Genomic DNA, 922,746 nt, shown 5'->3' with positions numbered 1-922,746 from the left:
TGCTCGGGGCGTACGGGGCGGTGTCCTCCGTCCTGTACGGCACCGTGATGAACCTCCAGGGCTGGCCCTACATCGGCGGCCTCGCCACCGGCGTCTCCTTCGTCCCCGGCGATCCGGTCGGCGAGAACCTCGCCCGCTTCGTCGCGTACTGCCTGGCCACCTCACTCGGCTGGGACCTGCCCCGCGCCGTCGTCACGGTCGTCCTCAGCGTCACGCTCGGCCCGGCCGTCCTGAAGGCGCTGCGCCGGGCGACCCGGCGGGCCGCGTTCGAGACGCCGGTCACATTCGAGCCCTCGCAGCGGTGAACGGCCTTGCGCGTTCTGTGAGGAAACGGGTGGGTGGCGGGTGAGGCGGCCCACAGGACTTTGGTCCTCTACTACCGGGGCCCGTAGCCGCTCCCCCTTGTCGCGTACGCGCCAATCTCCGCGCTGACCTGCGGATTGAGACCCAGCTCACACGAGGGTCGTCCGGCACGGGTGCGAGTGCCACTAGTAAGAGGGGTCATTGCGGCGGCGTAACAGCCCTGCTTCTCTGGATGAGTCGCACGGCGCCGACGAGCCCACCCGGGCCTCGGCGCCGAGGCATTCCCCCCGCGGTCCGCGTGACCACGGCGTGCCGCGACCGCCCCTGTTCCCCACGGAAGGTCCCTCTGTGTCCGTCTCCATCCTCCGCCGCATCGCCTCCCCGAAGAAGGCCCTCGCCGCCGGCGCCGTCACGGCCGCCGCCACCGGCATGGTCTTCGCTGCGGCCCCCGCCCAGGCCGCCCCGGCGGCTGCGACCTCCGACTCGGCCAAGGCCGTGGCGCAGCGGATGATCGCGGACGACGCGCAGTTCCAGTGCTTCGACCGCATCGTCTCCCACGAGAGCGGCTGGGACGTCAACGCCAAGAACGCCTCGTCCGGCGCGTACGGCCTGGTCCAGGCCCTGCCCGGCTCGAAGATGGCCTCCGCGGGCGCCGACTGGCAGACCAACCCCGAGACCCAGATCAAGTGGGGTCACGCGTACATGAAGGACCGCTACGGCAGCCCGTGTGGGGCTTGGAGCCACTGGCAGGCGAACGGCTGGTACTGATCCTGGCCCCTGGGCCTCGACCAGCTCCGGCTGAGCGAAGAGGGCGGCACCCCGCGTGGGGTGCCGCCCTCTTCGCGCTCTCCCCCAGCCCCGCGAGGGGCACCCCCGAATCGGCGCTCCGCGCCTCGTCCTCACACGCCGGACAGGCTTTCTCCCACCCACCCGCCCCCACCATGCGTTCGGCCGGGCAGTCGGCACCTTCAGGCCCACCCCGGCTGCATTTCAGCCCGTCCGGCGATTGAGGACGAGGCGCGAAGCGCCGATTCGGGGGAGGACTGTCCCACCCGCCACGGGACGCCTGCCCCCTGGGGTCCAGGGGCGCAGCCCCGGTTAAGGGAAAGGGGCGGGACTGGGGCGTCCCACGCGGGCTACAGGCGCTGCAGGATCGTCGCAGTCGCCACCGCACCCCCCGCACACATGCACACCAGGGCGAACTCCTTGTCCGCCCGTTCCAGCTCATGGAGGGCGGTGGTCAGCAACCGCGCCCCGGTGGCTCCGACCGGATGCCCGAGAGCGATCGCTCCCCCGTTGACGTTCACCTTCTCCAGGTCCTGCCCGAAGACCTGCGCCCAGCTCAGCACGACGGAGGCGAACGCCTCGTTGATCTCGACCAGATCGATGTCCGCCAAGGACATCCCGGCCTTGCCGAGCACGGCCCGAGTGGCGTCGATCGGCCCGTCGAGGTGGAAGTGCGGATCGGCCCCGACCAGCGCCTGCGCGACGATCCGCGCCCGCGGCCGCAACCGCAGCGCCCGGGCCATCCGCTTGGAGGTCCACAGCAGCGCCGCCGCCCCGTCGGAGATCTGGGAGGAGTTGCCCGCGGTGTGCACGGCGGTGGGCATGACGGGCTTGAGCCGCCCGAGCGCGTCCATGGAGGTGTCCCGGGGCCCCTCGTCGCGGTCGACGAGCCGCCACATCCCCTGCCCCGCGGCCTGCTCGGCCTCGTCGGTGGGCACCTGCACGGCGAACGTCTCGCGCTTGAACCGCTCCTCGCCCCAGGCGACGGCCGCCCGCTCCTGCGAGATGAGCCCGAGGGAGTCGACGTTCTCCCGGCTGAGCCCCCGCTTGCGGGCGATCCGCTCGGCCGCCTCGAACTGGTTGGGCAGGTCGATGTTCCACTCGTCGGGGAACGGCTTGCCGGGCCCGTGCTTGGAGGCGGACCCGAGCGGCACCCGCGACATGGACTCGACGCCGCAGCTGATGCCGACGTCGATGACGCCGCCCGCGACCATGTTGGCGACCATGTGCGCGGCCTGCTGGGACGAGCCGCACTGGCAGTTGACCGTCGTCGCCCCGGTCTCGTACGGCAGGCCCATGGTGAGCCACGCGGTGCGCGCGGGGTTCGCGGACTGCTCGCCGGCCTGGGTGACCGCGCCGCCGACGATCTGCTCGACGCAGTCGGCGTGGATGCCGGTGCGGCCGAGGAGTTCGCGGTAGGTCTCGCCCAGGAGATAGGCGGGATGGAGGTTGGCGAGCGCGCCCCCGCGCTTGCCGATCGGCGTGCGTACGGCTTCGACGATGACAGGCTCAGCAACCACAGACTCGTCCTCTCCTCCACAGCCCGCGGGGCATCCCGGCATCCCGCACGCCATAACTAGTACGCGTTCTAGTTATCCCACCAGTCTGCTGAGCCCGACCCCACCCCCGCAAGGGTCGTGCACGCACCGCCCGCACAACAGGCGCCCAAAGCGATGCGTCAAGGGCCTTGCCACTTGTAGAACCCGTTACTACGTTGCGACGCATCTCCTGATGACCCGTCAGATCAACGTCTGGAGTTGCCGATGCCCTGTCCCGCGCTGCCCGACGGGTTCGACTTCACCGATCCCGATGTGCTGCAAGACCGCGTGCCCTTCCCGGAGTTCGCGCGGCTTCGGCAGTCGGAGCCGGTGCGCTGGATCGCCCAGCGGCCGGGCGTCGCCGGTTTCGGGGACGCGGGGTACTGGGCCGTGACCCGGCACGCCGACGTCAAGTACGTCTCCACGCACCCGGAGTTGTTCTCCTCGAACCTCAACACCGCCGTCATCCGCTTCAACGAGTCGATCAGCCGCGACCAGATCGAGGTCCAGAAGCTGATCATGCTCAACATGGACCCGCCCGAGCACACCCGGGTGCGCCAGATCGTGCAGCGCGGCTTCACCCCGCGCGCCATCCGCTCCCTGGAGGACGCCCTGCGCAGCCGCGCGCACCGGATCGTCGAAGCCGCCCTGGAGAACGCCGCCGCCGACGGCTCGTTCGACTTCGTCACCCAGGTCGCGGTCGAGCTGCCGCTGCAGGCCATCGCCGAGCTGATCGGCGTACCGCAGGAGGACCGCTCGAAGATCTTCGACTGGTCCAACAAGATGGCGGCGTACGACGATCCGGAGTACGCGATCACCGAGGAGGTCGGCGCCGAGGCCGCCATGGAGATCGTGTCGTACGCGATGAACCTGGCCGCCGCCCGCAAGGAGTGCCCGGCCAAGGACATCGTCAGCCAGCTGGTCGCGGCGGAGGACGAGGGGAACCTGTCCTCCGACGAGTTCGGGTTCTTCGTGATCCTGCTGGCCGTCGCGGGCAACGAGACCACCCGCAACGCCATCACCCACGGCATGCACGCCTTCCTCACCCACCCCGACCAGTGGGAGCTGTTCAAGCGCGAGCGCCCGGCGACGACCGCCGAGGAGATCGTGCGGTGGGGCACGCCCGTGGTGTCGTTCCAGCGCACCGCCACCCAGGACACCGAGGTGGGCGGGGCCCGGATCAAGAAGGGCGACCGCGTCGGGATCTTCTACTCCTCCGCCAATCACGATCCCGAGGTCTTCGAGGACCCGGACGTGTTCACCATCACGCGCGACCCGAACCCGCACCTCGGCTTCGGCGGCGGCGGCCCGCATTTCTGCCTCGGCAAGTCCCTCGCCGTGCTGGAGATCAACCTGATCTTCCAGGCCATCGCCGAGGCCATGCCCACGCTCCGCCTGGCCGGCGACCCCCGCAGGCTGCGCTCGGCCTGGCTCAACGGGGTCAAGGAACTCCAGGTCAGCACCCGCTGACCCGGCGGAAGGGAGGCAGGGGCACACCCCTACGCCCCGCCCCTGCCTCTCCGCCGCCCCACCGGTTCCCGCCCACGGAAACGGACCCAAGAAATCCGCCAAAAGTTCACTTGATCGGCAATCATCGCCAACGTTTTCGTCGAACACAGCGTCTTGGGAGGTGTACCTGAGCCCTCCGACCCTCCACGACGTCGAACGGAAACGGTGACCGTGGTCTCTGCCGACCTCTCGATCCTCCCGACCGGCAGCTCACCCACGGAACGGAAGAATCCCTTCCGCCGTGCCGTCCGCTCCTTCTGCCGACGCCACCGCATACCGGTCCTCGCCACCGCCCCCACCCTTCCCCTGTACGCGCTGTGGGCGGCGTTCCTCGCCACCGGCGGCGGCGACCTCGCCGCCCAGCAGGCCTGGGCCAGATTCGCCTCCGACCACGGCTCGGCGGCGTACAGCCTGTTCTGGTACGGCGGCATGCACACCGCCAACTACAGCCTGATATCCCCGTACTTGATGGCCGCGATCGGCGTGAAGACCGTCACGGTCCTGTCCGGCGTCGCGGGGGCCTGGCTGGTCGCCGTGCTCATCGAGCGCGCGGGCGTGCGCCGCCCGCTGTGGCCCGCGGTCCTCGCCTCCCTCGCCGTGTGGTGCAACGTCGCGTCGGGGCGCACCACGTTCGCCCTCGGCCTCGCCTTCGGGCTCGGCGCGGTCCTCGCGCTCCTGTGCGCGAAGCGCCTGACGGTCGCGGTGGTGTGCGCGGCGCTCGCCACCATGGCCTCCCCGGTGGCGGGCCTGTTCCTGCTCGTCGTGGGGTCGGGCTACTTCTTCGTACGGGAGTGGGGGCGCGCCGCCGCGCTGCTCGCGCCGCCGGTCGTGGTGGTCGGTGTGACGACCCTGCTCTTCCCCTTCAAGGGCGAGCACCTGATGTGGGCGGACCGGATCTTCCCGCCGGTGTTCTTCAGCCTCGTCCTGGTGGTGGCGGGGCCGCGGGAGTGGCGGGTGCTGCGGTGGGGGGCGGGGGTGTACGCGGTGGGGACCGTCCTGGTGTACCTCATCCCGTCACCGATCGGCACGAACGTCGAGCGCCTCGCCGAACTCGTCGCGCCCGCCCTGCTGCTCGCGGCCCTGCTGACCCCGGCGCTTCCGGTGATGCGACGGATGGCGCTGGTGACGGCCCTGGTCCTGTCGACGGCGTGGGTCGCGCAGAAGACGGCCGACGACCTGGAGGTGTCCACCGTCGTCCCGGCCTGGGCGACGGACACCCAGGCCGTCGTCCGGGAACTGAAGCGGCTCGGCGCCGACCGGGGCCGGGTCGAGGTGGTACCGGCCCGCAACCACCGCGAGGCCACCGCGCTCGCGCCGTACGTGAACATGGCGCGCGGCTGGAACCGCCAGCTCGACATCGAGCGCGGCCGCCTCTTCTACGACGGCTCGTTCTCCGCCACGACCTACCGCGCCTGGCTCGACAAGTGGGCGGTCGGCTTCGTCGTGCTGCCGTCCGGGCGGCCCGACGGGCCCGCGCTCGACGAGGCCGCGCTGGTCAGGAGCGGCCCGAAGTGGCTGGAGCCGGTGTGGAAGGACAAGCACTGGCGGATCTTCCGCGTGCGGAACGCGGTGCCGATGGCGTCGGCGCCCGCCTCCGTCGTCCGCTCCACCAGCACCGACGTGGTGGTGCGGGTGCCGGAGCGGGGCTCGGTGACCGTGCGGATCGTGTACTCGCCGTGGCTCCGGGCCGAGGGTGCGTGCCTGAAGCCGAACGGCGAGTTCACGGAGCTGACGGTGCAGACGCCCGGCACCTACCGGATCAGCTCGGGGTACGGTCGCCCTTCGCGTCCTTCGGCGTGCTGAGGGCGTCCTTCGGCGTGCTGAGGACCTTCTTCGGCTTGCCGTCCGGGTCGTCCGGCGCGCCGGGCGGGTCCGCGGGGAGCCCCGCCATCGCCGGCTTCAGCCCCGTCCCGACCTTGAGGACCTGCTTCACCCGCGGCCCCTGGAGCAGGTACGTCAGACCGAACCCGGCGCCGACGACGGCCGCGCCGCCCACCGCGTCCAGGATCCAGTGGTTGCCGGTGCCGACGATCGCGCAGACCGTGAAGAACGGGTGCAGCAGGCCGAGGGCCTTCATCCACCACTTGGGCGCGAGGATCGCGATGGTCAGACCGCACCACAGGGACCAGCCGAAGTGCAGCGAGGGCATCGCCGCGTACTGGTTGGTGAGCTTCGTCAGCGTGCCGTAGTCCGGCTGCGAGAAGTCCTGCACGCCGTGGATGGTGTCGATGAAGTTGAGGTCCTCCATCAGCCGCGGCGGCGCGAGCGGGTAGCCCCAGAAGCCGATGAGCGCGAGCAGCGTGGCGAAGCCGAGCGCGGAGCGCGCCCAGCGGTACTGGGCGGGGCGGCGCAGGTACAGGATCGCGAGGACGCTCAGCGGCACCACGAAGTGGAACGACGTGTAGTAGAAGTTGAAGAAGCTCTCCATCCAGGGCGTGCGCGCCGTCAGCTGGTTGAACCAGTGCTCGATGTCGATGTGCAGGAACTGCTCGATGGAGTGGATCTGCTCGCCGTGCGTCTCGGCCCGCTCCCGGCCGCCGGAGATGGTGCCGCCGGTCGCGGCGAGGCGGGTCTGCTGGTACGCGGAGTAGCCGACGCGGATGAGGAGAAGTTCCAGGAGCAGGTTCGGGCGGGTCAGGACGCGCCGCCAGAACGGGAACAGCGGCACCCACTTCCAGCGCGCCGGGACGGGATCGGCGTACGAGGTGGGGATCGGCCGCTGGTACTCGGGAGCCGTGCGGGACAGGAACGGCACGATCAGCGCGGAGGCGAGCGCGGCGAGCAGGACGACGTTGTCGCGCAGCGGGTCCAGGACCGACATGTTCGGCAGCATCATCTTCGACGGCAGCGTCATCACCAGCACGACGGCGATCGGCCACACGTACCGGTCCGACGCCCGCTTGCCGACCCGGCCGACGACGGCGAGCAGCAGCCACAGGAGCTGGTGCTGCCAGCTGGTCGGGGACACGGCGATGGCGACGCAGCCCGTGAGCGCGACGGCGAGGAGCAGTTGCCCGTCGCGGGCGTAGCGCACGGCCCGGCGCAGGCCGATGAAGGCGACGCCGGCGCCCAGGCCGAGGAAGAGCCCTATTTCGAGCGGTCCCTCCAGGCCGAGGCGGAGCAGGGCGCCGTGCAGCGACTGGTTGGCGTTGGCGTCCGGGTTGGCGCCGAGGCCGGCGCCCGCCAGGTGGTGGATCCAGTACGTCCACGAGTCGTGCGGCATGGCCGCCCAGGCGACGGCGGTGGCGGCGGCGAAGGTGGCGCCCGTGGACAGGGCGGCCTTCTTGCGTCCGGTGAACCACAGGAGCGGCGCGAACAGGAGCACGGTGGGCTGCAGGGCCGCGGCGAGGCCGATGAGGATGCCGCTGGCCCGCTCCCCGCGCACGGCGAAGCAGCCGAGGAGGACGAGCAGGACGGGGATGATGCTGGTCTGGCCCAGGTGCAGGGTGTTGCGCACCGGCAGGGACAGCATCAGCAGGGAGATCGCGAGGGGGGCCGCGAGCAGCGAGGTGCGGCGCGAGACCGGCTGCGGCAGCGCGCGGGCGGCGACCAGGCCGAGGACCACGACGAGGCCGAGGGTGCCGAACGTCCAGGCCCAGCCGAGGGCGTCCTCGGCGACCCGGGCGAACGGCTTGAGGACGAGTCCGGCGAAGGGGGTGCCGGTGAACTTGTCCGCGTCGTACAGCGAGCCGTTCACGTGCAGCACGCCGTTCGGCCCGACCCAGGTCTCCCAGTCGATCAGGCGCTCGCCCTTGGGGGTGCGCAGGACGACGGCCGCCTGGCGGACGGCGAGGACGGCGGCGATCAGCCAGAGGGCGACACGGACCGCTCCGATACGCCCCTCGGGTGTCCCGGATGCCCCCGCGCCCAAGGCATTCCCCGGTCCCCTGTGCTCAACATTCGCCACGCCCTGTCGGCCCTCCCGCCCCATCCGTCATCCTTGATCAAAGTGCCAGGAGATTACTGATCTCGCCCAAAGAGGCTCGCATGCCCCTGAGTGAGACGCGCGCAACCCCCAGTTCGCCTGGCAGCCACACCCGCTTTCTACCGGCTTTTGGGCGCCGGTGCCCAACCGCCCCGCTGCGACCGTGCTGCTCGGTGGCCGTTTCCGGGGCCGGCCCGGGGGCCGGTTCCCCCGGTTTCACGGGACTCATTCAGGCAAGGACGGCGGGAACCCCCCTGCCCGGTTCCCCCGCCCGGACGCGACATAGATCACATGGGGCCCATGCCGTCCCCGCCGGAAGTACCCCCGTTTGGCCTGAATACAGGGCGATTGCGAACACTGCGCGATCACTCCCGCACCCCCCGTAATGATGGTTACTGCACCTAAAGTCACCGGGTCCTTGTCGTCCACGAAAGGCAGGCGAGCGAGCCCTTGCCGACCGCGCAACACGTCGGACCCCGCACCCCCGCGGCCCCCTCCCCCACCGGGACGGACCCCGCGCCCGCAGCGACGCCGGCGGACCCCGCCGCGGCCGCCACCGTCACGGACCCCGCGCTGGTCAAGCGCGCCGTGAAGGCCGCCGCGCTCGGCAACGCCATGGAGTGGTTCGACTTCGGGGTCTACAGCTACATCGCGGTCACCCTCGGCAAGGTCTTCTTCCCCTCCGGCAACCCCACGGCCCAGCTGCTCTCGACGTTCGGCGCCTTCGCCGCGGCCTTCCTGATCCGTCCGCTCGGCGGCATGGTCTTCGGCCCGCTCGGCGACCGCGTGGGCCGCCAGAAGGTCCTCGCCCTCACCATGATCATGATGGCGGCGGGCACGTTCGCGATCGGCCTGATCCCGTCGTACGCCAGCATCGGCGTCTGGGCGCCGGTCCTGCTCCTGGCCGCCCGCCTGGTGCAGGGCTTCTCCACCGGCGGCGAGTACGCGGGCGCCGCCACGTTCATCGCCGAGTACGCGCCCGACAAGAAGCGGGGCTTCCTCGGGAGCTGGCTTGAATTCGGCACCCTCGCCGGATACATCGGCGGCGCGGGCCTCGTGACCCTGATGACGGCGCTGCTCTCCAGCGACGACCTGCAGTCCTGGGGCTGGCGCATCCCGTTCCTCATCGCCGGGCCCATGGGGCTCATCGGCCTCTACCTGCGCACACGCCTGGAGGAGACCCCGGCGTTCGCCGCGCAGCTTGCCAAGGCCCACGAGGACGAGCGGGCACGGCCCAAGGTGCGGATCCGGGACCTGGTGACCGGGCAGTGGCGGGCCCTGCTCCTGTGCGTCGGGCTCGTCCTGGTCTTCAACGTCACCGACTACATGCTCCTGTCGTACATGCCGAGCTATCTCACCGGTGAGCTGGAGTACGACGAGACGCACGGGCTGCTCGTCGTGCTGGTCGTCATGGCCCTGATGATGTGCGCCCAGCCGTTCGTGGGCGCGCTCACGGACCGGGTCGGCCGCCGCCCCGTCATCGCCGCGGGCTGCACCGGATTCCTTCTCCTCTCCGTCCCCGCCCTGCTCCTCATCCGCAACGGCTCCCTGTGGGCCATCGGGCTCGGCATGGCTGCCCTCGGTCTGCTCCTGGTCTGCTTCACCGCGTCCATGCCGGCGACCCTCCCCGCCCTCTTCCCCACCCCCGTCCGCTACGGCTCCCTCTCCATCGGCTTCAACGTGTCCGTCTCGATCTTCGGTGGTACGACGCCGCTGGTCGTGACCGCGCTGATCGGGGCCACGGGGGACGTGATGATGCCCGCGTACTACATGATGGCGGCGGCGGTGGTCGGCGGCGTCGCCGTCTGGTACCTCAAGGAATCGGCGGGCCGCCCCCTCCCCGGCTCACCCCCGTCCCTGGAACCGCGGGCCGACCACCCCTGACCCGACAGGATCGCGCTGCGCGCTCGTCCTCAAACGCCGGACGGGCTTTCTCCCACCCACCCGCCCGAACTCGCACCATCTGACCAACAGCCCGGCACATCCAAGCCCGTCCGGCGATTGAGGACGAGGCGCGGAGCGCCGATCGAGGGCGCCCCCGTCCCACGGCAACGGGACACCCACCCCCGGGGTCCAGGGGCGAAGCCCCGGTTTCGGGAAGGGGCGGGGTTGGGGAATGCTCAGCGCAGCGTCGCCCGACCCCAAGGAGCACCCCCGCATGAGCCCCGACACCACCCTCTGGAACACCGTCGACCACTACTTCACCGACCTCCTCACCCCCGCGGACGCGGCCCTCACCGCCACCCTCCAGGACAGCGAAGCGGCCGGCCTGCCGGCCATCGCCGTAGCCCCCAACCAGGGCAAACTCCTCCACCTCCTGGCCCAGCTCCAGGGCGCCCACCGCATCCTGGAGATCGGCACCCTGGGCGGCTACAGCACGATCTGGCTGGCCCGCGCCCTCCCCGCCGACGGCCACCTGATCACCCTGGAGTACAAGCCGGAACACGCCGAGGTGGCCCGCGCCAACCTCGCCCGAGCGGACCTCGACAAGATCACCGAGGTCCGCACGGGCCCGGCCCTGACCTCCCTGGCCGCCCTCCACGACGAGGACCCGGCCCCCTTCGACCTGGTCTTCATCGACGCGGACAAGGCCAACAACGCCCACTACCTGGAGTGGTCCCTGAAGCTGACCCGCCCGGGCAGCCTGATCATCATCGACAACGTCGTCCGCGGCGGCGCCGTCACCGACGCCACCAGCGACGACCCGAGCGTCCGCGGCACCCGCGCCGCCCTGGACCTGATCGCGACCCACCCGAAGCTGGACGGCACGGCGGTGCAGACGGTCGGCACGAAGGGCTACGACGGCTTCGCGCTGGCCCGCGTACTGGACTGAGCCCGGCGGTACCGCTCAATCCTCGTGGTAGAAGCCCACGTTGACGCTGCGCGGCCCCGACCTGTCCTGCACGACGACCTCACCGGAGCCGCCCCGGGGCAACGGCGTCGTCCCTCCGTACGCGAGGGGCACCGCCGTCCCCCCGGCCAGGATCCGCACCTCGGACGCCGGGTCGGGCTGGGAGCCGCGGACCCAGGTGACCGTCCACGCGCCGTCGACGCGACAGCGGAACTCCAGGTGCGTACGGGAGACGAACAGCCAGTCCTGCGGCGGCGCGAGCCGGCACACGGCGCGGTCCCGCCCCACGCGGAGCACCGCGCCGGGCTCGCTGGGCTCCTCCGCGAGCAGCATCCCCGCGGTCGCTCCCGCGTCCGCGTCCGACACCCCCGACACCATCGCCATGGTGAGTTCAAGCACCTGGGTACCCCCTGACCCGAAGTCCGGACAACCGGCCGCATCCTAGCCCCGCGGCGTCGTGGGCCCGTGGCTCCCGCCGCCGTGGGCCCTCTGCCACCATGGTCGTATGACTGAACGGAAGCCACCGGGAGTCAACTTCGAGTCCTGGGTCGACAAGCAGATCCGTGAGGCGGAGGAGCGGGGCGACTTCGCCGCCCTGCCCGGCCGCGGCAAGCCCCTGCCGGAGGATCCCGGCGCTGCGTACGACGAACTGTGGTGGGTCAAGCGGAAGCTGGCCCGTGAGGGCATGGGCGCGCTCTCCCCCACCCTGGCCCTCCGCAAGGAGGCCGAGGACGTCCTCGCCGCCGCCGCCGACGCCCCCTCGGAGTCCATGGCCCGCCGTCTGGTCACCGACCTCAACGACAAGATCCGCGAGGCCCTGCGCACCCCGCCTCCCGGGCCGCCGCTCGGGCTGCGCCCCTTCGACGTCGACGAGGTCGCCCGGGACTGGCGGGAGCGGCGCGAACGCTGAGCACCGCCCCGGCGACGCGCCCGCGCGGGCGTGCGCGACGATGGTGCCCATGAGCATCGTGAAGATCAACGTCCTGACCGTGCCCGCGGAGCAGCGCGAGGTCCTGGAGCGCAGGTTCGCCTCCCGCGCGGGAGCCGTCGAGGGCTCGGACGGCTTCGAGTGGTTCGAGCTGCTCCGTCCCGTCGAGGGCACCGACCAGTACCTGGTGTACACGCGCTGGCGTGACGAGGCGTCCTTCCAGGCGTGGATGGAGGGTCCCATGAAGGCGGCGCACCAGGGCGGGGGTGCCGCGGGTGCCGCCGGCGGGGAGGGCGCCGGGGAGCGGCCGAAGCCCGCGTCGTCGAGCGCCGCCGTCTGGACCTTCGAGGTGGTCCAGCAGGCGGCGCCGGTGACGCCCGCGGCCCCGGAAGAGCACTGACCCCATGCCTTCCACACCCGCTGCGTCCTCCGGGCCCTCCGGGTCCTCCTGGTCCGTGGCCCCCGAGCCGGTCGGCTCGGCGGCGGCCGCCGCGCTGTGGCGGGCGTACTACACCGAGGTCAGCGACCGCTGGTACGAGCTGAACGAGGGGCGGCGCACGGACCCCGCCGAGCTGGAGCGCGAGATCGCGGCGGACACCGGCGCGGGGCTCACGCCGCCCGGCGGTGTCCTGCTCCTCGCCCGCTACGACGGCGAGCCCGCGGGCACGGCCGGAGTACGCCTCCTCGACCCCGCCACCGCCGAACTCACCCGCGTCTTCGTCACCCCCGGCCTCCGCGGCAAGGGCGGCGGCCCGGTCCTCCTGACCGCCGCCGAGGAGGCCGCCCGCGGTCTGGGCGCCGCCCGGATCATCCTCGACACCCGCAACGACCTGGTCGAGGCCCGCGCCCTCTACGCGCGAAGCGGGTACGAGGAGGGGGCACCCCACAACTCCGGCCCCTACGCGGAGCACTGGTTCACCAAACCCCTCCACCCCCAGACCCCCTGACCGCCCCGCCGCTACGCGGCACCTCCCCACCCACCCACCCCAACGCTCACCCGGGGACCACCCCGGTGCCGGGCAAGGCGACGACAAGGGCGCCCCGACGGGGCCCACCCCGCGTCCAACAGCAAACGGGTGGGCGGGTGGGAGACCCGCCGCGGAGCGGCGGAGAAGGAGCACCCAACCGCCGGGCAAGGCGACGACAGGGGCGCAACCATGGGGCCCACCCCGCGTCCAAGGGCAAACGGGTGGGCGGGTGGGGAACCCGCCGCGGAGCGGCGGAGAGGGGTCACCCCGGCGCGGGGCGACGCAACGACCACCCCGAGGGGCCACCCCGTCGCCGGACGCGACAAGGCCGACAGGGGACGCAGGCCGAGCTACACCCGGGGCCGGCCGCGAGGCCGCTCCGCGTCGGAGCCGCACATCTCCGCCCCCAACTCCTCCACCAACTGCATGAGATCGGTGGGCCGCCCGGGCCCCCACCAGTCCCCGAGGAGCTCGGCCAGCTCGGCCTCCCGGGCCTTGGCCAGCTCGGTGGCGGCCACCCGCCCGGAGTCGGAGAGCCGCAGGCCGAGCCCTTCGCGCAGGGCGAGCCGCCGCTCCTCCAACTGCCGGGAGGCCTGGGTGACGACGGTCAGGGGAATCATGCTGCGCTCGGCCAGCGTGGCCGGCTCGACGTGCCCGTGCCGGGCGATCCGCAGGAGCATCCAGCCGGCGGCGGGCAGCAGGTCGTACCCGGCCCGCCGGGTGATGCGGACGTACACCTCGCGCCGCCCCTCCCGCGTCCCGAGCAGGGACAGCGCGCGCGCTACCTCGTCGTAGGAGGACCGTTCGACGGGGTTGCTGGCGAGCGTCTGGGTGGGGTCGGGCGCGGTGACGGCCCCGCGCAGCCGGTCCTCGCGCAGGAACCAGGCGAGGACGAAGGCGACGAGCGCGACCGGCGCCGCGTACAGGAAGACGTCGGTGATGGCGGAGGAGTAGGCGTGCAGCACGCCGGGCCGCAGCGCGGCGGGCAGTTCGGCGATGCCGCGCGGGTCGGCCTTGAGGGAGTCGGTGGTGACGCCGGCGGGCAGGTCCTGTCCGCGCAGGGCGTCGGTGAGCTTGTCGCCGAGCCTGCTGGTGAACACGGTGCCGAAGATGGCGACGCCGAACGAGGCGCCGATGGACCGGAAGAACGTGGCGCCGGAGGTGGCGACGCCGAGGTCTTCGTAGCCGACGGCGTTCTGCACGATGAGGACGAGGACCTGCATGACGAGCCCGAGGCCGAGGCCGAAGACGAAGAAGTAGGCGCTCATCTCGCCGGTGGGGCTGTTCTCGTTCAGCTGGTGCAGGAGCAGCAGGCCGAGGGTGGTGACGGCGGTGCCCGCGACGGGGAACACCTTCCAGCGCCCGGTGCGGCTGACGATCTGCCCGGACACGGTCGACGCGATCAGCAGCCCGGCGACCATGGGCAGCATGTGGACGCCGGACATGGTCGGTGAGACGCCCTGGACGACCTGGAGGAACGTCGGCAGGTAGGTCATGGCGCCGAACATCGCGAAGCCGACGACGAAGCTGATGACGGCGGACAGGGTGAAGGTGCGGATCCGGAACAGCTTCAGCGGGATGACGGGCTCCGCGGCCTTCCGCTCGACCGCGACGAAGCACACGGCGAGCACCGCGCCGAGCACGGCGAGCCCGATGATCTGCGGCGAGCCCCAGCCCCAGGTCGTACCGCCGAGGGAGGCGACGAGGACGAGGCAGGTGGCGACGGAGGCGATCAGGAAGGTGCCCAGGTAGTCGATGACGTGCCGGGCCCGGCTGGCCGGGATGTGCAGGGCGGCGGCGATGACGACGAGTGCGACGACGCCGATGGGCAGGTTGATGTAGAAGACCCAGCGCCAGCTGAGGTGCTCGGTGAAGAGCCCGCCGAGGAGCGGCCCGAGGACGCTGGTCGCGCCGAAGACGGCGCCGAACAGGCCCTGGTACTTGCCGCGTTCGCGGGGCGATACGAGGTCCCCGACGATCGCCATGGAGAGCACCATGAGGCCGCCGCCGCCGAGGCCCTGCAGCGCCCGGAACCCGATGAGCTGCGGCATGTTCTGGGCGACGCCGCACAGCGCCGAGCCGATCAGGAAGATCACGACGGCGGTCTGGAAGAGCTTCTTGCGGCCGTACTGGTCGCCGAGCTTGCCCCACAGCGGGGTGGCGGCGGTCGCGGCCAGCATGTACGCGGTGACGACCCACGACAGGTGGTCCAGGCCGCCGAGGTCGCTGACGATGGTCGGCAGCGCGGTGGAGACGATGGTCTGGTCGAGGGCGGCGAGGAGCATGCCGAGGAGCAGCGCCCCGATGGAGACCAGTACGCCGCCGCCCACGTGCTCCGGAGGTCCTTTGCCGGGTCGCGGCCCGGCCGGGCGGGTGCTCACGTCCTGCGTCATGGACACCTCCTGCGGGTCCTTTCCACCTTCCATCGTGGTCCGAGTCATCCGTTATGGCCTGTCGAGCCGAGTGGCTGCATACTCCTTCAGAGCTCTGCGGGGCCGGCGAGGGAGGGGAGCACGCGATGAGCGAGGCGAACGGACGGGCCGGACGACACTGGGAGCCCGGGGGTGCCCGGGAGCCCGAAGGGCCCGTGGACGCGGTGCACGCGGCGGAGGCGGGCGCCCTGGACGCAGCGGGCGCAGCAAGCACCGCGGGCACGGCGGCAGGCCCAGCAGGCCCAGCCGCCGCGGCCGGGCCCGTCTGCCCCGGCTGCGGCACCCCCCGCCCCCCGAGAGCCACCCCGTCCTGCGGCTGCGCGCGCGAGGCCGCGGACGCCGCCCTGGAGACCCGGTCCGCGGAGGCGGCCGCGGCGGAGGACTTCGATCCGATACGCATACGTCCGTACGTGACGCTGCCGGAGCCGTCGGCCCCCTTGCCCGCGCTGTCGTCGGCGCCGCTGCCCCCGCAGCTGCCCCCGGCCGCCGCGGCCACGCCCGCGGAGGCGGCCAGCCGGCAGGAGCGGTCCGCGCGGCGGGGGCGGGGGGCGCTGTTCGCCGGGGCGGGCCTCGTGGTCGCGGCGGCGGCGGTGTTCACGGGCGGGGTGATGTCCGGGGACGCCGGGGACGGGGCGGGCGGCGACGGGGGCGGCGGCAGGGACCGCGCGCTGCCGGACCTGGCGGACGACACCCCGCACCGGGCCTCCGAGGAACCCGCCCCGCGCAACGCCCCGAGGGCCGCACCGGCCCCCTCGACCCCCCGCAGCACGCCGACCCGCACCCCGTCGGCCACGGCCCCGCGCTCGGTACCGGTCCGCAAGTCCCCGGCGCCCACACCGTCACCCTCACGCACGACGGCCCGCGCCACGGGTTCGGTGGGCCCGCCCCCGTCCCGCACCCCGGCCGCCCCGCCGACCCTGCACAGCGGCGACCGAGGCGCCGAGGTGACCGAACTCCAGCAGCGATTACGCCAGTTGTACCTCTACATCGGCCCCATGGACGGCCACTACACGCCCCCGGTGACCGACGCCGTGTCCCGCTACCAATGGGCCCGAGGCATCAGAACAGACCCCCAGGGCACCTACGGCCCGGCAACAAGAAGGTCCCTGGAATCCGAGACGGACGCCCCCTAGCCGACGGCGCCCCCCTCGCCCCCCTGCGAGCACCTGGTCCGCCACCGCTGTGGACGACCGGGCCGCTACCCCCTGTGGGCAGCTGGGCCGCCCAGAGGGCGATGGGGGTCCCCCCTGCTCGAGCGAAGCCGAGAGCTTGGGGGAGGGTGGGCACAGCCCACGGCGACGGTGCCGTGACGTCGAGGGAGGGGTACCACTCCAGGCCGACAGCGAAGCCACGGCCAACAGCCTCCCGGCCCAGCGAGGGCCACCCCACCTCACCCGAACGTAAGCGTCAAAACCCCCGCGTCAGCGGAAACCCGCACCTGCGTGAGGTCGTCCACCCACACCGTGGGCCCGTACTCCCCGGCCCTCGGCCCGACCCCGACGACCCGCATCCCCGCGGCCCGCCCCGCCGCGATCCCGGCCCCCGAGTCCTCGAAGACCACACAGTCGGCCGGGTCGAACCCGAGCTCGGCGGCGCCCTTGAGGAACCCCTCGGGGTCGGGCTTGCTGGCCCCGACGTTCTCGGCGGTCACCCGCACCTCGGGCAGCGTGAGCCCGGCCGCGGCCATCCGCCCGGTGGAGAGCCCCACGTCGGCGGAGGTGACGAGGGCGTGCGGCAGCCCGGCGAGCGATGCCATGAACTCCGGCGCCCCCGGTATGGGCACGACGCCGTCCATGTCGGCGGTCTCGCGCGCCAGCATCTCGCGGTTCTCGGCGTGGTTCTCGGCCATGGGCCGCTCGGGCAGCAGCAGCGCCATGGAGGCGTACCCCTGCCGCCCGTGCACGACCTTCATCACCTCGTCGGCGTCGAGCCCGTGCTTGGCGGACCACTGCCGCCAGCAGCGTTCGACGACGGCGTCGGAGTTGACGAGGGTGCCGTCCATGTCCAGGAGGAGGGCTCGGGCGGTCAGTACGTTCGCAGCCGTCATCGGCGTACTCCAAGGGAAGGGCCCGCACACGGTAGGGGAAGACAAGGCGGCTCCGCCCGCCGGTCAGGGAGTACGGGCGAAGCCACTTTGTTCCCCCACGGTACAAAACAAGCCCCCCGAGCGCCAATACCGCAGGTCAGCAGGCCAAGGCGCACCCCCGGGCGCGCCTCCGAGCGCCCCCGTGGGCACACCCTTACGCGATCGCCTCGTACAGGCTCCACACACCGAGCGCCAGCATCAGCATCGCCGCGATCTTCGTGATGAGGGCCAGCGGCACCCGCTTCATCAGCGCCTTGCCGCCCACGATGCCGAGGCCCGCGACCGCCCACAGCGCGAGCACCGCGCCGAGGCCCACGGACAGCGGGTCGTCGTACCGGGCCGCCATGTTGGCCGTCATGATCTGGGTGAGGTCGCCGAACTCCGCGACCAGGATGAGCATGAAGCCCGCCCCAGAGACCCGCCAGAAGCTCTGGTCCTTGGGGGCCTTGACCTGCTCGTCGTCATCGTCCTTCTTCATCAGCAGCATCGCCGCGCCGCCGAGGAAGAGGACGCCGGTGAGGGCGTGCACCAGTTGCTGCGGCAGCAGGGTGAGCACGCTGCCCGCCGCCACGGCGAGCACCACGTGCACGGCGAAGGCGGCGGCGACGCCCACGAAGACGTACGAGGCGCGGTAACGGGTGCCGAGGACGAGCCCGGCCAGCGCTGTCTTGTCGGGCAGTTCGGCAAGGAAGACGACGCCGAAGACAAGCGCCGTCACGCTGATGCTGATCAAGGTTCCTCAATCGGTCGGGCCGCCCCACCGAGAGTTCCGCAGCCTTCGCGTACGACACCTCGGCACGGCAGCGCTCGGTGACGCACACGGAGGTGCACGTCTGGCACTGCTGGCCGAAGGTCTCGCTGGCCGCCCACCACGGTGGGCTGCCTCCGGGCGCCGGCTCAGACGAGCTGAGCAGTATGTCGACGGTCCGGCGAAGAGCTACTCCCCTTCTGCTCCGACCATCGTACGCGACCCGCGCACCGCCCCGGCCAGGGACTTTCGGCCCCGGCCCGCCGTGACCGGGACCACATCCGCCCCGGCGCCCGCCCCGGGCAATCCACCGCGAACCGGAGCACCCCCGCTCGGGCAATTCCCCCGAAGTGGCAACTTCCGCCCCGGCGCGCCTCCATGACGCGGCGCCAGAACCCTTGATGTTTACAGGTGATTGACGCGACCCTGTCACCCGATGCACACCTCGGGGCAACCCGAGCGCACCAGCATGGCCGCCCCACCGGTCAATGTCCCCCCACATCAAGGGAGTTCGCATGCCCACGATCTACGCGCGTCACCGCATCGCCGCCGTCGGCGCCGTCGCCGCCCTCGCCTCCGCCGCGACCCTGCTCTCCGGCTCCCCCGCCCAGGCCGCCCCGCCCACCCCGGTCAGCGCCGCCACCGCCCGCACCTACCTCGGCCAGCTCACCGTGGCCCCCGAGGGCTCGTCCGACGGCTACAGCCGCGACAAGTTCCCGCACTGGTCCACCCAGTCCGGCGCCTGCAACACCCGCGAGGTCGTCCTCAAGCGCGACGGCGAGAACGTCCAGCAGGACGGCAGCTGTGCCGCCGTCTCCGGCACCTGGAGGTCCCCCTACGACGGCGGCACCTGGACCGCCGCCTCCGACGTCGACATCGACCACGTGATCCCGCTCTCCGAGGCCTGGAAGTCCGGCGCGAGCGGCTGGACCACGGCCCGGCGCGAGAGCTTCGCCAACGACCTGGGCCAGCCCCAGCTCATCGCCGTGACCGACAACGTCAACCAGGCCAAGGGCGACAAGGACCCGGCGAAGTGGCTGCCGCCCACCACCTCGTACCACTGCTTCTACGCCCGGATGTGGGTGGACGTGAAGCAGCACTACGGCCTCACCGTCGACTCCGCCGAGAAGAGCGCGCTCAGCTCGATCCTGAACGGCTGCTGACCCGCCGGGCGGCCGCCGGTCCCGTCTGATCCCGCGCGAGCCGGGTCCGCTTGTGCGGAACCGTCCCGCCCGCCTCCGTCGTTCCGTACCGTACGGGGCGACGGAGGAAGGTGATCACTGTGGCGCGGCTGCGTCTGGGTCCACTGCTGAGGTACGTCGACGGCGCGCGGGCGACCGTCTGGGTCGAGGCCGACCGGCCCTGCACGGCCGAGGTGCGCTGCGCCGACGGCACGCGCGGGACGGCCAGGACCTTCCAGGTCGCCGGGCACCACTACGCCCTGGTGCCGGTCGAGGGGCTGCGCCCGGGGACCGACACGGCGTACGAGGTCACGCTCGACGACAGTCCGGTGTGGCCGCTGCCCGACTCGCCCTTCCCGGCGAGCACGATCCGCACGCCGGCCGGGGACGGCTCGGACGGCTCGGACGGCGGGGACGCAGCCGCCCTGCGCGTCACCTTCGGCTCCTGCCGGTGGGCCGCGCCGCCCGCCAAGACCTCCCACCTGCACGACCTGGGCCACCGGAGCGCCAAAGGCACCGGCGGGGACACCGGCAAGGAGCACGACCCCGTCGGCCCCGACGCCCTCGACACCCTCGCGGCCCGCATCGCCGCCGACCCCGACGCCCCGCGCCCCGACGTGCTGCTCCTCCTCGGCGACCAGGTGTACGCGGACGAGGTCTCCCAGGCCACCCGCCGCTGGCTCGCCGCGCGCCGCGACCTCTCCGAACCCCCGGGCGACCAGGTCGCGGACTATGAGGAGTACACCCACCTCTACTACGAGTCCTGGCTCGACCCCGAGGTGCGCTGGCTGCTCTCCACCGTCCCCAGCTGCATGATCTTCGACGACCACGACGTCATCGACGACTGGAACACCAGCGCCTCCTGGCTCGCCGAGATGCGCGCCACGCCCTGGTGGCGCGAGCGCATCCTCAGCGGCCTGATGTCGTACTGGGTCTATCAGCACCTGGGCAATCTGCCGCCCGACGAGCTGGAGCGCGACGCCGTGTTCGCGGCCGTGCGCGCCACGCCCGACGGCACCGACGCCCTGCGCGCCCACGCCGCCACCGCCGACGCCGACCCTACGGCGGCCCGGTGGAGCTACCGGCGTGACTTCGGCCGGGTGCGGCTGCTGATGGTCGACACCCGCGCGGCCCGCGTCCTGGACGAGGACAAGCGCGCCATGCTCGACCCCGGCGAGGCGGCCTGGCTGCGCGAGCAGGCCCTGGAGGGCGGCTGCGACCACCTCCTCATCGGGACGTCCCTGCCGTGGCTGCTCCCCCACCTCATCCACGACGCCGAGGGCTGGAACGCCGCCCTGTGCCGCGGCGAGCGCGGCGCCCGCTGGGCCCGCTTCGGCGAGGACCTGCGCAGACGCGCCGACCTCGAACACTGGGCCGCCTTCCCGACGTCCTTCGACGCCCTGGCCGCCCTGATAGCCGACGCGGGCTCCGTCCCGGACGCGCCCGCGACGGTGTGCGTCCTGTCCGGCGACGTCCACCACGCGTACGTCGCCGAGCCCACCTGGCCCGGGGGCGGCGGGCCCGACGCCCGCGTCCTGCAGCTCACCTGCTCGCCGGTGCACAACTCCATCCCCGCCTCGATACGGGTCGGCTTCCGCTTCGGCTGGAGCCGCGTCGGCCGCGCCCTCGGCCGCCGCTTCGCCCGGCACGGACGGCTCCCGCGCGCCGCCGTGAACTGGCGCAGGACGGGCGGCCCCTGGTTCGGCAACCACCTGATGACGCTGACGCTGCGCGGGCGTTCGGCGGAGCTGCGCCTGGACCGGGCGCGGGCGGAGAAGGGCGGCGGGGAGCGCCTGGAGACGGTGGAGCGGACGACGCTCACGCCGTGAGTGCGGCCTCTGGACGGCACTGGGCCCCGTGCGTCCCGTGTGCGCGGTTGCTGCGGGTACGGGTGTGACGGGGCGAACCTCCCACGGGTAGCGGCGATGTCCGCCTTGGCCGTGACTCAGGACACAACCGGATGGAGATCCTCCGAAGCGGGCTTCGGCAACGGTGTCTCCGGCGGCATGATGAGCCGGTCCTCGCCCCGTCCGTACCGGGAGTCACGCTCTTGTCTGCTGCTGCGACCGTCGACCACTCCATAGCCGTCGTCGGCGCGGGGCCGCGCGGCACCAGCGTCCTGGAGCGCCTGTGCGCCTCGGCCGCCGAGCTGCTGCCGCCGGGTGCGCGGCTGACGGTCCACATGGTCGATCCGGCGCCGCCGGGGCCCGGCCTCGTCTGGCGCACCGGCCAGTCGCGGGAGCTCCTGATGAACACCGTCGCCTCCCAGGTGACGCTGTTCACCGACGCGAGCGTCGACTGCGCGGGGCCGATCCGGCCGGGTCCGAGCCTGTACGAGTGGGCGGCGCGCGGGCACATACCGGGGCTCGGTCCGGACGACTACCCGACGCGCGCCGACTACGGCCGCTATCTGGAGTGGTTCTTCGCCGAGACGGTGCGCGCCGCCCCGGGTTCCGTCCGCGTCCGTACGCACGCGGCCCGCGCGGTCCGCCTCGACGAGGGTCGGGAAGTCCTGAACGGCACGGGCGGCACCGACGGCACGGGCGGCAGCCGTGACGGGGGCGCGCAGACCCTCGTCCTCGACGACTCCCGGGAGATAACCGGGCTCGCCGCCGTCGTCCTCGCACAGGGCCATCTGCCCGACACCGCCGACCGCGACCGGGCACGGCTCTCCGCGTACGCCGACCGGCACGGCCTGCGCCACATCCCGCCCGCCAACCCCGCCGACGTCGACCTCACCGCGGTCGCCCCGGGCGAGCCGGTCCTGCTGCGCGGGCTCGGCCTGAACTTCTTCGACCACATGGCGCTCCTGACGTCGGGGCGCGGCGGACGCTTCGTGCCCGGCGAGCGGGGCGGGCTGCGCTATCTCGCCTCCGGCAACGAGCCGCGCCTGTACGCCGGTTCGCGGCGCGGCGTGCCGTACCAGGCGCGCGGCGACAACGCCAAGGGCCCCTACGGGCGGCACCGGCCCGCCGTGCTCACCCCGGAGGCCGTCGCCCGCTTCCGCAAGCGCGCCGACAGCGGGGACGCGCCGGACTTCCTGACCGAGGTCTGGCCGCTGGTCGCCAAGGAGGTCGAGACCGTGCACTACGAGGCGCGGCTCGCGGCGGCCGGCGCGGCGGGGCGGGCCGCCGCCTTCCGCGACCGCTTCCTCGACACCGCGCACGGCAGCCCCGAGGAGTCCCTGGTCCTGGACGCGTTCGGGTTCGCCGCCGCCGACCGGTGGTCGTGGGAGCGCCTCGCGCACCCGCACGCGGGGCAGGTCTTCCGCTCCCCCGGGGGCTTCCGCGCCTGGCTGCTCGGGCACCTGCGCGAGGACGCCGCGCAGGCCGCACTCGGCAATGTCGCGGGCCCCCTCAAGGCCGCCCTCGACGTGCTCCGCGACCTGCGCAACGAACTGCGGCTCGTCGTCGACCACGGCGGCCTCGCGGGCGCCTCGCGCCGGGCCCATCTGGACGGCTGGTACACGCCGTTCAACGCCTTCCTGTCCATCGGCCCGCCCCGGCGGCGCATCGAGGAGCTGACGGCGCTGGTCGAGGCGGGGGTGGTGGAGGTCCTTGGGCCGCGGCTCGAAGTGCGGTGCGGGGGTGCCGGGGCGGACGGGGCGGACGGGGCAGACGGGGCAGACGGGGCAGACGGGGCAGACGGGGCGTTCTACGCGTACTCGCCGGACGTGCCCGGGTCCGGGGTGCGGGTGACCACCCTGATCGAGGCGCGCCTCCCCGAGCCCGATCTGCGGCGCACCGGGGACGCGCTGCTGGCGGGGCTGCTGCGGTCCGGCGGGTGCCGTCCGCACGCCGTCGACGGCCACGAGACGGGCGGCCTCGACGTCACGCCACGCCCCTACCGCCTGCTCGACCGCGAGGGCCGGGCACACGCGCGGCGGTTCGCGTTCGGGGTGCCGACGGAGGGGGTGCACTGGGTGACGGCGGCCGGGGCGAGGCCGGGCGTGGACTCGGTGACGCTGTCCGACGCGGACGCGGTGGCGCGGGCCGCGCTGCGGGCGGCGACGGGGGCCGGGGCCGCCGCGGCGGGGGCGACGACGGTTTTGGCCGAGGCGCCGAACGCCGGGGACACCTGCGACGGCTGGATACAGCCGATTCTCACGAAACACTCAGATGTTGAAGTTGCAAGTACTAATTAGGCGGACCTAATCTTGGGTCTTCGATCGGTTCCCGTCCCCAAACCGAGTCAAGACCGAAGGAGTCCCCCACCATGACTGGACGTCTCAACAGCGCCCAGCCCTATGCCCTCGGCCTGTTCCGCATCGTCGTCGGCCTGCTCTTCGCCTGCCACGGCGCCGCCTCGCTCTTCGGCGTCCTCGGCGGCACGGACGGCGGCGGCGGCACCGTCGACGCGGGCACCTGGCCCGGCTGGTACGCGGCCGTCATCCAGCTCGTCGGCGGCAGCCTGGTCCTGCTGGGCCTCGGCACCCGCGGCGCCGCACTGATCTCGTCAGGGTCGATGGCCTACGCGTACTTCAAGGTCCACCAGCCGGAGGCCCTGTGGCCGATACAGAACGGCGGCGAGGCCTCCGCGATGTTCTGCTGGGTCTTCCTGCTGCTCGTCTTCACGGGCTCCGGCGCGTTCAGCCTCGACCGCGTGATCGCGGCGGCCCGCGGCGAGCGGGAGACGAAGGCGACGGCGGACGCGGAGCGCACGCCCATCGCGGCCTGACCCACCGGGCCGTCCGAGCGGCGCCCCCTTCTCCGTACGTGGTTCCCGGTACGGAGGAGGGGGCGCCTTCGTGTGCGCCCCGCTTCAAGCGCGCCGCCCGTCCGCGCGCACGTTCCGTTTCTTCACGCGCGCGGCGCGAACGGCACCGTGAAGCAGGCCACCCGGTCCCCGGCGCCGCCCTGCTCCCGGTGGAGCACCACCGACGACGCCTGCCCGGGCCCGAACCCCCAGGAGTGGACGGCGGCCGCCGCCCCCGAGCCGTCCCGCCGTGCGGTGAAGTCCAGCCACACTTCGTTGGCCGGATTGACGTAGGCCGGGTCCTTCGAGGGCTGCACGGGGTCACGGCGGTGCTGGTAGTGGCCGCCCGCCGCGGCCGGGTCCGGGCCGCACGGCTTCTGGTGCACGTGCACGCCGTACGCGTGGCCGGGCTTGAGGCCCCGCACCCGCAGGGCGACCCGGGTGCCGGACCGTTCGTGGCGCTGTGTCACCTCGATCCGGGCGCCCGGAGGCACCAGCCCACGGTCGTAAGTCAGCGCGGGCGAGAGCGCCTTGGACGGCGCGAACCGTCCCTTCGCGCGCACGCAGTCGCCGGTGTCGCCCGGTACGCCGCCGCTCGCGGCGAGCACGGCGGCCGTCACGGCCGCGGTGAGTATCCCTGCCACCATTGTCGAGTTCTCCCTTTCTCCTACTTGTCGACTTGTCAGTGATTCAGCGCCCGTTGTGTGCGCTTCTGCTCCGTTCGTACGGGACTTCAGGGGTGCGCGCCGCGTCGGAGAGGGCAGCCGGGTGAACGTGATGTAGCGAACATCTGAGCCCCCAGTGGATCTACGGCCGGTGGTCCGGCGTACGCTGTACAGCTGTTGTCAGGCCGCCACCCGCCGCTCCCCGCGACATCGCGGCGACGAGTTGCCGACCGGGGAGTAACAACGGGGGAGTTTCGGTGTTGGAGAGTGTGGGGGCGCTGACCGGCAGCCCATGGATCTACGCGGTCGTGGCCCTCTCCGTGTTGTTCGACGTCTTTCTGCCGCTGCTGCCGAGCGGCGTGCTCGTCATCACCGCGGCCACGGCGGCGGCCGCCGCGGGTTCCGGCACCGGGCGGGTCCCGCACGACGTGCCGGACATCCTGCTGCTCATGCTCTGTGCCGCGACGGCGTCCGTGCTCGGCGACCTCGTCGCGTACCGCATCGCCTGGCGCGGCGGTGAACGTCTGGACCGGGCCATCGCCCGCTCCCGGCGCCTGACCAGCGCGCAGGAACGGCTCGGCACGGCGCTCGCGCGCGGCGGCGGCGTCCTGGTCGTCATCGCCCGCTTCGCGCCCGCGGGCCGCTCGATCGTCTCGCTCGGCGCGGGCGCGGCCCACCGCCGGGTGCGCGACTTCCTGCCCTGGTCGGTGCTCGCGGGCGTGGCCTGGGCGGGCTACAGCGTGGGCCTCGGCTACTTCGGCGGCCAGTGGCTGGGCGCGACCTGGCTCGCCACCGGCGTCTCGGTCCTCGCGCTGTTCCTCGCGGGGGCGGGGGCGGCGTTCCTGGTGCGGCGGCCGCGGGAGTCGACGGCGGGCTAGGGCCCGTCCGACGGCGCAGGTGCGCGGGGCCCCGCTCCCGGGGCCCCGCGCACTACGACGCCGCGCGCGCCCCGCGCACCTCCAGGTGGGCGAGCAGGTCCGCGGTGGCTTCGGCGACGGCGTCGACGGCGCGGTCGAACACCTCGCGGTTGTGGGCGGCCGGGGCGCGGAACCCGGAGACCTTGCGCACGTACTGGAGCGCGGCGGCCCGGATCTCGTCGTCGGTGGCCTTCTCGGGGAGGGCGGGCGGGCGGAGGGTCTTGATGCTGCGGCACATGCCTCCAGCTTCGCGCGTACGCGGCCCGGACGGGAACCGATCACGCAAAGCGCCACCGAAGTCCGCGGTCACGGCTGCGCCGTCGCCACCTTCACCCCGAACCCGACCAGGACGACCCCCGTGACCCGGTCGAGCGCCCTGCGCACGGCAGGCCGCTCGAAGAACGCGCGGGCCCTGGAAAGCAGCAGCACATAGCCGCCGAGCCAGACGAAGGTCAGGGCCGCGTGCACCAGGACGAGGAGCGCCATCCCGGCCTGCGGGGCGAGGCCGGACGGGGCGAGGGTGGGCAGCAGGCCTGTGTAGAAGACCGCGATCTTCGGGTTGAGCACATTGCTGACCAGTCCCATGCGCCAAGGGCTGCCCGTCGCGGCAGGCCCGGCCACCGGCAGGGCCCCCGAGCCGCCCCGGCGGCTCTGCCACAGCGCCTGGACGCCGAGAAAGACCAGGTAGGCCGCGCCGGCCAGCTTGACGACGGTGTAGGCGACGGCGGACGCGGCGAGGACGGCGGCGAGACCCGCGACCGTGAGCACGCCCCACACCAGCAGCCCCGCCGTGATGCCTCCGACCGTCCGCAGGCCGTCCTGCCGGCCGGAGGCGATGGCGCGCTTCGTCGTCACGGCCATGTCGGGTCCCGGCACGACGGTCAGTACGGCGAGCACACCGGCGGCGGCGAGGAACTGTACGAGCATGCGCGCCAGTCTGACACCCACCGGCCACCGCCCGCCCGACACACCCCCCGTACCACTCGCCTCATGAATTCGAACAGGAGTACCATTACGGCGTGCCCGCAACCCCCTCGTACGAGTTCCCGAGCGACCTCCTCGCAGGACAGGAGGAGCTGCACCAGGTCAGGTCGGAGTTGCACGCCCTGCTGCGGCGGCTGCCCTGGTCGGTGGAGCCCCTGGACGGCTTCAGCGACGACGGCGGCTGGCGCAAGGTCGAGCGCCCCGCCTCCCCCGGCTGGACGCCGGACCAACAGGCAGAGGTCGAGAAGCTGCGCGCACGGGAGCGTGAGCTCGCGGTGTTCGTGAGCTGCCACCGCTTCTGGGAGCAGGTTTCGGGCCCGGACGCGGTGGATACCCGGATGCTGCTCAAGCACGTGCACGAACACGCAGGGGAAGCCGCGCCCAGCACGTCCGCCGAGGAGCATTGACAGGCGGTGGCGGCGGGCGTTGACTCCCGGTACGAGGGCCGAACGAGCCCTCGTACGACCCCGTGACAGCGGGCCCGCGCTCCGGAGCCGCCCCCGCCCCGCGCCCGTGCGGTCCCTGTCTTCGATCACATCTGTCATCGATCACAGCTGACGCCATGCGACCCAGGCTGCCCGCGTCCAGCGTGCGGAGGTTCAGCCATGAACATGTTGATCGTCGCCGTACTAGTCGTCCTGATCGCCCTGGGCTTCCAGCAGCCTCTGTTGTGGGTGGCCGCCGCGGTGCTCGTCTACTTCCTCGTCCGCCATCACGACGCCGGCCACGCCCGGCCGGGACCCGCGGGCGGCGGGGCCGGCGCGAGCGGCGCGAGCAGCGCCGGGGGCGCGGGCGGCTCGGGCGGTGGCGGCGGGGGTGGCGGCATCCCGTCCTCGTACCGCGACTACCGCATCCGACGTGCCCGCCAGGAGCGCTGGGACCGCAGGTACCGGCGCACGCATCCGGCGTCGCAGCAGCGCCGCCGGTAGCGTCCGGGCCGGACGCACGGCCACGGGTGACGTCGGCGCGGCTGCCCAGCCACGGGTGACGTCCGGCGTGCCCGCCCAGCCACGGGCGGCATCCGGCGCGGCCGCTCGGCCACGGGTGACGTCCGGCGCGCCCGCCCAGCCACAGGCAGCACCGGCCCACCCGCCCAGCCACAGGCGACGTCCAGCCCGCCCACCCAGCCACGGGCGGCATCCGGCCCGCCCGCTCACCGGTCCGGGTGACAAGGTGCTTAGCCGGGCGGTCCGTGGGGAGGGTGCGCATGCACCGCGCACCGAACCAGCCCCAGGAGCCGCCCGCATGCGCCGAGAAGCAGCCCCCCGAGAGCCACGTGAGCCCCGTGAGCCACGAGAGGCCGGGGCGCGAGCCGGGCGGAGCGGTCCCGCGCGGGCCGGTCGCTCCCGGCAGGCCGAGGCGGGCCCGGGCGCGCGTCCGTCCGTACCGCGCCTGCGCGTGTCCGGACGGGGCCTGCGCCTGTCACTGCCCGGCCTGCGCCTATCCGGTCCGGGCCCACGCCTCACCCTGCCCGGCCTGCGCCTGTCCGGTCCGGGCCCACGCCTCACCCTGCCCGGCCTGCGCCTATTCGGACCGGGCCCACGCCTCACCCTGCCCGGCCTGCGCCTGTCCGGTCCGGGCCCACGCCTCACCCTGCCCGGCCTGCGCCTATTCGGACCGGGCCCACGCCTGCCCCTCCCCGGCCTGCGCCTATCCGGACCGGGCCCACGCCTCACCCTGCCCGGCCTGCGCCTGTCCGGACCGGGCCCACGCCTCACCCTGCCTCTGCCCGGCCCGCGTGCATCCGGACCGGGCCCGCGCCCGTCCCGACCCAACCTGCGCGCGCTCGCGACCCTCCCCCTCCTGATGCTCACCGTCCTCGCCGTCGGCTGCGCGCCGAGCGGCGAGGACGCGCCCGGCCTCACGCCCGGAGACACGATCAAGGCGGCACAGCAGCAGCTCACCGACACCTGTCTGACCCGCAAGGGCCTGACCCCGCCGCGCCCCGGCGACCGGCCCCCGTCCGCCGCCGAGCGACAGCGGGTGGCGCGGGCCCTGTTCGGCACCGGCCGCACGGAGCTGGCCCTGACCCTGCCCACCGGCCACGCGGTGCGCGCCCACACCGACGGCTGCCTCGCCTCGGCCCAGCGCACCCTCTACGGCGACCAGCGCCGCTGGTTCCGCGTGTCCACAGTCGTCAACAACCTCAAGCCGGAGGCCGCCTTCCGCGAGGAGCCGCTGACCGAGATCCGCGACCGCCACCGCAGCGACCTCGCCGAGTGGCGCCGCCTGCGCACCCGGGCCCTGATCAACGCCAAGGCCCACCTTCAGTCGGAGTCGCGCCGGGCCGCCGCCCGGTAGTCCCGGGGCGTGCGGCCGGTCGCGTCGCGGAAGTGCCTGCGGAAACCCGCCGACGAGCCGAACCCGACGCGCGTGGCGATCTGTTCGATCGTCGCGTCGTCGTGCTCCAGGAGGTGCCGGGCCCGGTCGAGGCGCACGCGGAGCAGGTACTTGAGCGGGCTGAGGCCGGTGTGCGCGCGGAACCTGCGGTCGAGCGTGCGGGGGCTGAGGCGGGCGTGCGCGGCGATGTCGGCGAGGGTGAGGGGCCGGTCCGCGGACGCCTCCAGCCACCGGACGGTCGGCTCCAGACCGCCGGACTCGGCGAGGGCACGGGCCAGCTCGGCGCGCGCGGCCCCGGCGTCGTCGTACACGGGCAGGACGAGGTGCCGGGCGGTCGCGGCGGCCACCTCGTCGCCGTGGTCCTCGGCGACGAGCCGCAGGCACAGGTCGAGCCCGCCGAGGAACCCGGCCGACGTGCGGAACGGCCCGTCCACGACGAGGGTCCCCGCCGGGTCGACGGCCACCCGCGGGTGGCGTGCGGCCAGTTCGGGGACGTGGCTCCACTCGGTCGTGGCCCGGCGGCCGTCGAGCACCCCGGCGGCGGCGAGCGTGAACGCGCCGGTGCCCACGGCGAGCACCCGGCTCCCCCGGCCGACCGCCGCGCGCAGGGCATCGGCCACCCCCGGCGGCGGTTCCGCCCGGAACCCGTCGTGCCCGGCCACCAGCACGGTCCCGGCCCCGTCGAGCCCGTCGAGCCCCCGGTCCGCGGTGACGGTCAGCGGGGCGGGACGTGCGGTGGTGACGGTGCGCGGGACCGCGCAGACCCGCAGCTCGTACGCGGCCCCGGGGGCGCTGCGGGCGACGGCGTCCAGGACCAGGCCGGGGGTGGTGAGCTGGTGGGCGGGGACGCCGTCGAGGACGAGCAGCGCGATGACTGACATGCCCGGCATTATCCGCATCCGCCGGAAGTCACCCGGGAGTCACCCATGGCTCCGGCCGCTCAGCGCCGCGAGGCGATCGTCTTCTCGATCCACTTCTTGTACGCGGGTACGGAGGTGTAGATCCCGGGGCCGCCCGCGCAGCGCCGGTCGACGGCCGCGTCACCGTCGCCGGAGGTGGCGCCGACGAGCTGCCAGCGCCCGCCGACGCGCTGGACCTGCGGCCCGCCGGAGTCGCCGTTGCAGGCCATGGCATCGCGGACCAGGCTCTGCGTGCACAGCTCGGTCCTGCCCTTGATGTCGAGGCACTTGTCGGCCGCGGCCCTGCGGGTGTCGAGCTCCTGGAGGCGCTCGGAGAACTTCCACTCCTCCAGGTCGGTGCTGTCGACCGTCGTGCCGAAGCCCAGGATCCGGGTGTGCGCGCCGACCTTCGGGGCGCGGTCGGCGACGGGGATCGGGGCGTACCGGGTGACGGGCCGGTCGAGGCGGAGCAGGGCTATGTCGTCGTGGGAGCGCTTGTCGCCGCCGATGTCGTACGCGGGGTTGACGACCTTCTCGACGATGGTGCGGACCGTACCGCCGGAGCTGAGCCGGTCGCTGCCGACGCGGACCTTCCCGGTCGGCTTGGCCACGAAGTCGTCCTGGGCGCAGTGGGCGGCGGTGACGACCCACTCGGGGTCGATCAGGGTCCCGCCGCACACGCCCTTCAGCTTGGTGCCGTCCTCCTTCTCCAGGGTCATCGGGATCGACACCATGAACGGGTACTTCTTGGTGGCGTCCTTGCCGCCGACGATGGCCTGGGCGCTGCCGGTGAGGCCGGTGGCGCACAGGGCGGTGGCGGCGCCGAGCGCGCCGAGACCGCCGAGGACGCGGCGGGCGGTGCGGGACGGGCGGGAGGCGGGAGTAGACATGGAGGTGCCCTTCACCTGGTACGAGAAATGCGGAATGCGACATGTGCGGGCGGTCGGACCGGGCATCGCCGTGGTCCCCGCCGCGTGTTCCTCCATGCTCCGTGGGCCCAGGGGCCGGTAAAAAGCGGGCTGCCGCCACCCTGGGCTAAATTCTGGCCATGACCGTGGTCGCGCTGCTCGCGCTCGACGGGGTGCCCGCGCCCCAGCTCAGCACTCCGGCGCTGCTGTTCGGCGCGGCCTCGCGCACGTTCTACCGCCGCCCGCCGTACGAGCTGCGGGTGTGCGCCGCGCGGGAGACGGTCACGACGGCCCCTCCCGGCCCGCTTCTCGTGACACCGGAGCGAGGCCTGGACGGACTGACGGACGCCGGGACGGTACTGGTCACGGGATACGGCGACTGCCCGGACCCGCCGCCCCCCGCCGTACTCGAAGCCCTGCGCGCCGCCGCCGACCGCGGCACCCGCATCGCCACGATCGGCACCGGCACCTTCGCTCTCGCGGCGACGGGCCTCCTGGACGGCCGCCGCGCCACGACGGCCTGGTCGCACGCGCCCGAACTGGCCCGCAGCCACCCCCGCATCGAGGTCGAACTCACGGACTGGCCGGTCGCCGACGGCCAGTTCCTCACGTCGGCGGGCGTGCTCGGCGGCAAGGACGTCTGCGTACGCGTCATCGAAGAGGACCACGGCAAGGAGGCGGCCCTGGAGGCCGACCGCCAACTCTTCCTGATGCTCCCGAACCCGTCGGACGCGCTGCGAGCGGCACCACGCACACCCCACGGCCCCCACGAACCCACTCCCCTCACCCCCACCACGACCTGGCTGGAGTCGAACCTCCACCATCCCCTGACGCTCACGGACATCGCGGCCCACGCACAGACCAGCGTCCGCAGCCTCAACCGCAGCTTCCGCGTCCACACGGGCCTGACCCCGCTCCAGTACCTCCTGCGCGCCCGGGTGCGCCACGCCCAATGGCTCCTGGAACACACCGACACCCCCGTGGAGAACATCCCGGCCCGCACCGGCCTGGGCACCCCCGCGAACCTCCGCCACCACTTCCAGCGCCTCAACGGCACGACCCCCACCGCGTACCGCACGGCGTTCCGCACCTTGGTGGCCCTGTTCGCCCCGGCGGACGAGCCGGACCGCCCCCCGAACTGACCGTCGAGGCGTACGCCTTGGGGCCGTTCCCGCCCGATCACACCGACCGCGCCGCTACGCTCCGGGCCCTCAACACCCGCCCCCGGGGGGACCCATGCGCCGCTCGACCATCTTCATCCCCACCTCCACCCTCACCATCGCCGCCGGCATCACCGGCCTCATCCTCTGGCTGAACCACTCCTCGTACGAGGACCGCGTCGAGGACTGCGGCCGGGCCCTGGAGCAGCAGTACGCGGAGGGCGGCAAGGGCCGACCGGGCAGCTGCGACGGGGTCAAGAAGGACGACTACACGGCACTCGTCGCGGACGCCGCACTCGACGACCTGGGGTGGACGGACGGGAAGAGGAACGGGGATACCGACGAGAGCAAGTTGAACGACGACGTCACCGGCCCGTAGCCACGACGCCGCCCATCCCGCCGGCTACCCGCACGGAGGATCTTCGGGCCGACTTTGAGCAATCGCTCGCAATCCTCCGGCACCGTTCCTCCTGCGCGACGCGTCCTTGAGCCCAACCGGCCTGAATGGAGAGCGACATGACGCTCAGGTTCATCGGCACGACATCGGACCACGGCGACTGTCCCACCCTGTACGAGGTCGTCGAGACAGGCGACATCCTCGTACAGGGCGAGCGGGAGACGGACCCCGAACACCTCGCCCAACTGCGGGACGTGAAACCGTCGGAGACCTTCGTGCGCCTCCCGCGCGAGTTGCTCACCCGCTTCGCTCCCCGCGATGCCGGATCGTCGGACGAGTCGCGGGACAAGGAGTAGTCGGAGTGCCGGACCTGATCCCGTTCGACGAGATCGCACACCTCTTCACCGACTTCGAGCACACGGCGTGGCGCCTGGAGACCCGGCGAGGCTACGCATCGGACCGCCAGAGTCCCAAGTGGGGACGGTGGCAGGCCGGAGAGGACATCGTCAGCGAACCGCCCGACTCCTGGCGTATCGGGGTCAGCAAGCAGAGCGAGCAAGGCAAGCGGTATGAACGCGTCCGCCTGGTCGACAACCCTCCTACCGAGGGGCAGCGGTTCCTCCTCGCCTCCGGCCTGGGCAACGTGGCCGCGGGCGAGGACATCCGCAACATGTGGCGGGCGGACGCCGTGCGGCTCGGTCTGCCGGACTACGACTTCTGGCTGTTCGATTCCCGCACGGTCGTGAAGTTCGTCATCGACGCCGACAACGTGACGCTCGGCGTTCATGTCCTGGAGGACCCCGAGAGCGTCGTACACGCGTGCCAGGTCCGAGACCTGGCTTGGCACCATGCGGTGCCTACCAGGGAGTTCCAGGCGCAGGTACCTTCTGATCTGTGACCACCCACCCCGACGCCGACCGGAGCGCCCTCGGTGCGCGGCTTCGCGAGCTGCGCACCGACGCGGGTCTCACCGGGAAGGACGTGGCTGCACGGCTGCGGTGGCAGCGGTCGCGAGTCAGCAGGCTGGAGACGGGAAAGCAGACGCCGACGCCCACTGATCTGGACCAGTGGGCCGCCGCGGCGGGCGAGCCCGACACCGCGGCCGGGCTGAAGAGCCGACTGCGTGGCATACGCTCGCAGCAGCGGGCTTGGCGTCGGCAACTCGCCTCCGGCCATCGCGGCGTACAGGAGAGGTACGTCGCCGAGTATCGGCGCACCTCGGCGCTGCGCGGTTATGAGGCCACCGTCGTGCCGGGCCTCTTTCAGACCCCGGACTACGCGCACCATCTGCTGCTCGCAAACGCCGATCTCATGGGCACGCCGCGCGACACCGAGGCCGCGGTGCGCGCCCGCGTGAAACGGCAGGAAGTCCTGTACGAGCCGGACAAGACCTTCCGCGTCCTCCTGTGGGAGGGAGCGCTGCACGCTCTTGTGTGTCCGCGCGAGGTGATGGCCGGTCAACTCGACCGTCTGATCAACCTGATCGGCATGCCGTCGGTCTCCTTCGGCGTCGTGCCGCTCGGCGCGCCGATGCGGATCACGCCCAGGCACGGCTTCTGGATCTTCGACGAGGAGCGGGTCGTCGTCGAGACCATCAACACGGAGCTGCGGTTGGAGTCGGCCGACGACCTCGCGTTGTACGGACGCGTGTGGGACCGGCTCAGCGAGTCCGCCTTGCACGGCGCTGCCGCCCGACGTCTTCTGGGCCGCACCCGCGCCGCACTCGGCTGATCCGCGCAACTCCGCACACCGTCCGTCATGGCCGGCGCAATCCCGCTCAATCGGCGAGCAGCGCACAGACGCCGTCCCTACGGTCCTGCCCATGGACGCATCGACGCGCTCCGCGCACCACACCGCGACGGGCGCCGTTGCCGCAGTCGCCAAGAACGGCACCTTCCTGGGCGGTTTCGCTGCCCCCTGGGCCAAGGACGTTCACGGCAACCCCATCCCCACCAGCTACCGCATCGACGGCAACACCCTCATTCAGTCGGTACAGACCACGGACTCCACAGCCTTTCCCGTCGTCGCCGACCCCAAGTGGGTGAGCGACGCCGCCAAGGGCACCGCCATGCGACTTACCAGCGGGTGCGTGGGTGGCGCCGTCGCCGGAGGAGGAGCCGGATGCATCCCCGGGGCTGTCGCAGGAGGTCCGGGCGGAGCCGTCGCCGGAGTTGTCGGCGGTCTGTTCGGCTGACAGGCGACGCCGTCGTCCTTCCAAGCCCCAACGGCACGGCTCGTGAGGAGCACTGCAATGACAGATGACGTGAAGGGTCCTCACACGGGCGCCGAGCGGACCGCCTCGCTTGCGGTGTTGGCCGCCATGGGAGTGTTCCTCGGCCTTACCGTGAGCGATCAGTCCTGGGCAGCTTGCATGGTGTGGGGGCTGGCCGGAGGGATCGCCGTAGTGCCCGTAGCCATAGGCGCCAAACGAGTCGCCCGATACGTGAGCAGGCGGCGAACACCCTGACGCCTTCGAGTCGGTCCACTCCTGACAACCATCAAGGCCGACACCAGGAGTGAACCGGCGCGAGGCCACCGATCCGCCAGACACGGTCGCAGGAATGTCGCACCTGCTCATGCACGTCGTCGGGCATCGCGGTCAGCACGCGGTCCGCTGGGCTGGCCAGGTCCACCCTGCGCATCGGACCCCCGTCGGATCGGCAGACCAGCACCGTACGGCCGCGCGCGAGGGAACGTGTGCCTGTGGGGACAACGGTCAGCGGACCCGCGTGACCGTCGCACCCCCCATGCCGCGCTGCGCCCGCACGGACGCGAGAGCCGCCCCACCTCGCTGGTGGAGCGGCTCTTCGGCGTGTGGTCAGCGGTCGTCGCGGTCGCGGAGGGAGTCGCGGACGCCGTGCGCCTTCTCGCGGGCCTCTTCTGCGGCGTCCCGCATCTTCGCCTTGGCCTGGTCGGTCTTGCCTTCGGCTTCCATGCGGTCGTTGCCGGTGACCTTGCCGACCATTTCCTTGGCTTTGCCCTTGGCCTTGTCCACGCCCATGATCACTCCTCTGGTGGGGTTGGGGGACTTTGTCACGCTATGGCTCCTGCCCGTGGTCCGCATCCCGGGACGCGGCCCCCCGTCACAGCGCCAGGTCGAGCCCGAGCCGACGGACCGTCCCCGCCGGGTGCCGGGTGCCGGGTGCCGCGGTGGTGCCGAGGTCGACGACGAGCCGTACGCAGGAAGTCCAGGGCGCGGTAGTCGGGGTACGGTCAGATTGCGCGAGTGGTGCGTCAGACTGCGTCTCATGCCGCAACAGCAAGGCCCCGCACCCCCGTTGAGCTGGGGATGCAGGGCCTTTCCGCTGATCAATCCGGTGGGCGCGGACGGTTTCGAACCGCCGACATCTGCCTTGTAAGGGCAGCGCTCTACCCCTGAGCTACGCGCCCGGAATGTTCCGACAGCCTACCTTGCCGGTGGGGCGGCCTCGCAAACACATGGTGGGGGGGGTGAGGGCGGAGGTCGTCGGGGGTGCGGGGGCTAGCCCCACCTCGGATTCGGTGGGCGGCCGGATCCCCTTGGTGGGCGCGGGTTCGTACGGTCGTCCTGTGCTTGCGGCAGGGGCTGTGGGCATTGGGCAAGGGGAGCAAGGGGAGAGTGTCATGGCCGTCCGCAGTCGTCGTCCGGGTCAGGGGCGGAGTCCGCGTGGGATGCGGGTGCTGGTCGCGGTGGGGACGACGAGTGCCGTCGTCGGGCTCGTCGCGGCGTGCGGGGCCGATGCCTCGGACGACTCCGATCCGGAGCGGCGGTCGTTCGCGCTGTCGGGGCGGACCCTCACGGTGGATTCCGATGACTCGGCTCTGGAGTTGGTGGTCGCGGGCGACGAGGGGGCGAAGGACGTGCGTGTGACGCGGTGGTTCGACGGGCGGACGGTGCTCGGGAAGAGCCCGAAGGTCACGTGGAAGATGGACGGGGACCGGCTCACGCTGCGCATGAAGTGCAGCGGCGTCATCACCAACTGCTCCGCCAAGCACCGCGTCGTCGTCCCCCGCGGCACCGCCGTGAACGTCGTGAACAAGGACGGCTCGGTGACGGCCACCGGGTTCCGGGAGCCCCTGAAGGTGCGCTCGGCGGACGGGTCCGTGCGGCTGCGCGACGTCAGCGGGCCGCTCGACCTGCGCAGCGTCGACGGGTCCGTGCGCGCCGTCGGCGTCACGTCGAAGCGTGTCAGCGCCACCTCCAAGGACGGCTCCGTGCGGCTCGACCTCGCCGCCGCCCCCGACCGGCTGCAGGCCCGCAGCCAGGACGGGTCCGTGGACATCGCGCTGCCGGTGAAGGGGAGCAAGGGGGGTGGTGGCCAGGGCGGGGCCACCTCGTACCGCGTCGACACCGAAACCGTCGACGGTGGCACCGACGTCACCGTTCCCCGCGACGACCGCAGCCCCCACCACGTGTCCGTGCGGAGCGCCGACGGCAACGTCACAGTGCGCAGCGCGAACTGACCGGCCCGTGTGTTCGTCCCTAACCGGTGGGAGAATGAACCGGGCAGGGCGAACAGCACGGGAGAGGGACAGTGACGGCGACACCTCCGCGGCCGTACACAGGGAACAGATGGGCGTCGTCGGCGGTGGCCGCCGCGGATGCCGTCGTCTCGCGCTGCGGCGCCGCGGTGGGCGGCCGGTCGCGGCGGCGGAAGCCGCGCCCACCCCTGCGGGCCGCCGCCCGCGACACCCTCGCCCTGGTCCTGCTCCCCCTGCCCCTGCTCGCCGCCGCCCTGCCCGCCTCCTTCGCCGGCGGCGGTACGCGACGCTGGTTCGGCGGACGCGGGGAGAGCGTGCGGGCCGAGGCGCAGGCCGCGAAGGACGCCGCCGCGGCCGCGTTCTACGAGCTGGACACCGCGCAGCGCGACCTGCGGATCTCCATCGAGACCATCGCGGCCGTGGACTCCTCCCCGGCCGCCCGCAAGGCCGCCGCCGACTTCGAGGCGTTCGGGCGGCGCATCGACGAGGTGAGCCACCAGTACATCACCGCGGTCGACGCGCACGACCTCGACCGCGACGACCTGGAGGCGTCGGCCGCCGCGCGGGCCCGCGCCGAGCTGACCGAGGCCAAGGACGCGCTCGGCAACGCCAAGAAGGACCTGGACCGGTTCACGCAGGGCCTGTCCCCGCTGCTCGACAAGGCCGAGACCCAACTGGCGCGCCTGGCCCCGGCCGTGGAGCGCGCCCGGCAGACGCTGCTCGCCGCGAGCAACGCCCTGGACGCGGTCCGGGCCGCAGGGCTGAAGGCCGACGACCTGGCGGGCCGCCTCGCCGCTCTCGCCCCCGAGCTGACCAAGCTGAACCAGGGTGCGGGACAGCACGGCGTCGCCGACACGCTGCAGCGCGCCGACCGTGTCGTACGGGACGGCGAAGCGGTCCGCGCCGAGGCCGAGCGGCTGCCGGAGCGGGCCCGTGAGATCGACCGGCGCCTGGTGTCGCTGCGTACCCGCGCGCAGGCGCTGACCACGCGCAGCGAGCAGGTGCAGCCGATCCTCAGCGAGCTGCGGCGCCGGTTCACCGCCGCCTGCTGGCAGGACCTCCAGCGGGTGCCGCTGCAGGCCGAGGAGAACGTGCGGCAGGCCGAGACCAAGCTGAAGGAGGCGCAGCGGGCCCGCGAGGACCAGCGCTGGCCGGACGCCACGGCCCTGCTGTCGACCGTACGGGCGCTGCTGAACTCCACCGACGAGGCCGTGTCCGCCGCCGGTGACCGGCTGCGCCGTCTGAACGCCGTGTCGAAGGACCCGCAGGCCGAGATCGAGCGCACCCGCTTCGCCGTCCGGGACGCCCAGCGCCTGGCCATGGCGGGCCGCCAGAAGCCCGATCCGCGGCACGCGGGCCCCCTCGACGACTCGGTGGCCCGCCTGGACCGGGCCGTCGCCGCCCTGGAGGGCCGCCACCCCGACTACTGGCACTTCCTGACCGAGACGGAGGGCGTGCGCACGACCGTCGCCCGGGTCGTCGCACAGATCAGGGAGGAGCGGGGGCAGGGGGCCTAGGTTCCGAGGAGCGGGGGCAGGGGGCCCAGGGGCCGAGGAGCGGGCGCAGGGGCCCAGGGCCCGTGGGAGCCTCGCCGCGAGATCCACGAACGTGCTGGTCAGCGACGCTCTTGTTGGCGGTCGACGGTCTCCGGGCGGATCCTGGAAGGACGAAGGACGGGCCTCCGCGCGCATCGAAGGATGCGGTGAAGCACTCAGGGAGGCGGACATGGCCACGCACGTACTTCATCCCGGCCCCCGGTCCAAGGACCGCAGGCGGCACGTCACCCTCGACGAGCACCTGCCCGTCGACCACCGGCTGAGCCGGATCTACCGCTTCGGCGCCGGCCTGATGGGCCTGGTCCTGCTCGCGTTCGGCATCCTCGGCCTGATCGACAAGATCGGGTTCTTCGACACCCGCGGCGACACCGTGGCGGGCCTGAACACCAACGGGGCGCTGAGCGTCCTGTCGATCTGCGTCGGTCTGCTGCTCTTCGCCGGGATGGTGATCGGCGGCAACTTCGCGTCGACGCTGAACATGGTCCTCGGCATCGCGTTCATCCTCAGCGGCTTCGTGAACCTCGCCCTTCTGGAGAGCAGCCTCAACTTCCTCGCATTCCGCATCCAGAACGTGCTCTTCAGCTTCGTGGTGGGCGTGCTGCTCATGTTCTTCGGGATGTACGGGCGCGTCAGCGCGACGCTGCCGCACGACAACCCGTACTGGAAGGCGCGGCACCCGGACAGCAGCTGACCTGGATTCTGCCCTGGGGGGCGCGGAGCTGTCCGGGGCGCTGTGCGAGCCTGGGCCCATGGTCGACTTCATGCAGGAGCTGCGGGCGCGGCGTCTCGTCGCCATCGTGCGCGGTACGGACGCTCAGGCGTCGTTCCGTACGGTCATGGCGCTCGTCGAGTGCGGTGTGCCGCTGGTCGAGGTGTCGCTGAGCGGCAGTGACGCGCTGGGGGTGCTGCGGCGGGCGCGGGCCGAGCTGGGCCCGGACGCGTGGCTCGGCGCGGGCACGGTCCTCACGGCGGACGACGCGGCGCGCGCGGCGGACGCGGGCGCGAACCTGGTGGTGACGCCGGGGCTCGGCCCGGGCGTCGACGCCGCCGTCGGCCGGGGCCTGCCCGTCCTCGCGGGGGTCCTCACACCGACCGACGTGATCGCGGCCCGGGCGGCGGGTGCGAGCGCCCTGAAGATCTTCCCGGCGTCGGCGGTGGGCGGCCCCGCGTATCTGAAGGCGTTGCGCGGGCCGTTCCCCGACCTGCCGTTCGTGCCGGTCGGCGGCGTGGACGCGGCCGCCGCGGCGGAGTACCTGGAGCTGGGCGCGGTCGCCGTCGGCGTGGGCTCGCCGCTGGTCGGTGACGCGGCGGACGGCGGGGGCGTGGGCGCGCTGCGGGCGCGGGCCGCGCGGTTCGTGGCGGTGTGCGGGTGAGCGCGGGCGCGGACGTCCTCACGTTCGGCGAGAGCATGGTCGCCCTGCGCGGCGACGGGCCGCTGAAGCTCGGCGGGTCGATGGCCGTGTCCGTCGCCGGGGCCGAGTCGAACGTCGCCATCGGCCTGTCCCGGCTCGGGCACGGCGTCCGCTGGACGGGGGCCGTCGGCGACGACGAGGCCGGGGAGCTGGTGCTGCGCACGCTGCGGGCCGAGGGCGTGGACGTCTCCGGCGCGGGCCGGGACGCGGGCGCGCCGACGGGGCTTCTGCTCTTCGAGCCCCGGCTGCCCGAGGTGACGCGGGTGCACTACTACCGTGCCGGGTCCGCCGGTTCGCGGCTCGGCCCCGACGCCGTGGAGCGGGCCTTCGCCGCGGCGCCGCCGCCCCGGGTGCTGCATCTGACGGGGATCACCCCGGCGCTCGGGGCGGGGCCGCGGGCCGCCTGTGAGCGGGCGCTGCGGCTCGCCCGGGAGCACTCCGTGCGGGTCTGCCTCGACGTCAACTTCCGGTCCCGGCTGTGGAGTCAGGAGGAGGCCGCGGCGGTGATCCGGGACTGGATCCCGTACGTCCACGTCCTCGTCGCCTCCGACGACGAGCTGCCCCTGTGCCTGCCCGTCGACGGCACTTCCGGTGAACCCGCCGAGCAGGCCGGGTTGTTGCTCGGGCTCGGCGTGCGTGAGGTCGTCGTCAAGCTCGGGTCCCGTGGAGCCACCGCGTACACGCGGGGCGGGGAACTCCACCGGCCCGCACGGGCCGTGCGGGCCGTGGACGCCGTCGGGGCCGGGGACGCCTTCGTCGCCGGGTATCTGTCCGCGCTGCTCGACGGGGCGGACGTGGCCGGGCGCGTGGAGCGGGCGGTCACCACGGGGGCGTTCGCCGTGGCCTCCCGGGGGGACTGGGAGGGGGCGCCCACTCGGGGGGAGTTGGGGATGTTGGAGGGCGGGGACGGGGCCGTGTGGCGCTAGGGCCGGGCCGCCCCGGCGCGGGGGCGTCAGCCCTGTACTGGCACAGCTGCGTCAGCCCCGTCCTGGCGCGGGTGCGTCAGCCCCGTCCTGCCTTCGCCTGTGCGTCAGCCGCAGCAGCCGCCACCGCAGCAGCCGCCTCCGCCACCGCCGGCGGCCGCGGGGGACGGGGCCTGGGCCGAGGCCGTGCCTGCCACCGCGACGGTCGAGAGGAGCTTGACCGTGTCCTCGTGGCCGGAGGGGCAGGTGGCCGGGGCGGCGGATTCCGCCATGGGGCGGGTCAGCTCGAAGGTGGCGCCGCAGGGGCGGCAGCGGTACTCGTATCGGGGCATGGGGACAGGGTACGGGGGCGGGGGCGGGGGCGGCCCGAGGGCGCGGTGGGCGTGGGGGTGGGGGTGGGGCGCCGCAGGGGGAGCAGTGCCCGGCACCGGGGGCCGCCCCTGTGCCCACCCGTTCCGCCCTCCGGGCGGCCCAGCTGCCCACAGGGGCGGCGGACCGAGAAGGTCACGCTGGCCCCGGGTCCCCCAAGAACTCACGCAGGATGCGTTCGCCCGCCGCGATCCCCCGTTCCGGGAGCACCGTCAGGCCCTTCGTCGTCCAGCCCGTGTCGGCGAGTTCGCCGTGGGAGGGGCGCCAGGAGCGGGTGGCGGCTTCGAGGAGGTCGGCGTCGAGGAGGGAGTCGCCGGCGGCGAGGACCTCGGGGGCGTCCGTGCGGCGGGCGACCTCGCGCATGGCCGCGCTCTTGGTGAGCGGCCGCGGCACGGCGTAGATCTTGCGGCCCTGGAGGGAGACGGTCCAGCCGCGCCCCGCGGCCCACTCCCCCAGCTCCTTGACCCAGCCGGACGGCAGCAGCGCGCGGTCCACGACGAGGTAGGCGAACAGGTCCTCGGCGACGCGTTCCTTCAGGAGCCAGGACGGGTCGGCGGTGCGCAGGAGGTGGGCGCGGACCTCGGCGAGGGGCGCGCACTCGGCGGCGAGGCGGCGGCCTGTGGCGGCGCGCCACTCCGGGTCGGACTCGCCGTCGACGAGCAGGTGCCCGCCGTTGGCGCAGATCGCGAACCGCGGTACGGGGCCGGGGAGATGGATGCGGTGGTACTGCTCGCGGGTCCGGGTCGTCGTGGGCACGAAGACGGTGCGCTCGGCCAGCTCCACGAGGAGCGCGGCGGCGGCCTCCGTGACGTACGACAGGGGCTTGCCCTCGTACACCTCGACGCAGAGCAGCCGCGGCGCGTCGGCGTCGGGCATGCGCAGGTCGAGCGCGGCGGCGGAGTAGATGAGGGTGCGGTCGAGGTCGCTCGCGACGAGCGGGCGGGGGGCGGCGCCAGCGACGGCGGAGCCGGGGGCGGGAGCGGGGTGCGGGGTGCTCATGCGCTCGCCACCGCCTTGCCGTCGGCGCCGGTCGCGCCGCGCGTGTACTTGGGGTGGATCAACCCGACGCAGGTGTACGGGAGTTCGGCCACCTCCTCGACGGGTACGCCGCGCTGCTCGGCGAGCAGCCGGACGTGGTCGAGGTCGGCGCCCGCGCCCTCGCGGGCGAGGATCTTCCACGGGACGCGGCGCAGCAGCACCCGGGTGGTCTCGCCGACGCCGGGCTTGACGAGGTTCACGTCGTGGATGCCGTACTCCTCGCTGATGCGCTCGACGGCGGCCCAGCCCTCCCAGGTGGGCTCCCTGTCCGCGGCCAGGAGCTCCTTGACCTGGACGTCCACGGCTCCCGCCACCTCGTCGAAGCGGGCGGCGATCGCGGCCACGAAGTCACCGGAGACGTCGGATTCCGCGAGGTCGCGGTAGAACTTCGCGCCGTGGAAGTCGTCGGGGCCGACCAGGTCGGCGCGGAGCACCGTGCGCGATATCAGCCCGGACACCGTGGAGTTGAGGCACGCGGACGGGATGAGGAAGTCCTCGCGGGTGCCGTAGGTGCGCACGCAGGAGCCGGGGTCGGCGAGCACCGCCACCGCGGGGTCGAAGCCGCGGGCGCCACCCGCCGCCTCGAACTCCTCGATCGCGGCGGCCAGTTCACGGGTGATGGCGCCCTTGCCGGTCCAGCCGTCGACGAAGACGACGTCGGCCGGGTCGTGGTGCGCGGCGAGCCAGCGCAGCGCGTTCGCGTCGATGCCGCGGCCACGCACGATGGACACGGCGTAGTGCGGCAGGTCGAGGCCGCGCCGGTGCTGCGCCCAGCGGCGCATCAGGACGCCGACGGGGGTGCCCGCGCGGGCCAGCGAGACCAGGACGGGGCGGGCGGTGCCGGTGCCGTCGGGGCGGGGGGCCCGCTCGGCGAGGACGGTCTCGGTGACCGTGCCGACGGCCTGCGCGATGCGGGCCGCGGAGGTGTCGAGCGCGGCCCGGAACAGCTCCTGGTAGCGCGGGCTCGGCTGGTACTCCACCGGCAGCGACTCGGCGTAGTGCGCGCCGCCGCTCTGGATGGCCTCCTCGCGCTCCTCGGTGGGCGCCTCCAGCGTGACGTCCGACAGGTCCTGGAGCAGCCAGCCGACGTCCTCGGGCGCGTAGGAGGAGAAGTCGGGGCCGCGGAGGGGGTCGGGCAGCATGCGGGATTCCTGATCCTGGGGGGCGTGCGGGGAAGGGTGCGGGGCGGCGGTCGGGGAAGAGCGCGGGGACGGGCTGTACGAGGGGACCACGGCGAGCAGGACGTGTCCGGTGTGCGCGGACAGCTCGGCCAGGAGGCCGTCGGGCGCGTGCAGCGCCGCCGTGTCCGCGACCGAGTCCACGACCGCGACGACCGCGTCGAAGCCGCCGCCCGCCACGTTGTACGCGTAGCGCGGGCCCGGCCCGTCCGCCGGGTCGTCGTGCGCGGGGAAGACGAGGCGGGTGCGGATGGCGTAGCCGGGGTCGTCGACGGCGAGGACGGGCGAGCGGGTGGTCGTGGAGTAGCGGACCTCCACGCCCGCACCGCCACCGGCGCCACCGGTCGCTCCGCCGCCGACACCAGCCACCCCCTCACTGACCCCGGCCACACCCTCACCGGCGCCCGGGACACCCCTGCCCAGCCTCCGCTCCAGAGCCACGCCCAGCGCCAGCGGCGCGTACATCAGCTCCTCGAAGCCGAGCACGAGCACCCGGCGGGCCTCCCGCGGCAGCGCGGCCGCGACCCGCTCCGCCATGTCCGGCAGGGCCGCGTCCAGGCGGGCCCGGTGCGCGGCGGTGAAGCCGTGCCTGCCGCCGTCGGGCACCCCGGCCGGCCAGCCCAGGTCGACGCGGGTGACGGGTGCCCGCTCCGCGCCGGGCACGGACACCGGGGCCGCCGTCTCGTACCGGGCGACCAGCTCCTGCCCCTTGTCCAGGACGTCGGCGGGCAGCCGCACCGTGCCGGAGGCGAGGGCGATGAGGTCGACGCGGGCGCCGATCTCGCGGGCGAAGGCGTCGAGGCGGGCGCGGTCCTCGGGGGCGCGCATGTCGACCAGGGCGACGATGACGTACCGCTCGCGCGGGAAGCTCTCGTGCAGGCCGCGGATGGTGTTGAGGACGGTGTTGCCGGTGGAGAACTCGTCGTCGACGAGGACGAGCGCGCCGTCGCCCGCGAGCAGCCGGGGGTCCTCGGGGAGCAGCAGGTGGGAGGTGGCGTGCGAGTGGGACTCCTCGAAGCCGCCCGCGCGCTCCACGCCGGGCACGGGGCGGCGGGTGGAGTGCAGGTAGGGGGCGAGGGCGAGGCCGTCGGCGACGCTGTGGCCGAGGCCGGTCGCGGTCTCCGCGTAGCCGAGGACGACGGCGCGGGCGGCCTCGTCCGGGCCGAGCAGCTCGCGGACGCGCACGCCGAGGTCGTACCCGGAGCGCCAGATCACCGACGGGTGCTGCGGCACGTGCTTGCCGAGGACGTTCGACACGAGCAGATGCGCCCGCTTGGGGTTGCGGCGCAGGGCGAGCCCGAGCAGCTCCCGCAGCGGCCCCGGCCCGGCGGCGCCGTCCGCACCCGCTCCTGGCGCCCCGCTCTCGACCAGCTCGACCCCGAGCCGCTCGGCGACCCACGTACCCGACCACACCACGTCCACTGAATTCCTTGCCTCGCTGATGGGGATCCCCTCGGCACCGTCGCCGACACCGCTCACTGGGGCAACCCCGCGCTGAGCAGCTCCACGAAGCCGACGTCCTCGCGCGCGACGCCGAAGACCTCGGCGCGCCGCAGGGTCCGCTCGGCCCAGGCGCGGTGCGGCTTCACCTCGTTCATCTTGTTCGTGTACGCGGACCGCATGACGCCGCCGCCGTCCCGCTCCGGGCGCAGGATGTCCTGGGCGTCGCTGAACTCCTCGTGGCTGACGACCGACAGGGCGTGCACGGGCAGGACGTGCGAGGGGTGGATGCAGGTCTTGCCGAGCAGGCCGTTGGCCCGGTCCAGCTCGATCTCGCGCAGCAGGCCGTCCAGGTCGTGCTCGATCAGGGCCTGGCGCAGCTCCTCGGCGCGGACCTGGAGGAAGGGGCTCTGGCGCAGCTGCGGCTTGAACATCCGCTCCTGGACGCGGAAGTACTCCCAGACGGGCCCGGTGACGGTGAAGCCGGTGCCGTCGGCGCGGCCGAGGTGGTTGACCACGTCGGCGATCACGGACGCGACGATCTGGACGTCGTAGGCCGTCATGTGCGGGGGTCTGCGCAGGGCGTACGCGGAGCAGAAGTCGGTGACGCCGAGGCGCAGCGCGAGCACCCGCTCGCGGTACTTGTCGACGGTGCGGGCGATGCCCGCGAGGACCTCGGCGCGGCTCTCCAGATAGAGGAGCTGGGGCGATTCGAGGACCGGCATCGCGAAGAGGCGCCGCCCGGTGGCGGCCTCGGCGGCGGCGAGGGACTCCAGGAACGGGACGCCGCGCTCCTCGGTGAATTTCGGCAGTACGAATCCGGACAGCAGGCGGATCGCGGGGCCGAGCCTGCGCGCCAGGTCAGGAATCTGCCCGGGGGTGCGGACCCGGATGAAGAGCAGCGGCGGCTCGACGTCCGGCCGTCCGGCGAGGTCCACGAAATGCCGGATCAGATTCTCCTCGGCGGTGACGACGTCCGCGTCGCCGATGGAGTCCTCCAGGCAGATGACCATCGAGATCACGCCACGGCTGGCTTGCTTGAGGATGTCGTCCGCGAGCCGCGGCCGGGTGGCCGGGCTGTACAGCGTGGCGCCGAGGGCCACCGCGAGCAGCTGCGGCGGGGAGTCCGCGGTGAAGGCACACGGCTCCCGATGGAAGAGGCGCTCTCGCACCTCTGGGGCTATGTGCCCGAAATGACGCATGGGGTTCCCCTGGAATTCTCCTGATATCGCCCGTATCGCCGACGCGACCCGACGTATCGTCGACGCGATCCGAAGTGATGTGGCCGGTAATAGTACGTAGGGGCGGGTGTCGGAGGTTCCCTCCGGGCATGAAATTCAGGTAACCCGGCCATGTCGCACACGAGTGCCCCACACCGGCACAGGCAGGTGTCATAGGCCACAAGACGGGCAGGACACGGGCAGGGCGGTGCCGGGACGGGCATCTGTCCGAAAGCGTATGCCCGGGCGCGGGGCCGGGCAGCCGGGCGGGAACGCGGCGGTCCCGGGCCCGGGACCCGCGTTGTCCGGCGCCGGACGAGGAAGGCAGGATGACCGCATGACGCACGCGATGTTGAAGGGGTCGAACGTCCCGCTCGAAGCCGCCGCCGTCCGCGCCGTGCTGCGCTGGACGCCGCGCCAGGGCGCCCCCGACGTCGACGCGTCGGCGCTGCTGCTCGGCACCGACGGACGGGTGCGCTCGGACGAGGACTTCGTCTTCTACAACCAGCCGCGCCACCCCTCCGGCAAGGTCTGGCGCCTGGGCAAGAAGCGGGTCGCCGAGGGCCTGACGGACACCGTCCAGACCGATCTGGCGGGCCTCGACCCGGCGGTCGGCCGGGTGCTGCTCGTCGCGTCCGCCGACGACGTGCCCTTCGAGCACGTCCGCGCGCTGCGGATCCTGCTGTACGACGCCGCCCCGGCCGCGGCCGACGCCGAGCCCCTCGCGTACTTCGACATCACCCCGGAGACGGGCGCCGAGACCGCGCTGATCTGCGGGGAGCTGTACCGCCGCGGCGAGGGCTGGAAGTTCCGCGCCCTCGGCGAGGGCTACTCCAACGGCCTGGTGGGCCTCGCCACCGACTTCGGCATCTCCGTGGACGAGTCGGAGGCCGTGCCCGAGCCGACGCCCGACGCGTCCGTGCTGCAGACGCAGCGCCTGGGCACGACGGGCCCCGCCCCGATGGCCCCGGCGCACACCCTGCCGCCCGTGCAGCCCGCGCAGCCGTCGGTGCCGTACCCGGCCACCGCGCCGCCCGCGCCTCCCGCACCCCAGCCCGCGTACGGCTACCCGCCCCAGCCGCCGCGCTACCCCGCGCCCCAGCCCTCCTACGGCTATCCGCAGCCCGCGCCGACCCAGCCCCCCGTGCCGGCGTACGGCTATCCGCATCCGGTGGCGCCCGCGCCGGTGCCGGACCCGAACTTCCGGCTGCCTCCGCAGGGGCCGCAGTTCCTGCCGCGCTGAGGGGTCCCGCGCCCGCCCCGCGGGGCCGCTGCCGCGGGGCGGCTCAGGTGCCGCCCACCTTGGTCTTGTAGCCGCGGCCCCACTGCAGCCCCCAGCCGTACAGCCGGTCCAGCTCGGCCTGGAAGCCGTACACGTAGCGGACCTCGCGGCGCACGATCAGCTCGTCCTTGATGTTCTCGACCGTGAGCACCGCGCAGGAGCGGGCCTGCGGGGCGCGCTCCTCCAGGTCGATCTCGACGCGCGGGCCGTTGCTGGGGTAGAGCGTCACCTTGGCGTGGGTGCGGTCGAAGGCGGGCGTCTGGTCGTAGATGTAGACGAACACGAGCAGGCGCTTGATCGACTCGCGGTGGTCGAGGTTGACGTAGAGCGTCTCGCCGGAGCCGGAGCCGAACCGGTCGTCGCCGCTGCCCTTCACGTACGGCGGGGAGTTGAGGCTCCCGAAGAAGTTGCCGAGGGGCTGTACGACGCCCTTGCTGCCGTCGGTCAGCTCGTACAGGCAGCCCAGGTCGAGGTCCACGTTGACCATGCTCTGGGTGTGCGCCTGCACCGGCTCGGGCTGGAACATCTTCAGCGGGTGCCGCAGCAGGCTGCCGCCCCCGCGCTTCTTGCCGATGAGGTCGGACGTGCGCATCTGCCACGTCAGCGTGACGCGCAGATTGCCCGTGGCGGCGCCCTGTTTGGTCAGCGAGACCGTCGGATGCCGTTTGGTCAGCTCGATGGAGTTGGTCGCGGCGCTGCCCGATGCGAAGTCCATCGAACGCCCCGGCCGCAGACCGTCCCAGAAGGACATGCCACCCCCAGAAGAAATGCCCCGCGTCTGTTGTCGTCACGTCTCGGGGCGGCCGCGGGTCACGCCCCAACCACCGCCCCGCACAGAAGCGTTCCTCGCCGAAGCGGGCCCCACACGTCCGGATCGGGAAGTCGGCCCACCGTACGTCACCCCGGGTACGCCGACGGCGGCGCCCCCGGGTCGGGGACGCCGCCGTCGCGGTGTTCGAGCGGAGTGGCGTCAGACGCCGGACGGGACCTCTGCCTTGTCGTCCGAGCCTGAGCCCTCCTCGGCCGCCAGCCGCTTGTTGCGGCGGACGGACGACCAGAACGAGGCGCCGATCAGGAGCACACCGATGGAGCCGGTGATCAGCTCGTGGATCTCGTACTGGATCGTGATGAGCAGGACCGCGGCGAGGGCGCCGATGGCGTAGTGCGCGCCGTGCTCCAGGTAGACGTAGTCGTCGAGGGTGCCCTGGCGGACCAGGTAGACGGTGAGCGACCGGACGTACATCGCGCCGATGCCGAGGCCGAGCGCCATCAGGACGATGTCGTTGGTGACCGCGAAGGCGCCGATGACGCCGTCGAAGGAGAACGACGCGTCCAGGACCTCCAGGTAGAGGAACATGAAGAACGCGGCCTTGCCGGAGAGCTGGATCAGGGAGACCTGCTTGCCCTTGGCCTTGGCCTCCTCCTCGGCCTCGTGCTCGCGCTCCTCCTCTTCCTCCAGCTTGTTCTCGAAGTAGCTGGAGAGTCCGCCCACGATGAGGTACGTGATCAGACCGCCCACACCGGAGATGAGGACGGTCTCGGCCTTGTCGGCGTGGGTGCCGCCGTGCTGGTGCGCGCTCTTGGCGAAGGTCATCGCGGAGACGAGCAGGACGATGAGCGCGATGCACACCGACAGCATGTCGATCTTGCCGAGCTTGGCCAGCGGGCGCTCGAGCCAGCCGAGCCACTTGATGTCCCGGTCCTCGAAGACGAAGTCGAGGAAGATCATCAGCAGGAACATGCCACCGAACGCCGCGATCGACGGGTGCGCGTCGGTGACCAGCTGCTGGTACTGGTCCTTGTCGTTGAGCGCGAGCTTGACCGCTTCGATCGGCCCCATGCTCGCACTGACGGCGACGATCACGACCGGGAAGACGAGGCGCATGCCGAAGACGGCGATGAGGATGCCGATGGTGAGGAAGATCTTCTGCCAGAAGGCATTCATCTTCTTCAGGATTCCGGCGTTGACCACCGCGTTGTCGAAGGACAGCGAGATCTCGAGGATGGACAGGATCGCCACGATCCCGAACGCCGTCCACCCCCCAAAGAGCACCGCTGCGACCAGGCCGAGCGCAGTAACTGCGAACGACCAGCCGAAGGTTTTCAGAACCACTGGCTACCCAATCGTGTGTGTACGGGTCTCCCCCGCGCCGTCCCCGGCTCCGGCTTCGCGAAGCCTTCGCCAGGGGGTGCCCCCGGACTCCTCAGTCGGCTGACGGGCGGACCGTCAGCCGTTTGGGGATCCCGGGGAGAGTCCTTTAGGAAACATTGACTCCGAAGTCTAGAGCGATGCCCCGCAGGCCGGACGCGTACCCCTGCCCGACGGCGCGGAACTTCCACTCGCCGCCGTACCGATAGACCTCGCCGAAGATCATCGCGGTCTCCGTGGAGGCGTCCTCACTGAGGTCGTAGCGGGCGAGCTCCTGGCCGTCGGCCTGGTTCACCACGCGGATGAAGGCGTTGCTGACCTGACCGAATGTCTGCCCCCGGTTGTCCGCGTCGTGGATGGAGACCGGGAAGACGATCTTGTCGCAGTGCGCGGGGACCTTGGTCAGGTCGAGGATCAGCGACTCGTCGTCGCCGTCGCCCTCACCGGTGAGGTTGTCGCCGGTGTGCTCGACGGAGCCGTCGGGGCTCGTCAGGTTGTTGTAGAACACGAACCACTCGTCGCCGAGGACCCGGCCCGACTGGCACAGCAGCGCGCTGGCGTCCAGGTCGAACGGGGCTCCGGTGGTGGAGCGAGCGTCCCAGCCGAGGCCGACCATCACCTTCGTGAGATCGGGTGCGGCCTTGGACAGGGAGACATTGCCTCCCTTGGCGAGCGTGACGCCCATGATGCTGGTCCTCCCCGAGGTGTTGCGTTTGGCTGCCGCGTGCCCCGGCACCGGGGCCGGGGCACGGTGGCCGTGCGATGCCTAGCGCGTCCGGCGCCGCACCTGTCGTGTGCGGCGCCGGACGGCTCTGCTGGATGCTGCTCGGCTCAGACGTTGACGCCGAAGTCCTGCGCGATGCCGCGCAGACCCGAGGCATACCCCTGACCGACGGCGCGGAACTTCCACTCCGCGCCGTGGCGGTACAGCTCGCCGAAGACCATGGCCGTCTCCGTGGAGGCGTCCTCGGAGAGGTCGTAGCGGGCGAGCTCCGCCTCGCCGGCCTGGTTCACCACGCGGATGAAGGCGTTGCGGACCTGGCCGAAGGACTGCTGGCGGTTCTCGGCGTCGTAGATCGAGACCGGGAAGACGATCTTCTCGATGTCCGCCGGGACGGCCGCGAGGTTGACCTTGATCTGCTCGTCGTCGCCCTCGCCCTCACCGGTGATGTTGTCGCCGGTGTGCTCCACGGAGCCGTCGGGGCTCTTCAGGTTGTTGAAGAACACGAAGTTGGCGTCACTGCTGACCTTGCCCTCCGCGTTCGTCAGGATGGCGCTGGCGTCCAGGTCGAAGTCCTGACCGGTGGTGGTACGGACATCCCAGCCGAGGCCGACCGTGACGGCGGTCAGGCCGGGCGCCTCCTTGCTCAGAGATACGTTGCCGCCCTTGCTGAGGCTGACTCCCACGAGTCCTCCCAAATAGTGTCCAGGGGCGGGGAGCCCCAGTCGTGCTTGCCATCGGATCAACGTGTGGATCCTAGTGACCGGTTCCCGGTGGCCACAGGCTTCCACACGGGTGTTCTCAGAGGTTCTGAAGCGCCTTCACGTACTCGTTCAGGTCCCGGGCGTCGGGCAGGCCGTTCACCACGGTCCAGCGCACGACGCCGTCCTTGTCGATGATGAAGGTGCCGCGCACCGCGCAGCCCTTGTCCTCGTCGAAGACGCCGTACGCCCGCGAGGTCTCGCCGTGCGGCCAGAAGTCCGACAGGAGCGGGTACTCCAGGCCCTCCTGCTCGGCGAAGACGCGCAGGGTGTGGATGGAGTCGTTGGAGACGGCGAGGAGCTGGGTGTCGTCGTTCACGAACTTCGGCAGTTCGTCGCGCAGGGCGCAGAGCTCGCCCGTGCACACGCCGGTGAACGCGAACGGGTAGAAGAGCAGCACCACGTTCTTCTGTCCCCGGAAGTCCGCGAGCCGCACCGTGCGCCCGTGGTTGTCCTTGAGCTCGAATTCCGGAGCCTTGACGCCGACCTCGATCACCACGAGCAGCCACTTCCCTTCGCCTGGGCCATTGGGGTGCCCCCAGCGTACGGGTGGGCCTCGTCCCCTCGCGGGGCGCCCCTGGACCCCGGAGGTGGGTGTCCCGTGCGGGTGGGGACGGTCCGCGCCCGATCGGCCTGCGGCCTCGTCCGCAAACTCCCCCAAGCTCTTAAGGAGCAGGGGGGACCCCCACGACGGGCTGAGAACTTCCCCGGGGCGGGCTGGAAGTGTGCGGGTGAGCCTCAGGCCTTGTGGCGGGTAATTCTCAGCCCCTCCGGCGTTTGAGGAGCGGGGTCTGGGGCGGAGCCCCAGGAAGGGCGGGCGGGTGGGAGAAAGCCCGTCCGGCGATCGAGGACGAGCGCGCAGCGCGATCGGGGGCGCGCCCCCCGACACACGTGAGGCCCCCGACGGACGAACCGTCGGAGGCCTCACGGGGGGCTGCAAAGGGCCTACGGCCAGCTAGCGCTTCTTGGCGGCTGCCTTCGGCGTGAGCAACCGCGAGCCGTTCCAGTCCTTGCCCGCGTTGATGCTCTTGGTCTGGGACAGACCCGCGGTGGTGGCGGCCTCACCGATGTCACTGGGCTCGACGTACCCCTCCCGCCCAGTCTTGGGTGTGAGGAGGAGGATCGAACCACCTTCCTCCATGTACGCGATGGCATCCACCAGCGCATCGGTCAGGTCCCCGTCGTCCTCACGGAACCAGAGCACCACGGCATCAGCCACGTCGTCGTAATCCTCGTCGACGAGCTCCGTGCCGGTGGTCTGCTCGATGGCCTCGCGGAGCTCCTGGTCGACGTCGTCGTCGTAGCCGATCTCCTGGACCACCATGTCGGGCTGGAAACCCAGCCTTACGGCAAGGTTCGTCTCCGCGTGGTCCGCGGTCGCGCTCACGGATTGCCTCCTGATCTTGTTCTTGGGAATGCCTTCGGCCCCGCGCGTGCGAGGGGCATTGGCCGTAGTCCACACGGGCGGGACGGATCGCGCAAGTACCCAGCCGTCAAGACCGCCGAAACAGTGACGTTCCCGACCGTGTCACCGCAACTGTGGCCGCATCCGGAAGGGGCCGGACGACTCCACGGAGCCGTTGGGCGGGATGGGCGTATCGTTGCGATTTGGCCGAGCCTACCCCAGGGACGGCGGCCGTCGTCCCGGTTACCTGGAGGTAGAGATGACGTGGAGCGCACCGGGGTAGACGATGGTGAGCGTCGTACGCACGAGCCCAGAGAGTCCAGAGCAGAGCCCCGGTCAGGGCCGGAGCAGAGATCAAGCCCGAGCACGAACCGCATCGCGCGCACCGCGCGACCACACAGCGAAGGAACAGCGTGGCTTCCGGATCCGATCGCAACCCGATCATCATTGGCGGCCTTCCCAGCCAGGTCCCGGATTTCGATCCAGAAGAGACCCAGGAATGGCTCGACTCCCTCGACGCCGCCGTCGACGAGCGCGGCCGTGAGCGGGCCCGCTATCTGATGCTCCGCCTGATCGAGCGCGCCCGCGAGAAGCGCGTCGCCGTGCCCGAGATGCGCAGCACGGACTACGTCAACACGATCGCCACCAAGGACGAGCCGTTCTTCCCCGGCAACGAGGAGATCGAGCGCAAGGTCCTGAACGCGACCCGCTGGAACGCGGCCGTGATGGTGTCCCGCGCGCAGCGCCCCGGCATCGGGGTCGGCGGTCACATCGCCACCTTCGCCTCCTCGGCGTCGCTGTACGACGTGGGGTTCAACCACTTCTTCCGCGGCAAGGACGAGGGCGACGGCGGCGACCAGATCTTCTTCCAGGGGCACGCGTCCCCCGGCATCTACGCCCGCGCCTTCCTCCTCGACCGGCTCTCCGAGCAGCAGCTCGACGCGTTCCGGCAGGAGAAGTCCAAGGCGCCGCACGGCCTTTCGTCGTATCCGCACCCGCGTCTCATGCCGGACTTCTGGGAGTTCCCGACGGTCTCCATGGGCCTCGGCCCGCTCGGCGCGATCTTCCAGGCGCGGATGAACCGCTACATGGCGGCGCGCGACATCGCCGACACCTCCAAGTCGCATGTCTGGGCCTTCCTCGGCGACGGCGAGATGGACGAGCCGGAGTCGCTCGGGCAGTTGTCCATCGCCGCGCGCGAGGGGCTCGACAACCTCACCTTCGTCGTCAACTGCAATCTGCAGCGCCTGGACGGCCCGGTGCGCGGCAACGGCAAGATCATCCAGGAGCTGGAGTCGCAGTTCCGCGGCGCCGGATGGAACGTCATCAAGCTGGTGTGGGACCGCAGTTGGGACCCGCTGCTCGCGCAGGACCGGGACGGCATCCTGGTCAACAGGCTGAACACCACGCCCGACGGCCAGTTCCAGACGTACGCCACCGAGACCGGTGCCTACATCCGCGACCACTTCTTCGGCGACGACCAGCGGCTGCGCGCCATGGTCGAGAACATGACCGACGACCAGATCCTGCACCTGGGCCGCGGCGGTCACGACCACAAGAAGATCTTCGCGGCGTTCGCCGCGGCCAAGGCCCACAAGGGCCAGCCGACGGTGATCCTGGCCCAGACCGTCAAGGGCTGGACGCTCGGCCCGAACTTCGAGGGCCGCAACGCGACCCACCAGATGAAGAAGCTGACGGTCGACGACCTCAAGGGCTTCCGCGACCGGCTGCACCTGCCGATCACGGACAAGCAGCTGGAGGACGGCGCGCCGCCGTACTACCACCCGGGCCGGAACTCGGAAGAGATCCAGTACATGCACGACCGCCGCAAGGGCCTCGGCGGCTACGTCCCGACCCGTGTGGTGCGCTCCGAGCCGCTGCACCTGCCCGAGGACAAGACGTATGCAGCTGTGAAGAAGGGCTCCGGGCAGCAGTCCATCGCCACCACCATGGCGTTTGTGCGGCTCCTGAAGGACCTCATGCGGGACAAGGAGATCGGCAAGCGCTTCGTGCTGATCGCGCCCGATGAGTACCGCACCTTCGGCATGGACTCGTTCTTCCCGAGTGCGAAGATCTACAACCCCCTTGGCCAGCAGTACGAGGCCGTGGACCGGGATCTGCTGCTCGCCTACAAGGAGTCCCCGACCGGGCAGATGCTGCACGACGGCATCTCCGAGGCGGGCTGCACGGCGTCCCTGATCGCCGCGGGCTCGGCCTACGCCACCCACGGCGAACCGCTGATCCCCGTGTACGTCTTCTACTCGATGTTCGGTTTCCAGCGCACCGGCGACCAGTTCTGGCAGATGGCCGACCAGCTCGCGCGCGGATTCGTCCTGGGCGCGACCGCCGGACGCACGACCCTGACCGGTGAGGGCCTGCAGCACGCCGACGGGCACTCGCAGCTGCTCGCCTCGACCAACCCGGGCTGCGTCGCCTACGACCCGGCCTTCGGCTTCGAGATCGCGCACATCGTCCAGGACGGCCTGCGCCGGATGTACGGCTCGTCGGCGGACCACCCGCACGGCGAGGACGTCTTCTACTACCTGACGGTCTACAACGAGCCGATCCAGCACCCGGCCGAGCCCGAGAACGTGGACGTCGAGGGCATCCTCAAGGGCATCCACCGCTTCAAGGCGGGCGAGCAGGGCGCGATCCCGGCGCAGATCCTCGCCTCCGGCGTCGCGGTGCCGTGGGCCGTCGAGGCCCAGCAGATCCTCGCCGCCGAGTGGAACGTCAAGGCGGACGTCTGGTCGGCGACCTCCTGGAACGAGCTGCGCCGCGAGGCCGTCGACGTGGAGCGGCACAATCTGCTGCACCCCGAGGAGGAGCAGCGCGTCCCCTATGTGACGCGGAAGCTCACCGGCGCCGAGGGGCCGTTCGTGGCCGTCTCCGACTGGATGCGGTCCGTGCCCGACCAGATCTCCCGCTGGGTGCCGGGCACCTACCAGTCGCTCGGCGCGGACGGCTTCGGCTTCGCGGACACGCGGGGTGCCGCCCGCCGCTTCTTCCACATCGACGCCCAGTCGATCGTGGTCGGCGTGCTCACCGAGCTGGCCCGCGAGGGCAAGATCGACCGCTCCGTCCTGAAGCAGGCGATCGACCGCTATCAGCTCCTGGACGTCGCGGCGGCCGACCCGGGCGCCGCCGGGGGCGACGCCTGACGGCCGGAACAACCGGCACGACTGGCACATAAACACCTCATCAGTGCGACGGGCGGCGGGCCGTGGGGCCTCCGCCCGTCGGGCTTTCTACGATGCGGGCATGAAGGAACAGTCGGCACAGGTCCGTTGGGAGCGCCGGACGCAGCGTCCGCTGCTCGCGCTCGCCGTGGCCTTCGCGGTCGCCTACGCCGTGCCCATAGTGCGGCCCGAGGCGGGTGAGTCCGTGACGCGTGCCTGCACCGCCGTGGAGTGGTCCGTCTGGGGCGCCTTCGCCGTGGACTATCTGGTGCGGCTCGCGCTGGCCGAGCGCCGCGCCCGGTTCGTGCGCACGCACTGGCTCGACCTGTGCGCCGTGATCCTGCCGATGATCCAGCCGCTGCGGCTGCTGCGGCTGGTCTCCACCCTCCTCCTGGTCGGACGGCGGGCCCGGATGGCGTCGCAGATCAAGCTGACGACGTATGTCGTGGGCGCCGTGGTCGGTCTGTTGATGTTCGGCTCGCTGGCCGTGCTCTCGGTGGAGCGGGAGTCGCCGGACGGCAACATCAAGACGCTGGGCGACGCGGTGTGGTGGTCCTTCACCACGATGACCACCGTGGGCTACGGCGATCACGCGCCGACGACCGGGCTCGGTCGGGTGCTCGCGGTCGGCCTGATGCTGTCGGGCATCGCGCTGCTCGGTGTCGTCACCGCCAACATCGCGGCGTGGTTCATCGCCCGCTTCGAGAAGGACGACGCCGAGGAGCGCCGCCAGACCGCCGCGATCGAGTCCCTCACCGCGGAGATCATCGCCCTGCGCGCGCAGGTCAGCGCCCTGTCCGGGGCGTCGGCGCCGCCCGCCGTGCCCCGCCAGGCCACGGCAGGGGACGCCGTCGGTGAGGCGGGGCCGCCGCTCAGCTCTCCCAGATCTTGAACGCCCGCACCTTGTAGGGCGACTCCGGGGCCCAGGTGCCGGTGCCCGGATACGTGTTGAACTCCCCTGTCTCGGCGCACTCCGCCGACTGGTACGTCGTGACGGGCCGGCCGGTGCGGTTGGCGATGGCCTGCGCGCTGCCCCCCTCCGGCAGCGCGACACAGCTCTCGATGTCCGTACCGGCCAGCTCGTACGTGTGGCGTTGGCCCTTGAAGCCGGCCTTCTGCCAGAGGCAGAGCTCCCCGGGGCCGCAGCCGCCGAGCCGTGGTGGTCCCGCGGCTCCGGCGTGTGCGGGCGTCAGGACCACGGCGGCCAGGGCGGCCGTGGTCAGCGCGAGGACGGCCGTGGCTCCGGCCGTGGCGGCGGGCAAGGTGGATCGCGTGGTCGTACGCATGTGCTTCAACCCCCGTGTCGTATCGCTCACTTGTCGCCACTCTCGACCGTGGGACACGGGGCCGGAAAGGGGTTCTCGTACCGCTCACCCTGATAGGCGAAAGCCCCCCGAGCGGACCCGGAGGGCTTTCCCTGAGACGGCTTCTCCCGGCTACGGGGTTTCCCCTAGAGGCGCACGCCCTAGAGGCGCACCCCCTCGATGTGCACAGCCCTAGATGTGCGCGGCCCCGGCACCCGCCTCCGCGTTCGCCCCGCGCTTCGTCAGCGTCGCCACCACCGCCGCGATCACGCCGACGACCCCGGCGACCGTGAAGGCCACGCCCATGCCCGACATGAACGTGTCGTGCACGACGTCCGTGATGGTGCCGAGGACACCCTCGTCGACGCTGGGGGCCCGGCCGACCTGCTCCGGCACGGACCCGGTCGCGGCGGCCTTGTCGAGGCCGGGCGGCGGGGTGCCGGGCAGCCCGGCGTCCTGCCAGTTGCCCTGGAGGTCGGAGTCGACGGTATTGGACATCACCGCGCCGAGGACCGCCGTGCCGAGGCTGCCGCCGACCTGCATGCCGGCCTGCTGGAGGCCGCCCGCGACGCCGGAGAGCTCCAACGGGGCGTTGCCCACGATGACTTCGGTGGCGCCGACCATGACGGGGGCGAGGCCGAGGCCGAGGAGGGCGAACCAGACGGACATCGGCAGGGTGCCGGTGCCCGTCGTCATGGTGGTCATGCCGAACATCGCGACCGCGGTGCACACCATGCCGCCCACCAGCGGCACCCGTGGGCCGAACCGGGTGATCAGGGCTCCGGCGAGCGGTGAGGAGACGATCATCATGGCCGTCAGCGGCAGCAGGTGCAGACCGCTGTCGACAGGGCTCATGCCGTGCACGTTCTGCAGGTAGAAGGTGACGAAGAACAGGCCGCCCATGAAGGCGAAGGCCATCAGGACCATCAGGGCGGTGCCCGCGGACAGCGGCACCGAGCGGAACAGGCCGAGCGGGATCAGCGGCTCCGCGACCCGGTTCTCCCACCAGGCGAACAGCACGAAGCACAGGACGGACGCGGCGAGGAACGCCCAGGTCTTGCCGCTGCCCCAGCCCCAGGGGTCGCCCGCCTTGATGAGCGCCCAGATCAGGGCGAACATCGCGGCCGAGAGCAGCACGATGCCGGGGATGTCGAAGGAGCGCGGCGCGTTCTTCGCCCGGTGGTCCTTGAGGATCAGCACGCCGAGCACCAGCGCGAGGACGCCGACCGGCACGTTGATGAAGAACACGGACTGCCAGTTGACGTGCTCGACGAGGACGCCACCGAGGATGGGGCCGCCCGCGGTGGAGGCGCCGATGACCATGCCCCAGATGCCGATGGCCATGTTGAGCTGCGCGGCCGGGAACGTGGCCCGCAGGAGGCCGAGCGCGGCCGGCATCAGGAGTGCGCCGAACAGCCCCTGGAGCACGCGGAAGGCGATCACCAGGGAGACGCTGCCGGACAGGCCGATGGCCCCGGAGGCGAGGGCGAAGCCGACCACGCCGATGAGGAAGGTCTGGCGGTGGCCGAAGCGGTCGCCGAGCTTCCCGGCGGTGATGAGGGCGACGGCGAGCGCGAGGAGATAGCCGTTGGTGATCCATTGGACGTCCGCGAGGGAGGCGCCGAGGTCCTTGGTGATGGCGGGGTTGGCGACGGCGACGATCGTGCCGTCGAGGGCGACCATCATCACGCCGATCGCGACGGAGAACAGCGTGAGCCACGGGTGGCCGCGCAGGCCGCGCGGGCCGCCGAGTTCGCCGGCCGGAGCGGTGGTCGGGGCGGGCTCCGGTGCCTCGTCCGCCTTGTCGACGGTGGTCTGACTCGTCATGCGCCGAGGCTAATGTCAGTCGCTGACAGTTGACAGTGCATGGCATAAGTCGGTCGCTGTCATTTAGCTCACAGCCGCGACCTCGCGGGTATGGTGAGCTGGCCAAACGGGCTGGAGCAGCGGAAGAGACGGGGTGCGGGCGTGACCGGGCCGGGCTTGCGCGAACGCAAGAAGCAGCGCACGCGTGACGCCCTGTTGCGTGCGGCGCTCGAACTGTTCACCACCAAGGGGTACGAGGAGACGACGGTCGACGAGATCGTCGAGGCCGTCGACGTCTCCCAGCGCACGTTCTTCCGGCACTTCGCGGGCAAGCAGGAGGCCGCCTTCGCCATGCAGGAGATGGTGGAGGCACGGTTCCTGAAGGCGCTGCGCGAACGCCCCGCCGACGAGGCCCCGTTCGCGGCGCTGCGCGGGGCGGTGCTCGGCTCCTGGGACGCGGTGGGCGAGTCCATCGAGGCCGTCGTGCCGGTCGAACTCCACATGCGCACCTACCGGATGATCGAGTCCACCCCCGCGCTCCTCGCCGTCCACCTGCGCCGTTCCATCGAGATCGAGGAGCAGGTCGCACAGCTGATCGCCGAGCGCGAGGGCATCGACCTCGCCGTCGATCCACGCCCGCGGGTGGCGGTCGCCGCGTTCAGCGGCGTCATGCGGGTCACCGGGCGGCTGTGGGGCGCGGGCGAGGACATCAGCGTCGACTCGATCCGCGCGATCACGGAGTCCTATCTGGACCACCTGGGCCCGGCGCTCTCCGCGGACTGGCACGCGGGCTGACCGGGCCGATTTCCCCACCGGCGCACCCACGTCGAGTGACTGCGGCGCACTCCGCGTGACCGCGCGCCGCACACGCGCCTCGTACGCACCCTACGCACAGAGCGTGACGAACGCGCAAGGGAAGTGTCCACTTCACCACAATTACCCCTCCAGAAACGTGATCTGCCTCACCCCGTGCACGGGAGGCTTCGCGCTTCTCCTAGGGTGTCCCGCAGTGACTTCCTTCGACTCATCCCCCCAACTCGGCGTCTGGCGCGCACTGCTCGCGCTCACCGTGGTGTTCGTCATGCTCGCGACCACCGGCTGGACCGCGGTGCGCCAGCACAACGGCGCAGGATCGCCGCTCGAAGCCACCCTGGCCGCCTGGGACCGCGGACGCATCGACGGGCGTGACCTGCCCGACTCCGGCGCACCCGCGGTCAGGATCGCCCGGTTCTTCGCCTCGCTCACCGCTCAGCAGCGCACGCGCCTCGCCGCCCGGTACCCCCTCGCCGTCGGCAACATGAACGGCGCCCCCGTACAACTGCGGTACCGCGCGAACCGGGTCGCCCTGCAACAGGCGCGCGCGATCGAGAAGGAGCGCGTCCACGACGACCGCCTCTCGCCCGTGGGCAAGCAGGAGGCGGAGCGCAGGATGAAGCGGTTCGGCGTGATGATGCGCCCGGACCGCCAGGTCCTCGCCTTCGACCCGATGGGGTCGGGGCGCATGGCCGAGGTCTACGGAGACCTCGACCGGGCCGCACGGGTGTCGGTCGTGGTGCCCGGAGTCGACACGAACGTCCTCACCTTCGAGCGCACCCAGCGCAAGTACGCGGCGCCCGTCGGCATGGCGCAGTCGCTGTACCGCGCGGAGCGCGCGGTCGACCCCCGCGCGCGCACCGCCGTGATCGCCTGGGCCGACTACACCGCGCCCGTCGGCCTCGGCGTGGACGCGGCCACCTCGATGCGCGCCGACGACGGGGCCGTCCGCCTCGACTCACTGGTGAGCGCGCTGCCCGGCCGGGCCGCGGTGGCGCTGTACTGCCACAGCTACGGCTCCGTGGTGTGCGGAGTCGCGGCCCACCGGCTGCCGTCGCGGGTCACCGACATCGCGGTCGCGGGCAGCCCCGGCATGCGCGCCGACAACGCCACGGGCCTCGGCAGCCGCGCGCGGATCTGGGCCGCACGGGACAGCGACGACTGGATCCAGGATGTGCCGCACATGGAAGTCGGCGGGCTCGGCCACGGCGCCGACCCCGTCTCCGCGGGCTTCGGCGCGCGCGTGGTGTCCGCCGACCGCGCCCGGGGCCACACGGGTTACTTCGAGCCGGGCACGGACAGCCTGCGCAACTTCGCCCAGATCGGCGTCGGCGCGTACGACAAGGTGCGCTGCGCCGTTCAGTCCGTGGCCTGCCGGGAAGGTATGTCCGGTACGACAGCGGCCTGACGCGCGTAGAAATCGACGAAACAGCGGCCCGCCGCAGGAGAGACGGAGAAGCGCGTGCCGCATACGATGAGCCGCATGGGTGATGTACTGGCCGGATTTCACGCCGCCTGGGAGTTCGAGTCCGACTCCGTGCTCATCCGCTTCGAACGGGGGATCCGTACGCCGAAGCTGTTCCAGGCTCTCGGTGAGCGCCGCATCCCCCATGAGGCGATCGCGGGGGTCACGCTCACACCGGGCAAACGCGGGACGACCGTCCTGCACGCCGTCCCGAGACCGGGCGCCGATCCGCTCATGGAGGCGGCGGCGGGACAGCTCAAGGACGGCTCCGATCCCTACCGCCTGGTGCTCCCGGCAGAGCGCGAGACGCTCGCCGAGTACTACGCGGACGAGCTGCGCGCCGCCCTCCCCTCGGACGACCCGGGCCCGGCGGAGCGCCATCTGGTGGCCGCGCCCGAGGCGCCGCTGCAGTTCAAGGCGTACGACGGGAAGGCGTCCTTCGACGGCAAGACGGTGGCGTTCCGCTGGTTCTGGACGGGGGCCTCGTCGGCGAAGTGGAAGGCCGGTGACCAGAGTTTCCTGGTCACCGACCTGAGCGGGGTCGAGTGGCGCTCGCCGGAGGTCTTCGAGGGCCATCTGCGGCTGCTGCGCCGCGAGGCACAGCCCGCGCAGCCCGCGCAGGCGGACCAGGATCCGGCGGCCGTCGTGTTCGGCCTCGGCTACGGCCCCGTGCACGAGTCGTTGCCGTTCGCCGCGGCTGTCCTCGCGGCCGTGCGGGCGTCGGGGCCCACGCCCGCCGTGATTCCCGCGGCCGCGCCGGCTGTTCGGCGTGACCCCGCGGACATCGCCGAGCGGATCCGGCATCTCGGCGAGCTGCATCAGGCCGGGCTGCTCACCGACGACGAGTTCACGGCGAAGAAGGCGGAACTGCTCGCTGAGCTTTAGCTGGCCCCTGGGCCCTGGGGGACTGCGCCGCAGAGGGCTCGTGCATGTGTCGTTCGGCGGCCGCGGGTGGCTTGTGGCTGGGCGCGCAGTTCCCCGCGCCCCTTATGGGGCACCACCGCGCGCCCCCTTACTCCCTGCCCGCCGACGTGAACGTCATGTCCGCGTACCTGTCTCCCGACACCCGGGCCGCGATCGGGTCCAGGAGGGCCAGTTCGGTGGGGGTCAGGGTGATGCGTGTGGACGCCGTGTTCTCCTCCAGGCGGGTGCGCTTGCGGGTGCCGGGGATGGGGACCACGGGGAGGTCGTGGGCCTCGGCGCGCTGTTGCACCCAGGCCAGGGCGACTTGGGCCGGGGTCGCGTCGTGCGCGGCGGCGACCGTGCGGAGCGGGTCGAGGAGGGCCGCGTTCGCCTCGGCGTTGGCGCCGGTGAAGCGGGGCTGCTGGCGGCGGAAGTCGCCCTCGGTCAGGTCCTTGTCGGCGCTCACGAAAGAGCCGGTCAGGAAGCCGCGGCCGAGCGGGGAGTACGGGACGAGGGTCACGCCGAGCTCGGCGGCGGCCGGGACGACGGCGCGCTCGATGTCGCGGCTGAACAGCGACCACTCCGACTGCAGGGCCGCGATCGGGTGCACGGCGTGCGCGGCGCGCAGCTCGTCGCCGGTGACCTCGCTGAGCCCGAGGTGCTTGACCTTGCCCGCGGCGACCAGCTCGGCCATCACGCCGACCGTCTCCTCGATCGGCACCCTCGGGTCGCGGCGGTGCATGTAGTAGAGGTCGATGGCGTCCACGCCGAGGCGGCTCAGGCTGGCGTCGACGCAGGCGCGTATGTACTCCGGCGCGTTGTTGATGATCCGCTTCGTCGGGTCGGCCGGGTCGATGGCCAGGGCGAACTTCGTGGCGATGACGACCTCGTCGCGGTGCGCCGCGAAGAAGGGGGCGAGGAACTTCTCGTTCTCGCCGCTCGCGTACGCGTCGGCGGTGTCGTAGAGCGTGACGCCCAGGTCGAGCGCCCGCTCCAGGGTGGCCCTCGCCTCGTCGGCGTCCGTCGGGCCGTACGCGAAGCTCATGCCCATGCAGCCGAGGCCCTGGACGCCGACCTCGGGGCCTGTCGTGCCGAGCCGGGCGGTGTTGATCTTCACTTGGTCGTGCCTCCGCTGGGATTCAGGGTGGTGGGGGTGGTGGGGGTGGTGGAGCGGCCGGGGCTCAGGAGTAGATGTCGATCTTGTGGTCCAGGACGGCGAGCGTGCCCTGGAGTTCCGCGATCCGGGCCCGGACGTCCCTGCGGGTGCGCTCCAGGAGTTCCCGGCGCTGCGCGAAGGTGTGCTCGCCCTCGCGCACCAGCTCCGCGTAGCGCACCATGTCGGCGACCGGCATCCCGGTCAGGCGCAGCTTGCCGACGAGGGTCAGCCAGTCCAGGTCACGGTTGCGGTAGCGGCGCTGGCCCGTGTGGGAGCGGTCGATGTGCGGCATCAGGCCGATCCGCTCGTACCAGCGCAGGGTGTGCGCGGTCAGACCGGTCACCGCGACGACCTCGCTGATCGTGTAGTGGTCCTGCCCGTCCGGGCGCGGATGGGCGGGCGGGGGCGGGCAGATCTCGGGCGCGGCCGGGTCGCGGGTGGGGGCGGGTGCGGGGGTGGTCTCCATCACCGTCATGGCCCCCACGCTAGAACCTTGGAGCGCACTCCAAGCAAGGGCAATTCGAAAGATCGCCGGACCCGGCCGTAATCCACGGGACGGCGCCGGGGCGCGGTGGCTAGCGTGCGGCCCATGAATCCTGTACGACGCGCCGCGGTGGCGGACGCCGAAGAAGTCATACGCCTGCGCCAGGTCATGATCGACTCCGTGCACACCCTGGACGGCACCCTGCCCACCGCCTCCGTCACCGACTGGCACGCCGAGTCCATCCCCACCGTGCGCGAGCGCCTCGCCGACCCCGAAGGGAACTTCGCCGCGTTCGTCGTCGACCACCCCGAGCGGCCCGGCGCCCTCGCCGCGCTCGCCGTGGGCACCCTGGAGTACCGCATCGGGCGCGCGGGCAATCCGCACGGCGTCGCCGGCTATCTCTTCAGCGTCGCCACCGACCCCGGCATGCGCCGCCGAGGCTTCTCGCGCGCCTGCGTGGAGGCGCTCATCGACTGGTTCCGGGAGCGCGGCGCCGGGCAGGTCGACCTCACCGCGTCGCCCGACGCCGAGCCGCTGTACGCCTCGCTCGGGTTCGTCCGCAAGCCCGACCCCTACATGCAGCTGAAACTCAACGACGCTTAGGCTCGTACGCATGCAGAGCCTGGCGTTGATCGAGAACTGGCCGGTCCCGACCGCTGCCGCCGCCGTCGTCCGCGCGGACGGCACCGTCGCGGGGACGCGCGGGCCCACCGGGCAGCGGTTCGCCCTCGCCTCCGTCACCAAGCCCCTCGCGGCGTACGCGGCGCTCATCGCGTACGAGGAGGGGGCGATCGAGCTGGACGAGCCCGCCGGTCCTGACGGGGCCACCGTGCGGCATCTGCTCGCGCACACCAGTGGGCTCGCCTTCGACGAGCACCAGGTGGCGGCGGCGCCGGGGACGCGGCGGCTGTACTCCAACGCCGGGTTCGAGGTGCTGGGCGAGCACATCGCCAAGGCCACCGAGATCCCCTTCGCGGACTATCTGAGCCAGGCCGTCCTGGAGCCGCTCGGGATGTCCTCGACGTTCCTCGACGGCGGGGCCTCGCCCGCGAAGGACGGGGTGTCGACCGTGGACGATCTCGTGCGGTTCGCCGCCGAGGTGCAGCAGCCTCGGCTGCTCGACGCCCGGACCGTCGCCGAGGCCATGTCCGTGGCCTACCCCGGGCTCAAGGGCGTGCTTCCCGGGTACGGGCACCAGAATCCCAACGACTGGGGGCTCGGGTTCGAGATCCGGGACGGGAAGTCGCCGCACTGGACGGGGAGTTCCTCTTCGCCGCGGGCCTTCGGGCACTTCGGGCAGGCGGGAACGTTTCTCTGGGTGGACCCCGACGCGGGGGCCGCCTGCGTGGCCCTGACGGACCGGGCGTTCGGGCCGTGGGCCGTGGAGGTCTGGCCGACGTTCACGGACGCGGTGCTGGCCGAGCTGTAGGCGCGGGGGCGCCGGGGCTGAGGTACCGAGAGTGCGTTGCCCGGCGCCGCGGGGTCCGCCTGTGCCCACCCTCCCCCGAGCTCTCGGCTCCGCTCGAGCAGGGGGGACCCCCATCGCCCTCTGGGCGGACCAGCTGCCCACAGTCTCACCTACCCCATCTCCCACACCAGCAGCTCCGCCCGCCCGTCGTACGACACCACGTCGAGCCCCTCCTCCCCCGTCAGTCGGGCCGAGTCGCCCGGGCCCAGTTCCTCGTCCGCCAGAGCCACCACGCCGTCGACCACGTGGACGTAGACCGTGGGGGCGTCGGGGAGGGCCGTGCGTTCGCCGGGGGCCAGGCGGCGGACGTGGAGGAGGGCGGAGGCGGCGGGGACGGCGTAGGGGGTGGAGTCGGCGATGCCGCGGACGACGGCGTAGGACGGGGGGCCGCCGGGGTCCCGGGGGGCCAGCCACATCTGAAGGAACGTCAGCGGCTCGGGGCCCGCGTTGCGCTCGACGTGCCGGACCCCCGCGCCCGCGCTGAGGTGCTGGACGTCGCCGCGGCGGACGACGGACTCGTGGCCCGCGGAGTCCCGGTGGGTCAGCTCGCCCGCGACGACCCAGGTGACGATCTCGGTGTGGCTGTGCGGATGCTCGTCGAACCCGGCGCCGGGTGCGAGGTGCTCCTCGTTGCAGGCGAGCAGCGCGCCGAAGCGGAGGTTGTCGGGCTCGTAGTAGGGCCCGAAGGAGAAGGCGTGGAAGGAGTCGATCCCCGCCATGGGGTCGCCCCCGGGATACCGCTCACCGGAGCGCCGTACTTCAATCACGCCCCCCACCGTAGACCCGGCCCCGCACGCCGCCGTCCCGATAAGGCAGTCTTGTCCCCGTGCCCGTACCTGAAGCGAACTCAGCCCACCAGGACGCCGGAGCCGACGCCCGGCGCGGCGGCCGCGCCCACGCGCACGCCGCGACCCTGAAGCGCCTGGAGAAGTCGTCCGGCAGCCTCGCGGCGCAGGCGATCGCGCGCATGGACGAGACGCTGTCCTGGTACCGGGCGATGCCACCGGAGAACCGCTCCTGGATCGGCCTGGTCGCGCAGGCGGGCATCGCCGCGTTCACCGAGTGGTTCCGGCACCCCGACGCCCCCCAGGCGATCTCGACGGACGTCTTCGGCACGGCGCCCCGCGAGCTGACCCGGGCGATCACGCTGCGCCAGACCGTGGAGATGGTGCGGACCACCATCGAGGTCATGGAGTCGGCGATCGACGAGGTCGCCGCGCCCGGCGACGAGTCGGTCCTGCGCGAGGCGCTGCTCGTCTACGCCCGCGAGATCGCCTTCGCCACCGCGCAGGTGTACGCACAGGCCGCCGAGGCACGCGGTGCCTGGGACGCGCGCCTGGAGTCGCTCGTCGTGAACGCCGTGCTCTCCGGGGAGGCCGATGAGGGTGCCGTCTCCCGTGCCGCCGCCCTTGGCTGGAACTCGCCGGACCATGTGTGCGTGGTGCTCGGTACCGCACCCGACGGGGACAGCGAGCTCACCGTGGAAGCCATCCGGCGGGCCGCCCGGCACGCCAAGCTCCAGGTCCTCACCGGCGTGCTCGGCACCCGGCTCGTCGTGATCGCGGGCGGCAACGACAACCCGCTGGCCGTGGCGAAGGCTCTGATCGGGCCGTACGCGGCCGGGCCCGTGGTGGCCGGGCCCATCGTGCCCGACCTGCTCGCGGCCACCCGCTCCGCGCAGGCGGCCGCCGCGGGCCTGAAGGCGTGCGGTGCCTGGCAGGACGCGCCGCGCCCCGTCCTCGCGGACGATCTGCTGCCGGAGCGGGCGATCGCGGGCGATCCGGCGGCGCGCGAACAACTGGTGGAGGAGATCTACAGACCGCTGGAGGAGGCCGGTTCGGCGCTCCTGGAAACCCTCAGCGTCTACCTGGAACAGGCGAGCAGCCTGGAGGGCGCCGCACGGATGCTCTTTGTGCATCCCAACACCGTGCGCTACCGGCTTCGACGTGTGACTGACGTCACCGGCTGGTCCCCTTCGGATGTGCGCTCGGCGTTCACTCTGCGCATCGCGCTGATCCTGGGACGTCTCGCCGACGGTGATCCCCAGGCTTAAGTCTTTGTCGGGGCTCTACAATTCCCTCAGCGGTTCTTCGTCCCTGTCCCCACGGGCGGTTCGTACTGTCCACAAGAGAGAGTGTGAGAGTGCTCGTACTCGTCGCTCCCGGCCAAGGCGCTCAGACGCCCGGCTTCCTGACCCCCTGGCTCGACCTCCCCGGTGCCGCCGACCGGCTCGCCGCCTGGTCGGACGCCATCGGGCTCGACCTCGCCCACTACGGAACGCAGGCGGACGAGGACGCGATCCGTGACACCGCGGTGGCCCAGCCGCTCCTTGTGGCCGCAGGCCTGCTCTCCGCCGCGGCACTGGGTGACATCACGCCCGGCGCCGTCGCCGGGCACAGCGTCGGCGAGATCACGGCCGCCGCGTACGCCGGTGTGCTGACCGAGGACGACGCCCTGCGGTTCGTGCGCAAGCGCGGCCTCGCCATGGCCGACGCCGCCTCGGTGACGGAGACCGGCATGGCGGCGCTGCTCGGCGGCGACCCCGAGGTCACCCTGCCGCACCTGGAGAAGCTGGGCCTGACCCCGGCGAACGTGAACGGCGCGGGCCAGATCGTGGCCGCGGGCACCCTGGAGCAGCTCGCCGCCCTCGCGGAGGACAAGCCCGAGGGCGTGCGCAAGGTGGTGGCCCTCAAGGTCGCCGGCGCGTTCCACACGGAGCACATGGCACCCGCGGTGGCGAGGCTGGAGGAGGCCGCGGCCGGTCTCACCGTCGCCGACCCGCGGCTCACGTACCTCTCCAACCGCGACGGCAAGGCGGTCTCCGCCGGCGCCGACGTGGTCTCCCGGCTGGTCGGCCAGGTCGCCAACCCGGTCCGCTGGGACCTGTGCATGGAGACCTTCAAGGAGCTCGGTGTGACGGCGCTGATCGAGGTGTGCCCCGGCGGCACCCTGACCGGTCTCGCCAAGCGCGCGCTCAAGGGTGTCAAGACACTCGCGGTGAAGACCCCCGATGACCTCGACGCGGCCCGCACGCTCGTCGCCGAGCATTCCTGAGCGAGACAAGGAGCCGTAGCGCATGTCGAAGATCAAGCCCAGCCAGGGCGCCCCGTACGCACGGATCATGGGCGTCGGCGGCTACCGCCCCACGCGGGTCGTGCCGAACGAGGTCATCCTCGAGACGATCGACTCGTCCGACGAGTGGATCCGCTCCCGCTCCGGGATCCAGACCCGGCACTGGGCCTCCGAAGAGGAGACCGTCGCCGCGATGTCCGTCGAGGCGTCCGGCAAGGCCATCGCGGACGCGGGCATCACGCCCGAGCAGATCGGCGCCGTGATCGTCTCCACCGTCTCGCACTTCAAGCAGACCCCGGCCATCGCCACCGAGATCGCCGACAAGCTCGGCACGGGCAGGCCCGCCGCGTTCGACATCTCCGCGGGCTGCGCGGGCTTCGGGTACGGCCTCACCCTCGCCAAGGGCATGGTCGTCGAGGGCTCCGCCGAGTACGTCCTCGTCATCGGCGTGGAGCGGCTCAGCGACCTCACCGACCTGCACGACCGGGCCACGGCGTTCCTGTTCGGCGACGGTGCCGGCGCGGTGATCGTGGGCCCGTCCAAGGAGCCGCGGATCGGTCCGACGGTCTGGGGCTCGGAGGGCGACAAGTCCGACACGATCAAGCAGACCGAGTCGTGGGAGGCGTACCGCAACGGCGCCCCCGACAAGTTCCCTGCGATCACGCAGGAGGGCCAGGCGGTGTTCCGCTGGGCCGTGTTCGAGATGGCGAAGGTCGCCCAGCAGGCGCTGGACGCGGCCGGAATCACCGCGGACGACTTGGACGTCTTCATTCCGCATCAGGCCAACGAGCGGATCATCGACTCGATGGTGAAGACTCTGAAACTGCCGGAGCACGTCACGGTCGCCCGTGACGTGCGCACCACCGGCAACACCTCGGCCGCCTCGATCCCGCTCGCCATGGAGCGGCTTCTGGCGACCGGTGAGGCGAAGAGCGGCGACACCGCGCTCGTCATCGGCTTCGGGGCGGGTCTCGTGTACGCCGCCACGGTCGTTACCCTCCCCTAGGCACCCACTGCGGATCTTCGGATCCACGCGGTTGCCGCCACACCCTCTGGATACATACGAAGGAGCGCCAACATGGCCGCCACTGAGAAGGAGATCGTCGACGGTCTCGCCGAGATCGTCAACGAGATCGCCGGCATCCCGGTCGAGGACGTCCAGCTGGACAAGTCCTTCACGGACGACCTGGACGTCGACTCGCTGTCCATGGTCGAGGTCGTCGTCGCCGCCGAAGAGCGCTTCGACGTCAAGATCCCGGACGACGACGTCAAGAACCTGAAGACCGTCGGCGACGCGACGAAGTACATCCTCGAGCACCAGGCCTGACACCAGGTCCGAGCCTGACGACCGCAGGCTCGTGCCGGCCGGGGCTCTTGCCAGCCGCCACCCGGCGGTGGCGCCGCCGCATCCGCATCTGAACCAAATCGTGGAGAGAGAAATCCAGTGAACTCGACCAATCGCACCGTGGTCGTCACCGGTATCGGCGCAACCACACCGCTGGGTGGCGACGCGGCATCGACCTGGGAGGGTCTGCTCGCAGGCCGTTCCGGGATCAGCCTCATCGAGGAGGACTGGGCGGCCGAGCTGCCCGTCCGCATCGCCGGCCGCATCGCCGTCGAGCCGACGGAGACCATCCCGCGCCCGCAGGCCCGCAAGCTCGACCGCTCGGCGCAGTTCGCGCTCGTCGCGGCCGACGAGGCCTGGAAGGACGCGGGCTTCACCGCGAAGGCCGGTGAGGACACCGCCGTCGACCCCGACCGGCTCGGCGCGGTCATCGCCTCCGGCATCGGCGGTGTGACGACCCTCCTCGACCAGTACGACGTGCTGAAGGAGAAGGGCGTACGCCGCGTCTCCCCGCACACGGTCCCCATGCTGATGCCCAACTCGCCCGCGGCGAACGTCGGCATCACCCTGAACGCCCGCGCCGGGGTGCACACCCCGGTCTCGGCCTGCGCGTCCGGCGCGGAGGCCATCGGCTACGCGATCGAGATGATCCGCACCGGCCGTGCCGACGTCGTCGTCGCCGGTGGCACGGAGGCGGCCATCCACCCGCTGCCGATCGCCGCGTTCGGCAACATGATGGCGATGTCGAAGAACAACGACGACCCGCAGGGCGCCTCCCGCCCCTACGACCGCGACCGCAACGGCTTCGTGCTCGGCGAGGGCGCGGGCGTGATCGTCCTGGAGTCCGAGGAGCACGCCAGGGCCCGCGGCGCGCGGATCTACGCGGAGGCCGTCGGCCAGGGCATCTCGGCCGACGCGCACCACATCACGCAGCCCGAGCCGTCCGGCAACGGCATCGCCGCCGCGCTGCAGAACCTGGTCGACAACACCGGTCTGAAGCCCGCCGAGATCGTGCACATCAACGCGCACGCCACCTCGACCCCGCAGGGCGACGTCGGTGAGATCAAGGCGCTGCGCCAGGCGTTCGGCGACGACGTCGACCACATGGCGATCGCCTCGACGAAGTCGATGACCGGTCACCTCCTGGGCGGCGCCGGTGGCGTGGAGACCGTCGCGACGGTCCTCGCCCTGTACCACCGGGTGGCCCCGCCGACGATCAACATCGACAACCTCGACCCCGAGGTCGAGGCGGACATCATCCGCGGCGAGCCCCGCCCGCTGCCCGAGGGCACGATCGCGGCGCTGAACGACTCGTTCGGCTTCGGCGGCCACAACGTGGTCCTGGCCTTCCGCACGGTGTAACCACCGTCGGCAGCAGTCACGTCGAAGGCCCACCCGGTCGAACCGGGTGGGCCTTCGACGTGTCCGCTCCTTGAACCGCTCCTAGACGACCTGGTGCAGCCAGCGCACCGGCGCGCCCTCGCCCGCGTACCGGAACGGCTCCAGTTCGTCGTCCCAGGGCTTGCCGAGCAGTTTGGCCAGCTCGGCGGCCAGGTCGCTCTCGCCGCTCTGGGAGCGGGCGAGGGCGGCGCGCAGCCGGTCCTCGGGGATCAGGATGTCGCCGTGGATGCCGGTGACGGCGTGGAAGATGCCGAGCCGGGGGGTGGCGCTGTAGCGCTCGCCCTCGGCCGACGCGCTGGGCTCGGCCGTGACCTCGAAGCGCAGCAGGTCCCAGCCGCGCAGCGCGGAGGCGAGCTTGGAGGCGGTGCCCGCCGAGCCCTGCCAGGAGAACTCGGATCTCCATGTGCCGGGCGCCGCGGGCTGTCGAATCCAGTCGAGGCTGACGCGTGCGCCGAGCACGCCCGCGACGGCCCACTCGACGTGCGGGCACAGCGCGCGCGGTGCGGAGTGCACGTACAGAACTCCACGTGTCGTCACCGGGACCTCCAGTGTGGGACGAGGTACGCCTTCCCCAGCGGCCTCGCGCCCGTGCCGAGCGATATTCCCCAAAAGCGGGGAAAGTCAAAAAAGGGGACAGATGTGACGTGATGTAATTTAGCGGAACCGAGAAAATCGAGTGCCACTGGGTGGCGAGGCTACCGTGCGGCGAGGCAAGGAGTGTGACGTACCGTCGGTCCGCATGCCGGGAATCCCCCGGGTTTCACTCGCTGGGAGGCCCGGAAACCCCCGGTTGGGTGTCCCGAGGTCCCGCACGGGACATATCAGCACTCGGCGGGACGCAACCCGAACGGCCCGCGCGACGTCACGTTGGACGACAGAGGGGACGAGGATGCGGAATTCAAGGCACCGCGCACGGGCCGCCGTCGCCCTCGCGACGGCGGCTCTCACCGGTTTCGCCACGCTCACCGCGTGTGACGCGTCGGGCGGCGACTCCGCGGCTCCGGGCGGGTCGTCGGCGCAGGACAGAGCGGCCCCGAAGCGGGCCCCCGCCTGGGACACCAGCCCCCGTTCCCTCGCCGCCGTCGGCGACTCCATCACGCGCGGCTTCGACGCCTGCTCGGTGCTCTCCGACTGCCCGGAGGCGTCCTGGGCGACCGGCAGCGACGACGAGGTGCGCAGCCTCGCGCGGCGGCTGCTCGGCAAGCAGCGCGCGGCGACGCACAGTTGGAACTACGCCAAGACCGGCGCGCGGATGGCCGACCTGCCGGGGCAGATGCAGCGGGCGGCGGCGCGCGATCCGGAGCTGGTGACGGTGATGGCGGGCGCCAACGACGCCTGCCGCTCGTCGGCCGACGAGATGACGTCCGTCTCGGAGTTCCGCGCCGACTTCCAGGACGCCCTGCGCACGCTGCGCCGCACCCAGCCGAAGACGCAGGTGTACGTGGCGAGCGTGCCGGACCTGAAGCGGCTCTGGTCCACGGGCCGCACCAACCAGCTCGGCAAGCAGGTGTGGAAGCTCGGCATCTGCAAGTCGATGCTGGCCGACGCGGACAACATGGACCGGGCCGCCACCGACCGGCGGCAGTCGGTGCAGGACCGCGTGGTGGCGTACAACAAGGTGCTCAAGGACGTGTGCGCGCGGGATCAGCGCTGCCGGTACGACGGCGGGGCCGTCTTCGACTTCCACTTCGACGGGGACCAGTTGAGCCACTGGGACTGGTTCCACCCCAGCAAGGACGGGCAGTCGCGCCTCGCCGAGATGGCCCACAAGGGCGTCACGGCCGCCCGGCCCGGCAGATAGCGACCACCTCCACCTCGATCAGGGCCTCCTTCTTGAACAGCCGCGGGACCGACACCGTGGTGCTCGTGGGCGGTGTCCCGGTGAGGTAGGTGCGGCGCACGGCGGCGTAGCCGGGCAGGTCGTCCATGTCCGTCAGGAACGTACGGATGTTGATGATGTCGGCGAGCGTCGCGCCGTGCGCCTCCAGGAGCGCGGTGAGGGTCGCGAAGACGCCGTGGCTCTGCTCGGCGATGTCCGCGCCCTCGGCGATCTGCCCGGAGAGGTACAACAGGGCGCCGCCGTCGGCGAGTTGGACGCGGGCGACCTGGGAGTAGGGGCCGAGGGGCTGGGGCGCGGTGGTGGGGTTGTCGAGGGTGACGGTCATGTGGTCGGTCATGCGGTCGGTCATGTACGGGGTCTCCTGAAGGTGCGTTCCGGGGTGAGGGAAGGAAAGAGGGCGGGCGGGGTCGGCCGGTGCGGCGTCAGGCGCGGGGCTCGCGGGCGCGGCGGATGCGGGTGACGGCCGCGGCGATGTCCTCGTCCGCCACGTCCGGGTCCGCCGCCGCTGCCTCGTAGTGGCCGAGGACCGCCTCCATCGCGGGCAGCCACGTCGTGCTCGTGGCGAGCGCCACGTCCTTCGCGGCGAGGCCGTTGCCGAAGTGCACGTCGGTGGCGAAGGCGCGGGCGACGGCGCCCCCGAGCGGCCCCTGGGCCAGGACGCCCCGCGCCACCTCCGCGTCCAGGCCGAGCGCGTCGGCGAGGGCCATCGACTCCGCGACCAGGGCGACCCCGCCGAGCACGGCGGTGTTCACGACGACCTTGAGCGCGGCGCCGGAGCCGAGGGGGCCGGTGCGGGTCACCGTGCCGAGGTGGGCGAGCAGGGGCTCGACGGCGCCTGCGTCGCCGCCCGCGAGGATGCCGAGCCGCCCCGCCGCGGCCTTGTCCGTGCTGCCCGCCACGGGCGCGTCGACCAGCGTGACGCCGTCCGGCACCCGCTCCCCCAGCTGCCGTACGGCGTCGGGTCCGACGGTCGACATCTCCACCCAGTGGACGCCGGCGCGCTCCCGCAGCACCGGCAGGATCTCGTCGGCGACGTGCCGCAGCGCGTCCGGTCCGGCGAGCATCGTGATGACGACGTCGGCGTCGCGGACTGCTTCCGCGGGCGTCGAGGCGGAGTGCGCGCCCGCCGCGACGAGCGGTTCCGCCTTCGCGGCGGTGCGGTTCCACACGGTCAGCGGGTGCCCGGCGGCCAGGACGCGGCCGGCCATGGGGGCGCCCATGTGCCCGAGCCCGAGGAAGGCGACGCGCTGCCGCGGGGCGGGGGCGGACAGTTCCGTGCCCTGTTCCGTGCCTTGTTCCACGCTCTGTTCCGTGTTCCGTTCGGTGTTCCGTTCCATGCGTACGACGCTAGGCCCGGGCAGGTGATGCCACAAGCGAATGCCTAGCATGGGAGCCATGCATGATCCGCATGCCTCACAGAGCACCGCGAGCGACGCGTCCGGCGTCGCCGCGGCCGACGTGTCGACCGCCTGGCTGCGCGCGTTCGTGACGGTGGCCCGGCACGGCTCCTTCACCGTGGCCGCGCGGCGCCTGGTCCTGACGCAGTCCGCCGTGTCCCGCCAGATCGCCTCCCTGGAGGGCGCGCTCGGCGGCGCGCCGCTGTTCGACCGGCTGCCGCGCGGGGTGCGGCCGACCGCGCACGGGCGGGCCGCGCTGCCGCACGCGGAGGCCGCTCTGCGCCAACTGGGGCTGCTGCGGCGGGAGTTGGCGGATCTGGACGACGTGGCGGGTGGGCTGCTCCGGTTCGGGGCGTTCGCCACGGCGGACGCGGCGCTGGTGCCGCGGGCCATCGCGCTGTTCCGGGCCCGCCACCCCGGCGTGGCCCTCGCGCGCGAGGAGGGCTTCACCGGGCCGCTGCTCGGGCGGCTCGTGGAGGGCGAGTTGGACCTGGCCGTCGTGTCGACGACGGGCGGCCCGCTCGACGACGACGCCTACGAACTGCACCACCTGCTCGACGAGGCGCTGTACGTGGCCGTGCCCGCGGACCACCCGCTGGCGGCCGAGCCGTGCGTCGGCCTGGACCGGCTCGCCGCCGACGACTGGATCTCCGGCAGCCCCGAACCGGCGGGCACCCTGCTCGACGCGGCGCTGCGGCACGGCTTCCGGCCCCGGATCGCGCACGTGGTCGGCGAGTGGACGGCCAAGCAGGGGTACGTCGCCGCGGGCCTCGGCGTGACCCTGGTCCCGGCGCTCGCGGCACAGGGGGCACGGCCGGACATCGTCCTGGTGCCGGTGCGCGACGAGGGGGTCCCCGCGCGCGTGGTGTACGCGGCGACGGCGCGGGGCCGGACGCCGCCGCCCGCGGTGGCCCCCTTCCTCGTGGCGCTGCGGGAGGCGTGCGGGGACGCCGCGTAGCGGGCGCGGTGACGAAATCTCCCCGTGGGGCATGGCGCCGACCACTCCCGCCCCGCGATACTTCGGCCACCTCACCTGCAACGGAAGGACTCTCGTGGCTACGTCCCCCACCCCCGGGATATCAGGCCGAAGGATCGGCGTGTACGGCGTGTTCGGCGCCGTCCTCCTCGCCGGGACCTTCGTGCCACCCGCGTCGGCCGCCGACACCGTCCGGGCCGGCGCGCCCACCGTCGAGGAGCAGCGCCTGGACCGCGCGGCGCCCCAGGAGATCCTGCGGCGCGCCGGGTTCGACCGGATCGCGCCCGGCTTCGCGCGGGACCTCGGCCGGGTGCGCTCCTACGCGCAGGCGGAGCGGCTCGTCGTACGCGAGGGGCAGGCGCTGTGGCGGCGGGCCGTGGACCGGGCGCAGGGGCGCGGGCCGCTCGGCGGAGACTTGAGCCGGGACGACGACCGGCCGTTGTACTGGGCGCGGCTCGGGATGACGCGGGCGCTGCGCGGCTGGGAGCCGCGCGGGTTCGAGCTGGGGGACGACCGGCGGGAGCGGCTGCTCGGGAAGCTGGAGACGACGTCCCGGGGCCAGGACACGATCAGCTATCCCAAGGGCCACCGGATGAAGCGGGTCCTCGTGACCGGCTTCGACCCGTTCACGCTCGACCGCGACACCCGCATCAGCAACCCGTCCGGGGCCTCCGCGCTCGCCCTCGACGGCACCGTCGTGCGCACCGCCGCGGGCCCGGTGCGCATCGAGACGGCCGTGTTCCCGGTGCGCTGGACGGACTTCGCCGAGGGCGAGGTGGAGCGGGTCCTGCGGCGGCAGCTGCCGCGCGTCGACCTGTTCACGACGGTGAGCCAGGGCCGGGTGGGCAAGTTCGACATCGAGCGGACCAACGGGGCCTGGCGGGGCGGGTTCGGGGACAACGAGAACCTGTCGAGCACCGGCACCGTGCCGGTCACCGACCCGGCCTCGCAGCCGCAGTGGACGACGACCACCCTCCCGTACAAGGACATCGTGGCGGCCGACACCGGGCGCTTCCCCGTGTACGACAACACGGCCGTGACCGAGATCCCCGCGGGCGGCGGCACGCCGGTGCAGCGGCCTGACGGGCCGACCCCGGGGTCGACGGCGCGGCAGGGCGGCGGCGGGGACTACCTGTCCAACGAGATCGCCTACCGGGCGACGCTGCTGCGCGACCGGCTCGGGCTGCGCGACCGGCTGCCCGGCGGCCATGTGCACACGCCCGTCCTGCAGTTCGGCGCCGGGAACACCGACCCGGCGACCGGAAAGATCACGGACGCGGAGTTCGTCCGCAACCGGGTCGACATCATCGGGCAGGTGCGGCAGATCGTGGTGACGGCCGTGGAGGCTAAGGGGCGGTAGGCGCGCCCCGGCCGTCCGGCCGGGGAGTCCCGCTCGCGTCGCCGGAGTCGTCGGTGTCGTCGGGGTCGTCGTCGGCGCCCGCGTCCTCGCCCATGAGGTCCCGTGCCAGCAGCGTCGCCCCGGCGACCGCGCCCGGCATCAGGAACACGGCGACGAACGGCACCAGGAAGACGACCGCGAGCGGGGCGCCGAAGCCCCACGCCAGGGACTTGCGGGCCCGGAGCAGGGCCAGGCGGTCGCGCAGCCGCACCCCGCGGCGCTGCAGCGCGACCGCCGTCAGCTCCTCCACCAGGAAGAAGCCGGTGACGAAGAAGCCCATCACCGGGACCACGGTCTGGCCGACGACCGGCAGGAAGCCCAGGCCGAAGAGCAGCACGCCCCAGATCAGGGCCCGTACGACGATGCGGAGGCTGTCGCGGACGGAGATGAGCAGCTCGCGCCAGAGCGGCAGACCCGACTCGGGCGCGAAGCCCGCCACGGAGATGTCGACCTGCTCGGACAGCGACTCGTAGAACGGCTCGCCGATCACCAGCGTCACCGCGGTGAAGGTGATCACGGACAGGAGCAGGGCCAGGGCGAAGAGCAGGACCGTCAGGAAGCCGCGGAACAGACCCGGCCACGGGTCGGACCAGTCGTCGGCGAACGGCGTCGCCCAGGAGACGAGGTCCGTGCCCCACAGGGCGAGTGCGACGAGCGCGCCCGCGTACAGGACGAGGGTGATCAGTCCTGGCAGCAGCCCCCATCCGAACTGCTTGCCGTGCTGGGCGACCCAGCGCTGCCCCTTCACCAGATAGCCGAATCCACGACCCAGTTCACGCATGCGGCACACCTTATCCGGCCCGCCGCCGCGGCCCCGGGCCGGTGCGGGTGGGGTGGCTGTTTCGTGAATACCCCCTTGTTGCGCGCGATTTCACCCTGTAGACCTCCCCTACTGATCTCTCGACTGATCTCTCGGGTCGGCGAACGGCCCACGCTTCGGAGGTACGTATGGGGATATCCCGCCCGTCAAGACCCGTGCTCCTGACCGCATCCGCCGCCGCGGGCACGCTCCTGTTCACCGCGCTCACCCCGAGCGGCGCGAGCGCCGACCCCGCGCCCCGGCCCGTGATCCGCGACGAGGCCCCCCTCGACTCGCCCGACCGGGCCGCGAAGGCCCCCGAGAGCGCGGCGGACCGCGCGCTCGACGACAGCGCGGGCGCGGCCCGCACCGAAGCAGGACGCGGCTATCCGCGGGAGCGGAAGCTGGCCGCGGTGCCGAAGAACCCGGCCGACAAGTCCATCAAGCTGGGCCTGACCCCGTACCACGCCATCGCCCCCCGGCTGAACAAGATCCAGGGCATCGGCGACCGGGTCAGCGTGGAGATAGCCGGGCGGTCGGCCGGAGGGCACGACCTGTATCTGGTGACGGTCACCGCGCCCGAGTCGGCGCGCGAGGCCGCCCGGCAGGAGAAGATGCGCGACCGCATCGAGAACGCGCCCGCGGCCGCCGCCAAGGACAAGAAGCTCAAGTCCGCGTACAAGGCGCCGGTGTTCATCAACAACAACATCCACGGCAACGAGTGGGAGGGCACCGACGCGGCCCTGAAGCTCATCGAGAAGCTGGCGAAGGCCAAGGACGCCAAGACCCGCGACCTGCTCGCCCGGCACCGCCTCTACTTCAACGTCACGATGAACCCCGACGGGCGGATCGCCGGCACCCGCGAGAACGCAGGCGGCTTCGATCTGAACCGGGACTTCATCACCGGGACCCAGTCCGAGACGCGCGCGGTGCGGCAGATCGCCATCGACAAGCAGCCCACGATGATGATCGACCTGCACGGGTACGTGAACGGCACGCTCATCGAGCCGACCACCCCGCCGCACGGCGAGAACTACGAGTACGACCTGTTCCTGAAGAACAGCTACGCCAACGCCCTCGGCATGGAGAAGGCCGTCAACGGCCTCGGCTACACCGAGCAGAAGGACGGCGTGCTGCCCGCCGTCATCCCCTTCCGCGACCAGCAGGAGGGCTGGGACGACTGGCCGCCGATCTTCACGCCGCAGTACATGCCGTTCCACGGCGCGGTCGCGGCGCACACCATCGAGTTCCCGATGCAGGTGAACAACGAGGAGTACGACTCCCAGCCCGCCGCCGAGCTGCGCCGCCGCTCCGCCATCAACGTGGACATCGCGGGCGCGGCCATGAAGGCGACCCTCGACTACGCGCGCGGCCACCGCACGTCGCTGATCGCCGACCAGATCGAGGTGTTCCGGCGCGGCGCCGCGGGCGCGAAGTCGGTGGAGATCTCCGAGGAGACGGTGCCCGGCGTGCCCGGCATCGGCCCGGAGGACGTCTACACCACGAAGTTCCCGCGCGCGTACGTCATCCCGGCCGGCGAGCGCCAGCGCTCCGCCGCCGCCACGGCCCGCCTCGTGGACCATCTCCTCGCCAACGACGTGCGGGTGCGGCGCGCCACCCGGGACTTCCGGCTCGGCAACACCTCGTACGAGAAGGGCTCGTACGTCGTCGACATGCGCCAGCCCAAGCGGGGCATCGCGAACGTGATCCTCGCGGACGGGCGGGACATCAGCGACAAGGTGTCGGCGATGTACGACATCTCGGGCTGGAGCCTCGGCCGACTGTGGGGCGCGTCCGTGGTGTCCGCCCGCAAGGGCGACCCCGCCGCGGTGCCGTCGCGTTCCGTCCAGTCCGCCGCACGCGTCGGCTCTGTCGCCCCGCGCGGTGACCTGCGCCTTCGCCTGGACGACCCCCGCGAGGTGGCCGCGCTCAACTCCCTCACCGCTGACGGTGTTCCGGTGCGCCGGGCCGCCGACGGCGGCAGCGTCATCGTGCCGGGTTCGGCGCGGCGGGCCGCTCGGGACGCGGCGAAGAAGTACGACGTGGCGTTCACCGCGACCAAGGCGCGGGGCAAGGACGTGGTGCGGCGCACGCGGGTCGCCGCGGCCGTGACGCCCGGCGAACTCTTCGCGCTCCGGGAGATGAACTTCGACGTGCTCCCGGTGTCGACCGCCGTCCTCAACGACGGCTTCGACTGGCGCAAGGCCGACGTCCTGTTCGTGTCCTCCGGGCTCGACCGCGCCGAGCTGAAGCCCGCCGCGCGCAAGCGGCTCGACGCGTTCCTCGCCGGGGGCGGCGGGCTTGTCGGGCGGGGCGCCGGGGGTGCCGCCCTGAACGAGGCCGCCGGGCTCCTGCCCGTCACGGCCGTCCAGGGCAACGGCGACGCCAACGGTGTGGTCCGGGTGCGCAACGCCGGTGGCCCCGTGGCCGGTTCCGGCTCCGGGTACGGCTTCGTCTACGCGCCCATGTGGTTCACCGGCCTCGGTGACGGGGTCCGCGTCGAGCAGGCCTACGCGGGTGGCAAGCCGTTGGTCTCCGGGCACTGGCGCGCCGACTCCTCCGGCGCGGGCGGCCCGGCCGACGCGGCCGGGGAGGCGTCCGTCGTCAGCGGGACGAGTGGCTCTGCGCGGGTCGTCCTGTTCGGCACGGAGCCGTTGTTCCGGGGGCACCCGAAGGGGGTGTTCGCCCAGGTGGGGCGGGCGTTGTTCGGGGTGCGGTAGGGGCCCTGCCGGGGGCTCCCCACTGCGTCCATCAGCGCGCTCCGCGCGCGGGCACTCCTTCCCGTAACCGGGGCTCCGCCCCAGACCCCACTCCTCAAACGCCGGAGGGGCTGAAAGTTGCCGGCCCATTATCCAGCCCCTCCGGCGTAGGAAGGGGCGGTCGCGTGCCGTGACCGCCTCGGCCGGGGCGTGGACCGGAGGATGACGTCGAGGGCTTGCTGGGGGTCGGCGGTGTAGCTGCCGCTGGCCCAGGCCGCGTTGGCTTCGATTACTGCCCAGCGGCCTTCGGTCACACCTACAGGTGGAGCTTGCCGTGTTCCGCGTACTGGCTGCCGGTGTGCACCTTGCCGTTGCGGGTCGAGTTGCTCCGGGCCTGGCAGCCACACGGTCGGCGTCGTACAGGCCTCCTCGTACAGGTCCGTCGTGAGGAACCCCTCTTCCCAGGCAATGTCGATCACCTTGGCGAGTAGGGGTGGAGTGAGAAACGGGAACAGGTCGTCGGTCCAGCGTGGTGGTGTCGTCATGGAAGGCGAGTGGCGCAGCCACGCCGGACGGAACTGGGACGGGCGGTGGTCGGGGGACGGCAAGCGACAAAGACCAGCACCTGCAACTTCACCAGCGCCTCACCCTGTAACGAATCACTCACAGAGGGAGACCGACCCGGCTACTCTCGCCAGGGAACAAGCGATTCGGCCTCTGCCGCACGGGAGTTGACCATGGGAACGACCTACGGAGACTGGCTCAGGGCACAGCGCGAGGCGGCCGGGTTGACGCAGGAGCAGCTGGCCGAAGCGGCGATCATGACGCGCACGCACATCGCGCACATCGAGGCGGGCCGTCGCGTGCCGTCCCCTGAGGACGCGAGAAGGCTCGACATGACCCTGGGCACGAAGGATGCGCTGACCAACTTCCTCCCGAAGAAGGAGGCGGAGGTCGCCGACTACTTCGAGGCGGTAAGGGTCTTCGAGCAGCAGGCCGTGATGATCCGGGAGTTCGGCCTGTCGTATATCCCGGGCCTGCTCCAGACGGACAGGTACGCGCACGCCGTCCTGAGCCAGGCATTCCCTCCGGTGAGCGAGGAAACGCAAGCCAAGCGTCTCGCCACCCGCCTTGAACGCAGGAAGATCCTCGACGATCCGGTGACGCCCATCCTCTGGGCACTGCTGGACGAGGCAGTGCTACGGCGCCCCGTGGGCGGCGAAGACGTGATGGCGGAGCAGATCATGCACCTCGTCCGCCTCGCTGAGACCGGTCGCATCCGCGTGCATCTGCTGCCGTTCGCGGCGAGCCCGCATCCGCTGGCGCAGAGCATGCTCAAGCTGATGTGGTTCGAGGACCAACCCCCTCTGGCCTACTGCGAGGGCGTCTACGTGGGGATGGTTCATGACTCCCCGTCAGTAGTCCGGGAGTTGCAGACTAGTTACGATCTCGCCTTGAGCGACGCACTGCCGCTGAAGGCGTCACTGGCTCTGCTGAAGGCAACAGCGAAGGACTACGGGCATCATGACTGAGCACCTCATACCGGACGCAGCTCCGCTGAGCGGCTGGCGCAAGTCGTCGTACAGCGGCCCCAACGCCGACGACTGCCTCGAGGTCCTGGACGGCTACCCCACCGGCGTCCCCGTCCGTGACTCCAAGACCCCCCACGGCCCCGCGCCGGTCTTCCCAGTGGCCAGTTGGGCGGCATTCGTCTCGGCCGTCAAGGACGGGACGCTCGACACTGAAGCCGGGTGAATGATCAGTTCGTGCCGAGGTGCGTCGGCTCGAACATGCTGAGCAGCGCCGGCAGCACGACCATGCTCGGCCCCGGCTCGTCAAGGGCCTTCGCCAGGTCGTCGCGCAGCCGCTCCGGCGAGGTCCGCACGCTCGGCACGCCGAAGGACTCGGCGAGCGCGACGAAGTCGGGGCGGGCCGGCTCCGTGATCGAGTACACCGCGCGGCCGAGAAGCCGTAGCGGAGCGTGAGGCACGTCCCACACTGGGGACTTCGTGGTGACTCGCCGCCTTTCCATACGCCAAGGAACCAGTTTTCGTAAGCCTATTCCAAGGCATCACCGAGCGGAATAAATCCTGCCACCTGCCCCATCGCTCTTCCATCTCGAACGGGTCGACATTACGCGTTACATGCTTACACCTCAGAGACCCCCTACGGAGAGGTTGAGTCATGAAACGAAGTCGATTACTGCGAATTACTCTCGCCGTCGCCGCGTTCGCGACGGTCGGCACTTCAGCCTCGGCGCAGGCGGACGACCAGGAGCCAAACCGGGTCATCACCTACGAGAGGATCCCCACGAATCCGCCTCGCTACGACAAGCACGAGTACTGCATAAAGCCTGGACAGACAGCAATCAACATCCGCAGCATCAAGTATCCGGCCTGGCTTGTCGTGGGCGCCAAGCGCATTTTAGCCACTCCGTGGCACCAAGCAAAGAGATGCCACGGGGCTGGTGGAAAGCTCACAGGTCACCGATCTGCGGGTGAAACTCACTCTCCTGACACGTGACGGAAATTTCATCAGCACAACCACCATGGTTCCAGAGGTGACCGAGCCACACCGCCCCTGACCCCAGGGGCGGGCGGAGCGCAGGCAGGGGCGGGACCGGGGTGCCCCGGCCCCGCCCCTGCCTGTGCTCCGCAGTCCGCGCGTCAGGCGACCTTCACGTCCACCTTGATGTTGCCGCGGGTCGCGTTGGAGTAGGGGCAGACCTGGTGGGCCTGCTCCACCAGGGACTGGGCCGTCGCGGCGTCCACGTTCGGGATGGAGGCGGTGAGTTCGACCTCGAGGCCGAAGCCGCCGGCGCCGTTCGCGCCGATGCCGACCTTCGCGGTGACGGTGGAGCCGGAGATGTCGGCCTTCTCGCGGCGGGCGACCACGCCGAGGGCGCCCTGGAAGCAGGCGCTGTAGCCGGCGGCGAAGAGCTGCTCGGGGTTGGTGCCCGCGCCGCTGCCGCCCATCTCCTTCGGCGGGTTCACGACGACGTCGAGCTTGCCGTCGTCGCTGGCGACCCGACCGTCGCGGCCGTTCTCCGCGGTGGCCACGGCGGTGTACTTGACGTCGATGTTCTGGATGGACATAACTGCCGATCCCTCCTGGGGTGTGCCGTGTCGCGCGCCCGCCGACCCGGCGATTGTGGAATTAGGTTATCGGATTGCGGAATGGTGGGGAGGCTCAGGCGTCCAGGGAGACGATCATCTTTCCCGTGTTCTCGCCGCGCAGCATGCCCAGGAACGCCTCCGCGCCGCTCTCGATCCCGTGCGCGAACGTCTCGTTGTACTTGAGCTCGCCGGAGCGCACCCAGCCGCCGACCTCGCGTACGAACTGGCCCTGAAGGTCCTGGTGGTCCTGGACGAGCATGCCCTGGACCCGGAGGCGCTTACCGATGATCATGGCCATGTTGCGGGGGCCCGGCGTCGGCTCGGTGTCGTTGTAGCCGGCGATCATGCCGCAGATGGTGATCCGGCCGTGCACGTTCATGCGGCTGATGGCGGCCTCCAGGTGCTCGCCGCCGACGTTGTCGAAGTAGACGTCGACGCCGTCGGGGGCGGCCTCCTTCAGCTGCTCGACGACCGGGCGCTCGTCGCGGTAGTTGAACGCCGCGTCGAAGCCGTACTCCTCGGTGAGGAGCTTGACCTTCTCGTCCGAGCCCGCCGAGCCGATGACGCGCGCGGCGCCCTTGAGCCGGGCGATCTGGCCGACCTCACTGCCGACGGCACCCGCCGCGCCGGAGACGAAGACCGTGTCGCCCTCCTTGAAGGACGCCACCTCCAGCAGACCCGCGTACGCCGTCAGGCCCGTCATGCCGAGCACGCCGAGGTACGCCGACAGGGGCGCCGCCTCGGGGTCCACCTTCGTCGCGTACGACACCGGCACCGACGCGTACTCCCGCCAGCCCGCGAAGTGCAGCACGTGGTCGCCCACCGCGAAGCCGTCCGCGTTCGACGCCACGACGACGCCCACCGCGCCGCCGTCCATGGGCTGGTCCAGCTGGAACGGCGGGATGTAGGACTTCACGTCGTTCATGCGGCCGCGCATGTACGGGTCGACCGAGAAGTGCAGGTTCCGGACCAGGACGCGGCCCTCCGCGGGGGCCTCGACCGGGACCTCGCGGAGCGCGAAGTCCTCCGGGACCGGCCAGCCGTGCGGGCGACGCACGAGGTGCCAGGCACGGCCGGTGGCCGGGAGCTGCTCGGGGGCTGCGGACATGAGGGGTGTCCTCCTCAGGCTGGGGGGCGACGGGCGGGGCGGAGCGGTCGGCTCCGACCCCTAATGCTTCATGTTCTGAAATAAGCATGCGCTTCGATATTTCATGTTGTCAAGTAAATGGGTAACCTGGAGCCATGGCCACCCAGAATCCGGACACCCCCGCCCCGCGCGTCGACCCGCTGACCCTCGAGGTCGTGGAGCTGATCGGCTCCGTGGTCGCGCGCTACTACGAGGAGTACGAGGTCGCCGCGGGCAAGCACGCGCTGACCGGCGCGCAGGCGCGGGTGCTCGGGCTGCTCTCGTTGGAGCCCATGCCGATGCGGCGCATCGCGCAGAAGCTGAAGTGCGAGCCGTCGAACGTGACCGGCATCGTCGACCGCCTGGAGGCGCGCGGCCTGGTCGAGCGGCGGCCCGACCCCGCCGACCGGCGCGTGAAGCTGGCCGCGCCGACGGCCGACGGGCTCACGACCGCGCGCAGCCTGCGGGAGTCCCTCGACTTCGCCCGGGAGCCGCTGGCCGAGCTCTCCCGCGAGGAGCGGGAGTCGCTGCGGGAGCTGCTGCGGCGGATGCTGGGCGCCTGAGCCCTACGTGCACCACCACAGGAACCGGTCGCACGTCTCCGACGGGCTCGGGTCCGGGTCCGGGTCGCTCGGCGGCTTCGTGGCGGACGGCTTGGGGTCCGGGTCCTGCGGGCTCGTGGTGGGGTTGCCCGAGGTCGGGTCCGGGTCCGGGCCGCCGGAGGTGCCGGTGCCGCCGGTGGCCGTGCCGGTGCCGCCGTCGCCCGCGCCGCCGTCGGAGCCCTGAGCGTCACCGTCGGCGCCTTCGCCGTCGCCGGAGTCCCGGGTGCCCTTGCCGCCCTCGGCCGCCTTCTTGCCCTTGTCGTCGGCGTCGTCGGCCTTGTCCTTCCGCGCCGACTCGGACGCCGACGGCGAACCGTCCGTCGACTCCGCCACCGGCTCCGCCGACGCCCCCGACCCCTGTCCGCCGTCCGTCGCCCCGGCGCCCGCCGACTCCCCCGCCGGCTCGTCGCGGTCCCGCGCGGACGTCGCCCTGGAGTCGTCCGACGCGGACTCGGTGCCCAGCTCGGCCAGGCTCAGGCCGCCCGCGGCGAGCGCGACGCCCGCGGCGATCAGGATGACCTTGCGGCGCCTGCGGCGGTGCTGGGCGGCCCGGCGGCTCCGCTCCCTGCGGCGGCCGCGGCCCCGGACCCGGCCGCGCGGCGAGGGCTCCTCGTCCGTCTCGCCGAGGTCGTCGGGCTCGTCCTGGGCGGCGAGCGCCTCCGCGTACTCACGGCAGGCTTCGGCCGGGGTGCCGCACCCCGGGCAGGCGAGGGCGCCGTTGAGGTGCCGGTGGCACGCGTGGCAGTAGTCCATGAGGCATGGAGGCTAGGTCCCGGGCCGGTACGGAGGAAGCCGATGCTGTGAAGGTTGTGTGCGGAGTCGAACCTTCCGGCGTGTCCTCGCGTCAGGGCGCGCCCGGCACCGTACGGCAGGGCAGGCTTCGTCCGAATTGCCGCACGTGGCGGCCGCACTTCGGGGCAGACCCCACCTCGCCGTCGGCCCGACGGCACCTCACGCCCGCCCCAGCTCCCCCCGCAGCCTGCGCGCCCGCAGCACCAGCTCCAGCTCGAAGCGGCGGTCGGGGTCGTCGACCTCGTCGCCCCACAGCTCCCTGATCTGGCGCAGTCGATAGCGCACGGTTTGCGGGTGCACACCGAGTCGGGCGGCCACCTCGGGGGCGCCGCCGCGCGTTTCCAGCCAGGCGAGCAGGGTCTCGGCGAGGCGGCGGCCGTGCGCCGGGCCGCAGTGGTCCAGGGGTGCGAGGCAGCGCCGTGACAGATCCTCGATGAGTTCCTCGGGCTGGAGCAGGACCAGGGCCTCGGTGTGCTCGGTGCAGTACAGGACCTCACCGGACGGCAGCAGTCCGCGCCCCATCAGGGCGACGGCGGCCTCCGCCCAGCGCAGCGACTTGGCGGCGTCGGCGAGCGGCACGGGCGGGCCGATGGCGCCCGACCAGCCGGTCATGGCGCGGCGGAGCAGTTCGGGGCGGCCCGCGGCGTCCGGGTCGGGCACGACCATGCGGGGCTGCTCGGCCTCCATGTCGAGCAGCACGCCCTCGCCGACGGCCGGGGCCACGGCCTCGCGGGCGGGGCGCAGGAGCACGCCGACGGCGACCCGCTCGGGCAGCTGCCAGCCGACCCGGGCGGCGCGCTCGTCCAGGCCGTTCTCGGCGCCAAGAGCGGAGGCGGCGGAGGTGTCGGGGCGGCGCTCGGAAAGGAGCAGCTCCATGAGCTTGCGTTGCAGTCGCAGCCGCTCACCGGCCTGCCGGGCCGCCGCCTCCGCGTAGCCGCGCACCGACTGGTCGACCAGGCCGTCGAGGTACTCGAAGCCGGATTCGGCCAGCTCGTACATCGCCGGGGGCGGGATCTCGGTCTGCTGGCCGATCTCGGCCAGGCGGCGCCAGGCGAGCCGGACGCCGAGGCGGTAGATGGCCTGGAGCGAGTCGAGGCTGCGGCCGTGCAGGCCCTCGCCGCGGCCGAATTCCTGGAAGACCTCCGGGTGGTAGCGCGGCCGGCCCTCCCGGGTGGCGAGCTGCTGTACGAAGCCCTCCAGAGCGCGGCGGATCCCGATGAGCGCCATCGGCTCGCCGGAGTCGTCGAGAACGACCGGCAGGCCGGGGTACTCTGCCCGGATTTCGCGCAGGATGTCCTGAGCGAGGATGGGCACTTCCTCCAAGGCGAGCGCGGCGAACCGGCGCACCTGGAGGGGCGGGACATCGCGCCAGGCGGAGCCCTTGTACGCGGAGCCCGGGCTTCCGGGAGCGCCGTCCGCGATGTTCTCGGGGGCGCTCTCGGAAACGCTTTCGGAGATGGCGGCCACGTCGGTCACTGGTCCCGCTCGGGCGACTCGTAGTGCACGAGCGGCCGGTTCGGCTGGTCGGGCGTGGCGTTCAGGAGCGCCACGATGCCAAGGGCGGCGCCCACGGCGAGAGCCGCGGCAACCGCGACGGTCAGCGTGGCGGCGAGCAGTCGGTGCATACAGGGTCAGCCTCTCTGCTGGAGGTCGTCCCCACCCCGCTCCGCAGGAGGACAGTGTCGACAACGCATTGACACTGCGTCAAGGGTCCGCCTACGTTCGCGGCCCATACGGGTCAGTAACCCCGTGGAAACAGCGCCGCATCATTTCGGGCAATCCGGCGGCCGCAGCACCGCAGCAATCCCATAACTCGTCGGTAATCCAGCACAGTTGACCGACCGACCCCTGTTCGCCCTCACGGCAGGAGCGCCGGATGCGCCGTACAGCTTCGCCCTTGTCCCTGGTCCTGCTCGGCCTGGGCGCCTTTCTGCTCGTCCTGGCCCCGATGCTGGCCTGGTACGTCGAGCCGCGTGCGAAACGCACGCCCATTGATGTCGATCAGATAACGGTCTTCAAGGGGACCGGCAGCTATTTCGACACCGGAAAGATCAAAACCGTCACCGGCCAGAACCTGACGATCACCCGGCAGGTGCGCGGCGACGTCGCCGACAGCGACAAGTCGGGCCGGGCGATCTGGGACGTATCGACCTCGATCGACCCGGACAAGTCGCTGCCCGCGGCCGATCCGCACGACTCGCTCCAGTGGAGCCTGGAGCGCTGGGTGACCGACCGGAAGACGAACAAACCGGTGCATTGCTGCGGCGAGAAGCCGTACTTCGAGGGGGAGGCGTACCTGAAGTTCCCCTTCGACGTCGAGAAGCGCACCTACCTGTGGTGGGACAGCACGCTCGGCGCCACGGTGCCGCTGTCCTACCAGGGCAAGAAGAAGATCCAGGGCTACGAGGGCCTGCGCTTCACCGGCACCGTGAAGGCCGCCAAGACCGGCACCCGCCAGGTCCCCGGACGCCTCGTGGGCCAGCCCAGGCGCAGCCAGGTCATGGCCGAGGAGTGGTACGCCAACCACGGCATCGAGCTGGTCGCCGACCAGCGCACCGGCCGGATCATCTTCGCCGCCATCGGCCCCCGCAAGACCCTGCGCGCCCCCGGCGGCAAGAAGGACGTGACCGTCCTGCTCGACAGCCGGCGGATCGCGTTCAACAAGAAGACCCAGCAGTCCCAGGTGGACCTGGCGGACGACGACAGCTCCCGGCTGAAGCTGGTCGGCGAGACGTTGCCGCTGGTCACCGTGGTCCTCGGCGGGGCGCTCGCCATCCTCGGCGGGGTGCTCGTGGCGCGCGGCAGGGAGAACGACGCGAACGGCTCGGGGAGGGACGGTGAAGGACCGGATTCGATGGGTCCACATTCCGATACGTCCCCAAATTCCCTGCAACCCACCACGATGTGATGAGACGTCAGCGTCAAGAAGGGCCGAAATTGTCACCCCGGTGAGTAGCCGCACCGTTCGGTGCGGCGAAAACTGTCCACTCCACCCAGACACAGTCCCCGCACAGTCCCAGCACAACGACTGCGCAAACCACCCGGTGTTTTCCGTCCCCGGAGCACCGGAGTCCCGCCCCGCACCCCGGGACCGACCCCGGTCCCCGCAGCACCACTCGCACCACCCCGTAGCACCTCGCACCGCCCCGCACCACCGGATCCATTCGCGCCACCCGTACAACCGGGCCCCACCCCGGACCCACCCGAACTTCCCCACAGTTCCGCACCCCGAGACGAGTTGGAGCACCTATGCCCCAGCACGTGCCGTCGTCGCTGCGCCCGGTCGCATCACGGCCCGCGTGGCCCCTTCCGGCGCTCCCCCCACAGCCGCGCCGGATCGCCTTCCTCGCCCGCCGCGACCTGGGAAACCCGGCCGCAGGCGGCTCCGAACTCCTGGTCGACAAGCTGGCCGACGGACTGACCGCCGAGGGCCACCAGGTCACACTGCTGTGCGGCGGCCCCGCCGCCTACCGCGACTACCGCGTGGTGTCGGCGGGCGGCGACCTCGGCCACTACCTGCGTGCCCGGTCGGCGTTCACCCGCCAGATCGGCGACACCGACCTGCTGGTCGAGGTGTGCAACGGCATGCCGTACCTCGCCCCGCTGTGGCACCGGGGCCCCACCCTGTGCCTGGTCAACCACGTCCACACCGAGCTGTGGTCGATGCGCTTCCAGGGACCGCTCGCCCCGGCCGCGCGCCTCGGGCGGCGCCTGGAGCACTGGTCCCTCTCGGGCGCCCAGCGCGGCAACCTCCTGGTCGCCGTGTCGCCGTCCACCGCGACGGCCCTGCAGGACCTCGGCGTCGAGCCCGAGCGCATCCGCGTCGTGCACAACGGCGTGGAGGAGCCCGGGCCGCTGCACGAGCGCTCCGACGAGCCGATGTTCCTGGCCATGGGCCGGCTCGTGGAGTACAAGCGCGTCGATCTGCTGCTGCGCCTGTGGGAGCGGGTCCGCCCGGTCACCGGGGGCCGGCTCGTGATCGTCGGGGAGGGCCCCGAGCGGGCGCGCCTGGAGCGGATGGCCGGGCCCGGCGTGCAGTTCACCGGCCATGTCTCGGAGGCCGAGAAGCACCGGCTGCTCTGCGAGTCGTGGCTGCTCCTGCACCCCTCGGCCGTCGAGGGCTGGGGCCTGGTCGTCACCGAGGCCGCGGCGCGCGCGACGCCCGCGATCGGCTTCGACGTACCCGGAGTACGCGACTCCATAGAAGACGGCGTGACCGGGCTGCTCGCGCACGGCGAGAGCGCGTTCGCCGCCCACTGGTGCACGCTCGCGCTCAGTGCCGAGCGGCGCCGCGCCTTCGGCAAGGCCGCGGCGGAGCGCGCCGCGCACTTCCGCTGGTCGAACACGGTGCGCCAGTTCCGCGCGGTGGCCGCGGAGGCCGTCGCCGCGCACGAGCCGCCGGCGAAAGTGAAGGGATCTGCGTGAGGGACCCGTCGCTGCGCCGCTCCGTGACCCTGTTCCGGGCCTTCCTGCGCGAACAGCAGGAGCCGGAGAAGTGTTACGCGCTGCTCGCCCGTGACGCCGCCGACCAGGTCGAGCGGCACCTGCCCGTCAAGGACCGGGTGGTCGTCGACGTGGGCGGCGGCGGTGGCTACTTCACCGAGGAGTTCCAGCGGCGCGGCGCGCAGGCCTACCTCTTCGAGCCCGACCCGCACGAACTCGGCGCGAAGCCCCCCGAGGGCTCCGTGGTCGCCGACGGCTATCTGCTGCCGCTCGCCGACGGCGTCGCCGACGTCACGTTCTCCTCGAACGTCCTGGAGCACGTCGACGACCCCGGCACCTTCCTCAGCGAGATGGTGCGCGTCACCCGCCCCGGCGGACTCATCTACGTGGCGTTCACCAACTGGTACTCCCCCTGGGGCGGCCACGAGTGGGCGCCCCTGCACTACTTCGGCGCCGAGCGGGCCCGCGCCCGCTACGAGCGCCGCACCGGAAAACCCGCCAAGCACAAGCTCGGCGAGAACCTCTTCGCCCACCACGTCGGACCCACGCTCAGACAGGTGCGGGCCCGCGACGACGTCCAGGTCGTCTCGGCCCGCTCCCGCTACTGGCCGTTCTGGGCCGAAACGGTCGCGAAGGTCCCAGGTCTGCGCGAAGTCGCCACCTGGAACCTCCTCCTCATCCTCAGGCGGTGTCCATGACCACCACGGTCCAGTCCCCACCCCCGGCGGCCCTGAAGCCGACGGCGCCCGCGCCCGAACCCGGGCGCGGGCCGCGCTCACGGCGCTGGCTCGCCGGGTTCTGGGCCGTGGTGTTCGTGTGCTTCCTCGCCGTCAAACCGGGGCGGATGACGTTCGACACCAAGCTCGGTGTCGCCGTCGACCCCTGGCAGTTCCTCTCCGACCTCGGCCAGCTCTGGCACGACCGGGGCGGCTTCGGCGGCATCCAGGACCAGTACATCGGCTACGCCTTCCCGATGCTGCCGTACTACGCCCTCGCCGATCTCCTGCAGCTCCCGGTGTGGCTGGCCGAGCGGCTCTGGATGTCGCTGATCGTCGCCGTCGCCTTCTGGGGCGCGCTGCGGCTCGCCGAGCGCCTGAACATCGGCAGCAGCGGCTCGCGGCTGCTCGGCGCGGCCGTGTACGCGCTGTGGCCGACGTTCACCGTCGTGGTCGGCTCGACGTCGGCGGCGGCGCTGCCCGGCGCGTTCCTGCCGTGGGTCCTGATACCGCTCACCAACGACCGCGTGACCGCACGGATCGCTGCGTTCCGCTCGGCGCTCTTCATCCCGTTCATGGGCGGTGTGAACGCCGCGTCGACGCTGGCGTCACTGCTGCCCGTGGGCCTCTATCTGCTGTCGCGCCCGAACGGACCGCGCAAGCGCAAGCTGATCACCTGGTGGGTGCCCGGCGTCGTCCTCGCCACCGCCTGGTGGGTGGTGCCCCTGCTCCTGCTCGGCATCTACGGCGAGAACTTCCTGCCGTACGTGGAGAACTCGGCGACCACGACCGGCACCATGTCGGCCACCGAGACGCTGCGCGGCGCCGGTAACTGGGTGGCGTACCTGCACTTCGGTGACTCCTGGCTGCCCGCGGGATGGACCGTCGCGACCTCCGTGATCGCCATCGTCTGCTCGGCGTTCGCCGCGGCCCTCGGCCTCGCCGGGCTCGCCCGGCGCGATCTGCCGGAGCGGCGCTGGCTGGTGCTCACGGTCCTGTCCGTCGCGCTCGTCACCCTCGCCGGGTACGGCGGCGTGTTCGGCGCGCCCTTCCACGGCACCGTGCAGGACTGGCTGAACGGCGGGCTCGTCCCGTTCCGCAACATCTACAAGTTCCAGACCGGGCTCGCGCTCGCCCTGGCCTTCGGCCTGGCCCATCTGGTGGGCGTGGCGGCGCGGGCGCGCGGGGCACGGCCGGTGCGCGGGCGGCGGTACGCCCCGCTGGTGGCCGCCGTCCTCGTGATCCCGGGGCTCGCCTGGCCGTACCTCAACGGCTCGATCCTGCAGCCGGGTTCGTTCCAGAAGCTGCCCAACTACTGGGACACGACGGCCGACTGGCTGGACAAGTACTCCCCGGACTCGCGCGCCCTGGTCGTGCCCGCGACCGCGCACGGCATCTACACCTGGGGCTCCCCCATCGACCAGCCGCTCGACGTGCTCGCCGACTCCCGCTGGGCCCAGCGCGACTACGTGCCGTTCGGCACCAAGGGCAACCGGCGCGCCATGGACGCCGTCGAGCAGGCCCTCATGACCGGCGGCCAAGTGCCGGGCCTGCGCGACTACTTGACCCGCGCCGGGCTCTACTACGTCGTCGTGCGCAACGACCTCGACCCCGACCAGATCGGCTACGTCCCGACCGCGACCGTCAAGCGCACCCTGGAGGAGTCCGGGTTCAAGCGCGTCACCGGGTTCGGGCCGACCGAGACCGGCGGACGGATCGCCAATGACACGCCCGTGCAGGTCGAGGGCCTGTACCCGCGCCAGCGCGCGGTCGAGATCTACGCGCCCGGCGACGGCGCCCAGCGCCCCGGCCAGGCCGGCCTGAAGCCGGTGGCCAACACGGCCGTCGTCAGCGGCGGCCCCGAGGCGCTGCTCCCGCTGTCCGCCGACCCGGACATGAAGGACCGTCCGGCCGTCCTGACCGGCGACAACCACCCGGGCCTCGGCTCGCCGCCCGCCCTGCAGGCGGTCGGTGACGGGCTGCGCCGCACCGACACCCGCTTCGGCCTGGTCAACACCAACACCTCGTACCCGTACACCAAGGACGAGAAGAACGCGCCGGACGCCCTCCAGGACGGCGGCGAGAAGCCCCGGCAGATCCTGCCGACCAAGGGCGTCAAGCACCAGACCGTCGCGGAGCTGCGCGGCGCCAAGACCGTGACGGCGTCCAGCTACGGCAACTGGCTGTTCCACCTGCCGCAGTTCGACCCGGTGAACGCCTTCGACGGCAACCCGAACACGGCCTGGACGGAAGGCAACCCGGGCAACCCCGACAACGAGTGGATCAAGGCGGAGTTCACGGAGAAGACCGCCATCCCCTCGTCGATCAAGGTCACGCCGCTGCCGCAGCAGGGCGTGCGGTCCGCGCCGACGAAGGTCCGCGTGGAGACCGAGCAGGGCAAGGCGACCTCGTACCTGCGGCCCGACGGCCAGACGCAGCGGATCAAGGTCAAGCCGGGCGACTCCTCGTGGCTGAAGCTGACCATCCTCGACGCGCAGGTCGCCCACAAGGGCCTGACCGGCGCCGGGTTCTCGGAGATCAGCATCCCCAAGGTGCAGGTCACCAAGTTGCTGCGGATGCCCGCCGACACCGAGGGCACCGACGGCGCGGACGCCGACGCCACGACGTACTCCATGCACCGCTCGGCCGACCAGTCCGGTCTGTCGCCGGTGACCGCCGAGGCCGGGCTGCACCGCCGCTTCACCACCACGGGCGACGGCAGCTACAAGGTCAAGGCGAGCGCGGTCGCCGTCCCCGGCCAGAAGCTCGACGAGCTCCTCTACAAGGTGGCGCCCGACCAGCGCGAGCAGATCATCGCCAGCGCCGACTCGACGTCCGACCTCGGCGGCGGGCTCTCGCCCCGCAACCTGACCGACGGCGACCTGACGACCGCGTGGATCGCGGGCGACAAGCCGGTCATCCATCTGCGGTGGCCCGGCAAGGTCGCGGTCGACCAGATCGTGCTGCCGCCCGCGGGCGGACTCTCCACCCGTCCCGAGAAGATCGAGATCAGCTCTCCGGACGGCGCGGCCGTCGCGGGGGTCGACGAGAACGGCAACGCCCGCTTCGCGCCGATCACCACCGACCGCCTCGACATCACCATCACGAAGACGGCGCCGCTCACCCTGCACAACCCGGTGGCGGACGAGAAGCTGCAGCTGCCCGTCGGCCTCACCGAGGCCTACGTCCCCGCGCTCGACAAGTTCCGCACCAAGCAGCCCGACCCCGACCGCACCTTCGAACTCGCCTGCGGCGAGGGCCCGGCGGTGTCGGTCGACGGCAAGCTGTACGCGACGAGCGCCGAGGGCACCGTGCGGGACCTGGTGGACCGCAGGCCTCTCGACCTGACGCTGTGCGACGACAACAAGAAGCAGACCTCGGTGGACCTCGCCGCCGGGCAGCACCGCGTGGAGGCCGGTGACGAGGGCCCCCTCGCCGTCACCGACGTGTCCCTCACCCGCGGCACCCCGGGCGGCCTCGTCACCAAGGCCCGCGAGCTGAAGATCAAGGACTGGCTCGGCGACCGCCGCGAGGTGGCCGTCGGGGACGGCGCCGCCCAGTACCTGACGACCTACGAGAACGTCAACGACGGCTGGAAGGCCACCCTGAACGGCAAGGAGCTGCGTTCGGTACGGCTCGACGGCTGGCAGCAGGGCTGGCTCGTCCCGGCGGGCGAGGGCGGCACGGTCAAGCTCACCTACGAGCCGTCCACGGCGTACGAGGCCGGGCTCATCGGCGGTGGCGTGGGCGTCCTCGCCCTGGTGGCGCTGGTGTTCGTGCGGCGCCGCGAGCCGAACCCGGACGGGCCCGGCGTGACCCCGCCGGGACCGGGTCCGGTGCTCGGCACGGTGGTCCTCACGCTGGTGGCCGTGGTCGTCGCGGGCTGGTTCGCCGTGCTCGTGCCCGTCCTCGCGCTGCTCGCCTGGCGCCGGCACGCGCTGCTCGTCCCGATCGCGCTCGTGGCCATGGCCGGGGCCGGTATCGCCGCCGCGACCGGCGCGGGCGAGGCCGTCGCCGCCGACCAGGGGGCCTTCGGGCACACCGCTCAACTCCTCGCGTTCATCGCGCTGTTCGCGGCGCTGGTGAGCGTGCGGGAGGGGGCCGACGCACAGGGCGCGGCGGTCGCGGGTGCCGGTGCCGGTGGTCCTGGGGGTGCCGGGGATCCGTGGAGCACCGGTGGTCCTGTGGGGGCCGCGGGCTTCGGCGGTCCCGCCGTGCCCGCTGGTTCCGCAGGTCTCGCAGCTCCTGCTGGTCCCGCCGGGCCCGGGAGTTCGGGCGGAGCCACGCCCGTGCCGCCCCGGCCTCAGGGTTCCCCGGACGCCGTGACCATGCCGCTCGGGCCCGACCGGGACCTGGGCGGGCCGTCGGCGCCGCCGCTGCCGCACCGCAGGAGCGGGGATGCCATGGACGGAGGGGCCGACGGGGCTGGCGCGGCCGAGGCCGGTCCGCCCGGCGTGCCCGAGTCCGGCGCGGCCCCGGCCGTCCCCCCGTACAGCGCGGGCCCGACCCTGTCGGCCCGCGGCCCGGACCCGCTGCGCAAGGACACGCCCGAACCGGCCGACGAGGCTCCCACGGATGAGGGGACCCCCGGCCGGGGTACGCGCTCGGGTGAGGATCCGCGCCCGGGAGAGGACAACGCACCATGACCGCCCTGGAACACCCGGCCCGGCGTGCGGACGGCCCCGGCCGTCCGCCGCGCCGGGTGCCGTTCCCCGTCGTCGACGAGGTCGCCCGGCACTGCCTGCAGGAGGAGGAGCCGGAGACCGTCCACATCGAGGTGCACCTGCCGGGCACGCCGGACGCCGAGCGGCTGAAGGCTGCGTTCGGCGAGGCGCTGCGGCGCCACCCGCGCATCCTGGTGCGGGAGGCACGCGGCGCCTGGTACCGGCGGCGGTACGAGTGGGAGCTGACCGAGAGCCCCGACGTGGAGGTGGTCACGTTCCCGGCGCCGGTGCCGGACGCCCTGAAGCGGGCCAGGGAGCGCGCCCTGTGCGACGCGCCGCCGCTCACCGCGTCCCCGCCGATCCGCCTGGAGGTCGTCGCCGACGCGGACGCGGGCGGCACGTCCAGCGTGCTGTTCCTGACCATCAACCACACCGCGCTCGACGGCCCCGCCTGCCTGCGGGTGCTCGCCACCGCGGCCGAGCTGTACGGCGGCCGGGACAACGCGCCCGCCGCGCCCCCGACCCGTACGCCCGCGTCGGCGGACGGCGGGGGCGGCGCCGACGAGCCGCCGTCGGGCCTGCCTTCGCCGTGGGCCGCACCGGCCCGCGTCGCCCACGGCACGCCTGACCCCTCCCCCGGCAACGGCATGCTCGTCGCCGAGCTGCCGGTGCCGCGCCGCCCCAAGGGCGCGCCCTACACCGTCAACGACCAGCTGATGGTGGCGACCGCGCTGATGATCGCGCACTGGAACCGCGAACACGGCTCCAGGCCGCGTCCGTTGCGCATCACCATGCCCGTCGACGACCGGCCGCGCGACATGACGATGCCCATCGGCAACGGCACCCGGCTCGTCGAAGTGCCGTTCAGTGTGGGCGAGTTGGAGCCGGACGCGAGCACCGGCCGGTCGGGCCCGGGAGACCTGACTCCCGACGAGATCCACGCCCTGCTGCGCCGCACCTCCGACCGCACCCGCGCCCTCAAGGCCCTGTCGCGCCCGCAGCTCGGCCACGGCGCGACGCTGCTCACCGCGCCGGTCCTGCCGGTGACGATGCGCGCCGCCGTCACCCGCGGCCTGCGCAAAGCCGCCGGTCCGTGGACGTCGACGACCCTGCTCAGCAACATCGGGCGGGTGCCGTACGCCCTCGACTTCGGGGACGCGGGGGCGGCGACCGCCGTGTGGTTCTCCGCGCCCGCCCGGATGCCGCGCGGCCTGACCGTGACCACCGCGTCCACCGCCGGCCGCCTGCACCTGGCCCTGCGCTGGTCCCGGACCCTGCTCAGCCACGGCGACGGCGCCCACCTGCGAGACCTCTTCGAGCACTATCTGAACGCCACGCAGAACCTCCACCCGACCCCGGAGGGCAGCGGCTCATGACGACGACCAGCGCCACCCCGCGTACGGACCAGGGAGAACGCCCGCACGGACTGCGGGACTTCTACGAGAACCCGAACGTGCCGGTGGCCTCCGGCGACGCCCGCAGCCTGCGCCAGGCCCGGATGCTCGCCGCCGCCCTCGGCCCCGCGAGCGCGGGCGCCGGCGTGGTCCTCGACATCGGCTGCGGCGACGGCAGCGCGGCCCGCGTCGCCGCGCCGCTGCTCGCCGGGCACCGCGTGATCGGCGTCGACTGGTCCCAGGACGCGCTGCGCCGCGCGAGCGGCCACCTGCCGCACGTCGTGCGCGGCGAACTCACCGACGGCGGCCTGCCGTTCGCGGACGGATCGGCGGACGCCGTCCTGTTCAGCGAGGTCATCGAGCACCTCGTGGACCCCGACAGCGCCCTCGACGAGCTGCGCCGCGTCCTTCGCCCCGGCGGCCACCTGATGCTGTCCACGCCCAACCTCGCCGCCTGGTACAACCGCGGGCTGCTGCTCGCGGGCGTGCAGCCGGTGTTCTCCGAGGTGAGCCTGCGCGGCATCCACGGCCGCCCGGGGCGCGAGGTGGTGGGCCATCTGCGGCTCTACACCGCCCGCGCGCTCAGGGAGTTCGTGGCCGCGTCCGGCTTCGACGTCGTACGCCTCGCGGGCGCGCCCTTCCACGGCGTGCCGCGGCCGCTGCGCGCCCTGGACCGACTCGCCTGCTCCGTGCCGGGCGCCGCCTCCATCCTGCTGCTGCACGCGCGGAAAGCGTAGCCATGTGGTGGGGTGTGGCCGCGGCGCTGCTCGCGAACCTGCTCTACAGCACCGGCTTCGTCCTGGAGAAGCGGGCGCTCACCGCGATGCCGTCGGTCAGCGTCCGCAACCCGGCCCGGCTCCTTCGCCAGGTGATCTCCAGCCCGCTGTGGATCGGCGGTTCGCTGGCGCTCGCGGCGGGCTTCGGGGCGCAGCTGATCGTCTACCGGACGCTGCCGATCGCGGCGGCCCAGGGCATCTTCGTCTCCGGGCTCGTGCTGCTCCTGCTCCTGTCGGCGAAGCTGCTCGGCGAGCGCACGTCGGGGCGCGAGCGGTACGCGGTCGGCGCGATCCTCGTCGCGCTCCTGATGGTCGTGCTCTCCCTGAAGGAGGGCACGGACACGGTCGGCCGCGACGCGCCCGCCCCGCTCGTCCTCACGGTCTGCCTGCCGTCGCTCGCGGCCGGTCTGTGGCTGTACGCGTCCGCCGAGCGCCGCACCCGCAGCAAGCACCGCCAGCCGACGACGGGCGTGGAGTACGGCGTCGCGGTGGGCCTGCTCTACGGCGTCAGCTCGCTGGCCATCAAGGGCGTGTCCAGCCATCTGACGTCGGACGGCCTGGGTGGCGCCCTGCTCGACCTGCTGCGCTCCCCGTACCCCTATCTGCTGCTCTTCACCGGCGCGTTCGGCCTGATCATGTCGCAGGCGGCGCTCCAGAAGTGCAGGGCCTCACTGATCGTCCCGGTGTGCACGACGGTGACGTCGCTGTTCACCGCCGTGCTCGGGACGCTCGCGTTCGGCGAGGCGCTGCCCCACGACCCGGTGCGGCTCACGCTGCGGGTCGCGGGGACGGTGCTCGCGGTGGCGGTGCTCCTGGTGATGCCCAAGCACGACCCCGCACCCGCCGTTCCCGCCGAACCGAATCTGCCACCCAAGGAGCTGATGCCCTGATGAACCCCGACGACCCGCTGCTGAAGATCCTCGCCTGCCCCCTCGACAAGGGCCCGCTGGTCCTGCTCGCGCCGGAGGCGGACCTGCCCGCCGACCCGGCTCCGGAACCGGTGCCGCTGCCCGAACAGGCCCTCTACAACCCGCGGCTGCACCGCCGCTACCCGATCGTGGACGGCATCCCACAACTCCTGCCGTCCTCCGGTGAACAGGTCTCGGAGGACGAGCACGAGCGCCTGCTCAAGCTGATCTCGTCGTGACGCCCGCCCGCAAGACCCTCGCCGCCCGCGTCGCGCCCCGGCTCCCCACCCGCGCGGTGGCCGCCCTGGCCCGGCTCGTCTATCCGCGCTTCGAGCCCGAGCTGGCCCGCCTCGGCGAGCTGTGCCCGCCCGACTGCGGCACCGCCGTCGACGTCGGCGGCTGGTACGGGCCCTGGTCGCACCGGCTCGCCCGGCGGGCCCGGCGCGTGGTGACCGTGGAGCCGGTGCCGCATCTGGCGCGGCTGCTCGCGGCGGCCACGCCCGGCAACGTCCGGGTGATCCACGCGGCGGCGGGCGAGGAGCCCGGCACGGCCCGGCTCTGGCTGCCCGAGGACGACCGGGGCGACCGCGGGGTGTCCTCGCTGGTGCGCCGGGACGGCGTGCACGGCACCGCGCTCGACGTGCCGTGCCTGACGCTCGACGGCCTCGGCCTGCACGACGTGCACTTCATCAAGATCGACGTGGACGGCCACGAGCTGCCCGTCCTGCGCGGCGCCCGCGAACTCCTCGACCGGGACCGCCCGGCGCTCTTCGTCGAGCTGGAGGCCCGCATCCAGCCCATCGCCCCGGTCGTCGACCACCTCGCGGACGCGCACGGCTACCGCGGCTGGGTCCTGCCGGACGACGTCTGGCTGCCCCTGGACGCCTTCGACCTGGAGGCGCACCAGCGCGCCACGTCGTACGTCGTGACGCAGGGCCTGGTGCGGCGCGCGCTGACGCCGCGAAGGCCCCGGTACGTGAACTCGGTGCTCTTCCTGCCCGACGGGCGGCGTCCGGCCGGGCGGGCCGTGCGGGACCATGGGGTGCATGTCCGCTAGCTCCCCCGCCGGTTCCGGTCCGGGATCCCCGCGTCCGCCCGGCCCGTTCACGCCCCTCGACTTCCAGCTGGTCCTGCTGCGCCGCATGGCCGACCACAACCCGGACCTCGTCGAGGACGCCCGGCACGCGCTGGGCACCTCCGTCGCCGACATGCGCGAGGCCAACCGCCGCTGGCAGGCGATGCTGCACGCGCGCAAGGGGCGCGCGGCGGTCTCCCGGTACCGCTCGGTCCTCGGCGCGCCCGAGACGACGATCCCGCGGAAGATCGGCGATCTTCAGTGCGAGGCGCTGCTCTGGCCGGTGCCGCTCTGGCCCGACCTGCGCTTCGAGGTGCTGCTCGGGCCGAACGCCGCGGTGTGGAACATGGGGGCACCTCCCATGCTTTCAGAGCTATGGGGGAGGCTGATCCGCGCCCCCGGCGCGCCGGGCCCCGAGCTGCGCACCCTCGCCGACCTCACGCCCTGGTCGTGCACCGTCGACGAGGCCGCCCGCGCGTTCGCGCCCGCACGCCCGATGGAGGGCACGGCGCCGACGCGGTGGCGGCTGGCGTTCACCGCGCCGGAGGCGGGTCCGGGCGGGGAGCCGGGGGAACGGCGGCGCTGTGTCGCGGAGTTCACGTGGGGGCTGTTGCAGCGCCTTTCGTTCCCTGAGGGGTGAGGCGGGGCGCCGGGCGGGGTCCGGGACGGCGGGTCGGCGGGGCAGCGGGGTGCCGGATCGGCGCGGACCGCCGGGCTCCCGGCCTACTGGGCGGCGGCCTTGAGGATCAGTTCCGCGACCCGGGGCGGCGAGTCCGGGTGGAAGCGGAGGAAGAGGTTGGGCTCGACGAGTTCGAGCTCCATGACGCGCGGGTCGTCGCCGGGACCGCCCTCGCCCGTCGCGCCGTCCCCGTCCACGAGGTCCACGCGCGCGTACAGCAGCTCGGGCGAGCCGGGTATCGCCGCCAACGCCCGCTCCGCGACGTCGAGTTCGGCGTCGGTGGGGCGCCAGGGCCGCGGGTCGGGGTGGGACACCTTGTCGGCGTCGAACGCGGTGCCGGGCGCGAGCACCGCGCCCTTGCGTATGGCGTGCTGGAACTGGCCGCCGACGAAGACGAGGGCGCGCTCGCCGGTGACGTCGATGTGCCGCATGTAGGGCTGCACCATGGCGGTGAAGCCCTCCTCGTGCAGGCGGGCGACGTGCGCGCGGGCGGCGTCCCGCTCGTCCGCGCCGTACCTGGCCGCGTACCGCGCGCCCGCCCCGGAGGTGGGTTTGACGACGAACTCCCGGTCGGCGGGCGGGAGTTCGCCGTCCTCGCCGGGCGCGCGGTAGGCCGTGGGGACGGTGGGCACACCGGCCGCGGCCAGCTCGCCCAGGTACCGCTTGTCGGTGTTCCAGCGCACGACGTCCGCGGGGTTGGCGAGGCGGGTGAGCCGGGCGCACCGCTCGGCCCAGGCCACGTACTCCTCGGCGCGCCAGCTGTAGTCCCAGGTGGAGCGGATCATCGCGAGGTCGAATCCGGCCCAGTCGACGCCGGGGTCGTCCCAGCCGACGATCCGGACCTCGGCGCCCGCCTCGCCGAGGGCGCGTGCGAGGACCGGCAGGTCGTGGTCGTACTCGGGCTGCGGTCGGCGGGTGACGAGCGCGATGCGGGGGCCGGTCACGGGGACTCCTTCTTCGTACGCGAGCAGAGCCCCCGCAGGCTAACAACCCGGCCCCGTCCGCCTCAGAGGACGAAGACGCTCTGCGCGGTCTCCGTGCTGTACGTCTCGCCCGGGTGCACGAGCCACTCGACCGGGCCCGCGCAGTCCGGCCCCGAGTGCACCTCGGCGATGGCGTCGGTGTAGTTGCTGACCGAGGTCGGGAACCAGTCGACGGGGTAACAGCCGCTCGGGTTCTCATGAGCCTCACCGCTGATCACGAGCACCCCCTCCGCCGCGTACGCCGAACCCGGCACGGAGAGCGCCAGGGTCGCGGCGGCCGCGCACACCCCGAGCACCCTGGCCACCTTGGCCATGCGCCGTCGCCCCACGCGTGTCATACGTGTACCCCTCCCGCCACACGGGCCGCTCCGACGCGCCCCGACAGGACACTCACCGTAATGGATCAGGCACGCCTTGTGACGAGCGTGCGGGAGCGGCCGCGGCCCGGGGGCGTGCGCCGCGCACGGCCCAATCACGGGGCGGGGGAAGGGAGTTCGTATGATGCGCCCATGGCAAGCACGGGGGAACTGGTCGCCGGACGCTATCGCATCGAGGCGCGGCTCGGCCGCGGCGGCATGGGCACCGTGTGGCGCGCGCGGGACGAACTCCTCGGGCGGGCCGTCGCGGTCAAGGAACTGCACGTCGACGACGCGCTGACCCCCGAGGACGCGCAGCGCCAGCAGGAGCGGACGCTGCACGAGGCCCGGTCGGTGGCGCAGGTGAAGCACCCGGGCATCCTCGTCCTGCACGACGTCGTGCGGTACGAGGAGCGGCCCTGGCTGGTGATGGAGCTGATCGACGGCTGGTCGCTCGCCGACCGGATGGCGGCCGAGGGGCCGCTGCCGCCCGCGGAGGCGGGCCGGATCGCGCTCGCGCTCCTCGGCGCGCTGCGGGCCGCGCACACGGCCGGGGTGCTGCACCGCGACCTGAAGCCCGCGAACGTGCTCCTGGAGGCGGAGACAGGACGCGTCGTCCTGTCCGACTTCGGCATCGCGCAGGTCGCGGGACAGACGCGGCTCACGCAGACCGGGGCGTTCGTGGGCTCGCCCGAGTACACCGCGCCGGAGCGGATGTCGGGCGAGCGATCCGGCCCCGCGTCCGACCTCTGGTCGCTCGGGGTGCTGCTGTGCGCGGCCGTGGCGGGCGAATCCCCGTTCCACCGGGACTCGGTGGCCCAGGTTCTGCACGCCGTCGTCCTCGACGACATCACCCTGCCCACCGCCCTCGGCCCCCTCCTCCCGGCGGCCCAGGGCCTCCTGCACCGCGACCCGCACCGACGCCTCACCACCACCACGGCGGAACAGGCCCTCCGCGCGGCCTTGGGCGCCCCGCCGACCCACCCCGCCGGCAGCACGCCTGCCGCCTCCTCCTCCACGCCCGCCCAGCCCGTGGGCGGCTGGTCCGCCCAGGGGGCGATGGGGGTCCCCCCTGCTCGAGCGGAGCCGAGAGCTTGGGGGAGGGCGGGCACGGGCGGACCCCGCGGCGCCGGGCAACCCACCCTCCGTAACCCCGGCCCCGGCCGACGCTCCCGTACAGCCATAGCCTCAGCCACCGCAGCCGCGATCCTCGCCACAGGCGGCATAGCCACAGCGGCCTGGCTCCTGGCCTCGAACGGCGACGACTCCGGCGACCGCGCCGAACGCACAGCCGAGGCCGCGGACAAGAAGGACGTGCCACCGCCCAAGAACGACCCGGACACTCCGGACAACCCCCCGGCCGAGGATCCGGCGGACGACGCGGCCGAGTCCCCGACCGAGCCCTCCGCCGAAGCCGAGCCCAAGCCCGAGCCCCCCGCGGGCTACCGCACGGTGAACGACCCCGCCGGCTTCACGCTCACCGTCCCCGACGGCTTCACCCGCTCCCCCGAACCCCCTCGCGTCTACTACTACTCCGCCGCCAAGAGGTTCCGCATCGGCGTCCACCCCCAGCCCAAGGCCCCCGACGGCCCGTACACGGTGATGCGCAAGGCCCACCTCAAGGGCCCATCGAACTACCCCGGTTACCGCACCGGCTCCGTCACCCGCACCACCCACAAGGGCCGCCCCGCCGCCCTGTGGACCTTCACATGGAACGGCGCGACCGCCGACGGCGGCCCCCGCGTCACGTACGACCTGAGCTGGAACGAGAACGGCAGGATGCACGACGTGTGGGTCTCGGCGCCCGCGAAGAACCGCGCCCTGGGCAAGCAGTACTTCGACCGGGCGCTCGCCTCCTTCAAGCCGACCCACTGACGCCCCCGCCGCGCACCCCGCGGTGAACTCATGCGAACAGGAAAGCAGTTGTTCCCCGGGGAGGCGGCGCCGTCATGTTCAGCCCCGGTGCGCCCGGCCCCGCTCCGGATAGAACTCGCGCGGAGCGCCCCGCGCGTCCCGGGCCCGGCCGAGCAGGCCCGCCGGGTACTCGACGAGCCAGTAGCTGACCGCCCCCGCGGCCAGCGCCACGGCGAGCACGATCAGCGTCCCGGCCGCGAAGCCGAGCGGACCGCGCGGCAGCAGCCCCCACCCGTCCAGCTCCAGCATCACCGGCTCGTGCCAGATGTAGAGGCTGTAGCTGATCAGGCCGACGCCGGTCACCCAGCGCGCCCGCAGCGCCCCGCGCCACCACGTCCGGCGGCTGTCCCGCTCCCGGGTCCGCAGCGTCGCGTACAGCAGCACGGACCAGAGGAGCGCGGCCGACGGATGGTAGTAGGTGTACGCGATGTCGCCCGGGTCGGCCGCGTACGAGAGGCCGTACACGCCGCCGAAAGCCGCGAGCGCCACCGGCCCCGCGACCCGTGCGTCGAGCCGTCCGCGCTCCCCGAGCGCCACCAGGAGCACGGCGAGCGCCATGCCCGCCGCGAAGCCGCCGAAGCGGGCCTGCGGGCCGAAGTACACCGGCCAGTCGGTGTACGGCACGTCGAGGACGTGGTGCGCGACCGCGATCCACAGCACCGGCGCCACGAACAGCGTCCCGCAGCCCGTCAGGCACAGCGCCACCCGCGCCCGGCGCGTGGCCAGGCGGCGGCAGGCCCGGATCGCGAGCGGCCCGAGGGCCACCAGGGCCAGGTAGAAGGCGACTTCGAGAGAGAGCGACCAGGTCGGGCCGAGGGTGTAGAAGATGCGTTCGCGGTCGAGGACGTGGGTGAAGGTGAGGTGGCCGAGCAGATCGCGCCAGTCGCCGGGCAGGGCCGGGTTGCGGGTCGACCAGACGAGCAGGACCGCGAGGAAGTACACCGGCAGGATGCGGATCGCCCGCCGGAACAGGAAGTCCCGGCCCGAGCGCACCCCGCTCCCCTCGGACAGCGGCGCGTCCGGTCCGTCGATGGCCGCGCGGGCGTAGGACAGCGTCAGCAGGTACGCCGACATCACGAAGAACAGGTCGATGACTTCGAGGGAGAGCAGCGCGCCCAGGTACGGGTTCTCGACCGGTGGGTGCGCCCCGGCGGCGTCGTACGTGTAGTACTGCTGCCACACGTGGAAGACGACGGTGCTGAGGGCGGCGAGGCCGCGCAGGCCCTGGAGTTCGACGGCGCGGGCCCGGGCGGGTCCGCGGGTGCGGGGCGGGGCCGGGAGGGGCTCGGCCGGGAGGGGCGTCTCCTTCGTGAGCGTGGGCGCGGGCGTCCTCATGAGGCCTCCGCGTCCGCCGCGGCGGCGCGCGGCGTGACCCGCCACTGCCGCTCCCCCAGCGCCTCCTTCAGATGCGCCTGCCGGGCCACGAGGTTCTTGAAGTGGGTGTAGAAGACCGTGGTGACGAGGAGATAGCGCCAGAACCAGGCCTTCCTGCGGCGCAGTTCGGGCACCGCGAGCCGCCACGCGAAGGCGGCCTGCACCACCCCGGCGGACAGCGTGACCGCCGCCGCGAGCAGGCACACCGGCACCGCCCAGTCGAGCTTGTCCGCGCCGCCCGCGCGCCACGCGGCGTGCAGCAGCACCGGCAGGATCTGCAGGGTCAGCCAGGGCTGCACCTCACGCCACCCCAACAGGACCCACAGGCCGGTCTTCTGACGGAGTGTGAACCGATCCGACCGCAGCGCCGCGCGCAGGTGCCGCAGCGACACCTGGAGCCAGCCCTGCGCCCAGCGCGAGCGCTGGTTCCACAGCGGCCGCAGCGTCGTCGGGGCCAGCTCGCGCGAGATGAGGGTGCGGTCCATGGCGATGCGGGCACCCGCGCCGAGGGCCCGCATGGTGGAGTCGATGTCCTCGGTGAGCATGGAGCCGTGCATGCGGGTGCGGGCGAGGAGGTCGGTGCGCCAGAAGCCGTTGGAGCCGCCGAACACCCCGAATCCGTACAGGCGGGTGCGGCCCGGGTGGCTCACCGCGTAGATGGCCTCGAACTCGACGGCGACCGTGCGCGCGACCCACGAACTGTCGCCGTTGCGCACCACGCAGTGCCCCTGGACGACGTCGTAGCCGTGGGACAGCCAGTCCCAGGCGTGCCGGAACGCGTCCGGCGCCGGGTGGTGGTCGGCGTCGAAGACGCCCACGAACTCGCCGCGCACCCGTGTCACGGCCGCGTTCAGGTTCTGCGCCTTGGACGTGGAGCCCGCCACGGGCAGCAGCACGAGCCGGGGATCGCGGCGCGCCACCTCGCGCAGGGTGTCCTCGACGGGCAGCGGGTGCGGGGTGTTGTAGGCGAGGACGATCTCCAACTCGCCCGGGTACTCCAGGCGCAGGAACGACTCGACGGTGTCGACGATCGTGGCCGCCTCGTTCGGCAGGTACGCCGCGATGACCGCGCTCGCGGTCGGGTACGGCTGCGCGGCGGCGGCCGGACGCGCGGGGGCGTCCAGCGCGAACAGGCACTCCAGGACGATGAGCAGCGCCGACGCGACGAGCCCCGCGACGACGACCCAGTAGGCGTACGCGGCCACGTCCACGCCGAGACGGTCGTACGCCTGCTGGTAGAGCAGAAACGGTACGCCGACGCCGAGGAGCAGCATCAGGACGGGCGAGAGGAGCGGGGTGAGCGCGGCGCGCAGGGTGCCGAGGCCCGCGCGGGCGCGGGCGTGCCGGGGTCCGTCCTGCGGCTTCGCCCGCATCCACGGCTGCCAGCGCACCGGCCGCAGGTCGCGGTGGCGCAGGGCCTCGTCGGTGGCCTCGCGGGCGCTGCGGGCGGCCGCCTCGTGGCCGCCGGAGTCCTCGTACGCGGTGAGCGGGGTGAAGCCGATGGCCGGGGTGAGCCGGACGTTCTCGTCCGCGACGACGAAGCGGGTGCCCGCGACGGACGCCGCGAACGCCGCGAGGTCCTGCCGCGCGCTCTCCTCGTCGACGCCGGGCATGAGGACGAGCAGATGCCCGTCGTCGTCCCAGCCGAGCCGGTCGCAGACGTTCCCGAGGCCGCCTCCCGCGCGGGCGGGCGCTGTACCGGACACGACCTGCGCGAGCCGCTCGGCGACCTCCCGGTGCACGCGCGGCCCGAGCCGCTTCTCCAGGGCGGGCATCTCGGCGACCCCGACGACGGCGAGGACACCGCCGCGCCGCGCGGCCGCGGGCCTGCACAGCTCGCGGTCGAGCTCGTCCATGAAGTGCGGCCCTGAGTAGAGCCCGGTCCGCGGGTCGCGCAGCAGCTGCTCCACCGGTACGGGGACGCGGTGCAGCTTCGCCGCGATGCGCGCCGACAGTTCGACGGGCGCGCAGCCGCTCGGCAGGCAGTCGTCGGCGCCCCGCCGCAGCAGGTCGGCGACGGCGGCGGGTTCGCGCGCCGCCGCGCCCACCAGGACCAGCGGCAGCGCCTGCCCGGCCGGCTCCGACCGCACCTCCGTGACGACGTCGCCCCCGGGGCACCGCCCGCCGGGACCGTCGTCGAGCGCGACGATGGCGTCCGGCGGGGTCTGGCGTATGTGCGGGTGTATACGGCCGGGGACGGTGTGGTCGACCTCGTAGCCGCTCGACTCCAGGGTGCGGGTGAGCTGTTCGCGCCCCGGGCCCGGGGCGGCGACGGCGAGGATGCGGCCGGGGGCATGCGGGGACGGGGGCGTGGATAGGTTGGGGGTGCCCGAGGGCGTGGCCGGTGCGGGGGCGGTAGGGGTTGTTGTCGGAGTGGATCCGGATGAAGAGTACGAAGTGAGCAAAGTGGGTGGTCCCATCCTGTTGCGGATTGTGGGGGGAGGACCGGTTGAGTCGACCGGGGCACGGGCCGCGGGCTGTCGCGCCGCGGCTGCGGGCGCTGTTGACTTGTCGATCGCCGAACTGTCCCTCGGAGCAGGGGTGAACTGCCCGTCGGAACAGGGACGGACAGCGCCTCGGGCCAAGGGCGGACAGCGCCTCGGACCAGGAGCGGACAGCCCCTCGGACCAGGGACAGACAGCCCCTCGATCCGGAGACGGACAGCTCCCTCGGACCAGGAGCGGACAGCCCCTCGGACCAGGGGCAAACGGCCACTTCAGCCTCAACGATCACTGTGACACCGCACCTTCGGCGGCGTAACGCTCTCATTAAGTCGCCGTGCACACACCGAGGAGTACGACCCGTGGATTCCGAGCCCCTCTTCCCCGCCCTGGCCGCGCCGGGCCCCGCCCCCGCCCTGACCTTCGGCGACCGCACCCTGACCTACGCCGACCTGGCCGCCGCCACGGCCGCCCTCGCCGCCCGCCTCACCGCGGCGGGCGCGACCCGCGTCGCCGTCTGGGCCACCCCGACCCTGGAGACGGCGGTGGCCGTGGTGGCGGCGCTGCGGGCCGGGGTGCCCGCGGTGCCGCTGAACCCTAAGTCGGGGGCGGCGGAGCTGGGTCACATCGTGGCGGACAGCGAGCCGTCGCTGGTGCTCGCGGGGGCGGGGGACGAGTTGCCCGAGGCCCTGGCGGGGTTGGGGCGGGTGGATGTGCGGGCCGAGCTGGACGCCACGGACGCCTCCCCGTACACCACCACCCTGGACCCCTCCTCCCCCGCCCTCATCGTCTACACCTCAGGCACCACCGGCCCCCCGAAGGGCGCCGTCCTCTCCCGCCGGGCGATCTCCTCCACCCTGGACGCGCTGGAGGACGCCTGGCAGTGGACGGACGCCGACGTCCTCGTGCACGGCCTGCCCCTCTTCCACGTGCACGGCCTGATCCTCGGGATCCTCGGCCCGCTGCGGCGCGGCGGTTCGGTGCGGCACCTGGGCAGGTTCAGCACCGAGGGCGTGGCCCGGGAGCTGGCCACCGGCGGGACCATGCTGTTCGGGGTGCCGACGATGTACCACCGGATCGCCGAGGCGCTGCCCGACGAGCCCGAGCTGGTGAAGGCCCTGTCCGGGGCGCGGCTCCTGGTCTCGGGATCGGCGGCGCTGCCCGTCCACGACCACGAGCGGATCGCGTCGGCGACGGGGCGGCGGGTCGTCGAGCGGTACGGCATGACGGAGACGCTGATGAACACCAGCGTCCGCGCGGACGGCGAACCGCGCGCGGGCACCGTCGGCGTGCCGCTGCCCGGCGTCGAACTGCGCCTCGTCGACGAGGCGGAGGCCGAGATCCCGGGCGACGCCGGGCCCGAGGCGGTCGGCGAGATCCAGGTCCGCGGCCCGAACCTCTTCACGTCCTACCTCAACCGGCCCGACGCGACCGAGGCCGCCTTCGCCTCCGGCGGGTGGTTCCGCACCGGGGACATGGCCGTGCGGGACGCCGACGGGTACGTCCGTATCGTCGGGCGCAAGGCGACCGACCTCATCAAGAGCGGCGGCTACAAGATCGGCGCGGGTGAGATCGAGAACGCGCTCCTCGAACACCCCGGCGTCCGCGAGGCCGCCGTCACCGGCGAGCCGGACCCCGACCTCGGCGAACGCGTCGTCGCCTGGATCGCCCCCGCGGACCCGGCCCTGCCTCCGACCCTCGACGACCTGGCCGCCCACGTCGCCGCCCGCCTCGCCCCCCACAAGCGGCCCCGCGCCCTCCACCTCGTGGACGCGCTGCCGCGCAACGACATGGGGAAGATCCTGAAGCGGGCGCTGGGGAAGGGCTGAGGGGCGGGGCCCTGCCGGGGGCTCCCCGATCCCACCCCTTCCCGTAACTGGGGCTCCGCCCCAGACCCCGCTCCTCAAACGCCGGAGGGGCTATATATCTCGCCGGTGCGGGCCAGGTTCTGGCCCGCACCGGCGAAGTTCTAGCCCGTCCGGCGATTGAGGACGAGGCGCGAAGCGCCGATCAGCGGGGGTCCAGGGGCGCAGCGCCGGTTTCGGAGAAGGGGTGGGACTGGGGCCCCCGCGAGGGCTACCGCACCCCCACCCCCCGCAGGATCTCCTGGGAGACCGACCCGCCCCGGTCATCCCGTACGGACGCCCGGAACGAGATCGCCTCCGCGTCGCCGGGGACCTTCAGCTTGCCCGTCCAGGCGGGGGAACGGCCGTCCCGGGAGAGGTGGACTTCGCGCCAGGACTTGCCGTCGTCGTAGGAGACCGACAAGGCCGCGGCTCCGATGCGCCCCGTGGCGGTGGCGCCCCGGACGTACTCGGCGGAGATGCCGACCGGCACGGTGCGGCCGCCGCGGACGTCGCCGGAGAGGTCCGTGGGGACGTCGAAGGCGAGGTTGAGGAGGGGCAGGAAGGTCTTGCGGTCGGCGGGGGCGCGGGCGGAGCGGAAGGTCCACTCGGAGTGGGCCTTGGTGGCGAGGCGCCAGCGGGCGGGGTTCAGGGTGGTGTCGGTGACGAGTTTGTAGGGGCGTTCGTCGGGGGCCGCGCCGGTGACGTAGACGCCGGAGCTGGTGCGGCGGTCGACGAGTTGGCCGTCGGCGTAGACGGCGGTGGTCTGGGCCAGGGAATCGTCGTTCCAGACGTCGCCGAAGCCGGTGTGGTCGGGCCCGGAGTCGCCCCAGCCGGGCGCGTTGAAGTCGAGGTTGTCGCCGCTGCGCTGCTGGCCCCAGCCGAGCCCGGTGCCGAGCCAGGGGTGCCAGACCGGCTTGAACCAGTTCAGCGGGGTGCGCTTGCCGGGGCGGTAGTCGACGAGGCCGCTGCGCTGTTCGACGGCGTCGGGGCCGTAGTGCAGCGACTCGTGCCAGCGGCGGCCCTTCCCCGCGGCCACGTAGTCGGTGCGGGTGGCGGGGTAGGAGATCCGCTCCGGGAAGCCGAGGCCGACCTCGAAGGTGTCGGTGAGGGAGTAGCGGAACTCGCCGCCGGGTTCGGTGCGGCGGGTCGGGGCGTGGAACTTGGTGGGGATGACGGCGAGTTCGCGGGTGTGCGGGCGGTACGTCAGGTCGCGGGACGGGATCGCGCCCGCGTGGCCGTCCTCCAGGTCGTAGACGTAGGGCGGGTACGGGGTGGCCTCGGTCTCGACCGAGCGGCCGCGCCGGGCCGCGTCCCGCAGCTTCGCCCCGTCCGCCGCGTTCACCGTGGCGATCACCAGCGGCCGGTCCGCGTTGTCGTCCGTGCCGAACCAGGCGTTCAGGCGGCCCGGCACGCCGTCGGTCACGAACAGCGCCTTCGCGCCCGCGTCCTGCGCGGCCTGCGCGAGCCGGGGAGGGGAGGGTTGACCGGCCGCGCCCGTGCGCGTGACCACAACCGCCTTGCCCCGTACGTCCTTTCCTTCGTACGCGGCCGGTGAGCCGTCGCCCGCGTCCACGAGCTTCAGCCGGGAGCGGCCCTCGCCGAGGGTGGAACCGGGCTGCGCCACGGCCTCGCCGACGCCCTCGACGTCGAGGAGCGGCTTGCCGAGGCGCCACACCGTGCGGTACTCGAAGCGCCCTTCGGCCACCTTCGGCGTCGGCGCGGCGAACACGCTGTCGTACTTCACCGGCACCTGCACGGCCCCCTGGTAGGCGGAGCCGTTCGCCGTGCGGTCGTACTCCATGACGAGCTGGCGGGTCTCCGTGCTGCGCGGCACCCTGGCGGTGATCTCCCGCAACGCGCGGGCGTCCAGGGTCACTTCGCGGTCGCGGTCCAGGGTGATCTCGGGCGCCGCGAGGAAGCCGATGCCGAGGGAGTCCTTGCCGTGGGCGCCGCGCACGTCGAGGAACGAGGACAGGGCGTACGACCCGGGCTTCAGGCGGAGCTTCAGCTCGCCGGAGTCGCCCACCGCCGCCGGGTAGGGGTCGGCGTTCTCCGTCAGGGGCTGCACGACCAGGTCGGCGGGGGTCGCGGCGCCGTCGCGGTCCTTGACCTTGACGGTGAGCGTGTACCGCTCCTCCTCCTTGACCAGGCCGAACGCCGTCCGCGCGACCTCCTTGCCGCCCGCGCTCGCCACCACCGCGCCGCTGGTGGACCCGACGGGCGCCTTCGCCCCGTCGCCGGTCACGGTCGTCGAGGCGGTGCCGTGCGCGGGGACAGTCAGCTTGGCGTCGGCGAGGGTGGCCACGCCGTCGGCCGCTCCCCGCGCAGCAAGGGTCAACTCGACCGGTTCGGCCGAGGAGTTGGTGTACGTCAGCTTCCTCGTCACCGGCTTGTTCTCCGCGTACGGCCAGCGGTAGAAGCCGAAGTCGGCGCCGCCCGTCGCGGTGACCTTCGCGTCGATCGCCTGCGGCACGTCGACACGGCCCGCGCCCAGCTCGTACACGGACGCGTCGAGGCCGTGGGACGTGGACATCAGGGCGTCCTTGAGCTGCTGTCCGCTCCAGTCGGGGTGACGCTCGGCGAGCAGCGCGGCGACGCCCGCGATGTGCGGGGTCGCCATCGACGTACCGCTCATGGAGGTGTAGTAGCCCTGCCCGGACGTGAGTTGGGAGCGGGCGGCGAGGATGTCGACGCCGGGGGCGGACAGGTCGGGCTTGAGGGCGTTGTCGCCGGCGCGCGGGCCCTGGCTGGTGAAGTACGCGGCCTTGTCGGCGGAGTCGACGGCGCCGACGGTCAGCGCGGAGTCGGCCGCGCCGGGCGAGCCGATCGACGAGGGCGCGCCGGTGTTGCCCGCCGCGACGACGAAGAGCGCGCCGGTGTCCTTGGTGAGCGTGTTGACGGCGGTGGCCATCGGGTCGGTGCCGTCGCTGGGTTCCCGCGAACCGAGGCTCATGGACACGATCTTGGCGTCGATGTCCTTCGCGGCCCACTCCATGCCCGCGATGATCTCCGACTCGCTGCCGAAGCCCTCGTCGCTGAGCACCTTGCCGACGGCGAGGTCCGCGCCCGGCGCGACCCCCTTCTCCTTGCCGTCGGACGCGGCGCCGCTGCCGCCGACCGTGGACGTGACGTGGGTGCCGTGGCCGCCGCGGTCGGCGACCTCCTGGCCCGGGATGAAGCTCTTCGTCGCGCCGACGCGGCCCTTGAGGTCGGGGTGCGTGAGGTCGGCGCCGGTGTCGAGGACGGCGACCTGCACGCCCTTGCCGGTGAGCCCGGCCTCCCAGGCCTTGGGCGTGCCGATCTGGGCGTTGCTCTCGGCCAGGTCGGCCTCGACCCGGCCGTCGAGCCGGATCTGCGCGATGCCGCCGCCGAAGCGGCGCCCGCTCCCCCGTGCCGCGTCGCCGTCGGCCACGGTGACGGACCGCCAGAACGCGGTGCCCTTGGCCGTCTTGAGCGCGGTGGCGCGCGCACTCGGCAGCGAACGGACCTTGTCCGCGCCGCGCGGAGTGCGCGCGTCCACCGCGCCGCGGGACGTGTCGTACGTGACGATCAGCGGCGTCGTCGCCTTCGCACCGCCGCGGTCCCCGCCCTGCCGCAGCAGCTCCGTCACGTCGAAGAGGCGCTCGTCCAGGACGCCCGCGCGCAGATAGGGCCGCGCCTCGTCCGGTACGACGGTGACGTGGCCGTCGGTCACGGAGGTGCGGACGGCTCCGCTCGCGCCGCGCGGCCGCTCCACCGTGACGGTCTGCTTGCCGCCGCCGAGCGGGGTGACGGTGACCTCGTCGCCGGTGATGAGGGGGACGGTCCTGGGGGCCGTCGCGGGTGCGGACTTGCCTCCGCCGCGCGGCTGTTGGGCTTTGCCCGGGGCGCTCTCGGCGGCCGCCGGGGTGGCGGTCGCGGCCAGGGAGGCGGGGAGCAGGGCGAGGGCGAGAGCGGCGGGCAGGAATCGGAGCCGGGCCGCGCGGGCTCTTCGGCCGCCGGGGGCACTTCCTCTTCGTCGTCCTGGGGCGCTTCGGGGTCTCGGCATCAACGCGACCTCTCTTCGTCGGCTCCGGGTGGGGGGTGGCTCCCGGGTGCTGCGAAGAAGTGTCAGGCGCGTGATGTTGCGGGAGAGTTGCCGGGGACTGGCGGGAAGCTGCCAGGGCGGCTTTCCGCCAGGTCGACGGTTCGGCAAGAATGTCGGCGAGCGGGTGACACGGGTCTTCTACGGGGGCGGTCATGGACGGTCTGGTGCAGTTCACGACGGACGGCGGCGCGCATGTGGTGCTCGCCGACGTCGACGACGACGGGTCGGGCGCCCGCCTGGTGTCGCGCGGCGAAGGCCCCGCCCTGGCCGCCCGCACCTTCGAGGCCTCCCTCGGCCCGGTGCGCACCGCCGCCGAGTCGGCCCTGCGGGTGTTCCGCGACGGCGAACTCGCCCCGGACTCCGTGGAGATCGAGTTCGGCGTACGGATGACGGCGGAGGCCGGAGCGGTCATCGTGAAGGGCTCCGGGGAGGGGCATCTGCTGGTGCGGTTGTCGTGGTCGCCGGAGCGGGGTGGCGAGCGGGCCGGCGAAGCGGAAGCGGTCGCCGCAGCCCCGGGGGCGGGTGATCCCGGGAACGCGGGTGCCCCCGGCCGCTTGGGGCACGCGGCCTCGAACGGAGAGCCCACGCCCGCCTCATGAGCAGTACGACCTGGCACGCCCGGGTGGAGTGCGGACGCGAGACCGGCGCCGGGTTCCTCGTGTCGGAGCGGCACGTGCTGACCTGCGCGCACGTCGTGCGGGACAGCGGCGCCGCCGGGGTCACGGTCTCCTTCCCGCACCGCGGGGAACTCGGCGCGGTCCCCGCCGTCGTCGGGGCGCACGGCGGCTGGAGCGGCCACGACGACCACTCCGGCGACCTCGCCGTCCTCGAACTCGACCGGCCCGTGCCCATCCCGCCCGCCGGATTCGCCGTCCCCGACGACGCCTACCTGGAACCACGCCCGCGCCTGGTCGCGTACGGCTTCCCGCGCGGGTACGCCGAGGGCACCATCGCCGAGTACCGCGCCACCGCCGCCCAGCTGATCGCCGACGAGTGGGTCCAGCTGGAGGCCTGGAGCGCCCACGGCCAGCCCCTCGCGCCCGGCTTCAGCGGCGCCGCGGTGACCCTCGCCGACAGCGGGCTCGTCGTCGGCATGGTGTCGGCGGTGGCCGGCGCGGCCGGGGTGCGCAACGGGCGGATGCTGCCCGCGCCGGTCATGGCCCGCTACTGGCCCCGCCTCGCCGAGCTGATCCCGGTGCCAGGCCGGGGCCGCGCGGCACGGCACCGGCTGCGCACCCTGGTGGAGGACGCCGAGAAGGCGGGCCCGGCGGCGGGGCGTTCGGCCGCGTGGGCGCCGGAGCGGCTCTACCTCGACGCGGTCGGGCCGCTGGGTCCTCCGGTGCCGCCGGGCGGGTTCGCCTCGCTGTGGTCGGCGGCCTGGTACGTGCTCTCGGAGGTGGACGTGCCGGGGGCGGTGGAGCGGTTCGCGGACCGGCTCACGGAGCTCGCGGGGGTGCGGGGCGCGGGCGAGTTAGGGGCGGGGCCCGGCGCCGGGCAGGCAGGGGACGCACGGCGGGTGCGCGACGTGCGGGACGCTCCTTGGGTACGGGAGGGGTGGGGCGCTCCTGGGGGGTGGGAGGCCGGGGTGCAGGGAGCCGTGCGGTCGGCGGACGGGGTGCCGGGAGCGGTGACGTCGGCGGACGGAGCGCGGGGAGCCGTGACGTCGGCAGACGGAGCGCGGGGAGCCGTGACGTCGGCGCACGGGATGCCGGGAGCCATGTCCCCGGCGGCCGCTGCGGCGGAACCCGAGACGTCGGCGTCCGTGGCGCCGGGAGCCGCCGCCGTGCCGGGAGCCCCGGCCGCTCCGCGCGCCGCCGGGCGCACCGCCTCCCCCTGGTCCCCGATCCTCGTCGAACTCGCCCGCAGCGGCGCCGGGGACGACCAGGTCCTGGTCGAGGTGTCCGCGTGCCGCGACGGGCACCGGCACCCGGTGGGCTCGCGCACGCTGGCCAGGAGCCAGGTCCGGCCGTACGTCCAGGAGCGCATCGACGCGGCCTTCGGCCAACTCGCCCCCGACGCCGAGGAGCTGATCGCGTTCGTCCTGCCCCGGGAGTGGCTGAACGAGCCCGTGGCCCACTGGGAGCGCAGCGTCGACGACCCGACGCCGCTCGGCTGCTCCTACCCCCTGGTCGTCACCGACCGGGCACGCCGCGCGGGCGGCCTGCGCCACCAGCTGGCCCGCACCTGGGAGCGGCTCGACGGCAAGTCCACGACGGTCGTGCACCGCGTCGAGTGCGCCACCGGCGAGCAGCCGAACAAGCTCCGCTTCCGCCTGCGCAGCGGCGAGGCCGACCTCGCGGGTTTCGCGGCCCCGCCCCGGGCTCCCCGCCTGAAGCGGCACTTCGAGGTGTCCCTGAACGCGCCCGCGCCGGTGCTGCTGTGGGCGCGGGTGGGGTGTGAGCACGAGGGTGGGGGGAGCGGGGGTGCCGGAGGCGGCGGGAACGGGAGTGCGGGCGCCGTCGGCGGCACTGAGGGCACCGGAGGCGCTGGTGGAGCCGGAGGCCTCGGCCGGGAAGCCGAAGGCGCTGACCGCGCCGGAGCCGCCCAGGACACCGGCCGCACCACCATCGCCGGGCACACCGGCACGGCCAGGAACACCGGCAGCACCTGCCCCGCCGATGCGTGCGGCGGCTCCACCCCCGCAGACGCGCCAGGCACCCCGGCGATCACCACCGCCGAAAGCCACCGCCCCACCGCAGACCGCACCAGCACCAGCACCAGCACCAGCACCAGCACCGCAGCAAGCCCCGAAGAAACCGCGACCGCACCCCCCGCCCCCTGCCCCGGTTCCGCCTTCCTCGACCAGCTCGCCGCCCACCTGTCGCGGCTGCCGCCCGCCGAACTGCCGCGCCGCGTCTTGGCGTTGCGCGAGAGTGCTGACGCCGCCGACGAACCCGAGCGGCACTGGGCCCGGGACATCCAGCTCCTGTGGGACGACCCGCGCTGCTTCCCGGACGCGGCGGCGGCCCCGCTGCGCTCCCCCGTCATCTGACCCGCCCGCACCGACGAAAGAGTCCGCATGTCCCTGTGGCCCGTCTACACCGGCACGAACGAGCCGCACGACGGCATCACGCGGCTGCCCCCGCCGCCGCCGTGGCGCGCCTTCGACGGCGGCCCCGTCCTCGACGCTCCGCCCGCGGACCGTTCCGCGACCTCCCCGGACCGCGCGCACCGCGCCCGCACGTACCGCGCCACCGACGAGTGCGTCCACCTCGTCAACGCCGCCCTGTACCTGCGGCGTCCGCTGCTCGTCACCGGGCCGCCCGGCAGCGGCAAGTCGAGCCTCGCGTACGCGGTCGCGCGCGAGCTGGGCCTCGGCCCGGTGCTCCGCTGGAACATCACGAGCCGCAGCACGCTGCACGACGGCCTGTACCAGTACGACCCGCTGTCGCGCCTGTACGCGGCGGGCCGCGCCGCCGCCGAAGGCGCCCCGGCCGCCGGGCCCCGCGCGGGCGTCGACTCCGGTGCGGGCAACGGCACTTCGCGCGCCGACGCCCCGACGGACTCCGCCCCGCCCCAGGACCGCACCGGCATCGAGGACCACCTGCGCCTCGGCCCGCTCGGCACCGCCCTGCTCCCCTACGCCCACCCTCGTGCCCTGCTCATCGACGAGATCGACAAGAGCGACCTGGACCTGCCGAACGACCTCCTGAACGTCCTGGAGGAGGGCCAGTACGAGATCCCGGAGCTGGCGCGCGTCGCCCGGCACACGCCGACCGCCTCGCTGCCCGCCGACGGCTCGGACGAGCCGGTGCCGGTGGTGAAGGGCCGGGTGCGCTGCCGCGCGTTCCCGTTCGTGGTGCTCACCAGCAACGGCGAGCGCGAGTTCCCGCCCGCCTTCCTGCGCCGCTGCGTCACCCTGCGCCTGCGCCGCCCGCACGGCGAGCACCTGGAGGAGATCGTCCGCGCGCACCTCGGCGAACCGGACGCGCACGCAAGGGAGTTGATCGACCGGTTCGTGGCCCGTGGCAGCGGCGGCGAGCTGGCCACCGACCAGCTCCTCAACGCCATCTACCTCACCGCCGCGGCCGGTCTGGAGGCCTCCTCGCGGGACGAGCTCGCCCGGCTGCTCATGCCGTATCTGAGCGAGGGCGCGGAGCACGCCCCGGACCAGGGCTCCGATGCGGGCTTCTGAACCGGTTCCGGGCAAGGGCGGGGACGGGGGCGCCCCGGGAGCCGAGGGCACCCCCGCCCCCACCCATGCCTCCCCCCGCTCCCCCACCCGCGCCTCCGCCGTCGCCGCGCTCGCCGCCGCCCTCACCGGCGCGGCGGGCGGCGGCGAAGGCCCATCCGCCGCCGAGCTCGCCGAACTCCTCTGGCTGGCCCGGCACCTGCCGCCGCCCCCGGAGCCCGAGGACCCGCCCGGGGCGACGGGCGACCGCACGGCGTCACGGCCGTCGGCGCCCGGCGCCCCCGGCTCCGGCGACCCCCGCGCGACACCCCCCACCGACCCGACCCGGCCCTCCGCAGCGGACCCGGCCACCCCGCACGACCCAGCAGCCCGCGCCGACCCGACCGACCCCACCACCCCGGACGCCCCCGCGTCACCGCACCCCGGCCGCACTCCCCCGGCCACCGGCCCCGCCCCGCCCGCCGACTCCCGCGTCCCCCTGCACCTCCCCGCCGAAGACCACCGCCGGGACGCCACCAGGGACGCCCCGGCGGGACCGGAGGCGGGCCCGGCCCACCCCACCCGCACGGGAGTCGACGGCACCGTCCTCCACGTACCCGTGCCGCCGATGATCGCCCACCCGCTGGCGCTCCAGCGCGCCCTGCGTCCGCTCGGCCGCCGCGTGCCCGCGCCGGTCGGGCGGGTCCTCGACGAGGAGGCGACCGCGCACCGCATCGCCACGCTCGGCGCGCACCCGCGCGGCTGGCTGCCGGTGCTCCGCCCGGCCGAGGAGCGCTGGCTACGGCTGTGTCTGGTGTACGACGACGGGCCGACGATGCCGGTGTGGCGGCCGCTGGTGCGCGAACTGCACGCCGCGCTCGTGCAGTCGGGGCTCTTCCGCACCGTCGAGCTGCACCGGGCGGGGCCCGACGGGAGGGTCGCGGCGCGCGCGGCCGCCGCGCCCGCGGCGGGCCGTACCGTCGTCCTCCTGGTCAGCGACTGCATGGGCCCGCAGTGGCGCGCGGGCGGGGCCGGGCGGCGCTGGTACCGGACGCTGCGCCACTGGGCGTCGCGGCTGCCGCTCGCCGTGCTCCAGCCGCTGCCCGAGCGGCTCTGGTCCACGACCGCGCTGCCCGCGACGCCGGGCCTGTTCGCCGCGCCGCACGCCGCCGCCCCTACGGCGACGTACACGTTCGAGCCCTTCGACCCCGACGCCGAGCCGTCCGCCGCCCCTCCGGACGCCCTGCCCGTGCCCGTCCTCGACGCGTCCCCGCGGTGGCTCGCCAATTGGTCGTCGCTCGTCGCCGACGCGGGCGGGCGCCGACTGCCGGGCTCCGTCGGCCGGCTGGCGTCCCGCCCCGCCGCGGCGCTCGCCCGGGACGGCGTGGAGCGCGCGGACGTCACGCTGCTCTCGCCCCAGGACCTCGTCCTGCGGTTCCGCTCGACCGCGTCGCCGGAGGCGTTCCGGCTGGCCGGGCATCTGGCGGTGGGCGAGCCGCACCTGCCGGTCATGCGGCTCGTGCAGGCGGCGGTGGAGCGGCGCCCCCGCGCCCAGCACCTGGCGGAGATCATCCTCAGCGGCATGCTCACGGGCACGCCCGACGGGCCGCCGGGGTCGTACGCGTTCCGGGACGGGGTGCGCGAGGTGCTGCTCGGGACGGTGCCGAGGTCGGCGCGCGGGCGGACCCGGCAACTCCTGGCCCGGGTGGGGGCGTTGATCGACGAGCGGGCCGGCGTGGCGCCCGGGGAGCTGCGGGCCGTGGCGCACGGGGCGGGGCGGGGCGCCGGGGCCGCCCCGGCGGTGGTCGAGGGCGAGCCGTTCGCGACGGTGAGCCCGGAGAGCGTGCGGCAGCTGTCGGGGGCCGGGGCGGCGGAGCGGGACGAGGGCGAGGTGCCGGGGCTCATCGGGGGGCGGTACCGGGTGACGGGCCGCTTCGAGGGCGGGCCCGACCTGTTGGCGGCGGACACCTGGCAGGGCGACAGCACGGTGGTCGTGACGCGCTACCGCGACGCGCCGTCGGACCCGCGCTGGCGCTTCGAGCCGCTGCGCCGGGCCCTGAACGGCCTCCGCCACCCGAACGTGGCCGCCCTGCGGGACGACGGCATCCTGCGCGGCGTACCCCATCTGATCCTGGAGCACCACGCCGGGGAGACCCTGCACGCCGCGCTCGACCGACACCAGGACGGCCTTCCCGTCAATCAACCCGTCGACCTGGCCCGGCAGTTGGCGCAGGGCGTGCTCGCCCTGCACACGCACGGCATCGCCCACGGCGGCCTCTCGGCCCGCTGCGTCGTCCTCGCCGAACACGGCCCCGTCCTCTACGGATTCGGCAGGCTCGCCCTCGACGACACGAGCCGCGCCGCCGACCTCCGCGACCTCGGCCACCTCGTGCACCTCATGCGCACCGGCGACTGGCTGACGCGGCCGGAGCACCTCACGCTCCCCCTCGGCGCCGACCACGCGCTGCCGGAGCACCTGGAACTCGGGCTGCGGCAGGCCGTGGCCGAGCTGGTGTCGCCCGACCCCGCACTCCAGAGGCACGGCGCCCAGCGGCTCGAACAGCTCGACATGCAGGGGGAGCACCGGCGCCACTACCACCTGCTCGGCCCGCTGCGCGTCACCCGCGGCGGCTCCACGCTGGCCGTCGGCTCCCCCCAGGAACAGGCCATGCTGTGCATGCTGCTGCTCCGCGAGGGCGAGACCGTGCACGAGGACGAGCTGGTCGCGGGGCTGTGGAAGGCGCCCGCCCCCGCCCCCTCGGACGGCAGGGACCAGGTGCGGGCGCACGCGTCCCGCCTGCGCAACGCCCTCGGCCCCCGGTCCGTGACCCGACGAGGCGACGGGTACGCGCTCCTCGTCGCGCCCGGCGACATCGACGTGGTGCGCTGCCGGAGGCTGGCCGCCGAGGCCGAACAGGCGCGCGGCTCGGGGGACTTCGCCCGCGCCCGCACGCTCGTCGAGTCCGCGCTCCGGCTGTGGCGCGGCGAACCCCTGCCCGGCGTCCCGGGCCCCGCGGCGCGGACCACCCGCACCTGGCTGCGCCTCACCCGGATGGCGCTGCTCCGCAGCCGCGCCGAACTCGACCTGGAGACCGAGGACTTCGACCGCGCCGTCACCGGACTCCAGGCCGCGCTCGACGAGTTCCCCCACGACAAGGACCTGCTCCGCCTCCACCTCGTGGCGCTCAAGGGCCAGGGCCGCGTCGACGAGGCGATCACCGCGTACGAGGAGTACCGCACCCTGCGCCTCGCGGAACTCGGCACCGAACCGCCCGCCGTCCTGCGGGAACTCCGCCAGGAGCTGGGCGGTCTGCGCGCCGCCGAGTCGACGGCCCTGGCGCCCACCACGTTCTCCTTCTCCTTCACCACGAGCCCCGGCTGGCAGGCCGACACCCTGATGAAGCTCAGCCGGACCGTGGCCCGGCTGCTCACGCAGGGCGGCGCCACGGCGGAGCAGTTCGAGCTGCTGCCCCGCGAGCGCGGCTGGGACGCGGTGGTCTCCGCCGAGGTGCCGCGCGCCGCGCTCCTGGAGACGGTCCTGCACGAACTGCCGTTCATCGTGGGCGCGTACCAGGGCCTGGGGCTGCTCGTCACCGTCGAGGGCGGCCCGGGGGCTCCGCCCGGCCCCGGCGTCGCCGCCGGGGCCGGGGTCGACGAGGCGATCGTCGTGATCCCGGGTGACGTCCACGACGAGCTGTACCGGCAGGACCGGGCGGACCTGACGCGGTTCGTGCCGGTGCCGGGGTCGGCCGCCTGGATCTGCCGGGTCGGGGCCGTCGCGGCGCGCCCCGGCGGCGCGTTCCCCACGCTGCCCGACACCCTCGACCGGGCCGACACCGTCGTCCTCGGCTTCGACGGCACCCTCACCCGGCTCTACGCCCCCGGCAAGGCCCGCGAGGCCGCGCTGCGGCTGCTCGCCCTCGTCGTGGAGCGCCGCGACCCCGAGGCGGCGCTCGGGGGCGCGCCGGTGCCCCGCGCCGGAGGCGGCAGCGAGTACGTCCACCCGCTGGACGTCCTGCGCGCCTTCGCCACCGAAGGGCCCCTCGCCGCCGACCTCGCCGACCAGCTGGACCGCATCGAGCGGCAGGCCGTGTTCGGGGCGAAGCCCGTGCCGCAGGCCACCGCCCTCGTCCGGCTCCTGGCGGACGGCACCGGCTCCGGGCCCGGCCCCCGCCCGCGCACCCGGCCCCGCGCCGTGTGCCTGGTCACCGACACCGCGCCGCGCGCCGTGGCGACGTACGTGGCCACTCATGAGCTGACCATCCGGGCAGACCGCATCCACTGCCGCACCGGCGACCTCACCCGGCTCCTGCCCGACCCGGAGGGCCTGCGCCGCGTGCTCGCCCGGCCCGGCGTGAGCGCCGACCGCTGCCTGATGATCGGCGCCACCGTCGTGGAGGCGACCGCGGCCCGCGCCCTGGACGTCCCGTTCGTCGGGTACGCGCCCGACGACCGCACCCGGGAGCGCCTGCTCGCCGCCGGGGCCCGGCACACGGTGAGCACCCTCTCCCAGCTCGTCGACGCCGTCCGCAGGACCTGAGCCTGTCTTTGAGCCGCCGTCAGGCCTCCGGCGAGCGCGCGTCGTAGCGCAGGAAGGCCCGCCACCGCGCCGTGAGCAGGGCCACGGCGAGCACGCACGCGACGCCGCCCCCGACGATCGCCACCCGGGGCGAGACCGCCTGGCCGACCGCCCCCGCCAGGAAGTCGCCGAGCCGCGGGCCGCCCGCGACGACCACGATGAACACGCCCTGCAGCCGTCCGCGCATCGCGTCCGGCGTGGCCGCCTGGAGCATCGTGTTGCGGAACACCATGGAGATCATGTCCGAGCACCCGGCGACCGCGAGGAAGAAGACCCCGAGCCACAGGTTCCGGGTGAGGCCGAACACCGCGATCGCCGTGCCCCAGGCCGCCACCGACACCACGATCATGAGCCCGTGCCTGCGGATGCGGCCCTGCCAGCCCGAGAACACCCCGCCGAGCAGCGCGCCCACCGCGGGCGCCGCCGCGAGCAGGCCCGCCGTCTTCGCGTCGCCGCCGTACCAGACCACCGCGACCGCCGGGAACAGCGACCGCGGATGCGCGAGGACCATCGCGCACAGGTCGGTGAAGAAGGTCATGCGGAGGTTGGGGCGGGTGGCGAGGAAGCGCAGGCCGTCCAGGACGGAGGCACGCTGCCGCTTGCCGCCGCCCGCCTCGGCGCCGCCGTCGGCCCCGCCGCCCGCGTCGGCCCCCTTCGCCCCGTCGTCGCCCGGGCGCATCGCGGGCAGCCGCCACATCGCGTACAGCGCCGCCGTGAACGCCACCGCGTCGATGAGGTACGCCGACTGATAGCCCCACAGGCCCACGAGCAGCCCGCCGAGCATCGGGCCGACGGTGATGCCCGTCGTCATGGTGAGGGAGTTCAGGGCGTTCGCGGCCGGGAGCTGCTCGGCCGGGAGGAGGCGCGGGATCATCGACGCGCGGGCCGGGGCGTTCAGCGCGGCGCACACCGCCTGCAGCGCGACCACGGCGTACAGGAACCACACGTGCGCGTAGTCGAGCAGCGCCCCGCCCGCGAGCGCGACCGACAGGGCGCACAGGCCGACCGCCGAGTACAGGCCCACCTTGCGGCGGTCCACGGTGTCGGCGACCGCGCCCCCGTACAGACCGAACACCACCAGCGGCACGAGCGTGAAAAGACCCACCAGACCGACGGCGAAGCTGGAGCCGGTCATGTCGTACACCTGGAGCGACACGGCCAGCGACGTCATCGCCTGGCCGATCCAGGAGATGGTGTTGCCGAACCAGAGCCGCCGGTAGTCGACGGAGGTGCGCAGCGGGGTGAGGTCGGCGAAGAGGCGGCGCTTGGGGGTGGGGTCGGGAACATCGGGAGTGCCAGAGACATCAGGGACATCAGGCACATCAACAGCTACGGGGGACTCACCCCGCTCGGCTATCAGAGGGTCGTCCCGCTCGGACCGGTCGCCAGGTGCGTCTTCCCCAGATGCTCGTGTCACACGGGATGCTAACCGGCGCACGGGCCCCCGCCTCAAGCCGTTGTCGGTCCGGCGTCCGAACTCAGGGGAACGCCGCCGGTCCGAGGATCACCCGCCCGGCGGCGCCCCGCCCGGCGCACCCCAGCGCGCGGCCCGCCCCCGGGCGCCGCACGATGCGAGACAGGAACGCCGTCCGGCGGTCCACACGGTCTGCGCTCTCGGGAGGATCTGCCATGACCGTCAGCCTGGAACAGCTGCGTCGCTGCCATATCGCCGTCGACCTGGGGGCCGCGCGGACCCGCGTGTACGTGAAGGGCGCGGGCCTCGTCGTCGACGAGCCGAGTGCCGCCGCCGTCAACACCCGCACCGGCGCGCTGATCGCGGTGGGCCAGTTCGCGGAGCAGATGACGGGGCGCACGCCCGGCTACATCCGGGTGGTGCGGCCCGTGTCCGGCGGGACCGTCGTCGACATCGAGATGTGCCAGCGGATGCTGCGGCACCTGCTCGGCGAGAAGCTGCGGCGCACGCTGCGCCGCAAGCCGAGGCTGCGGGCCGCCGCGTGCACCCCGCACGACGCGGACCCGCTGGCGCAGCGGGCGGCGGTCGAGACGATGGTCGGGCTCGGCGCGCGCCGCGTGGAGCTGGTGGACACCCTGATCGCGGCCGCGGTCGGCTGCGGGCTGCCCGTGGAGCGGCCCGAGGCGTCGATGATCCTGGTGTGCGGGGCGGCGACCACGCAGGTGGCCGTGCTCTCCCTCGGCTCGATCGTGACGGCCGAGCGGATCCCCGTCGGCGGTGAGGCCATCGACCACGCGATCGTGCAGCACCTGCGCCACCAGCACGAGTTGATGCTGCCCTCGCAGTCGGTGCGCCCGCTCCAGCTCGCCCTCAGCGGCAACGGCCTGACCCCGCACGGCCCGGAGTCCACCGAGATCCACGGCCGGGACGTGGCGACCGGCCTCGCCCGCTCGGTGCAGGTCGAGACGGCCGCCGTCCGGGACGCCATCCACACGCCGCTGACCGCGGTCCTCGACGGCATCGGCAAGGTCCTGCGGGACTGCCCGCCCGACCTGGTGGCCGACCTCGCGGACCGCGGGATCATGATGGTCGGCGGCAGCGCGCTGCTCCCCGGCCTCGACCAGATGCTCGTCAACGCGACCGGCATGCCCGTACGCATCGCGGAACGGCCCGACGTGTGCGCGGTGCTCGGCCTGGGTGCGATGCTCGAAGGCAAGATCCAACCACTGGTCCTCGACCCGCTGGCCGGCTGACCACCACCGGGCGTGGCCTCGAACCGACGCGGAAGTACGCCGACGCCATGACCGACGACGTCACCACACCCCCCTTGCCCCTGCTCCTCGACGCCGTCCTCAGCGTCGGCACCGAACTCGAACTCCACGCCACGCTCCAACACATCGTGACCAGCGCGGTACGCCTGACCGAGGCGCGGTGGGGGGTGCTCGAGGTCGGTGCGGGGGAGGTGTTCACGGCGGGGGACGGGGGCGACTCCGCCGGGGTGGGCGGAGCCGCCGGGGCGGTGCGCCAGGCCGGCGGGGCGGGATCGTTGAGCGTTCCCATTCTTGTGCGGGACGAGGAGTTCGGGACCCTTCACCTCGCCGCCGGGTCCGCCGGGGCGTTCAGCGACTCCGATCGCGGGCTGCTGCGGATCCTCGCCGGGCAGGCCGGGATCGCCGTCGGCAACGCCCGTCTTTACGAGACCGCCCGCCAGCGCGAACGCTGGATCGAGGGCGCCGCGGCCGTCACCACCGCCCTGCTCACCGGCGAGGCCGCCGCCGACGCCCTCATGACGGTGGCTCAGCAGGCCCGGCTGCTCGCGGGCGCCGCGGCCGGTGTCGTCCTCCAGCCCACGCCCGCCGGCGGCATGACCATCGTCGCCGCCGCCACGGACGCCGCGGGCGGCGGGCTCCCGCCCGAGCGGCGCAGGCACCCCGCCGCTGCCGCCCAGAACGACCTGATCGGCACCACCATCGAACCCGGCAGCGCCGTCCTCGAACAACTCCTCGGCGGCGAACCCGTGTTCATCGAGGACTCCGCGACCGACCCGCGCATGACGACCCACGTACGGTCCCGCTTCGGGCCCAGCATGATGCTGCCCCTCCAGGCGGGCGGCCGCCTCATCGGCACCCTCGCGCTGCCGCGCCGCCGCGGCGACCACCCCTACACGGCCGTCGAACGGCTCCTCGCCACCCAGTTCGCCTCCCAGGCCGCGCTCGCCCTCGTCCTCGCCGACGCGCAGCAGTCCCGGCAGCGGCTCGCCGTCTTCGAGGACCGCGACCGGATCGCCCGCGACCTCCACGACCTCGTCGTCCAACGCCTCTTCGCCACCGGCATGATGCTGGAGTCGACGCGGCGCAGGGCCGGTTCGGCGCCGGTGGGGACGGCGCTCGACCAGGCCGTGGACGAGCTGGAGTCCACCATCCAGGAGGTGCGGACGGCCATCTTCGCCCTGCAGCAGCCGCCTGCCGACGCGCCGACGACGTTCCGGGGGAAGGTGCTCAAGGAGACGGCCGGGGCGGCCGCGGTGCTCGGCGTGCAGCCGTCCGTCCACTTCAGCGGGGCCGTCGACACGCGCGTCACCGAACCCGCCGCCGGGCGGCTCCTGCGGGCCCTGCGGCGGGCCCTCGCCGCGGCGTCCCGGCGCCTCGCCGTCACCCGGGTCGACGTCGTCGTCGACGCGGGGGTCGGGTTGCCCGACGGGCGGAGCGGGGTGCGGCTCACTGTGTACGACGACGGGGAGACGGATGGGGTGAGCGCGGGGACGACGGTGACGTGGCAGGCGCCGCTGTAGCCCCTGGACCCCGTAGGCAGGCGTCCCGTGGCGGGTGGGACAGTCCTCCCTCGAATCGGCGCTCCGCGCCTCGTCCTCAAACGCCGGACGGGCTGAAAACTACTGCCCCGGGGCGGGCCGGAGAGGCGCTGCGGGTTGAGCTGTTTCGGGGGCTGAGGGTGCCGCGCTTCTGGCCAGGCCGGTGCAAGTTCGGGCGGGTGGGTGGGAGAGAGCCCGTCCGGCGATCGAGGACCAGGCGCGGAGCGCCGTGTCGGGGGTGCGGTGGGTTACAGAGGGACGACGGAGACCTCGGTGGCCTTCACGCTCGTCCAGACGGCGGCCCCGTCCGCCAGGGCGAGCTCGGCCGCAGCGGCAGGCGTGATCTCGGCGACGAGGTCGGGCGCGTCCGGGGACGTGATGAGGACGCGGAGCCGGCTCCCGGCCGTGGTGATCTCGCGCACGGTCCCGGCCCACACATTGCGCGGACTCCCCGCAGGCTTCTCCCGGTGCACGGACACCGCCTCGGGCGCGATGACGGCAAGCGCCCGCGCCCCCGCGTCGAGCGGATCGGCCACGACGAGCCGCCCGCCCCCGGCGAGCGCGAGCGCACCGTCGGAGGCCACCGCGCCGGGCCACGCGTTGCGCCCGAGCATCCGCGCCACCCACGGCGACCGCGGGTGCCGCGTGACCTCGGCGGGCGGCGCGTCCTGCACGGCCCGCCCGTCGTCGAGCACAAGGACCCGGTCGGCGAGGGACACGGCCTCGACCGGGTCGTGCGTGACGATGAGGCAGACCCCTCCGAAGCCGTCGAGGTGCCCCCGCAGGGTGTGCCGCACATGCGCCCGCGTGGTCTGGTCGAGCGCGGCGAGCGGCTCGTCGAGGAGCAGCAGCCGGGGCCGCGCGGCGAGGGCCCGGGCGAGGGCGACCCGCCCGGCCTGCCCGCCGGACAGCTGCGCGGGCCTGCGGTGCGCGAGGTGCCCGACGCCGAGCCGGTCGAGCCACGCCTGCGCCGCCCGCCGGGCCTCCGCGCGCGGCACGCCCTGGGCCCGCAGCCCGTACGCGGTGTTGCCGAGGGCGGTCAGATGCGGGAAGAGGGCGCCGTCCTGGGGCACCCAGGCGACCCCCCGCCGGTGCGGCGCGAGCGCGCTGACGTCGGCGTCGCCGAGGCGCAGGGCGGCGTGGGCGCGGGGCGTCAGGCCGAGGAGGGCGCGCAGGAGGGTGGTCTTGCCGGCGCCGTTGGGCCCGACGACGGCGATGGTGGTGCCGGGTTCGGCGTCGAGGACGAGCCGGGTGAACCCGGTGACGTCCGCGTGCAACGCCCAACTCCCACCGGACTCGGGCACCTTGGCGAGGCCGTCGACGACCGGACGGTCCCGCACGGGGTCGGCGCCCTGCCCGCGCAGGGCATCGGCACGCGCCCCGCTCACGCCATCGGCACCCGGCTCCCGTACGGCGTCGGCGTCCGCCCCGCGCGGGGCATCGGCGCCCGTTCCGCTCACGGCGCCAGCGCCCACCGCACTCGCGGCACCGGCACGCGACCCTCGTACGGCATCGGCATCGGCATCGGCACCCGCCCCACGCACAGCCTCCGCCCCGCCACCATCGCCCGCCCCGCCGAAAGCCCCGCCCAGAGCCCCGTCAACGCCCCCGTCATCCACACCGCCCCCGACGGACCTCCGCCCCCGACCGCCCCCCGCGGCCCCACCACCCCCGGTCCACCGCCCCCGCAACGCCACAAGCACCGCCATCGCGATGGCGAGCAGCAGCAGCGACACCGAGGTGGCCGCCTCGGGCGAGTCCTGGAGCAGCAGGTACACCTGGAGCGGGAGCGTCTGGGTCGTCCCGGGCAGGTTCCCCGCGAACGTGATCGTCGCGCCGAACTCGCCCAGCGCCCGCGCCCAGGTGAGCGCGGCCCCGGCGGCGAGTCCGGGCGCGACCATGGGCAGCGTGACGGTGCGGAACACCCGCGCCGGGGACGCGCCGAGGGACGCGGCCGTCTCCTCGTAGCTGGGCCGCAGCCCGGCGATCGCGCCTTCCAGGCTGATGACGAGGAACGGCATGGAGACGAACGTCGCCGCGACGACGGCACCGGAGGTGTGGAAGGGCAGGACGACGCCGAAGGTGTCCTCAAGCCAGGGCCCGAGCAGCCCGCGCCGCCCGAAGCCGAGCAGGAGCGCGACCCCGCCGACGGTCGGCGGCAGCACCATCGGCAGCAGCACGAGGGACCGGACGAGCGCCTTCCCGGGGAACGGGACCCGCGCGAGCAGCCAGGCCAGCGGCACGCCGAGCAGCAAGGAGAGCCCGAGCGTCCAGAAGGACACGATGAGCGACAGCTTGAGGGCCTCGGTCACGCCGGGGCTGCTCAGGTGGTCGCCGAGCTGCCCCCACTCCGTACGGGCCAGGACCCCCACGAGGGGCATCAGCAGGAACGCGACGGCGAGCAGCGCCGGTACCGCGAGCACGAACGGCGCGCGGACACGGCCCCCGCCCGGCCGCGGCGGTCGGCTGCGGAAGCGGTTCATCGGAGGGTCCTGACGTACGGGGCGGATCTGGGGTTCAGAGGCTCACGGTTCGCGTCACGGCTTCTGGAAGCCCGCGTCCCGAAGGATCTTCTGTGCCTCCGGCGTGCCGAGCCACTTCACGAAGGCGTCCGCGGCCTCCTTGTGGCCGGACTCCTTGAGCGTGGCGGCCGGGTAGGACGCCACCGCGTTCTGCGCGTCGGGGATGGTGACGGCGTCGACCTTGTCGGGGGCGGTCGCGGCGTCCGTCTTGTAGACGATGCCCGCGTCGGCCTCGCCCAGCTCGACCTTGCTGAGCACCCCGCGCACGCTCGTCTCCTGCGAGACGGGCTCGACCTTGAGCTTCTGGGCGTCGAGCACCTGCTGGCTGTAACGCCCGACGGGCACCTCGGGGGCGGCGAGGACGACCTTCAGGCCGCTGTCGGTGAGGTCCTCGAGGCTCTTGATCTTCTTGGGGTTGCCGTCGCGCGTGGCGATGACGAGGCGGTTCTTGGCGATGATGTTCGGCGAGCCGACGTCGGACTTCAGGCCGTCCATGGTCTTGGTGTCGGCGGTGACCAGCGCGTCGGCGGGCGAGCCCTGCTTGACCTGCGCGGCCAGCTCCTGCGAACCGGCGAAGGAGAAGGTGAGCTTCGTGCCCGGGTGCTTCTTCTCGTACGTCGTCTCGATGGTCTTGAACACGTCGGTGAGCGACGCGGCGGCGAGCACGGTCAGGTCGGCCTCGGGCACGCCACCGCCCTTGCCTCCCTTGCCGCCCTTGTCCTTCTTGCTGCCGCCGTCGTCGTCACCGCCGCAGGCGGCGAGCGGCAGGAGCAGCGCGGCGGCGGCCACCGCGGCGGCGGCGCGGCGCCCGCCCCGCGCGGAGCGCGCGGCGCGGGACAGGGTCGAGGCAGGGGAAACGGGGGACATGCGCGGGACTCCTAGGGTGCGTTCGAGGGTTCAGACGCGATCGATGTGCACACTGGTGGACTTCACCCGGGCGGTGGCCTCCATGCCGACCTCCAGGCCGAGTTCCTCCACCGCCTCGCGGGTGAGCAGCGAGACCAGGCGGTGCGGGCCCGCCTGGATCTCGACCTGCGCGGCCACGTCGCCGAGCTTCACGGCCGTGACGATGCCGGGGAAGGCGTTCCGCGCGGACGTGTACGTGTCCTCGCCCTCGGTGGCGCCGCCCGCCTGGGCCAGCTCCACGGAGAACGCCGCCAGGTCGCGGCCGTCGATGACGCGGCGCCCGGCGTCGTCCCGCAGGGTGGCGACCCGCCCGGCGTCCGCCCAGCGGCGGGCGGTGTCGGGGCTGACGCCGAGGAGCCGGGCGGCCTGACCGATGGTGTAGGACTGCATGTGCAGCACGATAAGCCCGTTTGCCTGGCAGTTGTAAAAGTTCGGGCGAACCTACATCGCAGATGCGAGGTGCTGTTCCATCTGCTGGACGATGCGCCAAGGCGGCCGGGAAGCGTGGTCCGGGGGCGCGGTCCGGTGAGTCCGTCACCGCGCCTCCCCGTCCCGCCCGGGGCGGCCCGCTAGCGCGCCTCCGTGCTCCGTACCGTCAGGATCCGCACCGTCCGCTCCCCCGCGTGCCCGTCCCGTCCGTGCCAGCAGCGGTAGTTGTCGAGTACGAGGATGTCGCCCGCGTCGAGCCGGAAGCGCGGCAGCGCGTCCTCCAGGCCGTGCACGGCACGGGTGAAGCGCTCCAGCATCGCGGTGATGTGCTCGGCCTGCGGATCGCGGTGCAGGGGCATCGCGCCGTCGGTGCGCCGCACGATCCGGCGCCCGGTGCGCGTCCACTCCACGTGCCGTCCGACCTGCGGCGTCGCGGGCAGCCCGCGCAGGCCCGCCCACGCCCCGTACAGGTCCACGTCGCACCCCGTCAGGAAGTCCGCCAGCTCGGGGTCGGCCGTCGCGAGCCCGTCCACGAACCGGCCCGCGTCCACCGCGAAGGAGTGCCCGCCGGACGGCGCCGGGCGCTCGCAGCGCACGAAGACATGGTCCTCGTCGGGGTGGCGGCGTCTGCTGGGGACGCCGCCCACGTCCACCCGCACGTCGAAGCTGTCCGCGTGCAGGTGGACGGGGCCGCCGTCCCGCGAGGTCCGCAGCCGCTGCGGGTACAGCTCGCGCAGCCGGGCGCCGAGCACCCGCGCGGCGGCGAGGGCGAGAGGATCGCCGCCGCCCGCCTCGTACGCGGACAGCACGACGGCGCCGTGCTCGGCGAGCAGCGCGGGGGCGTCGTCGACGCGCTCGGGCGGGACGCGGGGCGGCACGACGCCGGGGCCGGGGCCGGGCACGGCGTCCGGCAGGCGCCCGTCGGCCGCCGGGTGATCCCCGTCCGACAGGCGCCCTCCGCCCGACCGGCGATCCCCGCCCGACATGCGATCCCCGCCCGGCCGAAGATCTCCGTCCAACCGGAGGTCACTCATCCCGTACGCCTCCCTCACGCTCGTCGCGCACCGCACGCTCTTCTTCCCGCTCCCGCCGCGCGAACCCCCGCGCGCTCGGCACCAGCGCCGCCGCCGCGGGCGCCGCGAAGCACAGCACCGCGCACACCGCGAGCACGGGCCGGGGCCCGAACTGCTCGATGGCCGGGGCGATCAGGGCGAGCCCGGCGGGCGCGAGGCCGTAGGACAGCATGAAGTCCAGGGACGACACCCGGGCCAGCTTGTCGGGGGCCACCTCGCGCTGCGTCGCCGTGAACCAGGGCACGTTGAACAGCTCGATGCCGATGCCCGCCACCGCGTACGCGGCCACGACGACCGCCCAGTGCACGGGAAGCAGCAGACTCAGCGGCGCGAAGCCGTACAGGCCGAGGCCCGCGAGCGCGGCCCAGCCCTGTGCGCGCGGGCGCCAGCGGGCGACGACGACGGCCCCGCCGAGCGCGCCCAGCGTGTACGCGGTCATGGCGGCGGCGAGGACGAAACCGGTGTCGTACTTGTCGCGGCTGACCAGCGGGAGCGCGACGCCGGTCGCCGAGTAGCCGGTGCTGATGACGACGGTGAGCGCGCCGAGCCCGGCGAGGAACCAGGGGTGGCGCCGCGCCTCCCGCAGCCCCTCGGCGAACTCCCCGAAGAACGAAGGCCGTCGGCGGGCACCGTCACGGCCCGCGCCGTCGTCGTCCACGCCGTCGGCGTCGGCGCCCTCGGCCGCGTCGGCCCCGGGCCGCCCCGCCCCCGGCCCCGGCATCAGCGCCGCCACCAGCCACAGCACCCCGATCCCGAGCAGCAGCGTCCAGGTGTCGAGGGCGACGGCGAGCAGCGCCGTCAGGGACGGTCCGGCGAGGGTGGTGGCCCGTACCGACAGGGTCATCGCGGCGTTCGCGGCCTGGCGGCGGTCCTCGTCGACGACTTCGGCGGTGAGCGCCTGGAAGGCGGGGCGGCAGGCGCCCTGGCCCGCGCCCGCGACCACGGCGGCGGCGAGCATCAGCGGCAGCGACCGCCCGAGGCCCAGGGCGAGGAGCGGGGTCGCGGCCGCGGCGGCGAGGCCCGCCCACAGGACGACGCCACGCCGCGAGTACCGGTCGGCGAGGACCCCGCCGACGGCGACGGCCACGAGGAAGCCCGCGGTCCGGGCGGCCAGCAGCAGGCCGAGCGTCGCCGCGCCGATGGTCCGGTCGAGGACGGCGAGCCCGAGCACGAAGGGCAGCGCCCAGGTCGCGAGCCCGGACGCGGTGGTCCCGCACCAGAGCCGCAGGAACGCCAGATCCCGCAGCACACCCGGCCCCCGACCCGCCCTCTCGGCCGCTTCAGGCTCACCGGCCCCTCCGGCCCCTCCGGCCCCTCCGGCCTTGTCGACCCCGTCGCCCTCGTCGGTCTCGTCCGGCTCCGTCCGTATCGGCGTAGTCGCCACGTGACGCACTCCTCTCAGAATCGTCCGCACGGGCCTCCCACGGCCCTCGTACGGATCTCGAAATCGTTATGCGGCCCGGCACCGGCACCCAACTGACCTGCGACAAGCGGCAGTTGAGGAGGGTCGGTGGCGCGCCGCCGACCGGCGGAGGCCACCCCGGGACCCATTAATGAAAATGATTGCCATTACAGTACCCTTATCGCGTCCCACCCGAGACCGGAGGTCCCATGCGCCACCGCCACCCCGCCCGCTTCGGCATAGCCGCCCTCACGCTCGCCCTCACCGCCGTCGGCTGCTCGTCCTCCGACGGCGGCGGCTCCGCGTCGGACGACAGGGCGGGCGGCAAGGAGACGACCGTCACGAGCTGCGGCCGGAAGCTGAGCTTCGACGGGCCGCCCGAGCGCACCGTCGCCCTCGACCAGTCCTCCACGGAGGTCCTGCTCGAACTCGGCCTCCAGGACCGCATGGCCGGTACGTCCAACCTGAAGACGAAGATCGCGCCCGAGTACAAGAAGGCGTACGACAAGGTCGACGTGCTCAGCCCGAAGATCCTGACCAGCGAGCAACTGCGCGCCGCGACCCCGGACTTCACCATCGGCGGCTTCACCGACTACTTCACCAAGGACCGTGTCGGCACCCGCGAGGAGCTCGCCGACCTCGACCTGCCGTCGTTCGTGAGCGCCGTGGACTGCCCGAAGCAGAACACCGCGGGGGCGGGCAAGAAGGCCAAGTCGCCCTTCGAGCTGCTCTTCCAGGACTACCGTGACCTCGGCCGGATCTTCGACGTCGAGAAGCGCGCCGCGAAGCTCGTCGAGGAGCAGCGCGGCACGCTCGCCGAGGCGGCGAAGACCAAGGACCGCGTCAAGGGCGAACCCACCGTGGTCTGGCTGTACTCGGTCTACGGCGACACCCCGTACGTAGCGGGCAGGAGCGCGATCCCCAGCGAGATGAGCAGGACCGTCGGCGCGAAGAACGCCTTCGACGACATCGACGAGGACTGGCCGACCGTCACCTGGGAGCAGATCGCCGAGCGCGACCCGGACTTCATCGTGATCGGCGACCTTTCGGAGCGCGGCAAGCCCGGCGACAGCGCGGCCGACAAGCTGAAGGCGATCCGCGCGAACCCGGTGACGGCGAAGCTCGACGCCGTCGAGAAGAAGCGGTTCATCGAGATCCCGGGCACGGAGATGGACCCGTCGGTCCGCACGGTCGGCGCGCTGCCGCGCCTCACGGCCGGGATGAAGGACCTCGGGTATGCCCGCTAGGCCGGGCGCCCCGGACCTGCTGCACCCCTCGGCCCGGGAGGCCGCGGCGCCACCGCCCCCGGCGGCCCCCGCCCCCGGGCGGACGGCACGCCGGGCGCTCCGGACCACGCCGTCCGCGGCGGCCCTCCACCTCCTCGCCGGCCTCGCCCTCGCCGTCTCCCTCGTCGCGTCCGTGCGGATCGGCACCACCGACGTGTCGTACGCCGACGTGGTGCGCACGGCCGGGTTCCATCTGGGCCTGGACGTCGAGCCGTTGCCGCGCCTGGTGGACTCGCTGATCTGGGAGCTGCGGGTGCCACGGGTGGTGATGGCGGCGCTGGTGGGTGCCTCGCTCGCGGTGTGCGGCGCGGCGCTCCAGGCGATCACGCGCAACGCGCTCGCCGACCCGTATCTGCTCGGCATCTCCTCGGGGGCGTCGACGGGCGCGGTCGCGGTGGTGGTGCTCGGGGTCGGGTCCGCCTCGCTCGGGGTGACCGGCGGCGCTTTCGTGGGCGCGATGGTGTCGTTCGGGCTGCTGATGCTGCTGCTCAGGAAGGGCGGCCTGGACTCGGTCCGGGTGGTCCTCACCGGTGTGGTCGTCTCGCAGCTCTTCACGGCGCTGACCTCGCTCGTCCTGATGGCGTCGGGCGACTCCGAGGCGATCCGGGCGATCACGCAGTGGCTGCTCGGCTCGATGGCCCCGGCGCGCTGGGACACCACGGCGGTGACGGCCGCGGTGACGGCGGTGGGCCTGCTCGTCCTGTGGCTCAACTCGGCCGCCCTGGACGGGTTCTCGTTCGGCACGGACACCGCGTCGTCGCTCGGCGTGGACGTCCGCACGACGCGCTGGGTGCTGCTGATCGTGACGTCGCTGATGACGGCGGTGGCGGTGGCGTCCGTGGGCGCCATCGGCTTCGTCGGCCTGATCGTGCCGCACGGCGTGCGGTTCCTGATCGGGCCGCGGCACCGGACGCTGCTTCCGCTGTCGGCGCTGGTGGGCGCGGTGTTCCTGGTGTGGACGGACGCGCTCGCGCGGGTCGCGTTCGCGCCGCAGGAGGTGCCCGTCGGCGTGTTCACGGCGCTGCTCGGCGTGCCCCTTTTCCTGCTGGTCCTGCGCAAGCGGGGGGAACTGTGAGGATCACCGCCGAAGGCCTCGGCTGGTCCGTGGCGGGCAGACGCGTCCTGGCCGGCGTCGACCTGGACATCGCGCCGGGCGAGACGGTCGGCCTGATCGGCCCCAACGGCTCCGGCAAGTCCACCCTGCTGCGCTGCCTCGCGGGGCTGCGCACCCCGACGTCCGGCTCGGTCGCGTACGACAAGGAGCCGATCCGGGCGTGGGGCGCGCGCCGGATAGCCCGCCATGTGGCGTTCGTGGAGCAGGCCGCCGACACCGACAGCGACCTGCGGGTCGAGGACGTGGTGACGCTCGGCCGCACGCCCTTCGGCGACCGGTGGCGGGGCTTCGGCGCGCACGACCGGGCCGTCGTCGCCGCGGCCCTCGCCCGCCTCGGCCTCACCGAGCTGCGCGAGCGCCCCTGGAAGGCGCTGTCCGGCGGCGAGCGCCAGCGCGCCCACATCGCGCGGGCCCTGGCCCAGCAGCCGTACACGATCCTGCTCGACGAGCCGACCAACCACCTCGACGTGAAGCACCAGTTGGAGCTGCTCGGCCTGCTCGCCGCCACCGACCAGACCGTCCTCGTCGCGCTGCACGACCTGTCCCTCGCCGCCCGCTACTGCGACCGGCTGCTCCTGCTGCACGGCGGCCGCCTCGTCGCCGAAGGGCCGCCGCGGGACGTCCTGACGCCACGGTTCCTCGCCGAGGTGTTCGAGGTGGACGCGGTGACCGGGCCCGACCCGCTGGGGCACCTCGCGGTCGCGTACCGGGGTGTCGCCGCGGCCCCCGCCCCCGAAGTACCCGACATCCCCGAACTCGTCGACTCCCCCACCCCGAAGGAGAACTGATGGACAGCACGGCCACCGGAGCCGCCCTGCTCGACCAGTTGCCGCCGCCGCTGCCCGCCGCGCGCGTCATCGCCCTCAACCAGCCGAAGGCGGACCTGCACACCCCCCGCTCGTACACCTGGAACGGCTGGTCCTTCGACGTGCCGCCCGGCGTGTTCATACCCGGCTGGACCAGCCGTCTCATCCACGAGCGGCTGCTCGACGGCCGCATCGAGACGCGCTTTCGCCGGTACGCGGCGATGGGCGCCGGGCTCGGCGTGGAGGCGGTCGCGGCGGGCGTGCGCGGGGCGCGGGAGATCTACGCGCTCGACGTGCACCCCGAGAGCGTCGCCACGGCGGCCCGGCACTACGCCCGCCTGGTCGGCGAGCGCCCCGGCACCCGCCTCGTCCCCGTCGTCGGCGACGTCTTCGAGGCACTGCCCGCAGGTGTCCAGGTCGACGTCGTGACGTTCAACCCGCCCGCGGTCAGCCAGCCGGTCAGCGAGGACCCCGACGTCGTACGCAACGTGTGCGTGGGCGCGCCGCTGCTCGCGCGGTTCTTCGCGCAGCTCGCCGAGCGTGACCTGCTCGCGCCGGGCGGCGAGGTGTACGTGATCGTGTCGAACACCGCCGATCTGCGCACCATCGTCGGGGACGCCCTGGACAGGGGCTTCACGGCGGAGATCGACCATCTGCACGACTGGCAGGACGGCGTCCTGACGTTCCTCCTCAAGTTCCAGCGTGCGCCGAAGTCCACGTCCCAGCTGATCCGCGGAGGCCTCGCGTGAAGACCGTCGACGAACTCCTCTCCGCCGTGCTCGCCGGTGAACTCGGCCCCGACCCTGCCGAGTTGACGGCCACCAGCGTGTTCTGGATCCACCACGGCACGCGCCTCGCGGGCGGCGACGTCACCTACCTCAACCAGTACGTCCTCGTGCGCGTCGGCGGCGCGTTCGGCGGCTGCGCCTTCGAGGCGGGCGAGATCGACCCGGCCATCTGCCGGGACGCGTCCGGCAGTTCACTGGCCACGCTGCTCACAGAGGCGCCGCGGGCGCTGCGCACGGCCGCGCTCGACGCCTACCTGGCCGCCGTCGCGCCGCACCGCGAGGCCCCCGGCGCCGAGCCCGTGACACTGCCCGCGGGTCCGCCGGAGGTCCGCGCGGTGGCGCGGGACACGGCCATCGCGGGCCTCCTCGACATCGAGCCCGGCGCCAAGGTCGCGCTGATCGGCGTCGTCAACCCGCTGGTCGCGGCCATCCGCGAGCGCGGCGGCGACCCGCTGCCCTGCGACCTCAACCTGCGCACGACCCAGTGGGGCGACCCCGTCAGCGACGACATGCACGAGGTCCTCGCCGCGGCCGACGCCGTCGTCGCCACCGGCATGACCCTCAGCAACGGCACCTTCGACACGATCCTCGCCCGCTGCCGCGAACGCGACGTGCCGCTGATCGTGTACGCCCAGTCGGGCAGCGCGGTGGCCCGGGCGTTCCTGGGCGCGGGGGTGACCGCGCTGTCCGCGGAGCCGTTCCCGTTCTCCCAGTTCAGCGCCGAGCCGACGGCCCTGTACCGGTACCGGGCGGAGCCGCGCGCGAAGGGCGGGTCGTGAGGGACGCGGCGCCGCAGGACGGGCCCGGCACGGGGACGCGCACGGACCCCCGCACCGCCACCGGCGCCGCCACGGCCACCGGCGCCGCCACCGGCACCGGGCACGCCGCCTGTCACCACGGCGAGATCCTCCAGGGCGTCTTCCTCGACGAGCGCGGGCGGCGCCGCGCGGGCCTGGTCACCCTCCCGATGCCGGCCCTCGGCACCCGCGCGGAGTTCGTACGCCGCCCGGGCGCCGAGGACGTGACGGTGGTGCCCGCCGACCGCACCAAGGCGCTGCGGGCCGCCACCTACGCGATGGCGGAGTGCGCGACGCGATGTCAGGAACCGTTGTGCGGCGGCGAGTTGCGCCTCGCCGGTGCCGTGCCCGTGGGCCTCGGCATGGGCTCGTCGAGCAGTGACGTGATCGCGGCGGTGCGCGCGGTCGCGGACGCGTTCGGGGTGCTCCTCGCGCCGGAGGCCATCGCGCGGCTCGCGGTGCGCGCCGAGCGGGCGTCGGACCCGCTGATGCTGGACGGCCGCCCGCTCCTGTTCGCGCAGCGGGAGGGCCGGGTCCTGGAGGAGCTCGGCGCCGCGCTGCCGCCCGCGGTCGTCGTCGGCTGCGCGCTCGGCGGCGGGCGGCCCGTGGACACCCTGGCGCTGCCGACGCGCGGGTACGACGACGAGGACGTGCGCGCGTACGAGCGGCTGCGCGCCCTGCTGCGGCGGGCCGTCGCCACCGCCGACCCGGTGCTGCTCGGGCACGTCGCGACCGAGAGCGCCCGGCGCGGCCAACGCATCCTCGCGCACGAGGAGTTCGGGGAGCTGACGGCCATCGCGGGCCGGGTCGGCGCGGTGGGCGTGCAGGTCGCGCACAGCGGCAACGTGGCGGGCCTGCTCTTCGACCCGGCGGCGCCGGACCTGCGGGGGCGGCTGCGCCGCTGCTCCCAGGCGCTCGCGGCGGCGGGCATCCCGGCCACGTACACCTTCACGACGACCTCGCAGGGCTCCACCCCGCACACCCCGCACACCTCTCACACTCCTCATATCCCGCACCACTCACCTCACCCACCCCATCCCCCCACCCCCCGCACCAGTTCACCCACCAGCGAGGAGCCCCCGCATGGCCGAGACGGACGAGAAGGACGAGAGGGCCGGGACGGGCGGGAGGGCCGGGACGGACGAGCACATCGCGGAGGCGATCGGCCGCCCCGACCTGATACGTGTCGACGAGGGACTCATCTGCCTGCGCTTTGAGACCATGAAGGTCGTGTCGGCGCTCGCGGCGGTCCGCCATCTGCTCGACACGGGCGCGGTACGCCGCGGCGACACCCTCCTCGACAGCTCCAGCGGCATCTACGCGTACGCCCTCGCCCTGGCCTGCCACCGCTACGGCATGCGCTGCCACATCATCGGCTCCACCACCGTCGACCACACCCTGCGCACCCAACTGGGCATCCTGGGCGCCCACTTGGAGCAGATGCCGCCCAGCTCCGACCTGAAGCTGGACCAGAAGCGGCGGGTCGCCCGCGTGCACGAGATCCTGCGCGCGCACCCCGAGTACCACTGGATGCGGCAGTACCACGACGACATCCACTATCTCGGCTACCGCGCGATCGCCGACCGCGTCCGCGCGGCGGCCCCCGCGGACGGCTCGCCGCTCACCCTGGTCGGCGGCGTCGGCTCGGGCGCGTCGACCGGCGCCCTGGCCCGCTATCTGCGCGCGGACGGCGCGGGCCCGGTGCGGCTCGCGGGCGTACAGCCCTTCGGCAGCGTCACGTTCGGCAGCGAGCACGTGGCCGACCCGGAGATCATCATCGCCGGGATCGGCAGCTCGATCCCGTTCGCCAACGTGTCGCACACGGCGTACGACACCGTCCACTGGCTGTCGTTCGACACCGCCCTCGCCGGGAGCGTCGACCTGCTGCGCCGCCACGCCGTCTTCGCGGGCCTGTCCACCGGCGCGAGCTATGCGGCGGCCCGCTGGGAACACGCCCAAGTCCCCGGCGGCACCACGGTGTTCATCGCGGCGGACACCGGCCACCGCTACGTCGACACGGTCTTCGCCCGCCACACCGAAGCCGCCGACCTCGACGGCCTCGCGCCCCGCACGGTGTCCTCCCTGGAGGAACTGGCCCTGCCCTGGTCCCGGATGGAGTGGGCCGGAGCCCGGGCACCCGCCCGGGCGGAGGCGACGGCCGGTCCGGCGCGCGGTCCGGCGCGCGGTCCGGCGCGCGGTCCGGCGCAGGCGGCCTTCCCGGACCCGGCCCGCGGTTTGACATGATCAAGGGAGGGCCTGGCGGGGGCCGGTGGGGTGGGGAGGCTGGGCGTGGGGGCGGACATCGGCGGGGGTGTGGACGCGGGTGCGGGCTTGGGCCCCTGCGCGGACTCGGCTCCCTGGGCGGGGGCGGAGCTGCGCGCGGGCGTGGGCCTGTGTGCGGGCGTGGACCTGGGCGCGGACGTGGGCGTGTGCACGGACCTGGGCTTGTGCACGGACCTGGGCCTGTGCGCGGACCTGGGCCTGTGCGCGGGTGCTGGTCCGCGCACGGGTGCGGACCTGTGCACGGGCATCGACCTGCGTGCGGGTGCGGACCTGCGTGCGGGCGCGGACCTGCGTGCGGGCGCGGACCTGCGTGCGGGTGCGGACCTGCGTGCGAGTGGGGGCCTGCGCGCGGGTGCGGACCTGCGTGTGGGTGGGGGCCTGCGTGTGGGCGTGGGCGTCCGTGACCGGCATGAGGGGCGGCGCGGCCGGCCCTCGCTCGGTGCCCTCCGTGCCGTCACCCAGCGGCTGATCGGCCTGGACTCCACCGGCGGCGGGGCCACCGCCGTCCCCCTCGCGCGGGCGGTCGCGCGCGAGGTGCCCGAGGTGACCGCGGCCCCCGCCGCCCTCGCGGGCGCGGGCAGCGACCGGCTCGCCGTGCTCGCGGAGCTGTGCGAGGTGATCGGGTGGATCCTCTTCGACGCGGGCCACCACGGGGCCGCCCACCGGATGAACGTCCGCGCGCTCGCCCTCGCCGAGCTGTGCGGCGACCGCTGGACGGCCCGCCTCACGCTGCTCAACGACAGCATGCTCCTGACCCACGCCGGGCACCCCCGGGCCGCCCTCGCCGCCGCGGCCCGGGCCCGGGGCCCCCGCCCGCTGCCGCCGCGCGTCGCGGCCCTCGTCCTGATCCGCGAGGCGCACGCGACGGCGATGCTGGGCGCCCGGCGCGAGCCGCTGGACCTCATGGCCCGCGCCGACAGCCTGTTCCTCGACGGCGGCTCGCGGCACGACCCGGCGTGGGCCTGGTGGCTCGACGAGCGGGAGCTGACCGGCCACCGGGGCTGGGTCGCCGCCCGCCTGCGGGACTTCGACCGCGCCGTCCCGCTGCTGCGCAGCGCGGCCACGGCACCCGGCGACCCGTCCTACCGCCACCTGTTCTCGGCCCACCTCCTGGCCGCCCTGACCGGCGCCGGGGCGTGGACCGACGCGGAACGACTCGTCGCGGACCTCGCCCCGCGCGCCGCGGGCCTCGGCTCGGCGCGCACCACCGAGAGCCTGCGGGGCACCGCGCGCCGCCTGCTGCACGGACCCGGTCGCGTCCCGTCGTCCGTGCGGGACGCGGCGGTGTTCCTCCTGGAGTCGCTGGCACCCGCCTCTAGTCGGCGCCCCTGACATCAGCCGTCCCGCATTCGCCCGTACTCGTCCCCGTTCCCGTCCCGCCGTCCTCCCCGTCGTCGTCCATCAGGCACAGGTCCGGCGGGACGAGGGTCGTCGACTCGACCAGGCCCCGCAGCAGGTTGTGCAGGAGGCTGTTGTCGGAGGGGCGGCCGACGGAGTTGTCGTGCAGGAGCGGGTGCGGGAAGCCGCTGTCGTGCAGCCTGCGCCGGACGGCCTCGACGCGGTACTCGATCCTGCGCTCGTTCCAGTTCCTGTCGGGCCGCAGGTAGGCGAGCTGCTGTGCGGCCCTGCTGTACGTCAGGGGGCGCGGCCCCTCCTCGTACAGCAGGTACTCCTGTCCGAGGACGACGAGCAGCAGCCGCTCGTCGTCGTCGAGCGACCAGCGCCTGGGCGGCAGGGTCTCCGCGCCGCGGCGCGCCACGAGACCGGGGTCGTCGGGGCCCGAGACGTACAGCTCGACCAGGTGCTCCCGGTAGCCGGAGCCGCGGACGAACAGCGGGGTGTAGCCGGTGGCGAGCGGCACCGGTTCGGTGCTCGCGTGCAGCATCCGGCCGCGCGGCAGCCGGACGAGTTGCTGCCCGGTGTTGCGCAGCCACCACTGGTGCCCGCGGTACGTCAGCTCCCCGTGCCGGCGGCTCACCATCAGGTCGTGCTCGCCGACGGCCAGGGCGACCTCCGGCAGCTCCCCGCGCCCGAACGCCACGGTCAGGCCGGGGCGCGGGGTCACCCTGACGGCGCCGGTCACCGAGCGCGCGTGCAGGGTGCCGGGGCGTGCGGGGGCGACTCCGCGCGCGAGGCTGGCCTGCGGTGCGAGGGGGGTGGGGGTGGGGGCGTGGCTGTTCGTGGCTCGGCTGCCGCCGGCCTGACTGTCCTTGACCCGGCTGTCCTTGGCCCTGTCGTCCCCGGCCCGGCCGCCCCCAGCTCGCCTGCCCCCGGCCTGACTGTCCCTGGCCCGGCCGTCCCCGGCCCGGCCGCCTCCGGCCTGGCTGTCCTTGCCCTTGTCGGTCATGGTCGGTCTCCCGTCGGCCGCGCGGTCGGTGCTCCGGGTGCGCGTCCCCCGCCTCCCCCGCGCCGCCCTCCCGCCAGTGTGCGGCGCCGGTCCGGGACCCCTCCCGAAGCGGCGCGGCGGGCGCCTTGAGCGGTGCGGCGGTACGCGGCCCGGCCCGTCGGTCGCGTCGACCTCACCGATGTCGTCGGATTCGTCGACCTCATCGGCCCCGTCGACCCCGTCGACTTCCTCGACTTCCTCGACTTCCTCGACTGCGTCGGCATCCTCGGCTGCGCCTCAGTCGGCGCGGAGTTCGGCCTCCACCTTGCCCGCGAAGGAGGTGGCGAGGCGGCGCAGCTTCTTGTCGGACGGGTCGCCGCCGACGGTGACGTTCACCGTCTCGACCGCGTCGTCGCCGCCCGGGTCCGTGTACGTGCGGTGGACGACGCGGACGAGGCAGGTCCGCGGGCCCTCCGCGTCCGGCTGGACGACGGCACGGCGGCCGCCGACGCGGGTGAGGACGCCGTCGTCGCCGGTCGGCGGCTGGCCGCGGTCGAAGCGGACCTCCAGCCACAGGCCGCCGGTGGTGCTCGCCCACTTGCAGTCCCAGCCGCCGAAGCTGACGTCGGGGTCCTTCGCGTCGACGCCGGGCACGGCTTCGAGGTCCTTGGGGCCGAGCAGCGCGCACGCGTCCTCGTGCACGAGGGAGGCGGCGGGCGCGGGCGAACGGCGGGCGATGCGGCCCTCGTTGAGCACGTCGACGGCCTTGGCCGCGGCGGCGTCGGCCATGGGGCAGAGCGGCGCGGTGCCCTCGTCCTGCTTCGCGACGACGGAGATGTTCACGTCCGGGTCCCCCGCGGGCAGCAGCGTGCGCACACAGGCGTCGCTGTCCGCGGCCTCCTTCACCACGCGGACGGTGCCCTCGGTGCGCTGCGGCGCGGGCAGGTCGGAGCCGCCGCCGGTGTCGAAGTGCACCTCGACGTCGACGGGTTCGTCGTCGCCGGTGTCCACGATGACGTCGCAGCGGTCGAAGTTGCCGTAGTCCCGGTCGAGGTCGGCCTCGCCGAACCGCTTGAGCACGGTGGGGTCGGCGAGGGCGCAGGGGTCGGCGGTGCGGTGGTCGCCGACGACGGACCGCCCGGCCCCGCCCGAAGCGGCGGTCCGGTCGCCCGCCTTGCCGTCCGGGTCCCCGCCGCCGTCGTCCGACGCGAGCCGGGGGACGAGGAGGGCGGCGGCGAGTACGAGGACGACGGCTCCCCCGACCACGCCCACGAGCCGGGCCCGGCCGCGCAGCACCTGCCCGAGCGGTCCGACTCCCGGGCGGCTTCGGGCTGCGCCCGGGCGGGGGTCCGGGAGGCCGTGGCCGTCTGCGTGTCCGTGGCGGCCTGAGCCTCCGTGGCCGTCCGCGTGCCCGCCCGCGTGCCCGTGGCGGTCCGCGCCTTGGTGGGGTCCGGCGCTGCTGTGGGCATCCGGGCTGCCGTGGACGGCGGGACTTCTGTGACCGCCCGAGCTTCCGTGTGCGTCCGGACTCCCATGACCGCCCGGGCTCCCCTGACCGCCCGAACTCCCGTGTGCGTCCGGGCTTTCGCGTACGTCCGGACCTCCATGGCCGACCGGACTCCCCTGGCCACCCGAACTCCCGTGACCGCCCGGGCTTTCGCGTACGTCCGGACCTCCATGGCCGACCGGACTCCCCTGGCCACCCGAACTCCCGTGACCGCCCGGGCTCCCGTGCCCGCCCGAACCCCCGTGTGCGTCCGGGCTTTCGCGTACGTCCGGACCTCCACGGCCGACCGGACTCCCCTGGCCACCCGAACTCCCGTGACCGCCCGGGCTCCCCTGGCCACCCGAACTCCCGTGACCGCCCGGGCTCCCCTGTCCGCCCGAACCCCCGTGAGCACCCGCACCGGCGTGAAGGTCACCTCCGCCGTCTACATCCCCTTGGCCACCCGGCCCCCTGCGGGCACCCCCACCGGCCCGCAGGCCCGCACCCCCGTCACCGTCCACACCTCCACGACCGCCCGCAGCACCCCCCTGGCCGCCGATCACCCCGCCCCCGGCCCCTGTTCCCGCGGCCTCATCCACCCCCAGGTCCGCGCCCGCGCCCGCCGCAGCCCCATCCACCCCGGGGCCCGCGCTCGCCCCACTCCCCTCCACGTCCCTCTCGGTCTCCGGTAACTCCCGCGTGGACGCGGCCAACTCCGCCGTGGCGGCGAGCTCCCCGTCCCCTTCCTCGACTCCCTCCCCTGCCTCCCTTGCCTCCCCTGCCTCCACACCGAACGCGAGTGCCCCCGCGCCCGACTCCCGGGCGGGAAGGGGCTCCTGGCGGCCCGCGTGCTCCTCCAGGAGGCGCACCGCCTCCGCCGCGTCCGGGCGGTCGGCCGGGTCCGGGGCGAGCATCGGCGGCAGGACGTCGGCGAGCGGGCCGATGTCGGCGTCGAGGACGACCTCGCCGCGGGCGGCCTGCCGTTCGGCGACGTAGGGGTCGATGCCGCGTCCGGCGTGCGGGCGGGGCGGGCGGCCGGTGACGATGTCGTACAGGAGGGCGGCGAGGGAGAAGACGTCGGAGGCCGGTTCGGGGTGGCCGCGGACGACCTCGGGGGCGGCGTAGTCCGGGGTGTAGCCGACCATGCCGGGCGGCGTGATGGTCTCCTGGCCGCCGTAGCGGTACGCGGCGCCGAAGTCCGCGAGCTTGGCGAGGCCTTCGGGGGTGACGACGACGTTGGCGGGCTTCACGTCGCCGTGCACGATGCCCCGGGCGTGCAGGGCGGCCAGGGCGTCGGCGATCTGGGCGCCGACGCGGGCGGCGCGCGCCGGACCGAGCGGCGGCCGCCGGTCGAGGCTGCCCCCGGAGACGTACTCCATGACGAGCCAGAACGCCGAAGAACCAGCCGCGGCGGCGGGACCGGCGGCCGGGACAGTGAGGACGTCGTGCAGCGTGACGACGTGCGGATGGCTGAAGCGGGCCAGCGCGCGGGCCTCCGACTCCAGGCGGCCGACGGCGGCGCCGGGCTCGTCGGCGGCGTGCATCCGCTTGAGGACGACATCGCGCGGCAACCGCAGATCGCGGGCCAGCCACACCTCGCCCATGCCCCCGCGCAGGGGACCCCTCAGTAACCGGTAGCGCCCTCCGACGGTAGTGCCCAGGCGCACTCCGACTCCCCCTCACCCGTGTCACCCATGGCCCGAACCCCGCTGCCTGCCGAGCGGGATCCGAACCTACTGGGTGCGCAGGGCGCCCCACACGTCCTTCACGGGATGTTCGCGCCCCGCCCGCCTCTCCTGCGAACGACTTCGGCCACGGCGACGACGGCGACGCAGACCACCCCCGGCACCACCATGATCATCACGGGGGACAGCAGGGCGGCCGCGGGCCCGTCGAGGTCGTCGAGGGCGCCGCCGAGCAGCAGCGCGAAGAAGCCGACGGCGGTGACGACCATCGCGGCCAGGCCGGCCGCGATGCCGCGCAGCCAGGCGGTGCCGCGGTCGGCGGAGCGCCGGGCCCGCGCGATCCGTGCGGCGACCTCGGGCCGGGCCCGCCAGTCGGCGCCGCGCCGCAGCTCCCACAGGGCGCGCAGTTCGCGTACGTCCTCGTGGAAGGCGAAGAGGTTGCGGCTGTTGAGGTGCGGCAGCAGGATCCGGTGGCCCTGGTGGTCGTAGAGGTGGACGAACTCCCGGACCACGCCGGCGTCGACGGTCGCGGTCGGGTTGCCCTCGACCTCGATGGCCTGCACGTCCCGCCAGGTGACGAAGCGCTTGCCGAACGGCCCCCGCGCCTCGACGCCTGCGGGCCCGGTGACGGTGGCACTGCGCCGGAACGCGACGTGGATCAGGGCGTACAGCACCACGAGCAGCACGGGCAGCCCGAGGAGCATCCACAGCGGCGCCCCGCTGCGCGCGAGCTGCGCGAGCCCCGCGGTGATCCCCACGAGCCCGAGCCCCGGCAGCCCGAGCCCCCGCGCGCCCATCCCGGCCCGGTACTCGGGATAGTGCACGTCCCCGCTCCCGCGTCCGTCATCCGCCACAGATCCCACGTGCCGACCTCGCCGTCGCCTCGAACCGCCCACCGGGGACGGCACGGTAGAGGGGGCGAGCCGGGACGGGTCCCGACGGCGGGGGCGCGGCGCCCGCGCAGGGGGCGGCGGGCGCCTACGGAGTGGTCGTGGCCGGAATCAGTGCGTCGGCCCCGGAGGGCGTACGGACGCGGAGGTCTTCCAGGACTGCGTCCTCACGTTCCCGGACCGGGCAGGCTGATGCAGACGGTGCGGCCGCCTTCGCGCAGCCGCCCGCGCGGCCCTGCGAGGCGTCGGCGGACCGGTCGGCGGCCCTCGGGCGCGGAGACAGGGCCTTTCAGGTGAAACGTGCGCTTAACGCCTTGTCGTAGCGGCCGAAGCCGCCCGCCACCGGCCCACAGTTGACGCGTCCTCAGGTCCCCTCGTGGTCGGAAGTGCCGTGGTCCCCATCGCCCACCGGTACCGTCGCGCGCTCGTCGCCGCGGTGGCCGTGCTCGTCGCCGCCCTCGCGGCGCTCGCCCTCGTGCCCCACGACAGCGAGGCCCGCGCCGACCCCCGGATGAGCGTCCGGCTCGACCCGGGCACGTCGCCGGTGCCCGCGGGCGACCACGTGACGTACAACGGGTTCATCCAGTGCTCGATCCCCGGCGACTGCCAGTCGGTGACCGTGACCTTCACACCCCCGCCCGGCGCCTCCGGCAAGGGCGTGGTGTCGCAGCCCTACCCGCCGGGCGTCACCGGCGTGACCGCCGACGACGACGGCACCGTGACCGTCACGTACAGCTCCATCGCCAGCGGGCAGAGCTCCCAGCTCACCGTCAGCTGGCCCACCGAGGACTACTGGACGCCGCCCGGCGACCAGAGGGCGGGGATGTCGGCGACCGCCACCAACGGTGACGGCACCCCGAGCGCCGACGACGCCGTCGTCGAGGTGACCGCCGAGCCGAACCCGGCGATCCGCAAGGAGGGCCCGTCCCGCGCCCGGCCAGGCGAGACGATCACGTACAAGGTCACCGCCACCAACGACCCCCGCAACGCCAACCGCCCGCGCGGCAACCTCGCCCTGGAGAACGCCGTCCTCACCGACGTGCTCCCCGAGGGCGTCGACCTCGTCGACGCCACCCCCGCGGGCTACACCTACGACGCGGCGACGCGCACGATCTCCTGGCCCGTCGACACCGAACCCGACCGGCCCGGCGACCAGTTGGCGCAGGTGGAGAGCTTTCCCTACGGCGTCGTGCACGAGATCCGCGTGAAGGTCCGCGACGGCGTCGCCGACGGCACCACCCTCACCGACACCGCGTCCGTCACCGGCGACCCGTTCGGGCCCGAGACCGAGAAGGTCACCAAATCCGACACGGCCGACACCGTCGTCGGCTCCGGCGGCGGCGAGGTGTCCGGCACCCTCGACAAGTCCGTCGACCCGCCGCTCGCCGCGAACGGCCAGCGCGTCTCGTACGTCCTGCGCTTCGCGAACACCGGCACCGACGCCGCCGACGCCCGCATCGGCGACACCCTGCCCGCCGGGTTCGACCCCCAGACCCTCCGCCTGTCCACCCCGTCCGGCGGGGCCCACGACGGCGACTGGTCGGTGGTCGTGACCCGGCGCGACGGCAGCACCGAGACCGTCAGACCGTCCGGGCAGACCGTCGACGTGAGCGGCCTCGGCGACCTCGTCTCCGTACGCGTAGACGTGCCGCGCCTGCCCGCGGGCACCAACCTCGTCGTGCAGATCTCCGGCCGCGCCGACGGCTCCGAGGTCCCCGGCGGCAGCGGCGACGTCGACAACTGCGCCCGCCTCGGCCTCACCGGCGGCAGCGGCACCGCCGAGGAGGAGTCCTGCGCCGGCTTCCACATCGAGCCGGAGGTCTCCCAGCCCGATCTTTCCAAGTCCACCGAGCCGGCGCCCGTCGGCCCCGGCGGCGGCCACACCTGGACCGTGACCCTCACCAACGACCGCTACCGCACCGGCTCCTCACCGCTGCGCCCCCGCTTCGTGGACCTCGTGCCCCGCCAGCTCGCCTATGTGAAGGGCTCCTGGACCCTCGCCGACGGCCAGCCCGCCTACTGCCCCGCGGGCGACCGCTTCACCGAGACGGTCACCGACGGACCCACGATCCCCGGCGGCCGCACCCGCGTCGAGCTGACCGCCGAGCCCGGCGCCGAGATCCCCGCCGACGACTCCGCCTGCGTCTACACCTTCCGTACGACCGTCGAGCCCGGCGTCGCCAGCGGCACCTACGGCGGCTCACCGGGCGAGGCCGACTACGCGGGCAACCGCGCCGGGCTCTACGACGCCGAGCGGCCGATCAACACCCGCACCACCGACCGGCACGACATCGACGGCGACGGCGACACCGGCGAGAACGTCGCCGAGGCCACCGACGACTTCGCCGTCGCCGAGTCCTCCGCGCTGTTCGTCACCAAGGAGGTCAAGGGCGACGAGGACGACGCGTTCAAGGGCTCGGCGGAGGTCCCCGGCAAGGAGGACGAGGTCGGCCGGTCGACGATCGGCGGCACCGTCGAGTACCGCACCGTGCTCGGCAACATGGGCAACACCGCCCTCACCAACGTCGTCGCCTACGACCTGCTGCCCGCCCCCGGCACCACCGGCGTCACCAGCGGCCGGTACGGGGACGACGTCACCAGCGAGTGGCGCCCACGGCTCACCGGCCCGATCGACACGGGCTCCGCCCCCGTGACCCTCACCTACTCGGACAAGGCCGACCCGTGCCGCCCCGAGATGGACAACACCCCGGACGACAGCGCCCCCTTCCAGTGCGAAGGACGCCCCGACCCGTCCTTCCTGCCCGCGGGCCAGGTCACCGACTGGAGCCGGATCCGCTCGGTCCGCTTCGACTTCGGCGACCATGTGTTCTCGGCCGGCGAGCGCTACACGCTGCGCTGGCTCATGGACGTGCCCGAGCGCGGCCCCGACGGGCCCTTCGAGGGCGGCGAGCGCACCTGGAACAAGATCGCCATCGCCGGCGACCGCCGCCGGCCCGACGGCTCGACGCGCCGCCTGCTCGCGACGGAGGCCCCGTGGGTGGTGGCCGAGCTAAGCCCCACCCCGTCCCCGTCCCCGTCCCCATCTCCGTCAGAGTCCCCGTCCCCGTCCCCTTCACCCTCGGACTCCCCTTCACCGTCCCCGTCGGACTCCCCGTCGCCGTCACCCTCACCGTCGGACTCCCCGTCACCCTCGCCGTCGGACTCCCCGTCCCCGTCGCCGTCGGACACCCCGTCCCCCTCACCGTCGGAGACGACCCCCACACCGCCGCTGCCGGACACCGGGTCCGGGGGCGTGTGGATGGCATCGGGGGTCGCCGCGGCGCTGCTCGCGGCGGGGACGTTGCTCGCGGCGATCGCGCACCGGCGGCGAGAGGCACGCGACGAGCTGTGAGGTGGGCTCTCCCGGGGCGGGCGGGCCCCGGGAGCCGGGGCGCGGGAAGCGCGTCCCGGACTTTCACACCAACGAGTCGATCACCGCGGAACGCCCGGCTGACGCCGGGTCCTGACAGCAGTCGACCCCGGCCGACAAGGTCGGTCCGGGGTCGGAGAAAGCCAGCTCAGATCGTTTCTGCACCTGTGCCGGGTGGTGGGGCGGGTGGGACTCGAACCCACGGCCGACGGATTATGAGTCCGCTGCTCTAACCGGCTGAGCTACCGCCCCTAACGGCGCGTCGCGCACATTTGTGCGCGCCGTCTGCCGCAGCATAGCCGCTCATACGATCTCCTGCTCCGGCTGGTCGGCTATGCACGACCATGAGGACCCCGCTGCGGCCCGCGCGGTTCCACCGGGGGCGAAACAAGCACGTACGAGGGATCGTTGAGGGTGGATCCGGGACGGGTACGGGACGGGTCCGGGACGGGTCCGGGCATGTGAGAAGGCCCCCGGCGCGTCGCGAACGAACGCTTCAGGGGCCCTCTCGAACAGCTCTCCCGACTGGACTCGAACCAGTAACCTGCCGGTTAACAGCCGGCTGCTCTGCCAATTGAGCTACAGGAGACCGCGCTCCCCCGACTGGACTCGAACCAGTAACCTGCCGGTTAACAGCCGGCTGCTCTGCCAATTGAGCTACAGGGGAATGACCCGTGGTGACGGAGTCACTGCAACAATGTCACCTACCTGGGGATTCCCGGGCGGCGTGCGCTCGCTGCGACACATACATTAGCGCAAGCAGGGGGGTGCTCCGCCAATCGGTATCCCCTGCGACCGACGTCGGGACAGTCGAGGCAAGGGAAGGGTGGCCGTCATGCGCTACCGGCTCACATTCGTGGCAGGTCTGGCACTCGGGTACGTGCTCGGGACCCGGGCCGGACGCGAGCGTTACGAGCAGCTGAAGAAATCGGTCCGCGAGATCTCCCAGAACCCCGCCGTCCGCAACACCGTGGAGTCCGCCGCCCAGCAGGGCAGGGACGTCGCGGGCAAGGCCTTCCACTCGGTGTCGGAGAAGGTCGGCGACCGGATGCCGGACTCCGTGGCCGACCGGGTGCGGTCGCTGCGCGAGCGCGGGCAGGGCGCGGAGGACGACTGGGGCACCAGCAATACATAGCCGGTGCGCTGCGTGCGCCGGGCGCGCCTTCGCCGCCCGGTCACCTGCGACGACGTGCCCCGTACGGACAGCCGTGCGGGGCATCGTCCGTTGTGCGGCAGAATCCTCGGCATGGGGATAGTCGCGGGGTTGGACAGTTCGCCCGAATTCACACGCATCGTGGTCTGTGACGCCGACACGGGTGCCGTACTCAGGCAGGGCTATGCCCCGCATCCGGTGGAGGCCCCGGAGGGCGGCGGGAAACCGACGGACGTCGACCCGCAGGCCTGGCTGCTCTCGCTCGGCGAGGCGGCCGGCGGCGGACTGCTCGAAGGCGTGCAGGCGATCGGCGTGTGCGCGCAGCAGCACGCCCTCGTCCCGCTCGACTCGCAGGGCAACACGGTCCGCCCCGCCCTCGTCGGCAACCACCCGCGCGCCCAGGTCGCCGCCGCCGACCTCGTCGACGGACTCGGCGGCCGCCAGGCGTGGGCCCAGGCGGTGGGCTGCGTACCGCAGGCCCCGATGCCCGTGACGAAGCTGCGCTGGCTGGCCCGGCACGAGCCGGAGGCCGCGCTGCGCACCCAGATGCTCATGCAGGCCCACGACTGGCTGGTGTGGCAGTTGCTCGGGCGGCCCGCGCGCCGCACCACCGACCGGGGCGGGGCCTCAGGCACCGGGTACTGGTCGGCGGCGACCGGTTCCTACCGCCCGGACCTGGTGGAGCTGGCCCTCGGGCATCAGGCGATGCTGCCGGAGGTCATCGGTCCGGCGGATGCCGCGGGTACGACGCCGGAGGGGCTGCTGATCTCGGCCGGCACCGGCGAGACCATGGCCGCCGCGTTCGGGCTCGGGGTGCAGCAGGGCGACGCCGTCGTCTCGCTCGGCGCCTCCGGGTCCGTGATGGCGGTGCACCACGAGGCGCTGGTCGACCCGAGCGGGACGATCACGTCGCTGGCCGACGCCACCGGCATGCACCTGCCGGTCGTGCACACCCTCAACGCCGTACGGGCGCTGCGCGGCACCGCCGAGATGCTGGGCCTGCCCGACCTCGAAGCGCTGTCCGACCTGGCCCTGAAGTCGACGCCCGGCGCCCACGGCCTCGTCCTGCTCCCCTATCTGGAGGGGGAGAAGACGCCGAGCCTGCCGCACGCGGCGGGCACCCTGACCGGCCTTCGGCGCGAGTCGATGAAGCCCGAGCACCTGGCGCGCGCCGCGTTCGAGGGCATGCTGTGCGGGCTCGGCGACGCCCTCGACGTGCTGCGCGGGCGGGGCGTCGAGGTGCGGCGCGTGTTCCTGCTCGGCCCCGCCGCCGATCTGCCCGCGGTGCGGGCGATGGCGCCGATGCTGTTCGGCACGCAGGTCGTGGTCGTACAGCCCGCGGACTACGCGGCGATCGGCGCGGCGCGGCAGGCCGCCTGGGCGCTGACCGGGCAGCTGCCGCTGTGGCAGGGCGCGGTGTCGCAGGTCTTCGAGCCCGGCGAGGAGCTGGCCGTGGGGCAGGCGGTGCGGCAGCAGTACGTGACGGTGCGGGAGCAGGCGCATCCGGGGGCGTTCTCGGGGACGCCGGTCGCCTGAGCCGCCTCTCCCCCCCTCCCGGTCATTGCCAGGGACCCGGTCGACAGCGTTCGGCCGGGTCGGTCGCTTTGCTGCGGAATTGGACATTCCGCAGCGCAGCGTGAGTGAGCCGAAGCGTTCAGTGTGCCCAGTTCTTGACCAAGGCTGATTTTTGACCGGGTCATGGGTTAATCGGTTGCACGGGGGCGGGTGCGGTGGCGCAGGATGGTGGGCGACTTCGTCGACGCCTCCCACCGTCCAAGACCCAGCCGAGAGACGAGCGTGCTCATACGACTCCTGCGGACCCATCTGGGTCCGTACCAGAAGCCCATCGCCTTGCTGGTGCTCCTGCAGTTCCTGCAGACCTGCGCCTCGCTCTATCTCCCCACTCTGAACGCCGACATCATCGACAACGGTGTCATCAAGGGGGACACCGGATACATCCTGTCGTTCGGTGCCCTGATGCTCGCCGTCACCGTGGGCCAGATGGTGTGCAACATCGGCGCCGTCCTGTACGGCGCCCGCACCGCGGCCGCCGTCGGCCGGGACGTCCGGGGCGCCGTGTTCGACCGGGTGCAGTCCTTCTCCGCGCGGGAGCTCGGCCAGTTCGGGGCGCCCACGCTGATCACGCGGACGACCAATGACGTCCAGCAGGTCCAGATGCTCGTCCTGATGGCGTTCACGCTGATGGTGTCGGCGCCGATCATGTGCGTCGGCGGCATCGTGATGGCGCTCGGCCTCGACGTGCCGCTGTCGTCGGTGCTGCTCGCCGTGGTGCCGGTGCTCGGCATCAGCGTCAGCCTGATCGTGCGCCGACTGCGGCCGCTGTTCCGCACCATGCAGGAGCGCCTGGACACGGTGAACCGGGTCCTGCGCGAGCAGATCACCGGCAATCGCGTCATCCGCGCCTTCGTCCGCGACTCCTACGAGAAGGAGCGCTTCCGGGGCGCCAACGCCGAGCTGACCGAGGTCTCGGTGAGCTCCGGCAAGCTGCTCGCGCTGATGTTCCCGATCGTCATGACGGTGGTGAACCTGTCGTCGATCGCCGTCGTCTGGTTCGGCGCGCACCGCATCGACGACGGCGACATGCAGATCGGCGCGCTCACCGCGTTCCTCGCCTATCTCATGCAGATCGTCATGTCCGTGATGATGGCCACCTTCATGTTCATGATGATCCCGCGGGCCGAGGTGTGCGCCGAGCGCATCCAGGAGGTCCTGGACACCGACACCAGCGTGGTGCCCCCGGCGGAGCCGGTGCGGGAGCTGCGCGGCCACGGCCATCTGGAGCTGCGCGGCGCCGGCTTCCGCTACCCGGGCGCCGAGGAGCCGGTGCTCAAGGCCATCGACCTGGTCGCGCGCCCCGGCGAGACGACCGCCGTGATCGGGTCGACGGGCAGCGGCAAGTCGACGCTCCTCGGCCTCGTGCCGCGGCTCATGGACGCCACCGAGGGCGAGGTCCTGGTGGGCGGCGTCGACGTGGCCGCCGTCGAGCCCGCGCTGCTCGCCCGCACCGTCGGACTCGTACCGCAGAAGCCGTATCTGTTCGCCGGGACCGTGGCGAGCAATCTGCGGTACGGCAATCCGGACGCGACGGACGAGGAGCTGTGGCACGCCCTGGAGGTGGCGCAGGCCAAGGAGTTCGTGACGGGGCTCGCGGAGGGGCTCGACGCGCCGATCGCGCAGGGCGGCTCCAATGTGTCCGGCGGTCAGCGGCAGCGCCTGTCCATCGCGCGGACGCTGGTGCAGCGGCCGGAGATCTACCTCTTCGACGACTCCTTCTCCGCGCTCGACTACGCCACCGACGCGGCCCTGCGGGCCGCGCTCACCGAGGAGACCCGGGAGGCGACCGTCGTGATCGTCGCCCAGCGGGTGTCCACCATCCGTGACGCCGACCGCATCGTGGTCCTCGACGAGGGCCGGGTCGTCGGCACGGGCCGCCATCACGAGCTGATGGACGACAACGAGACGTACCGGGAGATCGTCCTCTCCCAGCTGACGGAAGCGGAGGCCGCGTAATGCCGCCTGGTGGCATCGGTGGACCGATGATGGGGCCCGACTCCCGGTCCATGGACTTCAAGGGCTCCGGGAAGCGGCTGCTCGCGCAGTTCCGTCCTGAGCGGGTCACGATGTACGGGATGCTCGCGGCCGTCGTCATCAGCGTCGCGCTCTCCGTGCTCGGCCCGAAGATCCTCGGCCACGCGACCGACCTGGTCTTCGCGGGCATCGTCGGCCGTGACATGCCCGAGGGCGAGTCGAAGGCCGAGGCCATCGAGCGGCTGCGCGAGCACGGCGACGGCGGCATGGCCGACATGCTCTCCGGGCTCGACTTCACGCCGGGTGACGGCATCGACTTCGGCGCGGTCGGCTCGGTGCTGCTGCTCGCGACGGGCGCGTTCCTCGCGGCGGGCCTGATGATGCTGGTGGCCACGCGGCTCTCCAACCGGGCCATCAACCGGACCGTGTTCCGGCTGCGCGGCGACGTGCAGGCGAAGCTGTCGCGGCTGCCCCTGTCGTACTTCGACAAGCGGCAGCGCGGCGAGGTCCTGAGCCGGGCCACGAACGACATCGACAACATCAACCAGACGCTGCAGCAGTCGATGGGCCAGCTCATCAACTCGCTCCTGACGATCATCGGCGTGCTCGCGATGATGTTCTGGATCTCGCCGCTGCTCGCCCTGGTGGCGCTGGTGACCGTGCCGCTCTCGTTCGTCGTGGCGACGAAGGTCGGCAAGCGCTCGCAGCCGCAGTTCGTGCAGCAGTGGAAGTCCACGGGCGCGATGAACGCGCACGTCGAGGAGATGTACACCGGACACACCCTGGTGAAGGTCTTCGGCCGCCAGGAGGAGTCCGCGAAGGCCTTCGCGGAGCACAACGACGCGCTGTACGAGGCGTCGTTCAAGGCGCAGTTCAACAGCGGGATCATGCAGCCGCTGATGTTCTTCATGTCGAATCTGAACTATGTGCTGGTGGCTGTGGTGGGCGGCCTGCGGGTGGCTTCCGGGTCCCTCTCGATCGGTGACGTGCAGGCCTTCATCCAGTACTCCCGGCAGTTCTCGATGCCGCTGACGCAGGTCGCCTCCATGGCGAACCTGGTGCAGTCCGGTGTCGCGTCGGCCGAGCGGATCTTCGAGCTCCTCGACGCCGACGAGCAGGAGGCCGACCCGGTGCCGGGCGAGCGCCCCGTGGACCCGCGCGGACTCGTCGAGATGCAGCACGTGTCCTTCCGCTACGAGAAGGACAAGCCGCTGATCGAGGACCTGTCGCTGGTCGTGGAGCCGGGGCACACCGTCGCCATCGTCGGACCGACGGGCGCGGGCAAGACGACCCTCGTCAATCTGCTCATGCGGTTCTACGAGGTCACCGGCGGGCGCATCACCCTCGACGGGGTCGACGTGGCGAAGATGTCCCGCGACGAACTGCGCGGCGGCATCGGCATGGTGCTCCAGGACACCTGGCTGTTCGGCGGCACCATCGCGGAGAACATCGCGTACGGCGCCGCCAAGGACGTGTCGCGCGAGCAGGTCGAGGAGGCCGCGCGGGCCGCGCACGCCGACCGGTTCATCCGGACGCTGCCCGACGGGTACGACACCGTCATCGACGACGAGGGCACGGGGGTCAGCGCCGGTGAGAAGCAGCTCATCACCATCGCTCGGGCGTTCCTGTCCGACCCGGTGATCCTGGTCCTCGACGAGGCGACGAGTTCCGTGGACACGCGGACCGAGGTGCTCATCCAGAAGGCGATGGCGCGGCTCGCGCACGGGCGGACGTCGTTCGTCATCGCTCATCGTCTGTCGACGATTCGCGACGCCGACACGATTCTCGTGATGGAGGACGGGGCGATCGTGGAACAGGGCACGCATGACGCGCTGTTGGCGGCGGAGGGGGCGTACGCGCGGTTGTACGCGGCTCAGTTCGCGCAGGCCGTGGCTGAGGTCGACTAAGCGCCGTCGGGGCTTGGAGGAGCTGCGTGTTCCGGTCCGTTGTGGCTGGTCGCGCAGTTCCCCGCGCCCCTTACGGGGCGCTTTCAGTCGAGGTAGCCGCGAAGCTGATCGGCGAACGCGTGGTCCCGCAGCTTGTTGAGGGTCTTGGATTCGATCTGGCGGATGCGTTCGCGGGTCACGCCGAAGATTCTGCCGATCTCCTCCAGGGTGCGGGGGCGGCCGTCCGCCAGGCCGTAGCGGAGCTGGACGACCTTGCGTTCGCGTTCGCCGAGCGTGGAGAGGACCGCCTCCAGGTGTTCGCGCAGGAGGAGGAACGCCGCCGACTCCACGGGGCTCGCCGCGTCGCCGTCCTCGATGAGGTCGCCGAGCGCGACGTCGTCCTCCTCGCCCACGGGCGCGTGCAGCGACACGGGCTCCTGGGCGAGGCGCAGGACCTCGCTGACGCGTTCGTGCGGCAGGTCCAGGTGGGCGGCGACCTCTTCGGGCGTCGGTTCGTAGCCGCGCTCCTGGAGCATGCGGCGCTGGACGCGGACGACACGGTTGATGAGTTCGACGACGTGGACGGGCACGCGGATGGTGCGGGCCTGGTCGGCGAGGGCGCGGGACATGGCCTGGCGGATCCACCAGGTGGCGTACGTCGAGAACTTGTAGCCGCGGGCGTAGTCGAACTTCTCCACCGCCCTGATCAGGCCCAGGTTGCCCTCCTGGACCAGGTCGAGCATCGTCAGGCCGCGGCCCACGTACCGCTTGGCGACGGAGACGACCAGGCGCAGGTTGGCCTCGATGAGGCGGCGCTTGGCCATCCGGCCCATCACGACCAGCTTGTCCAGGTCGAGGGCGAGCTGGGAGTCCGGGTCGAGGGTGCCCGCCAGCTTCTCCTCGGCGAACAGGCCCGCCTCGACGCCGCGCGCGAGCTCGACCTCCTCGGCGGCGGTGAGCAGGGGGATGCGGCCGATCTCGCGCAGGTACTGGCGGAACAGGTCGGAGGAGGGGCCACCGGTGTCGGCGCGGCTGCGGGGGCTCGGCACCTCGACGACCTCGACGACCTCCTCGGACGCCTGCTCCGGGGCCTGCTCGGTGGCCTCCGGTAGTTCCGGGTGGAGCGGTGCGTGGCCCTGCGGCGGCACCACCGCTATGACGTCGGCGTCCACCGCGTCCACGGGCGCGGCGGTGTCGGTCTGGGTGAGGGTCTGGGTCTGCACGGGGGCGACCTCCAGGGTGATCGCTGCCGCGGGGGACGGCAGCGGTACAGCGGGACCGGCGTCGACGGCCTCGCCGCTGTCCGTCCCGAACACGATGTGTGGAACCGCGGGAATGTCGGACCCGCTGTCTGCTGCGGGCCGGCCGCGCTCCGAGGACTCAGGCACCGCACCCCAGTGTGGAGTACGACACACGGCCGCCACGAGGGGCGTGCGGGGACTTTTTGAGTCCGGTCCGTAACCGGCCGGTTACCCGGCGCGGGCCGGTTCACGCACCCGCCCGGGCCGCGCGCACAGGGGGCTGCGCCCCTCTCCCCCGCTTTTCGGCCCTTCGGGCCTCGTCCTCAAACGCCGGACGGGCCAAAACACCTACAGCGCCGCCGCGCCCCGCTCGCGCAACGCCCGCCCGTACTGCTGAAGGACCCACAACTCGTTCTGCACGGCGGAGAGTTGCTCGGGGTCGCCGTGGCTGCCCGCGAGGCGGGCGAAGGTGCCCTGGACGTCGCGGACGCGTCGGTCCACGGCGCGCAGCCGCACGGTGACCAGTTGCTCCCCCGCGTACGCCGCGTCGACGGTCCGCCGCATGATCGCCTCGACGGCCAGCTCGGTGACCATGGCGCGGACCCCGTCGTCGGGGGCCGCGTCGCGGACCCGGACCAGGTAGTCCTGCGGGTCCTGGGTGCCGTACTCCGCGCCGCCCGCGTCGAGGACCGCCTGGCGCACGGCGGCGTAGGGGGCGGCGGTGAACTCGTCGACGCCGTACGCGTCGAAGGCCGGGGAGACCAGGTCGGGGTGCTGGAGGGCGAGCTTGAGGAGCTCGCGCTCGGTGGCGTACACCGGGTTGCGCAGGTTCAGGGCGGGGCCCGCGTGGCCCTGGCGGGCGGCGGGGGCGGGGCCCTGCGGGGCGGCGCCGCGCTGCGGGGCCGGACCCTTGCTGCCGCGCTCGCGTGCCCAGCGGGCGAGCTGCGCCACGCGCTTGACGACGAACTGGGTGTCGAGGATGCCGAGCATGCCCGCGAGCTGCACGGCGACCTCGTGCTGCGCGCCGGTGTTCTTGATGCGGGCGACGACGGGCGCGGCCTCGTCGAGGGCGGCGGCGCGGCCCGCGGGGGTCTCCAGGTCGTACCGCGCGACGATCTGGCGGAGGGCGAACTCGAACAGCGGGGTGCGGGGTTGGACGAGGTCGGCGACCGCCTCGTCGCCCTTGGCGAGCCGCAGGTCGCAGGGGTCCATGCCGTCGGGCGCGATGGCGATGTACGTCTCGGCGGCGAACTTCTGGTCGTCCTCGAAGGCGCGCAGGGCCGCCTTCTGGCCGGCCGCGTCGCCGTCGAAGGTGAAGATCACCCGGGCGGAGCCGTTGTCCATGAGGAGGCGCCGCAGGATCTTGATGTGATCGCCGCCGAAGGCCGTGCCGCAGGTCGCGATGGCCGTGGTGACGCCCGCGAGGTGGCAGGCCATGACGTCGGTGTAGCCCTCGACGACGACGGCCCTGCTGGCCTTGGCGATGTCCTTCTTGGCGAGGTCGATGCCGTACAGGACCTGGGACTTCTTGTAGACCGGGGTCTCGGGCGTGTTCAGGTACTTCGGGCCGTTGTCGTCGTCGCGGAGCTTGCGGGCGCCGAAGCCGACGACCTCGCCGCCGATGTCGCGGATCGGCCACATCAGGCGGCCCCGGAAACGGTCGATGGGGCCGCGGCGGCCGTCCTGGGAGAGCCCGGAGAGGATCAGTTCCTTGTCCGTGAAGCCCTTGCCGCGCAGGAAGCGGGTGAGGTGGTCCCAGCCCGCCGGGCTGTAGCCCACGCCGAAGTGCGCGGCGGCGGCCTGGTCGAAGCCGCGCTCGGCGAGGAACTTGCGGCCGATCTCGGCCTCGGCGCTCTCCAGCTGGGCGATGTAGAAGTCGGTGGCCGCCTTGTGCGCCTCGATCAGGCGGATGCGTTCGCCGCGCTGGTGGGAGGGGTTGTACCCGCCCTCCTCGTAACGCAGTGTGATGCCCGCCTTGCCGGCGAGGCGCTCCACCGCCTCGGAGAAGGTGAGGTGGTCGACCTTCATCACGAAGGTGAGGGTGTCGCCGCCTTCCTGGCAGCCGAAGCAGTGGAACAGGCCCTTGCTGGGGCTGACCTGGAACGACGGCGACTTCTCGTCGTGGAAGGGGCAGAGGCCCTTGAGGTTTCCGCCGCCCGCGTTGCGCAGCTGGAGGTACTCGGACACGACGGCGTCGATCGGGACCGCGTCCCGAACCGCCTTCACGTCCTCGTCATTGATCCGTCCAGCCACGCGGGAATTCTACGGCCAGGCGCCGACACTCCAGGTGCCGCCGTGAGCCGCCGGTGGCCGGTGGCCCCGGCGGCGGGCGACGAAGTGGCCGAAACTCATCACTCCAGGAGGGCCGTGAGGGGCCGGGACGGGTCGGCGAGGGCCTCCGGGTCCGGGCGGACACCGCTGCGGATGAGCTTCTGGATCGCCTCCGTGACGTCCCACACATTCACGTTCATGCCCGCGAGGACCTGCCCGTCGCTCAGCCAGAACGCGATGAACTCGCGCTTGCCCGCGTCGCCGCGGATCACCACCTGGTCGTACGTGCCCGGGGGCGCCCACCCCGAGTACTCCAGGCCGACGTCGTACTGGTCGGAGAAGAAGTACGGCACGCGGTCGTACGTCACGTCCTTGCCGAGCATGGCGCGGGCGGCGGCCGGGCCGCCGTTGAGGGCGTTGGCCCAGTGCTCGACGCGCAGGCGGGTGCCGAAGAGCGGGTGCTGGACGGCGGCGACGTCCCCGGCGGCGTAGATGTCGGGGTCGGAGGTGCGCAGGGTGACGTCCACGGCGATGCCGCCGCCGTCCGCGCGGTCGACGAGGTCGAGGCCCGCGGACTCGGCGAGCGCGGTGCGCGGGGCGGCGCCGATCGCGGCGAGCACGTCGTGCGCCGGGTGCTCCTCGCCGTCGTCGGTGCGGGCGGCGAGGACCATGCCGTCCTGGCCCGCGATCTCGGTGAGGCGGGCGCCGAAGTGGAAGCGGACGCCGTGCTCGGCGTGCAGGTCGGCGAACATCTGGCCGACCTCGGGGCCGAGGACGGCGTGCAGCGGCGACGGCTCGGGCTCGACGACGGTGACCTCCGCGCCGTACTCCCGGGCGGCCGCGGCGACTTCCAGGCCGATCCAGCCCGCGCCCGCGATCACCAGATGGCCGTTGTCGCGGCCGAGGGCGGCGAGGACGTGCCGGAGGCGGTCGGCGTGCGCGAGGCGGCGCAGGTGGTGCACGCCCGCGAGGTCGGTGCCGGGGACGTCGAGACGGCGCGGCTCGGCGCCGGTGGCGAGGAGCAGCTTGTCGTAGCGGATGACGGTGCCGTCGCCGAGGCGGACGGTGTGCGCGGCGCGGTCTATGGCGACGACGGTCTGGCCGAGGTGCAGTTCGACGTCGGCCTGCGCGTACCACCCGGGTTCGTGCACGAAGACGCTGTCGCGGTCCTCCTTGCCCAGCAGATAGCCCTTGGACAGGGGTGGGCGTTCATAGGGGTGGTCGCGCTCGTCGCCGATGAGGATCACCCGCCCTGTGAAGCCCTCGGTCCGGAGCGTCTCGGCCGCTTTCGCGCCCGCGAGGCCCCCTCCGACGATGACGAACGTCTGATCCGCGTCGACCACTTGATGCCTCCTCGAAACCTTCAGCTCATGGGAGCGTCCCGCACGGAGCGTGAGGACGGAAGAGGGTACGCGCCCCTTCGGCCACTTTCCGTCACGCCCTCCGCGCCGGATCCGGCGCCGCTCTCGCGGTCGTGGTCACTCACCGTCTGGGTTGCCCAATTTATGGGGTGCGACGGTCATCGCCTATGAGGGTCCCCCGTGAGCCGTCGGTGCAGGGAGCGCGCCGCGGCGTCCGTGAGGGACGCGATCTGGTCGATGACGACGCGCTGGGCGGCGCGGTCGTCAGTGGCCGCGTCGTACAGCGCCCGGAACTGCGGGTCGAGGCCCTCGGGGGCGCGGGCGGTGAGGGCGGCGGCGAGTTCCGCGACGATGATCCGCTGGTCGGCGCGGAGCCGCTCCTGGGCGGGGCGCTGCATCACGTAACGGTCCGCGACGGCCTTGAGGACCGCGCACTCCAGGCGCGCCGCGCGGGGCACGACGAGCTCGGCGGCGTACCGGGTGAGCGGCCCCGTCCCGTACCGCTCCCGGGTCGCCGCCTCCGCCGCCAGACAGAAGCGGCCGATGAGCTGGCTGGTGGCGTCCTTGAGCCGGGCCTGGGCGACGGCGGACCCGTCGTACCCGTGCGGCCACCACTCCTGCTCCTGCAGCCGGTCGAGCGCCTCCCCCAGCTCGGCGGGATCGGTGTCCGCGCTCACGTACCGCCCGATGGCGACACGGAAGACGTCCTGCCGCTCGGGCTCGGCGTGCAGCAGGTTCGGGTCGATGTGCCCGGCGTGCAGGCCGTCCTCGATGTCGTGCACCGAGTACGCGACGTCGTCCGACCAGTCCATGATCTGCGCCTCGAAGCAGGTGCGGTGCCCGGAGCCGGGGTGGGCCGGTGCCTCCTTGCGCACCCAGTCGAACACCGGCCGGTCGTCGTCGTACACACCGAACTTCACGGAGGACGGGTCCGTCGGATGGGAGCCGCGCGGCCAGGGGTACTTGGTGGCGGCGTCGAGCGCGGCGCGCGTGAGGTTGAGCCCCACGCTGACCAGTTCGCCGTCCTTCCCGCCGCGGACGAACCGCTTGGGCTCGATGCGCGTAAGGAGGCGCAGCGACTGGGCGTTGCCCTCGAACCCGCCGCATCCCTGCGCGACTTCGTTGAGCGCCTGTTCGCCGTTGTGCCCGAACGGCGGGTGGCCGAGGTCGTGCGACAGGCACGCCGTCTCCACCAGGTCCGGATCGCACCCCAGCGCGGCGCCCAGCTCCCGGCCGACCTGAGCGCACTCCAGCGAGTGCGTCAGGCGCGTCCGCGCGCTGGCGTCCCACTCCTGGCTCTTGGTCCCCGGCGTCACCACCTGCGTCTTCCCCGCGAGCCGACGCAGGGCCGCCGAGTGCAGGACCCGCGCCCGGTCCCGCTGGAAGTCCGTGCGCCCCGGCCGTTTGTCGGGCTCGGGCGCCCAGCGCTCGACTGCTGCCTCGTCGTAGAGAACGGTGTGCGGGTGCGGTGCGGTGCCTTCCATGGACTGACAGTAGACGGGTCGGGGGGTGGGGTGCGCGGGGGGTGGGGGACGGGGGTGGCCGGCCGGGCCCGGTCGGCCAAGGGTCGGGGATCAGGCCGACGTCAGCTGTCGGTGGGGCACGGGGGCGGCCGACCTTGCCTGGTCGTAGCGGTGCAGCAGCAGGGCGGCGAGGGCCGGGTGCGCGCCGAGCGGGGCGGCGGCGAGCCACGGCACGGCGTCGGCGACCTGGGTGGCGAAGCGGCCGGGCGCGGTGAAGTACGAGGCGACGGCGGCGCGGCGGACGCCTCGGGCGGCGAGGGCGCGCAGGGCCGCGGGCACCGTCGTCGGGGTCTGCTCGGTCGGCGCGGCGTACGCGGGTACGACGGGGACGCCGAGGCGGCGGGCGAGGAGGCCGGCGGCGCGGCGGGTGTCGACGGCGGCGTCCGGGTCACGGGAGCCCGCGGCGGCGAGAACGACGCCGTGCCCCTCCGCCGTGGCCCCGGCGGGCCAGCCCGCTTCGGCGAGCCGGGTGTGCAGGGCCTCGACGAGGAGGGGGTGGGGGCCCAGGGGGGCGGCCAGGCGGAGGGGGCGGGACGCGCCCGAGCGAGGGGCCGCTGCGGCTGCGGCGGGGATGTCGTGCTTGACGTGGTGGCCGCGGCTGAGGAGCAGCGGTACGAGGACGGCGCCGGGGCCGTCGGCGGGCAGGCCGCGCAGCGCCTCGTCGAGCCCGGGCTCGTTCAGCTCGATGTGCCCGAGCCGCACGTCCAGGCCCGGACGCAGCGCACGGACGACGTCGAGCAGCGCGGTCACGGTGCGGCGGGCGCGGGGGTCGCGGCTGCCGTGGGCCACGAGGAGGAGGGCGGGGGCGGGGAGCGCGGGGGTGGGGAAGGCGGGGAAGGTGGGGACAGGGGTGCGGGTGGGAGTGCGGGTGGGGTCCGTTCTGGGGGACCCGTTGAGGGTGACGTGTCCGAGGCGGGTGCCCAGCTCGCTGGTGATGCGGGTGATGAGTTGGGCGGTGGTGTCCAAGGGGGTGGCCGGGTCCGGCGGGGAGACGGGGTCCGGCGGGGAGACGGGGTCCTGCGGGGAGACGGGATCCTGCGAGGCCGTGGGGTCCGGCAGGGCCGTGGGGTCCGGATGCGGGTTCGACGGCGTCATGGACCGAGGATGGCGGGGGCAGATTGCGGTCCCGTTGCGTCGCCGTGACGAGTGTTTTCGGGAGGCTCACGGGCGGGGTGCGGGGCTTGTCAGGGTGAGGGTGGTCCCGCTCCGCGTGCCCGGGCGGGAAATGCGGTGGCGGGTCGATAGGCTCCCGGCCCAGTTCACCCAGACACCGGACGAGGACCCCTCCCATGCCCCGTGCTTCCGCACTGCTGTCTGCCGCCGCCACCGCCGTGGCCCTGACCCTGCCGTTCGCGGCGCCCGTCGCCGCCGCCGAGCCCGGCGGGTCGCTGACGATCAACGGCACCACGTACAACGACCCGCGTCCGGGCTGCTACCCCAGCAAGGCGCCCAACGCCCTCGTCGTCAACAACACCGGGCGCGACGCCTACGTGTACGCCGATCCGCACTGCCGGGACCTGAAGGAACTCCAGGTCGTCGCTCCCGGGGCCACCGGCTATGTATCGGGTGGCCAGGGCGTGCACATCATCTGAGCTCCGCCCCGCCCTCACAGCCGGGCCCGAACCGGCCGGAGGTCGCCGTACCGCTCGCGTAACCCGGAGGCCCGTGGCGTGAAACACGCGCGTCGGAGGGTGGGGCCATGCACCCCACGGCCGCACCCGAACGGATTCCGACCGCGCACGCGCCCGGTCCCGCCACGACGGACCACGCCACGCCCACCCACTGCCCCTACTGCGCCCTCCAGTGCGGCATGGGCCTCGTCCGGGGTGCCGCGGGGGTGGACGTCGTCGAGCGGCCCGCGTTTCCCGTCAACGGGGGCGCGTTGTGCGGGAAGGGGCGCACGGCGCCCGCTCTGCTGTCCTCGCGGGTGCGGTTGACCGAGCCGCTGGTGCGGTCCGCCGTCAGCGGGGAGCTCGAGCCCGCCGGGTGGGACGAGGCGCTGGACCGGGTCGCCGACGGGCTTCAGCGGGTTCGGGGCGAGCACGGGGCCGACGCCTGTGGGGTGTTCGGCGGGGGTGGGCTCACCAATGAGAAGGCTTATGCGTTGGGGAAGTTCGCGAGGGTCGTGCTGGGGACCTCGCAGATCGATTACAACGGCCGTTTCTGCATGTCCTCCGCCGCTGCCGCCGGGACGCGGGCCTTCGGGCTCGACCGCGGGCTGCCCTTCCCGCTCGCCGACGTCGCCCGCACCGGGTGCGTGATCCTCGTCGGGTCCAATCTCGCCGAGACCATGCCGCCCGCCCTGCGGTACCTGACCGAGCTCAAGGAGAACGGGGGCACGTTGATCGTCGTCGACCCTCGGCGCACCCGCACCGCCGAGCACGCCGATCTCCACCTCTCCCCCCGCCCCGGCACCGACCTCGCCCTCGCCCTCGGGCTCCTGCACCTCGTGGTGGCCGAGGGACGCGTCGACGAGGCGTACATCCGGGAACGTACGACCGGATGGGAGGAGGCCCGCGCCGCCGCCATGGCGCACTGGCCCGAGCACGTGGAGCGCGTCACGGGGGTTCCCGTTCCCCAACTGCGGGACGTCGTACGGCGTTTCTGCGATGCCGAGAACGCCATGGTGCTCACCGCGCGCGGGCCCGAGCAGCAGTCCAAGGGCACCGACACCGTGGGCGCCTGGATCAACCTGTGTCTGGCCACCGGGCGGGCCGGGCGGCCGCTCTCCGGATACGGGTGTCTCACCGGGCAGGGCAACGGGCAGGGCGGGCGTGAACACGGGCAGAAGGCCGATCAGTTGCCCGGGTACCGGAAGCTGACCGACCCTGCGGCGCGGGCGCATGTCGCCGGGGTGTGGGGAGTTGACCCTGATTCCTTGCCCGGGCCCGGGCGGTCCGCCTATGAGCTTCTCGATGCGCTGGGGCGGGATGTGAAGTCTCTGCTTCTCATGGGGTCCAATCCTGTTGTCTCCGCTCCTCGCGCCGCCCATGTGGAGGAGCGGATACGGTCGTTGGACTTCTTGGTCGTCGCCGATGTGGTGCTTTCCGAGACCGCGCGGCTCGCCGATGTCGTCCTGCCCGTCACCCAGTGGGCCGAGGAGACCGGGACCGTCACCAACCTCGAAGGGCGGGTGCTGCTGCGGCGGCGCGCGGTCGATCCGCCCGGTGGTGTGCGCAGTGATCTGGAGGTGCTGCACGGGCTCGCCTCCCGGCTCGGGCACGGGGAGAGGTTTCCCGTCGTGGCCGAGGACGTGTTCGAGGAGTTGCGGCGGGCCAGTGCGGGTGGGGTCGCGGACTACTCGGGGATCTCGTACGGGCGGTTGCGGGAGGGGGACGGGGAAGGGGTCTTCTGGCCTTGCCCTCGGGGGGAGGGCGACGGGGAGGGGCGTCATGAGGGGACGCCTCGGCTCTTTCTCGACCGGTTCGCCACCGAGGACGGGCGGGCCCGGTTCGTCGCCGTCGCGCATCGGGAGGCCGCCGAGGAGACCGACGCGGAGTATCCCGTCGTGCTGACCACCGGGCGGGTGCTCTCGCAGTATCAGTCGGGTGCGCAGACCCGGCGTGTGGAGGAGTTGAACGCCGCCGCGCCCGGGGCGTTCGTGGAGGTGCATCCTCGGCTTGCCGCGCGGTTGCGGGTCTCCGAGGGGGACGTTGTCGCTGTGGTCTCGCGGCGGGGGCGGGTGGTGGTTCCTGTGCGGGTCACCTCGGGGATTCGGGCCGATACGGTGTTCATGCCGTTTCACTGGGCGGGGGACGGGCGGGCCAATACGCTCACCCATCCCGCGTTGGATCCTGTTTCGGGGATGCCGGAGTTCAAGGTGTGTGCGGTGCGGGTGGAACGGCTGTGAGGGTTCCCCCATCCCACCCCTTCCCGATCCCAGGGCTGCGCCCCTGGGCCCCAGGGGTGGGTGTCCCCTTCGGGTGGGACAGCCTCCGCCGAATCGGCGCTTCGCGCCTCGTCCTCAAACTCCCCCGAGCTCTCGGCTTCGCTCGAGCAGGGGGGACCCCCATGACGGGCTGGAATTGCCCGTCCGCGCAGTGCACCTCACGGGCCACTCGTTCGTAGAGCGTGCGCAGGGCGCCGGAGGGGTCACTTCGGGGTCACTTCGGGGTCCCCTCGGAGGGCTCCTCGGAGGTCTCCGCCGCCACCCAGGACAAGTAGGCCGCGCTGCCGCCGGTCACGGGGGTCGCGATGATCTCCGGGGTCTCGTAGTCGTGGGCCGCCAGGAGCCAGGACTCCAGGTCGGGGTAGCGGGACTCCGTCGTCTTCAGGAGCACCTGCCACTCACGGGCCGTCTCCACCGCACCCTCCCAGCGGTACACCGACGTCACCGGGCCGCTGATCTGCGCGCAGGCCGCGACCCGCGCCTCCACGGCACCGCGCGCCAGCGCGTCCGCCTTGTCCGGGGTGTCGGTCGTCGTCAGGACGGTCAGGACGGTGGGGGCGGTGGGCTTCGGGTGGTCGGTCACGGGGGTGCGCTTCCTCTCCTCGGGGCTCACGTACGGGGAGGCTACCGGCCGGGCCGAAGGTCCCGATATCAGACGTTCAGGAATTTTGGGCGCCGCTGTTACACAACCTCCCGGTTTCCGTGATGCGCCCTTCCTACCGTCGACAGCGGTGACCGGTCACCCCCACCCGCCCCCCACTCCCCGGCTCTCACATGAACCCGCGCTTCCGCATCCCGCCTGGCGTGCCCCTGGCCGCCCTGGCCGTCGCCGTGCTGTCCGCGTGCGGCGCCGGCAGCGGCCTCGGCGACAGCGATCCCGCGCCGCCGGTGTCGGTGCAGCCGCGCCCCGAGCCGCTGTGGTCCGCCTGGTCGGGTTCGTCGCCGTCGGCGCCCGGCGAGGACCCGACGTCGCGGCAGCCGCCGCCCGAGCCGCTGGACGGGCTCGGCCCGCTCGGGCCCGGCGGGCTCGCCGAGGCCGACGTGCGGGAGCTGCTGCGCGCGGACACCCGGCTGCGTACCCTCGCCGACCGGCCCGTGGTCAAGAAGCCGGGGCGGCCGGGCATCCGGCCGCCGGTGCTCACCGACCTCACCGGGGACGGCAGGCCCGAGATGGTGGTCGCCGTCGACGTGGAGAGCGGGCGCAGCGTGCTCGTCGTCTACTACGAGAAGCGCGGCAAGGTCTATCCGGTCCTGTTCACCGCCGGACGGCGCCTCGCCGTCGAGACCCTCGGCACCGATCTGCTGGTCCGCAGCCCCTGCGCGGAGGGCGGCGAGCAGGCCGTCCGCTTCCACTGGGACGGCACCCGGATGTCCACCGTCAGTGACGTCAGGAGTTACGGCAAGGACGGGAAGGGTGGGGAGGGCGGGGAGGGCGGGGAGGGCGGGAAGGGCAGCACGGGTGAGGAGGGGGGTTCGGGCGGCCGGCCCGGGCTCCCGGAATCCCCCGGGGCCCGCCCATGACGCTCCGCTTCCCGCCCGCCCGGCTCCTGCGCGCCGCATCCCGCCGTGCCCTGCGCGCCCTCGCCGCCGTCGGCCCGCGCTGGGCGACCCTCGGCCTGCGCTGGAAGATCGCCGCGCTGCTCGCCGGGGGCTGCGCGGTCGTCGCCCTCGCCATCGGGCTGCTCATCCACAACGCCCGCCTGGACCAGGTGTGCGAGGGCGCGCGGTCGGCGGCCACGGCGCAGCTCGTCCGCGTACGGCAGGTGTACGAGCTGACGGGGCAGGTCCCCCAGGACGACACGGACGCGGCGATCGACGCGCGCGGCCTTCCGGAGCCGCTGCGGGCCGCCGCGCTCGACGGGCAGCGCAGCACGTATCTGGACATGGACGCGGACGAGCCGTCGGTGTGGGCGGCGCGGCCGGTCGGCGACCACGTCCTGTCCGTACGCCTCCCGCTGCGCGAACAGGCCGACGAGATGGCCGAGTTCGACCAGCAGCTGATCGTGTCCGGCGCCGTCGTCGTGGCCCTGGCCGCGCTCGGCGGCGCCGGGCTCGCCAGCAGGCTCAGCCGCGATCTGCGCACCGCGGCCGCGACGGCGCGCCGCATCAGCCAGGGCGAGTTGGACGCCCGCATCGGGCATCCGCTGCCGCCGGGCTTCCGGCACGGCAGGAACGAGGTCGCCGACCTCGCCACCGCCGTCGACACCATGGCCGCGACGCTGCAGCGGCGCCTGGAGGCCGAGCAGCGGTTCACCGCGGACGTCGCCCACGAACTGCGCACGCCGCTGACCGGGCTGCACACCGCCGCCGAACTCCTGCCGCCGAGCCGCCCCACCGAGCTGGTGCGCGACCGCGTCGGGGCGCTGCGCGCCCTCACCGAGGACCTCCTGGAGGTCGCCCGGCTCGACGCCGACGTGGAGCGGCCCGACCTGGACGTGCGTCCGCTCGGCACGCTCGTCGCGGGCATGGTCCAACGGGCGGGCCGCACCGAGCGGTTCAGCGGGTGCGGGGTGCGGTTCAGCTCCGTCGACGAGCGGCTCGTACGGACCGACGCGCGCCGTCTGGAGCGGATCCTGACCAACCTCGTCAGCAACGCCCACCGACACGGCGGCGGCCCCGTCGACCTGAGCGTCGACGGCGCCGCCGTGACGGTCCGCGACCACGGCCCCGGCTTCCCGCCGCACCTGCTGCGCGAGGGCCCGCAGCGGTTCCAGACGGGCGCCCGCGAACGCGGCCAGGGCACCGGGCTCGGCCTGACCATCGCCCTCGGCCAGGCCGCCGTCATCGGCGCGCGGGTGGACCTCGCCAACGCGGACGACGGGGGCGCGGTGGCGGTGGTACGCCTGCCGGAGGCGTGAGGGGGCACCCACGTGCCGCTCAACTCCCGTACGAGCGCGTCTCCTTGGCCGACCGCAGCGCCCACGCCCACCAGTGCAGCTGGTCCAGCATCCCCTTCGCGGCGGCCTCCGCGACCGACGGGTCCCGGTGGGCGCCCTCGTCGTCGAAGAGCGCGCCCGCGTTGTGGAAGGAGACGGTGTCGCGGACGGTGACCATGTGCAGCTCGGCGAAGACCTGGCGCAGGTGCTCCACGGCGCGCAGGCCGCCGGAGATGCCGCCGTAGGAGACCAGGGCGACGGGCTTGGCCTGCCACTCGTCGCGGTGCCAGTCGATGACGTTCTTCAGGGACGCGGGGTAGGAGTGGTTGTACTCGGGCGTGAGGACGACGAACGCGTCGGCCTCCGCCAACTTCGGTGTGACCTTGTCGAGTTCGGCGATGACCTCGACGGACGGGCGGAAGGAGAGGGAGGTGGGCAGGTCGACGTCGGCCAGGTCGATGAGGTCCGCCTCGAAGCCCTCGTGGGCGCGCACCCGGGCGAGCAGCCACTCGGCGACGACCGGGCCGAAGCGGCCCTCGCGGTTGCTGCCGACGATGACGGCGACCTTCACCGGCGTACGGGCCGAGGACGCGAAGGCGGGGTCGGGGGACGGAGCAGGGGAGGAAGCAGCGGACGAGGTAGCAGGGGACGAGGAAGCTGACTGCGAAGCGGCCTTGGCCGTCGTGGTGTTCATGCGGAGAGCTTCTTAGTTAAACCTTGGTTCAGGTCAAGCCGCGCCCGCGACTAATCTGGCGGCATGACGACGCATCTCGCACCGGACGCCAAGGAAGCCACCGTCGGCGAACTCGCCGAGCGCAGCGGAGTCGCGCCCTCCGCCTTGCGCTTCTACGAGCGCGAAGGGCTCATCTCCAGCCGTCGCACCACCGGCAACCAGCGCCGCTACAGCCGTGACACGCTGCGCCGCGTCGCCTTCATCCGCACCTCGCAGCGGCTCGGCATCCCGCTGGCCACCATCCGCGAGGTCCTGAAGCTGCTCCCCGAGGACCGGACGCCCACCCGCGAGGACTGGGCCAAGATCTCCGAGTGCTGGCGCGCGGACCTGGACGAGCGCATCCGCACCCTGCAGCGCCTCCGCGACAACCTGAGCGACTGCATCGGCTGCGGCTGCCTCTCCCTGGACCGCTGCGCCCTGTCGAACCCGTGGGACGAGCTGGCCGCGCACGGCCCGGGCCCGCGCCGCCTGCTGGAGGACTGAGCCGCCCGCCCCGGGACCCCCGCAAGCACCGGACCGCCCGAGCCACCCGGCCCGGTGAACTCCGAACGTACGGTGGCCCCATGACCACACCACCGCCCCTCACCGCCACCACCGCCGACGTCACCCGACTGGAGATCGACGGCGCCCCCGGCACCGTCGAGACGCTGCGGGCGCGCGCCCTCGACAGCTTCGGACACTTCACCGCCATGCAGGTCAGGGGCGGCAGGGTGCGCGGACTCGGGCCGCACCTCGACCGCCTGGACGCCGCGACGCGGGAACTCTTCGACCAGGAGCTCGACGGCGAGCGGGTCCGCGAGCTGATCCGGCACGTGCTCGCCGGGGACGGCGGCGCCGACGGCCCGACGGGCGTCATCGCCGACGCCTCCGTCCGCGTGTACGTGCACGCCCCCGGCGGCACCCCGTCCCTGATGGTCACCGTGCGGCCGCCCACCGAGCTGCCCGCCGTGATGGCCGAGCGGGCGCAGGCCCTGAAGTCCGTGCCGTACGTACGGCCGGTCGCGCACATCAAGCACCTCGGCGGCTTCGGGCAGGCCTACCACGGCCGACAGGCGCGCCGCGCGGGCTACGACGAGGCGCTGCTCACCGGCCCCGACGGCCTGATCAGCGAGGGCGCGATCACCAATGTGGCCTTCTTCGACGGGCGCGACCTCGTGTGGCCAAACGCCCCGCACCTGACCGGCATCACCATGCGGCTGCTGCTCGACCGGCTCGCGGACGCGGGCCTGCCCACGCGGCTCGGGCCGGTACGGCTGCGGGACCTGCCCTCGTACCGGGCGGCCCTCGTCACGAACTCCTGGGGCGTCAGCCCGGTGCGCCGCGTCGACGACCTGGACCTGCCCGTCGACGACAAGCTGATGGCGGCCGTCTCGGAAGTGTACGAGGCGGTGCCCCGGGACGTGATCTGAGCCGGGCCCAGCTGTCGGCCCGGCCCCGGGTCACCCATTCACAGGCGCCGCGGCGCGGCTTCGGATCCTTTCCGCGACACGCGTGGTGACCTGCTGGAACGTTGTCGTCGATGCGTCAGGGGCCGGGTCCTCGCAGGGTTTCTGACAGGGCTTCAGCAGGCGTGCGTGGCCGAGTGCCACTTACCTCGGAGGTGCGTCCCGCACGAAGGCCTCGACAGGAGCAAGCCCCATGCGCACAGCCCGCCAGCTGACGACCGCCGCCGCACTCGCCGTCACCTCGGCGGGCCTGTGCGCCGCCCCCGCGTCCGCCGGACCCGCGGGCGGCCTCCAGGTGACCCCGGCCACCGTCACGCCCGGCACCACCGTCACGGTGAACACCACGGCGTGCGGCAGGGACGCCACCGCGACGGGCGACGCCAGCGCGGTCGGCGCGGGCACCTTCGCGCTGGCCTCGAAGGCGCGGGCCGAGGTGGCGTCCGGGCGGTTCAAGGTGCCGCCGTCGGCGCAGCCCGGGACGTACGAGATCGTGGCGCGCTGCGCGGGATCCGGCGGCCGCGAGGTGGCGGGCGACCTGTCGGTGACGCTCACGTCCACGGCGTCCGCCCGCGAGGAGCAGCCGGTGCCGGTGCCGGTGCATCCGAAGGGGCATGTGAAGACGGGGGTCGGTGGCGCGCTCGGCCCCGACCCCGTGAAGACCGCGGCGGGCGTGGCGGTACTCGCCCTCGCCGCCGCGGGCGGTACCTGGCTCCTGCATCGCCGGGCGAGAGGCGACAGGATCTGACGGGCCCCCTCCGCGGTCCGCGGGTACCGCCGCTCCCCCTCCCCCTGCCGGCCGCACGTCCCTCGTGTCCGGCGGGGGAGGCGGGAACGCCACCACCCGCACCGATACGTTTCCCTACCCTTCCCCGAGGGGGCGAGCCATGCGGCGGACACAGCGGCGAGGCAGGTTCGGCACCTGGGTCATAGCGGTGGCCACCGCGCTCGCCCTGTGCGGCGGCGCCTGGCTGGTGCGCGAGGGCACCGCGGGGCACCCGCCCCCGCAGCCGTCCGCCGCGCAGGCGGCCGCGCCGGGCACCACCCGCGCGGGCCCCGCGCCCGCCCCGCTGCCCCCGTCACCGCCCGACCGGATCCGGATCCCGGCGATCGACGTGGACGCCCCCCTGATGGGCCTCGGCCTCAACCGCCGGGGCAGCCTCGACGTACCGCCGCCCCGGCACAAGAACCTCGCGGGCTGGTACGAGGCGGGCACCACGCCGGGCGAGCGCGGCACGGCGGTGCTGGCCGGGCACGTCGACAACGCGGAGGGCCCGGCGGTCTTCTACCGCCTGGGCGGCCTCGCGAAGGGCCGGGTCATCGAGGTGGAGCGGCGGGACGGCGGGGTGGCGCTGTTCACGGTGTACGCCGTGGAGGTGTACGACGCGAAGGGCTTCCCCGACGAGAAGGTGTACGGCGCGGCGGGGCGGCCGGAGCTGCGGGTGATCACGTGTGGCGGGGCGTACTCGAAGAAGACGGGTTACCAGGGCAATGTGGTGGTGTTCGCGCACCTGACGGGCACGCGCTGAGATTCCTGGCCGGTGGCCTCAGCCGCACTCCCCTACGCCACCCACTGCTCGTACGCCATCTTCGCCACGAGCCCGACCACGGTCGTGAGCAGCACGATCCGCACGAACCCGCTGCCCTTCTTCAGGGCGGTGCGGGCGCCGAGGGTGCCGCCCGCGAGGTTGAAGACGGCGAGGACGGCGGCGAGCTGCCAGAGGACGGCGCCCTGCCAGGCGAACATGGCGAGGGCGCCCGCGTTGGTGCAGCAGTTGACGATCTTCGCGTTGGCGGAGGCGGTGACCAGGTCGAACCGGAGCACGGCGGTCAGGGCGAGCACGAGGAAGGTGCCCGTGCCGGGGCCGATGAGGCCGTCGTAGAAGCCGATGCCGACGCCTGCGAGGCCGATGGCGGCGAGGACCCGGCGGGGCGGCAGCGGGCCGGTCGCGGGGGCGGTGCCGAAGTCGGGGCGGAAGATGACGAACGCGCCGACGCCGACGAGGACGGCCATGATCACGGGCTTGAGCACCTCGGTGCTCATCCCGGCGGCGAAGAAGGCTCCGCCCATGGAACCGGCGAGTGCGGCGAGCCCGATCTTCACGGCGGTGCCGACGTCGATGGGGGCCTTGCGGACGTACGTCACGGCGGCGCCCGTGGTGCCGACGATCGCCACCGCCTTGTTCGTGCCGAGCGCGGTCGCCGCCGGGGTGGACCCCGGCAGGCCGAGCAGCAGCGCGGGCAGCAGCAGGAGCCCTCCGCCGCCCACCACGGCGTCGATCCAACCGGCCGCGAACGCGGCGAGGCACAGGACGACGACGGCGGTCGTCGGTATGTCGGGCATGATCGCGACCCTATGGAGGGGGTAGGTGGTGCGTCCACGGAAATCTGGGGGACTTGAGGGACTTCAGAGGTTGGCGCCATCGGGCGGCGTGAGGTGGTGCTGCAACCGTCCTCCGCCGCTGCGCGGCGGATTCCGTCCCACCCGCCCACCCGCACCGTGGTCCCAGGGTGACCGCAACGCCTCGGGGCCCGGCGCTGGACGACCGCGCGAGGCGGCACCACCGGACCCACGGGCCCGAGACGGCAATCCCGCTCCGCCACCGACTACCCCCGGGGGCCCACCCCACGTCCAACGGTGAACGGGTGGGCGGGCGGGAGAACCCGCCGCGACAGCGGCGGAACCCACCCACCGACCCGAGGACGGAGCCCCACCCGGCCACAGACCACCCCCGGGGGCCCACCCCACGTCCCAGGGCAAACGGGTGGGCGGGCGGGAGCAACCCGCCGCGGGAGCGGCGGGCACCACCCACCGGCCCGAGGAGGAAGCCCTCCTCCACCACAAACAACCCCCCGGGGCCCACCCCACGCCCCACAGCAAACGGGTGGGCGGGCGGGAGCAACCCGCCGCGCTAGCGGCGGGCACCACCCACCGACCCGAGGCCAGAAGACCACCCGGGCCCGGGGCCCACCCCGCGTCCAACGGTGAACGGGATGGGGGTCCCCCCTGCTCGAGCGAAGCCGAGAGCTTGGGGGAGGGTGGGACGAACCCGCCGCGGTAGCGGTGGGCACCCCCCACGGGCCCGAGGCCGGACTCGTCCTCACAGGCGGTCGGCGACTTCGCTGAGGCACCCGTTCCCCCGCCGAAACACCACGGCCCCCGCCGGGAAACCCCGGCCCAGCAGGCTGCGGGACATGACCACCAGAGACCCGCGGCAGCGCACCGTCGTCCTGGGGGCCGGGCTCGCCGGAGCCCGGCTCGCCGCCAGGCTCGGCGGCGCCGCGCTGCTGATCGGCGAGGAGGCGTACGCCCCGTACAACCGGGTGCTCCTCACCGAGGTGCTCGCGGGCCGGTACGGGCCGGAGGTGATCGCGCTGCCGGAGCCCGCGCCGGAGCGGTACCTGCGGACGCGGGCGGTCCGGATCGACCGGGCGGAGCGGGTGGTGCTGTGCGAGGACGGCTCCCGGGTGGCGTACGAGAACCTGGTGCTCGCCACCGGCGCGAACCCCGTGCTGCCCCCGCTGCGCGGACTGTTCGAGCCGGGGGCCCGCGACCTGCCGGGCGGCGTGCACGCGTTCCGGACGATGGCGGACTGCCTGGCCCTGTCGGAGGCGGCCCGCCCGGGCGCGCGGGCGGTCGTCGTCGGCGGCGGCCTGCTCGGCGTGTGCGCGGCACGGGCCCTCGCGGACCGGGGCGTGCGGGTGGTCCTGGCCCAGCAGGGCGACCGCCTGATGGAGCGGCAGCTCGACCCGGACGCGTCCGAGCTGGTGCGCCGCCACCTCACCGCGCTCGGCGTGGAGGTGCACACCGAGTGCCGGGTGCGCGGCGTACGGCAGTCGGACGGCGCCGTACGGTCGGTGGAACTGGCCGACGGCTACGTACTCGGCACCGATCTGACGGTCCTGGCCTGCGGGGTCCGCCCCCGCACCGGCCTGGCCCGGGCGGCGGGCCTGGACGTGCGGCGCGGCGTCGTCGTGGACGACTGCCTGCGCACCAGCGACCCGCACGTGTACGCCATCGGCGACTGCGCCGAGCACGCGGGCGCGGCCCCCTGTCTCGCGGCCCCCGCCCTCGACCAGGCCGACGCCCTCGCCGCCGCCCTGACCGCCCCGGAGTCGGCCCGCCCGTACGCAGGCACCCGTTCCCTGACCCGGCTGACCCTGCCGCACCACGAACACCCCCTGGACATCGCGGCGTTCGGCGACCCGGAGACCCGCCCGGACGACGACGTGGTGCGCCTGACGGACGCCACCCGGGGCACGTACCGCAAGGTCGTCGTGCGCGGCGACCGCCTCGTCGGCGGCGTGCTCCTCGGCGAGCTGACGGCCGTGGGCGCGCTCGCCCGGGCCTGGGAGGCCGACGAGGCCCTGCCCGACGACGGCAGCCCGCTGCTGCACCTGCTCACTCACGACGGAGGCCACTGAACCCATGGACGCGACCTCGACCCCGCGTGCGACCCCGCATCCGGCACCGCAGAAGAACCTTGTCCTGGTCGGGCACGGCATGGTCGGCCAGCGCTTCCTCGAAGCCCTCGCCGAGCACGGCCTGACCCGGACGCACCACGTCGTCGTCCTGTGCGAGGAGCCGCGCCCGGCCTACGACCGCGTCCAGCTCACCTCGTACTTCTCGGGCACGACACCGGACGAACTCTCCGTCACCGAGGCCGGGTTCATGGAGCGGCACGGCATCGAGCTGTGCCTCGGCGACCCGGCGGAGCGGATCGACCGCGCGGCGCGGACCGTCACCGCGCGCTCGGGCCGCGTCCTCGGCTACGACACCCTCGTCCTCGCCACCGGTTCGGTGCCGTTCGTGCCGCCGGTGCCGGGCAAGGACGCGGACGGCTGCTTCGTCTACCGCACCATCGAGGACGTCCTGGCCATCGAGGCGTACGCGAAGGCGGGCGCCACGACGGGCGCGGTGGTCGGCGGCGGGCTGCTCGGCCTGGAGGCGGCGGGCGCCCTGCAGGGGCTCGGACTCGCCACGCACATCGTGGAGTTCGCCCCGCGCCTGATGCCCGCGCAGGTCGACGACGGCGGCGGCGCGGCGCTCCTGCGCACGCTGACGGGCCGGGGGCTCGCCGTGCACACGGGCACGGGCACGCAGGAGATCGTGACCGACGAGGCGGGCGCGGTGCGCGCGATGCGCCTGTCGGACGGCTCCGAACTGGACGTCGGCCTGGTGGTGTTCTCGGCGGGCGTGCGCCCCCGCGACCAGCTGGCCCGCGACTGCGGCCTCGCGGTCGGCGAGCGCGGCGGGGTCACCGTGGACGAGCGGTGCCGCACGAGCGACCCGCACGTGTACGCGATCGGCGAGTGCGCGCAGGCCGTGGACGGCAGGGTGTACGGCCTGGTCGCGCCGGGCTACGAGATGGCGCAGACGGCCGCCGCCGCCCTCGCCTCCGAGAACTCCGAGAACTCCGAGGGCACGGACGCCTCGTTCACCGGCGCCGACATGTCCACGAAGCTGAAGCTGCTCGGCGTGGACGTGGCGTCGTTCGGCGACGCGCACGGCACGGCGGACGGCTGCCTGGACGTCGCGTACGCGGACTCGCGCGCGGGCACGTACAAGAAGCTCGTCGTCGGCGCGGACGGCACGCTCCTCGGCGGCGTCCTGGTCGGGGACACGGAGTCGTACGGGACGCTGCGCGCGCTGACCGGGTCGGTGCCGCCGGTGCCCGCCGAGCAGCTGGTGCTCCCCGCGGGCGCGGGCGCCGCCCCGGCCCTCGGCCCGGAGGCGCTGCCGGACGACGCCGTGGTGTGCAACTGCCACAACGTCACGAAGGCCGCCGTGCAGGCGTGCGCGACGCTGCCGGAGGTCAAGAAGTGCACCAAGGCCGGTACGGGCTGCGGGAGTTGCGTCAAGCTCATCGGCCAGCTCCTGCCGCAGTCCGGCGACCAGGGCCTGTGCGGGTGCTTCGCGCAGACCCGCCAGGAGCTGTACGAGATCGTCCGCACCCTGCGCGTCACCTCCTTCCGGGACCTGCTCGACCGGCACGGCCGCGAGTCGGCACGCGGCGGCGAGGGCTGCGAGACGTGCAAGCCCGCCGTCGCCTCGGTCATCGCCTCCCTCGCGCCCGCGATCGGCGCCGACGGCTACGTCCTGGACGGCGAACAGGCGGCCCTGCAGGACACCAACGACCACTTCCTCGCCAATCTCCAGAAGAACGGCTCCTATTCGGTGGTGCCGCGCATCCCGGGCGGCGAGATCACCCCGGACAAGCTCATCGTGATCGGCGAGGTGGCACGGGAGTTCGGCCTCTACACGAAGATCACCGGCGGTCAGCGCATCGACCTCTTCGGCGCCCGGGTCGAGCAGTTGCCGGTGATCTGGGCGCGGCTCGTCGACGCGGGCTTCGAGTCGGGGCACGCGTACGGCAAGGCGCTGCGCACGGTGAAGTCGTGCGTCGGGCAGACCTGGTGCCGGTACGGCGTGCAGGACTCGGTGCGCATGGCGATCGACCTGGAGCTGCGCTACCGGGGCCTGCGCGCGCCGCACAAGCTGAAGTCGGCGGTGTCGGGGTGCGCCCGCGAGTGCGCGGAGGCCCGTTCCAAGGACTTCGGCGTGATCGCCACGGCGAGCGGCTGGAACCTGTACGTCGGCGGCAACGGCGGCGCGACCCCGCGCCACGCGGACCTGCTCGCCCAGGACCTGGACGACGTCGGCCTGGTCCGGCTCATCGACCGGTTCCTGATGTTCTACATCCGCACCGCCGACCGCCTGGAGCGCACCTCGGCGTGGCTGGAGCGGATCGACGGGGGCCTGGAGCACGTACGGGACGTGGTGGTGGACGACTCGCTCGGCATCTGCGCCGAGTTGGAGGCCCTGATGGCGGACCACGTCACGCACTACCGCGACGAGTGGGCCGAGACGCTGGCCGACCCGGACCGCCTGGCCCGCTTCGTGTCGTTCGTGAACGCGCCCGAGGCGCCGGACCCGCTGGTGGCGTTCGTCCCCGAGCGCGACCAGATCAAGCCCGACCTGCCGCTGCTGACCCTGCGGCCCCTGGAAGGAAGCTCCGCGCGATGACCACGATGACCGAGACGGCGCCCGCCCCGACCGTCACCACCGCCGACGCAAGCGTCCAACTCCGCCTGGACGGGTCCTGGTTGACCGTGTGCGCGGCGGCCCGGCTCACCCCGGGCCGGGGCGTGGCCGTGCTGCTCCCCGACGGCCGGCGGCAGGCGGCCCTCTTCCTGGACCGGACCGGACGCCTGTACGCCATCGACAACCGCGACCCGTTCTCCGGCGCGGCCGTGCTCTCCCGGGGCCTGGTCGGCTCGGCGGACGGCCGCCCGTTCGTGGCCTCGCCACTCCTGAAGCAGCGCTTCGACCTGGAGACGGGGCGGTGTCTGGACGACGACGAGGCGGGGGTCGGGGTGTACGAGGCGCGGGTCTGCGCCTAGTATTGGATCGCCCAGTCCAATACTAGGCGGACCGGGCGCTCTCCCCCACCGAGGAGAGCCCCACGCCCGTACGCCGAGGAGCCCTCCCATGCCCACCGCCGCCCGCACCCGCTTCACCGGCCGCACCGCCCTCGTCACCGGCGGCGGCTCCGGCCTCGGCCGCGCCATCGCCCTGGCCCTCGCCGCCGAGGGCGCGAACGTCGTCGTCACGGGCCGCTCCGAGGCCCCCCTGAAGGAGACGGTGACGCTGATCGAGGAGGCGGGCGGCACGGCCCTCGCGCACCCCGCCGACGTGACGCGCGCCGCGGACGTCGAAGCCGCGGTGCGCGCCGCCGTCGACCGCTTCGGCTCCCTCGACGTGGCCGTGAACAACGCGGGCGTCTTCCGCGGCGGCGCCCCGATCGCCGACTTCCCCGAGGAGGACTGGCAGACCCTGCTCGACACCAACGTCACCGGCGTCTTCCTCGCCCTGCGCGCCGAGGCCCGCCAGATGCGCACCCAGGACGGCGGCGGCGCGATCGTGAACATCTCCTCCAACCTCGGCGCCCACAAACGCCGCCCCGGCATCGCCGGCTACGTCGCCGCGAAGGCCGCCGTCTCCGCCCTCACCCGCGCCGCCGCCCTCGACCACATCCAGGACGGCGTCCGCGTCAACGCGGTCAGCCCCGGCCCGTCGGCCACCACGATGTCCCTGCGCCCCGGCGAGACCCCCACCGACCGCACCACCCGCATGCGGTCCGAGTCCCCCCTCGGCCGCGTCTCGGACACCACGGAGATCGCGGCGGCCGTCCTCTACCTGGCGTCGGACGACGCGGCGTCGGTGGTGGGCGCGGACCTGGTGGTGGACGGGGGCGCGTCGGCCTGACCGGGCCCCCACCACGCCCCCGCACTCCTCACCACCCCCGCACAGTCACCCCCCTGACCAGCCGCCCATACAGGCGTACGCTCAGCGGCATGACGGGCAGTGGGCGTACGAGGAGTTGGGCCGCGCGGGACATTCCCGGCCAGGAAGGGCGTGTCGCCGTCGTCACGGGGGCCAACAGCGGGATCGGGTTCGTCACGGCGCGGGAGCTGGCCCGGCGGGGCGCGCGGGTGGTGCTCGCCTGCCGCAGCGCGGAGCGCGGTGGGGACGCCGTGCGGCTGCTCTCGGACGAAGTGCCGGACGCGGACGTCGCGTTCCGGCGTCTCGACCTCGGGGACCTGGCCTCCGTGCGGGAGTTCGCCGAAGGGTTCGAGCAGGATCTGGGCGGGCGGCTCGATCTGCTGGTCAACAATGCGGGTGTGATGGCGTTGCCGTACCGGCGCACCGCGGACGGCTTCGAGACGCAGTTCGGCGTGAACCACCTCGGGCACTTCGCGCTGACCGGGCTGCTCCTGCCGCAGCTGCTCGCGACGCCCGGCGCCCGCGTCGTCACGGTCTCCAGCATGGCCCACGCGCTCGCCAACATCGACATCGGCGACCTCAACAGCGAGCTGCGCTACCGCCGCTGGCCCGCCTACGCCCGCTCCAAGTCGGCCAACCTGCTGTTCGTCCACGAACTCGCCCGGCGCCTCGCCGAGTCCGGCGCCGACGTGATCGCGGCGGCCGCGCACCCCGGCTACGCCGCGACCAACCTCCAGGCGACCGGCCCCCGGATGGCGAACCGCCGGGGCGCGGAAGCCCTCATGGCGGTGCTCAACCGCCTCGTCGGCCAGTCCGCCGAGACCGGCGCCCTCCCCACGCTGTACGCGGCCACCGCACCCGACGTACGCCCCGACTCCTTCACGGGCCCCCGCTTCCTCGCCTGGCGCGGCGCCCCCGCCCGCTCCCCACGAGCCGCCTGGACCCGCAACGACGTGGCGGGCGAACGCCTTTGGGCGGCGTCGGAGGTGCTGACGGGGGTGACGTACGGGGCACTCAAGGGCTGAGCCCCTCAGGTCGATCGCACCCCCTAGCGAAGCCCCGACGCCTCGAACACCGCCCTGGCCTCCCGCCCGTCCAAGCGCGCGAGCAGCCGCGAAAGCTCCACCGACCCGGTCCGCAGCAGCCCCGACTCCCGGGAAGCCCGAGCCCCCGCGTCGAGGCGGTGCAGCAGCAGCGGATTCTCGGCGAGGACCTTCGGGTCGAACTCGACGCGGTTGCCGAGCGAGTCACACAGGACGAGCCGTGCGGCGACGGTCTCGCTCACCCGGACGCTGGTCAGCAACCCGACGCACACGTGCCGCCGCCGCACCGGCCCCCGCACGGCGAGCCACCCCGGACCCGCGCTGACCCGCACCGGATGCAGGATGACGTACAGCAGGACGGCGAGCCCCGCCCACCACCCGGTCCGCACCGCGCTCAGCGTCCCGCCCGCGAAGTCGACCAGCATGATCAGGGCGAACAGCGCGACCGAGCAGAAGACGGCGGCCCGCAGGTCGGACGCCCAGCGCCGGTCGGTCACCACGGCGTCCGCGTCCGGCGCGCGGGTCGCGTCCAGTGCGTGCGCCGTGTTCCTGCCCCGAGTCGTCCAGTCGTGTCCCATGTGCCGCACCGTAGGACGGCACCCCGGCCCCGTCCGTGGCGTTGACGCGGCGCATACACATGCATGGCACACCTTGATGCGACGCTGACGCCCCCCTCAACAAGTCGTCAAGAGGCACCCCGCTCCCGTCAAGGAGCCGCCAAGGAGTGCCGACGCCCGCCGCACCCGCGTTGACGCTGGGTTGACACGCCGGCTTGACCACACCGGCTGACCTGCGAAAGGCACCAGCATGACGACCGTTTCCGAGCGCCCCGGCGCCCCGGCCCTCGCGGAACCTCCCGATACCGGCGCGGCCGACCCGGGCGACCGTCATCGTCTGACCGCCCTCCAGGGCCTGGCCGCGCTCTCCCTCGACGCGATGGCCTCGGTCGCGTACGGGCCGGAGGCGATCGTGCTCGTCCTGGCCGCGGCCGGCGGCTACGGGCTCGGCTTCACGCTGCCGGTGACCCTCGCGATCGCCGCGCTGCTCGCCGTGCTCGTCGCCTCCTACCGGCAGGTCATCGCCGCCTTCCCCGACGGCGGCGGCAGCTACGCGGCGGCGAAGACGCACCTGGGCCGCCGCTCCGGCCTCGTCGCCGCCGCGTCCCTCGTCCTCGACTACGTCCTGAACGTCGCCGTCGCCGTGACGGCGGGCGTCGCGGCCCTCACCTCCGCCTTCCCCGAGCTGTACGGCGACCGCGTCGCCCTGTGCCTCGGCGTCCTCGTCGTCATCACGGCCGTCAACCTGCGCGGCATCGTCGACTCGGCGCGCGTGTTCATCGCCCCGACCGCGGTGTTCGTCGGCGCGATCCTCACGATGGTCGCCGTCGGCCTGTTCCGGGACGGCCCCGTCTCCACCGAGACCGCCCAGGGCCATGCCTCGGTCCTGTCGGACAACGCCACGACGGTCGGCGCCCTGCTTCTGCTGAAAGCTTTCGCCTCGGGCTGTTCCGCGCTCACCGGCGTGGAGGCCATCGCCAACGCCGTGCCGTCCTTCCGCACCCCGCGCGTCAAGCGCGCCCAGCACGCGGAGGTGGCGCTCGGCGCGCTGCTCGGCGTGATGCTGATCGGCCTGTCCGTCCTCATCTCCCGCTTCGGCCTTCAGCCGGTCGAGGGCGTCACCGTCCTCGCCCAGCTCACGGACGCGTCCCTCGGCCACAACTGGGCGTTCTACGTCGTCCAGTTCGCCACGATGATCCTGCTGGCCCTCTCCGCCAACACCTCCTTCGGCGGCCTGCCCGTCCTGATGAGCCTGCTCGCCCGGGACAACTACCTGCCGCACGTCTTCGCCCTCAAGGCCGACCGGCAGGTCCACCGGCACGGTGTGATCGCGCTCGCCGTCGCGGGCGCGGGCCTCCTTGTGTTCTCCGGCGGCGACACCAACACCCTCGTACCGCTGTTCGCGATCGGTGTCTTCGTCGGCTTCACGCTCTGCCAGACCGGCATGGTCATCCACTGGCGCAAGGCGGGCAAGCCCGCGAAGGCGCTGCTCAACGGCTTCGGCGCGGTCCTCACCGGCGTCTCCGCCGTCGTCGTGACGGCCACGAAGTTCACCGAGGGCGCCTGGCTGATCGTGCTCGCGCTGCCCGCGATCGTCGCCGTCTTCGAGGTCGTGCACCGGGCGTACGGTCGCATCGGTGCGGACCTCGGCCTCGGCCGCGTCCCCGAGCCGCCGCACCGCGACCACTCCCTGGTGATCGTCCCCGTGTCCGGCCTGTCCCGGCTGACCTGCGAGGCCCTGAACGCGGCGGTGTCGCTCGGCGACGAGGTGCGGGCCGTGACGGTCACGTACGACGACGTCGAGGACCGGGCCGCGGCGCGGTCCCTTCGCCGGGACTGGGAGCTGTGGGGGCCCGGGGTGGAGCTGGTCGAGCTGCCCTCGACGGCCCGGACCGTGGGGCGGCCCGTCGCCGAGTACGTGCGGAAGGTGTATCAGTACCACCCGGGCACCCGGGTCACCGTGCTGATCCCCGAGGTGGAGCCCGCTCATCTGTGGCAGCGGCTGCTTCAGAACCAGCGGGGGGCGGTGCTCGCGCACGCGGTGCGGCGGGACACCGATGCGGTGATCTGCCGACTGCGGTTCCGGCTCGCCGGGCGCCGCTGATGGGGCTGCGCCCCTCTCCCCCTCTCGGCCCTTCGGGCCTCGTCCTCAATCGCCGGACGGGCTGATTCCAGCCCGTCCTGGGGCGCCCCGCGAGGGCTACACGCGGCTGCAATACGTCTGTCGTAATCCCCCTGCATGGTTGATCGTTGGGCCCGGCATGTACCCGACGATCCAGGCTTCAGGGGGAGACGGCATGACCATCGACCGCAGGACAGTGCTCGCTTCCGGCGCCGCCCTCGGGCTGCTCACCGCGTGCGGTTCCAACACCGGCCGCGACGGCGGCGACTCGGACGGCAAGGGGCCGAAGCTGTCCCAGTGGTACCACCAGTACGGGGAGGCGGGGACCGAGAAGGCCGTGCGGCGGTACGCCGACGCGTACGACAAGGCCGACGTGTCCGTGCAGTGGCGCCCCGGCAACTACGACGAGCAGACCGCCGCCGCGCTCCTCACCAAGTCGGGCCCCGACGTCTTCGAGGTCAACGGCCCCACCCTGGACCAGATCCAGGGCGGCCAGGTCGTCGACCTCACCGACCTGTTCGACGGCGTGAAGGACGACTTCAACCCGGCGGTGCTCGCGCCGAAGACGTACGACGGCCAGATCTGGGCCGTCCCCCAGGTCGTCGACATGCAGCTCCTCTACTACCGCAAGAGCCTCCTCGCCGACGCGGGCCGCACCCCGCCCGGGTCGCTCGACGAACTCGTCGACACCGCACGCGAGTTGACGACGAAGAAGGTCAAGGGCCTGTTCCTCGGCAACGACGGCGGCGCGGGCGCCCTCGGCGGCACCCCCCTGTACGCGGCGGGCCTGAAGCTCGTCACCGACGACGGCGAGGTCGGCTTCGACGACCCCGCGGCCGCCCGCGCCCTGAGCAACCTGCGCGCGCTGTACGAGGACAAGTCGCTGCTTCTCGGCGCGCCCTCCGACTGGTCGGACCCGTCGGCGTTCGTCCAGGGGCTCACGGCCATGCAGTGGTCGGGCCTGTGGGCGCTGCCCGCGGTCGAGAAGGCGCTGGGCGACGACTTCGGCGTGGCCGCGTTCCCCGCCGCCGCGTCCGGAGCGGAGCCCGCGGTGCCGGTGGGGGCGTACGGCTCGGCGGTCAGCGCCCGCAGCGCGCACAAGCAGGCGGCCAAGGACTTCGTGAAGTGGCTGTGGATCGAACGCACCGACCACCAGCGGGACTTCGCCCTGTCCTACGGCTTCCACATCCCGGCGCGTCTGTCGCTCGCGAAGAAGGCCGACGTCCTCACGAAGGGCCCGGCGGCCGACGCGGTGCGCTTCGCCACCGACAACGGGTACGCGGAGCCGCTGCGCTGGACCCCGGCGAGCCGGGTCGCGTACCAGGACGCACTCAGCCGGATCATCAAGTCCGGGGCGAACCCGGAGAGCGAACTGCGGTCCGTGGTGCGGAAGGTGTCGGCGGAGCTGGACCGGGTGAAGAAGAAGTCGTCGTGAGCGCGGGCGCCGCGCGGCGCGAGCGGCTGTGGCGGCGCCTGGCGGGACCGCAGAACCGCAACCTCTGGTTCTGGGTGTTCGTCGGCCCCTTCGCGCTCGGCCTGATCGTCTTCACGTACGTACCACTGGGCTGGAGCGTCTACCTCAGCTTCTTCGACGCCCACAACACCGTCTCGCCGAGCGACTTCGTCGGCTTCGACAACTACACGTCGATGCTGAAGAACGACGCGTTCACCGACAGCCTGTGGACGTTCGTGGTCTTCACGGCCTTCATCGTGCCGACGACGTTCGCCCTTTCGCTCTCGCTCGCGCTGATGGTGAACCGGATGCGGCGCGCGCAGGCGTTCCTGCGGTCGGTGTTCTTCCTCCCGGCGGCGTGCAGCTATGTCGTGGCGGCCCTGATCTGGAAGATGTCGATCTTCAACGGAGTGCGGTTCGGCCTGGCGAACACCGTGCTCGGCTGGTTCGGCGCGGATCAGACGGCGTGGCTGTCGACGACGGATCCGCCCTGGTACTGGCTGGTCGTCGTCACCGTACGGCTCTGGCTGCAGGCGGGCTTCTACATGATCCTGTTCCTGGCGGGCCTGCAACGCATCTCGCCGACGCTCTACGAGGCGGCGGCCGTCGACGGCGCCCGCCCCGGCTGGCAGGTCCTGCGCCACATCACGCTCCCCCAGCTGCGCACGACGTCCGTGGCGGTGACCCTGCTCCTCGTCATCAACGCCTTCCAGGCCTTCGACGAGTTCTACAACCTGCTCTCGGACGCCCGCGGCTATCCCCCGTACGCCCGCCCACCCCTCGTCTACCTCTACTACACGGCCCTCGGACAGGGCCAGAACCTCGGCCTCGGCAGCGCGGGCGCCGTGCTGCTCGCCCTGATCATCGCCGTGGTGACGATCGGTCAGGCGCGCTGGTTCGGCCTCGGCAGGAAGGAGGACTGACGCATGGCGGGAACAACGAAACGAGGCGGATCGCCGCTGTACGACGCGTGGGTGCGGGTGGGCCGCGCCCTGCGGGTGGTCCTCCTGATCGCCCTGGCGCTCCTCTTCCTGATCCCCTTCTACCTGCTCGTACGCAACGGGCTCGCGTCCGAGCAGGACATCACGTCCCCCGACTGGACGTTCTTCCCGTCCACCCTGCACTGGTCGAACATCCGGGAGCTGTTCGAGGACTCGACCGTCCCGATGGCCCGCTCCCTGTACAACTCGGCCCTGATCGCGGTCCTCACGACCGCGGGGACCCTGCTCCTCGCCTCCCTCGCGGGCTACGGCCTGGCCCGCATCCCCTACCGCCACGCCGACCGCGTCTTCTACTTCGTCCTCGCCACGATGATGGTCCCGGCCGCCGTCACCTTCGTCCCCAGCTTCGTCCTGGTCTCCTCCCTCGGCTGGATCTCCACCCTGCGCGGCCTGATCGTCCCGACCCTCTTCTCCGCGTTCGCGTGCTTCATCTTCCGCCAGTACTTCCTCGGCTTCCCCCGCGAACTGGAGGACGCCGCACGGGTGGACGGCCTCGGCTACTGGCGTACGTACTGGCTCGTCGTCGTCCCCAACTCCCGCCCGGTCTTCGCGGCCGTCGGGGCCATCGTGTTCATCGGCGCCTGGAACTCCTTCCTGTGGCCCCTGGTGATCGGCCAGGACCGGGACGCGTGGACCGTCCAGGTGGCCCTGGCCTCCTTCACCACCTCTCAGGTCATCCGCCTGCACGAGCTGTTCATCGCGGCGGCCGTGTCGATCGTGCCGCTGCTCGTGGTGTTCCTGTTCTTCCAGCGGTGGATCGTGGCGGGGGTGGAGCGGTCGGGGATCGAGGACTGACGCCCGTGCGCGGGGCGTTCCGCGCACGGGCGCTTCGGACTAGCGCAGGCCGAAGGGTGAGGGCGCGGTCTCGGCGGACCCGGCGCGCCGCTGGCCGCCGGGGGTCGCCTTGCAGGTGAGGTCCTTCGCCGGGAGCTTGCCGGTGACCAGGTAGCCCATGGTGGCCTTCTCCGCGCAGGCGTTGCGGGAGTCGCCGAAGACGACGCCGTGGCCCTCGCCGCCGGAGACGGTCACCATGCGGGAGCCCTTCAGGGCGCGGTGCATGGCCTTGCCGGTGACCAGCGGGGTCTGCGAGTCCCACTCGTTCTGCACGACCAGCGACTTCACCTTGTTGTCGACCTTGGTGGCGGGCTCGGCGCCCTTGTCCCAGTAGGCGCAGGGGGTGATCGTGGAGGCGAAGTCGCCGTACAGCGGGTAGCGGGCGGCGTCGCGGATCGCGTCGCGGCGGTACGTCTCCGGGTCGCGCGGCCAGGAGGCGTCGGAGCACACCACGGCGAACTGGCTGGAGGTCATGTTGTCCATCGACTGCTCCTGCGCGCCGGGCAGTTCGCGCGCCTGCCGGCCCTCGGCCGCCTTCTTCAGCTCCACCACGGTCCTGGCTCCGCTGCGGACGCTGAAGAACTCGGCGCGCGTGATGTCCCGCACCTGGGAACCGTCGAGCTTCTGGCCGTCGATGACGATGGGGTCGACGTCGGCCCGCGCCACCAGCTTGCGGAAGGTCCGGGCGACCTTCGCCGGGGAGTCACCGAGGTGGTACGTGGCGTCGCGGGCGGCCGTCCACTTGGTCCACCGCTTGAAGGCCCGCTCGGCCTCCGGCGCCCAGACCTGGAACATGCCGCGCCACATCCGCCCCGGATCGACGGCGCTGTCCAGGACGAAGCGGTCGGCGCGCTGCGGGAACAGCTGCATGTAGACGGCGCCGAGCGCGGTGCCGTAGGAGACGCCGAAGTACGACAGCTTCTTCTCGCCGAGGGCGGCGCGCATGACGTCCATGTCGCGGGCGGTGTTGCGGGTGCTGATGTGGGGCAGCAGCTTCCCGTACTTGTCGCGGCACTTGTCCGCCACGGTCTTCGCCCACTTGTTGTTCGCGGCGGCCTCGGCGGCGCTGCGGGTGGGGCGCGGGTAGGCCTGCTCGGCGTCGGTGAGGCCGCATGCGACGGGCGTGCTCTCCCCGACCCCGCGCGGGTCGAACCCGACCATGTCGTACTGCTCGCGCACGTTCTTCGGCAGTCCCTCGGCGAACATCAGCGACAGGTCGAGCCCCGCGTCGCCGGGCCCACCCGGGTTGAACGTCAGCACCCCGCGCCGCTTGCCCGGCACGCTGGTCCTGACCCGGGATATCGCGACGTCGATCCGCTTCCCCTCGGGCTTGGTGTAGTCGAGCGGCACCTTCAGCGTGGCGCACTGGTACGTGGCGGGCTGGTCGGCGGCGCACCGCTTCCAGGTGAGCTTCTGCCGGGTGTACGGGGCGAGGCGCTCGGCGTCGACTGCGGCGGCGGCTCTTGCGCCCTTGAGGGACGCGGAGGTCGCGGTGGCCGCCGTGTCCGACGCGGCCTCCCGGTCCCCCGGGGCCGCCGACGCCGACCCGGCGACGAGCCCCGGCGCGAGCCCGGCCACCACTCCCAGCGCGAGCACCGGCACGAGGCGCCGCCGATATGCGGGATGTTGCACGTGACGCTCCTTCTGATCGGTTTTGGGTACCGACCAGTTGGACGCAGAAGAGGCCGTGTACGCCTCCACCGGATCGCCCTGTGCTCTGAACCGGGGCAGCCGGCCCTGACCGGGACGGAGGAAGGGGCGGCACCTCCGCACAAGGTGCCGCCCCAGGTGAATCCGGAACCGCCGCCGCATCGGTCTTGGTCGGGGACACGGCGGCGGTCCCGGGGTCTGTGCGGGCCGGTGGCCCGCCGCGGTCAGCGGTGGTCGCTGCCCGCCGAGGTGGAGGCCGCGCGGCCCGCTTCGAGGCGCGCGACGGGGATGCGGAACGGGGAGCAGGAGACGTAGTCCAGGCCGACCTCGTGGAAGAAGTGGACGGACTCCGGGTCGCCGCCGTGTTCGCCGCAGACGCCGAGCTTGAGGTCGGGGCGGGTCGCGCGGCCGGCCGCGGCGGCGTCGCGGACGAGCTTGCCGACGCCGTCCTTGTCGATCGTCTCGAACGGGGAGACGCCGAAGATGCCCTTCTCGAGGTAGGCGGTGAAGAAGGACGCCTCGACGTCGTCGCGGGAGAAGCCCCACACCGTCTGCGTGAGGTCGTTCGTGCCGAAGGAGAAGAACTCGGCGGCCTCCGCGATCTGTCCGGCGGTGAGGGCGGCGCGCGGCAGCTCGATCATCGTGCCGAGCGCCAGCTTCAGAGCCACGCCGGTGGTCCGCTCGACGTCGGCGATGACCTGCTCGGCCTCCTCGCGGACGATCTCCAGCTCCTGGACGGTGCCGACGAGCGGGATCATGATCTCCGCGCGCGGGTCGCCCTTGGCGTTCTTGCGCTCGGCGGCGGCTTCGGCGATCGCGCGGACCTGCATGGTGAACAGGCCGGGGATGACAAGGCCGAGGCGTACGCCGCGCAGGCCCAGCATCGGGTTCTGCTCGTGCAGGCGGTGCACGGCCTGGAGCAGGCGCAGGTCGTTCTCGTTGTGGTCCTTGCGGGACTCGGCGAGGGCGACGCGGACCGAGAGTTCCGTGATGTCGGGCAGGAACTCGTGCAGCGGCGGGTCGAGGAGACGCACCGTCACCGGCAGGCCGTCCATGGCCTCGAACAGCTCGATGAAGTCCCGCTTCTGGAGCGGAAGCAGCTCCTTCAGGGCGTTCTCGCGCTCCTCGTCGGTGTCCGCGAGGATCAGGTGCTCGACCATCTCGCGGCGCTCGCCGAGGAACATGTGCTCGGTGCGGCACAGGCCGATGCCCTGGGCGCCGAAGCGCCGGGCGCGCAGCGCGTCCTCGGCGTTGTCCGCGTTGGCGCGCACCCGCAGGCGGCGGACCCGGTCCGCGTACGCCATGATCCGGTGCACGGCCTTGACCAGCTCGTCCGCGTCGTCGGCGCCCGCGTGCATGCGGCCCTCGAAGTACTCCACGACCGGGGACGGGACCACGGGCACCTCGCCCAGGTAGACCTTGCCCGTCGAGCCGTCGATGGAGACGACGTCGCCCTCCTCGACCACGTGGCCGTTCACGGTCAGGCGGCGGCGCTTGGTGTCGACCTCCAGGTCCTCGGCGCCGCAGACACAGGTCTTGCCCATGCCGCGCGCCACGACGGCCGCGTGGGACGTCTTGCCGCCGCGCGAGGTCAGGATGCCCTCGGCGGCGATCATGCCGTCGAGGTCGTCGGGGTTGGTCTCGCGGCGGATCAGGATGACCTTCTCGCCGGACCGCGACCACTTGATGGCGGTGTACGAGTCGAAGACGGCCTTGCCGACGGCGGCACCCGGCGACGCGGCGATGCCACGGCCCAGCTGCTCGGCCCCCTTCCCGCCGTTGGCGTACTCGTCGTCGAAGCGCGGGAACATCAACTGCGCCAGCTGCGCGCCGTTGACGCGCTGCAGCGCCTCGGCCTCGTCGATCAGGCCCTGGTCGACGAGCTGGGTCGCGATGCGGAAGGCGGCACCGGCGGTGCGCTTGCCGACGCGGGTCTGGAGCATCCACAGCTGGCCGCGCTCGATGGTGAACTCGATGTCGCACAGGTCCTTGTAGTGCGTCTCGAGCGTTTCCATGATCTGCATGAGCTGGTCGTACGACTTCTTGTCGATCTGCTCCAGATCGGCGAGCGGAACCGTGTTGCGGATGCCCGCGACGACGTCCTCGCCCTGCGCGTTCTGCAGGTAGTCGCCGTACACGCCCTGCTGGCCCGAGGCCGGGTCGCGGGTGAAGGCGACGCCGGTGCCGGAGTCGGGGCCGAGGTTGCCGAAGACCATCGAGCAGACGTTGACGGCCGTGCCGAGGTCGCCGGGGATGCGCTCCTGGCGGCGGTAGAGCTTGGCGCGGTCGGTGTTCCAGGAGTCGAAGACCGCGTGGATGGCGAGGTCCATCTGCTCGCGCGCGTCCTGCGGGAAGTCGCGGCCCGCCTCGGACTTGACGATCTTCTTGAACTTGGTGACGAGCTTCTTCAGCTCGGCCGCGTCCAGGTCGGTGTCGACCGTGACCTTCTTGGCCTGCTTGGCCTTGTCCAGGGCGTCCTCGAAGAGTTCGCCGTCGACGCCGAGCACGGTCTTGCCGAACATCTGGATGAGGCGGCGGTAGGAGTCCCACGCGAAGCGGTCGTCGCCGGACTGCTTGGCGAGGCCCTGCACGGACTTGTCGGAGAGCCCGATGTTCAGGACGGTGTCCATCATGCCGGGCATGGAGAACTTGGCGCCGGAGCGGACGGAGACGAGGAGCGGGTCGTCGGCCTGGCCGAGCTTCTTGCCCATCGCCGCTTCGAGGGCGGAGAGGTGCGCACTCACCTCGTCACGCAGTGCCGCGGGCTCGTCGCCACTGTCGAGGTAGACCTTGCAGGCCTCGGTGGTGATCGTGAAGCCGGGCGGCACGGGAAGGCCCAGGTTGGTCATCTCGGCGAGGTTCGCACCCTTGCCGCCGAGGAGGTCCTTGAGCTCCTTGTTGCCCTCGGTGAAGTCGTAGACGAACTTCACGCCCTGAGTTCCCTGAGGTACGTGGGGATCTTTGTTTTCCGACACGGGTCTCGACTCCTCGAGGACGCGGTGGCTGCCCTGACGGCGAGGAACATACCCAGATCGAAGGCGTCTGGGTACGTCCACTTGTGGGTCGCCCGGGCGTAACCACCCGTCCGCCGCTAGATCGAAAGTGACTCGGGAGTAGCGCAGGTGGCGCAATTGAGTTCAAGAGTTGAACGCGCATCGCCCGAAGGTCCGCCATTTTGCTCAGATGAGCGGGCCTAACTCAGATGTGAGTTCAGGTCATAAATGATCGAGCGATGGCACTGAGTGCCACCCTTTGGAGAAGTGCAGCCACCTCTTATCCGCTCATCTGAGCGCAAGCCCCATCAAGGGTGGCGAGAATCACGCCGTTTGAAGCGGCCGGATCCGGGCCCGATCTCGGCATCCGGGCACCTCACCACCCACCCGCCGACCGCCCCTGCGGACCGCCTCACACCCCGAGCGCCGCGAGCCGCTCCTCCACCCGCTCCGGCGCGTACAGGTGCTCCACCACCAGCGCGCCCGCCCCGACGAGCCCCGCGCGGCCGCCGAGCCGCGAGGTGACGATCTCCAGGTGGGCCGTGGAGCGCGGCAGGGCCCGCTGGTAGAGCAGCTCGCGGACGCCGGTGAGGAAGGGGGTTCCGGCCAGATCTCCGGCGATCATGAGAACGCCGGGGTTGAGGAGCGTCACGACGGTGGCGAGGACCTCGCCGACCTGCCGTCCGGCCTCCCGCGCGAGCCCCACCGCCTCCGGGTGCCCCGCGGCGAGCAGCTCCCGCACGTCCGAGCCGGACGCGGCAGGCACCCCCGCCGCCGCGAGCCGGGCCGCCACCGCACGCCCGCTGGCCACGGCGGCCAGACAGCCGTACGAGCCGCACTTGCAGAGCGCGGCGGCGCTCCCCGGCACCCCGGGCACCCGGATGTGCCCGATGTCGCCCGCGCCGCCGTCGATGCCCCGGTACAGCGAGCCGTCCACGACGACGCCCGCGCCGATCCCGGTGGAGACCTTGACCAGCGCGAACGCCGAGCAGTCCGGGTAGTGGGCGCGCTGCTCCGCGTACGCCATGAGGTTCGCGTCGTTGTCGACGAGGACCGGGACCGGGGCGGCGCCCGCGTGCGCGAAGGGCCCGGCGTGCCCGGCGTGCTCCGTGAAGGCGCGGCGGAGTCTGCCTCTTATGTCGTAGCCGTCCCAGCCCGGCATGATCGGCGGCTGCACCACCCGGCCGGTGGCGGAGTCGACCGGCCCCGGCACGGCCAGGCCGATGCCGCACACCGCGGCCGCGTCCCTGCCGCTCTCGCGCAGCAGCTCGCCGAAGACCGCGCCGAGCCGGTCCAGGACCCGCTCCGGCCCTTCCTCCACGCGCAGCGCGCCGCCGCGCTCGGCGACGACCTCGCCGGTGAGGGTGAGCAGGGCCGTGCGGGCGTGCCGGGTCTCCAGGTCGGCGGCGAGGACCACGGCGTGCGCGTCGTCGAACTCCAGGCGCACCGAGGGGCGGCCGCCGAGCGGCGAGCTGACCGGGGTGCCCTCGCCCTCGCGCAGCCAGCCCGCGCGGAACAGCCGGTCCAGGCGCTGGCCGACGGTGGCCCTGGACAGGCCCGTGACCCGCTGCAGCGCGCCCCGCGTGGTCGCGCGGCCGCTGCGGACCAGGTGCAGCAGGTCGCCCGCGCTCGCCTGGGCGGCGGCCGGACGTGCCGGTGTCCCGTTCGTCATGCCCACTCCCTGCCCGCGCGCCCGGCCGGACAGCCTCTTGCGCTCGTCAACTCGGCGTTACATATTGAGTTTTGCGTGTTGCGCAGACGTAACTCTATGGTGGATGGATCCGAACTGACAGGCTGTCGGACGCGGCTCCGGTGCGCGGTCCCCCAGCCCCCGGGAGTGCCGCGTGGACCGTACGACCACGACGAGGGCCGCGATCCGGCCCCCTGCCGCCACCACCGCCGGGCCCTCGGCGCGGCGCGGCGCAGGCCCGGCGCCCCCACCGCACCCCCCTCGGGTCCCAGGCGCCCCACCGGCCACCCCCGCCGCGCTCCGCGAGCGCGCCGTCCGGGTCCTGCGCGCCAACTGGACCGGTGCCTCCACCGTCCCCTCCCGCGCGCTGTATCCCCACCAGTGGTCCTGGGACTCCGCGTTCATCGCCATCGGGTCACGTCATCTCTCGCCGCTGCGCGCCCAGTTGGAACTGGAGACGCTCCTGGCCGCGCAGTGGGCCGACGGCCGCGTGCCGCACATCGTGTTCAACCCCGCCGTCCCCCTCGACGCGTACTTCCCGAGCCCCGACTTCTGGCGCTCCACCACCGCCGGGCGCGCGGCGGGCGCGCCGCAGGCCGTGCAGACCTCTGGCATCGTGCAGCCCCCGGTGCACGCGCTGGCCGCCTGGCTGGTGCACCTGGCCGACCCCGGCCTCTCCCGGGCCCGCTCCTTCCTGCCCCGCCTGCACCCGCGCCTCGCCGCCTGGCACCGCCATCTGCTGCGCCACCGCGACCTCGGCGGCGCGGGCCTCGCGGCGGTCGTCCACCCCTGGGAGCAGGGCATGGACAACAGCCCCTGCTGGGACGGCCCCCTGAGCCGCGTCCCACCCGCGCGCCCGCACAGCTACCGCCGCGCCGACCTCGACCACGGCTCGCCCCAGGACCGGCCGACGGACCTCGACTACGGGCGGTATGTGCGGCTGGCCGCGGAGTACCGGGACGGGGGGTACGGGACCGGTGGGTACGGGACCGGTGGGTTCGGATTCGCCGTCGAGGACCCCGCGTTCAACGCCCTCCTCATCGCCTCCGAGCACGCACTCGCCCGCATCACCCGCGAGTTGGGCGCGCCCGCGACGGCCCGCCACGACCGCGCGGAGCGGCTGACGCGGGTGCTGGTGGAGCGGCTGTGGGACGGGGAGGGCGGGATCTTCCGGTGCCGGGATCTGCTGGCCGGGGGCCCTGAGCGGGGCGGTGCGGGGAGCGCGGGCGGTGGCGGCGCTCTCGTGGACGAGCGCGGGGTCACCGGACTGATCCCCCTCGTCGTGCCGGGGCTGCCCCGGGGCGTCGTCGACGACCTGGTGCGTACGGCCCGCGGGCCGCACTTCGAACTCGGCGGGCGGGTCCGCCTGGTGCCGAGCCACGATCTGCTCAGCCCCGCGTTCGACCCGCGGCGCTACTGGCGCGGGCCCGCCTGGTTCAACACCAACTGGCTCCTGGAGCGCGGGCTGCGGCTGCACGGCGCGCGGGAGCACGCGGACGCGCTGCGCGCCGCCCTCCTCGACACCGCGGTGGCGTCGGACTTCGCCGAGTACGTGGATCCGTACACCGGAGACGGCTGCGGCGCCCGCGGCTTCAGCTGGAGCGCGGCGCTCGCCCTCGACCTGGGCGTGGCCGCGGAGGGCGACCTGGACGTGGGCAGGGACATGGGCAGGGATGTGAGCGCGGGCGGGAGCGCGGGCGGGAGCGCGGGCGTGACCAAGAGCTGGAGCAAGACCGTGAGCAGGGATACGACAGCGGGGCCTGGTTCGGACGAAGGGGCTCGGAATGACTGACCGGGAGCATCGACTGCTTGTGCGGGGCGCGACGTTCGCCGCCGTCGGCGCGGGCGGCGACATCCGGGGCGTGCCCGGCGGCACCGCCCCCGACGGGCTGTTCGTGCGCGACGCCCGCCATCTGAGCCGCTGGCAGCTGACGGTGGACGGCGCCGTGCCGGAAGTGCTCACGCCCGCCACCTCGTACGGCCGGGCCGACGACGCCGACGCCGATGTGGCGCGCTGTGTGCTCGTGCCGCGCGGCGGACGCCAGGAGCCGCCCGCGTACACCCTCTTTCGCGAACAGGCCGTCGTGGACGGCTCGTTGGTGGAGGCCCTGCGGATCACCAGCAACCGGCCGGTGCCGACGACGCTGCTGCTCGGGCTGACCGTCGACGCGGACTTCACCGACCAGTTCGAGCTGCGCTCGGACCACCGTACGTACGCGAAGACGGGGGCCGTGCGGTCGCGGCGGGTCCTGACGGCGCCGGACGAAGGACCGGCGGGGGCCGATCGGCCTGCCGCCGCCCAACCCCCCGTTCTCGGCGTCGAGTTCGGGTACCGCCGGGGCGACTGGCTGTCCCGTACCACCGTCACCTCCGAGCCCGCCCCCGACGCCGTCGAGGAGACCGGCACCGGTGCGCGGCGCATGGTGTGGAGCCTGGAGCTGGCCGCGCACGGGTCGGCCGAGATGGCGCTGACCGTCGTGGCCGGGCCGCACGGCGGGCCGCCGCTGCCCGCGCCACCCCGCTCGCCCCGCGCCGCACTGCGCCAACTGACCGAGGCCCAGCGGGAGTTGACGTCCTCCGTGACGCTCCCCGGGAGCTGGCCCGAGCTGGCCGCGGCCTGTACGCGCGGTCTCGCCGACCTCGCCTCGCTCCAGGTGCCCGCGCGCGGGCCCGACGGCGAGGAGCTGAGCGTGCCCGCCGCCGGAGTGCCCTGGTTCCTCACCCTGCTCGGCCGGGACGCGCTCCTGACCTCCCTCTTCGCGCTCCCCTACCTGCCGCGTCTCGCCGCCGCGACGCTGCCCGCGCTCGCCGCCACCCAGGCCGGCGAGCACACCGAGGGGCGCGTCGCCCAGCCCGGCAAGATCGTGCACGAGGTGCGGCACGGGGAGCTGGCGCACTTCGGTCAGGTGCCCTTCCGGCGGTACTACGGCTCCGTCGACGCGACGCCGCTGTTCCTCGTGCTCCTCGGCGCGTACACCGAGCAGACCGGGGACACCGCGCTCGCCCGGCGTCTGGAGCCGCACGCGCGGGCCGCCGTCGGCTGGATGCTCGACCACGGCGGGCTCACCGGCCGCGGGTACCTGGTGTACCGCGCGGACGAGGGCGGGCTCGCCAACCAGAACTGGAAGGACTCCCCCGGCGCGATCTGCGACGCCGACGGGAACCGGACGCTCGGGCCCGTCATGGCCGCGGGGGCGCAGGGGTACGCCTACGACGCGCTGCGGCGCACGGCGTGGCTGGCGCGGGCCGTGTGGGACGACGCGGTGTACGCGGACCTGCTCGCGCAGGCCGCCGCCGATCTCCGTGACCGGTTCCAGCGGGACTTCTGGATGCCCTCGCGGTCCTTCCCCGCGCTGGCGTTGGACGGGGACGGGGGGCAGGTCGACGCGCTCGCCTCCGACGCGGGGCATCTGCTGTGGTCGGGGCTTCTCGACAAGGAGTACGGGGAGGCGGTCGGGCGGCGGCTGCTCGAACCGGACTTCTTCTCCGGCTGGGGCGTCCGCACGCTCGCCGCCGGGCAGGGCGCCTACCACCCGCTCTCCTACCACCGGGGGTCCGTCTGGCCCCACGACAACGCCCTCATCACCCTCGGCCTCGCCCGCTACGGCCTCCACGACGAGGCCCGCGCCGTCGCCCGCGCCCTCGTCGACGCCGCCACCACGGCCTCCGGCCGCCTCCCGGAAGTCCTCGCCGGCTACGAACGCACGGCGTACCCGGCGCCGGTCCCGTACCCCCACGCCTGCGTCCGCGAATCCCGCTCGGCGGCGGCCCCGCTGGCGCTGCTCACGGCGGTGGGCGGGGTGTAGCCCGACGTAGCGGCAGCAGCGAGCCTGGCGTGGGCAGGCCGGGGGTCAGCCGCCGGAGGTGTCCAGTTCTGCGTCCGGGGAGATGCCCGCGCAGTCGTAGGGGTCCTTCAGCCAGCCGTCCGGCAGGACCACGCGGTTGTTGCCGGACGTGCGGCCCCGGGGGCCGTCGGCGCCGACGGGCCACGGCTGGTCGAGGTCCAGCTCGCCGAGGCCGTCCTCGAGCTCGGCCAGCGAGGACGTGATCGCGAGGCGCTTGCGCATCTCGGAGCCGACCGCGAACCCCTTCAGGTACCAGGCGACATGCTTGCGGAAGTCGATGACACCCCGCGCCTCGTCCCCGATCCACTCCCCGAGGAGCGCGGCATGCCGCAGCATGACGGCGGAGACCTCCCGCAGGGAGGGAGCCGCAGGCGCGCCCGTGCCCTCGAACGCGGCCACCAGGTCCCCGAAGAGCCACGGCCGGCCAAGGCACCCACGCCCCACGACCACCCCGTCGCACCCGGTCTCCCGCATCATCCGCACCGCGTCGTCCGCCGACCAGATGTCCCCGTTCCCGAGCACGGGAATCTCCGGGACGTGCTCCTTGAGCCGGGCGATGGCGTCCCAGTCGGCGGTACCGCCGTAGTGCTGCGCGGCCGTCCGCCCGTGCAGGGCGATCGCCGTGACGCCCTCCTCGACGGCGATCCGCCCCGCGTCGAGGAACGTGATGTGGTCGTCGTCGATGCCCTTGCGCATCTTCATGGTGACGGGCAGGTCCCCGGCGCCGCTGACGGCCTCCTTGAGGATGGCCCGCAGCAGCGGCCGCTTGTACGGCAGCGCCGAGCCGCCGCCCTTGCGGGTCACCTTCGGCACCGGGCAGCCGAAGTTCAGGTCGATGTGGTCGGCCAGGTCCTCCTCCGCGATCATGCGGACGGCCTTGCCGACGGTCGCGGGGTCGACCCCGTACAGCTGGATCGAGCGCGGCGTCTCGCTCGCGTCGAAGTGGATCAGCTGCATGGTCTTCTCGTTGCGCTCGACCAGGGCGCGGGTGGTGATCATCTCGCTGACGAAGAGGCCCTTGCCCCCGCTGGCAGCACTCTCCGGGGGACGACCCCCGGACCCCCAGCCGACGCCTTCGGCGAACTCCCGGCACAGCGTGCGGAACGGCGCGTTCGTGATCCCGGCCATCGGCGCGAGCACGACGGGCGGCCGCACGGTGTGCGGGCCGATGGCGAGAGGCGTCGGCGTCGGTGACGTCGTCAGCGGCTGGGACATCGGGCGGCTCTCCGGGAACGTACGAGAAGGGGGCAAGCCTCCATTGTCCCTCACTGGCGGGGCAGCTCCGCCAGCCGTCCGAGCGCCCGCTCCGTCTCCTCGTCGGCGGGCACGTACGCGACGAGCCGGGGCGCCTGCGGCTTCGCCGCCATCCACAGGTTGCGGTGCTCCAGGCTGAGCAGCCCCACCTCGGGGTGCCGGTACCGCTTGACGTGCGGCGACATGGTCGCGACCTCGTGCCGCTCCCACAGCGCGCGGAACTCCGCCGACTCCGCGAGCAGCCCGTCGAGCCGCTCCTTCCACGCGGGCTCGGCCACGTGCTCGGCCATGCCGACCCGGAACTTGGCGATGAGGTCCCGCAGCATCTCGTCCCGGTCGAGGAACGTCTCCCGCCAGCGCCTGCTGGTGGTGAGCAGCCACAGGCAGTTGCGCTCGCGCGGCGGCAGCTCCGTCAGCTCGCCGAAGACCTGCGCGAAGGGGCGGTTGTGGGCGAGGACGTCGTAGCGGGCGTTCTGCAGGGTCGCCGGGTAGGGCGCGATGGTGTTCATCAGGCGCAGCGCGGTCGGCGAGAGGAGCGGGCAGTCGTAGTCGGAGCGCTCGTCGACGACGCCCGCGAGGACGAAGAGGTGGCCGCGCTCGGTCGGGTCCATGAGCAGCGCTCGGGCGATGGCGTCCAGGACCTGCGCGGAGACCCGGATGGCCCGGCCCTGCTCCAGCCACGTGTACCAGGTGACGCCGACCGCGGAGAGGTGCGCGACCTCCTCGCGGCGCAGCCCGGGCGTGCGGCGCCGGGCCCCGCGCACCAGGCCCACCTGCTCCGGCGAGATGCGCTCGCGGCGGCTGCGCAGGAAGGCGGCCAGCTCCTGGCGGCGGATGTCGGGGGCGGAGGCCGGGGCTCCCGCGGATGCTGCCAGGGCGACGGGCTCTGCGGTTACGGTCACTCCCCCAGGCTGCCGCACCCTTCACCCCGTTTCCAGGTGCGCCTGGTACCAGGATGAAGAGACTCTGGTACCCCCCTGGGCGCCCGCCCATCGTCGTATCCGTGACTCCCACGACCGACGGCACCCAGCCCCGTACAGCTACCGCTCCCCTCTCCCCGAACGCCCCCGCCCTCACCCCCCTCGGCCTCGTCACCGTCCTGCTCGGCGCCGCCCTGCCGATGATCGACTTCTTCGTCGTCAACGTCGCGCTGCCCGACATCGAGTCCGACCTGCGCGCCCCCGCCGCCACGCTGGAGATGGTCGTCGCGGGCTACGCCGTCGCGTACGCCGTCCTCCTCGTCCTCGGCGGGCGGCTCGGCGACACCTACGGGCGGCGCGGGCTCTTCCTGTGGGGTGCCGTCGCCTTCGGCATCACCTCGCTGGCGTGCGGGCTCGCGCCGACCGCCTGGTGGCTGGTGGCGGCGCGGGTGGCGCAGGGCGCGGCGTCGGCGCTGATGCTGCCGCAGGTCCTCGCCACGATCCACGCGACGACGAGCGGGGAGCGCAGGGCGCGTGCGGTGTCGCTGTACGGCTCCGTCGGCGGGGTCTCGATGGTGCTCGGGCAGATACTCGGCGGTGTCCTGGTGGCGGCCGACCTGTGGGGCACCGGCTGGCGCATGGTGTTCCTGATCAACGTGCCGGTGGCGGCGCTCGCCCTGGTGCTCGCGGTGCGCTCGGTGCCGGACAGTCGCGCGGAGCGCCCGGCGCGCGGGGACCTCGGCGGCACGGTCCTGCTCGCCTCGGCCCTGACCGCGTTCCTGCTGCCGCTCACCGAGGGCCGGGCCGCGGGCTGGCCGCTGTGGTCGGTCGTCACCCTGGTCGCGGCACCCTTCCTGATGTGGGCGTTCGCGGTCGTGGAGCGCCGCGCGGAGGACAGCGGGGGCAGCCCGCTCCTGCCGCCGTCGCTGATGCGCGAGCCGGGCGTCCGCCGGGGCCTGCTGATCGGCCTGCCGATCTTCATCGGGTTCAGCGGCTGGATGTTCGTGAGCGCGGTGACCCTCCAGGAGGGCCTCGGGTACGGCGCCCTCAAGGCGGGCCTGACCCTGATCCCCATGGGCGTCGCCCAGTTCACGGCGTCGCTGCTCGCGCCCCGCCTGGTGAACCGGCTCGGCAGCCGCGCCCTGACCCTGTGCGCGCTGGTCCACGGCACGGGCGTCACCGTCCTCGCCCTGACCGTCCTGTGGGCGCCGTGGTCCGCGCTCACGCCGCTCGCCCTCGCCCCGGGCCTGGCCCTGTGCGGCTTCGGCCAGGGCATCCAGCTGCCGCTGTACTTCCGGATCCTGCTGTCGGCCGTACCCGCGGCGCGGGCGGGCGCGGGCAGCGGGCTCGCGGCGACGGCGCAGCAGTCGTGCCTGGCCGTGGGGGTGGCGACGCTCGGGTCGCTGTTCCTGGCGCTGCACTCCGGGGTGGGCCTGCGCGAGGCCTTCGCGACGGTCCTCGCCGTCCAGCTCGCGGGGCTGCTCGGGCTCGCCGCGCTGAGCCTGCGGCTGCCGCGCGACCTCGGCTGACGCGGGGGCGCCCCGCGGCCCGGCCGAGGCGGGGCGCGCCACCTGGGGATACCGTCGGCCGTATGCCCGAGCTGACCCACCGGCGCCGGATGCTCGTGCTCGCGATCTGCTGCATGAGCCTGCTGATCGTGAGCCTCGACAACACCGTCCTGAACGTGGCGCTGCCCACCATGCGGCGCGAGTTCGACGCCGGGGTCTCGGGGATGCAGTGGACGATCGACGCCTACACCCTCGTCCTCGCCTCCCTCCTGATGCTCGCGGGCTCGACCGCCGACCGGATCGGCCGCCGCAAGGTGTTCCAGGCGGGCCTGCTCGTCTTCACGCTGGGCTCGGTCCTGTGCTCCCTCGCGCCCAACCTGGAGTGCCTGGTGGCGTTCCGGATGGTCCAGGCCGTCGGCGGCTCGATGCTCAACCCCGTCGCCATGTCGATCATCACGAACACGTTCACGGAGCCGCGTGAGCGGGCCCGCGCCATCGGGGTGTGGGGCGGGGTCGTCGGCATCTCCATGGCGGCGGGCCCGCTGGTCGGCGGCCTTCTCGTGGACTCGGTGGGGTGGCGGGCGATCTTCTGGGTCAATCTGCCGGTGGGCCTAGCGGCCCTCTTCCTCACCGCCCGCTACGTCCCCGAGTCCCGCGCCCCGAAGCCCCGCCGCCCCGACCCCGTCGGGCAGCTCCTGGTCGTCGGCGTGCTCGGCGCCCTGACGTACGCGATCATCGAGGCGCCCACGGCGGGCTGGACCTCGCCGCTGATCATGACGTTCGCCGCCGTCGCGGCGACCGCGTTCGCGGGTCTGCTCCTGTACGAGCCCCGCCGCGCCGAACCCCTCATCGACCTGCGCTTCTTCCGCTCGGCTCCGTTCAGCGGCGCCACCGTGATCGCCGTCGCGGCGTTCGCGGCCCTCGGCGGCTTCCTGTTCCTCTCCACCCTCTACCTCCAGGACGTACGCGGCCTCGACGCGCTGCACGCCGGCCTGTGGATGCTGCCGATGGCGGCCATGACGCTGGTGTGCGCGCCGCTGTCGGGGCGTCTGGTCGGCGCCCGGGGGCCGCGGCCCTCGCTCCTGATCGCGGGCGTGGCGATGACGGCGTCCGGGGTGCTCTTCGCGGCCTTCGAGGCGGAGCACGCGGTCCCGAGCCGGGTCCTCGCGTACGTCCTGTTCGGCCTCGGCTTCGGCTTCGTCAACGCGCCCATCACCAACACGGCGGTCGCGGGGATGCCCCGCGCCCAGGCGGGCGTCGCCGCCGCCGTCGCCTCCACCAGCCGCCAGATCGGCCAGACCCTCGGCATCGCGGTCATCGGCGCGGTCCTCGCGTCCGGGGTCGCGGTGGCACACACGGATTCGTACGCGGCCGACTTCGCGGAGGCGAGCCGCCCCGCGTGGTGGATCATCGCGGGCTGCGGCGCGGCGGTCCTGGCCGTCGGGGTCCTGACCAGCGGGGCGTGGGCGCGCGGGACGGCGCGGCGGACGGCGGAGCGGCTCACCGTGAGTGACAAGTTACAAATGACAGATAACAAAACTTGAAATCTGTCAGCACAGGGTGCATGGTGGAACCACGCCCCCGCCACGGAGGAGCGCACCCGCCACCCGGCGGGGCGTCCCGCGGCCGGGCACCCCTCCGACCAAGCAAAAGCCCTGGAGCCCCCATGCGCACCCTGAAGCTCGGCACCACAGGTCCCACCACCTCCGCCCTCGGCCTCGGCTGCATGGGCATGTCCGCGCTGTACGGCGAGGCCGACCGCGCGGAGTCCGTCGCGACGATCCACGCGGCCCTCGAAGCGGGCGTCACGCTCCTCGACACCGGCGACTTCTACGCGATGGGCCACAACGAACTCCTCATCGGCGAGGCCCTGCGCACCGCCCCCGCCGCCCACCGCGAACAGGCCCTGACCAGCGTCAAGTTCGGCGCCCTCCGCGACCCGGACGGCGGCTGGTCCGGCTACGACGGGCGCCCGGCGGCGGTGAAGAACTTCGCCGCGTACTCGCTGCAGCGCCTCGGCGTCGACCACATCGACGTCTACCGCATCGCCCGCCTCGACCCGGACGTCCCCGTCGAGGAGACCGTCGGCGCCATCGCCGATCTTGTCGAGAAGGGCCATGTGCGCCACATCGGCCTCTCCGAGGTCAGCGCGGAGTCCCTGCGCCGCGCGGCGGCCGTCGCCCCCATCTCCGACCTGCAGATCGAGTACTCCCTGATCTCCCGCGGCATCGAGGCCGAGATCCTGCCCACGGCCGCCGAACTCGGCATCGGCGTCACCGCGTACGGCGTGCTCTCGCGCGGCCTGATCTCCGGGCACTTCGAGCGCGACCGGCAGCTCGCCGCGAACGACTTCCGCGGCATGAGCCCCCGCTTCCAGGGCGACAACCTGCAGCGCAACCTCGACCTCGTCGACGCCCTGCGCAAGATCGCCGAGAGCAAGGGCGTGAGCGTCGCGCAGACCGCCATCGCCTGGGTCCTCGCGCAGGGCCCGAAGTCCGGCGCCGCGATCGTGCCGCTGGTCGGCGCCCGCCGCAGGGACCGGCTCACCGAGGCGCTCGGCGCCCTGGACGTCACGCTCGACGACGCCGACCTCGCCGCGATCGAGAGGGCCGTCCCCACCGACGCCGTCGCGGGCGCCCGCTACCCCGAGTCGCAGATGGCGCACCTCGACAGCGAGCACTGACATGCCCGGGCACCGGCACCGTCGGGGCTGTCACCGTCGTCAGCTCGGCCGGCCCCAGCGCCGTCAGCTCTGTCAGCTCTGTCAGTGCCGACAGGTACCTTCTTGACCATGGCTACGACCGAGACTCTGACCGCCGAGCGCATCCTCGCCGCGACCGAGGAGGTGCTGCGCCGGCACGGCGCCGCCAAGGCGACCGTGGTGGACGTGGCCCGTGTGCTCGGCGTCAGCCACGCCAGCGTGTACCGCCACTTCCGTACGAAGGCCGCGCTGCGCGAGGCGGTCACCAAGCGGTGGCTGGACCGGACGTCCGACGCCCTGTCCGGCGTGGTCGACGCGGACGGGCCCGCCGAGGACCGGCTGCGGCGCTGGCTCGCCGGTCTCTTCGAGGCCAAGCAGCACAAGGCGGGCGACGACCCCGAGCTGTTCGGGACGTACACGGTCCTGGTCGGCGAGGCCAGCGAGGTCGTCGACGAGCACATCGCGGACCTCACAGGACAGCTCGCCGCGATCGTCCGACAGGGCGTCGAGGGCGGCGCGTTCGCCCCCAGCGACCCCGACGTCACGGCCCGCGCCCTGTTCGAGGCCACCGCCCGGTACCACGACCCGGCGTACGCACCCGAGTGGTCCCGCCCGGACGCCGAGGACGCCTTCACGGCGCTGCTCGACCTGCTCGTCCGGGGCCTGCGCCCCTGACGGGCCGTTCGCGAGGGCGCCCGATTCCCCCGTTCCGCTGACTCGCCCCCGCCCCTCCTGGTTCCCTGAACCCCGGCACATCCGTGGGACATCAGGAGGCTGAAGTGGCGTCAGGGGCAAGTGAGTTGGCGGAGCCGGGGCGGATGGAAGCCGACTACGTCGTCGTCGGCGCCGGGTCGGCCGGCTGCGTCATCGCCGCGCGGCTCAGCGAGGACCGGGGCGCCGGGTCCGGTGCCCCCAGCGTGCTGCTGCTCGAAGCGGGTCCCGGCGAGACGAAGGCGGACCTCGCGACGCCCTCGGCGTGGCCGTCGCTGTTCGGCTCCGACGTGGACCACGGCTACGCGTCGGTGCCGCAGGCCGGGCTCGGTGGCCTCGCCCCGCCCTGTCCGCGCGGGCGCACCCTCGGCGGTTCCAGCGCCATCAACGCCATGGTGTTCCTGCGCGGCCACCGCGCGGACTACGACGCGTGGGCGGCGGCGGGCTGCACGGGCTGGGGGTTCGACGAGCTGCTGCCGTACTTCCGGCGGATGGAGTCCGTGCCCGGCGCGGGTGCGGGTGCGGGTGCCGGGTCCGGCCCGGGTGCGGGGTCCGGCGCAGGTGCCCGGTCCGGCGCGAGTGCCGGGCCCGGCCCGAACCGGGGCGCGGGCACCGGCTTTCGCGGTGGCTCCGGGCCCCTGCGCCCCTCCCCCGTACCCGCCGCCGACCTCAACCCGCTCTCGCGGACGTTCGTCGCCGCCGCGGCCGCCGCGGGCCACCCCCTCACCGACGACTTCAACGGCGACCGCCAAGAGGGCGCGGGCCTGCACGACTTGTCGGTCGTCGACGGCGTCCGGCAGAGCGCGGCCGACGCGTATCTGCGCCCGGTCGCCGCGGAGCGCCCGCACCTGACGGTCTCGACCGACTCCCGCGCGCGTCGGCTGCTCTTCGACGGTGACCGCTGCGTCGGGGTGGAGTTCACCCGCGAGGGCGAGACGGTGCGGGCGTACGCGCGCGCCGAAGTCGTCGTCAGCGCGGGCGCGGTCGACTCGCCCCGGCTCCTCATGCTGTCCGGCATCGGCCCCGCCGACGAGCTGCGCCGGGTGGGCGTGGACGTGCGCCTCGACCTGCCCGGGGTCGGCAGGAACCTCCAGGACCATCCGCTGTGCGGGCTCGTGTACGAGGCGGAGCGGCCGATACCGGCGGGCCGCGCCAACCTCTCGGAGGCGTCCCTGTCCTGGCGCAGCGACGCGGCCCTGCCCGGACCTGACATGCAGCTGATGTTCATCCACGTGCCGTACCACCCGCCGACGATGACGGCGCCGGAGAACGGCTTCACCCTCGGCGTGGCCACGGTCCCGCGCGCCCGGGGCTCGGTGCGGCTCGCCGACGCCGACCCGGACTCGGCGCCGCTGATCGACCCGGGGTATCTCGGCGACGAGTCGGACGTGCGGCGGATGCTGCGCGGCCTGGAGGTGGCGCGGGAGATCGTGGCCGCGGGCCCGTTCGCCGAGTGGGGGGCGCGTGAGGTGCTGCCGGGGGGCGGGGTGACGGACGCGGCGGGGCTGCGGGCGTTCCTCGCGGCGGCGACCGGCCCCTACTTCCACCTTGCGGGGAGCTGTGCGATGGGGACGGGGCCGGAGGCGGTGGTGGGTCCTGACCTCCGGGTGCGGGGGGTCAGGGGTCTCAGGGTCGCGGACGCGTCGGTGATGCCCACGATCGTGTCGGTGAACACGAACGCCGCCGCGCTGGTCATCGGGGAGAAGGCGGCCGACCTCGTCCGCGGCGCCGGGTAGGGTTCCCCGCGCCCCTACGGGGCCCGACCAGGGGCCCGCCCTAGCCGCCCGTTGACCCCGACGGATCCACCGTCGCCTGATGTTCCTGGGCCAGGTGTTCCTCCGCCTTGAGCCACGGCAGGAACTGCGCCTTGCGGGTCCAGCCGCAGGTGTCGCAGGTCAACTGCCGTTGTACGCCCGCTTTTTGCACGTGGACGACGTGTTCGCGCCCGTGCTGGTCCCATCTGCTGACCTTGCTCGTGGTCGTCGAAGACATGGCGCCCAGTGTGCAGCAAAGGCCCCCGGTTCCGTGGCCGGAACCGGGGGCCTTCGTGCCAAGAAAGAGTGAACGTCGCCGGACGTCAGCAGCCGACGAGGCGCGTCGCCAGGTAGCCCTCGATCTGGTCGAGGGACACCCGCTCCTGCTTCATGGTGTCGCGCTCGCGCACGGTCACCGCGTTGTCCTCGAGGGTGTCGAAGTCGACCGTCACGCAGTACGGCGTGCCGATCTCGTCCTGGCGGCGGTAGCGGCGGCCGATGGCGCCCGCGTCGTCGAACTCGATGTTCCAGTTCTGCCGGAGCGCCGCCGCGAGGCCCTTGGCCTTCGGGGACAGCTCCGGGTTGCGGGACAGCGGGAGCACGGCGACCTTCACCGGGGCGATGCGGTGGTCGAAGCGCATGACCGTGCGCTTCTCCAGCTTGCCCTTGGCGTTGGGGGCCTCGTCCTCGATGTAGGAGTCGAGCAGGAAGGCGAGCATCGTGCGGCCGACACCGGCGGCGGGCTCGATGACGTACGGAGTCCAGCGCTCGCCGGCCTCCTGGTCGAAGTAGGAGAGGTCCTGGCCGGAGGCCTTGGCGTGCGCCGACAGGTCGTAGTCGGTGCGGTTGGCGACGCCCTCCAGCTCACCCCACTCGGAGCCGCCGAACTGGAAGCGGTACTCGATGTCGGCGGTGCGCTTGGAGTAGTGGGAGAGCTTCTCCTTCGGGTGCTCGTACCACCGCATGTTCTCCTCGCGCAGGCCCAGGCCGGTGTACCAGTTCCAGCGCTGCTCCATCCAGTACTCCTGCCACTTCTCGTCCTCGCCCGGCTTGACGAAGAACTCCATCTCCATCTGCTCGAACTCGCGGGTGCGGAAGATGAAGTTGCCGGGCGTGATCTCGTTGCGGAAGGACTTGCCCATCTGGGCGATGCCGAACGGGGGCTTGCGCCGGGAGGTGGTCTGCACCTGGGCGAAGTTGGTGAAGATGCCCTGGGCGGTCTCGGGGCGCAGATAGGCGACGGAGCCGCTGTCCTGGGTCGGGCCGAGGTGGGTGGAGAGCAGGCCGGAGAACTGCTTGGGCTCGGTGAACTGGCCCTTGGTGCCGCAGTTGGGGCAGTTGATGTCGGCGAGGCTCTCCGGGGCGCGGCCCTTCTTCTCCTCGAAGGCCTCCTCCAGGTGGTCCGCGCGGAAGCGCTTGTGGCAGGAGGTGCACTCGGTGAGCGGGTCGGTGAAGGTGGCGACGTGGCCGGAGGCCTGCCAGACGTCGGTGGCCAGGATCACGGACGAGTCGATGCCGACGACGTCTTCCCGCGAGGTGACCATGTAGCGCCACCACTGGCGCTTGAGGTTCTCCTTCAGCTCGACGCCCAGGGGTCCGTAGTCCCAGGCGGCGCGCTGGCCGCCGTAGATCTCACTGCACGGAAAGACGAAGCCTCGGCGCTTGCTCAGGCTGACGATGGTGTCGATCTTGTCGGCGGCCACGGTGCTCTCTTCATTACGACGACGGCGAAGCCACGCTTCGGGGCTGACGAAGCGCATGCCTCAGGAGCGAATGCTTCAGATTACCGGCGGCCGTACCCCTCGGATCAAATCGGTTGTGCTCACGATGGGTTCCGGCCGTGCGGGGAGGGGGGTGGCGACGGTGGGTGGGTCGTACAGCCATCGCTCAGTGCGAGCGGTTGTGTACAGATCGACACTTTGTTGACAACCGTTTCCAATTTTGTTGAAAATGACTGTCATGAACGTACGACGCCTCATACCCACCGCCGCCCTCGCGACCGCCACGGTCCTGGGTGTGACCGCCCTGTCCGGCTGCTCCTCCGACGCGGCGGACAAGAACGCCGAGGGCAAGCTGGACGTGGTGGCGTCGTTCTACCCCATGGAGTTCCTGGCCAAGGAGATCGGCGGCGACGACGTCGAGGTCACGACGCTCACCGAGCCCGGCCAGGAGCCGCACGACCTGGAGATCAGCGCCAAGCAGACGGCGCAGCTGGAGAACGCGGACGCCGCGCTCTTCCTGAAGGGACTGCAGCCCTCCGTCGACGAGGCCATCGGCCAGTCCGGCATCAAGACCAAGATCGACGCCGCCTCGCTGACCAGCCTGGAGAAGCACGGCAACGAGGTGGGCGGGCACTCCGACGAGCACGACGAGCACGGCGAGGGCGACGAGCACGGCTCCGAGGAGGAGCACGGCGACGAGCACGGCCACGAGGGCCACACCCACGAGACCCCGGGCGGCAAGGACCCCCACATCTGGCTGGACCCGGTGCGCTACGCCGAGGTCGCCGAGGGCGTCGGCAAGGCCTTCGCCAAGGCCGACCCGGACCACAGGGCCACGTACGAGAAGAACACCGCCGCCCTGGTGAAGAAGCTCAAGGGCCTGGACACGGACTTCAAGAACGGCCTGAAGGACACCGCGTCCAAGGCGAAGGTCTTCATCACCACGCACGCCGCCTTCGGCTACCTCGCCGAGCGCTACGGCCTCACCGAGGAGGCCATCTCCGGCCTGGACCCGGAGAGCGAGCCCAGCGCGAACCGCGTCAAGGACCTCCAGGAGATGGCCAAGGCCGACGACGTCACGACCGTGTTCTACGAGACGCTGGTCAGCGACAAGACGGCGAAGACCCTCGCGAAGGACGCGAAGCTCAAGACGGACGTGCTCGACCCGATCGAGGGCATCACGAAGAAGTCCAGGGGCGACGACTACATCGAGGTGATGCGGTCCAATCTCGCCGCCCTCCAGAAGTCGCTCGGCGCCAAGTGACCTCCGCCACAAGCCCGTCACCGTCACGGAAGGCATCCGCCATGGCCGACGCCAAGAGTGAGCCCGTCATATCCCTGCGCGCGGTGACGGCGGAGCTGGGCGGCCGCCCGGTGCTCCGCGGCATCGACCTCACCGTGGCGCGCGGCGAGGTGGTCGCGCTGCTCGGCGCGAACGGCTCCGGCAAGTCCACGGCCGTGCGCACGGTCATCGGGCAGGTCCCGGTCACCGGCGGCGCGGTGGAGATCTTCGGCACGCCCCGGCGGCGCTTCCGGGACTGGGCGCGGGTCGGCTACGTCCCGCAGCGCACCACGGCCGCGGGCGGCGTCCCGGCGACGGTCACCGAGGTCGTCACGTCCGGGCGTCTTTCGCGGGCCCGCTTCGGCGTGCTTCGCCGGGCCGACCGGGAGGCCGTGGCGCACGCCCTGGAGCTGGTGGGCATGGCGGACCGCGCCAAGGACTCGGTGAGCGCCCTGTCCGGCGGCCAGCACCAGCGGGTCCTGATCGCCCGCGCCCTGGTCTCCGAGCCCGAACTGCTGATCATGGACGAGCCGATGGCGGGCGTCGACCTGGCCAGCCAGGAGGTCCTCGCGGCCACCCTGCGCCACCAGGTCGAGCAGGGCGCCTCGGTGCTGCTCGTGCTGCACGAGCTGGGCCCCCTGGAGCCGCTCATCGACCGCGCGGTGGTCCTGCGCGACGGCTGCGTGCTGCACGACGGCCCGCCGCCCAAGGCCGTCGGCCAGCACGCGCTGCCCGGCCACGACCACGTCCACCCGCACGACGCCGACGCGGCCCCGGTCCGCACCGGCCTGCTCACCTGAGGACCCGGCGATGGAATTCCTGAACTACGCGTTCATGCAGCGGGCGCTGCTCGCCGCCGCCCTCGTCGGCGTCACGGCGCCCGCGGTCGGCATCTATCTGGTGCAGCGCCGCCAGGCCCTCATGGGGGACGGAATCGGCCATGTCGCGATGACGGGTGTCGGCCTCGGCTTCCTGCTCTCCACGTCCCCGGTGTGGATGGCGACGGCGGTCGCGGTGGTCGGAGCTGTCGCGATGGAGCTGATCCGCTGGTACGGCAAGACGCGCGGCGACATCGCCCTCGCGATGCTGTTCTACGGCGGCATGGCGGGCGGCGTGATGCTGATCAACCTCGCGCCCGGCGGCTCGAACGCCAACCTGAGCTCCTACCTCTTCGGCTCGCTTTCGACGGTCTCGGAGGAGGACGTGACGGCGATCTGTCTGCTCGCCGCGTTCGTGGTCCTCGTCACGGTCGGTCTGCGCCGCCAGTTGTTCGCGGTGAGCCAGGACGAGGAGTTCGCTCGTGTGACGGGTCTGCCGGTGCGGGCCCTGAACCTCCTGACGGCCGTGACGGCGGCCGTCACGGTCACCGTCGCGATGCGGGTCGTGGGCCTGCTCCTGGTGTCGGCGCTCATGGTGGTGCCGGTGGCGGCGGCGCAGCAGTTGACCCGGAGCTTCGCGGCGACGTTCGCGATCGCGGTGGCCATCGGGATCAGCGTGACGCTGGGTGGCACGGTCACGTCGTACTACCAGGACGTGCCGCCCGGAGCGACGATCGTGCTCCTGACGATCGGCGTGTTCATCGTGCTCACGCTGCTCGCGACGCCTCTCGCCCGCAGACGGGCACGGGCCTTCGCGGCGCGCGACACGGCGTGCACGGCGGACGTGCCGGGCGCGCGGGGCACGTCGGACGAGGTCACTGTCTGAGATCACTCTGGTCACCGTCCGGCGGCGACCTGGCACAATGGCCGGGCGAGAGACGACGCACCACGCGAGTGCGGACGAGTGCTGACGAGTGCTGGGAGGCACCTGTGACGACCGCTGCGGGACCCCCCGTACGAGGCCGGTCCACCCGGCAGCGCGCCGCTGTGGCGGCCGCGCTCGACGAGGTGGACGAGTTCCGCAGTGCGCAGGAGCTCCACGACATGCTCAAGCACCGCGGTGACTCCGTGGGCCTGACGACGGTCTACCGCACGCTGCAGTCCCTGGCCGACGCCGGCGAGGTCGACGTGCTGCGCACCAACGAGGGCGAGTCGGTCTACCGCCGCTGTTCGACCGGCGAGCACCACCACCACCTGGTCTGCCGCGTCTGCGGCAAGGCCGTGGAGGTCGAGGGGCCCGCGGTGGAGAAGTGGGCGGAGACGATCGCCGCGGAGCACGGCTTCGTGAACGTGGCGCACACGGTCGAGGTCTTCGGTACATGCGCGGACTGCGCCAGCAAGAAGCAGTGACGTACGACTGACGTACGTACGAGGGGCCCGCACCGCCGGTCGGCGGTGCGGGCCCCTTCGCGTACGCCGACTAGCTGTTGGCGATCTGCTCCTCGTTCGGGATGGCGCCACCGAAGCGGCGGTCGCGCGAGGCGTACTCCAGGCAGGCGCGCCACAGGTCGCGGCGGTCGAAGTCGGGCCACAGGACGTCCTGGAAGACCATCTCGGCGTAGCTGGACTGCCAGATCAGGTAGTTGGACGTGCGCTGCTCACCGCTGGGCCGCAGGAAGAGGTCCACGTCCGGCATGTCCGGGTAGTACATGTACTTGGCGAAGGTCTTCTCGTTGACCTTGCCCGGATCGAGCCTGCCCGCCGCCACGTCCCGCGCGATGGCCTGCGCGGCGTCGGCGATCTCGGCGCGGCCGCCGTAGTTGACGCAGAAGTACAGCGTCATGGCGTCGTTCTTGACGGTCTGCTCCTGGGCGACCTGGAGCTCCTGGACGACGGACTTCCACATCTTGGGCATACGGCCCACCCAGCGGATCCGGATGCCCAGCTCGTCCATCTCGTCCCGGCGGCGCCGGATGACGTCACGGTTGAAGTTCATGAGGAAGCGGACCTCTTCGGGCGACCGCTTCCAGTTCTCGGTGGAGAAGGCGTACAGGGACAGGTTCTTGACGCCCATCTCCAGGCAGCCCTTGAGGACGTCGAGGACGACACCCTCGCCGACCTTGTGGCCCTCGGTGCGCGGCAGGCCGCGGTCCTTGGCCCACCGGCCGTTGCCGTCCATGACGACGGCGACGTGCTTGGGGACAAGCTCGCCGGGGATCTTCGGCGGCCGCGCGCCGGACGGGTGCGGCTCCGGCACCTTGTACTCGCGGCGGCTCCGTCCGAGGATTCCGCGTCGTGCGACTGCCATGAGGGACTCTCACTCCTAGCTGAGCTTGGTCAGTTCTTCTCTACGTACCGCAGCGAGCGCAGGCCGCGCTCCATGTGCCAGTGCAGATAGGCCGATACGAGCCCGCTGCCCTCGCGGGCGTGCCGGGCCTCGCAGGAGTCGGCCGTCGCCCAGTCCCCGGTGAGCAGCGCGCCGAGGTGCGTCAGCGTCTCCGCCGACGGCACGACGCTGCCCGGCACCCGGCAGTCGGCGCAAATCGAGCCGCCCGCGGCGACGGAGAAGAAGCGGTTGGGGCCGGGCAGGCCGCACTTCGCGCAGTCGTTGAACGTGGGCGCGTAGCCGTTCACGGCGAGGGAGCGCAGCAGGAACGCGTCGAGGACGAGGTGCGGCTCGTGCTCGCCGCGGGCGAGGGTGCGCAGCCCGCCCACCAGCAGCAGATACTGCTGCACGGCGGGCTCGCCCTCATGATCGGTGAACCGCTCCGCCGTCTCCAGCATGGCCGTCCCGGCCGTGTACCGGGCGTAGTCCGTCACGATCCCGCTACCGTACGGAGCGATCGTCTCACTCTGCGTGCACAACGGGAGCCCGCGGCCGACCAGTTCGCTGCCCCGCGCGAAGAACTGCACGTCCACGTGCGAGAAGGGCTCCAGGCGCGCCCCGAACTTGGACTTCGTCCGCCGCACCCCCCGGGCCACGGCCCGCACGCGTCCGTGCCCGCGCGTGAGCAGCGTGATGATGCGGTCCGCCTCACCCAGCTTCTGGGTGCGCAGCACCACACCGTCGTCACGGAACAGGCTCATGGGGCCATTCTCGCGTACGGCGGCAGGCCGACGGCCACGGGTGCAGTGCCGGGGGCCACGGTTCATCGCGGACCCCCGCCGATTTCCTCTGGTTCTCGCCAGCGGGCCGGTAGCGTACGGGGACACCCTTGTCCGCACCGGAAGCCCCGTGAGCGTGCAACCCGACGGCCCGTACGGCCCGCTAATCCCGATGCCCGAGCCGACGCCTGACGCACTACGCGCAGCTGTGGCCAAGATCGCGCCAAGCCGCGTCCCGGCGCTCACCCAGCACCTCTTCGAGGCGACCACGAACGCCCAGCAGACGCAGAGCCTCGCCCCCTTGCGGGCGTTCATCCACTCCTGGGCCGTATTCGTGGCGATCGAGCGGCATCCGCAGCGGGCGGCACGACTGCGGGCGCTGGAGCGCCTGATCGCCGACGGGCGCGAGCAGGACCCCATGGACGCAGTGACAGAAATCCGCCAGATCCAGGAGGCCGCGGAGGCCGAGGCCGGCCTTCGGTGAGCGACTGGACCTGGGACTACAAGCTTCCTCCCCGTCCCCCGCCACGAGTGCGTCTACGTCTGCAACATCACCTGGTACGGCTGACGCCCCCGCGGCACGTCAAGGCACCTCACCGCGGCTGCGGGCATTCGCGTACGCCGTCGCCGCGCGCAGCCGCTCCGCGCTCGTCGCCGTCCTGAGCACCTCGGGGGCGCAGTCCCACTCCCGGCCGCCCCCGTACGGCCGCAGCTGTACGTACGGCCCCTCGTGGCCCATCACCCGGCCCACCCGGCCCGACCTCGTGTCCACCGCGTACGTGCCGATCGGCAGCCTCATGACGACCGCACCGCCCCCCGGCCGCACCCCGCCGCTTTCGGCGAAGAAATTCCTGTCCGTTCCGGGGCGGCGCGCAATTCTTCCACTGTTTCCTCCACCTCTTGGAGCCCACCCGCAGAGTGCCGGTGGCCTGCGACGTTAATCGCCGTCACGTGGCTCCCCTTTGCCGTCGGATTTCACGCTTCGTGTCTCCACGATGACGCGGTCCGCCTACACTCGGCAGGAGTCTGTGCGCTACAAGTGCGCGGCTGAGGAGGGGAGTTCATCCATGGCCAAAGGTGCTCATGGATCCCGGCAGGCCGCGTGGGAGTTCTTCGGGGCGGAGCTGAAGCGGCGGCGCGAGGAGGCCGGGTTCACGCAGGTCGAGCTCGGTGCGCGGGTTTTCGTGTCGGGTGGCTACATCGGCCAGTTCGAACAGGCTATTCGTAAACCGCAGTTGGATGTGGCCCAGCGGATTGACACGGTTCTGCAAACCGAGGGCTTTTTCGAGCGCATGTGGCGCAAGCTGATCGATGACAAGCGGTATGCCGACTATTTCGCCGAGGTCGTCGAGCTGGAGCGGATGGCGACCAAGATCTGCCAGTTCGCCCCGTCGGTGATCCCAGGGTTGTTGCAGACCGCCCGCTACGCGCAGGCGATCACGCTCGCGGCCAATCCGTTCGTCACGGACGAGCACGTGAACGAGCGGGTATCCGCGCGGTTGGAGCGATCACACATCCTGAAGGACGCTACGAGGCCGGAGTATTGGGCGATCCTGCACGAGAACGTGCTGAGGGTGCCGGTGGGCGGACCCCCCGCCATGGCGGAGCAGTTGGAGCACATCGCTACGCTGGCGCGGGAACGCAAGGTGCTGCTGGCCGTGGTCCCACGCTCACACGGAGCGTGCGCGTCGATGGCTGCCATGCTCCAGCTGATGGAGTTCGACGACGCGCCGCCGACCGTCTATACAGAGACCTCGTTTTCGGGCGACTTGCTGGACGATCCGGCGGTGGTGAAGCGTGCACAGCGCGCATACGATCTGCTCAGGGGCGCCGCGCTGTCGCCGGAGGTGTCCCTCGCCATGGTCGAGTCGGCGGCTGAGGACTTCAGACGATGCACGAGTACGACCTGAGCAACGCGTGCTGGCGCAAGAGCAGCTACAGCAACGGCGAAGGCGGCGAGTGTGTCGAAGTCGCCGCCGGGCTCCCCGGAGTCGTCCCCGTCCGGGACAGCAAAGCCGACCCCGACGGCGGCCCCGTCGTCCTCATAGGCGCCCCCGCCTGGTCCGCGTTCCTCACCGGGCTGTGCGGCGCCGACGCCAGTACGCCCACGTGACCGCCCCCAACAAGGGCCCCCACAACAACAGCGGGGCATAGCTGACGTACAGCGCCGCGGCCTGCCACGCCCCCTGTCTGGTCGGGTAGTCGTCGGCGAGGGGCTCCCCCGTGATCGTGACCCCGGACGCCTCCGCCACGAACGCGCTCGTCCACAGTGCCGTGACGAGCACGGCGCCGATCGCCGCCGGGACGACCGCCGCCAGCGTCGGCACCGCGCGGCCCCGCAGGAACGGCACCCAGCGCGGGAACACCTCGCCCCACCGCGTGACGAGCCCCACCGCCGTGAAGGCGAACAGTTCGGAGACGAGGGACAGGAACAGCATGTAGGACCACCCCGGCACCCACACCGGGAGATCACCCCGCTTCGCGTGGCTGCTCTCGTCGAGGAACCAGCCCGCGATGCGCCAGACGCCGGACGGCAGCACGGTCAGCGGTACGGCGAGCGCGGCCAGCCAGGCCCACTGGGGGACGCCGTCGGCACGGGCGTGGGCGGCGGCCAAGCAGGCCCGCAACCGGCCGGACGGAGGCGGGAGTTCGGTACGGGTGTCCGTCGTCATGGGGCCAGCCTCGCGATCACGCCCCGCCGCCCGGATCGCCCACCGGGACGAAGCACCTCCGCCGCGCGGCGGACCCCGGGTCAGCCCAGGAGGTCGACGGTGTTGCCGAGGCCGCGCCGCTCCGCTTCCTGGTGGGCCAGCCACGACAAGGCGAGATCCTGCCACGGCAGACCCACGGGCGCGTACACGGACAAGGCGCTCGCGCCCACGCGCCCGGGGTGCTCGCCGCGCAGGACCTCGCCGAGGGTGGCGTCGGCGGCGGACGCCGGAAGGCCGACGGACGCCAACGCGCCCATGGAGGCGGCGAGTTCACGGTCGTCGACGACGAGGAGGGCGTCCCGCAGGAGGTCGGCGGCCAGCTCCCTCTTGCCGGGTTCGTCCACGCCGAGCGTGGTGAGGTGCTGGCCGGGGCGGGCGTCGGAGAAGCCGAGGAGGGGGGTGCGGGACCAGGTCGCGAGGAGGACCACGTCAGCGCGGGCGGCGACGTCGGCGGCGGACGCGGACACCTCGCCCTCGTGGCGGGCGGCGAACTCGGCGGCGCGGGCCGCGTCCGTGTCGTACACGGCAAGGCCGCTGAAGCGACGCAGGGCACGCAGTCCGCGCACCATCAGCTCAGCCTGCGCGCCCGCGCCGATCACGCCGAGGACCGCGGTCCCCGAGGGGTCGGGGGCGGCGAGGGCGTGCGTGCCGAGGGCGGCGGCCAGGCCCGTGCGCCAGGCGGTGACCGTGGCCGAGTCGAGGAGGGCGAGGAGTTCGCCGTCGGCGCCGCCGTGCAGGCAGATCACCCCGCGCAACGCGGGCCGCGCGCCCGGGAACTTGGCGTTGACCTTCACGGTGTACGCGTCCACACCGGGCAGAAGCCCGGGAATCAGTGCTGTCGCCGTCCCCGGGAACGGCAACTCCGTCCGCACGCGCTGCCCGGCGACCGACACCTCGTCCGCCGTGCGGAAGCCGTCCGCGAGCGCGTCGAGGCAGGCGGCGGGGTCGAGGAGGGCGGTGAGGTCGCTGTGGGTCAGCAGGCGCGTCATCCCTTGATCGTGCCACCGCGCCTCGACCGCGCCCCGTCCGACCTCTACGGGAAGGAGGCACCGCGCCCCGGACGACCCCAGCCCAGCACCTTCCCCACGTACTCCCCGAGCCGCCCCCGGATCTCCTCCCCCGACATCCCCTCCGCCGCCACCAGGTGCTCGACCAGGTCTGCCCGCACAGCGGCGAGCAGCACGTGGGAGGCGTAGTCGGCGTCGGGCACCGCCTCCGTCTCCGCGAGCGCGTCCCGCAGGGCGCCGTGCCACCAGCCGTAGTGCTCCGCCTCGTACGGGCTGCCGGCGCCCGACTCCTCCAGGGCGAGGGACAGATGGCGGTTGTCGAGCTTGAGGACGAGCAGGGCGTCCAGGAGCGCGGGCACGCGGTCGGGGGCGGGGGTGGCGGGGCCGAGCGGGGGCGGTCCCGACTCGACGGCGGCGCGCACCGCCTCGCTGCGGGCCGTGAAGACCGCGCGGATCAGGCCGGTGCGGTCGCCGAAGCGGCGGAACAAGGTGCCCTTGCCGACGCCCGCCGCGGCCGCGACCTGCTCCATGGACACGCCGCGCGGGCTGTCGCTGCGCGCGAACAGCTCGTCGGCGGCGGCGAGTACGGCCTCGCGGTTGCGCGCCGCGTCGGCGCGCGCCTTGCGTTCTGTCATGGGGGCACCTTTACAAAGCGGACCGGCGGTCCGTATCGTTAAGCGGACCGACAGTCCGAATCGTAGAGGACGGGACATCAGCATGCCCAGCACACCCGCCGCATCCCCCACGCCCTCCGACCTGTACCGCCAAGGCATCCGCCTCCTCCTCGCCGGCGACATGGCGGGCTGGATCGACCTGTTCGCCGAGGACGGCGTCGCCGAGTTCCCCTTCGCGCCGGAGGGCTGTCCGCGCCGCGTCGAGGGCAGGGACGCTCTCGGCGCGTACCTGCGCGGCCTCGGCGAGCACATCGCGTACGAGGACTTCCCGTACGTCGACATCCACGAGACGACCGCCCCGGAGACGATCGTGGTCGAGATGCGTGCGACGGGCCGCGTCACCGCGACGGACGCGCCCTTCGACATGACGTACATCGCCGTGGTCACCGTCAGGGACGGCCGCTTCACGCACTACCGCGACTACTGGAACCCGCTCGGCATCCCCGACACCCTCCAGGAGGCCGTCGGTGCCTGAGCGACACACCGTCCTGGTGACGGGCGCCACCGGCACCACCGGCAGCCGCGTCACCGCCCGCCTCCTCGCCCTCGGCCACACCGTGCGCGCCGCGAGCCGCTCGGGCCGCACCCCGCAGCCGGGGGCCGGCGCGGTCCGCTTCGACTGGTACGACGAGGCGACGCACGCGCCCGCCCTGCACGGGGCCGACCGCGTCTACCTGGTGGCGCCGGTCGGCGACCCCGACCCGGTCGCCGTCGTGCTGCCGTTCCTGCGCCGGGCCCGCGCGGCGGGCGTGACCCGGGTGGTCCTGCTGAGTTCGTCGGCCATCGAGGCGGGCGGCCCCGCCCTCGGGCAGATCCACCGACTCCTCGCCGAGGAGGGCCTGTTCGAGGAGTGGGCCGCGCTCAGGCCGTCCTGGTTCATGCAGAACTTCACCGCCGACCACCTGCACGCCGAGAGCGTCCGCACCGACGGCGTCCTGACGACCGCCACCGGCACCGGCCGGGTGTCCTTCGTCGACGCCGACGACATCGCGGCGGTGGCCGCGCACGCCCTCACCGCCACGCCCCCGCCCGGGCACGACCTGGTGATCACCGGCCCGGAGGCGCTGACGTACGACGAGGTGGCGGCGACGCTCACCGATGTCACGGGGCGGGCGGTGACCCACCGCGCCGTGTCGGCCGGCGAACTCACCGACCGGCTCACCGAACGCGGCCTGCCCGCCGGGTTCGCCCGTGTCCTGGCCGCCCTGGACGACGGCATCCGGGGCGGCGCCGAGGACCGCGTCACGGACACCGTGGCCCGCCTCACCGGCCGGGCGCCACGCTCCTTCGCGGACTACTGCCGGGACGCCTGGTCGCGCCCGACCGTCACCGACCCGTCGCGGTGATCGAGGCGCAGCCGCACCCTCTCCCCCGCCGCCGTCACCCGCGTCCGCACCTGCACGCCCTCCGGGAGCCCCGCCGCCACGGGCTCGACCCCGGCCTCCGCCCGCACCCGGTCGAGCAGTTCGCGCATCGCCTTGGGGTCGGGGCGCAGGCCCAGGTACCAGGCGGTGCCCCGGCCGTAGTCGTGCCGGGTCACGGCGGGGCCGCCCCCGTCGTACGCGAGGACCTGCTCGGCGCCCTCCAGGCGGATCTCCTCCGCCCAGCCGCCGTCGGGGCGCGGGTCGAACTCCTCGACGGTCAGGCCGAGCACCTCGCGCAGCGGTCCGGGGTGGCCGCCGAGGTGCACGCGGTCGTGCTCGTCGACGATGCCGGAGAAGTACGACACGACGAGCGTGCCGCCGTCGCGCACGTAGGCGGTGAGGCGGGCGGCCGTCTCCAGCGACATGGAGTACAGGTGCGGCACGAGCAGCAGCCGGTACGCGGCGAAGTCTCCGTCGACCGGCACCACGTCGCACGCCACCGACGCGTCGTACAGCGGCTTGTGGAGGGCGAGCGCGCCGTCCAGGTAGTCCACCTCGCTCGGGTGCGCGTCGGTCTCCAGGGCCCACCAGTTGGGCCAGTCCAGGAGCAGCGCCGCGTCCGCCCGCTCCGGCCGTGACCTCAACAGGTCGGGGTGCGCGGCGAGTTCGGCGCCCAGCTCGGTCACCTCGCGGAACGTGCGGGTCTCACGGCCCGCGTGGGGCACCATCGCCGAGTGGAACTTCTCGGCGCCGCCGCGCGACTGGCGCCACTGGAAGAACAGCACCGCGTCCGCGCCGTGCGCCACGGCCTGCCAGCTGTCCAGGCGCATCCGTCCGGGCGGCTTGCGGCCGTTGTGGGCGCGCCAGTTGACGGCCGAGGGTGCCTGTTCGAGGAGCAGCCAGGTCTGTCCCGCCTTCAGGCCGCGCATCACGTCGTAGCTGAAGGCGGTGCGCTGGGCGGCGTCCGGGTCGTGCGGGTCGGGATAGGAGTCGTACGAGACGACGTCCAGGTGCGGGGCCCAGCGGAACAGGTCGAGGGTCTTGGCGACGGGCACGAAGTTCGTGGTGACGGGGGTGTGCGGGGTGACGCGGGCGAGGACGTCCTTCTCGGCCAGGTAGCAGGCGAGGAGCTCGTCGGAGGAGAAGCGGAGGAAGTCGGCCTGCTGGGCGGGGTTGCGGAAGGAGGGGGCCGCGCGCGGGGTGTGGATCTCCTCCCAGGCGCTGTAGCGCTGCGACCAGAACGTCGTCGACCAGGCGTCGTTCAGGGCGTCGAGGGTCCCGTACCGCTCGCGCAGCCAGTCGCGGAACGCCGCCGTGGACACCTCGCAGTGGCAGTGGCGCGAGATGTGGCAGCCGTACTCGTTGCCGATGTGCCACAGGGCGAGCGCCGGATGGTCCGCGTACCGGGTCGCGAGGCGTTCCGTCAGGCGCACCGCGTGGCTGCGGAAGACCGGGCTCGAGGGGCACCAGTGCTGGCGGGAGCCGGGGTGCAGACGGGTGCCGTCCGCCATCACGGGCAGGGTCTCGGGGTGGAGGCGGGCCAGCCACGGGGGCGGGGACGCCGTCATCGTGGCCAGGCAGACGGCGACGCCCGCGGCGGCGAGGCGGTCCAGGTGGGTGTCCAGCCAGGTGAAGTCGTGGGCGCCGGGGGTCGGTTCGGTGGTGGCCCAGCCGAAGATGCCGAGCGTCACCAGGTTCACGCCCGCCGCGCGCATCAGCTCGACGTCCTCGGCGTGCACGTCGGGGCCCCACTGCTCGGGGTTGTAGTCGCCGCCGTACGCGAGGGACGTCAGCCTGTCGTAGAAGCGGTCCAGGTTGCCGCTGCTATCACTGCTCCCGCTGCTGCCGTCGGTGCCGCCAGTGCCGTCGGGGGTCATCCCACACCTCTCGATTCCTGTCCCGCCCGCGCCTCGATGCCGCGGAAGTGGTCCGCCATCGCCCGCTGCGCGGCACCCACGTCGCCCGCGCGCAGCGCCGCCACTATGTCGCGGTGCCTGCGCACGGTGACGTCGGGCGCCGGGTCGCTCGACCAGCCGCGGACGCCCGCGACCCGGTGGAAGACGTGCCAGAACGCGCCGAGCAGCTGGGTGACGAGCGTGTTGCCGAGCGGCCGGTACAGCGCCTCGTGGAACTCGCGGTCCAGGTCCGGGAAGGCGTCCCCGGCCGCCGCCGCTTCCTCCATCCGCCGCACCAGGTCCTCCAGGCCGCTCAGCTCGGCGTCGGTGAGCACCGCCGCCACCGCACGCACGAGACCCTCCTCCAGGACCGCCCTGACCTGCAGGATCTCGGCGAGCGCGGGGGTGTCGTCGGCGAGCTGGACCAGGGTGCGGAAGGTCAGGCCGTCGGCGAGGGGGGTCAGGGAGGCCTGGCCGACATAGGTGCCGTAGCCGTGCCGGATCTCCACGATGTCCAGGGCCTGCAGCGCCTTGAGGGCCTCGCGCACGGAGTTGCGGCTGACGCCCAGCTCCTCCATCAGCTCGGCCTCGGTGGGCAGCAGCGCGCCGGGGCGCAGCCGCCGGTCCAGGATCAGCTGGGTGACCTCGCGCTGGACCTGGCCGCTCACACGCCGTTCACCGGACCGCCTTGGGGCGGGCCCGGGCCGTTCACGGATGGGCTCCTGAGGCATGCGCCACATCGTAGGCACGGATGACATCCCACGTCCCACCTCCGGACGAACTTCTGCGTACGCGGCGGCCCGTCCGGGCCTGAGGGTTGCTCAATTCCGATCCGGGAACAGCGGGTTCTGATCCGTGCGCGTTCTCTTGACCGGCACTCGCGGCCCTCTTATGGTCGCCACGCCAGCACGACGTAGGACGTGGGATCTCCCACCGGAAGAACTACACCTCCCTCTCACCCGGCACTTGGGGAGCAGGCCTCCCCACTCCTTCATGGAGGCACTGTGAGCCACCTGATCCCCGTGACGCGCGACGGCGGGCACGGCCCCGACCGCCGGTCCTTCCTCAAGTACACCGGCGCCGTGGGCGCGGCGGCGGGTCTCACCGGCACGCTCGCGGCCTGCTCGGGACCGGAGTCGACGAACGACACCGGTGGCGGCGGCAAGGACGGCGGCACCCTGACGGCCGTCATCGGCTATGGCAACGACGGCAGTTGGGACCCGACGCAGACGGCGTCGGCGTTCGCGATGGCGGGCAACGAGCACATCTACGAGGCGCTGCTCGGCACCGACCCGATCAGCAGGGAGCCCTACGCCCAGCTCGCCACGGCGGTGCCCGCCGACCTGAAGGCGACGACCTGGAAGTTCGAGCTGCGCGCGGGCGCCACGTGGCACGACGGCAAGCCCGTCACCGCCGACGACGTGGTGTTCGTGTTCGACCGGATCCTGGACCCGAAGACGCAGACCCTCGCCAAGGGCTTCTTCGCGAGCTGGCTCAAGGAGGTCAGGAAGGTCGACGCGCGGAACGTCGAGCTGGTCCTGAAGTTCCCCTTCCCGGACGGCGCGGCCCGGCTCACCCTCGCCAAGATCATGCCGAAGCACGTCTACTCCAAGCCGGGCGCCTGGGACGACGCGACCAAGGGCAAGGCGATCGGCTCCGGCCCCTACCGGCAGACCGCCCACCAGCCGAAGTCGAACACGACCTTCGAGGCCTTCGCCGACTACAACGGCCCGCGCAAGGCCGCCTTCAAGAAGATGAACTGGCTGACGATCGTCGACGCGGCGCCGCGCGTCGCGAAGATCTCCGGCGCCAGCGCGGACGCCGAGATCTCCGACAACATCCCGTACGCCAACATCGAGCAGCTGAAGAAGGGCGGCATGACGGTCGAGGGCGGGGCCGGCATGAACAACCTCTTCCTGATGTTCAACACCGCGCACAAGCCGTTCGACGACGTGCGGGTGCGCCAGGCGCTGCACTACGCCATCGACCGCGAGAAGATGATCGAGGTCGCCCTGAAGGGGCACGGCAAGGCCGCCTCGTCCTTCCTGAACGAGGGCAACCCGAGCTACCGCCCGGCGAAGACCGTCTACGCGTACGACCCGAAGAAGGCCAAGGCGCTCCTGAAGGAGGCCGGGGTCGACAATCTGAAGATCGACATCATGGCGGTCAACGTCAGCTGGATCGTCGACTGCCTGCCCACCATCAAGGCGTCCTGGGACGCGATCGGCGTGCAGACCACGCTCGACCCGCAGGAGACCACGGCCGTCTTCACCAAGATGGACCAGAAGAAGGACTACCAGGTCGTCGCCGCCGCCTCGAACCCCAACCAGTTCGGCATCGAGGCCGACCTGATCATGCATTACAACTACGGGCCCGACAACCTGTGGATGGGTTACGCCCGCTGGGCGAAGAACGCCCGCGCCAAGGAGTTGTTCCGGCTCATGGACCGGGCGACACGCGAGCCGGACGCCACCCGGAAGAAGACGATGGTGCAGGACTACATCGACATCGTCGCCGAGGAGGCCGTGCTGTACCCCGTCGTGCACAACGAGCTGATGACGGCGTGGGACCCCAAGCAGCTCACCGGTGTCCGCGCCCAGCCCTACCCCGGGATCAACCTGCTGCAGGCCAAGTGGGCCTGAGCGACGTGCGGAATCCGAACGCCGGCGGCGACCCGAGGAGGCCGTACGCCGTGAGCGACCAGAGGAGCGTCAAGCAGTGACCGCGATCCTGCGCATCCTGGCCCGCCGCATCGCCCTGCTCGTGCCGCTCCTGCTCGGCATCGTGCTCTTCGTGTTCCTCGTGATGCGGTTCTCCGACATCGACCCGGCGTCGGCGTTCTACCAGGGCGCGAACCCCACCCAGGAGCAGCTGCACCAGTTCCGCGAGGACAACGGCCTGCTCGATCCGCTGCCGGTGCGCTACGTCGACTTCGTGGGCGACCTCATCGGCGGCGACATGGGCATCAGCGTCCTGACCCGGTCCCCCGTCATCGACCAGATCACCACCGCGCTGCCGCTGACGATGCAGCTGACCTTCCTCGGCCTCGGCGTCGCGGTGCTGCTCTCGCTGCCGCTCGGCGTGCTCGCCGCGATCTACCGCGACCGGCTCCCCGACCAGATCATCCGCGTCGTCTCCCTGACCGGCGTCGCGGCGCCCGGCTTCTGGCTGGCCCTCCTGATGATCCAGTACCTGGCGGTCGACCTGGGCTGGTTCCCGACCGGCGGCTACGTCAACCCGGCCGACTCCTTCACCGGCTGGCTGAAGACGATGACGCTGCCCGCCCTCGCCCTGTCCCTGCCGGTGGCCGCGCAGATGACCCGCATCGTGCGCACCGCCGTCGTGGAGGAGCTGGACAAGGACTACGTCCGCACGGCCGTCGGCAGCGGCCTGCCGCCGGTCGTGGTGGTCGGCCGCAACGTGCTGCGCAACGCCCTCATCAACCCGCTGACCGTGCTCGGCCTGCGCGTCGGCTATCTGCTCGGCGGCGCGGTCGTCATCGAGACGATCTTCTCGCTGCCCGGCATGGGCAAGCTCATGATCGACGCGGTGAAGAACGGTGACCCGGCCGTCGTGCAGGGCGTCGTCATCACCACGGCCGTCGGCTTCGTCGTGGTGAACCTGGTGATCGACATCCTCTATCTGCTGGTGAACCCGCGCCTGAGGGGAACCTCCTGATGCTCCAGTCGCGCAAGAAACTCACCGAGCGCCTTGCCGTGCCCGGCATCCGGCTGCGGGCCCTGGCGAAGCTGCCGGTCCTCTCCCGCATCTCCCTCGGCGTCGTCTCCCTCGTCGTCCTCGTCGCCCTGTTCGCCCCGCTCATCGCCCCGCACGACCCCCTCGACCAGCAGACCCTCGTCGACGGCACCGGCCGCCCCTCCGCCGACCACTGGATGGGCCAGGACAGCCTGGGCCGGGACATCCTCAGCCGGCTGATGTACGGGGCGCGCTGGTCGCTGGCCATCGGCCTGGGCGCGACGACGCTCGCGCTGATCGTCGGCGCGGTCATCGGCGCCGTCGCGGCGACCTCCCGCAAGGCCGTCGACGAGACCCTGATGCGCTGCCTCGACGTCGTCATGGCGTTCCCCGGCATCGCGCTCGCGGCGGTCCTCGTCGCCGTCTTCGGCGGCGGCATCACCGTCCTGATCTGCGCCATCGCGTTCCTGTTCACCCCGCCCATCGCCCGTGTCGTACGCGCCAACGTGCTCGACCAGTACGGCGAGGACTACGTGGTCGCCGAACGCGTCATCGGCGCCCGCACCCCGCACATCGTCATCAAGCACGTCGCCATCAACTGCGCCGCCCCGGTCCTGGTGTTCTGCACCGTCCAGGTCGCCGAGGCGATCGTGTTCGAGGCGTCCCTGTCGTTCATCGGCGCCGGTGTGCGGCCCCCGGACCCGTCCTGGGGCAGCGTCATCGCCGACGGCAAGAACATGGTCCTCATCGGCGGCTGGTGGGCGACGGTCTTCCCCGGCCTGCTCATGCTCCTGACCGTGCTCTCCCTGAACGTGCTCTCCGAGGGTGTCTCCGACGCCTGGGCCGCGCCGTCCGGGCGTGACGTCACCGGCGCCGGGCGCAGGGACGACCCGGTCGAGGCGCCCGAGCCGGGCAGCGGCGAGGTCCTGGAGCTGCCGGGCCTGACCGAGGCGGCGGCGCGGCTGCGCTCACGGGCGAGGCCCTTGCCCGAGGGCGCGCCCGTGCTCAGCGTGCGGGACCTCGCCATCGGCTTCGAGGAGCGCCACTCCGGCGTCGACATCGTCGACGGCATCAGCTTCGAGGTCAGGCCCGGCGAAGTCCTCGGCCTCGTCGGCGAGTCCGGCTGCGGCAAGTCCCTGACCGCGCTCACCGTCATGGGTCTGGAACCCAAGGGCGCCCGGGTGCGCGGGCACGTCACCTTCGCCGGGCAGGAGCTGATCGGCCTGCCCATGCGGGCCCGGCGGCGGCTGCTCGGCCACGACATGGCGATGATCTACCAGGACGCCCTGTCGTCCCTGAATCCGGCGATGACGGTACGCGCCCAGCTCAAGCAGGTCGTCCGGCGCGGCGGCCACCGCTCCCCCGCCGAACTCCTCTCCCTCGTCGGCCTCGACCCCGAGCGCACCCTGCGCAGCTATCCGCACGAGCTGTCCGGCGGCCAGCGCCAGCGCGTCCTCATCGCCATGGCCCTGTCCCGCGACCCCAAGCTGATCGTCGCCGACGAGCCCACCACCGCGCTCGACGTGACCGTGCAGGCCCAGGTCATCCAACTCCTGCTGCGGCTGCGGGCCGAGCTGGGCTTCGCGCTCATCCTCGTCTCGCACGACCTGGCACTCGTCGCCGACGTCACCGACCGGGTCGCGGTCATGTACGGCGGGCAGATCGTCGAGACCGGCGTGACCGCCGACCTCGTCGAGGCCCCCACCCACCACTACACGCGCGGCCTGCTCGGCTCCGTGCTCTCCCTAGAGTCCGCCGCCGAACGCCTCACCCAGATCAAGGGCGTCGTCCCGTCCCCGGCCGACTTCCCCGCGGGCTGCCGCTTCGCCGACCGGTGCCCGCTCGCCGACGCCCTGTGCCACACCACCGCCCCCGAACTCCTCGGCGAGAGCCGGCACCGGACGGCCTGTCACCATCCCGCACCCGTCGTCGAGAGCGCGGAGCCGCGGCTCCCAGGAAGCGAGGCGGCCCATGACCGTGGCTGAGGCTGTTCCCCCCGGCGACCTGCCCGGCGACCTGCCCGACGACGACCCGGCCGCCCTGGTCACGCTGCGCGACGCGCACGTCGTCCACAAGGCCCGCACCGGCGGCCTGTTCTCCCGCGACCGGGTGTACGCCCTCACCGGCGCCGACCTCACCATCGCCCCCGGCGAGACCGTCGGCGTCGTCGGCGAGTCCGGCTGCGGCAAGTCGACGCTCGCGAAGGTCCTCCTCGGCATCCAGCGGCCGACGTCCGGGCGCGTGTCGTTCCGCGGCCGGGACCTGTGGGAGATGGGGGCCGCCGAGCGCCGCACCACGATCGGCACCGGCACCGCCATGATCTTCCAGGACCCCTCGACGGCCCTCAACCGCCGCCTGCCGATCCGGCAGATCCTGCGCGACCCCCTCGACGTGCACCGCCGCGGCACCCCCGCCGAGCGCGCCGACCGGGTGCGTGAGCTGATGAGCCTCGTCGGCCTGCCCCCCGTCCTCGCCGACGCCCTGCCCGGGCAGCTCTCCGGCGGCCAGCGCCAGCGCGTCGCCATCGCCCGCGCGCTCGCCCTCGAACCCGAGCTCGTCGTCGCCGACGAGCCGACCAGCGCCCTCGACGTCTCCGTACGCGCCCAGATCCTCAATCTGCTCCTGGACCTGAAGGAACGCCTCGGCCTCTCCCTGGTGTTCGTCTCCCACGACATCCAGACCGTCCGCAGGATGAGCGACCGCGTCATCACCATGTACCTCGGCCGGATCGTCGAGGAGTCACCGGCCGCCGAGATCCTCGACGACGCCCGGCATCCGTACACCCGGGCGCTGTTCTCGGCCACACCCGGACTGCTCGACCCGATCGACCCGATTCCGCTCGTCGGCCCGGTACCGTCGGCCACGCGGCCGCCCAGCGGGTGCCCCTTCCGCACCCGGTGCTGGAAGGCCGACGAGGTGTGCGCGACGGCCATGCCGGACGTCGCTCACGCCGGTGCCGAGCATCGGTACCGGTGCCACCACCCCGTACTGGCGGGCGAGTCCACGCGGGACCTCGTCAGCCAGTCGTCCGCAGCGACAGCCGCCGCCACGGCCACGTCCAAGGAGACTTCGTGACCCTGCCGAACCTGCCCTCCCCGTTGACCGGTGTCGTCCCTCCCGTCTGCACCCCCCTGACGCCGGACAACGAGGTGGACGTGGCCTCGCTGGAACGCCTCGTCGACCATCTTCTCGACGGCGGCGTCGACGGCCTCTTCGTGCTCGGCTCGTCCTCCGAGGCCGCGTATCTGCCGGACGGGCACCGCAGGACCGTCGTGGACCGGGTCGTCCGGTACGTCGGCGGGCAGGTTCCCGTCCTCGCCGGGGCCATCGACATGACCGCCCTGCGCGTCCTCGACCACGTGCGGACCGTCGCCGACGCCGGGGCCGACGGGGTCGTCGTCACCGCGCCCTTCTACACCCGCACCCATCCCGCCGAGGTCGCCCGCCACTTCCGGCTCGTCGCCGACCGCGGGGCGCTGCCCGTCTTCGCCTACGACCTGCCCGTCTCCGTCCACACCAAGCTCGACGCCGACCTCGTGCTCGAACTCGCCGCGGAGGGGGTGCTCGCCGGGCTCAAGGACTCCAGCGGCGACGACGGCGGTCTCCGGCGGGTCGTCCTCGGCGCCCGTGCCCGCGCCCTTCCCTCCTTCGCCGTCCTCACCGGATCCGAGCTCACCGTCGACTCCGCGCTCGCCATGGGTGCCGGCGGGGTCGTCCCCGGTCTCGGGAACGTCGATCCGCACGGGTACGTGCGTCTCTACCGCTATGCCCTCGCGGGGGACTGGGAGCGGGCTCGGGCCGAGCAGGAACGGTTGTGCGCGCTGTATCGCATGGTGGGGGTCGGGGATCCCCTGCGCATGGGGGCCAGCTCCTCCGGGCTCGGGGCGTTCAAGGCGGCGCTGCACCTCCGCGGCGTCATCGACTGCCCCCTCACGGCGGCGCCGCAGGTGCCGCTGTCCGACGCGGAGACGGAACAGGTGGGCAAGCACCTGGCCGCCGCCGGTCTCCTGTAGGCCACCGCGCCCCCGAATCGGCGCTCCGCGCCTCGTCCTCAAACGCCGGACGGGCTCTCTCCCACCCACCCGCCCGAACTCGCACCGTCCTGCCCACCAGCCCGGCACCCCCAGCCCCGCCGGGGGCACCCCCGGTATCGGCGCTCCGCGCCTCGTCCTCAAGCGCCGGACGGGCTCTCTCCCACCCGCCCGCCCCCGCCAGTGCTTCGGCTGGGCAGGAGACCGGCACCCTCAGCCCCGAAACGGGCTCACGCCGCAGCGCCTCCCCGGCCCACCCCGCAGCACCTTTCCGGCCCACCCCGGGGATATTTCAGCCCGTCCGGCGATTGAGGACGAGGCGCGGAGCGCCGATTCGAGGGAGGACTGTCCCACCCGCCACGGGACGACCGCCCACGGGGTCCAGGGGCGCAGCCCCGGGATCGGAGAAGGGGCGGGACTGGGGAGCCCCCGGCAGGGCTACGCCGTCACGCGGCGCCAAGCGATCCGTTCGTACGTCCCGGCCACGCCGGTCTCGTACAGGACGCCGACCATCCCGGGCCCCACCTGCACCAGGTCCGAGTAACCGGCCCGGTCCTGGGACAGGGTGACGGCCTTCACGAAGGACCGCCCCCCGTCCCGGCTCCGCCAGAGCGCCATCGCCTGCCGGGCGGTGGGCACGGACGGCCCGGAGAAGAGCAACGGCTCGCCCCACCCCCGGAGCTGGAGGAGCCCACCCTGCACGACGGGCACGTCGTCGAGGGAGGGCTGAACGGCGTAGGGCCGGTCGAGGCTGCGCCCCCCGTCGCTGGAGTAGCTGTCGAGCCGGTTGCCCACGGCCACCCCGTGCTGATCCCGCGAGCTGAGGTACAACCGCCCGTCGGGCAGCTGCGCGACGGCGGACTCGTTGGAGTTGTGCTCGCCGTCGTAGGTGTCGTCGACGAACCCGATGCGCCAGCTGAGCCCGTGGTCGTCGCTGTAGAGGGCGTGCCCGCCGTAGTACTTGGGCTCCTGCCCGGTGTCGGCGGAGCCGGTCGCGGGCGCGGCGGAGTGGTTGGCGGGCACGACGAGCCGCCCGGCGTACGGCCCGCGGGTGAGCGCGACGGCGTGCCCGGGCCCGGTGGCGTACCACCGCCAGTCGGGCCGCTTCACGGCGGCGGTGATCTCGCGCGGCGAGGAGAACGTACGGCCGTCGTCCGCGCTGCTCTGCACGAAGGCCCGCCGGCTCTGCGCGGCCGTGACCTCGCCGCGCATGATCTGGCCCTCGGTGACGGCACCGCTGTTGTAGGAGGTGAGGAGTACGACGCGCCCGGTCACGGGGTCGACGACGGGCGCGGGGTTGCCGCGGGTGTCGCCCCGCCCCGCGGCGACGACGGCGAGGGGCCCCCAGGTGCAGCCGCCGTCGGTGGAGCGCCGCAGGACGACGTCGATGTTGCCGGTGTCGGAGGCGCTGGCGCGCCGCCCTTCGGCGAAGGCGAGCAGGGTGCCGCGGTCGGTGCGGACGACGGCGGGGATGCGGAAGGTGTCGTAGCCGCTGGTGTCGGCGGTGTACGGCACGGAGGTGGCGCAGCCGGGAAGGAGGGGGGCGGGGGCGGCGCCGGGGTGCGTGAAGGCGGTGAGCGCGAGGGTGGCGGAGAGGGCGAGGGCGACGGCGGTGAGGCGGCGGCTCCGGAGGCCCCGGAAGCCTGTGCGTCCCGCTCCGCTCCCCTCGGACCGACTGCTCCGGACGGGTGGACGTCGTCTCTGGATCACGCGGCTCGTACGGCTCATACGGCTCCTCACGACGGGACGTGGGACGTAGGACGTCGCGCGTGAAGCTAATGCGCCCCGGGCGGTACGACAATACCCCTGTGTGGCGACGGAGTTGACGCTGTGTTGACGCAGGAGAGTGACGGGGGTGGCGCGGGGCGGGTGTCCCCGGCCCGGGGAAGGGCGTGCGGCCGCAGGGGTCGCGGGCCCTGGGCGGGACGTCGGGCGCGGCATCGGGCCCGGAACGACGGGCCTGAGCCGAGGCGCGCGCCGGGGCGGCCCTGGGACAGCACGCCGCGCCCCCGCCCCCTCAGCCCGCCGCCCCCGGCGTGACAAGACCCGACTCGTACCCCACGATCACCAGCTGCGCCCGGTCCCGCGCCCCTAGCTTCCCCATGATCCGGCTGACGTGGGTCTTCGCGGTCAGCGGGCTGAGCCCGAGCGCCTCCGCCACCTCGGTGTTGTTCAGGCCGCGTGCGACCAGCGTCAGGACCTGCCGTTCGCGGTCGGAGAGCGCGCCGAGCGCGGCGGGCGCGGGCGCTTCGGCGTGCGGCGGCCCCGGCTGGCGGAGCACCCGGGCGATGAGGCGTCCGGTGGGGCCCGGGGACAGGAGCGACTCGCCCGCGGAGACCGTACGGATGGCGTCGAGCAGTTCGGCCGGCTTGGTGTCCTTGACCAGGAAGCCGGACGCCCCGGCGCGCAGCGCCTCCACCACGTGCTCGTCGGTGTCGTACGTGGTGAGCATCAGGACCTTCACGCCCGCGAGGTCCTCGTCGGCGGCGATCAGGCGGGTGGCCTCGATGCCGTCGAGGTCGGGCATGCGGACGTCCATGACGACGAGGTCGGCCCGCTCGGCCCGGGCCAGGTCGACGGCCTCGCGCCCGGACCCGGCCTGCGCCACGACCTCCATGTCCCGCGCGGACTCCACGAGCATGGCGAAGGCCGCCCGCACCAGCGCCTGGTCGTCGGCAAGCAGCACACGGATCACTCGGCTCATCTCTCCTCGCCCAACGGCAGCACCGCCACCACCTCGAACCCCCGGCCCGCGCCCGTCCGCGGCCCGGCCTCCAGCGTCCCGCCCACGCTCCGGGCCCGCTCCCGCATCCCGATGAGCCCGAACCCGGGCCCGTCCACGGGTCCGGTCCCGCTGCGCCCCGCAGCCCTGGGCCCGTCCGCAGGTCCGGCCCCGCCCCGGCCGGCAGCCCCGGACCCGCCCTGCCCCGGGTCGGCCTCCCCGTCCCGCGGCACGACACCCCACGTCGCGGGCGGCGGCCCCCCGTTCGCGCTCCCCCGCGCGCCCCGAGCCGAGGCCGCGTCCCCGCCCGCCCCCTCACCAGCGACCGAAGCAGCAGAACCAGGCGAGGCCGGAGAGGCCGGAGAAGCAGGGGAAGCCGGAGAAGCGGCAGCAGCAGCCCCCGTGGTCGAGGCGGTCGAACCCCCCGCCCGACCGGCCGCGCCCGCAGCAGCCCCGGAGCCCCCCGGCGCGCCCCGCCCCCCGGCGGCCCGGGCGGACCCGGCGCTCACCGCGTCCACGACCCCACCCGCACCCCCACCCCCGTCATCCCGCACCGTCACCCTCAGCCCCCCGCCCTCCTCGCGTATCCCCACCGCCACGCTCGGCCCGGGGCCGCCGTGGCGGACCGCGTTCGTCAGGGCCTCCTGGACGATGCGGTACGCCGCCGCGCCCACCGCCGGCGGCACCGGGGGGCCGGGGAGGCTGACCGCGAGGTCGACCTTCGCGCCCGCCGTGCGGGCCGCGTCCGCCAGGTCGATGAGGCTGTCGAGGCCGGGCAGGGGGCCGCGGGACTCGTCGGGGGCGTCGGCGGGTCCCGGGCCCGCGGTGCGCAGGACCTCCAGGGTGGCGCGGAGTTCGCCGCGGGCGGTGCGGCAGGTCTCGGCGATGTCGTCGAGGGCGCTCGCGATGGCGGCGCGGTCGAGGCGGTCGGGGTCGGCGGCGAGGACGTGCGCGGCGACCGAGGTCTGCACGCCGACCAGGGTGATGCTGTGCGCGAGCAGGTCGTGCAGGTCGCGGGCGACCCGAAGGCGCTCCTCGGCGACGCGCCGCCGCGCCTCCTCCTCGCGGGTGCGTTCGGCGCGTTCGGCGCGCTCGACGACGGAGGCGACGTACTGCCGGTGGACACGGACGTACGTACCGAAGATCAGCACGGCGACGATCCAGCCCGCGATCCGCACGACCTCCGTGGCCGGGTCCCTGCCGATGCCCGAGTTGACGACGAACATGATGGCGATGATGTGCACGCCGGTCAGGAGCGCGCGGCGGGGGCGCCCGGAGACGGCGACGGAGTAGAGGGCGACCATGCCGACGTGGGTCGCGGCGGCGTGCGTGTAGTCGAGGGCGTGGTAGGGCCCGACCAGCGCCATGGTGGCGAGCATCGCCGTCATCGGCCTGCTGCGGCGCCAGGTCAGGGGGACGTGGGCGCCCACGAGGAGCGCCCAGCCGAGTGCGTCCGGCGCCTTGCCGTCCTTGATCAGGTGGGCGAGCACGACGGCGAGGGCGGCGAGCGCCCCGGCGAGGAGGGCGTCCTCCCGCAGGGCGCGCCGGGTGCCCGGCACGGCTCCGGCGAACGGCCACCACGGGCGCGACGGTGACGGCGGGTACGGCACGTCGTCGGCTCCCCCTTCCGGTGCGCGGGTCGCGGGTGCGGCCATGCGTGGCCCTCATCTTCCTGTACGGCGGCGCCCCACCGGCAAGGGAGGGGCGCCGCGGATGGTGGATCAGGGCACGCGGGCCAGTTCCGGAGTGCTGGCCTCCGGCTCTGGCGGGCGTGCCTTGGAGAGCGGTCCGGGCCACCACACCTTCCGGCCGAGCGCGAGGCTCGCGGACGTCACCAGGTACGTCCGCACCAGGAAGGTGTCCAGGAGGACGCCGACCGCGATGACGAAGCCCAGTTCGACGAGCTGGACCAGCGGCATGTTGGTGAGGACGGCGAACGTCGCGGCGAGGACCAGGCCCGCGGAGGCGATCACGCCGCCCGTGGTGCGCAGTGCGGTGAGCGCGGCCGGTCCGGTCTCCGCCCCGGCCAGGCACTCCTCCCGCATGCGGTGCATGAGGAAGATGCCGTAGTCGACGCCGAGTGCGACGAGGAAGCAGAAGGACAGCAGGCCGAGGCCCGGGTCGGTGCCCTCGAAGCCGAAGACGGGGCCGAAGACGAGTCCCGCGATGCCGAGCGAGGCGCCCCACACGGCGACGACCGCGAGGAGGAGCAGGAGCGGGGCGATCAGGGCCCGCAGCAGGACGACGAGGATCAGCAGGACCGCGGCGAGGACGATCGGCACGACCACCCACATGTCACGCCGGTTGGTGTCCTTCAGGTCGATCTGTTCGGCGCTCGGCCCGCCGACGTGGGCGCCTGTCGGGTCCAGTTCGTCGCGGAGCCTCTCGATGGTCGCGGTCTCCGCCGCCGTCTGCGGCGGGGCCTTGGCGACGACGGAGATCTCCGTCCACTGCTTCGAGCTCCGGCCGCGCTCGACGCTGTCGACGCCCGGCACGCTCCGCGCGTCGGCGAGCACGCGGTCGGCGCGGTCGGTGGGCGCGATGACGCTGATGGGCTGGGTGCCGCGTTCGGGGTAGGCGGCGGCGAGGGTCTCCATCGCGGCGATGGAGTCGGGCTTGCTGGTGAAGGTGTCCTCCTGCTTGAGGTTGCCGGGCAGGGCGAACGCGCCGAGGGCCAGGGCTCCGAGCAGGACACCGCCGGACACGAGGACGGTGAGGGGGCGGCGCCCCGCGGACGAACCCATCGACTGGAACAGGGACTTCCGCTTCTTCGGCTCGCTGCCGAACGTGGGCACCAGCGGCCAGAACACCCGCCGCCCGAAGAGCACGAGCAGCGCGGGAAGCAGCGTCAGCATGGCGACGAGCGCGCACAGGACACCGACGGCGCCCAGCGGCCCCATGCCCCGGCTGCTGTTGAGGTCGGCGGCGAGCAGGCAGAGCAGGCCCGCGGCGACCGTGCCGGAGGAGGCGATGACGGCGGGCCCGCAGCCGCGCAGGGCGGCGCGCATGGCGTCGTACGGCCGCTCGATCCGGCGCAGTTCCTCGCGATAGCGGGAGACGATCAGCAGGGCGTAGTCGGTGCCCGCGCCGAAGACGAGGATCGTCATGATGCCCGAGCTCTGGCCGCTGACCGAGGTGTCGAAGGCCTGGTTGAGGCCGTAGGCGACGCCCATGGAGAGGTAGTTGGCGACTCCGGCGACGGCGAGCGGCACCAGCCACAGGAGCGGGCTGCGGTAGATCAGGATGAGCAGGATCGCGACGACGCCGACGGTGGTGTAGAGCAGCGGGCCGTCCAGGGAGCTGTAGACCTCGCTGGCGTCGGTGGCGAGCGCGCCGGACCCGCCGACGTCGACCTTCAGACCGTCCGCGTCGCTTGGCGCCTTGACCACGTCCCGCACATCGTTGACGAAGGCGTCCCGCTTCTCCTCGTCCGTGCCGGGAGCGGTGCTCGCGACCGGGTACATGAGTGTCGTGCCGTCCTTCGACGCCACCCCCGTGGGCGTCGCGACCAGCTTGAACTCACGCGCCACGGCGGCTACTTGGTCGGCCGCCGTCTCCCGGTCGGCCGCACTCAGGCCGCTGTCGCGGTGGTAGACGAGCACCAGCTCGGTGCTCTCACCGCCGGGCAGCTGCTCCTGGACCTCGGCGACCTGAGTGGAGTCGGCGCTCGCGGGCAGATAGTCCACGGCCCGGTCGCGCTGGACGTCGCCGAGCTTCCCCGCGAACGGACCGGCGAGCGCGAGCACGGCGACCCACAGGCCGAGCAGCACCCATGGCACGGCGCGTGGCCGTCGGCGCTTCGTCGTTGATGCGGCCCCCATCGGTGGGCCTCCCTCCATGGCGATGTCTGTGGCTTACGCCTTCCAGACTTCCGCCGTGAGGGGGTCGATTCATCGCGCCCGAGGGCGAGTTGGCGGTTACGCCCCGGGGTGGCGCCGGGCCTTCGTTACTCCCTGGGGAGTACGTCAGCGGGGCGTCCGCGTCGCCGCCACGAGGAGGCGGGCCACGTCGTCGGGGTCGATGGTCAGCGCGCAGCCCGCGGTGGCGAGGACATCGCGTTCGGCGGGCGTGTACGGCCCGTCGGCGAGCGCGATCCGCGCGCCCTGCAGGAGCAGCGCCTCGCGGCCCGCGGGGGCGAGGTGCGGGGCCAGCGGGCCGAGCGCCTCGTGGAGTTCGATGGCGAGGCCGGGCACGCAGTCGGGGTCGCCGATGCGGCCGGTGTCGGCGGCGAGCGCCTCGACGAGGGCGGCGAGGCGCTCCTCGGTGCAGTCGTCGAAGCCGGCACCGCGCAGGGTGGCGACGGCCGCGTCGAGGGCGGTGCGGGAGGTGCTGCCGCCGCTGGTGAGGACGGCGAGGACGACGGTGTGCACGGCGTCGCGGAGCATCGCGGAGAGCCGGACGGTCGTGGGGTGGTCGAGGGCGTCGACGCCGAAGTGGTCCTGGCAGGCGGCGCATTCGACGACGGGCCCGGCGTCGCCGCGAGACAGCAGCGGCACGCCGAGGAACACGAACCGGCGGCGTCCTGTGCGGCGCTGGTAGTTGCGGTCACCACCGCAGCCGGGGCAGAAGAACTCGCCGTCGCAGATCGTGGTCCAGGCGGTCCGGGTGCCGATCAGGCGGGGGCCGCGGCCGCGGTGCAGGAGGCGCGCGAAGGTCCCGGGCGCACGGGCGCCCGGGTCGCCAAGTGGTGTGGTTCTGCCGAAGATGCGGGATTCCCGGCCTTTTCGTCCCCGATCTGGCAGCACCACGCACCTCCATGACGCCGCGGCAGCCCTGCCGCGTTGGCGTGATGTTAGCCACATCCATGATGCCGCGTCAGTACCCCGTACGGGAGATGGCCGGTTGCTGGCCCGGACCAGCCGCCGGACACGCGGCGGCCCCGCCCGCCACGAGGGCGGACGGAGCCGAGAAAGCACCGGTCGAACGGGAGTCCGGCGGGATCAGCGGGCCGCGCGGTTGACGGCGGAGACGACCGCCTTCATGGAGGCACGTGTCGTATTCGCGTCGATCCCCACGCCCCACAGGACGCGGTCGCCGATGGCGCACTCGATGTAGGACGCGGCCTGCGCGGAGGCGCCCTCGCTCATCGTGTGCTCCTGGTAGTCGAGCAGGCGCAGGTCGATGCCGACGATGGACTGCAGGGCGTTGAAGAACGCGGAGATCGGGCCGTTGCCGGAGCCGGTCAGGGTGATGTCGGCGCCGTCGACGGTGGCCTCGACGGTGAGGGTGTCGGTGCCGTCGACGTCCGTGATCGTCTGGCCGTTCTTGACCTGGATGCGGCCCCAGGGCTTGTCGGGGTTCGGCAGGTACTCGTCCTGGAAGACGCTCCAGATCGCGTCCGGCGTGACCTCGCCGCCCTCGCTGTCGGTCTTCGTCTGGATGATCTTCGAGAACTCGATCTGCATGCGCCGCGGCAGGTCCAGCTTGTGGTCGTTCTTCAGGACGTACGCGACGCCGCCCTTGCCGGACTGGGAGTTCACGCGGATGACGGCCTCGTAGGAGCGGCCGACGTCCTTGGGGTCGATGGGCAGGTACGGCACGGCCCACTCGATGTCGTCGACGGTCTTGCCCACGGCGGTGGCCCGGGCCTCCATCGAGTCGAAGCCCTTCTTGATGGCGTCCTGATGGGAGCCGGAGAAGGCGGTGTAGACCAGGTCGCCCGCGTAGGGGTGGCGCGGGTGGACCTCCATGCGCGTGCAGTACTCGTACACGCGGCGGACCTCGTCGATGTCGGAGAAGTCGATCTGCGGGTCCACGCCCTGGCTGAACAGGTTCATGCCCAGCGCGACCAGGTCGACGTTGCCGGTGCGCTCGCCCTGGCCGAACAGGCAGCCCTCGACGCGGTCGCCGCCCGCCATCACGGCGAGTTCGGCGGCGGCGATGGCGGTGCCGCGGTCGTTGTGGGGGTGGATGGACAGGCAGACGTCACGGCGACGGGACAGATTCCGGGACATCCACTCGAAGCGGTCCGCGTGCGTGGAGGGCGTCGAACGCTCCACGGTGGCGGGCAGGTTGAGGATGATCTCGCGGTCGGCGTCGGGCTGCCAGACGTCCATGACGCCCTCGCAGACCTCCAGGGCGAAGTCCAGCTCGGTGTCGGTGAAGATCTCGGGGCTGTACTGGTAGCCGAACACGGTGTCCGGGTCGAGGATCTTCTCGGCGTACTCCATGACCAGGCGGGTGCCGTCGACGGCGATCTGCTTGACCTGGTCGCGGGAGCCGCGGAAGACGACCTCGCGCCAGACCGGCGCGGTGGCGTTGTACAGGTGGACGGTGGCGCGCTTGGCGCCCTTCAGGGACTCCACGGTGCGCTCGATCAGCTCTTCGCGCGCCTGCGTGAGCACGGAGATCGTCACGTCGTCGGGGATGGCGTCCGGGTCCTCGACGATGGAGCGCACGAAGTCGAAGTCGGTCTGTCCTGAGGACGGGAAGCCGACCTCGATCTCCTTGTAGCCCATGCGGACAAGCAGGTCGAACATGGCGCGCTTGCGGGTGGGCGACATCGGGTCGATGAGTGCCTGGTTGCCGTCGCGCAGGTCGGTGGACAGCCACCGGGGCGCGACGGTGATGCGCTGGTCGGGCCAGGTCCGGTCGGGGATGTCCACCTGCTCGTACTTGCCGTACTTGTGGATCGGCATGGAGCTGGGGCGTTGGAAGTTCGGCATGGTGTGCGGGGCTCCTCGGGAGGTCCGGAAGGACGGCCGACGGTCTAGCACAGCACCGAACTCCGCGGGGAGGGGGTCGGCCTCTGCTACAGGCCCTCGCCGCGGCAGCTAAGGAGAAGCAGCCCGAAACGCATGATGCGGGGCAGCCTAGCCGAGGTCCGCAGGATGCGCGGGCGCGTATCAGTATGCGGGACCGCAGGGACGTAACGGACAAAACGTGCCGTATATCACCTGGAGGGGACGGCGTAGGTCCGTATACGTCTATTTCACCAATCATGGTGGCAGCTAGTGACAGCGGCATGACCCAGTGCCACATTGCCGCACATGACCGCCAACCCAACGGGCTTCGAGCCTGTTTTCTGCACCATCGTGCCACCCGTAGTCCTGGACCAGCTCGCCCAGTCCTCGGACCCCGCGCTCGCCAAGGCCGCCCGCCGCACCCTCCAGCGCGACGCCTACGAACGCACCCAGCGGCGTCTGACCACGGTCATCGGCGCCCCCTCCGTCGCCGCGCCCAAGGGCGCCGAGGAGGGCAAGCCGCACCGCACCATCCACGACGCCAAGCACCGCACGGACCTGCCGGGACGCAAGGTGCGCGGCGAGGGCGACAAGCCCGGCAAGGACGCCACCGTCAACCGCGCCTACGCCGGCCTCGGCGCCACCTTCGAGGTGTTCTTCAAGCACTTCGAGCGCGACTCGATCGACGGCGGCGGCCTGCCCCTGAACGCGACCGTGCACTACGGCGAGGACTACGGGAACGCGTTCTGGAACGGCGAGCAGATGGTGTTCGGCGACGGTGACCGCGAGATCTTCCTCGACTTCACCATCCCCGTCGACGTCATCGGCCACGAGCTGACCCACGGCGTCGTGCAGTACACGGCGAACCTCACCTACTTCGGCCAGCCCGGCGCCCTCAACGAGTCCATGGCGGACGTCTTCGGCTCGCTGATCAAGCAGTACACGCTCGGCCAGACCGCCGACCAGGCCGACTGGCTGATCGGCGCGGGCCTGCTCGCCGAACGCGTCACCGGCAAGGCCCTGCGCTCCATGAAGGAGCCCGGCACGGCGTACGACGACGACGTCCTCGGCAAGGACCCGCAGCCCGCCGACATGGACCACTACGTCCGCACGGGCCGCGACAACGGCGGCGTGCACATCAACTCCGGCATCCCCAACCGCGCCTTCTACCTCGTCGCCGAGGCGCTCGGCGGGCACGCCTGGGAGCGGGCCGGACAGATCTGGTACGCCGTCCTCACCGGCGGCGAGCTGGCCCAGGACGCCTCCTTCACGGACTTCGCGAAGCTGACGGTGGCGGCGGCCCGCGCCAAGTACGGCGACGGCGACGAGCTCAAGGCCGTCCTGGACGCCTGGGCGCAGGTCAAGGTGCCCACCACCTGACCCGGCCGGTGGCCGGCGGCCCGTCTGGCGGGCCGCCGGTGCCTGGAGTAGACAGGACCCATGCGTATCCAGGTGAAGCGCACCGGAGGTTTCGCGGGCATCGACCGGCACGCGGAGGTGGACACCACCGCGCGCCCCGACGCCCAGGAGTGGCACGCCCTGGCCGAGCGGGCCGAGGCCGACGGCAGGGGCACGCCCCCCGTCGGGGTGCCCGACGGGTTCAGTTACCAGATCACCATCGACGGGCGGACCGTGTACTGCTCGGACCCCCGGCTCACGGAGGACCAGCGGACGCTGATCACCCGGGTGCTCAAGGAGGGCTCGTAGCTCCGGCGGGCACGGGGAACCGCTTGCCGCACGGGCGTTGACTTCCCGACCGGCCGGTACGGATGATCGCGCGCATGGCGACGACGCGCGCACCGCTGCCCCGCTTCCCCCGCGACTTCCTGTGGGGGGTGTCCACATCGGCCCACCAGATCGAGGGCGCCGCCGACGAGCGCGGCCCCTCCGTGTGGGACGCCTTCACCGCCCGGCCCGGCACCGTCAAGGACGGCACGACGGCCGCCGTGGCCTGCGACCACGTCCGCCGCTACCGCGAGGACGTCGCCCTGATCCGCGACCTCGGCGTGGGCGCGTACCGCTTCTCCGTCTCCTGGCCCCGGGTGCTTCCGCACGGCACCGGCGAGGTCAGCGAGCGGGGCCTGGACTTCTACGACCGGCTCGTGGACGAGCTGTGCGCCGCGGGCGTACGTCCGGTGCCGACGCTCTTCCACTGGGACACGCCGCTGGCCGTGGCGGAGGCGGGCGGCTGGCTCGTCCGGGACACCGCGCACCGGTTCGCGGAGTACGCCGCCGTGGTGGCCGCCCGTATCGGGGACCGCGTACCGAAGTGGATCACCCTGAACGAGCCCGCCGAGCACACCCTCCTCGGCCACGCCCTCGGGCAGCACGCCCCCGGCAAGCAGCTCCTCTTCGACGCCCTGCCCGCGGCCCACCACCAGCTCCTCGGGCACGGGCTCGCGGTGCGGGCGCTGCGGGCCGCCGGGGCCGGTGACATCGGCGTCGCGAACTCCCACGGGCCGACCTGGGCCGCCTCCGACGCCGCCGCGGACCGCGAGGCCGCCGACCTCTACGACGTGCTCCTGAACCGGCTGTTCTCCGACCCGCTGATCGTCGGGCGCTACCCGGAGGTGATCGCCGAGCTGCTCGGCGCCGAAGTCCCCGACCTCGACGCCGACTTGTCGATCATCGCCGAGCCGATCGACTGGTACGGCATCAACTTCTACCAGCCCACGAAGGTGGGCGCGCCCCTCGCCGAGGCCACCGCCACCGAGTTCGCCGGCCTCACCCTGCCCCCCGAACTCCCCTTCTCCCCCAGGCCGATCTCCGGCTACCCGACCACGGCCTTCGGCTGGCCCGTCGTCCCCGAAGCCCTCACCGAGCTCCTCCTCGCCCTCCGCGACCGCTACGCCGACGCGCTCCCGCCGCTCCTCATCACCGAGAACGGCTGCTCCTACGACGGCCTCGACGACCAGCAGCGCATCAGTTACCTCGACGGTCATCTGCGCGCCCTGCACCGCGCCCTGGAGGCCGGGGTCGACGTGCGCGGCTACTTCGTCTGGTCCCTCCTCGACAACTTCGAGTGGGCGGAAGGTTTCGCGCAGCGGTTCGGGCTCGTCCACGTGGACTACGCCACGCAGCGGCGCACGCCCAAGGCGTCGTACGAGTGGCTGCGGGAGGAGCTGCTCGCGCAGAACGCCCCAGTCCCGCCCCTTCCCGAAACTGGGGGCTCCGCCCCCAGACCCCCGCTCCTCAAACGCCGGAGGGGCTGATTTCAGCCCCGGTTTCGGTGAAGGGGCGGGGCTGGGGCGCCCCGCGAAGGCTAGAAGCCCAGCTTGCGGAGCTGGCGGGGGTCGCGCTGCCAGTCCTTGGCGACCTTGACGTGCAGGTCGAGGTAGACCGGCGTACCGAGCAGCGCCTCGATCTGCTTGCGGGACTTGATCCCGACGTCCTTGAGCCGCTTCCCCTTGGGACCGATGATGATCCCCTTCTGGCTGGGCCGCTCGATGTACACGAAGGCGTGGATGTCGAGGAGCGGCTTGTCGGCGGGCCGGTCCTCCCGGGGCAGCATCTCCTCGACGACCACGGCGATGGAGTGCGGCAGCTCGTCCCGCACCCCTTCGAGCGCCGCCTCCCGGATCAGCTCGGCCACCATGACCTGCTCGGGCTCGTCGGTGAGATCACCCTCGGGGTAGAGGGCGGGCCCCTCCGGCAGGAGGGGGACGAGGAGGTCCGCGAGCAGGTCGACCTGCTTCTCGCCGACCGCGGAGACGGGCACGATCTCGGCCCACTCGAAGCCGAGCTCCTTGCCGAGCTGGTCGATGGCGATGAGCTGCTCGGCGAGGGCCTTGCTGTCGACGAGGTCGGTCTTCGTGACGATGGCGATCTTCGGCGTCTTCTTGATCGACGCCAGCTCCTTGGCGATGAACCGGTCACCGGGCCCGAGCTTCTCGTTCGCGGGCAGGCAGAAGCCGATGACGTCGACCTCGGCCCAGGTGGCGCGGACCACGTCGTTGAGCCGCTCGCCGAGCAGGGTGCGCGGCTTGTGCAGGCCGGGGGTGTCGACCAGGATCAGCTGGGCCTCGGGGCGGTGCACGATGCCGCGCACGGTGTGCCGCGTCGTCTGCGGCCGGTTCGAGGTGATCGCCACCTTCTTGCCGACCAGAGCGTTCGTAAGGGTGGACTTGCCCGCGTTGGGGCGACCGACGAAGCAGGCGAAACCGGCGCGGTGGGCGGCCTGCTCGGACGGCTCGGGTGACTGGGTACGCACGCTCATGGCGCCCATTGTCCCTGATCTTTTCGGGCGGGGGCGCCTCGGGCGGTTCCCCGCCGTATGGGGCTGCGCCCCTCTCCCCCACCTTTCGGCGCTCCGCGCCTCGCCCTCAAACGCCGGGCGGGCTTTTCCCCCTCCGTCCACCCGGCCGGCCATTTCAGCCCGTCCGGCGCTTGAGGACGAGGCGCGGAGCGCCGATCAGGGGGTCCAGGGGGCGCAGCCCCCGGTTTCGGTGAAGGGGCGGGGCTGGGGCGCCCCGCGAGGGCTCAGCCCGCCACTGCCGTCTGCCGGACCACCCCGTCCGCCCCCGCCAGGAACACCGGCGTCCCGGCCCCGCCGAGGTCCCGTACCGCCGCCAGATCCTCCGCGGCCAGAGCGCCCTCGCCGGAGACGACCGCGGCTGCCTCCAGGGACTCCGCCCCGGACGCCACGGCCATGGCGACGGCCGTGCGCAGAGCGGACAGCTGGAGGGAGGCGAGGGACACCGTCCCGGCGACGTACGTACGCCCCGTCTCGTCCCGCACCGCGGCCCCCTCCGGCACCCCGTTGCGGGCACGGGCCGAACGGGCGAGGGTGACGATCTTCTGGTCCTCGGGGCCGAGGTCGGTGCGCTCAGTCATGGCACGAGCATAAGGAGCCGCAGCGGCGGCTCAGCCGGCCACCCGGTACATGGCCCCGCGCCGCGCCTCCGGGGACGCGAGCCAGGCGAGCTTCTCCGCGGTGTCGGCCATCGGCAGCGGCGTGTGCAGCACGATCGTGAGGTCGGGTCGCGCGGGCACCTTCAGGGCGGTGGACTCCACGTGCAGGATGCCGACGAGCGGATGGTCGAGCTCCTTGTGGACCTGGCCCGCGGGCCGGATGTCCTGGCGCTCCCACATCGCGGTGAACTCCTCGCCCGAGGCGTGCAGCCGCGCGAGCAGCTCCTGGAAGCCCTCGTCCTCGGGATGCTCGGAGCAGGCCGCGCGGAACTGCGCGACGAGCGTCACCGCGTTCTGCTCCCAACTCACGCTCCGCGAGCGGTACATGGGGTCGGTGAAGAAGTCGAGGATGCAGTTCTGGGTGGTCCCGGGGCGCATGCTGAGGACCGTCGCGGCGGCGTCGTTGTAGAGGACGCAGTTGTAGTAGCGGTCCATGATGTGCGCCGGGTAGGGCATCCAGGTGTCGATGAGCCGCCGCAGGCCCTCGCACATGTCCGCGGCGCCCTCCTCGGCCCGCGGCACGGGCGGGTTGAGGCCCGCGAGCACGTACAGGTGGCGGCGTTCGGTGCCGGACAGCTTCAGGACGCGGGCCACGGCGTCCAGGACCTGCGGGGACACCGAGATGTCGCGGCCCTGCTCCAGCCACTGGTACCAGGAGGCGCCGACGCCCGCGAGCACGGCGACCTCCTCGCGCCGAAGGCCCGGCGTGCGGCGGCGTCCGCCACCTTCGGGGAGGCCCGCCTCCGCCGGGGTCACCCGAGCCCGCCGGCTCATCAGGAAGTCCCGCAACGCGACCCGGCGACGCGCCCCCGCGCCCTCGGTCCGCTCCTCGGCCTGGCTGACCACCGCTCCCCCTGTCATCCGTACGCGGCTGCGCCTGGTGTTGGCACCACCAGCATAAGTTCCCGCTCCCCACGGCTATTCCGGCCGACGGACGCTGTTGACCATGGCGACAGACACTTCCGCTCCCTCCCTGGCAGACGCTTCCGCTCTCTCCCCGACCGCCGCAGTCACCTCGGCCACCATCGAGGCCCCGAGCACCGGCGCCCCGAAGGTCCCCGCCGCGCGGGCCGCCGCTCCCGCCGGGCCGCCGCCCCGGCTCTCCCGCCGCGACCGGCTCATCCTCTTCGTGCTGTGCGCCGCCCAGTTCATGGTCGCCCTCGACTTCTCCGTCCTGAACGTGGCCCTACCCGTCCTCGGCTCGGACCTCGGCATGAGCCATGCCGCTCTCCAGTGGGCCGTCACCGCCTTCGCGCTGCCGTCCGGCGGCTTCCTGCTGCTCTTCGGGCGCTTCGGCGACCTCTTCGGGCGGCGCAGGCTGTTCCTCGGCGGGCTCGCCCTGTTCGGCGCGGCCTCGCTGCTCGCCACGTTCGCGTGGGACCCGGCGTCGTTCCTCGCGGGCCGTGCGCTGCAGGGCGTGGGCGCGGCGGCGATCGTGCCGACCGGCATGTCGCTGCTCACCACGACGTTCCCGGAGGGCCCGCAGCGGGACCGCGCGCTCGGCATCTCCGGCACGCTGCTGTCCCTCGGCTTCACCGTCGGCATGGTCCTCGGCGGCGTCCTCACCGACACCCTCGGCTGGCGCTCCACGATGGGCCTGCTCACGCTGTTCGCCCTGATCGTGCTCCCGCTGGCCCCCGGTCTGCTCCCGGAGTCCCGGACCCCGGACCGGCCCCGCCTCGACATCCCCGGCGCCGTCACCGTCACCGGCGGGCTGCTCGCCCTCATCTACGCCCTGTCCACCGCCGCCGAGCGCGGCTTCGGCGGCACCGACGTCGTCGTCACGCTGATCGCGGGCGTGGGGCTGCTCGCCCTCTTCGGGTACGTCGAGTCGCGGGCCGCCGCGCCCCTGGTCTCGCTGCCGATGCTGCGGCGCCGCACCGTCGCCTGGGGCAACCTCGGCGGTCTCGTCACCTTCTCGATGATGTCGACGGTCGTCTTCGTCCTGACCCTCTACTTCCAGGACGTCCTCGACCTGTCCGCCTTCCAGACCGGCCTCGTCTTCGGCGTGCAGGGCGTCCTGTCGGTCGTCGCGGGCATGCTGGCGCCCAAGGTCATCGGGCGCTTCGGGCCGCGCCGCACGCTGGTCGGTTCGCTGCTCGGCCAGGGTCTGTTCGTGGCGGCGCTCATCGGGGTCGGCGAGCAGATGTGGTCCGTGTGGCTCGCGACCGCCGCGATCTCCGTGGCCAGCATGTTCCACCTGGGTGCGATCGTCTCGTACGGAGTGACGGTGACGTCGGGCGTGCCCGACACCGAGCAGGGGCTCGCCACCGGGCTCGTCACCTCCACCCAGCAGGTGGGCATCACCATCGGCATCCCGCTGCTCGGCGTCCTCGCCACGACCTCGTCGGACGTCCTCGCGGGCACCCGCACCGTCCTGACCCTCGACGCCCTGATCGTCCTGGCCACGGCGGCCCTGGTGGCCGTGGGCCTGCGCCGAGGCCGCGCCTGACCGCGCGCCCTGTGGGCGGCTACGCCCGGTCCAACCGGAGCCGCACCGCCCGGGGCAGCCCCGCCACCACCAGGTCGTACGAGTCCTCGACGAGTTCCCTGATCTGGCGGTCGGGGAGGTCCCCGGCCAGGGACACCGTGTTCCAGTGGCGCTTGTTCATGTGCCACCCCGGCACGATCTCGGGGTGCGCGGCCCGCAGCTGGAGGGCGATCTCCGGCTCGCACTTGAGGTTCACGGTCAGCGGCTCCGCGTCCAGCGAGGACAGCGCGAACATCTTCCCCGCGACCTTGAACACGGACGTCTCGGGCCGGAAGGGGAACTCCTCGACGACGTCGTTGAAGGACAGGCAGAACGCGCGGAGTTCGGCGGGGGTCATCGCGTGCCGCCTTCCCCGGAGCCGGTGCCCTTCGGGGCCACCGGCTCCACGAGGACCGTGATGATCTTGTTGCGCCGTCCTGCCGCCGCCTCGGCGGTGAGCTTCAGGGCCCGCCCGTCGGGGAGGTCCACGACGGCCGACGCCCCGGCGATCGGCACCCGCCCGAGGGCCTTGGCGAGCAGCCCGCCGACGGTCTCGACGTCCTCGTCGTCGTAGGCCTCCAGGCCGTACAGCTCGCCGAGGTCGCCGATGTCGAGGCGGGCGGTGACGCGGTAGCACTCGCCGTCCAGCTCCTCGACGGGCGGCAGTTCGCGGTCGTACTCGTCGGTGATCTCGCCGACGATCTCCTCCAGGATGTCCTCGATGGTGACGATCCCCGCGGTGCCGCCGTACTCGTCGATGACGACGGCGACGTGGTTGCGCTCCTGCTGCATCTCGCGCAGCAGGTCACCGGCGTTCTTCGTGTCGGGCACGAACGTCGCGGGCCGCATGGCGGTGGAGACGAGGTCGTTCTCCGCGTCGCGGTTGATGTGCGTCTTGCGGACGAGGTCCTTCAAGTACACGATCCCGACGACGTCGTCCTCGCTCTCGCCGGTCACCGGGATGCGGGAGAAGCCCGAGCGGAGCGCGAGCGTCAGCGCCTGGCGGACGGTCTTGTAGCGCTCGATGGAGATCAAGTCGGTGCGCGGCACCATGACTTCGCGCACCAGGGTGTCGCCGAGCTCGAAGACGGAGTGCACCATGCGGCGCTCGTCGTCCTCGATCAGCGACTCCTTCTCGGCGAGGTCGACCATGGCCCGCAGCTCCGCCTCGGAGGCGAACGGGCCGCGCCTGAAGCCCTTGCCGGGCGTGAGGGCGTTGCCGATGAGGATGAGCAGCGGCGGGATGGGGCCCATGACGCGGGCGAGCGGCAGCAGCACGTACGCCGCGGCCGTCGCCGTGTTCAGCGGGTGCTGGCGGCCGATGGTGCGCGGCGACACGCCGACGGCGACATAGCTGACGAGCACCATCACGCCGATGGCGATGGCGAGCGCCTCCCATGTGACGTCGACGGCCTGCAGACAGGCGTACGTGACGAGGGCGGCGGACGCCATCTCGCAGGTCACGCGCACCAGCAGGGCCACGTTCAGATAGCGGACGGGGTCGGCGGCGACCTGCGCGAGCTTCGCGCTGCCGCGCCGCCCGGACCGCACGGCCTCCTCGGCGCGGAAGCTGGAGACCCGGGCCAGGCCCGCCTCGGCACAGGCGGCGAGCCAGGCCACCACGACCAGGGCGACCGCGCCGGCGATCAGCTGGAAGGACATGGCGTCAGGAGACGGTGGGTGCGGGGGACGGGCCGGTCAGGCCCTGCTCCGCACGCCAGCCGTCGACGATGGCCGCCTGCAGGCCGAACATCTCGGCCTTCTCGTCGGGCTCCTCGTGGTCGTACCCGAGCAGGTGCAGCACCCCATGGACGGTCAGGAGCTGGAGCTCCTCGTTCATGGAGTGCTGCGTCGGCGCCTCCTGGCCCTGCTTGAGGGCGACCTCGGGGCAGAGCACGATGTCGCCGAGGAGGCCCTGCGGGGGCTCGTCGTCGTCCTTCATGGGCGGGCGCAGCTCGTCCATGGGGAAGGACATGACGTCCGTGGGCCCGGGCAGGTCCATCCACTGGATGTGCAGCTGCTCCATGGCGTCGGCGTCCACGACGATCACCGAGAGCTCGGAGAGCGGGTGGATGCGCATCCGCGCGAGGGCGTAGCGGGCGATGTCGAGGATCGCCTGCTCGTCGACCTCGGTTCCGGATTCGTTGTTGACGTCGATCGACATGGTGCTGGTTCTTCTACTTCCCTCTGGACCGGCCCTTGTGGGAGCCGCTCTCCGTGCCGTTCTCGCTGTCGTACTTCTCGTACGCGTCGACGATACGGCCGACGAGCTTGTGCCGTACGACATCGGAGGACGTGAGCCGTGAGAAGTGCACGTCGTCCACCCCGTCGAGGATGTCCTGGACCTGGCGCAGACCGGACTTCGTGCCGTTCGGCAGGTCGATCTGGGTCACGTCACCCGTGATCACGATCTTCGATTCGAAGCCGAGGCGGGTGAGGAACATCTTCATCTGCTCGGGGTTCGTGTTCTGCGCCTCGTCCAGGATGATGAACGCGTCGTTCAGCGTCCGGCCGCGCATGTACGCCAGCGGGGCGACCTCGATGGTGCCCGCGGCCATGAGGCGCGGGATCGAGTCCGGGTCCAGCATGTCGTGCAGCGCGTCGTACAGCGGGCGCAGATACGGGTCGATCTTCTCGTAGAGCGTGCCCGGCAGGAAGCCGAGGCGCTCGCCGGCCTCCACCGCGGGGCGGGTCAGGATGATCCTGCTGACCTGCTTGGACTGCAGGGCCTGGACCGCCTTGGCCATGGCCAGATAGGTCTTGCCGGTGCCCGCGGGGCCGATGCCGAACACGATCGTGTGCTTGTCGATCGCGTCGACGTACCGCTTCTGGTTGAGCGTCTTGGGGCGGATGGTGCGGCCGCGGGAGGAGAGGATGTTCTGCGTGAGGACCTCGGCCGGGGTCTCCTCGCCGTCCGCCTCGCCGCTGTCGTCCGCCCTCAGCATGGCGATCGAGCGTTCCACTGCGTCCTCCGTCATCGGCTGTCCGGTGCGGAGCACCAGCATCATCTCGTCGAACAGGCGCTGGATGAGGGCGACTTCGTGGGCGTCACCGACCGCGCTGATCTCGTTGCCCCGGACGTGGATGTCGGCCGCCGGGAAGGCCGTCTCGATCACTCGCAGCAGCGCGTCCCCGGAACCCAGGACCATCACCATCGGGTGCTTGGCCGGGACGGAGAAATGAGCCTTGCCGATGCCCTTGCCGACGCCCTTTCCGGGCGCCCGCTTCCGTGCCGTGTCCTGTTCCGCGTCCTGCGGCTGCGCAGGGGTCTGAGCTGTCGGTGTCTGCGTCATGGGCCGGCCGTCAAGGCCTGCACAACCCTCCTCGTCACGGGACTCGCCGCGAGGCGACGTCTGCACTGCCAAGCGTACGACGCGCCGCTGACAAGGCCTAAGGCGTTTTCCACGACGGGCGCGGGCGGGCGGGGACACGGGCGGCCTACAGGGAGCGGCCGAAGCCGATCGTCGGGACCGCGCGCCGCAGCGGCCAGGCCCGGCCGCCGCCCGCGGGCAGCAGGTCCTCCAGGAAGGCGTACCGCCGCAGGGCCACCGGGTCCTGCTCGTCGAACTCGCCGACGCGCCGCCACCACGCCGCCACCTCGGCCCACCCGGGCGCCGACAGGGACCCGCCGAACTCCTGCACCGAAAGCGCCGCCGTGAGCCCGGCGAAGGCCAGCCGGTCGGCGAGCGGCCACCCGGCCAGCGTGCCGGTGACGAAGCCCGCCACGAACACGTCGCCGGCCCCCGTGGGGTCGAGGGCCTCCACCTCGATGGCGGGCACGGACGCGGTCTCGCCGGTGCGCCCGTCGACCGCGTACGCCCCCTCGGCGCCGAGGGTGACCACGGCGAGCGGCACGTGCTCGGCGAGGGCGTGCGCGGCGGCGCGGGGGCAGGTGGTGCCCGTGTACCGCATGGCCTCCTGGGCGTTCGGCAGGAACGCCTCGCAGTGCGCGAGGTCGGGCAGCGCGGCCAGGTCCCAGGCGCCGGTGTCGTCCCAGCCGACGTCGGCGAAGATCCGGGTGCCGCGCCGGGCCGCGGCGGCGATCCAGGGCGCCCGCACCCCGGGCACCAGGGACGCGACGGCGGCCCGCGCCCGCGGCGGGCACTTCGGGGCGCCGCCGTCCGGCGACTCCGCGTCGGGCGGCGGCTCGTGGCCGTGGCTGACCATGGTCCGCTCGCCCTCGTACGCCATCGAGACCGTCACCGGCGAGTGCCAGCCGGGCACGGTCCGTGACGACGACAGGTCGATGCCCTCGCCGCGCTCCAGGGCGTCCCAGCAGTACTCCCCGTAGTGGTCGTCGCCGAAGGCGGCGGCCAGGGAGGTGCGCAGGCCGAGCCGGGCGAGGGCGCTCGCCATGTTGGCGACGCCGCCGGGGCTCGACCCCATGCCGCGCGCCCACGACTCGGTGCCGCGCACGGGCGCGGAGTCGAGACCGGTGAAGATGATGTCGAGGAACACGGTCCCCGTCAGGTACACGTCGCAGGGCGGATCGCCCGCCCTGCGCGCCGACTTGAGGGGATCGACGACGGTCTCCGCAGCCGCGGCGGGTGTCTTCTGCGAGACGCCAGGTGGTACAGCGGGTGGTACGGCCATGAGGGCAACGTAACCCAGGCCTGTGACAACGCGCCGTCGCACGCCGCCGGGACGGCCGGGTCGCCGTCAGTCGAACGTGTGGGCCTCGACCTCCGCGAGGTACCGCGCGCGCAGCGCCTCCTCCTCGGGGCCGCCGTCGAGGAAGGCGGCCTCGAAGGAGTTGCGGGCCAGCTCGCGCAGCCCCTCCTGGCCGATGCCCAGGGCCTCGTGGACGGCGTGGAAGGTGTCGTCCACGTAGCCGCCGAAGTAGGCGGGGTCGTCGGAGTTGACGGTGCACAGCAGCCCGGCCGCCATCATGCGCGGCAGCGGGTGCTCCTCCAGGATGTCGACGGCCCGCAGCCGCACGTTGGACAGCGGGCACAGCGTCAGCGGCACCCGCTCCCGCACCAGGCGCTCCACCAGGTCCGGGTCCTCCATGCAGCGAAGGCCGTGGTCGATGCGCTCCACGCCGAGCACGTCCAGGGCCTCGCGCACGTACGCGGCCGGGCCCTCCTCCCCCGCGTGCGCGACCTTGCGCAGGCCGAGCGCGCCCGCGGCCTCGTACACGGCGGCGAACTTGCTCGGCGGGTGGCCGACCTCGGCGGAGTCCAGGCCCACGCCGGTGATGCGGTGCAGATGGGGCTTGGCCTCCTCCAGGGTCGCGAGGGCCGAATCGGCGGACTGGTCGCGCAGGAAGCACATGATGAGGCGGGTGGTGACGCCGTGCCGCTCCTCGCTGCGGTCGAGCGCGCGGCCGAGGCCCTCGACGACCGTGGCGAAGGGGATGCCGCGCGCGGTGTGCGCCTGCGGGTCGAAGAAGATCTCGGCGTGCCGCACGCCCTGCCTGGCCGCCCGCGCGAGGTAGGCGTCCGCGAGTTCCTCGAAGTCGGCCTCGGTGCGCAGGACGGCCATCAGGCCGTAGTACAGGTCGAGGAAGGACTGGAGGTCGTCGAAGAGGTAGGCCTTGCGGAGCTCTTCGGTGTCGGCGTACGGCAGCGTGACGCCGTTGCGTTCGGCGAGCGCGAAGGCGAGTTCGGGTTCGAGGGTGCCCTCGATGTGCAGGTGCAGTTCGGCCTTGGGGAGGGGCATGGCGGTGCTTTTCTCTCGGGCGGTTCGGGTGACTCAGGTGGCTCAGGTGGCTCGGGGGGTCCGCGGGCGCGGGTCGCGGCTCAGGGGCTGCGCTTGGGCAGCGGCACCCGCATCAGGTCCCGCGCGACCGTCAGCTCGCCTTCGAACCCGGCGGCGCGCGCCTGCTGTTCGAAGAGCGCGGGGTCGGGGTAGCGCTGACTGAAGTGGGTGAGGACGAGGTGGCGGACCCCGGCGTCCCGGGCCACCCCGGCGGCCTGACCCGCGGTCAGATGGCCGTGGTCGGAGGCGAGCCGGTGGTCCTCGTCGAGGAACGTCGACTCGATGACGAGCATGTCGCAGCCGTCGGCGAGGGCGTGCACGCCCTCGCACAGCCGGGTGTCCATCACGAAGGCGAACCGCTGGCCGCGGCGCACCTCGCTGACCTCTTCGAGCGTCACACCGCGCAGACTGCCCTCGCGCTGCAGCACGCCGATGTCGGGGCCCTTGATGCCGCGTCCGGCGAGCAGCGCGGGCAGGATGCGGCGCCCGTCGGGCTCGACGATCCGGTAGCCGTACGCCTCCACGGGGTGGGAGAGCTTCGCGGTCTCCAGGCGGTACGAGGGGGTGGTCGCGACGACGCCGTCGGCGGCGACCGGCGCCTCGGTGAGCGCGACCGTCTCGCGGTACGCGGTCGAGTACCGAAGGCGGTCGAAGAAGTGCTGGCCGGACGCCGGGTAGTGGGCGGTCACGGGGTGCGGGACGCGGTCCAGGTTGATGCGCTGGATGACGCCCGCGAGGCCGAGGCTGTGGTCGCCGTGGAAGTGCGTGACGCAGAGGCGGTTCAGGTCGTGCGCGGCGACGGAGGCACGCAGCATCTGGCGCTGCGTGCCCTCGCCGGGGTCGAAGAGGATGCCCTCGCCGTCCCAGAGCAGGACGTAGCCGTTGTGATTGCGCTGGCGGGTCGGTACCTGGCTCGCGGTGCCGAGGACCACCAATTCACGTGCGGACAAAGGAGGGTGTCCCAGCTGTTCGGGGTGGGCGCGTGTTCAGGGGTGAGCGCGGAGGGCCGGGCTCGCGTCGGCTAGCCGGGCGGCCACTGCAGGCCGCGGCCGCCGAGGACGTGGGCGTGCGCGTGGAAGACCGTCTGCCCGGCGCCGGCGCCGGTGTTGAAGACGATGCGGTAGCTCTCGGACTTCTCGTCGGCGGCGACCTCACCGGCCTCGCGCAGCACGTCACCGGCGATGCGCGGCTCGGCGGCGGCGAGCGAGGCGGCGTCCGGGTAGTGCACCTTGGGGATGACCAGGACGTGCGTGGGGGCCTGCGGGTTGATGTCGCGGAAGGCGACGGTCGTCTCGGTCTCCCGTACGACGGTCGCCGGCACCTCACCCGCGACGATCTTGCAGAACAGGCAGTCGGCCTGCGGTTCTCCCGCCATGGGGACACCCTCCCGGGTCACTGGGTTCGCTTGGGTCGCATGGTATCGGGGTGGGGGGAGACGGGGTCGGGGTGAGGGGGGTTGGGGGGGTGGCCGCAGGGCGCCCGGAAGTCCGGGCGAGACGGGTGGGCGGGTGGGAAACCCCGGCAGGGGGCCCGGCCGGGAGTGCAGCCGGGGCCGGCCCAAGGGCACGAGGCCCCTGGGCCGCAGGGGCGACCGTCAGGCCGACGGCACCCCGGGCAAGGCGGGCGGCGCCTTGGCCGGGCTCTCGTCCAGTGCCGCCAGCGCGACGCGTACCGCCTCGTCGAGCTGCGGGTCCCGCCCGGCGGCGTAGTCCTCGGGCGTGACCACGACCTCGACGTCCGGGTCGACGCCGTAGTTCTCGACGCCCCACCCGTACCCCTCCAGCCAGAAGGCGTACTTGGGCTGCGTCACGAGCGTGCCGTCGACGAGGTGGTACCGGCTGTCTATGCCGACGACGCCGCCCCACGTGCGCGTACCGACGACGGGACCGATGCCGAGGGCCTTGATCGCGGCGTTCACGATGTCGCCGTCGGAGCCGGAGAACTCGTTGGCGACGGCGACGACGGGCCCGCGCGGCGCGTCCCCGGGGTAGCTGAGCGGCCCCGAGCCGCGCGGCAGGTCCCAGCCGACGATGCGGCGCGCCAGCTTCTCCACGACGAGCTGCGAGGTGTGCCCGCCGCGGTTCTCGCGCACGTCCACGACCAGGCCCTCGCGGGCAACCTCGATCCTGAGGTCCCGGTGGATCTGCGCCCAGCCGGGTGCCTGCATGTCGGGCACGTGCAGATAGCCGAGCCGGCCGCCGGAGCGCTCGTGGACGTAGGCCCGCCGGTCGGCGACCCACGCGTGGTAGCGCAGCGGCTCCTCGTCGTCGACGGGGACGACGACGGCGTGCCGGGGGTCGCCGCCGCCCGCGGGCGACACGGTCAGCTCGACGGCCTTGCCCGCGGTGCCGACGAGCAGCGGCCCCGGCCCGGTCACCGGGTCGACGGGCCGCCCCCCGACGGCGAGGATCGCGTCGCCCGCGCGCACCGCGACGCCGGGCGCGGCCAGCGGCGAGCGCGCGTGCGGGTCGGACGTCTCGGACGGAAGGACGCGGTCGACCCGCCACGCCCCGTCCTCGCCCCGCGACAGGTCGACGCCGAGCAGCCCCTGCCGGGCGCCGCCGCCCCAGCCGCCGCGCGGCGTGACGTAGGCGTGCGAGGTGCCCAGTTCGCCCTGCACCTCCCAGAGCAGGTCCACGAGGTCGTCGTGGGTGGCGACGCGGGCGAGGACGGGGCGGTAGCGCTCCAGGACGCCGTCCCAGTCGACGCCGCCCATGTCGGGCCGCCAGAAGTTGTCCCGCATGAGGCGCCCCGCCTCGTCGTACATCTGCCGCCACTCCGCGGCCGGGTCGATGTACTGGCGTACGCGGCCGAGGTCGACGGTGATGTTCGTGTCGCTGTCCTCGTCGCCGGACGCCCGCCGGTCGCTGGGCACGACCTTCAGCTTGCCGTCGGCCCACAGCAGCACCCGCTTGCCGTCGCCGGTGACCGCGAAGTGCTCGGCGACACCGGCGAGTTCCTCCACGCGGTGCTGGGCGAGGTCGTAGCGCTCAAGCTCGGAGCTGGGGTCGGGGTCGGTCGGCGTGGCGCGGGACGCCCCGAGCACGCCGTGCACGGGGTGGCGCAGCCACAGCAGGCCGTCCTTGGCGGCGCGCAGCGTGGAGTAGCGGGCGGCCTCCACGGGGAACGGCACGACGCGCTCGGCGAGCCCGTCGAGGTCGACGCGGGTCGCGGGCGTGCCCTCGCTGTCGGGCGTCTCGGCGCCCGGCGCGTCCGGGCTGTCGAAGGCCCGGCCGTGCCGCTGCGGTCCGAACGGCGAGGGCGTCGTGGCCGCGAGGGTGATCAGGTGCGGCCGGGCGCCGCCGACGAACGCGAGGTCGAAGACGTGGTCGTCGTAGACGGGGTCGAAGGACCGCGCGGACAGGAACGCGAGGTGCTTGCCGTCGAGGGTGAACGCCGGGCTGTAGTCCCGGAACCTGAGCTGGGTGGCCTCCGACACCGACAGGTCGGCGGTGTTGGCGAGTTTGAGCTGGCGCAGCGGCCGCGGCCCGGGGTGCGACCAGGCGAGCCACGCGGAGTCGGGCGAGAAGACGAGCCCGGTGGCCTCGCCGTGCTCGGCGCGGTCCACCTCGCGCACCTCGCCGCTCTCGCGCTCCACGAAAAGGACCCGGCCGTCGTGCGCGGCGACGGCCGCCCGGCTGCCGTCGGGCGCCATGGCGAGCGCGAGGACCCGGCCGAGCTGTCCGGCGGCGAGCCGCCGCGGCGTCGCCCCTGGTGTGAGGCCGGTGGCGGGCGCGAACTCCAGGGCGTCGTCGCCCTCGGCGTCCGTCACCCACACGACGTGCTCCTCGCCGTCGACGCGGAACGTGCGCGGCAGGCGTGCCCGCACCCCCGGTTCGGCGGCGAGCGCACGGGCGGGCCCCTCGCGGTGCGTGACCCAGTGCACGGCGCCGCGCACGGCGACCGCGCTGCCGCGCCCGGTGTGGTCGGGCGCGGCGGCCCCGAACCAGCGGGCGGCGCTCACCGGATGCGGCTGGAGGTCGGTGCGCTGCCCGCCGAGTACGACGTCGAGGCGGCGCGGTTCGGCGTCCGTGAGGTCGGAGAGGTCGTCGAGGAGCCAGAGTTCACCGGCGGCGGTGTACGTGACGCGGGTGCCGTCGGTCGCGGCGTGCCGGGCGTAGAAACTGTCGACGGGCGTGTGCCTGCGCAGGTCGGTGCCGTCGGGCAGCGACGAGTACAGGGCGCCGACGCCTTCGTGGTCGCTGAGGAAGGCGACGCGGTCGCCGACCCACAGCGGGTACTCGATGTTCCCGTCGAGGTCGGCGTGCAGCCGGGCGAAGCGGGGCTCGGGCCCGTCCTCGTCGGCGCTCCGCCGGATCCACAGCTTGCCCGCCGTGCCGCCCCGGTACCGCTTCCACCAGGCGGCCTCGCGCCCCATCGGCGCGGACAGCAGCAGCACTTGGCTCCCGGGGCCGTGCGCGACGTCCCCGACGAGGCCGTACGGCAACGTTTCGGCGGGCCCCCCGTCGAGCGGCACCGCGCGCGCCCGGGTGCGGCGCAGCGAGGCCTCGCCGTGCGTGCTGACGGCGAGGACCCGCCCGTCGGCGGTCCAGCCGCGCACGGACGTCTTCGCGCTGCCCCAGTACGTCAGGCGCCGGGTGGGGCCGCCGGCCACGGGCGCGACGTGCACCTCGGGGGCGCCGTCGCGGGTGGACGTCCACGCGACGGTGGTGCCGTCCGGGGAGATCCGTGGCTGGGTCACGGGTACGTTGTCGGCGCTGACCCGCCAGGCGCGGCCGCCGTCGAGGGGGGCGAGCCAGACGTCGTCCTCTGCGGTGAAGGCGATCAACTCGCCGCGCAGGTGCGGAAACCGGAGGTAGGCAGGCTGAGTCACACCGTCAGCCTAAGCAGGCGCCGCGCGGGGCGGGGGCGTTTTGGATCACTTGCCCGGTTCCTCGTCGGGCTGTTCGGTCACGGTGACGGTGGCGGTGGGCCCGGGATCGGGCTTCTCGTGCCCGGCGTTGTCGTCGTTGTTGTTCCCGTCGTTCCCGTTGTCGCCGTTGTTCCCGTCGTTCCCGTCGTTCCCGTCGTGACTGTTGCCGTTCCCGTTGCCGTTGTTGCTGTCGTCGTTGCCGCTGTCGTCGTTGTCGTCATCGTCGGGCGTGTGGTCGCAGTTGCCCAGGGCGTCGACGCGGAACCACTCCTCGCGGCCGACCTTCGCGGTCAGACGGCCGCGTACGCAGGCGCCGTTGCGGACCTCCGTCACCCGGCCCTTGATGGTGATGACCTTGTCGTCGTCGGACTGGCCCCGGCAGTCCACCTCGGCGTCCCGCTGCTTGTCGGAGTCCGACGCCTTCCTCGGCTTGCCGATGAAGGAGGCCGTGCAGGTCAGCCAGTCCACGTCGGCGTGCTGCCGCTCCAGCTCCCGCGTGCCCATCTTGTCGGTGGTGATCGCGACGGCGGACGTGCTCATGTTGCCCTCGACGGGGTCGCACGCGGCGACTCCCGCACCGGCGGCCACGGCGGCCGTCACGGCGACGAGGACGCGCCGTGGTCGCCGCGCCCACCGGGAACGCGGTAACGGTGATCGCGGTGTTCGCCTCAATGCCCCCATGAGCGGCAGGGTGCCACCGCGGACGGCACGGCGGTAGACCGCTTGCGGCCAACTGTCCAGTAACCGCCCCTGTCCACAAGCTACTTCGGGGCGGCCTCCGCGGCTTCCCGGCCCTTACGGGTCCGCTCAGGCGCGGTCCGTGCGCAGCAGCAGCCACTCCTGGAGCTCCACCAGGTTCCCCTCGGGATCCTTGAGATGGGCCACCCGCATCCGGTCCGTCATGGGCGCGGGCCCGTGCGTCAGCTCGGCGCCGCGCCCGGTGATCCGCTCGCAGTACGCGTCCAGGTCGTCGACGCGCAGCACCACCAGGGAGCGGTGCCCCGTCGCCGACTCGGCCAGCTCGCCGAGGAGTTCGGCCATCACCGTCCGGTCCTGCAGGGCGATGCCCGCGGAGCCCGTCGTGGGGCTGAACTTCTCGTACGGTCCGCTCGTGGCGCCCGACTGGGGCTTCAGGCCGAGCACATCGGCGTAGAAGCGGTAGCAGGCGGGGAAGTCGGTGACGAGCAGGCGTACCTGGGCGAGTTCCACGGGGCTGCCTTTCGGGCGGCGGTCAGGACCAGCGTCCGGTCCGGCCGAGGAGGAGGGCCGTCGCCGCGGTGCCCGCGGTCGACGTGCGCAACACGCTACGCCCGAGCCGGTAGGGCTTGGCACCCGCCTGCGCGAACGCCGCCAGCTCGTCCGGGGAGACGCCGCCCTCGGGGCCGACGACGAGCACGATGCGGCCGGTCGTGGGCAGGGCGGCGGTGGCCAGCGGTTCGCTGCCCTCCTCGTGCAGGACCGCGGCGAGGTCCGCGTCCGCGAGGAGCGCCGTGACCTGCTTGGTCGTGGCGAGCTCCGCGACCTCGGGGAAGCGCACGCGGCGCGACTGCTTGCCCGCCTCGCGTGCCGTCGCCCGCCACTTGCCGAGCGCCTTCTGGCCGCGCTCGCCCTTCCACTGCGTGATGCAGCGGGACGCGGCCCAGGGCACGACGGCGTCCACGCCGGTCTCCGTCATGGTCTCCACGGCCAGCTCGCCCCGGTCGCCCTTGGGCAGCGCCTGCACGACGGTGATCCGGGGCGTCTGCGCGGCCTCCTCGCGTACGCCGTCGGCGTCCAGGGACACCGTCAGGCGGTCCTTGCCCTCGGTGTCCGCGACGACGCCGTGCGCCCAGCGTCCGGCGCCGTCGGTGAGGACGACGTCCTCGCCCGCGTGCAGCCGCTTCACGGACACCGCGTGCCGCCCCTCGGGGCCTTCCAGGACGTACGCGCCGCCCGGGGCCGCGCCCCGGAAGTCCTCGACGACGAAGACCGGCGCCGTCACACCGCACCCCGCGCGGCGAACGTGGCCTTCGCCTCTTCGAGTTCGGCGACCAGGACCTCCATCAGCTCGGCCGCGGGCAGCGCCCGCGCCAGGCGGTGGCCCTGGCCCGCCCACAGCGCCATGGCCTGCGGGTCACCGGCCTTCGCCGCGGCCTTGCGGAGCCCGGCCGTCAGATAGTGCACCTGCGGGTACGCGGCCGGGGCGTACGGGCCGTGCTCGCGCATGAAGCGGTTGACCAGGCCGCGCGCGGGGCGGCCCGAGAACGCGCGGGTCAGCTCGGTGTGCCCGAACAGCGGGTTCGTCATGGCCTGCTTGTGCAGCGGCTGCGCGCCCGACTCGGGCGTCACCAGGAACGCCGTGCCGAGCTGGGCGAAGTCCGCGCCCGCGGCGAGGACCGCGGCGATCTGGCCGCCGCGCATCAGGCCGCCCGCGGCGATCACGGGCAGCTGCACCGTCTCCCTGACCTGCGCGATCAGGCTGAGCAGGCCGATGCCGGAGCCGTCCGCCTCCGGGTTGTCGCGGTGCGTGCCCTGGTGGCCGCCCGCCTCGATGCCCTGGACGCAGACGGCGTCGGCGGCCGCCCGCTGGGCCGCGCGGGCCTCCTCGGGCGTGGTGACGGTGACGACCGTGCGGGTGCCGACGCGGTCGAAGGCCTGGACGACCTCCCGGGTCGGGCAGCCGAACGTGAACGACACCAGCGGCACCGGGTCGTCGAGCAGGATCGCGAGCTTCGCGTCGTAGCCGTCGTCGCGCTTGCCGTCGGTGTCGCCGAGCTGCGTCTCGTACCAGGTGGCCTCGCCCGCGAGCTGATTGCGGTACACCTCGACGGCCGCGGGGTCGGAGTACTCCGGCTGCGGCATGAACAGGTTCACCCCGAACGGCCGCGCCGTCAGGCTCCTGACCTGCTTGATCTCCTGGTACATCCCGTCGGCGGTTTTGTACCCGGCGGCCAGGCAGCCGAGCCCCCCGGCCTCGGCGACAGCCGCCACCAGCTGCGGGGTCGAGCCACCGCCCGCCATCGGGGCCTGCACGATCGGATAGCGACAGAGATCGGTGAACGCGGAGGACATACCGGCATCGTGCCACGTCTGGCGGGGGCGCCTTGTCCGGGGTCCTTCGGCTTTCCCGCCGTGGGGGCTTTCCTGCCCCGCCGCTCCGCGGCGGACACCGCCCACCCACCCACCCGTGACTGGAACATCACCGCGCCGCCGCCATGGCCACCTGCACCACTCACGCTACGGCCGGCCGAGCCGCCCGGGCTCCCGCACCAGGGCCGGGGAAGGGCCCGGCCGGGAGCCGGGCAAGGCCAAGGACTGCCCCACCCCTGTGGGCAGCTGGGCCGCCCAGAGGGCGGAACGGGTGGGCACAGCCCAGGACGGCGGCGCCATGACGACAAGGGAAGGAAGTGGAACGGCCCCCGGCCGACGGGATGGCACGAACGGAGGTGCCCCGGCCGAGCCCCGGGCGCCGTCACCGCGCGGGTTGACCACGCAGAACGGCCCGGGGTGAGCGTAGATTCCACGCTCACCCCGGGCCGGTCAAGGCGCTAGCGCCCGTTGAACGCGTCCTTCAGGCGAGAGAACAGGCCCTGCTGCCCGGGCTGGAACTGCCCGGTGGGCCGCTCCTCGCCGCGCAGCTGCGCGAGCTCCCGCAGCAACCGCTCCTGCTCGGGGTCGAGCTTGGACGGCGTGAGGACCTCGACGTGCACGATGAGGTCGCCGCGCCCGCCGCCGCGCAGGTGGGTGACGCCCCGCCCGTGCAGGGGGATCGACTGGCCGGACTGCGTGCCGGGCCGGATGTCGACCTCCTCCATGCCGTCCAGCGTCTCGAGCGGCACCTTCGTGCCGAGCGCCGCCGCCGTCATCGGCAGCGTGACGGTGCAGTGCAGATCGTCCCCGCGCCGCTGGAAGACGGCGTGGGGCAGCTCGTGGATCTCGACGTAGAGGTCACCGGCGGGGCCGCCGCCGGGGCCGACCTCGCCCTCGCCCGCGAGCTGGATCCGGGTGCCGTTGTCGACACCGGCCGGGATCTTCACGGTGAGCGTGCGCCGGGACCGGATCCGCCCGTCGCCCGCGCACTCGGGGCACGGCGTCGGCACGACGGTCCCGAAGCCCTGGCACTGCGGGCAGGGCCGCGAGGTCATGACCTGGCCGAGGAAGGACCGCGTGACCTGGGACACCTCACCGCGACCGCGGCACATGTCACAGGTCTGCGCGGAGGTGCCGGGCGCGGCACCTTCCCCGGAACACGTCGTACAGACGACGGCCGTGTCGACCTGGATGTCCTTCGTGGTGCCGAAGGCCGCCTCTTCGAGGTCGATCTCCAGACGGATCATGGCGTCCTGCCCGCGCCGGGTGCGCGAACGCGGCCCGCGCTGCGACGCCGTACCGAAGAACGCGTCCATGATGTCGGAGAAGTTGCCGAAGCCACCCGCTCCGAAGCCGCCCGCGCCACCGGCGCCGCCGGCCTGGGACAGCGGGTCGCCGCCGAGGTCGTAGACCTGCTTCTTCTGCGGGTCCGACAACACCTCGTACGCGGCGTTGATCTCCTTGAAGCGCTCTTGCGTCTTCGGGTCAGGGTTGACGTCCGGGTGCAGCTCGCGAGCGAGCCGCCGGAAGGCCTTCTTGATGTCGTCCTGGGAAGCGTCGCGGCGCACGCCTAGTACGGCGTAGTAGTCCGTGGCCACTTACGACTCCGCCAGGATCTGTCCGACGTAACGTGCCACTGCGCGTACTGCTCCCATCGTTCCCGGATAGTCCATGCGGGTCGGTCCGACCACGCCCAGCTTGGCCACTGCCTCGCTCCCCGAACCGTAGCCGACGGAGACCACCGACGTGGAGCTGAGCCCCTCGTGGGCGTTCTCGTGCCCGATCTTGACGGTCATGCCCGAATCCGTCGCCTCACCAAGCAACTTGAGGAGGACGACCTGCTCCTCAAGGGCCTCGAGGACCGGCCTGATGGTGAGGGGAAAGTCATGTCCGAAGCGGGTGAGATTGGCGGTGCCGCCGATCATCAGCCGCTCCTCGGTCTCCTCCACCAGCGTTTCGAGGAGGGTGGAAAGGACCGTCGTCACCGTCCCCCGGTCGTCCTTGTCGAAGGACTCGGCCAGGTCCTGCACCAGCTGCGGCACGTCCGAGAAGCGGCGGCCCGCGACCCGGCTGTTGAGCCGCGCCCGCAGATCCGCGAGCGACGTCTCGCCGAACGGAGCCGGGCAGTCGATCATGCGCTGCTCGACGCGCCCGGTGTCGGTGATGAGGACCAGCATCAGGCGGGCCGGGGCCAGCGAGAGCAGTTCCACGTGCCGCACCGTGGAGCGGGTCAGCGACGGATACTGCACCACCGCGACCTGCCGGGTCAGCTGCGCGAGCAGCCGCACCGTGCGCCCGACGACGTCGTCCAGGTCGACCGCGCCGTCCAGGAAGTTGTGGATCGCGCGCCGCTCTGGAGCCGTCATCGGCTTGACGCCCGCGAGCCGGTCCACGAACAGGCGGTACCCCTTGTCGGTCGGGATCCGCCCGGCGCTGGTGTGCGGCTGGGCGATGAACCCTTCCTCCTCGAGCGCGGCCATGTCGTTGCGGACCGTCGCCGGGGAGACGCCGAGGTGGTGGCGTTCGGTGAGCGCCTTGGAGCCGACCGGCTCCTCCGTGCCCACGTAGTCGTGGACGATGGCGCGCAGCACTTCCAGCCTGCGTTCACTGAGCATCGCGCACCTCCAGCTGCCGTCCCTCGCCCCGAGCCCCCGGTGGTGGCCCCTCGCCCTGGCACTCACCCCGGGCGAGTGCCAGCCTTCACCGAGTCAGTGTACGGCCGGTGGGTACAGGCCCGGCAAGGGCCGACCCCGTTGTCATGCCGACGGGTGCCGCCCATGTCCTGCCTTGTCACGCCGACGGACACCCCGGCCACCTACCCCGCCGCTCCGGAGGCCGCCCCCGTCCTGCCCCCGCGCCCCGTCGGCGCTAGCGTCACCCCATGGACACGACCACGCCCTCCCCCGCCTCCGCCCCGGCCTGGGAGGAGGCGGGCTGGGAACGGCTCGCCGCGCGCGTGGGGCGGTGCAGGCTGCCCGTGTGGGACTGCACGGCCGGGCTCGTCGTCGGCACCGGCGCCGCCCTCATGATCGAGGCCGGGTCCAGCCTGCGCGAGGGCTCCCGGCTGCGCGCCGACGCCCGGCGGCTGCTCGGCGACGGCCGGCGCGTGACGCATCTCGCGCTCACCCACCCGCACTTCGACCACGTCCTCGGCGCGGCGGCGTTCGCGGGCGTCGAGGTGTTCGGCGCCGTCGGCCTCGACACCGTCCTCGACCACGACCGCGAGGGGCTGCGCGCCGACGCCGTCGCCCAGGGCCTCGACCCGGCCGCCGCCGCCGAGGCCGCCGACCTCCTGGTCCAGCCCCGCCACCTGGTGTGCGGGGAGTGGACCCTCGACCTCGGCGGCCTCCAGGTGCTGCTCGCCAACGTCGGCCCCGGGCACTCCGGCCACGACCTCGCCGTCCTCGTGCCGGGCGGCCCCGGCGAGCCCGAGGTCGTCTTCTGCGGCGACCTGGTCGAGGAGTCCGGCGAGCCGCAGGCCGGCCCGGACGCGGCGCCCCGGCACTGGCCCGCCGCCCTCGACCGGCTCCTCGACCTGGGCGGCGAGGACGCGGTGTACGTGCCCGGGCACGGGGCCGTCGTGGACGCCGCCTTCGTACGCCGCCAACGCGACGAGCTTGCCCGGCGGTTCGGTGTCGCCTGACGGCATGCCATAACGTCTGGCCCATGCGCAGCTACCACCCGGACCTGACCCCGCCCTGGAAGAAGCCGGCCGCCGTCCCCGAGGTGCCCGCCGAGGCCGACCTGGTCGTGGAGGAGGTCACCACGGGCTTCTGCGGCGCGGTGATCCGCTGCGAGAAGACCGCCGAGGGGCCGACGGTGACCCTGGAGGACCGCTTCGGCAAGCACCGCGTGTTCCCGATGGCACCGCGCGGCTTCCTCCTGGAGGGCCGGGTCGTCACCCTGGTCCGCCCGACGGCCGCCGCCGCACCCCGCAAGCCCGCACGCACCGCCTCCGGTTCGCTGGCCGTGCCGGGCGCGCGGGCGCGCGTGGCCCGCGCCGGGCGCATCTACGTCGAGGGGCGGCACGACGCCGAGCTCGTCGAGAAGGTCTGGGGCGACGACCTGCGCATCGAGGGCGTCGTCGTCGAGTACCTGGAAGGCATCGACGACCTACCCGCGATCGTCGACGAGTTCGCCCCCGACGCGGACGCCCGCCTCGGCATCCTCGTCGACCACCTGGTCCCCGGCTCCAAGGAGTCCCGCATCGCCGCGGCCGTGAGCAGCGACCACGCCCTGATCGTCGGCCACCCCTACATCGACGTGTGGGAGGCCGTGAAGCCGTCGTCGGTGGGCATCAGGGCCTGGCCCCGCGTCCCCCACGGCCAGGACTGGAAGAAGGGCGTGTGCCGCGCCCTGGGCTGGCCGGACAACACGGGCGCGGCGTGGCAGCACATCCTGGGCAGGGTCCACACGTACAAGGACCTGGAACCGGCGCTGCTGGGAAGGGTCGAGGAACTGATCGACTTCGTGACGGCGCCATAGGCTTCCCCCGCCGCCGCCCCCGCCCTCCCTCGCTGTGGGCAGCTGGTCCGCCCAGAGGGCGGAACGGGTGGGCACAGTTCAGGACGGCGGTGCCATGACATCGAGGGAAGGGCACCCCCAGGGACAGCACAGCTCAGTCGACCAGATCCCGCACGACGGCGTCAGCCAACAGCCGCCCCCGCAGGGTGAGCACGGCCCGCCCCTCCGCATAGGGCCCGGCCTCAAGCAGCCCCTCAGCCAGCGCACGCGCGGCCGCGGCAAGCCCGGCCTCCTTCAGGAGCGTCAAAGGGCACCCTTCACGCAGCCGCAGCTCAAGCAGCACCCGCTCGACCCGCCGATCCTCATCGGCAAGCACCTCCCGCCCGGCCCCGGGCGACTTCCCCCCGGCCAGCGCTGCGGCGTACGCGCCGGGATGCTTCACGTTCCACCACCGCACACCCCCCACATGGCTGTGGGCCCCAGGACCGGCCCCCCACCAGTCGGCGCCCCGCCAGTACAACTCGTTGTGCAGGCACCGCCCGGCCTCGGAGGTGGCCCAGTTCGACACCTCGTACCAGTCGAACCCGGCGCCCCCGAGAACCTCGTCCGCGATCAGGTACCGGTCCGCGTGCACGTCGTCGTCGGTCATCGGCACCTCCCCGCGCCGGATCCGCCGGGCGAGCTGTGTGCCCTCCTCGACGATCAGCGCGTACGCCGAGACATGGTCGGGCCCGGCGCCGATGGCGGCGTCGAGGGAGGCCCGCCAGTCGTCGTCGGTCTCCCCGGGCGTGCCGTAGATGAGATCGAGGTTGACGTGCTCGAAGCCCGCGGCGCGCGCCTCGGCGACGCAGGCCTCGGGCCGCCCGGGCGTGTGCGTGCGGTCGAGGACCTTCAGGACGTGCTGCTTGGCGCTCTGCATGCCGAAGGAGATCCGGTTGAAGCCGCCCTCGCGCAGGGCGCTCAGATAGGCGGGGTCGACGGACTCCGGGTTGGCCTCCGTGGTGATCTCCGCGTCGTCGGCGAGGCCGAACTCGTCGCGTACGGCGGCGAGCATCCGTACGAGATCGTCGGCGGCGAGCAGCGTGGGCGTACCGCCGCCGACGAACACGGTCCGCACGGGGCGCGGGTCGTCGCCGAGGACCTTGCGGGCGAGGCGGACCTCGTCGATCAGGGTGTCGGCGTAGTTGTCGCGGGAGGCGAGGACGCCGCCGCTGCCGCGCAGCTCGGTGGCGGTGTAGGTGTTGAAGTCGCAGTAGCCGCAGCGGGTCGCGCAGTACGGCACGTGCAGGTAGAACCCGAGGGGCCGCTCACCCGCTCCGATCAGGGCGGAGGCGGGCAGCGCCCCGTCCTCGGGCATGGGCTCACCATCGGGCAGAACGGAAGGCATGTCTGCCATTGTCCCGGACGCGCCGAGGTTTTCCGGCCGGGCGGATCCAGCCCCTCCGGCGTTTGAGGAGCGGGGGTCTGGGGGCAGCGCCCCCAGTTTCGGTGAAGGGGCGGGCCTGGGGCGCCCCGCGCAGGCACCCCGCGCCTCACTCCGCCTTGAGCACCAGCAACGCCAGATCGTCGTCCGGCGGCCGCTGCGAGAACTCGTGGACGAGCCGCCGGATCCGCTCGGCGACGAGCCCCGCGTCGAGGCCCGCGCAGCCCGCGAGGGCCTTGGCGAGCCCGTCGCCGTCGTCGAAGAGGTGCAGCCCGGAGCGCCGCTCCGTGACCCCGTCGGTGACGCACAGCAGCGTGTCGCCGGTGCGCAGCTCGAAGGTGGTGCTGGTGTACGTCTCGTCGTCGACGACACCGAGCAGCATCTGCGGCGCCGCGACGGGCCGCACCTGCCCGTCGGCCCCGAGCACCAGCGGCAGCGGATGCCCGGCGCACGCCACGGTGCACCGCACGCCGTCCGCGTGGGGCACCAGCTCGCCGTAGAGGAGGGACAGGAAGCGGGAGGTGGGGCCGTCGGTGGGCTCGTCCTGGCCACCGGCGAGGGCGAGGACGGCAGCGGCGGCGTCGGCGGCCTCCGTGGCGTCGTCGAGGAGGAGCTGGTTGAGGCGGTCGAGGACCTCGGCCACCTGGTAGCCCTCGCGGGCGAGCAGCCGCAGCCAGGGCCGGGCGAGCCCGATGACGACGGCCGCCTCGGGCCCCTTGCCCTGGACGTCGCCGAGGGCGAAGCACCAGCGGCCGCGCCCGGCGGGGAACACGTCGTAGAAGTCGCCGCCGGGCCCGCCCTGCTCCCGGGGCTCGTACACGATGCTGCTCTCCACGCCGGGGATGTCCGCGACGGCGCTGGGCAGCAGGCCGCGCTGGAGGACCTGGCTGATGGTGGCCTGGCGCTGGTAGCGGCGGGCGGCGCTGATGGCGAGGGCGACGCGGCGGCTGAAGTCCTCGACGAGCCCGGTGGCCTCGTCGGGGAAGCGCGCGAGGCCGGCCCGTCCGATCACCAGGGTGCCGAGCTTCCGCCCGCCCGCCACCAGGCGGTACGCGAGCGCCGCACCGCCCGATTCGCCGCCGCCCAGGGCGTCCCCGGGCCACAGCACGGCCACCGCGCCGGAGCCCACTGCCTCGGTCAGCCGCGGCGGCTCCTTCTCCAGGAGCCTCCGCAGCTCCTCTATGCGCTGTTCGCTGGTGTGCCAGACGCGCGCGAGGCGGGTGCCGGGGGCGCGCCCGTCGAGGGTGCGCCCGGGGCCCTCGGCCTCGTCGTCGAGCCAGACCGCGCACCAGTCCGCGAGGCGCGGGACGAGCAGCTGCCCGGCGAGGGCCGCGACCAGGTTCTCGTCGAACTGTCCGGCGAGCAGGTCGGAGGCCTCGGCGAGGAAGGTGAGGGCGCCGCGGTTGATCCACTCGGTGTCGTGGCCGGCTCTTCTGGGGAGCGGCGCGAGGATCTCGGCGGCGCGCAGTCCACGCTGCAGGACCTGGTCACCGGCGTACGTCTCGATCTCCGGGACGAGCGGGATCCCCTCCACGGGCACGACGGGCACGACGGGCACGACGGGCAGCCGGGCCCAGACGGTCTTGGTGCCGGAGCGGTAGGTGATGCCCCAGGACTCGGAGAGGGTGGCGACGAGTTGCAGTCCGCGGCCGTACTCGGGGGTGCCGGGCTGCGGGGAGCGGGGCTCGCTGCGCACGGCGCGCGCGGGGTGGTGGTCGGACACCTCGACGACCAGGGCGTCGGTGCTCTCGCCGGGGGTGCCCTCGTCGAAGCGGCACAGGACGTCGACGGCGGTGCCCGCGTGCACGACGGCGTTCGTCACCAACTCGCTGACCAGCAGCACCGAGTCGTCGGCGAGCCGCTCGGTGATGCCGGTCGCCGCGGGCGTCCCGAACTCGGTCCAGTCGGCGAGCGCCGCCCGGACGAACCGGCGGGCCGCGGCGGGCGCCAGCGGGTTTCCGGGCAGGGACGTGCGCACCACGGCCAGTGGCCCGGGGCGCGCCGCGGGCTGGGCGGAAGCACGAAAAGTAGTCTCCCGTTGCATCGGAATGGCCCCCACAGTGCGGCTCCTGAGCAGTTCGGACGAATACGCCTCAGGCGACACGGACAGAGTGACAGACTGACTGGGCCCATAAGCACCGAGTTACCGAAGTGGGCCACCATGAGTGAGAACAGTGCTACGCCCGCGCTCGGACGCGGTCAGATTCCGTCATCCGCCGATACGGGCAGTCCTGCGCGGATTTCGGCCCCGGGTGCCGCGGCGGCCCCCGACCCAGCGCCCCCACCGGCCGTCGTGGATCCGGGTGGCCGATTCCGGCCCCGGGCGGCGGCGGTGGCGTCCGGCGAGAACCGGCCAGCCGACGCGGGCGGCACCGGCCGCGGCCCGGCACCCTCGCACCCGACGCTCCCTGACCCTCTGTCACCGTCAACTGTTGCTGCCGCACCGTCAACTGTCGCTGCCGCACCGGGATCTGACGCCTCAAAAGGTTCTGGATCGGCTCCCCCGGGCACCCCGCGCGCGTCCGCTTCACCGGCGCTCGACGCCTTACTCACGCCCCCGGTGCCGCAGTGCGCTCACTCGGTTTGCCCGGCCGAACAGCGCTCCGGACGCTCGGTCCGCGCCAAGATCCCGTCGCCGCCCCGGGAGCCCTCCGCGCCTCGGGAGCCCGCCCGGTCCGGGGCGGGGTCCGCGTCCGGGGCGGGGTCCATTTCCGGGGCGGCGTCCGGGCCCATTTCCGGGGCGGCGTCCGGGTCGGCGTCCGAGTCGGCGTCCGGAGAGCCGCCCCCGGCCCCCGCAAGGAGGTCACCCAAACGCCCGCCCAAGTCCACCCGCACGCCGGACCAGGACCCCCGCTCCGACCCGGACACCGCCCTCGGCGACCCGTCGGGCGAGTCCGCCGCCGATCTGCGCGTCCTGCTCGCCGCCATGCGGGCCGCCCGCGACGGCAACTTCACCAAGGCCCCGCACACCAGCTCGGGCCTGGTCGCCGAGCTGGTCACGGTCTTCAACGAACTGGTGGACCGCTCCACCCACTTCGACGCCGAACTCCTGCGCGTACGACGGGAGATGGTCCGGCACGGCCGCCTCGACACCCGGTTCACGGCGAGCCCGGGGCAGGGCAGCTGGGCCACCCGGATCATCGAGGTGAACTCGCTCCTGGACTCCCTGGTCGCGCCCGCCACGAACGCGACCCGGGTCCTGAACGCCGTCGCGGGCGGCGACCTCACCCAGCGCGTCGACCTGCACGACGGGTCCCGCGAGCTGCGCGGCGACCTGCGGCGCCTCGGTCGCGCCGTCAACACGATGGTCGACCAGCTGTCACTCTTCACGGGCGAAGTGACGCGGGTGGCCCGCGAGGTCGGCACCGAGGGGCGGCTCGGCGGGCGCGCCAAGGTCCGCGGCCTGTCCGGGAGCTGGCGCGACGTGACGGAGGCCGTCAACACGATGGCGTCCCGCCTCACCGCCCAGGTGCGCGACATCGCCCTGGTCACCACCGCTGTGGCGCAGGGCGACCTGACGCGCACGGTCACCGTCGAGGCCACCGGTGAGCTGCTCGAACTGAAGCTCACCGTGAACACGATGGTCGAACAGCTCTCCGCGTTCGCGGCAGAGGTGACGCGTGTCGCCCGCGAGGTGGGCACGGAGGGGCGGCTCGGCGGGCGGGCGCAGGCCCGGGGCGTGTCGGGGGTGTGGAAGGACCTCACCGACAACGTCAACTTCATGGCGTCGAACCTCACCTCCCAGGTCCGCAACATCGCCCAGGTCACCACCGCCGTCGCCAACGGCGACCTGAGCCAGAAGATCACCGTGGACGCGCGCGGCGAGATCCTGGAGCTCAAGGACACCGTCAACACGATGGTCGACCAGCTCTCCGCCTTCGCCGACGAGGTCACCCGCGTCGCCCGCGAGGTCGGCACTGAGGGCAACCTCGGCGGCCGCGCCCACGTGCGCGGGGTGTCGGGCGTGTGGAAGGACCTCACGGACAACGTCAACTTCATGGCGGACAACCTCACTTCGCAGGTCCGCAACATCGCCCTGGTGTCGACGGCCGTCGCCCAGGGCGACCTGTCGAAGAAGATCACCGTGGAGGCCAAGGGCGAGATCCTGGAGCTGAAGTCGACGATCAACACGATGGTCGACCAGCTCTCCGCCTTCGCCGACGAGGTCACCCGCGTCGCCCGCGAGGTCGGCACCGAGGGCAACCTCGGCGGTCAGGCGCAGGTGCGGGGCGTCAGCGGCGTCTGGAAGGAGCTGACGGACAACGTCAACTTCATGGCGTCGAACCTCACCTCCCAGGTCCGCAACATCGCCCAGGTCACCACCGCCGTCGCCAACGGCGACCTGTCCAAGATGATCACGGTGACGGCGCGCGGCGAGATCCTGGAGCTGAAGGACACCGTCAACACGATGGTGGAGCAGCTGCGCGCCTTCGCCGCCGAGGTGACCCGCGTGGCCCGCGAGGTCGGCACCGACGGCCGCCTCGGCGGCCGCGCCCAGGTCCTCGGCGTGTCGGGCGTGTGGAAGGACCTCACCGACAACGTCAACTACATGGCGGACAACCTCACCGGGCAGGTCCGCAACATCGCGCAGGTCGCGACCGCCGTCGCCCAGGGCGACCTGTCGAAGAAGATCGACGTGGACGCGCGCGGCGAGATCCTGGAGCTGAAGACCACCATCAACACGATGGTGGACACCCTGTCGTCCTTCTCGTCCGAGGTGACCCGCGTCGCCCGCGAGGTCGGCTCCGAGGGGCAGCTCGGCGGCCAGGCCCGCGTCGAGGGCGTGTACGGCACCTGGAAGCGCCTGACCACGAACGTGAACGAGCTGGCGCTCAACCTGACCACCCAGGTCCGCGCCATCGCCGAGGTCGCGTCCGCCGTGGCGCAGGGCGACATGTCCCGCTCCATCACCGTCGAACCCCGGGGCGAGGTCGCCGAGCTGAAGGACAACATCAACCTGATGGTGTCCAACCTCCGCGAGACCACCCGCGCCAAGGACTGGCTGGAGTCCAACCTCGCCCGCCTCGCCGGCCTGATGCAGGGCCACCGGGACCTGATGGAGGTCGCCGACCTGATCCTGCGCGAGCTGACACCCCTGGTGAACGCCGGGTACGGCGCGTTCTTCCTGGCCGACCCGGATGCCGACGGCACCGTGCCGCTACAGGCCTCGCCCGCCAAGGGCCTCGCCTTCATCGCCGGTTACGGCTCCGCGCAGGGCAGCGCCACCGAGGAGGAGGGCTTCCTCGTCGACACCGGCGGCATGCCCGCGCACGGCCTGGTGCGCCAGGCCGCCCTGGAGAAGAAGCGCATCCTCCTCGACGAGGTCCCGCCCGACTACATCAAGATCCACTCGGGGCTCGGGGACGCCTCACCGGCCAGCGTCGTCATCATCCCGATCCTCTTCGAGGACAAGCTGCTCGGCGTCATCGAGCTGGCCACGTTCTCCCGCTTCTCCGACGTCCACCTGGCGTTCTTCGACCAGTTCGTGAACACCATCGGCGTCGCCATCAACACCATCATCGCCAACTCCCGCACCGAGTCGCTGCTCAGCGAGTCCCAGCGGCTCGCCACCCAGCTCCAGGAGCGCTCCGACGAACTCCAGCGCCAGCAGGCCGAGCTGCGCCGTTCCAACGCCGAGCTGGAGGAGAAGGCGGCCCTGCTCGCCACGTCCTCGCAGTACAAGTCGGAGTTCCTCGCGAACATGTCGCACGAGCTGCGCACCCCGCTGAACTCCCTGCTGATCCTCGCCCGGCTGCTCTCCGACAACCCCGACAGCCATCTCTCCGACCAGGAGGTGCAGTTCGCGACCACCATCCACCGCTCAGGATCCGACCTGCTCCAGCTCATCAACGACATCCTCGACCTGTCGAAGATCGAGGCGGGCCGCATGGACGTACGCCCCAAGAAGCTCCCGCTGATCAAGGTCCTGGACTATGTGCACGCCACGTTCCGGCCGCTCACCCTCGACCGGGGCCTCGCCTTCGACGTGACGGTCGGGCACGACGTGCCGCGGGAGATGTTCTCCGACGAGCAGCGGCTCCAGCAGATCCTGCGCAACCTCCTGTCGAACGCGGTCAAGTTCACCGCGAACGGCCGCGTCGAGCTGCGCGTGCAGCACGTCACGCACTCCCCCGACCCGCTTCTGAGCGACCGCGGCGACCTGATCAGCTTCTCCGTCCAGGACACCGGCATCGGCATCCCGCCCGAACAACTCCCGGTGATCTTCGAGGCGTTCCAGCAGGTCGACGGCACCACCAACCGCAAGTACGGCGGCACAGGACTCGGCCTGTCCATCAGCCGCGAGATCGCCGGTCTGCTCGGCGGCCGCATCACCGCCGAGAGCAGGCCCGGCGAGGGCTCCACCTTCACGCTGTACGTGCCCGTGGTGCACCCCGGCCACGGCGCGGCGGCCGCGGCGTACGCCTCCGCGCGCACCACGCCCGCCCCGCTCCCGCACGACGAGACCGCCTCGACCGCCCCGACCACGCACACCCTGCCGGAGACCGACGAGAACTGGCCGGCGCCGACCAAACTGGAGGTGTGGAAGGAGGGGCGCGCGGGCCGGATACTGCCGGGCCGCCGGGTGCTCATCGTCGACGACGACATCCGCAACGTCTTCGCCCTGACCCATGTCCTCAGCCGCGTGGGCCTGGTCGTGCTCTACGCCGAGAACGGCCGCGAGGGCATCGAGACCCTGGAGCGCAACCCCGACACCGACCTGATCCTGATGGACATCATGATGCCGGAGATGGACGGGTACGAGACCATCGCGGCCATCCGCCGCACCCCCCGCTGGACCGGTCTGCCGATCGTCGCCCTCACCGCGAAGGCGATGCCCGGCGACCGCGAGAAGGCCATCTCGCAGGGCGCCACCGACTACGTACCGAAGCCGGTGGACGTGGACCAACTGCTCATGGCCGTGTGCACGCTCCTGGACCCCGAGGGTGCCTCGTTCTACAAGCAGGCCGACGCGGCCCTGGAAGACTCCGCCCCCGAGCCGCCGGCGCCATCCGCGGCCGACCTGGCAGCAGCCGACCGCGTCGGCCCCGTCGATCTCGTCGCCCCCATCGACCAGGTCGACCTCGTTGAACCCACCGAATCCGTTGACTCGGAGCGACCCGGCAGGCAGGGGGAGCCTGCCGCGCCGCCCACGACTGAGTGAGGCACTTGTCACCATGAGCACAGAGGCGCCGACCGACAACCGCGCCAGCATCCTCCTGGTCGACGACATGGAGGACAACCTGATGGCCCTGGAGGCGGTCCTGGGCTCCCTCAACGAGCCGCTCGTGCGGGCCCGTTCCGGGGAGGAGGCGATGAAGGCGCTGCTGCGGCAGCGGTTCGCCGTGATCCTCCTGGACGTGCGGATGCCGGGCATGGACGGCTTCGAGACGGCGTCCAACATCAAGCGCCTCGACCAGACGAAGGACGTGCCGATCATCTTCCTGACCGGCACGGACAACGACGCGGGCTACGCCTTCCGCGGCTACGCGACCGGCGCGGCGGACTACCTCACCAAGCCCTTCGACCCCTGGGTGCTGCGCGCCAAGGTCACCGTCTTCCTCGAACTGCACCGCAAGAACCAGCAGTTGGAGCGCATGCTGGCGCGCGAGCAGGTGCAGTTCGACGAACTGTCCGAACGGCTGTCCGCGATCGAGCGACATATGGCGGCCAGCAGCCTGACCGACGTACTGGAACTGCGCCACCACGTGGCGCACATGGAGGAACTGCTGCGGGAGATGCGGCGCGTGCGGGGCACATGAGCGCTGCGGGGCACGTGATGGCTGCGGGGCACGTGATGGCTGCGGGGCGCGCGAGCACAGGGGCCCCGCCCGTGTGCGCGTTCACGCCCCGCGCGCGCCCGCGTGCGCTCAGGCCTCGCGCGAGCCCGCGTACATCTCCTCGATCAGCGACTTGTACTCGCGCTCCACGACCGGCCGCTTCAGCTTCAGGCTGGGCGTCAGCTCGCCGTGCTCGACGTCGAGGTCACGGGGCAGCAGCTTGAACTTCTTGACGGTCTGCCAGCGCTGCAGGCCGTCGTTGAGCTGCTTCACGTACCCCTCGATGAGCGTGACCGTCGCCGGGGCCGCGATCACCTCGGCGTAGGACTTGCCGCCGAGGCCGTTCTCCTCGGCCCAGCCCAGGATCGACGGCTCGTCGAGGGCGATGAGCGCGGTGCAGAAGTTCCGGTCGGCGCCGTGCACGAGGATGTTGGAGACGTACGGGCACACGGCCTTGAACTGGCCCTCGACCTCGGCGGGCGCGATGTACTTGCCGCCGGAGGTCTTGATCAGGTCCTTCTTGCGGTCGGTGATCCGCAGATAGCCGTCGGGGGACAGCTCCCCGATGTCGCCGGTGTGGAACCAGCCGTCGGACTCCAGGACCTCGGCCGTCTTGTCGGGCTGGTCGTGGTAGCCCTCCATCACGCCGGGGCTGCGCAGCAGGATCTCGCCGTCGTCCGCGATCCGCACCTCGGTGCCGGGCAGCGGCTTGCCGACGGTCCCGGTGCGGTACGCCTCGCCGGGGTTCACGAAGGACGCGGCGGAGGTCTCGGTGAGGCCGTAGCCCTCCAGGATGTGGATGCCCGCGCCCGCGAAGAAGTACCCGATATCGGGCGCGAGCGCCGCCGACCCGGACACCGCGGCCCGCAGCCGGCCGCCGAAGGCCTCCCGCAGCTTGCTGTAGACGAGCTTGTCGGCGACCGAGTGCTTGGCGCCGAGCCCGAACGGCACCGAGGCCACCCCGGTCCTGCGGAAGTTGTCCTGGCTGGTCTTCGCGTACTCCCTGGCGACCTCCGCCGCCCACTGGAAGATCTTGAACTTCGCGCCGCCGCCGGCCCGCGCCTTGGCCGCGACGCCGTTGTAGACCTTCTCGAAGATGCGCGGCACGGCGGCCATGTACGTCGGCTGCACCATCGGCAGGTTCTCGATGATCTTGTCCACGCGGCCGTCCACTGCGGTGACGTGGCCGAGCTCGATCTGCCCGCTGGTCAGCACCTTGCCGAAGACGTGCGCGAGCGGCAGCCACAGGTACTGCACGTCCTCGGACGTGAGCAGCCCCGTCGCCGCGATGGCCTTCGCCATGTACGACCAGTTGTCCTGCGGCAGCCGCACGCCCTTGGGGCGGCCCGTGGTCCCCGACGTATAGATGATGGTCGCGAGGTGATCGGACCTGATCGCGTCGATGCGCTCCTTGACCGCCTGCGGGTTCTTCTCCAGATAGGCGGCGCCCCGGGCCTCCAGGTCGGCCAGCGTGAGCACCCAGCCCTCGGGGTCGTCGGCGACCGGCTCGACACCCTCGGCGTCGAACACCACCACGTGCTTCAGCTCGGGCAGGTTCGCCCGCTGCGCCCGCGCCTTCGCCAGCTGCTCGACGTCGTCCGCGATCAGGACGCGGCTGCCGGAGTCACCGAGGATGAACGCGGACTCCTCGGCGTTGGTCTGCGGATACACCGTCGTCGTGGCCGCTCCGGCGCACAGGATGGCGAGGTCGGCGAGGATCCACTCGACGCGGGTCGCGGAGGCGAGCGCCACCCGGTCCTCGGGGTTCAGGCCCAGGTCGACCAGGCCGGCCGCGATGGCGAAGACCCGCTCGGAGGCCTCCGCCCAGCTCAGCGCCCGCCACTCGTCGGGCCCCTCGCCGGACGCCGCCGGCACGGGATAGCGGTAGGCCTCGGCGTCGGGTGTGGCCGCGACCCGTTCCAGGAAGAGGTGCGCCACGGAAGGCGGACGGTTCTCGATCAAGGTCTGTGTGTCGCTCACGACATCCTCCGGGCCCGCGACGGTGCGTCCTGACGGTGCGTTCCTACTGCTGCATGGCTGAGGTCGCTGCGCTCCCGTGCCTCTCCGGGCACTTGTTTAACTTGCGAGTAACCTACGAGCAGTGATCAGAGTAAAGGCCGGACGCCCTGTGCGTAAGGGGCTGCAGCCTGTCACTTCCTACAGCTTCGGCGGCGGTGAACCCACAGAGCACCTGCCCGCCAGGCGGACAGGTGCTCTGCGTACGACACGGAACGGCGCGCGGGGGCGCCGGGGGGCGCGGGGCTACTTCTTCTTGCCGGAGCCCTCGTCGCTGGACAGCACCGCGATGAAGGCCTCCTGCGGGACCTCCACGGAGCCGACCATCTTCATCCGCTTCTTGCCTTCCTTCTGCTTCTCCAGCAGCTTGCGCTTACGCGAGATGTCACCGCCGTAGCACTTGGCGAGGACGTCCTTGCGGATGGCGCGGATGGTCTCGCGGGCGATGACCCGGGAGCCGATCGCGGCCTGCACCGGCACCTCGAACGCCTGCCGCGGGATCAGCTCGCGCAGCTTGGCGACGAGCCGCACACCGTACGCGTACGCCGCGTCCTTGTGCGTGATCGCCGAGAACGCGTCGACCTTGTCGCCGTGCAGCAGGATGTCGACCTTGACGAGCTGCGCGGACTGCTCGCCCGTGGGCTCGTAGTCCAGCGAGGCGTATCCGCGCGTCTTGGACTTCAGCTGGTCGAAGAAGTCGAAGACGATCTCCGCGAGCGGCAGCGTGTACCGGATCTCGACGCGGTCCTCGGACAGGTAGTCCATGCCGAGCAGCGTGCCGCGCCGGTTCTGGCACAGCTCCATGATCGAGCCGATGAACTCCGACGGGGCGAGGATGGTCGCCCGCACGACGGGCTCGTACACCTCGTCGATCTTGCCTTCGGGGAACTCGCTCGGGTTGGTGACGACGTGCTCGGTGCCGTCCTCCATGATCACGCGGTAGACCACGTTCGGCGCGGTGGCGATCAGGTCGAGCCCGAACTCGCGCTCCAGGCGCTCCCGGATCACGTCCAGGTGCAGCAGGCCGAGGAAGCCGACACGGAAGCCGAAGCCGAGCGCGGCGGACGTCTCCGGCTCGTACACCAGCGCGGCGTCGTTGAGCTGCAGCTTGTCCAGGGCGTCGCGCAGCTCCGGGTAGTCCGAGCCGTCCAGCGGATAGAGCCCGGAGAACACCATCGGCTTGGGGTCCTTGTAGCCGCCGAGCGGCTCCGTGGCGCCCTTGTGCAGGGAGGTGATCGTGTCACCGACCTTGGACTGGCGGACGTCCTTCACACCGGTGATCAGATAGCCCACCTCGCCCACGCCGAGGCCGTCGGCGGCGAGCATCTCGGGCGAGTTCGTCCCGATCTCCAGGAGCTCGTGCGTCGCGCCCGTCGACATCATCCGGATCCGCTCACGCTTGTTGAGCTGGCCGTCGACGACTCGTACGTACGTCACCACGCCCCGGTACGAGTCGTACACCGAGTCGAAGATCATCGCGCGGGCGGGCGCGTCCTTGACGCCGACCGGCGGCGGGACCTCGGCGACGACCTTGTCGAGCAGCGCCTCCACGCCGAGGCCGGTCTTCGCGGAGACCTTCAGCACGTCGTCCGGGTCGCAGCCGATGAGGTTGGCCAGCTCCTCGGAGAACTTCTCGGGCTGGGCCGCCGGCAGGTCGATCTTGTTGAGCACCGGAACGATCTTGAGGTCGTTCTCCATCGCCAGATACAGGTTGGCGAGGGTCTGCGCCTCGATGCCCTGGGCCGCGTCGACCAGGAGGACCGTGCCCTCGCAGGCCGCGAGCGAACGGGAGACCTCATAGGTGAAGTCCACGTGGCCGGGGGTGTCGATCATGTTCAGGATGTGCGTCGTGCCCTCGTCGGGGCCCTCGGTGGGGGCCCAGGGCAGACGCACGGCCTGGGACTTGATCGTGATTCCGCGCTCGCGCTCGATGTCCATCCGGTCGAGGTACTGGGCGCGCATCTGGCGCTGCTCGACCACGCCGGTCAGCTGCAGCATGCGGTCGGCGAGCGTGGACTTGCCGTGGTCGATGTGCGCGATGATGCAGAAATTGCGGATCAGAGCCGGGTCGGTACGGCTCGGCGCGGGCACATTCTTAGGGGTCGCGGGCACGCAGGGTCCTGTCTCTTGAGGCGCCTTATGCCTCGGGTCGGATCGATACGTAGCCTCCATCGTCCCACGGGTGGGCCCCGAGGATCGGTTTGGGCCGGTCGCAGGGCGGCTGGTAACGTGGGCAGCTGTGTCTCTCAGCCCTCTCGCCGGGTGGCACATGTCAGAGAAATCAGCAGTACCTGAACCTGAGAAGGCTCTTTCGTGGCGAACATCAAGTCCCAGATCAAGCGGAACAAGACCAACGAGAAGGCGCGCCAGCGCAACAAGGCCGTCAAGTCCTCGCTGAAGACCGCGATCCGCAAGGCCCGCGAGGCCGTTGCCTCCGGTGACACCCAGAAGGCGACCGAGCTGACCCGCGAGGCCTCGCGCCAGCTCGACAAGGCCGTCTCCAAGGGCGTCATCCACAAGAACCAGGCCGCCAACAAGAAGTCGGCGCTTGCTTCGAAGGCCGCGTCCCTCTAAGGCCGACCAGTGATGTAACCGCCGGGAGGACCAGAGCGGGCCCTCTCTCATCCGCTCCCGACCGGCACCCCGATCCACACGCGGCCTGCGTTCGCCACGCGGGTGTGGATCTTGAAGAGCTTGAGCTTGACCGAAGGCCCCGTGCGCTGCCCTTCCCCAGGGTGGTGGGCGGGGTCTTTCGGGTTTGGGGGGCTTTCGGGTTTGGGGGTGGGCTCAGTCCGGGGTCCGGGGCGGAGCCCCGGTTTCGGGAAGGGGCGGGATCGGGGAAGAAAAAACCCGCCGCAACGGCGAGCAACCCCAAACAACCGCCCTCGGCGGTGCCAACCCACCCCGCCCTCCCCCGGAGGGACCCCCTACGCCCGGCGAAGCCGAGCAGCCCGCGCAACAGCGACGACAGCCTTCTCCAGGGCGTACGCAGGATCATCCCCGCCCCCCTTGACGCCCGCGTCAGCCTCCGCACAGGCCCGCAGAGCCACAGCAACCCCGTCCGGCGTCCACCCCCGCATCTGCTGCCGCACCCGATCGATCTTCCACGGCGGCATCCCCAGCTCCCGAGCAAGATCAGCGGGCCGCCCCCCGCGCGCGGACGACAGCTTCCCGATGGCCCGCACCCCCTGCGCCAACGCCGAAGTGATCATCACGGGCGCGACCCCGGTCGCGAGGGACCACCGCAACGCCTCCAGGGCCTCCGCGGCCCGCCCCTCCACGGCCCGGTCGGCCACGGTGAAGCTGGACGCCTCCGCCCGCCCCGTGTAGTACCGCCCGACGACCGCCTCGTCGATCGTGCCCTCGACATCCGCGACGAGCTGCGCCGCTGCGGACGCAAGCTCCCGCAGATCGCTGCCGATGGAGTCGACCAGGGCCTGGCACGCCTCGGGCGTCGCCGACCGCCCGAGCGCCCGGAACTCACCGCGCACGAAGGACAGCCGGTCCGCGGCCTTGGTCATCTTCGGGCAGGCCACCTCCCGCGCCCCCACCTTGCGCGCGGCGTCGAGCAGCCCCTTGCCCTTGGCGCCACCCGCGTGCAGCAGCACCAGGGTGATCTCCTCGACGGGAGCCCCCAGATACCCCTTCACGTCCTTGACCGTGTCCGCCGACAGGTCCTGCGCATTGCGTACGACGACGACCTTGCGCTCGGCGAACAGCGACGGGCTGGTCAGCTCGGCGAGCGTGCCGGGCCCCAGCTGGTCGGGCGTGAGGTCACGGACATCGGTGTCGGCGTCCGCGGCCCGCGCGGCGGCGACGACCTCCTGCACGGCGCGGTCGAGCAGCAGGTCCTCCTGCCCCACGGCGACCGTGACAGGAGCGAGCGGATTGTCGTTTGCGTTCTTCCTGGCCATCGCGGTCAAGCATCCCACGCACCACTGACAGCTCGGGCCGACGCGGCACCCTGCGGGCACGGGCGGACATCGCCGTATCGGAGAATGGGCAGGTGACCGACGTACGACATGTCCTGGTGCTGCCCGACCGCGACGCCGCCGAGCAACTCGCCGAAGAACTCCCCGACCGCTTCGGCGTCCCCGACGAACCCCAGCTCGTCCGGGACGCGCTGGCCGGCGAGGACGACGCGGAGGACGCCCAGTGGCTGGTGGTCGTCGAGGACCCCGAGAGCCGCCTCGACCCGAAGGAACTGGACGCGCTGGCAGCCGAGTTCGAGGGCTGGCTGGAGGCGCCCTAGGGCTGGGCCGGACCAGGGCAGGTCCGGCGGGTCGGCGCGGCGGTGCCCGAAGCGGCGAGCCGGGGCTCAGGCCTTGGGACAGAGCGGCGAGCCCGGGCTCAGGCCTTGGGCAGGACCTGGATGTCCAGCTCGATGGTGATGCTGGCGCCGACCGCCGCGATCCCCCGGGCGAGCATCGTCTGCCACGTGATCGTGAAGTCGTCGCGGTGCAGCTCGGTCGTCGCCCGGCACGCGGCCCGCGTCTCCCCTTCCAGGCCGTGCCCGACGCCCAGGTACTCCGTGTCCAGGGTGACCGTCCGCGTCACGCCGTGCAGCGACAGCGCGCCCGTGATCGCCCAGCGCGCACCGCCCTTGTGCACGAACTTGTCGCTGTAGAACTCCATCGTCGGGAACCGCGCCACGTCCAGGAAATCACCCGACCGCAAATGGTCGTCGCGCATCTTCACGGCCGTGTCGATGGAGGACGCGTCGATGACGACGTGCATCGCGGAGTCCTCCATCCGCTCGGCCAGACGTATCGCCCCCGCGAACGTGTTGAACCGGCCATGGATCCGCGCGAGCCCGATGTGCCGCGCCGTGAACGCGATCGAGGAGTGCATCGGGTCGATGTCCCAGTCCCCGGACTCCGGCAGCCCCGGGAGCTGCGCGATCTGCAGCGTCACGTCCCCCATCGACGCGTGCGCGCCGTCGCCCACCGTGATGTTCGCCCGGTACGGCGTGAACCCCTCCGCCGCCACCGCGAGCCGGTACTCCCCCGCCGGAACCGTCGCCACGAACGACCCGAACGGATCCGTCCCACCACTGACGATCTTGCGGCCCATGGTGTCGCTGACCGAGAGCTCCGCGTGCCGCACCGCCTCGTTGACGGGGTCGAGCACCCGACAGCTGAGCACCCCCGCACCGGTCGGCACCGTCATCGCCGACAGCGGCCCGGACCGCCCGCCCCGGCCCCAACGGTTTCCCAGCCAACGGCCGAACACTGCGACACACCCCGCACGCCTTGACAACACCTGCAACGAAAAGGCATTCGATCACCGTTGCGGCATTCGATGCAAACGCAACCACTTCAACAGGAACATTGCGGAATTACCCGGAGCGCCAGCACTGTCCCACTGACCCCAATTAACAGTTCCGCCCCACTTCGCCTGTCCCTCCCTCCTGCTCTCCCTTCTCCCCCCCGGGGGGCCCTCCCCCTCCCCCCCCACCCCACCCCGTCGCCGTCGCGACCCCGCCCCTGCCCCTGCCTCCACCCACGCCCTGGCCTCACCTGCACGGCCAGGGCGTGCCCCACCCCTCACCTGCGCGTCGCCACCCCCAGCTCCGCCGCACCGGCCTCGCCCTCGCCCGCGCCCGGGGCCCTCCTCAGCGGCCCCGCTCGCGCTCCGGCGCGTCCTCCGGTCACCGCGATGGCGCCGCTCGTGTCCGTCCGCAGCACCTGCGCTCCCCCGGCCTGCAGCGCCGCGACCGTCCGGGGTGAGGGGTGTCCGTACGGGTTGTCCTCGCCGCACGAGACCAGCGCGAGCCGTGGTCCGGCTCGTCGCAACAGCAACGGGTCCTGGTACGCCGACCCGTGATGCGCGACCTTCAGTACGTCCACCCGTGGCAGCGCGGCGCCCGCCGGGGTGCGCAACAGGGCTCGCTGGGACGGGGGTTCCAGGTCGCCGAGCAGGAGCAGGGTGAGCCCCGCGACCCGCGCGAGGAGGGTGACGCTGGCGTCGTTCGGCCCCTCCGGCCGCGCCCCCGGGCCGGGTGGCGGCCAGAGCACCTGCCACTCCAGTGGCCCGGCACGTCTCCGCTCCCCGGCGACGGCCCGCGTCAGGGGAATCCTCCGCGCGGCCGCCTGCGCGCGCACGAACTCGGCCTGCCCCGGTGGCTCCTGGAACCCCGTCGTCTGGATCGCCCCCACCGACCGCCCCCGCAGCACCCCGGGCAGCCCCGCCACATGATCCGCGTGAAAGTGCGTCAGCAGCACCAACGGCACCCGTGTGACACCGAGGGAGCGCAGACACCGGTCGACGAGCACGGGATCGGGTCCCGCGTCGACGACCACCCCTGCACCCCCGCCCGCAGCGAGCACGGTCGCGTCCCCCTGGCCCACATCGCACATCACCATGCGCCACCCCTGCGGCGGCCAGCCCGCGATGACCCGGGTGAGGGGCGGAGGTTGAACGACCGCCAGCAGGAGCAGCAGCACGCATCCCGCGCTCAGCCATGGATGCCGGGCGAGCCTGCGGCAGGCCAGGACCACACCGACGGTGACGATCGCGAGCAGCAGTGCCCCGCTCCAACTGCCCGGCCAGTCGATCCCGTTCCCCGGCAGCGCCGCCCCCGTCCGGGCGATCCCCGCGATCCAGCCCACCGGCCAACTCGCGCACCACGTGAGCACTTTGGCCACCGGCATCGCCACCGGCGCCACCGCGAGCGCCGCGAACCCCAGCACTGTGGCGGGCGCGACAGCGAACTCCGCGAGCAGGTTGCACGGCACCGCGACCAGGCTCACCCGCGCCGCGAGCACCGCCACGACCGGCGCGCACACCGCCTGCGCCGCCGCCGCGGCCGCCAGCGCCTCGGCCGGCCGCCCCGGTATGCCGCGCCGTCGCATCGCCGCACTCCACCTCGGTGCCAGCGTCAGCAGCGCCCCCGTCGCCAGGACGGACAGCAGGAAGCCGTAACTCCGCGACAGCCAAGGGTCGTACAGCACGAGCAGCAGCACCGCCGCGGCCAGCGCGGGCAGCAGCGATCTGCGTCGGCCCGTGCCGATGGCCAGCAGCACGATCAGACCGCAGGCCGCCGCCCTCAGCACACTCGGCTCCGGTCTGCACACGATGACGAACCCGAGTGTCAGCCCGCCGCCGAGCAGCGCCGTCGTGCGCAGCGGAATGCCCAACCTCGGGGCGAGCCCACGCCGTTCCGCGCGGTGAGCCGTGCCGGGCGGTCCGATGAGCAGCGCCAGGACGATGGTGAGGTTCGCCCCGCTGACCGCGAGGAGGTGGGTGAGGTCGGTCGCGCGGAACGCCTCGTCCAGGTCCGGCGGCACCCGCGAGGTGTCCCCGATCACCAGCCCGGGCAGCAGCGCGCGGGCGTCTGGGGGCAGACCGTCCGTCGCCTCCCGCAGGCCCGCCCTCAGGTCCCCCGCGAACCTCTGCGTCGCCGACGGCGCCTCGACCACGTGCGGCGCCTGCCCCTCGGGCACCCGCAGTACCGCCGCGATCTTCTCGCTGTCCGACCACGGCACCGCGAGGCTCCCGCGCACCCGCAGCCGCGTGGACGGCAGCAGGTCCAGCCACGGCGACCCTCGCGGCCGCGCGTCCGTGCCCCCGGTGCGTACGCCTTCCGGCGGGCCGTCGGCTCCGGCCCGGCCGACACGATCGCCGGCACCGTCATCATCGTCAGCGCTGTCAGTACCACCAGCGCTGTCAGCGCCACCAGCACCGTCTGAGCTGCGTCCGTCATTCGGCCGCCAGGGCGCCTGCCCCGAGGTCGTGGTGCCTCTCTCCCCCGGCTTCGTCCTCTCGCCCGACCTCTTCTCCTCCTTCCTCTCCTCGCGCACGATGACCAGTACCGGCGCCCGCGTCCCGCTCGTGGTCCCGTCGGCCTCCTTGACGCGGACGACCTCCCCGTTCAGCACGATGGACGGCGGAGCCGCGCGGTCCCCGGTCACCCGAGGGCGCGTACGGCGCGGGTCCGACGTCACCTCCACCTCCGCCGTCACCTCGGCGTACCGCTCAGCGAGCTCGGGCACGGGGCCGCGGTGCAGGTCCGCCCCGTGCAGCCCGGCCGAGGCCGCCGATGCCGCGGCGCAGAGCAGGACGGCGGCCACGCTCACGCGGCCCCATGCGAAGCGGCCCGTTCTCCGGGGCCGGGCACGCTCTCCCGTCCGGGCGTGGACGGCCCCGGTGTGGACGCCCCCGGCGCGGGCACGTCCGTCCCCGCATCCCCACGCGGTCCACGTCACCAGGAGCACTCCGGCGACCACTACGCAGACCACGACCACGCCGACCACCACACGGGGTGGGGCGTCCAGTGCGAGGGCCGCCGCTGCCCAGGCCGCGAGGGCGGGTGGCACCAGGCGAAGGTCGGCGGGGCCCTCCTGGCGCGGGTCGTCAGGGCCGATCCGGTGCCGGTCGGGCCCACGGGGGCGGGCGGAATCTGCCCGCGGGGCGGTCGCCCGACGCCTCGTGAACGTCCCCGCGCCACTTGTTCCCGCGCCCCTCGCCGCCGTCTCCCCGCTCCTCATGGCCGCACGAGGTTCTGCAGGTCGGCGAACCGCTTCTCGCCGATGCCGTTCACTTCCCGGAGTTCGTCCACCGAGCGGAATCCCCCGTGCTCCGTGCGGTAGTCGATGATGTGCTGCGCCAGGACCGGGCCCACCCCGGGCAGGGTGTCCAGTTGCTCGGCGGTGGCGGTGTTGAGCCCCACCGGTCCTGCGGCCGCGCCGGCGCTCCCTGTCGGTCCGGCCGCCGTACCCCCGGCCGCCGGTCCGGGGCCGGAGCCCGGCGGGGCGGCCGACGCGGAGCCCTGTTCCGGTGGCACGGGGCCGCCCACCACGATCTGCTCGCCGTCGATGAGGAGCCGGGCGCGGTTGAGGCCGTCCGTCTTCGTGCCGGGTCGGACCCCGCCCGCCTCCCGCAGCGCGTCGGCCACCCGGGACCCTGCCGGCAGTCGTTGCACACCGGGTCTGCGGACCTTCCCCCTGACGTCCACGACGACGCCCTCCGCCGCGCCCGTGCCGCTGCCCGCACCGGTGGCGTCGCCCGGCGCGCCCTGAGGGAGTCCGCCGTCGGGCGCGGGCGGCGTCCCGGGTGACGGGGACGGCCCTGGCCCGCTGCCGGGTCCCGTCGCTTCCCCCACCACGTCCGGTGCCCGGACCGACTGTGTCCGCCCGGTCCAGAAGTGCTGCGCCGCGAAGACCGCGGCCACGATCAGGACCAGGCCGAGCGCGATGACGCTCCGCCGCTCCAGGCCGCATCGCAACCGGAGCCAGAGTGGCAGCCTCTCCCGCACGGCGAGCCCGGCCCGCGTCCGCCACGACGGCTCCACCCGGGCATCGGCCCCGGACCTCTCGTCCGCAGGATCCGGCCTACCCGCAGGGTTCCCCCGTCCCACCCGACCCGCGTCTACCGGATCTACCGGGTCTACCGGGTCTACCGGGTCTACCGGGTCCGCCAAGAGCACGTGTCCCACCGGAGCCCCCGGGCCCGCCGGGTCCCCAACGCCCTCGGTATCCCCATCACCGGCGCCGGCGCCAGGATGAGGACCGTCAACACCCCCAGCCCAGCCAGGAGTTCGGCGCCACCCTCGCTCACCCCTCAACGGCGGCGTCGGAGCCCGCCCCCGCCCTCCTCCCCGCACGCCCGGCTCGGCGAACAGCGTCTCGGCCCGCAGCCGCATCGCCTCCGCCGCCGCGCGCCTGCGCCGGGCCCGACGCCGAGCGTGGCGTCGTGTCGCATGTCCCCCCGCCACGCGGTGTTCCCCCGCGCGTCCTCCCGAGCCCGGCGCCCGCCCCGGGCCACTGCGCGTCGAACTTGTTGAACCTGTCGAACCGTCGCCCGGCGCCACCGCCGAACCATCGCTCACCGTCTCTGAAGCCGATCGAAGTCCCATGCCGAAAACGCTAGGCACCATCACGTAAACTTGTTGATCTTGCTCAATTCCCGGGGATTACCCGGAAGTTGTGGATAACTCCGCCACCCGCAAGGGTGAACCTCACCCAAGCGAGATCACCTCACCGAGGCGAGACCACAGCCCCGAGCAGTCCGGGCCCGGTGTGCGCCCCGATCACCGCGCCCACCTCGCTGACGTGCAGGTCGACGAGGCCAGGGACGCGGTCCCGGAGGCGGTCCGCGAGGGTCGCCGCGCGCTCGGGCGCCGCGAGGTGGTGCACGGCGATGTCCACGTCGTGTGCCCCGGCCCGCTCGATGACGATCTCCTCCAGGCGGGCGATCGCCTTCGACGCCGTGCGGACCTTCTCCAGCATCTCGATGCGACCGTCGTCCAGCGAGAGCAGCGGTTTCACGGCGAGCGCGGAGCCGAGGAGCGCCTGGGCGGCGCCGATGCGGCCGCCGCGGCGCAGATAGTCGAGGGTGTCGACGTAGAAGTACGCGGATGTCGCCGCGGCCCGTTTCTCCGCGGCCGCCACCGCCTCGTCCACCGTGCCGCCCGAGTCGGCGGTCTCGGCCGCGGCGAGGGCGCAGAAGCCGAGGGCCATCGCGACCATGCCGGTGTCGACGACGCGGACCGGCACGGGTGCCTCGCGGGCGGCGAGGACGGCGGCGTCGTACGTCCCGGAGAACTCGGCCGACAGGTGGAGCGAGACGATGCTGGTGGCGCCCGCCTCCGCGACCTTGCGGTAGGTCTGGGCGAAGACCTCGGGGCTGGGGCGCGAGGTGGTCACGGGGTGGCGTTTCTGCAGTGCCAGCGCGAGCGAGCGGGCGGAGATCTCGGTGCCCTCTTCGAGTGCCTGATGGCCCAGGACGACCGTCAGCGGCACCGCGGTGATGTCGTGCCGCTCCATCGTCCGTTGCGGCAGGTAGGCCGTTGAATCGGTGACGATCGCGACATGGCGGGACATGAGCTGGAGATTACCCGCAGGAACCCGGGTGCGGCAGTCCGACCCCTGCACGCGGGCGACGGGGGCGACGTGCCCCGGCGGGGCCGAGGGCATGCCGAGGGGGCGGGTGGTGGCCTTGGCGGCAGGCGCGGGTCAGGTGGTGCTCTCGGGCTTGGGCTTCTTCTGCCAGGGGTACGTCGGCTGCGGTGCCGGCGGGGTGATGGCGGGTCTGGTCGGCTCCTGGGAGGCGCGGTCGGCGCGGTCTCCTTCGGCCGCGCGGGCGGACGCACCCGGCCGGGACGGCTTGTTCAGGTCGGCTGCCGCGGAGCCCGACGCGGTCTTCGCCTGGTCGGTCGCCGGGGCCGTGGCGGGGTCGGACCAGGAGGTGAGGGGCTGGTCGTCGGAGGGTCCGTCCGTCCAGTGCCGCAGCGCGCCCGCTTCCATGTCGATCTGCTGGCTGAGCAGGTCCAGGTCGTCGTCCGCGAACTTGTGGGCGCGGTCGCGGGCCGCCCAGCGGAGTGAGTCGGCGGCCTTGACGATCTGCTCGGTGCGGTCCTTCAGGCCGGGCAGGCGCTGGCTGAGCTCGATGCGGTCGGGCTCGCGCTCCAGGCGCTTGAGCTCGTCGTCCAGCTCGTGGCCGTGGGCGCTCAGGCGCTGGAAGAGGGCCAGGGACTCGTGCAGCGAGGAGTCCTCGGCCACGCCCGCGCGCAGCGAGTCCTGGGTGGCCCGCATGGAGGTGCGCAGGCGCAGCCGCAGCTGGGCCAGCTCGCCGACGGCTCCGGGCTGGGCGAAGGTCCGCGCGCGCAGGGTGGTGTCCTCCACGGTGCGGCGGGCCTGTGTGATCGTGCGGTCCATGCCGCGGCGGGCCGCTCCGACCGCCTTGACCACCGCATACGCTCCCAGTGCCAGGAACAGCACGAAGAGCAGCGCGACCACTGCGATCACGGCTTCCACGATGCTTCTCCTTCGGCCCGGCGAATCGGTCCCCGGCGGTTCCGGGTGGTGCGGGATGGTGCGAGGGGTGGTGCGGGATGGTGCGAGATGGTGCGGGTCCTGCCGACGGTGCTGATCCGTCCGCTTCTGCACGGGCTGATCTCGCCGCCTTCTCCACGGTAAACGCAGCAACCCTCCTGAGGGTTCCAGCGGAACCCCCAAGCTGCCCGTAGGGGACTACCCCGATGCGCGTCGCCCGACCCGCAGTTGGCGGGCGGCCCCGGCGCGCCACGGCCAGCCGCGAACGGCCGCGACCAGTCACGAACGGCCGCCCTCAGCCACGAACGGCGGGGGGGGGGGCCCCCCCCCGGCCCCCCCCCCCCCCCCCCCCCCCGGCCCGGCCCCCCCCCCCGCCCCCCCCCCCCCCCCCCCCCCCCACCAACCCCCCCCCCCCCCCCCCCCCCCCCCCCCCCCCCCCCCCCAACCACCCGGCCCCCCCCCCCCCCCCCCCCCCCCCCCCCCCCCCCCCCCCCCCCCCCCCCCCCCCCCCCCCCCCCCCCCCCCCCCCCCCCCCCCCCCCCCCCGGGGGGGGGGGGGGGGGGGGGGGGGGGGGGGGGGGGGGGGGCCCCCCCCCCCCCCCCCCCCCCCCCCCCCCCCCCTCCCCCTGGAACGCCGGCGCGGTGCACCGGCTGGACGTCACACCGTGGCAGCACGCGCGCGTGGTGCCCCCGGCTGGTGCAGCAGCAGCGACAGGGCCGCCGCGAGCAGCGACACCCCACCGGCCATCACGTAGGCGCCGACGTAGCCCCAGGAGTCGACGACCATGGCGCCGAGACCGCCTCCGAAGAGACCGCTGACGAGCTTCGCGCTGTAGACCATGCCGTAGTTGGACGCGTTGTTGTTCTCTCCGAAGTAGTCGGGGACGAGCGCGGCGAACAGGGGGTAGAACGCGCCACCGGCGAAGCCGGACAGGAAGGCGAAGACCAGGAACAGCGGCTGGTTGTGCATCTCGCCCGCCCACAGGACACCGAACTGCGCGACGGCCAGCGTGAGACAGACGTACGTGAGGGTGTACCGGCGGCCGAGACGGTCGGAGAGCCAGCCCACGACGCCCCGCCCCGTGCCGTTGATCACCGACATGACGCCCATCGACGACGCCGCGATGAGCGGGCCGAAGCCCATGTCCTTGGCGAACGGGACCTGGAAGGAGATCCCGAAGATCGACACTCCGGCGCAGCACAGCATGCACACCCACATGAGCGGCACGACGCCGGTGCGTAACGCCTCACCGGGTGTGAACTGCGCGGCCGCCGGGGGGTTCTTCGCGAGCGCCATGGCGGTGCGCGGGTCGGTGGGGGGCCGCAGCGGATCGATGTCGGAGGGCCACCAGTTCTTCGGCGGGTCCTTGAAGAACATGCCCGCCACCAGAGTCACGGCGAGCACGTAGAAGCCGACGAGATCCAGCACGGTGCGGTAGTTGGAGGTGTCGAAGCCGTAGGAGAACAGGAAGATGAAAGGCACCGCTCCGTAGGCGAACCCTCCGTTGACGAAGCCCGTCTTGCCGCCGCGCCGCTCGGGGTACCACTTGCCGACCATGTTCACGCACGTCGAGTAGATCAGCCCGGAGCCGATCCCGCCCAGCAGGCCGAAGCCGACCATCGCGGCCGCCACGTTGGGTGCGTGGCTGAGGCTGACGAACCCGAGCAGGGACAGGACCGATCCCGTCAGCATGGCCTTGCGGCTGGTCAGGATGCCCTTCTCGCGGAGCTTCCCGGCGGGGAAGGACACGCTCGCCTGGAAGAAGATCCACACGCTCAGCACCCAGAAGGTGTTCGAGGACGACCAGTGGTGCGCCGCGGACAGGGTGTTCTCGGCCGCTCCGAAGGCGTACTCGAAGACACTGATGGCGATCATGGCCACCCAGGGGAGGACGACCATCGTCCAGCGTGGGCGCCCGAGGATGTCCCGGTCGCTCTCACCGATGCGGTAGACGCGTCCGCGCGCGTCCGTGACCTCCTGGAACTTCTCGTACGACGCGTCCGCGCGGCCGGACGCGCCGCTCGCGGCGAAGGGCTCCGCCGTCATATCAAGCCATCTCCTCACCTAGGGGTTGTGGATTGGGGTTGATGTCCTTGGGGTTCGGCCTGCCGGGTTGCGACAGGAAGAGCGCGACGAAGCCGGCGAACAGGGATATGGACCCGGCCAGGGTGAACGCGCCGGTGTGGCCCCAGTTGCTGACCACCACGGCGCCCATGCCGGAGCCGAGCAGTCCGGACACCAGCTTCGAGCTGTAGACAAGGCCGTAGTTGGAGGCGTTGTTGTTCTCTCCGAAGTAGTCCGCCGTCATGGCCGCGAACATCGGGAAGATGGCGCCGCCGCCGAAGCCTGAGATGCTGGAGAAGATCAGGAACAGCGGCAGGTTCTTGATCTCGGCGGACCAGAGGATGCCGTACTGCGAGAGGCCGAGGACGATACAGACGAAGATCAGGCAGCGCTTGCGTCCGTAGCGGTCCGAGAGCCAGCCGATGACGCCCCTTCCCGTGCCGTTGACGATGGCCTTCAGGGACATGGCCGTGGCGACGATTCCGCCCGCGAACCCGGCGTCCTCCCCGATGTCCACCTGGAACGCGATGCCGAAGATGTTCACGCCCGAGGTGCACAGCAGGCAGAACCACATCAGTCCGACGCGACCGGTCTGCCAGGCCTCCTTGGGGGTGTACTGGCGCACGGCGGGCGGGTTCATCGCCAGGGCGCGCCGGGCCCGCGGGTCGTCGGGCGGGCGCAGCGGGTCCACCTCGGCGGGCCACCAGTTCTTCGGCGGGTCCTGGAAGAAGTACCCGGCCACGGCGACCGTCGCCGCCAGGAAGAGCCCCACGGACACCAGCACCCAGCGGAAGTTGGACAGGTCCATGAAGCCGGTGAAGATGAAGACGAACGGCACCGAGCCGTAGGCGAAGCCGCCGTTGACGAAGCCGGTCTTGCCGCCCTTGCGCTCCGGATACCACTTGCCGACCATGTTCACGCAGGTCGCGTACACCATGCCGGCGCCCATGCCGCTGAACATGCCGAACCCGATGTAGGCGACGACCACATGCGGTGCGAAGGCGAGCGAGAGGTAACCCAAGAGGGTGCCGCACGCGCCGATCATCATCGCCCAGCGGGCCGGGAGCTTCCCGCTCTCGCGGAGCTTGCCCGCGGGGAAGGCCACGGCGGCCTGGAAGAAGACCCAGACGCCCAGCATCCAGAAGATGTGCAGACTGCTCCAGCTGTGCGCGGTGTGCAGCGTGTCCTCGGCGGACGCGAACGCGTACTCGGCCGAGCTGATGCCCATCATGCCCACCCACGGCAGGATGACCATCCACTTGCGTTTGCGGCCCATGATGTCGATGTCGGTCTCGCCGACCCGGTACATCCGGCCGTTGGAATCCGTCACCTCCCGGTAGGCGACGGGCCTGGATATGTCGGTTGTCGTCATGTCACTCAGCACCCCTTGCGTCGAAAAGTTCCTGGCCAGCGCCCCCTGTCCAATCCCTTTCGTGCGCGTACGGGCTCCGGGCCGGCCGACGCGCACCGTCGGCCGCCCCGTGCGCCGGTCACGTCATCGACCGCCCCCAAGGAGTCCGGCGGCGCGCGCCCAGCGGTACTTCGCGCCGAGCACGTCGACCGGCTTCTCCGTGGTGTACGGGTAGGCCACGACCCCCCGCTCGAAGAGGTACTGGCAGGCCTCCTCCACCTCGACGTCGCCCGCGAGCGACGCGACGACCGGCTTGTCGATGCCCCGCCCCCGGAACTCGGCGATCACGCGGGCCGTTAGTTCGGCAAAGACCATGGGAGGGGTGACGATGGTGTGCCAGTAGCCCAGTACGAGCGCGTGGATGCGCGGATCCTCCAGGCCGAGCCGGATCGTCGCCTCGTACGTCGAGGGGGGCTCGCCGCCGGTGATGTCGACGGGGTTGCCCGCCGCGCCGAACGGCGGGATGAACGCGCGGAAGGCCGCGTCCAGGTCGGGCGGAATGTCCATCAGCCGCAGGCCGTTGTCGGTGACCGCGTCGGAGAGCAGAACGCCCGAGCCGCCCGCCCCGGTGATGATGACGACGTTGTCGCCCTGGGGCGTCGGCAGGACCGGCAGCGCCCGCGCGTACTCGAGCATCTCGTTCAGCCCAGGGGCCCTGATGACCCCGGCCTGCCGCAGGATGTCGTCGTAGACCGCGTCGTCGCCCGCGAGCGCGCCCGTGTGCGATCCGGCGGCCTTGGCCCCCGCGGCCGTCCGGCCCGCCTTGAGGACCACGACGGGCTTCTTCGGCACGGTGGCCCGCGCGGCCTCCACGAACGCCCTGCCGTCCTTGAGGTCCTCCAGGTGCATCGCGATGCACTGGGTGCGGGGGTCCTCGCCGAACCACGTCAGGAGGTCGTCCTCGTCGAGGTCCGCCTTGTTGCCGAGGCCGACGATCGCCGAGACACCCGTCTTCGTGGCGCGGGCGAAGCCCAGGATCGCCATCCCGATGCCGCCGGACTGCGAGGTGAGCGCCACCCCGCCCTTCACGTCGTACGGCGTGCAGAACGTGGCGCACAGGTCCTGCCACGTCGAGTAGTAGCCGTAGATGTTCGGGCCGAGCAGCCGCACCCCGTGCCGCTCGCCGATCGCCACGATCTCGTCCTGGAGGGCCTGTTCACCGGTCTCGGCGAACCCCGAGGGGATGAGGACCGCGTTCGGGACGCCCTTCTGCCCGACCTCCTCCAGAGCGGACGCGACGAACTTGGCGGGGATCGCGAAGACCGCCACATCCACCTCACCAGGGACGTCCGTGACACTCTTGTACGCCTTGCGGCCCAGAATGTCATCGGCCTTGGGGTTCACCGGATGGATCTCCCCGGGGAAGCCGCCGTCGATGAGGTTGCGCATCACCGAATTGCCGATCTTGCCCGGCTCGTTGGAGGCACCGATGACGGCGACGGAGCGGGGCTGCATGAGGCGCCGCATCGAAGCCAGCATCTGCGCGCGCGTGTACGTGCGCCGCTCCTTGGGGGCCTCGGCGGCGAGGATGACGCGGATGTCCGCGGCGAGCGCGCCCTCGGGGGTCGCGACGACCGGATTGAGGTCGACCTCCGCGATCTCGGGGAAGTCGGTGACAAGGTCCGACACCCGGCGTATCTGCTCGGCCAGCGCCCAGCGGTCCACACCGGGCGCGCCCCGCACACCGTGCAGCACCTCCGCCGCCCGGATCGAGTCGAGCATCGAACGGGCCTCGTCGGCGTCGACGGGCGCGAGCCGGAACGTGATGTCCTTCAGGACCTCCACCAGGACACCGCCCAGACCGAACGCGACGACCTTCCCGAACGTCGGGTCGGTGACCGCCCCGACGATCACCTCCTGGGCGCCGGGTCCCGACGGCAGCAGCTCCTGCACCTGCACGCCGTCGACGCGCGCCGTGGGCGCGTAGGCGCGCGCGTTGGCGACGATCCGGTGGAAGGCCTCCCGTACGGCCGCGGCGCCCTCCACGCCCACGACCACGCCGCCCGCGTCGGTCTTGTGCAGGATGTCCGGGGACACGATCTTCATGACGACGGGCCCGCCGAAGCGCGCCGCGCACGCCACCGCCTCATCGACGTCCCGTGCCAGCTCCTCCCCGGGCACCGCGATCCCGTAGGCGTCCGCGAGGACCTTGCCCTCGGGCGCCGTGAGCAACGTACGTCCCTTGGCGCGCACGGAGTCCAGGAGCGCGCGCACCCGCTCCTTGCGGTCTTCGGCCTGCAATCAGATCACTCCGTTCGACTTGAGCAGGCGCAGTTCCTCGTCCCCGAGGCCGAGCTCGCCGATGAACACCTCTTCGTTGTGCTCGCCGAGCAGCGGCGAACTGACCACGTCCACGGGGGAGTCGGAGAGCTTGAGCGGCGAGCCGACGGTGGTGAACGCGCCGCGCTCGGGATGCGGGACCTCGACGACCATCTCGTTGGCGACCAGCGAGGCGTCCTCGATGATCTCCCTGGTCGACAGGATCGGGCCGCACGGGATGTTGTGGGCGTTGAGGCGCTCCAGGACCTCCCACTTGGGCAGCGTCGAGGACCACTCCTCGATCAGCTGGAACATCTTGGTGAGCTGCGGCAGCCGCGCCTCGGGGGTGGCCCACTCGGGGTCTTCGGCGAGCTCAGGGCGCCCGATCAGCTCCGTGATGGGCTTCCAGCCGACGGGCTGCACGATGACGTACACGTAGTCGTTGGGACCGCCAGGGGCGCACTTGACGGCCCACCCGGGCTGCCCGCCCCCGGAGGCGTTCCCGGAGCGCGGCACCTCGTCCCCGAAGTCGTCGTTCGGGTACTCGGCGAGGGGTCCGTGCGCGAGGCGCTGCTGGTCGCGCAGCTTGACGCGGCACAGGTTGAGGACGGCGTGCTGCATGGCGACGTTCACACGCTGCCCGCGGCCGGTGTTCTCCCTCTGGAAGAGGGCGGCGAGGATGCCCGCGACGGCGTGGATGCCGGTCCCGGAGTCGCCGATCTGCGCGCCGGTGGCGAGCGGCGGGCCGTCCTCGAAGCCGGTCGTCGACATGGAGCCGCCCATGGCCTGGGCGACGACTTCGTAGGCCTTGAAGTTGGTGTAGGGGCCGTCTCCGAAGCCCTTGATCGAGGCGTAGACGACGCGCGGGTTGATCTCCTGGATGCGCTCCCAGGTGAAGCCCATGCGGTCGACGGCGCCCGGGCCGAAGTTCTCGACCATCACGTCCGCGCGGCGGATCAGCTCCGTGAGGAGTTCCTTGCCGCGCTCGGTCTTGGTGTTGAGGGTGATGCTCCGCTTGTTGCAGTTGAGCATCGTGAAGTAGAGCGAGTCCACGTCCGGCAGGTCGCGCAGTTGCTTGCGCGTGATGTCGCCGGTCGGCGCCTCCAGCTTCACCACGTCCGCGCCGAGCCAGGCGAGCAGCTGGGTCGCGGAGGGGCCGGACTGGACGTGCGTCATGTCCAGGACGCGGATTCCTTCGAGAGCCTTGGTCACGTCCGTGTCACCTCACTTGTACATCGTCTGGTTCATGGTTCCGGGGGCGTACGCGTCCGGGTCGACCCACACGTTGATCAGGGAGGGCTTGCCGGACTCGCGGGCGCGGCGCAGCGCGGGGCCGATGTCGGCGGGGTCGCGGACCTCTTCGCCGTGTCCGCCGAGCATCTGGGCGAACTTGTCGTAGTGGACGTCTCCGAGGGTGTTGCCGACCCGCTCGCGCTCTTGGCCGTACTTGGCCTTCTGGCCGTAACGGATCTGGTTCATGGAGGAGTTGTTGCCGACGATGCCGACGAACGGCAGGTTGTAGCGCACGAGGGTCTCGAAGTCCCACCCGGTGAGGCTGAAGGCGCCGTCTCCGAAGAGCGCGACCACCTCCTTGTCGGGCCGCGCCTGCTTGGCGGCGAGCACGAAGGGGATGCCGACGCCGAGCGTGCCGAGGGGGCCGGGGTCCATCCAGTGGCCGGGGGCCTTGGGCTGGACGACCTGCCCGGAGAAGGTGACGATGTCGCCGCCGTCGCCGATGTAGATCGAGTCCTCGGTGAGGAAGTCGTTGATCTCGCTCACCAGGCGGTACGGATGGATGGGGGAGGCGTCGGACCTGAGGCTCGGCAGCCGCTTCTCGAGGGCTGTCTGCTCGGCGGCCCGCAGCTCGTCGAGCCACTCCTTGCGCCGGGACGCGCCTCCGTTGACGCGCCCGGACGCCGCCTCGGTCACCGACTTCAGGACGAGCCCGGCGTCGCCCACGATGCCGAGGTCGATGTCGCGGTTCTTGCCCACGGTGCGGTAGTCGAGGTCGACCTGGACGACTGTCGCGTCCGCGGAGAGCCGCTTTCCGTACCCCATGCGGAAGTCGAAGGGCGTGCCGACGATGACGATGAGGTCGGCGTTGGAGAAGGCGTAGCGGCGCGACAGCTGGAAGTGGTGCGGGTCCCCGGGGGGCAGGGTGCCGCGTCCCGCCCCGTTCATGTAGGCGGGCACGTTGAGGGTGCGGACCAGTTCGGTGGCCGCCGCGGTCCCCCGGGTCGTCCACACCTGGCTGCCGAGCAGGATGGCGGGCTTCTCGGCGTGCACGAGGAGGTCGGCGAGCTTCTCGATCGCCTCGGGGTCGCCGGCCGAGCGTGTCGAGGCGCGGTAGTGGCCCGCGCGCGGGACGCGTGCCTTGTCGGCGGGGACCTTGGCGTCGAGCACATCGCGGGGGATCTCCAGGAAGGAGGGCCCCGGAGCGCCGTGGTAGCACTCGCGGAACGCCATGGACACCATGTCGGCCGCGCGCGCGGTGTCCGGCACGGTCGCGGCGAACTTGGTGATGGGCGTCATCATGTCGACGTGCGGGAGGTCCTGCAGTGAGCCCATCTTGTGCTGGGTGTGGGCTCCTTGGCCGCCGATCAGCAGCATCGGGGACTCCGCGCGGAAGGCGTTCGCGACGCCCGTGACGGCGTCGGTGGTGCCCGGTCCGGCCGTCACCACGGCGCAGCCGGGCTTGCCGGTGATCCGCGCGTAGCCGTCGGCCGCGTGCGCGGCGACCTGTTCATGGCGTACGTCGACGACGTCGATCCCCTCGTCGACGCAGCCGTCGTAGATGTCGATGATGTGTCCGCCGCAGAGGGTGTAGATGACCTCCACGCCCTCCGCCTTGAGTGCTTTGGCGACCAGATGCCCACCGGAGATGAGGGTGTTGTTGTCGCTGCTGTCGTCGGGCATGGCGAAGTCCTGTCCCTTCGTAGGGGAGTTGGAGTGCGCTCGTCCGCGCTCGGGGCGCCCTCACAGTACATTGCATACAGTCGACGAATACTGTATGAAGCTTGTTATCCCGCATCCGGTGGGTGGTGTCCAGGGGGCGTGCGGCACTTTCCAGACAGGAGCCGGAATGGACCTGTACGAGCACCAGGCAAGGGAACTCTTCGAGGAATACGGCATCTTGGTGCCGCGTGCCGAAGTCGCCGACTCGGCGAAGCGGGCCCGCGCGAGCGCCGAGCGCCTCGGCGGCCGTGTCGTCGTGAAGGCGCAGGTCAAGACCGGTGGCAGGGGCAAGGCGGGCGGCGTGAAGTTCGCCCGCGACCCGGCCGCCGCGGAGCTGACCGCCCGGCAGATCCTGGGCATGGACATCAAGGGCCACACGGTCCGCGAGGTCATGCTCGCCCAACCCGTGGACATCGACGCCGAGTTCTACGTCTCGTACGTACTCGACCGCTCCCAGGGACGATTCCTCGCGATCGCCTCCGCCGAGGGCGGCATGGACATCGAGGAGGTGGCCGCCACCCGGCCCGAGGCGGTGCTCCGGACGGCGATCGACCCCTTCGAGGGCGTGTCCCGTGCGAAGGCCGCGGAGATCGCCGCGGCGGCGGGGCTGCCCGAGGCCGCCGCCGACACCCTGACCGCCCTGTGGAACGTACTGATCAGGGAAGACGCCGTGCTCGTCGAGGTGAACCCGCTCGTGCGCACCGCGCAGGGGCAGATCCTCGCACTTGACGGAAAAGTGACCCTCGACGACAACGCGTGGTTCCGGCAGACCCGTTGGGGCGCGCCAGGCCCCGCGCGCGACCAGGGGGCCGACGAACTGGAGGCGGCCGCGGCCGCCAAGGGACTCAACTACGTGAAGCTCGACGGCGAGGTCGGCGTCATCGGTAACGGCGCCGGCCTCGTCATGTCCACCCTCGACGTCGTCGCCGGCTGCGGCGCCCGGCCCGCCAACTTCCTGGACATCGGCGGCGGAGCCTCCGCGCAGATCATGGCCGACGGCCTCTCCGTCATCCTCTCCGACCCGTCCGTCACCGCCGTGTTCGTGAACGTCTTCGGCGGCATCACCGCCTGCGACGCGGTCGCCGACGGCATCGTGCGGGCCCTGGAGTCCGTACGCCTGACCAAGCCCCTCGTCGTCCGGCTCGACGGCAACAACGCCGCACGGGGGCGCGCCATCCTCGACGAACGCGGCCACCCGCTGGTCGAACAGGCCACCACCATGGACGGCGCCGCACGCCGCGCCGCCGAACTCGCCCACGCAGCCTGAGGAGCCGGCCATGGCCATCTACCTGACCAAGGAGAGCAAGGTCCTCGTCCAGGGCATGACCGGGGGCGAGGGCATGAAGCACACCCGGCGCATGCTCGCGGCCGGCACGGACGTGGTCGGCGGCGTCACCCCGCGCAAGGCGGGCCGCAGCGTCGACTTCGACGACCGCGCGGTGCCCGTCTTCGGCTCCGTGCGCGCGGGCATGGACGCCACCGGCGCGGACGTCACTGTCGTCTTCGTGCCACCCGCCTTCAGCAAGGCCGCGGTCATGGAGGCGGCGGACGCCGGGATCGGACTCGCCGTCGTCATCACCGAGGGCATCCCCGTCCACGACACCGTCGTCTTCCACGCGTACGCCCAGCGGCACGGCACCCGCGTCATCGGCCCCAACTGCCCCGGTCTGATCTCACCGGGCCAGAGCAACGCGGGCATCATCCCCGCCGACATCACCAAGCCCGGCCGCGTCGGCCTGGTCTCCAAGTCCGGGACCCTCACGTACCAGCTCATGTACGAACTGCGCGACACCGGCTTCTCCACCTGTGTGGGCATCGGCGGCGACCCCGTCGTCGGCACCACCCACATCGACTGCCTCGCCGCCTTCGAGGCCGACCCCGACACCGAACTGATCGTCCTCATCGGTGAGATCGGCGGCGACGCGGAAGAGCGCGCCGCGGCCTACATCGAGGAGTCCGTGAGCAAGCCCGTCGTCGCCTACATCGCCGGGTTCACCGCGCCCGAGGGCCGGACCATGGGACACGCGGGCGCCATCGTCTCCGGCACGTCCGGCACCGCCCGGGCGAAGAAGTCCGCGCTGGAGGCCGTCGGGGTCCAGGTCGGCAACACCCCCACCGAGACGGCCCGGTTGGTGCTCGAACGCCTCGCGGAAGCCTCACGCTGACGCCCGACCCGGCCCGAAGTGACCTCACTCATAGGTGACTGGCCGCGACTCCACTACCGTCCCCGAGCGACGTACGAAGACCGCGGCCACCGCCGTCCCGTACGCGCAGCCATGCACCCCGCCCCGACTGTGCACCGTGAGCGGAGAGAACCGAATGGCACCCACGACACCCACCCTCGACACCTCCTCCCTCCCCGACGACCCCCGCACTCCTCGCGTCCTCAAGGCAGGAACGGCCTGGGCCGACGCCTGGGAGCGCTGCCTCACCGTCGCCCCCGAGGCCTTCAGGGACGACCGCGTGCTGAATCTGTGGCACGGCGGCTGGCGCCCCGATGGCCGCCCCCTGCCCGCCACCAGCCCCGTCGACGCGAGCCCCATCGCGGGCCCGCCCCGACTCGACGCGGACGCCGCCCGCAGGGCCGTGCGCGCCTCGCTCGACCAGCACCGGGCCTGGCGCCACGTCCCGCTGCCCGAGCGCCGCGCCCGCGTCGCCGCCACCCTCGACAGCCTCACCGAACACCGGGAACTCCTGGCCCTGTTGCTCGTCTGGGAGATCGGCAAGCCCTGGCGACTCGCACAGGCCGACGTGGACCGGGCCATCGACGGCGTCCGCTGGTACGTCGACGGCATCGAGCCGATGGTCGAGGGCAGGTCCCCGCTGGACGGGCCCGTCTCGAACATCGCGAGCTGGAACTATCCGATGAGCGTGCTCGTTCACGCCATGCTGGTACAGGCACTGGCAGGCAACGCGGTCATCGCCAAGACCCCGACCGACGGCGGCGTCTCCTGTCTCACCTTGGCGTGCGCCCTCGCCGCCCGCGAAGGGATTCCCGTCACACTCGTCAGCGGCAGCGGCGGTGAGCTGTCCGAAGCACTCGTGCGCGCCCCCGAGATCGGCTGCGTCTCCTTCGTCGGCGGCCGGGACACGGGCGCCGCGGTCGCCACGGCCGTGGCCGACCTCGGCAAACGACACATCCTCGAACAGGAGGGACTGAACACCTGGGGCATCTGGAACTACAGCGACTGGGACGCACTCGGCGCGGTGATCCCCAAGCTCTTCGACTACGGCAAGCAGCGCTGCACGGCCTACCCCCGCTTCGTCGTCCAGCGCGAGCTGTTCGACTCCTTCCTGGCCGCGTACCTGCCCGCCGTGCGGACCGTGCGCGTCGGCCACCCGCTCGCCGTCGCCGGGCCCGACGACCCGTTCCCGCACCTGGACTTCGGCCCACTGATCAACGCGGCCAAGGCCAAGGAGCTGACCGACCAGGTCGCGGAAGCCGTCGACCGCGGCGCTGTGCCGCTGTACCGAGGGGCCACCGACGCGGACCTCTTCCTGCCCGGCCAGGACACGTCCGCGTACGTGCAGCCGGTCACCCTGCTCGCACCACCGCCGTCGTCCCCGCTGCACCACGCGGAGCCGTTCGGGCCCGTCGACACGATCGTGCTCGTCGACACCGAGGCGGAGCTGCTCGCCGCCATGAACGCCTCCAACGGCGCGCTGGTCGCCACGCTGTCCACCGACGACCCGGAGACGTTCGACCGGCTGGCGCCGCAGATCCGGGCGTTCAAGACCGGCCGGGGCAAGCCCCGCTCCCGCGGGGACCGCGATGAGCTGTTCGGGGGCTTCGGCGCGTCCTGGCGCGGCGCGTTCGTCGGCGGGGAACTGCTGGTGCGGGCCGTCACGCAAGGGACGGAGGGGGAGCGGGCGCCGGGGAACTTCCCCAGCTATCACCTGATGGCCTGAGCCGGGGGTGGGGGTGCGGCGGGTGCCCTGCCGTACCCCCACCGCATCGGTACGGGGGCGGGCCGTCCGCTAGCCGATGCCCTGCCGGTCCGGCAGCAGCGCGAAGTCGCGGTCCGCTGCCTCCGGCACCAGTCGCTCCACCGCCTGCTCCAGGAGCGCCCGGTGCCGTAGGAGCGGTGCCCTGCGGCCGTCGGGCGCGAGCAGGAGCAGATCGTCGATCCCGGCCAGCATGCGCCGGGTGACCTGGGGATGCCCGGCCGCGCAGCCACGGATCTCGGTGAGCCCGAGGTCCACCAGGTCCTGCCAGTCGGGCACCGGCTGGACGAGCCGCACCGTCCCGCGCCGGTCGCGATGGGGCAGCGCGCCCAGCGGGTAGCGGGCGACCGACGCCAGGAACTGCACGATCCGGTCCAGGGCCTGCACGGCGGTCGTCGGGTCGTTCACCGCAGGGGACAGGGCCCGCAGGGCGATGTCGGACAGCTGCCGGAGCCCGAAGCCGAGGTCCTGGTGGAAGGTCCGCTCCACCCCGACCGACACCGCGTAACGCAACGCGCGGCGACCGGGAGCGGGGCCGCCGTACACCGCGAACACCGGAGTGCCCGGCACCATGAAGTCCCCGATGCGCGGCAGCAGCCGCAGCACGACCCCCTGGCGCCGCGCGGCCCGCACCACCCGTGCGATGTGCACGTCCCGCAGCACCCCGGCCCGGCCGTCATGGGTGATCCGGGCCGTCTCGGGCCCGAGACGGTCGTCGTCGAGCTCACCCTCGGTCGGATGCCGCACGGCCACCCGGAACGCCTCGCGCGCGATCCGGTCGATCACGAAGCCGATGCGCATCATGCGCAGCGTGCCGTTCACGTAGGCGATGAACAGGAGCAGGCTCAGCAGCACCATGAGGACCGCGAGCAGGCCCTCGATCAAGGGCACGCTCGTCACCAGACGCGGATCCTGCTCGCTGTCGAAGGACGTCAGCGTCAGCAGGGAGAACAGGAACGTCGCGAGGAAGACCGTCAGGGTGACCTTGGTGATCCGGGAGCGGACGTAGAGCCGCACCACCCGGGGACTGAACTGGCCGCTGGCCATCTGCACGGCCACCAGCGAGATGCTGAAGACGACACCGATGAAGGTCATCATCGCCGAGCTGATGGTGCTGATGACCGCCTTGGCGTCCTCGGCGAGCTGGTTCAGGTCCTTGAGGGTGTCGTACTCCTCGTCGTCCTGGAGGAGGCGCACCAGCTCCGCGTCCACCTCCGCGGCCGCCCACCACAGCAACAGGGAGCCGACGAGCCCCACCGTGGGCGCGAACCACATCGTGTCCCGCAGATGCTCGCGCAGCGGCGAGAGGACCCGGGGCCGCCGGACCCGCCCCTCACCCGGAGAATGGGTAAGCAAACCGTCACTCATGGTGAAACCTTAGGCGTGCTCGCGGACCGTGCCGCGTGTTGCGCGGCCACCCGGCGTAGGTCACGGATACGCAGGTGAAAGGCACTCCGAAACCTTGGTATTGTTGTCTTCGTCGCCGAGGGAAACACCCCGGAGCGACAGACACCTAGTCCGGGTGGCGGAATGGCAGACGCGCTAGCTTGAGGTGCTAGTGCCCTTTATCGGGCGTGGGGGTTCAAGTCCCCCCTCGGACACAGACAACATCCCCTGCGGGTTCTCCCGCAGGGGATGTCTGCGTTTGCGGACCGCCCGCTCGCCGAGGGGGAGGGCCCGCTGGGAGCCCTCCCCCGGGAGGTGCCGGAACATTCGACGGCCGGCCGCCGTCGGGCGTGCCTCAGACCGTCAGAACTTCACCGGCAGGCTGGTGAGGTGCATGCCCTCCCCGGGGACCGGCGCGTACTGCAGGTCCTTGCGGTCCACCGCGAGCCGCAGGCCCTCGTGCTTGAGCAGGAGCTGGTTGAGGACGATCTCCGTCTCCAGCTTCGCGAGCGAGGCGCCGATGCAGTAGTGCGGGCCGTGGCCGAGGGCGATGTGGCCCACGCCGGCGCCGAGCTTGCGGGAGATGTCGAGCTTGGTGGGCTCGCTGTACTCGGCCGGGTCGTGGTTGGCGCCGAGCAGCGAGGCGTTGACGACCTCGCCCTGCTTGATCGGGCAGCCCTTGAACTCCAGGTCCTCGGTCGCGTACAGCGGCGCGCCCATGGGCACGGCGCTGGCGAAGCGCAGCAGCTCGGGAACGGCCGTGGTGGCGAGCAGCTCCGGCTGCGCGCGCAGCTTGGCCAGCTCCTCCGGGTGGTCGAACAGCGCCAGCACGGCCTCGCTCAGGAAGTGCGCGGGCGGTGCGATACCCGTGTTGATCAGGAGCAGGAAGACCGCGATGATCTCGGTCTCGGTGAGCTTGTCGTCGCCCTCGTCCTGCAGCAGGCCGGAGACCAGGTCCTCGCCGGGCTCGGCGCGGCGCTTCTCGATCAGCGCCTTGCAGTACTCGACGATGCCCTGGATGGCGGGGATGAAGTGCTCCGGGTCACCGGAGGCGTAGCCCTGGATGAAGCCCTGGACGGTCGGCTGGTCCTCTGCCTCCACGCCCATCAGCTCACAGATGGCCGTGGCGGCGATGGCGTAGCCCAGCTCGCTGACGAGGTCGGCCTCGCCCTTGGCCTTGAGGCCCTCGTAGATGGCCTCGGTGACCTGCTCCAGCTGCGGGCGCAGCGCGTTGACGCGGCGGGCCGTGAAGGAGCGGACGAGCAGGTTGCGGACCCGGGCGTGCTCGTCGCCGTCGGAGAGCACGAGGATGCCCAGGTACTGCGCGTACTCGGCGGGAAGGCCGTAGGCCGCGATCATCTGGTCCGCGATGCTGGGGCCCTCCTGGCCGGCCAGCTTGGTGGCGTCACGCACGAAACGCGGGTCGGTCAGGGCGTCCTTGGCGTCCTCGTAACCCGTGACCAGCCAGACCGGGGTCTCCAGGCCGGGCAGGGAGACATGGACGAGCGGACCTTTCTCGCGCAGATCCGCGTATTTCGTCGGGTCGCTAATGGTTTCGGGCGCCAGGCTGACGAGTTGCTCCGACACGATGAATCTATCTCCTTAGGTCTGCGGAAAACCCCGCCCTGGCGGGTGCGGTTGCGTCCGGGCCGGACCGGCGGGGTTTTGGCGCGAAGGTGCAGACGAGCCTCTGGTTGATATCAACCGGACAGCCGCCGACTCGCGGCCGAGAGTATGTGTGCACGGCGACCGGTTCGCCGTCGACTTCCTCTCGGGGCGATCAATGTAGAACGAGAACATAGCAGCGCGGAGACGAATATCCAGGGGCCGGTTCCGGTTCCGCGGGCCCGGTAACTGGAGGCCCACGGGGGCGGTTTGGCCGGAGGGCCGGGATGAGGACGCGGTGCCGTGCGGAGAGGTTGTCTCCTTGTGCGGCGCAGGCCGGACAAGGGTGAAATCGCGGTTGACGTCGCAGGGCGAAGGGGGCAATGCCCTCTTTCAAGGACCGCGCCACGAGGTCGGGACGGTGCGTTGCTTACGGTGGTGGCGTCAGAATTTCTAACGCGTTCCTAATACGCACCCGATTCACGGTCTTATTGACCTTGCCCGTTAAGGATCCGTAAAGAGCTGTCCGGTCGCCGGGACGCCTCTGAATAAGGCCCTCATTGCTCTTGACGGAATCTTATCGCGGAAGTTCGGCGGGAATGTTTGAGGCCCGCTCCGGGCGAGATCAGCGTGGTGTGCGAATTTACGCAGAACCTGCCGTGAGGGCCGTATTGTCAGGCGCGGCCCGCGAGAGTGTCACGCACGGCCCGCGAGCATCTCGGCCACCGCGATGCCCGACGCCCGGGTCGCGCCGTGGGTGATCATGTGTACGGCGCCGAGCGTGGCGCCCGTCGGCACGCCCATCTCCACGACCAGCGCGTCCGGGCGGGTGCGCAGCAGCCGGGTCAGGGTGTCCGACATCCACCGGTGGCGGGCCGCGTCGCGCACGACGACCACCAGGGCGCGCCCGTCCGCGGGGGTAAGGGCCGCGCGGTCAAGGACCTCGTCCGTGCCGTCGTGGCCGTCGAGTTCGGACTGGGTGAGGCGCACGGACGTGGTGTCGGGGCGCAGGTCGCGCAGCGGGTCGGCGACGCCCCAGGGGGTGCCGCCGTCGACGGCCGGGTTCATCACCGGCGACAGCTCCACGACATGCGGCGCCGCGGCGAGCGGAAGAGGGGACTTTGACCCGTCGGCGCGGCGGTGCACCCGCACCGCGCGCCGCGCCGCGACGAGACCGATGTCCGAGCGGTCGCCCGCCCGGGCCACCGCCCGTGACCGCTCGCCCGACCAGGCGGCGAACGCCCGAACCCGCCCGCTCGCCTCCGTGAGCCGCTCCTCGGGCAGCCGCCCGTCGAGCACGGCCTTGACGAGCGCCCCGGCGAGCAGCTCGACCGTGGACTGCTCGGCGCTGTCGCCGCCCACGCACACCGCGTCCACGCCGCCCGCGAGGGCGCGGACCGTCGCCCCGTCGATGCCGTACCGGTCGGTGACCGCGCCCATCTCGATGCCGTCCGTGACCACCATGCCGTCGAAGCCGAGCTCGCCGCGCAGCAGGTCGTTCAGGATGCGGGGGCTGAGCGTCGCGGGCAGCCCGGGGTCGTAGGCGGGCACGACCAGATGGGCCGTCATGATGGCGCGCACGCCCGCCTCCGTCGCGGCGATGAACGGCGGCAGGGCGGTGCGGGCGATCTCCGCGGCGGTGCCCCGGACCTGCGGCAGGCCGAAGTGCGGGTCGACGGAGGTGTCGCCGTGGCCCGGGAAGTGCTTGGCGCACGCGGCGACACCGGCCGCCTGCAGACCGCGGATCCAGGCGGCGGTGTGGCGGGAGACGACATCGCTGCGGGCACCGAAGGAGCGGACGCCGATGACGGGGTTCAGGGGGTTGGAGTTCACGTCGGCGCTCGGTGCGTAGTTCAACGAGACACCCGCCGCGTGGAGTTCCCGGCCGATGTCGTGGGCGACGCTCTCGGTGAGGTCGACGTCGTCGACGGCGCCGAGCGCGAGGTTGCCCGGGCGTGAGGCGCCCGTCCACGCCTCCATGCGCGTGACGTCGCCCGCCTCCTCGTCGATGGCGACGATCAGGTCGGGGTTCTCGGCGCGCAGCGACGCGGTGAGCTCGGCGACCTGCCCGGGCTCGACGATGTTGCGGCCGAACAGCACCACGGCGCCGAGCCCGTCGGCGATCCGGCGGCGCAGCCAGTCCGGGGCCTCGGTGGTGCCCACGAATCCCGGCTGCAGGACGGAGTTGGCGAGCTGCTCCAGGTTCGGGTGACTGCTCGAAACCATGCCGGGACCTCCGGTGGGCGGATGGCTGACCGGGCGGCGGCCGGCCGGTGGACGAGAGCGCGCCGTTGGCGCTGGTCGGGCGCCGGGCGACTTGGTACAGGCCAATCGGATGTTGGCTCAGGCCAATTGGAGCTGTCAAGGAGTGCGAACCTGCAGGAAACGGAAGGTGAACCGGCAGATGGAAGAGGCGTTTTGAGGGTGCGGAGCCGGGTGGGCCGCGTGGGGTCCGGGCGCGGACCGATCAGGCCAGGCCGCCCCGTCGGCCACCGGAGGCCACCTTGTAGGACGCCGTCCCGCGCGGTGGAATGCGCAGGAGCGGGACGGCCCGAACTGCCGTTCCCGCGGCGGCGGCACGGCCCGGCCAGGGCCACGGGCGAAGGAGGCACACCGTGCGACGGTACGAACTCGTCGGCAGGCGGGACATCAGGCTGGTCACCGACGCCCCGGTGCCCGAGCCCGGACCCGGCCAGGTCCTGGTGCGGGTGCGGTCGTGCAGCGTCTGCAACCGCAGCGACCTCGCCTACTACCACTACTACGGGCTCAGAGAGCACTGCGCGACCGGCTGCTACGGCCACGAGATCGCCGGCGTCGTCGAGGCGACAGGACCCGGCGTCACCCGCGTCACGACCGGGCAGCGCGTCTTCGTGCGCACACCACTGACGAGCGGGTACGCCGAGTACGCCCTCGCGCGCGAGATCGCCGTCGGCGCGCTCCCCGACGGCATCCCCTTCGAACAGGGCTCCATCCTTCAGCTCCTGCCGCTCGCCGTGCACGCCACCCGCGGTATCCGACTCGGCGACCGGGTCGCCGTAATCGGCCAGGGTCCCGTCGGCCAGATGGCACTGCGCATGGCCGTCCGGCGCGGCGCGGCGCACGTCGCCGTCGCCGACCTCGACGACTGGCGCCTCGAGCGGTCCCGGCTCGCGGGCGCCGACGCGGTGCACCGGGTCGACGGCGGCTCCGACCGACTGGCCGCCATCGGCGAGGACTTCGCAGCCCGCGGGGAGGAGTTCGACGTCGCCATCGACGCCGTGGGCACCCCCACCACCCTCAACGCCTGTGTCGGCCTCGTGCGCCAGAACGGCCTGGTCGTCATGCTCGGCACGCACCACGTGGACACCCACGTCACCGTCGACCTCGTGACCTGGGAGCGCAAGGGCCTGCGCGTGCACAGCTCCGCCGAACCCGTGGACACCGCGCGCGCCGACGCCCTCGCCGTCGCCGAACGCCTCCTGCGCCACGGCCACGAGACGCTGCGCCTGCCCGACCTGCACACCCACACCTACGCCCTCGACGAACTCCCCAAGGCCATGGAGCAGCTGTCCGCCAGCAGGTCCCTCTACCCGGACGCGGACCGTGCCCCCTTCGACGGGCCGCCGCCCGAGACGCTGAAGGTGGCGATCGTGCCGTGAACCGCGCGCGGGGGCGGGCCCGGTGAGATGGGGGGTCGCCGGGTACGGCGACGTCGTGGAGCGGCGGGTGCTGCCCGCGCTCCGGGCGCTCGGGGAGGAGCCGGTGCGTCTCTGGGGCCGTGACGGCGAGCGGGCCGCCCGTGTCGCGGAGCGCCACGGGGTGCCGGTCGGCGGCGCCGATGTGGACATGTTGATCCGGGACGTGGACGCCGTGTACGTCGCCACTCCTGTTGTCCACCATGTACCGCTGGCTGTGCAGGTGTTGAGGGCCGGTCTCCCCGTACTCGTGGAGAAGCCGTTGGCCGGTGGGCTGGGGGTGGGTGCCGGGGTGGGTGTCGACGGCCTGCCGTGTGCGGGTGTCGCGTACTACCGCAGGCTCGCCCCCGCCGTGCGCCGCCTGCGTGAGGAACTGTGCGGGTGGACGCCGGAACGGGTCGAGGTGCGGTTCCGGTGCGCGTTCGACCCCGGGCCCGGGCATCCGATGCGGTGGCGGACCGACCCGGCCCTGTCCGGCGGCGGGGTGCTCGCCGACGCCGGGAGCCATCGGCTCGACCTGCTCCACCTGCTGTTCGGACGCCCTGAGGAGGTGCGGGCCCGTCTCGGCCGCCGGTTCCCGGAGGGCGCCGAGCGGCTGGCCGATGTGGAGTTGCGGTGGGCCTCGGGGACGCGGGCGCTGGTGCGCGCGGAGTGGAGCGGGGAGCCGCCCGAGGACCGCTTCGAGGTGAGCGGCCGCGGGCGGACGCTCACCCTCGACCCGCTGGACTCGGGCCGTCTGCGCCGCCACGGCGCCGGGGGAGAGCAGCAGTTGACCCTGCCGCCCGCCCCGAACCCCCATCAGCCGCTCATCGCCGACTTCGTCGCCGCCGTCGCGGCCGGGCGGCCACCGGTGTGCCCCTTCGCGCAGGCCCGCCTGGTCGACGAGGTCCTCGTGGCCGCCGAACACTCCGACGCGGCGGGAGGCGGCTCCGTCCGGCTGCCGCTTCCCGCCGACGGCCCGAGCGTGGGCCGAAGCGGGGCTCAGGCGCCGTCGTCCGCCGACCAGGCCCGCAGCCACCGCGGGTCCGGCGTGTCCGACTGACGGATGAAACGCGTGTCGATGGACAGCCGCATCGCGTCCGTCGTCGCGTCCAGCGAGGCGTGGATGATGTGCGGCAGATGCACCATGACGTCGCCCGCCGCGAAGTCCGTCCACAGCCAGCGGCGGCCCAGGCTGCGCGCGGTGAACTCCAGGTCGTGACAGATCTGCCGGCGGTCGCCCGGCCGGTCCGTGGTGTCCCGCAACGGCTCGTACGCCTCGGGCGGCAGCGCGTGCGAACCCTCCAGGTAGACCAGCGCGCCCGATTGGGGCGGGCAGTCGCCGACCGGGATCCAGGTCGTGACGACCTGCGGCGAACCCTCGTCCATGTAGTCGAAGTCGACGTGGGCGCGTGAGGCCCGGCGCACGCCGCGGTGGAAATGGCGCAGGATGCGGCGCGGCAGCATCCGGGCGTCGCCGTCGAGCAGATCGGCCGCCAGCTTGCGCAGCCGGGGGTCGTCGAGGAACCGGTCGAAGGTCTCCGAGCGGACGAACGCGTGCGCGGGATGCCCCGCCACACCGTGCTCGGGGAGCCCGTCGGGCACCCGCCCGGAGAACACCCCCTCGCGCGCGCTGGTGCCCGGCGCGAGATAGCCCGCGGGCAGTTGGGAGAAGTACCTGGCGCGCAGCCGCAGCACCTGCTCACGGTCGAGGAAGTCCGGCAGATACAGATATCCGTCCGCGTGCAGCCGCGTCCGCAGGGCGGCGGGGTCCGGCATCCGATCCGGATCGGTGGCGCGCAGCGGGCCGAACAACTCGGGGGAGAAGGGTATGGGCACGCCGTTCGACGAGAGATTCACGAGGAGTCCTTAGGTCAGCGGATCGTCGTCAGGTCGCCAGTGCGTAGGTCGGCCGACAAGGCCAAGGGAGCCAAGAGGGAAAAGTGGGGCGAGAGGAGTGAGAGGGGGCGACGGGATCGTCAAGAGATGACTGGGCTGTCCACAGGTGTCGAGATCGTCAAGAGGTGGACCGGCTGTCCATGTGCAGTTGAGGCATCAATGGGTTGACGGGTCGTCAAGGGGGAAGTGCCGGTCAGTAGACGCCCTCGACCGCCTCCCCGGGGGGTGTCAGACCGTCGTGGAACGCCTGCACCGCCGCCACGCCCTCCCAGGGGAACCACGGGTGGGGGCCCGTCCTGATCGCGCTGTCGCGCTCCAGGAGGTTCGGCAGGAACAGGTCCTCCAGGAGCGTGGTGACCCGCACCCGTCCGCGCTCGCCCATGGGCACCTCGCGCCAGGGGTCGGCGGGATCGACGACCTGGAGGACCGCGAAGGGCGGCGGCAGGTGGTACGAGTGCCCGGTGCCGCCGGGCAGCGCGGGCGCGCCCGGCACCGCGTCGGCCTGCAGGGCGTGGCCCGCGAGCGTGTTGCCGTACGTGTCGATCCACTGCACGCCGTCCAGGTGTTCCTGGCGCAGGAACGCGGCCTCGGCGGCGCTGCACGTGGTGCCGCCGGTGCACACCGCGCGGATGCCGTAGGTGTGCAGGGGACGCGGCAGCCGCATGGCCAGTTCGAGGAGCAGCCGGGACGTGGTGAAGAGGAGTGCGGGCCGCTCGGCGGCCAGCAGGGTCAGGGTCTGCTCCACCAGGTGCGAGGTGTACGAGTCCGCCTCGCCGCCCGCGCGCAGCGACGCCTTCACCCAGCGCGGGTCGAAGTCGATGGCGTACACGGCGCCCCGCCAGCTGTCCGCGAGGCCCTCCACGAAGTGCCCGTAGGCGTGCGGGCCGCTCGGCGTCATCGCGAGGATGTCGCCGCCCGCGACGCCGCGCGCCTCCAGGACGGTCCGGTAGACCTCCACGTCGTACGCGAGGCGTGTGACGTTCACGATCCGGCAGGGCGCGCCGGTGGTGCCGCCCGTCTCGAAGACCCGGAACGGCCGGTCGCGGTATCCGCGCGGACGCAGGTCCAGGGCGCTCGCCGCGCGCAGCTCGCCCTTGTCGAAGAGCCCGAACAGCTCCAGCGCCGCGAAGCCGTCGACGTCCGTGAGCGGGTCGAAGCCGAGCCGGTCCCGCCGTCCGACCCAGAACGGGGAGCCCGTGTCGGGGTGGAAGTGCCAGCGCATCATGCGGCGCGTCCACACATCGAGGTCGACGGCCAGCTCGGGCACGCGCTCGCGCAACGTGTCGTGCAGGGTGTCGAAGGTGACCTGCGGGGCGTGTTCCTGGCGTGCCGCGGTCGTCATGGGGCTCCTCCTGGTGTCGCCGGCGGTCGGTACACGAACAGGGCTGCGTCGGCGAGGGCACGCGCGGCGTCGGCGGTGGCACCGAGTACGGCGGCGAAGGGGAAGGGGACCTCGTGCCCGATGAGCGGGTGGGACGGTGCGGTGGGGTCGCTCCGGAGCAGGGCCAGTTGGGGGCGTACGTAGACGTCGCCGCCGGTACGGGTGCCGACACCGGTGCCCGTGACCACCGTCGGTTCGCGGGTGAGCAGGTGGTCGCCGGGGCGCAGGCGGTCGCGCACGGACGCGGCGGCGCGGTCGGCCTCGGCGGGGTCGCGGAAGGCGGTGAGCGGCCAGCGGGGGGCGGCCGGGTCGGGGGCGGGGCCGGGGTGGAGGGCGTCGAGCGCCGCCGCGAGTGCCTTGGCCAGTGGTTCCGGGTCGTGGTCCACGCACACGACCGTGCGAACGTTGCTGCAGAACCGGCCCGAATCCGCCGCGATCAACGGCAGCAGCCAAGCCACCATGTCGTCAACAGCGTCAACAGCGTCAAGTGGGTCGGCGGCCCCGGCGGCCCCGGCTCCCGCGCCAGGTGGCACGAGTGCGCAGCCCCGCCCGGGCCCGTGCAGCGCCAGCACAGGGGAGTCCCGCACCGACGCGGCGAGGCCCGCGCCGCCATACACGACATGCCGGTCGGTGAGCTTGAGGAGGCCGTGCAGGGTGTGCTGCTCGGTGGGGTACAGGCCGAGGCGCGCCGGTGGCCAGCCGACGGCCAGGAGCGCAGCCAACAGCCGGGCCGCGGACAGCGGTTCGCGGCGGCTGGGGCGCACCCATACGCACGCGGACCGCTCGGCCTGCTCCAGGACGGAGTCCAGGCAGGTGAAGGTGTTGCCGGGCAGCGCCACCAGGGCGAGCGCGTCGTCCGGCGCGACGGTCTCGCGGCGCGCCGCCCCCTCGTACAGCATCGCCCCCCACCGCTCGACCAGCGGCCCCGGCAGCCCCGCGCTCTCCCACAGGGCCGCCCGGAACGCGTCCGCGCTCTGCGGTCCGATGCCCCCGATGGTGACCGTGCCGTACCGGAACAACTCCAGCGCGGACAGGACGAGTTCGTGGCGGCCGGACAGCGGGGGCAGGTCCGCGCGGACGCCGTCCCACCAGCGGCGGTCGGAGTGGGCGACGATGTGCGGGACCAGGGCGAGGCGTGCGCGCGTGGCGCCGGGCAGCGGCGCCGTGTCGAGGGACGGCTGCCAGTCGCCCCTGCGGTACGCGAAGAGGACAGGAGCCTCGTCGTCCGGCCCCCTCACGACAGCTCGCCGCGCAGGGCCTCGACCACCCGGAACTGCTCGGCCCGGGTGAGCGTTGGATAGAGCGGAAGCGCGATGTGGTGGCGGGCGAACCACCGGGCCTGCTCGAACGGGCCGTCGGCCGCCGCATCGGAGACTTCGGCTGCCGCCCCGGAGGCTTCCGTCCCCGCCCCGACCGCCCCCGAGTCCGCTGCTGCCGCGAAGTACGGCTGGTCGCACAGCAGATGGTCGTACACCTCGCCCGCGAGCGACACGCCATGCCGTTCGCGCAGTCGCTTCTTGAGGAGCGCCCGGTCCACGGGCGCGTCCAAGTAGGCGAGGTACTTGTAGTAGTTGCTGTGAGCCGCCGCGGGCACGGTGTGGGCGCGCACGCCGGGCACGTCGGCCAGCAGCTCGTCGTAGCCGAAGGCGAGGTCACGGCGCGCCGCCAGCGTCTCGTCGAACCGCTCCAGGTCGACCGTGCCGACGGCGGCGTGCAGTTCGCTCAGACGCCAGTTGCCGCCGGGCCGGTCGTGCAGCGTGGAGCCCTGCGCGCTCTTGCCGTGGTCGCGCCAGCGCCGCACCTGCTCCGCGTCCTCGGCGTTCGCGCAGCTCACCAGGCCGCCCTCACCGCTCACCGCGACCTTCGTGGGGAAGAAGGAGAACGCACCGAACCGGCCGAAGGCACCCGCGTACCGGCCGCCGAGCGTCGCGCCCAGCGCGTGCGCCGCGTCCTCCACGACGGCCACACCGCGCCGTTCGCACAGCGCGAGCACGTCGTCGAGGGTCGGCGCGACGATGCCGCCGATGTGCACCGGCAGGACGGCCGCCGTGTCCGGATGGCGGTCGAGCGCGGCGCGCAGGGCGTCCGGGTCGAGGCCGAGGCCGTCCAGCTCGATGTCGACGAACCGTACACGCGCACCCGCACGCACCGCGGCCGCCGCCGTCGCGAAGAACGTGTTGACCGGCACGAGCACCGTGCGCCCCGCCACGCCGACGATGCGCAGAGCGATCTCCAGGGCGGCCGCCCCGGACGCGACCGCGACCCCCTCGCGGCCCGTCCAGGCGCGGCACAGCTCCTCGAAACGCGCGAGGCCCGGGCCCTGTGTGAGATGGCCGGAGGCCAGCGCGGTGTCGACCCGGTCGAGGACCGCGCGGCGCTCGGCCACACCGAAGTGGATCCGCTGCGCCGGGATGTCGCCCGGAGCGGCGGCGGGCCCCGACAGGGTGCGCGTGAAGAAGTCGACCGCGTGCCGCACATGGGTGCCGTGGCCCATGGGCAGTTCGTGGACGTCGAGGCGGTCCTCGGCGTCCGCCGCCGCGTAGCCGCCCCGGACCGTGGCCGCGGCGGCGCGGGCGTCGGCCGGCTCCAGATAGGAGTCGGCGGTGCCGTACTGGAGGTGCAGCGGGGCCGGGGCGAGGGCGGCGTAGAGGTCGCCGAGGTCGGCGTACTCCAGGATGCCGGGCAGCACGGCGCCCTCGTACCCGGTCAACAGGCGTTCGAACAGCGCCGGATAGCTGCCGAGGTGGCTCGCCGCGCACACCGGCAGCGGGCGCGGCGTGAGCAGCGCGGTGTGCAGGGCGACCGCCGCGCCCAGGCTGTGCCCGAACAGGCCGACGCGGTCGGCGTCGACCAGCGGGTGCGCGGTGAGGACGTCCAGGGCGCCCAGGGTGTCGCCGACGAGCGCGCCCAGCAGGGAGCGGCCCGTGAGCGCGAAGGCGTGCGCGAGGAGTGCGCCCTCCTCGCGGCCCGCGCGGCGCTCCTCGTCGAGACCGCCGATGCCGTGCTCGAAGGTCAGCGTGACGAAGCCGGCGCGGGCCAGGTGCTCGGCGATGTTGCGGTCGGGGAAGTCCGGTGGGCGCTCGCCGGTGAGGTGCTCCAGGCGGGCGTTCTTGCCGCCGAACACCAGGACGGCGGGGCCGGGGGTGGCCTCGGTGCGGTCCGCCGGGGCCAGCAGGGTGGCCTGGAAGGCGCCGCGCACCGGGGAGTTGAGGGTCAGGTGCTCGCGCCGCAGGCCGGTCTCGTCGTGGGTGTCCACGGCGGTGATGTCGAGCGGGGTGCGCTCGGTGCGGGCCAGGCGCTCCACGACCGCCCGGACCCTGCGGGACCACGCCGCGTGGGCGGTGGGGTCGGTGCGGGTGGGGGCGAAGCGCAGCGTGGGTTCGGCTCTCAGGAGTCGGCGCACGTGGGTGGTCTGCATGCGGGGGCTAACGCTCCTGTGGGTGCGGGGTGGGTGCGGCGTCGGTGTGGGTGGAGGTGGGGGCCCTCGCGGGGGCGCCCCAGGCCCGCCCCTTCCCGAAACCGGGGGCTGCGCCCCCGGCCCCCGCTGATCGCCGCTTCGCGGCTCGTCCTCAAACGCCGGACGGGCTGAAAGGAGAGGTGGCGGGGGTGAGAGGGGAAGGGCGGGCTTGTAGGGGAAGGTTCGGCGTCGGGTGACAGGGCGAATGGAGTGCGAGCCAGGCGCCCGGGCCGTGCCTGGACGAAGTCCGCGTGGAGCGCCGGGGTGGTCCCCTACACGAAGTCCGCGTGCAGAGTCTGCGGCACCTCGACCGCGTACGCGTCCAGTGCCTCGTCGAGTTTGATCTGGCCGCGTTTGAGGAGCTCGAGCAGCTCGTTCTGCGGGCGGTAGAAACACGACTTGCACAGGTCGGTGCGGTTGGGGTTGGTGGCTTCCCACTCGGCGCGCGGGCCGCCGTCCAGGACCGTGGGGTAGCCGAGGTCGACCACGTCGCCGATGCGGTAGCGGCTGTTGAGGTGGACCTGGGGGCACGGGTAGAGGTGGCCGTCGGCGCCGACGGCCGTCACGAAGCGGCTGTAGTGGCAGCGTTCGAAGTCGCCCTCGACCTCCTCCACCTGGTCCATGGGGCCCCGGTCCAGCTTGGGCACCGACACCTCGAAGGCGTCCGTGGACATCGCGGCGGCCTCGACGAGCGAGCCGGAGATCTCCGCCATGACGGTCTCGATGGTCTCGTGGCCCATCGCGCTGTAGAACTCCGGCTCGAAGCGGACATAGTGGGCGCCGGACTCGTGGGCGATGCGGGCGGCCTCGACGATCTCGCGGTAGTTCTGCATCGTGATCACGTAGTTGAAGCCGATGCGGAAGTCCGGTGCGACGGCGTTGTCGCGCAGCTTGCCGATCGTCCCGATGAACTTGGAGAAGGTCTGCTCGCGGTCGCGCGTGATGTCGTTGAACGTCGCCTCGGTGCCGGCGTTCATGCCGACGCGCACCCAGGTGTGCGTCGCGGTCACACAGTCGGCGACCTTGGGGCGGCCGAGCCGGGAACCGTTGGTGATCAGGCCGATGTGCAGGCCGCTGTCGTGCCCGGCGTAGCAGATGTCGGCGTAGCCCGGGTGGATGGTGCACTCGCCGCTGCCGCAGAAGGTCACGGCGCGGCCGTCGTTCTCGGCGAACTCCTTGAGGAGCGTGATCGCCTTGTCGGTGGTGAGGGAGTCCTTGAACGAGAACAGGTCGTAGAACTGCTCCTCGTTCGGAGAATGGAAGTTGCAGAAGTTGCAACGCATATTGCAGGCGCCCATGATGCCGATTCGCATGTGGACCGGTTTGATCTCCTCACCGGCGACGAATCGTCGTAGGAGATCGCCGTGCGCCATGACTTTCTGTGGCGAGTGTGCTTGATCGAGACTGACGTCCGGGAGGCCTTCGCCGTTCCGGGGCGCTGCCATGGTGATATCGCGGGCACCTTCAGTGCTGTTCACGAACCCCTCCACGCGCTTTTGGCGACGTTTTGCGTTGTCCGATCGACGTCCGCGACAGTAGGAGAGCGCTTCCTGGAGTGTCAATGGGTCTAGACAACCAGGAAGTTGAGTAAACATCTATCGCGCCATGGGATCAGGCCAAATGTGCCGGGCACGTGTTCTTGTCACGTGCCACCGCGCGCCGCACGCGGCGAATTGCCGCGACGGGGCAGGTCAGGAATCGGCGGGGCCGGGTACGGAATCGGTGGAGCGGTTCAGGATTCGCCGCGGGTGACGTCGTCAGGGCACGGGTGCTTGAACGTCTTCTCGAACGTCCGGAAGGTGTCCTGCGCCTTGCGTCCCGGCACGGCCGGGTACTCGATCACCGGTACGGGCTTGCAGACCGGCCACTGATCGGTGTCGTCGGTGTCGGAGGACTTCTCGAAGCCGTACGTGCCCGCGGCGCCCTGGAGGCAGCCGATGCAGCGCGTGGAGTCGCCGGTGTCGACGATGCTCGCGTCGATCAGCGTGTTGTAGACGTCGTCCTTGGTGGGCGTGCGCGCCGGGTCCGGAGTCCTGGTGGAGCCGCCGGTGGGCTCGTTCGCCTCCGAGTACGAGCGGTCGAAGGCGTTGGCCAGGAGCATGAACGCGTCGTGGTACATGATCGCGTAGCCGTCGTCGAGCGACTTCTCGCCGAGGCCGTACGGCTTCTTCAGCTTGTCGAAGACCGACAGGAAGCCGCCGAGACCGTCGGGCGCGGTGCTCTTGTTCCGCCACCACTCGCTCGTCACGGACGCGGCCGCCACCATCGTGGTCTTCGTGTCGCGCAGCATCTGCGTGAGTTCGGGCGTGGTGAGCGTCGGGTCGAGACCGATTCCCACTTTCAGGATGCGCACGGGACTGCTGCGGTCACAAGAAGGCTCCTGTGACAGGCGTTTCACGAGTGCCGGGAGATCCTGGTCGCGACCCGCGAAGAACACCGTGTCCGAATCGGTCACACAGATCTTCTGCGCGGCGGACTGGAATCGCTGCGGGATACCCGCGTCCGGTCCCGTCGAGCCGAGGAACGACGCCGAGCGCTTGCGCAGCCCGTACTTCGCGCCGAATTTCTTCTCGATCAGCTTCTGCAGATTGCGGGAGTACACGTCGTCGGGGCGGCTGTCGAAGACGAGGAAGCCTTTGCCCGCACCGCGGTTCTTCTTCAGGTACTGACCGAGGGCGTCCGCGAGGAGGTCGTTGTTCGGTGAGGTCTTGAAGAAATAGGGGGCGTTCATGTCGGCGGAGGTGATGACCGGACCGACGGTCGCGATCCGGCGGTCGCTGAGCGCCCGCATCGCGTCCCGCGTCTCAGGAGTGCTGCTGGGCAGGCCCATCACCCCGACGAGCGGCGACTCGCGGTCGTCCGTCAGGTCCTCCAGGTCGTCGACCACCGGCTGCCACTTGTCGAGGTCCTTGCCGTCGGGCGCCATCAGAAGCTGATAGTGCGGCCCGCCGCCGCTGTTGGCCCGCAGCTGGGCGGCGTGCGCGCCGGCGAGGGCACGGCGGATCATCGGCGCGGTCATGGCGCTGGAATCGTCCGAGGTGAACGGCATCATCAGCGCGATCCGGCCGTACGGTATCCGCGTCTGGCCCTTCTTCGGCGACTCCCAGGCCTTCTCCACCCTGGTGTTCTCGTCCGCGACGGCCCGGATCAGCCCCTTGATGTCGTCGTTCGCGTCGAACGCGGAGTCCGTGACGCCCACGCACTGGCCGTCACGCTTGGCGAGGCCACCCGCGCAGTCCTCCGGGCGGGTCGCCAGATACACGACCACGCCCACGGCGATCAGGACCAGCGGCACCAGGACGGCGATGGCCTTGTCGAGGGGACCGAACCCGTTGCGGCGGCTCAGGAACATGCTTCCTCACAGTTCGGGCAGCGGGAGGGGGCGCTTGTCACGGACGGCGGCAGGCCAGGTGCGGGCGGCCTGGCTCAGCACCGCCCGCCACGTCTGGTGCCGCAGCGACAGGAAGGCCAGCTCGGCTCCGATGTCGTCGCAGAGGTCGGCCTCCGGCTCGGCCAGCGCGTCGGAGAGATACCACAGGCCGTGCAGCAGCCTGTTGATGCAGCGGTCGATCTCGTCTATGTCGTGGTAGCGGTCGTCGTGGGCGCCCGCGGCCATCGCGGCCCGCTCGTCGTCCCAGTCCGCCGACGGCGGGGCCGGAGCCGTCGCCGCATAGCTCAGGCAGTTCAGCCAGCGCAGCGCGCTCTGCCGGTCCTGCTCCGACTGGAACTCCTCGGACAGCGCCGCCACCACCGTCTTGGCGTCCCCGGCCGCCAGCGTGTGGCGCAGCGCGTCGGCCTCGCTGTCCTCGCCGCGCGTGGTGTGGTGGCGGCGCAGGAAGCCGTGGATCTCCTGCCAGCCGCGGCGCGAGTCGGCGCCGTGCGAGGTGCGGCGCGCCTCGTGCACCAGCAGGGTGTGCAGCAGCGGGTCGGCGGCGAGCGGGCGGTCCTGCGGGGTGTCGTGCTGCCAGTGCTCGGCCTCCAGGTAGTCGGCCGCCGCGTTCGCGGGCAGCTGCTCGGGGCCCTCCAGGCGCAGATGGGCGGCCAGGGCCTGCGCGGCCGTGCTGTCGCGGGCCAGGGACAGCGGCACGAGGCGGGACCGCTGCTGCGGCGAGGGCAGCAGCCGCTCCAGGATCGCCTGCGTGACCGAAGGGCCGTCGGGGGTGGTCAGTTCGAGGAGGTTGCGCGGGCCGAGCGGCCCCTCCGGCGGGCGCGGGGCGGCGCCGCGGGACGCCGTGGCGCGGGTGTGGTCAAGGACGGCGTCGCACAGCACGGCGCTCGCCAGCGGGTGCCCGCCGGTGAGGGTGTGCAGGGCGGACGCCAGATACGGGTGCAGGGGCGCGGACGCGGCGTCCAGCATCAGCAGGATGTCGTCCCGGCTGAGCGGTGTGAGCGGTACGACGAGCAGTCCCGCCGACGGGGCGTGGCCGGTGCGCCGCCAGCGGGTGGAGGTCACCAGGTCCGGCAGTTCGCGGTGCGCGGCCTCGGTGGCCTCCGGCGGCGCGTCGCCGAGCCGGGTGGCGACGACGACCAGCGGGTCGTGGTGGGCGGCGCCGGGCCGGGCGCGGTACTCGAGGATCAGGTCGACCAGGCGGGCGCCGGCGGGGGAGTGGGTGTTGTCGAGCAGGGTCAGCGGGCGCGGGTCGCGGTTCAGGCGCTGCCACTTGCTGCGGGCGGCGGCGATGTCCTCCAGGAAGGCGTGCACGAGGGTCTGCTCGGCCGCGTGCCGGTAGTCGCCGCCGCGGCGGAACCAGTCGGCGAGGCGCACGACGCCGTCCTGGCCGTCGGCCGCCGCGCCCGCGGTGGCGGACTCGGACTCGGCGTACCGCTCCTGGTACCACTGGCGCAGGGGTGCCGCCGCGCGCGAGCGGGTGTACCGCTCGAAGTACTCGGCGAGCGCCGCCTGCGTGACGGCGTGCGCGCCGGGCCGGGAAGCGGCGCCGCCGGCCCCCGCGCCCGCCCCCGCGCGGGGCGCGTCGTCCAGGCGGGTGCGCAGCCGTCCTGCCCACCGCTGGGCGACGTTCGCCTCGGTGCCGGACTCCAGGTGGCAGGCGATGAGGAGGCGGGCGATGCGGGTGGTGGCCCGGCTCCGCCCGTCCGCGGTGCCGCCGTGGCTCGCGAACACGGAGATCAGGCCCGGCAGGAGCAGCGGGAAGCGCCTGCCGAGGCCGGGCGCCAGGGAGCACACCAGCTCCTCCAGGAGCTCGACCACGAGCGCGCAGGCCGCGGTGTCGACGAGGGCGAGCGGAAGCCGCCCCGCGTAGTGGCGCTCCAGGGCGCGCAGGACGGCGGTGCGGCCCATGCCGTGGCGTCCGGTCAGGAGGACGAGCGGAAGGTCCTTGTCGTGCTCCCAGGGCACGCGGGCGCGTTCGGCGTAGGCGAGGCCGGTGAGGCGGGGGAGGAGGGAGTGGAGGAGCGGATCGCGTGCGTACAGCCGAGGCGTTTCGGATGTGTGCATCTCGCCGGATTCCGCTCCCGTCCTTGGCCGCCCGCTGGTGTCTCGTCCCGCCGGTCACGCGGGTTCCGCGTCGCTCCTTCGCTGCTCCTTGCCGGGGTCAACTGCTTTGAGGGTGAAAGAAGTTACACCTCCCACTATCCCCTGGCCAGGGCTTACGGGCGAGCCGATCGGGCATATTACGGCGGATCCGTGACACGGTGCGGTATGCGATCGGGGGCTCGTGGCGGAGCGGGTCCGGAGCCGGTCGGACGGCGGTCGGAACGAGGTCGGACGGCGGTCCTCGGACGGTCCGATTCCGGTGGTTGTTCGGTCGGCTGCCGCTCAGATTTCGACGGGATCAAGGTCGAGAGCGGTCGGGAACCGATCGGGAGCGGGCGCGCGGAGGGGCGCGGCCGCGGGACGCGCGCGGGGGCGTACGCAGAGCCGCGCGCAAGCACGTACGTAGGGTCACGCGCACGCACGTACGCAGAGCCGCGCGCACAGCACGTACCCAGAGCCGCGCGCAGGCACGCCCTCAGTGCCGCGGCCGCACCGTCAACTCCACCCGCGCGGGCAGCTCGTCCGCCTGATGCACCTCGCCCGGATAGTCCAGGCGCACCCGCCGCAGCGCCGGAAGGCCCGCCAGATGCACCAGGTCGACCGTGTCGAACAGGGAGAGGTGGACCTCTTCGAGTCCCGGCAGCCGGCGCGCGATCCGCCGCAGCGACACCGCGGCGCCGGGCCGCGAGCGCACTTCGAGGCCGGTGAGCTGCGGAATGCGGGCGCCCGGCGGGAACAGCATCATGCTCAGCTGCTCGTGCGAGAGCCGCAGGGTGCGCAGCGCGGGCAGCTGGGCGAGCAGCGCGTCCCAGTCGTCCGGCCGCAGCCGGTCGCTCGCGTTGTGCAGGCGCAGCTCCCGCAGCTCCGTCAGGGCGGTGATGGCGGCCAGCTCGACGGCGTCCGGCGGCAGCGCGAGCAGCCGCAGCGCGCCCGGCCGCGGCAGGTCCCGCAGTCCGCGCCAGGGCACCGCGGCGCCCAGGAGCAGCGAGTCGAGGCGCGGGCACGCCGAAAGCCGGGCGAGGGGCTCCAGTTGGGGCAGGTCGGCGAGGGTGAGACGGCGCAGCAGGGGCAGCCGGGTCAGCGGCGCGGTGTCGCTGATGGCGCGGCAGCCGTGCAGGGCCAAGGCCTCCAGGGCGGGGAACGTCGACAGGAAGCCGAGCGACGTCAGCCGCATGTTGCCGCGCAGGCGCAGCTCGCGCAGCCCCTCCGCGTCGAGCGCGCCGACGATGTCCCGCTCGGCGAAGTCGCCCTGGAGCACCACGCGTTCGTACCCGGACATCGCGCTGAGCGACTTCAGCTCGGCCGCCGAGCGCACCGTGACGGCCTCGCCCGCGCCGGCCGCGAGCAGCGGCTTGATGATCTCCTCGGCGTACGCGTCGGTGTCGAACCGGTCCCAGTGCGCGAGGAGCTGGGAGCGCACCGCGGGCTGGCGTGTGGTCACGAACTCGCGCAGCCGGGCCAGGGCCGCGTCGCCGCCGATGCGGCAGATCGCGTGCACCGTCGTGACCTCGGCGTCGCCCGTGAGGCTCTCGGCGCCGGGCAGCAGGCCGAGCAGCAGCGCCCCGGTCTCCGCGAGGGCCCTGGCCTCGCGCATGCTCCGGGGCGGCAGGAGCTGCGCGGCCCGCTCCTCGACGGTCCTGCGGACCTCCGGGTCGAGGCGGGTGGCCTGGCCGAGGGAGGCGAGCGCGAGCAGCCGCAGCCGGGCGCGCACCGTGTCGTCCTCCTCGCGGTCGGCGCGGCCGGTGAGCCGGGTGAGGAGGTCGGCGCGCTCGTCGGGTCTGGCCTGGGCGACGGCCATCTGCAGGACGTCCTCCCATTGGTCGAGGTGCGCGTGCGCGACCAAGGCGCCGATGTCGTGCTCCTCCAGGGCGGCCTTGGCGCCGAGGAAGTCCTGGAAGGTGCGGTGGATGAAGTCCACGGCGCCCTCGGCCGGTTCGCGCAGCAGGCCGGTGCGCACCAGGAGCAGCCGGAGCACGTCGTCGGACGTGCCGACGGCGGCGAGCTGGGGCACGGACGGGCGCAGCTTCTCCACCAGGTCGACGGCGTCCTGCCGCCGCAGGATGGTGCGTTCGTTGCGGATCAGCCAGTACGCGAGGCGCTTCAGGGGCTCCGTCGCGGACATCTGGTCCAGGGGCGGCGGCTGGCGGCCGTACAGGTCGCGCTCGCGGTCGCGGCGCTCCAGGAGCATCGAGAGGGCGGCCTCGTACAGCGCGATCCGGCCCGGCGGCAGGAAGCCGCGGCGCTCGCGGTGCAGCGCGCACATCAGGGCGCACAGCAGCGGGTTGGTGGACAGGCGGCTCAGCTCCGGCGAGGCCCGCAGCAGCGGAAGGAGCTTCCCGGCGAGCTCGTCGCCCGCTCCGGCCGCCTCGTGCCAGCGCCGCACGAACCGCCGTACGTCGCCCGGTCGCATCGGCGTGAGCGTGAACTCGCGGAAGCCCTCGCGGCCGAGCCAGTCCCGGGGCAGCGCGGACGGCCGCGTCGTGACCAGCCACAGGTTGCCGGGGAAGGCGGAGCGCAGCTTCGCCAGCCAGGCCCGCGCGCGGGGCCGCTCGGCCTCCGGGATCTCGTCGACGCCGTCGATGAGGAGCATGCCGCGGCCCGCCTGCAGCACCCGCACCGCCCAGCCCTTGGGCTCGCTGCCCGTCAGCGGGCAGTCGATCCACTTCAGGAAGCCGTCGGGCATGGGCAGTTCGGTGTCCTCGCGGGCCAGCGTGCGCAGCGGGAGCACGAACGGCACCCGGCCGAGGAGCTGCGGCAGATGGCCCGGCACCCGTTCCTGCTGGGCGGTGGTGATGGCGAGCCACTGCACCAGCGTGGTCTTGCCGGTCCCCGCGACGCCCCGCAGCAGCACCCGGTCGTGCGCGGCGAGGGCCGTCTCGACGGGGCCCGCCGTGCGGTCGGACTCCGGGTCGGGGTCGGCGCCGCGGCCGTCGGGGTCGCCGTTGCCCGCCCCGGGGACCGGCTCGGCGGGGTCGCGGGCGGGGGCGGCCTCCAGGCTCAGATAGGCGGTCTCCAGCGGCCAGGCCAGGCTCTGCGGGTCGTGCAGGTCTACGCCGTGGATGGTGAGGCTGCTGTGCTGCGTGACCACGTAGTCGGCGTAGGCCTGCTCGAAGGCGGTGTCCTCCGCGAGGGTCGCGGGCAGCCGCTCCAGGAGCAGCCGCAGTTGCTCCTTCTGCTCGCTCAGGCTGCGGCGCGTCTCGACCTGGGTGCGGGCCTCGAATCCGGGGCGTCGGCTGAACTGGTGGACCAGGTGCAGACAGGCCGTGACGAGCAGCCGGTCGTGCAGGCGGGCGGCGTCGGCGCTGAGCAGCGCGCGGGTCTCCGGGGCGCTGGCGCGGACCAGGGCGGCGGCGAGCTTCTCCGGGCCGAGGTCGTAGGCCTGCACGTCGTCCATGTCGAGTTCGCCGAGGGCGCGCAGGGTGTGGCCGAGGGCGTAGCCGACGGCGTTCTGCTCGTCGGGGGCGATGGGCGGGTCGTGGGGGCCCGCGGCGCGCATCGCGCGGCGCACCAACTCGCGGGCGAGCTGGTAGAGATCGGCTTCGCTGAGGACGCGCTTGTCGCCGGTGAACGACAGGAGCCGCCCGATGCGCACCGGCCGTTCGCCGAACTCGGCCCCCGGCAGACTCTTGGGCGGCAGCAGCAACCGCTTCACCAGCGGCACCATCACCGACGACGCGATCCGAAGCCCCACCGTGCCGGCGTCCACTCAAGCCCCCGTCCGTGACCAGAACCGCCTTCTGGGCACCTTAGACCTTGGTCGCCGAGGGCGCACCGAGGTCGCGTGGAGCACCCGGGGCGCGACTGCGGCGCGGCACCGCGCGTCGGTTAGCCTCACGTGGTGACGACATCTGCCGCATCCCGACGGGCGCCGAGGCTGTTCGGCATCAGTGACCTGCACATCGCCTATGCCGAGAACCGGAAGTTCGTCGACGAGCTCTGGCCGGAACACGAGGGCGACTGGCTGATAGTCGCCGGTGACATCGGCGAGATGATGAGCGACATCGAGTGGGCGCTGCGCACCCTCACCGAGCGTTTCGACACGGTGATCTGGTCGCCCGGCAACCACGAGCTGTGGACGCCCCGCGACGACCCGAACCAACTGCGCGGCGAGGCCCGCTACCGCCACCTCGTGGAGCTGTGCCGGAGCCTCGGCGTGCACACCCCCGAGGACCCGTTCCCGGTCTGGCGCGGCGAGGGCGGCCCCGCGGTGCTCGCCCCGCTGTTCCTGCTGTACGACTACACGTTCCGGCCCGCGGGCAAGCACACCAAGAAGGACGCCCTCGCCTACGCGTACGAGACCGGCGTGGTCTGCACCGACGAGGTGCTCCTGCACCCGGACCCGTACGCCACCCGCGAGGACTGGTGCCGCGCCCGCGTCGCGTTCACCAAGGACCGGCTCGACGCCCTCGACCCCGAGCTGCCGACCGTCCTCATCAACCACTGGCCGGTCGTCCGGGAGCCCACGCGCATCCTGCACTACCCCGAGTTCGCCCTGTGGTGCGGCACGGAGACCACCGCCGACTGGCCCGTGCGCTACCGTGCCGCGGCCGTCGTCTACGGCCATCTGCACATCCCGCGCACCATCTGGCACGAGGGCGTTCCGCACGTGGAGGTCTCCGTCGGCTATCCGCGCGAGTGGCAGCGCGAGCGGCACCCCTCGCCGCGGCTGCGGCAGATCCTGCCCGCACCGCGCCCCACCGGGACCTGACACCCGCGCCCGCCTCCCCTTCCGCTTCCCCGCCCACCCGTCGCCTCACGACGATCACCGTCGTTCTGCGTCAGGGGGCTGTCAGTGCCCCTCGCCGAGTCTGAGCCCACTGCGAACAGAGTGCACAGACCGAGGGATGCGACAGGGGAGCAGCTTGATGCGGTCCAATACGAAAGTTCACGCAGTCACTTACGTTCACGGGGACATGTCCGTTCAAGGGGAGGCGTACGGGCACGGGGAGGCCCGCGCGCACGGGAAGGCCCGCACGCACGGAGTCGCCGAAGTCGGCGTCACCGCCCGTGACTTCGGTGAGGGGCTGGCCCGGTCATGACCAGTCACCAGGTGCAGTTGCTCTTCCTGGACATGGCGCTCATCCTGGCGCTCGCCCGCGGTCTCGGCGCGCTCGCCGCGCGGATCGGACAACCGCCCGTCGTCGGGGAGATCCTGGGCGGCATCCTGCTCGGGCCCACGCTCTTCGGTGGCTTCTTCGCCGACCATCTCTTCCCGTCCGACGTGCGCCCGCTCCTGACGGCGCTCGCCGACATCGGCGTCGCGCTGTTCATGTTCGTCGTCGGCCTCGAACTCGAACACCGGGTCCTGCGCGGCCGCACCCGGGTCAGCGCGGGCGCGGCCCTCGGCTCCACCCTGGTGCCGTTCGTCCTCGGCGTCGGCCTCGCCCTGTGGCTCCTGCGCGACCACGACACGCCGCAGCGCACCGCGTTCATCGTGTTCATGGGCCTGGCCGTGTCGGTCACCGCCTTCCCGGTGCTGGCGCGGATCCTCGCCGACCGCGGCCTGTCCCGTACGGAGATCGGCGGCATCGCGCTCGCCACGGCCGCCCTCGTCGACGTCGTGGCCTGGTCGGCGCTCGCCGGGGTGCAGGCCGTGGTCGGCGGGGCCGACGACTACTGGCGCGTGACGCTGCTCATTCCGTTCACGGCGCTCCTGGTCGCCCTGCGGCCGCTGCTGCGGCGCGTCCTCGACACCGGCGGCGCCACGGGCCTGAGCGCGAACCGGCTCGGCGTGCTCCTCGTCGGCGCGCTGCTCTGCGCCGCGGCCACCGAGGCCATGGGCATGCACTACATCTTCGGCGCCTTCCTCTTCGGCGTCGTGCTGCCGCGCGACGGCGCGGGGGCGCTGCGCGACGAGGTGTGCGAGCGCACCGGGCACGTCACCTCGCTCCTGCTGCCCGTGTACTTCGTGGTGGCGGGCCTCAAGGTCGACCTGCGCGGGGTGGGCGTGAGCGGGCTGCTCGAACTCGCTGTGATCCTGCTGGTCGCCGTCGCCGGGAAGTTCGGCGGGACCTACGTCGGGGCGCGCTCGCAGGGCCTGACGCCGCACGGCGCGGGCAAGCTCGCGGCGCTGATGAACACCCGCGGCCTCACGGAACTCGTGATCCTCGGCGTCGGCCTGCAACTCGGCCTCCTGGACCAGTCGCTGTACTCCCTGATGGTGGTCATGGCCCTCGTCACCACGGCGATGACGGGCCCGGTGCTCGGGTTCCTGGACCGGCGGGCGGCACGGCAGGACAACGTGGCATCCACAGTCTCTACGGGATCGGCGGCATCGGCGGGATCTACGGGATCTACGGGATCAGCGGCATCCGGGGCGTCCGGGGCACTTCCGGAGACCGCGGAGGGCGGCGTGGCCGCTGAGTCGGCAGGTGTCCGGAGCTAGCGCCGGACATAGAGTGGACGGCGCATGCCACCAGCGGTCGCCGCTCCCCGGCGGGCCGTCCGCGCGGCACCCCCGCGCGGCACGGACGCCGGGGAGCGGCGCGCCACCCACCCGCACGAGGGGACGCCGCACGTGAACCCAAGCGCACCCGCCTCCCGCTTCACCGGCAAGGTAGCCGTGGTCACCGGTGGCGCCTCCGGCATCGGTGCCGCCACCGCCGTCCGCCTCGCCGCCGAGGGCGCGGCCGTCGTCGTCTCCGACGTGGACGCGGACCGCGGCGAGCCGGCCGCGGAGGGCATCAGGGCCGGCGGCGGCAGCGCGGTGTTCGTCCGCGCGGACGTCGCCGACGCCGCCGACTGGGACCGGGTCGTCGCGGCCGCGCACGCCTTCGGCCCCGTCGGCGTCCTCTCCAGCAACGCCTACGCCTGCGAGGTCGCCCCCGCCCACGCCATGACCCAGGCCTCCTGGGAGCACCAGCTCGCGGTGAACCTCACCGGTACGTTCCTCGGCGTCAAGGCCGTCCTGCCCGACCTGCGCGCCCACCGCGGCGCCGTCGTCCTCACCTCCTCCGTGCACGCCCGCACCGGCATCCCGGGCCGCCCCGCCTACGCGGCGAGCAAGGGCGCCCTGGTCTCCCTGTGCGGGCAGCTCGCCGTCGAGTACGGGCCCGAGGTGCGGGTCAACGCCGTCCTGCCGGGGCCGATCCTGACGCCCGCGTGGGAAAACGTGGGCGAGGAGGACCGGGCGCGCAGCGTCGAGGGGACGGCGGCCGGGCGGTTCGGGGCGCCGGAGGAGGTCGCGGCGGCCATCGCGTTCCTCGCCGCCGACGAGGCGTCGTACGTCACGGGGACGAGCCTGACCGTGGACGGCGGCTGGAGCGTGGTGAAGGACTCCGCCTGAGGGGAGCCGACCGCCGCGCACCCGGTCCGCCTGGGCCCGCCCGGGCCCGAACCGCCGCGCACCCCACCGCCCACCGCCCCGAGCGAGGAGAGACGGACACACCATGAGGATCGACCGCGTGGAGACCTTCCTCGTCCCGCCCCGCTGGCTGTTCTGCCGCGTGGAGACCGACGCCGGCGTGGTCGGCTGGGGCGAACCCGTCGTCGAGGGACGTGCCGAAGTGGTGCGCGCCGCCGTGGACGTACTCGCCGAGTACCTGATCGGGAAGGACCCGCTGCGGATCCAGGACCACTGGCAGGTCCTCACCAAGGGCGGCTTCTACCGCGGCGGACCCGTCCTCTCCAGTGCCGTCGCGGGCATCGACCAGGCCCTGTGGGACATCGCGGGCAAGACGTACGGCGCGCCCGTGCACGCCCTGCTCGGCGGGCCCGTACGGGACCGGGCGCGGGTGTACGCGTGGGTCGGCGGCGACGAGCCCGCCGTGCTCGCCGAGCACATCGCCGAGCAGGTCGAGGCGGGCTTCACCGCCGTGAAGATGAACGCGGCCGGAGCGACGTCGCCCCTCACCACGCCCGCCGAGACCGCCGCCGTCGTCGACCGCGTCGCCATCGCCCGCGAGGCCCTCGGCCCCGACCGGGACGTCGCCGTCGACTTCCACGGCCGCTTCACCCCCGCGAGCGCCCGCCGCGTCCTCGCCCAACTCGCCCCGCTGCACCCGCTGTTCGCGGAGGAGCCGCTGCTGCCCGACCAGAGCCACCTGCTGCCCGCCCTGGTCGCGGCGAGCCCCGTCCCCATCGCCACCGGCGAACGCCTCTACAGCCGCGCCGAGTTCCTGCCCGCCCTCACCGCGGGCATCGCGGTCGCCCAGCCCGACCTGTCGCACGCGGGCGGCATCACGGAGGTCCAGCGCATCGCCGCCCTCGCGGAGACCCACGGCGCCCTGCTCGCCCCGCACTGCCCGCTCGGCCCGATCGCCCTCGCCGCGAGCCTCCAACTCGCCTTCACCACCCCGAACTTCCTCATCCAGGAACAGAGCCGCGGCATCCACTACAACAAGAGCGCCGACCTCCTGTCGTACGTCGTGGACACCGAGCCGTTCCGCTTCACCGACGGGCACGCCCACCGCACGGACCTGCCCGGGCTCGGCGTCGAGGTCGACGAGGACGCCGTGCGCGCGTCCGACCGGAGCGGGCACGCCTGGCGCAACCCCGTGTGGCGGCACCAGGACGGCTCCTTCGCCGAGTGGTGAGGCCCGCGAGGGCCGAGGGGGCCCTCTTCCCGGCGGGCCGCACGACCCTGTCGCCGGGGCGCGTGGCGCACCTACCCTGGTAGCCGCCCGAGGGGGGGAGCCGCATGAGCGAACGCGCCCGCAACACCGGCCCCGGCACACGCGACCCCGGTCCCGGCAAGGGGGAACGCGTCGCCGACTGGGCGGACGGCCGCCTCGGCGTGCACACCCTCGCCAGGACCCAGATGCGCAAGGTGTTCCCGGACCACTGGTCCTTCATGTTCGGCGAGATCTGCCTCTACAGCTTCCTGATCCTCATCCTCACCGGCGTCTGGCTCACCCTGTTCTTCGAGCCGAGCGGCCTGGAGGTCGAGTACAACGGCTCGTACGAACCCCTCAAGGGCGTCCTGATGACGCGCGCCTACGAGTCGACCGTCGACATCAGCATGGAGGTGCGCGGCGGTCTGCTGATCCGGCAGATCCACCACTGGGCGGCGCTCGTGTTCGTCGCCGGGATGCTCGTGCACATGATGCGGGTGTTCTTCACCGGCGCGTTCCGCAAGCCGCGCGAGCTCAACTGGGTGTTCGGCTGGACCCTGTTGATGCTCGGCCTCATCACCGGACTCACCGGCTACTCGCTCCCCGACGACCTGCTGTCCGGCACCGGCATCCGCTTCGCGCAGGGCGCCATCCTGTCGATCCCGGTCATCGGCACATACCTCTCCTTCTTCCTCTTCGGAGGGGAGTTCCCGGGCCACGACATCATTCCGAGACTCTTCGCCGTGCACGTCCTGCTGCTGCCGGGCATCATGCTGGGCCTGGTCGTGGCCCATCTGATCCTGGTCTTCTACCACAAGCACACCCAGTTCGCCGGTCCTGGCCGCACCGAGAAGAACGTGGTCGGCGCGCCTTTCCTGCCCATCTACATCGCCAAGGCCGGCGGCTTCTTCTTCCTCGTCTTCGGCGTCCTCGCCATGATGGGCGCCATCGCCACCATCAACCCCGTGTGGGCGCTCGGGCCCTACCGCCCCGACCTCGTCGGCACCGGTGCGCAACCCGACTGGTACCTCGGCTTCTCCGAGGGGCTGATCCGGGTGATGCCCAGCTGGGAGATCAACGCCTGGGGGCACACCCTGCAGTTGGGGGTCTTCATCCCCTTCGCGCTGTTCCCGCTGATCATGGCGGCGATCGGGGCGTATCCGTTCATCGAGTCCTGGGTCACCAAGGACAGACGCGAGCACCACATCGCCGACCGGCCGCGCAACGCGCCCGTCCGCACGGGCCTCGGCGTGGCCTGGCTGACGCTGTACGGCGTCCTGATGGTCGGCGGCGGCAACGACCTGTGGGCCACGCACTTCCACCTCTCCATCAACGCCATCACCTGGTTCGTGCGCGTCGCGTTCTTCGTCGCCCCGCCGCTCGCCTTCGTCGTCACCCACCGGATCTGTCTGGGACTGCAGCGCCGCGACCGCGACAAGGTCCTGCACGGGCGCGAGAGCGGCCTCATCAAACGCCTGCCGCACGGCGAGTACATCGAGGTCCACGAGCCCCTCAGCCAGGCCGAGCGGTACACGCTCACCGCGCACGAACAGCCCCGGCCCCACGAGGTCGGGCCCCTGGTCGACGCCAACGGCGTGGCCCGCAAGGTGCCCCGCTCGGAACGGCTGCGGGCGCGGCTCTCCCGGGCGATGTACGGCCCAGGCGCGCAGGTGCCGAAGGCCACGGCGGAGGAGTACCGGCGCATTCACAGCGGGGACGGGCACCACTGACACGCACCGGACCCCTGCGCGGCCCGGTGCGCGAGGTGGCGTTCCGTCAGGCGCGGCACCCTGGAAGACTGCCCGGGTGGATTCGGTGGCCAACAACATCTCGGGCGGGACCTTCCGCGACGTCATCCAGGCGGGTCACGTCACCGTGCGGCAGTGCGTGAGCGGTGAAGTGCGGGCCCCGCGCGTGCCGTTCATGGCGCCCGCCGCGCCCGGACGGCTCGTCGACCGCCTGCCGGTGCGCGCCGCCCTCGACCGCGTCGCCGACGCCCGGCCCCTGCGTGCCGCCGCCGAGGTCGCCGTCGTGACGGGGCCGCCGGGCATCGGCAAGAGCGGCGCCGTCCTGCACTGGTCGGCGCGGCGCCGCGGGGGCTTCCCCGGCGGTGTCCTCTACGCCGACATGAGCCCGCGCGGCGCCCTGGAACCGGCCGACACCCGCTCCGTCCTGGAGTCCTTCGTCGCCGCGCTCGGCACCCCGCGCGCCGAGATGCCCGCCGACCCGGCGCCGCTCGCCGCGTACTACCGCCACCTCACCGCGCACGAGCCCTGCCTGGTGCTCCTCGACGACGTCGTGACGGCCGGTCAGGTCCCGCCGCTGCTCCCCGGGCACCCGCAGAGCATGGTCGTGATCACCAGCCGCCTGCTCCTGAACGGCCTGCGTCCCGTCCTGCCGGGCTCCGAACCCGTGTACGTGCGCCTCGCCGGGCTCGACGACGAGTCCTGCCGGGAGCTGTTCCTCGACACGGCCGGCCGCGAGGTGTCCGCCGAACTCACCGACCGGGGCCAGGAGTTACTCCGGACCGTCATCCCCGCCTTCGCGGGCCTGCCCGCCGCCGCCCGGCTCGCCGGGGCGCGCGCCGCGGACCCGCTGGAGGGCGGTGTCGAGGAGTTCGTCCGCAGGCTCCTGGCCCTGCCCACCTTCCAGGAGGCGCTGACCGTGCCCGACGACCCGCACACGTACTCCCTGCGGTCCGTCTTCGAGGACTCCTACGCCGCGCTCGAACCCGCGACGGCCGCCGTGTTCCGCGGGCTCGGCCTGAACCCGACACCCGAGTTCGCCGACGCCCTCGTCGACGAGCTGGCGGGCGGCCCCGAAGCGGGCGCGCGGGCGCGGCGCACGCTCCTCAACGGCAACCTCCTCGAACGGCCCGCGCCCGGCCGCTGCCGCATGAACGGCCTCCTCCACGAGTACGCGGCCGCCCTCGCCCGCACGGACGCCGCCGAGGCGGCGGCGGTCGCGGCCCGCATCACCGACTGGTACCTGCGGCGGGCCGCGGCGGCCGAGCACCTGGTGTCCGGCCGCTGGCGCCGCGCCGCGATCTTCCGTGAACCCGCCGCCCTGGACGGCGTGTTCGGCAGCGAGACCGAGGCCCTGGACGCCCTCGAACCCGACCGTGAGAACGCCGCCGCCCTCACCGCCCTGGAGTTCACCCGCGGCCACGACCACACCGTGTGCGACCTCGCCGAGTCCCTGCGCGGCTTCTTCTTCCGCCGCAAGCACCACACGCTGTGGGTGGAGGTGGCGGAGCGGGCGGTGCGGGCGGGGGAGCGGATGGTGGCCGGGGAGGCCGGGGAGGCCGGGGAGGCCGGGGAGGCTGATGGGGAATCCCCGCACGCCTCGCACGCCACGCACGTGGCAGACCTGGCGGACGGGGAAGGCACTGGTCCGGGCCCGGCCACCGGTGATCCCGCAGCCCCCGACGACGCCCGGCTCGTCCTGGCCCGCTGCCACTACGAGCTGGCCTTCGCCCTCTTCGACCACGGCGGCACGGAGAGCGTGGCGCGGGCCGGGCACCACTACGGGCTCGCCCTGCGGCAGGCGCGCGCGGCCGGGCACGCTCGCACGGAGTCCTCCGCGCTCGAAGGCCTCGGCCAGGTCGCGGTGGAACAGGGCCGCCCGGGGGACGCCCTCGACTGCTTCCGGCAGGCACTGCGCGCGCTCGGAGAGCTGGCGCACCCGCGCGGCCGGGCGCTGCTCCAGTACCACATGGGGCGCGCGGCGAGCGCCGCACGCCTCCACGAGGAGGCCGCGGAGGCCCTGCTCGGCGCCCGCCGCCTCTTCGCCGAGCTGCCCGTGCCCGACCGCTACAACGAGGCCCGCGCGCTGACCCGTTACGCCCAGGCCCGCCTGGCCGCCGACCGTGCCGACGAGGCCGTCGTCCCGCTGGACGAGGCGATCACCCTCCTGCGGGAGCGCGGCGCCCCCAAGGAAGAGGCCGACGCCCGCCTCACCCGCGGCGACGCGTGGGCGGCGCACGGCGACGAGGCGCGGGCGCGGGAGGACTGGCGTGCGGCGCTCGACACGTACCGGGTGCTGGGGAGCGTGGCGGCGGCGGGGGCGCGGGAGCGCTTGGGGGAGGTCGGCGGCGCGTGAGCGTCAACTGGCGCTGTGTGTATCTGGGTTCGAGCCGATGCGCCACACCCGCAGACGCGCCGGTACGCCGTCCGGAGTGAGCCGCACCAGCACTTCGCCCGCCAAGTCGTCCTCGTGCCGGAGCAGCCAGGCGTACACCGCCGACGCGGTGAGCGACGCCGTGGCCCAGGCGGGCGGCGACTCCCAACGCCCCTGAAAGTCGTTGCCGTTGCGGGTGTGCAGCGAGCACCGTCCGTCCTCCTGCGGTACGGCGACCAGCGCACAGCCCGGGTGGGCCGCGAACAACTCGTCGGTCAGCGCGGCGAGATGGGCCCCGGGCACGGGCGCGCGGGCCGTGACCACGTCCGCCGCCTGCGCCCAACGGGCGTCGGGTTCGCCCGCGGTGACGGAGAGGTGGGCGTCGGTGAGCGGCGGGTGCGGGGTGGCGGCGGACCGGGCGTGGGCGGGGTAGCGCCGGATCAGGACCTCGGTCGGCCCGGCGGGCTCCAGGGGCCGGTGTGGGCCCGTGGCCGCGTCGACGCCGTCGCCCGACGTCACCAAGGCCTGGACGAACAGGGGCTGTTCCACGGGGGAGCGGGGTGTCGGCGACAGGTCCCGCGGTACGTCGACGGGGCGCGGCGCGAGCGGGGAGGCGGGCTCGTCCAGGTCGAGCATGCGGTAGCAGAGGCGGCGCAGGCGGGCCGGGGCCTCGCCCGGGTGGGAGGTGATCTGCGAGGTGACTGCGGCGAGCCGCGGGTCCGTCGGCTGACGGAGAGCGGCGCGCTCCAGCTGGGCGGCGAGCGGCCGTGCGGGCGAGACGCGGGGCAGCACCTCGCCCAGGGCCGCCATGGGGGAGTCCGCCGCCACGCTGTCCTCGTCGAACGCGCCGAGCAGCCCCGGCAGGCCGAGCCCCGCCGCGTACAGCGTCACCGAGCCGTGGTCGCCGACGAACGCGTCCGCCGCGCACAGCGCCGCCTGCCAGGTGCCGTCCGCGGGCGGCGGGAGCAGCAGCCCGGCGTCCAGGTGGGGTCGCAGCCACGAGCGGAGCTGCCAACCCCCGTGCCCGTACCAGGCGTTGGGGTGGACGGCGGCGAGGACGCGGAAGGAGTCGTGGGGGAGTTCCGTGAGCGCGCGGAGCACCAGGTCGCCCGCGGTGCCGAGGAGGGAGCCGCGGCCCCAGGTCGAGCTGAGGACGAGCAGGCGCTGGTCGCGGCGGACGCCGAGCGCGGCGCGGTACTCGGCGCGGAAGGGGAGGGAGGCGCGGAGGCGGTCCATGCAGGGGTCGCCGACGACGTGCGCCACCGGCAGGGCCTCGGGGCAGCCGGCGCGCAGCCGGGCGAGCTGTTCCTCGTGGGAGAGGACGATCGCGGACGGTATCAACTCGCCGTCGTACACGAGCCATTCAGCCGTAAGGCCGAAGGCTCCCGGCTCCCGGCTCCCGGCTCCCGGCTCCCGGCTCCCGGCTCCCGGCTCCCGGCTCCCGGCTGTTGAGTCTCTTATTGTATCCGGCGCCGTGCGGGGCGCCCAGGAGCGGTGCGGAGACGCTGTGCAGGGCTCCGCCGCGGCTGGTGCCGACCGCCAGGTCGAACTCCGCCTTCACCGCCTCGTCCCAGGGGAGGAAAGGGAGTTCGCGGGCGGCGGCGAACTCCGCGACGCCGTCCGCGAACGGGGAGGAGCCGGTACAGGTGAACACGGTCTGCACCCGCCGGTCGCCGTCGAAGACGGTGAGCAGGTCGAGCAGCCGGGTAGCCGAGGTCACGTTGTGGATGACGCCGAGCACGGTGCGTTCGGGGGAGACGGTGAGCCAGCGGGCGGGGGCGCCGGGGGCGGCCGGGTGGACGTGGTTCGGCTCCCGCACGGCGCGCGCCCTCCCCATGTTCCCGGGGCCGGACCGCGCCGGCCCCGGGCCGACCCCGGTGACCGGCCCGACCGCCGACCTTACCCGCAGCCGCTCACGGGGTGGCGAGCTCCCGCAACCACGCGGGCCGCACCACCTCCATGCCGAGCCCCGACGGCTCGGGCAGCGGCCCGTGCGAGAGGTCCTCCTGGCGGTAGCGGCGGCAGTCGCGGTGCCAGACGAAGATCCCGGCCATCCAGTTCTTCAGCTCCTCCACATAGCCGTCGAGGATGTCCCGCACCTCTTGGTCGAGGCCGAACTCGTCGTACAGGACAGGCAGTTCGTGCGCGACGACGTGCTGGAACTGGCTCATGCGGGACCGCATGAGGTCGTCGACGATGCCGAGCGCCGCCGGATAGTCGCAGTCGAAGAAGTTCTGCACGACGAGGATGGCGTTGTGCACCTCGCCCTCGTACTCGATCTCCTTCTGGTACGAGAAGACGTCGTTCATGAGCATCGAGTAGTCGGCGGCGGCGTTCTCCAGGTTCTGCACCGGGCCGCTCGTGTAGACCTCCGGGGGCACCCGCTTGCCGTGCCCGAAGCGGCTCAGGTTCATCGTGAAGTGCGCGCCGAAGGTGTGGCGGCGCATCTCCATGTAGTCGACCGGCTCCGGGATGCGGTTCTGCGCCTGGTTGGACAGCTCCCACAGCCAGCTGTCCGTCATGTCCACCAGGGTGCGGTGGAGCAGGGCGCGCCCTCCCGCGTCCATGGGACCGGCCGTGCGCGCCCACAGGTCGGCGAGGCCCCGCTCCAGGGCGTTGGCGGGCGGGGGCGTGGGCGAGCAGTCCAGCGGCATGAACAGCAGCAGGCGGTCGTTGCAGACCTTCGCGCCGAGCAGGTCACGGGGCCTGCCGAACACCACCGGGTAGTAGTCGTCCCCGTACGTCCCCCAGGTCAGCCAGCACGAGCTGATGTCGAGCTGTTCCCGGGTGGCGTCCGGGTGCAGACCGGCGGCGCACAGCGGGAAGTCGTACCCGGCGAGCTTGCGGGCGTCCCAGATGTGCGAGGCGGGTACGCCCGGCTGGGGCTCCAGCAGGCCCATGCGGCTGGACCAGTCGATGACCTCGCGCCGTGAGGCGTCGAGGTGGGGGCTGAGGGTGGTCGTGTACGGCAGGTCGAAGTCGGGGATCACGGACGGGCCGACACGCTGGTACGGGACGTGGGTGAAGCGGCGCACGCGCTGGGCGCCGGTCGCGGCCATGAGGGCCTTGATGCCGGCGGCGGACGTGCCGACGCCGGTGGGGCCGGCGAGGGGCGAGGGGCGGTCGACGGCGCCCTCGTTCATGTAGCGGCTGGAGCGCATGTGCCACTCGTGGCCGCCGGACTGCCAGTCCTGGAGCCCCTTGACGTACGCGAGGACGTCGGCGCTCTGCCGCGGCGTCAGCGCCTTCTCGGCGCACAGCGGGGCGAGTTCGGTGAACGTCGTCTCCTCGAACTGCTGCATCCGGGCCGTGAGCAGGTCGTTGACGGCGTCCGCGGCCTCCTGCGTGGAACAGCCGAGAAAGGTCTCCAGGACCAGGACACCGTTGCTCAGCTCGCCCTCCTCCTCGACCTCGCGCTGGTAGGAGAACAGGTCGTTGCGCAGGTGCACGGCGTCGGAGAACGTGTCCCTGAGGACCCGCAGCGGCCGCGACGCGGCGACCGCCGCCGGGACCTCCGCGCCCGTCGCGTACTCCACGAGCCCCGCCGACCAGGGCGCGCCCCCGACCTTCCGGCGCATCTCGATGTACTCGACGGGGTTCGCGACGCGGTGCGCGTTGATGTTGGACAGCTCCCACAGCGACTCGTTGAGGAGGTTGCGGGTGCTCTCCGCGAACCGGGCCCGCCACTCCAGGGACATGCTGGGCACCGTGCGCGTCCACAGGTCGGCGAGGCCCGCCTCCACCGGGTTGGTGGGCTCGGGCATCGGCGTCGCGAGGTCCATCGGCATGAACGCGGGCAGCCGGTCGAGGTAGGCCTTGCCGCCCACCCGGTCCTGGGTGCGCTTGAACAGCTCCAGGAAGTGGTCGTCGAAGAAGAACACCCACACGTACCAGTCGGTGACCAGGGACAGTGCCGCGCTGTCGCAGTCCGGGTGGGTGTACGCGCACAGCAGCGCGTAGTCGTGCGCCTCCAGGTCGGCCGTGTCCCAGACCCCGGAGCCCTCCAGCATCCCCATGTCCCGCGCCCACTCCCGGGTGTGCGCACGCGCCTCCTCCGTATGGGGATTGAGGCGCGCGGGATGCACCATGTAGAAGCTCGGCAGTTCGAAGGGGCGTGACGGCTGCGGCATGCGGGGCTCTCTCCTCGCGGACGGCGTACGGGCAGCCGAGCACTACCCGGGCCGCGCCGTCGGATGCCGGGCGCCGCCCCCGGTCACACCATCGCGTGATACGCCGGGCCGAAATCGCCCTCCGGTCAAACACCCGTGCGGGGGCGGGTGTTGCGGGACCGGCATCGTGCCGGGGGTCTCGACCGTGCGTCCGGCCGCGCCGTGGTCGACTCCTTCGGCGGTGCTGTGGTCGGCTCCTCCGGCGGTGCCGCGTGCCCCTCGTCGGTCCGGGTGCCGCGTGCGTCCCCGGGCGTGAGGGTCGCCGCGCGGATCGCCGCCAACCGGCGCGCGAGCCGCTGCCGCAGCCCCGTGAGCCGCGCGATCTCCGCGTCGAGCCGGTCGACGCGCTGCTCGGCGACGCCGGGGCCGAGCCCGCACCGGCCGCGGGACGCCTCGCCGGGCAGCGGCAGGCCGTCGTCGCCGGTGCCGGTGGCGTCGGTGGTCTCGGGGGAGTCAGGGGCGGGCGTCATGGTGGCTCCTCGGGTCGTGGGGTGGAGAGGGCCGCGAAGCCAACCCCTGACGCGCGGGGAAGGGGCAAGCCGCGCAGGTGGGCGGGGGTGCGGCCGGGCCGGGGCCGTGGGGAGAAATGCCTTGTGCGCGAGGGCCGCAGCGGCGAAGGTGATCCCTCGTGACCGAACGCACCACGCCCACGCCGGGGCCGATACCGGCCGCTTCAGCGCCCCTCTCCTCGGAGGCCGCCGCTCCGGAAGCGCCGGCCCGCGCCGAATCGGCAACTCCGGCTTCGGGGACTCCGGCTTCGGGAGCTTCCGCTCGGGAAGCCGCAGCCTCGAAAGCCCCCGCCCCGGCCGCCCCCACCCCCCGCGACTTCCTCAGCCGCGGCATGGTGCTCCTCCTCGCCGTGGCCTGTGGCGTCGCCGTCGGCAACATCTACTTCCCGCAGGCCGTCAGCCCGCTGGTCGCCTCCGGACTCGACGTGTCCGGTGACACGGCGGCCTTCGTGGTGACCGCGGCCCAGTTCGGCTACGCGCTCGGCATCTTCTTCCTGGTGCCGCTCGGCGACCGCGTCCCGCACCGCACGCTCATCACCACCCTGTTCGCCCTCAGCGGCGCCGGGCTGCTCGCCGCGAGTGCCGCGCCCGCGCTGCCGCCGCTGCTCGGCGCGAGCGTGCTCGTGGGCGTCACGACGGTCGTTGCTCCCGTCGTCGCGCCCATGGCGGCGGGACTCGTCCCCGCCGAGCGCCGGGGCGCCGTCACCGGCACCCTCCTGAGCGGGTCCATCGGCGGCATGCTGCTCTCGCGCGCGTTCGGCGGCGCGCTCGGCGAATGGCTCGGCTGGCGGGCGCCCTACCTCGTGACGGCCGTGGTGGCGCTCCTGATCGGGGCCGTCCTCGCCCGCCGTCTGCCCCGCACCGTGCCGACGTCGAGCCAGCGCTATCCGGCCCTGCTCGCCGAGTCGCTGCGGCTGCTGCGCACCGAGCCCCTGCTCAGGCTCTCGTGCTTCTACCAGGCGACGGCCTTCGCGGCGTTCCAGGCGCTGTGGACGGGGGTCGCCCTCTTCCTGACGAGCGGGACGTACGGCCTCGGCGCCTCGGCGGTCGGCGCGCTGGCCCTGGTGAACGCGGGCACGATGCTGGCGACGCCGTTCGCCGGCCGCCAGATCGACCGGCGCGGCCCGGACGCGGTGAACGCCGTCTGCCTGGTCGCGGTCGTCGCGTCGGCGGGCGTTCTCGCCCTCGGCGGGCTCGGCGGCGTGGCCGGGCTCGTGGCCCTGGCCCTCGGCACGCTGCTCCTGGACGTGGCCATGCAGTCCGGGATGGTCGCCAACCAGGTGCGGATCTTCGCCCTCAGCGGCGAGGCCCGCAGCCGCCTCAACACGGCCTACATGACGTGCGCCTTCATCGGCGGCGCGGCGGGTTCGTCGCTCGGGGCCCTCGCGTACGCGACGCTGGGCTGGGCGGGTGTGTGCGGGTGGGTGGCGGTGCTCGGGGTGGTGTCGGCGCCGGTGGCGGTGCGGCGGGGGTGGGGGCGGACGGGGCCCAGGGGTGGCACGGGGCGCCCGGGCCGCGAGGGGCATTGAGCTGACTGATGCATCAGTCAGCATCGCAATGGCGTGAAACAGTGAGTGCAGCCGGAGGATCATGAAGCTCGCGTTGTGCTGATCTCAATGCACGGGTACGGTGGCCGGCATGGAGCAAGACCCCGACGTCCCCACCCGTGTCCGTGAGGTCATCGCCGCGGCGGGCGTGACCCAGCGCGAGTTCGCGCGGCGGATCGTCATGGACCCGTCGAAGCTGTCGCGCTCCCTGAGCGGCACCCGGCGCTTCACCGCGGCGGAGCTGGCCCGGATCGCGGACACCGCCGACGTCGACGCGGCCTGGCTGCTCGGCACCCGAGGCGGCGCGGACCCGGCCGCGGCCCGCCCGGCCGCCCCGCGCGGACGGAGGGCCGCGACGCCCCCCGAGGGGCGGCCGTTGCAGATCATCCGCGAGACCGTCCGCCTCATCGCCGACCACGGCTTCCACGCCGTCCGCGTCCAGGACATCGCCAAGGCCTGCGAGACCAGCACCGCCGCCATCCACTACCACTTCCCCGGCCGTGACGACCTCTTGGAGGCGGCCGCGCGCTGGTGCATGGACGAGGACACCGCCCGCAGGGCCGCCCGCATCGCCGAGGCGGCCGACGCCGCCGACGAGCTGCGCCAGCTCATCGAGCTCCAGACCCCGCGCACCGCCCAGCAGCGCGACCAGTGGAGCGTCTGGCTCGACCTGTGGGCCGAGGCGGCCCGCTCCACCGCCGTCGGCCGCCTGCACACCGAGTACTACCGGCAGTGGCGCGCCACCGTCGCCGACGTCGTCCGGCGCGGCGTCGCCCAGGGCGCGTTCAGGGCCGTCGACCCCGAAGCGGCCGCCCTGCACCTGACCGCCCTCATCGACGGCCTCGCCACCCAGGTCCTCGCCGGCACCCCGGAAGGGCCCGGCACCCGCCCCGACGACATGCACGCGGCCCTGCTCGCCCACGTGGACGCCGCGCTCGCCGCGCGCTGAGCCCCGGCCGCGTACGCCCGGCGCCTTCGGTACGCGGCCCCGTCCGCACTCCGCACCACCACAACCCCCAGCACCCGAAAGGGAGTCCGCCATGCCCGTGAACGACAACGTCATCATCACCTGCGCCCTCACCGGCGCGGGCGACACCGTCCGCAAGAGCCCGCACGTGCCCGTCACGCCCGAGCAGATAGCCCGCGACGCCGTGCGGGCCGCCGAGGCCGGCGCCGCCGTCGTGCACATCCACGTCCGCGACCCCGAGACCGGCGCGCCGTCCCGCGACCCCCGCCTCTACCGCGAGGTCGTCGAGCGCGTGAAGGAGACCGGCACCGACGTCGTCATCAACCTGACGGCGGGCATGGGCGGGGATCTGGCCGTCGACCCGGAGCAGCCCCTGAAGGGGCTCGGCGAGCTTCCCGGCACCGACCTCGTCGGCGGTCTCGACCGGCTCCCGCACGTCGCGGACCTGCTCCCCGACATCTGCACCCTCGACTGCGGCTCCCTCAACTTCGGCGACGGGTCCAACCTCTACGTCTCCACGCCCGACATGCTCCGGCAGGGCGCCAGGCGCATCCAGGAGCTGGGCGTGCGGCCCGAGCTGGAGATCTTCGACACGGGGCAGCTGTGGTTCGCCAAGCAGCTGCTGGCCGAGGGCCTGCTCGACGATCCGACCGTCTTCCAGCTCTGCATGGGCATCCCGTGGGGTGCCCCCGCCGATCCCGGCGTGCTTCAGTCGATGGTCAACATGTTGCCCGAGGGGGCGCAGTGGGCCAGCTTCGCGATCGGGCGCATGCAGATGCCGTGGGTCGCGCAGTCCATTCTGCTCGGCGGGCAGGTCCGGGTCGGGCTTGAGGACAACCTGTATCTGGGCAAGGGGAACAAGGTCACCAACGCACAGCTGGTCGAGCGGGCCGTCCAGATCACCGAGAACCTCGGGTCTCGGGTCGCCACGCCTGACGAGGCCCGTCGGAAGCTGGGCCTCAAGCCCCGCCGCCAGGCCGCGTCCGGCTGAGTTCTCGTCTGCGGGCCGTCGCCGGCTGGTCGCGCAGTTCCCCGCGCCCCTACGGGGCACGACCCTCGCCTCCCGCCCCGCAGACGCCCGCGCCCCTACGGGGCACGCCAACCCCCCAGCAGCGAAAGGAACCCCTCCACCATGACCACGACCACCCCCGAAGACGTACGCCGCGTCGCCTGTGTCGGGGCCGGTGTCATCGGCGGCGGCTGGGTCGCGCACTTCCTCGCGCGTGGCTACGACGTCACCGCCTGGGACCCCGCCCCGGACGCCGAGGCCCGGCTGCGTCGGCTCGTCGAGGCCGCCTGGCCCGCGCTCACCCGGCTCGGCCTCGCCGACGGCGCCTCGCAGGACCGGCTCACCGTCGCCGCGACCCTCGAAGAGGCCGTCGCCGACGCGCAGTTCGTGCAGGAGAGCGCGCCCGAGAAGCTGGAGCTCAAGCGTGAGCTTCTTGCGAAGCTGGACGCCGCCGCGCCCGCCGGAGTCGTCATAGCCTCCTCGACCTCCGGCTATCCGATGACCGACATGCAGATCGAGGCTGCGACGCCCGGGCGCCTCGTCGTCGGGCACCCCTTCAACCCGCCGTACCTGATCCCGCTCGTCGAGGTCGTCGGCGGTGAGCGCACCACCGCGGAGGCCGTCGCCTGGGCGTCGCGCTTCTACGAGGTCGCGGGCAAGTCCGTCATCACCATGAAGAGCGAGGTGCCCGGCTTCATCGCCAACCGCCTCCAGGAAGCCCTGTGGCGCGAGGCGCTGCACATGGTGGCCAACGGTGAGGCCACCGTCCAGGAGATCGACGACTCCATCACCGAGGGCCCCGGCCTGCGCTGGGCGTTCATGGGCCCCATGCTCACCTTCGCGCTCGCGGGCGGCGAGGGCGGCATGGCCCATATGCTCGACCACTTCGGTCCTTCCCTGAAGTCCCCGTGGACGCGGCTCGAAGCACCCGAGCTGGACAAGGACCTGTACGACGCGGTGGTCGCCGGATGCGACGAGGCCGCCGCCGGGCGCACCATCGCCGACCTCGTCGCCGAACGCGACCAGGGCGTCATCGACGTACTGCGTGCGACGGGGAGGCTGCCGCGCCGGGCCGTCGGCCACGCTGAACCGAAGGGAACCATGTGACCAGGGAAATCGCCCGGCGTCTCGCGCCCCACCGGCAGGTCGTCCCGTCGGAGTGGATCGACTACAACGGCCATATGAGCGAGGGCTACTACTCGCTGGCCTTCGGTTTCGCCACCGACGCCATGATGGAAGCCACCGGCCTGGACGCCGCCTACCGCGAGGCCACCGGCTGCTCCCTCTACACCGTCGAGGCCCATCTGCGGTATCTGCGCGACGTCGCCGAGGGCGCGCACCTCGCCGTGCGCACCCGGGTCCTCGGCGTGCACGGCAAGAAGGCGCACTTCGCCCACGAGCTGTACGTCGTCGACGGCGCCGCGGCCGATCCGGCGCCGGACGCCGCGCCCGTCGCGACGACGGAACTGCTCGCGCTGCACGTCGACCAGAAGGCGGGCCGCGCGGTGCCGTTCCCGGACGCGGTCCGCGAGCGCCTCGCCGCGTTCGTGGAGGCGGCACCGGAGTGGGCGGGCCGGGCGATCACGGCCGTGCCGGGCGGCTCCGGGACCGCCGGCTAGGCGCTCGGGGCTCACCGGCTGGGTACCCCGGGACCGTCGGCCGGGCGCTGCGGGACCGTCGGCCGGATCCTTTCGCTCGCTCGGGCCGCGCCCGGCCCCGACCCCGCGTTCCGCACGTGGCCGCGCGAAGTGGTAGGAGTTCAGGGCGACGTGCACTGCGAGCGAGGTGGTTCAGACATGAGGCTGGCAATTCTGGGCGGCGGCGGATTCCGTGTGCCCCTCGTGTACCGGGCACTGCTCGGCGACCGCGCCGAGGGCCGCATCACCGAGGTCGTCCTGTACGACGTGGACGGCGCCCGGGCCACGGCGATCGCCCGCGTCCTCGCCGACCAGGCCGCCGGCGTGGCCGACGCGCCCGCCGTGATCGTCACCGCCGACCTCGACGAGGCGCTGCGCGGCGCCGACTTCGTGTTCTCCGCGATCCGCGTCGGCGGCCTGGAGGGACGCGCCGCCGACGAGCGGGTGGCCCTCGCCGAAGGGGTGCTCGGGCAGGAGACGGTCGGCGCGGGCGGCATCGCGTACGGGCTGCGGACGCTGCCCGTCGCCGTCGACATCGCCCGCCGGGTGCGGCGGCTCGCGCCCGAGGCGTGGGTCATCAACTTCACCAACCCGGCCGGCCTGGTGACCGAGGCGATGGCCCGCCACATCGGCGACCGCGTCATCGGCATCTGCGACTCGCCCGTGGGCCTCGGCCGCCGGATCGCGGGGCTGCTCGGCGCCGAGCCCCGCCGGGCACGGCTCGACTACGTGGGCCTGAACCACCTGGGCTGGCTGAGCGGCCTGGAGGTCGAAGGGCAGGACCTGCTGCCGCGGCTGCTCGCCGACCGCGGCCTCCTGGAGTCCTTCGAGGAGGGCAAGCTGTTCGGCGCCGACTGGCTGCAGTCGCTCGGCGTGATCCCCAACGAGTACCTGCACTACTACTACTTCAACCGGGAGACCGTCCACGCCTACCGGTCGGCCGAGCGGACCCGCGGCGCGTTCCTGCGCGACCAGCAGGCCCGCTTCTACGAGGAGATGCGGAGCCCCGGCACGCCCGCGTTCAAGACCTGGGACGCCACCCGCGCCGAGCGCGAGGCCACGTACATGGCGCACAGCAGGGAGGCCGCGGGCGCCGGTGAACGCGCCCCCGAGGACATGGAGTCCGGCGGCTACGAACAGGTCGCCCTCGCCCTGATGCGGGCCATCGCCCGCGACGAACGCGCGACCCTGATCCTCAACGTCCGCAACCGCACGACCCTGCCCGAGCTGGACTCGGACGCGGTCATCGAAGTGCCGTGCCTGGTGGACGCGTCGGGTCCGCACCCGGCGGCCGTGTCACCGCTGCCGGGGCACGCCACGGGCCTGGTGTGCGCGGTCAAGGCGGTCGAGCGGGAGGTCCTCGCCGCGGCGGACAGCGGTTCGCGCGCCACGGCCGTCAAGGCGTTCGCGCTGCACCCGCTGGTCGACTCGGTGTCCGTGGCCCGCCGCCTGGTCGACGGCTACCGGCAGGCACACCCGGGCCTGGCCTATCTGACCTGAGCGCCCCCTGGCATGATCATGAAATGACCGTGCCCGAGCCCCGCACCGCCCCGGCCGTGCTCCTGCCCGATCCCCGCACCGCCCCCGACACCGTGACCCCGGTGACCCCAGCGACCCCGGCGCCCCTGCCTGTGCCCCGCCCCTGCACCCTCGTCGTCTGCCGTGGCTGCTGCTGCGGCGACCCGGGCAAGCACCCCGGCACCGACCACGTGGGCCAGTTGGCGCGGCTGCGGGCGGCGGCGGACGCGTCCGAGGGCCGGTTCGCGGTGCGCACCAGCGACTGCCTCGGCCCCTGCGGCCAGGCCAACATCGTGGTCGTCCAGCCCTCCCGCACGGGCCGCGCGCACGGCGGCCGCCCGGCCTGGGTGGGCTTCGCCCTGGACGACGCGTCCCTCGACGACATCCTCACCTGGGCCGAGGCGGGCGGCCCCGGCCTCGCGGACCCGCCGGACGCCCTGACCCTGCAACTGGTCGACCCCCGGCAGGTCTAGGCGCGGCCGAGCACCTGGTCCAGGAAGCCGTTGAGGTTGCGGACCGTGCGGTGGTTCTGCTCCTCGGGCGTGAGGCTCTCGTCGAAGCGGCGGGCCAGGGCCGACGTCTTCTTTCCGCGTACGTAGAGGGAGCAGGCCAGGTCCGCGCAGACGTACAGGCCGACCGAGTTGCCCTGGCGGCCCGCCTCGCCCGCGCGGGGCGCGACGAGCAGTGCGATGCCCGAACCGGCCTGCGGCGTCACGCACACCGAGCAGATGCTGGACTTCAGCAGGGAGCGGCGGGCCCCCGTGGAGGCGCGCAGGGCGATGCCGACCAGCTCCTCGTCCCGCTCGGCGACGACATAGCCGCGGTCCGGCGCCTTGGGGTCGCGCCAGCCCAGGAAGTCCAGGTCGGACCAGGGCGTCTCGGCGAAGCCCGCGGGCAGGGTGAGACGCCGGGCCTCGCCCTTCGAGCAGTTCACGAACGACGCACGGATTTCTTTGTCACCAAGGGCACGCATGGTCCGGAAGGTATCAATCCGAACGAACGGCCGTCTTGTCCTTTTTCCCGGTCAGGGCCCTGTTGGCCAGTTCAGTATGTCGACTTGTCGGCTGACGTCGTGGCCGGTGTCCGCGCCGCTCGGAACGGGATGTTCCGGCGCGGCCCGAACCCCAGCCCCGTTCCGGAGCCCGCGGTGACCTCACGGGCCGACCTCGATCACGACCTTGCCGAGCGCGTGGCCGGTCTCCACCGCGCGCAGGCCCTCGCCCGCCCGCTCCAGCGGGTACGTCGCCGTGATGTGCGGCCGGAGCACACCGGCGGCGGCGAGTTCGGCCACCGCGTCGAGCGTGGCGGCGTCCCGCGCCCGGGCCACGGCGGAGCCGCCGAGCTCGACCACGATCTGCTTGCCGCCCGCCGTGATCAGCTTCGTGCGGTCGGCCACCACCTCCGCGACCGTCCGCAGGTGCTCACCGCCGACCAGGTCGAAGACGCCGTCGACGCCGTCCGGGGCCGCGGCACGGATCCGCTCCACCAGGTCGGGACCCGGAGCCACATGGACCGCGCCCAGGGACTCGACGACGTCCTTCTTGGCCTCGCTCGCCGTACCGACGACGCGCAGCCCCAGATGGCGGGCGAGGCGCACCGCGTTCCCGCCCACGCCGCCCCCGGCGCCGGTGACCAGGAGCGTCGCCCCGGCGGGCAGTGCGAGCTGCCGCACGCCGTCGTAGGCGGTGGCCGCGGCGACCGGCAGCGTCGCGGCCTCCGCGAAGGACAGGCCCTCCGGGACGCGTGCGGCGACGGCCACCGGAAGCAGCGTGTGCTCGGCGTACCCGCCGGTGAGCGTGGACCCGAACACCGCGTCCCCCACGGCGAACCCCTCGGCCCCGGGACCGGTCCGCTCCACCACGCCCGCGGCCTCGCTGCCGAGCACCTCGGGCAGTTCGGCGGGGGCCTGCCCCGGCCTGCGGTAGCCGCCGCGCAGCTTGTGGTCGACGGGGTTGACGCCCGCCGCCCGCACCTTGATCAGCAGCTGTCCCGGTCCCGGCTCGGGCGGCTCCCGGTCGATCAGGGCCTCGACCTCGGGACCGCCGTGCCGGGTGAACGCGTACGCCTTGGCCATCTGTCCCTCGCTCCGTTCCGTGCGTCCCGCGCGCCCCGTGGCGCACGTCGACGATCACTGGTGACAAGGCCGGGGGCGGCTCCCGCATTCCTGGCCGGGGGAGAGTTCACGAGCCCGCAACGCGCGCCCGGTCCGCGCGGCGGTGACGTCACTGCGGTCGCGTCCGTCGCGCGGGCCTCCCGGCACCCGCGGTTGGCCCCGGTGTCATCTCGCGGACACAGGCCCGCCTGCCTCTTCCATAAGCCTTGGCCCAGTTGACACACTGCACCCGCTCACGTCCCCCCACATCACGCGAGGTCATATCCCCATGCCTGAACTCAACCGGCGCCGCTTCCTGCAACTGGCCGGCGGCACCGCCGCCTTCGCCGCGCTGAACGAGAGCATCGCCCGCGCGGCCTCGCTGCCCGCGAGGCGCCGCACCGGCACCATCGAGGACGTCGAGCACGTCGTGGTGCTCATGCAGGAGAACCGTTCCTTCGACCACTATTTCGGGACGATGAAGGGCGTACGCGGCTTCGGCGACCCGCGCCCCGTGACGCTGCCCGGCGGCAAGCCGGTCTGGCACCAGAAGGGCGGCGGCAAGGAGGTCCTGCCCTTCCACCCGGACGCGGACAACCTCGGCATGCAGTTCATCGCGGGCCTCGACCACGACTGGGCCGGCGGCCACAAGGCGTTCAACAACGGCGCGTACGACCAGTGGATCCCGGCGAAGTCCGAGCGGACCATGGCGTACCTGAAACGGGACGACATCCCCTTCCACTACGCGCTCGCCGACGCCTTCACGATCTGCGACGACTACCACTGCTCGTTCATCGGGGCCACCGACCCCAACCGCTACTACATGCTGACGGGCCACGTCGGCAACGACGGCAAGGGCGGCGGACCGGTCCTCGGCAACCAGGAGCTGGGCTACGACTGGACGACGTACGCCGAGCGCCTGGAGCAGGCGGGCGTGTCCTGGAAGGTCTACCAGGACATCGGCGACGGCCTGGACGCCGCGGGCAAGTGGGGCTGGATCGACGACGCCTACCGCGGCAACTACGGCGACAACTCGCTCCTGTACTTCAACAAGTACCGCAACGCCAAGCCCGGCGACCCGCTCTACGACAAGGCCCGCACCGGCACCGACGCCAAGGCGGGCGACGGCTACTTCGACATCCTGAAGGCCGACGTCAAGGCGGACCGGCTGCCGCAGGTGTCCTACATCGCCGCGCCCGAGGCGTTCTGCGAGCACCCGAACTGGCCGGTGAACTACGGCGCCTGGTACATCGCGCAGATCCTGGACGCGCTCACCTCCAACCCGGCGGTGTGGGGGAAGACGGCACTGTTCCTCACGTACGACGAGAACGACGGCTACTTCGACCACATCGTGCCGCCGTACGTCCCCTCGTCGGCGAACCAGGGCCTGTCGACGGTCGACACCGCACTGGACCACTTCCCGGGCAACGCCTCCTACGCGGCCGGGCACTACGGCCTCGGGCAGCGCGTCCCGATGCTCGTGATCTCGCCGTGGAGCACCGGCGGGTTCGTGAACTCCGAGGTCTTCGACCACACGTCGATCATCCGGTTCATGGAGAAGCGCTTCGGCGTCGAGGAGCCCAACATCTCGCCGTGGCGCCGCGCGATCTGCGGCGACCTCACCTCCGCCTTCGACTTCGGCGGCAAGGACACCGACCCGGCGGAGCTGCCCGACACGGCCGCCTACGAGCCGCCGGACCACGAGCGCCACCCCGACTACTTCCCCAAGCCGCCCGCGAGCCCCGCGCTGCCCAAGCAGGAGCGCGGCGCGCGGCCCGCGCGTGCGCTGCCCTACGCCCCGCTGGTGGACGGCCGCGCGGACACGGCCGCCGGGAAGTTCACCCTCACCTTCGGCGGGGGCGACCAGGCGGGCGTCTGCTTCCACGTGCGCTCCGGCAACCGCACCGACGGGCCCTGGACGTACACCACGGGCGCGGGCAGGACGGTCTCCGACACCTGGAACTCGGCGTACTCCGGCGGCAGCCACGACCTGAGCGTGTTCGGCCCGAACGGCTTCCTGCGCACCTTCAAGGGCCCGGGCAAGACCGCGGGCCCCGAGGTCACCGCCCGCCACGACAAGGCGACCGGCAACATCAAGCTGACGCTGACCAACGCGGGCGCCGCCGACTGCAACCTGACGGTGACCAACGCCTACGGCGGCGGCAAGCAGACCTTCAAGGTCAAGCCGGGCGCCACCGTCGAGCACACCGTGGACCTGCGCGCCGGCAAGCGCTGGTACGACCTCACCGTCGTGTCCGACACCTCCGCGGGCTTCCTGCGGCGCCTCGCCGGACACGTCGAGAACGGGCAGGCGGGCGTCAGCGACCCGGCGATCGCCACGGTCTGAGGCACACGCACGGGGCGGCCGCCGCCCCGGGGCTCCCCGCTCCGGGACGGCGGCCCCGCCGTCGCGCGTCCCGAAAAATAGGTGAACGCCCTGCTCGGAGCGGCGTTAGCATGCGGGAGCATGACGGACACCCCACGCCCGCAGGGCGCCCCGGAGAAGCCCGTCCTCGACGGTCTCGAGGAGAAGTGGTCCAGGCGCTGGGACGAGTCGGGTGTATACGCCTTCGACGCGGAGCACGCGCGCACGGCACCCCGGGACGAGCTGTTCGCCATCGACACCCCGCCGCCCACGGTCAGCGGCTCCCTGCACGTCGGGCACGTCTTCTCGTACACGCACACCGACACCGTCGCCCGCTACCAGCGCATGCGCGGCAAGAACGTCTTCTACCCCATGGGCTGGGACGACAACGGCCTGCCCACCGAGCGCCGCGTCCAGCACCACTACGGCGTCCGCTGCGACCCCGCGCTGCCCCACGACCCGGACTTCACCCCGCCCGCGGCGCCCGGCAAGCGACAGATCCCGGTCTCCCGGGAGAACTTCATCGAGCTGTGCGAACGCCTCACCGCGCGGGACGAGCAGGCCTTCGAGGACCTGTGGCGCCGCCTCGGCCTGTCCGTCGACTGGTCGCGCACCTACCGGACCATCGGCGCCGAGGCGCGCGCCACCTCGCAGCGGGCCTTCCTCGCCGACCTCGCCCGCGGTGACGCGTACCTCGCGGAGGCCCCCACCCTGTGGGACGTCACCTTCCGCACGGCGGTCGCCCAGGCCGAACTTGAGGACCGGGAGCGGCCCGGCGCGTACCACCGGATCGCCTTCCGCCCCGCCGACGGCAGCGCGGTCCCGGTCGAGACGACCCGCCCCGAACTGCTCCCCGCGTGCGTCGCCCTCGTGGCGCACCCCGACGACGAGCGCTACCGCCACCTCGTCGGCACGACCGTCCGCACCCCGCTCTTCGACGTCGAGGTCCCCGTCCTCGCCCACCGCCTCGCGGCGCCCGAGAAGGGCACGGGCATCGCCATGGTCTGCACGTTCGGCGACACCACCGACGTCGTCTGGTGGCGTGAACTGCGCCTGGCCACCCGGCCGGTGATCGGCTGGGACGGCCGCTTCCGCGCCGATCCGCCGAGCGGGATCGACGCGCCGGACGCCGTCGCCGCGTACGCCGAACTGGCGGGCGCCACCGCCCACACCGCCCGCGAACGCGTCGTCGCGCTGCTGCGCGAGCGCGGCGAGCTGCACGGCGAACCCCGGCCCGTCACGCACGCGGTGAAGTTCTTCGAGAAGGGCGACAAGCCCCTGGAGATCGTCACCACCCGCCAGTGGTACGTCCGCAACGGCGGCCGCGACGAGGGGCGCAGGGCCGAACTCCGCGCGCGGGGGCGGGAGCTGGTCTGGCACCCGCCGCACATGCGCGTGCGCTACGACCATTGGGTGGACGGACTCAACGGCGACTGGCTGATCAGCCGTCAGCGCTTCTTCGGAGTCCCCATCCCGCTCTGGTATCCCCTCGACGCCGACGCCGCGCCGGACCACACCCGTCCGATCGTCCCCGACCCGGCCACCCTGCCCGTCGACCCCAGCGCGCAGACCCCGCCCGGCCACGACCCCGCCCAGCGCGACAAGCCGCACGGGTTCACCGGCGACCCCGACGTCATGGACACGTGGGCGACCTCCTCGCTCACCCCGCAGATCGCCGCGCGGCAGCTCGCCGACCCGGACCTGTTCGCCCGCCTCTTCCCGATGGACCTGCGCCCGCAGGCCCACGAGATCATCCGCACCTGGCTGTTCGCCACGGTCCTGCGCGCCCACACCGGACACCGGGCGCTGCCCTGGCGGCACACGGCGATCTCCGGGTGGATCCTCGACCCCGACCGCAAGAAGATGTCGAAGTCGAAGGGCAACGCCGTCACCCCCGACGACCTGCTGCGCACGCACGGCTCGGACGCCGTGCGGCACTGGGCGGCGAGCGGCAGGCCCGGCACCGACACCGCCTTCGACACCGGCCAGATGAAGATCGGCCGGCGGCTCGCGACGAAGCTCCTGAACGTCGGCAAGTTCGTCCTCGGCTTCGAGGCGAGCGGCGCGCCCGTGCGCGAACCGCTGGACCGGGCGCTGCTCGCCGACCTCGCCGCCACCGTCGAGGAGGCGACGGCCGCCTTCGACGACTTCGACTACACCCGCGCCCTGAGCTGCACGGAGACGTTCTTCTGGCGCTTCTGCGACGACTACGTGGAGCTGGTCAAGGCCCGCGCCTACGGCGACCACGGCGAGACGGCCGCCCGCGACTCGGCCCGCGAGACCCTGCGGACGGCCCTGGACACGGTGCTGCGTCTCTTCGCCCCGATCCTGCCGTTCGTCACCGAGGAGGTCTGGTCCTGGTACGCGCCGGGGTCGGTGCACCGGGCCGCGTGGCCGTCGGCGGCGACGCCGGACGGGGAGGAGAGTGATCCGGACGGGAGCGTGCTCGCGACCGCCGCCGAGGTCATCGCCGGGGTGCGCAAGGCCAAGTCCCTCGCCAGGCTCTCGATGCGGGCCGAGATCGCGACGGTCGTCGTGCGCGGACCGCAGGACGTGCTCGACCGGTTCGCGCTCGCCGCGGCGGACGTGCGGGCGGCGGGACGCGTCGGCGAGGTCGTCCTCGAAGTGGCGGACGGGGCGCTGGCGGTGGAGGTGCTCCGATAGGGCCGAGGCTGTCGTGGCGGAGGTGCCGAACGGGGGTCCGCCGTCGTCGCGGTGCGGGTGCCGGTGGCCGTTGCGGAAGCGCGGCCACCGCTCCGGCCTGCGGAAAGTCCGCTCCCGGGGCTGGCGGCGGCCGGGGTGGTTCGGGGTAGTGTGCCCGGGTGACAACGCATTCGAACACTCCTGCAGGCTGGTACCCGGACCCCCAGGGCGCCTCCCAGCTCCTCCGCTGGTGGGACGGCTCCCAGTGGACCGACCACACGAACCAGGCCCCGCAGGACGCGACGGCCCAGGCGGCCGCGCAGGGCCAGCAGGTCCCGCAGCAGCCGGGCCAGGCGGCCCAGTTCAGCAAGGCCCCCGCGCAGGCCGCCCCCGCCGCCCCGGCGGCCGACCCGGCCCGCGTCCAGCGCCAGGTGCAGCAGCAGGCCGGCGTGCACCCCACGTCGCAGGGCGGCGGCACGCTGTTCACCGAGCCGGTCCTGGTGGTGAACCAGAAGGCCAAGCTCATCGAGCTGACGAACGAGTACAGCGTCATGGACCAGTCGGGCAACCAGCTCGGCTCGGTGGTCCAGGTCGGCCAGAGCACCATCAAGAAGGTCGCCCGCTTCGTCTCCAGCATCGACCAGTTCATGACGCACAAGCTGGAGATCCGGGACGCCCACGGCACCCCGCAGCTGCTCATGACCCGGCCGCGGAAGTTCATGAAGTCGCGGGTCGTCGTCGAGCGCCCCGACGGCCAGGTCGTCGGTGAGATCGTCCAGCAGAACGTCATCGGCAAGATCAACTTCGCGATGAACGTCAACGGCCAGCAGGTCGGCGCGATCAAGGCGGAGAACTGGCGCGCCTGGAACTTCTCGATCGTCGACCAGTCGGACAACGAGGTCGCCCGGATCACCAAGACCTGGGAAGGCCTCGCCAAGACGATGTTCACCACTGCGGACAACTACGTCCTGCAGATCCACTACCAGCTCCCGGACCCGCTCCTGAGCCTGGTCGTGGCGACGGCCCTGACCGTCGACACCGCGCTCAAGCAGGACTCGCGCGGCCTCGGCTGAGACACGGCCTCCGGGCCTACGGGTACGCGGGCCGCACGGCACGTACGACGACGCAGCGACCGCTCCCCGACGAGGGTGCCCCCGGTGTGGGGCCGCTCGCCGCGGGGCGGTCGCTGCGTCGTACGTCCTCGTCGCGCGTCCCTGGTCTACGTCCGCAGCGGGGCCGCCGGTTCGGGCTGGAGCGGGATCGAGGGCAGGTAGTCGGCCGTCGCGTCCGGCGGGGGGACGGGGCCCGGCGCGGGGACGGGTCCCGGCGTGCGGACGGCTGCCGGTTCGCGTGCCTGCTCCGGCTCGCGCGCGGCGGCGGTCTGCGGGGACCGGGTGAGGACCACGACGCCGTACGCGGCGATCAGCGCCCCCGCCACGGCGAGGAGCACCCCGCTCGCGCCGCCCCGCAGCCGCTCGCCGAGCAGGGCGATGCCGATGGCCGCGGCGGCGACGGGGTTGGCCAGGGTCACGACGGCGAGGGGCGCGCCGAGGCCGCCGCGGTACGCCGTCTGCGAGAGGAAGAGCCCGCCCACCGCGAACGCGGCGACGAGCAGCGCCACCACCACGACCTGCGCGTCGAGCACCGGCCCCGAGCGGTCCGTGGCCGCGACCGTCACCGTCTGCGTGAGCGCGGACGCGACACCGGAGGCGAAGCCGGACGCGGTCGCGTGCCGCAGTCCGGGGCGGGTGCCGGGCCGGGAGAGCAGCCCGACGACGGCCATCGTCACCCCGGCGACCGCCACGGCCTCCGGCAGCGACAGCGTGTCGTCGGGCTCGGGGCCGGACGCGGTGAGCAGCAGGACACCCAGGCCGATCAGGGTCAGACCGGTGCCGCGCCACTCCGGCGGGGAGACCCGCCGCCCGGCAAGGCGCGCCCCCAGCGGCATGGCGGCGACCAGCGTGAGCGCGCCGAGCGGCTGCACGAGGGTGAGCGGACCGAACTTCAGCGCCGCGACGTGCAGCAGCGCCGCCGACGCGTTCAGCCCGACCGACGCCCACCACGCGCCACTGCCCAGGAGCCGCACGACCCGGCCGCCCGTGTCCGCCATGCGTGCGGCCAGGCGCTGCTGTGCGACGGCGGCGGTGGCGTAGGCGGCGGCGGAGACGAGGGAGAGCAGGACGGCGAGCACGGTGGCGCTCATCGGTCGGCTCCGGAGGGCACGGGGGAGGAGGCCGCGGTGGCGGAGGGCGAGGCGGCCGCGGCGACCAGTTCACGCGCGGGGAGCGCGGGCTCCGCGCGTGGCGCCGGTGTCCCCGCGGGCGTCGCCGTCGGGCCGGACCTGCGCACGACCCGGGACCGGACCGGGCGCGGCGGCCGGATCACGGCCAGCGCGACGCCGAGCAGCGCGGTCGCCGCGAGGGCGTCGAGCCAGTAGTGGTTGGCGGTGCCGACGATGACGAGCAGCGTGAGCAGCGGATGCAGCAGCCACAGCCGGCGCCACCGCGAGCTGGTCGCGACGATCAGGCCGACGGCCACCATCAGCGCCCACCCGAAGTGCAGCGACGGCATGGCGGCGAACTGGTTGGCCATCGAGTCGGTCGAGGGCTCGGCCGCGTACACCGAGGGCCCGTACTTCTGCGCCGTGTCCACGAGGTGTGCCGCGTCCAGGAGGCGCGGCGGCGCGAGCGGGAAGGCCAGGTGCAGCGCGAGCGCGGCCGCCGTGAGCGCGGCAAGGATCCGCCGGGCCCAGACGTAGTGCCGGGGGCGGCGCACGTACAGCCACACCAGGAACAGCAGCGTCGCCGGGAAATGCACGGTCGCGTAGTAGGTGTTCGCGACGTGGACAAGGCTGTCGCCGCTCAGCAGGAGGTTCTGCACGGAAGCCTCGTCCGGCAGGCGCAGGAAGCGCTCGGCGTCCCAGACGCGGTGGGCGTTGCGGAACGCCTCGGCGGTATGGCCGTTGGCGAGCTGCCTGCCGAATTTGTAGACGAGGAAGAGTCCGACGACGAGGAGCAGCTCGCGCGCGAGCGGCGGCCGGGCAGGGGTGTCCGGTCGCCCGGAGGCTATCTCCGGCTCCTGTTCTGCAGGCTCGGTGCGGGAATCCATCCGCCGGCCCCTTTGCATGACGACTGGGTGGTGCGGTGATGAGTGAGTCCCTGTCGTTCCACTCATCGATACGCCAGTGTACCGATACGGGAGCGTACCGGTACACTGGCGTATCGGTAGGGTCCGCAGGAAGCGAACCGAGCGGGCCGCCGCACCGAGGAGACAAGAGATGACGCCGCGGGAACGGATCGAGGAGCACCTCTGCGAGCAGGTCGCGCTGTCGCGCCGCTCCAAGATCACACCCGAGCGCGAGCAGGAGTTCTACGACGCGGTCCTCGACCAGCTCCGCGAGTGCGGCTACGAGGCCGTGACCATGGAGGGCGTCGCCGCGCGGACCCGCTGCAGCAAGTCCACGCTGTACCGCCAGTGGAAGACGAAGCCCCAGTTCGTGGCCGCCGCGCTGCGCGCCAACCGCTGTGTGCGCTTCGCGGGCATCGACACCGGCTCGCTCGCCGGTGACCTGCGCGCGGCGGCACGCGCGGCCGCCACCTGGGCCGGGCGCGACACCATGATCGTGCAGGCGCTCAGCCACGCGGTCCTGCAGGACGAGGACCTTCAGCACGCGCTGCGCGAGGCGCTGGTGGAGCCGGAGGTGGAGGCCGTCGACGGCTTCGTGCGGCGGGCCGTGGAGCGCGGGGAGATCGCCGCGGGCCACCCTGCGGCGGAGTTCGTCACGGTCCAGCTCTTCGGCGTGCTGCGGGCCCGGCCGCTGGTGGAGGGCAAGGACGCGGACGAGCACTATCTGGAGCGGTTCGTGGAGGCGGTGCTCCTGCCGGTCCTCGGGCTGAGCGAGGGCCACGGCCGCCCGGCCGCGGGGAAGACCCCGGCCGCCTCCGCCGGGGAGGACCCGGCCACCTGAACGTGGGCCCGGTCCGCAGGATGACCGGACGGGGCCCGCAGAGCGCCGCACCGTGGGGACGGGGGCGGCGCGCGACAAGAAGCCGGGCGTACCGACCATGATCGGTACGCCCGGCTTCTTGTCCGTGGGCCGCCCGTCAGACCTGCTGGCCGTCGCCTCCGCCGCCCCCGCCGCGGAACTCCTTGATGCCCTTGGTGATCTCGTCCATGGACGACACCGAGGGAGCGTCGTCGGTGTCGTCGATGCCGAAGCGGACGATCACCATCGTCATGTCGTCGGTGGGCGACTTGAACGCGAGCGACTGCACATAGCCGTCCGGGCCCTTGCGGTTCACGGCCTTCCAGCGGACCAGATAGCCCTTCTGCCCGGCCACGGTCACCGACTTCGACGCGAGCTCCTTGTGGGACACCAGCTTGCCGCCGTAGATCTTGCCGCCGTACGACTCCTCGGCGTTCTTCTCGATGTCCGCCTTCGCCGCCGCCTCGGGGCTGGACTTCTTGATCTTGAAGCTGGAGGCGGGGGCGGAGAACGCGCCGCCACGCACGCACACCCGCGCGACGTCGCCGGGGCACGCGTACTTGCCCTTGGTGACCCCCGCGCCCAGGTTGCCGGACTTCCCTTCCCAACCGTCCGGCACCGGCAGGCTGATGCCGCTCGCCCCGTCGGAGGCGAAGCCCTCCTCGGGCTGCGGGGCGCCGTCGGAGGGACCGGGCGACGCGGAGTCCTCGGGCTTCTCGGGGCCCTCGTCGTCGCCCTTGCCGGGCTTCGAAGGGCCCGAGGACGCCGGGGGCTTGGCGTTGTCGTCGCCGTCATCGTCGTCGCCCGCGGTCAGCGCGTACACGCCACCGACGATGCCCGCGAGCACCGCGACGGCGACGCCGATGACGACGGCCGTGCGCGCCGGGCGCCGGGGCGCCGGCGGCGGCTGCTGGGGGAAGGCGGGGGAGCCGCCCGGCGCGCGGACGTGCTCCGTCCACATGTTCCCGTCCCACCATCTCTCGGACGGCGGGGCACCAGGTATCTGCCCGGGGTCGGGATACCAGCCCGGGGGAGTCGCGTGCGTCATGGGCGTCAGGGTATGAGCAGCGCCTGAAAGTCGGATGAGAGGGGTCGGCGGAAATCGGCCAAGTGGGGCCGGAGCGGGGCTCAGTGACCGTCGACGACGAGCCGCGTCGGCGCCTGCGCGCCGCCGAGGAGACCCTCCGGCCACCGGCCCGCACGCCCCGGGGTGATCGAGCCGAGCACGCTCGGGTGCCGGGCGCCGGTGCTCGCCGCGACGGTGCCGGGCAGTCCGTGCGCCGTCAGGAAACCGAGCACCGCGAACGCGTACGCCTCCTTCGCCGCCGACGCGAGCCCCAGTTCGTCAGAGCCGCGCACCGGCACGCCGGGCCCCAACTCGGCCCTGACCGCCGCCATCAGCGTGGGATTGCGGATCCCGCCGCCCGACGCCACCACCTCGCTCGCCTTCGCCGCGCGCACCGCGTCGGCGACCGTCACCGCCGTGAGCCGGGTGAGCGTCGCGACGACGTCCTCGGGGGCGAGCTCCTCGTACCCGGCGAGGGTCCGGCGCAGATAGTCCGCGTGGAAGAGCTCCTTGCCCGTCGTCTTCGGGGCGGGCAGCGCGTAGTACGGCTCGGCGAGCAGCCGGGCGAGCAGGTCCTCGTGCACGGTGCCGCGCGCGGCGATCCCGCCGTCGCGGTCGTACGTCAGGCCCCGCTCGCGGCCCTGGGGCGTCCACTCGCGGACCGCCGCGTCGATCAGGGCGTTGGCCGGGCCGGTGTCGAAGGCCGTGCCGTCCGGGGCGGTGATGTTGGCGATGCCGCCGAGGTTCAGGGCGACGGGGGTGCCGGGGCGGCCGCGCAGCCACATCCGGTCCACGAGGCTGACGAGCGGCGCGCCCTGACCGCCGGCCGCGACGTCCCGCGGCCGGAAGTCGGCGACCACCGGAAGGCCCGTGGCCTCCGCGATCCACGCGGCCTGCCCGATCTGCAGCGTGCCGCGCACCTGCCCCTCGTCCACCCAGTGGAAGACGGTCTGCCCGTGCGAGGCGACCAACTCGGCACGGCCCCCGCACAGTTCGCGGTCCGCCTCGGTGGCGGCTGCGGCGAAGGCCTGGCCGATGCGGGTGTCGAGGCGGCACACGTCGGCGAGGGTGGTGGCCGCCGGGGGCAGCGCGGCGGTCAGCGCCGCGCGCAGCTCGTCGTCGTACGCGCGGCTGATCAGGCCCAGCGGTGTCAGTCGGAGGCTCTCGCCGTCGAGGGTGAGGTCGACGGCACCGGCGTCGATGGCGTCGTGGGAGGTGCCGGACATCAGGCCGATCACTCGCATGGGTCTCTGTCTCTCACTGGCGGGTGGGGTGCGCCGGAGGCGGCGCTAGGGTGCTCTTCCCCCGCGGGCCCGGAGTTAAAGGTGCTGTGGGGCGGGGCCCTGGGGCTGCCGTGTCCGTCCTGGCGCGGAAATGCGTTTCGCCGTGTCCGGGCGGCGGCTGGGGTGCGGGGCGCGATCACCGTGAGGAGTCTGGGTATGCCCGGTCGTTCCCGCACGCGTTGACCTTGTCGCCGTGAGGCCTGTCATCGCGTGCTGCCCCTCGATACGCGGCACAGCGAGCCCTTCTCCGCCTGTACTCCGTGATCCTTGGGGCGCCCGTGCCTGCGTCGACCTCCGCCACCGGGTCCGATCCCGCGCCCACCGGCCCGGCGGACGCTTCCCGGGGGGTACGGGTACGGGGCGGACACCCCCGCACGCCTCACCCACCCGTCACCACCCGCTCCCGCCACCTCCCCACGCCGCCCCAAGCCCCCCGCAGGGCCCGCGCCTTGAGGAGCCACAGGGACAGGTCGTACTCGGCCGTGTACCCCAGGGCACCGTGCAGTTGCAGCGCCGCCCGCGCGGCGCCGTACGCCGCCTCCCCGGTGGCCACCTTGGCCGCCGCCAGGTCCACCCGGGCGGCCGGCCGGTCGCCGTCCCGCAGCGACACCGCAGCGCCGAACACCAGCGGCCGCGCGAACTCCAGCCCCACCAGCACATCCGCGAGGCGGTGCTTGACGGCCTGGAACGAGCCCACCGGCACACCGAACTGCGTCCGCTCCCGCACGTACGCCACCGTCCGGTCGAGCAGGGCGTACCCGACCCCCAGGCTCTGCGCCGCCGTCGCGAGGGCCGCCCAGTCGAGCGCCCGTCCGGCCGCGTCGGCCGCCGCGTCCCCGGACGCCACCACCTCCCCGCCCGCGAGGAGCCGGGCGAGCCGCCGCGCCGGATCGAGGGACGCGCGCGGTTCCGCGTGGCCGGGTGCGAGCCGGACCTCCCCGTCCCCGGCGGCGAGCAGCACCGCCGAGGCGTCCGCGTCCAGTGCGTACGGCCCGGCGCCGGGGAGCGTCAGCGTCGCGCTCGCCCCGCCGCCGACCAGCGTGGGCAGCGACCGCTTGGCGGGCTCCGGTATCCCCAGCTCGGCGAGGCGCGCCAGGAGCGCCACCGCCGCGACCGTCTCGACCAGCGGTCCGGGCACCGCGTGCCGCCCCAACTCCACGAACGCGACGGCCGTTTCGACGGGCAGCGGCCCCACGCCCCCGTGCGCCTCCGGTGCCGCGAGGGCGAACACCCCTGCCGCACCGAGCCGTTGCCGGAGGGCGAAGCCCGCCGCGTGCTCCCCGGCGGCCCAGGAGCGCGCGGCCGCCGGGGTGTCCGCCGCCGTCAGCATGCCGTCCAGCGAACGGGCGAAGTCCCGCTGCTCGGCGTCCAGGAGGAACCGCATCACCGGCGTCCCTTCGGCAGGCCGAGCAGCCGCTCGGCGATGATGTCGCGCTGGATCTCGTTGGTGCCCGCGTAGATCGGCCCGGCGAGCGCGAAGACATAGCCCTCGGTCCAGTCGGCCGGGGGCGCCCCCCTCAACTCCCCCTCCACCCCCAGCAGATCCAGCGCCGTCTCGTGCACCCCGATGTCGTACTCCGACCAGAACACCTTGTTCAGGCTCGACTCCGCGCCGATCGCCTCACCGGCCGCGAACCGGGAGGCGTTGGCCCAGGTGAACAGCTGGTACGCGCGGGCGCCGATCACCGCGTCGGCCACCCGGTCGCGCAGTGCCGTGCCGGCCGGGTCGCCGTGCGCGCGCCAGTCGCGCAGCAGCCGGTCGGCCGTCGCCAGGAAGCGGCCCGGTGAGCGCAGCGTCAGGCCGCGCTCCTCGCCCGTCGTCGCCATCGCGATCCGCCAGCCCTGGCCCGGCTCACCGATCACGTCCTCGTCGGGCACGAACACGTCGTCCAGGAACAGCTCGGCGAACGCGGGCTTGCCGTCGATGCGGCCGATGGGGCGCACGGTCACGCCCGCCGCGTCGAGCGGGAACATCAGATACGTCAGACCGCGGTGCGGCCGGTCCGCGGCCGGGTCGCTGCGGAACAGGCCGAAGGCGCGGTCGGCGAACGCGGCCCGGGACGACCAGGTCTTCTGGCCGTTCAGGACCCAACCGCCGGGCGCCCGGCGGGCGGTGGAGCGCAGCGAGGCCAGGTCCGAACCCGCCTCCGGCTCCGACCAGGCCTGCGCCCAGATCACCTCGCCGCGCGCCATCGGGGGCAGCACCCGCGCGCGCTGCTCCGGCGTGCCGAAGTCGAAGAGGGTGGGCGCGAGCAGGCTGATGCCGTTCTGGGAGACCCGGCCCGGGGCGCCCGCCGCGTAGTACTCCTCCTCGAACACCAGCCACTCGACGATCCCGGCGCCCCGCCCGCCGTACTCCTCGGGCCACGACACCACCGACCAGCGGTCCGCGGCCAGCTCGCCCTCCCAGGCGCGGTGGGCCGCGAAGCCCTCTTCGGTCTCCAGGGAGGGCAGCGGGCCCGCGGGCACGCGCGCGGCGAGCCAGGCCCGCGCCTCCTGCCTGAACTCCTCCTGCGCCGCGCTGAATTCGAGGTCCATCCCTGGTCCGCCTCCCGCTCGGGCACCTTCCCTAACAAGTGTTTGGTAGATTATCGTGAGGGGCAGACAATCGTCGAGGGCCGGTGCGGCCGAGGGGGTGTCAGGGGATGTCGGGTGGGGGCATGGCAGTGGTTCCTTATGTGTCCGGGCACGGCCTGCTCGACGGCCGCACGGCCGTCGTCACGGCGGCGGCCGGAGCGGGCATAGGCGGCGCCACCGCCCGCCGCTTTCTGGAGGAGGGCGCGCGCGTCGTCCTCGGTGACGCGCACGCGCGCCGCACCAAGGAGACGGTCGAGCGGCTCGCCGACGAGTTCGGCGCCGAGCGCGTGCACGGCACCCCGTGCGACGTGACGGACGAAGCCCAGGTGCGGGCGCTTTTCGACCTGGCGGAGCGGCAGCACGGCCGCCTCGACATCGTCGTGAACAACGCGGGCCTCGGTGGCACGGCCGAGCTCATCGACATGACCGACGAGCAGTGGGACCAGGTCATCGACGTCACACTGAACGGCACGTTCCGCTGCACCAGAGCCGCCCTGCGCCGCCTGCGGGCCACCGGATCCGGGGGCGTCGTCGTGAACAACGCCTCGGTCCTCGGCTGGCGCGCCCAGCCGGGCCAGGCGCACTACGCGGCCGCGAAGGCCGGGGTCATGGCCCTCACCCGCTGCGCCGCCCTCGAAGCCGCGCCCCACGGCATCCGGATCAACGCCGTCGCCCCGAGCCTCGCCCTGCACCCGCACCTCGCGAAGGTCACCTCCGCCGAGCTGCTCGACGAGCTGACCGCGCGCGAGGCCTTCGGCCGCCCCGCCGAGCCCTGGGAGATAGCCAACGTCATCGTCTTCCTCGCCAGCGGCTACTCCTCGTACATGACGGGCGAGACGGTGTCGGTCAGCAGCCAGCACGCCTAGGCGGAGAATGACCGTGTGCCGAAAAAGAAGCAGTCCAGCGACACCAGCACCAGCGACACCAGCACCAGTGAGAAGCCGACCAGTGAGAAGCCGACCGGCGCCGAGAAGGCCGCCGGTGGCAGGAAGAAGTCCCCGGTGACCCCCTCGCCCGAGCGCCGCGGCGAGCTGCTCAGGATCGCCGCGGACGTCTTCGCCGAACAGGGCTACAACGCCACCACCGTCCGCAAGATCGCGGACGCCGCGGGCATGCTCGCGGGCAGTCTCTACTACCACTTCGACTCCAAGGAGTCGATGCTCGAAGAGATCCTGCGGACGTTCCTGACCGAGCTGTGGGACGGGTACGACAGCGTGCTCTCCGCGCCCCTCGGCCCCCGCGAGACCCTGGAAGCCCTCGTCACCGAGTCCTTCCGGGAGATCGACCGGCACCGCTCCGCCGTCGCGATCTACCAGAAGGAGTCCAAGCACCTGGTCACCCAGACCCGGTTCGAGTACCTGGTCGAGTCCCAGCAGCGGTTCGAGAAGGCCTGGCTGACGACGCTCGAGCGCGGCGTCACCGACGGCGTCTTCCGCGCCGACCTGGACATCCGCCTGGCCTACCGCTTCGTGCGCGACACCGTCTGGGTCGCCGCGTCCTGGTACCGCCCCGGCGGAGGCCACAGCCCCGACGAGATCGCCCGCCAGTACCTGTCGATGGTCCTGGACGGCATCTCCGTACGCACCTGAGACCGCGCACGCACTCGACGGACCGCGTACGCGCCCGAGACCGCGCCGTCACCGCACGGCGCCAGACCGCGAGGAGTACGCAGCCATGGCCGAGGCCTACATCGTCGAGGCGGTCCGCACCCCCGTCGGCAAGCGCGGCGGCGGCCTCGCCGCCGTGCACCCCGCCGACCTGGGCGCCCACGTCCTCAAGGCGCTCATCGAGCGCTGCGGCGTCGACCCGGCAGCCGTGGACGACGTCGTCTTCGGCTGCCTGGACGCCGTCGGACCGCAGGCCGGGGACATCGCCCGCACCAGCTGGCTGGCGGCCGGACTGCCCGAGGAAGTGCCCGGCGTGACCGTCGACCGGCAGTGCGGATCCTCGCAGCAGGCCCTGCACTTCGCGGCCCAGGGCGTCCTCTCCGGCACCCAGGACCTCGTCGTCGCGGGCGGCACGCAGAACATGTCCATGGTCCCCATCGCCTTCGCCTCCCGGCAGGCCGCCGAGCCGCTCGGCCTGACCGAAGGACCCTTCGCGGGCAGCGAGGGCTGGCGCGCCCGCTATGGAGACCGGCCCGTCAACCAGTTCCACGGCGCCGAGCAGATAGCCCGGAAATGGGGCATCTCCCGCACGGACATGGAGGAGTTCGCGCTCGGCTCCCACCGGCGGGCCCTGCGCGCCGTCGACGAGGGCCGCTTCGGCCGCGAAGTCGTCCCCCTCGCGGGCGTCACCGCCGACGAGGGCCCGCGCCGCGACACGACAGCCGAGAAGATGGCGTCCCTCAAGCCCGTCATGGACGGCGGCAGCATCACCGCCGCCTGCTCCTCCCAGGTCTCCGACGGCGCCGCCGCCCTGCTCATCGCCGGCGAACAGGCCGTCCGCGACCACGGGTTGACGCCCCGGGCACGCGTCCACCACCTCTCCGTGCGCGGCGAGGACCCCATCCGGATGCTCTCCGCCCCCATCCCCGCCACGGCACACGCCCTGAAGAAGACCGGCCTGACCCTCGACGACATCGACCTCGTCGAGATCAACGAAGCCTTCGCGCCCGTCGTCCTCGCCTGGCTGAAGGAGACCGGCGCCGACCCCGCCCGCGTCAACGTCAACGGCGGCGCCATCGCCCTCGGTCACCCCCTCGGTGCCACCGGCGCCCGCCTGATGACGACCCTCCTGCACGAACTGGAGCGCACCGGCGGCCGGTTCGGCCTCCAGACCATGTGCGAAGGAGGCGGGCAGGCCAACGTCACAGTGATCGAACGACTGTGAAGACCCCCCGCCCGGCCGCCCGTCCGTCCCGGCGCGACCGCGCCGCGCCCCGGCCGCGAAAGCCCGGCGGCCTGGCATATGACCGTCTGTCACCCATGCGGGAGTAGCTGCACGGACCGTGCTCCGCGCGAGCCCCGACCCGGCTAGGCTCGACTTCTGTACGTCGATTGAGCGACCCCGGGAGGTAGCGCGATGACGCAGGGACGGCCCGGAGGTGGTGGCGCCTGGGCCCCGCTGTGGGAGCGCGACGCGGAACTCGCCGCAGCCGAGGGCGCGGTGTCCGCGCTGTGCTCCGACCTGACGACCGAAGGCGGCCTGCTCGTCTACAGCGGCGAGGCCGGCATCGGCAAGACCGCGCTGTTGTCCGAGGTGCGCCGCATCGCCCAGGGCCGCGCCACGGTGCTCGCGGCCCGCGGCGGCGAGACCGTGGCCGAGGTCCCCTTCAACGTCGTACGGCAACTCCTGCAACCCGTCCTCGTCCAGCTCAGCCCCGAAGAGGGCCGCGAGTACCTGGGCGACTGGTACGAGATCGCCGGACCCGCCCTCGGCATCACCGAGCCGGGCGACGGCCGCCCCGACCCGCAGGCCGTCTGCGACGGCCTCGTCGACGTGGTCGCCCGCCTCTCGCGGCTGTACTGGCCACTGGTCCTGATCATCGACGACGCGCACTGGGCCGACCAGGAGACGCTGCGCTGGCTCGCCGCGTTCGCCGAGCGCCTCGACGACCTGCCCGCCCTGGTCGTGGTCGCCCACCGGCCCGGCGAGGCCACCGGCGAGGGCGCCCGCCACCTCGCCCGGATCGGCGCGACGGCCCTGCCCACCACCATGCTGCGCGCCCTCACCCCGGACGCCACGGCGGGCCTCACCCGCGCCACCCTCGGCGAGCACGCCGACGCCCCGTTCTGCCGCGAGGTCTGGGCCGTCACCGGCGGCAACCCGTACGAGTCCGTGGAACTGCTCGCCAAGGTGCAGGACAGCGAGCTGGAACCGGTCGAGAGCTCCGCCGCCGAACTGCGCGACCTCAACCGCTCCGCACGCGGCCGCGGCCTCGTCGCCCGTCTGGAGGACCTCGGCACCGACGTGACCCGGTTCGCCTGGGCCGCCGCGATCCTCGGCCCCGCGAGCTCCACCGAACTCGCCGCGTCGCTCGCCGGGATGCCCCACGACGACGCCGCCCGGTGCGCCGAGCGCCTGCGCGCAGCCCGCATCGTGACCAGCGGCGACGCCGGCCTGGAATTCGTGCACCCGCTGATCGCCACGGCCGTCTACGAATCGATCCCGAACGCCACCCGTACCGCGATGCACGGCCGCGCCGCCTGGGCCGTCACCCGCTCCGGGCGCGGCGCCGCAGCGGCCTCCCGGCACCTCCTCGAAGTCCACCCGGACGACGACCCGGAACTGGTCCAGCACCTGCGCGACGCCGCCACCGAACACCTCGCGGTCGGCGCGCCCGACGCGGCCCGCCGCTGTCTGGAGCGGGCCCTGCGCGAGCCGCCCCGGCCCGACGTGCACGCCCACGTGCTCTACGAACTCGGCTGCGCCACGCTGCTCACCTCACCCGTCACCACCATCGGGCACCTGCGCGAGGCCCTGGCGATGGCGGGACTCGGCCAGCAGCTGCGCGTCGACGCCGTGTGCAGGCTCTCCCAGGCACTGGTGCACAACGACCAGCTCGGCGAAGGCCTGCGCGTCATCGACGAGGAGGCAGCGCGCCTCCCGGACGGCTCCGCCCGGCTGCGGCTCCAGGCCGTGCACTACATGTGGGAGGGCATCCACGCGGGCGAGGAGGACTCACCGGGACGCTCCCGGCGCCTCGCCGCGCTCGCGGGACCGCTGACCGGCCGGGACAACGCCGAGCGCGCCCTGCTCATCCTGCGCGCCTTCGACGCCATGACACGCGGCGAGAACGCCGAAGAGGTCGTCGAGCTGTGCGACCGCGCCCTCGTCAACGGGCGGCTCGCGCCCGGGCTCGGCTGGACCGACACCGAGTGGAGCTTCGAGCTGCGCCTGATGCTGGGCGGCTCCTACGCCTTCGCGGACCGGCTCGACCGCGCGGAGAGCCTGTTCACGGAGGCCGTCAAGGCGTACGAGACCGCGGGCTGGAGCGGCGGTCACCTCGCGCTCGCGCACGCCTTCCTCGGCTATGTGCACCGCAGGCGCGGACGGCTCAGGGACGCCGAGAAGTCGCTGCGCGAGAGCCTGCGGCTCGCCGACCGCGTGGGCCAGGGCGGACTCCCCATGCACTGGGAGGCCGCCAGCATGCTCATCGACACCCTGCTCGCCCGCGGCCACGCCCTGGAGGCGAAGGCCGTCGCCGACCGCTACGGCTTCGCGCCGCCGTCCGCCTCCACGATCTACGTCCCCGACGCCATGTCCGTCCGCGGTCGGCTCCTTCTCGCGCTCGGCCACACCGAGGAGGGCCTGAACGAACTGGAGGCCACCGCGAAGGCGTTGACCGCCCGCGGCCAGTACAACACCGTGCTCGCGCCCTGGGCGTACGATCTCGCCCGCGCGCTCGCCACCGAGGACCCGCGGCGTGCGGGCGACCTCGTCGCGGACGCGCGCGTGCAGGCCGAGCGGTTCGGCACGGACACCGCGATCGGTGAGGCGGTCCGGTGTGCGGCGTCCCTGGAGACGGGGTCGCGGGCCGTCGCCCTGTACGCCAAGGCCGCGACGTATCTGGAGGCCTCGCCCTGCCAGTACGAGCACGCCGTGGCCCGGGTCGAGTACGGGATCGCCTCGGGCGCCGTGGAGGAACTCGAGCGGGGGCTCGCGCTTGCTCGGGCCTGCGGGGCGGATGGGCTTGCCGCCCTGGCCGAGCGGGAGTTGGCCGGGGTGCCGTAGGCGCCGGGCGTGGGGTCGGGTGGGCCGTGGTCCCGCCGGTCGTGTCCTGGACGTCGTCCGGGGCGAGATCGCGGGGGCTGCCGCCCCCGGACCCCCGCATCGGCCTGAACGGCATCGTCCTCAAACGCCGGACGGGCTGAATCCGGCCTTCGCCGCCGGAGGCCCCGAGCGTCTCCCGCAGCGCGCTCAGTGGCCCCCTGCCGCAACCTGTCCCTCGTCGCCCCACCCCAACCGCAGCCCCCGCACCGTCTCCTCCGCCTCCCGCACCACCCTCTCCACCAGCTCCGCGCACGTCGGTACGTCGGCCAGCAGGCCCGCCACCTGGCCCGACGCCATCAGGCCGCGTTTCGGGTCGCCGTCCACCAGGGCGGACTTGAGCATCATCGGGGCGTTCGCCGCCAGGAGGACCTGGCTCCAGGTCAGGTCCTTGCCGCGCTTCATCGCCAGGCCGTCGCGGACCAGGCCGGGCCACGTCGTGCCGGAGACACGGCGGAACGCCGCCGCGTGGCGCACGGCACGGGGCAGGGAACGCAAGGGGCCCGCGCGCTCCAGAGCCGCCACGAGGTCCGTGCGGAGCATGCGGTGGGGGAGGCCGTCCACGCGCGTCGTGACCGTGATGTCCTTGACCGTCGCCGCGAGATAGCGGGCCTTCACCGCGTCCGGCACCGTCGACTCCGCGGTGAGGAGGAACCGCGTGCCCATCGCCACGCCCGCCGCGCCGTACGCGAGCGCCGCGACCAGGCCACGGCCGTCGTGGAAGCCGCCCGCGGCGATCACCGGGATGTCCACGGCGTCCACGACCTGGGGCAGCAGCACGGTCGTGGCGACCTCACCGGTGTGGCCGCCGCCCTCGCCGCCCTGCACGAGGACCGCGTCCGCGCCCCACGCCGCGACCTTCTCCGCGTGCCGCCGCGCCCCGACGGACGGGATCACCACGACGCCGCCGTCCTTCAGCTCGGCCATCAGGTCCTTCGACGGGGCCAGGGCGAACGACGCCACCCGGACGCCCTCCTCGACGATGATCCGTACCCGCTCCCGCGCGTCCCCCGCGTCCGCCCGCAGGTTCACGCCGAACGGCTCGTCCGTGCGGGACCTGACCTCCCGGACCGCCGCCCGCAGCCGCTCGGGCGTCATCGTCGCCGAGGCCAGGATCCCGAGCGCGCCCGCGTTCGCCACCGCCGACACCAGACGCGGTCCCGCCACCCACCCCATACCGGTCTGCACGAGGGGATGCCGCACCCCGGTGAGCCGGGTCAGGGCCGTCCGCGGGCCGGGTGCCGTCACCGGGCCCGCACCTCCCGGTCGCGCAGGGCGGACGGGTCCACCACCTCGCGGATCAGCCGGAGTTCGTCGGGAGAGGGGGGTCGCGTGCGGGGGATCCCGTCCGGCAGGGGGAGCGGGAAGCCCGTGGCGCCCTGGACCTCTTCGGGTGTCACCCCGGGGTGCAGGCTGACGACGCGCATCGAGCGGTCCGGCGTCGCGAAGTCGAAGACGCCGAGGTCCGAGACCACGCGGCGCAGCTCGTGGAAGCGCGTCGCCGACGGGCCCGCCGCCGCGGCGCTGTCGTACCCGACCCCGCAGATCATGTCGACGCGCTCGACGAACACACGCGGGGAGTGCCGGGGGATCCAGTAACTCACCGGGTTGTTCAGGGTGTTGACGGGGGCGCCGCGGACGCCGAGGAGCTGGCGGTCGGGGCGGCGCCAGTCGCCGACGCAGCTGATGTTCTGGTTGCCGAAGCGGTCGATCTGGCTGGCGCCCATCATCACGTGCCGGCGGCCGCCCATCACCATCGTCAGATGGCGGCGGTACGGCAGCCAGCCCTCCGTCACGGCGGACCGCGCCCCGACCGCCGGGACGTCCCCGATCAGCAGGGCCTCGCCGTCCGTGAGGAGCAGCTCGGGCGCGAACGTCAGCTTCGCCAGGCGCGCCGCGACCGAGGGGACCGTGCCCATGGGGGAGGCGAGCACCTCGCCGTCGCCGCGCCAGGCCTCGGCGCAGGCGAGAACGCAGTACTCGGCGCGGGTGGCCGTCGCGGGCCCGGTCGTCGCCGTCATCGCTGCTCCTTGTGCCAGGCCTCCACGGCCAGGTGATAGTCCTCCTCGCCGGTCCCGGCGAGGAAGCGGGCGCTGAAGTCCCCCCAGGTCTCCGGGGTGCGCGCGGCGGTGGCGTACTCCCTCTGGAACGCCTCGTCGCGGTCGTAGTCAGGCGCGCACGACGTGAAGTGCGCGCCGCGGGGCGTCTCGGCGACACCCGTCACCGCGTGCCGCGGGACCAGCAGGGTCTGGGGCGCGGCGTCCCGGGTCAGCTCGGCCGTGCCGACGATCCGCTCGCACGTCACGTACGCCGTGTCGGCGGCCTCGCAGAACAAGTCGTCGAAGTACGGATCGGGGCCCAGATACTGGGCGTTGCCGAGGGCGTCCGCGCGGTTCAGATGGACCAGGGCGGCGTCCATGCGCAGGGCGGGCACCGCCACCAGCTCCTCCCCGTCCGCGTACGGCGAAGCGACCGTCCGCAGCGTCGGGTTGACCCGCAGCACGTCCGAGCCGAGGCCCGCGCGCACGGGCAGGAACGGCAGTCGCTGGGCAGCCGCCGTCAGGCCTTGCATGAACATCGCCTCGTCCAGCTCCACCAGCTCGAAGGCGCCGCGCTCGCGGGCCGCCCGGAAGTGCGGCTCCAGCGGGATCGAGTCGAGCGTCACGAACGCCGTGACCAGCTTGCGGATGCGGCCCGCCGCGGCCAGCAGGCCCACATCAGGACCGCCGTACGCCACCACCGTCAGGTCCGTGACGTCCGAGCGCAGCAGCGCCCGCACCAGTGCCATCGGCTTGCGGCGCGAGCCCCAGCCGCCGATGCCGAGCGTCATGCCGCTCTCCAGGCGCCCCACGATCGCGTCGGGCGTCATCACCTTGCCGCTCATGACCGTCCCCCCTCCTTGCTGCGGACGTCGTCGTCGGTGTCCTCGCCGCCGTGGCCGTCGCTGTCGGGTCCCTTGCCGCCCCGTCGCTGGCTGTCGGGTCCCTTGCCGCCGTGGCCGTTTCCGCCGAAGCCGGCGCGGATCCGGTCGGCCAGGCCGCTGAGGTTCGCCTCGAACGTGAAGCCCTGCTCGAAGCGGTAGCTGCGGTGCACGTCGACCGGGTCGATGCCGTTGATCGCGGCCTTCGCCAGGCGCAGCAGCGTGCCGTCCTTGCGGGCGATCTCCTGGGCGAGCTCCAGGGCCGCCGCGCGCAGCTCCGCGCGCGGGACCACCCGCCACACCGAACCGTGGGCGTGCAGTTCGGCGGCGGTCGCCGTGCGCGAGGTGTAGTAGAGGGCGCGCATCAGGTGCTGGGGCACCAGGCGGGCCAGATGCGTCGCGGCGCCGAGCGCGCCGCGGTCCAGCTCCGGCAGCCCGAACGTGGCGTCGTCGCTCGCCACGACGGCGTCCGCGTTGCCCACCAGGCCGATGCCGCCGCCCAGGCAGAAGCCCTGCACGGCGGCGACGACCGGGACCTCGCAGGCGTACACCGCCGAGAAGGCCTCGGCGCAGCCGTGGTTGGCGCCGAGCAGCGCGTCGTGGCCGCGGTCGCGCTGCATCTCCTTGATGTCCACGCCCGCGTTGAACCCCCGGCCCGCCGCGGCGAGCACGACACAGCGCACGCCGGGGTCGCGGCCCGCGGCGCGCACCGCGTCCGCGAGGGCGTACCAACCGTGCACGGGCAGGGCGTTGACCGGTGCGTAGTCGACGGTGACGACGGCCACGCCCTCGTCCGCGACCGAGGTGGAGACAGGCATCAGAGGATCCGCTACCTTTCGACCAGAGCCCTCAACCAAACATTTGTTAGTTGCCTTCGAAAGGTAGCAGCCATGACTGACAAGGGACAGATGGTCGTGGTCACCGGCGGCACGCGCGGCGTCGGCGCCGGGATCGCCCGGCGCTTCCTGGCCGCCGGGGCGCGCGTCGTGATCTGTGCCCGCAGGCCGCCTGCCGCGCCCGTCGAAGTGGCGGGCATCGCCGCCGAGTTCCGCCCCCTGGACGTGCGCGACGCCGCGGCGGCCACCGACTTCTTCGCCGAGGTGGCGGCCGACCACGGCGGGATCGACGTCCTGGTGAACAACGCCGGCGGCACGCCGTTCGGCCTGCTCGCCGAGACGCCCGCGGCCCGCCAGACGAAGATCGTCGAGCTGAACCTGCTGTCGCCGCTCTACGCCTCCCTCGCCGCGTACGAGGTGATGCGCCGTCAGGCAACCGGCGGCGCCATCGTGATGATCGGCAGCGTCAGCGGCACCCGACCCTCACCCGGCTCCGGTGCCTACGGCGCCGCCAAGGCCGGTCTGGAGAACCTGGCGCGCACCATGGCCGTCGAGTGGGCGCCGCACGTGCGCGTGAACACCGTCGTCCTCGGCCTCACCCGCACCGAGAGTTCCCATCTGCACTACGGCGACGAGGAGGGCGTCGCGGCGGTCGGCCGCACGGTGCCGCTCGGCCGCCTCGCCGACCCGGCCGACGTCGGGGACGCCTGTGTCTTCCTCGCCTCCGAGGCCGCGCGGTACGTCAGCGGGGCGGCGCTGCACCTGCACGGCGGCGGCGAGCGGCCCGCGTTCCTCGACGCGGCCTCCGTCAACCACTGATGAAACGGTCACCGACGAAAGGGAGTTCCGCATGAACGCTGCCACCGGGTCCGGCCCCGGACCCGTCACCGGGCTCTGCGCGGGGCGTGTCGTGATCGTCACCGGTGCCGGGCGGGGCCTGGGGCGCGCGCACGCACGCGCGTACGCCGCAGAGGGCGCGCGGGTCGTCGTCAACGACCTGGGTGCGGGCCTCGACGGCTCCGGCTCCTCCGGGGACCCCGCGCACGGAGTCGTCGAGGAGATCCGCGCGGCGGGCGGCGAGGCGGTCGCGCACTACGGGGACATCGCCACCCCGGAGGGCGCCGCCTCCCTCGTCGCTGCTGCCCTGGAGACGTACGGGCGCCTGGACACCCTCGTGAACAATGCGGGGTTCCTGCGCGACCGGATGCTCGTGAACCTTGAAGAGGACGACTGGGACGCCGTCGTACGCGTCCACCTGAAGGGGCACTTCCTGCCCCTGAAGCACGCGGCCGCGCACTGGCGCACCGAGTCCAAGGCGGGTCGCGCACCGCGCGCGTGTGTCATCAACACCTCGTCCGGAGCAGGCCTGTCGGGCAGCGTCGGACAGGCCTGCTACAGCGCCGCCAAGGCCGGGATCCTCGGGCTCACTCTGGTCGCGTCCGCGGAACTCGCCGCCTACGGAGTGCGCGTCAACGCCATCGCGCCCGCCGCGCGGACCCGGATGACCGAGCGGACGTTCGCCGACACGATGGCCGCCCCCGTGGACGGCGGTTTCGACGCGATGGCCCCGGAGAACGTGTCCCCGCTGGTCGTCTGGCTCGGCTCGGACGCCTCCGCCGGGGTCACCGGCCGCGTCTTCGAGGCCGAGGCGGGCCGCATCACCGTCATGGAGGGCTGGCGGCCGGGGCCCGGCGCCGACAAGGGCGCCCGCTGGAGCGCCGCGGAGGCGGGCGAGGCGGCCCTGAAGCTGCTCTCCCGGGCCGAGGCGCCCCAGCCGGTGTACGGGGCGCGCTGACCCGGAGGGCGGGCCGACCGAGGGCGAGCTGCCCCCATGGGCGGGCCGACCCCGAGCCGCGCCGACCCGGCGTGCGGGCCGAACCCCGCAGGACGCGCGCCCCGCGTCCGGCCCCGGCGCAGGAGGCCGGGACCGGACCGGGACGCCGCCCCGGGGGCGGCCCGCCCGGGGCTCACACCTGCGAAGCCACCCGCACCGGCTCCGTGCCCTCCGCGCTGTGCCGTGCCGCCCAGTTCTCCAGGGAGGTGCGGCAGGCGTGGTCGAGGTGGCGCAGGTCCGTCAGGTCGACCTCGATCGGGCGGTCCTGGGGGAGTGCCTCCAGGGCGTCGAGGATCTTCGGGAGCCGCAGGAAGGTGGCGTTGCCCGACAGGTGGGCGCGGATGGGGCCCGCGCCCTTGTCGACGACCTCGATGTGCACGTGGGACGTCTCCCACGCCGTCTTGACGACCGCGAGCGCGAGGCCGATGAGGACGCCCTCGAACATGCTCACCGACACGATCGCGACGGCCGTCACGACCAGCACCACGGCCTCGCCCCGGTGGTCGCGCCACAGCCCCGCCAACTGCCGTACGGGCACCAGCTTGCAGCCCGCGTGCACCAGGACGCCCGCGAGCGCGGCGACCGGGATGAGGCCGAGCGCGGCGGGCAGCAGCGCCGCGAACAGCAGCAGCCACACGCCGTGCAGGACGCGCGACGCCTTCGTACGGGCACCGGCCTGGACGTTGGCGGCGCTGCGGACGATCACCGCGGTCATCGGGAGCGCGCCGAGGAGCCCGCACACCGTGTTGCCCGCGCCCTGCGCCACCAGCTCCTTGTCGTAGTCGGTGCGCGGGCCGTCGTGCAGGCGGTCCACGGCGGCCGCGCTGAACAGGCTCTCCGCGGACGCGATCAGGGCGAACGCGAGGACCGTGCCGATGGCGCCGAGGCCGAGGAGTTCACCGAAGGCGCCGCTGCCGGGCGGCTGCACGGCCTCGATCAATCCCTGCACCTCGACGGTCGCGACGGGCATCGAGAACAGCAGGGACACGCCGGTCGCCAGGGCGACGGCCGCGAGCGGCGCGGGGACGGTGCGGAACACGGCCGGGAGCCTGCGCCACAGCAGCAGCACCGCGACGGTGCCGGACCCGAGCGCGAACGCGGCCAGCGCGCGACCGGAGCCGAAGGTGTCGGCGAGCAGCTCCGGCAGCCCCCCGATCTTCGCGAGCCCGCTCGCGGGGGCCTCCTGGTCGGCGAGCGCGTACAGCTGTCCGGCGATCAGGACGAGCCCGATCCCGGCGAGCATGCCCTCGACGACGGCGACGGATATCGCGCGGAAGAACCGGCCGAGCCGCAGTGCGCCCATGGCCAGTTGGAGCAGGCCCGCGGCGAGGACGAGCGCGCCGAGCGCGGGGAGGCCGAACTCCTGCACGGCCTCGTACACGAGGACGGTCATGCCGGCGGCGGGGCCGCTGACCTGGAGGCTGCTGCCGGGAAGGAGCCCGGTGACGATGCCTCCGACGATGCCGGTGATCAGGCCGAGTTCGGCGGGTACGCCGGACGCGACGGCGACACCCACGCACAGGGGGAGTGCGACGAGGAAGACCACCACGGAGGCGGTGAGATCGTGCCGTCGGTCTCCGGAGACCTTTAACAGCGAACGGGCACGGAGAAGGGAACGGTCAAGGAATGGCTGCATGGGGGAATGACTCCTGAGCGCCACGGGGGCGTGTAGGTGCTCGGTGTGACATGGGATCGGTACGGACCGGCACGGCGACGTGTGTGGGGGTCGCGGGTGCCGGTGCGATGGCACCGATCAGCAGCGGAAGACCTGGAGCAGGGAGGGCAGTTCACGGCCCGCGGGTCTGCTCTCGTCGTACGCGACGAGGCGCGGCAGCGACGGCCGCGCGGCGGGCGCGTCCGACGTCACGTGGACGGCGGGGGCCACATGCCCGTCGGTGACGGGGCACGCGTGCGGCCTGGCCCGGACCCGCATGTGCTCGGACCCGGCCGCCGCTCCCGCGGGCCCGTCACAGGCCGACGAGACGACGGACTGCCTGGCCTCGACGGCGAGCCCCGCGACCGCACCGCCGCCGGATCCGGGCCCGAAGCACTGGAGGACGACGAACAGCACGGCGGCCAGCGCGGTGAACACCCAGGGGTGTCCGCCGAGTCGGGGCACGTGCTCACCTCCGTGCGTGAAGTTCCACGATCATCTCGAAACTTAAGGCACGGATGTGTCACGGGGGTGACTTGACGGTGACGTGTGCTGCTTCTCACGTGCGCGGCAGGCCTGGTCACGGCCGGTGCGGGCGAGCGCGGGGCCCACGGAGGCGGATCCCGGAGGGTCGGCTGAGCGCGTGCGTCGCTCACCGCCGGTTCAGCGCGCGGTCGGTGAGGACTTTCGCGCAGCCGGTCCAGTGGGTGGGGTCGGTGAGTTCGGTGAGTCTGGTGAGGTCGGGTACGGGGGGTGTGGGGGTGTCGGGGGCGTGTGGTCGGGGCGGGAGGGTCGACAGTTCGGCTGCCAGGGCCTCCGCCAGGGTGGTGGCGCCCGCCTTGACCCTCGCCGCCGCCTGGGACACCAGGGCAGTGGCGCGGGCGCGGCCGAGGGTCGGGGTCAGTTCCACGACGACGCGTTCGGATGTGAGGAGGCCCGCCGTGAGGTCCAGGTGGGCGCGCATCGTGGCCGGGTGGACCTGGAGGTGGGCGCACAGGTCCACCGCGTCGCGGGCCGCGCCGCCGACCAGGCGCAGGAGGTCCCGCAGGGGCTCCCACTCGGCGTGCCAGGAGCCGGGCGGGCGTTCGTCGGCGGCGGGCAGCGAGGCGTACAGCGTGGCCGCGAGGGCGGGCGCGCGCTGGGCCGCGGCGGCGATCAGGGTCGCGCGGACCGGGTTCGCCTTGTGCGGCATCGCGGACGAGCCGCCCGCCGCGCCTTCGGACAGCTCACCGATCTCCGTGCGGCAGAGCGTGAGCACGTCGGCGGCGAGCTTGCCGAGCGCCCCGGCGGTGAGGGCGAGCGCCGCGGCGAGGTCCGCCAGGGGGGTGCGGAGGGTGTGCCACGGCAGGTCGGGTTCGGAGAGGTTCAACTCGGCGGCGTAGGTGGTGATGAGACGGAGCGTCAGATCTTGTGCGTCGGGTGCGTGCGGTTCGTGTGGTCCGTCGGGTCCGGCGGTCCCGTACGCCTGCGTCGCCGCCAGCGTCCCCACCGCCCCACCCAACTGCACCGGCAGCCCTCCCCGCACCCGCGCCGCACGGTCCCGCGCGTCCAGGACCAGCGCCCGCCACCCGGCCGCCTTCAGGCCGAACGTCGTCGGCGCCGCGTGCTGGGTGAGCGTGCGGCCCGGCATCACCGTGTCCCGGTGGGCCCGGGCCAGGCGGGCCAACTCCCCTTCCAGGCAGGCGAGGTCGGCAAGGAGCAGGTCAAGTGTCCGCGCCGCCACCAGCATCGCCGCCGTGTCCAGGATGTCCTGGCTGGTCGCGCCCCGGTGGACGTACGGCGCCGCCTCCGGAGACACCGCCGCCGTCAGGTCCGCCACCAGCGGGATCACCGGATTGCCGCCCGCCCGGGCCCGCACCGCGAGGGCGCGCGCGTCGAAGCGGGCGGCGTCGGCGGCAGCGGTGACCTCGGCCGCCGCCGACGCCGGTGCCGCGCCCAGCGCCGCCTGCGCCCGCGTCAGCGCCGCCTCCGCGTCGAGCAGGGCCTGGAGGAACGCCCGGTCGCTCGTGGCGCGCTCCGCGGGCGAGCCCGCACGCCCCGGGGCCAGCAGGCCGACGTCGAGGTCGGGGCATTCCCCCGAAGCGGGCGCCGCGCCGCTCACGCCATCCGCCGCGTCCCGCACTTCGTGCGCGCCACCGCTCACGGGAACTCCAGGAACACCGTCTCGCCCTCCCCCTGGAGGTGTATGTCGAAGCGGTAGGTGCCCGGTGGCCCCGCCTGGGCGAGGAGCGTCGCGCGGCGGCCCGCGTCCAAGGCCGTGAGCAGGGTGTCGTCGGGGTCGTCGCGCAGGTACGCGCGGGTGAACAGGTGGTTCAGGAGGCCGCGGGCGAAGAGGGCGACCGACAGGTAGGGGACGCCGCCGGGCGGAAGGGTGTGGATCGCCCAGTGGCCGTCCGCGTCCGTGGGCACGCGGCCGAAACCCGTGAACGTGACGCCGTCGCGGCCGGCCGGGCGGCCGGTCACGGGGTCGCGGCGCAGCGAGCCGGGCGCGCCCGCGCGGGAGCCGTCCGGCGCGGGCTGCCAGATCTCGAGGAGGGCGTCGTGGACGGGGACCCCGGCGCCGTCGTACACGTAGCCGTGGAGGGTGATCGTGTCGGGGTGGGCGAGAGGCGCGATCTCGGGGCCGCCGGGGGCGGGCAGGGCGTGGCCGAAGAAGGGGCCGATGGTCTGCGAGGGGGTGGGGGCGTGCGGTGCCGGCGCCGGACCTCGCCGCCCTTGCGCCGCCACCGCGCCCCGTTCCCCTTGCGCCGCCACCGCGCCCCGCTGTCCTTGCGCCGTCACCGTGCCCCGCCTTCCTCGAAGAGCGTCGCGGACGGGCCGTCCAGGACGACGTCCCAGCGGTAGCCGAGCGACCACTCGGGGACCGACAGGTCATGGTCGTACGCGGCCACGAGCCGGGCCCGCGCCGCCTCGTCGGTGACCGAGTGCAGCACCGGGTCGAGGGCGAGGAGCGGGTCGCCGGGGAAGTACATCTGCGTCACCAGGCGCTGTGCGAACGCCGTGCCGAAGAAGGAGAAGTGCAGGTGGGCGGGGCGCCAGGCGTTGTCGTGGTTGCGCCACGCGTAGGCACCCGGCCTGATCGTCGTGAAGGTGTACGTGCCGTCGTCGTCGGTCAGACAGCGGCCGCAGCCGGTGAAGTTCGGGTCGAGGGGCGCCGCGTGCTGATCGCGGCGGTGGGCGTACCTGCCGGCCGCGTTGGTCTGCCACAGCTCGACCAACTGGCCGCGGACCGGCCGCCCCTGACGGTCCCTGACCCGCCCGGTGACCGTGATCCGCTCCCCGATCGGCTCGCCCGTGTGCTGCCGGGTCAGATCGCCGTCCAGCGCCGTGACGTCGGTGACGCCGAAGACGGGGCCGGTCAGCTCCACGGCGTCGGGGTCGCGGACCTGGACGAGCGGGCCGCGCGGGGTGCGGAGTTCGAGGCTGCGATAGGGCGGGGGAGAGGGGGCGATGGTCATGGTCGGGTGCTCCTCCCTGAGCGGTGTGAGGGGTGCGCGGGCCCGGACCTGCCGGGGGTGTGCGGGGCCTGCGCGGGCTCGGCCGGGTCGGGGGTGTGCGGGGCCCGCGCGGACTCGGCCTGCTGGGGGACCTGCGGGGCCGCAGGCCGCCGGTGGGCGGCGCGCGTCCCGGGAATCCGAACCCGCACCTCCGCCGCCGTCCGCGCGAGGACCTCGTCGACGGCGACACCCGGCGCGCACTCGACGAGTGCGAGCCCGTCGTCGGTGACGTCGAGGACCGCGAGGTCGGTGATGATCCGGTGCACGCAGGCCCGGCCGGTCAGCGGCAGGTCGCACTCCTCGACGACCTTCGGGGAGCCGTCCTTCGCGGTGTGCGCCATCGTCACGATGACCGTGCGCGCGCCGTGCACGAGGTCCATCGCCCCGCCGATGCCGGTGACGAGCCTGCCGGGCACGGCCCAGTTGGCGAGGTCCCCGCGCGCGGACACCTGCATCGCGCCGAGCACCGCCACGTCGATGTGGCCGCCGCGGATCATCCCGAAGGACAGCGCGGAGTCGAAGTACGCGGCACCCGGCAGGACGGTCACCGTCTCCTTGCCCGCGTTGATCAGGTCGGGGTCCACCGCGTCGGGCGCCGGATAGGGGCCGACGCCGAGGATCCCGTTCTCCGAGTGCAGGACCACCCGCACGCCGGGCGGCAGCTGGTTGGGGATGAGGGTGGGCAGGCCGATGCCGAGGTTCACGTACTGGCCGTCGCGCAGCTCCCGTGCCGCGCGGGCCGCCATCTGCTCACGGGTCCAGGCCATCAGGAGCTCACCGTCCGGTTCTCGACGCGTTTGGCGGCGGCCTCGGCCGGACTCAGCTCCACCACCCGCCGGACGAACACACCCGGCAGGTGCACCGCGTCCGGGTCGAGCGCGCCGGGCTCCACCAGCTCCTCCACCTCGGCGACCGTCACCCTCCCCGCCATCGCGGCGAGCGGGTTGAAGTTCCGGCTCGCCCGGGCGAACACCAGGTTCCCGTGCCGGTCGCCCCGCGCCGCCCGTACCAGCGCGAACTCGGTGCGGATGGCGTGCTCCAGGACGTACGGGACGCCGTCGAACTCCCGGACCTCCTTGGGCGGCGACGCCACCGCGACCCCGCCCCGGCCGTCGTACCGCACCGGCAGACCGCCCTCGGCGACCTGCGTGCCCACCCCGGCCGGGGTGTAGAACGCGGGGATGCCCGAGCCCCCGGCCCGCAGCCGCTCCGCGAGCGTGCCCTGCGGGATCAGCTCGACGTCCAGCTCACCGGCCAGGTACTGGCGGGCGAACTCCTTGTTGGCGCCGATGTACGAGCCCGTCACGCGCGCGATGCGGCCCGCCGCGAGGAGCACGGCGAGGCCTGTGTCCAGGGCGCCGCAGTTGTTCGACACGACGTGCAGACCCGCCACGCCGCGGGCGTGCAGCGCCTCGATCAGTACGGTCGGCACCCCGCTGAGCCCGAACCCGCCGACAGCCAGGGAGGCGCCGTCCGGGATGTCGGCCACCGCGTCCGCGGCCGAAGCGACCACCTTGTCCATCCGGGCAGGCCTCGTCTCTCTCGCCGAGATTTCATCAGCACACTGACTATTTCCGTGGACCTCGGACTCACGCTGCCACCGCCACCTGAAGCCGTCAAGACGCCTACGGACCACTCGACTTGGAGATATCGTTCAGTGCACCGACCAATACCTTCCGGCAGTACTTGCCGGCGTGTGAGGAGCAGCCATGGCCGCGGTGGACCTGAGCACCCACCCGGGCCACCTGGCCCGGCGCCTGCAGCAGGCACACCACCTGCTGTGGAACGCGATGGTCTCCGAGGAGATCACCTCACCGCAGTTCGCGGTCCTGAACGCCCTGATCGCCGAGCCGGGACTCGACCAGCGCGGCGTGGGCGAGCGGGTGCGCCTGGACCGCTCCACCGTCGCCGACGTCGTCGGCAGGCTCACCCGCAGGGACCTCCTCGACAAGGTCCGCGACCCGCAGGACGGCCGCCGCGCCCTGCTGCGCCCCACCGCCGAGGGCAGGCGCGTCCACCGCCGTCTCACGGTGCGCGCGGCCCGGATGAACGAAGTCCTCCTCGCGCCGCTGGCCGACGAGGAGCGGGCGCTGTTCCTCGGCCTGATCCAGCGGGTCGCCGACGCGGCGGAGCGTCTGCGCGACCCTCTGGCCGACACCGTCACGCCTTCGTGAACACCACCCACACAGGACCCTTCGCGAACGGCAGCGGCTTGCCCCCGGGTGTGGTGAACTCCGTCCCGTCGGCCGCCGTCCGCCGCTCCCAGCGCGCCTCGTAGGAGCGGCCGTCGCGCAGCACCTGGGCCCTGCCCTCGCCGACGGAGCGGGTCAGCGGCGAGGAGTTGCCCGAGCGGTCGTGGAAGCGGGAGTCACGGATGTCGACGTGCTGGACCACCACCGTCGCGGCGGACAGCGCCTTGCCCGCGGAGGTACGGGCCGGGGTGCCGTCCATCGCGATGTGCCAGCGCCCCTCGTACTCGACCCACGTGAAGGCGAAGCGCGCCGACGGGAAGCGGACCGTGCGCCGCGTCTCCGGTGTGCCGCCCGCCGGGCGCGGGCCGAACGTGAAGCCGGTGCTGTCCAGGCCGCGCGCCTCGGCCTTGACGCCGAGCGCGGCGGGCCGCAGATAGAGGTTGTGCGGGGCGGGCTTGCCGTCGCCGCGGTAGTACGCACGGCCTGGGGCCTTGCCCGGCGGCAGCGGGCGCAGCGGCGCCCGGTCGATCAGCGGGAGCAGCTTGGACTGCGCGCCCGAGAAGGCGAGCGCCGGATCGTCGAACTGGCGCAGCAGGTCCAGGTCCGTCTCGCGGGCGCTGCGCACCGGGCCGACGACGGGCGGCAGCTTGCTCGCGTAGACCGCCATCAGGCGGCTCAGACCCGCCTCCACCTGCTCGACGTACACGACGTCCGCCGCGTCGAGGCCCGTCTGCGGGCGCGCGGGACCCACGTTGTCGATCTTCACGGCGAGCACGCGGCCGCCGTCCCCGGAGCCGGACCGCTTGCCGTCGCCGTCCCGGTCCGTCTTCAGCGTGCAGCCCGCGGCGAGCGCGGCGACGACCGCCACCGCCGTCACCGCGCGCCACACCCGTACCCGCTGCCGCACGCGTCCCTGTGCTTGCCGTGTCATGCCGGGGATGTACCCCGAACCGAGGACTTCTCAGCCCAGATCGAGGAGATTGGGCAGGCCGAGCCGGTACCGGACGCGGTCGTGGCGCCGCAGGCCCTCGATCTCCGGGGCGCGGTACAGCGGCGTCACCTCGCACCGCTTCTGGTCCGAGCCCACCCGGTCGAGCAGCGCGTTCACGGCCTGGCGGGCCGCGGCATTGGCGCCCTCCATGGTGGCCAGGTCGATGTCGACGGCCACGTAGTCGCCCGCGAGGAACAGGTTCGGGATCTTCGTCGCGGCCGACGGGCGGTTGCGCAGGGTGCCCACCGGATGGATGAGCAGCTCGTCCTCGTTGGTCGGGTTCGGGCCGCCGATGCCGTCGACGCCGGGGTCGAGGAACCACGAGTGCAGCGTGGAGTCCTTGAGGGCCGTCTTGCCGGTGTCGTTCAGGGACGCCTTGAGCTGCGCCCACACCTCGCGCGCCACCTCGTCGCGCGTGCACTGCTTGGCCGTCTTGCCGTAGAGCATCCCCGGCTTGTCCCACTCGGAGATGTCCACCGACAGACAGTCCACCGCCGTGCCGTCGCCGTAGTCCGCGGGGAAGTCACGGCCCTTCCAGTGCGCGGCCTGCGCGATGCCGGTCAGGGACCACGGCGAGTCGATGCAGTTGAAGTGCCCCTCGACGACGTCGGGCCGCTCCGTCAGATAGAACTGGATGCCCGTCATCCAGTCCGTCTTGAGCTGGTCACAGCGCGCCAGCTGCGGGTCCGCGGCCTTGAGTTCACGACTCCAGGTCCTGCGCGCGTGTTCGACCGGCATGGCCTGTACGTAGTGGTCGGCGACCACGTCCTCGCGCCTGCCGTCGGGGTTCTCGACGACCGTCTTCGTGATCCGGCCGCCGCCGTACGCCAGCTCGCGCACCGTCCAGCCGACGCGGAACTCCACGCCGAGCGCCTTCAGATGCGTCACCCACGGGTCGATCCACGCCTCGTTGGTCGGCGCGTTCAGGATGCGGTCCGGCGGGCCGTCCGCGCCCCGCCCGAGCGCGTTGAACACGAGCGCCTCGCCGAGCGTGCCGACCGTGCGGGTGCTGGCCTCCTCGGCCTTCGTCGCCACGATGTTGCGCGTCACGCCGATCGCGAGGACCCGCTGGTAGTCCTTCGACATCTGCTCGGCGCGCACGAACTCCCACCACGGCGTCGACTCCCAGTCGTCGTCACGGCGCTCGTCGCAGCTCGTCAGGAAGACCAGGGCGCGGTTCACGAAGTACGCGACCTCATGACCGGGGATGCTCGTGGCCGTGTCGAGCAGGGCCGTGAGGGCGCTGGCGATGTCGTCCTTGTCGAGGTGGGCCGGGTCGCCCGTGTGCTGGGGGATGGGCAGCCGGATGTCCTCGCGGCCGCCGGAGCGGGCGAAGCTCATCTCGGGCGGGCTGACGAGGTTGTCCCAGACGCCGTTCCTGTTGCCCGGGAACGGGATGCGCCGCATGGTGTCCGGCAGGTTGTGATAGATCCCCGGGATGAACCGGAAGCCGTGCTCCCCGGGGAGCGGCCTGCGGTTCCCCTTCGCGCTGTTCGGTACGTCCATGCTGCGCGCCTTGCCGCCCAGCGCCCTGCGCTCGTACACGGTCACGGCGAAGCCGCGCTCCACCAGCTCGTGGGCGGCGGTCAGGCCGGCCACGCCGCCGCCGAGCACGGCGACCTTCTGTCCCGCCCTCGGCTTCGCGTCGGCGGCGTGCGCCGGAGCTGGGAGCACCCCTGCCCCCACCCCCAGCGCGACCGCGCCGCCGACGGTCGCCGTCCGCGCGACGAACGCCCTCCGCGTACTCGTCCCCCGACCGCCCGCCTGCGGCTCCGTGTGCCCCATGCCCGTCCCCCTTACCCTCGGTAACTAGCGTGTCGGGGGCGGAGCTTACGGTTACCGGCGGGGCGCCGGAAGCGGTGTGGGGCGCTCGGGGTGACGTTGGCGCGAATTCGTCTGCGGGGTGGGGGGTGTTGGGTTGCCCACCGCTACCGCGGCGGGATTTCTCCCACCCGTGACTGTGGGGCGCGACTGGTCCCAGAAATGGGCGGGCGGGTGGGAGACGCCGCCGCGGAGCGGCGGGGTGGGTGGGCAGCAGGGTGCGACTGGTCCGAGGGCGCGGCCCCGCCGGTCGCAGCCGGGCCCGGCTAGGCCGGGGGTGAGCCGAGGACCTCGGTCAGGTCGTATCCGGCGGGCTCCTCCAGCTGGGCGTACGTGCACGAGTCGGGGGAGCGGTCGGGCCGCCACGCCCGGAACTGGGCGGTGTGCCGGAAGCGGGCGCCGTTCTCCATGTGGTCGTAGGCCACCTCACACACCCGCTCGGGCCGCAACGGCACCCACGACAGATCCTTCTTCCCGGTCCACCGACTCACCGCCCCCGGCAGCCGTGCCCCCTCGTGGGCGGCCTCCTCGGTCCACGCCGCCCACGGATGCCCCGCCACGGACTCCATCCGCAGCGGCTCAAGCTCGGCCATCAGCTCGGCCCGCCGCTTCATGGCGAAGGCCGCGCACACCCCGACGTGCTGCAACGTCCCCCCGTCGTCGTACAGACCGAGAAGGAGCGACCCCACCACGGGCCCGCTCTTGTGGAAGCGGAAGCCCGCGACGACGCAGTCCGCGGTCCGCTCGTGCTTGATCTTGTACATGAGGCGTTCGTTCGGCCGGTACCGCAGGTCGAGCGGCTTGGCGATCACCCCGTCGAGCCCGGCGCCCTCGAACTCCTCGAACCACCGCTCGGCCACCTCCCGGTCGAGCGTGGCGGGAGCCAGGTGCACGGGCGCGCTCACGCCCTCAAGGGCCCTGGTCAGCAGCGCCCGCCGGTCGCTGAGGGAGACGTCGAGCAGGGACTCGTCGAAGAGGGCGAGCAGATCGAAGGCGACGAACGACGCCGGCGTGCGCTCGGCGAGCATCCGCACCCGGGACTCCGCGGGATGGATGCGCTCGGTGAGGGCGTCGAATTCCAGCCGCCCCCCGCGCGCGATGACGATCTCCCCGTCGACCACACACCGCTCCGGCAACCGCTCCCGCAGCGCCTCGACCAGCTCGGGAAAGTACCGCGTCAGGGACTTCGTGCCCCGGCTCCCGATCTCGACCTCCGGCCCGTCCCGGAAGACGACGGCCCGGAACCCGTCCCACTTCGCCTCGTACTGCATCCCGGGCGGAATCCGCGCCACGGACTTGGCGAGCATGGGCTTCACGGGCGGCATCACCGGGAGATCCATGGTCCAAATCTAGGTGCCGTCCAGACAGCCCGCCTGTTCAGTCGGCATCCATAAAGGCCAGGTCAGCGAACTCGTCCAGATCGCGGAGCCTCCTCAGGGCACGCACGATGTGCTGGCGAGCGGACGCGCCATCCCGTCCGCACCCGCAGGACCTGCGCACTCAAGGTTTGTCCAAGGGTCTCTGCGGGCGCGATGCCCACAGTGAGACGCACAAGCCACTGCACCTGGGCTACCCGGGCGCAGCGGAAAGCCTCACTGGAACGGGACCTCGAGGGGGACACTGAATATGGGCGTGATCAAGAACAAGGCAGTACGTGCCGCCGGCATCGTCACGGCAGGGTCAGCATTGATCATCGGCTTCACCAACGGAACAGCCAGCGGGGCGACCAACGCGACGTCACCCGGGCAACACGCGGTCAGCGGAAAGAAGCAGGCCTCCGACCCCAGTGGCTGCCGCAGCTTCGCGAACAACATCAGGGGTGCTGCGATCCGCGGCGTACTGTGCTGGAACGAGTGGGCTGAGCCCACCCCGAAGAACTACCACCCCGGCAATCCGGGCGAGACGGTACTGAAGGACACCGCCCGGGACGGCCGCAGTGCCGAGCTGTGGTCCTACACCCCCGGATACCCCCGCTGGAAGCACCAGAGCACCATAGGTGGAGTCAACAAGACGGTCGACCTGTCCGGGGCCTGGTGGGGAGTCGTGAACGGCAAGACCTCCCAGACCAGTCTCAAGATCTGCACCAGCGACGCCGGGAGCGACCGAAAGTGCAGCGGACCCTTCTGAGGAAGGGCCGCTGCAGAAACACCCGCTCCGGATCGCTGTGGCGGACCGGGGCGGGAAGCGGCCGATGCGTTGGACGGCCTCGACCTCCCGGACCTCTCGCACGATATGCGGCATTTGTCGTACCCGTCTACCGTGGCTCGCATGGGCGCCGGCGCGGCGGTGGAGCTTAACGCTGGAGAGCGGCAGGTGCGGCTCTCCAGCCCCGACCGTGTGCTGTTCCCCGAGCGCGGCTTCACCAAGCGGGACCTCGCCGAGTACTTCATCGCCGTCGGCGACGGCATCGTGCGGGCGCTGCGCGACCGGCCGACCACCCTGGAGCGGTACCCGGAGGGCCTCGGCGGTGAGCACTTCTACCAGAAGCGTGCTCCGAAGAACCTGCCCGACTGGATCCCCACCGGCACCATCACCTTCCCCAGCGGCCGCACCGCCGACGAGATCTGCCCCACCGAGGTCGCCGCCGTCGTCTGGGCCGCCCAGTTCGGCACGTTCACCTTCCACCCCTGGCCGGTCCGCCGTGCCGAGCCCGACCATCCGGACGAGCTGCGCATCGACCTCGATCCGCAGCCCGGCACGGACTACGGTGACGCCGTCCGCGCCGCCCACGGGCTGCGGGAGGTCCTCGGTGACTTCGGCCTTCGCGGCTGGCCCAAGACCTCCGGCGGGCGCGGTATCCACGTCTTCGTGCCCATCGCGCCCCGCTGGACCTTCGTCGAGGTGCGCCGCGCCGCCATCGCCTGCGGTCGGGAGCTGGAGCGCCGTCATCCGGACGCGGTGACCACCGCCTGGTGGAAGGAGGAGCGCGGCGAGCGCATCTTCGTCGACTTCAACCAGACCGCCCGCGACCGCACCATCGCCTCCGCCTACTCCGTGCGCGCCCGTCCGCACGCCCCCGTCTCCGCGCCGCTGCGCTGGGACGAGATCGACGACGCCGTGCCCACCGACTTCGACATCGGCACCATGCCCGCGCGCTTCGCCGAGGTCGGCGACGTACAAAAGGACATGGACGAGCACGCCTTCTCGCTGGAGGGGCTCCTGGAGCAGGCCGACCGCGACGAGAGGGACCACGGGCTCGGCGACATGCCCTATCCGCCCGAGTACCCGAAGATGCCCGGCGAGCCGAAGCGGGTCCAGCCGAGCCGTGCGAAGCACGACGACGACTGAACCCGCCTCGGTGAGGGCACCTTTTACAGCTACAGCTACAGCTACAGCTCCTTGATCCGGATGTCCCGGTACGACACCACGTCCGTCACACCGTGGACCTGGAGCCCGATGTACCCGGACGCGAAGCGGCGGCCGTCCGTGCCGGGGTCGTCGCCGCGCGGCGGCTCGAAGAGCTGGCCGCCGGTGTTGTCGAACTCGTTGAGCAGGACGCCGTTGCGGAACACCGAGTACTTCTGGTCGACCACGCGGATCTCGTAGTCGTTCCAGGTGCCCTTGGGTGTCACGCCCGCGCCCGCGAGGCCGACGCGGTCGAAGCCGTAGACCGAGCCGGTCTTGTACATGTCGCCGTCAGGACGGTCGAGCACCTGCACCTCGTGGCCGTACTTGATGGCGACCCACTCCGGACGTGACTCCTCCGGGTGATCGTGGACCTGCGGGAAGCGCACGAACACACCAGAGTTCGCGTTCCCGGACGCCGGGGCGTCGTCGCGCCACTGGAGCTTCAGCGAGAAGTCCCCGTACTTGCGCTCGGGGAACCACAGCATGCCCAGGCCGTTCTTCGTGGTGCCCGAGGTCATCGACCCGTCGGTGTTCAGGCCGAACGAACCGCCGCCCACGTGGCTCCACTTGGCGAAGGACTTCTGGGTGCCGTCGAAGAGGTGACGGTAGCCCTCGGTCTGGCCGGGCTTGCCGATGCCCGACTGCTTCGCCGCCTTGTTGATCTTGTTGTACTCGCGCTGGTCGATCTCGGCGGTCTTCTTGAGGCGGTCCGTGACGGTCTTGACGTGCTTGAGGAACAGCGCGTGCGACGACCAGTCCTTCTCGTCCTCGATCAACTCGCCTATGCGACAACGGTTGTTGGTGACGCGGTTCGGGATCCCCGTGTCGACGGTGCCGACGAAGACCGTCAACCGCTCGTCGTACTCCGGGCAGTTGGGGCCGGGAACGCCGCCGCCCTCGTCGACCGTGAACGCCACCGACTTCGCGGGCGCGGTGTTGCCCGCCTTGTCGCTCGCCCGGTACGCCACCGTGTGCCGCCCGACGCGGTCGACGACCACGGGCGCGGAATACGCCACGTACGGCCCACCGTCCAGGGAGTACTCGACCTTGTCCACGCCCGTCCCGGAGTCGGTCGCGGTGACCGTCACCTTGGCCTTCCCGATGTAGGCGCCGTCCGAGTTCTTGTCGCCCTCGACCTTCGCCGACGTCTCCGGCGGCGTCTTGTCCTCGGTCGGCGGCGCGACCACCGCGAACTCCACCGCCTTCTCCGGCGCGACGTTGCCCGCCTTGTCGGAGGCGCGGTAGCGGACCTTGTGGCTGCCCACCTCGTGGACCATCACCGGCGTCGTGTACGGCTGCCAGTCGCCGGCACCGATCGCGTACTCGACCTTGTTGAGGCCCGAGCCCGCGTCGGACGCCGACACCGTCACCGTCGCCATGCCGAGGTACTGGCCCTGGCCGTTCTGCTCGCCGCTGACCGTCGCCGAGGTCTCCGGCGGTGTCTTGTCGTCGGTCGGCGGCGGGACGACCTTGAAGTCGACCGCCTTCTCCGCCGCCACGTTGCCCGCCTTGTCGGCAGCCCTATAGCGGATCTTGTGCGTGCCGACCGTGTTCACGACCACGGGCGCCGTGTACGGCTGCCAGGCGCCGTCGGCCCCGACCGCGTACTCGACCTTCTCGACGCCCGAGCCGCCGCTCTCGTCGGTCGCCGTCACCGTGACCGTCGCCGAACCGACGTACGCGCCGTCGGAGTTGGTCGCCCCGTCCACCTTCGCCCTGGTCTCCGGGGCGGTGGTGTCCTCGCCGCCGCCCTCGGTCACGACCAGGATGCCCTGCATCGCGCCGTGGCCGGGGATGGTGCAGTAGTAGCGGTAGCGGCCCGGCTTCAGGGTGACCTCGGCCGTGTGCTTGCCGCCCTTGTCGTCGCCCGGGTTGGCGAGGATGTTCAGCGGGACGTCGTTGTTGTACTCCGGGTCGGAGACGTCGAACGTCAGCGTGTGCGGCATGCCGGTGGTGTTGCCGGTGGCCACGCTGTTCTCGAAGACGATCGTCGTCTTGCCCGCGACCGCCGTCGCGGGCGCCGACTTGTACTTGGAGATGTCGTTGTCGGCCGTCCAGGTGAGCGTCTGCTGCTCCGCGGCGATCCCGGTGTCGTCGGGCCGCGCGCTCGCCGCCGACGTCAGGCCGACCGCCATCAGGAACGCGGCGAGCAGCGCCGTCCAGAGTCTGCCGCGGCCGCCGCCCCGGCGAGCGGATCTCACGGATCGCACGGATCTCATCGGCTCGCCTTCCTCGCCAGGTCGGAGGCGGCCGGAGTGGCCGCGCCGCCCTTGTACGTCACGCGCCACAGCGCCGACTTGGCGTCCGAGGTGAAGAAGCCGCGCCCGTAGTCGAGGACGTACAGCGAGCCGTCCGGCGCGAACTTCCAGTCCATGAGGTTCTTGATGTTGTCGTTGCCCACCGGAATGATCTTCTTCAGCGATTCGGCGTGCACCGGCAGACCGCCCTTGCCGACCGTCTTCGGGTCGGTGAGCACCGCGTGCCGCGGCTGGTCGCCGTCGTAGAAGTCCCCGACGAACCACTTGCCGTCCCAGTACGACGGCCACTTGTCCGCGCTCGTGCTCGCCTCGTCGTAGCGGTAGACCGGGCCGTTCATCGTGGCCTGGCCGCCGCCCTTGAGCCACGGCAGGAGCTGCTTCTGCTCCTCCGGCTTGTAGCTCGGCACGCCGTTCGCGTCGCGCGGGTAGTCGATGCCGCCGCCCTGCGGCGAGTACCAGATGGTGTTGGGCTCGGCCGGCGGGATCTTCACCAGGCCGTCGTTGTTGGGCGACTCGTTGCGCAGGTTCTTGCAGTCGTACCAGCCGAGCGGCTTGCTCGGGTCGGGCAGATTGCGGTCGCGGTAGGGCTGGTTGTTGCCCATGCAGTACGGCCAGCCGCGGTTGGAGGCGTGCGTGATGGCCGCGAACGTGTCGTACTTCGCCGGGCCCCAGGTCGTCGACGGGTTGCCGGCGTCGGGGCCGACCCACCCGGCGTACAGGGTGTCGGTCTTCTTGTCGACGAAGATGCGCGCCGGGTTGCGGACACCCATCACATAGATCTCGCCGCGCGTCTTGCCGCCGCCCTCGTCCGGCTCCTTGCCGGTGAACAGGTTGCCTTCGGGCAGGGTGTACGTGCCGTCGGGCTCGGGGTGGATGCGCAGGATCTTGCCGTTGAGGTTGTTGGTGTTGCCCGCGGTGCGGCGGGCGTCGGCGAAGGAGACGCCCTTGAAGTGGGGCTGCGGGTTGTTGCCCGAGTAGCCGTCGCTGAAGCCGGAGGAGTTGTTGTCACCGGTCGCGATGTACAGGTTGCCCTTGGAGTCCCAGGACATCCCGCCGCCCGAGTGGCAGCAACTGTGCACCTGCACCGGCCACTTGAGCAGCACCTTCTCGCTGCTCAGGTCCAGCTTGTTCGTGGCCTGGTCGAGGGTGAAGCGGGAGACGTACCGCTCGGCCATGTGTGTGTCGCGGTTCAGCTGCGAGTGCGGCGTGTAGTGCAGGTACACCCAGCCGTTCTGCGCGAACTTCGGGTCCAGCTCGATGCCGAGCAGCCCTTCCTCGACCTTGATCAGCTCACCGCCGCCGCCCTTGTTGCCGAAGACGCTGAGCGCCCCGGCCAGGGTCGACTTCTTGGTCTTCGGGTCGTAGACGTGGATCTCGCCCTTGCCCTTGCCGATGTCGGGGTTGTTCCAGTCGGTGATCACGGGCTGCGAGGAGTCGGCGCCGCCGCGGCCGATGTAGAACACCCGGCCGTCGGGCGCGGTGACCAGGCCGTGCGGCTCGCCGATCTGGTCGTTCTGGCCCGGCTTGTTGGGCTGGGTCAGGCGCTCGGCCTTGTAGTTCGCGTTGATGGTGGCCTTGCAGTCGGCGCGGGCGATGCGGGTCGTCCACAGCAGGGCGCCGCGCAGATGGCCGCGGAAGTCCGCCTCGTCGTAGGCGTCCGCGGTGCCGCCCATGCCGGTGTAGAAGGACCGGCCGCCGTCGTAGTCACGGCACCACGACACCGGGTGGTCCGCGCCGTTCGCGCCCTCACCCGGCTTGTACGTGGCCTCGCGCACGCGGGCCACGGTGTGGACGTTGCCCGACGGCCCCGACGGACCGGTCTCCCAGTTGAGCCACTTGTCGGGGCGCTTCCACTCCAGGGGGAGGCCCTTGGTGGCGGGGTTCTCGCGGTCGCCGACCTCGACGGTGGCGCGCTGCACGGCGGTGGGGCTCGCGTCCTTGGGGCGGGCGCCGACCAGTCCGGTGAACCAGGACGAGTAGGGCTCCGCGCGGGCCGCGTCGTGCAGGCCGAGGAAGCCGCCGCCGGCCTCCATGTAGGCCTCCAGGCCCGCCTCCTGCTCGGCGTCGAGGACGTCGCCGCCGCCGGTCACGAACGTCACCGCGTTGAACTTGCCGAGCTTCTTGGCGTTGGTGAACACGGCCGGGTCGTCGGTGGCGGTCACGGTGAAGCGCTGCTCGGCCGGGCCGGACTGGCCGATCTTCTCGATGGCGGCGATGGCCGCGTCGACGACCGGGGACTCGTCGCCGCCCGCGGCCGAGCCGTAGAAGGCGAGCACACGCACGTTCGCGCCACCCGGGGGAGCGGGCAGCGCGCGTGACATCGTTGTCTTCATCGCCTCCGCGTCGGGGGGCGGTTCCGGAAAGGGCCGCGCGGTCGCGGCGGGGCCCGTGAGCAGGCCGGCGGCGACGGCCCCGGCGGCCAGGGCCGCCGCCCAGGCGCGGCGCGTGGATCTCTGTCTGGTTCTGCCCAACCCTCGTACGGTTGGGGGCGTTTGATGCGGTTTCAGCCGCATGAGTACACCCACCCATCGTCGGTCACGGCTACGGCGAATACATCAACAGCACCGGAGAAGCTAGCCCCCCTTGGAGGGCTGGCGCCGACGAAGCTAGCCCTCTTTTGACGGCTAGCCAAGGGCTACGACATCACTTCGTGCGACCTTTGTCCTGCGTGTGGATAAACCGGAGCGCTGCCGCTAGCGTGTGGCCGGAATCCGGTGCCCCGGGTGCCCCGACCGTGTCCGTACGTAGCGTCAGTTTCCGTATATGAGTGGGGAGTTCGCCATGGACAGACGGAGCTTCAACCGCCGGATGCTGGCCGGGGGAGCGGCGGCGACCGTGGGGGTGACATCGTTGTCGGTGATGGCCGCGGACTCCGCGGCCGACGCGCCGCGCGCCGTCGACCCGCCGAAGACGGCTCCCGCGGGCGGCGAGGTGCGCCGCATCAAGATGTACGCAGAGAGGCTTCCCGACGGGCAGATGGGCTACGGCCTGGAGAAGGGCAAGGCCTCCATCCCCGGCCCGCTCCTCGAACTCAACGAAGGGGACACCCTGCACGTCGAGTTCGAGAACACCACGGACGTCGACGTCAGCCTGCACGTGCACGGCATGGACTACGAGATCTCCAGCGACGGCACGAAGCACACCAAGTCCCAGGTGGCACCCGGCGGCAAGCGCACCTACACCTGGCGCACCCACGCCCCGGGCCGCCGCAAGGACGGCACCTGGCGCCCCGGCACCGCCGGCTACTGGCACTACCACGACCACGTCGTCGGCACCGAGCACGGCACGGTCGGCGTGCGCAAGGGCCTCTACGGCGCGGTGATCGTGCGCCGCAAGGGCGACATCCTGCCGGACCAGACCTGCGTCGTCGTCTTCAACGACATGCTGATCAACAACAAGCCCGCGCACTCGGGCCCCAACTTCGAGGCCACGGTGGGCGATCGGGTCGAGTTCGTGTCGATCACGCACGGCGAGTACTACCACACGTTCCACATCCACGGTCACCGCTGGGCCGACAACCGCACCGGCCTGCTCACCGGCCCCGACGACCCCAGCCAGGTCCTCGACGACAAGATCACCGGTCCCGGAGACTCCTTCGGCTTCCAGGTGATCGCGGGCGAGGGGGTGGGCGCGGGGGCGTGGATGTACCACTGCCATGTGCAGAGCCACTCCGACATGGGGATGGTGGGGCTGTTCCTGGTCAAGAAGCCGGACGGCACGATTCCGGACTACGAGCCGCACCATCCGCACGCGAAGGCGGAGAAGAAGTCGGGTGCGGACACGTCCGACGGGAAGAAGGCCGACGGGGCCAAGTCCGGGGGCGCCGAGTCGGGTGGGGGAAGCGCGGACCACTCGCACCACTGACGCCGGTGCCGCGAACGCCTCAGCGCCGCGCGTGGCGGACCTTGAGGCGTCCCATCCCCATGGTCCCGGTGATCCGGATCGTCGGTCCGCCACCGGGGCGTGCCCCGCGCCCGGCCTTGTACAGCGTGTCCTTCCAGGTGGAGCTCAGACCTTCGAGGTCCACGACCGCGTCGCGCGGCACGGTGATCCTGGCGCCGCCCGTGCCGAGCTGCAGCTCGATGTCGAGAACCGGATGCTCGAAGACAGCCTGGGACAGGTCGAGGCTCACCCGGCCGAGCGCGGAGTGGACCTTGAGATGGCGCGGCACCCGCCAGGCGCCGCCGCGCCGGATCCGTCCGGTGGCGGCGGTGATCGTGGACGTGGTGCCGGGGTCCTCCGCCGGGAGCGAGCCCAGGGCCGACTCGATGTCGCCCGGCGTCTCGGCGGTCAGGATCCGCTGGAGGTGCGCGTCCATCTCCTCGTGCGAGATGTGCCCTTCGGCGTACGCCTCCTGCAGCCGTCGCACGGCGGTGTCGCGGTCGTTCTCGCTGATCCGCGGCTGCGGTTCCTTCGGAGGTGGCGTCACGGTCTCACCCTAAGGGGCGCGCGGGGTCCGCGGCCGGTCGGCGGCGGCCGGCCCGCGCGGCCCGGGGCTATCCTGATCGGCAACCGTCGACGAGGAGTCCCGAGGTGCCCGAGGCAGCAGCGCGTCCCACGCTGGAGGCCGTGGCCGCGCGGGCCGGGGTGTCGCGGGCGACGGTGTCACGTGTGGTGAACGGCGATGCCGGGGTGCGGGAAGCGCTCGCGGCGAAGGTCCGGCACGCGGTGCGCGAACTCGGCTACGTCCCCAACCGCGCCGCCCGCAGCCTCGTCACCCGGCGCCACGACGCCGTCGCCGTGGTCATCGCCGAGCCCGAGACCAGGGTGTTCGCCGACCCGTTCTTCGCCCGCCAACTGCGCGGCATCAGCAAGGAACTGACGGCACGTGACGTCCAGCTGGTGCTGCTCCTGACGGAGGGCAGGGACGACCACGAGCGGGTCGGACGCTATCTCGCGGGCGGTCACGTCGACGGCGCCCTCGTCTTCTCGCTGCACCTGGACGACCCGCTGCCCGGCATCATCCACGGCGCCGGTCTGCCCACGGTGTTCGGCGGGCGGCCCGGCTGGACGGGCGGCGCGGGCAGCGTCCGGTACGTCGACTGCGACAACCGCGGCGGCGCCCGCCAGGCCGTGCGCCACCTCACCGGCCTCGGCCGCGGCCGCGTCGCCCACATCACCGGGCCGCTCGACCAGACCTCCGCCGTCGACCGCCTCGACGGCTACCGCGACGTCGTACCGGACGGCGATCCACGGCTTGTCGCCGAGGGCGACTTCACCCCCGCGGGCGGCGAACGCGCGATGCGCGCCCTCCTGGAGCGCTGCCCCGACGTGGACGCGGTCTTCGCCGCGAACGACCTGTCGGCGGCCGGGGCGCTGCGCGTGCTGCGCGAGTCCGGGCGGCGGGTGCCCGAGGACGTGGCGGTCGTCGGCTTCGACGACATGCTGCCGCTGGCCGAGCAGGCGGATCCGCCGCTGACGACGGTGCGCCAGGACATCGAGGAGATGGGTCGCCTGATGGCGGCGCTGCTGCTGCGCGACCAGGGACAGGGCATGGGTCAGGGGCAGGCGCAGGGCCCTCACCAGGGGCAGCCGCAGGGCCCTCACCAGGGGCAGCCGCAGGCCGGGACCCCGGACGCCCCGAGGGAGGCCGCGCGCGTGGTGCTGCCCACGCACCTCGTACGCCGGGACTCCGCCTAGCGGTCCGCCGCTGCCCGGGCGCGCGGAAGGGGGCGGGCACCGGAAGGATCTGCCCGCCCCCTGGAACGCGCGGCCCAGCGCCTACGCGCCGACCGACACCGTGAACCTCCGCGGGTTCCCGTCGTGCGCCGCCCCCGACACGTCCGGCTGGCCGTCCGGACGGACGTCGTCGTACGGGAAGGCGTACCCGATGGGCGAGTTGGCGTGCACCACGCGGGCCCAGTGGTTGGTGACGTCGCCGCGGTAGTAGTCACCGGACGTCGTGCCGTTGGGTTGCGAGGGGTGGGTCAGCATGATGCTGCGGTTGAATCCTGCGGCGAGGCGGGCGAGGAGGCCCTTCTTGTCGTCGGGGTCGTTCGGGTTGTTGGCGAACGGGCCGTGGTTGCAGGTGAAGACGTCCTTCGACGAGGGCTTCGCGAAGGTGTGGCCGCCCTCGAAGGTGAGCGTGTCCCCGGTGACCCGGCCGACGCGCACGCCCCGGCCGCCCTGGAGGTCGATGCGCAGGTCCGTGGACCGGTACTTGTCCCAGACCTGGTCGACGTAGCCCTTGAAGAGGTCGCGGAACGGCATCTGGTCGGGGCGGTCGAAGTACGGGGCCATGAGGTTCTGCGGGGAGATGACCCGCAGCACGCCGCCGTCCCCGCGGATCACCAGCTTGTCCCAGGGCTGCCCGTCCTTGCCCGCCTGCGCCACCAGATCGGCGGCGATCTTGTCGACGGCGCCGTTCGGCAGCGGGGCGACGGTGTGGGTGGCGTCGCCCGCCAGGGTCAGGCCGATGGGCAGCGCCGTCACCAGGTCGACGTAGCTGATGTTCGCGTACAGCTGGGTGCTGTTGAACGTGAACTCGCAGAACGACCACGTGCGGCCGTAGTTCGGGTCCTCCTTGGTGGCGAAGGCGGGTTCGACCAGGCTCGGGCCCGGGTTGAGGAAGAAGTCCAGCTTGTCGTCGCGGACGAAGTAGACGCGGGCGCCGTACATCTGGGGCAGCGTGAGCACCTTGGGCGCCGAGCCCGCGGCGCCGAGGGGGATGGCGCAGTCCACCGGCAGCGGTGTCTGCGGGGCCGACGGCGATTCGGGGCGGTAGACCCCGCCGTCCGGCTTGAGCAGCAGCCAGCGGTCGGTGCCGGGCTCGTGCCCGGTGACGTAGGCGCGGACCTGGCCCGGCAGCGACTTGTTCTGCAGGGCGAGTTCGCAGGTCGCGGGCGCGGCGTCGGCGCGCGGGCTGAGCGCGCTGCCCCAGGCGGGGTAGGTGAGGGCGCCCGCGGCGGCCGCGGACGACGTCAGGAACACTCTGCGCGAGATCACGGAAATTCTCTCCTGGCTGGAATGTGGGGGGAGTTGAGCAGGAGTGCGGCCCGGGCGCGCGGTGGTGCGTCGACGTGCCCCCACTGTTGCCGCGGTGAAAACGTGGCGTCAAGAGGTGTGGCTGAGAGCGCTCTCAGAATCTTGTCCGGGTTCACAAGGTGATGACGGGCGGGTGCGGAGGGTGACGGAAAACGGTCCGATGGCGCGACAGGCGGTGACGGGCGGTGCCCGGGCCCGGGTCGCGCGCGCGGATTGTCAGTGCCCGGTGGAACACTCGGAAGTGACGGTCCCGCGAGGCGACGAGGGCCGTCCAGTGAGGCGAGAAGCGCGACAAAGGAGTCGATCATGCTCAGTGATCTCACGCTCACCGGAGCCCCGATCTGGGTCGATCTGGGCACCACGGACATCGACGGCGCGGCCGCCTTCTACCGCGCGGTCTTCGGCTGGGACTTCGAGAAGGGCGGCGAGGACGTCGGCGGGTACGGCACGTTCCAGCTCGGCGGCAGGACCGTGGCCGGCGGGATGGAGAACCCGCCCGACCTGGCCGCCCCCACCTGGTCGCTGTACTTCTGTACGCCCGACGCGAACGCCACCGCCAAGCAGGTCGGCCAGGCGGGCGGCAGCACCCAGTTCGAGCCGATGGACGTCCTCGACCTCGGCCGCATGGCGGGCTTCACCGACTCGGGCGGAGTCCCCTTCAGCGTCTGGCAGCCGGGGCAGAACAAGGGCCTGGACCTGGTGAACGCGCCGGGTGCCCTCATCTGGACCGAGCTGTACACCCCGGACATCGAGGCGGGCGCCGCGTTCTACGGCACGGTGTTCGGCTGGAAGACCGTCACCCAGCCCTTCGAGGGCGGCTCGTACACCATGGTGTATCCCGCCGACGGCACCCCGGACGACATGTTCGGCGGTCTGTGGCCGCTGGACCAGGACCCGGTCGAGCAGGAGGCCGGGGTGTACTGGATGCCGTACTTCCAGGTGGCCGACATCGACGCGGTGGTGGAGAAGGCGCGGACGAGCGGGGGCACGGTCCGGGCCGAGCGGATGGACCTCGCGGGGGTGGGTTCCTTCGCGAAGCTCGCCGATCCGCACGGCGCGCGGTTCGCGCTGATGCAGCCGGAGCCGATGCAGGGCCGATGCCGTAGGGGTCGCCGCAGGGCTGACGCCGCCGGGTCCGCCGCGGGGTCGATAAACGCCGGGAGCGCAGGCGGGGCGCGGGTCGCGGGGCCGGTGGGAGCCGGTCCCGGGGCGTTCGGCGCGCCGCGTTGAGCGAACGTTGATCGCTTGTTTCGCGCCGTCCAGCACGATCACCCCATGCACTATGACACCACTTTGACCGAGCCCGAACTGGCCTGGCAGGAGCAGGCGCTGTGTGCGCAGACCGGGCCCGACTTCTTCTTCCCCGAGCCGGGCAGCTCGGTGCGCGAGGCCAAGCGCATCTGCCTCCTGTGCGACATGCGCGAGACCTGCCTCACGTACGCACTGGACAACGACGAGCGGTTCGGGGTCTGGGGCGGGCTCTCCGAGAAGGAACGGCAGAGCCTCCGCCGCGACCAGGCCTGAGACCGCTGCGGGGGGCCGCGCCCGTCCCGGGTCCGACGGGGGGAACCGGGACGGGCGCGGCACATTCCGGCTAGGCGTAGCTCACCTCGACCCGTCGCGTGCCCGCGGGGACGTGCACGTCGTCGCCGCTCACCGGCAGCTCGCGGCCGTCCGCCGATGCCGACCGCACGCTGCCGAAGCGGCACGGGTAGACGTACCGGACCCGCTCCGGGGCCCGGGTGACGTCCACCGTCACCGTGCGCGCGCCCGCGTCGTGCGTGAGCCGGTAGCCGAAGGGCGCGCCGAACAGCGTCGGTGCGTCCTCGACGGTCACCGTGTCCCCGTCCGGCACCCAGTGCGGGCGCACGCCCGGGGCGATGTACAGATGCGGATCGCGGTCCTCGTCGGCCTCGAAGAACAGGATGTCGCGGAGCAGCAGCAGATACTCCGCGGCGGCCCAGCCGTGCGGGATGTCCCCCATGTACCAGTGCCGGTGGGGGACTTCGGTGAAGCCCGACGCCACCGGGAAGGCATGCTGCTCGTTCCACGCGCCGAGCGCCACCGCCCGGTCGTCGACGCGCGCCATGGAGGCGGCCACGGCCCAGCCGAGCAGCGCGTCCATCCGCGCCGGGTCCCCGGCGAGCAGATACGCGTGCGCCAACTGCGTGGTCAGATAGGGCCCGTAGGCGTTCCAGGCCGCCTCGTGCCGGAAGCCGCCCGTCACGAACCGGCCGTACATGGTGTCGAGGGTCCAGCGCGCCGCCCGGTCGACGTCGTCACCGAGCTTGTTGCCCATGTGCAGGCGCAGCGGATGGAAGTACGCCGCCGCGCCGATCATCGTCGAGTCCCGCCGCCCCACGTCGCCAGGACCGGTCGGGATGTACGTCTCCCACTCGCCGCGCCGCCGCTGCTCCGCGAGGACCCAGCGGACCGACGCCGCCGTGGCCTGCTTCAAGTCGTCGAAGGCGGCCCACAGTTCGCGCACGTCCGGGGTGCCGAGACGCTCGGCGAGCCGGGCCGCCTCGTACAGGCCCGCGAGGCCCCACAGGTCGTCCCAGTAGTGCGGCTTGTCGCGCTCGCCCAGGTGCTCGGCGCTCCAGCCGCTGTGCAGCAGGCCGTTCCCGTCCCGGTTGTCGCGCAGCCAGCGGGCGCCGTCGATGACGTACGGCGTGTACAGCTTCGCGCCGAACGCGGCGGCGCGGCCCGCCGTGCGGTCGTAGCGGCCGATCGCCCACAGCGCCTGGCCGTTGCTGTCCCACTCGTGGTCGTCCCGCTCGTGCGGACCGCCGTAGAAGCCGTACTCCGCGCACGGCCCGATCCGGCCGGTGCCGCGGTTGAACCGCCCCGGATAGTGCGTGCCCAACTGGTGCTCCGCGAGCGCCGCGTCCCCCACCAGGGAGCACGCCGTGGCCTCCACCGAGGAGTCCCGGATCCAGAACGAGTCGTACACCGTCGGACCCGGGTGGATCTCCCCGTGGTCGGAGAGGACGAGCAGCTGCGAGCGCGCCTGCCGGAACAGGTCCGTCAAGTGGGCCACCGGCCCCGGCAGTCCGGGCTGTACGCCCTGCCCGAGGAGCTTCGCCGACCAGAACGCCCGGTTGGCCGCGGCCAGGTCGGCGGCGGGGGCGGCCCGCAGCTCCGCGAGGTCGGCCGCCCCGCTGTACAGGTCGACGGGCAGCCGCACGTCGACCTCGAAGACCTCGTCGCCCGCGATCCGGAACGGCCACGCGAACGCGGCGCTGCACAACCCGGCGACCTGGTCCTGCGCCTGCAGTGCGGCGTTCAGCTTGCCGTCGACGGCCAGGTCGTGGAACGGGCTGCGCGCCAGATACGTGGCCGGGTCGAGCGAGAAGTCCGAGTTGCCGTACACCCCGTAGTACGCGGGTGCCGTGTCGAACGCCGGGCCCCAGCCGCTGTTCGTCTCCACCCGCGCCTCGTCGGGCAGATAGCGCAGGAACGTCAGCCGCCGGTCGGTGCCGGAGGGGTCGCGGCGGTCGTGCCGCTGGAAACCGCTCGGCCCCGCGGGCAGCACCGCCGCGCACAGCCAGCCCTCGCGCGCGGGCCCGCCGGGACCCGTGACGCTCAGCCGGGTCACCGTGAGGTCCCGCTGCCGCGGCCCGACCGGCACCGCGAACGTCCGCTGGGCGAAGGCCACGCCGTCCGTCCCGCGGAACGTCGTCACGACCTCCGGCACATGCGGCGCCTCCATGTGCTGCGTGACCGTGCCGCACTCCGCGAGCTGCGGCACCCCGACGGTGCCCGTGGCCGGGTCGTACAGGAAGAACGCCAGGCAGTACTTGTCGTACACCGGCTCGATCTCCCCGGCCTGCCCGACCAGGGACTCCTGACGGTGGTCCTTGACGCCCACCATGTGCCAGTAGCGGTAGAGCGCGTTGGAGGCGAAGGCGGCCTCCCGCGACTCGTACGTGCCCGCGTCGAAGTCGTCGCTCCAGCGCCGGAAGGCGGTCTGTGCCCACCAGGGCACGGGGTACGGCACCCGTGCCCGGTCCGCCCAGCTGCGCCACATGACCTCGTAGAACATCCACTCATGGGTCCGTGCCACTTCCGTGCACCCCCTGCGGTCGACGGCGGCTGTGTCCGTCCGCCCAACTCCGACCAACATGGCACCGCGGGGAGGGGCCGTAAACGGCCCGGGCTCAGCCCCGCGCGGCCATGCGCGCCTTGCGGGCGGCGAGGCGCTCGTCGAACTTCGAGGCCTCCGCGTCCAGGCCGCCCATGAAGAGGCCGAGCTCCTCCTGGGCGCGGGCGCCCTCGGGGCCGAGCCCGGGGACCTCCATGACCTTGAGGAAGCGCAGCACCGGCTGCAGCACGTCGTCGTGGTGGATGCGCAGGTTGTAGACCTCACCGATGGCCATCTGCGCGGCGGCGCGCTCGAAGCCGGGGATGCCGTGTCCGGGCATGCGGAAGCCGACGACGACGTCCCGCACGGCGCACATCGTGAGGTCGGGGGCGAGGTCGAAGGCGGCCCGCAGCAGGTTCCGGTAGAAGACCATGTGGAGGTTCTCGTCGGTCGCGATGCGCGCCAGCATCCGGTCGCAGACGGGGTCCCCGGACTGGTGGCCGGTGTTGCGGTGGGAGATCCGCGTGGCCAGCTCCTGGAACGCGACGTACGCCACGGAGTGCAGCATCGAGTGCCGGTTGTCCGACTCGAAGCCCTCGCTCATGTGCGCCATGCGGAACTGCTCGAGCTGGTCGGGGTCGACGGCGCGGGACGCGAGGAGGTAGTCGCGCATGACGATGCCGTGGCGCCCCTCCTCGGCGGTCCAGCGGTGCACCCAGGTGCCCCAGGCGCCGTCGCGCCCGAAGAGCGAGGCGATCTCGTGGTGGTAGCTGGGGAGGTTGTCCTCGGTGAGCAGGTTGACGACGAGCGCGATCCGGCCGATGTCGGTGACCGGCGACTGCCCCTTCTCCCAGGCCTCGCCGTCCTCGAAGAACCCGGGGAAGTTCCGGGCGTCGGAGAACGGCACGTACTCGTGGGGCATCCAGTCCTTGGCGACGCCCAGGTGCCGGTTGAGCTCCTTCTCGACCACTTCTTCCAGGGCGTACAGGAGCCGGGCGTCGGTCCATGTGTCCGTGCTGCCGAGGTGGGAAGGGGTGATCGTCACGGGGGCTCCTGGGGACGGGAGGGGGGAGGAGTGCGGTGCGAGGGGGGAACCACGGCACCGCGAGCGGTTTACCTACGGCATCGTAGGTTACGTTCCCGTAGGTTAAGCCCCCCGTAAAGAGCTCCCCGAACCGGGGTCGGCCGGAACCCCCGGCTCCGCCGTCAGCGCACCCCGCTCCCGGACGCCCCCACGGCCCGCCGCAGATGCTCCGCCGTGTGCGAGCCACGCGCCCCGAGCAGCTCCCGCGGCGTCCCCTCGAAGACGATCCGCCCGCCGTGCTTGCCGGCTTCGGGCCCCAGGTCGATCACCCAGTCCGCGTGCTTGACGACGTCCAGGTTGTGCTCGACGACGAGCACGGTGTTCCCGGCGTCGACGAGCCGGTCCAGCATCAGGAGCAGTCCGTCCACGTCGGCCATGTGCAGACCGGTCGTCGGTTCGTCGAGGACGTAGGTGGTGCCGGTGCGGTGCAGCTGGGTGGCGAGCTTGATGCGCTGGCGCTCGCCGCCGGAGAGCGTGGACAGGGGCTGTCCGAGGGTGAGGTAGGTCAGGCCGACGTCGCGCAGGGCGTGCAGCCGGCGGCGCACCGCCGGGTCGGGGAAGTCCGCGAAGAAGGTCAGGGCCTGCTCGGCGGTCATGTCCAGGAGGTCGACGACGGAGCGCCCGCCCACGGTCAGCCGCAGCACCTCGTCCTTGAAGCGCCTCCCCTCGCAGGCCTCGCACGTCGTGGTGACCGGATCCATGAAGGCCAGGTCGCTGTAGATGATCCCACGGCCCTGGCAACTCTCGCACGCGCCCCGGGAGTTGAAGCTGAACAGACCCGGCTCGGTGCCCGTCCGCCGCGCGAAGAGCGCCCGGATCCGGTCCATGATCCCCAGATACGTCGCCGGGGTCGACCGCCCCGAGATGCCGATGGACGACTGGTCGACGGCCACGGCGTCGGGGTGCTGCTCCAGGAAGGCCCGGGACACCAGCGTGCTCTTGCCGGAGCCCGCGACACCGGTGACGGCCGTGAGCACCCCGGTCGGCACCCGTACGCTCACGTCCTTGAGGTTGTGCAGATCGGCGCCCTTGATCCACTCGCCCCCGACGGGCTCGCGCGGGTGTTCCTTGACGCCGCTGGTGCGGCGCAGGCAGCGGCCCGTGAGGGTGTCGGCGGCCCGCAGCTCCTCGGGGGTGCCCTCGAAGACGACGAGGCCGCCGTCGCTGCCCGCGGCCGGGCCCATGTCGACGATGTGGTCGGCGAGGGCGATCACGTCCGGGTCGTGCTCGACGACGAGCACGGTGTTGCCCTTGTCGCGCAGGCGGAGCAGCAGGTCACCGAGGCGTCCCACGTCCCGCGGGTGCAGGCCGACGCTGGGCTCGTCGAAGATGTACGTCATGCCGGTGAGGCTGGAGCCCAGGTGGCGCACCATCTTCAGGCGCTGGCCCTCGCCGCCGGAGAGCGTGGACGTCTCGCGGCCGAGGCTCAGATAGCCGAGGCCGATCGCCTCGATCCGGCTCAGCGCGGCGACGGCTGCCCCGGCGATCGGCCCGGCGACCGGGTCGTGGATGCGGCCGAGCGCCGCGATCAGGTCGGTGACCTCCATGCGCGCGCAGTCGGCGATGGACAGGCCGCCGATGCGGCCGGCGAGCGCGGCCGGGTTCAGGCGGGCGCCGTCGCAGGCCGGGCAGTGGCCCTCGACGAGGAAGGGCTGCACCGTGTCGCGGGTCTTCTGGGACAGCGCCGACAGGTCGCGGTGCAGATACAGCCGCTCGAAGCGGTCGGCGAGGCCTTCGTAGGCGGTGGGGTGGGAGCCGCCGGCGGTGTCGACGGTGACCTTGGCGGCCTGCGTGCCGCGTCCGCCGCCGCGCATCAGGAACTGCCGTTCCGCCGCGGTGAATTCACCGACCGGCTTGTGCGTGTCGAGGTCGGTGGTGTTGGTGTACGTCTGGCCCTGCCAGGTCCCGGCGGCGAACGGCGGGAACAGGACCGCGCCGCCCGCGAGGGACTTGGCGGGGTCCAGGATGCGGTCGTAGTCGGGCCGCACGGTGCGGCCGAGCCCGGCGCACTCGGGGCACATCCCGCTCGGGTCGTTGAAGGAGTACGCGGTGGCCGGGCCCGCGCTCGGGGTGCCGTGCCGCGAGAACAGGACCCGGATCACCGAGTAGATGTCGGTCATCGTGCCGACGGTGGAGCGGGAGTGGCCGCCGATCGGCTTCTGGTCGACGACGATCGCGGGCGCCAGGTCCTCGATGGCGTCCGCGTGCGGCCGCTCGTACTTCGGCAGCCGGTTGCGGACGAACCACGTGTACGTCTCGTTGAGCTGGCGCTGCGACTCGACGGCGATCGTGTCGAAGACGACCGACGACTTTCCCGACCCCGAGACCCCGGTGAAGACCGTGAGGCGGCCCTTCGGGATCCGCAGGTTCACCTCCTTGAGGTTGTTCTCACGGGCTCCGGTGAGGGTGATGTGCTGATGTTCCATGCACGCGAAGCTAGTCGGGATACCCGACAGCTTCTGTCGTGTTTTCCAGGGTTTCCCCGGCGTCTTCCGCGATCCCGTCGGCGATGGCGTCCGTGATCGCCGCGAGGTCCCCGAACTCCTTCAGCTCCCCGTCGAGCAGCAGCCAGCGGGTGATGCCGATGGACTCCAGGAACGGCAGGTCGTGGCTGGCCACGATCAGCGCGCCCTCGTAGCTCTCCAGGGCGGTGGACAGCTGCCGGACGCTCGCCATGTCGAGGTTGTTCGTCGGCTCGTCGAGCATCAGGAGCTGCGGCGCGGGCTCGGCGAGCAGCAGCGCCGCGAGCGCCGCCCGGAACCGCTCGCCCCCGGAGAGGGTCGCGGCCCGCTGGTCGGCCTTCGCGCCCTTGAACAGGAAGCGGGCCAGGCGCGCCCGGACCCGGTTGTTCGTGGCGTCGGGCGCGAACCGCGCGACGTTCTCAGCGACGCTCAGCTCGTCGTCGAGTACGTCGAGACGCTGCGGCAGGAAGCGCAGCGGGACGTGCGCCTGCGCCTGGCCGCCGAGCGGTTCGAGTTCGCCGCCGATCGTCCGCAGCAGCGTCGTCTTGCCCGCGCCGTTGCGGCCGACGAGCGCGATCCGCTCGGGTCCGCGCAGATCGAACCCGCCCTTCACGCGCGCTCCGTAACGGAGCGTCAGGTCCAGGAGCGTCAGGACGGTGCGGCCCGGCGGTACCGCGGTGTACGGCAGGTCGACGCGGATCTCGTCGTCGTCCCGCACCGCCTCGACGGCGTCGTCCAGGCGCTCCTTGGCCTCGGACAGCTTCTCCTCGTGCATGATGCGGTGCTTGCCCGCGGACACCTGGGCGGCGCGCTTGCGGGCCCCCATGACGATCTTCGGCTCGCGCTTCTGGTCGTTCATCTTCTGGCCGTACCGCTTGCGGCGGGCCAACTTGACCTGGGCGTCGACGAGTTCGCGCTTCTGCTTGCGCAGGTCGGACTCGGCGACGCGCACCATGCGCTCCGCGGCCTCCTGCTCGACGGCGAGCGCCTCCTCGTACGCGCTGAAGTTGCCGCCGTACCAGGTCACTTCGCCGTCGCGGAGGTCGGCGATGTGGTCGACGCGGTCGAGCAGCTCCCGGTCGTGGCTGACCACGACGAGCACACCGGACCAGGCGTCGACGGCCGCGTACAGGCGCCGGCGGGCGTGCAGGTCCAGGTTGTTGGTGGGCTCGTCGAGCAGCAGGATGTCGGGCCTCCTCAGGAGCAGCGCGGCCAGGCGGAGCAGCACGGACTCGCCGCCGGACACCTCGCCCGTGGTCCGGTCGAGACCGATGTGGCCGAGGCCGAGCTGGTCGAGGGTCGCCGTGGCGCGCTCCTCGACGTCCCAGTCGTCGCCGACGGCCGTGAAGTGCCGTTCGCTCGCGTCGCCCGCCTCGATGGCGTGCAGGGCGGCGCGGGTGGTGGCGATGCCGAGCACCTCGTCCACGCGCAGGGTGGTGTCCAGGGTGACGTTCTGCGGCAGGTAGCCGACGTCGCCCGCGGTGCGGACGGCGCCTTCGGTGGGCGTCAGTTCACCCGCGACGAGCTTCAGGAGGGTGGACTTGCCCGAGCCGTTGCGGCCGATCAGGCCGGTCCTGCCGGGGCCGAACGCGACCTGGAAGCCGTCGAGGACGCCGGTGCCGTCGGGCCAGTTGAAGGCGAGCGACGTGCAGGTGATGGAGGTGGTGGGGGACTTGGGGGACGCTGACATACAGGCCTCGCGGTTGCTTGTGGGGCGGCGGGTGTGGGCAACGCGTGCGGGACACCGCGAGGGTCGTGTGTGCGTCGGCTCGCCGCCGGGGCGCCGGGAGTGCCGGGGCCGGACGGCGGGGGGCGGTCACGCCGGAGGGCCGGAAAAAGAAGAAGGCCCGGTGCCGGAACGGACGGCTCGTACGCCGAGGTCGCACGCATCGTGCGCAGCGGGGAACTCACACCGAGCGGGGAGTTCGTCGGCAGCTGCGACGCGGTGTCTCAAGACCTCAGACGAGCAACGTCCTTCTCCATTCGACGGCAACAGAACCGCTATACACCGTAGAAGCGATGTGGGGGTCTGTCAACGGGCTTTTTCAGCGGGCGGGGCGCACCGGCGCTCCCGCGCGGTGGCCTCCACCACCAGCGTGCCGGTCCGGGCGGCCGACGCGCAAAGGAGTTTCCGCGCGGAGGGACGGCCGTCGATGATGTCGGATTCTCGCCAGCCCCCGCCCCGCGCCCCTGCTTGAGTACCGGCCATGACGAACCAGCACGCCACCGCGACCGCCTTCCGCGCCCTGCACACCCCCGGCACCCCGCTCGTCCTGCCCAACGCCTGGGACCTCGCGAGCGCCCGCGTCGTCGAGTCGGCCGGCGCCGCAGCCGTCGCCACCACCAGCGCGGGCCTCGCCTGGGCCCTCGGCGCCGCCGACGGGGACCGGCTGCCCCGGGACCGGGCGCTCGCCGCCGTCGCCGCCATCACGGCCGCGGTCGACGTGCCGGTGACCGCCGACATCGAGAGCGGTTACGCGAAGGACGCGGCGGGTGTCGCGGACACGGTGCGCGCCGTCCTCGCCGCCGGGGCGGTGGGCGTGAACATCGAGGACGCGCTGTACGGGGCGGCCGAGCCGCTGCGGCCCGTCGCCGAGCAGGCGGAGCGGATCGCGGCCGCGCGCGGCGCCGCCGACGCGGCGGGCGTACCGCTGTTCGTGAACGCGCGCGTCGACACCTACCTGCGGGGCGTCGGCGACGGTCCGGACGCCCGGCTCGCGCTGACCCTGGAGCGGGCCGCCGCGTTCCTCGCCGCGGGCGCGGACGGGGTCTTCGTGCCCGGCGCGGTGGCTCCGGACACGGTCAAGGCGCTGGTCGAGGGCGTCGACGGGCCGCTGAACGTGATGGTGGGTCCCGGCGCCCCGACGGTCGCGGAGCTGGCCGGTCTCGGCGTCGCGCGCGTCAGCGTCGGCTCGGGCATCGCACAGGCGGTGCACGCCCTGGTCCGCGACGCCGCGCGGGAACTGCTGACCGAGGGGACGTACGCGTCGCTGGCGGGCGGGCTCGACTACGGGGAGCTCAACGGTCTTCTCGGGCGCTGAGGCGGGCCGCGGCGGCGGAGTGGTGGGGGCTGAGGTGCGGCCGTCCGCTCAGGTGCGACGGTCGGCGGAGGTGCGGCGGGCGGGGCGGGGGCCGGGGCGGCCCCGGCTCAGCACGCGTCGCGCATCAGGTCGGCCAGGTCCTGGTCCAGGTCGACGTGCAGGTGCTCCTGTCCCGCGGGGACGAGGGCCGTCGTCCGCTGGAGGAAGCGGCGCAGGTCGCCGGTCTGGACGTGCACGATGGCCGTGCCCTCGGGGGCGTGGAACTCCAGGACCGTGCGGTCGTAGCCGTACGGCCGCACCCGCACGTCGCCGTCGCCCACCGCGTTCTCCACGCCGTGCGTGAGCAGTTCGCGGGCGAACGTCCAGTAGACCTCCACGCCCTCCAGCGTCGCCGGGGCCGGGAAGCTCATGCGGACGGCGAAGGGGTCGCGGCCGTCGTAGTGCAGGGTGGCGGGAATGGTGGGCATCCGGGGCGCGGCGGCGACCAGGCGGGCCTCAACGGCTTGCTCGATGACAGTGGACAACGCCTGCTCCCTCAACTCTGACGGCTGGACGACCGGGGTGTGCACGACCGGGGTCGGACACTTGAATAGACGTCGGAAACGGAGGATCCGTGCACGCGAGGACCCCTCTGGAGCGAGTGACCTCTGTCACCGCGACACCCGGGTACCACGACCGGTTCCCGTCGACCCCCGCTCGGGCGACCGCCGAAAGGCCCAGTACCGCCATCTGGACGAGGCCCTGGGCGTGGGCTAGCTTCGGCCCGCCATGAGGGCCACGGGGCAGCTGGACCGGGAGGGGCGTGCGATGCGTGAGGTACGTGGAATGCGTGCGGGGCGGACGATACGTGCGGGGAGTGAGGGTGATCCGGGGCGGGTGCGGGGCCCGCGGCGGTCCCGGTGGGCGAGCCGGGGGGTGTGGGCCGGGCTCGGCGCGGCGGCGCTCGCGCTGACGTCCGTGGCGGCGGTGCCGCCCGCGCAGGCCGGACCGGGCACGACCTCGGCGTCGACCGCGGCCGGCGCACCGGGCACCCCCTCTACCGCGGCCGACGAGCGGACCGGCACAGCGGCCGCACCCGCCACCGGCGCCACGCACCACCCGACCCGCCCCGCCTGGTCGCTCAAGCCCACCGGCACCGACGCCCGCTTCCGCGGCCTCGCCGCCGTCAGCCGCAGCACCGCGTGGACCGCGGGGACGAAGGGCACCGTGCTGCGCACGACCGACGGCGGCGCGAGCTGGCGGAATGTGTCACCGCCCGGGGCCGAGGGCCTGGAGTTCCGGGACGTCGAGGCGTTCGACGGGCGCCGTGCCGTGGTGCTCGCGATCGGCGAGGGCGAGGCGTCCCGGGTGCTTCGCACCGACGACGGCGGCGCGACCTGGACGGAGGCCTTCCACAACACCGATCCCAAGGCGTTCTACGACTGCATGACGTTCTTCGACCGCCGTCACGGCCTGGCGATGAGCGACCCCGTGAACGGCAAGTACCGCATTCTGTCGACCGCGGACGGCGGCCGCTCCTGGAAGGTGCTTCCCGACAAGGGCATGCCGAAGGCGCAGGAGGGCGAGTCGGGGTTCGCCGCGAGCGGGCAGTGCCTGGTCAGCTCGGGCCCGCGCGACGTGTGGCTCGCGACCGGCGGAGCCGCCCGCGCACGGGTGCTGCACTCCGCCGACCGGGGCCTGACGTGGACCGCCACGGACGCCCCGATCCCGGGCGGCGACCCGGCGCGCGGCGTCTTCGGCCTGGCCTTCCGCGACCGTGCGCACGGCATCGCGGTCGGCGGCGACTACCGCGCCGACCAGCAGTCGCCCCGCGCCTCCGCGACGACCACCGACGGCGGCCGCACCTGGCGTCCCGCCGCGAAGCCCGTCCCCGCGTACCGCTCGGGCGTCACCTGGCTCCCGCACACCCGCCGCTCCGCCCTCGCGGTCGGCCCCACGGGCACGGACCTCACGACGGACGGCGGCCGCAGCTGGCGGACGGTCGACACGGGTTCGTACGACACCGTCGACTGCGCGCGGGACCTCGGCTGCTGGGCGGCCGGGGAGAAGGGGCGGGTGGCGCGGCTCGAACGCGGGTGAGGACGGGGCGCGCGGCGGGCGGTCGCCGGGCTCAGCCCGGCAACTGCTGCCGGAAGCGGTCCAGCTCGGGTGCCGTCTTCGTCGCCAGGAACTCCGTGATGCGGTACGCGCACACACCGCCGACGGTGAACGGGTCGCTCGCCGCCAGCTTCTCGATCTCCTCCCGGCTCTCGCCCACGGCCAGGATCACGCCGCCGTCACGCGGGTTCTTGCGCCCCGACGCGATGAAGACCCCGGCCGCGTACTGGGCGTCCAGCCAGGCGACGTGGTCGGCGAGCAGGGCGTCGACGCGGTCGACGGGGGCGGTGTAGGTCAGCTCCATGACAAACATGATCGTGAGGCTACCCGGGCCCGGCCGCCGTCCCCGCCCACCCCTTAGGCTCGGCCCACCATGAACACGACCACCACCACGATCCCGCCCCTGCCCGCCGACTGGCCCACGGACGAGGCCGCGGCCCGCGCCGTCCAGGACGCCCTGCGCGAGCGGGTCGTCCGCGACGAGCCGGGGCCCCGGCCCGGCACCGGACACGTCACGGGCGTGGACGTCGCCTACGACGACGAGCGCGACGTGGTCGCCGCTGCCGTCGTCGTGCTCGACGGGGCGAGCCTGGAGGTCGTGGAGGAGGCGACGGCGGTCGGCCGGGTCGCCTTCCCCTACGTGCCGGGCCTGTTGGCGTTCCGGGAGGTCCCCGCGGTGCTCGCGGCCCTGGACGCGCTGACGGCCGACCCGGGGCTCGTCGTGTGCGACGGCTACGGCGTCGCGCACCCCCGCCGCTTCGGGCTCGCGAGCCACCTCGGCGTGCTGACCGGGCGGCCCACGATCGGCGTCGCCAAGAACCCGTTCACCTTCGCGTACGAGGTGCCGGGCGCCGCACGCGGCAGCGCGGCGCCGCTGCTCGACGGCGCGGAGGAGGTCGGCAGCGCGCTGCGCACCCGCGAGGGTGTCAAGCCGGTGTTCGTGTCGGTGGGCCACCGCGTGACCCTCGCCGACGCCCGCGCCCACACCCTCCACCTCACCCCGCGCTACCGCCTGCCCGAGACCACCCGCAGGGCGGACGCGCTGTGCCGGGCGGCCCTGCGGGAGGCGACGGGCGGCTGACGGGCGGTCCTGTGGGGGTGACAGGCGGCTGAAGGGGACGGACCTGTGCGGGGCGACGGGCGCCTGACGGTGCGGCAGGCGCCCCGAGGCGGCTTCGCGGCGCCTGCCCCGGGACCCGGCGCCCCGCGCCCGCTCAGCGCACCGCCGCCACCCGGAACCCGATCCCCGCGTCCATGAGGCGCCGGGTCAGCGCGTCGCCCATCGCCACGGCCGTGGTCACCTGGCCCGCGACGGCGGGCAGTTCGTCCAGGGCCAGGGACATCGCGCCCTCGGCGAGGATCTTCGCGGTCTCGCCGTAGCCGGGGTCGCCGCCCCACACCTCGGTGTACACGCGCCTGCCGCCGCCCTCGCCGACGAAGCGCATGGAGAACCAACTGGTCGCGCGGCGGGCCGCGTCGGGCCCCTCGCCGGGCTTGAGGAGGCCGCCGAGCCACCGCCGGGCCCCCGGCACCTGGGCCGCGGTGAACAGCGCGCCCGCGGCGGCCACCCCGCCGATGGCGACGGGGAGCGACTTCACGGCGGCGTAGTGGCGGTAGCGGAAGTCGGGTCCGTAGCGGGGCAGGGCCCGCGCGGAGCGCGCCACGATCTGCGGGTCGATGGTCGGCAGCGGCAGCGCCCAGGCTCCGACCTCCCCGGCGTAGCGGGGACCGCTCGCCGGGGTGGACGCGCGGCGCTCCACGAGCCGCGGTTCGTGCCGTCGCCGGTCCCGCGCGGCGGCCAGCATCTGCGGCCCGCGAGCGAACTGCTGCAGCACGGAGGAGAACGTACCGCCGGAGAAGCGCGCGTCGGCGCTGATGAATCCGTCGACGCGCAGCGGCACGTCCTCCGGGAGCTGGCGCACGGTGTAGTACGCGCCCAGGTCGTGCGGCACGGAGTCGAAGCCGCAGGCGTGCACCAGGCGCGCGCCGGTCTCCCGCGCGCGGGCGTCGTGCCGCACGTACACGAGGTCCACGAACTCGGGCTCGCCGCACAGGTCGACGTAGTCCGTGCCGGTCTCCGCGCACGCGGCCACCAGGTCCTGCCCGTGGCTGAGGTAGGGGCCGACGGTGCTCGCCACCACGCGCGCCCCCGCCGCGAGCTCCCGCAGGGCCACCGGGTCGGTCGCGTCCGCGTGCACGACGGGCAGCTCCGCGCAGCCGGGACGGTCCTCGGCGAGCCGCTCCCGCAGGCGGCGCAGCTTGGCCGCGTCCCGCCCCGCGATGGCCCACCGCAGGGTGTCGGGGGCGTGCGCGGAGAGGTACTCGGCGGTCAGCGCCCCCACGAAACTCGTCGCTCCGAAGAGCACGATGTCGTAGGGACGGTCCTTGTCATGACTGGTCATGGCACCTCTCAGCCGTGTGTCCCGCGCCGTTGTCGGTGGCTGAGGCTAGCGTGAACGGGCGGACCCCCGAACGAGGAGGTGCCATGGCGGACACGGCAGGACCGCAGGCGGGCGATCCGGAGCGACCGAAGAAGCAGAAGCGGCCGTCGAAGGCCGCGCTGGCCAAGTGGGAGCGGGTGCGGGGCTTCGCGCTCGGCCTTCCGGGCGCCACCGAGGAGTTCCCGTGGGGCGAGACCGTCGCGAAGGTTCACAAGAAAGTGTTCGTCTTCCTCGGCGTCGACGACGGCAGCTATCCCATGGGCGTCACCGTCAAGCTCACCGACGAGGCGGCGCACGCCCACGCGCTGACCGCCCCGGGCGCCGAACCCGCGGGCTATGGCCTCGGCAGGTCCGGCTGGGTGTCGATCCCGATGGAGGTCGAGGGCGCCCCGGCCGCGGACCTCCTGTGCGACTGGGTCGAGGAGAGTTATCGGACGATCGCACCGAAGAAGCGCGTGGCGGAACTGGAGGAGCGCGGCACATGAGGCCGCACGCCCCCACGCGGCCCGTGCGGAGCGCGCCGCCGCACCCTGCCGGGACCCGCCCCGGCCTGCCCCTCGGCTAAGCGCTTGCTCGTCAGGGGCTTGTGCGGAGTGGAACGCGTTCTTAGCATCACTGGTGTTACATCGGTTGTGTCACAGCGCTGGGGGCTCAATGGCAGTGCCGGACAAGGGCGTTCACGGGCCGCTCACCGGGGTGCGCGTGGTCGAGCTGGCGGGCATCGGGCCCGGCCCGTTCGCCGCCATGCTGCTCGCCGACCTCGGCGCCGACGTCGTGCGCGTCGACCGCCCCGGCGGCGGCGGACTCGCGATCGACCCCGCGTACGACATCACGAACCGCAACAAGCGCAGCGTCCTCGTCGACCTCAAGGCACCCGAGGGCCCGGCCCGCGTCCTCGACCTGGTCGCCCGCGCGGACGTGCTGATCGAGGGCTATCGCCCGGGCGTCGCCGAGCGCCTCGGCGTCGGCCCCGAGCCCTGCCACGCCCGCAACCCGCGGCTCGTCTACGGCCGCATGACCGGCTGGGGCCAGGACGGCCCGCTCGCGCGGCGCGCCGGGCACGACATCGCGTACATCGCCCTCACCGGCACGCTCGGCATGATCGGCGCGCCCGGCGAGCCGCCCACCGTCCCCGCGAACCTCCTCGGGGACTACGCGGGCGGCTCGCTGTACCTGGCCGTCGGCGTCCTCGCCGCCCTGCACCACGCGCGCGCCACCGGCGCCGGACAGGTCGTGGACGCCGCCATCGTCGACGGCACGTCCCATCTGTCCTCGATGATCCGCGGCATGCTCGCGGCGGGCAGCTGGCAGGACCGCAGGGGCGCGAACCTCCTCGACGGCGGCTGCCCGTTCTACGGCACGTACGAGACCGCCGACGGCGAGTTCATGGCCGTCGGCGCCCTGGAGCAGCAGTTCTACGACGAGTTCATCGCGCTCATCGGCCTCGCCGAGGTCGCCCCGGCGCGCAAGGACCTCGCGCGCTGGGGTGAGCTGCGCGAGGCGGTGGCCGCCCGGTTCCGGACGCGTACGCGCGCGGAGTGGACGGCGCTCTTCGAGGGCTCCGACGCCTGCGTGGCGCCCGTGCTCTCGCTGGGGGAGGCCCCGCACCACCCGCACCTCGCCGCCCGCGGCACCTTCACCGACCACGGCGGCATCACCCAGCCCGCGCCCGCGCCGCGCTTCTCCGCGACGCCCACGTCCGTGCGCTCGGGGCCCGCGCGGCCCGGCGCCGACACGGCGGCCGTGGCCCACGACTGGGACGTACCGGACCTGCTCGCCCCGCACGCACCGGTCCCGGCGGCACCCGCCCCGCACCACCCCGGCCAGGAAGGCGCCTGATGGAGATCTCCACCCCGCTCGCCTACGCGGGCGACCCGCGCGCGGGCGCCGACGCCGTCGCGGCCCTGGAACGGGCGGGCCTCGACGCCGTCTGGGTCGCCGAGGCGTACGGCTTCGACTCGCCCACGGTCATGGGCTATCTGGCCGCCCGCACCGAGCGCATGCGCATCGGCGCCGGGATCCTCAACGTCTACTCGCGCACCCCCGCGCTCATCGCCCAGACCGCCGCCGGGCTCGACGCGATCTCCGGGGGCCGCGCCATCGTCGGCCTCGGCGCGTCCGGGCCGCAGGTCGTCGAGGGCTGGCACGGCAAGGCGTACGACAAGCCGCTCGGCCGCACCCGCGAGACCATCGAGCTGACCCGCCGCATCCTGCGCCGCGAGGTCATCGACCACCACGGCATCACGGACATGCCGCTCCCCCCGGAGCAGGGCAGCGGCCTCGGCAAGCCCCTGAAGATCCTCACCAAGCCGGTCCGCCCCGAAGTGCCGCTGTACGTCGCGTCCCTGGGGCCCGCGAACGTCCGCATGACGGCGGAGGTCGCCGACGGCTGGCTGCCCACGCTCTTCCTGCCGGAGAAGGCGCACGAAGTGTGGGGCGCGCCCCTCGCCGAGGGCCGCGCCCGGCGCGATCCGGCGCTCGGCCCGCTCCAGGTCGTCGCGGGCGGGCTGCTCGCCATCGGCGACGACGCGGCGGCGGCCCGCGACCTCGCCCGGCCGCAGATCGCCCTCTACGTCGGCGGCATGGGTGCCGTCGGCAAGAACTTCTACAACGACCTGGCGGTCGCGTACGGCTACGAGAAGGAGGCCGCGCGCATCCAGGAGCTGTATCTGGCCGGGCACAAGAAGGAGGCCGAGGCCGCCGTGCCCGACGAGTTCTGCGAACTCATGTCGCTGTGCGGCCCCGCGGAGTACGTGCGCGAACGCGTCGAGGTGTTCCGCGCCGCGGGCGTCACCATGCTGAACGTCGTTCCTGTCGGCCCCGACCCGGCCGGACTCATCGAAACCGTCAAGGGCTGGCTCTAGGGCCGGGGAGGTCACTGACACATGCAACGGCAGCTCTTCGACCCCGAGCACGACGCGTTCCGCGAGACGGTCCGCACCTTCCTCGCCAAGGAGGTCCTTCCGCACTACGAACAGTGGGAGAAGGACGGCGTCGTCTCCCGCGAGGCCTGGCTCGCCGCCGGGCGCCAGGGCCTCCTCGGCCTCGCCGTGCCCGAGGAGTACGGAGGCGGCGGCAACCCCGACTTCCGCTACTCCGCCGTCCTCGCCGAGGAGTTCACGCGCGCGGGCGCCGCGGGCCTCGCGGTCGGACTGCACAACGACATCATCGGGCCGTATCTGACCGGGCTCGCCACCGACGAGCAGAAGCGGCGCTGGCTGCCCGGCTTCTGCAGCGGCGAGACCATCACGGCGATCGCCATGACCGAGCCCGGCGCGGGCTCCGACCTCCAGGGCATCCGCACGACCGCCGAGGACAAGGGCGACCACTGGCTGCTCAACGGCTCCAAGACGTTCATCTCGAACGGCATCCTGGCCGACCTCGTCATCGTCGTCGCCAGGACCACCCCTGAGGGCGGCGCCCACGGCCTGTCCCTGCTCGTCGTCGAGCGCGGCACGGCGGGCTTCGAACGCGGCCGCAACCTCGACAAGATCGGCCAGAAGGCCCAGGACACCGCCGAGCTGTTCTTCAACGACGTGCGGGTGCCCAAGGAGAACCTGCTCGGCGAGCTCAACGGCGCGTTCGTGCACCTGATGACGAACCTCGCGCAGGAGCGCATGGGCATCGCCGTCGCCGGGATCGCCGCCGCCGAGTACCTCCTGGAGATCACCACCGCGTACGTCAAGGAGCGCGAGGCCTTCGGGCGCCCGCTCGCCAAGCTCCAGCACATCCGGTTCGAGATAGCCGAGATGGCCACCGAGTGCGCCGTCACCCGCACCTTCCTGGACCGGTGCATCGTCGACCACTCCGCCGGCACGCTGGACGCCGTGCACGCCTCCATGGCCAAGTGGTGGGCCACCGAGCTGCAGAAGCGGGTCGCGGACCGCTGTCTGCAACTGCACGGCGGCTACGGCTACATGACGGAGTACCGCGTCGCGAAGGCGTTCACCGACGGCCGGATCCAGACCATCTACGGCGGCACGACCGAGATCATGAAGGAGATCATCGGGCGCTCGCTGCTCGGCTGACCTCCCGCACCTCCCGCACCACCAGCGCCCCACGCACCACCCGCATCCCCCCGGGGCGCACCCCGCGCCCCCTCCCGAACCTCCCCGGACCGACTTCCCCTGAAAGGCTCTGGCGTGACCACCGAAGCGTATGTGTACGACGCGATCCGCACCCCGCGCGGACGCGGCAAGGCGAACGGTGCCCTGCACGGCACCAAGCCGATCGACCTCGTCGTCGGTCTCATCCACGAGATCCAGGCCCGCTTCCCCGGCCTCGACCCGGCCGCCATCGACGACATCGTGCTCGGCGTGGTCGGCCCCGTCGGCGACCAGGGCTCCGACATCGCGCGGATCGCCGCCATCGCCGCCGGACTGCCCGACACCGTCGCCGGCGTCCAGGAGAACCGCTTCTGCGCCTCGGGCCTCGAAGCGGTCAACCTGGCCGCCATGAAGGTCCGTTCGGGCTGGGAGGACCTGGTCCTCGCGGGCGGCGTCGAGTCGATGTCGCGGGTGCCGATGGCCTCCGACGGCGGCGCCTGGTTCGCCGACCCGATGACCAACTGGGACACGAACTTCGCGCCCCAGGGCATCGGCGCCGACCTCATCGCCACGATCGAGGGCTTCAGCCGCCGGGACGTCGACGAGTACGCGGCCCTCTCCCAGGAGCGGGCCGCCGCGGCCTGGAAGGAGGGCCGCTTCGAGCGGTCCGTCGTGCCCGTCAAGGACCGCAGCGGCCTCACCGTGCTCGACCACGACGAGCACCTGCGGCCCGGCACCACCGCCGACTCCCTCGCCAAGCTCAAGCCGTCCTTCAAGGACATCGGCGACCTGGGCGGCTTCGACGCGGTCGCGCTGCAGAAGTACCACTGGATCGAGGAGATCGACCACGTCCACCACGCGGGCAACTCCTCCGGCATCGTCGACGGCGCCTCGCTGGTCGCCATCGGCACCAAGGAGGTCGGCGAGCGCCACGACCTCACCCCGCGCGCCCGGATCGTCTCCGTGGCCGTCTCCGGGTCCGAGCCGCTGATCATGCTCACCGGGCCCGCGCCCGCCACCCGCAAGGCGCTCGCCAAGGCCGGCCTGAGCATCGACGACATCGACCTCGTCGAGATCAACGAGGCCTTCGCGGCGGTCGTCCTGCGCTTCGTCAAGGACATGGGCCTGTCCCTGGACAAGGTCAACGTCAACGGCGGCGCGATCGCGTTGGGGCATCCCCTTGGGGCGACCGGGGCGATGATCCTGGGCACGCTCGTCGACGAACTCGAGCGCAGGGACCTCCGGTACGGGTTGGCCACGCTGTGCGTGGGCGGGGGTATGGGCATCGCCACGATCGTGGAACGGGTCTCCGGCTGAGCGCCGGTGGGGCTGGTGTCCGTCGCCGACCGCGACCAGCCCCCACCGGCGGTCAGTCGGCCATGATCCCCCGCCGCCCTCCCCGGATTCCGCCTCCCCGCCACCACAGACTTCACGGAGACAAGAGACATGACCGAGAGCACCACCATCCGCTGGGAACAGGACGACACCGGCGTCGTCACCCTCGTCCTCGACGATCCCAACCAGTCCGCGAACACCATGAACCAGGCGTTCAAGGACTCCATCGCCGCCATCGCCGACCGTGCCGAGGCCGCCGTCCAGGCGGACAAGGACGCGATCCGGGGGTTCATCTACACCTCCGCGAAGAAGACCTTCTTCGCGGGCGGCGACCTGAAGGACATGATCCAGATCGGCCCCGAGAACGCCCAGGTGGCGTTCGAGACCGGCACCGCCATCAAGAACTCGCTGCGCCGCATCGAGACCCTCGGCAAGCCCGTCGTCGCCGCCCTCAACGGCGCGGCCCTCGGCGGCGGTTACGAGATCGCCCTCGCCAGCCACCACCGTGTGGCCCTCGACGCGCCCGGCGCGCAGTCGAAGATCGGCCTGCCCGAGGTCACCCTCGGCCTGCTGCCCGCGGGCGGCGGCGTCACCCGCACCGTACGCCTCATGGGCATCGCCGACGCGCTCCTGAAGGTGCTGCTCCAGGGCACCCAGTACACGCCGAAGCGGGCCCTGGAGAACGGCCTCGTGCACGAACTGGCCGCCACCCCCGAGGAGATGATCGAGAAGGCCCGCGCCTTCATCGACGCCCACCCCGAGTCGCAGCAGCCCTGGGACGTCCCCGGCTACCGCATCCCCGGCGGCACCCCGGCGAACCCCAAGTTCGCCGCCAACCTGCCCGCGTTCCCCGCCAACCTGAAGAAGCAGCTGGCGGGCGCCCCCTACCCGGCGCCGCGCAACATCCTCGCGGCCGCCGTCGAGGGCTCCCAGGTCGACTTCGAGACCGCCCTGACCATCGAGGCCCGGTACTTCACCGAGCTGGTCACCGGCCAGGTCTCCAAGAACATGATCCAGGCGTTCTTCTTCGACCTCCAGGCCGTCAACGCAGGCAGAAACCGCCCCCAGGGCATCGGGTCGCGGACCGTCCGCAAGGTCGCCGTGCTCGGCGCCGGGATGATGGGCGCGGGCATCGCCTACTCCTGCGCCCGCGCGGGCATCGAGGTCGTCCTCAAGGACGTCTCCGCCGAGGCCGCGCAGAAGGGCAAGGCGTACTCGGAGCAGCTGTGCGCCAAGGCCGTCTCCCGGGGTCGTACGACGCAGGAGAAGGCGGACGCGCTGCTCGCCCTCATCACACCGACCGCCGACCCGCAGGACGTGGCGGGCTGCGACGCCGTGATCGAGGCCGTGTTCGAGGACCCCGCGCTCAAGCACAAGGTGTTCCAGGAGATCCAGGACATCGTCGAGCCGGACGCGCTGCTGTGCTCCAACACCTCCACGCTGCCCATCACCGCGCTCGCCGAGGGCGTCGCCCGGCCGGTCGACTTCATCGGCCTGCACTTCTTCTCGCCCGTCGACAAGATGCCGCTCGTGGAGATCATCAAGGGCGGGCGCACCGGCGACGAGGCCCTGGCCCGCGCCTTCGACCTGGTCCGCCAGATCAACAAGACGCCGATCGTCGTCAACGACTCGCGCGGCTTCTTCACCTCGCGCGTCATCGGGCACTTCATCAACGAGGGCGTCGCGATGGTCGGCGAGGGCATCGAGCCCGCGTCGGTCGAGCAGGCCGCCGCCCAGGCCGGCTACCCCGCCAAGGTCCTCTCCCTCATGGACGAGCTGACCCTCACTCTGCCCCGCAAGATCCGCAACGAGTCCAAGCGGGCCGTCGAGGAGGCGGGCGGCACCTGGCCGAGCCACCCGGCGGAGGGCGTCATCGACCGGATGATCGACGAGTTCGGGCGCACCGGCCGCAGCGGTGGCGGCGGCTTCTACGAGTACGGCGAGGACGGCAAGCGCACGCGCCTGTGGCCGGGCCTGCGCGAGCACTTCACCAAGCAGGGGCACGAGATCCCGTTCCGCGACATGCAGGAGCGGATGCTGTTCTCCGAGGCGCTCGACACGGTGCGGCTCGTGGAGGAGGGCGTCCTGACCTCGGTCGCCGACGCCAATATCGGCTCCATCTTCGGCATCGGCTTCCCGGGCTGGACGGGCGGCGTCCTGCAGTACATCAACGGCTACGACGACGGGGCCGGGCTGCCCGCGTTCGTGGCCCGCGCACGGGAGCTCGCCGAGCGCTACGGCGAGCGGTTCGCGCCGCCCGCGCTGCTCGTGGAGAAGGCCGAGCGGGGCGAGACGTTCAGCGACGACTGACGGCCGTCGCCCCGGGAGCGCGGGAGTGGCTCAGGAATCCTTGAGCCACTCCCGCAGCTCTCCCTTCAGCGACCGCTGGAACGCCGTCACCAATGCCTGCACCACCAGCGGCTGCATATGGGCCGAGAGCGAGCGCATCGCGGCCACGTGCTCCGGGTCGGACTCCCGTTCGCGGTAGGGCCCCCACACCTCGTCGCGGAAGAGCCGGGACAGCTCGTGCGCCGCCGAGCGCGTGTGTTCCATCAGGACCGTGCGCGCGGCGAGGATCGTCTCGTGCGCGATCGGTACGCCGAGCAACTGCACGCCGAGCCGCAGCAGCCCGGTGTCCACGCGGAAGCGGTCGGCGTCCTCGGCGTACGCGACGACCCCCATCGCCGCGAGCCGGTCCACGTCCGCGCCCGACAGCGCGCGCCCCGCCCGGCGCTCCAGCTCCGCGCGGGACATGTCCTCCGCGCCCTCCGGCGCCCACGAGGCCACCACCGCGCGGTGGATCGCCAGGTCGTGCGCGCTCAGACCGGGCGGCAGCTGCTCCAGATACCGCTCGATCGCGGCGAGCGTCATGCCCTGGTGCTGCAACTCCTCGATGAGGGCGAGCCGGGACAGATGCTCCTGGCCGTAGTGGCCCACGCGGCGCGGGCCGATCACCGGCGGCGGCAGCAGGCCCCTGGTGCTGTAGAAGCGGATCGTGCGGACCGTGACCCCCGCGTGCGCGGCCAGCTCGTCGACCGTGAACGTCGCGCCGTCGTCCGTCTCCGTCGACCGCTCCGTGCCCGTCGTCATGGCTCCGCGTCACCTCCCCGGCTTGCGGCACTGCGGTGCACCTGCTGTGCAGCAATGCGGTGCAACAGTATTGCTGTGCCACCACTGTTGTGAAAGTCTCCGGGCCAGTCACGCAACGTAGCCGATGACGAACCCACGGTGCCAGGAGGCGGTTTCATGACCACGATCCTGCGGCTTCCCGCAGACCCGGCCCGCATCACCTTCCCCGCCCTGCTGCTGCGCAACGCCGAGGACCACCCCGAACTCCCCGCCCTCTCCTGGCGCGAGGGCGCCGGCTGGACGACGCTCACCTGGAGCGAGGTCCGCCGCAAGACCGCCGTCCTCGCCGCGGGGTACGCAGCGCTCGGCGTCACACGCGGCGAGCACGTCCTGATGATGATGGACAACACCCCCGAGCACTGGCTGAGCGACCTCGCCCTGGTCCACCTCGGCGCGGTCCCCGTCACCGTGTACGGCACGTCGGCCCCCGAGCAGATCGCGCACATCGCCCGGCACAGCGGCGCCCGCGTCGCGATCGTCCAGGGCGCGCGGGAGCTGCCCCGCTGGGAGCCCCTGCTCGACGACCCGACGGCGCCGCTCGAACGCCTCGTGGTCGTCGACCCGGCCGCCGCCGGACCGCACCGGACGTACGGCTCGCTGCACGCCACCGGCGCCCGCCTGTTCAGCCCGGACACCTTCGAGAAGACCTGGCGGCAGATCCGGGCCACGGACCCGCTGACCGTCGTCTACACCTCGGGCACCACCGGCGACCCCAAGGGCGTGCGCCTGACGCACGGCATGGTCGTGGGCAACGGCATCGCCCTGGACTCCGTGATCGAGTTCCCCGAGCACGTCGGCCACATCTGCTACCTGCCGTTCGCGCACATCGCCGAGCGCATGCTCGGGATCTATCTGCCGCTGCTCCGTGCCGCCCACGTGTATCTGTGCGCCGAGCCGACGCAGGTCGCCGCCACGGTGCGGGAGCTGCGCCCGCACCAGTTCTTCGGCGTGCCGAGGGTGTGGGAGAAGCTCGCCGCGGCCGTGCGGGCGGCGCTCGCCGGGCTGCCCGAGGAGCAGCGCCTGGCGGTGGCGGCCGCGAACGAGACGGCCCGCGCCCACGTGGCCTGCCGCGAACGCGGCGAGGAGCCGTCCGCCGAGCTGACGGCGGCGTACCGCGAGGCCAAGGAGGGTGTGCTCGACCCGCTGCTCGCGCTCGCCGGGTTCGACCGGCTGCTGTGGACGGCCAGCGCGGCGGCGCCGATGCCGGTGGACGTGGTCCGCTTCTGGGCGGGCTTCGGCCTGGTCGTCATGGACGCGTGGGGGCTGACCGAGACGACGGGCGTGGTCACCATCAACAGCCCCGCGGCCTTCCGGCTCGGCTCCGTGGGCAAGCCGCTTGCGGGCATGGAGGTGCGCGTCGCCGTCGACGGCGAGGTCATGGTGCGCGGCCCGTACGTCTTCGCGGGCTATCTGCGCGGCGAGGGCCACGGCGGCGGGGTGGACGGGGTCTGCGACGCGGACGGCTGGTTCGCGACCGGCGACATCGGGCACCTCGACGACGACGGCTTCCTGTGGATCACCGACCGCAAGAAGGAACTGATCGTGACGTCCAACGGCAAGAACGTCGCGCCCGCGCTCGTCGAGAACGCCCTCAAGGAGCACCCGCTGATCGGCCAGGCCCTCGTCCACGGCGACGGCCGCTCGTATCTGGTGGCGCTGCTCGTCCTGGACCCCGAGATGGCACCCGCGTGGGCGGCCGCACACGGCGTCGACGCCACCGCCGTCGGCGCCCTCGCCGACCACCCGGACGTGCGCGCCGAGATCGACCGCGCCGTCGAGGCGGCCAACGCGCGCCTCAACCGCACCGAGCAGATCAAGAGGTACCGGCTGCTCGACAAGGAGTGGAGCCCGGAGTCGGGGGAGCTGACGCCGTCCCTGAAGCTGCGGCGCCGGGTCATCAGAGAGAAGTACGCCGACGTCATCGACGGTCTGTACACCGGGTGACGTAGGCCTGTACAGACGCCGCCCACCATGTGAGAAGTGCCGCTATGTGATGTGCGCCACCGCATCCGGAACCATCCCTGAGGGAAGGTGTCGCGTTGGTCCGCGCACGTCAGGGGTGCTGCGGGCCCGCAGCACATCCGGACCCCGGAACCTCTTCCGGGCACCACAGAGTGGACCTTCCACGTGAGCAACGACGCCGTAGACACGGCCGCGGACGCCCGCACTGCGTCCCAGGCCGCCCCCGCGGACGCGGGCGACGCCGGTTACAGCAAGGACCTCAAGGGCCGCCACGTCAACATGATCGCGATCGGTGGCGCGATCGGCACCGGCCTGTTCCTCGGGGCGGGTGGCCGCCTCCACTCGGCGGGCCCCGCGCTCGCCGTCGCGTACCTCGTGTGCGGCATCATCGCCTTCTTCGTCGTACGCGCCCTCGGCGAGATGGTCCTCTACCGGCCCTCGTCCGGCTCCTTCGTGAGCTACGCCCGGGAGTTCCTGGGCGAGAAGGGCGCCTACGTCGCCGGCTGGATGTACTTCCTCAACTGGTCGACCACGTGCATCGCCGACATCACGGCCATCGCGCTCTACACGCACTACTGGAGCTTCTTCACGGACATCCCGCAGTGGCTGCTCGCGCTCGCCGCGCTCGCTGTGGTCCTCGCCGTGAACCTCATCTCCGTGAAGTGGTTCGGCGAGATGGAGTTCTGGTTCGCGATCATCAAGGTCGCGGCGCTCGTCGCGTTCATGTTCGTCGGCATCTTCCTGGTCTCCACCCAGCACAAGGTGGGCGGCGAGACCCCGGGCCTGAACATGATCACCGACCACGGCGGCTTCCTGCCGAACGGCCTGATGCCGGTCGTGATCGTCCTCCAGGGTGTCGTCTTCGCGTACGCCTCCCTCGAGCTGGTCGGCGTCGCCGCGGGTGAGACCAAGGACCCGCAGAAGGTCGTCCCGCGCGCGGTGAACTCGATCATGTGGCGCGTGGGTGTGTTCTACGTCGGCTCGGTCGTGCTGCTCGCGCTGCTGCTCCCCGGCTCGGTCTACTCCGCCGACGAGAGCCCGTTCGTCACGGTGCTCTCCAAGATCGGTGTCTCCGGTGCCGGTGACGTGATGAACTTCGTCGTCCTCACCGCCGCCATGTCCTCGCTGAACTCCGGCCTGTACTCCACCGGCCGCATCCTGCGCTCCATGGCCATGGCGGGCTCGGCGCCGAAGTTCACGGCGAAGATGAACCGCAACCAGGTGCCCTACGGCGGCATCCTGCTCACCGCGTCGGTGGGTGTCCTCGGTGTCGCCCTCAACCGCGTGGTGCCGGACAAGGCGTTCGAGATCGTCCTGAACGTGGCGTCGCTCGGCATCATCGGCACCTGGATCAGCATCATGGTCTGCCACCTCGCCTTCGTCCGCAGGGCCAAGGAAGGCCACCTGACCAGGCCGAACTTCCGGCTGCCCGGCAGCGGCGTCACGCAGTACATCACCATCGCCTTCCTCCTGGCCGTGCTCGGCCTGATGTGGAAGGACGCCGAGGTGGGCCGCAAGACGCTCTTCCTCATCCCGATCGTGGCGGCCGCCCTCACCGTCGGCTGGTACGCGATCCGCCGCAAGCAGGACCGCGAGACGGACCGCGAGGCGGCCGAGCTCGGCAAGTAGCACCGGCGGCGCGCCCGGCGAGAGCCCGCGCGCGGCCCGGGCGGCGGGCGGTGTCCTTCGGGGCCCCCCCCGCCGCCGCATACTGGTGGTGTGCCCGACCCCGCGCCACCCCCGCCCGACGGGATCCTGTGGGACATCGCCGGTGAGTACCGCACGCTCCTGGCCCTGCCCGCCGCGATGGTCCTCCAGGTGGCGCACCCGGCGGTCGGCGCGGGCGTCGACGAGCACTCGGTGTTCCGCACGGACCCGTGGGGGCGCGGCGCGCGCTCGATCAGGTCCCTGCTGCTCTGGGTGTACGGGGGCGAGGCCGCCGCCGACGAGGGGCGCAGGCTGCGCGCGCTGCACCGCGGCATCCGGGGCACCGACACCCGCGGGCGGCGCTATCACGCGCTCACCCCCGCGAACTACGCCTGGGTGCACGCCACCGGATTCCCCGTCTACCTGCACTCCCGGGCCTGCCTGGGGCAGCCGTTCACGCCCGCGCAGGAACGGCAGCTGTACGCGGAGTGCCTCCAGGTGGGCCGGGTCCTCGGGCTCCACGACCGGGACATGCCGCAGTCCCTGGAGGAGTTCTGGCCGTACTACCGGCGGATGCTCGCGGAGGAGCTGGAGCAGACGGCCGTGGTGCGCGAGCTGGTGGCCGTCGACACCCCGCTGCCGCCGCCGGACCGCGGACCGCGGGCGCTGCGGACGGCCCTGCGTGTCCTGTGGCCCGTGCTGCTCCCGGGCCTCGCCCGGTTGCGGCGCTTCCTCACCGTGGGCCTGATGCCGCCCGACGCCCGCGCCGCCGTCGGCCTCGCCTGGACGCCCGCCCAGGAACGCCGCCTGCGCCGCTTCGGCCGCGCGGTCCGCTGGGCGTACCCGCGCCTGCCCGAAGTCCTCCGCTACGCGCCCTTGGCCCGCCGGGCCCGCGCGGCGCGGCGCGCGCGGGGCTGAGCGACGCCCCCGCCCGGCACCGGAGCACCGGGCGGGGGCGTGCGGCACGCGCCGCGGAGCGGGAGCCGTCAGCGGTGGTCGTGCTTCTCGACCCGCTCGCCCGCGTGCTCGTGGTCGTGGAGGGAGTTCGTCGCGGCGATCTTCTTCCAGGACTTCGGCTTGGCCGGGGCGGCCTTGCCCGCCGCACGGGCGACACCGGCGTCGCGCGCGGCCGGGGCACCCGGCTTCCCGGCCTTGTAGAGCCAGGTGTCGAAGAGGGCGGAGAGCGGCTTGCCGCTGACCTTCTCGGCGTAGGTCACGAAGTCGCGCACGCTCGCGTTGCCGTACGCGTTCTCCTTCGGCCAGCCCTTCAGGATGCGGAAGAAGGTCTTGTCGCCGACCTCGTTGCGCAGGGCCTGCAGGGCGAGCGCCCCGCGGTCGTACACAGCGATGTGGAACTGGTTGTCCGGGCCCGGGTCGCCCGGCTTGACCTGCCAGAAGGGGGAGTCCGCCGCGTTGTTCGCGTACACGAAGTCGGCGAGCTCCTGAGCCGTGCCCTCGCCCTCCTTCTCCGACCACAGCCACTGGCTGTAGCGGGCGAAGCCCTCGTTGACCCAGATGTCCTTCCAGTTCTCCACGGAGACGCTGTCGCCGTACCACTGGTGGGCCAGCTCATGGACGACGATGGAGACGTTGGAGCCGTTCGCGAACGCCCTCGGGCCGTAGAAGGGCCGGGTCTGGGTCTCCAGGGCGTAGCTGGCGGGGACGTTCGGGACGTAGCCGCCGAGCGCGTTGAACGGGTACTTGCCGAAGACCTCCTCCAGCCACTCGGCGACCTCGGTGGTCCGCTCGATGCTGGCGCGCGCGGCGCCCGCGTTGTCGCCGAGGTCCTTGCTGTAGGCGTTGAGGACGGGCAGGCCGTTGTCGGTCTTGTCCGTGGTGATGTCGAACTTGCCGACGGCGAGCGTGGCGAGATACGTGGCCTGCGGCTTGTTGGAGCGCCAGTTGAAGCGGGTCCAGCCCAGCTTGGAGGACTGCGACTGGAGCACGCCGTTGGAGATGGCCTGGGTGCCGTCCGGCACGGACACCGACACGTCGTACGTCGCCTTGTCGCGCGGGTGGTCGTTGCCGGGGAACCACCAGGCCGACGACTCCGGCTCCTGCGCCGCCACGCCGCCGTCGGGCGTGCGCTGCCAGGCCGTGAAGCCGTGGATCTTGACCTCGGAGGGCTTGCCCGCGTAACGGACCACGATCGAGACCGAACTGCCCTTGGGCAGGCCCGCCTTCGGCGTGATCTCCAGCTCCTGCTCGCCGGTCTTGGCGAACGCCGCCTTCTTGCCGTTGACCCGGACCTCGCTGACCTTCAGGCCGAAGTCGAGGTTGAAGCGGGAGAGGTCCTGGGTGGTGGTGGCCTGGAGGGTGGCCGTGCCCTCCAGGAGGTCCGTCTTCGGCTGGTACTTCAGGCGCAGGTCGTAGTGGGAGACGTCGTAGCCGCCGTTGCCCGCGTCGGGGTAGTAGTGGTCGCCGGCGCCCGGGGCCCCGGGGGGGAGGGGCCGCCGGGGCGGGCGAGCCCCCCCCCCCCGCGCCCCCCCCCCGCCCCCCCCCAACTCCCCTGCCCCCCCGCGGGGGGGCCCCCGCACGCGCCCCGGGGCCCGGGGCCCCCCCCCCCCGCGTCCGGCACGAGGTGAAGCACGATGCGGTCGACCCTATTGAGCACTCCCGCCCCTGGCCATGTCCATGGCCGCATATGTCACACGATCGCCATTCGGCCGACATGTGCGATCACGTCCCATGGACCTTTCCGATCTCTCGACGGCCCTCTTTCCGGCGGCTGTTGACGCGTGTACCTTCCGCGCATGCCGATACGCGCGCGACACCCGCGCCTTGCGACCCCGCCGATGTGGAGAACGCTCCTGGCGGCGGCCCTCGCCGCCCTCCTCGCCACGCTGCTCTCCCCGGGCGGCGCCGCGCACTCCGCGCCGCGCGGCCCGGTGGCCGAGAGTGCCGCGGGGGCCGCGGGGGCCACGGAGAGCAGACCCGTCTACTCCTACGCGGACACGATACGCGAGTCCGTGTGGGTCGACACCCGGATCGACGGCGACGCGGACGGCACGACCGACCGCGTCGCCGTCGACATAGTCCGGCCCCGCGAACCCGCCGCCAAGGGCCGGAAGATACCGGTCATCATGGACGCGAGCCCGTACTACTCCTGCTGCGGGCGCGGCAACGAGAGCCAGAAGAAGACGTACGACGCGAACGGCAACCCCGTCCAGTTCCCGCTGTACTACGACAACTACTTCGTCCCCCGCGGCTACGCCTTCGTCGCCGTCGACCTCGCGGGCACCAACCGCTCCTACGGCTGCGTCGACATCGGCGGCCGCTCCGACGTCCAGTCCGCCAAGGCCGTCGTCGACTGGCTCAACGGCCGGGCCCGTGGCTACACCTCGCGCACCGGCGGGGAGCGGACCGACGCACGCTGGACCAACGGCCGCACCGGCATGATCGGCAAGAGCTACGACGGCACCATCGCCAACGGGGTCGCCGCCACCGGCGTGGAGGGCCTGGAGACGATCGTGCCGATCGGCGCCATCTCCTCCTGGTACGACTACTACTTCGCCAAGGGCGCCCCGTTGTTCAACAGCGGCCCCGACGGTCTCGCGCGCGGTGTGGAGAGCCCCGAGGCCGCCGCCCGCTGCGGCCACGTCAAGCAGCGCCTGATCCAGGGCGCGCCCCGCACCGGCGACTGGACCCCGCTGTGGACGGAGCGCGACCACGTGCCGGACGCCCGCAAGGTCAGGGCCAGCGTCTTCGTCGTGCACGGCCAGCAGGACCTGAACGTGCGCACCAAGCACTTCGGGCAGTGGTGGGACGCCCTCGCCGACGCCGGTGTGCAGCGCAAGATCTGGCTGAGCCAGGCCGGGCACGTCGACCCCTTCGACTTCCGGCGCGCCGAGTGGGTCCGCACCCTGCACCGCTGGTTCGACCATGAACTCCTCGGCCACCGCAACGGCATCGACCGCGAGCCCATGGCCGACATCGAGCGCGCCCCCGACCGCTGGACCACCGACCGCACCTGGCCGCCGCGCACCACCCACACCACGGCGCTGCGCCCCGCCAAGGGCAGCGCGCCCGGCGTCGGCGTCCTCGGCACCCGCCTCGGCAAGGGCACCGAGACGTTCACCGACGACCGGCGGCTCAGCGAGACCGACTGGGCCGCGACGATCGACTCGTCCACGTCCGCCAAGGCCGGTTTCACCACCCGGCCGCTCGCCCGTGACCTGCGGGTCTCCGGCTCCTCGCGGGTGAAGGTGACGGTCACGCCGACGACCCGCACGGCCCATCTGAGCGCCGTCCTCGTCGACATCGGCCCCGACACCATCCGCGACTACGCCCACGACGACGAGGGCATCAACACGCTTCCCGACCGCTCCTGCTGGGGTTCGAGCACCCCCGGCGACAGCTCCTGCTTCAAGAACACCGAGGCCAGGACCGCCGCCGTCGACTACACCATCTTCAGCCGCGGCTGGGCCGACCTCGGCAACCACGCCTCCGACAAGCAGGGCGAGCCGCTGACCCCCGGCAAGCCGTACACCATCACCCTGGACCTGGCCGCGAGCGACCACGTCGTACCGAAGGGGCACCGGCTCGCGCTCATCGTCGGCGGCACCGACCGGAACCTCATCACGGCTCCCGCCGACACCCCGACCCTGACCGTCGACCTCGCCCGCACCGTCGCCCGGGTCCCGCTCGTCGGCGGCACCAAGGCCCTCGCCACGACCCCGCACAGCACCATCCCGCGCGAGTCCCGGCTCGAGGGCGTCGCGGAGCCGCGCCCGATCACCCCCATCCCTGGAGGCCGCACCTCATGAGACCCCGCATCCGCGCCGTGGCCCTGGCCGCGGCCTGTGCCGCACTCGCCGCACCCCTCCTGACGGCCCCCGCGCAGGCGGCCCCTCCCACGCCGCCGCGCACCGGCTTCGAGGAGAGCAACGGGGCACGCTGGACCAGCCAGCCCGAGGAGCAGCAGCTCCTCAGGACGATCGACAAGGCCACCGACCGGGTGTCGGTGTCCCGCATCGGAACCACCAAGCAGGACCGGCCCGTGCAACTGGTGCGGATCGGCGAGCGCCGCACCGCCAGCACCGTGCTGCTCGTGTGCAGCCAGCACGGCGACGAGCCGTCCGGCCGCGACGCCTGCCTCAGCACGATCCGCGACCTGGCCTACGCCAAGGACAAGGAGACCCGCCGGTTCCTGTCGCGCACCACCCTCCTCGTCGTGCCCACCGCCAACCCCGACGGGCGGGCCGCCGACACCCGCGGCAACTCCGACGGCGTCGACATCAACCGCGACCACATCGCCCTGGCCACCGCCGAGGGCCGCGCCATGGCCGCCGTCATCCGCGACCACAGGCCCGACGCCATCTACGACCTGCACGAGTACGGGGCCACGCCCAAGGTCTACGACAAGGACCTGTTCGACCTGTGGCCGCGCAACCTCAACACGCACGGCGCGGTGCACCGGGAGGCCAAGGCGCTGTCCCTCGACTACGTCCGGCCCGCAGCCGAGGCCGACGGCTACACCACGGGCACGTACGGCATCTGGACCGACCCCGTCACCGGCGAGCCCATCAAGCAGGTCGCGGGTGACGGCCAGGAGCGCATCCTGCGCAACGCCTCCGGCCTCAAGCACGCCGCCGGACTGCTCATAGAAAGCCGCGTCGACGCCCTCACCGACGCGGAGAAGAACGACGAGGCCCTGAACAACCGGCGCCGGGTGCACTCACAACTCTCGGCACTCACCGGCTTGTTCTCGTACGCCGACGAGCACCGGTGGCGCCTGGAGGCGGCGAGCACCGCGTCCCGCCTCGCGGGCCTGCGCGACCGGGGACCCGTCTACCTGGGCGGCGCCGACAACGACCCGGCCGAGCCCGCCGAAATCATCGAGGACCCGGCGTGCGGCTACCGTCTGACGCCGCAACAGTTCGCCGACGTCAAGGATGAACTCGGCCTCCACGGCGTTACCGTGAAGCGGGACGGCGCGGGCGTCCTCGTGCCGCTGCGGCAGTCCGCGCGCGCACTCGTCCCGCTGCTCCTGGACGAACGCGCGCCGTACCACCTCGTCACCGGGCAGCCCGACACCGACTGTTGAGGCATCGGAGCGCACGTCACATGTGGTAGGGGGTAGCGGAGAAGAACCCAAGGTCGATCAACGACTCCGCGAAAGGTGCACCTGTGACCCAGGAAACAGAGAAAGCGGACGCCGGAGGAGGCCCGTCGCCGACGGCGGGCCCCTCCGGCGGCCGGTCCCCACAGACCGACCGGGTGGTCTTCGGCGTCACCGCCGCGCTCACCCTGGCGTTCGTGGTGTGGGGCGCCGTCGCCACGGACACCCTCGAAGACGTCTCGGGCGACATGCTCGAAGGCCTGATCCACAACGGTGGTTGGGCCTTCATGCTGGCGGCGTCCGGCTTCGTGGTCTTCGCCCTGTGGCTGGCGGTCAGCCGGTACGGCAAGATCACACTCGGCAAGGAGGGTGAGGAACCCGAGTTCCGCACCGTGTCCTGGGTCGCGATGATGTTCAGCGCCGGCATGGGCATCGGTCTGATGTTCTACGGCGTGAGCGAACCGCTCGCGCACTTCTCCTCGCCGCCGCCCGGTACCGACCCCGCGGACAAGGCCGCCGCCATGGAGACCTCCATGGCGACGACCCTCTTCCACTGGACGCTGCACCCGTGGGCGATCTACGCGGTCGTCGGCCTCGCCATCGCCTACAGCACGTTCCGGCGGAACCGGCGCCAGACCATCAGCTCCGTCTTCGTCCCGCTCATCGGCGAGAAGCACGCCCACGGCACATGGGGCCGGGTCATCGACATCCTCGCCATTCTCGCCACGCTCTTCGGCTCCGCGGCGTCCCTCGGCCTCGGCGCGCTCCAGATCGGCAGTGGCATCGAGGAGCTGGACTGGCGGGACAAGGCGACCACCGGGCTGCTCATCTCCGTCATCGCCGTGCTGACCGTGGCGTTCGTGGCCTCGGCGGTGTCCGGCGTGGAGAAGGGCATCCAGTGGCTCTCGAACATCAACATGGTGCTCGCCCTGGTCCTGGTCGTGTTCGTCTTCATCGCGGGTCCGACCGTCATCATCCTCGACCTGATCCCCACCTCCATCGGCTCCTATCTGGGCGACCTGCCCCAGCTCATCGGGCGCACGGAGGCATCCAGCGGTGAGGGCGTCTCGGCGTGGCTCGGCAGCTGGACGGTCTTCTACTGGGCCTGGTGGATCTCGTGGACGCCGTTCGTCGGCATGTTCATCGCCCGCATCAGCCGCGGGCGCACCATCCGGCAGTTCGTCGGCGGCGTCATCCTCGTGCCCAGCACGGTCAGCCTGCTGTGGTTCGCCGTCTTCGGCGGCAGCGCCATAAAGGTCAAGGAGGGCGGCGGCTTCAAGGGTGACGACACCCCGGAGGCACAGCTGTTCGGTCTGCTGCACGAGTACCCCATCGCGACGGCCACCAGCCTGCTCGTGATGATCCTCGTCGGCATCTTCTTCGTGTCCGGGGCGGACGCCGCCTCGATCGTCATGGGCACGCTCTCCCAGAAGGGTTCACTCGAACCCGGTCGCCTCGTGGTGATCTTCTGGGGCGTGGTGACGGGAGCCGTCGCGGCGATCATGCTGCTCATCGGCGACGGGAAGGAGAACGCCCTCACGGGCTTGCAGAATCTGACGATCCTGGTGGCGGCGCCCTTCACCCTGGTCATGATCGGGATGTGTGTGGCGCTCATGCGAGATCTGCGCCACGACCCGCTGATCGTGCGGGGCGAGCACGGCACGGAGGCTGTCGAGAAGGCCGTCATCGCCGGTCACGAGCAGTACGGCGTCGGCGAGTTCGAGCTGCAGATCGGCCCGTCCGAGAACGGGGACGACGGGGACGGCACGGACACCGACTCCAGCGCCGAGCAGCAGCCCGATCCGGCTCGCTGAGGCCTGCTGAGGTCTGCTCGGATCCGCGTACCGGCCACGGCGCTCGCGCCGTGGCCGGTACGGCTTGCACGGCTGCCGGCCGGTGCCGCTGCCGCCGGCCGTCAGGCGGTGGCTTCCGCCACGAGCCGCGCCGCCTCCCCGGCGCAGCCCCACGCCACGGTCACCCCGGCCCCGCCGTGCCCGTAGTTGTGCACGAGCACCCGCCCTTCCCCGCGCGCCTCGCGCTCCAGGCGCACCGACGCGCGCGCGGGCCGCAGCCCGACCCGGTGCCCGACGACCCGCGCCGCCGCGATCTCCGGCCGCACCCGCGCGCACCGCTCGACGATGTCCTTCGCCACCGCCGGATCGGGCTCCAGGGACCAGTCGCCGTCGTCGGCCGTCCCACCGAGCACCAGCCGCCCGGGCTGCGGCATGAAGTACGTCGTCGCCGACGAAGCGTCGACGGACGTGAACCACGTACGGATCCCGGGGTTCTCCACGAGCACCAGCTGCCCTCGCACGGGACGTATCCCGTCTCCCGGTACGAGCTCCCGGGCGCCGAGCCCCGAGCAGTTGACGACGCACGGGGTCTCGTCGAGCGCGTCGTCGAGGCTCTTCGCCGTCCGCTCCTCGACCGTGCCGCCCGCCGCGAGCAGCCGCTCCCGCAGCCATGCCAGGTGCGCCGGCATGTCGATCAGCGGAAGCCGCGCCCACAGCCCGCCGTCCGCGCACTCCTCGGGCGTCGCCGCGCGCAGCCCCCGCACCCGCGCGGCCCACGGCCCCAGGCCGTCCAGGTCGAGCCCGGCGTGTACGCCCTCGACCATGCGTACGCCTGTGCGTTCCGCGTCGGCCGCCAACTCCTCGTACACCTCCAGGGAGCGCGTCGACCACGCGCCGACGAGCGCCTCGGGCTCGATGCGATAGGGCCACCACAGGCCGCCCGCAACGGCCGAGGTCGTGCGCTCGACCGGGTCCCGGGTCCAGACCCGGGCGCGGTGGCCGCGCTCCGCGAGCAGCACGGCGGTGGTGAGGCCGATGACCCCGCCGCCGATGATCGTCACATCCGCCTTGTCAGTCCCACCCATCCCGGAAACGTAGCGGAATACACCATGTCGTGCTCAGACCCCGGACCGGGTGGGGATACTCACAGCATGTCTGCCGAGTATGCGACCTTCGGCCTGGCACCGGCGATGCGCGCCGGTGGAGTTCTCGCAGGCGGTGACTATCAAGTGCACCGCGAATTCGTCGACTTCATCGTGAACGGCCGCCCGCTGCTGTTCCAGCTCGCCGACCTCGACGCGGTGTCCCCGCTGGCGTCCGACATCCCTCCGGCGATCTTCACGACCCATGTGCGCCGCCTGCTCCTGGAGGCCGAGGCCCCGCTGCGGGACGGGCGGTACGTGATCTACGGCTGTCCGGAGTGCGAGGGCCTGGAGTGCGGGGCCGTCACGGCGGTGATCGAGCGGACGCGGGGGAGCGCCGCCGGGAATGACGGTGCCGATGAGGACGACGGTGCCGACGGTGCCGACGGTGCCGACGGTGCCGACGACGGCGACTATGTGTGGCGCGACTTCGCCTGGCAGACCTCCGAGCAGGCCGACCTGGAGCTCAACGGCTACCACGGCATAGGGCCGTTCCGCTTCCGCGGCGGCGAGTACCGGGCGGAGCTGGGGCGGTTACTGAACGGGGTCGCGCCGGGGGCCGGGCGGCGGGTGCTCCTCATCGGGGCCCGGGTGGCGCTGAACGCCAAGCTCGCGGCGGCGCTGCGCACCATCGGCATCGGCGCGGAGATCGCGGCGGACGCGGCGGGGGTACCGGCGGAGGAGCTGCGGACGTACGGGGCGGTGGCGTTCGGGCGTGAGGTGCCCGCGGGGACCCGGGACGCGGTGCGGGCCTCGTTCGACACCGCGGGGGTCGACGTCGCGTTCGTGGACGGCCTCGCGCCCATCGTCCCCCTGCTCGTCGCCCAGATCGAGTACGCCCTCGACTGCAGCCCGCTGGCGCAGCGCAGGTTGACCCGGCTCGCGGTGGCGGGCGACAGCGTGGTCACCGAGATCACCTCCACGTGCCGGGTGCGGCTCACCGTCTACCGCGTCGACCGCCTCTACCGCACCCGCGTCCACGAGGTCCTCGACGAGGTCCTGGAACCGGGCGAGCACCGGGTGGCCCTGCCGGACCGGGCCCGCTACGTGGTGGCGCGGACGCCGGACAGCGTGCTGGTGGCGTCGGCTTCGTCCTAGGGCCTGTCCGATGGGTCGGCGCGGCGTCGCGGCGTCTGGCACGCACGCTCGCCGCGTTGCCGAAAAATCCTAGTAGCTCCGCTACGAGGACTCTCCGGCGCCTTGCGATCGCACGCACCAGACGCCGCTCCTTGCTCCACGCCGACCCATCGGACAGGCCCTAGGGGGTGGGCGCCGCCCCCGCGCTCCCGGTACCACCCCCACCGCGCCCCGCCCCCGCGCATTAGGCTCAGGCCCTGATGAACGCCACTCTTGTCGCGAAAGACCTCGCCGCCGGCCACGGCGACCGCACCCTCTTCGAGGGCCTGGACCTCGTCGTCGCCCCCGGCGACGTCATCGGCCTGGTGGGCGCCAACGGCGCGGGCAAGTCCACGCTGCTTCGCCTCCTCGCCGGCCTGGACACCCCGGAGTCCGGACGCGTCGGTCTCTCCCCGCCGACCGCCTCGGTCGGCCACCTGCCCCAGGAGCCCGACCGCCGCCCGGGCGAGACCGTCCAGGCGTTCCTGGCCCGTCGCACCGGCGTCACCGCCGCGCAGAGCGCCATGGACGAGGCCACCGAACTCCTCGTGGCGGGCGCGCCAGGTGCCGACGACGCGTACGCGAACAGCCTGGAGCGCTGGCTCGCCCTCGGCGGCGCCGACCTGGACGAACGCGCCGAGGAAGTGACCGGGTCGCTCGGCCTCGGCGTGCGCCTGGACCAGCCGATGACGGCGCTCTCCGGCGGCCAGGCCGCGCGCGCGGGCCTCGCCTCGCTGCTCCTGTCCCGCTACGACGTGTTCCTGCTCGACGAGCCCACCAACGACCTGGACCTGGCGGGCCTCGACCGCCTCGAGGCCTTCGTCCGTGGCCTGCGCGCGGGCACCGTCGTCGTGAGCCACGACCGCGAGTTCCTGACCCGCACGGTCACCAAGGTCCTGGAACTCGACCTGGCCCAGCAGCAGATCAACCTCTACGGCGGCGGCTACGAGGCGTATCTGGAGGAGCGCGAGGTCGCCCGCAGGCACGCCCGTGACGACTACGAGGAGTACGCCGACAAGCGCGCCGCCCTCCAGGACCGCGCCCAGATGCAGCGGACCTGGATGGACAAGGGCGTCAAGAACGCCCGCCGCAAGGCCTCCGACAGCGACAAGCTCGGCCGTAAGTTCCGCAGCGAGGCCAGCGAGAAGCAGGCGGCGAAGGCCCGCCAGACCCAGCGCATGATCGAGCGCCTCGACGTCGTCGACGAGCCGCGCAAGGAGTGGCAGCTGCGCATGGAGATCGCGGCGGCACCGCGCTCCGGCACGGTCGTGGCCACCCTGCGCGGCGCCGTCGTCCGCCGTGGCTCCTTCGCGCTCGGTCCGGTCGACCTCCAGCTCGACTGGGCCGACCGCGTCGCCATCACCGGCGCCAACGGCGCGGGCAAGTCGACGCTCCTGGCCGCCCTGCTCGGCCGCGTCGCCGTGGACGAGGGCCATGCCGCGCTCGGCTCGGGGGTCGTCGTGGGCGAGGTCGACCAGGCCCGGGCGCTGTTCCACGGCGCGGAGTCGCTGTTCGACGCGTTCCGGGCGGCGGTGCCCGACACCGACCCGGCGGAAGTCCGCACGCTCCTCGCCAAGTTCGGCCTGAAGGCGGACCACGTGCTGCGGCCCGCGGTGACCCTGTCCCCGGGCGAGCGCACGCGCGCGGCGCTGGCTCTGCTCCAGGGCAGAGGCGTGAACCTCCTCGTTCTCGACGAGCCCACCAACCACCTGGACCTGCCCGCCATCGAGCAGCTGGAGTCGGCCCTCGACTCCTACACCGGCACGCTCCTGCTGGTCACCCACGACCGCCGCATGCTCGACGCGGTCAGCGTCACGCGCCGCCTGGAGGTCTCGGCGGGGAAGGTGACGGAGCCGTCGCCTTGACGGGGGCGTCGCCTTGACGGAGGCGTCGGCCTGACCGCTGGCTGACGGGGCCGTCGGGCCGACAGGTGCCCTCGGCCCGCCCGCCTGCCGATGGGGCCGTCGGCCCGACCGCTCGCCGATGGGGCCGTCGGTCTCACGGGCGCGTCGGGCTGACGGGCGCAACGGCTCGACGGCTTTCCGCCGGGCGTACCGGCCTGACGGCTCGTCACGGTGGCAGCCCCTCAAGGCGGCTGCCACCGTGACCGCCCTCGACTCGGGGCGCCCGCGGCGTCAGCGCTGCTTGGGGTCGACCAGGCCCGCCCGCCGCAGCGCCTCCGCCATCGCGTCGTTCGCCGGAGGCGGGCCCTGCCGCTGCTGCCGGTCCTTGGGCCTGCCGCCCCGGCCGCCCTGGTCCCGGCCGCCGGCCTGGCCCTGCTTGCCGCCGCCACGGCCCCGCTCGCCGCGCTGCTGCGGGGGACGCCCGCCGCGCTCCTTGCGGCCGCCGGGCGCGGAGGCGTCCTGCGCGGCCTCGTCGTCCAGGCGCAGCGTCAGCGAGATCCGCTTGCGCGGCACGTCGACGTCGAGGACCTTCACCTTGACGATGTCGCCCGGCTTCACCACGTCCCGGGGGTCCTTGACGAAGGTCTTGGACATCGCGGAGACGTGCACGAGGCCGTCCTGGTGGACGCCGACGTCGACGAACGCGCCGAACGCGGCGACGTTCGTGACGACGCCCTCCAGGACCATGCCGGACGCGAGGTCGGAGATCTTCTCGACGCCGTCCTTGAAGGTGGCCGTCTTGAAGGCGGGGCGCGGGTCGCGCCCCGGCTTCTCCAGCTCCTTGAGGATGTCCGTGACGGTCGGCAGGCCGAAGCTGTCGTCGACGAAGTCGGCGGGCCGCAGGGACCGCAGCGTGGCCGTGTCACCGATCAGCGAGCCCACGGCGCCGCCCGCCGTGCCCGCCATCCGCCGCACCACGGGGTACGCCTCGGGGTGCACGCTGGAGGCGTCGAGCGGGTCCTCGCCGCCCAGGATGCGCAGGAAGCCCGCGCACTGCTCGTAGGCCTTCGGGCCGAGCCGGGGCACGTCCTTGAGGCCCTTGCGGCTCTTGAAGGGGCCGTTCGCGTCGCGGTGCGCCACGATGTTCTCGGCGAGGCCGGAGCCGATGCCGGAGACGCGGGCGAGCAGCGGGGCGGAGGCCGTGTTCACGTCCACGCCCACGCCGTTCACACAGTCCTCGACGACCGCGTCGAGGGAGCGGGACAGCTTCACCTCGGACAGGTCGTGCTGGTACTGCCCGACGCCGATCGACTTCGGGTCGATCTTCACCAGCTCGGCGAGCGGGTCCTGGAGCCGTCGCGCGATGGACACGGCGCCGCGCAGCGACACGTCCAGCTCCGGCAGCTCCTGCGAGGCGAACGCCGACGCCGAGTACACCGAAGCGCCCGCCTCGGACACCATCACCTTCGTGAGCTTCAACTCGGGGTGCTTGGTGATGAGTTCACCGGCGAGCTTGTCCGTCTCGCGGGACGCCGTGCCGTTGCCGATCGCGACCAGGTCGACGTCGTGCTCCTTGGCGAGCTTCGCGAGGGCCGCGAGCGACTGGTCCCACTTGTTCGCCGGGACGTGCGGGTGGATCGTGTCCGTCGCCACGACCTTGCCGGTGGCGTCCACGACGGCGACCTTCACGCCCGTACGGAAACCGGGATCGAGGCCCAGCGTCGCGCGCGTGCCCGCGGGGGCGGCGAGCAGCAGGTCGCGCAGGTTCGCGGCGAACACCCGCACCGCCTCGTCCTCGGCGGCCGTGCGCAGTCGGAGCCGCAGGTCGATGCCGAGGTGCACCAGGACGCGGGTCCGCCAGGCCCAGCGCACCGTGTCCGTCAGCCACTTGTCGGCGGCCCTGCCGCGGTCGGCGATCCCGAAGCGCCGGGCGATCGAGCCCTCGTACGACGACGGGCCCTCCGTGGCCTCCTCCGGCTCCAGGACCAGGTCGAGCACGTCCTCCTTCTCGCCGCGCAGCATCGCGAGGACGCGGTGCGAGGGCAGCTCCGTGAACGGCTCGGCGAAGTCGAAGTAGTCGGCGAACTTCGCGCCCGCCTCCTCCTTGCCGTCGCGCACCTTCGCGGCGAGGCGGCCGCGCACCCACATGCGCTCGCGCAGCTCGCCGATGAGGTCGGCGTCCTCGGAGAACCGCTCGGTGAGAATGGCGCGGGCACCGTCCAGGGCGGCCTGCGGGTCGGCGACGCCCTTGTCCGCGTCGACGAACGCGGCGGCCGCGGCCTGCGGCTCCACCGTCGGGTCCCCGAGCAGCCCCTCGGCCAGCGGCTCCAGACCGGCCTCGCGGGCGATCTGCGCCTTGGTCCGCCGCTTCGGCTTGAACGGCAGGTAGATGTCCTCCAGGCGGGCCTTCGTGTCGGCCTCGCGGATGCGGGCCTCCAGCTCGTCGGTGAGCTTGCCCTGCTCGCGCACCGAGTCGAGGATGGCGCTCCGCCGCTCCTCCAGCTCCCGCAGATAGCGCAGCCGCTCCTCGAGCGTGCGCAGCTGCGCGTCGTCGAGCATCTCGGTGGCTTCCTTGCGGTAGCGCGCGATGAAGGGCACCGTCGACCCGCCGTCGAGCAGGTCCACGGCGGCCTTCACCTGCCGCTCCCGCACGCCGAGTTCCTCGGCGATCCTGCCTTCGATGGACGCTGGGGTGGTCGTCACGTTCCGGTACCGCCTTCTCGCTGGGGTTGCCCGCCAATTGTGGCAGGTGGCACCGACAGCGAGGCAGTCAGACCCGGGGCGCGGTGCGGCCGGGCCCGGCCGGTCGCGCGGTCAGACCCGGCGGGTCCGGCCGGACCGGCGCCCGGAACGTGAAGCTCCGCCGAACAGCCGGGCCAGGGCCCGGAACGGCAGGGTGACCACGGTGGCGATCGCCCCAGCGATCTGGCGCAGCACATCTGCGATCGCACGGAACACGAGGTTCTCCCTTCGTCTCCCCGGCCCAGTCTACGGAGGTTTGTTCGAGGCCGCGGAACGGGCGAGTACCCCGGAGGCGAGGTCACATGCTTCGAGATCACACGCGTCGAGATCACATGTGTCGGCGGAGGTCAGGCCTTGCCGAGCAGGTCGGCGGGGAGCGCCCCCGCCTGCAGCGCCGCCCCGGCGAAGACCGTGCCCAGCTCCGTGAGCCGCTCCACGTCCGCCGCGCCGAGGTGCTCGTAGGGCGCCCGGTCCAGGCGGTCGGTGCGCTCCTCGATCGCCTTGCGCAGGGCGACGCCGGACTCCGTCAGCTCGCCGTCGGCGTCCACGAGCCCGCGCCCGCGCAGCCGCTCGACGGCCGCGTCCCAGTCGTCGCGGGTCCAGCCCCGGGTGTTGAGGTTCCACGTGGGCGTCATGCTCTTGCCCGTCGCGGTGTGGCTCACCAGCGCCTCCACCGGGTCGAGTTCGGCGTCCAGGAGCACGGCCAGGTGGCCGTCGCCGCGGTGCTCGCGCAGCAGCGTCGCCGCGTGCCAGTAGGCCAGGTGCGGCTCGTCCGGCACGGCGAGGGCGGCGTGCGCGGCGTACAGCGGACGGCCGCTCGGCGAGCAGGCCTCCGTGGCCCGCAGCGCGAGCCGGGCCGCCTCCGCCATCTCCGGGGACGCCACCGCCTCGTCCCCGAGGAGCCGCCGCAGTGTCGTGTCGACGGCGCGCAGCCGGGCGGCGAGGACGTCCTCGGGGGCGGCGGTGCGCCAGATCTCCGGCACGAACCGGGCGACCGTGTCCGGCTTGTAGTTGAAGAACGTGGCCGTCACGGTGCCCGCGCCCACGGCTCCGAGCGCCGCCGCCCGGATGGCGAAGTTGACGGCCTTCGGGTGGGTGATGCCGAGCGGGGCAAGCTCGCGGCCCACGTCCGGGGAGAAGTAGTGCGTGGTGTGGAGGGCGTTGAGCACGTTGTGGCAGCGGCGTCCCGCGCGGGGGTGCAGTGCCGAGCCGACCGGGGCCGAGGTCGTCGAAGAGGTCATGGCCACACGTTACCGACTGGTCGGTATGAGGTGAAGGGGCTCCGGCGCCGAGCAGGACGCCCCCAGAGGCGGATGGCAGAAAAGGATGGCAGGAAAGGTGGGGTGCCCGTCATTGCGGCCATCCCGCCGCACCCCAAGAATCATGGGCATGGAGCAGCGAACCGTCCTGATCGTCCTCTTCGACGGCGTCCAGAGCCTCGACGTCACGGGCCCCGCCGAGGTGTTCACGGGAGCGAGCCACGCCCACCCCGACGCCCCGCCGTACGAGGTGCGCACCGCCTCCCTCGACGGCGCCCCCGTGCGGACGTCGAGCGGGCTCACGCTGGTCCCGGACTCCTCGCTCGCCGAGCACGCGGGAGGGGCCGGCACCCCGGTGCCGCACACCGTCCTGGTGCCCGGCGGCGCGGGCACCAGGGACGAGGACGAGGCCCTGGTCGCCTGGTTGCGGGCCCACGCCCCGCTCGCCGAGCGGCTGATCTCGGTCTGCACCGGGGCCATCCTGCTCGCGCGGGCCGGCCTGCTCGACGGCCGCCGCGCGACGACCCACTGGGCGTACTGCGACAAACTCGCCCGGGACCACCCGGAGATCGACGTGGACCCCGACCCCATCTACGTACGGGACGGGCACGTGTCGACCTCGGCGGGCGTCACGGCGGGCATCGACCTGGCGCTCGCCCTCGTCGAGGAGGACCTGGGCCGGGACACGGCGCTGACCATCGCGCGCTTCCTCGTCGTGTTCCTGCGCCGCCCCGGCAACCAGGCGCAGTTCAGCGCCCAGCTGTCGGTGCAGACGGCCCGCCGTGAGCCGCTGCGCGAGGTCCAGCAGTGGATCACCGAGCATCCCGGGGGAGACCTGAGTGTGGAGTCCCTGGCGGAGCGCGCCCGGCTCTCGCCCCGGCACTTCGCCCGCGCCTTCCACGCGGAGACCGGCATGACACCGGGCAAGTACGTCGACCGCGTCCGCGTCGAGCACGCCCGCCGACTCCTCGAGGACACCTCCGACGGCGTCGAGGAGGTCTCGCGCGCCTGCGGCTACGGCACCCCGGAGGCCATGCGCCGCGCCTTCGTCAAGGCGCTCGGCACGGCTCCCGCCGAGTACCGCCGCCGCTTCCACCGCCCCCTCACCGCCCCCGCGTGACCGCTCCACCACCTGCCACCCACCGACCATCACCTGCCATCCCTGCACCGCACCACCGTCATCCGACCCGCCTCCCCGAGGAGAGCCCGCATGCAGATCGCCATCGCCCTGTACGAACGCTTCACGGCCCTCGACGCCATCGGCCCGTTCCAGACGCTCGCCGGCCTCCCGGACGCCGAGGTCGTCTTCGTGGCCGAGCAGGCCGGGCCCGTGCGCGACGACACCGGCCAGCTCACCCTCGTCGCCGACAAGTCCTTCGACGAGGTGCAGAGCCCGGACATCGTGGTGGTGCCCGGCGGCCCCGGCCAGAGCGACCAGATGGAGAACGAGTCGCTGCTCGGCTGGCTGCGCACCACCGACAGGACCACCACCTGGACGACGTCCGTGTGCACGGGCTCCCTGGCCCTCGCCGCCGCCGGACTACTGAAGGGCCGCGAGGCGACGTCGCACTGGCTGGCCCTGGAGGAGCTGGACAAGGTCGGCGTGCGCTCGACCGGGCGGCGGGTCGTGTTCGACGGGAAGTACGTCACCGCGGCCGGTGTGTCGTCCGGCATCGACATGGGTCTCGCCCTCGTCGGCAGGATCGCGGGCGACGAGCGCGCCCAGGCCGTCCAGCTGATGATGGAGTACGACCCCCAGCCGCCCTACGACGCGGGGTCGCCGGAGAAGGCGCCCGCGCACCTCGTCGAGATGTTCCGCGGCCGCAGCCGGTTCAGCGAGGAGGAGCAGCCCGCGTAGCCGGGACCTCGGGCGGGGTCCAGGCGAAGCGCGGCTGCCTGCGCTCCAGGAAGGCGGCGACACCCTCGGCGGTGTCGCCGCTCGCGCGCATCTGCTCCGCCCAGTGGGCCTCCCGCACGGCCCCCGCGTCCGCACCGCCGGGGCCGCCCGCACCGGCGGCCGGGGACGCGAACTCCTTCGCCGCCGCCTGTGTGAGCAGCGAACGCGCGGCCAGGATCCGGGTGAACTCCGCGACGCGCGCCCGCAGTTCACCCGAGGGCAGCACCTCGTCCACGAGCCCGGTGCGCAGCGCCCGCCCCGCGTCGATCGGCTCGCCGGAGAACAGCAGGTACTTGGCGGTCGACGGCCCCACGAGGGACACCAGGCGGCGCGTCGTCGATGCCGGGTAGACGATGCCGAGCTTTGCCGGGGTGACCGCGAACACCGCGCCCTCGTCGGCGAACCGCAGGTCGCACGCCGCCGCCAGCTGGCAGCCGCCTCCCACGCAGTACCCCGCGACCGCCGCGAGCGTCGGCTTGGGGAAGGCCGCGAGTGCCTCCTCGGCCCGCACCGCGAGTTCCTGGGCGCGAGCGGGTTCCTCGCGCAGCGACGAGATGTCGGCGCCCGCACAGAACGTGTCCCCGGCCCCGGTCAGGACGAGCGCCCGCACGGCCGGGTCCGCGGCGAGCCCCATGAGCAGCGGCGGCAGCGCCCGCCACATGTCCGCCGTCATGGCGTTGCGCTTGGCCTGGTGGTCGATGACGACGGTGGCGACACCGTCGGCGACGGCGTGCCTCAGCTGCGGCTCCATGCGCCGGATGCTATCCGCACCCACCGAACGTACGATCAAGAAGGGGTGGCTTCGCACGGCGGACGGAGGCCCTCATGATGCTGGGTAGAACACGCGAAGAGGCAGGTCAGGGCGGTGCTGACGGCACCGGTGGCACGGCCGAGGGAGAGCGCCTGAGGCGCAGCTTCGGCTGGCTCGCCGTGCTCGGCGCGATCCTCGTCCTCGGCGGGCTCATCGGCATCGTGTACGTCGGGGTGGCCACGCTCACCTCGATGCTGCTGTTCGGCTGGCTGCTCCTGGTGGGCGGCATGGTGGCGCTGCTGCACGCGGTGCAGTCGCGCGGCTCGAACTTCTTCTGGCTCGGTGTGGTGGTCGCCGCGCTGAACCTCGCGGCGGGCGTCGTCGTCATCCGCAGGCCCGACGTGGCCGCGGAGGCGCTGACGATGTTCGCGGCGCTGCTCTTCCTCACCGGCGGTGTGTTCCGGCTCGTCGGCAGCCTGGTGGTGCGCGGGCCGCAGATGGCGGTGACGCTGTTGCAGGGCGCCTTCGGCGTGCTCCTGGGCGTGCTCGTGCTCGGCGACTGGCCGAGCAGCAGCCAGTACGTCATCGGCTGCTTCTTCTCCCTCGCGCTGCTCTTCGACGGCCTCGGCCTGATCGCGACGGCCGTCGGCGGCCGGCGCCTGATCAGCCTGGTCTCGGAGCGCGTCGGCGGCGACGGCGGCACTCCGCAAGCCGTACAAGCTGAAGAACCCTTGAAGGCGGAACAAGAAGGGCAGGAGCAGTCGCGCAACTGACGACGGCACGCGAGGGCGATCAAATCCCGTCGATAGTCGCTGACTTCTGGTCAGTAGCGCGGTACGGACCAGCGCGTTACCAACACTCGACGTGTGGTGACAACCGAGCGCGAGGGCGGGGACCGGGCGATGGGCAACGACGGGAGAGGGCCGGGCCCGCTCCCCGGGGGAGGTGGGCGGGTGCCGTACGAGGGCGTGTGGCGGTTCACCGCCCCCGCCGTCGACGCCTCGGTGCCCCAGGCACGGCACGCGGTGCGCGACCTGCTCGCGCGTCAGGGGGTGCCGGCACCGGACGAGCTGGTGCAGGGACTCCTGCTGATCGTTTCCGAGCTGGTCACCAACGCGGTGCGGCACGCGGCGCTGCTCTCGCCGATGCTCGCCGTGGAGGTCGCGGTCGGCGCGGAGTGGGTGCGGGTCTCCGTGGAGGACAACCACCCCTATCGCCCGACGGCCCTGGAGGCCGACTACGGCCAGACCGGCGGCCGCGGGCTGCTCCTCGTGCGGGAGATCGCCCGTGAGGCGGGCGGCGCGTGCGACGTCGAGCACACGGCCGGCGGGGGCAAGGTCATCTGGGCCGCCTTGCCCCTGAAACCCAACGGGATCTGAGGGCCGCCCGCCGGGCTACCAGCCCGCGCCCGGCCCCGTCAGCTCCTTGATCGCGGGCCGTGCCGCATCCAGGACGGTCATGAACCACGCGGAGAACGGCCCCTTCGCGTGCCGCTCCGCGAGCTCCGCGGCGGTCACGAAAGCGGTGTCGCCCACCTCGCTCGCGTCCGGGCGCAGCTCGGCCTGCACCATGCCCACGAAGAGGTGGTTGAACTCCTGCTCCACCAGGCCCGACTCCGGGTCCGGGTGGTTGTAGCGAACGGTGCCCGCCTCCGCGAGCAGCGACGGCGAGACGCCGAGCTCCTCGAAGGTGCGCCGGGCGGCGGCCGCGAACGGCGCCTCGCCGGGGTACGGATGCCCGCAGCAGGTGTTCGACCAGACGCCGGGGGAGTGGTACTTGCCGAGCGCCCGCTGCTGAAGGAGCAGACGCCCCTGCTCGTCGAAGAGGAAGACGGAGAACGCCCGGTGCAGCTGCCCGGGCGCCTGATGCGCGGCAAGCTTCTCCGCCGTGCCGATCGTCCTGCCGTCCTCGTCGACGAGTTCCAGCAAGATTGTCTCTCCGGTGCCGTTCGACGAGCTGTTCGCCGCGGTGGCAGGTGTGATCGGCATACCCATCCTTCGCTTCGGTCGCTGATGGCCAAGTCTGCCGTACGACAGGGGCTCTCCCGGCACTCCGGGGGCCCCGCATGTCCCGTCCCCGACCGTGGGGACGGGACATGCGGATTCGGCCACGGCACCCCCGGCGTCGGGCCGGGGGACCGCCGGGGTCAGACCCCGAAGGCCGCCGGATAGGCGATCGTGCCCGACGGAACGGGCACCCCACCGTCCGTGCCGGGCCGGTCGAGGACCAGCGCCATCATGGCCTCGTCCGGCACCTCGAAACTTGGCCGGATCCCGTACGCCGAGGCCGGGGTGAAGCCGAACCGCGGATAGTAGTCCGGGTGTCCGAGCACCAGGACCAGTTGCTCGCCACGGGCGCGCGCGGCGTGCAGCACGGCGCGCACGACGGCCGAACCAGCGCCCGTTTTCTGGTACGCCGGGAGTACGGCCACCGGCGCCAGGCACAGGGCCGGGGCGCCGTCCACGTGGCAGCGGGTGATCAGGGCGTGCGCCACGACCTCCCTGCCCGAACCGTCGGTGCCTTCAGGGCCGCCCGAGCCGTCCCCGCGGGGCGCCTCCGCGACGAACGACAGCCCGTCGATCCAGGCCCCGGCGTCCTCGCGGAGCGCGTCCACGAGGTCGGCCTCCCCCTCGGTGGGGAAGGCGGCGACGTTGACGGCGCGCACCGCCGCGCGGTCGGCGCCGGACGCCGCCTCGGGCCGGGTGCGCCAGCCGCCGCCCGCCGGGCTGAGGACGTAGCCGGCGTAGCCGAACTCCGCCCCGTGCTCCCGCCGCATCGCGATCTCGGCGCGGGTGGCGGCCAGGGCCTCGGCCATGCCGGGCGCCTCGGGGTCGGCCGCGTCGGCGCGGGCGCCGAGCGGACCGTAGTACTCGTCCCAGTCGGACTCCGGCTGGGACACGGTGCCGAGCACCGCGTACCCGGCGGCGAGTGCCGCGCGGGTGTTCTCCTCGGGGGTGCGCAGCGGGTAGTGCTGGTCCCAGAAGGCACGCGCCGCCCCGGACGGGTCGGCGGTCGTCCACTCGCACTCGGTGACGACGAGCTTCCCGCCGGGCGCGAGCAGCCGGCGCCAGGCGTCGAGGGCGGTGTCGAAGCCGATGGAGTAGACCGAGCTCTCGGCCCAGATCAGGTCGAACGAACCGTCCGGGCAGGGCAGTTCGCCCATGTCGGCCAGGACGGTGCGCACCCGGTCGCCGAGCCCGCGGGCGTCGGCCGCCGCGCGCAGCTCGGTGAGGAACGGCTCGTGCAGATCGACGGCCGTGACCTCGGCGCCCGCCTCGGCGGCCAGGAGCAGCGCGGAACGGCCGGGGCCGCAGCCCAGGTCGAGCACGCGCGGACGGGCGGGCAGCTCACCGGCGAGGGCGAGCAGCTTGCGGGTGGTGTCGTCGGAGCCGGGGCCCTGCCGGGGCAGGCCGTGGTGCAGGGTGAAGAAGGCGTTGGTGATCGCGTTCTGAGTCAACGTGGTGAACCCTTGGATGAGTGGGCCCGGCCGTGACACGGGTGACGTACGCACAGTGCATACGTGACATGCGTGACGTACCTGCGAGAGGCGACGTACGGAAGGTCAGGCGTGGACCCGGGAAGTGGGGACAGACGTGTCGCCGCGCAGGGCAGCGTCAGCCGCGACAGTCATCAACCCACCTCCTTCTCTTCCGCCAAGGTCCTGGCCAGGGTACCACTGTCCGTGATCACCTGCCCCGCCGTCAGTGGCACAGCCCCGGCTCGTGCTCGGCGTGGCCGCCGGGCTCCAACTGGAACGTGCAGTGCTCGACGTCGAAGTGGTCGCCCAGGCAGAGCTGCAGCTCGTGCAGCATCTTCTCGTGGCCGATGGCGGTCAGGGCCTCGGAGCTGACGACGACGTGCGCGGACAGGACCGGCATGCCCGACGTGATCGTCCAGGCGTGCAGGTCGTGCACGTCCTCCACGCCGGGCAGGGCCAGCATGTGGGCGCGGACCTCGGCCATGTCGACACCCTTGGGCGCCGATTCGAGCAGTACGTTCAGCGTCTCCCGCAGCAGCTTCCACGTACGCGGGACGATCATGAGCCCGATGACGATGGAGGCGATGGGGTCGGCGGCCTGCCAGCCGGTGAGCAGGATGAGGGCGGCCGAGACGAGGACCGCGACCGACCCGAGGGCGTCCGCGAGGACCTCCAGGAAGGCGCCGCGCACATTGAGGCTGTCCTTCTGGCCGCCCATCAGCAGGGCAAGCGAGACCAGGTTCGCCAGCAGGCCGATGAGGCCGAAGATCATCGTCAGCCCGCCCTCGGTCTCGGCGGGCGTGACGAACCGCTGCACCGCCTCGTACAGGACGTACCCGCCGACGCCGAACAGGAGCAGACAGTTGGCGAGCGCCGCCAGGATCTCGGCGCGGGCGTAGCCGAAGGTGCGGTTCTCGCTCGGCGGGCGGTTCGCGAAGTGGATCGCGAGCAGCGCCATGCTGAGGCCGAGCGCGTCCGTCGCCATGTGCGTCGCATCCGCGATCAGGGCGAGGGAGTCGGCGACGATGCCGCCGACGATCTCGACCACCATGACGGTGAGCGTGATGGTCAGCGCGATGCGCAGACGACCTTTGTACGCGGCCGTGGCCGTGCCCTTGGCGGGCGGCGCGTGGCCGTGGTCGTGTCCTGCCCCCATGGTGCGTTCCTCCGTCGTCGTCCGTCGGCGCCCAGGTCCGGTCGCGGCCTTCAGTCAACTACGGGTGGGGGGTATGTGCAACACGCTCCTGAGAACCGTTGTCATATGCTCTGACCTGCGTAAACAGTCCGCAGGTCAGAGCCCTGCGAGTGCCGGGTGGAGGGGCGGGCGCCCGGCGTGGCTAGCCGCGCGCGGCCTCGGGGTGGCGCAGGCACCAGCCCGCCCACGCGGACTCCACCATCTCCCGCACCCCGCGCCCGGCCCCGAAGCCCAGCTCCTTCGCCGCGAGCCGCACGTCCGCCACGGCGCGCGGCGCGTCACCCGCCCGGCGCGGCTCGACGAGCGGCTCCCGGTGGTCCCCGGTGACCTCCGCGATCACGGTGAGGAGTTCGCGTACGGAAACACCCTCGCCGCGGCCGATGTTCACCGTCAGATCACTGCCCGGCTCGACGGGGCGGCGGGCGGCGGCGAGGTGCGCCTCGGCGAGGTCGCTGACGTGGATGTAGTCGCGCACGCAGGTGCCGTCGGGCGTGGGGTGGTCGGTGCCGAAGATGCGCGGGGCCTCGCCGCGGGTGAGGCGGTCGAAGACCATCGGGACCACGTTGAAGACGCCGGTGTCGGCCAGCTCGGGGCTCGCGGCGCCCGCCACGTTGAAGTAGCGCAGACAGGTCGTGGTCAGGCCGTGCGCCCTGCCCGCCGCCCGCACCAGCCACTCGCCGGCCAGCTTCGTCTCGCCGTAGGGGCTCACCGGCGCGCAGGGCGTGTCCTCCGCGACCAGGTCGGCGTCCGGCGGATTGCCGTAGACCGCCGCCGACGACGAGAAGACGAACCGCTGCACGCCCGCGTCCACCACCGCCTCCAGGAGCGTCGTCAGGCCCCCGACGTTCTCCCGGTAGTAACGCAGCGGCTGCTCCACCGATTCGCCGACCTGCTTGCGGGCGGCGAGATGCACCACACCCGTCACCGCGTGCTCGGCGCACACCCGTCGCACCAGGTCCCCGTCGAGCGAAGTGCCCCGTACCAGCGGAATGTCCGCGGGCAGCCGCTCCGGCACCCCCGAGGAGACGTCGTCCACGACGACCACCCGCTCACCCGCCCCGGCCATGACCCGCGCCACATGCGCCCCGATATATCCCGCTCCACCTGTGATCATCCATGTCATGGACGTCCACCTTAGGCTGGCTTGGACGGTTGTGGACCCCGCGGTTTGTGGCCGCGGGCCGCTTTCGACCATGATGATCGCGGCGGTCGAGAACCACGCAGACCGCGCTGATCGGGGCGTGAACGGGCGGTGAACGCCCGCTTCCATTCATCCGATAGCCTCTGCCGACATGCCGCCCGGCCGCCTCGCTGCCCGGGTGCCCCCGTCACGCACGTGCCCGCGCGAGCCGCGCCGGGAATCAAGGAGTGAGTTCGTCTGTCGACCGCCATCCTCACCGGCCGGCCGGTGCCCGGTTCGCCGCTCGAAGGCGATCTGCGGTCCCTGGGCTTCGACGTGCGGACCGCCCCCGAGGCGGCGTCCCCGGAAGAGCTCGAGGCCCTGCTGCGTGACCTGCCCGCCGCCGAGCGCGTCGCCCTCGTCGACAGCCGCTTCGTCGGCCACGTCCACGCCCTGCGGCTCGGCCTGACCGACCCGCGCTTCCCGGTGTCGGCCGTGCCCGGCGCCGTGACCGCGCAGGCGGGAGCCCGCCGGGAGCTGACGGCCGCGCTGCGCACGGCAGTTGGGACCGCCGGCGCCGACGGTGGCCGCGCGCCCGTGACGCTCGCCCCCGACGCCGTGCCCGACCGCGTCGCCGCCGCGATCGAGGCCACCGGCACCGACGTGCACCGGCCCGAACTCGGCACCCTCGTCGCGGCCCTGCCCGGCGACCCCGAGTCCCGCAACACCGCACGCCAGGCCGTCGCCGCCGTCGACGACGAGGCCGTGCGCCTGCGCGGCGCGGTGAAGGCCCGCGACGGCTTCTTCACGACGTACTGCATCAGCCCCTACTCGCGCTATCTCGCCCGCTGGTGCGCGCGCCGGGGCCTCACCCCCAACCAGGTCACCACCGCGTCCCTGCTCGTCGCGGTGATCGCGGCCGGCTGCGCGGCGACCGGCACCCGCGGCGGCTTCGTCGCCGCCGGACTGCTGCTCCTGTTCTCCTTCGTCCTGGACTGCACCGACGGCCAGCTCGCCCGCTACTCACTGCAGTACTCCACGCTCGGCGCCTGGCTCGACGCGACCTTCGACCGCGCCAAGGAGTACGCGTACTACGCGGGCCTCGCCCTCGGCGCCGCCCGCGGCGGGGACGACGTGTGGGCGCTCGCGCTCGGCGCGATGATCCTGCAGACCTGCCGGCACGTCGTGGACTTCTCCTTCAACGAGGGCAACGTCGACGACGCGGGCAAGGCCGCCGTCAACACCAGCCCCACCGCGACGCTCTCCGGCAAGCTCGACGGCGTCGGCTGGACGGTCTGGGTGCGCCGGATGATCGTCCTGCCCATCGGCGAGCGCTGGGCCCTCATCGCCGTGCTCACCGCCGTCACCACGCCGCGGATCACCTTCGTCGTGCTCCTGGTCGGCTGCGGTCTCGCCGCCTGCTACACCACGGCGGGCCGCGTCCTGCGCTCGCTGCGCAAGGCCCCCCGCACCGAGCGCGCCGCCCAGGCCCTCACCGACCTCGCCGACAGCGGCACCGTCGCCGCCGCCCTCGCCGCGCTGCGCCGCGGGCCGCTGCCCCTCGCGCCGCTGCTCGCCCTCGTCGGCGCCGCCGCGGTCGTCTGCACGGCCGCCTTCAGCTCCTACGGCAGCCCCTGGCCGGTGCTCGGCGCCGCCGTCTACGCGGTCACCTCGGGCCTCGCCGTCACCCCGCGGCTCAAGGGGCGCCTCGACTGGCTGGTTCCGCCGTTCTTCCGGGCCGCCGAATACGGCACCGTTCTGGTACTGGCCGCCAAAGCCGACGTGAACGGGAGCCTTCCCGCGGCTTTCGGCCTGGTGGCCGCGGTCGCCTACCATCACTACGACACCGTGTACCGCATTCGCGGTGTCGGCGCGCCCCCGCGCTGGCTGGTGCGGGCGATCGGCGGGCACGAAGGCAGGACGTTCGCGGTCACCGTGCTGGCCGCCCTGCTGACAAACACAGATTTCACCGTCGCGCTCACGGCGCTCGCCGTGGCCGTGGCCCTCGTGGTGCTCGTCGAGAGCATCCGCTTCTGGGTGACCGCTCACAAGCGCGGAGCACCCGCCGTACACGATGAAGGAGAACCCGCATGATCGGCCTCGTCCTGGCCGCCGGCGCCGGCCGGCGTCTGCGCCCCTACACCGAAACGCTTCCCAAGGCGCTGGTGCCCGTCGTGGGCGAGGGAACCGAGAACGAGCTGGCTGTCCTCGACCTCACCCTGAAGAACTTCGCCGAGATCGGCCTGACCGAGGTCGCGATCATCGTCGGCTACCGCAAGGAAGCCGTGTACGACCGCAAGGCCGCGCTCGAGGCGAAGTACAACCTCAAGCTCACGCTGATCGACAACGACAAGGCCGAGGAGTGGAACAACGCCTACTCCCTGTGGTGCGGCCGCGACTCGATCAAGCACTCGGTGATCCTCGCCAACGGTGACACCGTGCACCCGGTCTCCGTCGAGAAGACGCTGCTCGCCGCCCGCGGCGACGGCAAGAAGATCATCCTCGCCCTCGACACGGTGAAGAACCTCGCCGACGAGGAGATGAAGGTCATCGTGGACCCCGAGAAGGGCGTCCAGAAGATCACCAAGCTGATGGACCCGGCGACGGCCACCGGCGAGTACATCGGCGTCACCCTCATCGAGGGCGAGGCGGCCGACGAGCTCGCCGACGCGCTGAAGACCACCTTCGAGCGCGACCCCGACCTCTACTACGAGGACGGCTACCAGGAGCTCGTCAACCGCGGCTTCAAGATCGATGTGGCGCCGATCGGCGACGTCAAGTGGGTCGAGATCGACAACCACGACGACCTCGCCAAGGGACGTGAGATCGCGTGCCAGTACTGACGAGGCTCATCCCCTCGCCGGTCGTCGTGGACATCCGGCCGGGGGCGTTGAACGACCTGGCCGGTGTCCTCGCCGACCAGCGGATCTGCTCGTCGACCGGCAAGCTCGCCATCGCCATCAGCGGCGGCTCCGGCGCGGTGCTGCGCAAGCGGCTCGCGCCGTCGCTGCCGAGTGCCGAGTGGTTCGAGGTGGGCGGCGGCACGCTCGATGACGCCATCAAGCTCGCCGAGGCCATGAAGAAGGGCCGCTACGACGCGGTCGTCGGCCTCGGCGGCGGCAAGATCATCGACTGCGCCAAGTTCGCCGCGGCGCGCGTCGGCCTGCCGCTGGTCGCCGTCGCGACGAACCTGTCGCACGACGGCCTCTGCTCGCCCGTCGCGACCCTCGACAACGACGCGGGCCGCGGCTCCTACGGCGTGCCGAACCCGATCGCGGTCGTCATCGACCTCGACGTCATCCGCGAGGCCCCGGTCCGCTTCGTGCGCTCCGGCATCGGCGACGCGCTCTCCAACATCTCGGCGATCCGGGACTGGGAGCTGGCCGCCCGCGAGCGCGGCGAGGACATCGACGGCCTCGCCGCCGCGATGGCCCGCCAGGCGGGCGAGGCGGTCCTGCGCCACCCCGGCGGCGTCGGCGACGACGGCTTCCTCCAGGTGCTCGCCGAGGGCCTGGTCCTCACCGGCATCGCCATGTCCGTCTCGGGCGACTCCCGCCCGGCGTCCGGCGCCTGCCACGAGATCAACCACGCCTTCGACCTGCTCTTCCCCAAGCGCGCCGCGAGCCACGGCGAGCAGTGCGGGCTCGGCGCCGCCTTCGCGATGTACCTGCGCGGTGCCCGTGAGGAGTCGGCGTACATGGCGGAGGTCCTGCGCCGCCACGGTCTGCCCGTGCTCCCGGAGGAGATCGGCTTCACCGTGGACGAGTTCGTCCAGGTCGTCGAGTACGCCCCGCAGACCCGGCCGGGCCGCTACACGATCCTCGAGCACCTCAATCTGAACACCGACCAGATCAAGGACGCATACGCCGACTATGCCAAGGCCATCGGTAGCTGAACTCCGGCCCGTCGTTCACCCCGCGGGGGTGAAGGACCGGCGCAGCGGTGAGCACTGGGCGGGACGCATGTACATGCGGGAGATCTCGCTGCGCTGCGACCGCTACCTGGTGAACACCAGGATCACGCCCAATCAGCTGACCTACCTGATGACCGTCGCGGGCGTCCTCGCGGCCCCGGCCCTGCTCGTGCCGGGGATCTGGGGCGCGGTGCTCGGGGTCGTCGCGGTCCAGCTCTACCTGCTGCTCGACTGCGTCGACGGGGAGATCGCCCGCTGGCGCAAGCAGTACTCCATGTCCGGGGTGTACCTGGACCGGGTCGGCGCCTATCTGTGCGACGCGGCGGTCCTGGTCGGCTTCGGTCTGCGCGCCGCCGACCTGTGGGGATCGGGCCGCATCGACTGGCTGTGGGCCTTCCTCGGCACCCTGGCCGCCCTCGGCGCCATCCTGATCAAGGCCGAGACCGACCTCGTGGCCGTCGCCCGGCACCAGCAGGGCATGGCGCCGGTGCAGGAGTCGGCGTCCGAGCCGCGCGCGTCCGGCGTGGCCCTGGCCCGCAAGGTCGCCGGAGCGCTGAAGTTCCACCGCCTCATCCTCGGCATCGAGGCGTCACTGCTGATCCTGGTCATCGCGGTCGTGGACCAGATCCGGGGGGACCTGTTCTTCTCGCGTCTGGGTGTCGCGGTCCTCGCCGGCATCGCCCTCCTGCAGACCGTGCTGCACCTAGTGTCCATCCTCGCGTCGAGCAGGCTGAAGTGAGCACACCGAGCCCCTCCGGCACACCGGGGACGCCGGCCGCGCCGCTCAAGGTCGGCGCGGTCGTCATCACCATGGGCAACCGCCCGCAGGAGCTGCGCGCGCTGCTCGACTCGGTCGCCAAGCAGGACGGCGACCGGGTCGAGGTGGTCGTCGTCGGCAACGGCGCCCCCGTGCCGGAGGTGCCCGAAGGCGTGCGCACCATAGAACTGCCCGAGAACCTGGGCATCCCGGGCGGGCGCAATGTGGGCATCGAGGCCTTCGGCCCGGGCGGCACCGACGTCGACATCCTGCTCTTCCTCGACGACGACGGACTGCTCGCGCACACCGACACCGCCGAGCTGTGCCGCGCGGCCTTCGCGGCGGACCCCGAGCTCGGCATCATCAGCTTCCGCATCGCCGACCCGGACACCGGCGTCACCCAGCGCCGCCACGTCCCGCGCCTGCGCGCCTCGGACCCGATGCGCTCCTCCCGCGTGACGACGTTCCTCGGCGGCGCCAACGCCGTGCGCACCGCGGTCCTGAAGGAGGTCGGCGGCCTGCCCGACGCCTTCTTCTACGCCCACGAGGAGACCGACCTCGCCTGGCGTGCCCTGGACGCGGGCTGGATGATCGACTACCGCGCCGACATGGTGCTGTTCCACCCCACCACGGCCCCCTCCCGGCACGCGGTCTACCACCGCATGGTGGCCCGCAACCGGGTCTGGCTTGCCCGCCGCAACCTGCCCGCCGTGCTCGTGCCCGTGTACCTCGGCGTCTGGCTCCTGCTCACCCTCGCCCGGCGCCCCTCGCGGCCCGCCCTGAAGGCCTGGTTCGGCGGTTTCAAGGAGGGCTGGACCAGCCCGAGCGGCCCTCGGCGCCCCATGCGGTGGCGTACGGTGTGGCGCCTGACCCGGCTGGGCCGACCTCCCGTGATCTGACAAGCTCTGGTCTGAGAACATTCGGGCCGTATTCCGGTCCCTGGCCCCCCACGCCTACGCCCGACCGGCCGTGCATCTGAAGACGAAAGTTTCCCCTCGTGAGTGAGACAACGCAGGACGGTGGAGTCGCGGTGACCGCGCCACCGTCGCCCGACGACGGGCTGTCCCCCGCAGAGCTGGCGGCCAAGTACGGCCTGTCCGTCAGCGGCGCCCGTCCGGGTCTTTTCGAGTACGTCCGCCAGCTCTGGGGCCGGCGCCACTTCATCCTCGCCTTCTCGCAGGCGAAGCTCACCGCCCAGTACAGCCAGGCCAAGCTCGGCCAGCTGTGGCAGGTGGCGACACCACTGCTCAACGCGCTCGTCTACTTCCTCATCTTCGGCCTGATCCTCAAGGCCGACCGGGGCATGGAGCGGGAGGTGTACATCCCGTTCCTCGTGACAGGCGTCTTCGTCTTCACCTTCACGCAGAGCTCGGTGATGGCGGGCGTGCGGGCGATCTCGGGCAACCTCGGTCTGGTGCGCGCGCTGCACTTCCCGCGCGCCTCGCTGCCGATCTCGTTCTCGCTGCAGCAGCTCCAGCAGCTGCTGTTCTCGATGATCGTGCTGTTCGTGGTGGCGGTCGGCTTCGGCAGCTACCCGCGCCTTTCCTGGCTGCTCATCCCGCCGGTGCTCGCGCTGCAGTTCCTCTTCAACACCGGCCTGGCGCTGATCATGGCGAGGCTCGGCAGCAAGACCCCCGACCTCGCGCAGCTGATGCCGTTCGTGATGCGCACCTGGATGTACGCGTCCGGCGTGATGTTCTCCATCCCGGTGATGCTCAAGGAGCACCCGGCGTGGATCGCCGACATCCTCCAGTGGAACCCGGCCGCCATCTACATGGACCTGATGCGCTTCGCGCTCATCGACGGCTACGGCTCGGAGAACCTGCCCCCGCACGTCTGGCTGGTCGCGGCCGGCTGGGCCCTGCTCGTCGCCGCGGGCGGCTTCGTGTACTTCTGGAAGGCTGAGGAGCGCTACGGCCGTGGCTGAGGACAACAACGACCAGGCGGTCGGCTTGAGCAAGGCGCACATCCCCACCGTCATCGCCGACGAGCTGCACATCGTCTACCGCGTCAACGGCGCCAAGACGGGCAAGGGCAGCGCCACCTCCGCGCTGAGCCGCATCATCAGGCGCGGCGAGGAGCGCGGTGTGCGCAAGGTGCACGCCGTGCGCGGCGTCAGCTTCACCGCCTACCGCGGCGAGGCGATCGGCCTCATCGGCTCGAACGGCTCCGGCAAGTCCACCCTGCTCCGGGCCATCGCCGGCCTCCTTCCCGCCGAGAAGGGCAAGGTGTACACCGACGGCCAGCCCTCGCTGCTCGGGGTGAACGCGGCCCTCATGAACGACCTGACCGGCGAGCGCAACGTGATCCTCGGCGGGCTCGCGATGGGCATGAGCCGGGAGCAGATCAAGGCGCGCTACCAGGACATCGTCGACTTCTCCGGCATCAACGAGAAGGGTGACTTCATCACCCTGCCGATGCGCACCTACTCCTCCGGCATGGCCGCCCGCCTGCGGTTCTCCATCGCGGCGGCCAAGGACCACGACGTACTGATGATCGACGAGGCCCTCGCCACCGGCGACCGCAAGTTCCAGAAGCGCTCCGAGGCCCGCATCCGCGAGCTGCGCAAGGAGGCGGGCACGGTCTTCCTGGTGAGCCACAACAACAAGTCGATCCGTGACACCTGCGACCGCGTGCTCTGGCTGGAGCGGGGCGAGCTGCGGATGGACGGACCGACGGACGAGGTCATCAAGGAGTACGAGAAGTTCACCGGCAAGTAGCCGAATGGCCGCACGGGTGTGGCGGCCGAACGGGTCAGGGCCCCGCCGGGACGTCCCCGGCGGGGCCCTGACCCGTGTCCGGACCCCAGGAGCCCCTCAAGTCACCGGAGTTCAGGGAAGATTGAAGCCAATCGGTGCGTTGTTGTGATGTGCCGAACACCCCGACGACTCGGTGTGCGTTGTACAACGTAAGCTGTACCGGTGCTGATTCGCGGCAAGTGGGGCGATATCGCGCGGCACCGTGGCGGGGGCGCGGTCGGCCGCACGGGAGGCGGGGCGGCGTGTCCGAAATAGGATGTTTTGGGTCGGCAGTGTAGAACGGGAGATGTGACGGCAATGGCTACGGACGATCTCCGGCTCCGCGATGCGTCCGCCGTCCTCGACAAAGCCGCGGACGAGAACTTCCCCGTGGCCCCGTTCTTCCTCCCGCGCGCCTGGCGCGAGGACCTCATGGCCGTGTACGGCTACGCCCGCCTGGTCGACGACATCGGCGACGCCGACCTCGACCGCGGCGCGGCCCACGCCCGCTACCTCGGCGCGGACCGCGGGACCGCCGGCGACCCGCTCGCGCTCCTGGACGCCTTCGAAGCCGACCTCGGCAAGGTCTTCGCAGGTCAGGAGCCCGGCCACCCGCTCCTTCGGGCCCTGGTGCCGACCGTGCGCCGCCGCCGGCTCACCCCCGAGCCCTTTCTCGCCCTGATCGCGGCCAACCGCCAGGACCAGCTCGTCAAGCGGTACGAGACCTACGACGACCTCGTGGCCTACTGCGAGCTGTCCGCCAACCCCGTCGGACGCCTGGTCCTCGCCATCACCGACACCGCCACACCCGAGCGCGTGCGCCTCTCGGACTCCGTGTGCACGGCACTGCAGATCGTGGAGCACCTCCAGGACGTGCGCGAGGACCTGGGCCGCGACCGTGTCTATCTCCCCGCCGAGGACATGAAGCGGTTTCATGTCCAGGAGCGGGATCTGGCTGTCCCTACGGCAGGCGCGTCGGTGCGCGCACTGGTTGCATATGAAGCGGAACGCGCCCGCTGCCTCCTGAATGAAGGCACCCCCCTGGTGGGTAGCGTCCACGGCAGGCTGAAGCTGCTGCTTGCAGGGTTCGTGGCAGGGGGGAGGGCGGCGGTCGCGGCGATCGCCGCCGCCGGATACGACGTACTTCCAAGGCCGCCGAAGCCCACGAAGCCGCGCCTGGTGCGCGAGGTGGGCGCGGTTCTGCGAGGAGAGGGGTGAGCCGGACCGTGGAGTCAGAACCTCGCGTGTCCGCGCCGGTACTCGCCGCATACAGCTATTGCGAGACCGTGACCGGGCAGCAGGCGCGCAATTTCGCGTACGGCATCAGGCTGCTGCCGACGCCGCAGCGGCGGGCGATGTCCGCGCTCTACGCGTTCTCGCGGCGCGTGGACGACATCGGCGACGGCGCCCTGGAGCCGGACGTGAAGGGGGCGCGGCTCCACGACACCCGGGCCCTGCTCACCCGTGTCCGCGACGGCGAGGTGGCGGAGGACGACACCGACCCCGTGGCCGTGGCGCTGAGCCACGCGGCCCGGCACTTCCCGATCCCGCTCGGCGGGCTCGACGAGCTGATCGACGGCGTCCTGATGGACGTGCGCGGCGAGACCTACGAGACCTGGGACGACCTGAAGGTCTACTGCCGCTGTGTGGCCGGCGCGATCGGGCGGCTCTCCCTCGGGGTGTTCGGCACCGAGCCGGGGGCGCTGCACGCGGAGCGCGCGCCGGAGTACGCCGACACGCTCGGCCTCGCGCTCCAACTCACCAATATCCTCAGGGACGTTCGCGAGGACGCCCTCGAAGGGCGCACCTACCTCCCGGCCGACGACCTCGCCAAGTTCGGCTGCTCCGCCGGGTTCGCCGGCAGCGAGCCGCCCGCCGGGTCGGACTTCGCGGGCCTCGTGCACTTCGAAGTCCGCCGCGCCCGGGCGCTGTTCGCCGAGGGCTACCGCCTGCTGCCCATGCTGGACCGGCGCAGCGGCGCCTGTGTGGCGGCGATGGCGGGCATCTACCGCCGGTTGCTCGATCGCATCGAGCGGGAGCCGGAAGCGGTCCTTCGGGGCCGCGTTTCGCTGCCGGGGCGCGAGAAGGCGTATGTCGCCGTGCGCGGTCTGTCCGGGCTCGACGCGCGCAGCGTCTCCCGGGGAGCCGTCAGGAGGCGTACATGATGCGCAGGTACGACGGCTCCGGCGCAGGTCCCGCGCGTCGCTCCAAACGGCGGGCAACCCTCCGCATGACCATGGCGTCCCAGACTGCAACTGCCGAAAGGGAGGACGCATGAGGCAGGACGACAGGCAGCCCGCAGCGGACGCCGACGGAGCCGGGAAACGGGCGTCCGCCGTCGTCGTGGGCGGCGGCCTGGCCGGTATCACCTCAGCCCTCGCCCTGGCCGACGCCGGCCTCGACGTCACCCTCCTGGAGGGCCGCCCGCGCCTCGGCGGACTCGCCTTCTCCTTCCAGCGCGGCGAGCTGACCGTCGACAACGGCCAGCACGTCTATCTGCGCTGCTGCACCGCCTACCGCTGGTTCCTCGACCGGGTCGAGGGCGCGCACCTGGCGCCGCTGCAGGAACGACTCGACGTACCCGTGCTCGACGCCGACCGGCACCGGCTCGGACGGCTGCGCCGCACCGCGCTCCCCGTGCCCCTGCACCTGGCCGCGAGCCTCGCCACCTACCCGCATCTGTCGCTCGCCGAGCGCGCCGCCGTCGGCCGCGCGGCGCTCGCCCTCAAGGGGCTCGACCCGGCCGACCCGGCGCTCGACAGTCAGGACTTCGGCAGCTGGCTGGCCGCCCGCGGACAGTCGAAGCGCGCCATCGAGGCCCTGTGGGACCTCGTCGGGGTCGCCACCCTCAACGCCGTCGCGGGCGACGCCTCGCTCGGGCTCGCCGCGATGGTGTTCAAGACCGGTCTGCTCTCCGACCCGGGCGCCGCCGACATCGGCTGGGCGCGGGTGCCCCTCGGTGACATCCATGACGGTCTGGCCCGCAAGGCGCTCGACTCGGCGGGCGTGCGTACCGAACTGAGGGCACGTGTCACCTCCATCTCCCGTAGTGACAACGGCGGTTGGCGCGTCGAGGTTCCCGGCGAGTCGCTCCCGGCGGACACGGTGGTGCTCGCCGTGCCGCAGGCCGAGACCCACGACCTGCTCCCGGACGGCGCCCTCGACGAGCCCGACCGGCTGCTCGGCATCGACACCGCGCCGATCCTGAACATCCACGTCGTGTACGACCGCAAGGTCCTCAAGCGGCCGTTCTTCGCCGCGCTCGGCACCCCCGTGCAGTGGGTCTTCGACCGGACCGACGCCTCCGGCCTGGCCGAGGGCCAGTACCTGGCCCTCTCGCAGTCCGCTGCCCAGGACGAGATCGACGCGCCCGTGGCGGCGCTCAGAGAGCGCTATCTGCCGGAGCTCGAGCGCCTCCTGCCCGCCGCGCACGGCGCACGGGTCCTCGACTTCTTCGTGACCCGGGAGCGCACCGCGACCTTCGCGCCCACCCCGGGCGTCGGCCGCCTGCGACCGGGCGCGCACACCAACGCGTCCGGGCTCTACCTGGCGGGCGCGTGGACCGCGACCGGCTGGCCCGCGACGATGGAAAGCGCTGTACGCAGCGGAATCACCGCGGCCCGGGCGGCCCTGACCGCACTCGACCGCCCTCATGGACATCTCTTCGAGGAGGCGGCGTGAAGCTCGACCTGCTGGGGCCCCCGCCCCACGAACCCCGCACCGGAACCAGAGGAGAGAATGTGCCGACTGTGCCCTCGGCCGAACCGGCCGCTGTGGACGTGACCGCGCTGCTGGAACGCGGCCGGACGCTGGCCACCCCGGTCCTGCGGTCCGCGGTGGACCGCCTCGCGCCGCCCATGGACACCGTCGCCGCCTACCACTTCGGCTGGATCGACGCGGCCGGCAACCCGTCCGTCGGCGACGGCGGCAAGGCCGTGCGCCCGGCGCTCGCCCTGCTCTCCGCGGAGGCCGCGGGCGCGAGCCCGGAGACGGGCGTGCCCGGTGCGGTCGCCGTCGAGCTGGTCCACAACTTCTCGCTCCTGCACGACGACCTGATGGACGGCGACGAGCAGCGCCGCCACCGCGACACGGTGTGGAAGGTGCACGGCCCGGCGCAGGCGATCCTCGTCGGCGACGCGCTGTTCGCCCTCGCCAACGAGGTCCTGCTCGAACTCGGCACCGTCGAGGCCGGCCGCGCCACGCGCCGCCTGACCACCGCGACCCGCGCCCTCATCGACGGCCAGGCGCAGGACATCTCCTACGAGCACCGCGAGCGGGTCACCGTCGAGGAGTGCCTGGAGATGGAGGGCAACAAGACGGGCGCGCTGCTCGCCTGCGCGGTCTCCATCGGCGCGGTCCTCGGCGGCGCCGACGACGCCACCGCCGACATCCTGGAGAAGTACGGCTACCACCTGGGCCTCGCCTTCCAGGCCGTCGACGACCTGCTCGGCATCTGGGGCGACCCGGAGGCCACCGGCAAGCAGACCTGGAGCGACCTGCGCCAGCGCAAGAAGTCCCTGCCCGTGGTCGCCGCGCTCGCCGCGGGCGGCCCGGCCTCCGAACGGCTCGGCGAGCTGCTCGCCGCCGACGCCAAGAGCAACGACTTCGACAGCTTCTCCGAGGAGGAGTTCGCCGCGCGCGCCGCCCTGATCGAGCAGGCGGGCGGCCGCGAGTGGACCGCCGAGGAGGCGCGACGGCAGCACACCGTCGCCATCGAGGCCCTGGACGCGGTCCAGATGCCGGACCAGGTGCGGGCGCAGCTCACCGCGCTCGCCGACTTCGTCGTCGTACGAAAGAGATGATCACTATCGGCCCCAACTGAATCGCAGTCGCCGGCCTGTGTCCCTCCAGGGCCCCGGCCGACGGCGGACCCGGCAGAGATGAAGCACTGCGTAGAAGGGGAAGCCATGACAGCGACGACCGACGGAAGCACCGGAGCGGCAACGCCCCGAGCGGCCTCGGCCACCGGAACGACCGACACCACTCCCGCGGCGCCCGGCGCACTGGGTGCCGCGGCCCGCGCCATAGAACGGTCCACACAGTTCCTGTTGTCCCGCCAGGACGCCCAGGGGTGGTGGAAGGGCGACCTGGAAACGAATGTGACCATGGACGCCGAGGACCTGTTGCTCCGTCAATTCCTGGGCATCCAGGACGAGTCGACCACCAGAGCCGCCGCCCTCTTCATCCGCGGCGAGCAGCGTGATGACGGCACCTGGGCCACCTTCTACGGCGGCCCCGGCGAACTCTCCGCCACCATCGAGGCATATGTGGCGCTGCGCCTGGCGGGGGACGCCCCCGACGCGCCGCACATGGCCAGGGCGTCCGCCTGGATCCGGGAGCGGGGCGGCATCGCGTCGGCCCGGGTCTTCACCCGCATCTGGCTCGCCCTCTTCGGCTGGTGGAAATGGGACGACCTGCCCGAGCTGCCGCCCGAACTCCTTTATTTTCCCAAGTGGTTCCCGCTCAACATTTATGACTTCGGCTGCTGGGCGCGGCAGACCATCGTGCCGCTCACCATCGTCTCGGCCAAGCGCCCGGTGCGCCCCGCGCCCTTCCCGCTGGATGAGCTGCACACCGACGCGAGCGTCCCGAATCCCGCCAAACCACTTGCCCCGGTGGCGAGTTGGGACGGCATCTTCCAGCGCATGGACAAGGCGCTGCACCTTTATCACAAGGTCGCGCCGCGCGGTGTGCGCAAGGCCGCGATGAACAGCGCCGCACGCTGGATCATCGAGCGGCAGGAGAACGACGGCTGCTGGGGCGGCATCCAGCCGCCCGCCGTGTACTCCGTGATCGCGCTGCATCTGATGGGCTACGACCTCGACCACCCGGTCCTCAGGGCGGGCCTCGAATCCCTGGACCGGTTCGCCGTGTGGCGCGAGGACGGCGCGCGGATGATCGAGGCCTGCCAGTCGCCGGTGTGGGACACCTGCCTCGCGGCCATCGCCCTCGCCGACGCCGGCGTGCCCGCCGACCACCCCCAGCTGGTCAAGGCCGCCGACTGGATGCTGGGCGAGCAGATCGTGCGCCCCGGCGACTGGTCGGTGCGCAGGCCGGGCCTGACCCCCGGCGGCTGGGCCTTCGAATTCCACAACGACAACTACCCCGACATCGACGACACCGCCGAGGTCGTCCTGGCGCTGCGCCGGGTCGCGCACCCGGACAAGGCGCGCCTGGAGAACGCCATCGAGCGCGGCGTGCGCTGGAACCTCGGCATGCAGTCGAAGAACGGCGCCTGGGCCGCCTTCGACGTCGACAACACCAGCCCCTTCCCCAACCGCCTGCCGTTCTGCGACTTCGGCGAGGTCATCGACCCGCCCTCCGCCGACGTCACCGCGCACGTCGTGGAGATGCTCGCCTGGGAGGGCAGGTCCCACGACCCGCGCACCCGGCGGGGCGTGGAGTGGCTGCTCTCCGAACAGGAGGCGAACGGCGCCTGGTTCGGGCGCTGGGGCGTCAACTACGTCTACGGCACCGGGTCGGTGCTGCCCGCGCTCGTCGCCGCCGGGCTGCCCGCCTCGCACCCGGCGATCCGGCGCGCGGTCGCCTGGCTGGAGTCGGTGCAGAACGACGACGGCGGCTGGGGCGAGGACCTGCGCTCCTACCGGGACGAGCAGTGGATCGGGCGCGGCGCGTCCACGGCGTCCCAGACCGCCTGGGCGCTGCTGGCGCTGCTCGCGGCGGGGGAGCGGGACGCCAAGTCCGTGGAGCGCGGCGTCGACTGGCTGACGCAGGCGCAGACCGAGGACGGCTCCTGGGACGAGCCGTACTTCACCGGCACCGGCTTCCCCTGGGACTTCTCGATCAACTACCACCTCTACCGGCAGGTCTTCCCGCTGACCGCGCTCGGCCGGTACGTCAACGGAGAGCCGGCCGTCGGCGGCTCCGGCAAGGGGGGCTGATGACCGCACCCCCGGCGCGGCCGGGCCCCGCACCGCTCCTCGTCGCCTGTGCGCTCGGCATCGAGCACCTCGCCCTGCGCACCGGCGACAAGGGCGGCGCGAGCGGGCCCATGACCGTCCTCAGGACGGGCATGGGCCCGCGGGCCGCCGAGCGCGCCGTGGCCAAGGCGCTCGACACCCCGCCCCTGGACGAGGCGGCCGTCGTGGCCACCGGCTTCTGCGCCGGACTCGCCCCCGGCATGCACCCCGGCGACCTGGTCGTCGCCGCCGAGACCCGCCACGACGGCGGCGCCACGCCCTGCGTGGGCACCGAACTCCTGGTCGAGGAGCTGGTGCGGACGCTGCCCCGCCGCACCGTGCACACCGGACCGCTCACGGGTTCCGACCACGTGGTCCGCGGCCACGAGCGCGGCGATCTGCTCGCCACCGGCGCCATCGCGGTGGACATGGAGTCCGCCGTCACGCTGCGCACCGCCGTGACGGCGGGGCCCCGCCCCGTTGCCGCCGTCCGGGTGGTCGTGGACGCCCCACAGCACGAACTCGTACGAATCGGCACGGTGCGCGGTGGAATATCGGCCTTCCGCGTTCTCCGTGCCGTGCTTCCCGCTTTCTTCGAATGGCACCGTTCTTCGCTGCTCCCCCGGAGGTGAGCCAGATGGTCATGCCGCTGCGTCAGTCGATCAAGGTCGCTACGTACCTGATGGAACAGAAGCTGCGCAAGCGGGACAAGTTCCCGCTGATTGTCGAGTTGGAGCCGCTGTTCGCGTGCAACTTGAAGTGCGAGGGCTGCGGGAAGATCCAGCACCCGGCCGGGGTGCTCAAGCAGCGCATGCCGGTGGCCCAGGCCGTGGGCGCCGTCCTGGAGTCCGGCGCGCCGATGGTGTCCATCGCCGGCGGCGAGCCGCTGATGCACCCTCAGATCGATGAGATCGTGCGGCAGTTGGTGGCCAAGAAGAAGTATGTCTTCCTTTGCACCAATGCCATGCTGCTGCGCAAGAAGATGGACAAGTTCACGCCCTCGCCGTACTTCGCGTTCGCCGTGCACATCGACGGGATGCGCGAGCGCCACGACGAGTCGGTGGCGAAGGAGGGGGTGTTCGACGAGGCGGTCGAGGCCATGAAGGAGGCCAAGCGGCGCGGCTTCCGGGTCACCACCAACTCGACCTTCTTCAACACCGACACCCCGCAGACGATCATCGAGGTGCTCAACTTCCTCAATGACGAGCTGCAGGTCGACGAGATGATGCTGTCGCCCGCCTACGCCTACGAGAAGGCGCCCGACCAGGAGCACTTCCTCGGTGTGGAGCAGACCCGCGAGCTGTTCAAGAAGGCCTTCGCTGGCGGCAACCGGCGCCGCTGGCGGCTGAACCACTCGCCGCTGTTCCTCGACTTCCTCGAGGGCAAGGTCGACTTCCAGTGCACGGCGTGGGCGATCCCCAACTACTCGCTCTTCGGCTGGCAGCGCCCCTGCTATCTGATGAGCGACGGGTACGTCCCCACGTACCGGGAGCTGATCGAGAAGACCGACTGGTCCAAGTACGGCCGCGGCAAGGACGAGCGGTGCGCGAACTGCATGGCGCACTGCGGCTACGAACCGACGGCTGTCCTCGCCACCATGGGCTCCCTCAAGGAGTCCCTGCGGGCCATGCGCGAGACCGTCAACGGAAACCGCGGGTGACGTCATGACCCCTGGAGCGCCCGTCGCGTTGGGCCTCCCGGAGCTGCCGGTCCGGCCCCTCGCCGAGCGCCGCCTCTCGCGGCGCATCGAGGTCGGACCGGTGGCCGTGGGGGGCGGCGCGCCGGTGTCGGTGCAGTCGATGACGACGACGCGTACGTCGGACATCGGGGCGACGCTGCAGCAGATCGCGGAGCTGACGGCGTCGGGTTGCCAGATCGTACGGGTGGCGTGTCCAACGCAGGACGACGCGGACGCGCTGGCCACGATCGCGCGGAAGTCGCAGATCCCGGTGATCGCCGACATCCACTTCCAGCCGAAGTACGTGTTCGCGGCGATCGACGCCGGGTGCGCGGCGGTGCGCGTGAACCCCGGCAACATCAAGCAGTTCGACGACCGGGTGCGGGACATCGCGCGGGCGGCGAACGACGCGGGCACCCCGATCCGGATCGGCGTCAACGCCGGATCCCTGGACGCCCGCCTCCTGAAGAAGTACGGCAGGGCGACGCCGGAGGCGCTCGTCGAGTCGGCGCTGTGGGAGGCGTCGCTGTTCGAGGAGCACGGCTTCCGGGACATCAAGATCTCGGTGAAGCACAACGACCCGGTGGTCATGGTCAACGCCTACCGGCAGCTGGCCGCCGCCTGCGACTATCCGCTGCACCTGGGCGTGACGGAGGCCGGCCCGGCGTTCCAGGGCACGATCAAGTCGGCGGTAGCCTTCGGCGCGCTGCTGAGCGAGGGCATCGGCGACACGATCCGCGTCTCGCTCTCGGCGCCTCCGGCCGAGGAGGTCAAGGTCGGCATCCAGATCCTGGAGTCGCTGAACCTGCGCCGGCGCCGTCTGGAGATCGTGTCCTGCCCCTCGTGCGGGCGCGCCCAGGTCGACGTCTACAAGCTGGCGGACGAGGTGACGGCGGGGCTTGACGGCATGGAGGTGCCGTTGCGGGTCGCGGTCATGGGGTGTGTGGTGAACGGGCCGGGTGAGGCGCGTGAGGCCGATCTGGGCGTCGCGTCCGGCAACGGCAAGGGCCAGATCTTCGTCAAGGGCGAGGTCGTCAAGACCGTCCCCGAGTCGAAGATCGTCGAGACCCTCATCGAAGAGGCGATGAAGATCGCCGAGCAGATGGAGGCCGCAGGCGTCCCGTCCGGGGTGCCCGACGTCACAGTGAGCTGAGAACGAACCAGTAAGGGGGCCCGAGCATGACCATTCTGGAGACGATCCGGGGGCCGCGCGACCTGAAGGCGCTGACCGAGGCCGAACTCGCGGAACTGGCCGAGGAGATACGGGAGTTCCTGGTGCACGCGGTCGCCAGGACCGGTGGTCATCTCGGGCCCAACCTGGGGGTGGTGGAGCTCACCATGGCCCTGCACCGGGTCTTCGAGTCGCCCGTGGACCGCATCGTGTGGGACACCGGCCACCAGAGCTACGTACACAAACTGCTGACCGGGCGTCAGGACTTCTCCAAGCTGCGCGGCAAGGGCGGCCTGTCCGGCTACCCCTCGCGCGAGGAGTCCGACCACGACATCGTCGAGAACAGCCACGCCTCGACCGCCCTCGGCTGGGCCGACGGCCTCGCCAAGGCCCGTGACGTCCTCGGCGAACGCGGGCACGTCGTCGCCGTCATCGGCGACGGGGCGCTCACCGGCGGCATGGCGTGGGAGGCGCTGAACAACATCGCCGCCGCCAAGGACCAGCCCCTGATCATCGTCGTCAACGACAACGAACGCTCGTACGCCCCCACCATCGGCGGCCTCGCCAACCACCTGGCCACCCTGCGCACCACCGACAGCTATGAGCAAGTCCTCGCCTGGGGCAAGGACTTCCTCCAGCGCACCCCCGTCGTCGGCCGCACCCTCTACGAGTCGCTGCACGGCGCGAAGAAGGGCTTCAAGGACGCCTTCGCGCCGCAGGGCATGTTCGAGGACCTCGGCCTGAAGTACGTCGGGCCGATCGACGGGCACGACACCAAGGCCGTCGAGTCGGCGCTGCGCCGCGCGAAACGCTTCCACGGGCCCGTGCTCGTGCACTGCCTCACCGAGAAGGGGCGCGGCTACGAACCCGCGCTCGCCGACGAGGCGGACCGCTTCCACACCGTCGGCGTCATGGACCCGCTCACCTGCGAGCCGCTCGCCCCGTCCAACGGCCCGTCCTGGACGTCTGTGTTCGGCGACGAGATCGTCCGCATCGGCGCCGAGCGCGAGGACGTCGTGGCGATCACGGCGGCCATGCTGCACCCGGTGGGCCTCACCAAGTTCGCCGAGGCCTACCCGGACCGGGTGTGGGACGTCGGCATCGCCGAGCAGCACGCCGCGGTGGCCGCCGCCGGACTCGCCACCGGCGGACTGCACCCCGTCGTCGCCGTCTACGCCACCTTCCTCAACCGCGCCTTCGACCAGCTCCTGATGGACGTCGCGCTGCACCGCTGCGGGGTGACGTTCGTCCTCGACCGCGCCGGGGTCACCGGGCCCGACGGGGCCTCCCACAACGGCATGTGGGACCTCTCCGTCCTCCAGGTCGTCCCCGGCCTCAGGATCGCCGCGCCGCGCGACGCCGACCAGCTGCGCACCCAGCTGCGCGAGGCCGTCACCGTCGACGACGCGCCGACGCTGCTGCGGTTCCCCAAGGAGTCGGTGGGCCCCTCGATCCCGGCGGTCGACCGCGTCGGCGCCATGGACGTGCTGAGCCGCGGCCCCGAAGAGGGTGCGGGCGCGGCCGCCGACGTGCTGCTCGTCGCCGTCGGCGTGATGGCGCCGGTGTGCCTGGGCGCCGCCGACCTGCTGCGGGAGCGCGGGATCAGCGCCACCGTGGTCGACCCGCGCTGGGTCAAGCCCGTCGACCCGGCGCTGCCCCCGCTGGCGGCCGGGCACCGGCTCGTGGCGGTCGTCGAGGACAACAGCAAGGCATCCGGGGTCGGCGCGGCGGTCGCGCTGGCCCTCGGCGAGGCCGAAGTGGACGTGCCCGTACGGCGGTTCGGCATCCCCGACCAGTTCCTCGCGCACGCCAAGCGGGGCGAGGTGCTCGCCGACCTCGGGCTCACCCCCGTCGAGATCGCCGGGAGCATCAGCGCGACCATCGCGCGCCGGGACGCCGCCGGCGCCGGCGCGCCGGAGCAGGCCGGACCCACCGGCACCGAGAGAGCCGGTGCGGCCGGCGAGGAGAAACGGGCATGACCAGCATGAGCAAGGAGTTCGACCTCGGCCGGCTGCTCGCCGAGCGCGGCGGCGAACGGTACGAACTGCACGCGCGGCACCTGAACCACCAGCTGCCGCGCATGCTGCACACCATCGGCTTCGACAAGGTCTACGAACGCGCGGAGGGCGCCCACTTCTGGGACGCGGACGGCAACGACTACCTGGACATGCTCGCCGGGTTCGGCGTCATGGGCCTCGGCCGCCACCACCCGGTCGTGCGCAAGGCGCTGCACGACGTCCTCGACGCCTCCCTCGCCGACCTCACCCGCTTCGACTGCCAGCCCCTGCCCGGCCTGCTCGCCGAGCAGCTGCTCACCCACAGCCCGCACCTGGACCGGGTGTTCTTCGGCAACAGTGGCACCGAGGCGGTGGAGACGGCCCTGAAGTTCGCCCGGTACGCGACCGGGAAGCCGAGGGTGCTGTACTGCGCGCACGCCTTCCACGGACTGACCACCGGGTCGCTCTCCGTCAACGGCGAGGACGGGTTCCGGGACGGCTTCGCGCCGCTCCTGCCGGACACGGCGGTCCCGCTCGGCGATCTGGACGCCCTGCGCCGGGAGCTGCAGAAGGGCGACGTCGCCGCGCTGATCGTCGAGCCCGTCCAGGGCAAGGGCGTGCACGAGGCGCCCCCGGGCTATCTGCGCGCCGCCCAGGACCTCCTGCACCGGCACAAGGCGCTCCTCATCGCCGACGAGGTGCAGACCGGGCTCGGCAGGACCGGCGCGTTCTACGCCTACGAGCACGACGAGGGTGTCGAGCCGGACCTGGTGTGCGTGGCCAAGGCGCTGTCCGGCGGCTATGTGCCGGTCGGCGCCACCCTCGGCAAGGACTGGATCTTCAAGAAGGTCTACTCGTCCATGGACCGGGTCCTGGTGCACTCGGCGAGCTTCGGGGCCAACGCGCAGGCCATGGCGGCCGGGCTCGCCGTCCTCGCCGTCATGCGGGACGAGAAGGTGGTCGAGAACGCCCGCGTGACCGGTGAGCTCCTGAAGGCGCGGCTCGGCGCGCTCGTCGACCGCTACGAACTGCTCAGCGAGGTGCGCGGGCGCGGGCTCATGATCGGCATCGAGTTCGGCAGGCCCAGGTCCCTGAAGCTGCGCAGCCGCTGGACGATGCTCCAGGCCGCGCGCAAGGGCCTGTTCGCGCAGATGGTCGTCGTGCCGCTGCTCCAGAAGCACCGCATCCTCACCCAGGTCTCCGGCGACCACCTGGAGGTCATCAAGCTGATCCCGCCGCTCACGGTGGGGGAGAAGGACGTCGACCGGTTCGTGGACGCCTTCACCGCCGTCATGGACGACGCGCACAGCGGGGGCGGGCTGATGTGGGACTTCGGCAAGACGCTGGTCAAGCAGGCGGTGGCGAACCGCTAGCGGGGCCGAACCCGGGGCTTTTGCCTCAGGGGCAAGAAAGTTGCCCCTGAGGCAAGGCTCTGGCTGAATCGAAGCATGAACCCTGCCGAGCCCGCGGGGGCCGCCCCGGAGCCCGGCGACACCGCCGACCCCCGGGCCGACACCGTCGCCGATGCCCTGCCCGTCGTCGCGCCCCAGCTGCGGGACCTGCGCCGCCGCGCCGCCCTCACCCTGGAGGCCGCCGCCCGCGCCGCCGGGCTCTCGCCCGCGCACCTGTCCCGCCTGGAGACCGGACAGCGCCAGCCGTCCCTGCCGATGCTGCTCGCGCTCGCCCGTACCTACGGTACGACGGTCTCCGAACTGCTTGGCGAGACGCCCGCCGACCGGCACTCCGTCGTCCGCGCCCCCGACATGGAGCCCACGGCGGCCGGCGGCTGGACGTACTGGCAGGCGGGCGCGCCCGGCCGGGGCATGCAGGCGCTGCGGGTGCACGTCCCGCACGGCGCGCAGGGCGACATCGTGCGGGTCCACCCGGGCGAGGAGTGGCTGTACGTCCTCACCGGACGCCTTCGGCTGCGGCTCGGCGACACCGCGTACACCCTCGCCCCCGGAGACAGCGCGCACTTCGACTCGCTGACCCCGCACCGGATCGCCGCCGCGGACCACGGCGGCGCCGACCTCCTCTTCGTCCACACCTTGCTGCAGAGCCCGGCCACCGCGCTGTGCCTCGGCGGCCCCACCCAGGGAGACCGACATGACGGAATCTGAGCAGCCGCAGCCCGAGGCCGCCGGCCGGCCCGAGCGCCGGATGGTCCTGCAGGAGAAGTTCCCGCGCGCCCTGTGGGTCCGGCTGATCATCTACGTGGCCGTGGGCCACGTGTTCGCGTTCTTCGTCTATCTGCTGTTCGTGCTCGGGGGCAAGAACCAGTAGGCCGTCTCAGTCGAGGAGGCGTTCGCGCAGCCGCTCCCGCGTCTGCGCGCCGACACCGAGACCCCGCTCCAGATAGGCGTCCGTGTCGCCCCAGGTCAGCGCGATGGTCTCGAAGGCCGCGTCCAGATACTCGGCGCGGGCGTCGAACAGCGGGCTCAGCAGCTCCATCACCTCGGGGGACATCGCGTCCGCCGAGGTGCTGCTGCGGTGCACCTTGTAGCGGCGGTGCGTGGCGTTCGACTCCAGGTAGTCCGCCATGATCGCGTCACGCTCCACGCCGACCGCGAGCAGCGTCACGGCTATGGACAGGCCGGCCCGGTCCTTGCCCGCCGCGCAGTGCATCAGCGCGGGCACGCTGTCCTCGGCGAGCGCGTGCAGCACCCGGCTGTGCTCGGCCGTGCGCTCCTTGATGATCGTCCGGTACGACGCGAACATCCGGCCCGCCGCCCTGCCGTCGGACAGGACCGAGCGCAGCTGGTCCAGGTCGCCGTCGCGGACCATCTTCCAGAACTCGGCGCCGTCGGCAGGGTCGGTCAGCGGCAGATTCACGTTGCGCACGCCCGGCAGCGCCACGTCCGGGCCCTCGAGGCGCTGGTCGGCGGCGTTGCGGAAGTCGAAGATCGTGTGCAGGCCCAGCGAGCCGAGGAACGCGGCGTCGGCGTCCGTGGCGTGCGCGAGGTGACCGCTGCGGAAGAGCACGCCGTGCCGCACCCGGCGGCCGTCGAGCGTCGGCAGCCCGCCCACGTCACGGAAGTTGCGCACGCCGGCCAGCTCGGGCTCGGTCGACGGGACCTGCTGCGTCACGGGGTCTCCTCATGCTCGGGGGCGGCTTCGCGCGACCGCGCGGGCGCGTGGCCCGCAGGTGGTTGCGCCTTCGACGATACGACACGGGTTCCTGAGCCAATCAGTCCTGGTGCGGGGGTGCCCGGAGGTGCGCGCGGTGGCGCGCAGGGGTGGCGCGCGCGGGAGGTGCGCAGGCGTTGCCCCGGGGGCGCGGGGGCTCGAAGATGTGCGTACGCGCGCGTACCTGTTGAGATCTGTTTCCGTATCTGTGGAGCTCTGGGGGTTCGATGATCGAGATCGGTACAGACGGCCGTACATGGCTCCTCTCGGGGCCCACCAGCAGCTACGCGCTCCGGCTCACGGACCGCGACGAGCTGTTGCACCTCCACTGGGGCCCGCGGATCGCCCTGGCCGACGCCGAGGCACTCGCGGCGGCGCCGACGCCCCCGGAGCGGCCCTTCGAGTCGTGGCTCGACGGCCGCGAGGAGTATCCGGTGGAGGGCGGGCCCCGGTTCGTGCGGCCCGCGCTCTCGGTGCGCGGCGGCGGGGTGCGCGGGACGGAGTGGCGGTTCCTGCGGTGGGCCGAGGGCGCCGACGGCGAACTCCAGCTGCACTTCACCGACGCCGTGCACGGCCTCCAGGTCACGCTGTCGTACCGGATGCGCGGTGACGTCGTCGAGCGGTACGCCGTCCTGCTCAACGCGTCGACGGGGGCGACGGATCTCGAGGTCCTGCGGGCCGACTCCGCCACCTGGTCCCTGCCCCCGCGCGAACGCTGGCGGCTCTCGCAGCTGCACGGGCGCTGGGCGGCGGAGTCCCGGCTCGAACGGTCGCCCCTCACGTACGGGGAAAGGGTCGTCGGCAGCCGGCGCGGGCACACCGGGCACCAGCACCTGCCCTGGGTGGCGCTCGACGCGGACGGCGCCACCGAGGAGCACGGCGAGGTCTACAGCTGCGCGCTGGCGTGGTCCGGGTCGTGGCGGATCTCCGTGCACCGACTCCCGGACGGCGCCGTGCAGATCACCGGCGGCAGCGGGCACGACGACTCCGGGCAGACGCTGCTCCCGCCCGGCACGGCGATCGCCACGCCGGTGTTCGCGGGCCTGTGGAGCGGTGGCGGCTTCGGCGGGACCAGCCGCGCCTGGCACGCGTACCAGCGGGCGCACGTGATCCCGGATGCGGACGAGGTCCGACCGGTGCTCTACAACTCCTGGGAGGCCACCGGCTTCGACATCTCCGAGGAGCAGCAGCGGGCGCTCGCGGAGCGGGCCGCGGAGCTGGGCGTCGAGCTGTTCGTCGTCGACGACGCGTGGTTCGGCGCCCGCGTGTCCGACCGGGCCGGGCTCGGCGACTGGACGCCCAACCCCGACCGCTTCCCCGGCGGGCTTGGGCCGCTCGCCGACTACGTGCACGCCCTCGGCATGCGGTTCGGGATCTGGGTCGAGCCGGAGATGGTCAACGCCGACAGCGACCTCTACCGCGCGCACCCCGACTGGGTGCAGCACCACCCCGGCCGCGCCCGCACCGAGTTCCGCAACCAGCTCGTCCTCAACCTCGCGCGCGAGGACGTGCGGAACCACCTCTGGGAACAGCTCGACGCCCTCCTGACCGGCGCGTCCGTCGACTACGTGAAGTGGGACTTCAACCGCTGCTTCACCGACGCGGGCTGGCCCGGCGAGCCCTACCCGCAGCGGCTGTGGGACGCCCATGTGCACGGCTTCTACGACCTCCTCGACCGGCTGCGGGCCGCGCACCCCACCGTCGCCTTCGAGTCCTGCTCGGGCGGCGGCGGCCGCGTCGACCTCGGCGTCCTCGCCCGCACCGACCAGGTCTGGACGTCCGACAACACCGACCCCCTCGACCGGCTCGCCATCCAGCACGGATTCAGCCAGATCCACCCCGCGCGCGTCATGGCCGCCTGGGTCACCGACAGCCCCAACACCCAGCTCAACGGGCGCGTCAGCTCGCTCAGGTTCCGCTTCGTCAGCGCCATGGCGGGCGTGCTCGGCGTCGGCGGCGACCTGACCCGGTGGAGTGCGGCGGAGCGCGCCGAGGCCCGCGACTGGGTCGAGCTCTACAAGGAGATCAGGCCCGTCGTGCAGCTCGGCGACCTGTACCGGCTGCGGGATCCGGACGGCGGCCCGTGCGCGGTGAGCTACGTCCGCGGGGACGACGTCGTCGTCCTGGCCTGGCTCCCGGCGCAGGCGTACGGGCAGGAGACGCCGCCGGTGCGGCTGCGGGGGCTCGACCCCGCGGCGTCCTACGCGTGTGCGGAGACCGGTGCGGTGCACCGCGGCGCCGTCCTGCTGCACCACGGGCTGCGGACCGGCCTGCGGGGAGACCTGGACGCCGCCGTGTTCCGGCTCCGGCGGACCGCAGACGCCGCAGACACCACGGACGCGTATTCCGGGTTGGCGCAATCTTGACCAATGGCTTATCTCACCCCGCGTCAACCCCTTATTACGATGGCGTAGGTCACTTGTCGCCAGGAAAGATGTGACGACGTGACAGCAGAGTCGACACACTTCATCAAAAACGCACCCACGGACACCTTCACCTCCTACGCAGCGGTCGGCGACAGCTTCACCGAAGGCGTGGGGGACCCCGGGCCCGACGGCACCTTCGTCGGCTGGGCCGACCGGCTCGCCGTCCTCCTCGACGACCGTGTCCCCGAGCACTCCTTCCGGTACGCCAACCTCGCCGTGCGCGGCAAGCTCCTCGACCAGATCGTCGCGGACCAGGTGCCGCGCGCCAAGGAGCTGGCCCCCGACCTGGTCACGTTCGCCGCGGGCGGCAACGACATCATCCGGCCCGGCACCGACCCCGACGAGGTCGCCGAGCGGTTCGAGCGCGCCGTCGCCGACCTCGCCTCCGCCGTCGGCACCGTCGTCGTCACCACCGGGTTCGACACCCGGGGCGTGGCGCTCCTCAAGCATCTGCGCGGCAAGATCGCCACGTACAACGGCCATGTCCGCGCGGTCGCCGACCGGTACGGCTGCCCCGTCCTCGACCTGTGGTCCCTGAAGTCCGTGCAGGACCGGCGGGCCTGGGACGACGACCGGCTCCACCTGTCGGCCGAGGGGCACACCCGGGTGGCGCTGCGGGCCGCCCAGGCCCTCGGCCTGGAGGTGCCCGCCGACCCGGAGCAGCCCTGGCCGCCGCTGCCGCCGCGCGGCACCCTCGAGGTGCGGCGCGACGACATCCACTGGGCGCGCGAGCATCTGGTGCCGTGGATCGGGCGACGGCTGCGTGGCGAAAGCTCCGGCGACCATGTGGCGGCGAAGCGACCTGACTTGATGCCGCTTTAGGTTCCCGGCTCGGGGTGGGCGGGCTCGACAGGGGTTCCCGCCCGGGTGGGCGGGCTCGACCGGTGAGGTGACAGGGCGGGAGTGGCGGACCCGCGCGCGGGCGCGCGGGTGCTGGGATGACGGCCGGCCGTCCCCTCGGGGGCGGATGACCGGCACACCGGAAGGACTCCCACCATGTCCGCAGCTCCGCGCCCGCCCGTCCGGACCTCGCGTCCTCGTACCTCGCTGCGCGCCCTCACGGCGGCCGTTGTCGCGCTCGCGGCGCTCGGTCTGCCGTCGGCGCTTGCCGGGCCCGCCGTGGCCGACGAGGCCCTAGCGGCGTCAGCCCCGGCCTTCGCCACCCCCGCTTCCGCTCCCGCCCCGGGCGCCGCCGACCCGACCCCCACCCCGTCCACCGTGACCGTCACCGGCACCGGCTCCGCGAGCGCCGCCCCCGACCTCGCCGTGGTCGGCATGGCCGTGGAGGTCACCGCTCCCACGGCGGAGAAGGCCCTCGCCGCGCAGCACGCCGCCGCGAACGCGCTGCTCGGGGCCCTGCGGCGGCAGCAGGTCGCCGAGCGTGACGTCCGTACGGACAGCCTGGAGCTCTCGGCCGTGTACGAGGACGGGGGCGGGGGCGGGGCGTCCAAGCTCACCGGGTACCGGGCCGCGCAGAGCTTCAGCGTGAAGGTGCGTGAGCCTCATCGGACCGGGCGGGTGATCAAGGCGGCGGTGGCCGCCGCGGGGGATGCCGTGCGGGTCAACGGGGTGACCTTCGATCTGGCCGACGCGCGGCCGTTGCGGGCCAAGGCTCGTGAGGCCGCGCACGCGGATGCCCGGGACAAGGCCGAGCACTACGCCGCCCTCACCGGGCGGGGGCTCGGCCGGCTTGTGTCCCTCACCGAGGCCGAGTCCGGGAATCCTCGGCCTCTGACGGTGTCGCCGTCGGCCTTCGCCAAGCAGGAGGGGGTGCCGGTGGCGCCTGGCGAGATTCAGGACAGTGTGTCGGTGGTGGCGGTGTACGAGTTGCAGTGAGGGGGCTGGGGCCTGCCGGGGGCTCCCCAGTCCCACCCCTTCCCGAACCTGGGGCTCCGCCCCAGACCCCGCTCCTCAAACGCCGGAGGGGCTTTTCCCCACCCACCCGCCCGAACTTGCACCGGCCTGAGCGACAGCCCGGCACCTTCAGCCCTGCGAGGGTCACCCCCGATCGGCGCTCCGCGCCTCGTATGGTGGGGGCGATTGGTTGGGAGAAAGCCCGTCCGGCGTTTGAGGACGAGGCGCGAAGCGCCGATAGCGGGGGAGGACTGTCCCACCGGAACGGGACACCCACCCCCGGGGTCCAGGGGCGGAGCCCCGGTTTCGGTGAAGGGGCGGGACTGGGGCGCCCCGCGAGGGCAGACCGGCCTCAGGTCTTCAAGTCCTCCGCACCCAACCCCAGTTCCCGGGCCAACGCCTCGTCCGCCCACGCCCGGGTCCGCGCCCGGGACACCGCCCCGGGGTAGGCCGTCACCTGGACGGCGAGACCGTCGAGGAAGGCCGTCAGGCGGAGGGCCGCGGCCCCGGGGTCGGGGCAGCGGAACTCACCCGCCGCCACGCCCTCGGCGATCACCTCGGCGAGCGCGGCCTTCCAACGGCGGTCCAGATCCCGGGTGACCGACCGCAGCGCGGGCTCACGCAGGGCGGAGGCCCACCCCTCGATCCACAGCCGCCACCCCTTGGCGGGCCCGGTCGGCGCGTACCAGCGCACCGCTGCCCGCAACCTGCGCACCGCCGACGTACGGCGGCCCAGAAGCTTGTGCAGATGCGCCAGATCACCCTCGGCGGCATGCGCGAACGCGGCGGCGACCAGCTCGTCCTTGGTCGAGAAGTGGTAGAGGACGAGCGCGTTGCTCACCCCGAGCGCGGCCGCGACGTCCGCGATGCGCACGGCCGCCACACCGCGTACCTCGATCTGTTCGACGGTGGCGGTCAGCAGCTCCACCCGCCGCTCCGCCACGCTCAACCGCACTCTGGTCACGCCGTGCACCCTACCTACGCGCGTCACCCAGGGCGTATGCGCGGCGGGGCACGGCGGACGGCCCGGCCGGGAGTCCGGGGGCCGCGCGCGGCACGTACCAGCCGAAGCGTTCCGTGATCTCCGGGAGCCGGTCCGCGGCCAGGGCGTGCGCCGCGGCGCGCGGTGTCGTGCCGTCCCGGCGCGCCCGCGCGAGCACCTGCCCGACCAGGGCCCGCATGGCGCGGCGGGTGTGCGCGAAGGCCTCATCGGCCATGGCCGCCCCCGAGGCGCGCGACGCGGCGGCCGTGCCGATGTCGCCGAAGAGCGTCCACCACCACCAGGCGTTGGTCGCGGAGTTGACCACCACGTCCGGCAGGACCGTGACGCCGCGCGCGGTGAGCAGCCGCTCCGCGTCCGGGAGCACCGGCATGTTGGCCGCCTCCGCGATCCAGCGGGCCCTGATCCGGTCCTGGTTGGCGGTGTCGACCGCGTACGACACGGCGGCCGGTACGAGGACCTCCGCGTCGGCCGACAGCCAGGCGTCGTCGGGGAGTTCGCGGTCGCCGGGGCGCAGGGCCGCGCGGTCGACGGTGCCGTAGGCGTCGCGGGACGCGAGGAGCGCCTCCACGTCCAGGCCGTCGGGGTTGGCGACCGTGCCCTTGATGTCGGCCACCGCCACGACCGTGAGCCCCGCCCGGGCGAGGAAACGCGCGGTGGCGCCGCCCATCGTGCCGAGCCCCTGCACGGCCACGCGCGCGCGTGCGGGCGCCGTGCCCGCCGCGTCGAGCGCGGTCAGCACGGACTCCGCGACTCCGCAGCCCCCGACCAGCGCGTCGAGCCCGACCCCGTCGACCTCCACGGCGAACGCGTCCGCGAGGCGCCGCCGGGCCGCCGCCTCGTCGTCGAGGAGCGGGTGGACGGCCTGCACGCAGGAGGTCAGACCGGCCTCGGCGGCGGCCCGGTCGACGACGTCCTGGGTCAGGCCGAGGTCCTCGCCCATGGTCCAGGAGTCCGCGATGTAGGGGCGCATCGCCCGCAGATAGCGCACCAGCACGTCGTACGCCGCCGGGTCCCGGGGATCGCAGTCGATGCCGCCCTTGGCGCCGCCGAGGGGGATGTAGCGGGCCCGGGGGTCGTAGTGCAGGGCCTCCTTCATCGTCATCCCGCGCGCGAGCCCGGCGACCTCCTCCAGGGTGCAGCCCGGCCGCATCCGCAGACCTCCGCTGCACACCCCGCGCACCAGCCGGTCGACCACGAGGAAGCCGCGCCGGCCGGTGACGTGGTCGGTCCAGGTGAGAGACAGGAAGGGCGGGGCGTCGGGGGACGGAGGGGGTGCGGATGCGGGCATGGGGCGGCTCCTGCGGGTCTGCCGACGGGGGACCTCCCTGGGGGTGCCACCGGCCGGTTCACTGCCTGGCGTGCTGCTGACAGCTACTGACTGCTAGGTCAGTAGTCGGAGTAGTACACCACGACCCCCGGGGCGTCGGCTCACACGGTGTGCCGGGACGTCCCCGCGCGCGCGTCCCGCAGGTCGCAGACCTCCTTGAAGCCCTGACTGGTCAGCCCCATCGCGGAGTTGAACCGCGAGCGCATGTTCTCGACGGCCACCATCATGGTCAGCTCCACGAACGCGGCTTCGCCGAGGCGGCCGAGCAGCCGGGCGGAGAGTTCGTCGTCGGTCTCCGGCGGGTTCGCGGTCATCGCCTCCGCGTACGCCATCACGTCCCGCTCCAGCGGCGTGTAGGCGTCGCTCTCGCGCCACAGCGGAACGTCGCGCACCTTGCGCGGGTCCATGCCGCGCCGCCGGCTCTCCCAGTGGCCGAAGTCCATGCACCAGGAGCAGCCGATCGCCGCCGCGGACGCCATCTCGGCCAGTGCCTTCAGGTCCTTGTCGAGCTTGTCGTACTTGGCGACGGCCTGCTCGAAGCGCAGGTAGGACCAGAGGACGCGGCGGTTGTGCGCCATCGCCCTGCCCGGGTCGAGGACCTTGCCGTAGGTGCGCTTCGAGTACCACTCCATGGCGCGGAAGAAGAGGGTGCGCGGCGGGGTGAGGGAAATGCGGGCCATGGGGGCCACCTCCGGGTCGTGCGCGGCGTGGTTTCGCCGTCTCGAAGAGGAGACGGATCGGGGGCACGCGGATGTGACATCGGATGGGACATCGGGGCCGGAAGGGGGCCGCGGCGGCCGGCGGGGCCGTGGGGACCGGCCCCGGCGGCCGCTGTCGGGGGTGGCGCACATAATGGGGGGAGCCTGAGCAATCCTGTTTCTGGAGGTGCCGTGTCCCGGTTCTCGAGCTCCCGGCTCCGTTCGCTGCGGCCCGCCGCCTTCGGCGCGGACCCCGCGGGGGAGCGGCTGGCGCGCATCCAGAGATCGCCGCACTTCGCGGACGGCTCGTTCCAGAACCCGCTGGGCGCCAGGACCCGGCCGTCCGGGTCCGCCCTGGAGTTCGCCAAGATCTACTTCCGCAAGGAGGAGCGGGTCCGCCGCACCCCCTCCGACCCGATCCCGGTGCACGCGACGACGCTCGCGGACCTCGCCAGGCCCCCGGCGAGCGGCCTGCGGCTCACCTGGATGGGGCACTCCAGCGTCCTCGCCGAGATCGACGGGCGCCGCGTGCTCTTCGACCCCGTGTGGGGCGACCGGTGCTCGCCGTTCGCCTTCGCCGGGCCGAAGCGCCTGCATCCGGTGCCGGTGCCCCTCGCGGAGCTCGGCCCGGTCGACGCGGTCGTGATCTCCCACGACCACTACGACCACCTGGACCTGCCCAGCATCAAGGCGCTCGCCGGCACGGACACGGTGTTCGCGGTGCCGCTCGGCGTCGGCGCCCACCTGGAGCGCTGGGGCGTGCCCGCGGACCGGCTGCGCGAGCTGGACTGGCACGAGTCCACGGACATCGGCGGCCTGACCCTGACGGCGACACCCGCACGCCACTTCTGCGGGCGCGGCCTGCGCAACCAGCAGCACACGCTGTGGGCGTCCTGGGCCGTGCGCGGCCCCGAGCACCGCGTCTTCCACAGCGGCGACACGGGCTACTTCCCGGGCTTTGAGGAGATCGGCGCCCAGCACGGCCCGTTCGACGCCACGATGATCCAGATCGGCGCCTACTCCGACTTCTGGCCCGACATCCACATGCGCCCCGAGGAAGGCGTCCGCGCCCACCTCGACCTCCAGGGCGGCACGCCCCACGGCGTCCTGCTGCCCATCCACTGGGGCACCTTCAACCTCGCGCCGCACCCCTGGTCGGAGCCCGGCGACGGCACCCTCGCCGCCGCCCGCGCCGAGGACACCGCCGTCGCCCTGCCGATCCCCGGCGAGCCCTTCGAGCCGTCGTCCGACGACATGCCCGACGCCCCCTGGTGGCGTGCGGTCGCCCGGGCCCCGCAGAGCGCCCCGGCGGACGCCCCGAGGACGTGCGGCCGGAAGAAGCCGGCGACGCCGACCGCCCCGGGCCCCGAGGTCGCGGAAGTCGGCTGACCCGGACCGCGCCCCGGGCCTCGGCGCGCGCCGGGCGGACATCCGTGCCGTTCCTCGCGCACCCGTACGAGCGTTTTCGCGCAGCCGTGCGACGCGTCATACCAGAGCGGGACCCCTGCCGCCGGAGTTTGTCAACTGCCCACCGCACTTGATGCGGTGACGACTACTGTGTGTGGCCGTCGGGCGACGCAGGGATCACATCACGGCCTGCCGGCCGGCATCGCGATGCCATCGACGAGGTGCCGCTGCGGACCGCCGCGGTGTCCCGTCCGCACGTACCGAGGACGCAGATGTCTCACCTTCGCGCACCGGCAGCACGCGCAGACCGCCGGGAGAGCGGGCGGCACGGCAGGTCCGGGAGCCGCGCCGCGCCACCCCTGCCCGAGGCGCGCATACGGCCCCAGCTCCTGCGCATCGCCGTGCTGCCCGCCGTCGCGGTCGGCCTGTGCGGCAGCGCGGCCGTGCTCTACCTGATCCGGGACGCCGGGGCCCGGCCCCGGCCGCCCCTGCTCGCCGTGCTCGGCGCCGCCGCGCTGCTCGGCCTCGCCAGCGTCGTGATCGCAGCGGTGGCCGCCGAGCGGGCCGCGCGGTCCGTGCGCGACCGCGTCGGCGCGCTCCGCCGCGCCTCCGCACGCGGCCAGGCCGACCTGCGCGAACTCGTCGAACAGCTGCGCAGGGGCGACGCGCCGACCACGCCCGGGCAGCCGCCCGCGCGGGCCGTGGGCGCGGGGGACGAGTTCGGCCCGCTCGCCGAGGAGCTGTCCCGCGCGCACGACGGCGCCGTCACCGCCGTCGTGCAGGCGGCACAGCTCTCCAGCCAGGCGGGCAGCGAGCAGAAGGTCGAGGTCTTCGTGAACCTCGCCCGGCGGCTCCAGTCCCTCGTGCACCGCGAGATCTCGCTCCTCGACGACCTGGAGAACACCGTCGAGGACCCCGAACTCCTCAAGGGCCTCTTCCACATCGACCACCTGGCCACCCGCATCCGGCGGCACGCGGAGAACCTCGCCGTGCTCGGCGGCGCCATGTCCCGGCGCCAGTGGAGCAGGCCGGTGACCATGACGGAGGTGCTGCGGTCCGCCATCGCCGAGGTCGAGCAGTACTCCCGGGTGAAGCTGGTGCCGCCGATCGACGGGACCCTGCGCGGGCACGCCGTCGCCGACGTCATCCACCTGCTCGCCGAACTCGTCGAGAACGCCACCGTGTTCTCCGCCCCGCACACCCAAGTCCTGCTGCGCGCCAACCTCGTGACCGCCGGGCTCGCCGTCGAGGTCGAGGACCGCGGCCTCGGCATGCCGCTCGCCGAGCAGGTCCGGATGAACCAACTCCTGGCCGACCCCGACCAGGTCAACGTCGCCAGCCTGCTCCAGGACGGGCGCATCGGGCTCTTCGTGGTCGCCGCGCTCGCCCGCAGGCACGGCATCGCCGTCCGCCTCCAGACCAACATCTACGGCGGCGTGCAGGCCGTCCTGATCGTCCCGCAGGGCCTCCTCGGCGCCGAGCAGGACGACGGGGCGACGGCCGCCCGGGGTGGCACGGGCGGCACCGGTGCCGTGGGCGCGGGCGGCGGCGCGAGCGGTCTCGTGCCGGGGCCCCGGCAGGCCACCTCGGCCTACCCGGACCCCGACCCGGCCCCGGCCCGCGCCACCGCCAAGCCCTCCACACCGGACCGGACCGCCGCCGGGGGCCCGGCCTCGACCACCCCCCGGCCCCGCCACTCCGCCCAGCCCCGCCACTCCGCCCACAGCCCCACCCCGCACCCCCACGCGCAGCCGCACTCACCCTCGTACCAGGAAACCCACGCCCCTCACGAAACCCACAGCCCGCACGAGCCCCACACCCCCCAGGAATCCCTCGCCCCCCACCACGCCCACGACCCCCTCGGCCTCCAGGACACGGGCGCGCTCCCGGAGACCGGCACGCCCGCACCCCAGACGCCCCCGGCGCCCCACATTCCGCGGCACGGGCACCCGGGCACCACCGGCGCCCTCGGCCCCACCGGCCCCGGCACGACCACCGGGCCCACCCCCCTGCCCGTCCGGGGTCCCCGCGGCGACCGGCCCACCCCCGCCGAGGCCGTACCGGGCATCCGCCCCGAGGACCGGCAGAGCGCCATCGAGCACACCGCGACGCCGCCGCTGCCCCGCAACGGCGCTGTGCGCGGCCGGGTCGGCAGACCGCAGCTGCCCAAGCGCCGCGCCCAGGAACACCTGGCACCCCAGCTGCGCGACGCCAGGGCCCCGCGCGCGGACGACGAACACGTCGGTCACGACCCGGGTCTGATGGCCGCCTTCCAGCGCGGCATCGGCCTCGCCCAGGCCGCCGAGGCCCGCGACGTGCCCCGGGACGGCGCGGCCGGGGCGGACCCCGGGCCCGGACCCACCGCGACCGCCGACCGAGCAGGCCGTGCCGACCAGGGCGGCTGACCGCGCCGGGCGCACCGGGGGCACAAGCCGCACCGGTCGCCCCGGACGTGCCCGCCGCGCCGACCAGGGTGACCGACCGCACCACCCCTGCCCCGTCTGCTTCCCCCGCAGACCTCGAGAACTTCGAGAACCCCCGTACTTCAAGGAGTCGATCCACCATGGCGAGCGATGCGCCGACCGGCCAGGTATCCGATCTCGACTGGCTGATGAGCGGCCTCGTGCAGCGGGTGCCGCACACCCACAGCGCCGTCCTGCTGTCCTGCGACGGCCTGGTGAAGTCGGTCCACGGCCTCGACCCGGACAGCGCCGACCACATGGCGGCGCTCGCTTCGGGGCTCTACTCGCTGGGGCGCAGCGCGGGCGTCCGGTTCGGGGACGGCGGGGACGTCCGGCAGGTGGTCGTGGAGCTGGACTCCACGCTGCTCTTCGTGTCCACGGCCGGTTCGGGCACCTGTCTGGCGGTGCTCGCCGGGCGGGACGCGGACGCGGCGGTGCTCGGGTACGAGATGGCGATGCTCGTGAAGAGCGTGCGCCCCTATCTGGTCACAGCGCCCCGGCAGTCCGCTGTCGAGCCCGCGTCGATGAGGCACTGAGCGTGGGGGCCCCGCACGACGGGCCATGGCTCGACGACGCCGCGGGGCGGCTCATCCGCCCCTACACGGTCAGCGGCGGGCGCACCAGACCGACGGCGCAGCTCGACCTGCTGTCCCAGGTGCGGACGACCGGCACCGTCCCGTCCGGCTATCTGGGCCCCGAGCACGCCCTCGCGCTCGGCCTGTGCGAGGCCCCCACGTCGGTCGCGGAGATCGCCGCCCAGCTGAAGCTGCCTGCGGTGGTGACCAAGGTCATCCTGTCCGACCTCGTCGACTGCGGGGCGATCACCACGAGAGCCCCGGACTTCTACCACAACCCGACCGACCGGTCCCTGTTGGAGGCAGTGCTCGATGGACTACGACGACAGCTCTGACGCCTTCCCGACCGCGCTGAAGATCTTGGTGGCGGGCGGGTTCGGGGTCGGCAAGACGACCTTCGTGGGCGCGGTCAGCGAGATCGCGCCCTTGAGTACCGAGGAGTTGCTCACGACGGTCAGTGAGGGCACCGACGACCTGGCGGGCGTGGAGCACAAGACCACGACGACCGTCGCCATGGACTTCGGGCGGATCACCCTCGACCCGGCGCATGTGCTCTACCTGTTCGGCACCCCCGGCCAGGAGCGCTTCTGGTTCATGTGGGACGAGCTGTCCGAGGGGGCGCTCGGCGCGGTCGTCCTCGCCGACACCCGCCGCCTGGAGGACTGCTTCGCCGCCGTCGACTTCTTCGAGCAGCGCGGCATGGGCTTCATCGTCGCCATCAACGAGTTCGACGGCGCCCACCGCTACGAGCCCGAGGAGGTGCGCGCCGCCATCGACCTCGACCCGCAGGTCCCGGTCGTGCGCTGCGACGCCCGCATCTCCAGCTCCGGCATCCAGACGCTCCTCACCCTCGTACGCCACCTGCTCGCCCACGCGCCCGCCGCGCCCACCTTCGGAGCCCGCACGACATGACCCCTGGAGCACGCCGATGACATACGAAGCGACCGGTCGGCTGCTGCTGACCCCGGTCGACAAGGAGGCGCCGGCGCGGGTGCGGCGGCTGCGGGAGCTGGGCCTCGGGGAGCGGCCCGAGCCCGGCCTCGACGCGTTCGCCGACCGGCTCGCGCGGATCATGGACGCGCCCTACGCCATGGTCACCTTCATCCACGAGGAACAGCAGTTCTTCGCCGGCCTTCACCTGCCCGACGCCGCCGAGCCGCACCCCGACGCGGCCGAGCCCCCGGCCGCGTCCTTCGAGCGCCGGACGGGCCGCGAGCGCGGCTACTGCCCGCACGTCGTGGTGCGCGGCCGGGCCCTCGTCCTGGAAGATGTGGGCGACTACCCGCGGTTCGCGGGCAACCCCGTCGTCGACGAGATCGGCATCCGGTCCTACCTGGGCGCGCCGCTCGCCGACCGGACGGGCCTGGTCCTCGGCACCGTGTGCGTGGCGGACGTGCGACCGCGGCCGTGGGGCCGTGCCGGGCTCGACACGATCAAGGCGATGGCGGCCGAGCTCGCCGAACGCGTCCAGCGGCGCGAGGACGACGGGGACGTGGACGCCCCTCTGTGACCGCCCGGAGCCCGCGGCCGCGCCGCGGAGCGCGCGGCCCACAGGGCACGAGGCCTTCGGTGCGCGAGTTCCTCAGAGCACGAGTTCCTCGCCGTCGGGGAACGTGACCCGCACCGCGTCGCCGCGCACGACGCAGCCGATCGCCTCCTTCAGGGCCCACGGCCGGACGTCGTCCCGGGTCAGGACGACGAGCGTGACATGGACGCTCGCACCGCCCGGGTGGGCGCCCGCCAGCAGGTACGGCGTGGCCGAGTGGGGCCCGTAGGCGTTGGCCTCGACCTCCCGGACCGCGTCGGCGGCCTCCGGCCCGGCGTCCCACCCGTGCAGCCCCACGACCGCACTCGTCAGCCCCGCGTCCGTACGGGCGAGCACCCACCCCGGCCCCCGCTCGACCCGTGGCGGCGCCCCGTCCGCCACCGCGTACCCGCCCTCGCGGACCGCCGCGCCCGCGGGCGCCCGCACCCGGTGCGCGCGGATCTCCCACGGGCCGTAGAGGGCGCTGGTGGTGAGGATCGGGTACGTGTCCTCGGTGCCCGGGAAGCAGGCGTCGTGGCGGGACGAGGCGACGCGGCCCGCGCAGGCCAGGGGGTGGATGCGGCGGCGGCGCGACGCGGTGCCGTCCGGGGCGAGCAGCGCGAGGTGGCCGTCCACGGCGCGCTCCCAGGCGCGCGGGGCGGTCTCGGGGGCCGTCGCCGTGGAGTAGCCGAACTTGGCGTAGTGCGGGTCGTCCGTCGCCGGTCCTTCGGTGTCCTCGGCGTCCTCGGCGGGGTGGTGGTCGCTGCCGTGGTTGACCAGGCGGACGATGCCGTCGTGGCGGGTGCCGTGCAGCAGCCAGCCGGGCCGGGGCAGCGCCGTGTACCGGTCGGACTCCTCGACGGGCAGCGGGAGTTCACGGTCGGTCCACACCGGGTGGTCGGCGGGCAGGAGCAGGCCGAGGAAGCCCTTGCTCGCCCAGTACGGCGACGCCGGTCCCGAGTAGGCCTGCGTGGACGGCAGATGGGTGCCGTACCAGCCGAGCGGCAGCAGGCCCCGCTCGTCCGGGACGCCGCGCTCCACGAAGTGCCGGGCCGTGCCGGAGGCGAGACGGCGGGTCAGTCCCGGCGCCAGCGGCGAGCAGTCCGCGAGGGCCCCCATCCACACGGGCGCGGTCGCGGCGAAGCGGTAGGTGAGGGAGCGGCCCTGGTGCACGGGCGCGCCGTCGGCGCCGAAGAAGTGCGGGTACGTGGCGAGGAACCGGGCGAGCCGCTCGCGGTAGACCGCGCCCCGGCCGCCGTCGTGCCCGGGGCCCGCCATGCGCGCCCACAGCAGGGGGTACAGGTGCAGGGCCCAGCCGATGTAGTAGTCGAAGTTGCGGCCGTCGCCGTCGCTGTACCAGCCGTCGCCGCGGTACCAGTCCTCGATGCGGTCGAGGCCGCCGTCGATGTCGGCCTGCCGGTGCGGGGCGCCCACGGAGGCGAGGAACTGCTCGGCCACGACCTGGAAGAGGCGCCAGTTGTTGTCCCAGGTGCGGGCGCCGACGAAGCCCGAGAGCCAGTCGACGACGCGCTCCCGCACCCCGCTGTCGAGCCGGTCCCAGAGCCACGGCCGGGTCTCGTGCAGACCGATCGCGAGGGACGCGGCCTCCACCATCTGCTGGGAGCAGTCGGTGAGTTCGGGCCAGGCCTCGCCGCTGTCGCGGTCCGTGCCCGCCGTCAGGCCCAGCGCGTAGCGCTCCACGAGCGCCGGGTCCACGTCGCCGCCCGCTCCCGCGATCCGGAACGCGGCGAGCAGGAAGGACCGCGCGAACCCTTCGAGCCCGTCCGACACCACCCCCGACCAACTCCCGCGCCCCGGCAGGCGGTACTGCGCGAACCGCGGCGTGGCGTACGGCACCAGGGCCTGGAGCTGCCGGTCGGCGAGCGCCTCCCAGTGCGCGCGGGTCCAGCCGGTGAGCGGCGAGCGGACCCGGTCGGCGGGCGGGAGCGCGAGGTGGGGCGGAGTCATGGGCGGGATCCTCGGGTCGAAGTGCGATACGCCGTGGACAGTAAGCGTGTACTGCGGCGAGGCTGTACGCCAGAGGCTGTGGGGGAAGAAGTGCAAGGGGGTGACTGTGAGTGGCACGCCGACCGTGCAGTAAGCGTTTTCTGAACGATGTCTCCTGCGCGGCATCCACACCCCTCGAGAAGGCCCCGCACGGCCGAGAAAGGCTCCTGATGATCGAGAAAGGCACCCCATGACCGACCTCCGTCTCGGCGTCCTCGGCTACGGCCTGCGCGGCTCCCTCGCCCGCACCGCGCACCGCCCCGGCGCGGGCTCCCGCGTCACCGCGCTCGCCGACCACGACCCCGCCGCCCGCACCGCCGCCGCCCTCGCCTTCCCCGGCGCCCGCATCGCCGCCGACCACCGCAAGGTCACCGAGGACCCCGACGTCGACGCCCTGATGATCCTCACCCCCGACCACACCCACACCGAACTGGCCTGCGAGGCGCTGCGCGCGGGCAAGCCGGTGTGCGTGGAGAAGCCCCTCGCCATCGACGTCGAGGGCTGCGACGCGATCCTGCGCGCCGCGTACGAGAGCGGCACCCGCCTGTACGTCGGGCACAACATGCGCCACATGCCGGTGGTCCGGCTGATGCGGGACATCGTCGCGCGCGGCGAGATCGGCACCGTCAAGACGGTGTGGGTGCGCCACTTCGTGGGCTACGGCGGCGACTGGTACTTCAAGGACTGGCACGCCGAACGGCGGTACACCACCGGCCTGTTGCTCCAGAAGGCCGCCCACGACATCGACGTCCTGCACTGGCTCGCGGGCGGCTACACCCAGCGGGTGCAGGCCCTCGGCGACCTCATGGTCTACGGCGACAACCCGCACCGCCGCGCCCCGGGCGAGCCCAAGGCCGACGACTGGTACACCGAGGACGGCCACTGGCCGCCGGACACCCAGCGCGCCCTCAACCCCGTGATCGACGTCGAGGACGTGTCACTGGTCAACATGCGCCTGGACAACGGGGTCCTCGCCGCCTACCAGCAGTGCCACTTCACGCCCGACTACTGGCGCAACTACACGGTCATCGGTGACGCGGGCCGCCTGGAGAACTTCGGCGACGGGCCCGGCGGGGTGGTGAAGGTGTGGAACAGCGGGCGCTCGGCGCACCGGGAGCGGGGCGACGCCGAGTATCCGGTGCCGGACGCGGAGGCCGCCGAGGACACAGCGGGGCACGGCGGCGCCGATCCGCTGCTCGTCGACGAGTTCGTGCGGTTCGCGCGGGACGGCGGCGTCACCGACACCTCGCCGGTGGCCGCGCGGATGGCCGTCGCGGCGGGGGTGCGGGCCACCGAGTCGCTGCGGGACGGCGGCGCGCCGCGCGCGGTGCCGGAGCTCGCCCCGGAGCTGGTCGCGTACTTCGATCGGGGGCAGTCGCGCTAGCCCGTCCGGGCCCGGGAACGCGGGGCCCGCCTGGGGTCTGAAGGAAAGCTGCGGCCGCGCTTAAGAAATCCTCGATGGACCCGCGCCACGAGGTACGGAAGATTGCTGTGCGTCGGTGTGCGACCGGTGCGGGTCACCGGTACGGGATGTACACGAGCTGTACGGGCCGCCGGCACCCCCCAGACGTACGACAGGAGCCGACGCGTGAAAGCGCTGGTCAAGGAGAAGGCAGAGCCGGGTCTCCGGCTGATGGACGTCCCCGAGCCCGAGGTGGGCCCCGGCGACGTCCTGATCAAGGTGTTGCGCACCGGGATCTGCGGCACCGATCTGCACATCCGGGCCTGGGACGGCTGGGCGCAGCAGAGCATCAAGGCGCCGCTGGTCGTCGGCCACGAGTTCGTCGGGGAGGTCGTCGGCACCGGCAGGGACGTCGCCGACATCAAGGCCGGGGACCTGGTCAGCGGCGAGGGCCACCTGGTGTGCGGCAAGTGCCGCAACTGTCTGGCCGGGCGCCGCCACCTGTGCCGCGCGACGGTCGGCCTCGGCGTCGGCCGCGACGGGGCGTTCGCGGAGTACGTCGCGCTGCCCGCCTCCAACGTCTGGGTGCACCGGGTGCAGGTCGACCTCGACGTCGCGGCGATCTTCGACCCGTTCGGCAACGCCGTGCACACGGCGCTGTCCTTCCCGCTCGTCGGCGAGGACGTGCTGATCACCGGCGCGGGCCCGATCGGCCTGATGGCCGCCGCCGTCGCCCGGCACGCCGGCGCCCGCCACGTCGTCATCACCGACGTCAGCGAGGAGCGCCTGCAGCTCGCCCGCAAGACCGGCGTCAGCCTCGCCCTCAACGTCGCCGAGTCGACGATCGCCGACGGCCAGCGCGAACTCGGCCTGCGCGAGGGCTTCGACATCGGCCTGGAGATGTCCGGCAACCCGCGCGCGATGCGCGACATGGTCGCCAACATGACCCACGGCGGCAAGATCGCCATGCTCGGCCTGCCCGCCGAGGAGTTCGCCGTCGACTGGTCCCGCATCGTCACGTCGATGATCACCATCAAGGGCATCTACGGCCGCGAGATGTTCGAGACCTGGTACGCCATGTCGGTGCTGCTCGAAGGCGGCCTCGACCTCGCGCCCGTGATCACCGGACGGTACGGGTACCGGGACTTCCAGGAGGCCTTCGACGACGCGGCGAGCGGCCGCGGCGGCAAGGTCATCCTCGACTGGACCGCCTGAGCCCCGGGCACGACCGCCCGCGCCCCGGCTCCGCCCACCCTCCGCACTCCCGAAGGACTCCCTGATGTTCGACTCCGTACGCGACGCCCTCGCCGCCGACCTCGAAGAGATCCGCGCCGCCGGTCTGCACAAGCCCGAGCGCGTCATCGGCACCCCGCAGTCCGCGACGGTCTCCGTCACCGCGGGCGGCCGCCCCGGCGACGTACTGAACTTCTGCGCCAACAACTACCTCGGCCTCGCCGACCACCCCGAGGTCGTCGCCGCCGCCCACGAGGCGCTGGACCGGTGGGGCTACGGCATGGCGTCCGTCCGCTTCATCTGCGGCACCCAGGAGGTGCACAAGGAGCTGGAGGCCCGTCTCTCCTCCTTCCTCGGCCAGGAGGACACGATCCTCTACTCCTCCTGCTTCGACGCCAACGGCGGCGTCTTCGAGACCCTCCTCGGCCCCGAGGACGCCGTCATCTCCGACGCCCTCAACCACGCCTCCATCATCGACGGCATCCGGCTCTCCAAGGCCCGCCGCTTCCGGTACGCCAACCGCGACATGGCCGACCTGGAGAAGCAGCTCAAGGAGGCCACCGAGGGCGGCGCCCGGCGCAAGCTCGTCGTCACCGACGGCGTCTTCTCCATGGACGGCTACGTCGCGCCGCTCGCCGACATCTGCGACCTCGCCGAGCGCTACGACGCCATGGTCATGGTCGACGACTCGCACGCCGTCGGCTTCGTCGGACCCGGTGGCCGGGGCACGCCCGAGCTGCACGGCGTCATGGACCGCGTCGACATCATCACCGGCACGCTCGGCAAGGCGCTCGGTGGTGCCTCCGGCGGGTACGTCGCCGCGCGTGCCGAGATCGTCGCCCTGCTGCGCCAGCGCTCGCGTCCCTACCTCTTCTCCAACACCCTCGCCCCGGTGATCGCGGCCGCCTCCCTCAAGGTGCTCGACCTCCTGGAGTCGGCCGGGGACCTGCGGGAGCGGCTCGCCGCCAACACCGCGCTCTTCCGGTCCCGGATGACCGAGGCAGGCTTCGACATCCTGCCCGGCGACCACGCCATCGCGCCCGTGATGATCGGGGACGCGGCCGTCGCCGGACGCATGGCCGAGCTGCTCCTCGAGCGCGGCGTGTACGTCATCGGCTTCTCCTACCCCGTCGTGCCGCAGGGGCAGGCCCGCATCCGGGTCCAGCTGTCGGCGGCGCACTCCGCGGAGGACGTGAACCGGGCGGTGGAGGCGTTCATCGCCGCGCGGGCGGAGCTGGCGGGGGCGTAGCCCTCGCGGGGCGCCCCGGTCCCGCCCCTTCTCCGGTCCCGGGGCTCCGCCCCTGGACCCCGGGGGTGGGTGTCCCGTTGCCCTGGGCCGGGGCCCCGCCGATGGGGGGCCAGGGGCGCAGCCCCGTGTGCGGGGCGTGGTGGGACAATGTGCGCATGATCGAAGCGCGTCGGCTGCACATCCTCCGCGCGGTGGCCGACCACCGCACCGTCACCGCAGCGGCCGCCACCCTCTACCTCACCCCGTCCGCCGTGTCCCAGCAGCTCACAGCCCTGGAGCAGGAAACGGGCCACCGCCTGGTCGAGCGCTCGGCGCGGGGCGTACGCCTGACGCCGGCGGGCGAGATCCTGCTGGCGCACACGAACGCCGTCCTGGCCCAGCTGGAACGCGCGGAGGCCGAGCTGGCCGCGTACGACGCGGGCAGCGCGGGCACGGTGACGCTGGCGTCGTTCGCCACCGGCATCGGCCTGGTCGTGGCCCCCGCCCTGACCCGCCTCGCGGAAACCGCCCCGGGCATCCGCGTCCGCGTCCAGGACGCGGAGGGCGACGCGAGCCTGCCGATGGTCCTGGACCGCCAGGTGGACGTGGCGGTGGCGGTGGAGTACCGGGGCGCGCCCGGCGCGGACGACTCACGTCTGACGCGGGTGCCCCTGTACGCGGAGCCGTTCGACGCGGTCCTGCCCGTGGGCCACCGCGCGGCGGACAACGAGCGGGTGCCGCTCGCGGAGCTGGCGAAGGACCCGTGGATCGGCCCGTTCCCGGGCAACCCCTGCCACGACGTGGTGGTCCTGGCCTGCGAACAGGCCGGTTTCCAGCCGGTCCTGGAGCACACGTCGGACGACTTCCGCGCCGTCGTCGCCCTGGCCTCGGCGGGCGCGGGCGTCGCCCTCGTACCGAGGTCCGCGCTGCGGGGGATGGACATGGCGGGAGCCGTGGTCCGGCCGGTCGACGGGATCACGCCGACGCGGCGGGTGTTCGCGGCCGTGCGCCGCGGCGCGGAGACGCATCCGCTGATCGCCCCGGTGCTGGGCGCCCTGGGTGACGCCGCGGAGTAGGCCACGGTGGCCCCACCCGGCCCGGCGGCAGCCCACCGCACCCCCGGAATTCCGCGTTCGGAACTTCGCCACGACGTATTGACCCTGTGGTCGGCGAGTCATTAGCGTGGCGGACACCGTGTCAGAAAGCGCTTTCTGAAACGTGCGGAGCGCATGGTGTGCGTGCCGTGCGCGAGGTGCGTGAGGTGTTTTCGCGAGGCGGTTCCGGCAGCAACTCGAGGTAGCCCTGACGACTTTCGCCGACGTTCCGGGGAGTCCACCGTGAGTCAGCGCGTCCTGTCCCGTACTGCCCCGAAAGAACCGGCGGGTGTCGCCGAGCGCACCCGGCACGGCCCGCGCCGCCGCGCCCTGGACGCGGCCGAGAAGGCCTGGCGGCCGCTCGCCCTGCTGCTGGTGTGCTTCGGCGCCTGGTGGGTGATCGCCGCCGCGGGCTGGGTCGAGTCGTACCTCCTGCCCACCCCCGGTGCCACCCTCGACGTGATCGTCGACAAGCCCGGCTACCTGTGGGAACACGGCTGGGTCACCACGTACGAGACCCTGCTCGGCTTCCTCATCGCCGTCGGCGTGGGCATCCTCAGCGCCGTGGTGATGGTGTACTCGTCGACCGTCGAGAAGACCCTGTACCCGATCCTGCTCTTCGCGCAGGTCGTGCCGAAGATCGCCATCGCGCCGCTGTTCGTCGTCTGGCTCGGCTTCGGCATCGGCCCGAAGGTCCTGATCGCCGTCCTCATCGCGTTCTTCCCCGTGGTGATCTCGATGGTGACCGGGCTCAAGGCCGTGGACCCGGAGATGCTCCAGCTCTCCGCGACCATGGGCGCGCGGCCCTGGCAGACCTTCCTGAAGATCCGCTTCCCGGCCTCGCTGCCGCATCTGTTCTCCGGCCTGAAGGTCGCCGTCACGCTGGCCGTGACGGGCGCCGTCGTGGGTGAGTTCGTCGGCGCGAACGAAGGCCTCGGCTACGTCATCCTGCAGGCCAACGGCAACCTCGACACCCCGATGCTGTTCGCCGGGCTGCTCGTGATGTCGCTCATCGGCGTCGTCCTCTTCGTCCTCGTGGAGATCGCCGAGAAGCTGCTCCTGCCCTGGCACGCGTCCCGCCGCGACACCGCCGCCACCATCACGCTCTGACGCGAGAAGGGCCGACCCATGCACGCGACGCGCAGAAACCGACTCCGCACCGGCCTCCTCCCGCTGCTCCTGGTCTCCGTCACCGCGACGGCCTGCGGCGGGGACGACAAGACCACCGTCAGCGACTCCGGCGAGAAGCTGGACAAGGTGACGCTCACCCTCAACTGGTATCCGTACGGCGAGCACGCGCCGTTCTACTACGGCAAGCAGCGCAAGATCTTCGAGAAGCACGGCATCGACCTGGAGATACGCGCAGGACAGGGCTCCCAGAAGACGGTCCAGGCGACGGGCACGGGCCGCACCGACTTCGGCTGGGCCGACACCCCGGCCGTCCTCGCGGGCGTCGACCAGGGCGTCAAGGTCAAGAGCCTCGGCGTCTACCTCCAGACCACGCCCGCCTCCGTCCAGTCCTTCGCCGCCGAGGGCGTCGACGCGCCCGCCGACCTCAAGGGCAAGACCGTCGCGGGCACCGCGGGCGACGCGCTCACCAAGACGTTCCCGATCTTCCTGCAGAAGAACGGCATGGACCTCGACGACGTCCAGGTCCAGAACACCGACCCGGCGGGCAAGATCGCCGCGGTGATCTCGGGCCGGACGGACGGGCTCCTCGGCTACGCCAGCGACCAGGGCCCGATCATGCACAACAAGGCCAAGAAGGACGTCTCCTACCTGCGCTTCTCCGAGCACGGCCTGAACTTCTACTCCAACGGCCTGATCGCGGGGACCAAGACCCTGCGGCGCGGCGGCGACCTCGCGGGGCGCATGGCCGCGGCGGTCAGCGAGTCCTGGGCCGCCGCCCGGAAGTCCCCGGAGCCCGCGGTCGCCGCGATGGAGGGCGCGTCCGAGCAACTGCCGCCCCGCGAGGTCCTGTCGGAGCAGTTCAAGACCACGCTGACGCTGCTCCACACCGACGCCACCCGGGGCAAGGCGCCCGGCGCCAACACCGAGGCCGACTGGAAGCAGACGATTCGTGTCTTCGCGGAGGCGGGCATGGTCAAGAGCCCGAAGCCGGTCGCCGAGTACTGGGACGAGGCCAACGGGGTCAAGGGATGACGCGGCCGACGGGATCCTGGGACAGCGGGGGCAGGGGATGACGACCGTGAACGACACGGCACTGAACAAGAACGACACGGCACGGAACAACTCCGACGCGGTGCCCGACCGGAGCGCCACCGCGCCCGCCGTCCGCCTCGACGGCGTGTCCGTCCGCTTCCGCACGAAGAGGAAGGACGTCACCGCGCTCACCGACGTCTCCCTCGACGTGCCGCGCGGCGAGTTCGTCGCCATCGTCGGCCCGTCCGGGTGCGGCAAGTCCACGCTCCTCAAGCTGGTCGCCGGACTGCTCGCGCCGTCGGCGGGCACGGCGCTGCTCGGCGGCGAGCCGGTGCGCGGACCGCGCCGCGACATCGGCTACGTCTTCCAGCGCGCCGCCCTCCTCGACTGGCGCTCGGCCCGCCGCAACATCCTGCTCCAGGCCGAGATGCGCGGGCTCCCCGCGGCCGCGGCCCGCGTCCGGGCCGACGAGCTGATCCGCATGACAGGACTCGACGGCTTCGAGGACGCCTACCCGCACGAGCTGTCGGGCGGCATGCAGCAGCGCGTCGCCCTGTGCCGCGCCCTGCTGCACGAGCCGCCGGTCCTCCTCATGGACGAGCCCTTCGGCGCCCTCGACGCCCTCACCCGCGAGCAGATGAACGTCGAACTCCACCGCATCTGGTGCGAGACCGGCACGACGGTGCTCCTGGTCACCCACTCCATCCCCGAAGCCGTCTATCTGGCCGACCGCGTCGTGGTGATGAGCCCGCGCCCGGGCACGGTGACCGAGGTCATCGACGTCGGACTGCCCCGGGAACGGGCGTACGCGGCCACGCTCGCGTCGGCCGGATTCCGCGAGGCGACGGGGCGGATCCGGGAACTCCTCGGGGCGGCGGGGGCACACGACTGAGAGGGCTCGCCCGGGGCCGCCCACGCGCCGTCTCGTATATGGGATAGCATCCCGAATATGGGAAGCGATGATGGAGGGGTGGTGGCCGACGCGGCCGCCCCCGGCACGGACGTGGACGCCCGGCTCGCCACCCGCCTGTCCGGGTTGCGGGCCGAACACGGCTGGTCCCTCGGCGAGTTGGCGGAGCGCAGCGGTGTCAGCAGGTCGACGCTCTCACGGGCCGAGCGCGGCGAGATCAGCCCGACGGCCGCGATCCTGAACCGCCTCTGCGGTGCCTACGGCCGCACCATGTCGCAGCTCCTCAGCGAGGTCGAGGCCGAGCCCGCGCAAATCGTGCGCGCCGCCGAGCAGGCCGTGTGGGCCGACGAGGCATCCGGTTTCGTACGGCGGTCCGTCTCGCCGCCGCACGCGGGCCTGCGCGGCGAAGTCGTCGAGGGCACGCTCGCCCCCGGCGCCGACCTGGCGTACGACCGGCCGCCCGTCCCCGGGCTCGAACAGCACCTCTGGGTCCTCGACGGCGATCTTGAGGTGACGGTGGGCGGCGAGCCGCACGCGCTCGCCACCGGTGACTGCCTGCGGTTCCGGGTGTGGGGCGCCACCCGCTTCCGGTGCGGGGGTGCCGTGTCCGCGCGCTACGCGCTGCTGGTGGTGGCGCCGTGACGACGGATTCCGTACTCGGCGCTGAGTGCGTGTCGGGCAGCCAACTGGTCGATGTGGCACACGAGTTGGGAGAGCTGCTCGTCGACGCGGTGGACGGCGGCGCGTCCGTGGGCTTCCTGGCCGGGCTCGACCAGGAAGCCGCCGCCCGATGGTGGCGCGACCGGGCGGCGGACGTCGACGTCGGGCGCACGGCCACGTGGATCGTCCGCGCGGGCGGGCGCGTCACCGGCACGGTGAGCCTGGCGTACCCGGACAAACCCAACGCCCGCCACCGCGCCGAGCTGGTGAAGCTCCTGGTGCACCGCGAGGCGCGGGGCCGCGGCCTCGGTCGGGCGTTGCTGCGCCTCGCGGAGCTGGAGGCGGCCCGCGCGGGCGTGACGCTGCTGCTCCTGGACACCCAGGCGGGCAGCCCCGCCGAGTCCCTGTACGACTCGGCGGGCTGGACCCGTCTGGGTGTCGTGCCCGGCCACGCGGCGGATCCGGCCGGAGCGCTCCGCCCGACGGCCTTCTTCTACAAGGAGATCGGCGGCCGAGGCGAGCCCGCCGGGGCGCCTCAGTACCGCAGCGCCGCCAGATACCGATAGCTGTTCCGCGCCGTCGCGAACGGATCCGCGGGGTTGTCGTGCTCGACCAGCCACTGCCGCACCCCGCCCCTGCGCGCGTGGTCGAACATCGCCGCGAAGTCCAGCGTCCCCGAGCCCACGTCGGCGAAGTCGCCGTTCGGGGCCATGTCCTTGACGTGCAGTGCCGGGAAGCGGCCGGGGTGGCGCACGAAGCAACTCCCGGGATCGGCGCTGCCCTTGACGGCCCAGTACACGTCCAGCTCGAAGCCGACCAGGTCCGGGTCGGTCTCCGTGAGGAGGATGTCGTACAGGTTCACGCCGTCGACCACGGCGTGGTCCGAGCCGTGGTTGTGGAAGAGCAGCCGGCCCAGGCCCGCGTCGCGTGCCGCCTGTCCGATCCGGTTGAACTCCCGTGCCGCCTCCCGGAATCCGGCGGGCGAGTGCAGCGCCCCCGGGAGGCTCGGCACGACGGGCCAGGCGGCGCCGAGCGTGTGCAGGTCCGCGAGGGCCTGGCCGAGGCCGGGGCCGCGCAGGACGTCGTACGCGACGTGTTCGAGGACCGCGTCGAGACGGACGTCGTCCAGCATCCGGCGGATGGCGGTCGCCGAACGGCCGTGACGGCCGCTGACGCCGACCGTCGCGTAGCCCATCGCGGCGAGCCGCTCCAGCGTGCCCGGGAAGTCCTGCGCGAGGGCGGTGCGCATCGTGTAGAGGTGCATGCCGATGCCGCCGCGCGGGATGCGGCGGCACGGCCGCCCGCGCCCCTGTGCCGCCCGCGCGGGCAGTCCGGTGCCGACTGCCGCGGCGAGGCCCAGCGACGTACCGAGAAACGCCCGTCTGGTCGCGCTCATGACCGTCCTCCCTTCGCGGGCGGTCGCACGGTGATCCGGACCGAACCGGTCGTCGTGTCGCCCTTGTCGTCCGTGACGGTCAGCCGCGCCGTGTACGTGCCCGCGCGCGGGTAGGCGTGTTCCGCGGTCGGGCCTTCCGGAGTGCCCGGCTTGGAGTTGTCCCCGAAGTCCCAGTGGTACGAGGTGACTTCGCGTCCGGCGGGCAGTTGCGGCTTGCCGGTGAGGCGGACGGTGAGCGGCGGGGCGCCGCTGTCCGGGGCGGCCGTGACCGTCACGCGGGCGTGCGGGCTCTTCTCCACGCCGGGGCCGTTGAAGTGCAGCCAGTCCACGGTGAACAGGTCCGGCTTGTCCTCGGCCCACTGCGGGTTGGTGAACACGGCGTAGAGCTTCGTCGTGCCGTCGTGGCGGGCGAGCTGCGTGGTGGGGGAGATGAAGTTGCTGTAGCTGCCGGTGTTCGGCACCGTCACCTTGCCGAGCAGCCTGCCCGTCGGCGAGCCCGCCCGGAACTCGACGTCGCCGCCGAGCCCGCCGGACGCCGCGCCGACCGTCACCGAGTCCACGCCCTTCAGATGCACCGGGTCGAAGGCGACCCAGTCGCCGTCCTCGATCTCGATGAGCCGCTTCCCGCCGGACGCGTCGGGCCGACTGCCCGTCTCCGCACCGCCGTGCGCGCCCCCGGTGGCCGTGCGGTGCTCCGCCTCCCGCAGCGAGGTCCGCAGCGTCAGCGCGTCGGAGCCGGTGAGCGCGGGCACGCCCGGGGTGCCCCTGTCCGTGTACTGGGCGGTGATGCCGTAGTACAGGTTCTGGCCCGGGCCGTGGCTGTCGCCGGTGTCCGTGACGATCTCGCCCTTGCAGCCGGTGTGGTTGTCCAGCGGGTGCAGATGCGAGTCGTGGCCGAGCTGGGACTGCACGACGACCTTGGAGCAGTCGATCTTCCGGTCCTCGGGGTCGGTGACCCTCACCGTGAACGGGATGGTGTCGCCGAAGCTGAACATGCCGCCGTCCGGCGGCTGTTGGACCGTCACCGTCGGCCTGGTGTTGCCCACGGTGACCTCCCGCACGGCGAGCCCGCTCAGCTCACCCGGACCCGTGACCTTCAGGCGCGCGGTGAACTGGCCCTTCTTCGTGTACGTGTGGGTCGGGTTCGCCGCCGTGGAGTCGGTGGTCCCGTCACCGTCGAAGTCCCAGGCGTACGTCACCGGCTTGCCGTCCGGCAGCCCCGAACCCGCGCTGGAGAAGGCCACCTTCAGCGGCGACGTGCCGTTGTCGGGAGTGGCGCTCACACGGGCGTCCGGCAGCCGCTTGTCCGCCACGTAGTCGATGCGGTAGATGCCCGCGCCCTCGTTGCTGCCGCCGCGCCCCGTGCCGCTGCCGAGCCCGAAGTCGATCACGTACATCGCGCCGTCCGGACCGAAGTCGGCGTCGAAGGGCTGGTTCCACTTCATGTCCGGGAAGATCCCGTTGATCGAGTGCAGCTCGCCCGCCCTGGCGGGCGGGAACCGCGGATCGGTGAACTCCTGGTCCTTCTCCTGGACCGAGAACGCCTTGAACCACTGCCGCGTCAGCTCGTACGTGAACCACTTGCCCTCGAAGTACTCGGGGAACTTGGTCCGGTACGGGTTGTCGGCGTCGTAGTCGTAGACGGGACCGCTCATCGGGCCGCCGCCCCCGGTGCCCAGCTCGGGGAAGCGCGCGGACGCGGAGTAGGCGTACCAGACGTCGGCGGCCTTCGCGGCCGGCAGGTCCCGCAGGCCCGTGTTGTTCGGCGAGTCGTTGACGAGCTTGCCGCAGTCGAACTTCGCGCCGGGCCTCTGGGCCGCGAAGTCGTAGTCGTTGAAGGGGGTGTTGTCGCCCACGCAGTACGGCCAGCCGTAGTTCCCGGCCTGGGTGATCCGGTTGAACTCCACCGTGCCCTCGGGGCCGCGGTCGGGCACGGCCTGACGCGCGTCCGGGCCGTAGTCGGCGACGAGGAGCGCGCCGCTCACCGGGTCCGTGGTGATCCGGAACGGGTTGCGCATGCCCATCGCGTAGACCTCGGGGCGCGTCCTGTCCGTGCCGGGCGCGAAGAGGTTGCCCTCCGGGATCCCGTACGTCCCGTCGTCCTTCGGCGTGATCCGCAGGACCTTGCCGCGGAGGTCGTTCGTGTTGCCCGAGGTGCCCTGCGCGTCCCAGGCGCGGCGGCCCTCGCGCTCGTCGACCGGCGTGAAGCCGTCCGACGCGAACGGGTCGGTGTTGTCGCCCGTCGCGACGTACAGGTCACCCTTCTTGTCGAAGGCGATCGAGCCCGCCATGTGCGAGTTCGCCCGCCCCTCGCCGCGCAGCGTCGGAATGGTCAGGAGCCGCTTCTCCGAGTCCGGGTCGACCTTGCCGCCCGCCTCCGTGAACCGCGACAGGTTGAGGCGCTTCTCGGTCTTGTCCGAGTGCAGCAGATACAGCCAGTGGTTGCTGGCGAAGTCCGGGTCGAGGGCGAGCCCGAGCAGACCGTCGGACTGGCTCGTCATGTCCGGCGTGTACGCGAAGTCGAGGGCCGTCGTGACCTTCAGCGTCTCCTGGTCGATCACCTTCAGCCTGCCGGTGCGCTGGATGAAGAACACCCGCCGGTCCGGCGCCACCGCCAGCTCGAACGGGTCGGCGAGATCCTCGGTGACCAGCGGCGTGCGCTGGAACGCGCCCGTCTTCGTGGCCGTGCAGTCGCCCGCCTTCGCCCCGGCCGCCCACTCGATGCCGCCAAGGAGGTGCCGCAGGAACGCCTGCTCCGAGAACGCCGCGGACGCGTGCCCGCCCGCCGTGTACCAGGAGCGGCCGCCGTCGTAGTTCTGGCACCACGACCACGGGTGGTCCACGCCCTCGTCGAGGCCGTCGACCCCGTCACGCACCTTGATCTGCGCGAGCGTGTGCACCTTCCCGGTCGGATTGGCGCGCCAGTTGTACCACTCCTCCTCGCGCTCCCACAGCTGCGGAAGCCCCTTCGTGGACGGGTGCGCCCGGTCGAGGACCTTGACCCGGCCCTTCTGCACCGGCGGATGCTTGTCGAAGATCGCCCCGACAAGCCCCTCGTACCAGCCCCAGTCCCGCTCGCTCGCCGACGCGGCGTGCAGCCCCACCCAGCCGCCGCCCCCGCGCACGAACTTCTGCAGCGCCGCACGCTGCGCCGCGTCCAGCAGGTCGCCCTTCTCCGGTGTGGAGTTGGTGTTGTTGAACACGATCGCCTGGAACCGGGCGAGGCCCGCATCGGTGAAGGCCGCCGCGTCGTCGGTGGCCTCCACCTCGAAGCCGTGCTCGGCCCCCAGCTTTTTGATCGCCTCGATGCCCGCGGGAATGGACTCGTGCGGGTAGTTGGTGACCTTGGAGAAGACCAGGACCCGGAAGGCCGCCGCGGCCTCGGCGCGCGGCGGCGACGACAGGCCGAGGCCGACGAGGAGGGCGAACAGGGCGATCAGGACGGTGAACGGTCTGGACAGGCGGGCACTTCGCGTGGAACTCATGGCGCTCCCTGGGCTTGGACGGCTGCCGGTAGCCGGGTGTGCGGTGAGTCGCGGTGGTGCGGCGGAGTGCGCGGGACGGTGGGCCGATCGCCGTGGAAAGCGCTTACTCCGCAAGGTTGTTCAGCGTAGGTTCTGCTTCCGGGGAGGGTCAATGGGTCGGCGGGGCCGCGGGCGGCGCGGGGGTTGACGGTCGCCTCGCGGGGGAGGGTGTGCCGGGAGAGACGTGTCCCACCGCACAGCAGAGGAGTGCTCCGATGCCGGACCACGACCACGCCGAGCCGGTCACGTACACCGCGGGACTGCTGACCGCGCCGGACGGCGTGCCCGTCGCCACGTACACCTGGCTGCCCGCAGGGAGCAGGCCCCGCGCCGTCGTGCAGATCGCCCACGGCGCCGCCGAACACGGTCTGCGCTACGCACGGTTCGCCCGCCACCTGGTCGCGCACGGGTACGGGGTGGTCGCCTCCGACCACCGCGGCCACGGCGCCACCGCGCGGTCCACCGGCGGCTACGGCGTCACCGACACGGCCGACCCCGACAGCGGCACCGACGCCTGGCGGGCGATCGTCGACGACCTCAAGGCCATCGGCGACCAGGTGCGCACCCTGCACCCCGACGTCCCCGTCGTCCTGCTCGGCCACAGCCTGGGCTCCCTGCTCGCCCGGGACTACGCCCAGGAGTACCCGGACACGCTCACCGGCCTGATCCTCTCCGGGACGTTCCGCTCGCTGCCCGGAGCGGAGACCGAGACGGCCGCCGCACGGCTCCGCGAGGAGATCGCCCAGGGCGGCCGCGCCGCCCGCTCGTCCTTCCTCGCCGAACTCTTCGCCTCCTTCAACGACCCCTACCCCCACCGCACCGGCTTCGAGTGGCTCTCCCGCGACGAGGCGGAGGTCGACGCCTACGCGGCCGACGAGGCCTGCGGCTTCGCCTTCTCGGCGGGCCTCACGCTGGACTGGGTGCATGCCGTCCGCAAGATCAACGACCCCCGGAACCTCGCCCGCGTCCCCGCCGACCTGCCCGTCCACATCGCCGTCGGCACACAGGACCCCTGCAACCAGGGGATGACGCTCGTGTACGAACTCCTGGAGGACTTCCGGTACGCGGGCGTACGGGACCTGACCTGGAAGGGGTACGAGGGCGCGCGGCACGAGATCCTCAACGAGACGAACCGGGACGAGGTGCAGCGGGACCTCACGGGGTGGCTGGACGCGCGGATCCCGTAGGACCAGGTCGGCGGGCGATTGTCAGTCGGCTTGGCTACGGTTCTGGCCATGGTCAACGCCGATGATGTACGCCGCACCGCGCTCGCCCTGCCCGACACGACGGAGAAGCTCGCCTGGAGCATGCCGACGTTCCGCGTCGCCGGGAAGATGTTCGTCACGCTCCCCGAGGAGGAGACGTCCATCGCCGTGCGCTGCCCGAAGCTGGAGCGCGACGAATTGGTGCTCGCCGAGCCGGACAAGTTCTGGATCGCCGACCACGAGGCGGGCTTCGCCTGGGTCCGGGTCCGCCTGAAGGCCGTCGACCAGGAGGAACTGTCCGACATCCTCGCGGACTCGTGGCGGCAGGCGGCGCCGCCCCGACTGCTGGAGAGCCACCCGGAGTTGGGAGTTCCGGCCGGGGAGTAGAGGGGCGCGGGGCGCTTCGGCAGGGGGATGACCTGGGCGGTCTTCGGGAGGCGGCGGGGGTGCGTGCCCGGACGGCGTGGGGGCGGCGTACGGGCGGCGTCTTAATCCGGCTGAGTGTGGCCGGATCGCATGGCATGATCCGGCGTCGTGCCGTCGGCGGTCAGCGGGCACCATCGCTCAGCGGAGGGGCGGGTCGGGTATGTCAGGGGTGGCGTCGGGAGGTTCGGGGGAGTCGGACGAACCGGAGATACGCGGGGTTGCGGCGGGCACACGGCCAGATGCGCCCGGCGGGCTGTGGTCGCGGGACTTCGGGCTCTTCTTCGTGGCGCGGGCCATCGCCAAGCTCGGCGACACGATGCTGCCCGTCGCCCTCGCCGCCGGGATGCTGCAGCACGGGTACGGCGCCGGAGCGGTGGGCCTCGCGATGGCCGCGACCGCCGCCTGCTTCGCGAGCCTCGTCATCTTCGGCGGCGTCTTCGCCGACCGGTTCAGCACCCGGCTCCTGATGATCGGCGCCGACGCGGTGCGCCTCGTCACCCAGTCGCTCGCCGCCGTCTTCTTCCTCACCGGCCATGTGGTGCTGTGGGAGATCTGCCTGATCGGCGCGGTCAACGGCGCCGCGGCCGCGGTCTTCCAGCCCGGCGTCGCCAGCACCGTGCCCCGGCTCGCCACCGACGTGCAGAAGGCCAACGGCGTGATCAGGGTCGCCGAGTCCGGCGCGCAGCTCGCGGGCCCGGCCGTCGCGGGCGTCCTCGTCGGCCTGGCCTCACCCGCCGCCGTCTTCGCCGCCCACGCCGGTACGTACGCCCTGAGCGCCCTGTGCCTGCTGCTCCTGCGGCTGCCGCCGGCCGTGCCCGGCAGCCGTGCGGCGAGCCTCGGCTTCAAGAAGGACCTGGCCGTCGGATGGCGGGAGTTCCGGGCCCGGACGTGGCTGTGGAGCGTCATCGCCATCTGGTGCGTCCTGATGATCACCGTGACCGGGCCTGCCACGCCCCTGGTCGCCGTCACCGTCGTCGAGCAGCACGGCTCGGGTGCGTACGGCCTCGTCAACTCCGCCCTCGGCGCGGGCACCGTCATCGGCGGGGTGATCGCGCTGCGGCTTCGGCCCCGGCGGATGCTGCGCGCCGGTGCGTTCGCCCTCGTCGGCTTCGCCGCGTTCCCCGCGTCCGTCGGGGCGCAGGCCGGCGTGGGGTTGATGGTCGTGGGGGCCGTGGTCGCCGGGGCGGGGACGTCGTTCTGGGCGGTGATGTGGGCCACCAGTGTGCAGACCCAGGTGCCGTCGGACGTTCTCAACCGCATTCACGCCTACGACGTGGCGGGGTCGTTGGCGATGTTGCCCGTCGGGCAGGCGTTGGCGGGGCCTGCGGCGGCCGTGTTCGGTGCGGAGCGGGTGTTGTTGATGGGTGGGGTGATGGTGCTTGTGGTGTGTGGGGCGTTGTTGGGGGTGCCTGCGGTGCGGGGGTTGGTGCGGGTGGGGGGTGGGGGCCTTGCCGGGGGCTCCCCAAGCCCGCCCCTTCCCGAAACTGGGGCTCCGCCCCAGACCCCGCTCCTCAAACGCCGGAGGGGCTAGATATGTCGCCGGTGCGGCAAGGTTCTGGCCCGCACCGGCAAGGTTTCAGCCCGTCCGGCGATTGAGGACGAGGCGCGAAGCGCCGGTACACGGGGTCCGGGGCGGTGCCCCGGTTTCGGGAAGGGGCGGGACTGGGGAAAGCCCCGCAGGGCCCCCAACCTCAGCCCAAGAACCCCCCGATCCGCCCGCGCAGCGACCCCGCGTCCAGCCCGTGCGCCCGCACATGCTCCTCCACCCGCCCGTACCGCCGCAGCTCCCGCCGCCCCACCCCGAGCCCGAGCACCCGGTGCGGCACCTCCACGAGCGCGTCGTTCACGGCAGCCGTCGACGTACCGGCGAGATACGGCTCGACGACCACGACGTCAGCCGCACCCGCCGACACCGCCCGCCGCACGGCCTCCGCGTCGAACGGCCGCACCGTCGTCGCGTACAGCACCGTCACATCCATCCCCTCCGTGGCGGCGAGCACCTGATCGAGGAGCGGACCCACGGCGATCACCACGCCCCGCCGCCCCTCCCGCACGGTCAGGAACCGCGTGCCGTCCACCGGCATCGGCGCGGCGTTGGCCTGCACGGACAGCCGTACGTACACCTTCTCGTCGCCCGCGGCGACCGCGTGCCGCAGCAGCGTCTCGGCCTCGTCGGGGTGGCCCGGCACATGCACGGTCCAGTCGTCCAGCGTGTCGAGGAGGGCGACGTCGCCGGGCGACATGTGCGTGAAGCCGCCCTCGGGCCAGTCGAAGGACGCCGCCGCGCTGACCAGGACGCCGCCGACGCCCTGGTGGCCGAAGTCCAGCTTGATCTGCTCGAAGGGCCGTTCCACCAGGAAGCTCGCGAAGGTGTGCACGACGGGCCGCAGCCCCGCGAGGGCGAGCCCGGCGCCGGTGCCGACGAGCAGCTGCTCCCGGATGCCGACATTGATCACCCGGTCCGGATGAGCCCGCATCGCGTCCTTGAAACCGTCCACGCCGATCTCGGCGAGCACGACGGCGACGCGCGGGTCCTCGTCGAGCAGCCGCGTCATGACGGGGGCGAAACGGTCACGCATGGTGTCCATGGGGAACTGTCCTTCCGGAAGAGATGAGCCGAGGGAGAAGGGCGGGGGAGGGAAGGGGAGGGGAGACGGGGCGGGGTGGAGCCGCCCCAGGGGCTCACGCCGACTTGGGCTCCACCCGGGCGATGACCGCGTGCGGCCGCCCCGCGTGCGGCGCCGTGAACGCCGCGTACAGCGCCTCGTGGTCGCGGCCGTCCACGGTGACCGCGGACCACCCGGCGGCCTCGAAGCGGGCCGCGATGCCGCCGGGGCGGGCGTAGGTGGCCGAAGCGTTGTCGATCACGAGGGTGTGCAGTCGTTCGAGGCCGGCCGGGCCCGCGTAGGCGATGGCCTCGTGGTTGCTGCCCTCGTCCAGCTCGGCGTCCCCGACGAGCACCCACACGTGCGGGTCGGTCAGGCCCCGGGCCCGCAGGCCGAGGGTCGTGCCGACGGCGAGCGGCAGGCCGTGCCCGAGGGAGCCGCTGCCGATCTCGGCGCCCGGGACCAGGACGCGGTCCGGGTGGTGCCCGAGCGGGGAGTCGTACGACCCGAAGCCCTCCAGCCAGTCGACGGGCAGGAAGCCCTTGGCCGCGAGCACGGCGTAGTAGGCCATCGGCCCGTGCCCCTTGGACAGCAGGAACCGGTCGCGGCCCGGATCGTCCGTGCGCTCGGGTGTGACCCTGAGCACGCGGTCGTAGAGCACCCACAGCGCGTCCAGCGTGGACGTGGCCGCGGGACCGTGCTTCTCGTCGCCCGTCATCAGGCCCATGAGGCGGGGGAGGTCCGCGTACGTGAAGGTGTGCTCCGTTGTCGTCGTCATAACGACGAGCGTGCAACCTGAACCAGACTTGAGGTCAAGCGGGGAAAGGCGTGAGCGATCACGGTCCGGAGTGCGGTATTGTTTCGGTGCGCGTTCGGCCAGGGGAAACCCCAGGTCAGCGGGCACCGGGACGTGGCGCAGCTTGGTAGCGCACTTGACTGGGGGTCAAGGGGTCGCAGGTTCAAATCCTGTCGTCCCGACCATGTGTCTCACAGGTCGGAGGCCGTTCTCGCCGGAAGGCGGGGGCGGCCTTTTCCGTGTCTCCGGGAGCGGTGGCCTTGCTCACTCCGCCGCGCCGCGTTCACGACAAGCGATTAGGCTATGCCGGTTGTTTGGTCCAGGACCGGACAACCCCAGGCAAACCGGGAGTGGCACGGCGAGCTCCCGGGGATCCGCGGCCTTCGACGATGGGACCCGATGGAAGCCACGCGCGCGAACGCTGAGCTCAGCCTGCTCGAAGCGGAGATCAGCGAACAGTTCGAGGAGCCGGCCTTCTTCACCACGGGGAGCGCCGCCGCACCGCGCACCCTGGTCGACATCCTCGACGCGACCGTGCGGGCACACCCCGACGAACCCGCCCTCGACGACGGCACCCGCCAGCTGACGTACCGCACGCTGGCCGCGGAGGTGGAACAGCTACGGCGCGGGCTCGACGCCGCCGGAGTCGGCAGGGGCGACCGCGTCGGCGTCCGCGTGCCGAGTGGCACCAACGAGCTGTACGTCGCGATCCTCGCCGTCATCGCCGCGGGCGCCGCCTACGTCCCGGTCGACGCCGAGGACCCCGACGAGCGCGCCGACCTCGTCTTCGGCGAGGCCGGTGTGCGGACCGTCATCGGCGCCGGGCACGCCTTCACCGTCGACAAGCCCGCCGACGTCCCCGCCGGACGTCCCGGCCTCGACGACGACGCGTGGATCATCTTCACGTCCGGCTCGACCGGCAGGCCCAAGGGCGTCGCCGTCAGCAACCGCAGCGCCGCCGCGTTCGTGGACGCCGAGGCCGCCCTGTTCCTCCAGGAGGAGCCCATCGGGCCCGGCGACCGCGTCATGGCAGGTCTGTCCGTCGCCTTCGACGCGTCCTGCGAGGAGATGTGGCTGGCCTGGCGCTACGGCGCCTGCCTCGTGCCCGTGCCGCGCGCGCAGGTGCGCAGCGGCGCCGACCTCGGGCCCTGGCTGGTCGAGCAGGAGATCACCGTGGTCTCCACCGTGCCGACGCTCGCCGCCCTGTGGGAGCCCGAGACCCTGAACGACGTACGCCTGCTGATCTTCGGCGGCGAGGCCTGCCCGCCCGAGCTGACCCAGCGCCTGGTCACCGAGGGCCGCGAGGTGTGGAACACCTACGGCCCGACGGAGGCCACGGTCGTGGCGTGCGCCGCCCTGATGACCGGCGACGAACCGATCCGGATCGGGCTGCCGCTCACCGGCTGGGAACTGGTCGTCGTCGACGAGGCGGACCGGCCCGTACCGATGGGGGAGAGCGGTCAGCTCGTCATCGGCGGCGCGGGCCTCGCCCGCTACCTCGACCCGGAGAAGGACGCCGAGAAGTACGCGCCCCTGGAGTCCATGGGCTGGCGGCGCGCCTACCGCAGCGGCGACCTCGTCAAGGCCGACCCCGAGGGCCTGATCTTCCTCGGCCGCACCGACGAGCAGATCAAGCTCGGCGGCCGCCGCATCGAACTCGGCGAGGTCGACGCCGCCCTCCAGGCCCTGCCCGGCGTCGCGGGCGCGGCCGCCGCCGTCCGCACCGCACGCGGCGGCAACCAACTGCTCGTCGGCTACCTCGTCCCCCAGGACGGCTTCGACCAGGCGGCCGCCGTCGAGAAGCTGCGCGCCGAACTGCCCGCCGCCCTCGTGCCGTTGCTCGCCCCCGTCGACGACCTGCCCACCCGCACCTCCGGCAAGGTCGACCGCAACGCCCTGCCCTGGCCCCTGCCCGACCTCGACACCGGTGGCAGGGCCGAGCAGCTGTACGGCACCGAGGCCTGGCTCGCCGAACAGTGGAGCGAGACCCTCGGCATCCCCGTGACCAGCGCGTCCGACGACTTCTTCGCGATCGGCGGCGGCAGCCTCGCCGCCGCCCAGCTCACCACCCGGCTGCGCACCCGCTACCCGAGCGCCGCCGTCATCGACATCTACGAACGGCCCGTCCTGCGCAAGCTGGCCCGCCGCCTGGAGAAGTCCGCACAGGACGACGGCGCCGCCCGCGAGATCGCCCCCGTGCCCCTGCGCACCCAGGTGGCCCAAGTGGCCCTGCTGCTCCCGCTGTTCACCCTCGTCGGCCTGCGCTGGACGGTCGCGCTCGCCGCGCTCGGCAACGTCCTGCACCACTTCGGCGCCTACCCGTGGGCCCCCTCCGCCTCCTGGTGGCTGATCGCCGCCGGCGTCCTCGTCCTGTACAGCCCGCCCGGACGCCTCGCCCTCGCGGCGGGCGGCGCCCGGCTGCTGCTGCGCGGCGTCCAGCCCGGCAGCCATCCGCGCGGCGGCTCCGTGCACCTGCGCCTGTGGACCGCCGAGCGCCTCGCCGAGTACAGCGGCGCGACCTCCCTGACCGGCTCCTGGCTGGAGCGGTACGCCCGCGCGCTCGGCGCCAAGGTCGGCTCCGAGGTCGACCTGCACTCCCTGCCGCCGGTCACCGGCCTGCTCAAGCTCGGCCGCGGCTGCGCCGTCGAGACCGAGGTGGACCTGTCCGGGCACTGGCTCGACGGCGACCGGCTCGAGATCGGCGCGATCAAGGTCGGCGCGGGTGCCGTGGTCGGCACCCGCAGCATCCTGTTCCCCGGCGCCCGCGTCGGCAAGCGCGCCGAGGTCGCCCCGGGATCCGCCGTGCGCGGCCAGATCCCGACCGGCCAGCGCTGGGCCGGATCGCCCGCGGGCAAGCTCGGGAAGGCCAAGCGCGACTGGCCCAAGGAGCGCCCGCCGCGCGCCGTGCACTGGCGCGCGATGTACGGGATGACGGGCATCGCCCTCAGCCTCCTGCCGGTCGCCGCCGCCGTGCCCGCGCTGTTCGTCGCGCGCGCCTTCGTGTCCGCCGACGCCGCCCTCGGCGAGGCCGTGCGCGGCGCGCTGCTCGCCCTCGCCCCCGCCACCCTCGCCTTCGGCCTCGCCTACGCCCTGCTGATCCTGATCGGCGTCCGCCTGCTCAGCCTCGGCCTGCACACGGGCACCCGCCCCACCCACAGCCGCATCGGCTGGCAGGCGTGGACCGTCACCCAGCTCATGGACCTGTCCCGGCAGACCCTCTTCCCGCTGTACGCCGGGCTCGTCACCCCCGTCTGGATGCGGCTGCTCGGCATGCGCATCGGACGCGGCGCCGAGGTGTCCACCGTGCTCGCGCTGCCCAGCCTGACCACGGTCGGCGAGGGCGCGTTCCTCGCCGACGACACCCTGACCGCCCCGTACGAACTCGGTGGCGGCTGGGTGCGCATCGGCCGCGCCGAGATCGGCCGCCGCGCCTTCCTCGGCAACTCCGGCATGACCGCGCCCGGCCGCTCCGTGCCCGACGACGGCCTGGTCGGCGTCCTGTCGGCCACCCCGAAGAAGGCCAAGAAGGGCAGCTCCTACCTGGGCCTGCCGCCGGTCAAGCTGCCCCGCGCGGCGGCCGGGTCCGACGACAGCCGCACGTATGCGCCACCCGTCCGGCTCAAGCTGGCCCGCGCGCTCGTCGAGGCGTGCCGGATCGTCCCGGTGTTCTGCTCCGCGGCCCTGGTGATCTTTGTGGTCGCGCTGCTCGCCGCGGCCGCCGACCACGGCCTGTGGCTCGCCGCGCTCCTGTCCGGGGCGGTCCTGCTCGCCGCGGGCGTGCTCGGCTGCCTCGCCTCGATCGCGGCCAAGTGGCTGCTCGTCGGCAGGCACCGCACCGGCGAGCACCCGTTGTGGTGCGGCTTCGTGTGGCGCAACGAACTCGCGGACACCTTCGTCGAGATGGTCGCCGTGCCCTGGCTCGGCGGCGCCGTCCCCGGCACGCCGGTCATGAACCTGTGGCTGCGCGGGCTCGGCGCGCGGGTCGGCCGGGGCGTGTGGTGCGAGAGCTACTGGCTGCCGGAGCCCGATCTCGTGACCCTGGAGTCCGCTGCCGGCGTGAACCGGGGCAGCGTCCTGCAGACGCACCTCTTCCATGATCGGATCCTGCGGACGGATACTGTGGTCCTCCGTGCGGGCGCCACCCTGGGTCCGGGCGGGATCGTGCTGCCCGGCAGCGAGATCGGAGCCCGCTCGACCCTGGGCCCCGCGTCCCTCGTGATGGCCGGGGAGTCGGTACCGGCGGACACCCGCTGGCTCGGCAACCCGATCGAGGCCTGGCGCCCCTGAGGCGGCGGGCCGCGCCGCGGGACGCCGCGCGCGTCACGTCGTACGAGCACAGGGCAGGGAGCGGACCAGCGTTGAGCGGGCAGCAGAAGACGGCACCGGACCCCTACTTCCCGGGCAACGGTGACTCCCGCTACCGGGTGCACCGCTACGAGCTGGAGCTCGACTACCGGCCCGCACCCAACCGGCTCGCGGGCGCGGCCCGGCTCAGCGCCATAACGGGCCGGGCGCAGCTGACCGAGTTCCAGCTGAACCTCGGCGACTTCCGCATCGGCCGCGTCCGCGTCGACGGCCGCGCCGCGCACTACACGCACCGCGGCGGCAAGCTGCGGGTGCGCCCGGCGAAGGCGCTGCCCGCCGGGTCCGCGTTCACCGTCGACGTGCACTACTCGGGCAACCCCAGGCCGGTCAACAGCCCCTGGGGCGGGCTCGGCTGGGAGGAGCTGACCGACGGCGCGCTGGTCGCGAGCCAGCCGGTCGGGGCGCCGTCCTGGTACCCGTGCAACGACCGGCCCGCCGACAAGGCCGCGTACCAGATCTCGATCACCACCCCCTCCGCCTACCAGGTGGTGATCGGCGGCCGTCTGCTCACCCGCACCACCAAGGCCTCCACCACCACCTGGCTCTACGAACAGCCCGCGCCCACGCCCACCTATCTGGTCGGCCTGTCCATCGGCAAGTACCAGACGGCGCTCCTCGGCGACCCCGGGCTCAGCGGGGTGCCGCAGACCGGGCACTTCCCGGCGCACCTCCTCGCCGAGTTCTCCCGGGACTTCGCGCGCCAGCCGCAGATGATGGCGCTCTTCGAGGAGCTGTTCGGGCCCTATCCCTTCGCCGAGTACGGCGTCGTCGTGGCCGACGAGGAACTGGACGTCCCCGTCGAGGCGCAGGGCCTCTCGCTGTTCGGCGTGAACCACGTCGACGGCGCCCGGGGCGCCGAGCGGCTGGTGGCGCACGAGCTGGCCCACCAGTGGTTCGGCAACAGCGTCACCATCGCCGACTGGCGGCACATCTGGCTCAACGAGGGCCTGGCCAAGTACGCGGAGTGGCTCTGGTCGGAGCGCTCGGGCGGGCGCGACGCCCAGGAACTCGCCGCCGTCGCCCACCGACTGCTCGCCTCGCAGCCCCAGGACCTCAAGCTGGCCGACCCCGGCCGCAAGCTGATGTTCGACGACCGGCTCTACGAACGCGGCGGCCTCGCCGTGCACGCCGTGCGGTGCGCGCTCGGCGACGACGCGTTCTTCCGGATGCTGCGCGCGTGGGCCACGGTCCACCGGCACGGCGTGGTCAGCACCCAGACGTTCACCGCCCACGTCGAGCGGTACGCGCACGGCCCGGTGGACGAGCTGTTCGAGGCCTGGCTGTACGGGACGCGACTGCCCGCGCTGCCCACCGCCGTCGCCTGAGCGCCCCCTCCGAGGAGGCGCCGTCCCGGACAAGAAGGGCCGCATTGCGGTCTCCGTGACGTGATGCGTACGTCGCCCTCGCGGCCCCGGCGATGAAAGCGGCGTAATTTTCGCCCGGCCCGATGGGATTTGTCGGCGGGATTCCACAACGCCGGACGGGCCGAATTGGCCAGAGTACGGGAATCGGCGCCGAGTGCCCGGGACGCCCTGGCCGGGGCGGGGTGCGGCCGCCTAGGATCGCCGACGCGAACCTGAACCGGCGGCACACGTTCCGGGCGTTGCCCCATCACGACCGGAGAATTTCGGGAGAAATTCAAGAGGGAGTGGAAATGATGACGGGGGAACAATTGAGCGTTGCTTCTCCGCCGTGGGCGCCGTCGTCGGCGATCGACGAGATCCGGTATCTGCACACCCTCGGCCCCACCGGAACCAACCTGGAGACCGCCGCCCACCTGTGGCTGCGGCGGCACGGACGCGCCGGCCACGGACAGGTCGTCCTGCACACCTCCCTCGAACAGGCCATGGAGAGCGTGCCGAGGACCGGCGAACACGCCCTGCTCGCCTGCGCCGTCTACCCCGAGCTGCACACCCTCGTCTTCGGCAACCTGGGCACCTGCCGCATGGTCGACTGCTTCCTGTGGCCCACCCACGAGATGGTGCTCGCCGCCCCGCCCGGAGCGTGCGCCGAGCCCCGCACCGTGGCCACCCACCCCGCCCCGGCCGGGCTCGTGCCCGACCGCGGCGCCCGGCGCCTGGTGACCAGCAACGCCCAAGCCGCCATCGACTGCGCCGCAGGCCGCGCCGACGCCTGCGTCACCACCGTCGTCGCCGCGCGCGCCCACGGCCTGCGGGTGGTCCGCAGCTTCGGCGAGGTGCCGATGGTCTTCACCGTCCACCACGTGCAGGAACCCGCCCGCCGCCTACGGGAACCCAGCCACCGCGTACGGGAGTCCGGCCGATGACCGGCACCCACGCCGCACACCGCCTCCGGGACGACCTGCTCGACGAGGCCACCCGCCTCGGCCACGGCCTGCTGCCCCGCATCGACGACTTCCGCACCCGCCAGCGCGACGACGGCACCGTCCCCGCCCCGGACCCCGACGACCGCCGCCGGCTGCTCGCCGTCAAGGACGAGGCCGTGCGCTGGTTCGCCGGACACGGCCGCACGGCCCAGGCCGACGCGCTCGCCGCCGACATCGACGACTGGCTGGCCGCGGGCCTCGACACGCCGCCGCACTTCGCCCGCAGCCGTGACGCCCTCACCGCCCCCGCCGACGGCGACTGGGCGGCGTTCCTCGCCCCCGTGCAGACCACCAACAGCGCCCCGCCGGTGGGCCGGCGCCTGGAGTTCTTCCTCGTCCGCCGCAAGGAACCCGACGCCCTTTCCGAACTCGCCGTCCCCTATCCGCACCCCAAGAACAACTGCCAGGCCACCGTCCTGCTCGCGGGCAGCGCGGGGTTCGCCCAGGGCAACTGCATCGTCTTCTTCCCCGAGAATGTCGCGGCCCACGACAGAGTCACCGAACAGAATTACGCGATCTTCTTCTTCAACAAATTCCGCCGGATTCACGAGACGTTCGCCCTGCCGTCCGCACAGTCCGTGCTCACCGCCGAATCCGTGCCCAAGCACTCGGCCGGACTCGACCCCGAAGTGTGCTACCAGGCCCGCGCCTTGTGGGGATATCTCCACGACTACTTCCACCACCAGGGCCGGTGGCCCCTCGACCGGCACGTGAAGCTCAAGATGAACTGGTTCATCGGCCTCCTCGAAGAGCTGAAGGTCGACGCGAAGACCGTGCTCGCCTGCCACACGGACCCCGCCGTCCCCTACGCCGACGAGCAGATCGCCATGGTCCTGCTCGAGCGCGTGTTCCGGTACCCGCTCGACGCGCACGCCGTCCGCAACTTCGACGCGGGCACCGGCGTGTTCCTCTACTCCTGGCTCCGCTCCCGCCGCGCGCTCACCGCCGACCGCGCCGGGCGGCTGCGCCTGGACCTCGACCGCGCCCTCGGCGGACTGCGGGAGTTGGTCGACGCGGTCGAGGGTATGGAAGCGTCCGTCGGCACCCCGGCGGAGTACCGCGCGGCGGCCAAGGAACTCGTACGCACCCAGCTGCCCGAGGGCGCGGACGGCGACCGCTACGCCTTCACCGGCGACCAGCGGACGCTGCTGCGGGCACGGGAGCACCTGATGTCCTTGCCGCCGCTGCGGTTCGCGCCGGCGGAGCTGTGAGCGGGGCGCGGCGGGCCGTGTCCGGACGAACGAACACGACGAGAGGGCGAGCAGCCATGGGAAGCCGTGAGCGGGCCACGCTGGACCGGGCCGCGATGGAAGCCGCGGTGCGGCAGTACTTCGAGGCGTGCAACAAGGTCGACCGCGACCTGTTCGCCCAGTGCGTGTCCGAGCGGGTCGTGCACTACCTGGCCCACGGGATGTCGGGACCCGTCCCCGGCATCGACCCCATCGTGGAGCGCTGGGGCGCCGACGTGCGGGCCAACGACTCCCACTGGGCCGTCGACGCCGTCCACGCCGACGAGCACAGCCGCACCGCCGTCTGCGAGTGGACCGCCTTCAAGCCCCGCCTGGGCAAGGTCCTTCGCGGCGCGGAGGTCTACCGCTTCGACGACGCCGGACTCATCGACGAGGTCCGCATCTACTACGCCTCCCGCCGCGACGACACCGTCGCCGCCAACGAACTCGAAGGCTTCCCCTACGCCGAGCGGGGCTTCGCCACATGACCCGCGCCGCGCCCGCGGCGCCCCTCGACGACCGGGACGGCGTCATCTGGTGCGACGGCGCGTTCGTGCCCTGGCGCGAGGCCCGGCTGCACGTCCTCAGCCACGGACTGCACTACGGCGGCAGCGTCTTCGAGGGCGAACGGGCCTATGGAGGCCGCGTCTTCAAGCTCCACGAGCACACCGCCCGGCTCGCCGCGTCGGCCCGCACCATGGGCTTCGCACTGCCCTGGTCCGTCCCGGACCTCGCCGCCGCCACGGCCGAGGCCGTCGCCGTCGCGGGCCTCACCGACGGCTACGTACGCCCCGTCGCCTGGCGCGGCAGCGACACCCTGCGCCTGGTCGCGCCGGACAACGGCGTGCACGTCGCCATCGCCGCCTGGCCCTGGCCGCGGATCTTCACCGAAGGACCCCGCGGCATCCGTCTGCACACCTCGCGCTGGCGCCGCCCCGCCCCCGACACCGCGCCCATCAGCGCCAAGACCGCCGCCCTCTACGCCATCGGCGCCCTCGCCGGACAGGAGGCCGAGGCGGCGGGCCACGACGACGCGCTGCTCCTGGACCACCGCGGCCGCCTCGCCGAGGCCACCGGCGCCAACCTGTTCCTGGTGATCGCGGGGGAGCTGCACACCCCGCCCCCGGAGTGCGTCCTCGACGGCATCACCCGCCGCACCGTCATCGACATCGCCCGCGACCGTGGACTCCCGGTCGTCGAACGCCACCTCGCCCCCGCCGAACTCGCCCGCGCCGACGAGGTGTTCCTCACCGGCACGGCGTACGAGGTCCAGCCCGTCACCGCCGTCGACTCCCTGCGGTTCCCCCTCGGCCCGGTCGGGGCGGCCCTCGCGGCGGCGTACGGACGGATCGTGCGGGGCGAGGAGGGGTGCCCGGCGCCGCCCGGCCGCCCCGCCCCCGCGGTGAGCGAGCGCGGATGACGGAGAGCGGGCGCGGATGACGGACCGCGGGGCCGGGCCCGCCCGGCCGGTTCCGGCGGGCGGGCGGCGCGCGGCCTGGGCCGCCGGGGCCAGGGCCGCCGTGCCGTTCACCGTCGCGATCTTCGCCTTCGGGATCTCCTTCGGCGTCCTCGCCAAGGGCGCGGGCTTCGGCGCGCTCGCCGCGACCTCCATGTCGGGCCTGGTGTTCGTCGGCTCGTCGCAGTTCGCCGCCGTGTCGGTCATCGTCAACGGCGGAGGCTGGGCCGCGGCGGCCGTCGCCGGGACCCTCCTGAACCTGCGCTATCTGGTGATGGGCTTCGCCATCCTGCCCGCGCTGCGCGGCGGCCGGGTCCGCCGCGCGGTCGAGTCCCAGCTCGTCATCGAGGAGTCCTGGGCCATCGCCAGCGACGCGGACGGCCGCTTCGACCGGGTGCGGCTGCTGTCCTCCGGGGTGGTCCTCTGGCTCGGCTGGGTCCTCGGCACCCTGCTCGGCGCGATCGGCCCCTTCAAGGCCGTGGACATCCTCACCTACGGCCTGGACGCCGTCTCGCCCGTCCTGTTCTTCCTGCTGCTCGCACCGCACCTCGGCACCGGGTCCAAACGCACGGCGGCGGCCACCGCGGCGGCCTGCGCCGCGGTCCTCACCGCCGTCGCCGTGCCCGACACCGCCATCGCCGTGGCCTGCGTCATCGCCGTCGTGTGGACGTGGAGGTCCCGATGAGCAGCGACCCGTGGATCGTCGTCGGCGCCCTGGTGGCGACCACCTTCCTCATCAAGGGCGCGGGCTCCCTCGTCATGGGCGACCGCGAACTGCCCGTCTGGTTCCCGCGGTTCGTCGAGTACCTGACGCCCGCGCTGCTCGCCGTCCTCGTCGTCACCCAGCTCGTGGGCGCCGCGGGCGCGCACGGCATGACCTTCGACGCCCGCCTCGCCGGCTTCGCCGGAGCCCTGGTGGCCTGGCGGCTCAAGGCCCCCGTGCCGCTGGTGATCCTGGTGGCCGCGGCGGTCACGGCGGGGGTACGGGCGCTGGGCTGAGGGGCTGTCCGCGCACCCCGCCCGCGCCCCGACGCGCGGCACGCACGATCGCCGCACCACGGGTGTTCAAGGGCAGGCGCCGAGCCCGGGGTCCGCGCGCCGCACGGCGGCCTCCACCTCCAGGGCGCGGGCCAGGCCCGGCCGGTGGCCGGCGGCCCGGTACAGCCGCAGGGATCGCTCGACGGCACGCGCCGCCCGGGCGGGCTGACCGAGCGCCAGATGCACCAGGGCCAGCTCGGCCCGCGCGTCGGCCTCGGCGAGGCGCAGCCCGGACTGCCGGGCCGCGGCGAGGGCACGGCGGACGCACGCGAGCGCCTCGCCGTGGTCGCCCAGGTGCCGGTGCACGGCCGCGAGCCCCACAAGCGCCCCGGCCTCGGCCCGTCGGCAGCCCGCCGCGCGCGCCGCCTCCAGGGCCCGGCCGTGGTGGTCGAGGGCGCCGGGCGCGTCGTCGAGGCGCAGCAGCACCGTGCCGATGGTGGTGAGGGCCTCCGGCTCCACGAGGCGCCGGTGCGTGCGGTGCGTGACGCCGAGCGCGTCGACGGCGTACTTGAGCGCGAGCCGCGGATCCCCGGCGTCCCTGCACACCACCGCGAGGGCGTTGAGCGCGCCCTCCGCCGCGTAGGTGAACAGGAGCCTGCCGTCCGCGGCGAGCGCCCGGGTGAGGAGGCGCTGCGCCTCGTCCGCCGCGCCGAGCGCGTGCTCGACGGCGCCGAGCCCCCACAGGGACAGCATCACCGTGTGCTGGTCCCGCGAGGCCTCGGCGCGCGCACGGGCCGTGCCGAAGTGCCGGTGGGCGACGGTGAGCCGGCCCTGGTCGAGGCGGACGAAGCCGAGCAGGCACAGCGCCCACGCCTCACCGGCGGGCTGCCCGCTGCCGGCGTACAGGGCGAGGGCCCGCTCGGCCTCGCGGGCGGCCTGGTCGAGGGCGCCGCGTTCGCGGTGCGAGGCGGCGAGCCCGAGCACCGCTCCGGCGGTCTCCACGGGCTGCCCGGTCCGCGCGAACAGGCTCTCGGCGTGCGCGCTGTGCCACAGCGCCTCGTCGTGCCGGGCCAGCTCCCACAGCACGTAGCACATGCTCCAGTGCATCACCGCCCGCGCGTGGTCGTCGTGCGCGGCCTCGGCGGCCCCGAGCCCGGCGTGCGCGGCCCGCAGCCAGTCCGTGCGGCGCCCGTGCTCCATGAGGTGCCCGTGCAGGGCGAGCGCCGACTTCCAGGCGAAGGAGCGCGGCCCGTACCGGACGGCGTGCCGGGTGCAGGCGAGCAGCGCGGCCCGCTCGTCGTCGAGCCACGCGAGGGCCTCGGCGGCGCCCCGGAAGACCAGCGGCGCCGTGGGGGAGCCGTCGGCCTCCGGCGGGTCGGCCGCGTACCAGGAGTAGAAGGTGCCGTACAGCAGGTGGGCGGCCTGCTCGGCGGTGGCCAGGTACCAGGTGAGCAGGCGGCCGACGGCGCGCTCGCGGGCGGTGGGGCTGTCCTGCTCCCGGGCCCGCTCCTGGGCGAACAGGCCGACGAGGGCGTGCAGATGGAAGCGGCCCGGCTGGTGGCTCTCAAGGAGGCTGCGGGCGACCAGCTGGTCCAGGAGCCGGGCGGTGGCGGGCAGGTCGGTCCCGGCGAGGGCGGCGGCGGCCGGGGCGGAGATCCCGGGGCCCGGGGCGAGCGCGAGCAGCCGCAGGAGCTCCTGCTCGGCGGCGGACAGCGACCGGTACGACAGGGCGAGCACACCGCGTACACCCGTGTGCTCCTCCTGGTCCAGGGTCAGCTCGCGGAGCCGGTCGCCGCCGCGCAGCCGCCGTACGACCTCCTCGATCGGCGGATGCCGGTCGCCGATGAGGTGGGCCGCGACGATCCTGACGGCCAGTGGCAGCAGCCCGCACAGCTGGACGGCCTCGGCGGCGGCCTCCGGCTCGTGCCGCACCCGGTCCGCGCCGATGACGCGGGCGAGCAGCGCGAGGGCCTCCTCCTCGCCGAAGACGCCGAGGCTGACCCGGTGGGCGTCGTGGAAGGCGGTCAGGCCCCGCAGGTCGTTACGGCTGGTGACGACGACGAAGCAGGTGGGCGAGCCGGGAAGGAGCGGGCGCACCTGCGCGAGCCCGGCCGCGTCGTCGAGCAGGATCAGCATGCGCCGGCCCGCGAGCAGCGAGCGGTACAGGGCCGCCTTCTCGTCGGTGCTCTCCGGCAGATGCCCGGTGTCGACGCCCAGCGCCCGCAGGAGCTGCCCGAGCGCCTCGTCGGCCGTCGTCGGCCCCTCCTGGGCGTGGCCGCGCAGGTTCGCGTACAGCTGTCCGTCGGGGAAGCGGTCGGCGACCCGGTGCATCCAGTGCAGCGCGAGCGTGGTCTTGCCGACGCCCGCCATGCCGGACACGGAGGAGATCACCAGCGTCTGCCCCGGGCCCGCCTCGTGCCGGGCGAGGAGGGTGTCGAGCTGGCGCAGATAGTCCGAGCGGCCGGTGAAGCTGGCGACGTCGGGCGGGAGTTGACGTGGCACCGGCCGGACGGGGGGCGCGGTCGGGGCGCCGGGGGCGGGGGCGAGGGCCGGGTCGCCGGAGAGGACGCGCTGGTGGAGTTCCTTGAGGGGGCGGCCGGGCTCGATGCCCACTTCCGCGTCGAGGAGGTGGTAGAAGTCGCGGTACGAGGCGAGGGCCTCCGCCTGTCTGCCGGAGCGGTGCAGCGCCAGCATCAGCTGGCAGCGCAGCCGCTCGCGCAGCGGGAACTCACTGACGAGCGTGGTCAGTTCGGCCACCGACTGCTCGTAGTGGCCCAGCTCGATCAGCGCGTCGAGGCGGTCCTCGCGGGCCACGAGCTGCAGCTCCTGCAGGCGTTCGGCCTCGGCGAGCGCGAAGCTGCGGTCGCTGACACCCTCCAGGGCGGGGCCGGTCCACAGCGACAGGGCCTCGTCGAGCAGCGCCACCACGGCGTCGGCGTCTCCGTCGGCGGCGGCCTTGCGGGCCCGGTCGGTGAGGTGGACGAAGCGCAGGGCGTCGACCTGCTCGTCGGACACCTGGAGGGTGTAGCTGGTGTTGCTGCGGGCCCCCGCGCTGACCAGGACCTCGAACCCGGAGGTGGCGCGGCGGCCCGGCTCCAGGATGCGGCGCAGATGAAGGACGTGGGTGCGCAGGGCGCTCACCGCGCCGTCCGGTGCCTCACCCTCCCACAGGAGTTCGGCGAGCCGGGAGGTGCTGACGGGGTGGCCGCGGGCGAGGGCGAGGGCCGCGAGGAGTGCGCGCTGCTGCGGCCCGAGGCCGACCTGACGGCCCCGGACCTCCACGCTCACCGGGCCAAGGAGGCGGATCCGCACCGACTCCTTCGGTGCCTGCTCCACCTCGGGTCCGGGGGTGCGGCTCACGCCATTGCCCCTCTTCCCTCGGCTTCCCTGCGCTCAGTCGGATTCCCTCTGCCGCGCGGTCCGTCCGGCGGACCGGTCGTGGACCCGCGGGGCGCACCGGCCGCGGTCCGTCCGGTGGTACGCCCGGTCTCCCGCCGGACCCGACGCTCAGGCGGGTCCGGCGACGAACCGCCGGATGACACCCTCGGACACCGAGAACTCCCAGGCGGTGTCGATGTCGCCCCAGATGTCGTTGTGGAAGCGGGCCGTGACCGACAGACCGTCGGACGACTCCCGCACCACCTCCATCCGGGCGTGGGACGAGAACAGCTCACGTTCCACCCACGCGTCGAGGTCGCGTTCGGTTCCCACGTCGATCACGGTGGCGTCCTTCGCGAGCACGGTCCACAGCGCCGCGGGGTCCTGGGCGTTGACCGCGTCCACGAAGGCGCTCACCACCGGATGGGACGGCATGCGGTCACGGGGGGTCATCTGGCGTGCCTCTCTCGCGGGTCGGTCAGGCGCCGGTCGCGGCGCGGTGCAGTGCGTAGGTGTCCTCGAACAGGTGGTAGCGCGTGACCTGGCCGCCGACCACCGTGAGATGGGCGGCGAAGGGCGTGGTCAGCGGGGCGCCGGTGGCCTTGACGGTGTCGCGCAGGTGGCCGAGGATCACGCCCTGCTCGCCGTCGACGACGATGTGCGTGACGGTGAACTCCTCGGGCTGCAGATAGGCGTGCAGGGTGGTGAAGAACTCCTGGACCCCCGCCCGCCCGGTCCGGTTCCCCGACCAGGGGACGTCCGGCGAGCCCGGCGCGACCCACTCCGCCGACTCGGAGAACAGCCGCACCGCGCCGTCCAGGTCCCGCTCCGCGAGCCGGGCCAGATAGGCGTCGATCACTTCCCTGGTCGCCCGGTCGGATCCCGCGGGGGACTGCGTGGACATCTCACCAACTCCTCGTCGCGCTCCGGCCCTTGGGCGTGGAGGTCCAGTGTGGTGCGCCTGGGGCGGCGAGCGTAAGTCACACGCCTCATTCCCGCCACGGGTTGGCGCTCCGGCGCGGCCGACCGGGGCGGCGGGGCTGACCGGAAACCGGCTCCTGGCCCCGGCGGCAGCACGCGGTGCCAAAAGTCGCGAGAGTGATGCCTCGAAAGCTTGCGCGTGGCGCCATAGTGGTGCGACGATGGCGCCATGGAACTCACGCGGTACGTCGACAACCTGCGCCAGGAGCTCTCGGTCGCAGTGGAGGCGGGCGACGAGGAGACGCGAGAACTCGCCGAACGCCTCGTCACACCGCTGGCTTCCGCTGTCCGTCTGACGCTTCTTGACGCGCTGTCGGCCGCCGCGGACGAGATCACCCGCGACCTGGCCCCCGGTTCGGTCGAGATACGCCTGCGGGGGCTCGACCCGACGTTCGTCGTGACGCCGCCCCCGCCGGACCGGCCGTTCGAGGATGAGGTCGACCACGACTTCGACCACCCGCACAACGGGGTGGCGCCATCACTGGTGTCACTGGCGCCAGTGACGGTGAACGGGGAGGAAGGTGCGACCTCCCGCATCAACTTCCGTCCGCCCGAGCACCTCAAGACCCGGATCGAGGAGGCCGCGGGGCGCGAGCGCCTGTCGGTCAACGCATGGCTGGTTCGAGCGGTGTCGGCGATGCTGGAGTTCGACGAGCGCGGCCGCCACGCGGAGCGCCGCGTGCCGCGCGGCGCACCGGGAAGCTCCCAGCGCTACACGGGCTGGGTGAACTGACCCGCGGGCCGGGTGAGCCGGCCGCATCGCGGCCACAGACTTCGGGCCGGCGTGCTGCCGCACGCCGGTACCGATCCCGCGGCCCTGGAGACCGACCTCCCCCGGCGGTCTCCAGGGCCGCACCCTTCCGGCGCGCACGCCGGGCATTCCGGTACGCGAGGCACGCCGATCCGGTGCGCCGGATGAACGCCCCTCCTCGTACCGCGCCGCAATTCTAGGCGAGCCGCGCCCCGCGGAAAGCGCGAAGTCCGGGCTGACTCGCAGTCAATTGCGTCAATTCGCGTAGGGGACACGGGAATCGGTTTCGCTGCAGTCACCATGTAGCAGTCGTGTGACCGTCGTGCGACGGTCAGGTGGCAATCGTGCGACAGTCCCGCGCCCGTCATGAATATGCCGGACGGCTCCTGAATTTGAGTCAATCCAGTGCGGTCGTCAGACCAAGTGCAGCCGTTGCCGATGGTTTCGGGGAAGCGGCGCGGGACAGCACGGCATATGCCGCGGCACGGGCCGGTGCGTGAGCCGCTGATAGGTGTACGCCGCGGAAACGAGCGTCATGTGGTGATACCAGCCGGGAAAGGAACGGCCCTCGAAGTCGAGGAGGCCGAAGTGGCGTTCCATGCCCGCGACGGCGGTGGTGGTCCGGGTCCGGTGGGTGGCGAGTGAGGCAACGTTGTCGAGTCGCTGGTGCGTCAGGCTGGTGAGCCACATGGATCCCGGGCGACTTTCCGGTAGCACTTCCGTGAATAGTCGATAGGGATATTCAGGCGTCGCGCCCGGCCTGGCCCCCGGCAGGCGCACGAGCACCGACCGGACGCGGGTGTGCTGGCGGCGGCCGTCCGGCGCGGTGACGAGGACGGAGTCGGTGTTCCCCGAGGAGACATGGCTCCGCGCGCTGACCGGCTCCGGGGAGCCGGGCGTGCGGTCGCCGACGGGCAGGACCTTCAGGTGCTGGGGCACGGCGACCACGAAGTCCCGGGCCCGCTGGCTGAGTCCGCGCAGGAAGAGGGTCACGTCGGGGTCGTCGCTCATGTCGGCGACGACCGGCGCGGGGGTGGGCGCGGTGCGGGCCTCCAGGGTGTCGACCAGGTCCAGGGCCTGGGCCCACAGCGGGCGGTGGCCGACGTCGTCGGGTATGCGCGCGCGCCGGCGCAGCTGGGCGTCCTCGGTCCAGGGCGCCGGGAGCAGCAGCCGCCAGTCGACCGGGACGTGCAGGGCGTCGATGCCCAGGAAGGCGCCGAGCCCCAGCTGGCAGTTGAGGGTGCGGCCGGAGACCGGGTCGAAGTAGCGGTGCACGCCCACCGACCGGTCGCCGCGCTTGGGCAGGACCGCGCGGCCGATCGCCCAGGTGGAGACCCGGCCGTGGTTCTCGGCCCAGCGCGTGAGCTCCTCCATGACGGGGTCCCAGTCCCAGGGGCTCAGGCTCACGAACTGGCGCAGGGACTGCACGGCGGTGGGGGACGCGGAGACGGCACCGGCGAGGCGGCGCACGGATTTCTTCCCGGGAGTGATGAGAAGACCCGCCACATAGGCCCCCGCCCACCTGCGCTGATCGGCGCGGCGCAGATTCTGGAAGACCTGGTCGGTGAAGTCGCCGAAAGGAGAGGCGAGGTGGGTTTCGGGCACCTCGCCGCCCGGAGCCGATGTTGGCAATGCGCAGGGCACAACCATGCTGCGATCCCTCCCGGACGTCCCTGAGCGGCAGCTGCCGAGCGTCGAGTCTAGGATCCGAGAGCGCGTCGCACCATCTTGCTGCGGGCGTGACTGATGTGGCAACCACGGCAGCAAATCGGGTTCGCGCACCCCGTCCGCGAGGGCGCAAGCAGCGGACTCCATCTCTCCGGTTCGGGCTCCGGTTCGGCACCAACTGCCGGACGGTTTCCACGGAGAGGATCTGGAATTCCAGCTTCCGGGCATTCGAGCCCCGGAGCACGGCATTCCGAGGGCCGCTCCACCGTGGTTCCGAGGGTGCCCTTCGGGCACCCGTCGGGCCCCGCCCTCCCCTCCGCTCGCACCGCGACTCTCCGCGCGCACCTCAGCGCTCGTCCCTGTGGAGCCAACTCCGCATAGCCGGTCGGCGACTTGTCGCACGGGGTGTTCTTCGGCCACCGCGGCGAGAGCGTGGCTGATACTCGTGTTAAGGGTCCGTATGGAAAATGCTAGAGTTCGCTAGCGGCCCTGGGATTCGTCTAATAGGCGCCAATGGTGACGGACCATCACCGTTTGCCCTGAATCCGGCTCGCCAACTCAACGAAGGACCCCCGCCTTCTGCACGCCCCCTTCTCTTCTGCAACTGTTTCCCTTCGCGGTACAGTTGGCTCAATTCCTGCCGCCAGTGGCGGAAGTTGATCGGTAAAGCCCCCGCTGCCCGAGTCCTGAGAGAGCTGCGTCACACCAGGACAGGCATAGCGATGCTGGGCTATCTTGTTCGAACTTCGAAAAGTCGCGACGAGCGACTGCCTCTTCCTTGAATCTCCAACAGGTGTCGGGTTCTACTCGGGTAGGCCTTTGGAAGAGACCACTGCGAAACCGGGGCATCGGTACCGATGGGGGACACGTCGGCCGTCCCGAGGACGCGGAGGTCGTGGTCGAGGCGAACGGGGCGAGTAGTTGAACGGGGCGAGTAGTTGATGTACGAATCCACACACATGCCGACTGAATGCCTTCCGCGCAGTCCTCAAGGATGCGCCGAACGGCCGGACCTGCCTGTGCTCTGTGCCGGCGGCCCCCTCGAGCGGTGAGGGTGGCCCGACGGCGTACACGCACGTGCCACGCCGACGGATCCAGCAATGAGTTGACGGAACTCTGACGACCCGACTCGGCGAGTGGCTTGAGAGAGCCCTCATCCGGCCGATCGGCTGTGATTGATTGGCCAGCCTGTGCCTCGCGATGCGCGAAGGCTTCCGACCCGTTCCCGGGTCAGGACACGGCTGCCATACCCGCATGGCATTTTCCAGTTCGAATGCGGACCGTTGTGTCCGCGTTCGTTCGATGTTCTTTCACATGGAGGCATGATGACGAACCAGGTCAGCGACCTCGAGGACTCGAAGGTTGTGCTCTTCCGCCGCAACGCGAGCGCGGTGCCGCGGCAGCGAAGAGCAGCGGTGGACGAGCGTCGTGGCCAGGTGCTGACGACGAAGGTGGGCCTGCAGATGCCGGCCGGTCTCACCTTCGAGGACTGGGAGCGGGCAGGCCGCCAGCTCTCCGGAATTGTCAACTCCTCTTCCTGGTGGCTCGGGGACTGGCTGGTATACGGCAAGGACCACTACACCGACCGCTACCAGCGCGGCATTCGCGCCGCCGGGCTCCAGTACCAGACCCTGCGCAACTACGCGTGGGTGTCCCGGCGCTTCGACTTCAGCCGACGGCGCGCGGCGCTCAGCTTCCAGCACCACGCGGAGCTGGCCTCGCTGCCGATCGACGAGCAGGAGCTGTGGCTCGACCGGGCCGAGCAGATGCAGTGGACGACCAAGCAGCTGCGCAGCGCCATCCGCGTCGCCCGTGAGGACGAGGCACGCGACGGAACGCAGACGCCCGAGACGATGCGGCGGCTCGCTGTTCCCGGCAGCAGGCTCCAGTGGTGGCACAAGGCCGCGGAGCAGTCCGGCATCGACTTCGAGCAGTGGGTGCTCGCGACCCTCGACAACGCCGCCGAGCGCGCGCTCGTCGAGGACGAGGCGGCACAGCAGCGGGAGCAGGCCGGAATCAGTGCCTGAGGTACCGGGCGCCCTGGCCTGACATGGCCAACGTCCGCCGAGATCAGGGCAGTTGACCTCGGCGGACGCATATACGACGCGCAGGGCCCGTACTCCGGAGAGGGAGTGCGGGTTCCTGCGCGTCGGCACGTGTCGGCGCGGATACGCCGAGCCGCTGCCGCGGACTGGACGGCGGGCCCCGAAGTCCCGTGAGCGAGAAGGGTGTGTGGGGCCCGTCGAACGGTCCGCGGCAGCGGAACGGCTGTGCGGAAGCTATGGCGGGTGCGGACCTACGGCAGCTTGCTCATGAGCTGGGCCGTCGCCTGGTGGCGGGTGCACTCGCGGCCGCCGAAGGAGTTCCGCACGCGGTCCTGGACCTCGTCCGGCTGCTCCTGGCTGAGCTTGAACATGCCCTCGGCGCCCGTCACCTTGATGCGGAACGCGCCGACGGCGGGCACGATCTTTCGGAAATAGTCGAGCGATTCGGACATGTCCCAGCCGTCGCCGAAGGCACCCTCATAGGTGCGCACGGTGGACTTCACCACCTCCAGGGTGTTCTCGATGCCCTCGATCTTCTCGACGACACCGTGGACATGCACCGAGGTGAAGTTCCACGTCGGCGCGGCCGGCGTCACCTGATAGACCGTCGGCGACACATAGCCGTGCGGTCCTGTGAACGTCAGGAGATTCACGCTGCCCGACTCGAGCGCCTTCCAGTGCGGGTTCGCACGGTTCATATGTCCGAGCAGCCGACCGCCCGAGAGGTCGTCCGACCATTCGCCGGTCCACTCCGGATCCTGAATCACCGGAAGATGTGTGGCGAACGGCCCGGCTTCGGGACTGCCGTTGCTCACAAAGAGCGCCAACGGATTGCCGCGGATCAGATCCAGCATCCACGAACTGTCCGGCTGGCGGTACTGACTGGGAACGAACATCCGGAGTTCACCCTTTCGCTAATCTCACTCACGGTATGGTGCCAAGTCGCCGACGCTACCAGCGCTTTGAGAGGCACAACCAAATTTATGGACGAGCCGACATGGCTGTCCTGTCGGCAGGACAGCGGTGCCCGGCAGACGGTGCGGCCGGGGCCTCTTGAAAGGTCAGTCCGGCCCCTCTAAGTTGGCGTGGCGGTGTTCTCCAGCGCAATACTTAATGCGTGTCTCCCGGACCACCGGTCGAGATGTTCGAGACCATCAGCCGCACGTCAGACGAGAGTTGGCAGCATTTCCGACCGCAGCATTTCCGACCAAGGTCCTCTTGGATAACCGCAATGCCGTCGTCGCAGCTGCGGAAGTCCCAGTCGAAGCTACATCAGCGGGAGAATATCTATGGGTACGCGTGAAAACGAGATATACGACATCGTCGGGATCGGGTTCGGCCCGTCCAACCTGTCCCTCGCCATCGCCCTGGAGGAACACGAGTCAAATACCTCGGAGCAGCCGATCACGGCTGCTTTCTTCGAGCGGCAGGCCGCCTTCGGCTGGCACCGCAACATGCTGCTCCCGCAGGCGACGATGCAGATTTCGTTCCTGAAGGACCTGGCGACCTTCCGCAATCCGCTGTCGCGCTACAGCTTCGTGTCCTACCTGCACGACTCGAACCGCCTGGTCCAGTTCGTGAACAACCAGGACTTCTTCCCGACCCGCCAGGAGTTCCACCAGTACCTGGAGTGGGCGGAGGCGAGCTTCCGCGACCGCGTCTCGTACAACTCCGAGGTCACCGAGATCCGTCTGGCGGCGGAGTCCGACGCGGACGACCAGATCCTCGAGGTCGTCGTCCGTGACACCGTCGCCGGGACCTCGCGCGTGGTGAAGGCCCGCAACATCACCGTCTCCACCGGCCTGGTGCCGCGCATGCCCGACGGCATGGAGCGCGACGAGCGGGTGTGGCACAGCTCGGAGTTCCTGGCGAAGTACGCCCAGATGAAGCCCGAGGAGCTGACGAACGTCGCGGTCGTCGGCGCCGGCCAGAGCGCCGCCGAGATCACCAAGTACCTGCACGACATGCTCCCGCAGGCCCAGGTCTCGGCGATCCTGCCGAGCTACGGCTACTCCGTCGCGGACGACACGCCCTTCGCCAACCAGGTCTTCGACCCCACCGCCGTCGACCACTACTACTTCGGCACCGAGAAGACGCGGGACGCGTTCTGGCGGTACCACAAGAACACCAACTACTCCGTCGTCGACGACGACGTGATCCGGGAGCTGTTCCGCCGCTCCTACGAGGAGGAGGTCGCGGGCGCCCAGCGGCTGCACTTCCTGAACCTCACCCGGGTCAAGGAAGTGAAGCGCTCCGGCAACGACACGCGGGTCGTCCTGCACTCGCTCCTGGACGGCGAGACCGAGCAGGAGATGGACGTCGACGCGCTCGTCTTCGCCACCGGCTACGCCACGATGGACGCCACCCGCCTGCTCGGCGACCTGGACGGCTTCTGCCTGCGCGACGAGGAGGGCCGCCACCAGGTGGAGCGCGACTACCGCGTCGTCACCACCGGCGACCTGTCCTGTGGCATCTACCTCCAGGGCGGCACCGAGCACACGCACGGTCTGACGTCGTCCCTGCTGTCGAACATCGCCGTGCGCAGCGGTGAGATCGCCGACTCGATCGTCGAGCGACGCGGCGTCGGCGAGAAGGTCTGAGCCACCCCTGTTCCGGACGGCCCGTCGGCCCCCACCGACGGGCCGTTCGCATGCGCGCGTCCGGGGCGGGGCCGCGTACGCGTGAAGGGGCGGGCCCCGGTGCTTCCCAGCACCGGGGCCCGCCCCTTCACGGCTGCTCGGCGTCGCTCAGGAGCGCGCCCGCCGCACGGCCCTACGCGGCCTGGTCGGCCGCCATCGCGTCACGCAGGCTCTTGGGCCGCAGGTCGGTCCAGTTCTGCTCCACGTAGTCCAGGCACTCCTGGCGGCCGGCCTCGCCGAACGCCACCCGCCAGCCGGCGGGGACCTCGGTGAACGACGGCCACAGGGAGTGCTGCTCCTCGTCGTTCACCAAGACGTAGAACTGGCCATCCGCGTCGTCGAACGGGTTGCTGCTCATGTCCACTCCATTTCAAGCCATTTCAAGCCGTACACGATGACTTCCCGGCGGAAGCCGTTCGTTCCAGGTGCCGGCGGACACAGTCCACCAGCCTCGCCATTATCGGCCGCGGGCAAGCCCGGCGTCCAGCCCCGGCTGCTCGCCGACGAATTGTCGGTATGGACCGGGGCGTACTGCGGTGGTCCCGTGAAGTATTCACTGCGACCGGATCAAAATTCCGTGAAAAATTTCGGGCCCGCCACCTTCGAGCGCGACCGTGAACTGCGCTCCCGAAGCTACTCGGTTGGTTCTGCGGCGGTCCGTGCGGGCCATGCACAAGGTTCCCGGCACGGACGGTGCCGATGGCCCGCTGTCCCGTGGACAGGACAGCCCGGTGCCGAAAGCCTGAATTGCCTGTAGTTTGTTGCGGGTTGTCGGGCGGCCACGCCCGGCAGTGCCGGTGACACATCGATGAACTGCCAGATCAGCGATGTGGGGCGTTCAATGGGAAAGGGCGGAAGGGGAGTTGTGTATTCACGGCACCCAGTCGCCAGAATCGAGGAATGGGGCGGCTCGGGTCATGTCATTGTCGGTGGTCCCCCTCGGCCTTCCCGGGAAACTGGGAACTTCCACTATAGGAGTAGTAGAGCCATGAGCGTCACGGCAGCACAAGGTTTTTCGGCCGCAGGCGTCGCGGCCGGAATAAAGAGCAGCGGTAATCCGGATGTGGCCCTGGTCGTGAACAACGGCCCGCGTCGTTCGGCGGCCGGTGTCTTCACCTCGAATCGGGTGAAGGCCGCCCCCGTGGTGTGGAGCGAGCAGGTCCTGAGGGTGGGCGCGGTCAGCGCCGTCATCCTCAACTCCGGCGGCGCCAACGCGTGCACGGGCCCGGCGGGCTTCCAGGACACCCGGGCGACCGCGGAGAAGGTCGCGGCGAGCCTGGAGGGGCACCGTGCGGGCGAGGTCGCCGTGGCCTCCACCGGCCTCATCGGCGTCCGGCTCCCGATGGACAAGCTCCTGCCGGGCGTCGAGAGCGCCGTCGCCGAACTCTCCGAGGACGGCGGCGAGAAGGCGGCCGTCGCCATCAAGACGACGGACAGCGTGCACAAGACCGCGGTCGTCGAGGGCAAGGGCTGGACGGTCGGCGGCATGGCCAAGGGCGCGGGCATGCTCGCCCCCGGCCTCGCCACGATGCTCGTCGTCCTCACCACCGACGCCGACCTCGACACCGACGTCCTGGACAAGGCGCTGCGCGCGGCGACCCGCGTGACCTTCGACCGGGTCGACTCCGACGGCTGCATGTCCACCAACGACACGGTGCTGCTGCTGGCCTCCGGCGCCGCCGGAGTGGCTCCGGAGTACGCGGAGTTCGCCGACGCCGTCCGGCAGGTCTGCGACGACCTGGCCCGCCAGCTCATCGGTGACGCCGAGGGCGCGTCGAAAGACATCCGCATCGACGTCGTGAACGCGGCCACCGAGGACGACGCCGTGGAGGCCGGGCGCTCCATCGCCCGCAACAACCTCCTCAAGTGCGCCATCCACGGCGAGGACCCCAACTGGGGCCGCGTGCTCTCCGCCATCGGCACCACGTCCGCGACCTTCGAGCCGGACCGTCTGAACGTCGCCATCAACGGCGTCTGGGTCTGCAAGGACGGCTCGATCGGCGCCGACCGCACCGCGGTCGACATGTCCGGCCGTGAGGTCGTCATCACCGCGGACCTGGCGGCGGGCGCCGAGCGCGCCACGCTGTGGGCCAACGACCTGACGTCCGAGTACGTCCACGAGAACAGCGCGTACTCGTCATGAGGATCAGCACGCAGGAGCACCCCGCACTGGTCAAGGCGCAGTCCGTGATGGACGCGCTGCCGTGGCTCAACCGCCACCAGGGCAAGATCTGCGTCATCAAGTTCGGCGGCAACGCCATGATCGACGACGAGCTGAAGGCGGCCTTCGCCCACGACGTCGTCTTCCTGCGGCACGCCGGCCTCAAGCCGGTCGTCGTGCACGGCGGCGGCCCGCAGATCAGCGCCGCCCTGAAGCTCCACCACATCGACAGCGAGTTCAAGGCCGGCCTCAGGGTCACCTCGCCCGAGGCCATGAACGTGGTCCGGATGGTGCTCGCGGGACAGGTCCAGCGCGAGCTCGTCGGCCTCATCAACCAGCACGGCCCGCTCGCCGTCGGCCTCACCGGCGAGGACGCGGACACCATCACCGCGACCAAGCACTGGCCGGAGGGCGAGGAGGGAGAGAAGGTCGACATCGGCCGGGTCGGCGAGATCGCCGGGGTGAACCCCGGCGCCGTCGAGGCGCTGCTCGCGGACGGCCGCATCCCGGTCATCTCACCGGTGGCCCGCAGTGTCGACGACGACCACGTCTACAACGTGAACGCCGACACCGCGGCCGCCGCCATCGCCGCCTCCCTGAACGCCCACACGCTGGTCTTCCTCACCGACGTCGAGGGCCTGTACGCGGACTGGCCGCACAGCGACGAGGTCATCAGCAGGCTCAGCGCCAGCGAACTGGAGAAGATCCTTCCGGAGCTGGCCGACGGCATGGTCCCCAAGATGGCAGGCTGCCTGCACGCGGTCCGCAACGGCGTGGGCAGCGCGCGCGTCATCGACGGACGGGTCCAGCACTCGGTGCTGCTCGAGATGTTCACGCGCGAGGAGATCGGCACGCTGGTCATGCCGGACATCGAAGACGACCTGCGATGAGCGGGGCGGCCCAGGAGAGGGCGCGATGAGCGTGCCCGGCACGGAGGGGACGGTATGAACGAGGCAACGAGCGACACCGGCGTCACGGGCGACGCCGTGGGGGAGCGCGGGAACACCAAGCTCACCGAGCGCTGGCAGGCGTCGCTGATGGACAACTACGGCACGCCGAGGGTGCCGTTGGTGCGCGGCGAGGGCGCCGCGTTCTGGGACGCCGACGGAAGGAAGTACCTCGACTTCCTCGGCGGGATCGCCGTCAACTCCCTCGGCACCGCGCACCCCGCCGTCGTCCGTGCCGTCAGCGAGCAGGTCGGCAGGCTCGGCCATGTCTCGAACCTGTTCATCGCCGAGCCGCCGGTGCGGCTCGCCGAGCGGCTGCTCCGGCTGACCGGGCGCTCCGGCCGGGTCTTCTTCTCCAACTCCGGCGCGGAGGCGAACGAGGCGGCCTTCAAGATCGGCCGCCTGACCGGCCGCCGCCGCATGGTCGCCACCGAGGGCGGCTTCCACGGCCGCACCATGGGCTCCCTCGCCCTCACCGGCCAGCCCCCGAAGCGCGCCGCGTTCGAGCCGCTGCCCGGTGATGTCACGCATGTGCCGTTCGGTGACGCCGACGCGCTGCGCGCGGCCGTCGACGAGGACACCGCGCTCGTCGTCATCGAGCCGATCCAGGGCGAGAACGGCGTGGTCGTACCGCCGCCCGGCTATCTGGCCGCGGCCCGCGAGATCACCCGGGCCACCGGGACGCTGCTCGTCCTCGACGAGGTGCAGACCGGCATCGGCCGCACCGGCCACTGGTTCGAGCACCAGGCGCACGGCGTGGAGCCGGACGTCCTCACCCTCGCCAAGGGCCTCGGCGGCGGCATGCCCATCGGCGCGACGCTCGCGTTCGGCCCGGCCGCCGAGCTGATGGTGCCCGGCGCGCACGGCACCACCTTCGGCGGCAACCCCGTCTCCTGCGCCGCCGCGCTCGCGGTGCTCGACACCATCCACGGCGACGGGCTCCTGGACCACGTCAAGCGCCAGGGCGAGGCGCTGCGCCGGGGCATCGAGGCACTCGGGCACCCGCTGGTGGACCGGGTCCGCGGCGCCGGTCTGCTGCTCGGCATCGTCCTGACCGATGCCGTCGCACCGCGCGTGCAGCAGGCCGCCCAGGACGCGGGACTCCTGGTGAACGCCGCCCTGCCGGACACCATCCGGCTCGCCCCGCCGCTGATCGTCGGCGAGGACGAGGTGACGGCGTTCCTGCGCGCGCTGCCCGGCGTCCTCGACCGGGTGCGGCGCGAGGGCGAGGTCTGAGACCACCGCACCGGCACCGACCGAGCAGGCCGTCCACCAACCGGTGGGCGGCCTTCCGGTTTTCCGCACCAGGAGGCCGTCCGAGCCCCGCCGTGAGATCCGCCGGAGCCCGCGTCAAGGTCTACTGGCGCCGCCGGGCCGCCTCGGTGCGCCAGTCGTGAGCCATGTCGGCTTGCAATGGCGCCATCGTGATGCCATAGTGGCGTCATGGATCTCACGCCCTACGTCGACTACCTCCGCAGGGAGCTGTCCGTCGCAGCCGACGCGGACGGCGAGGAGGCGCGGGCGATGGCCGAGCGCCTCAGCGCCCAGCTCGAGTCGGCGACCCGGCTCACGCTGCTTCAGGCGCTGTCCGACGCGGCGGGCGAGATCACGGGCGAACTGGCACCAGGCTCCGTGGACGTACGGCTGCGCGGCCGCGAGCCCGAGTTCGTGGTGACACCGGCCGCGGTCGACGACTGGGTGGACCGCGCCGCGCCCGAGGCGGTCCCGACCGGACCGGCCCCGGCGCGGGTGCCGCCCCCGGCCCTGTCCGCCGAGGACCACCGCACCACGGTGAGGATCAACCTCCGCCTGCCCTCCGGCCTCAAGCTGCGGGCCGAGAAGGCGGCGGCACAGGAGGGACTCTCGCTCAACGCCTGGCTCGTACGGGCGATATCGACGGCCCTGGAACCCGAGGAAAGGACCGTCGCCCCCCAGGCCGGACCGGGGCATTCCGCCGGCCGCGGCGGCCGGAGCTACACCGGCTGGGTCGGCTGAGCGCCGCCCGCACCGCAGTGTCACCCTCCCTCAGCCGTCCCACCAGCGGGGACGCCCGACAGACCCATAGGACGGGGCAGCCATGCCAACCTTCGACACCCCCGAGCCCATCTCTGTCGCCCTGCAGCTCAACGCGGGCCTCCTGCGCCTGACTGCGGGCGCGCGCACCGAGACCGTGGTCGAGGTCAGCCCGAGCAACGGACTGAGCCAGAACGACCGCAGCGCCGCCGAACAGACCCGCGTCGAGTACGGCCAGGGCAGGCTGCTCATCAGGACCCCGCGCCGGCGCAGCCTTTTCGGCTCCGGCGGCTCCGTCGACGTGACGGTCGAACTGCCCGCCGGATCAAGGGTGTCGGGGGATGCCACCATGGCCGACATCTACAGCGAGGGCGAGCTGGGGGAGTGCGAGTTCAAGACCGGGCACGGCCGCATCCAGCTGGAGCGGGCCGGACGGCTGCAGCTCAACAGCGGCTTCGGTGACGTCACGGTCGGCAGCGCCATCGGCGAGGCCGACATCCGGGTCGCCTCCGGGGACATCCGCATCGGCCGCATCGACGGCGTGCTGACCCTGAAGAACTCCAGCGGCGACACCGACATCGAAGAGGTCACCGGCCGACTGCGGGCCACCGTCAACCGCGGCGACATCAGCATCGGCCGGGTGTACGACGACGTCACCGCCCGCTCCGTCACCGGCGACATCCGCGTCGGCGAGGTGACCCGCGGCCGCGTCGAACTGCGCGCCGCCGCCGGCGAGCTGGAGATCGGGGTGCGGAAAGGATCCGCCGCCTGGCTCGACGTGCACACCAAGGTCGGTCACGTACGGAACTCGCTCGGCGCGTCCGACGCACCCGAGCTGCCGGAAGAGGCCGTCGAGATACACGCCGTCACCAGCCGCGGCGACATCGTCATACGCCGCGCCTGACCACGGCGCCTGACGGCAGCACGAGGGCGCGGTGGCCGACACCGTGCCCTCGCCGCGTTCCCGGAACCCGTGCCCTCGCCGCGTGTCCGGACGCCCCGGCCGTTTCCCGTGCCCGTGATCAGGCGGCGGTACGTGGCCGAGTATTGCTCGCACCCTCCGTACCGCCTGCGCACTGAGCGCGCACCGCACCCTCACTGAGCGCGCGCCCCGCACGCGCTGAGCGCCGCCGCCCGCCCGCAGCGGGCCCGCGGCCCCGACGCGTCGCCTTCCCCCCACCCTCCTGCCGCGTGGTCCTCGACCCGCGGAGCGTGCCTCCGCACGCCATGAAACAGGTGAAATATCATGACTTACCACTCTCTGCGCCCCGCGCCCCTCACCGCTCTCGCCGACCAATGGGGCGCGCCCCCGGCCCACTTCTGGCTCCGCGGCACCCGCCCCGAGCGGCCGGTGGCCCTCGACGAGCGGACCGGGATCTGGAACGTGTACGGCTACCCGGAGGTCGTCGAGGTCTTCTCCGACCCCGCCACCTACTCGTCCGACACGGTCCGCCAACTCGCCCCCGACGCCCCGGACTACGAGAAGAGCGGCCTGCTCACCCAGATGGACCCGCCCGCCCACCGAGGGCTCCGGCAGCTGGTCGGCCGGGCCTTCACGCCGAGGCTGGTGGCGGGCCTCGCACCCCGGATCGGCGTCCTGACCCACGAACTGCTCGACCGGGCCGACGAACGCGGCGCGCTGGAGCTCGTCGACGACCTCGCCCATCCGCTGCCGGTGACCGTCATCGCGGAACTCCTGGGCGTCCCCGCGTCCGACCGCCCGCTGTTCCGGCAGTGGAGCGAGGAGATCTTCCCGCGCGAGCAGGCGCCGACGGCGGTGGGCGCGACCGGGGACGGGAGCGGCGGGGGCGGTGGCGACATCGGCGCGGACGAGGTCGCCGCGGCCCTCGATCTGGGGCGCCGCATGAACGAGTACTTCACGGAGCACGCCGACGACCGCAGGCGCCATCCTCGGGAGGACCTGCTCACCCTGCTCGTGCAGGCCGAGGTCGACGGCGAGCGGCTGTCCCCGGCGGCGCTCGGCAACTTCGCCCAACTGCTGCTCGTCGCGGGGCATGTCACCACGACCATGCTGCTCGGCAACACGGTGCTCTGTCTGGACGCCCGTCCGGAGTACGGGGATGCGCTGCGGCGCGACCCGGACGGGCTGCCCGCCGTGATCGAGGAGTCGCTGCGCCTGCTGACGCCCTTCCAGGTCTTCTACCGGGCCACGACGCGGGAGGTCGATCTTGGCGGGCGGCGGGTGCCCGCCGGGCAGGCGCTCGCGCTGTGGGTCGGCGCGGCCAACCGGGACGAGCGCGTCTTCTTCGGCCCGGACGACTTCCGGCCCGGACGCGACCCCAACCCTCACCTCGCCTTCGGCCGGGGCATCCACTTCTGTCTCGGGGCGCCGCTCGCGCGGCTCGAAGGGCGGATCGCGCTCCGCATCCTCCTGGAGCGCTACCCGGACCTGCGGACCGACCCGGACAACCCGCCCGTACTGATGGCGAACCCGGAGCTGACGGGCGCGAGGGAGCTGCCGCTGCTCACCGCGCGACGGCCGGGACGAGCGGCGGCGTGAGGCCGGCGGGGTCCTGACCCGCGTGCGGGCATGGGCCGTGCGACCGCCTCGGTCGCGCGGCCCGGGGGTGCTCAGCCCGCGTCGCCGCGGGGGGACTTGCGGGGCTTGCGGGGGCTGCGGGGCGAGGACTTGCGGCAGGCGAGCTCGTCGTTCGACGCGACGAACTCGATGCCCGACTGGGGCAGCCCGATCCCCGCCGGGGGCATGCCGATGAGGGAGTGGACGACATCGTCGAGGCCGGCGCTGTGCACGGTGAGCCGCGTGGCCTCGATCGCCGCGTCGTCCAGGGCGTCGAGGACGGCGCGGAGCGCGGGCACGGTGCCGTCGCTCGGCAGGTGCAGGGCGAGCGACTCATGGTCGGGGGTGGCGCGTTCGAAGAGGGCGGTGGCTGATTCCAGTCCGCTCACGCTGGCGAACTGCAGCCGGATGAAACCGCCGGGCAGACCGGTGTCGACGAGGGGGCGCACCGGTGCCACGGGCGCCGGTGCGTGCCCCCGTGCGCCCCAGTGCTGCTCCTGCTCCGTGCGGGCCTGGCCGGGGGATGGCGTCACCACGAACTCGGGGTCGAGGCCGCGGAGTTGCACGGCCACCGAGCAGCCGGGCGCGAGGTCGCGGGTGATCTCTCCCATGGCGGCGGACAGCGCGTTGAGCAGGGTGAGCCGGGCCGCTGTCTCCAGCGGTGCGGTGAGTCGTTGGGCGAGGGCTCGGGCTTCGTCTCCGCCCGCGTCTGCGGCGACTGCGAGCTCGTGCCGGAAATCGTCGACGTATGGCGTGAGGTCCATGACGCCATGATGGCACAAATATGGCGCCATACAAGCGCCACTTTGTTCTGCCCTCGACGTCTGACCGAATCTGCCCTCCGTGTTGCCCGCTTGCCCCTGGTCGCGAAGGCGTCACTGTGGGGCGGCTGCCGCTCCGAAGGGCTTCGCTGTCGCGAACGGAACGGTTCCTCTGAAGTCAAGGCGCACAACGGGTACTGGCTGGATCTCGCTTCTGGATCGGCTACTGCAACCCATTCGGGCCTGAATGTGGCGATGGTGCGGACGGATGGGGGTGGCCTGGTGAAGCGCGGCTTCCGGGTGCCTGGGTGGAGGCGTTCGCGGTGCCGGTCCGTGGCTCCGGTGGGTCCGAACGGGCACTCGAAAGGCCCGCTTGTCTGCCGTTGATTGCCCCTCAGGGGTGGTGCTGGCGGAGGGTGGCGGCGCGCTGGTGCCGAATGTGTGCCATGGTGGCTTGCCATGGCGCCATCGTGGTGCCATCGTAGCGCTATGGATGCCACGCGGTACGTCGACGAGTCCCGTGGCGACGCGCATCGAGACCGCCGGCGCGGTTCTCGCACTGTCCCCTCGTTCCTGACTACCCGACAGGAGTCCCTTCCCCGTGGCTACCATCCTGTACAAACTGGGCCGTTTCGCCTTCCGGCGACGCGGTTTGATGGCACTGCTCTGGGTGCTGATCTTCGGCGGGGTGGGCTACGCTGCCTCGTCCGCGCCGACGCCCCCCGCCGACGCGTTCTCGATGCCGGGCACCGAGTCGCAGAAGGCCTACGACCTCCTCGAGGACAAGTTCCCCGACGCGAGCGCCGACGGTGCCACGGCCCGTGTGGTCCTGAGGGTCCCCGGCGGCGGCGACATCACCGCCGCGGGCGAGAAGGCCAAGGTCAACAAGGTCATCGCCGAGCTGCGCAAGGCGCCCCAGGTGGCGAGCGTCGGCGACCCGTACGCGGGCAACGCCGCCGTCAGCAAGGACAAGTCCACCGTCTATGTGTCCGCCACCTACAAGGTCGTCCAGACCAAGGTGAACGACAAGGCGCACGACGCCCTGGACAAGACGCTGGAGAGCGCCCGCAAGAGCGGACTCACGGCCGAGGCCGGCGGTGACGCCGTCAAGGTCGAGCAGTCCGTGGGCGGTTCCTCCGAGGCGATCGGCATCGCCGTCTCCGCGGTCGTCCTGATCCTGACCTTCGGCTCGATGATCGCCGCCGGCATGCCGCTGCTCACCGCGCTGGTCGGCGTCGGCGTCGGCATCTCCGGCATCACCGCGATCGGCTCCACCGTCGGCCTGTCGTCCACGACCACGACCCTGGCCATGATGATCGGCCTCGCGGTCGGTATCGACTACGCCCTGTTCATCGTCTCCCGCTACCGCTCGGAGATCGCCGAGGGCCGCGAGCGCCAGGACGCCGCCGGGCGGGCCGTGGGCACCGCGGGCACCGCCGTCGTCTTCGCCGGACTCACCGTCATCATCGCCCTGGTGGGACTCGCCGTCGTCAACATCCCGATGCTCACGAAGATGGGCATGGCCGCCGCGGGCACCGTCGCGATCGCCGTCTTCATCGCCGTGACGCTCGTCCCCGCACTCCTCGGCTTCGCGCCCGTCAAGGTGCTCGCCCGCAAGGACCGCGCGCTGTACAAGGGCAAGCCGCTGTCGGAGAAGAAGCGGCGCAAGGCCGAGGAGCGGGCCCGCAGGCAGCAGCAGCCGAACCTCGGCGCCCGCTGGGCGCGCTTCATCCTGCGCCACCCGGTCGCCGTCCTGCTCCTCGCCGTCGTCGGCCTCGGCGCGGTCGCCGTACCCGCCGCCAGCATGAAGCTCGGCCTGCCCAGCGAGGGCACCATGGCGCCGGACACCACCCAGCGCAAGGCGTACGACATGATGTCGGACTCCTTCGGCAAGGGCTTCAACGGGCCGCTGATGGTGACCATCGAGGGCAAGAACGTCAAGGCCGAGGCCGAGACCGTGCGCAAGCGCATGGAGAAGGAGCCCGGTGTCGAGTCGGTCGGCCCCGCCGCGCCCAACAAGGCCAACGACACCGCCATCGTGAACGTCGTGCCCAAGACGGGCCCGGCCGAGGACGAGACCAAGGACCTGGTCAAATCCCTGCGAGGGGTGGCAAAGGACATCGAGGCCGACAAGGGCCCCGAAATCCTGCTCACCGGTCAGACGGCCATGTTCATCGACTTCTCCAAGACCCTCGACGACGCGCTCCTGCCCTACCTGGGCACGGTCGTCGGCCTGGCCTTCCTGCTCCTGATGCTGGTCTTCCGCTCGATCCTGGTGCCGCTGAAGGCGGCGCTCGGCTTCCTGCTCTCGGTGGCCGCCGCGCTCGGCGCGGTGGTGGCGGTCTTCCAGTGGGGCTGGCTCGCGGACGTCTTCGGCGTCGACCAGCCGAGCCCGATCATGAGCACGATGCCGGTCTTCATGATCGGTGTGGTCTTCGGCCTCGCGATGGACTACGAGGTGTTCCTGGTGACGCGGATGCGCGAGGCGTACGTCCACGGCATCGAGCCGCGCGAGTCGGTCGTCACCGGCTTCCGCTACGGCGGGCGGGTGGTCACCGCGGCCGCGATCATCATGATCAGCGTCTTCTCCGGCTTCATCATGGAGGAGAACGACCTGGTCAAGATGATCGGCTTCGGTCTCGCCGTCGCCGTCCTCTTCGACGCCTTCATCGTCCGCATGACCATCGTGCCCGCCCTGTTCGCCCTGCTCGGCAAGTCCGCGTGGTGGCTGCCGAAGTGGCTCGACTGGCTCCTTCCGAACATGGACGTCGAGGGCGAGAAGCTGTCCCGCCGCCTCGCCGCCGCCCAGGACCAGGCGCCGCCGCGGCAGCGCCGGCCCGAGCCGCAGTACCGGGGCTGACGCGCCTGACCCCGCGCCTGACGCCCGGGGCGGGGACGCACCCGTAGCACCAGGAGTGGCCCACGGCCAGACCTGAGGTGAAAGAGCAGCCCCGAGGCGGGTCGGCGCGGCCGTGGAGGCCGACGTCGGCCCGCCTTCGCCCCGTCCGGGAGGCGGGCCAACGTACGCTGCCCGAGAGGGTGTTGAAGCGGGTCGCACCGGCTCACCCGGCCGGCGCGGCCCGCTTCGTGGTGTGCGGGGGGGCGCGCGAAATTCCCGGCGGCGTGTCCTGGTGGCCGGGACGAAACAGGGGGCGCGCCCGGTCTCGCGGCGCGCCCCTCGGTGGCGTCGGGCGCGGGCGGCGGGGCCTCGGAAGGGAGTGATCCGCCGAGCGGTCTGCGTCTGCGCCGGAAAACCTGTCGCGGCGGCATTCCCGGGTCTAACGTCGGCCTGAAGAGCACAAACGCCCCGGGCTCCGCGCCCGGATCGCATCAAGGAAAGGGTGTGGTGCCACTGTGGCTCGCCGTGGCGCCATGAGTGTGCCATGATGGCAGCATGGACCTGACGCCGTACGTGGCCAATCTCCGGCACGAACTCGCGGTCGCCACCGAAGCGGGCGACGAGGGCGCCCGTGCGCTCGCCGAGCGCCTGGCCGCGACGCTGGAGGCCGCGACCCGGCTCGCCCTGCTGAACGCACTGTCCGACGCCACGCGGGAGATCACCCTCGAACTCGCGCCCGGCTCGGTCGACGTGCGGCTGCGGGGACTCGACCCCGACTTCGTCGTGACGGCGCCGCCCGGCGCCGAGCCGTTCGCGGAGCGCCCCGACCGAAGCGCGTCCGACCGGCTCACGGCCACGCCCGTGCCCCGCCCCGTGGCGGAGCCGGAGGACGGCGGTGCCTCGCGGATCAACCTCCGCCTCCCGGCGGGGCTGAAGCTCCGGGCCGAGCAGGCCACGGCGGCGGAAGGGGTCTCGCTCAACTCCTGGCTGGTGCGGGCGGTCTCGGACGCCCTGGAGCCGGACGGGACCCGCGGATCGGTGGCGTTCACATAGACCCCACGGACCGCTCCCGGCCTGCCGCCGCCTGACGCCCGAAGCAGCCGTCCCGCCAGTGGGGACGCCCAGCAGAGTCACGAGGATGGGACACCCTTGCCTACTTTTGACACCCCTGAGCCGATCACTGCCACGCTCCACGTCGAGCTGGGCGTCGCGCACATCACCGCGGGCGAGCGCCCCATCACCGTCGTCGAGGTGCGCCCCCGCACCGAGGGCGACGAAGCCGACCTGCGGGCCGCCCGGGACACCAGGGTCGACTTCAGCCGCGGCCGCCTCACGATCCGTACGCCCAAGGCCGCCGCCCGGCGCGGCGACTCCGGGTCCGTCGCCGTCGAGATCCGGCTGCCGAGCGGCTCCCGGGTCAACGGCGCCGCGGCCACCGGCGACTTCACCGGTGACGGCACGCTCGGCGAGTGCATGCTGACCACCATGGACGGCGACATCCGCCTGGACCGCACCGGACCGGCGCGGCTGCGCACGGAGCGCGGCGACGTCACCGCCAAGCACATCGACGGCATGGCCGAGATCGTCACCGGCTCCGGCCAGGTGCGCGTCCACGAGATCGACGGCGCCGCCGAGATCAAGAACTCCAACGGCAACACCTGGATCGACCAGGTCACCGGTGAACTGCGGCTGAAGGTGGCCAACGGCAACATCTTCGTCGGCCGGGCGCACGCGGACGTCGCGTCCAAGTCCGCCAACGGCGACACCCGCATCGAGCAGGTCGCCCGCGGCCGCGTCGACCTGCAGACCCAGACCGGCGACCTGGAGATCGGCATCAACCTGGGCACCGCCGCCTGGCTGGACGTCAACTCCCAGGCCGGCACCGTCCACAACTCACTCGGTGCCTCCGATGGCCCCGGCAAGGGGGCGCAGACCGTGCAGGTGCGCGCCCGCACCGGTGCCGGCGACATCGTGATCCGCCGGGCGCAGCCCGTGTGACCGCAGCGCGGCGAACGACCTTTGAAACACCAACGGAAATGAGAAGGGGCACGATGACCGCCACCACCCAACCGACCGGGGCATCCAAGGGGATCACCGCCCTTGGGCTGCGCAAGTCGTACGGCGAGAAGGTCGTACTGGACGGCGTCGACCTGCAGGTCACCCCGGGCACGATCTTCTCGCTGCTGGGCCCGAACGGCGCGGGCAAGACCACCACCGTGCAGATCCTCTCCACGCTGATCAGCGCGGACGAGGGCCAGTGCACGGTCGCCGGGCACTCCCTGGAGCAGGACCCGGACGCGGTGCGCTCCGAGATCGGTGTCACCGGGCAGTTCGCGGCGGTGGACGGTCTTCTCACGGCTGAGGAGAACCTGTTCCTGATAGCCGACCTGCTGCACCTCGACAAGGCCGAGGGCCAGCGGCGCGCGGCCGAGCTCCTGGAGCGGTTCGACCTCACCGAGGTCGCCAAGAAGTCCGCTTCGGAGTTCTCCGGCGGTATGCGCCGCAAGCTGGACCTGGCGATGACCCTCGTGGGCAAGCCCAGCATCATCTTCCTGGACGAGCCGACGACGGGCCTCGACCCGCGCAGCCGTCGCACGATGTGGGACATGATCCGCGATCTCGTCGCGGGCGGCACCACGATCTTCCTGACCACGCAGTACCTCGAAGAGGCCGACCAGTTGGCCGACCGCATCGCGGTCCTCGACGGCGGCAAGATCGTGGCCGAGGGTACGGCGGACGAGCTGAAGCGCCGCATCCCCGGCGGCTACATCAAGCTCCAGTTCAACGACCCCACCCACCACGACGCCGCCGCCCGCACCCTCCCGCAGGCCACGCGCGACGACGAGGACCTCACGCTGCAGATCCCCAGCGACGGCAGCATCCCGGCCCTCCGGGGCGTGCTGGACGGCCTGGAGCGCTCGGGCATCCACGCCGAGGCGTTGACGGTGCACACCCCGGACCTGGACGACGTGTTCCTGGCTCTGACGGGGCAGGGCCGCAAGTCCACCTCTGACGTGAGCAGCGCGACCGCTGTGAAGGAGGCTCAGCGATGAGCACCAACTCGTACGCCGTGCGTGACTCGATGACGATGCTGCGCCGCAACCTCAAGCACGCGCAGCGCTATCCGTCGATGACGATCTCGGTCGTCGCGATGCCGATCCTGATGCTGCTGCTGTTCGTGTACGTCTTCGGTGGCGCGCTCGGCGGCGGTATCGACATTCCCGGTGTCGGCGGCGGCGGGGACCGCGGTGACTACACCAACTATGTGACGCCCGGAATCCTGTTGATGGCGATCACTTCGGGTGCGGTGTCCACGGCGGTGGCGGTGTGCTCGGACATGACCGAGGGCATCATCAACCGTTTCCGCACCATGGCGATCTCGCGGGCCTCGGTCCTGGTCGGTCATGTGGTCGGCAATGTCGTGCAGACCCTGATCAGTCTGGTCCTGGTGATCGGTGTGGCGCTGGCGGTGGGTTTCCGGCCGAACGCGAACGTGGTGGAGTGGCTGGCCGCGATCGGGCTGCTGGTCTTCCTGGCGTTTGCCCTGGCCTGGATCTCGGCCGCGATCGGCCTGGGCTCGGACAGTGTGGAGACGGCCTCGAACGCGCCGATGCCGCTGACGTTCCTGCCCTTCCTGGGCTCGGCGGTCGTGACCCCGGACTCGATGCCGGCGGGGATCCGCTGGTTCGCGGAGTACCAGCCCTTCACGCCGATGAACGAGACCCTGCGCGGTCTGATGCTGGGCACCGAGATCGGCAACGACGCCTGGATCGCCCTGGCCTGGCTCCTCGGCCTGTCCATCGTCGGCTACCTGTGGGCCAAGGCCTCCTTCAACAAGGACGCCAAGCGGTAGGAGCGAAGCTCCCCCTGAACTGAGGGTCTCGGAGTCGGCGGACTCCGAGACCCTCTCCCTTTCTTGCCCTGCGTACGGCTTCGCCCTGCGCACGGGGCATCCGGTCGTCCGGGGCCCGGGCCTCAGCGCCGCACCGGCCGCCCCGGCAGCGCCCCCGCCACCACCTCCCCGTCCGCCACCACCGGCGTCCCCCCGACCAGCACATGGGCGAACCCCACCGACGGCAGCGTGCTGTCGGCGTACGTGGCCCGGTCACCCACCGCCGCGAGGTCGAAGGCGACCAGGTCGGCGTCGCAGCCGACCTGGACGCGCCCCTTGTGGCGCAGCGCGGGCACCCCGGACTCCAGAACGCGGGCGGGCAGCAGCGTGGCGCGGCCGACGGCGTCGAGGAGGTCGAGGGCGCCGAGTTCGCGTACGTAGCGGCGCAGCATCCTGGCGAACGTGCCCGCGGTGCGCGGGTGGGTGACCGCGGCGCCCGGCGGCAGCGGCCACGCCAACGGGTTGGGTGCCGGTCCGGTCCAGGTCAGCGGCATCGCGTCGGAGCCGACGACCGTCGCGGGGTGCAGCAGGGCCCGGTCGATGAACGCCCGGTCGTGCGCGTCGGCCTCGTCGAGGAAGTGCAGGACGGCGAGAGCGCCCGGGTCGGCGGCGCGCAATTCGCGCAGCCGGTCGGTGTCGCGGATCCGCTCGCCCGTCGCCGCGACGACCACGTCCGTGACGTCGAGCCCGGCCGCGGGCAGCAGCTCCGGCGCGAGGAACGCGGCACCGACGGCGGTCATGCCCGCGCCGTACGGATAGGCCTCCGTGGAGACCCGGCCGCCCTCGGCCCGGGTCCGGTCCATGAGGGCGAGGACCCGGTCGGTGTGCCGCCGCGACGTCGACGTCACATGGCAGTAGTGGGCGTGCACCCCGGTCTCGCCCGCCGCCCGCGCGATCTCCTCGGCGCCGTCGACGGGAACGTCCGCGACGTGCTCGACGAGGCTCCGGGCGTGGGTGAAGGTCGGCAGCCCTGCGAGCGCGGCGACGCGGGCCACGGCCAGGTACTCCTCGGGCCGGATCCGGGGCGCGTAGCCGACGATCAGGCCGATGCCGAGGGCGCCGTCGGCGAGGTCGCGGCGCAACAGCTCGATCAGCGCGTCCTCCTGGGGCCGGGTCGCCTCGCGCTGCCAGGCGGGGTTGCCCAGGTGGTCCAGGGCGGCCGCGGCGCCGCCGCCGTGCGGGAGCGCGCCGACGGCGGCCATCCGGGCCTGGGCCCAGGAGGCGGAGAAGCCGTAGTTGAGCGGCCGGCCCTCGGCGGCGGCCTGCCGGTAGGCCTCCGCGACGGGGGAGAGGCCGAGTTCGAGTTCCAGGGCCGTCGTCACCCCGTCGAGGGCCTGGAGGCGGTGCCCGGCCACGGTGTGCGAGTGGCTGTGCAGATCGATGAAGCCCGGGGCCACGACCAGGCCCGTCACGTCGAGCGTCCGGCGGGCGGCAAGCCGCCACGGCGGCTGCGGGGACGCCTCGGGCGCGGGGGCGGCCGGGGCCGTCGGCTGGACCGCCGAGATCGTCCCGGCGGTCACGGCCACGTCGGCGACCGCGTCGAGACCCGTCTCCGGATCGAGGACCCGGCCCCCGCGCAGGACCAGGTCGTGGAGGTGTCCGGGCGGTGCGGCGGGAGAAGTCATGGGGCCACGCTAGGGGTTCGTGCCGCGGGGCGGTGCCGGTCGCGCGGGGCCCGGCCGCCCGGACCTGTCGCGTTTCGAGCCGGGGATGCTTCATCCGAGGACATGCGGACATGGACGTCCGGCGCCTCGCGGTCGGCCGGGAAGCCGCCGAGGGATCATGAACCAGGGATCAAGGGGCCATAATGAGCTTTCCATGCGTGACGGTTGACGAAAAGATGGCGCACGGAAGAAGTCTGGGGAAACGGCAGGTGTCCGAATCATGGCGCGTGTCGGAACGTGCCGGGGGTACTGAGGGCTCATGCGAGTGAGCGTGCTGGATGTCGGATCGCGCACGGTGCGCCTCGTGGTGGCCGATGCCGCGGGCGGGGCGCCGCTGCCCGTGCACACCGCGAAGTGGCGGCTGCGCCTCGGCGAGCGGGTGAGGCCCGGCGGACCGCTGGACGAGGACGCCGTGCGGCATCTCGTGCGCGCCGTCGACGAGGCCGCCGCGACGGCCGAACGGTGGGGCGCCGACGAGCCGTTGGCCTTCGCGACCGCGGTCGTGCGGGACGCGCCGAACCGCCTCGACGTCCTGCACGCCGTCCGCGCGAGCACCGGCGTCAAGCTGTGCACCCTGCCCGGCGAGCTGGAGGCGGAGCTGACATTCCTCGGGGCGCGCAGGTGGGTGGGCTGGCAGGCGGGGCCGCTCGTCCTGTTCGACATCGGCGGCGGCTCGCTGGAGGTGGCGTTCGGGCGTGGGCGCCTGCCGGACTTCGTGGCGAGCCTGCCGCTCGGGGCGAACCGGCTGACGCACGAGTTCCTGCACGACGAGGACCCGCCGTCCCCGCAGGCGCTCAAGGCGCTGCGGCGCCGGGTGCGCCACCAGCTGCGGGACGTGGCCGCGCGGATCCGCTGGGAGGGGCCGCGCTCGGCCGTCGCCACCTCGCGGACGTTCCAGCAACTGGCCCGGCTGACCGGTGAAGTCCCCGGCCGCCACGGCCTGTTCGTGCCTCGGCGCCTGGAGCGGTCCGCGCTGCGCCGGGCCAAGGACCGGCTCGCGCTGCTGCCCGCAGCCGAACGCGCCCGTCTTCCCGGGATCTCGGCGCCACGCGCGGCCCAGAGCCTGGCCGGGGCGGTCGTCGGGCACACGGCCATGAAGCTCATGGGCGTCAAGTCGGCGGACATCTGCCCGTGGGCGGTCCGCGAGGGCATCCTGCTGCGCCACATCGAGGAGGGCGCTCAGTGGTGGGCGGGCGTGGCGAGGGACCTCACCGACGGCGAGGGCCGACGGCGGACGGGCCGGGTCTCGCTGCGGGTCGCCTCGTCCTGACCCGCGCCGCGGCTCGGCGTGCGGTGCACGTTCCGGCCGTCGGCGCCGGAACGCGCACCGGGGTCAGGTCGTGCTCCTGCTGAGGCCGCCCGCGCGGGCGGCCTTGCCGGACCGCTTGGCGCCGCCACCGTTGCCTGCCGCGCCGCCGTTGCCCTTCCCGGGGCCGTGCCCGTTCGTGCCGCCCGCCGCGGGCACCGCCGCCGGACTGCCGCCGCCCGCCACCGGCTCCGGCGCACGGTCCGCCTCCCGGACGCCTGCCTCCCGTACGCCCGCCTCCCGGGCCCCTGCTTCCCGCGTCTGCGCCTCCGCGCGCGCCTCCGCCTTCAACCGGTCCCGCATCTGCAGGTACTTGGCGTTCATCTCGTCGACCGCGATGAACTTGTTCACCCCGCGCTCGCTGACCTTCGGCTCCTGGCGCGCCATGATGTCGTTGTCCTGCTGGTCCTGGACGTACTGCTCCATCATCAGCGAGAGCCGGAGCACCAGCGGCCGCAGCGGCTTGAACGGCACCATCCACTTGAGCAGCGGGTACTCGTAGAGCCGCATGATCGCCTGGGTGTGGTGCTCGTCGATGGGCACGAGCCAGGTCGTGACCTCCAGGAGGCCCTGGCGCACGTGTGTCATGCACGGGGCCTGGTAGATGAGGTTGAAGTGCCAGGTGTTGGAGGGGTTGCCCTCCTCGCACTGGTCGAAGCTGTTGCGGATGATCGTGCCGTCGACGTCCACACGATGGTTCACGATCTTGTTGGCGGCGATGTAGCGCTCACGGCCGTCCGTCCACAGCTTCTTCCAACTGCCGTACATGAACGTGTAGTCGATGATGTTCGCCCAGTGGTCCCGGTGCACGAACGTCACGTGGTAGAACTCGAGCAGGCTCTCGATGTAGCGCGTGTAGTGGACCGGGCGGCTGAAGGTGATGGTCTCGTACGGCCGCGGGTGCTCGGCGAGTTCATGGGGCAGCTCGATGTCAGGGAGCTGCGTGCGCTTGTCGCCCCACCACAGCCACACCAGGTCGTACTTCTCCCGCACTTCGTAGGTGTCGACCCGCAACGACGCCGGGATGCGGCCCTCGGAGCCGAGCGCGGGCACCAGCCTGCACGCCCCGTCGGTGCCGAACCGGAAGCCGTGGTACGGGCAGGCGACCGAGTTGCCCACCAGGCGGCCCTCGGAGAGGTTCGCCCCCTTGTGGGGGCAGCGCGCCGACTGGCAGACGAGCTTGCCGCGCAGGTCGCGCCAGAGCACCAGCTCCTCGCCCATGCGGCGCACGCCGGTCGGCGCGTCACGTTTGATGTCTTCGGTCCGCAGAATCGGATACCACTGGTTCGGGATCATCTGGAACTTCCTGCCTTCCTCGGGAACGTCCTGCCTTCCTCGGGCGGTCCGGCGCGCTCAGCCCTCCACGACCTCGACGACACCCGTGTCGCCGTCGACCATGACCATGTCGCCGGTGTTGATCACCTGCGTCGCGTACTTGGTGTTGACCACCGAGGGCACGTTGAACTCCCGCGACACGATGGAGCTGTGCGAGAGCATCGAGCCGATGTCGGTGACGACGCCGCCCGCGATGGCGAACAGCGGCGTCCAGGACGCGTCGGTGTGCCGGGTCACGAGGATCTCGCCCGCCTGGAACTCGTCCGCCTGCCACACCAGGTCCTCCACGATGCGGGCCCGGCCGACGATCCGCCCCGGGCTCGAACCGAGCCCGTCCAGGCGGGCCCCGTCCTTCACCGGCCGCACCGCGCGGGTGCCGTCGTGCTCGCCGACGAAGGTGAGCGGCGGCTCCGGCAGCCGGTTGTGGTACTCGTGCACGCGCCGCCGCTCCTCGATCGCGGCCCGCGGGAACGCCTCGCGCGCGGACAGCCCACCGGCGAGCCAGCGGCGCACGTCCGCGAAGTCGAGGAACGCGACCTCGTCCAGGGAGTGCAGCACGCCCTCCTCGACCAGGCGCCGACCCGCCTCGTACACCACGTTCCTGACCAGCCAGATCGACGTGATCATCGACATGCGCGTGGCCTCGCGCAGCTCGCTGCACAGGGCGTACATCGAGATGACGCCCTCGATGGTCGTGCGCCGCGGCAGCGGCAGCTTCTTGAGGACCGCCCGGACGTCGCCCTCCTGGCGGGCGCGGCTGCGGCCCATGATGTCGTCGGCGGTGAAACCGTCGGCGGCGTAGCGGCGGATCATCTGGAAGACGTAGCTCGGGTCGTCGATCCAGCGCTGATGGGTGAGCTCCATCTCCTGGCGCCCCCGGGTGCCGTTGGCCCGCAGGAACGGCTCCATCTGCGACTGCCAGAACGCCTCGCCGTCGGGGTCCGCGCGCAGCCGGTCCGCGACCTCGTCGAGCGGCGCCGCCTCGATGATCTCCATGACCCGCGGCCTGGCCTTCGCGGCCTGCGCGACGCTCCAGATCTCCTGCGCCGACGCCACCGTGCGCAGGCTCGACATGTCCGTCTTGATGCGGTTCTGCAGGTTGTCGCCCGCGGCGCCGAGCCACTTGGCGCACAGCTCGGTGAGGATGCCGTAGAACCCGAACGCGTTGATGTAGTACGGCATGTAGCCGACGTGCGCGTCGTGGAAGTAGTCGAGATAGCGCCCGAGTTCGGCGTGCAGCTCGCGGCGGCCCATGCGGGTGAGGTCGAGGCGCCGGGCGCGGTCGAACTCGTAAAGGCGACTTTCGGCCATGTCGCGGGCGCGGCCCTTCATCACCAGCATCTCGCCCGCCGTGGCCCGCAGCCAGTGCGTCGTCGAGAGCAGGTCCTCCAGGCCCCCGGGGAACGTCCCGAAGGGGTTCTCGTACGTGGCCAGGTCCACCTCCTCGCTGACGAAGCGGCGGGTGAAGTGGCGCTGGTCGCGGGTGGGCAGGGCCTGGCCGAGCAGATACGCGGTGTAGGAGATGTTCAGATAGACGTGGCCCTGGAAGAAGCCCATGTGCAGACCCACGTCGCCGGTGTCGCGCACGCCGAGCGCGGCCGCGCAGTCGCCGTGGACGTGGTCCTGGTAGTGCCGGGCGAAGCTCAGGCCGAGCGGGGACATCAGGCCGACGAAGATCTCCCCGATGTCCATCCGCGACCACAGGGTGCCGTGCCGCACGGCGTCCGGCTGCCGCTCCAGGAGGTCCGGCAGATAGGGGCTGCGGGCGCCGTCGGAGGTCTCGGGCCGGGGCCGGGTGGTGATCGGGCGGGCCTGGAGGAGGTACAGCGTGCCGTCGTGCATCGCCCACTCGATGTCCTGCTCCGCGCCGCCGGTGTCCCGGATCTCCAGGGCGATCCGGGCGAGCGCCGCGAGCTGGTCCCGGGTCAGGCAGGGGGCGTCCCGGTCGGCGGCGTCGACCTTCGTCATGCCGATGCGGCCGGGCGCGAGCGGCGCGCACTTGGTGACCTTGTACCGCACGCGTTCCTCGACGACGTCGAGCGTACGGTCGTCCACGACGAAGAAGTCGCTGGACACCCTGCCGGACACCAGGCCCTCGCCGAGCCCGCAACAGGCCTCCACCACAAGCCGGTTGGGCCTGCCGCCGACCGGGTCGACCGTGAAGAGCACCCCGCTGACGTCGGCGGGCACCATCTCCTGCACCACGACGGCGATGGACCCCGCGGGACCGTCTCCCGCGCGGTAGGCCGCCGCCCGGTCCGACCACAGCGAGGCCCAGCAGACCCTGACCGCGTCGAGGAGGGCCGCGTCGCCCGACACGTCGAGGACCGTGTCGTGCTGGCCCGCGAAGGACCGCTCGGCGGAGTCCTCGCGCGGCGCCGATGAGCGCACCGCGACCCGGGGGCGGCCCAGGTCCTCGTACGCCGCGAGGATCGTGCGGGCGACCGGCTCCGGGATGTCGAGGGCGAGGACCGACTCGCGGACGGTGAGGGCGGATTCGCCGCGGGCCTCGGCGGCACGGATCTCGGCGGCGAGGCCGCTCTCGCGCAGGAAGACGTCGAAGAGGGCGGTGGTGAGGCAGAACGCGGGCGGCACCGGAAGGCCCGCTGCGGTCAGTTCGTCGAGGCGGGCCGCCTTGCCGCCGAGCTCCTCGGGGGTGGCGGCGTGCGGACGGCCGAGCACGGCCACGAGGTCGGCGTGCGGGGCGCGCGCCGGGGCCGGGGCGTCGGCGGTCTCGGCCGTGGCGGTCCCGTCGGTGGTCTCGGGGGCGGGGGCGGAAGCGTTCGCGGCGGAGTCGGTGGTCGCCTTCGTCGTCATGACGTGGCCTCCTCGGCGGTGGTGGGGGAGCCGGAGCGGGCCGGGGGCAGGGCGGCGGGCCCGGCCGCGGGGTTGCGGCCGACGAACGAGCGGAACGCCTGGCCGGGCAGCGGCCGGGTGGCCCGGACCGCGTCGAAGCCCGCTTCCCGCAGCTGGTCGAGCAGTTCGTCGGCCAGCGGCAGCGGGCCGCCGAAACCGGCGTACTCGAACCAGAGGTTCAGCACGTCGAGGCCCAGCGGGCCGCCGCCCCGGCACGAGGAGGTGAGCAGCAGGGTGCCGCCGGGGGCGAGGAAGGACCGGGCCCTCGCCAGGACCTCGGCGCGCTCCTCGCGGGGGAAGTAGTAGATGTTGTTGTGCAGCGTCACCACGTCGAACTGCGGTTGCAGGTCCAGCGTGCGCAGATCCCCGGCGCGGGTCTCGACGCGGTCGGCGAGGCCCCACTGCGCCATGTTCTTCGCGGCCCGCTCGGCGACCTCGGGCTGCAGATCGACGGCCAGCGCCGTCAGGCGCGGGTTCAGCCCGGCCGCGTACCGGACGTAGGCGCCGCTGCCGCAGCCGACCTCCAGGAGCCGCACCGGCGCCGTGCGCGGCAGCGTCCGGCGGATCGCCTCCTCCACGAAGCCGCGCACCACCAGCGTGGAACGGGCGATGACCAGGCCGTCCTGGTCGGAGAGTGCGAAGCGGCTGCCGTCCGCCAGCATGCGCGGGGCGTCGCGGAGCGCGGGCACGTGGAAGCGCAGGAGCTCTTCGAGGGCTCCCGCGACGGCGTCGTTGCCGACCTGCGCGAGGGCCTTGGCGGTGCGGCTGCGCAGGCGGTAGCAGCCCTCGCTCCGGTCGAGTTCGCCGAGCCGCACCCCGATGTCCAGCCAGGCGCGCAGCCGCTGCCGGTCGTCGGGCCCGCTCTCCAGGTGCTCGGCCAGGCTCTCCAGGTCGCAGGGGCGCGCCGCCAGGCACCCGAGCACGCCCGAGCCCGCGGCGGCGGCGAGGAACGACGCCCGGTACAGGGGCGTGAACAGCGTCCGGTTGAGGACGAGGAGCAGCGGAAGACGGGGGTCGGCGACGATCCGCGCCATCGCGGCGAGATCCGTGAACGGCTCCTGCGCCCGGTCCTTGACGGCCCTGGCCAGCCTCAGTAGGTCCATGCGGGTTCCCTCTCCTCGGTGGTACGGGTGAGTTCGGCGCGCAGCTCACGAAGGAGCGGAAGCCGTGCGGGTCCGGTCAGGTAGAAGTGGCCGCCCGCCACCCTGCGGTGCAGCAGCGAGGCGCTGGTGTACGCCCGCCACGCCTCGACGCGGTCCGGCGGCGCCACCGGGTCGCCCGCGGCGGAGAACGCCGTCATCGGGCAGTCGAGCGGGCGCCGCGGCCGCCAGCGGTAGCGGGCGCAGAGCGTGAGGTCGGCGCGCAGCACCGGCAGCCTGCGCTCCAGGTAGGAGCCGCCCACCCGGTCGTCGGGGTGCAGCGCGCCCAGGTCGTGCACGAGGCGGCGCAGGTCGTCGTCGCCGAGCGCCTGGTCGGCGGGGCCGCCGTAGAGGTGCGGGGCCCTGCTGCCGGACACGAACAGGTGGGAGGGGCCGGGCAGTTCGCGCGCCCGCAGCTCACAGGCGACCTCGTAGGCCAGGAGCGCGCCCATGCTGTGCCCGAACAGGGCGTGGTCGCCGACGTGTCCGGCCGCCACGAGCGCGTCGGTCACATCGCGGGTCAGCGGCGCCATGTCTGTGTACGGCGCCTCCCCGAGCCGCAGGCCGCGCCCGGGGAGCAGCACCGGCACGACCGTCACGCCGGGGCCGAGCAGCCGCGGCCAGTCGCGGTACACGGACGGGGTGCCGCCCGCGTGGCTGAAGCAGATCAGGCGGGGGCGGGGGTCCGGCGCGCCCGGGGCGGGACCGGCGGTGGGCTCGGCGTCGGCTCCCGGCGGGGGCCCGAAGCCGGGGCCCGCGAACCAGGCACGGGCCGGTGCCTGCGGCCGTTCGGTGAGGTGCACGGCGGGGGTTCCTCTCGGAGCTCGGGACTCGGGGCTCGGGCCGGTCGGTGCCGGTCGGGCGGGGCCGGGCCTCAGCGGGGCACGCGGGCGCGCCCCTCCGGCGAGTCGAGCCACGCGAGCGTGCGCCGCACCCCCTCCTCGAAGTCCACGTCGCCCTTGAAGCCCAGGTCGTCGCGGGCCCGGTCGACGGCGTACGACTGGTCGCGGTCGAAGAGGTGCACCGCGTGCCGGGTCAGGACCGGCCGCGACCTGATCCGCAGCGCCCCGTACAGGCCCTCCGAGACTGTCGCCACACCGCGCGCGAGCGGCGCGGGCAGGCTCAGCGAGGGCGGCTTCACGCCGAGGCCGCGGGCCAGCGCCTCGACGTACGTCCGCCACGTCGTGCGGTCGGGGTCGCGCAGGTTGTACGTGCGGCCCGCGGCGGCATCCGACGCGCAGGCGGCGATCATCGCGTCGGCCGCGTTGGTCACGTACAGCAGCCCGGCCGGTACGTCGCCGCCGCGGATGTACACCATCTGGCGGCTCAGGAGCAGCGTCGCGATCTCGATGACGAAGTCCTTGCTGCGCGGCCCGTACACGCTGACCGGCCGCACCACGGTCAGCGGCAGACCGGCCTGCGCGGCCGTCTCGCGCACGGCCTGCTCGCCGAGGAGCTTGCTGCGGTTGTACGGCAGGCCGATGTCGCGCGGCGGCGTGTCCTCGGCGCAGGGGCGCACCGGGTAGCCGTAGACGTCGGTGGTGCTGACGTGCAGGAAACGCTCGACGGTGCCCGCGTGCCGGGCCGCTTCGACGAGGCTGCGGCTGCCGTCGACGTTGACCCGCTGGAAGGCCGCCCACGGGCCCCAGTCGGCGGACAGGCCCGTGCAGTTGTACACGTGCCGCACCCCGGCCGCCGCCCGGCGCAGGCTGTCCGGATCGCCGAGGTCCCCGACGGCCACGTCGACGTCGAGCCCGGCGAGCGCGGTGCGGTCGCTGCCCTCGCGGACCAGGACCCGGACGCGGTGGCCGCGTTCGGCGAGGCGGCGGGTGAGGTGGCCGCCGATGAAGCCGCCGGCGCCCGCCACCAGGACGTCGGGGGCGGCGGAGGCGGGCCCGGGGGCGGGAGCGGTGCCCGGCTCGGCACCGGTGACCGGCGCCGACTCGCGGTCCGGCGCGGCCTCGTGGTCGGGCCGCGCCTCGCGACGCGCCGCCGTCCCGTCACGCCCCGCCGTCCGCGAGGTCCCGTTCGTCTGCTTGCGTGTCGCCATGGCTCGCCCCAACAGGTCCAGTGCGCGGTCGAGTTCGTGCTCGGTGTGGTCGGCGTTGATGAAGAAGCGCAGGCGGCACTCGTCGCGCGGCACCGCGGGGTGGCCGATCGGCATCACGTTCACGCCGAGGCGGAGCAGCGCGTTGGAGAGCGCCATGGTCTCCTCCCAGCCGCCGATGACGACCGGGATCACCGCGGACGCGCGCGACACGCCGATGTCGTACCCGCGGGCGCGGGCCGCGTCGCGGAAGTGCTCGGCGAGGTGCCGCAGCCGCGCGACCCGCTCCGGCTCGTCCCGCACGACCCGCAGCGCCTCCAGGGCGGCGGCCGTGTTGGCGGGCGAGATGCCGGTGCTGAAGATGTGCAGCGGAGCGGTGAACTTCAGGTACTCGACGATGGGGCGGCGCGCCGCCACATAGCCGCCGAGGCTGCCGACGGCCTTGCTGAGCGTGCCCATCCACAGGTCGACGTCGGCGCGGTCGACGCCGAAGTACTCGCCGATGCCGCGCCCGGTGCGGCCGAGCACCCCGAGCGAGTGGGCCTCGTCGACCATCAGCATCGCGCCGTGCCGCCGCTTCACGTCGATGAACCGGGGCAGGTCGGGCAGGTCGCCGTCCTGGCTGTACGCGCCCTCGACGAGGACGAGCGCGCGGCGCGCCCCGGCCCGGCCCGCGGTGAGCAGCCGGTCGAGGGCGCGCCAGTCGTTGTGCGGGAACGGCCTGCGCCGGGCGCCGGACAGGACGCTGCCGCGCACCGCGCTGTCGTGGATCCACTCGTCGTGCAGGATCAGGTCGTCGGGGCCGAAGAGGTGCCCGATGGTCGCGACGTTCGTGGCGTGCCCGCCCGCGAACACGATCGCGGCCTCGGTGCCGAGGAACGCGGCGATCTCCGCGTCCAGTCGATGGTGCAGCGGTGTCTCGCCGAAGAGCAGCGGCGTCGCCGAGCAGGACGTGCCGTACCGGTCCACGGCGGCGCGCGCCGCCGCGCGGACCCGTGGGTGGTGGGACAGCGCGAGGTAGTTGAAGGCGGCGAAGTTGAGGACGGGGCGGCCGTCCACACAGGACCGGCCGCTGTTGAACCCCTCGTGCGTGCGCCCGTACGGGTTGTCGCCCTCGGCCGTCGCCTGCCGCAGCCGCCCCCGCAGTTCGGCGTACTCGGGCCACTCCTCGAAGACCCGCTCCTGCCGCACGGCGGGCACCGTCTCTTCGGCGGGCCCCCGGGCCACGGCGGCCTCGGCGACCGGGGCCGTCCCGTCCGCCACGGGCACCGCGCCCGCGACGAGGTCGGCGAGCTGCTCCACCGTGGGGTCCTCGGGTAGCAGCTCGCGGTTGCCGTTCAGATGCCCGGGGAACCGCCGCGTCAGGGCCCGCTCCAACTCGGTGCGCATCAGCGAGTCGAACCCGAGGTCCGCGCCGAGCCGGGCGTCACCCGGGATGTGCGCGACGGCGAACCCGCAGACGCGGGACACCTGCGCGAACACCTCTTGGCGCCCGGTGCGGGGATGGTCCGCCGCCGGGGGGACAGGGGGTGTCGTTCGTGCTGGGTCCATGGGCTCTCGGGGTGCGGGCGCGGTCTCCTGCGCCGGGTGGAGGGGCACGGGTGGTGCGGACGCGGTCTCTCGCGTCCTGCGGGCGGACTCCAGGGGTACGGACACGGGCTCGTGCGTCGCGTGGACGGGCTCGCGCGGTGCTGACCCGGGCTCTTGCACTGCGTGAACGGGCTCGCGCGGTCCGGGCCCGGGCTCTTGCACCGCGTGGGCGGACTCTCTCGGTACGCCGACGGGGCCGGGCGCGTGCCCCTCCGTGGACACGTCCGCCCCGGCGGCCTGCCCTCCGCCGGACGCCGCCACAGCCGGCGTGAACCAGTACGGCTCCCGCTCCCACACCGCGTGCGGCACCGGCACCCGCGGTGCCCGCCGCCCCGCGTCGAGCGCCGCCCAGTCCACCGTGCCGCCCGCGCAGTGCAGCCGCCCGAGCGACGTCAGCAGGGTCTCCCAGTCGCCCGTCGCGCCGTGCGCGGCCCCGCCCCGGCCCCGCCGCAGCGACGGCAGCCACAGCGCGGGCCGCGCGTCGGGCCCGGCGTCGGGCCCGGCGCCCGCCGGAGTCGACGCGCGCCCCAGGCCGAGCAGCGTCGGGTGCGGCCCCATCTCGACGTACGCGGTGCAGTCGAGGCGCCGCAGGGCCGTGAGGCCGTCGGCGAAGCGCACGGTGCCGAGCAGATGGTCCACGAGCGCGTCGGCGTCGATCCGGCCGACGGGCTCACCGGTGGCGTCCGACACCCAGGTGACGACGGGCTCGGCGAAGCGCACGGAGCGTGCGGCCGCGCGCAGCGGCTCGGCGGCGCCCGCCATGAGCGGCGAGTGGAAGGCGCCCGAGACCGCGAGCGGCTTGACGACGACCGCGCGCTCCGCGAGTTCCGCGCGGGCCCGCCCGATCTCCTCCCGGTCCCCGGAGAGCACCAGGTGGGTGGGCGCGTTGACGGCGGCCACCGCCAACGACCCGTACCGGGAAGCCACTTCGCGCACCGCCCCGGCGTCCCCGACGCAGGAGATCATCGCGCCGTCCCCCGGCTGCTCCTCCATGAGCCGCCCGCGGGTCGCGGCCAGTGTGAGGGCGTCCTCGAAGGACAGCGCGCCGGACACGCACGCGGCGGCGTACGCGCCCACGCTGTGCCCGAGCACGGCGGTGGGCCGCACACCGAGGGACTGCCACAGTTCGGCGAGCGCGATCTCCAGGGCGACGAGGGCGGGCTGGCAGTACCGCGTGGCGCGCAGCCGTTCGGCGCCTTCCGGCGCGAACAGGACGTCGGTCAGGGGCACTTCGAGGTGCGGCCGCAGCACGCCGTCCGCCCGGTCGATGGCGCGGGCGAACGGCTCGTGCGTGTCGTACAGGCCCTTGCCCATGCCCGGGTACTGCGTGCCCTGGCCGCTGAACAGGAACGCCGTGCGCGGCTCGGGCCCGTGGCCCGCGGTGTCGCGCACCACGGCCGTCGAGGCCTCGCCCCGGGACAGCGCGTCGAGCCCGGCGTCCAGCGCCGCCGCGGACCCGCCGACGACGACCGCCCGGTGCTTGAGCACGGCCCTGCCGGTGTGCGCGGCGCGGCACAGGTCGGCGAGGGGGGTGTCGGGGTGGGCGGCCAGGTGGGTGCGCCAGCGCGAGGCCAGGGTGGTGAGGGCGGTCGGCGTGTGGCCCGACAGGCACAGGGCGTGCGTCGGCCGGGCGGGCGGGGCGGGCGCGGGGTCGGGGGCGGGCGGGGACTCCAGGACGACGTGCGCGTTCGCGCCGCCGAAGCCGAAGGAGCTGACGGCGGCGCGCGCCGGGCCCGCGCCGGACAGGGGCGTCAGTCGGGTCGGCACCTCCAACCCGGCGCCCTCCCAGTCGAGTCGACGGTTGGGCGTGGTCAGGTGCAGGGTCGGCGGCACCTCGCGCTCGCGCACGACGAGCGCCGCCTTGATGAGGCCCGCGACGCCCGCGGCCGCCTCCAGGTGCCCGATGTTGGTCTTCACGGAGCCGACCAGGCAGCGGGCGCCGTCCGGGCGGCCCATGCCGTACGCGGCGGCGAGGCCCTCCCACTCGACCGGGTCGCCGAGCGGCGTGCCGGTGCCGTGCGCCTCGACGTAGTCGATCTCCTTGCCGCTCAACTCGGCCCGGACGAGGGCCTGTTCGATGACGGCGTGTTGCGCGGAGCCCTTCGGGGCGGTCAGGCCGTTGGCGCGCCCGCCGTGCCCGGTGGCCGAGCCTCGGATCACGGCGTGCACGCGGTCGCCGTCGGCGAGGGCGGCGAGCAGGGGCTTGAGCAGCACGAGGCCCGCGCCCTCACCGCGTACGTAGCCGCCCGCCGCGTCGTCGAACGTGCGGCAGCGCCCGTCCGCCGCCAGCATCCCGCCGTCCGCGAACGCCACCGAGAGGCCGGGCGTGAGCATCAGGTTCACCCCGCCCGCGAGCGCCGCCCCGCACTCGCCCCGGCGCAGGCTGTCGCACGCCAGGTGCACGGCCGTCAGGGACGAGGAGCACGCCGTGTCCAGGGCGAGGCTCGGGCCGCGCAGGTCGAGGGCGTAGGAGAGCCGGTTGGCGGCGATGGCGTGCGCGTTGCCGGTCGCGCCGTGCACGTCGACCGTGTCGAGGCGGCCCATCTGGAGCTCGGCGTAGTCGTGGCTGCTGATGCCGACGAACACGCCGGTGGCGGAGCCCGCGTACGACGTCGGGTCGTGCCCCGCGTCCTCCAGGGTCGCCCAGGCCGTCTCCAGGAGCAGCCGCTGCTGCGGGTCCATGCGGACCGCCTCCCGCGCCGAGAGCCCGAAGAAGCGGGCGTCGAACTCCTCGACGCCGTCGAGGAACCCGCCGAAGCCGGGTGCCGCCACGCGCGCGGCGTCCCACCGGCCGCGCGGCACCTCGGTGATCGCGTCGCGGCCGTCGCGCAGGAGCCGCCAGTAGCTGTCCGGGTCGGGCGCGCCGGGGAAGCGGCAGCCGATCCCGACGACGGCGACCGGATCGGGCCCGCCACCGGGACCGGCCGCCGCCACGACGGCGGGCGCCCCGGAGCGCGCCGGGGTCACCGCGGTGCCCGCCGCGCCGAGATGGGCGGCGATCGCGCGGATCGTCGGATGGTCGAAGACCACGGACGCGGGGATCTCACGGCCGGTACGGGCACTCAGCTCCGCAAGGACCGCCACGGCCTGCTTGGAGTCCAGACCGAGCGACGCGAGCGGCCTTGCCGGGTCGACGGCCGTCGCGGCGAGCCCAAGACGCTCGGCGACCCGGGCGGTCAGCCACGCCTCGACGGAGTCCGGGGCCCACGTCCCGGCGGCGGGCACCCGCTCGGCGAGCAGCCCGGTCAGCGTGTCGACCCGCGGCCGCACGAGCAGCTCCCCGACCGGGATCGGCACCCCGAGGCGCCGCTCCAGATCCCGTACGACGCGCAGCAGCCGCGGATGGTCCAGGCCGAGTTCGGTGAACGTGCGAGTGGCGGCGCCGGAGACGTCGGGCACGTACGCCCGCAGGACCTCCTCGACCACCGCGCCCACCGGCTGCCCCCGCCGCCGCTCCACCGGCGCGGCCGGGACCGGCGTGTCGCGGGCGACGCTGGCCGCCACCACCTTCAGGCCGAGGCCGACGAAGTCCGCGCGGCACGCCTGGCGTTGGATCTTCCCGCTGGTGGTCCGGTGCACCGTGGACCGCTTCAACAGGACGACGGCGTGCGGCGTCACCTCGTGCTCGTCGGCTATCGCCGAGCGCAGCCGGGCGAGCAGGCCCGGCGCGTCGGCGGCCCGACGGCCGTCGATCTCGTACGCCACCACCAGCTGCTCCGCGCCGTCCACCTCGACGGCGAACGCGGCGCCGCAGCCCGCGCGGACGGCCGGATCGGCCTGCTCCACGGTGAGTTCGATGTCGTGGGGGTAGTGGTTGCGGCCCTGCACGATGACGACGTCCTTGGTGCGGCCGACGACGTGCAGCTGGCCGTCGCGCAGGAAGCCCAGGTCGCCGGTGCGCAGATACGGCGTGCCGGGATCGTCCTCCAGGCGGGCGCCGAAGGTCTCCTCGGTGGCCTCGGGGCGGCGCCAGTAGCCGCGCGCCACGCTGGCACCCGTCAGCCACACCTCGCCGACCGTGCCCTCGCCGGGGACGCGCCGCCGGGTCGCCGGGTCCACGACCGCCACGTCCACGCTGTCGACGGCGGGGCCGCAGGCGACGACCCGTGTGACCCGGGACCGGGCCGCCTCGCTGTCCTCGCCGGCCTCCGTGGCGACGCCCGCGCCGAGCGCCGCGGCGTCGAACTCGCCGACGACGGGCGGCTCGTGGGCGCGCACGCCCGTCACCATCAGGGTGGCCTCCGCCAGGCCGTAGCAGGGCAGCAGCGCGCCCCGCCGGAACCCGCAGGGGGCGAACCGCTCGACGAACCGGTCCAGGGTGTCGGCGCGCACCGGCTCCGCGCCGTTCAGGGCGAGCCGCCAGTGCCGCAGGTCGAGCGAGTCGCGCTCCTCGTCGGTGATCCTGCGGACGCACGCCTCGAAGCCGAAGTTGGGGGCGACGCTCGTCGACGCCCGCGTGTCGGACAGCGCCCGCAGCCACAGCAGGGGGCGGCGCACGAACGACATCGGCGCCATCAGGTGCGCGGGGAAGCCGCCGTACAGCGGCGACAGGATGCCGCCGATCAGGCCCATGTCGTGGTACGGCGGCAGCCACGACACCATCTGCGAGTCCGCGTCGTGCGCGAGCCTGCGGTGGATGGCGGCGAGGTTGTCCAGCAGATTGCCGTGGCTGACCATCACGCCCTTGGGCGCGGACGTCGAGCCGGAGGTGTACTGGAGGAAGGCGAGGGAGTCGCCGCTGAGGTCCGGCGCGCGCCAGTCGCCCGCCTCCGCGGTGTCCGCCCGCCCACCGCCGCTCGCCCCCGCGTCCGGGCCACCCACCGTGCCGGACGCGCCGGAAGCGCCACCCGTCACCAGCCACCGCAGCCCGCCGAGCCCGAGCGCGGCAAGCTCGTCCTTCCGCTCGCCCGCGAACTGCGACAGGCCGCCCGTGGTCAGCGCGTGCGTGGCCCGCGAGTCCCGGGCGACGGCGGCGAGCCGGGGCATGGTCTGGCCGAACCTGCGGGTGTCCGGGGGATAGGCGGGGACGGCGACGGCGCCCGCGTACAGGCAGCCGAGGAACCCGGCGATGTAGTCGAGGCCGGGCGGGTGCAGGAGCAGCACCGGGCCGCCCGCCGCGCCCTCGCGCTGGAGCAGCGCGGCGACGTGCCGGGCCCGCAGGTCGAGGTCGGCGAACGTCCAGGAGCGCTCGCCGGGTCCCGGGGCCGGGGTGGCGGTGGCGCCCGGAGTCGGGGTGTCGGCGGTGCTGCGCGTCCGGGTGTCGGTGTTGCTCCGCGTCCGGGTGTCGGCGGCGCTCCGCGCCTGGGTGTCGCCGCTGCCCCGCGCCGGGGCGTCGGCGTTGCCCCGCGCCGCGGTGTCGGCGGTGCCGAGGAAGCGGTAGGCGAGCGCGTCCGGCCGGTGTGCGGCGTGCCCGCGCAGGAGGGCGACGAGGGTCCGCGGTGCGCCGCCGTGTCCGTGGGTCTCGGTCGGGCCTTGGGTCATGTACGTCTCCGTCACTTGCCGGGCACGGCACGCGGGGCGGGTCCTGCCGCGGGCCGGGGTGTGGGCGCCGGGCCGCCGAGGCGCCGGTAGTCGGTCTTGCCGTTGGCGTTGTGCGGCAGCTCGTCCAGGCAGGTGGCCGTGCGCGGCAGCATGTAGCGCGGCAGATGGCGCGCGCAGTGCCGCTTCAGCTCGATGAGGCCGGGCCGGGGCGTCTCGCCGTTGAGGGTGAAGTACAGGGCGATGGTGGTGTCGGGGCCTTCGGTGTCGGCGACGACGGCGGCGTGCGCGATGCCGGGGTGGCGCAGGACGGCCGCCTCGATCTCGCCGAGCTCCACGCGGTGGCCTCCGAGTTTCACCATGCGGTCCTTGCGGCCCCGGTAGACCAGGGCGGCGCCGTGGCGCACGTCGTGGCTGACCAGGTCGCCGGTGGCGTGGCGGCCCTCGCGGTGTCCGGCCGCGGCGGGCCCGGCATCCCCGCGCCAGTAGCCGGGGGTGACGCAGTCGCCCTCGACGACCAGCTCGCCGAAGGCGTCGGGGCCGGTGAGGGCGCGGCCGTCGGCGTCGACGACGGTCAGCTTGGCGCCGGGCAGGGGGGTGCCGATGGGGACGGGTTCGTGGCGCTCCAGGTCCTCGGGGCGCACGCGGTGGTAGGTGCAGACGTTCGTCTCCGTCGGTCCGTACAGGTTGTAGAGTGCGGTGCCCGGCGCCAACCGCTCGTACAGGGCACGCAGTTGGGGGATGGGGAACACCTCGCCCGCGAACAGGACGTACCGCAGCCCCCGCGCGGTGTCGGGGGTGAGCGCGCCCGACACCGTGAGCAGCCGCAGGACCGACGGCACCGAGTACCAGACGCTGACGCCGTGGTCGCGGATCCCGGCGGCGAGCGCGCCCACGTCGCGGGCCTGCCCGTCCGGCACGATCCACAGGCCCGCGCCCGCCGACAGGGCGGTGAACAGGTCGAACGTCGACAGGTCGAAGTTGAACGAGGCGTGGCCCGCGAACACGTCGCCGGGGCCGACGTCCAGCTCCTCGCGCGCCCACCGGATGAAGCAGGCCAGGTTCCGGTAGCTGATCCGCACGCCCTTGGGGGTGCCGGTCGACCCGGAGGTGTACAGGATCGCGGCGAGGTCGTCGCGGTCGAGGGGCGGCAGCAGGACGACGTGGCCCGCGGCGCCCGCGGTGAAGTCGGACCAGCTGACGGCGGGCGCGGCAGGCGCCGGGGCGGGGTCGTCCACGAGCACGACCACCCGCACCGAGTCCGGCAGTTGACGCTCCATCAGGGCGGCCAGGCGGTCGCTGTCCGTGACGAGGGCGACCGGCTCGGCGTCCCTGAGGATCGTCTCCACGCGGGCCACCGGCTGCCCACCGTCCAGCGGGACGTACGCGCAGCCCGCGTGCAGGGCGCCGAGGATCGCCTCGGCGTAGCGCGGCTGCTTGTCCGTCCAGATCGCGACGCGGTCGCCGACCGCGGCGCCGAGGCCGAGCAGTCCGGCGGCGACGGCGGCGACCTGCCCGGCGAGCTCGCCGTACGTGCGGGCGTCGGGCCCGACGAAGGCGAGCCGCGTGGACTGTTCGGCGCTCGGCGGCCACGGCGTGCGGATCAGCGCGACGTCCGAGAGGTCGGCGGGGCGGGGGCCCTGTGGCGGCTTCGTCATCGCGCTCACCCCGCCTTCGGCAGGACGCCGGTCTCACGGGCCGCGTCGACGAAGATGCCCGCGGCGCTCTCCAGGTCCTCGCGGGTGTGCTCGCAGGTGACGCTGACCCGCAGCCGCGCGTCACCGAGCGGCACGCCGGGGAACACCACCGTCTGGCAGAACAGGCCGCGGGCCCGCACGGCCCGGCCCATCTCCAGGGCCCGCCGCTCGTCGCCGACGACCAGCGGCAGGATGGCGCTCTCGGAGTGCTCCAGGTCGAAGCCCGCGTCGGCCAGCAGGCCGTGCAGGAAGCGGATGTTGGACCAGAGCCGGGTGACGCGCTCCGGCTCCGACTCGATCAGGTCGAGGGAGGCGATGAGCCCGGCGGCGACCCCGGCGGGGATGCCCGCGGCGAAGACGTAGGAGTTGGCGTAGAAGCGCAAGTACTCGACGACGTCCTCGTCGCCGACGACGAAACCGCCCATGCCCGCAAGGGACTTGCTCATCGTGCCGAGCTCCAGGTCGACCTCGCCCTTGAGGCCGAAGTGCTCGGCGGTGCCCGTGCCGCGCGCGCCGAGCACGCCCGTCGCGTGCGCGTCGTCCACCATGACGCGGGCGCCGTACTCCTTGCCGAGCCGCACGATCTCCGGCAGGTCGCAGATGTCGCCGTGCATGCTGAACACGCCGTCCGCGACGATGAGTTTGCCCGCCGTGCGGTCGTCGCAGCGCTTGAGGATGCGCTCCAGGTCCGCCATGTCGTTGTGCTGGTAGATCTTGCGGACCGCGCCGGAGAGCCGGGCGCCGTCGACGATGCTCATATGGTTGAGCTTGTCGACGATCAGCGTGTCGTAGCTCTTGACCAGCGCGGAGATGGTGCCGAGGTTGGCCGCGTACCCGCCGGGATAGACGATGCACGCCGGGCGGCCCTTGAACGCGGCGAGGCGCCGCTCCAGCTCCTTGTGCAGCATGTTCGTGCCGCCGATGAAGCGCGACCCGGTGTGCGTGGCGCCGAAGGAGCGGGTGGCCTCGCAGACCGCCTCGATCACCTTCGGGTGGTTGGCGACGCCCAGGTAGTTGTTGGAGGCGAACATCAGGAACTCGCGCTTCTGGCCCGTGAGTTCGTCGAGGATGAGGGCGCGATTGCCGCAGCGGGAGTGCAGCGGCATCCCGTACCAGTACAGGTGCTCGGCCTCGCGGCCGCGCAGATGGCTCCGGAAGCTGCGGGTCTTGGCGAAGAGGTCGCCGTCGCGGCCCTCCACGAAGTCCTTCATGGAGCGGCTGTCCCAGGGGGCGGGGAGTGCCGGGGTGCCGGTGCCGGTGCCGGTGCCGGTGGCTGTGCGGGTGGCGGTGGCTGCGCCCGCCCCGTCGCCGTCCTCGGTCGCGCGGTACGCCCGCAGCTCGGCGATCAGGTCACGCGGGGACGGCGCGGTCAGCGTGCCCGCGAGGTCGTCGGGCAGGCCCAGGTCGCGGGCGCAGTCGGCGACGATCGACACCAGGACCACCGAGTCGATGCCCAGCTCGCCCTCGAAGTCGGCGTCCAGGGGCAGTTGGTCGCGCCGGTACTGGGTGTGGTGCATGGCGGCGCGGAGGACGGCCTCCAGGACGGGGTCCTCGGGGGCGGGCGCCGGCTCGGGGGAGGGGACGGCGGCGCCCGCCCGGCCCGCCGCCGCGAGCGCCTCCTCGACGGCTGCGGTCAGTGCGCGGATCGTGTACAGGCCGTCGGGCAGCGGCGCGGCCAGCGCGAAGCGCTCCTTCACCAGGGCGAGGATCGACTCGTGGATGACGGAGTCGATGCCGAGGTCGGCCTCGAAGTGGCTCTCGGGCAGCAGGTACGACTCGTCGTACAGCGTCCGGGAGGCGATGATGTCCACGATCTCGCGCCGCACGGCGGCGCCCTCGTGGCCTTTCACGGCGGCAGTGGCGGCAGTGGTGGTGGCGGTGGTGGCATCGGTCATCGCACGCTCTCCCCCTGGGCCCGCAGCCGTTCGACGAGTGCGGCGATCGTGTCGACGGTTCGGAAGTTCGCCGGGGAGATCTCCCGCAGCGGCACGGTGATGCGGAAGTCGCTCTGCAGGTAGTGCACGAGGTCGAAGATCCCGGCCGAGTCGATGATGTTCAGTTCGGCTATGGGCAGTTGGGCGTCGAGGCCTTCGGTGTCGCCGTCGAGCCAGACGTCGGCGATGTAGTTGATGATCGACTGCTCGGTGGTCATGGCCGCCCTACGCTCGCTCTCCGGTGGCCGACGCCGCGGGGGCGCTCGGGCTCGGCACGCGGAGCCCGTCCTCGATCAGCTTCGCCACCGCCGCGACCGTGTCGCCCGGGGTCGCCGCGTCCTCGGCGACGGCGACCTGGAACTCGGACTGGATGACGAGGAGCAGCTCGACGAGGAACAGCGAGTCCATGTCGAGTTCCTCGAACTTGGTGTCGGGGCGGATCTCCGCGCGGTCCACCTCGAACCGGTCGACCAGCAGACCGACCAGCCTGTCGTACGTCTCGCTCATGCGGTTCTCCTCAGGTGTGGTCAAGGCATGGCCAGGTCAGCACCGTCGACCCCCAGGTGAGGCCCCCGCCGAACGCGGTGAGCAGCACCCGGTCGCCCGCCCGCAGGACGCCGTCGGCGTAGGCCTGGTCCAGGGCGAGGGGGACGGACGCGGCGGCGGTGTTGCCGACGTCGGCGATGTTGCTGAAGCAGCGCGCCCGCGGGACGCCCACCTCGTCGGCCACGTGGTTGGTGATGCGCAGGTTGGCCTGGTGGCCGACCAGGTGGTCGACGTCCGCCGGAGTCCACCCGGCGCGGTCGAGTACGGCCCGCGCGGAGGCCGACATGCGCTGCACGGCGTGCCGGAAGACCTCCTTGCCGTCCATCGTGAAATAGCGGTCGCCGGCCCGCGGCGAGCGGCCCGACAGGCGCTGGCGCGAGCCGCCCGCGGGCACCGTGATCAGGTCCTCGCGGCCGCCGTCGCTGCCCAGGTCGAAGGGGCCGAGCGCGCCCGGCTCCGCGGGTTCGCCCGCGCGCAGCACCACCGCGCCCGCGCCGTCGCCGAAAATCACCGAGGTGGCGCGGTCGTCCGGGTCGAGCAGCGTGGAGAACGTCTCCGCGCCGATCACCAGGACCCGGTCGGCGACGCCGGTGGCGATCAGTCCCGCCGCCGTGGCGAGTGCGTACACGAAGCCCGTGCACACCGCGGACACGTCGAAGGCGGCGGTCCCGGTCAGGCCGAGGCGCGCCGCGACGGCGGGCGCGGTCGCCGGGCACGGCCGGTCCGGTGTGGTGGTGGCGAGCAGCACGGCGTCGACGTCGGGGGTGCCGGACGACTTCAGGGCCTTGGCGCCCGCGCCGACCGCGAGATCGGAGGTGGCGGTGCCCGGCGCGGCGAAGTACCGCTGCCGGATCCCGGTGCGGGAGCGGATCCAGGCGTCGGAGCTGTCGAGGCGCGCGGCCAGCTCGTCGTTGCTCACGGCGGTCGGCGGCAGGCAGCCGCCGACCCCGGTGAGCACCGCGGCACGGGTCGGTGACGGTCGGCTCGGTGGGGGTGCGGTCACGCGTGCTCCTCGGTCTCCCGGACGGCAGGACGTGGGTGCGGCTACCGAGTCTCGCGGGACGGGCTGACGGGGAGCGGGCGCGCGTGCTGACGGCTCGCTGACCGCCCGCTGATCGCCTCCGGCGGCACGGCGGCGGGCGGCCTCGGTGCCCGCGGGGTCAGCCATCGGTCAGCGTCCGGCGCGGCGGCCGGTCAGGCGCGGCCCGCAGACTCGACCCCAGGCGACCGGAGAGGTGGGGCGCATTCGATGAGCGCGATGTACGGCAGGCTGGTCGGTCTCCTCGTCGACCGTTTCGACGTGGACCCCGCGGAGCTCGCTCCCGACACCACGTTCGACGACCTCGACATGGACTCGCTGCACCTGCTCGAACTGTTCCTCGTCGTCCACGCCGAACTGGGCGTGGCCGTGGGCGAGCACACGTCCACGCCCAGGGACACGATCGGGGCGGTGGCGGAGGTGCTGGCGCGCAGGGCGGGGCCGGGCGCCCCCGCCCCACCCCCCGCACCCGACCGCGCCCGCCCCGCCCCCATCCCGTCCGCCGCCTCCACCCCCGTCTCATGACGCGCCCCGCACCCGCCCGCGGCCCGGACGACATCGCCGTCACCGGCCTCGGACTCGTCACCGCGGCGGGCATCGGCGTGGCCGACACCTGGGCCGGCGTGTGCCGGGGGCGGTCCGCGGCGGCCACCGACCCGGGGCTCGCCGGGCTGCCCGTGGACATCTCCTGCACGGTGCCCGGCTTCAGCGCCCGCGAACACGTCGGCCGGCGCAGCGCGTTGACGCAGGACCGGTTCAGTCAGCTGTCGGTCGCCGCCGCGCGTGAGGCCGTCGCGGACAGCGGGCTCGACCCGGGCACGTGGGACGGCGCCCGCGTGGGCGTCGTCGTCGGCTGCGGCCTCGGCGGCGTGGCGACCTGGGAGGCCCAGCATCGCCGCCTGCTCGACCAGGGGCCGCAGGCGGTGTCGGCGCTCCTGATCCCCATGCTCGTACCGAACATGGTGGCCGGTCACCTCGCCATGGACCTGGGGGCGAGCGGACCCAACCTGGTGACCGCGACGGCCTGCGCGTCCGGCGCCACCGCCATCGGCACGGCGCTGCACCTGCTGCGCGACGGCAGCTGCGACGTGGTGGTCGCGGGCGGCGGCGAGGCCGGGGTGACCCCCTTGATGGTGACCGGCTTCGCGCAGATGGGCGCGCTGTCCCGGCGGCTCGACGAACCCGCCGCCGCCTCCCGGCCGTTCGACCGGGGCCGCGACGGGTTCGTCATCGGCGAGGGCAGCGGCATGCTCGTCCTGGAGCGCGCGGCGGACGCCCGGGCGCGCGGCGCCGACGTCCGGGCCCGCATCGCAGGGTACGGCGCATCGGCCGACGCGCACCACATGACCGCGCCCGACCCCCGGGGCACCGGCGTGCTGCTCGCGCTGCGCACGGCGCTCGCGCGGGCGGGCGTCGTGCCGGACGAGGTCGACCACGTCAACGCGCACGGCACCTCGACGCCCCTGAACGACGCGGCCGAGGCGGCGGTGCTGCGGAAGTTCCTCGGCGCGGGCCCCGCGGTCACCTCCACCAAGGGGGTGCTCGGGCACACCCTGGGCGCGGCCGGCGCGATCGAGGCCGCGCTCACCGTCCTCGCCGTCCAGCACGGCACGGTGCCGCCGACCGCCAACCTCCACGACCAGGACCCCGACATCGACCTGGACGTCGTCTCCGGGGCCGCGCGCACCCGGAAGCTGGACGTCGCGGTCAGCAACTCCTTCGGCTTCGGCGGCCAGAACGCCGTCCTGGTGGTGACGGCGCCATGAACCGGGGCGCACACGCCGCGCCCGGATCCGACGACCGCCCCGAGGCCGCCCCCGTACCCCCGCTGCCGCCGAGAGCGAGGCACCCATGACCCTCACGGTCCCGCACACCGCCCTTGCCCACCTGGAGGAACAGGTCCAGGACGCGCTGCGCCGAGCCGACGACAGCGCCCTGGACGTCCTTGGCTACGGCGAGATCACCCTCGTGCTCCGGCTCCGCGCCGACGGGGGCTCCTTCGCCTGCAAACGGCTGCCCGTCTTCCCCGACCGGGACCGCTTCGAGCGCTACCGCCACTCGCTCGACGCGTATCTGCGCCGACTCGCCGACCGGGGCCTGACCGTCGCGCCCACCGACGTCTGGCACACGGCCGCGCCCTCCGGGCGGATCACGGCGTACTGCGTACAGCGCGAACTCCCGCCGGAGCGGCTCTGCTCCCGGCTCCTGCACACCGAGGACGAGACCTGGGCGAAGACCTTCTTCGCCCGCTTCCTCGACCGCGTCTGCGCCGCCGTGCACCCGACGCTCGGCCTGGACGCCCAGGCCTCCAACTGGGTCGACATCGACGGCGAGTTGACCTACCTCGACGTCACCACGCCGCTGATGCGCGACGACCGCGGCCGGGAACTCCTCGACGTGCGGCTGTTCTTCACCTCGCTGCCGTGGATCCTGCGCGACGCCGTCCGCGTCTCCGTCGCCAAGTCGATCTTCGACAAGTTCTACGCGACGCGCGGCGTGCTCCTGGACTTCCTCGGCAACCTCCACAAGGAACGCCTCGACGCGCTCGTCCCCGCGTTCCTGGAGCAAGCCAACGCCCGCATCGCCGAGCCGATCACGGCCGCCGACGTCGCCTCGTACTACCGCGACGACGCCCGGATGTGGGAGCTGATCCAGCGCCTCCGCGCCGCCGACCGCCTCTGGCACCGCAAGATCCGGCGCAGGCCCTACCCCTTCCTGCTGCCGCCGCCCGTGGACCGCTGACGCCCGGGCAGCGCCGGGCCCGCGGGACCGGCGCCCGCTCACCCGCCCCGCGTGGAGCTGAGGAGAACACGACGATGACCACAGACCGGGCCCCGGCCCCCGGAGCCCCTGCCGCGCCCACGACCGCCGCCCCCGCCGCCTCCGTTGCCTCTGTCTCCGCCGCCTCCGCCGCGGCTGCCTCCACCGCCTCCGCCGATTTCGCCGACGCCCTGCGGGAGGCGGCCCGGATCGCCGTGCTCAGCCCCTCGTCCCACAACTGTCAGCCGTGGGCGGTGGCGTGGGCCAGGAGCGCGGTGTCGCGGGCCGCCGCCGCGCGGGTGGTGGAGGGGGAGGCCGGGGTGTCCGGAGTGGTCGGGGTGCCTCGGATGGCCGACGGTTCCGGGGGCGGGCGCGGCGACGGGACCGACGAGACGTCTCAGTACCTCGTCCTCGGGCTCGACCGCGACCGGGAGCTGCGATCGCTGCCCGCCCACGCCGTCGAGATGCTGCTCAGCTGCGGCCTGTACTGGCAGCTCCTGCTGCGGGCCCTGGAGGCGCAGGGCTGGTCGGTGGACGCCCTGCGCTTCGCCGACGGCCCGTTGGACCCGGGGGCGGTGCGCGGCGCCGAGCTGCCCGGGACCACCTGGCCCCGGTCGTGGACGGCGCTGTGCGTGGCGCGGCTGCGCGGCCGGGCGGGGGTGGGGGTGGGGGTGGGGGCCGAGGTCCGGGGCACGGCCGGGGCCGGTGCCCGGACCGCCGTCGGCGTCGCGACTGCGACCACGAACGCGACCGACGCCGCGCCCACGATCGGCGCCGGGGCCGAAGGCGAAGTCGGCTCCGGCGCCCCGGACGGCGGCGCGGAGCTGCGTACCCTGCGCGCCGCCGCCCGCGCCCGCCGCACCAACCGCGCCCCCTACCGCCCCCAACCCGTCCGGCCCGCCCTCCTGGACGGCCTGCTCGCCCCCTCGGGGTGCGCGGCGGCACGCGGCGCGGACGTGACCGTGCGGCATCTGACGTCCGGCGCCGACCGCGCCGCGTTCGCCGACTTCGTGGCCGAGCACGGCGGCCGGGACTTCAGCCACCGCGAGGCCTGGCGCGAGACGTACGCGTTCCTGCGGGCCGACCGGTCCGAAGCCGCCGCGCGCGGCGACGGGTTCGCCCTCGACCAGCTCTTCGGGCCGCTGTCGTGGCCGAGCAGGCAGGCGCTGCGTGCCGCCCTCGCGCCCGCGACGATGCGGCTGCTCGCCCCCGTCGGCTACGACCGCTTCGTCGGCCGTCGCCTCGCCCACGGGCTCGCCCGGATGGTGCGGCCGACGCCCGCCGTGGTCGCCATGAGTTTCGACCGGACGGAGCCGACGCTCGCCGACGCCGTCAAGGGCGGAGCGCGACTGGCCGATTACTGGCTGTGCGCGACCACCGCCGGGCTCGCCCTGCATCCAGTGAGCGTCGTACTCCAGCACGAAGACCTGCGGACGGCTTTCCAGTCGAGCCTTCGCATTCCGGGGCGCGCGTTCTTCGTGAGCCGCCTCGGCCGGCCCGTCACCGAGTTCCCGTGCTCCCCACGCCGCCCTGCCGACGCACACCTGCGGAGGATCTGACTTTCCCGCCGCGCCGTTTCGAGCCATTCTCATGCTTCTTCCAACAATCCTCGCCCAGCGGCCAGTTGCGCCCACATAATGTTGCAGTGCGGACGGCATATTCCGCACCCGTGAGTCTGCCCGGATACGCCGCGAGAGGGGGGCGTACGGACGGAGAAGTGCAGATTCGAACAGCAACCGGAAATGTTTACGGGCAGCAGCGACGAGGGGTACCCGAAGGCACATGGTCGTGTCATTCAAAGGGGGGCGGCGAGATGGGGAACTGCTGCAAGGGGCACGTGCCGGAAGCCTCTCGCGGGCCGGGGAGGCCGGCCCGTGCGGGCGTGATGTCGTGACGGGCGGGACGAGATGGGCGGGAGGGACGGTCCGGTGCGACCGGCGCGGGCGCGGCCCGCGGCCGGGCGGGACGTGGTGAGGCGGCGATCCATGAAGATCCGCGTCCTGGTGTGCTGCGACGAGTCGATCATGTCCGCGGCGATGCGCGCGCTGCTCGATCAGCAGCCCGACTTCGAGGTCCTCGGATTCACCACCGGACGTGAATCCGCCGCGGCCGTCGCCGAGCTGACGCCCCACGTCATGATCGTGGTGGCGCCCGCGCTCGGCCTCGACGACAGCAGTGAGCTGGCCGAGCTCGCCGCCCTGACGAAGATAGTCCTGATCGCCAAGGCCGAGTCCGCGCACCGTTCCGTCGAGGCCCTGTGCGTCGGCGTCAGAGCGGTCCTCGCCCCCGACTCCTCCGCGGACGACCTGATCCACGTGCTGCGCACGGTGAGCGCGGGAGCCTCCATGGTGATGCCGGCCGCTGCCCGGCGCAGCCTCCAGGGCCTGCCCCAGCAGGGGCGTTCGTGCGGGACCGGGCGCCGGGCCGCCGACCTCACGCCGCGCGAGTCCGAGGTGATCGTCCTGCTCGCCCAGGGGAAGTCCAACGCGGAGGTCGCCGAGAAACTCTCGGTGTCGCTCGCGACCGTCCGGTCCCATGTCCACCATGTGCTCCGGAAGATGGGTGTGAGCACACGCGCCCAGGCCGTCGCCATCGCCTATGAAACAGGTTTGATGGCGACAATTGGGCGGACCGCCGAATTCCGTGGCCAAGAGGGATGAACGGCTCCCGACCGGGAATGCCGACACCTTCTGATTACGTATCACAAAACTATCGCGACCGGTATCCTGACCCCACTCGATCGCCGGTCAGCTCGGCCACCACCATGGCCATCTTCTCGAATTCGGCGACCAGCCCACGGAATGTGTCGGACCGCATATCCCGTTCGAAGTCCGTTCGATCGGTCACTTCGATGATCTCGAAGTACTCGCCGGGCGACGCGGCCTCGGCGTCCGTGACGCGCTGCACGGCGAACGCCACCACCCCCGGCAGCCGCGGACAGGCCGCGTAGTCGACGTCCCGGACCCAGGACTCGAACCGCTCCGGGTCCACGCCGTCGAGCAGCCGGATGCGATGCACGATGACGGTGGTGGCGGCGGACGCGTCGGCGCCGCCGTCCCGCGCGGTGCCGGATGTGGTGAGCGACATGGTGAGTGACATCCCGTCAGTCGGTGGGTCGGTGGGTCGGTGGGCCGGTGGGTCGGGTGGTCCCTGCTGTCGGCCGGAGGGCGATGTCCGTACGGTCAACGCCTGCCGCCCGTACGGCGGTTGCCGCCCAGGCCGAGTGCCCGGGCGATGTTGTTCTTCTGGATCTCGTTGGTCCCCGAGAAGATGCGGGCGGGCAGCGCGTCCCGCAGCAGCGTCTCGGCGTCGCCGCCCGAGAGGACGCCGAGCGCGCCCCGCAACTGGACCGCGTCGAGGCCGATCCGGACGGCCGCCTCGCTGACGGCGAGCTTCGCGAGCGCGGGCGCGACCTCGTCCTCGCTGCCCCGCGCCAGGCCCCGCGCCGCCTCGCGGAGCAGCAGCCGCGCCGACTCCAGGGCCAGCGTCATCTCGACGACGCGATGACTCACCGCCTGGAAGCCGCCGATGGGCACACCGAACTGCTCCCGCTCCTTGACGTGGGCGACGGTGGAGTCAAGGACGCGCCGCATCGCGCCGAGATACGTCGCGAACAGACAGGTGCGCTCCCACTTCATGGATCCCGCGAACACACTGGCGCCCGCCCCCTCGGCCCCGAGGACATGGCTCGCGGGCACCACGCACCCGTCCAGGCACACATCCGCCGTCGGCGAGCCGCGCAGCCCCACCTTGTCGTACGCGGGCCCGACCGTGAGCCCCGGCGTGTCCGCCTCCACGACGAACGCCGTGAGGCCGAAGAAGCCGCCGCCGGGCGCGGTCGCCGCCTGCACGACGAACACGTCGGCGACGGGCGCGTTCGTCGTGAACGCCTTGGTGCCGTCCAGGACGTAGTGGTCGCCCTCGCGCACCGCCCGTGTCCGCAGCGCGAGCGTGTCCGAACCGGCCTCCGGCTCCGTGATGGCGTGCGCCGCGATCCGCTCGCCCGAACACAGCGCGGGCAGCCACCGCTGTTTCTGCCCCTCCGTGCCGAACTCCACGATCGGCATCACCGCGGCGAACAGGTGCGCCGCGACGGAGAACGCGAACCCGGTGTCCGGTGAGCCGTGGCCGAGCGCCTCCAGGACGGCGGCGGCCGTGACCGGGTCCAGGCCGCTGCCGCCGTACGCCGTCGGCACCACGCTGCCGACGAGTCCCTGCCCGCCCGCGAGCAGCCAGCGCCGCCGGAACTCGGCGGGTGCGAACGGATCCGGTACGTCGCCGAGTTCGCGCCGTGCGAAGGCCTCGACCATGCGGCACATCTCGGCGGCGTCGGCCTGGGCGTCCGCGCCGGTACCGGTGTCGCTGCCACTGTCGGCACACGTGTCGGCGTCGGCGCCGAAGACGAAGGTCATCGCAGTCCGGACCCTTCCTCGCGGTGCTCCTCTACGAGCACGTGGTAGTTGATGCCGCCGGTCCCGAAGGAGCTGACGGCCGCCCGCCGCGGCCTGCCCGGCGGCCGGGTCCAGGGCTTGTCCTCGGTCAGGATCTCGGCGGGGATGGCGGCGAGGCCGAGCGCCGGATTGAGCGTGCGCAGGAGTGTGTTGGGCGGCAGCGTCCCGGCCCGCAGGGCGAGCAGCGTGCGCAGCAGGCCGGCGCTGCCCGCCGCCGCGAAGGTGTGCCCGAAGAACGACTTCGCCGAGCCGATGCGCAGCGGCTCGGCCCGCGGCCCGCCCGCGTACAGGCGCGCCGCCGCGGCGATCTCGACGCGGTCGCCGACCTTGGTGCCGGTGCCGTGCGCCTCCAGGTAGTCGACGGTGCAGGGCTCGAAGTCGACCTGGGCGAATGCCCGTTGCATGGCGCGCACCTGGCCCGCGACGTCCGGGGCGATGAGCGACTTGGCGTCGTTGGACGCGCCGACGGCACGGATCACGCCGTGCACGGTGTCGCCGTCGCGCCGCGCGTCGTCGTACCGCTTCAGGAGGAAGAGCCCGCAGCCGTCACCCGGGGTGAACCCGTCGGCGCCCGCGTCGAACGGCGCGTTCCTGCTGTGCGAGAGCAGGCCGAGCGCCGAGCACAGCACCATGTCCCGTACGTTGCAGGCCAGTTCGACGCCGCCCGCGAGGGCGTAGTCCGCCGTGCCCGAGCGCAGCGCGGCGACGGCGATGTCGAGCGCGGCGAGCGACGACGCGCAGGCCGCCTCCACGGCGAGCGGCACCGCGTCGAGTCCGTACTCGTTCGCGAGCAGCGCGGCGACGCCGCTGGCCAGACAGCCGTCGAGGAGCGCGGGCGGCAGCCCGCCCCCGACCCGGCCGGTACGCTCCCGCAACCGCTCCAGGAGCCGCTTGCGCCCCAGCGCGGAGAGGCCGGCGAGCGCCGGGAGCCCCACGACCGTCTCCTCCAGGCCGTCCAGGACGAGCCCGGCGTGGGCGCGCCGCTCCCGCGTCGGCCCCAGCGTGCCGCCGACCGCGACCACGCCGCGCCCGCTGAGCGCCCGGCGCGGCGCGAACAACTCCGCCGCGACGGCGAGCGCGAGCTGCTGCGCGCCGTCGAGCGCCGCGTACCGGGGCGGGAGGACCGCCAGGTCCTCCGGCGGCTCGTCGGGCACCGGCACGTGACCGCCCTGGTCGGTGTACGAGTGGGTGAGGCTGAGGGCGCCGGGGGAGTGGTACAGGTCCCGGTCGAGCACCGCGTCCGGCACCGGCCCGATCCGGGTCCGGCCCGAGGACACGACACGCCAGAACCCGGCGGCGTCCACGGCCCCGGCGAACCGTCCGCCGAGCCCGACCACCGCGACCGGCACGGCCCGCGCGGCGGCGGCCCAGGCGCGGCGGGTACGCCCCCGGGGGCCCGGGCGGTCCCCGGCTCGGAGCCCGCCCGCCCTCGGGCCGGGGTGTTCCTCCAGTACGAGGTGGCTGAACGTGCCCGTGAGGGACGCCCCTTGGACCACGGCGCGGCGCGGCACGCCGGCCCGCACGCCCGTCGGCCAGGGTGCGCCCGGCTGCGGCGGCCGGGTCGCCGTGCCGTCCGACCCGGCGTCATGAGCGGCTGCCTGGTCGGGATAGCGGCCCCGGTGCAGGGCCAGGGCGACCTTCAGCAGGGAGGCGAGTCCCGCGTGCGCGAAGGCGCGGCCGTCGCCGGTGCCGAGACGGACGGCGTCCGGCGGGTGGTGGGGCGGCCCGGGCGCGGCTTCGGGGCCGGTGGGGTCGGGGGTGGCCACGGGGGCGTTCGGGGCACCCGTGGCCACGAGTCCGGCGAGGACGGCCGTGCCCTCGACCCCGGAGGTGACGGCGGAGTCCACATACTCGACGTACTGCACCGTGTCCGGCTCGACCCCGGCCGCCCGCAGCGACGCGGCGGCCGTGTGCTGCCGCAGCTCGGCGGAGCGCGACGGGCGGAAGCAGCCGGGCCGCGGGTCGTGGCGCAGGGTGCAGTCGAGGATCGTGGCGTAGACGCGGTCCTGGTCGCGAACGGCGTCCGAGAGCCGCTTGAGGAGGACGGCACCGACCCCTTGGGTGAGGGGCCGGGCGGACGGGGGAACGTCGGGGGAGGGGCCGGGGGCCGGTGGGGCTTCGGGGCCGGAGGGTTGCCGCGGCTCGGAGGGTTGTCGCGTACCGGAGGGTTGTCCCGTGCCGGAGTGCCTCCCCGCACGAAGCGCCGCTCCCGCGCCGGGCGTCACCCCCTCACCGGACCCCCACCCCCCACCACCCCGCCCCTTCTCGTCCAACGCCCAAGCCGCATAAGGGCTCTCGTCCCGCTGACCCGTCAGGACGAGGACCGCGTCCGAGCCCTCGGCCCGCAGTTGTTCCAGTGCGTGGGCGAGGGCCACGAACGACGTGGCCTCCGCGGATTCCACGGCGAGGGTGCGGCCGTGGAGTGTGAAGGCCGCCGCGATGCGCGCCGGGATCGTGCTGGCCATCTCGCCGACCCGGTCGTGCGGGGAGCCGCCGAGCCGACGCGTGAGCAGCCCGCGCAGCTCGTCCCCGGCGCGGGCGGCGCTGTCCGGATCGGCGCCCGCGGCGACGGCCGCGCGCTCCACCTCGCGGGCGTACCCGGGCAGTTCGACCCGCAGGGCGTTCGCGTGCTGCCGGTCGAGGGCGAAGCACAGGCCGGCGACGACGTCGGTGCGCTCGGCGGGCAGGGGCCGCGCCGGGTGGCCCGCGTCGGCCAGGCACCGGCGGGCCGTCTCCAGCATCAGCAACTGCATCCGGTTCATGGACCTGGCCTGCAGGGGCGGGATGCCGAACCGGGCGACGTCCACGACGACGTCATCCAGCGTGCCCGGGTCGAGCGCCGCGACGCCCACGATGGCGACGGGCTCGCCGGGCCGGGCGGGGGCGGCCCCGGGCGGGGGCGGATCGGAGGTCATCACGCGGCTGCTCCTGCGGTCGGCGAACCAGATGTTTCTTAGGGAGAACCGGATGTCGTACCCGGCGACGAATTCTTGTGGAGCGCGCGAGGACACACTTCCCGACGCCGTATTTCCAGGAGTGGGGCCGCTGGTGCGGAACCGGCGTCAAGGCGTTCGCCGCGATTCACGTGGCCGCTGTGGCGGTTGAAAGGGAAAGCGCCGGATCCTGCGACAGGATTTCCGTGTGCCGCCGCTGGAGCACGATTCCGGGCTGCACTCCCAGCTCCTCGTCGAGCCGCCGCCGCGTGACATGGAACAGCTCCAGTGCCTCCGCCTGCCGCCCGGTGCGGTACAGGCCGAGCATCAAAAGCTCGCAGAAGCGCTCGCGCAGCGGGTGCTGCGCCACGAGGCGGCGCAGCTCGGCCACCGCGCGGGCGGCGTCGCCGACCGTGAGCCGGGCCCTGATCAGGTCCTCCCGGACCGTCAGGCGCCGCTCGTCGAAGAGCGCGGCCGCACCCCGGCAGCGCAGCCCGTCCCCCGCGTCGAGCAGCGCGGGCCCCCGCCACAGCTCCAGTGCGGCCTGCAGCAGCTCGATCGCGCGCTCGGGGGCCACGGACAGCGCCGCAGCGCCGCGCGTGGCGAGGTCCAGGAAGCGGTCGCCGTCGACGCAGCCGGGCGGCACGTCGAGCAGATAGCCGCCGCGCACCGCACGCAGGACGGTCGCGCCCCGGCGGCACGGACGGTGGCCGTCGAGCACCTTGCGCAGCCGGGTGGCGTGCGCCTGGAGGGCGTTGCGGGTGTTGCCGAGCGGGCGGCCCGCCCACAGCTCGTCGGCGAGGTCCCCGTGCGCGACCGCGCGGCCCGCGTCGAGGGCGAGCGTCGCCAGCATGGCCCGCACCTTGTCGGCCTGAATTCCGTGGAGTTCCCCGTCGGCGGCCACGGATACGGGACCCAGGATATTGATGTGCATGACGTTCCCCCCGGTGGCAGCAAACGGCATCACTGGACGGCAAAGGGCAGCACTGGCCGCTCGGAGAGAAGAGAGTGCAAGTCCCCCTTTGGCCCCCTCTTGGCCCTGTTCTTTCGACCCGGCACGAGTTTTGCAGGGGCGGTGTCCGGGTGTCATCGATCACCTGACGGGTTTTGCTCGCGCGGTCCCCGACCAATTTCCGGATATCCGTCTCAGTCATCCGTGGAGGCATCCGTGGAGGCGGGCGCCCCGGCCCTCCACGGATGACTGACGGCGCCCCGTCACCTGGGGCACTGGACAGGCGATTGAACGAGCGTTTAGTCTGCTGTACATGCGTTCAATGCCCGAGGATCGCACCACACGGGCGGTCATCAGAGACGAGGCCCTGCGCCTCTTCGCCGTGCACGGCCCCGACGTGGTCACCGTCCGGCAGATCGCCACCGCGGCCGGAGTCTCACCGGGGCTCGTGGTGCACCACTTCCGCTCCAAGGACGGCCTGCGCCAAGAGGTCGACCAGTACGTCATCACGGTCTTCGAGGGCATGCTCAGCGAGCTGACCGGCGAGAGCGGCCCGGAGCTGCTCGACGAGTCGACGGCCGCGGCGCGTTCCCTCGGCGAGGTCTTCCTGCGCCACCTGCCGGTCGGCTCACCCCTGCCCGGCTATCTGCGCAGGCTCCTGCTGTCCGACACGGAGGCGGGCCGCGGCCTGTTCCGGCGGCTGTACGCGATGAGCAGGGAGACCCTGGACGACCTCGCCGAGTCGGGCGCCGCCGCACGGGGCGGCGACCCGCAGGTTCGCGCCGCGCTCCTGCTGGTCAACGACCTCTCGGTGTTCCTGCTGCGCGACCAGCTCACCGGAGTGCTCGGCGTCGACCCCCTGTCGGCGGCGGGCCTGGCCCGCTGGGGCCCGGAGCTCCTGAGCATCTACGCGGGCGGGCTGAACGCGACTCCCCCGGCACCGCAAGCAGAAGGAGGCCAGGCATGACCACTCGGCCCGAGCCCGCACTCACCGCCCGGGACATCCACAAGTCCTACGGCCGACATCAGGTGCTGCGCGGCGTGGACCTCACCGTCGAGCCCGGGCAGCTGGTCGCCGTGGTCGGAGAGAACGGCTCCGGCAAGTCGACGCTCCTGAAGGCGATCGCGGGCACGCTGCACGTCGACCGCGGCGAGGTCACCCTCGGCGGCGCCCTCGGCTACTGCCCGCAGGACCCCGTCCTCAACGCCAACCTCACCGTCGACCAGCACCTGCGCTACTTCGCCGCCGCCCACCGCCTGACCACCCTGGACCGCGCGGACGAACTCGTCCGCCTGCTCGGCTACGAGAAGTACCGCGACACCGCGGCGGGCGACCTGTCCGGCGGCACCCGCCAGAAGCTCAACCTGACCCTCGCACTCCTGCACGACCCGGACGTCCTGCTCCTCGACGAGCCGTACCAGGGCTTCGACTGGGAGACGTACCTGCGCTTCTGGGACCTCGTCGACCAACTGCACGAGCGGGACAAGGCCGTCGTCGTCATCACCCACCTCGTCTTCGAGCAGGAGCGCTTCGACGTCCTCGCCGACCTCGTCGACGGCCGCCTCACCCCGCGCGACGCGACCGTGAAGGAGCCCAGCCATGCCGGCGCCTGACACCCTCCAAGGCACCCCGCTCCACGGCCAGTTCCCGACCGCGCTGCGCTTCTCCGTGCGGGAGCAGAGCCGCAACCGCCTCGCCGCGCTGCTCCTGCTCCTGTTCGTGCCGCTGTGGTATCTCCTGATGACGTCCATCGCGGGCGACAAGGGCCTGGACTTCAAGCTGTACGCCACGGGCGAGATGCTCGACGTCAACGGCAAGCACATCACGCTCATCACCGCCGGGCTGAACTCCCTCACGATGATCTCCGGCTTCGTCGTCTTCGACGCCGTCCGCAAGGCCCTGGCCTTCGACAAGCGCCTCGCCTTCGCCGGGTTCGGCCAGTCCACCCTCATCGGCGCCAAGATGCTCGCCATCGGCATCGTCGCGGGCACCATCGCGCTCTACACCGCCCTGGCGCTGCTGCTCTACTGGCGCCCCGGGTTCACCGGCTGGGCGACGATCCTCGCCGGGTTCGTCACCATGACGCTCACCTACGGCTCGCTCGGCCTGCTGCTCGGCGTCCTGGTCAAGAACGACCTGGAGGGCTTCTTCCTCATCATCATGGGCGGCCTCACCGACACGTTCCTGCAGAACCCGCTCGGCAACCCGGCCGCCAACAAGCCGGTCCTGCAGTACTTCCCCTCGTTCGGCCCGATGCAGTTCTCCGTGGGCGGCTCGCTCGGCGACACCGTCCTGTGGCGCTATCTCGGCCTCGGCCTGATCTGGGCCGCGTCCTTCGCCGTCATCGGCCTGATCGTGTTCCACTTCAGGACCCGGAGCCGCCGCCCCACGGGCTGACGGCCCCGGATCCCGCCGGATCACGCCTGCTGCGCCGGGGCGCCCTGACTGGGCTGGCCGGACTCGCCGGACTGACCGGACTGACCGGACTGACCGGACTGACCGAGCCGCCGCAGCGACGCCACCAACTGGTCCACCTCGTCGGAGGTGTTGTACAGCGCGAACGAGGCGCGGGCCGCCGACTCCAGGCCGTAGTGCGCGAGCGCGGGCTGCGCGCAGTGGTGGCCCGCGCGGACCGCGATCCCGTCCCGGTCGAGCCAGTCCGCGATCGACGCCGGATCGTGGCCCGCCATCGTGAAGGTCAGCACCGCGATCCGCTCGGCCGCCGACCCGATCACCTCCACGCCCGGCACGGTCGCCATCGCCTGCATCGCGTACGTCATGAGCTGCTGCTCGTACGCCGCCACGGCGTTCTGGTCGAAGCCCCGCAGCCAGTCGATCGCCGCCAACAGGCCGACCACACCCGAGATATGGCCGGTCCCGGCCTCCATCATGTGCGGCATCGCCGCGAACGTCGTCCGCTCGAAGCTCACCGACTGGATCATGTTGCCGCCGCCCTGCCACGGCCGCATCTCCGCCATGGCCTCCGGCGTCGCGTACAGGGCGCCGATGCCCGTGGGCGCGAACAGTTTGTGCCCGGAGAAGGCGTAGAAGTCCGCCCCCAACTCCTGGACGTCCACCGGCATGTGGGCCACCGCCTGCGCGCCGTCCACCAGGACCTTCGCGCCGTAGCGATGTGCGAGGGCCGTCATCTCGCGCACCGGCGGCACGGTGCCGAGCACGTTCGAGGCCTGGCTGACCACGACCATCTGGGTGCGCGCGGACAGCAGGTCGGCGTACGCGGCCTGGTCGATCTCGCCGTCCGGTGTCAACGGCACGGGGACGACCCGCGCCCGCGTCTCCTCGGCGATCAACTGCCAGGGGACGATGTCCGAGTGGTGCTCCAGGACGGGCACGAGGATGTCGTCCCCCGGCCCGAGGTGGGCGCGGCCCCAGCTCTGCGCCACCAGGTTGATCGCCTCGGTGGTGCCCCGCACGAACATGACCGTGTCGGGCGAGGGCGCCCCCAGGAACTGGGCGACCGCGTTCCGCCCCGCCTCGTACAGCTCCGTCGCCTCGCGCGCCATGGTGTGCGCGCCGCGGTGGATGTTGGAGTTGGCCGCGCTGTAGTACGCGCTGACGGCCTCGATCACCTGCCGCGGCTTCTGCGTGGTCGCCCCGTTGTCGAGCCAGACGAGCGGATGCCCGTTGACGGTGCGGTGCAGGATCGGGACGTCCTTGCGGGCGGCTTCGGGGGAGAAGGCGCCGGGGGCCGTGGTGGCGAGACCGGAGAGGTCGGCCGGGGGCACGGCGGGCACGCTCGCGGTGCCCGTCGGCGTCTCGGCGGGGGCCACCGCCTCAGGCACGCCGGTCGCGGGCACCGCCGGAGTCGCCGGGATCCCGGCTGCCGAGGTGGCCGTCGGCGACGGCACCTGCTCAGGGGAACGCAGCAGCGCCCTGAGATCAGGAGTAGTCATGGTAGTTGTTCACCTCGACGTTCTGGAGCACCGCGATGGCGTCCTCGACGAGCACCGCCGTGTTGAAGTACGCCGTCATCAGGTACGAGCTGATGCCCTTCTGGTCCGTGCCCATGTTCCGCATGGACAGACCCGGTTCGACCTCGTCGGCGACCTCCGCGGGCCGCAGCCCGACCACGCCCCGGTCGGCCTCGCCCATCCGCATGAGCAGGATCTCCGTGGTGCCGAGGGCCGCCCCGGAACCGTTGCCGCTCACGCCGTTGCTGAACGGCACCTTGTCCGACGGGAGCAGCGGCACGCCGCGCCAGGTGAGCAGCGGGCTGCCGAAGCGGCTGTCCGTCACCGGGGGCACACCCCGCCGCGTACATTCACGGCCGAACGCGGCGATGGCCTTCGGGTGCGCGAGGAAGAAGCTGGGCTGCTTCCACACCTTCGAGAGCAGCTCGTCGAGGTCGTCGGGGGTCGGCGACCCGGTGCGCGTCTGCACCCGCTGGCCCGACGTCACGCTGTTGAAGAGGCCGAACTCGGGATGGTTGAGCAGCGCCGCCTCCTGCCGCTCGCGCAGCGCCTCGATGGTGAGCAGCGCCTGCTGGCGGGTCTGGTCGACGTCGCCGCTGTAGACGTCGTGGACGCGGGTGTGGACGCGCAGGATCGTCTGCGCGAGCGTCATGTGGTACTCGCGGGGCGCGTCCTCGTAGTCGACGTAGGTGGCCGGCAGGTCGGGCTCGCCGATGTGGCCGGAGGCGAGGTCGACCGGGACCTCGGCGCCGGGGCGGACGCCGTTGCCGGAGACGTACGCGGCCATGGAGGTGTGGACCCGCTCGTCGCGGTCGGCGAGCGCGGCGAGGGCGCTGCGGTCGGCGCACAGGGCGGTACCGGGGGTGAGGGCCTTGACGCGGTACGGGGTCTGCTCCTCGCGGGTCCAGGCGCCGAGGTCGAAGAACTGGCCGTCGCCGATGACCTCGATCAGCTGTTCCTCGCCGTAGCGCCCGGTCACGCGCTTCTCGGCGCGGCCCTGGACGATGATCCACAGCCGCTCGGCGGGGTCGCCCTCCTGGGCGAGCACCTGCCCGGCCTCGAAGCTGACCTCGGTGAAGGCGCCCGCGAGTTCGGTGAGGCAGGACTCCTCCGCGTCCCGCAGATACGGCAGTTCGCGCAGGTCACCCGGTATGACGCGGGGGGAGCCGCTGTCGGTGTGGGTGCTGATGCGGTCGTCGCCGAGCACGAAGGTGCGGCGCCGGTTCACGCGGTACACACCGGACTTGAGGTCCACCCAGGGCAGGGCGCGCAGCAGATAGCGGGGCGTGGTGCCGCGCATCTGCGGCGCGGTCTTGGTGGCGGTCGCGAGTTGCCGTGCTGAATCCGGAGAGAGCGAAAGGCGATCGTTCACGGGGAACCTCCTCGAAGACGGGCAGGGGCCGATCGTCTTCGCGCGGTTCCGTGACCACAAGGCGTAGCTTTTCAACTACTTTTGGCAATCGGCCGGAAATGACCGACCCATCATCCGGGGGCGGACATTCCGCCGCTGTACGACGGGGGCGTGGCCCGCGAGCCCGGACCGGGGTGACTGCCCGCCCGTCATATGCGACTGGTTTTGCTCCCCTACGGGCAGTTCGTGACCCCCCAAAGCCCTCTTATGCAAGGGCTTTCGAGCCCGTACGTGAGGGTCGCGCCCCGATCAGACCCGACCGTCGTCCCGAGCCACCGACGGCACGGCCGCCGCGTCGCCCCGCGCCGATTCCCTCTGGTGGGGGATGAGCGCGGGAAGCTCGCCCTGTCGCACGGTCACCGTGCGCGTGGGGGCGGGCACGGGGATGCCCTCGGCGCGGTAGCGCCGGTGCAGCCGCTTGATGAACTCGTGCTTGATCCGGTACTGGTCGCTGAACTCACCGACGCCGAGGATCACCGTGAAACCGATCCGGGAGTCACCGAAGGTGTGGAAGCGGATGGCGGCCTCGTGGTCGGGGACGGCCCCCGTGATGTCCTTCATCACCTCGTCGACGACCTCGACGGTGACCTGCTCGACCCGGTCGAGGTCGGCGTCGTAGCCGACGCCCGCCTGCACCATGATCGACAACTCCTGCTCGGGGCGGCTGTAGTTGGTCATGTTGGTGCCCGCGAGCTTGGCGTTGGGGATGATGACCAGGTTGTTGGAGAGGTTGCGCACGGAGGTGTTGCGCCAGTTGATGTCGACGACGTAGCCCTCCTCACCGCTGGTCAGCTCAATGTAGTCACCCGGCTGCACGGTCTTCGCGGCGAGGATGTGCACGCCCGCGAACAGGTTCGCGAGGGTGTCCTGGAGGGCGAGCGCGACCGCGAGACCGCCCACGCCGAGCGCGGTCAGGAGCGGCGCGATGGAGACGCCCAGCGTCTGCAGCACCACCAGACAGCCGATCGCGAGCACCACGACCCGGCTGATGTTCACGAATATCGTCGCCGAGCCGGCCACGCCGGAGCGCGACTGGGCGAGCGACTTGACGAGCCCCGCGACGATCCGGGCCGCGGTGACCGTGGCCGCCAGGATGAGCAGCGCCGACAGGACGAGGGTGACGGTACGTCCGGTACGCGGCGTCAGCGGCAGCGCGGCCGCCGCCGCGGCGATCCCGCCCGCGACCGCCGCACACGGCACGAGCGCGCGGGCGGCGTCGACGATGACGTCGTCCCCGCCCCACCGCGTACGGCTCGCCCGCTCCCCGAGCCAGCGCAGCGTCGTCCGCGACAGCAGCGCCGCGGCGAGTCCGCAGAACACCGCTATGCCGGCGACTGTCCAGTCGTGCAGAGTGAGGGCTCGGTCCATCAATACGCTCCCAAGATCGGCCGGTTCGCTCCCGTGCGCGATGACACGGCCGCCCATCCTGCCCTACCCGCCGAAGCCCTCCGCACCGGCCCCCACCTGCGATCTTCGTCGGCGTGCGGGCCCGCGCGCCGCGCTGTCGGCGGCTAGTCGCGCACGGCGCTCGCCGGTTCGCGCACGGAAGGGCTGTGGGAGGCCCGGAACTCCCCGGGGGGTACGCCGTAGGCCGCGCGGAAGAGCCGGGTGAAGTGGGCCTGGCTCGCGAAGCCCCAGCGGGCGGCGATGGTCCGGATGGTGCGTCCGCTCTGCCCCGGGTCCGTCAGGGCCCGATGGCACTGCTGGAGTCGCTTGCGCCGGATCAGGGCCGCGGGGGCCGTGCCCGCGGCGGCGAGGACCTGTTGCAGGCGGCGCAGGGAGATGTGGTGGGCGTCGGCGACGGTCTGGGGGGAGAGGTCCGGGTCGCCCAGGTGGTGGTGGATGAAGGACTGGACGCGGGCGAGCAGGGCCTGTTGGTGGCTCTCGGGTGGGAGGGCGTGCAGGGTGTGGAGTTCATGCGCCAGCAAGGTGACCAGCAGTTCGAGGGCGGTGTCGAGGAGGCGGAGGAGTTCGATGTCCCGGTAGCGGGAGCCCGCGCTGAGGGCCTCGTGGACACAGTGGATGAGTGCCGCCGGGCAGACGCTGGGCCAGCAGGGGTGCCATGTCCTGCGGCGGGAACGGCAGCAGGCTCTTGGGGAGGACGAGGCCCTCGTGGGTGCCGGTCGTGTGCCGCGCGCGGAACGGCAGCGAGGAGTCGATGAGGACCACGTCACCGGCCCTGAGGAGGGTCTCCCGGCTGCCTTGGCCGACCGCGGCGACACCGGTGCGGGTGATGTCGAGCACGTACTGCTCCGGATCCGACCTGCGGACGAGCTTCTGGGTCCGTTCCGCGCGGAACGAACGCACCGTGGACGTCGTCCCCTGGAGGGTGTGCGAGCCCCGCGTCAGCGACGTGGCCCGGAAGCCGGCCTCGTCGTCGCAGCGTATGTGCGTGGGAACGACGACGCGGCTCGCCAGCTCGTGCCAGCAGGCGAACCGGTCCTCCGGCGGCAGACTCTCGGTCGTGAAGGATGCCTCGATCACTCGTCCCTGCTTTCCGCCGCGGGTGGACCAGGTGGCGGGGCGTCAGGCCGTGCGTGATGCCCCGGAAGCGCCACGATGCGTCCATGAAGCCGGGTGAGTCTTGGGTAAACCTGCAATCCCCTGGTCGGACGGCCTGGGCGGGGGTGCCCGTGCCCTCAGCCCACCAGCCGCAGCGCCCCCTCCGCCACGCCCACCCGCACGCTCTGCCCCCAGCCGAGCCCGAGGGCGTCGGACTCCATGCCGTCGCCGAAGGCCACCAGGTGGTCCGACTCGGCGGTGAGCCACAGGCGTTCGCCGGCGATCAGTTGGCCGTGGACCAGGGAGGTGCCGGTCGTCGGGGACGGCCAGGCCTCCCGTACGAACCACAGCAGGCGCGCCTCGTGCGGCTCCGGCGGGCGCGGGCCGCCCCCGGCCTGCCGTCGCAGCGACCCCAGCCAGCCGGTGGCGCCCGTGCCGGTGCCGACCACCACGCCGGAGGACGCCTGGGCCTCCGCGCCCTCGGGGGCCGCGCCGGAGCTGAGGCGGTAGCGGGCCGTCTGGTGCCCGGCGGCGCCGACGTAGATCTCGTTGAGCGCGCTCAGCCGCTGGCCGTCGTCGGTCACCGCCTCGACCATGGTGAGCTCGTCGGCCCCGGCCGCCCCCGCCGCCGCGTGCGGAAGGAGCTTCGCCGCGTCGGACGCCCGGTGCCGCACCAGCACACCGGGGTTGCGGCCCGGCTCGGTGTCGACGCCCACCACGGGCTGCCCCGCCAGGTACTTGGCGGCGTTGGCCACGAGCCCGTCCTGCCCCACCACGACCACCACGTCCTCCGGGCCGAACAGGAACCGGTCCAGGTCGGCCCGCTCCACCCGCGCGGTCCGCCACCGGAGCGGCACCGCGGCCGCCACGTCGGCGAGCGCCCGCTGCGCCCGCCGGTGCCGCCCGGCCACCTCGTCGATCTCCCGGCCGCGCGAGGACAGGAAGAACGCGGCCTGCCCGTGCGTGCCGTGCCGGGCGATCAACTCCTCGTACTCGGTGGTGCGGTGGACGAGGACGGCGCGCGGGGCGAGGGTCATGACCGCCGTCCTTCGGCCGGGCCGTCGCCGCCGCGCGCACCGCGACGACCGCCGCGCGCGCTCGGGTCGGCACCGGCCCCCGCGCCCGGACCGCCACCGGCACCCGCGTCCGCACCGGCCGCCGCAGCCGCACCCTCCTCGGCGCCCGCACCGGCCCCGGTGCCCCCACCGCGTCCCAGCCGCCCCAACAGCCCCGTCACCACGTCCGGCGTCAGCGTCAGGCTCTCGATGCGCGGCACGTTCTCGGCGAGCCGTGCCGCCGCCAGGGCGTGCAGGGTCGCAGGGTCGGCGCTCGCGTGGGCCGCCAGCCAGGACCGCTGCGCGGCGGCGCGTGCCTCGCCGACGGTGCGGGCCGCCTCGGCCTCCGCCCGGGCGAGCGCCACCGTGCGGGCGGCCTCGGCCTCGGTGCGCACGGCGTCCGCGGCGGCCTTCTCCTCGGCCTCGCGGCGCGCGTTGGTGCCGCGCCTGGCCACCAACTCCTCTTCCTGGCGGGCGAGTTCGATGCGGCTCGCCAGCTCGTTCTCGGCGATGGCGCGCTCGCGCTCCACGGCCACGGCCCGGCGCTCGAAGGTGGCGCTGTCCGCGTCCTGCTGGATGCGCTCGCGGGCCGGGGTGCGCAGCGCGCGCTCCACCTCGGGCTCGGGCCGGATCGCCACCACGCGCACGGCGACCACCTCGATGCCGGTGGCAGGCAGCCGCGGCTCGGAGCCGAGGCCCGTGCGGACCCGGTCCCGTACCGCCGCGACGCCCTCCGCGAGCGCGGCCGAGAGCGGCATCCGGGCGAGGACGTCCAGGGCGTGCTGCTGGGCCGACTCGGTGAGCAGCGTGGACAGTTGCTCCAGGGGAGCGGACCGCCAGACCCCGGTGTCGGGGTCGACGGAGAAGTCCAGGCGGGCGGCGGCCGCCGCCGGGTCGCTGATCCGGTAGGTGACCGCGGCCTGGACCGTGACGTCCTGGAAGTCCGCAGTGCGCGCGTGGAAGGCCACCGCCAACTCGCGGTCGTCCACCGGTACTTCGGACAGCGCGGCGCTCAACGGCCGGAACCAGAAGCTCAGCCCGGGTCCGTCGTGGGCGAGCTTGCCGTTCCTGTGGTGGCGGATGTGGGCGGTCGGCGCGGACCGCAGATGACGCAGGCCCAGGCGCCGGGTGATGTCGGCCATGGTGAAACCCCTCCCGTTTTTCGTCACCTGGACGATATTGCTCCGACGTGCTTATCGTCAAGGCGACTAAAAGGGGAGTCGGTGATGGCGGGAGGGGGGCGGCGAGGGGCGGTGCCTACCCGAACTCCTTGAGGTCGACCGCGTACAGGCGTGGACCGCCCCGATCCGCTTCGGGATCCTTCGGGTCGAAGGGGCGGTCGACGCACTGCGCGTACACCGTGTCGCCGAACGCCTGCACCCACTCCACCTGCTTGTCGGGCAGTCGTCGGACCGGGCCCCGCTCGCCGGTTTCCGGGTCGACCCGCACCAGGCCGGTGCCTTTCCCGCCGACCGTGAGGATCAAGGGCTCATCGGGCTCGGCCTGCATGGGCGACCTGAGGTCCGGGTGGTGCCAGCGCTTCTTGCCGGTGCGTACCCGGTGCAGGACCAGGTCCTCGGCACGCCACACGACGCCCATGCCTCCGGCGCCGATGCGCTCCGTCAGCCGGTATCTGCCCAGCAGTGTCCGCTCCGTCACGACAGCCCCCATGCCCCCCGCTCGTCAACTGCGCCAGGTTGGAGGTCCCCTTGGCGGGTTCCGCCGGAAACCCCCGCTCCTCTCAGCGCTTCCGCCCCACCCCCGCGTACAACGGCACCTCCGTCCCGTCCCGCACCTCCGCCACACCCAGCTCCGGACGCCAGTCCGGCGGCCACACCAGGCCCGGCTCCAGGAGCTCGAAGCCGTCGAAGAGGCGCAGGACCTCTTCCCGGGAGCGGGGGACCAGGGTGACGCCGCCCGCCTGGTACATCTGCACGGCGCGGTCCGTGCGCTCGGGGTTCCAGTCGCCCGCCATCTGCGAGAGCACCAGGTGGCTGCCCGGCGCGAGGGCGTCGACGAGGCGGGCGACGATCTCCCGTGCCCCGTCCTCGTCGCTGACGAAGTGCAGGAGGGCGATCAGGGAGAGCGCGACCGGCTCGTCGAAGTCCAGCACGGACGCGGCGAGTTCCAGGATCCGGTCGGGCTCGCGGACGTCCGCGTGGAGGAAGGTGCTCGCGCCCGTCGCGGTCCCGGCCATCAGGGGCTCGGCGTGCGCGAGGACGATCGGGTCGTTGTCCACGTACACGACGCGCGCTTCGGGCGCGGCGGACTGCGCGACGCGGTGCAGGTTCGGCTCGGTCGGTATGCCGCTGCCGAGGTCCAGGAACTGGCGTATTCCGGTCGTGCCCGCGAGATGGCGGGTGGCGCGCTGCATGAACCAACGGTTGTGCTGGGCGCAGTACTTGGTGCTCGCATCCAGCGCCACCAGCTGCTGCCCGAGCTCCGCGTCCGCCGCGTAGTGGTCCGTCCCGCCGAGGAACCAGTCGTAGACGCGGGCCGGATGCGGGGTGCCGGTGTCGAGCCCTGCGGCGGCGGGCGGGACTGCGGTCATGGGGCAACTCCTCGGTCGGGGAGGTGGTTCGGGCGGTGCGGGGCCCGGCCAGGAGACGGTAGCGGGCAGGCGTCCACGGCCGGGCCGGCGGGTGTCGGTGACCGTACCGGCAGGCGCCCCGGGCCGTGTCGGCAAGGGGTCGGTGACCGTACGGGCAACGGCCCCTGACCGTACGGGCGATGAGCCCGCGACCGTACGGGAATCGGCCGTGCGCGAGGGCTTCCCGACGGCTCCGCTTTATGAAACTCTCCTACCGAATCTCGACGGGAGTTCGGCCACGACCCCTCAACGGGGCCGATGTCGGGCTGCCTCACCACTTCTTCCGGGGTGCAGAACTGATGCGAAAACGGACGCGCGGCCACGACCTGGCCGCCCTGCGCCGACTCAACACCACCGTCGTCCTGCGCGCCCTGCACCGCCGCAGCCCCCAGACCCTCGCCGAACTCGCCGCGGGCACCGGCCTGTCCCGGCCCACCGTGGACGCGGCCCTGGAGGAGCTGACCGGGCAGGGCTGGGTCACCGAGGCCGACGCGGGGGAGCGGGTGCGGGGGCGCCCGGCGCGGCGGTTCCGGTTCCGGGGGGAGTCCGGGTACGTGCTCGGGGCCGACATCGGGCTGCACAAGATGGTGCTGCTCCTCGCCGACCTCGGCGGCAACGTCATCGCCGCCGAACGCGCCGACGTCGACCCGGAACTGGGCGGCGGCCCCCGCCTCGCCCTTCTCCAGGACGGCCTCGACGCCTTCCTCGACGCCCACACCGTCCGCCGCGACCTGGTCCTCGCCCGCTGCGTCGGTGTGCCCGGCGTGGTGGACGCGAGCGGCCACATCACCTCCGTCGTGGTGCCCGAGTGGTCCGGCGTCGACCTGGGCCGGCTCCTCGCCGACGGCGAGAGCGGCCACACCCTCGTCGAGAACGACGTGAACCTCGCGGTGCTCGCCGAGCGCTGGCAGGGCGCCGCGACCCTCGCCGGGGACGTCGTCTGCGTCCTGACCGGGCACCGCGTCGCCTGCAGCCTCACCATCGGCGGGCGGCTGCACCGCGGCGGCCGGGGCGGCGCGGGCGAACTGGGCCTGCTGCCGCTGCTCGGCATGGACAGCGCGCACGAAGCCCTCGCCTGGAAGGACGGGCTGCGCGACGGCGAGTCCGAGGTGGCCGCGCTCGCCCGCGCGGCCGACGCCGCGGACCCCCGCGCGCTCGACGCCATAGCGGACTTCGCCGACCGCATCACCCCCGGCATCGCCGCCCTCGCCCTCGCCCTCGACCCCGAACTCGTCGTCCTCACCGGCGGCGCGACACCCCTCGGCACCCACCTCGTGCCGCTCCTGGAGGAGCGGCTGCGGCCCCTGACGCTGCACGTGCCCCGGATCGCGCTGAGTTCCCTCGGCGAGCGCGGCGTCGCCCTCGGCGCGGTGCGCAGGGCCCTCGACCGGGTCGAGGAGGAACTGCTCGCCGACCCGGTCGGCTGACCGCCCGCCGGGCGCCCGTGCCCGGCGGGACCCGTCGGCCCGATCCCCGGAGACCCCACCCACCCCCAACACAAGCGGAGGCGCGTGATGCGCAGGAGGACCCTCCTCTGCTCAGGCCTGGCCGCGGCGTCGGCACCGGTGCTCGCCGCGTGCTCGGACGAGGGCGGCGGCGCCGACGGCGGCGGCCGCACCACCGTGTCGTACGGCATGTGGGACCCCGCCCAGGTCCCGGGCATGAAGAAGATCATCGCGGCGTTCGAGGAGGAGCACCCGGACATCGCGGTGCGCATCGAGCTGACCCCCTGGGCGAGCTACTGGACCACCCTGAAGACCTCGATGCGCGGCGGCACCGCCCCCGACGTGTTCTGGATGAACGCCGTCAACTTCCAGCTGTACGCGGCCCACGACGTCCTGGAGCCGCTCTCCGAGCACATCGCGGGCGACCGCACCCCGGTCGAGCGCCACCCCGAGCAGCTCGTGCGGCTGTACGCGTACGACGGCGTCCAGTACGGCCTGCCGAAGGACTTCGACACCATCGGCCTCTGGTACAACAAGGCGCTCTTCGACAAGGCGGGCATCGCGTACCCCGACACCACCTGGACCTGGGACGACCTGCGGGACGCCGCCGCCGAACTCACCGACCCGCGCGAGCGCGTGCACGGCTTCTGCTCCGAGATGCAGCGCCAGATCGTCCTCTACCCGGCCATCCACGCGGCGGGCGGCCACGTCCTGCGCGACGGGCACTCCGGCTTCGGCGACGAGCGCACCATCGAGGGGCTGCGGTTCCTCACCGACATGATCGACCGCGGCTGGTCGCCGCCGCAGTCCGCGATGGTGGAGAACATCGGCCGGGTGCGGTTCTGGTCCGAGAAGGTGGCCATGGTGCACGACCTGTCGGCGATGGCCGGGCAGATGTACGCGGTGCCCGCCCTCAAGGACCACGCCGGAGTCACCGTCCTCCCCAAGGGCCGCGAGCGGACCACGATCATCCACGGCCTGGCCAACGTGATCTCCGCCAAGAGCGACAAGAAGGCCGCCGCCTGGAAGTTCGTGCACTTCATGGCCGGCCGCAGGGCCGCCGAGATCCAGGCGGCGTCGGGCGTCACCATCTCCAGCTACGCGGGCACCCAGGACGCCTGGCTGAAGTCGATGCCGGAGTTCGACCTCAAGCACTTCATCGCCATGGAGAAGTACGGCGTGCCGTACCCCAGCTCGAAGAACACGGCCGTCTGGGAGAACCTCCAATACCCCCTCCTCGGCGCTGCGTTCAGCGGCAAGGGCGGCATCGAGGACGCCGCCCGCACGCTCGGGAAGCAGATGGACCGGGCCCTGAAGGAGGAGCGGAGCTGATGAGTCTCTTTCCCGCCACCGCGGCCGCGAAGTCGGCCGGACGCCGGGAGCCCAAGTCCGCGGCACGGCCCGCCTCGCGCGGCCAGTGGGCCGCGTACGGCTTCATCGCGCCGCTCGGCATCGGCTTCGCCGTCTTCTACTTCTGGCCGATGATCCAGACCTTCTACTTCAGCTTCACCGAGTTCGGCCCCTTCGGCGGCCACACCTGGACCGGCACCGACAACTACGCGCGCGTGCTGCGGGACGTGACCGTCTGGCAGGCGCTCGGCAACACCCTCATCTACTGCGGCATCGGGCTGCTCGCGCTGCCCCTCGCCATCGTCGTGGCCGCGCTCCTCAACCGGCGCGGGCTGCGCGGCGTCGCCGTCTACCGCGCCCTGTACTTCGTGCCGTTCGTGACCCTGCCCGTCGCCGTCGGCCTGGTCTGGAACTGGCTCTACAACGGCGACTTCGGGCTTCTGAACGAGATCCTGGGATGGTTCGGCGTCGACCGGCACTACTGGGTCTCCGACCCCTCGACGGCCGTGTTCGCCATCGGCGCCGTCATGGTCTGGTCGACCACCGGCTACTACTTGATCATCTTCATGGCGGGCATCAAGGCGATCCCGCAGGACTACTACGAGGCCGCGGAGCTGGACGGGGCCGGGCCGCTGCGCCGCTTCTTCACCATCACACTGCCGCTGCTCAGCCCGACCCTGTTCTTCGCCTCGGTCATCTGCATGATCCAGTCGCTGCAGACCTTCGACCTGATCTACATCATGATGGGCGAGAAGAACCCCGCCGTCGGCGACACCCAGTCGGTCGTCGGCCTCTTCTACAAGTGGGCGTTCATGGAGAACGCCCAGGGCGCCGCGGCCGCCCTCGCCTTCCTGCTGATGCTGCTCATCGCGGGCCTCACCTATCTGCAGTTCCGGCTCCAGCGGAAGTGGGTGCACTATGGCTGACACCGAGATCACCGGCGCACGGACGGCTGGTGCGGAGGCCGTGGAGCCGACGCCCCGGCGACGTGTGAACACCGGCTCCCTCGCCACCCACCTGGTGCTCTCGCTCGGCGCCCTCGTGATGGTCTTCCCCTTCGCCTGGCAGGGGCTGACCGCGCTCAAGTCGCTCGCCGAGGTCTCCCGGGTCCCGCCCACGGTGCTGCCCGACGACTGGAACTGGTCGAGCTTCGACGAGGTCTTCACCGCGCTGCCGTTCCGCGAGATGCTCACCAACAGCGCGCTCGCCACCGCCGGACGCACGGCGGGTCAGCTCGTGTTCTGCTCGCTGGCCGCGTACGCCTTCGCGCGCATGCGATTCCGTGGCCGTGACGTGCTGTTCGGGCTCTTCCTCTCCGTCCTGATGGTGCCGAGCTCCCTGCTCGTGCTGCCGCAGTACGACATCATCCAGCAGTTCGGGCTGCTCAACTCCACGCCCGCGCTGTTCCTGCCCGGCATGTTCAGCGCGTTCGGCACCTTCCTGCTGCGGCAGGCGTTCCTCGCGCTGCCCAAGGAGCTGGAGGAGGCCGCGCGCATCGACGGCGCGGGCTCCTTCCGCATCTTCTGGTCGATCATGCTGCCGCTGATCCGGCCCGCGCTCGCCGCGCTCGCCGTCATCACGGCCATGACCGCCTGGAACGACCTGCTGTGGCCCCTCATCGTCAACACCGACCCCGAGGCCATGCCGATCAGCGCGGGCCTGACCTCGCTCAAGGGCCAGTACGAGACCAACTACCCGGTGATGATGGCCGGTTCGCTGATCGCGAGCCTGCCCATGCTGCTCGTGTACGTCCTGCTCCAGCGGCACTTCGTACAGAGCGTCGCCTTCACCGGCTCCAAGGGCTGACGGCACACCGACGCACAGAGAAAGGCCAGAACCTCCATGCCACCGCTTCACATCGGCCTGCTCGGCGCGGGCGGCATCGCCCGCGCGCATCTGCCGGGCTGGCTGGAACTGGGCGCGCGGGTCAGCGTCCACACCCAGGACGGCTCCGCGGACAAGCTCGCCGCCGAGTACGCGGCGCGCGGCCACGACGTCACCGCCGTGCCCACGCTCGACGAACTCCTCGCCGACTGCCGTGCCGTCGACATCTGCACCCCCACCCCCACCCACAAGGACCTCGCCCTCGCCGCGATCGCCGCGGGCCGGCACGTCGTCTGCGAGAAGCCGCTCGCCCTGACCGTCGCCGACGCCGAGGACGTCGCGGCCGCCGCCGACGCCGCGGGCGTCCGCCTCCACCCGGCGCACGTGGTGCGCTACTTCCCCGCGTACGCGGCCATGCGGGCCGCCGTCGTGCGCGCCGAACTCGGCGCCGTCGCCGTGCTCCGCTTCACCCGGGGCGGGGCGCGGCCGCTGTGGGCGCCCTGGTTCGGCGACCCCGCCCAGTCCGGCGGCGTGATCATGGACCTGATGGTGCACGACATCGACATCGCCCGCTGGGTCGCGGGCGACGTGGTGCGCGTGCACGCCCGGACCCGCGGCGTCGAGGACGTCACCGGCGCCCCGGCCGGCGTCGTCACCGCCACGGCCGTCCTCACCCACGCCTCCGGCGCCGTCAGCCACGTCAGCGGCCTGTGGGGGCTGCCCGACCAGCGGTTCCGTACGACGTTCCGGATCGCGGGCGCGGACGGGCTCCTTTGCCACGACTCCACCGCCGTGCCGGGCTTCCGCATCACCGCGCAGGGTGAGCGCGCCGCCAACGAGGGCATCCCGTCGAGCCCCATGACGGAGAGCCCCTACCTCAGCGAACTCCGCGAGTTCGCCGCGTCCTGGGACGACCCGGACGTGCGGCCGCGCGTGACCGCCCGCGACGGCATCGAGGCGGTGCGGATCGCGTGCGCGGCCGTGGAGTCGAGCCGCACCGGCCGCGCCGTCGAACCGACCGCCGCCCCGGCGAGCCCCGGGACCGCCCCCGCCCCGGGCGCCGCACACGAGGAGTCCGCCCGATGAAGGTCGCCGTCCTTTCCTTCGCCCACGTCCACGCGGCGGCCTATCTGACCCTGCTCCGGGACCTGCCCGGCGTGGAGGTCATCGGCAGCGACCCCGACACCGCGCTCGCCGCGCCCGGCGAGACCCGGGGCCGCGCGTTCGCCGAGGGCCACGGCGTCCCGTACGCGGAGACGTACGAGGACGCCTTCGCCTGGGGTCCTGACGCCGTGATCGTCTGCTCCGAGAACGCCCGCCACCGCCCCCTCGTCGAACTGGCCGCCGCACACCGCGTCGACGTCCTCTGCGAGAAGCCGCTCGCGACCACCGTCGCGGACGGCGAGGCCATGGTCGCCGCCTGCCGGGCGGCCGGGGTGCGGCTCGCGGTCGCCTTCCCGGTGCGGTTCAGCCCCGCGTACGCGGCCGTCAAACGGGCCGTCGCCACCGGTGCCACCGGCCGCGTCCTGACCGTGTCCGGCGCCAACAACGGCCATATGCCGACCCGTGCCCGCCGCTGGTTCGCCGACCCCGAACTCGCCGGCGGCGGCGCCCTGATGGACCACACCGTCCACATCGCCGACCTCCTCGACGACCTGTTCGCGGCCCACGCCGTGGAGGTCTACGCCCAGACCAACAACCTCCTGTACGAGGGCGAGGTGACCGCCGAGACCAGCGGCCTCGTCACCGTGGTGTACGACAACGACACCGTCGCCACCATCGACTGCTCCTGGTCCCACCCCCGCTCCCACCCCGCCTGGGGCGGCCTGGAGATGACCCTCGTCGGCGAGCACGCCACCCTGGAGATGGACGCCTTCGACCAGAAGGTCCACGGCCACAGCGAACGCCACGGCCGCGCCCTCGAACTCCCCTTCGGCGTCGACCTGGACGCGGCGATGCTCCGCGCCTTCCTGTTCGGCCCCGGCCCCGACGGCATGGGCGTCGCGGACGGCGAGGGCGGGCTGCGCACGCTGCGGATCGTGGCGGCGGGGTACGCGTCGGCGCGGACGGGGGTGCCGGTGGCTGTCGCGGACGTGTGAGGGGGCTCGCGGGGCGCGTCGGGGCGGGGTGCCGCCGTGGTGGGCGGCGGCGACTCAGGGTGTGCTGCGGGGTGTGCCGGCGCGGGCGGAGGCGCCGGTGGGTGGTCGCCGATGCTGCGGTGCGCTGCCGTTGGGTGCGAGGAGCTGTCCCGTGGGGTGGCGCGGCGGCGGAGCGCCGGGGGGCTTCCCCTCGGTCTCGCCTTCGCTTTGCTCCTCGGCCTGGCTTTGCCCTGGGGCTTGGCTGTGCGCTGCGGCTTCGCTGTGCGCTGGGGCTTGGCTGTGCGCTGCGGCTTCGCTGTGCGCTGGGGCTTGGCTGTGCGCTGCGGCTTCGCTGTGCGCTGGGGCTTGGCTGTGCGCTGCGGCTTCGCTGTGCGCTGGGGCTTGGCTGTGCGCTGCGGCTTCGCTGTGCGCTGGGGCTTGGCTGTGCGCCGCGGCTTCGCTTTGCCCTGGGGCTTCGCCGTGCCCCGCCGCTTCGCCTTGCGCTGCGGCTTCGTCTCGCCCTGAGGTTTCGCCTTGCTCGGCGCGCCGATCCATCGGCCAGGTCCGACCGGCCCGGCCCCGCCGTTTCGCCCGGCTCCGCGCCTCCGTCCTGCCCCGCGGTGTAGCTCTGCTCGGCGCCGCCCCCCCCGGACAGGGGCTACCCGCAGGCGTGGCGGTCCCGGGACTGCGCGGCGAACCTGTTCCGCTCCGGGTCGGTCAGTTCGCGCGGGCGCGTCGCGCACAGCTGTGCCGCGGTGCGTTCGGCGTCGGTGTTCCACAGCACCGCCCTGCCGTCGACGGCCGCGGAGGCGAGTCGGGTGCCGTCGGGGCTGAAGTCGAGGCTGCGCACCTGCCGAGTGTGGCCGGTGAGGGTGGCCAGTTGGCGGCGCGCGGGCAGGTCCCACAGCACGACGGCGGTGTCGGCGTTGGCCGCGGCCAGCGTGCGGCCGTCGGGGCTGAACGCCACGGCGAGGCCCGAGGAGTCGCCCGTGAAGGCGGCGCGCCGGGAGCCGCCCGCGGTGTCCCACAGGACGACCTTCTGGTCGAGCGCGGCGGTGGCGAGCGTCCGGCCGTCGGGGCTGAACGCGAGCGCCCGCAGCGAACCGGCGTGCCCGGCCAGCGTCAGACGGCGGGTGCGCGTCGGCACGTCCCACAGCAGGGCCCTGCCGTCGTGCCCCGCCGAGGCGAGGGTCCTGCCGTCCGGGCTGAACGCCACCGCGTGGACGCCCCACTTGGCCTCGGCGCCCGGCGGGCGGTCCGCCGGGGAGCGGCCCTTGCGGGCGCCCTGGGGCAGCACGGCCAGGCGGGCGCGGCGCGCGAGGTCCCAGAGCATCACGGTGTCGTCGGCGCCCGCCGTCGCCACCGTCCGGCCGTCGGGGCTGAACACGACGTCCAGGACGCGGTCGTTGTGCCCGGTGAGCCGGGCCAGCGGCCTGCTCGGGGCGGCCGTGCGCCAGAGGGTGAGGGTGTAGTCCTTGGCGCGGGGCGGGTGCACGTCGGTGCCCGTGGCGGTGGCGACGGTACGGCCGTCCGGACTGAACGCCACCGAAGTGACCGGTCCGGTACGCCCGTCGAGCGTCGCCCTGCGGATCCCCCGGCGCAGGTCCCAGAGCACGGCGGTGCCGTCGTCGCTGGCCGTGGCCAGGGTGTGGCCGTCGGGGCTGAACACGGCCTTGTTGACCCGGTCGCGGTGGCCGGACAGGGCGGTCCGCGACGGGTCCCACAGCGTGATGGCCCCGTTCTCGCCGCTCGACGCGAGCAGCGGCCGGGACCCGGGGGCGAACGCCAGGCTGTAGACGTTCGTGCCGTGGCCCGTGAGCGTGGCGGTTCGGGTGCGGCGCGCCGGGTCCCAGAGCACGACGGTGCGGTCGAGCCCGGCGGTGGCGAGGGTGCGGCCGTCCGGGCTGAACGCGAGGGCCCGGACGGCACCGGAGTGACCGGTGAGGGTGGCCGCGCGGGCGCCGCGGCCGACGTGCCACAGGATCACCGTGTGATCGCCGGACCCCGTGGCGAGGGTGCGGCCGTCCGGGCTGAAGCCGATGCCCTTGACCGCGTCCTTGTGCCCCGAGAGCTTGGCGCGCCGCTTGCCGTTCGCCGCGTCCCAGAGCATCGCCTCACGGTCCTCCCCGGCGGTGGCGACGGTGCGGCCGTCGGGGCTGAACACGACGGAGTTGACGCTGCCCGCGTGCCCGCGGAGGGTGCCGCGCCTGCGGAACGGGGGGTCTTGGGGCGGTGGGTCTTGGGTGGTGCGGGTGGTGTGGGTGGTGGCCGGGGGGTCGTGGCGCGGGTGGCTGGGGGCGAGGAGACCTCGGGGAGGGGGGTTGGGGGTGGGGTGATGGTGGCTCAGGTGGTGTCGGCTTGGGCGGTGTTGGCTCGGCTGGTGGTCGGCCGCGTGGCTCTGGGGCGGCGGGCCTTGGCCGGGCTTGTCCTGGGCTGTGTGGTCCTGATGCGGTCGGTTTCCGGCCGGGTGGTCCAGGGCGGGACGGTCCGGCTCCGGCTGACTGGGGGCCAGGAGGTCTCGGGGAGGGGGGTTGGGGGCGGGGTGGTGGTGGCCCGCGTCGTACTGGCCCCGGCGGTGCTGGCCCGGCTGGTGGTCGGCCGCGTGGCTCTCGGGTGGCGGGCCTTGGCCCGGCTTGTCCTGGGTTGTGCGTCCCTGGGCCGGTCGGTTTCCGGGCGGGTGGTTTCGGGCGGGACGGTCCGGGCCCGGTTGGCTGTGGGTCGTGCGGCCCCGGGACGGAGCGGTGTGGGACGGGAGGTCCTGGGGCCGAGGGGTGTGAGCCGGGCGCTCCTGGTCCTGCTCGTCGTCCGCCGTGCGGGTCCGGGACGTTCGGTCCCATGACGGGCGGTCGTCGGCCCGGCCGTCGCCCAGGCCCCACAGGGCCACCGTGCCGTCCACGCCCGCCGTGGCCAGCGTGCGCCCGTCGGGGCTGAAGGCCAGCGACTTCACCGGGCCGGTGTGGCCGTCGGCGGTCGCGAGGCGCTTGCGTGTGGCGGTGTCCCAGAGGAGTACCCGGCCGTCGTCGCCGCCGGTGGCGAAGGCGCGGCCGTCCGGGCTGAACGCCACCGCGCGCAGCCAGGTGTGATGTCCCGTCAGGACGGCCTCGCGGGTGCGCCTTCGGGGGTCCCACAGGATGATCCGGCGGTCGCGGCTGACCGAGGCGAGGGTGCCGTCGGGGGCGAACGCCACCTCGGACACGGCGTCGTCGTGGCCGGTCAGCTCGCCCTGGTGGTAGCGGAAGGTGGACATGGTCAGGAGGGCGCCGCGGGCCTCGGGCGTGGGCGCCGTGCGGTACGCCTCGACGGCGAGGAGCCCCGCGACGGCCGGACGGCTCGGCGCCAGGCTGACGGCCTGCGCGGCCAGTTGCCGGGAGGTGGCCCGCTGCCGGGCGCGCTCGGCGTCCTCCCGCTGGTCGACGGCGAGCACGCTGACGCCGGTGACCAGGAGCAACAGCGCGGCGAGGCCCATCGCGGAGTAGCGGACGTACCGGTTCCGGCGGGTGGCCGCACGGCGCTCGGCGTCCCGCGCCGCGAGCCCGGCGGCCAGGAACTCCCGCTCGGCGGCCGTGAAGTCGTCCTGGCCGCCCGGCACACAGAACCGCTCCTCGGCCGCGCTGAGCCGCGTGCCCCGGTACACCGCGCCGGAGTCCCGCTCCAGCTCCTCCCAGAGCGCGGCGGCCTCGGTCAGGCGCCGGTGCGCCACCAGGCGTTCGCGGTCGGCCTCGATCCAGGCGCGCAGCCGCGGCCACGCGGTGATCAGGGCCTCGTGCGCCAGGTCGACGGAACCGGCGTCCAGCGTGAGCAGCCGCGCCCGGACGAGCCGGTCGAGCACCGCGTCCGTGTCGGCGGGGTCCCCGTGGTCGAACTCGGCGCGGTCGACGGGCCTGCGGGTGTCCTGGGCGCCCTCGCCCGGGGTGATGAGCCGCAGCAGGATGCGCCGGGCCAGCTCGGCCCGGTCCGGGGTGAGCCCGCTGTGGACGCGTTCGGCGGTCTGCGCGATCGCGCCGCGGAGCCCGCCCGCGGCGAGGTGGGCGTCCAGGGTCAGGGTGCGGCCGCGGCGCCGCCGCCAGGTCTCGAGGAGGACGTGGGACAGCAGCGGCAGGCCGCCCGGCTCGTCGGCGGTCTCCTCGACGAGCCGGGCGGTCAGGGCCCGCTCGACGACGAGGCCCGCCGCGGCCGCGGGCCGGACGATGACCGCGCGCAGCTCGGCCCGGGTCATCGGGCCGATGGGCAGGCTCGCGTCGCGCACGACCGCGGCGAGGCCGGGGTGCTCCAGAAGGCGGGAGTAGAAGTCGGCCCGCGCCCCGAGGACCACGCGCAGCCGCCCGTCGCCGTCGGCGAGCAGCAGCTCGATGAACGCGGCCCGCTCCCGCGGGTCCCGGCAGAGGGTGAACACCTCCTCGAACTGGTCCACGACCACCCAGGTCTCACCCGGTCCGGGGGCGGGGACGAACAGCTTCCCGTGCTCGTGCACGGGCCGCGCCCCGGGCGTGAGGATCCGGATCGCGGCCGGCGGCTCCTCGTCGGCGCCGCGCAGCCGGGGGACGAGACCGGCCCGCAGCAGCGACGACTTGCCGCTGCCCGAGGGGCCGAGCACGATGACGTGCCGGTGCTCCCGTACGAGACGGATCAGCTCGTCGGTGAGCCGCTCACGGCCGAAGAACCGCTCGCTGTCGTCGATCTCGAAGCGGGCGAGGCCCCGGTAGGGCGGGTCGGCGGTGTCGTCGCCCTCCTCGGGCGGCCGGGCGCTCTCCTCCCTGTGGGCCGCCCGCCGGGCCCGCTCCCACTCGGCCACGTCGCCGCCGCACGCCCTCACATACGCGGCGAGCACCGCGGGGGACGGCAGCCGCTCGCCGGACGCCGCGGCGGCCAGCGTCGTCACCGAGAAGTCCGTACGCCGCGCCATCGTCCGGTACGTCGGCGTCCCCGCGCCCCGTCGCAACTCGCGCAGCGCGCACGCGAACCGCTGCACCGGACCCGCCGCCGGATCGAGCGGATTCTCCCGACGTCCCATGCAGCGCCCACCCCCATCGGCCCCGGTATCGCGGGCCCCCACCCGACCACGACGTCCCACGTCCCAAAAGCCGCTCCCCGGCCATTCCCCGACCTGCGGGGACGCGGCGGACTTTGTTCGGGTCGCGGAACGGGGCTGCTGGACAACCCGGCGTCCGCTGGACTCGGACCCGGGTTCGACGCATCCGGCCGACCGGCGCAGGAAGACGCCGGAGCAACGGAGCGTCGGAGCAACGAGGCGCCGGGGCCGACGGAAGTGACCACTCCGTCGGACCCGGCGCGAAGGAATCGACTGAACCACACAACGGGAGAAACATGCTCAAGCACAGGAAGGCCGCGACGATCCTCGCGGCCACCGGACTGACCCTCGGGCTCGTCGGCGGCTTGCAGGCGACCGCGCAGGCGGACCCGCCGTCCCGCGGGAGCGCCAACCTCGCCACCTTCGAGGGCAGGAAGATCGACCTGTCCCAGGACTGGGGGGCGGCCAAGGCGTGCGTCGTGTGGCGGGGCCAGGACACCGTCTCGTGCTTCCGCACGGCGGCCGAGCGTGACGCGCACGCGGCGAAGCTGTCGGCACGGCAGACGCCGGCGGTCGCGGCGGCGTCCTGCGCGCGTCCGCTGCACGTGTACGAGCACAACGACGGCCGTGGCCGGGACCTGAAGTTCTACGACAAGGGCGGCGCCTACCAGAACCTCGACCGCTACAACTTCAACGACAAGACGTCGTCGTACCGCACCGGCAGCTGCAAGGCGCACCTGGCGGAGCACAACGGGGGCCGCGGCCACTGGTATCCGGGCAACACCAACGCCAACCACTACGAGAAGGCCATGCGCGGCGGTTGGAACGACCGGGTCAGCTCGGTCCTGAACTACTGAGGACCAGGGACCGCTGAGGAACGGACCGGCGAGGGCCGGTGGCCCGGCGGATCCGCTCTACGGGGGGCGGATCCGCCGGGCGCGGAGCACCGGTCCGGGCGCGTGGCCGGGCGGCCGTCAAAGGCGACGGCCCCCGGCTGCGCGCTTCGGCGCTGTCCGGACACCCGCCCCGGGAACCGCGCCCTAACCCCCGAAGAGCTGCGTCCAGTACGTCCCCGCCGGACCCCCGCCCGCGAAGCCCACGCCGAGGTGGGTGAAGGCGGGCTTGAGGATGTTGGCGCGGTGGCCGGGGCTGTTCATCCAGCCCTCGACGACCTCCGCGGCCGAGCGCTGGCCGCAGGCGATGTTCTCGCCGACCGCGCGGTGCGCGCTGCCCGCGGCGGCGGCGCGGTGCCAGGGCTCGCTGCCGTCCGGCGCGGTGTGGGAGTAGAAGGCGCGGGCGACCATGTCGGCGCTGTGGGCCTGGGCGGCGGCGGTCAGGCGCGGGTCGGGGGCCAGGGGCCGCAGCCCGGCCGCCGCCCGGTGGGCGTTGGTGCGGGCGAGGACGTCGGCCGCCGTCCTCGCCAGGCCCTGCGGAGAGTACGGCTCGGCCCACAGCGCCGTCCAGAAGACGTCCCCGGAGCGTGCGTGCGGCACGGAGGCCACGCCGACGTGGCTGTAGGCGCGCTCCAGGACGGTCTGCCGGGAGCGGTCGTCGCCCAGGCAGTAGTCGAGGAAGTCGGCCGGGGTGCGCGGGCCCGACACCAGGTGCTCGCCGATCGCCAGATACGCGAAGCCCCCCGCGGTGACGCGCTGGTGCAGCGAGACGCCGTCCGCGCCCTCGGAGCCGAGCTCGCCCCGCGCCGCCATCGCGGCGGCGTGCGCGCGGGCGGCCTCGGTGAGGCGAGGGTCACCCTGCACGGGCGGGACACCGGCGCGGGCCCGCGCGGCGTTCACGAGGGCGAGGAAGGGGTCCGCCGCCGGGGGAGGCGGGGCGTGCGGCGCGGGGCGGCCGGGGCGGGCCGCCGCGCGGGGCGGGGGCGGGGGAACAGGGGCCCGGGGCGGAGGGGCGGGCTGTCGGGACGCGGGGACCGGGGGCTGCCGGGACGCCGGAGCGTGAGCCGGAGCCGGAGGTGGAGGTGGTGTGTCATCGGTCACGTCCAGGCCGAAGTCCCTGGCCACACCGGCGAGGCCGTCCGCGTACCCCTGTCCGAGCGCGCGCAGCTTCCAGCCCGTGCCGCGACGGTAGATCTCGGCGAGCAGGAGCACCGTCTCGTGCTGCGCGCGCGGCGGTGTGAAGCGGGCGATGGCCTCCCCGCGCACGCTGCTGACCTGGAGGGCTATCGAGGGCAGCCGCCCGAGCGCGGTGCCGGGCTCGGCGGGGCTGACGACGACGGTGACCCGGCTCGCACCGGGGCGCAGGCGGCGGGCGTCGACCGTCACCGTGTCGCCGCTGAGGCGGGCGCCGGACGCGGCGGGCTGGTTGTAGAAGACGAAGTCGGCGTCGCCCGCGACCTTGCCGCTGTCGCCCGTGATCAGCACGGACAGGTCGAAGGGGCCGGGCACGCGGAGCGTGAGGGGGCCGTCCGGCAGGGGCAGATTGCCTCCCGCCACCAGGTCGTTCATGGGCTCCCCCTGCGCTTCGGTGCGGGCCGGACCGCCCGGGTCCCGTGACCCGGGTGCGGTGACTTGGAGAACGCGCAGGCCGGGCGGCCGGGTTCCCGGGATCCACCCCGTGGGACCAGAGACGGAGCGAGGTCCGGACCGGAGGCGGATTCGGCGACGGAACCGCCGGTATTAGCGTGGACCTTGCGCACGGTGGTCCCGGGCGCGGCCGTAAACCGGACGTAATTAGACAAACAACGTCAAAGCTCTACAGGATCCGAGGTGCCCGCCCCATGCCCAGGCGTACGGAGCTGATCGAAGGACTCATGCAGCGGCACTCCCAGGTGCCGCGCGAGGCCGTCATCAAGGAGGACCTGCTGCGCGGCGGGATCGCCTTCGACGAGTCGGCGCTCAGCGACAGCGCCAACGAGGCCTCCGGCGACATCAAGCCGAAGTCGTACTTCATCTTCTCCTTCGACCACGGCACCCTGCCGGAGCTGGGCGAGGCCGCGCTGCGCCGCCCGCCGGAGGAGATCGTCCTCACCGGCGGCCCCTACGAGCTGCGCCGCACGGTGGTGTCGGTGCGGGTGAACCCGTCCTCGCCCTACCGCGTCGCCGCCGACGCCGACGGACTGCTCGGCCTCTACCTGGACGGCCGGCGCATCTCCGACGTGGGCCTGCCGCCGATGCCGGACTACTACCGGCACAAGCTCGCCAACGGCAAGTCCGTGATGGAGGTCGCCCCGACCATCCAGTGGGGCTACCTCGTCTACCTCACGGTCTTCCGCGTCTGCCAGTACTTCGGCGCCAAGGAGGAGTGCCAGTACTGCGACATCAACCACAACTGGCGCCAGCACAAGGCCGCGGGCCGCCCCTACACGGGCGTCAAGCCCGTCGAGGAGGTCCTGGAGGCGCTGGAGATCATCGACAAGTACGACACCGCGACGACCTCCACGGCGTACACCCTCACCGGCGGCGCGGTCACCTCGACGATCGGCGGCAAGGACGAGGCCGACTTCTACGGCCAGTACGCGAAGGCCATCGAGGAGCGCTTCCCCGGACGCTGGATCGGCAAGGTCGTCGCGCAGGCGCTGCCCAAGGAGGACGTGCAGCGCTTCCACGACTACGGCGTGCGCATCTACCACCCCAACTACGAGGTGTGGGACCCGTATCTGTTCGAGCGCTACTGCCCCGGCAAGGAGCGCTACGTCGGCCGCGACGAGTGGCACCGCCGCATCCTGGACTCCGCCGAGGTGTTCGGACCGCGCAACGTCATCCCGAACTTCGTCGCGGGCGTCGAGATGGCCGAGCCCTTCGGGTTCAAGACGGTCGACGAGGCCATCGACTCCACCGTCGAGGGCCTGCGCTACTTCATGGCGCACGGCATCACGCCCCGGTTCACCACCTGGTGCCCGGAGCCGACGACGCCGCTCGGCAAGGCCAACCCGCTGGGCGCGCCCCTGGAGTACCACGTGCGGCTGCTCCAGGAGTACCGCGCGACCATGGAGGAGTTCGGCCTCACCTCGCCGCCCGGATACGGCCCCGCGGGCCCCGGCAACGCGGTCTTCTCCGTGAGCAGCTTCATGGACAGCCTCCCCGCGTGACCCCTGCTCCGACGACCCCGGGCGGAGGCCCCATGAACCAGCACGTCACCGTCGTCACCGGCGGCACCCGAGGCATCGGCGCCGCCGTCGCCCTGCGGCTCGCGCGGGACGGCCACGACGTCGCCGTCGGCTACCGCTCCGACGAGCGGGCCGCCGAGCGCACGGCGGAGGCCGTCCGGGCGACCGGCCGCCGCTGTGTCGCCGTCCGCCTGGACACCACGGACGAGAAGGACGTGGACCGGCTGTTCGAGACGGCCGCGGCCGAACTCGGCACCGTCACCGGCCTGGTGAACAACGCGGGCGTCAGCGGCCCCAACGGCCCCCTGGCCGAGGCCGACGCCGAGGGCATGCGCCGCGCCATCGACGTGAACGTCCTCGGCTATCTGCTGTGCGCCCGCCGCGCCGTCCGCGACATGACCCGCACCGGCGGCGGCGCCATCGTGAACATCTCCTCCGGCGCGGCCACCCTCGGCAGCCCCGGCCAGTACGTCCACTACGCCGCCACCAAGGCCGCCACGGACACCATGACCGTGGGCCTCGCCAAGGAGGTCGCCCCGCTCGGCATCCGCGTCAACTGCGTGGCCCCCGGCGTCATCTGGACCGAGTTCCACGAGGACCCCGAGCGCCCGGCGAAGCTCGCCCCCACCATCCCCATGGGCCGCTCGGGACGGCCCGAGGAGATCTCCGGCGCCGTCGCGTGGCTCCTGTCGGACGACGCGTCGTACACGACGGGCGCGGTCCTGCGCGTCGCCGGCGGGATGTGAGGCGGTGCACCCCCTGATCACGGAGACCGAGCGGCTCACCGACGACGTCGTCCTTCGCCCCGCGTCCCTGGACGACGCCGAGGTGCTGGCCCGCGCCTTCCGCCGCAGCCGCGACCACCTCAGCCCCTGGGACCCGGTCCGCCCCGAGTCCTTCTACTCCACCGAGGGCCAGGCGGAGCGGCTGCGGGCCCAGGCGGAGAAGAGCGCGGTGGGCCTGGTGGCGCCGTGGCTGCTGTGGGACGAGGGCGCGGGAGAGGTCGCGGGTGCCATCACGCTCTCGCACATCTCTCCCAGCCCGCTCCTCAGCGCCAACCTGGGCTACTGGATCGATGTCACGTACGCGGGGCGCGGCCTCGCCACCGCCGCCGCGAGGGCCGTGTGCCGGTCCGCCGACGAGCGCCTCGGCCTGCACCGCGTGGAGGCCGGCACGCTCCTGGAGAACTCCGCGTCGCAGCGCGTCCTCGCCAAGTGCGGCTTCGAGGAGTTCGGGCTCGCCGGCGAGTACCTGCACATCAACGGCGCCTGGCGCGACCACCGGCTGTTCCAGCGGATCCTCAACGACCGCATTCCTTAAGGGGATTTGGCATGTGAGGGTATTGGTCCATACCAACCTCCGGTGCCACACTGCCCCCAGGGCGCAGGCCCGGTCGGGCCTGCTGGGGAGGGGCCATGTCCGCCATGTCCGCCGGGGTTTCGGAGACGGTTGAGCCGGGTTGGGCCGAGTTCGGGCGGCAGCTTCGCTGTCACCGCCGACGGGCCGGGCTGACCCAGGTGCAGCTCGGCAGGAGGGTGGGGTACCACCACACCTTCATCAGCAGGCTCGAAGGGGGGCTGCGGGAGCCGCCCTTCGGCCTGGTGTGCCGGCTCGACGTCGTCCTGGAGACCGGCGGCCGGCTCGCGGCGGCCCTCGCCGCGCCGCGCCACGTCCCCCCGGCGCCCGGCCGGAACCTCACGGCCCCCACGCTGTTCTCCCCGCTCCCCGGAGCGGACTCGCCCGGCGACGAGACGCCCCCGGTCTTCTCCTGGTGGCCCGACCGGCTCCCGGCCGAGGGGCTCGCCTGCCCGCTGCACGGCACGGCGGGGTGCGCCGTGCCCGACCAGAGCGAGGCGGCGGTCCTCCTCAAGGGGGCGACCGGGCCCTTCGACGGCGCGGGCGAGGCGGCCGGCGCGGAGTCAGACCTGCTGCACGGCCTCACCGCCTGCCTCGCCTGTCTGATCCGGGAGGCGTTCGTCCAGCCGACGGGCGCGTGCGCGGCGACCGTGGAACGGCTCCTGCGCGGCGTCGTGCGCTGGGCCGAGGCGGTCGACTCCGCGGGCCGCCTGCCGTACGGGCAGTTGCGGCTCGCCGCGCAGTACGCCCAGGTCGCCGGGCGGCTGCGGATGGAGCAGGGGCAGAGCGGCGTCGCCATGGCCTGGTTCGGGCAGGGCCTGCGGTGGGCGGACGCCGTCCAGGACGCGTCGGCCCGGGCGACCCTGCTGAGCGACGTGTGCACCCTGGTCCGGCTCGACGGCGACATCGCGTCGACGCTCGTGTACGCGGAGGCGATCGGCGCGGTCGACGCCAAGCGGCGCTGGATGGCGCTGCTCGGGGACCTCTATCAGGCGCGGGCGTACGCGCTGCGCCAGGACGCCGCCGAGTGCAGGCGCCACATCACGTCGGCCCGGCGCAGGTTCGCGCGCCTGGACGACCGGGACCGTCTGGAGGTGCCCTGGCTCGCCGGCGCGGAGGGCGTGCTGCGCCTGGAGTCCGCGATCGGCGGCGCGCTGCGCGACCTGTCGGCGGCGACCGGTGACCGGGCCGCGGCCCGGCGCGCGATCGAGGCCACCGCGCAGTCGTGCGCGCTCCTGCCGCCCCTGATGCGCACCACCCGAGTGCTGCTCACCCTGCGGCTCGCGGACAGCTGGGCGTGTGCCGGTGACCCGGTCGCGGCGGTCGCCCTGGCGCAGCCGGTCCTCGCCGAGGCGATGCGCTCCCGGGAACTGATGATCGCCGCCGAGCTGCGCGGACTGCGGAGCAGGATCGCCGGGCGCTGGGGAGACCTGCCGGAGGTCCGGGAGCGCAGGGAGCGGCTCGGGGACGCGTCGGGGTGAGCCGGGGCCGGTCCGTGCGGCGGGACTTGCCAGTTCTTGCCAGGGCGTGCCGGGCGGCCGGAATTCATTGACCACGATCCGGCGGGGTGTGAGGGTTCCGCCAGCCCTATTTGTGTCATGTCACGGTCAGTTAAGGGCGGTACTGGGCACCGGAGTCCGCCGCGTCCGGATCCCGCCGGCTGAACAGGGTTTCCACACCTCTCACAAGGAGCCGAGATGCCCAGAAAGACCGCAGCGGCCGGGATAACCCTGGCCCTGGTACTCGGAGGGGTGGTGGCGCCGACGACCCTGGCATCGGCCACGGCGCGCACCTCGCCCCCGGAGGGCAAGCCGGACCCCCTCGCGAAGGCCGTCGCCGCCGCCGACCAGGCGGCGCAGAGCGGCCTCGACGCACTCGCCAAGGGGCCCGAGGAACAGTACGACCGGCAGCAGGTCACGCGCTTCGGCAAGGGCCTGTACTCCGTCGCCTACGAACGCACCTACCGGGGACTGCCGGTGGTGGGCGGCGACGCCGTGGTCCTCGCCGACGGCAAGGGCAAGGTGCGGTCCGTCCACGCCGCCACCGACGCCCGGATCTCGGTCGGCACCAAGGCGCGGGTGAAGGCCGCGCAGGCGGTGAAGACCAGCCGCGCGAGACTCGCGTCGGTCAAGAAGGTCGACTCCGGACGCCTGGTCGTCCGGGTCAAGGACGACGCCCCCACGCTCGCCTGGGAGACCGTGCTGACCGGCAGGTCCAAGGCGGGCGACCCCAGCAAGCTGCACGTCTTCGTGAACGCCCGCACCGGCAAGGTCGTCGACACCTACGACGACGTGCGCGCGGGCACCGGACGCAGCAAGTGGAACGGCCCGAGCCCGCTGACCATCGACACCTCCCGGTCGGGCAACAACTACGTCCTGCGCGACACCACCCGCCCCGGCCTGCAGTGCTCGGACTACAGCGGCGGCCTGTTCACCAAGACCACCGACGAATGGGGCACCGGCGACCCCAAGAGCAAGGAAACCGGCTGCGTCGACGTCATGTTCGCGGCGCAGAAGCAGTGGAACATGTTCAAGGAGTGGTTCGGCCGCAACGGCCACGACGGCAACGGCCGCAGCTGGCCGGTGCGCGTGGGCCTCAACGAGCTGAACGCCTACTGGGACGGCTCCACCGTCACCATCGGCCGCAACACGGCCAACGAGTGGATCGCCGGAATGGACGTGGTCGCCCACGAGTTCGGCCACGGCCTGGACTCCAACACCCCGGGCGGCGCCAACAACGAGCGGGGCCTCGGCGAGGCCACCGGCGACATCATGGGCGCGCTGACCGAGGCGTACGCCAACCAGTCCGCGCCGTACGACACCCCCGACTTCACCGTCGGCGAGATGGTCAACCTCCAGGGCCGCGGCCCGATCCGCAACATGTACGACCCGAGCCGCATCAACAACGACCCCAACTGCTACAACTCCTCGATCCCCTCGACCGAGGAGCACAAGGCGGCCGGGCCGATGAACCATTGGTTCTATCTCCTGGCCGAGGGCTCCAACCCCGGCGGCGGCAAGCCCACCAGCCCCACCTGCAACCAGAAGACCGTGACCGGCGTGGGCATCCAGAACGCCGGCAAGATCTTCTACGGCGCCATGCTGCTCAAGACCAGCGGCATGACGTACAAGCGCTACCGCACCGCCACCCTGACCTCGGCGAAGAACCTGGACGCGAGCTGCGGCCTGTTCGAGGCCACCAAGGCGGCCTGGGACGCCATCAGCATTCCCACCCAGAGCGGTGACCCCACCTGCACCGGGCAGCAGAACGACTTCTCCCTCGGGCTGAACCCGGCCTCGGGCCAGGTCGACCCGGGCGCCACGGCCAACGCCACGGTCAACACGACCACCGTCACCGGCAGCGCCCAGCAGATCACGCTGACCTCGTCGGGCGCCCCGACGGGTGTCGACGTCGCGTTCACCCCCGGGACCGTCACCTCCGGCTCCGACGCCACCATGAAGGTCACCGCCGCGCAGTCCGCGAAGGCCGGCACCTATCCGATCACCGTCACGGGCACCGCGGGCGCCAAGACGCACACCGCCCAGTACACGCTGACGGTCGGAGGCGGCGGCAACCCGACGCAGCCGCCGGACGTCGACGTGGCCAAGGTGCGCGAGCACCTGACCCAGTTCAACACCATCGCCTCGCAGAACGGCGGCAACCGCCGGGCCACCGGACCCGGCTACCGGGCCTCGCTCGCCTACGTCAAGGGCAAGCTCCAGGCCGCCGGTTACACCGTCACCGAGCAGACGTGCGCCTCCGGGTGCTCCGCGGGCGCGGGCAACAACCTGATCGCCGAGTGGCCGCACGGCGACGCCAACAGCGTCTACATGTTCGGCGCGCACCTCGACGGCGTGTCCGCCGGGCCCGGCATCAACGACAACGGCTCAGGATCCGGCACCATCCTGGAGGCGGCGCTCTCCCTGGCGCAGAACAACCCGACCATGAAGAACCGGGTCCGCTTCGCCTGGTGGACCGACGAGGAGCAGGGCCTGAACGGCTCCGACTACTACGCCTCCTCGCTCCCCGCCGCCGAGCGCGCCAAGATCAAGGCGTACTACAACTTCGACATGGTCGGCTCGACCAACGCCGGCTACTTCATCAACAACGTGAACTCCGCCGCCTCGGCGCCGATGAGGGAGTACTGGAACTCGCTCAACCTCGCCCCGCAGGAGAACGTCGAGGGCCGGGGCCGCTCCGACGACGCCTCCTTCCAGCGGGTCGGCATCGCCACCTCCGGCTACGCCACCGGCGCCTCGGCCACGAAGTCCGCGGCGGAGGCCGCGAAGTGGGGCGGCACCGCGGGCCGCGCCTACGACTCCTGCTACCACTCCGCCTGCGACACCACCGCCAACATCAACGCCACCGCCCTGGACCGCAGCGCGGACGGTGTCGCGTACACGATCTGGAAGACGGCGGTGGGTGACACGCCCACCCCGGTGGACGACTTCTCGATCTCCGCCAACCCGTCCTCGGGCACCGTCGAGCCCGGCTCGTCCGCCAAGGTCACCGTCGCCACCGCCACCACGGCCGGTGCGCCGCAGAAGGTGGCCCTCACTGCCTCGGGCGCCCCGGCCGGCGTCAGCGTGTCCCTCAGCCCGGAGTCCGTGACCTCCGGCGAGTCCGCGACCGCCTCGGTCGAGGTCGCCGCGGGCACCGCCCAGGGCACCTACACCCTGACCTTCACGGGTGCGGGGAAGACCACGCACACCACCACCTACACCCTCACCGTGCCCGGCGACGGCGGTGGCGAGACCACCTGGAAGCTGGGGGAGACCTACGCGGCCGGGGACGTGGTGACGTACGAAGGCGTCCGCTACCGCTGCGTGCAGGGGCACACCGCCTACCCGGGCTGGGAGCCCCCGAACGTCCCCGCCCTGTGGGAGGCCGTCTGAACATCCTGAGACGACAGGGTTCCTGACAGAGTGAAGGGGCGGTCCACCCGGTGGACCGCCCCTTTTCGTCCGGTGCCGAACGACCCGGCCGACCGGTCAGACGATGTCCTCCGCGATCTCCGCCTGCTCCTTGTCGGTGCCGTACGCCGACGGCGTGCTGTAGGAGCGCCGCGCCACGAACCACCAGACGGTGGCGAGGATCAGGACGACGGCGAGGGCGATCGACGCGTAGTTCATCGACTCGACGTTCACCGGCGACGCCTGCGGCAGGCAGAACAGGACGGTCACGAAGCCGACCCAGACCACCGCGATCCAGCCGACGGGCTTGCTCCACTTGCCGAGGTTCCACGGCCCGGGCTGGAAGCGGTCGCCCGCCCGCAGGCGAAGGAGGACCGGGATCGCGTAGGCGGGCGTGATGCCGATGACGTTGATGGCCGTGACCGCGCCGTACGCCGTCTTGGAGTACAGCGAGGGCAGCGCGATGACGGCCGCGAGGCCCACCGAGAGCCAGACGGCGGGCACCGGCGTCTGCGTCTTCGGGCTGACCTTGCGCCAGAGCTTCGATCCTGGCAGGGCGTTGTCACGGCTGAACGCGAACACCATGCGGCTGGCCGCGGCCGTCTCCGCGTTGCCGCAGAACAGCTGCGCCACGATCACGATGAGCATCAGGGCGGTGGCACCGGACGTGCCGAGCCCGTCGATGAAGATCTGCGCCGGGGGCACGCCGGTCGCGCTCTCCTGGGTGCCGACGTAGTCCTGGATCGCGAAGGTGAGACCGGCGAGCAGCACGAAACCGGCGATCCAGGAGACCCAGATGGCCCGCACGATGCCCTTGGCCGCCGTCACCGAGGCGTTGGAGGTCTCCTCCGACAGGTGCGCCGACGCGTCGTACCCGGAGAACGTGTACTGCGCGAGGAGCAGGCCGATCATCGCCACGTACATCGGGCTCGACCAGCCCGTGTCGTTGACGAACTCGCCGAAGACGAACGACGGCGACTGGTGGCTGTCGGGGACGATCGCGAGGACACCGACGATCACCGCGACACCGCCGAGGTGCCACCACACGGAGATGGAGTTGAAGAGGCTGACCAGACGCACGTTGAAGAGGTTCAGGAGCGCGTGCAGGAGCAGGATGCACAGGAAGATGACGAACGTGGATCCGGCCGTCGGCGTGAAGTCGGTATGCATGCTGAGCAGTGCGCCGCTGAACAGGGCCGCGCCGTAGTCGATACCCGCGATCGCGCCGAGCAGGCCGAGCAGGTTCAGCCACCCCGTGTACCAGCCCCAGCGGCGCCCGCCGAGCCGGTCCGCCATGTAGTAGAGGGCGCCCGACGTCGGATAGGCGCTGGTGACCTCGGCGAGGGCGAGACCCACGAAGAGCACCATCAGACCGACGCCCGCCCAGCCCCACATCATCACGGCGGGGCCGCCGGTGCCGAGGCCGAACCCGTACAGCGTCATGCAGCCGGACAGGATGGATATGACGGAGAAGCTGATGGCGAAGTTGCCGAACCCGCCCATGCGGCGGGCCAGGACGGGCTGGTAGCCGAGCTCTCGGAGCCGTTGTTCCTCGTCCGGGAGCGCTGGCGCCGGGACGGAGCTCGACACGGTGGTGCGGGACACTGGTGAACCTCCGGGGGAAGAGCGGGGGGTGCGGGGGTGCGGGGGGTGTGGGGTCTCTGTGAACGCGGGGGGGGAGGGGGGAGGGGGGAGGAGGCTCAGCCGTGCGGGCCGGTGCCGGGGCCGCGGGCCGCGTGGTAGCAGCGCGCGCGGGCCTGGACGAAGGCCTCCGCGGCCGCGTCCGCGTCACCGGGCGCGTGCGTGCGGTACGTCCACGGCACGGTCGTGTAGAAGGGGTCGAGCGCCTCGAACACCCGGACCGCGTCGTGGAACTGGTGGGCTCCCCACAGCGCGTGCGCCAGGTAGTTGAGGTCGAGCAGTGACGTCGACTCCGGCCGCGCGTGGTCGAACCACAGCTGGAGCGCCCTGAGGGCGCTGCGGGTGGCGTCCTCCGCGACCCAGTGCAGGTCCAGGGCGCGCTCGTTGCCGCCCTCGCGGCGGTAGCGCTCCACGCGCGCGTACAGCGGCAGGACGTGCAGCGCCGAGCCCGCGGGGGCCGCGGCGGACGCCCAGTGCACGAAGTTGACCGCCTCCGTCAGCGGCGCTCCCGGCCTGCGGTGGTACGCGAACTGCAGCATGCGGTGGTACGCCTCGCGGTTGCCCGGGTCGCGCTTGTCGGCCTCGGCGAGGATGTGCCAGGGGCCGGGGAAGAGCATCGGCTCCGGTGCGGCCACCCGGTGCTCGTCCCACCGCTGGCCCTCGTCGAGCTGGGCGAGGGCCAGCAGACAGATCCACGGGACGGGGTCCTCCGGCGTGGTCTGCGAGGCGACGCGGCAGGCCTCGTTGGCCTCCCGCCACAGCTCGTTGGTGTGGCGGTGGCCCGCGCGGTGCGCGCGCAGGGCGCGCTCCACCGTGACGCGGGTGTGGAGCACCGTCGCGGCGACGCTGCGCGGCTCCTCGGCGAGCCAGGCGCGCACCACGTCGGAGCCGGCGACGGCCGCGGCAAGGATCTGTGTGCGCTGCGTCCACAGCCCCCAGTCGGGGGTCTCGGTCAGCAGGTTTCTCGTCGACACCCAGCGGCCTGCCTTGAGGTCCTGGAGCACGGCACGCAGGGGAGCGTCGTGACCGGCCGGGTGATACACCGGGCGGGCTAACGGCATCGGCATGGTCCTCTGGGCTCTGGCTGAGCGGGTGGGGGGTGTTCCGCGGCGGACGAAGGAAGGGGACGAAGAAGGGAAACTAAGGAGTGAACGGCGAGTGAACGCGTTGCGAGGGTGAGCGAGCGGTGATGACGGGGTGTACGGGTCGGTGAAGTGGTGTGCGAGTTACTGATGTTGTTCGGCGGTCAGTGTAGGGCTGAGTGTTCCGATTACCGGCCGGTCCTCGGATCTTTCTTGACCAAGTTGTGTCAACACGGCGCGCCGATGTGAACGTTGCGTACATTGCGGCTCGTTTGCGTCGGCGGCGGCGTGCACGTTCAACCAGCGCTGCGGCTCGGGCGCTTGCGCGGGCGCAGCCGCTACTGGCCCCCGTCCATAACCAGTTGGAGAGGAAGGAGGGGCCACTGATGGCGATCGCCGAGCACGACCGCACGCTGCCGTACGTCAGCATCCGCGGAGTGACCAGCTTCCGAACAACAGGGCGTGATGGGGGACCGGTTGGGAGATCCGCTCCCGTGCCGGGGGGCTGGCGACGTTCGGTGAGCTTGCGGTAGGGGCAGGCGCGCCAGGCGACAGGGTTTTTGGCGGTCCGACTGCTGTATCCACCAGGTGGACCTATCAGGTGGTGCGTTCTTCCCTGGACCTGGTCACGCGTCGAATACGCATCTGCGAGCTGCGTCCGTGATCACTCGCTGACCTGCGCCCTGTCCTCTGTGGCCCGCTCCCTCTTGCGCACGTCGAGCTGGCGCTCCAACTCGCCGCGCAACGCATCATCAAGGCTCCCGGTCCGCCCCCACTCGACGATGCGCTCGGCAACGATACGGAGTTTGACATTGGTTTGCATGGAGACCTCTCGCAGGACGTCCCATGCTTCGGCCGGCGACAGCTGGCCAAGAGCCAGCACGACGCCGATGGCCTGGTCGACCGTCTCGTGTGAGGTCACCGCATGCTTGAGATGCTGGACCTCGTCGCGGAGCTTCACGACCTGCTCGGCCGTGACTTCGTCCTTGTTGGGGCCATGTCCAAGGTGGCCGGCATCGATAGGCAAGGAGGGCCTCCACGGGGGCTGGGGGGAGCGACCTGTATCCACAGAATCCTTGATCAACGAACCCAGTGCAACACTCTTCCGATCCATCGAGGAGAGTCCTTCCCCGTGGATGCGTCTGTTGGCTGATTGTTCGCTGCGCGGTTCTCTCCGTGACCCGCCGCAGTGGTGTGCGACCCTGCGGCGGTGATCCGGGCGCCTCCTGTATGGCTCGTCCGTAGCGGGGCACCCGGGAGGTGCGTCACAGGTTTGAGCGAGCCCTACCCGCCTCCGTGGAAAGCGTGATCAGACCATGCCCGAGCCGGTCACCCGCATTGAGGTGCACCCCTACCCGATCGCCACACTTCGTCACCGGGCCGGGCTGGTGCGCAATACCCGGCCGCCCGCACCACTGGCACTGGAGCTGCGCTACAGCGCTGTCGACCCCTATGCGGTCCGCATCAAGCTTGCGGCAGAGGGCGCCGAGGTTCGCTGGGCACTGTCCCGGGAAATGCTGCTGCTCGGACTCCGTCGTCACGACGGCCTGGGTGAGGTCGCCGTGTGGCCCGTCAGGCCGCTGAGCGGTCCGGCTCTTGTCCGCGTACGTCTCGGCTCCGCAGAGGCCGGTGCCGTCGTGGAGACGGAACTCGACGTGATCGCGGAGTGGTTGTACGTCACACAGCGACTAGTTCCTCTTGGCTGTGAGGCGTCCTATATCCGCTGGGACGACTTCCTCCTTCCACTCCTGGACGGATCCTGAGCACCTTTCCCAAGGACCCGCCCGATCATCGACACGCAGGCGCCCGGGTGGGGCCGTTGAAGTGGGAGTGCGTGGAAGAGTGTGTTCTCGGCAGCCGCCCGCGCAGGGTCTGGAAGCGGCTTTGACATGGTGCCTCGGATTTCGCATCGAAACGCTGTGTGCGAGCCCCGGCTCAGGGCACCCGTAGCCGGCGAAAGACGTGTCACAGACGTGGACAAGGAGAACACCGTGCCCGTAGCCACATATTGTCTCGTCGCTGTGGACTGCCCTGATCCTGCTGCCCTGGCGGGCTTCTACGCCGCCCTCCTCGGGGGAGAGATCAAGCAGGACGGGGAAGATTGGTACGACCTGTACGTCCCGGGCGGCCACCGCATCGCCTTCCAACGAGCCGAGGGGCACCAGCCGCCCCAGTGGCCCCGCGCGGACGACTCCCAGCAACTGCATCTCGACTTTCACGTCACGGACATGGCAGCGGCAGAGAGCCAGGCGCTGTCGCTCGGCGCCATGCCACTGGACCTGGACGACCAGGACGGTCAGCGCGGTTTCCGCGTCTATGCCGACCCTGCGGGCCACCCGTTCTGCCTGTGCCGCGCCTGACACTCTCCCCGCGTACGACATGAGAACGGCGTGGTGGCGCGCCGGAGCTCTCCGTACCGGTGCGGAGTTCCTGTCCTGGTGGGTGGTGCTTGTCGCACTGTGGATCGTTCTGATCAGTGGCGTCGGTGCGCTGGAGCTGACAGTCGGAGTCGGCTGCGCACTGGCCGGGGCGTCGGCAGCCACAGCGGCTCGGCGTGCGGCGGGCTCCCGCCGCCCTGCTCCTCAAGGACTCCTCGCCGGGCGTCACGGAATGGGGCGGGGGATGGGAGCCCGTCGACGGGAGGAGCGTGGGCATCGTGTTGGTCGGCGATGCCCCGGGCACGGGACTCGCCACGCTCGTCTCCCTGCTGACCGTGGCCGTACTTGCCTACTCCTGGCACTACTTCGACGAAGTGCCGAAGGGGCACAAGGGAGCGTTCCCGTCGCTCGTGCTGCTCTTCCAAGCGGGCATGTGCGGATTCGCGTTGACGGGTGATCTCTTCAACGCCTTCGTCTTCTTCGAGTTGATGAGCGTCGTCGCGTACGCCCTGACGGGCTACCGGGTCTGCATGCTGCTCTCCGGAGTCATGGTCGAACTCGGCGTCTACGGTGTCTGGCGCGTCTACGCCACCGTCTTCGCGGGGCCCGGTGGGCTGCCTGCGGCCGACTTCACCCATTGCCTCGTCGGTCTGGGGACGGTCACGGCCCTGCTCGGTGCGCTGCTGTGCTGGCAGCAGCACCACATCAAGCGACTGCTCGCGTACTCGACGATCGCCCACACGGGGCTCTTCCTCGTGGGGATCGGTCTCCTGCGGCCCGAGCCGACCGCAGGAGTCGCCCTCTACGTGCTGGGACACGCGGGCGCCAAGGCCGCGCTGTTCGCGTGCACCGGCATCTTGCTGGACCGCTACAGCAGCGTGGACGAACGTGAACTGCACGGCAAGGGGAAGGAGCTGCCGGTCGTCGCCGCGCTCTACGGCATGGCCGCGCTGGCCCTGACGGGCCTGCCGCCCTTCGGCACAGGCCTGGCAAGGGCGTGGTCGAGGAGGCCTCGGGGGGAGCGACCACCGTGCTGTTCCTCGTTGTCTCCGTCGTCACGGGCTCAGCTGCGCTGCGCGCCGGGGCACGGGTGTTCCTGGGCGCGGGCCCGCGGCCGGACCCCTCGTCGTCACGCGCGTCCACCTCCGGGGACGAGGAGCCCGAGACACGCGCACCCCTGGGGCGGCGGGTTCCTCTGCCGATGGTGGCCGTGCCCGGAGCGCTGCTGGTGGGCGCGCTGGCCGTGGGGCTCGTGCCCGCCGTGGCCGCAGGGACCGGCCAGGCGTTCGGCGGCCCGCAAGCCCCCGTACCGCACTGGACGCCCGCCACCCTGCTCAGCGGCGCGCTGTCCACGGCGTGCGCGGCAGGGTGCGCCGCCTTCGCCGTGCGGCGGACGGTGCCGACGGAGCCGTACGCGTGGGCAGAACCTCTGCGACGACTGCACTCGGGGCACATCGGGGACTACGTCGCCTGGTTCGTGCTGGGCACGGCCGCACTCGGCGCGTTGGCGCTGCCGGGCATCGTGGGCTTCCAGCCCTGAGGCGGTGGCCTCGGCGAGCCGAGGCTGGATGGGTGCGACACCGTCGGGGACGACGAGATCCGCCTGCTGACCGGCCAGGGCCGCGTCGGCGGTCTCGTCGTGACGGGAGCGCCACTGCCCGAAGTTGTCGTGGCCGTGCACCCGCGCGGCATGCTGCGCTCAGCGGCCGACGGCCTTGGCCAGTTCCGCCTTGTTCATCGACGAACGGCCCTTGACACCCTTGCGTTGCGCCTCGGCGTAGAGTTGGTCCCTGGTGGGCCCCTGGGCTCCCTGGTGTGAGCGTTCACCGCCGCGCTGTGATGCCGACTTGGGGTCTTTGGTGGAGGTGCGGCTGGCCGTGCGGGATTCACCGGCACGGGCCCGTTCCTTGTTCACTGTGCGCGCGGCGATCTCCTTGGCCCTCTTCGTGGATTCGCCCCGCTCTTGTGCGCTTTCCTTGATGTGCTCGTACTGACGTTCCCTCTTGCGGTTCGATCCTGCGGGCATGACACGTCCTTCCGTCGAGTGAAGCTCTTCTCCAAGGGGCTCACACTGTGGGGCTCCGCGCTACGTGACTGCCTGTAGCGGCGGTCAGGGTTCGCGCCGGTCCCTGCGTGCGCGCTGTGGTTCCACGGTGTACGTCGGGTCCTGGGCCGACGCCACTCCCGCCGGGATGACGGCGACCAAGGCGTGAAAGCGGTCAGGACGCAGGGCGGCACCGTCATCGTGCAGGACCCCGAGACGGCCGAATTCCACGGCATGCCCCGCGCTGCCGTCACAACGGGCCAGGTGGACCACGATCTCAGGGTGGACGGCCTGGCTCCGATCGGCCTGGCCGACTATCTGGCGACCTCGGATTTCACTGTCGGCTCACCGGAGTCCAAGGTGATGGACCGAGCGGGCACCGAGACCGACAAGCAACAAACGAACAACGCCTGCGGCAGTCGCAGCAGCCGGTCGGATCGCCTCACAAGTCCACCGGCGTGGAAGGCGGCTGAGCCTTGTCCGGCTCGACCACGTCCGAGAGGACCATCCCGCTGCGCGGCCGCGTGGGGATGCGGCGCAGCGGGATGGTCAGGTCCTGGTCGGGCACTTCGTAGGACAGCCGGGCGAGGCGCGGGACGAGCGCGGCGAGGAGAGCCAGCGTCACGTCAGGGATAGAACCGGCGTACCTCCTGAGCGAACGCCATGGCCTCTTCGGCGCCTCCCGCCGCGAGGCGTCGGCGGTGCTCGGGCCGGTGGTGCAGCGCGTGCGCGGCGAAGGTGACGAACCAACTGACGGCTACGGTCGGCCGGATGACATTGAGGACTTCCACGGCGGCCGTGCGCGGGTCCAGCAGGGTGCAGTCCGCGTTCCGGTGGCGGGCCACCACGGAGAGCAGGGTCGGGACGCCGTCTGGGTGCGCGGTTGCCGACACCGGGGCGCGTTCCCGCTCGGCCCGCACGAGGTCGGCGACGCGTGCTTCCTGGCGTTTGCGGGCGCGGCGGGCCCGGAAGTGCCGAGGGCCTGCGGTTGCGAAGCCATCGACCATCGCCACCAGGTCGTCGGCTGCCTGCCGAACGACGTCCGCCTCATCCGGTAGCGCCACTCCCGCCCCTGCCACGACTCGCTGCGCGCGCCTCGTGGCCGTGTCGCTGTTTCTGTCGCTGCCCTTCGGCGCGCAGCCGTTCGTCGCCCAGCGCGATGCCGTCAGCCTCCTTCTTGCGGCCGAGCAGCCGCGTGAGTGCTGCCTTCAGCCAACCCATGCGTTGCCACCTGTCCTTTTCGGCCGACCAGGTCGGTTTCAGTCGGCGTGTGCAGCCCCCGGGTGCCCGAGCGGGGGCCTTCTACACGCGGGGCTCCTGACGCGGGATTCCTGGCGAAGCCCGCCGGTGCCGTCAGGCCTTCTGGCGGGCGGAGCCGGGCATTCCGACGGTGCGGATGGAGCACATCGCCCCGGGTACCCGGGGCGCGGAACCTGGCGAAGGGGGACGAACTTCGTGGGCTGGTCAGCGATCGGGACCCGGTGGTCCGGGTGCTCGGCGAAGGCGCCGACCCGGACCGGACAACGGTCGTCAGCGTGTGCAGCGAGGAAGTCGTCACCGTCGGCTCGGACGAGCGTCTGGGTCTGGTCGTGGAACGCATGCGTGCGGATTCGATCCGCAGGGTTCCCGTGGTCGACGGCGGCAAGGTGGTGGGAATTGTCGCCCTCGGCGACCTGGCCATGGAACGGGACCCGGAGTCGGCGCTGGCAGACATCAGCGCGGCGCGCCCCAACCGGTAGCGACCGGGGCGGGCCGGTAGCGACCGGGTCGGCAAGCGCGTCACACCGGACATCGCGGACAAGGAGATCGCGGACCACGCGAGGGTGGAACAACTCCTCAAGGACCTGGAAGGACTCGATGCGACGGACCCGGACTTCGACCACTTGGTGGCCAGGCTGAAACTCGAAGTGAGCGAGCACGTCCGCGACGAGGAGGCCCGGCTCTTCCCGCTGCTCGCCGCGGCCTGGACCCCGGAGGGCCTGGACGAACTGGGAGACAAGGTCCGCTCCGCGAAAAACACGGCCCCCACGCGTCCGCACCCCGCCGGACCGTCCACGCCGCCCGGCAACAAACTGCTGGGCCCTGGCCTGGGACTGGTGGGCCGGGCCCGCGACCTGCTCACCGGCCGCGGCAAGAGCTGACGACGGTCCTCGCGAGGCCCAGCTCGTGCAACTCGTGCGGCCGACGCCGCGTTCGGCGGCGGCGCCACGAACTTCGGTGCCGCCGCAGAGGCGCTCACGCCCTGCCGCTCATGGCCGCTCATGACCTCCGCTCAGCGGTGGGGGTTGCCCTGGTCGGGGTCGTCGTCGGGGGTCTGCCAGGTGTCGCCGCGCTGGGTCTCCGCGCCGGGTGGCCTGCCGCCGGGGGCGGGTGTGCTGCGGGTGCGGCGGGCGGCGCGGCGGCGGCCCGCGACGAACATGGCGAGGAGGCCGAGGACCACGAGGACGCCGACGACGATGAGGGCCAGCGAGCCGCCGCCGGAGGCAGCCAGGACGGTATGACTCTGTGGGTGCATTGAGGTGGTGTACCCGAAAGTCGGCGGAAATCGCAGAGCCAGACAGGTGAGAATCCCGGAACCGGACATCGCCCCTCGGACCGGGGGTGGGCGGGAAATGGGGGTACAGGGGTGGCGGCACAGTTCGCCGCCGCGCGAGACAATCGAAGGAGTCACCATGCTGATGGCACACCCCGCTGTTCTGGCCAAGCTCGTGGAGCAGTACGAGACCCTGCGTGTCCTGCAGGCGGAGAACGGTGCCGAAGACGTGCGAAACCGCATGGACGACATCGCCTACACACTGTGCGTGAGTACCGGTACCCGGGACATCGACGCGGCCCTCATCGCGGCGCGGCACCGGCTGCCGGGGGCGAACGTCGAGGACGACTCCCTGCTCGCCCTCTGAGGTGGGCTCGCACAGAGCGGATGTCCGGCGCGATGCGATCGGGCCACGGCGTTTGCACGCGGTTCCGGTTTGTCGAGTGCCGCCGCGGACACTCGATGCAGGAGCCAAGGAGGCGGCATGGGGCTGATCACCGAGGGCGCGATCGTGCTGGACTGCTCGAATCCGGAGGAACTCGCCCAGTTCTACCTGAAGTTGCTCGATGCCGAGCAGTGTCCGGACAGCAGCGGCAGCCGCACCGACATCCAGGTGCCCGGCGGGCTGCGCATGGGGTTCCGTCTTGATCTCAACGCCACCCCGCCCAGCTGGCCCCGGCCCGAGGACTCGCTCCAGGCCCACGTCGACTTCCTCGTCGACTCCGGCGACCTCGATGAGGTCGAACGCCACATCGTGGGCCTGGGCGGCACGCCGATCCAGGCCTCGGGCCGCGGCGGGCCCACGGAGGCACGGCTGTTCTCGGATCCGGCCGGCCACTCCTTCACGGTCCGCGTGTCCCTGCGGCACGGGCCGAAGGTCGACTGACCCCGAGTCATGGGACAAACACGGCGGGAGCTGCGGCCTCGGCGTGGTCGCCGTGAGTCCGTCGAACAGCGAGCAGATCGCATGCGGGTGGACCTTGTCCAGGAGATGCGGGTAGCCCTCACGGGGTTCAGATCCTCTTCGGGTTCCTGCTCACTGTGGTCTTCACCCCACGCTTCCCGGACCTGTCCGACACCGACCGCACGATCTACGTGACCACGGTCCTGCTCGGCTCGGCCTCGACGGGCGCGTTGATCGGGCCGGTCGCGTTCCCCCGGCTGGTCAGCAGGCGGCGGATGAAACCGCAGGCGGTGCGGTGGGCGTCTCGTCTCACCGTGGTCGGGCTCGTCCTGCTCCTCTGCACGCTGACCTCGGCGCTCCTGCTGGTTCTGCGGGTGGCGACGCATGACGGGCTCGTGCCGGTCCTCGTCGGGATCATCCTCTTCTGGTACGTGCTGTGCTGGTTCCTGTTGCCCCCGAAACTGCTCAACGACGCCCGTCGCGGTACGGGCCTCGGGAAGGGCGCCGATGATCGGCCGGCGTGGCCCGGACGGTGAGCGGCAAGGTGAAGTCCCCGATCCGTGGATCGGGGACTTCACCTGTGCGGGACCGGGTCGGCGGGAGGGGGCGACCTTCTGTGATGGCTCCGCGTGCCCGCTCAGACGGCCGGGGCGAGTTCGGCGCGGCCGAACAGCAGGGCGTAGCCGTTGGGAAGCTGGTCCAGGATGCGGGTGATCAGGTCGGCGGAGGCATGTGCTGTGACGGCGGCGAAGACGGAGCCGGTGTCCCAGCGGGTGGTGGCCAGGGAGGCGCCGGAGCGGGCGGCGAGGTCCTTGACGAAGGCCCAGCCGGTCAGCGGCTGGGTGTCGGGGATCTGCGCGGTCAGGACGCGTGCGGCCTCCAGGGGCAGGCAGGCGGCCAGGTCGACGCGTTCGTCGCCGGTCAGCTGACGCCCGAGCCCTCCCAGGACGAGCCGGACGGCTTCCTCGGCCCTCTCCCGGGTGGGATAGGCGCCCTCATAGCGGACTTTCTCCAGCATCTGCTCGTACGCCGTCCCGTACGGCTGCTGGGGCTCTTGAGGTGCGCGTACGTCGGTGATCACTGCGGTGCATGCCTTTCATGGGAGCCGGGACGGGGTGGTGCCCGGGGGTGTGGCACCACCTCAGGTCTTGGTCAGGTGGGTTGTGGACGGCCGAAGAGGAGGTCGTAGCCGGCGGGGAGTTGGAGCAGGATCTGCTCCATCAGGTCGTCGCCGGCGGTGTCGGCGACCGTGGCCAAGACGGCGCTGACGTCCCAGGTCGCGGTGTGCTCGGTGGCGCCTTCGATCCAGGCCGCGGTCGCGCGGACGAACCGTTCGGGGGGCAGCGGTTCGGCGCTCCGCAGCGGGTTGAGCAGGATCAGGGCGAAGCCCTCCGGCAGGCGTGCGGCGAGCTTGGCCCGGACCTCGCCTACCAGGTGCGCGCCGAGCAGGGCGAGGACCACGCGGGCCGCCCGCTCCGCTTCCTGCACGGTCTCGTAATCACCGCGTTCTCTCACGTGGTCGAGGAAAGCTTCGCGTCGCAGGGTCATCTCGGCCGTCCCTCTTCGGACTGTCCAGGGGTGCGGAGGACGGGGCATTCCAGGGGTGCGGAGGACGGGGGATGAGGGGGAGAGTGCCTGTCCTCCGCACCGGTCCGGCCGGCCGCTGTCAGCCGGAGATCTCCCTGCGGTCGGAGCCGACGCCGATGGAGATCTTGCGGGGCTTGGCGCGCTCGGCGATCGGGATGCGCAGGGTGAGCACGCCCGCGTCGTAGTCGGCCTTGATGTGCTCGGTGTCGAGGGTGTCGGCGAGCACGATCTGGCGGGAGAAGACGCCCAGCGGCCGCTCGGACAGCTCCATCTGCACTTCGTCGGCCTTCGCCAGCGGGCGCCGCTCGGCCTTGACGGTGAGCATGTTCCGCTCCACATCGATGTCGATCGCGTCCGCGGCGACACCGGGGAGGTCGAAGGCCACCACGTACTCGTCGCCCTCGCGGTAGGCGTCCATCGGCATCGCCGACGGCTTCGACCAGGTGCCCGGGCCCATCAGCTGTTGCGCCAGGCGGTCCAGCTCACGGAAGGGATCAGTGCGCATCAACATCGTGAAACACCTCCAGCGGGTCGTAGGCAGTTGCTGCCAATGCGCTGCACTGACATTGTTGTAACATGTCATCCAATGGATGACAAACATGATGTCGTCGACATGATGACACTGATGAGGGAGGTGCCCGTGACCACAGCAGATCAGCCGTCCACCACCAGCGCCGACGCCCACAGCCCGGCGTCGTTCCTCGCTGCCGCGGCGGCCCTCAACGCCATCAACGACGCCCTGCGCACAGCCCAGCACCAGACCCCTGGGGGCCCCGGCGCCGAGCCGGGTGCGGAGCAGGCCCTGGCTTCCCTGATGCTGCTGCGGCAGGTCCGCGAACAGCTCGCCGGATGGGAGACCGGTCTGATCGAAACCGCCCGTGACGCGGGCGCCAGCTGGGCCGACCTCGCCCAGCCCCTCGGCGTCACCAGCCGCCAGGCCGCCGAGCGCCGCTACCTGCGCGGCCGCCCCGGCCCCGCCGGAACCACCGGCGAACAGCGCGTCACCGCCACCCGCCAGGCCCGGGCCGCCAAGCGCACCACCACCACCTGGGCCCGCCACAACGCCGCCGATCTGCGCGGCCTCGCGGGCCGGATCACCGCCCTCACCGACCTGCCCGCCGCCGCCCGCCGCCCGCTCGGCGAACTGCACGCGGCTCTCGCCCACAACGAGCCCGCCGACCTCATCGCCCCGCTGGCCGCGACTCGCCCTCACCTGGCCGCCACCCACCCCGACCTCGCCGCCCAACTCGACCGCCTCGCACCCCCCTGACCCCGCGCGGCGCGGGGCCGGCGCAGTCGGGGGGCAGAGGGCCGAGGCTCCGGTTCGTGCCGGGTCCGCCTCGGGCTGCCGGAAGCCGCGTTGGTGCCCAGAGCCGCACGGCAGCGGTACGGCCGGAGCGGTTGAGAGGATGGAGGTTGGGGGCATGATCGCCGAAGCACGTACACACGGTGCTGATGTCTCGAACGTTCAGAGGCAGTTGGCGTCCGGCTCATGAGCACGCGATGTGCCCGGGTGCGCGGTGTGCTGCCAATGCGTGCAACCCAAGCGGCATTTCGCGGCATACCGACTGTGTCCGTTGCGTTCTCTGTTGCTCAACATCGGCACCGAATGCGGCATTTGACGCACACGCCGACCCTTGACGGCCCCGCGCCCGCTGTAGCAGGCTTCCGCGGTGATCACGACTGACCGCGGCCCGCGCCCCGCCGCCCGCCCGCCCCGCCGCGGAGCGCGGCGATGACCGGCCCGGTGCTCGCCGTCGACCAGGGCACCTCCGGCACCAAGGCGCTCGTCGTCTGCCCCGAGCGCGGCGTGATCGGCTCCGGCACGGCGCCCGTGCGCCCCCGCCATCTGCCCGGCGGCCGCGTCGAGGTGGCGCCCGACGAGCTGCTCGCCTCCGTGCTCGACGCCGGCCGGGAGGCGCTGGCGGACGCGGGGGAGCCGGTCGCCGCCGTGGGCCTCGCCAACCAGGGCGAGACGGTGCTCGCCTGGGACCCGGAGTCCGGCGAGCCGCTGACCGACGCCCTGGTGTGGCAGGACCGGCGTGCCGACGACCTGTGCGAGGAACTCGCCGAGCACGCCGACGAGTTGAAGGCGCTCACCGGACTTCCCCTCGACCCCTACTTCGCCGCCCCCAAGATGGCGTGGATACGCCGCCACCTCACCCGGCGCGGCGTCGTCACGACCAGCGACGCCTGGCTGACGCACCGCCTCACCGGCGCCTTCGTCACCGACGCGGCCACCGCGGGCCGCACCCAGCTCCTCGACCTGGACTCCGCCGCCTGGTCGCCGCGCGCCCTCGACGTCTTCGGGCTCGGGGCCGAACGGCTGCCGCGCGTCGTCGACGCCGCCGAACAGGTCGGCACCACCACGGCGTTCGGCGCCGACATCCCGCTCACCGGGCTCCTCGTCGACCAGCAGGCCGCGCTCCTCGCCCAGGACGTCACCGAGCCCGGCAGCGCCAAGTGCACGTACGGCACCGGGGCGTTCCTGCTCGCCCAGACCGGCACCCGCCCGCGCCGGGGCGACTCCGGGCTCGTCGCCTGCGTCGCCTGGCGCCTGGGCGGCCGCAGCAGCTACTGCCTCGACGGGCAGGTCTACACCGCCGCGTCCGCCGTGCGCTGGCTCACCGACATCGGCGTCATCGGCGGCGCCGAGGACATCGACCCGATCGGCTCCGCCGTTCCCGACAGCGGCGGTGTCACCTTCGTGCCCGCGCTCGCCGGGCTCGCGGCGCCCTGGTGGCGCGGCGACCTGCGCGGCTCCCTGACCGGCCTCGGCCTGGACACCACCGCCGGGCATCTGGTGCGCGCGCTGTGCGAGGGCGTCGCCGCGCAGGTCGCCGAGCTCGCCGACGCGGTGACCGCCGACCTCGGCGAGCCGCTGCGGAGCCTGCGCGTCGACGGCGGCCTGACCCGCTCGGACCTGCTCATGCAGACCCAGGCCGACCTGCTCCAACTGCCCGTGGAGGTCTCCGCGCTCCCCGACGTCACGGCGCTCGGCGTCGGCGCGGTCGCCCGCCTCGGCCTCGACCCGAGCCTCACCCTGCGGGACGTCGTGCCCGACTGGCGCCCGGCCGCCGTCTACGAACCGCGCGTCGGCGCCGACGAGGCCGCAGCCCGCCGCGAGGCGTTCCGCGCGCAGGTGGCGGTCCTCACGGACCGCACGCCGTCGTGAGCGGGGCCGGGGCGCCCGGGCGCGGCGGACCCGGCCGCGTCACCCGCGCCGGAACTCTGGCGTACGCGGCCTCGGAAGCGGGAGCGGGAGTGGGAGTGGGGTCGGGGCCGGCGTCGGCCTCGGCGCGCGAGCTGCACGAGCCGCATGGGCGGTACGAGCCGCATGGGCGGTACGAGCCGCATGAGTTGTGCGAGTCGTACGGGCCGTCCGAGCCCTACGACGTCACCGTCGTCGGCGCGGGAGTCGTCGGCACCGCCATCGCCCGCGAACTGGCCCGCTACCGGCTGCGCGTCGCCGTCGTGGAGGCCGCGGACGACGTGGGCGAGGGCACGTCCAAGGCCAACACGGCGATCCTGCACACCGGGTTCGACGCGGTGCCGGGCTCCCTGGAGGCCCGCCTGGTCCGGGAGGGGCAGCGCCTCCTCGCCGCGTACGCCGCCGAGTGCGGCATCCCCGTGGAGCGGGCCGGCGCGCTCCTGGTCGCCTGGGACGAGGAACAGCTCGCCGCCCTGCCCGCGCTCCGGGCCAAGGCCGAGCGCAACGGCTACGACCGGACGGTCCTCCTGGACGCCGCCGAGCTGCGCGCCCGCGAGCCGCGACTCGGCCCCGGTGCCCTCGGCGCCCTCGCCGTGCCGGACGAGAGCATCATCTGTCCCTGGACGACCCCCCTCGCGTACGCCACCCAGGCCGTGCGCTCCGGCGTGGACCTGCACCTGAACTGCCGCCTGACGGACGCCGGCACGGACGCGCCCGGCGACAGCCCCCGTGTCCTCACCACGAGCCGCGGCGAGCTGCGCACCCGCTACCTCGTCAACGCCGCGGGCCTGCACGCCGACACCGTCGACCGCATGCTCGGCCACGACACGTTCACGGTCACCCCGCGCCGCGGCCAGCTCCTCGTCTTCGACAAGCTCGCCCGCGACCTCGTGCGCCACATCCTGCTGCCCGTGCCGACGGCGCTCGGCAAGGGCGTCCTGGTCGCCCCGACGGTGTACGGCAACGTCCTCCTCGGGCCCACGGCGGAGGACCTGGACGACAAGGGGGCCACCGGCACCACCGCCGACGGGCTCGCCTTCCTGCGCGAGCGGGGCGCGCGCATCCTGCCCGACCTCCTGGACGAGGACGTCACCGCCGCCTACGCGGGCCTGCGCGCGGCGACCGAGGACGACGACTACCGGATCCGCCCGTGGCCCGAGCAGCGCTACGTCACCGTCGGCGGCATCCGCTCCACCGGCCTGACCGCGTCCATGGCCATCGCCGCGTACGTCACCGGGCTGCTCGCGGACTGCGGCCTTGACCTCGGCGTGCCCCGGGACCTCGCGCCCGTCACCATGCCGAACATCGGCGAGCGCCTCCCGCGCCCCTACCAGCGGGCCGACCTGATCGCGGCGGACCCCGCGTACGGCACTCTCGTCTGCCACTGCGAGCGCGTCACCCGCGGGGAGATCCGCGACGCCCTCGCGAGCACCGTGCCGCCCGCCTCCGTCGACGGCCTGCGCCGCCGCACCCGAGCCCGCGGCGGCCGCTGCCAGGGCTTCTACTGCGGCGCCGCGGTCCGCTCACTGCTCGAAGGACGCGACCGCGTGGAGACGGCACGATGAGGCACGAGCGCACCGTGGACGTGCTGATCGTCGGCGCCGGACCCGCGGGGCTCGCGGCCGCCGCCGGGCTCGCGGCGGCGGGCGTGGGCCACGTCGAGGTCCTGGAGCGCGAGGAACAGGCGGGCGGCGTACCCCGCCACTGCCACCACGGCGGCTTCGGCGCCCGCACCTTCGCCGGACTCACAGGACTCACAGGACTCACAGGACTCACAGGACTCACGGGTCTTACGGGGCTCACCGGACCCGGCACGAGCGGGCCGCGGTACGCCCGCGCCCACGTCGACGCGGCCCGGCGCGCGGGCGCGCGCGTGCGCACCGGCGTCACCGCCACCGACTGGGCGGGCCCCCGCACCCTCGACACGACCTCCCCCGACGGCCTGGAACGCCTCACCGCGCGGGCCGTCGTCCTCGCCACCGGCGCCCGCGAACGCCCCCGCGCCGCACGCCTCGTGCCCGGTGGCCGCGCCCCCGGCGTCTACACCACCGGCGAACTCCAGCAGGCCGTCCACCTGTACGGCCAGCACATCGGCACCCGGGCCGTGGTCGTGGGCGCCGAGCCCGTCGCGTACGCGGCGCTCGACACGCTCCGGCGCGCGGGTGTCGCCGTGGCCGCGCAGGTGACGGCGGAGGCCCGGCACCGCGCCGAGCCCTGGCGCGCCGCCGGGGCCCGGCTGTGGCACGGCGTTCCGCTGCTCACCGGCGCGGAGGTCACCGAACTCGTCGGCAGGGGACGGATTTCCGCCGTGCGGCTGCGGCATCGCGGCGGGCGTCCGGCTCAACTGCCGTGCGACACCGTCGTCTTCACGGGCGACTTCGTGCCCGACCACGAACTGGCGCGGCGGGGCGGGGTGCCGCTCGACCGGGGGACGCGGGGACCGGCGATCGACGCGGACTTCCGTACGGAGATCCCCGGCGTCTTCGCGGTCGGGAATGCGGCGCACGCCGTCGAGCCCGCCGCGGCGGTGACCGCTGAGGGGTGGCGCGCCGCGGTGTCGGTGCGCCGATATCTGCTCTCCGGTCACTGGCCGTCGGTGGTGCGCGAGGTGTGAAGACCCCCGGCGTCTTCCCGGCCGCATCACCGCACCGGAGCTGAAGAATCGTTATTCGGCGTCATGATGGAAAAAGTTGTTTCTTCAAGCGCGTTGCTGACTTGAATTGCGCGTTTGGCATTTCTGTTCGACATGTAAATGCATGCGAGTTTGATCGAATCGCGTGGCGCCCGTGTCCGGTGCAGTGATCGATGGGGCGCGCGACCAAGATCCGAAACAACTCTGCGTAACTTTCCAATGTATCCCAGGCCCGCGCCGCGTCGGAACCGCGTCTTTGCGCCATCAGGACAGGTGGTTGGCAAAAGCGAGCAAAGGGAGTGCGTCAAAGAGTAACGCGCGGTCATAGTGGGGAATGTCTCCCTCTCTTTACTCATGCGGCACACACGAAAAGTCCAGGCGTGGCTCGGCCAACCTGGACCGGGGGTGTAGACGTCATTCTGACCAGCAGTGGGGGGAAACGGTGGCCATTGAAAATCAGTGTTGCCAGGGGGAGAGTGTGATGTCTGTGAAAACTGTTACTCATTTGACCGGTGAGTTGTCATTCAACATCCTCGGGCCGCTCGCGGTGTGGTCGCCCGCGGGCCCCCTGCCCCTCGGACCGGCGCGACAACGTGCCGTGCTGTCAACTCTGTTGCTGGCTCCGGGGCAAGTGGTGGGCGCGGAACGGCTCACCGAGGCGATCTGGCCCGCCGGACCACCTGGCAACGTGGTTGCCAGCCTGCACAGTTACGTCTCCCATCTGCGCCGTCAACTGGAACCTGACTGCCCGCCCCGGGGACGCAACCGGATCCTGCGCAGGGAGCCGCACGGCTACGTCCTCGCCGTGGCGCGGGAACGCGTCGACGCCTGCCGCTTCGAGAGCCAACTGCGCGACGGCCGCAGGCTCCTGCGCGACGGCAGGTACGCCGAGGCGAGCCGTGCGCTCGCCGCCTCCCTCGCCCTGTGGCAGGGCGCGCCCTACGCCGAACTCGGCGACTACGAACCGGCCGTGCGCGAGGCGGCCCGCCTGGAAGAGCTGCGCCTCATGACCTGGGAGGCGCTCTGGGAGGCCGAGCTGGCCTGGGGCCGGGACAACGGCACCGCGGTGGCCGAACTCGCCGCGCTCAGCGCGCGCTACCCCAACCGGGAGCGGCTGGGCTGGCTCCTGATGGTCGCGCTGTGCGAGGTGGGCCGGCAGGCCGAGGCGGTGCGGGTCTACCACCGCATCCGCCGGGCCCTCGCGCAGGAGCTCGGCGTGGACCCGGGGCGGGAGCTGCGGGTGCTGTTCACCCGGATCCTCCGCGACGAGTCCGTCGGACGGATGTGCCTGCAGCACTGACGGCGCCCGCCGGGACAGGGCCGGACGTCGTCAGTTGATGCGCCGGTCCTGACCGATCCAGTACGGCTCCCTGAGCCTGCTCTTGCGCACCTTGCCGTTGCTGGTGCGGGGCAGGGCGTCCACGAAGTCCACGGACGTGGGCGCCTTGTAGCGGGCCAGGTGCCGCTTGCAGTGGGCGATCAGCTCGGCCTCGGCGGCCGCGGCCCCCGCACCTCCCGCGCCTCCCGCGCCTCCCGCGCCTCCCGCGCCTCCCTCTGAGGGCACCACCACCGCCTTCACGGTCTCGCCCCAGCGCTCGTCCGGCACCCCGATCACGGCGGCCTCGGCGACCGCCGGATGACCGAGCAGGCAGTCCTCGACCTCCACCGACGCCACGCTCTCGCCCCCGGTGACGATGACGTCCTTCAGCCGGTCGAAGAGGACGAGATGCCCCTCGTCGTCGAACTCCCCGACGTCCCCGGTGCGGAACCACCCCTCGGACAGCGCCGCCGCGTCGGCCCCCGGGTCCTGCCAGTAGCCGTCGAGCACCATGTTGGAGCGGGCCAGGACCTCGCCCCGCTCCCCGGTGCGGAGCCGCACCCCGAGCGCCGGCGCCCCCGCCCTCGTCAGGCCCCCGCTCCCCGGCGCGCCCGGCGGACGCCGGTTGAAGGTGAGCATCGTCGTCTCCGTCAGGCCGTACACCTGGTGGAACTCCCAGCCCAGCTCGTGCTCCACCTGGCAGACGAGCCGGTCGCTGACGGGCGCCCCCGCGCACACGATGCGCACGCTGCCCCGGCCGGGGACCTCGCCCTGCCAGCTCCGCGCAGCCCGCAGCACGGCGTCCCACACGGCGGGCGCGCCGAACGCGAGGGTCACGCCGTGCTCCTGGACCCGGCGCAGGATCTGGGCACCGTCGATCCGGCGCTGCATCACCTGCTTGGCGCCGAGCCCCGCGAGCAGGAACGGCACCCCCCAGCCGTTGCAGTGGAACGTGGGCAGGGTGTGCAGATAGACGTCCCGCTCCCAGATCCGGCCGTGCACGCCGAACGTCATCGCGTTGAGCCAGATGTTGCGGTGGGTCAGGGCGACGCCCTTGGGGCGCGCGGACGTCCCCGACGTGTAGTTGAGGGTCGCGACGGCGTTCTCGTCGGGCCGCGACCACGGGCGCGGCGCCACGTCGTACCGCATGACCTGGGTCTCGGTCTGCTCGCCGAGCACGAAGCGCTTCGGCCCCTCGACCGAGCCGAGCGCGGCCTCGACGTCGGGGTCGACGAACACGACCGAGGCGTCGCACTGCCGCAGGATGTACGCGATCTCCTCGGCCGTGAGCCGGTAGTTCACCGGCACGCAGACCCGGCCGCTCGCCGGGATCGCGTAGAGCAGTTCGAGCAGCCGCGCCGAGTTGGGGCTGACCACGGCGACCCGCTCGCCCACGCCGACGCCGAGCGCGTCGAGCCCCGCCTGCCACGCCCGCACCCGCCGAAGCAACTCGCCGTACGTCGTCGTCGGCACCGGGCGGGACGGCTGGTCCGGCTCGTCGACGAGCGCGACGCGGCCGGCGGCGGCCGACTCGGCGCGATCGAGGAAGTCGGCCATGGTGAGCGGAACGAGCATGAGACGTCCTCACGGTGGCGTCACCCGGCACGCTGCCGGGGACTGGGGAGACGGACGACGAAGAAGGCGACGAAGAAGGCGTTGTACGAGGTACGAGCTCCGGGAAAGGGACGGGGCGGGGCCGTCCGGGCCCGCGTCACCGCGGCGCACGCCTCATCGTGGCATCCCCCGTCCGCATCCAGAAGTCCGTCCGGGCGGGCCCCAAGTCACGTTCAAGAAACCGCCAAGTGCGGCCGGTGACGATGCAGCCGCATCGCGGACCACGAGGCCTGGAGGGCTGATGCGCGAGGAGTCGGGCTTGGCGACCACCTGGGCGGCCAGAGGGTGGGCCGAGGAGGACGGCATCGGCAGCGCGACCCTGCGCCGGCTCGTCGCCGCCTGGCCGCGCCGGGCCGCGGTCACCACGAGCCCCGACGCCGTCGACGAGGGGGCGGGGTACGACGCCGGGCTGCCGGACTACCCGCTGCGGATGGTGCCGTTCGCCCAGCACCCCCGGTTCCTCGCGGCCGCCCCCGAGCGGCGCGAGCGGGTCCTCACGGGCCTGTGGATCGGCTACAACGAACGGGTCATCGCCACCGAACACCTCATAGCGGAGCCCGCGTTCGACCTCGTCATGCGCGGCGTCTTCCCCGGCAGCGACCACCCCCTGATGCGCCAGGGGGTGCAGCAGGCCGTCGTCGACGAGAGCTTCCACACGTACATGCACATGCTCGCCATCTCCCGCACCCGGGAGCTGCGCGGCGTGCGCAGCAGGCCCGAGCAGCCCGAACTCGTCACCCACCGGCGGCTGCGCGCCGTGCTCGCGGCGATGCCGGAGCAGTGGGAGCGCGACGTCGCCGTCCTGGTGTGGGGCGCGGTCGCCGAGACCTGCATCAACTCCCTGCTGGCGCTGCTCGCCAGGGACGACTCGATCCAGCCCATGCACTCCCTGATCACCACGCTGCACCTGCGGGACGAGACGGCCCACGGCTCGATCGTCATCGAGGTCGTCCGGGAGCTGTACGCCCGGATGAACGCCGGACAGCGCGCCGTCCTGGTGCGCTGTCTGCCGCTCGCCCTGGAGGCGTTCGCCGAGCAGGACCTCTCCACGCTCCGGCTCGAACTGGTCACCGCGGGCATCGAGGGCGCCGACGAGATCGTGGCCGACCTGCGCGCGACGCCGTCGGGGCGGCGGCTCGTCCGCGACTTCTCCGGCGCCCAGCGCATGGCCGAGCAGCTGGGGATCGCCGACGCGGTCGACTTCGACTTCCCCGAACGGCCCGAGTGGTCGCCCGGCGTGGGGCGGCAGCGATGAGCACCCCGGACTCCGCCCCGCACCGCCGCCACGGCGCAGAAAGGTGACCCGATGATCGTTGCCCGCCTCCATCCCGACGTGCAGCTCGACGAGCGGAGCCGACTGACCTCCGCGTGGCGCCACCGCGGCCACCGGTCGTTCCACTGCCGGGCCGGACGCCACACCCTGGTCACCTTCCCCGACCTCGCCGCGGCCTCGCCGGAGGGCCGGGAGTTCGTGGACCTGCTGCACGCCACGAGCGCCGTCGCGTCGGTCGTCGACAGCACCGACGCGCCGCCGCTCGGCAGCCTCGCCGCCACGGGCGAGCCGAGCGCCGTGCGGGTGTCGGACGACTGCACCGTGGGCGGCGGGCGCTTCACCTGGATCGCCGGGCCGTGCGCCGTGGAGAGCGAGGCCCAGCTCCTCGGCGTGGCACGGGCGGTGCGGGAGCGCGGCGCGCACCTGCTGCGGGGCGGCGCGTTCAAGCCCCGCACCTCGCCGTACGCCTTCCAGGGCATCGGCAAGGACGGCCTCGACCTGCTCCGTGAGGCGTCCGCCGAGACCGGGCTCGGCGTCGTCACGGAGGTCGTCGACGCCGCGCACGTCGAGGCCGTCGCCGAGGTCGCGCACGTCCTGCAGATCGGCGCCCGCAACGCCCAGAACTTCGCGCTGCTCCACGAAGTGGCGCTCACCGGCCGTCCCGTGCTCCTGAAGCGCGGCTTCGGCTGCACGGTCCCGGAGTGGCTGAACGGCGCCGAGTACCTGCTCGCGGCGGGCAACGGCAAGGTCCTGCTGTGCGAGCGCGGCGTCCGCGCCCACGGCGACTCCACCCGGTTCACCCTGGACATCAGCGCCGTGCCGCTGGCGAAGCGGCTCAGCCACCTCCCCGTGATCGTCGACCCCAGCCACGCCTGCGGCCGCAGCGACCTGGTGGCCCCGCTGGCCGCGGCCGCCGCTGCCGCCGGGGCCGACGGCGTCATGGTCGACGTCGACGGCGCGGGCCACACCGCGCTGTGCGACGGCGAACAGGCCATCACGCCGGACGCGTTCGGGGCGCTGGTCGAGCGGACCGGCCGGATGCTGCACAGCCTCGACCCGGCGGGGCCGGACGCGGCGCGGGCGCTGGCGGGGCGATGAGCCCTGCGCCGTCCGGGAGCGGCCCGCACCGTTCGGACGCCCCGGCGGCGGGGTGCCGACCACCGACGACGCCGAGCACGCCGCGCGCTTCGGTCGCGCCGACCACGTCGACGGCGCCGACCACGTCGACGGCGCCGACCACGTCGACGGCGTCGGTCACGCCGACAGCGCCGATCCTGCCGGTCACACCGATCGTGCCCGCAGTGCCGGTCACACCGACGACAACGCCGCCCGGCACGACGGGGGAGGGGCCGTCCCGCAGCGCCGTCGCACCCGTTCCCGGCCGCCGTACCCCGCCAGGAAGGAAGCAATGATGGAGTGGACCGAGGGACGCGACCGGCCGCTGCGAGAGCGCGTGGCCGCCGCGCGCGACGCGGAACGGCGCCGGATCCTCATCGACCTGATCCGCGCGCACGCCTCCGCCGCCCTCGACCGCGCCGACCAGGTGCCGCTCGACCCCGGCCGGGCCTTCGGCGCCCAGGGCATCCGGGGGCGCGCCGCGGCCCGGCTCCGGGAGCGCCTCAGCGAGGCCATGGGCGGCGGCCTCTCGGCGACCGCCCTCTTCGACCACCCGACGCCCGGGGCCCTCGCCGACCACTTGTGCGCCCTGCTGCTCGGCGAGGGCGCCGCGCCCGGGCCCGCGGCGGGGACCGGCACGCGCGCCGCGCGGAACGGCGGCGCGGCCCGTGGACCCCAGGACGAGCCGATCGCGATCGTCGGCATGGGCTGCCGGCTGCCCGGCGGCGTGGCGTCGCCGGACGACCTGTGGCACCTGGTGCGCTCGGAGACCGACGCGATCTCCGAGTTCCCGACGGACCGCGGCTGGACCGTCGCGTACGACCCGGACCCCGACCACATCGGCACCACGTGCACCCGGCACGCCGGATTCCTCTACGACGCGCCCGACTTCGACGCCGGGTTCTTCGCGATCAGCCCCGGCGAGGCCGTCACCATCGACCCCCAGCACCGGCTGCTCCTGGAGACGTCCTGGGAGGCCGTCGAGCGGGCCAGGATCGACCCGTCCACACTGCGCGGGACCAGGACCGGCGTGTTCGTCGGCATCATGTACAGCGAGTACGGCGCCCGCATCCGGCACGTGCCGCCGAGCGCCGAGGGCTACCGCGTCGTGGGCAGCATGCCCAGCGTGGCCTCCGGGCGCCTCGCCTACACCCTCGGCCTCGAAGGCCCCGCGGTCACCGTCGACACCGCCTGCTCCTCCTCGCTCGTGGCCGTGCACCTCGCCGCCCAGTCGCTGCGCGAGGGCGAGTGCACGCTCGCCGTGGCCGGCGGCGTCACCGTGATGGCCACGCCCTGGGGCTACGTCGAGTTCAGCAGGCAGCGCGGGCTCGCCCCGGACGGGCGCTGCCGGTCGTTCTCCGCCGACGCCGCAGGGAGCAGCTGGTCCGAGGGCGTCGGCGTGCTGCTCCTTGAACGGCTCAGCGACGCCGAGCGCAACGGCCATCGCGTCCTCGCCGTGGTGCGGGGCTCCGCGGTCAACCAGGACGGCGCGTCCAACGGCCTGACCGCCCCCAACGGCCCGGCCCAGCAGCGGGTGATCCGGCAGGCCCTGGCGCACGCGGGCCTCACCCCGGCGGACGTGGACTGCGTGGACGCGCACGGCGCCGGCACCCAGCTGGGGGACCCGATCGAGGCGCAGGCACTGCTCGCCACGTACGGCAGGGACCGTCCTGACGACCGGCCGCTGTGGCTGGGCTCGCTGAAGTCCAACGTCGGCCACACCCAGGCCGCGGCCGGGGTGTCGGGCGTCATCAAGATGGTGATGGCGATGCGCCACGCCGAACTGCCGCGCAGCCTGCACATCGCCGAGCCGACGCCACACGTGGACTGGTCCTCGGGCGGGGTCAGGCTCCTGACCGAGACCACCCCCTGGCCCAAGGTCGACCGGCCGCGCCGCACGGCGGTCTCCTCGTTCGGGGTCGGTGGTACGAACGCGCACATCATCCTGGAGCAGGCGCCGCCCGACGACGAGGGGGGACCGAGGGGTGTCGCGGGCGCGCCGGGCCTGGCGGACGCACGTGTCACTGGCCACGCGGAGCAGGTGGGTCACGGGGAGCAGGTAGGCCACGCGGAGCACGCCGGACTCCTGCGCCACACCGGCCACACCGGCCACGCACAACCCGTGGCGCACTCCGGCCCCGTCGGCCCGGCGGACCCCGCCGAAGACCTCACCGACGCGAGCCGCCGACCCCTGCCCTGGCTCGTCTCCGGCGTCGGTGCGGCGGGCCTGCGCGCCCAGGCGCGGCGCGTGGCGGAGTTCCTGGCGTCGGGCCCGGACGCGCCGGACGCGGACCTGGCGTACTCGCTGGCGCGGTCCCGGGCGGCCCTCGCGGACCGGGCCGTCGTCGTGGCCGCGGACCGGAACGGGGCCCTCGCGGGACTCGCCGCGCTCGCGGACGGCGACCACGGACCGCACACGGCCGTCGGGACGGCCACGGCACGGGACCGCGTCGCGTTCGTGTTCCCCGGGCAGGGCTCCCAGTGGCCGGGCATGGCGGCCGAACTGATGCGCACGTCGCCGGTGTTCAGGGAGTCGATCGAGGCCTGCGCGGCGAGCCTCGCCCCGCACGTCGACTGGTCGCTGACGAAGGTGCTGCGGGGCGAGTCCGGCGCGCCGACCCTGGACCGGGTCGACGTCGTGCAGCCCGCGCTGTTCGCGGTGATGGTCTCCCTGGCCGCGCTCTGGCGGTCCTGCGGCGTGGAACCGGCCGCGGTCGTCGGGCACTCGCAGGGCGAGATCGCGGCGGCCCACGTCGCGGGCGCCCTCTCCCTGGACGACGCGGCCCGCGTCGTCGCCGTACGCAGCCGGGCCCTGCGGGTCCTCGCCGGGCACGGCGGCATGGTCTCGGTCGTCGCCCCCGTCGACCACGTGCGCCGGAGCATCGCGCCGTGGGGCGGCGCCGTGTCCGTGGCGGCGGTCAACGGGCCGCAGTCCGTGGTGATCTCCGGCGAACCGGCGGCCCTGGAGGAGGCGTTGGCGGCGTTCGACGCGGGCGGGGTGCGCGCCCGGCGGATCGACGTGGACTACGCGTCGCACTCGGCGCAGATCGACGAGATCCGCGACACCCTCCTGGCGGCGCTCTCCGGCGTCCGGCCGGGCCCGGCGACCGTGCCGTTCTACTCGACGGTGTCCGGCGAGCCGGTCGACACGACGGCCCTTGACGCCGCGTACTGGGTGCGCAACCTCCGCGAGACCGTCCAGTTCCACCGCACGGTGGAGCGGCTGCTCGACGACGGCCACACCACGTACGTCGAGCTGAGCCCGCACCCCGTGCTCACCGTCGCCGTCGCGGAGACCGCCGAGGCGGTGGGCCCCGAGCGCGCCGGTGACGTCCGGGTCGTCGAGTCGCTGCGGCGCAACGAGGGCGACCTGGCGCGGCTGCTCACCGCGGTCGGCGAGGCCCACGTCCACGGTGTGGCCGTCGACTGGCGGGAGGCCTTCGGGGATGCCGCGCCCCGCCTCACGGACGTGCCGACGTACGCCTTCCAGCGGTCCCGCTACTGGCTCGAGGACGCGGCCGCGCCGGAGGCCGACGTGTCGACAGCCGGTCTCGACGGCGTCGACCACCCGCTGCTCGGCGCCAGCGTCCCGCTGGCGGACGGCACCGGGGGCATGCTCTGCACCGGGACGCTGTCCGCGCGGACCCACCCGTGGCTCGCCGACCACGCCGTGGCCGACGTGCTCGTCGTACCGGGCACGGCCCTGGTGGAAGCGGCGCTGCAGGCCGGTGCGCAGGCGGGCTGCGACGTCCTCGAAGAGCTGGTCCTCCAGGCCCCGTTGATCCTGCCGGAGGAGGGCACGGTCCGCCTCCAGCTCGCCGTCGGCGGACCGGACGACTCCGGGCGGCGCGCCCTCACCCTGCACTCCAGGACGGGCGACGCCCCCGCCGACGCCCCCTGGACCCGGCACGCCGAGGGCACCCTGACACCCGGCGGCCAGCACCCGCCGCAGCCGCCGCGGCCGTGGCCGCCGACCGGTGCGCGGGAGATCGAACTCGACGACTGCTACCGGGAGTTGGCCAAGTCCGGGCTGCACTACGGCGGCGCGTTCCAGGGGCTGGTGCGCTGCTGGCGCGCCGACGAGGGCGACGGCGACGGGACGGGGTCTGAGGCTGGAGCGGGTCCTGAGACGGGGACGGGTTCTGAGGCGGGGACGGGCGGCGCTGCCGGTGCCGGTCCCGAGCGGACCCCCACGGATGCGGACGCCGCCGCGGCCTGTGAGCTGTACGCCGAAGTCGAACTCCCCGCCTGCGCGGGCGGCGCCGACCGCTACGCCCTGCACCCCGCCCTCTTCGACGCCGCCCTGCACGCCGCGGCCCTCGTGGCGGCGCCCGGCTCGGCCCCCGGCGAGACCGTGACCCGGCTGCCGTTCTCCTGGAGCGGTGTGACCGTGCACGCCACCGGCGCCACCCGGCTGCGCGCCCACCTCCGCCTCACCGGGACCGGCGCCCTGTCCGTCACCGCCACGGACCCCGCCGGGCACCCGGTCGTGACGGTCGAAAGCCTCGGCATGCGTCCGGTGGCCGCCGACTCCCTGCGCCGGGCCGCGGCCACCGCCGACGCCTCGCTGCTGCGCCTGGAGTGGCGGCCCGAGCCGCCGTCCGCGCCGCGCGACCCGGAACGGGCGCGCTGGGCGTGGATCGGGCCCGGGGCCACCGAGGCCGAGGACGCCCTCACGGCCCGGGGCGTGCGCTGCGCCCACCACGCCGACCCGGCGGCGCTGCGGGCCCACCTGGACACCGGCGGCGACGCCCCCGAGGTCCTCGTACTCGCGGAACTTCCTGAGCACTCGGCGGCCGGGGACCTGGCGGCGGCGGGCAGGGACCGCACGGCAGCCCCGGCCCCCGACAAGGCCGCCCCGGCCCCCGACACGGCCACCGCCGCTCACCACGCCGTCCACCGCGTCCTCGCCGCCCTCCAGGACTGGCTCGTCGACGAACGCCTGGCGGACACCCGCCTCGTCGTCCTCACCCGGGGCGCGGTCGCCACGGTCGCCGGCACGGCACCCGACCCCGCCCTCGCCGCGGTCTGGGGCCTCGTCGCCTCGGCGCAGTCGGAGCACCCGGGCCGCGTCCGCCTGGTCGATCTCGACGGGCTCGACGGGCTCGACGCCTCGCGGGCCGCGCTCGTCGACGCGGTGGCGGGCGCGGCGGACCAAGTCGCGGTGCGGGACGGGGCGTTGCTCGTGCCGCGGCTCGCGCGGCTGACGGCGGCGCCCGGCGGCGCCGGCTGGCGCACGGACGGGACGGTCCTGGTGACCGGCGGCCTCGGCACGCTGGGCCGCCTCGTGACGCGGCATCTGGTGGTGACGCACGGGGTGCGGCGCCTCGTCGTGGTGTCGCGGTCCGGCGCATCGGACGCGGGCGCCGCCGCGTTCGTACGGGAACTGCGTACCGAAGGCGCGGACGTCCAGGTCGTGACGGGTGACGTCGGGGACCGGGCCGTCCTTGCGGGGGCGCTGGCGTCGATCCCGTCCGAGCACCCCCTGACGGCCGTCGTGCACCTGGCCGGAGTACTGGACGACGGCCTTCTCGCGGACCAGACGCCGGAACGCGTCGACCGGGTCCTTCGGCCCAAGGCGGACGGGGCCTGGCATCTGCACGAGCTGACGGCGGGCACGGACGTGGCGTTCGTCGTGTTCTCGTCCGTGTCGAGCGTCCTCGGACCCGCGGGGCAGGCCGGGTACGCGGCGGCCAACGCGTTCGTGGACGCGCTCATGGCGGCCCGCGGGGACGCCGGGCTCACGGGCGTCTCGCTCGGCTGGGGGCTGTGGGAGTCCCGGTCGGACCTGACGGCGGGCCTCGACGAGGGCGACCTGCGGCGGATGGCCAGGTCGGGCGTCAAACCGCTCGCCGACGACCAGGGGCTCGCCCTGCTCGACCTCGCCCGCGCCACCGGCGAACCCGTCGTCTTCCCCCTGCGCCTGGACACGACGGGCCTGCGCGGCGGCCCCGGCGGTGACGTACCGCCCCTGCTGCGCGGACTCGCCGCCGCGCCCGTCCGCCGCGCCACCGTCGCCGCCGCCGACACCGGGGCCGAGCCGGACGGCGACGCCCTGGCGACCCGCCTCGCCCAGCTCCCCGAGGGCGAACAGGACGCCCTGCTCCTCGACCTGGTGCGCACCCACGTCGCGGCCGTCCTCGGCTACGACGACCCGCGAGCCGTCGGCGAACGGCGCCCGTTCGCCGACATCGGGTTCGACTCGCTGCGCGCCCTGCACCTGCGCAACCGCCTCGGCGGCGCCACCGCCCTGCGGCTCTCGCCCACCCTCGTCTTCGACTACCCGACGCCGCACGCCCTCAGCCAGCACCTGCGCACCCTGCTCCTCCCGGACGCGCCGCCGGCGGACTCGCCGAACGGCCCGGACGCCGCCCCCGATGCCACGGGCACACCCGTCCCGCACCAGGACGACGCCGTGCCGGACCGGCTCCGCTCGGCCTCCCGGGAGGAGGTCTTCGACTACATCGACAACCTGCTCGGCGAGTAGGCCGTCTCCGGCGCGCCGAACCGGAACGATCCGGTCCCGCTCGAACCTGACAAGGAACCACGCGATGCGTGCGCTGCTGATCGACAACTACGACTCCTACACCTACAACCTGTTCCAGCTCCTCGCCCGCGTGTACGGCAAGGAGCCGACCGTCCTGGTCAACGACGACCCGTCCTGGGCGCACCAGGACCCGGCGGCGTTCGACTGCGTGGTGATCTCACCGGGACCCGGCCGGCCCCAGCGCGCCACCGACCTCGGCTTCTGCCAGGGCCTCCTGGACCGCTGGCGGGACGTGCCGGTCCTCGGGGTGTGCCTGGGCCACCAGGCCATCGCCCACCACTACGGCGGGCAGGTGGTCCCCGGCGTGCCGCGGCACGGCCATCTGACCCGGGTCAGGCACGGCGGCGAGGACCTGTTCGACGGCCTGCCGCAGCACTTCACGGCGGTGCGCTACCACTCGCTGCGCGTCACCGAACCCCTGCCGCGGGCCCTGCGCGCCACCGCCTGGGCCGAGGACGGGACCGTCATGGCGCTCCGCCACGACGAACTGCCCCGCTGGGGCCTGCAGTTCCACCCGGAGTCCGTGGCCAGCGAGTGGGGCGCCCAGCTCCTGCGGAACTTCGCCGAACTCATAGGCGGCCACTACGCCGCCCCGCCCCCCGCGTACGCCCCCTGGGCCCGCCCGCCCGAGACCGCCGGGGCGGCACGCCTCGACCTGACCGTCGAGGCCGTCGACCGGGCCGTGGACACCGCCGCGCTGTTCGGCACCCTGTTCTCCGGGAGCGAGCACGCCTTCTGGCTCGACAGCAGCGCCCCCGGCGTCGGCGGGGCCCGCTTCTCCTTCCTCGGCGACGACTCCGGCCCCCTCGCCGAGACCCTGACGTACCGGACCGGCGAGAACGCCGTCACGGTCCGCGACGCCACCGGCGAACACACCGAGGACGGCACCATCTTCGACGTCCTCCAGGACCGCCTGCGCGCCCGCCCGGTCGGCGCGGCGGACCTCCCCTTCGACCTCAACGGCGGCTACGTCGGCTACTTCGGGTACGAGCTGAAGGCCGAGTGCGGCAGCCCCAACGTCCACCGCGCCGAGACGCCGGACGCCGTGTGGATGTTCGCCGACCGGCTGATCGCGGTGGACCACCAGGAGGACCGCACCTACGTCCTCGCCCTCAGCGGCCCCGGCGCCGACGAGAGCGCGCCCGCCCGCTCCTGGGTGACCCGGACGGCCCGGCTCGCCCGCGACCTGCCGGACGCCGCCCCCGCCGCCCCCGACCCGGCCGCCGCGGCACCGGCGGGCGCGGCCCTCCTCGCCCGCGCCCGCGCCGACTACGTCGACGACATCGAGGACTGCCTCAGGGAACTGCGCAGCGGCGAGAGCTACGAGATCTGCCTGACCAACCGGATGCGGCTGCCCGCCCTGCCCGACCCGCTCGACTACCACCTGCTGCTGAGGCGCCTCAACCCCGCGCCCTACAGCGCCTATCTGCGCCTCGGCGCGCTCGGCGTCGTCTGCTCGTCCCCCGAGCGGTTCCTGCGCGTCGACCGCGACGGGACCGTCGAGAGCAAGCCCATCAAGGGCACGGCGCCCCGCGGCGCGGACCCCGTGAGCGACGAGCGGCTGCGCCGGTCCCTGACCGCGTCGGCCAAGACCCGCGCCGAGAACCTCATGATCGTCGACCTGCTCCGCAACGACCTGGGCCGGGTCTGCGAGGTGGGCTCCGTCGACGTGCCCGCGTACATGGTCACCGAGTCGTACGCGACCGTGCACCAGCTCGTCACCACGGTCCGCGGCCGGCTGCGGCGCGACGTGGACCCGGTCGCGTGCGTCCGCGCGTGCTTTCCCGGCGGCTCCATGACGGGCGCGCCGAAGCTGCGCACGATGGCCATCATCGACCGCCTGGAGCAGGAGGCCCGGGGCATCTACTCGGGCACCATCGGCTACTTCGGTCTCTGCGGCGGCGCGGACCTCAACATCGTGATCCGCACCGCCGTGACCTCCGGCACCGGCACGGTCATCGGCGCGGGCGGCGCGATCGTCCTCGACTCCGACCCCGCCGACGAGTTCGACGAAGTGCTGCTCAAGGGGCGGGCGTTGGTGCGGGCGCACGCGCTGCTGACGGGGGCGGAGGAGGGGGAGCGGCGTGAGGGGTGAACGGGCGGCGTCGGGTGCGGGTGTGGCGGGCGTGACGACGGCTCAGGCCGTGGTCGCACGGCTCGACGGCACCCCCGCCACCGCCGGCGACCTCTCGGCCCTCGCCCTCTACAACTACGGCCACTTCACCACCCTCCGCGTCGAGCGCGGCTGCGTCCGCGGGCTCGCCCTGCATCTGCGGCGCCTCGCCGACGACTGCCGGACGCTGTTCGCCGCGGACCTCGACACCGGCGCGGTGCGGGCGGCGCTGCGGTGCGTCGCCGACCGGAGCGAGGGGCCCGTGACGGTGCGGGTGACCGTGTGCGCGCCCGAGATGAGCCTGGACTGCCCCGACACCCTCACCCCGGTCGCGCTCATCAGTACGCGTCCCGCGCCACCGGACGTACCGCCCCCGCTGCGCCTCGCCACCGCCGCCCACGTCCGTGACCTGCCCGAGGTGAAGCACACCGCCCTGTTCGGCACGCTGCGGCTGCGCCGGGACGCCCGGCGGCGGGGCTTCGACGACGCCCTGCTGCTCGACCACGACGACCGCGTCCAGGAGGGCACCACCTTCAACGTCTGCGGCTGGGACGGGACCCGGCTCCTGTGGCCCCGCGCGCACTGCCTGCCCGGCGTCACCGCGCGCCTCCTGCGCGACGCGGCCACCGCCGGGGGCGTACCGTCCCGTGACGCACCCGTCACCCGGAGCGAACTCCTCGCCCTGCGCGGCGTGTTCGCGACCAACGCGGCCTTCGGCGTGCGACCGGTCACCGCCGTCGACGGCACGGCCGTCCCCGTGGACGGCGAACTCCTCGCGACCCTGCGGTCCCTGTACGCCGGCGTGCCCGCCGAACCCCTGTGACCCACGCGCCCCGGGAGCGCCCCGGGCCCCCGCGGCCGGGCGCGACCGCGGGCCAACCCAAGATCCAAGCCGACTCCAAGAAGGCGCCAAGAGCCACTGCACAGAATGCGGTGCGGCAGCGCACCCGCCTTTTCGCCGAGGGAAGGACCGAGTATGTCGACCGTCGCAGAGTCCGGGACGTCGTGGCAGGATCTGCCGTTCCTGGACATCACCGTGCCGGATTTCGCCTGGGACTCGCCCGAGGTGGCCGAGGCCAGGGAGCGGTCCTGGGTCGCGGGCACCCCGCTGGGACTCCTCGTCCTGCGGTACGCCGAGGCCCACAGCCTCTCCCGCGACCCGCGCCTCGTCTCGGGCTTCCGTGACGTCGTGGACCTCGTCGGACCCTCCGAGGGCCTGGTGCGCGAGTTCATGCGCGACTTCATGCAGAGCCTGGAGGGCCCCGACCACCGCAGGCTGCGCGGCCTGGTCACGCACGCGTTCACGGCCCGCCGCATCACCGCCCTGCGGCCCTTCATCCGCGCCACCGCGGAGCGCCTCGCCGACGAGCTCGCGACCGGGGGAGAGCGCGACTTCGTGGCCGCGTTCGCCGACCCGCTGCCCGCGGCCGTCGTCTGTGAACTGCTCGGCTTCCCCGCCGAGGACCACGCGGTCGTCGGCCGCTGGTGCAAGAACACCAACCTGGTCCTCGCCCTCGGCCCCGACCAGAGCAGGGTCGGCGAGGTCGAGGAGGGCCTCGCGGGGATGTACGACTACTTCGACACCGTGATCCAGGAGCGCAAGGCGGACCTCGGAGACGACCTGTTCTCCGACATCCTGCGCGCCCAGCAGGAGGACGGCGCCCTCGACGACCGCGAGCTGCGCACCCTCATCGCGACCCTGCTCGTCGCCGGATACCAGACCACGAGTCACCAACTCGGCCACGCCATGGTCGCGTTCGCCGAGCACCCCGAGCAGTGGCCGCTGCTGCGGCAGCGGCCCGAACTGGTCACCCAGGCGGTCGAGGAAGTGCTGCGCTGGTGCCCCACCACGACGGTCGTGGCCACCAAGTCGGCGGCCGAGGACTTCTCCGTCAACGACCTGCGCATCCAGGCGGGCACCCCCGTCTGGCTGTGCGCGCACTCGGCGCAGCGCGACCCGCTGGTGTTCAAGGGCGGCGACGCCTTCGACATCACCGTCAAACGGGAGGCGTCCCCGCTGGCCTTCGGCGGCGGCGCGCACTACTGCCTGGGGGCGGCGCTGGCCCGCGTCGAACTCGCCGAGGCCTTCGACGTGCTCGCGGCCCGCCTCGGCCCGCCCGAGGTCGCGGGCCCGATCACCTGGCGGCCCTCGACGGGCGTCTCCGGGCCCGACGTCCTGCCGCTGCGCTTCGGCGCCGCCACCGCATGACCCCACCCGACCCGGCGCCGGCGGCCGACCCGGGCGAGCCCGCCAGGTCCCCCCTCTTCGCGGGAAGGGCAGCACGTTCGACATGACCCACGGCACCGGCACCACCCACGGCACCGACTCCGGCACCGCCCACGGCACCGACACGGACGACAGGACGCTGGACTACCTCAAGCGTCTCTCCGCCGAACTGGGCAGGACCCGCGAGCGCCTGCGGCTCGCCGAGGCGGCGGCCCGCGAGCCCGTCGCGCTGGTGTCGATGGCCTGCCGCTTCCCCGGCGGCGTCACGTCGCCCGAGGACCTGTGGCGCCTGGTCGCCGCGGGCCGCGACGGGGTCGGCGCGCTGCCCGCCGACCGGGGCTGGGACGTCGAGGGGCTCTACCACCCGGACCCCGACCGGGTGGGGTCCTGCTACGCGCGCGAAGGCGGATTCCTCACCGACATCGCCTCGTTCGACGCGGCCCTGTTCGAGATCAGCCCGCGCGAGAGCCTGGTGACGGACCCTCAGCAGCGGCTGCTCCTCGAAGTCTCCTGGGAGACGTTCGAGCGGGCGGGCCTCGCCCCCGCCGCGGTGCGCGGCAGCCGCACCGGCGTCTTCACCGGGATGATGGGGCAGGACTACACGGCGCGGACGCCCGGTACGCACACGGAGTACGAGGGACAGCTGGAGACCGGCCGCGCGGCGAGCGTCGCCTCCGGCCGCGTGGCCTACACCTTCGGCCTCGAAGGCCCCGCGGTCACACTCGACACGGCCTGCTCCTCGTCCCTGGTGGCCCTGCATCTCGCCGTCCGGGCGCTGCGCGACGGGGAGTGCGACCTCGCTCTGGCCGGCGGGGTCACCCTGATGTCGAGCCCGGCGACCCTCCTGGAGTTCAGCAGGCAGCGCGTGCTCTCGCCCGACGGCCGGTGCAAGGCGTTCGCCGGACAGGCCGACGGCACGGGGCTCGCCGAGGGCGTCGGCGTCGTCCTCCTGGAGCGCCTCTCGGACGCGCGGCGGCTCGGCCATCCCGTCCTCGCCGTCGTCAGCGGCAGCGCCGTCAACCAGGACGGCGCGTCCAACGGCATGACCGCGCCCAACGGCCCCTCGCAGCAACGCGTCATCCGCGCCGCCCTCGCCGACGCCGGACTCACGGCGGCCGACGTCGACGCGGTCGAGGCGCACGGCACCGGCACCCGCCTCGGCGACCCCATCGAGGCACAGGCGATCCTCGCCACGTACGGACAGGGCCGCACCGCCGAACGCCCCCTGTGGCTCGGGTCGTTGAAGTCGAACATCGGCCACACCCAGGCCGCCGCCGGGATCGCGGGCGTGATGAAGACTGTCCTCGCGCTGCGCGCCGGCCTGTTGCCGCCGACCCTGCACGTCGACACCCCGACCCCGCACGTCGACTGGTCGTCGGACACCGTACGCCTCCTCACCGGGCCCCGCCCCTGGCCGGCCACCGACGGCCGCCCCCGACGGGCGGGGGTGTCGTCGTTCGGCATCAGCGGGACGAACGCGCACGTCATCGTGGAGGCGGGGGACGCTGTCGCTGCGGGCGATGAGGGCCTGGAGGGCACCGCGACCCCAGTGGCCGAGCCGACCCCGGTGGACCCGTCCCCCGTCCCCTGGGTGCTCTCCGCGGGAACCCCCGACGCCCTCCGCGCGCAGGCCGCCCGGCTCCAGGAGCACCTCGCGGCGCGCCCCGGCCTCCGCGCGGGTGACGTTGCGTACTCGCTGGCGACCACGCGCGCGCCGCTTGCGCACCGGGCCGTCGCCGTCGGCCGCGACCGCGGCGAACTGCTCGGCTGCGTCGAGGCGTTGGCCGCGGGCGAGCCCTGCGCGGACCTGGTCGAGGGAGTGGCGCGGGACCCGGGGCGGACGGTCTTCGTGTTCCCCGGTCAGGGCTCCCAGTGGACCGGCATGGCCCGGGAGCTCTGGGACACGTCCGCCGTGTTCCGCGAGCGGATGGAGGCGTGCGCGACCGCCCTCGACCCGTACGTCGACTGGTTGCTGCACGACATGGTGCGCGGCCACGCCGACGACGGCGCCGAGGACCGCGTCGACGTCGTCCAGCCCGTCCTGTGGGCGGTGCTGGTGTCGCTGGCCGAGCTGTGGCGGTCGTACGGGGTCGAACCCGCCGCCGTCGTGGGGCACTCACAGGGCGAGATCGCCGCGGCCTGCGTGGCGGGGGCGCTGTCCCTGGACGACGGGGCCCGGGTCGTGGCGCTGCGGTCCCGGCTCGTCGCCGAACGCCTCGCCGGGGCGGGCGGCATGGTGTCCGTGACGGCGCCGGTCGCCGACGTCCGGGCGCGCCTCGCGGAGTTCGGCGACCGGCTGGCGCTCGCCGCCGTGAACGGCCCGTCCTCCGTCGTGCTCTCCGGCGACCCGGCGGCGCTCGACGCCCTGGTGGCCGCCTGCGAGCGGGACGGCGTCCGCGCCCGGCGCGTCGCCGTCGACTACGCCTCGCACTCCCCGCAGGTGGAACTCCTGCGCGCGGACCTGCTCGACGCGCTCGCGCCGATCCGCCCGCGCGCGGGCGCGCTGCCCCTGTACTCGACGGTCACCGGCGCGGTCGTGCCGGGCACCGAACTGACCGCCGAGTACTGGTACCGCAACCTGCGCCGCACCGTCCGCCTCTCGGACGCCGTGGAGCGGCTCGCCGCCGCCGGACACGGCACGTTCGTCGAATGCAGCCCGCACCCGGTGCTCGCCCTCGGCCTCACGTCCACGCTCGGCGGCCTGGGCCGCGACGCCCTCGTGACCGGCACGCTGCACCGCGACGACGGCGGCCTCGACCGGTTCCTGCGCTCCCTCGGCGAGGTGTACGCGGGCGGCGGATCCCCGGACTGGGAACGGGTCTTCGCCGGGACGGACGCGCGGCGCGTGCCGCTGCCCACATACGCCTTCGACCGGCAGCGCTACTGGCTCGACCCGGAACCGCCCACCGGGGACGTGGGCGCGGTCGGCCTGAGCCCGCTCGACCACCCGTGGTGGGGCGCCGCCACCGACCTGCCCGAATCCGGCGGCGCCCTCCTCACCGGACGGCTCGCGCGCGACACCCACCCCTGGCTCGGCGAGCACGCGGTCGGCGACGTGGTCCTGCTGCCCGGCACGGCCTTCCTCGAACTGGCCGTCCAGGCCGCCGAGCAGATCGGCTGCGACGGCGTGGCCGAGCTGACCCTGGAGGCACCCCTGGTCCTGCCCGCGCGCGGCGGCGTCCAGCTGCGGGCCGTCGTCGGCCCCGCCGACGCGGCCGGGCACCGCCCCCTCACCCTCCACGCACGCCCCGAGGACGCGCCCGACACACCCTGGACCCGACAGGCCGACGGCACGCTCGGCGGCACCGCCCGGCGCGGCGGCGACCCGCTGACGGCCTGGCCGCCGCCCGACGCCGAACCCCTGCCCGTGGAGGGCGTGTACGAGGGCCTGGCCGGTCTCTCCTTGCGGTACGGCCCCGGCTTCCGGGGCCTGCGGGCCGCCTGGCGCCAGGGCGACGAGATCTTCGCCGAGGTCGTGCTCCCGGGGGACGGCGACGCGGACGGGTTCGCGATCCACCCGGCGCTCCTGGACGCCGCGATGCACGCGGCGGCCGCTTTCGACGGCGGGACGCACGCGGCGGGCGACGGCGGTGGTGCGGGTGGTGGCGCGGGCCAGGCGGACGCGGGGGGCGGGCCCCGGCTGCCGTTCTCCTGGTCCGGCGTACGGATCCACGCGGTCGGCGCGACCCGGCTGCGCGTCCGGATCACACCGGTGGGCCCCGACGCCGTCGCGCTGGAGGCCGCCGACGCGACCGGCGCGCCCGTCGTGTCCGTGGAGTCCCTGGCCCTGCGCCCGGTGACGCCCGACCGGCTGCGCCCGGCCGCCCCTGACCCGACGGACTCCCTCTTCGCCGTCGACTGGGTGCCCGCCCCGGCCGCCACGTCCGGCCCGCCGCGCACCTGGGCGGTCCTCGACGGCGCCGAGGCGCTCGCCCCGGCCCTCGAAGCGACCGGCGCCCAGGTGCGGCGGGAGCGCGAACTCGCCGCGGTGACCGCCGCGCAGGACGTACCGGACGCGGTACTCATGGCACTCCCCGTACCGGCGGGGGACGACACGTGCGACCTGCCCGGGACCACCCGGGACGCCGTCGTCGGGGCGCTGACGTCGGCGCGGCAGTGGCTCACCGAGTCCGCCGAGCCCACCGAGTCCGCCGAGTCTGCCGAGTCCGCTGAGTCTGCCGGATCCGCTGAGTCTGCCGGATCCGCCGAGTCCGCCGGATCCGCCGAGTCCACTGAGTCCGCCGGGTCCGCCGAAGCTGACGACTCCGGCGATGACGGCCGTGCCTCGTCCGCCCGTCTCGTCGTGCTGACCCGCGGTGCCGTGGCGGTACGCGACGACGAGACGGCCGACCCGGCCCTCGCCGCGGTGTGGGGCCTGCTGCGCTCGGCGCGGGCGGAGCACCCGGACCGGCTCGTCCTGGTCGACTGGGACGGCCAGGAGGTGTCGGCCGACGCGCTGTCCGCTGTCGTGGGCGGGGACGAGCCGGAGGTGGCGCTGCGCGGCGGGGAGGTGTTCGTACCGAGGCTCCAGCGGGTGCGGGTGCCCGACAACGGCCCCGCCGTCGCCTTCCGCCCCGGCGGGACGGTTCTGGTGACCGGCGCGTCCGGTGTCCTCGGCGGCGTCGTGGCCCGGCATCTGGTCCAGGCGCACGGCGTACGCCACCTGCTGCTGGTGAGCCGCCGTGGCGCGGACGCGCCCGGGGCGGCCGAACTCGCCCAAGACCTGGCCGACTTGGGGGCGTCGGTGCGCTGGGCGGCCTGCGACGCGGCGGACCGGGAGGCGCTGGCGAAGGTTCTCGCCGAGGTGCCGGGGGAGCGCGCCCTGAGCGGGGTGGTGCACGCGGGTGGTGTGCTGGACGACGGTGTCGTGGCGTCGCTCACGGAGGAGCGGATCGACACGGTGTTCCGGCCGAAGGTCGATGCCGTGGTCACCCTGCACGAGCTGACCCGGGATGCGGACCTCTCCGCGTTCGTCGTGTTCTCCTCGGCGGCGGGCACGTTCGGCACCGCGGGCCAGGGCGGCTACGCGGCGGCCAACGCCTTCCTCGACGCCTTCGCCCGGGTCCGCCGCGCGCAGGGACTGCCCGCGCTGTCCCTGGCCTGGGGGCTGTGGGCCGAGACCAGCGCCATGACCGGCGGCATGTCGGACGCCGACCGCGACCGGCTGCGCCGCGCCGGGGTGACCGGCCTGTCCGCCGCCGAGGGCACCGCCCTGCTCGACGCGGGCCTCGCCGCCGACCTGCCCGTCGTCGTCCCGGCCCGCCTGGACCTGGCCGCCGTCCGGGCCGGGGCCGCCACCGCGGGCGTCCCCGCACTGCTGCGCGCCCTGGTGCGGCCACCCGCGCGCCGTGCCGCGGCGAGCGCCGACGGGGACTCCGCCCTCGCGCGCGAACTCGCCGACCTCGCCCCGCAGGACCGCGCAGGCCGGGTCCTCGACGTGGTGCGGGCCCAGGCCGCCGCCGTCCTCGGCCACAACGGCCCGACCGCCGTCGAACCCGGGCGCGCCTTCAAGGAGTTGGGCTTCGACTCGCTCACGGCCGTCGAGCTGCGCAACCGCCTGGCCAGGGCGACCGGACTCCGGCTGCCCGCCACGCTCGTCTTCGACCACCCGACGCCGCAGGAACTCGCCGCGCACGTCCACGGGCGGCTCACCGGCCAGGACCGGCGCGAGCGGCCCGCGGTACGCGCCCGGGCCCGGGCCCGGGCCGACGAGCCGATCGCCGTCGTCGGCATGGCCTGCCGGTTCCCGGGCGGCGTCGCCTCGCCCGAGGACCTGTGGCGCCTGGTGGACCGGGGCGCCGACGCCGTCTCCGCGTTCCCCGCCGACCGCGGCTGGTCCCCGCCGGCCTCCGGCGCGTTCGCGGCCGAGGGCGGATTCCTGCGGGACGCCGCGCAGTTCGACCCCGAGTTCTTCGGCATCAGCCCGCGCGAGGCCGTGGCGATGGATCCGCAGCAGCGGCTCCTCCTCGAAGTCTCCTGGGAGGCGCTGGAACGCGCGGGCCTCGACCCGACGGCCCTGCGCGGCAGCCGCGCCGGGGTGTTCGCCGGGCTGATGTACCACGACTACACGACGCGGCTCGGGACCATCACGGACGACATCGCCGGGTACCTCGGCACGGGCGGCTCCGGCAGCGTCGCCACCGGCCGCATCGCGTACACCTTCGGGTTCGAGGGCCCCGCCGTCACCGTCGACACGGCCTGCTCGTCGTCGCTCGTGGCCCTGCACCTGGCCGCGCAGGCGCTGCGCGGCGGGGACTGCGACCTCGCGCTCGCGGGCGGCGTCACCGTGATGTGCTCGCCGAACGCCTTCACCGAGTTCGCCAGGCAGGGGGCTCTCGCCGCCGACGCCCGCTGCAAGCCGTTCGCCGCGGCGGCCGACGGCACGGTGTGGGGCGAGGGCGCCGGGGTCCTCCTCGTCGAGCGCCTCTCGGACGCGCGCCGCAACGGCCACCGCGTGCTCGCCGTCGTGCGCGGCTCCGCCGTCAACCAGGACGGCGCGAGCAACGGCCTGACCGCCCCCAACGGCCCCGCCCAGGAACGCGTCATCACCCAGGCCCTCACGGGCGCCGGGATCGCGCCGTCCGACGTGGACGCCGTCGAGGCCCACGGCACCGGCACCACCCTCGGCGACCCCATCGAGGCCCAGGCGATCCTCGCCACCTACGGACAACAGCGCCCGCCGGAGCGGCCGTTGTGGCTCGGCTCCGTCAAGTCCAACCTCGGGCACACCCAGGCGGCGGCGGGTGTCGCGGGCGTCATCAAGATGGTCATGGCGCTGCGCCACGCCGTCCTGCCCCGCACCCTGCACGTGGACGCGCCCTCACCGCACGTCGACTGGGCCTCCGGCGCCGTGGAACTCCTCACCGAGTCCCGCCCCTGGCCGGACGCGGGGCGGCCCCGGCGGGCCGGCGTGTCGTCGTTCGGGATCAGCGGCACCAACGCGCACGTGGTCCTGGAGCAGGCGCCCCCGGAGGCGGTCGTGGCGGGCGCGGCGCCGGGCGCCGGACGCGGCCGGGAAGCCGTGCGGCCCGGCACCGACCCGGCCGAGCCGACCGCGGCGACCGGCGCCGACGACGCGAGGCGCCCCGCACAGGACGACCCCCAAAAAGCCCTCCCCCCCGTGCCGTTGACCCTCTCCGCCCGCAGCGACCCCGCCCTCCGCGCCCAGGCGTCCGCCCTCCGCGACCGGCTCCTCGCCGACCCGGCGCTCGACCCCGTCGACGTGGCCCACTCGCTCCAGGCCACCCGCGCCGCCCTGGAGCACCGCGCCGTGGTCCTCGGCGGCCATCGGGACGCGCTCCTTCCCGCACTCGCCGCCGTCGCGGAGGCCCGGGAGACGCCCGCCGCCGTCGAAGCAGTGGCGGCCGACCCCGGGAAGACCGTCTTCGTGTTCCCGGGTCAGGGCGCCCAATGGGCAGGCATGGCGGCCGGGTTGTGGGACGCCGCGCCCGTCTTCCGGGCCCGGCTGACCGAGTGCGCAGACGCGCTGGCCCCGTACACCGACTGGTCCGTGGCGGACGTCGTCCGGGGCCGGGCCGCCGGGGTGGACCCCGAGCGGGTCGACGTGGTCCAGCCCGCGCTGTGGGCGGTCATGGTGTCGCTCGCGGAGCTGTGGCGGTCGTACGGCGTCGAACCCGCCGCCGTGGTGGGGCACTCGCAGGGCGAGATCGCCGCGGCCTGCGTGGCCGGAGGTCTTTCCCTCGACGACGGCGCGCGCGTCGTCGCGCTGCGCAGCCGCGCCCTGACGGCGATCGCGGGACGCGGCGGCATGGTATCGCTCGCCCTGGGCGCCGCCGGGGCCGAGGACCTCGTGGCCGCCTGGGACGGGCGGCTCTCCCTCGCGGCCGTCAACGGGCCCGCGTCGGTGGTGGTGTCGGGCGGCACGGAGGTCCTCGACGACCTCCTCGCCCACTGCGAGCGCACCGGGCTCTGGGCGCGCCGCGTCCCGGTGGACTACGCCTCCCACTCGCCCCACGTCGAAGCGGTACGCGAACGCATCGCCGAGGACCTCGCGGGGATCCGGCCCCGCCCCGGCCGCGTCGCCTTCATGTCGACGCTGACGGGCGCCTTCCTGGACACCGCGGGCCTCGACGGCGACTACTGGTACCGCAACCTGCGGGAGTCCGTCCGGTTCGAGCCCGCCGTACGGGAACTGCTCGCCCAGGGCTTCGGCGCCTTCGTCGAGTCCAGCCCGCACCCCATGCTCACGATGGGACTGCGGGAGGTCCTGGCGGAGCGGCCCGGCGGGCCCGGCGTGGCCGTGGCGTCGCTGCGGCGCGACCAGGGCGGACCGGAACGCTTCCTGACCTCGGTCGCCGAGGCGTACGCCCACGGGGTCGCCGTCGACTGGTCCGCGGCCTGGGCCGGCCGCACGCCGCGCGTCGTCGACCTGCCGACGTACCCGTTCCAGCGGCGCAGGTTCTGGCTCGACGCCCCCGCCGGGGCCGGTGACGTGACCGCCGCGGGCCTCGGCCGCCCCGACCACCCGCTCCTCGGCGCCCGCGTCGACCTCGCCGAATCCGCCGAGGCCGTGCTCACCGCGCGCTGGTCCCTGGACACACACCCGTGGCTCGCCGACCACGCCGTCGGCGACACCGTCGTCGTCCCCGGCACCGCCTTCGTGGAACTGGCCGCCCTCGCGGGCGCAGGGACCGGCTGCCCGCACGTCCGCGAGCTGATCCAGGAACGGCCCCTGGTCCTCGCCGACGGGGGCGCGGCCCGGATCCAGGTGCGGGTGGCGCCGCCCGAGGAGGACGGCACGCGGACGATCGGCGTGTACGCCCGCCCCGACGGCCACGACGAACCGGCCGCACCGGCCCCCTGGTCCTGCCACGCCCGCGGCGTGCTCACCGCGGCGGACACCGCGGCACCGGCCGCCCTCGACGGCGCCTGGCCGCCCCCGGGAGCCGTCCCCGTCGACCTGTCCGACTTCTACGAAGGCCTGGAGGAGATCGGCCTCTCCTACGGCCCCGCCTTCCACGGCCTGCACACCGCGTGGCGCCTCGGCGACGAGATCCTCGGCGAGGCCGCGCTGCCGGACGACAGCCACGCCGAGGCGGGCAGGTACCACGCTCATCCCGCGCTCCTCGACGCGGCGCTGCACGCGTGCCTGCTCCGCACCCGGGACAACGATCCGGCCGGCTCCGGTGGCACCGGTGGCGCGGCCATGCCGTTCGCCTGGAACGACGTCTCCCTGCACGCCCCGTGCGGCCCGGAGGTCCGCGTCCGGGTGTCCCCGGGCACGGCCGACGGCGTGTCGGTGGTCGTGGCGGACGCCGACGGCACGCCCGCGGTGACCGTACGCTCCCTCGTCGCCCGCCCCGTCTCGCCCGAGCAACTGCGTGCGTCCGGTGGGCAGCACGACGCGCTGTTCCGGCTCACGTGGACGACGGTGCCCGCCGGATCGGCGCCGCCCGCACCGAGCACGCCGAGCACGTGGGCCGTGCTCGGGGGCGAGGACCTGGGACTGGCCCTGGACGGCGGGCACTTCGCGGACCTGCCCGCGTACCGCGCGGCGATCGAGTCCGGTGCGGCGGCGCCCGATGTCGTCCTGGTGCCGCTCGGTACGGGGCTGGGGCGCGGCTCTTGCCACCCGCAGGACGACTCGCACGGTCCCGGCGACGGCGTGTCCAGTGCGCCAGGCGGCGCGCCCGGCCCGGAAGACGACTCGCGTGGTCCGGACGGTGGCTTGTCCGTCGTGCCAGGCGCTTTGCCTGGCCTGGAAGATGCCTCGCACGGTACGGGTGGCGGTGCGTTCCGCGTGTCGGGTGGCTCGTCGGGCCTGGAAGACCCTTTGCGCGGTCCGGATGGCGGCTCGTCCGTCGTGCCAGGCGCCTCGCCCCGTACGGAAGACGCTGCGCACGCTTCAGGGGGCGACTCGTCCGGCGCGGCCGGTGGCTCGCCCGGCCCGGAAGACGCCCCGTCCGGCCCGCAAGACGGCTCGCCCGCCCCGGACCGGAACCCGCACGAGGCGGCGCGCGCGCGGGAGTTGACCTGCCGTGCCCTCGACCTGCTGCGGGACTGGCTCGCCGACGACACCGGGAGCGCGGCGCGGCTCGTCCTCGTCACGCGCGGCGCCGTCGCCACCCCGGACGACGCGACCGAGGAGGACCTGGCCGCCGCGGCGGTGTGGGGTCTGGTGCGCTCGGCCCAGGCGGAGCACCCGGGCCGGTTCGTCCTGGCCGACCTCGACGGCGACCCGGCATCCACGGCCGCGCTCGACACGGCCCTCGCCACCGCCGCGGCCATGGACGAGCCCCAACTCGCCGTCCGCGCGGGCCGGATGCTCCTGCCCCGCCTGGAGCGCGCGCCACTGGCCCCGGATCCCACCGCGGCTCGGGGTGCGCCTGCGGCTCTGGGCACCCCTGCGGCTCGGGGTGCGACCGCGGCCCCGGACCCCACCGCGGCTCGGGGTGCGCCTGCGGCTCTGGGCACCCCTGCGGCTCGGGGTGCGACCGAGGCCCCGGATCCCACCGCGGCTCGGGGTGCGCCTGCGGCTCTGGGCACCACCGCGGCTCGGGGCGCGGCCGCGGCCCCGGACCCCACCGCCGCTCAGAACACGACCCCCTCCCCGGCCCCCACCGCGCCCCGGCCCAGCGCCACGGCCCCCGCCACCCCCACCGCCTGGGACCCCGACGGCACCGTCCTGCTGACCGGAGCCGCCGGGACCCTCGGGCGTGCGCTCGCCCGGCACCTGGTCGTCACGCACGGCGCCCGCCGACTGCTCCTGGTGGGCCGGCGCGGCGGCGACACCGCCGAGGCCCCGGCGCTCACCGCCGAACTGGCCGCGCACGGCGCGGAGGTGACCTGGGCGGCCTGCGACGTGGGTGACCGCGACGCGGTGGCCGCGCTCCTGGCGTCGGTGCCCGCCGCGCATCCCCTCACGGCCGTCGTGCACGCGGCCGGTGTCCTCGACGACGGCGTGCTCCCGGCGCTGACCCCGGAACGGATCGACCGCGTGTTCCGGCCCAAGGCGGACGGGGCGATCCACCTGGACGAGCTGACCCGGACGGCGCCCCTGGCCGCGTTCGTGGTCTTCTCCTCGGCCGCGGGCACCCTGGGCAGCGCGGGCCAGGCCAACTACGCCGCCGCCAACGCCTGCGTGGACGCGCTGATGCGCCGCCGACGCCGCGCGGGACTGCCCGCCCTGGCGCTCGGCTGGGGGCTGTGGGCCGAGAGCAGCGAGCTCACGGCCGGGGTCGACCAGGCCCGGATGGCCCGCTCCGGCGTCCAGGGACTGACGACCGCGGACGGCCTCGCCCTGTTCGACGCCGCCCGCGCCCTGGACGAACCCCTCCTCCTGCCCATGCGGCTCGACCTCGCCGCGCTCCGCGCGCGCCACGAGGCCCTGCCGCCGGTGCTGCGCGGCCTGGTGCGCGCTCCGGCGCGGCGCGGCGGCTCCGGGAGCACGGGCGCCGCGGCACTGCGGCGGCGCCTGGCCGCCCTGCCACCGGCCGAGCGGGACCGACAACTGCTCGACGTGGTCCACTCCGAGACCGCCGCCGTCCTCGGCTACCCGAGCGCGGACGCGGTGGGGCGTGACCGGGCCTTCAAGGACCTCGGCTTCGACTCGCTGACCGCCGTCGAACTGCGCAACCGGCTCACCGCGGCGACCGGCCTGCGGCTGCCGCCGACGCTGGTCTTCGACCACCCCACACCCACGGCACTCGCCGAGCACCTCGCCGTGGAACTCGCCCCCGTGGACACGGACTCCGACACCCGGCGCGACACCGAGCGCCAGGTCCGCGAGGCCCTCGCCGCCATCCCGCTGGCCCGCCTGCGCGACGCGGGCCTCCTCGACGCCCTCCTCGACCTGGCGGGCCGCCCGACGGGCACCGCGCCGCCACCGGACGGCGAAGGCGAAGGCGGGGGTGACGGCGACGGTGCCGGACCGTCGTACGGCTCGATCGACCGGATGGACGCAGAAGGGCTGCTGGCCCTGGCACTGAACACCGGCGCGTACGACGGCCACGACGACAACGACAGCGGCCACGGCGTCGGCCCGGACCTCACCGCGCCCGCCCCGCACGCCGAGACGGAGGACCACGATGCCGGCAGGTGACGAGAGGCTCGTCGAGGCGCTGCGGGCCTCCCTCAAGGAGGTCGAGTCGCTGCGCGCCCGCACCCGCGAGCTGACGGCCGCCGCCCACGAGCCGGTGGCGATCGTGGCGGCGGGCTGCCGCTTCCCCGGCGGCGTCCGCTCCGCCGAGGACCTGTGGGACCTCGTGGCCACCGGCACCGACGCGATCGCGGCCTTCCCCGCCGACCGGGGCTGGGACACCGAGGCGCTCTTCGACCCGGACCCCGACAGGCCCGGCACGACGTACGCCGTCGAAGGGGCCTTCCTCGACGACGCGGCGGAGTTCGACGCGGACCTGTTCGGCATCAGCCCGCGCGAGGCGGCCGCGATGGACCCCCAGCAGCGGCTGCTCCTGGAGACCGCGTGGGAGACGTTCGAACGCGCCGGAGTCGACCCCGGCGCGCTGAAGGGCGAGCCCGTCGGCACCTTCGTCGGCTCGGTCCTCATGACCAGTGGCGGCGGCACCGGAACCGGCGACGGCACCGAGGGACACCAGCTCACCGGCGGTGCCGCCAGCGTCCTCTCGGGCCGGCTCGCCTACACCTTCGGCCTGGAGGGCCCGGCGATCACCGTCGACACCGCGTGCTCGGCGTCCCTCGCGGCGGTGCACCTCGCCGTGCAGGCGCTGCGGCAACGCGAGTGCACCCTGGCCCTGGCCGGTGGCGCCGCCGTGATGGCGACGCCGGGAATCTTCGTGGAGTTCAGCCGTCAGCGGGGGCTCGCGGCCGACGGCAGGTGCAAGGCGTTCGCCGCGTCGGCGGACGGCACGGGGTGGGGCGAGGGTGTGGGTCTCGTCCTCCTTGAGCGGTTGTCCGACGCGCGGCGCAACGGTCATCCGGTGCTCGCTGTCGTACGGGGCTCCGCCGTGAACCAGGACGGCGCGTCGAACGGCCTGACGGCGCCCAACGGCCCCTCGCAGCAGCGCGTCATCCGCCAGGCCCTGGCGTCGGCCCGGCTCTCGGCGGATCTGGTCGACGCGGTGGAGGCGCACGGCACGGGCACGTCGCTCGGGGATCCCATCGAGGCACAGGCGCTGCTCGCCACGTACGGCCAGGAGCGGCCCGCCGACCGGCCGTTGTGGCTCGGCTCCGTCAAGTCGAACATCGGGCACACCCAGGGCGCGGCGGGCATCGCCGGGCTGATCAAAATGGTCATGGCGATGCGGCACGGCGTCCTCCCGAAGACCCTGCACGTCGACGCGCCCACGCCGCACGTCGACTGGACGTCGGGCGCGGTGCGACTCCTCACGGAGGGCCGGGACTGGCCGGAGACCGGCCGGCCCCGCCGCGCGGGCGTGTCCTCCTTCGGCATCAGCGGCACCAACGCCCACGTGATCCTGGAACAGGCCCCCCAACGGGACGACACCGCCCCGGCACCGGTCCCCGCCCCGCAGTCGCCCGTGCCCCTCGTCGTCTCGGCACGCGGAGAGCAGGCCCTGCGCGACCAGGCCGAGCGCCTCACCGCCCACCTCCGCTCCCGGCCCGACACCCGCCCGGCGGACGTCGGCTGGTCCCTCGCCACCTCCCGGGCCGCCCTCGACCGGCGGGCCGTGGTGTGGGCCGCCGACCGGGACGCGGCGCTCGCCGGTCTCGCGGCGCTCGCCGACGACCGCCCCGCGCCCGGCCTCGTACGAGGCGCGGCCACGGACGGCGGGCAGGCGTTCCTCTTCGCCGGGCAGGGCAGCCAACGCCCGGGCATGGGGCGCGAACTGGCCGCCGCCTTCCCGGTGTTCGCCGAAGCCCTCGACGCCGTCGCGGACCACCTGGACCCCCACCTCGACACGCCCCTGCGGGACGTCCTGCACGCACCCGAGGGGACGCCGACGGCCGCGCTCCTGGAGCAGACCGCGTACACCCAGCCGGGCCTCTTCGCGTACGAAGTGGCGCTGTACCGGCTCCTGACGCACTGGGGGCTCGCCCCCGGTCTGCTGCTCGGCCACTCCGTCGGCGAGCTGGCGGCCGCGCACGTCGCGGGCGTCCTGTCCCTGCCGGACGCGTGCGCGCTCGTGGCCGCGCGGGGGCGCCTCATGCAGGAGGTGCCCGGCAGCGGCGCGATGGTCGCGGTGCGGGCGACCGAGGCGGAGATCCTGCCGGACGTGACCGCCCACGCCGACGACCTTGCCCTCGCCGCCGTCAACGGACCCGCTTCGGTCGTCGTGTCCGGCACCGAGAGCGCCGTGCTCGAACTCGCCGGACGCTGGCGGGAGAGGGGCCGCAAGACCCGCCGCCTGCGCGTCAGCCACGCCTTCCACTCCCCGCACACGGACGCGATGCTCGACGAGTTCGGCCAGGTCGCGGGGAAACTCACCTTCCACCCGCCGCGCGTCCCGATCGTCTCGGACGTCACCGGCGACATCGCCACCGCGGCCGAGCTGTGCTCGCCGGAGTACTGGGTGCGGCACGCCCGGGCGACCGTCCGCTTCCACGACGGGGTGCGCCGGCTCGTCGCGGCGGGCGCGCGGACGTTCGTGGAGGTCGGTCCTTCCGGGACGCTCACGGCGATGGCCCAGGACTGCCTGGCCGAGCAACCCCCGGGCACCGGAACGGTGTTGATCGCTCCGGCGCGCGCCGGACGGCCGGAGGCCGAAACGGCGCGCACGGCGGTGTCCGAGGCGTTCGCCCACGGGGCCCGCGTCGACTGGACCCCGTTCTTCGCCGGCACCGGGGCCCGCCGGGTGGACCTGCCCACGTACCCCTTCCAGCGCCGCCGCCACCCCTGGAGCGTGGCGGGCACGGCGGGCGCCGCCGCCGACGTCACCGCCGCCGGACTCCTCGGGCTCGAACACCCCCTGCTCGGCGCCTCCTTGGACCTCGCCGACTCCCAGGAGACCGTGCTCACCGGAACCCTGTCCCGGCGGACCGAGGCGTGGCTCGCCGACCACGTCATGCTCGGCACCGCCCTCGTGCCCGGCACCGCCGTCGTCGAGCTCGCGGTCCGCGCGGGCGCCGAGGCCGGGTGCCGCCGCCTGGTGGAGCTGACGCAGGAGGCGCCGCTGGTCCTGCCCGAACGGGGCGCCGTGCGCCTCCAGGTGCGGGTGGGCCCGGCGGGGTCAGTGAGGGAGGAAGGTCACCGCGCGGTGGGCGTGTTCTCGCGCGCCGAGGACGACCTGACGGAGCCGGAGGGTGCCTGGGTGTGCCACGCCCGGGGCACGCTCGCGCCCGAGGCGGCCGCCGCACCCGCCCGTCCCGGCGAGGCCTGGCCGCCACCCGGCGCCGAACCGGTGCCGCTCGACGGGTTCTACGCACGCCTGGCCACCGCCGGTTTCGCGTACGGCCCCGCGTTCCGCGGGCTCGCGCGGGCCTGGCGGCGCGGCGACGAGGTGTTCGCCGAGGTCGCCCTGCCCGGCGCCGCACGCTCCCGCACCGACGGCTACGGCCTCCACCCGGCGCTGCTCGACGCCGCACTGCACGCCGCACTCCTCACCGGGGACGGTGCGGGGGCGACCGGGCAGGTGCGGGTGCCGTTCGCGTGGCACGACGTGTCCTTCCACGGCACGGGCACACCGACCCTGCGGGTGCGGCTCGCACCGGCCGGGACGGACGCGGTGTCCCTCGCCCTGTGGGACGAGCGCGGAGCACCGGTCGCGTCGGCCGGGTCGCTCGTCACCCGCCCCGTCTCCGTCCACCAGCTCCGGTCCGGCCGGACCCGCGACACCCTCTTCCACGTCGCATGGGCGGAGCGGGCTGCCGAGGACGGTACGGCACCCGACGCTGCGGCACCGGCCGCGCGCCACGCCGTCCTCGGGGACCCGGACCTCGCGGACCGGCTCGGGGCCGACGCCCACGCCGACCTCGGCGCGCTCGTCGCGGCGCTCGAATCCGGGGAGCCCGTACCGGAGTCGGTGATCCTGCCGTGCCGCGGCGGCGCTGCGGGTGAGACCGGAGCCGCAGGAATCGGAGGCACCGAAGGCGGCGTCACCGCCGCCGAAGCGGCTGCCGCCGAACGCGCCGAACGCGCCGAACGCGCCGAAGCGGCTGCCGCCGAACGCGCCGAACGCGCCGAACGCGCCGAACGCGCCGAAGCGGCTGACGCTGGACGCGCCGAAGCGGCCGACGCCGAACGCGCCGAAGCGCCCGGCGCCGACCTGAGCAGCCCGGCAGACGTCGCCCGCTCCCTGGCCCTCGCCGTCCTCGGCACCCTCCGGGCCTGGCTCAAGGACGCCCGCCTCGGCACCTCCCGGCTGGTCGTCCTGACCCGGGGAGCCCTGCCCGTGTCCCCCGACGAGCGCGTGGCCGACGTCGCCGCCGCCGCGATCTGGGGCCTGGTGCGCTCCGCACAGGCCGAGCACCCGGGCCGGTTCGTCCTCGTCGACTCGGACGGGGAGCCCGCGTCCACGGCCGCCCTGACCGGGGCGGCGCGCGCGGACGAGCCCCAACTCGCGCTCAGGGAAGGGCGGACGCTCGTCCCGCGCCTGGCCCGCGGCGTACCGCACGGCACGCTCGTACCGCCGACGGGCGTACGGGAATGGCGCGTCGACCTGACCGGTGGCGGCACCGTCGACGACCTGACGCTCGCCCCGAGCCCGGAGGCGGCGGCGCCGCTCGCGGCCGGCAAGGTCCGGGTCGACGTGCGCGCCGCGGGGCTCAACTTCCGGGACGTCGTCATGGCCCTCGGCATGGTGCCCGACCGGCGGGCGCTGGGCGGCGAGATCGCGGGCGTCGTCACCGAGGTGGGTCCCGAGGTGGCCGGACTCGCCCCCGGCGACCGGGTGTTCGGCCTCGCGGCCGGATGCCTCGGCCCGGTCGCGGTCGTCGACCACCGCCTGCTCGCACGGATCCCCGAGGGCTGGTCGTACCCGCGCGCCGCGTCCGTCCCCGTCACGTTCCTCACCGCGTACGAGGGCCTGGTGGACCTGGCCCGCGTGCGGCCGGGGGACAAGGTGCTCGTGCACGCGGCGGCGGGCGGCGTCGGGATGGCCGCCGTCCAGCTCGCGCGGCACCTGGGGGCCGAGGTGTACGCGACGGCCGCCCCCGCCAAGTGGGACGCGGTACGCGCCCTCGGCGTCGACGACGCGCACCTCGCCTCGTCGCGCACGACCGACTTCGAGGCACGGTTCACGGCGACGGGCGGCGCCCGGTGCCTGGACGTCGTCCTGAACTCGCTGACCGGGGACTTCGCCGACGCCTCGCTGCGGCTGCTGCGGCCCGGCGGCCGGTTCGTCGAGATGGGCAAGACCGACATCCGCGACGCCGACGACGTCGCCGCACGGCACGACGGCGTCGCCTACCGCGCGTTCGACCTGATGGACGCCGGTGTCGAGCGCGTCGGCGAGATGCTGGCGGACATCGTCGAGCTGTTCGGGCGCGGGCGGCTGCGGCCGGTGCCGGTGACGGCGTGGGACGTGCGCAGGGCGCCCGCCGCCTTCCGCTTCCTCGCCCAGGCCCGGCACGTGGGCAAGGTCGTCCTCACCATGCCGCCCGCGTGGCACCCCGACGGCACGGCGCTGGTCACCGGCGCGTCCGGGGCGCTCGGCGCGGAGGTCGCCCGGCACCTGGTGCGCACCCGCGGCGTGGCGCACCTCGTGCTCGCCGGACGCCGGGGGCCCGACGCGGAGGGCATGGCGGAGCTGGTGGCCGAGCTGACCGCGGCGGGTGCGAGGACGGTGCGGGCCGTGGCGTGCGACGTGGCCGACCGGGCCGCCGTGGCGGACCTCCTCGCGTCGGTGCCCGCCGCCCACCCGCTGACGGCCGTGGTGCACGCGGCGGGCGTGCTCGACGACGGTCTCCTGGAGACGATGACGCCGGAGCGCGTCGACACGGTGTTCCGGCCCAAGGCCGACGGCGCCTGGCACCTGCACGAACTGACGCTGCATCAGGACCTGGCGGCGTTCGTCGTCTACTCCTCCGCCGCGGGCACCGTCGGCACCACCGGCCAGTCCAACTACGCGGCGGCCAACGCCTTCCTCGACGCCCTCGCCGGACACCGCCACGCCACCGGCCTGCCCGCGACGTCCCTGGCCTGGGGCCGCTGGGCCGGACCGGGAGGGATGGCGGCGGACCTGCCGCGACCGGGACCGGCGGCGGGCCTCTCCGTCGAGGACGGCCTCGCCCTGTTCGACGAGGCGCTCGCCACCGGCCTGCCGGTGTGGGTGCCGACCCGGCTCGACCCCGGCGAACTGCGGGCCGCCACCACGAACGGCACCCTGCCCGTGCTGCTGCGCGGCCTGGTGAACGCCCCCGCGGCGACGGCCGAACCGGGCGCCGCGCACGCGCTGCGCGAACGCCTCGGCTCCCTCGGCGCCGAGGACCGCGCCGCGGCCGTCCTCGAACTCGTCCGCGGCCAGGTCGCCCTGGTCCTCGGCCACACCACCGCCGGGAACGTGGACCCGCACCGCCCCTTCCAGGAACTCGGCTTCGACTCGCTCACCGCCGTCGAGCTGCGCAACCGCCTGGGCGCGGAGACCGGCCTGACCCTGCCCACCACCCTGGTGTTCGACCGCCCGACGCCCGCCGCCCTGAGCGAGCACGTCGAGGCCGCGCTCGTCTCCGGGCTCGGCTCGCCCGTCGACTCCGTCCTCGCCCGCCTCGACGCCCTCGCGACGCACCTCGCGACGGCGCCGCTCGACGACGGCGAGCGGGACCGCGTGGCGGACCGGCTGCGCGCGCTCGCCCAGCGGTGCGGCGAGCGACCGCCCGCGCCCGGCGCGGGCGCGGAAGCGCAGGACGACGGGACGACCGTCGCGGACGAACTCGACCTGGCGACCGACGACGAAGTCATCGACTTCATCAGCAAGGAGCTGGGCATCTCCTGACCCCGCGCCGCGGCCCGCGCGCGAGCGGACCACGGCGACATCGCGACGAGGTGGATGGCACATGGCGACGGACGACCGGATTCGGTACTACCTCAAGCGGGTCACCGCCGACCTGCACGAGACCCGCGGGCGGCTGCGGGAGCTTCAGGACGCCGCCGCGGAGCCGGTCGCGGTCGTCGCCATGGGCTGCCGCTTCCCCGGGGACGTCCGCTCCCCGGAGGACCTGTGGGACCTGGTCGCCTCCGGCAGGGACGCCGTCGCGCCCTTCCCCGAGGACCGCGGCTGGGACGTCGAGCACCTCTACGACCCCGACCCGGACCGGCTCGGGAAGACCTACGCGCGCGAGGGCGGATTCCTCGCCGACGTCGCGTCGTTCGACGCGGGCCTGTTCGGGGTCAGCCCGCGCGAGGCGCTGACCCTCGACCCGCAGCAGCGCCTCCTCCTGGAGGTGGCCTGGGAGACCTTCGAGCGCGCGGGCCTCGCCCCGACCCGGATGCGCGGCAGCCGCACCGGCGTCTTCGTCGGCACCAGCAGCCAGGAGTACGCGCTCCTCCTGCAGAGCGCCCGGGAGACCTTCGAGGGCTACTCGACGGGCTTCCTCGCCAGCGTCCTCTCGGGCCGACTCGCCTACACCTTCGGCCTGGAGGGCCCGGCGATCACCGTCGACACCGCCTGCTCGGCGTCCCTCACGGCACTCCACCTGGCCGCGCAGTCGCTGCGGCAGGGCGAGTGCGCGCTGGCCCTCGCGGGCGGCGCCTCGGTCATGACGACCCCGGGGATGTTCGTGGAGTTCAGCCGTCAGCGGGGCCTCGCGGCCGACGGGCGCTGCAAGGCGTTCGCGGCATCGGCGGACGGCACGGGGTGGGGCGAGGGCGTGGGTCTCGTCCTCCTGGAGCGGCTGTCGGACGCGCGGCGCAACAGGCATCCGGTACTCGCCGTGCTGCGCGGCTCGGCCGTGAACCAGGACGGCGCGTCGAACGGTCTGACGGCGCCCAACGGCCCGTCGCAGCAGCGCGTCATCCGCCAGGCGCTGGCGTCGGCCCGCCTCTCGGCGGATCTCGTGGACGTCGTGGAGGCGCACGGCACCGGCACGTCCCTGGGCGATCCCATCGAGGCGCAGGCGCTGCTCGCCACGTACGGTCAAGAGCGCGCCCCCGACCGGCCGTTGTGGCTGGGCTCCCTCAAGTCGAACATCGGGCACACCCAGGCGGCGGCGGGCGTCGGCGGTGTCATCAAGACGGTCATGGCGCTGCGCCGGGGCGTCCTGCCGCCCACCCTGCACGCGGACGAGCCGACCCCGCACGTCGACTGGTCGTCGGGCGCGGTGCGGCTGCTCACCGAGGCCCGCGACTGGCCCCGGAACGACGAGCCGCGACGGGCCGGCGTGTCGTCCTTCGGGATCAGCGGCACCAACGCCCACGTGATCCTGGAGCAGTCGGGCGACGACGCGTTTCCCGCGCCCGCGCCCCTTCCGGCGCCGGTCGCGGGGCCGGTGCTGCTCGGGGAGCCCACGGGCGGGGCGGACGGCCCGGCGCGGGACGCCGTGGGCGGCGCGGGGCGCGAGGCGGTGGACGGGTCGGCGCACGATGCGTCGGACGGTCCGGGACGTGACGCGATGGACGCCCCGGCAGCCGACCGCGAGGGCGCCCCCGCACCGGACCTCGACCACCCCGCTCCTGGGGCCCCCGCGCCGCTGCCCTGGCTGATCACCGCGCGCAGCAGCCGCGGTCTGCGCGACCAGGCGGCCCGGCTGCGGGACCACGTGCGCGCCCGGCCCGGCCTGGCCCCGGCCGACATCGGCCACTCCCTGCTGACCTCGCGCACCCACTTCGACCACCGTGCCGTCGTGCTCGCCGACGACCGGGACACCTACCTCGCGGGCCTCACCGCCGTGGCCGAGGGCAGGAGCGCGCCCGGCGTCGTGGCGGGCGTCGCGCGCGACCCGGGGAAGCCGGTGTTCGTCTTCCCCGGCCAGGGCGCCCAGTGGGAGGGCATGGCGGCGGACCTGTACCGCGACTCCGCGGTCTTCCGCGAGCGGCTGCGCGCGTGCGCCGACGCCGTGGCGCCCCACGTCGACTTCTCGCTCGTCGACGTCGTGCGCGGCGTCGACGGCGCGGCCCCGCTCGACCGCGTGGACGTCGTCCAGCCCGCGCTCTGGGCCATGATGGTCTCGCTCGCCGCCCTGTGGCGGTCCCACGGCGTGGAGCCCGGCGCCGTCGTGGGCCACTCCCAGGGCGAGATCGCCGCCGCCTGCGTCGCGGGCGCCCTGTCCCTGGAGGACGGGGCCCGGATCGTGGCACGGCGGTCCCGGCTCGTCGCCGAACGCCTCGCGGGCAGCGGGGGCATGGCGTTCCTGGCCCTGCCGCTCGACCGGGCGCGCGACCGGCTCGCGGAGTGGGGGAGCCGCCTCGGTGTCGCCGCGGCCAACGCCCCCTCGTCCGTGGTGGTGTCGGGCGACGCCGAAGCCCTCGACGAACTCCTGTACGCGGCCGAGCGGGAAGGCGTACGGGCGATCCGCGTCGCCGTCGACTACGCGTCGCACTCGGCGCAGGTCGAGACGCTGCGGGACGAACTCCTCGCCACGCTCGCCGACATCACGCCGCGCCCGGCCGACATCCCCTTCCACTCGACGGTCCTCGGCGCCGAGGTCGACACGTCCGGACTCGACGCCGCCTACTGGTACCGCAACCTGCGGGAGACGGTCCAATTCGCCCCGACCGTCCGGGAACTCCTCGCCGCCGGGCACCGTACGTATGCCGAGATGAGCCCGCATCCGGTGCTCGCGATGTCCGTGCAGGAGATCATCGAAAGCGCGGCGAGCGCGGCGAGCGCGGCGAGCGCATCGGGTGTGGCGAGTACGGCAGGTACGGCCAGCCCGGTGGGCGCGACGGGACCCGCGGACACGGGGAGCCGGGCCGGCGGCGGCGCGCCCGGCACCGTCCTGACCTCGCTGCGGCGCGACGAAGGGCACCTCGGGCGCTTCCTCACCTCCGTCGCGGAGGCCCACGTGCAGGGCGTCGGCGTGGACTGGTCGGCCCTGATCGGCCCTTCGGCCCGGCTCGTGGACCTGCCGACCCACGCCTTCCAGCGCCGTCGCTACTGGCCGGACGCGCTGCCCGGTACCGCCCAGGTCCGCGAGGCCGACGACAGCGCGGCCGCCGTGTTCCGCCGGCGCCTCGCCGAACTGCCGGACAGCGGCAAGGAACGCCTGGCCCTGGAGACGGTGTGCGAGCACGCCGCCGCCGTGCTGAACCTCGCCACCCCGGGGGACGTCGACGTCACCCGGGCCTTCACCGACCTCGGCTTCGTGTCGCTGACGGCCATGGAGCTGCGCAACCGGCTCACCACGGCGACCGGTGTCCGCCTCTCCCCGGCGGCGGTCTTCGACCACCCGACGGCCGAGAGGCTGTCCGCGCACCTGCTCTCCGTCCTGACGGGCACTCAGGAGCAGGGCGACGCACCGGAGTCGGCGGCGCCCGTCGCCGGTGAGCCGATCGCGATCGTCGCCATGGGCTGCCGCTACCCCGGCGACGTGGCCTCGCCCGAGCAGCTGTGGGACCTGGTCGCCTCCGGCCGGGACGCGACCTCCGGCTTCCCGGTCAACCGGGGCTGGGACACGGCGGGCCTGTACGACCCGAACCCCGGCAGGCCCGGGTACACGTACGTCCGCAGGGGCGGATTCCTGCACGACGCCGACCGGTTCGACCCGCTCCTGTTCGGAATCAGCCCGCGCGAGGCGCTCGCGATGGACCCGCAGCAGCGGCTCCTGCTCGAAGTGGCCTGGGAGGTCCTGGAGCGGGCCGGCCTCGCGCCCGACGCGGTCGGCGGCAGCCGCACCGGCGTGTTCGTGGGCGTCAGCGGCCAGGACTACCTGCCCCTGATCACCGCCGACCCGGACGGCGGCGCGGGCCACCTGATGACCGGCACCTCGACGAGCGTCGCCTCGGGCCGCATCGCGTACACCTTCGGCCTGGAGGGCCCCGCGGTCACCGTCGACACGGCCTGCTCCTCGTCCCTGGTGGCCCTGCACCTCGCCGTGCAGGCGCTGCGGCAGGGCGACTGCACGGCGGCCCTGGTGGGCGGCGCGACGATCCTCTCGACGCCGGGCGCGTTCGTCGAGTTCAGCCGCCAGGGCGCCCTCGCGGCCGACGGGCGCTGCAAGGCGTTCGCCGCCGAGGCCGACGGCACGGGCTGGGGCGAGGGCGTCGGCGTCCTCCTGGTCGAACCGCTCTCGGTCGCCCGGCGCGCCGGACACCCCGTCCTCGCCCTGGTCCGCGCCACCGCCATCAACCAGGACGGGGCCAGCAACGGCCTGTCCGCCCCCAACGGGCTCGCCCAGCAGCGCGTGATCCGGCAGGCCCTCGCCCAGGCCGGTCTCGGCACCCGGGACGTGGACGCCGTCGAGGCCCACGGCACGGGCACCACCCTCGGCGACCCCATCGAGGCGGAGGCCCTGCTCGCCACCTACGGCCAGGGGCGGCCCGCGCACGCTCCGCTCTGGCTCGGCTCCCTCAAGTCCAACGTCGGCCACACCGCCGCCGCGGCCGGGGTCGGCGGCGTCATCAAGACGGTCCTCGCCCTGGACCGGGCGGTCCTTCCGCCCACCCTGCACGTGGACGAGCCGACCCCGCACGTGGACTGGTCGTCGGGCGCCGTGGAGGTCCTCACCGAGGCCCGCCCCTGGCCGGACACGGGCCGCGCCCGCCGCGCCGGGGTCTCGTCCTTCGGGATCAGCGGCACCAACGCGCATGTGGTCCTTGAGCAGGCGCCGGAGGAGGACGAGGCCGAGGGCGGGGGAGGAGCGGGGTCGGACCGGGTTCCGCAGGGCGAAGGCGCGGCGCAGGAGCGGGCCTCGCAGGACGGGGGCGCGGCGACGGAACACGTCTCGGAGGAGGAGGCGCCGGGCTCGGAACACTCCCCGGAGGGATCGCAGGGCCCGGAACGCTCCGAGGAGGAACCCCGAGGAGCGCAACCCGCCCCGCAGGACGGGGACGTGGCGCGGCACCCGGCGCGCGGGGCATCGGCCGGCGCCCTCCCCGTGCTGCCCTGGCCGCTGTCGGGCGGCACCGAGGACGCCCTGCGGGCGCAGGCCGCCCGGCTCCTCCGGTACGTCGAGGAGCACGCGGACCTCGCGCCGGCCGACGTCGCGCGCTCGCTGGCATCGACCCGCGCGGGCCTGGAGCACCGGGCCGTGGTCGTCGGCCGGGACCGGGACGCGCTCCTGGCGGCTCTGGCGCGGCTGGCACGGGACGAGGGCGGGCCGGACGTGGTCCGTGGCTCGGCCCGGGCGCGCGAACGGGTCGCGTTCGTGTGCACCGGCCTGCTCGCGGACCAGGCCGGTGGAGAGGACGGCGAACGAGACATACTCGTAAGGGAGTTGTACGAGCGGGTGCCGGTGTTCGCGTCGGCCCTCGACGAGGCCGGTACCGCCGTCGCGGAGCAGGTGGGCCGTCCCTGGAGCGAGGTCATCGCGCCGCACGGCGGAGCGCCGGGGGACCCGGTGGCGGCCGGTGCCGCGCGGTTCGCCGGAGAGGTCGCGCTGTTCCGGCTCCTCGCACACTGGGGAGTCGGCCCCGCCTTCCTCCTCGGCCACTCCCTCGGTGAGGTGACCGCGGCGCACTGCGCGGGCGTGCTGTCCCTGACCGACGCGGCGACGCTCGCCGTCGCCCTCGTACGAGAAGCGCAGCGGGAGGCGGAGGCCGACGCGCGGCCCGACGCCGGGGACTCCGTCCGGCGGGCCGTCAAGGACCTGACCTTCCGCCCGCCGGTGACCCCCTTGATCGCCGTCCGCACCGGCCGCCCCGTGTCGCACGAGGAGCTGTCCTCCCCGGACCACTGGGTGCGCCTCGTCCAGGAGGACGCCGCCCCGAGCGCCGACGCCGTGGACCAGCTCGGGTCCCAAGGGGTGGGCTCCTGCCTCCAGTTGGGCCCCGACGCCGCACTGGTCGCGCTCCTCGGCCCGGAGCACGGCACGGACCTGGGCGGGCTCCTCGCCGCGCTGGCCCACCTGCACGTCAAGGGCGTCCCGGTGGACTGGGGCCGGATGCTCGCCGACTGCGGCGCGCGCCTGGTGGACCTGCCCACGTACGCCTTCCAGCGCGAGCGGTACTGGCCCGAGGGCAGCGGACTCGCGATCGGCGCGGCCGGGCGGCACGGCGCGCACGGCTCGGCACGGACGGACCAGGGGCGGCAGGCCGGGCGGCGGCTCGCGGCTGCGGGCGCCGACGAGCGGCCCGGTCTGCTCGCCGACCTCGTCCGCACACACGTCGCGGCGGTCCTGCGGCTCGCCGACCCGGACGCCCTCGACGACGAACGGCCCCTGCCCGAGCTGGGATTCGACTCGCTGACGGCGGTGGACCTGCGCAACAGGATCGGCGCGGACACCGGCCTGCGCCTGCCCCCGGCCCTCGTCTTCCAGCACCCGACCGTCGCCGCGCTGACCGGGCACCTGGTCGCACTGTGGGCGGCGGCACCTCCCGAGGCCGGGACCGGGGCCGGGGCCGAGGGCGAGGCCGGGACCGGGGTCGACGCCGTCCGCGAGACCGGGGCCGACCACGCGGACGCGGACGCGAGCCCGGACGGCACGGGCACCGCGCCCGCCGACACCGACAGCGCACGCCTCACCCTGGGCCCGCTCCTCGCCCGCGCGAGCGCTCTGGGCCGCACCGAGGAGTTCCAGGAACTGGTGCGCCACGTCGCGGGGTTCCGCCCCACCTTCGACACCGCGGAGGCCCGGCTGCGGCCGCCGCACGTCCGGCTCGCACGCGGAGCCGGGGCGCGCCTCGTCTGCTTCCCGACGTTCGCCGTCGGCGCGGGCGCGTCCCAGTACGCGCGGCTCGCCGCCGTGTCCGGGGGCGAGCACGACGTCTGGGTCCAGCCGGTGCCCGGCTTCACGTGGCGGGAGCCGCTGCCCGCGTCCGTCGACGCGCTGGCGGACCTCCTCGCGGACGGCGCCGCCGAGTGCGCCGACGGCGGTCCCGTCGTCCTGCTCGGGTACTCGGCGGGCGGCTGGATCGCCCACGCCACCGCCGCCGCACTCGAAGCGCGCGGCACCGGCCCCGACGCCGTCGTCCTCCTCGACAGCCACTGGCCCACCAGCCGGACGCTCCCGCACCTGCACGCCCACATCGAACGGACCCGCGCCGCCGCGGCCCCGGACGGACGCTGGACCGAGGAGGCGGGCGACGACGCGTACCTCACCGCGATGGCGCACTACGCCGGACTGTTCCAGGCGTGGACCCCGACGGCGATCAGCGCGCCGACCCTGCTCGTACGGGCCTCGCGGGACCTCTTCGACGACGGATCGCAGCCGCCCGACGCGCACGGCAATCCCGACGCGCCGTCGACGCCCGACGACCGCCGCGCGCACTGGCACCTGCCGCACACGGCCGCCGACGCCCCCGGCACCCACTTCTCGATCATCCGGGAGCACAGCGAGCCCGCCCTGCGCGCGGTGGCCGACTGGCTCGCCGCCCCCGCGGGGCGCCCACGGACCGCACCGCACCAGCAGTCCACCACCCCTGAAGGAGCATGATGACGTCCGACGGCGCCCAGGCCGGCAAGCCCCTCGACCAGTCCCTCGACCAGAAGGTCATCGACGGGCAGTCGGGCTACTCGAAGCCGTTCCTCACCCTCTACGACCTCGTGGTCTACCGGGGCACGGCGCCCCTCCTGTGGCGCTGCCCGTCGGCGGTGTCCCGGAGCCTGTACGACAGCTGTGTCGGCGCCCGCCACATGGACATCGGCGTGGGCACCGGCTACCTGCTCCACCACGCCAGGTTCCCCGTGCCCGACCCGCGGATCACGCTCGTCGACCTCAACCGCAACTCCCTGGCCCACACGGCCCACCGGCTCCGGCGCCACCGGGTCGACACGGTGCGCGCGAACATACTGGAACCCCTGCCGGTGGAGGCGCGGTCCCACGACTCGGTCGGCATGAGCTACCTGCTGCACTGCGTCCCGGGCAGCCTGCGCGAGAAGGGGGTCGCCCTGGCGCACGCCGCGGCCGTGGTCAGGCCCGGCGGTATCGTCTTCGGCACCACGGTCCTCTCGGCCGGGGTGCCGGTGTCCGGCGGCGCCCGCCGGGCGATGCGGACCCTGAACAAGCGGGGCGCGTTCCACAACGACGCCGACACCCTCGACGAGCTGCGCGCCCAGCTCGACCAGCACTTCGACCGGCACGAACTGACGGTCCACGGCTGCGTCGGTGTCTTCCGCGCCTGGACGGCCGCCTGAGATCCCCCGTACACTCCGAAACTAGCAGCGCTAATTAAACCGCTCATGTCTCGGAGCCGCCCCGTGCGCACCGTCCACTTCGCCGCCGCCCGCCGCACGCCGATCGGGCGGCTCCGCGGTGCCCTCTCCGCCGTCCGCCCGGACGACCTCGCGGCCACCGTCCTGCGCGGCCTCCTCGACGGCCTGCCGGGGCTCGACCCGGCCCGCGTCGACGAGGTCTACTGGGGCGCGGCCAACCAGGCGGGCGAGGACAACCGCAACGTCGCCCGCATGGCCGTCCTGCTCGCGGGCCTCCCGGACTCCGTCCCCGGCGCCACGGTGAACCGCCTGTGCGCCTCAGGTCTTGAGGCGGTCACCCTGGCCGCGCGCACCATCGCGGCGGGCGACGCCGACATCGTGCTCGCGGGCGGCTCCGAGTCCATGAGCCGCGCCCCCTTCGTCCTGCCTCGCCCCGACGAGACCCTGCCGCACCGCATGGAGACCGCCGACACCCGCCTCGGCTGGCGCCTGGTCAACCCGAGGATGAAGGAGCTGCACGGGCTCCTCTCCATGGGCGAGACCGCCGAGGAGGTCGCGGCCCGGCACGGCGTCTCCCGCGAGCGCCAGGACACCTTCGCCCTGCGCAGCCACCAACGCGCCGCCATCGCCCGCAAGCACGGCCACTTCGACGCCGAACTCCTGCCCGTCACCACCCCCGACGGCACGGTGCTCGACGCGGACGAGAGCATCCGCGAGGACACCTCGTACGAGAAGCTCAGCGGACTGCGTCCGGTGTTCCGGGCAGGCGGCACCGTCACGGCGGGCAACGCCTCACCGATGAACGACGGCGCTGCGGGCCTGCTCCTGGTCAGCGAGGAGGCCCTGCGCGATCTGGGCCTGGAGTCTCTCGGCCGGTACGTGACGGGTGCCTCCGCCGGTGTGCACCCCGACGTGATGGGCATCGGCCCCGTGCCCGCCACGCGGAAGGCCCTGGCCCGGGCGGGCTGGAGCGTCGCCGACCTCCAGGAGGCCGAGTTCAACGAGGCGTTCGCCGCCCAGGCCCTCGCCTGCGTGGACGGCATCGGCATCGACCCGGACCTGGTCAACCCCGACGGCGGCGCCATCGCGCTCGGCCACCCCCTCGGCTGCTCCGGCGCCCGCATCCTCACCACGCTCCTGCACCGCATGCGCCGCACCGGCAGCACCCGCGGCCTCGCCACGATGTGCGTGGGCGTGGGCCAGGGCACCGCCCTGCTCGTCGAACGGGACTGACCCCGGCCCACCCCGGCGCAAAGTGCTTGGGCATACCATCGGTTCCCAGCATGGACGCCTCCGCCGCCCCCTCGGCCCTCTCCGCCCTGACCGCCTGGGAGTTCGGCGCCCTGGCCCTCGCCGCCGGGGTCGTCGGCTTCTCCAAGACCGCCGTCAGCGGCGCCAACACCATCAGCCTCGCCGTGTTCGCCGCGGTCCTCCCGGCCCGCGCGTCGACGGGCGTGCTCCTGCCGATCCTCATCGCCGGGGACGTCCTCGCCGTCCTCACCTACCGCAGACACGCCCACTGGCCCACGCTGTGGCGGCTGTTCCCCGCGGTCGCCGCGGGCGTCGTCCTCGGCACGGTGTTCCTGATGTTCGCCGACGACGCCATGATGCGTACGTCGATCGGGGCCATCCTGCTGCTCATGGCCGCCGTGACCATGTGGCGGCGCCGGTCGGCCGCGGCCGGACCCCCGGCCGACGGTGACGGCGCGGCGGCGCGGGCGACGGCCGGGGTCGCGGCGCCCTCCTACGGCGTGCTCGGCGGCTTCACCACCATGGTCGCCAACGCGGGCGGCCCCGTCATGTCGATGTATCTGCTCTCGGCGGGCTTCAAGAAGCTGAGCTTCCTCGGCACTTCGGCGTGGTTCTTCCTCATCGTGAACACCTCCAAGGTGCCCTTCAGCGTCGGCCTCGGCCTCATCGACGGACCCTCGCTGCTGCTCGACGCGACGCTCGTCCTGTTCGTGATCCCGGGCGCCCTCATCGGCAAGGCGTGCGTGAACCGCATCAACCAGCGGCTCTTCGAACAGCTCGTCATCGGCGCGACCGTCATCGGCGGCCTCCAGCTCCTGCTGCGCTGACACCGCCGCGACCCTCGGTACCCTCGACCCCATGCCCCACGTGCTCGTCCTCGGCGGCACCACCGAGGCCCGCCGCCTCGCCGCCGCCCTCGCCGCCCGGCCGGACACCCGGGTGACCAGCTCGCTCGCGGGCCGCGTCACCCGGCCCGCGGCGCTCGAAGGGGACGTCCGCGTCGGCGGCTTCGGCGGGCCCGACGGCCTCGCGCGCTGGCTGCGGGACCACGGCGTCACCGCGCTCGTCGACGCCACCCACCCCTTCGCCACCGCGATCAGCGCGCACGCCGCGCAGGCCGCGCGGACCACCGGCGTTCCGGCGCTCGCGCTGCGCCGCCCCGGCTGGCGCCCCGGCCCCGGCGACGACTGGCACGACGTCGCCTCCCTGCCGGACGCCGCCGCCGCGCTCCCGGCCCTCGGCCGCCGCGTCTTCCTCACCACCGGCCGCCTCGGCCTCGCCGCCTTCGCCCCGTACGACGCGCTGCACTTCCTCGTCCGCTCCGTGGAGCCCCCCGAGCCGCCGCTGCCCCGCGACGTGCGGATCCTCCTCGACCGCGGCCCGTACACCGTCGACGGCGAGACGGCGCTCCTGCGCGACCACCGCGTCGACGTGCTCGTCACCAAGGACAGCGGCGGCGCGGCGACGGCCGCCAAGCTCACGGCCGCCCGCGCCCTGTCCCTGCCCGTGGTGGTCGTGCGCCGCCCGGAGCCGCCGCCGGGGATGCCGGTGGTGGCCGACGTGGAGAGTGCCCTCGCGCGGCTCGGGGTGTGACGGACCCGGCCCGCGCGGGCGCCGCCCCCTACGCCGACGTCTTCGCCGCCGGGCGGCCCGGCTGCCCCCGGTCGAGGGCGAGCCCGTGCGCCAGGTCCTCCGCGAGGAGGCGCTTCGCGATCGCGTCGACCGCCGCCATCAGCTTCCCGTCGCCCCCGGCCGTGCCCTCCAGGGTGCGGCCGCCGTCCTTCTCCAACTGCTCGCGCAGCCACGCCCCCCACGCGGTGCCGATCACGTCGGCCTCCCGCGCGCCCGCCGCCGTGTGCTGGAACATCGTCCCGGTGCGGGTCAGATAGCCCTCCTCGACCATGCGGTCGAACACGGGCACAAGGACCTCGGGCGGGAGTTGGCGGCGGGCCGCGACGAGGTTCAGATTGGCGTGGCCGACCATCCGGGTGAACAGGGCGACCTGCATCACCGCCCAGGCCCCTGCCATGTCCAGGCGGGTGTCGGACTTCTGGATGATGGCGCGCGCGGTCTGCGGTCCCTTGGCGCGCAGGATGTTGCCGACGGCGAGTTCGAGGACCCGGCCCGAGTCGCCCGGCTGCGGCGACGCGAACCCCTCGCCCATGTCGGACGAGCTCATCCGCGCGCTGTCGCGCAGCTCGACCTGCTTGAGGAACAGCGCCACCACGAACCCGGCGAGCGCGACGGGCACCGTCCACAGGAACACGGTCTGGAGCGTGTCCGCGTACGCCTTGACCAGCGGCGCCGCCGCCGCGCCCGGCAGGTCGTGCAGCCCCTGCGGGCTTTGCGCGGCCTTCGCGACGGCGTCGGGCGGCGCGGCGCCCGTGCGGGAGGCCTCGGCGACCCCGTCCCGCAGGTTCGGGGCGAGCGTGTTGGCGTAGATCGTGCCGAACACGGCCGTGCCGAAGGAGCTGCCCAGCGTGCGGAAGAAGGTGACGCCGGACGTCGCGGTGCCGAGGTCCGCGTAGGCGACGGTGTTCTGCACGGCGATGGTGAGCACCTGCATGCACAGGCCGATCCCGGCGCCGAGCACGAACATGTACAGCGACTCCAGCCACGTACTGGTCTCGCTGCCCATCAGCGACAGCAGGAACAGGCCGAGCGCCATCACCAGGGAGCCCACGATCGGGAAGATGCGGTACGTGCCCGTCTTGCTGACCACGTTGCCGCTGAAGATCGACGCGATGAGCAGGCCGACGACCATCGGCAGCGTCCGCACGCCGGAGATCGTGGCCGAGTCCCCGTCGACGTACTGCAGATACGTCGGCAGGAACGTCATCGCGCCGAGCATCGCGAAGCCGACGATGAAGCTCAGCACGGAGCAGACCGTGAACACGGGGTTCGCGAACAGCCGCATCGGGAGCATGGGTTCCGCCGCGCGCGTCTCCACCCGGCAGAAGCCCGCGAGCGCGAGCAGCCCGCCCGCGAAGAGCCCGATGATGACGCCCGAGCCCCACGCGTACTCGTTGCCGCCCCAGCTCGTCGCCAGGATCAGGGCGCTCGCGCCGACCGCCACCAGGGCGATGCCGAGATAGTCGATGACGGGCCGCGACGCCGACTTCACCACCGGGATCGTGCGGGCCGCCGCCGCGACCACGAGGATCGCGATGGGAACGTTGACGTAGAACGCCCAGCGCCAGGTCAGATGGTCCGTGAACAGACCGCCGAGCAGCGGCCCGATGACCGTGGACACACCGAAGACCGCGCCGATCGCCCCCTGGTACTTGCCGCGCTCCCGCAGCGGGATGACGTCGGCGATCAGCGCCATCGCCGTGACCATCAGACCGCCCGCGCCGATGCCCTGCAGCGCACGCCAGGAGATGAGCAGCGTCATGTTCGTGGCGAGGCCGCACAGGAACGAGCCGGTGATGAAGACGATCGCCGACACCTGGAACACGATCTTGCGTCCGAACAGGTCGCCGAACTTGCCGACGAGCACCGTCGCGACCGTCTCCGCCAGGAGGTACGAGGTCACGACCCACGACATGTGCTCGGCACCGCCGAGGTCCGACACGATCGTCGGCAGCGCGGTCCCCACGATCGTCTGGTCGAGCGCGGCGAGCAGCACCCCCAGCATGATCGTCACGAACACGACATTGCGCCGGCGCTTGTCCAGGACCGGCGGCCCCTGCTCCGCCGCGGCCACGGGCTGATCGGTAACGGTCACAGCCTCACCCTCACACCCGTGCCGAGGGTGTGCATGCGGGGCCGTCCGGTCCGGTGACGGGCCCCCGGCCAGGGGTGGGACCCGGGGGCTGTCAGCCGTCGGTGCGCCTGCGCAGCAGGTAGGTGTCCATGATCCAGCCCTTGCGGGCGCGGGCCTCGGCGCGCAGCCGCTCGATGCGCGGGGCGGCCTCCGGGAGCGGCCCGGACACCAGGATCTCGTCGGGGGTGCCGATGTAGGCGCCCCAGTAGATCTCGACGTCGGTGTGGTCGGGGTGGTCGGCGTACCGCTGGAAGGCCTGCCGGGCGTCCAGCATCACCACCACGTCGTCGACCCCCGCCGGGAAGCCCTCGTCGGCGAGGCGGCGGCCCGTGGTGATCTGGACGGGGCGCGCGACGCGGTTCAGGCCGGTGCGGTGGCGGGCGGCGAGAGCGGAGACGCTGCTGATGCCGGGGACGACGTCGTAGCCGAAGGCCACGGCCCCCCGCCCGAGCACCTCCTCCAGGATCCCGATCGTGCTGTCGTACAGCGCGGGGTCGCCCCACACGAGGAACGCCCCCGTCTGGTCCGCGCCCAGCTCGTCGGCGATGAGCCGTTCGTAGATGTCGGCGCGGCGGCTGCGCCAGTCGTCGACGGCGGGCGAGTAGTCCGCGCCGCCCGCCTTCCGGTCGCGCTCGGGGTCGCGGGCCTCGACGACGCGGTAGGCCCCGTCAGGACGGTGCGCGGCGAGCATGCCCCGGCGCAGCGCCACGAGGTCCGCCTTCTCCTCGCCCTTGCCGAGGATGAAGAACACGTCGGTGTCCCCGAACGCCTTGACCGCCTGCAGGGTCAGCTGATCGGGGTCGCCCGCGCCGATGCCGATGACATGAATCTTTCGCACGGGGCGAGTGTGCCGCACGGGGGTGCGGGGGCCGCCGCCGGGTGCGGGTGTGCTGTCGGATGGGGCCCGCTGTCGGGTGCGGACCGGCTGTCCGGCGGCGCGCGCGCCGCCGGGCGGGGACGGCTGTCGTGTGCTCAGCCCGCGACGCCGCCCGCACCACCGTCGCCCGCACCGCCGTCGCCCGCTGTGCGCTCGCCGCCGTCGTCCACCGTGCGCTCGGCGCCCGCACCACCAGGGCTCAAGGTGGGCGAGCAGGCCGCGGCGTCCGCGAGCTGCCCGTCCCGCTCCACGCGCACGGCCAACTCCCGCGCCCACACCACCAGTTCCGGTACGCCGATCCCGTAGGGCCGCTGCCGTCCCGGCGCCTCCTCGGTCCAGGCCGCGACGGCGCCCGCGCCCCGCCGCAGCAGCCGGGCCCCGCCCGTGGTGTTGCCGCGCGCGGAGTGCGTGAGCCCGACGGCGAGCTGCGCGAGCCCCTTCCACAGGCCGCGTTCCTCGTCGGGGCCCGACTTCCAGGCGTCCTCGAACACCTCGTGCGCGTGGAAGGGCCGCCCGGCGTCGAGCAGCGCCTGCGCCTCGGCGACGGTCTCGCGCGGGGTGCGCACCACACCCTCCGGTTGCCGCTCCACCCCGTCGGACCCGTACGGCAGCGGCCGCCCGAGCCCGTCGCGCGGCCGGGCGTTCCGGGCCCGCCCCTCCGCGTCACGGTCACGGCCTGAGCCCGCGCCGTCCGGTCCAAGTGCGCCAGTCATACGCCGATTCTCCCGCGCCCCGTCCGCGACGGCAGGCCGGGGCACACCCCTCCCGCCCACCGGGACCCATGCGCACCGGACCACCCCGTGGCGTGCGGTAGAGTTCTACCTGCGTGATCACGCGGGGCACCGCGAGGAACGCAACGGGACGTGGCGCAGCTTGGTAGCGCACTTGACTGGGGGTCAAGGGGTCGCAGGTTCAAATCCTGTCGTCCCGACTCGAATGAGTCGTAATGGACAAGGCCGCATCGGATGATTCCGATGCGGCCTTGTCCGTTGTCAGTTCCTCGCCTACCCACTCAGTACGTCGTGTTCGTGTCGGACGACGGACAGCTCGCAGCGACCGTCGGCGCACGAACGCCGCAGGCGGCCGTGGGAAATGGTCTGCAGCAGCCCGATCGTCCAGCACATGGGGCACCCGCGCAGCGCGAGCAGCCCCAGGGGCGCCGGCAACAGGGCGGCCATCCCCACCACGGGGACGAGCAGGACCGAAGCGGCCAGGGCGCCGAACCCCAGCGCGCCGCGTGCCAAGTGCCGGGGCAGCGACGAACTGGCGAAGCTCTTTCCGTCAGCCATGGCCGCCTCCCGGGAGGGGTTCGGGATCTCCCCGCAACGCCTGGCGGACCGTAGCGCGGGCGCGATGCAGCCTGGACTTCATCGCGGCGGTGCTGAGGCCGAGCGCGCCCGCGACCATCCGTCCGCTGTGGCCCTGGACGTCCCGCAGGATCAGCACCCGCCGTTGGTCGGCGGGCAGGGCGGCGATCGCCGCCGCCACCCGGCTCGCCTCCAGGCGCCGCAGCACGTCGTCCTCGAACGACGGCACGGCGGTGTCCGGGACCGGCCCGTGGCTGCGCAGCGTCAGCCGTGCCCGCCGCAGGCATTCATTGCGGACGATGCGGAACATCCACGACGCCAGCGCGCCCGAGGCCCGCAGCATTCCGATCTTGCGGTACAGGACGATCAGGGCTTCCTGCGCGGCATCCTCGGCGTCCTGCGGAGTGGCGCACAACGCGTACGCGAACCGCTGTACGTGCGGATGCGAGCCCTCCACCAGCGCGGCTGTGGCCTCGACGTCGCCGTCCTGCGCCGCCGCGATCAACTGTTCGCCGGGCCACGGGGAGTCAGCCACGCGAACGCCCCTGCCGACGCCGCACCACGAACGTGCAGGCACAGATGAGCGCGGCCCCGACGATGACGGCACCAATGATCACGACAAACCTCCGGTTTCTGTGCCGACGCTGCTGTCCGCACATGCAAGAGAGGCACGAGGACCGCAAAAGGATTCACCCCATGTCGTCGGGCAGCAGCCGTCCCGTCTCACCGTGCCTCGTCCTCGCCCGCCCTCGACCCGGCCGCCAGCTCCTCGGCGACGAGCCGCGTGAGCGCGGTGCAGCGGAACCGTGCCCGGCCCCGCTCGTCGGTCGCCGACGGCACGACGAGCCAGACGTCGGCCAACCGCTCCAACCCCGCCTCGACGACCGGCTCCAGATCAGGGTCCCCGACCAGGTCCCCCGCGCCGAACTCCGGCCCACCGTCCGGCCCTCCGCCCGGCCCGCGCCCCGGTCCGGACTCCGGCTCGAACAGCGCGCCCAGGCGAGGAAGCAGCGCCCGTACGTCCTCCGGCAGCCCGCGCACCACCGCCATCAGCGTGCCGTGCAGGCTCTGCCCGCCGTAGCCCAGCTCGCGCAGGCGGCGCGCCGGGTCGGCGAGGCGGGCCGCGAGGTCGGCGACGGTCCACAGCGGGCGGGCCGCGAGGCGCGCGCCGACCAGGCGTACGGCCAGCGGGAGGCCGTCGCCGTACGCGACGACCTCGCGCGCCGCCGCGGGATCCCCGAGCACCGCCTCCCGGCCGCCGATCGCGGCGAGGAGTTCCACGGCGTCGGCGGTCGCGAGCGGGCCGAGGCACACCGTGTCCTCGTGCGTCACCGTCGGCAGCCTGCGGTCGCCGGTCAGGACGGCGGCCGCGCGAGGGCTGTTCGGGACGAACTGCTCGACGTCCTGCTCCGCGACCACGTCGTCCAGGACGACGAGCAGGCGCAGGCCGTACGACGCGACGCGGTACCGGCGCAGGAGTTCGGCCGCGTCGGCGTCGGGCGGCGGGCGCTCGTCCAGGCCGGTGAGCAGGACGGTGAGGACGTGCTCCGCGCTGTGCGGGGCGCCGTCCGGCGCCGTGGCTCGCGCGAACAGGACGCCGTCCGGGAACAGTTCCGCGCGGGCGTGGGCGGCCCGGACCGCGAGTGCCGTCCGGCCCGAACCGACCGGGCCGGTGATGAGGACGCGGGCGGGGGCGGAGCCGGGGGTGGGTTGCGGGGTGGATGCGGGCGGTGTGTCCGTGCCCGCGGCGGCCTCCTCGGCTCCGGCCGCCGCGGCGATCTTCTGCTCGACGGCGCGGAGTTCGGCCGCGCGGCCGAGGAACGGGTCGATGTTCGGCGGCAGGAGGACCGCCGGGGGTCTCGGCCACGTGGCGGCCGACCCTGGGGGAGCGGGGGACACGGACGGCGTGGTGCGCGACGCACCGGTGGTCCCCGCGGAACCGGTCGTCGTGGCCGCCCCCTCGTCCAGCACCGACTGGTACGCCTCGGACAGCTCGGGGCCCGGGTCCACCCCCAGTTGCTCCGCGAGCAGCCGCCGCCCCTCGTGGTACGTGAGGAGCGCCTTGGCCTGGCGGTTGCTGCGGCCGAGCGCGGTGACGAGCTGGGCACGGAAACGTTCCCGCAGGGGGTGTTCGCGGACCAGGCCCGTCAGTTCGGGCACGAGGCTGGCGTCCGCGCCGAGCGCGAGATCGGCTGTGACCCGCTGCTCGATCGTGGTCAGGTACGCCTCCTCCAGGGGCGGGCGCTCCAGCTCGGCGAGGTGGTCGGTCACGTTCGCGAGCGGGGTGCCGCGCCACAGCCGGAGCGCGGCCGTCAGCTTCGCCGTCGCCGTGCGCGGGTCGCCGCGGCCCCCCGCGCGACGCCCTGCCTCCGCGAGCTCCTCGAACTGGACCAGGTCGAACACCGAGTCCGCGGCGTCGAGTTGATAGCCACGGTGCTGCCGGGTGAGGAGTGCCGTCTCGCCGAGGCTCTTGCGCAGCTTGTGGATGTACGAATGGATCTGCGCGTGCATCGAGGACGGCGGCTCCCACCCCCACAGCCGGGAGCTGAACTGCTCGTACGTCACGGGGCGGCCGCGGGCGAGGAGCAGGGTGGCGAGCACGGTGTGGATCTTCGCGCCGGACAGCGTGACCACGGCGCCGTCCGCGCTCGCCTCGACCGGTCCGAGAATGCGGAATTCCATCGCTTGCGAGCCCCCCTGCTCGTCCTGCTCCCAGCCGTCCGGCGGTCGACTCCTGCCTCCTCCGCGTCGAACGGAAGATCGAGTGTACGGGGCGCCGTCCAGGGGTGATCAGGCCGCGCGGCACCGCCTGAGGCAGGCGCTGCCGAGGCCGCCACGGGAGCCGTGCCGCGCCGCGTTCAGAAGCCGTGCCGCACCGCTTATAGAAACCGCATAGAGCGGATCGGTGTGCTGTGCGTGACGGGAGGGACGGGGGCCGCCCGCGAGGGCCGCGCCCCCGACTGCCCGTGCCCACCGCCGTCCTGACGGTGACCAGCGGCTCCTCGACCCCTTGACTCAGGAGTACACGAAGCATGGTGGACCTTCTCGGTGCGACCAGCGTGTCCGAGGTCTTCGCACGGCACGCACACGAGATCGGCGACCGGCAGGCCGTCGTGATCGTCAGCGACCCCACGGACCCCGCATCCGCCCAGCGGCTCACGTTCGCCGAACTCGACCGGGCGGCCCGCGTGTTCGCGCGCGACCTGCGCGAGGTGTGCCCGGTGGGCGCCCGCGTCCTGCTGCTCCAGCCGACCTCGGCCGAGTTCGTCGCGGCCGTCCTCGGCTGCCTCTACGCGGGCCTGGTCGCGGTGCCGTCCTCGATGCCCGGGCGCTACCAGCAGGACCAGCGCCGGGTGCGCGGCATCGCCCACGACGCCGACATCGGCTGCGTGTTGACCGCCCCCGACGAGCGCGACGACGTCCTGGCGTGGAGCGAGGAGCAGGGCATCACCGCGCCGGTCCTCTCCCCGAGCATCGACCTCGCCCGCCGCGCCGACGACTTCACCGTCCACGCCGCCGACCGCGAGGCCGTCGCCGTCCTCCAGTACACCTCCGGCTCGACGAACGACCCCAAGGGCAGCGTCGTCACGCACGGCAACCTGCTCGCGAACGCGGCGACCACGGACGCGGCGTTCCCGCTCGCCGAGGGCGAGACGTTCGGCGGCTGGCTGCCGAACTACCACGACATGGGCCTGATGGGACTGATCCTGTCCCCGCTGCTCGCCGGGCACGGCACCGTCCTGATGCGGCCCGCCGCCTTCCTGCGGCGCCCGAGGGCCTGGCTGGAGCTGATCGAGAACTTCGACATCGCCGTCTCGGCCGCGCCGAACTTCGCGTACGAACTCTGCGTCACCCGCGTCGCCGAGAAGGACGTGGCGGGCCTCGACCTGTCCCGCTGGAAGTACGCCGTCAGCGGCTCGGAGCCGGTCAAGGCCAGCGTCCTCGACGACTTCGCCGCGCGGTTCGCGCCCGCCGGGTTCCGGCCCGAGCACTTCGCGCCGTGCTTCGGCATGGCGGAGGCGACCCTGCTCGTCTCCAGCTCCCCGCTGCGCACCCCGGTCGTCCTGCGCTGCGACCCCGGCGCCCTGGAGCGCGGCCGCCTCGAACCGGCCGCCGACGGCCCGGCCCGCACCCTGGTGAGCTGCGGCGCGCTGCTCGACATCGAGGCGAGGATCGTCGACCCGGCCACCCTGGAGGAGCTGCCGCCGGGGCAGATCGGCGAGCTGTGGCTGCGCGGCGACTCGGTCGTGCGCGGCTACTGGCGCAACGACGAGGTGACCGGCGCGACCTTCGGGCAACGGCTCGGCGACGAGGGCGGGTTCCTGCGCACCGGGGACCTCGGCGTGCTCGTCGCCGGGGAGCTGTACATCACCGGACGCATCAAGGAAATGATGATCATCCGGGGCCGCAACGTCTACCCGCACGACATCGAGCACGAACTGCGCCTGCACCACGAGCCGTTGCGCGACACCGTCGGATCCGTGGTGTCCGTGCCCGCGGACGACAGCGACGACGGGCAGCTCGTGGTCATCCACGAGGTCCGCCGCCGCGCCCCGGACGACGAACTGGCCGCGCTCGCCGGGCGGATGCGCAACACCGTGTCCCGCGAGTTCGGTCTGCGCGCCCACGCGGTGCTCCTCATGCGGCGCGGCGGGGTGCGGCGCACCACGAGCGGGAAGGTCCAGCGGTCCGCGATGCGCGCGCTCTACCTCGAGGGCGCGCTGCAACCGCTGTGGTCCGACGGTTACAAGCAGCGGGCCGAGCCGGCCGTATCCGCGACAGGAGAGCTGAGTTGAGTACATCCGGTCTCGCCGCCGAGGTCGACCTCTGGTCACGGCCCGGCGGCCCCTTCGACCCCGCGCTGCTCGCCGCGCACGACGAGGCCGAGACGTTCCCGGCCCAGGCCTGCGCGGCCCTCGACCAGTGGGGACTGCCCGACCACTACGTGCCCGGCCGGCACGGCGGCCGCCTGGAGCGCCTCGACGAGGTGCACGCCCTGCTGCGCACCGTCGCGGCCCGCGACCTGACCGTCGCCGTCGCGCACGGCAAGACCTTCCTCGGCACCGCGTCGGTGTGGGCCGCGGGCGACAGCGCGGCGGCGGCCACGCTCGCCCGGCACGTCCTCGCGGGCGAGCCCGTCGCCTGGGGGCTGACCGAGCCGGACCGGGGCAGCGACCTGCTCTCCGGCGAGGTCACCGCGGTCAGGGACGGCTCCGGCTGGCGCCTGACCGGCCGCAAGTGGCCCGTGAACAACGCCACCCGCGGCCGCTTCGTCTGCGTCCTCGCCCGCACCGAGCCCGACGGCGGACCGCGCGGCTTCAGCGTCTTCCTGGTCGACAAGGACGCCACGCCCCGCGGCACCGTGCGCCACCTGCCGAAGGTGCCCACGCACGGCATCCGCAGCGCCGACATCAGCGGCGTGGAGTTCCGGGACGCCCGCGTGCCCGCCCACGCCCTCATCGGCACCGTCGGCGGCGGCCTCGAACTCGTCCTGAAGTCGCTCCAGTTGACCCGCGTGGCCTGCGTGGCGCTGTCCCTCGGCGCGGGCGACCACGCCCTGGAGATCGGCCGGAACTTCCTGGCCGAGCGCAGGCTGCACGGCAGGCGCCTGGCCGACCTGCCGCACGCCCGCGCCGTCGCGGGCCGGGCCGTGGCCCGGCAACTGCTCGCCGAGGCCGTCTCGTTCACCGCGGCCCGCGCCGCCCACGAGGTGCCCGAAGAGCTGAGCGCCGTGTCCGCGATCGCCAAGGCGCTCGTCCCGACCCTCGTGCAGGGCCAGCTCCGCCTCGTCGGCGAACTGCTCGGCGCCCGCTCCTTCCTGACCGGCGTCGACGGCTACGGCGGCTTCGCCAAGATCGAGCGGGACCACCAGGTCGTCGGCATCTTCGACGGCAGCACCTGGGTCAACCGCAGCTCCCTCGCGACCAGCCTGCCCGCCCTGCGTCCCGGCCGCCGCCCGCGCCCGGACACCGGCCGCCCCGTCCGGGAGTGGCTGCACGCGGACCACGAGCCCGCCGCCCTCGACCTGACCCGCCTCGGCGTGATGCCGCGCCGCGACTCGGTCCTCGGCGCCCTCGGCGAACACGTCGCCGCCGTCACGGCCGAGCCGCCCGGCGGCGCCGACCGCCTCGCCGCCCGGCTGCTCGACGCCCACGGCGAGCTCGGCACCCGCATCGCCGCGGTCCGGCCCGCCGCCGGACTGCCCGCGACGGCGACGATGCGGCTCGCGGAGCACTACGAATGGTGCTTCGCCGGAGCCGCCGCCCTCGCCGTCTGGGTCGCCAACCCGCAGGCCCACGACCGCCCCGCGTGGCGCGACGGACTGTGGCTGCGCGGCGCGCTCGCCCTGGTCCTCGAAGGCCTCGGCCACCGGACCCCGGAGGCGAACACCGTCTTCGATGCACTCGGCCGCCTGCTGCTCAGCGACGACGGCGCCCGTATCTCCCTGTTCGGCACGCCGCTGGAGGTGTCCGCATGAGTGACGTCCACGCACGCATGGAAGCGCTCGAGGAACGCCTCGGCGACCCGTTCGACGCCGCGAACGGCGCCGGTTTCGCCGCCGTCCTGACCGCCGACGAACGCGAGGAGGTCCCGGTCGGCGGTGCGAGCGCCCTCGACGAGTTCGGGATCCTCTCCGAATTCGTGCCCGGCGCGCTCGGCGGCCGCCTCGAACGCGTCGACCACCTCGTCGAGCTGATGCGGTCCGTCTACCGGCGCGACCCGAGCCTCGGCCTCGGCCACTGCTCCAGCTCCCTGCTCGGCGCGGTCAACGTCTGGACCGCCGGATCGCCCGAGCAGCGGCGCGACACGGCCGAGCTGCTGCTCGCGGGCAACAAGGTCTCCTGCGCGTTCCACGAGCTCGCGCACGGCAACGACATCGGCTCCGTCGAGTTCGCGGCCACGCCCGCTGACGGCCGCCTCGTCCTGAACGGCCGCAAGGAGTCCATCACCAACCTGGACCGGGCCGACGCCATGGTGTTCCTGGCCCGCACCGACCCCTCCGGCGGCCCCCGCTCCTGCTCGCAGCTGCTCGTGCCGACGGCCGGGCTCGACCGGGACCGGGTGCGGTTCCTGCCGCGGTTCCGGTCCGTCGGGATGCGCGGCGTGCGCCTCGGCGGCATCGAGGTGGACTCCTTCACCGTCGACGAGGACGCGCTGCTCGGCGCCCTGGGCACCGGCCTGGAGACGGCCAACCGCGCCTTCCAGCTGACCCGGATCGCCATGCCCGCGATGAGCACGGCGATGCTCGACACCGGCCTTCGCGTCACCCTGCACCACGTACGCGAGCGCCGTCTCTACGGCCGCGACGCCGCGTCCATCCCGATGGTCCGCACCACCCTGGCCAACACCTTCGCCGACCTGCTCCTGTGCGAGGCGTTCGGGACCGTCGCCGCCCGGTCGCTGCACGCCCTGCCGGAGTCCGGCAGCGCGTACGCGCCCGCGGTGAAGTACCTGATCGCCGGGGTGACGCTCGACGCGTTCGAGCAGCTGTCGCTGGTGATGGGCTCCGAGTTCTACCGCCGCGACGGGCAGCACGGGGTGTTCCAGAAGATGGCGCGGGACATCAAGCCGGTCGGCTTCGGGCACATCGCCCGCGCTGCCTGCCTGTCCGCCGTGCTGCCGCAACTTCCGGTGCTTGCCCGCCGTTCGTGGCGGGACGCGGCCCCCGCCCCGGCCGCCCTCTTCGTCCCCGACGCCGAGCTGCCGCCGCTCGACCTGCCGGGCCTGCGCGTCACCGCGGGCGGCAAGGACGGCCTCGTGATGGCGCTCAACGCCGCCCTCGACGACGACGTCCCCGCGCCGCTGCGGCCCCTGATCGAGCGTCAGATCCAGGGGATGCGCGAACTCACCGAGGCCTGCGCCGGCCTGAAGCCGCGTGACCTGTCCATCGCCGCCACCGTCGAGGTCCGCGACCTCGCCGCCCGGTACACCACGGCCCTCGCCGCCGCCGCGTGCGTCGGGGTGTGGCGGCACGCGCCCGGCGACGACTTCCTGGCCCGCCCGGACTGGCTCGTCGCCGCCCTGACCCGCCTGGAGGGCGTCGCCGCCGGACAACCCGAGGACGTACCGGCCGACGTCGAGGGCGCCCTCGTCGACGAACTCCTCAGCCGCGACGACCGCACGGTGAGCTTCGGCCTCTCCGCACGGCAGTACCGCTGACAGGACCGTTCGCCACCCAGCCGACCCGACGCCCGTCCGTTCACGACCATTTCCGCAGGTGCGGCAGTCAACGCCTGCGGCAAGCGACATGTGCACCACGTGACTTGAGGAGCAATCAGATGGAGAACACCGCTTCCGACACGCTCACCCTCGACGAGCTGGAGCGCTGGCTCGTCGACCGGGTCGGCGAGTACGTCCCCGACCTCGACGCGCCGGTCGACCCGCAGCAGGAGCTGGGGGAGTACGGCCTCGACTCCGTCGCGGTGGTCGCCTTCGCCGCCGACGTGGAGGACTGGCTGGGCATCCAGGTCGAGCCGACGGCCGTGTGGGACCACCCGACGGTCGCGCGCCTCGCCACCTATCTGCTGGCCGAGCGGGAGCAGCAGCGGGCGGCCACCGCCTGAGGCGATCTCCCTTGTTGTCACGATCTTCGGCAAAAGTTGTGACATCGAAATCAAGATGACGAAGGGTCCGTTGACACGGCTTTCCGGCCGTGTGCCGCCACGCGCGTGCCTGTGCGTGGCGGCATTCACACGTGAAGAGAGGGCTGGCCGAGATGGCTGAGTCGAAGAGTTCCACGACCGCGCGGCAGACCGTGTCGCGCAACCCCGCCGACCTGGGGGACGTCGTCGCGGAGCGGACGCTGGGCGACGCGGACGGCATCGTCGCCGCCGCCCGGGCCGCCCACGGCGCGCGCACCGCGTGGGCGGCGCTGCCCGCGCCGCTGCGGGGCCGGATCGCGCAGAACGTGGGGCGGCTCGTGGCCGAGAACAAGGAGGCGCTGGCCGCGCTGATCACCCGCGAGGTCGGCAAGCCCTACGGCGAGGCCCTGGGCGAGGTGCAGGAGGTGATCGACACCTGCGACTTCTTCCTGGGCGAGGGGCGGCGCCTGTACGGCCAGACCGTGCCCAGCGAGATGCCCGACAAGCAGCTGTTCACCTACCGCAAGCCGCTCGGCACCGCCGTGATCGTCACGGCGGCGAACTTCCCGGCCGCCGTGCCCGCCTGGTACCTCGTCCCCGCGCTCCTGTGCGGCAACACCGTCGTGTGGAAGCCCTCGGAGTCCGCGGTCGCCGTCGCGGAGGCCCTCGCGGCGCTGTTCACCGCGGGCGGCGTCCCCGAGGACGTGCTGCGTCTCGTGCACGCCGACGGCGACGCCACGTACGCGGGCCTGGAGCGAGCCCTGGAGGAAGGGCTCGTCCAGAAGATCGGCTTCACCGGGTCGACGGCCGCGGGCCGCAGGGTGAGCGAGCTGGCCGGGCGCCATCTGCAGTCGCCCTGCCTGGAGCTCGGCGGCAAGAACCCGCTCGTCGTCACCGACGACGCCGACCTCGAACTCGCCGTCCAGGGCGCCGTGTTCAGCGGTTTCGCGACCGCCGGGCAGCGCTGCACGTCGCTCGGCACGGCGATCGTCCACCGCGACGTGCACGACGAGTTCCTGCGCCGCTTCAGCGCGGCCGTGGCGGACCTGACCGTCGGCGACCCGCGGCGCGACGAGGTGTTCTACGGCCCGCTCATCGGCGAGCGGTACCTGGAGAACTTCCTCGGCTCCCTGGACCTCGTCCGCCCCCACCACACCCTGTCGGGCTCCACCGCCACCGGCCGCATCACCTCCGGGAGCCCGCGCAAGGGCTTCGTCGGCGACCCCGACGCGGGCGTCTTCGCGCACCCGGCGATCGTGGCCGGGGTGCGCCCCGACGACGAGCTGTACCGCACCGAGACGTTCGGCCCGCTCGTGTCCGTGATGGCGTACGACACCTTCGACGAGGCCGTCGACCTCGCCAACGGCCACGGGTACGGCCTGTCGGCCGCGATCTACACCGGCTCCGCGCGGACGGCGTTCTCCTTCCGGGAGCGCTGCACGGCGGGCATGGTCAGCGTGAACAACTCCACCGTCGGCGCCGAGGCGCACCTGCCCTTCGGCGGCAACGGCCTGTCCGGCAACGGCAGCCGCCAGTCGGGCATCTGGGTCATCGACCAGTTCACGTCGTGGCAGTCGGTGAACTGGGACTACGCGGGCACGCTCCAGCGCGCGCAGATGGACGTCCAGGACATCGAGGCGGACCTCGGGTTCCGGCTGTCCTGACGCGGCTGCCCCGGCCCGACGCCCCGCGCGCGTACCGCGGGAAACGGGCGAAGGACGCCTCCGACCACGGTGTCGGAGGCGTCCTTCGTGTGGCCTGCGGCGCGGGGGGTGCCGCGGGCCCGGGCGCCGCCGCCGGGCGGGGGTCCCGGCGGCGGCGAGGTCTTCCCGGCGCGTCAGTCGCCGCGCACGGTCACGTCGCCGATCTTCGTGCGGGCCTCCACCGGCGTGCCGGACGAGGAGTCCCGGTCGATGTCCACCTTCCGGTCGCCGATCTTGGTGAAGGCGTTCACGTCGTACGGCCCCGAGTCCTTGGGCAGGTGCAGCTCCACGTCGCCCATCTTGCTGACGGCCTTCAGCTTCTCGAACGGCTCGATGTCCTCGAAGCGGATGTCGCCCAGCTTCGACGTGGCCTCGGCGGAGTCGAAGTCGACGTGCTTGAAGGTGACCGCGCCGGTCTTGCTGAAGCCGACGAGCCGGGCACCGGTGATGTGCTCCAGGCGGACACCGCCGATCTTCGTGCGGGCCTCCACCGAGCCCCGTACGCCCTTCACGGACACGTCACCGAGGCGCGTCTGGACCTTGACGCGGGTGCCGGCCGGCACCGTCAGGCGGTAGTCGGAGCCGCACTTGCCCATGCCCTCCCCGCAGTCGGTGCTGACGCGCAGCGTGTCGCCGTCCTGCTCGATCTTCTCGTCGGGCGAGCGCAGCGACTTCGTCAGCTTCTTGTGCAGCTCCGGCTTCTCGCCCTGCCCGGCCACGTCGATCTCGACGTCACCGCTGTCGATGTCGACCACCACGTTCCTGGTCGACCTGTCGATCGCGGCGGTGCCGGTGTCGGTGCGGGTGACCAGGAACAGCAGCAGGTACCAGGCGGCACCGCCGACGAGCGTGATGCCGGTGAGGATCGCGACGATGCGGATGACGCGCCGCACGACGGAGCGCCGGGGGCGGCCCGCGGGGCTCGGCGCGGAGCCGGTCGAGGTGAGGGTCTCGTACATGTCCAACTCCGGTCTTCTGTGGTCGGCTCGGCTCGGTGACACGCTCACTCCGGTGATCTGCGAGTGTCGGCGAGGGAGTCGAGGTACTGCAGGACGGCGAGGACGCGGCGGTGCCCCTGGTCGTCGGGGAGCAGGTCGAGCTTGGTGAAGATGGAGCGGATGTGCTTCTCCACGGCGCGTTCGGTGATGAACAGGCGCTCCGCCAGGCCGCCGTTGTTCAGCCCCTCGGCCATCAGCGCGAGGACCTCCCGCTCGCGCGCCGTGAGCGGCGCGAGACCGTCCTGCTTCTGCGTGCCCGCGAGGACCTGGCTGACCACCTCGGCGTCCAGGGCCGTGCCGCCCTCGGCGACGCGGTGCAGGGTCGCCACGAACTCGTCGACGTCGGCGACCCGGTCCTTCAGGAGATAGCCGAGCCCCACGCTGCCGTTGGCCAGCAGCTTGGAGGCGTACCTCGCCTCCACGTACTGCGACAGGACGAGGACGGGCTGGCGGGGGTCGCCCGCGCGGATCGTCAGGGCCGCGCGCAGCCCCTCGTCGGTGTGGGTGGGCGGCATCCGCACGTCCACCAGGCACAGGTCCGGCGCGACGTCGGCGACCAGGGCGAGCAGCTCGTCGGCGTCCCCAGCCTGCCCCACGACGTCGATGTCCTCGTCCATGAGCAGCTTGGCGAGGCCGCTGCGCAACAGGACGGAGTCTTCCGCGATGACAACGCGCAACATGGTGATGCTCAGGCCTTCCAGGGAAGCGTGACGTCGACGACGGTGGGGCCGCCGGCCGGGCTGGAGAGAGTCAGGTGGCCGTCGACCGCGTGGATCCGGTCCCGCAGCCCGCGGATGCCCGATCCCCGGTCGGCGTCGGCGCCGCCGATCCCGTCGTCGGTGACGAGCAGGCGCAGCAGGTTCTCCTCGCGGAAGACCCGCACCGCCGCCCGGTTCGCCGCGGCGTGCTTGGCGACGTTGGTGAGCAGTTCGGACACCACGTAGTACGCGACCGCCTCGGCCCGCGGCGTGGGGCGCTCGGCGAGGCCGATGGAGAGCGTGACGGGGACCGGGCTGCGGGCCACGATCGTGGTGAGAGCCGGTTCGATGCCCTGCTCGGTGAGGATGGAGGGGTGCAGGCCGCGGGTGACGTCCCGCAGCTCCTGCATGGCGGCCTTGGCCTCCTCGTGCGCGGCCATCAGCAGCTGCCGTGCCTTCTTCGGGTCCCGGTCGAAGCGGGACTTGGCCCGGCCGAGGCTCATGGCGACCGAGAGCAGCCGCTGCTGCGCCCCGTCGTGCAGATCGCGCTCGATGCGCTGGCGCTCCACCTCGGCCGCGTCGACCATCCGCGAGCGGCTGTCCTCCAGGTCCAGCATGCGGCGGACGAGATGGTCGACCTGGTTGGCGCCGAGCATCCGGGCGACCATGGCGGACTCCGTCCTGGCGAGCGGCCCGCTGAGCCAGAGCCCGGCGGCGAGCAGGGCGAGCCCGATGGCGAGGCCGAGGACCATCCCGGCGACGGTCGAGGGGTCCACGCCGAGCAGCGAGGCGCCGCCCGGCAGGAACCAGCCGAGCACGGGGAGCAGCGCGAGCAGCAGCCCCGCCGCGAGCAGCCCCACCACCAGGCCGCCGACGCCGAGCCCCCACATCGTCATGACCGCAGTGAAGCCGAGCTCGCGCCAGGCCCGGCGCCCGAAGAGCCGCTCCAGACGGCCCTTCCAGCCGCCGCCGGACTGCGCGAGCGGCATGTCGATGTCCAACTCCTGGAGGAAGTACAGGCGTTCGCGGTCGACCCGGGCGATCCACCCGGCCAGCTTCATGGCCAGGGGCAGCAGCGGCAGACCGAGAAGCAGCAGCGGCGTGAGGCCGGCGCCCAGCGTGAACAGGATGATCGGCACGCAGTACAGCGGCGTCATCGCCAGTGTCGTCAGCAACTGCAACAGGTCGTTCCGGGTGTCCCGACCGAGCGGTCCCCGTGCGACGCGATACAAGGCCGCACGAATCCGCGGTGGTCTCAGCCTCACGGCGCCCCTCCGGTCTCCAACTCGACTACCAGGGATCTTAGGCAGCGACTCGCCTGTTCTCCGAGCGTGCAGGCGCTTCCTTCCCCGGTGGTGGCAGCACTACCGGTCGATGGGTGGCTGCACGCCTGACCGTGCGGGGGGCCGCTGCGTAGCTTCACTGCGTACCCCCTGACGAGGAGCTTTGACGATGTCAGTGACCGAGGAATCCCAGCAGAGGGACGCCGCGCGCCAGCGCAACGCCCCACCGGGGATCGCCCCGCCGCGCGGAGTCGTGGAACGCACGGCCGCCTGGAGCATGGCCCACCGCAAGACGACGCTGCTGCTGTGGGTCCTCGCGGTGATCCTCGCGTACGGGGCCAGCATGGTCACCGGTGTGCAGGACCAGGAGGACGCCGACAGCCTGACCGGTCAGGCCGCCGTCGCCGAACGCATGCTGGACGACGCGGACTTCGCCGACGAGGGCGTCGAGCGCGTGCTGATCCAGGCGCGCTCCGGCAAGCTCTCCGACGCCACCGCCGAGTCCGTGGTGAAGTCGCTGCGCACGCGCTACGCCGACGTGAAGGACGTGGCGAGCGTCGGCGACCCGGTCACCGCGAAGGACGGGCGCAGCGTGCTGCTCCCGGTCACCCTCGACCTCGGCACCGGCGACGACAAGAAGAAGCCCAAGGCCGTCGTCGGCCCCATGCTGAAGGCCACCGAGGCGGAGCAGAAGGCCCACGGCGACCTGCGCGTGGAGCAGCTCGGAAAGGGTTCGGTCACCAAGGAGTTGAGCGCCAAGCTGGGCGCCGACTTCCAGCGGGCCGAGTTCATCAGCCTGCCGCTGACCCTGGTGATCCTCCTGGTCGCCTTCGGAGCGCTGCTCGCCGCGGGTCTGCCGGTGCTGCTCGGCATCACCGCGGTGGTGTTCGCCATGGGCCTGGCCGGGATCACCTCGCTGGTGGTCCCCGTGAACGAGAACCAGGCCAGCCTGATCCTGCTCATGGGGCTCGCCGTCGGCGTCGACTACTCGCTCTTCTACATCCGGCGCCGCCGCGAGGAGCGGGCCCTCGGCAAGTCGCCCGAGGCGGCGCTGCGGATCGCCGTGGCGACGTCGGGGCGCGCCGTGCTCGTCTCCGGCCTGACCGTGGCCATCGCGATGGCCGGAATGTTCCTCTCCGGCAGCATGCTGTTCTCCTCGCTGGCCCTCGGCACCGTCCTGGTCGTCCTGGTGGCGGTCCTCGGCTCGCTGACGGCGCTGCCCGCGGCGCTCGCCGGGCTCGGCGACAAGATCGACCGGCCGCGGATCCCGCTGCTGTGGCGGCGTACCAACGTCGGCAAGGAGAGCAAGCTGTGGGGGGCCGTCCTGCGCCCCGTCCTGAAGGCGCCCGGAGCGTCCCTGGCCGTCGGCCTGGTCGCGATGCTCGCGCTCGCCGCGCCCGCGCTCGACATGAAGCTGAAGATGCCCGGCGACGAGGACCTGCCGCGCTCCTACGAGGTCATGCAGACCTATGACCGCGTGGTCGAGGCCTTCCCCAGCGAGGGCACGTCGCACGCCGTGGCCGTGCAGGCCGACAAGGCCCGGTCCGGCGAGGTGAAGGAGCTCCTGACCGGGCTGCACGCCAAGGCCATGGCGACGGGCCGGTTCGCCGACGCGGACGAGCCGGACCTCTCGGTGTCGAAGGACGGCCGGGTCTCCCGCCTCGAACTGCACGTCAAGGGCGACGCCGGCGGCAAGCAGGCCAAGGACACGCTGGAGCTGCTGCGTTCGGACCTGGCGCCGGCGGCGCTGAAGGGCGCGGACGTCGACAAGTGGGCCGTGGGCGGCGCCACCGCCTTCTCCACGGACTTCTCCAAGACGCTCAAGGACCGGCTGCCGATGGTGATCGGCTTCGTGATGCTGCTCTGCCTGGGGATCATGCTGCTCGCGTTCCGCTCCGTGGCGCTCGCGCTGCTCACCGGCGTCCTCAACGTCCTTTCCGTGACGGCCTCCTACGGCGTGCTCGTCCTCGTCTTCCAGCACGAGTGGGCCGAAAACGTCCTGGGCTTTGACTCAAATGGAGCGGTCGTTTCCTGGCTGCCGCTTATCCTGTTCGTAGTTCTTTACGGCCTGTCGATGGACTACCACGTCTTCGTTCTGAGCCGGATTCGTGAGGGTGTCAGCCGGGGGGGCTCTGCACATGAGGCGATTAGGCACGGCATTCTCACCTCCGCCGGTGTGGTCACCACAGCCGCTGTGATCATGGTCGCGGTGTTCGCGGTCTTCGCGACGCTCTCGACCCTGGAAATGAAGCAGTTGGGCGTGGGGCTGGCCGTCGCCATCCTTCTCGACGCCACCTTGATCCGCGGTGTGCTGCTGCCCGCCGCGCTCAAACTGCTGGGCTCGAAGGCGTGGCGCGCGCCGCGCACCGTCCCGGCCGCCTCCCACGACTGATCGGCCCGCGCGAGGGAGGGCCGGGTCCTGCCCGGTCCTTCCCTCCGTGTGCCCGGCGGCCAGCGAACTAAGGAGATCAGGTAGATGGGTGGGTGGGCCGCGGTTCCTTCCGGTCTGGTCGTGCGGTCGGGCGAACTCCATGTGTTCCGGGTCGGCCTGGAGCCGGCGCGTCAGGCCATCGCCGAGGCGCTGGAACTGGTCACCGACGCCGAGCGCGCGACCGCCGAGGCGTTCGGCCGCTCCGGGGACGGCTGGGCCTTCCTCAGCGCCCGGGCCACGACCCGCAGGGTGCTGGGCTGGGTGCTCGGGCGGGGCCCCAAGAGCGTGGAGTTCTGCCGCACGGAGCACGGGCGTCTCGCCCTCGTCGACCACGAGGTGTGCTTCAGCTCCGCGTACGTCGGCGACCAGCAGCTCGTCGCCGTCTCACTGATCAGCGAGGTCGGCGTCGACATCCAGGACGGCGACGTGGCCTACGGCGAGAATCTGCACCTGGCCCTGACGGACTGGGAGCAGCGGCTGCTGCGCAGGCTGTCCCCGGACGCCCGGCAGATGTTCTTCCTGAGCCTGTGGACCCGCAAGGAGGCGGTGCTGCGGGCGGCGGGCTACGGCCTGAGGGTGCCGCCGGACGAGGTGGACGTGCTCGTCGAGGACGGCGCGGGCGCCGTGGCGGTGCCGCTGCCCGACGGTTCCGGCATGACCGAGGTGCAGGTCCGCGACCTGCCCAGCGGCCGCGGCACGGTGGCCGCCGTCGCGGCCGCCGGACCCGTGACCGCCCTGCACACCTGGACGTTCAACCCGACTTTCCACGAGGCGCACTCGTACTGAGACCCGCCGGGCCCCGGCCGGGACCACCGAGGTCCCGGCCGTGCCCCCGCGATCCCGCCGGGACCGCCGAGGTCCGGCGGCGCGCCCGTGGGCGCTGAACTCCGGCTGACCGGATACGGACGACAACCCCCTGGCACTCCGGTCCGTCAGTCGGCGGCCGCGGCCGGCCCATCCCCGGGGCCGGCCGCGAGCATTTCGCTCAACTGCCGCCAGGCCTCCGACGACTTGCGATAGGCGCCCGCCCGGTCGAGCGTCTCGGCCGCGAGCCGGTAGCTGTCCCGGGCCGCCGCCGTGTTCCCGGCCAGGGCGTGCGCGCGGGCCGCGAGCAGCTGGCACTGCCCGAGCCCGGCCAGCGGCAGCTCGGCGCCGCCGTCGCACACCTTCGTGGTGAGTTCCAGGACCCGCTCCGGCTCGCCCTGGCGCAGCGCCAGGTGTGCCTCGGCCAGCATCAGCTCGGCCATGTCGTCGTCGCGGCCGACGAGCTCCAGGGCCTGCCGGGCGCGCGCGAGCAGCCGTGCCGCGTGCCCGGCGGCGTCCTGCGAGAGGTCGTACTCCAACCGGAGCGCCGCGGACGCCCGGCACAGCCGTGCCCAGGCCCCCAGGTTCACCTCGGGGCGCAGACAGGCGAAGGCCCGTTCGTGCAGGTGGACGCCGTCCTCGGGGCGGCCGCACAGGAAGCGGGCGCTGCCCGCGGCCCAGTAGACCTGGCCGCGCAGCTGCCTCGACGGAATGTCCTCGGCCGTCTCCTGGAGGGTGTCGGCGAGACCGGCGGCGTTCTCCAGCTCACCGCTGTCGGTGTAGGAGTTGATCAGCGCCAGCATCGCGCCGACCCGCTCGTGGGCGGTGGGCGTCAGGGCGACCGTGACCGACACGGCGTGCTCGGCGGTGCGGACGGCCTCGCCGAGGCGGCCCTGGCGGCGCAGGTTCTCCGAGAGCGCGGTGGCGACGCGCGCGGCGAGCCGGGGTGTCTCCTGGGACAGGGCGGTGTCGGCGAGGTCGGCGAGGACGCGGTGCTCGGCGGTGGTGTCGCCCAGCTCGCGCAGGACGTCGGCGAGCTCCCAGGTGGCCTCCCAGAGCACGTCCTCCTCGGCGTGCCCGGTGGCGGCGGCGCCGATGCCGCGCAGCAGCTCGGCGGCGACGGTGAGCTCGCCGTCCTTGCGCAGGGCGCGGGCCTCGAGCAGCTTGCCGGCGATGTCGAGCCGACGGCTGCGGTGCTCGCCCTCGTCCTGGGACGCGGGGTTGGTGAGGGCGTCCAGCGGGACGTCGAGACGGCGGGCGAAGAAGGCGGCGATGAGTTCGTTCGGCGAACGCCGGCCGCTCTCCACCCGCGAGACATAGCTGGCCGACACCTCGTCGCCCGCCAGTTCGGTCTGGGACAGGCCACGCTGCACGCGCAGCATCCGCAGTCTGCGTCCGAACGCGGGCTGTTCGATCATCTTCGTCCTCAGGGATCGCCCCGGCTTGCCGGGAGGCGACAAGCGGATGCCCCCGGGCACACCGCGTGGCACCGCTCTTGGTCAAGGGCCGCAAGGAACGTGCGGCCCTGTCACCGGCTATTACGGCGGCAGAGTAGGGCGAAGGGGGTATGGCTGTCGAACCGGTGCGCAGCCTCGTCGCGAACTTGGCGACTTCTTAACACCATTGCAGGTCAACGCCCTACCGCACGGTGCGTGCAATTTTTGGCTTGAAGTGTGACAGGGCCGTGTCTACTGTTGTGCCTCGTGTGACAGGCCCTGTCACACGTATGACGGGCTCTGTCATTTTTTGTGACAGCTCACGGGGAGGGCGTCGCAGTGGATGTCGTGCACGGGGGAAATCACGGCCGGGCCGAAAGGCGACCAGAGGCGGAATTGGATATTCCACTTTCGGTCGGGCAGGCATCCCTTTTCTTCCTTCAAGAACTCGCGCCCGAGTCGCCCTCGTACCACGTGGCCGGAACCGTGAAGGTCACCGAGCGCCTCGACACCGAGCTGCTGCGTCGCGCCTGGGACGCCGTCTGCGCCCGCCACCCGGTGCTCACCAGCACCGTCGCCCCCGGCGCCGAGGGCTACGTACAGCGCCACCGCACCGCCGAGGCCCCCTTCGCCGTCCGTGACACGCCGGGCGTCGACGCCGACGAGCTGCGGATCCTCGCCGCCCGCGACTACGAGCGCCCCTTCGCCCTGGGCCACCAGGCGCCCGCCCGCCTCTTCGTCTACCAGGACACCGCGGCCACCACCGTGCACCTCGTCCTGCACCACGTCGTCGGCGACATGAGCTCCCTGTTCCTCACCCTGGAGGACCTGCTCACCGCCTACCGGTCCGAGGCCGAGGGCACCCCCGGCCTGCCCGCCGGCCCCGACACCTCCTACGCGCGTCACGTCGCCGCCGAACACGCCTTCCTGGCCGGGCCGCGCGCCGAGGCGCTGAGCGACTACTGGGTGCGGCAGCTCGACGGCTGCCGCTTCGCCCTGGACCTGCCCGGCATGACCGCGCCCCGCCCGGTCGCCGACCCCGACGCCCCCGCCCACGTCCCGTTCCGCATCGGCGCGACGACCGTCGACCGGATCCGGGAGCTGGCCGGATCCAGCCGCAGCACCACCGCCACCGTGCTGCTGGCCGCCTTCAACGTGCTGCTCCACAAGCTCACCGGCGCGGACGACCTCGTCGTCGGCTTCCCCGTGGAGGGCCGCAAGACCTCCGTCAAGCGGACCGTCGGCCACTTCACCAACTCCCTTCTCCTGCGCACCCGGATCCGGCCGGAAGCCGCCTTCACCGACGTGCTCGACGCCACTCGCACCGCGCACGTCGGCGCCGTCCGGAACCGGGCCCTGCCCACCCCGACCGTCCTCGGCCGCCTGAACCCCGGCTCGGCCCTGTCCGGCCAGTCGCTGTACCAGGTGAGCTTCCAGTTCGAGTCCGACCGGCTCTCGTACGGCACCCGGTCGATCACCGGCGGTCTCGGCACCGTCCACATCTCCGGCTACGACACCGAGCCGGTCCCGGTCCGCCAGCAGGTGGCGCAGTTCCCGCTGCGGGTGCAGGCGGGCGAGGTCGACGGCGAGGTGCTCGGCGTCCTGCACTTCGACCCGGCGCGGCTCGACGCGGACACCGTCGCCGGCTACGCCCGGCTCTTCGAGACCCTCGTCACCGAGGCCGTCACCGACCCGGCCGCCACCGTCGCCGACCTCGGCACGGCCGGTGGCGCGGGCCCGCGCCACACGGGCGCCGGGGTCCCCGCGGCGGGCGACGGACAGCCCGTGCACCGGGCGATCCTGGCGCACGCCCGGACCGCGCCGGACGACGTCGCCCTGATCGACGGGGAACGGTCGTGGACGTACGCGGAGCTGGAGCGCGCCTCGGCGGTCGTCGGCGCCCGGCTGCGGGACGCGGGCGTCGGCCCGGAGTCCGTGGTCGGGCTGTGCCTGCCGCGCGGCGCGGGGACCGCCGTGGCGATGCTGGGCGTGCTGCGGGCCGGGGGCGCGTGGCTGGCCCTCGACCCCTCGTACCCGGCGGAGCGGCTGCGGCTGATGGCGGGCGAGGCGGGCTGCGCTGCCGTCGTGCGCGGCGCCGCCCAGCGGGAGTTGGCGGACGACGTCGTGCCCGCGGGCACCCCCGTCCTGGAGCTCGACGGCCTCGACCTGACGGCGGACGCCGACCGGGCGGGCCTGGACGCGGCGCACCCCGACGACCTGGCGTACCTGGTGTTCACCTCGGGCTCCACCGGCCGCCCCAAGGGCGTCGCCGTCACCCACGGAACCCTGTCCCGCTCCACCGCCGCGCGCGCCGCCTTCTACGGGCCGGACGCGCCCCGCTTCCTGCTCCTCTCGTCCTTCTCCTTCGACAGCGCCTACGCGGGCATCTTCTGGACGCTCACCCTCGGCGGCGCGCTCGCCGTGCCCGACGCCGACCAGGTCAAGGACGCCGACGCACTCGCCGGTCTGGTCGAGCGGCACGCCCTCACGCACACCCTGACCGTCCCCTCCTTCTACCGCGCCCTGCTCAACCGGCCCGGCGGGCCCGGCCGTTCGCTGCGCACCGTCGTCGTGGCGGGCGAGGCCTGCCCCGCCGACCTGGTCGCCGAGCACCGCGCCGCGCTCCCCGACTGCGCCCTCGTCAACGAGTACGGCCCGAGCGAGGCCACCGTCTGGGCCACCGGCCACTTCTGTGCCGACGGCGACCCCGCCACCGTCCCCATCGGCACCCCGATCGCCGGAACCACCGTGTACGTCCTCGACGACGCCATGCGCCCGGTGATCCCGGGCGGCGTGGGGGAGTTGTACGTCGGCGGGGCGGGGGTGGCGCGCGGCTACGCGGGCCGGGGCGACCTGACCGCCGAGCGGTTCGTGCCCGACCCGTTCTCGACGGTGCCCGGTGCGCGGCTGTACCGCACGGGTGACCTCGTGCGGTTCGACGGCGCCGGTGCCCTGGAGTTCCACGGGCGGGTCGACGAGCAGGTCAAGGTCCGCGGTTTCCGCGTGGAGCTGGGCGAGATCGAGGCCGTGCTCCGGTCCGCCGACGCGGTCACCGACGCCGTGGTGGCCGCCGTGACCCCGCCGGGCGGCGGTGAACTGCGCCTGGCCGCCTATGTCGTGGCCGCCGACGACACCCCGGTGGACACCGGCGCCCTGCGCGCCTGGGTCGGGGAGCGCCTGCCCGCGCACATGGTCCCCGCCGCCGTCGTGACCCTGGACGCGCTGCCCCTGTCCGTCAACGGCAAGGTGGACCGGCGTGCCCTGCCCGCGCCCCGCTGGGAGACGTCCGCCAAGGACTTCGTCGCGCCCCGCTCCGACGCGGAGCGCCGCCTCGCCGAGGTGTGGTGCCAGGTCCTCGGCCTCGAACGCGTCGGCGTGCACGACGACTTCCTCGCCCTCGGCGGCGACTCCATCCAGTCCATCCAGGTGGTGGCCAAGGCCCGCAGGGCCGGACTGCGCATCACCCCGCGTCAGCTCTTCGAGCACCCCACCGTCGCCGGGCTCGCCGCGCAGGCCGAACTCCTGCCCGCCGCCGACGAGTCGGCCCCGAGCCAGGGCGAACCGGCCCCGGGCGGCATCGACACCACCGGTCTGCCCGCTGGCCTTCTCGCCTCCTGGGAACGCGACCTCGGCCCGCTGCACGCCGTGTGGCCCCTGTCCGCCCTCCAGCAGGGCATGCTCTACCACGCCCTCGCCGAGCCCGGATCGGACGCCTACACGGAGCAGTTGGTGTGCGTCCTGCGCGGCGACATCGACCCGCGCGCCTTCCTCGACGCCTGGCGCGGCGCCATCGCCCGGCACTCCGCCCTGCGCGCCCGCTGCTCCTGGCAGGAGACCGACCGGCCCCTGCTCGTGGTGCCCCGAGACATCGACGTACCCGCCCGGTTCGAGGACTGGACGGCCGCCGACGACAGCGCCGCGCCGACCGCGCAGGAGCGCCTGGACGACTTCCTGGCGCGCGACCGCGGCGAGGGCTTCGAGCTGAGCGGCGGCCCGCTGGTGCGCCTCGCGCTGCTTCGCACCGGCGCGGACGAGTGGACCTTCGTGTGGACCAACCACCACATCCTCATCGACGGCTGGTCCCTGCCCGTCGTCGCGGGCGACGCCTTCACGCTCTACCCCGCCCTGCGGGACGGCACCGACATCGAACTGGTGCCCGCCCCCGACTACGGCACCTTCGTGCGCTGGAACGAGCACCGCGACCGCTCCGACGACGAGGCGTTCTGGCGCAAGCAGCTCACCGGCTTCACCACGCCCGCGCTGCTCGCCCCCGGTCGCGCCCAGGCCGAGAACCACCGCACCGGCACCCACGAGCCCGCGCTGCGGCTGCCCGACGAGCGCGCCCGGGCCCTGCGCGAGACCGCCCGCGACCGCGGCGTCACACTCGCCGCCCTGGTCCACGCCGCCTGGTCGCTGGTCGTCGCCCGCCGCACCGGCGCCCGCGACCTGGCCGTCGGCAGCGTGCTCTCCGGCCGCCCCGCCGAGATCGACGGCATCGAACGCACCGTCGGCCTGTTCATCAACACCCTGCCCCTGCGCGTGCGGATCGCCGACGATCTGCGCGCCGACCAGTGGCTCGGCGCCGTCCACCAGGGCCTGCAGGAACTCACCGACCACCAGCACGCCCCGCTCGCCGACGTCACGTCCTGGGCCGGGGCCCCCGCGGGCGCCCCGCTCTTCGACTCCATCGTCGTCGTCGAGAACTATCCCTTCGAGGGCTTCGGCACCGAGGGCTTCACGCTGGAGAGCGGCCGCCTCCTGGAGCGCACCACCTACCCGGTCAGCGTCCAGGTGATGCCCGGCGAGCACCTGGAGCTGCGCCTGAGCGTCGACGCCGCCGCGTACGACGCCGACACCGCGCGCCGCCTCCTCGACGACCTCGACCGCGCCCTGGACGCCCTCACCGGCGACCCCGCGGTCACCCTCGGCGAGCTGGGCGCCGGCGACACCGAGGCGCTCCTCGCCTGGTCCGGCGCCGGAGTCCCGGCGGCGGACAGCGCGGGCCTGGTGCCCGATGCGGTCGTGGCGCACGCCCGGACCCGGCCCGGCGACGTGGCCCTGGTCGACGGCGAACGGTCGTGGACGTACGGGGAGTTGGAGCGCGCGTCGGCCGTGGTCGCCGCCCGGCTGCGCGCGGCGGGCGTCGGTCCGGACGCCGTGGTGGGCCTCTGCCTGCCGCGCGGGACCCTGATGGCGGTGGCGATGCTCGCCGTCGCGCGGGCCGGGGGCGCGTGGCTGGCCCTCGACCCGTCGTACCCCGCCGAGCGGCTGCGCATGATGGCGGGCGAGGCGGGCTGTGCGGCCGTCGTGCGCGGCGCCGCCCAGCGGGACGTCATCGACGGCCTCCTGCCCTCCGCCACCCCGGTCCTGGAGATCGACGCCCTCGACCTGACGGCCGACGCCGACCGGACGGGTCTGGACGCTGCGGACGCCGACGACCTCGCGTACCTCGTCTTCACCTCCGGATCCACCGGACGCCCCAAGGGCGTCGCCGTCACCCACGGCCAACTGGCCGTCCACCTCGCCCAGATCAGCGGCGCCTTCGGGCTCGGCCCCGCCGACCGGGTCATGGTCTTCGGCTCCTTCTCGTTCGACGTCAGCACCGAGCAGCTGCTCGCACCGCTGACGTGCGGCGGCGCGGCCGTGCTCCGTCCCGACGGACTGCTCGCCACCGACGAACTCCTCGCCTTCCTGGCCGAGCACCGGGTCACCGTCTTCAACCCGCCGACCGGCCTGTGGCGGCAGCTGGCCACCGCGCTCGCCGACGGCGCCGCGGTGCCCGCCGCCCTCGCCGTCCGCCTCACCGTCGTCGGCGGCGACGCCATGCCCGCCGCCGAGACCGGCATCTGGCGGCGCACGGTGGGCGGCCGCGTCATCAACGCCTACGGCCCCACCGAGACCGTCATCACCGCCACCGTGCACGAGGTCGGCGCCGACGGCGCGACCGGCACCGTCCCGCTGGGACGGCCCCTGCCGGGCCGCACCGTGTACGTCCTCGACGAGACGCTGCGCCCGGTGGTCCCGGGCGGCGTGGGGGAGCTGTACGTCGGCGGGGCGGGGGTCGCACGCGGCTACGCGGGCCGGGGCGGTCTCACCGCCGAGCGGTTCGTGCCGGACCCCTTCACGTCCGAGCCGGGGGCGCGGCTCTACCGCACGGGTGACCTCGTGCGGTTCGACAGCGCCGGTGCCCTGGAGTTCCACGGGCGCGTCGACGAGCAGGTCAAGGTCCGCGGTTTCCGCGTCGAGCTGGGCGAGATCGAGGCCGTGGTGCGGGACGCCGCCGGAGTGGCGGACGCCGCGGTGGCCGCCGTGGCGCCCACGGGTGGCGGCGAGCCGCGCCTGGTCGCGTACGTCGTCGCCCGCGCCGGAGCCGCCTGCGAACCGCGGGTGATCCGGGCCGGGGCCGGGGAGCGGCTGCCCGCGCACATGGTCCCCGCCGCCGTCGTGGTCCTCGACGCGCTGCCCCTGTCGGCCAACGGCAAGGTGGACCGGCGCGCCCTGCCCGCCCCCACGTGGGAGACCGACGACCAGGGGTACGTCGCGCCCCGCACCGAGGTGGAGCGGCGCCTCGCCGAGGTGTGGTGCCAGGTGCTCGGCCTGGACCGGGTCGGCGTGCACGACGGCTATCTGGCCCTCGGCGGGGACTCCATCCTGTCGATCCAGGTCGTCGCGCGGGCCCGCCGCGCCGGGATCCAGCTGACCCCGCGCCAGATGTTCCAGTACCCGACGATCGCCGACCTCGCCCCGCACGTCACCACCGGCGCGAGCACCGGCGCCCGCGCGCAGGGCGACAGCACGGACGAACTCAGCCCGATCCAGCGCTGGTTCCACGAACTCGACCTCGACACCCCGGCCCACTGGAACATGGGCCTGCTCCTCGGCCTGCGCACCCGCGTCAGCCCCGACGAACTCGGCGCGGCGCTCAACGCCGTGGCCGAGGCCCATGAGGCGCTGCGGACCCGGTTCGTGGACGGTGACGCCGAGGGCGATACGGACGGCGAAGGCATCGGTGCCGAGGACGGCCGGGTCGACGGGCGCGGGGTGCGGGCCGTGGTCGATCCGAAGGTCGACGTACCGGTGGAGTACAGCGAGCTCTCGGCGGACTCCGGGGGCACGACGGGCTCCGCCGACGACTGGCTGCGGATGGTCGCCGACGAGCTGAACACCCGGATCGACCCCGCCCGTGGCCCGCTCCTGCGGGCGCATCTGGCCGACCTCGGGCCCGACGTGCCGCAGCGGCTGCTGCTGAGTGCCCACCACCTGGTCATGGACGCGGTCTCCTGGCGCATCGTCCTGGAGGACCTGGAGTTCGCGCTCGACGCCGTCCGCGCCGGCGAGCCCCCCGTCCTCCAGGCCGAGGGCACCACGCACCGGCAGTGGACCGCCGAACTGCGGCGCCGGGCCCTCGACCCGCAGGTCCTCGACCGGGTCCGCGCCGACCTCGACGAACTCGCGGCCATCGCGGGGCCGAGGACGGCCGCGCCCGCCCCCGGGACCGAGGGCGACGCCCGCCGCGCCCGGCGCGCCCTGACCGCGGAGGAGACCGAACAGCTCCAGCAGACGCTGGTGCGGCGGCTCGCCGGCACCCTGGAAGAGGGGCTGATCACCGCGACCGCCCGCGCCCTGGCCCGGATCGACGCGCTGCCCTCGGTGGTCGTGGAGCTGGAGAGCCACGGCCGCGAGGACCTGCACCCCGACCTCGACCTGTCGCGCACGGTCGGCTGGTTCACCACCCTCGCGCCGTTCCCGGTGGCCACCGCGGACGACGACCCCCTCGGCACCCTCTGGGACGTCCGCGCCCGCCTTCGGGACCTGGTGCACCGGGGCATCGACCACGGCGTGGTCCGGCACCTGGCGCACGACGAGGACCTGGCACGCCGGTTCGCCGAACTGCCCGCCCCGCACGTCAACTTCAACTACCTGGGCCGGGTCAGCTCCAGCGCCGACCCGCGGGCCGCGCTCGAACTCCTCGCGCCCGGCTTCGGCCAGGTCCGCGACCCGCACGGGACCCGTCCCGCGGCGATCGTCGTGGAGAGCCTGGTCACCGACGGCCGCCTCGCCGTCGAGGTGGAGCACACCGGACAGGAGGCGGCGGACGCGCTCGCGGACGCCGTCCTCGACGAACTCCGCGCGCTCGCCGCCGAGTCGGACGCGCCGGTGCTCGCCGCGGGACTGCGGCACGGCACCGCGCCCGTCGCCGCCGTCCGCGACTGGGCCGTGCGCCGGGGCGGTCTCACCGCCGTCTGGCCGCTCACCCCGACCCAGGAGGGCATGGTCTTCCGCAGCCTCGCCGAGGGCGGCGCGGCGGGCAGCGGTGGCAGTGGCGTCTATGTGGAGCAGCTCGTCTGCGTCATGGAGGGCGACCTCGACCAGGAGGCGTTCGCGCGGGCGTGGCAGGCGGCCGTCGACCGACATGCCGTGCTGCGCGGGGTGCCGGTGTGGCAGGACGTCCCGCGGCCGCTGCTCGTGGTGCCCGCGACGTGCGAACTGCCCGTCACCTTCCTGGACCTCACGCCGGACGGCAGTGCGGCGCGAGCGGCCGGGGACGCGCGGGCGGGCGGGGACGGCCGAGCGGGCGACGGCTCCGGGGACCCGGCGGGTCCCCCGGGCGGGACCGCCGACGCGCGCCTCGACGCCTATGTACGACTGGACCGGCACACCGGCTTCGACCTGCGTGAAGGGCCGCTCGCGCGGCTCGCCGTGGCCCGGCTCGCGGCCGACCGGTGGGCGTTCGTGTGGACCAACCACCATGTCCTCTTCGACGGTTGGTCGCTGCCGATCCTGCTCGGGGAGGTCCTGGAGCACTATGCCGCGCACGGCAGGGGCGAGACCCCGCGGTTCGCCCCCGCGCCGGACTTCGGCGCGTTCGCCCGGTGGGTCGCACGCCAGGACCCGGACGCCTCCCGGGAGTTCTGGACCCGGAGCCTCGCCGGGTGCGCCCCGGTGCCGCTCGCCCCGGCGGCGGACAGGGCCGCGGTCCACCGCGACCACGAGGTGGCGCTGCCCGCGCCGGACACCGGACGCCTGCGGGACACCGCGGGCCGCCTCGGCGTCACCCTCGGCGGCATGGTGCACGCGGCGTGGGCCCTCACCCTCGCCGCCGAGACCGGCTCGGACGACGTGGTGTTCGGCAGCGTGGGGTCCGGGCGGCCCGCCGACCTCGCGGACGTGGACCGTACGGTCGGCATGTTCATCAACACCGTGCCGCTGCGCACCCGGCTGCCCGCCGCACTGCCGGTCGGCACCTGGGCCAGGGACGTACAGCAGGCCCTGCACCAGGCACAGGAGCACATCCACACCCCGCTCGCCCGGATCGCCGTGTGGAACGGACGGACCAGCTCCGCCGGACTCTTCGACACCTCGGTGATCGTCGCCAACTTCCCCTTCGCCGACCTCGGGGCGGGACTTCCCGGCCTGTCGGTGACCCGGTCCGAGGCGCTCGAACAGACCGAACTTCCCGTCACCGTCTCCGCCGCCCCCGAAGGGGACCGGCTCGCCATCGCACTCAACCACGACACCGTCCGCGTCCCCACCGAGCGGGCCGCCGCCCTCGCCGACCAGCTGTGTCGCGCCCTGACGGCGCTCGCCGACGACGCCGCGACCGTCGGCGAGGTCCGCGCCGCGCTCACCGAGCGGGCCCGCGGCGAACGCGCCGCCGGCCGCGCCCGGCGGGCCGCACGCCTCGCGCCCACCGTCCGCGCCCGCGCCTGAGCCGGGCCTCGGCCGTGCCCGGCACCACCGCACGGCACCGCACACCACGCACAGCGCAGCACGCACCGCACCACCCAGCACCGCGCAGCCCGGCTCGACGCGGCACGGCAGTGCACCGCACCGCGTAGCACGCACCGAGCAGCGCACCGAGCACCGAACCACCCCGGAGGGCCGCCCCCACGCGGCCGGTCCGAACCCGCCCGCCCGGACACGCCCATGTCCCCGCGGGCCACCACCGACAAGCAAACGGAGCACCCATGTCCCTTCGTACGTCCCGCATGCCCCAGGAGCCGGTCAGGCGACGGTCCCTGACGGACGCGTCAGTCGTCGCCTTCGGCCCTCTGGAGCCCGCGGCACTGCCCGTGCTCGCCACCCCGCAGCGGCCCGGTGTCCCGCTGACCGTGTGGGTGCGGGCCAACGCGGAGCTGGTGCGGACACGGCTGCACGAGCACGGCGCGGTGCTCTTCCGGGGCTTCGACGAGGGCGCCGACGCGCTGCGCCCCGTCGTGGAGGCCGTCGCCGGTGACGGCGCGCTCGCCTACCAGGACGGCGCCACACCGCGCAGCGACCTCGGCGACGGCATCTACTCCTCCACCGAGTACCCCGCCGACCAGACCATCGAGATGCACAACGAGGCCTGCTACAGCTGGAGTTGGCCGCGCGTCCTCGGCTTCTCCTGCGCGCTGCCCTCGGAGACCGGCGGCCAGACCCCGCTCGCCGACTCCCGCAAGGTGCTCGGCCGGCTGCCCGCCGACCTGGTGGCCCGCGTCGAGGAGCACGGCGTGCGGTACGTGCGCAACTACACGCCGGGCGTCGGCATCCCCTGGCAGGAGGCACTCGGCTGCGACGAGAGCGGCCTCGACGCCTACGCCGAGCAGACCAGGGTGCGCGTCGAGCGCGTCGCCGACAACCACCTGCGCACCGAGGCCCAGCGGCCCGCCGTCGCCCGGCACCCGGTCACCGGCGAGTGGGTCTGGTTCAACCAGGCCACCAGCTTCCACCTGAGCACGCTCGGCGACGAACTCGCCGCCGAACTGCTCAGCCAGGTCGGCCCCGAGCGGGTGCCCAAGACCAGCCGGGTGGGCGACGGCAGCGAGTTCGACCGCGCGGACCTCGACGCGATCAGGGGCGCGTTCGACGCCGAGTCCACGGCTTTCGACTGGCAGCTCGGCGACGTCCTCGTCGTCGACAACCTGCTGGCCTCGCACGGCCGGGCGCCCTTCACCGGCAAGCGGCAGATCCGCGTCGCCATGGCGGGCGCGGCGACCTGGCACGACCTGGAGACCCGGCCCGCGCCGAGCGGCGCGGGGGCGCAGGACGGCACCACCACGCAGACTCAGGGGGACAGACGGTGACTACGACTTCCACAGCGGCCGCGACGGCCGCGCCCGCGGCGGAGATCTTCCGCGCGGGGCCGCAGCAGCACGACGCCACCGGCGACGACACGGTGACGACCCTCGTCCTCCAGGCCCCCGAAGCCGTGGCGGGGGAGCGGCTCGCCGCCGCCGTCGCGGCCCTCACACGGCGGCACGAGGTGCTGCGCACCGCGCTGGTGGCGTCCGCGGCGGGCGGCCCGCCCACGCAGCACGTGTTCTCCGACGCGCTCCCCGAGCCCACCGAAGCCGGTGCCGACAGCGCCGGCCGTGCCGACCGTGGCGTCTACGGACCGCCCTGGTCCGCCCTGGCGGGCCCCGGCGGCCGGGTCCAGCTCGCCGCCTCCGCCCACGTCCTCGACCCCGAGGGCCTGCTGCTCCTCGCGGCCGAACTGGAGCGCGAACTGGCCGGGGCGACCGGCGAGGGCGCGGGCCGGGACGAGGGCGACTCCCTCCAGTACGCCGACATCGCCGAGTGGCTGCACGACATGCTCGCCGAGCCCGAGGCGGCTGCCGCCCGCGCCAACCAGGAGGCCACGCACGGCGGCGCCGACGCGACGGACGAGACGGGCGACGCGGTGGCACGGGTGCGCTCGCTGGCCCCCGCGTCCGGTGTGACGGCTGCCTCGGCCGCGGCGGACGCGGCGGCGCCGGGGGCGGGCGTCCGGCCCGCGGCCGACTCCGTCCGCTCGCTCACCCTCCCCGCCGCCAGCTACCCCACGGGCGAGGCCGAGGCGCTGCTCCTCGCGGCCTGGCTCGTGGTCCTGCACCGCTTCGGGGGCGCCGGAACGCTCACCGTGCGGGTGCGCACCGGCCTGCGCGAGGTACCCCAACTCCAGTCCTCTCTCGGCCCGTTGAGCGCCTGGCCGGGGCTGCGGTACGAGTTCGGGTCCGGGCGTACCCTCGCGGACGTGGTGTCCGCGGTGCGGGCGGCGCGGGCCGAGCAGCGCGAGAGCGTCGAGCTGATCAGTGACCTGTCCGCCGTGAGCGGGCCGCTCGCCTTCTCGTACGCGGAGGTGCCGGAGTACGTCGGCGGCTGGTCCGTCGAGTCGCTCGCGGCCCGGGGCGCCGGACCCGCGTTCCGCCTCGCCGCCGTGCGCCACGGCGACCGCGTCGAGGTGCGCCTGGACGGCTCCGCCGCGGCCGGGCTCGGCGGCCCGGTGGCCGACCGGATCCTGGACGCCCTGGCCGCCGTCGTGGAGCAGGGCGCGCGGGAGCCGGGAACGCGGATCGGCCGGACGCCCCTCGGCGCCGCCGCGGCACCGCTCGCGGCACCCGTGTCGGCCACGGCAGCCGACTGGCAGGAGGCCACCCTTCCCGACCTGATCGTCCGCGCCGCCGCGCGCACCCCGGACGCGCCCGCCGTGCGCTGCGGCGACCGTGAGCTGACCTACCGTCAACTCCTTTCCTCCGCGGACCGGTTGTCCGCCCGCCTGGAAGTGGGCCCCGAGTCCGCCGTCGCCGTGCTCGTGCCGGACCCCGTGGCCCGCCTCGTGACCCAGCTCGCCGTGCTGCGCGCCGGAGCCGCGTACCTGGTCGTCGACACGGACGACCCGGCCGACCGGATCGCCGCGCTCCTCGGCGACGCGTCCGCCCGGACGTGCGTCGCCACCGCGGACACCGCGGCCCTGCTGGGCCACGGCGACGGGAAGGCCGAGGGCCGAGACGTCGTCCTCCTCACCGCCGACGACATCGGCGGCGGCCAGGAAGCCGACGCTGCGGCGGCCAAGGACGGCCCCGCGGCGCCCGACAACCTCGCCTACCTCCTGTTCACCTCCGGCTCCACCGGGCGGCCCAAGCCCGTCGCCGTCACCCACCGCAACGTCGTCAACTACCTCGGCTGGCTCGCCGACGCGGGCCTCATCGGCCCGGACACCGTGCTGCCCGCGACCGCCGCACCGGTCTTCGACGCCTCCGTCAAGCAGCTGTGGGGGCCGCTGGTGCTCGGCGGCACGGTCGTCCTTCCCCCGGCCGGACAGCGGCCCGCCGAGACACTGGCCGCCGCCGTCTCGGGCGCGGACGTCACCACCGTCACCACGGTCAACACCGTGCCCCGCCTGTGGGACGAGACCCTGCGCGCCCTGGAGTCCGCCGACGGCACGGCCGCGCCGCGCGAGCGGGCCCTGGACGTGCTCCTCGGCGGCGAGGCCCTGACCGCCGACCTGGTGGAGCGCACGTACCGCCTGCTGCCGAACGCGCGGCTGTGGAACCTGTACGGGCCCTCCGAGACCACCGCCAACGCCACCGCCGGGATCGTCGGCGCCGACGGCCGCGTCAGCCTCGGCGGCCCCGTCGGCGGCACCACGCTGCACGTCCTCGACGAGGCGCTCACGCCGGTCGCACCCGGCGTGATCGGAGAGCTGTACGTCGGCGGCGCCGGGGTCACCCGCGGCTACGCGGGCCGGGGCGGGCGCACCGCCGAGCGCTATCTGCCGGACCCGTTCGCCACCGAGGCGGGCGCCCGCCTCTACCGCACCGGCGACCTCGTGCGCATCGGCGCCGACGGCCTGCCGGAGTTCTGCGGGCGCGCCGACGGGCAGCTGAAGGTGCGCGGCTACCGCGTCGAACCCGGCGAGGTCGAGGCCGTCCTGCTGCGCCACCCCGGCGTCCGCGCCGCGGTCGTCGACGCGCGCGAGAGCCGCCTGGTCGCCTGGCTCGTGCCCGGCCCCGACGGCGCGCCGACCGTGGCGGAGCTGCGCGAGCACTGTGCCGCGGTGCTGCCCGCGTACCTGGTCCCGGGGCTCTTCGTCGCCCTGGACCGGGTGCCGCTGACGCCCCAGGGCAAGACCGACCGGCGCGCGCTGCCCGACCCGGCGGACGGACACCTGGAGCAGGGCGGCGAGTTCACCGCGCCGCGCACGCCCGTGGAGATGGTCGTCGCGGAGATCTGGCGCACCGTCCTCGGCGTCGAGCGGGTCGGCGCGCACGACAGCTTCTTCGCCCTCGGCGGCGACTCCATCCGCGCCATGCACACCGTCGCCCAGGTCCGCGAACTGATGGGCACCGAACTGCCCCTGCAGGACCTGCTCACCGCGCCCACCGTCGCGGACCAGGCGAACCTGCTCCTCGCCCACGACCAGGACGGCGCCGTCCGCGAGTTCGCGGAGGCGTTCGCCGCCCTGGATCCGGCAGACGATCCGGAGCCCCCCACCGAGGGCACCGCCCACGACGTCCCCAAGGAACAGTCATGACCGCACCCGAACGCGTTGCCGGCTTCGATCGTCTCGAGCAGGCCCGGCGCGCCCTCGCGGCCCGCCGTCCGGGGCGCGAGACCACGACCTCCCGCGTGCCCCGGCGGGCCGACCGCTCCCAGGTCGTCCTCTCGGAGAGCCAGCTCCAGCTGTGGACGGCGCACGCCCTCGACCCCACCGGCACCGCCTACACCGTCCCCGCCGCCCTCGACATCGAGGGCCCGCTCGACGCCGACGCGCTGACCGGGGCCTTCGACTGGATGCTCGCCCGGCACGAAGGGCTGCGCCTGGTCACCGACGACGTCCGCGGCAAGGCGCACGCCCGGCTGCTGCCCGCGCTGCCCCCGCTGCGCCGCACCGACCTGACCCGCCTCGCCGCCACGGACGCCGCGGCCGCCGAGCGGCGCAGGGACGAGCTGACCGACGCCGAACTGCGCGCCCCCTTCGCCCTGGACGCCGGCGGACCCCTCGCCCGCGGCCTGCTCATCGCCCTCGCGCCCGAGCGGCACCGGCTCGTCGTCGCCTTCCACCACCTGGTCGTCGACGGCCTGTCGGTGAGCGTCCTCATCCAGGAACTCACCGCCGCCTACGAGGCGTTCCGCACCGGCACCACACCGCCGGCCGCGCCCGAGGGCCCCTCGTACACCGACTACGCCTGGTGGGAGGGCAACAGCGCCGACGCGCCCTCGCGGGAGGCCTCCCTCGCCCACTGGCGGACCGAGCTGGACGGCGCCCCGCGGGGCCTGAGCCTGCCCTTCGACCATCCCCGCCCCGACACGCGCGGCCATCAGGGCCACCATCTGGTGCGCCCCACCGGGCCCGCGCTGCGCGACCGCGTGGAGAAGTTCGCCGCGGGCTGCGGCGTGTCCGTCTTCGCGGTCCTCTACGGCGCGTGGCGGGCGGCCCTGCACCGCGCCGCCCTCACCGACGACCTGGTGATCGGGGTGCCGGTCGCCAACCGCGTCCGGCCCGAACTGCGCGCCACCGTCGGCCCGTTCATCAACACCCTGACGCTGCGCAGCCGCCTGCGCGACGGCGCGACGCTGCGCGACCTCGCCCAGGAGTCGGCCGCCACCGTCGCCGCGTCGCTCGACCACCAGCACGTGCTGACCTCGTCGGTGGTGTCGGCGGTCGGCGGCAGCACCGGGGCCCCGCTGTTCGGCGCGATGTTCGCCTACCTCGGCGAGGACCGCTCCGCGCTGCGCCTCGGCGAGGCCGTCATGACCCCCGTCCCGGTGGAGACAGCCGCCTCCAAGACCGACGTCACGCTCAGCGTCTCGCACCGCGGCGACGACCTGGAGCTGATGCTGGAGTACGACACGGAGCTGCTGCGCGAACACACCGCGGGCGCGCTGCTCGACGCGTACGTCCAGCTGCTCACCGCGGGCCTCGACGCCCCGGACCGCGAGGTGCGGCTGCTGCCGCTCGCCACGCCGTCCGACCCCGAGGGCCCGATGGCCGAGTCCCGGGTCACGCACGGCCTCGACCACGCCTTCCTGCGCTCGGCCGCCCGCCACCCCGCCCGCGTCGCCCTGCACTGGGAGGGCGAGGACATCACGTACGCGGAACTCGCCGACCACGTCGAGACCCTGGCCCGCCACCTGGTGGACCTGGGGGTCTCGCCCGGCGACCGGGTCCCGCTGTACCTGGAGCGCGGGCCCGCGCAGATCGTGGCGATCCTCGCGGTCCTGCGCGCGGGCGCCGCGTACGTACCCCTCGACCTGCGCAACCCCGCGGACCGCGTCCGGCACGTCCTCAGCGACAGCGGCGGCCGTCTCCTGGTGTGCGGCGCCGAGGGCGCGGGCACGCTCGGCACCGACCTGCCGCAGGTGTGCGTCGACGGGCACGGCCGCCCCCTCGCCGGGCCCGACAGCGCCGCCGAGAGCCGTACCGCGCTGCCCGCGCGGCACCCCGGCGACGTGGCCTACGTCATCTACACCTCGGGATCCACCGGCCGCCCCAAGGGCGTGGAGGTCGCCGACGCCCAGGTCCTGCGCCTGTACACCTCGACCGCGCGGCGCTTCGACTTCGGGCCGCACGACGTGTGGACGTTCTTCCACTCCTACGCCTTCGACGTGTCCGTCTGGGAGCTGTGGGGCGCGCTGCTGCACGGCGGGAAGCTGGCCCTGGTGCCGGACGAGACCGCCCAGTCGCCCGCGGACCTGCTCGCCCTCGTCGAGCGGCTCGGCGTCACCGTGTTCAGCCAGACCCCGTCGGCCTTCAAGGGCGTGGTCGCGGCCGACGCCGCCGAGGGCTCCACTCGTGAACTCGCCCTGCGCCACGTCGTGTTCGGCGGCGAGCGGCTCGACCCGAACACGCTGCGGCCGTGGATCGAGGCGCGCGGCGACCGGGCCCCGGTCCTGGTGAACATGTACGGCATCACCGAGACCACCGTGCACTCCACCTTCCGCGTCATCACCGCCGACGACCTGGGCGACCGCACCGGCAGCCCCATCGGCGTCCCCATCGACGACCTGACCCTGTACGTCCTCGACGCGGCCCTCAACCCGCTGCCCGCCGGGCTCGTCGGCGAACTCCACGTCGGCGGCGCGGGCGTCACCCTCGGCTACGCGGGCCGCGGCGGCCTGACCGCAGAGCGGTTCGTGCCCGACCCGTTCTCCGACGTGCCCGGGGCCCGCCTGTACCGCAGCGGGGACCTGGCCCGGGTCACCGAGGACGGCGAGTTCGAGTACTGGGGGCGCGCCGACGCCCAGGTGAAGATCCGCGGCTTCCGGATCGAGCTGGGCGAGGTCGAGGTCGCCCTCGCCACCCACCCCGGCGTCGCCGCCGCGGTCGCCGACGTGCGCGGCGAGCAGCTCGTCGTGTGGCTGGTGCCCGCCGCCGGTGAGCTGCCCGACGTGCCCGAACTCCGGGAGCACGCCTCCGGGTTGCTGCCGTCCTACATGGTGCCCGCGGTCTACACCGCCCTGGACGAGGTGCCGCTGACCGTCAACGGCAAGGCCGACCGGCGGGCCCTGCCCGACCCGGCCGAGGCGCGCCTCGACGCCGGGACCGAGTACACCGCTCCGCGCACCGGCCTGGAGGAGACCGTCGCCGGGGTGTGGGCCGAGGTCCTCGGTGTCGAGCGGATCGGCGTGCACGACAACTTCTTCGCCCTCGGCGGGGACTCCATCCGCGCCGTGGAGATCACCGGCACGCTGCGCGCCCTCGGCCACGAGACCCGTGTGCACGCCGTGTTCAAGCACCAGACCGTCGCCGAGTTCGCCACCCACCTCGCGGGCAGCCGCGAGGAGACCCTGGCGCGCGCCGAGCCGTTCGAGATGATCAGCGCCGACGACCGGGCCGCGCTGCCCGCCGACGCCGAGGACGCCTACCCGCTCAGCGCCACCCAGGCGGGCATGCTCTACCACCTGCACCTGCACCCCGAGGCGGGCATCTACCACAACACCGTCAGCGTGCGGATGCGCGGCCGCCTGGAAGCGGAGCCGCTGCGCCGCGCCCTCGCCGACACCATGGACCGCCACCCCGTCCTGCGCACCAGCATCTCCCTGGACGGCTACTCCGAGCCGCTGCAGATCGTGCACCGGGACGTGCCGCCGCTCCTGACGGTGCGGGACCTGTCCGGGCTCGACGCCGCCGCGCAGGCCGCCGAGATCGACGACTTCGTCGCCGGCGAGCGCGAGGACCACCTCGACCTGGAGCGCGCCCCGCTGCAGCGGCTCGCCGTGCACCTGCTCGGCGACGACGAGTTCCAGCTGACGGTCAGCGAGAACCACGTCATCCTCGACGGCTGGAGCTGGACGTCCACCGTCACGGAGATCTTCAGCCGGCAGGCGGCGCTGCTCGACGACGCCCCCGACTACGGCACCCGCTGGCCCGAACTGCCTCTGCGGTACGCCGACTTCATCAAGACGGAGCGGGCCGCGTTGGAAGGGGCGGACGTCGCGGAGACGTGGCGGCAGCGGATGGCCGACGCCGAACCGCGCTCCGTCGCCGACCTGCGCCCCTCCGGACTGCCGCAGGTGCGCCGGGTCCAGGTCGACATCGACCCCGACACCTCCCGGCGCCTGGCACGGCTCGCCCAGGAGGAGGGCCTGCCCTTCAAGAGCCTCGCCGTGGGCGTGCACTTCAAGGTCCTCGCCGAGGCCCTGGCCGTGACCGACCCCGTCACCGGCATGGTGATGCACGGCCGGCCCGACCTGCCCGGCGCCAAGGACCTGCGCGGCCTGTTCATCAACATGCTGCCGACCTCGCTGTCCGTGCCCGGCGGCAGCTGGCGCGAGCTGGCCCGGCGCGCCTTCGACGAGGAGCGCGGCCTCCTCGAACACCGGCACACCCCGCTGATCAACGTGCAGCAGGCGCTCGGCAACGACCCGCTGTTCGACGTGGGCGTGAACTTCGTGCGCTTCCACGCGCTCGGCGAGATCCTCGACACCGGCGTCGTGGAACTCATCGACCACCACCCGGCGTCCGCCGAGGACACCAACTACGCGGTGATGACCACCTATTCGGTGCACCCGCCCGCCAACGAGCTCGGCCTGATCCTCGCCTACGACAGCGACCGCGTCTCCGACGAGTGGGCCGCCGACCTCGCCACGATGTACGCCCAGGCCCTGCGCCGCTTCGCCACCGACCCCGACGCTCCGCACGACGCGGCGAGCCTGCTGCCCCACGACGCGGCGGCCGCCGCCCGGCGCGCCGACGGCGGCCCGCTCGACGTGCCCGCGGGCACCCTGCACGAGACCGTCGAGGCCGTCGCCGCGGCCCGCCCCGGCGCGGTCGCGGTCACCGGACCCGGCGGCGCCCTGACCTACCGCCAGCTCACCGAGCGGGCCCGCGCCGCCGCCGACGGCCTCACCGCCGCCGGGGTGCGCGGCGGCGACCTGGTGGCGGTGGTCGCGAGGCGCGGCGTCGACCTGGTCACCGGGCTGCTCGCCGCCATGACGGCGGGCGCGGCCTACGTCCCCGTCGACCCCGAGCTGCCCCTGGAGCGCATCACCCACCTGATCCGCGACTCGGGCTGCCGCACGGCGCTGACCGCGCACCTCACCGACGACGACGCGGACGTGCTCGCGCTGCTCGCCGACGAGGGCATCACGGTCCGCACCGTCGCCGAGGCCGCCGCGTCCACCGACGCCGCGGTCCCGCAGCGCGCCGACGCCGCCGACCTCGCCTACCTCATCTACACCTCCGGCTCCACCGGCACCCCCAAGGGCGTCGGCGTCAGCCACCACAACCTGCTCGCCTACCTGGAGGCCTCCGGGACCGTCGTGGCGCCCACCGCCGACGACGTGGTCGCGGTCCGCTCCACCTTCACCTTCGACCTGTCGGTGTGGGAGCTGTTCGCGGGCCTGGTGGCCGGGTCCCGGATCCACCTCGTGCCCGGCGACGTCGCCGCGGACGCGCAGCAGCTGCACGGCCATCTGCGGGGCGAGGGCGTCACCATGCTCGCCACCACCCCGACGATCGCGCAGGAGCTGGCCGCCGTGGACGGCAGCGGCGACACCGGCGGCGTGCCGCTCGGCCTGCGGGCGCTGCTGCTCGCGGGCGAGGAGGTCGTCCCCGCCCGGTTCGCCGACTGGTTCGAGGGGCCCTCCGCACAGGGCTGCCGGGTCTTCAACTGGTACGGCCCGACCGAGGCCACCGTCCTGATGACCGTCGCCGAACTCACCGCCGAGGTCACCCGCAGACAGCGGGCCCCCATCGGCGCACCGGTGCCGGGCTCCACGATCTGGGTCCTCGACGAGGACATGCAGCCGGTGCCGCCCGGCGCCGCGGGCGAGCTGTACATCGGCGGCGTCCAGGTGGCCCAGGGCTACTGGCGGCGCCCCGGCCTCACCGCCGGACGCTTCATCCCCGACCCGTTCGCCGCCGAACCCGGCGCCCGGCTCTACCGGACCGGCGACCGGGCCCGGCACCGGGCCGACGGCCAGCTGGAGTTCCTCGGCCGCTTCGACAACCAGATCAAGCTCCGCGGCCACCGCATCGAGCTGGGCGAGGTCGAGTCCGTCCTCGTCGACCACCCGGGCGTCACCGACTGCGTCGTGGTGGTGCACGGCGCCGCCGGGGCCACACCGCGCCTGGTCGCGTACGTGGTGCCGGAGAGCGGCGACCTGGACCGCGGCGAGCTGCGCACCCGGGCGGCGGGACGCCTGCCGCGCTACGCGCTGCCCGCGGCGATCCGCCTCGTCGAGGAGATCCCGCAGACACCCAGCGGCAAACTGGACCGGCGCCGACTGCCCGCGCCCACCGCCGACGACTTCCTCGGCACGTCGGGCAGCGCCGAGCCGCCCCGCGACGAGGTCGAGCGCGAACTCCTCGCGATCTGGCAGGACCTGCTCGGCCTGGAAGGTCTCGGCATCCGCGACCACTTCTACGAGGCGGGCGGCCACTCGCTGCTCGCCACCCGGCTGCTCCTGCGGGTGCGGCGCGAGTTCGGGGTGCGCCTTCGGGTGCAGCAGGCCATGGCGGACTTCACCGTGGCGGGCGTCGCGGAACTGGTCAAGGCGGCGCGGGAGAGCACCGACGGTGCCTCGGCGCGGAGAGCGGGACGTCGATGAACTTCATCTCCCTCCTCGCCACCCGGTCCCGGACGACCGTGATCGCCGCGGTGGTCGCGGGCCTGCTCTCGGGCGGCGCCACCGTGGCGCTGATCGCGGTGCTCCAGCGGGTCCTGGAACGGCTCGACGACCCGGGCACCGGACTGCTCGCCGCCTTCGTGGCGGCGGCGCTCACCGTGATGCTCGCCGGGGCCGTCTCCTCCATCCTGCTGATCCGCCTCGCCCAGCGCTCCATCCAGGAACTGCGGATGGAGCTGTGCCGCCGGATCCTGGACAGCGGCATGCGCCGCATCGAGCGCATCGGCCCGGCCCGGCTCCAGTCCGCCCTCACCGACGACGTACAGATCATCACCAGCGCGGTCAGCAGCGTGCCGCTGCTCTCCATGAACGGCTCCATCGTCATCGGCGCCTTCGTCTACATCGGAGTGCTCTCCTGGAAGATGCTGCTCGGCATGGTCGGCGTGCTCGCCGTCGGCCTGCTGCTCTACCAGCTCCCGGTGCGCCGGGCCGGGGTCCATCTGCGCCGCGCCCGTGAGCACCAGGACGCCATGCACGGCCACCTGGAGAGCGTCACGCGCGGCGCGAAGGAGCTGAAGCTCGACCGCGGCCGCCGCGACGAGGTCCTCGACGGCGGCGTCGGCGCCACCGGCAAGCTCCTGGTGCGGGACACCACCCGGGGCGTGGGCCTCTACACCATCGCGGGCTCCTGGGGGCAGCTGCTCTTCCTCGCCTGCATCGGCATCATGCTGTTCGCGGGACCCCACTTCGACATCCCCGCCGACGACCTGACCGGCTTCACCCTCGCCGTCATCTACATCAACACCCCGCTGGTCACGGTCCTCAACCTGATCCCGGCGCTCGGCCGGGCCGGGACGGCCCTGCGCTCCCTCGACGCGCTCGACCTGGGCGACGAGAGCGGACTCGGCACCCCCGAGCGTGCCGACGCCGAGCAGAGCGCGGGCGCCGAGCTGCGGCTGTCCGGCGCGGTCTTCCACTACGACACCGCCGGGGACGAGAAGGGCTTCCAAGTCGGCCCGATCGACGTCGAGTTCGCGCCCGGCACCCTCACCTGTCTGATCGGCGGCAACGGCAGCGGCAAGACCACGCTGGCCAAGATGCTGTGCGGGCTCTATCCGCCGAGCGCGGGCGAGGTCGTCCTCGACGGCACGCCCGTCGTCGGGGACCGGGTCGAGGAGCTACGGGGGAGCGTCGCCGGGGTCTTCGCCGACGTCCACCTCTTCCGCACCCTGCCGGCCCACCCCGCGGGCGACGACGAGGCCAACCGGCTGCTCGCCCAGCTCGGCATGGACAGCAAGGTGACCGTGCGCGACGGCGAGTTCTCCACCATCTCCCTGTCCACCGGGCAGCGCAAACGCCTCGCCCTGGTGGCGGCGCTGCTCTCGGACCGGCCGGTGCTGCTGTTCGACGAGTGGGCCGCCGACCAGGACCCCGAGTTCCGGGAGTTCTTCTACACCGAGGTCCTGCCCGCGCTCCGCAAGCGCGGCAAGACCGTCATCGCCATCACCCACGACGACCGCTACTTCACCATCGCCGACCAGATCCTCAAGCTCGACCGCGGCACCATCGCCGAGCTCACGGAACCGGCCCGTCCCGCGGCGGAACCCGCCGCGCTCTGACCGCTTCCCCCACCCCCCACCGCACCGGGTGCCGCACGCCCAGCGCACCCGTTCCCGCTCACCGCGCCTCACCACGCCTCACCACGCCTCAAGGAGACAGCCATGTCCGAAGCGCCCCGCTACGACGTCGTCCGCAACGACGAGGAGCAGTACTCCCTCTGGGAGGCCGACCGCGAACTGCCCCTCGGCTGGCACCGCGAGGGCACCAGCGGCACCCGCGAGGAGTGCGTCGCGCACATCGACCGCGTCTGGACCGACATCCGGCCGCGCAGCGTGCGCACGCGCCAGCAGACGGCCCGTGCCTGACGGCGCCCCCGGCCCGCGACCCGTGAACGACCACGCACCGCACGCCAGAGCACCGCGCAGCCGCGCACCGCACGCCACAGCACCGCGCGACTCAGCACCACGCCAGTCACACGTCACGCCACAGCACCAGTCACACGCCACGTCACAGGACAAGGGGACAGCCATGAGCCAGGCCGGGATCGACCTGCTGCGCGACCACGTCAGCGGGGACTTCGGTGACATCATTCTGGACGTCCGCGCCAGCCAGGGCTGCTGGCTGGTGGACGAGCGGGACGGCTCCCGCTACCTGGACATGTCGATGTTCTACGCATCGGCACCGCTCGGACACAACCATCCGGCCCTGCACGGCGACGCGACGCTCGACGAGGCGTTCCTCGCCGCGGCCCGGATGAAGCCCGCCAACCCCGACTACGGCACCCGCGAACAGGCCGCGTTCGTCGAGGAGTTCATCGGCCTGCTCGGCTCCGACGACATGCCGTACCTCTTCTTCATCGACGGCGGGGCGCTCGCCGTCGAGAACGCCCTGAAGGTCGCCTTCGACTGGAAGACGCAGCACAACGCCGCCCGCGGGGTGGCGGTGCGGGGCTCGCGGGCCATGCACCTGGAGCGCGCCTTCCACGGCCGCAGCGGCTACACGATGTCGCTGACCAACACCGACCCGTCCAAGATCCGCGACTTCCCCGTCTTCGACTGGCCGCGCATTCCGAGCCCGGCCGTCAACGACATGAGCCGCTGGGACGAGCCGGAGCTGTTCGCCGAGGAGCAGGCAGCGCTCGACGCCGCCGCGGCGGCCTTCTACCGGTACGCCGACGAGATCGCCTGCTTCGTCTTCGAGCCCATCCAGGGCGAGGGCGGCGACCGCCATCTGCGGCCGCAGTTCCTGAAGGCGATGGCGGAGCTGTGCCGTGAGAACGACGCCCTGTTCGTCGCCGACGAGGTGCAGAGCGGCTTCGGGATCACCGGTGAGCGCTGGGCCAGCGAGGCGCTCGGGCTGCGCCCCGACGTCATCGCCTTCGGCAAGAAGACGCAGGTGTGCGGCGTCATCGGCGGCCGCAGGGTGCTCGAGGTGGAGGGCAACGCCTTCCGTACGTCGAGCAGGCTCAGCTCCACCTGGGGCGGCAACCTCGTCGACATGATCCGGTCCACCCGGATCATGCAGGTCGTCCGCGAGGAGGGCCTGTTCGAGAACGCGGCCCGCACCGGCGCCCACCTGGTCGGCCAGCTCCGCGAGGTCGCCGCCGAGTTCCCGGACCTGGTGTCCGATCCGCGCGGCCGCGGTCTGATGTGCGCGATCACGCTCACCGACGGCGCCCTGCGCGACCGGGTGCTGCAGCGCGCGTACAGCGGCCACGGGGTGATCTTCCTCGGCTCCGGCGAGCGCGAGCTGCGCTGGCGTCCGCCGCTGTCGGTGACCGAGACCGAGCTGGACCTCGGGATCAGCGCGCTGCGCGCCGTCCTGAAGGAGATCGCCGCGGAGGAAAGCGCATGAACCGCATCGCCCGACCGCAGCCACGCCCCTGGGCGGCGCGCCGGCTGGTCTGCATGGGCTTCGCCGGTGGCGGCACCGTCGCCTTCCGGCCCTGGGCCAGGCTCCTTCCGCTCGAGGTGGAGCTGCGCACCCTGTGCTACCCGGGCCGCGAGTACCGGTACGCGGACGAGATCACCGGCGGCTGGGACGGCTTCGTCGCGGACTGCGCGGACGCCGTCGCCACCGAGGTGCGCGCCCCGTACGTGCTCTACGGCCACAGCATGGGCGCCCTGCTCGCGTTCGAGACCGCGCGCCTGCTCCAGGAGCGGGGCGCCCAGGGTCCCGAGAGCGTCATCCTGTCCGGGCACATCGCGCCGCAGCACTGGACGGGCGTCCGCTCGACCAAGCTCGTCACCGCGTCCGACGAGGAGCTGGCCGAGTCCCTGAAGGAGGGCGGCGGCCTGCCGCAGTCCGTCATCGGCGACCCCGACCTGCTCGCCATGGCCGTGGACCTGCTCCGCATGGACATGGAGGCGTACGCCGCCTATGAGTTCCGGCGCGAGCCCCGGCTGCGCGCGCCCCTGCACCTCATGGTCGGCGAGGACGAGCTGACGCCCGCCCACGACGGCTGGGAGGAGCTGACGGAGGGAGGGTTCACCCGGGCGGTCCTGCCGGGCGGGCACTTCTTCACGCCGCGCGTCTGGGGCCAACTGCCGCGCCACATGCCCGCGTTCCTGCCCGACGGCGCCGCCGAGCTGGCGGGCTGATGGGGGTGCGCGTACCCGCGGCGGAACTGCCGCCCGCCGCCGACGTGGTGATCGTCGGCGGCGGGGTGATGGGCACCAGCATCGCCTTCCACCTGGCCGAGGCCGGGGTCCGCGACGTGCTGCTCCTGGAGCGGGACACGCTGGGCTCGGGGTCCACCAGCAAGGCGGCGGGCGGCGTCCGGGGGCAGTTCTCGGACGCGGTCAACATCCAGCTCGGCGCCCGCAGCCTGGAGCTGTTCCAGGACTTCGGCAGGCGTCCCGGCCAGGAGATCGACCTGCACCGGGAGGGCTATCTCTTCCTGCTCTCCCGGCCCGAGGACGTGACCGCCTTCGAGCGGAACGTGGCGGTCCAGAATGAGTTCGGGGTGCCGAGCCGCATCCTGGACCCGGCCGAGGCCCGCGCGCTGTCCCCGCTGATCTCCACGGACGGCGTGCTGGCCGCGGCGTACTCGCCCGACGACGGCTACTGCGCGCCGGAGTCGGTGGTCCTCGGCTACGCGGTCGGCGCCCGCCGCTACGGCGCCCGGCTCCTGACGAACTGTCAGGTCACCGGCATGGAGCGGGCGGCGGGACGCTCCGGGGCCACCACCGTGGTCACCGAACGCGGCACGGTCACGGCGGGCACGGTGATCTGCGCGGCCGGGGCCTGGTCGGCGGCGCTCGGCGCGATGGCCGGGGTCGACCTGCCCGTACGGCCCTACCGGCGGCAGGTCCTGGTGACGGGACCGCTGCCGGACCGGCCCGAGCGGGTGCCCATGACCATCGACTTCAGCACCAGCTTCTACTTCCACGGCGAGGGCAGGGGCGTGCTGCTCGGCATGTCCGACCCCGACGAGCCCTCCGGCTTCGACCTGTCCCGCTCGGACGCCTGGCTGCCCCGCCTGTCCGAGGCGATGGCCCTGCGCGCGCCCCGGCTCGCCGAGGCGGAGGTCGTCACGGGCTGGGCCGGGCTCTACGAGGTCACCCCCGACCACAACGCGCTGATCGGCGAGGCCCCCGGCCCCGGCCGCTTCCTGTACGCGACCGGCTTCTCCGGCCACGGCTTCCTCCAGGGGCCCGCGGTCGGCGAGGTCGTCCGCGATCTCTACCTGGGACGACGGCCGTTCGTCGACGTCTCGGCCCTCTCCGCGGAGCGCTTCACCCAGGGCGCCCCCCGAAAGGAGCTCAACTGTGTCTGAGGACTCACCCGTGTCCGGCGGACGGGACAGATCCGGCCGCTCCCGCCCCGGCCGCGTCCGGACCCTGCTCCTCGCCCTGGCCGTCTCCGCCGCCGGGCTCGCCGCGGCCACGCCCGCGCGGGCGGCGGACGACACGCCCGGCGTGGTCAGCAGGGCGGCCGTCGTCGACGTGCCCGGCGCCGAGGGCGCCACCGCCGCGCAGCGGGAGCGGGCCCTGCTCGACTACTGGACGCCGGAGCGGGTCCGCCGCGCCACCGGCGAGAAGAAGGCCCCGGCGCCCGCCGTGGACCGCGCCGACCCGCGCCTGGCCGCGGCCGGAACGCACTCCACCGCCGTCGGCAAGCTCGTGTTCGAGCACGCCAACGGCAAGCCCGACCACTGCACCGCCACCGCGGTCGACAGCGACTCGGAGATCCTCGTCCTGACCGCCGCGCACTGCCTCCACGAGGGGCCGGGCGGCGACTGGACGAAGAACGTCGTGTTCATCCCGGCGCGCGAGGGCGGCAGCGAGCCGTTCGGGCGGTTCACCGCCTGGAACGTCGCCACCTCCGCACTGTGGAGCAGCGGCGCGAAGCCGGACTGGGAGCACGACTACGGCCTGGTCATCACCAACGACAACGCCAAGGGCGAGACCGTCTTCGACGCGGCGGGCGGCTACCAGATCGTGCCCGACGCGCGCACCGGCGAGCAGGTGTCGGTCATGGGCTACTCGGGGCCGCCCTACGACGGCGAACACCAGGAGTTCTGCCAGGACTTGATCGAGCCGACGGTGCCGCCGATGAACATGTGGCAGGTCGAGTGCCCGAACATGACGCCGGGCTCCAGCGGTTCGCCCTGGCTGCTCGACTACGACTACGACACCGGCTCGGGCTACATCGGCGGCCTCAACAGCATCTCCGACACCCGGGGCTACATGGCCTCACCCCGATTCGACGCCAGGACGGGTGAATTCGTGTCGATGGTGGAGCGGATCGCCGCGGCACGGCCTTAAGCATGAGCGGGAACGGACGGGAACCGGCGGGAACGAACGGGGGGGCACGCGATGAGTGAGGTCGAGGAGAGTGCTGTGCCGTCGCCGTCGCTGCCGTCGGCCAACCCCGACGGGGGCTGGGGCCGCGCCAAGGTGCCGCTGCCCGCGCCCGCCCTCGACCTCGGCGTCCCGCTGCCCCAGGTCGCCCGGCCCGTCGGCACGGTCGTCCTGCGCACGCTGCTGCTCTCCGCGCAGGACCCGGCCGTGGTGCCCGCCCGCGAGGGCACCCTGAGCGCCGGCGAACGCGCCCGGCTGCCCGGGGACGCGGCGGAGCGGCTGCGGTACGTGGCCGAGCGCGCCGGACTGCGGCTGCTGCTCGCCTCGTGCCTGGGCGCGGCGCCGCAGGGCATCGCCGTGGACGCGGGCCCCTGCCCGCACTGCGGCGCCGACCACGGGCGCACGGCGAGCGCGCGGGGCAGGCCGCCCCTGTACGTGGCCACCGCGGCGCACGGCGACCTCGTCGTGCTCGCGCTCGCGGCGGCGCCGGTGGGCCTCGGCCTCGCGGTGCCGGCCGGGCCCGACCGGGACGCGCTGCTGCGGGCCCGCAAACCGGCACGGCTCGCGGCGGGTTCGGGTGCCCTCGCCCGGGGCCGGTGCCGGGAACCAAGAACGTCCGGTGTGGCGCGGCACGTCGAGTACGTGGACGTCCCGCCGGAGGGGGAGTGCGTCGTGTCCGTCGTATGGCAGGAGCACTCCCAGCCCTGAGGCATGCGCGTACGCGTGTGCCCCGACAGCGTCAGCGTGGTGGTTTGGGGCCAAGTCCCCTGGTGTATGGCCCAGATGCCGTCAAGAACCCGTCATCGGGACGCCACCCCCACGCGGCGTGCACGACCGCAGGCCGACAGGCCGGCGGTGATCAATGAAAGCCATGGCTCCGCGCACTCGGGCCCGGAGTTGTGTCATGACCCCCACAAGGAGGATCCCTATGCGTCGTCGACTCGCCGCCGTGGCCGTGAGCGCCGCTGCCCTCACCCTCGGGACCGGCCTCGCGGCCGCCCCGGCGTCCGCCGTCCCGGCGGACAAGGCGCAGGTGCTCAGCCGCTGGACGCAGACCGACGCGGGCAGCTACAACTCGTTCGTCTCGGCCCGCAACAACCAGGGCGCGTGGAGCGCGTACAAGTTCAACTGGTCCACGGACTACTGCTCCTCCTCCCCGGACAACCCGTTCGGCTTCCCGTTCCAGACGGCCTGTGCCCGGCACGACTTCGGCTACCGCAACTACAAGGAAATGGGCACCTTCAACGCCAACAAGGCCCGCGTCGACAGCGCCTTCTACGCGGACCTGAAGCGGGTCTGCGCCACCTACAGCGGCGCCAAGAAGGTCTCCTGCGACGCCCTGGCCTGGACCTACTACCAGGCCGTCGACAAGCTCGGCAAGGTCGCCCCGCAGAACACCGCGAACGCCGCCTGACCCCGCCGGTGAGGGGCGGGCGCCCGCCCCCCCCCGCCACCACCGGGCCCGCGCGCACGCACGGGCCCGGTGCTCCGTGGACCATGGGGGACATGGACGACCTCACCCCGATACGCGACGTCGCGGACCGCTTCGGCCTGCCGCTGTCCACGCTGCACTACTGGGAGCGGCGCGGCCTGGTGACGCCGCACCGGCGTTCCGGGCGGCGGTACTTCGACACCGAGCAGGTCTACCGCGTGGCGCTGATCCAGCTGTGGCGGGAGACCGGCCACATGTCCGTCGACGAGATCGGCACCCTGCTGCGCCGCGACGACCCCGCCACCGACTGGCGCGGCACCGTGCACGCCCGCGTCGCCGCGCTCCAGGCCCACATCGACCGGCTCGACGCCGCCCGAACCTACCTGGGCCACCTGCTCACCTGCGCCCACGGCCACGACCTGGAGCGCTGCCCCGACTTCCGCGCGACCGTCCCCCTGGACCGCGGCCGCTAGTCGCGCGGCACGACGACCTCCCGGCGCGGCACGGGCCGCGCGTCCGCCGTGTCCGGTACGTCGAAGAGCGCGTCCACGGCCGGGCGCTGCACGGCGTACGCCGCCACGAGCCCCGCGATCTCCCGTTCGCCCGCGGGCAGTCCGGCGGCGGCCAGCAGGCTCCGCACCCGCACGCCGACGTCCTGCGGGTCGGCGCTCATGCGCGCACCCCCTGAGCGGTGCCGACCGGGCCGCCCGACGCCCGCGCCGCGTACCCCGCCGGATCGGGGGCGCGCCGGTGCCAGTCGGTGCGCTCCTGGTACGCGTCCCCGACGCACAGGACCGTCGCCTCGTCCACCACCGGCCCCGCGATCTGCAGCGACAGCGGAAGGCCCGTCCCCGTCACCCCCATCGGCACCGCCAGGACGGGGTTGGCCAGCGCATTCCAGTACGGCGTGTGCACCAGGCCGAACACGCCCGCGTGGTCCTGGTGGCCTGCCGCGTCCGCAAGGGCGTCGAACGGCGGCGCCCCGATCGACGCGGTCGGGCACACGATCACGTCCACGTCCGCGAACAGGGCGTCCACGGCCCGCTGCGCCACCGCGCGCACGCGCTGCGCCTGGACGTAGTCCGCGCCCGACACGAGCGCGCCCGCCGCGAGGAACCCGCGCGCGGCCACGCCGTAGTCGTCCCAGCGCCGGGACAGCTCCGCGCGGTGGTGGGCGAGCCCCTCGGCGGCCGCCGTCACGAACACCGTGGTGATCAGCTCCCGCCAGTACGGCAGCCGCACCTCCACCGCGTCCGCGCCCAGGCCGGTCAGCACCGCCACGGCCGCGTTGAACACGCCGGGCAGCGCGGGGTCGCCGCCGGCGGGGAAGTGGTGGGCCCGCGCGACGCCGACGCGCAGCCCGGCCAGATCACCGCCGAACGATGGCTCGGCGAAGGGGACTTCGAGACCGCCCCCGGCGTCTCGGCCGCCCCAGCCCGCCGCACCTCCGCCGCGCCCCGGCACCCGGCCGCCCCAGCCCGCCGCACCGCCACGGCGCCCCGACATCCCGCCGTCGCTGCCCGTCGTATCGCCGCCCCTGCCTGCCGCCCCACTGCCGGACGCCCCACCCTCGCCGCCCCACCCCCCGGCGATCACGCTCAGCACCGCCGCACAGTCACGTGCCGCGCGCGCCAGCGGCCCCACCCGGTCGAGGCTGTGGCCGAGCGGCACGCACCCGTCCCCGGGCACCCGCCCGAACGTCGGCAGCAAGCCGCTGACGCCGCAGAAGGCGGCGGGCATCCGGATGCTTCCGCCCGTGTCGCCGCCGAGCGCGGCCGCGAAGAAGCCCGCCGCGACACCGCTCGCCGAGCCCGAACTTGAGCCCCCGGCCCACAGGTCGGGCCGCCACGGGTTGCGCGGAAGCGGGAACGGCTCGTCCGCATCGGGGAGTCCGCAGCCGAACTCCATCGCGGTCGTCTTCCCGGTGATCACCGCGCCCGCCGCGCGCAGCCGCGCCACCACCGGGGCGTCCCGCCCGGCCCACCAGGCCCGGTCGTGGACGAGGCTCTGCGCGGTGGTCGGCCCGTCGGCGACCGCGATCGTGTCCTTCACGCCGAACGGGATCCCGTGCAGCGGCCCCCGGTCGAGCCCGCGCGCCAACTCCTCGTCCGCGCGCAGGGCCGCCGCCCGCGCCCGCTCGTCGAACCGCGCCAGATACACCCCGAGCGCCCCGTCGTGCAGGGCCGCCGCCGCGATGGCCGCCTCGGTGAGGCCGACGCTGGTCACGGTGCCGGACCGCAGCGCGCGTGCGGTCTCGGACAGGGTCAGGGGCCGGGGCATGGGTTCGCTCACGTTCCACCTCCGCGTACGCCGCCCGGGTCCGGCGGCCGGTGGTACGCCACCCTCGCTCCTCAACCCGGGTTGAACGCAAGCGTCCGGCGCGGCACCACCACCGGCAGACACGCGCCGCCCATGGCGGGCGCCGCCATGGGGCCGCGCCGGAGTGTGGTGCCGGGCCACATGGGCGTCGCCCCGCGCCGTGCCTATGTTTCCGGCCATGACCAGCGGACCTCACCCCACGCCCGAGCCCCCGACTCCCGCCGCCCCGGGCGCCGTCGGCCTCACCGGCCGCGTCGCCCTCGTCACCGGCGGCGGCAGCGGCATCGGCCGCGCCTGCGCCGCGGCCCTCGCGGCGGCGGGCGCCGAGCTCCACGTCGTCGACATCGACGCGGCCGCCGCCAAGGCCGTCGCGGACACCGTCGGCGGCCACGCGCACACCACCGACCTCGCCGACGCGGACGCCGTCGCCGCGCTGCCGACCGACGTGGACATCCTCGTGAACAGCGCCGGACTCCAGCACATCGCGCCCCTCACCGCGTTCCCGCCCGCGCGCTTCGCGCTGATCCAGCAGGTGATGGTCACCGCCCCGTTCCTGCTCCTGCGGCAGAGCCTGCCGCACATGTACGCCCGCGGCTGGGGCCGCGTCGTCAACATCTCCAGCGTCCACGGCCACCGCGCCAGCGCCTACAAGAGCGCCTACGTCGCCGCCAAGCACGCCCTGGAGGGCCTGAGCAAGGTCACCGCCGTCGAGGGCGCCCCGCACGGCGTGACCAGCAACTGCGTCAGCCCCGGCTACGTACGCACCCCGCTCGTGCAGGGCCAGATCCACGACCAGGCCGCCGCCCACCGCATCAGCGACGAGGCCGTCGTCGCCGACGTGCTGCTCGCCCGCTCACCGACGAAGCGCCTCATCGAACCCGAGGAGGTCGCCGCGGCCGTCCTGTGGCTGTGCGGCCCCCACAGCGGCTTCGTCACCGGGGCGTCCCTGTCGATGGACGGCGGCTGGACCGCCACCTGACCGCACACCCCGCCTCCCCGTGACACCCCCGCACGCCCCCGCTCATGCCTGCGCCACCCGCGAGTGAAACCCGGTGATCCCCATGGCCCGTCCCCGCAGCAGCATCGGCAAGATCGTCGGTGCCAGCCTCGTCGGCACCACCATCGAGTGGTACGACTTCTTCCTCTACGGCTCCGCCGCCGCCCTCGTCTTCAACGAGATCTTCTTCCCCACCGCCGACCCGCTCACCGGCACCCTCATCGCCTTCATCACCTACGCCATCGGCTTCCTCGCCCGTCCCCTCGGCGGCGTCGTCTTCGGGCACTTCGGCGACAAGGTCGGCCGCAAGAAACTGCTCGTGCTCAGCCTGCTCCTGATGGGCGGCGCGACGTTCGCCATGGGCCTGCTGCCCACGTACGACGCGATCGGTGTCGGCGCGCCCATCCTCCTGACCGTGCTTCGCCTCGTGCAGGGCTTCGCGCTCGGCGGGGAGTGGGGCGGCGCCGTCCTGATCGTCTCCGAGCACGGCGGCGACAAGCACCGCGGCTTCTGGGCGTCCTGGCCGCAGTCGGGCGCGCCCGGCGGCAACCTCCTGGCCACCGGTGTGCTCGCGCTGCTCGCCGCCGTGCAGTCCGAGTCCACCTTCCAGTCCTGGGGCTGGCGGGTGCCGTTCCTGCTGTCCGGCGTCCTGGTGATGGTCGGCCTGTGGATCCGCCTGTCGGTCTCCGAGTCGCCGGTCTTCCTGGAGGCGCAGGCCAGGGCCGAGGCGGCCGCCGCGCACGGGGCCAAGGACGAGCCGCCCGTCGTGGAGGTGTTCCGCAGGAACTGGCGGGAGGTCCTCACCGCGATCGGCACCCGCTTCGGCGAGAACATCTCGTACTACGTCCTCACCTCCTTCGTGCTCGTCTACGTCACCAAACACCTCGACCTGCCCAAGAGCACCGCCCTGAACGCCGTCCTGATCGGCTCCGCCGTGCACTTCGTCACCATCCCCGCCTGGGGCGCGCTCTCGGACCGGATCGGGCGGCGCCCGGTGACGCTCATCGGGTCGGTGGGCATGGCGCTGTGGGCGTTCGCGTTCTTCGGCCTCGTCGACTCGGAGTCGTTCACGGTGATCACCGCCGCGGTGACGGTGGGGCTGCTGTTCCACGGCGCCATGTACGGGCCGCAGGCCGCGTTCATCTCCGAGATGTTCGACACCAAGGTCCGCTACTCCGGCGCCTCCATGGGCTCCCAGCTCGCCTCGATCGTCGCGGGCGCGCTCGCCCCGATCATCGCCGTGGAACTCCTCAAGGAGTACGACTCCGCCACGCCTGTCGCCCTCTATCTGTCCCTGGCCGCCGTGGTGACGACGGTGACCGTCGCGCTCGCCCGCGAGACCCGCGGCCGGGACCTGCGCACCGAGGCGGGCGACCTCCCGGCCGCGGGCCCGGTCCCGGTTCCGGGACGGCCCGCCGCACCCGCTGCGCGTACCGAAGAGACGGCAGTACGCTCCGGCGAACCCACCTGAGCACCCGCACCGCACGTCGGAAGGCAGCCACCACCCATGGCATCCGCCCGCCCCCGCACCACCGCGCCAGAGGCCCCCGGCGACACCGTGGCCGACTCCCTGTGGCACCTGCTCGACCTGCTCGGGCGGCAGGCACCGGCCGAGAGCTTCGCCGGGGCCGCCGCCGCGGCCAGGGAGGCGGGGGCGGGCCCGGCCGAGTTGGCCCGCGTCGAGGCGGCCACCGACACCGCACTCGGCATCCGCCGCACCCTCGACCAGCACCGGCGCCGCGAGGCCGAACTGTCCGCCCTCTTCGACACCGCGGGGGACCTCGCCGCCCTCAGCGACCTCGACGCGGTCCTGCGCGCCATCGTGCGCCGCGCCCGGCTGCTGCTGCGCACCGACGTGGCGTACCTGACCCTCAACGCCCCCGCCGAGGGCGACACGTTCATGCGGGTCACCGACGGCTCCACGTCCGCGAAGTTCCAGCAGCTGCGGCTCGGCATGGGGGAGGGGCTCGGCGGCCTCGTCGCGCAGACCGCCCGGCCCTACGCCAGCGCCGACTACCGCGCCGACACCCGCTTCAAGCACACCGCCGTCATCGACGCGGGCGTCGGCGAGGAAGGGCTGCGCGGCATCCTCGGCGTACCGCTGCGTGTCGGCAGCCGCGTCATCGGCGTCCTGTACGCGGCCGACCGGACCCCGCGCGACTTCGCCCCCGACCAGATCGCGCTGCTCGCCTCGCTCGCCGACCACGCGGCCGTCGCCATCGACAGCGCGCGCCTCCTGGAGGAGACCCGCGCCGCCCTGGTCGAACTCAACGCGGCGACCGCCACCGCCCGCGCCCAGAGCGAGGCCATGCGGCGCGCCGCCGAGACCCACGACCGGCTCACCGACCTGGTCCTGCGCGGCGGCGACGTGTCCGACCTGGCCGCCGAGATAGCCGCGCTCCTCGACGGCGGCCTCGTCGTCCAGGACGCCGACGGCACCGAACTGGCCCGCGTCGGCGCCGAATCGGCGACCGCGCCCGCCCGGGGCGTCGCCGCGTCCCGCGGCAGCGGACACGCCGTGTCCGTCGACGGCGTCTGGGTGTCCGCCGTGCTCGCCGGGCCCGAACCGCTCGGCAGCATCGCGCTCAGCGGCCGCCCCGACCTCACCGACAGCGACCGGCGGCTCTTCGAACGCGCGGGCCTGGACACCGCGTTGCTGCTGCTCCTGCGCCGCTCCGTGGCCGAGGCCGAGGACCGGGTGCGCGGCGAACTCCTCGACGACCTGCTCACCGCCGCCCACACGTCCGACCCGCGCCGCGCCGGTCGCCTCTGCCTGCGCGCCCGCCGCCTCGGCGTCGACCTCGCGGAGCCGACGTCCGTGCTCGTCCTGACCTGCGAGGGCGACCTGCGCACCCGCCTGCTGACCGAGGCCGCCCGCCGCGCCCGCACCCTGCGCGGCCTCGCCGGACCCCAGGGCGGCCAGGTCGTCCTGCTCGTGCCCACCGCCGCGCCGGGGCCGCTCGCCGAGCGCCTGGCCGCCGACCTCGGCCGGGCCGTCGGGGCGCCCGTGACGTGCGGCGCCGCCGGACCCGCCGAGGGGCCCGCCCACCTGCCGGCCGTCCACGCCGAGGCGCTGCGGTGTCTGCGCGCCCTGACCGTGCTCGGCCGCACCGGCCAGGGCGCGAGCGTGTCCGACCTGGGGTTCGTCGGCGTGCTCCTCGGCGACCACACGGACGTCGACGGCATCGACGGCTACGTCCAGCGCGTCCTCGGGCCCGTCGTCGACTACGACGCCCGGCGCGGCACCGAACTCGTCCGCACCCTCGACGCCTACTTCGAGGCGGGCGCGAGCCTGTCCCGCGCGAAGGACGCGCTGCACGTCCACGTCAACACCGTCGTGCAGCGCCTGGACCGCACCGCGCGGCTCCTGGGCCCGGACTGGAACAGTCCCGACCGGGCCCTGGAGCTGCAACTCGCCCTGCGGCTCAACCGGTTGCGCCGCCCGCCGGGGACTGGTCCGGCGTAGCGTCCCGGGTTCCGCGGCGCTGCGTGGGCACGGCGTCGAGGGCGTCGGTGCGGTACTGGAGCGACTGGAGTTCGAACAGGTGCCGGAACAGATGCGGGCCTTCGGCGGCCGGTCCGGTGGGCGTCGATCCGGGTGCCGCGTCGGGGGGCGTGCCGGGTGTCTGCGTGCCCGGCTCGTCCGGTGCCCCTGCCGCCATCAGCGTGGCGAAGTCGCCTTGCTCGACGAGTCTGCCCTCGTCGAGGACGTAGATGACGTCGGCCTCCTTGACGCTGTGCAGGCGGTGCGTGACCAGGACGATCGTCTGGTCCGCCGAGGCGAGCGCGCGGATCTTGCGGAAGGCGTCGATCTCGGCGGCGGGGTCCATGCTGCTGGTCGGCTCGTCGCAGATGAGGATGTCGGCGTCGCGGAAGTAGGCGCGGGCCAGGGCGACGCGCTGCCACTGGCCGCCGGACAGGTCGACGCCGCCCTCGTAGCCCTTCTCGCACAGGGTGTCCCAGCCGTGCGGCAGCTCGTCGAGCACGCCGTCCACGCCCGCGTACGCGGCCGCCGCGTCGAGCCGTGCCGTGTCGTGGATGTCCTCGGGGCGGCTGATGGCGACGTTGGCGCGGGCGGTGAACGGCCACCGCTGGAAGTCCTGCAGGACCAGGGCGACATGGCCGAAGACGTCGTCGCGGCGCAGCGCGCACAGGTCGGTGCCGTCCCAGGTGATGCTGCCCGACGTGGGCAGATAGAGGCCCGCGAGGAGCTTGCTGAGGGTCGTCTTGCCCGATCCGTTGGCGCCGACCAGCGCGATCACCTGGCCCTTGCGGATGGTCAGGGACACATTGTCGAGGGCCGGGGTCTCGCGCTCGGGGTAGCGGAAGCTCACCCGGTCGAACGCGATCACGGCGGGCGGCTCCGGCACCGGGACGCCGGCCGCGGGGATCGCGCGCTTCTTGGCCTCCTCGCGGGCGCGGATCAAGTCGTTCATGAACAGGCTCTGTTCGTAGAGGTGGTGGATGTGCGACACCATGCGGCGCAGCCCCGCCGTGCCGCTGGTCAGCGCGAGCGCCGCGGTGGCGCCGGACGCGAGCGGCAGCTGACCGTTCGTCAGCAGCAGGGCGAGGACGGCGTAGGTGCCGCCCGCCGTCAGGCCCGAGAGGGCGGACGTGGTCAGCTCGGTGCGGGCCTCCAGGTGCGCGAGGCGCGTCTGCTCGTCCGCGGCCTGCGCCGCCATCCGGTCGAACTGGTCGAGCAGGAACGGGCCCGCGCCGTGCACCCGCAGCTCCGGCGCGGCCTTCTGCGAGATGAGCAGCCGTCGCAACGCCCCTTGCTGGCGCACGTGTTCCAGCCAGATCTGCACCGACTCGTACGTGCGCCGCGCGGCCCGCACCGTGCCCCAGGCCTTGGGCACCACCACCGCGAGCAGCAGCGGAAGCAGCACCGGGTGCAGCACGGCGAGGACCCCGCTGACGGCGAGCAGCGCCATCAGGGCCTCGACGATGCCGAGGGTGTGCTCGATCAGGCGGCGGGCCGCGGTCTGGCCGTGCTGTCCCGAGTCGAGGACCGCGTGGAAGTCGGAGCGCTCGATGTGCTCCATCTCCACCCGGATGACCTCCTTCATCATGGAGAGCCCCGCCACCCGCTCCACCTTCGGGCCGAGGCGGCCCGCCGCCGCGAACGACACGGCGCGCAGCGTCGCCGCGAACGCGCTGGCGGCGGCGACCCACAGCAGCGACGGCAGCGCGTCGCGCACCCGGTCGGCCGTCGGGCCCGCCGCGAACAGCGACACCAGGACGCGATTGGTGGCGAGCAGTCCGAACGCGGTCGCCGCGGCCTGCCCGAGCTGGGCCACCGCGACCACCACGAGCGCCACCGGGTCGGCGCTCCAGGCCAGCGTCACGGTGTGCCGGAAAAGACGGGGGATCTGCCGCAGGATCGACAGGAACGACGCGTTCAGACGGGCGAGTTCATGCGTGGTCCAGCCCCATGAACCGCGTAACCGCCCGCCGAACAGCAGTTGTTCGGGTGGCGTCGGAGTGCCGGGGCGGCGCTTCCCGGCAGCCGGGGGAAGTGATGCCAAAGTTCCTCCCTGATCAGGGTCGTCCGTCCGGAACCTGCCCCGGACGGCTCCGTCGATCCTCACCAGAAGATCGGCGCGACGGAGGACCTCGGACGAAACTTTCGGACGAATGTCTGAAAGCGTCCTGTATTGACGGGAGTTGAGGGGGCGGGAGGGGGCGGCCGGGGCCGGTGCGGTGCGCGCCCGCGGGACTCAGGAAGGGGTGCGCGCCAGCGGGGCTCAGGAGGGGGTGCGCGCCCGGTGGCGGCGCACCGCGTCCCGGTTGGCGCACCGCTGCGAGCAGTACCGCTGCCGCCCGGTGCGGGAGGTGTCCGCGAAGATCGTGGTGCACTCAGCGACGGTGCACCGCCGCAGGCGGTGCATGCCCCGGCCCGTCAGGTGCAGCGCCGTGCCCACGGAGATCAGCGCGAACAGCAGCGGGCCGAGCGGTTGTGCGTCGTCCCGGTAGTGCAGATGCCAGCCGGTGCCGGCGTGATCGGTCAGCCGCGGGTGGGCGGTGGCCGCCGCCAGCATCCGGTTGAGCAGCTCGGCGCGGGCCTCGTCGTCGGCGGCGTCGACGACCTCCTCCCACGCCGTGAGCGCCTCCAGGGCGCGGTCCAGGTCCTGCGGCGAGACCGGCCGCTCCAGGGTGAGCCCGGCCGCGCGGCAGCGGTCCGCGAGTTCCGCGGCGGTCGTCGGGCGCCGGTTGGCCAGGTCCGCGGCCAGTTTCACGACGTCGGCACCGTAAGGGTTGAGATGCATAAGACCATTACACCAGCCTGGTCGGCATGCGACGACATACGAGGGGGCAAGGCCCGGCCGCGGGCCACGGGGATCCGTCCGCGAGGGGCGGGAGTCGGGCCGCGGGGGACCCGGATCCATGGCGCTACCGGTGGGCCGTCCTCGGCATCGCCACCTTCACGCAGGCCGCCGCGGGCTTCTTCGTGCAGGGCATCGGCGCCCTCGGCATCTCGCTGCAACGCGACCTGGACCTCAGCACCGCCCAGCTCGGCATGCTGGTCTCCGCGTCCCAACTGGTGCCGCTGGTCGGCCTGTTGGTGGCCGGTGAACTGCTCGACCGCTACAACGAACGCTGGGTCGTCGGCATCGGGGCCTGCGTCGTGGCCGTGGCCCTCGGCGTGGGGAGCGCCGCGCCCGGCTATGTCCCCCTGCTCTGCGTCCTGTTGGTCGTCGGCGCCGGCTACAGCACCGTGCAGCCCGGTGGCAGCAAGTCGGTGGCGTCCTGGTTCGACACGTCCCGGCGCGGATTCGCGATGGGGGTGCGCCAGGCGGGCCTGCCGCTGGGTGCCGCGCTCGCCTCGGCCGTACTGCCGCTCCTCGCGGAGGCCCACGGCTGGCGCTCGGCGCTGGTGGCCGGGGGGTTCGTCGCGCTGCTCGGGGCGGGCGTCTTCATGGTCGGCTACCGGCGCCCGCCGTCAGCCCTGTCCGGGCCGCCCGTGTCGTCCACGGCGCCCGACCCCTCGGCTGCGCCGTCCGCCCCCGCGCCCCCGCTGGGGGAGATGCCCGCTCCGCTCTCCACGCGGCTCGCCGCCCGGCTCCGGCTGCTCCGCGCGCCCTCCATGGTGACGATCGTGCTGTCCGGGGTGAGCCTGATCTCCGTGCAGTACGCGGTGGGCGTCCTGACGGTCCTGCACCTGCACGAGGCGGCCTCGGTCGGAGCCGGGACGGCGGCCCTGGTCCTGGTGGCCGCCCAGGGCGCGGGCGTGGCCGGCCGCGTCGCGCTCGCGGTGCGCAGCGACCGCAGCCGCTCCGGGCGGCACGGCACCGTCGCGCTCTGCATGGTCGCCGTGGTCGCCGGGATGGTGGTCCTGATGACCCCGCTGGGCCGCAACCCCGCCCTGGCCTGCGGCGTCCTGGTCTGGCTCGGCTTCTTCGGCTACGGCTGGTACGGGCCGTGGGTCGCCCATGTGACCGAGTCGGCCCCGGCGGGCCGGACCGGGTTCACCCTCGGCCTCGCCATGTCCGGCAACCAGGTCGCCATCGTCCTGATGCCGCCCGCGCTCGGCCTGCTCCGGGACCTGACCGGCAGCTTCACCGTCGTCTGGGGTCTGCTGTCCGCGCTGACGGCGGTCGCCCTGGTGGTCACCACGCGCGCCGACCGCCGTGTCCGGGGGCAGGGTCCGCCCGACGGCGGGGTCCTGCCGGACCCCGCCGGGGCCCGGCCGCCGGCTTCGTCCGCGGCCCCTCATCGCCCGGACTGACCGTCCCGCGCCTCCCGCGCCTCTTCCCGCACCTCGTCCGGTACGAGCACGACCTTGCCCGCGACCGTGCCGGACTCCGCGAGCCGCATCGCGTCGGCCGCCCGGGACAGCGGGATCCGCGCGGCGACCTGCGGTTCGAGCCTGCCCTCCGCGAGGAGCGCGAAGACCTGCCCGAGGTCGGCGCCGAGCCGGGCGCGGAAGGCGTCGAGGCGGCGCCGGCCGGCCCAGATGTTGAAGAAGTGCGCGTGCCGCGAGTTGGGCAGCGCGTTCCACAGCGCGAGGCGTGCGAAGAGCTTCAGGACGGGGGCCTTGGAGGACCCGGCGGCGTCGCGGGTGGACGCGGTGCCGTACGACACGAGCGTGCCGCCCGGGGCGAGCAGCCGGAAGGAGTCCACGACGCCCTCGCCGCCGACGTGGTCGAAGACCGCCGCCACGCCCTGCGGCGCGAGTCCGCGCAGCCGCCCGTACAGGTCCGGGTCGCGGTAGTCGACGGGTGTGACGCCGAGCGCCCGGAGCTTGTCGTGGTGGCGCCGCGAGGCCGTGCCGATCACCCGCACCCCCGCGATCCGCGCCAGCTGGACGAGGGCGGAGCCGACGCCGCCGTTCGCGCCGAGCACGACGATCGTGTCGCCCGCGTCGACCTCGGCCGTGCGGTGCAGCATCTGCCAGGCCGTGATGCCGTTCACGACCAGCGTCTCCGCGTCCGCCGACGACACGGAGTCCGGCACCTCGACGAGATCCGCCGCCGCCACGACGACGTGGCTCGCCCAGCCGCCGGTCTTGGTCAGCGCCGCGAACCGCCGCCCGGCCAGCGCGGGGTCGACCCCCTTGCCGGTCGCCGCCACCCGGCCGACCAGGTCGTACCCCGGAACGAACGGGAACGGCGGCTGGTCGTAGTACTTCCCGCGCCGCATCTGCTGCTCCGCGAACGAGACGCCGGTGGCCTCCATCGCAAGGAGCACCTCGCCCTGGCCGGGGGTGGGGGCGGCGGCGTGCCGGACCTGGAGGCCGTCGGGCTCGACGACGCCGGGCAGGACGACCTCGGTGACGACGGTCCCGGCGGTGGCCGCCGCGGCCTCGGTGATCGCCGTCGGCTGGTTCTCGATCGTGTGCGTCTCGCGCATGGCTTTGCCTCTCTCGGCACGTAGTGCTTCTTGCTGTGGTTAGAAGCTCTAACTAGAGAATGACCCGAGCCTGCAACCCTGTCAAGCCCCTCTTTCTCGAGTTAGAGTCTCTAACCACAGCGACAGTCGCGTGACAGGGAAAGGGGCCACAGCCGTGGCAGACAAGAGCAGTACCCCAGCCACCCCAGCCACCCCCGCGCCTCCCTCGACCCCGCGTCAGCGCTACCGCGACCAGGTGCGCGGCGAGATCAAGGCGGCCGCCCTGGAGCAGATCCGCGCGGGCGGCGCGCCCGCACTCAGCCTCAACGCCGTCGCCAAGGGGCTCGGCCTCACCGGCCCCGCCCTCTACAAGTACTTCCGCAACCGCGACGACCTCCTCACCGAGCTGATCTGCGACGGCTACGACGCGGCGGCAGTCGCCATGCGCGAGGCCGCCGACCGCGCGGCGGGCGCCCCGGCCCGGGAGCGGCTCCTCGCCCTCGGCACGGCGCTGCGCGCGTGGGCGATCGGGGCGCCGCACGTCTACCAGCTCCTGGCCGGTACGCCGTCCCCCGGCTACCAGGCGCCCCCGGAGACCACCGACCGGGCCCGCGCGGTGCTCGGCCCGCTGCTCGGCGTGCTCGGGCAGGGGGACTGCGCGGGCGCCGCCCTGGAACTGCGGGCGGAGATGCGGTTCTGGCTGAACGAGACCCCGGCCGTCGAGGAGTGGGTCAGGGCCTGGGCCCCGGACGTCGACCCGGCGACGGCCCTCGCCGGCACGGTGACCGCGTGGGCCCGGCTGCACGGGATCGTCAGCCTCGAGGTGCAGGGCCTGTTCGGGGGGATGGGGCACCGCCCCGGCACGCTGCTCAAGGCCGAGATGGAGGCGCTGGCCGACGCCATGGGGCTGCCGGGGGCGGCCCGGTGACCCGGTGACCCGGACGGCTTGATCGGCTCGGCGGACCGGATGGGACCGCGCCCGGCGGGGCAGGATGGGGCCGCGGAAAGTCCCGTTCAAGGAAGGTGCGGCGATGGAGAATGCGGCCCCCGGACGGCTCGTCGTCTCGACGGCGACGCCCGACGACTGGCGCACGGTCACCGAGTGGGCGGCGCGGGAGGGCTGGAACCCGGGCCTCGGCGACGCGGCGGCGTTCTTCGCGCAGGACCCGGACGGGTTCTTCATCGGCCGCGTCGACGGCGAGCCGGTCTCGGCGATCTCCGTGGTCACCTACGGCCCGGCGTACGCCTTCCTCGGCTTCTACCTGGTCCGCCCCGACCTGCGCGGCCGCGGCCACGGCATCGCCACCTGGCGGACCGCCCTCGCCCGCGCCGGGGACCGGGTCGTGGGCCTCGACGGCGTCCCCGCGCAGCAGGACAACTACCGCCGCTCCGGCTTCCGGCGGGAGCACGGCAGCCGGCGCTACGTCGGCCCCGTGGGCGCGCCGGGCCCGCTGCCCGCGCACATCAGGCCCGTGGCGGACGTGGGCCGCGACGCCGTCGCCGCGTACGACAGCGCCTGCTGTCCCGCTGACCGTCCCCGGTTCCTCGACGTCTGGCTGACCGCGCCGGGCCACCGCGCGCTGGCGAGCGTCGTCGACGGCCGCGTCACCGGGTACGGGGTGCTGCGTCCGGGACGGGACGCGCCGCGCGTGGGCCCGCTGTTCGCCGACACCCGCGCCGACGCCGAGGCGCTGCTCGACGCGCTCGGGGCCGAGTCCGGCGGCGTGGCCGTCGCCATGGACGTACCGGAGACGAACACGGAGGCCGTCGCGCTCGCGGAGGGGCGCGGCATGAAGCCGTCGTTCGACACGGCGCGCATGTACACGGGCCCGGTACGGGAGTTCGCGCGCGAGCGGGTCTTCGGGATCACGACGCTGGAACTCGGCTGAGCGCACGGCGGCACTCGGCCGAGCGGGGGAGGCGGGGTGGCGCCGCCACCCCCGCTCGGCGCGTCCCGCTCACGTCACCGTCAGCGTGACCTTGCTCTTCGCCGTGGAGCTGTTGCCCACGTACAGGTCGAACCTGCCCTCCTCGACGAGGAATTCGCCGTGCGGGTCGTTCGTCCAGAAGCCCAGGTCGGCCGCGCCGAGCCGGAAGCGGACGACGGTGGAGCGGCCCGCGCCGAGCGTGACCCGGCGGAAGCCGCGCAGCTTGCGCACCGGCTGCGTGATGCTCGCCGCGAGGTCGTGGACGTACAGCTGCACCACCTCGTCGCCCTTGCGGCGGCCGGTGTTGGAGACGGTGACCGACACCTCCAGGGTGTCGCCGTCGCGCAGGGCGCCCGCGGGGACGGAGGCGCGGCTCAGCTTCGGCGCGCCGGTCTCGAACGTCGTGTAGCTGAGGCCGTGGCCGAAGGGGAACTGCGGGTCCGGCGGCAGGTCCAGGTACTTGGAGGTGTACTTGTTGTCGGCGTGGTAGGGGCGGCCCGTCGACTCGTGGTTGTAGTGGATCGGGATCTGGCCGACCGTGCGCGGGAACGACACGGGCAGCTTGCCGCCCGGGTTGACCTTGCCGAAGAGGACGTCGGCGATGGCGTTCCCGGCCTCGACGCCCGGGTGCCAGGCCTCAAGGACCGCCGGTGCCGACTCCAGCCAGCCGCCCATGTTCAGCGGTCGGCCGCCCACCAGGACGACCACGAACGGCTTGCCGGTCCGCGCGACCGCCTCGACGAGACGTTCCTGCGCGCCGGGCAGGCCGATGTCGCTGCGCGCCGCCGCCTCGCCGCTCATCGACGGCGGCTCGCCCACGACGACGACCGTCACGTCGGCGGCCTTCGCGGCGGCCACGGCGGCCGGGACGCCACTGGTGTCCTTGCCCTCGGGGTCGACGCCGCGCGCGTACGTGACCTTCGCGTCCGGGGCCGCGCGGCGCACCGCGTCCAGGACCTTCACCGACGGGTACTTCTTCGCGGCGGCCGGGACCACCCAGGTGCCGAGCAGGTCGTCGGAGTCCCCGAACGGGCCGACGACGGCGACGGACTTGACGCCTGACCTCAGCGGAAGGACCTTGCCGCCGCCTCCGGCGCCCTCGTTCTTGAGGAGCACCATCGAGCGGGCGCCGGTCTCGCGGGCGGCCTTGCGGGTGGCGGCGGTCGGCCCGTCGATCGCGGCGTCCTCGTCGACGTACGGGTGGTCGAAGAGGCCGAGGGCGAACTTGAGGCGCAGGATGCGGGCGACCGCGTCGTCCAGGCGGCGCTCGCTGATCTTCCCGGCGCGCAGCAGCTTCTTGCCGTGCTCGCGGAGGTTGGTGCTGACCATCTCCATGTCGACGCCCGCGTTCAGCGAGAGCCGGGCGGCGGCCGCGCCGTCCTCGGCGAATCCGTGCGCGATCAGCTCCTGGACGCCCGTCCAGTCACTCACGACGACGCCGTCGAAGCCCCACTCCTTCTTCAGGATGCCGGTGAGGGTGTGGGAGTTGCCGTGCGCGGGCACCCCGCCGATGGTGTTGAAGGACGCCATCACCGTGGCGGCGCCCGCGTCCAGGGCGGCCTTGAACGGCGGCAGATAGAGGTTGCGCAGCCGGGACTCCGACACGTCGACCGTGTTGTAGTCGCGCCCGCCCTCCGCCCCGCCGTACGCCACGAAGTGCTTGGCGCAGGCGGCGACCCGGTCCTTGGCGGTGAACTCGCCCTTGCCCGGGCCCTGGTAGCCCTCGATCTTGGCGGCGGCGAACTCGGCCGTCAGATACGGGTCCTCGCCGCAGCCCTCGGCGACGCGACCCCAGCGCGGCTCGTGCGTGACGTCCATCATCGGCGAGAACGTCCAGTGCACGCCGTTGGAGCGGGCCTCCTTCGCCGACACCTCGGCGTCGGTCCGCGTCACGTCCGGGTCGAAGCTCGCCGCCTGCGCGAGCGGGATCGGGAACGTCGTCCAGAACCCGTGGATCACGTCGAGGCCGAACAGCAGCGGGATGCCGAGCCGGGACTCCTCGACGGCGATGCGCTGCAGGGCGTTGCTGCTCTTGGCTCCGAAGATGGAGAGCACCGAACCGAGGCGGCCCGCGCGCGCCGCGTCCTCCACGTCCTTGGTCTCGCCGCCGCCCGGGCCGGTGTCCCAGGACCAGGCGAGCTGCTGGAGCTGACCCAGCTTCTCTTCGACAGTCATACGGTCGAGAAGCCGCTGGGCCTTGCCCTCGTGAGGGGTGCCGCGGTCCTCGGCGGCGGCGCCCGGGGCGGGCGCGGCGGGCGCCGCCTCGGCGATTCCGGAGTTCAGGGCACCGCCCGCGACGGCGGTGCCGCCGATCGCGGACAGCACGGTACGCCTTCGTACATCTCGCATGCGTTCGCCTTCTCACGTCAGAAACACGAGTAACCGGAGTGATGCGCTCAAGAATTGAAGCGAAAGTACGTGCCGACTACAGGAGGGTCAAGAGGCGCGACAGGGGAGTCCGGGACATGTGGGGCGACGCTTGACCTCAAGATAACTTGAGGTTCTACGGTGCTGCACATGAGCATGGAGACCACAGCCTGGACCCAGCTGCAGAGCGTCATGAACGCCGAGCAGGAACGCCGACCCTTCGCACGCGCCACGCTGCGCCGCATCACCGCCTTCGCCGCGCCCCATCGCCGCCGCATCATCCGCTTCGTCCTGCTGAGCGTCGTGACCGCGCTGCTCGCCGTGGCGACTCCCGTCCTCGCCGGGCGTGTCGTCGACGCCATCGTGTCCGGCGCCGAGTCCTCGACCGTCGTCCGCTACGCCGTGCTCATCGCCGTCATCGCGATCGCCGAGGCAGGCCTCGGACTGCTCAGCCGCTGGCTGTCGGCGAACCTGGGCGAGGGCCTGATCCTGGACCTGCGCACGGCCGTCTTCGACCATGTGCAGCGCATGCCCGTCGCCTTCTTCACCCGCACCCGCACCGGCGCGCTCGTCAGCCGCCTCAACAACGACGTGATCGGCGCACAGCGGGCGTTCAGCAACACGCTCTCCGGCGTGGTGTCCAACCTCGTCACCCTCGTCCTCACCCTCGCCGTGATGCTCGCCCTGTCGTGGCAGATCACGCTGCTCGCCCTGGTGCTCCTGCCGGTGTTCGTGGTGCCCGCCCGCCGCATGGGCACCCGGATGGCCCGCCTCCAGCGGGAGGCGGCACACCACAACGCGGCCATGGGCACCCGCATGACGGAGCGGTTCTCGGCGCCCGGCGCCACCCTCATCAAGCTGTTCGGCCGACCGGCGGACGAGTCCGACGAGTTCGCGGCACGGGCCCGCCGGGTGCGCGACATCGGCGTCCGCACCGCCATGGCGCAGTCGGCCTTCATCACCGCCCTGACCCTGGTGTCCGCGCTCGCCCTCGCCCTGGTCTACGGACTCGGCGGGTACTTCGCCCTCGACGGCACCCTGGAGGCCGGCGCCGTCGTCTCGCTCGCGCTGCTCCTGACCCGCCTCTACGCGCCGCTGACGGCCCTCGCGGGAGCGCGCGTCGAGGTCATGAGCGCCCTGGTGAGCTTCGAGCGGGTCTTCGAAGTCCTCGACCTGAAGCCCCTCATCGACGAGAAGCCGCAGGCCCGCACCGTGCCCGAGGGCCCCGTCGCCGTCGAGTTCGACGACGTCCGCTTCGGCTACCCCTCCGCGGACAAGGTCTCCCTCGCCTCCCTGGAAGAGGTCGCCTCGCTCGACGGCCGGGGCGGCGAAGAGGTGCTGCACGGCCTGTCGTTCCGCGCCGAGCCCGGCCAGACCGTCGCGCTCGTCGGCTCGTCCGGCGCGGGCAAGTCCACCATCGCGCAACTCCTTCCGCGCCTGTACGACGCCGACTCCGGAGTCGTCCGCGTCGGCGGCGAGGACGTGCGCGACCTGACGGCCGACTCGCTGCGCGACACCATCGGCATGGTCACCCAGGACGGCCACCTCTTCCACGAGTCGGTGCGCGCCAACCTGCTGCTCGCCCGGCCCGGCGCGACCGAGGACGAACTGTGGGACGTGCTGCGCCGGGCCCGCCTCGACGCCCTCGTGCGGTCGCTGCCGGACGGCCTCGACACCGTCGTCGGCGAGCGCGGCTACCGGCTCTCCGGCGGTGAGCGCCAGCGCATGACCATCGCACGGCTCCTGCTCGCCCGGCAGCGCGTGGTGATCCTCGACGAGGCGACCGCCCACCTGGACAACACCTCCGAGGCCGCCGTGCAGGAAGCCCTCGCCGAGGCACTCGCGGACCGCACGGCCGTGGTCATCGCGCACCGCCTCTCCACCGTGCGGGCGGCCGACCAGATCCTCGTCGTGGAGGCCGGGCGGATCGTGGAGCGCGGCACGCACGACGAACTGCTCGCGGTCGACGGGCGGTACGCGGAGCTGTACCGGACGCAGTTCGCGGGGAAGCCGGACACGGCGGACGCGGTGGCCGTGACCGTCTAGCGCCGCGGTGGTCTCCCACGTGCCGGCCCGAGGGCTCATCGCCCCGGGCCGGCACGCGCGTTCAGGGGGCCGCCGAGCCGCCGAGGCCGGCGCGGACCGTGGCGAGACGGAGCAGCACCGCGGCGTCCCGGGCGACCTCGTTGAAGGCGTGGACGGCGGCCGCCGGGGTGGCGGCGAGCCAGGTCGGGACCCACTCCAGGGGCGGCGCGTCACGGAAGGGCACGTACACGACGTCGGGACGGGCGAAGTAGCGCGTGACCTGGGCGCCGACCACCCAGGCCCCCTGTCCGGCGCCGATCAGGGACAGCGCCTCCTGGAGGGTGTCGAACGCGGGCCCGGGCTCGATCGGAACCCCCGACGGCGTCAACAGGGGCGTGCGTTCGGCGAGCCAGTACGGCGGCAGCGTCCGGGTCGCCTGCAACAGGCGGACGGCCGCCAGGTCCTCCAGGCAGACCGTGTCGCGCTCGGCCAGGGGGTGCCGCGCGGGCACGGCGAGCATGCGGTGCTCCGAGAACAGGACCGGGCCGTTGACCATGCCGGGCTCCTGGTGCGGCAGGGTCACGATCAGCACGTCCACCTCGCCGTCGCGCAGCCTCGGGAAGCCGTCGGCGATCTGCAGCTCCCGGGGCCGGATCCGGGAGCCCGGGTGGCGCTGCGCGTACAGCTCGGCGGCGCGGATCGTGAGCTGTCCGACGGCGGGGCCGACGTAGCCGACCCGCAGCACGTTCGCGATGTCCCGGGCGGCGTTGACCGCCTTCCGCAGGCCGGCCTCGAGGGCGCGGTAGGGCGGCAGGAGGTCGTCGTACAGCTGCTGTCCCGCCGGAGTGAGGCGGACGTAGCGGCTGGTGCGCTCGAACAGGGGCGTCCCGACGCGGCGTTCCACCTTGCGGATGGTCTGGCTGACCCGACCGGTCGTCAGGCGCAGTCGGCCGGCGGTGCGGCCGAAATGCAACTCCTCGGCCAGCGTCAGGAACGCCTCGAGCTCCACTCGCTCCAGCACGGCCGCCCCCCGGTCGTTCAGTCCGGCTAAACGCTCAGGTCACTATCGCACCTTGTTCCGACGCCCGGCACACCGCAGTGTGGTCCTGCGAGCACACCCGCCCCGGTCCTCTGACCTGGGACGGGCGGCCCCTCGCTGTCACGCACGCGGTGCCCGCCCGGCACCGGCGTCCCGTCGCACCCGTCCGGCCCGGCCGGACACGAGCCCGACGACGACCCCGCCCCGCGCACCCACGCCGCCGTGCCCCCACCGACCGGAAGTCGCCACCACCATGACCGTCGTCGACACCCCCAGACCCGTCGCCCCCGAAGCCGACCGGGTGCCCCTGCGAAGATGGCTCGCCGTCGTCGCCATGGCCGTCGGGACCTTCGCCCTCGTCACCGTCGAGTCCCTGCCCGTCGGCCTGCTGCCCTTCATCGGCGGCGCCCTCGACGTCTCCGAGGGCACGGCGGGCCTGATGGTCACCGTCCCCGGCCTGGTCGCCGCCGCCACCGCGCCGCTGCTCCCGGTGCTGATCAGGAACCTGGACCGGCGGATCGCCCTGCTCGGCCTCATCGTGCTGATGGTGGCCGCCAACGCGCTCTCGGCCCTGGCCCCCAACTTCGCGCTCCTGCTCACCTCCCGCTTCTTCGTCGGCATCAGCATCGGCGGTTTCTGGGCCCTCGCGGCCGGGCTCGCGGTACGTCTGGTGCCCGAGCGGCACATACCGCGGGCCGTCTCGATCGTCTTCGCCGGGGCCACGGCCGCCAACGTCCTCGGCGTGCCCGCGGGGACGCTGATCGGTGACCTCGGCGACTGGCGGATCGCGTTCGTGGCGGTCGCCGGGCTCGGCCTGCTCGTCCTCGCCGCCCTGTTCGTGCTGCTGCCCCCGCTGCCCGCCGAACGCGCCGTGCAACTGCGCACGCTGCCGCAGCAGTTCAGGAACCCCGTGGTGCGGGCCGGAGTCATCGCCACGTTCCTGCTGGTGAGCGGTCACTTCGCCGCGTTCACCTTCATCAGCCCCGTCCTCCAGGAGGTCTCCGGGATCGACGCGTCGATGGTCGGCCCGCTGCTGCTCGGCTTCGGCGTCGCGGGCATCGCGGGCAACTTCCTCGCGGGCGCCGCCGCCGCGCGCGACGTCCGCGCCACCCTCGTCACCATCAGCGTCGCCCTGACCGCGGTCCTCGCGGTGTTCCCCCTCGCCGGGGGCACCCCGGTCGGCGGGACGATCCTGCTGATCGCGTGGGGCCTCGCCTTCGGCGGCGTCCCCGTGGGCGTACAGACCTGGATCCTGAAGTCGGCACCGGACTCGACGGAGGCGGCCACCGCGCTCAACACCTCCGTGTTCAACCTGGCGATCGCGCTCGGCGCCCTGTTCGGCGGCATCGTCGCCGACCAGGTCACCCTCACCGGCGTGCTGCTCACCGGGGCGCTCCTCGCCGTGCCCACCACCCTGGCGATGTGGAGCGCGCGGCGGGCCGGGAGGTCCGGCGGCTGACCGGCTCAGGGCGCGGATCCACGACAACGTGAGCGCCACGGGACCTCTCCCCGCATGGCACTCCGCCCGCAGTGGTTAGGGTGGGGTGCCGCCTTTACAAGAAGTACGGGAGAGGACAGGAGAGGACCGTCATGCGACAGAACCCGGCCAGGCGCACCGCGCTGCTCGACGCAGCGATCGAGGTGCTCGCGCGCGAGGGGTCCCGGGGTCTCACGCTGCGGGCCATGGACGCGGAGGCGGCGGTGCCCAAGGGCACCGCCAGCAACTACTTCCCGCACCGCGCGGAACTCCTCGCGCAGGTCATGCGGCGCATCCTGGAACGGCTCGCGCCGGAGGAGGCCGCGCTCGCCGACACGATGAGCGAGCAGCCGGACGCGGCCCTCGTCGTGACGCTCCTCAAGCAGCTCCTGGAGCGGACGCGGGCCGACCGGGCCAGCCACCTCGCACTGCTCGAACTGCGCCTGGAGGCCACCCGGCGGCCCGAACTGCACGCCGAACTCACCCGGTTCATGGCCGAGCAGCTCGAGGCCAACATCGGGTTCCACCTGGGCGCGGGCCTGCCCGGCGACCGCACCGGCGTCGTGCTGATCTACCTCGGCATGCTGGGCCTGATCGTGGACGACCTGACCGTGCCCGACCTGCTCGCGCCGTACTCGACGGACACGCTCATCGAGGAGCTGTCGCAGCGGGTGCTGCGCTGACACGCCCGGCGCCCGGCCCCGACCCGGCCACCGACACGTCCCGGCCCGGCGCCGCCCCGATGCCCGCAGACGCTCAGCCCGCCGGGCGCAGCGTGATCGCCGTGAGGATCAGGCCGTCCCGCGCCAGCCAGCGGCCCGTCAGCTCCTGCGGGAACCCCCGTTCGCGTACGGGGGGAAGGATCCGCGCGGTGAACGTGCCGCTGTCCGGGGCCTGCGACCGCTGGAAGACGACGTCGGCCTCCTCGAAGCCCAGGGGCGCGCGCATCAGCGGATACCAGGTCTTGTAGATGCTCTCCTTCGCGCTGAACAGGGCGCGGTCCCAGCGCACCGCGGGCCACCGGGCGAGGAGTTCGCCCACCCGTCGCCGCTCCTCGGGCAGCGCCACCGCCTCCAGGACGCCGTCGGGCAGCGGCTCGCCCGGGGTGGCGTCGATGCCGACCGAGCGGACGCGGGCGGTGCGGGCGACGGCCGCGCCGCGGTAGCCGTCGCAGTGCGTGATGCTGCCGACGACACCGCCGGGCCACTCCGGGCAGCCCTTGGCGTCGGGCAGGATCGCATCGGCGGGCTGTCCGAGCGCGGCCAGGGCGCGGTGCGCGCAGTGGCGGCCGGTGGTGAACTCGCCGCGCCGCGACGGCACCGAACGGGCGATCAGGGCCTTTTCGTCGGGGTGCAGGACGACGCCGTCGGGGTCGCCGAAGGACTCGCAGCAGACGACGTCCGCGGGCACGATCCGCGCGAGCAGGGCGGGGGGCGCCCCGGCGGAGAGCGGCGCCTCGCTCTCCGTACGGCCGTGCTGTGTCCCGAGAGTCATGGAGTGCCTTCCTTCTCCCGGCCTTCCGCCTCGGCCCGCGCCGGTGGGGCGGCGGTGTCCTTGGCCTGGCCGCGCCGCGGCAGATAGACCAGCAGCTCGGTGGCGATGAAGCGGATGACGAAGGTCGTGAGGAGGGCCAGGGCGGTCGCGGGCAGGACCGACATGCCGACGCCGTCGACGAGCAGGGCGATCAGCGGGATGCGCAGCACGAGGTCGGCGTTGGCGAGCAGCGCGAACCGGCCGAGGCGGTCGGCCCAGTGGCGGTGGCCGCGCCGGTCGCGGAACAGCAGCAGATCGATGAGGAGGAAGTTCCACAGCACACCGAACTGGTTGGCCACCACCTCGGCGGGCAGATAGTGCAGGCCCATCGCGGTGAGCGCGGCGAGGCCGCACAGGTTCGGCAGGAAGCCGGTCAGGCCGATGAGGCCGAAGACCACCATGCGGGCCACCGGGGTGGCGGTGCGCAGCGACACCAGGTGGGCGAGGAACCGAAGGCCCTCGCGCACGGTCGACTTCGACTCGCCCGCGAACCGCTCCTGGAAGGAGAACGGCACCTCGGCGACGACGCGGGGGCGGCAGCGGATCGCCAGCTCGAGCAGGATCTTGTAGCCCAGCGGCTTGAGGATGTCGGAGTGGGCGTGCACCGTGCTGCGGCGGATCGCGAAGAAGCCGCTCATCGGGTCGCTGATGCCCCGCAGCGCCGAGCGGAACAGCGCCTTGGTGGCGAGCGTGGAGGTGCGGGACACGGCGACGCGGTAGCGGCCCGAGAGCCCGGCGTGGCTGCCGCCGCCCGCGTACCGGCTGGCGACGACGAGGTCGGCGCCCGCCCGGCGGCCGGTCTCGATCAGCTCGGGCATCAGGGACGGCGGGTGCTGGAGGTCGGCGTCCATGACGACGATCCACTCGGACGCGGCGGCCTTCATGCCCTCCACCACGGCGCCGCTCAGGCCGCCCGTCGGCACCTCGCGGTGGATGACGTTCACGGGGAACGGGCAGGTGAGGGCCGCGCGCTCGATCGCGGCGGGGGTGTCGTCGGTGCTGTCGTCGACGAACAGGGCCTCGCACTCCAGGTGCGCGGGCAGCCCGGCGGCGAGGCGGGTCAGGAGTTCCTCGACGTTCCCGGCCTCGTTGAAGGTCGGGATGATCACGGTGACGGTGGTCCGGGTTCCGTCCGGGGAGAGGGCCGGGTCGAGGGCGGCGGCCACTTCCGACGCGGTGACCTCTTCCGACGCGGTGACCTCTTCCGGCGCGGTGACCTCGTCCGGGGCGGCGAGCTCGTCCGGAGCGGCGGCCTCGTCCCGGCCGGTGGGCCCGCGGCCTTCCGTCTCCTCGGCGTCGGGGCCGGTGACGCTCATCGGGGCACGCTCCCTCGGTGGGGTGCGTCCGCCTGCCGCGGCGTGCTCCGGGTGGTGGTGGAGCCCGCGGTGTGCATTCTCGCCATGGTCGTCCTCTACGGTCTGCGCGCCTGCGCGATCACATCGGGGTGCCCTGGCCGACGGGGGCCGGCTGCGGGCGGTGAACCTGTCTGCTGTGCACGGGGATTCCCGGTGACCGAGCGGGGGAGAACGCGCCGTCGGCCGGGGGGTGGCCGTCCGGAGGCTATCCGTGGCCTGTGCGGCTCTCCACCCCTATCCGTCCCCTAGGGCCGGTGCGGGGCGGTGCGGTGCGGTAAGCGGCGCCGGACACCGCCGTAGTCCCGAGTTCGCGTACACCGACGGCGAGTTGGGCTCCGCACGACCCTCACGAAATGAGCGTTGGCCAGAAACGACGACGTAACAATGTGACGCATCTGGCAGCGCCGACAGGTATGGACCGGGTGTGCACCAGCGGTTCCGGTTGCACAAGCGGTGTGCAGCTCCGTAAGGCGCCTGAACGCCATGGACTTCCTTGGTGAATTTTGCCGTCAAATTGCCTTTGGATTGTCTTCAGAGGACCGTTACGGAGTCTCCGCGAGGGACTTTCCCGGACACGAACGCCTAACGCATCCTTAACGGCCGTGGCCGGGGGAGGGGAGCCCGCGGGCGCGCCGGGAGGTCAACGGCGGTTGCGCCGCGAGGCGTTGGGTGTGCCACGCGAGGGCGGTATGAGCCCCTCCGCTTGGCAGTCGGGGGTACTGGACCGGCGTGGAGCGGGTACGAGGCGTCTGGCGGTCGCTTCCGCGGGCGTGCGCGTGGCCAGGGATGTTTCCGGACAGTGTGGCTGGATGATCACTGTGTCGTTGGTCTCGTGGCCGGTTCTTCTTCTCCTTTCTTTCAATTGGAATTCAAAGTTCCGTATGTGCGGGCGGCCTCGGCGTGGTCCAATACCACACCCAGGGCCGGAGTGGGGAGGGCTGAACGTTGCGAGTCGTGGTGGATTTGGGGGGTGGGCTCACTTCTTTCGGGGCTACCTCGTCGTCAAGTTTCAGTCATAGTTGTGTTGTTGACTGAGTGCTGCCAGAAGCACGGGAGAGATATCTGGAATATGCCCTGGTATCCTGCGAAGCGGTTCCAGTCGATACTTGAGAGTGCGTTATGCAAATAAGGCACCAGTGCACTTTGCGATAATTTCTTACGGGGAGGAAACCGCACAATGAGCCTGGTCGAGCGAGTCGATGAATGGGCTCTCTTGGAGGAGGTTCTGGCGAACAGCGCGGAGGGGCCTTCCCGTGTTGTTGTGGTGAGAGGGCCGGTGGCCACCGGCAAGAGCGAGTTGCTGAACGGCGTCGCCGACCAGGCCGAGGCCCGAGGCCTCACGGTCCTGAGGGCGACGGGTTTACGAGCGGAGCGCAGGACCCCCATGGCCGTTTTCGGCCAACTGCTCCTGAACGCGGGCCGGGCCGAGGGGCCGCGGGACCTGCCGGAGCGGGACGGCCCGGCCCGGCCCGAGCAGGGGGAACAGCGAGAGATCAGCGCGGCGCGCGTGGAGCAGCTGCTCGACGACGCGAGGTTCACCGCCATGCTGCGCGACCCCGACTACGAACGCGAGGAGCACGTCCGCGCCCACGTCATGCGGTCGCTGACCGCGGCCCTGCACGCCTCGGCCGGGGGCAGGCCGCTGGCGATCCTCGTCGACGACGTCCAGTACGCCGACATCCCGTCCCTGCAGTGCCTGCAGCACGCCATGCGGGAACTGCGGGCCAAGCCCCTGGTGATCGTGCTCGGCCTGCGCGCCGGACCGCGCGCCGAACGCCCCATGTTCAGCGCCGAACTGCTGCGCCACCCCCGGCTGACCCAGCTGCGCCTCGCCACCCTCGGCGAGCGGGCGACGGCCGAGATGCTGCGCGAGCACCTGGACGAGGCCACCGCGCGCCGCCTCGCCCCCGAAGTCCACCGCGTCAGCGGCGGCAACCCCCTGCTGATCCGGGCTCTGACCCACGACATCCTCGCCCACCGACCCCCCACCGACCCCTCCCTGCCCGCCCTGCACGCCCTCACCGTCGGCGACGCCTACCGCCAGTCCGTGCTCAGCTGCCTGCACCGGGGCGAGGACTCCGTGCTCGCCGTCGCCCGGGGCCTGGCGATCCTGGACGACGCCGCGTCCGACACGATCCTCGCCGGACTGCTCGAACTCGACCACGAGACCGTCACGCTCAGCCGCCGCTCCCTGGAGTCGGCCGGCCTCGCCGAGGCGGGAACGTTTCGGCATCCGCTCGCGAGAACCGCCGTCCTCGACGACCTGACCCGCGACGACCGGATCGATCTGCACCGCCGCGCCGCCGACCTGCTGCGCCGCGGCGGCGCCGAACCGCCCGTCGTCGCCCGGCACATCGTCGCCGCCGGCGAGGTCGCCGACGAGGAGTCCCTCGACGTGCTGTGGGAGACGGCCACCCGCGCCCGCCGCGACGAGGACGTCTCCCTCGCCATCGCCTGCCTCCAGCTCGCCGACCAGGCCTGCCCGCGCGGCGCCCGGCGCAGCGAGATCCTGGCCGAACTGACGCGCTGCGTCTGGCGGGTGCGCCCGTCCACCGTCGGCCCCCATCTGCGCGCGCTGCGCTCCGCGTTCGACGAGGGCTGGCTCACCGAGCAGGCCGTGCCCGCGCTCCTCGCGGGCCTGCTCTGGCAGGGCCGGTTCGACGAGGCCGCCGAGATCGCCCGCAAGTGCCAGGGTGCGTACGAAGGGACGTCCGCCGTCTCGGCGTACCTCGGCGCCGGTGCCGTACGCACCACCTACCCGGCCCTGCGCGAACGCGTCGGCCCCGACAACTGGCCCGCCCCGCACGGCAACGCGGACGCCGTGACCGGACGCGGCAGCGACCCCCGCAGCCGGGCGGGCGCCGCCCTGAACACGGTGCTCACCCGCGGCGTCGACCCGCACGCCGCCGACCTCGCCGAGGCCGTGCTGCAGGGCACCCCGCTGAACGACGCCAACCTGGAGGCGCTCACCTGCTCGCTCAACGTCCTCATCTACTCCGACCGGCTCACGCGCGCCGCGCACTGGTGCGACGCGCTCCTTCGCGAGGCCACCAAGCTCGGCGGCCCGGGCTGGCAGGCACCCCTCTCCGCGGTCCGGGCGAAGATCGCACTGCGCCAGGGCAACGCCGGGGACGCCGTGCGCTACGCCGTCAACGCGCTCGCGTGGATGACACCGCTCGGCTGGGGCGTCGGCATCGGCTCGGTCCTCGCCACCCTGGTGTCCGCGCACACCGCGATGGGGCAGTACGACCAGGCCATGACCTATCTCGACCACCATGTCCCGGACGGCCTGCCGGAGACGCGCTACGGCCTGGAGCTGATCCACGCCCGCGGACAGCTGTACGCGGCCACCGGCCGGGTCCGGCCCGCCCTCGACGACTTCCTCACCTGCGGGGAGCTGATGACGCGCTGGGGCATCGACCAGCCCGCGCTCATCCCGTGGCGGTCCGCCGCCGCGGAGATGCACCTGCGCACCGGCGGGGAGGCGGAGGCCGACCGGCTCGTCAAGGAGCAGTTGTCCAAGTGCGGCCCGGGACAGTCGCGCACCCGCGCGCTGACCCTGCGGGTGCTCGCCGAGGTCGCCGGACTGCGGCGCCACCACCACGCGCTGCACGAGGCGATCGAGGAACTGGAGGAGTGCGAGGACCGGCTCGAACTGGTGCGGGTCCTCGGGGCGCTCAGCCGCTCCCACCACGCCCTGGGCGAGTTGGGCCAGGCGCGCATGATGGCGCGGCGGGCCTGGCGGATCGCGCGCGACGCCCAGGCCGAGGCGCTGTGCGAGCAGCTGCTGCCGTACGGCGACGGCGAGGTCACCGCGGTCGAGCGGCCGGCGGGCAACGGCGAGAGCTGCCCCTCGGAGGAACTGACCGACGCGGAACGGCGCGTGGCCTCACTGGCGTCCTTCGGGCACAGCAACCGGGAGATAGCACGGAAACTGTTCATCACGGTCAGCACGGTCGAGCAGCATCTGACGCGGGTCTACCGGAAGTTGAACGTGTCCCGCCGCAAGGATCTGCCGCACGACCTGCTCGCCGACACGGCGTGCTGAAGAGGCGACCGATCACGGTCCGGCACGGGATGACAACGTTGTGCTGATGGTTCTCCACGGTCAACGATCCGCTGGGGAAACGGAGTTGAGTGTCCGATGACCTGGGGAGGCGTGGAGAACCGGAAGGAGGGGCGGCCGCCCGGAGCGTGACCGGCGGCGCCCTGCCGGATGCGGTCAGTGAGCGGCCGACCGGCAGTCGAGGCACATCTCGCCGTCGTGGACCGCGAAGGCGCGGTCCGCCACGGCGTGGGCGATCTGCCAGGAGCGGGTGGAGAACACCACGGTCCCGGTGGACGCCGTGTAGCGGCTCAGGACCCGACAGATGATCTTCTCCGACGTGCTGTCCACCTCGTCCAGGAGATGACACAGCAACAACAACTTCGGTACGTGCAACAGCGCGCACCCCAGGGCGGTGCGCGAGCGCTGCCCCGGGGAGAGCCCGGACACGGGCACCCGCTCGACGGCCCGCAGCCCGAGGACGTCCGTTAAGTCCGCCGTGCGCTGCGTGGCCGTCTCCGCGGAGAGCCCCTTGTGTCTGCCCGCGGCCACCAGCGCTTCGTGGACCATCACCTCGGGCAGCGGCATGCCCACGGACACGACACCGACGAGCCGTCGTACGGCCGTCGGATCGGCGCGCGGGTCGAGGCCGTGGACCGACACGGCACGGCCGGGTCTGTCGTCGCACAGCAGCCGCGCGAGGAAGCGGTCCGCCGAATCGTCGTCGGAGACCGCGGCCACGCAGCTGTGCGGCTCGATCCGCAGGACGCGCTCCCGGCCCCCCGAACCGCTCGCGCACGCCCCCGATCCGCCGTCCGCCGCGTGCCGTACCTCCAGGGCCATGGGTTCCGGCCGGGCTCCGCCGGGCGTACCGCCCGGCCGGTGATCATGCACCGCGAACCTTCGGCCGTCCGACCCTCGATGCATGAAGCCTCTCCTTCATTGCGAATGTTGCACAGTTGGGTACGCGGGGACTGTGTGGGGGTGCGTGGTGCGGACACCATAGATCATTCCAAGGCGTCTCCTGACTTTCGTACAGTCTTCAGGATCGAGGCCTGGCTACTAAAGTACTCATTGCGTGTCGCGTGTCTTTTTCGGCCCCGTCGTCGCGGTGGCCATGGTGCCCCTGGGGCGCCGGGTGCGTGAACGTAGGAGGCGTAAGGGGACGTTGAGGGGTTTCTCCGCCCCCGTACGCCGTCGTCATAATCAAGGGCACCGTCAGACGCGCCGTGTATCGGAGGCGATTCGCGAGCCCGACGGCCCCGTGGGGCAAGGCTCGGCCGCGTACGTCGCAGACCGTTCTCCTGCTGCCGCAGCCCGGCTCACCGCGGCCGTCTGAACGTACCGCCGGGCCGGCCTCCACCACGGTCAGAGGAGTATCCGTTGGTTGCCCTCAACGGCAGTTCGCGTCCCGGCGCGGCAGAATCCATTACCATGCTGGGCCCGGACTTTCCCTTCGCCTACGACGAATGGCTGTCCAGCGCCCACGGCCTCGGTGAAATACCGGAAGCGGAGTTCGGGACACCGGTTGCGGTGATCGGGGCCGGGATATCGGGCCTCGTCGCCGCCTATGAGCTGCTCCGCCTGGGGCTGCGGCCCGTGGTGTACGAAACGGGGCAGATGGGCGGCCGCATGCGCTCCGCTGCCTTCGACAGCCACCCCGACGCCGTGGCCGAGCTCGGCGCCATGCGCTTCCCCGCGTCGGCGCTCGCCCTGCGCCACTACCTGGACCTGGTCGGCCTTCAGACCCGGCCCTTCCCCAACCCGCTGACCGCCGCGAGCGGCAGCACCGTCGTCGCCCTGGGCGGCGACCGGCACTACGCCCGGCGGGCCACCGAACTCCCCGACATCTACCAGGAAGTCGGCATGGCCTGGGACAAGACGCTCCAGGAGCACGCCGAGCTGTTCGCCATGGACGACGCGATCCGCCGCCGGGACACCGCCGCCATCAAGGCCATCTGGAACCCGCTGGTGCGCGCCCTGGACGACCAGTCCTTCTACGGCTTCATCGCGAACTCGCCGTCCTTCCAGTCCTTCAAGTACCGGGAGATCTTCGGCCAGGTCGGCTTCGGCGCCGGCGGCTGGGACACCGACTTCCCCAACTCGATGCTGGAGATCCTGCGGGTCGTCTACACCGGCGCCGAGGACGACCACCGGCTCGTCGTCGGCGGCTCCCAGCAACTGCCCCTGCGCCTGTGGTCGCACGCCCCCGACGACGCGGCCCACTGGCCCGCGGGCACGTCCCTGGAGTCCCTGCACCGCGGCGGCCCCCGCGGCGGCGTCGCCCGCATCGAGCGCACCTCGCGCGGCATCACCGTGCACGAGCACGGCGGCGGCTCCCGGGCCTTCCCCGCGGCCGTCTTCACCCCGCACAAGCGGACCCTGGTCACCAACGTCCGCTGCGACCAGGCGCTCCTGCCCACGTCCGTGTGGACGGCCGTGGAGCGCAGCCATTACATGGGCTCCTCCAAGCTGTTCGTGCTCGTGGACCGCCCGTTCTGGCGCGAACGCGACCCGCGCACCGGCCGGGACGTGATGAGCACGACCCTCACCGACCGGATGCCGCGCGGCGTCTACCTCTTCGACGAGGGCCCCGACCGCCCCGGCGTGATGTGCCTGTCGTACACCTGGAACGACGACTCCCTGAAGATGGCGCCGCTGACCCCCGAGGAGCGCCTGGACGGCGTCCTCGACGTGCTCGCCGACATCTACCCCGGCGTCGACATCCGCTCCCGCGTCATCGCGCCTCCGCGCACGGTGACCTGGGAGACCGACCCGCACTTCCAGGGCGCCTTCAAGGCCAACCTGCCGGGCCACTACCGCTACCAGCGGCGCCTCTTCACCCACTTCATGCAGCAGGAGCTGACGCCACGTCAGCGCGGCTTCTTCCTCGCCGGCGACGACGTCTCCTGGACGGCGGGCTTCGCCGAGGGCGCCGTGACGACGGGCCTCAACGCGGTCTGGGGCGTGCAGCGCCATCTCGGCGGCGCCACCATGCCGTTGAACCCCGGACCCGGTGACCTGTTCGCGGAGCTGGCGCCGGTCGACCTGCCCGAGGACTGACCGGGCGACGACCGAACGGAAGGGCCCCGGAGCGCTAGCGCTCCGGGGCCCTTCCGTTCGGTCGTCCTTCTCGTGTCCGCCCTTACGTCTTCCCTTATGTCTGTGCGCGCTTGAGGAACCCGCGGATGCCGATGGACGCGAACAGCGTGATCGACCCGACGAGCACGATCAGCGTGATCGGCAGCGGTACGTGCTCCACGTTCGGGGACGTCACGGCCCGCATGCCCTCACTGGCGTACGACAGCGGATTGGCGCCGCAGATCACCTGGAACCAGCGCACCTCGTCCAGGGCGACCAGCGGGAACTGCGTGGAGCCCGTGAACAGCAGCGGCATCAGGACCAGCGTGAACATCACGTCCACCTTGTCGCTGCTCACCGACGTGCCGAGGCACAGCCCGATGGAGGCACCCGCGAGCGCGCCGAGCCCGGCGATCCCGAGCGCGGGGACGGTCTTGCTGATCGGCCACGACAGATCGAGCAGGACCATGCCGACGGGCGTCATCATCAGCGACGCCACGAACCCGTACAGCGCGCCGAACAGAATCTTCTCGACGGCCACCAGGCTCAGCGAGATCGGCGAAAGAAGCCGGTCCTCGATCTCGCGCGTGTACGAGAAGTCCACGACGAGCGGCAGCGCCGTGTTCTGCATGCCGCCGAGGAATCCGTTCAGGGCGAGGACACCGGGCAGAAGCACGGCGCTGTAGTCGCCGTCCACATAGCCCGCGTCGCTCAGCAGCACACCGAACACGAAGAGTGTGAAGAACGGCTGGATGATGGCCTGGCCGATGAACGTGGGGAACTGGCGCAGGGCGACAAACACGTCGCGCCACATGATGGCGCCGAACGTGTGCAACTGCCGCGAGGCCGGTGCGGCCGTGGCCGACGTAGTCATCGCAGATTCTTTCCGGTGAGGTGGAGAAAGACGTCTTCCAGGGACACCTTTCCGACGCCGACGTCCGTCACCCGGAAGTCCGAGCCGGTCAGCGCCGCGAGCGCCGGCTGGAGCGCCGCCACCGGCTCGGTGTCCGTATAGATGCGGAACCGGAAACCGCCGTCCGCGGGCGGGTTCTCCGGGTCCACCTCGTCGACCTGACGCACCCCGGGCAGGTCGGAGAGGAGCTTCACCACGGGCGCGGGCCCCTGCGGCGACTCCACCGTCAGGGCGAGCGTCGAGTGCGCGGGCAACAGCTTGCCGAGGCCGTCCGGGGTGTCGAGGGCGAGCAGGGTGCCGCGGTCGACGATGCCGACGCGGTCGCACAGCTTGGCGGCCTCGTCCATGTCGTGGGTGGTGACGACCACCGTCACGCCGCGCTCGGCGAGTTCGGCGACCCGCTCGTGCACGAACAGGCGCGCCTGCGGGTCGAGTCCGGTCGCGGGCTCGTCGAGGAACAGCACGTTCGGGCGGTGGATCAGGGCGCGGGCGATCATCACGCGCTGCACCTGCCCGCCGGACATGTCGTCGACCTTGGACTTGCGGTAGTCCGACAGGCCCATCTGGTCGAGGAGTTCATCGGCGCGCTGCCGTCTCTCGGCCCGCGGGATGCCGTGGTACGTGGCATGGAACAGCAGGTTCTGCCGCACCGAGAGCGACCGGTCGAGGTTGTTGCGCTGCGGCACCACCGCGAGCACGCGTTTCGCCTCTCTCGGCCGCGCGACCACGTCGACACCGTCGATCACGACGCTGCCCGAGGTCGGCCGCACCCGGGTGGTCATCATCCCCACCGTGGTGCTTTTCCCCGCGCCATTGGGGCCGAGCAGTCCGAACACCTCGCCCCGATACACATCGAAGCTCAGGCCGTCGACCACGCGGCGTGCGTTGGACGCGTACTGTTTCACCAGATTCTCAACCCGGACAGCGTTTTCCACGATCCTGACCCTAGGGCCGGGCGTGAATCCCGAACACCCCTATATCCGCCCGGTATCCCGACGACATAGGGGCTGCTTAGGGGTAGGGGCGACGAAGGCCGCGCTGTTAGCCTGCACAGGTATTGTGGGCAAATCTGTCTGAAGTCGGTTCGAGAACACCGGTGTTCCTGGTGAAACCAGGGATCCGTGCGGCCGCAGGAATCCACAGCGTATCCGGGAATCGTCGAGGATTCCCGGTCCGCGGATTCCGCGGGCCCGTCGCGCCGTCGATTCAGAGGATTTCCCGGAGTGCAGTCAGGGATTTGTTGAAAGCCATCATGGCCGGTGCTACGGAGTGGAACAATGAGCGACTTCGAGGAATTCGCAGCCCATTCTCACCCGGAGGCCCGGCCTCACCCGGAAACCCCTTCCCAGTCGGAAGGTCCGCTGGAGGACCAGCCGGAAGAACTGCGCGCCACCCTCGACGGCCGTCCGCGCGCCGAACAGGAACGGCGGCTGCGTGCCGTGGTCGCCGAGCAGGTCGCCGCGGTCCTCGGCGGTGCGGACGGCACCCGCACGCCCGGCGACCTCTCCCGCCCCTTCCTCGACCTCGGCCTCGACTCCCTGACCGCCGTGGAGCTGCACCGCCGACTCCAGCGGGCCACCGGCCTCAAGCTGCCCGTCACCGCCGTCTTCGACTACCCGAGCGCCGACTCCCTCGCCCGCCATCTGCGCGCCGAGCTCTTCGACAGCGCCGACGCGGGCTACGTGCCCGCCGCCGCCCGCCGCGCCGACGACGAGCCCATCGCCATCGTCGCCATGAGCTGCCGGCTGCCGGGCGGCGTGGAGACCCCCGACGAGCTGTGGCAGCTGGTCGCCGACGGCACCGACGCCATCTCCGGCTTCCCGGCCGACCGTGGCTGGGACCTCGACGCCCTGTACGACACGGACCCCGACCGGCCCGGCACCAGCTACGTCCGCGAGGGCGGCTTCCTGCACGACGCGGGCGAGTTCGACGCGGACTTCTTCGGCCTCTCGCCCCGCGAGGCCCTCGCGACCGACCCGCAGCAGCGCCTCCTCCTGGAGACGTCCTGGGAGGCGCTGGAGCGCGCGGGCATCGACCCCGCCGCCCTGCGCGACTCCGGCACCGGCGTCTTCGTCGGCGCCGAGACCCAGGAGTACGGCCCCCGCCTCAGCGACGCGGGCGACGGCCTGGAGGGCTACCTCGTCACGGGCACCGCCGCGAGCGTCGCCTCCGGCCGCATCGCCTACACCCTCGGCCTGCAGGGCCCGACCATGACGGTCGACACGGCCTGCTCGTCGTCCCTCGTCGCCCTGCACCTGGCCGTGCAGGCGCTGCGGCAGGGCGAGTGCGCCCTCGCCCTCGCGGGCGGCGTCGTCGTCATGGCCTCACCTGGCTCCTTCCTCGCCTTCAGCCGTCAGCGCGGCCTCGCTCCCGACGGCCGCTGCAAGCCGTTCGCGCAGTCCGCGGACGGCACGGCGTGGGGCGAGGGCGTCGGCATGCTCGTCCTGGAGCGCCTGTCCGACGCGCGCCGCAACGGCCACAAGGTCCTCGCGGTCGTACGGGGCTCGGCCGTGAACCAGGACGGCGCGAGCAACGGCCTCACCGCCCCCAATGGTCCCGCTCAGCAGCGCGTCATCCGCGCCGCCCTCGCCGACGCGGGCCTGACCCCCGCCGACGTCGACGCGGTCGAGGCGCACGGCACCGGCACGACCCTCGGCGACCCCATCGAGGCGCAGGCCCTCATCGCCACCTACGGCAAGGACCGCCCCGAGGGCCCCGAGGGCCGGGAACCGCTGTGGCTGGGCTCGCTGAAGTCCAACGTGGGCCACACCCAGGCCGCCGCGGGCGTCGCCGGTGTCATCAAGATGGTCCAGGCGATCGACCGCGGCCTGCTCCCGAAGACCCTGAACGTCGACGAGCCGAGCACGCACGTCGACTGGTCCGCGGGGGCCGTGGAACTCCTGACCGAGGCACGGGCCTGGCCCGAGCGGGCCGACGGGGCGCCCCGTCGCGCGGGCGTGTCGTCGTTCGGGATGAGCGGGACGAACGCGCACCTCATTGTGGAGCAGGCGCCGGTGGAGGAGTCGGCGGAGGCTTCGGCGGGCGAGCCGGCGGGGGCTCCGGTCGAGGTTCCTGTGGGGGAGGAGCTGTCGGCGGGGGAGTCCGCGGGCGCGCCGCAGGGTGAGTCCGTCGTGGACGCCGCGCCCGCTCTCGTACCCGATGACGTGTTCGCGGCCGACAGCGACAGCGACGGCGACACCGATGTCGCGCCTGCGGCCCCCGGCGTCGTCCCTGGCCTCGTCCCCGTCTCCCTCTCGGCGAAGACCGAGCCCGCCCTGCGGGCGCAGGCCGCCCGGCTGCGCACGCATCTACTGGCGCGGCCCGGTCTCGAACTGGACGACGTCGTCTGGTCGTTGGCGGTGGCACGGTCGCGGTTCGAGCACCGGGGTGTCGTCCTCGGCGGCGACCGGGAGGAGGTGCTGGCCGGGCTCGACGCGCTGGCGCAGGGCGACACGACCGCCCGGAACGTGGTCGCGGGCCGGGCGCAGGGCGGCACGGTCCGGCCGGTGTTCGTGTTCCCGGGGCAGGGCTCGCAGTGGGCCGGTATGGCGCGTGAACTCCTCGACCTCAGCCCGGTGTTCGCCGACCGCATGGGGGAGTGCGCCGACGCGCTCGGCCCGTTCGTGGACTGGGACCTGTTCGAGGAGCTGAGCGGGGACCACTTCGACCGGGTGGACGTGGTCCAGCCGGTCCTGTTCGCCGTGATGGTGTCCCTCGCGGCCGTGTGGCGGGCCGCGGGTGTCGAGCCCGCCGCCGTCGTCGGGCACAGCCAGGGCGAGATCGCCGCCGCGTGCGTCGCGGGCGCGCTGTCCCTGGAGGACGCGGCCTGGGTGGTCGCGCTGCGCAGCCAGGCCATCCTCGAACTCTCCGGCCTCGGCGGCATGGTCTCCGTGCCCCTGCCCGAACAGCAGGTCCGCGCCATGCTCGCCCCGTGGGGCGACGACCTGTCCGTGGCCGCCGTCAACGGCCCCTCGCACGTGGTGGTCTCCGGCACCACGGGGGCCCTGGAGGAACTGGTCGCGAGCTGCCTGGCCCGCGACATCCGCGCCCGCACCATCCCCGTCGACTACGCCTCCCACTCCGCCCACGTCGAAGCCATCGAGGAGCACCTCGCACGGGTCCTCGCGCCCGTCGCGCCCCGCTCGCCCGACGTACCGCTGTACTCCACGCTCACCGGTGACTGGCTGACCGACGACACCCTCATGGACGCGGACTACTGGTACCGCAACCTGCGCCACACCGTCCTCTTCGAGCACGCCACGCGCGGACTCCTCGCCGAGGGCCACACCCTGTTCCTGGAGATGAGCCCGCACCCGGTCCTCACCGTCCCGGTCCAGGCCGTCATCGACGCCGCCGACACCCCGGCCGCCACCCTCGGGTCGCTGCGCCGCGACGAGGGCGGCGCGGACCGCCTGTTCGCGTCCGTCGCCGAGGCCCACGCCCTCGGCGCCGAGCTGGACTGGCACGCCCTGCTGCCCGGCGAGCACACCGTCGTCGACCTGCCCACGTACCCCTTCCAGCGCCGCCACTACTGGCTGACCGAGGAGCGCGCGCCCGGCGCCACGGCGCCAGCCGCCCCGGACGAGGCCGAGGCCCGGTTCTGGGAGGCCGTCGAGCGCGAGGACGTCGACCAGCTCACGTCCACGCTCGGGGACGTCGCCGAGGGCGCGCTCAGCGAGGTCCTGCCCGGCCTGTCCGCGTGGCGCCGCGGGCGCCGCGAGCGTGCCGTCATCGACAGCTGGCGCTACCGGATCGCCTGGCAGCCCCTGCCCGCCGGCCGGCTGCCCTCGCCACGCCTCTCCGGGCGCTGGCTGGTCGTCCTGCCCGAGAGCGCGGCGGACCACCCGTGGGCGACCGGGGTCGTCGAGGCCCTGGCACGCTCCGGGGCGGAGCCGGTCGAGCTGCGCGTCGCGGCGGGCGAGGCGACGCGGGAGCTGCTCGCCGAGCGGCTGCGGGGGGCGGCCGGGGGCGGTGCGGCCGCCGGGGTCGCCGCTGCGGGGCGCGGTGGTTCCGCGTCCGGCGGGGGTACGCGGCGCGAGGGCGCCGAAGCCGCTGAGGTGGGCGCCGACTGTGCTGGGGTGACCTCCGGCGGAGTGGAGCTGAGCGCCGACGGTGTCGAGGCGACCGGCGTCAGCGCCGAGCTGAGCGCCGACTGTGCTGGGGTGACCTCCGACGGAGTGGAGCTGAGCGCCGACGGTGTCGAGGCGACCGGCGTCAGCGCCGAGCTGAGCGCCGACTGTGCTGGGGTGACCTCCGACGGAGTGGAGCTGAGCGCCGACGGAGTCGAGGCGGCCCGCGTCAGCGCTGAGCCGAGCGCCGACAGCACCGAGCCGACCTCCGCCAGCGCCGAGCCGAGCGCCGACGCGGATGCGGACGCCACCGGGCCGTACCCCGGCGCACCCCTCGACAGCCCCACCCCCACCACCCCCCTCACCGGAGTCCTCTCCCTCCTCGGCCTCGACGAGTCCCCCCTCGCCGGGCACGACGCCGTGCCCGCCGGGCTCGCCGCCACCCTGGCGCTCCTCCAGGCCCTCGGTGACACCGGCACCGAGGCCCGCCTGTGGGCCCTCACCGAGGGCGCCGTCTCCACGGGCCGCAGCGACCGCCTCGACCACCCCGCGCAGGCCCACCTGTGGGGACTCGGCAGGACCGCCGCGCTCGAACACCCCGACCGCTGGGGCGGACTCGTCGACGTACCCCGCTCCTGTGACACCCGGGCCGGTGCCCGCCTCGCCGCGATCCTCACCGCGGCCGCCGACGGGCCCCGCGCGGAAGCCCCCGGCACCGCCGTGGAGGACCAGCTCGCGGTGCGCGGCTCGGGCGTCTTCGTGCGCCGCCTCCTCCGCGGCGAGGCGGCGGGCGCCGACCTGACCCGCGACACCCCGTGGGCGCCCCGCGGCACCGTCCTGGTCACGGGCGGCACGGGCGCGCTCGGCGGGCACGTCGCCCGCTGGCTCGCCGGTGCGGGCGCCGACCACCTGATCCTCACGAGCAGGCGAGGCCTCGACGCGCCCGGCGCGGCCGAACTCCGCGCCGAGCTGGAGGAGTCGGGCGTACGCGTGACCGTGGCGGCCTGCGACGCGGCCGACCGGGACGCGCTCGCGCGGGTCCTGGCCGCGATTCCCGCCGACGCGCCCCTCACGGCCGTCGTGCACACGGCCGGAGTCCTGGACGACGGGACCGTCGACGGCCTCACCCCCGGACGCCTCGACGGCGTGCTGCGCCCCAAGTCCCCGGCGGCCGCCCACCTGCACGACCTCACCCGGGACCTGGACCTGGACGCGTTCGTCCTGTACTCGTCGGCGTCCGGCGCCCTCGGCAACGCGGGCCAGGCGAACTACGCCGCCGCCAACGCCTACTTGGACGCCCTCGCCGAACAGCGCCGCGCCGACGGCCTGCCCGCGACCTCCGTCGCGTGGGGCACATGGGACGGTGCCGGGCTCGCCGACACCGCCGTGCGCGCCGAGCGGACCCGGCGCGACGGCATGCCGCCGATGCCGCCCGAGCGTGCCGTCGCCGCCCTGCGGGACGCCGTCGGACGCGGCGACGCCAGTGTCGTCATCGCCGCCGTCGACTGGGACACCTTCCTGCCCGGCTTCGTCGCGGCCCGCCCCAACCCCCTCTTCGCCGCGATCCCCGAGGTACGGGAGCGGACCGCCGCCCCGGCGGACGACGCCCCCGACACCAGCGGCCACACCGTCACAGGACCCGACTGGATACGCCGGCTCGCCCCCCTTCCCGCGGCGGAGCGCGACGCGGCCCTCGTCACCTTCGTCCGCGCCCAGGCAGCCGCTGTGCTCGGGCACTCCGCACCCGAGGCCATCGACCCGGGCCGCGCCTTCCGCGAGCTGGGCTTCGACTCCCTCACCGCCGTGGAACTGCGCAACCGCGTCCAGGCGGCCACGGGCCTGCGCCTGCCCGCCTCCCTCGTCTTCGACTACCCCAACTCCCTCGTACTCGCCGCCTACGTGGCCGAGGAGACCTTCGGGCCCGAGACCGCCGGGACCGCCACGGAGTCCCGCACCACCTCCGCCGACACCACCTCCACCTCCACGGACAGCGACCCCATCGCCATCGTGGCGATGAGCTGCCGCTTCCCCGGCGGTGTGCGCGGCCCCGAGGACCTGTGGCGCCTGGTCGCCGAGGGCCGCGACGCCATGGGCGAGTTCCCGGGTGACCGCGGCTGGGACCTCGCCGACCTCTACGACCCGGACCCGGACCGCGCGGGCAAGACGTACGTCCGCGAGGGCGGATTCCTTTCCGAAGCGGGCGAGTTCGACGCGGACTTCTTCGGCATCTCGCCGCGCGAGGCCCTCGCCATGGACCCGCAGCAGCGTCATCTCCTGGAAACCTCCTGGGAGTTGTTCGAGCGCGCGGGCATCGACCCGACGACCCTGCGCGGCACCCGTGCGGGCGTCTTCGTCGGCTCCAACGGCGACGACTACCTCCCCCGCATGGCCGCCGTCCCCCAGGACATCGAGAGCCACGTCCTCACCGGCAACGCGGTCAGCGTCATGTCCGGCCGCCTCTCCTACGCCTTCGGCCTCGAAGGCCCGGCGGTGACGGTCGACACGGCCTGCTCGGCGTCCCTCGTCGCCCTGCATCTCGCGGCGCAGGCGCTGCGGCAGGGCGAGTGCGACATGGCGCTGGCGGGCGGCGTCACCGTCATGTCGTCCCCCGACACCTTCGTGCAGTTCAGCCGCCAGCGCGGTCTCGCCACGGACGGCCGCTGCAAGGCGTTCGCGGAGGCGGCGGACGGCACGGGCTGGGGCGAGGGCGTGGGCCTGCTCCTCCTGGAGCGCCTTTCGGACGCCCGCCGCAACGGGCACGAAGTGCTGGCCGTCGTGCGTGGCTCGGCCGTGAACCAGGACGGTGCCAGCAACGGCCTGACCGCTCCGAACGGGCCTTCCCAACAGCGCGTCATCCGGGCCGCGTTGGAGAGCGCCGGTCTCTCGGCCGGTGACGTCGACGCCGTGGAGGCCCACGGCACGGGCACGACGCTCGGTGACCCGATCGAGGCCCAGGCGCTGCTGGCCACGTACGGGCAGACGCGGCCGGAGGGCCCGGACGGGCGCGAGCCGCTGTGGCTCGGCTCCGTCAAGTCCAACATCGGGCACACCCAGGCAGCCGCCGGTGTCGCGGGCGTCATCAAGATGGTCATGGCGATGCGGGAAGGCGTCCTGCCTCCGACCCTGCACGTGGACGAGCCCAGCTCCCACGTGGACTGGGAGGCGGGCGCGGTCGAGCTGTTGACGGAGGCCCGGGAGTGGCCGGGCCGTGAAGGCGGCGCGCCGCGTCGCGCGGGCGTGTCGTCGTTCGGCGTGAGCGGGACGAACGCCCACGTGATCGTGGAGCAGGCCCAGGAGGCCGAGCCCGCCCGGGCGGCCGAGCCCGTCGGTGGCACGCCGCCCGCCGTGGCCGTGGTGCCGTGGGTGGTGTCGGCGCGCGGCGCGGAGGCGCTGCGGGCACAGGCGGAGACCCTGCGCGAGCACGTGGCGGGGCGCGAGGACCTCGACGCCGTCGGCGTGGGCTGGTCCCTGCTCTCGGGCCGCGCCCTGCACGAGCACCGTGCGGTTGTCTTCGGGCGGGAGCGGGAGGAGTTCCTGGCCGGCCTCGGCGCGGTCGCCTCCGGTGGTCCCGGGGTCGTGACCGGCGCGGTCGTCGAGGGCCGTCTCGGGGTCGTGTTCACCGGACAGGGCAGCCAACGCATCGGCATGGGCAGGGAGTTGTACGAGGCGTTCCCGGTGTTCGCCGACGCCCTGGACGAGGTGTGCGCGCACCTGGACGGGCTGCTCGAGCGTCCGCTGAAGGACGTCATGTTCGGCACGGACGCGGAGGCCCTGGCGCAGACGGGGTACGCGCAGCCCGCGCTGTTCGCTGTGGAGGTGGCGCTGTTCCGGCTGGCCGAGTCCTTCGGGGTGCGGCCGGAGGTCGTGGGCGGGCACTCCATCGGCGAGTTGACGGCCGCGTACATCGCGGGGCTCTGGACCCTCGAAGATGCGGCGCAACTGGTGGCGGCGCGTGGCCGGTTGATGCAGTCGCTCCCGGAGGGCGGCGCGATGCTGGCCGTGCAGGCCTCCGAGGCCGACGTGCTGCCGCTCCTTGAGGGCTTGTCGGAGAGGGTGGGCGTCGCGGCGGTGAACGGGCCGTCGCAGGTGGTCCTTTCCGGTGACCGCACGGTCCTGGAGGGCCTGGAGGAGAAGCTGCGCGGTGAGGGCCGCAAGGTCCGCCGGCTGAAGGTCTCCCACGCCTTCCACTCGCCCCTCATGGACCCGATCCTGGACGACTTCCGCACAGTCGCGCAGGGGTTGACGTACCAGGACCTGAAGCTGCCGGTCATCTCGAACGTGACCGGTGAAGCGGCGGAGCCCGCGCTCCTCGCGGACCCGGAGTACTGGGTGCGGCACGTCCGCGAGGCCGTCCGCTTCCACGACGGGCTCGGCGCGCTCACCGCGCAGGGCGTGACGACCGTCCTCGAGCTGGGCCCGGACTCGGTGCTCACGGCCATGGCGCACGACACCGTCACCGACCCGGCCGCACAGGCGGGGCTCGTCGCGGCAGTGCGCAAGGACCGCCCCGAACCGGCCACCTTCCTCGCCGCCCTCGCCCAACTGCACGCGCGCGGCGCCGACGTCGACTGGACACCGCTGTACGCCCCGGTGGAGACCCGCCGCCGCGTCGACCTGCCCACGTACGCCTTCCAGCGCGACCACTACTGGCTCGACCTGTCCGCGTCCGCCGCGGCCGGCGCCCGTGGCGGCGACCTGGGCGTCGACGAGGTGGAGGCACGCTTCTGGGAGGCCGTGGAGCGCGGCGACCTGGAGTCGCTGAGCGCCGAGCTGGGCGCGGACGGCGCGGCCGACGGTGTGGCCGCGCTGGGCGAGGCGCTTTTGGTGCTCTCGTCCTGGCGGCGGCAGCGCCGCGAGGCGTCCACGGTCGGCCGGTGGCTCTACCAGGAGTCGTGGAAGCCGCTGACCGGCCTCGCCCCGGCGGCCTTCGACGGTACGTGGTGGGTGGTCGCCCCGGCGGACGACGACGCGTACCCATGGATCGACGCCGCCACCGCGGGCCTTGAGTCCCGGGGCGCGCAGGTGACCCGGATCGCGGTCCGCGCCGACGAGACCCGCCGCGACGTCCTCGCCGCCAAGCTCCGTGAACTCCTCGACGAGCAAGCCAAGTCGGGCACCGGCCGCCCCCAGGGCGTGCTGTCCCTGCTGGCCCTCGACGGATCCGCGGGCTCGGCGCACCCGACCGTCACCGTCGGCCTCGAAGGCGTGCTCGCGCTCCTCCAGGCCCTCGGCGACATCGACGTGGCCGCACCCCTGTGGGCCGCCACCAGCGGCGCCGTGAGCACCGGCCGCTCGGACCGTCCGACCTCTCCCGCACAGGCCCCCGTGTGGGGCATGGGCCGAGTCGCCGCCCTGGAACAGCCCCAGCTCTGGGGCGGCCTCGTCGACCTGCCCGAACACGCCGACGAGCGGTCCCGGCTGCGGCTCGCCGACGCCCTCGCCGCCGCATCGGCCTCCGGTGAGGACCAGGTGGCGGTGCGCGGCTCCGGCGTCTTCGCGCGCAGGCTGGTGCGGGTGCCCTCGGGCGCTGCCGCGCTCGGCGAGGCGCCGACGGGGGAGTGGTCGGCCGACGGCGGCACGGTGCTCGTGACCGGTGGTACGGGTGCGCTGGGCGGTCATGTGGCGCGGTGGGCGGTGCGTGCGGGTGCCGGGCATGTGGTGCTGACGAGCCGTCGTGGTCTTGAAGCGCCGGGTGCGCCGGAACTGCGTGCGGAATTGCAGGAGTTGGGCGTACGGGTGACGGTCGCCGCGTGTGACGCGGCGGACCGGGAGGCGCTGGCGCGGGTCCTGAGCGATATCCCGGAGGACATGCCGTTGACGGGTGTGTTCCACACGGCGGGTGTCCTGGACGACGGTGTCCTCGACAGCCTCACCGCTGACCGGTTCGCCACCGTGTTCCGCCCCAAGGCCCAAGCAGCCCTGAACCTGCACGAGTTGACGTGCGACGACGACCGGCTGACGGCGTTCGTGCTGTTCTCGTCCGTCGCGGGCTCCATGGGCATCGGCGGCCAGGGCAACTACGCCGCGGCGAACGCCTTCCTGGACGCCTTCGCCCACCACCGCAGGTCGCACGGCCTGCCCGCGCTGTCCCTCGCGTGGGGCCCGTGGGCAGGCGGCGGCATGGCCGTCGACGGCGGCGTCGTGGAGCAGCGCGTACGGGACAGCGGCATGCCCGCGATGGACCCGGACCTGGCCGTCGCCGCGATGGCCGCCGCCCTCGCGGCACGAGCCGACACGCACACGGGGACGAGCCCCGCGGCGGTCACGCTCGCCGACGTCGACTGGGACGTCTGCGCGCCCACCTACGCCCTGGCGCGCCCCAACCACCTGTTCGACCAGCTCACGCGGCCCGACAGCCCGCCCGAGCCCTCGACGGCAGGTGCCCCGGGCGCCACCGCGACCACCCCCTCCGCCACCCTCGCGGAACGCCTCGCCGCGCTCCCGGCCGCGGAACGGGACCGGGAGCTCCTGGACCTCGTACGCGACCGCGTGGCGACCGTCCTCGGCTACCCCGCGACCAAGACCGTCGACGCCACCCGCCCCTTCAAGGACCTCGGCTTCGACTCGCTGACCGCCGTCGAACTGCGCAACCTCGTCGGCGCGGCCGGCGGACTCCACCTCCCGGCGACACTGATCTTCGACCACCCCACCCCCGAGGCCCTCGCCGCGCACCTGCGCGACGAACTCCTCGGCGACCTCGCGCCGCACGGTGACGGCACCCCGGCGCCCAGCACGGCCCGGGCGGGCGCGGTGGACGGCGACCCCATCGCGATCGTCGCGATGAGCTGCCGCTTCCCCGGCGGCGTACGGTCACCCGAAGACCTGTGGCGGCTCCTCAGCGACGGCAGGGACGCCATCGGCGACATGCCGGACGACCGCGGCTGGAACGTCGACACGCTGTACCACCCGGACCCCGACCACGCCGGGACGAGCTACGTCCGCGAGGGCGGATTCCTCCACGACATGGCCGACTTCGACGCGGACTTCTTCGGGATCTCCCCGCGCGAGGCCCTCGCCATGGACCCGCAGCAGCGGCTTCTCCTGGAGACCGCGTGGGAGGCCTTCGAGCGTGCGGGCATCGACCCGGCGACCCTGCGCGGCAGCCGCACCGGCGTCTTCTCCGGCACCAACGGCCAGGACTACGAAGACGTCCTGCGCACGGCCCCCGACCGCGGCGAGGGCTACCTCGGCACAGGCAACGCGGCCAGCGTCGTCTCGGGCCGCCTGTCGTACGCGTTCGGCCTGGAGGGCCCCGCGGTCACCGTCGACACGGCCTGCTCGTCCTCCCTGGTCGCGCTGCACCTGGCCGCGCAGGCGCTGCGGCAGGGCGAGTGCGACATGGCGCTGGCGGGCGGCGTGACGGTCATGTCGACGCCGGACACCTTCGTGGAGTTCAGCCGTCAGCGCGGTCTCGCCACGGACGGCCGCTGCAAGGCGTTCGCGGAGGCGGCGGACGGCACGGGCTGGGGCGAGGGTGTGGGCCTGCTCCTCCTGGAGCGGCTGTCCGACGCGCGCCGCAACGGGCACGAGGTGCTGGCCGTCGTGCGTGGCTCGGCCGTGAACCAGGACGGGGCGAGCAACGGCCTGACGGCTCCGAACGGGCCCTCCCAACAGCGCGTCATCCGGGCCGCGTTGGAGAACGCCGGTCTCTCGGCCGGTGACGTCGACGCCGTCGAGGCGCACGGCACGGGCACGACGCTGGGCGACCCGATCGAGGCGCAGGCCCTGCTCGCCACGTACGGCAAGGAGCGGTCGGCCGACCGGCCCCTGTGGCTCGGTTCCATCAAGTCCAACATCGGGCACACCCAGGCAGCCGCCGGTGTCGCGGGCGTCATCAAGATGGTCTTGGCGATGCAGGAGGGCGTGCTTCCGCAGACCCTGCACGTGGACGCGCCGAGCTCCCATGTGGACTGGTCGGCGGGCGCCGTCGAGCTGTTGACGGAGTCCCGGGAGTGGGCCGAGCGGGACGGCGGCGCGCCGCGTCGCGCGGGTGTGTCGTCGTTCGGCGTGAGCGGGACGAACGCCCACGTGATCGTGGAGCAGGCCCACGCGGTCGAGCGCGCCGACGCGGCTGCTCCGGCGGCGGCGCCGACGCACGCCCTGCCCTGGCTGGTGTCGGGCCGCAGCGCGGACGCCCTGCGCACCCAGGCCGAGCGGCTGCGGGACCACGTGTCCGGGCGCGAGGGCCTTGAGGCTGTCGGCGTGGGCTGGTCGCTGCTCTCGGGGCGTGCGGTGCACGAGCACCGTGCGGTCGTGTTCGGGCGGGAGCGGGAGGAGTTCCTGGCCGGCCTCGGCGCGGTGGCCTCGGGTGGTCCGGGGGTCGTGACCGGCGCGGTCGTCGAGGGGCGCCTCGGTGTCGTGTTCACCGGGCAGGGAAGCCAACGGGTCGGCATGGGGCGTGAGGTGTACGAGGCGTTCCCTGTCTTCGCGGATGCGCTGGACGAGGTGTGCGCGCACCTGGACGGGTTGTTGGACCGCCCATTGAAGGACGTCATGTTCGGCACGGACGCGGAGGCCCTGGCGCAGACGGGGTACGCGCAGCCCGCGCTGTTCGCTGTGGAGGTGGCGCTGTTCCGGCTGGCCGAGTCCTTCGGGGTGCGGCCGGAGGTCGTGGGCGGGCACTCCATCGGTGAGCTGGCCGCCGCGTACGTGGCTGGACTGTGGTCGTTGGAGGATGCCGCCCAACTGGTCGCCGCGCGCGGTCGGTTGATGCAGTCGCTGCCCGAGGGCGGCGCGATGCTGGCCGTGCAGGCCTCCGAGGCCGACGTGCTGCCGCTCCTTGAGGGCTTGTCGGAGAGGGTGGGCGTCGCGGCGGTGAACGGGCCGTCGCAGGTGGTCCTTTCCGGTGACCGCACGGTCCTGGAGGGCTTGGAGGAGAAACTGCGGGGCGAGGGCCGCAAGGTCCGCTGGCTGAAGGTCTCCCACGCCTTCCACTCGCCCCTCATGGACCCGATCCTGGACGACTTCCGCAAGGTCGCCGAGGGCCTGACATACCGGGAACTCTCCCTGCCGGTGCTCTCGAACGTGACCGGGGAGCTGGCGGAGCCCGCGCTCCTCGCGGACCCGGAGTACTGGGTGCGGCACGTCCGCGAGGCGGTCCGCTTCCACGACGGGCTCGGCGCGCTCACCGCGCAGGGAGTCTCCACACTCCTGGAGCTTGGCCCGGACTCGGTCCTGACGGCGATGGCGCACGACACGATCACCGACCCGGACGCACAAGCGGGCCTGATCGCGGCCGTCCGCAAGGACCGCCCCGAGCCGGACACGTTCCTGACGGCGCTGGCCCACCTGCACGTGCGCGGAGTCGAGGTCGACTGGGCGCCCCTGTACGCCCCGGTCGAGTCGCGGCGCCGCGTCGACCTGCCCACGTACGCCTTCCAGGGGCGGCGCTACTGGCCGCGTGCGGCCGTGCGCGGCGCGGGCGACGTGTCGGCCACGGGACTGGTGTCGGCCGAACACCCGTTGCTGGGGGCCGCGGTTCCGCTGGTGGACTCCGGTGGCCATCTGCTGGCGGGCCGCCTTTCGGTGGCCACGCATCCGTGGCTGGCGGATCACGCCGTGGGCGGGCGGGTGCTGCTGCCCGGGACCGCCTTCGTGGAGCTGGCCGTGCGGGCCGGTGACGAGGTGGGCTGCGGGACGCTGGAGGAGCTGACGCTGGCGGCTCCGCTGGTCCTCGCGGAGCGCGGCGCCGTTCAGGTGCAGGTCAGTGTCGGCGCGGTGGACGAGGACGGGCGTGCCCCGGTGAGCGTCCACTCGCGCGACGAGGCCGACCCCGAGGGCCCGTGGACCCGGCACGCGGCCGGATTCCTGTCCGCAGAGGCCGACGGGGAGGAGCCCGAGGGCCTGGCCGAGTGGCCGCCGCGCGACGCGCAGCCGATCGACGACGCGGCCGGGCTCTACGACCGCCTCGCCGAGACGGGCTACGGCTACGGCCCGGTGTTCCAGGGGCTGCGCGCGGCCTGGCGGCGCGGCGACGAGGTGTTCGCCGAGGTCGCCCTGCCCGAGGAGTCGGACGCCGAGGCCTTCACCCTGCACCCGGCCCTCCTGGACGCCGCGCTGCACGCCACCCTGCTGCTGCCCACGGCGCAGGACGGCGACGACGAACGCCAGGGCCTCGGTCTTCCCTTCGCCTGGAGCGGCGTACGTCTGCACCAGGCGGGCGCCGCCACGGTCCGCGTACGCCTGCGCGGCGCCGGAGCCGACGCCGTGACGCTGACGCTCGCCGACCAGGCCGGACAGGTGGTCGCCACCGTCGACTCGCTGGTGTCGCGCCCGGTCTCCGACGAGCAACTGCGTGGCGGACGCGCCGTCGGGGACTCGCTGTTCCACGTCGAGTGGAAGCGGCAGGCCGAGACCACGGCCGCCGCGGAAGTGCCGTCGGCGTTCCTCGGGGACACGGCGGCGGTGCCCGGCGCGCGGGTCTTCGCGGATCTCGCCGCCCTGGGCACGGCACTCGGGGCGGGAGAGGAGCTTCCCGCGGCGGTGCTGTGGCACGCGGGCGGTACGCCGACCGGGGGTGCCGGGCTCGCAGCGCCCAAGGCCGTCTCCGCGACGCTGGCCGACGCCCTCGCCGTGGTGCGGGGCTGGCTCGCCGACGAGCGGTTCGAGGACGCGCGGCTCGTCGTCGTGACGCGCGGAGCAGTGCCCGCCGGGGGCACCGACGCGGACGTCGACCCTGCGGGGGCGGCGATCTGGGGCCTCGTGCGGTCGGCTCAGGTGGAACATCCGGGGAGGTTCGTCCTCGTGGACGCGACCATCGACGCGGGCACGGACTCGGACGCGCATGCGGGTGCGGACGGCGGTGTCCTCACGGGCGCCGGTCCGGTGACCGCCGCGACGCTGGCCGCCGTCCTCGCTTCGGGTGAGCCCGAGGTGGCGGTGCGGGACGGCGGGGTGTGGGTGCCACGACTGGCCCGGGTCGCCGCAGCGCCCGGGGAAGCAGTTGTGCCGGACGCAGAGGTGGCCTCCCCGTTCGGCGCGGGCACCGTCCTCGTCACCGGAGCCTTCGGCGGCCTGGGGCGTGTCGTGACGCGGCACCTGGCCGAGCACCACGGCGTACGGGATCTGCTCCTGGTCTCCCGCAGGGGCGCCGCGGCCCCCGGCGCCGACGAACTGTGCGCGGAACTGGCGGAGACGGGCGCGCGGGTCACCGTGGCCGCGTGCGACGTGGCCGACCGGGCGGCACTGGGCGCCCTCCTCGCGGAGGCGGGCGGCGGTCTTTCGGCGGTCGTGCACGTCGCGGGCGTACTGGACGACGGCGTCGTCACGTCCCTGACGCCGGAGCGCCTGGACACGGTCCTGCGCCCGAAGGTGGACGCGGCCCTCAACCTGCACGAGCTGACGGCCGGCCTGGACCTGTCGGCGTTCGTCCTGTTCTCCTCCGCCGCGGGCGTGCTCGGCAGCCCGGGCCAGGGGAACTACGCGGCCGCCAACAGCGTCCTGGACGCCCTCGCGGTCCTGCGCCGCAGCCAGGGCCTCCCGGCGGTCTCCCTCGCCTGGGGCCTGTGGGCGCAGGAGAGCGACATGACGGGCAAGCTGGCCGGGGCGGACCTGGGACGCATGGCACGGGGCGGCGTGGCCGCGCTGACCACGGAGGAGGGCCTCACCCTCCTCGACACCGCCGTGACCCTGACCTCCGCCTCACCGGCCCCCGCCACGCCGCGTGACCCCGCCGTCCCCGCGGTCCTCGTACCGCTGCGCCTGGACACCGCGTCCCTGCGGGCCTCCGCCGGACCCGACGGCGTCCAGCCCGTGTTCGCGGACCTGGTGCCCGCGCAGCCCCGCCGCGTCGACAGGGCGCTCGCGCGCTCCGGGAACCCGGCCGAGCCGAACGGCACCGGGCCCGCCCTCGTCCGGGAATTGGCGGGACTTTCCCCCGAGGAGCGGGAACGGGCCCTGCTCGACGCCGTGCGGGGTAATGTGGCGACGGTGCTCGGGCATTCCGGGCCCGAGGCAATAGGGGCTACCCGTGGATTCCTGGAATTGGGCGTCGACTCGCTCACCGCGGTGGAACTCCGGAATCGGCTGAACTCCCTTTCAGGACTGCGCCTGCCCGCAACGCTGATCTTCGACTACCCGTCGCCCGCGGCACTCGCCTCCTATCTGGACGAGAGCCTGCCGAGCGGCACGGAGCCGGCCGACGCGGTCGCGGGCGCACGGCCGGGCGGAGTGATCGCCGAGCTGGCCGGTCTGGAAGCGGCGCTGGCCGGGGGCGTCCTGGCCGGGGACGAGCGGACCGCCGTGCGTGGCAGGCTGCGGGCGCTGCTCGGCAGGCTCGACGACGCCGAGCCGGGCGGGACCGCGGGTCCTGACATCGCGGACCAGCTCGAGGACGCCGACGACGATGACATGTTTGACTTCATCGACAACGAACTCGGCGTCTCCTGAAAGTAATTCCCAGAAATTCCTCAAGGGGTCCATAGGGGGAGGGTAGGGGTTGTTGCCCCTGCCCTCCCGCCGATGTGATGGGGTCGGCCCTCTGCGTTGAAGGAGTCGCACCGAAATGGCGAACGAGCAGAAACTCCGCGAGTACCTCAAGCGAGTTACCGCGGATCTGCATCAGACCCGGCAGCGTCTACAGGACGCCGAGTCGGTGAGCCGGGAGCCCATCGCCATCGTCGCGATGAGCTGCCGCTACCCCGGCGGCGTGAGCGGCCCGGAAGACCTCTGGCAGCTCGTCGCCGAGGGCGGGGACGCGATCTCCCCCTTCCCCGACGACCGGGGCTGGGACGCGGACCTCCACGACCCCGACCCGACCCGCGCGGGCAAGAGCTACGCCCGCGAGGGCGGATTCCTGCACGACGCCGCCGAGTTCGACCCCGCCTTCTTCGGCATCTCGCCGCGCGAGGCCCTCGCCATCGACCCGCAGCAGCGCCTCCTCCTGGAATCCACCTGGGAGGCCTTCGAGCGCGCCGGCGTCGACCCGCTGTCCGTGCGCGGCTCGAAGACCGGTGTCTTCGTCGGCGTCATGTACGGCGACTACGGCAACCGCATCCTCAGCAGCCCCGAGGGCCTCGAGGAGTTCGAGGGCTACCTCGGCAACGGCAGCGCGGGCAGCATCGCCTCAGGGCGCGTCTCCTACACCTTCGGCCTCGAAGGCCCCGCCGTCACCATCGACACCGCCTGCTCCTCCTCCCTGGTCGCCCTGCACCTCGCCGCCCAGGCCCTGCGCCAGGGCGAGTGCAGCATGGCGCTCGCCGGCGGTGTGACGGTCATGTCGACCCCGGACACCTTCGTCGAGTTCAGCCGCCAGCGCGGCCTCGCCGCCGACGGCCGCTGCAAGGCCTTCGCGGAGGCCGCCGACGGCACGGGCTGGGGCGAGGGCGTCGGACTGCTTCTCCTGGAGCGGCTTTCCGACGCCCGCCGCAACGGCCACAAGGTCCTCGCCGTCGTCCGCGGCACCGCCGTCAACCAGGACGGCGCGAGCAGCGGACTCACCGCCCCCAACGGCCCCGCCCAGCAGCGCGTCATCCGCGCGGCCCTGGCGAACGCGGGCCTCACGGCGGGCGACGTCGACGCGGTCGAGGCGCACGGCACGGGCACCACCCTCGGCGACCCCATCGAGGCCCAGGCGCTCCTCGCCACCTACGGCCAGGACCGCCCCGAAGCCACCACCGGCGGCACCGCGCCCCTGTGGCTCGGCTCGGTCAAGTCGAACCTCGGCCACACCCAGGCCGCCGCCGGTGTCGCGGGCGTCATCAAGATGGTCATGGCCATGCGGCACGAGACCCTGCCCCGCACCCTCCACGTGGACAGCCCGAACTCGCACGTCGACTGGTCGGCGGGCGCCGTCGAACTGTTGACGGAGGCCCGGGAGTGGGCCGAGCGGGACGGCGGCGCACCGCGTCGCGCGGGCGTGTCGTCGTTCGGCGTGAGCGGGACCAACGCGCATGTGATCGTGGAGCAGGCGTCGGCGGAGGAGCCTGCTGAGGCGTCCGAGCCGTCCGGGGCGTCCGGGGCGGGCGCCGGGGTGCCGTTCACGGCCGGGGTGCCGTGGGTGGTGTCGGGCCGCAGTCCGGAGGCGTTGCGGGCGCAGGCCGAGCGGCTGCGGGAGCACGTCGCCGGGCATGCGGACGTCGAGCCCGCCGATGTGGGCTGGTCGCTGCTCTCGGGCCGCGCCCTGCACGAGCACCGTGCGGTTGTCTTCGGGCGGGAGCGGGACGAGTTTCTGACCGGTCTTGGCACGGTCGCCTCCGGTGGTCCGGGGGTCGTGACCGGCGCGGTCGTCGAGGGGCGCCTCGGTGTCGTGTTCACCGGGCAGGGCAGTCAGCGGGTCGGTATGGGGCGTGAGCTGTACGAGACGTTCCCCGCCTTCGCCACGGCCCTGGATGAGGTGTGTGCGCACCTGGACGGGCACCTGGAGCGGCCGCTCAAGGACGTCATGTTCGGCACGGACGCCGAGCTGTTGGAGCGGACGGGGTACGCGCAGCCCGCCCTGTTCGCTGTCGAGGTGGCGCTGTTCCGGCTGGCGGAGTCCTTCGGCGTGCGGCCGGAGATCGTCGGCGGGCACTCCATCGGCGAGCTGACGGCTGCGTACGTCGCGGGGCTGTGGTCGTTGGAGGATGCTGCCCAACTGGTTGCCGCGCGCGGCCGGTTGATGCAGGCGCTGCCCGAGGGCGGGGCCATGCTGGCGGTGCAGGCCGCCGAGGCCGACGTGCTTCCGCTCCTGGTCGGCCTGGAGGACCGCGCCGGTGTGGCGGCGGTGAACGGGCCCGCCCAGGTGGTGCTTTCCGGTGACCGTACGGTCCTGGAGGGCCTGGAGGAGACTCTGCGTGGCGAGGGCCGCAAGGTCCGCTGGCTCAAGGTCTCCCACGCCTTCCACTCACCCCTCATGGACCCGGCGCTCGACGACTTCCGCAAGGTCGCGCAGGGGCTGTCGTACGAGACGCCGAAGCTGCCCGTGGTCTCGAACGTCACCGGTGAACTGGCGGGCGCGGACCAGCTCAAGGACCCGGAGTACTGGGTCCGGCACATCCGTGAGGCCGTCCGCTTCCACGACGGCCTGACCGCCCTGACCGGCTTCGGCGCGACCACTCTGCTCGAACTCGGCCCCGACGCCGTCCTGACGGCCATGGCGCACGACACCGTCACCGACCCGGCGGCCCAGGCGGGCCTCGTCGCGACCCTCCGCAAGGACCGCCCCGAACCCGACACCTTCCTCACCGCCCTCGCGCACCTGCACGTGCGCGGCACCACCGTCGACTGGTCCCGCTTCTTCGAGCCCGTCGCGTCCCGTGCCCGCGTCGACCTGCCCACGTACGCCTTCCAGCACCAGCACCTCTGGCTCAACCCCCTGGAGCAGGCCCCGAGCGCCGCCGGGGACGGGTTCGACCCGGCGGACGCGAGCTTCTGGAAGGCCGTGGAGGACGAGGACCTCGCGGCCCTGACGGGCGCCCTGGACGTGGACGAGGAGGCGCCGCTGCGGTCCGTGCTGCCCGCCCTGACGGCCTGGCGGCGGCAGCGGCACGAGCAGTCCGAACTGGATCGCTGGCAGTACCGCGTCACGTGGAAGCCCCTCGCCAAGCAGGCGCGGGCCGGGCTCACGGGCACCTGGCTGGTCGTCGCCCGCGCCGGTGCGACGGACGAGCCGTGGCTCGACGCCTCCGTGCGCGCCCTGGAGCAGGCCGGGGCCCGGGCGCGTGTCCTGCGGGTGGACCCGCAGGACGCCGACCGCGACACGCTGCGGGCGCAGGTCACCGACGCCCTCGCGGACCACGGCGACGACGCCGGGAACGGCACGGCCGTGACGGGAGTCCTCTCCCTCCTGGCGTGCGCACCGGTCGACGCCCTTCCGACCCTCGCGCTCGTGCAGGCCCTCGGCGACGCCGAGGTGTCCGCGCCGCTGTGGGTGGCGACGCGGGGCGCGGTCTCCGTCGGCGCCTCGGACTCCGTGGCCGACGCCGACGGCGCCGCCGTGTGGGGCCTGGGCCGGGTCGTCGCCCTCGAACACCCCGAGCGCTGGGGCGGTCTGGTCGACCTGCCCGAGAACGCCGACACGCGCGCCGTGTCGCGGCTCACCCAGGTCCTCGGGGCCTCCTCGGGCGAGGACCAGGTGGCGGTGCGCGGCTCGGGTGTGTTCGTGCGCAGGCTGACGCGCGCGGGCTCCGCTGACGCGGCGCTCGGCGATGCGTCGGCGGGGCAGTGGTCCCCCGGCGGCGGCACCGTGTTGATCACGGGTGGTACGGGTGCGCTGGGTGGTCATGTGGCGCGGTGGGCGGTGCGTGCGGGTGCCGGTCATGTGGTGCTGACGAGCCGTCGTGGGCCCGACGCTCCGGGTGCGCCGGAACTGCGTACGGAATTGGAGGGGTTGGGCGTACGGGTGACGGTCGCCGCGTGTGACGCGGCGGACCGGGAGGCGTTGGCGCGGGTTCTGGAGGAGATTCCGGGCGATGCGCCGTTGACGGGTGTGTTCCACACGGCGGGTGTCCTGGACGACGGTGTCCTCGACGGCCTCACGGCGGACCGGATGGCCTCCGTGTTCCGCGCCAAGGTGGACGCGGCCCGGAACCTGGACGAGCTGACCCGCGACGCCGACCTGTCGGCCTTCGTCCTCTTCTCCTCCCTCACCGGAACTGTGGGCGCGCCCGGCCAGGGCAACTACGCCGCGGCGAACGCCTTCCTGGACGCCCTCGCCGAACAGCGCCGCGCCGCCGGACTGCCCGCCCTCTCGCTCGCGTGGGGCCCGTGGGCCGGGAGCGGCATGGCCGCCGACGACGGCTCCGACGAGCGGATGCGCCAGGCGGGGCTGCCCGTCATGGACCCGGCGCGTGCCGTCGAGGTGCTGCGCCGGGCGCTGGACGACCACGCCCGAGGACCCCGAGGACACGGCACCGCCGCCCTCGTCGTCGCCGACATCGTCTGGAACCGGTTCGCCGACGGCTTCACGGCCACCCGGCACAGCACCCTCTTCGACGACCTGCCGGAGACGGCGGCCGCCCGCACGGAGCGGCCCGCAGGTCCCGGTGGCGGTGAAGTCGCCTCCCTCAAGGACCAGTTGGCGGCCCTGCCGCGCCAGGACGCCGAGCGGACCCTGCTCGACCTGGTGCGGAACCAGGCCGCCACCGTGCTCGGACACGGCGGTACGGAGGCGGTGCCCGGCGACAGCGTGTTCAAGGGGCTCGGGTTCGACTCGCTCACCTCGGTGGAGTTCCGCAACCGCCTCGGCGCCGCGACCGGCCTCACCCTGCCGGCCACCCTCGTCTTCGACCACCCCTCGCCGCGGTCCGTCGCCGACTACCTCGCCGGCCTCCTCCTCACCGGAGCCAACGCCGACGCCGCCGCTTCCGCCGCGGTCGCGACCACCGGCCCTGTCGACGACGAGCCCATCGCCATCGTGTCGATGAGCTGCCGCTTCCCCGGCGGTGTGCGCGACCCGGAAGACCTGTGGCGGCTCGTCGCCGACGGCGTCGACGCCCTCGGCGAGTTCCCCGCCGACCGTGGCTGGGACACCGGGTCGCTGTACGACCCCGACCCGGTGACGCCCGGCTCCACCTACGCCCGGCAGGGCGGATTCCTGCCGGACGCGGGCGGGTTCGACGCGGACTTCTTCGGGATCTCGCCGCGTGAGGCCCTCGCCATGGACCCCCAGCAGCGGCTCCTCCTGGAGACCGCGTGGGAACTGTTCGAGCGCGCCGGGATCGCGCCGCCCAGCCTGCACGGCAGCCGCACCGGCGTGTTCGCGGGCACCAACGGCCAGGACTACCTCGACCTCCTGAAGGACGCGCCGGAAGGCGCCGAGGGGTACATCGGCACGGGCAACGCGGCCAGCGTCGTCTCCGGCCGCCTCTCCTACGCCTTCGGCTTCGAGGGCCCCGCCATGACCGTCGACACCGCGTGCTCCTCCGCCCTCGTCGCGCTGCACCTCGCCGCGCAGGCGCTGCGGCAGGGCGAGTGCGACATGGCGCTCGCCGGTGGCGTCACGGTGATGTCCACGCCCAGCGCGTTCATCGAGTTCAGCCGTCAGCGCGGCCTCGCCGCCGACGGCCGCTGCAAGGCGTTCGCGGAGGCGGCGGACGGCACGGGCTGGGGTGAGGGCGTCGGCCTGCTGCTCCTGGAGCGCCTGTCCGACGCGCGCCGCAACGGTCACCAGGTCCTCGCCGTGGTGCGGGGCTCGGCCGTCAATCAGGACGGCGCGAGCAACGGTCTGACGGCGCCGAACGGCCCCTCGCAGCAGCGCGTGATCCGCGCGGCCCTCGCCAACGCCCGCCTCACCCCCGCCGATGTCGACGCCGTCGAGGCGCACGGCACGGGTACGACGCTGGGCGACCCCATCGAAGCGCAGGCACTCCTTGCCACGTACGGCCAGGACCGCGCCGCCGAGCAGCCCCTGTGGCTGGGCTCGGTGAAGTCCAACATCGGGCACACGCAGGCCGCCGCCGGTGTCGCGGGCGTCATCAAGATGGTGATGGCCATGCGCCACGGGGTGCTGCCCCGGACGCTGCACGTGGACGAGCCGAGCACGCATGTGGACTGGTCGGCGGGTTCGGTCGAGCTGTTGACGGAGTCCCGGGAGTGGGCCGAGCGGGACGGTGGCGCGCCGCGTCGGGCCGCGGTCTCGTCGTTCGGCGTCAGCGGGACGAACGCCCATGTGATCGTGGAGCAGGCGCCGTCGGCGGAGCCTGTCGCGCCCGCCGCCGAGGTCGCTCCGGCGACGGCCGTGCCGTGGCTGGTGTCGGCCCGCAGCGCGGAGGCCCTGCGCGCGCAGGCCGGGCGGCTCGCCGAGCACCTCACCGGCCGTGCCGGGACGGAGCCCGCCGACGTGGCCTGGTCGCTCTTCTCGGGCCGCGCCCTGCACGAGCACCGGGCCGTCGTACTCGGCCACGGCCAGGAAGAACTCCTGGCCGGGCTGAACGCCGTCGCCTCGGCCGGACCCGGTGCCCTGATGGGCTCCGTCACGGACGGCCGCCTCGGCGTCGTCTTCACGGGGCAGGGCAGCCAGCGCATCGGCATGGGCCGTGAGTTGTACGAAGCGTTCCCCGTCTTCGCGGATGCGCTGGATGAGGTGTGTGCGCACCTGGACGTGCATCTGGAGCGGCCGCTGAAGGACGTCATGTTCGGCACGGACGCCGAGCTGTTGGAGCGGACGGGGTACGCGCAGCCCGCGCTGTTCGCCGTCGAGGTCGCGCTGTTCCGCCTCGCCGAGTCCTTCGGGGTGCGCCCCGAGATCGTCGGCGGCCACTCCATCGGCGAGCTGACGGCCGCGTACATCGCAGGGCTGTGGCCGCTGGAGGATGCCGCCCAACTGGTCGCCGCACGTGGCCGGTTGATGCAGGCGCTTCCTGAGGGTGGGGCCATGCTGGCGGTGCAGGCCGCCGAGGCGGAGGTGCTGCCGCTGCTTGTCGGTCTGGAGGACCGTGCGGGCGTGGCGGCGGTGAACGGGCCCGCCCAGGTGGTGCTTTCCGGTGACCGTACGGTCCTGGAGGGCCTGGAGGAGACTCTGCGTGGCGAGGGCCGCAAGGTCCGCTGGCTCACGGTCTCGCACGCCTTCCACTCGCCGCTGATGGACCCGGCCCTTGACGACTTCCGCAAGGTCGCCGAGGGGTTGACATACCAGACCCCGAAGCTGCCCGTCGTCTCCAACGTCACGGGGGAGCTGGCGGAGTCCGCCCAGCTCGCGGACCCGGAGTACTGGGTCCGGCACATCCGTGAGGCCGTCCGTTTCCACGACGGCCTGACGGCCCTCACCGGCTTCGGTGTCTCGACGTACCTTGAGTTGGGCCCGGACTCGGTGCTCACGGCGATGGCGCACGACACGATCACCGACCCGGCCGCCCAGGCAGGACTCGTCGCGGCCGTCCGCAAGGACCGCCCCGAACCCGACACCTTCCTCACCGCCCTCGCCCACCTCCACGTGCGCGGCATCGACGTCGACTGGGCACCCCTGTACGGCCCCGCCGCGTCCCGCGCCCGCGTCGACCTGCCCACGTACGCCTTCCAGCACCGGACCTACTGGCCGGAGCCGAGGAACGCGGGTGCGTCGGCCGAGGACCGGAGCGGTGGCGTGGACGCCGAGTTCTGGGAGGTCGTGCGGCGCGAGGACCTGGAAGGTCTGGCGGAGACGCTGGAGCTGGACCAGGAGGCCTCGCTCAAGTCCGTCCTGCCCGCGCTCGCGACCTGGCGACGGCGGCAGCAGGAACAGCACGAGGTGGAGGCCCTGCGCTACCGGGTCACCTGGAAGCCGCTGTCCGGCGACCGGGCGGCGGGCGCCGGTCCTGCGTTCGGCGGGACCTGGGCGCTGGTCGTACCGGCCGGTGCGGTCGGGCACCCCTGGAGCGCGGCCGCCGAAGAGGCGCTCGCCGCCGCGGGTGCGCACGTCCGGCGCGTCGTCGTGGGCGACGAAGCCGTCGACCGTACGGCGATGGCGCGGCTTCTCCGGGAGTCCGGTGAGGGTACGGCGGCCTCCGACGGCGGTGGCTCCGCCGTGGTGGGTGTGCTGTCGCTGCTCGCCCTGGACGAGCGGCCGTACGGTCACGCGGCATCCGGCGACGACAGCGCGAACGACCAGCCGGGGCCCGACGCCCCCGCCCTGACGTGGGGCATGGCCGCGACCCTCGCGCTCACGCAGGCCGTCGTCGACACCGAGGTCGGCGGCAGGCTGTGGATCGCGACGTCCGGCGCCGTGTCCGTCGGCGACGCCGATCCCGTACGCAGCGTCACGCAGGCGCAGGCGTGGGGATTCGGCCGGGTCGTGGGCCTCGAGCACCCGGACGTGTGGGGCGGCCTCATCGACCTCGCGGAGGCCACGGGCCGCACCGGCACCACGGGCGCCGAGGAGACGGCGGACGCCACCGTCCCCGCCCGCACCCGCGACCTCCTCACCACCCTCCTCACCCGCACCACCGCCCCCGGCTTCACCGAGGACCAACTCGCCGTCCGCCCCGCGGGCGTGCACGTGCGCCGCCTCGCGCGGGCACCCCGGAGCACCGCACCGGCCGCCCCCTGGCGGCCGCGCGGCACCGTCCTCGTCACCGGCGGCACCGGCGCCCTCGGCGCGCACGTCGCACGCTGGTGCGCGGGCGGCGGCGCCCAGCACCTCGTCCTCACCAGCAGGCGCGGCCCGGACGCGCCCGGAGCCGCCGAACTCCGCGCCGAACTGGAGGACCTGGGCGCCAAGGTCACCGTCGCCGCCTGCGACGTGGCCGACCGCGACGCCCTCGCCCGGCTCCTCGCCGACATCCCCGCCGACGCGCCGCTCAGCGCCGTCGTGCACGCGGCGGGCCTCGGCCAGGACCTGATGATCGACGAGACAGGCCCCGAGGACTTCGCGGAGATCGTCGCCGCGAAGACCGCGGGCGCGGCGCACCTGGACGACCTGCTCGGCGACACGCCGCTCGACGCCTTCGTGCTGTTCTCGTCCATCGCCGGAGTGTGGGGCAGCGGCGGCCAGGCCGCGTACGCCGCCGCCAACGCCTTCCTCGACGGCCTCGCCGAGCGCCGCCGGGCCCAGGGGCGGGCCGTGACGTCGGTGGCGTGGGGCCCGTGGGGCGGTTCGGGCATGGCGGGCGACGACGCCGCCGCCGCGCACCTGCGCAAGCGCGGGCTTCCCGTCATGCGGCCCGAGTCGGCGATCGCGGCCCTGCGGCACGCGCTCGACCGGCGCGACCCGCTCGTCACCGTCGCCGACGTCGACTGGGAACGGTTCGCCCCGGCCTTCACCGTGCGGCGGCCCAGCCCGCTGCTCGACGACCTGCCGGAGGCCCGCCGCGCCCTCGACACCGCGTCCGGCGCCCCGGGAGCGGCCGCCTCCGACGGAGCCGCCGACGCGGCGGCCGCCCTGCGCGACCAGCTGGTCGGCGCGACGCCCGCCGAGCGCGAGCGGACCGTCCTGAAGCTGGTGCGCACGGAAGTCGCCGCCGTGCTCGGCCACACCGGCACGGAGGCCGTCCGGGAGGACCGCGCGTTCAAGGACTTCGGCTTCGACTCCCTGACCGCCGTGGAACTGCGCACCCGCCTGAACGCCGCGACCGGCCTGAGCCTGCCCAGCACCCTCGTCTTCGACCACCCGACCCCCGGCGATCTTGCCCTGGAGCTCCTCGCCGAACTCCTGCCCGACGCCGGCGCCCCGGGTGCCGCCGATGACGACGGGAGCGGGGCCGACGACCCGGCCGACGCCGAGGCCCGCCGGGCCCTGGCGGCCGTCCCGATCGCCCGCATCCGCGAGGCGGGCCTCCTGGACGCCCTCCTGAGCCTGGCGGCCGCGGACACGGGAACGGGCACGGCACCGGCCGCCGACGACGACGCGGACGACGCGATCGACGCGATGGACGTGGCCAACCTGATCCAGCTGGCCTTGGACAACAGTGATTCCTGACCCAGTACGAGACACAGCCCGCGCCCCGGCACCCGGCGCCGCCCGAGCGGCGGCGCGGTACCGGGCGCGGGGCGCGGCGCAGGACGCGGCACGAGCCGCCGAACGACACACAGTGCGAGCCGCGGCGCGAGCCCACGCAGCACGAACGGACGCAGCACGGATGTGGAGCCGGACATGACGAGGCCTTCGGACACGGTCGTTGAAGCGCTGCGCGCGTCTCTGAAGGAGACCGAGCGGCTGCGACGGCAGAACCAGCAGCTCGCGGCGGCCGCCAGGGAGCCGATCGCGATCGTCGGCATGAGCTGCCGCTTCCCCGGCGGTGTGCGCGGTCCCGAGGACCTGTGGCGGCTCGTCGCCGACGGCGCCGACGCCATCGGCGAACTCCCCGAAGGACGCGGTTGGGACGTCGAGTCCCTCTACGACCCCGACCCCGACAAGCAGGGCACCTTCTACGCCCGGCACGGCGGCTTCCTGCACGACGCGGGCGCCTTCGACCCGGCCTTCTTCGGCATCTCGCCCCGCGAGGCGCTCGCCATGGACCCCCAGCAGCGGCTCCTCCTGGAGACCGCCTGGGAGGCCTTCGAGCGCGCGGGCATCGACCCGGCGACCCTGCGCGGCACCCGCGCGGGCGTGTTCGTCGGCTCCGGCTACCAGGGCTACGGCGAGGGCGTCCGCAACGCCCCCGAAGGCGTCGAGGGCCACCTCCTCACCGGCAACACCACCAGCGTCATGTCCGGCCGCCTCTCCTACGTCCTCGGCCTCCAGGGCCCGGCGGTCACCGTGGACACGGCCTGCTCGTCGTCCCTGGTCGCGCTGCACCTGGCCGCGCAGGCGATCCGTCAGGGCGAGTGCACCATGGCCCTCGCGGGCGGCGTGACCGTCATGTCGTCGCCCGAGACCTTCGTGGAGTTCAGCCGTCAGCGCGGCCTCGCCGCCGACGGCCGCTGCAAGGCGTTCGCCGACGCGGCCGACGGCACGGGCTGGGGCGAGGGCGTGGGCATGCTCCTCGTCGAGCGCCTGTCCGACGCCCGCCGCAACGGCCACAAGGTCCTCGCCGTCGTCCGCGGTTCCGCCGTCAACCAGGACGGCGCGAGCAACGGCCTGACCGCTCCGAACGGCCCCTCCCAGCGTCGCGTCATCCGCGCCGCCCTCGCCAACGCGGGGCTCGCGGCGGCCGACGTCGACGCCGTGGAGGCGCACGGCACGGGCACCACCCTCGGCGACCCCATCGAGGCCCAGGCGCTCCTCGCCACGTACGGCAAGGAGCACTCCGAGGAACAGCCCCTGTGGCTCGGCTCGTTGAAGTCGAACATCGGCCACACCCAGGCCGCCGCCGGTGTCGCCGGCGTCATCAAGATGGTCATGGCGCTGCGCGCGGGCGTCCTGCCCAAGACCCTGCACGTGGACGCCCCGACCTCCGAGGTCGACTGGTCGGCGGGCACGGTCGAACTCCTCACCGAGTCCCGCGCGTGGCCCGAGCGGGAGCCCGGGCTGCCCCGGCGCGCGGGCGTCTCCTCCTTCGGCATGAGCGGTACGAACGCGCACGTCATCGTGGAGCAGGCGCCGGGTGACGAGGTGGAGTCCGGCGAGGCCGGGGAGGCTGCCACGCCTTCCGCCTCCCCCGTGGTGTCGGGTGTCGTCCCGGTGGCACTGTCGGCGAAGTCGCCGGAGGCGCTGCGGGCGCAGGCCGGGCAGGTGCGGGACCTTCTGCTCGCGTCCGAAGGCCTTGAACCGGGCGATGTGGCCTGGTCGTTGGCGGTCGCGCGGTCCCGGTTCGAGCACCGGGGCGTCGTCCTCGGCGGCGATCGGGACGAGGTCCTTGCCGGGCTTGAGGCGCTGGCTCAGGGCGACGCGACGGCCGCGCGGGTGGTCACCGGCCGGGCGTTGGGCGCCAAGGGCAAGGTGCGTCCGGTGTTCGTGTTCCCGGGGCAGGGGTCGCAGTGGGCCGGGATGGCTCGTGAGCTGTTGGACTCCAGTCCGGTGTTCGCGGAGCGGATGCGGGAGTGCGGTGAGGCTCTTTCGGAGTTCGTCGGGTGGGATCTGCTCGATGAGTTGAGTGGGGACAACTTCGACCGGGTGGATGTGGTCCAGCCGGTGTTGTTCGCGGTGATGGTGTCGCTGGCGGAGACCTGGCAGGCGGCGGGTGTGAAGCCTGCGGCCGTGGTCGGGCACAGTCAGGGCGAGATCGCGGCTGCTTGCGTGGCGGGTGCGCTGTCGTTGCGGGATGCCGCCCGTGTGGTGGCGCTGCGGAGCCTGGCCATTCGTGAGCTGTCGGGCAAGGGCGGGATGGTGTCCGTGCCGTTGCCCGAGGCGGAGGTGCGTGAGCTGATTTCCGCGTGGGACGGTCGGATCGAGCTGGCTGCCGTCAACGGCCCGGCCCAGGTGGTCGTCTCTGGTGAGCCGGAGGCGCTGGAAGAGCTGGTCGCGCAGTGCGTCGCGCAGGACATCCGTGCGCGGACGATCCCGGTGGACTACGCCTCGCATTCCTCGTACGTGGAGCAGATCGAGGTGCAGATAGCCGAGGCCCTGGCGGACGTGTCTCCCCAGGCGGCTGAGGTTCCTCTGTTCTCGACGCTGACGGGGGAGTGGCTGGACGCCAACTCCCCGATGGATGCCGGGTATTGGTACCGCAACCTGCGCCAGACGGTCCTCTTCGAGCACGCCACCCGAGGCCTCCTCGCCGACGGCCACAGCCTGTTCCTGGAGGTGAGCCCCCACCCCGTCCTGACCGTCCCGGTGCAGGCCACCATCGACGCCACCGAAAGCCCCGCGGCCACCCTCGGCTCCCTCCGCCGTGACGAAGGCGGCGCCGACCGCCTGGCCGCCTCCCTCGCCGAGGCCCACGCCCACGGCGCGGAGCTGGACTGGAACGCCCTCTTCCCCGGCACCCGCACCCCCGTCGACCTCCCCACGTACCCCTTCCAGCACCAGCACTACTGGCTGCACGCGGACCTCACGGCGGGCGATGTCACCGCTGCGGGGCTCGGTGACACGCGGCACCCGTTGCTGGGGGCCGCGGTGCCGCTGGCGGGCGGGGGCGGGCATCTGCTCACGGGGCGGCTCTCGCTGCGCACGCACCCGTGGCTGGCCGATCACGCCGTGGCGGGTGTCGTGCTGCTGCCCGCGACGGCGTTCGTGGAGCTGGCGACGCGCGCGGGCGACCAGGTGGGCTGCGACCTGGTCGAAGAGCTGACCATGGAGTCGCCGCTGGTCGTCCCGGAGACGGGCGGCGTACAACTGCAGCTGACCGTGGGAGACGCCGACGCCTCCGGGCGGCGGTCGCTCAGCTTCCACTCCCGGCCGGAGACCGGCGCGGACACGGACGGCGTGGAACCGGAGCCGTGGACCCGGCACGCCACCGGCGTCCTCGCCGTCGGCGGCGCGGCCACCGAGGCCGCCGGGTTCGACCTCGCGCAGTGGCCGCCGCACGGCGCCGACGCGGTCGCGATCGACGGCCTGTACGAGGAGTTCGCCGCGGCGGACGTCCACTACGGCCCGGCGTTCCAGGGGCTGCGTGGAGTCTGGCGGCGCGGCGACGAGGTGTTCGCCGAGGTGAGCGTCCCCGACGAACGGCGTGACGAGGCCGGACGGTTCGGCCTGCACCCCGTGCTTCTCGACGCCGCGCTCCAGGCGGCACATCTCGCGCAGGACCCCGCCGACGCGGACGAGGGCGGCGCGCCCCGGCTGCCGTTCTCGTGGAGCGACGTGGCGCTGTACGCCGACGGGGCGAAGTCCCTGCGCGTACGCCTCTCCCGCTCGGGCAGCGGCGGCGACACCGTCTCCGTGCTGCTCGCCGACGACTCCGGCGCCCCGGTCGCACGCGTCGGCGCGCTGGTGTCCCGGGCCGTCGACGTCCGGCAGGGCCTCGCCGCCCGCCGGACCCGGGCGGCCCACCTGTACCGCGTCGACTGGGTGCGGCCGGCCGCCGTCGACCCGGCCCGCGCGGAAGCCGCCACGGCCGCCCCCTGGGCCGTGCTCGGCGCGGACGGCACCGACGCCGCCGAGGTGGCCCGCCTCCTGGGCGCGGACGGCGTCGACGTCACCGCGTACCCGGCACTCGCCGACCTCACCGCGGCGGTCGCCGCGGGCACCGCGCCCGTGCCCGGCGTCGTCGTCGCGGCCGGAGCCACAGCGGCCGCCGCAGACACCACCACCGTCGGCGCCACGGCCGCAGCCGTCTTCGGCACCCCGGCCGACGCCGACCCCGACGCCGCATCCGTGCACGCCGCCGCCCGCGACGCCCTCGCCCTCGTCCAGGAGTGGCTGACCGCGGCCGACGGCGACGCCTTCGCCGACGCGCGCCTCGTCGTCCTGACGCGCGGCGCCGCCGCCGTCACCGACGACGAGCCGCTGCCCGGCGTCGCGCACTCCGCCGTCCTCGGCCTGCTGCGTTCGGCGCAGTCCGAGGAGCCGGGCCGGTTCGTGCTCGCCGACGTGGACGGCACCCCCGAGTCGCTGCGCGCGCTGCCCGCCGCGTACGCGCAGGGCGAGCCCGAGTGCGTGATCCGCGCCGGAGCCGTACTCGTCCCCCGCCTCACCCGTGACCTCGCCGAGCGAACGTCCGATGCGACGGGCCCGGTGACCCGGACAGTATCTGTCCTGAACCCGGACGGCACCGCTCTGGTAACCGGCGCCCCCGGCGGCCTCGGCGGACTCGTCGCCCGGCACCTCGTCGCCGCGCACGGCATCCGGCACCTGCTGTTCCTCGGCCGCCGCGGCCCCGACGCGCCGGGCGCGGCCGAACTCGCCGCGGACATCGAGGAGTCCGGCGCCACCATCGATGTCGTCGCCTGCGACGCCGCCGACCGGGACGCCCTCACCGACGCCCTGGCCCGGGTCCCCGCCGAGCGCCCCCTCACCGCGGTCGTGCACACCGCGGGCGTCTTCGACGACGGCATCACCTCCTCGCTCACCGCCGGCCAACTGGACCGCGTCCTGCGACCCAAGGTCGACGCGGCCCTCAACCTGCGCGCCCTCACCCGGGACGCCGACCTCGCCGCGCTCGTCCTGTTCTCCTCCGTCGCGGGCGTACTCGGCGGCGCCGGACAGGGCAACTACGCGGCGGGCAACACCTTCCTCGACGCCTACGCGCGCCACCTGCGCGGCCAGGGCGTGCCCGCCACCTCCCTCGCCTGGGGCCTGTGGGCCGAACGCGGCGGCATGGCCGGGCAGATCACCGCCGACGACCTCGACCGGATGACCCGCTCCGGCGTCGCACCGCTCAGCACCGAACAGGGCCTCGGCCTGCTCGACACCGCACTCGGCCTGGGCGCCGCCGCCCTCGTCCCCGTGCACCTCGACACCGCGGCCCTGCGCACCGCGCACGGCCGGAACCTGCCGCCGCTGCTCAGCGGCCTCGTGCAGGGCACCGCCCGGCGCGCCGCCGCGGGCCAGGACACGTCCGGCGGCGACGCCCCCGCGCTCGTACGACGTCTGCGCGGGCTGCCCGACGGCGAGCGGGAGCGGGCGCTCCTCGACCACGTGCGCGGCCAGGCCGCAGCCGTCCTCGGCTACGCCTCCGGCGACCAGGTCGACACCGAGCGGGCCTTCCGCGACCTGGGCTTCGACTCCCTGACCGCCGTCGAACTGCGCAACCGCCTCAACGAGGCGACCGGCCTGCGCCTGCCCGCCACCCTCGTCTTCGACTACGCGAGCCCCCTCGCCCTGGCCCGTCATCTCAAGTCCGAACTGACGGGCGCCGACACGGACGCCCCGGCGGCCTCGGCCGCGGAGGTCGCGGCGGTCACCGACGAGCCCATCGCCATCGTCGCGATGAGCTGCCGCTTCCCCGGCGGCGTCGCCAGCCCCGAGGACCTGTGGCGGCTCGTCGGCGAGGGCGCCGACGCCACCTCCGGGCTGCCCGAGGGCCGCGGCTGGGACACCGCGTCCCTCTACGACCCCGACCCCGACCGCCAGGGCACCACGTACTCGCGCGGCGGCGGCTTCCTGCACGACGCCGGCGAGTTCGACGCCGTGTTCTTCGGCATCTCGCCGCGCGAGGCCCTGGCCATGGACCCGCAGCAGCGGCTCCTCCTGGAGACGTCCTGGGAGGCGTTCGAGCGCGCCGGGATCGACCCGGCCACGCTGCGCGGCAGCGCGGGCGGCGTCTTCGTCGGTGCCTCCTCGCAGGGGTACGGCGAGAGCGTGCGCGTCATTCCCGACGGCCTCGAAGGCCACCTGATGACCGGCAACTCCACCAGCGTCATCTCCGGCCGCATCTCGTACTCCTTCGGCCTGGAGGGCCCGGCCGTCACCGTCGACACGGCCTGCTCCTCCTCCCTCGTCGCGCTGCACCTGGCCGCGCAGTCCCTGCGGCAGGGCGAGTGCGACCTCGCCCTCGCGGGCGGCGCCACCGTCATGGCCAACGCCGACACGCTCGTCGCCTTCAGCCGTCAGCGCGGCCTCGCCGCCGACGGCCGCTGCAAGCCCTTCGCCGAGGGCGCGGACGGCTTCGGCGTCGGCGAGGGCGTCGGCATGCTCGTCCTGGAGCGCCTGTCCGACGCCCGCCGCAACGGCCACCAGGTCCTGGCCGTCGTCCGCGGTTCGGCGATCAACCAGGACGGCGCCAGCAACGGCCTGACCGCCCCCAACGGCCCGTCCCAGCAGCGCGTCATCCGCGCTGCCCTCACCGGCGCCGGACTCACCGGCGCCGACGTCGACGCCGTCGAGGCCCACGGCACCGGCACCTCACTGGGCGACCCCATCGAGGCCCAGGCCCTCATCGCGACGTACGGCAAGGACCGCCCCGACGACCAGGAGCCCCTGTGGCTGGGCTCCGTCAAGTCCAACATCGGGCACGCCCAGGCCGCCGCGGGCGTCGCGGGCGTCATGAAGATGGTCATGGCGATGCGGCACGGCATCCTGCCGAGGACGCTGCACGCCGAGGCGCCGACGACCGAGGTCGACTGGTCCGCGGGGACCGTCGAGCTGTTGACCGAGGCGCGCGAATGGACCGCGCGGGAGGTGGGACGGCCGCGCCGCGCGGGCGTCTCCTCCTTCGGCATGAGCGGCACCAACGCGCACGTGATCGTGGAGCAGGCACCGGTGGAGGAACGACTGCCCGCCGACCCCGGCGACGGCCCCGTCACGACCGGCACGCCGTCGGTCGTCCCGGGCCTGATCCCGCTGGCCCTGTCGGCGAAGAGCGAAGGCGCCCTGCGGGCGCAGGCGGAACGGCTGCGCGGACGGCTCCTCGCCGACGCCACCATCGGCTCGACCGACGACGGCATCGGCCTGACCGACGTCGGCTGGTCCCTGACCGTCGCCCGGTCGCGGTTCGAGCACCGGGGCGTCGTCCTCGGCCGGGACCGGGACGAGCTCATCGCCGGACTCGCCGAGCTGGCCCAGGGCGACGCGACCGCCGCGCATGTCGTGGCGGGGCGGGCGCAGGGCGGCGCGGAGCGTGCCGTGTTCGTGTTCCCGGGGCAGGGGTCGCAGTGGGCCGGGATGGCTCGTGAGCTGTTGGACTCCAGTCCGGTGTTCGCGGAGCGGATGCGGGAGTGCGGTGACGCGCTCGCGGAGTTCGTGGACTGGAACCTCTTCGACGAGCTGAGCGGGGACCACTTCGACCGGGTGGACGTGGTCCAGCCGGTGTTGTTCGCGGTGATGGTGTCGCTGGCGGCTACCTGGCAGGCGGCGGGTGTGCGGCCTGCGGCTGTCGTCGGGCACAGTCAGGGTGAGATCGCCGCCGCGTGTGTCGCGGGTGCGCTGTCGCTGCGGGACGCGGCTCGCGTCGTGGCCCTGCGGAGCCTGGCCATTCGTGAGCTGTCGGGCAAGGGCGGGATGGTGTCCGTACCGCTGCCGGAGCAGGAAGTGCGGGAACTGATCTCGGCTTGGGATGGCCGGATCGAGCTTGCCGCTGTGAACGGCCCTGCTCAGGTGGTGGTTTCCGGTGAGCCGGAGGCGCTGGAGGCCCTGGTCGCGCAGTGCGTCGCGCAGGACATCCGTGCGCGGACGATCCCGGTGGACTACGCCTCGCACTCCTCGTACGTGGAGCAGATCGAGGTGCAGATAGCCGAGGCCCTGGCCGGGGTGGACCCGCAGGCGGCCGAGGTTCCTCTGTTCTCGACGCTGACGGGGGAGTGGCTGGACGCCAACACCCCGATGGACGCCGGGTATTGGTACCGCAACCTGCGCCAGACCGTCCTGTTCGAGCACGCCACCCGCGGCCTCCTCGCCGAGGGCCACGGCCTGTTCCTGGAGATGAGCCCTCACCCGGTCCTGACCGTCCCGGTCCAGGCCACCATCGACGCCGCCGGGCGCGAGGAGACCGCCGCGGCCCTGGGCTCCCTGCGCCGCGACGAGGGCGGCGCCGACCGTTTCGCCGCGTCGCTCGCCGAAGCGCACGTGCGGGGCGCGGAGTTGGACTGGAAGGTGCTCTTCCCGGGTGCCGGAACCGTCGTCGACCTGCCGACCTACGCCTTCCAGCGGCAGCACTACTGGCTGACGGACGACGGGGTGCCCGACGGCACGCCGCTGTCCGCCGTGGCCGACGTGGAGGCGAAGTTCTGGGAGGCCGTGGAGCGCGAGGATCTGGCGGAGCTGGCGGCCGAGCTGGAGATGGCGGACGAGAACGCCGCCGAGCTGGGCGCCATCCTGCCCGTCCTGTCGTCGTGGCGGCGGCAACGGCGCGAGCGGTCCACCCTGGACGGGTGGCGCTACCGCGTCACCTGGAAGCCCCTGGCCAGTGGCGCCCTGTCGGCCTCCGGGCTCTCCGGACGCTGGCTCGTCGTACAGTCGCGGGGCAGTGAGCTGCACCCGTGGGCGGCAGGTGTGCGCGACGCGCTGGCGCTCGCCGGTGCCGAGGTCGTGGAACTCGATCCGACCGCAGCGGAGTTGACGCGCGAGACGCTGGCCGAGCGGCTGCGGGACACCGTCGGGGTGGACCTCGCCGGTGTGGTGTCGCTGCTCGGGTTCGACGAGTCCCCGCAGGACGGGCGCGAGGCCGTGTCCGTCGGGCTCGCCGGCACCGTCGCCCTCGCGCAGGCCCTCGGCGACGCCGGGATCGGCGCGCGGATGTGGGCGGTGACCAGCGGAGCCGTCACCACCGGCCGCGGGGACCGGGACGTGAGCCCGGTCGCGGCGCAGCTGTGGGGCCTCGGCCGGGTCGTGGCCCTGGAGCACCCGGACCGCTGGGGCGGTCTCATCGACCTGCCGCAGGCGTTCGGCACGCGGTCCGCCGCGCGGTTCGCCGCGATCGTGGCGGGCGCGGGCGACGAGGACCAGCTCGCGGTGCGCGACACGGGCGTCTTCGTACGCCGCTTCGCGCACGCACCCCTGGAGACGGCCCCGGGCGCCGACACGGAGCCGGAGTGGTCGCCGCGCGGCACCGCGCTGGTCACCGGCGGCACGGGGGCGATCGGCGGGCACGTCGCACGCTGGCTGGCCCGGGAAGGCGTCGAGCACCTGGTGCTCACCAGCCGTCGCGGCCCGGACGCCCCCGGCGCCGACGAACTCCGGTCGGAACTGGAGGAGTTGGGCGCCGAAGTCACCGTCGCCGCCTGCGACATCGCCGACTGGGACGCCGTGTCGGGGCTCCTCGACGACCTGGCCGCCCAGGGCCGCACCCTGCGCTCCGTGTTCCACGCCGCGGGCGTCGGCCAGGAGCAGCCCCTGGCGGAGACGACCACCGCCGACATCGCCGACGTCCTGGAGGCGAAGGTCGCGGGCGCCGCCCACCTGGACGCCCTCCTCGACACCGGCGCCCTCGACGCCTTCGTGCTGTTCTCGTCCAACGCGGGCGTGTGGGGCAGCGGCAGCCAGGGTGCCTACGCCGCCGCCAACGCCCACCTCGACGCCCTCGCCGAGGCCCGGCGCGCCCGCGGCCTCACCGCGACCTCCGTGGCGTGGGGCCTGTGGGGCGGCGGCAGCGGCATGGCCGGCGAGGACGCCGAAGAAGCCCTGCGCCGACTCGGCGTGACGGCGATGGCACCCGAGCGCGCGGTCGCGGCGCTCGCCGAGGCCGTCGCGTACGACGAGACGTTCGTGGCCGTCGCCGACGTGGACTGGGAGCGGTTCGCGCCCGCCTTCACGTCGGTGCGCCCGAGCCCCTTCATCGGGGACCTGCCGGAGGCGCGGCGCGCGCTCACCGGACCCGAGACGCCGACCGCGCCCGGCGCGCCGACGCCCGCGACCGGCTCCGAGTGGGCCCAGCGGCTCGCCGCCCTGCCCGCCGCCGAGCAGGAGCGGTCGGCCCTCGACCTGGTCCGCGCCCAGGCCGCAGCCGTCCTCGGCTACCCGGGCCCGGAGGCCGTCGAACCGGGGCGTGCGTTCCGCGAGTTGGGCTTCGACTCGCTCACGGCCGTCGAGGTGCGCAACCGCCTCGCCGCCGCGACCGGCCTGAAGCTCCCCACCACCCTCGTCTTCGACCACCCCAACGCCCACATCCTCGCCGCCCACCTCCTCCGCGAGGTCGTCGGCGACAGCGAGCCGGACGGCACGGCGGCCACGGCGGCCGCCCTCGCGCCCGCCGACGACCCGATCGTCATCGTGTCGATGAGCTGCCGCTACCCCGGCGGCGCCACCAGCCCGGACGCCCTGTGGCGCCTGGTCTCCGACGGCACCGACGCCATCTCCGTCTTCCCCGCCGACCGCGGCTGGGAGAACTCCGGCGCGGCCGCGTACAAGGCCGAGGGCGGCTTCCTCTACGACGCCGCCGAGTTCGACGCCGCGTTCTTCGGTATCTCCCCGCGCGAGGCCCTGTCGATCGACCCCCAGCAGCGCCTCCTCCTGGAGTCCTCCTGGGAGCTGTTCGAGCGCGCGGGCATCGCTCCCACCTCCGTGCGGGGCGACCAGACCGGCGTCTTCATCGGCTCCGGCTACCAGGGATACGGCGACGGCGTGGAGCCCCCGGAGGGCGTCGAGGGCTACCTCCTCACCGGCAACGCCGGAGCAGTCGTCTCCGGCCGCCTGTCGTACGCGTTCGGCCTGGAGGGCCCGGCGGTCACCGTCGACACCGCCTGCTCGTCCTCCCTCGTCGCCCTGCACCTGGCCGCGCAGGCGCTGCGCCAGGGCGAGTGCGACATGGCGCTGGCGGGCGGCGTGACCGTCATGTCGACACCCACCGCCTTCGACGAGTTCAGCAAGCAGCAGGGCCTCGCCGCCGACGGCCGCTGCAAGCCGTTCGCCGAGGCGGCGGACGGCACCGGCTGGGGCGAGGGCGTGGGCCTGCTGCTTCTGGAGCGCCTGTCCGACGCGCGCCGCAACGGCCACGACGTCCTCGCCGTCATGCGGGGCTCGGCCGTCAACCAGGACGGCGCGTCCAACGGCCTGACCGCCCCCAACGGCCCGTCCCAGCAGCGCGTGATCCGCGCCGCCCTCGCCAACGCGGGCCTCACGGCCGGTGAGGTCGACGCCGTCGAGGCGCACGGCACGGGCACGACGCTGGGCGACCCGATCGAGGCCCAGGCGCTCCTCGCCACCTACGGCCAGGACCGTCCCGCCGAGCAGCCCCTGTGGCTCGGCTCCATCAAGTCCAACATCGGCCACACGCAGGCCGCTTCGGGCGTCGCCGGAGTCATCAAGATGGTCATGGCGATGCGCGAAGGCATCCTGCCCCGCACGCTGCACGTGGACGAGCGCAGCTCCCACGTCGACTGGGAGACCGGGTCGGTCGAGCTCCTGACGGAAGCCCGTGAGTGGAGTGAGCGGGACGGTGGCGTGCCGCGTCGCGCGGGCGTGTCGTCGTTCGGTGTGAGCGGGACGAACGCCCACGTGATCGTGGAGCAGGCGCCGTCGGCGGAGTCCGTCGAGGTGGCCGAGCAGGTGCTCGACGCGCCGCTGACGACAGTCGTGCCGTGGGTCGTGTCGGGCCGCAGCGCCGAGGCGTTGCGAGCACAGGCCGAGCGGCTGCGGGACCACGTCGCCGGGCGCGAGGGCCTTGAGTCTGTGGGCGTGGGCTGGTCGCTGCTGTCCGGTCGGGCCGCGCTCGAGCACCGGGCCGTCGTGCTCGGTGAGGGGCGCGAGGAGTTCCTGGCCGGGCTCGGGGCGATTGCCGCCGGTGGTCCGGGTGTTGTGGCCGGGGCGGTGGTCGAGGGTCGTCTCGGGGTTGTGTTCACGGGTCAGGGCAGTCAGCGGGTCGGGATGGGGCGTGAGCTGTACGAGGCGTTCCCGGTGTTCGCGGATGCGCTGGACGAGGTGTGTGGCCACCTGGACGGGCTGCTGGAACGCCCGCTCAAGGACGTCATGTTCGGCACGGACGCCGAGCTGTTGGAGCGGACCGAGTACGCGCAGCCCGCGCTGTTCGCCGTCGAGGTGGCGCTGTTCCGGCTGGCGGAGTCCTTCGGCGTGCGGCCGGAGGTCGTCGGCGGTCACTCCATCGGTGAGTTGACGGCCGCGTACGTCGCGGGACTTTGGTCGTTGGAGGATGCCGCTCAACTGGTCGCCGCGCGCGGCCGGTTGATGCAGTCCCTGCCTGAGGGCGGGGCCATGCTCGCGGTGCAGGCCGCCGAAGCGGACGTGCTGCCGCTGCTTGAAGGACTCTCGGAGAGCGTGGGCGTGGCCGCCGTGAACGGTCCGTCGCAGGTGGTGCTCTCCGGTGAGCGTTCCGCCTTGGAGGGCCTGGAGGAGAAGCTGCGCGGTGAGGGCCGCAAGGTCCGCTGGCTCAAGGTCTCCCACGCCTTCCACTCACCCCTCATGGACCCGGCCCTTGACGACTTCCGCAAGGTCGCGCAGGGGCTGGCGTACCAGGACCTGAAGCTGCCCGTCGTCTCCAACGTCACCGGTGAACTGGCGGAAACCGACCAGCTCAAGGACCCCGAGTACTGGGTCCGGCACATCCGCGAGGCCGTCCGTTTCCACGACGGCCTGACCGCCCTCACCGGCTCCGGTGTCTCGACGCTCCTCGAACTGGGCCCGGACTCGGTGCTCACGGCGATGGCGCACGACACGATCACCGACCCGGCCGCCCAGGCAGGACTCGTCGCGGCCCTCCGCAAGGACCGCCCCGAACCCGACACCTTCCTCACCGCCCTCGCGCACCTGCACGTACGCGGCGCCGACGTCGACTGGACGCCGCTGTACGCGCGGGCCGAGGCCCGACGCCGCGTCGAGCTGCCCACGTACGCCTTCCAGCGCGAGCGCTACTGGCTGGAGGCGGCCCCGACGACCGGGGCCCGTGGCACCGGGGTCGGCGTCGACGAGGTCGAGGCGCGCTTCTGGGAAGCCGTGGAGCGGGAGGACCTGGAGTCGCTGAGCGCCGAACTGGGCGCGGAGGGCGAGACCAGCGGCGTGGCCGCGCTGGGAGAGGTGCTTCCGGTGCTCTCGTCGTGGCGGCGGCAGCGGCGCGAGATGTCCGCGCTCGACGCCTGGCGCTACCGCGTCTCGTGGCAGCCGCTGGGGCAGGCCTCCGGGCCGCGCCTCGACGGCGTGTGGCTGCTCGTCGTGCCGGACCTCGGCGCTGACGCCGCCTGGACGGCGGCCGTCGAGGACACGCTCGGCGGGCACGGAGCCGACGTACGGACCGTCGTCGTCGACACCGAAGGGGCCGCCGACCGTGCGGAGTTCGCCGAGCGGCTGCGCAAGGAAGCGGATGCCGCGGGCGGTCGACTCGCCGGTGTGCTCTCGCTGTTGGCCGTCGACGAGTCGGAACATGCGGTACGTGGCGGGGTGAGCCGCGGCCTCGCCGCGACCCTCACCCTGGTGCAGGCCCTGCACGCCGCCGACCTGGACGCGCCGCTCTGGCTCGGCAGCCGGGCCGCGCACGGCGTGAGCGCCACCGACCCGCTGACCGGTCACGCGCAGGCCTCCCTGTGGGGCCTCGGGCGTGTCGTGGCCGTGGAGTACCCGAAGCTGTGGGGCGGCCTCGTCGACCTGCCCGAGGCGGCCGACGCGCGGGAGCTCGCCGGGCTCGCCGGCGCCCTCGGCGGCACCTTCGCCGGTGAGGACCAGCTGGCCGTGCGCGGCAGCGGCGTGTTCGCGCGCCGCCTCGTGCGCGGGCAGACCGGGGACGCCCCCGACGGGCGGCCCGCGTGGACACCGCACGGCACCGCGCTCGTCACCGGCGGCACCGGAGCCGTCGGCGGCCACATCGCGCGCTGGCTCGCCGCCCACGGCGCCCAGCACCTCGTCCTCACCAGCAGGCGCGGCCCCGACGCGCCCGGAGCCGCCGAACTCCGCGCCGAACTGGAGGAGTCGGGCGCCGAGGTCACCGTCGTCGCCTGCGACGCCGCCGACCAGGACGCCCTCGCCCGCGTCCTGGCCGACATCCCCGCGCACGCGCCGCTCACCTCGGTGTTCCACACCGCGGGCGTCCTCGACGACGGCGTCATCGACGGGATGGACGCACAGCGCCTCGCCACCGTCTTCCGGGCGAAGGTGCGGTCCGCGCTGCACCTGCACGAGCTGACCGCCGGGCTCGACCTGTCGGCGTTCGTGCTCTTCTCCTCCTTCGCCGCCCTCTCCGGCGGCACCGGACAAGGCGGGTACGCCGCGGCCAACGCGACCCTCGACGCCCTCGCCGAGCACCGCAGGGCGCACGGCCTCCCGGCGACCTCCATCGCCTGGGGCGCCTGGGCCGGCGGCGGCATGGCCACCGACACGGTGGCCGCCGAACGGCTGCGGGGCGGCGCCGTGCCGCCCATGGAGCCCCGCCTCGCCGTCGCCGCGCTGCGCCGGGCCCTCGGCCACGACGAAGCCGCCGCGGTGATCGCCGACGTCGACTGGGACCAGTACCTCGCGGGCGGCCCGGGCATCGCCCCGAACCCGCTCTTCGCCGACCTGCCCGAGGCCCGCGCGCTGCGCGACCGCACGGCCGGACCCGGCGGCGACGGCGCCGAAAGCACCGGAACGGACCTCGCCCGGCAGCTCGCCGCGCTGTCCGGGCCGGAGCGCGACCGGTTCCTGGAGGACCTGGTACGCACCCACGCGGCCGCCGTCCTCGGCTACCGCGGCCCCGAGCAGGTCGAACCCGCCCGCGCCTTCCGCGAGCTGGGCTTCGACTCCCTCACCGCCGTCGAACTGCGCAACGCGCTCGGCACCGCCACCGGCCTGCCCCTGCCCACCACCCTCGTCTTCGACCACCCCACCCCCGTCGCGCTCGCCGGCTACCTCAAGGCCGAACTGCGCACCGACGGGGCCGACCCGGCGGCTCTCCTGACCCAGCTCGACACCCTGGAGCTGGGCCTCGCCGAGAGCACGCCGTCGGACACCGAGCTCGCCACCATCGCCGAACGCCTCCGGGTGCTGCTCGACCGGTGCACCCCCGGCCAGGACGGCGAGGAGGACGCCGAGGTCGCCAGCGAGCTGGAGTCCGCGACGGACGACGAGATGTTCGACTTCATCAGCAAGGAGTTCGGGATCTCATGACGTGCCGCCCGCGCCCGGGCCCGTAGGGGCACGCCGCCCCCGCGCCCGCCCCGGGGCTCCGCTTCGCCCCTCTCCTCACCCCACGACTCTCCCCTCTCCGAACTGTCTCTAGGAGCTAGGCCAGATGGTGAACGACGACAAAATCCGCCGCCTTCTCAAGCAGGTGACGGCGGATCTGCACACGACTCGTCGGAGAGTGCGCGAACTCGAGTCCAAGGACGCGGAGCCCGTCGCGATCATCGCGATGAGCTGCCGCTTCCCCGGCGGCGCGAGCACCCCCGAGGAACTGTGGCGCCTCGTCAGGGACGGCGTGGACACGGTGTCCGCGTTCCCCGCCAACCGCGGCTGGGACGTGGCCGGGCTCTACCACCCCGACCCCGACCACCAGGGCACCACCTACGCCCGCGAGGGCGGCTTCGTGTACGCCGCCGACGAGTTCGACGCGGGCTTCTTCGGCATCTCGCCGCGCGAGGCCCGCGCCATGGACCCCCAGCAGCGCCTCCTCCTGGAGACCGCCTGGGAGGCCGTCGAGCGCGCCGGCATCGACCCGCAGAGCCTGCGCGGCAGCCGCACCGGCGTGTTCACCGGCACCAACGGCCAGGACTACACGGCCGTCGTCGCCGAGGCCGCCGACAGCACCGAGGGCTACTCGGGCACCGGCAACACCGCCGCCGTCGTCTCCGGACGCCTCTCCTACAGCCTGGGCCTGGAAGGCCCGGCCGTCACCGTCGACACGGCCTGCTCGTCGTCCCTCGTCGCCCTGCACCTCGCGGCGCAGGCGCTGCGCCAGGGCGAATGCGGGCTCGCGCTCGCGGGCGGCGTGTCCCTGATGTCGACGCCCACCGCCTTCGTGGAGTTCAGCCGCCAGCGCGGCATGGCGGCCGACGGCCGCTGCAAGGCCTTCGCCGAGGCCGCCGACGGCACCGGCTGGGGCGAGGGCGTCGGCCTGCTGCTCCTGGAGCGCCTGTCCGACGCACGCCGCAACGGCCACGAAGTCCTCGCCGTCGTACGGGGCTCCGCCGTCAACCAGGACGGCGCCAGCAACGGCCTGACCGCCCCCAACGGCCCCGCCCAGCAGCGCGTCATCCGTGCCGCCCTCGCCAACGCGGGCCTCACCGCCGGTGACGTCGACGCCGTCGAGGCCCACGGCACCGGCACCACCCTCGGCGACCCCATCGAGGCCCAGGCCCTCCTCGCCACCTACGGGCAGGGGCGGCCGCGCACCCGGCCGCTGTGGCTCGGCTCCGTCAAGTCCAACGTCGGGCACACGCAGGCCGCCGCGGGCGCCGCCGGAGTCATCAAGATGGTCATGGCGATGCGCCACGGCCTCCTGCCGCAGACCCTGCACGTCGACCAGCCGTCGTCGCACGTCGACTGGACCGCCGGAGCGGTCGAGCTGCTCACCGAGCCCCGCGACTGGCCCGGCCGCGAGGACGCGCCGCGCCGCGCGGGCGTCTCCTCGTTCGGCGTCAGCGGCACCAACGCCCACGTGATCGTCGAGGAAGCCCCCGCCGACGTACCTCAGGAGCAGACACAGGACGCTCCCGGCCAACCGGACGACGCAGCCACCGAGACGACCCCGACCCCCGGCACCGACCCCCTGACCGCCGTCGGCCCCACGCCCTGGCCCCTGTCCGGCCGCACCGCGAAGGCCCTGCGCGCCCAGGCCGCCCGGCTGCGCGAGCGACTGCTCGACCACACCGCACTCGCCGACGACCGCGCCGGGCGCGCCGACATCGGCTGGACCCTCGCCACCGGCCGCTCCGCCTTCGAACACCGGGCCGTCCTCCTCGGCGAGGACCGCGACCAGCTGCTGCGCGCCCTGGACGCCCTCGCCTCCGAAGGCCCCGCCGCCCCCGGCACGGTCACCGGCCAGGTCGCCGAGGGCCGCCTCGGCATCGTCTTCACCGGCCAGGGCAGCCAGCGCATCGGCATGGGGCGTGAGCTGTACGAGACGTTCCCCGCCTTCGCCACGGCCCTGGACGAGGTGTGCGCGCAGCTCGACCCGCTGCTCGACCGGCCCCTGAAGGACGTCATGTTCGGCACCGACGCCGAGCTGCTCGAGCAGACGGGGTACACGCAGCCCGCCCTGTTCGCCGTCGAGGTCGCCCTGTTCCGTCTGGCCGAGTCCTTCGGGGTGCGCCCCGAGATCCTGGGCGGCCACTCCATCGGCGAACTCGCCGCCGCCCACGTCGCCGGGCTCTGGTCCCTCGAAGACGCCGCCCGACTGGTCGCCGCGCGCGGCCGGTTGATGCAGGCCCTGCCCCGGGGCGGCGCCATGCTCGCCGTGCAGGCGGCCGAGGCCGACGTCGCCCCGCTGCTCGCCGAGGTCGCCGAGTGGGCGGGCCTCGCCGCCGTCAACGGCCCCGCCCAGGTGGTGCTGTCCGGCGACCGCGGCGTCCTGGAGGACCTCGCGGGACAGCTGCGCGCCGAGGGCCGCAAGACCCGCTGGCTCAAGGTCAGCCACGCCTTCCACTCGCCCCTGATGGCCCCGATGCTCGACGAGTTCCGGCAGATCGCCCGGGGACTCGACTACCAGGACCCGACGCTCCCGGTCGTGTCGAACGTGACCGGGCGCCTCGCCACCGCCGACGAGCTGAAGGACCCCGAGTACTGGGTGCGGCACGTCCGCGAGGCCGTCCGCTTCCACGACGGCCTGACCGCCCTCACCGGCTTCGGCGTCACCACCCTGCTCGAACTCGGCCCCGACGCCGTCCTCACGGCGATGGCGCACGACACCCTCACCGGCTCCGACGCCCAGGCGGGACTCGTGGCCGCACTGCGCCGCGACCGGCCCGAACCCGACACCTTCCTGACCGCCCTCGCCCGGCTGCACGTGCGCGGCGCCACCGTCGACTGGACCCCGCAGTACGCCCCGACGCGCGCCCGGCGCCGCGTCGACCTGCCCACGTACGCCTTCCAGCACCAGCGGTACTGGCTCGACACCACCGCGCCGACCACCACGGCCCCCACCCACGGGACCGCCCTGTCCGACGACGCCGAGGCCCGCTTCTGGGAGGCCGTCGAGCACGAGGACCTCGCGGAGCTGACCGGCGCCCTGGACGTGCCCGACGACGCCCCGCTGACCGCGGTCCTGCCCGCCCTCACCGCCTGGCGCCGCCGCAGTCGGTCCACGTCCACGCTGGACAGCTGGCGCTACCGCGTGACCTGGAACCCGCTGCCGCCCCGGCAGCCCGGCGACACCCCCGCCCTCACCGGCGGCTGGGCCCTGCTCGTCCCCGACGAGCACGCCGACCACCCCTGGAGCGGCGCGGCCGAGCGGGCCCTCGCCGCGGGCGGCGCCCGCGTCACGGTGGTGCGCGTCCCGGCCGTCGCCGCCACCGACCGGGCGGCCCTCACCGCACTCCTCGGGCAGCACGAGGCGGCCGCGTGGGACGGAGTCCTCTCGCTCCTCGCCCTCGCCGCCGAGTCCGGCACCGGCACGGCATCGGGCCCCGACACGGAGTCGGCCCCCGGCACGGAGACGACGCCGACCGCCGCCCTGCGCACGGCCGTTCTGCTCCAGGCGCTCGGCGACTCCGGCAGCACCGCCACCGTCTGGGCCGCGACCCGCGGCGCGGTGGCGACGACTCCGTCCGAGCCCGCCGGTGACCCGGCGCAGGCGACCGTCTGGGGCCTCGGCCGCGTCGCCGCCCTCGAATACCCGCAGTCCTGGGGCGGCCTCGTCGACCTCCCCGAGGCCGCCGACACCACGGCGGTCGCCCACCTCACCCAGGCACTCGCCTCGTCGGCGGAAGCGTCGGGCCCGGCAGGCTCGTCGGCCTTGTCCGGCGAGGACCAGCTCGCGGTGCGCGCCTCCGGCGTCTTCGCGCGACGCCTGGTCCGCGCGCCCCTCGGCGACGCGGCGCCGGGCGCGGAGTGGTCCGCCGACGGCGGCACGGTCCTCGTCACCGGCGGCACGGGCGCCCTGGGCGGCCATGTCGCGCGCTGGCTCGCCCGCGCGGGCGCCGGGCACCTGCTCCTGACGAGCCGTCGTGGCCCGGACGCGCCGGGCGCGCCCGAACTCCGTGCCGAACTGGAGGAGTCGGGCGTCCGCGTGACGGTCGCGGCGTGCGACGTCGCCGACCGCGCGGCGCTCGCGGCACTGCTCGCCGACCTCCCCGACGACGCGCCGCTGACCGGCGTGTTCCACACGGCGGGCGTCCTCGACGACGGCGTCCTCGACGGTCTCACCGAGGAGCGGATCGCCGCCGTCTTCCGCGCGAAGGTGGCGTCGGCCCGGCACCTGGACGAGCTGACCCGCGACGCGGACCTGTCGGCGTTCGTCCTGTTCTCCTCGCTCGCCGGTGTCGTCGGCGGCGCGGGCCAGGGCGGCTACGCCGCCGCCAACGCGGCCCTCGACGCCCTCGCCGAGGCCCGGCGCTCCGCCGGACACGCGGCGACCTCCGTCGCCTGGGGCCCCTGGGGCGGCAGCGGCATGGCGGCCGAGGGCGCCGCCGCCGAGCGGCTGCGGCACGGCGTGATGCCGCCCATGGACCCCGACCTCGCGATCACCGCCCTGCACCAGGCACTCGGCGGCCACCAGGCGCTCGCCGTCGTCGCGGACGTCGACTGGGCCCAGTACGCGCCCGGCATCACCGCCGCCCGCCCGAGCCGCCTCTTCACGGACATCCCCGAGGCCCACGCGGCCCTCGCGGACCGCACCGGCGGCGGCGCCACGGCCGCTGCCCCCGCGAACGCGCTCGCCGACCGCCTTGCCGCCCTGGCCCCCGCCGACCGCGAGGCCGCGCTCCTGGACCTCGTGCGCCGACAGGCCGCCGACGTCCTCGGCCACGCGAGCGCGGACGACGTGCACGTCACGCGTGCCTTCCGCGAGCTCGGCTTCGACTCGCTCACGGCCGTCGAGCTGCGCAACCTCATCGGCGCCGCCACCGGCCTGCGGCTGCCCACGACGCTGGTCTTCGACTACCCGACGGCGACCGCGCTCGCCGCCCATCTGCACACCGAACTCCTCGGCGACGAGAGCGCGACCCCGCTGCCCGCCACCACCGGCGCCGCCGCGGACGACGAACCCCTCGCCATCATCGGCATGAGCTGCCGCTTCCCGGGCGGTGTCCGCAGCCCCGAGGACCTGTGGCGCCTGGTCGCCGACGGCGTCGACGCCATCGCCGACTTCCCCGCCGACCGCGGCTGGGACACCGATGGGCTCTTCCACTCCGACGCCGAGCGCGCCGGCACCTCGTACGTCCGCGAAGGCGGATTCCTCTACGACGCAGGGCAGTTCGACGCCAAGTTCTTCGGCATCAACCCGCGCGAGGCCCTCGCGATGGACCCGCAGCAGCGCCTGCTCCTGGAGACGTCCTGGGAGGCCTTCGAGCGCGCCGGGATCGACCCGGCGACGCTCGGCGGCAGCCAGATCGGCGTGTTCGCGGGCACCAACGGCCAGGACTACACCGCGGGCGTCGACCACGTCCCCGACGAGGTCGAGGGCTACCTCGGCATCGGCAACGCCGCGAGCGTCGCGTCGGGCCGCATCTCGTACACGTTCGGCCTCGAAGGCCCCGCGGTGACCGTGGACACGGCCTGCTCGTCGTCTCTGGTCGCGCTGCACCTGGCGGCGCAGGCGATCCGCCAGGGCGAGTGCACCATGGCGCTCGCGGGCGGCGTCTCGGTGATGTCGACCCCGGCGACCTTCGTGGAGTTCAGCCGTCAGCGCGGCCTCGCCACGGACGGCCGCTGCAAGGCCTTCGCCGACGCCGCCGACGGGACGGGCTGGGGCGAGGGAGTGGGCATGCTCCTCGTGGAGCGCCTGTCCGACGCCCGTCGCAACGGCCACCGCGTGCTCGCCGTCGTGCGCGGCTCCGCGGTGAACCAGGACGGCGCCAGCAACGGGCTGACCGCCCCCAACGGCCCCTCCCAGCGACGCGTCATCCACGCCGCCCTGACCAACGCGGGCCTCACGCCCGGCGACGTGGACGCCGTCGAGGCGCACGGCACGGGCACCACGCTCGGCGACCCGATCGAGGCCCAGGCGCTCCTCGCCACGTACGGCAAGGAGCGGTCGGCCGACCGGCCCCTGTGGCTCGGCTCCATCAAGTCCAACATCGGGCACACCCAGGCAGCCGCCGGTGTCGCCGGTGTCATGAAGATGGTCATGGCGATGCGGCACGGCGTGCTGCCCAAGACCCTGCACGTGGACGCCCCCTCCACCGAGGTGGACTGGTCGGCGGGCGCCGTCGAGCTCCTGACGGGCGCACGCGACTGGCCGCAGGGCGCCGACAGGTCGCCCCGGCGCGCGGGCGTCTCGGCGTTCGGCGTGAGCGGCACCAACGCCCACGTGATCGTGGAGCAGGCACCGGCGGACGTCCCGACCGAGCAGGACGAGCCCTCCGGCCACGCCGAACCGCCCACCTGCGTGACCCCCTTGGCGCTCTCCGCGAAGACCCCGGAGGCACTGCGGGAGCAGGCCGCACGGCTCCACGGTCACCTGCTGGCCCAGGACGGTCCTGGCGTCGCCGACCTCGGCTGGTCCCTGGCCGTGGCGCGGTCGCGGTTCGAGCACCGGGGTGTCGTCCTCGGGCGGGACCGGGACGAGCTGCTCGCCGGGCTTGAGCGCCTTGCGCGCGGTGAAGGCGCGAGTGCGCACGGCGAAGGCACGACCACGCGGGCCGACGGCGTGACCGCCGGGCACGCCGTGGTCGGGCAGGCGCAGGGCGGCACGGCACGGCCGGTGTTCGTGTTCCCCGGACAGGGCGCGGAGTGGGCCGGGACGGCCCGCCGACTCCTCGACGAGTCACCGGTGTTCGCCGAGCGGATGCGCGAGTGCGCCGACGCGCTCTCGGAGTTCGTCGACTGGGACCTGTTCGACGAGCTGGGCGGGGACAACTTCGACCGGGTGGACGTGGTCCAGCCGGTGCTGTTCGCCGTGACGGTGTCCCTGGCGGCCGTGTGGCGGGCGTCGGGCGTCGAGCCCGCCGCCGTCGTCGGCCACGGCCCGGGTGAGATCGCCGCCGCGTGCGTCGCGGGCGTGCTCTCGCTCGCGGACGCGGCCCGCGTCGTGGCCCTGCGCGCCCTCGCGATCCGTGAACTGCCGGTCCAGGGCGGCCTGGTGTCCCTGCCGCTGCCCGAGCAGGACGTACGCGAGCTGATCGCGGCCTGGGACGGCCGGATCGAGCTCGCCGCAGTGAACGGCCCCGCCGAGACCGTCGTCACGGGCACGACCGAGGCCCTGGACGAGCTGGTGGCCCAGTGCTCCGCCCGGGGCGTCCGGGCCGACGTCCTCGCGGCGGGCCACGGCGCGCACTCCGCGCAGGTCGAGGCCGTCGAGGCGCACCTGGCGCAGGTGCTCGCGCCCGTGGTGTCCCGCCCGGCCGACGTGCCGGTGTACTCGTCGCTGACGGGGGAGCGGCTGGACGCGGGCACGCCCATGGACGCCGGGTACTGGTACCGGAACCTGCGGCACACCGTCCGGTTCGAGCAGGCCGTCCGCGCCCTGCTCGCCGAGGGCCACGCACTGTTCGCGGAGATCAGCCCCCACCCCGTCCTCACCACCGCGGTCCGGGCCGCCGCCGACGCCACCGGTACGCCGGCCGTCGCGCTCGGCTCGCTGCACCGGGACGAGGGGGGCGCCCACCGCCTCATGACCGCCGTCGGCGAAGCCCACGCGCACGGCGCCGAACTGGACTGGAAGGCGCTCTACCCGGGCGCCCGCACCCTCGTCGACCTGCCCACGTACGCCTTCCAGCACGAGCACTTCTGGCTCGTCGACGGGCGCACGCCCACCGGCACGCCGGGTGTCCCGGCCGACGAGGTGGAGGCGCGGTTCTGGGAGGCCGTGGAGCGGGAGGACCTGGAGGGTCTCGCGGCCGAGCTGGAGGTGGCGGAGGGTTCCGCCGCCGAGCTCGGTGCTGTCCTGCCGGTGTTGTCGTCGTGGCGGCGGCAGAAGCGTGAGCGGTCCACCGTGGACGGCTGGCGCTACCGGGTCACGTGGAAGCCGCTGGCGGGCGGGGCCCTTCCCGGGGCCGCCCTCACGGGACGCTGGCTGGTCGTCGTACCGGAGGAGGCCGCCGCGCACCCGTGGACCGCGGGTGTCACCGACGCGCTGGCGCAGGCCGGTGCGGAGGTCGCCGAAATACGCGTCGGCGGCGCCGAGTTGACACGGGAGGCCCTTGCCGCGCGCCTGCGTGAGCACGTGTCCTCCGAGGCGTCGGGTGCTCCGGACGGCCCCGCCGCGATCGCTGGTGTCGTCTCCCTCCTCGCCCTCACCGAGGACCCGCACCCGGCACACGCCGAGCTGACCCTCGGCCTCGCGGGCACCCTGGCGCTCGTCCAGGCCCTCGGGGACGCCGAGGTCGACGCGAAGCTGTGGGCGGTCTCCAGCGGAGCCGTCTCCACCGGCCGCAGCGACCGGCTCACGAGCGCCCCGCAGGCCCAACTGTGGGGCCTGGGACGGGTCGTGGCCCTGGAGCACCCGGAGCGCTGGGGCGGTCTCGTCGACCTGCCGCAGACCCCGGACGCCCGTACCGCGACGCGCCTCGCCACCGCCCTGGCGGGCATCCCCGCCGACGGGACGGCGGACGGCGGCGGCAGCGGCGTCGAGGACCAGATCGCCGTGCGCGGCTCGGGCATCTTCGTCCGCCGACTCGCACACGCCCCGCTGGCCGCGAGCCCGGCACGGGACTGGACGCCGCGCGGCACCGCGCTGATCACAGGCGGCACGGGCGCGCTCGGCGCACACGTCGCCCGCTGGCTCGCCCGCGAGGGCGCCGACCACCTCGTCCTGACCAGCAGGCGCGGACTCGACGCGCCCGGCGCCGCCGAACTCAAGGCGGAACTGGAGGAGCTGGGCGCCGAGGTCACCGTCGCGGCCTGCGACGTCGCCGAACGCGACGCGGTCGCCGCGCTCCTCGGCGAACTGGCGGCGACCGGACGCACCCCGCGAGCCGTCTTCCACGCCGCCGGGGTGAGCCCCGCCGTCGCCCTCGCCGACACCGCGCCGGACGACCTCGCCCACGCGCTGGCCGCCAAGGCCGCGGGCGCCGCCCACCTCGACGCACTCCTCGCGGACGCGGACCTCGACGCCTTCGTCCTGTTCTCCTCCATCGCCGCCGTCTGGGGCAGCGGCGGCCAGGCCGGATACGCCGCCGCCAACGCCTTCCTCGACGCGGTCGCCGAGCGCCGCCGCGCCCGCGGCCTGAGCGCCACCTCCGTCGCCTGGGGCGCCTGGGGAGGCAGCGGCATGGCGGCCACCGCCGAGGCCGAGGAGCACCTGCGCCGCCGCGGCGTCGCGCTGCTCGCACCCGACCTGGCCGTCGGCGCGCTCGCTCAGGCACTCGCGGCCGACGAGACGTGCCTGACCGTGGCGGACGTCGACTGGGAGCGGTTCGCGCCCACCTTCACCGCCGCCCGCCCGAGCGCCTTCCTCGGCGGCCTGCCCGCGCTGCGGCCGCAGCCGCAGAGTGCGACGGCCGCCCCGGCGGGCGAGAGCGGACCGGTCTCGGAGTGGGCCGCCCGCCTCACCGGACTCCCCGAGCCCGAGCGGCAGCGCCTGGTCCTCGACCTCGTGCGCGCCGAGGCGGCCGCCGCCCTCGGCTACGGCGGCGCCGAAGCCGTCGAACCCACCCGCGCCTTCCGCGAGCTGGGCTTCGACTCCCTGACCGCCGTCGAACTCCGCAACCGCCTCACCGCGGCCACCGACATCCAGCTGCCCGCGACGGCCGTCTTCGACCACCCCTCGCCCGAGGTCCTCGCCCGCCACCTGCTGGCGGAGCTGTCCGGCGGCACCACCGCCGCGACAGCGACCCCCGTCCCGGCGGCGACCGCCGCCGACGTGGCCGACGACCCCATCGCCATCGTGTCCATGAGCTGCCGCTTCCCCGGCGGCGCCACCACCCCCGAGGGGCTGTGGCAGCTGCTCGTCGACGGCACCGACGCCATCTCCGTCTTCCCCGCCGACCGCGGCTGGGACCTCGACGGCGCCGCGCGCTACAAGCCCGAGGGCGGCTTCGTCTACGACGCCTCCGAGTTCGACGCCGGACTCTTCGGCATCTCCCCGCGCGAAGCCCTCGCCATGGACCCGCAGCAGCGGCTCCTCCTGGAGACCACCTGGGAACTCTTCGAACGCATCGGCATCGCCCCCAGGTCCCTGCGCTCCACCTCGACCGGTGTCTTCGTCGGCTCCGGCTTCCAGGGGTACGCGACCGGACTCGACAGCGTCCCCGAAGGCGTCGAGGGACACCTCATGACCGGCACGTCCGGCAGCGTCATCTCCGGCCGCCTGTCGTACGCGTTCGGCCTGGAGGGCCCGGCGGTCACCGTCGACACGGCCTGCTCGTCGTCCCTGGTCGCCCTGCACCTCGCGGCGCAGGCACTGCGCCAGGGTGAGTGCGACCTCGCCCTCGCGGGCGGTGTCACCGTCATGGCGACGGCGGGCGCGTTCGACGAGTTCAGCCGCCAGGGCGGCCTCGCGGGCGACGGCCGCTGCAAGCCCTACGCGGAAGCGGCCGACGGCACCGGCTGGGGCGAGGGCGCGGGTCTGCTCCTCCTGGAGCGGCTGTCCGACGCCCGCCGCAACGGCCACGAAGTCCTCGCGGTCGTCCGCGGCTCCGCGGTCAATCAGGACGGCGCGTCCAACGGCCTGACCGCCCCGAACGGTCCGTCCCAGCAGCGCGTCATCACCCAGGCCCTCGCCAACGCCCGCCTCGCGCCCGAGCAGATCGACGCCGTCGAGGGCCACGGCACCGGCACCACGCTCGGCGACCCGATCGAGGCGCAGGCCCTGATCGCCACGTACGGCCAGGACCGACCGGCCGACCGGCCGCTGCTCCTCGGCTCCGTGAAGTCCAACATCGGGCACACGCAGGCCGCCGCCGGTGTCGCGGGCGTCATCAAGATGGTCATGGCCATGCGCCACGGCACGCTCCCGCAGACCCTGCACGTCGACCGGCCGAGCACCCACGTCGACTGGTCCGCAGGGACCGTGGAACTGCTCGACCGCGCCCGCGAGTGGCCCGACCGGGACGGCGCGCCGCGCCGCGCCGGCGTCTCGTCCTTCGGCGTCAGCGGCACCAACGCCCACGTCGTCGTGGAACAGGCACCCCGCCGCAGGCCCACCACCCCCGAGGGCCCCGGCGAGGTGCACGCCACCGGCACCGCCGTCCCCTGGCAGCTCTCGGCCCGCAGTGCCGACGCCCTCCGCGCCCAGGCCGCCCGTCTGCGTGAACGCCTCGTCTCCGACCCGGCGCTCGCCGCCGACCGCGCCGGACTCGCCGACGCGGGCTGGTCCCTGGCCACGGGCCGCTCGCCCCTCGAACACCGCGCCGTGGTCTTCGGCCGTGACCGCGACGACTTCCTGACCGGCCTGGACGCACTGTCCTCCGGCGCCCACGGACCGGGCGTCGTGTCCGGTGCGGTGGTCGAGGGCCGTCTCGGTGTCGTGTTCACGGGTCAGGGCAGTCAGCGGGTCGGGATGGGGCGTGAGCTGTACGAGGCGTTCCCCGTGTTCGCGGATGCCCTTGACGAGGTGTGTGCGCACCTGGACGGGCATCTGGACCAGCCCTTGAAGGACGTCATGTTCGGCACGGATGCCGACGTCTTGGAGCGGACGGGGTACGCGCAGCCCGCGCTCTTCGCGGTGGAAGTGGCCCTGTTCCGTTTGGCCGAGTCCTTCGGGGTGCGGCCCGAGGTCGTCGGCGGTCACTCCATCGGTGAGCTGACGGCCGCGTACGTCGCCGGACTCTGGTCGCTGGAGGACGCCGCTCAACTGGTCGCCGCGCGTGGCCGGTTGATGCAGTCGCTTCCGGCGGGCGGGGCCATGCTGGCCGTGCAGGCCGCCGAGGCCGACGTGCTGCCGCTGCTGGAGGAGGTGGCCGACCGGGTCGGTCTGGCCGCCGTGAACGGCCCGTCGCAGGTCGTGCTCTCCGGTGAGCGGGCCGCGCTGGAGGGCCTGGAGGAGAGGCTGCGGGGTGAGGGTCGCAAGGTGCGGTGGCTGAAGGTGTCGCACGCCTTCCACTCGCCGTTGATGGACCCCGTCCTGGAGGACTTCCGGGCGGTCGCCGAGAAGCTGACGTACCAGGACACCGCCCTGCCGGTGGTCTCGAACCTGACCGGACAGCTCGCCACCGTCGACGAGTTGAAGGACCCCGGCTACTGGGTCCGTCACATCCGCGAGGCCGTCCGCTTCCACGACGGGCTCGCCACGCTCAGCGGCCAGGGAGTCTCCACACTCCTGGAGCTGGGCCCGGACGCCGTCCTGACGGCGATGGCGCACGACACGATCACCGACCCGGACGCGCAGGCAGGCCTCGTCGGCGCTCTGCGCAAGGACCGCCCCGAGCCCGGCACGTTCCTGGCCGCGCTCGCCAAGGTCCAGGTGCGCGGCGCGGAGGCCGACTGGGCTCCGCTGTACGCACCGGCCGAGGCGCGGCGCCGCGTGGACCTGCCCACGTACGCCTTCCAGCACGAGCACTACTGGCTGGAGGCGGCGTCGGACACGGCGGGCGTGGCCGGTTCCGGTGCGGTGGACGAGGTCGAGTCGCGGTTCTGGGAGACCGTCGAGAGCGCGGACCTCGCCGAGTTGGCCAAGACCCTGGAGGTGCCGGACGACGCCCCGCTCACCGAGGTCCTGCCCGCGCTGACCGCCTGGCGGAAGCAGCGGCGCGAGACCTTCACCCTCGACAAGTGGAACTACCGCGAGTCGTGGACGCCGCTCACCGAGTCGGCGGCGGGGAAGCTGACGGGCAGCTGGCTCGTCGTCGTACCGGAGAGCCGGACGGACGGCGGGGCGGAAGGCGCGACGGACGGCCGGGCCGACGGGCAGCCGGACGGCGCCGCCGACGCCTCGTGGCGCGCCGCCGTGGCCGCCCTCATGGCCGAGCACGACGTGCGCCTCGTGACGGTGGAGGTGCCCGCGCACGCCACCACCCGGGACGCGCTCGCGGGACCCCTGCGCGCCGCCCTCGGCACGGCTGCCGACGTCGCCGCCTACGACGGTGTGCTGTCGCTGCTCGCCGCCGACCGCCTCGAAGCCGACGCGGGCGCGGCCGGTGACGCCGGGACCGGTGCTGTACCGGCGGAGGTCGTGTCCACCCTGGCCCTGATCCAGGCCCTCGGCGACACCGGCGTCGACGCACCCCTGTGGTGCGCCACCCGCGACGCCGTCGCCGTCGGCCACGCCGACGTGCGGACCGCGCCCGGCCGCAGCGCCCTGTGGGGTCTCGGCCGCGTCGCCGCCCTGGAGTACCCGGAGCGCTGGGGCGGTCTGGTCGACCTGCCCGAGGCCGCCGACACGGCCGCCCTGTCCCGGCTCGGCCGGGTCCTCGGTGGCGCCTGGGCCGGTGAGGACCAGGTCGCGGTGCGTGGCTCCGGCGCCTTCGGGCGCCGTGTGGTGCGCGCGCCGTACGACGACGAACCGGCCGCCGCGTGGGCGCCGCACGGCACCGTGCTCGTCACCGGCGGCACCGGCGCCCTCGGCGGCCACGTGGCCCGCTGGCTCGCCCGCGAGGGCGCCGAGCACCTCGTCCTGACCAGCAGGCGCGGCCCCGACGCGCCGGGCGCGGCCGAACTCCGCGCCGAACTGGAGGAGTCGGGCGCCGAAGTCACCGTCGCGGCCTGCGACGCCGCCGACCGGGACGCCCTCGCGGCCCTCCTCGCGGAGATCCCCGCCGACGCGCCGCTGACCGGCGTGTTCCACGCGGCCGGTGTCCTCGACGACGGCGTGCTCGACGCGATGACGCCCGAGCGGCTCGCGACCGTCTTCCGCGCGAAGACGGAGTCGGCCCGCAACCTGGACGAGCTGACGGCCGGTCTCGACCTGTCGGCGTTCGTCCTGTTCTCCTCCTTCGCCGGTGTGGCCGGCGGCGCGGGACAGGGCAGCTACGCCGCCGCCAACGCCTACCTCGACGGGCTCGCCCACGCCCGCCGCGCCCGGGGCCTGACCGCCACCTCGGTGGCCTGGGGCCCGTGGGCGGGCAGCGGCATGGCCGCCGGGGGAGTGGCCGCGGAACGGCTGCGCGGCGGGGCGCTCCCGCCCCTGGAGCCGGAGCGCGCCGTCGTCGCCCTCCAGCGCCTCCTCGGCCAGGACCGCACCGCCGTCCTCGTCGCCGACGTCGACTGGCAGCAGTACGCACCGGCGTTCACCGCGGTCCGGCCCAGCAGGCTCTACGCCGAACTGCCGGAAGCGGAAGCGGCACGGTCCACCACCGCCGACACCGCGACCGGCCTCGGCGGAGCCGCCGCCGGGCAGGGCGGCCCGGACCTGACGGAGCGCCTCGCTGCACTGCCGCGGCCCGACCAGGACCGGCTGCTCCTCGACCTGGTCTGCGAACAGGTCGCCGCCGTCCTCGGCTACAGCGGCGCGGCGGCCGTCGAACCCACCCGCGCCTTCCGCGAGCTTGGCTTCGACTCCCTGACCGCCGTCGAACTCCGCAACCGCGTCAACGCCCTCACCGGCCTCGTCCTGCCCGCCACCGTGGTCTTCGACCACCCGACCCCCACGGCCCTCGCCGACTGCCTGCGCACCGAACTCGCCCCGGACGCCGCCGACCCCGCCCTGCTGCTGCTCGGCGACCTCGACCGGCTCGAAGGCAGCCTCGCCGCCGCCGGATCCGCCGACGAGATCACCCGCACCAAGGTCGCGGTGCGCCTCCAGGCGGCACTCGACCGCTGGAAGAGCACCGCCAACGGCGCGGGCGCGCAAACGGGCGCCGGAACAGCAACCGCCACCGACGCCCCCGACGTCGGCGAACAACTCGCCGCCGCCAGCGACGACGAGATGCTCGAATTCATCAAGAAGCAACTCGGCAGGGGCTGACAACCACCCAGCGACAAACCGCGTCTTCGTCGAAGGATGGACAAGGAGCGCCCGTCAAGGTAATTAATTGAACCGACAGCCCCTACCCACCCCCTTTGCTCACGCACTCGCCCCCGGCCTCATTTCGAGGCAATCCCGTAGGGGCGAGTAGGGGGAGGGTAGGGGTTGTTGGTCGTATGGGGCCCCTCATAGCGTCATCGAGAAAACGGCTGCGGACAGGTCCGTTGTATGCCAGAGGGTGCGGCACACGTCCTGAACAGGTGACATTTGATGGCGAATGAAGAGACGCTGCGCGACTATCTCAAGTGGGTTTCGGCGGACCTGCATCAGACGCAGCAACGTCTGAAGGACATCGAGGCCGCTGCTCAGGAGCCCATCGCGATCACAGCGATGAGCTGCCGCTTCCCCGGCGGCGTGGGCGGCCCCGAAGATCTGTGGCGACTCCTTTCCGAAGGCCGGGACGCCATTTCAGGCCTCCCCACGGACCGTAACTGGGACCTCGAATCCCTCTACGACCCGGACGCCGCCGGAAAGCAGGGAACGACTTCCACGGCACACGGCGGTTTCCTGACCGGCGTCGCCGAATTCGACGCCGCTTTCTTCGGCATCTCCCCGCGCGAGGCCCTCGCCATGGACCCGCAGCAGCGGCTCCTCCTGGAAACCGCGTGGGAGGCCCTGGAACGCGCGGGGATCGACCCGGCGACGGTACGCGGCAGCCGCACCGGCGTATTCGTCGGCACCAACGGACAGGACTACGCCCCGCTCCTCTTCGAAGCCGAGGAGGACGTCGAGGGCTATGTCAGCACCGGCAACGCCGCCGCCGTCGAGTCCGGCCGCATCGCCTACACCCTCGGCCTCGAAGGCCCCGCCCTCACGGTCGACACGGCCTGCTCCTCCTCCCTGGTCGCCCTGCACCTCGCCGTGCAGGCGCTGCGCCAGGGCGAGTGCGGCATGGCCCTCGTCGCGGGCGTCACCGTCATCTCGACCCCCGGCGTCTTCACCGAGTTCAGCCGCCAGCAGGGCCTCGCCGCCGACGGCCGCTGCAAGGCGTTCGCCGACGCGGCCGACGGCACGGGCTGGGGCGAGGGCGTGGGCATGCTCCTCGTCGAGCGCCTCTCCGACGCCCGCCGGGCGGGCCGCCAGGTCCTGGCCGTCGTCCGCGGCTCCGCCGTCAACCAGGACGGCGCCAGCAACGGCCTGACCGCCCCCAACGGCCCGTCCCAGCAGCGCGTCATCATGCAGGCCCTCGCCAACGCCCGCCTCACCGCGGCGGACATCGACGCGGTCGAAGCCCACGGCACCGGCACCACCCTCGGCGACCCCATCGAGGCCCAGGCCCTCATCGCCACCTACGGCCAGGAGCGCCCCGAAGCCCCCGCGGGCGGCCGCGAGCCGCTGTGGCTGGGCTCCATCAAGTCGAACATCGGCCACACCCAGGCCGCCGCCGGCGTCGCCGGCATCATCAAAATGGTCATGGCGATGCGCGCCGGAGTGCTCCCGCGGACCCTCCACGTCGACGAGCCCACCTCCCAGGTCAACTGGACCTCCGGCGCCGTCTCCCTGCTCACCGAGGCCCGTGACTGGGCCGAGCGCGAGGACGGCGCGCCGCGCCGCGCGGGCGTCTCGTCCTTCGGCGTCAGCGGCACCAACGCCCACGTCATCGTGGAGCAGGCGCCGGTCACGGAGCCCGCGTCGGACGAGCCCGAGGCGGCCGCCACGGCCCCGTCCTCGGCGGTCCTCGCGGACGTCGTGCCGCTCGCGCTCTCGGGCAAGACCGAGGACGCGCTGCGGGCACAGGCCGGGCAGGTACGTGACCTGCTCCTCGCCGAGGGCGGCCTCGAACCGGGAGATGTGGCCTGGTCATTGGTGGCCGCGCGGTCGCGGTTCGACCAGCGGGGCGTCGTCCTCGGGCGCGACCGGGACGAGCTGCTTGCCGGGCTTGAGGCGCTGGCGTCGGACGGCTCGGGCGCGCAGAACGTCGTTGTGGGCCGGGCGCTGAGTGGGTCGGTGCGTCCGGTGTTCGTGTTCCCGGGGCAGGGGTCGCAGTGGGCCGGGATGGCTCGTGAGCTGCTGGACTCCAGTCCGGTGTTCGCGGAGCGGATGCGGGAGTGCGGTGACGCGCTCGCGGAGTTCGTGGAGTGGGATCTGCTCGATGAGTTGAGTGGGGACAACTTCGACCGGGTGGATGTGGTCCAGCCGGTGTTGTTCGCGGTGATGGTGTCGCTGGCGGCTACCTGGCAGGCGGCGGGCGTGAAGCCTGCTGCCGTGGTCGGGCACAGTCAGGGTGAGATCGCCGCCGCGTGCGTGGCGGGTGCGCTGTCGTTGCGGGATGCGGCGCGTGTGGTGGCGCTGCGGAGCCTGGCCATTCGTGAGCTGTCGGGCAAGGGCGGGATGGTGTCCGTGCCGCTGCCCGAGGCGGAGGTGCGTGAGCTGATTGCCGCGTGGGACGGCCGGATCGAGCTGGCTGCCGTCAACGGCCCGGCCCAGGTGGTCGTCTCCGGCGAGCCGGAGGCGCTGGAGGAACTGGTCGCTCAGTGTGTCTCCCAGGACATTCGGGCGCGGACGATCCCAGTGGACTACGCCTCGCACTCTTCGTACGTGGAGCAGATCGAGGTTCAGATAGCCGAGGCCTTGGCGGACGTATCGCCGCGGGCGGCTGAGGTTCCGTTGTTCTCGACACTGACGGGGGAGTGGCTGGACGCCAACATCCCGATGGATGCCGGGTATTGGTACCGGAACCTGCGCCAGACGGTCCTGTTCGAGCACGCCACCCGCGGCCTCCTCGCCGAGGGCCACGGCCTGTTCCTGGAGATGAGCCCGCACCCGGTCCTGACCGTCCCGGTCCAGGCGACCATCGACGCGACCGACAGCCAGGCCGTCACCCTCGGCTCCCTCCGCCGTGACGAGGGCGGCGCCGACCGCCTGGCCGCCTCCCTCGCCGAGGCCCACGCCCACGGCGCCGAACTGGACTGGAACGCCCTCTTCCCCGGTACCCACACCACCGTCGACCTCCCCACGTACCCCTTCCAACGCGAGCGCTACTGGCCGAAGGCCGCGCCCGTCGGGGCCGGTGACGTGGTGTTCGCGGGGCTGCGTGCCGCCGGGCACCCGCTGCTCGGGGCCGCCGTGGCGCTCGCGGACGCGGACGGGTACCTGTTCACCGGGCGCCTCGCGACGCAGACGCACCCGTGGCTCGCGGACCACGCGGTCGACGGGAGGATCCTGCTGCCCGGCACGGCCTACGTCGAACTCGCCCTGCGCGCGGGCGACGAGGTCGGCTGCGGACACCTCGAAGAGCTGACCCTGGAAGCGCCCCTCGTCGTCCCGGAGCAGGGCGGCATCCAGCTGCAGATCTCCGTGGGCGGCCCGGACAGCACCGGCCGGCGCGAGCTGAGCCTGTTCGCGCGCCCCCAGGACGACGCCGACGACACCCCCTGGACGCGCCACTTCACCGGCAGCCTGCTGCCGACCGCCCCCGCCGCCCCCGAGGCCGCCGACCTGTCCGCGTGGCCGCCCGCCGGAGCCGAGCGCGTCGACGTGTCCGACCTGTACGAGCGCCTCACGGCCAACGGGCACGGCTACGGCCCCCTCTTCCAGGGCCTGCGCGCCGCCTGGCGGCAGGGCGACGACGTGTACGCGGAGATCGACCTGCCGCAGGAGGCACACGCCGACACGGAGTCCTTCGGGCTGCACCCGGCGCTCTTCGACGCAGCCCTGCACGCCATCGGGCTCGGCGACTTCATCACCCGCACCGACCGCGCGCACCTGCCGTTCGTCTGGTCCGGCGTCACCCTGCACGCCACCGGCGCCACCACGCTCCGCGTGCGCGTCGCCGCCGCCGGAGCGGACACCGTCACGCTGCTCGCCGCCGACGCCACCGGGCAGCCGGTCGTCTCCGTCGGGTCGCTCGCGCTGCGCGCCCTGTCCGAGGAGCAGCTGACCGGCTCGGTGCGGCGCGACGCGCTGTTCCAGGTGGAGTGGACCACCCTCGACACCCCGGCGGACACGGCCGGACAGCTCGCCTCGGCGGCGGTCCTCGGCGACGGCACCCCGGACGCCGACGACGCCCTGCCCTTCGTACGCCACACCCACACGGACCTGGCGGCCCTGACCGCCGCGCTCGACGACGGCGCCGAGCCGCCCGCGACGCTGTTCCTGCCCCTCGTGACGGCCACGGACGTGACCGCCGAGGGTGGCCGCACGGCCGGAATCGACGCTCTGCGGCCCCAGTTGGAGCGGGTCCTGGAGGCCGTGCAGGGCTGGCTCGGCGAGGAGCGGTGCGAGGAGTCCCGGCTCGTCGTGGTGACGCGCGGCGCGGTCGCCGTCGCCGACCCTGACCCCGTGGCCGCCGCCGTGTGGGGCCTGCTGCGTTCGGCGCAGTCCGAGCACCCGGGCCGCTTCGTCCTCCTGGACCTGGACGTCGCCGGCGGTGCGGACGAGGCGCTGGTCGCCGCCGCTCTCGCGACGGACGAGCCCGAGGTGGCGCTCCGCGACGGCACCCTGCGCGCGCCGCGCCTGACCCGCGTACCCCTCATGGAGACCGGTCCCGCCGCCGGTACCGACTCCGCCCTCACCGGCACCTGGGGCGAGGGCACCGTCCTCGTCACCGGCGGCACCGGCACCCTGGGCGGCCTCGTGGCCCGCCACCTCGCCGCCCGCCACGGCGTCCGTGACCTGCTCCTCGTCTCCCGGCGCGGCGACGCCGCCCCCGGCGCCGCCGAACTCCGCGCGGACCTGGAGGAGTCGGGTGCCCGCGTGCGCCTCGCCGCCTGCGACACGGCCGACCGCACCGCACTCGCCGCCCTCCTGGACGAGGTCGGCGCCGACCTCTCCGCCGTCGTGCACGTCGCCGGAGCCCTCGACGACGGCGTCGTCACCGCCCTGACGCCCGAGCGCCTGGACACCGTCCTGCGCCCCAAGGCCGACGCGGCCCTGAACCTGCACGAGCTGACAGCCGGCCTGGACCTCTCGGCGTTCGTCCTGTTCTCCTCCGCCGCCGGTGTCTTCGGCACCCCCGGCCAGGCGAACTACGCGGCCGCCAACGCCTACCTCGACGCGCTCGCCCGGCACCGCCGTGCCCAGGGTCTCCCGGCGACCTCCCTCGCCTGGGGCCTGTGGGCCCAGGCCAGTGAGATGACCGCCCACCTCGGCGCGGGCGAACTCGACCGCAGGACGCGCGCCGGAGCGGCCCCCCTCACCTCCGAGGAGGGCCTGGACCTCTTCGACGCCGCACACACGGCGAACCACCCCCTGACCGTCCCGGTCCGCCTCGACCTCGCGGGCCTGCGCGCCCAGGCCGCCGCAGGAAGCGGCGTCCCGCCGCTCCTGCGCACCCTGGTCCGCGCACCCCAGCGGCGCACCGCCGCCGGCACGGACCGGCAGGAGGGCTCCGCCCTCGCCCAGCGCCTGGCCGCGCTGCCCGAGGCGGACCGCGAGCAGGAAGTCCTCACGCTCGTACGCGGCCACGCCGCCGCCGTCCTCGGCTACCCCTCGGCCGACGCCATCGCGCCCGACCGCGCCTTCCGCGAAGTCGGCTTCGACTCGCTCACCGCCGTCGAGCTGCGCAACCGCCTCACCGCCGCGACCGGCCTGCGCCTGCCCGCCACCCTCGCCTTCGACTACCCGGCCGCCACCGTCCTGGCCCGCCACATCCTCGAAGAGGTCCTCGGCACCGACACCCCGGGGCTCACCCAGGGCACCGCACGGCCGACGCAGGCCCCGGCCGACGACGACCCGATCGTGATCGTGTCGATGAGCTGCCGCTACCCCGGCGGCGTCGCCACCCCTGAGGACCTGTGGCGCCTCACCGCCGACGGCGTCGACGCCATCGGCGACCTGCCCGGCGACCGCGGCTGGGACGTCGACGCGCTCTACGACCCCGACCCGGACCGTGCGGGCTCCTTCTACACGCGCGAAGGCGGCTTCCTCTACGACGCCGCCGACTTCGACCCGGCCTTCTTCGGCATCTCCCCGCGCGAGGGCCTGTCCATCGACCCGCAGCAGCGGCTCCTCCTGGAGACCACCTGGGAGGCGTTCGAGCGCGCGGGCATCGACCCGGCCGCCGCGCGCGGCAGCTCCACCGGTGTCTTCGTCGGCGTCATGTACAACGACTACGCCACGCACCTCCTGAGCGCCCCCGGCGGCCTCGACGACCTGGAGGGGTACGTCGGCAACGGCAGCGCCGCGAGCGTCGCCTCCGGCCGCATCTCGTACTCCTTCGGCCTCGAAGGCCCGGCGGTCACCGTCGACACGGCGTGCTCGTCGTCGCTCGTGGCGCTGCACCTGGCCGCGCAGGCGCTGCGGCAGGGCGAGTGCGACATGGCCCTCGCGGGCGGCGTCGCCGTGATGTCGACGCCCGGCACGTTCATCGAGTTCAGCCGTCAGCGCGGCCTCGCCGCCGACGGCCGCTGCAAGTCCTTCGCGGCCGCCGCCGACGGCACCGGCTGGGGCGAGGGCGTCGGCGTCCTCCTCCTGGAGCGCCTGTCCGACGCCCGCCGCAAGGGCCACCGCGTGCTCGCGGTCGTCCGTGGCTCCGCCGTGAACCAGGACGGCGCCAGCAACGGTCTGACCGCCCCCAACGGCCCCGCCCAGCAGCGCGTCATCCGTGCCGCCCTCGCCAACGCGGGCCTCACGACCACGGACGTGGACGCCGTCGAGGCCCACGGCACGGGCACCACGCTCGGCGACCCCATCGAAGCGCAGGCTCTCCTCGCCACCTACGGCAAGGAGCGCCCCGCCGACCGGCCCCTGTGGCTCGGTTCGCTGAAGTCGAACATCGGGCACACGCAGGCCGCCGCCGGTGTCGCCGGTGTCATCAAGATGGTCATGGCCATGCGCGCGGGCGTCCTGCCGCAGACCCTGCACGTCGACGAGCCGACCCCCGAGGTGGACTGGTCGGCGGGTGCCGTCGAGCTCCTCACCGAGTCCCGCGAGTGGGCCGAGCGGGACGGCGGCGCGCCGCGCCGCGCCGGTGTCTCCTCGTTCGGCGTCAGCGGCACGAACGCGCACGTCATCGTGGAGCAGGCCCCGACGGCCGACGAGCCGGTCCGCCCGGACGAGCCGTCCGGCGACGCCCGGCCGCTCCTCGCCGCCGTACCCCTGGCCCTGTCGGCGAAGACCCCCGAGGCGCTGCGCGCGCAGGCAGCCCGGCTGCGGGACCGGCTCCTGACGGACACCGGGCTGCGCCTGGACGACGTCGTCTGGTCGCTGGCGACGGCACGGTCCCGGTTCGAGCACCGGGGCGCCGTCGTCGGACGCGACCGGCAGGACGTCCTCGCGGGCCTCGAGAGCCTCGCCGAAGGAGACCTCACGGCCGCCGGTGTCGTCACCGGGCGTGCCGAGAACGCCGGGCGCGCGGTGTTCGTGTTCCCGGGGCAGGGGTCGCAGTGGGCCGGGATGGCTCGTGAGCTGCTGGACTCCAGTCCGGTGTTCGCGGAGCGGATGCGGGAGTGCGGGGACGCGCTCGCCGAGTTCGTGGACTGGGAGCTTTTTGAGGAGCTGAGCGGGGACAACTTCGATCAGGTCGATGTGGTCCAGCCGGTGTTGTTCGCCGTGATGGTGTCGCTGGCCGAGGTGTGGCGTGCTGCGGGCGTGCAGCCCGCTGCCGTGGTCGGTCACAGCCAGGGCGAGATCGCCGCCGCGTGCGTCGCGGGTGCTCTCGGCCTGCGTGACGCCGCGCGTGTCGTCGCCCTGCGGAGCCTGGCGATCCGGGAGTTGTCGGGCAAGGGCGGGATGGTGTCTGTGCCGCTGCCCGAGGCGGAGGTGCGTGAGCTGATCACCGCCTGGGACGACCGCATCTCGGTCGCAGCCGTCAACGGCCCCGCCCAGGTGGTCGTTTCGGGCGAGCCCGACGCGCTGGAGGAACTGGTCGCGCAGTGCGTGGCCCGGGACATCCGCGCCCGCACGATCCCCGTCGACTACGCCTCGCACTCCGCGTACGTCGAGCAGATCGAGGAGCGGATCGCCGAAGCACTCGCGGACGTGGCTCCGCGCGCGGCGGAGGTCCCGCTGTTCTCGACGCTGACGGGGGCGTGGCTGGACGCCAGCACCCCGATGGATGCCGGGTATTGGTACCGGAACCTCCGTCAGACGGTCCTCTTCGAGCACGCCACGCGGGGCCTCCTCGCCGAGGGGCACACGCTGTTCGTCGAGATGAGCCCGCACCCGGTGCTCACCGTCCCGGTCCAGGCCACCATCGACGCCACCGACAGCCCTGCCGTCACCCTCGGCTCGCTCCGCCGCGACGAAGGCGGTGCCGACCGCCTCGCGGCCTCCCTCGCCGAGGCGCACGTGCACGGCGCGCAGCTCGACTGGCAGGCCCTCGTCCCCGGCGCCCGCGTCGTCGCGGACCTGCCGACGTACGCCTTCCAGCGCCAGCACTACTGGCCCGACTTCGCCGTCCCCGAGGACGCGGCGGCGCCGGCCGTGGACGAGGTGGAGTCCCGGTTCTGGGACGCGGTGGAGCGCGAGGACCTGGAGCAGCTGGCCGTTGAGCTGGAGGTGGCGGACGGCTCCGCCGCCGGGCTCGGCGAGGTCCTGCCCGTCCTCTCGTCCTGGCGGCGGCAGCGCCGCGAGCGCTCGACCGTCGACGGCTGGCGCTACCAGGTCACCTGGAAGCCACTGACCGGCACCGCCCTGCCGACGTCCGGGCTCACCGGCCGCTGGCTGGTCGTCCTGCCGGAGGACGCGGCGGAGCAGCCGTGGGCCGCGGGCGCCGTCGAGGCCCTGGAGCGCGCCGGTGCGGAAGCCGTCGAACTCCGCGTGACACGCGGTGAGTTGACGCGCGAAGCGCTGACCGTGCGGCTCACGGATGCCGCCGCCGGTGAGCTGTCCGGCGTGGTCTCGCTGCTCGCCCTCGACGAGACCGCGCACGCCGAGCACGCCGGTGTGCCGGTCGGCCTGGCCGGGACCGTGGCGCTCGTGCAGGCCCTCGGTGACGCGGGCGTCGGCGCGCGGCTGTGGACGGTCACCCGGGGCGCGGTGTCGACCGGCCGCAGCGACCAGGTGGAGAACCCGAAGCAGGCCCAGCTGTGGGGCCTGGGCCGGGTCGTGGCCCTGGAGTACCCGGACCGCTGGGGCGGTCTGATCGACGTCCCCACGGCGTACGACACCCGCGCGGGCGCCCGCTTCACGGCGGCCCTCGCCGGGGAGCACGAGGACCAGCTCGCGGTGCGCGGCTCCGGCGTCCTCGTGCGCCGCCTGGTGCGGGCCGAGTCGGCCGACGCGGCGAAGAAGTGGTCGCCGCGCGGCACGGCGCTGGTCACCGGCGGCACGGGTGCGGTCGGCGGGCATGTGGCGCGCTGGCTGGCCCGCGAGGGCGTCGAGCACCTGGTGCTCACCAGCCGCCGTGGCCCGGACGCCCCCGGCGCCGACGAACTCCGCGCCGAGCTGGAGGAGTTGGGCGCCGATGTCACCGTCGCGGCCTGCGACATCGCCGACCGCGACGCGGTCGCCGCGCTCCTGGACGGCCTGGCCGCCGAGGGCCGCACCCTGCGCTCCGTCTTCCACGCGGCGGGCGTCGGCCAGACGCAGCCCCTGGACGGCATGACCGCGACGGACATCGCGGAGGTGTTCGGCGCGAAGACGGCCGGTGCCACGCACCTGGACGAGCTGATCGACGGCGACAGCCTGGACGCGTTCGTGCTGTTCTCGTCGAACTCCGGTGTGTGGGGCGGTGGTGGGCAGGGCGCGTACGCGGCGGCCAACGCCTACCTCGACGCGCTCGCCGAGGCCCGCCGCGCCCGCGGCCTGACCGCGACCAGCGTCGCCTGGGGCCTGTGGGCCGGGGGCGGCATGGCCGGGGACGACGGCACGGAGCACCTGCGCCGCCGCGGTCTCACGGCGATGGCGCCGGAGCGCGCGGTGGCGGCCCTCGCGCAGGCGGTCGCGCACGACGAGACGTTCCTGGCCGTCGCCGACATGGACTGGGAGCGGTTCGCCCCCTCGTTCACGTCCGCCCGGCCGAGCGCCCTCATCGGGGACCTGCCGGAGGTCCGGCGCGCCCTCGCCGAACCCGAGGCCGCGTCGGCCGCCGAGAAGAAGGGCACCACCGGCTCGGAGTGGGCCGACCGGCTCGCCGACCTGTCGTCGGCGGAGCAGGAGCGGCTGCTGCTCGACCTGGTGCGCGGGCAGGCGGCCTCGGTGCTCGGCTACGCGGGTGCGGAAGCCGTCGAACCGGGGCGTGCGTTCCGTGAGTTGGGCTTCGACTCGCTCACGGCCGTCGAGGTGCGCAACCGCCTCGCCGCCGCGACCGGCCTGAAGCTCCCTACCACCCTCGTCTTCGACTATCCGACGTCCGCCGTCCTCGCAGGCCACCTGCGGACGCAGCTCGTCGGCGACCAGGACGCCGGACGGACCGCCGCGGCCGCGGTCTCGGCGGCCTCGACGGGAACCGAGGACGACCCGATCGTCATCGTGTCCATGAGCTGCCGCTACCCCGGCGGCGCCACCAGCCCGGACGACCTCTGGCGCCTCCTCGCCGAGGGCGCGGACGCCATGTCCGACTTCCCGGGCGGCCGCGGCTGGGACCTGGACGCCCTCTATGACGCCGACCCCGCGCAGCGCGGCACCAGCTACGCCCGCCAGGGCGGATTCCTCTACGAGGCCGACCAGTTCGACCCGGTCTTCTTCGGGATCTCGCCGCGCGAGGCCCTCGCCATGGACCCCCAGCAGCGGCTCCTCCTGGAGACGTCCTGGGAGCTGTTCGAGCGCGCGGGCATCAACCCGGCGACGCTGCACGGCAGCCAGGCCGGCGTATTCGTCGGCGCGTCCTCGCAGGGCTACGGCTCCGGTCTGAGCCAGACCCCCGAAGGCGTCGAGGGCTACCTCCTCGCGGGCGGCGCGACCAGCGTCATCTCCGGCCGCCTGTCGTACGCGTTCGGCCTCGAAGGCCCGGCGGTCACCGTCGACACGGCCTGCTCGTCCTCCCTGGTCGCGCTGCACCTGGCCGCGCAGGCCCTGCGCCAGGGCGAGTGCGACCTCGCCCTCGCGGGCGGCGTCACGGTCATGTCCAACCCCGGCGCGTTCATCGAGTTCAGCCGTCAGCGCGGCCTCGCCGCCGACGGCCGCTGCAAGGCTTTCGCGGAGGCGGCGGACGGCACGGGCTGGGGTGAGGGCGTCGGCCTGCTGCTCCTGGAGCGCCTGTCGGACGCGCGCCGTCAGGGGCATGAAGTACTGGCTGTCGTGCGGGGTTCGGCCGTCAACCAGGACGGCGCGAGCAATGGTCTGACGGCGCCGAACGGTCCCTCGCAGCAGCGCGTGATCCGCGCCGCCCTCGCCAACGCGGGCCTCACGGCCGGTGAGGTCGACGCCGTCGAGGCGCACGGCACGGGCACCACGCTCGGCGACCCCATCGAGGCACAGGCCCTCCTCGCCACCTACGGCCAGGACCGCCCCGCCGAACAGCCGCTGTGGCTCGGCTCGGTGAAGTCCAACATCGGGCACACCCAGTCCGCCGCCGGTGTCGCGGGCATCATCAAGATGGTCATGGCCATGCGCCACGGGGTGCTGCCTCAGACGCTGCACGTGGACGAGCCGAGCACGCATGTGGACTGGTCGGCGGGTTCGGTCGAGCTGCTGACAGAGGCCCGCGAGTGGGCCGAGCGAGACGGTGGCGTGCCGCGTCGTGCGGGTGTGTCGTCGTTCGGCGTGAGCGGGACGAACGCCCACGTGATCGTCGAGCAGGCGCCGGTTGCCGAGATCGTCGAGACGGTCGAGCCCGTCGGCGGCGCGCCGTTGACGACGGTCGTGCCGTGGGTCGTGTCGGGCCGCAGCGCCGAGGCGTTGCGAGCACAGGCCGAGCGGCTGCGGGACCACGTCGCCGGGAGCGAGAGCCTTGAGCCCGCCGGTGTGGGCTGGTCGCTGCTCTCGGGGCGTGCGCTGCACGAGCACCGGGCGGTTGTGCTCGGTGAGGGGCGCGAGGAGTTCCTGGCCGGTCTGGGATCAATCGCCACCGGTGGTCCGGGTGTTGTGTCCGGCTCGGTGGTCGAGGGCCGCCTCGGGGTCGTGTTCACGGGTCAGGGCAGTCAGCGGATCGGGATGGGACGTGAGCTGTACGAGACGTTCCCGGTGTTCGCCGATGCGCTTGACGAGGTGTGTGCGCACCTGGACGCGTTGCTGGATCAGCCCTTGAAGGACGTCATGTTCGGCACGGACGCCGAGCTGTTGGAGCGGACGGAGTACGCGCAGCCCGCGCTGTTCGCCGCCGAGGTCGCCCTGTTCCGTCTGGCCGAGTCCTTCGGGGTGCGGCCGGAGGTGGTCGGTGGTCACTCCATCGGTGAGCTGGCCGCCGCGTATGTCGCCGGACTCTGGTCCCTCGAAGACGCGGCTCAACTGGTCGCCGCGCGCGGCCGGTTGATGCAGTCCCTCCCTGAGGGCGGAGCGATGCTCGCGGTGCAGGCCGCCGAAGCCGACGTACTGCCGTTGCTTGAGGGATGCGAGGGTCGCGCTGGGCTGGCGGCCGTCAACGGTCCGTCTCAGGTGGTGCTCTCCGGTGATCGCAAGGTTCTGGAGGGCCTGGAGGAGAAGCTGCGCGGTGAGGGCCGCAAGGTGCGGTGGCTGAAGGTCTCCCACGCCTTCCATTCGCCTCTCATGGCCCCCGTCCTGGAGGACTTCCGGGCGGTCGCCGAGAAGCTGACGTACCAGGACACCTCGCTGCCGGTCGTCTCGAACCTGACCGGACAGCTCGCCACCGTCGATGAGTTGAAGGACCCCGGCTACTGGGTCCGTCACATCCGCGAGGCCGTCCGCTTCCACGACGGACTCGCCACCCTCACCGCGCAGGGCGTCGCGACCCTCGTCGAGCTGGGCCCGGACTCGGTGCTCACGGCGATGGCGCACGACACGATCACCGACCCGGCCGCCCAGGCAGGACTCGTCGCGGCCCTGCGCAAGGACCGCCCCGAGCCCGAGACGTTCCTGACGGCCCTCGCCAAGGCGTACGTGCGCGGAGTCGTCGTCGACTGGGCGCCGCTGTTCACGTCGACGCCGAGGCGCCGTGTGGACCTGCCCACGTACGCCTTCCAGCACGAGGGCTACTGGCTCCGGCAGACCGCCGGGGTGGCCGACGTCGAGTCGGCGGGGCTCGTCCCGGCGGAGCACCCGCTCCTCGGGGCCGGGATGCCGCTGGCCGATACCGACGGCTACGTCTTCACCGGGCGCCTGTCCCTGGCCACGCACCCGTGGCTTGCGGACCACGCCGTCGCCGGACGCGTCCTGCTGCCGGGCACCGCGTTCGTCGAGCTGGCCGTGCACGCGGGCGGGCAGGTCGGCTGCGGCACGCTCGACGAGCTGACGCTCGGTGCGCCGCTGGTGCTGCCCGAACAGGGCAGCGTCCAGGTGCAGTTGCGCGTCGAGGCGCCCGACGCCACCGGGCGCAGGCCGCTGAGCCTGCACTCCCGCCCGGAGCCGGGCACCGGCGCCGAAGGACTCGCGGCCGACACCTGGACCAAGAACGCCACCGGCACCCTGACGGAGTCCGCACCGGACGCCGCCACGACCGCCGCGACCGCGACGGCCGCCGACCTGACCACCTGGCCGCCGCGCGACGCGGAGCCCCTGCCGGTCGACGGACTCTACGGCGACCTCGCCGACGCGGGCTTCGACTACGGGCCCGTGTTCCAGGGACTGCGCGGAGCCTGGCGGCGCGGCGACGAGGTGTTCGCCGAGGTCGCGCTGCCCGAGGACGAGCACACGACGGCCGGTTCCTTCGGCCTGCACCCGGCGATCCTCGACGCCGCCCTGCACGCCCGCGCCGCCGGCGCGGCCGTGCGCACCGAAGCCGACCGGCCCGCCGCGGACGGCCTGCCCTTCACCTGGACCGGCGTCACCCTGCACGCCGCCGGGGCCGCCACCGTCCGCGTACGGCTGCTGCCGAACGGCACGGACGGGGTTGCCCTGGAGGTCGCGGACGCCACCGGCGCGCCGGTCGCCTCGGTGGCCGCCCTCGTCTTCCGCTCCATGTCGAAGGACCTGATCGAGCGGATGAGCGGGGCCGACCCGCACGCGGACTCGGTGTTCCGCGTCGAGTGGAAGCGGCAGCCCGTCGCCGCCGCCGAGCCGGTGTCCCTGGCGCTGCTCGGCGACGCGGGCACGCTGCCGACGGCGACCGCGTACGCCGACCTGGCGGCGCTGGGCGCTGCCGTGGACGCGGGGGAGGAGCTTCCGGCGGCCGTGGTGTGGTCGCCCGGCGGCTCGCGGGGCGCCGGGCGTGACGGCCTGGCCCGCCCCGAGGACGTCTCCGCGACGCTGGCCGACGCGCTCGGCGTGGTGCAGGGATGGCTGGCCGACGAGCGGTTCGAGACGTCCCGGCTGGTCGTCCTGACGCGGGGGGCGGTGGTGGTCGACGCCGCCGACGCCGCCGACGCCACGGCCACGGCTGGCACCGATGACGCCGACGGTGCCGTCGACGGCGCGCCGGATCCGGTCGCCGCCGCCGTGGCGGGCCTGGTGCGCTCGGCGCAGTCTGAGCACCCGGGCCGGTTCGTCCTGGCCGACGCCGACGCCGACACGGATGCGGATGCGTACGCGGCCACCGTCGCCGACCCCGCCACCAGCCCGGCCGCCGTACCCCCGCTGGCCGCCGCCCTCGCCTCCGGTGAGCCGGAAGTCGCGCTGCGCCACGGCGAAGTGTGGGTCCCGCGTCTCGCCCGCGCCGCCCTGACCCCGGCCGGGGACGCCCCCGCGCCCTGGTCCACGGGCACGGTCCTGGTCACCGGAGCCTTCGGCGGCCTGGGACGGGTGGTCGTACGGCACCTCGCCGAACGGCACGGCGTCCAGGACCTGCTCCTGGTGTCGCGCCGCGGCCTCGACGCCGCCGGAGCCACGGAACTCCAGGCCCAGCTCGGCGCGTTGGGCACCGGCGTCACCGTCGCCGCGTGCGACGTCGCCGACCGCGACGCCCTCGCCGCCCTCCTCGCGGAGCGGGGCGCGGACCTGTCGGCCGTCGTGCACGTGGCCGGCGTCCTCGACGACGGCGTCGTGACGTCCCTGACGCCCGAGCGCCTGGCGACGGTCCTGCGCCCGAAGGTGGACGCGGCCCTGAACCTGCACGAGCTGACGGCCGACCTGGACCTGTCCGCGTTCGTCCTGTTCTCCTCGGCCTCCGGAGTCTTCGGCGGCCCGGGCCAGGCCAACTACGCGGCCGCCAACGCCTACCTCGACGCGCTCGCCCGGCACCGCCGCGCCCAGGGCCTCCCGGCGACCTCCCTCGCCTGGGGCCTGTGGGCGCAGGACAGCGACATGACGGGCGCCCTGGCCGACACGGACCTCAAGCGCATGGCACGCGGAGGCGTCCTCGCGCTCGACACCGACCAGGCCCTGTCGCTGCTCGACCTCGCCCCGGCGAGCGAGCACCCGGCCCTCGTACCGATCCGCATCGACACCGCCGCGCTGCGCACCCAGCCGCCGGAGGCCGTGCCCGCACTGCTCAGCGGCCTGGTGCGGCCCACGGTCCGGCGCGCGCGCTCCGGCACGGACACCGCACCCGCGGCCGTCCGCGCCGAATCCCTCGCGGACCGCCTCGCGGGCCGCCCGGGCGCCGAGCGCGACCGGATCCTGCTCGACCTGGTCCGCACCCATGTGGCGGGCGTGCTCGGCTACGCGTCCCCGAACGCCGTCGAGCTCGGCCGGGGCTTCCTGGAGCTCGGCTTCGACTCCCTCACGGCCGTCGAACTGCGCAACCGCCTCACCGCGGAGACCGCACTCCGGCTGCCCAGCACGCTGATCTTCGACTACCCGAACCCGGCGGCCCTCGCCGAGCACCTGTCGGAGGAACTGCCCACCACCCTCGGCGCACCCCCCGCGGGACCCGTCGACCCGGGCGACCTCGACGGCGAGCTGGACCGCCTGGAGAGCGTCCTCAAGGCCGTCGGCGACAGCGCGGGCGGCACCGAGAGGGACCGCGTCGCCGACCGGCTCCGCTCCCTCCTCACGACCTGGGACGGCTCCCGCCCCGCCGCCCACGGCACCGCCGCGGACGACGACCGGGAGCGCGAAGAACTCGAAGGCGCCACCGCCGACGAACTCTTCGACCTGCTCGACAACGAACTTCAGACCCCTTCGGACTCACATCCGAACAGCTCAGACACCGGCTCGGGCACCGAACGCCCCGGCCGCTTCGAGGAGGCGCTGTAAATGGCGGACGAGGAGAAGTACCTCGATTACCTGAAGCGGGCGACGGCTGATCTGCGCGACGCCCGCCGCCGGGTGCGGGAACTGGAGGACAACCGCCAGGAGCCCGTGGCCATCGTCGGCATGAGCTGCCGCTACCCGGGCGGCGTCACCACGCCGGAAGACCTGTGGCGGCTCGTCGCCGACGGCACCGACGCCATCTCCCCGTTCCCCACCGACCGCGGCTGGGACACGGACGAGCTGTTCGACCCGGACCCCGACAACCAGGGCACCAGCACCACCGCCGAGGGCGGCTTCCTCTACGACGCCCCCAAGTTCGACGCCTCCTTCTTCGGCGTCTCGCCCCGCGAGGCCCTCGCCATGGACCCCCAGCAGCGGCTCCTCCTGGAGACCGCCTGGGAGGCCATCGAGCGCGCGGGCATCGACCCGGTCGCGCTGCGCCGCAGCCGCACCGGTGTCTTCGCCGGAGTCATGTACTACGACTACGCGACGCGCCTGCACGCCCTGCCGGAAGGCGTCGAGGGCTACATCGGCACCGGCAACGCGGGCTCCGTCGTCTCCGGCCGCGTCGCCTACACCCTCGGCCTCGAAGGCCCCGCGGTGACCGTCGACACGGCCTGCTCGTCCTCCCTCGTCGCCCTGCACCTCGCGGCGCAGGCGCTGCGTCAGGGCGAGTGCACCCTCGCCCTCGCGGGCGGCGTCACCGTCATGCCCACGGCGGGCACCTTCGTCGACTTCAGCCGCCAGCGCGGCCTGTCCACGGACGGCCGCTGCAAGTCCTTCGCCGCCTCCGCCGACGGCACCGGCTGGGGCGAGGGCGCGGGCCTCCTGCTCCTCGAACGCCTCTCCGACGCCCGCCGCAACGGCCACAAGGTCCTCGCCGTCGTCCGTGGCTCCGCCGTCAACCAGGACGGCGCGAGCAGCGGCCTGACCGCCCCCAACGGCCCGTCCCAGCAGCGCGTCATCCGCGACGCCCTCACCAGCGCAGGCCTGAAGCCGGGCGACATCGACGCCGTGGAGGCCCACGGCACGGGCACCACCCTCGGCGACCCCATCGAGGCCCAGGCGCTCCTCGCCACGTACGGCAAGGACCGCTCCGAGGAACAGCCCCTGTGGCTCGGCTCGTTGAAGTCGAACATCGGCCACACCCAGGCCGCCGCCGGAGTCGGCGGCGTCATCAAGATGGTGATGGCGATGCGGCAGGGCGTCCTGCCGAAGACCCTCCACGTCGACGAGCCCACACCCCAGGTCGACTGGGAGGCCGGGGCCGTCGAACTGCTCACCGAGTCCCGCGCGTGGCCGGGCCGCGAGGACACCGGTCCGCGCCGCGCGGGCGTCTCGTCCTTCGGCGTCAGCGGTACGAACGCGCACGTGATCGTGGAACAGGCGCCGCGTGACGAGGCGGAGCCGGAGGGATCCGGGACGGCTGCCGGACCGTCGGTGGTGTCGGGTGTGGTGCCGGTGGCGCTGTCGGCGAAGTCGCCGGAGGCGCTGCGGGCGCGGGCCGGGCAGGTGCGGGACCTTCTGCTCGCGTCCGACGGTCTTGAACTGGGCGATGTGGCCTGGTCGTTGGCGGTGGCGCGGTCACGGTTCGAGCACCGGGGCGTCGTCCTCGGGCAGGACCGGGAGCAGGTCCTCGCGGGGCTGGCCGAGTTGGCCGACGGTGACGCGACTGCCCAGGGCGTTGTCACGGGGCGGGCGCCGGGCGGGTCGGCCCGGCCGGTGTTCGTGTTCCCGGGGCAGGGGTCGCAGTGGGCCGGTATGGCGCGCCAACTCCTGGACGAGTCGCCGGTGTTCGCGGAGCGGATGCGGGAGTGCGGTGACGCGCTCTCCGAGTTCGTGGACTGGAACCTCTTCGACGAGCTGAGCGGGGACCACTTCGACCAGGTGGACGTGGTCCAGCCGGTCCTGTTCGCCGTGATGGTGTCCCTCGCCGCGACCTGGCAGGCGGCGGGCGTCGAGCCTGCGGCCGTGGTCGGGCACAGCCAGGGCGAGATCGCCGCCGCGTGCGTCGCGGGTGCGCTGTCCCTGCGGGACGCCGCCCGTGTCGTCGCCCTGCGCAGCCTCGCCATCCGTGAGCTGTCGGGCAAGGGCGGCATGGTCTCCGTGCCGCTGCCCGAGGCGGAGGTGCGTGAGCTGATTGCCGCGTGGGACGGCCGGATCGAGCTTGCCGCCGTCAACGGCCCCGCCCAGGTGGTCGTCTCCGGCGAGCCGGAGGCCCTGGAAGAGCTGGTCGCGCAGTGCGTGGCCCAGGACATCCGCGCCCGCACGATCCCCGTCGACTACGCCTCGCACTCCTCCTACGTCGAGCAGATCGAGGCCCAGACAGCCCAGGCGCTGACCTCGGTGACCCCGCAGGCGGCGCGGATCCCCCTGTACTCCACCCTGACGGGGGAGTGGCTGGACGCCAACACCCCGATGGATGCCGGGTATTGGTACCGCAACCTGCGCCAGACGGTCCTGTTCGAGCACGCCACCCGCGGCCTCCTCGCCGAGGGCCACAGCCTGTTCCTGGAGATGAGCCCCCACCCGGTCCTCACCGTCCCGGTCCAGGCCACCATCGACGCCACCGAAAGCCCCGCGGCCACCCTCGGCTCGCTCCGCCGTGACGAAGGCGGCGCCGACCGCCTGGCTGCTTCGCTCGCCGAAGCGCACGCGTACGGCGCGGAGTTGGACTGGAACGCCCTCTTCCCCGGCGCCCGCACCACCGTCGACCTCCCCACGTACCCCTTCCAGCGCGACCACTACTGGATGGTGGCCCCGGACGACGACGCGGACGACGAGGTCGCCGCGCTGAGCGTCGACGAGGTCGAGTCGCGGTTCTGGGAGGCCGTGGAGCGCGAGGACCTGGAGCACTTGACGTCGACGCTCGTCGATGTGGACGAGAGTTCGCTGAGCGCGGTCCTGCCGGGGCTCGCGTCCTGGCGGCGGCAGCGGCGCGAGCGGTCCACGCTCGACGGCTGGCGCTACCGGGTCGCCTGGAAGCCGCTGCCGGGCGGACTGCCGGCCGCCGGGCTCTCGGGTCGCTGGCTCGTCGTCGTACCGGAGGACGCGACGGAGCGGGACTGGGCGACCGGTGTCGTCGACGCGCTGACGCGCGTCGGTGCGGAGGTCACGGAACTGTCCGTCTCCGCGCAGGAGTTGACGCGCGACGCGGTGGCCGAGCGGCTGCGGCAGGCGGTCGCGGCGAACGCTACGGCGCCCGCCGGCGTCGTGTCCCTCCTGGGGCTCGACACGTCCGCGCACGCGGAGCACTCGGGCGTGCCCGTCGGCCTCGCCGGCACCGTCGCCCTGGTGCAGGCACTCGGCGACGCCGGGATCGCGGCGCGCGTGTGGGCGGTGACCTCCGGCGCGGTGTCCACCGGGCGCAGCGACCGTCTGGAGAGCCCCGCACAGGCGCAGTTGTGGGGTCTGGGCCGGGTCGTGGCCCTGGAGCACCCGGACCGCTGGGGCGGTCTCATCGACCTGCCGCAGGCGTACGGCGAGCGTGCCGCCACGCGGTTCGCGGCGGCCCTGGCGGCTGCGAGCGTGGGCTCGGAATCCGGCTCGGACGCGGCTTCCGGCGCGGGCGACGAGGACCAGGTCGCCGTGCGGGACACGGGCGTCTTCGTACGCCGCTTCGTGCGCGCTCCCCTGGACAACGGCACGGGTACGGAGCCGGAGTGGTCGCCGCGCGGCACGGCGCTGGTCACCGGTGGTACGGGTGCGATCGGCGGGCATGTCGCGCGCTGGCTGGCCCGCGAGGGCGTCGAGCACCTGGTCCTCACCAGCCGCCGCGGCCCGGACGCGCCGGGTGCCGCCGAGCTGAAGGCGGAGCTGGAGGAGCTGGGCGCCGACGTCACCGTCGCCGCCTGCGACATCGCCGACCGCGACGCGGTCACCGGGCTCCTGGACGGCCTGGCCGCCGACGGCCGCACCCTGCGCTCCGTCTTCCACGCGGCGGGCGTCAGCCCGGCGCACACCGTCGCGGACATGACTCCCGCCGACATCGCGGAGGTGTTCGGCGCGAAGACGGCCGGTGCCACGCACCTGGACGCACTGCTCGACAGCGCCGAACTGGACGCGTTCGTGCTGTTCTCGTCCAACTCGGGTGTGTGGGGCGGTGGTGGGCAGGGCGCGTACGCGGCGGCCAACGCCTACCTCGACGCCCTCGCCGAGGCCCGCCGCGCCCGCGGCCTGAGCGCCACCTCCGTCGCCTGGGGCGCCTGGGGCGGCAGCGGCATGGCGGCCGCCGAGGAGGCGGAGGAGCACCTGCGGCGCCGGGGCGTGACGGCGATGGCGCCGGAGCGCGCGGTCGCGGCGCTCGCGCAGGCGCTCGCGTACGACGAGACGTTCCTGGCCGTGGCGGACGTGGACTGGGAGCGGTTCGTGCCGTCGTTCACGTCCGTGCGGCCGAGCCCGTTCCTCGGGGACCTGCCGGAGGTGCGGCGGGCGCTCGCCGGGCCCGAGACGGCTGTCGCCTCGGGGACGCGGGGCTCGGGCACGGGCTCGGAGTGGGCCGACCGGCTCACGGGCCTCGCGGAGCGCGAGCAGGAGCGGCTGCTGCTCGACCTGGTGCGCGGGCAGGCGGCCTCGGTGCTCGGCTACGCGGGTGCGGAGGCCGTCGAACCGGGGCGTGCGTTCCGTGAGTTGGGCTTCGACTCGCTGACGGCTGTCGAGGTGCGCAACCGCCTCGCGTCCGCGACCGGCCTGAAGCTCCCCACCACCCTCGTCTTCGACTATCCGACGTCCGCCGTCCTCGCGGCCCACCTGCGGGCCCAGCTGGTCGGCGACGACAAGGCGGGCGCGGCTCCGGCCGGAGCGGTCGTCCCGGCCGGACCGGGTGCCGCAGCTGAGGACGACCCGATCGTCATCGTGTCGATGAGCTGCCGCTACCCCGGCGGCGCCACCAGCCCGGACGCCCTGTGGCGCCTGGTCTCCGACGGCACCGACGCCATCTCCGTCTTCCCCGCCGACCGCGGCTGGGGCCCCGACGGGCTCTTCCAGCCCGAGGAGGGCCGCACCGCCGACGCCGGCTTCGCCGCGCAGGGCGGATTCCTCTACGACGTCTCGGAGTTCGACGCCGGACTCTTCGGCATCTCGCCCCGCGAGGCCCTCGCCATGGACCCGCAACAGCGGCTCCTCCTGGAGACCTCCTGGGAACTCTTCGAGCGCGCGGGCATCGCCCCGTCGGCCCTGCACGGCAGCAGCACCGGCGTCTTCGTCGGTGCCTGCGCCCAGGGCTGGTCCGCGGGCCTCGCCAACGCGCCGGAAGGCGTCGAGGGCTACCTCATGACGGGCGACGCCACCAGCGTCATCTCCGGCCGCCTCTCGTACTCCTTCGGCCTCGAAGGCCCCGCCGTCACCGTCGACACCGCCTGCTCCTCCTCCCTGGTCGCCCTGCACCTCGCCGCCCAGGCCCTGCGCCAGGGCGAGTGCGACATGGCGCTCGCGGGCGGCGTGACCGTCATGGTCAGCCCGGCGGCCTTCCACGAGTTCAGCCGTCAGCGCGGCCTCGCCGCCGACGGCCGCTGCAAGCCGTTCGCCGAGGCGGCGGACGGCACCGGCTGGGGCGAGGGCGTGGGCCTGCTGCTCCTGGAGCGCCTGTCCGACGCCCGCCGCAACGGCCACGAAGTCCTCGCCGTCATGCGGGGCTCCGCCGTCAACCAGGACGGCGCCAGCAACGGCCTGACCGCCCCCAACGGCCCGTCCCAGCAGCGCGTGATCCGTGCCGCCCTCACCGGCGCCGGACTCACCGGCGCCGACGTCGACGCCGTCGAGGCCCACGGCACGGGCACGACGCTGGGCGACCCGATCGAAGCCCAGGCGCTCCTCGCCACCTACGGCCAGGACCGTCCCGCCGAGCAGCCCCTGTGGCTCGGCTCCATCAAGTCCAACATCGGCCACACCCAGTCCGCCGCGGGCGTCGCCGGAGTCATCAAGATGGTCATGGCGATGCAGGAAGGCGTACTGCCGCAGTCCCTGCACGTGGACGAGCCGAGCACACACGTCGACTGGTCGACCGGTGCCGTGGCGCTGCTCGCCGAGGCGCGTTCCTGGCCGGAGGCCGGGCGCCCCCGCCGCGCGGGCGTGTCCTCGTTCGGCGTCAGCGGCACCAACGCCCACGTGATCGTCGAGCAGGCACCCGCGGCCGAGCCCACGGCCGTCGCCGAGCCGGTCACCGGCACGCCCGCGACCGCCCTGCCCTGGCTGGTGTCGGCACGTACCGCCGACGGGCTGCGCGCCCAGGCCGACCGCCTCCGCGAGCACGCGGTGACGCACGCCGACGCCGACCCGGTCGCCGTCGGCTGGTCCCTCCTCTCGGGCCGCTCCGCCCTGGAACACCGCGCCGTCGTCCTCGGCCGGGCCCGCGAGCAGTACCTGACCGGCCTGGAGGCACTGGCCTCCGGTGGTCCGGGTGTTGTGTCCGGTTCGGTGGTCGAGGGTCGTCTCGGGGTTGTGTTCACGGGTCAGGGCAGTCAGCGGGTCGGGATGGGGCGTGAGCTGTACGAGACGTTCCCCGTGTTCGCGGATGCGCTTGACGAGGTGTGCGCGCACCTGGACGGGCTGCTGGAACGCCCGCTCAAGGACGTCATGTTCGGCACGGACGCCGAATTGCTGGAGCGGACCGAGTACGCGCAGCCCGCGCTGTTCGCCGTCGAGGTGGCGCTGTTCCGTCTGGCGGAGTCGTTCGAGGTGCGGCCGGAGGTGGTCGGTGGTCACTCCATCGGTGAGCTGGCCGCCGCGTATGTCGCCGGACTCTGGTCCCTCGAAGACGCGGCTCAACTGGTCGCCGCGCGCGGCCGGTTGATGCAGTCCCTCCCTGAGGGCGGGGCCATGCTCGCGGTGCAGGCCGCCGAAGCCGACGTACGGCCGCTCCTTGAAGGACTCTCGGAGAACGCGGGCATTGCCGCGGTCAACGGTCCTTCGCAGGTCGTGCTCTCCGGTGAGCGGGCCGCGCTGGAAGGTCTTGAGGGCACGCTGCGCGGAGAGGGCCGCAAGGTCCGCTGGCTGAAGGTCTCCCACGCCTTCCACTCACCCCTCATGGACCCCGTCCTGGAGGACTTCCGCAAGGTTGCCGAGGGCCTGACGTACCAGGACACCACCCTTCCCGTCGTCTCGAACCTGACCGGACAGCTCGCCACCACGGACGAGTTGAAGGACCCCGGCTACTGGGTCCGCCACATCCGCGAGGCCGTCCGCTTCCACGACGGGCTCGGCACCTTCGCCGCGCAGGGTGTGACCAGCCTCTTCGAGCTGGGCCCGGACTCGGTGCTCACGGCGATGGCGCACGACACGATCACCGACCCGGAGGCGCAGGCCGGTCTCGTCGCGGCCGCCCGCAAGGACCGCCCGGAGCCGGACACGTTCCTGGCGGCGCTGGCCCACCTGCACGTACGCGGAGTCGAGGTCGACTGGACGCCGCTGTACGTCTCGACGCCGAGGCGCCGCGTGGACCTGCCCACGTACGCGTTCCAGCGGCGCCGCTACTGGCCGAGCGCGGCCGTCGGCGCGGTCGGCGACGTGTCGGGCACGGGCCTCGCCCCGGCCGGGCACCCGCTGCTCGGGGCGGCCGTGCCGCTGGCGGGCACGGACGGACTCCTGTTCACCGGACGCCTCTCGGTGGCCACGCACCCGTGGCTCGCCGACCACGCCGTCGCCGGACGGGTGCTGCTGCCCGGGACCGCCTTCGTGGAGCTGGCCGTGCGAGCCGGTGACGAGGTGGGCTGCGGGACGCTGGAGGACCTGACCCTTGCGGCTCCGCTGGTGCTGCCCGAGCGCGGTGCCGTGCAGGTGCAGGTCAGTGTCGGTGCCGCGGACGACGACGGGCGGCGGAGCGTCGCCCTGCACTCCCGCGAGGAGCGCGACGACCACGCCGACGACGGCGGGTGGACCGCCCACGCGAGCGGTGTCCTCTCCGGCGGCGGCCGGCCGCAGGCCGCGTTCCGGCTCGCCGAATGGCCGCCCCGCGACGCCGCCGAAGTCGATGTCGAGGACCTGTACCGGCACTTGACGGAGCTGGGCTTCGCCTACGGAGACGCCTTCCAGGGACTGCGCGCGGCCTGGCGGCGCGGCGACGAGGTCTTCGCCGAGGTCGCCCTGCCGGAGGAGCAGCATCAGAACGCGGACTCCTTCCGGCTGCACCCCGCCCTCCTCGACGCGTCCCTGCACGTGCTCGGCCTCGGCGTGCTCCGCGACGACACGCAGACCGACGGCGACAGCGGCGGCGCACGGCTCCCGTTCGCCTGGACCGGCGTCTCGCTGCACGCGACCGGCGCCTCCGCGCTGCGCGTCCGGCTGACCCCGGCGGGCAACGGCGGCGTGGCGCTCGCCGTCGCCGACGGGCTCGGCGACCCGGTCGCCACCGTGGACTCCCTGGTGTTCCGGCCGGTCGAGGTGGACCGGCTCGACGGCGGGACCGCCGACGACTCGATGTTCCACGTCGTCTGGCAGCGGCAGGCCGAGACCGCGCCCGCCGAGCGGGTGCCGTCGGCGCAGCTCGGGACGGGCGCCACGGTGCCCGGTGCGCCGGTCTTCGCGGACCTCGCGGCGCTGGCCGCCGCGGTGGACGCGGGGGAGGAGGTTCCGGCGGCGGTGGTGTGGTCGGCCGGGGCCGGGCCGGTCTCCGCCGCCGACGGTCGCGACGGCTCCCACGGCGCGGATGCCCGCGACGGCATCGACGCCCGCGACGGCTTCGTACGACCCGAGTCCGTCTCCGCCGCGCTCGCCGAAGCCCTCGCCGTCGTGCAGGGCTGGCTCGCCGACGAGCGGTTCGCCGACGCGCGGCTCGCCGTGGCGACGCGGGGCGCGGTGGCGGCCGGGGACACGGTGGCCGACCCGTTGGGTGCCGCGGTGTGGGGACTTGTGCGATCGGCGCAGTCCGAGCACCCGGGACGGTTCGTGCTCGTGGACACCGACGGGGACGCCGAAGCGGGCCCGGACGGGGGCGTCGTCGCCGAGTCGGCGCTGGCCGCCGCCCTCGCTTCGGGCGAGCCCGAGGTGGCGCTGCGGGACGGCGAGGTGTGGGTGCCGAGGCTGGCCCGCGTCGCCGTCGCCGCTGCGGCGGGAGAGGTGGCCGCTCCGTTCGGCACGGGCACCGTCCTCGTCACCGGCGCCTTCGGCGGCCTGGGGCGCGTCGTGACGCGGCACCTCGCCGAGCGGCACGGCGTACGCGACCTCCTCCTCGTCTCCCGTCGCGGCAACGACGCGACCGGCGCGGCGGAACTCACCGCCGAACTCGCCGAGTCGGGCGTCGACGTCACCGTGGCCGCGTGCGACATCGCCGACCGCGACGCGCTGCGCGCCCTCATCGAGCGGACCGGCGGCGCACTGTCGGCGGTCGTCCACGTGGCGGGCGTACTCGACGACGGAGTGATCACGTCCCTGACGCCGGAGCGCCTGGACACGGTGCTCCGCCCGAAGGTGGACGCGGCCCTGAACCTGCACGAGCTGACGGCCGACCTGGACCTGTCCGCGTTCGTCCTGTTCTCCTCCGCCGCCGGAGTCCTCGGCGGCGCCGGGCAGGCCAACTACGCGGCGGCGAACGCCTTCCTGGACGCCCTCGCCGCCGCCCGCCGCGCCGAGGACCTGCCCGCGACCTCCCTCGCCTGGGGCCTGTGGGCGCAGGGCAGCGACATGACCGACGGCCTGGCCGGCGCGGACCTGGAGCGCATGGCGCGCGGCGGCGTCGCCGCACTCTCCACGCAGGAGGGCCTCGCCCTGCTCGACACCGCAGTGACCCTCACCGCACCGCCGCACCCGTCGGCCCCCGCCGCCCTCGTACCGCTGCGCCTGGACACCGCGTCCCTGCGCGCCACCGCGGGCACGGACGCCGACGCCGTCCCGGCGCTGCTGCGCGGCCTGGTCCGCGCCCCGCTGCGGCGGACCGCCGCCGGTGCCGCCACGAGCGCGCCCACCGGCCAGGCCACGCTGCTCGCCAAGCTCACCGGCCTCGACGCGGCGGAGCGCGACAAGGTGCTGACCGAACTGGTCTGCACCCACGTCGCCGCGGTCCTCGGCTACGAGTCCGCGGCCGCCGTGGAGGCCCACCGCGCCTTCCGCGAGCTCGGCTTCGACTCCCTCACCGCCGTCGAACTCCGCAACGCCGTGAACGGGGCCACCGGACTGCGCCTGCCCGCCACCCTGATCTTCGACTACCCGAACCCGGCCGCCCTCGCGGCCCACCTGGCCACCGCCCTCCCCCTCGGCGAGGGACCGGGCGGCGGCGGGTCCTCGGTGCTCGACGAACTGGACCGCCTGGAGTCGTCGCTCCTCGCGATGGAGGCGGACGGCGGCATCCTCCACTCGAAGATCACCATCCGGCTCCAGACCCTCCTCTCGCGGTGGAGCGCACCCCAGGGCCAGGGCCCCGCGGGCGCGGGGTCGCAGGACGACGACCTGGACCTGGACGCCGTGTCGGACGAGGAACTCTTCGACGCGCTCGACGACGAACTCGGACTCGACTGACGTGCCGAAAGCCCACGAAGCACCCGTAGTCCCCGAAGCACCTGAAGCAATCGACCGCACGACCAGCGCCACCAGCGCGGCCTTCATCAACACCACGAGGAGCTGACGACCAGATGTCGAACGAGGAGAAGCTTCGGGATTACCTCAAGCGGACGACATCCGACTTGCGTCAAGCTCGTCGCCGTCTGCGCGAGGTGGAGGAGCGGGACCAGGAGCCCATCGCCATCGTGTCGATGAGCTGCCGCTACCCCGGCGGAGTCCGCACCCCGGAAGAGCTGTGGCAGCTCGTCTCCGAGGGCACCGACGCCCTGACCCCGTTCCCCACGGACCGCGGCTGGGACGCGGACGCGCTGCACGACCCGGACGGCGACGACAGCCCCTACGCCCGCGTGGGCGGATTCCTGCACGACGCCGACCGGTTCGACGCCCCGTTCTTCGGCATCTCGCCCCGCGAGGCGCTGGCCACCGACCCGCAGCAGCGCCTGCTCCTGGAGACCTCCTGGGAGCTGTTCGAGCGCGCGGGCATCGACCCGGCCTCGCTGCGCGGCAGCCACACCGGTGTCTTCGCCGGCGTCATGTACCACGACTACGCGTCGCGGCTGCACTCCGTGCCGGAGGACGTCGAGGGCTACCTCGGCACCGGCGCGTCCAGCAGCATCGTGTCCGGCCGCGTCGCCTACACCTTCGGCCTCGAGGGCCCGGCCGTCACCGTCGACACGGCCTGCTCGTCGTCCCTGGTCGCCCTGCACCTGGCCATCCAGGCGCTGCGCCAGGGCGAGTGCTCCCTCGCCCTCGCGGGCGGCGTCACCGTGATGTTCACGCCCGGCACGTTCGTCGACTTCAGCAAGCAGCGCGGCCTCGCCTCCGACGGCCGCTGCAAGCCGTACGCCGACGCGGCGGACGGCACCGGCTGGGGCGAGGGCGCGGGCCTGCTCCTCCTGGAGCGCCTGTCCGACGCGCGCCGCAACGGGCACCAGGTCCTCGCCGTCGTCCGTGGCTCCGCCGTGAACCAGGACGGCGCGTCCAACGGCCTGACCGCGCCCAACGGCCCGTCGCAGCAGCGCGTCATCCTCCAGGCCCTCGCCAACGCCCACCTGGCCCCCGAGCAGATCGACGCCGTCGAGGGCCACGGCACCGGCACCACGCTCGGCGACCCGATCGAGGCGCAGGCCCTGATCGCCACGTACGGCCAGGACCGGCCCGCCGACCGGCCGCTGTGGCTCGGCTCCGTGAAGTCCAACCTCGGCCACACGCAGGCCGCCGCCGGTGTCGCGGGCATCATGAAGATGGTCATGGCGATGCGGGCGGGCGTCCTGCCCCAGACCCTGCACGTCGACGAGCCGAGCACGCACGTCGACTGGTCCGTCGGCGCCGTGGAACTCCTGACCGAGGCCCGCGCCTGGGCGGAGCGCGAGGACGGCGTGCCGCGCCGCGCCGGCGTCTCGTCCTTCGGCGTGAGCGGCACGAACGCCCACGTCATCGTGGAACAGGCCCCGGTGGAGGAGCCCGCGGAGGCCCCCGAGGTCTCCGTGTCGGCCACCCCGGCGACCGCCCTGCCGTGGCTGGTGTCGGCCCGCACCGCCGACGCCCTCGGCGCGCAGGCCGCCAAGCTCCGCGAGCACGTGGCCGCCCGCACCGACATCGACCCCACCGACGTCGGCTGGACCCTCCTGTCGGCCCGCGCCCTGCACGAGCACCGCGCGGTCGTGTTCGGCCGGGACCGGGAGCAGTTCCTCACCGGCCTCGAGGCACTGGCGTCCGACGGCCCCGCGGTCGTCTCGGGCGCGGTCGCCGAGGGCCGCCTCGGCATCGTCTTCACCGGCCAGGGCAGTCAGCGGGTCGGTATGGGGCGTGAGCTGTACGAGACGTTCCCCGCCTTCGCCACGGCCCTGGACGAGGTGTGCGCGCAGCTCGACCCGCTGCTCGACCGGCCCCTGAAGGACGTCATGTTCGGCACCGACGCCGAGCTGTTGGAGCAGACGGGGTACACGCAGCCCGCGCTGTTCGCCGTCGAGGTCGCGCTGTTCCGTCTGGCCGAGTCCTTCGGGGTGCGCCCCGAGATCGTCGGCGGGCACTCCATCGGCGAGCTGACGGCCGCGTACGTCGCCGGACTGTGGTCCCTGGAGGACGCCGCCCGACTGGTCGCCGCGCGCGGCCGGTTGATGCAGGCGCTCCCTGAGGGCGGGGCCATGCTGGCGGTGCAGGCCGCCGAGGCCGACGTGCTGCCGCTGCTCGACGGCCTTGCGGGCCGCGCCGGACTTGCCGCCGTCAACGGTCCTTCGCAGGTCGTGCTCTCCGGTGAGCGGGCCGCGCTGGAGGGCCTGGAGGAGACCCTGCGCGGCGAGGGCCGCAAGGTGCGGTGGCTGAAGGTGTCGCACGCCTTCCACTCGCCCCTCATGGACCCGATCCTGGACGAGTTCCGAGCCGTCGCGCAGGGCCTCGCGTACCAGGACCCGAAGCTGCCCGTCGTCTCCAACGTCACCGGTGAACTCGCGGAGTCCGCCCAGCTCAAGGACCCCGACTACTGGGTCCGGCACATCCGCGAGGCCGTCCGCTTCCACGACGGACTCGCCACCCTCACCCGCTTCGAGGCGTCCACGCTCCTCGAACTCGGCCCCGACGCCGTCCTGACGGCGATGGCGCACGACACCCTCACCGACCCGGCCGACCAGGCGGGCCTCGTCGCCGCCGTCCGCAAGGACCGCCCCGAGCCCGACACCTTCCTCACCGCCCTCGCGCACCTGCACGTGCGCGGCGTCGACGTCGACTGGACGCCGCTGTACGCTCCCGTCGCCTCCCGTGCCCGCGTCGACCTGCCCACGTACGCCTTCCAGCACCAGAGCTACTGGCTGCACGCCCCGGCCCTCACCGGCGACGTCACGTCGGCCGGACTCACCGACGCCGACCACCCGCTGCTCGGCGCGGCCGTCCAGGTCGCCGGGAGCGACGCCCGGCTCTTCACGAGCCTGCTCTCGGTCGACGCGCACCCCTGGCTCGCCGACCATGTCGTCGCCGACCGGACGCTCCTGCCCGGCACGGCCTTCGTCGAACTGGCCGTGCGCGCCGGTGACGAGGTCGGCTGCGACCTGCTCGAAGAACTGATCCTCGAAGCCCCGCTCGTCCTGCCCGACGACGGCACCGGCGTCCAGCTCCAACTGTGGGTCGAGGAGCCCGACGACACCGGCCGCCGCCCCTTCACCCTGCACTCGCGGCGCCAGAACGACGTCCCCGACGAGCCGTGGACCCGGCACGCGGCCGGTGTCCTCGCCGCCGCCGACCCGTCGGGCGCACGGTCCGCGGACACCGGCCTCGCCCAGTGGCCGCCGGCCGGCGCCGTCGCCGTGGAGACCACCGAGCTGTACGCGGGCTTCGCCGCCGCGGGCCTCGGCTACGGCCCGGCCTTCCAGGGCGTACAGGCCGCCTGGCGCCTCGGCGACGAGGTGTTCGCCGAGGTCGCCCTCGCCGACGGACAGCGCGACGACGCGACCGCGTACGCCCTGCACCCGGCGCTCCTCGACGCGAGCCTGCACGGGCTCGCCCTCACCACCGTCGGCGACGACGGGACGACGGGCGCCCGGCTGCCGTTCTCCTGGACCGGCGTGACCCTGTACGCGACCGGCGCGTCGGCGCTGCGCGTCCGCCTCACGCCCGCCGCGTCCGGCGCCGTGTCCCTCACCCTCGCCGACGCCTCCGGCGAACCCGTCGCCACCGTCGAATCCCTCGTCCTGCGCGCCCTCGCGGCCGGGGATCTCGACGCCGCGTCCGGCACCGGCGACGACGACTCGCTGTTCCGCGTGGACTGGACCGTGGTGTCCGCGCCCGCCCCCGCCACGAGCGGCCCGTACGCCGTCCTCGGCACCGACGAACTCGGCCTGCGCGCCGCCCTCGCTGCCACCGGCGCGACCGTCACCGCGTACGCCGACGTGGCCGCCCTCGCCGCCGCCGTGCGCGACGGGGCCACGCTGCCCGAGTCCGTGTTCGTGACCCGTGTCGGCGACACCGCAGCATCCGTGCGCGCCTCCCTCCACGGCACGTTGGGCGTCGTGGGGGAGTGGCTGGCGTTCGAGGACGGCGCCGACGCGCGACTCGTCGTGGTGACCTCCGGCGCCGTGGGCGTCGGCTCCGGCGACGTCGTGTCGGGTGCGGGCCTGGCCGACGCGCCCGTGTGGGGCCTGGTGCGGTCCGCGCAGTCGGAGAACCCGGGCCGCCTCGTCCTGGTGGACGTCGACGGTGCCGAGCAGGCGCCGGCGCTCCTCCCGGGGGTGCTCGGTCTGGACGAGCCGCAGGTGGCGGTGCGCGGGGACGTCGTGTGGGTGCCACGTCTGACGCGGGCCGCCGGCGGCGACCTCGACGTTCCCGCCGGTACGTCCTGGCAGTTGGGCGTCACGGGCCGGGGCACGCTGGAGAACCTGGCGCTCCTTCCCGTGGCCGACGACGCCGACGACTTCGGCGGCAGGACCCTCGCGGCGGGCGAGGTGCGGATCTCCGTGCGCGCCGCCGGAGTCAACTTCCGCGACGCCCTCATCGCGCTCGGCATCTACCCCGGCGCCGCCCAGATGGGCACCGAGGGCGCGGGCGTGGTCGTCGAGATCGGGTCCGGCGTCACGGACCTGGCCGTCGGTGACCGCGTGCTCGGCCTCATCGACGGCGGCTTCGGCCCGCTGGCCGTCGCCGACGCGCGGATGCTGGCCCGCGTGCCCGAGGGCTGGTCCTTCGCCCAGGCCGCCGCCGTACCGACCGTGTTCCTCACGGCCTACTACGCCCTGCGGGACCTCGCCGCCCTGGAAGCGGGCGAGTCGATCCTCGTGCACGCCGCCGCCGGTGGCGTGGGCATGGCCGCCACGCAGCTCGCCCGGCACTTCGGCGCCGAGGTCTACGGCACGGCGAGCACCGGCAAGTGGGACGTGCTCCGCGCGTCCGGCATCGCGGACGCCCGCATCGCCTCCTCCCGCACCCTCGACTTCGAGGCGTCCGTCCTCGCGGCCAGCGACGGTCAGGGCGTGGATGTGGTCCTGAACTCCCTGGCGCGGGAGTTCGTGGACGCGTCGCTGCGGTTGCTGCCGCGTGGCGGCCGTTTCGTGGAGATGGGCAAGACCGACCTCCGTGACCCCGAAGCCGTCGCCGACGCCCACCCGGGCGTGGAGTACCGGAACTTCGACCTCGCCGAACTGTCCCCCGAGCGGGTTCGGGAGATGCTGGCGGAGGTCCTGTCGCTGTTCGAGCAGGGTGTGCTGACGCCGCTGCCGGTGAAGGCGTGGGATGTGCGGCGGGCGCCGGAGGCGTTCCGTTATCTGTCGCAGGCGCGGCATGTGGGCAAGGTCGTGCTGACGTTGCCGCCTGTCTTTGAGGCGCGGGGCACGGTGCTTGTGACGGGTGCGTTGGGTGGTCTGGGTCGGGTTGTGGCCCGGCACTTGGCTGAGCGGCACGGTGTGAAGGACCTGCTGCTGGTGTCGCGTCGGGGTGAGAACACTCCTGGAGCAGGTGAAGTGCGCGCCGAGCTGGAGGAGTTGGGTGCGTCCGTCACCATCGCGGCGTGCGATGTCGCGGACCGTGGGGCCCTTGAGTCGCTTCTTGGTTCTGTACGTGATGACCTGAGTGCGGTCGTGCATGTGGCCGGTGTCGTGGATGACGGTGTGCTGACGTCATTGACGCCGGAGCGGCTGGACACGGTGCTGCGTCCGAAGGTGGACGCGGCCGTGAATCTGCATGAGCTGACGGCGGGCCTGGACCTGTCGGCGTTCGTGCTGTTCTCGTCGGCTGCGGGTGTGCTGGGCAGTGCGGGGCAGGCCAACTACGCCGCTGCGAACGCTTTCTTGGACGCTCTCGCTCAGCATCGACGTGCTCAGGGTCTCCCGGCGACGTCCCTGGCCTGGGGCCTGTGGGCCGACCAGGGCGGTATGGCCGGTGCGCTGGCGGACGAGGACATCGACCGCATGAACCGGGCCGGAGTCGCTGCCCTCTCGGCCGAGGAAGGCCTCGCCCTCCTCGACGCCTCCCTCGCCCAGCCCGACGGCGCCCTCGTCCCCATGAAGCTGCACCTCGACACGCTGCGCCGCCAGTTCGGCGCGGACGTGCCCCCGCTGTTCCGGAGCCTCATCCGCGGCGGCGGACGTACCCGCCGCGTCGTCGAGTCCGGACCCGCGGCAGCCGGGACCTCCCTCGCCGACCAGCTGACCGCGCTGGCCCCCGAGAACCGCGAGCGCGCCCTCCTCGACCTCGTCCGCGCCCAGGTGGCCGCCGTCCTCGGCTACGCCTCCGGCGACGACGTGGCGCCCACCAAGGCGTTCAAGGAGCTGGGCTTCGACTCGCTGACCTCCGTCGAACTCCGCAACCGCCTGAACGCCGCCACCGAACTGCGGCTGCCCGCAAGCCTCGTCTTCGACTACCCCACGCCCAAGGTCCTCGCCCAGTACCTCGGCACCGAGATCCTCGGCGACCTCGCGGACGCCCCGGGCGCGGCCGGCGGCCGGAGCGCGCAGGTGGCGGTCGCGGCCCAGGACGAGCCCATCGCCATCGTCGCGATGAGCTGCCGCTTCCCCGGCGGCGTCCACACCCCCGAAGACCTGTGGCGGCTGCTCACCGACGGCGAAGAAGCCATCACCGAGTTCCCGGAGGGCCGCGGCTGGGACACGGCGTCCCTCTACGACCCCGACCCCGAGCGCGTCGGCACCAGCTACGCCCGCGAGGGCGGCTTCCTCCACGACGCGGGCGAGTTCGACGCCCCGTTCTTCGGCATCTCGCCCCGCGAGGCCCTCGCCATGGACCCCCAGCAGCGCCTCCTCCTGGAGACGTCCTGGGAGGCCATCGAGCGCGCCGGGATCGACCCGGCCACGCTGCACGGCAGCCCCACGGGCGTCTTCGCCGGGCTCATCTACCACGAGTACGGCTCCCAGCTCGCGAGCGTCCCCGAGGACCTCGGCGGCTACCTCGGCACCGGCAGCTCCGGCGCCATCGCCTCGGGCCGCATCTCGTACTCCTTCGGCCTCGAAGGCCCCGCCGTCACCGTCGACACCGCATGCTCCTCCTCCCTCGTCGCCCTGCACCTCGCCGCGCAGGCGCTGCGCCAGGGCGAGTGCTCCCTCGCGCTCGCGGGCGGTGTGACGGTCATGCCCACGGCGGGCACCTTCCTGGAGTTCAGCCGCCAGCGCGGCCTGGCCCCCGACGGCCGCTGCAAGCCGTTCGCGGCCGCCGCCGACGGCACCAGCTGGGGCGAGGGCGTCGGCATGCTCGTCCTGGAGCGCCTGTCCGACGCCCGCCGCAACGGCCACCAGGTCCTCGCCGTCGTCCGCGGTTCGGCCATCAACCAGGACGGCGCCAGCAACGGCCTCACCGCCCCCAACGGCCCGTCCCAGCAGCGCGTCATCACCCAGGCCCTCGCCAACGCCCGCCTCACGACCACGGACGTGGACGCGGTCGAGGCCCACGGCACCGGCACGCCCCTCGGCGACCCCATCGAGGCCCAGGCCCTCATCGCCACCTACGGCAAGGAGCGCCCCGCCGACCGGCCCCTGCTCCTCGGCTCGGTGAAGTCCAACATCGGGCACACGCAGGCCGCCGCCGGTGTCGCCGGTGTCATCAAGATGGTCATGGCGATGCGCCACGGCGTCCTGCCGCGCACGCTGAACATGGACGCGCCGACCCCCGAGGTCGACTGGTCGGCGGGCACCGTGGAACTCCTCGCGGAGTCCCGCGCCTGGCCCGAGCGGGACGGTGACGCGCCGCGCCGCGCGGGCGTGTCGTCGTTCGGTGTCAGCGGCACGAACGCGCACGTGATCCTGGAGCAGGGTCCGACGGCCGAGGAGCCGGCGGCCGACGAGAGCGGTGACGTGCCGTCGCCGGTGCTCGCGGGCGTCGTACCGTTGGCGCTCTCGGCGAAGACCGAGGGGGCGCTGCGGGACCAGGCCGCGCGCCTCCGGGAACGCCTCCTGGGCGACACCGCCCTTGAACTGGGCGATGTGGCCTGGTCGTTGGCCGTGTCGCGGTCCCGGTTCGAGCACCGGGGCGTCGTCCTCGGCGGCGACCGGGACGAGCTGATCGCCGGGCTCGACCGGCTGGCCCAGGACGACGCGAGCGCGCAGAACGTGGTCACAGGGCGCGCGCAGGGCGGCACGGCCCGTCCGGTGTTCGTGTTCCCGGGGCAGGGGTCGCAGTGGGCCGGGATGGCCCGCGAACTGCTGGACTCCAGCCCGGTGTTCGCGGAGCGGATGCGCGAGTGCGGCGACGCGCTCTCCGAGTTCGTCGAGTGGGATCTGCTCGACGAGTTGAGTGGGGACCACTTCGATCAGGTGGACGTGGTCCAGCCGGTCCTGTTCGCGGTGATGGTGTCGCTGGCGGAGACCTGGCAGGCGGCGGGCGTGAAGCCTGCGGCCGTGGTCGGGCACAGTCAGGGCGAGATCGCGGCTGCCTGTGTCGCGGGTGCGCTGTCGCTGCGGGATGCCGCCCGTGTGGTGGCGCTGCGGAGCCTGGCCATTCGTGAGCTGTCGGGCAAGGGCGGCATGGTGTCCGTACCGCTGCCCGAGGCGGAGGTGCGTGAGCTGATCACCGCCTGGGGCGACCGCATTTCGGTCGCGGCTGTCAACGGCCCGGCTCAGGTCGTGGTCTCCGGTGAGCCCGACGCGCTGGAGGAGCTGGTCGCGCAGTGCGTGGCCCGGGACGTCCGGGCGCGGACGATCCCCGTCGACTACGCCTCGCACTCCGCGTACGTCGAGCAGATCGAGGCGCAGATCGCCGAGGCGCTGGCCGGGGTCGCCCCGCAGGACGCCGAGGTCCCGCTGTACTCGACGCTCACTGGGGCATGGCTGGACGCCAACACCCCGATGGACGCCGGGTATTGGTACCGGAACCTCCGCCAGACGGTCCTCTTCGAGCACGCCACCCGCGGCCTCCTCGCCGAAGGACACGGCCTGTTCCTGGAGATGAGCCCGCACCCCGTGCTCACCGTCCCCGTCCAGGCCACCATCGAGGCCGCCGGACGTGAGGGCGCGGCCGTCGCCCTCGGTTCCCTGCGCCGCGACGAAGGCGGCGCCGACCGCCTCGCGGCCTCCCTCGCCGAGGCCCACGCGCACGGCGCCGAGCTGGACTGGAAGGCGCTCCTGCCGGGCGCACGCGCCACCGTCGACCTGCCCACGTACGCCTTCCAGCGCCGGCACTACTGGCTCCTCTCGCCGGAGCAGGAGGCGGGCGCCGAGCCCGCCCCGGCCGTGGACGAGGTGGAGGCGCGGTTCTGGGAGGCCGTGGAGCGGGAGGACCTGGAGGGTCTCGCGGCCGAGCTGGAGGTGGCGGAGGGTTCCGCCGCCGAGCTCGGCGCTGTCCTTCCGGTGCTTTCGTCGTGGCGGCGGCAGAAGCGTGAGCGGTCCACCGTGGACAGCTGGCGCTACCGCGTCACCTGGAAGTCCCTCGCGAGCGGCGCGCTGTCCGGGCCGGTGCTGACGGGCCGGTGGCTCGTCGTCGTACCGGAGGAGGCCGCCGCGCACCCGTGGACCGCGGGCGTCACCGACGCGCTGGCGCAGGCCGGTGCGGAGGTCGCTGAAGTCCGCGTCGGAGCCGGTGAGTTGAACCGTGAGGCGCTGGCCGGAAGGCTGCGCGAGCAGATCACCGGCGCGCCCGACGCCCCGGCCGGGTCCGAGCCCGTCGGCGTGGTGTCGCTGCTCGCCCTCGCCGAGGAGCCCCACCCCGAGCACCCCGTGCTGCCCGCCGGTCTCGCGGGCTCCGTGGCGCTCGTCCAGGCCCTGGGCGACACCGGGACCGACGCCAAGCTGTGGGTGATCTCCAGCGGAGCCGTCTCCACCGGACGCAACGACCGGGTGGAGAGCCCCGCCCAGGCGCAGACCTGGGGCCTCGGCCGCGTCGTCGCCCTGGAGCACCCCGAGCGCTGGGGCGGCCTCGTCGACCTTCCCGCCGCCCCCGACAAGCGCACCGCGGCCCGGCTCGCCGGGATCCTCGCGGGCGCCGGCGACGAGGACCAGCTCGCCGTGCGCGGCTCCGGAGTCTTCGTACGCCGCCTCGTCCGCGCCGAACCGTCCGCCTCCACGAAGTCCGCACCCGGCGAGGGCGACACCACCGCGAAGGACGGCGCCCCCGCGAAGGGCAGCACCGGTTCCTCCCCGTGGACCCCCCGCGGCACCGTCCTCATCACCGGCGGCACCGGCGCCCTCGGCCCCCACATGGCGCGCTGGCTGGCCCGCGAGGGCGCCGAGCACCTCGTCCTGACCAGCCGCCGCGGCCCGGCCGCGCCCGGCGCCGACGAACTCCGCGCCGAACTGGAGGAGCTGGGCGTCCAGGTCACCATCGCGGCCTGCGACGTCGCCGACCGCGACGCCGTCGCCGCGCTGCTCGACCGGCTCGCCGCCGACGGGCACACGCTGCGCGCCGTCGTCCACGCGGCCGCGCTCATCGAGCTGGCGCCGATCGCCACCACCACGCTCGACGAGTTCGCCGAGATCGTCGCCGCGAAGGTCGCGGGCGCCGTCGTCCTCGACGAGCTCCTGGACGACACGGAGCTCGACGCGTTCGTGCTCTTCTCGTCCATCGCGGGCGTCTGGGGCAGCGGCGACCACGCCGCGTACGCCGCCGCCAACGCGCACCTCGACGCCCTCGCCGAGCACCGCAGGGCACGCGGCCTGACCGCGACCTCCATCGCCTGGGGCGTGTGGAACGTCGTCAACCCGTACCTGAGCGGCAGCGCGCCCATCGACGTCGACCCGGAGCAACTGCGCCGCCAGGGACTGCCGTTCCTCGACCCCGACCTCGCGTTCGCGGGCATGCGGCAGACCCTCGACGACGACGAGACGTTCCTGGCCCTCGCCGATGTGGACTGGGACCAGTTCGTGCCCGTGTTCACCTCGCGGCGCGCCCGCCCGCTCCTCGCCGACCTGCCCGACGCCCGACGCGTCCTCGCCGCCCAGGACGGACCCGCCGGTGACGGGGACGCGGCGGACGGCGGCGACACGTCGGCCAAGGCGGCCTCGCTGCGCGAGCGCCTGACCGGCCTCGCCGCACCCGAGCAGAACCGCGTCCTGCTCGACCTCGTCCTCACCCACGCCGCCGCGGTGCTCGGCTACGAGTCCGCACAGGCCCTCGACCCCGAGCGGGCCTTCCGCGAGTTCGGGTTCGACTCCCTGACCGCCGTCGACCTGCGCAACCGGCTCGGCGCCGGCACCGGTCTGAAGCTGCCCACCACGGTCGTCTTCGACCACCCCAACGGCACCGCCCTGGCCGCCTACCTGCGCACCCAGGTCCTCGGCGCCGACAAGGCCACGCCCGCCGCGCCGGTCGCCACCGTCGCCGCGGCCACCGACGAGCCCATCGCCATCGTCGCGATGAGCTGCCGCTACCCGGGCGGCATCAGCAGCCCCGAGCGCATGTGGGAGGTCCTGGAAGGCCGCGCCGACGTCGTCGGCGGCTACCCCGCCAACCGGGGCTGGGACATCGCCCACCTCTACGACCCGGACCCGGAGACCCCCGGCACCACCACGACGAGGGGCGGCGGCTTCCTGCACGACGCGGGCGCCTTCGACCCGGCCTTCTTCGGCATCTCGCCGCGCGAGGCCCTGGCCATGGACCCGCAGCAGCGGCTCCTCCTGGAGACGTCCTGGGAGGCCTTCGAGCGTGCCGGTGTCGACCCGCGCGCAGTGCGCGGCGAGGCCGCCGGAGTGTTCGTCGGCACCAACTACCAGGACTACGGCACCGGCCCCGGCCAGGTGTCCGCCGGATCCGAGGGCCACATCCTCACCGGCAGCGCACCCAGCGTCATCTCCGGGCGCATCGCCTACACCTTCGGCCTCGAAGGCCCCGCGGTGACGGTCGACACGGCCTGCTCGTCGTCGCTCGTCGCCATGCACCTGGCAGCCCAGGCGCTGCGCCAGGGCGAGTGCTCCCTCGCGCTCGCCGGAGGCGTCGCCGTCATGTCGTCCCCGGGCGCGCTGATCGCCTTCAGCCAGCAGCGCGGCCTCGCCGACGACGGTCGCTGCAAGGCCTTCGCCGCCTCCGCCGACGGCATGGGCATGGCCGAGGGCGTCGGCATGGTGCTCCTGGAGCGCCTGTCCGACGCGCGCCGCAACGGCCACCAGGTCCTGGCGGTCGTGCGTGGCTCGGCCATCAACCAGGACGGCGCGTCCAACGGCCTGACCGCCCCCAACGGACCGTCCCAGCAGCGCGTCATCCGCGCCGCCCTCGCCAACGCCCGCCTCACCCCCGCCGACGTCGACGCCGTGGAGGCCCACGGCACCGGCACCACCCTCGGCGACCCCATCGAGGCCCAGGCACTCCTCGCCACCTACGGCCAGGAGCGCCCGGAGACCGGCGAACCCCTCTGGCTCGGCTCCATCAAGTCCAACATCGGGCACAGCCAGGCCGCTTCCGGCGTCGCGGGCGTCATGAAGATGGTCCTCGCCATGCACCACGGCGTACTGCCCCAGACCCTCCACATCGACGAGCCCACCCCCGAGGTCGACTGGACCGAAGGCGCCGTCGAGCTCCTGACCGAGGCCCGCGACTGGCCCGCCCGCCAGGGCGCGCCCCGCCGCGCGGGCGTCTCCTCCTTCGGCATGAGCGGTACGAACGCCCACGTCATCCTGGAACAGCTCCCCGCGGCCGAGCAGCCGCAGCCCGCCGGGGCCGACACCGGGGACACCGGTGACGCGCCGACGCCGGTGCTCGCGGGCGTCGTACCGCTGGCCCTCTCGGCGAAGACCGAGGGCGCCCTGCGGGACCAGGCCGCGCGCCTCCGGGAACACCTGGTCGCGCGGGACGGCCTCGAACTCGGCGATGTGGCCTGGTCGTTGGCGGTCGCGCGGTCGCGGTTCGAGCACCGGGGCGTCGTCCTCGGCCGGGACCGGGACGAGCTCCTTGCCGGGCTCGAAGCGCTCACTCAGGACGACGCGGCGGCCACGCAGGTGGTGACCGGTCGTGCGCTCGGAGGCATCGTCCGTCCGGTGTTCGTGTTCCCGGGGCAGGGGTCGCAGTGGGCCGGGATGGCTCGTGAGCTGCTGGACTCCAGTCCGGTGTTCGCGGAGCGGATGCGGGAGTGCGGGGACGCGCTCGCCGAGTTCGTGGACTGGGAGCTTTTCGAGGAGCTGAGCGGGGACAACTTCGATCAGGTGGACGTGGTTCAGCCGGTCCTGTTCGCCGTGATGGTGTCGCTGGCCGCGACTTGGCAGGCGGCCGGTGTGCAGCCTGACGCTGTCGTCGGGCACAGCCAGGGTGAGATCGCGGCTGCCTGTGTGGCGGGTGCGCTGTCGTTGCGTGACGCCGCTCGTGTGGTGGCGCTGCGGAGCCTGGCCATTCGTGAGCTGTCGGGCAAGGGCGGGATGGTGTCCGTACCGCTGCCGGAGCAGGAAGTGCGGGAACTGATCTCGGCTTGGGATGGCCGGATCGAGCTTGCCGCTGTAAACGGCCCTGCTCAGGTGGTGGTTTCCGGTGAGCCGGAGGCTCTGGAGGCCCTGGTCGCGCAGTGCGTCGCGCAGGACATCCGTGCGCGGACGATCCCGGTGGACTACGCTTCGCATTCCTCGTACGTGGAGCAGATTGAAGCCCAGATAGCCGAGGCCCTGGCCGGGGTGGACCCGCAGGCGGCTGAGGTTCCTCTGTTCTCGACGCTGACGGGGGAGTGGCTGGACGCCAACACCCCGATGGACGCCGGGTATTGGTACCGCAACCTGCGCCAGACCGTCCTGTTCGAGCACGCCACGCGCGGTCTCCTCGCCGAGGGCCACGGCCTGTTCCTGGAGATGAGCCCGCACCCGGTCCTGACCGTCCCGGTCCAGGCGACCATCGACGCGACCGACAGCCAGGCCGTAACCCTGGGCTCCCTCCGCCGTGACGAAGGCGGCGCCGACCGTCTCGCCGCGTCCCTCGCCGAGGCCCACGCCCACGGCGCGGAGCTGGACTGGAACGCCCTCTTCCCCGGCGCCCGCACCACCGTCGACCTCCCCACGTACGCCTTCCAGCGTGAGCACTACTGGCTGCTCGCCCCGGAGGCGGAGGAGGAGCCCGAAGGCGCGCCCCTGGCCACGGACGAGGTCGAGTCGCGGTTCTGGGACGCCGTGGAGCGCGAGGACCTGGAGCAGTTGGCCAGTGAGCTGGACGTGGCGGACGGGCCCGCCGCCGAGCTGGGCGCGGTCCTGCCCGCCCTCTCGTCGTGGCGGCGGCAGCGGCGCGAGCGGTCCACGCTCGACAGCTGGCGCTACCAGGTCGCCTGGGAGCCCCTCGCGGGCGGACTTCCGGCCGCAGGGCCGACGGGCCGCTGGCTGGTCGTCGTACCGGAGGATTCGGCGGAGCAAGGGGGCGACGCGTGGGCCGCGGCCGTCACCGAGGCCCTGGCGCGGTCCGGTGCGCAGACGCACGAACTCCGCGTCGCCGCAGGCGAGATGACGCGCGAGGCCCTGGTCGAGCGGCTGCGGGAGCACGCCGCGGGGCCGGACACGGAACTGACCGGTGTGCTCAGCCTCCTCGCCCTCGGCGGGTCCGCCCTCGCCGACCAGCCGGGCGTCTCCGTCGGCCTCGGTGGCACCGTCGCCCTCGTCCAGGCCCTCGGCGACGCCGGGATCGGCGCGCGGATGTGGGCCGTCACCAGCGGCGCCGTCGCCACCGGCCCCGCCGACCACGCCGCCCTGCCCCCGCAGGCGCAGGTGTGGGGCCTCGGCCGGGTCGCGGCCCTGGAGTGCCCCGACCGCTGGGGCGGCCTCGTCGACCTGCCGCAGGACCCCGACCAGCGGGCCGTGTCCCAGCTCGTCGGGATCCTCGCCGGTGCCGGGGACGAGGACCAGCTCGCCGTGCGGCAGGCGGGCGTGCTCGTGCGCCGGTTCGTGCGGGCGCCGCTCGGCGCGGGCGCGACACCGGAGTGGACGGCGCGCGGCACGGCGCTGGTCACCGGCGGCACGGGGGCGATCGGCGGCCACGTGGCGCGCTGGCTGGCCCGGGAAGGCGTCGAGCACCTGGTGCTCACCAGCCGTCGCGGCCCGGACGCCCCCGGCGCCGACGAACTCCAGGCGGAACTGGAGGAGTTGGGCGCCAAGGTGACCGTCGCGGCCTGCGACGTGGCCGACCGCGACGCCGTCGCCGCGCTGCTCGGCCGCCTCGCCGAGGACGGGCACACGCTGCGCTCCGTGTTCCACGCGGCGGGCGTCGGCCAGGGCCAGCCCCTCGCGGAGACCACCGCCGCCGACATCGCCGGTGTCCTGGAGGCCAAGGTCGCGGGCGCCGCCCACCTGGACGCGCTCCTCGACACCGACGCGCTGGACGCGTTCGTGCTGTTCTCGTCCAACGCGGGCGTGTGGGGCAGCGGCAGCCAGGGCGCCTACGCCGCCGCCAACGCCCACCTCGACGCGCTCGCCGAGCGGCGCCGGGCACGCGGCCTGACCGCCACCTCCGTGGCGTGGGGCCTGTGGGCCGGGGGCGGCATGGCCGGGGACGACGGCGAGGAGCAGTTTCGCCGCCGTGGCCTCAGGCCGATGGCACCGGACCTCGCGGTCGCCTCGCTCGCCCAGGCCGTGGCGCGCGACGAGACCTTCGTCGCCGTCGCCGACCTCGACTGGGAGCGGTTCGCGCCCGCCTTCACCTCGGCGCGCACGAGCCCGTTCATCGGGGACCTGCCCGAGGTGCGCAGGTACGCGCGGTCCGTGGCCGCCGCACCGGAGGCCGACACGGGCACCGGGGACGACGCGGCCGCCGGGCTGCGCCGCCGCCTCGCCCCGCTCACCGAGCCGGAGCGCGAGGTGATCCTGCTCGACATCGTGCGCACCCACGCGGCCGCCGTGCTCGGCTACACCGGAGCGGAGTCCGTCGACGCCCACCGCGCCTTCAGGGAGCTCGGCTTCGACTCCCTGACGGCCGTGGAGGTCCGCAACCGCCTCAACAAGGCCACGGGGCTCCGGCTGCCCGCCACCCTCGTGTTCGACTACCCGACGTCCGTCGTCCTGGCCCAGTACCTGCGCACGCAGCTGCTCCAGGACGACACCGCCGGGGTGGACTCCACCCTCCAGGAGCTGGACCGCCTGGAGGCGGGCCTCAGCTCCATCGCGCCCGACGACAGCGCCCGCATGCGCATCACGATGCGCCTGGAGGCACTGATGTCGAAGTGGAAGGGCGCGGACGCCGAGCCGCCGGCCGACGGCGAGGAAGTGTCCTCGCGGCTCGAGTCGGCGTCCGCCGACGAGGTCTTCGACTTCATCGACAAAGAACTCGGCATTTCTTGAATCAGCACAGCCTGAATCAGTCCGACCGGGCCGGTCACCGGCCCGGTCGGCCCGACCGGTGCGGTTTTTCTTGTGACTACGCGAACAGGTGAGTTTCCGATGGCGGACCAGCAAAAGCTCCTCGACTACCTCAAGCGGGTGACCGCCGACCTCCACGAGACGCGCCAGCGGCTGCGCGACGCCGAGGCGGAGGAGCCCGAGCCCATCGCCATCGTCGGAATGAGCTGCCGCTACCCCGGCGACGTCAGCAGCCCGGAGGACCTGTGGCGGCTCGTGGCCGAGGGCCGCGACGCGCTCTCCGCCTTCCCCACCGACCGGGGCTGGGACGTCGAGGCCCTCGGCGGCCGCACCGAGGACGAGGCCACGGCCGACCCCGAACGCCCCGGGCGCGGCGGCGGCTTCGTCTACGACGCCGGTGACTTCGACGCCGCCTTCTTCGGCATCTCGCCCCGCGAGGCCATGGCCATGGACCCCCAGCAGCGCCTCCTCCTGGAAGCCGTCTGGGAGACCTTCGAGCGGGCCGCCATCCCGCCGACCTCCCTGCGCGGCAGCCGCACCGGCGTCTTCGTCGGCGCCACCGCGCAGGGCTACGGGCCCGCCCTCATGGCGTCGCCCGACAACGTCGACGGCTACCTGCTCACCGGTGACGTCTCCAGCGTCATCTCCGGCCGTGTGTCGTACGTCTTCGGCCTCGAAGGCCCGGCCGTCACCGTCGACACCGCCTGCTCGTCCTCCCTCGTCGCCCTGCACCTGGCCGCGCAGGCCCTCCGGCAGGGCGAGTGCGACCTCGCCGTGGCCGGCGGCGTCGCCGTCATGGTCACCTCCGGCGCCTTCGCGGAGTTCAGCCGTCAGGGCGGCCTCGCCTCCGACGGCCGCTGCAAGCCCTTCGCCGAGGCCGCCGACGGCACCGGCTGGGGCGAGGGCGTCGGCGTCCTCGCCCTGGAGCGCCTCTCCGACGCCCGCCGCAACGGGCACCAGGTCCTCGCCGTCGTCCGTGGCTCCGCCGTCAACCAGGACGGCGCGTCCAACGGCCTGACCGCCCCCAACGGCCCCTCCCAGCAGCGCGTCATCCGCCAGGCCCTCGCGGCCGCCCGCCTCGCCACCGACGACATCGACGCCGTCGAGGGCCACGGCACCGGCACGGTCCTCGGCGACCCCATCGAGGCCCAGGCCCTCCTCGCCACGTACGGCCAGGACCGCCCGGCCGACCGGCCGCTGCTCCTCGGCTCCGTGAAGTCCAACATCGGCCACACCCAGGCCGCTTCGGGCGTCGCCGGAGTCATCAAGATGGTCATGGCGATGCGGCACGGCGTCCTGCCCGAGAACCTGCACACGGACCGCCCCAGCACCCACGTCGACTGGACGGCGGGCGCCGTCGAACTCCTCGACCGGGCCCGCGACTGGCCCGAGGCGGGCCGCCCCCGCCGCGCCGGCGTCTCGTCGTTCGGCGTCAGCGGCACCAACGCCCACGTCATCGTGGAGCAGGCCCCCACGGACGAGACCGCGCCCACCGACGCGGAGCCGACGGCTGCCGTGACACCCCCGACCGCCGCACCCTGGCTGGTGTCGGGCCGCAGCGCCCAGGCCCTGCGCGCCCAGGCCGCACGCGTCCGCGACCACGTCACCGCCGACGAGACCCTCCGGCCCGCCGACGTGGGCTGGTCCCTCCTGTCGGGCCGCTCGCCCCTCGAACACCGCGCCGTGCTCTTCGGCGAGGACCGGGACGCCTTCCTGTCCGGCCTGGAGACGGTCGCCTCCGGCACCGACGGCCCGGCCGTGGTGTCGGGCTCGGTGGTCGAGGGCCGCCTCGGCGTCGTGTTCACCGGCCAGGGCAGCCAGCGGACCGGGATGGGGCGTGAGCTGTACGAGACGTTCCCCGTCTTCGCCGATGCGCTGGACGAGGTGTGTGGCCACCTGGGCGGGCTGCTGGAACGCCCGCTCAAGGACGTCATGTTCGGCACGGACGCGGAGCTCCTTGAGCGGACGGAGTACGCGCAGCCCGCGCTGTTCGCCGTCGAGGTCGCCCTGTTCCGTCTGGCCGAGTCCTTCGGGGTGCGCCCCGAGATCGTGGGCGGGCACTCCATCGGCGAGCTGGCCGCCGCCTACGTAGCCGGACTGTGGTCCTTGGAGGACGCGGCTCGACTGGTCGCGGCGCGCGGCCGGTTGATGCAGTCCCTGCCCGAGGGCGGGGCCATGCTCGCGGTGCAGGCCGCCGAAGCGGACGTGCTGCCGCTGCTCGCCGGTCTGGAGGACCGCGCGGGAGTGGCAGCCGTGAACGGGCCCGCCCAGGTGGTGCTCTCCGGCGACCGCAAGGACCTCGCGGTCCTGGAGGAGACTCTTCGCGGCGAGGGCCGCAAGGTCCGCTGGCTGAAGGTCTCCCACGCCTTCCACTCACCTCTCATGGACCCCGTCCTGGAGGACTTCCGCAAGGTCGCCGAGGGCCTGACGTACCAGGACACCGTCCTCCCGGTCGTCTCCAACGTCACCGGGCGCCTCGCCGCCGCGAGCGAGCTGAAGGACCCCGGCTACTGGGTCCGCCACATCCGCGAGGCCGTCCGCTTCCACGACGGAGTCGGCGCGCTCACCGGCTTCGGCGTGGCGACCCTCCTCGAACTGGGCCCCGACGCGGTCCTGACGGCCATGGCACACGACACCATCGCCGAGACGGACGCCCAGGTCGGCCTCATCGGCGCCCTCCGCAAGGACCGCCCCGAACCGGACACGTTCCTGACCGCCCTCGCCGAGGCGTACGTGCGCGGAGCCGACGTCGACTGGACGCCGCTGTACGCCCCCGCCGCCTCCCGTGCCCGCGTCGACCTGCCCACGTACGCCTTCCAGCACGAGCGCTACTGGCCGCGCCCCGGCGTCGGCGGCACCGGCGACGTGCACGCGACCGGCCTGAGCCCGGCGGAGCACCCGCTGTTCGGCGCCGCCGTCGCGCTCGCCGACATGGACGGCTACCTCTTCACGGGCAGACTCTCCCTCGCGACCCACCCGTGGCTCGCGGGCCACGCACTCGGCGGCACGGTCCTGCTGCCCGCCACGGCCTTCGTCGAACTCGCCCTGCACGCCGGGCACCGCGTCGGCTGCGCGCACCTGGAGGAGCTGACCCTGCAGGCGCCCCTCGTCCTGCCCCAGCGGGGCGGCGTACAGGTGCAGCTCGCCGTGGGCGCCGCCGACGCCTTCGGGCGCCGCCCGGTGAACCTCTACTCGCGCCCCCAGCAGACGGCAGCGGACGAACTCTGGTCCGACGAGCCCTGGCAGCGCCACGCCACCGGCACCCTCGCCCCCGCCCCGGCCCCCCGCCCCGCCGAAGCCGACCTCACCCAGTGGCCCCCGGCCGACGCCGAACAGGCCGACACCGACGCCCTGTACGACAGCCTCGCCGCCGCCGGATTCAGCTACGGCTCGGCGTTCCAGGGCCTGCGATCCGTGTGGAAGCGCGGCGACGCGCTCTTCGCCGAGGTCGCGCTGCCCGAGGACGACCAGGACGACGCCGCCGCCTACGGCCTGCACCCGGCGCTCCTCGACGCCGCCCTGCACCCGCTGGGCCTCGGCACCTTCGTGTCCGACACCGAGCAGGGCCGCATGCCCTTCTCCTGGACCGGCGTGACCCTGCACGCCACGGGCGCGTCCGCGCTGCGGGTCCGGCTCACCGCCGCCGGCACCGACGGCGTGGCCCTCGCCGTCGCCGACTCTTCCGGCGAGCCGGTCGCCACCGTGGACTCCCTCGTCCTGCGGCCCCTCGCCGTGCCCGACGCGGGCGCCGAACAGGGCGGCCGGCACGACTCGCTGTACCGCGTCGACTGGAGCGTGGCGCCCGCGTCGACTCCCGCGACCGGCGGATCCCACGCCGTTCTCGGCGCCGACGAGCTGGGGCTGCGCGCGGCACTGGAGCGCGGCGGAGCGACGGTCACGGCGTACCCGGACGTCGCCGCCCTCGCGGCGGCGGTCGACAGCGGTGCCGCCCTCCCGGAGTCCGTCTTCGTCGCCTGCGCCACGTCCGCCGACCGCGCCCCGGGCGTCGCCGGAAACGTGCGTGCCTCCCTCAACGACGCCCTGCGCGCCGTGGGGGAGTGGCTGGCCTTCGAACGCGGCGACGAGTCCCGTCTTGTCGTGGTGACCTCCGGCGCCGTGGGCGTCGGCTCCGGCGACGTCGTGGCGTCGGCGGGCCTCGTGGACGCCCCGGTGTGGGGTCTCATGCGGTCGGCGCAGTCGGAGAACCCGGGGCGCCTCGTCCTGGTGGACGTCGACGGTGCCGAGCAGGCGCCGGCGCTCCTCCCGGGGGTGCTCGGTCTGGACGAGCCGCAGGTGGCGGTGCGCGGGGACGTGGTGTGGGTGCCGCGCCTCGTGCGCGCCGGTGGCGGCGCGCTGCCGGTCCCGGCGGGCGACACCTGGCAGTTGGGCGTCACGGGCCGGGGCACGCTGGAGAACCTGGCGCTCCTTCCCGTGGCCGACGACGCCGAGGTGTCCGGAGGCCGGGCCCTGGATGCCGGGGAGGTCCGCGTCGCGGTCCGCGCGGCGGGCGTCAACTTCCGTGACCCGCTGATCGCGCTGGGCATGTACCCGGGCGACGCCGTCATGGGCACCGAGGGCGCGGGCGTGGTCGTCGAGATCGGGTCCGGTGTCACGGACCTGGCCGTCGGCGACCGCGTCCTCGGCCTCCTGGAGGGCGGCTTCGGCCCGCTGGCCGTCGCCGACGCGCGGATGCTGGTCCGCATGCCCGAGGGCTGGTCGTTCGCGCAGGCCGCGTCGGTGCCGACGGTGTTCCTCACGGCGTACTACGCCCTGCGGGACCTCGCCGGCCTCGAAGCCGGGGAGTCGGTCCTGGTGCACGCCGCCGCCGGTGGTGTCGGCATGGCCGCGGTGCAGCTCGCCCGGCACTTCGGCGCCGACGTGCACGCGACGGCCAGCACCGGCAAGTGGGACGTGCTGCGGGGCCTCGGCCTCGACGACTCCCGCATCGCCTCGTCCCGGACCCTCGACTTCGAGACGTCGGTGCTCGCGGCCAGCGACGGTCAGGGTGTGGACGTGGTCCTGAACTCCCTGGCGCGGGAGTTCGTGGACGCGTCGCTGCGGTTGCTGCCGCGTGGCGGCCGTTTCGTGGAGATGGGCAAGACCGACCTCCGCGACCCCCACACCATCGGCGAGGACCACCCCGGAGTCACGTACCAGAGCTTCGACCTGATCGACGCCGGACACGACCGCATCAAGGAGATGCTGGCGGAGGTCCTGGCGCTGTTCGAGCAGGGTGTGCTGACGCCGCTGCCGGTGAAGGCGTGGGATGTGCGGCGGGCGCCGGAGGCGTTCCGTTATCTGTCGCAGGCGCGGCATGTGGGCAAGGTCGTGCTGACGCTGCCGCCTGTCTTTGAGGCGCGGGGCACGGTGCTTGTGACGGGTGCGTTGGGTGGTCTGGGTCGGGTTGTGGCCCGGCACTTGGCTGAGCGGCACGGTGTGAAGGACCTGCTGTTGGTGTCGCGTCGGGGTGAGAACACTCCCGGTGCGGGTGAAGTGCGCGCCGAGCTGGAGGAGTTGGGTGCGTCCGTCACCATCGCGGCGTGTGATGTCGCGGACCGTGCGGCCCTTGAGACGTTGCTTGAGTCCGTACGTGATGACCTCGGCGCGGTCGTGCACGTCGCGGGCGTGGTCGATGACGGTGTGCTGACGTCATTGACGCCGGAGCGGCTGGACACGGTGCTGCGTCCGAAGGTGGACGCGGCGGTGAATCTGCATGAGCTGACGGCGGGCCTGGACCTGTCGGCGTTCGTGCTGTTCTCGTCGGCTGCGGGTGTGCTGGGCAGTGCGGGGCAGGCCAACTACGCGGCTGCGAACGCGTTCTTGGACGCTCTCGCTCAGCATCGACGTGCTCAGGGTCTCCCGGCGACGTCCCTGGCCTGGGGCCTGTGGGCCGACCAGGGCGGTATGGCGGGTGCGCTGGCGGACGAGGACATCGACCGCATGAACCGGGCCGGAGTCGCTGCCCTCTCGGCGGCGGAAGGCCTCGCCCTCCTCGACGCCTCCCTCGCCCAGCCCGACGGCGCCCTCGTCCCCATGAAGCTCGACACCGACGTCCTGCGTCAGCAGTTCGGCGCCGACGTGCCCCCGCTGTTCCGGAGCCTCATCCGCGGCCAGGTCCGCAAGGCCGTCACCGCGCAGGCGGGCGGCACGGCGGCCGACGGCCAGGAGCCCCTGGCCGAGCGTCTCGCCGGGCTCGCCGCGGAGGACCGCGAACAGTTCCTCGTCGACGTCGTACGCGCCAACGTGGCCGCCGTCCTCGGCTACCCGTCGCCCGAGTCCGTCGACGCGGCCAAGGCGTTCAAGGAGCTGGGCTTCGACTCGCTCACCTCCGTCGAGCTCCGCAACCGCCTCGGCGGCGCCACCGCCCTGCGGCTGCCCGCCAGCCTCGTCTTCGACTACCCCACGCCCGTCGCCCTCGCCGCCCACCTGCGCACGGAACTGCTCGGCTCGCTCCCCGAGTCCGCCGCCCCGAGCGCGGCCCCGGCGGGCCGCGAGGACGCGTCCCAGGGCGCGGCCGACGAGCCCATCGCCATCGTCGCGATGAGCTGCCGCTACCCCGGCGGCGTACGGTCCCCCGAGGACCTGTGGCGCATGGTGGCCGCGGGCGAGGACGGCCTGTCCGGGTTCCCCGTGAACCGGGGCTGGGACGTCGCCGCCCCCGCGGGCCTCGACGGCGCGGACGGCGACGACGGACTCACGTACGTCACGACCGGCGCCTTCCTGCACGACGCCGACGAGTTCGACCCGGACTTCTTCGGCATCAACCACCGCGAGGCCCTGGCCATGGACCCGCAGCAGCGGCTCCTCCTCGAAACCTCCTGGGAGGCCGTCGAGCGCGCGGGCATCGTCCCGGCGTCCGTACGCGCCAGCGACACCGGCGTCTTCGTCGGCCTGTCGACCCAGGGCTACTCGACGACGCTGAACGGCGCCGAGGGCGTCGAGGGCTACGTCATGACCGGCGACGCGGCCAGCGTCGCCTCCGGCCGCCTCTCGTACTCCTTCGGCTTCGAGGGCCCCGCCGTCACGGTCGACACGGCCTGCTCGTCCTCGCTCGTCGCGCTGCACCTCGCCGTGCAGGCGCTGCGGCAGGGCGAGTGCTCGATGGCGCTCGCGGGCGGCGCGGCGGTCATGCCGACGCCCACCTCGTTCGCGGAGTTCAGCCGCCAGCGCGGCCTGGCCCCCGACGGCCGCTGCAAGTCCTTCGCCGCGGGCGCGGACGGCACCGGCTGGGGCGAGGGCGTGGGCATGCTCGTCCTTGAGCGCCTGTCGGACGCTCAGCGCAACGGGCACCAGGTCCTCGCCGTCGTGCGTGGCTCGGCCATCAACCAGGACGGCGCGAGCAACGGTCTGACGGCGCCGAACGGCCCGTCCCAGCAGCGCGTCATCCGTGCCGCCCTCGCCAACGCCCGCCTCACGCCCGCGGACGTGGACGCGGTCGAGGCCCACGGCACGGGCACCACCCTCGGCGACCCCATCGAGGCCCAGGCCCTCATCGCCACCTACGGCAAGGACCACCCCGAGGACCGGCCGCTCTGGCTGGGCTCGCTGAAGTCCAACATCGCCCACACCCAGGCCGCCGCCGGCGTCGGCGGCGTCATCAAGACGGTCATGGCGATGCGCCACGGCACCCTGCCCAAGACGCTGTACGTGGACGCCCCGACCCCCGAGGTCGACTGGTCCGGCGCGGGCGTCGAGCTGCTGACCGAGGCCCGCGACTGGCCCGGACGGGAGGACGGGTCGCCGCGCCGCGCGGGCGTGTCCTCGTTCGGCATCAGCGGGACGAACGCCCACGTCATCCTGGAGCAGGCCCCCGAGGTGTCCGAGGCCACCGCCGAGGCCGCCGCACCCACCGGCGCCCCCGGGCTGTCCCGGCCCGCCGTCATCCCCCTCGTCCTCACCGCCAGGACCCCGGAGTCGCTCCCGGGCCAGGCCGCCCGCCTGCGGGACCACCTCCTGGCCAACGCCGACCTCGAACTCGGCGACGTGGCCTGGTCGTTGGCGGTGGCGCGGTCGCGGTTCGAGCACCGGGGTGTCGTCCTCGGCGGCGACCGGAAGGAGCTGCTGGCCGGGCTCGACGCACTGGCGCAGGGTGACACGACCGCTCGGAACGTGGCTGTGGGCCGCGCTCAGGGCGGCACCGTCCGCCCGGTCTTCGTCTTCGCCGGCCAGGGCTCGCAGTGGGCCGGGATGGCCCGTGAACTCCTCGACTCAAGCCCCGTGTTCGCCGACCGCATGGGCGAGTGCGCCGACGCGCTCGCGGAGTTCGTCGACTGGAACCTCCTCGACGAGCTGAGCGGGGACCACTTCGACCAGGTGGACGTGGTCCAGCCGGTCCTGTTCGCCGTGATGGTGTCCCTCGCCGCGACCTGGCAGGCGGCGGGCGTCGAGCCTGCGGCCGTGGTCGGGCACAGCCAGGGCGAGATCGCCGCCGCGTGCGTCGCGGGTGCGCTGTCCCTGCGGGACGCCGCCCGCGTCGTGGCCCTGCGCAGCCAGGCCATCCGCGAGCTGTCCGGCAAGGGCGGCATGGTCTCCCTCGTCCTGCCGCAGGACGAGACCGGGGCGCTCCTGGAAGCGTGGGACGGCCGCATCGAGATCGCCGCCGTCAACGGGCCCTCCCAGGTGGTCGTCTCCGGCGACCCCGAAGCCCTCCAGGAGCTGATCGCCGAGTGCGCCGCGCGGGAACTGCGCGCCCGCGCCATCCCCGTCGACTACGCGTCCCACTCCTCGTACGTGGAGCAGATCGAGGCCCGCATCGCCGAAGCGCTCGCCGACGTCACCCCGGGCACCCCCACGACCCCGCTGTACTCGACCCTCACCGGCACCTGGCTGGACGCCGACACGCCCATGGACGCGGGCTACTGGTACCGCAACCTGCGCCACACCGTCCTCTTCGAGCAGGCCACCCGCGGCCTCCTCGCCGAAGGACACGGCCTGTTCCTGGAGATGAGCCCGCACCCGGTCCTCACCGTCCCCGTGCAGGAGACCATCGACGCCACGCCGCACACCGGCGCGGTCGCGCTCGGCTCCCTGCGCCGCGACGAGGGCGGCACCGAGCAGCTGTACGCCGCCCTCGCCGCGGCACACGTCCACGGCGCCGCACTCGACTGGCGGGCCCTCCTGCCCGGCGAACGCACCGTCGTCGACCTGCCCACGTACGCCTTCCAGCGGCAGCGCTTCTGGCCCGCGCCCGCCGCCGGCACCGGCGACGTCACCGCCGTCGGCATCGAGTCCGCGGGACACCCGCTGCTCGGCGCCAGCGTGGAACTCGCCGACGCCGACCAGTACCTGCTCACCGGAAGGCTCACCCGCCGCACCCACCCCTGGCTCGCGGACCACGCGGTGGGGGACACCGTGCTGCTGCCCGGCACCGCGTACGTCGAGATGGCGCTGCGCGCCGGGGACGAGGTCGGCTGCGGCCTCGTCGAGGAGCTGACCCTCCAGGCGCCGCTCGTCGTCGCCGACGACGACACCGTCACCCTTCAGGTGTGGGTCGGCGCCCCCGACACCGCGGGCCGCCGCCCGCTCACCGTGTCCTCGCGGAACCAGGGCGCCACCGACGCCCCGTGGACGCGGCACGCCACCGGCACCCTCGGCGACACGCAGGCCGCTCCCGCGTCCGCGCGGGAGGACGGGGCGCTGGCCGTGTGGCCGCCCGAGGGCGCCGAAGCGGTCGCCGTCGACGGGTTCTACGAGCGCCTCGCCGAGGGCGGACTGGCCTACGGCCCGGTGTTCCAGGGCCTGCGCGCCGCCTGGCGGGACCCGGCCGGCGACGCCGTCTACGCCGAGGTCCACCTGCCCGAAGAGGCCCACCGGGACGCCGCCGCGTTCGGCGTGCACCCGGCGCTCCTCGACGCCGCCCTGCACACCGTCGCCCTCGCGCCCTTCGCGGAGACCGACGGCGTGCGGCTCCCGTTCGCCTGGACCGGCGTGACCCTGGCCGCACAGGGCGCCACCGTCCTGCGCGTGCGGGTGCGCCCCGACGGCACCGGGGGAGTGGCACTGCTCTTCGCCGACGACACCGGCGCGCCGGTCGCCCGCGCCGACTCCCTCGAACTGCGCCCCGTCGCCCCCGAGCAACTGCGCGCGGCCTCCGGCGGCGGACACCACGACGCCCTCTTCCACGTCGAGTGGACGCCGCTGCCCACGGCCGCGGCCGACGCGACCGGCACGACCTGGGCGACGGTCGGCCCCGACCCGCTGCGGTCCTGCGCCGAACTCACCGCGTCCGGGGCGCACATGGCGGCGTACGCGGACATCGACGCGCTGTACGCGGCCCTCGACGACGGCGCCGACGCGCCGGACACGCTGCTCGTCAGCTTCACGGACGAGCCGGGCGCCGACGGGACGGACGTCGAGGGTTCGGGCGCCGTGGCCCCGAGCGGGACGGCCGACTCCCTGGACGCCGACGCCACCGCCGCGCGTGCCCGCGCCGCCCTGGGCCGGGCCCTCGCCCTGCTCCAGACCTGGCAGTCCGACGCGCGCCTGTCCGCCACCCGGCTCGTCCTGGTGACACGGGGCGCGGTCGCCGCCGACGGCGGCGACGTACCGGACCTCGCGCACGCCCCGCTGTGGGGCCTGGCCCGCTCGGCCCAGTCCGAGCAGGCGGGCGGCCCGGGCGGAGCCGGGTGCGTGCTGATCGACCTGGAGGCGGTGCGCGGCGGCGACGCGGTGCGCGGCGGCGGCCGTGCGGGCAGCGCGGGTGAGGAGGGTGACGCGGGCGAGGAGGGTGACGCCAGCGCCGAGGGCCACGGCCACTCGGCCGACCGGCCCTCCACCGCCGCCCTGCTCCTCGCCGGACTCGCCCTGGACGAGCCGCAGTTGGCGGTGCGCGACGGGGTGCTGCTCGCGCCCCGGCTCGTGCCCGCCCCGACGAAGGCCGCGGCATCCGCTCCGGCGGCCGACGCCGACGGCACCGACGCCGACACCGCCGAGGCCCCCGCGACCACCACCCCCCGCACCCCCGACCCCGACGGCACCGTCCTCATCACCGGCGCCACCGGCGCCCTGGGCGCCCTCGTCGCCCGGCACCTGGTCGCCGAGCACGGCGCCCGGCACCTGCTCCTGACGGGACGCCGGGGCCCCGACGCGCCGGGCGCCGCCGACCTGGTCGCGGAACTCGAAGGACTCGGCGCCGACGCCCGCGTGGTCGCCTGCGACGTCGCCGACCGCGACGCGCTGGCCGCCGTGCTCGCCGCGGTCCCGGCGGCGCACCCGCTGACCGCCGTCGTGCACACGGCCGGAGTCCTCGACGACGCCCTCGTGGGATCCCTGACGCCCGAGCACGTCGACACGGTCCTGCGGCCCAAGCTGGACGCGGCCCTCAACCTGGCGGAGCTGACGGCAGGTCAGGACCTGGCGGAGTTCGTCCTGTTCTCCTCCGCGGCCGCCACCTTCGGCAGCCCCGGCCAGGGCAACTACGCGGCGGCCAACGCCTTCCTCGACGCCTTCGCGCACCACCTGCGGTCCCGGGGCGTGCCCGCCACGGCGCTCGCCTGGGGCCTGTGGGCCGAGGCCAGCGACATGACCGGCCACCTCGACGAGGCGCGCCGCACCCGCATCTCGCGCGGCGGTGTCCTGCCGCTGTCGTCGGACGAGGGCGTCGAACTCTTCGACACGGCCCGCTCGTCCGGTGCGCCGCTGCTGCTGCCCGTACGCCTCGACACGGCGGCCCTGCGGGCCGGCGCGCGCCAGGGCGAGACCGTGCCGCCGCTCCTGCGGCGCCTGGTGCGGGCCCAGGCCCGCCGTGCCGCCGCCGGGGCCGCGGCGTCCGAGGCGGAGGCCTTCGCGCGCCGTCTGGCCGCCGCGTCCGCCGACGAGCGGGCGCAGCTGCTCATCGCCCTGGTGCGGGACCAGGCGGCGGCCGTGCTCGGGCACGCCTCCGCCGACCGGGTCGAGGACGGACGCGGCTTCCTGGAGCTGGGCTTCGACTCCCTCACCGGCGTCGAGCTGCGCAACCGCCTCATGGCCGCGACCGGCCTGCGGCTCCCGGCGACCCTGGTCTTCCAGAACCGCACCCCGCGCGCCCTGGCCGACCGCCTCGCCGCGGACCTGGACCAGGCCGCGCCCGCGGGCCAGGACACGACGGCCCCGCGCGAGCGGACCACCGGACAGACGCGCGGCACCGGGACGGCCCCGGCCGCCCGGCAGTCCGCCCCGGCGCCCACGGCCACCGCGCGGCGGGCCGCCGAGGCCCCGCCCGCCGTCGCGGCGCCCCGGCCCGCGACCGGTCTCGCCGAGCTGTACGACGAGGCCGCGCGGCAGGGCAGGGCCGACGACCTGATCCCGCTCCTGCGGACCATGGCCCAGTTCCGCGCCTCGTTCACGGGCGAGGCCGAACTCGACGCGCCGCGCGCCCCGTTCACCCTGGCGCGCGGTGAGGACCCGGTCGGCGTGGTCCTGTTCACGTCGTACGTCGGCCGCTCCAGCGCGTACGACTACGCCCGCTTCGGCGCGTACTTCCGGGACCGGCGCGACGTCAGCGTCATCACCCACCCGGGCTTCCTGGAGGGCGAGTTGCTGCCCGCCGACAAGGAGGCCCTGGTGCGGCTGCACGCCGACACCGTGCAGCGGCACACCGGAGGCAAGCCGTACGTCCTCGCCGGGCACTCCTCCGGAGGGCTCGTCGCGCACGCCGTGGCCCGGGAGCTGGAGGAGCGCGGCGCCGGACCCGCGGGCGTGGTCCTCGTGGACACCTACGTCGAGGAGAAGGCGCTCGGCGACATGGCCGCCGCGATGGGCAAGCAGCTCAGCGACCGCTACGACTCCGCGCCGGACGCCGAGGGCGCGGTCGTCACGGACGCCGACGGCGACGACTGGGGCGACGCCTGGGTCACCGCCATGGCCCGCTACATGTTCCTCGGCCTGCTGCCCGACGCCATCGAGGCGCCGACGCTCCTGGTCCGGGCGAGCGAGCCCCTCATGGAGTGGACCCGGGAGTACGACTGGCGGCCGTCCTGGAAGCTGGGGCACACCGCGGTGGACGTGCCCGGCACGCACTTCACGGTGATGGAGGAGCACTCCCACACCACGGCGCGCGCCGTCGAGGAGTGGCTGGACCGGCTCTGACACAGCGGCACGACGGCCCCGCCCCCGCACTCCGGGGGCGGGGCCGTTCGTCATGCACCGGGGGGGGGCGGTGCCGCCGACGTACACCGGGGGCGGGGCCCGCCGTACCGTCACCCCGGAAGCGGCCCGGGCCCGCCCCGCACGCACGACGAAGGCCCGTCCCCGCGTTCCTTCGCGGTGACGGGCCTTCGTCGTGCAGCGAGCCCCTAGGACAAGTGGCCGTAGTCCGGCCAGATCTTGGACCAGGGCTTCGTGCGGCCCTCCAGGATCCAGACGGGGACGCCGTCGACGAAGCTCTCGCCGGGACCGCCCGCGGCCGTCGCGGCCTTGCGCACCTTCGTGAAGTACGGCTTGAGCTTCGCGACGTCGGAGCCCACGTACAGGACCGGGCCCGAGGAGTCGGCCGGCGCGCCGAAGTACCAGTAGCCGCGGTGGCCGCTGTAGGCGGGCGGCAGGTCGCGGTCGGGGCCGAAGTGATCGACGGCGCCCGCCTCCTGGTAGTACTGCGTGACCACCACGGCGCGCTTCCGCTCGGCGGCGGGCAGCGCCTTGTTGGCCTTGTCGACCGCGTCGATGAGGTGCGGCCAGCGCAGCGTCTCGGCGGTCATCGGGTTGTTCTTCGGCTGCTCGGTCTTCGTCACCTGCGACACCGGATACACCGGCAGCGAGAGCGCCACGCACACCAGCGCCGTCAGGGCCACCACCGGCCACGTCGCGAGCCACCGCCACCAGCGGGCCCCGCCGCCACGCGCCAGCTCCACCGCGCCCGCGGCCCACAGCGGCGCGAAGGCGCCCACCACGTACGCGGGACGGCCGCCGGTGACCAGGAACACGGCCGTGAGACCGAGGAACGTCCAGGCCAGGAAGCGGTAGGGGGCGAGCTGCGGCGACCGCAGGAGGCGGATCAGGCCGTAGACCAGGACGACGGTGAACACCCCGCCGGACAGCACGATCAGATACGGCAGGAAGCCCGCGCGGCCGCCGAGGATCCCCTCGTCCGCGAGGACCTGGGACATCTCCATCTGCGGCCAGTCGTTCCGCGCCTGCCAGATCAGACCCGGCAGGGACGTGACGGCCGCGACGGCCGCGCCCAGCCACAGCGCCTTGCGGCGCAGCAGGTCCCGCGGGCCGACCACGAACAGGCAGACGGCGAGGACGGCCCAGAAGCCGACGATCAGATACTTGCCCTGCAGCGCCAGGGCCGTCGCCAGGCCCGCGAAGAGCAGCAGCCGGTCCTCGCGGGTGCGCACCCAGCGGATCAGGAGCCAGTTCACGGCCGTCCACAGGAACAGGTCGAGCGCCATCGTCGACAGCGCGTGCCCGCTGATCAGGACGGCGGGCGCGAAGCCGTACGCGGCGGCCGTGAGTACCTGCGCCCGGCGCTCCCCGCCGAACTCGCGGGCGATGAGCGCGGCGACGAGCGCGCCCGCCACCGTGAGCAGCACCGGAAGCAGCCGCAGCGCGAACAGCGAGCCGCCGGTGACGGCGTCGATGCCGTGGGCGAGCAGCGGAAGCAGCACCGGCTGGTCCGCGTACCCCCAGTCCAGGTGCTGTCCGGCGCCGAGGAAGTACAGCTCGTCGCCCTGGAATCCGTATCGCGTGCTCACCAGGAGCAGCGCGAGACCGGCCGCGCCCGCGACCGCGCCCACCCAGCGCCCCGCGAACGGCGGCGGTGTCACGGCATCCGGCGCCGCCCCTTCCTCCTGGTCCCGCCCCGCTGATATTCCAGCCTCGGGTTCCGCAGGCGTCTGCTGGTCTTTAATATCCTGTTCGTGTTCCTGTTCCGGTACTCGACCGGTCTGTGTCCGAACTCCCACCGGGACCTCCGCGGCTTATGCGGTACATAGCGTGAACACCGTCGAAGGTAGCGCTTGGCACGGCCCGTCAGCTTGCCCCTGTAACCGGCAAGTTGGCTGCTCAGGGGGGACTAGGGGGAAGATAGGGGTTCTGCTGCTCAGGCACGCTCAATAGCTTCTACCGTAGGTCCTCGGAAGGCTCGGCTGCGCGCGGAGCCGCCCGGGGCGGGAGAAATCCTCGACCTTATCGTGCCTATCGAGCCCGATGATTCTCAAGTTTGGGAAAGGGGGCGGCTTTGATGACACCTCACATATTCACCGGGGATTCGGCGCGGACCTTCGCCGAATTCGAGCAGGAAACCCTGCGGGTCGCGATGGTCCTGCGCGCGGAGGGCGTCCGGCCGGGAGACCGGGTCCTCCTCAAGGCCGGCAACTCGGCCGCCTGGCTGAACGCCTTCTTCGCGCTGATGCACGTCGGCGCCTCCATCGTCCTCGTCGACCAGCAGGAGCACGCGCGCGAGACCGGCCGCATCGTCGAGCGCACCCGCGCCCGGCTGTGTCTCTACGACGACGACGCCCCCGTACCGGCCGAGACGCGCGACGCCGTCTACCTGTACAAGCTGCTCGTCGAGGCGTCCGGCCTGGTCCCGGCCGAACCGTCCCTCGACTTCGACGCCTGGTGCGCGCTGCCCGACGGCCTGATCATGTGGTCCTCCGGCTCCACCGGCACCCCCAAGGGCGTGGTGAAGAACGGCGGCCGCTTCCTGGAGAACCTGCGGCGCAACGCCGACCACATGGGCCACGGCCCCGGTGACGTCCTGCTCCCGCTGCTGCCCTTCGCCCACCAGTACGGCCTGTCGATGGTCCTCATCGCCTGGCTCGCCAAGTGCTCCCTGGTCGTCGCGCCCCACCGGCGCCTCGACCGGTCCCTGCTCATGGCCGGGCAGTGCGGCGTCACCGTCATCGACGCCACCCCGGCCACGTACCGCAGCATGCTCAACCTCACCCGCCGCCAGAGCGACGTGCGCGCGGCCCTCGGCGGCGTCCGCATGTTCTGCAGCGGCGCGGCCCCCCTCGACCCGGCCCTGTCCGACGCCTACGTCGACTCCTTCGGGAAGCCGCTGCTCGACAGCTACGGCAGCACCGAGCTGGGCAACATCGCCTTCGCCACCATCGACAACCCCGTCGCCTGCGGCCGCGTCATGAAGGGCCTTCAGATGAACGTCCAGGACGACGACGGCAACGTCCTGGCCCCCGGGGAGATGGGCGAACTCGTCGTCAACACCCCCGACATGATGTCCGGCTACCTCGCCGAGGACGGCACCGTCGACCTCGTCGACCAGGGCTGGTACCGCACCGGCGACCTCGGTCACCTCGACGCCGACGGCAACCTCTTCGTCGCCGGCCGCAAGCTCGCCGTGCACCGCATGGGCTACACCCTCTACCCGGAGATCATCGAGCGGAGGGCCGCCGCTGCGGGCTGCGCCGTCAAGGTGATCGCGCTGCCCGACGACGCGCGCGGCAGCGAACTCGTCTTCTTCGTCGAGGACGCGAGCGGCCGCGACGTCGCCGAGTGGCGCACCCGCATCAAGGACGCCCTGCCCTCGTACGAACACCCCAACCGGGTCGTCGTCATCGACAGCTTCCCCCTGAACCGCAACGGCAAGCCCGACCGGCGCGCCCTGGAGCAGCGGGCGGCCGAGCGGAGCACGGAACTCGCCACCTCGGCCTGAGCCCGCACGGGCGGGCCGACCGGCCGGCACAGCCACACCAGCCAGACCAGCTTGACCAGGCAGACCAGACAGAGCGGACATGATGACGACCGACCAGGCACGCAGCGCCGTGGTGTTTCCGGGCATGGGGCCCTCGCGCTTCACCGACGTGGGCAAGTTCATGATGATCGACCCCTATGTGCGGAAGCGTCTCGCGGCCGCGGACGACGCCCTCGGCCGCTCGGTCCTGGACGAATTCCGCACCGCGGGAACGGACTTCGGGGCGTTCGCCCAGGTCGCCTTCTTCATCAACTCGGTGGCCCTGGCCGACCGGGCCGTCGAGACCCGGGGCCTCGCCCCGGACGTCTGCGTCGGCTTCAGCTTCGGCCAGAAGGCCGCGACCGCGTTCAGCGGCGCCCTGCCGTTCGCCGAGGCCGTCCGCCTCACCCATGAACTCGCCCTGTGCGAACAGCGGTTCTTCGAGGAGGAGCACCAGGACCTGGTGACGCTCACCATCACCCGGGTGCCCGCGGCGGCCCTCGACGAGGTCCTCGGGGAGCTGGCCGAGCGCGGCGAGTTCCACGAGGTCTCCGGCCACCTCGACGAGGGCATGCACATGGTCACGATGCGCGAGCAGGTCCTTGAGCCCTTCCAGCGCCGCATCAGCGCCGTCGGCGGCTACTCGCTGTACTCCATGAAGCCGCCCGCGCACTGCCGGGTCCTCACCGGCCTGCGGGCCCGCGTCGAGGAGGAGGTCCTCGCCAAGTTCGAGCTCGCCGACCCCGAACTGCCCCTGGTCGCCGACCACGACGGCGCCCTGATCACCCGCGCCGACCAGCTGCGCACCCTGCTCCTCGACACCTTCGACCACCCGGTCCGCTGGCACCCGGTCGTGGACACCCTGCGCGGCATGGGCGTGCGCACGGTCCACGTCACCGGACCCGACCGGCTCATCCACCGCCTCGACGTCACCACCCGCGCCTTCGACGTGGTGGCACTGGGACCGGAGCAGGCCCTCCGGCCCGCCAGGACCACCTCTCGCAAGGAGAAGTGATGGCCACGCTCATGGACAGCAAGTCGGCCGGGTTCAAGTTCAGCGCCAAGCTCGGCGCGACCCGTGCGATCCTGCGCGCCTTCGGCGTGTTCGGCGACCCGTTCACCCGGCTCCTGCAGGGCCAGGAGGACCCGTACCCGCTGTATGCGAAGGTGCGGCAGCGGGGCCCCGTGCACCGCAGCCACCTGGGCACCTGGGTCACCGGCAGCCATGAACTCGGCACCCGGATCCTGCGGGACCGCACCCTGTTCCTCAACCGCGAACAGGGCGGCGTGCCCGGCCACGAGATGATGGCCGAGATCCCCTGGAACAGCTCCATCCTCGGCCTCGACCCGCCCGACCACACCCGTCTGCGCCGCCTCGCGCAGCCCGCCTTCGGCCCCCGGATGATCAGCAAGTACCGGGTCCAGGTGGAGAAGCTCTGCAACGGCCTGCTCGACGACCTCGCCACCCGCGACGGCTTCGACCTCATCGAGGACTTCGCGGGACCCCTGCCGCTGTTGGTCATCGGGGAGCTCCTCGGCGTCCCCGAGGAGTACCACGACCGGTTCATCCGCGCCGGCCGCAAGGTCGGGCCCGTCATCGACGGCGTCAAGTCCCTGAAGATGGCACGGGACTTCCGCGGCGCCGTCGACGACCTCGACCAGGTCTTCACCGAGCTGATCGAGCTGCGCGCCAAGGACCCCGGCGACGACCTCATCAGCCGCCTCACCGTGGCCAACGAGGAGGGCAGGCTCAGCACCGAGGAACTCCTCGCGTTCTGCACGGTCCTCGCCGTCACCGGCTTCGAGACCACCACCAACCTCATCGGCAACGCCGTCCTCGCGATGACCGGCGACCGTGCGCAGTGGGACCTGCTGCGCGAGGACCCCGACCTCGCGCCGCGCGCCGTCGAGGAGACCCTGCGCTACGACTCGCCCGCCCTCCAGGCCCAGCGCGTCCCGCACGGCGACATCGCCCTCGCCGGCCACCACATCCGGGCCAACAGCTCCGTGGTCGTCCTCATCGGCGCCGCCAACCGCGACCCCGAGGTGTACGACGAGCCGGACCGCTTCGACCTCACCCGCGAGAACCCGGCCGAGCACCTGTCGTTCTCCGGCGGCATCCACTACTGCATCGGCGCCCCGCTGGCCCGCATGGAGGGCGAGACCGCGCTGCGCGTCCTCGCCGAACGCCTGCCGGACCTGCGCGTCGCCGGACCCGTGGTGCGCCGCAGCTCGCCCGTGATCAGCGGCTGCACCCGGCTGCCCGTCAGCGGCACCCCTGGATGAGACCGGTCACCGGCCGACCCGTGTGAGCACCCCGACGTGAGTACCCCGCGCAACCGAGGAGAGAGATGAGCGAGACACCCGAGTCCGAGTCCTGGCGGCGGGAGGTCGATCGCTCCACCTTCCCCCGGCGCGACCCCGGCCCCATCGACCTGCGCCGCTACTACTCCCAGCCGGCCTACTCGGGCGTGCCCACCTTCATGGGTGTGCCCCTGGCCCTCAACCAGGAGGACCTGCGGGCGGGCGGCGTCGACGTGGCCGTGGTGGGCTGCCCCGTCGACGTCTCCAGCGGACACCGCGGCGCCGCCTACGGGCCGCGCGCCATCCGCGCCGACGAGCGCTACCTGTACGCCACGCCCGAGGGCTTCGTGCACTCCGCGACCCGCGTCAACCCGTTCAACGTCCTGAAGGTCGTCGACTACGGCGACGCGGCCGTCGACCCCTTCGACATCACCCGGTCCATGGAGCCCATCCGCGGCCTGGTCCGGGAGATCGCCGAGGTCGGGGCGCGGCCCGTGGTGCTCGGCGGCGACCACTCGCTGCTGTGGCCGAGCGTGGGCGCGCTCTCGGAGGTGCACGGGCGCGGCTCCATCGCCGTCATCCACTTCGACGCGCACCCCGACTGCCACGAGGAGCTGTTCGGGCACCGGGCCACGCACACCACGCCGATCCGCCGCCTCATCGACGAGGAGATGGTGCCGGGCCCGAACATCATCCAGGTCGGCATCCGCACCATCTCGGGCCCCGACGACCAGCTGTTCAACTGGATGCGCCGGGCCGGCATGCGCTCGCACTTCATGGCCGAGATCGAGCGGATCGGCTTCGCCGCCGTCATCGACAAGGTCATCGAGGAGGCCAAGGCGGTCGCCGACCACGTCTATCTGTCCCTGGACATCGACGTCCTCGACCCGGCGTTCGCCCCCGGCACCGGAACCCCCGAGCCCGCCGGGCTCAACACCCGCGAACTGTTCATGGCCCTGCGCCGCATCGCGCACGAGACGGACCTGATCGGCATGGACGTGGTCGAGGTCGCCCCGCACCTGGACGCGGGCTACTCCACCGCCATGAACGCCCGCAGGGCCGTCTTCGAGGCGCTCACCGGCCTCGCCCTGAACCGCATCAAGATCTCCAGCAAGAACTACGCGAACCCGATCGTGGCCGGTGAGGTCCGCTTCCCGCTCCGCTGAGCGGGACGGGATCCCCGGGCGCGTACCGCGCACGCGTCGAAGGCGGGCCACGGCCCGCCTTCGGCCTGTTCACCCGCTCTTCTCACCATGGATGGAACCCCGTCATGACGACCGCCGCCGCCGACCTGTGGGTCCGCAGCTATCACCCGGCCCCCGACGCCACCGCCCGCCTTGTCTGCTTCCCGCACGCGGGCGGCTCGGCCAGCTTCTACTTCCCCGTGTCGGCCGCCCTCAGCCCGGTCGCCGACGTCGTCGCCGTGCAGTACCCGGGCCGCCAGGACCGGCACACGGAGAAGGGCATCGAGTCCATCGCCGAGCTGGCCGACCGCGCCGCCGACGCCCTGCGCGCGTACGACGACTCGCTGCCGCTGACCTTCTTCGGCCACAGCATGGGCGCCGTCCTCGCCTTCGAGGTGGCGCGCCGCCTGGAGCGCGACGGCCGCGCCCCCGCGCACGTCTTCGCCTCCGGCCGCCGCGCCCCCTCCAGCCACCGCCCGGAGAACGTCCACCAGCGCGACGACGACGGCGTCATCGCCGAGATGCGCAAGCTCAGCGGCACCGACCCGCGGGTGCTCGGCGACGACGAGGTGCTGCGCATGGTGCTGCCCGCCATCCGCAGCGACTACACCGCCATCGAGACCTACCGCGCCGAGCCCGGCGCCCAGATCGGCAGCCCCATCACCGTCCTGGTCGGCGACGACGACCCGCGCACGACCCTCGACGAGGCCCGGGCCTGGGAGCCGCACACCCTGGGCACCTTCGACATGAAGGTGTTCCCCGGCGGCCACTTCTACCTGACCGACCACGCCCAGGAAGTCATCGCCGTCCTCAAGACGCACTTCACGTCGTGACGTCGTAAGACAGCACATGGCGGGTCGGTCGGCGCGTGTCACCGCGCCGACCGACCCGCCATGTGCTTTGCGGACCCGATTTCGGGCATGAAGAAACCCGGTGGCCGGTTACGGGGGAGAACCGGCCACCGGGAGTTCGGCCCCTGCGGCAGCAGGGGAGTCAAATAACCCGGGGGAGGGGGATTTCAGTTGTGTACGGACTTACGGCTGCGTGAACTCGCGCAGTACGCGAGGACGGCCAGACCCACTACGCCGATCGCCAGGCCCACCCACGAGGGGCTGTCGTCACCCAGGAGTGCCGTGACACCGAATTTTGTGTCCCAAATACGCTCGGTCAGGAATGAACCGAATCCCTGAACCACCAGGACGATGCCGACCCACAGCATGTCGCTCCTCAAATGATCTGTTCGGGTGAGCAGTCTTGTCTCGCGCCGCGCCCCGGCCGGTGTTGCTCTGTTGTTGCTCCTGCCGGGCTGCCAACAAGACTTATTCAACCGGTTGACGCCGGTGGCGAGGCAGAGGGAAACGTTGGTACCCCTACCGACGAAAGTAGTGACCGACTCCGGCGTTCCCCCTCTCGTGGACCTGGTGTGCCGAGGGCGACCGGTGCACGGCTCCTGCCGACGAGGCCTTGGCCAGGGGTCGCGAAAGCCGCTAAGGGGACGTTAAAGTCCCAGGTCAGGGCTGCGGGTAGGGCCCAGCCGCCGCACGCATTAAGCTCTGGACGACCCACAGAGCGCGAAGCCGACATGTACGGGGGTGGGCTTGTCGTGCAGCCAGCCAGGACGTCCGGAGAAAAGTCCGAAGACGAATCCGGCAAGCCATCCGTTTTCCGCCCGACGGCGACCGACATCACACTGCTGACAGCCCTGATCGTCCTCAACGTCGTCGTGGCCGTCTGGAACGAGACCCACCACGAAGGCCATCCGCGGTTTGGGCCGTGGGCGGGGTTGGGGTTGCAGGTGGTTGTGGTGGTGGTGTTGGTGGTGCGGCGGGTGTGGCCGTTGTTTGTGTTGGGTGTGGCGACGGTGTCTGCGGTGTTGATGTCGTTGTCGGTGTGGTTGGTGCCGGGGTTGTTGGTGACGTCGGTGGATGGGTCGGGGGTGTGGGTGCCGTTGGCTGCGCCGTTCGCGGCGTATTCGGCGGTGGTGTATTCGTCGCGGCCGCGGGGTGCGTGGGTGTTGACGGGTGTGTTGACTTTGGTGGCGACGCGGTTGTGGGAGTTGTCGTTCGCGGTGGCGGCGTCGGGGGTGTTGTTGACGGCGGTGCCGGCGTTGTTGGGGATGTATGTGGCGGCGCGGCGGGGGTTGATTGTGGCGTTGACGGAGCGGGCGGAGCGGGCGGAGCGGGAGCAGTTTTTGTTGGCGGAGCGGGCGCGGGCGGAGGAGCGGGTGCGGTTGGCGGGGGAGATGCATGATGTGGTGACGCATCGGGTGTCGTTGATGGTGTTGCAGGCGGGGGCGTTGCGGGTGGTGTCGTCGGATGAGCGGGTGCGGGCGGAGGCGGAGGGGTTGCGGGCTGCGGGGTGTCAGGCGTTGGAGGAGTTGAGGGATTTGGTGGGGGTGTTGAGGTCGCCGGAGAGTGCGGTGGGGTTGGTGGGTGGTGTGGGTGATGATGGTGGTGTGGGGGTGGGTGATTGGGGTTTGTCGGTGTTGGTGGAGGAGTCGCGGGCGGTGGGGGTTGAGGTGGTGTTGAGTGAGTCGGGGGATCGTTCGGTGTCGTCTCCGGTGGTGGCGCGGACGGCGTATCGGATTGTGCAGGAGGCGTTGACGAATGTGCGGAAGCACGCTCCGGGGAGTGGGGTGCGGGTGGAGGTGCGGTATGAGGCGGATCGGGTGCGGTTGAGGGTGCGGAATTCGGCTCCGACGGCGGCGGTGGACCGGGAGTTGGCGTCGTCTGGTTCGGGGAGTGGGTTGAAGGGGTTGCGGCAGCGGGTGGAGTTGGTGGGTGGCACGTTCGAGTCCGGACCCCGCCCCGACGGCGGATTCCACATCGAAGCCGTACTGCCGATGGAAGCGCACCATGGATAGACTGTGACCATGGGGCATGAAGTCGTAAAGGTGCTGGTTGTTGATGACGAGCCCATGGTCTGCGCGCATTTGAGAACGATTCTCGGTTCGGCCGAGGATATCGAGGTCGTCGACGCCGCCCATGACGGAGCCGCCGCGGTGGAAGCCGTGATGCGGCATCGCCCCGATCTCGTTCTCATGGATTTGCGGATGCCGGGCGTGGACGGCCTCACGGCCATCGAATGCATCATGAAACTCGACCAGCCGCCGAAAGTCGTGGCGCTCACCACATTTGACGCCGACCAGTATGTGATGCGGGCACTGCGCAGCGGCGCGAGTGGATTTCTGGTGAAATCCACGCCGCCCGAGGACCTGATCGGCCTCGTCCGCGTCGCCGCCGACGGCCACACCGTCCTCTCGCCCGTCGCCATGCGCCGCATCGTGGCCGCGTCCTCCGACGAGGACGCCGCGCGCGAGCGGGCCAAGGCCCTGGTCGGCAAGCTCACCGAGCGCGAGACCGACGTCCTCACCTGCCTCGGCGAAGGCCTGTCGAACGCCCAGATCGCCACGAAGCTGTTCCTCAGTGAGGCGACGGTCAAGGGCTATGTCTCCCGGATGCTGGTGAAGCTGGAGTGCACCAACAGGACCCAGGCGGGACTCCTCGCCTACGACGCGGGGCTCGTCAGCCGCTGAGGAGTGCGGGGAGCCCCGCAGGCGCAGGGCGGACAGCGTGAAGGGCCGGAGCTCATGAGCTCCGGCCCTTCACGCTGTCCGCCCTGCGCCTACTCGTTGAAGGCCGTGCCGGCCGACGCCGACTGCGTGCCGTTGTCGGAGCGGATCCACGTCACCGTCGTCGGCACATAGCTGGGCAACACCGACTTGATGTGGAATCCGCCGTCGGGGCGGGGTCCGGACTCGAACGTGCCACCCACCAACTCCACCCGCTGCCGCAACCCCTTCAACCCACTCCCCGAACCAGACGACGCCAACTCCCGGTCCACCGCCGCCGTCGGAGCCGAATTCCGCACCCTCAACCGCACCCGATCCGCCTCATACCGCACCTCCACCCGCACCCCACTCCCCGGAGCGTGCTTCCGCACATTCGTCAACGCCTCCTGCACAATCCGATACGCCGTCCGCGCCACCACCGGAGACGACACCGAACGATCCCCCGACTCACTCAACACCACCTCAACCCCCACCGCCCGCGACTCCTCCACCAACACCGACAAACCCCAATCACCCACCCCCACACCACCATCATCACCCACACCACCCACCAACCCCACCGCACTCTCCGGCGACCTCAACACCCCCACCAAATCCCTCAACTCCTCCAACGCCTGACACCCCGCAGCCCGCAACCCCTCCGCCTCCGCCCGCACCCGCTCATCCGACGACACCACCCGCAACGCCCCCGCCTGCAACACCATCAACGACACCCGATGCGTCACCACATCATGCATCTCCCCCGCCAACCGCACCCGCTCCTCCGCCCGCGCCCGCTCCGCCAACAAAAACTGCTCCCGCTCCGCCCGCTCCGCCCGCTCCGTCAACGCCACAATCAACCCCCGCCGCGCCGCCACATACATCCCCAACAACGCCGGCACCGCCGTCAACAACACCCCCGACGCCGCCACCGCGAACGACAACTCCCACAACCGCGTCGCCACCAAAGTCAACACACCCGTCAACACCCACGCACCCCGCGGCCGCGACGAATACACCACCGCCGAATACGCCGCGAACGGCGCAGCCAACGGCACCCACACCCCCGACCCATCCACCGACGTCACCAACAACCCCGGCACCAACCACACCGACAACGACATCAACACCGCAGACACCGTCGCCACACCCAACACAAACAACGGCCACACCCGCCGCACCACCAACACCACCACCACAACCACCTGCAACCCCAACCCCGCCCACGGCCCAAACCGCGGATGCTCTTCCCGGGGAAAGCCGCTCCAGAAGGCGACGAAGACGTTGAGTGCGATGAGAGTGGCGACGAGGATGGTGTCCTGAACGGCGCTGCGGCCCAACCATCGAATCGGCCCTGTCACGCGGTCACCCTACTGTCGCCCACACGCCCACGAAGCGGACGTGGTCCATACGAAACAGCGGAGCGTACGAAAGTGGGTAGCGCTCCGCTGAAGTTGCAACCTTGGTCGCTTCCACTCCACACGAAGCGCTCTGCCTCGCTCCCCGTCCCGGTTGTTTGGCTGGTGGGACAACGACAGCCACAGGGGCGGAGGGGCAGTGCCACAGCAGATGCGGCAGGCAGCGCGGGACGGGGCGGAGGCGACACATCCGGACGCCGGTGTTCCGCTCACGCTCGGCCTGCCGCGGCCCGCCCGCCGCCCGGACCGGCGCGCCGTCCACTGGTGGCTGACGCAGAACCTCCTGGTCGTGGTGCCGGTGCTCGCCGCCGTCGCGGCTGCGGCGCTGACCCCGGACGCCCCGTCCTGGCTGTGGACCGTCCTCGCGGTGCTGTGCCCCCTCGGCATGGGCTACGCGCTGCTCACCCCCTGGTACCGCTACCGCGTGCACCGCTGGGAGGCGGGCGACGACGCCGTGTGCGCCACCTCCGGCTGGCTCACCCGAGAATGGCGCGTCGTCCCGTTCACCCGTATCCAGACCCTGGACTCCAAGCGCGGCCCGCTGATGCAGCTCTTCGGGCTCGCCGCGGTGACCGTGACCACCGCGTCGGCCGCGGGCCCGGTCACCATCGTCGGCCTGGACAAGGACCTGGCCGACGAGCTGGTCCGGGACCTCACCGAGCGCGTCCGCGCCCTGCGTGAGGACGGCACGTGAGCGTGCGTACACCGGTGCTCGACGCACCGGACAAGCAGCCGCCGACCGCGGAGCAGCCGTGGCAGCGTCTGCACCCGCGCATGATCGTGGTCAGCGTCAGCTGGCTCGTGGGCCCGGCCGTGCCCCTGCTCGGCGCCATCCTCGTGGCCCGGGACCTGCTCAACTCCCACGGCCTGATCGTGCTCGGCTCCTACATCGTGGTGGCGGGCGTCCAGGCGGGACACGAGTGGGTGCGCTACCGCACCACCCGCTTCCGCATCACCGACAGCCTGGTCGAGCTGCACTCCGGGCTCCTCTTCCGCACGGACAAGTCGATCCCCCGCGACCGCGTCCGCAGCGCCGATCTGACGGCCAACCCCGTGCACCGGCTTTTCGGGCTCGCGGCCGTGAAGGTCGGCACCGGCGAGAACACCGCCCGCAGCGAGGACGAGGAGCTGGTCCTCGACGGGATCTCGCGCGAGCAGGCCGTCCAGTTCCGGGCGCTGCTGCTCGGCCGGGGCGCGGGCGACACCGGCGGCGAGGCCCCCGCGCTGCCGGTGCCGCTCGCGCGGATGCGCTGGTCGTGGGCCCGCTACGCCCCCCTGACCGTCACCACCTTCGCCGGGGTCCTGGCCGTGGTCACCGGTGTCTCCAAGCTCCTGGACACCCTCGGGCTCGACGTCACCGACAGCGGCACCGCGCGGGGCGTCTGGGACTGGCTGTCCGCCGTGCCGCTCGCCGTGGCCGTCGCCGCCGTGGCCCTCGTGCTGCTCGCCATCGGCGTCGCGGGTTCCCTCGTGGCGTTCACCGAGGCCTGGTACGGGCACCGCATCGAGCGCGAGCCGGAAGGCGCCCTGCACATCAGCCGCGGCCTGCTCACCTCCCGGTCGGTGTCCGTGGCCGAGCGGCGGATCTGCGGGGTGGAGCTGAGCCGCCCCCTGCCCCTGCGGCTGCTCGCCGCCGGCCGCCTGAGCCTCCTGGCGACCGGCCTCGGCGGCCGCGGCACCCGGTTCCCCGGCACGCTCGGCCCGGCCCAGCTCATCCCGGCCGCGCCCCTGAACTCCGCGCACCAGATCACGGCCGACGTCCTCGACGAGGCGGCGTCGCCGATCACTCAGGCGGTGCTGCGCGGCCACCCCCGGCCCGCGCTGCGCCGCCGTCTGGTGCGCGGTTGCCTGTGGGCCCCGGCCGGGGCCGCCGCCCTGGCCGGGGCCGGCACGGCCGCCGGAGCGCTGCCGTGGTGGGCCGCCCCCGTGGCCGCGGCGCTCACCGCGGCCTGCGGCGCGCCGCTCGCGGTGGACGCCTACCGCGGCCTCGGCCACGCGCTGTGCGGCGACTACCTCGTCGTACGGCAGGGCACGTTCGTCCGGCGGACGGTGGCGCTGCGGCGCGACCGCGTCGTCGGCTGGACCGGCAGACAGACCTACACGCAGCGCCGCGCCGGGCTGTGCACCCTGACCGCCACCACAGCGGCCGGCCAGGGCGCCGTGCGCATACGTGACGTCGGCGTCGCCGACGGGCTCCGCTTCGCGGAGGCGGCGCTGCCCGGCCTGGTCGCCCCCTTCTGCGGCGCGCCGACCGACCCGAGCGAGCACCGCGACAAGCCCTGAACCGCACCACTGGTTCTTCAGCCGCACCACAAGCCCCCGCACGACCAAGTACTTCGGTGTGATCCGGAGTGGAGGAAGGAACCGTGTTCAAAGCACTAGGACGTTTCGTCGTCGGCCACCGCTGGCTGGTGATCATCGGCTGGCTCATCGCCGGGGCGGCCGTGATCGGCTACGCCCCGTCGCTGACCACCACCACCGATCAGGCCGAGTTCCTTCCCAAGCACTACGAGTCGATCCAGGCGCAGAAGATCCAGGAGAAGGCGTTCCCGAAGGGCTTCAGCCCGTCGGCGATCGTGGTCTTCACGCGTGAGGACGGCAAGCCCCTGGACAAGGCCGACTCGGCCGAGGTCACCAAGATCGGCAAGGCCCTCCAGGCCAAGAAGTACGACAAGGTCGAGCAGGTCGTCACCGCGCCGCCGTCACCGCACAAGAAGGTGCAGACGGTGATGGTGTCGATGGCCGACGTGAAGGCGGGCGACAAGGGCCAGCAGCACGCGGTCGAGGACATGCGGGACGACCTCAAGCCGCTGGTCGCCGACTCGGGGCTGAAGGCGGGCGTCACGGGTGACGCCGCCACTCAGCTCGACAACGAGGAGGCCTCCAAGAAGGCCGACGGGCTGATCTTCATCGGCACCATCGTCCTGATCGTCGTCCTGATGACGATCATCTTCCGCAGCCCCACGATCACCGTCCTCACCATCGTCGGCATCACGCTCGTCTCCCAGATCGCCAACGGCCTGATCGCGATCGCCGCCAAGGAGTTCCATCTCAAGGCCGACAGTTCGGTGTCGTCCCTGCTGATCGTGGTGCTCTTCGGCGTCGGCACCGACTACATCCTGTTCCTGATGTTCCGCTACCGGGAGCGGCTGCGGCTCGGTGAGGACCCGAAGACCGCGATGATCTCCGCGGTCGGCCGGGTCGGCGAGGCCATCGCCTCCGCCGCCGGCGCCGTCATCGTCTGCTTCCTGGCGCTGCTGCTCTCCTCGCTCAGCTTCCTCGTCTCCATGGGCCCGGCCCTGGCCATCGCCATCGGCGTGACCCTGCTCGCCAGCCTCACCCTGATCCCGGCGATCATCTCGCTGATGGGCACCAAGGTGTTCTGGCCGTCCAAGTCGTGGCAGCGGGAGCCGCGCGCGGCCCGCTTCGGGTCCGTGGGCAAGGCGGTGGCCCGCCGCCCCGGCCTGTTCGTCATCGGCTCCGGCCTCCTCATGATCGTGCTCGCGCTCGGTTCGTTCGGCTACAAGCCGACCTTCGCGAGCCAGGAGGACGAGAACTCCAAGAAGGAGTCCCAGGTCGCGCTGCACACCATGAGCAAGGACCTGCCGGCGGGCAGCACCAACCCGAGCAGCGTCCTGATGCGCTCCACCAACGGCGAGAAGCTCCGCGCCGCCGACATGAAGTCCTTCGTCACCGAACTCAAGAAGGTCAAGGGCGTCGGCAGCGCCTCGCGCACCCAGCTCAGCAAGGACGGCAGGACCGCCGAGTTCAACGCCGTCCTGACGATGGACCCCAACGGCCGCGAGGCGATGGACGTCGTACGGGGGCCGCTGCGCACCGCGGCCCACGAGGCGGCACCGCAGGGCACCGAGACGAAGGTCGGCGGCGTCACGTCGGTGTTCGTCGACATCAACAAGGCCGTCAACCGGGACTTCTCGGTGGTCTTCCCGACGGCGGCCGCGCTCATCATGCTCATCCTCGGCCTGCTGCTGCGCAGCATCGTCGCGCCGATCTATCTGATGGTGTCGGTCGCGCTCGGCTTCGGCGCCACGCTCGGCGCGAGCGTGCTCCTCTTCCAGCAGGTCCAGGGCCAGTCGGGCCTGACGTTCTTCCTGCCCGTCATCATGTACTTGTTCGTGGTCGCCATCGGTACCGACTACAACATCCTGATGGTGGCGCGCCTGCGCGAAGAGGCCAAGGAAGGGCTCGGCCCGCGTGAGGCCACCGCCAAGAGCATCCAGCACGCGGGCCCGACGGTGGCCGCGGCCGGTGTGATCCTCGCGGGTTCGTTCGCGTCGATGATGCTCGCCAGCGATGTCTCGCTCGCCCAGATCGGGTTCGCGGTGGCCTTCGGCATCGTCATCGGTGCCTTCGTGATGGCGATGTTCTTCACGCCCGCGCTCACCGCCCTGCTCGGCCGGGCCGCGTGGTGGCCGCGCCGCATCCGCCCGGAGCCGCCGCGCCAGGGCACGCCCCCGCACGCCGGGCACCAGCATCCCGTGCCCGCGCAGACCGGCAGCCCGTACGCGTCCTACCCGCCCCAGGGACGCGGCGACTGACGGGACCGGATTCCCCCCGGGTCCGGTCCGCACGAGAAAGGGCCCCCACCGCGGAAGCGGTGGGGGCCCTTTCTCGTGGGGGTTCTCGAAGCGCGTGACCCTGCCGGCGAGTTGTGCCCTGCTGTCTGCTGCTACTCGGCGATTTTCGTGCGGCCGACCCAGCGCAGTTTCAGCGGCCCCGACGCGTCGTCGAGCGAAGCCGCGTCGAGCGTGACCGGCGCGTCGATGAACTCATAGTGCTCGTAACCATTTCCGTGCCGAATCTTGATCTTCTCGGCGGAGCAGATCACTTCGTTCAACTCGGCGAGGACGACATTCCCCGAAAGCGTACTCGGACCGCCTTCGAGGTGGACGGAGTTCAACGTGATGGCGGAGATGGTGCTGTCGATTCCTCGCATGGGTCACCTCTCGTCTTGACACCTCTGACCGTTGAGATTGTTCTGTGGCCGCGCGGGGTTCGGATAGCCCCGCAGTACCCCTCAATAACCCCTATCGCCGGGGTGTCTCACTCCGTGGAATTCATGGAAGTTCACGACCGCACAGCAGACGGCACCGGCTCCGGGTGCCCCTGCGGCTGCCGGTCGTGCGGCGCGTACGCAAGAGGTACGGACGCGAGCGCGCTGAACTTCTCGCCGAGCGGCTGGATGACGTTCCGCTCGACCTCGTAATAGCTGGTGAGCGCCGAGAGCGGCACCCGGCGCAGATGCCAACGGCCCGTGAGATTGCAGCCGATCTCCGGGTCCGGCGTGAAGTGCCCGGTCAGCCAGCCCTGGTCCTCGCCGTCGAGGGTGTGCTCAAGACGGAAGTGGTTGAACAGGCTCTGCGCTGTCGTGCGCACCGTCTCCCGCGGGTCCTGCGGCCGGGGCTCCGCCACGCCGAACCAACACTCGGGCTCCCCGGCGTCCTTGACGTAGGCGTCGTTGAAGCCGAGCCACGGCCACACGAACGCGATGTGGTGGGCGTCGGCGGTGCGCACGTCATCGGCGCGGCAGCCGTCCGCGATCCGGTCGGCGTCGATGTAGAACCGGCCAAGCCAACTCGGCAGCCACAGGTAGTAGGGGTACGAACTGTCGTCGGACAGCAGGTAGCTGTTGGCATTCGAGAACAGTTCGTTCCCGGCTATGGGGCGCAGCCGCACCCCGTACTCGGGCAGACTGAAACGCACGCTGAGAACCTCGAAGAACGACCGGACGTCCTGGAAGTAGGCGGCCAACGAGTCATAGGCGCCCGCGGTTTCGGCGACGACATCTTTGCGGAAGATCATGCGGTTTCTCCAGCGGCTCAGGCGTGCGGTCCCGTACGGAAAGAAGCGCGGGCACCGGAATGTGCTAAGACGGGTACGTGAGCGCGACTGTAGATCAACACCAGAGTGCGGTAAACCATGCAGTGGCAAACACGACCACGCCGTCGACGACGCGAACTCGCCCGCCATTACCGGCCGTTCCCGAACTCGACACGGCGATAGTCGGAGCCGGAATCGGCGGCTGTCTCCTCGCGGCCCGCCTCGCCCGGCACCGGGAACGCGCCGGCGATTTCCACCCCGGCCGCGTGGCGCTCTTCGAACGCGCGCACCGCGTGGGCGGACGGCTGTGGTCGGTCCCCATGGGCGAAGGACCGCACGCCGACCTCGGGGCGATGCGCCTGCACAGCGGACTGCGGCAGGTCCTGGACGTCGTCGACGAGGCGGGACTCACCGGCGACCTCGTGCCCTTCGACTTCGGACGCCCCGAGAACCCCACCCACGTACGCGGCGTGACCCTGCGCCAGCGCGACCTGACCGACACCACGCGCATCCCCTACCACCTCGCGGGCGGCGAACGCGGCCTCGGCCCCGGCGACCTGGTGCTCCGCGCCGCCGACGCGCTCGTCCCCGGCTTCACCGCACTGCGCCGCCGCCACCACGAGGCCCGGGAGCGGGGCGACACGGAACGCGCCGCCCGGTCCGCCACCGCCTTCCGCACCCGTCGCGGCCGGGCGACCGTCGCGGGCAGGCCCCTGCGGTGGACCGCGTACGCCGACGCCCTGCGGGCCGTGCTCGGGGCGGAGGCGGTCGCGTTCCTGCACGACACCGGCGGCTACGACGTGGCGTACAGCCGGGAGAACGCCGCCGAACAGCTCGGCATCCTCTTCCGCACCCCGCCCGACGCCGCGTATCTGACGCTGCGCCGCGGCATGCAGAGCCTGCCCCTCGCCCTGCGCGACCGCTTCACGACGGCGGGCGGCACCCTGCGCCTCGGCCACCGGCTCCTGCGCGTCGACCGCGCCGAGCCGCACCACGACCGCGCCCCGTCCGACACGGCACCCGGGGCCGCCCGCCGCCCCCGCTACCGACTGACGTTCGCCCTGGAGGACGCCGAAGGCCGCGCCACCGGCGCATACGCCCACGTCCACGCGCACACCGTCGTCCTCGCCCTGCCCCAGGGCCCGCTGTTGCGGCTCGACGGGGACGGCCTTCCGTTCACGCCCCGGCTGCGCGCGGACCTGGCGGCGGTCGAGGCCGTGCCCGCGCAGAAGCTCTTCCTGCTGTACCGGACGGCCTGGTGGCGCGGCCTCGGCATGACCCGCGGCCGCGCCACGACGGACCTGCCGCTGCGGCAGCTCTGGTACGGCGGCACCTGCCCGCCGCCAGGACCCGCCCGCGACGAAGGACCCGCGCTGCTGCTCGCCGCCTACCCCAGCGGGCCCGCCACGAAGACCTGGGAAGCGGCGCGCGAGCCCGGCACCGACCCCACCGCCCCCGGCCGGGACCTGGTCGGGCGGACCCAGCGCCTGCTGGCCCGGATGCACGGCCTGCCCCGCCTGGAGGACCCGCTGTCCGTGCGCCTGCAGGACTGGGGCCTGCCGCCGCACGACGGGGCCTGGCACGTGTGGCGGCCCGGACACGACCCCGACGAGATCGCTCCCCGCGTCCGCAGGCCGCTGCCCGGTGAGGCCGTGTACCTCGTCAGCGACTGCTGGACGCCCGACCCCGGCTCGATCGAGGGGGCCGTGGCCTGCGCCGAGACCGTGCTGCGGGAGCACCTCGGGTGCGGGCGGCCGTCGTCCTCCTGAGACCGACAAGGTAGGTTCGGGCTACAGATTCATTCGGTTGTGGGGGCTCACACAGGGTGATGCCCACCGTGTGGCGTGTGGTGAGGTGTGCCGGCATGGCTGTGCTGACGGCGGGGAAGGTCCTGCGGTTCGACGAGGTCCGCGGATACGGGTTCATCGCCCCCGAGGTGGGCGACGAGGACGTGTTCATGCACGCGAACGACCTCGTGGACGAGAAGTACCTCTACCAGGAGGGGAGCCAGGTCGAGTTCTTCCTGGAGATGGGGGAGAAGGGGCCCAAGGCGTCGAACATCCGCCTGGTCCACCAGTCCACCTCGCACCAGCTGCCCCGCGGCGGCCTCGCGGCCCGGCCCGCCGCTGCCGCTGCTGGTGCCGCCGACGCCGAGCCGACCGCCTCGACGGCCGCCGCCTTCAGCCGGGAGCTCACCGAGGCCCTGCTCGACTCGGCGGGCACGCTGACGGGCGACCAGATCAAGCAGGTCAGGGCCTGCGTCCTCGACCTGGCGCGGGCGCGGGGCTGGGTCGCCTCGTAGGTTGGACCCAGCCCGGACACGTCCCGGACGGACGGGCGCGAACCGGCGCGTGCCGGCGCGGAACGGGCAAGGCCCCGCGGGCCGTACCGGACCGCGGCGGGCGCGGACAAGGTGAGGAGCGGCCATGAGTGACACCGGCGGAGCCATCGGCATCCACGACGAACGGACCGACGGGGCCCTGCGGGCCCGCGAGGACGGCCAAGTCGTCGGCGAGATCGTCTACTTCACCCTGTCCGAGCCCGCGCCCGCCCTCGTGCCCGTGCACACGGAGGTGCCGTCCGCGCACGCGGGCCGGGGCATCGCGGGCGCCCTCGCCCGGGAGCTGTACGCGATCGCCGCCCGCGAGGGCCGCGCCGTCGTACCGCTGTGCCCGTACGTCGCCAAGTGGGCCGAGCGCCACCCGGACGAGGCGCCGGTCCCGTCCGCCGCGCTCGTCGAGGCCGCCCTCGCCCAGGCGAAGGCGGACCCGTCGGCGTGGTGACCCTGGCGCTCCTGCACACCTCGCCCGCGCACATCCCCGTCTTCGACGCCCTGCGCGACGCCGACCACCCGGGCCTCGCGCTGCGCCACCTCGTGCGCGAGGACCTGCTCGCGCGGGCCCGCGCCGAGGGGCCTGACGCCGTCGCCGACGCCGTCCGGGAGGCGCTCGCCGAGGCCGCCGACGGCGCCGACGCCGTGCTGTGCACCTGCTCGACCATCGGCGGCGTCGCCGAAGCGCACGCCGCCGCCAAGGGGGTGCCCGTGCTGCGCGTCGACCGGCCCATGGCGGCCGACGCGGTGCGCGCGGGTCCGGCCGTCGCCGTCGTCGCCACGGTCGCCTCGACCCTGGAGCCGACCGTCGCCCTGGTGCGCGAGGAGGCCGACCGCGCGGGCCGGGCCGTCGACATCCGGACCGTCCTTGTGGACGGCGCCTGGGAGCGGTTCGAGGCGGGGGACCGGGCGGGGTATCTGGGGCGCGTCGCCGACGCCGTCGAGCGGGTCGCGGGCTCGGTCGGCGCGGTCCTCCTCGCGCAGGCGTCGATGGCGGAGGCGGCCGACCGCGCGCCCGCCGGAACACCCGTGCTCAGCAGCCCCCGCACCGGCCTGCGCGAAGCGGCACTCCTGTGCGGGCACACCGCGCCGGAGCCGGCCGCCGTACCGCGGACGGATCACCCCCAGGCATGAGGCGCCCGCCCCGGAGCCCCGCCTAGGGTGCGGCCCATGACCTCACCCGAAGAAGCCGTGATCAGCCCGACGGGCTGGGTGGCCCGACAGGCCCGTCTGTACGAGGAGTCCGGCGGCACGAAGGGCGCCGTCGTCCAGGGCGCGCCCTGCCTGCTGCTCGACTACCGGGGCCGCCGCTCCGGGCAGTGGCGGCGCACCGTCCTCATCTACGGCCGCGACGGCGACGACTATCTGATCGTGGCGTCCAACGGCGGCGCCGACCAGCACCCGCTGTGGTACCTGAACCTGCGCGACGAGCCCGACGTCCGGCTGCGCGTGGGCACCGAGCGGTTCGACGCCCGCGCACAGACCCTTTCGGCGGAGGACAAGGAACGCGTCTGGCCGCACCTCGTCGACGTCTTCGGCCCGTACGCCGACTACCGCGAGAAGACCACCAGGGACATCCCCGTCGTACGCCTCAGCCGCGTACGGGACTGACCGCCTCCGTCGTACGGCGATCGGGCGACCCGGGTCCGCGGCGGCCCGGGTGGCCCGGATCACCGGGACGGGACGCGTGGACTCGCCGGGCGTGGGCACGCGAGGCGGGAGAGAGTGGAGGCGCCCGCAGCCCGGTCCTCCGGGCCACCTGCGGGCCGGACGTCCGGCCCCGGGCGCGCCCCGCCTCCGATCCGCTGGAGGAACCATGACCCACCCGTTCCCCGACCCCGTACCGCCGGGACCCACCCCGGGCCCGCACCCGGACCCCGCGCCGGGACCCGGCCCCGCGCCCGACCCGGGCGGGCCGCCGCGCCCCGTTCCCGACCCCGTGCCGCTGCCGGAGCCGTCGCCGTCCCCGGTGCCGCGGCCGCCGGGTCCCGGCCCGGACCCCGTGCCGCCGGAGCCCGAGCCGCAACCCATGTGACCGAGCGCTACGCGCCGACCTCGGAGCGGTCCCCACCCCACAGCGTGTGGAACGACCCCTCCCGGTCGGTGCGCCGGTAGGTGTGCGCGCCGAAGTAGTCCCGCTGGCCCTGCGTGAGCGCGGCCGGGAGCCGGTCGGCGCGCAGCGCGTCGTAGTAGGCGAGGGCCGCGGCGAAGCCCGGTGCGGGCACGCCCTGGAGCGTCGCGGCGACCAGGACGGCACGCCAGTCGTCCTGGGCCTCGCCGATCTCCCGCGCGAAGCCCCCGTCGGCGAGCAGGCTCGGCAGGTCGGCGCGGGCGTCGTAGGCGGCGCGGATGCGGTCGAGGAACGCGGCCCGGATGATGCAGCCGCCGCGCCAGATCGAGGCGACCTGCCCCAGGTCGATGTTCCAGTCGTACGCGTCGCTGCCCGCCGCGATCTCGTGGAAGCCCTGCGTGTACGACACGATCTTGGAGGCGTACAGCGCCTGCTCGACCTGGTCGGCGAACGCGGCCGCATCCTCCTTGCCGAGCGGCTCCGCCTTCGGGCCCGCGAGGCCGCGCGAGGCGTCCCGCAGGTCCTTGTGACCGGACACCGAACGGGCGAACACGGCCTCCGCGATGCCCGACACCGGTACCCCGAGGTCGAGGGCGATCTGCACGGTCCAGCGGCCGGTGCCCTTCTGCTCCGCCTGGTCCTGGACGACGTCCACGAACGGCTCGCCGGTCGCGGCGTCGACGTGCGCGAGGACCTCGGCGGTGATCTCGATCAGATAGGAGTCGAGGCGGCCGGTGTTCCAGGTGCGGAAGATGTCCGCGATCTCGGCGGGGGAGTAGCCGGCGACGTCGCGCAGCAACTGGTACGCCTCGGCGATCAGCTGCATGTCCGCGTACTCGATGCCGTTGTGCACCATCTTCACGAAGTGACCGGCGCCGTCCGGGCCGATGTGCGCCGTGCAGGGGCTGCCGTCGGCGGCCTTCGCGGAGATCTTCTCCAGCATCGGGCCGAGCGCCTCGTAGGACTCCTTGGAGCCGCCCGGCATGATGCTCGGGCCGTTCAGGGCGCCCTCCTCGCCGCCGGACACGCCCGTGCCGACGAAGTGGATGCCCTGCTCGCGCAGCTCGCGCTCGCGCCGGCGGGTGTCCGCGAAGTGCGCGTTGCCGCCGTCCACGATCATGTCGCCCGGCTCGAGCAGCGGCGCGAACTCCTTGATGACCGCGTCCGTCGGCTCCCCGGCCTTGACCATGACGACGAGGCGGCGCGGGCGCTCCAGGGCCGCGACGAAATCCTCGGCGGACTCGGCGCCGACGAAATCGCCCTCGTGGCCGAACTCCTCGACGAGGGCACGGGTCTTGGCCGCCGTGCGGTTGTGCACCGCGACCGTGTAGCCGTTGCGGGCGAAATTGCGGGCGAGGTTGCGCCCCATCACCGCGAGTCCCGTGACACCGATCTGCGCTGAAGCACTCATGCTCTGGCTCCTGAGTTCCTGGGTAATCCGAGGTATCCCATCTGTGCGCCAGTATCACCCGGCCGCGTAGCGTGACTTCCCGACACCGTGTCCGAAGGAGGAGCCGCCCGTGCCCCATTTCGACCTGCCCTTGGAAGAACTGCGCCGATACCGTCCGGAATTGCCCGAGCCGGGCGACTTCGACGTGTTCTGGGAGAGGACCCTTTCGGCCGCGCGTGCACACGATCTGGACGCGCGGTTCGAGCGGGTCGCGACGCCCCTGTCGACGGTCGAGGTGTTCGACGTGACGTACGCGGGCTTCGGCGGGCACCCGGTCAAGGGCTGGCTCCTGGTCCCGGCGGGTGCGACGGGGCCGCTGCCCACGGTCGTGGAGTTCATCGGGTACGGGGGCGGGCGGGGGCTGCCGCACCAGCGGCTGCTGTGGTCGGCCGCCGGGTACGCGCACTTCGTGATGGACACGCGGGGGCAGGCCAGCAGCGGCTCCGCGGGCGACACACCGGACCCGGTGGGCAGCGGCCCCGCGCACCCCGGCTGTCTGACCCGCGGCATCGACGACCCGCACGACTACTACTACCGGCGCGTGTTCACCGACGGCGTGCGCGCCGTGGAGGCCGCCCGCAGTCACCCGCTGGTGGACTCCGCGCGGGTCGCCGCGGTCGGCGGCAGCCAGGGCGGCGGCATCGCGATCGCCGTCGGCGCGCTCGTCGGCGACCTCGCGGCGATCGCCCCCGACGTGCCGTTCCTGTGCGACTTCCCGCGCGCCGTGACGCTCGCCGAGCGGCTGCCGTACCAGGAGATCACCCAGTATCTGCGGACCAGGATCGGCCGCGACGAGCGGGTGTTCCGTACCCTTTCGTACTTCGACGGCGTGCACTTCGCGGCCCGCGGGCGTGCGCCCGCGCTTTTCTCCGCGGCCCTGGAGGACGAGACCTGCCCGCCGTCCACCGTTTTCGCCGCATTCAACTCCTATGCGGGATCGGAGCGTTCGATGGAGGTGTACTCCTTCAATGACCATGAGGGCGGCGGACCATATCAGGAGGATGTGCAACTCCGGTGGCTTGCGGGGCATTTGGGAAAGTGACTCGGAACCACCCGTGCAAAGCCCCCTCGGCGCCGTACTCTTGTCACGCCCACGGCCGACCGGCTAACTTGCGGCCTTGTCCTGTGGCTGAACGTATGACCAGTCCGACGTGTGTCTGAGGGGGCTTTCATGGCCTTACGAGGCCGGCATCGCCGGTACCAGCCGAGCCGGATCAACCGTGCCTCGCTCACGGTCACGGCGGGCGGGGCCGGTATCGCCCTGCCGCTGATGTCCGCGGGCACGGGCCACGCCGCGGACGTGGACACCTGGAACAAGGTCGCGGCCTGCGAGTCCACCAACAACTGGAGCATCAACACCGGCAACGGCTTCTACGGCGGCCTCCAGTTCACCCAGTCCACCTGGGAGGCCTACGGCGGCACCGCTTACGCCTCGCGCGCCGACCTCGCGACCAAGAGCCAGCAGATCGCCGTCGCCGAGAAGGTCCTCGACGGCCAGGGCCCCGGCGCCTGGCCGGTGTGCTCCCAGCGCGCGGGCCTCACCCGCGGCGGCGACAGCCCCGACCTCAGGCCCGCCACCGCCCCGCAGCAGAAGAAGGCGACGGGCGAGGCGAAGACCGACAGCGCCCCCAGGACCCCCAAGCGCACCGTCCGCGACGTCAAGCCCGAGGTGACCCCGCAGTCCACCGCGGGCACCGCCCGGATGTACACGGTCGTCCGCGGCGACACCCTCTCCGGCATCGCCGAGGAGCGCCGCGTCCGGGGCGGCTGGCCGCAGCTGTACGAGAACAACCGCCGCTCCATCGGCGCCGACCCCGACCTCATCACGCCCGGCCAGCGGCTCTCGCTGCGCGGCGCGGAGCGGGGCAAGGCCCCCGTGCGCCCGCCGGAGCGCCGCACGCCTCCCGAGCGCGAGAAGCGCCCCGAGAAGCGGCCCGTGCAGCACGACGAGAAGAAGCCCGACAAGAAGCAGGAGCGCACGCCCGAGCGCGCGAAGCCGCCGGTCAAGGAGCACAAGCCGGCGCCGAAGCCGAAGCGGGACACCGCGCCCGCCGGTCGGCAGAAGGCCGAGGCCGCCACGTCCTCGTCCGGCGCGACCGCACCCGTCTCCGGCTCCATCGGCACGCCGTACCACGCCACGGGCAGCTCCTGGTCGAAGGGCTACCACACGGGCGTCGACTTCCCCGTGCCCACCGGCACGTCGGTGAAGGCCGTCGCCTCGGGCACGGTCGTCTCGTCCGGCTGGGGCGGCAGTTACGGCTACCAGGTCGTCATCCGGCACACCGACGGCAAGTACTCGCAGTACGCCCATCTGTCGGCGCTCACGGTGAAGGCGGGCCAGAAGGTCGGACCCGGCCAGCGCATCGGCCGCTCCGGCTCGACCGGCAACAGCACGGGGCCGCACCTGCACTTCGAGATCAGGACCGGACCCGGCTTCGGCGCGGACGTGGATCCGCTGGCGTACCTGCGGGCGCGCGGGGTGCGCATCTGAGACGCTCCTCCGCCCCGGCTCTCCTCGACCCCGCGGGGGCTCACGTCCCGCGCGGGGTCAGGAGACGCTGTGCTGCTCCCGCGCGGGACGCGTCAGCGACGCCCTGGGGAACGTCGTCGTCATCGACGACGGCTGGAGCGGCATCGCGGTCAGCGGCTCGGGCACCAGCTGCTGTTCGGGGGCGGGCTGTTCGCCGGTCAGCGGGCGGCGGCCCGGCTCGGTCAGCGGGCGCTCGTCGTGGACGGGCTTGCGCTGCTCGGTGACCGTCGTGTCGTCGGCCGCGCGGGCGGCTGCGGGGGACGGGGACGGGGTGGCGTCGGAGTGCTCGGCGCCGTCCAGGGCGTCGAGGGGGCGGTCGAGGAGCTGCGTGCCGGTGTCCGTCGGGCGGTCGCCCGCCGTGGCGGGCGCGTCGCTCTGGTGCGGGGCGCCGATACGTTCCGTCGTCAGCAGGATCAGACCGCCCGCCGCGACGACGCCGCAGGCGAGCGCGACGGCCGTGCCCGCCGTGCCGTAGCGGAAGGATTCTCCGAACAGGGTGAGCCCGACCGCGGCCGCGATCACCGGGTTCACGACGGTCACCGCCGACAGCGGCGCCGCGAGGCCGGCGCCCCGGTAGGAGGCCTGCGAGAGGAGCAGCCCGCTGACCGCGAGGACCGCGATGACCGCGAGGCTCGGCACCTGCCGCGTCAGCGGCTCGTGCGCGTCCCAGTCCACCGCGACGGTCTTGGTGAACACCGAGGAGATGCCGAAGGCGATGCCCGCCGCCGTGGCGAGCAGCATGCCGCGCACCGCCGGGTGCCGGTGGGCGGCGTGCGCGAGCAGCATCAGCGTGACGACCGCCCCGGCGGTCCCGAGCGCGAGGCCGACCCGCTCGGTGTCGGCGAGCGACTGCGAGGCCGTCGCCTGCGTCAGGGAGAGCATCCCGACCAGGCCCACCGTCGCCATGATGGCGCCGCGCCACGCCGTGGACCCCGCCTTGCGGCGCACGAACAGCGCCGCCATCGGCAGCGCGAACACGATCGTCAGGGCGCCGAGCGGCTGCACGAGGCTCAGCGGTCCGTAGGCGAGCGCCACCACGTGCAGCAGACCGCCGAGGCCGTTGAGGACCACCGCGACCCACCAGGCGCCGTTGCGCAGGGGGGCGTACTGCTGCTCCGCGGACCTGGCCGCCACCTGCTCCTGGATGATCGCCCCGCCCGCGTAGGCCACGGCGGAGATCAGGGAGAGCACGATGGACAGTGCGAGGGCGCTCATGAGGTGCTCCCGGGCGCGCGGCACGACCGTGCGGAACGGTCGGCGGGGTCCCTGTGCATCCGGTGTGCCCGGTGCGGCGAGCGGTCGGCTTCCATGTTCACCACAATGTCGCGCGGAGCGCGCCAAGTCGTCGTCCCTGAGCAGTCAATCCGTCCTACTACCGATGGAGTACGACCCCCTCCATGTCCTCCCCAGGTCTGGTTGCCGGGGGGAATCGGTGGCCTGCTGTACTGCTCGGGTGACTACTCAGGAGTATCGGGAGCGCGGGATCGACTGGGCCGTCGTCGGTTCCGTCGGGGGTTTCTTCTCTCTCAGGATGGGGGAGCCCGCGGGCGGGCGCCATGTGACACTGGCCAGTTGCTACGAGAGTGACCACAGGGACGCGGAGAGTGACCCGTTGGCGTTCCGGGTCGCCAAGGTCGCCGCCCGCCTCGCGGCCCCCGAGGACCGCGTCGCCGCCTCGGTCGCGCAGCTCGGCCTCGCCGCCCGGCTGTGGTCCCTCGCGCTCGGCCCGGCCGCGCTGTACGGGCGCGTGCCCGACCTGGACCCGCACCGGCTGCTGTGGGACGCGGACGGCACCTCGCCGGACGACCTGCGGCTCACCGGCGACCGTACGTTTCCGGCCGACGCGGCCCGCGTCCACGAGGTCGTCCACGACGGCCACCTCGCGCCGCTCGCCCGCGCCCTGCGCGCCCGCTTCCGCGTCTCCCCGGCCCTGCTGCGGGGCAACGCCGGTTCCGCCCTCGCCGGAGCGGCCCGCGAACTGCACGCCTGGGCCGCCCGCGAGGGCCGCCCCGACGTGGGGGAGCGGGCCCTGGACCTCGCCGCGGAACTCTTCGCCCACCCCGCCCTCGCCGCGACCGGAACCCTCGACGGGACCGCGTTCAGACGCCGCAGCTGCTGCCTCTACTACCGCTGTCCGAACGGCGGCCTGTGCGGCGACTGCTGTTTCGACCGGCCCCCGTCGCGGTCTTCCCACGGCGCTGTGTCTGGGTGACCATGAGGGAGCCGGCCGACGACGGGGGGCTCCGCTCGTGAAAGTGGGACTGCTCACCCGCGAGTACCCGCCGGACGTCTACGGCGGCGCGGGCGTCCATGTCGAGTTCCTGGCGCGGGAGTTACGGACGCTCACCGACCTCGACGTGCACTGCTGGGGCGAGGGCTCGGCCGACGGCGTCGTGCGCCACCGCGCCTGGGCCGACCTCGACACCGCCAACGACGCGCTGCGCACCCTCTCCGTGGACCTGTCCATGGCGGCCGCGCTCGCCGGCCGCGACCTCGTCCACTCCCACACCTGGTACGCCAACCTCGCCGGGCACGTCGGCAAGCTCCTGCACGGCATCCCGCACGTCATGACCTCGCATTCCCTGGAGCCGCTGCGCCCCTGGAAGGCCGAGCAGCTCGGTGGCGGCTACGCCCTCTCCGGCTGGGCCGAGCGCACCGCCATCGAGGCCGCCGACGCCGTCATCGCCGTCTCCCGCGGCATGCGCGAGGACATCCTCGGCTGCTACCCGGCCGTCGACCCCGCGAAGGTGCACGTCGTCCACAACGGCATCGACACCGACCTGTACCGCCCCGACCCGGGCACCAGCGCCCTGCACCGGCACGGCATCGACACGGCCCGCCCCTATGTGCTGTTCGTCGGCCGCATCACCCGCCAGAAGGGCGTGCCCCATCTGCTGCGCGCCGCCCGGCACCTGGACCCCGGCGTCCAGCTCGTGCTGTGCGCGGGCGCCCCCGACACCCCGGAGATCGACCGGGAGTTCCGGAGCCTCTTCGAGGAGCTCGGCCGCACCCGTGACGGCGTCACCTGGATCCCGCGCATGCTGCCCCGCCCCGAGGTCGTCCAACTCCTCAGCCACGCGGCGGTGTTCGTGTGCCCTTCGGTGTACGAGCCGCTCGGCATCGTGAACCTGGAGGCGATGGCGTGCGGGACGGCCGTCGTGGCCTCGCGGGTCGGCGGCATCCCGGAGGTCGTCTCGGACGGCACGACGGGGCTCCTCGTGCCCTACGACGCGCGCGATCCGGAACGTTTCGAGCACGACCTGGCCGTGCTCCTGAACCACCTCGCCGCCGACCCGCGCCGGGCCGGGGCGATGGGCGCGGCCGGACGCCACCGCGCGGAGCGCGAGTTCGGCTGGAGCGCGGTGGCGCGGCGCACGCTCGATGTGTACGAGGGCGTGACGGGGTTACTCAAGTCCTAGGAGCGGCAGGGGGCGGCCATGCGCGGTGGACCTTCGGTGCTGGGGATCGTGCTCGCGGGCGGTGAGGGCAAACGGCTGATGCCGCTCACGGCCGACCGGGCGAAACCGGCGGTGACGTTCGGCGGGACGTACCGCCTCGTCGACTTCGTGCTCTCCAACCTCGTCAACGGCGACATCCTGCGCATCTGCGTGCTCACGCAGTACAAGTCGCACTCCCTGGACCGGCACGTCTCCACCACCTGGCGGATGTCGAGCCTGCTCGGCAACTACGTCACCCCCGTCCCGGCCCAGCAGCGCCTCGGCCCCCGCTGGTACCTGGGCAGCGCCGACGCCATCCTGCAGTCCCTGAACCTCGTGCACGACGAACAGCCCGACTACATCGCGGTGTTCGGCGCCGACCACGTCTACCGCATGGACCCGCGCCACATGCTGGCCCGGCACATCGAGTCCGGCGCGGGCGTCACGGTCGCCGGGATCAGGGTGCCGCGCGCGGACGCCTCCCAGTTCGGGATCATCACCCCGGCCGGGGACGGCACCCGCGTGGAGAGCTTCCTGGAGAAGCCCGCGAGCCCGCCGGGCCTTCCGGGCTCGCCGCATCAGGTGCTCGCCTCCATGGGCAACTACATCTTCACGACCAAGGCCCTGGTGGACGCGTTGCAGCGGGACGCGGAGGACCCGGACTCCGTGCACGACATGGGCGGCTCGATCCTGCCGTCCCTGACGGAGCGCGGTGTGGCGCAGGTCTACGACTTCGGCGACAACCACGTCCCCGGCGAGACCCCCCGCGACCACGGCTACTGGCGCGACGTCGGCACCCTGGACGCGTACTACGAAGCCCACATGGACCTGATCTCCGACCAGCCCGCCTTCAACCTCGACAACCGCCGCTGGCCCATCTACACCCACTCCGGCCAGCTGCCGCCCGCCAAGTTCTGCGCGGGCGGCATCGCGAGCGAGTCCGTGGTCAGCCCCGGCTGCGTCATCCGCGGCCAGGTCACCCGCTCCGTCCTGTCGCCCGGGGTGAGCATCGGCGAGGGCGCCGTCGTGCAGGGCTCGGTGCTGCACGACAACGTGCGGGTCGGGCGGGGCGCGGTGGTGCGCGGCGCCGTCCTGGACAAGAACGTCGACGTCCCGCCCGGGGCCACCATCGGCGTGAACCCGGAGCGGGACGAGGAGCTGTACACGGTGTCGAAGGGCGGGGTGATCGCCCTGGGCAAGGGGCAGCGGGTCCTGGTCGAGGGCACGTCACCCACGTACCCCTAGAACCGTGTACGTCCGGGCCGGACACCGCCGGCCCCGCTGCGACTACAGCACGCGCCTCCTGCGCCCGAGCCAGGTCTGCGCGATGACGACCACGGCAAGGAAGCCGCCGCTGACGACCTGTTGGTAGGCGGAGTCCAGGGAGCCGATCTGGTTGATGACGTTCTGGATGACCTTCAGCAGGAGCACGCCGACGAGGGAGCCGCTGAGGAAGCCGAAGCCGCCGGACAGCAGCGTGCCGCCGATGACGACCGCGGAGATCGCCTCCAGCTCCATGCCGGAGCCGAGGATGGTCACGCCGGACGCCAGCCAGGCCGCGTTGAGCGCGCCCGCGAGGCCCGCGCACAGGCCGGACAGGGTGTAGACGGCCGTCTTCGTACGGGCCACGGGCGCGCCCATCAGGGCCGCCGCGTCCTCGTTGCCGCCGACCGCGTACACGTACTGCCCGAAGCGGGTGCGCCGCAGCACCACGGCACCGGCCACGAACAGGCCCACCGTGATCCACACCGGCGCGCCGATGCCGAGCAGCTTGCCCTGGCCGAGCGTCGCGAAGAAGGAGTCCTTGTCGACGAGGTACGTCCTGGAGCCCTCGTCGGTGACGGCGAGGAGGATGCCGCGCGCGCCGAGCAGCGCGGCCAGCGTCACGATGAACGGGGCGAGCCGCGACCGGGCGATCAGCAGGCCGTTCACCAGGCCGATGAGCCCGCACACCGCGAGCGGGAGCAGCAGCGCCACCGCCGTGCCGTACTGCGAGCCCCAGGCCGCGAGCACGCCGCCGAGCGCGAACAGCGAGCCCACGGACAGGTCGATGCCGCCCGTGACGATCACGAACGTCATGCCGAGCGCGACGACGGCGAGGAACGCCGAGGACACCGCCATGTTCTGCATGTTGTCGGTCGTCATGAACGTGTCGAAGGACAGCCAGGCGGCGAGGACGGCGATCACCAGGGTGACCAGGGCGCCGTGCTGCTGGGCCAGCGCGCTGAGGCGCTCCGAGCGCGTCGCGCCGAGCGGTTCGTCCTGGGGGACCGTGCCCATGGGCGCCACCGGGCTCTCCGTGTCGACCGTCATCGCTTCCCCCTCTCGCGCGCCGCGTACACGGCCAGGATGATCACCACGGCCTGCGCGATCTGCGTCCACGACGGCGGCAGGTCGTGCTTGATGAGGGTGGCCGTGAGCAGCTGGATGAGGACGGCGCCCGCCACCGTGCCGCCGACGCGCACGCGCCCGCCGCTCAGCGGAGTGCCGCCGACGACGACCGCCGTGATCGCGGACAGCTCCATCAGATTGCCGAGCGACGTCGGGTCGCTCGCGGTCAGGCGCGCCGTCGCGAGGACGCCCGCGATCGCGGCGAGGGCGCCCGAGCACACGTACACGAGGATCAGCACGCGGCGCACCGGAAGTCCGGCGAGCCGGGCCGCCGGACGGCTGTCGCCGATCGCGAGGAGCTGGCGGCCGAAGGTCGTGCGGCGGACGACGAACGCGACGAGCAGCGCGAGCGCCACCGCGATGAGCACCAGATAGGGGACGCCGAGCAGGTCGCCGGAGCCGAGCGAGGCCATCGTCGGGTCGTGCACGTCCTTGAGCTGGGGCAGCAGGACCTGGGCGAGGCCACGGCCCGCCACCATCAACGCGAGCGTGGCGACGATCGGCTGGACGCCGATGAAGGCGATGAGCGCCCCGTTCGCGACGCCGACGGCGGCCCCGCCGAGCACGGCGACGAGCAGCGCGATCCACATGCCGTAGCCGAGATAGAGGGAGAGCAGGGACGTGGAGAGCGCCATCACCGAACCGACCGACAGGTCCACGCCCTCGCTGCCGATGGCGAGGGCCATGCCGAGCGCGACGATCAGGACGGGCGCCACCTGGACGGCCTGGGTGCGGAAGTTCTCGGCGGACAGGAAGTGCGGGGTGAGGGCGATGTTCACCAGGAGCAGCACGGCGACGCCCAGATGGACGCCGTAGTCCTGGAGCAGGCGCAGGAGGCGGTCGCGGTCGACGCGGGTGCGGCCGCCGAGGCTGAGGTCAGTCATCGTCACCTCCGGGGGCGGCGGTCGTGGCTCGCGCGGCGGGCGCGGCCGCGATCGCGCGCATCAGGCGGTCCTCCGTGACGGCGTCGCCGGTGAGTTCCTCGACGACCGCGCCGTCCTTGAGGACCACCACGCGGTCGCTGCCCTCGATCAGCTCCTCCACGTCCGAGGAGATGAGCAGCACGCCGAGCCCGTCGTCGGCCAGCTCGTCGATGAGCTTCTGCACCTCCGCCTTCGCGCCCACGTCGATGCCGCGTGTCGGCTCGTCCAGGAGCAGGACCTTGGGGTTCATGGCGAGCCAGCGGGCGAGGAGGACCTTCTGCTGGTTGCCGCCGGAGAGTTCGCCGACCTTCTGGTGCGGTCCGGACGCCTTGATGCGCAGGCGCTTCATGAAGGTGTCGACGACGCGGTCGATGCGGGCCTCGTCGACCAGGCCGAAGCGGGACAGGCCAGGAAGGGCGGCGAGCGCGATGTTCTCGCGCACCGACAGGCCCGGCACGATGCCCTCGGCCTTGCGGTCCTCGGGCAGCAGGCTCACCCCGGCGCGGATCGCGGCGGGCGTGGACCCGGTGCGCACCGGCACCCCGGCCACGACCACCCGGCCGGAGTCCGGCGGCAGCGCCCCCGCGATGGCCTTCGCGGTCTCGCTGCGCCCGGAGCCGAGCAGCCCGCCGAGCCCCACGACCTCCCCGGGCCGGATCGCCAGGGACACGCCCCGCAACTGGTGGCGGACCGTCAGATCCTGTGCCTCAAGGACGGGTCGGGCCTCCGTGTCGTGGCTCCCGCTGAACTTCGTCAGGCCTTCCTCGCGTACGTCGCCGACGTCACGGCCGAGCATCAGGGAGACCAGCCGCAGCCGGTCCAGGGCGGCGATCGGGCCGCTGTGCACCGACCTGCCGTCCCGCAGCACGGTCACCGTGTCGCACACCTCGTACAGCTCGTCCAGGCGGTGGCTGACGTAGATCACGGCGATGCCGCGTGCGCGCAGCATCCGGATCACGCCGAACAGCGTGGCCACCTCGCGCGGCTCCAGGGACGACGTCGGCTCGTCCATGATGACCACGCGCGCGTCGACCGCGACCGCGCGGGCCAGCGCCACCATCTGCTGCGCGCCGACGCCGAGTTCACGCAGCGGGCGGCGCACGTCGACGCGGACGCCGAGGCCGCCGAGGGCCTGCTCGGCCTCGCGGTGCATGCGCCGGAAGTCGATCAGGCCGAGGCGGCCGCGCGGCTCCCGGCCGAGGAAGAGGTTGCGGGCCACGCTCATCAGCGGGACCAGGTTGACCTCCTGGTAGATGGTGGAGATCCCCGCGTGCTGGGCCGCGAGCGGGGTGGCGAACTCCACCTGACTGCCGTCGTACGTGATGACGCCCGTGCCGGGTTCCGCGGCCGGGTCGGGCCGGTACACGCCGGTGAGGACCTTGATGAGCGTGGACTTCCCGGCGCCGTTCTCCCCGATGAGCGCGTGCACCTCGCCCGCGCGGGCCGTGAAGTCGACGCCGTCCAGGGCCCGTACGCCCGGGAAGGTCTTGCTGAGGCCGGTCACCGAGAGCACGGCGGCCCCCATGAGCGGCCGTGCCTCGGACTCCGTCACCGACGGCACGTCAGTACGCCTTGCCGAGGTCCGACTTCGCGTTGTCCTTGGTGTAGGCGCTGTCCTTGATAACGATGTCCTGCGCCACCTCGCCGCCCTTGGTGAAGGTGTCCAGGGTCTTGAAGGCGAGCGGCCCGAAGCGCGGGTTGGACTCGATGACGCCGTCGATCCAGCCGTCGACGATGCCGCGCACGGCGTTCTTGGTGCCGTCGATCGTCACGATCTTCACCTCGCCGGCCTTCTTGCCCGCGCCCTTCAGGGCGCCGACCGCGCCGAGGCCCATCTCGTCGTTCTCGGCGTAGATCCCGTCGATCCCGGGCTTGGACTGGATGAGCTGCTCGGTGACCTGCTGGCCCTTCTCGCGGGCGAACTCGCCGGTCTGCTTGAAGACGACCTTCAGGTCCGGGGCCTTGGCCTTGAGCCGCTCCTGGAAGCCCTTGGTGCGGTCGGTGGTGACGTTGTTGCCCGCGGCGCCGAGCAGGATCGCGATCTCGCCCTTGCCGCCGGTCGCCTCGATCATGCGGTCGGCGGCGCGCCTGCCCTGCTCGACGAAGTCCGAGCCGATGAAGCTCACATAGTCCTCGCAGGCGGCCGCGTTGATCTTGCGGTCGATGGTGACGATCGGGATGTGCTTGGCCTTGGCCTGGCGGAGCACCGGCTCCCAGCCGTCGGAGTTCAGCGGGGCGATGACGAGGAGGTCGGCGCCCTTGGCGATGAGGTCCTGGACGTCGCTGATCTGCTTGGAGAACTGCGACTGGGCGTTGGCCGTCAGGAGCTTCACGCCGCGCTTGTCGGCCTCGGCCTTGATGGAGGCCGTCTCGGCGATCCGGAAGGGGTTGGCCTCCTTCTCGGACTGCGAGAAGCCGACCGTCGCGGACTTCAGGTCCAGCTTCTTGGCGCCGTAGTCCCCGTGTCCGCAGGTCTTGCCGCCCGCGCCGGGGGAGGAGACGACCTGGCCCGCGTCGCCCTCGGCGGCGGACTCGGAGTCGCCGGAGTCGGCGCCGTCGTCCTCCGACTTGGCGCATCCCGTGGTGAGCGCGAGGCTCGCGGCGAGGCCGACGGCGAGCAGGGTGCTGGCCGACGCGCGGCCCGAAGAGCGGCCCGAGGTACGGCGAAGGAAGATGTTCGGCTTCATGGGAGTCCCCAAACGGCACGGCCCCGGCGCACACTGAGAGCGCTCACGGGAAGAACGGGTTTGCGGTCAACTCAGCGGTACGGGGAGCTTTTTACATCGTTGAAAGAAGGCTGTAAACCCTTCGCGCACGCACGCCCCGCACATCGGCGCCGGGCCGAGGCGGCCGGAACCGCCCGGAATCCGCCGGGACTTCGGGCCCGCCCCGGCCGGACGCACCGGGCGGTCCCGGCCCCCGTGCCTCACCGCCGCCCGAGCGTGCTCTCCCGCTCCACCAGCTCGAACTCCGCCGACAGCGTCCGCCCGCCCGGCTCCCCTCCGCCCGCGAGGCTGCGCAGCAGCGAGGCCACCGCGAGCCGGGCGATGGCCTGTTTGTCGGGCGAGATCGTGGTGAGCGTGACGGCGCCGAACTGCCCCTCCGCGATGTCGTCGAAGCCGACCACCGCCACGTCCCACGGCACCCGGAGCCCCCGCTCGTGCAGGACCCGCATCGCCCCGATCGCGACCAGGTCGTTGTACGCGAACACCGCGTCTGGCCGCACCCCGGAGTCCAGCATGCGCGCCATCGCCTTCGCCCCGTCGTCCCGGTTCCAGCCGCCGACCGGCCCCACCAGGGAGTCGGGCGCGGGCAGCCCGGCCGCCGTCAGCTCGGCCCGCCAGCCCTGAAGGCGCAGGTGGGCGGGGCGGTTCGCGGAGTCGGTGCGGGCGCCGAGGTAGGCGATGGAGCTGCGGCCGCGGCCGATGAGGTGGCCCACCGCGGCGCGCGCCGCGGCGACGTTGTCGATGGCGATGTGGTCGTAGGGCAGGTCGTACTCGCGCTCGCCGAGCAGCACCAGGGGCACGTCGTCCTCGCGGCCCCGCAGGTCCTCCGCCTCCAGTTCGAGCGGGCTGAGGATCAGGCCGTCGATCACGCGGGCCCGGAAGCCCTGGCTGACCAGGACCTCCTGCTCGCGGTCGCCGCGGGTGTGGTCGAGCAGGACGGTGAAGTCGTGCGCGGCGGCGGCGTCGATGACGGCTCCTGCGAGCTCCGCGAAGTAGGGGTTTCCCAGCTCGGGGACGGCGAGCGCGATGATGCCGGTGCGGCCCTTGCGGAGGTGACGTGCCGTCAGGTTCGGGCGGTAGCCGAGCTCGTCGATGGCCTGCTGCACCCGGGCCCGCATCGCCGGGGTGACGTGCTGATACTTGTTCACCACGTTCGAGACGGTCTTGATCGAGACGCCCGCGCGTTCCGCGACATCCTTGAGGCTCACCCGCACGTGCCACTCCTCGCGTCGATGTGCGCCCCGGCCCCGGGGCGTCCGGCGGCATGCGCCGCGGCCCTGGACAGCGCGCCCGGAGCCGTGCTGTCATGCCAACTGCCGTTCCTTCCAACGTTGTACAGACTCGTTGTACCGACTGGAGCGACGAGCCGCCACCCTTCCTCGACAAGGAGGATCCGTGCGCCCTAGACGATCAGGAAAGCTCCGGCACCAACTCGCCCTGCTGCTCACCGCGGCCCTGGTGTTCTCGGGGCTCGTCGCCCAGTCCACCGCGACCGCGGCGGGCGACGAGGCACCCGAGGTCCACGGCCTGAAGGGCGAGTACTACACCCAGTCCGCCCCCGGGGCCTTCGACTTCCACGAGCTCAAGGCCACCGGCTTCGACCGGAACATCGACTTCGACACCCTCGAACCCCGACTGAACCTCGCCACCGGAAAGTCCGACGACGCCACCGTCCGCTGGACGGGGAAGATCGTCCCGGAGAAGTCCGGCGCCCACACCTTCGCCATGACCGGCGACAACGGCTTCCGGCTCTGGGTCGACGGCAAGCTCGCCATCGACCACTGGGTCGACGACTGGGACCGCGAACAGACCTCACAGCCGGTCGAGTTGACCGCGGGGAAGGCCTACGACGTCAAGGTCGAGTACTTCGAGCACTACGGCGGCTCCAACCTTCACCTGCGCTGGACCGAGCCCGGCGGCACCAAGAAGGCCGTGCCGCAGTCCGCGTTCCGCCTCCCCGACGGCTGGGACTACGACGGAGCGACCGACGCCACCGTGCAGAAGGACGGCAAGGCGCTGAGGCTGGAGTTCGTCCAGGAACTCGCCGCGCCCCCCGCCGGGCTCGTCGGCCACATCGAAGCCGTCATCGGCGGCGCCAAGTGGCCGCTGGACTCGGTCCGGCAGGACCCGGCCGACCCGCGCGCCCTGCTCGTCGCCCTCAAGCAGCCCGTCGTCGGCAACAAGACCGGCACCGCCCGCGGCACCGCCGACCTGCGCTACGACGGCAAGGGCGGCCTGACCGGCACCGACGGCAAGCAGGTCGGCGCGTTCTGGAGCAGCGGCGGCAACAAGTCCACGTACGAGCTGCGCTCCAAGTGGGCGGACGACGTCGGCCCCGGCAACGCGCTGCCCGAGTACCCGCGGCCGCAGCTCAAGCGCGCCGACTGGCGTAATCTCAACGGCAGTTGGCAGTTCGCCGCAGCCAAGGAGGGCGAGCGGCCACCGGTCGGCAAGAAGCTCAAGGAGAAGATCCTCGTCCCCTACCCGGTGGAGTCCCAGCTGTCGGGCCTGCAGCGGCACGAGGACCGCATGTGGTACCGCCGCACCTTCACCGTCCCGGCCGGCTGGAAGGTCGGCGACCACCGCGGCGACCAGCGGCTCAAGCTGAACTTCGGCGCCGTCGACTGGCACGCCAAGGTGTACGTGAACGGCGCCGAGGTCGCCGACCACAAGGGCGGCTACGACAAGTTCAGCGCCGACGTCACCGACGCGCTGAAGCCCGGCCGCACCCAGGAGCTGATCGTCGGCGTGCACGACCCGACCGACGCCCCGGGCGGCCCGAACCCGCCGGTCGGCAAGCAGCGCCTGGACCCGTCGGGCATCTGGTACACGCCGTCGTCCGGCATCTGGCAGACGGTGTGGATGGAGCCGGTGGCCCGCGACCACGCCGAATCCCTGAAGATCACCCCCGACGTCACGACCAGGCAGGTCGCCGTCGAGGCCAAGGGCGTCCGCGCGGGCGTGCCCATCAGGGCGGTCGCGTACGAGGGGAAGAAGAAGGTCGCCGAGGCGAGCGGCCGCACCGGGGAGCCGCTGAAGCTCACCCTGAAGAAGCCGCGCCTGTGGTCGCCCGACGACCCGTTCCTCTACGACCTGAGGGTCACCGTCGGCGGGGGCAGGCACGGGGGCAAGTACGGCGCCCGCGCGGACGAGCTGCGGAGCTACTTCGGGATGCGCTCGATCTCCGTGGAGAAGATCGACGGCACCCCGCGCACCGTCCTCAACGGCAAGCCCACCTTCCTCATGGCCACGCTCGACCAGGGCTTCTGGCCCGACGGCCTGCACACCGCACCCACCGACGAAGCCCTCGCGTACGACCTGAGGATGCACAAGGAGATGGGCTTCAACTCCGTGCGCAAGCACATCAAGGTCGAGCCCGACCGGTGGTTCTACTGGGCGGACCGGCTGGGCCTGATGGTGTGGCAGGACATGCCGTCCATGCGGGCCGAGCGGAACCCGGACGCCGCCGCCCGGGCCCAGTTCGAGCACGAGATGAAGCAGATGATCGACGAGCACGGCAACAGCCCGTCCATCGTCATGTGGGTCACCTTCAACGAGGGCTGGGGCCAGTACGACCAGGGCCGTATCGCCGAACAGGCCAAGGCCTGGGACCCCACGCGCCTCGTCAACGGCATGTCGGGGCTCAACCTCGGCGCCGACGGCGGCAAGGGCGACCTCATGGACGAGCACGGCTACCCGAGCCCGGCCCTGCCGCCCCGGCCCGACGGCCGACGGGCCCTGATCAACGGGGAGTACGGCGGCCTCGGACTCGCGGTGCCCGGCCACGCCTGGTCGGTGCAGCAGAGCTACGTCGACGTCGACCCCGCCAAGTACACGGAGGAGTACCTGACCAAGCTCCGCGAGGTGCGCGCGCTCGCCTGCAAGGGCGGCAACGGCGCGGTCTACACCCAGATCTCCGACGTGGAAGGGGAGTTGAACGGCCTGCTCACCTATGACCGCAAGGTCGTCAAGCCCGATGTGCCACGGCTGCGGGCCGCGCACGAGTCCCTGATCAAGGACGCCTCGCAGGCGCCCGTGCGGGGCTGCGCCTGACCGACCGATGTGCTCCGGTCCGTCCGTGGGGGGCGGGCCGGGGCACATCTCCCCGCGCGGGGCCGTGGCCGGAACCAGGCCCCGGCCGACCGCACGCCACACCCGCACCACCCTTGACGAGTAGACGCACGCGCCCGAAGAATGAGCGCGCCCGAGGTAGTGACAACGTTGTCCAAGGAGGCGTTCCCACCCATGAGATGGACCCACCGGCTGCGCGGCGCGGGGACGGCGGTGGTGGCGACCGCGCTCCTCGGCGGCGCCCTCACCATCCCGTCGGCCGACGCCGCTGCGCGCGGCGAGCGCCTGACCGACCTGGTCAACCCGTTCATCGGCACCGAGAACGAGGGCAACACCTACCCGGGCGCCGCCGTGCCCTTCGGCATGGTGCAGCTCTCGCCCGACACCGGCCACAACACCGGCTACGACCACTCCGACACGCACATCCGGGGCTTCTCCGCGGTGCATCTGTCCGGTGTGGGCTGCGGGCTCGGCGGCGACCTGCCGGTCCTGCCGACGACCGGGGACGTGACGGAGACCGACTACGCCAAGTACGCCGCCGAGTTCAGCCACGACACGGAGACGGCCCGCCCCGGCTACTACAAGGTCGGCCTGAAGTCCGGCATCGGCGCCGAGCTGACCGCGACCGAGCGCACCGGCGTGCAGCGCTACACCTTCCCCGCCACCGACAAGGCCAACGTCCTCATCAACGCGGGCCAGTCCCTGCACAGGACCGTCTCCACCGACGTCGAGATCCTCGACCGCCGCACCGTCCGCACGAAGATCACCGGAAGCGGCTTCTGCCAGGACACCAAGCCGTACACGCTCTACACCGTCACCCGCTTCGACCGGCCCTTCACCTCGGCCGGCACCTGGAAGGGCGGCACGGTCACCGCGGGCTCCCGGAAGTCCTCGGCCGACGCCGAGCGCAACGGCGCGTACCTCCGCTTCGACACCTCCAAGGACCGCACCGTCGAGGCGACGACCGCGCTGTCCTACGTCGACGCGCGGGGCGCCGCGCTCAACCTCCGTGCGGAGGGCGGGCGTTCGTTCGGCCGTGTCGAGCACGCGGCGCGCGCGAAGTGGGAGGACCGGCTCGACGACGTGCGCGCCCAGGGCGGCGACAAGACGCTGCGGCGCACCTTCTACTCGTCCCTGTACCGCTCGTTCCTCGCGCCCAACATCGGCAGTGACGTCGACGGCCGCTACACCGGCTGGGACCAGAAGACCCATCGTGCGAAGGGCTTCACGTACTACCAGAACTGGTCGCTCTGGGACACCTACCGCACCCAGGCCCAGCTCCTCGCGCTGCTCGCCCCGCGCGAGTCCCGGGACATGGCTCTGTCGGTCCTGAGGATCGACGCCGAGAGCGGCTGGCTGCCCAAGTGGGGCTACGGCACCGTCGAGACGAACATCATGACCGGCGACCCGGTCACGCCGTTCCTCACCAACGCCTACCAGCAGGGCCTGCTCAAGGGCCATGAGGAGGAGGCGTACCGGGCGCTGAAGAAGAACGCAGACGGGGTGCCGCCCGCCGACGCGGCGCCGGTGGGCCGCGAGGCCAACAGGGAGTACATCGCCGAGGGCTTCGCGCCCTACGTCAAGGGCCGCCCGCACGCCAAGCCCGGTGACTCCGACTACGACCACGGCGCCTCGGCCACGCTGGAGTACGCCCTGTCGGACGCGATGCTCGGGCAGATGGCGCGCGAGCTGGGGCACGAGAAGGACGCCGAGCGGTACGCGGCGCGGGCCCAGAACTACCGGAAGATCTTCGACGGTTCGACCGGGTTCTTCCGGGCGCGGGACAAGGCGGGGGCGTTCACCGGACCCGCCGACCCGGCCAAGAGCGAGGGCTTCCACGAGGGCACGTCCTGGCAGTACCAGTGGCTGGTGCCGCAGGACCTGCCCGGCATGGTGGACCTCATCGGCGGCAAGCAGGCCACGAACGGCCGCCTGGACTCCTTCTTCGCCTACGAGCAGCTCCTGAAGGACCCGGCGAGGACGGCCCGCGAGGTGTGGGTGAACGGTCCGTACGACTACTACAACGCGGACAAGTACAACCCGCAGAACGAGCCCGACCTGATCGCCCCGTACACGTATCTGTCGACCGGCCAGCCGTGGAAGACGACCGACGTGGTGCACGCCGCGCTGACGCTCTTCACGGACACCCCGACCGGCATGACCGGCAACGACGACCTCGGCACCATGTCCGCCTGGAACGTGCTCTCGTCCATCGGGATCTTCCCGGTGCAGCCGGGCACGGACACCTGGGGCCTGTCGACGCCCGTCTTCGAGCGGGTCGACCTCAGCCTGGACCGCCGCTACTACCCGCGCGGACGGTTCACGGTGAAGGCGCCGGGCACGTCGCCGGAGCGGCGGTACGTGCAGTCGGTGAGCGCCGACGGCGCGGACTACGGGCGGACGTATCTGCGCACGGGCGACATCCGCGGGCTGCGGGAGCTGTCGTTCGCCGTCGGGGACGAGCCGTCCACGTGGGGAACGTCACCCGAGGCGGCGCCGCCCGTGGTGAGGTGACCGTCCGCTCGCGGTGAGGCGTCGCCACTGACGTCCCACGAGGCCCGTCCTTCCCGGCGGTTTCCGGGAAGGACGGGCCTTAATCTGTTGTTAACTGTGTGTAGCTAGATCGTACTTGACCGTAATTGTCGGTGGGTGATTGGCTGCTGGCTCCGCTGCCGACCGCCGACACGAGAGCGAGTCATGACCTCTGAGAGTTCGGACCTGCTCGCCCCGCTCGACCTCGCCTTCTGGAGCATCGAGTCCGCCGAGCACCCCATGCACCTGGGGGCACTCGGCGTCTTCGCCGCGGACTCGCCGTCCGCCGCCGCGCACGCCGCCGACCTGCTCGCCGCCCGCGCCCCGGCCGTCCCGGGCCTGGGCATGCGGATACGGCACGTGCTGCTGCCCCCCGGCGGCGCCGAGCGCACGCCCGCACCCGGCTTCGACCCGCTGGACCACGTCCACCTCGCCCCGCCCGCGGCCGACTTCCACGCGGCGGCCGGCGCGCTCATGCAGCGGCCCCTCGACCGGTACCGGCCGCCGTGGGAGGCGCACGTCCTGCCCGCCGCCGACGGGACCTCGTTCGCGGTCCTGTTCAAGTTCCACCACGCCCTCGCCGACGGACTGCGCGCCCTCACCCTGGCCGCCGGGGTCATGGACCCGATGGAACTCCCGCCCACCCGCGCGCCACGGCCCGTCCCCGAGACGCCGTGGTGGCACGCCCTCGACCCGCGGCGGCTGCCCGGCACCGTCGGCTCCGCCCTCGCCGGGGTCCGCACCGCCGCCACCGACGTCGGCCGTGCCCTCGACATCGGCGTCTCCGTGGCCCGGGCGACCTGGGACGTCCGCTCCTGCGACGCCCTCACCTCCCGGCCCACCGGCACCCGCCGCACCGCGGGCGTCGCCCTGGACCTGGACGACGTGCACCGGGTGCGCAAGACCGTCGGGGGCACCGTCAACGACGTCCTGATCGCCGTCGTCGCCGGGGCGCTGCGGCGCTGGCTGGACGAGCGGGGCGACAGCAGCGAGGGCGTGGCTCCGCGCGCGCTCGTCCCGGTCTCGCGGCGCCGCCCGCGCACCGCCCACCCGCAGGGCAACCGCCTCTCCGGCTATCTGGTACGGCTGCCCGTCGACGACCCGGACCCGCTGGCCCGCCTGCGCGCCGTGCGCACCGCCATGGACCGCAACAAGGACGCGGGCCCCACCCGCGGCGCGGGCGCCGTCGCGCTGCTCGCCGACCACGTGCTCCCGATCGGCCACCGCGTCGGCGGCCCCGCCGTCGCGCACGCCGCCCGGCTGCTCTTCGACATCCTCGTCACCAGCGTGCCGCTGCCCAGCCTCGGCCTGCGCCTCGGCGGCTGCCCGCTCACCGAGGTCTACCCCTTCGCCCCGCTGGCCCGCGGACAGGCGCTCGCCGTCGCCGTCTCCACCTACCGCGGCCGTGTCCACTACGGCCTGGTCGCCGACGCCGCCGCGGTGGGGGACCTGGACCTGCTCGCGCGCAGCCTGGACGCCGAACTGGCCGCGCTCGTGGCCGTGTGCGAGCGTGCACGGGGAGTGGCGGGCGACCGTTCGGGTTTGGTACCGGGCGCCCGGGCTACGTAAAGTTCCGCTTTTGGAGCTTCCGCGGTCACCTCAGACGAGCCGCGGCACGAGTGCGGTGAGGAACGACAGCGGCCATGACGGTGACAGAGGACAGCCAGCAGCAGGGTGCCGGCGCCGTTGCGTACGACCGCGGGGGCGACCGGGGGCACGAGGGACACGAGGTCACCGCGGGGGACCTCGGCCCGTACGGCCCGGGCATCGACCCCGAGCGGCTCGCCGTCTGCCTCAGCGTCCTCGACGAGCTGGACCAGCTGGACGTCGACCACCCCGACGCGATCACCGTGCGCCGCGCCACCGCCGGGATCTACCGCACCGTGAAACAGCGCCGCCGCCAGGAGCGCAGGGCCGCCAAGACCGCCCACGACAAGGCCGTCACCGAGGCCACCGCCACCGGCTCCGCGCAGCGCATCGACGACGAGACCGAAGGCATCCTGCCGTCCTCCGTCACCGAGGCGGGACAGATCGCGGGGATACTCCAGCGCCCCCGCTCCTGCTACACCTGCAAGAAGCGGTACGTGGAGGTCGACTACTTCTACCACCAGCTCTGCCAGGACTGCGCCGCCGAGAACCGCGCCAAGCGCGACGCCCGCGCCGACCTCACCGGCAAGCGCGCCCTGCTCACCGGGGGCCGCGCCAAGATCGGCATGTACATCGCGCTGCGGCTCCTTCGCGACGGCGCGCACACCACCGTCACGACCCGGTTCCCCAAGGACGCCATCCGCCGCTTCAAGGCGATGGAGGACTCGGCGGACTGGCTGCACCGCCTGGAGGTCGTCGGCATCGACCTGCGCGACCCCGCGCAGGTGGTCGGCCTCGCCGAGCAGGTCGCCGGGCAGGGCCCGCTCGACATCCTCATCAACAACGCGACGCAGACCGTGCGCCGCCTGCCGTCCGCCTACGCCGCCCTCGTCGAGGGCGAGAGCGCCCCGCTGCCCGCCGGGGAGCTGCCCGCCCACCAGGTGATCGGCGCCTTCAACTCCGGCGCGGTCGGCGAGCTCGGCGGCCCTGCCGCGTTGCCCGTCGGCGTCAGCGGCCTGGACGCGCAAGCGGTCGCCGACCTCGCCCTGGTCGCGGGCAACGCCAGCGTCGAGCGGCACCTGGCGGGCACGGCGATCGACGCGGGCGGCCTGGTGCCGGACGTCGTCGACACCAACACCTGGGTGCAGACCATCGAACAGATCTCCCCGGTGGAGCTGCTCGAGACCCAGCTGTGCAACTACACCGCGCCGTTCATCCTCATCAGCCACCTGCGGCCGATGATGGCCGAGGCCGCGAGGAAGGCGGCGAGCGGACGCGCCTACGTCGTCAACGTCTCGGCGATGGAAGGCGTCTTCGGCCGCGGCTACAAGGGCGCCGGGCACCCGAACACCAACGCCGCCAAGGCCGCGATGAACATGGTGACGCGCACCAGCGGCCAGGAGATGTTCGAGGCCGACGGCATCCTCATGACCTCGGTCGACACCGGCTGGATCACCGACGAGCGCCCCCACCACGACAAGCTGCGCCTCGCCGAGGAGGGCTTCCACGCCCCGCTCGACCTGGTCGACGGTGCGGCCCGCGTGTACGACCCGGTGGTGCGGGGCGAGGCGGGCGAGGACCTGTACGGGGTCTTCCTGAAGGACTACAAGCCCGGCAAGTGGTAGTCACGGCAGGGCCGGGTGTGCCTCGCGAATAGGGCATGTCCGGAATCCTCCCTTTGTTTTGGCGCCATCGAGCAGACCCGCGCTCATTTGGTTAACCTAGGGCGAACGGACGGCCACGAGGCGCACACCAGCGTCTCTACGCCGCCCCGGGACAGGCTGCGACCCGCTGCCGCGATCCCGCCCGGACACGGCGCCACCGCGACCGAGAAGACAGCGCAGTAAGCGCGGCCATCGTTCTTCCGTTACGCGACACAAAGGAGTGCGCGGTGACACCAGATCTGACCAAGCAGGAGAAGCGGCCGACCGATCGTGGCGGCGAGCGGGGCGGACGTCCCCAGAAGCTCCGCAACCTGGACTCGTGGGCCAAGGCGGCCCCCATCCGGCTCGCCGGATACGAGGACGACCTCGCGGAGCCGCACATCCTCCCCGGCATCGACTGACCCTGTGTGAGTGCGCCCCACGCCCCCCGTCGCGCGTCGCGGCGGGGGCGCGGCATGTCCGGGGGCGCGTCGGGGCGCCTCGCCGTCGGCGCCGTCCCCGCCGCGATCCTTCCCAAAGAAAATCTGCAAAAAGACTTTGGGAAAGTGCTCGGGGCGTTCTACGCTCGGCGTATGGCAGACGAAGAGCGTGACGCGGAGCGCCCCGCGGACCGGGCACGGCCCCCGGCCGGGCGGGACCACCTGCGGGTTCTCGACCCGGAGCGGGAGCCCGCCGCCATCAAGGCGCTGACCCATCCGCTGCGGGTCCGGCTGCTCGGCCTGCTGCGCATGGACGGGCCCGCCACCGCCAGCGAGCTCGCGGCCAGGACGGGCGAGTCGTCCGCCTCGACCAGCTATCACCTGCGCGTCCTCGCGAAGTACGCGTTCGTCGCCGAGGCGGAGCACCGGGACGGCCGGGAGCGCCGCTGGCGCGCGGTGCACGCGGTGACCACCTGGGACGACGCGGCGATGGAGGCCTCACCGGTCGGCCGCGAGTTCACGGGCAAGATGGCCCGCCGCCAGATCGCCCACCTGGGGGAGTCCCTCGGGTGGTACGAGGCCGCAAGGGCCGCCGGACGCGTGGGGCAGGAGTGGCTGGAGCCGTCCGGCCTCACCGACCTGCTGCCGATGCTGACGCCCGAGTCGCTGGCCGAGCTGAAGCAGACCTTCGAGGACAAGCTGGAGGAGCTGACGGCACGGGACGCGGGGGAGGCGCGGGCCGAGAAGGTCGTGGTGTTCTTCGCGGGGCTGCCGGTCATGGGGCGTGTGGAAGGGGAGGCGGGGGTGGGGGTGCCGGAGGCGGGGGACCGACCGGCGGAAGGCGCCGCTGGGGCGGAAGTTGACACCGGGGCGCAAGGTGTCACCGGGGCGGTCGAGGCGGACGGAGGCGCCGAGGCGGACGAGGCCGGGGCCGCCCCGAGACGCGTGCGGGGTTACACCCATGACTGATACCCGCGCCGCCCCACCCGCACCCGGCCCCCTCGACCCCCGCACCGCCCGCCGTCGCTACGTCACGGTCTGCGCGCTGTTCTGGCTGCCGCTCGGCCTCGCCATCGCGCCCATGGTGGCGCTCATGACCGAGCGCGGGCTCGCCCTCGCGGCCGTCGCCGGCTGCATAGCCGCGCACTCCCTCACCGCCGCCGCGCTCGAACTCCCCACCGGAGGACTCTCCGACGTCCTCGGACGCCGCGCCGTGCTCGCCGCCGCGGGCCTCTTCGACCTCGTCGCCCTGGTCCTGCACGCGCTCGGCACCACCGCCTGGGTGCTCGCCCTCGGGATGGCGCTCAAGGGCGCGGGCCGCGCCCTGTCGAGCGGCCCCGCCGAGGCCTGGTACGTCGACACGGTGCACGCGAGCGCGGGCCCCGACGCCGAGCTGCGCACCGGCCTGGCCCGCGGCGGCGCCGCCACCTCCGCGGCCCTCGCGGCCGGGGTCCTGATCGGCGGCGCCCTGCCCTGGCTCCTCGGCCTCGGCCCCGACCTCGGCGCCCGCATCGGCGACGCCACGTCCGGGCTCGTCATCCCGCTGTCCGTACCGGCCCTGCTCGGCGTCGTCGTCGAGGTCGGCTTCCTCGCGTACGTCCTGACCGCGCTGCCCGAACCGCCCCGGGAGCGCACCACCCTGCACGGAGTCCTGCGCGGAGTCCCCGCCACCGTCGTCGCCGGAGTGCGCCTCGGCGGCCGGGACGCGCTGGTGCGGCGGATCGTCCTGAGCGCCGGCGCGGCGGGCAGCGCACTGATCACCGTGGAGGTCCTCACCCCCGGCAGGGCCGTCGACCTGACCGGCGCGCCGGAGTCGGGGGCGGTGCTCTTCGCGGGCCTCGCCTGCGCCGGATACCTGTGCTCGATGGCGGGCAGCCATCTCGCGCCGCCGCTCGCCCGGTACGCGGGCGGGAGCGAGCGCGCCGTCCTCGTGGGCCTCGGCGCCGCGGCGGGCGGCCTGCTCCTGCTCGGCCTCACCGCCGTCTCCTCGGGCCCGGCCCCGCTCACCCTGGCGGTCATCGGCTACGCCCTCGTGTACGTGGGGCTCGGTGCCGCGGGCCCGAGCGAGAACGACATCCTGCACCGGCGCGTCGACAGCAAGGGCCGCGCCACCGCCCTGTCCGTCCAGTCGCTCTCCCTCCAACTGGTCGGCGCCGGAACGGGATTGGTCCTCGGACACCTCCCTGCGGGCTCCCCGCGCTGGCTGCTCGGCGGCGCCGTCATGCTCGCGGGCGCCCTCCTGTGGGTGCGCCGTCGCACGGTGGCGGAGGATACGGGGAGTGCGAACAGCGCGGAGGGGGCCGGGGACGGCAAGATCGGTGAGGCGGCGCGGTCCGCGGCCGGCACGCCGGAATCCCCGCCGCTCCCGCACCCTGGAGCACAGTGAGCACAGTGAGCACAGTGAGCACAGCGAGGACCCACGCCCGTACGCACGCGAAAGGCACGCCCTGATGCGCACCATCCACGTCATCGCCCACCCGGAGGCCACGCACCACATCGAGAAGGTGGTCGGCGGCTGGCACGACTCCGACCTCACGCCCGCCGGGCGCGGCGCCGCGGACGCCATCGCCCGGGCGCTGCGCGCCGACATCCCCGAGGGCGCGGACGTCGAGGTGATCTCCTCGGACCTGCGCCGCGCCGCGCACACCGCCGACGCGGTGGGCGAACTCTTCGGTGTGAAGCCGCTCCTGGACCGCAGGCTGCGGGAGAAGTCGTACGGCGAGGCGGAGGGCGGACCGCAGGAGTGGCTGGACCGGCGGTTCGTGCCGCCGCCGGCCGAGGGCGACCGGATGGGGCACCACGAAGGCCTGCCGGGCGCCGAGACCAGAGGCGACTGCGCGCGCCGCGTCTACGACGCCATGGCCGAACTCCTCCAGCGCCCGCGCGAGCACCAGATCGTCGTCACGCACGGGTTCGCCGCGACCTTCGTCGTCGCGGCCTGGATCAAGATGCCGTACGACTCCGTCGGCTCCGTCAGCTTCCGGGCGCCGTCCGGGAGCATCACGGTGCTGCACGAGGACGACTTCTTCCACAACCGCCAGGTCGTCAGGGTGGGGGACACCCGCCACCTCGACGCACCCTGACGTGACGTCACCTCGGCGCGGGGCCGGGCGCCGTCAGGATCCAGAGACGGTGGTCCCAGCCGATGTCGTGGCAGGCCCCCACCGCGAGCCCGGCCCGCTCCGCCAGGGCGGTGAGACCGGCCACGTCCCGTACGCCGGAGCCGAACGCGCACTTCAGGCGCAGGTGGTCCAAGGGGGCGTCGGCGTCGTCCGGGTCGGCCGCGGTGACCTGCTCGACCAGGAGCAGCGTCCCGTCGGCGGCCAAGGCGGCGGCGGTCTCGGCGAGCAGGTGCGCGGCGTCCTCGTCGGCCAGCCAGGCGAGTTGACGGCACATCAGCAGCGTCCGCGTCCCGGCCGCGGGCGCCGCACCCGTCTGCGGCACCAGCTCGACGTGCGGCAGCACGTCGGTGTCCAGGATCTCCTCGCGCAGCACCCGCAGGACCGAGGGGAGCGCGGTGACGCGCGCCCGCAGCCCGGGGAAGGCGTGCACCAGGGCGTTGACGACGGTGGCCGAGCCAGGCCCGGTCGCGGTCACCTCGGGCACCGCCGACCAGTCGTGGGCGCGCACGACACCGGGGGCGATCCAGCGGGCCTCCTCCTCGACCGCGGCCCGTGCCGTCCCGGCGAGCCGGGCGTCGTGCGCCATGGCCTCGACGAAGGTCTCCCCGGCCGCGGTGCGGTAACCGGCCCTGCCCGTCAGCAAGGTGGGCACCAGACCGCTCAGCGAGGCGTCGAGCGCGGCCTGGGCACCGCCGAGGTGGTACTCGTCCGCTGAGTGGTCGTCCTCGACCAGTTCCTCGCTGACGGGGGTGAGCCGGTAGCCGTCGCCGTCGAGGGCGAGGAGGTCGATGGACACCAGGTAGGAGAGCAGCGCCGTGAGGGTGACCGGGTCGGCGCCGGTGCGCTCGGCGAGCCGGGCCGCGTCCCGCGTACCGCCGTCCACCAGCTCGAACAAGCCGAGGGTGACGGCGGCGCGGATGGCGTGGCCGGGCGCGGGGTCGGTCAGCAGGTGCAGGCGCTCGTGCGCGTCGTCGGCCTCCTCCTGCGGGTGGTCGGCGGCGGCCGGGCCGTGCGCGTCGGCGTCGCCCGGAGCCGCCGGGGCGGGTGCGGTGCGGCGCCAGTAGCCGGTGATGTGGGTGTGCTCGCGCGGCACTTGGCGTTCGGTGACCAGGTGGCGGCGGATGCCCTTGAGCGTCACGGTCTCGCCCGCGACCCAGGCGTACGCGGTGCCCGGCAGCCACTCCATGTCCCGTACCGCCCGCTCCAGGAGGTCGGTCGTGCCCGCGGGGGCGCCGTCGCGGGACAGCCAGACGACCTCGGCGTCCGCGCGCGTCGGCAGCTCCTGGCGGTGGCTGTCGTCGGCGATCTCGACGAACACGCGGGCGACCGTGCCCGCGGGCATCTCGGCGAGCCACCGGCCGATCGCGGGCAGCGCCGTCTCGTCGCCGACGACGAGCAGCCAGTCCACGCCCTCGGGGTGGCTGTGGGACATCTTGGGCCCCGCGATCCACGCGCTCTCACCGGGCGCGACCCGCTCCGCCCAGGTCGAGGCGACACCGCCCGCGTGCCGGACGAAGTCGAAGTCGATCTCACCGGCGTCGGGATCGAGGCGGACGGGCGTGTAGTCCTTGGCGACGGGCCGCCCGTCGGCGGGCCAGTCCAGGCTGCTGACGTTCTGTCCGGGAAGCACGAGCGTGCCCTCGTCGTCGGCGAAGAAGAACTTCACATGGTCGTCGAAGCCCTCCGTGCGCAGCTCGGGCAGGTCGAGCCCGTCGCGTGTGAAGGCGCGCAGCTGCGCGCCGCCCAGGGTGAGGCGCCGCATCCCCGGGGTGATGTTCTCGGCGCGCAGGACCGTCAGCTCCCTGAGCACGATGGGGAACGTGACGACCGAACGGGGGTTGCGGGTGGGCATGGTGGTGCTCCTTCTGCGTGCGCGGGCCCACGGGGTGCGGGGTGCTGCGTGCTGAGTGGGGAGGGCAGGGGGTGCGGACTGCGGGTGCGGGTGGTCGGTGGTGGGGGCGCGGGGGGGGGGCCCCCGGGGGGGGGGGGGGGGGGGGGGCCCCCCCCCCCCCCCCGCGACGGCGTCGGCGAGGATCGGTGTGAGCTTCTCGACGACCCAGGGGGCGTTGAGCGCGTCGGGGTAGGCGATGGCGGAGGACAAGGTGTTCTTCGCGGGGATGACCGCGGTGTGCTTCTTCTTCACCACGTCCAGGGACCGGAACAGCTTGTTGCTCTCCAGCTCGGACGCGGAGAGCAGCCCCTCGTCGCCGAACGGGTAGGTGAGCAGCAGGACGTCGGCCTCCAGCTCGTCCAGGTTCTCCAGGCCGACCGCGTTCTTCTTGGCGGTGTGGTCCTTCGCCTTGGCGGTCTTGCGCAGGCCCAACTGCTCGAAGACGCCCGGGTCCTGGTCGGCGTGGGACATGAAGGTGATCTGCTCGGGGTGGACGACCGCGTACGCGTACGTCTTGCCCTTGAACTCAGGGTGCGCGGCCGCCGCGTCGGTGACGGCCTTCTCGTTGGCCGCGATGATCTTCTCGGCGCGGTCGCTGAGGCCCAGTGCCCTGGCGGCCGTGGTGAGCCGCTCCTGCCAGGTCAGGGCGTCGGCGTCCTTCTTGTCGGCGTAGGTGACGACCGGGGCGATCGGCTTGAGCTTGGCGTAGTCGGCCTCCATCGACCAGGTGCTCATGCCGAGGACGACGTCAGGGGCCTCGGCCGCGATGGCCTCGTAGTCCGTGCCGTCCGTGTCGTCGTACGTCTTCAGCTTGTCGACGCCGAGCTTGTCCAGGGCGCGCTTCTTGTACTCCGGCACGGGGCCGCCGTCCTCCGCGTCCGGCGTGATCACCGGTACGACGCCGAGGGCGAGCGCGATGTCGGTGTCGCCGTCGGACACGGTGGCCACCTTGACCGGCTTCTCGCCGACCTCGGTCGTGCCCCAGGCGTTGGCGAGGGACACCGGGAAGGCCCCGGAACCCGCTCCTGCCTTGCCGGACTTGTCCCCCTTGCCGTCGTCGGCGCCGCCGCACCCGGTGACGAGGGCGAGGCAGGCGGTGGCGGCGAGCAGGATCCGGGTGGCGCCGCGTCCGGTGACGGGTCTTGCGGGGCGGTTCATGGTCATATCTCCTGCGTGAGGTGGCGGCGGCCGAGGGGGAAGATCTGCGGCCGGTCGGAACGGGGGTGCGGGACGACGACGCAGTCCAGGCCGAACACCTCGGCCACGAGGTCGGCGTCGAGCACCTGTGCGGGCGGGCCCTGGCGGACGACGCGGCCGTCGCGCAGGGCGACGATCGTCGAGGCGTACAGGGCCGCCTGGTTGAGGTCGTGCGAGACGAGCACGATGGTCTTGCCGGTCTGTTCGTTGAGGTCGGCGAGCAGGTCGAGGACCTCGATCTGGTGTGCGATGTCCAGGTACGTGGTGGGCTCGTCGAGGAGCAGCGTCGGGGTGTCCTGGGCGAGCGCGAGGGCGATCCAGACGCGTTGGCGCTGGCCGCCGGAGAGCGCGTCGACGGGCCGGTCGACCAGGTCCGCGGTGCCCGTGGCGAGCAGCGCGTCGGCGATGACCTCGTCGTCGGCCGCGGTGCGGCGCTGCCCGAACTGCCGGTGCGGGTGGCGGCCCCGCCGGACGAGGTCGCCCACGGTGATGCTCTCCGGGGCGAGCGGCGACTGCGGCAGGATGCCGAGGCGCCGGGCCACCTCCCGGGTGGGCAGGCGGTGGATGTCGGCGCCTTCGAGCAGCACCGATCCCGCGGCGAGCGGGAGGAGCCGGGCCAGGGACTTGAGGAGCGTCGACTTGCCGCAGGCGTTGGGGCCGACGAGCGCGGTGATCCGGCCCGCCTCGATCCGCAGGTCCAGGCCCTCGATGACGGGCGCGTCGCCGTAGCCGGCGGTGATGCCGCGGGCCTCCAGACGCGGTGCGGCGGCGGGCGCGTGGGGCGAGCTGGTGAGGGTCTTCGGTGTCACGAGGATGCCTTCTTCCGGCGCCGGAGGATCAGCCAGACGAAATAGGGGGCGCCGAGGAGCGCGGTGAGGACCCCGGTGGGCACCGGGCTGATGAGCGGGGCGTTCTGCGCGAGGACGTCGGCCCCGATGACGAGGACGGCACCGACGGGCGGCGCGAGGACGAGGGCGCGGTCCGCTCCCGCGAGCCGCGCGGCGACGGGCCCGCTGATCAGCGAGACGAAGCCGATGGGCCCGACCACGCTGGTGGCGAGGGCGGCCGCGGCCGCGCCGACGAGCAGCGCCGCGACGCGCACGAGCCCCACCCGGGTGCCGAGCCCGGTGGCGAGCTGGTCGCCGAGGGACATGCTGCCGAGCGGCCGGTGCAGCAGGGCGGTGGCGAGCAGGCAGCCGCCGAGGCCGAGGGCCAGGGTGGTGACGCCGTCCCAGTCCGCGCCGCTGGTGCTGCCGACGAGCCAGCGCATCGCGAGGGCGATGCTGTGCTGATCGGCCACGGTGAACAGATAGTTGGTGTACGCGGTGCAGACCGCGCTCAGCCCGATCCCGACAAGGACCAGGCGGTACGTGTCGACGCCGCGCCGCCAGCTCAGCGCGTACACCGCGGCGGCGAGCACGAACGCCCCGGCGACCGCGGCCAGCGGGGTGCCGAGGGCCACCGAAGCGGGCGCGTACAGGAGCACGGTGGTGGCACCGGCGCCCGCTCCCGCCGAGATGCCGACGATGTCGGGGGTGGCCAGCGGATTGCGGATCAGCCGTTGGTAGAGGGCGCCCGCGAGGCCGAACAGCGCGCCCGCGAGCAGCGCCGCGAGGGCCCTCGGCATCCGCAACTGGAAGATCATGTAGTCGGCGAGCCCGGTGCGGAGCCCGAACGCGGCGGGCAGCACGTCGGCCGGGTCGACCTTGCCGACGCCGCCGAGGAGGACGGAGGCCGACGTCAGGCCGAGCAGCAGCACGGCGAGCACGACACCGACGAGGGCGGTCCTGCGGCGCCGGGCGCGACGGGTGGCGCGCAGCCGGGCGAGGGTGTGTTCCTTGGACGCGGCGGGGGCGGGCCGGGACCCGACGGCGACGGCGCTCACATCCGCACCAGGTTCCTGCGGCGGGCGAGCCAGACGAAGAAGGGGGTGCCGACGGCCGCGGTCATCACGCCGGCCTGGACCTCGCCGTGGTCGACGACGAGCCGTCCCGCGGTGTCTGCCGCCGTGAGCAGGACCGCGCCGAGCACCACGGCCAGGGGCAGGGACCAGCGGTGGTCGGGTCCGGCGAGCAGCCGCGCGCAGTGGGCGGCCACGAGTCCGACGAAGGAGACGGGGCCGACGGCGGCGGTGGCGGCGGCGCACAGCAGCACCGCCACGGCGGCGCTCGCGAGCCGGGCGCGCTCCACCCGCACGCCGAGGCCGCGGGCCGTCTCGTCGCCGAGGCTCAGGATGTTGAGGGTGCGTCCGAGCGGCAGGGCGAGCAGAAGGCCCGTGGCGACGAAGGGGACGGCCTGGTCCAGGACGCCCGCGCGGCCGGTGAGCTGGCCGACGGACCAGAAGCGCAGATGGGCGTGGACCGCCTCGTCGCGGACCACCATCAGCGTGATCAGCGAGGACATCACGGCGGCGAGCGCCACCCCGGCGAGGACCAGGCCGAGCGTGCTGCTGCCCGCGTCGGTGCGGGTGCCGATGAGGTACACGAGCACGGCGGTCACCCCGGAGCCGAGCAGCGCCATCCAGAAGTAGCCCCGCACGCCGGTCAGATCGAGGAAGAGGATGCCGAGGACCACGAACATCGCGGCGCCCTGCTCGATGCCGAGGATGCCCGGGTCGGCGAGGGGGTTCAGGGTGAGGGCCTGCATGATCAGGCCGGAGGCGCCGAGGGCCGCGCCGACGGCGAGCCCGAGGAAGGTCCGGGGGATGCGTTCGGTCCACAGGACCTGGGCGTTGTAGTCCTCGGCGCCGGGGTGCAGCAGGATGCGGACGATCTCCATCGGCGAGATGTCCCGGGCGCCGAGGCCGACGCTCGCGATCAGGGTGGCCGCGAGGGCGGCCACGGCGAGCGTCGTGACGAGGGCGGCGCGTGCGTGCCGCGGTCTCGGGCGACGCCCTCCGGCCAGTGGCGACGGTGGCGTCACCGGCGGGGACGTAGGGGTCATGGGTGGTTGTGCTCCTCACAAGTCGTACAAAAAGTTAGGTTACCCTTACCTAGCTTTCGACGATCCAAGTCGGAGGCGCACGGCTCACACTCAGGGGTCAATCCATGAACTCCGAGGTCAGGGGGAATCGGTGAGGGCGGACGCGCGGTACGAAACGGTGTGGCCGGACGACGACTTCGTGACGCCGGAGGGGCATCCGACGCATGTCCACGACACCCACCAGTTCCTCTATGTGCCGCTCGGACGCATCGTCGTCACGGCCCGCGGCGTCGACTACGAGCTGTCGCCCTCGGTCGCCGTGTGGCTGCCCGCGGGCCTGCCGCACAGCGCCCGCTTCGACCCCGACGCCCTGGTGCTCAGCGAGACGTTCGACCCCGCGCGCCACCACCTGCCGTACGGCGGCGCGACGCTCGTGAACGTCAGCGCGGCCCAGCGGCGCGTGCTCCTCGGCCGCATGCGCGACGCCGACGTGCCGGGGGCGGCGGCCGACGACGCCTCCCTGTTCACGGCCCTGACGGACGGCCACGCGGACTGCCTGCCGCTGCCGCAGCCCACGAGCCGAGCGGCCCGTGCGGTGGCGGGGGCGCTGCTGCGGCGGCCCGACGACCAGCGGACCGCGTCGGAGTGGGCGGAGCGCCTCTTCACCAGCTCGACGAGCCTGCGCCGCGCCTTCCGTGCCGAGACGGGGCTCCCCTTCTCCGAGTGGCGCACCCGGCTGCGCCTCAACCAGTCGCTCACGCTCCTCGCCCAGGGGCACCAAGTGGGCGCGGTCGCGGCACGGGTGGGGTTCGTGAGCACGAACGGCTACATCCTCGCGTTCCGCAAGCACTTCGGGCGGACGCCGGGTGCCTACGCGCGGGCGCGGGCGGAGGGGAACGGTGCCGGAACCGGCGCTTCCGTGGCGGTGCGGGGGCGCTCCGCAGGGTGAGCGTGAAGCCCTGGTCTGTGCCGATTCGGGCGCCCGTAGCCCGACTTGACTCCGGACGCGAATCGATCATTGGGTAAGGCTCGCCTTATCGCGTGGGCGGTTCGGAACATCCGGAGACGAGGACACGACCATGGCCGCTGCAGTCGCCCTTCCCGCCCCCGCAGGAGCCCTCCGTGCGGGCGCGTGACCTCCTCGTCGACGTCGAACCGCTGCGCACCAGCGTCGACTTCCGCGCCATCTTCGTCGCGCGCGTCGTGTCCCTGTTCGGCCTCGGCATGGCGGCGGTCGCCCTGTCCGCGCAGGTCTACGCGCTCACGGGGGCCACGTTCCAGGTCGCCGTCACCAGCATGATCATGAGCGTCACGGTGCTCCTGGGATCGCTGTGGGGCGGCCTCGCGGCCGACCGCAGCGACCGGCGCCTGCTCATCATCCGCGCCCGGTCCTGCGCCGCTCTCGCCTTCGCGGGCCTCGCCGTCAACGCCTTCCTGCCCGAGCCCCGGCTGTGGGCGATCTTCGTGTGCGTGGCCCTCGACGGTCTGGCCACCGGCGTGAGCGTCACCGCGCTCATGGCGGTCGCGCCGACTCTCGTACGCCCCGACCAACTCCCCGCCGCCGGGGCCCTGATCTCCCTCACCGGCGAGATCGGCTCGATCGCGGCGCCGTTCCTCGGCGGGGTGCTGCTCGCCCTGGGCGGCCCGGGTCCTGTGTTCGCGTTCACCGCTGTGACCACGGGGGTGACGACGCTGCTGCTCCGCAGGGTGGGACCGCTGCCGCCGATCCTCGACGAGGCCCCGGACGAGACGCCCGGAGCGGGCCCGCGCGAGAACCCCGACGGCACCTCCGGCAACGGCGTGGCGGGCGACAGCGGTTCGCTGCTCGTCGCGTTCCGGTACGCCGCGCACGACCGCGTCGTCGGCGGCCTCCTGGTCCTGGGCGGCGTCACCGCCCTGTTCAACCTGCCGGTGGTCCTGTTCCCGGAGATCGTGGACACCCGCTTCGGCGGCGGCGAGGTCATGCTCGGCCTGCTGTACACCGCCCCCGCCGTGGGCGCCGTCCTCGTCTCGGCGACCAGCGGCTGGGTCACGCGGGCCGCGCGCCCGGGGCGGATGCTGCTCGCCGCCGCGTGCGTCGGCGGCCTCGCGACCATCGGGTTCGGCCTCAGCGGCCAGGTCGCGGTCGCCGTCGTGATGCTGGCGGTCGCGGGCGCGGCGGGCACGGTCCACGAGATCCTGGAGTACGCCCTCGTCCAGCACCACACCCCCGACCGGCTGCGCGGGCGCGTCGTCGGCGTCCTCACCACCCAGGGCACCACGGGCGACGTGGTCGGCGACGTGGAAGTCGCGGTGGTGGCACGGTGGTTCAGCCCGGCGGGCGCGGCGGTGGTCAACGGCGCGGTGTGCGCCGTGGCGGCGGTGCTCGTGGCGGTGTGCGTGCCGGGGCTGCGGCGGGCGACGCTGCCGGGGTCCGAGGCGCCGGGGGCGGAGGTGGCGGGGGCCGAGGTGCCCGGGGCGGAGGTGGCGGGGGCCGAGGCGGCGGATCCGGCGGTGCCTGACGGTGAGCGGGAGGCCGCGGAACCTCGTCCCTGACGCGGGGGTTGGTGGGGGTCCGCCCTGGCCAGGGGCCGGGGCGGGGCTGGTCCGTTGCCCGGGGTTGGTCCGAGCACAGGGTGAGCCGTTGCCGGGCCGGGGCCGCCGGAAGGAAAATCCCCTGCCCCGGCCGCCACCGCCGGATACCTTCGCCGCCATGGCATCCGAACACTCCCAGGACCCGCGCCTGGCCGCGCTCTACGACCCGCTCGACCCCGACCGCGGCGACCTCGACCCGTATCTGCGCCTCGCCGAGGAGTTCGGGGCCCGGCAGGTCCTGGACATCGGCTGCGGCACCGGCGTGTTCGCGCTGCTCCTCGCCGCGCGGGGCGTCGACGTCGTCGGCGTCGACCCGGCGGCGGCCTCCCTCGACGTGGCCAGGGCCAAGGCGGGCGCCGAGCGGGTGCGGTGGATCCACGGCGACGCGACGGCACTGCCGCCGCTGCGGGCGGACCTCGCGACGATGACGGCGAACGTCGCCCAGGCGATCACCGATCCGGGGGAGTGGCGGGCGACCCTGAAGGGGGCCCGTGCGGCGCTGCGGCCGGGCGGGCATCTCGTGTTCGAGACCCGTGTCCCGGCGCGGCGCGCCTGGCGGGAGTGGAACCGCGAGGCCTCGTACCGCGTGACGGACGTGCCCGGATTCGGCGTGGTCGAGAGCTGGTTCGACCTGCTCGACGTCGACGGGCCGCTCGTGACGTTCCGCGGGACCTGTGTGCTCGCGGCGGACGGGTCGGTCCTGACGGCGGACTCGACGCTGCGGTTCCGCGAGCGCGAGGAGGTCGAGGCGGACCTGGTCGCCGAGGGGTACGCGGTGGTGGACGTACGCGACGCGCCCGACCGGCCGGGCAGGGAGTTCGTGTTCCTGGCGCGCAGGCCCGCGACGTGAGCCGGACCGCCCGCGCCCGTACATGACCCGGACCCCACGAAGCCCTCACGTGAACGGCCGCACCACCCACCGCCGCACCACCTCGGCCGCCGCGTCCGCGACCGCATGCCCCGCCGGGCGAGTCACCAGGTCACTGAGGGCGAACAGGTCGAGGACCCGGCCCAGGTACTCCCAGTCCGCGGCGAGGGGACGGGCGTGCTCCCCCGTGCGGAATCCCGCGCGGAAGCCGTCGAGGAACCCGTCGGGGTAGGCGTCCCCGAACCGCAGCATGTTCGCCGCGTCCCCGTACGGGCAGCCGGAGTAGGCGAACTCCCAGTCCAGGACGGCGTCCACGCGCCAGCCCGAACCCGCCCGCGACACCAGGATGTTCTTGGGGTTGACGTCGGCGTGCACCAGGCAGGCCACATGATCCACGCGTTCGAGGGCGGGCGCGTGGGCCTCGCACAGCTTCACCCAGGCCCGCCGCGTGGCGGCGTCGAGCCGGTCCCGGGGCGCCGCGGCCACGCACGCCTCGGCGACCTCCGGCAACTGCCGCGACCACGGCTGCTCGTCCCGGCCGACCGTGAGCCGGTCGTCCGTGAAGAAGCCGGGCCGGCCGAACGTCACGGTCCCGACGCGCGCGACGACGCGGCCGACCTCGGTGCCGAGCGCGGTCAGGGAGTCCCGGTCGACCCCGCCGCCGCCGAGCACATGGCTGAGCGGCGTCCCCGGCACGT

The 922,746-nt window shown here is 73.3% G+C and carries 620 protein-coding genes, 7 tRNA genes and 10 pseudogenes (2 of these 637 running past the window's edge); 369 read left to right on the top strand and 268 right to left on the bottom strand.

The window, feature by feature from the left end; translation table 11 throughout:
* Both AB6L24_RS07880 and AB6L24_RS07875 read left to right on the top strand, forming a co-directional pair.
* Positions 1 to 305, top strand: the end of a protein-coding gene (locus AB6L24_RS07880) for an ECF transporter S component (RefSeq protein ID WP_405653609.1). 589 nt of this gene lie to the left of the window's left edge; only the last 305 of its 894 coding nucleotides appear in the window; the start codon falls outside the window, past its left edge; the stop codon is at positions 303 to 305.
* A 346-nt stretch (positions 306 to 651) separates the two neighbouring features.
* Positions 652 to 1,071, top strand: a complete 420-nt coding sequence (locus tag AB6L24_RS07875) for a transglycosylase SLT domain-containing protein (protein ID WP_030358479.1) — start codon at positions 652 to 654, stop codon at positions 1,069 to 1,071.
* Positions 1,072 to 1,439: 368 nt separating this feature from the next.
* On the opposite strand, the gene AB6L24_RS07870 is transcribed toward AB6L24_RS07875, so the two are convergent.
* Positions 1,440 to 2,609, bottom strand: a complete 1,170-nt coding sequence (locus AB6L24_RS07870; RefSeq protein ID WP_405653606.1) for a steroid 3-ketoacyl-CoA thiolase — start codon at positions 2,607 to 2,609, stop codon at positions 1,440 to 1,442.
* Between the two features lie 243 nt (positions 2,610 to 2,852).
* Between AB6L24_RS07870 and AB6L24_RS07865 the strand changes: the two genes are divergently transcribed.
* Both AB6L24_RS07865 and AB6L24_RS07860 read left to right on the top strand, forming a co-directional pair.
* Positions 2,853 to 4,097, top strand: coding sequence for a cytochrome P450 (locus tag AB6L24_RS07865; protein ID WP_405653604.1), 1,245 nt, complete (start codon positions 2,853 to 2,855; stop codon positions 4,095 to 4,097).
* Between the two features lie 210 nt (positions 4,098 to 4,307).
* Positions 4,308 to 5,939, top strand: coding sequence for a hypothetical protein (locus AB6L24_RS07860; protein ID WP_405657084.1), 1,632 nt, complete (start codon positions 4,308 to 4,310; stop codon positions 5,937 to 5,939).
* Here the strand turns inward: AB6L24_RS07860 and AB6L24_RS07855 are convergent.
* Entirely contained in the window at positions 5,896 to 8,043 is a 2,148-nt protein-coding gene (locus tag AB6L24_RS07855; RefSeq protein WP_405653602.1) for a bifunctional glycosyltransferase 87/phosphatase PAP2 family protein, read from the bottom strand. The two genes, AB6L24_RS07860 and AB6L24_RS07855, sit on opposite strands and share 44 nt — an antisense overlap.
* A gap of 468 nt (positions 8,044 to 8,511) precedes the next feature.
* Between AB6L24_RS07855 and proP the strand changes: the two genes are divergently transcribed.
* Together proP and AB6L24_RS07845 are read left to right on the top strand one after the other, a co-directional pair.
* On the top strand, positions 8,512 to 9,945 hold the full coding sequence (proP, locus tag AB6L24_RS07850; RefSeq protein WP_405653600.1) for a glycine betaine/L-proline transporter ProP: 1,434 nt from the start codon (positions 8,512 to 8,514) through the stop codon (positions 9,943 to 9,945).
* A gap of 274 nt (positions 9,946 to 10,219) precedes the next feature.
* Positions 10,220 to 10,894 carry an O-methyltransferase gene (locus AB6L24_RS07845; RefSeq protein WP_405653598.1) on the top strand — a complete coding sequence of 225 codons (675 nt, stop codon included), beginning with the start codon at positions 10,220 to 10,222 and terminating at the stop codon, positions 10,892 to 10,894.
* Positions 10,895 to 10,909: 15 nt separating this feature from the next.
* Here the strand turns inward: AB6L24_RS07845 and AB6L24_RS07840 are convergent, their stop codons facing one another.
* Positions 10,910 to 11,311, bottom strand: a complete 402-nt coding sequence (locus tag AB6L24_RS07840) for a hypothetical protein (protein WP_030358486.1) — start codon at positions 11,309 to 11,311, stop codon at positions 10,910 to 10,912.
* 106 nt (positions 11,312 to 11,417) lie between these two features.
* On the opposite strand from AB6L24_RS07840, the gene AB6L24_RS07835 reads away from it, so the two are divergent.
* Genes AB6L24_RS07835 through AB6L24_RS07825 form a run of 3 tightly spaced genes read left to right on the top strand, consistent with a single transcriptional unit; the run spans position 11,418 to position 12,787 of the window.
* Complete coding sequence (locus tag AB6L24_RS07835) at positions 11,418 to 11,822, top strand: DUF1992 domain-containing protein (protein ID WP_405653596.1); 405 nt, start codon at positions 11,418 to 11,420, stop codon at positions 11,820 to 11,822.
* 49 nt (positions 11,823 to 11,871) lie between these two features.
* On the top strand, positions 11,872 to 12,240 hold the full coding sequence (locus AB6L24_RS07830) for an antibiotic biosynthesis monooxygenase family protein (RefSeq protein WP_405653594.1): 369 nt from the start codon (positions 11,872 to 11,874) through the stop codon (positions 12,238 to 12,240).
* A 4-nt stretch (positions 12,241 to 12,244) separates the two neighbouring features.
* On the top strand, positions 12,245 to 12,787 hold the full coding sequence (locus AB6L24_RS07825; protein WP_405653592.1) for a GNAT family N-acetyltransferase: 543 nt from the start codon (positions 12,245 to 12,247) through the stop codon (positions 12,785 to 12,787).
* A gap of 371 nt (positions 12,788 to 13,158) precedes the next feature.
* Here the strand turns inward: AB6L24_RS07825 and AB6L24_RS07820 are convergent, their stop codons facing one another.
* A complete protein-coding gene (locus AB6L24_RS07820; protein ID WP_405653590.1) occupies positions 13,159 to 15,201 on the bottom strand; it encodes a DHA2 family efflux MFS transporter permease subunit in 2,043 nt (680 codons plus the stop codon).
* A gap of 125 nt (positions 15,202 to 15,326) precedes the next feature.
* On the opposite strand from AB6L24_RS07820, the gene AB6L24_RS07815 reads away from it, so the two are divergent.
* The gene (locus AB6L24_RS07815; protein ID WP_405653588.1) at positions 15,327 to 16,373 is read left to right on the top strand and encodes a peptidoglycan-binding protein; all 1,047 of its coding nucleotides are present in this window, start codon (positions 15,327 to 15,329) and stop codon (positions 16,371 to 16,373) included.
* Positions 16,374 to 16,630: 257 nt separating this feature from the next.
* Here AB6L24_RS07815 and AB6L24_RS07810 read toward each other — a convergent pair whose 3' ends face one another.
* Both AB6L24_RS07810 and AB6L24_RS07805 read right to left on the bottom strand, forming a co-directional pair.
* Complete coding sequence (locus tag AB6L24_RS07810; RefSeq protein ID WP_405653586.1) at positions 16,631 to 17,287, bottom strand: HAD-IA family hydrolase; 657 nt, start codon at positions 17,285 to 17,287, stop codon at positions 16,631 to 16,633.
* Between the two features lie 193 nt (positions 17,288 to 17,480).
* Positions 17,481 to 18,059, bottom strand: coding sequence for a TMEM165/GDT1 family protein (locus AB6L24_RS07805; RefSeq protein WP_380858682.1), 579 nt, complete (start codon positions 18,057 to 18,059; stop codon positions 17,481 to 17,483).
* Between the two features lie 530 nt (positions 18,060 to 18,589).
* On the opposite strand from AB6L24_RS07805, the gene AB6L24_RS07800 reads away from it, so the two are divergent.
* The 4 genes from AB6L24_RS07800 to AB6L24_RS07785 all read left to right on the top strand — a co-directional run bounded on the left by AB6L24_RS07800 (position 18,590) and on the right by AB6L24_RS07785 (position 23,932).
* Entirely contained in the window at positions 18,590 to 19,237 is a 648-nt protein-coding gene (locus tag AB6L24_RS07800; protein WP_405653584.1) for an HNH endonuclease family protein, read from the top strand.
* Positions 19,238 to 19,356: 119 nt separating this feature from the next.
* The gene (locus tag AB6L24_RS07795) at positions 19,357 to 21,084 is read left to right on the top strand and encodes an alkaline phosphatase D family protein (protein WP_405653581.1); all 1,728 of its coding nucleotides are present in this window, start codon (positions 19,357 to 19,359) and stop codon (positions 21,082 to 21,084) included.
* Positions 21,085 to 21,305: 221 nt separating this feature from the next.
* On the top strand, positions 21,306 to 23,399 hold the full coding sequence (locus AB6L24_RS07790; protein WP_405653578.1) for an FAD/NAD(P)-binding protein: 2,094 nt from the start codon (positions 21,306 to 21,308) through the stop codon (positions 23,397 to 23,399).
* Between the two features lie 71 nt (positions 23,400 to 23,470).
* On the top strand, positions 23,471 to 23,932 hold the full coding sequence (locus AB6L24_RS07785) for a DoxX family protein (protein ID WP_405653576.1): 462 nt from the start codon (positions 23,471 to 23,473) through the stop codon (positions 23,930 to 23,932).
* Between the two features lie 122 nt (positions 23,933 to 24,054).
* On the opposite strand, the gene AB6L24_RS07780 is transcribed toward AB6L24_RS07785, so the two are convergent.
* On the bottom strand, positions 24,055 to 24,597 hold the full coding sequence (locus AB6L24_RS07780) for a superoxide dismutase family protein (protein ID WP_405653574.1): 543 nt from the start codon (positions 24,595 to 24,597) through the stop codon (positions 24,055 to 24,057).
* 275 nt (positions 24,598 to 24,872) lie between these two features.
* Between AB6L24_RS07780 and AB6L24_RS07775 the strand changes: the two genes are divergently transcribed.
* Entirely contained in the window at positions 24,873 to 25,493 is a 621-nt protein-coding gene (locus AB6L24_RS07775; protein ID WP_380858664.1) for a DedA family protein, read from the top strand.
* A gap of 52 nt (positions 25,494 to 25,545) precedes the next feature.
* Here the strand turns inward: AB6L24_RS07775 and AB6L24_RS07770 are convergent, their stop codons facing one another.
* Both AB6L24_RS07770 and AB6L24_RS07765 read right to left on the bottom strand, forming a co-directional pair.
* On the bottom strand, positions 25,546 to 25,770 hold the full coding sequence (locus AB6L24_RS07770) for a DUF2277 domain-containing protein (RefSeq protein ID WP_030358501.1): 225 nt from the start codon (positions 25,768 to 25,770) through the stop codon (positions 25,546 to 25,548).
* Positions 25,771 to 25,838: 68 nt separating this feature from the next.
* Positions 25,839 to 26,459: a LysE family translocator gene (locus AB6L24_RS07765; protein WP_405653571.1), complete on the bottom strand. Its 621-nt coding sequence runs from the start codon at positions 26,457 to 26,459 to the stop codon at positions 25,839 to 25,841.
* Positions 26,460 to 26,551: 92 nt separating this feature from the next.
* On the opposite strand from AB6L24_RS07765, the gene AB6L24_RS07760 reads away from it, so the two are divergent.
* The 3 genes from AB6L24_RS07760 (at position 26,552) to AB6L24_RS07750 (ending at position 28,817) form a co-directional block, all read left to right on the top strand.
* Positions 26,552 to 26,923: a hypothetical protein gene (locus tag AB6L24_RS07760; RefSeq protein ID WP_405653568.1), complete on the top strand. Its 372-nt coding sequence runs from the start codon at positions 26,552 to 26,554 to the stop codon at positions 26,921 to 26,923.
* A 198-nt stretch (positions 26,924 to 27,121) separates the two neighbouring features.
* A complete protein-coding gene (locus tag AB6L24_RS07755; protein WP_405653566.1) occupies positions 27,122 to 27,445 on the top strand; it encodes a hypothetical protein in 324 nt (107 codons plus the stop codon).
* Positions 27,446 to 28,322: 877 nt separating this feature from the next.
* Positions 28,323 to 28,817, top strand: a complete 495-nt coding sequence (locus AB6L24_RS07750) for a hypothetical protein (protein WP_405653564.1) — start codon at positions 28,323 to 28,325, stop codon at positions 28,815 to 28,817.
* On the opposite strand, the gene AB6L24_RS07745 is transcribed toward AB6L24_RS07750, so the two are convergent.
* Entirely contained in the window at positions 28,784 to 29,737 is a 954-nt protein-coding gene (locus tag AB6L24_RS07745; protein WP_405653562.1) for a GlxA family transcriptional regulator, read from the bottom strand. The two genes, AB6L24_RS07750 and AB6L24_RS07745, sit on opposite strands and share 34 nt — an antisense overlap.
* Before the next feature lie 59 nt (positions 29,738 to 29,796).
* Positions 29,797 to 30,645 carry a S1 family peptidase gene (locus AB6L24_RS07740; protein WP_405653560.1) on the bottom strand — a complete coding sequence of 283 codons (849 nt, stop codon included), beginning with the start codon at positions 30,643 to 30,645 and terminating at the stop codon, positions 29,797 to 29,799.
* A 158-nt stretch (positions 30,646 to 30,803) separates the two neighbouring features.
* On the opposite strand from AB6L24_RS07740, the gene AB6L24_RS07735 reads away from it, so the two are divergent.
* From AB6L24_RS07735 to AB6L24_RS07710, 6 genes are all read left to right on the top strand, one after another.
* Complete coding sequence (locus tag AB6L24_RS07735; RefSeq protein WP_405653557.1) at positions 30,804 to 31,805, top strand: GlxA family transcriptional regulator; 1,002 nt, start codon at positions 30,804 to 30,806, stop codon at positions 31,803 to 31,805.
* A gap of 94 nt (positions 31,806 to 31,899) precedes the next feature.
* On the top strand, positions 31,900 to 32,202 hold the full coding sequence (locus AB6L24_RS07730; RefSeq protein WP_405653555.1) for a hypothetical protein: 303 nt from the start codon (positions 31,900 to 31,902) through the stop codon (positions 32,200 to 32,202).
* 137 nt (positions 32,203 to 32,339) lie between these two features.
* Positions 32,340 to 32,576 (top strand): hypothetical protein, encoded by a 237-nt coding sequence (locus AB6L24_RS07725; protein WP_405653553.1) that lies wholly within the window; start codon positions 32,340 to 32,342, stop codon positions 32,574 to 32,576.
* Between the two features lie 5 nt (positions 32,577 to 32,581).
* Entirely contained in the window at positions 32,582 to 33,118 is a 537-nt protein-coding gene (locus AB6L24_RS07720) for a DUF6879 family protein (RefSeq protein WP_405653551.1), read from the top strand.
* A complete protein-coding gene (locus AB6L24_RS07715; protein ID WP_405653548.1) occupies positions 33,115 to 33,951 on the top strand; it encodes a helix-turn-helix domain-containing protein in 837 nt (278 codons plus the stop codon). Before AB6L24_RS07720 ends, AB6L24_RS07715 begins: the two co-directional genes overlap by 4 nt.
* Before the next feature lie 91 nt (positions 33,952 to 34,042).
* The gene (locus AB6L24_RS07710; protein ID WP_405653545.1) at positions 34,043 to 34,414 is read left to right on the top strand and encodes a hypothetical protein; all 372 of its coding nucleotides are present in this window, start codon (positions 34,043 to 34,045) and stop codon (positions 34,412 to 34,414) included.
* A 624-nt stretch (positions 34,415 to 35,038) separates the two neighbouring features.
* On the opposite strand, the gene AB6L24_RS07705 is transcribed toward AB6L24_RS07710, so the two are convergent.
* Positions 35,039 to 35,221, bottom strand: coding sequence for a CsbD family protein (locus AB6L24_RS07705; protein WP_405657082.1), 183 nt, complete (start codon positions 35,219 to 35,221; stop codon positions 35,039 to 35,041).
* Positions 35,222 to 35,538: 317 nt separating this feature from the next.
* Positions 35,539 to 35,610, bottom strand: a tRNA-Val gene (locus AB6L24_RS07700).
* A 261-nt stretch (positions 35,611 to 35,871) separates the two neighbouring features.
* Between AB6L24_RS07700 and AB6L24_RS07695 the strand changes: the two genes are divergently transcribed.
* The 5 genes from AB6L24_RS07695 (at position 35,872) to AB6L24_RS07675 (ending at position 40,575) form a co-directional block, all read left to right on the top strand.
* Entirely contained in the window at positions 35,872 to 36,663 is a 792-nt protein-coding gene (locus AB6L24_RS07695) for a DUF4097 family beta strand repeat-containing protein (RefSeq protein WP_405653542.1), read from the top strand.
* A gap of 71 nt (positions 36,664 to 36,734) precedes the next feature.
* Positions 36,735 to 38,198, top strand: a complete 1,464-nt coding sequence (locus tag AB6L24_RS07690) for a hypothetical protein (RefSeq protein ID WP_405653539.1) — start codon at positions 36,735 to 36,737, stop codon at positions 38,196 to 38,198.
* Positions 38,199 to 38,406: 208 nt separating this feature from the next.
* A complete protein-coding gene (locus AB6L24_RS07685; protein WP_380861155.1) occupies positions 38,407 to 38,928 on the top strand; it encodes a DUF4383 domain-containing protein in 522 nt (173 codons plus the stop codon).
* Between the two features lie 58 nt (positions 38,929 to 38,986).
* The gene (locus AB6L24_RS07680; RefSeq protein ID WP_405653536.1) at positions 38,987 to 39,610 is read left to right on the top strand and encodes a bifunctional 4-hydroxy-2-oxoglutarate aldolase/2-dehydro-3-deoxy-phosphogluconate aldolase; all 624 of its coding nucleotides are present in this window, start codon (positions 38,987 to 38,989) and stop codon (positions 39,608 to 39,610) included.
* A 35-nt stretch (positions 39,611 to 39,645) separates the two neighbouring features.
* Positions 39,646 to 40,575, top strand: a complete 930-nt coding sequence (locus AB6L24_RS07675; protein ID WP_405657081.1) for a sugar kinase — start codon at positions 39,646 to 39,648, stop codon at positions 40,573 to 40,575.
* Between the two features lie 104 nt (positions 40,576 to 40,679).
* Here AB6L24_RS07675 and AB6L24_RS07670 read toward each other — a convergent pair whose 3' ends face one another.
* The 4 genes from AB6L24_RS07670 to AB6L24_RS07655 form a co-directional block, all read right to left on the bottom strand.
* Entirely contained in the window at positions 40,680 to 40,904 is a 225-nt protein-coding gene (locus AB6L24_RS07670) for a zinc ribbon domain-containing protein (RefSeq protein WP_405653533.1), read from the bottom strand.
* Between the two features lie 172 nt (positions 40,905 to 41,076).
* Positions 41,077 to 41,940, bottom strand: a complete 864-nt coding sequence (locus AB6L24_RS07665; protein ID WP_405653530.1) for an HAD family hydrolase — start codon at positions 41,938 to 41,940, stop codon at positions 41,077 to 41,079.
* Entirely contained in the window at positions 41,937 to 44,579 is a 2,643-nt protein-coding gene (locus AB6L24_RS07660) for a phosphoribosyltransferase (RefSeq protein ID WP_405657080.1), read from the bottom strand. The genes AB6L24_RS07665 and AB6L24_RS07660 overlap by 4 nt, the downstream gene beginning before the upstream one ends.
* A gap of 53 nt (positions 44,580 to 44,632) precedes the next feature.
* Complete coding sequence (locus AB6L24_RS07655) at positions 44,633 to 45,799, bottom strand: HpcH/HpaI aldolase/citrate lyase family protein (RefSeq protein ID WP_405653528.1); 1,167 nt, start codon at positions 45,797 to 45,799, stop codon at positions 44,633 to 44,635.
* Positions 45,800 to 46,154: 355 nt separating this feature from the next.
* Here AB6L24_RS07655 and AB6L24_RS07650 point away from each other — a divergent pair, with 355 nt between their 5' ends.
* On the top strand, positions 46,155 to 47,060 hold the full coding sequence (locus tag AB6L24_RS07650) for a TerD family protein (RefSeq protein ID WP_405653525.1): 906 nt from the start codon (positions 46,155 to 46,157) through the stop codon (positions 47,058 to 47,060).
* 43 nt (positions 47,061 to 47,103) lie between these two features.
* On the opposite strand, the gene AB6L24_RS07645 is transcribed toward AB6L24_RS07650, so the two are convergent.
* From AB6L24_RS07645 to AB6L24_RS07620, 6 genes are all read right to left on the bottom strand, one after another.
* Positions 47,104 to 47,850 carry a Tellurium resistance gene (locus AB6L24_RS07645; protein WP_380834946.1) on the bottom strand — a complete coding sequence of 249 codons (747 nt, stop codon included), beginning with the start codon at positions 47,848 to 47,850 and terminating at the stop codon, positions 47,104 to 47,106.
* A 219-nt stretch (positions 47,851 to 48,069) separates the two neighbouring features.
* The gene (locus tag AB6L24_RS07640) at positions 48,070 to 49,212 is read right to left on the bottom strand and encodes a DUF475 domain-containing protein (protein WP_405653522.1); all 1,143 of its coding nucleotides are present in this window, start codon (positions 49,210 to 49,212) and stop codon (positions 48,070 to 48,072) included.
* A 145-nt stretch (positions 49,213 to 49,357) separates the two neighbouring features.
* A complete protein-coding gene (locus tag AB6L24_RS07635; protein WP_030358526.1) occupies positions 49,358 to 49,933 on the bottom strand; it encodes a TerD family protein in 576 nt (191 codons plus the stop codon).
* A gap of 146 nt (positions 49,934 to 50,079) precedes the next feature.
* Entirely contained in the window at positions 50,080 to 50,655 is a 576-nt protein-coding gene (locus AB6L24_RS07630; protein WP_030358527.1) for a TerD family protein, read from the bottom strand.
* A gap of 115 nt (positions 50,656 to 50,770) precedes the next feature.
* A complete protein-coding gene (locus AB6L24_RS07625) occupies positions 50,771 to 51,229 on the bottom strand; it encodes a peroxiredoxin (RefSeq protein WP_405653517.1) in 459 nt (152 codons plus the stop codon).
* 456 nt (positions 51,230 to 51,685) lie between these two features.
* Complete coding sequence (locus AB6L24_RS07620) at positions 51,686 to 52,117, bottom strand: DUF3052 domain-containing protein (protein ID WP_405653514.1); 432 nt, start codon at positions 52,115 to 52,117, stop codon at positions 51,686 to 51,688.
* 431 nt (positions 52,118 to 52,548) lie between these two features.
* On the opposite strand from AB6L24_RS07620, the gene aceE reads away from it, so the two are divergent.
* On the top strand, positions 52,549 to 55,296 hold the full coding sequence (aceE, locus tag AB6L24_RS07615; protein WP_405653511.1) for a pyruvate dehydrogenase (acetyl-transferring), homodimeric type: 2,748 nt from the start codon (positions 52,549 to 52,551) through the stop codon (positions 55,294 to 55,296).
* A 100-nt stretch (positions 55,297 to 55,396) separates the two neighbouring features.
* Positions 55,397 to 56,206 (top strand): potassium channel family protein, encoded by an 810-nt coding sequence (locus AB6L24_RS07610; protein ID WP_405653509.1) that lies wholly within the window; start codon positions 55,397 to 55,399, stop codon positions 56,204 to 56,206.
* On the opposite strand, the gene AB6L24_RS07605 is transcribed toward AB6L24_RS07610, so the two are convergent.
* Both AB6L24_RS07605 and AB6L24_RS07600 read right to left on the bottom strand, forming a co-directional pair.
* Complete coding sequence (locus AB6L24_RS07605) at positions 56,187 to 56,600, bottom strand: peptidase inhibitor family I36 protein (RefSeq protein ID WP_405653507.1); 414 nt, start codon at positions 56,598 to 56,600, stop codon at positions 56,187 to 56,189. The genes AB6L24_RS07610 and AB6L24_RS07605 overlap by 20 nt on opposite strands.
* A gap of 210 nt (positions 56,601 to 56,810) precedes the next feature.
* Positions 56,811 to 58,445 (bottom strand): MFS transporter, encoded by a 1,635-nt coding sequence (locus AB6L24_RS07600; RefSeq protein ID WP_405653505.1) that lies wholly within the window; start codon positions 58,443 to 58,445, stop codon positions 56,811 to 56,813.
* A 90-nt stretch (positions 58,446 to 58,535) separates the two neighbouring features.
* Between AB6L24_RS07600 and AB6L24_RS07595 the strand changes: the two genes are divergently transcribed.
* The 3 genes from AB6L24_RS07595 to AB6L24_RS07585 all read left to right on the top strand — a co-directional run bounded on the left by AB6L24_RS07595 (position 58,536) and on the right by AB6L24_RS07585 (position 61,587).
* Positions 58,536 to 59,219, top strand: coding sequence for a TetR/AcrR family transcriptional regulator (locus tag AB6L24_RS07595; protein ID WP_405653503.1), 684 nt, complete (start codon positions 58,536 to 58,538; stop codon positions 59,217 to 59,219).
* Positions 59,220 to 59,433: 214 nt separating this feature from the next.
* The gene (locus AB6L24_RS07590) at positions 59,434 to 60,645 is read left to right on the top strand and encodes an alpha/beta hydrolase (protein ID WP_405653501.1); all 1,212 of its coding nucleotides are present in this window, start codon (positions 59,434 to 59,436) and stop codon (positions 60,643 to 60,645) included.
* A gap of 66 nt (positions 60,646 to 60,711) precedes the next feature.
* Complete coding sequence (locus AB6L24_RS07585; protein WP_405657079.1) at positions 60,712 to 61,587, top strand: DUF4429 domain-containing protein; 876 nt, start codon at positions 60,712 to 60,714, stop codon at positions 61,585 to 61,587.
* 127 nt (positions 61,588 to 61,714) lie between these two features.
* Here the strand turns inward: AB6L24_RS07585 and AB6L24_RS07580 are convergent, their stop codons facing one another.
* Positions 61,715 to 62,722: an aldo/keto reductase gene (locus tag AB6L24_RS07580; RefSeq protein WP_405653499.1), complete on the bottom strand. Its 1,008-nt coding sequence runs from the start codon at positions 62,720 to 62,722 to the stop codon at positions 61,715 to 61,717.
* A 64-nt stretch (positions 62,723 to 62,786) separates the two neighbouring features.
* The gene (locus AB6L24_RS07575; RefSeq protein ID WP_405653497.1) at positions 62,787 to 63,236 is read right to left on the bottom strand and encodes a MerR family transcriptional regulator; all 450 of its coding nucleotides are present in this window, start codon (positions 63,234 to 63,236) and stop codon (positions 62,787 to 62,789) included.
* A gap of 114 nt (positions 63,237 to 63,350) precedes the next feature.
* Between AB6L24_RS07575 and AB6L24_RS07570 the strand changes: the two genes are divergently transcribed.
* Both AB6L24_RS07570 and AB6L24_RS07565 read left to right on the top strand, forming a co-directional pair.
* Positions 63,351 to 63,848, top strand: a complete 498-nt coding sequence (locus AB6L24_RS07570) for a GNAT family N-acetyltransferase (protein ID WP_405653495.1) — start codon at positions 63,351 to 63,353, stop codon at positions 63,846 to 63,848.
* A gap of 10 nt (positions 63,849 to 63,858) precedes the next feature.
* Entirely contained in the window at positions 63,859 to 64,674 is an 816-nt protein-coding gene (locus AB6L24_RS07565) for a serine hydrolase domain-containing protein (RefSeq protein ID WP_405653493.1), read from the top strand.
* A gap of 149 nt (positions 64,675 to 64,823) precedes the next feature.
* Here AB6L24_RS07565 and AB6L24_RS07560 read toward each other — a convergent pair whose 3' ends face one another.
* Positions 64,824 to 65,480, bottom strand: coding sequence for a pirin family protein (locus AB6L24_RS07560; protein ID WP_405653491.1), 657 nt, complete (start codon positions 65,478 to 65,480; stop codon positions 64,824 to 64,826).
* A gap of 146 nt (positions 65,481 to 65,626) precedes the next feature.
* Between AB6L24_RS07560 and fasR the strand changes: the two genes are divergently transcribed.
* The 5 genes from fasR (at position 65,627) to fabF (ending at position 70,492) form a co-directional block, all read left to right on the top strand.
* Entirely contained in the window at positions 65,627 to 66,766 is a 1,140-nt protein-coding gene (gene fasR / locus AB6L24_RS07555; RefSeq protein WP_405657078.1) for a fatty acid biosynthesis transcriptional regulator FasR, read from the top strand.
* Positions 66,767 to 66,855: 89 nt separating this feature from the next.
* Positions 66,856 to 67,767: an ACP S-malonyltransferase gene (locus AB6L24_RS07550; protein ID WP_405653489.1), complete on the top strand. Its 912-nt coding sequence runs from the start codon at positions 66,856 to 66,858 to the stop codon at positions 67,765 to 67,767.
* A gap of 22 nt (positions 67,768 to 67,789) precedes the next feature.
* On the top strand, positions 67,790 to 68,791 hold the full coding sequence (locus AB6L24_RS07545; protein WP_405653486.1) for a ketoacyl-ACP synthase III: 1,002 nt from the start codon (positions 67,790 to 67,792) through the stop codon (positions 68,789 to 68,791).
* Between the two features lie 72 nt (positions 68,792 to 68,863).
* Positions 68,864 to 69,112, top strand: a complete 249-nt coding sequence (locus AB6L24_RS07540) for an acyl carrier protein (RefSeq protein ID WP_030358543.1) — start codon at positions 68,864 to 68,866, stop codon at positions 69,110 to 69,112.
* Between the two features lie 117 nt (positions 69,113 to 69,229).
* Entirely contained in the window at positions 69,230 to 70,492 is a 1,263-nt protein-coding gene (fabF, locus tag AB6L24_RS07535) for a beta-ketoacyl-ACP synthase II (RefSeq protein WP_405653484.1), read from the top strand.
* An 81-nt stretch (positions 70,493 to 70,573) separates the two neighbouring features.
* On the opposite strand, the gene AB6L24_RS07530 is transcribed toward fabF, so the two are convergent.
* Positions 70,574 to 71,068 (bottom strand): DUF3145 domain-containing protein, encoded by a 495-nt coding sequence (locus AB6L24_RS07530; RefSeq protein WP_380857411.1) that lies wholly within the window; start codon positions 71,066 to 71,068, stop codon positions 70,574 to 70,576.
* Positions 71,069 to 71,420: 352 nt separating this feature from the next.
* Between AB6L24_RS07530 and AB6L24_RS07525 the strand changes: the two genes are divergently transcribed.
* The gene (locus tag AB6L24_RS07525) at positions 71,421 to 72,332 is read left to right on the top strand and encodes an SGNH/GDSL hydrolase family protein (RefSeq protein WP_405653481.1); all 912 of its coding nucleotides are present in this window, start codon (positions 71,421 to 71,423) and stop codon (positions 72,330 to 72,332) included.
* Here the strand turns inward: AB6L24_RS07525 and AB6L24_RS07520 are convergent.
* Entirely contained in the window at positions 72,307 to 72,696 is a 390-nt protein-coding gene (locus AB6L24_RS07520; RefSeq protein ID WP_405657077.1) for a RidA family protein, read from the bottom strand. The genes AB6L24_RS07525 and AB6L24_RS07520 overlap by 26 nt on opposite strands.
* Positions 72,697 to 72,793: 97 nt before the next feature.
* Positions 72,794 to 73,708 carry an NAD(P)-dependent oxidoreductase gene (locus tag AB6L24_RS07515; protein ID WP_405653479.1) on the bottom strand — a complete coding sequence of 305 codons (915 nt, stop codon included), beginning with the start codon at positions 73,706 to 73,708 and terminating at the stop codon, positions 72,794 to 72,796.
* 58 nt (positions 73,709 to 73,766) lie between these two features.
* Between AB6L24_RS07515 and AB6L24_RS07510 the strand changes: the two genes are divergently transcribed.
* The gene (locus AB6L24_RS07510; RefSeq protein WP_405653477.1) at positions 73,767 to 74,726 is read left to right on the top strand and encodes a LysR family transcriptional regulator; all 960 of its coding nucleotides are present in this window, start codon (positions 73,767 to 73,769) and stop codon (positions 74,724 to 74,726) included.
* Positions 74,727 to 74,874: 148 nt separating this feature from the next.
* On the top strand, positions 74,875 to 76,104 hold the full coding sequence (locus tag AB6L24_RS07505) for a pyroglutamyl peptidase (protein WP_405657076.1): 1,230 nt from the start codon (positions 74,875 to 74,877) through the stop codon (positions 76,102 to 76,104).
* Here AB6L24_RS07505 and AB6L24_RS07500 read toward each other — a convergent pair.
* Positions 76,091 to 76,924 (bottom strand): EI24 domain-containing protein, encoded by an 834-nt coding sequence (locus AB6L24_RS07500; protein ID WP_405653475.1) that lies wholly within the window; start codon positions 76,922 to 76,924, stop codon positions 76,091 to 76,093. The genes AB6L24_RS07505 and AB6L24_RS07500 overlap by 14 nt on opposite strands.
* Before the next feature lie 167 nt (positions 76,925 to 77,091).
* Here AB6L24_RS07500 and AB6L24_RS07495 point away from each other — a divergent pair, with 167 nt between their 5' ends.
* The 3 genes from AB6L24_RS07495 (at position 77,092) to AB6L24_RS07485 (ending at position 81,396) form a co-directional block, all read left to right on the top strand.
* Positions 77,092 to 79,662 (top strand): M14 family zinc carboxypeptidase, encoded by a 2,571-nt coding sequence (locus AB6L24_RS07495; RefSeq protein ID WP_405653473.1) that lies wholly within the window; start codon positions 77,092 to 77,094, stop codon positions 79,660 to 79,662.
* Positions 79,663 to 80,378: 716 nt separating this feature from the next.
* A complete protein-coding gene (locus AB6L24_RS07490; protein ID WP_405653471.1) occupies positions 80,379 to 81,173 on the top strand; it encodes a Scr1 family TA system antitoxin-like transcriptional regulator in 795 nt (264 codons plus the stop codon).
* Positions 81,166 to 81,396, top strand: a complete 231-nt coding sequence (locus AB6L24_RS07485) for a DUF397 domain-containing protein (RefSeq protein WP_405653468.1) — start codon at positions 81,166 to 81,168, stop codon at positions 81,394 to 81,396. The genes AB6L24_RS07490 and AB6L24_RS07485 overlap by 8 nt, the downstream gene beginning before the upstream one ends.
* Before the next feature lie 4 nt (positions 81,397 to 81,400).
* Here the strand turns inward: AB6L24_RS07485 and AB6L24_RS07480 are convergent.
* From AB6L24_RS07480 to AB6L24_RS07470, 3 genes and pseudogenes are all read right to left on the bottom strand, one after another.
* Positions 81,401 to 81,583: pseudogene (locus AB6L24_RS07480) on the bottom strand (thiamine pyrophosphate-dependent enzyme); the annotation flags it as partial.
* A 724-nt stretch (positions 81,584 to 82,307) separates the two neighbouring features.
* Positions 82,308 to 82,736 carry an organic hydroperoxide resistance protein gene (locus AB6L24_RS07475; protein ID WP_405653465.1) on the bottom strand — a complete coding sequence of 143 codons (429 nt, stop codon included), beginning with the start codon at positions 82,734 to 82,736 and terminating at the stop codon, positions 82,308 to 82,310.
* A gap of 94 nt (positions 82,737 to 82,830) precedes the next feature.
* A complete protein-coding gene (locus tag AB6L24_RS07470; protein WP_405653463.1) occupies positions 82,831 to 83,865 on the bottom strand; it encodes an NADP-dependent oxidoreductase in 1,035 nt (344 codons plus the stop codon).
* 134 nt (positions 83,866 to 83,999) lie between these two features.
* Here AB6L24_RS07470 and AB6L24_RS07465 point away from each other — a divergent pair, with 134 nt between their 5' ends.
* Positions 84,000 to 84,446 carry a MarR family winged helix-turn-helix transcriptional regulator gene (locus AB6L24_RS07465; RefSeq protein ID WP_380857384.1) on the top strand — a complete coding sequence of 149 codons (447 nt, stop codon included), beginning with the start codon at positions 84,000 to 84,002 and terminating at the stop codon, positions 84,444 to 84,446.
* Positions 84,447 to 84,449: 3 nt separating this feature from the next.
* Here AB6L24_RS07465 and AB6L24_RS07460 read toward each other — a convergent pair whose 3' ends face one another.
* The 3 genes from AB6L24_RS07460 to AB6L24_RS07450 all read right to left on the bottom strand — a co-directional run bounded on the left by AB6L24_RS07460 (position 84,450) and on the right by AB6L24_RS07450 (position 86,902).
* Positions 84,450 to 85,238 (bottom strand): hypothetical protein, encoded by a 789-nt coding sequence (locus AB6L24_RS07460; protein ID WP_405653460.1) that lies wholly within the window; start codon positions 85,236 to 85,238, stop codon positions 84,450 to 84,452.
* Positions 85,239 to 85,436: 198 nt separating this feature from the next.
* Positions 85,437 to 86,699 (bottom strand): helix-turn-helix domain-containing protein, encoded by a 1,263-nt coding sequence (locus tag AB6L24_RS07455; RefSeq protein ID WP_030358559.1) that lies wholly within the window; start codon positions 86,697 to 86,699, stop codon positions 85,437 to 85,439.
* Positions 86,700 to 86,749: 50 nt separating this feature from the next.
* Positions 86,750 to 86,902, bottom strand: coding sequence for a hypothetical protein (locus tag AB6L24_RS07450; RefSeq protein ID WP_190113547.1), 153 nt, complete (start codon positions 86,900 to 86,902; stop codon positions 86,750 to 86,752).
* Between the two features lie 251 nt (positions 86,903 to 87,153).
* On the opposite strand from AB6L24_RS07450, the gene AB6L24_RS07445 reads away from it, so the two are divergent.
* The 10 genes from AB6L24_RS07445 to AB6L24_RS07400 all read left to right on the top strand — a co-directional run bounded on the left by AB6L24_RS07445 (position 87,154) and on the right by AB6L24_RS07400 (position 99,893).
* Positions 87,154 to 88,185 carry a DUF3068 domain-containing protein gene (locus AB6L24_RS07445; RefSeq protein ID WP_405653457.1) on the top strand — a complete coding sequence of 344 codons (1,032 nt, stop codon included), beginning with the start codon at positions 87,154 to 87,156 and terminating at the stop codon, positions 88,183 to 88,185.
* 341 nt (positions 88,186 to 88,526) lie between these two features.
* Positions 88,527 to 89,702 carry a glycosyltransferase family 4 protein gene (locus AB6L24_RS07440; protein ID WP_405653454.1) on the top strand — a complete coding sequence of 392 codons (1,176 nt, stop codon included), beginning with the start codon at positions 88,527 to 88,529 and terminating at the stop codon, positions 89,700 to 89,702.
* Positions 89,699 to 90,418 (top strand): class I SAM-dependent methyltransferase, encoded by a 720-nt coding sequence (locus tag AB6L24_RS07435; protein WP_030358562.1) that lies wholly within the window; start codon positions 89,699 to 89,701, stop codon positions 90,416 to 90,418. Before AB6L24_RS07440 ends, AB6L24_RS07435 begins: the two co-directional genes overlap by 4 nt.
* A complete protein-coding gene (locus tag AB6L24_RS07430) occupies positions 90,415 to 95,082 on the top strand; it encodes an alpha-(1->3)-arabinofuranosyltransferase family protein (protein ID WP_405653452.1) in 4,668 nt (1,555 codons plus the stop codon). Before AB6L24_RS07435 ends, AB6L24_RS07430 begins: the two co-directional genes overlap by 4 nt.
* A complete protein-coding gene (locus AB6L24_RS07425; protein WP_405653449.1) occupies positions 95,079 to 96,476 on the top strand; it encodes a condensation protein in 1,398 nt (465 codons plus the stop codon). Before AB6L24_RS07430 ends, AB6L24_RS07425 begins: the two co-directional genes overlap by 4 nt.
* The gene (locus AB6L24_RS07420; RefSeq protein ID WP_380857366.1) at positions 96,473 to 97,231 is read left to right on the top strand and encodes a class I SAM-dependent methyltransferase; all 759 of its coding nucleotides are present in this window, start codon (positions 96,473 to 96,475) and stop codon (positions 97,229 to 97,231) included. The genes AB6L24_RS07425 and AB6L24_RS07420 overlap by 4 nt, the downstream gene beginning before the upstream one ends.
* Before the next feature lie 14 nt (positions 97,232 to 97,245).
* Positions 97,246 to 98,160, top strand: coding sequence for a hypothetical protein (locus AB6L24_RS07415; RefSeq protein WP_380857485.1), 915 nt, complete (start codon positions 97,246 to 97,248; stop codon positions 98,158 to 98,160).
* Positions 98,160 to 98,417 (top strand): Trm112 family protein, encoded by a 258-nt coding sequence (locus AB6L24_RS07410; RefSeq protein WP_087883941.1) that lies wholly within the window; start codon positions 98,160 to 98,162, stop codon positions 98,415 to 98,417. Before AB6L24_RS07415 ends, AB6L24_RS07410 begins: the two co-directional genes overlap by 1 nt.
* Positions 98,414 to 99,235: an FkbM family methyltransferase gene (locus AB6L24_RS07405; RefSeq protein WP_405653446.1), complete on the top strand. Its 822-nt coding sequence runs from the start codon at positions 98,414 to 98,416 to the stop codon at positions 99,233 to 99,235. The genes AB6L24_RS07410 and AB6L24_RS07405 overlap by 4 nt, the downstream gene beginning before the upstream one ends.
* The gene (locus AB6L24_RS07400; RefSeq protein WP_405653443.1) at positions 99,225 to 99,893 is read left to right on the top strand and encodes a hypothetical protein; all 669 of its coding nucleotides are present in this window, start codon (positions 99,225 to 99,227) and stop codon (positions 99,891 to 99,893) included. The genes AB6L24_RS07405 and AB6L24_RS07400 overlap by 11 nt, the downstream gene beginning before the upstream one ends.
* Positions 99,894 to 99,976: 83 nt before the next feature.
* On the opposite strand, the gene AB6L24_RS07395 is transcribed toward AB6L24_RS07400, so the two are convergent.
* The gene (locus tag AB6L24_RS07395; RefSeq protein WP_405653441.1) at positions 99,977 to 100,876 is read right to left on the bottom strand and encodes a RimK family alpha-L-glutamate ligase; all 900 of its coding nucleotides are present in this window, start codon (positions 100,874 to 100,876) and stop codon (positions 99,977 to 99,979) included.
* Positions 100,877 to 100,938: 62 nt separating this feature from the next.
* Positions 100,939 to 101,253: a hypothetical protein gene (locus tag AB6L24_RS07390; RefSeq protein ID WP_405653438.1), complete on the bottom strand. Its 315-nt coding sequence runs from the start codon at positions 101,251 to 101,253 to the stop codon at positions 100,939 to 100,941.
* 171 nt (positions 101,254 to 101,424) lie between these two features.
* Here AB6L24_RS07390 and AB6L24_RS07385 point away from each other — a divergent pair, with 171 nt between their 5' ends.
* Positions 101,425 to 103,146 carry a protein kinase domain-containing protein gene (locus tag AB6L24_RS07385; protein WP_405653436.1) on the top strand — a complete coding sequence of 574 codons (1,722 nt, stop codon included), beginning with the start codon at positions 101,425 to 101,427 and terminating at the stop codon, positions 103,144 to 103,146.
* A 78-nt stretch (positions 103,147 to 103,224) separates the two neighbouring features.
* On the opposite strand, the gene AB6L24_RS07380 is transcribed toward AB6L24_RS07385, so the two are convergent.
* The gene (locus tag AB6L24_RS07380; RefSeq protein WP_405653434.1) at positions 103,225 to 104,520 is read right to left on the bottom strand and encodes an acyltransferase family protein; all 1,296 of its coding nucleotides are present in this window, start codon (positions 104,518 to 104,520) and stop codon (positions 103,225 to 103,227) included.
* Complete coding sequence (locus AB6L24_RS07375) at positions 104,517 to 106,979, bottom strand: glycosyltransferase (protein WP_405653432.1); 2,463 nt, start codon at positions 106,977 to 106,979, stop codon at positions 104,517 to 104,519. Before AB6L24_RS07375 ends, AB6L24_RS07380 begins: the two co-directional genes overlap by 4 nt.
* 383 nt (positions 106,980 to 107,362) lie before the next feature.
* On the opposite strand from AB6L24_RS07375, the gene AB6L24_RS07370 reads away from it, so the two are divergent.
* Entirely contained in the window at positions 107,363 to 108,829 is a 1,467-nt protein-coding gene (locus AB6L24_RS07370) for an acyl-CoA synthetase (protein ID WP_405653430.1), read from the top strand.
* 247 nt (positions 108,830 to 109,076) lie between these two features.
* Here the strand turns inward: AB6L24_RS07370 and AB6L24_RS07365 are convergent, their stop codons facing one another.
* Complete coding sequence (locus AB6L24_RS07365; RefSeq protein ID WP_405653428.1) at positions 109,077 to 112,874, bottom strand: S8 family serine peptidase; 3,798 nt, start codon at positions 112,872 to 112,874, stop codon at positions 109,077 to 109,079.
* Between the two features lie 191 nt (positions 112,875 to 113,065).
* On the opposite strand from AB6L24_RS07365, the gene AB6L24_RS07360 reads away from it, so the two are divergent.
* Genes AB6L24_RS07360 through AB6L24_RS07345 form a run of 4 tightly spaced genes read left to right on the top strand, consistent with a single transcriptional unit; the run spans position 113,066 to position 121,564 of the window.
* The gene (locus AB6L24_RS07360) at positions 113,066 to 113,512 is read left to right on the top strand and encodes a CU044_2847 family protein (protein WP_405653425.1); all 447 of its coding nucleotides are present in this window, start codon (positions 113,066 to 113,068) and stop codon (positions 113,510 to 113,512) included.
* Positions 113,509 to 115,905: a trypsin-like peptidase domain-containing protein gene (locus AB6L24_RS07355; protein WP_405653423.1), complete on the top strand. Its 2,397-nt coding sequence runs from the start codon at positions 113,509 to 113,511 to the stop codon at positions 115,903 to 115,905. Before AB6L24_RS07360 ends, AB6L24_RS07355 begins: the two co-directional genes overlap by 4 nt.
* Before the next feature lie 27 nt (positions 115,906 to 115,932).
* On the top strand, positions 115,933 to 117,048 hold the full coding sequence (locus tag AB6L24_RS07350; RefSeq protein WP_405653420.1) for an AAA family ATPase: 1,116 nt from the start codon (positions 115,933 to 115,935) through the stop codon (positions 117,046 to 117,048).
* Positions 117,035 to 121,564 (top strand): SAV_2336 N-terminal domain-related protein, encoded by a 4,530-nt coding sequence (locus AB6L24_RS07345; protein WP_405653417.1) that lies wholly within the window; start codon positions 117,035 to 117,037, stop codon positions 121,562 to 121,564. The genes AB6L24_RS07350 and AB6L24_RS07345 overlap by 14 nt, the downstream gene beginning before the upstream one ends.
* Before the next feature lie 19 nt (positions 121,565 to 121,583).
* Here AB6L24_RS07345 and AB6L24_RS07340 read toward each other — a convergent pair whose 3' ends face one another.
* Positions 121,584 to 122,924 carry an MFS transporter gene (locus AB6L24_RS07340; protein ID WP_405653415.1) on the bottom strand — a complete coding sequence of 447 codons (1,341 nt, stop codon included), beginning with the start codon at positions 122,922 to 122,924 and terminating at the stop codon, positions 121,584 to 121,586.
* Between the two features lie 308 nt (positions 122,925 to 123,232).
* On the opposite strand from AB6L24_RS07340, the gene AB6L24_RS07335 reads away from it, so the two are divergent.
* Both AB6L24_RS07335 and AB6L24_RS07330 read left to right on the top strand, forming a co-directional pair.
* The gene (locus tag AB6L24_RS07335; protein WP_030358581.1) at positions 123,233 to 124,270 is read left to right on the top strand and encodes a rod shape-determining protein; all 1,038 of its coding nucleotides are present in this window, start codon (positions 123,233 to 123,235) and stop codon (positions 124,268 to 124,270) included.
* Between the two features lie 47 nt (positions 124,271 to 124,317).
* Positions 124,318 to 125,808 carry a GAF domain-containing protein gene (locus tag AB6L24_RS07330; protein WP_405653413.1) on the top strand — a complete coding sequence of 497 codons (1,491 nt, stop codon included), beginning with the start codon at positions 124,318 to 124,320 and terminating at the stop codon, positions 125,806 to 125,808.
* 266 nt (positions 125,809 to 126,074) lie between these two features.
* Here the strand turns inward: AB6L24_RS07330 and AB6L24_RS07325 are convergent, their stop codons facing one another.
* The 5 genes from AB6L24_RS07325 to AB6L24_RS07305 form a co-directional block, all read right to left on the bottom strand.
* Positions 126,075 to 128,309, bottom strand: coding sequence for an ABC transporter permease (locus tag AB6L24_RS07325; protein ID WP_405653410.1), 2,235 nt, complete (start codon positions 128,307 to 128,309; stop codon positions 126,075 to 126,077).
* 54 nt (positions 128,310 to 128,363) lie between these two features.
* Entirely contained in the window at positions 128,364 to 129,215 is an 852-nt protein-coding gene (modA, locus tag AB6L24_RS07320) for a molybdate ABC transporter substrate-binding protein (RefSeq protein WP_405653407.1), read from the bottom strand.
* Positions 129,216 to 129,245: 30 nt separating this feature from the next.
* Complete coding sequence (locus tag AB6L24_RS07315) at positions 129,246 to 129,644, bottom strand: molybdopterin-binding protein (RefSeq protein ID WP_405653405.1); 399 nt, start codon at positions 129,642 to 129,644, stop codon at positions 129,246 to 129,248.
* Between the two features lie 179 nt (positions 129,645 to 129,823).
* Positions 129,824 to 130,669: a TauD/TfdA family dioxygenase gene (locus AB6L24_RS07310; RefSeq protein ID WP_405653403.1), complete on the bottom strand. Its 846-nt coding sequence runs from the start codon at positions 130,667 to 130,669 to the stop codon at positions 129,824 to 129,826.
* Between the two features lie 40 nt (positions 130,670 to 130,709).
* On the bottom strand, positions 130,710 to 131,984 hold the full coding sequence (locus AB6L24_RS07305; protein ID WP_405657074.1) for an MFS transporter: 1,275 nt from the start codon (positions 131,982 to 131,984) through the stop codon (positions 130,710 to 130,712).
* 383 nt (positions 131,985 to 132,367) lie between these two features.
* Here AB6L24_RS07305 and AB6L24_RS07300 point away from each other — a divergent pair, with 383 nt between their 5' ends.
* The 8 genes from AB6L24_RS07300 to AB6L24_RS07265 are packed head-to-tail and all read left to right on the top strand — an operon-like array spanning position 132,368 to position 140,564.
* The gene (locus AB6L24_RS07300; RefSeq protein WP_405653401.1) at positions 132,368 to 133,405 is read left to right on the top strand and encodes an ABC transporter substrate-binding protein; all 1,038 of its coding nucleotides are present in this window, start codon (positions 132,368 to 132,370) and stop codon (positions 133,403 to 133,405) included.
* Positions 133,395 to 134,519 carry a FecCD family ABC transporter permease gene (locus AB6L24_RS07295; protein WP_405653398.1) on the top strand — a complete coding sequence of 375 codons (1,125 nt, stop codon included), beginning with the start codon at positions 133,395 to 133,397 and terminating at the stop codon, positions 134,517 to 134,519. The genes AB6L24_RS07300 and AB6L24_RS07295 overlap by 11 nt, the downstream gene beginning before the upstream one ends.
* The gene (locus AB6L24_RS07290) at positions 134,516 to 135,346 is read left to right on the top strand and encodes an ABC transporter ATP-binding protein (protein WP_405653395.1); all 831 of its coding nucleotides are present in this window, start codon (positions 134,516 to 134,518) and stop codon (positions 135,344 to 135,346) included. The genes AB6L24_RS07295 and AB6L24_RS07290 overlap by 4 nt, the downstream gene beginning before the upstream one ends.
* Complete coding sequence (locus AB6L24_RS07285; RefSeq protein ID WP_405653393.1) at positions 135,346 to 136,113, top strand: methyltransferase; 768 nt, start codon at positions 135,346 to 135,348, stop codon at positions 136,111 to 136,113. Before AB6L24_RS07290 ends, AB6L24_RS07285 begins: the two co-directional genes overlap by 1 nt.
* Complete coding sequence (locus tag AB6L24_RS07280; protein ID WP_405653390.1) at positions 136,110 to 136,931, top strand: Rossmann-like domain-containing protein; 822 nt, start codon at positions 136,110 to 136,112, stop codon at positions 136,929 to 136,931. Before AB6L24_RS07285 ends, AB6L24_RS07280 begins: the two co-directional genes overlap by 4 nt.
* On the top strand, positions 136,928 to 138,166 hold the full coding sequence (locus tag AB6L24_RS07275) for a GHMP kinase (RefSeq protein ID WP_405653388.1): 1,239 nt from the start codon (positions 136,928 to 136,930) through the stop codon (positions 138,164 to 138,166). Before AB6L24_RS07280 ends, AB6L24_RS07275 begins: the two co-directional genes overlap by 4 nt.
* A gap of 4 nt (positions 138,167 to 138,170) precedes the next feature.
* Positions 138,171 to 139,193 (top strand): pyridoxal-phosphate dependent enzyme, encoded by a 1,023-nt coding sequence (locus tag AB6L24_RS07270; RefSeq protein ID WP_405657073.1) that lies wholly within the window; start codon positions 138,171 to 138,173, stop codon positions 139,191 to 139,193.
* A 45-nt stretch (positions 139,194 to 139,238) separates the two neighbouring features.
* Positions 139,239 to 140,564, top strand: coding sequence for a hypothetical protein (locus tag AB6L24_RS07265; protein WP_405653386.1), 1,326 nt, complete (start codon positions 139,239 to 139,241; stop codon positions 140,562 to 140,564).
* Here the strand turns inward: AB6L24_RS07265 and AB6L24_RS07260 are convergent.
* The 3 genes from AB6L24_RS07260 to AB6L24_RS07250 all read right to left on the bottom strand — a co-directional run bounded on the left by AB6L24_RS07260 (position 140,548) and on the right by AB6L24_RS07250 (position 145,553).
* Positions 140,548 to 141,579, bottom strand: a complete 1,032-nt coding sequence (locus AB6L24_RS07260) for an FHA domain-containing protein (RefSeq protein ID WP_405653384.1) — start codon at positions 141,577 to 141,579, stop codon at positions 140,548 to 140,550. The genes AB6L24_RS07265 and AB6L24_RS07260 overlap by 17 nt on opposite strands.
* Positions 141,580 to 141,855: 276 nt before the next feature.
* A complete protein-coding gene (locus AB6L24_RS07255; protein WP_405653382.1) occupies positions 141,856 to 144,648 on the bottom strand; it encodes a protein kinase domain-containing protein in 2,793 nt (930 codons plus the stop codon).
* 161 nt (positions 144,649 to 144,809) lie between these two features.
* Positions 144,810 to 145,553, bottom strand: a complete 744-nt coding sequence (locus tag AB6L24_RS07250) for a hypothetical protein (protein ID WP_405653379.1) — start codon at positions 145,551 to 145,553, stop codon at positions 144,810 to 144,812.
* Between the two features lie 442 nt (positions 145,554 to 145,995).
* Here AB6L24_RS07250 and AB6L24_RS07245 point away from each other — a divergent pair, with 442 nt between their 5' ends.
* The gene (locus tag AB6L24_RS07245) at positions 145,996 to 148,971 is read left to right on the top strand and encodes a hypothetical protein (RefSeq protein WP_405653377.1); all 2,976 of its coding nucleotides are present in this window, start codon (positions 145,996 to 145,998) and stop codon (positions 148,969 to 148,971) included.
* Between the two features lie 193 nt (positions 148,972 to 149,164).
* Here AB6L24_RS07245 and AB6L24_RS07240 read toward each other — a convergent pair.
* From AB6L24_RS07240 to AB6L24_RS07230, 3 genes are all read right to left on the bottom strand, one after another.
* Positions 149,165 to 149,241 (bottom strand) — tRNA-Ile (locus AB6L24_RS07240).
* A gap of 264 nt (positions 149,242 to 149,505) precedes the next feature.
* Positions 149,506 to 149,578 (bottom strand) — tRNA-Asn (locus AB6L24_RS07235).
* A 5-nt stretch (positions 149,579 to 149,583) separates the two neighbouring features.
* Positions 149,584 to 149,656: transfer RNA gene (locus AB6L24_RS07230), tRNA-Asn, on the bottom strand.
* A 168-nt stretch (positions 149,657 to 149,824) separates the two neighbouring features.
* On the opposite strand from AB6L24_RS07230, the gene AB6L24_RS07225 reads away from it, so the two are divergent.
* From AB6L24_RS07225 to AB6L24_RS07210, 4 genes are all read left to right on the top strand, one after another.
* Entirely contained in the window at positions 149,825 to 150,124 is a 300-nt protein-coding gene (locus AB6L24_RS07225) for a YtxH domain-containing protein (protein WP_380857274.1), read from the top strand.
* Between the two features lie 111 nt (positions 150,125 to 150,235).
* A complete protein-coding gene (locus AB6L24_RS07220; protein ID WP_125263397.1) occupies positions 150,236 to 151,678 on the top strand; it encodes an FGGY-family carbohydrate kinase in 1,443 nt (480 codons plus the stop codon).
* Between the two features lie 261 nt (positions 151,679 to 151,939).
* Positions 151,940 to 153,673, top strand: coding sequence for an ABC transporter ATP-binding protein (locus tag AB6L24_RS07215; RefSeq protein ID WP_380857271.1), 1,734 nt, complete (start codon positions 151,940 to 151,942; stop codon positions 153,671 to 153,673).
* A gap of 26 nt (positions 153,674 to 153,699) precedes the next feature.
* The gene (locus AB6L24_RS07210; RefSeq protein ID WP_405653374.1) at positions 153,700 to 155,598 is read left to right on the top strand and encodes an ABC transporter ATP-binding protein; all 1,899 of its coding nucleotides are present in this window, start codon (positions 153,700 to 153,702) and stop codon (positions 155,596 to 155,598) included.
* An 83-nt stretch (positions 155,599 to 155,681) separates the two neighbouring features.
* Here the strand turns inward: AB6L24_RS07210 and AB6L24_RS07205 are convergent, their stop codons facing one another.
* From AB6L24_RS07205 to AB6L24_RS07185, 5 genes are all read right to left on the bottom strand, one after another.
* On the bottom strand, positions 155,682 to 156,965 hold the full coding sequence (locus AB6L24_RS07205; protein ID WP_405653372.1) for an RNA polymerase sigma factor: 1,284 nt from the start codon (positions 156,963 to 156,965) through the stop codon (positions 155,682 to 155,684).
* A 201-nt stretch (positions 156,966 to 157,166) separates the two neighbouring features.
* The gene (gene dnaG, locus AB6L24_RS07200; RefSeq protein ID WP_380857262.1) at positions 157,167 to 159,071 is read right to left on the bottom strand and encodes a DNA primase; all 1,905 of its coding nucleotides are present in this window, start codon (positions 159,069 to 159,071) and stop codon (positions 157,167 to 157,169) included.
* A gap of 98 nt (positions 159,072 to 159,169) precedes the next feature.
* Positions 159,170 to 160,432, bottom strand: coding sequence for an NAD(P)/FAD-dependent oxidoreductase (locus tag AB6L24_RS07195; RefSeq protein ID WP_405653370.1), 1,263 nt, complete (start codon positions 160,430 to 160,432; stop codon positions 159,170 to 159,172).
* 176 nt (positions 160,433 to 160,608) lie between these two features.
* Complete coding sequence (locus tag AB6L24_RS07190; RefSeq protein ID WP_405653367.1) at positions 160,609 to 161,934, bottom strand: deoxyguanosinetriphosphate triphosphohydrolase; 1,326 nt, start codon at positions 161,932 to 161,934, stop codon at positions 160,609 to 160,611.
* Positions 161,935 to 162,024: 90 nt separating this feature from the next.
* The gene (locus AB6L24_RS07185; protein WP_405653365.1) at positions 162,025 to 163,068 is read right to left on the bottom strand and encodes a sirohydrochlorin chelatase; all 1,044 of its coding nucleotides are present in this window, start codon (positions 163,066 to 163,068) and stop codon (positions 162,025 to 162,027) included.
* A gap of 194 nt (positions 163,069 to 163,262) precedes the next feature.
* Between AB6L24_RS07185 and AB6L24_RS07180 the strand changes: the two genes are divergently transcribed.
* Both AB6L24_RS07180 and AB6L24_RS07175 read left to right on the top strand, forming a co-directional pair.
* Positions 163,263 to 163,565, top strand: coding sequence for a hypothetical protein (locus tag AB6L24_RS07180; protein ID WP_380857250.1), 303 nt, complete (start codon positions 163,263 to 163,265; stop codon positions 163,563 to 163,565).
* A gap of 107 nt (positions 163,566 to 163,672) precedes the next feature.
* Positions 163,673 to 165,823, top strand: coding sequence for a molybdopterin oxidoreductase family protein (locus AB6L24_RS07175; RefSeq protein ID WP_405653363.1), 2,151 nt, complete (start codon positions 163,673 to 163,675; stop codon positions 165,821 to 165,823).
* Positions 165,824 to 166,076: 253 nt separating this feature from the next.
* Here the strand turns inward: AB6L24_RS07175 and cutA are convergent, their stop codons facing one another.
* On the bottom strand, positions 166,077 to 166,445 hold the full coding sequence (gene cutA / locus AB6L24_RS07170) for a divalent-cation tolerance protein CutA (RefSeq protein ID WP_405657071.1): 369 nt from the start codon (positions 166,443 to 166,445) through the stop codon (positions 166,077 to 166,079).
* Between the two features lie 221 nt (positions 166,446 to 166,666).
* Here cutA and AB6L24_RS07165 point away from each other — a divergent pair, with 221 nt between their 5' ends.
* Entirely contained in the window at positions 166,667 to 167,383 is a 717-nt protein-coding gene (locus AB6L24_RS07165; protein WP_405653361.1) for a hypothetical protein, read from the top strand.
* On the top strand, positions 167,380 to 168,720 hold the full coding sequence (locus tag AB6L24_RS07160) for an ATP-binding protein (protein WP_405653358.1): 1,341 nt from the start codon (positions 167,380 to 167,382) through the stop codon (positions 168,718 to 168,720). Before AB6L24_RS07165 ends, AB6L24_RS07160 begins: the two co-directional genes overlap by 4 nt.
* Before the next feature lie 19 nt (positions 168,721 to 168,739).
* Here AB6L24_RS07160 and AB6L24_RS07155 read toward each other — a convergent pair whose 3' ends face one another.
* Positions 168,740 to 169,432, bottom strand: coding sequence for an NADPH-dependent FMN reductase (locus AB6L24_RS07155; RefSeq protein ID WP_405653356.1), 693 nt, complete (start codon positions 169,430 to 169,432; stop codon positions 168,740 to 168,742).
* 63 nt (positions 169,433 to 169,495) lie between these two features.
* On the opposite strand from AB6L24_RS07155, the gene soxR reads away from it, so the two are divergent.
* From soxR to AB6L24_RS07135, 4 genes are all read left to right on the top strand, one after another.
* Entirely contained in the window at positions 169,496 to 169,954 is a 459-nt protein-coding gene (gene soxR / locus AB6L24_RS07150) for a redox-sensitive transcriptional activator SoxR (protein WP_380857237.1), read from the top strand.
* 80 nt (positions 169,955 to 170,034) lie between these two features.
* Entirely contained in the window at positions 170,035 to 170,880 is an 846-nt protein-coding gene (locus AB6L24_RS07145) for an aminotransferase class IV (RefSeq protein ID WP_405653353.1), read from the top strand.
* 229 nt (positions 170,881 to 171,109) lie between these two features.
* Positions 171,110 to 171,661, top strand: a complete 552-nt coding sequence (locus AB6L24_RS07140; RefSeq protein WP_380857231.1) for a hypothetical protein — start codon at positions 171,110 to 171,112, stop codon at positions 171,659 to 171,661.
* A 139-nt stretch (positions 171,662 to 171,800) separates the two neighbouring features.
* Positions 171,801 to 172,442: a class F sortase gene (locus AB6L24_RS07135; protein ID WP_405653351.1), complete on the top strand. Its 642-nt coding sequence runs from the start codon at positions 171,801 to 171,803 to the stop codon at positions 172,440 to 172,442.
* A gap of 32 nt (positions 172,443 to 172,474) precedes the next feature.
* Here the strand turns inward: AB6L24_RS07135 and AB6L24_RS07130 are convergent, their stop codons facing one another.
* Positions 172,475 to 173,257, bottom strand: a complete 783-nt coding sequence (locus tag AB6L24_RS07130; RefSeq protein WP_405653349.1) for a sulfite exporter TauE/SafE family protein — start codon at positions 173,255 to 173,257, stop codon at positions 172,475 to 172,477.
* Between the two features lie 851 nt (positions 173,258 to 174,108).
* Here AB6L24_RS07130 and AB6L24_RS07125 point away from each other — a divergent pair.
* The 5 genes from AB6L24_RS07125 to AB6L24_RS07105 all read left to right on the top strand — a co-directional run bounded on the left by AB6L24_RS07125 (position 174,109) and on the right by AB6L24_RS07105 (position 180,225).
* On the top strand, positions 174,109 to 175,338 hold the full coding sequence (locus tag AB6L24_RS07125; RefSeq protein WP_405653347.1) for an NAD(P)/FAD-dependent oxidoreductase: 1,230 nt from the start codon (positions 174,109 to 174,111) through the stop codon (positions 175,336 to 175,338).
* Between the two features lie 4 nt (positions 175,339 to 175,342).
* On the top strand, positions 175,343 to 177,940 hold the full coding sequence (gene nirB / locus AB6L24_RS07120; RefSeq protein WP_405653345.1) for a nitrite reductase large subunit NirB: 2,598 nt from the start codon (positions 175,343 to 175,345) through the stop codon (positions 177,938 to 177,940).
* The gene (gene nirD, locus AB6L24_RS07115) at positions 177,937 to 178,317 is read left to right on the top strand and encodes a nitrite reductase small subunit NirD (protein ID WP_405653343.1); all 381 of its coding nucleotides are present in this window, start codon (positions 177,937 to 177,939) and stop codon (positions 178,315 to 178,317) included. Before nirB ends, nirD begins: the two co-directional genes overlap by 4 nt.
* Before the next feature lie 88 nt (positions 178,318 to 178,405).
* The gene (locus AB6L24_RS07110) at positions 178,406 to 179,182 is read left to right on the top strand and encodes an SDR family NAD(P)-dependent oxidoreductase (protein ID WP_405653341.1); all 777 of its coding nucleotides are present in this window, start codon (positions 178,406 to 178,408) and stop codon (positions 179,180 to 179,182) included.
* A gap of 89 nt (positions 179,183 to 179,271) precedes the next feature.
* Positions 179,272 to 180,225 carry an oxidoreductase gene (locus tag AB6L24_RS07105; RefSeq protein ID WP_405653339.1) on the top strand — a complete coding sequence of 318 codons (954 nt, stop codon included), beginning with the start codon at positions 179,272 to 179,274 and terminating at the stop codon, positions 180,223 to 180,225.
* Between the two features lie 23 nt (positions 180,226 to 180,248).
* On the opposite strand, the gene AB6L24_RS07100 is transcribed toward AB6L24_RS07105, so the two are convergent.
* Positions 180,249 to 180,821, bottom strand: a complete 573-nt coding sequence (locus tag AB6L24_RS07100) for a hypothetical protein (protein ID WP_405653337.1) — start codon at positions 180,819 to 180,821, stop codon at positions 180,249 to 180,251.
* Positions 180,822 to 181,050: 229 nt separating this feature from the next.
* Between AB6L24_RS07100 and AB6L24_RS07095 the strand changes: the two genes are divergently transcribed.
* The 4 genes from AB6L24_RS07095 to AB6L24_RS07080 all read left to right on the top strand — a co-directional run bounded on the left by AB6L24_RS07095 (position 181,051) and on the right by AB6L24_RS07080 (position 186,171).
* Positions 181,051 to 182,904 carry an APC family permease gene (locus AB6L24_RS07095; protein WP_405653335.1) on the top strand — a complete coding sequence of 618 codons (1,854 nt, stop codon included), beginning with the start codon at positions 181,051 to 181,053 and terminating at the stop codon, positions 182,902 to 182,904.
* A 193-nt stretch (positions 182,905 to 183,097) separates the two neighbouring features.
* Complete coding sequence (locus AB6L24_RS07090; RefSeq protein WP_405653333.1) at positions 183,098 to 184,357, top strand: ABC transporter substrate-binding protein; 1,260 nt, start codon at positions 183,098 to 183,100, stop codon at positions 184,355 to 184,357.
* 26 nt (positions 184,358 to 184,383) lie between these two features.
* Positions 184,384 to 185,298 (top strand): carbohydrate ABC transporter permease, encoded by a 915-nt coding sequence (locus tag AB6L24_RS07085; RefSeq protein WP_405657069.1) that lies wholly within the window; start codon positions 184,384 to 184,386, stop codon positions 185,296 to 185,298.
* Between the two features lie 36 nt (positions 185,299 to 185,334).
* Positions 185,335 to 186,171 (top strand): carbohydrate ABC transporter permease, encoded by an 837-nt coding sequence (locus AB6L24_RS07080; protein ID WP_405657068.1) that lies wholly within the window; start codon positions 185,335 to 185,337, stop codon positions 186,169 to 186,171.
* 39 nt (positions 186,172 to 186,210) lie between these two features.
* Here the strand turns inward: AB6L24_RS07080 and AB6L24_RS07075 are convergent, their stop codons facing one another.
* The 3 genes from AB6L24_RS07075 to AB6L24_RS07065 all read right to left on the bottom strand — a co-directional run bounded on the left by AB6L24_RS07075 (position 186,211) and on the right by AB6L24_RS07065 (position 192,525).
* Positions 186,211 to 187,806, bottom strand: coding sequence for an alpha/beta hydrolase (locus AB6L24_RS07075; RefSeq protein WP_405657067.1), 1,596 nt, complete (start codon positions 187,804 to 187,806; stop codon positions 186,211 to 186,213).
* A gap of 278 nt (positions 187,807 to 188,084) precedes the next feature.
* On the bottom strand, positions 188,085 to 190,835 hold the full coding sequence (gene ppdK / locus AB6L24_RS07070) for a pyruvate, phosphate dikinase (protein WP_405653331.1): 2,751 nt from the start codon (positions 190,833 to 190,835) through the stop codon (positions 188,085 to 188,087).
* Positions 190,836 to 191,265: 430 nt separating this feature from the next.
* A complete protein-coding gene (locus AB6L24_RS07065; RefSeq protein WP_405653329.1) occupies positions 191,266 to 192,525 on the bottom strand; it encodes an ROK family protein in 1,260 nt (419 codons plus the stop codon).
* Positions 192,526 to 192,697: 172 nt separating this feature from the next.
* Between AB6L24_RS07065 and AB6L24_RS07060 the strand changes: the two genes are divergently transcribed.
* The gene (locus AB6L24_RS07060; protein WP_405653327.1) at positions 192,698 to 194,335 is read left to right on the top strand and encodes an MGH1-like glycoside hydrolase domain-containing protein; all 1,638 of its coding nucleotides are present in this window, start codon (positions 192,698 to 192,700) and stop codon (positions 194,333 to 194,335) included.
* Entirely contained in the window at positions 194,328 to 196,349 is a 2,022-nt protein-coding gene (locus AB6L24_RS07055) for a glycogen debranching N-terminal domain-containing protein (protein WP_405653325.1), read from the top strand. Before AB6L24_RS07060 ends, AB6L24_RS07055 begins: the two co-directional genes overlap by 8 nt.
* Before the next feature lie 45 nt (positions 196,350 to 196,394).
* On the opposite strand, the gene dusB is transcribed toward AB6L24_RS07055, so the two are convergent.
* Together dusB and AB6L24_RS07045 are read right to left on the bottom strand one after the other, a co-directional pair.
* Entirely contained in the window at positions 196,395 to 197,603 is a 1,209-nt protein-coding gene (gene dusB, locus AB6L24_RS07050; RefSeq protein ID WP_405653323.1) for a tRNA dihydrouridine synthase DusB, read from the bottom strand.
* Positions 197,604 to 197,653: 50 nt separating this feature from the next.
* The gene (locus AB6L24_RS07045) at positions 197,654 to 198,544 is read right to left on the bottom strand and encodes a helix-turn-helix transcriptional regulator (RefSeq protein WP_405653321.1); all 891 of its coding nucleotides are present in this window, start codon (positions 198,542 to 198,544) and stop codon (positions 197,654 to 197,656) included.
* A gap of 101 nt (positions 198,545 to 198,645) precedes the next feature.
* Here AB6L24_RS07045 and AB6L24_RS07040 point away from each other — a divergent pair, with 101 nt between their 5' ends.
* The 5 genes from AB6L24_RS07040 (at position 198,646) to AB6L24_RS07020 (ending at position 205,218) form a co-directional block, all read left to right on the top strand.
* Complete coding sequence (locus AB6L24_RS07040; RefSeq protein WP_405653319.1) at positions 198,646 to 200,091, top strand: MFS transporter; 1,446 nt, start codon at positions 198,646 to 198,648, stop codon at positions 200,089 to 200,091.
* A 62-nt stretch (positions 200,092 to 200,153) separates the two neighbouring features.
* Positions 200,154 to 201,614 (top strand): MFS transporter, encoded by a 1,461-nt coding sequence (locus tag AB6L24_RS07035; protein WP_405653317.1) that lies wholly within the window; start codon positions 200,154 to 200,156, stop codon positions 201,612 to 201,614.
* 122 nt (positions 201,615 to 201,736) lie between these two features.
* Positions 201,737 to 202,753 carry an aldo/keto reductase gene (locus AB6L24_RS07030; RefSeq protein ID WP_405653315.1) on the top strand — a complete coding sequence of 339 codons (1,017 nt, stop codon included), beginning with the start codon at positions 201,737 to 201,739 and terminating at the stop codon, positions 202,751 to 202,753.
* Between the two features lie 108 nt (positions 202,754 to 202,861).
* Positions 202,862 to 203,446 (top strand): TetR family transcriptional regulator, encoded by a 585-nt coding sequence (locus tag AB6L24_RS07025; protein WP_405653313.1) that lies wholly within the window; start codon positions 202,862 to 202,864, stop codon positions 203,444 to 203,446.
* Positions 203,447 to 203,589: 143 nt separating this feature from the next.
* Positions 203,590 to 205,218, top strand: a complete 1,629-nt coding sequence (locus tag AB6L24_RS07020; RefSeq protein WP_405653311.1) for a GMC family oxidoreductase — start codon at positions 203,590 to 203,592, stop codon at positions 205,216 to 205,218.
* Positions 205,219 to 205,258: 40 nt separating this feature from the next.
* On the opposite strand, the gene AB6L24_RS07015 is transcribed toward AB6L24_RS07020, so the two are convergent.
* Positions 205,259 to 205,474 (bottom strand): hypothetical protein, encoded by a 216-nt coding sequence (locus tag AB6L24_RS07015; protein WP_405653309.1) that lies wholly within the window; start codon positions 205,472 to 205,474, stop codon positions 205,259 to 205,261.
* A gap of 85 nt (positions 205,475 to 205,559) precedes the next feature.
* Positions 205,560 to 206,939, bottom strand: a complete 1,380-nt coding sequence (locus tag AB6L24_RS07010) for a glycine--tRNA ligase (protein ID WP_405653307.1) — start codon at positions 206,937 to 206,939, stop codon at positions 205,560 to 205,562.
* 256 nt (positions 206,940 to 207,195) lie between these two features.
* Between AB6L24_RS07010 and AB6L24_RS07005 the strand changes: the two genes are divergently transcribed.
* The 4 genes from AB6L24_RS07005 to AB6L24_RS06990 all read left to right on the top strand — a co-directional run bounded on the left by AB6L24_RS07005 (position 207,196) and on the right by AB6L24_RS06990 (position 210,467).
* On the top strand, positions 207,196 to 208,221 hold the full coding sequence (locus AB6L24_RS07005; protein ID WP_405653305.1) for a metal ABC transporter substrate-binding protein: 1,026 nt from the start codon (positions 207,196 to 207,198) through the stop codon (positions 208,219 to 208,221).
* A 41-nt stretch (positions 208,222 to 208,262) separates the two neighbouring features.
* The gene (locus AB6L24_RS07000; RefSeq protein WP_405653303.1) at positions 208,263 to 209,039 is read left to right on the top strand and encodes a metal ABC transporter ATP-binding protein; all 777 of its coding nucleotides are present in this window, start codon (positions 208,263 to 208,265) and stop codon (positions 209,037 to 209,039) included.
* Positions 209,040 to 209,049: 10 nt separating this feature from the next.
* Complete coding sequence (locus tag AB6L24_RS06995) at positions 209,050 to 209,943, top strand: metal ABC transporter permease (RefSeq protein ID WP_405653301.1); 894 nt, start codon at positions 209,050 to 209,052, stop codon at positions 209,941 to 209,943.
* A 104-nt stretch (positions 209,944 to 210,047) separates the two neighbouring features.
* Complete coding sequence (locus AB6L24_RS06990) at positions 210,048 to 210,467, top strand: Fur family transcriptional regulator (RefSeq protein ID WP_405653299.1); 420 nt, start codon at positions 210,048 to 210,050, stop codon at positions 210,465 to 210,467.
* A gap of 70 nt (positions 210,468 to 210,537) precedes the next feature.
* Here AB6L24_RS06990 and AB6L24_RS06985 read toward each other — a convergent pair whose 3' ends face one another.
* Positions 210,538 to 211,365: an isoprenyl transferase gene (locus AB6L24_RS06985; protein ID WP_380857146.1), complete on the bottom strand. Its 828-nt coding sequence runs from the start codon at positions 211,363 to 211,365 to the stop codon at positions 210,538 to 210,540.
* Positions 211,366 to 211,394: 29 nt separating this feature from the next.
* Positions 211,395 to 212,144 carry a DNA repair protein RecO gene (gene recO, locus AB6L24_RS06980; RefSeq protein WP_030357672.1) on the bottom strand — a complete coding sequence of 250 codons (750 nt, stop codon included), beginning with the start codon at positions 212,142 to 212,144 and terminating at the stop codon, positions 211,395 to 211,397.
* 190 nt (positions 212,145 to 212,334) lie between these two features.
* Between recO and AB6L24_RS06975 the strand changes: the two genes are divergently transcribed.
* The gene (locus AB6L24_RS06975) at positions 212,335 to 212,646 is read left to right on the top strand and encodes a DUF6247 family protein (RefSeq protein ID WP_405657066.1); all 312 of its coding nucleotides are present in this window, start codon (positions 212,335 to 212,337) and stop codon (positions 212,644 to 212,646) included.
* A gap of 99 nt (positions 212,647 to 212,745) precedes the next feature.
* On the opposite strand, the gene AB6L24_RS06970 is transcribed toward AB6L24_RS06975, so the two are convergent.
* Positions 212,746 to 212,961: a hypothetical protein gene (locus AB6L24_RS06970; protein ID WP_405653296.1), complete on the bottom strand. Its 216-nt coding sequence runs from the start codon at positions 212,959 to 212,961 to the stop codon at positions 212,746 to 212,748.
* 268 nt (positions 212,962 to 213,229) lie between these two features.
* Between AB6L24_RS06970 and AB6L24_RS06965 the strand changes: the two genes are divergently transcribed.
* On the top strand, positions 213,230 to 214,072 hold the full coding sequence (locus AB6L24_RS06965) for a helix-turn-helix domain-containing protein (protein WP_405653294.1): 843 nt from the start codon (positions 213,230 to 213,232) through the stop codon (positions 214,070 to 214,072).
* Positions 214,054 to 214,275: a DUF397 domain-containing protein gene (locus AB6L24_RS06960; RefSeq protein ID WP_405653292.1), complete on the top strand. Its 222-nt coding sequence runs from the start codon at positions 214,054 to 214,056 to the stop codon at positions 214,273 to 214,275. Before AB6L24_RS06965 ends, AB6L24_RS06960 begins: the two co-directional genes overlap by 19 nt.
* Here the strand turns inward: AB6L24_RS06960 and AB6L24_RS06955 are convergent.
* From AB6L24_RS06955 to AB6L24_RS06945, 3 genes are all read right to left on the bottom strand, one after another.
* Positions 214,235 to 214,834: a hypothetical protein gene (locus tag AB6L24_RS06955; protein WP_405653290.1), complete on the bottom strand. Its 600-nt coding sequence runs from the start codon at positions 214,832 to 214,834 to the stop codon at positions 214,235 to 214,237. The genes AB6L24_RS06960 and AB6L24_RS06955 overlap by 41 nt on opposite strands.
* An 80-nt stretch (positions 214,835 to 214,914) precedes the next feature.
* A complete protein-coding gene (locus tag AB6L24_RS06950; protein WP_405653288.1) occupies positions 214,915 to 215,862 on the bottom strand; it encodes an ornithine cyclodeaminase family protein in 948 nt (315 codons plus the stop codon).
* 44 nt (positions 215,863 to 215,906) lie between these two features.
* Complete coding sequence (locus tag AB6L24_RS06945) at positions 215,907 to 216,515, bottom strand: TetR/AcrR family transcriptional regulator (protein WP_405653286.1); 609 nt, start codon at positions 216,513 to 216,515, stop codon at positions 215,907 to 215,909.
* Positions 216,516 to 216,597: 82 nt separating this feature from the next.
* On the opposite strand from AB6L24_RS06945, the gene AB6L24_RS06940 reads away from it, so the two are divergent.
* The gene (locus AB6L24_RS06940) at positions 216,598 to 217,029 is read left to right on the top strand and encodes a nuclear transport factor 2 family protein (protein WP_405653284.1); all 432 of its coding nucleotides are present in this window, start codon (positions 216,598 to 216,600) and stop codon (positions 217,027 to 217,029) included.
* Entirely contained in the window at positions 217,022 to 217,900 is an 879-nt protein-coding gene (locus AB6L24_RS06935; protein ID WP_405653282.1) for an NAD(P)H-binding protein, read from the top strand. Before AB6L24_RS06940 ends, AB6L24_RS06935 begins: the two co-directional genes overlap by 8 nt.
* Here the strand turns inward: AB6L24_RS06935 and AB6L24_RS06930 are convergent.
* Complete coding sequence (locus AB6L24_RS06930; protein WP_405653280.1) at positions 217,849 to 219,795, bottom strand: beta-galactosidase; 1,947 nt, start codon at positions 219,793 to 219,795, stop codon at positions 217,849 to 217,851. The genes AB6L24_RS06935 and AB6L24_RS06930 overlap by 52 nt on opposite strands.
* Positions 219,792 to 220,553 carry a FadR/GntR family transcriptional regulator gene (locus tag AB6L24_RS06925; RefSeq protein ID WP_405657064.1) on the bottom strand — a complete coding sequence of 254 codons (762 nt, stop codon included), beginning with the start codon at positions 220,551 to 220,553 and terminating at the stop codon, positions 219,792 to 219,794. The genes AB6L24_RS06930 and AB6L24_RS06925 overlap by 4 nt, the downstream gene beginning before the upstream one ends.
* Before the next feature lie 273 nt (positions 220,554 to 220,826).
* Between AB6L24_RS06925 and AB6L24_RS06920 the strand changes: the two genes are divergently transcribed.
* From AB6L24_RS06920 to AB6L24_RS06900, 5 genes are all read left to right on the top strand, one after another.
* Positions 220,827 to 222,455 carry an ABC transporter substrate-binding protein gene (locus AB6L24_RS06920; RefSeq protein ID WP_405657063.1) on the top strand — a complete coding sequence of 543 codons (1,629 nt, stop codon included), beginning with the start codon at positions 220,827 to 220,829 and terminating at the stop codon, positions 222,453 to 222,455.
* Positions 222,456 to 222,531: 76 nt separating this feature from the next.
* Positions 222,532 to 223,491, top strand: a complete 960-nt coding sequence (locus AB6L24_RS06915; RefSeq protein ID WP_030357687.1) for an ABC transporter permease — start codon at positions 222,532 to 222,534, stop codon at positions 223,489 to 223,491.
* A complete protein-coding gene (locus AB6L24_RS06910; protein WP_405653276.1) occupies positions 223,491 to 225,494 on the top strand; it encodes a dipeptide/oligopeptide/nickel ABC transporter permease/ATP-binding protein in 2,004 nt (667 codons plus the stop codon). The genes AB6L24_RS06915 and AB6L24_RS06910 overlap by 1 nt, the downstream gene beginning before the upstream one ends.
* A complete protein-coding gene (locus AB6L24_RS06905; RefSeq protein WP_405653274.1) occupies positions 225,481 to 226,584 on the top strand; it encodes an oligopeptide/dipeptide ABC transporter ATP-binding protein in 1,104 nt (367 codons plus the stop codon). The genes AB6L24_RS06910 and AB6L24_RS06905 overlap by 14 nt, the downstream gene beginning before the upstream one ends.
* Complete coding sequence (locus tag AB6L24_RS06900; protein WP_405653272.1) at positions 226,581 to 227,522, top strand: dihydrodipicolinate synthase family protein; 942 nt, start codon at positions 226,581 to 226,583, stop codon at positions 227,520 to 227,522. The genes AB6L24_RS06905 and AB6L24_RS06900 overlap by 4 nt, the downstream gene beginning before the upstream one ends.
* Before the next feature lie 456 nt (positions 227,523 to 227,978).
* On the opposite strand, the gene AB6L24_RS06895 is transcribed toward AB6L24_RS06900, so the two are convergent.
* The 6 genes from AB6L24_RS06895 to leuA form a co-directional block, all read right to left on the bottom strand.
* The gene (locus tag AB6L24_RS06895; protein ID WP_405653270.1) at positions 227,979 to 229,268 is read right to left on the bottom strand and encodes an exo-alpha-sialidase; all 1,290 of its coding nucleotides are present in this window, start codon (positions 229,266 to 229,268) and stop codon (positions 227,979 to 227,981) included.
* Positions 229,269 to 229,557: 289 nt separating this feature from the next.
* Positions 229,558 to 230,244, bottom strand: coding sequence for a response regulator (locus AB6L24_RS06890; RefSeq protein ID WP_405653268.1), 687 nt, complete (start codon positions 230,242 to 230,244; stop codon positions 229,558 to 229,560).
* Positions 230,241 to 231,917: a histidine kinase gene (locus AB6L24_RS06885; RefSeq protein ID WP_405653265.1), complete on the bottom strand. Its 1,677-nt coding sequence runs from the start codon at positions 231,915 to 231,917 to the stop codon at positions 230,241 to 230,243. The genes AB6L24_RS06890 and AB6L24_RS06885 overlap by 4 nt, the downstream gene beginning before the upstream one ends.
* 66 nt (positions 231,918 to 231,983) lie before the next feature.
* Complete coding sequence (locus AB6L24_RS06880; RefSeq protein ID WP_405653262.1) at positions 231,984 to 234,083, bottom strand: MMPL family transporter; 2,100 nt, start codon at positions 234,081 to 234,083, stop codon at positions 231,984 to 231,986.
* 144 nt (positions 234,084 to 234,227) lie between these two features.
* The gene (locus AB6L24_RS06875) at positions 234,228 to 235,007 is read right to left on the bottom strand and encodes a TerB family tellurite resistance protein (protein ID WP_405653259.1); all 780 of its coding nucleotides are present in this window, start codon (positions 235,005 to 235,007) and stop codon (positions 234,228 to 234,230) included.
* A 195-nt stretch (positions 235,008 to 235,202) separates the two neighbouring features.
* Positions 235,203 to 236,927: a 2-isopropylmalate synthase gene (gene leuA, locus AB6L24_RS06870; protein ID WP_405653256.1), complete on the bottom strand. Its 1,725-nt coding sequence runs from the start codon at positions 236,925 to 236,927 to the stop codon at positions 235,203 to 235,205.
* A gap of 324 nt (positions 236,928 to 237,251) precedes the next feature.
* On the opposite strand from leuA, the gene AB6L24_RS06865 reads away from it, so the two are divergent.
* The 3 genes from AB6L24_RS06865 to AB6L24_RS06855 all read left to right on the top strand — a co-directional run bounded on the left by AB6L24_RS06865 (position 237,252) and on the right by AB6L24_RS06855 (position 240,157).
* A complete protein-coding gene (locus AB6L24_RS06865; RefSeq protein WP_405653254.1) occupies positions 237,252 to 238,325 on the top strand; it encodes a M4 family metallopeptidase in 1,074 nt (357 codons plus the stop codon).
* Positions 238,326 to 238,385: 60 nt separating this feature from the next.
* The gene (locus tag AB6L24_RS06860; RefSeq protein ID WP_405653251.1) at positions 238,386 to 238,652 is read left to right on the top strand and encodes a protealysin inhibitor emfourin; all 267 of its coding nucleotides are present in this window, start codon (positions 238,386 to 238,388) and stop codon (positions 238,650 to 238,652) included.
* 62 nt (positions 238,653 to 238,714) lie between these two features.
* Entirely contained in the window at positions 238,715 to 240,157 is a 1,443-nt protein-coding gene (locus AB6L24_RS06855) for a GH1 family beta-glucosidase (RefSeq protein ID WP_405653248.1), read from the top strand.
* A gap of 50 nt (positions 240,158 to 240,207) precedes the next feature.
* Here the strand turns inward: AB6L24_RS06855 and era are convergent, their stop codons facing one another.
* From era to AB6L24_RS06840, 3 genes are all read right to left on the bottom strand, one after another.
* The gene (era, locus tag AB6L24_RS06850) at positions 240,208 to 241,170 is read right to left on the bottom strand and encodes a GTPase Era (protein ID WP_405653246.1); all 963 of its coding nucleotides are present in this window, start codon (positions 241,168 to 241,170) and stop codon (positions 240,208 to 240,210) included.
* Between the two features lie 254 nt (positions 241,171 to 241,424).
* On the bottom strand, positions 241,425 to 241,778 hold the full coding sequence (locus tag AB6L24_RS06845) for a cytidine deaminase (RefSeq protein WP_405653243.1): 354 nt from the start codon (positions 241,776 to 241,778) through the stop codon (positions 241,425 to 241,427).
* Positions 241,779 to 241,808: 30 nt separating this feature from the next.
* Positions 241,809 to 242,717, bottom strand: a complete 909-nt coding sequence (locus AB6L24_RS06840) for a helix-turn-helix transcriptional regulator (RefSeq protein WP_405653241.1) — start codon at positions 242,715 to 242,717, stop codon at positions 241,809 to 241,811.
* Positions 242,718 to 242,802: 85 nt separating this feature from the next.
* On the opposite strand from AB6L24_RS06840, the gene AB6L24_RS06835 reads away from it, so the two are divergent.
* Positions 242,803 to 244,308, top strand: a complete 1,506-nt coding sequence (locus AB6L24_RS06835) for an MFS transporter (RefSeq protein ID WP_405653238.1) — start codon at positions 242,803 to 242,805, stop codon at positions 244,306 to 244,308.
* A gap of 19 nt (positions 244,309 to 244,327) precedes the next feature.
* On the opposite strand, the gene AB6L24_RS06830 is transcribed toward AB6L24_RS06835, so the two are convergent.
* The 15 genes from AB6L24_RS06830 to hrcA all read right to left on the bottom strand — a co-directional run bounded on the left by AB6L24_RS06830 (position 244,328) and on the right by hrcA (position 260,583).
* A complete protein-coding gene (locus tag AB6L24_RS06830; RefSeq protein ID WP_405653236.1) occupies positions 244,328 to 244,684 on the bottom strand; it encodes an MmcQ/YjbR family DNA-binding protein in 357 nt (118 codons plus the stop codon).
* Entirely contained in the window at positions 244,681 to 245,988 is a 1,308-nt protein-coding gene (locus AB6L24_RS06825) for a hemolysin family protein (RefSeq protein WP_405653233.1), read from the bottom strand. The genes AB6L24_RS06830 and AB6L24_RS06825 overlap by 4 nt, the downstream gene beginning before the upstream one ends.
* A 4-nt stretch (positions 245,989 to 245,992) precedes the next feature.
* Positions 245,993 to 246,490, bottom strand: a complete 498-nt coding sequence (ybeY, locus tag AB6L24_RS06820) for an rRNA maturation RNase YbeY (RefSeq protein ID WP_030357706.1) — start codon at positions 246,488 to 246,490, stop codon at positions 245,993 to 245,995.
* Positions 246,491 to 246,503: 13 nt separating this feature from the next.
* Positions 246,504 to 247,619 (bottom strand): PhoH family protein, encoded by a 1,116-nt coding sequence (locus AB6L24_RS06815; protein WP_405653230.1) that lies wholly within the window; start codon positions 247,617 to 247,619, stop codon positions 246,504 to 246,506.
* 145 nt (positions 247,620 to 247,764) lie between these two features.
* The gene (locus tag AB6L24_RS06810) at positions 247,765 to 248,919 is read right to left on the bottom strand and encodes a carbohydrate kinase family protein (RefSeq protein ID WP_405653228.1); all 1,155 of its coding nucleotides are present in this window, start codon (positions 248,917 to 248,919) and stop codon (positions 247,765 to 247,767) included.
* A 66-nt stretch (positions 248,920 to 248,985) separates the two neighbouring features.
* Complete coding sequence (locus AB6L24_RS06805; protein WP_405653225.1) at positions 248,986 to 249,987, bottom strand: adenosine deaminase; 1,002 nt, start codon at positions 249,985 to 249,987, stop codon at positions 248,986 to 248,988.
* Positions 249,988 to 250,067: 80 nt separating this feature from the next.
* On the bottom strand, positions 250,068 to 250,976 hold the full coding sequence (locus tag AB6L24_RS06800; protein ID WP_405653222.1) for a ribonuclease Z: 909 nt from the start codon (positions 250,974 to 250,976) through the stop codon (positions 250,068 to 250,070).
* Between the two features lie 71 nt (positions 250,977 to 251,047).
* A complete protein-coding gene (locus AB6L24_RS06795; RefSeq protein ID WP_405653219.1) occupies positions 251,048 to 251,401 on the bottom strand; it encodes a histidine triad nucleotide-binding protein in 354 nt (117 codons plus the stop codon).
* 219 nt (positions 251,402 to 251,620) lie between these two features.
* A complete protein-coding gene (locus AB6L24_RS06790; protein WP_405653216.1) occupies positions 251,621 to 254,860 on the bottom strand; it encodes a S41 family peptidase in 3,240 nt (1,079 codons plus the stop codon).
* A 45-nt stretch (positions 254,861 to 254,905) separates the two neighbouring features.
* Complete coding sequence (locus AB6L24_RS06785) at positions 254,906 to 255,499, bottom strand: hypothetical protein (protein WP_405653213.1); 594 nt, start codon at positions 255,497 to 255,499, stop codon at positions 254,906 to 254,908.
* 207 nt (positions 255,500 to 255,706) lie between these two features.
* Positions 255,707 to 256,108, bottom strand: a complete 402-nt coding sequence (locus tag AB6L24_RS06780) for a VOC family protein (RefSeq protein ID WP_405653211.1) — start codon at positions 256,106 to 256,108, stop codon at positions 255,707 to 255,709.
* 22 nt (positions 256,109 to 256,130) lie between these two features.
* On the bottom strand, positions 256,131 to 256,880 hold the full coding sequence (locus AB6L24_RS06775) for a 16S rRNA (uracil(1498)-N(3))-methyltransferase (protein WP_405653208.1): 750 nt from the start codon (positions 256,878 to 256,880) through the stop codon (positions 256,131 to 256,133).
* Positions 256,877 to 257,950 (bottom strand): nitronate monooxygenase, encoded by a 1,074-nt coding sequence (locus AB6L24_RS06770; RefSeq protein WP_405653205.1) that lies wholly within the window; start codon positions 257,948 to 257,950, stop codon positions 256,877 to 256,879. The genes AB6L24_RS06775 and AB6L24_RS06770 overlap by 4 nt, the downstream gene beginning before the upstream one ends.
* Positions 257,951 to 258,426: 476 nt before the next feature.
* Positions 258,427 to 259,566 carry a molecular chaperone DnaJ gene (gene dnaJ / locus AB6L24_RS06765; RefSeq protein ID WP_030357717.1) on the bottom strand — a complete coding sequence of 380 codons (1,140 nt, stop codon included), beginning with the start codon at positions 259,564 to 259,566 and terminating at the stop codon, positions 258,427 to 258,429.
* The gene (gene hrcA / locus AB6L24_RS06760; protein ID WP_405653202.1) at positions 259,567 to 260,583 is read right to left on the bottom strand and encodes a heat-inducible transcriptional repressor HrcA; all 1,017 of its coding nucleotides are present in this window, start codon (positions 260,581 to 260,583) and stop codon (positions 259,567 to 259,569) included. It lies immediately after the preceding gene.
* A gap of 266 nt (positions 260,584 to 260,849) precedes the next feature.
* Here hrcA and AB6L24_RS06755 point away from each other — a divergent pair, with 266 nt between their 5' ends.
* Positions 260,850 to 261,611, top strand: coding sequence for an MBL fold metallo-hydrolase (locus AB6L24_RS06755; RefSeq protein ID WP_405653199.1), 762 nt, complete (start codon positions 260,850 to 260,852; stop codon positions 261,609 to 261,611).
* 23 nt (positions 261,612 to 261,634) lie between these two features.
* Positions 261,635 to 262,453 (top strand): DUF3097 domain-containing protein, encoded by an 819-nt coding sequence (locus tag AB6L24_RS06750; protein WP_405653196.1) that lies wholly within the window; start codon positions 261,635 to 261,637, stop codon positions 262,451 to 262,453.
* Between the two features lie 133 nt (positions 262,454 to 262,586).
* Here AB6L24_RS06750 and hemW read toward each other — a convergent pair whose 3' ends face one another.
* Together hemW and AB6L24_RS06740 are read right to left on the bottom strand one after the other, a co-directional pair.
* Positions 262,587 to 263,819 carry a radical SAM family heme chaperone HemW gene (hemW, locus tag AB6L24_RS06745; RefSeq protein ID WP_405653193.1) on the bottom strand — a complete coding sequence of 411 codons (1,233 nt, stop codon included), beginning with the start codon at positions 263,817 to 263,819 and terminating at the stop codon, positions 262,587 to 262,589.
* 145 nt (positions 263,820 to 263,964) lie between these two features.
* Positions 263,965 to 265,899, bottom strand: coding sequence for a SpoIIE family protein phosphatase (locus tag AB6L24_RS06740; protein WP_405653190.1), 1,935 nt, complete (start codon positions 265,897 to 265,899; stop codon positions 263,965 to 263,967).
* Between the two features lie 882 nt (positions 265,900 to 266,781).
* On the opposite strand from AB6L24_RS06740, the gene AB6L24_RS06735 reads away from it, so the two are divergent.
* Together AB6L24_RS06735 and AB6L24_RS06730 are read left to right on the top strand one after the other, a co-directional pair.
* Complete coding sequence (locus tag AB6L24_RS06735; protein ID WP_405657061.1) at positions 266,782 to 271,017, top strand: HAMP domain-containing protein; 4,236 nt, start codon at positions 266,782 to 266,784, stop codon at positions 271,015 to 271,017.
* 13 nt (positions 271,018 to 271,030) lie between these two features.
* Positions 271,031 to 271,615 (top strand): two-component system response regulator, encoded by a 585-nt coding sequence (locus AB6L24_RS06730; protein WP_380857012.1) that lies wholly within the window; start codon positions 271,031 to 271,033, stop codon positions 271,613 to 271,615.
* 108 nt (positions 271,616 to 271,723) lie between these two features.
* Here the strand turns inward: AB6L24_RS06730 and AB6L24_RS06725 are convergent, their stop codons facing one another.
* Positions 271,724 to 273,613 (bottom strand): AMP-dependent synthetase/ligase, encoded by a 1,890-nt coding sequence (locus AB6L24_RS06725; RefSeq protein ID WP_405653187.1) that lies wholly within the window; start codon positions 273,611 to 273,613, stop codon positions 271,724 to 271,726.
* 282 nt (positions 273,614 to 273,895) lie between these two features.
* The gene (lepA, locus tag AB6L24_RS06720; RefSeq protein ID WP_380857006.1) at positions 273,896 to 275,761 is read right to left on the bottom strand and encodes a translation elongation factor 4; all 1,866 of its coding nucleotides are present in this window, start codon (positions 275,759 to 275,761) and stop codon (positions 273,896 to 273,898) included.
* A gap of 201 nt (positions 275,762 to 275,962) precedes the next feature.
* On the opposite strand from lepA, the gene rpsT reads away from it, so the two are divergent.
* Entirely contained in the window at positions 275,963 to 276,223 is a 261-nt protein-coding gene (rpsT, locus tag AB6L24_RS06715; RefSeq protein WP_030357727.1) for a 30S ribosomal protein S20, read from the top strand.
* 353 nt (positions 276,224 to 276,576) lie between these two features.
* Here rpsT and holA read toward each other — a convergent pair whose 3' ends face one another.
* Positions 276,577 to 277,563, bottom strand: coding sequence for a DNA polymerase III subunit delta (gene holA / locus AB6L24_RS06710; protein ID WP_380857001.1), 987 nt, complete (start codon positions 277,561 to 277,563; stop codon positions 276,577 to 276,579).
* 92 nt (positions 277,564 to 277,655) lie between these two features.
* Here holA and AB6L24_RS06705 point away from each other — a divergent pair, with 92 nt between their 5' ends.
* Positions 277,656 to 277,901 (top strand): hypothetical protein, encoded by a 246-nt coding sequence (locus tag AB6L24_RS06705; protein ID WP_030357729.1) that lies wholly within the window; start codon positions 277,656 to 277,658, stop codon positions 277,899 to 277,901.
* A 98-nt stretch (positions 277,902 to 277,999) separates the two neighbouring features.
* Here AB6L24_RS06705 and AB6L24_RS06700 read toward each other — a convergent pair whose 3' ends face one another.
* The 10 genes from AB6L24_RS06700 to AB6L24_RS06655 form a co-directional block, all read right to left on the bottom strand.
* On the bottom strand, positions 278,000 to 278,881 hold the full coding sequence (locus AB6L24_RS06700) for a YceI family protein (RefSeq protein ID WP_405653182.1): 882 nt from the start codon (positions 278,879 to 278,881) through the stop codon (positions 278,000 to 278,002).
* 314 nt (positions 278,882 to 279,195) lie between these two features.
* Positions 279,196 to 281,967, bottom strand: a complete 2,772-nt coding sequence (locus AB6L24_RS06695; protein ID WP_405653179.1) for a ComEC/Rec2 family competence protein — start codon at positions 281,965 to 281,967, stop codon at positions 279,196 to 279,198.
* A 167-nt stretch (positions 281,968 to 282,134) separates the two neighbouring features.
* On the bottom strand, positions 282,135 to 282,875 hold the full coding sequence (locus AB6L24_RS06690) for a helix-hairpin-helix domain-containing protein (protein WP_405653177.1): 741 nt from the start codon (positions 282,873 to 282,875) through the stop codon (positions 282,135 to 282,137).
* 751 nt (positions 282,876 to 283,626) lie between these two features.
* Positions 283,627 to 284,472: a DegV family protein gene (locus AB6L24_RS06685; RefSeq protein ID WP_405653174.1), complete on the bottom strand. Its 846-nt coding sequence runs from the start codon at positions 284,470 to 284,472 to the stop codon at positions 283,627 to 283,629.
* 132 nt (positions 284,473 to 284,604) lie between these two features.
* Positions 284,605 to 285,405, bottom strand: coding sequence for a hypothetical protein (locus AB6L24_RS06680; RefSeq protein WP_405653171.1), 801 nt, complete (start codon positions 285,403 to 285,405; stop codon positions 284,605 to 284,607).
* 675 nt (positions 285,406 to 286,080) lie between these two features.
* On the bottom strand, positions 286,081 to 287,469 hold the full coding sequence (locus AB6L24_RS06675) for an OFA family MFS transporter (RefSeq protein ID WP_405653169.1): 1,389 nt from the start codon (positions 287,467 to 287,469) through the stop codon (positions 286,081 to 286,083).
* Between the two features lies 1 nt (position 287,470).
* Complete coding sequence (locus AB6L24_RS06670) at positions 287,471 to 288,859, bottom strand: OFA family MFS transporter (protein WP_030360248.1); 1,389 nt, start codon at positions 288,857 to 288,859, stop codon at positions 287,471 to 287,473.
* A gap of 123 nt (positions 288,860 to 288,982) precedes the next feature.
* Entirely contained in the window at positions 288,983 to 291,139 is a 2,157-nt protein-coding gene (locus AB6L24_RS06665) for an acetate--CoA ligase family protein (RefSeq protein WP_405653167.1), read from the bottom strand.
* On the bottom strand, positions 291,140 to 292,369 hold the full coding sequence (gene frc, locus AB6L24_RS06660) for a formyl-CoA transferase (RefSeq protein WP_405653164.1): 1,230 nt from the start codon (positions 292,367 to 292,369) through the stop codon (positions 291,140 to 291,142).
* 12 nt (positions 292,370 to 292,381) lie between these two features.
* A complete protein-coding gene (locus AB6L24_RS06655) occupies positions 292,382 to 294,073 on the bottom strand; it encodes a thiamine pyrophosphate-binding protein (protein WP_405653162.1) in 1,692 nt (563 codons plus the stop codon).
* A 166-nt stretch (positions 294,074 to 294,239) separates the two neighbouring features.
* Here AB6L24_RS06655 and sucC point away from each other — a divergent pair, with 166 nt between their 5' ends.
* The 3 genes from sucC to AB6L24_RS06640 all read left to right on the top strand — a co-directional run bounded on the left by sucC (position 294,240) and on the right by AB6L24_RS06640 (position 298,021).
* Positions 294,240 to 295,379, top strand: a complete 1,140-nt coding sequence (gene sucC / locus AB6L24_RS06650) for an ADP-forming succinate--CoA ligase subunit beta (RefSeq protein ID WP_405653159.1) — start codon at positions 294,240 to 294,242, stop codon at positions 295,377 to 295,379.
* A 10-nt stretch (positions 295,380 to 295,389) separates the two neighbouring features.
* Positions 295,390 to 296,277, top strand: coding sequence for a succinate--CoA ligase subunit alpha (sucD, locus tag AB6L24_RS06645; protein ID WP_405653157.1), 888 nt, complete (start codon positions 295,390 to 295,392; stop codon positions 296,275 to 296,277).
* Between the two features lie 154 nt (positions 296,278 to 296,431).
* Positions 296,432 to 298,021: an aldehyde dehydrogenase family protein gene (locus tag AB6L24_RS06640; protein ID WP_405653154.1), complete on the top strand. Its 1,590-nt coding sequence runs from the start codon at positions 296,432 to 296,434 to the stop codon at positions 298,019 to 298,021.
* Between the two features lie 69 nt (positions 298,022 to 298,090).
* On the opposite strand, the gene AB6L24_RS06635 is transcribed toward AB6L24_RS06640, so the two are convergent.
* Entirely contained in the window at positions 298,091 to 299,425 is a 1,335-nt protein-coding gene (locus tag AB6L24_RS06635; RefSeq protein WP_405653151.1) for a DUF2254 domain-containing protein, read from the bottom strand.
* Between the two features lie 148 nt (positions 299,426 to 299,573).
* On the opposite strand from AB6L24_RS06635, the gene AB6L24_RS06630 reads away from it, so the two are divergent.
* Positions 299,574 to 299,658: transfer RNA gene (locus tag AB6L24_RS06630), tRNA-Leu, on the top strand.
* A gap of 148 nt (positions 299,659 to 299,806) precedes the next feature.
* On the opposite strand, the gene AB6L24_RS06625 is transcribed toward AB6L24_RS06630, so the two are convergent.
* Together AB6L24_RS06625 and AB6L24_RS06620 are read right to left on the bottom strand one after the other, a co-directional pair.
* Positions 299,807 to 301,030 (bottom strand): cytochrome P450, encoded by a 1,224-nt coding sequence (locus AB6L24_RS06625; RefSeq protein WP_405653149.1) that lies wholly within the window; start codon positions 301,028 to 301,030, stop codon positions 299,807 to 299,809.
* 714 nt (positions 301,031 to 301,744) lie between these two features.
* Positions 301,745 to 303,274 (bottom strand): glycoside hydrolase family 3 protein, encoded by a 1,530-nt coding sequence (locus AB6L24_RS06620; protein WP_405653147.1) that lies wholly within the window; start codon positions 303,272 to 303,274, stop codon positions 301,745 to 301,747.
* Between the two features lie 389 nt (positions 303,275 to 303,663).
* Between AB6L24_RS06620 and AB6L24_RS06615 the strand changes: the two genes are divergently transcribed.
* Both AB6L24_RS06615 and AB6L24_RS06610 read left to right on the top strand, forming a co-directional pair.
* Entirely contained in the window at positions 303,664 to 304,686 is a 1,023-nt protein-coding gene (locus AB6L24_RS06615) for a zinc-binding dehydrogenase (protein ID WP_405653145.1), read from the top strand.
* Between the two features lie 22 nt (positions 304,687 to 304,708).
* Entirely contained in the window at positions 304,709 to 305,764 is a 1,056-nt protein-coding gene (locus AB6L24_RS06610) for a Gfo/Idh/MocA family protein (RefSeq protein WP_405653143.1), read from the top strand.
* On the opposite strand, the gene AB6L24_RS06605 is transcribed toward AB6L24_RS06610, so the two are convergent.
* The 8 genes from AB6L24_RS06605 to AB6L24_RS06570 all read right to left on the bottom strand — a co-directional run bounded on the left by AB6L24_RS06605 (position 305,704) and on the right by AB6L24_RS06570 (position 320,638).
* Positions 305,704 to 306,561 (bottom strand): phytanoyl-CoA dioxygenase family protein, encoded by an 858-nt coding sequence (locus AB6L24_RS06605; RefSeq protein ID WP_405653140.1) that lies wholly within the window; start codon positions 306,559 to 306,561, stop codon positions 305,704 to 305,706. The genes AB6L24_RS06610 and AB6L24_RS06605 overlap by 61 nt on opposite strands.
* A gap of 232 nt (positions 306,562 to 306,793) precedes the next feature.
* Positions 306,794 to 307,942 (bottom strand): hypothetical protein, encoded by a 1,149-nt coding sequence (locus AB6L24_RS06600; protein ID WP_405653138.1) that lies wholly within the window; start codon positions 307,940 to 307,942, stop codon positions 306,794 to 306,796.
* The gene (locus AB6L24_RS06595; RefSeq protein WP_405653135.1) at positions 307,939 to 309,219 is read right to left on the bottom strand and encodes a hypothetical protein; all 1,281 of its coding nucleotides are present in this window, start codon (positions 309,217 to 309,219) and stop codon (positions 307,939 to 307,941) included. The genes AB6L24_RS06600 and AB6L24_RS06595 overlap by 4 nt, the downstream gene beginning before the upstream one ends.
* The gene (locus tag AB6L24_RS06590; RefSeq protein ID WP_405653133.1) at positions 309,216 to 311,399 is read right to left on the bottom strand and encodes an aminotransferase class I/II-fold pyridoxal phosphate-dependent enzyme; all 2,184 of its coding nucleotides are present in this window, start codon (positions 311,397 to 311,399) and stop codon (positions 309,216 to 309,218) included. The genes AB6L24_RS06595 and AB6L24_RS06590 overlap by 4 nt, the downstream gene beginning before the upstream one ends.
* 311 nt (positions 311,400 to 311,710) lie before the next feature.
* Positions 311,711 to 312,751 (bottom strand): radical SAM protein, encoded by a 1,041-nt coding sequence (locus AB6L24_RS06585; RefSeq protein ID WP_405653131.1) that lies wholly within the window; start codon positions 312,749 to 312,751, stop codon positions 311,711 to 311,713.
* Positions 312,752 to 313,170: 419 nt separating this feature from the next.
* Positions 313,171 to 314,790 carry an ABC transporter substrate-binding protein gene (locus AB6L24_RS06580; protein WP_405653128.1) on the bottom strand — a complete coding sequence of 540 codons (1,620 nt, stop codon included), beginning with the start codon at positions 314,788 to 314,790 and terminating at the stop codon, positions 313,171 to 313,173.
* A gap of 6 nt (positions 314,791 to 314,796) precedes the next feature.
* On the bottom strand, positions 314,797 to 316,893 hold the full coding sequence (locus AB6L24_RS06575) for an ATP-binding protein (RefSeq protein ID WP_405653125.1): 2,097 nt from the start codon (positions 316,891 to 316,893) through the stop codon (positions 314,797 to 314,799).
* A 514-nt stretch (positions 316,894 to 317,407) separates the two neighbouring features.
* On the bottom strand, positions 317,408 to 320,638 hold the full coding sequence (locus AB6L24_RS06570) for an NACHT domain-containing protein (RefSeq protein WP_405653123.1): 3,231 nt from the start codon (positions 320,636 to 320,638) through the stop codon (positions 317,408 to 317,410).
* A gap of 132 nt (positions 320,639 to 320,770) precedes the next feature.
* Here AB6L24_RS06570 and AB6L24_RS06565 point away from each other — a divergent pair, with 132 nt between their 5' ends.
* From AB6L24_RS06565 to AB6L24_RS06535, 7 genes are all read left to right on the top strand, one after another.
* A complete protein-coding gene (locus AB6L24_RS06565) occupies positions 320,771 to 321,640 on the top strand; it encodes a metallophosphoesterase family protein (RefSeq protein WP_405653120.1) in 870 nt (289 codons plus the stop codon).
* A 205-nt stretch (positions 321,641 to 321,845) separates the two neighbouring features.
* A complete protein-coding gene (locus tag AB6L24_RS06560; protein WP_405653118.1) occupies positions 321,846 to 321,971 on the top strand; it encodes a hypothetical protein in 126 nt (41 codons plus the stop codon).
* Entirely contained in the window at positions 321,968 to 323,317 is a 1,350-nt protein-coding gene (locus AB6L24_RS06555; RefSeq protein WP_405653115.1) for a cation:proton antiporter, read from the top strand. The genes AB6L24_RS06560 and AB6L24_RS06555 overlap by 4 nt, the downstream gene beginning before the upstream one ends.
* A gap of 24 nt (positions 323,318 to 323,341) precedes the next feature.
* Entirely contained in the window at positions 323,342 to 324,217 is an 876-nt protein-coding gene (locus tag AB6L24_RS06550) for an SDR family NAD(P)-dependent oxidoreductase (RefSeq protein WP_405653112.1), read from the top strand.
* 103 nt (positions 324,218 to 324,320) lie between these two features.
* Entirely contained in the window at positions 324,321 to 325,466 is a 1,146-nt protein-coding gene (gene dgoD, locus AB6L24_RS06545) for a galactonate dehydratase (protein WP_405653110.1), read from the top strand.
* A gap of 104 nt (positions 325,467 to 325,570) precedes the next feature.
* Positions 325,571 to 327,214 carry a cytochrome bc complex cytochrome b subunit gene (locus AB6L24_RS06540; protein ID WP_405653107.1) on the top strand — a complete coding sequence of 548 codons (1,644 nt, stop codon included), beginning with the start codon at positions 325,571 to 325,573 and terminating at the stop codon, positions 327,212 to 327,214.
* An 85-nt stretch (positions 327,215 to 327,299) separates the two neighbouring features.
* Positions 327,300 to 329,585 (top strand): hypothetical protein, encoded by a 2,286-nt coding sequence (locus AB6L24_RS06535; RefSeq protein WP_405653104.1) that lies wholly within the window; start codon positions 327,300 to 327,302, stop codon positions 329,583 to 329,585.
* A 3-nt stretch (positions 329,586 to 329,588) separates the two neighbouring features.
* Here AB6L24_RS06535 and AB6L24_RS06530 read toward each other — a convergent pair whose 3' ends face one another.
* The 4 genes from AB6L24_RS06530 to AB6L24_RS06515 all read right to left on the bottom strand — a co-directional run bounded on the left by AB6L24_RS06530 (position 329,589) and on the right by AB6L24_RS06515 (position 334,242).
* On the bottom strand, positions 329,589 to 330,959 hold the full coding sequence (locus AB6L24_RS06530) for a hypothetical protein (RefSeq protein ID WP_405653102.1): 1,371 nt from the start codon (positions 330,957 to 330,959) through the stop codon (positions 329,589 to 329,591).
* A 7-nt stretch (positions 330,960 to 330,966) separates the two neighbouring features.
* The gene (locus AB6L24_RS06525) at positions 330,967 to 331,422 is read right to left on the bottom strand and encodes a hypothetical protein (RefSeq protein ID WP_405653099.1); all 456 of its coding nucleotides are present in this window, start codon (positions 331,420 to 331,422) and stop codon (positions 330,967 to 330,969) included.
* Positions 331,423 to 331,516: 94 nt separating this feature from the next.
* Positions 331,517 to 333,733: a germacradienol/geosmin synthase gene (locus AB6L24_RS06520; protein ID WP_405653097.1), complete on the bottom strand. Its 2,217-nt coding sequence runs from the start codon at positions 333,731 to 333,733 to the stop codon at positions 331,517 to 331,519.
* A gap of 125 nt (positions 333,734 to 333,858) precedes the next feature.
* Positions 333,859 to 334,242 carry a hypothetical protein gene (locus AB6L24_RS06515; protein WP_405653094.1) on the bottom strand — a complete coding sequence of 128 codons (384 nt, stop codon included), beginning with the start codon at positions 334,240 to 334,242 and terminating at the stop codon, positions 333,859 to 333,861.
* Between the two features lie 371 nt (positions 334,243 to 334,613).
* On the opposite strand from AB6L24_RS06515, the gene AB6L24_RS06510 reads away from it, so the two are divergent.
* The 7 genes from AB6L24_RS06510 (at position 334,614) to AB6L24_RS06480 (ending at position 341,432) form a co-directional block, all read left to right on the top strand.
* Positions 334,614 to 335,810, top strand: a complete 1,197-nt coding sequence (locus AB6L24_RS06510) for an MFS transporter (protein WP_405653091.1) — start codon at positions 334,614 to 334,616, stop codon at positions 335,808 to 335,810.
* Between the two features lie 109 nt (positions 335,811 to 335,919).
* On the top strand, positions 335,920 to 336,777 hold the full coding sequence (locus AB6L24_RS06505; protein ID WP_405653089.1) for a TetR family transcriptional regulator C-terminal domain-containing protein: 858 nt from the start codon (positions 335,920 to 335,922) through the stop codon (positions 336,775 to 336,777).
* 91 nt (positions 336,778 to 336,868) lie between these two features.
* A complete protein-coding gene (locus AB6L24_RS06500) occupies positions 336,869 to 337,786 on the top strand; it encodes a 3-keto-5-aminohexanoate cleavage protein (RefSeq protein ID WP_405653086.1) in 918 nt (305 codons plus the stop codon).
* A gap of 141 nt (positions 337,787 to 337,927) precedes the next feature.
* Positions 337,928 to 338,911: a 3-hydroxyacyl-CoA dehydrogenase NAD-binding domain-containing protein gene (locus AB6L24_RS06495; RefSeq protein ID WP_405653084.1), complete on the top strand. Its 984-nt coding sequence runs from the start codon at positions 337,928 to 337,930 to the stop codon at positions 338,909 to 338,911.
* Positions 338,908 to 339,423, top strand: a complete 516-nt coding sequence (locus AB6L24_RS06490; RefSeq protein ID WP_405653082.1) for a thioesterase family protein — start codon at positions 338,908 to 338,910, stop codon at positions 339,421 to 339,423. Before AB6L24_RS06495 ends, AB6L24_RS06490 begins: the two co-directional genes overlap by 4 nt.
* A 177-nt stretch (positions 339,424 to 339,600) precedes the next feature.
* Positions 339,601 to 340,941: a 6-phospho-beta-glucosidase gene (locus tag AB6L24_RS06485; RefSeq protein WP_405653080.1), complete on the top strand. Its 1,341-nt coding sequence runs from the start codon at positions 339,601 to 339,603 to the stop codon at positions 340,939 to 340,941.
* A gap of 23 nt (positions 340,942 to 340,964) precedes the next feature.
* Entirely contained in the window at positions 340,965 to 341,432 is a 468-nt protein-coding gene (locus tag AB6L24_RS06480) for a (2Fe-2S) ferredoxin domain-containing protein (protein WP_405653078.1), read from the top strand.
* Here AB6L24_RS06480 and AB6L24_RS06475 read toward each other — a convergent pair.
* Both AB6L24_RS06475 and AB6L24_RS06470 read right to left on the bottom strand, forming a co-directional pair.
* Complete coding sequence (locus tag AB6L24_RS06475) at positions 341,429 to 341,932, bottom strand: FBP domain-containing protein (protein ID WP_405653076.1); 504 nt, start codon at positions 341,930 to 341,932, stop codon at positions 341,429 to 341,431. The two genes, AB6L24_RS06480 and AB6L24_RS06475, sit on opposite strands and share 4 nt — an antisense overlap.
* Before the next feature lie 180 nt (positions 341,933 to 342,112).
* The gene (locus AB6L24_RS06470; RefSeq protein ID WP_405653073.1) at positions 342,113 to 343,033 is read right to left on the bottom strand and encodes an NADP-dependent oxidoreductase; all 921 of its coding nucleotides are present in this window, start codon (positions 343,031 to 343,033) and stop codon (positions 342,113 to 342,115) included.
* A 307-nt stretch (positions 343,034 to 343,340) separates the two neighbouring features.
* Here AB6L24_RS06470 and AB6L24_RS06465 point away from each other — a divergent pair, with 307 nt between their 5' ends.
* From AB6L24_RS06465 to AB6L24_RS06455, 3 genes are all read left to right on the top strand, one after another.
* Positions 343,341 to 345,398 carry a phosphocholine-specific phospholipase C gene (locus tag AB6L24_RS06465; RefSeq protein ID WP_405653070.1) on the top strand — a complete coding sequence of 686 codons (2,058 nt, stop codon included), beginning with the start codon at positions 343,341 to 343,343 and terminating at the stop codon, positions 345,396 to 345,398.
* 120 nt (positions 345,399 to 345,518) lie between these two features.
* Entirely contained in the window at positions 345,519 to 348,080 is a 2,562-nt protein-coding gene (gene valS, locus AB6L24_RS06460; protein WP_405653067.1) for a valine--tRNA ligase, read from the top strand.
* Between the two features lie 158 nt (positions 348,081 to 348,238).
* Positions 348,239 to 349,132, top strand: a complete 894-nt coding sequence (locus AB6L24_RS06455; RefSeq protein WP_405653064.1) for a phospholipid scramblase-related protein — start codon at positions 348,239 to 348,241, stop codon at positions 349,130 to 349,132.
* Between the two features lie 146 nt (positions 349,133 to 349,278).
* On the opposite strand, the gene AB6L24_RS06450 is transcribed toward AB6L24_RS06455, so the two are convergent.
* Both AB6L24_RS06450 and AB6L24_RS06445 read right to left on the bottom strand, forming a co-directional pair.
* A complete protein-coding gene (locus AB6L24_RS06450; RefSeq protein WP_405653062.1) occupies positions 349,279 to 350,262 on the bottom strand; it encodes a DMT family transporter in 984 nt (327 codons plus the stop codon).
* Complete coding sequence (locus tag AB6L24_RS06445) at positions 350,259 to 351,167, bottom strand: phosphatase PAP2 family protein (protein WP_405653059.1); 909 nt, start codon at positions 351,165 to 351,167, stop codon at positions 350,259 to 350,261. The genes AB6L24_RS06450 and AB6L24_RS06445 overlap by 4 nt, the downstream gene beginning before the upstream one ends.
* 169 nt (positions 351,168 to 351,336) lie before the next feature.
* Between AB6L24_RS06445 and AB6L24_RS06440 the strand changes: the two genes are divergently transcribed.
* Positions 351,337 to 352,026 (top strand): TetR/AcrR family transcriptional regulator, encoded by a 690-nt coding sequence (locus tag AB6L24_RS06440; protein ID WP_405653057.1) that lies wholly within the window; start codon positions 351,337 to 351,339, stop codon positions 352,024 to 352,026.
* 136 nt (positions 352,027 to 352,162) lie between these two features.
* Here AB6L24_RS06440 and AB6L24_RS06435 read toward each other — a convergent pair whose 3' ends face one another.
* The 4 genes from AB6L24_RS06435 to AB6L24_RS06420 form a co-directional block, all read right to left on the bottom strand.
* The gene (locus tag AB6L24_RS06435) at positions 352,163 to 353,092 is read right to left on the bottom strand and encodes a DUF2510 domain-containing protein (RefSeq protein WP_405653055.1); all 930 of its coding nucleotides are present in this window, start codon (positions 353,090 to 353,092) and stop codon (positions 352,163 to 352,165) included.
* Positions 353,093 to 353,172: 80 nt separating this feature from the next.
* Positions 353,173 to 354,354, bottom strand: a complete 1,182-nt coding sequence (locus tag AB6L24_RS06430; RefSeq protein WP_405653053.1) for an anhydro-N-acetylmuramic acid kinase — start codon at positions 354,352 to 354,354, stop codon at positions 353,173 to 353,175.
* A gap of 418 nt (positions 354,355 to 354,772) precedes the next feature.
* Positions 354,773 to 355,777, bottom strand: coding sequence for an acyl-CoA dehydrogenase family protein (locus AB6L24_RS06425; RefSeq protein ID WP_405653051.1), 1,005 nt, complete (start codon positions 355,775 to 355,777; stop codon positions 354,773 to 354,775).
* Positions 355,777 to 356,931, bottom strand: coding sequence for an acyl-CoA dehydrogenase family protein (locus tag AB6L24_RS06420; RefSeq protein WP_405653049.1), 1,155 nt, complete (start codon positions 356,929 to 356,931; stop codon positions 355,777 to 355,779). Before AB6L24_RS06420 ends, AB6L24_RS06425 begins: the two co-directional genes overlap by 1 nt.
* Positions 356,932 to 357,053: 122 nt before the next feature.
* On the opposite strand from AB6L24_RS06420, the gene AB6L24_RS06415 reads away from it, so the two are divergent.
* The 4 genes from AB6L24_RS06415 (at position 357,054) to AB6L24_RS06400 (ending at position 362,646) form a co-directional block, all read left to right on the top strand.
* A complete protein-coding gene (locus AB6L24_RS06415) occupies positions 357,054 to 357,836 on the top strand; it encodes an SDR family oxidoreductase (protein WP_405653047.1) in 783 nt (260 codons plus the stop codon).
* Positions 357,837 to 357,971: 135 nt separating this feature from the next.
* A complete protein-coding gene (locus tag AB6L24_RS06410; RefSeq protein WP_030360191.1) occupies positions 357,972 to 358,559 on the top strand; it encodes a TetR/AcrR family transcriptional regulator in 588 nt (195 codons plus the stop codon).
* 85 nt (positions 358,560 to 358,644) lie between these two features.
* A complete protein-coding gene (locus AB6L24_RS06405) occupies positions 358,645 to 359,802 on the top strand; it encodes an acetyl-CoA C-acetyltransferase (RefSeq protein ID WP_405653045.1) in 1,158 nt (385 codons plus the stop codon).
* A 192-nt stretch (positions 359,803 to 359,994) separates the two neighbouring features.
* Entirely contained in the window at positions 359,995 to 362,646 is a 2,652-nt protein-coding gene (locus tag AB6L24_RS06400) for an ATP-binding protein (RefSeq protein ID WP_405653042.1), read from the top strand.
* A gap of 186 nt (positions 362,647 to 362,832) precedes the next feature.
* Here AB6L24_RS06400 and AB6L24_RS06395 read toward each other — a convergent pair whose 3' ends face one another.
* The 4 genes from AB6L24_RS06395 to AB6L24_RS06380 are packed head-to-tail and all read right to left on the bottom strand — an operon-like array spanning position 362,833 to position 366,420.
* Positions 362,833 to 363,930 (bottom strand): NAD(P)H-dependent flavin oxidoreductase, encoded by a 1,098-nt coding sequence (locus AB6L24_RS06395; protein WP_405653040.1) that lies wholly within the window; start codon positions 363,928 to 363,930, stop codon positions 362,833 to 362,835.
* The gene (locus AB6L24_RS06390; RefSeq protein WP_405653038.1) at positions 363,927 to 364,703 is read right to left on the bottom strand and encodes a CoA-transferase subunit beta; all 777 of its coding nucleotides are present in this window, start codon (positions 364,701 to 364,703) and stop codon (positions 363,927 to 363,929) included. The genes AB6L24_RS06395 and AB6L24_RS06390 overlap by 4 nt, the downstream gene beginning before the upstream one ends.
* Positions 364,700 to 365,566 carry a CoA transferase subunit A gene (locus AB6L24_RS06385; protein WP_405653036.1) on the bottom strand — a complete coding sequence of 289 codons (867 nt, stop codon included), beginning with the start codon at positions 365,564 to 365,566 and terminating at the stop codon, positions 364,700 to 364,702. Before AB6L24_RS06385 ends, AB6L24_RS06390 begins: the two co-directional genes overlap by 4 nt.
* Positions 365,563 to 366,420, bottom strand: coding sequence for an enoyl-CoA hydratase family protein (locus AB6L24_RS06380; RefSeq protein WP_405653034.1), 858 nt, complete (start codon positions 366,418 to 366,420; stop codon positions 365,563 to 365,565). The genes AB6L24_RS06385 and AB6L24_RS06380 overlap by 4 nt, the downstream gene beginning before the upstream one ends.
* A 72-nt stretch (positions 366,421 to 366,492) precedes the next feature.
* Here AB6L24_RS06380 and AB6L24_RS06375 point away from each other — a divergent pair, with 72 nt between their 5' ends.
* A complete protein-coding gene (locus AB6L24_RS06375; RefSeq protein WP_405653031.1) occupies positions 366,493 to 367,257 on the top strand; it encodes an SDR family oxidoreductase in 765 nt (254 codons plus the stop codon).
* A gap of 31 nt (positions 367,258 to 367,288) precedes the next feature.
* The gene (locus AB6L24_RS06370) at positions 367,289 to 368,233 is read left to right on the top strand and encodes an SDR family oxidoreductase (RefSeq protein WP_405653029.1); all 945 of its coding nucleotides are present in this window, start codon (positions 367,289 to 367,291) and stop codon (positions 368,231 to 368,233) included.
* A gap of 172 nt (positions 368,234 to 368,405) precedes the next feature.
* On the opposite strand, the gene AB6L24_RS06365 is transcribed toward AB6L24_RS06370, so the two are convergent.
* From AB6L24_RS06365 to AB6L24_RS06335, 7 genes and pseudogenes are all read right to left on the bottom strand, one after another.
* Positions 368,406 to 369,908 (bottom strand): SulP family inorganic anion transporter, encoded by a 1,503-nt coding sequence (locus AB6L24_RS06365; protein WP_380856016.1) that lies wholly within the window; start codon positions 369,906 to 369,908, stop codon positions 368,406 to 368,408.
* A gap of 117 nt (positions 369,909 to 370,025) precedes the next feature.
* Entirely contained in the window at positions 370,026 to 370,391 is a 366-nt protein-coding gene (locus tag AB6L24_RS06360) for a hypothetical protein (protein WP_405653027.1), read from the bottom strand.
* A gap of 187 nt (positions 370,392 to 370,578) precedes the next feature.
* Positions 370,579 to 372,027, bottom strand: coding sequence for a 3-carboxy-cis,cis-muconate cycloisomerase (gene pcaB, locus AB6L24_RS06355; protein ID WP_405657059.1), 1,449 nt, complete (start codon positions 372,025 to 372,027; stop codon positions 370,579 to 370,581).
* A 38-nt stretch (positions 372,028 to 372,065) separates the two neighbouring features.
* Positions 372,066 to 372,653 (bottom strand): protocatechuate 3,4-dioxygenase subunit alpha, encoded by a 588-nt coding sequence (pcaG, locus tag AB6L24_RS06350; RefSeq protein ID WP_405657058.1) that lies wholly within the window; start codon positions 372,651 to 372,653, stop codon positions 372,066 to 372,068.
* A gap of 50 nt (positions 372,654 to 372,703) precedes the next feature.
* Positions 372,704 to 373,384, bottom strand: coding sequence for a protocatechuate 3,4-dioxygenase subunit beta (gene pcaH / locus AB6L24_RS06345; protein ID WP_405653025.1), 681 nt, complete (start codon positions 373,382 to 373,384; stop codon positions 372,704 to 372,706).
* A 185-nt stretch (positions 373,385 to 373,569) separates the two neighbouring features.
* Positions 373,570 to 374,190: pseudogene (locus tag AB6L24_RS06340) on the bottom strand (CoA transferase subunit B); the annotation flags it as partial.
* Positions 374,190 to 374,945, bottom strand: coding sequence for a CoA transferase subunit A (locus AB6L24_RS06335; RefSeq protein WP_405653023.1), 756 nt, complete (start codon positions 374,943 to 374,945; stop codon positions 374,190 to 374,192). The pseudogene AB6L24_RS06340 and the gene AB6L24_RS06335, both read right to left, overlap by 1 nt.
* Before the next feature lie 187 nt (positions 374,946 to 375,132).
* On the opposite strand from AB6L24_RS06335, the gene AB6L24_RS06330 reads away from it, so the two are divergent.
* A complete protein-coding gene (locus tag AB6L24_RS06330) occupies positions 375,133 to 375,597 on the top strand; it encodes a MarR family winged helix-turn-helix transcriptional regulator (protein WP_405653021.1) in 465 nt (154 codons plus the stop codon).
* Here the strand turns inward: AB6L24_RS06330 and AB6L24_RS06325 are convergent.
* The 3 genes from AB6L24_RS06325 to AB6L24_RS06315 all read right to left on the bottom strand — a co-directional run bounded on the left by AB6L24_RS06325 (position 375,584) and on the right by AB6L24_RS06315 (position 379,767).
* The gene (locus tag AB6L24_RS06325; protein ID WP_405653019.1) at positions 375,584 to 376,546 is read right to left on the bottom strand and encodes a DUF3048 domain-containing protein; all 963 of its coding nucleotides are present in this window, start codon (positions 376,544 to 376,546) and stop codon (positions 375,584 to 375,586) included. The genes AB6L24_RS06330 and AB6L24_RS06325 overlap by 14 nt on opposite strands.
* 30 nt (positions 376,547 to 376,576) lie before the next feature.
* Positions 376,577 to 378,391, bottom strand: coding sequence for an FAD-dependent oxidoreductase (locus tag AB6L24_RS06320; protein WP_405653017.1), 1,815 nt, complete (start codon positions 378,389 to 378,391; stop codon positions 376,577 to 376,579).
* Between the two features lie 302 nt (positions 378,392 to 378,693).
* Positions 378,694 to 379,767, bottom strand: coding sequence for an ATP-dependent DNA ligase (locus AB6L24_RS06315; protein ID WP_405653015.1), 1,074 nt, complete (start codon positions 379,765 to 379,767; stop codon positions 378,694 to 378,696).
* Positions 379,768 to 380,059: 292 nt separating this feature from the next.
* Here AB6L24_RS06315 and AB6L24_RS06310 point away from each other — a divergent pair, with 292 nt between their 5' ends.
* Both AB6L24_RS06310 and ligD read left to right on the top strand, forming a co-directional pair.
* Complete coding sequence (locus tag AB6L24_RS06310) at positions 380,060 to 380,554, top strand: hypothetical protein (protein ID WP_405653013.1); 495 nt, start codon at positions 380,060 to 380,062, stop codon at positions 380,552 to 380,554.
* Between the two features lie 141 nt (positions 380,555 to 380,695).
* Positions 380,696 to 381,715: a non-homologous end-joining DNA ligase gene (gene ligD, locus AB6L24_RS06305; protein ID WP_405653010.1), complete on the top strand. Its 1,020-nt coding sequence runs from the start codon at positions 380,696 to 380,698 to the stop codon at positions 381,713 to 381,715.
* Positions 381,716 to 381,756: 41 nt separating this feature from the next.
* Here ligD and AB6L24_RS06300 read toward each other — a convergent pair whose 3' ends face one another.
* Both AB6L24_RS06300 and AB6L24_RS06295 read right to left on the bottom strand, forming a co-directional pair.
* Positions 381,757 to 383,910: an OmpL47-type beta-barrel domain-containing protein gene (locus AB6L24_RS06300; RefSeq protein ID WP_405657056.1), complete on the bottom strand. Its 2,154-nt coding sequence runs from the start codon at positions 383,908 to 383,910 to the stop codon at positions 381,757 to 381,759.
* A gap of 80 nt (positions 383,911 to 383,990) precedes the next feature.
* Positions 383,991 to 386,546, bottom strand: coding sequence for a ThuA domain-containing protein (locus AB6L24_RS06295; protein ID WP_405653008.1), 2,556 nt, complete (start codon positions 386,544 to 386,546; stop codon positions 383,991 to 383,993).
* A gap of 268 nt (positions 386,547 to 386,814) precedes the next feature.
* On the opposite strand from AB6L24_RS06295, the gene AB6L24_RS06290 reads away from it, so the two are divergent.
* Positions 386,815 to 387,897 carry a multicopper oxidase domain-containing protein gene (locus AB6L24_RS06290; protein ID WP_405653006.1) on the top strand — a complete coding sequence of 361 codons (1,083 nt, stop codon included), beginning with the start codon at positions 386,815 to 386,817 and terminating at the stop codon, positions 387,895 to 387,897.
* 19 nt (positions 387,898 to 387,916) lie between these two features.
* Here the strand turns inward: AB6L24_RS06290 and AB6L24_RS06285 are convergent, their stop codons facing one another.
* Positions 387,917 to 388,462 (bottom strand): DUF1707 domain-containing protein, encoded by a 546-nt coding sequence (locus tag AB6L24_RS06285; RefSeq protein WP_405653004.1) that lies wholly within the window; start codon positions 388,460 to 388,462, stop codon positions 387,917 to 387,919.
* Between the two features lie 104 nt (positions 388,463 to 388,566).
* Between AB6L24_RS06285 and AB6L24_RS06280 the strand changes: the two genes are divergently transcribed.
* A complete protein-coding gene (locus AB6L24_RS06280; RefSeq protein WP_405653002.1) occupies positions 388,567 to 389,673 on the top strand; it encodes a LacI family DNA-binding transcriptional regulator in 1,107 nt (368 codons plus the stop codon).
* Positions 389,674 to 389,754: 81 nt separating this feature from the next.
* Here AB6L24_RS06280 and AB6L24_RS06275 read toward each other — a convergent pair whose 3' ends face one another.
* Positions 389,755 to 390,978: a glycoside hydrolase family 64 protein gene (locus AB6L24_RS06275; RefSeq protein ID WP_380855970.1), complete on the bottom strand. Its 1,224-nt coding sequence runs from the start codon at positions 390,976 to 390,978 to the stop codon at positions 389,755 to 389,757.
* A gap of 345 nt (positions 390,979 to 391,323) precedes the next feature.
* Between AB6L24_RS06275 and AB6L24_RS06270 the strand changes: the two genes are divergently transcribed.
* Together AB6L24_RS06270 and AB6L24_RS06265 are read left to right on the top strand one after the other, a co-directional pair.
* The gene (locus AB6L24_RS06270; protein WP_405653000.1) at positions 391,324 to 392,247 is read left to right on the top strand and encodes a VOC family protein; all 924 of its coding nucleotides are present in this window, start codon (positions 391,324 to 391,326) and stop codon (positions 392,245 to 392,247) included.
* A gap of 45 nt (positions 392,248 to 392,292) precedes the next feature.
* Complete coding sequence (locus AB6L24_RS06265) at positions 392,293 to 392,541, top strand: WhiB family transcriptional regulator (RefSeq protein WP_380855964.1); 249 nt, start codon at positions 392,293 to 392,295, stop codon at positions 392,539 to 392,541.
* Positions 392,542 to 392,611: 70 nt separating this feature from the next.
* Here the strand turns inward: AB6L24_RS06265 and AB6L24_RS06260 are convergent, their stop codons facing one another.
* The 4 genes from AB6L24_RS06260 to AB6L24_RS06245 all read right to left on the bottom strand — a co-directional run bounded on the left by AB6L24_RS06260 (position 392,612) and on the right by AB6L24_RS06245 (position 400,337).
* Entirely contained in the window at positions 392,612 to 395,083 is a 2,472-nt protein-coding gene (locus AB6L24_RS06260; RefSeq protein ID WP_405652996.1) for a hypothetical protein, read from the bottom strand.
* Positions 395,084 to 395,177: 94 nt separating this feature from the next.
* Positions 395,178 to 396,146, bottom strand: coding sequence for an acyl-ACP desaturase (locus AB6L24_RS06255; protein ID WP_380855958.1), 969 nt, complete (start codon positions 396,144 to 396,146; stop codon positions 395,178 to 395,180).
* A 161-nt stretch (positions 396,147 to 396,307) separates the two neighbouring features.
* Positions 396,308 to 398,611: an ATP-binding cassette domain-containing protein gene (locus AB6L24_RS06250; RefSeq protein WP_405652994.1), complete on the bottom strand. Its 2,304-nt coding sequence runs from the start codon at positions 398,609 to 398,611 to the stop codon at positions 396,308 to 396,310.
* Between the two features lie 10 nt (positions 398,612 to 398,621).
* Positions 398,622 to 400,337: an ABC-F family ATP-binding cassette domain-containing protein gene (locus AB6L24_RS06245; RefSeq protein ID WP_405652992.1), complete on the bottom strand. Its 1,716-nt coding sequence runs from the start codon at positions 400,335 to 400,337 to the stop codon at positions 398,622 to 398,624.
* Positions 400,338 to 400,854: 517 nt separating this feature from the next.
* Between AB6L24_RS06245 and AB6L24_RS06240 the strand changes: the two genes are divergently transcribed.
* A complete protein-coding gene (locus tag AB6L24_RS06240; protein ID WP_405652989.1) occupies positions 400,855 to 401,688 on the top strand; it encodes an isocitrate lyase/phosphoenolpyruvate mutase family protein in 834 nt (277 codons plus the stop codon).
* A 107-nt stretch (positions 401,689 to 401,795) separates the two neighbouring features.
* Here AB6L24_RS06240 and AB6L24_RS06235 read toward each other — a convergent pair whose 3' ends face one another.
* Positions 401,796 to 402,212, bottom strand: a complete 417-nt coding sequence (locus AB6L24_RS06235; protein WP_087886560.1) for an SsgA family sporulation/cell division regulator — start codon at positions 402,210 to 402,212, stop codon at positions 401,796 to 401,798.
* A gap of 352 nt (positions 402,213 to 402,564) precedes the next feature.
* Here AB6L24_RS06235 and AB6L24_RS06230 point away from each other — a divergent pair, with 352 nt between their 5' ends.
* Positions 402,565 to 403,767, top strand: a complete 1,203-nt coding sequence (locus tag AB6L24_RS06230) for a WD40/YVTN/BNR-like repeat-containing protein (protein ID WP_405652986.1) — start codon at positions 402,565 to 402,567, stop codon at positions 403,765 to 403,767.
* A gap of 31 nt (positions 403,768 to 403,798) precedes the next feature.
* Here the strand turns inward: AB6L24_RS06230 and AB6L24_RS06225 are convergent, their stop codons facing one another.
* On the bottom strand, positions 403,799 to 404,098 hold the full coding sequence (locus tag AB6L24_RS06225; protein ID WP_380855946.1) for a YciI family protein: 300 nt from the start codon (positions 404,096 to 404,098) through the stop codon (positions 403,799 to 403,801).
* 60 nt (positions 404,099 to 404,158) lie between these two features.
* On the opposite strand from AB6L24_RS06225, the gene AB6L24_RS06220 reads away from it, so the two are divergent.
* Positions 404,159 to 404,866, top strand: coding sequence for an endonuclease V (locus tag AB6L24_RS06220; protein WP_405652983.1), 708 nt, complete (start codon positions 404,159 to 404,161; stop codon positions 404,864 to 404,866).
* A 133-nt stretch (positions 404,867 to 404,999) separates the two neighbouring features.
* Here AB6L24_RS06220 and AB6L24_RS06215 read toward each other — a convergent pair whose 3' ends face one another.
* Positions 405,000 to 406,187: a saccharopine dehydrogenase family protein gene (locus AB6L24_RS06215; protein ID WP_405652981.1), complete on the bottom strand. Its 1,188-nt coding sequence runs from the start codon at positions 406,185 to 406,187 to the stop codon at positions 405,000 to 405,002.
* 83 nt (positions 406,188 to 406,270) lie between these two features.
* Between AB6L24_RS06215 and AB6L24_RS06210 the strand changes: the two genes are divergently transcribed.
* The 6 genes from AB6L24_RS06210 (at position 406,271) to AB6L24_RS06185 (ending at position 413,917) form a co-directional block, all read left to right on the top strand.
* A complete protein-coding gene (locus AB6L24_RS06210) occupies positions 406,271 to 406,711 on the top strand; it encodes an MmcQ/YjbR family DNA-binding protein (protein WP_405652979.1) in 441 nt (146 codons plus the stop codon).
* 169 nt (positions 406,712 to 406,880) lie between these two features.
* Complete coding sequence (locus AB6L24_RS06205; protein ID WP_405652976.1) at positions 406,881 to 408,065, top strand: CaiB/BaiF CoA transferase family protein; 1,185 nt, start codon at positions 406,881 to 406,883, stop codon at positions 408,063 to 408,065.
* Entirely contained in the window at positions 408,065 to 409,090 is a 1,026-nt protein-coding gene (locus AB6L24_RS06200; protein ID WP_405652974.1) for an LLM class F420-dependent oxidoreductase, read from the top strand. Before AB6L24_RS06205 ends, AB6L24_RS06200 begins: the two co-directional genes overlap by 1 nt.
* A 21-nt stretch (positions 409,091 to 409,111) precedes the next feature.
* A complete protein-coding gene (locus AB6L24_RS06195; RefSeq protein WP_405652971.1) occupies positions 409,112 to 410,254 on the top strand; it encodes an acyl-CoA dehydrogenase family protein in 1,143 nt (380 codons plus the stop codon).
* A 114-nt stretch (positions 410,255 to 410,368) separates the two neighbouring features.
* A complete protein-coding gene (locus AB6L24_RS06190) occupies positions 410,369 to 411,589 on the top strand; it encodes an acetyl-CoA C-acetyltransferase (RefSeq protein WP_405652968.1) in 1,221 nt (406 codons plus the stop codon).
* Between the two features lie 129 nt (positions 411,590 to 411,718).
* On the top strand, positions 411,719 to 413,917 hold the full coding sequence (locus tag AB6L24_RS06185) for a 3-hydroxyacyl-CoA dehydrogenase NAD-binding domain-containing protein (protein WP_405652966.1): 2,199 nt from the start codon (positions 411,719 to 411,721) through the stop codon (positions 413,915 to 413,917).
* 30 nt (positions 413,918 to 413,947) lie between these two features.
* Here AB6L24_RS06185 and AB6L24_RS06180 read toward each other — a convergent pair whose 3' ends face one another.
* A complete protein-coding gene (locus AB6L24_RS06180; protein WP_405652964.1) occupies positions 413,948 to 414,697 on the bottom strand; it encodes a MerR family transcriptional regulator in 750 nt (249 codons plus the stop codon).
* Between the two features lie 156 nt (positions 414,698 to 414,853).
* On the opposite strand from AB6L24_RS06180, the gene AB6L24_RS06175 reads away from it, so the two are divergent.
* The 3 genes from AB6L24_RS06175 to AB6L24_RS06165 all read left to right on the top strand — a co-directional run bounded on the left by AB6L24_RS06175 (position 414,854) and on the right by AB6L24_RS06165 (position 419,263).
* Positions 414,854 to 416,680 (top strand): AMP-dependent synthetase/ligase, encoded by a 1,827-nt coding sequence (locus tag AB6L24_RS06175; protein ID WP_405652962.1) that lies wholly within the window; start codon positions 414,854 to 414,856, stop codon positions 416,678 to 416,680.
* 183 nt (positions 416,681 to 416,863) lie between these two features.
* Positions 416,864 to 418,327 carry an amino acid permease gene (locus AB6L24_RS06170; protein ID WP_405652960.1) on the top strand — a complete coding sequence of 488 codons (1,464 nt, stop codon included), beginning with the start codon at positions 416,864 to 416,866 and terminating at the stop codon, positions 418,325 to 418,327.
* Between the two features lie 90 nt (positions 418,328 to 418,417).
* Positions 418,418 to 419,263 carry an oxygenase MpaB family protein gene (locus tag AB6L24_RS06165; RefSeq protein WP_405652958.1) on the top strand — a complete coding sequence of 282 codons (846 nt, stop codon included), beginning with the start codon at positions 418,418 to 418,420 and terminating at the stop codon, positions 419,261 to 419,263.
* 68 nt (positions 419,264 to 419,331) lie between these two features.
* On the opposite strand, the gene AB6L24_RS06160 is transcribed toward AB6L24_RS06165, so the two are convergent.
* On the bottom strand, positions 419,332 to 420,849 hold the full coding sequence (locus AB6L24_RS06160) for a M1 family metallopeptidase (protein WP_405652956.1): 1,518 nt from the start codon (positions 420,847 to 420,849) through the stop codon (positions 419,332 to 419,334).
* Positions 420,850 to 421,098: 249 nt separating this feature from the next.
* Between AB6L24_RS06160 and AB6L24_RS06155 the strand changes: the two genes are divergently transcribed.
* From AB6L24_RS06155 to AB6L24_RS06145, 3 genes are all read left to right on the top strand, one after another.
* On the top strand, positions 421,099 to 423,111 hold the full coding sequence (locus AB6L24_RS06155; protein WP_405652954.1) for a Xaa-Pro dipeptidyl-peptidase: 2,013 nt from the start codon (positions 421,099 to 421,101) through the stop codon (positions 423,109 to 423,111).
* Positions 423,108 to 424,391, top strand: coding sequence for a M14 family metallocarboxypeptidase (locus AB6L24_RS06150; protein ID WP_405652951.1), 1,284 nt, complete (start codon positions 423,108 to 423,110; stop codon positions 424,389 to 424,391). The genes AB6L24_RS06155 and AB6L24_RS06150 overlap by 4 nt, the downstream gene beginning before the upstream one ends.
* 83 nt (positions 424,392 to 424,474) lie before the next feature.
* Positions 424,475 to 426,220, top strand: a complete 1,746-nt coding sequence (locus tag AB6L24_RS06145; protein ID WP_405652949.1) for a BCCT family transporter — start codon at positions 424,475 to 424,477, stop codon at positions 426,218 to 426,220.
* 101 nt (positions 426,221 to 426,321) lie between these two features.
* Here AB6L24_RS06145 and AB6L24_RS06140 read toward each other — a convergent pair whose 3' ends face one another.
* On the bottom strand, positions 426,322 to 427,284 hold the full coding sequence (locus AB6L24_RS06140; RefSeq protein ID WP_405652946.1) for an FAD-dependent oxidoreductase: 963 nt from the start codon (positions 427,282 to 427,284) through the stop codon (positions 426,322 to 426,324).
* Positions 427,285 to 427,350: 66 nt separating this feature from the next.
* On the opposite strand from AB6L24_RS06140, the gene AB6L24_RS06135 reads away from it, so the two are divergent.
* Together AB6L24_RS06135 and AB6L24_RS06130 are read left to right on the top strand one after the other, a co-directional pair.
* A complete protein-coding gene (locus tag AB6L24_RS06135) occupies positions 427,351 to 428,439 on the top strand; it encodes an oxidoreductase (RefSeq protein ID WP_405652944.1) in 1,089 nt (362 codons plus the stop codon).
* A gap of 239 nt (positions 428,440 to 428,678) precedes the next feature.
* Positions 428,679 to 430,322: an ABC-F family ATP-binding cassette domain-containing protein gene (locus AB6L24_RS06130; RefSeq protein ID WP_405652941.1), complete on the top strand. Its 1,644-nt coding sequence runs from the start codon at positions 428,679 to 428,681 to the stop codon at positions 430,320 to 430,322.
* Positions 430,323 to 430,592: 270 nt separating this feature from the next.
* On the opposite strand, the gene AB6L24_RS06125 is transcribed toward AB6L24_RS06130, so the two are convergent.
* From AB6L24_RS06125 to AB6L24_RS06115, 3 genes are all read right to left on the bottom strand, one after another.
* Complete coding sequence (locus AB6L24_RS06125; protein WP_405652939.1) at positions 430,593 to 433,004, bottom strand: Tex family protein; 2,412 nt, start codon at positions 433,002 to 433,004, stop codon at positions 430,593 to 430,595.
* Positions 433,005 to 433,115: 111 nt separating this feature from the next.
* Complete coding sequence (locus AB6L24_RS06120) at positions 433,116 to 433,259, bottom strand: LPFR motif small protein (RefSeq protein WP_405652937.1); 144 nt, start codon at positions 433,257 to 433,259, stop codon at positions 433,116 to 433,118.
* Positions 433,260 to 433,390: 131 nt separating this feature from the next.
* Positions 433,391 to 434,284 carry an SCO6745 family protein gene (locus tag AB6L24_RS06115; protein WP_405652935.1) on the bottom strand — a complete coding sequence of 298 codons (894 nt, stop codon included), beginning with the start codon at positions 434,282 to 434,284 and terminating at the stop codon, positions 433,391 to 433,393.
* A 148-nt stretch (positions 434,285 to 434,432) separates the two neighbouring features.
* Between AB6L24_RS06115 and AB6L24_RS06110 the strand changes: the two genes are divergently transcribed.
* Both AB6L24_RS06110 and AB6L24_RS06105 read left to right on the top strand, forming a co-directional pair.
* The gene (locus AB6L24_RS06110; RefSeq protein ID WP_405652933.1) at positions 434,433 to 435,422 is read left to right on the top strand and encodes a GlxA family transcriptional regulator; all 990 of its coding nucleotides are present in this window, start codon (positions 434,433 to 434,435) and stop codon (positions 435,420 to 435,422) included.
* A gap of 90 nt (positions 435,423 to 435,512) precedes the next feature.
* Entirely contained in the window at positions 435,513 to 436,160 is a 648-nt protein-coding gene (locus AB6L24_RS06105) for a DJ-1/PfpI family protein (RefSeq protein WP_405652931.1), read from the top strand.
* On the opposite strand, the gene AB6L24_RS06100 is transcribed toward AB6L24_RS06105, so the two are convergent.
* The gene (locus AB6L24_RS06100; protein ID WP_405652929.1) at positions 436,135 to 436,950 is read right to left on the bottom strand and encodes an enoyl-CoA hydratase/isomerase family protein; all 816 of its coding nucleotides are present in this window, start codon (positions 436,948 to 436,950) and stop codon (positions 436,135 to 436,137) included. The genes AB6L24_RS06105 and AB6L24_RS06100 overlap by 26 nt on opposite strands.
* A gap of 77 nt (positions 436,951 to 437,027) precedes the next feature.
* Here AB6L24_RS06100 and AB6L24_RS06095 point away from each other — a divergent pair, with 77 nt between their 5' ends.
* Both AB6L24_RS06095 and AB6L24_RS06090 read left to right on the top strand, forming a co-directional pair.
* Positions 437,028 to 437,723, top strand: coding sequence for an HdeD family acid-resistance protein (locus tag AB6L24_RS06095; protein WP_405657055.1), 696 nt, complete (start codon positions 437,028 to 437,030; stop codon positions 437,721 to 437,723).
* A 93-nt stretch (positions 437,724 to 437,816) separates the two neighbouring features.
* Positions 437,817 to 438,329, top strand: a complete 513-nt coding sequence (locus tag AB6L24_RS06090) for an ATP-binding protein (RefSeq protein ID WP_405652927.1) — start codon at positions 437,817 to 437,819, stop codon at positions 438,327 to 438,329.
* A 15-nt stretch (positions 438,330 to 438,344) separates the two neighbouring features.
* Here the strand turns inward: AB6L24_RS06090 and idi are convergent, their stop codons facing one another.
* The 4 genes from idi to galE all read right to left on the bottom strand — a co-directional run bounded on the left by idi (position 438,345) and on the right by galE (position 442,746).
* Positions 438,345 to 438,938 (bottom strand): isopentenyl-diphosphate Delta-isomerase, encoded by a 594-nt coding sequence (idi, locus tag AB6L24_RS06085; RefSeq protein ID WP_380855876.1) that lies wholly within the window; start codon positions 438,936 to 438,938, stop codon positions 438,345 to 438,347.
* 158 nt (positions 438,939 to 439,096) lie between these two features.
* Positions 439,097 to 440,407, bottom strand: a complete 1,311-nt coding sequence (locus AB6L24_RS06080; protein WP_405652924.1) for a GNAT family N-acetyltransferase — start codon at positions 440,405 to 440,407, stop codon at positions 439,097 to 439,099.
* A 244-nt stretch (positions 440,408 to 440,651) separates the two neighbouring features.
* Positions 440,652 to 441,584 carry a cation diffusion facilitator family transporter gene (locus AB6L24_RS06075; protein ID WP_380855870.1) on the bottom strand — a complete coding sequence of 311 codons (933 nt, stop codon included), beginning with the start codon at positions 441,582 to 441,584 and terminating at the stop codon, positions 440,652 to 440,654.
* Positions 441,585 to 441,765: 181 nt separating this feature from the next.
* The gene (galE, locus tag AB6L24_RS06070; RefSeq protein ID WP_405652921.1) at positions 441,766 to 442,746 is read right to left on the bottom strand and encodes a UDP-glucose 4-epimerase GalE; all 981 of its coding nucleotides are present in this window, start codon (positions 442,744 to 442,746) and stop codon (positions 441,766 to 441,768) included.
* 255 nt (positions 442,747 to 443,001) lie between these two features.
* On the opposite strand from galE, the gene AB6L24_RS06065 reads away from it, so the two are divergent.
* The 19 genes from AB6L24_RS06065 to AB6L24_RS05975 all read left to right on the top strand — a co-directional run bounded on the left by AB6L24_RS06065 (position 443,002) and on the right by AB6L24_RS05975 (position 464,200).
* On the top strand, positions 443,002 to 444,837 hold the full coding sequence (locus AB6L24_RS06065; protein WP_405657054.1) for a DUF5941 domain-containing protein: 1,836 nt from the start codon (positions 443,002 to 443,004) through the stop codon (positions 444,835 to 444,837).
* Positions 444,834 to 445,586, top strand: coding sequence for a sugar phosphate nucleotidyltransferase (locus AB6L24_RS06060; protein WP_030357027.1), 753 nt, complete (start codon positions 444,834 to 444,836; stop codon positions 445,584 to 445,586). The genes AB6L24_RS06065 and AB6L24_RS06060 overlap by 4 nt, the downstream gene beginning before the upstream one ends.
* The gene (locus tag AB6L24_RS06055; RefSeq protein WP_405652918.1) at positions 445,574 to 446,638 is read left to right on the top strand and encodes an iron-containing alcohol dehydrogenase family protein; all 1,065 of its coding nucleotides are present in this window, start codon (positions 445,574 to 445,576) and stop codon (positions 446,636 to 446,638) included. Before AB6L24_RS06060 ends, AB6L24_RS06055 begins: the two co-directional genes overlap by 13 nt.
* On the top strand, positions 446,616 to 447,395 hold the full coding sequence (locus AB6L24_RS06050) for a CDP-alcohol phosphatidyltransferase family protein (protein ID WP_405652915.1): 780 nt from the start codon (positions 446,616 to 446,618) through the stop codon (positions 447,393 to 447,395). Before AB6L24_RS06055 ends, AB6L24_RS06050 begins: the two co-directional genes overlap by 23 nt.
* Before the next feature lie 71 nt (positions 447,396 to 447,466).
* Positions 447,467 to 448,312, top strand: a complete 846-nt coding sequence (locus AB6L24_RS06045) for a glycosyltransferase family 2 protein (RefSeq protein ID WP_030357030.1) — start codon at positions 447,467 to 447,469, stop codon at positions 448,310 to 448,312.
* 98 nt (positions 448,313 to 448,410) lie between these two features.
* Positions 448,411 to 449,340 carry an ABC transporter permease gene (locus AB6L24_RS06040; protein WP_405652913.1) on the top strand — a complete coding sequence of 310 codons (930 nt, stop codon included), beginning with the start codon at positions 448,411 to 448,413 and terminating at the stop codon, positions 449,338 to 449,340.
* Complete coding sequence (locus AB6L24_RS06035; RefSeq protein WP_405652911.1) at positions 449,333 to 450,133, top strand: ABC transporter ATP-binding protein; 801 nt, start codon at positions 449,333 to 449,335, stop codon at positions 450,131 to 450,133. The genes AB6L24_RS06040 and AB6L24_RS06035 overlap by 8 nt, the downstream gene beginning before the upstream one ends.
* 336 nt (positions 450,134 to 450,469) lie before the next feature.
* On the top strand, positions 450,470 to 451,369 hold the full coding sequence (hpnC, locus tag AB6L24_RS06030; RefSeq protein WP_405652906.1) for a squalene synthase HpnC: 900 nt from the start codon (positions 450,470 to 450,472) through the stop codon (positions 451,367 to 451,369).
* Complete coding sequence (gene hpnD / locus AB6L24_RS06025) at positions 451,366 to 452,316, top strand: presqualene diphosphate synthase HpnD (protein WP_087886581.1); 951 nt, start codon at positions 451,366 to 451,368, stop codon at positions 452,314 to 452,316. The genes hpnC and hpnD overlap by 4 nt, the downstream gene beginning before the upstream one ends.
* 109 nt (positions 452,317 to 452,425) lie before the next feature.
* Complete coding sequence (gene hpnE, locus AB6L24_RS06020) at positions 452,426 to 453,832, top strand: hydroxysqualene dehydroxylase HpnE (RefSeq protein WP_380855854.1); 1,407 nt, start codon at positions 452,426 to 452,428, stop codon at positions 453,830 to 453,832.
* The gene (locus tag AB6L24_RS06015; RefSeq protein ID WP_078619249.1) at positions 453,829 to 454,953 is read left to right on the top strand and encodes a polyprenyl synthetase family protein; all 1,125 of its coding nucleotides are present in this window, start codon (positions 453,829 to 453,831) and stop codon (positions 454,951 to 454,953) included. Before hpnE ends, AB6L24_RS06015 begins: the two co-directional genes overlap by 4 nt.
* Before the next feature lie 105 nt (positions 454,954 to 455,058).
* Positions 455,059 to 457,053: a squalene--hopene cyclase gene (gene shc, locus AB6L24_RS06010; RefSeq protein WP_405652902.1), complete on the top strand. Its 1,995-nt coding sequence runs from the start codon at positions 455,059 to 455,061 to the stop codon at positions 457,051 to 457,053.
* Positions 457,053 to 457,703 (top strand): 1-hydroxy-2-methyl-2-butenyl 4-diphosphate reductase, encoded by a 651-nt coding sequence (locus AB6L24_RS06005; protein ID WP_405652900.1) that lies wholly within the window; start codon positions 457,053 to 457,055, stop codon positions 457,701 to 457,703. The genes shc and AB6L24_RS06005 overlap by 1 nt, the downstream gene beginning before the upstream one ends.
* 5 nt (positions 457,704 to 457,708) lie before the next feature.
* On the top strand, positions 457,709 to 458,731 hold the full coding sequence (gene hpnH / locus AB6L24_RS06000) for an adenosyl-hopene transferase HpnH (protein WP_030357039.1): 1,023 nt from the start codon (positions 457,709 to 457,711) through the stop codon (positions 458,729 to 458,731).
* 4 nt (positions 458,732 to 458,735) lie between these two features.
* The gene (ispG, locus tag AB6L24_RS05995) at positions 458,736 to 459,902 is read left to right on the top strand and encodes a flavodoxin-dependent (E)-4-hydroxy-3-methylbut-2-enyl-diphosphate synthase (RefSeq protein WP_405652897.1); all 1,167 of its coding nucleotides are present in this window, start codon (positions 458,736 to 458,738) and stop codon (positions 459,900 to 459,902) included.
* 26 nt (positions 459,903 to 459,928) lie between these two features.
* The gene (dxs, locus tag AB6L24_RS05990) at positions 459,929 to 461,899 is read left to right on the top strand and encodes a 1-deoxy-D-xylulose-5-phosphate synthase (protein WP_405652895.1); all 1,971 of its coding nucleotides are present in this window, start codon (positions 459,929 to 459,931) and stop codon (positions 461,897 to 461,899) included.
* On the top strand, positions 461,896 to 463,290 hold the full coding sequence (locus AB6L24_RS05985) for an aspartate aminotransferase family protein (protein WP_405652893.1): 1,395 nt from the start codon (positions 461,896 to 461,898) through the stop codon (positions 463,288 to 463,290). Before dxs ends, AB6L24_RS05985 begins: the two co-directional genes overlap by 4 nt.
* A 75-nt stretch (positions 463,291 to 463,365) precedes the next feature.
* A complete protein-coding gene (locus AB6L24_RS05980; RefSeq protein ID WP_030357043.1) occupies positions 463,366 to 464,037 on the top strand; it encodes a helix-turn-helix domain-containing protein in 672 nt (223 codons plus the stop codon).
* A 40-nt stretch (positions 464,038 to 464,077) separates the two neighbouring features.
* Positions 464,078 to 464,200, top strand: coding sequence for a DUF6126 family protein (locus AB6L24_RS05975; RefSeq protein WP_033264300.1), 123 nt, complete (start codon positions 464,078 to 464,080; stop codon positions 464,198 to 464,200).
* Positions 464,201 to 464,206: 6 nt separating this feature from the next.
* On the opposite strand, the gene AB6L24_RS05970 is transcribed toward AB6L24_RS05975, so the two are convergent.
* Entirely contained in the window at positions 464,207 to 465,004 is a 798-nt protein-coding gene (locus tag AB6L24_RS05970) for a tyrosine-protein phosphatase (RefSeq protein WP_405652890.1), read from the bottom strand.
* Positions 465,005 to 465,270: 266 nt separating this feature from the next.
* Between AB6L24_RS05970 and AB6L24_RS05965 the strand changes: the two genes are divergently transcribed.
* From AB6L24_RS05965 to AB6L24_RS05955, 3 genes are all read left to right on the top strand, one after another.
* Complete coding sequence (locus tag AB6L24_RS05965) at positions 465,271 to 467,409, top strand: alpha-galactosidase (protein WP_405652887.1); 2,139 nt, start codon at positions 465,271 to 465,273, stop codon at positions 467,407 to 467,409.
* A gap of 78 nt (positions 467,410 to 467,487) precedes the next feature.
* Positions 467,488 to 468,291 carry an SGNH/GDSL hydrolase family protein gene (locus AB6L24_RS05960; protein WP_193560753.1) on the top strand — a complete coding sequence of 268 codons (804 nt, stop codon included), beginning with the start codon at positions 467,488 to 467,490 and terminating at the stop codon, positions 468,289 to 468,291.
* 174 nt (positions 468,292 to 468,465) lie between these two features.
* The gene (locus AB6L24_RS05955) at positions 468,466 to 469,305 is read left to right on the top strand and encodes an SIMPL domain-containing protein (RefSeq protein ID WP_405652885.1); all 840 of its coding nucleotides are present in this window, start codon (positions 468,466 to 468,468) and stop codon (positions 469,303 to 469,305) included.
* Between the two features lie 370 nt (positions 469,306 to 469,675).
* Here AB6L24_RS05955 and AB6L24_RS05950 read toward each other — a convergent pair whose 3' ends face one another.
* From AB6L24_RS05950 to AB6L24_RS05940, 3 genes and pseudogenes are all read right to left on the bottom strand, one after another.
* Positions 469,676 to 470,287: a TetR/AcrR family transcriptional regulator gene (locus tag AB6L24_RS05950; protein ID WP_405652883.1), complete on the bottom strand. Its 612-nt coding sequence runs from the start codon at positions 470,285 to 470,287 to the stop codon at positions 469,676 to 469,678.
* 94 nt (positions 470,288 to 470,381) lie between these two features.
* Positions 470,382 to 471,614 (bottom strand): annotated as a pseudogene (locus AB6L24_RS05945) (Glu/Leu/Phe/Val dehydrogenase dimerization domain-containing protein); the annotation flags it as partial.
* Positions 471,615 to 471,754: 140 nt separating this feature from the next.
* Positions 471,755 to 472,333 (bottom strand): carboxymuconolactone decarboxylase family protein, encoded by a 579-nt coding sequence (locus tag AB6L24_RS05940; RefSeq protein WP_405652881.1) that lies wholly within the window; start codon positions 472,331 to 472,333, stop codon positions 471,755 to 471,757.
* Positions 472,334 to 472,543: 210 nt separating this feature from the next.
* Between AB6L24_RS05940 and AB6L24_RS05935 the strand changes: the two genes are divergently transcribed.
* The 6 genes from AB6L24_RS05935 (at position 472,544) to AB6L24_RS05910 (ending at position 478,305) form a co-directional block, all read left to right on the top strand.
* Positions 472,544 to 473,740 carry an MBL fold metallo-hydrolase gene (locus AB6L24_RS05935; RefSeq protein WP_405652879.1) on the top strand — a complete coding sequence of 399 codons (1,197 nt, stop codon included), beginning with the start codon at positions 472,544 to 472,546 and terminating at the stop codon, positions 473,738 to 473,740.
* Between the two features lie 290 nt (positions 473,741 to 474,030).
* The gene (locus AB6L24_RS05930; protein ID WP_405652877.1) at positions 474,031 to 476,163 is read left to right on the top strand and encodes an ATP-binding protein; all 2,133 of its coding nucleotides are present in this window, start codon (positions 474,031 to 474,033) and stop codon (positions 476,161 to 476,163) included.
* Positions 476,164 to 476,321: 158 nt separating this feature from the next.
* Positions 476,322 to 476,756, top strand: coding sequence for a roadblock/LC7 domain-containing protein (locus AB6L24_RS05925; RefSeq protein WP_405652874.1), 435 nt, complete (start codon positions 476,322 to 476,324; stop codon positions 476,754 to 476,756).
* A gap of 2 nt (positions 476,757 to 476,758) precedes the next feature.
* Positions 476,759 to 477,130, top strand: a complete 372-nt coding sequence (locus AB6L24_RS05920) for a DUF742 domain-containing protein (RefSeq protein ID WP_030357052.1) — start codon at positions 476,759 to 476,761, stop codon at positions 477,128 to 477,130.
* Positions 477,108 to 477,707 (top strand): ATP/GTP-binding protein, encoded by a 600-nt coding sequence (locus AB6L24_RS05915; protein ID WP_030357053.1) that lies wholly within the window; start codon positions 477,108 to 477,110, stop codon positions 477,705 to 477,707. The genes AB6L24_RS05920 and AB6L24_RS05915 overlap by 23 nt, the downstream gene beginning before the upstream one ends.
* 16 nt (positions 477,708 to 477,723) lie before the next feature.
* The gene (locus AB6L24_RS05910; protein WP_405652871.1) at positions 477,724 to 478,305 is read left to right on the top strand and encodes a GAF domain-containing protein; all 582 of its coding nucleotides are present in this window, start codon (positions 477,724 to 477,726) and stop codon (positions 478,303 to 478,305) included.
* A gap of 72 nt (positions 478,306 to 478,377) precedes the next feature.
* Here AB6L24_RS05910 and AB6L24_RS05905 read toward each other — a convergent pair whose 3' ends face one another.
* Complete coding sequence (locus AB6L24_RS05905; protein WP_405652869.1) at positions 478,378 to 480,288, bottom strand: DUF2264 domain-containing protein; 1,911 nt, start codon at positions 480,286 to 480,288, stop codon at positions 478,378 to 478,380.
* 229 nt (positions 480,289 to 480,517) lie between these two features.
* On the opposite strand from AB6L24_RS05905, the gene AB6L24_RS05900 reads away from it, so the two are divergent.
* From AB6L24_RS05900 to AB6L24_RS05860, 9 genes are all read left to right on the top strand, one after another.
* On the top strand, positions 480,518 to 481,711 hold the full coding sequence (locus AB6L24_RS05900; RefSeq protein ID WP_405652866.1) for a Gfo/Idh/MocA family protein: 1,194 nt from the start codon (positions 480,518 to 480,520) through the stop codon (positions 481,709 to 481,711).
* A gap of 204 nt (positions 481,712 to 481,915) precedes the next feature.
* A complete protein-coding gene (gene tdh, locus AB6L24_RS05895; RefSeq protein WP_405652864.1) occupies positions 481,916 to 482,944 on the top strand; it encodes an L-threonine 3-dehydrogenase in 1,029 nt (342 codons plus the stop codon).
* Positions 482,945 to 483,008: 64 nt separating this feature from the next.
* Complete coding sequence (locus tag AB6L24_RS05890; RefSeq protein WP_405652861.1) at positions 483,009 to 484,211, top strand: glycine C-acetyltransferase; 1,203 nt, start codon at positions 483,009 to 483,011, stop codon at positions 484,209 to 484,211.
* A gap of 155 nt (positions 484,212 to 484,366) precedes the next feature.
* The gene (locus AB6L24_RS05885; RefSeq protein WP_405652858.1) at positions 484,367 to 485,266 is read left to right on the top strand and encodes a LysR family transcriptional regulator; all 900 of its coding nucleotides are present in this window, start codon (positions 484,367 to 484,369) and stop codon (positions 485,264 to 485,266) included.
* Positions 485,267 to 485,527: 261 nt separating this feature from the next.
* Positions 485,528 to 486,394 (top strand): ABC transporter permease, encoded by an 867-nt coding sequence (locus AB6L24_RS05880; protein ID WP_405652855.1) that lies wholly within the window; start codon positions 485,528 to 485,530, stop codon positions 486,392 to 486,394.
* A gap of 18 nt (positions 486,395 to 486,412) precedes the next feature.
* Positions 486,413 to 487,447: an ABC transporter substrate-binding protein gene (locus tag AB6L24_RS05875; RefSeq protein ID WP_405652852.1), complete on the top strand. Its 1,035-nt coding sequence runs from the start codon at positions 486,413 to 486,415 to the stop codon at positions 487,445 to 487,447.
* Between the two features lie 37 nt (positions 487,448 to 487,484).
* Complete coding sequence (locus AB6L24_RS05870; protein WP_405652850.1) at positions 487,485 to 488,339, top strand: ABC transporter ATP-binding protein; 855 nt, start codon at positions 487,485 to 487,487, stop codon at positions 488,337 to 488,339.
* A 57-nt stretch (positions 488,340 to 488,396) separates the two neighbouring features.
* Entirely contained in the window at positions 488,397 to 488,999 is a 603-nt protein-coding gene (locus AB6L24_RS05865; RefSeq protein WP_405652847.1) for a helix-turn-helix domain-containing protein, read from the top strand.
* Positions 488,996 to 489,583, top strand: a complete 588-nt coding sequence (locus AB6L24_RS05860; protein ID WP_405652845.1) for a GNAT family N-acetyltransferase — start codon at positions 488,996 to 488,998, stop codon at positions 489,581 to 489,583. The genes AB6L24_RS05865 and AB6L24_RS05860 overlap by 4 nt, the downstream gene beginning before the upstream one ends.
* Here AB6L24_RS05860 and AB6L24_RS05855 read toward each other — a convergent pair.
* Entirely contained in the window at positions 489,553 to 490,413 is an 861-nt protein-coding gene (locus AB6L24_RS05855) for a sugar phosphate isomerase/epimerase family protein (protein ID WP_405652842.1), read from the bottom strand. The two genes, AB6L24_RS05860 and AB6L24_RS05855, sit on opposite strands and share 31 nt — an antisense overlap.
* Positions 490,410 to 493,898, bottom strand: a complete 3,489-nt coding sequence (locus AB6L24_RS05850) for a ThuA domain-containing protein (protein ID WP_405652839.1) — start codon at positions 493,896 to 493,898, stop codon at positions 490,410 to 490,412. Before AB6L24_RS05850 ends, AB6L24_RS05855 begins: the two co-directional genes overlap by 4 nt.
* 254 nt (positions 493,899 to 494,152) lie before the next feature.
* On the opposite strand from AB6L24_RS05850, the gene AB6L24_RS05845 reads away from it, so the two are divergent.
* From AB6L24_RS05845 to AB6L24_RS05835, 3 genes are all read left to right on the top strand, one after another.
* The gene (locus AB6L24_RS05845) at positions 494,153 to 495,124 is read left to right on the top strand and encodes an alpha/beta fold hydrolase (RefSeq protein ID WP_405652836.1); all 972 of its coding nucleotides are present in this window, start codon (positions 494,153 to 494,155) and stop codon (positions 495,122 to 495,124) included.
* Between the two features lie 48 nt (positions 495,125 to 495,172).
* Positions 495,173 to 495,529 carry an MmcQ/YjbR family DNA-binding protein gene (locus AB6L24_RS05840; RefSeq protein WP_405652833.1) on the top strand — a complete coding sequence of 119 codons (357 nt, stop codon included), beginning with the start codon at positions 495,173 to 495,175 and terminating at the stop codon, positions 495,527 to 495,529.
* A 199-nt stretch (positions 495,530 to 495,728) separates the two neighbouring features.
* On the top strand, positions 495,729 to 497,099 hold the full coding sequence (locus AB6L24_RS05835) for an MFS transporter (protein WP_405652830.1): 1,371 nt from the start codon (positions 495,729 to 495,731) through the stop codon (positions 497,097 to 497,099).
* Between the two features lie 160 nt (positions 497,100 to 497,259).
* Here AB6L24_RS05835 and AB6L24_RS05830 read toward each other — a convergent pair whose 3' ends face one another.
* On the bottom strand, positions 497,260 to 498,156 hold the full coding sequence (locus AB6L24_RS05830; protein ID WP_405652828.1) for a transketolase family protein: 897 nt from the start codon (positions 498,154 to 498,156) through the stop codon (positions 497,260 to 497,262).
* Positions 498,157 to 498,250: 94 nt separating this feature from the next.
* A complete protein-coding gene (locus AB6L24_RS05825) occupies positions 498,251 to 498,952 on the bottom strand; it encodes a transketolase (protein WP_405652826.1) in 702 nt (233 codons plus the stop codon).
* A gap of 126 nt (positions 498,953 to 499,078) precedes the next feature.
* On the opposite strand from AB6L24_RS05825, the gene AB6L24_RS05820 reads away from it, so the two are divergent.
* The 9 genes from AB6L24_RS05820 (at position 499,079) to AB6L24_RS05780 (ending at position 509,366) form a co-directional block, all read left to right on the top strand.
* Positions 499,079 to 499,155: transfer RNA gene (locus AB6L24_RS05820), tRNA-Pro, on the top strand.
* 214 nt (positions 499,156 to 499,369) lie between these two features.
* Positions 499,370 to 503,257 (top strand): Pls/PosA family non-ribosomal peptide synthetase, encoded by a 3,888-nt coding sequence (locus AB6L24_RS05815; protein ID WP_405652824.1) that lies wholly within the window; start codon positions 499,370 to 499,372, stop codon positions 503,255 to 503,257.
* 71 nt (positions 503,258 to 503,328) lie between these two features.
* On the top strand, positions 503,329 to 504,660 hold the full coding sequence (locus tag AB6L24_RS05810; protein ID WP_405652821.1) for a M1 family metallopeptidase: 1,332 nt from the start codon (positions 503,329 to 503,331) through the stop codon (positions 504,658 to 504,660).
* A 347-nt stretch (positions 504,661 to 505,007) separates the two neighbouring features.
* Complete coding sequence (locus AB6L24_RS05805) at positions 505,008 to 505,622, top strand: bacilysin biosynthesis protein BacA (protein ID WP_405652818.1); 615 nt, start codon at positions 505,008 to 505,010, stop codon at positions 505,620 to 505,622.
* A complete protein-coding gene (locus tag AB6L24_RS05800; RefSeq protein WP_405652816.1) occupies positions 505,619 to 506,893 on the top strand; it encodes a DUF6421 family protein in 1,275 nt (424 codons plus the stop codon). Before AB6L24_RS05805 ends, AB6L24_RS05800 begins: the two co-directional genes overlap by 4 nt.
* Before the next feature lie 56 nt (positions 506,894 to 506,949).
* Positions 506,950 to 507,399 (top strand): nuclear transport factor 2 family protein, encoded by a 450-nt coding sequence (locus AB6L24_RS05795; protein WP_405652814.1) that lies wholly within the window; start codon positions 506,950 to 506,952, stop codon positions 507,397 to 507,399.
* The gene (locus AB6L24_RS05790; RefSeq protein WP_405652812.1) at positions 507,396 to 508,331 is read left to right on the top strand and encodes a branched-chain amino acid transaminase; all 936 of its coding nucleotides are present in this window, start codon (positions 507,396 to 507,398) and stop codon (positions 508,329 to 508,331) included. The genes AB6L24_RS05795 and AB6L24_RS05790 overlap by 4 nt, the downstream gene beginning before the upstream one ends.
* A 16-nt stretch (positions 508,332 to 508,347) precedes the next feature.
* Positions 508,348 to 509,052, top strand: coding sequence for an AzlC family ABC transporter permease (locus AB6L24_RS05785; protein ID WP_405652810.1), 705 nt, complete (start codon positions 508,348 to 508,350; stop codon positions 509,050 to 509,052).
* Complete coding sequence (locus tag AB6L24_RS05780) at positions 509,049 to 509,366, top strand: AzlD domain-containing protein (RefSeq protein WP_405652807.1); 318 nt, start codon at positions 509,049 to 509,051, stop codon at positions 509,364 to 509,366. Before AB6L24_RS05785 ends, AB6L24_RS05780 begins: the two co-directional genes overlap by 4 nt.
* Before the next feature lie 66 nt (positions 509,367 to 509,432).
* On the opposite strand, the gene AB6L24_RS05775 is transcribed toward AB6L24_RS05780, so the two are convergent.
* From AB6L24_RS05775 to AB6L24_RS05765, 3 genes are all read right to left on the bottom strand, one after another.
* Positions 509,433 to 512,705 (bottom strand): AfsR/SARP family transcriptional regulator, encoded by a 3,273-nt coding sequence (locus AB6L24_RS05775; RefSeq protein ID WP_405652804.1) that lies wholly within the window; start codon positions 512,703 to 512,705, stop codon positions 509,433 to 509,435.
* Positions 512,706 to 512,852: 147 nt separating this feature from the next.
* Positions 512,853 to 513,176, bottom strand: a complete 324-nt coding sequence (locus AB6L24_RS05770) for a nuclear transport factor 2 family protein (RefSeq protein WP_405652801.1) — start codon at positions 513,174 to 513,176, stop codon at positions 512,853 to 512,855.
* 25 nt (positions 513,177 to 513,201) lie between these two features.
* Positions 513,202 to 513,627, bottom strand: a complete 426-nt coding sequence (locus tag AB6L24_RS05765) for a nuclear transport factor 2 family protein (RefSeq protein ID WP_405652799.1) — start codon at positions 513,625 to 513,627, stop codon at positions 513,202 to 513,204.
* A gap of 246 nt (positions 513,628 to 513,873) precedes the next feature.
* Between AB6L24_RS05765 and AB6L24_RS05760 the strand changes: the two genes are divergently transcribed.
* The gene (locus AB6L24_RS05760; RefSeq protein WP_405652797.1) at positions 513,874 to 514,437 is read left to right on the top strand and encodes a hypothetical protein; all 564 of its coding nucleotides are present in this window, start codon (positions 513,874 to 513,876) and stop codon (positions 514,435 to 514,437) included.
* A 432-nt stretch (positions 514,438 to 514,869) separates the two neighbouring features.
* Here the strand turns inward: AB6L24_RS05760 and AB6L24_RS05755 are convergent, their stop codons facing one another.
* The gene (locus tag AB6L24_RS05755; protein WP_405652795.1) at positions 514,870 to 516,060 is read right to left on the bottom strand and encodes an IS701 family transposase; all 1,191 of its coding nucleotides are present in this window, start codon (positions 516,058 to 516,060) and stop codon (positions 514,870 to 514,872) included.
* 1,385 nt (positions 516,061 to 517,445) lie between these two features.
* On the opposite strand from AB6L24_RS05755, the gene AB6L24_RS05750 reads away from it, so the two are divergent.
* Positions 517,446 to 518,150 (top strand): LmbU family transcriptional regulator, encoded by a 705-nt coding sequence (locus tag AB6L24_RS05750; protein ID WP_289943971.1) that lies wholly within the window; start codon positions 517,446 to 517,448, stop codon positions 518,148 to 518,150.
* Between the two features lie 269 nt (positions 518,151 to 518,419).
* Here the strand turns inward: AB6L24_RS05750 and AB6L24_RS05745 are convergent, their stop codons facing one another.
* Entirely contained in the window at positions 518,420 to 519,064 is a 645-nt protein-coding gene (locus AB6L24_RS05745) for an FMN-binding negative transcriptional regulator (RefSeq protein ID WP_385725128.1), read from the bottom strand.
* 393 nt (positions 519,065 to 519,457) lie between these two features.
* On the opposite strand from AB6L24_RS05745, the gene AB6L24_RS05740 reads away from it, so the two are divergent.
* Positions 519,458 to 520,768, top strand: a complete 1,311-nt coding sequence (locus AB6L24_RS05740) for a lysine N(6)-hydroxylase/L-ornithine N(5)-oxygenase family protein (RefSeq protein ID WP_405652792.1) — start codon at positions 519,458 to 519,460, stop codon at positions 520,766 to 520,768.
* A 172-nt stretch (positions 520,769 to 520,940) separates the two neighbouring features.
* Here the strand turns inward: AB6L24_RS05740 and AB6L24_RS05735 are convergent, their stop codons facing one another.
* Positions 520,941 to 521,165: an MbtH family protein gene (locus tag AB6L24_RS05735; RefSeq protein WP_190118303.1), complete on the bottom strand. Its 225-nt coding sequence runs from the start codon at positions 521,163 to 521,165 to the stop codon at positions 520,941 to 520,943.
* 630 nt (positions 521,166 to 521,795) lie between these two features.
* On the opposite strand from AB6L24_RS05735, the gene argJ reads away from it, so the two are divergent.
* The 6 genes from argJ to AB6L24_RS05705 all read left to right on the top strand — a co-directional run bounded on the left by argJ (position 521,796) and on the right by AB6L24_RS05705 (position 528,449).
* The gene (argJ, locus tag AB6L24_RS05730) at positions 521,796 to 522,950 is read left to right on the top strand and encodes a bifunctional glutamate N-acetyltransferase/amino-acid acetyltransferase ArgJ (protein WP_405652790.1); all 1,155 of its coding nucleotides are present in this window, start codon (positions 521,796 to 521,798) and stop codon (positions 522,948 to 522,950) included.
* Positions 522,947 to 523,858, top strand: a complete 912-nt coding sequence (argB, locus tag AB6L24_RS05725; protein ID WP_405652788.1) for an acetylglutamate kinase — start codon at positions 522,947 to 522,949, stop codon at positions 523,856 to 523,858. Before argJ ends, argB begins: the two co-directional genes overlap by 4 nt.
* 54 nt (positions 523,859 to 523,912) lie before the next feature.
* Positions 523,913 to 525,151, top strand: coding sequence for an acetylornithine transaminase (locus AB6L24_RS05720; protein WP_405652785.1), 1,239 nt, complete (start codon positions 523,913 to 523,915; stop codon positions 525,149 to 525,151).
* A 207-nt stretch (positions 525,152 to 525,358) separates the two neighbouring features.
* The gene (locus AB6L24_RS05715; RefSeq protein WP_405652783.1) at positions 525,359 to 525,910 is read left to right on the top strand and encodes a toxin-antitoxin system HicB family antitoxin; all 552 of its coding nucleotides are present in this window, start codon (positions 525,359 to 525,361) and stop codon (positions 525,908 to 525,910) included.
* 82 nt (positions 525,911 to 525,992) lie between these two features.
* Positions 525,993 to 526,832 carry a DUF4097 family beta strand repeat-containing protein gene (locus AB6L24_RS05710; protein WP_405652781.1) on the top strand — a complete coding sequence of 280 codons (840 nt, stop codon included), beginning with the start codon at positions 525,993 to 525,995 and terminating at the stop codon, positions 526,830 to 526,832.
* A 342-nt stretch (positions 526,833 to 527,174) separates the two neighbouring features.
* A complete protein-coding gene (locus AB6L24_RS05705) occupies positions 527,175 to 528,449 on the top strand; it encodes a cytochrome P450 (protein WP_405652779.1) in 1,275 nt (424 codons plus the stop codon).
* Between the two features lie 449 nt (positions 528,450 to 528,898).
* Here the strand turns inward: AB6L24_RS05705 and AB6L24_RS05700 are convergent.
* A pseudogene (locus AB6L24_RS05700) lies at positions 528,899 to 529,231 on the bottom strand (hypothetical protein); the annotation flags it as partial.
* A 598-nt stretch (positions 529,232 to 529,829) separates the two neighbouring features.
* Between AB6L24_RS05700 and AB6L24_RS05695 the strand changes: the two are divergent.
* From AB6L24_RS05695 to AB6L24_RS05675, 5 genes are all read left to right on the top strand, one after another.
* The gene (locus AB6L24_RS05695; protein WP_405652777.1) at positions 529,830 to 532,088 is read left to right on the top strand and encodes an MMPL family transporter; all 2,259 of its coding nucleotides are present in this window, start codon (positions 529,830 to 529,832) and stop codon (positions 532,086 to 532,088) included.
* A gap of 534 nt (positions 532,089 to 532,622) precedes the next feature.
* Positions 532,623 to 533,120, top strand: a complete 498-nt coding sequence (locus tag AB6L24_RS05690; protein WP_405652775.1) for a hypothetical protein — start codon at positions 532,623 to 532,625, stop codon at positions 533,118 to 533,120.
* Between the two features lie 96 nt (positions 533,121 to 533,216).
* Positions 533,217 to 534,065: a DUF4097 family beta strand repeat-containing protein gene (locus AB6L24_RS05685; protein WP_405652773.1), complete on the top strand. Its 849-nt coding sequence runs from the start codon at positions 533,217 to 533,219 to the stop codon at positions 534,063 to 534,065.
* Between the two features lie 53 nt (positions 534,066 to 534,118).
* Positions 534,119 to 535,120: an ATP-binding cassette domain-containing protein gene (locus AB6L24_RS05680; protein WP_405652771.1), complete on the top strand. Its 1,002-nt coding sequence runs from the start codon at positions 534,119 to 534,121 to the stop codon at positions 535,118 to 535,120.
* On the top strand, positions 535,117 to 535,920 hold the full coding sequence (locus tag AB6L24_RS05675) for an ABC transporter permease (protein WP_405652769.1): 804 nt from the start codon (positions 535,117 to 535,119) through the stop codon (positions 535,918 to 535,920). Before AB6L24_RS05680 ends, AB6L24_RS05675 begins: the two co-directional genes overlap by 4 nt.
* A gap of 122 nt (positions 535,921 to 536,042) precedes the next feature.
* Here the strand turns inward: AB6L24_RS05675 and AB6L24_RS05670 are convergent, their stop codons facing one another.
* The gene (locus AB6L24_RS05670; RefSeq protein ID WP_405652766.1) at positions 536,043 to 537,584 is read right to left on the bottom strand and encodes an amidohydrolase family protein; all 1,542 of its coding nucleotides are present in this window, start codon (positions 537,582 to 537,584) and stop codon (positions 536,043 to 536,045) included.
* A 298-nt stretch (positions 537,585 to 537,882) separates the two neighbouring features.
* Between AB6L24_RS05670 and AB6L24_RS05665 the strand changes: the two genes are divergently transcribed.
* Positions 537,883 to 538,893, top strand: a complete 1,011-nt coding sequence (locus AB6L24_RS05665; RefSeq protein WP_405652764.1) for a Ppx/GppA family phosphatase — start codon at positions 537,883 to 537,885, stop codon at positions 538,891 to 538,893.
* A gap of 63 nt (positions 538,894 to 538,956) precedes the next feature.
* Here AB6L24_RS05665 and AB6L24_RS05660 read toward each other — a convergent pair whose 3' ends face one another.
* From AB6L24_RS05660 to AB6L24_RS05615, 10 genes are all read right to left on the bottom strand, one after another.
* Positions 538,957 to 540,225, bottom strand: a complete 1,269-nt coding sequence (locus AB6L24_RS05660; protein WP_405652762.1) for a Rieske 2Fe-2S domain-containing protein — start codon at positions 540,223 to 540,225, stop codon at positions 538,957 to 538,959.
* A 57-nt stretch (positions 540,226 to 540,282) separates the two neighbouring features.
* Complete coding sequence (locus AB6L24_RS05655; RefSeq protein WP_405652760.1) at positions 540,283 to 543,081, bottom strand: PEP/pyruvate-binding domain-containing protein; 2,799 nt, start codon at positions 543,079 to 543,081, stop codon at positions 540,283 to 540,285.
* Positions 543,078 to 544,223 carry an SAM-dependent methyltransferase gene (locus AB6L24_RS05650; protein WP_405652758.1) on the bottom strand — a complete coding sequence of 382 codons (1,146 nt, stop codon included), beginning with the start codon at positions 544,221 to 544,223 and terminating at the stop codon, positions 543,078 to 543,080. Before AB6L24_RS05650 ends, AB6L24_RS05655 begins: the two co-directional genes overlap by 4 nt.
* Entirely contained in the window at positions 544,211 to 545,062 is an 852-nt protein-coding gene (locus AB6L24_RS05645; protein ID WP_405652756.1) for a thioesterase II family protein, read from the bottom strand. Before AB6L24_RS05645 ends, AB6L24_RS05650 begins: the two co-directional genes overlap by 13 nt.
* 71 nt (positions 545,063 to 545,133) lie before the next feature.
* The gene (locus AB6L24_RS05640) at positions 545,134 to 553,377 is read right to left on the bottom strand and encodes an aminotransferase class I/II-fold pyridoxal phosphate-dependent enzyme (protein WP_405652753.1); all 8,244 of its coding nucleotides are present in this window, start codon (positions 553,375 to 553,377) and stop codon (positions 545,134 to 545,136) included.
* Positions 553,378 to 553,388: 11 nt separating this feature from the next.
* Positions 553,389 to 555,032: an amino acid adenylation domain-containing protein gene (locus AB6L24_RS05635; protein ID WP_405652751.1), complete on the bottom strand. Its 1,644-nt coding sequence runs from the start codon at positions 555,030 to 555,032 to the stop codon at positions 553,389 to 553,391.
* A gap of 5 nt (positions 555,033 to 555,037) precedes the next feature.
* A complete protein-coding gene (locus tag AB6L24_RS05630; RefSeq protein WP_405652749.1) occupies positions 555,038 to 556,966 on the bottom strand; it encodes an aminotransferase class I/II-fold pyridoxal phosphate-dependent enzyme in 1,929 nt (642 codons plus the stop codon).
* Positions 556,963 to 557,223 carry an acyl carrier protein gene (locus AB6L24_RS05625; RefSeq protein ID WP_030357107.1) on the bottom strand — a complete coding sequence of 87 codons (261 nt, stop codon included), beginning with the start codon at positions 557,221 to 557,223 and terminating at the stop codon, positions 556,963 to 556,965. The genes AB6L24_RS05630 and AB6L24_RS05625 overlap by 4 nt, the downstream gene beginning before the upstream one ends.
* A gap of 7 nt (positions 557,224 to 557,230) precedes the next feature.
* Positions 557,231 to 557,512, bottom strand: coding sequence for an acyl carrier protein (locus tag AB6L24_RS05620; protein ID WP_405652746.1), 282 nt, complete (start codon positions 557,510 to 557,512; stop codon positions 557,231 to 557,233).
* 10 nt (positions 557,513 to 557,522) lie between these two features.
* Positions 557,523 to 558,554 carry a beta-ketoacyl-ACP synthase III gene (locus AB6L24_RS05615; RefSeq protein WP_405652744.1) on the bottom strand — a complete coding sequence of 344 codons (1,032 nt, stop codon included), beginning with the start codon at positions 558,552 to 558,554 and terminating at the stop codon, positions 557,523 to 557,525.
* 246 nt (positions 558,555 to 558,800) lie between these two features.
* Here AB6L24_RS05615 and AB6L24_RS05610 point away from each other — a divergent pair, with 246 nt between their 5' ends.
* The 5 genes from AB6L24_RS05610 to AB6L24_RS05590 all read left to right on the top strand — a co-directional run bounded on the left by AB6L24_RS05610 (position 558,801) and on the right by AB6L24_RS05590 (position 564,010).
* A complete protein-coding gene (locus AB6L24_RS05610) occupies positions 558,801 to 559,115 on the top strand; it encodes an acyl carrier protein (protein WP_405652742.1) in 315 nt (104 codons plus the stop codon).
* Positions 559,112 to 560,356 (top strand): beta-ketoacyl-[acyl-carrier-protein] synthase family protein, encoded by a 1,245-nt coding sequence (locus AB6L24_RS05605; protein ID WP_405652740.1) that lies wholly within the window; start codon positions 559,112 to 559,114, stop codon positions 560,354 to 560,356. Before AB6L24_RS05610 ends, AB6L24_RS05605 begins: the two co-directional genes overlap by 4 nt.
* A gap of 85 nt (positions 560,357 to 560,441) precedes the next feature.
* Positions 560,442 to 561,332 carry a DUF6206 family protein gene (locus AB6L24_RS05600; RefSeq protein ID WP_405652738.1) on the top strand — a complete coding sequence of 297 codons (891 nt, stop codon included), beginning with the start codon at positions 560,442 to 560,444 and terminating at the stop codon, positions 561,330 to 561,332.
* Between the two features lie 74 nt (positions 561,333 to 561,406).
* On the top strand, positions 561,407 to 562,909 hold the full coding sequence (locus tag AB6L24_RS05595; RefSeq protein ID WP_405652736.1) for a RedV protein: 1,503 nt from the start codon (positions 561,407 to 561,409) through the stop codon (positions 562,907 to 562,909).
* A 426-nt stretch (positions 562,910 to 563,335) separates the two neighbouring features.
* Positions 563,336 to 564,010 (top strand): response regulator transcription factor, encoded by a 675-nt coding sequence (locus AB6L24_RS05590; RefSeq protein WP_405652734.1) that lies wholly within the window; start codon positions 563,336 to 563,338, stop codon positions 564,008 to 564,010.
* A gap of 49 nt (positions 564,011 to 564,059) precedes the next feature.
* Here AB6L24_RS05590 and AB6L24_RS05585 read toward each other — a convergent pair whose 3' ends face one another.
* The 4 genes from AB6L24_RS05585 to AB6L24_RS05570 all read right to left on the bottom strand — a co-directional run bounded on the left by AB6L24_RS05585 (position 564,060) and on the right by AB6L24_RS05570 (position 569,668).
* Entirely contained in the window at positions 564,060 to 564,437 is a 378-nt protein-coding gene (locus AB6L24_RS05585) for a RedY protein (protein ID WP_405652731.1), read from the bottom strand.
* A 95-nt stretch (positions 564,438 to 564,532) separates the two neighbouring features.
* A complete protein-coding gene (redW, locus tag AB6L24_RS05580; RefSeq protein WP_405652729.1) occupies positions 564,533 to 565,762 on the bottom strand; it encodes an L-prolyl-[peptidyl-carrier protein] dehydrogenase in 1,230 nt (409 codons plus the stop codon).
* Positions 565,759 to 568,716, bottom strand: a complete 2,958-nt coding sequence (locus AB6L24_RS05575) for a polyketide synthase (protein ID WP_405657051.1) — start codon at positions 568,714 to 568,716, stop codon at positions 565,759 to 565,761. The genes redW and AB6L24_RS05575 overlap by 4 nt, the downstream gene beginning before the upstream one ends.
* A gap of 166 nt (positions 568,717 to 568,882) precedes the next feature.
* A complete protein-coding gene (locus tag AB6L24_RS05570; protein ID WP_405652726.1) occupies positions 568,883 to 569,668 on the bottom strand; it encodes a BTAD domain-containing putative transcriptional regulator in 786 nt (261 codons plus the stop codon).
* A 331-nt stretch (positions 569,669 to 569,999) separates the two neighbouring features.
* Between AB6L24_RS05570 and AB6L24_RS05565 the strand changes: the two genes are divergently transcribed.
* From AB6L24_RS05565 to AB6L24_RS05555, 3 genes are read left to right on the top strand one after another with little or no spacing between them, the layout of a single operon-like run.
* Positions 570,000 to 570,653 (top strand): TetR/AcrR family transcriptional regulator, encoded by a 654-nt coding sequence (locus tag AB6L24_RS05565; protein ID WP_405652724.1) that lies wholly within the window; start codon positions 570,000 to 570,002, stop codon positions 570,651 to 570,653.
* Positions 570,650 to 571,300: an ABC transporter ATP-binding protein gene (locus AB6L24_RS05560; protein ID WP_405652722.1), complete on the top strand. Its 651-nt coding sequence runs from the start codon at positions 570,650 to 570,652 to the stop codon at positions 571,298 to 571,300. The genes AB6L24_RS05565 and AB6L24_RS05560 overlap by 4 nt, the downstream gene beginning before the upstream one ends.
* Positions 571,287 to 572,084 (top strand): hypothetical protein, encoded by a 798-nt coding sequence (locus tag AB6L24_RS05555; protein WP_405652720.1) that lies wholly within the window; start codon positions 571,287 to 571,289, stop codon positions 572,082 to 572,084. The genes AB6L24_RS05560 and AB6L24_RS05555 overlap by 14 nt, the downstream gene beginning before the upstream one ends.
* A gap of 20 nt (positions 572,085 to 572,104) precedes the next feature.
* Here the strand turns inward: AB6L24_RS05555 and AB6L24_RS05550 are convergent, their stop codons facing one another.
* From AB6L24_RS05550 to AB6L24_RS05510, 9 genes and pseudogenes are all read right to left on the bottom strand, one after another.
* Entirely contained in the window at positions 572,105 to 573,601 is a 1,497-nt protein-coding gene (locus tag AB6L24_RS05550) for a SufS family cysteine desulfurase (RefSeq protein ID WP_405652718.1), read from the bottom strand.
* Complete coding sequence (locus AB6L24_RS05545) at positions 573,588 to 574,991, bottom strand: family 2B encapsulin nanocompartment shell protein (protein ID WP_405652716.1); 1,404 nt, start codon at positions 574,989 to 574,991, stop codon at positions 573,588 to 573,590. The genes AB6L24_RS05550 and AB6L24_RS05545 overlap by 14 nt, the downstream gene beginning before the upstream one ends.
* A gap of 288 nt (positions 574,992 to 575,279) precedes the next feature.
* The gene (locus AB6L24_RS05540) at positions 575,280 to 576,398 is read right to left on the bottom strand and encodes a mechanosensitive ion channel family protein (protein ID WP_380855615.1); all 1,119 of its coding nucleotides are present in this window, start codon (positions 576,396 to 576,398) and stop codon (positions 575,280 to 575,282) included.
* A gap of 143 nt (positions 576,399 to 576,541) precedes the next feature.
* Positions 576,542 to 576,958: a helix-turn-helix domain-containing protein gene (locus AB6L24_RS05535; RefSeq protein WP_405652713.1), complete on the bottom strand. Its 417-nt coding sequence runs from the start codon at positions 576,956 to 576,958 to the stop codon at positions 576,542 to 576,544.
* Positions 576,945 to 577,514 carry a hypothetical protein gene (locus AB6L24_RS05530; RefSeq protein WP_405652711.1) on the bottom strand — a complete coding sequence of 190 codons (570 nt, stop codon included), beginning with the start codon at positions 577,512 to 577,514 and terminating at the stop codon, positions 576,945 to 576,947. Before AB6L24_RS05530 ends, AB6L24_RS05535 begins: the two co-directional genes overlap by 14 nt.
* A gap of 155 nt (positions 577,515 to 577,669) precedes the next feature.
* Complete coding sequence (locus AB6L24_RS05525; RefSeq protein ID WP_405652709.1) at positions 577,670 to 578,569, bottom strand: hypothetical protein; 900 nt, start codon at positions 578,567 to 578,569, stop codon at positions 577,670 to 577,672.
* Between the two features lie 146 nt (positions 578,570 to 578,715).
* Positions 578,716 to 579,729: pseudogene (locus AB6L24_RS05520) on the bottom strand (SPFH domain-containing protein); the annotation flags it as partial.
* A 115-nt stretch (positions 579,730 to 579,844) separates the two neighbouring features.
* Positions 579,845 to 580,246, bottom strand: a complete 402-nt coding sequence (locus AB6L24_RS05515) for a hypothetical protein (RefSeq protein ID WP_405652707.1) — start codon at positions 580,244 to 580,246, stop codon at positions 579,845 to 579,847.
* Between the two features lie 82 nt (positions 580,247 to 580,328).
* A complete protein-coding gene (locus tag AB6L24_RS05510; RefSeq protein WP_405652705.1) occupies positions 580,329 to 581,138 on the bottom strand; it encodes an SAM-dependent methyltransferase in 810 nt (269 codons plus the stop codon).
* A 338-nt stretch (positions 581,139 to 581,476) separates the two neighbouring features.
* Here AB6L24_RS05510 and AB6L24_RS05505 point away from each other — a divergent pair, with 338 nt between their 5' ends.
* From AB6L24_RS05505 to AB6L24_RS05480, 6 genes are all read left to right on the top strand, one after another.
* A complete protein-coding gene (locus tag AB6L24_RS05505) occupies positions 581,477 to 582,604 on the top strand; it encodes an ROK family protein (RefSeq protein ID WP_405652703.1) in 1,128 nt (375 codons plus the stop codon).
* Between the two features lie 87 nt (positions 582,605 to 582,691).
* Positions 582,692 to 583,954: an ABC transporter substrate-binding protein gene (locus AB6L24_RS05500; protein WP_405652701.1), complete on the top strand. Its 1,263-nt coding sequence runs from the start codon at positions 582,692 to 582,694 to the stop codon at positions 583,952 to 583,954.
* Complete coding sequence (locus AB6L24_RS05495; protein ID WP_405652699.1) at positions 583,954 to 584,898, top strand: carbohydrate ABC transporter permease; 945 nt, start codon at positions 583,954 to 583,956, stop codon at positions 584,896 to 584,898. The genes AB6L24_RS05500 and AB6L24_RS05495 overlap by 1 nt, the downstream gene beginning before the upstream one ends.
* Positions 584,891 to 585,778 carry a carbohydrate ABC transporter permease gene (locus tag AB6L24_RS05490; protein WP_405652697.1) on the top strand — a complete coding sequence of 296 codons (888 nt, stop codon included), beginning with the start codon at positions 584,891 to 584,893 and terminating at the stop codon, positions 585,776 to 585,778. Before AB6L24_RS05495 ends, AB6L24_RS05490 begins: the two co-directional genes overlap by 8 nt.
* A gap of 36 nt (positions 585,779 to 585,814) precedes the next feature.
* Entirely contained in the window at positions 585,815 to 586,882 is a 1,068-nt protein-coding gene (locus tag AB6L24_RS05485; RefSeq protein WP_405652695.1) for a Gfo/Idh/MocA family protein, read from the top strand.
* The gene (locus tag AB6L24_RS05480) at positions 586,879 to 587,895 is read left to right on the top strand and encodes a Gfo/Idh/MocA family protein (protein WP_405652693.1); all 1,017 of its coding nucleotides are present in this window, start codon (positions 586,879 to 586,881) and stop codon (positions 587,893 to 587,895) included. The genes AB6L24_RS05485 and AB6L24_RS05480 overlap by 4 nt, the downstream gene beginning before the upstream one ends.
* A 637-nt stretch (positions 587,896 to 588,532) precedes the next feature.
* On the opposite strand, the gene AB6L24_RS05475 is transcribed toward AB6L24_RS05480, so the two are convergent.
* Positions 588,533 to 592,885: a WD40 repeat domain-containing protein gene (locus AB6L24_RS05475; RefSeq protein WP_405652691.1), complete on the bottom strand. Its 4,353-nt coding sequence runs from the start codon at positions 592,883 to 592,885 to the stop codon at positions 588,533 to 588,535.
* 314 nt (positions 592,886 to 593,199) lie between these two features.
* Here AB6L24_RS05475 and AB6L24_RS05470 point away from each other — a divergent pair, with 314 nt between their 5' ends.
* On the top strand, positions 593,200 to 593,760 hold the full coding sequence (locus AB6L24_RS05470) for a hypothetical protein (protein ID WP_405652689.1): 561 nt from the start codon (positions 593,200 to 593,202) through the stop codon (positions 593,758 to 593,760).
* Positions 593,761 to 593,943: 183 nt separating this feature from the next.
* On the opposite strand, the gene AB6L24_RS05465 is transcribed toward AB6L24_RS05470, so the two are convergent.
* The gene (locus AB6L24_RS05465) at positions 593,944 to 595,365 is read right to left on the bottom strand and encodes a CAP domain-containing protein (protein WP_405652687.1); all 1,422 of its coding nucleotides are present in this window, start codon (positions 595,363 to 595,365) and stop codon (positions 593,944 to 593,946) included.
* Positions 595,366 to 595,637: 272 nt separating this feature from the next.
* On the opposite strand from AB6L24_RS05465, the gene AB6L24_RS05460 reads away from it, so the two are divergent.
* From AB6L24_RS05460 to AB6L24_RS05440, 5 genes are all read left to right on the top strand, one after another.
* Positions 595,638 to 596,948: a radical SAM protein gene (locus AB6L24_RS05460; protein WP_405652685.1), complete on the top strand. Its 1,311-nt coding sequence runs from the start codon at positions 595,638 to 595,640 to the stop codon at positions 596,946 to 596,948.
* A 32-nt stretch (positions 596,949 to 596,980) separates the two neighbouring features.
* On the top strand, positions 596,981 to 597,712 hold the full coding sequence (locus AB6L24_RS05455; RefSeq protein WP_405652683.1) for an SDR family NAD(P)-dependent oxidoreductase: 732 nt from the start codon (positions 596,981 to 596,983) through the stop codon (positions 597,710 to 597,712).
* 13 nt (positions 597,713 to 597,725) lie between these two features.
* The gene (locus AB6L24_RS05450) at positions 597,726 to 598,286 is read left to right on the top strand and encodes a GNAT family N-acetyltransferase (protein ID WP_405657050.1); all 561 of its coding nucleotides are present in this window, start codon (positions 597,726 to 597,728) and stop codon (positions 598,284 to 598,286) included.
* Between the two features lie 95 nt (positions 598,287 to 598,381).
* Complete coding sequence (locus AB6L24_RS05445) at positions 598,382 to 599,803, top strand: helix-turn-helix domain-containing protein (protein ID WP_405652681.1); 1,422 nt, start codon at positions 598,382 to 598,384, stop codon at positions 599,801 to 599,803.
* 216 nt (positions 599,804 to 600,019) lie between these two features.
* Positions 600,020 to 603,217 carry a M20/M25/M40 family metallo-hydrolase gene (locus AB6L24_RS05440; RefSeq protein WP_405652679.1) on the top strand — a complete coding sequence of 1,066 codons (3,198 nt, stop codon included), beginning with the start codon at positions 600,020 to 600,022 and terminating at the stop codon, positions 603,215 to 603,217.
* A gap of 96 nt (positions 603,218 to 603,313) precedes the next feature.
* On the opposite strand, the gene AB6L24_RS05435 is transcribed toward AB6L24_RS05440, so the two are convergent.
* The 3 genes from AB6L24_RS05435 to AB6L24_RS05425 all read right to left on the bottom strand — a co-directional run bounded on the left by AB6L24_RS05435 (position 603,314) and on the right by AB6L24_RS05425 (position 606,985).
* The gene (locus AB6L24_RS05435; protein ID WP_380889072.1) at positions 603,314 to 604,840 is read right to left on the bottom strand and encodes an amino acid permease; all 1,527 of its coding nucleotides are present in this window, start codon (positions 604,838 to 604,840) and stop codon (positions 603,314 to 603,316) included.
* A 95-nt stretch (positions 604,841 to 604,935) separates the two neighbouring features.
* The gene (locus AB6L24_RS05430) at positions 604,936 to 605,943 is read right to left on the bottom strand and encodes a hypothetical protein (protein ID WP_405652677.1); all 1,008 of its coding nucleotides are present in this window, start codon (positions 605,941 to 605,943) and stop codon (positions 604,936 to 604,938) included.
* Positions 605,944 to 606,622: 679 nt separating this feature from the next.
* Positions 606,623 to 606,985 carry an ANTAR domain-containing protein gene (locus tag AB6L24_RS05425; RefSeq protein WP_405652675.1) on the bottom strand — a complete coding sequence of 121 codons (363 nt, stop codon included), beginning with the start codon at positions 606,983 to 606,985 and terminating at the stop codon, positions 606,623 to 606,625.
* Between the two features lie 289 nt (positions 606,986 to 607,274).
* Here AB6L24_RS05425 and AB6L24_RS05420 point away from each other — a divergent pair, with 289 nt between their 5' ends.
* From AB6L24_RS05420 to AB6L24_RS05410, 3 genes and pseudogenes are all read left to right on the top strand, one after another.
* Positions 607,275 to 607,721 carry an SsgA family sporulation/cell division regulator gene (locus AB6L24_RS05420; RefSeq protein ID WP_405652673.1) on the top strand — a complete coding sequence of 149 codons (447 nt, stop codon included), beginning with the start codon at positions 607,275 to 607,277 and terminating at the stop codon, positions 607,719 to 607,721.
* A gap of 228 nt (positions 607,722 to 607,949) precedes the next feature.
* On the top strand, positions 607,950 to 608,318 hold the full coding sequence (locus AB6L24_RS05415) for a VOC family protein (protein ID WP_405652670.1): 369 nt from the start codon (positions 607,950 to 607,952) through the stop codon (positions 608,316 to 608,318).
* Positions 608,319 to 608,527: 209 nt separating this feature from the next.
* Positions 608,528 to 609,876, top strand: a pseudogene (locus AB6L24_RS05410) (complex I subunit 5 family protein); the annotation flags it as partial.
* Between the two features lie 159 nt (positions 609,877 to 610,035).
* On the opposite strand, the gene AB6L24_RS05405 reads toward AB6L24_RS05410, so the two are convergent.
* A complete protein-coding gene (locus tag AB6L24_RS05405) occupies positions 610,036 to 610,362 on the bottom strand; it encodes a plasmid stabilization protein (RefSeq protein ID WP_405652667.1) in 327 nt (108 codons plus the stop codon).
* A gap of 114 nt (positions 610,363 to 610,476) precedes the next feature.
* Between AB6L24_RS05405 and AB6L24_RS05400 the strand changes: the two are divergent.
* A pseudogene (locus AB6L24_RS05400) lies at positions 610,477 to 610,665 on the top strand (chemotaxis protein CheB); the annotation flags it as partial.
* A 157-nt stretch (positions 610,666 to 610,822) separates the two neighbouring features.
* Here AB6L24_RS05400 and AB6L24_RS05395 read toward each other — a convergent pair.
* Positions 610,823 to 611,450, bottom strand: a pseudogene (locus AB6L24_RS05395) (hypothetical protein); the annotation flags it as partial.
* Between the two features lie 465 nt (positions 611,451 to 611,915).
* On the opposite strand from AB6L24_RS05395, the gene AB6L24_RS05390 reads away from it, so the two are divergent.
* The gene (locus tag AB6L24_RS05390; RefSeq protein WP_405652665.1) at positions 611,916 to 612,119 is read left to right on the top strand and encodes a CBS domain-containing protein; all 204 of its coding nucleotides are present in this window, start codon (positions 611,916 to 611,918) and stop codon (positions 612,117 to 612,119) included.
* 48 nt (positions 612,120 to 612,167) lie between these two features.
* Positions 612,168 to 612,521, top strand: a pseudogene (locus AB6L24_RS05385) (hemerythrin domain-containing protein); the annotation flags it as partial.
* Positions 612,522 to 612,652: 131 nt separating this feature from the next.
* On the opposite strand, the gene AB6L24_RS05380 reads toward AB6L24_RS05385, so the two are convergent.
* The gene (locus AB6L24_RS05380; protein WP_405652663.1) at positions 612,653 to 612,895 is read right to left on the bottom strand and encodes a DUF6479 family protein; all 243 of its coding nucleotides are present in this window, start codon (positions 612,893 to 612,895) and stop codon (positions 612,653 to 612,655) included.
* A 157-nt stretch (positions 612,896 to 613,052) separates the two neighbouring features.
* Here AB6L24_RS05380 and AB6L24_RS05375 point away from each other — a divergent pair, with 157 nt between their 5' ends.
* The 3 genes and pseudogenes from AB6L24_RS05375 to AB6L24_RS05365 all read left to right on the top strand — a co-directional run bounded on the left by AB6L24_RS05375 (position 613,053) and on the right by AB6L24_RS05365 (position 614,353).
* The gene (locus AB6L24_RS05375; protein WP_405652661.1) at positions 613,053 to 613,280 is read left to right on the top strand and encodes a DUF5133 domain-containing protein; all 228 of its coding nucleotides are present in this window, start codon (positions 613,053 to 613,055) and stop codon (positions 613,278 to 613,280) included.
* A gap of 117 nt (positions 613,281 to 613,397) precedes the next feature.
* Positions 613,398 to 613,799: a VOC family protein gene (locus tag AB6L24_RS05370; RefSeq protein WP_405652658.1), complete on the top strand. Its 402-nt coding sequence runs from the start codon at positions 613,398 to 613,400 to the stop codon at positions 613,797 to 613,799.
* Positions 613,800 to 613,808: 9 nt separating this feature from the next.
* Positions 613,809 to 614,353, top strand: a pseudogene (locus AB6L24_RS05365) (DUF6328 family protein).
* A gap of 101 nt (positions 614,354 to 614,454) precedes the next feature.
* Here AB6L24_RS05365 and AB6L24_RS05360 read toward each other — a convergent pair.
* From AB6L24_RS05360 to AB6L24_RS05350, 3 genes are all read right to left on the bottom strand, one after another.
* Positions 614,455 to 614,898 (bottom strand): DUF2267 domain-containing protein, encoded by a 444-nt coding sequence (locus AB6L24_RS05360; protein WP_405652656.1) that lies wholly within the window; start codon positions 614,896 to 614,898, stop codon positions 614,455 to 614,457.
* Between the two features lie 71 nt (positions 614,899 to 614,969).
* Positions 614,970 to 615,365 carry a DUF2267 domain-containing protein gene (locus AB6L24_RS05355; RefSeq protein ID WP_405652654.1) on the bottom strand — a complete coding sequence of 132 codons (396 nt, stop codon included), beginning with the start codon at positions 615,363 to 615,365 and terminating at the stop codon, positions 614,970 to 614,972.
* Positions 615,366 to 615,483: 118 nt separating this feature from the next.
* A complete protein-coding gene (locus AB6L24_RS05350) occupies positions 615,484 to 615,915 on the bottom strand; it encodes an Hsp20/alpha crystallin family protein (RefSeq protein ID WP_405652652.1) in 432 nt (143 codons plus the stop codon).
* Positions 615,916 to 616,044: 129 nt separating this feature from the next.
* On the opposite strand from AB6L24_RS05350, the gene AB6L24_RS05345 reads away from it, so the two are divergent.
* From AB6L24_RS05345 to AB6L24_RS05325, 5 genes are all read left to right on the top strand, one after another.
* Positions 616,045 to 616,674: a type III effector protein gene (locus AB6L24_RS05345; RefSeq protein ID WP_405652649.1), complete on the top strand. Its 630-nt coding sequence runs from the start codon at positions 616,045 to 616,047 to the stop codon at positions 616,672 to 616,674.
* Positions 616,675 to 617,139: 465 nt separating this feature from the next.
* Positions 617,140 to 618,579 (top strand): FGGY family carbohydrate kinase, encoded by a 1,440-nt coding sequence (locus AB6L24_RS05340; RefSeq protein WP_405652647.1) that lies wholly within the window; start codon positions 617,140 to 617,142, stop codon positions 618,577 to 618,579.
* Between the two features lie 185 nt (positions 618,580 to 618,764).
* A complete protein-coding gene (locus AB6L24_RS05335) occupies positions 618,765 to 620,180 on the top strand; it encodes an FAD-dependent oxidoreductase (RefSeq protein ID WP_405657048.1) in 1,416 nt (471 codons plus the stop codon).
* Positions 620,177 to 621,229, top strand: coding sequence for an NAD(P)/FAD-dependent oxidoreductase (locus AB6L24_RS05330; protein ID WP_405652644.1), 1,053 nt, complete (start codon positions 620,177 to 620,179; stop codon positions 621,227 to 621,229). The genes AB6L24_RS05335 and AB6L24_RS05330 overlap by 4 nt, the downstream gene beginning before the upstream one ends.
* Positions 621,230 to 621,581: 352 nt before the next feature.
* Positions 621,582 to 622,547 (top strand): BTAD domain-containing putative transcriptional regulator, encoded by a 966-nt coding sequence (locus AB6L24_RS05325; RefSeq protein WP_405652642.1) that lies wholly within the window; start codon positions 621,582 to 621,584, stop codon positions 622,545 to 622,547.
* 30 nt (positions 622,548 to 622,577) lie between these two features.
* Here AB6L24_RS05325 and AB6L24_RS05320 read toward each other — a convergent pair whose 3' ends face one another.
* Positions 622,578 to 624,140 carry an AMP-binding protein gene (locus AB6L24_RS05320; protein WP_405652640.1) on the bottom strand — a complete coding sequence of 521 codons (1,563 nt, stop codon included), beginning with the start codon at positions 624,138 to 624,140 and terminating at the stop codon, positions 622,578 to 622,580.
* Positions 624,141 to 624,420: 280 nt separating this feature from the next.
* Here AB6L24_RS05320 and AB6L24_RS05315 point away from each other — a divergent pair, with 280 nt between their 5' ends.
* The 13 genes from AB6L24_RS05315 to AB6L24_RS05255 all read left to right on the top strand — a co-directional run bounded on the left by AB6L24_RS05315 (position 624,421) and on the right by AB6L24_RS05255 (position 667,382).
* Entirely contained in the window at positions 624,421 to 625,434 is a 1,014-nt protein-coding gene (locus tag AB6L24_RS05315) for a 4-aminobenzoate N-oxygenase (protein WP_405652638.1), read from the top strand.
* Between the two features lie 51 nt (positions 625,435 to 625,485).
* Positions 625,486 to 626,550 carry a 3-deoxy-7-phosphoheptulonate synthase gene (gene aroF, locus AB6L24_RS05310; RefSeq protein WP_405652636.1) on the top strand — a complete coding sequence of 355 codons (1,065 nt, stop codon included), beginning with the start codon at positions 625,486 to 625,488 and terminating at the stop codon, positions 626,548 to 626,550.
* Positions 626,551 to 626,602: 52 nt separating this feature from the next.
* Positions 626,603 to 633,055: a type I polyketide synthase gene (locus tag AB6L24_RS05305; RefSeq protein WP_405652633.1), complete on the top strand. Its 6,453-nt coding sequence runs from the start codon at positions 626,603 to 626,605 to the stop codon at positions 633,053 to 633,055.
* A gap of 64 nt (positions 633,056 to 633,119) precedes the next feature.
* On the top strand, positions 633,120 to 635,210 hold the full coding sequence (pabB, locus tag AB6L24_RS05300; RefSeq protein WP_405652631.1) for an aminodeoxychorismate synthase component I: 2,091 nt from the start codon (positions 633,120 to 633,122) through the stop codon (positions 635,208 to 635,210).
* Positions 635,200 to 636,051, top strand: coding sequence for an aminotransferase class IV (locus AB6L24_RS05295; RefSeq protein ID WP_405652629.1), 852 nt, complete (start codon positions 635,200 to 635,202; stop codon positions 636,049 to 636,051). The genes pabB and AB6L24_RS05295 overlap by 11 nt, the downstream gene beginning before the upstream one ends.
* A 153-nt stretch (positions 636,052 to 636,204) precedes the next feature.
* Positions 636,205 to 637,437, top strand: coding sequence for a cytochrome P450 (locus AB6L24_RS05290; RefSeq protein WP_405652627.1), 1,233 nt, complete (start codon positions 636,205 to 636,207; stop codon positions 637,435 to 637,437).
* Positions 637,438 to 637,519: 82 nt separating this feature from the next.
* Positions 637,520 to 649,516, top strand: coding sequence for an SDR family NAD(P)-dependent oxidoreductase (locus tag AB6L24_RS05285; protein ID WP_405652625.1), 11,997 nt, complete (start codon positions 637,520 to 637,522; stop codon positions 649,514 to 649,516).
* A gap of 19 nt (positions 649,517 to 649,535) precedes the next feature.
* On the top strand, positions 649,536 to 656,285 hold the full coding sequence (locus AB6L24_RS05280) for a type I polyketide synthase (RefSeq protein WP_405657047.1): 6,750 nt from the start codon (positions 649,536 to 649,538) through the stop codon (positions 656,283 to 656,285).
* Positions 656,286 to 656,346: 61 nt separating this feature from the next.
* Entirely contained in the window at positions 656,347 to 663,819 is a 7,473-nt protein-coding gene (locus AB6L24_RS05275; RefSeq protein ID WP_405652623.1) for a type I polyketide synthase, read from the top strand.
* A complete protein-coding gene (locus tag AB6L24_RS05270; protein ID WP_405652621.1) occupies positions 663,816 to 664,520 on the top strand; it encodes a class I SAM-dependent methyltransferase in 705 nt (234 codons plus the stop codon). The genes AB6L24_RS05275 and AB6L24_RS05270 overlap by 4 nt, the downstream gene beginning before the upstream one ends.
* Positions 664,521 to 664,583: 63 nt before the next feature.
* Positions 664,584 to 665,771 (top strand): thiolase family protein, encoded by a 1,188-nt coding sequence (locus AB6L24_RS05265; RefSeq protein ID WP_380855525.1) that lies wholly within the window; start codon positions 664,584 to 664,586, stop codon positions 665,769 to 665,771.
* Positions 665,772 to 665,821: 50 nt separating this feature from the next.
* Complete coding sequence (locus tag AB6L24_RS05260; protein ID WP_405652619.1) at positions 665,822 to 666,616, top strand: sulfite exporter TauE/SafE family protein; 795 nt, start codon at positions 665,822 to 665,824, stop codon at positions 666,614 to 666,616.
* A gap of 31 nt (positions 666,617 to 666,647) precedes the next feature.
* Entirely contained in the window at positions 666,648 to 667,382 is a 735-nt protein-coding gene (locus AB6L24_RS05255) for a cobalt-precorrin-6A reductase (protein ID WP_405652617.1), read from the top strand.
* A 28-nt stretch (positions 667,383 to 667,410) separates the two neighbouring features.
* On the opposite strand, the gene AB6L24_RS05250 is transcribed toward AB6L24_RS05255, so the two are convergent.
* The 3 genes from AB6L24_RS05250 to AB6L24_RS05240 all read right to left on the bottom strand — a co-directional run bounded on the left by AB6L24_RS05250 (position 667,411) and on the right by AB6L24_RS05240 (position 671,145).
* A complete protein-coding gene (locus AB6L24_RS05250) occupies positions 667,411 to 669,516 on the bottom strand; it encodes an MDR family MFS transporter (protein WP_405652613.1) in 2,106 nt (701 codons plus the stop codon).
* A 91-nt stretch (positions 669,517 to 669,607) separates the two neighbouring features.
* The gene (cobF, locus tag AB6L24_RS05245) at positions 669,608 to 670,393 is read right to left on the bottom strand and encodes a precorrin-6A synthase (deacetylating) (protein ID WP_405652611.1); all 786 of its coding nucleotides are present in this window, start codon (positions 670,391 to 670,393) and stop codon (positions 669,608 to 669,610) included.
* Positions 670,394 to 670,527: 134 nt separating this feature from the next.
* On the bottom strand, positions 670,528 to 671,145 hold the full coding sequence (locus AB6L24_RS05240; RefSeq protein WP_405652609.1) for a DUF309 domain-containing protein: 618 nt from the start codon (positions 671,143 to 671,145) through the stop codon (positions 670,528 to 670,530).
* A 144-nt stretch (positions 671,146 to 671,289) separates the two neighbouring features.
* On the opposite strand from AB6L24_RS05240, the gene AB6L24_RS05235 reads away from it, so the two are divergent.
* Positions 671,290 to 671,363: transfer RNA gene (locus AB6L24_RS05235), tRNA-Pro, on the top strand.
* Positions 671,364 to 671,436: 73 nt separating this feature from the next.
* Here the strand turns inward: AB6L24_RS05235 and AB6L24_RS05230 are convergent.
* From AB6L24_RS05230 to AB6L24_RS05220, 3 genes are all read right to left on the bottom strand, one after another.
* On the bottom strand, positions 671,437 to 671,721 hold the full coding sequence (locus AB6L24_RS05230) for a hypothetical protein (RefSeq protein ID WP_405652607.1): 285 nt from the start codon (positions 671,719 to 671,721) through the stop codon (positions 671,437 to 671,439).
* A complete protein-coding gene (locus AB6L24_RS05225) occupies positions 671,714 to 672,274 on the bottom strand; it encodes an RNA polymerase sigma factor (protein ID WP_405652605.1) in 561 nt (186 codons plus the stop codon). Before AB6L24_RS05225 ends, AB6L24_RS05230 begins: the two co-directional genes overlap by 8 nt.
* Positions 672,275 to 672,462: 188 nt before the next feature.
* Complete coding sequence (locus AB6L24_RS05220) at positions 672,463 to 674,421, bottom strand: BTAD domain-containing putative transcriptional regulator (RefSeq protein ID WP_405652603.1); 1,959 nt, start codon at positions 674,419 to 674,421, stop codon at positions 672,463 to 672,465.
* Positions 674,422 to 674,771: 350 nt separating this feature from the next.
* Here AB6L24_RS05220 and AB6L24_RS05215 point away from each other — a divergent pair, with 350 nt between their 5' ends.
* From AB6L24_RS05215 to AB6L24_RS05195, 5 genes are all read left to right on the top strand, one after another.
* Positions 674,772 to 676,535 carry a fatty acyl-AMP ligase gene (locus AB6L24_RS05215; RefSeq protein ID WP_405652601.1) on the top strand — a complete coding sequence of 588 codons (1,764 nt, stop codon included), beginning with the start codon at positions 674,772 to 674,774 and terminating at the stop codon, positions 676,533 to 676,535.
* On the top strand, positions 676,532 to 678,217 hold the full coding sequence (locus tag AB6L24_RS05210) for an acyl-CoA dehydrogenase family protein (protein ID WP_405652599.1): 1,686 nt from the start codon (positions 676,532 to 676,534) through the stop codon (positions 678,215 to 678,217). Before AB6L24_RS05215 ends, AB6L24_RS05210 begins: the two co-directional genes overlap by 4 nt.
* Complete coding sequence (locus AB6L24_RS05205; protein ID WP_405652597.1) at positions 678,214 to 679,899, top strand: acyl-CoA dehydrogenase; 1,686 nt, start codon at positions 678,214 to 678,216, stop codon at positions 679,897 to 679,899. Before AB6L24_RS05210 ends, AB6L24_RS05205 begins: the two co-directional genes overlap by 4 nt.
* A 119-nt stretch (positions 679,900 to 680,018) precedes the next feature.
* Positions 680,019 to 680,303, top strand: coding sequence for an acyl carrier protein (locus AB6L24_RS05200; protein ID WP_405652595.1), 285 nt, complete (start codon positions 680,019 to 680,021; stop codon positions 680,301 to 680,303).
* Positions 680,304 to 680,455: 152 nt separating this feature from the next.
* Positions 680,456 to 681,985 (top strand): aldehyde dehydrogenase family protein, encoded by a 1,530-nt coding sequence (locus AB6L24_RS05195; RefSeq protein ID WP_405652593.1) that lies wholly within the window; start codon positions 680,456 to 680,458, stop codon positions 681,983 to 681,985.
* A 173-nt stretch (positions 681,986 to 682,158) separates the two neighbouring features.
* Here AB6L24_RS05195 and AB6L24_RS05190 read toward each other — a convergent pair whose 3' ends face one another.
* The 3 genes from AB6L24_RS05190 to AB6L24_RS05180 are packed head-to-tail and all read right to left on the bottom strand — an operon-like array spanning position 682,159 to position 684,895.
* Positions 682,159 to 682,983: a DUF4097 family beta strand repeat-containing protein gene (locus tag AB6L24_RS05190; protein WP_405652591.1), complete on the bottom strand. Its 825-nt coding sequence runs from the start codon at positions 682,981 to 682,983 to the stop codon at positions 682,159 to 682,161.
* 44 nt (positions 682,984 to 683,027) lie between these two features.
* Entirely contained in the window at positions 683,028 to 683,699 is a 672-nt protein-coding gene (locus AB6L24_RS05185) for a response regulator (RefSeq protein ID WP_405657045.1), read from the bottom strand.
* Positions 683,700 to 683,710: 11 nt separating this feature from the next.
* On the bottom strand, positions 683,711 to 684,895 hold the full coding sequence (locus tag AB6L24_RS05180) for a sensor histidine kinase (RefSeq protein ID WP_405652589.1): 1,185 nt from the start codon (positions 684,893 to 684,895) through the stop codon (positions 683,711 to 683,713).
* 277 nt (positions 684,896 to 685,172) lie between these two features.
* On the opposite strand from AB6L24_RS05180, the gene AB6L24_RS05175 reads away from it, so the two are divergent.
* Complete coding sequence (locus tag AB6L24_RS05175) at positions 685,173 to 687,395, top strand: MMPL family transporter (protein WP_405652587.1); 2,223 nt, start codon at positions 685,173 to 685,175, stop codon at positions 687,393 to 687,395.
* An 84-nt stretch (positions 687,396 to 687,479) separates the two neighbouring features.
* The gene (locus AB6L24_RS05170; RefSeq protein WP_405652585.1) at positions 687,480 to 688,220 is read left to right on the top strand and encodes a 4'-phosphopantetheinyl transferase family protein; all 741 of its coding nucleotides are present in this window, start codon (positions 687,480 to 687,482) and stop codon (positions 688,218 to 688,220) included.
* Positions 688,221 to 688,366: 146 nt separating this feature from the next.
* Here AB6L24_RS05170 and AB6L24_RS05165 read toward each other — a convergent pair whose 3' ends face one another.
* A complete protein-coding gene (locus AB6L24_RS05165; protein ID WP_405652583.1) occupies positions 688,367 to 689,656 on the bottom strand; it encodes a helix-turn-helix domain-containing protein in 1,290 nt (429 codons plus the stop codon).
* A 330-nt stretch (positions 689,657 to 689,986) separates the two neighbouring features.
* Here AB6L24_RS05165 and AB6L24_RS05160 point away from each other — a divergent pair, with 330 nt between their 5' ends.
* The 13 genes from AB6L24_RS05160 (at position 689,987) to AB6L24_RS05100 (ending at position 718,758) form a co-directional block, all read left to right on the top strand.
* Positions 689,987 to 699,385 carry an amino acid adenylation domain-containing protein gene (locus tag AB6L24_RS05160; protein WP_405652581.1) on the top strand — a complete coding sequence of 3,133 codons (9,399 nt, stop codon included), beginning with the start codon at positions 689,987 to 689,989 and terminating at the stop codon, positions 699,383 to 699,385.
* Between the two features lie 257 nt (positions 699,386 to 699,642).
* Positions 699,643 to 700,740 (top strand): TauD/TfdA family dioxygenase, encoded by a 1,098-nt coding sequence (locus AB6L24_RS05155; protein ID WP_405652579.1) that lies wholly within the window; start codon positions 699,643 to 699,645, stop codon positions 700,738 to 700,740.
* A complete protein-coding gene (locus tag AB6L24_RS05150; protein WP_405652577.1) occupies positions 700,737 to 703,949 on the top strand; it encodes an amino acid adenylation domain-containing protein in 3,213 nt (1,070 codons plus the stop codon). Before AB6L24_RS05155 ends, AB6L24_RS05150 begins: the two co-directional genes overlap by 4 nt.
* Entirely contained in the window at positions 703,946 to 710,470 is a 6,525-nt protein-coding gene (locus tag AB6L24_RS05145; protein WP_405652575.1) for an amino acid adenylation domain-containing protein, read from the top strand. Before AB6L24_RS05150 ends, AB6L24_RS05145 begins: the two co-directional genes overlap by 4 nt.
* Entirely contained in the window at positions 710,467 to 712,107 is a 1,641-nt protein-coding gene (locus AB6L24_RS05140; RefSeq protein WP_405652573.1) for a cyclic peptide export ABC transporter, read from the top strand. Before AB6L24_RS05145 ends, AB6L24_RS05140 begins: the two co-directional genes overlap by 4 nt.
* 102 nt (positions 712,108 to 712,209) lie before the next feature.
* Entirely contained in the window at positions 712,210 to 712,413 is a 204-nt protein-coding gene (locus AB6L24_RS05135; RefSeq protein ID WP_385713736.1) for an MbtH family protein, read from the top strand.
* A 163-nt stretch (positions 712,414 to 712,576) separates the two neighbouring features.
* On the top strand, positions 712,577 to 713,902 hold the full coding sequence (gene lat / locus AB6L24_RS05130; RefSeq protein WP_405652571.1) for an L-lysine 6-transaminase: 1,326 nt from the start codon (positions 712,577 to 712,579) through the stop codon (positions 713,900 to 713,902).
* Complete coding sequence (locus tag AB6L24_RS05125) at positions 713,899 to 714,648, top strand: thioesterase II family protein (protein WP_405652569.1); 750 nt, start codon at positions 713,899 to 713,901, stop codon at positions 714,646 to 714,648. The genes lat and AB6L24_RS05125 overlap by 4 nt, the downstream gene beginning before the upstream one ends.
* Positions 714,648 to 715,826, top strand: a complete 1,179-nt coding sequence (locus tag AB6L24_RS05120) for an NAD(P)/FAD-dependent oxidoreductase (RefSeq protein ID WP_405652567.1) — start codon at positions 714,648 to 714,650, stop codon at positions 715,824 to 715,826. Before AB6L24_RS05125 ends, AB6L24_RS05120 begins: the two co-directional genes overlap by 1 nt.
* A complete protein-coding gene (locus AB6L24_RS05115) occupies positions 715,819 to 716,817 on the top strand; it encodes a trypsin-like serine peptidase (protein WP_405652565.1) in 999 nt (332 codons plus the stop codon). The genes AB6L24_RS05120 and AB6L24_RS05115 overlap by 8 nt, the downstream gene beginning before the upstream one ends.
* Positions 716,818 to 716,868: 51 nt before the next feature.
* Positions 716,869 to 717,561, top strand: a complete 693-nt coding sequence (locus AB6L24_RS05110) for a hypothetical protein (protein ID WP_405652562.1) — start codon at positions 716,869 to 716,871, stop codon at positions 717,559 to 717,561.
* A 220-nt stretch (positions 717,562 to 717,781) separates the two neighbouring features.
* Complete coding sequence (locus AB6L24_RS05105; protein WP_405652560.1) at positions 717,782 to 718,267, top strand: phospholipase; 486 nt, start codon at positions 717,782 to 717,784, stop codon at positions 718,265 to 718,267.
* Between the two features lie 92 nt (positions 718,268 to 718,359).
* The gene (locus tag AB6L24_RS05100; protein ID WP_405652558.1) at positions 718,360 to 718,758 is read left to right on the top strand and encodes a MerR family transcriptional regulator; all 399 of its coding nucleotides are present in this window, start codon (positions 718,360 to 718,362) and stop codon (positions 718,756 to 718,758) included.
* Here AB6L24_RS05100 and AB6L24_RS05095 read toward each other — a convergent pair.
* Positions 718,755 to 718,958 (bottom strand): hypothetical protein, encoded by a 204-nt coding sequence (locus AB6L24_RS05095; protein WP_405652556.1) that lies wholly within the window; start codon positions 718,956 to 718,958, stop codon positions 718,755 to 718,757. The two genes, AB6L24_RS05100 and AB6L24_RS05095, sit on opposite strands and share 4 nt — an antisense overlap.
* Positions 718,955 to 720,577: an amidase gene (locus AB6L24_RS05090; RefSeq protein WP_405652554.1), complete on the bottom strand. Its 1,623-nt coding sequence runs from the start codon at positions 720,575 to 720,577 to the stop codon at positions 718,955 to 718,957. Before AB6L24_RS05090 ends, AB6L24_RS05095 begins: the two co-directional genes overlap by 4 nt.
* Positions 720,578 to 720,782: 205 nt before the next feature.
* On the opposite strand from AB6L24_RS05090, the gene AB6L24_RS05085 reads away from it, so the two are divergent.
* From AB6L24_RS05085 to AB6L24_RS05075, 3 genes are all read left to right on the top strand, one after another.
* Positions 720,783 to 721,583 carry a 3-hydroxybutyrate dehydrogenase gene (locus AB6L24_RS05085; RefSeq protein WP_405652551.1) on the top strand — a complete coding sequence of 267 codons (801 nt, stop codon included), beginning with the start codon at positions 720,783 to 720,785 and terminating at the stop codon, positions 721,581 to 721,583.
* 82 nt (positions 721,584 to 721,665) lie between these two features.
* On the top strand, positions 721,666 to 723,072 hold the full coding sequence (locus AB6L24_RS05080) for an MFS transporter (protein WP_405652549.1): 1,407 nt from the start codon (positions 721,666 to 721,668) through the stop codon (positions 723,070 to 723,072).
* Between the two features lie 36 nt (positions 723,073 to 723,108).
* Positions 723,109 to 725,067 carry a helix-turn-helix domain-containing protein gene (locus AB6L24_RS05075; protein ID WP_405652547.1) on the top strand — a complete coding sequence of 653 codons (1,959 nt, stop codon included), beginning with the start codon at positions 723,109 to 723,111 and terminating at the stop codon, positions 725,065 to 725,067.
* Here the strand turns inward: AB6L24_RS05075 and AB6L24_RS05070 are convergent.
* Together AB6L24_RS05070 and AB6L24_RS05065 are read right to left on the bottom strand one after the other, a co-directional pair.
* Positions 725,027 to 727,129, bottom strand: coding sequence for an ABC transporter ATP-binding protein (locus AB6L24_RS05070; protein ID WP_405652545.1), 2,103 nt, complete (start codon positions 727,127 to 727,129; stop codon positions 725,027 to 725,029). The two genes, AB6L24_RS05075 and AB6L24_RS05070, sit on opposite strands and share 41 nt — an antisense overlap.
* 219 nt (positions 727,130 to 727,348) lie before the next feature.
* Positions 727,349 to 727,870, bottom strand: a complete 522-nt coding sequence (locus AB6L24_RS05065; protein ID WP_405652542.1) for a CGNR zinc finger domain-containing protein — start codon at positions 727,868 to 727,870, stop codon at positions 727,349 to 727,351.
* A 17-nt stretch (positions 727,871 to 727,887) separates the two neighbouring features.
* On the opposite strand from AB6L24_RS05065, the gene AB6L24_RS05060 reads away from it, so the two are divergent.
* Positions 727,888 to 729,330 (top strand): MFS transporter, encoded by a 1,443-nt coding sequence (locus tag AB6L24_RS05060; RefSeq protein WP_405657044.1) that lies wholly within the window; start codon positions 727,888 to 727,890, stop codon positions 729,328 to 729,330.
* On the opposite strand, the gene AB6L24_RS05055 is transcribed toward AB6L24_RS05060, so the two are convergent.
* The gene (locus AB6L24_RS05055; RefSeq protein WP_405652540.1) at positions 729,315 to 730,454 is read right to left on the bottom strand and encodes a medium chain dehydrogenase/reductase family protein; all 1,140 of its coding nucleotides are present in this window, start codon (positions 730,452 to 730,454) and stop codon (positions 729,315 to 729,317) included. The two genes, AB6L24_RS05060 and AB6L24_RS05055, sit on opposite strands and share 16 nt — an antisense overlap.
* A gap of 154 nt (positions 730,455 to 730,608) precedes the next feature.
* Here AB6L24_RS05055 and AB6L24_RS05050 point away from each other — a divergent pair, with 154 nt between their 5' ends.
* Together AB6L24_RS05050 and AB6L24_RS05045 are read left to right on the top strand one after the other, a co-directional pair.
* Positions 730,609 to 731,361, top strand: coding sequence for a TetR/AcrR family transcriptional regulator (locus AB6L24_RS05050; RefSeq protein ID WP_405652537.1), 753 nt, complete (start codon positions 730,609 to 730,611; stop codon positions 731,359 to 731,361).
* Positions 731,362 to 731,464: 103 nt separating this feature from the next.
* Positions 731,465 to 732,322: a GNAT family N-acetyltransferase gene (locus AB6L24_RS05045; RefSeq protein WP_405652533.1), complete on the top strand. Its 858-nt coding sequence runs from the start codon at positions 731,465 to 731,467 to the stop codon at positions 732,320 to 732,322.
* A gap of 69 nt (positions 732,323 to 732,391) precedes the next feature.
* On the opposite strand, the gene AB6L24_RS05040 is transcribed toward AB6L24_RS05045, so the two are convergent.
* Positions 732,392 to 734,710, bottom strand: coding sequence for a glycoside hydrolase family 3 N-terminal domain-containing protein (locus tag AB6L24_RS05040; protein ID WP_405652531.1), 2,319 nt, complete (start codon positions 734,708 to 734,710; stop codon positions 732,392 to 732,394).
* Positions 734,711 to 734,878: 168 nt separating this feature from the next.
* On the opposite strand from AB6L24_RS05040, the gene AB6L24_RS05035 reads away from it, so the two are divergent.
* Positions 734,879 to 736,774 (top strand): ABC transporter ATP-binding protein, encoded by a 1,896-nt coding sequence (locus AB6L24_RS05035; RefSeq protein ID WP_405652528.1) that lies wholly within the window; start codon positions 734,879 to 734,881, stop codon positions 736,772 to 736,774.
* Positions 736,775 to 736,835: 61 nt separating this feature from the next.
* Here AB6L24_RS05035 and AB6L24_RS05030 read toward each other — a convergent pair whose 3' ends face one another.
* Positions 736,836 to 737,774: a LysR family transcriptional regulator gene (locus AB6L24_RS05030; RefSeq protein ID WP_405652526.1), complete on the bottom strand. Its 939-nt coding sequence runs from the start codon at positions 737,772 to 737,774 to the stop codon at positions 736,836 to 736,838.
* A 271-nt stretch (positions 737,775 to 738,045) separates the two neighbouring features.
* On the opposite strand from AB6L24_RS05030, the gene AB6L24_RS05025 reads away from it, so the two are divergent.
* Both AB6L24_RS05025 and AB6L24_RS05020 read left to right on the top strand, forming a co-directional pair.
* Entirely contained in the window at positions 738,046 to 739,251 is a 1,206-nt protein-coding gene (locus AB6L24_RS05025; RefSeq protein WP_405652524.1) for an MFS transporter, read from the top strand.
* Positions 739,252 to 739,382: 131 nt separating this feature from the next.
* Positions 739,383 to 739,952 (top strand): TetR/AcrR family transcriptional regulator, encoded by a 570-nt coding sequence (locus tag AB6L24_RS05020; protein WP_405652521.1) that lies wholly within the window; start codon positions 739,383 to 739,385, stop codon positions 739,950 to 739,952.
* Positions 739,953 to 740,025: 73 nt separating this feature from the next.
* On the opposite strand, the gene AB6L24_RS05015 is transcribed toward AB6L24_RS05020, so the two are convergent.
* Together AB6L24_RS05015 and AB6L24_RS05010 are read right to left on the bottom strand one after the other, a co-directional pair.
* The gene (locus AB6L24_RS05015) at positions 740,026 to 740,763 is read right to left on the bottom strand and encodes a 4'-phosphopantetheinyl transferase (RefSeq protein WP_405652518.1); all 738 of its coding nucleotides are present in this window, start codon (positions 740,761 to 740,763) and stop codon (positions 740,026 to 740,028) included.
* Complete coding sequence (locus AB6L24_RS05010; RefSeq protein WP_405652516.1) at positions 740,760 to 742,118, bottom strand: glycosyltransferase; 1,359 nt, start codon at positions 742,116 to 742,118, stop codon at positions 740,760 to 740,762. The genes AB6L24_RS05015 and AB6L24_RS05010 overlap by 4 nt, the downstream gene beginning before the upstream one ends.
* Before the next feature lie 1,216 nt (positions 742,119 to 743,334).
* Between AB6L24_RS05010 and AB6L24_RS05005 the strand changes: the two genes are divergently transcribed.
* On the top strand, positions 743,335 to 746,205 hold the full coding sequence (locus AB6L24_RS05005; protein WP_405652514.1) for an AAA family ATPase: 2,871 nt from the start codon (positions 743,335 to 743,337) through the stop codon (positions 746,203 to 746,205).
* A 174-nt stretch (positions 746,206 to 746,379) separates the two neighbouring features.
* Here the strand turns inward: AB6L24_RS05005 and AB6L24_RS05000 are convergent, their stop codons facing one another.
* A complete protein-coding gene (locus AB6L24_RS05000; protein ID WP_405652512.1) occupies positions 746,380 to 747,045 on the bottom strand; it encodes a hypothetical protein in 666 nt (221 codons plus the stop codon).
* A 591-nt stretch (positions 747,046 to 747,636) separates the two neighbouring features.
* Here AB6L24_RS05000 and AB6L24_RS04995 point away from each other — a divergent pair.
* Positions 747,637 to 749,265: a flavin monoamine oxidase family protein gene (locus AB6L24_RS04995; protein ID WP_405652510.1), complete on the top strand. Its 1,629-nt coding sequence runs from the start codon at positions 747,637 to 747,639 to the stop codon at positions 749,263 to 749,265.
* 94 nt (positions 749,266 to 749,359) lie between these two features.
* Here the strand turns inward: AB6L24_RS04995 and AB6L24_RS04990 are convergent, their stop codons facing one another.
* A complete protein-coding gene (locus AB6L24_RS04990) occupies positions 749,360 to 750,157 on the bottom strand; it encodes an ABC transporter permease (protein ID WP_405652508.1) in 798 nt (265 codons plus the stop codon).
* Positions 750,154 to 751,101 carry an ABC transporter ATP-binding protein gene (locus AB6L24_RS04985; RefSeq protein ID WP_380855426.1) on the bottom strand — a complete coding sequence of 316 codons (948 nt, stop codon included), beginning with the start codon at positions 751,099 to 751,101 and terminating at the stop codon, positions 750,154 to 750,156. The genes AB6L24_RS04990 and AB6L24_RS04985 overlap by 4 nt, the downstream gene beginning before the upstream one ends.
* A gap of 372 nt (positions 751,102 to 751,473) precedes the next feature.
* Between AB6L24_RS04985 and AB6L24_RS04980 the strand changes: the two genes are divergently transcribed.
* From AB6L24_RS04980 to AB6L24_RS04945, 8 genes are all read left to right on the top strand, one after another.
* Positions 751,474 to 767,652 (top strand): type I polyketide synthase, encoded by a 16,179-nt coding sequence (locus tag AB6L24_RS04980; protein WP_405652505.1) that lies wholly within the window; start codon positions 751,474 to 751,476, stop codon positions 767,650 to 767,652.
* A 115-nt stretch (positions 767,653 to 767,767) separates the two neighbouring features.
* Positions 767,768 to 777,574 (top strand): type I polyketide synthase, encoded by a 9,807-nt coding sequence (locus AB6L24_RS04975; protein ID WP_405652503.1) that lies wholly within the window; start codon positions 767,768 to 767,770, stop codon positions 777,572 to 777,574.
* A 174-nt stretch (positions 777,575 to 777,748) separates the two neighbouring features.
* Positions 777,749 to 792,877, top strand: a complete 15,129-nt coding sequence (locus AB6L24_RS04970) for a type I polyketide synthase (protein WP_405652501.1) — start codon at positions 777,749 to 777,751, stop codon at positions 792,875 to 792,877.
* Positions 792,878 to 793,004: 127 nt separating this feature from the next.
* Positions 793,005 to 807,647 carry a type I polyketide synthase gene (locus AB6L24_RS04965; RefSeq protein ID WP_405657042.1) on the top strand — a complete coding sequence of 4,881 codons (14,643 nt, stop codon included), beginning with the start codon at positions 793,005 to 793,007 and terminating at the stop codon, positions 807,645 to 807,647.
* A 270-nt stretch (positions 807,648 to 807,917) separates the two neighbouring features.
* Positions 807,918 to 823,778, top strand: coding sequence for a type I polyketide synthase (locus AB6L24_RS04960; protein WP_405652499.1), 15,861 nt, complete (start codon positions 807,918 to 807,920; stop codon positions 823,776 to 823,778).
* A gap of 30 nt (positions 823,779 to 823,808) precedes the next feature.
* On the top strand, positions 823,809 to 834,221 hold the full coding sequence (locus AB6L24_RS04955) for a type I polyketide synthase (protein WP_405657040.1): 10,413 nt from the start codon (positions 823,809 to 823,811) through the stop codon (positions 834,219 to 834,221).
* A gap of 113 nt (positions 834,222 to 834,334) precedes the next feature.
* The gene (locus tag AB6L24_RS04950; RefSeq protein ID WP_405652497.1) at positions 834,335 to 850,414 is read left to right on the top strand and encodes a type I polyketide synthase; all 16,080 of its coding nucleotides are present in this window, start codon (positions 834,335 to 834,337) and stop codon (positions 850,412 to 850,414) included.
* 99 nt (positions 850,415 to 850,513) lie between these two features.
* Positions 850,514 to 863,497, top strand: a complete 12,984-nt coding sequence (locus tag AB6L24_RS04945) for an SDR family NAD(P)-dependent oxidoreductase (protein ID WP_405652495.1) — start codon at positions 850,514 to 850,516, stop codon at positions 863,495 to 863,497.
* Positions 863,498 to 863,703: 206 nt separating this feature from the next.
* On the opposite strand, the gene AB6L24_RS04940 is transcribed toward AB6L24_RS04945, so the two are convergent.
* Positions 863,704 to 865,176 carry an ArnT family glycosyltransferase gene (locus AB6L24_RS04940; RefSeq protein WP_405652493.1) on the bottom strand — a complete coding sequence of 491 codons (1,473 nt, stop codon included), beginning with the start codon at positions 865,174 to 865,176 and terminating at the stop codon, positions 863,704 to 863,706.
* Positions 865,177 to 865,592: 416 nt separating this feature from the next.
* Between AB6L24_RS04940 and AB6L24_RS04935 the strand changes: the two genes are divergently transcribed.
* From AB6L24_RS04935 to AB6L24_RS04915, 5 genes are all read left to right on the top strand, one after another.
* Positions 865,593 to 867,026, top strand: coding sequence for a class I adenylate-forming enzyme family protein (locus tag AB6L24_RS04935; RefSeq protein WP_405652491.1), 1,434 nt, complete (start codon positions 865,593 to 865,595; stop codon positions 867,024 to 867,026).
* 79 nt (positions 867,027 to 867,105) lie between these two features.
* Positions 867,106 to 868,059 carry an ACP S-malonyltransferase gene (locus tag AB6L24_RS04930; RefSeq protein ID WP_405652489.1) on the top strand — a complete coding sequence of 318 codons (954 nt, stop codon included), beginning with the start codon at positions 867,106 to 867,108 and terminating at the stop codon, positions 868,057 to 868,059.
* A complete protein-coding gene (locus AB6L24_RS04925) occupies positions 868,059 to 869,330 on the top strand; it encodes a cytochrome P450 (RefSeq protein ID WP_405652487.1) in 1,272 nt (423 codons plus the stop codon). Before AB6L24_RS04930 ends, AB6L24_RS04925 begins: the two co-directional genes overlap by 1 nt.
* Before the next feature lie 65 nt (positions 869,331 to 869,395).
* Complete coding sequence (locus tag AB6L24_RS04920) at positions 869,396 to 870,514, top strand: agmatinase family protein (RefSeq protein WP_380855402.1); 1,119 nt, start codon at positions 869,396 to 869,398, stop codon at positions 870,512 to 870,514.
* A 104-nt stretch (positions 870,515 to 870,618) separates the two neighbouring features.
* The gene (locus AB6L24_RS04915) at positions 870,619 to 871,365 is read left to right on the top strand and encodes a thioesterase II family protein (RefSeq protein ID WP_405652484.1); all 747 of its coding nucleotides are present in this window, start codon (positions 870,619 to 870,621) and stop codon (positions 871,363 to 871,365) included.
* 185 nt (positions 871,366 to 871,550) lie between these two features.
* Here the strand turns inward: AB6L24_RS04915 and AB6L24_RS04910 are convergent, their stop codons facing one another.
* A complete protein-coding gene (locus AB6L24_RS04910; RefSeq protein ID WP_051811729.1) occupies positions 871,551 to 871,751 on the bottom strand; it encodes a hypothetical protein in 201 nt (66 codons plus the stop codon).
* Positions 871,752 to 872,135: 384 nt separating this feature from the next.
* Between AB6L24_RS04910 and AB6L24_RS04905 the strand changes: the two genes are divergently transcribed.
* Together AB6L24_RS04905 and AB6L24_RS04900 are read left to right on the top strand one after the other, a co-directional pair.
* A complete protein-coding gene (locus AB6L24_RS04905; protein WP_405652481.1) occupies positions 872,136 to 873,395 on the top strand; it encodes a sensor histidine kinase in 1,260 nt (419 codons plus the stop codon).
* A gap of 9 nt (positions 873,396 to 873,404) precedes the next feature.
* Positions 873,405 to 874,067 carry a response regulator transcription factor gene (locus AB6L24_RS04900; RefSeq protein WP_030363850.1) on the top strand — a complete coding sequence of 221 codons (663 nt, stop codon included), beginning with the start codon at positions 873,405 to 873,407 and terminating at the stop codon, positions 874,065 to 874,067.
* 89 nt (positions 874,068 to 874,156) lie between these two features.
* On the opposite strand, the gene AB6L24_RS04895 is transcribed toward AB6L24_RS04900, so the two are convergent.
* Positions 874,157 to 875,443, bottom strand: coding sequence for a sensor histidine kinase (locus AB6L24_RS04895; RefSeq protein WP_405652479.1), 1,287 nt, complete (start codon positions 875,441 to 875,443; stop codon positions 874,157 to 874,159).
* Between the two features lie 196 nt (positions 875,444 to 875,639).
* Here AB6L24_RS04895 and AB6L24_RS04890 point away from each other — a divergent pair, with 196 nt between their 5' ends.
* The 3 genes from AB6L24_RS04890 to AB6L24_RS04880 all read left to right on the top strand — a co-directional run bounded on the left by AB6L24_RS04890 (position 875,640) and on the right by AB6L24_RS04880 (position 880,059).
* Positions 875,640 to 876,194, top strand: a complete 555-nt coding sequence (locus AB6L24_RS04890) for a PH domain-containing protein (protein WP_405652477.1) — start codon at positions 875,640 to 875,642, stop codon at positions 876,192 to 876,194.
* Positions 876,191 to 877,783 carry a PH domain-containing protein gene (locus AB6L24_RS04885; protein WP_405652475.1) on the top strand — a complete coding sequence of 531 codons (1,593 nt, stop codon included), beginning with the start codon at positions 876,191 to 876,193 and terminating at the stop codon, positions 877,781 to 877,783. Before AB6L24_RS04890 ends, AB6L24_RS04885 begins: the two co-directional genes overlap by 4 nt.
* Before the next feature lie 83 nt (positions 877,784 to 877,866).
* The gene (locus AB6L24_RS04880) at positions 877,867 to 880,059 is read left to right on the top strand and encodes an MMPL family transporter (protein WP_405652473.1); all 2,193 of its coding nucleotides are present in this window, start codon (positions 877,867 to 877,869) and stop codon (positions 880,057 to 880,059) included.
* Between the two features lie 131 nt (positions 880,060 to 880,190).
* Here AB6L24_RS04880 and AB6L24_RS04875 read toward each other — a convergent pair whose 3' ends face one another.
* The gene (locus AB6L24_RS04875; protein ID WP_405652471.1) at positions 880,191 to 880,457 is read right to left on the bottom strand and encodes a DUF5988 family protein; all 267 of its coding nucleotides are present in this window, start codon (positions 880,455 to 880,457) and stop codon (positions 880,191 to 880,193) included.
* Positions 880,458 to 880,588: 131 nt separating this feature from the next.
* Positions 880,589 to 881,323: a hypothetical protein gene (locus AB6L24_RS04870; RefSeq protein ID WP_405652469.1), complete on the bottom strand. Its 735-nt coding sequence runs from the start codon at positions 881,321 to 881,323 to the stop codon at positions 880,589 to 880,591.
* Between the two features lie 77 nt (positions 881,324 to 881,400).
* On the opposite strand from AB6L24_RS04870, the gene AB6L24_RS04865 reads away from it, so the two are divergent.
* The 6 genes from AB6L24_RS04865 to AB6L24_RS04840 all read left to right on the top strand — a co-directional run bounded on the left by AB6L24_RS04865 (position 881,401) and on the right by AB6L24_RS04840 (position 885,708).
* Positions 881,401 to 883,110 (top strand): flavin monoamine oxidase family protein, encoded by a 1,710-nt coding sequence (locus tag AB6L24_RS04865; RefSeq protein WP_405652467.1) that lies wholly within the window; start codon positions 881,401 to 881,403, stop codon positions 883,108 to 883,110.
* Positions 883,111 to 883,211: 101 nt separating this feature from the next.
* Positions 883,212 to 883,643, top strand: coding sequence for a cold-shock protein (locus AB6L24_RS04860; protein WP_405657038.1), 432 nt, complete (start codon positions 883,212 to 883,214; stop codon positions 883,641 to 883,643).
* A gap of 124 nt (positions 883,644 to 883,767) precedes the next feature.
* Positions 883,768 to 884,124: a GNAT family N-acetyltransferase gene (locus AB6L24_RS04855; protein WP_405652465.1), complete on the top strand. Its 357-nt coding sequence runs from the start codon at positions 883,768 to 883,770 to the stop codon at positions 884,122 to 884,124.
* On the top strand, positions 884,121 to 884,807 hold the full coding sequence (locus AB6L24_RS04850) for an aspartate/glutamate racemase family protein (RefSeq protein WP_405657037.1): 687 nt from the start codon (positions 884,121 to 884,123) through the stop codon (positions 884,805 to 884,807). Before AB6L24_RS04855 ends, AB6L24_RS04850 begins: the two co-directional genes overlap by 4 nt.
* A 36-nt stretch (positions 884,808 to 884,843) precedes the next feature.
* A complete protein-coding gene (locus AB6L24_RS04845; RefSeq protein ID WP_405652462.1) occupies positions 884,844 to 885,284 on the top strand; it encodes a nitroreductase family deazaflavin-dependent oxidoreductase in 441 nt (146 codons plus the stop codon).
* Positions 885,285 to 885,489: 205 nt separating this feature from the next.
* The gene (locus AB6L24_RS04840; RefSeq protein WP_405652460.1) at positions 885,490 to 885,708 is read left to right on the top strand and encodes a hypothetical protein; all 219 of its coding nucleotides are present in this window, start codon (positions 885,490 to 885,492) and stop codon (positions 885,706 to 885,708) included.
* Between the two features lie 7 nt (positions 885,709 to 885,715).
* Here AB6L24_RS04840 and gndA read toward each other — a convergent pair whose 3' ends face one another.
* Entirely contained in the window at positions 885,716 to 887,155 is a 1,440-nt protein-coding gene (gene gndA, locus AB6L24_RS04835) for an NADP-dependent phosphogluconate dehydrogenase (RefSeq protein WP_405652458.1), read from the bottom strand.
* A gap of 109 nt (positions 887,156 to 887,264) precedes the next feature.
* On the opposite strand from gndA, the gene AB6L24_RS04830 reads away from it, so the two are divergent.
* Positions 887,265 to 888,236, top strand: a complete 972-nt coding sequence (locus AB6L24_RS04830) for an acetylxylan esterase (RefSeq protein ID WP_405652456.1) — start codon at positions 887,265 to 887,267, stop codon at positions 888,234 to 888,236.
* A gap of 129 nt (positions 888,237 to 888,365) precedes the next feature.
* Entirely contained in the window at positions 888,366 to 889,685 is a 1,320-nt protein-coding gene (locus AB6L24_RS04825) for a transglycosylase family protein (RefSeq protein WP_405652454.1), read from the top strand.
* 57 nt (positions 889,686 to 889,742) lie between these two features.
* Here the strand turns inward: AB6L24_RS04825 and AB6L24_RS04820 are convergent, their stop codons facing one another.
* Complete coding sequence (locus tag AB6L24_RS04820) at positions 889,743 to 890,939, bottom strand: DMT family transporter (RefSeq protein ID WP_405652452.1); 1,197 nt, start codon at positions 890,937 to 890,939, stop codon at positions 889,743 to 889,745.
* Positions 890,940 to 891,255: 316 nt separating this feature from the next.
* On the opposite strand from AB6L24_RS04820, the gene AB6L24_RS04815 reads away from it, so the two are divergent.
* Genes AB6L24_RS04815 through glgC form a run of 3 tightly spaced genes read left to right on the top strand, consistent with a single transcriptional unit; the run spans position 891,256 to position 894,406 of the window.
* On the top strand, positions 891,256 to 891,936 hold the full coding sequence (locus AB6L24_RS04815) for a (2Fe-2S)-binding protein (protein ID WP_405657035.1): 681 nt from the start codon (positions 891,256 to 891,258) through the stop codon (positions 891,934 to 891,936).
* Between the two features lie 37 nt (positions 891,937 to 891,973).
* A complete protein-coding gene (glgA, locus tag AB6L24_RS04810; RefSeq protein WP_405652450.1) occupies positions 891,974 to 893,143 on the top strand; it encodes a glycogen synthase in 1,170 nt (389 codons plus the stop codon).
* A gap of 18 nt (positions 893,144 to 893,161) precedes the next feature.
* Positions 893,162 to 894,406: a glucose-1-phosphate adenylyltransferase gene (gene glgC, locus AB6L24_RS04805; protein ID WP_405652448.1), complete on the top strand. Its 1,245-nt coding sequence runs from the start codon at positions 893,162 to 893,164 to the stop codon at positions 894,404 to 894,406.
* A 42-nt stretch (positions 894,407 to 894,448) separates the two neighbouring features.
* Here the strand turns inward: glgC and AB6L24_RS04800 are convergent, their stop codons facing one another.
* The 5 genes from AB6L24_RS04800 to AB6L24_RS04780 form a co-directional block, all read right to left on the bottom strand.
* On the bottom strand, positions 894,449 to 895,474 hold the full coding sequence (locus AB6L24_RS04800) for an ABC transporter permease (RefSeq protein ID WP_405652446.1): 1,026 nt from the start codon (positions 895,472 to 895,474) through the stop codon (positions 894,449 to 894,451).
* On the bottom strand, positions 895,471 to 896,436 hold the full coding sequence (locus tag AB6L24_RS04795) for an ABC transporter permease (RefSeq protein WP_405652444.1): 966 nt from the start codon (positions 896,434 to 896,436) through the stop codon (positions 895,471 to 895,473). The genes AB6L24_RS04800 and AB6L24_RS04795 overlap by 4 nt, the downstream gene beginning before the upstream one ends.
* Positions 896,429 to 898,000 (bottom strand): sugar ABC transporter ATP-binding protein, encoded by a 1,572-nt coding sequence (locus AB6L24_RS04790; RefSeq protein WP_405657034.1) that lies wholly within the window; start codon positions 897,998 to 898,000, stop codon positions 896,429 to 896,431. Before AB6L24_RS04790 ends, AB6L24_RS04795 begins: the two co-directional genes overlap by 8 nt.
* Before the next feature lie 37 nt (positions 898,001 to 898,037).
* Positions 898,038 to 899,162: an ABC transporter substrate-binding protein gene (locus tag AB6L24_RS04785; protein WP_405652442.1), complete on the bottom strand. Its 1,125-nt coding sequence runs from the start codon at positions 899,160 to 899,162 to the stop codon at positions 898,038 to 898,040.
* Between the two features lie 239 nt (positions 899,163 to 899,401).
* Positions 899,402 to 900,415 carry a LacI family DNA-binding transcriptional regulator gene (locus tag AB6L24_RS04780; RefSeq protein ID WP_405652440.1) on the bottom strand — a complete coding sequence of 338 codons (1,014 nt, stop codon included), beginning with the start codon at positions 900,413 to 900,415 and terminating at the stop codon, positions 899,402 to 899,404.
* Between the two features lie 181 nt (positions 900,416 to 900,596).
* On the opposite strand from AB6L24_RS04780, the gene AB6L24_RS04775 reads away from it, so the two are divergent.
* The 8 genes from AB6L24_RS04775 to AB6L24_RS04740 all read left to right on the top strand — a co-directional run bounded on the left by AB6L24_RS04775 (position 900,597) and on the right by AB6L24_RS04740 (position 912,557).
* Complete coding sequence (locus AB6L24_RS04775; RefSeq protein WP_405652438.1) at positions 900,597 to 903,254, top strand: PA14 domain-containing protein; 2,658 nt, start codon at positions 900,597 to 900,599, stop codon at positions 903,252 to 903,254.
* Between the two features lie 192 nt (positions 903,255 to 903,446).
* Positions 903,447 to 905,786, top strand: coding sequence for a GH92 family glycosyl hydrolase (locus AB6L24_RS04770; protein ID WP_405652436.1), 2,340 nt, complete (start codon positions 903,447 to 903,449; stop codon positions 905,784 to 905,786).
* 183 nt (positions 905,787 to 905,969) lie between these two features.
* Positions 905,970 to 907,373 (top strand): wax ester/triacylglycerol synthase family O-acyltransferase, encoded by a 1,404-nt coding sequence (locus AB6L24_RS04765; RefSeq protein ID WP_405652434.1) that lies wholly within the window; start codon positions 905,970 to 905,972, stop codon positions 907,371 to 907,373.
* Positions 907,374 to 907,447: 74 nt separating this feature from the next.
* A complete protein-coding gene (locus AB6L24_RS04760; protein WP_405652432.1) occupies positions 907,448 to 909,016 on the top strand; it encodes an SDR family NAD(P)-dependent oxidoreductase in 1,569 nt (522 codons plus the stop codon).
* A 266-nt stretch (positions 909,017 to 909,282) separates the two neighbouring features.
* Entirely contained in the window at positions 909,283 to 909,456 is a 174-nt protein-coding gene (locus AB6L24_RS04755; RefSeq protein ID WP_405652430.1) for a hypothetical protein, read from the top strand.
* 171 nt (positions 909,457 to 909,627) lie between these two features.
* Positions 909,628 to 910,443: an ArsR/SmtB family transcription factor gene (locus AB6L24_RS04750; protein WP_405652428.1), complete on the top strand. Its 816-nt coding sequence runs from the start codon at positions 909,628 to 909,630 to the stop codon at positions 910,441 to 910,443.
* A complete protein-coding gene (locus AB6L24_RS04745; RefSeq protein WP_405652426.1) occupies positions 910,436 to 911,860 on the top strand; it encodes an MFS transporter in 1,425 nt (474 codons plus the stop codon). The genes AB6L24_RS04750 and AB6L24_RS04745 overlap by 8 nt, the downstream gene beginning before the upstream one ends.
* A 64-nt stretch (positions 911,861 to 911,924) precedes the next feature.
* Positions 911,925 to 912,557 (top strand): histidine phosphatase family protein, encoded by a 633-nt coding sequence (locus tag AB6L24_RS04740; protein WP_405652424.1) that lies wholly within the window; start codon positions 911,925 to 911,927, stop codon positions 912,555 to 912,557.
* A gap of 7 nt (positions 912,558 to 912,564) precedes the next feature.
* On the opposite strand, the gene AB6L24_RS04735 is transcribed toward AB6L24_RS04740, so the two are convergent.
* The 4 genes from AB6L24_RS04735 to AB6L24_RS04720 are packed head-to-tail and all read right to left on the bottom strand — an operon-like array spanning position 912,565 to position 918,627.
* Positions 912,565 to 915,645, bottom strand: a complete 3,081-nt coding sequence (locus AB6L24_RS04735) for an SIP domain-containing protein (protein ID WP_405652422.1) — start codon at positions 915,643 to 915,645, stop codon at positions 912,565 to 912,567.
* A gap of 2 nt (positions 915,646 to 915,647) precedes the next feature.
* Positions 915,648 to 916,493, bottom strand: coding sequence for an ABC transporter ATP-binding protein (locus AB6L24_RS04730; protein ID WP_405652420.1), 846 nt, complete (start codon positions 916,491 to 916,493; stop codon positions 915,648 to 915,650).
* The gene (locus AB6L24_RS04725) at positions 916,490 to 917,569 is read right to left on the bottom strand and encodes a FecCD family ABC transporter permease (RefSeq protein WP_405652418.1); all 1,080 of its coding nucleotides are present in this window, start codon (positions 917,567 to 917,569) and stop codon (positions 916,490 to 916,492) included. Before AB6L24_RS04725 ends, AB6L24_RS04730 begins: the two co-directional genes overlap by 4 nt.
* Positions 917,566 to 918,627 carry a FecCD family ABC transporter permease gene (locus AB6L24_RS04720; protein WP_405652416.1) on the bottom strand — a complete coding sequence of 354 codons (1,062 nt, stop codon included), beginning with the start codon at positions 918,625 to 918,627 and terminating at the stop codon, positions 917,566 to 917,568. Before AB6L24_RS04720 ends, AB6L24_RS04725 begins: the two co-directional genes overlap by 4 nt.
* Positions 918,628 to 918,757: 130 nt before the next feature.
* Between AB6L24_RS04720 and AB6L24_RS04715 the strand changes: the two genes are divergently transcribed.
* The 3 genes from AB6L24_RS04715 to AB6L24_RS04705 all read left to right on the top strand — a co-directional run bounded on the left by AB6L24_RS04715 (position 918,758) and on the right by AB6L24_RS04705 (position 922,030).
* Positions 918,758 to 919,555 (top strand): helix-turn-helix domain-containing protein, encoded by a 798-nt coding sequence (locus tag AB6L24_RS04715; RefSeq protein WP_405652414.1) that lies wholly within the window; start codon positions 918,758 to 918,760, stop codon positions 919,553 to 919,555.
* 173 nt (positions 919,556 to 919,728) lie between these two features.
* Positions 919,729 to 921,141, top strand: a complete 1,413-nt coding sequence (locus tag AB6L24_RS04710; RefSeq protein WP_405652412.1) for an MFS transporter — start codon at positions 919,729 to 919,731, stop codon at positions 921,139 to 921,141.
* A gap of 157 nt (positions 921,142 to 921,298) precedes the next feature.
* On the top strand, positions 921,299 to 922,030 hold the full coding sequence (locus AB6L24_RS04705; RefSeq protein WP_405652410.1) for a class I SAM-dependent methyltransferase: 732 nt from the start codon (positions 921,299 to 921,301) through the stop codon (positions 922,028 to 922,030).
* Between the two features lie 45 nt (positions 922,031 to 922,075).
* Here the strand turns inward: AB6L24_RS04705 and AB6L24_RS04700 are convergent, their stop codons facing one another.
* On the bottom strand, positions 922,076 to 922,746 hold the 3' portion of the coding sequence (locus tag AB6L24_RS04700) for a phosphotransferase (RefSeq protein ID WP_405652408.1). 271 nt of this gene lie beyond the right edge of the window; the window shows 671 of its 942 coding nt (coding positions 272–942); the start codon falls outside the window, past its right edge — the gene reads right to left on this strand; it ends in the stop codon at positions 922,076 to 922,078.

Source organism: Streptomyces sp. RK9, assembly GCF_045070545.1.
Taxonomy (GTDB): Bacteria; Actinomycetota; Actinomycetes; order Streptomycetales; family Streptomycetaceae; genus Streptomyces; species Streptomyces alboflavus.
Note: the sequence above shows the minus strand (reverse complement) of the source record. Positions and strands in the feature narration are given on the sequence as shown.

Bases quoted from the DNA above. Each gene is read 5' to 3' on its own strand.
- AB6L24_RS07865 (WP_405653604.1), top strand. From the start codon at position 2,853: ATGCCCTGTCCCGCGCTGCCCGACGGGTTCGACTTCACCGATCCCGAT.
- AB6L24_RS07845 (WP_405653598.1), top strand. From the start codon at position 10,220: ATGAGCCCCGACACCACCCTCTGGAACACCGTCGACCACTACTTCACC.
- AB6L24_RS07835 (WP_405653596.1), top strand. From the start codon at position 11,418: ATGACTGAACGGAAGCCACCGGGAGTCAACTTCGAGTCCTGGGTCGAC.
- AB6L24_RS07830 (WP_405653594.1), top strand. From the start codon at position 11,872: ATGAGCATCGTGAAGATCAACGTCCTGACCGTGCCCGCGGAGCAGCGC.
- AB6L24_RS07825 (WP_405653592.1), top strand. From the start codon at position 12,245: ATGCCTTCCACACCCGCTGCGTCCTCCGGGCCCTCCGGGTCCTCCTGG.
- AB6L24_RS07820 (WP_405653590.1), bottom strand. From the start codon at position 15,201: ATGACGCAGGACGTGAGCACCCGCCCGGCCGGGCCGCGACCCGGCAAA.
- AB6L24_RS07815 (WP_405653588.1), top strand. From the start codon at position 15,327: ATGAGCGAGGCGAACGGACGGGCCGGACGACACTGGGAGCCCGGGGGT.
- AB6L24_RS07810 (WP_405653586.1), bottom strand. From the start codon at position 17,287: ATGACGGCTGCGAACGTACTGACCGCCCGAGCCCTCCTCCTGGACATG.
- AB6L24_RS07800 (WP_405653584.1), top strand. From the start codon at position 18,590: ATGCCCACGATCTACGCGCGTCACCGCATCGCCGCCGTCGGCGCCGTC.
- AB6L24_RS07785 (WP_405653576.1), top strand. From the start codon at position 23,471: ATGACTGGACGTCTCAACAGCGCCCAGCCCTATGCCCTCGGCCTGTTC.
- AB6L24_RS07780 (WP_405653574.1), bottom strand. From the start codon at position 24,597: ATGGTGGCAGGGATACTCACCGCGGCCGTGACGGCCGCCGTGCTCGCC.
- AB6L24_RS07770 (WP_030358501.1), bottom strand. From the start codon at position 25,770: ATGTGCCGCAGCATCAAGACCCTCCGCCCGCCCGCCCTCCCCGAGAAG.
- AB6L24_RS07765 (WP_405653571.1), bottom strand. From the start codon at position 26,459: ATGCTCGTACAGTTCCTCGCCGCCGCCGGTGTGCTCGCCGTACTGACC.
- AB6L24_RS07755 (WP_405653566.1), top strand. From the start codon at position 27,122: ATGAACATGTTGATCGTCGCCGTACTAGTCGTCCTGATCGCCCTGGGC.
- AB6L24_RS07750 (WP_405653564.1), top strand. From the start codon at position 28,323: ATGCTCACCGTCCTCGCCGTCGGCTGCGCGCCGAGCGGCGAGGACGCG.
- AB6L24_RS07745 (WP_405653562.1), bottom strand. From the start codon at position 29,737: ATGTCAGTCATCGCGCTGCTCGTCCTCGACGGCGTCCCCGCCCACCAG.
- AB6L24_RS07740 (WP_405653560.1), bottom strand. From the start codon at position 30,645: ATGTCTACTCCCGCCTCCCGCCCGTCCCGCACCGCCCGCCGCGTCCTC.
- AB6L24_RS07735 (WP_405653557.1), top strand. From the start codon at position 30,804: ATGACCGTGGTCGCGCTGCTCGCGCTCGACGGGGTGCCCGCGCCCCAG.
- AB6L24_RS07730 (WP_405653555.1), top strand. From the start codon at position 31,900: ATGCGCCGCTCGACCATCTTCATCCCCACCTCCACCCTCACCATCGCC.
- AB6L24_RS07725 (WP_405653553.1), top strand. From the start codon at position 32,340: ATGACGCTCAGGTTCATCGGCACGACATCGGACCACGGCGACTGTCCC.
- AB6L24_RS07710 (WP_405653545.1), top strand. From the start codon at position 34,043: ATGGACGCATCGACGCGCTCCGCGCACCACACCGCGACGGGCGCCGTT.
- AB6L24_RS07705 (WP_405657082.1), bottom strand. From the start codon at position 35,221: ATGGGCGTGGACAAGGCCAAGGGCAAAGCCAAGGAAATGGTCGGCAAG.
- AB6L24_RS07695 (WP_405653542.1), top strand. From the start codon at position 35,872: ATGCGGGTGCTGGTCGCGGTGGGGACGACGAGTGCCGTCGTCGGGCTC.
- AB6L24_RS07685 (WP_380861155.1), top strand. From the start codon at position 38,407: ATGGCCACGCACGTACTTCATCCCGGCCCCCGGTCCAAGGACCGCAGG.
- AB6L24_RS07680 (WP_405653536.1), top strand. From the start codon at position 38,987: ATGGTCGACTTCATGCAGGAGCTGCGGGCGCGGCGTCTCGTCGCCATC.
- AB6L24_RS07675 (WP_405657081.1), top strand. From the start codon at position 39,646: ATGGTCGCCCTGCGCGGCGACGGGCCGCTGAAGCTCGGCGGGTCGATG.
- AB6L24_RS07670 (WP_405653533.1), bottom strand. From the start codon at position 40,904: ATGCCCCGATACGAGTACCGCTGCCGCCCCTGCGGCGCCACCTTCGAG.
- AB6L24_RS07665 (WP_405653530.1), bottom strand. From the start codon at position 41,940: ATGAGCACCCCGCACCCCGCTCCCGCCCCCGGCTCCGCCGTCGCTGGC.
- AB6L24_RS07655 (WP_405653528.1), bottom strand. From the start codon at position 45,799: ATGCGTCATTTCGGGCACATAGCCCCAGAGGTGCGAGAGCGCCTCTTC.
- AB6L24_RS07650 (WP_405653525.1), top strand. From the start codon at position 46,155: ATGACGCACGCGATGTTGAAGGGGTCGAACGTCCCGCTCGAAGCCGCC.
- AB6L24_RS07645 (WP_380834946.1), bottom strand. From the start codon at position 47,850: ATGTCCTTCTGGGACGGTCTGCGGCCGGGGCGTTCGATGGACTTCGCA.
- AB6L24_RS07635 (WP_030358526.1), bottom strand. From the start codon at position 49,933: ATGGGCGTCACGCTCGCCAAGGGAGGCAATGTCTCCCTGTCCAAGGCC.
- AB6L24_RS07610 (WP_405653509.1), top strand. From the start codon at position 55,397: ATGAAGGAACAGTCGGCACAGGTCCGTTGGGAGCGCCGGACGCAGCGT.
- AB6L24_RS07605 (WP_405653507.1), bottom strand. From the start codon at position 56,600: ATGCGTACGACCACGCGATCCACCTTGCCCGCCGCCACGGCCGGAGCC.
- AB6L24_RS07600 (WP_405653505.1), bottom strand. From the start codon at position 58,445: ATGACGAGTCAGACCACCGTCGACAAGGCGGACGAGGCACCGGAGCCC.
- AB6L24_RS07595 (WP_405653503.1), top strand. From the start codon at position 58,536: ATGGTGAGCTGGCCAAACGGGCTGGAGCAGCGGAAGAGACGGGGTGCG.
- AB6L24_RS07585 (WP_405657079.1), top strand. From the start codon at position 60,712: ATGAGCCGCATGGGTGATGTACTGGCCGGATTTCACGCCGCCTGGGAG.
- AB6L24_RS07575 (WP_405653497.1), bottom strand. From the start codon at position 63,236: ATGACGGTGATGGAGACCACCCCCGCACCCGCCCCCACCCGCGACCCG.
- AB6L24_RS07570 (WP_405653495.1), top strand. From the start codon at position 63,351: ATGAATCCTGTACGACGCGCCGCGGTGGCGGACGCCGAAGAAGTCATA.
- AB6L24_RS07565 (WP_405653493.1), top strand. From the start codon at position 63,859: ATGCAGAGCCTGGCGTTGATCGAGAACTGGCCGGTCCCGACCGCTGCC.
- AB6L24_RS07545 (WP_405653486.1), top strand. From the start codon at position 67,790: ATGTCGAAGATCAAGCCCAGCCAGGGCGCCCCGTACGCACGGATCATG.
- AB6L24_RS07540 (WP_030358543.1), top strand. From the start codon at position 68,864: ATGGCCGCCACTGAGAAGGAGATCGTCGACGGTCTCGCCGAGATCGTC.
- AB6L24_RS07525 (WP_405653481.1), top strand. From the start codon at position 71,421: ATGCGGAATTCAAGGCACCGCGCACGGGCCGCCGTCGCCCTCGCGACG.
- AB6L24_RS07520 (WP_405657077.1), bottom strand. From the start codon at position 72,696: ATGACCGTCACCCTCGACAACCCCACCACCGCGCCCCAGCCCCTCGGC.
- AB6L24_RS07515 (WP_405653479.1), bottom strand. From the start codon at position 73,708: ATGGAACGGAACACCGAACGGAACACGGAACAGAGCGTGGAACAAGGC.
- AB6L24_RS07510 (WP_405653477.1), top strand. From the start codon at position 73,767: ATGCATGATCCGCATGCCTCACAGAGCACCGCGAGCGACGCGTCCGGC.
- AB6L24_RS07500 (WP_405653475.1), bottom strand. From the start codon at position 76,924: ATGCGTGAACTGGGTCGTGGATTCGGCTATCTGGTGAAGGGGCAGCGC.
- AB6L24_RS07495 (WP_405653473.1), top strand. From the start codon at position 77,092: ATGGGGATATCCCGCCCGTCAAGACCCGTGCTCCTGACCGCATCCGCC.
- AB6L24_RS07490 (WP_405653471.1), top strand. From the start codon at position 80,379: ATGGGAACGACCTACGGAGACTGGCTCAGGGCACAGCGCGAGGCGGCC.
- AB6L24_RS07485 (WP_405653468.1), top strand. From the start codon at position 81,166: ATGACTGAGCACCTCATACCGGACGCAGCTCCGCTGAGCGGCTGGCGC.
- AB6L24_RS07475 (WP_405653465.1), bottom strand. From the start codon at position 82,736: ATGTCCATCCAGAACATCGACGTCAAGTACACCGCCGTGGCCACCGCG.
- AB6L24_RS07470 (WP_405653463.1), bottom strand. From the start codon at position 83,865: ATGTCCGCAGCCCCCGAGCAGCTCCCGGCCACCGGCCGTGCCTGGCAC.
- AB6L24_RS07465 (WP_380857384.1), top strand. From the start codon at position 84,000: ATGGCCACCCAGAATCCGGACACCCCCGCCCCGCGCGTCGACCCGCTG.
- AB6L24_RS07460 (WP_405653460.1), bottom strand. From the start codon at position 85,238: ATGGACTACTGCCACGCGTGCCACCGGCACCTCAACGGCGCCCTCGCC.
- AB6L24_RS07450 (WP_190113547.1), bottom strand. From the start codon at position 86,902: ATGCACCGACTGCTCGCCGCCACGCTGACCGTCGCGGTTGCCGCGGCT.
- AB6L24_RS07445 (WP_405653457.1), top strand. From the start codon at position 87,154: ATGCGCCGTACAGCTTCGCCCTTGTCCCTGGTCCTGCTCGGCCTGGGC.
- AB6L24_RS07440 (WP_405653454.1), top strand. From the start codon at position 88,527: ATGCCCCAGCACGTGCCGTCGTCGCTGCGCCCGGTCGCATCACGGCCC.
- AB6L24_RS07430 (WP_405653452.1), top strand. From the start codon at position 90,415: ATGACCACCACGGTCCAGTCCCCACCCCCGGCGGCCCTGAAGCCGACG.
- AB6L24_RS07425 (WP_405653449.1), top strand. From the start codon at position 95,079: ATGACCGCCCTGGAACACCCGGCCCGGCGTGCGGACGGCCCCGGCCGT.
- AB6L24_RS07420 (WP_380857366.1), top strand. From the start codon at position 96,473: ATGACGACGACCAGCGCCACCCCGCGTACGGACCAGGGAGAACGCCCG.
- AB6L24_RS07410 (WP_087883941.1), top strand. From the start codon at position 98,160: ATGAACCCCGACGACCCGCTGCTGAAGATCCTCGCCTGCCCCCTCGAC.
- AB6L24_RS07400 (WP_405653443.1), top strand. From the start codon at position 99,225: ATGTCCGCTAGCTCCCCCGCCGGTTCCGGTCCGGGATCCCCGCGTCCG.
- AB6L24_RS07390 (WP_405653438.1), bottom strand. From the start codon at position 101,253: ATGACACGCGTGGGGCGACGGCGCATGGCCAAGGTGGCCAGGGTGCTC.
- AB6L24_RS07385 (WP_405653436.1), top strand. From the start codon at position 101,425: ATGGCAAGCACGGGGGAACTGGTCGCCGGACGCTATCGCATCGAGGCG.
- AB6L24_RS07380 (WP_405653434.1), bottom strand. From the start codon at position 104,520: ATGAGGACGCCCGCGCCCACGCTCACGAAGGAGACGCCCCTCCCGGCC.
- AB6L24_RS07375 (WP_405653432.1), bottom strand. From the start codon at position 106,979: ATGGGACCACCCACTTTGCTCACTTCGTACTCTTCATCCGGATCCACT.
- AB6L24_RS07365 (WP_405653428.1), bottom strand. From the start codon at position 112,874: ATGCCGAGACCCCGAAGCGCCCCAGGACGACGAAGAGGAAGTGCCCCC.
- AB6L24_RS07360 (WP_405653425.1), top strand. From the start codon at position 113,066: ATGGACGGTCTGGTGCAGTTCACGACGGACGGCGGCGCGCATGTGGTG.
- AB6L24_RS07355 (WP_405653423.1), top strand. From the start codon at position 113,509: ATGAGCAGTACGACCTGGCACGCCCGGGTGGAGTGCGGACGCGAGACC.
- AB6L24_RS07350 (WP_405653420.1), top strand. From the start codon at position 115,933: ATGTCCCTGTGGCCCGTCTACACCGGCACGAACGAGCCGCACGACGGC.
- AB6L24_RS07345 (WP_405653417.1), top strand. From the start codon at position 117,035: ATGCGGGCTTCTGAACCGGTTCCGGGCAAGGGCGGGGACGGGGGCGCC.
- AB6L24_RS07335 (WP_030358581.1), top strand. From the start codon at position 123,233: ATGACCGTCAGCCTGGAACAGCTGCGTCGCTGCCATATCGCCGTCGAC.
- AB6L24_RS07330 (WP_405653413.1), top strand. From the start codon at position 124,318: ATGACCGACGACGTCACCACACCCCCCTTGCCCCTGCTCCTCGACGCC.
- AB6L24_RS07325 (WP_405653410.1), bottom strand. From the start codon at position 128,309: ATGAACCGCTTCCGCAGCCGACCGCCGCGGCCGGGCGGGGGCCGTGTC.
- modA (WP_405653407.1), bottom strand. From the start codon at position 129,215: ATGTCCCCCGTTTCCCCTGCCTCGACCCTGTCCCGCGCCGCGCGCTCC.
- AB6L24_RS07315 (WP_405653405.1), bottom strand. From the start codon at position 129,644: ATGCAGTCCTACACCATCGGTCAGGCCGCCCGGCTCCTCGGCGTCAGC.
- AB6L24_RS07310 (WP_405653403.1), bottom strand. From the start codon at position 130,669: ATGTCGGGCGGGGATCGCCGGTCGGGCGGAGGGCGCCTGTCGGACGGG.
- AB6L24_RS07300 (WP_405653401.1), top strand. From the start codon at position 132,368: ATGCGCCACCGCCACCCCGCCCGCTTCGGCATAGCCGCCCTCACGCTC.
- AB6L24_RS07295 (WP_405653398.1), top strand. From the start codon at position 133,395: ATGCCCGCTAGGCCGGGCGCCCCGGACCTGCTGCACCCCTCGGCCCGG.
- AB6L24_RS07285 (WP_405653393.1), top strand. From the start codon at position 135,346: ATGGACAGCACGGCCACCGGAGCCGCCCTGCTCGACCAGTTGCCGCCG.
- AB6L24_RS07270 (WP_405657073.1), top strand. From the start codon at position 138,171: ATGAAGGTCGTGTCGGCGCTCGCGGCGGTCCGCCATCTGCTCGACACG.
- AB6L24_RS07260 (WP_405653384.1), bottom strand. From the start codon at position 141,579: ATGACCGACAAGGGCAAGGACAGCCAGGCCGGAGGCGGCCGGGCCGGG.
- AB6L24_RS07255 (WP_405653382.1), bottom strand. From the start codon at position 144,648: ATGGGCGAGGTGTGGCTGGCCCGCGATCTGCGGTTGCCGCGCGATGTC.
- AB6L24_RS07225 (WP_380857274.1), top strand. From the start codon at position 149,825: ATGCGCTACCGGCTCACATTCGTGGCAGGTCTGGCACTCGGGTACGTG.
- AB6L24_RS07220 (WP_125263397.1), top strand. From the start codon at position 150,236: ATGGGGATAGTCGCGGGGTTGGACAGTTCGCCCGAATTCACACGCATC.
- AB6L24_RS07210 (WP_405653374.1), top strand. From the start codon at position 153,700: ATGATGGGGCCCGACTCCCGGTCCATGGACTTCAAGGGCTCCGGGAAG.
- AB6L24_RS07190 (WP_405653367.1), bottom strand. From the start codon at position 161,934: ATGGAAGGCACCGCACCGCACCCGCACACCGTTCTCTACGACGAGGCA.
- AB6L24_RS07185 (WP_405653365.1), bottom strand. From the start codon at position 163,068: ATGACGCCGTCGAACCCGCATCCGGACCCCACGGCCCTGCCGGACCCC.
- AB6L24_RS07180 (WP_380857250.1), top strand. From the start codon at position 163,263: ATGCCCCGTGCTTCCGCACTGCTGTCTGCCGCCGCCACCGCCGTGGCC.
- AB6L24_RS07175 (WP_405653363.1), top strand. From the start codon at position 163,673: ATGCACCCCACGGCCGCACCCGAACGGATTCCGACCGCGCACGCGCCC.
- AB6L24_RS07160 (WP_405653358.1), top strand. From the start codon at position 167,380: ATGACGCTCCGCTTCCCGCCCGCCCGGCTCCTGCGCGCCGCATCCCGC.
- AB6L24_RS07155 (WP_405653356.1), bottom strand. From the start codon at position 169,432: ATGAACACCACGACGGCCAAGGCCGCTTCGCAGTCAGCTTCCTCGTCC.
- soxR (WP_380857237.1), top strand. From the start codon at position 169,496: ATGACGACGCATCTCGCACCGGACGCCAAGGAAGCCACCGTCGGCGAA.
- AB6L24_RS07145 (WP_405653353.1), top strand. From the start codon at position 170,035: ATGACCACACCACCGCCCCTCACCGCCACCACCGCCGACGTCACCCGA.
- AB6L24_RS07140 (WP_380857231.1), top strand. From the start codon at position 171,110: ATGCGCACAGCCCGCCAGCTGACGACCGCCGCCGCACTCGCCGTCACC.
- AB6L24_RS07135 (WP_405653351.1), top strand. From the start codon at position 171,801: ATGCGGCGGACACAGCGGCGAGGCAGGTTCGGCACCTGGGTCATAGCG.
- AB6L24_RS07130 (WP_405653349.1), bottom strand. From the start codon at position 173,257: ATGCCCGACATACCGACGACCGCCGTCGTCGTCCTGTGCCTCGCCGCG.
- AB6L24_RS07125 (WP_405653347.1), top strand. From the start codon at position 174,109: ATGACCACCAGAGACCCGCGGCAGCGCACCGTCGTCCTGGGGGCCGGG.
- nirB (WP_405653345.1), top strand. From the start codon at position 175,343: ATGGACGCGACCTCGACCCCGCGTGCGACCCCGCATCCGGCACCGCAG.
- nirD (WP_405653343.1), top strand. From the start codon at position 177,937: ATGACCACGATGACCGAGACGGCGCCCGCCCCGACCGTCACCACCGCC.
- AB6L24_RS07110 (WP_405653341.1), top strand. From the start codon at position 178,406: ATGCCCACCGCCGCCCGCACCCGCTTCACCGGCCGCACCGCCCTCGTC.
- AB6L24_RS07105 (WP_405653339.1), top strand. From the start codon at position 179,272: ATGACGGGCAGTGGGCGTACGAGGAGTTGGGCCGCGCGGGACATTCCC.
- AB6L24_RS07100 (WP_405653337.1), bottom strand. From the start codon at position 180,821: ATGGGACACGACTGGACGACTCGGGGCAGGAACACGGCGCACGCACTG.
- AB6L24_RS07095 (WP_405653335.1), top strand. From the start codon at position 181,051: ATGACGACCGTTTCCGAGCGCCCCGGCGCCCCGGCCCTCGCGGAACCT.
- AB6L24_RS07090 (WP_405653333.1), top strand. From the start codon at position 183,098: ATGACCATCGACCGCAGGACAGTGCTCGCTTCCGGCGCCGCCCTCGGG.
- AB6L24_RS07065 (WP_405653329.1), bottom strand. From the start codon at position 192,525: ATGACGAACGGGACACCGGCACGTCCGGCCGCCGCCCAGGCGAGCGCG.
- AB6L24_RS07055 (WP_405653325.1), top strand. From the start codon at position 194,328: ATGACTGACCGGGAGCATCGACTGCTTGTGCGGGGCGCGACGTTCGCC.
- dusB (WP_405653323.1), bottom strand. From the start codon at position 197,603: ATGTCCCAGCCGCTGACGACGTCACCGACGCCGACGCCTCTCGCCATC.
- AB6L24_RS07035 (WP_405653317.1), top strand. From the start codon at position 200,154: ATGCCCGAGCTGACCCACCGGCGCCGGATGCTCGTGCTCGCGATCTGC.
- AB6L24_RS07030 (WP_405653315.1), top strand. From the start codon at position 201,737: ATGCGCACCCTGAAGCTCGGCACCACAGGTCCCACCACCTCCGCCCTC.
- AB6L24_RS07025 (WP_405653313.1), top strand. From the start codon at position 202,862: ATGGCTACGACCGAGACTCTGACCGCCGAGCGCATCCTCGCCGCGACC.
- AB6L24_RS07020 (WP_405653311.1), top strand. From the start codon at position 203,590: ATGGAAGCCGACTACGTCGTCGTCGGCGCCGGGTCGGCCGGCTGCGTC.
- AB6L24_RS07015 (WP_405653309.1), bottom strand. From the start codon at position 205,474: ATGTCTTCGACGACCACGAGCAAGGTCAGCAGATGGGACCAGCACGGG.
- AB6L24_RS07005 (WP_405653305.1), top strand. From the start codon at position 207,196: ATGAACGTACGACGCCTCATACCCACCGCCGCCCTCGCGACCGCCACG.
- AB6L24_RS07000 (WP_405653303.1), top strand. From the start codon at position 208,263: ATGGCCGACGCCAAGAGTGAGCCCGTCATATCCCTGCGCGCGGTGACG.
- AB6L24_RS06995 (WP_405653301.1), top strand. From the start codon at position 209,050: ATGGAATTCCTGAACTACGCGTTCATGCAGCGGGCGCTGCTCGCCGCC.
- AB6L24_RS06985 (WP_380857146.1), bottom strand. From the start codon at position 211,365: ATGGCAGTCGCACGACGCGGAATCCTCGGACGGAGCCGCCGCGAGTAC.
- recO (WP_030357672.1), bottom strand. From the start codon at position 212,144: ATGAGCCTGTTCCGTGACGACGGTGTGGTGCTGCGCACCCAGAAGCTG.
- AB6L24_RS06975 (WP_405657066.1), top strand. From the start codon at position 212,335: ATGCCCGAGCCGACGCCTGACGCACTACGCGCAGCTGTGGCCAAGATC.
- AB6L24_RS06970 (WP_405653296.1), bottom strand. From the start codon at position 212,961: ATGAGGCTGCCGATCGGCACGTACGCGGTGGACACGAGGTCGGGCCGG.
- AB6L24_RS06965 (WP_405653294.1), top strand. From the start codon at position 213,230: ATGGCCAAAGGTGCTCATGGATCCCGGCAGGCCGCGTGGGAGTTCTTC.
- AB6L24_RS06960 (WP_405653292.1), top strand. From the start codon at position 214,054: ATGCACGAGTACGACCTGAGCAACGCGTGCTGGCGCAAGAGCAGCTAC.
- AB6L24_RS06955 (WP_405653290.1), bottom strand. From the start codon at position 214,834: ATGACGACGGACACCCGTACCGAACTCCCGCCTCCGTCCGGCCGGTTG.
- AB6L24_RS06950 (WP_405653288.1), bottom strand. From the start codon at position 215,862: ATGACGCGCCTGCTGACCCACAGCGACCTCACCGCCCTCCTCGACCCC.
- AB6L24_RS06945 (WP_405653286.1), bottom strand. From the start codon at position 216,515: ATGACAGAACGCAAGGCGCGCGCCGACGCGGCGCGCAACCGCGAGGCC.
- AB6L24_RS06940 (WP_405653284.1), top strand. From the start codon at position 216,598: ATGCCCAGCACACCCGCCGCATCCCCCACGCCCTCCGACCTGTACCGC.
- AB6L24_RS06930 (WP_405653280.1), bottom strand. From the start codon at position 219,795: ATGACCCCCGACGGCACTGGCGGCACCGACGGCAGCAGCGGGAGCAGT.
- AB6L24_RS06925 (WP_405657064.1), bottom strand. From the start codon at position 220,553: ATGTGGCGCATGCCTCAGGAGCCCATCCGTGAACGGCCCGGGCCCGCC.
- AB6L24_RS06910 (WP_405653276.1), top strand. From the start codon at position 223,491: ATGCTCCAGTCGCGCAAGAAACTCACCGAGCGCCTTGCCGTGCCCGGC.
- AB6L24_RS06905 (WP_405653274.1), top strand. From the start codon at position 225,481: ATGACCGTGGCTGAGGCTGTTCCCCCCGGCGACCTGCCCGGCGACCTG.
- AB6L24_RS06895 (WP_405653270.1), bottom strand. From the start codon at position 229,268: ATGAGCCGTACGAGCCGCGTGATCCAGAGACGACGTCCACCCGTCCGG.
- AB6L24_RS06890 (WP_405653268.1), bottom strand. From the start codon at position 230,244: ATGAGCCGAGTGATCCGTGTGCTGCTTGCCGACGACCAGGCGCTGGTG.
- AB6L24_RS06885 (WP_405653265.1), bottom strand. From the start codon at position 231,917: ATGGCCGCACCCGCGACCCGCGCACCGGAAGGGGGAGCCGACGACGTG.
- AB6L24_RS06880 (WP_405653262.1), bottom strand. From the start codon at position 234,083: ATGGGGGCCGCATCAACGACGAAGCGCCGACGGCCACGCGCCGTGCCA.
- leuA (WP_405653256.1), bottom strand. From the start codon at position 236,927: ATGCCGAACTTCCAACGCCCCAGCTCCATGCCGATCCACAAGTACGGC.
- AB6L24_RS06865 (WP_405653254.1), top strand. From the start codon at position 237,252: ATGACCGCCAACCCAACGGGCTTCGAGCCTGTTTTCTGCACCATCGTG.
- AB6L24_RS06860 (WP_405653251.1), top strand. From the start codon at position 238,386: ATGCGTATCCAGGTGAAGCGCACCGGAGGTTTCGCGGGCATCGACCGG.
- AB6L24_RS06855 (WP_405653248.1), top strand. From the start codon at position 238,715: ATGATCGCGCGCATGGCGACGACGCGCGCACCGCTGCCCCGCTTCCCC.
- era (WP_405653246.1), bottom strand. From the start codon at position 241,170: ATGGGCGCCATGAGCGTGCGTACCCAGTCACCCGAGCCGTCCGAGCAG.
- AB6L24_RS06845 (WP_405653243.1), bottom strand. From the start codon at position 241,778: ATGACTGAGCGCACCGACCTCGGCCCCGAGGACCAGAAGATCGTCACC.
- AB6L24_RS06840 (WP_405653241.1), bottom strand. From the start codon at position 242,717: ATGACAGGGGGAGCGGTGGTCAGCCAGGCCGAGGAGCGGACCGAGGGC.
- AB6L24_RS06835 (WP_405653238.1), top strand. From the start codon at position 242,803: ATGGCGACAGACACTTCCGCTCCCTCCCTGGCAGACGCTTCCGCTCTC.
- AB6L24_RS06830 (WP_405653236.1), bottom strand. From the start codon at position 244,684: ATGACCCCCGCCGAACTCCGCGCGTTCTGCCTGTCCTTCAACGACGTC.
- AB6L24_RS06825 (WP_405653233.1), bottom strand. From the start codon at position 245,988: ATGTCCTTCCAGCTGATCGCCGGCGCGGTCGCCCTGGTCGTGGTGGCC.
- ybeY (WP_030357706.1), bottom strand. From the start codon at position 246,490: ATGTCGATCGACGTCAACAACGAATCCGGAACCGAGGTCGACGAGCAG.
- AB6L24_RS06815 (WP_405653230.1), bottom strand. From the start codon at position 247,619: ATGACGCAGACACCGACAGCTCAGACCCCTGCGCAGCCGCAGGACGCG.
- AB6L24_RS06810 (WP_405653228.1), bottom strand. From the start codon at position 248,919: ATGGCCGTACCACCCGCTGTACCACCTGGCGTCTCGCAGAAGACACCC.
- AB6L24_RS06805 (WP_405653225.1), bottom strand. From the start codon at position 249,987: ATGCCCCTCCCCAAGGCCGAACTGCACCTGCACATCGAGGGCACCCTC.
- AB6L24_RS06795 (WP_405653219.1), bottom strand. From the start codon at position 251,401: ATGGCGGGAGAACCGCAGGCCGACTGCCTGTTCTGCAAGATCGTCGCG.
- AB6L24_RS06770 (WP_405653205.1), bottom strand. From the start codon at position 257,950: ATGTCCTCCGCGTTCACCGATCTCTGTCGCTATCCGATCGTGCAGGCC.
- hrcA (WP_405653202.1), bottom strand. From the start codon at position 260,583: ATGCTCAGTGAACGCAGGCTGGAAGTGCTGCGCGCCATCGTCCACGAC.
- AB6L24_RS06755 (WP_405653199.1), top strand. From the start codon at position 260,850: ATGGACACGACCACGCCCTCCCCCGCCTCCGCCCCGGCCTGGGAGGAG.
- AB6L24_RS06750 (WP_405653196.1), top strand. From the start codon at position 261,635: ATGCGCAGCTACCACCCGGACCTGACCCCGCCCTGGAAGAAGCCGGCC.
- hemW (WP_405653193.1), bottom strand. From the start codon at position 263,819: ATGCCTTCCGTTCTGCCCGATGGTGAGCCCATGCCCGAGGACGGGGCG.
- AB6L24_RS06740 (WP_405653190.1), bottom strand. From the start codon at position 265,899: ATGCAACGGGAGACTACTTTTCGTGCTTCCGCCCAGCCCGCGGCGCGC.
- AB6L24_RS06735 (WP_405657061.1), top strand. From the start codon at position 266,782: ATGCGGGCCGCCCGCGACGGCAACTTCACCAAGGCCCCGCACACCAGC.
- AB6L24_RS06730 (WP_380857012.1), top strand. From the start codon at position 271,031: ATGAGCACAGAGGCGCCGACCGACAACCGCGCCAGCATCCTCCTGGTC.
- holA (WP_380857001.1), bottom strand. From the start codon at position 277,563: ATGGCCAGGAAGAACGCAAACGACAATCCGCTCGCTCCTGTCACGGTC.
- AB6L24_RS06685 (WP_405653174.1), bottom strand. From the start codon at position 284,472: ATGTCCCGCCATGTCGCGATCGTCACCGATTCAACGGCCTACCTGCCG.
- AB6L24_RS06675 (WP_405653169.1), bottom strand. From the start codon at position 287,469: ATGACGGCGGAGCCCTTCGCCGCGAGCGGCGCGTCCGGCCGCGCGGAC.
- AB6L24_RS06670 (WP_030360248.1), bottom strand. From the start codon at position 288,859: ATGACGACAACCGACATATCCAGGCCCGTCGCCTACCGGGAGGTGACG.
- AB6L24_RS06655 (WP_405653162.1), bottom strand. From the start codon at position 294,073: ATGCCCGACGACAGCAGCGACAACAACACCCTCATCTCCGGTGGGCAT.
- sucC (WP_405653159.1), top strand. From the start codon at position 294,240: ATGGACCTGTACGAGCACCAGGCAAGGGAACTCTTCGAGGAATACGGC.
- sucD (WP_405653157.1), top strand. From the start codon at position 295,390: ATGGCCATCTACCTGACCAAGGAGAGCAAGGTCCTCGTCCAGGGCATG.
- AB6L24_RS06640 (WP_405653154.1), top strand. From the start codon at position 296,432: ATGGCACCCACGACACCCACCCTCGACACCTCCTCCCTCCCCGACGAC.
- AB6L24_RS06635 (WP_405653151.1), bottom strand. From the start codon at position 299,425: ATGAGTGACGGTTTGCTTACCCATTCTCCGGGTGAGGGGCGGGTCCGG.
- AB6L24_RS06620 (WP_405653147.1), bottom strand. From the start codon at position 303,274: ATGGTTTCGAGCAGTCACCCGAACCTGGAGCAGCTCGCCAACTCCGTC.
- AB6L24_RS06600 (WP_405653138.1), bottom strand. From the start codon at position 307,942: ATGACGACCGCGGCACGCCAGGAACACGCCCCGCAGGTCACCTTCGAC.
- AB6L24_RS06590 (WP_405653133.1), bottom strand. From the start codon at position 311,399: ATGCAGACCACCCACGTGCGCCGACTCCTGAGAGCCGAACCCACGCTG.
- AB6L24_RS06585 (WP_405653131.1), bottom strand. From the start codon at position 312,751: ATGCGAATCGGCATCATGGGCGCCTGCAATATGCGTTGCAACTTCTGC.
- AB6L24_RS06580 (WP_405653128.1), bottom strand. From the start codon at position 314,790: ATGTTCCTGAGCCGCCGCAACGGGTTCGGTCCCCTCGACAAGGCCATC.
- AB6L24_RS06575 (WP_405653125.1), bottom strand. From the start codon at position 316,893: ATGCACACATCCGAAACGCCTCGGCTGTACGCACGCGATCCGCTCCTC.
- AB6L24_RS06560 (WP_405653118.1), top strand. From the start codon at position 321,846: ATGTCCGTTCAAGGGGAGGCGTACGGGCACGGGGAGGCCCGCGCGCAC.
- AB6L24_RS06555 (WP_405653115.1), top strand. From the start codon at position 321,968: ATGACCAGTCACCAGGTGCAGTTGCTCTTCCTGGACATGGCGCTCATC.
- AB6L24_RS06550 (WP_405653112.1), top strand. From the start codon at position 323,342: ATGCCACCAGCGGTCGCCGCTCCCCGGCGGGCCGTCCGCGCGGCACCC.
- dgoD (WP_405653110.1), top strand. From the start codon at position 324,321: ATGAGGATCGACCGCGTGGAGACCTTCCTCGTCCCGCCCCGCTGGCTG.
- AB6L24_RS06540 (WP_405653107.1), top strand. From the start codon at position 325,571: ATGAGCGAACGCGCCCGCAACACCGGCCCCGGCACACGCGACCCCGGT.
- AB6L24_RS06520 (WP_405653097.1), bottom strand. From the start codon at position 333,733: ATGCCGCAGCCGTCACGCCCCTTCGAACTGCCGAGCTTCTACATGGTG.
- AB6L24_RS06515 (WP_405653094.1), bottom strand. From the start codon at position 334,242: ATGACGCCCGCCCCTGACTCCCCCGAGACCACCGACGCCACCGGCACC.
- AB6L24_RS06510 (WP_405653091.1), top strand. From the start codon at position 334,614: ATGGTGCTCCTCCTCGCCGTGGCCTGTGGCGTCGCCGTCGGCAACATC.
- AB6L24_RS06505 (WP_405653089.1), top strand. From the start codon at position 335,920: ATGGAGCAAGACCCCGACGTCCCCACCCGTGTCCGTGAGGTCATCGCC.
- AB6L24_RS06500 (WP_405653086.1), top strand. From the start codon at position 336,869: ATGCCCGTGAACGACAACGTCATCATCACCTGCGCCCTCACCGGCGCG.
- AB6L24_RS06495 (WP_405653084.1), top strand. From the start codon at position 337,928: ATGACCACGACCACCCCCGAAGACGTACGCCGCGTCGCCTGTGTCGGG.
- AB6L24_RS06485 (WP_405653080.1), top strand. From the start codon at position 339,601: ATGAGGCTGGCAATTCTGGGCGGCGGCGGATTCCGTGTGCCCCTCGTG.
- AB6L24_RS06480 (WP_405653078.1), top strand. From the start codon at position 340,965: ATGACCGTGCCCGAGCCCCGCACCGCCCCGGCCGTGCTCCTGCCCGAT.
- AB6L24_RS06475 (WP_405653076.1), bottom strand. From the start codon at position 341,932: ATGCGTGCCCTTGGTGACAAAGAAATCCGTGCGTCGTTCGTGAACTGC.
- AB6L24_RS06470 (WP_405653073.1), bottom strand. From the start codon at position 343,033: ATGGCCAAGGCGTACGCGTTCACCCGGCACGGCGGTCCCGAGGTCGAG.
- AB6L24_RS06465 (WP_405653070.1), top strand. From the start codon at position 343,341: ATGCCTGAACTCAACCGGCGCCGCTTCCTGCAACTGGCCGGCGGCACC.
- valS (WP_405653067.1), top strand. From the start codon at position 345,519: ATGACGGACACCCCACGCCCGCAGGGCGCCCCGGAGAAGCCCGTCCTC.
- AB6L24_RS06450 (WP_405653062.1), bottom strand. From the start codon at position 350,262: ATGAGCGCCACCGTGCTCGCCGTCCTGCTCTCCCTCGTCTCCGCCGCC.
- AB6L24_RS06445 (WP_405653059.1), bottom strand. From the start codon at position 351,167: ATGGATTCCCGCACCGAGCCTGCAGAACAGGAGCCGGAGATAGCCTCC.
- AB6L24_RS06440 (WP_405653057.1), top strand. From the start codon at position 351,337: ATGACGCCGCGGGAACGGATCGAGGAGCACCTCTGCGAGCAGGTCGCG.
- AB6L24_RS06435 (WP_405653055.1), bottom strand. From the start codon at position 353,092: ATGACGCACGCGACTCCCCCGGGCTGGTATCCCGACCCCGGGCAGATA.
- AB6L24_RS06430 (WP_405653053.1), bottom strand. From the start codon at position 354,354: ATGCGAGTGATCGGCCTGATGTCCGGCACCTCCCACGACGCCATCGAC.
- AB6L24_RS06425 (WP_405653051.1), bottom strand. From the start codon at position 355,777: ATGCGGTTCCTCCTGGACGCCGAGCAGCGGGACTTCGCCCGTTCGCTG.
- AB6L24_RS06420 (WP_405653049.1), bottom strand. From the start codon at position 356,931: ATGGACCTCGAATTCAGCGCGGCGCAGGAGGAGTTCAGGCAGGAGGCG.
- AB6L24_RS06415 (WP_405653047.1), top strand. From the start codon at position 357,054: ATGGCAGTGGTTCCTTATGTGTCCGGGCACGGCCTGCTCGACGGCCGC.
- AB6L24_RS06405 (WP_405653045.1), top strand. From the start codon at position 358,645: ATGGCCGAGGCCTACATCGTCGAGGCGGTCCGCACCCCCGTCGGCAAG.
- AB6L24_RS06400 (WP_405653042.1), top strand. From the start codon at position 359,995: ATGACGCAGGGACGGCCCGGAGGTGGTGGCGCCTGGGCCCCGCTGTGG.
- AB6L24_RS06390 (WP_405653038.1), bottom strand. From the start codon at position 364,703: ATGACGGCGACGACCGGGCCCGCGACGGCCACCCGCGCCGAGTACTGC.
- AB6L24_RS06385 (WP_405653036.1), bottom strand. From the start codon at position 365,566: ATGAGCGGCAAGGTGATGACGCCCGACGCGATCGTGGGGCGCCTGGAG.
- AB6L24_RS06380 (WP_405653034.1), bottom strand. From the start codon at position 366,420: ATGCCTGTCTCCACCTCGGTCGCGGACGAGGGCGTGGCCGTCGTCACC.
- AB6L24_RS06375 (WP_405653031.1), top strand. From the start codon at position 366,493: ATGACTGACAAGGGACAGATGGTCGTGGTCACCGGCGGCACGCGCGGC.
- AB6L24_RS06370 (WP_405653029.1), top strand. From the start codon at position 367,289: ATGAACGCTGCCACCGGGTCCGGCCCCGGACCCGTCACCGGGCTCTGC.
- AB6L24_RS06365 (WP_380856016.1), bottom strand. From the start codon at position 369,908: ATGCAGCCATTCCTTGACCGTTCCCTTCTCCGTGCCCGTTCGCTGTTA.
- pcaH (WP_405653025.1), bottom strand. From the start codon at position 373,384: ATGACCATCGCCCCCTCTCCCCCGCCCTATCGCAGCCTCGAACTCCGC.
- AB6L24_RS06335 (WP_405653023.1), bottom strand. From the start codon at position 374,945: ATGGACAAGGTGGTCGCTTCGGCCGCGGACGCGGTGGCCGACATCCCG.
- AB6L24_RS06330 (WP_405653021.1), top strand. From the start codon at position 375,133: ATGGCCGCGGTGGACCTGAGCACCCACCCGGGCCACCTGGCCCGGCGC.
- AB6L24_RS06325 (WP_405653019.1), bottom strand. From the start codon at position 376,546: ATGACACGGCAAGCACAGGGACGCGTGCGGCAGCGGGTACGGGTGTGG.
- AB6L24_RS06320 (WP_405653017.1), bottom strand. From the start codon at position 378,391: ATGGGGCACACGGAGCCGCAGGCGGGCGGTCGGGGGACGAGTACGCGG.
- AB6L24_RS06315 (WP_405653015.1), bottom strand. From the start codon at position 379,767: ATGGATCTCCCGGTGATGCCGCCCGTGAAGCCCATGCTCGCCAAGTCC.
- ligD (WP_405653010.1), top strand. From the start codon at position 380,696: ATGGGCGCCGGCGCGGCGGTGGAGCTTAACGCTGGAGAGCGGCAGGTG.
- AB6L24_RS06300 (WP_405657056.1), bottom strand. From the start codon at position 383,910: ATGGCGGTCGGCCTGACGTCGGCGGCGAGCGCGCGGCCCGACGACACC.
- AB6L24_RS06295 (WP_405653008.1), bottom strand. From the start codon at position 386,546: ATGCGGCTGAAACCGCATCAAACGCCCCCAACCGTACGAGGGTTGGGC.
- AB6L24_RS06290 (WP_405653006.1), top strand. From the start codon at position 386,815: ATGGACAGACGGAGCTTCAACCGCCGGATGCTGGCCGGGGGAGCGGCG.
- AB6L24_RS06270 (WP_405653000.1), top strand. From the start codon at position 391,324: ATGCTCAGTGATCTCACGCTCACCGGAGCCCCGATCTGGGTCGATCTG.
- AB6L24_RS06265 (WP_380855964.1), top strand. From the start codon at position 392,293: ATGCACTATGACACCACTTTGACCGAGCCCGAACTGGCCTGGCAGGAG.
- AB6L24_RS06250 (WP_405652994.1), bottom strand. From the start codon at position 398,611: ATGGAACATCAGCACATCACCCTCACCGGAGCCCGTGAGAACAACCTC.
- AB6L24_RS06245 (WP_405652992.1), bottom strand. From the start codon at position 400,337: ATGTCAGCGTCCCCCAAGTCCCCCACCACCTCCATCACCTGCACGTCG.
- AB6L24_RS06240 (WP_405652989.1), top strand. From the start codon at position 400,855: ATGACGAACCAGCACGCCACCGCGACCGCCTTCCGCGCCCTGCACACC.
- AB6L24_RS06225 (WP_380855946.1), bottom strand. From the start codon at position 404,098: ATGTTTGTCATGGAGCTGACCTACACCGCCCCCGTCGACCGCGTCGAC.
- AB6L24_RS06220 (WP_405652983.1), top strand. From the start codon at position 404,159: ATGAACACGACCACCACCACGATCCCGCCCCTGCCCGCCGACTGGCCC.
- AB6L24_RS06215 (WP_405652981.1), bottom strand. From the start codon at position 406,187: ATGACCAGTCATGACAAGGACCGTCCCTACGACATCGTGCTCTTCGGA.
- AB6L24_RS06210 (WP_405652979.1), top strand. From the start codon at position 406,271: ATGGCGGACACGGCAGGACCGCAGGCGGGCGATCCGGAGCGACCGAAG.
- AB6L24_RS06205 (WP_405652976.1), top strand. From the start codon at position 406,881: ATGGCAGTGCCGGACAAGGGCGTTCACGGGCCGCTCACCGGGGTGCGC.
- AB6L24_RS06200 (WP_405652974.1), top strand. From the start codon at position 408,065: ATGGAGATCTCCACCCCGCTCGCCTACGCGGGCGACCCGCGCGCGGGC.
- AB6L24_RS06195 (WP_405652971.1), top strand. From the start codon at position 409,112: ATGCAACGGCAGCTCTTCGACCCCGAGCACGACGCGTTCCGCGAGACG.
- AB6L24_RS06185 (WP_405652966.1), top strand. From the start codon at position 411,719: ATGACCGAGAGCACCACCATCCGCTGGGAACAGGACGACACCGGCGTC.
- AB6L24_RS06180 (WP_405652964.1), bottom strand. From the start codon at position 414,697: ATGACGACGGGCACGGAGCGGTCGACGGAGACGGACGACGGCGCGACG.
- AB6L24_RS06175 (WP_405652962.1), top strand. From the start codon at position 414,854: ATGACCACGATCCTGCGGCTTCCCGCAGACCCGGCCCGCATCACCTTC.
- AB6L24_RS06155 (WP_405652954.1), top strand. From the start codon at position 421,099: ATGCCGATACGCGCGCGACACCCGCGCCTTGCGACCCCGCCGATGTGG.
- AB6L24_RS06150 (WP_405652951.1), top strand. From the start codon at position 423,108: ATGAGACCCCGCATCCGCGCCGTGGCCCTGGCCGCGGCCTGTGCCGCA.
- AB6L24_RS06140 (WP_405652946.1), bottom strand. From the start codon at position 427,284: ATGGGTGGGACTGACAAGGCGGATGTGACGATCATCGGCGGCGGGGTC.
- AB6L24_RS06135 (WP_405652944.1), top strand. From the start codon at position 427,351: ATGTCTGCCGAGTATGCGACCTTCGGCCTGGCACCGGCGATGCGCGCC.
- AB6L24_RS06130 (WP_405652941.1), top strand. From the start codon at position 428,679: ATGAACGCCACTCTTGTCGCGAAAGACCTCGCCGCCGGCCACGGCGAC.
- AB6L24_RS06115 (WP_405652935.1), bottom strand. From the start codon at position 434,284: ATGACCTCTTCGACGACCTCGGCCCCGGTCGGCTCGGCACTGCACCCC.
- AB6L24_RS06110 (WP_405652933.1), top strand. From the start codon at position 434,433: ATGGAGCAGCGAACCGTCCTGATCGTCCTCTTCGACGGCGTCCAGAGC.
- AB6L24_RS06105 (WP_405652931.1), top strand. From the start codon at position 435,513: ATGCAGATCGCCATCGCCCTGTACGAACGCTTCACGGCCCTCGACGCC.
- AB6L24_RS06100 (WP_405652929.1), bottom strand. From the start codon at position 436,950: ATGGAGCCGCAGCTGAGGCACGCCGTCGCCGACGGTGTCGCCACCGTC.
- AB6L24_RS06095 (WP_405657055.1), top strand. From the start codon at position 437,028: ATGCTGGGTAGAACACGCGAAGAGGCAGGTCAGGGCGGTGCTGACGGC.
- idi (WP_380855876.1), bottom strand. From the start codon at position 438,938: ATGCCGATCACACCTGCCACCGCGGCGAACAGCTCGTCGAACGGCACC.
- AB6L24_RS06075 (WP_380855870.1), bottom strand. From the start codon at position 441,584: ATGGGGGCAGGACACGACCACGGCCACGCGCCGCCCGCCAAGGGCACG.
- galE (WP_405652921.1), bottom strand. From the start codon at position 442,746: ATGACATGGATGATCACAGGTGGAGCGGGATATATCGGGGCGCATGTG.
- AB6L24_RS06060 (WP_030357027.1), top strand. From the start codon at position 444,834: ATGATCGGCCTCGTCCTGGCCGCCGGCGCCGGCCGGCGTCTGCGCCCC.
- AB6L24_RS06050 (WP_405652915.1), top strand. From the start codon at position 446,616: ATGCCAAGGCCATCGGTAGCTGAACTCCGGCCCGTCGTTCACCCCGCG.
- AB6L24_RS06045 (WP_030357030.1), top strand. From the start codon at position 447,467: ATGGGCAACCGCCCGCAGGAGCTGCGCGCGCTGCTCGACTCGGTCGCC.
- hpnC (WP_405652906.1), top strand. From the start codon at position 450,470: ATGGCTACGGACGATCTCCGGCTCCGCGATGCGTCCGCCGTCCTCGAC.
- hpnE (WP_380855854.1), top strand. From the start codon at position 452,426: ATGAGGCAGGACGACAGGCAGCCCGCAGCGGACGCCGACGGAGCCGGG.
- shc (WP_405652902.1), top strand. From the start codon at position 455,059: ATGACAGCGACGACCGACGGAAGCACCGGAGCGGCAACGCCCCGAGCG.
- AB6L24_RS06005 (WP_405652900.1), top strand. From the start codon at position 457,053: ATGACCGCACCCCCGGCGCGGCCGGGCCCCGCACCGCTCCTCGTCGCC.
- hpnH (WP_030357039.1), top strand. From the start codon at position 457,709: ATGGTCATGCCGCTGCGTCAGTCGATCAAGGTCGCTACGTACCTGATG.
- ispG (WP_405652897.1), top strand. From the start codon at position 458,736: ATGACCCCTGGAGCGCCCGTCGCGTTGGGCCTCCCGGAGCTGCCGGTC.
- dxs (WP_405652895.1), top strand. From the start codon at position 459,929: ATGACCATTCTGGAGACGATCCGGGGGCCGCGCGACCTGAAGGCGCTG.
- AB6L24_RS05985 (WP_405652893.1), top strand. From the start codon at position 461,896: ATGACCAGCATGAGCAAGGAGTTCGACCTCGGCCGGCTGCTCGCCGAG.
- AB6L24_RS05980 (WP_030357043.1), top strand. From the start codon at position 463,366: ATGAACCCTGCCGAGCCCGCGGGGGCCGCCCCGGAGCCCGGCGACACC.
- AB6L24_RS05975 (WP_033264300.1), top strand. From the start codon at position 464,078: ATGGTCCTGCAGGAGAAGTTCCCGCGCGCCCTGTGGGTCCGGCTGATC.
- AB6L24_RS05965 (WP_405652887.1), top strand. From the start codon at position 465,271: ATGATCGAGATCGGTACAGACGGCCGTACATGGCTCCTCTCGGGGCCC.
- AB6L24_RS05955 (WP_405652885.1), top strand. From the start codon at position 468,466: ATGTCCGCAGCTCCGCGCCCGCCCGTCCGGACCTCGCGTCCTCGTACC.
- AB6L24_RS05940 (WP_405652881.1), bottom strand. From the start codon at position 472,333: ATGGCCCGCATTTCCCTCACCCCGCCGCGCACCCTCTTCTTCCGCGCC.
- AB6L24_RS05930 (WP_405652877.1), top strand. From the start codon at position 474,031: ATGTCTCACCTTCGCGCACCGGCAGCACGCGCAGACCGCCGGGAGAGC.
- AB6L24_RS05925 (WP_405652874.1), top strand. From the start codon at position 476,322: ATGGCGAGCGATGCGCCGACCGGCCAGGTATCCGATCTCGACTGGCTG.
- AB6L24_RS05915 (WP_030357053.1), top strand. From the start codon at position 477,108: ATGGACTACGACGACAGCTCTGACGCCTTCCCGACCGCGCTGAAGATC.
- AB6L24_RS05910 (WP_405652871.1), top strand. From the start codon at position 477,724: ATGACATACGAAGCGACCGGTCGGCTGCTGCTGACCCCGGTCGACAAG.
- AB6L24_RS05905 (WP_405652869.1), bottom strand. From the start codon at position 480,288: ATGACTCCGCCCCACCTCGCGCTCCCGCCCGCCGACCGGGTCCGCTCG.
- AB6L24_RS05900 (WP_405652866.1), top strand. From the start codon at position 480,518: ATGACCGACCTCCGTCTCGGCGTCCTCGGCTACGGCCTGCGCGGCTCC.
- AB6L24_RS05890 (WP_405652861.1), top strand. From the start codon at position 483,009: ATGTTCGACTCCGTACGCGACGCCCTCGCCGCCGACCTCGAAGAGATC.
- AB6L24_RS05885 (WP_405652858.1), top strand. From the start codon at position 484,367: ATGATCGAAGCGCGTCGGCTGCACATCCTCCGCGCGGTGGCCGACCAC.
- AB6L24_RS05875 (WP_405652852.1), top strand. From the start codon at position 486,413: ATGCACGCGACGCGCAGAAACCGACTCCGCACCGGCCTCCTCCCGCTG.
- AB6L24_RS05870 (WP_405652850.1), top strand. From the start codon at position 487,485: ATGACGACCGTGAACGACACGGCACTGAACAAGAACGACACGGCACGG.
- AB6L24_RS05865 (WP_405652847.1), top strand. From the start codon at position 488,397: ATGGGAAGCGATGATGGAGGGGTGGTGGCCGACGCGGCCGCCCCCGGC.
- AB6L24_RS05855 (WP_405652842.1), bottom strand. From the start codon at position 490,413: ATGAGCGCGACCAGACGGGCGTTTCTCGGTACGTCGCTGGGCCTCGCC.
- AB6L24_RS05850 (WP_405652839.1), bottom strand. From the start codon at position 493,898: ATGAGTTCCACGCGAAGTGCCCGCCTGTCCAGACCGTTCACCGTCCTG.
- AB6L24_RS05845 (WP_405652836.1), top strand. From the start codon at position 494,153: ATGCCGGACCACGACCACGCCGAGCCGGTCACGTACACCGCGGGACTG.
- AB6L24_RS05840 (WP_405652833.1), top strand. From the start codon at position 495,173: ATGGTCAACGCCGATGATGTACGCCGCACCGCGCTCGCCCTGCCCGAC.
- AB6L24_RS05835 (WP_405652830.1), top strand. From the start codon at position 495,729: ATGTCAGGGGTGGCGTCGGGAGGTTCGGGGGAGTCGGACGAACCGGAG.
- AB6L24_RS05830 (WP_405652828.1), bottom strand. From the start codon at position 498,156: ATGGACACCATGCGTGACCGTTTCGCCCCCGTCATGACGCGGCTGCTC.
- AB6L24_RS05825 (WP_405652826.1), bottom strand. From the start codon at position 498,952: ATGACGACGACAACGGAGCACACCTTCACGTACGCGGACCTCCCCCGC.
- AB6L24_RS05815 (WP_405652824.1), top strand. From the start codon at position 499,370: ATGGAAGCCACGCGCGCGAACGCTGAGCTCAGCCTGCTCGAAGCGGAG.
- AB6L24_RS05800 (WP_405652816.1), top strand. From the start codon at position 505,619: ATGACCGGCACCCACGCCGCACACCGCCTCCGGGACGACCTGCTCGAC.
- AB6L24_RS05795 (WP_405652814.1), top strand. From the start codon at position 506,950: ATGGGAAGCCGTGAGCGGGCCACGCTGGACCGGGCCGCGATGGAAGCC.
- AB6L24_RS05790 (WP_405652812.1), top strand. From the start codon at position 507,396: ATGACCCGCGCCGCGCCCGCGGCGCCCCTCGACGACCGGGACGGCGTC.
- AB6L24_RS05785 (WP_405652810.1), top strand. From the start codon at position 508,348: ATGACGGACCGCGGGGCCGGGCCCGCCCGGCCGGTTCCGGCGGGCGGG.
- AB6L24_RS05780 (WP_405652807.1), top strand. From the start codon at position 509,049: ATGAGCAGCGACCCGTGGATCGTCGTCGGCGCCCTGGTGGCGACCACC.
- AB6L24_RS05770 (WP_405652801.1), bottom strand. From the start codon at position 513,176: ATGACCCCCCGTGACCGCATGCCGTCCCATCCGGTGGTGAGCGCCTTC.
- AB6L24_RS05765 (WP_405652799.1), bottom strand. From the start codon at position 513,627: ATGTCCACGCAGTCCCCCGCGGGATCCGACCGGGCGACCAGGGAAGTG.
- AB6L24_RS05760 (WP_405652797.1), top strand. From the start codon at position 513,874: ATGGAACTCACGCGGTACGTCGACAACCTGCGCCAGGAGCTCTCGGTC.
- AB6L24_RS05750 (WP_289943971.1), top strand. From the start codon at position 517,446: ATGATGACGAACCAGGTCAGCGACCTCGAGGACTCGAAGGTTGTGCTC.
- AB6L24_RS05745 (WP_385725128.1), bottom strand. From the start codon at position 519,064: ATGTTCGTTCCCAGTCAGTACCGCCAGCCGGACAGTTCGTGGATGCTG.
- AB6L24_RS05740 (WP_405652792.1), top strand. From the start codon at position 519,458: ATGGGTACGCGTGAAAACGAGATATACGACATCGTCGGGATCGGGTTC.
- AB6L24_RS05735 (WP_190118303.1), bottom strand. From the start codon at position 521,165: ATGAGCAGCAACCCGTTCGACGACGCGGATGGCCAGTTCTACGTCTTG.
- argJ (WP_405652790.1), top strand. From the start codon at position 521,796: ATGAGCGTCACGGCAGCACAAGGTTTTTCGGCCGCAGGCGTCGCGGCC.
- argB (WP_405652788.1), top strand. From the start codon at position 522,947: ATGAGGATCAGCACGCAGGAGCACCCCGCACTGGTCAAGGCGCAGTCC.
- AB6L24_RS05720 (WP_405652785.1), top strand. From the start codon at position 523,913: ATGAACGAGGCAACGAGCGACACCGGCGTCACGGGCGACGCCGTGGGG.
- AB6L24_RS05715 (WP_405652783.1), top strand. From the start codon at position 525,359: ATGGATCTCACGCCCTACGTCGACTACCTCCGCAGGGAGCTGTCCGTC.
- AB6L24_RS05710 (WP_405652781.1), top strand. From the start codon at position 525,993: ATGCCAACCTTCGACACCCCCGAGCCCATCTCTGTCGCCCTGCAGCTC.
- AB6L24_RS05705 (WP_405652779.1), top strand. From the start codon at position 527,175: ATGACTTACCACTCTCTGCGCCCCGCGCCCCTCACCGCTCTCGCCGAC.
- AB6L24_RS05690 (WP_405652775.1), top strand. From the start codon at position 532,623: ATGGACCTGACGCCGTACGTGGCCAATCTCCGGCACGAACTCGCGGTC.
- AB6L24_RS05680 (WP_405652771.1), top strand. From the start codon at position 534,119: ATGACCGCCACCACCCAACCGACCGGGGCATCCAAGGGGATCACCGCC.
- AB6L24_RS05675 (WP_405652769.1), top strand. From the start codon at position 535,117: ATGAGCACCAACTCGTACGCCGTGCGTGACTCGATGACGATGCTGCGC.
- AB6L24_RS05670 (WP_405652766.1), bottom strand. From the start codon at position 537,584: ATGACTTCTCCCGCCGCACCGCCCGGACACCTCCACGACCTGGTCCTG.
- AB6L24_RS05665 (WP_405652764.1), top strand. From the start codon at position 537,883: ATGCGAGTGAGCGTGCTGGATGTCGGATCGCGCACGGTGCGCCTCGTG.
- AB6L24_RS05660 (WP_405652762.1), bottom strand. From the start codon at position 540,225: ATGATCCCGAACCAGTGGTATCCGATTCTGCGGACCGAAGACATCAAA.
- AB6L24_RS05655 (WP_405652760.1), bottom strand. From the start codon at position 543,081: ATGACGACGAAGGCGACCACCGACTCCGCCGCGAACGCTTCCGCCCCC.
- AB6L24_RS05650 (WP_405652758.1), bottom strand. From the start codon at position 544,223: ATGGACCTACTGAGGCTGGCCAGGGCCGTCAAGGACCGGGCGCAGGAG.
- AB6L24_RS05640 (WP_405652753.1), bottom strand. From the start codon at position 553,377: ATGACCCAAGGCCCGACCGAGACCCACGGACACGGCGGCGCACCGCGG.
- AB6L24_RS05635 (WP_405652751.1), bottom strand. From the start codon at position 555,032: ATGACGAAGCCGCCACAGGGCCCCCGCCCCGCCGACCTCTCGGACGTC.
- AB6L24_RS05630 (WP_405652749.1), bottom strand. From the start codon at position 556,966: ATGACCGATGCCACCACCGCCACCACCACTGCCGCCACTGCCGCCGTG.
- AB6L24_RS05625 (WP_030357107.1), bottom strand. From the start codon at position 557,223: ATGACCACCGAGCAGTCGATCATCAACTACATCGCCGACGTCTGGCTC.
- AB6L24_RS05620 (WP_405652746.1), bottom strand. From the start codon at position 557,512: ATGAGCGAGACGTACGACAGGCTGGTCGGTCTGCTGGTCGACCGGTTC.
- AB6L24_RS05610 (WP_405652742.1), top strand. From the start codon at position 558,801: ATGAGCGCGATGTACGGCAGGCTGGTCGGTCTCCTCGTCGACCGTTTC.
- AB6L24_RS05605 (WP_405652740.1), top strand. From the start codon at position 559,112: ATGACGCGCCCCGCACCCGCCCGCGGCCCGGACGACATCGCCGTCACC.
- AB6L24_RS05600 (WP_405652738.1), top strand. From the start codon at position 560,442: ATGACCCTCACGGTCCCGCACACCGCCCTTGCCCACCTGGAGGAACAG.
- AB6L24_RS05595 (WP_405652736.1), top strand. From the start codon at position 561,407: ATGACCACAGACCGGGCCCCGGCCCCCGGAGCCCCTGCCGCGCCCACG.
- AB6L24_RS05590 (WP_405652734.1), top strand. From the start codon at position 563,336: ATGAAGATCCGCGTCCTGGTGTGCTGCGACGAGTCGATCATGTCCGCG.
- AB6L24_RS05585 (WP_405652731.1), bottom strand. From the start codon at position 564,437: ATGTCGCTCACCACATCCGGCACCGCGCGGGACGGCGGCGCCGACGCG.
- redW (WP_405652729.1), bottom strand. From the start codon at position 565,762: ATGACCTTCGTCTTCGGCGCCGACGCCGACACGTGTGCCGACAGTGGC.
- AB6L24_RS05575 (WP_405657051.1), bottom strand. From the start codon at position 568,716: ATGACCTCCGATCCGCCCCCGCCCGGGGCCGCCCCCGCCCGGCCCGGC.
- AB6L24_RS05570 (WP_405652726.1), bottom strand. From the start codon at position 569,668: ATGCACATCAATATCCTGGGTCCCGTATCCGTGGCCGCCGACGGGGAA.
- AB6L24_RS05565 (WP_405652724.1), top strand. From the start codon at position 570,000: ATGCGTTCAATGCCCGAGGATCGCACCACACGGGCGGTCATCAGAGAC.
- AB6L24_RS05560 (WP_405652722.1), top strand. From the start codon at position 570,650: ATGACCACTCGGCCCGAGCCCGCACTCACCGCCCGGGACATCCACAAG.
- AB6L24_RS05555 (WP_405652720.1), top strand. From the start codon at position 571,287: ATGCCGGCGCCTGACACCCTCCAAGGCACCCCGCTCCACGGCCAGTTC.
- AB6L24_RS05550 (WP_405652718.1), bottom strand. From the start codon at position 573,601: ATGACTACTCCTGATCTCAGGGCGCTGCTGCGTTCCCCTGAGCAGGTG.
- AB6L24_RS05540 (WP_380855615.1), bottom strand. From the start codon at position 576,398: ATGGACCGAGCCCTCACTCTGCACGACTGGACAGTCGCCGGCATAGCG.
- AB6L24_RS05525 (WP_405652709.1), bottom strand. From the start codon at position 578,569: ATGACCCTCGCCCCGCGCGCCGTCCTCGTCCACCGCACCACCGAGTAC.
- AB6L24_RS05510 (WP_405652705.1), bottom strand. From the start codon at position 581,138: ATGACCGCAGTCCCGCCCGCCGCCGCAGGGCTCGACACCGGCACCCCG.
- AB6L24_RS05505 (WP_405652703.1), top strand. From the start codon at position 581,477: ATGCGAAAACGGACGCGCGGCCACGACCTGGCCGCCCTGCGCCGACTC.
- AB6L24_RS05500 (WP_405652701.1), top strand. From the start codon at position 582,692: ATGCGCAGGAGGACCCTCCTCTGCTCAGGCCTGGCCGCGGCGTCGGCA.
- AB6L24_RS05495 (WP_405652699.1), top strand. From the start codon at position 583,954: ATGAGTCTCTTTCCCGCCACCGCGGCCGCGAAGTCGGCCGGACGCCGG.
- AB6L24_RS05490 (WP_405652697.1), top strand. From the start codon at position 584,891: ATGGCTGACACCGAGATCACCGGCGCACGGACGGCTGGTGCGGAGGCC.
- AB6L24_RS05485 (WP_405652695.1), top strand. From the start codon at position 585,815: ATGCCACCGCTTCACATCGGCCTGCTCGGCGCGGGCGGCATCGCCCGC.
- AB6L24_RS05480 (WP_405652693.1), top strand. From the start codon at position 586,879: ATGAAGGTCGCCGTCCTTTCCTTCGCCCACGTCCACGCGGCGGCCTAT.
- AB6L24_RS05475 (WP_405652691.1), bottom strand. From the start codon at position 592,885: ATGGGACGTCGGGAGAATCCGCTCGATCCGGCGGCGGGTCCGGTGCAG.
- AB6L24_RS05470 (WP_405652689.1), top strand. From the start codon at position 593,200: ATGCTCAAGCACAGGAAGGCCGCGACGATCCTCGCGGCCACCGGACTG.
- AB6L24_RS05465 (WP_405652687.1), bottom strand. From the start codon at position 595,365: ATGAACGACCTGGTGGCGGGAGGCAATCTGCCCCTGCCGGACGGCCCC.
- AB6L24_RS05460 (WP_405652685.1), top strand. From the start codon at position 595,638: ATGCCCAGGCGTACGGAGCTGATCGAAGGACTCATGCAGCGGCACTCC.
- AB6L24_RS05455 (WP_405652683.1), top strand. From the start codon at position 596,981: ATGAACCAGCACGTCACCGTCGTCACCGGCGGCACCCGAGGCATCGGC.
- AB6L24_RS05445 (WP_405652681.1), top strand. From the start codon at position 598,382: ATGTCCGCCATGTCCGCCGGGGTTTCGGAGACGGTTGAGCCGGGTTGG.
- AB6L24_RS05440 (WP_405652679.1), top strand. From the start codon at position 600,020: ATGCCCAGAAAGACCGCAGCGGCCGGGATAACCCTGGCCCTGGTACTC.
- AB6L24_RS05430 (WP_405652677.1), bottom strand. From the start codon at position 605,943: ATGCCGATGCCGTTAGCCCGCCCGGTGTATCACCCGGCCGGTCACGAC.
- AB6L24_RS05420 (WP_405652673.1), top strand. From the start codon at position 607,275: ATGCCCGAGCCGGTCACCCGCATTGAGGTGCACCCCTACCCGATCGCC.
- AB6L24_RS05405 (WP_405652667.1), bottom strand. From the start codon at position 610,362: ATGCCCGCAGGATCGAACCGCAAGAGGGAACGTCAGTACGAGCACATC.
- AB6L24_RS05380 (WP_405652663.1), bottom strand. From the start codon at position 612,895: ATGCACCCACAGAGTCATACCGTCCTGGCTGCCTCCGGCGGCGGCTCG.
- AB6L24_RS05375 (WP_405652661.1), top strand. From the start codon at position 613,053: ATGCTGATGGCACACCCCGCTGTTCTGGCCAAGCTCGTGGAGCAGTAC.
- AB6L24_RS05370 (WP_405652658.1), top strand. From the start codon at position 613,398: ATGGGGCTGATCACCGAGGGCGCGATCGTGCTGGACTGCTCGAATCCG.
- AB6L24_RS05355 (WP_405652654.1), bottom strand. From the start codon at position 615,365: ATGACCCTGCGACGCGAAGCTTTCCTCGACCACGTGAGAGAACGCGGT.
- AB6L24_RS05350 (WP_405652652.1), bottom strand. From the start codon at position 615,915: ATGTTGATGCGCACTGATCCCTTCCGTGAGCTGGACCGCCTGGCGCAA.
- AB6L24_RS05340 (WP_405652647.1), top strand. From the start codon at position 617,140: ATGACCGGCCCGGTGCTCGCCGTCGACCAGGGCACCTCCGGCACCAAG.
- AB6L24_RS05330 (WP_405652644.1), top strand. From the start codon at position 620,177: ATGAGGCACGAGCGCACCGTGGACGTGCTGATCGTCGGCGCCGGACCC.
- AB6L24_RS05325 (WP_405652642.1), top strand. From the start codon at position 621,582: ATGTCTCCCTCTCTTTACTCATGCGGCACACACGAAAAGTCCAGGCGT.
- AB6L24_RS05320 (WP_405652640.1), bottom strand. From the start codon at position 624,140: ATGCTCGTTCCGCTCACCATGGCCGACTTCCTCGATCGCGCCGAGTCG.
- AB6L24_RS05315 (WP_405652638.1), top strand. From the start codon at position 624,421: ATGCGCGAGGAGTCGGGCTTGGCGACCACCTGGGCGGCCAGAGGGTGG.
- aroF (WP_405652636.1), top strand. From the start codon at position 625,486: ATGATCGTTGCCCGCCTCCATCCCGACGTGCAGCTCGACGAGCGGAGC.
- pabB (WP_405652631.1), top strand. From the start codon at position 633,120: ATGCGTGCGCTGCTGATCGACAACTACGACTCCTACACCTACAACCTG.
- AB6L24_RS05290 (WP_405652627.1), top strand. From the start codon at position 636,205: ATGTCGACCGTCGCAGAGTCCGGGACGTCGTGGCAGGATCTGCCGTTC.
- AB6L24_RS05285 (WP_405652625.1), top strand. From the start codon at position 637,520: ATGACCCACGGCACCGGCACCACCCACGGCACCGACTCCGGCACCGCC.
- AB6L24_RS05275 (WP_405652623.1), top strand. From the start codon at position 656,347: ATGGCGACGGACGACCGGATTCGGTACTACCTCAAGCGGGTCACCGCC.
- AB6L24_RS05270 (WP_405652621.1), top strand. From the start codon at position 663,816: ATGATGACGTCCGACGGCGCCCAGGCCGGCAAGCCCCTCGACCAGTCC.
- AB6L24_RS05260 (WP_405652619.1), top strand. From the start codon at position 665,822: ATGGACGCCTCCGCCGCCCCCTCGGCCCTCTCCGCCCTGACCGCCTGG.
- AB6L24_RS05255 (WP_405652617.1), top strand. From the start codon at position 666,648: ATGCCCCACGTGCTCGTCCTCGGCGGCACCACCGAGGCCCGCCGCCTC.
- AB6L24_RS05240 (WP_405652609.1), bottom strand. From the start codon at position 671,145: ATGACTGGCGCACTTGGACCGGACGGCGCGGGCTCAGGCCGTGACCGT.
- AB6L24_RS05230 (WP_405652607.1), bottom strand. From the start codon at position 671,721: ATGGCTGACGGAAAGAGCTTCGCCAGTTCGTCGCTGCCCCGGCACTTG.
- AB6L24_RS05220 (WP_405652603.1), bottom strand. From the start codon at position 674,421: ATGGAATTCCGCATTCTCGGACCGGTCGAGGCGAGCGCGGACGGCGCC.
- AB6L24_RS05215 (WP_405652601.1), top strand. From the start codon at position 674,772: ATGGTGGACCTTCTCGGTGCGACCAGCGTGTCCGAGGTCTTCGCACGG.
- AB6L24_RS05205 (WP_405652597.1), top strand. From the start codon at position 678,214: ATGAGTGACGTCCACGCACGCATGGAAGCGCTCGAGGAACGCCTCGGC.
- AB6L24_RS05200 (WP_405652595.1), top strand. From the start codon at position 680,019: ATGGAGAACACCGCTTCCGACACGCTCACCCTCGACGAGCTGGAGCGC.
- AB6L24_RS05195 (WP_405652593.1), top strand. From the start codon at position 680,456: ATGGCTGAGTCGAAGAGTTCCACGACCGCGCGGCAGACCGTGTCGCGC.
- AB6L24_RS05190 (WP_405652591.1), bottom strand. From the start codon at position 682,983: ATGTACGAGACCCTCACCTCGACCGGCTCCGCGCCGAGCCCCGCGGGC.
- AB6L24_RS05175 (WP_405652587.1), top strand. From the start codon at position 685,173: ATGTCAGTGACCGAGGAATCCCAGCAGAGGGACGCCGCGCGCCAGCGC.
- AB6L24_RS05170 (WP_405652585.1), top strand. From the start codon at position 687,480: ATGGGTGGGTGGGCCGCGGTTCCTTCCGGTCTGGTCGTGCGGTCGGGC.
- AB6L24_RS05165 (WP_405652583.1), bottom strand. From the start codon at position 689,656: ATGATCGAACAGCCCGCGTTCGGACGCAGACTGCGGATGCTGCGCGTG.
- AB6L24_RS05155 (WP_405652579.1), top strand. From the start codon at position 699,643: ATGTCCCTTCGTACGTCCCGCATGCCCCAGGAGCCGGTCAGGCGACGG.
- AB6L24_RS05145 (WP_405652575.1), top strand. From the start codon at position 703,946: ATGACCGCACCCGAACGCGTTGCCGGCTTCGATCGTCTCGAGCAGGCC.
- AB6L24_RS05140 (WP_405652573.1), top strand. From the start codon at position 710,467: ATGAACTTCATCTCCCTCCTCGCCACCCGGTCCCGGACGACCGTGATC.
- AB6L24_RS05135 (WP_385713736.1), top strand. From the start codon at position 712,210: ATGTCCGAAGCGCCCCGCTACGACGTCGTCCGCAACGACGAGGAGCAG.
- lat (WP_405652571.1), top strand. From the start codon at position 712,577: ATGAGCCAGGCCGGGATCGACCTGCTGCGCGACCACGTCAGCGGGGAC.
- AB6L24_RS05125 (WP_405652569.1), top strand. From the start codon at position 713,899: ATGAACCGCATCGCCCGACCGCAGCCACGCCCCTGGGCGGCGCGCCGG.
- AB6L24_RS05120 (WP_405652567.1), top strand. From the start codon at position 714,648: ATGGGGGTGCGCGTACCCGCGGCGGAACTGCCGCCCGCCGCCGACGTG.
- AB6L24_RS05110 (WP_405652562.1), top strand. From the start codon at position 716,869: ATGAGTGAGGTCGAGGAGAGTGCTGTGCCGTCGCCGTCGCTGCCGTCG.
- AB6L24_RS05105 (WP_405652560.1), top strand. From the start codon at position 717,782: ATGCGTCGTCGACTCGCCGCCGTGGCCGTGAGCGCCGCTGCCCTCACC.
- AB6L24_RS05100 (WP_405652558.1), top strand. From the start codon at position 718,360: ATGGACGACCTCACCCCGATACGCGACGTCGCGGACCGCTTCGGCCTG.
- AB6L24_RS05095 (WP_405652556.1), bottom strand. From the start codon at position 718,958: ATGAGCGCCGACCCGCAGGACGTCGGCGTGCGGGTGCGGAGCCTGCTG.
- AB6L24_RS05085 (WP_405652551.1), top strand. From the start codon at position 720,783: ATGACCAGCGGACCTCACCCCACGCCCGAGCCCCCGACTCCCGCCGCC.
- AB6L24_RS05080 (WP_405652549.1), top strand. From the start codon at position 721,666: ATGGCCCGTCCCCGCAGCAGCATCGGCAAGATCGTCGGTGCCAGCCTC.
- AB6L24_RS05075 (WP_405652547.1), top strand. From the start codon at position 723,109: ATGGCATCCGCCCGCCCCCGCACCACCGCGCCAGAGGCCCCCGGCGAC.
- AB6L24_RS05065 (WP_405652542.1), bottom strand. From the start codon at position 727,870: ATGCATCTCAACCCTTACGGTGCCGACGTCGTGAAACTGGCCGCGGAC.
- AB6L24_RS05055 (WP_405652540.1), bottom strand. From the start codon at position 730,454: ATGCGCGAGACGCACACGATCGAGAACCAGCCGACGGCGATCACCGAG.
- AB6L24_RS05045 (WP_405652533.1), top strand. From the start codon at position 731,465: ATGGAGAATGCGGCCCCCGGACGGCTCGTCGTCTCGACGGCGACGCCC.
- AB6L24_RS05040 (WP_405652531.1), bottom strand. From the start codon at position 734,710: ATGCGAGATGTACGAAGGCGTACCGTGCTGTCCGCGATCGGCGGCACC.
- AB6L24_RS05035 (WP_405652528.1), top strand. From the start codon at position 734,879: ATGAGCATGGAGACCACAGCCTGGACCCAGCTGCAGAGCGTCATGAAC.
- AB6L24_RS05025 (WP_405652524.1), top strand. From the start codon at position 738,046: ATGACCGTCGTCGACACCCCCAGACCCGTCGCCCCCGAAGCCGACCGG.
- AB6L24_RS05020 (WP_405652521.1), top strand. From the start codon at position 739,383: ATGCGACAGAACCCGGCCAGGCGCACCGCGCTGCTCGACGCAGCGATC.
- AB6L24_RS05015 (WP_405652518.1), bottom strand. From the start codon at position 740,763: ATGACTCTCGGGACACAGCACGGCCGTACGGAGAGCGAGGCGCCGCTC.
- AB6L24_RS05010 (WP_405652516.1), bottom strand. From the start codon at position 742,118: ATGAGCGTCACCGGCCCCGACGCCGAGGAGACGGAAGGCCGCGGGCCC.
- AB6L24_RS05005 (WP_405652514.1), top strand. From the start codon at position 743,335: ATGAGCCTGGTCGAGCGAGTCGATGAATGGGCTCTCTTGGAGGAGGTT.
- AB6L24_RS05000 (WP_405652512.1), bottom strand. From the start codon at position 747,045: ATGGCCCTGGAGGTACGGCACGCGGCGGACGGCGGATCGGGGGCGTGC.
- AB6L24_RS04995 (WP_405652510.1), top strand. From the start codon at position 747,637: ATGCTGGGCCCGGACTTTCCCTTCGCCTACGACGAATGGCTGTCCAGC.
- AB6L24_RS04990 (WP_405652508.1), bottom strand. From the start codon at position 750,157: ATGACTACGTCGGCCACGGCCGCACCGGCCTCGCGGCAGTTGCACACG.
- AB6L24_RS04980 (WP_405652505.1), top strand. From the start codon at position 751,474: ATGAGCGACTTCGAGGAATTCGCAGCCCATTCTCACCCGGAGGCCCGG.
- AB6L24_RS04975 (WP_405652503.1), top strand. From the start codon at position 767,768: ATGGCGAACGAGCAGAAACTCCGCGAGTACCTCAAGCGAGTTACCGCG.
- AB6L24_RS04970 (WP_405652501.1), top strand. From the start codon at position 777,749: ATGACGAGGCCTTCGGACACGGTCGTTGAAGCGCTGCGCGCGTCTCTG.
- AB6L24_RS04960 (WP_405652499.1), top strand. From the start codon at position 807,918: ATGGCGAATGAAGAGACGCTGCGCGACTATCTCAAGTGGGTTTCGGCG.
- AB6L24_RS04950 (WP_405652497.1), top strand. From the start codon at position 834,335: ATGTCGAACGAGGAGAAGCTTCGGGATTACCTCAAGCGGACGACATCC.
- AB6L24_RS04945 (WP_405652495.1), top strand. From the start codon at position 850,514: ATGGCGGACCAGCAAAAGCTCCTCGACTACCTCAAGCGGGTGACCGCC.
- AB6L24_RS04935 (WP_405652491.1), top strand. From the start codon at position 865,593: ATGACACCTCACATATTCACCGGGGATTCGGCGCGGACCTTCGCCGAA.
- AB6L24_RS04930 (WP_405652489.1), top strand. From the start codon at position 867,106: ATGATGACGACCGACCAGGCACGCAGCGCCGTGGTGTTTCCGGGCATG.
- AB6L24_RS04925 (WP_405652487.1), top strand. From the start codon at position 868,059: ATGGCCACGCTCATGGACAGCAAGTCGGCCGGGTTCAAGTTCAGCGCC.
- AB6L24_RS04920 (WP_380855402.1), top strand. From the start codon at position 869,396: ATGAGCGAGACACCCGAGTCCGAGTCCTGGCGGCGGGAGGTCGATCGC.
- AB6L24_RS04915 (WP_405652484.1), top strand. From the start codon at position 870,619: ATGACGACCGCCGCCGCCGACCTGTGGGTCCGCAGCTATCACCCGGCC.
- AB6L24_RS04910 (WP_051811729.1), bottom strand. From the start codon at position 871,751: ATGCTGTGGGTCGGCATCGTCCTGGTGGTTCAGGGATTCGGTTCATTC.
- AB6L24_RS04900 (WP_030363850.1), top strand. From the start codon at position 873,405: ATGGGGCATGAAGTCGTAAAGGTGCTGGTTGTTGATGACGAGCCCATG.
- AB6L24_RS04875 (WP_405652471.1), bottom strand. From the start codon at position 880,457: ATGCGAGGAATCGACAGCACCATCTCCGCCATCACGTTGAACTCCGTC.
- AB6L24_RS04870 (WP_405652469.1), bottom strand. From the start codon at position 881,323: ATGATCTTCCGCAAAGATGTCGTCGCCGAAACCGCGGGCGCCTATGAC.
- AB6L24_RS04855 (WP_405652465.1), top strand. From the start codon at position 883,768: ATGAGTGACACCGGCGGAGCCATCGGCATCCACGACGAACGGACCGAC.
- AB6L24_RS04845 (WP_405652462.1), top strand. From the start codon at position 884,844: ATGACCTCACCCGAAGAAGCCGTGATCAGCCCGACGGGCTGGGTGGCC.
- AB6L24_RS04840 (WP_405652460.1), top strand. From the start codon at position 885,490: ATGACCCACCCGTTCCCCGACCCCGTACCGCCGGGACCCACCCCGGGC.
- gndA (WP_405652458.1), bottom strand. From the start codon at position 887,155: ATGAGTGCTTCAGCGCAGATCGGTGTCACGGGACTCGCGGTGATGGGG.
- AB6L24_RS04825 (WP_405652454.1), top strand. From the start codon at position 888,366: ATGGCCTTACGAGGCCGGCATCGCCGGTACCAGCCGAGCCGGATCAAC.
- AB6L24_RS04820 (WP_405652452.1), bottom strand. From the start codon at position 890,939: ATGAGCGCCCTCGCACTGTCCATCGTGCTCTCCCTGATCTCCGCCGTG.
- AB6L24_RS04815 (WP_405657035.1), top strand. From the start codon at position 891,256: ATGGGGGAGCCCGCGGGCGGGCGCCATGTGACACTGGCCAGTTGCTAC.
- glgC (WP_405652448.1), top strand. From the start codon at position 893,162: ATGCGCGGTGGACCTTCGGTGCTGGGGATCGTGCTCGCGGGCGGTGAG.
- AB6L24_RS04800 (WP_405652446.1), bottom strand. From the start codon at position 895,474: ATGACGGTCGACACGGAGAGCCCGGTGGCGCCCATGGGCACGGTCCCC.
- AB6L24_RS04795 (WP_405652444.1), bottom strand. From the start codon at position 896,436: ATGACTGACCTCAGCCTCGGCGGCCGCACCCGCGTCGACCGCGACCGC.
- AB6L24_RS04790 (WP_405657034.1), bottom strand. From the start codon at position 898,000: ATGGGGGCCGCCGTGCTCTCGGTGACCGGCCTCAGCAAGACCTTCCCG.
- AB6L24_RS04785 (WP_405652442.1), bottom strand. From the start codon at position 899,162: ATGAAGCCGAACATCTTCCTTCGCCGTACCTCGGGCCGCTCTTCGGGC.
- AB6L24_RS04770 (WP_405652436.1), top strand. From the start codon at position 903,447: ATGAGATGGACCCACCGGCTGCGCGGCGCGGGGACGGCGGTGGTGGCG.
- AB6L24_RS04765 (WP_405652434.1), top strand. From the start codon at position 905,970: ATGACCTCTGAGAGTTCGGACCTGCTCGCCCCGCTCGACCTCGCCTTC.
- AB6L24_RS04760 (WP_405652432.1), top strand. From the start codon at position 907,448: ATGACGGTGACAGAGGACAGCCAGCAGCAGGGTGCCGGCGCCGTTGCG.
- AB6L24_RS04750 (WP_405652428.1), top strand. From the start codon at position 909,628: ATGGCAGACGAAGAGCGTGACGCGGAGCGCCCCGCGGACCGGGCACGG.
- AB6L24_RS04745 (WP_405652426.1), top strand. From the start codon at position 910,436: ATGACTGATACCCGCGCCGCCCCACCCGCACCCGGCCCCCTCGACCCC.
- AB6L24_RS04740 (WP_405652424.1), top strand. From the start codon at position 911,925: ATGCGCACCATCCACGTCATCGCCCACCCGGAGGCCACGCACCACATC.
- AB6L24_RS04735 (WP_405652422.1), bottom strand. From the start codon at position 915,645: ATGAACCGCCCCGCAAGACCCGTCACCGGACGCGGCGCCACCCGGATC.
- AB6L24_RS04720 (WP_405652416.1), bottom strand. From the start codon at position 918,627: ATGACCCCTACGTCCCCGCCGGTGACGCCACCGTCGCCACTGGCCGGA.
- AB6L24_RS04705 (WP_405652410.1), top strand. From the start codon at position 921,299: ATGGCATCCGAACACTCCCAGGACCCGCGCCTGGCCGCGCTCTACGAC.